We start from the raw sequence: 922746 nt of genomic DNA on the forward strand, positions 1-922746 counted from the left end.
GTTTATACTTAATGGTAATCAATACCAAGCAACAAGTACCGACGGTTTTGGTTACGCCATAAACGGAGCACTTAACAAAATACTTTTTGAAGAAAAGGTACCCTATCAATTGGTCGCACTGGAAAGAAAAGTGTTTTTGGAAGATTCAGAAGCCTATCAGCAACGCCATGTTTTAATCATAACATTGGTTACTGAAGAGGAGTACAAATTGTATCAAGGTCAGTTTTTGAAACAAGATATTACAGGCTTTGCAACAGGAGAATCAAACGCACAAAAATTCATTAAAAATATAGAATCTGAAAAAGACAATGTAAGAGTTAAGTCCAATTTAGATGCTGTTGATTTGGAGAATGATATGCGTTTTAAGGACTTCAAACCAGTAATAGAAAACTCTGATAAAAAAGAAAGTTGGAAAAAATTCTTAATCCATTGCTTGTCGCATCCTCTAGATAAAAAGGCAGGAAAAACATGGACAAAAACACTAAATGAAATCACTCAAGTCATTGATTCCGCAGAATTAGCTAATGGGCTTAGTCATTTTTTAAGTTATTGTGTTAAAAAAGATGAATGGTTCCTTGACGAAGAAAAAGTGTCCTGCTTAACAGGAATGGCCTTTGCTGCTATTTTAACTAATAACCCAGGTACAAATGTTTGGATTGAGTTACTCATTAAAAAGTGTTATAAAAAGGTAACAGGTGGCGCCTTTAGAGCAAAAACTGGAGCTGTTGTTTTGGAATACCTAGCTGCAGAAGGTTCTATTGAATCCTATACTATTCTTGGAAACCTTAAGGCTAAGGCAACATACAATCCTTTTATTAAAGCCTTAAACACAAGAATGAACAAATTCACGAATCTTTTAAAAGAATACACACAAGAACAACTGGAAGATGTTGTTATTCCTAACTTTGCGCTTAACGAAGATTATTTTAGAACTCAAACAATAGGCGATTATCAAGCCAAGTTGTCTTTGGAAGATTATAAAACTGTTTTAACATTCGAAAAAGAAGGTAAAACTGTAAAATCAGTTCCTAAAATATTAAGAGAGCATCACAAAGGTGAAGTTGATGAACTAAAAGCAATAGGAAAAGGTATTACTGAATCATTAAAAGGACAGTCTAATAGAATTGAAAAGTCTTGGCTTTCATTACGAACATGGAGTTTTGAAGATTGGAACACATACCTGATACGAAACAATTTCATGAAATATCAAACCGAGAAGTTGATTTGGACGGTTGAAGATGGTCATGGAATTCATAATGTGCTGTTTCATGAATCTAGTTTTAAGAATGACGTAGGCGAAATTGTAACATTAAGTGCTCCTTCTAAAGTCTCACTTTGGCACCCAGCGACATCAACTGTTGAAGAGGTAGAACAGTGGAGAAGTTTTATTTATGAAAACAAAATTAAGCAGCCGTTTAAACAAGCTTATAGAGAAGTTTATAAGCTTACTCCTGCCGAAGAGAATACCCATGACTTTTCGAATAGATTTGCGGGGCAAACATTAAACGGAAATACACTATACGCTTTAGGTAAAGGAAGAATGTGGACCATGAGTTATGAGGAGGCGCCCTATATAAAGTTACCAAACCTGAATTTAGCGGGTTGGCTTGGTGTATCTGAAGGCGTATTATACTCTACTCCTACTACCGAAGATGTTCGATTTTACAAGTTAAAAACCTATTCTAAATCAAAACAAATCGACTATTCAGAAAAAGTAGCGTTGAATGAAATTCCTGAAATTATTTTTTCAGAGGTCTTTAGGGACATTGATTTATTTGTTGCTGTAGCAAATTTCTATATAGATCCATATTTACCAACAAATACACAAGATGAATTATTAGTAAGAAACTGGAATAGTCAGAACTTTGGAGAAAAGAGTAATACTCCGATAGCTACCATTAGGAAACAGCTTCTTCAAAAAATTATACCTATGATTAACATCGCTAAGCAATGTTCTTTTGTAGATAATGCTTTGGTGGTTGAAGGTCAATTAAAGACCTATAAGATTAACCTTGGTAGTGGTAATATCCTCATGGAACCAAATGATCAATATTTATGCATAGTACCAAACAGTACAGCCAAAGAAGAGAAAAAAGTTTGGCTTCCTTTTAGCGAAGGAGACAAAGTGTTAATGGTCATTTTAAGTAAAGCCTTTTTGTTGGCAAAAGACGATAAAATTACGGACTCAAGTATATTAAGACAAATTAATGCTACCTAGAAAATGGTTGTTTTAAATACGTAAAAGACTGCCTTGGAGGTGTAATTATTAATTTTTGATAATTCATTTCTAAGGCTAATTTATGGAGTTCAGATGCTATTAAATAAACAACCTCATTACTATCCTTTGTTACTATTAGGATATCATCTATAAATCGATAGTATTTTAACACGTTTTGCGATGCCTTTAATAGGCTATCCATATCTTGTAAATAGATGCTCGCTAATCTATAAAACATTTCATGTCCTAAAACTAACCCACTTTTATTCTTAATCCCTTTTGTATTTACAAATTCTTCTACTTGTAAACTTTTGTTTAACTCATCAAGAAAACGCTCAAGTGTAGCAACAATTTTTGGAGCGACTACTTTTACTTTCTCTAGTAGTATGTTATGATTTATACAATAAAAATAATTCCTTATGTCTATTTTAACAATAGATGCCTCCTCTTCTATTTTAATATGTGCTAATAAATTTTCCCTATCCTTAATAAGAAATGCAATACCCTTTTGAGTATTATGTGTTAATTTTAATGCAGTATTAATCTCATTTGCAACATTCAATTGTTCATCGTTCAGGCGAACGCAAATATGTGGTTTTTCAAAATAGGTAAAGAAGAGCTTCATAGGTTATAAAAGTAATTCATTTTATTGGTTGACTAAAAATCAAATGTCTTGAGGACCACTGAACATTGTAGATAATGGACAGATATATTTATGTGTATAACTATATCCTATTTTCAATGCTACATGGAATTTAGTGGATGTTTTATAATTTTGAGACGATGTATATCTGTATCTCAAGTTAGATAAGATAAAACATCATATTACATTTTTGAAGTGATGCTAATAAGTTCAAGCTTAATAATACAATCTAAAATCAAGTAGTTTACACGTTTTGTAATGTTTTTGGTGCAGCTCTTCCACTACATCTAGCATATTATCGTCTTCTTTAAATAAGTTAAAGAATGCTATGTCAAGATTTGAGCTCGATATGTCATTACGTTCATTACCGTAACCAGAAACAGCTTTTGCACCAGTGATATCCAAAAAGTATTGTGCTTCTTCTTCGTCTAAATCTAGAACCTTAGCATTTGAGAAATGTAAAATCTTACCATCTAACCGGCCTTCAAACATTTCGGCAATTTCTTGTAAACTGTAGTAATAGTCATTTAAACAAATACTATTGGCTTCACCTGGTATAACCAAGTAAATTATTTCATAATCCTTAAAATTATGATCGTCCAAGACCAAGCCATCTAAGCTCGCCTCTAGGCCTTCAATAGTATCGCATGTATTATAAATACTAGCCACACCATAGTGTAAGGTTAGTTGTTCTAATTTTTTTTGTGCTTCAGTAATCTGATCTATTTCTATATCTTCCACTGCTTCTAAACAGTAAATAAAATAATCTGTATCTATTAATTGTTCTTGGGGTAATTGCTGTGTTTTCTCTAACAAATCTTAATATTTACGGGTAATATATCAGGTGCAAAAATACTGTAAATCTTTCATTTTTTTTATTGATTTTATAGAAAACATGAGGAGCTATAGCTATATTGGGATGCTTAAATAGTTACATCGTCTGGGATTATAAAAAAATCAATTGGCATAAAACTCTTGAAACGTATTTACATCAATCCAACCTTTTTTACCATCTAGTGTCTCAAATGGCATAAAATTATTTTTGATATTACCCAAAAAATTATAGCGTAATCCTTTATCTAAAGGATAAATACCATAGGTATTATTTAGTTTTACAATTATTAAAGGATTACGAAATTGAATAGCGTCATACGTTACTGGTAATAACATTGTGGCGTCTGTACTTCCATATTTTGAATCATCTATATCAATTAATGCTGAATCGTCGACGTTATAATCAAAGTCAACGCCTTCTGGGCTATAGCTGTACAAACCAAACTTATTATTCTTACTTGCAATCAAGACGTTTGTTACATTTTTATAACCATCCACAAAACTACTATTCCCGTCATAACCGTCCTGCTTTGTTTTGTTTAAAAAGGTTAGTGTGTAACTGGTGTTTAAATTATTTATTTTTAAAATATTTTCTTCATGATACCCTCTACCTATGCCGCCATAATAAATTTTAATGGCGTTGGCAGGCTTTTGTCCTTTAGTTTGGATTATTGTATAGTCTGTAGCACTTACAGTTCCGCAAAATGAATAGGAAATAAGTTTTCTTTGAGTTTCGTTTCCTAAAGCATCAATATAAAAGGGGCCGTTATCCGTTAATACTTGTAAATTACCTCTGTCAAAATAGACTTGACGTATGGTATTGATGGGTAATTTTTGAAGTTTGATATTATAAATATCAATAGTTTTTTTATGTCTGCCAATAATATATTGTTTTGTTAATTGTATACTATCATATGGTTTATCGATAACTATTTCATCAAAAGGGTTGGCAATATAATGCTTATTACTTTTTGCACTTATGCTATAAAAATTACGAGTATCAATATACTCAACAATTGTTTGCAATGTTTGGTCAGAAAATTGGGTATACGCTTGTTGTTTTGCAATATTATCTTCGCTATCTTCAAAGTTTACAATAAATTTATTGTCTTTGGTCGGAATGATGTAATAATCAATATCATTCTCATCACTTAATATAATAATAGGTTTATTACCATTTAGTAAAAATACGAGCGTAGTATAAAAGTGGCGGTTATCTATTCTCCATTTTTTTACATTGTCATCCTTTTCGGTGTAAAAAGAACCAAAATCACCATAGTTTTTGGTTGTAAACGCTTCGTCTATAAATGTGAAAATGTAATTATTTAGCAGTTTAAATGATGTTTTGTGTGCAATGGTATCCTTCTTGTAACTAATTATTTCGTTATAGTTACTCTGCCATTCTATTGACTTTAAAGATTCAAATAATTGCGAAACTGTTTGTTCTTTTATTTGATTGATAGCAATACTATATTCATCTTCATCATATAAATCATTACTAGAATAACTGGAGCTATTAGGATTGTTATAAGACACAAAAGACGCCGATGCACCATTAACATTAAGTTTATGTAAAATATTAAAATCAATTTCTGAATAGTTATCTGTCGCTATTTTTTTATAAAAGCTAATATAACCATTTGTTTTATCTGCTTGTATTAGGCTAACATCATCGATTTTAACCACTTGTTTTTGCTGACTAACCTGTGATGTAGAATCGATAGAAACAGCAAAACCATTGGTTGTTTTAACCTCATAATAACGCCCCTCTTTTATCTTAGAACCTAAAAAATCATTTTGCACATACTGTTTAAGTACAGTTCCAGACTCATCATATATTTTCTGAGCAGTCAGTGTATAATTATCTTCATAATCGGAGACAGATGCCAATTGTCCAGAATTCATCCAATACAATGCCTGTGTAGGCCTGAAAATTTTCTCAACATTTTTATTAAACTCAATCTGTTGATTTCCTATACTTGAATAATACGTACTTGCAAATTTGTCTAGTGTATCATTTACTCTTAATCCGTTTTTAAAGATTTCGTTTCTAATCTCTCGACCATTATTGTTATATAATTTTACGATGCCGACCTTTACAGCCTTGTTATAGGTAATGGTTTTCCAAACAGTTCCATTATTATGATAATAGGTTAACGGTTTATTTGTTGCATTAATATATTTGCTACGGGAGCTATCGCTGCCGTCTTCATTGTAATAGTAGATATCGCCAGCATAATTACGTTGATTTGTAGCATATGCATATCCTTGCATTTGCATATTTCCATTTTTATAAAAATCTTGTATTAAGACTAGACTATCGACCTTTTTTAAAGGTAATGGTCTATAAAAGGCATGATTTGCTTTTGTGGTTTCTTTCCAATCGACATCAAAATATAAAGTATCATTAGTTTGTGCAAAATTGTACTGTATGGCAACAACTGCTATAAATAGTAGTGTTTTAATTTTATGTCTCATTAAGTGAATATTTGTATTGATTAGTACAAAAGGTTGTGATATCGCTATGATTTACGATAAGTTTTAAGTTTTGACAATCAAATAAATGAAAATCAATCTATAAACACTGACAAGGTAATTAATTTTGTTAAGTTTTTATTTACTGAATTCTATAATAAATAGAAAATGCAAAAAAGTGTTGCTTATTAAGTTTGGATGTCAAAAACCAAAGACAGTTATAGATCTAGAAAAGCAATTAAGAAGAAAAAGTTGTAAAAGGACACTTTTATATAGGATTAATTACGCTCATCAAGAATCAAAGCATGCGCGATTTCTAAAAGTATTTTCTTTTCTTGAATAGATCTTTTTAAAGGCAGTTGTGCTAAACCTATTATTCTACGCATAATTTCTATGCCTGCGACTTTTGTGAGTAATTGATTGTTAAGTGGTTCTGGATACGCTGTTGTTATGGTTTGAAGACAAGATATATCCATGCTAATCATAATATTATGTGCCGCTAGAACACCCATATCAAATTCGGCGAAGCCCATAAAACTAAATTCTGGATCGATTACATAAATATGGCCGCCTTTAGTCATCCAACTTCCTGGATAATAATCGCCATGGAGCAATGTATTGCCTTCTTCAAGGTATTGTTCTCCTACTCTTTTTATTTCTTTTTTTAAGAGGGCATCAGCCTTATAATTAAGCGCGAGATCCTCTAGACCTTCCTGGATTGCATCTAAAGAAAAACCGTTAGCCTTAACAAAAGGAAGTACAAATATGTGCTGATGATTAAGTAATCGTAAAGTCCTATTTTTAGGATAATCTATAGGTTTAGATTTATGAATTTGAGATGCAATATTTATGAGTTGATCCAGTTGTGATGTAGTGAAATGTTTGTTATCATACAAATACGACATATCCTGACAATCACCTAAATCTTCCAATAGTAATAAATAATTATCGGCACTATAACTCAGTATTTCAGGAATGTGAGGTTTAATGCTTTTACCGGTAACGGCTTTATAAAACTGATATTCTACAGCAATACGTTCGATAGGGGCTGGTATATCTTGATATTTTTGAACAAAAGGACGGGATTGCTTAACAATAAAAGAGCGCCTATTGGTACGGATTCTAAGAACCACATTCATATTACCTTCTCCAGGTTTTTCGATAGTTTTAATGTATTCTTCCTTTAAATCTAAAAAACCAATGGAATTTAAACACGTTTCAAAATCTGAAATGGAATTAGTTGCCTCTAAATACATACTCTAATTTTTATAATTTTTTAAACTCTTCCAAAAATCGGTAGTCATTTTATCTACTGTTATTTCCGTATGGATACTGATTACCCGTTGTGTATTTTCTGGGGGTGTTAGAAAAGACTTCGTTTTTGATAATTCAGGATGAGCCAATGCTTCTATAATGGCAACATCCCACATAATCCAGTTTTTCTTTTCCGGATCATCTTTGGTCCACCAACGTTGGTAAGTCTCCCATCGTTTGACCAAATAATCGGAAATACCGTCTTTATTTTTTAAATTAAGGTCTACTTCTACTTTTGTAAATACAAGGTGCTGACTAGTTGTTGCTGTCATTATAGTCACATCAAGGTTTTTAGTGTTTAAAAGTACCTCTACCGCGATAGGATCATTACCTGAATTAAATTCCTTTTTATTATAAGTATTAGTGTCTACATCATGCCAAAATCCAAGATAATGGACTTTTAGTTTTTCTATTATAGATGGATCTTCCAAAATGGCACTCGCAATATTAGTGCAAGATCCTAATACTACGACATTCAATTTTTGATTGGCTGGTAATTGATGCGCCATTTTTACTATAAAATTAGACGCAGGAGAACTTGCTGGAGTTGTATTATTCTTTAATGGAACATTGCTCCCTAAAGGTAACGGAATGGCCTCCTGCCCCATTAATTGCAATATAGTTTCATTAATTTCCTGACTTTCTTGAACTGTATTATCCGTAGCTAATGGCGAGGTATGAAACTGTGCGGATGTGATACCTAGAATATTAAATGTTGGTTCTGTAATGGCACGAACAATAGCGTAAAGATCATCGACTTCGTTTGCCGTATCTGCGTCAATAATTAGTGGTAAACGCTGATCCAATTCCTGAGCTTCGACAGTCGTATTAACAAAAGGAATAGCTATAAGTATACATTGCAAAAAAGCCCTTTTAATGACTTTATGAAAATGTAAGGTTTTAAATGTTTTAAGCGTATTATTTATGTTTTGCATGTGTTTTTCTATAATAGTAAAGCGTGTCTGTATTCCTTTTAATAAAATCAAATGTACAGCTAAACACTTTTATAGTGACTCTGCGATTGGTCGCACAAAAAGGGTAAACATTACGCTTTTATTATACTCACTAGCTATATTTTATAAATCTACTAATTACTGTTAATTACAATTTGTTTTTTTCAATTCTAGCAAAAAACAAGCTTTTATAGGTGTTTCCTAGAGGCAGCTCTTTGCTATTTATTTGAACCACAATCGAATTTGTTTTTTCGATATGAGTAATAGCGACTATAAACGATTTATGAATTTGAATAAAATTGTCCGCTGGTAAACTCTCACTAATATGCTTTAAAGTATTATAAGTTATTATCTGTTTATTGTTTTTTAAGTGAATGGCAACATAGTTTTTTAACCCTTCTATGTATAGAATATCTGAACTGTTTATTTTTTCAAAATTGTTTTTTCCATCCGTTTTCACAAATAAATACGCTTCTGTAGTATTACTATTGTCTTGTGTTTTACTGGAAAGCTTCACTTTAGATATAGCTTTGTAAAAACGCTCAAAATCAAAGGGTTTCAATAAGTAATCTACTGCATTTAGATCATAACTTTCTAATGCAAATTGTGGGTATGCTGTAGTAAAGATAATTCTAGTCTTGTCGTTAACAATTTTAGATAACTGAATCCCCGTTAAATTTGGCATTTGTATGTCTAAAAAAGCTAAATCGATGTCCTCCTTTTCCATGATTTGAAGTGCTTCTAAAGAGTTTGTGGTTGTCGTAACTAGCTCTAAAAAGGCCACTTTCTCAATATGTTTTTCTAACAAGCGTATTGCCGGCGGCTCATCATCTACTATAATACATTTTATTACTTTTTCCATACAGGCATTTTTAAATGGGTGTTAAAATAAGGAGTGTCATCGGTATATACTAATTCATAATTCGAATTAAATAATGTTGATAATCTACGTTTTACGTTTTTAGTACCGATTCCTGAAGCCATAAATTTTTCTGACGTTAAGATCTTGTTTCTAGTCCTTAATATTATAAATGCTTCATCGATAACTAAATTGATGGTTGCTGGATTATTCTTATCGTTTACAACGCCATGCTTAAACAAATTTTCTATAAAGTGAATTAAAACCAGTGCTGGTATTTGCTGGTTATGCACTACGCCAGAAACTTGAAAATCAACTGAAAACTCGTTCTCAAATCGTTTTTTAAAAAAATGAATATAGTCTTCTAAAAATTTAATGTCATTAGATAAAAACACAAAATCCTTTTGAGAATCATAAGTCACATACCGAAGTAATTCTGACAGCTTATGAATATCCTTAGCAGTCTCAGGCTTGTCATCAATTAATTCTACATAAAAAGCATTGAGTGTATTAAAAAGAAAATGCGGACTAATTTGAGATTTTAAATGATCTAATTCAGCTTTATTATGGTTATTGGTCTCCATTATTTTAATTGCCAAATACACTAATGTACTATATAGAATAGGTTTTATGGCATAATAAGAATTATCTAGAATATAAAAAGTAACTCTCCTTGTTGCCTCGTAATAATTATGAAACCCTGCAATATTAAACAGTATAACCTCCTCTAATAGATACCTAATCCCTGCAAATGATAAAAGCAGGACTACTAAAGCTATTAAAAATTGAGCAATCTTTATTCGTTTTAGATAATACGGGCAAACTATTTTAAAATTAATAAAGTAGATAATTATACAAGTACTGTAAAACGTAGCTTCCAGTAGCATGCTTTGTAATTTAAAAAAGCCTTGTTTTTCTTTAAGAACAAAAACTTGAAGTAGCTGCAGTGCTAATATAAGAAGCGCTAATGAGCCGTGATAGATCCATTCTTTTTTTATATTCATTTTACAAAAGTATCTTTAAATAACTACAATTTTTAAATTTAAATATATACGCTGTATTTTCTAGGACGAAACCCTAAAATCATACAACAACATTAAATGTTGTGTGCATTATAGCGTTAATGGAGTGCTTGATGGTAGTCATCAAAAAGTGGCGCTATCACATACTTTACTCTACTACTTTTAAAGTAATCATAAAACGAATAAAATGAAAAATTTACTTTTAATTATAGGCTTAGCGCTTGTTTCATGTAATACTAAACAAGGTAATATTACACTGGATGATGAAAAAAAAGAGTTGAACACTATAAAAACAGAAGTGTTACTTGTAGGAACTTCACACTGGAATAACTACAAAAAAGCAGATTTTGATGTTGCTCAAACTAATGAAATTGATATCCTTTCTGCTACCTATCAAAAGGACTTAAATGACATTGCAGATAAAATAGTAGCATTTAAACCAGATAAGATTTTTGTAGAAAGAACTTTAAACTATCAACCAAAATTAGATTCCCTTCTTAACCTCTATAAAACAACAGAATGGGGAAATGACAAAAGAAATGAAATTTATCAACTCGGTTTCAGAGTGGCCAAAACATTAAAACATGACCGTGTGTATGGTATTGATTTTAGAAATACCGAATTTCCTTATGATAGTTTAATGAAAGCTATGGAAACAGCTAAACAAACCACACTTATTTCTTCTTTTAATGCGGACATAAAACAATTTGAAACCAATTATAATACACTTGTTTCTGAGCAACGGTCTCTTAAAGACATCTTATACTTCTTAAATGACGATAAACAAAGACAGCTTGATCTGTCATGGTATTTAGAAGGTGCCAATAAAGGTGGTGATTTAAATAGCACTGTAGGTTCTTTTCTAGCATCCGAATGGATTAAAAGAAACATCTATAGTTATGGATTAATTCAGAAATATACTCAATCTAAGGATAAACGTATTATGATACTTATGGGAGCTAGTCATATCGCTGTTTTAAAGCAATTGATATCTGTTAACACTGAATGGAAAACAGTTGAATTAAAAGATATAATGGAATAGAATTTTTAAGTTTATACTAAATGCGCTTTTAAATGCTATAAAACTTTAAAAGCGCATAGTGTAAACTGAATTATAGTTTTATTGTCTTATTTTTTTTGATTTATTAGTAGTGATTTGAATCGCTAATGCCGCCTCTGCCCAAACAACAAACTGCGTACTGTCTTCAATAATTCCTACAGGAACATCATAAAAAAAGCCACTACGGTCTCATTTATAAAAAATGATAATAGTACAAATCTTGCATTTAAATAGTTGTTTTTGTTGCTCCCATCTACTTAAAAGTAAATGGTGTCTTTAGCTATTAAACGATCAATATACAGTCCGATAGTACCAAATGTTTTTTCGTAACGATTGGTTTCAAAAGAGTCAATTGATCTTTTAAAAAATCTAAATAATCTGTTGATATTACCATATGTCTTTTTGTTTGCTCTTCTAAAATTTGACAAAGTTTAATCCAATAAAAAAACCTCCGCTATTAACGAAGGTTGCTTTTAATTTGAGATTAAAGTAATTAATATTTTAATCTATTTTTTTGAAGTGAAGAAGCCAAAGACCCAACCTTCATTACCATTAAATTCAATTTTATACCAATTGCTGCTATTGTCTCTTATGGTTTCAAAATTTCCTTTCTCAATAATATTACAAACATCTCCTTTTTCTAATTGAAACACGACATTGTCTTCTTCAGAATTAGGGTTGCTTCTCGCATTTAAGACTTCAGTACTAATATATAATTGATCAGAGTTTATAGACGCCTCTAGTTCGCTAAAATCATCTTCACCATACGCATCATTATCATCTCCAATTAACGCATTTTGAACAATATCAATAAAACTAGATTGTTGAAATGCTGGATTGTCAGTAATTAATTTAAGCTTTTTTTGCTTTTTTGATTGACTATCTTCATTCATCGCTCTGTTGTATAAAATAGCTAACTTAATATCCAACTCGTCATAGACAAAGTTATCGCTATTTTGAATCCAACCTTCATTTTCTTTTTGAAAACCAGTCACTTTTTCCCAATCTCCTTTAGTTTCGTTTAAAACAACTACAATATCTCCTCGTCCAAATTTGTTACCTACAAATTCCATGACATCGGGTCTTTTATAGATTGCTAAAGTGTTTTTAAGCACCGCTAATTTACCGTTTTCAGATAATAAATACTCGTATACCCAACCTTGTTGTCCGTCTGATAATTCAACTTTTACATAGTCTTTGTTATCACTTGCTGTTTCTTTTTCTCCTAGAAATTTTACGGTTTCTCCAAAATAGATAGTCGTTAAATATTTAGCGCCTTTTCTTCCTGGAATATCACGTAAGCCTACCTTTGGCCATAAACAAACTAATGATTTATCATTCTCTGAAAAGTTAGAGGTTTTAACGTCTAAATCATCACCAGAGTCTGAATCACTACCGCGCTCTGCATCACTACTAGTCTCCATGTCATTATTAGAAGAAGACGATGTGTCTTTATCTTTACAACCGACTATAACAGATAGTAATAAAATAATTAAGTAGTACTTTTTTAATGCGTTTTTTTTCATTTTACTTGGTTTAGTATTGATTTTTTAACAGGGATAAATATAATCCAATTTGAATAGAATACGAATTAAATTATTCGACTATTTTTTCTCTTGCATTTTCTCTTGTTCTTTTTTAATAGGAAAAGGCATTTTAATGAGCAGTGCTTTTTTATAAAATAGACTATTTGTTATTCTCTCACTATTTTTATGCGACTGCTATGTATCCATCCACTAGTACCATCCGCAAGACGGATTAAAGACCAATCACCATTATTACGTTGAATAATAAACTTCTCATCTTCAAACACTTTTTTCACTATGGCATAGTCTGTCCCTTTACCTTCTCTCATATTTGTATAACCATCAGGATCATTGATCATTCCATAGGCTTCACTATCGTCTACTACCAAAGATTTCTGAACAATATCAATAAAGTTTGATTGTTGAAACGCTGGATTATCCATAATTAATTTAAGCTTTTTATTTTTTTTAGAAGCATTATCTTCATTAAGTGCTCTATTATATAAAATGGCTAACTTAATATCTAAATCATCATATACAAAGTCATCACTTTTTTTAATCCAACCTTCATTCTTTTTCTCAAAACCGGTTACTTTCTCCCATTCGCCTTTACTTTGATCTAAGAGCACAACAATATCTCCTCTATCAAACTTATTACCAACAAATTCCATGACATCAGGTCTTTTATAAATTGCTAAAGGCTTTTTAAGCACCGCTAACTTACCGTTTTCGGCAAACAAATGTTCGTAAACCCAACCTTGAGCACCATCAGACAACTCTATTTTTAAATACTCTTTATTATCACTTCCTGTTTCTTTTTCTCCTAAAAACTTTACAGTTTCTCCAAAATAGATAGTTGCTAGATATTTAGCGCCTTTTCTTCCTGCAATATCTCTAAGACCTACTTTTGACCATAAACAGATTAATGCGTTATCATTCTCTGAAAAGTTAGAGGTTTTTACTTCTAAATCATCACTAGAGTCTGAATCACTACTAGTCTCTATGTTTTTATCAGATGTGTCTGAGGTAACGTTATCTTTACAGCCGACCATAACAGCTAATAATAACAGTATTAAGTAGTACTTTTTTAGTGGAATTTTGTTCATTTTACTTGGTTTAGTATTGATTTTTTAACTGGGATAAAAGTAATCCAAATGGAATACAATACGAGTAAAATCATTCGACTATTTTTTGTCTAATGGTTTTACTTGTTATAAATCTGCTTGAATTTGCTATCAGATTGAGAGTTTAATTTCAAAAAAAAGAATTGAGAATTCTCTTGCTTTTAGTTTTTAAGGTTAAAAATTAATTTATAATCACCTGAAGTATTTAGAGCTCTTTTTTCTGCACTATCTCTATTTAAATCAAAATATAAGATACAGGCCTCAAGGAAATTATTAAAAACACCTTCTTGATTTTTATCTCTACTGATAATATTAATGCTTTTATTTTCATTAAAATACATTTCTAAAATTCTAAATCTGTTATGAATTGTTTTATCATCATTACTTTTTATTATAATTTTAGTGATATCCTTTTTATTAAATTGATATAGCTTTTTTTTATGTCCTTGTATTGTAATCAATTCTCCTAAAGAAACATTTAACGTCTTAAAAAATAACGCATTAATTACAATAAACAATACCATCATTAAGGGTATTGCTATAATTACTAATATAAATAGTTGTGAAAATAAAGGTGTATTTGTCATGTCATCAGGTAAAAAGTAATTTGCTAATAATAAGCCTGGAACAACTATTATAGAAACTAATAGGACAGCAAAAATACTCCACATTCTATAATACTTTTCGACTAAAAAAGCTCTAAATTTAAATTGTTTTACTTTCATAAATTTATAAGATTATACAGTGCCCTTTGGCATATTTAGATTTTACAATTATAAACTTGGCATCATTAACTAATGTTGTTGTATTTAAAATACAATTTTAATAAAATAAATAATAGCATTCGACATTTTATAAAATACACCCTACATAATTCAATTAAATTAGTACATTTGTGTAGTAAACTTTAGGAGTAGCTATTAAATTAGTTTGAGAAAAATCCTTAGAACCTGATTTGGTTAATACCAACGGAGGGAAAAGTTATCAGTTTGTTGTATTCACAACACTGCTCCTTTTTTCCATTCTCGACACTTTTATCGTTTATAACATTACAAAAAAAGCATGATGCTTTTTTTTAAGTGATTTTAAACAAATGATAAACATAAAAGTAAATAATACCACACACCAATTTGCCAAAAATAGCTCTTTAGAAGGCGCACTTAATGTGCTTTCTATTCCGGTTAATGGCATTGCTGTGGCGATCAATCAGACTATTATCACCAAAAACGATTGGAATACTACAACGTTAATCGATGGTGATCACATCTTAATTATAACCGCTACTCAAGGGGGATAATCCTATCAACCTTCTTTATATAAAAGCCAATTCAACCAAAAGACATGAAAAATAAAGACACTGCACCAAAGCAAAACGGAATTACAAGACATCCGTTTCCTAATTCTACAAAAATTTATGTAGCCGGAAAAATTCATCCTCAGATCAAAGTTGCTATGCGAGAAATTGCATTAAGTGATACTACAGATTCGATGACAAAAAAGAAAACACCAAACGAACCAGTCACCGTATACGACACCTCTGGCCCTTATACAGATCCTAATAAAGAGATAAACGTACATGCAGGAATAGAAAGAATTCGTGAACAATGGATATTAGACCGAAATAATGTCGAACGGTTAGATCAATTTTCTTCAGACTATTGCAACATGCGTTTAAATGATAAAAGTTTAGATCACATGCGTTTTTCCTTATTAAAAAAGCCATTACGTGCTAAAAAAGGGGAAAACGTAACACAATTGCACTACGCTAAAAAAGGTATCATTACTCCAGAAATGGAATACATCGCTATTCGTGAAAATCAACGTATTGACGAAATGACCGAAATTAGAAAGCAACATAAAGGGGAGCATTTTGGAGCGTCTATTCCTGAAAAAATCACTGCCGAATTTGTACGTTCTGAGGTGGCCAGAGGACGTGCCGTAATTCCGTCTAACATTAATCACCCAGAAGCAGAACCTATGATTTTAGGCCGTAACTTCTTAGTTAAAATTAACGCTAATATTGGTAACTCTGCTGTAACTTCTTCCATAGAGGAAGAAGTAGAAAAAGCAGTATGGGCCTGTCGTTGGGGTGCTGATAATATCATGGATTTATCTACAGGAGAAAATATCCATGAAACGCGCGAGTGGATTGTACGTAACGCTCCAGTGCCAATTGGTACAGTGCCTATTTATCAAGCTTTAGAAAAAGTAAATGGTGTTGCCGAGGATTTAACATGGGAGATTTTCCGTGATACGTTAATCGAACAAGCAGAACAGGGTGTGGATTACTTTACCATTCATGCTGGTGTGTTGTTACGTTACATACCAATGACGGCAAAACGCGTTACAGGTATCGTTTCTAGAGGCGGATCTATCATGGCAAAATGGTGTTTAGCACACCATAAAGAAAGTTTTTTATACACCCATTTTGAAGACATTTGTGAGATCTTAAAACAATATGACGTTGCGTTTTCATTAGGTGATGGATTACGTCCAGGCTCTGTTGCAGATGCTAATGATGAGGCACAGTTTGCAGAACTAGAAACTCTTGGTGAGTTAACACAAATTGCAAGAAAACACGAAGTGCAATGCTTTATTGAAGGTCCTGGTCACGTGCCAATGCATATGATTAAAGAAAATATGGAGAAGCAAATAGATGTTTGTGACGAAGCTCCTTTTTACACGTTAGGACCTTTAACCACTGATATTGCACCAGGTTACGATCATATTACATCTGGTATTGGTGCGGCTATGATTGGTTGGTTTGGTTGCGCCATGTTGTGCTACGTTACTCCCAAAGAACACTTAGGTTTACCTAATAAAGAAGACGTTCGTGTAGGGGTTGTGACTTACAAATTGGCAGCGCATGCAGCGGATTTAGCAAAAGGTCATCCTGGTGCACAGCACAGAGATAATGCCTTAAGTATGGCGCGTTTTGAGTTCCGTTGGTACGACCAATTTAACTTAGGACTTGATCCAGAACGTGCGTTAGAATATCATGATGAAACCCTACCTGCCGATGGTGCAAAGGTGGCTCACTTCTGTTCGATGTGTGGACCAAAATTCTGTTCTATGAAGATTTCTCAGGAAGTTCGTGATTTTGCTGCCGAAAATGACATTGTGGATAACGAAGTTATCGCCAAAGGGTTTGAAGAAAAATCAAAAGAATTTAAAGAGAAAGGTTCAGAAGTCTATTTATAAACTCATTTGGAAGTTCCCACGCTTATAAAAAAAAGCGTGGGCGGGCTTTCCGTTGTATCTTTTGCGAAAAAAGCAAAAGGATGCCACTGCAATCCCTAACTCAAAAACAGAACAACCGTCAATACAAAGTAATCTGTACATTTTAAAACCCAAAACATTATGATAGTTCTTATTGCTCCAGAAAAAGATATTCCCAACGAAATTGAAATATTAAATCAATTATTTGAAGCGGGACTACTGTTCTTTCATTTTAGAAAACCGGATAAAAATTACGAGCAGCATGTCGCCTATTTAAATCAAATAGATAGCAAATACCACAATAGAATCGTGGTGCATTATCATCATGAATTGATAAACGACTTTAATTTAAAAGGAGTTCATTTTCAAGAACAAAAACGAATAGATCATATTGATAATCCAGGACAGTATTTTAAAAGTTTAAACATGTTTGGAAAAACAATCAGCTCTTCTTTTCATGACCCTAAAACAGTAGAAGATTGTACATTCGAATTTGATTATCATTTATTAAGTCCTGTATTTTCCTCCATTTCTAAAGCAAATTATGAAGGGCGTGGTTTTGACGTCAACGGTATCGATAAAACAATTATCGGCATGGGCGGTATTACAGAAGATACCATCGCTAAAGCCTTAACATTAGGATATAAAGGTATTGGTGTATTGGGTGGTATTTGGAATACTGATAATCCTGTGGAGTCTTTTAAAAGTATAAAAAAATGCTACGAAACGCTGCTCACAAAGTAATTATAATGACTTGTATCAAACATATTGTTGCCTAAAGTACTAAATACCTGAACATTTTGAATCAAAAAGAGTATATATTAACTATCGCAGGTCTAGATCCTTCTAGTGGCGCTGGAATAACCTCGGACATTAAAACATTTGAAGCGCATAATCTTTATGGATTATCCGTGTGCACTGCGGTTACGGTTCAGAATGATACCGAATTTACCAACTGTCTTTGGATGGATAAAGACCTTATTTTACAACAAATAGAATTGCTTTTTAAACGCTTTTCAATAGCAGTTGTAAAAATAGGAATCATATCCTCTTGGGAGATTGTCTTAACGGTCGTTCAAACCATAAAAAAACTGAATCCCAATATAAAAATAGTATTAGATCCTATTTTAAAAGCAAGTGCGGGATTTACATTTCATACGTCACAAGATTTAGAAATTTTAGAAAACGTATTACATCATTGTGATTTTATAACACCTAATTATGACGAAATAAAAGCTTTATTTCCAAATAAGACTATTGAAGAGACTATCGATTTTATGGCACAAAAGACAAATATCTATTTGAAAGGGGGACACAGAACAGATAAAAAAGGTTGGGATGAAGTGTATTACAGTAAAATAGAAAAACTAAATATTCCCCCCATGACAACGCAACCTATTTATGATAAACATGGTAGTGGTTGTGTACTATCTGCCGCTTTAGCAGCCAATTTAATGCAAGATATCACTTTAGAAGATGCCTGTAAAAACACAAAGCTGTACACAGAACAGTTTTTAAGTTCTAACCAATCTTTACTAGGATCACATAATTATCACAAATAATGATTAGCAAATTACAATATATTTCACAAGGAGACACTCCTGAAGCCCATCTGGAAAATATCGAAAAAGCCTGTGCTTCTAGTGCCGAATGGGTGCAATTACGTTTAAAAAATGGTGCACCTAAAACGCTTCTGGAAACAGCAAAAAAAGCAAGGGCCATTACCACATCTTTTAACACTAAACTAATAATAAACGATCATTATAAAATAGCAAAAGCGGTACAAGCAGATGGTGTACATTTAGGAAAAACCGATGCCTGTCCTCTACTCGTTAGAGACTATTTAGGTCACGCTTTTATCATTGGAGGAACAGCCAATACACTTCAAGATTGTAATGTTTTATTAGAAAAACAAGTCGATTATATCGGTTTAGGGCCCTATCAATTTACAAAAACAAAACAAAATTTAAGCCCCGTTTTAGGAACATCAGGTTATAAAAAACTATTAGAAGACTTACAAACCAAAACACCTATAATAGCGATAGGTGGTATTACAGTAAAGGATGTCTCTAAAATACTAAAAACGGGTGTTTACGGTATTGCAATCTCTGGAGCTATCACTACTGATGTTACTAATATTGCAAAATTTCAAAAGATTTTGAACTAAATAAACAACACCGTCTCCTTCATCGCAGTCGCAAGGTTATTATGTAAATTAAATTTCTAAAGCACTTAGCCAAACACAAATTCAAACCACAACAAATGAATCATAAATTAAAAATAGCAGATAAAACATTCACCTCTCGCCTATTCACAGGAACAGGTAAGTTTAGTTCCTCAAAACTAATGAAAGAGGCGTTGTTAGCTTCAGAAAGTGAACTGATAACAGTTGCACTAAAAAGAGTGAATGTTAAGAATGAAGACGACGATATTTTATCACATTTAAAACACCCACATATTAATCTATTACCAAATACCTCGGGTGTCAGAACCGCTAAAGAAGCTGTATTTGCTGCACAATTGGCACGAGAAGCCTTACACACTAATTGGATTAAGTTAGAAATTCATCCTGATCCAAAATATCTTTTACCAGACCCTATAGAAACATTAAAAGCAGCTGAAGCACTAGTTAAACTCGGTTTTGTAGTAATGCCATATATACATGCAGATCCTGTATTATGTAAACGACTTGAAGATATAGGTGTCCAATGTGTTATGCCATTAGGTGCGCCTATTGGCACCAATAAAGGCATTAAAACGGTGGATTTCTTAAAAATTATTATCGAACAATCTACCGTACCTGTTATCGTGGATGCAGGTATTGGTAGCCCATCACATGCTGCTTATGCTATGGAATTAGGGGCTGATGCCGTTTTAGTAAATACTGCAATTGCAGTGTCTAAAGATCCTGTAATTATGGCTAAAGCTTTTAAAATGGCTGTAGAAGCTGGTCGATTAGCCTATCAAGCTAAATTAGCATCTGTTAAAAATCATGCGGAAGCTAGTAGTCCATTAACTTCTTTTCTTAATTAATTTGTACTATATAAAGTACAATACTAAACGCTTAATACATGTCATTTAAAAATACTTTTGATACTTACGATTGGGATACTTTAGAAAAAGAAATCTATAATTTTACTGCGGATAATGTTAGACAAGTACTAGATAAAGAGACCATAGATTTAGAAGATTTTAAAGTTTTAATTTCTCCTGCAGCAAATCCTTTTATCGAAGAGATGGCACAACGCAGCCAAGCGATAACAAGAAAACGATTTGGCAATACAATACAAATGTATATTCCGATGTATTTATCCAACGAATGCCAAAACATTTGTACCTATTGTGGCTTTAGTATGACTAATAAAATCCCCAGAAAAACCCTATCTGATTTTGAAATTTTAAAAGAAGTTACTCTTTTAAAATCTAAGGGGTATGATCACATATTATTAGTAACCGGTGAGGCCAATAGAACCGTTGGTGTCTCCTATTTAAAACACGCTATAGAATTGATTAGACCACATTTTTCTAATATTAGTATAGAAGTACAACCTTTAGATGAAGAGGACTACAAACAACTTATTGGAGCCGGACTCTACGCCGTGTTAGTCTATCAAGAAACCTATCATAAAGCAACTTATAAAATCCATCATCCAAAAGGTAAAAAATCGAATTTTGACTATCGTTTGGATACCCCAGATAGATTAGGAAAAGCAGGTATCCATAAAATAGGAATTGGCGCTTTATTTGGATTAGAAGATTGGCGAGTGGATAGTTTTTACACAGCGTTGCATTTAAAGTATCTGCAAAAAACGTATTGGAAAACAAAGTACTCTATTTCTTTTCCTAGACTAAGACCACATCAAGGGGAAGTACAACCAAAAGTAGAAATGACGGATTCTGATTTAGTACAATTAATTTGTGCGTATCGCTTATTAGATGAAGATGTGGAACTATCCATGTCTACTAGAGAAAGTGAAACCTTTAGAAATAATATTATTAATTTAGGAATAACGTCTATTAGTGCAGAATCTAAGACCAATCCAGGTGGTTATGCAGTAGATCCACAATCGCTGGAACAGTTCGAAATTTCTGATGAAAGAAACACAGAACAAATTAAAGACATGATTACCGCTCAAGGCTATGAAGTGGTCTGGAAAGATTGGTATAACAATTATTCTGAATTCAATTAAAATGACATTAACACCATCCGAACAAAAACAATATGACAGACATCTCATTCTAGAGGACATAGGATTAGAAGGTCAGTTAAAATTAAAACAAGCAAAAGTACTAATAATTGGTGCTGGTGGATTAGGGTGTCCCATTCTGCAATATTTGACTGCAGCGGGAGTTGGTACTATTGGTATTGTTGATAATGATACTGTGTCGCAATCCAATTTGCAACGTCAAATAGTATATACACATCAAGATATTGGAAAAAATAAAGCGGAATCAGCCATAAAGCACCTAAAATTATTAAACCCTTATATCAAATTTGAAAGTTACAACCTCAGATTGACAACAGACAATGCCTTGGATGTCATGAGGCCTTACGATATTATTATAGACGGGACAGATAATTTTCCGACTAGATATTTAATAAATGATGCTGCAGTATTACTTAAAAAGCCTGTAGTTTTTGGATCTATTTTTAAATTTGAAGGCCAAGTGTCTGTTTTCAATTATAATAACGGACCAACCTATCGCTGTTTATTCCCCACACCTCCAAAACCAAATGCAGTACCTAATTGTTCTGATGTTGGTGTTTTAGGTGTACTTCCTGGATTAATAGGCATGTTACAAGCCAACGAAGTCTTTAAGATTATTTCTGGTCTTGGAGATGTTTTATCAGGAAAATTACTGACCTATAATATGTTAACCATGGCGCAAGTAGTATTGAATTTTAAAAAAAACGATACCATCCAAATCAAAAGCCTAGAGAATAACTATGCATTTGCATGCGGGATAACAACTAATCATTTAAAAATTACTATAGACGAATTAAATAAAGAGCCAGAAAAGTATAATTTACTAGATGTCCGTGAACCTGATGAAAGAGCATTGTATCATATCGGAGGACAACATATTCCGTTAGGAGAACTGGAAAACAGAGTACATGAAGTGTGTACTGATAAAGATTTAGTTGTGTATTGTAAATCAGGTTTTCGTAGTCAAAAAGCGATTCAAATTTTAAAAGACGAAGGATTAGATTTAGTTATGTTACAGTTAGAAGCTTTAAATTTATAACACATTATTAAACAATTAGTTCTCTGATTTTGATCGGTAAAATTGTTTCATTATATAAACTTCAATTATATAAACACTAATCATTTTTCAATAGAAAATTGTTGATCACGGACTCTTCTATTAAGTATTAAAAGGCATAGAAGTTCTTCTAATATACTTTTATTTAGCCTCTTATTCATTCAATATATTGTAAAGATTTTAGTTATAGAGTTTCGTTAATAAATTATAAAATAAGACTCATCTTTTCTAATTCTTCAATTTGATGACAGACTATGGGAGGTTTTATTTTTGCAGGTATAAAAGGGGCCGAAATTAAAATTTTAGATCATTATTTGTATCAACAGTATTCAAATTAAAAAGGTTTTCTATAGATGAAGCGACTTTAATCTGATTGTAATGAAAACATAAATGTTCTAATTAAAACACCTATTAATAAGACTTAATTAAAGTATTTAAATAATTACATACAATATTAAACGGTGTCGTTTTCTTGTTATAAAAGCACAACCCAAAATTACGCCAACATTCCCTTCTTCAAAACAACACTATTTTATTTTTTTCAAATCCCTTTTTTGGTACTTAAATAAAGCTAGGAATAATACAAAAAGGTTTTTTATTATTAACTAACCTAATCTTCCATAGCGCTTCATTAAAACAAACATTTATGGTAACAAATTCCAAATAAAATTGATGTAGTGTTATAAACATTCTAATAACATAGCCCGTGAAAAAAAAACATGAAACAACATTAAAACAAAAGCGCAACCCGAAAAGCTTACAGAGTAGGGAAATTAAAATATAAAATATCATGAAACAAAAACTATATTATTCAAAGAAAATAAAAAATGCTATACTAGTCATTTTCCTAAACTTGTCTTGTTCTGCTTTTGCTCAAAACACTATTGGGATAGATTATCCAACCAATATTAATGCCGTAAATGAATTAGTCTATGGAACATCTAATGGCGTTGATACTTATAAAACTTTTGAAATCACAATTCCCTTCTATAGCTCTAGTTTAAATGAATTAAAGCTTAGAACAGATATTGTAAGTTATACCTGTAATGGATCAACGATGATAAATGTTGATGGTGTTAATTCTACTTATTCAGGAAATTCAATCGCTACTCTACATAAATGGTTTGTAATACAAAATATAGCTGTAGGTCAAACCTACTACACTATAAAAAGTCTTTGCAACGGCGCGGAAATACCAGGCTCTAGAAAATTAATTAGAATTGTAGTTATTAAAGAAGCTACACCTACTATAGATTTAACTATGGGTGGTTATTGCGTTAAAGATGCAAATGGAAGTTACACTGGTAATATACATTTAACTGCTGTCGGATCGTACACTAACGCAGGAAAATTGTACTTACAAACAACTACTAGTGCTAATAATTGCAATCCTAATTCGTTAATAAAATTAACAAATATGGCGACTTCTAATGCACCTAACAATACAATTAATAATAACGGATTTTATAGTTGCAATGTAATTGGTACTTATAATGTCAAAATGTTTTATCAAGGCACTTCACTAAGTGGGGAGCTAATAACACAACAAATTACAAATGGAGACTTAGGTTGGATTGATTATTCTTTTACTAAATCTTTTGGATCTTGTTTAAATAGAGCTATTCCTGTCCCTTTAGTCAAGTATCGATTACAATTAGAAACTTTATCAGCCGACAGTCCTATAGGCTTTTCTAATCCTGTTAAAGACGAATTAAAACTATTTCTAAATTCAAGTGATAATATTAGTTTCGATATTGAAATTCATAATCTCTCAGGTACTATTGTTAAAAAATCCTCCTTTAAAGATGTTAATAACAAGTCAAATATGAATATTAACATTGAAAATTTAAAAAAAGGTATCTATATAGTAAGTATTAAAAAAGGAAATTCGATTATTAGAAAAAAAATGAGTAAAGATTAAATTAGGCTTAGCAATAAAAAACTCCAGTTAATAAGCTGGAGTTTTTTTTGATATATAATTGATTAAACAACACGACCATTTTAAATTAGTTATAAAAAGAATAAATATATTCTTGAATATCTAATGACTACTAAAGCTAAATCCAGACTACATTTATTGTGGTTAATCTTAATTTTTCATTCAAAAACTTTAAATATATCGAATTAAATTAATAATTCAATATTCTTATTTTCATTTAAATAGCAAACAATACAATCTAATATTCTCTATTATATTAAAAAAATAGAAAAACATTCAATTTTCTTAAAATTTGAAAATAATCTTGCTATGTATCTCTAATAAAGTTCCTATTTTTGCGACAAATTAATCACAAATAAACCCTTAAATGAAAACAAAAGATTTACAATTTAATCGATTAAAAAACAAACTATTTAAAATAGGTTTAGTTTTAGCATGCACGACGGTTAGTGCGCTAGCACAAAATCAACCTATTAGTCCTACAGAAGCTGCAAATAATTTTACTGTATTTACTTCTGGAGATGCTATCGCGATGGGTACAGAATCAGAAGGGTCTTGGGCAGTAGGTGGAAATCTAACAATAGACGGAACGTTTAATATCTTTGGAGGTTTAAACTATTTTAATGATGACACCCAACCAACTGCCTTGGTTGTAAATCAGCAGGTAAATTATGTTACTGGTGGATTACATATTTTAGAAAACAATTTTATCAAAATAGGAGATTTGTCTACAAGTGCTATTTTCAATTTAGATAATAACAACACACCTATAAATACTAGAATCACTTACGCTGGAGGTAACTTTAACAGTAATCCTAAAATAGAATTGTCAACAAATCAAGCGACGACTTCTATCTCAGGAGACACACAAATAGATTTTGTTGGAGCATTTAGTCAATTCATGTCTATTTCAGATGTTATTGGTAGTCTAAACACAAATGTAACTTGGAGTGAAAATGAGTTCAACACTGGTAAACTATGGGTTAATTTAATTCCAAATCAAACAAATGTTATTAATCTAACAGTTGCTGAGTTTAATGGTTTGAATGAAATCAAATTTATTACAGAAGTGCCATCAACAACAACGCCTTTTATTATAAATATTACTGACAGTAGTGACAACCCTGAGGTTGTAACAATTAATAGCTGGCCTAATATTGTAGGAAGTCCATTAGAATATGCAGCTTATATTTTGTATAATTTTCCAAATGTAACGTCTACTATCGATTATACAGGTGGTGCACAAATTTACGGTACGATATACGCGCCAAGAGCTCGTTTTAATAACAGAAGCAACTCCAATATTGACGGACAAATTATTACTGACGTATTAGAACAAAATTCTGGTGAAATTCACGCTTACCCTTTTGATGCAATAATAGAGGTAGAAGACCCCTTGCCTTCTGAAGAAATTTGCGACGGATTAGATAATGATAATGACGGACTTGTAGATGAAGGGTTTGCCGATACAGATGAAGATGGTATTGCAGATTGTATTGACAATTGTCCTTTAATAGCAAACCCAGATCAAGCAGATGCAGATGGTAACGGAATTGGTGATGTATGTGATTCAGACTTTTCTGAAGAAATTTGCGATGGAATAGATAATGACAATGACGGACTTGTAGATGAAGGGTTTGCCGATACAGATGAAGATGGTATTGCAGATTGTATTGACAACTGTCCTTTAATAGCAAACCCAGATCAAGCAGATGCTGATGGTAATGGTATTGGTGATGTATGTGATTCAGACTTTTCTGAAGAAATTTGCGATGGATTAGATAATGATAATGACGGACTTATTGATGAAGGTTTTGCCGATACAGATGAAGATGGTATTGCAGATTGTATTGACAATTGTCCTTTAATAGCAAACCCAGATCAAGCAGATGCAGATGGTAACGGAATTGGTGATGTATGTGATTCAGACTTTTCTGAAGAAATTTGCGATGGAATAGATAATGACAATGACGGACTTGTAGATGAAGGGTTTGCCGATACAGATGAAGATGGTATTGCAGATTGTATTGACAATTGTCCTTTAATAGCAAACCCAGATCAAGCAGATGCTGATGGTAACGGAATTGGTGATGTATGTGATTCAGACTTTTCTGAAGAAATTTGCGATGGAATCGATAATGATAATGACGGCCTTATAGATGAAGGTTTTGCCGATACAGATGAGGATGGTATTGCGGATTGTATTGACAATTGTCCTTTAATTGCTAATCCAGATCAAGCAGATGCTGATGGTAACGGAATTGGTGATGTATGTGATTCAGACTTTTCTGAAGAAATTTGCGATGGAATAGATAACAATAATGACGGAGTTATAGATGAAGGTTTTGCCGATACAGATGAGGATGGTATTGCGGATTGTATTGACAATTGTCCTTTAATTGCTAATCCAGATCAAGCAGATACTGATGGTAACGGAATTGGTGATGTATGTGATTCAGACTTTTCTGAAGAAATTTGCGATGGAATAGATAATGACAATGACGGACTTGTAGATGAAGGGTTTGCCGATACAGATGAAGATGGTATTGCAGATTGTGTAGATAATTGTCCTTTAATTGCTAATCCAGATCAAGCAGATGCTGATGGTAACGGTATTGGTGATGTATGTGAATCTTTAACTTCAGAAGAAGAAGAAGTGTGTGATGGAATCGATAATGATAATGATGGACTTATTGACGAAGACTTTGATGATACTGATGAAGATGGTATCGCTGATTGTGTAGATAATTGTCCTTATACTCCAAATACAGACCAAACAGATTCTGATAACGACGGAATTGGTGATGCTTGTACAGGTAATCCTACTAGGATTTCTTTGTTAAATTTAGATGTATATCCAGTACCTTTTCACGGTGTAGTTAACATTAAATTTACAACACCTTTTGATACAACAGCTAAAATAGAAATATTTGATGTTAGAGGAACTTTAATAAAAAGTATTACGAATTTAGCAACCAAAGCTTCACAAAAATATGTGATACCAGTCGATTTGACAGGTACAGAAAATCAAATGTTGTTTATTAGTTTAACGACTACTAATGGAACAATTGTTAAACAAGTACTATCTAATTAAAACGAAGTAACGTTTTAAAATAGAATACTATCAAAAGCCAGTTTGAACTCTTTCAAACTGGCTTTTGTATTTACAAAAATCTACAAATAATCAACTTGTACTCGTTTTATTATTATAGTCTAACATTAGCACTACTCTAAGATTCTAATATTAGTAGTAATAATAATAATAATAAATAGTAAATAGTAAGAAAATATTAATCTTATTGTTTCCACTTTGCTGTAATACTCTGTATTAGATGGCTTTTTTTAATGTGTGATTCTCAAGCCACAATAAAAGGCGATAGAAAAAGCATAATTACTAACTGTACCTTAATTAGGTACACATTCAAAATTTATTTAATCCAATACGACAACCTCACTCTTTAAAATCCATTTACCATTTACTTGTGCGCTATAAGATATTGTGATTTTATTGGGCCCCGTCTTTTTAAAAACATCAATAAGACTTAAGTTTTTATGAATGGTAGTATTAATTACAATAGGTCCACTTAATAAATTACTCGTAGTTGCATCAAAAACATAAAGACTCTTAGTCGTCGGTTTTATATCCCAAAAGCCAATCTCGTCTGCGCCATCACTATTAAGATCTTTAAGGTTTTCTAATTGTGACTGGTATACGCCATTTACTGTTATCGGTTTTAGAGTTTTATCACTAAAGACGACTACACTATTACAATCTCCTTTACATTCTACAGAAGTATTACTTTGTATATCGCCTTTACCTCCAAAAGGGACTTCTGGAGAAATCACATAAGCATAGTCTGATAGATTGTCGCCATTAAAATCACCATACAGTTTCCTTTTTTTAGAAAGGCTTTCATTGTTTTTACGGGCATTAGGGAAAATGGGAGCGTCAAGAGCGTTATCATTTTCTGCAAGGCCTTCCCTTAAAATTTTAAAAACATTATTTTTATGGATTACAGAAAGATATGAGCTATAATCTGCCTCAATTCCATTGTAATTAACACGTGTCGTAAAAGTGACTAAATAGTTGCCAGCCTCTTTTGTAATGACTAGTTCATCATTCAAAATACGCTGTCTGTAATCTGGAAATTGTTCGAAAAGCAAATTTTTGTCTTCCTGTACTTGTGTTTTTGTAAATTCTTTTCCATAATAAGTTACCACATCCATATAGTCGCGTTCTAGATAGGCTACTTTTAGTTGTGTATGCGAATCATTCCATTGTTTAACAAAGTTATGCACGGCTTGATCACCTTTAGAGTTGCTATCGCTGCAACCAAATAAAAGAAAAACAAGTAGGTAGGACATGAGAGAGAGTATCTTCATAAATAGAATGAGGTGTTATGGCGAAAATTAATGTTAAAGATACATGATTTTTTGATTACTATTGATTTACAACACCTATAAGCAGAATTCCTTATACGTCTATAAATCTTAATAAAGATTAAAATCAATTTTCATAATCTACTCCTTTTACGAAGCCACTATTTAATAGTTTTTAATGACTTTTGAAAATAGATTAAAACACCTTTAGATAAGATACTTAAAGGATCACTTGAAAATTAAATACTATCTAAAAAGCATCAAAATCATTAGTAACGATAATTAACAATCCACTTAATCTATAATTCTCCTTTATTACTTAGTAACTCCAGTAATAGTGTCTATTTCTATAGTAAAAATAATAGGGATATCATTCCGATTAACCTTACTAGAAAACTGATTGATAAAATCTAATTTTTTATCTTCATTGTTTATGAGAATTTCCTTCACACCTAAAGAAAAATTGTGAAGCATTAATTTAGCAGCACTTCCTGTGTGTTCTTTAAATGTGCCATGTACTAAGACTGTTTTTCAATCACTAACAGAGTTGATGTCAGACACACATAATGTTATCACATTTTTTTTTCGCAAAGCTTTTATTTTATCAGTATTACTTAAATGACAAGTTATAGTATTTAATGATTCATTATAATAATAAGTTATAGGTGTGATATAAGGTACGTTATTATACAAATAGCCTAAATCTCCCATATAGTTTGTGCTTAATATTATGTTCTTTTCTTTAATATTTAATTTATTAATCATATTTTATAAATATTTACAATTAAAAGTAAGCACCACTTAGTAACTTTTTTTAAGTGATAAAGATTTGCTATTTCAAACTTAGGAGTCAATAACAGTTTAATACAAAACTTATGTATTGTATTATTTTAGAACTAATTTTTAAAGAATCATACGCACTAGTTATAAAAATAATTTAACACAAAAGCAACCTTCTCATTTTTAGACATCTTATCAGAGGGTACCACTTTAATGTCTATATCCTTAAAATGCGAATCAAGTTCTAAATAGTTGTGAAGTTCTGTTTTTGCATTTGTTGGACCAAATAAAATCACATTTTCATAATTTAAAATCACGTCAGAAATTTCTTTAAAATAAGCGTCATCCATTTGTTGTTTTTTATTATGCATAAGGCTTTCGCTTTTAGCCAACGCTTCTTTTTTTATTTCAAAATCAAAATGTGATTCTATCGATTGATTATGTGTTTTAGACTTTAAATCAATGACGTTTGCTATTGAATGATCCATCCAGATACCTAAATTTTTTTGTGGTTTCATATTTGTATTATTTTAATTAATTATTAGTTTTTCCTTTACTATTCTACCACGAAAGTAGGCACAAATTAATAACTACAAAATGATCTGTATCAGTTCATGCTGATAAAGATCATAATGCTTCTTTTTATGATAAAGAACAGTATGTTTTAGTCTTTTGTAGTCATTTTCATTTAAGACAATTTATAGAGAGATTACCTATTGTAACACATTACATGTCCAACTTTCATGAAAAATGCTTTATAAAAACAGAGGAAGTCTATTTTAAAATAATAGTTTAGTATGTGATAAATCCACAAAAAAATCCTAACAGACTAAAATGAAGTGATTATAAGAAGAGTGGTGAAATATATAACGCTTTGCTGTTTTGCTAATTTGGAAGAGCTTAAAACATCAAAATCACATACTTTGCGTATAGTAATTATAGTCTTTTAATATAATATCAATAAATTCTTTATCGTTGGCGTGTGCGGGTTTAATACCTGTTACTTCAATAATTTTAGATCGTAATTTTATTAATGTTTTATGGTCATTAAATTTAATTGCATTTTTAAAAGTTTCTTTTATTATCCTTGCATCGTTATCCGATAACTTAATAACTGTTGGATACAATGGTTTGTAGCTATCCGTAATGTTTTCCAAAATAGTGTCAGAAAACTTAACATCATCTTTCAAAGAAATTACTGCTGTATTTGCCATAATATCTCCAAAACGTTGATTTTGATTGGTAAACAAAATCAATAAAAAACCAACAAGTTTACCTCCTATAAAAACCAGAGTTAGCAAGCTTTCATTACTCTCTAAACCCAATGATGCGATATAAACAAAAATTAAAGAAAATAAATTAAAGTCAATAATTCTTAAAAACCATCTAATAACATAATCAGTAATTGACGGTTTAAAACCATCTATATTTATAACCTTAATTTTAACTAATTTTTTTCCTATAGTCTGTCCATTTAATAAAATTTCAGTGTATAAAGAATAAAAAGTAACAGGTAAAAATATTAGAACATCAATAGCTTTAATAGACCAATTATCATTAATAGTATTTTCAATTAACGAAAAATCAAAAAACTTAATAGCAAAATAGATGTAGGCAAACTTTATAATATTATCGATGACAAAAGCAAACAGACGTTGACCGATATTAGCTATCGTAAAATTAACGTTTACATTTTGTGCGGTTTTTATTTGGAGTGTTTTCATGCAATGATTAAATTCGCCCTAATGAGAGAAGTAGCTTTTATAAAGCAAAATAAAGAAAAATGGCTTGAATTTGAGCAAATAAGTTCAAATAAAGAAAAAAAAAGCCCAGATGATATTGCAAATCTGCATATTCAAATCATGAATGATCTGGTATATGCGCAAACTTACTATCCTAAAAGTAAGGTTACTGTGTATTTAAACAAGTTAGCAAAAACTAGTTTTGATAAAGTCTATCATACTAAAAGAAAAGATAAAAATGTGTTATTAAATTTCTTTTTTGATACCGTTCCTCTTTTAACCTATAAACACAGAAAATATATTTACATTTCTTTTATATTTTTCTTTTTCTGTTTTTTTATTGGTTTGCTCTCTACATTTAATGATGACACTTTTGCACGCCAAATTTTAGGAAATGAATATGTAGACCAAACTTTAGAAAATATAGAAAGTGGTGATGCCATGGCTATTTATAAAGGTGGAAGTAACTGGGGCAGTTTTATTGGCATTTATGATAATAATCAACGTGTCGGATTAAATATGTTTCTTTCAGGGTTGTTTTTCGGAATTGGAACTGGTTTTTATATAGTTTTTAATGCCATTATGGTAGCTGTATTTCAAGCCTTTTTTTATCAGCACAATAGCCTTGCTGATAGCTTAAAAGGAATTTGGATTCATGGTACATATGAGATTTTTGGAATGATTATAGAAGCTGCTGCTGGTTATATTATTGGAGCAAGCCTCTTTTTTCCCGGAACTTTAAAACGATTTGAATCTTTTAAAATTGGAGTAAGACAAGCTTTTTATATCTTTTTAAGTACAATACCCTTTACTATTATAGCTGCTTTTCTAGAAGGTTACGTAACTAGATATTCTAATAAAATGCCGGCAATTATGTGTTATGCTATTATTTTATTTAGCTTAGTGTCTATCAGTTATTATTATTTAATTCTACCATTTAAAGTAGCTAAAAAACACAATTTAAGATAATGAAAAAGTGTTTTATCTTACTACTCCTATTAATTAGTCAGACTGTTCTTAGTACTCCTATTATAAAGGTATTACAAGCAGATAATGATACTATTAGTGTTAATAAAAGTAGTGCTATTGAAGACAAAGTAACTTTTAAATCTAATTTAAAAGAAAAATATAATGATTCTGAATTTAACTATACAGATGACCTTAAGAAACCGGAACCACAAAAAGTAGATAAACCTGCTCCTATCCATTCTGGTAACAAAAACAATGGTTTTTTACCAGTTTTTGTAAGCTTCATGAGTAATGTTTTTCCTTTTCTATTAGCACTTATTATCGTTTTGATTATTCTAAAAACATTCCTTGGTAGTGATGCTGGATTCTGGAATTTTAAAAGATCAAAGCAAAAAAGCGCAGAAACTTTATTGTATGAAGATGAAAATGATGATATACATGAAACCGATTTTGATAGACTTTTAGAAAGCGCTATTCTTAACAAAAACTATAGATTAGCAACCAGGTATTATTATTTACTATTATTAAAAAAATTATCTGATAAAAAAACAATTAAATATCATAAAGATAAAACCAATACTGAATATTTGTTTGAAATTAATGACAAACAAATTAGAAGGCAGTTTACGGAAGTGTCACACATATATACTTATGTTTGGTATGGCGAATTCCCTTTAGATACTTTTAAATTTGAAACAGTAGAAAAAAAATACAAATCCATTTTTAATTCCATTAATTGAATATCATAATAAACATAAAGAAAGTTCTATTTTTAATTATTTTATTCAACCTAACAAGTTGTAATAAAACAAATTGGCAGGAGAATTTTAAAGAAAAAAGTAAAGACCCTTTTGGGACTTATATTGTTTTTAATGAGGCCGATGCTCTATTTAATAATAATGAAGTCCTTTATTTAAAAGAAAATATATACGATTACCTTTTTAACCATGTCAAAGACCGTCGTTTTGGTAACTACATCTGTATTAAGCATAGCGCAGATAAACTTAATGATGATGGCTTAGATTATTTGTTAGATTATATTAAAGAAGGCAATAATGCTTTTTTATCACTCAATCATTTTAATACCTATTTTAAAAATAAGTTAGGGTTTACTACCGAGAATTTAGATCAAAATATTTCGACTCCAGCCGAGTTAAAACAATTAGATGGGACCCTCTATTTAGAGAATAACACCTTTAGAAATCAATCCTTTGTATTTGATAGAAACATTAGAGAAAACTATTTCAAAACATATAATAAAAAAACGACTATCGTTTTAGGTACCATCGCTGTCAATGGAATACAAAAGCCTAATTTTTTAAAAATATATTATGGTAACGGTGTCATTTTTGTTCACACAAATCCAATAGTTTTTACTAATTATAATATGCTGAATGGCAATGAAAACTACGCAGAAAATCTTTTTTCTTATTTACCAGATGGAGATGCTTTATGGGATCCTCAAATTAAATCGAGCAAATTTTCTAATAAAAAAGAAGATAAACAAGATTCTATTTTTACCTTCTTTTTAAAACACCCAAGCTTAACATGGTTTTTAGCTGTATCATTCTTTGGTCTTATCTTATTTTTAACATTCAATGCTAAAAGGAAACAAAGAGAAATTCCGATAATCAAACCATTACAGAATTCGACTAAAGAGTTTGTGTTTACTATCGCTAATTTGTATTTAAAAGAAGGAGATCATAAAAATTTAATAGATAAAAAAATAGCTTACTTCTTGGAAAAAATAAGAGAAAAATTTTTAATAAGTACAAACAATTTAAATACTCAATTTATTGAACAGTTAGCTTCAAAATCTAATAACGAATTAAGTAGCACAAAATACCTAATACACACTATTATTGCTTTAAACAAAAAAACAGATTGTACACAAGAAGATTTGTTGGTATTAAACAAAATGATAGAAAATTTCTTTAAAAAATAATATAATGGAAGAACAATTAAATAACGCGCCTTCAGAAAATTTAGAGTTTACTAATAGAATCGATGTTTCTGAATTACAAGCTACTGTTCATGCAATAAAACAACAATTAAAAAAGGTCATTGTAGGGCAACAAGACATGATGGATCTTTTAATTGTAGCGCTATTGGCAAATGGTCATGTTTTAATAGAAGGTGTACCAGGTGTAGCAAAAACGATAACAGCTAAATTGCTATCTAAAACGATGGATATTGATTTTAGCCGCATTCAATTTACACCAGATTTAATGCCATCCGATATTTTAGGAACTTCAGTTTTTAATGCGAAAACAACGGACTTCGAATTTAAAAAAGGGCCCATTTTTTCTAGTATGATTTTAATTGATGAAATTAATAGAGCGCCGGCAAAAACGCAAGCTGCTTTGTTTGAAGTTATGGAAGAAAAGCAAGTTACTATAGATGGTGAAACCTATAAAATGAAAGAACCGTTTATTGTTTTGGCAACTCAAAATCCGATCGAGCAAGAAGGGACTTACCGATTACCTGAAGCACAATTAGACCGTTTCTTATTTAAAATCAATGTTGAATACCCAACAGCTGACGAGGAATTAGAAATTATTACTAGAGAGCAAGGTTTAGTAAATGCAACTAAAATTGAAAAAATAGAAGGCGTAATTACTGGCGCTAAGATTGAAGAGTATAGAGCGCTGGTTAATCAAATAAGTTTAGAAGAAAATTTACTAAAATATATAGCTAACATAGTGGTTAACACTAGATCTAATTCTTTTTTATATCTAGGAGCCTCGCCAAGGGCTAGTATTGCTATTTTAAAAGCATCTAAGGCTTTTGCTGCTATAGATGGAAGAGATTTTGTAACACCTGAAGATATTAAAAGAGCATCCATCCCAGTGTTACAACATAGAGTCATTGTAACTCCGGAAAGAGAAATGGAAGGTTTGACCAGTCAACAAATTATTGAACAAATTATTGAAGCGGTAGAGATTCCTAGATAAATTAATGAAAAAATTATACGACACTTTATTTTTAAACAATAGATTATTCTACATTCTAGGGGGTATAGCGCTATTATTTGTGGTCGGTTTTTTTGCACCTCTATTTTTCTTTATTTCTAAAGTATTACTTTTTGTTTTAATGTTATTAGTATTAGTTGACATACTAATACTTTACAATACAAAAAATGGAGTTGAAGTACAACGCCTGTTGCCTGAAAAATTGTCCAATGGTGATGACAATAAAATTACGCTTAATATTAAAAGCAATTATTTCTTTTTGTGTCATTTATCCATCATTGAAGAGCTTCCTTTTCAGTTTCAAAAACGTGATTTCTTTTTTGATTTAACATTAAAAACAAATGTAGATAAAGTCATTCATTATAATTTGAAACCAACGGAGCGTGGTATTTATAGTTTCGGTAATATTAATGTTTATGCGTCTTCTCCCCTACAATTAGCTACAAAAAAGTATATTTTAGGAAATGAAAAACAACTAAAATGTTACCCTTCTTTTTTAAAGCTACGAGACTTTAATTTTAAAGCATTTACTGATGATACAATATCATACGGTACAAAAAAAACAAGACGAATTGGGCACTCTTTGGAATTTGAACAAATTAAAGAATATGTGTCTGGTGATGATATTAGAACCCTAAATTGGAAAGCTTCAGCTAAGCGAAACCAACTAATGATCAATCAATACGTAGAAGAAAAATCACAACCCGTATACTCTATAATAGATAAGGGACGTGCCATGCAGATGCACTTTAATAATATTAGTTTATTAGATTATGCAATAAACGCGACATTAGCAATAAGTAGTGTTATTTTAAGAAAACAAGATAAAGCAGGTATGCTTTCTTTTTCTAAACAGTTAGAAGATATTATAGTGGCGGAACAAAGAAATTCGCAAATGAATTTAATATCTGAAGCATTGTACAATATCAAAACAGATTTTTCAGAATCTGATTTTAGCAGTTTATATGCGGTCGTTAAACGAAAAATAACAAACAGAAGTCTATTAATCCTATACACCAACTTCGAAACTATGGACGGATTGAATAGACAACTATCCTATTTAAGAGCCTTAGCTAAAAATCACTTATTATTGGTTGTATTTTTTAAAAACACAGAGTTAACCTCAGTAATTAATTCTAAGTCAGAAACTATTGAAGCTGTTTATGATACTATAATTGCAGAAAAATTTATGCATGAAAAAAAGAGCATTGTAAAAGCGTTAAAAAAATATGGGATTCAATCTGTTTTAACCGAGCCTCAAAATTTAACAGGAGACACTATTAATAAATATTTAGAATTAAAATCTAGAGGTCTTTTTTAGCACTCAATAATACTATATAAAAAAATATTTAAAAAGGATAATATTTACATCAATAAAGAATAGTTTTTTATTAAATTAGCCGACTAACCACAAAAAAACAAATTATAATGAATTGGTATTTAAAAGTATTAAAAGAGCATTACGCGGATTTTAACGGAAGAGCAAGACGTGAGGAATATTGGATGTTTTATCTTATTAACGTGATTGTTTCAGTAGCAGTAGGATTTGTTGCTGGAATGATACAAACACCTATAATTGGTACAATATATTCTTTAGCAGTACTTGTTCCTGGAATAGCTGTTGGTGTAAGACGTATGCATGATGTAGGTAAAAGCGGATGGTATTTATTAATTCCTATTTATAATTTAATTTTAGCTTGTACTGATAGTGTTCCTGGCCCAAATAAATGGGGTGATAATCCTAAAGGAGTAGGTAACAATAGTGCTATCGATTCAATAGGTAAAGAATAATCTTAACGTATTATAGTATTAATTCTTGTTTATTTTATTGGCACTTTGTCTAATAAAATAAACAAGTTTTTTTTTACAATACTATCTAATAATCGCTTTAGCAAATTTTGGATATATTAAAAGTATTACTACAATTATTAACTTTAATGATTTTTCCTAAATTATAGTTTTGATTTGCCTAAGTTATTCAAAGTTGTAAAATAAGATTACAACGGTCCTATTCAATACCTTCCCTATTATTATTTTTCATAATTTTAATATTCTGAGCTAGTACCTGTTTTTTTTCAAATACGCGATTCTCAGCGTGTTGTTTTTTTTCTTACAAATAAGACTTGGTATAATCGTTTATTCGGTCATTATAATTTCAAATTTTGAAATTTCAATTTTCCTCGTTAGACTTATAAAAAACATATTAATTTTTAAAGATAGTAAAATAAAAAGTCGATCCTATTCCCTCTTCACTTTCTAACCAAATTGAACCTTTATAATACGTTATAATTTTTTTAACAATAGATAGTCCAATTCCTGAAGAGGAGCTTGTACTTTCCAATTTCGTAAAAACCTTAAATATCTTACCAAAATAATCCGAATTGATTCCAATACCTTGATCCTTTACAAAAAACTCTAAATAATCACCTTTATCCATACAGGTGATTTCTATTACACTGTTGTCTTTATCGCTATATTTTATTGCATTTTGAATTAGATTCTGAAATACTTGCTTAAACTTCCAGATATTTCCAGTCATGCTTGGTAAATTATCTTGTACAACTATAGTAGTGTTATTAGGTACTAATAGCGCATCAATAACCTCTCTAATAATTGTATTAAAATTAATATGAGAGTCTTCGGATTCTAATTTATCTATAGTGGAATAATCAAAAATTCCTTTTATTAAAAAATCCATTTTTTCAACATTAAATAATACTTGCTCTAGCGGTTTTAAAAGAGCTTCGCCTAACGTCGCTTTATGATCATCCATAAACCAACCAACTAAAGTGTGAATATTAATTAAAGGTCCTTTTAAGTCATGAGAAACAACATGAGCATATTCATTTAATTCTTCATTTTGAACCGATAAATTTCTCAATAATTCTTCTTTCTTTTCTTTCTGTGCTTTTATTTGCTCTTCCTGCTCTTTTCTTTGAATGACATTTACTAGCATATTAGCAAACACGAACAGAATCTCTTGTTCATTATCGGAATAAGTATTGATTTTTGTTACAGAATCAAATCCTATAAATCCAATTAATTGATTGTTTTTGATTTTAGGTATTGTTATCAAACTTTTAATACCTTGAGGTTCTAAAATAGCACGTAATCCAAACTCACCATCATCGGGTAAAAGGCTAACATCTTCTACGTAAAAAGCCTCACCTTTTTTATGTGCATCTAACCATTGGGTAACATATTCCACAGGTACATTTTGTAAATTATCTATTTCTGGTACTATACCCTGGGCACACCATTCAAAAGTATTAGACGTAGTTTTATTTATTAAATCATAAGAAAAAACATAACTCCTATCGGATTCGACAAATTCTCCAATCTGTTGTAAAGACTCATTAATAAGCTTATTGATATCTGATAAATCAGAATTAATGTACTGTGTTGATATACTTATTAATAGTTCCTGAAAACGCAATTGACGCTTAATGATTTTATCCTTCTCCACCTGTTCAGGATTAGTGTCGATATATTCGTTTTTCATTATATAAAGTGTTTATGAGATAAAATTTTAAAATGCTATTGGAAATATACTATTTACAATTGTTATAATAACGTCTTTTATAAAGATGTTAAGCAATTATAGATATTTAGTACTAAACTAAGTAGCAAACCTTTCATATCAAATTTAATAAAACAAATTATAGAGTATTAAGATTCTTAATCTCTATTTTTTTTTAGTGACAGTAAAATTAGATTATCGTGTTGCAATAGTCCTTGATATAATGTTTACTTATACGTAATCATCCCGATAAAAAGGCTAAACACATCACTACTAGGTATATAGTTTTGATTAAATGGCAATACGTTAAATTGTAATATTTTTAAATAGTGTTTCCATTAAAACTCGGCAAAAAAAGTATCTTTGTTAGGTAGGAATTGAATTTAACTAAACTATTATTTAAATTTAATTACTTTTCTAAAATTAACAATTCAAATAAAAAATTATGAAACATTTATTTATTGCGTTTACAGCTTTTTTATTAAGCGCAACATCTTATGCGCAACTAGAAATTTCAGTTAGTACTGGATATGCCGTTAGTAGTGCTGGAATGAAATTAGGTGAAACAATTAATTCAACTGAAACTGAAAACTTTTATGGTAGTTATGGTGAAGGTGCGAATGTACAGATTAGAGGGACTTATTTTTTTAACGAGTCTGTTGGTTTTGATTTAGGACTTGGGTATTTACATGGTACTGATCAAACGGTATCTGACGTTGATTTACCAAGCGATACAGTAGACGCAGTAGCAAGAGCACGTGCTTTTGGAGCATCTACTTCTATTGTTTATAAATTTACAGATAAATTTTATGGTCGTTTTGGTGCGTTATTAAAATTAGGAGGAAAAACGGAAGCTGTAGTATCTAGTAAGTCTGTTTTTACAGAAGATGAAGCTAATGCCTTTGGGGTGCCACAAGGTTCTTATACTCAAACGGATTATGTTGAAGATTATCATGGACATTTTCCTCTAGGTTTTGTTGGTGCTTTAGGTTATAAATTTAACATCAATGACAATCTTAATCTTTTTGTTGAAGCTGAATATTACGGAATCAGTTTAAAACGTAAAGATTCTGAAATCACAGAATTTAATACTGATATTGTTTTACCTGATGGTACTGTTGCTGTAAGCGGATTTTACGACATGGATAATTTAGCTCCCGGCTTTAATAAAGAAACTACATATGTTGATAATTTAGCACATGACAACACAGATAGTTCTAAAAAATTATCACAAAAAGTACCTTACTCTTCTTTTGGAATTAACTTTGGAATTACTTATAAATTTAAGAGTTCTAATAAATATGGAGACGAATAAATCTATGTAATAAACATAATTAATTTATGTAATTAGCTAACATTTATAATGTATTACAACAGCATAAAGCCTATTAAAACAATTGTTTTAATAGGCTTTATCTCTTTAAATTATATAAAAAAAGACTCTAACTCAATTGTTACAAAAAGTAGTGTGCAATAGTTTATTGTCATAAAATTTGCCTAAACATGTTGGTTTAGAGCTTACCTAACTAAAAAAGCAGCAATATCTTTAACCGTTTGTCTTGCTGTTTTACCGACACCATAAATCGTAGCAGAAGCAAATCCTGTCCAACTACCATAACCGACCAGCCATAAATTTGACAATTTAATAGCACGCGTACCAATTGTAGCGATCTGGTTATGTTCTGTAAGCCCCAAAGTCTTTAAGTGTTTTAAATTAGCCTTAAAACCAGTGCACCAAATAACAATATCAACAGGTGTTTTAGTACCGTCCTCCCAAATAATCCCACGTTCATAAAAAGAACTAAAGGGACGTCTAGCATGTAAAACACCTCTATTTCTTGCGTCCCTAACGCTTTCTACCATAACAATCTCACTTAAAGAGGCTTTTGTTCCCGAAGAGGTTTTACCTGAATGACCATGAAATTTATCAGTGGCATCATTAAACAAATAACGTCCATCAATAGCATCAGGTAAATAACAAGGCGCTTTAATAGTGACCCACTGTGTATTAGCTACTTTTGAAACTTCTGATAATATCTGAGCTCCAGAGTTCCCGCCGCCAACTATTAAGACATTTTTACCTATCAAATCTTCTGTATTTCTATAATCTGATGAATGTATTTGTATTCCAGAAAATTCATTTTCATTCGGATATTTCGGAATAAATGGTGCTTGTGCTGTTCCCGTTGCGCTAACCACTGTTTTACTATAAAATGTACCACTAGTGGTCTCTACCTTAAAACCATTGTCTATTTTATAAACAGCGAGAACTGGTGTATTGTGTTTAATAGGGAAATCATAACGTGCTTGATATTGCTCTAAATAGCTTACAAAATGGGTTTTACTAGGATAATCTTCATTGCCTTTAGGCATACCCCATCCTGAAAGTGAACTGTATTCTGTGGGTGAAAATAATTTTAAACTATCCCAAGTATGCAACCACGCCCCTCCTATTTGATCTTGGTCGTCCAAAATTAAATAGTCTAATTTGTGACGCCTTAAAAAATAGGCAACAGATAATCCAGCCTGACCGCCACCTATAACAAGAGTATCATATATTTTCATTTGCCATTATTATTTAGATAACATTACAATTCTTTTAAAATGGTTTTATTTTACATATTGCTCAGAATCAACTAAACTGATTTCATTTAAAATCGATACTATAAGAAGCCAAGTCGTTATTTGGTTCGTGAAGACTGATTTATTATTAAAAAAAAACCTATTTAAAGAGCTTTCACTAGTACTAATGTATTGAAATTACTGTTTTAATTCAATTCCTTCATAATTTCAGAAAACAACTGATAGGATTTAATACGATCATCTATACCATATATATTGTTTACCGCAATAAGTTCGTCTGCTTGAGTATTATCAATAAATTCCTTTATTTGAGTTTTTACAGTGGCTTTGCTTCCTATAAAGGAATACTTAAGCATTTGGTGTATCTGCGGGTTTTGTAAAATATCTCTAAATTCGTTAGTCATGTCTGTTGGTGGTTGAACATAATCGCGCTTTCCTGTAAATATCCCCACAATCATTCGTATTAACGAGGTCGATAAACGTTCTGCTTCTTCATCTGTATCGGCTATGATAATATTACAGCCCACTATAGTGTATGGTTTTTGTAGTACTTCTGATGGCTTAAATTCTTGACGGTAAATAGCCAAAGCGTCCCATAAATGCGTAGTTGCAAAATGACTAGCAAAAGCGTAAGGCAGTCCTTTTTTAGCTGCTAAATGTGCACTATCAGTACTAGAGCCTAGAATATAAATAGGAACATTAATCCCTTCTGCCACGGTGGCCCGTACTTTAGCTTTTGAATTTTCTACAGAAAAATAGGTTTCTATCTTATCCAATTCATTAGGAAAAGAATGTGCTGCTTGCATAAAATCAGAACGTATAGCCTCAGCTGTTTCACGATCTGTGCCAGGTGCTCTACCCAGTCCTAAATCAATTCGATTGGGATATAAAGCACCTAACGTCCCAAATTGTTCGGCTACTATTAATGGCGAATGATTAGGCAACATGATACCTCCAGATCCAATACGTAAAGTCGTTGTACCTTGAGCAACATAGCCAATTAAGACAGAGGTTGCGCTACTTCCAATGTTTGACGAGTTATGATGCTCTGCCAACCAGTATCGCGTATAACCAAAGGTTTCAGCATTTTGAGCTAGCTTTAAGGCATTGTTGTAAGTTTCTTTTAAAGTATGACCTTCTGAGACCAATGCTAGATCTAAGATAGAATATAGAGTGTTGTGTTTTGTTTTCATAATACTGACAAGTAATTATTTTTGTATTTATTTAGTCGTTCTGATATAAGTAAAATGACACTAGTACTTTTTAATAGTAATTCTTATTAATAGCACTAGTATAATATCGCATTACCTATTTTTTACGATACGGTCTAATTATTAGCCCTAGTGGTCTATCATAAGTAAAATAGTTACTCATCCAATCTAAGAAAGCCACTGCCTTATTCCTAAAACCGACCAATGACATAATATGGATAAACATCCATACTAACCATGCAAAAGTACCTTGAAACTTCCATTTGGGTAGATCGACGACTGCTTTTCGTCTTCCAATCGTGGCCATAGACCCTTTGTCATTATAGATAAAAGGTTGTAAAGGTTTTTTAGCTATTAAATTAATAATATTTTTAGCTAAATGTTTACCCTGTTGTTGTGCCACAGGTGCTAACATAGGTAACCCCTTGGGACTTTTATCTGTCGCGTGTGAGGCTACATCTCCAATAGCAAAAATTGATTTTGTATTTAAAACTTGATTATATTCATTTATTACTATTCTGTGACTAACTATTGCTTCTTCAGGTAATCCCTGTATTGGATTTCCTTTAACTCCTGCCGTCCAAATGACCGTATCTGTATTAAAAGAAGTGTTATCTCCTAAAGTTAAACGAGCACCATCATAACTTGTAACTCTCGCATTTAAATGTACATTAACACCTAATGCCTTTAAATATTCCAAACTTTTAAGAGAGGCTTGCTCTGACATGACTGATAATAGTTTGGGAGAGGCTTCATATAAGTTAATTTTCATATTAGAAATATCTAAATCTGGAAAATCTTTAGGAATAACAAAGCGTTTCATTTCTGCAATAGCACCAGCTAACTCTATTCCCGCGGGTCCTCCACCAACAATAGCTATATTTAAAATTTTGTGATTAGACGCATCCTGTTGATTCACCAACGCTTTTTCTAAATTTTGAAAAATAAAGCTTCTAAGGTTTAAAGCATCCGGAATTGATTTTAGAGTTAACAAACTGTCCTTTACAGATTCAAAATTGAAATAATTTGTATCACTTCCCGTAGCAATTATTAAGTAATCAAACTCAATTTGTCCTATAGATGTATCTATGGTTTTATTTATAGAATCCACAGCGTTAACCTTAGCCATCCTGAATTTGAAATTTTTGTAATTTCTAAAAATCCGCCTTATCGGATAAGCAATACTATCAGGTTCCAGGCCACCTGTCGCAATTTGATACATTAAGGGTTGAAAATTGTGATAGTTATTTTGATCAATTAATAAAATGTCTACATTTTTATGCTTAAAAGATTTAGCAATTGATAATCCTCCAAAACCAGCACCTATGATAACTATTTTTGGTTTTTTAGTCATGTTTAATGATTTATAAAGAACTATAAAATTAAATCTTATATTTCATTTAACCCATATTTTAACACCGTATTATGGTATAGCCATATATTTAATAATGAGATACTAGAAAGACGAAAATTAGTAACGATTAACCAACCCGAGAAGTAACATTAGAACTGAACCAAATGCAATAGATTAAATATTATAATGAAATACAACTTTCTTAATTATTAACGCAAATCATTTTTTTTTTTTTAAGTTTTGATAGTATAAAGACCATTTAAATAATATCAAATAGTTGAAATTTTCACTCTTAACTCACTGTTTTAAGGTTCTGTTTTTGTCATATTAATATCTAAAGTTATATTAAATGGTATGACGTAATATTTTTTTTATGTCATAAATTTCAAAATAATTAATAAAGAAAGGAGTAAAATTAATACTCGTCAAACAACTACAAACAAGATGGTTAGACTGACTTAAACACGTGTACGTAACACCAAATATCAAAATAAATAAAATATATCAACATAATATTTTTACATGCATATATATTTTTGGCACGCTTCTTGGAATTTAGCTAGTAACAAATCATAAACTAAATATTATTTATTAGAATTGAATTGTATTGATATAGTACGATGTTATAAATTTAAGAATAAGAAACAAAGAAATAATGTTTAAGGGCCGAAACAAAAATTTAGACTTTCTTATACCTATAAGTAACATACTTATTTTAAACGACTAGCGTTTTAGGCAAAATCGTTATATTTTAAAAGAAATTGCATTATTTTTGCATTTAATTAAAAAACAACAAAAAAGTAATTCGTCGTATAAATACGCTTTTAACCCAATGAATATGCCGTTTAACGGATAAATGTACATTATGTAGAGTAAACAAACATCAAAAAAAAACAAATTTGAGTTGTTTATTTTAATAATTTATATAGATTTGTTTTAATATTACACAAAAAACACTTAAAAATGAAGACAAAAACTACTATTTTAACCCTATTTTTTTTAACGATACTAAGTATCAGTTTCGCTCAAAAAAAAGACGCCTCTCCAAGATTGATTACTGGAAAAGTTAGTATCAATAAATATCATAACTTGGAAGAGTTAAACAAAATTGCTAAAGGTGATTTATTAGACTTATATATTCAACGAATAGAAGTATTAGTTAATATACTACCCAATATTGCTTTCGCAACAAAAACAAACGTAACTCTTGGATCTTTGGGTATTCCTTTAACAAAAGAAAATAGAAAAACATTAGAAGCAAACCAAAAAGCGTCTGTTGAATATTTTGATAGTACGGTAGATTTTCAAAGATCAATATTACCTTATTCAGATACTGGAGATTTAATAGCTGCTATTTTGTTTTACGAACAGACACTAAAATCACTTTATACTTACGACGATTTTAAAGTTGACTAGTGTAATCAGTGTTTTAGTTTGTCAGAAAAGTCTCATAAATAATTAGTGATTACGCTTTGTTTAACCTTTTCTGTAGGAAAAACACCTTATTTTTGATGTAAAATTACACTTTGTCGATATTATTTGCATTTCGTATGAAATTTGTTTAGTTTTGATATATAAATTATTATTGAATAGTCTATAGAACTTATATTTAACCCTCATGAAAAAAATTAATCTTACAACTCTGCTAGTTATTTTTGCGCTAAGTACAATTAGTGCTCAACAAGAAAAAGGTGTCACAGGATATGAAAATTGGTTAAATCCTTGGACAGAATTTAAACCTAACAAAACCGAATACGGTAAACCAACTCAAATACTTAGTGGTACCATTACAAAAGACACTAAGTTAAATAAAAGAGATACTTATCTTTTAGTGGGAGATGTGTTTGTTACTGACAGCACAACACTAAAAATAGAACCTGGTACCGTTATTTTGGGTGATTTCAAATCAAAAGGGTCATTAACGATTAGTAATGGGTCTACTATTATAGCCGAAGGAGAAAGCACAGATCCAATTATTTTCACCTCTAGTCAGAGTGTAAAACAACCAGGAGACTGGGGAGGACTCTTTATTCTAGGTGATGCACCAACCAATAATATCAAAAACGAATCAACTTTAAATTATGGGTTAGCTTCTGCTGATGTTAGACATATTTCTTATGGAGGTGATAATGCGGAAAGTAATTCTGGTATCTTACAGTATGTGCGAATTGAATATGCAGGAAAAAGAACTAAAGAATATGGTTACTTTAACGGACTTACTTTAGCGGGTGTTGGTAGCGAAACGATTCTTGACAATGTAATGGTAAGTTTTTGTGAAGGAAACTCTTTTAGTATATTAGGTGGGGCTGTTAGTTTAGATAAATTTGTGTCCTATAAATCAAGTGCCAACGATTATAAATTGAATTATGGTGCGCAATGTGTCTTAACCAATTCTTTAGCAATAAAATCACCATATGTTTCAGGACAAGGAACCTCAAGATGTATTTATGCATTAAATAATGATGAACCAGGAAAAACTGTTTTTGATAAAAATCAAACTTTAGTACAAGCAAATAATCTTACTTTAATTAATTTAAGTAATGATTTAGACTATGACATTCAAATAGGTTTGGTAAATGAAGCTATATATATAGGTGAAAACGTAACTTTCAAAATACATGAAAGTGTAATTTCTGGATTTAAACCTGCAGTGATATTTGACAATAATATCACAATAAATAGCGAAAGTTTAGATAGAATAGAATTTACTAGTACTTATTTTAATAATTGTATAGGAAATATTTTTATTGAAGGAAATAGTAATAATGAAGATTTAGAAAACTGGTATGGTAGTAGAGCGTTCAACAATGTATACTCTAAAGGGCCTGATTCTGAAACTTTTATAGATGCTACAAGTACAAAGCGTCCTGATTTTAGATTGATTATTAACAAAATTGCGGCTTCTTCTACAAATGATGACTAAATAAAAAAATGAAAGTTGAATTTTTCACGACACCAGCACTTATAGCATAGAAGATTACATACCAGCCAAATGCAAACTAAAAAAAAACAATTCAAACTAAGAATCTTAGTATGTCTGTTAATATTTACTGTCCAACAAACGGTAAATTCGCAGATAGTTATAAGTAGTCCTAACTTAAATTTTTCTCAAGCTTGTGCTAACGAAAATTTTAATACGTATTCTGTTACCTTTCTTTTTAATCCTGAAAATGAATTAGAACCGTCAAATGAATTTTCGTTGGAATTGTCTGATGCTGATGGAGATTTTGCAAATCCCGTAGCTTTAAATTTACTTAGTTCTGGTGCTGTAACATCTTCTCCTGCTACTTTAACTTTTGAGTTTCCAAATACAGTTGCTGGTGAAAATTATAGAATACGTGTAAAAAGTACTGCCCCTGTAGCAACTAGTGGTAGATCTCAGCCTTTTGCGGCCTATTATAAATTACAAGATTCACCTTTTACTATTAATAATTTAATAGAAACAGGCGTGTTTTGCTCTGGTGGTAGTTATTTATTGACTATTGATAATCCTGGTTCTGGAGGTAATGACTCTCCCCTAGCCTACCCATCTCTTACATATAATTGGTATCAGGTAACTGGGCCAACAACATCTGTATTTGTAGCTAGCGGTTCTTCGCTTATGGTTACTCAAGAAGGGACTTATTTTGTAGAAACAGATTATGGTACTTGTACGTCCGACTCTTTTTCTAATCGTGTAACGATTACCGAAGTGGGATCTGGGGGATCTGACGCCGGTATTTCCGCAAGCTTAGGAACTTTATTTTGCCCTGATCAAGGTCCTAATGTCCTAAGTACAATTACAGGAGATAGCTATCAATGGTTTGAAAATGGAAGTAGTATCAGCGGTGCTACATCACAAATGTATGAGACTACAGAATCTGGCACTTATACTGTTCAAGTTGATTTAGGTGGTTGTGTTGCGTCAGGAGAAATTACAATAGTTAGTCAAACTTTTGAAGCTTCAATCAATGTAGAAGACACTAACACAATAGAGGAAGGTGAATCTTTATCGGTAGTCATTACTAACACTGCTATACTACCAGAATTTGAATGGTATTTAGATGATGTTTTAATATCAACTGCTACCACAGACAGTTTTGAAGCTACAGACTACGGGAATTACACAGTAATTGTTACCCAAAGCACAGGTTGCGAAGCCACTAAGATATTTTCATTTGAAATATCAGAACCTTTCGATCCATTTCCAGATGTAGATAAAATCCCTAACTTAATTAGCCCTAATGGTGATGGTATTAATGATACTTGGATAATTCCAGCACAGTATGTTGTTGGATCAAACACACAAGTAACAATATTAACAAACCGTGGAGAGGTTGTTGTAAATACTGACGCTTATCTGAATAATTGGCCTGAAGATGACTTAAACCTTACGAGTATAAATCTAGTATTCTACTATATCATAACAACTTCTGATAATGAAGTTAAAAAAGGTTCTATAACAATCATAAAATAATATGAAAGCATATTTTCTCGTTTTAATTTTATGTGTCTGTTCTTTTCAGGTGTCTCTTTCGCAAGAAGACGATGGCGTCGTTGCGCTTAACATTCCGTTAAGAAACTCATTAACCTTTAATCGTTTTACTATTAATCCAACTTTTAGTTTTGTACGAGAACAAAATAAATATATCAGTTTTTCTAATAAAAGAGAATGGGTACAATTTGAAAATGCACCACTAACCTACTTGGGAAGTTATTCTGGTAGATTTGGCGAAAATATTGGAGCCGGTTTAGCTGTGTTCCAACAAAATTATGGTGTGTTAACTACTTTTGGAGGAATCTTAAACTTTGCATACAACGTTAGATTAGATAGAGATAGCAATTTAACTTTTGGTTTAAACGTAGGTGCCTATAAAAGTGGATTAAATACAGGTAGTGTTGTTACCAACTTTGATGATCCATCTATAGAGAATGTTCCTGAAAACTTTTTATTAACTGTCAATCCTGGAATTAACTACGGAAACGGTTTTTTTGACTTTGGATTATCACTTAAAAATATAGTAGCCTATAATTTAGAATCTTCATTAATGTTGGAAGATAATCCTGAACAAGGCATTCAAGCCCATTTGATGTACACGGGATATTTGGATACCAGAGGCTTTTTTGATGAAAGTAAATTTTCAACTTTAATAAAATCTGAATTTAAAACAGACGAAACAATAATATCTGCATTAGCAATGTTCACTGTTCCTAAAGGGATATGGGCTCAAGCAGGTTATAATTCTGTTTATGGTGCTTCTGGAGGGTTAGGAATAAATATTTCCCCTCAGATAGCCATAGAATATAATTTTGAAAAAGCTATTGGAGATTTAACAGATTTTGGTCCATCACACGAAATTACACTGGCCTATAGATTTAAAAACACTGAAAATTACGAGTATAGTGGTGATGATGAAATAAGTGGATTACTTTCTGGTAAACCTAAAAGACGTAAAAAAGTAACGCCTTCAAAACCTACAGTTGATAGAGAAGCCATTGCCGAACAAAAGGCTAAAGATAAAGCTGATGCAGATGCCAAACGATTAGCAGAACAAGAAGCTAGAGAGGAAGCAAAAGCTAACCGATTGGCAGAACAAAAAGCTAAAGAGGAAGCTGATGCTAATGCGAAACTATTAGCTGAACAAGAAGCTACTGATGATACAGACGCTAATAGATTAGCAGAACAAAAAGCTAAAGAAGAAGCTGATGCGAACGCTAAACGATTAGCAGAACAAAAAGCTAAAGAGGAAGCTGATGCAAATGCAAAACGATTAGCAGAACAAAAAGCTAAAGAAGAAGCTGATGCGAACGCAAAACGATTAGCAGAACAAAAAGCTAAAGAGGAAGCTGATGCAAATGCTAAACGATTAGCAGAACAAAAAGCTAAAGAAGAAGCTGATGCGAACGCAAAACGATTAGCAGAACAAAAAGCTAAAGAAGAGGCTGATGCGAACGCTAAACGATTAGCAGAACAAAAAGCTAAAGAAGAAGCTGATGCAAACGCTAAACGATTAGCAGAACAAAAAGCTAAAGAGGAAGCCGATGCAAATGCAAAACGATTAGCAGAACAAAAAGCTAAAGAAGAGGCTGATGCGAGCGATAAACGATTAGCAGAACAAAAAGCTAAAGAAGAAGCTGATGCTAACGCTAAACGATTAGCAGAACAAAAAGCTAAAGAAGAAGCTGATGCCAACGCTAAACGATTAGCAGAACAAAAAGCTAAAGAAGAAGCTGATGCCAACGCTAAACGATTAGCAGAACAAAAAGCTAAAGAAGAAGCTGATGCGAACGCTAAACGATTAGCAGAACAAAAAGCTAAAGAAGAAGCTGATGCGAACGCTAAACGATTAGCAGAACAAAAAGCTAAAGAGGAAGCTGATGCAAATGCAAAACGATTAGCAGAACAAAAAGCTAAAGAAGAGGCTGATGCAAATGCAAAACGATTAGCAGAACAAAAAGCTAAAGAAGAAGCTGATGCAAATGCTATACGATTAGCAGAACAAAAAGCTAAAGAGGAAGCTGAAGCTGAAGAAATAGTTGTTGAGGAAGTTCAAGAAACTCCAGTTGTTGAATTTACGGATGCAGTTGGACAAACAATTCAAGCCATTTCTAAACAGACAGACGCTACTAAAAAGACTCAAAGTGATTTATTAAAACGCTTTAATGATATTATAGACATAAAAGATAATGACCTTAAAGATTTAAAAGAGGAGAATGATTTAGGAGAACAAGGAATTGTTGTCAAGCCTAGGCCATTTAAAAGTATCTCTGCAGAAAACAAGGCATTAAATGCAATTAAATTGGATTTAGAAAAGAGTATTGATGATAGAAATAAGCAAATTACTGCCTTGAAAAAGTATTATGACGATAACTCTGATGGCGATTTAGATAATGTAGATGCCTATTATAACGAGACTATGGAACGTCTAGAATCAGAACAAAAAGAGGCTATCGACACAAAAGCTAAATTGGAACAAAAATTAGCAGATATTAAAATATCAACAGAGTATGAACGTCGAAGAAGAATTAAACGTGCTGTATTTGATAACGAAGATGAACGTTATAAGCAAGATAGAACCGCATTAAAAAACATAAAGGATTTTACAATCCCTAGTACTACCGCGCCTATAGCTTCTGAATTTGATTTCGGAGAAAAACAAAGTGATAATATTCAAATTTTAGAGAATGTAAACAAAGAAGAAAGTGGCTATTACTTAGTGTTAGCTGTTCATAAGGATATTAATAAAAGAAACGACTTTTTGACTAAAGCTGTCAAAGCCGGACTTAACGATATTAATTTCTTTTATGATGTAAATACCAGTAAGTACTATATCTATTATCAAAAATTTGATTACTTCCCAGAGGCTCAAAACGCTTTAAAGAATAAAGGAAACAAGGCATATAATAGCAATATGTCTATATTAAACATTAAAAATTAAATACTAATTAATCCCTATTTTATCTACAACACTAGACCGTGTTATAAATAAATAAAACTAATATAAAATGGAAAATCCTACTTTTTCTAAGATTATCATTACTGTATTTGCACTATTTTTAGGCTTTACATCCTTTTCACAGAATTACGTGCCTTTTGTTGACAGTAATCCACCTACATTTGATATGGATGTAAAAGGAGATATTGTTCTTATTGGGAATAATATTCTAGGCCCAAGTAATAATGCTTTTAATAACAATTTTGCCTATAACAATAGTGTTAATATGCAATATATTGATATTGACAGTGATGCTTCTACTTTCAGTTCTTCTAGTGCGGACTTAACTATTCCCAACCAAGATTGCTATCGTATAATTAGAGCCGATTTATATTGGGCAGCTGTTAATCCTGGTGATCAACCTATTACAGATGTTAAATTGAAAGGCCCTACTGGAGGTTATAATGACATCACAGGTACTATTATTTATGAAGCAGGCGCCAATTCTACTGATGGCGGTAATAGTTTTTCGTATGCTTGTCATGCTAATGTTACAGACATTGTTACCACTTTTGGTTCAATATCAGATTTGGGTACTTACACTGTTGCTAATGTGTCTTCTGCAGTAGGAAGATCATCAGATGTAGGGAATGGTACAGGTCAGTCTGCTGGTTGGTCCCTTTTTATAGTATATGAAGATCCGACATTAACTGGTAAATCAATAACAAGTTTTGATGGATTTAGCGCAATTAGTTTGGCTCAAAATTCTTTTGCAGAAATTCCAATTAGTGGTTTTAGAACAGTCCCTGCTCCTACGCCAGTAAGAGCAAATTTTGCATTTGCAACATTAGAAGGTGATAAAAGAATTACTGGTGACCGTTTATTACTTAATGGAACTCCTTTATCTACAGTAGATCGTAATCAAGATAACTTTTTTAACAGTACTATTACCCAATTAAGTGGTTTGCCTGTTAATGATAGAGTACCAAATAGTACAAATACATTGGGTTTTGATACAGGTATTTTAGCTGTTCCTAATCCTAGTAACTCTGTGATTGCAAATAATGCAACATCAGCAGTGGTTCGTTTAGAAACAAATGGAGATACTTATTTTCCGTATTTTTTTGCATTAGCTGTCGATATAATAGAACCCAATATTGTTTTAACTAAAACTGTAGAAGATGATTCAGGAAACGACATTTCTGGACAAACGATTGATTTAGGAGATTCCTTAAATTATGTTATTGGTTTTCAAAATACAGGAAATGATAATGCTACTAGTTTTCAAATTCGTGATATTTTACCTGTAAATATAACTTTTAATTATCCATCAGGTTTAGTCCTTCCTGCTGGTGTTACTGTAGCAAGTTATGATCCCGTAACAAGAGAACTTGTATTTGATATTGCAAATTATTTAGTTGAAGAAAATGATCCTGTATATGAAATTAGAATAGAAGCAAGTGTTGTTGATGCCTGTAATCAATTGGCTGATGCCTGTTCTAACATAATTAATAATCAGGCTTATGCTAATTATGCAGGAACTTTAAATCCTGATTTTGAAATAACAGATGATCCTAGTTTAAACAGTAACGTAGGTTGTTTATTTGTACCTCAAGCGACTAACTTTTTGGCAGAATTAGATTGTACTTTTGTTCAAAATGAAGTCTTATGTGGTGCAACTTTAGAATTGACAGCTGCTGATGGATACGATTCTTATTCTTGGTCGACTAGTGATACTGGATCACCAGTAATTGGTACTGGACAAAGTATAACTGTTGATCAAACAGGAACTTATTATGTTTACAATACTGCTATAGCACCTTGTCAATCAATAACACAAGAATTTATTGTAGAGCTTTTTGGTGGTTCGTTGGAAAACCCTGTAATACCTTACGCTGATGAAGTCGTTACTTGTCCTAACAATGGAAAATTATTACCAAATATCTTTTTATGTGGTATAAATGATTCAACACTTATTGAAACAAATATTACTGGAGCATCCTCTATTATATGGGAACAATTAGATGAAACTAGTTGTACAGCAGTCTCTAATACGGATTGTGCTAATGAAGATAATTCTTGTGTTTGGGATGAAGTTGAAACTGGATCTGATTATTTAGCAAACACTTCTGGTCAATTTAGATTAACTATTAATTATGCTGGTGGTTGCTTTGTACAATTCTATTTTAATGTGTATCAAAACTTATTAGAAGCAACTGTTGCTTCTACTGATATTATTTGTACTACTGATGGAAGTATTACCGTTAATAACGTACCTTCAGGTTACGAGTATAGTTTAGATGGTATTAACTATCAAAATAGTAATGTGTTTTCAGTCGATACTGCAGGTCTTTATACAGTTTATATTGTGCAAACAGGTATCGCTACAAACCCTTGTGTATTTACAGTACCAGATATTCAAATTAGAGAACGTGATTTTACAGTAACTTCAACGATATTACAACCGCTGTGTAATGGTGATAAAGGAACCATTCAATTAGCTGCTAATGATGTTGATCCACAATATTTTTACACACTATCTACTGGAGGAACAGTAGTGAATAGTGTTGGTCCTATTTTAGAAAACACGTATTCTTTCGACAATTTAAACCCAGGAACCTATACTGCTACAGTTACAACAGAAAATGGATGTACCTATACAGAAGATGTAATTATTATAGAACCACCTTTATTAACAGTTACAGCTGCTATTACTAGTCCGTTGACTTGTAATGATGGTGAAATTACAATATACCCTCAAGGAGGAACAGCACCTTACTTCTACTTCGTAAATAGTACAACAGATTTTCAAACTGTACCAGAAATAGTTGTAACTGCTGCAGGAACTTACAATATTACTGTAGTAGATTCAAACAACTGTGTTGCTACTACTACAATTACTATGGATGATATTCCTGATCCTGAATACAACATTACTCACACAGATATATTGTGTTACAATGATACGACAGGAGAAATTCAAATTAATGTCACAAATGCTAATGGTTACACTTTAGAATATAGTATTGACAACGGCGTGACTTATAGTCCTAACCCAACATTTTCAAATTTAAGTGGTGGTGATTATCCAGTAATAATTAAATACACACTTGCAGGATCAGAATGTTTAACAACCGTAGAAACAATTACTATAGATCAACCGGATGAAGCTTTAACTGCTACAGCTGGTATATCAGCACTTGCAGGTTGTGGTCCTTCAGGCGAAGGAACTATCAGAATTACAAATCCTCAAGGTGGAACTCCATTTCCTGCACCTAACTTATATGAATATAGTTTTGATAATCAAGCAACATGGATAACTTCTAATGAATCATTTGTAAGTCCTGGAAGTTATACCGTTTATATTCGTGATGCAAATGGTTGTATATTTGCTATGCAAGACACTATTTTAGATCAGGAACCTCCTGCTCCAACTATTGATATTGGTGATACTCTATTTAATTGTGATGGTTCAGGAAATGCTACCGTAACCATAACAAATAATGGTGGATCTAATTATACTTATGATTACTATATAGACGGAACACTTAACCCAAACACAACAGATCCACAAACATTTACAAATGTGCCTACAGGATCTCATACTGTTAGTGTAGAATATAGTTTACTTGATGTCCCTACATTTAGTAACTTACTGTACGAAACGTTTGGTTATGGTCAAAATACTACATCTCCTGGAATAAATACTACTTATTATTGCTTTGAACATCAAATAGCACCTGGTGCTTGTAATGGAACTACGCATATTAATGATGGAGAATATTCTGTTACATCAGATATTGTAAATCCGTTTGGTACATGGTTAGACCCTGTTGACCATACTCCTGCAACAACTCCTCCAACACAAGATGGAAGATTTTTAGTTGTAAATATTGGATCATCTATTCCTGTTACAGCTATCTTATATGAAAAACAAATAAATGATATCATACCAAATCAACCAATACAAGTTGAATTTGCTGCTCTTAATTTACTTAGAGTTGGAACTAGTGGATTTGATCCTAATTTAGTAGTTGAATTAATAGATGCTGGTGGTAATGTCATTGATTCTTATAATACAGGAGATATACCAAAAACAAATAATTGGATAGAATACCCTACCACACCTGCAACATTAGACCCTGGTGCAAACACTAGTTTAACTTTTATTTTAAGATCTAATGTACAGCAAAATGGTGGTAATGATGTCGCTATAGATGATATCAGAGTATTTCAACTTCCTGAAGCCTGTTCTACAACAGTAGAGTTCCCTTTTGTAATTGCATCAGGAAATGCCTTTACTGCAGATATTACAGGAACGTCAATGGTTACTTGTTCTGGAGATTCTGATGGAGAAATAACTATTGCTGCTCAAAATTTTGATACGACTTTAGGATATCAATATTCAACAGATAATGGTCTGACTTGGATTACGCAAATGACGTCTCCTTATACTATTACAGGATTAACAGATGACACCTATGAAGTTATAATCCGTTATGATGATAGTGTTGACACTTGCGAATTTCCTTTTACAGAAACAATAACAGCTCCAAACCCATTAACTATTAGCCTTACTAATACTGAGGTTACTTGTTTAGACGGTGCTACAATAACAGCAAGTGCTACAGAAGGAACACCTGGTTATTCTTTTCAGTTAATTGACACAGTAGCTCCTTTTACTACAACAAATTTTGTAAATGGCGTAGTAACGGATGTTGTTCCAGGTACTTATACTGTTGAAGTTACAGATGCTGGAGGTTGTACAGAATCTACAACACTAACCTTAGACGCTCCAATTGCTCCTACAGCTACAATAAGTACTGCTTCAGATTTTTGTTTTGATCCTGTTAGTGGTGCAACTATAGAAGTTACTGCTTCTGGAGGTGTAACACCATACCAATATAATATTAATGGTGGTGCGTTTCAAGATGAAAACGATTTCACTAATCTAACTCCAGGTACTTATACAATAATAGTAAGAGATGCTTTTGGATGTGAGGTTACTTTAGCAGCTGAAACAATCCAACCAGAATTGGTTTTAAATGCTGTAATAACTAAAGATTTAGATTGTACTGCAACGCCTGATGCTGAAATCACCGGAACGATAACTGGCGGATTAGCACCATTTACATATGCCGTTTCTGAAAATGGAAGTCCTTACACTGACTTAGGTGCTACTGGATCACCTTTCACATATGCAATACCAACAGCAGGAACGTACCAATTTCAGGTAACGGATGCACAAGGGTGTACTGCAGAATCAGGAATTAACACGATCGATGCTATTTCAACACCAACAGGAACAGCAGATGGTATAGATCCTCTATGTTTTGATGATGCTAATGGAGAAATTCAACTATTTGCAGCTGATGGTGCTGGAGGTTATACCTTTAGTTTTAATGGCGGAGCCTTTACAACAACGTCATTATTTACAGGACTAGATGCAAATACAACTACAGCTACAACTACGGACTATACTTACCAAATACAAGATAGTAATAGTTGTGTATCACCTGTTTATACGATTACTTTAAATAATCCAACAGAAATTGTTGCTACTGCTACCCTATCTAATAATACAAATTGTAGTACTACAACGGATATTACTGTAGCGGCTTCTGGAGGTACTGGGACGTATACTTATAGTTTTAATGGAAGTACTGCGTACACAGCTACAAACATATTAACTGTAACTAATACAGCTACAACGCAAACCATTACATATTCTGTAAGAGATGGAAATGGTTGTATAGATACTGAAACTATAGATATTCCACCATACAATCCTTTAACAGGAATGACATTTGCGGATGCTAACATCATTACATGTAATGACACAACAACAGCTGTTACAGTTACACCAACAGATGGTATTGCGCCGTTTATATTCGAAATTACAGCGCCTGCATCTGAAACATCTAATGTTTCTGGTGTTTCTACTGGTGTGTTTACAAATTTAGCGCCAGGAAATTATACGTTCCAAATCACAGATGCTAATGGTTGTACAATTAGTGCTTCTCACAATATTGCCCCAGCAGTTAACATTGCTGTAGCAGATACCAATACCGATCAAGTTTGTTTTGGTTCGGATGATGGGACCGCTACTTTCACAATGACGGATGTTAGCAGTTTAGGAAACTATACGTATACATTAACACCTAATGCAGGTACAATAACGCAAACAGGTAACGACGTTACAGTGACTGACCTACCAGCAGGGTCTTATACTTTTGATGTTATAGACACTGCGACAGGATGTTCTACTTCTGCGTCAATAACTATAGATCCAACAACACAAATAACATTTACTGCTACTGGTAGTAATGTAAATTGTAATACTGACGACTCTAATATTACTTATACTACATTATCAGGAGGAACAGGTATTTATACTTATGCTTATGTAACTTCAGGAAGTACTGCTCCAATCGCAACGGACTATAGTACATCAACAACTGTAGACACTAGTGTTCTAGGTTTAATAATTGATGTTTATGTTATGGATAGTAATAACTGTGTTGTTATGGATACAGTGACAATTATACGTGATGACTTACCTACTGTAACTGCAGCTGTAGATAACCAATGTACTGGGACAGGTAATAATTATACTATTACTGCAACAGCAACTGGTATTGCTACATTAATGTATAGCATTGATGGTACTAACTTCCAAACTGGAAATACATTTACAGTAACACCTGGAACTTATACTATAACGGTAAGAGATGGTAATGGTTGTATTGTAACTGATACTGTTACAGTTAATCCACAATTAACACTAGCAGCGGTATTAGATAAAGATATTACCTGTGTTTTACCACAAGAAGCGCAAATAACATTAACAGCGACAGGTGGAGATACAACCTATACTTATGAGTATTCTACTGATGGAGGTGCTACTTATACCACTATGCCAACTAACGTGCTAAATACAACAACACCTGGAAGCTATATTTTTATGGTAACAGATGCTAGTTCTTGTACAGTAGTAACAACAACGCCTATAGAAATCACTCCAGCAGTTAATCCTGATATCACAGTCGTGCAAACAGGTTTTATTAACTGTAACGGTGAAGAAACAGGCGCTATTTCTATTACACCAGATACAACTGTTGGTCAAGCACCATATGTATTTGAAGTCTTTAATACAACAACAAGTACATCTTATGGTTCTCAAACTTCTGGTTTACCAGCTGGTGATTATACCGTAACCGTAACAGATGCTAGAGGGTGTACAGAAATAGAACTAATAACAATATCGGAGCCAACTCCAATTGTTTTAGATTTTACAGTAACGCCAATTACATGTAGTGCAAGTGGTGTGTCTCTTGGTGAAATAATTATAAACTCTGTTACTGGTGGTACTGCAAATTATACGTATCATGTTACAGGAGTAAATGGATACGATCAAGAGCTACTTAATCAAGATGGCGCAACACAAGTTTTTGAAGTTGTAGATTTTGGTATCTATGAAATAATAATTACAGATTCAAACGGTTGTACTTTTCTAGAACAAAACATACTAGTCGCATCACCACCAGATGATTTAGATATCAATATCGCCGCAACAATTTTAGATTGTGCTGCTGGTGGACAAGCAGATGTAAGTATAGGTTCTAGTAGTTCTATAACAGGTGTTGGACCATTCTATTTTGCAATATACACAGGTCCAGGGATGACTTGGGATGGTATCCCTACAGGATCAACTACTTGGCAGTTGGGTACTGGAGTACCTGTATCTACAACATTTATAGGTTTATTACCAGATGTTACTTATACCTTTGTTGTATATGATGATGATACCAAATGTTATTATTTTGAAACAGCAACTACGCCAATACCTACAAATTCAACATTAACTGTAGATAGTGTTGTTTCTAATAACATTACATGTACAGGAAGTGCTGATGGTAACGTGTCTTTTACAATAAATAACACACAGACTGGGCCTATTGATGTGACCTACGAGATATTTGATTCATTAACATTAGCAACAACAGGTGTAACAGGATCTGGAACGGTACCTGCAAGTGGATCACTTCCTGTTAGTAATTTAGGACCGCTAGCATTTGGTAACTATTTTGTGACTATTACAGAAACATCAGGAACAAATGCAAATTGTGGTATAACTACAGATCCATTTAATATTACAGAGTCTGCTATACTATTTAACTTAACAGCTTCTGTGTCTTCTAACGAAAACTGTAATGACTTAGGTGTTATTACTGGGATTGCTAGTGATGGTACTGCACCTTATCAATATCAAATTTTATTAGAATCGGCTACTGCTCCTGATGCTACAAGCACAGCTTGGGCGTCATCTAATACATTTAATGTTGTGGCTGATGATTATACTGTTTATGCTATTGATGCTTACGGTTGTATTAGAGACTTCGATGTTACGTTAGTTAGAGATGCAGAACCAACAATAGATGCACAAACATCACCTTGTTTTGTTGGTAACCCTATAAATATTACAATTACTGGTGCTGTTACCATAGGAAGTCCTTTATATAGTATGAATGGAACAACCTTTGTCTCAAGTCCAGATTTTACTGTGGCTTCTGCAGGAACCTATACTTTATATATACAAGATGGAAACGGTTGTGTGGCTTCAACACCATACCTAGTTAATGATCAAGTATTATTAAGTGCTGATTTAACTAAAGCTTTAGACTGTACAGCTAGTCCAAATGCTGAAATTACTTTAACGGCTTCAGGTGGTGATAGTACATCATATACTTATGAAGTATCAACAGATGGTGGGACTACATTTACCCCTATGGCAACCAATGTGTATTCAGCTGCAACAGCAGGAACTTACGACTTTATGGTGACGGATGCTGCCGGTTGTGAATCAACTGCAACGCAAGTAGTAGACGCTATTGTACCAACAACATTTACAACAGTAGAAACTAACGTAAGTTGTAACGGTGGTAGTGATGGAACTATTACAGTAACAACAACATCTGCAACTGGTCCTTTTATGTACCAATTAGATGGTGGAACACCACAAAGTTCTAACGTATTTACTGGTTTATCTCAAGGGACGTCTTACATCGTTACGGTTATAGATGCTATTTCTTGTAGTTATGCTAGTGCTCCGATTACAATAACAGAGCCAATAGTTTTAACTGCAACCGAGTCTCTTTCTGCAATAACTAATTGTAATGTCGCAACAGTCATTACAGTATTAGGTCAAGATGGAACCCCAACAGGTTCTGGTGAGTACTATTACAGTTTTAATGGTTCTGGTTTCACAACAAATAATACATTTACTGTAAACAATAATGGTAGTGTACAAACTGTTAATTACATCGTAAGAGATGCAAATGGTTGTGAGGTTACAGGATCTGTAACAGTGGATCCATTAGATCCTCCAACAGATTTAGATTTCAGTGCTACTCCAATAACATGTTTAGTTAGTACTAGCGATATTACGTTAACTGCTACAGGAGGTGTTCTTGCTTTAAGTTATGAAATTTTATCTCCAGCAAGTGCAACTACAAATACAACGGGAGCTTCAACGGGTATATTTACAGGATTACCTGTAGATAACTATACGTTCCAAGTGACTGATGCTAATGGTTGTTCTTATCAAGAATTATATGTCTTACAAGATGTTGAAAACATAGAAGTGATTGGTCAGTTAATTAGTGATGTGACTTGTAACCCAGGAAATGATGGAGAAGTTACATTTACAGTTTCTAATTTTACAGGAACTTATAGTTACTCCATTAATAGTGGGCCAACGGTAACAGGACAAACTAGTGCTACAGTTTCTGTTACTGGATTAACAGCAGCAAGTACACAAACTATATTAATTACTGACGAAACGACAGGCTGTACTACAACAACTTTTGTTGATGTAGCACAAGCGACTCCACTTGATTTAGTATTAGATACTAATGTCAATGCGAATTGTAATGATGGGGCTCAAGTCAGTGTCACTGCTTCAGGAGGAACTGGATCTTACAGTTATTCATTTGTAGTTAGTGGTACTCCAGCAGGAACCTATTCAAGTTCAAACTCTGCTATATTAGACCCAGCAATTTCTACAACTTGGGATGTTCATGTTCAAGACACTAATAATTGTGTTATTACTACGCCTTTAACGATCACTATTGATACAGATCCTATTCCAACAGGAATTACGGTTGCTGGTTCTCAATGTATAAGTGGAACAAATGATTATTCATTCACAGTAAGTGTCGCTACAGGAATAGCACCTTATGAATATAGTATAGGTAATGGATTTCAATCAAGTCCTGACTTTACAGTAAATGCAGCTGGAACGTATACAATTACAGTAAGAGATGCAAATGGATGTACGGATACAGTAACGTATACTATTGACGATCCTATTGCGCTAACACTTGCCGCTATTTCACCAAGTTGTTCTGATGACGATGGAGAGATTACAGTAACTGGTATTAATGGAACAGGTAGTTATACATATGCACTTAGTCCTAATCCAGGTTCAGTAAGTTTAACTGGAAATGTATTCTCAGGCGTACCTTCAGGAACATATGTGGTAACAATTACTGATCTAGCAACAGCATGTACTAATGATGCCACTGTCGTTTTAGACGTAGCAACACCTGTTACATTTACAGCTACTGCTACTGATGTTACTTGTAATGGAGAAAGCAACGGTGTCATCACTGTAGATTTACCTGCAACTAATGATAACCCGATATATACTTACGAGATTACAGCACCAATTGTTGTGGCACCTCAAAACTCGAATATCTTTACAGGATTAGCTGCTGGTACTTATACAGTACAAGTAAATTCAGGTAAAGGTTGTTTCGCAACGGAAAATGTTATCATCGCAGAACCAAATATAATTGTGGTCTCTGCTCCTACTGTGTCTCAATATGAATGTACAACAGATACTAATACTATTAATTATGCTTCCATTACTGTAAATACAGTAACTGGTGGTTCTGGAACTTATACTATTTACGAATTCGTAGAAAGTGGTACTGTAGTTCAATCTGGTGCTAGTAATGTTTATACTGAGTCAGATGCTTCTGGCGGAACTTATACTGTAAATGTTTATGATGATCAAGGATGTTTAGGTACAACAGCAACAACAGTTGTTATTAATCCTTACATTGATTTAGATACTATCACCGTAACGGTTGATAATGCAATTACATGTACTAATCTAGAAGATATTACAGTAACTGCCTCTGGAACTAACGGGACACCAACTAACTTAGAATATACAGTAGAAGATGTTACGGGATCAGTAACGGGAGGTGTTTATAGTCAAACAAATACAACAGGTGTTTTCACTGGATTGGATGTTGCAAACTATATTATTTCTGTTACAAACTTAGATTCTATTTGTACACTACAAGATGTACATTATGTAAACAATCCAAATACTTTTGATCTTGTTATAGATTCAGTTGTTGATGTGACTTGTTTTAATGATAATGACGGTAGTGTTAATGTTACGTTTATAGATGATGTTGTTTCAGCAACTAACCCAGATCAATCAGGACCATTTGACTATACTGTTTTAGATAGTGCTGGTACAACTGTAACCTCTGGTACAACTGCGACTGCTGGACCAATAACAATTACAGGTTTAGTTGGTGGTACATATACTATAAATGCAACGTTAACAGGAAATCCATTCTGTACAGTTACTAAAAACTTTACAATTACAAGACCAACAGCAGCTTTAGCGCTTACAACAACGCAAACCTCTGTAACCTGTCTTGATAATATGGGAACTATTTCAGCTGTTGGTACAGGTGGATGGGGTAATTTAGAATATGAATTAACAGGAACTGCAAACGTGCCTTACTCAACTAATGGTGAATTTACAGACCTATCAGCAGGAAATTATACGGTTAACGTGAGAGATTCTCAAGGTTGTATTGTTTCAGAAAATATTATTCTAGCATTACCAACACCTATAGCTGCTACTTTTACTCCAAATGCAACATTATTGTCATGTTTCGGAGATCAAGATGCAAGTATAACGGTAACTAATGTTACTGGTGGACAAGGTGCTAATTACACATATACACTTAACAGTTCGTCACCTAGTGTAAGCAACTCGGGACCACAACTTTCTAATGTCTTTACAGACTTAGGCGCAGGAACATACTCTGTAACTATAGAGGATGGATTTAATTGTACAATGACATCAGTAGATATCGTTATAAATCAACCTACAGAAATTGACGCTAGTTTAGTAAACTCTAGTACACAACCTTGTCCTATTGCTTACCAATTAACTTTATCAGCAACTGGAGGAACAGGAATATATACTTATAGTGATACAAGTAACTTCTCTAATGTATTAGGAACATTTACTACCTCTGTAGTAATTCCTGTAACACCAGGAACATACCAATACTATGTTAGAGATGCTAATGGTTGTGTTTCTATTGTTTCAAATGAAATTACTATAGATGTACTTCCTGATTTAGAGCTGACTTTAACCAGTGATAATCCTACGATTAATTGTTTTGGAGATAATAGCGGAACCATTACAGCGTCTGCACAAGGTGGATTAGGAAACTACAGTTATACATTAGAAGACAGTTTAGGTAATACTATTGAAGTGACAACAGACAACCCTGCTAATTTTACCGATTTAATTGCTGGAACATATACAGTAACGGTTTTAAGTAATAACTGTATTATGGATTCAGATTCAATTACAATTACGGAGCCTGATTCAGCATTACAAGTTACTTTTGCTGCTACCGATATTACTTGTAGTGGAGATGATGATGGTCAATTAGTGATAACAGCTACCGGAGGAACTGGTATTATTAAATATGCGATTTCACCACAATTAAATCAGTTTTTTGAAACTAATGTTTTCGAAAATCTAGAAGCTGGTACGTATACATTTATTGCTCAAGATGTTTTAGGTTGCTATTACACAGATACATTTACAATAGAAGATCCAGAACCAGTATTAATTCAGATTGTTTCAGGTTCTCTTCTCCCAGAAACTTGTGAAGGTGAAGCAAATGGTGCTTTTAGTATCGAAATATCTGGAGGAAGTTTACCTTACAGTGTGGTATTAGATGACTATAATGGAACATATACAACTGGAACTGCAACTCAAACTGTTTTTGACTTTACCAATTTAAATGGTGGAGATCACACATTATTCATTAGAGATGCTGTAGGCTGTGAATCAGAATGGAATATTACTTTCCCTGAGTCTGTAAGAATCGATCCTGTTGCAGTAGTAGAATATTTATGTGATGGAAATATACTTTCAAATACGGTTACCGTTACTGTAGACGAAAGCATAACAGATTTTAGTCTGTTACAATTCTCTTTAGATGGTGTCGGTAGTCAAGCAAGTAATATCTTTACAAATGTAGACTATGCCAATGGTGCTGATCACTATGTAGAAGTAACACATGCTAACGGTTGTGTACAATACACGGAATTCTTTACTATTGAAGATTATCAACCGATAGCTCTAATTTTAGTGGAAAGTGATGAACCAGGTGGGTTTATAGCAGAAACTACTGGTGGTACTGGTGATTACACATATACTTTAAACGATATTAATTATGGTAGTCAAAATGAATATGTAGTAACAGAAGCTGGTAATTACACAGTAGTAGTTACAGATAGTGCAGGTTGTCAAGCGGAAGCAAGAATTAATATAGAACTAGTCGGACCATGTATTTCAAACTACTTTACACCAAACAATGATGGTGTAGTAGATACTTGGGCGCCAGGTTGTGTAGAGGACTTTCCAGACTTAACTTTTGATATCTTCGATCGTTATGGTCGTAAAATAGCAACATACCGTGTTGGTGAATATTGGGATGGTAAATACAACGGAACAGAATTACCGACAGGAGATTATTGGTACGTAGTAAAAACTAACAGTACACTATTAGATAAAGAATATGTTGGACATTTTACACTTTACAGATAATAGAATCTAAAAAAATAGTTAAATGAAAAAAATCACACTATATATCGTTCTTCTTTTCGCTTCTTACAGTTATGCGCAAGAATTAAACCTACCCGTATTTACACAATACTTGGCAGATAACGATTTTATTATCTCTCCAACGTACGCAGGTATTGGAGATAACTTAAGAATTAGAGCTAACGGGTTAACACAATGGGTAGGTATAAAAGATGCGCCTGATAACCAAGCGTTATATGCCGATTTTAGAATTGGTAACCAAACGGGAGTTGGATTGACGTTGTACAATGATAAAAATGGAAATACACGTCAAAAAGGAGCAAAATTTTCTTTTGCACACCACATTACCTTAGATAACAAATCACAACAATATTTGTCTTTTGGTCTATCATACAATTTTAATAGTTTTAGAGTTGATATCGAAAATTTTGAAGGTAACGACGAAATGCCAATCGTAGATCCAAGTATTACAGACGATCGCTCTATTAATAATAACAATTTTGATGTCGGTATTTTGTACCGTTGGAAACTGTTTTATGCTAGTTTTAATGCGAATAACATACTAGATAAGGATATTGATAATTTTACAGGAATAGAACCAAGTAAACTATTAAATTTTCAAGGGTACGCTGGATATATCATTCAAACTGCTAAAAACACAGAAATGGAACCTTCTATTTTCTATCAGAGATATAATAACGATGGTAGATCTAGTACCGATATTAACTTTAAGTATAGAAAATTTAGTCGTAATGGAGATTACTACTGGGTTGGTGGATCTTATCGTTTTTTAAACGATCAAGCACTAAAACCACTTAATATTGGTCCAATGGCCGGTATTACGAAGAACGGATTTTATTTCGCATATTCTTATCAAATAACAATGAATGACTTATCAGCTTACAATTCTGGTACACATGCAATTACTATAGGTATTGACTTTTTACAAGGTATGAGTGATTGTCAATGTACTAAAGGTACAAGTTGGAGAAAATATAGAGGCGCAGGTCTAAATAAAAAGTAATAACACCTATTACATTATAATCTAAAAGTATTGTGATCCTAAAAAAATCACAATACTTTTTGCGTTACTAGACTTTCGTTAAGTAACTTTAGTAGCGCATTGCCTATAATTATCGTATTTTTGTACAAGCATACATTATGCCTGAAAAAAGGTTAAATAGGAGTTTTTTTTAAACGCTATCTTCATTCATTTCATTCAAAAATAGTACTACACTACGCTACACATGACTAACTCCATACCATCCATAGTCGTTTTAGATTTAGAAGGCCAGACTTTAGATTTAATGGCACTTTATAAAAATAAAGTACTTCTACTTATTATTTATAATAACGACTGTTTAGGTTGCACGGGACGTGCTATTCCTTTAGCCTATCAATTTCAAAAAGACTATCCATCCATCCAAGTGGCAGGTATTCATGCTGATTTTCCAAATAGAGAAGGCACAAAAGCGTCAATAAAAAATATTTTTACAAGTGGAGAGATTCCTTTTCCCATTTACATAGATAAAAACCACAGCGTTTTTGACCAATTTAAATCAGAAGGCACACCACAATGGGTATTACTTTCTGAAAAAGGAGCAGTATTTCGTTCCATTTTTGGTTCGCAAGATAATGCCCAAAACCGCTTATTTTATGCTTTAGAAAGCCTTGTAAATTAAGCATTCTTATAAACACAATACAAAGACATCATTACCATGATTATACCTAAATTACATTATATCAGCCAAGGAAATTCTTCAAAAGACATTTTAGAGAACATTCAAAAAGCATGTACTTCTGGAGCAGAATTAGTGCAATTACGTTATGACAATGTATCAGAAAAAAAATATCTGAAACTAGCTAAGGAGGTTATAAAAATAACGACGCACTATCAAACAAGATTGATCATTTGTGATTATTATAAAATAGCAAAGGCTATTAAAGCTGATGGCGTCTATCTAGAAAAAAACACCACTTCTCCTACTCTAGTCAAAACACATTTATATCCTTGGCAAAGTATTGGTGGCACAGCAAACACTATAGAAGACTGTGAAAAATTATTAAACGCTCAAATAGATTATATTTTTCTGGGGCCTTTTAAAGACAGTAGCGCAACCAATAGTGTAGCTCCTATTTTAGGAATGGCTGGTTTAACTGCCGTTACCACCATTTTAAAAACACCAATACCCATAATCGCTTTTGGAGGCATTACAACAGAAGACGTTACAGCCTTATTAAAAATAGATATTTCTGGAATTGCGGTATCCGATGCCATCACTCAAAATTTTGATTCGATAAAAACATTTAATCAATTATTAAGTGCCTCGTCAACAGCAGAGCAACGTCATACTTTTGAGTAAGGGTTTGAAAATAAGTTTTAATTCTTATATTTTTAAATAGTTAAAATATCTGTTTTACACCTTTGTTGTAAAGTGTAGGCTATTATTAGTCATTATATAAATACCCTCCCAATTGAATAAATGATTTTGCTTGCTAAAAAAAATTAACTTTCCATTTCTTTAATAGCCATATTTGAAATCACATATTCGTTATGATCAATTTTACTCAATATACTATTTAAAGCATATGGTTTCTTGTCTTCAGTTTTATCTTGTTGATCACTGGATGCAGCAACAATTACTTGAAATTTATTAAGATCTCCTACTATTTCAAAAAATTCTTTAAGACTACTACTCTTCATAGAATGCTGACTAGGTTCATCAAACAAAATGATTCCTGGGTGATTTTCGGCATTAGTTAATAAACTAATCGTATAAGCCCATATACTACGTATGAAATCACTAGAAGAAGAACTAATCTGAATTTTCTGAATTTCTTTTCCATATTTTGAAATAGGGAAATATTTAAAAGGGGATTTAGTTTGAATAGAAACTATGTTTCTATTATTACTAGTATAATTAAATTTATAAAGTAGATCCTTAAATGAGTTTTCGAATTTTTTCAACTTCACAATATCATCAGCTTCATTAACTATTAAATTATCAATAGCTCTTTTATTCTCTCCAAATTCATCACTAATTTCTTTAAGTTTACTTATTAATTCATTAAAGTCTAACTCAACTTTTTCAAGCCTTAATATCTCATTTTCTAATCTAATATCTTTTTGAATTTCAGATCTTGAAGGCATTAGGTCAGGGTCAACAAGTTCATTCTTTATTTGTCTTATACTCAATTCTAAATCAGATATTTCTTTAATAAAAGTAGAATTAATTATATCTTTCTCTGATAATACTTTAACCAATCCTGTTATTGATGAATCAAGTAGTTTTTTTTGATTCTGAAGGTATGAGAGATTTCCTTTTATAGTATTAAGTTCTATAGATAAGTCTTTATTAATTATACTAGATGAAAATTTTTGATGGCAGGTAGGACACGAATCTAATTCATTGATTGATGGATCTTTTTCAGTTAAATATTTTATATCTTTATTAACCTCAATTTCATCATCCAATTCCTTTACATGAATGCGATAAGAATTAAGTTGAGACTTTTGAGATTGATATTTTACATTAAAATCATTATAGTATTTTACAAATTCTAGATATTTTTCTTTTTTTTCATCAAGTCGATTTCTCAATTCTGGTTTTACATTTTTAAGATATTCAGGTTGTAAATTAATTTTTTTTCTTTCTCCTTCTAATTCTGTTATTAAACTACTGATTAGAATAAATTTATCTGAATCTAAATTTTTCAAAATTTCTAAAGTAACATAATCAAGATCAGTACTATCGATTACTGGCTCTACTTCTAATTCGGTATGCTTACCAGAATTAGCTGTAGCAAGTATATCCATTTTATCTAAGGTTGTTTTCCAATTAGCAATGATTCTTTTTTTGACCGCGTTTAATCGTTCTTTATTAACCTCATTTTTTAGAGCGTTTAAGCCGAAAAGATACTCAATAGTTCGCTGCTTATTGTCTTTAATTCCAAAATATGGAATAGATGCTAAAAAATCAGACCAGCCTTTAGTTTGTTCTATGAATAGAGCAGGAAAAATTGTTTGTAAATACAAATCTGAATACTCATCCTTTTGATTTAGAACTTTTGGAATTTTAGGTAAATTAATAAAATTAGCAAACCATTTATAATAACCAATTTCACTTTCATGATTTCTTTCTCTATGAACAAAAACTGTTTTAAATTCAGAGTTTGAGTCAAGTTCTGAAATACGCCCATTAAATATTCTAAGTATATAATCTTCATTATTGTTTCCAACTATACTTCGTTTTAGAGTACGAATCTTTCCTTCCTCGTTTTCTATTTCCACAAAAACATATGAAGTAAATACTTTATATTCTTCTTTATTTATTGAAAATTCTCTTTTAACAGAATCATCTAAAGCTCTTGTATACTTTGCTCCTCTTAGTTCTTCTAAACATAAAGAATAAAACAAGCACGATATAATTGTAGACTTTCCAGAAGTATTTTCTCCTTTTATAACATTTAATCCTTTCTCAAATGGTATGTCAAATCCAAAATGTTTTTTTATCGCAGGATTTGAAGGCGAATATCCTTGAATATCTAATTTTAATCTATTTATTTTAATCATTATCTTACTTGCCAGATTTGTTTCTCATTTAAAATTTTTGACACATCCCCGATTTTTTCTAAAGAAGCTATCTGTTTTTTAAAAAGATTATTATCAATAATCGTTTCTATTAATTTTTTGCCATCCTTAGTTAGTTTTATTTTACCTCCCACTAATCTTTCACAATAACCATTCACTAATGCTAATATTAATGCTTTATCAAGTGCAGGTTCAAAACACCAAGGAACAAGACTATGTCGTTTTTCTTCTTTATAGTCCATAAGTATTCGAAAATTATCCTCATCACGCATTGACCATGCAATAGTTTGTAAAAGAGAAATTGTTGCAGACTTAGAGGAACCTGTATTATAATTAAGTATTAAGAGAATTTGTGAAACTCTATAAATCGGTTGTAAGTGCATTGGTACATATACTGTTTTTGGTATTGCAATAATATCAATCATACTTTTATAAAATTAAGATCACAATTCAACAACAACTCATTTACAGCTTTATCCCCTAAAGATTCAATACTAGAAGTTGAAAGTTTAGACTTCTTTTGATTATTCATAAATTTAAAAAACAAATCTTTAACTTCATTATATATATTTTGAGCGTCATCCATTGTATTAACAGATCTATTATTAAATGTTTTGCTTACTCTTTTAGATAATGATAATTGTACTTCATCAAATTCATCTTGAATAAACCCATTTAATTTACCTCTTTTACTTAATTCTATATCAGCTTTAAAAAATTCAGTCAATATTTCATCTACCATTTTGTCAACATCGTTAATGTGATAGAGAACTTCACATTTTTTGTACAAGTTATTAAACCTTAAATTTTTTGCATCTTTTAGAGAAGCTATTTTTAAAGCTATAGATTTTAAGTCAACCTCTTCACTCTGCAAGAATAATTGTTGTGCACTAATAGAAAGTGGATGTATTTCATAATCAAGTGAACTGAATATATTATCTAGTTTGGAACATTTCATATGACCAAATGTGCCTTTTGCATCTCTCAAATCAGTAATTATTCCAAGAAGAAAAATTTTGCCGTTTTTTACATCAAAGACACCGCTTCCTGATAAACCACTTGAAGTTTCATCTATTGCTACACTAAAAGTAATGTCTTTAATCTCATCAGATTTTATGTAAAATGAATTATTATCATTTTCTTCAATTTCACAATGAAAAGTTTTAGCCTCCTCTTTTAGCGTTAGCCATTTTGGAAAACCTCTAAATGCTAATTTGATACAATCAGATTCACTTTCAATCCTTGAATAAACTACATTTTCTAAATTGCTTTCATCTATTTTTACTGATAATACACTAATATCTTCTTCTTTATTAGAATAAATTATTCCCGAAATATTTAAACTCTTGAAAGAATCTCCATTCTGTTTTTTATATTCTACCTTAATATTAGCAATACCAATATTAGAAAGCCTTGCATTTGTTTTACCATAGATACAATGTTCTGCAGTAATTACATAAAAAACACCCTTCCTATTTCTTGTAATTATTCCACTACCTAAAGTTTTCGAATTACCATCATTTGCTGTTATCCTTACAGCAACATCTTTTAAAAACTCAAGTTTCATATATTAATTTGATTTTGTTCGTAAGCCTCAAATAATTCAAGTTCTTCTTCTTTAAATAATTTCCCTGTCTTTTTTTCAATTGTTGCAATTGGATAATTAAAATAAAACTTAACTTTATCTTTCTGCATATTTTTGTGGTGAATAATCTTTGCTATTGTCTGTCTGTCAGGATGCTTTGATCTTCCAGAACCTCCATTAGTGGAGATGATACAATTGAAACATATAATTCTATCTAAAAAAGTATTAGAAATATTGTACTTACTACCATGATGTGATAATTTAATATAATCAAAAAATACAGGCTTATCTTCTGAGTATAATTTAGATAAACTCTCAGAAATAATAGACGAGTGAGCATCACCCATAAATAATCCATGAAAATTAATCGTTTTAATTGAGAAAGCTATTGAAGATGCATTAACAAAATCGTTCTTAATAGATTTTTCAACATCTTTATTTAGAGCTAGTTTATTTAATTCAATATCAAAATCCTTAGCATTTGTTACTTCTGTAGAAACTTGAGTATCATTATCAGATTTTTTGTATTCAGGCCAATTAGCATACAATTCTTTTAAAGCGATGTCATTTGGTGATAAGATTTTAATTTCAATTCCATCAGGAAGAAATTCATTTAAATCAGATTCTGAAGTAATGTTACCTATCACTTCTATATTTGATCTCTTTTCTTTCAACACTTTTTCAAATTTCACACCTTCATCAATAGATATTTGTGTTCCTTCTTGATTTACGGTTAGTAAATTAGGTGCATTTATTATTATTTTATCAAATTCATGTTTATCAGCAATTGAACTACTAAGATATTCTAATAAACCACCGATATGATCAGAATCAATATGTGTAAGAATTATTAAATCAATTTTTTTATATTGATCTAAGTCATGAACGAGAGATGTTCTATAATTCTCTCTTGGACCTCCATCTATTAGTATAATGTACGGATTGCCATTTGTGTAAAACGCTTCAATAATGCAACAATCTCCGTGATGAGCTTTAAGTATATTTATTTTTTTTATTATCATTTATATATTAACTTTTTGTAAAAAAAAACAACCCCTAATATTTAACAAAGATGATTAGTAAAAGTATATGAATACAACAAAATTATAGTTGTATCCTCATATCCAAATATATAAAAATTAGCAAGTAACTATTTACGGTATTCCGTATTTGATTAAAATTATATAGAATACTATATTATATATAGCTTTCTACTTCGCTTCTTTCGACGATAAAGGCAAAACACTGTTACATTATCATCTTTGAAAAATATTCTCAAATAAATTTCCAATCCCTAAATTAACACAACATTTTGAGTAAAACACAAAAGTTATTATACCTTTGCACTTAATTATGAAGCAAGTAGTCCATAAAATAATGTCTTTTGCAATGGCTTTGGTAGTGTTACTATCTACAATGTCATTCACATTTAACATGCATTATTGTGGCGATACTTTAGTAGAAACAGCGTTGTTCCATAAAGCCAAAGGCTGCGGAATGGAAATAGCACAACCAGCATCTGAAGGTTCTGTTATTACAAAAAAAAGCTGCTGTAGTGACGAGCAACTTGTTGTTGATGGTCAAAACGAACTTAAGCTTAATTTAGATCAAATATCTTTTGAGCAACAGTTTTTTATTACTTCATTTGTTTATACGTATATCAATCTTTTTGAGGGTGTAGACAATAACACCGCTACGTTTGAAACGTATCACCCACCACTCGTCAGAACTCAAATCTTTAAGTTAGACGAGACGTATTTAATCTGATTTTAAAACAATAGACTGAATTATCCAGTGATTTATATCATTAGGATAATGTACTGTATTCGGTGTTTTCCTATTTGGAATAACATCTCTTTCTAATTGTTTTAAACATCAAACCTTATGCTAAATAGAAGCATTAAATTTCTAATAGAAAATAAACTCGTAGCTGTATTATTGCTCGCCCTTTTTATTGGTTGGGGAACTGTAAATGCTCCATTTAATTGGGACACTGGCTTTTTACCAAGCGATCCTGTTGCTGTAGATGCCATTCCTGATATTGGCGAAAACCAACAAATTGTATTTACAAAATGGGATGGCCGATCGCCTCAAGATATTGAGGATCAAATTACCTACCCATTAACTTCTTCCCTATTGGGAATTCCTGGAGTAAAAACCATTCGTAGCTCATCTATGTTTGGATTCTCTAGTATCTACGTCATTTTTGAAGAAGATGTTGAGTTTTACTGGAGCCGTAGTCGTATTTTAGAAAAGTTAAATTCTTTACCAAGTAACTTATTGCCAGAAGATGTAAATCCTGCTTTAGGACCGGATGCTACAGGTTTAGGGCAAATATTTTGGTATACTTTAGAAGGTCGTGACGCAGACGGAAACGTCACTGGTGGTTGGGACTTACAAGAACTAAGAAGTATTCAAGATTACTATGTAAAATATGGTTTATCTTCTGCTAGTGGTGTTGCTGAAGTCGCTTCTATTGGTGGTTATGTTCAAGAATATCAAGTCGATGTTAATCCCGAATTAATGCGCCAATACAATATTGGTTTAAACCAAGTTGTAAAAGCGGTTAAAAATAGTAATCAAGACATTGGTGCACAGACCTTAGAGATTAATCAAGCCGAATATTTAGTACGTGGTTTAGGCTATGTAAAATCTGTTGAAGATATTGAAAACGCTGTAGTGACTTCAGCCGACTTTACGGCTATTAAAATTAAAGATATTGGTAAGGTTACCTTAGGTCCTGCTGCACGAAGAGGGATTTTAGACAAAGAAGGTGCAGAAGTTGTTGGTGGTGTTGTAGTGGCAAGATATGGCGCCAATCCGATGGAAGTCATTACCAACGTCAAAGCAAAAATTAACGAGCTTAAAGGCGGTTTACCCTCTAAAGTATTAGCAGATGGACGCACCTCTCAATTAACAGTGGTTCCTTTTTACGATCGTACAGAACTGATTGTAGAAACCTTAGACACCCTTAACGAAGCATTGACATTAGAGATATTAATTACCATTTTGGTGATTATAATAATGGTTTTTAATTTAAGGGCTTCCATCTTAATTTCAGGATTATTACCAGTTGCTGTTTTAATGGTTTTTGTTGCTATGAAACTGTTTAATATAGATGCTAATATTGTTGCGCTTTCGGGTATTGCTATAGCCATTGGAACTATGGTTGATGTTGGCGTCATACTCGCCGAAAACATGATTCGACATCTGGACGACAATGAAAATGTCATTCCGACAGCGCGAGGCACGAGCGACGAGGAATCTCTTCAGAATAATCACAATGCTGTTGAAAATAATAAATTGTCAATAAACGAAATCATATACAACGCTACTGCGGAAGTATCTGGTGCTATTTTAACTGCCGTTTTAACTACTATTATCAGTTTTGTACCTGTATTTACTATGATTGGTGCAGAAGGGAAATTGTTTAGACCTTTAGCCTTTACAAAAACGATGGCATTATCAGCCTCTTTGGTGATCGCCTTGTTTTTAATTCCACCTTTTGCAGCGTATTTATTCAGAAAAACAACATTAAAAAATTCCTTTAGATATTTTTTAAATGGCGTTTTAATACTTGCGGGAATTGCAATTATTATTTACGGCTTTTGGTTAGGATTACTCTTAGTTGCTTTTGGTATCACTGGTTTACTAGGTGTTTTAGAGAGATTAGATAAGAAGAAAATAAATCTAATAAATATTATTATTTCTTCGATTGCAATTGTATGTCTATTGGCCGAATATTGGAGACCGTTAGGTTTTAACCGCAGTATCATTGTCAATCTTATTTTTGTTGCTATTATATGCTTCGGAATTTTAGGTGTATTTTCTGTTTTTAGAAGGTATTATAGTCAGATTTTAAACTGGGCTCTAGCCAATAAAGTATTGTTTTTAATAATTCCTGCGACCGTTCTTATATCTGGATTTTGGATTATGAAAAATACAGGAAAAGAGTTTATGCCTTCTCTAAATGAAGGATCGTTTTTATTAATGCCAACCTCCTTACCTCATGCTGGTGTTGAAGAAAATAAACGTGTGCTTCAGCAATTAGACATGGCGGTTGCTACGATTCCAGAAATTGAAACTGTAGTCGGAAAAGCTGGTAGAACAGATTCGCCTTTAGATCCTGCGCCTTTATCCATGTATGAAAACATGATTCAATATAAATCGGAATACATGCGCAATTCCGAAGGAAAAAGACAGCGTTATAAAGTGAATGCTGATGGGATGTTTGAATTGAAAAACGGAATGTCATTGCGAGCAGAACAAAGTGAAGCGTGGCAATCTCTTAATGCAAAAGAACAACTTATCGAAGATAACAACGGTGAATATTACAGAAACTGGAGACCAGAAATTAAAAGTCCTGATGATATTTGGAACGAAATTGTACGCGTCACCAAATTACCAGGCGTGACGTCTGCACCAAAATTACAACCTATTGAAACCCGATTGGTCATGCTACAAACCGGTATGCGTGCGCCAATGGGAATTAAAGTAAAAGGTCAAGATTTAAAACAAATTGAAGCCTTTGGCTTAGAATTGGAACGACTACTAAAACAAGCGGAAGGCGTTAAAATAGAAGCTGTTTTTGCAGATAGAATTGTTGGTAAACCTTACTTGCTAATTGATATCGACAGAGAAAAAATAGCACGTTATGGTATTTCAATAGCAGATGTACAAAGTGTTTTAAAAGTTGCTATTGGTGGTATGGCATTAACACAAACCGTTGAAGGACGAGAACGTTATGCTGTAAGAGTACGCTACCCAAGAGAGTTACGTGGTAATCCGGAAGATATAAAAGACATTTATATTCCTGTAGAAACGGGTAGTCCAGTTCCTTTAAGTGAATTGGCAACCATTAGATATGAGCAAGGTCCACAAGTCATAAAAAGTGAAGACACGTTTTTAGTAGGTTATGTCTTGTTTGATAAATTGGATGGTTTTGCAGAGGTTGATGTTGTCGAAAATGCACAAGCCTTGTTTCAACAAAAAATAGAATCTGGAGATCTAATGGTTCCAAAAGGCATCAGTTATAAATTTACAGGTACTTATGAAAATCAATTACGTGCAGAAAAAACATTGTCTGTGGTTGTTCCGTTAGCATTGGCTATCATCTTTTTAATATTGTATTTTCAGTTTAAATCTGTTAGCACATCATTAATGGTATTTACCGGAATTACGGTGGCATTTGCTGGTGGTTTTATCATGATTTGGCTATATGGTCAAGATTGGTTTTTCAATTTTAGCTTGTTTGGCGAGAATATGCGAGACCTCTTTAATATGAAAACCATTAATTTAAGTGTCGCCGTTTGGGTTGGTTTTATTGCACTATTTGGTATTGCTACCGATGATGGTGTGGTTATGGCCACCTACCTAACACAAACTTTTGATCGCGAAAAACCTGCTGACAAAAAAAGTATTAGAGCTGCTGCCTTACATGCTGCCGAAAAACGTATTCGTCCGTGTTTAATGACTACAGTAACCACCATTTTAGCGTTGTTACCCGTTTTAACATCCACAGGTAAAGGAAGTGATATTATGATTCCGATGGCAATTCCAATATTTGGAGGGATGGTTATTGACATTACCTCCTACTTTATTGTTCCGGTTTTATATAGCTGGAGAGAAGAGATTAAAGTGAAAAGATTAAAGATGAAAGTGAAAAACTAAAAGTTAAAAGTTAAAAGTGAAAGTTGAAAGATTAAAGATTAAAGATTAAAGTGAAGAGTTCTAAGTGAAACACTAAAATTATGGGAAGAAGTATTTTAAAAGATAAAAGTTATGCCTTTGCTATTTTAATTGTGAAATTATCTCAATTACTAGTTACAGAACAAAAGGAATATGTTTTAAGTAAGCAACTTTTAAGAAGTGGAACAGCTGTTGGAGCGTTAATTCGTGAAGCAGAATTTGGACAGAGTAAAGCAGATTTTATTCATAAAATGAGTATTGCTCTTAAAGAAGCCAATGAAACTTTGTATTGGATCGATTTATTAAAAGACACTAATTATATTGATAAACAGCAATATGAAATTCATTTCAATTTAAATAAAGAATTGGTAGCTATGTTGGTTAGTTCCATAAAAACATCAAAATCTAGATTATAATGACTAAATCTATAAAAAAAGTACTGCATTTCATTGTTTTTAGTTTTTCACTTTTCAGTGTTCACTCTGTAAATTCTCAAGGACTAGAAACTTACATTGCTACTGCTTTGGAAAATAATCCTGAGATTCAGAAATTTGAATTACAATACGCTATTGCAACAGAAAAAGTGAATGAAGTTAATACGCTTCCAAACACCGATTTTAGTGCTAGTTATTTTGTTATTGAACCAGAAACACGAACCGGAACACAACGTTTTAAGGTGTCGGCTAAACAAATGTTTCCTTGGTTTGGTACTATTACGTCTCGTGAAAATTATGCAAGTGCTTTAGCTGAAATCGATTATGAAGCGATTGTAATTGCTAAACGAAAGCTAATCGTTTCTGTATCGGAATCTTACTATAAATTGTACGTTAATAAAGCAAAACAAGCTGTTTTAATAGAAAATATTGAATTATTGGACACGTATGAAGCCTTGGCTTTAACGTCTGTTGAAGTTGGAAAAGCATCTGCAGTAGATGTTTTTAGATTACAAATTCGCCAGAATGAATTAGAGCAATTACAACAGGTTTTAGAATACGAGTTTTTAGCAGAACAAACGGCTTTTAACAAGCTTCTGAATAGAGATAGTGCTATTGAAGTGCCTATTGTGGAGTCGTTATTAATGCCTTCCGAAGCACTTGAAATTACTACCGAAAATTTAGCGTTACATCCTGAATTATTAAAATATGATAGACTGTTTAATTCGGTAACACAATCGGAATTACTAAACCAAAAAGAAAGCCATCTGTCGTTTGGATTCGGAATTGATTATATTAATATTCAACCAGATTCCGATATTACGTTTAGCAAAAACGGACAAGATATTTTAATGCCCACAGTAGCGCTTTCCATTCCTATTTTTAATAAGAAATACAAATCGAAAACCAAGCAAAACAAATTACAACAACAGGAAATAGAATTTCAAAAACAAGACCGTTTAAACACGTTAGAAACACTATTAGACAAAGCAATAAACGATAGGAAATCTGCTAGAATCAGTTACAATACACAAGTAAAAAACTTAAAACAAGCTAAGGATGCCGAATCGATTTTAGTAAGAAGTTACGAAACAGGTACTATTGATTTTAATGATGTTTTAGACATTCAGGAACTACAATTAAAGTTTCAAATTAATCAAATAGAATCTATTAAAAGTTACTATTTACAAACGACAATTATTAATTATTTAATTCAATAAAAATGAAAACAAAACTAATAGTACTGTTTTTATTTGCATTAACTACAGGCGTTTTTGCTCAAGAAATACAAGAAACAGATGGGAATACAAATAACCTTCCAGTAAGAGAACACATTATTACCTTGCGTGAAGCCAAAGTAAACAAAGCAGGAAAAGAGGTTATGGCAATGACTATTAATGGAACAATTCCCGGCCCAACTCTAGAATTTACTGAAGGTGAATACGCCGTTATTTATGTGAAAAATGAAATGAGCGTAGAAACCTCTGTGCATTGGCACGGACTTTTATTACCTAACTTTTACGATGGTGTACCATACTTAAATACGCCACCCATAGAACCAGGACATACACAGAAATACGAATTCCCAATCAAACAATCTGGAACTTACTGGTATCACTCACATACAATGCTGCAAGAACAAAGTGGTGTTTATGGATCCATTGTTATTCAACCTAAAGAAAAAGTATTAGAATATGACAAGGAGTTGGTTTTAATGTTATCTGATTGGACCAACGAAAAACCAATGAGCGTACTTCGAAATTTAAAACGAGGTAATGAATGGTATGGTATAAAAAAAGGGACTTCTACGCCATTAAATAAAGTCATTGCTCGTGGTGCATTTGGTGCACAACTTAATTTTTGGAAACAACGCATGCAGGGAGCAGATATAGCAGATTTATATTACCCAGCATTTTTAATTAATGGTGAAGAAAGCATTGAATATCCAGAATTTAAACCTGGCGAAAAAGTAAGATTACGCATTATAGATGGAGGTGCATCTACTTCTTTTTGGATGTCTTTTGGTGGTGAGGATCCATTATTGGTTTCGGCAGACGGCCTTGATGTAGTACCTGTAAAAAAGAACAAAACCTTTATAGCCATTGCAGAAGCTTATGACTTTATTGTTACCATTCCCGAAGAAGGGAAAATAGAATTTAAAATTACAGCACAAGACGGTTCTGGTACTGCCTCTGCTTTTATAGGAAACGGAAAAGTGTTACCTGCTATGAATATTCCAAAACCAGATAAGATTAGAATGATGCAAAAAATGGCAAAAATGGATATGAAAATGGGTGCACACGCTTTAAAGTTTCAACCCAAAAAAGATGAGCGTTTCAAAATAAAGGAGGAATACGGCATGCAGATGGGGAAAATGGAAGGCACGAAAATGGATCATTCAAAAATGGAGAGATCTAAAGATTCTATGCCAATGGATCATTCGAAAATGTCAGGAATGAAAATGAATAATCCAAAAGATACTACAGCAATGGGCAAGATGGATCATTCTAATATGGCAGGTATGAAAATGAAAAAAGAGAATACTATGCCAGCAATGAAGATGGAAGGAATGAAGATGTTTGCCGAATACAATTACGATTATTTGAAATCGCCTGAGAAAACCAACTACGATACAAATATTCCTGTAAAAGAAATATTATTAAACCTTACAGGTAATATGAGTCGCTATATCTGGAGTATGAATGGTGTACCATTGTCTGAGGCGGATAATATCAAGATAAATAATAAGGAGGTTACACGAATTACCTTCAATAACTTGACGATGATGCACCACCCAATGCATTTACACGGTCACTTTTTTAGAGTTATTAACGAAAATGGCGACTATTCTCCATTAAAACACACGGTAAATGTGCCACCAATGCAAAAAGTTACTTTAGAGTTTTATGGAAATAATGGTGATGAATCTGGTGACTGGTTTTTCCATTGTCACATTTTATATCATATGATGGGTGGTATGGCACGAGTCGTATCATATGATACACCAAGAGACCCCAGAATGGATGAGTTCCCAGCTTCTAAAATTATTGCAGAAACTGATAAATGGTATTCTTGGGGAATGGCAGATATAGCTTCTCATAATTCTACCATCAATTTAACAACGTCTAATTTAAGAAATCAATTTAATGCATCCCTTGAATACGGTTGGAACAAAAATTTAGAAGGTGAAATAACCTATGAACGTTACCTACACGATTACCTCCGTGTTTTTGGAGGTGTTAATATAGAAAACGAAACACCAGAAAACCTTAATGCTTTTAAGACCACTGCAGTGGTAGGAATTCGTTATTTAACACCTTATTTATTCAACTTAGATGCAAGAATTGATAATGAATTAAGACCGAGAATCTCATTAGGAAGAAACATAATGGTATTCCCAAAACTATCAATTTTCGGGTATTATGAATACAAATTAGATTTAGGGTTGGTTAATAATTTGCCATTAGGTAAAGATTATAATTCGGATACAGTTTGGAGCACAGGAGCAGAATATATGTTATCAAGACACTTCTCACTTATGGCGAGTTATGATAATCGCTTTGGTACAGGTGGTGGATTATCAGTAAGATTTTAAAAAATAATAAATAAATAAATAAATAACAAAACAATGAAAAACTTAAAAGTAACAACAGGAATTTTAGCAATAGCATTTTTAACATTAACAGCAATATCTTGTAAAGACGCAAAAAAAGAGCATAATAACAATGAAGGTCATAGTACAGAAATGAATCATGACAATAGTGATGGTCATCACGATAAAGACAAAAAAGAAATTGCAATGCATAGCAATCAGGATGGTAATGCCGAAATGATACTTAAAGATTATTTTAATCTAAAAGATGCTTTAGTTGCGGATGACGAAGCTAAAGCAAAAGAACTTGGTTCAGTTTTGAAGAAAAGTTTAGGGAATTTAGCGCTCTCTAAATATACAGACGAACAAAAAAAAGAGTTAAAAGAAATTATTGAAGATGCAGTAGAACACGCTGAGCATATTTCAGAAAGTCCAATGGCACATCAAAGAGAGCATTTTAAAATTTTAAGTAAGGATGTAACAGATATGGTGGCTATTACAGGAACAGCAAATACTTTATACGAACAGTTTTGCCCAATGTATGATAAAGGTAGTGCTTGGTTAAGTATGAGCGAAGAAGTGCGTAACCCATATTACGGAAGTAAAATGCTAAAATGTGGTAAAGTACAGAAAGAGATTAACTAAATGAAGATAGTTAAAAACATAGTATTGGTTTTAATGGTTGCTTTTGTGGGAATACAATTTATTCCCACAAAACGTAACCATAGTGATACCGTTCCAATAACCGATTTTATGTTAGTAAACCAAGTTCCAAATAACATAAAAAGCATGTTGCAAGTGTCTTGTTATGATTGTCATAGTAATAACACTAATTATCCTTGGTACAATAAAATACAACCTGTTGCTTGGTTTTTAGAAGACCATGTTAAAGAAGGCAAATCTGAACTTAATTTTAGTGAATGGGATGCTCTATCAAACCGAAGAAAGGCAAGTAAACTTCGATCAATTATCAAGCAAATAGAAAGTAACGAAATGCCTCTGTATTCTTACATCCTAACACATACAGATGCTGTATTTTCAGAAGAAGAGACAGTAACAATTATCCAATGGATGGAACAATTAAAAAATCGTTTATAAACCAAATAACAAATGAAAAAACTAAAAGTATCTAATCAAAAACTCTCCTTATTAGGCTCTGTTTCATTGGGTACTGGTGTAATGATAGGCGCTGGTATCTTTGTATTAATGGGGCAAATTGCTGAATTAGTTGGCGATTTATTTCCTATTGCATTTATTGCAGGAGCAATTGTAGTTGGTTTTAGTTCGTATTCTTACGTTAAGTTTTCAAATACGTATCCATCTTCTGGTGGTGTTGTAAAATTTTTAACTAAAGCGTATGGTCCAGGAACGGCTGCAGGTTCTTTCTCTCTATTAATGTATGTGTCAATGGTAGTAGCAGAAAGTTTAGTCGCTGGTACTTTTGGAGCATATACCTTGCGTTTATTTCCTCAAGAATATTCGGGATACGCATCTATGCTAGGTGTATTCTTAATAGCTATTGCTTATATTATCAATATCTCAGGAAACAAAATTATAGAAACTACAGCAACTTTAACGGCAATTATAAAAGTTATTGGTATCGCTATATTAGCAATTTCAAGCTTGGTTATTTCAGGTTTACCAACTATTACAGGAAACTTTATTATTACTAATAGTCAAACACTACCAGGCGGTTTTGGCTTTATTGCCGCATTAGCATTGTCCATTCTTGCTTATAAAGGATTTACTACAATAACAAATCAGGGTGGAGATATTAAAAACCCTCATAAAAATGTGGGGCGTTCTATAATTATTTCGGTTGTTGTTTGTACAATTATCTATGTTGTTTTAGCATTATCAGTAGCAGGAGCATTAACTATTGAAGAAATTATTAAAGCTAAAGATTATGCCTTAGCGGCTGCAGCTAAACCTGTTTTCGGAAAATGGGGTTCTGTATTGACTATTTTACTTGCAATTGTAGCAACTGTATCTGGTGTGATAGCTAGTATCTATTCTGCTTCAAGAATGTTAGGAATGTTAGGTAGTATGAAACAAGTACCTGATATGAATAGAATTAAGAAACTTAAGAATCCTTCATTGATTTTTACTGTTTCTTTAGCCATACTTTTAACTGTTTTTTTTGATTTAACTCGAATTGCTTCCATTGGTGCTATTTTTTATTTAATAATGGATATTGCTATTCATTGGGGGCTTTTTAGGCATCTTAAAAAAGAGGTGAAATTCAATTCAACTATTCCAATTATTGCGATATTAATGGATGTAATTATTTTAAGCGCGTTTATTTATATGAAATATCTAAATGACCCTTTTGTACTTATAGTTTCAGCAATTGGAATTATTCTCATTTTTATTTCTCAATATATTTTTATGAAATCTCATACTGATGAAGATGGGAATATGCCGATGGGAATGGATATGGATAAACACAAAATGATGAAATAATTTAAAATATAAAAACAATGATACATACATATCACATACACGGAATGACTTGTAACGGTTGTCGTGGACACGTTGAAGAAATACTTTCTAAAGTTAAAGGTGTTTCTAAAGCTACAGTTAATTTAGAAAAAGCGGAAGCTACGATAGAAATGGATTCACATATCACCTTAGAAACCTTTCAGGAGGCTTTAAAAAACGATGGTGGTCGGTACAGCATACATAATTTAGGAGACCATAATCATGCTAAGGACAATAGTAATACTTCCGCAGACATAAACAAAGGACAAGGTACCGGTACTTTTTACTGTCCTATGCATTGCGAAGGCGATAAAACCTATAACAAATCTGGCGATTGCCCAGTATGCGGAATGGACTTAGTGGAAGAACAAAACCTAACAAATACCACAACAACGCAATGGACGTGCCCAATGCATCCTGAAGTTATTAAAGACGAACCCGGAGCGTGTCCTATTTGCGGAATGGATTTAGTGCCATTGGAAGCAGATGCTTCAGCAGAAGATAAAACCTATAATAAACTATTAAAAAAGTTTTGGATTGCAGTCGCTTTTACTGTGCCCATATTTTTAATAGCCATGTCAGAAATGCTCAGCAATAATCCGTTGTATACTGTTTTAGAGCAAAAAACATGGCATTGGATCCAGTTTGTATTGTCTATTCCTGTTGTGTTTTATGCCACATGGATGTTTTTTACACGTGCTTGGACTTCAATTAAAACAAGAAACTTTAACATGTTTACGCTTATCGGAATAGGTTCTGGTATTGCCTGGTTATTTAGTGTATTCGCTATGTTATTTCCAGACGTATTTCCTATAGATTTTAAAACCGCAGATGGCAATGTTTTTGTGTATTTTGAAGCTGCAACAGTGATTCTAACTTTAGTATTATTAGGACAATTATTAGAAGCAAAAGCGCATAGTCAAACTAGTGGAGCAATAAAGGAATTACTAAAATTAGTACCCGCAACCGCAACATTGGTAACAGAAGGCGAAGACAAAGTTATTGCAATTGATAAGATTGAACAAGGCAATTTATTACGTGTAAAACCAGGAGAGAAAATACCTGTAGATGGTAGTATTGTTGAAGGACAGAGTAGTATTGACGAATCTATGATTACCGGCGAACCTATTCCTGTTGATAAAGTGGTAGCCGATAAAGTAACCTCAGGAACCATAAATGGCACAAAGTCGTTTGTAATGAAAGCTGAAAAAGTAGGTTCGGAAACGTTACTGTCTCAAATCATTCATATGGTTAATAACGCCAGTCGCTCTAAAGCACCAATACAGAAACTGGCAGATAAAATTGCTAAGTATTTTGTACCTACCGTATTACTAGTTTCTATAATTACCTTTATTCTTTGGGCAGTCTTTGGTCCAGAACCAGCGTATGTATTTGCGTTTGTAAATGCCATTGCTGTATTAATTATTGCCTGTCCTTGTGCTTTAGGATTAGCAACACCAATGTCTGTTATGGTTGGTGTTGGTAGAGGTGCACAATCTGGTGTCTTAATTAAAAATGCAGAAGCTTTAGAGACAATGAATAAAGTAGATGTCCTTATTGTAGATAAAACGGGAACGATTACAGAAGGAAAACCATCTGTTGAAAAAGTGATTGCTGTGACTAAAATTGAACAAGAGCTACTACTCCACTACATTGCTTCTTTAAATCAATATAGCGAGCATCCTTTAGCAGAAGCTATTGTAAATTATGGTAAATCAAAACAGGTCGTTATTACCAAAGTAAACGATTTTGAAGCAGTAGCAGGAAAAGGCGTTATTGGTACCATTGATAATAAAAAAGTAACTTTAGGAAATGCTAAATTATTAGAGCAATTCTCTATTTCTATATCAGAAAGTTTAGCTAGTCAAGTAATTGCAGAACAAGAACAAGGAAAAACAGTGTCTTACATCACCGTAGAAAATGAAGCTGTAGGATATGTTACTATTTTTGATGCCATTAAAAAGACAAGTCAAGAGGCTATAAAACAACTTCAGGACAATGGTATTGACGTTATTATGCTTACTGGAGACAATAAAAACACAGCTAAAGCAGTCGCAGAACAATTAAAATTAAAACACTATAAAGCAGAATGTCTTCCAGAGGATAAACTAAACGAAATAAAAAAATTGCAGCAACAAGGAAAAGTAGTTGCTATGGCTGGAGATGGTATTAATGATGCACCAGCTTTAGCGCAGTCGGACGTTGGTATTGCAATGGGAACAGGAACCGATGTTGCTATTGAAAGTGCTACAATTACTTTAGTTAAAGGAGATTTACAAGGCATTGTAAAAGCTAAAAACTTAAGTCATGGTGTAGTTAAAAATATACAACAAAACTTATTTTTTGCTTTTGTTTATAATGTTATCGGTGTACCAATTGCAGCAGGAATATTATATCCATTTTTCGGATTGTTATTATCTCCAATGATTGCAGCATTAGCAATGAGTTTTAGTTCGGTATCAGTAATAGCCAATGCGTTACGTTTAAGAAATATTAAAATTTAACTATAAAAAAAACTTATGGAAAATTCAAAACAACACAAAAACAAAGAAGGAATGAGTAATTACACACAGTTCTTTTTAATGCTTGGTTGCTCATTTGTAGCCATGTATATCACTATGTATCTAAACACCTATGCTATAGACCATGTGTCTTTTAGTATGACTCGCTTTTATATGGTTTGCTTAGGAATTTCAACAATGGGTATTATTATGCTTTTATTTATGCTTAAAATGTATAAAAATAAAAAGAAGAATATCGCTATTTTAGTTGGTAGTGTTGTCCTTTTTTTTGGCGCTTTAAGCCTAGTTAGAACTCAGGCACCAATTGTAGGAGATGTGCTTTGGCTAAAAGGTATGATTCCGCATCACTCTATAGCTATATTAACGAGTGAACGCGCAGCAATTCAAGATCCTGAAGTTAGAGAATTAGCAGATAGCATAATTGAAGCACAACGAAAAGAAATAGAAGAAATGAAAGCAATGATAAAACGACTAGAAAATGAAAAATAACAATATAATAATTTATACAGCAGTATTAGCGGTTGGGTTACTACTGGGATGGTTTCTTTTTGGAGGCACTTCTAATACTGAAACAGAACATAAGCATGATGCTACAGCAGAAACTAACCAAATGTGGACCTGCTCTATGCATCCACAAATAATGCAACCCGAATCTGGCCCATGCCCTATTTGCGGTATGGATTTAATTCCTGCAGAAAGTAGCGCTAAAGGGTTATTAGCCGACCAGTTTAAACTATCTGAAAATGCTATGGCATTAGCCAATATTCAAACGTCAATAGTTGGTAATAGTAATACGGAAGATAATGCCATAACACTATCAGGTAAAATTGTGGAAAACGAAGACAATACAGCCATACAACCTGCGCATTTTGACGGAAGAATAGAAAAATTATATGTCAAGTCTTTAGGCGAAAAGGTTAATAAAGGACAAGCTATTGCTAAAATTTATTCGGCAGCTTTAATTGCAGCACAGCAAGAATTGATAACGACGTATAGTATTAGAGCATCCCAACCACAGTTATACAGAGCAGTGCAAAACAAGTTTAAAAACTGGAAAATCCATGGTTCTCAATTAGACGACGTTTTAAAGACAGGACAAGTAAAAACAAGTTTTACAATCTATTCTCATGTATCTGGTGTTGTTACAGAAATTGCGGTGAGTGATGGCGCACATATTATGGATGGAAAACCCATTTTTAAAGTTTCTAATTTAGCAACAGTTTGGGCGAACTTTGATGTGTATGAAAACCAAATTAGTCAATTCAAAAAAGGACAAAATATTGATGTTGTTACCAATGCTTACGCGAATAAAGTATTTAAAGGTACTGTAGATTTTATAGATCCTATTTTAGATACTAGAACTAGAACTGTAAAATTACGAGTAGTACTTAATAACAAAGACCAAATATTAAAACCTGGTCTATTTGTAGAAGGGAAAATAAAAGGAATCACTGCAAGTAAATCCGATGCTTTATCTATACCAACAACAGCCGTGTTATGGACTGGAAAACGCTCTGTAGTCTATATTAAATCGAATCCAAATGAACCTGTTTTTGAAATGCGTGAAATTACATTAGGTACTCAAATTGATGATAAGTATCAAGTCTTAGAAGGTTTAAACACTGGTGATGAAGTGGTAACCAACGGAACCTTTACCGTAGATGCTGCTGCACAGTTACAAGGCAAAAAATCTATGATGAATAAAAAAGGAGGCAAAGTTATGACGGGACATGAAGGCCATTTAGGAATGGAAACGACCACAAATACAACGCGTCAAAAAGGGGGGGATACTGAACGAATAGACGTTTCAAAACAATTTCAGAACGAATTAAAAGTTGTCTTTAATGATTATATCCAATTAAAAGAGGCCTTACTTAAAGATGATATAAACACTATTAAATCAGAATCAAAACTGCTATTGAATGCTTTATCTAAAGTAGATATCACAATACTAACAAGCCAAGACGCTCATAAACAATGGATGTCGTTTGAAAAAGAACTTAGAGCAATCACTACAACGATGTCAAAGACATCTAATATTGAAGAACAGAGAAATTATTTTAAATACTTGTCATCATATTTAACAGATGCCATTAAAGTTTTTGGTATAAACGAAAAAGTGTACAACCAGTTTTGTCCAATGGGAGACAACAATAAAGGGGTGTATTGGCTGAGTAAAAAAGACAATGTGATCAACCCTTATTTTGGAGGTAAAATGCTGACTTGTGGAGAAGTAAGACAAACCATCGAATAACAACAATTATAGTTAATATATCTTCTAATTTATCAGAGAAAGAATGTGAAGATTATATAAAATCTATTGTTACTGCTTGCAATGTTTCTCTATCTGTCCCAAGCCTATATATGTTCATATCTAAATATAATTGTTTACACGAAAAACAACACATAGAATATCTAATACAATACAGAAAAGGCTACACAGTATTAACTGTATAGCCTTTTTTTAAATTTATATTAGTTTTTAGTCTTTCTAGAACAAAGAATAACCAATAGTAAATTGTGCAACACCATTTCTAAATTTATCTGAAGACCCATCAATATCATTAATATTTAATAAGCCAAAATTATATCGTGCTCCAAAATTCAATCCGTTTTCTAATTTATATTCTAATCCTAAATTAACACCAACATCTATAGATTTAAAAGTGTCTTTTACATCTATATCTTCATTCTTAGCAGACAACAAAAATCCTATTTGTGGCCCTGCTTCCAGACTCAGTCCTTTAGTAACATGGTATTTTCCCATCAAAGGCACATTTAAGTAATTTAATGATACAATATCGTCTGTCCCAGCGACATCGTCATTAATACTAAAACCTTGAATAGAGTACATGATTTCTGGTTGAAAAGAGAATTTCTCGGTTAATGAAATCTCAGAATAAACACCAAAATTAATAACACTCGTTATCAGTTCAACATTATCATTAGTATCCCCATAAATAGAAGTGAAATTTGCACCAATTTTAGCACCAAACTCCACCTCTTGCGCTTGTGCATTTGTAAAACCAAAAATGGTAATTGCGGTAATAAATAATAATTTTTTCATTGTAAATTGTTTAAGTTGATTACAACAAATAAATACTTTAAAAAAGGTTTAAATCTGCTTGTTATAATACTTTTAACGTTTTTAACCAATTTTAACAACGTGTTAAAAAACAGACTAATACATGCTTCTAAATACTAATTATCATTTTTATTGTTACTCTTTTGTATAATACTTAATAACTACTATTTTTAAAATAACGCATAAAAAAAGTGCTACCATATTACTATGATAGCACCAATTGTAATTAACAATAAATTAAATTTACTTAGCAGTAATGTTTATAGTTAATTCTACTCTTCTATTTAAAGCTCTTCCCGCTTCCGTATCATTAGTACTTAATGGTTGAGACTCTCCTTTACCAGAAATAGTAATATCACTATCTGCGATATTTTTAGAAGTTAAATAATTTTTAATTTCTTGAGCTCTAACAACAGAAAGGTTATAATTATAATTATCGCTTCCTCTACTATCAGCATGACCTTCAATAGAAACAGCATAATTAGAATCATCTCCAATACTAGCTGCGATTTCATCTAAAATAACTTTAGCATTTTGATCCAGTTTAGAACTATTATAATTGAAATACACTTTTCTTAATCCTGTAACTGGTACAACAGGTGCTGTTTCAACTATTTTTAAAGGACATCCATTATCAGTTCCTTTAACCTCTGGACACTTGTCTTTATTATCAGGAAAACCATCGCCATCTGTATCTGGACAACCACCAAATTCAATTAAACCTTTTACTTTAGGACATAAATCATCTTTATCAGCAACACCGTCACCATCCGTATCAGCACAACCACCAAACGCAGCTAAACCAAAGGTATCAGGACATACATCGTAATCATTTGGTACACCATCTTCATCTCTATCATTAGATACTACTGGCTCTGCTACTTTTTCTGTTCCAAATTTGTAAATTAAACCTAAGTTATGGTTCCAATGTTTAGGCAAATAATCTTCAAAAGAATGCTTATAAGTTGTTTGTAAATTAACACCTATGTCTTCGCTAATCCAATATTTAACTCCAACAGCACCATTTACTGTTCCTGCTCCAATTAAGCTATCAGAACCATCTAATGTAGATGTATTAAAAGGACCTTCTTCAATCCAAGTATAACCACCTCCAACTGCAATAAAAGGTTGAAGTCTATTTTGTCCAAAGCTATAGTTAACCATCCCATCAAGTCCATAATATTTTAAATTATCAACTAAAACACTTTCATCTGCTGTTCCAAAATCACCCCATTTTTTTATTTCACTAGCCGTTCCTTTTGCAGTAATAGATAAGTTATTCGTTAAATTTCTTGTAACCGCCGCATAGACACCTAAATTATAGTGATCGTTAAGGTTAAAGAATTCGTCAAAATAATCTCCTTGTGGACTATTTTCTCCTACAGGGTAAAAATCGATAACCGCCGCACCTGCTTCAAAAGACCAACGTTTGTTATTTGGTACAAAAGCACGTGTTGTAATTGAATGGTCTTCACCTTTTTCAAGCGTGTAAACAATACCAAAATTATGATCCCAATGCTTAGGTAAATAATCTTCAAACGAATGCTTGTATGTTGTTTGTAATTTTAATGCAAACTTATCGCTAATCCAGTACTTAAATCCAACAGATCCGTTAGCTGTTCCTGCGCCTACTAAATTATCTGAACCTTCTGCTGTAGAAAACGTATTAAACGTTCCTTCTTCTATCCAAGTGTAACCTCCACCAATACCAATAAATGGTTGTAGTTTACCTTGTCCAAAAGAATAATTTAACATACCGTCTAAACCATAATACTTAAGGTTATCAACTAATATACTTTCGTCAGCTTGTCCAAAATCTCCCCATTTAGAAATTTCGTTTACCGTTCCTTTAGCAGTAATAGATAAATTTTTAGTTAAGCGTCTTGTCGCCCCTACATAAAATCCTAAATTATAGTGATCGTTAAGGTTAAAAAATTCGTCAAAATAATCTCCTTGTGGTGCATTTTCTCCAACAGGATAAAGATCAACAGTACTTAAACCGGTCTCAAAAGACCAAGGATTAACTGTCTTTTGTGCAAAAGATAATTGCGCAAAAAATGCAAATATTAATGTGAATGTAAAAATCTTGTAATAATGTTTCATAAATTAAATTTTGTAAATTATACCTTCTTTAAATCATCTTTTGTAAGAATTTTCTAAAAAGGTTTGCAAATAAACAACATAGCATATTAGTAAAACATTTTTATTTTAAATATTTTAAAATCAACGTTGTAACGTCAAAATATCCGTTTTGATAATTCATTAAAATAATTATGCGCTATTTAGATAATTCGTAACTATTTAAGCTTTTACACTCCTAATACTTTAGTTTTTTATCAACTTAAACAAGACTCTCCTATTTTTCATGTTAGTAATGCTGCTAAAATTTATAACGATGCAAATTATATTCGATTTAAAAAATAGTAATGAAAATAAATTTACATCGTTTTCGTAAAAACAAAGCAGTGTTGTCTATTGCACTGACACTTCAAAAAAAACAGAAACTATTGTATTCAGAAAGTTTATGAAACAACTATATTCGCGACATGTGGATGTATTTAGGTTTATTAGCAGCACTCTTTTTGGGTTTACACAATTTGTGCAAAAAACATGCTGTACAAGGTAATGAAGTCTTTCCTGTACTATTAGGAACAGTGTCTAGCGGGTTTTTATTTGTAGGGAGCTTTTACGTACTCTCTTTTATATATCCAGACTATGCCTTAGCACATGGTTACCACTTTCAGGAGCTCTCATGGCAAAGTCATGGTTTTATTTTTATAAAATCCATTATCATGGCTAGTTCTTGGGTTTTAGCCTATCAAGCTTTAAAACACTTGCCCATTACTATTGTTACGCCAATACGTTCTGCTGGCCCCTTTTTTACGTTTATTGGCGCCATTGTAATTTATAAAGAAAGTCCTAATCCATACCAATGGATTGGATTTTTCCTGATCATTTTTTCTGTAGTACTCTATTCCAAAATCGGAAAAAAGGAAGGGATTAATTTTAAGAGCAACAAATGGATATTTGCCATAATTGGCGCTACTTTTTTAGGTGCATCTAGTGGTTTATATGATAAGTTTCTGATTCAAACGTTACACTTAAACCCACAAACCTTACAATTTTGGTTTTGTCTTTATACCATACTTATTTTACTAGTCATCTTGACTATTACCTGGTTTCCATATTCTAAAAAAAGACAAGCTTTCAAGTTTAGATGGTCTATTATTGCTGTTGGTGTTTTACTACAAGCAGCCGATTACTTTTATTTTAAAGCATTACAAGCCCCAGAAGCCTTAATCATGCTATTATCCGCAATAAAACGAAGTCAAATTATAATTGCTGTTGTCATTGGCGGAGTCGTATTTAAGGAAAAAAATAAACGTCAAAAACTAATTCCTTTAGCCGGTATTATGCTTGGTGTTTTTCTAATTTTATATTCAAATTAATTCCATTGCTTTAAAGACGCTTATACAACATTAAGCTTGTAAGTACTACTCTATTCTACCGTATTTCTTCTTTTAAATCAAATCACTAATTGTCATCAATTTCATACCGTTTTTTGAAGTCTAAAGGTGTCATACCGACTTTCAATTTAAATAGCTTAGAAAAATGCGCATAATCATTATAACCCAAGGTTTCTGCTGTTCTAGAAAAGGACTTGCTAGAATGTACCAGTAATCGTTTGGCTTCCAGTAACACGCGTTCAGTAATAAGCTGGGTTGTGGTTTTATTAATCGTTGATTTGGTAACTCTATTTAAATGCTTAACTGTAATATTTAATTTGTTTGCATAAAATTTAGCTGATTTCTCTGTTTTATAAAAGGTTTCAATGGTTTGCTCTAAAACACTTAAAGCTTTTAAATAGGACGAGGATAAAACGTGATGTTTAGCATCTATAGCTGTATAAATGCGAGACAAATCAATATAAGTGAGGTTAATAAGGCTTGCTAGTTTTTGCTTTTTATAAATATTAGTTTGGTGAAACTCCGTATTTATGTCTTCAAATCTAGAATTAATAACCTTAATTTCCGTTTCACTTAAACCCAAATAGGGTGGATTTTCGTAAGAATAATAAAATGGAAATTGTGTGATGCTTTTATTCAAAAAATAGCATTCATAAAAGTCTTGAGTATGAAAAAAAATATAGCCTTTTGGCGCACTAGTAAAAGACCAGCTATGCGTTTGACCAGGCCTTAGAAAAAAAACACTGCCTTTAGTAACCTCGTAACTATTAAAATCTATTTCGTGTGTTCCCGTTCCTTCTAAAAAAAACACACATAAAAAAAAGTTATGACTATGTGGTTTTTGCACCACTAGTGCATTATTTTTTAAGTGCGTACTTAAATCATTACTATAAAAATTTGAAAAAGAATCTTCCTCAAACTGTTCAATATTTAAAATAGGTATCGTATTCATACAACTTCATTATGTCCTAAATATACAAATATTAGCGACAATCTTACAACAAACTCGTTGTAACTATAGTTTACCTTTGTTACCTATAACGATTACTATTTACTGAAATATATTTTTAATAATATATGACATTTTCACATATAACTCCTAAAGTTTAGTATTTATCATATCATTATTATTAATTAATATAAATTATAATTATGGAATTTTTAAAAGGCACAAAAATAAATAGTATTTTAACTGGAAATTGCCCTGTCTGTCAAAACGAAAGCATGTACACGGTCAATAATCCATATAAGGTTACAAGCACTTTAACGATGGAAGAGCGTTGTAGTCACTGTAATACAAAGTATAAGATTGAACCGTCTTTCTTTTTTGGAGCGATGTATGTTAGCTACCCTGTCGGTATCTTTTTTGGAACTATTTCATTTTTTATAACCTTCTATCTCTTAAATCTTTCTTTTATGACGTCTTATATTGTATTAATAATTGTAATGCTACTGTTGCTTCCTATAATTTTGAGGATTTCAAGAAATATATGGATTAACATCTTCATGAGATTTGATAAAACAAAATCATTAGCAGTAAAGGAAAACTAGTAACTATAATGTTATACATTTAAAATAGTAATTACACAAAAACGCCCATCAAATTATTGATGGGCGTTTTTGTAAAATATAAAAAGGGATGACTGTCTACCAGTCTATAGGGAAATAGTCTTTTAGAAATTTACCACACCAGTGTTTTCCCGTGTTAATACCATCAATTAACGGATCCATAACACGGGCTGCACCATCTACAATATCCAAAGGCGGTTGAAAATCGTGTACTTCTACCTTTTGTTTAGATAATGCTGCAGGATCTTCATCTGTAACCCAACCTGTATCTACTGCATTCATGTATATACCAGATTTAGCAAAGGTTGTTGCAGACGTATGCGTTAACATATTCAAAGCAGCTTTTGCCATATTAGTATGTGGGTGTCGATCTTCCTTCTTAAAACGATGAAACTTCCCTTCCATTGCGGACACATTAATAATGTGTTTTTTACCAGTATTCTCTTTCATCATTATATTAGACAAACGATTACATAGAACAAAAGGAGCTACAGCATTTACCAACTGTACTTCTACCATTTCTGTAGTTTCAATTTCACCTAATTTTAAACGCCAACTATTTGTTTTACGCAAATCGACTTGTTGTAAATCGGCATCTAACTGTCCTTCAGGAAAGACCTCTTCCGTTTGTAATGAATTGTCAAAACTGTATGGGATTTGAGATAATTCGGCAGAACTACGTAAACCAATACCAGGTTCTGGACCATGCCAAGTTACTGGTAACACATTATTTTTATCTGTTTTAGAAGGCCCAACACTTAAGCTTGATAATTCTTCCAAACAACTTTCGTGATCTTGTAATAAGGTTTGTGCTAATTTTGGTAATTGGTCTATAGGAAGTTTTTCATTCTCCATTAAATGGAAATAAAAACCAGACGGACGCCTTACTGTTTGTGCTGCATTATTAATTAAAATATCTAATCGATCGTATTTTTGTTCGATGTAATTACAAAATATTTCTACACTTGGAATATGTCTTAAATCGAGACCGTGAATATGTAAACGGTCACTCCAATCTTTATAATCCTCCTCTTTAGAAAAACGAATAGCAGAATCGGCAGGAAAACGCGTTGTTGCCACAACTGTTGCTCCCGAACGCAATAGCATTAATGTAATATGATATCCAATTTTTAATCTAGATCCTGTAATTACAGCCACTTGATCTTTTAAATCTGTTGTTTGAAAACGCTTAGCATAATTTAAATCGCCACAATCTGTACACATCGTATCATAAAAATGATGCAATTTTGTGTACACCGTTTTACATACATAACAATTTCTTGGCGATTCTAATTCGGGCGTATCTTCAGGAATTACAGCTGCAGCTAATAATTTTGGTGCTACAAATAAAGTCGCTTCTCTTGCAGATCGTATTCCTGTTGTTTTTCTGGCGTGCTTATCGCTCTCAATCATTTTACGTTTTGCTGCTTTTTTAGCATCCTTACGTCGACGTTGAAACTCGTCACGATTTGGTCTAGATAACTCTCCTGCTACTTTATATAAGGCAACACGTTGTTCTTCTGGCATATCAAACAGTTGATTAGTATCGTCTACTAAACGCTGTAATGTCAAAATACAATTTTGTATGTCTTGATTTGTGTTATTATCACTCATAAATTACTAATACTACTTGGTGCAAATATAATCACTCTTTTTTGGAGTGCAACATTGGTATACTAAAAAAGCCCATCTAAAACTAGATGGGCTTTTTTTTGAAAATATATAGATATATCTTAGATAACTTTTACGTTAACCGCGTTTAATCCTTTGTTTCCTTCTTGTAAGTCAAATTCAACTTCGTCACCTTCTCTAATCTCATCGATTAATCCAGAAATGTGTACAAAGTGGTCTTTATCAACTCCTTCTTCAGTGATGAATCCAAAACCTTTAGTGTCGTTGAAAAATTTTACTGTTCCTTTACTCATTGTAATGTAATTTTATTATTAATACTTTATTAAGTTACAAAGATAGTGCCAATAATTAAATAATACCTAATAAATTAATCTTTTTGTACAATTGTCGCTAACACCCTCTAAATATTTTTCCATCACTTTTATCTGTAACTAAATGTGGAATGAAATTTTACTACGAAACAAATGTTAAATTTTATATTTTAGCTGTTATTATAATTGAATTAGCCCCTTTTTCTAATACTATTATTTAAATTTGAGTCTATCAACCTATACTAAAAGCCTTTACTGTTTAAATGAATATTAAAACGTTGTTATCTTTTAACGTACTCAAACAAAAAAGCCGCTTCGACTTTTTATTTTATATCTGTTTCCTTATTACCATTATTGCAAGCATTACTATGGACAGTCGAGTATTGAGATACTTTATGCCAACATTAGTTTTTACCATTTTATTAAAATATGTTAATCGTACAAGACATCAATCAAAAGCACTTTTTATAGTTGCTCTATTAGCAATAGTTATTTCTGATTTTCTGACTTTTTATGATTATCACACCTATTTTATGTGGATTACGATTTTAACGTCCACTTATTTAATCTGTTGTTCCTTTATTATTATAAAGTATCTAAATAAAGGAAAACTAAAAGCAATGCTCTATTTTTCAGTTTTTATTGGTTTTTTATTGGCAACTTATATTGTTTATTCTGTTTTAGATTTAATTATTAATTACCTTCCAGAAGGTATGCTCCTTTTTGTTTTATTCGCTGCTTTATGCCTTTTGTGTTTTATTATCATGTGTTCCATGATTTATGTCAATGATAATTATGACAATGCTACATTATTGCTCGGCTCAGTAATATTTAATATGTTTCATATGGGACTATCACCTATCAACGAATTTATATCATACAACGCTACTTTTACTGTACTAATAGCAATCGCCCATATTTTAGCCATTTATCTTTTTATGAAATTTATTTCAGAAACTAAAATTATTAAAGCTGAAGATGTCAAAGAAAAATTCTTTTAATTAGACAGCATTTATCTTATATAAATGTATTAATCCTGTACTAGCTAAGTTTTAGTTGTTTGATAACATCTAACGTCGATTGATGTGCTCGTCCAGCTGCTTTTTGAAAATTGGACTTTACATTATATGCCCCATTTAAAATCCCTTCATAAATTCCCGTTATAACAGTCCCCATAAACTCACCTAATTCAGCTATTCTTTCCTGCTTATACGCTTCCACACTAATTGCTTTAAACTCTAGCTCTGTATTATAAACTTGATTAATATAACTCGCTAATTGTTTTTGGGTTATAGGCTCTCCTACTAAATTATATATGTTATTATTATGTTTTTCTTCGGTAAGCATTTTCGTGTAAGCATATCCCAATTCATTTCTACTTGTGTAAGCACATTTACCTTCTCCTGCACAGTTTCTAATCTCTCCAGCTTGTACATAGTTATCAATATATTCAATATCTGGCTCTATATATATTCCGTTTCTACCAATACTCCATTGAAGTCCAGAGTTTTGAATATCTTTTTCCGTTTGACGATTACTTTCCACTATCGGCGTAAAACTATTCTGCTCTTCGTTTCCAACAATACTAGTATATACAATCTTTTTAACACCATTTATTTTTGCTGCTTCAATAACGTTTCTATGCTGTTGTATTCGTTTGTCTGGTGTGTCCATGCCAGAAACTAATAGTACAACATCCACTCCTAATAATGCTTGATCAAACTCTTGACGACTATTATAATCCCCTTTTCTTATCTGGATCCCCAAGTGCTTCGCTTTTTCTGGTGTTCTTGCAATTCCTATTACATTTTCTTTTCCAATCTCACTAATTAAATATTTTGCTATTGCCGATCCTAATTGCCCACTTACCGATGTTACTGCTATTCTCATGATTTTTATTTTTTATCCGTTTTTAAAGCTTGTAATTCTTTCTCTAATGTTTCCACTTTTGTTTTAAATGCAGCCATTGCTTTTTTTAGCTTAACAATTTTTTTTAAAGCATCCTCATCCTGAACAGCTGTAAATACTTCATTAGTTTCTGTTACTTTATACGTTGCTTTTGCGCCACAAGTTGGGCATGTTCTTACGTCTGACATCTGTTTAAATATTTAAAATATATACATTTTGTTAAAATAAAAAGGCTACCATTATAGTAACCTTTCCTACTATCAATTACTTTGGGAAATTAAATTTTCCATTTGTATTTTTCCTATCAGCCTCTGGTGCAATAGTTTCCATAATATCCCAATGTTCAGCTATTTTATTATTTTCAACTCTAAATAAATCATAATAAGAGGTCGGTTGACCAGCAAATTTTCCTTCGCTTATAGCTAACACAAAATTACCTTGACCTAACACTTTATGCACTTTGGTAAATTCCATAGTTATCCCTTGTTTAGCCATAGCCTCTAGGGCTTGACCTAATCCCGATAAACCATCACCAATATTTGGATTGTGTTGGATATAATGGTCTCCGTCAAAATAGTTTGCAATTTTTTCCATTTTACCGTTTACTAAAATATCATTTAAAAAATTAGAGACTACTATTTTGTTAGCCTCTGTTTTATTTAAATCTGTGACAAGCGTTGCTCCATCCGTTTGTGAATGGCCACTTGGGTTTAGAGCAGCTTTCTCTATTAAATTATCCCAATGCTCCACTACTTGACCGTTTTCAAACCTGAAGACATCAAAACCTATTTTTGGACCAAAGAAATCATATTCTGTTTGTGCAAATCCGTATGCTCCATCTTGAAAAGCTCTTACTGTATTGACTTTAAAACCACCTTCTGGGGCGTGAGATAATAATGCTCCAAAACCAGCTAACCCATCTGCTACTGCTAGGTTATGCTGCTTGTAGTTTCCTGGATTAATATAGCTTACAGCGACCGTATCTCCTGTTTCAATACTTTTTAATACTGCTACCGTTTTATCTTTGTTTGATAGTTCCATTTTATTGGTGTCTTTAGATATTGTTTTTGCGTTTAAATCTTTCTCAGATTTACATGACATAAGCGTCATGACTAATGCTAATGTTGTAATTGTCGTTTTCATAAGTGTTATATTTATGAGGACAAAATTAGAGTAACACTACGATTTACTAAAGGTGAAAATGGTTATTAAAATGGTAAATATCGAACCTAAAAAACTAAATATAATCTTTTTTGAAGCTATTAGGGGTAAATCCTGTATGCTTCTTGAAGTATTTTACAAAATTAGTAGGCTCTTCAAAACCTAAAGAATATGCTAATTCCGTGCTTTTAATTTCAGAATTGATAAGTAAGCGTTTCGCTTCTAAAATTACAAAAGCATCAATAAATTGCTTTGCTGTAACCGTTACCATCTCTTTACAAATATTATTTAGATGTTTATAGCTAATATTAAGTTTTTCGGCATAAAAATCTGCATTTCTACTCGTATTAAAATGAACCTCTAAAAGCGACTTAAATTCCAAAAAACTATTCAATTTATCAGATCGTTTTAAATGAAACGTTTGGTATTGCTTTAAACGTTCCAATTTTGAAAAGATAATCGAATACAATGCACTGTAAGTATTTTCTTGATTGTAGTCTTCTTGAAGACTTGAATATTCCTCATAAAACAACTGTATGTAATTTGAAACATTAGCCCCCTCTGGTACCTGAATAATTGGAGAAAACAAATGTGAATTAAACAATCTTATCAATTCGTTTTTGGGCAATGTATTGATTTGTTGCTTTAGATAGTCTTCCGTAAATAGTATAATGTAACCTTCTAAGTGGTCATTAAATTGAAAGGCATTAATTTGACCTTTAGATAAGTGAATAATCGTATTTTTTTTGACATCATGCCACACAAAATCTACCAATTGCTTGCTCTCTCCTGCCGTATAAAATACAATCATATTAAAAGCCAATTGATGGGCTTTTTCAGGATTATGTGCTATGTCCTTTTTACGTAAAGAAAGGCTTTTAATGGTCAATATTTCAATACCACTATTATCTGGTTTTTGAGAATCAAAGACAATATGCGGAATCTCTTTTTCCATGATGCTTATTCCTCTTTTAAATTATTTAAAGCTTTTCTGACATGCTCGCTATCCCAATGGTTATCATACTCTACGATGCCGCGTTTAAAATCTTCATTTAAAAACTTTTCTTGTTGCTCTAATTCTTTTTTAGCTTTAAAAATATAGTCATCCTCTCGTTTAGGTTCGGAAGCCAAACGTCTTAAACTATCTTCATCATACTTAATAAAATTCTGGACTTGTCTATTCAGTGTATATTTTCTGAAACCCATTTTACTCAATACATCTTTAGCTAAAGTTAATGATGTTTCTAAAGATTCGCGATATATATTTTCATGACCTAGATTAAGCAACTCGTAAGCATCGTATCTATTTTTTGTACGAATCATCATTTCGACATGAGGATAATTTTCTTTTACTATTTTACTAATCGCCTTAGATACTCCAATCTTATTTGTTGCGCAAATAATTATTTTTGCTTCTGAAATACCTGCAGATTCTAATAAATCTAAGCGCGTAGCATCTCCATAATAGACTTCAAAACCCATTTTTCTAAGAAAATCAACACGGTTAGAGTCATGATCTAGAATAGTTGCTTCTACACCATGCGAGCGTAAAAACCGACCAATAGTGCTTCCAAAATGACCAAAACCAACCAATATTATCTTTTGAGATTTTGCTATATGATCCATTGGTCTTTTAACAGACTCCTTAGTTCCTATTTTAGGCAATATAAAACGTTCGTTAATAATACCTATAACTGGTGTAAGCGACATACTGAGTGCTGTTATTACTAACATCATATCCATTTGATCTTGTGATAAGATATTAAGACCGAATGCAAAGGACAACAGTACAAAAGCAAATTCTCCAATCTGAGCTAAACTACAAGTAAGTAATAGTTTTTGATCTAACTTCAATCCAAACACTTGTCCTGTTATATATAACACCACTGCTTTTAAAACAATAACAGCAATAAGAATCCCGCCAATGGTTAACGGACTATTTGCGATAACAATAAAATTAATGGAAGCCCCTACAGCCATAAAAAACAATCCTAACAACAGATTCTTGAAAGGCTCTAATGTACTTTCTAATTCGTGCTTAAACTCGCTATTAGACAAAACAACACCACCTAAAAACGCACCCAATGCTGGACTTAATCCAACATATTCCATTACAAATGAAATTCCGAAAACAATTAAAAAAGCTGCTGCAATAAGTAATTCTCTAACACCCGTTTTCGCCACTTTACGCAACATTGGTACGATTAAATACTTACCCGCAACTATTATTAAAATAACGGATAAAATAATAGCTAAAGTTTGAAAACCCACAGGTAAATTATCCAACAAATTAGTATGATCGTTAGTGTTTTCTGCGGAAGCGTTACCGTCTACATTTGCTAATAATGGTATAAAACCTAACATGATAATTACAACAAGATCCTGAAATAATAGAATGGAAAATGAAGACGTACCAAAAGTAGTGTCCATCAAACCTTTTTCCTTTATCGTTTGCATGGCAATAGCGGTAGATGATAAAGCAACAGCCATAGAAATTACCAAAGCAACTTTCCATTCAAAACCTAATACTGTAAACAAAACATAAGATAGGATCATGGTACCTCCTACTTGTATTCCTCCCATGCCTACTATTGCTTTCCGCATGTTCCAGAAATTTTTTGGCTCGATCTCTAATCCTATTAAAAACAGCATAACAACAACTCCAAATTCTGCAAAATGCAAAATATCCTCGCCTTCTGTTCCTATAAACCCTAAAACATAAGGCCCTATCAATACACCTGCCAATAGATACCCTATCACGGAACTCAGTCCTAATTTTTTAGCGATAGAGACACAAATTATGGCCCCTGCTAAAAATACTATGGCTTCAAAAAGTATGCTTTCTGTCATATATTAAGACCTTTTTAATTGTTCTATATCATTTAAAAAAGCGCAACCATTACCATTCCCTAAATTAAAATCTTGCTGTAATAAATCAATTAATTTACTGTATTGATTAGCATGTTCTGTTAATTGTTCGTCATTTAAATTATGAGTTCCCATGACTGCAAAAGGAGGTAAATACGCCATACCACACAGATTTGCCGTTTGCTCAAAAGGTCTTAAAAACTGAGTGATAGTAAAACTATTGGTCCCCTCAGAGCAATATACATCTCGGGAGCCTCCTGTAGTAATAACGTTTAAACATGTTTTCCCTTTTAATGCTTCTCCCTTTGGTCCATAAGCCCAATTAAACTCTAAAACCATATCAATCCATTGCTTCATTAACGGAGGACAACTATACCAATACAGCGGATGATGCCAGATAATAACATCATGATTATCTAATAGTTCTTTTTCTTTATTGACATCAATATTAAAATCTGGATAACGTTCATACAAATCATGCAATGTAACCCCTTCCTTATCTATTATTTGATCTATCAGCACAGCGTTTGCTCTAGATTTTTCAAATTTAGGGTGAGAAAATAGAACTAGTATTTTTTTCATGTTCATTGAGATGTCAAATTAATTCTATTAAAAAGAAAATCCAATAAGAAACCAATGCTTATAACTAAATTAATTTATTTAGCGATTAAGTCAAATGAAATCTTGATTCCCTGAATAATCATACCTGTACCAATAATAGCGATAATTAATCCCATTATTTTACCTATTACAGAAATTACATTATGCCCAACCATTTTTACAATAAGATCACTTAATTTGAAAGTAAAAAAAGTTAATAAGCTCATTGATCCAAAAATAGCAATGACTAAAAACATCTGTAAAGGAGCTGCATTAGAAACAAAATTCATAGCCGTTACAATAGTTCCGGGACCTGCTAAAATTGGAATAGCTAGCGGTGATACTGCAATATCTTCATCAATATGCACATCATTTAAACTTTTTACATTGGATTGTTTTGACTGTAACATATCAAAACCAATAAAAAATATCAAAATACCCCCCGTTATTTTAAACGCAGGAATACTAATATTGAATAACTCGAAGATATACTTACCTAATAAAATAAAAACCGTTACAATTATAAAAGCTATAATATTTGCTTTTTTATTAATAGCTCTTTTTGTATCTCTATTAGCGCCTTTGGTTAATGAAACAAAGACAGTCATGTTTGATATAGGGTTGGTTATAGCAAAAAACCCTGTAAATACGGTAATTGAAAATGTAATTAAGTTATCCATTATAGTAAAATTATAGTCTGCAAAAAAATCGAATTACTTCTGTTCCACCAAAGCAATTACCACTTATTTTCAAATAATTATCCTACTTAAAAAGCAAATCAAATTATTTGAGTTCTTAATATAGGAAATGCTGAGACTAATAAAAATTAATCTCAGCATTTATATAAATACTAATTGAATTGTAATTGTAAGAAATGGCTATAAACCCTTTTGTTTACCTATAACTGGCATTACCTTTTTATTTATGTATCGTTTAATTTATTTGTTTTGAAATTCATCATAATACTCATCCAAAATAGTATTTATCAGAATACTTATTTTTTCAAAGTCTTCAGAATAAGAATTTGCTAACGAGAATCGAATAGTCCAATCTGGACCATCAAACCCACCTCCGGGCATTGCTACAATAGCTTCTTCTTCAGCCAAACGTATAACAGGATCTAAGGCGTTATAATTTTTACCAACCCAATTACTAAATGCGTCATTGTATTTATCTTTTGCTAAATTCAAGAAATCGACCAAAGTATAGTAATAAGCAGCATTTTTATTATCATCAGAAATTAATGGTTTTCCTGGCAAGTCTTTATACAGTTTATCATATCTATTTCTAACTAGTTTTTTTACATCTGTTTTATACTTGTTTTCTGTGTCGATCAAAGTGGCTAAAGAAAATAAAGACATTTGAATTTGTTGTGGCGTAGATAAACCTGCGGTATGATTTAAGGCCACACTGCGACTATCAGCAACAAAACGATCTATCATCTTTATACCATCTGGGTTTAAAGAAATGGTTTCATAACGTTCTCGTAGTTCGATTTTATCGTTCTCTGGAAGTTTAGCAAGCATTTTATCAAAAATATTGTTTTCATTAAGCGCAATCACACCAAGTCTCCAGCCTGTAGCACCAAAATATTTTGAGTAAGAATATACCAAAATAGTATTTTCTGGAGCTTTTATTGCTAACGACGTAAAGTTCTCTGTAAAAGAGCCATAAACATCATCTGTCAATAAAATTAAGTCCTCTCTATCTTTTGCTATTTTAGCAATTTTATCTAAAGTTGTATCACTCAATTTAACTGATGGTGGATTGCTGGGGTTAACTAGAAAGAATGCTTTTACTTTAGTATCCTTAAGTTTATCAATTTCAGAATCTGGAATCTGCCAGTTATTGTTTTCATCAGCATTAATTAAGACCATCTTTAAATCATAATCCTTTAAGGCTGGCATTTCAAAATAGGGTGTAAATATTGGTGCTCCGATAGCAATCGTATCCCCTGCTTTTAAAAACTTATTTGCTTTTAAAGAATTAAAAATATACACCATTGCAGCTGTACCACCTTCTGTTGCAAAGACATCATATTTTGAATCTGGAGGTGTCGTTCCCGCGCTCATTTCTTTCATTAAGTAAGCATGAGCAATGGTTTCAGAATGCTTTAACATGCGTCCTGGCTCTGGATAATTGTTACCAATAATACCATTAACCCATTCAAACATTAAAGCGTCAGCATCCATACTATAATTGGCTACTGCAAATTGAAACAACTCGTTTAAATAACGTAAACCAATCACATTTTTATTTAAAGTTAGATACGCTTGAAATCTTTTAGCAATCCCCTCTTTGTCAGTAATGCCACCAAAGCCATCTAGTTCCTGAAATTGTCTTTTACTCTCTTCTAATCCAAATAAACCAAGTTGAAAAAAAGCCCCTCTAGGTTTTGTTGCAATCCAATTGGGATTACCTCTACCAGCATTAATTAAGGAATGCTGATGATTTGATTTTGCTAATTTTATTAGCGTGTCTTTGACTTCAAAAGGACTTAATGTGTTAAGTGCTACTTCTTCTTGTTTTTTCATTTTAATGTGTTTTATAATTTAAGGCATCAATGCAATAATTATTGGTCCCCAAAGTGTTAAAAATATATTTGCCACCGCATAAGTCAGTGTAAAGGTTGGCGTTGGTGTTGCATTTTCTGTTTTATCCAATAAAGATGAAAATGCTGGATTTGCACTTTTACTACCTGCAAGTACTCCTAAGGCTTCTACAGGGTTTTTTATTTTAAGTAAATAAAAATTCATAAAAAACTGAACGATCATAGGAATCATGGTGACTAGAATCCCTAAAAGAAATAAGGTAATACCGCTTTTTAAAATGGCTTGAAAAGCAGGTGCTCCAGCATTTAGCCCAACAATTCCTACAAAAACAGCTAATCCAAAAGTCTGAATAAAACTGGCAGCTCCAACATTTATACCACCCATTTTTGGGTGTTTTGTTCTTAAAAACCCGATAATTAAACCAGAAACTAAACAGCCTAATCCTGAACCTAACGCCACCGTTGTGCCATTAATATCAAAACTAATTTCACCTATTAAATAACCAACGACCATACCTAATCCCAAAACTATAAAGTCGGTACTATGTATTGATGTTGGTTTATATCCAATTTCTTTTTCAATTCTATCTAAATCTTTTGTCTTACCAACTAGTGTTATCTCATCACCAGCATGAATTTCAGTATTATCTAAAACCGATAATTCATGAGACATCCTAACAATACTTTTTATGTAAACACCATGTGTTTTAGTTAATCCTAAATTCTTGCGAATGTCTAATAATGTTTTGCCTTTTAGTTTTTTATTAGAAAGAATAACACGTCTTTCCTCCTCTGTAAAATCAATGTTTGCTCCAAATTCTGAAATCTCATCACCTAAAGCAGAACTCACATTAGAAAAGGCCGTCACTAACCCCGTTACAAATAAAACATCCCCTACATTAATCTCTAAATTGGGATTGGGCGTTGTGTTTTTACCATCCGTAATAATAAGTTCTACGGTTAAATTTGAATTAAGATCTGATTCAAAACTCTGAATCGTTTGATTTAAATACTTTGATGATTTTAAAATTTTAAAGACTCTAGTATCGACTCTCTTGATAGGATCAAATTCTCCTTCTACCATTTCTTTGCCACCATCAAGCTTTGCTGCTAATTTTTTAGCTTCTGCTCTGATATCCCATTTCATCATAATAGGAATAAAAGACACCATTAAAATTGGTCCTATTGAACCAAAAATATAGGTAATAGAATATCCAACAGCGACATTGGTTTTCATTGTTTTGGCAGCTTCTGTTGCTAACCCCAATTTATCAATAGCTTCCCCTGCCGTACCAATAATAGCAGACTGTGTTAACCCTCCAGCAGCTAACCCTGCCGCCATACCTTTATCTAACCCCATCCAAATAGATAGTCCAACCACGACCAATAGACCTAAAACGGTCATTGAAAATGCCGCTAATAAAAATTTTAAAGAAGACAGTTTCAATGAAGCAAAAAATTGTGGACCACCTAAATACCCCACCATAAAAATAAATAATGCAAAAAATAGACTTTTAACTTCTCCACTAATTTCAAATCCTCCGACTTGTCCAATAACAACAGCCATAATTAATGTACCTGCTACGCCACCAAGTGTAAATTTTCCAACTTTAAATTTCCCTACAAAATAGCCTATGGCAATCGCTAGAAACAATGTTAAATAAGGGAGATTTCTGAGCGTATCGTAAATAATATTCATAATATATATTTTAACTTTTAATAATTAGTGTTTTAAAAATTACAGGTGATAAATAGCCATAAACTGAGCACGATAGCCAGCGCCATTATCATTTAACTTATTTTGATTTTTTCCATAAATTAACTCGACACCATAATCCAATCGATCAACAGGAGACCACATATAATTAACAGCACCATAAGTAGAAAAATCATACATATCCTCTTCCAAATAATCACTATTATCTATACTTGTAAAACTAAAAACAGCGCTAGACGTTGCTGTTTTACTCCATGCGTGTTTATAAGCTGCAAAGCCTCCCATAGCCGGTATTGGCGATAGATCTCCATTACTATTTGGAGCAGCATCCAACCCTTGCCCTCTTAAATCGTTTATATAATGTGCAATACCCAGTCCATAAGTATATCCAAATCTAAAATCATCATTACTATCATTTCGATTTAAAAATTTAACTATACCGGAAACTTCTAAGCCGCCACTTGTTATACTTTTAATAGCATCCGAACTAGCATTTGTGTAGGACATATTTTTCAAAATCCCGGTGACTCTAAGGTTTCCCCAAACACCATTTTTTTGTATATATGCAATTACATCTGGGACATATTGAAAAGCCATACTATCCTCTAAATTAACAACAAAAGGTGTATAATCTAGACTATGTGTTTCTAATGCTACAGCAAAAGAATAGTTGTCATTGATAGACTGTGTATACCTAATCATTGGATTCCTAGGCCCCGTAATACTATTAGGTCCCTCAAAATCTACTTGAACAGGAAACGCTGAAGTGTTTTTCATGGTACTCCACGTTTGTCCAATAAGAAATCCTTTATATTCTCCGTAAGCATGACGTAAATGAGGTACAAAACTGGTTGCCGCTTCTGTATTAAAAAAGTCCATCTCTACATAAATATGTACTTTATCGGCTTCTGATATTTGATACACACCATCTACAGCCAATCGCGTTTGTCTTGCATCTAAAAAACTACGTGGTTTTTCCTCGCGTAATGTGGGATAGATAGGAATTTTACTAGGATAAAACTCACTAGTATTCTGAATATTACCCAAATCCAATCCTCCAATTAGCTTAATATAACCGATAAAATCGAGCGATACTTTTTTTGATTGCTTATTGTTTGAATAACGCTTTCTTTTTTCTCTAACCGGAAGCGGATCCTGATTATCTTTTGTACTATTTTGTTGCGTTACCGCCATTGTATCTATACTTTTTTGTGCAAAGGCGCTAAAACTTAGTACAGAAAAACTTAATACTAACAAAAGCTTAAAACTAATTGACATTTTTTTTAATTTTAGGAAGTAGCACCAATCTTAATTTTTAAAAATTAAGATTGGTACATATGTAAAAGATTATATTCAAGCAAAGCTAATCTTCTTACAAAGCACATTAGATGACCTAGGTCAGTTCAATAAAAAAGTTTAATTACGTGCGTACTTATGTAGTCATATATTTTAAGCAAAACTGATAATAGCTTACATCATGATGCAATTACTATTACGCAAATTAATACGATCTACAAGTAAAAATAAGACTACATCCAGAAGACCTAACTGCTTTTTATATAAGATTTCTTCTTTACTATAAAATTTTAAAGATTTTATTATCAAGGCTAAATTGCAATAAATTGAAGTATATTGCTCAAATATGAAATGTATAGTGGAAATTCCGTTATACAAACTCTTACCCCAAAAATTATTATTAAATGGATTTTACAAACCCGTTAGTCTATGGAGTGCCTTGTTTTTTGGGCTTTATCGCAATAGAGCTTACTTACAGCAAAACTCATGACAACAACGAATTATACAAATGGAAAGATTTCTTCTCAAGTCTCTCTCTTGGAATAGGATCGGCAGTTATTGGTGCACTGGTAAAAACAGTTGCCGTAATATTGGTTTTCAATTTTGCTTATGAGCTCTTCAATCCTATTGTGGATGGGGTTCGAACAAACATTATGGGTTGGCACTCTTTTGGATACGCTTGGTATGTTTGGATTATTTGTATGTTATTAGACGATTATTCCTATTATTGGTTCCATAGACAAAACCATATGGTTCGTTTTTTATGGGCAGCGCATATTGTACATCATTCTTCCGACAATTTTAATTTAGGGACAGCTGTACGTAATGGTTGGTTTACTATTTTTTACAAACCCTTTTTTTATGTTTGGATTGTAATTATTGGTTTTCCGCCAGAAATGTTAGTCGTTTGCATGGGTATTGAAGCGTTATGGCAATTTCAACTTCATACACAATATGTTAAAAACTTAGGATTTTTAGAAACCTTTTTAAATACACATACGATGCACCAAGTGCATCACGCCCAAAATATTGAATACATGGATAAAAACCACGGTGGAATCTTAAATGTATTTGATCGTGTTTTTGGAACTTGGAAAAAAATAGACCATTCTATTGATATAAAATATGGCGTTTCTGTTCCACCTGAATCTTATAATTTGTTTGTTATTTTAACACACGAGTATAAAAATATTTGGGATGATATGAAAAAATCAAGCAATTGGTATCATAAATTTAAATATGCCTTTGCTGCCCCAGGTTGGAGTCATGACGGAAGTACGTTGACAATAAAGCAAATTAGAAAAGAAATAGCAGAAGACGCTAATAACACTATGGAGACAACAAATCCTAAGCATATTTTAATTAAGAGTGATCTGAAATAAGAATAATAAAAAACACTATTTTGTTTTTATATAAATAACAAATGCTCCAATTAATCATGTCATTAATTGGAGCATTTTAGTATGAATTCTTTTTTTATTGAAAATCAGCTGCTTTAAAAGGATATTTTCTTGGTGTTTTTTGAATGGTAATCCAATGTGCAACGGTAAAGGATTTTACACCCCATTGTCCATTAAAACGACCTAGACCTGAGTTTTTAACACCTCCAAATGGTGCATAAGCACTATCATTAACTGGTTGATCATTAATATGCGTCATTCCAGCTTCAATACCTTGTGCAAACGCCATTCCTTTTGCTTCGTCTTGTGTAAACACAGAGCTAGATAAACCGTAATCTGTAGCATTTGCTAATCGTAGCGCATCTTCTGTATCTTTTGCTCTAGCAATAGACACTGCTGGTCCAAAAATCTCATTTTGAAACAATGGGCAATTTTCATCTACATCTACAAAAACGTGTGGTGGCATATGTAAGCCTTCAGCTTCACCTCCTAATGCCATTTTGTAACCTTGTTCTTTTGCATCGTCTATTAAGCCTTTTACAGTATCAAACTGGTTTTGATCAATAATAGGACCTACAAACGTATCTGGATCATTCATATCCAAACGTTTTAAGGTCTTAACTTTTGCTATAAACTTTTCTGTAAATTCATCATAGACTTTATCTTCAACGATAATTCTGTTGATAGCCATACAGATTTGACCTTGGTTCATAAATTTACCCCAAGCAGCAGCTTCAACCGCTTGATCAATATCTGCATCTTCTAGCACCACAAACGGACTGTTACCACCTAATTCTAACTCGATATTTTTAATAATATCTGCTTCTAGAGCATTTTTACCAACTTGACGACCAACTGGTGTTGAGCCTGTAAACGAAATTAGTTTTGAAATTGGATGCTTTGTAATTGCCGTACCAATAGTACTTCCTCCACCAGGCAATACACTTAATAACCCTTTAGGGAAACCTGCCTCTTCTAAAAATGAAGCAAAAATTAACCCTCCTGTAACAATTGATGTAGATGCTGGTTTTAAAACCACCGCATTACCTACTGCTAAGGCAGGACCTAAAGTACGCGCGGTTAATTGACCTGGGAAATTCCAAGGAGAAATTAACCCGATAACTCCCAATGGTTTTCTAACTGCCACAGATTCTTTGCCTTCTATATCTCGCGGTAAAATTTTACCTTCTACTAATAATGGTAAATGCACAGCGCTTTCAAAAACGCTTGCTACCAATTCTGCTTCAAAATACCCTTTTGCTAAGGTCGCTCCTACTTCTTTTCTTGCCCATTCTGCAAACTCTTGCTTTCGGCTTCTAACTACTTCGGCTAGTTTAAGCATCATTCTACTCTTTTCAGGAGGTAATACGGCTGCCCATTTTTTCTGCGCAACTGCTGCTTGTTCAAAAGCGTCATTTACATCATCTGTGGTAGCTCCATTTAAAGAGAATAACTCCTCTTGGTTCCAAGGGTTAATATCCTTGATGGCTGGTCCTCTTGCGTCTTTCCATTCGCCACCAACAAATATTTTTCTCGTATAATTCGGTAATTCTTCTTGTAATTTCATTTTCATTGTGTTTTAATAGTTGATACTAAAGTGTCACGATTACTTTACCCACTGTTCTTCCTTTTTCAACTTCGGTATGGGCAGCAGCCATATCTTCAAAAGCAAACGTCTTGTAAATGTTTGGTTTAATGCTACCGTTTTCTAACATTACTTTTAAGGTGTTCATATCTTCAGCACTAGAGTGTACTAAAATGTCTGAAACGGTTTTGTTCTCCTTTTTAGCTGATACTTTTAAGTCATCTAAGTCCATACCTACTGTTGTATAAGCTGTACCACCGCTTTTTAAAACTTTTACGGAATTTTCTAATACTTTACCACCTTGCGTATCTAATACAAAGTCGATATCAGATAAAATTTCTTCAAACTTTTCAGTATGATAATCAATTGCATTATCTGCTCCAATAGAGGTAACAAATGCACCGTTTTTTGCCGAGGCAGTAGTATTCACAAAAGCTCCCATTGCTTTTGCAATTTGGATAGCAAAATGCCCGACACCACCAGAACCTGCTTGTATTAGCACTTTATCACCTTTATTAATCCTTCCTTCTAAGATTTGCAATGCCGTTAGAGCAGCTAATGTTGTAGCAGCAGCCTCTTCAAAAGAGACGTTGTCTGGCATTGTAGCTAAATGTGCTTCTGGCGCAGCAACAAATTCCGCGTAAGCGTTACCTACACCTGGAAAATTCACCATACCAAAAACTTTGTCGCCTATTTTAAAATTGGTGACATCCGCACCAACTTCTGTTACGGTTCCTGCTATGTCCCAGCCTAAAATTACAGGTCGTTTTTCACCGTACATCATATTAAGCATCTTATCTTGATACTTTGGTTTTACATCTGCTGGGTTTAATGAAATAGCCTTTACCGCTACTAATACTTCGTTATCTTTTATGCTTGGTTTTGCTATTTCTGCTAAATGAAGGTTTTCTGGTCCTCCTGCTTTTTCTAATATTATTGCTTTCATAGTGTGTCTATTTTCTAAATTATTTTTTATTGTAGACAATGGTCATTCCCTTGCCTTGCTTAAGTGTTAAGCGCATTTTGGTATCGGTAACTTCAATTACAAGTTCATCATACCCTAAATCCATATCTCCGATTTTGCTTGTTCTGGTGAAAAAATTATTCTTCCAATCCCAAGTACCTGTCAAAACTTTACCTCCAAAAACTCCAAATATTTGACCGTCGTGAGTAGCAACAGATTGTCCGTCTTTGTCTCCATAAAAATTATCGGCAGCCAACTTTAAATATTCTTCTTTTGTGTTTATTCGTTTCCAATTTTCTACACTAATATTAGAATCGGTAGATAAATTATAGACTTGTATCTTGTTACTGAAAATTAAAGGTGTGTAAAGCAAATTGTCCTGTATACTAATGTCTGCTAAACCTTTAGGGAAGTTTCCAATGAGCTTTTTTTCATTTGAATTAATAAAAAACAGCTCGCCATTAGTATTACTGCTTACCAAATACCCGTTATTAACAGAAGTAACACCATCTAAACCACCTAATTTATACGCGCTTGTAATTATTTGGTAAGACTTATTGGTAATATTTACCGAATACATACTCCCGAAATTACTTGCAGTAATTGTCTGACTTAACTCTGCTCCATAATCGGCAATAACTAACTGATTATCTTGTATAAATAATCCGTTTGGATGCTTAATTTCAGATGTTTGAAACCAAACCTCTAATTTGTTATTTTCTAATGTGAAAATTTTACCACTTGCTATATCAGAGATAAAAACCTGTCCGTTTTTAGAAACCACGACATCATTTAAGGACACAACATCTGGAGAAGTAATGCTATTTACGACTTTACCATTTTTAACATTGATAATATGAAGCTCCTTACCATCGCCAACGTATAATTTGTCTTGATATAATGCCAAGCCTGCAGGCGAATTTAAACCAGTTACCCATTTATAATTATCAACTTTTCCATCCTTTGAAATTCTACTTATATACCCTTTGTTATTTTGATTTACGTTAGAAACATATAACCAATTCTCTGTTGGTGATGCCACAATAGACTCAGGCATAGAAAAACCATCTAACTCCCAGTTTTTAACTAATTGTTGTGTTGTATTTATGTGATTAGATGCTTTATAGTTTGTTTCTTCTAAAACTTCCTTTAACGCAAAAATGCCATTATTTGCAGCTGGAAAGCCCGTATACAAGCTTAATAAAATCATAGTTTCTGAAATCTCATTTGGCGTAACACCTAAATTTAAGGCAGCCTTTATATGTGATTTTAACTGCGATTTTGCATTAGCTTGTGTAGTAAGACTAGCAATTATTAATAATTCTTTTGTCTTAAAATCTAAGCCTGGTCTGTTATAAATTTCCCCAAAACCATAGCGAATAATATAATCTGCCATATCTGGAGAGATACTTTTAAAAGCTACTTCTAATCCTTTTGAAGCTCCTTCGCCATTAACCTCGTTAACAATTTTTACGCCTGTTTTATAGTTGTCTTCTTTTGTGTTTTGCGCATTACTTGCAAAAGAGAAAGACAATGCTAAAACCAAAATGATGTACTTTTTCATAATCTTCTTATTTACCGTTTTGCTTTGCGGTTGCCTTTGGTGAGGCACCTTGCTTTAACGTTTTGTTTCTGAATTTTTCAGTTTGAGGAAGCTGCAAATTGACTTGGTTTATTTCTTGAATTTCTACTTGAAGTTTATCAAACTTGATATCTTCTAAATGTCCTCCCAGTGTTATATCTTCAGATAAAAAGTGAAAGTGCATTCCTGGTATCACTACGTTTCCAATATAATCTGGCGTAAATAAACCGACTAAAGTTCCTTTGATATTTTCTCTAGTATACATTACTCTTGTATCTAAATATTCAAATAGAGAAACATCTTCATTTTCTACTTTATGTGCCGATGCCATTTTTAGATATCCAAACTCTCCTTTAATTCTGTAGGCATAAAAACTATTTTTAGAAGTAGAGTATTTTTGAAGTTCTTTGTTTAATTCTTCGTAAGAGGTAATGTTTTCAACGGTTACCGTTTTTTTAGGTTGAAAATTTATCATCGTCATATTAGGCGATTCTAAATCTTCTGGAGCCTCTTTAATTCCGCCTTCCGCATCAATAGTATATACCACACCATCTACAGCAACCAGCTCACCTGCTAAGTGATTTACGGTACCAATACCGATATTACCTTGCTGTACCATTTGTTCTGGCGTAAAATCACCTTCATATATACTATTTAACAACGCAACCGTTGGCGCATATTGATGAATGGTATTTTCCGTATGTGGTGCTAATCCGTTTTCATATACGTTGTGTGGATGCGGATGTTCGTGATCTTGCGTTTCTGTAGTTGAAACCGCCTCTTTTTTATCCTGATTTCCACAGCTTGCTAAAATTGCCAAGGAAAATAATAGAATTGCTTTTTTCATAATAGTGCCTTTTAGTTGATTATTGATTTCTCTTAAATTTCTGTAACGAAATTCATATACTGCTTTAAATCACCAATGACAGCTTCTTCCATCAGTTTGCCTGTTTTTACTGCATAAGGTTGATTAAAGTGAATGTCCCAAACATCAGATTCTTTTCTCCAATGCTCATAAACTGCTAGAGTATCTTCTTGATTATCTACTGTATATAAATCAAAAAGGATGTTGCCTTCTTCCTCTTTTCTTGTGTGGGTAATGTGATCTTCAAACTGTTCAAGAAGTGCTTCTCTAAATTCAGTTTTTAATTTAAAAATGAAGAAAATAATAAATACGTCATCTTCGGGATTTGCAGTTTTAGAATGGTCCGGAAGGGGATTTGTATCGCCTAAAAAGTAGAAATCAGGAGCCGACTGTAAGGCGGTCTGTCCTACTTCCATTAACTTTTTGGTATGTGGCTCTTTATCGTGAGATGTAATAGCAGCCTTGTCTGCCCAACGTTCGTAAACAAAAAACACATTGTCTTCTGCTTTAGATACAAATACTTTAATCTCCTTATTACCAGTTTCTTTTTGGGTTGCCGTTTGTGCTTCTTTAAGTGTTGCTGCAAACGTGTTTTTGTGTTCTGGCTTTGCTGTAAATTTTACTATTGTACTTTTCATAATAATGTTCTTTATAATTGAAGTATCTTTTAATTTAATGGAGTAAGTGGCACTTTTTGAATAATGGTAACCTCTTTTATTTTTGCAAATCTGTCATTTGGATTATCCTTTACAATCCAATGGTGTGCGGTAGTTGCGGTTAATTTCTGATTCTCTTTTGAAATCCCTTTCCAAACAAAATCCACATTGACTTCATATTCCTTTTCTGAAATTACTCTTACTGTAAAATTCTCTGGAAAATGACTGCTTTCCTTCAATTGTTTTGGTGTTCCATTCAACCACTGTTCTAATTGCTCTACGGTAACAATAGGTTCGCTATTTGTTGAAAAATTAAGTTTAAAACCTTCAGCTAGTAATTCTTTAAAAGGCGCAACATTACCATCTAACTGTTCCATATTTAAGAGCCAGTAGTGCATAAGGGATAACATTCGGTTTTCTGGATAAGCATCCTCAAACATTGGGTCTTTAATCTCGCCAGTAGGCTTAATATTGATTTCTGTAAATACAGGTAAAAGTGCACCAGGAACTTCTTTTAAAAATGTGCTGTAATGCAAAGGATAACTGTCATTAGAACCGTCTGATTTTAAATTTTGATATATAATATCAGCTTCTAAATTAATAGTACCGTTCTCTAATTTATTAACTACTATATTTTGAATATGATGCGCATTCTTCCATCCTTTATAAACTTTTAATCTTTCAGGATAATTCGCTTTGCCTTGCATTTCTCCAGCTGCTGATTTCATTTTTATATCATCTGCTAAAATTTCTAACTGATTTTCTAATCGCTGTTTGTTTTCAAAATCACGTTCATAAAAAAGATACCAACGGTGATATTGTACGATAGCTGCGTGAACAATTTTTGTATCTGTTTCCATAATTTATTTAGTGTTAGAAATGAATTTTTTAATATCATTAGCTACTTCCTCTGGAATTTCTAATTGTGGAGAGTGCGATGCGTTTTCAAGAACTACTAACTTCGCATTGGGGATGTGGTCTCTGTAGTACTCTGCCACATTAAACATTACCACTTCATCGTGTCTACCTTGCAAGACTAATGTGGGTACTTTTATAGATTGTACATCATCTTTTAGATTGAAATATTTTCCGTTTTTAATAGCAGGAATTAAAGAACCATCAACAAAATCTTTACTATTGTTAACCGTTTCTATCATATAATCGGCTATAGGTCCAGGAAGGTCCGGTACTTTGTAAAAGACACGTGAAAGCACAGCATCCAATTCTTCTTTGTTTTCAATTTCTTTACCAAAACCACCATACACAACGTGGTCATCTATTTTAATACCCGCAGCATCTAGTAAGATCAAATTGGTAAGGTCATTGGGATATTTAATGGCATATGCTGCAGCGGTATGTCCGCCCATTGAGTTACCGATAAGGTTAAATTGACTTACACCAAGTTCCACTAAAAAGGACTTCAGAAAAGTTGCTTGTCCATCTATGGAATAATCAAGTCCTTCTTTTCTTTCATTTTCACCGTGACCCGCTAAATCGGGTAGAATTAAATGATAGTCTTCTGATAAAAATTTAGCCGTTTGTAAAAAACTACTTTTATCATCTCCCATACCGTGAACAAGAACAAAGTCTGGCTTATCATCTTCCCCTTCACTTTCATAGAAATGAACAGTGTAACCATTTATTTCAATCATTTTTTTCTCAAGACTGGCAGCACGAGCATAGCTGGCATTGGTTTGGTCTACAAGAACCTTTGGAAAGAAGAAGTATATGACTGCTACAGCAATCACTAATACTCCAATAATTCCTCCAATTATTTTTAAAAACTTCTTCATAATTTTTATGGTTTTAAATTTGATTATAACTGAGTAATAACTGTTTCTTCAGGAAACCTTGACTTTGGTAATTTTGCATTAAAGTCACTGTCTTTTCTATAACCTAAAGACACAACCGCTAGAGTGGTGAAGCCTTTTTCACGTAAGCTAAATTCTTCATCTAATGCTTTTACGTCTACCCCTTCCATTGGGCAAGCATCAATACCTAAGGCAGCTGCGCCTAATAGAAGTGCGCCCATATTTAGATACACTTGCTTTTCCATCCAGTGTGGTAAATCTTTAAGATCGTAGCGGTGAATGTTTGCAAATAGCATACGACCACCGTGCATTTGATCTTTATACTCTTGTGCTGCAAAGCGACCATCTTGGTCTTCTTGCTCCAAAATGCTATTCATATAATCCTCATCTGCATCTGTGCGAGCTGCGATAACAATTACGTGAGATGCATCTAAGACTTTTGGTGTATTGAATTTGAAAAATCCTTCTGTACCTTTTGCAATTCGCTCTTTACCTTCTTGAGTATCTGCAATTAAAAAATGCCAAGGTTGTAGGTTTACACTAGAAGGACTTAAACGCAGTACATCTTTTATTTGTTGAAAATCCGCATCTGATATTTTCTTAGTTGCATCAAATTCTTTTGCTGAGTAGCGGTTGTTTAATATTTCTGTTAGATTCATTTTTACTATTTATTAACTTGTTGATTATTAATACTATCAAAATTATAGTGCAAATATAGATATAGAGTTGATACGTGTCAATAACGGTCACAAAGTATAGTATAAAAATATAATCATAAATCATTGTAATACAACACAATAAATAATAATATTTTCACTATAAAAAGTATAGTTGCATACTATAGTAAAGCTTTATATCTTTGTCAGACATTTAATATTTAAGAAATGGACAGAAAAGAACTGTTTGAAAAGAAACCAAAAATTAAAATCAATGATAAAATATCATTCTGCCCAACAAGCGCAGCAATGGAATTGATTGGCGGTAAATGGAAGAGTGTTATACTTACCCACTTAATAGGCGATAAAAAACGCTATAATGAATTACGTAAAGAAATCCCTGGTATTACTGAGCGTACGTTGAGTTTACAGTTAAAACAATTAGAAGCTGATGGAATAGTAAACAGAAAAGTATTTACTAAAAAACCGCCTTTAAAAGTAGAATATACGCTTACAGAGTTTGGGCAAACATTGGTTCCGATTTTAAACCTAATTGTTGATTGGGGATTACACGCTGCCGAAACCAAAGGTGAGTTTTTATTTGAAGAGAATTAATTGTAAACAAAAAAAGCCACCAAAACGATAGCTTTTTTGTTTTATAAAATTAGTGCTATTAATGATTACGATTGGATCGAATTTTTAATATTTTCGGCTTACTTAAATGTTACAATATCTTCAAAATTACGTCTTGATTTCCCGAATTCTGGATCTGATTTTCTGTAACCAAAAGCAGCCATAAATGATAAACCATATTTATCTGTATCTACGCCGAACTTTTCTTTTAATAACGCTTCTGCTTTTTCTTGATGAAATCCTTCAATTGGACAAGAATCAATTCCTGTCAAAGCAGCAGCAGTCATCATATTACCTAACGCAATGTAGGTTTGTTTAGAAGACCAATCGAATAACTTTTTGTCTGTATCTAAATCAAAATCACGCTCTTGAAACTCTCTGTAAAATGTAGAATACATATCAATAACCTCTTGTGGTAATTGTTTTACATCCTTCATCATGTGCATAATATATTCAGAATCGTGTTTAACCATAGGCGCTTTCATACTTAAACCTAATACAAAATGACTAGCAGTATCCAATTTTAAAGGCGCTCCCCAAGCAACAGGTTTTAATAACTCACGTAACTCTTTATCTTGAACTACGATAAAATGCCAAGGTTCGAAACCAAATGAACTTGGTGATAAATGTGCTGTTTCTAAGATGAATTTCATATCCTCATCGGAAACCTTTTTAGTGGCATCAAATTCCTTTGTTGCATGTCTAAAATTGAAAGCGTTTAATATATCTTCTTTTGCTATGTTTGGTGTATTCATTTTATATGTTTTAATGATTAGTTCTTAATTTGATACAAAGATAAAACCAGTACACAGGTAAATTGAAGTATAAAAAAAGGTGAATTAGGTATAAATGGAGGTTTTAGACTTTGAAAAACATAAATATTTCTTAATTTTCATGAAATAACTTGACTTTAGCCAACCATTTATACTTTTAAAACCATCGTAATCCTTTATTAATACCAAAAAAATTTACTGAACCCATCTAAAGGTTAAGTTAATTCTTGGTAAAATTGGTTTTACTGTTTTAGGGATTTTGTGTTTCCAGTTTTCTTGTGTCGTACCTTGCATTATTAGCATGCTACCATGGGCTAACGGAATTTCGATACGTTTTAAATCCTTGCGTGTGGCGTGTTTTAACTGAAACGGTCGTGTGGCTCCTAAAGTTACCGATCCAATTACCGTGTTTTTACGTTTACCGACTTCATAATCTTGATGCCAATCTACACTGTCTTTTCCGTCGCGATAATAATTAAGTAAGCATCGTGTAAACTTGACATCGACCTCCTGCTCTATACGTTCCTTGATTTTTATTAATTCTGCAGTCCAAGGACGTAACTTTGTTGTTTTTCCAACATAAGCAACTTCTAAATCCGTATCACCATACCATGCTGTAAGTCTAGGTAAATCTATTTGCTTACCATAAATAGCCATTTGGTCCTGCTCCCAAGTTGTATTATTTAATAGGCTTGTATATAAGGCATTACTTTCTTCTATGCTGAAGAAATTTTCGAATAAAGTAACATCTGCACCTGGTAAATCAAATACTGTTTTTACGACTTGATCTGTAGAAAATAAGTTAGGTTGACTAAACACATCCATACTTTTATTGTTTATATATTAATCGAAAAAAGAGCTAAAAACTTACAGTAATTACTGCTCTGTTTTATGAGGTATTGCTTTGTTTTTCCTTAAGTCCTTAACAAAAAGAATCAACATAATTATAATAAAGAAAGCGAACGGTAACGACGTGATTATCAGTAAACGTTGTACTGCTTCTAAAACATTGATATCTGCCTTAATATTACCCAACAATACTAAAGCTATTGTTGCTAATAAAATAAAAACAGACCAGATAACACGATGTGCTTTACTTGGATTTTTAGCGCCTTTATCTGTAAACATACTTAATACAAATACTGCCGAATCTACAGAAGTAATTAAAAAGCTGATCAATAATATAATTGAAGTTATGTTTAAAAATGTCGCAAACGGATAATGTTCAAAGAATACAAAAATGGAAGAAAACACGTTGCTAAATTCATTATTATAAGTTCCCCATTCTTCTATTAATTGAAAGGCAGAGGTTCCGAAAACGGAAAACCAGAAAAAAGTCCCCAAAGACGGAATGATTAAAACACCCAATAGAAGTTGTCTTATGGTACGACCTTTAGAAATACGCGCAATAAATATACCTGTAAATGGTGCCCATGCTAACCAAAAGGCCCAATAGTAAAAGGTCCAACCGGTTAAGAATTCTAAACCAGGATTATAATCGCCAAGCGCTAAACTCATTGGCACAAAATCGATTATATAATGATATGTAGACGTAAAAAATGCTATTAAAATTTGTTTTACATCACTGGTAAAAAAGATAAACAACAAGATCGCAAAAGTGACAATGATATTTAAGTTCGAGAATATTTTAATCCCTTTATTAACACCTTGCCAAGCAGAATAACAAGCCACAGTAGAAATAAACACACATAGTAAAATTGTAGTTATTAGTCCAAAATCTTGGTTTGAAATATGATTTAAACCACCATTAATCTGTGTTGTTCCTAATCCGATTGCAGCCACCAAACCAAAGACAGTCGTTATAATAGTTATAACATCTACACTGTTTTTTAAGGTCTTGCTTTTAACATCGTCTTCTATAGTTGCGCTTATTCTTACCTTCTTTTTCTTGACGTGCAAGGCGTAACCAACAATTACTGCAAAAAGTCCATAAAAAGCCCACGCTGTAAGTCCCCATTGGTAAAACGTAAACTCTAAAGCGACAGTTTGCGCAGATAAACCAGAAGTAAACGGCGGCTTTTGTTGCATAAAAACAGGCTCTTGCACTGCTCTTAATAAAATACCAGATCCCATTCCTGCACTATAAAGCATAGCCGTCCAAGACCATAAAGAGTATTCTGGTTTAGACGATGCCTTTCCTAGTTTTATTCGTCCATATTTTGAAAACGCAATTAACAAAAGCGCAAAAACACAACCAAAACCTAAATACAGATAAAAATATCCAAAATAGTTACGCACCCATAATGAAGCACTTTCAATAGCATTATAACTTGCTTCAGTAGCAAAAAACACAACCAATGTACACGCAAATATGATACTTATTGATATTGATAAAATGGAGTGTTTTTGAAGGTGTTTAAACATTAAAAGTGTTTTGATTTATTCAAAAATAGGGATTAGAATTTAAATCCTAATCCCTATTAAATAATTTATAACTGTATACTTTTCTAATTTACCGTTTCTGTCATTTCATTTAAAATAAACTCGTCAACCTTGCCTTCTGTTACTTTTAAATAATGCGCTAAATATTTATTACCCATATGTTTTTGCCATAACTCACGATTCACCCATTTTTCATGAAACATGAAGAAGTTTGGATTATCATTATCCTGATGTAGATCATAGCTTATATTACCTTCCTCTGCTCTAGTCACATCTAAAAGTTTTAATAGTTCTGCTTTTACAAACGCTCTATGTTCCTCTTTTACTAAAATTCTTGCAACAATTGTTAAATACGATTTCTTCATAAGTATAATATTTAAATGGATTTAAGATTAGTCTCAAATACAATACAAAGGTATGGTTGAACTGAACCCTTTTAATGTACTTTAAATGGATATTAATGTATAAATAAAGGTTATGAGTATAAAAAATCAGGTTGTTATTTCTTTTTTCTCTAAATTTGAATAGAAATTGTAAAAAATCAGACAGAAATGCAAGTAATTGAAGCTTTTAAACCTTTCGAAATACAAGAAATAGAATTAATAGATTGGAAACAACGCCCTGTTAAAAACAACTTTTTTGAATTGGTTTTAGTTAAAAACGGTACAGGAACGCAATGTATTAACTACAACGAGCACGCCTATAATAAAGGCAGCATCTTTTTGTTACCACCTTTAAAATGCCACTCATTTACAATAGCGCAACCTACACAATTTGTGTTTTTAAAATTCACAGATTCATTCTTTAAAAACATAAATCGCATTACTATTGATAGAAATGAATGGTTTAAAGAAGCTTCTTATATCTTATCAAATTACAACCAATTACCAGGAGATATTATTAAGAATGATGTAGATAGAAACCATATAGAAAGCTTAATAAGTATGATTTTGCAAGAATCTAGAAACTACGGAGAATCGTCTATAAACCTTGTGACAAGCCTAATGACTAGCATTCTTGAAATACTAATTAGGAACGTAAAAAAAGGGAGCTATTTTGAATTACCTAAAAATAATTCGGATGATAGAATTACAAAAATGTTAACTTATATTAATGAAAATATTGATAAAACAGAGTTGCTTAAAGTCGAAAATCTGTCCGATGTCTTTATGATGTCTCCAACTTATGTTAGCGAGTTTTTTAAAAAACAAGTTAATATGCCTTTACGTGAATATATTATTAAAGCGAAGCTCAAATTAGTAGAAATAAGACTACTAAACTCTGATTTTACATTAACTCAAATTGCTGACGAGTTAGGGTTTACAGATGTTAGTCATTTATCTAAAACGTTTAGACGTTACGCTGGAACATCTATACGTGAATTTAAAAATAATGGAGAGTATATGTTACTAAAAAGAGGTGTTTGCGCGTCGAGTAACAAGGCGTGATAAGGTACCAAAACCACCAACTATGCCAATCACCTTGTTTAGCATCTTATCCTTTTCATATTTTACTAATAAACACAAAACGCGAGTGTTTATCTAAGACTAGCTTTTAAAAATTTAATAAATAAAATAATAATTTTAGTTTCAAATCTTATTGCATTAATCATTCACTGGCAAAAGAAGATTTAGCGTACACAAAAAACAGTAGATTGGTTACGTTTTTATTTATATAAATTTTAAATGGAGTGCTATATACATTTAGCCCTAAAAAACACACCACATTAATACCGACACGTAAACACTTGTTTTACAACTGATTAAATAACTGTTCATCGTAAAACAAGTTAAATTACAACAAACAAAGGACTAAAAATATTTTATATTCGATATTGCTAACAAGTAACTCTTTAAACCCAAAATAACTGAAACATCAAATGATGTACAGTACTATAAAAACCAAGATTAATAGTGTTATTCAAATTAAATAAACCGATATTATAGATTGATTCTAATCACAATTAATCGTTTTTTAGAAAACAATTAATTATATTGTAGAGGTAGAATTGCCCTACACAACTTAGTAAAAATGACAAAAAACAAATTAAAATCATTATTTTTTTTAAAGAAATGTAATGTTTTTGATGTCTTCTTTTTTATCACATTTTTAACGTCTTTGATTATAACTATTACACTAGAAAAAGAAGACCTACTTTACAGCTCTCCACTAGTAATTGTTTCTATCATTTTAAAATATGTAACTAATCGTCATAAAAAATCAGAACCACTATTTTTACTGGCAATGCTAGCTTTTCTATGTATTAATATTTTAACTTTTTATTCTTTTCACGACTATTTTAATATCATATCTCTTTTAACATCAGGATACTTAATACTATTCACCTTGCTCCTTAAAAAGTATCTAATTAAAAGCAAATTAAAATCCCTACTTTCTTTATCTGTTATTATAGGTATTGCTCTTGTTGGTTATCTAATTTATGCTGTTGTAGATTTATTAATAGGCCAAATCCCTGACAACAATCTCATTTTTGTTTTTGTATGTGCTTTATGCTTATTTATTTATGCCTTTACCTTTGCTGTCATCTATATAAATGATAATTACGCCAATGGTATCATCTTATTAACTTCAGGTATTGCAACTATATTTAACTTGGGATTATCACCTATAAATGAATATTTTTTTTACACCAGGACATTCACGGTCGTAATACTCATTTGCCATTATATGTCACTATATCTTTTTATGAAGTTTATTACTGAAACTAAAGTTATAGAAGCAAAAGATATAAAACCTAATTATTTCTAAATAAAAAAGGGATAATTATATAATTACCCCCTTTTCCATTATTAAAAATCAACCAAAAAATTTAATAATTTAATCCATATCTATAATTCCAACAACTTCATAAGCTCTTGTTCCATTGACTTGTACTTTTTCGTATAACACATTAGCATACTCATAATACGTTTGATCATTCAAAACCACTTTTTCATAATCTTCTGGCAACTCATAAACAACTGTTCCCACTTCTGGCTCAACAACTTCATATTCATTGTTTACTTGCGTATAAAATATACCGCTTACGTTAAAATAATTATGATTGTTGAAACGCACCCTTTTATGGTTTGCTGGTAACACTTGTATTCTGAACCCTACTTTTGGTGCTATAACAATATAGCGTCCTCTTGATTGGGTATAAAATTTATTTTTAGAATAATAATAGTTATGCCCTTTGTGATTAATAACCGTTCTGTTTGGCACAGTTCTAACAGCCACTACTTTCTTTTTAGGCGTTTTATAAGTGACCTTATGACTAGGCACTCTTACGGCAACCGTTCGTTTTGTCACCGCTTTAGTTGTCTTTGTTGTTTTTTCTTTTGTATCACGTCTGTTTTGAGCTGATACTTGTACTGTCAACGCTAATAAAAAAGCAACTGGCAACACATATGTTTTGATAAGTGTTTTCATAATTAATTGTTTTAAGGTGTAACTCTATAACAATACTTTGACTCTATATTGTTTCAATAGTTTAAATATAGAAGGAATAAATTTTCAAAAAAATAGAAATAGACCAATACTTAAATTGTATCTACTAAAACGATGATTTTGTAGACCATATTATTCAACCTTATATCGTAATTATAATAAAAACACTATTACAGCAACCTTGACAAACCTGTTAATTCCGTAATATCTATTCTTGAGTTTCTATCCGCATCTAAAACTCTAAAATGTTCTGCAATTGATCCAATAGCTTCAGTAGAACTAATGGATTTATCTTTATTAGAATCTAACAAACTAAAAAGACTTACAATTTGTTGTACTGAAGAGCTTGAGTTTAATGAGCTCAATAATACTGTTGCTTCTGACAAATTTGATGTACTTACGTTTTTAACGCTATTACAACTAAATAAACTTATTATTATAACTAATGATAGTGTGATTTTTTTCATAACTAATTGAGGTTTTATGTTGTTACAAAGGTACTCAGAGCATTAGCTATTCTCAGAAATATTAGCCGAGTGAAGCGCTCCAACCTTTCAAATACAGGAAGATATAGATGAATAGATAGTTATTTTGCTTTAAAGTGAATTATTATTTACAAATTCCAAAAAAGCAGGCTTATACTGCTCAGAAACCGTAATACGTTGATCATTGATAATAATTTGACTACGCTCAATAACTTCTATGTTTTTTAACGATACAATAAAAGAACGGTGCACACGTAAAAACTGAGTTTCTGGGAGTTCTTCTTGCAAAGATTTTAAGCTCATTAAGGTTAAAATAGGCTTCGGGTTATCCTTTAACCAAATTTTAATATAATCCTTCAGGCCTTCAAAATATAAGACATCAGACAGCTTAATTCGTAATTGTTTGTATTCTGATTTTACAAAAAGAAATTCTTTTGCTTCGGAAACTTCGTTTTGTGGTTTTCCTTTTAACAACGAGAAATAATGATTTGCTTTATTGGCTGCTGCTAGAAACTCAGCATAATCAAAAGGTTTTAATAAATAGTCCAAAGCTTCGACTTTAAAACCTTCTAGAGCATATTGATCAAAAGCAGTTGTAAAAACCACACGTGTTTCTTTTGGAAGCATTTTAGAAAACTCTATGCCTGTTAAATCTGGCATTTGTATGTCTAAAAACAACAAATCAACAGGCTGTTCTTTTATAAACTCCATTGCTTCAATCGCACTGCTACATTTTTGTTTTAGTTGTAAAAACGGTGTTTTATTTACATAACTTTCTACTAAATTAAGCGCCATAGGCTCATCATCTACAATAACACAAGATATTTTTATATTGCTCATACGTTTGGTTTATATATTAAAAGTAGTCCTAACTTATTTTACAGTGTATCGAACAATAACCTCATTATCTAAAATAACATTTGTTGACCATATAAATTGAGCGTCTACTGTACTATCATCAAAAATATTTGTAAAATTAGTGTAAGAAGGCTTATTATCTACACCTATAGTATTGTTTGTAAACTCGGTAGCATTAGGCCATTTGGTATCATCAAAATCTGCAGATTGCCAATTTGAAGGTGTTTTCCAATGTAAGGCGTAATATGATGTGCCATCATTAGAATCTTCTGTACTGCATGTTTCACTTAATCTTAAAGTCCCTTCTTCACTAGCACAAGATAAATCTCTTAAAGGTGCTGTATAAAATGTTTGCGCTTTCCAATCAGCATTTGTTGTCGCAATTATAGCTCCTTTAGCATCTTTAAAAACAGCGACCATACCGCCATCTCCTGGATGAAATGCTTGGCCTCTATTGGCTTCAGAGCCTAAGCCACTATTCTCTTCCCAATCTACCAATTTCATGGCAATTGTAAAAGGTGTATTTACCTTAAATCGAACAATGTTAGAATTAAACTGCGTAAACGGCACATTATCCTTACCTACAGGAGTTCCGTTAATATACATTTCAAAATAGTTATCGGCAAATACATAGGCTGTAACTATTTCACCATCGGCATCAACCTCAATAATATCTGTTCCGTCTAATGCTGCTAAAGCTTCGTCTGCCGATCTATATTCTACTTTTGTACATGGATTAAACAAATCTGATGCAAAAGGAAAACTATCATCAGTAAAATTTACTTCTGCAGGAACTGTCCATTTACTACCATCTGTTGCAGTAGATGTACCAATTGGCGCTTCTCTACCTCTATCACATTCAAATATATTTTCAATTAACACTGTCGCTGGTCCTTGAGATACAGATGCTGTACCTTTATATATTTCTAAATTTTCTGGTGTTGTTTTTTTTCCGTTTTCACCATTTTTACAAGCTATAATTGTAAAACAGGCTAAAACAAGCAGTAGTGTCGTATTTTTTAAGTGTATCATTTTATGATTGTTTTTAATTAGAGTCTATAAATGTTAAAGTCGTTCTATCTACAATATCCACAGTAGCCAATGCATCCATAAACACATTATAGTCAACATTTAAACTGTGTTCTTTTGGTAAAGCAGCAGGTGTTTCTGACAAGGCATAAAGTGCAATAGTGTATTCGTGTTTACCTTTTCCATGAGAACAAGGTGATGTGTATGATATTGCTGTTCCATCCTTATTAGATCCCATAAACCAATTGCCTTTAGATGCCATTTTATATGGTATTTCTGTTGTTTCAGGATCTATATCCCACAACAATAGATAGGAATTAATTTCTGTTTTATTATCTTTTTTCGGATAATGATACATCACAACTGCCAACGACTTAGTGCCTTCTGGAACATTTTCCCACGACAATGGAATGGAGTTTTCAATAGCATTTACCTTTTTCTCACATTTGTAAGCATTTAATAAAACACCATTCTCTATAGCAATACTCTTTAGTTTAAAATTGGAATGGATGGTTTTAAAATCATCATGATTTACGTTTGTAGTTGCTTTTTTATTGTTATTGCAAGACATTAAACTAATAAAAAAAATGGGTATTATTAATTTTGAATATTTCATTTTTCTCTTGGTTTATAGGTTTCAACAGTTGCTGTACCCTCAGGATTTATAAATTGATAGCTGTAATTATCTTCATTGTCCCATTTGTAATTTATTATATGTTCTTCCGAATCTAAACTGTACGTTAACGCATATGAATTTTCTCCTAAAGTTTTAAAACCAATAATTTCAGCACCTCGTAGAGGTCTTAAAGCCGGTCTTAATTCTTGTGTTCTAGGTTGTGGATATACTTGATTTTCTGGCGCTTTTGTTTTTGGGTCTAATATCACTTCACCTCTCATACCAGCAATTAAATAAGGATATTCTTTAATAGTGTGATATTGATAAGAGCCATCTGCGTTTGTCTTTCCTAAATATTCATCTAAAACATCAGTTGTTTCTCCATAAACAGGAAAACCATCTACAGCATAAGCAACTGGATTGCCAGCGCCTACTTGATCTTGCAAGTGCAATGGTGATAAATGGTAATGATAATCGTCTGCCCGACCACAATGACCGCCCCAATTATCTAATTCTCCAATAAAATTAGCATCTTCACCTCTATTGTTTAAAGGATTAAAAATAGGAATTCCATTTACCGCAACTGCAATCGCGCCTTTTAGTAAATTGGTTTTGGTAGATAATGGCTGTTCTGCCATTTTTGGGTGTGTAGGTATCGCCCAACTATTATCACCCGTGTAATTTTGATTAATAGGCACTTGTTGTTGCCAATTTGTAATACCAACCATCATGTCATGATCTGGTAACCCATTTGATGAAATATACAGATAGTTGTCGTCTGTATGTGTTGTAACACCGTCAAATTTTTCAAAAAAGGATTGCATCAATGTCACATTATTTGCTGGTACTTGCGCCGTAATAGCTTTAGTTGTACTCGTGTTTTTGCACGACACCACCAAAAGCAAAACAACACCAAGTGCACCGTGGGTTAAGTACACCGCTTTTTTTTGTTTTATCAGTTTAAAAACAGAAAAGAGTAAAAGAAAGACACCTAAAGTAATAAGCCCTATATTAAAACTAGATTTTGATTTAGAATCCGTTTTGACAGCAACATTACTATTTAAAGAAGCGATTAATTCACTTTTAGTTTTAATGTATTTTTGATTTGCTTCGGAAAAGTCTGAAATTTGAAAAGTTTGAACAGTATGGTTGCCATCCATAAGCCAAACTTGATCATTTTCATATTTTATAAAATCAGCATGAATTGTTTTATTAGTACTTGTTAATTCCCATTGTTTTAAAGGAGTTCCATGTCCATGCTCATGCGCATAAAGAGTACTGCACAGTATTAAAAAAAAGAAAAATATAGACGTATTTTTCATGAGATTAGTATTAAAATTAATTGGTTTCAATTTTTAAAGTGACTAAAAAGTGGTCATCTTTTAAAATAGTTTTAAAGCTGAATTTATCCGAATACAATAATTCTAAACGTTTTTCCAAATTCTGAAGTCCTATACCAGAACCACTTTTATCATCAGTTTTCTTTGGGAAATTATGGTTTTCAACTGAAAACAAAACAGTATTATCATCACAAGTCATATTAATATCAATAGTACTTGGTTTAGTCGCCGAAACACCATGTTTAAACGCATTTTCGATTAATGAAATAAATAATAATGGTGCTATTTGAATACCAGTTTCTTTAATAGGAAAGCTATAGCTAACACTTGTTTTATCGGACACTCTTAGCTTCATTAAATCGATATACTTTTTAAGAAAATCGATTTCTTTACTAAGCGGAACCACTTCTAAATTAGTCTCATACAGCATATAACGCATTAACTTACTTAAACTGTGAATCGAAGATTTTGCTTGATCTGGCGAAATATCAACTAAAGAATAAATGTTATTTAAAGAATTAAAAAAGAAATGTGGCTGCAATTGATAATGCAAATGCTGTAACTCCGACTTCAATTTAAAATTAGCTGCTTCCTTACGTTCTGCTTCTGTTTTAGCCCAACGTTTTGTTGATTTTAATGCTACTGAAAAGAATAAAGGTGCTAAATATGATAACAATTGTATATACATTGCCATTTTAAATGGAGGTTCTGTTCTCTCGGTATTTGCGAGACGCTTTTTTAAAATATCTTGAAAATAGTTATCTTCAATATATTCTTTTAAAAACAAGAACAATCCTATCAATGCAATATTAACCGCTATAAATAATAACGTTTTTTTAGGAAACAAAAAACGATCTATCAACACAAAATAGTTGAAGTAAAAGATAATAGCCGAAAAGAACAAAGGAATCCAAAAATGTGCTTTAACTCTATCTAACTCTTGATCTTGATTATAAGATAACAAGTAAGGCAAACTAAATAATGTTAGCCAAACTAGCAGATGTAAAAAGATGGTTATGTTTTTATTCTTGTACATTAGTTCTTTAATTCAGTTTAATATATTGATTTAAGTTAACAAGTAATTACTCGTAACGCAACGCGGTTATAGGATCTAAAGCCGATGCTTTTCTAGCTGGATACCATCCAAAAAAGATACCTGTTACAGCACATACTGCAAAAGAAATGACTATAGAATACATAGCCACGCTTGTAGGCCAATTTAAGAATTTTTCTATGAACACCGTTGCTCCAAGCCCCAATAATACACCTAGAACTCCACCTGTTATGCTTATTAAAATGGCTTCTATTAAAAATTGCATTAAAATATCGGAGCCCTTTCCTCCTACAGCCATACGTAACCCAATCTCTTTTGTACGTTCTTTTACGGAAACATACATGATATTCATAATCCCAATTCCTCCAATTAATAAAGAGATACTAGCTACCGCAACTAGCAGTATTGTTAGCATTTCACTAGTTGAACTGAAGGTTGAAATTAACTCTTCCATAGAACGCACAGTAAAATCGTCTGTATCACTATCGGTTAATTTGTGTTGTTCTCTTAAAATTTTAGAGACTTCTAAAACAGCATTTGGCGCATCTTCCTCACTAATAGCAGATGACATAATCTGATTTAAATGATCGATAGCCAAAATACGTTTTTGCACCGTTGTATAAGGTGCAATGACTACATCGTCTTGATCTTGACCAAAGGTGTTCTCTCCTTTTTCTTCTAAAACACCTATGACTTTAAACGGAATATTATTAAAACGAATCATTTGCCCTACAGGCTCTTGACCATCAGGAAATATATTATCTACAACCGTTTGACCTATTACAGCCACTTTAGATGCTGTTTGAACCTCAGCATCTGTAAACATACTCCCACTTTGTAAATCGACCACTTTGATGTTTAAATACTCAGGATTAACACCGTAAATCGAGGATGGCCAGTTGCTAGACCCATTAATAACTTGTCCTTTACCTTCTACCACTGGCGTGCTATAACTTAGTAAAGTCGATTGCGCTTTAATGGCTTTATAATCACTTAAAGTCAGCGATTCCATAACACTTGCCTCTTGCCTTACACCGCCTCGTGTGTCCGCACCTGCTTTTATCGTTATCATATTAGACCCCATACTTGATATGGTAGTCCGAATGCTCTCTTTTGAGCCTTCTCCAATAGCTAACATCGCAATAACAGAAGCCACACCTATAATAATCCCAAGCATCGTTAATAAGGTTCTTGTTTTATTAAGAATGATGGCTTTTGTTGCGATTTTAAATAAATTTAATAGTCTCATCTGTTTATATTTATTGTTTTTTTAAGGTCAAATGGAATGCCACAATTACATATAAATTCATATTAGAATTTTGATATGGCATTTCAAAATTAACCGTCTTGTTTAGGTAATTTAGCCAATTCATTTGCTGCAGATTGAATGTTATGATTCTCATAATCCTGCATCACTTCACCATCTTTTAACACAATAGTTCTGCTGCTAAATGTAGCTATATCTGGCTCGTGCGTAACAAATGTGATTGTAATCCCTTGTTTGTTCAACTCCTGAAATAACGCCATTATCTCATACGACGTTCTTGTATCTAAATTCCCTGTGGCTTCATCAGCTAAAATCATTACTGGATTATTAACCAACGATCTGGCAATAGCCACACGTTGTTGTTGTCCTCCCGAAAGCTGCGAAGGTGTATGATGTAAACGTTCTCCTAATCCTACTTTCTCTAAAGCTTCAATAGCACGTCTTCTACGTTCTTCTGTAGATACTTTACTGTTATATAACAGTGGTAATTCTACGTTTTCAATAGCCGATGTTCTAGCTAATAAATTATAAGATTGAAAAATGAATCCAATTTTCTCGTTTCGAATAGTTGCCAATTCATTTCTAGATAAATCTTTCACTCGAACACCATCAATTTCATAGGTTCCAGACGTTGGTTGATCTAAACATCCTAAAATGTTAAGCATGGTACTTTTTCCTGAACCACTTGATCCCATAATAGTGACAAATTCCCCTTCTTTAATATCAAACGAAATACCTCTTAATGCATGAACCGTCTCGGTTCCCATGGTAAACTCTCGTTTTAAATCTTCTATTTTTATGATTGCTTTACTCATGATTATTTATTTTTTCCTGTTACCTCCTGGTTTTTGTGGCATAAACGGACTTTCGCTTTTAGCGGAAACACTGGCCTCCGATTTTGAAACGCCTTTTAAACTATACACAAGTTTATCTCCTTCTGAAACGCCACTTAATACTTGTACATTTACACCATCACTTGCGCCAAGTGTTACTGCTTTAGGTGAAATAGACCCGCTACTTTCCAATACCCAAAGTGTTGTTCCTTCTTTAGTTCTTTCAGTGTTATTAGCTTCTAATTGGTGTTGTAAATTATAGCTTGCAAAGACTTCTTTTTCTGGTTTAAAGTTGATGGCTTTAGCTTCCGCAGTTAATACATCATTTAATTCTAATGTGTAAATTGAAATAGTTGCTGTTAATCCTGGCTTCAGTTTTAAATCTGGGTTATCTGCTTTAATTACAACGGTATACGTTACTACATTTGAAGTAACAGTTGGATCCAATCTTACTTGTGTTACTTCACCTTCAAAGGTTTCACCTAAGTAAGCATCGACTGTAAATGTGACGCGTTGTCCTTCTTTTACTTGTCCTATATCTGCCTCATCTACATCTGCCTCTACTTGCATTTCTTTTAAATCTTGAGCAATAGTAAATAGCGTTGGTGTACTTAAACTTGCTGCCACCGTTTGCCCTTCGTCAATAGCTCTAGATAAAACCACACCATCGATAGGCGAATAAATATTTGCATAACCTAAATTAGTTCTGGCTTGTTGTAAATCTGAATAACGTTGCGTCACCGTTCCTTTTGCTGTTTGATAGTTGAAAGTCGCATCATCAAAATCTGATTTACTGATCACTTGATTATCAAATAACGTTTTCTGTCTGTCGTAAATCGTTTGTGTGTAGTTTCTTTGGCTAACCGCATTATCGTACGCTGCTTGTGCTTGCGTTTTTGCTGCATTTAAATTGGTTTTATCCAATTCTGCTATTAATTGTCCTTCCGTAACCACACTGTTATAATCCACATATATTTTTTCTACAACTCCAGACACTTGTGTACCAACCTCAACTTGCGTAATAGGCTCCATTGTACCTGTTGCAGTAACCATGGTGGTAACATTAGCCTTTTTAGCTAAAACGGTCTTAGCTTCAATTACAATAGCATCGTCTCCTTTTAATAATGCGTATCCTGCAATAGCGAGTACTACAAGTACAATGCTTACTATTATTATATTTTTTTTATTTTTCATGAGTTTATATATTTTGTTTTTTGTTCGGTCACATGGTGTTTCCAAATAATCATTTCCGTAGATATCGAATTTAAATTATGGAAGGTTCATAATGATATGGTTTAAAGTTTGATGTCGTTTCCTTGATAAAATTGTAATAATTGGTGGTATAAAATATTTAAGTATTTAGATTGTAAATAGTTTTGCTGCGCATTAGTAAAGGTGTTTTGACTAATCACTAAATCAGTTGTACTTAAACCTCCTAATTCATACTTTTTCTGTGCTAGTTTGTAAGACTGCTCTGCTGCTGTTTTAGAGGCATCGGCTGCAATGACTTGTTCTTGCGCAGACACTGCGTTTTGATACGCTGTTTCTACTTTTTTATAAACTTCTTTTTCTGTATTCTGTTTTTGAATCTCAGCTTTTTCAATATTTATTGATGCCGTTTTAACTGCTGCTTTAGTTTGATTTCTATTAAAAATTGGAATACTTAACGATAGTCCTATTTTCTGATTAAAATTAACATCAAACTGATCTGAAAACGTATTATCATTAATACTTGTGTAACCAGAACCAACGCTTCCGTTTAAAGACAACGTTGGTAAAAAACCACCTTTTGCGATGTCTAATTCTTTTTCGTTTGCAGCTATATTTAATTTACTAGCTTGTATCTCTGGTAAAAAACCAATAGCGTTATTGTATAACTGGTTTTTATCGATTTCTAGATTAATTAAATCCATGTTTTCATCAATGGTTTCAATCTCTAAATTTTCTAAAGGTGATAATTCTAATAACTGCTTTAACTGAATGATGTATTGTTGGTAATCGTTTTTAGAAGCAATAACGTTGTACTTGTTTGTAGCTGCTTGACTTTGTGCTTCAGTATAATCGCTTAATGCAATAGTACCAGCATCTAAACGTGCTTTTGCTCTTAGTACTTCTTTTTCTGAAGCTGCTAAATTGTTTTCCGCTATAGCGATGCTTTCTTTACTAAAAAGCGTTTGTAAATAGACTTCTAAAATATTTAACTCAATGTTATTCTTTTCTACTTCTTCCAAATACACACTTTGCTCTAACAGTAGTTTATTTTGTTTAATTTGATTGCTAATCTGATTGCCTTGAAACAAGGTCATAGAACTGTTTATACCAACATTAGTACTGTTTATTTGATCTGTAACATAACTACTAGTAATAGGATCAATAGTATTTCCGCTAGAAAAATTTTGAGACGCACTACCAAACAGGTTCGGCAATCTAGATGACTTTGCTTTACTGTAATCTATTTCGGCAATGCTTTTATTTAAAGCTGCATCTTTTATAGTAATGTTATTTTCTATGGCGTACGTGATACAATCTTCTAAAGACCACACCTTAGATGCTGTGTTAGTTGAAGCGTCTTGCGCAAAAGAAAACTGCACGAAGAATAGACTTGCTAGGATTAGATATAATTTCATTTTTTTGAGTGTTTTGATTTAACACTTCAAAGGTGTAACTATATATAATCTTATTATAAAGCGATAGACGTTTACGGCAATTGACTATACAAAACCCCGTTATTTATCGATGAGATTTTTTCTAGATAACGCAAAACTTGAAATTCGCGCTTTAATCTGCTATAACAAGTGCTAAATCATTAAACCTTAAGTTTTAAAATAGTATTAAAAATTAACATTTTTTAAGATATGCCTATTCGTTTATGCACTAATTTTGTGCTCTTAAATTAATTATCAAGAATCTCAAAAAAGGAGATAGCAACCTGCAATAACAAGCAAGGTGCTAAATAGATAAGCCAAGTATTTGGAACAAATGTTAACTCATATTTCTACTTACTAGCTGCTATATCCTTTTTAAAATGAAAAAGAAAAATGGCACAGTCAACTAAAATTATTCCAAAATTCTCAGCATTAATACCATTACTGGTCTTTGTTTTTACATTCCTAGGTGTTGGTATTTATCAAAACGATTTTTATGCGCTTCCTGCACCTATTGCTGTTATCGCAGGTATTATCGTCGCCTTTTTAATGTTTAAGCAATCCATTAATTCTAAAATTAAAACGCTTTTAAAAGGCTGTGGTGACGATAAAATTCTAACCATGTGTTTAATATATTTGTTAGCAGGTGCTTTCGCTGCCATTACTAAAGCGACAGGAAGTGTGGATGCTATTGTTAATCTTGGATTAGATTATATTTCCATACACTACATTTATTTTGGTGTTTTTATAATTGCAGGATTCCTATCTGTATCTACAGGTACTTCTGTAGGATCCATTGTTGCATTAGCTCCAATAGTTGTTGGATTTGCAGATAAAAGTAGTGTAGATCTTGGTATACTTTGTGGAGCCTTACTAGGTGGAAGTATGTTTGGAGACAACTTATCCGTTATTTCGGATACGACTATTGCCGCCACACAATCTTTAGGTTGTAAGATGAGTGATAAATTCAAACAGAACATCAAAATTGCTGTTCCAGCTGCTCTATTTACTGCTGCCATATTAATTTTTCAAGGTTTTGGTTTAAAAGCAGCTGAAACAGAAACAGTAGTTTACAGCTATTCTATAATTAAAATATTACCTTATTTATTAGTCATTATTTTATCTATAATCGGCGTTAATGTTTTTATAACGCTACTTCTTGGTGTTGTCTTTGGAGGGGTTTTAGGTGTTTTTTATGGTGATTTTACAATTATCGAGTCTACAAAAATCGCCTATACAGGTTTTACAAGTATGACAGAAATTTTCTTACTATCCTTACTTACTGGAGGTTTAGCTGCGTTAGTAAAGAAAAATGGTGGTATCGAATTTATACTAGTCAAAATAAAAACACTAATCAAGAATAAAAAGACGGCTCAATTTGGAATTGCAACGTTAGTCAGTACGACTAATATGGCCATTGCAAATAACACGGTATCTATTATAATTACTGGACCTATTGCAAAAACTATAAATGATGATTACCAATTAGATAATAAAAAGACAGCTTCTATTTTGGATATTTTTGCTTGTATCACACAAGGTCTTTTACCTTATGGTGCACAAGTTTTAATGATTTTAAGTTTTTCCAATGGGAAAATAGATTACTTAGACCTAGTTTCAAACACTTGGTATCTCTTACTCCTACTTATTTACACATTAGTATTTATAAGCTTTACCCCATTCCGCTTAAGCAAGACCACTTAATACTACTGTCACTTAATTTAACTGAAACAAAAACAGCATCTAATTATAATTAGATGCTGTTTTATTATTCACTGTATTTTAAGTATTATGCTTTAAGAGATTTCATGTCAATTACAAATCTATACTTAACATCATTACTTGTAACACGATCATAAGCAGTATTTATATCCTGCATATCTATCACCTCGATGTCACTAGTAATATTATGTTCTCCACAAAAATCTAACATCTCTTGCGTTTCTTTAATTCCACCAATTAAAGATCCTGCAATACGCTTACGTCCTCCAATGATACTTCCTCCATGAAACGGTTTTAAAGGCTCTACTGCCCCAACCAATACCATTGTAGCATCAATTTTAAGTAATCCTAAATAAGGGTCCATTTCATGACCAACAGGAATGGTGTTTAAGATAAAATCAAAACTACCTTGATGTGCTTTCATGGCCTCGGCATCCTTAGACACCAATACTTCGTGCGCGCCTAATCTTTTAGCATCTTTCCCTTTTTCTGGAGACGTTGTAATCATAACCACTTGAGCACCTAATGCATGTGCAAACTTCACACCCATATGCCCTAAGCCTCCTAAGCCAATAACGCCTACTTTATCTCCTTTTTTAACTTTCCAGTGACTTAAAGGCGACCAAGTTGTAATTCCTGCACATAATAAAGGGGCAGTTGCAGCCTCGTCTAAATTTTCAGGGATACGTAGTACAAATTTCTCATCTACAACTACAGACGTCGAATAGCCACCGTAAGTTTGCGCACCTTCAATATGCTTATCTGGACTGTTATACGTCCACGTTGTTCCTTTTTCGCAAAACTGCTCCAAATCTTGCTCACAAGAGGCACACGTTTGACAAGAATCCACTAAACAACCTACACCTACTCTGTCTCCTACTTTATATTTGGTAACCCCTGAACCAACTTCTAATACACGACCAATAATTTCGTGTCCAGGAACTACAGGATATGTAGACCCTTTCCAATCATTTCTTACGGTATGAATATCACTATGACATACACCACAAAACGTGATATCTATCTTTACATCATCTGTCCCAACTGTTCTTCGTTGAATATCTAACGGTTTTAAATCTTCGGTAGCTCCTGTTGCTCCATATGCTTTTACTGTTGTCGTTGCCATTATTTTGATTTCTTTAATGTTATTTTTAATTCTATTTCTGTATTTAGTGCTTTCGAAACAGGACAAACCGCTTTCGCTTTATGTGCTATTTGTTGAAATTGTTCTGCATCAATCTCTGGGACATCACCTACCAAATTTAGTGTGATTTTCGTAATCGCACCATCCTCAAAAGTAACGGTAGCATCAACATCCAAAGTAGTTGCTATAAAATTGCTTTCATTTAATAAAAAACTTAATTGCATAGCAAAACAACCTGCATGTGCCGCTCCTATTAATTCTTCTGGATTGGTTCCTTTTTCGCCATCCTCAAAGCGTGTATGAAATGAATAGTTTGTCTTATCTAAAACCTTACTTCCTGTCGTTAAGTTTCCTTGTCCATCTTTACCACTACCTTTCCATTCTGCGTTTGCTTTTCTTGTAAATTTCATGTTGTGTGTTTTAAATTAAACTATTATTATTTAGACGCCTTTGGGTAATCTGTATACCCTTTTACTCCTGTTGTGTAAAATGTCTCTTGATCCCACGCTGCTAAGTCTAAATTGTTTTCAAAACGTTCTACTAAATCAGGATTAGAAATAAATGGTTTTCCATACGCTACTAAATCGGCATCACCAGCTTCAATAACTTTATTTCCTTTGTCTTTATCAAATGCGGTATTAATCATTAAAGTCCCATTATATAAAGGTCTAAAATGTTTTGCAATTTCAGTTACCGCAAAAGGGACTTCAGAAACATCTGTAAAAGGTTCTGATAAATGTACGTATGCTAAATTGTAATCGTTTAATTTTTTAATAATATATTCAAATGTCGGAATCGTGTCTTCATCTAAAGTAATTCCAAACATACCGTGTAATGATGGATTAAAACGAACGCCAATTTTCTCCTGAGGAATAACAGCCTTCATAGCGTCTAAAACTTCAAAAAAGAAACGCGCTCTATTTTCGCTACTTCCTCCATACTCGTCCGTTCTCTTATTAGAGCAGCCATTAAAGAATTGTTGAAATAAATACCCGTTTGAAGAATGAATCTCTACGCCATCAAATCCCGCTTTTATGGCATTTGCGGCAGCATTCTGAAAATCTTTAACCGTTGTCTTAATATCTTCAAGAGTCATTTCCTTTGGCGTGACCGTATCTTTAAAGCCGCTTGGAGTAAATGATTGTGCATTAGGATTTATAGCAGAAGCCGATACCGGTAATTCGCCATTATGAAAATCGGGATGTGACATACGTCCAACGTGCCATAATTGAATAAATATTTTTCCGCCTCTATCATGTACACGCTTAGTTACTGTTTTCCATCCTTCGACTTGTGCCTCACTATAAATTCCAGGCGTATTTATATAACCCACAGCTTTCTCTGATACTTGAGAACCTTCTGTTATTAGTAATCCTGCAGAAGCGCGTTGCTCATAATATAAACCTTGCAACTCATCTGTTGCGACTTTACCTTCGTTATCAGCACGACCGCGCGTCATCGGTGCCATAACGACTCTATTATTAAGATTTAAATTGTTATTATAAGGCGTTAATAAGGGTTGAGTGCTCATTATTATGTTTTGTAAATTATTAATACTTACAAAGTTACATTACTAATACTGCATTACCATTGACCTATATCAATTAAGATAGATTTAACTTTTTATCTGTCGCCTAACTCTACTTAAATTTTCCGGAGTCACGCCTAAATAATTCGCGATATCATAATTTGGTACACGATCTTCTATTAACGGATATGAGTGACAAAACTCTAAATAACGCTGCTGCGTGTTTTTTTCTTGCGTAGACAAAATGCGTTTACTTTGAGAAATAAAGGCTTTTGTTATTAGTATTCTAAAATACCGTTCAAAAATTGGCGCTTCTTTATATAAATCTTGAAGACTATCATAGTTAATAGATAGTAACTGTGCGTCTTCAATAGCTTCGATATATAATTTTGCTGGTGCTTGATTGTAAAAGGCTTCAAAATCACCAATCCACCAATTCTCTACAGCAAACTGAATAATATGTCTATTCCCTCTATCATCTATATAATAAGCTTTTAAACACCCCTTAACAACAAAATACTCGTTTTTAACAGCAGTCCCTGGCTTTAATAAAAACTGGCCTTTAGACACGGAAACTTCGTTTAAAATGGCATTAATTTTTTGCATATCATTCTCGGTTGGATTGATATGTGTATTTATATGTTTTGTAATAGACTGATAGACCATATTACAAAGATGCTAAAAGGAATAGCATTTTACAATAGTAAAGGTATAGATTAAAACTATTTTTTAGAGCTACCAAAAGTCTTTTATGTATTGATCAAAACATACTATAAATAAAAAACCTGTCCAACTTAAAGCCGGACAGGTTATAAATACGCTACAACGCATTTTATTAGTTTAATATATTTTATAAATACCGACTTAAAGCTTACATAAAAGTTAATGAAGCTACAATCATCCAACCACCAACAATAAGACCGAATATCCCTAACTTTCCTAATTTTGGAGCTAATTTTACTCTTAAAGCTTCTGCTTTTTGTTGAGCAGCCTCGTTATTGCTTAAAATTAATTTATTAATCATTCCAAATCCTAACATGAAACCTAATACTGCTTGAACTAAACTTCCAGCTAAAAGTGTAATCCACCAGATTGGTAAACTTGTTAACCATCCAATGTTTAAAAATGCTGAAATAATACCCCAAATACCACCTAAACAAAAAATCAAACCAATCCAACCTTGGTAAGGTTCAATTTTATCTAATAATTCTTGTGCGTTAGGCTTTTTTGCTAAAATTAGCGATGGTACTGCGATGATACTTAAAAGGATTAATGTAATTCCGTAAATCATAATGTTTAATTTTTAGTTTATTATTTGTTATGGTGCAAAGTTGCATAGATTTCTAAATCTATTAGACACCAAATGTAGTGAAATTTACCTCCCTACTTTCAGGGATATCCAAAATAAACTTCAACTAATCCATTAGCCCTTTCTCGATAGCATAACGAGTTAACCCAGCAATGTTACGAACCTCTAGTTTTGAAATTAAATTTTTACGATAACTCTCTATTGTATGTGTACTTAAAAACAACTGAGAAGCAATTTCTTTAGTTGTAAACTCTTTAGCAATAAGTTTTAATACTTCTTTCTCTCTTTTAGTTAAAGAAATGTCAGGCTGAGATCTAGCGACAAACATTGCTTCCATAACAATATTTTTAATCCTAGGAGAAAAATAATTTTCTCCACTAAGAATAGTTTTTATTGCTTTTAATAATTCTGCTTTTTCAGCATTTTTAGACAAATATCCATTAGCCTCTGCATCAATTAAACTTTGTATTTTAATTGGCTCTTCTAACATACTAACCACTAAAGTTTTTACAGTAGAAAACTGTTCTTTAATTACTTTATTTAAAGCAATCCCATCCATCTCAGGCATGTTAATATCAGTAATGACTAAATCTATTTTTTCATCAGAATTAATCTCTAGATACTTAGCAACCTGTGTCCCTTTAGTTGCTGCTAAAACAATTGTTATATTTTGTTCTTCAGAAAGAATACTTCGTAACCCGTCTAAAAACATACTATGGTCGTCTGCGATAATTATGTTATACTGTTCTGTCATAAAATTAGTCTTGTTTTGGAATGCTTATTGTTATTACTGTACCTCTATTTAATGCGGAATCAATTGAAAGTTTACCATTAAATATTTTAACTCTATATTCTATATTTTGTATTCCGATTCCCTTGGTTGTCGTTTTTAATTCAAAACCAACACCATCATCTTCATACAAAATCTCAACACTATTCTCTTCTTGAAGGACACTGATTTGTAAGTCTATTTCGTTAGCACTAGCATGTTTAAAAGCATTAGTAATTAATTCTTTTACTATGTTTAAAATATTAGATTGCAATGTATAGCTCAAAGCATTAACCGCATTTTCCGGATACGCATCAAAATTAATAACTACTGTATTGTTTTGTTTTAATGTGGCAATATAATTTTTAACTAAAGCTGTAAAATTATTCTCTTTAAACTCATTAGGAATTAAACTGTGAGAGATATCTCTAACTTGTTGATACGTTTTTTCTAATTGCCCTAATAATGTGCCTACTTCAGGATTACTATCTAGAAGGTTATTCATTTGTAGTTTTATACCTGCAATATTACCGCCTATGCTATCATGCAACTCCCTAGCAATACGATCTCGTTCTTTATTTTGAACAACAATCGTATTCTTTACTAGTTCTAGTTCTTGAGTTTGTAGGATTGAAGTCATTTCTTTTTGACTCAATACCTCCTGTTGCTTCGCCAATAAACTTTGTGTTTGTAACTTCTGATAATACACGATTAATAATAATATTATCGGAATAAGTAAGATAAAAAAACCAATAAGAATAGCATATTTTATTGTCTTTTGATATTCTATTTCTCGTTCTTTATTGACTTTATCTTCTTGTAGAGTTAGTATCTTTTTTTCTTTATTTAAGGTTTCATATTTAAACTCAAAGTCTTTAATAAAGCGTTGGTTCTGGCTATTTATAACTTTATAATTTATTGCTGCTAATTTTGTTTTAAGATGATATGCATTTCTATAATCCTCTTTTGAAACATAAAGTTTTGTCAAAGCCCTAATAACCCTTTGTTCTAAATTTAACTGATTCCATTGTATAGCGTTAACATAGGCTGTACTCAGAATCATTTCAGCAACTTCATAGTCACCTTTAACATTATACACCTCGCCTTCATTTAAAGTAATAGCGATGTAAATATCGAAAAAACCTTCGTTTAAAGTTTGATTTTTAATTTCATAAAAAATAGACAAAGCTTCATCAAGCTGTCCTCTCATTCGTTTTAAACGACCTAAAATCGTTTTTAACCTCAAAAACACTTTAAGAGACTTCGCTTTATCTATGGACTGTAGTGTGTTTTTAATTAATTGTTCCGCTTTCTCAAATTGACCAGTATATATGTAATAATTAGAAAGCGTTGTTTTAAAATAAAGCAACATTTTTGGAGCTATACAAATAGGCTTTAACTCATCTAAAATAGCCTTAGACTTCTCTAATTCTTCTTTTAAAATATAAGTCTCTGCTAAAGCTAATTTAAACCGCTGAAATATTATACTATTCTCTTCTGCTAATGTAATCCCCTCTATAAAATAACCAATAGACTCATCTAAAAAACCCATACTTTGCGCTCCCAACCCTCTGTAATACAACGCCTTTAAATTATATTTATCTTTTAAAACAGTACTATTTTTTAGATTTAAAACTTCTTTTTTAATTTCTGTTCCATAATAAAAAAGAGAATCAGCATTATTAGATGGCAAAAATTGGACTGCAATACTATCCAAAAGAACAAGTCGATCATTAGGCGCTTTTGCCTTGCGTAAGCTTTTGTATAGTTGCTTACTTACAACTTCAGGCGTGTGCCCAAATATGGTAAAATTATTTTCATTTTGAGACCATAATAATGATGGCAAAACAAAAATAAAGAGGAGTGTTTTTTTAAAGTTGCAATTGATAAATTGAGTCATTCGAGGCAAAAATAGAATAATAGTATATATTAAGTAGCAATATTAAACAATATACTAAACAATAGCTACCCTGTTTTCAGGGGGTAAAATGGTTAATTTACAACTAGCATCTAAAAATGATGTTCGGTTATTAATTTATATACAATTACAAACAAAAAAAAAGGCTTTATGAAAACATAAAGCCTTTTAAATAGCACTATCAATCCTATTTAATATAATACGCTTATTTAGTTAGGGTTAATAAACGCATTAATATCTTCTGTCGTAAACTTAGGGTTTGCTCCCTCACTACCTGCCACTAAAGCACCAATAGCACAAGCAAAATCTATAGCTTCTTGCGGGTTATCTCCTTTTAGCAGTTTACTAATAAGTGTTGCTAAAAAAGAATCTCCAGCACCAACTGTATCAACCACTTCAATTTGATAACCACTATTATAATAATAAGTGTCGTTATAATATAAAATAGCACCATGACGTCCTTTTGTAACACAAATCGTTTTCGTGTTTGTATGTTCTGCTATAAACTTAATATTCTGTTCAAGACCATGTGTTTTAGACTTTAACTGCTCTCCTATTTCAAAAATTTCATCATCATTAAATTTTATAAAATCTGCAGCTTCCATCAAATCGCTTAAAACATCTGTTGTATAATATGGTTCTCTAAGATTGACGTCAAAAATTTTATACTTGGCTAATTTTAGAAGCGCATACAATGTGTCTCTTGAGGTATCATCTCTTGCTGACAAACTTCCATAAATAAAAGCATCTGCTTTTTCTGTCACTTTTTTATTAGACTCATTTAACTTAATAGCATCCCAAGCACGAGGAAACATAATATTATAAGATGCAGATCCTTTTTGGTTAAGCATCACCTTTACCTTTCCTGTCTTCAATTTTTTGTCAACCTGGAGGTGTTCTGCATTTACACCTTGCGCTACTATATACTCTTTAATTTTAACTCCTTTTTTATCGTCACCAATACTACTAATAATAGACACATTATTACCTAAAGATTGTAAACGTAATGCCACATTTAATGGCGCACCTCCTATTTTTTTATGTGTTGGAAAAACATCCCATAATACCTCTCCAAAGCAAACTATATTTTTCATTAGATCTTTGTAAAATGGTTAGCATTTCTATTTTTTACGCCTACTTCAATGCCATGCTTTTCAATATCTTGATAAGCTTCAATATACGCCTCAACAAAAACTGAAGACGTCTTAAGGTTTCCAAAAATAGAGTCTATTTCTAAAAATGCAGTTGGATTAGTTTTAGCTTCTAAAGCTTTTTCTTTTAACTCCAATTGCATGGCATCTTTAATAATTAAATCCACACCATTCTCATCTTTACCTAAACTATAAATAGCCCAAGCTGCTGCTACAAAGGCTGCTAATTGCACAGACCCTTTACTTTCTAACTGAGATTGGACCGTTGGTAAAATAAAAATTGGAAATTTGGCTGAACTTTCCGAACAAATACGATCTATTTGATCTTTAATATTAATATTTCCAAAACGCTCTAATAGTGATTTTTTATAATCCTCTAAATTAATGCCTTCCAAATCACCTAACGTCGGCGTTACCTCTACATCCATATAAGCATTTAAAAAAGCACTTATATTAGGATTACTAACAGATTGGTCAATGGTATTATATCCGATTAATGCCCCAAGAATACCTAATACAGAATGCCCCGCATTTAATAAACTTAGTTTCATTTTCTCATAAGGCACTACATTATCAACAAATTGCGCTCCAACGGTTTCCCATGCTGGTCGCCCCGCTATAAAGTCATCTTCAATAACCCATTGTTTAAAAGGCTCGCAAACTACTGGCCAAGCATCGTCAACACCTAAAGTTTCACTTAAAATAGTACTATCTATCGCTGCAGTTGCAGGCGTTATCCTATCCACCATTGCATTTGGAAATGACACATTATTTTCGATCCACGTTACTAAATCAGGTTCTGCTGTATTAACATAACTCAATAACATTTTTTTGGTCATGTGTCCATTGCCCTGAATATTATCACACGATTGAATCGTACAACCTATTATATCTCTTTCCTTTCTCAATTTTAAAGCTTGCGTCAAATACCCGAAAATAGTTTTTGGCGAGTCTGGATGCTCTAAATCATGTTGAATTAAAGGATTAGTAAAATCAAAGGCTTTAGTCGCTTCATTGTAATTATAACCACCTTCTGTAATGGTTAATGAAATGATTTTAACCTCTGGACTTGCCATTTTTTCAATAACCTTTATTGGGTCTTCTGGTGCAAACAAACATTCTACTATCGATCCAATCACACGGTTGGTATGTGTACCGTCTAATTGCTTAACAATCAAAGTATACAAACCATCTTGCGCTTTTAACGTGTTATAAATTTTAGTGTCAAAATCTAATAAAGCGACACCACAGATTCCCCAATCAGTCACTGAGTTATCATGTAATAATTGGTCTGTATAAAACGCTTCATGCGCTCTATGAAAACCACCAATACCAACATGTACAATACCTGTTTTAACTTTAGACCTATCGTATTGCGGTACAGCAATTCTTTCAGAAAGGTTTGAAAGGTTTGCAGAGTTTAATTTGTAATTTTTCATTTTAATCGTGTGTTTATTTGCTTTCAAATCTTTGAAGTAAAACCGCAAATATTATAATTCCTCCTTTAACTACTTGTTGTGGGTATGATGGTACATTTAATAAGTTTAAAATATTCCCTATTAAACCTAAAATCAAAACTCCCATTAATGTATTTATCGCTGTTCCTCGACCACCATTTAAACTAGCCCCACCAATAACTACAGCTGCAATAGCATCCAATTCCCATGACATCCCCATATTTGGCGATCCTAAATTAGTTCTAGAGGCTACAATTATTGCTGCGGTCGCTGCCAAAGCACCAGAAATAGCGTACACTAAAAACTTATACTTATTGACTTTAATACCTGATAATCGTGACGCTTCTTCGTTACTTCCAATCGCTATTATTAAGCGCCCAAACACGTTATAACGCAACATAACCATAGCTACAATCACAATAAGAAAAAAGACGATAGCTATATTAGGAATCCCTAGTGTTGCGTTATTTGCAAAGTCTGACATAAATACCCCTCCTGCTGTCTTAAAAGTAACTGGAGAGCCCTTAGAATATATAAATCCTAAACCTCTAGCAATAGTCATTAAGGCTAAGGTGGCGACAAAAGGGGCCATTTTTTGATAAGCTACCAGATACCCAGAAATACTCCCCAAGCCAAAACCGATAGCTATAGTAAATATAATGGCTAGTGGTAAGATTATAAGATTAATCAAAATAGCAAAGGTGACTGCGAGTAAAGCAACCATGGACCCTACAGACAAATCAATTCCACCTGTTAGAATTACGATAAGCATACCAATACTAATAATACCTATACCTGACACTTGTTTTAATAAATTGGAAAGGTTTACTGATGTAAAAAACACATCAGAAATCAGTGCTGAAAACAGGACTAATAAAAGGAAAATAAATATAGTATTATACTTTACTAAAAACTTTAGTATGCCTCCAGGACTGCTTAGTTGTTCTTTTATTGTTAAAGCCATAACGAAAATGTTTTATTGTTTAGTTGTATTATTTTAATTGCTTACCGATGGAGTAACGTAATATGTTTTCTTCTGAAAATTGCGCTTTCTGCAACTCGCCATAAACCGTACCTTTATGCATCACTAAAATTCGGTCTGAAATCCCCATAATTTCTGGCATGTCCGATGATATTACAACTACACCAACCCCTTTTTTAGCGACTTCATTAATTAGGTTGTAGATTTCTATTTTTGCACCAACGTCAACACCTCTTGTCGGTTCGTCAATAAAAATGACTTTACTATCGATGCTTAACCATTTTGCTAAGGCTACTTTTTGCTGATTTCCACCACTAAGGTTTTTAACATTAACCTCAGAACTTGGTGCTTTGATATTCAATTTTTCAATTAAGCCCAAAACATTTTTATACTCGTCATCCACCTTAATAAAACCTAGTTTACCAGAAATAGATTTAAAACTAGTCACGCTAATATTCCGTCTAATGGATAATGGCAAAAACACACCTTCTTCTTTTCTGTCTTCAGACACAAAGCCAATTTGGTGAGTAGCAGCATCTACAGGAGATTTTGTCTTAATCTCTTTACCGTTTAATAATAAGGTGCCTGACTTCTTTTTATCTGCACCAAAAATTAACTTAGCAGTTTCCGTTCTCCCACTACCTCCTAAACCAGCAATACCTAATACTTCTCCTGGTCTTACTGAAAAAGACACATCATGTACTATCGTATCTTTTGCGGTTAAGTTTTTAACTTCAAAAATAGGGTCTGGTCCAATCGTAACACTTCTAGCGGGATATAAATCCTTAAGTTCGCGACCGATCATTAAGCGAATAACACCATCCGTATCAGTATCTTTAACCGCCATACTTCCTGTATCTACACCATCTCTTAAGACTGTAACCGAATCTGCTATCTTAAAAATCTCGTCTAAATGATGTGATATATAGATGATAGAAATCCCTTGGTCCCGTAATCTAAAAAGGTTGTCAAATAATTTTTTAATATCTGTTGGATCAAATACGGTTGTCGGTTCATCCAAAACCAACACTTTAGTATCTTCAGAAAGTGCTTTTGCAATCTCTACAACTTGTTTTTGAACAATACTTAAATCTCTTACTTTAGCTGAAGCATCAATTTCAAAACCTAAAGAATCAATTAAAGCTTGTGCATCATTTGTTATTTTATCCCAATTCATCCAGAATTTACTCGCCCCCAATTTGTGTAAATAGATGTTCTCTGCGACGGACAAATCGTTGACTAAAGATAATTCTTGATACACAACACTAATTCCTAAAACCTGACCTTCATGTGTGTTTTTAGGATTAATTTCTGTTCCATCTAAAACGACTGTTCCAGAATCTTTATGATGGACACCACTTAATATTTTAACTAAGGTTGATTTCCCGGCACCATTCTCACCTAACAACGCATGTATTTCACCTGGTTTCACTTTTAGGTTCACATCTTTAAGCACTGAAACCACACCAAAACTTTTGGAGATTCCTGTCATTTCAAGACGGTATTTATTTTCTGAAGTTTTCATAATACATCCTCTTAAATATTAAAATAAAGCATTTGGGTTATAATACTTGGCAGCATTTTCTTTAGTAATCAATAAAGGTGCTGTGTACGATTTTTTATCAAAATCTCTTCTCCCATTCATATACTCTACAGCATGTTTTACAGCATTCTTACCAATTTGCACTGGACTATTCATTGCAGTACAACCGTAAAAATCGGTATCCATTATATACTTTATCGCTTCCTTTTGTCCATCTGCACCTGCCACTATTAAAATATCATCTGTTTTCCCGGCTTGAGCAATTGCTTTTATAGCGCCCAATACACAAACATCAGACTCGGTAATAACCACATTAATATCTGGATGCGCCACTAAAATATCTTCCATCGCTTTTAAACCACCAGCATAAGACCACTCCGTATACGCTTGTGTTTTAACATTCAAATTTATTTTTCCCTGTGTTCTTAACTGCTCTTCAGTAATCCCTTGTAATAAACCTTGTTTACGTGTTCTACCTACTGGGTTTCCAGCATTCCCACTTAATAAAGCAATATTCATTGGTGTACTCCCCATTTTTTTTGCTAACCAAGCCCCTGCTAATTCGCCATTAGCCAAATTGTTAGATTGGATAGTGGTTACAAAATCTGCGGAAGGATTAATAGAACTATCAATTATAAAGACCGGAATTCCAGCTGCTTTGGCCACTTTGGTTATTCCAACTAAAGCATCAGGATCTTTAGGGTTTAATAGTAAAGCATCAACTCCTCTAGTAATTAAATCTTCAACCGCTGCTATTTGCTTATTAATATCATCCTGACCGTCTGCCGAGTAAAAAATCATCCCATTTTTTTCTGTAGTCGATTTTATACTTTGCAATAAGGCTTGATAATACGGTGCATTTAAGGAAGGTGTGCAATACCCTATTTTTTTACCGGTTAGATCTAGAGCACTTTTAAATATTTCGCCACCATCATCTCCACTATTAGCAGTTGCTTTACTGGAGTCTAAATGCTCTACACAACTAGAGACACTGCTAATTAATGCCAATACCATTATTGGAACTATTAATTTGTTAAGCGCGATTTTTAAGTTTTTAATTTTCATAATTCTAACTATTAATTAAAGCATTATATACATTTAAAATAAAGTAATATCTAACTGTAATACTGTTTTCTCTTGTTCAGGATTCCACATCATGGTAACATCCACTGGCAATTTGAAATTTTTAATGGCAATTGCTTTACTAAAGGTCGCACCTACATTTATAATATTTCCTGCACCTTCCGTATAAAATGTTTTATCCGTTATAAAAGACCAAGCACCACCTGCAAATAAAGATAGACTGGCGTTTTTGTTTTCCCACACCTTACTGCTCACTTCAAAATAATGCGTCCAAGACTCTTCTAAAGCACCATCCGTTTCAATTTGATAATCTCCAGAACCACCATTAATAATGGTCGCAAAATATAATAGTGTATTAGGGGTAATGTTGTAGCCAAAATTTAAGTCTACAAAATTGTAACCTTGTGTTTTATCATAACTCCAATAGTGCAATTTATCACCTCGTTCCTCTACTCCTGTGTAATTATTGTGTGATACCGCTTCAATAAAAAATGTATCTGAAAAACGATATTTAGTATATATTGAAAACTCTTTATATAAAGCACTTACTGTTTCTCCTGTATTAGTGACTATATCAGCACCTGCAAAACTGGCACCACCCCAAAAACCAAAAGTAAATTTTTCGTTTTTTGAATTATACTCAATGTTAGTGGCAATTACAGCCCCTTGATGCACAACAAACCCATGCCAAGTATGCATGTTTTTTAAATGTGCTCCAATACTAAAGGGTTCATAGTCGGTCACTTCTACCACCTCTTCTACTATCTCTTCTTGAGCAGAAACGCTAGTAATTCCAAAAAACAGTAATAGACTTAACCCTAATAAAAATACGTTTTTATTTTTATTTTTTCTAATAATTGAATTGTGGTCCAATAATGGTATTGTGCTTACGTTCATCTTATTATAGTTTAAAATTAAGATTAATTTATAAACGTCATTTTTACGTTTGTTTTTCAAATGTATTATAAAAAAATCATAAAACCCTAATATTTAGATTAAAAAATATGTTATTTTAACTTTTAAGTATGCTATTTTACCACTAAATTGCCTTTTTTACAATTACCAGCATCTTATCAATAGATGTACAAATGACGTTTAATTAAATTTTATGTACATTGGTAACACTAAAATCAAGTCTCTCTTATTAATCGAATGAATGTATGGCACCAGAAAAAATTTTAAATATATCTGTAGATTGTGTTGTTTTTGGATATGATATCACCTCTAAATCCTTAAACCTATTATTAATACATCGTTTTTTAGAAGCTGAAAACAAAGTATTAGTGGATGATTATGTTTTAACAGGATATCACGTCTATAAAACAGAAACCTTAGACGATACCGCTACTCGTGTTTTAAAAGAATTAACCGGTTTAACCAATCAATATAAAAAACAGTTTAAAGCTTTTGGTAATCCAGACCGATTGATGAATGAAAAGGATTTGATATGGATCAAAAATGAAGAATTCAACTTAAGAACTATCACGATAGCTTATTACTTTTTACTAAAAACGGAAGATGTTAATCTAGAAAGCATCACTAACAAAGCAACTTGGTTTCCTATTGACAACCTTCCAGAATTAGGTTTTGATCACAAAAAAATTATACTTGAAGCGTATGAAGATTTAAAAGTGAAATGCCTATCAGAACCTATTATATTTAAATTACTGCCCGACAAATTTACTATTAATGAAGTTCAAGATTTATACCAATCCATCTTAAATATAGACATTGATAACAGAAACTTTAGACGTAAATTAATTAACAAAAAGTATATTATTGCATTAGACGAAAAACAAGTTGGCGTTTCAAAAAAACCAGCCCAACTCTATATGTTCAGTAAAGATATTTACGATAAAATGTTTAGTAAAAATTACCTGATAAGCATCTAGTAATTAGTATCCGATTATTTTAAATTAGTGATCATACTATAGTAGATACTCACAAGATATCACACGTTATAACACTTCTAGTATAGACTCAAATTAGCGTAACAACTTCTTATCCGCCAACACAGTACAGTCTTCTCTCCTATATAAAAGTCTAGCGGATAGTCTTTTTATAATTCTTTGTTAAAAAAAAGAATGAACATTCATTTTTAAAGTATCTTTGTACATATAAAACAAAGAAATGAAACTAATTTGGACTGTATTAAAAGTGTTACTTGCTGTATTTATGATATATGCAGGAAGTCAGCATTTTATAAAACCAGCATTTTTCAATGCATTTGTACCAGATTTTTTAATCTATAAAACAGGTATTATTTACGCTTCTGGTGTCATTGAAGTGCTTTTAGGTTTGTTATTATTAGTGCCAAAATTTGCTAGTAAAGCTGCCTTTGGTATTTTTATTGTAATGCTACTCTTTTTACCAATACATATTTGGGACGTATTTTCTGACACCCCTGCCATTGGTAGTCATAAGGCCGCAATGATAAGATTACCGATACAGTTTGTTTTAATTGCTTTGTCTTATAAACTTTATAAAACTAACGCGTAATGGCAAAACTTCAAAAAAGTATTGATAAACGTAACGCATTGATTAAAGCGACGATCGAGTTGGTCAACAACAACGGTTTTCACGCGACACCAATGAGTAAAATAGCAAAGATGGCTAACGTCTCTCCTGCTACTATCTATCTGTATTTCGAAAATAAACAAGATTTAGTAAATAAGACTTACGTCGAAGTCAAAGCCGACTACACAAAATACGCTTTCGAGACTTATGATCCTACCATGTCGGTTGAAGCTGGTTTTGAATTAATATGGAAACGTATTGCCGATTTTAAACTTAAAGAGTGTGATAACGCCTTATTTTTAGCGCAATGTGATAATACGCCAATGATTGACGAACAAAGCAGACAGGAAGGTATAAAACACCTGCAGCCACTACTCGATCTTTGGCAGCGCGGTAGACAAGAAGGCATCATAAAACCACTGTCAGACTATTTATTATACGCCTACGCCATTAATCCTTTATCCTTTTTAATGATGACAGAAAAACGTGGTGCATTTAAATTAGACCAAACCCATTTAGACGAAGCCTATCAATCTGCATGGAGCAGCATAAAAGTTTGTAGTTAACATGAAAAAAACAGCAATCATATTAGGTGCTTCAGGTTTAACTGGCGGCCTTTTACTGGACAAATTAATTAAAAACGAGGACTATTCAGAGATCAAGTTGTTTTCTCGTTCTAAAATTGAAGGATTACCTACTAAAGTCACGCAATTTATAGGTGATTTATTGGATTTAGAACAGTTTAAAGCTGATTTTAAAGCACACCAAGTCTTCTGTTGTATTGGTACAACAGCTAAAAAAACGCCTAACAAGTCCGTTTATAGACAAATAGATTATGGTATTCCTGTAGCGGCAGCAAAACTAGTCAAAGCCAATGGAATAGATACTTTTTTGGTCGTTTCGGCATTAGGTGCTAATCCAAAAAGTAGTGTCTTTTATAATAAAACGAAAGGCGAAATGGAACGTGATGTTCTTAAACAAGACATTCAAAAGACATTTATACTACGTCCTTCTTTAATTGGTGGTGATCGTAAAGAATCCCGAACCTTAGAAAAAATAGGATTAGCAGTATTTAGGATTATTCAACCTCTATTTATTGGAAAATTGAAAAAATATAAAATCACTGACCCAGGAAATATGGCACAAGCCATGATCAATTTAGCAAATAGTACAAGCCATGCCGAAGTCATTATCACTTCAAACGATATTAAAAGAATTACTAAAAACAATTAAAAAAATAAATTAACCTTATGGAATTATTAGACAAATTAAAGTGGAGATATGCTGCAAAAGCAATGAATGGCGAAAAAGTAGCAGAAGATAAAGTAGAACGTATTTTAGAAGCAGCGCGCTTAGCTCCAACTTCTAGTGGTTTACAACCTTTTGAGATTTTTGTAGTTAAAAATCAAGATATTAAAGAACAAATTAAGCCTGTAGCTTGGAATCAATCGGTAATTACAGACTGTTCTCACTTATTAGTCTTTGCTGCTTGGGATACGTATACTCCAGAGCGTATTAACCACATGTTTGATTTAACTAACGAGATTCGTGGTTTCGAAAATGAAGGATGGGAAAATTACCGTCAAATGTTATTAGGAATGTATCCTCAAAAAGATCCAGAAGAAAACTTTAACCACGCTGCAAAACAAGCTTATATCGCTTTTACTGAAGCATTAACAGCAGCCGCTTTTGAAGATGTAGACGCAACGCCTTTAGAAGGCTTTGAACCAGATGCAGTAGACAAAATTTTAGGCTTACGCGAAAAAGGATTACGTAGCGCTGTAATGTTACCTATTGGGTATAGAAAAGAAGATGAAGACTGGTTAGTAAACTTAGTAAAAGTGAGAAAACCTATGTCCGAATTAGTGACTGTAATTGAATAAGTATTAAAATGAAAGCAACTAATTACACAGCAATAGCTACCGCTAAAGGCGGAAGAAGCGGTCATGTAAAAACGAATGATGGTGTCTTGGATTTAAAAGTATCTGTCCCTGTCGAGTTTGGTGGTCAAGACAACGGTTATACCAATCCAGAGCAATTATTTGCTGCTGGTTGGGCTGCCTGTTTTGACAATGCCCTTATCATGGTTGCTAAAGCTAAAAAAATCGACTTAGAATCTACAACAACTGTAGAGGCTACTTTAGGCGCACAAGACGATGGTAGTTTTGGATTGTCAGCAGTCATAAAAGTCAAAATTGATAATTTACCGACTGAAGACGCCAAAAAAATTATTGAAGGTGCGCATCGTGTTTGCCCATATTCTAAAGCGACTAAAGGAAATATAAATGTTGAAATCATTCAACTTTAAAATTAAAATATCATGATCAAAACCATAGTATTAAATAACAGACCTGAAGGAAAACCTACGGTTTCAAATTTTGAATTCACCTCAGAAGATAAAACGTTAGACATCACTTCTGGAGAAGTACTTTTAGAAGCAGCTTACGTTTCTGTAGATCCTTATTTAAGAGGACGCATGAGCGATGCTAAGTCTTATGTCCCTCCTTTTCAATTAAACAAGCCCGTACAATCTGGTGTGATCGCTAAAGTTATTGCATCCAAAAACGATGATTTTTCTGAAGGTGACTACGTTTCTGGACTATTAGACTGGTCCACACAACAAATATCTAATGGTGAAGGTTTAAATAAAGTCGATGGATCTAAAGCCCCTCTAAGCACGTACTTAGGTGTTTTAGGAATGACAGGACTAACTGCATATTTAGGTTTAACTCAGATAGGTAAACCTGTTAAAGGTGAGACGATTGTAGTTTCTGGAGCTGCGGGCGCTGTTGGAAGTGTTGTTGGTCAAATAGCAAAAATATTAGGACTTCGCGTTATAGGAATTGCAGGTACCGACGAGAAGATTGACATGCTAAAAGACAAATTTGGTTTTGATGCAGGAATCAATTATAACACGAGTACAGACATTAATGCGGACTTAAAAAAACTAGCCCCAAATGGTGTTGATGTTTATTTTGATAATGTTGGAGGTCCAATATCTGATGCTGTATTATTCAATATAAACCATTTTGCTAGACTCATTATTTGTGGTGCAATCTCTGTTTATAACGAAACCGAATTACCTAAAAGTATTAGTGTACAACCCTTTTTAGTAAAAAACAGTGCGTTAATGCAAGGATTTATTGTCTCTAATTATGCCGATAAATTCCCAGAAGCCATGCAAAAACTAGCAGGATGGTTAGCGGACGGCAAATTAAAATATACTGAAACCATAGTAGACGGTTTTGATAACATCCCAACCGCTTTTATCGATCTATTTGAAGGTAAAAACAAAGGGAAAATGATTGTTAAAATCTAAAGCCCCACTCCTGTCCCATAACGTGGACTTTAAGTGTGTGTTTAGAAAATAAAAAAGAACGAATTAAAAGAAAAGAAGATGAACAATTTTGATTTTAAAAATCCTACTAAAATTATTTTTGGAAAGGATACGATAGCAAAAGTAAAAGAAGAAATCCCTCAAGATGCTAAGGTATTATTACTTTATGGAGGAGGAAGTATTAAGAAAAACGGAATATACGACCAAGTTAAGACTGCATTAGCTACTGTTGAAGTTGTTGAGTTTGGAGGTATTCCTGCAAATCCAGAGTACGCTACTTTAATGGAAGCGCTACAGGTTATTAAAGACGAAAATATTACGTATTTACTAGCTGTTGGTGGTGGTTCTGTCATTGATGGGACTAAATTTTTATCCGCTGCCGCGCTCTACGATGGTGATACACCATGGGATATTTTGTCAAAAAACATCAGAACTGAAAAAGGAATGCCTTTCGGAACTGTTTTAACATTACCAGCAACAGGATCTGAAATGAATTCTGGCGCCGTAATTACTAGAGCCGAAACACAAGAGAAATTAGCGATGGGTGGCCCTGGTTTATTTCCTCAGTTTTCAATTTTAGACCCTCAGGTGATACAATCTATTCCACAACGTCAATTAGCTAATGGTTTAACAGATGCGTTTACACACGTCTTAGAACAATACATGACGTATCCTATTGGTGCTTTATTACAAGATCGTTTTGCGGAGAGTATTTTACAAACCTTAGTAGAAGTTGCTCCCAAAGTATTAAAAGATCCTACAGACTATAAAGCTGCTTCAAACTTTATGTGGAGTTGCACCATGGCGTTAAACGGATTGATCCAAAAAGGAGTACCTACAGATTGGGCTGTTCATGCTATTGGTCATGAGTTAACTGCTTTATTTGGTATCGATCATGCACGTACTTTAGCTGTGATTGCACCAAGCCACTACACCTTTAATTTTGAAGACAAAAAAGAAAAATTAGCACAATATGGTGAACGCGTTTGGAATATTACCGAAGGTAGTACGGAGGATAAAGCCCATGCTGCTATTGAAAAAACAGTTGCTTTTTTCCATGAATTAGGTATTGATACTAAATTATCAGATTATACTAAGGATTATGAAGGTACTGCCGAAAAGATCTCTCAACGATTTACAGATCGTGGTTGGACAGGATTAGGAGAGCACCAAACATTATCTCCGGATAAGGTTGAGAAAATAGTAAAAATGGCTTACTAAATATAAAACGTCACAATGGGCGCGGTTGGAATGCTATAAACGCAACATTCTAAGGTTTTCGACTGCGCTCAAACTGACAATTGGTAATCGCATTAATAAGGACTATTAAATAATATAACTGTCATATTGAGCGCAGTCGAAATGCTAGCAAAAGTAGAACTGTAATGAGTTTTCGACTGCGCTCAAACTGACAATTGCGGTTTAAATTAAAAGTTTTTAATTATAAAACTGTAATATCAATAAGGGTCATATAGCAACATAACTGTCATATTGAGCGCAGTCGAAATGTTGTAAACAAAACTGACAATTGTGGTTTAAATTATAAGTTTTTATTTATAAAACTGTAATGTCAATAAAGGTTACATAACAACATAACTGTCACATTGCCCGCAAGTCGAAATGCTAGCAAAGCAGAACTGTAATTAGTTTTCGACTGCGCTCAAACTGACAATAGTGGTTTAAATTAAAAGTATTTATTTGTAAAATTGTAATATCAATAAGGGTTACATAACAACATAACTGTCATATTGAGCGTAGTCGAAATGTTATAAAACAAAACTGTCCATTGCCCGCAAGTCGAAATGCTAGTAAGAGCAAAACTGGAATGAGTTTTCGACTGCGCTCAAACTGACAATTGTGGTTTAAATTAAAAGTTTTTAATTATAAAACTGTAATATCAATAAGGGTTACATAACAACATAACTGTCACATTGAGCGTAGTCGAAATGTTATAAAACAAAACTGTCCATTGCCCGAAAGTCGAAATGCTAGCAAAGCAGAACTGTAATGAGTTTTCGACTGCGCTCAAACTGACACTAGTAGTTTAAATTATAAGTTTTAAATTATAAAACTGTAGTATCAATAAGGCTCATATAACAACACAACTGTCATATTGAGCGCAGTCGAAATGTAATAAATCATAACTGTCCATTGCCCGCAAGTCGAAATGCTAGTAAGAGCAGAACTGTAAAGAGTTTTCGACTGCGCTCAAACTGACACTAGTAGTTTAAATTAAAAGTTTTTAATTATAAAACTGTAATATCAATAAGGGTCATATAGCAACACACCTGTCACATTGAGCGCAGTCGAAATGTAATAAACAAAACTGTCATATTGAGCGCAGTCGAAATGTAATAAACAAAACTGTCTATTGCCCGAAAGTCGAAATGCTAGCAAAGCAGAACTGTAATGAGTTTTCGACTGCGCTCAAACTGACATTAATAATTAAAAATAAAAAGATTAAATTGTTAGAAAGTTAATAACAAGAACGTCGACCACTAATTAAATGAATGTAATAAAAGCATTAGCGTTAACGCTAACAATAGTAACAGCATCAAGCTGTAAAGACAATAAAAACGAAACACCCTCTGAAAAAGTTTCAGAAGTAAAAACAGAATTAAAAAAAGAAAAAATTATGAAAGTATTATTTGTATTAACCTCTCACGATCAATTAGGAGACACAGGAAAGAAAACAGGATTTTGGGTTGAAGAATTCGCAAGTCCATATTACTCATTATTAGACAAAGGAGCTGATATTACTATCGCGACTCCAAAAGGAGGTGCTGCACCAATAGATCCAAGTAGTGATTCTCCTGATGCGGCTACAGCTGCAACAGAGCGTTTTAATAAAGATGCAGACGCTAAGTCTAAAATTGAAAACACTAATAAATTATCAGATATTAATGTTGACGATTTTGATGCTGTATTTTATCCAGGTGGACATGGTCCATTATGGGATTTAGCAAATGACGCAACATCAATTGCACTAATCGAGAAGTTTAACGCACAAGATAAGCCAGTAGCATTTGTATGTCACGCGCCTGCAGCATTAAAGGGTGTTAAAGGAACTGATGGAAAACCATTAGTGAATGGTAAAAAAGTAACAGGATTTACTAATACTGAAGAAGCTGCTGTTGGATTAACAGACGTTGTCCCATTTCTAGTAGAAGATATGCTAACTGAAAATGGCGGAATCTATTCTAAAAAAGAAGACTGGTCAGCTTACGCTATTCAAGATGGTAATTTAATTACTGGACAAAACCCAGCATCATCTGAGTTAGTTGCAGAAAAATTATTAGAGAGCTTAAAATAAGTTTCACTTATATACTAGTAAAAAAGGTTGTCCAAATGGACAACCTTTTTTTTGTTTGTAACATGATGCTAAAACCAGCCTAACACGTAGCTAAGCCTTGCCTCCCCTTTGTAAGGTACTATTTAACTTAGGGTAAATTTAGCGTAAAAAAAAAGCTACCTTTATAGGTAACCTTTTTCTTGAATTGTACTGAATATATATCTTAGATAACTTTTACGTTAACTGCGTTTAATCCTTTGTTTCCTTCTTGTAAGTCAAATTCAACCTCATCACCTTCTCTAATCTCATCGATTAATCCAGAAATGTGTACGAAATGATCTTTATCAACTCCTTCTTCAGTGATAAATCCAAAACCTTTTGTGTCGTTGAAAAACTTTACTGTACCTTTACTCATCGTAATATAATTTATTTTATTAATACTTAATAGATTACAAAGATAATGCCATTAATTTAATATTTCGTTTTTTTCTTATTTATTTTTTGTTTTTATTAAAAAAAGTTATAAATCGTCTACATCACCCTCTACATCCTATCCTATTACCCTCCTACTTTTAGTCTTGTATTACATACTTACAACTAGCATAACCTTATATATACCAATGCTTTTGAAACACTATTGCATAAAAAAAGGCTGCCCGTTGGGGCAACCTTTTTTTTGAATTGTACTGAATATATAGCTTAGATAACTTTTACGTTAACTGCGTTTAACCCTTTGTTTCCTTCTTGTAAGTCAAATTCAACTTCATCACCTTCTCTAATCTCATCGATTAATCCAGAAATGTGTACAAAATGATCTTTGTCTACGCCTTCTTCAGTGATAAAACCAAATCCTTTTGTGTCGTTGAAAAACTTTACTGTTCCTTTACTCATTGTAATATAATTTATTTTATTAATACTTAGTAGATTACAACAATGATGCCACTAATTAAAAACAACAGCTTTAATACTACATTTAATGTATCGGACTTGTGTTTACAGTTTTTCTTAAAACTTTACAGCGTCTACCATTAGTTTTAAAGCACAAAAAAAGGCTACCTTATATTGGTAACCTTTTTCTTGAATTGTACTGAATATATAGCTTAGATAACTTTTACGTTAACTGCGTTTAATCCTTTGTTTCCTTCTTGTAAGTCAAATTCAACCTCATCACCTTCTCTAATCTCATCGATTAATCCAGAAATGTGTACAAAATGATCTTTGTCTACTCCTTCTTCAGTGATAAAACCGAATCCTTTTGCGTCGTTGAAAAACTTTACTGTTCCTTTACTCATTGTAATATAATTTATTTTATTAATACTTAATACATTACAAGTATAGTGCCATTATTTGAAAGGGCAACATTATTAATTAAAAATGATGTGTTTACTACTCAATTTAAGTCAAAACACTCGTTTTTACTTCACTCTTAAAACTTTACAGCGCCTACCATTAGTTTTAAAGCACAAAAAAAGGCTACCTTTATAGGTAACCTTTTTCTTGAATTGTACTGAATATATAGCTTAGATAACTTTTACGTTAACTGCGTTTAATCCTTTGTTTCCTTCTTGTAAGTCAAATTCAACCTCATCACCTTCTCTAATCTCATCGATTAATCCAGAAATGTGTACGAAATGATCTTTATCAACTCCTTCTTCAGTGATAAATCCAAAACCTTTTGTGTCGTTGAAAAACTTTACTGTACCTTTACTCATCGTAATATAATTTATTTTATTAATACTTAATACATTACAAGTATAGTGACATTAATTTACAATTCCCTTTTTTTCTTGTTTATTTTTTGTTTTTATTAAAGAAAATTATAATTCGTCTAAATTCCCCTACATCCTATCCTACTAACCTCATCCTTGTTAGTCTTATATTAAATACTTACAACTAGTATAATCTTATATATACCAATGCTTTTGAAACATTATTGCATAAAAAAAAGGCTACCCGTTGGGGCAACCTTTTTCTTGAATTGTACTGAATATATAGCTTAGATAACTTTTACGTTAACTGCGTTTAATCCTTTGTTTCCTTCTTGTAAGTCAAATTCAACCTCATCACCTTCTCTAATCTCATCGATTAATCCAGAAATGTGTACAAAATGATCTTTGTCTACCCCTTCTTCAGTGATAAAACCGAATCCTTTTGCGTCGTTGAAAAACTTTACTGTTCCTTTACTCATTGTAATATAATTTATTTTATTAATACTTAATACATTACAAGTATAGTGCCATTATTTGAAAGAGCAACATTATTAATTAAAAATGATGTGTTTACTACTCATTTTTACGTTTTTATCCCGATTTAAGTAGCAAAACAATCGTTTTAATGTTGCCTTTTACAATTCTAAAGTTAAATAGCACTAAACCATTAACAGTAATATAGTTACTTTATTTTTAGTCTACAATTGCTCTCTACTCTTACAAACATTAGCCAGTTGTCCCATCGCCATTCGTTTTGAGGCTTCTTTTGCACGAGCAGCATGTTCGCCTACAAATAAAGAATCGATAGTTTCAAACCATAATTCTAACCACTGTGTAAAATGGTGTTGTGCCATTTTATGGTTTAAATAGTTATCTACTTTTTGGTGTGCTTGACTTGGATTTCCTTTAAAGCAGGCTTCACCAAATAAACTTGTTACCCAAAAATCAGTTAGTTTATCTAAATGCGGTGGCCATTGCTCATCTGTTAAATGATGATTAAAAATGGGGCCTAAAAGTGCATCAGCTCTAACTTTAGCATAAAAAGTAGTTACCAACTTGTAAACGTCTGCTCTATCTTCAATTGTTTTCATATTAAAACGGGTGTTAGATTTTCTTTTTTAAACAGTAAATAGTTTCGTTAATAGTAAACCAGCAGAAATAAAATATTCCTACAGAAAAAATAATATCTCCAATCATACGTAACCATTTTAAGGTTTGAACTGTTGGTGAGTACAGTAAATCTGAACTACGCGCAAACGAATAGCCTTTTGTAATAGATGTATATGCTTGAATAACACCTATTGGTAACATACTAAAAACAACCATAGCTACTAAACCGATATTTAATAACCAAAAGGCTCTTTTTAGTTTTGTAGAACTCCAAACACGGTCTGAATAAAAACGTAAACATATAATTATAAAGCCCATTCCTAACAGTCCATAGACTCCAAATAAAGCGGTATGCGCATGTACTGCTGTGGTGTTTAAACCTTGAATGTAATACAATGCAATTGGCGGGTTTATTAAAAAGCCAAAAACACCTGCACCTACCATATTCCAGAAAGAAACTGCAATAAAAAAGAATATTGGCCATTTGTAATTTTGAACCCACGCGTTAGATTTTAACAAGTTCCAATTCTCTCTAATTTCGAAACCCATTAAAGTAAGTGGCACCACTTCTAGCGCACTAAATGTAGCACCTAAAGCTATGGCTTGCACTGGTGTTCCCGAATAGTATAGATGATGAAGCGTCCCAATAATACCACCTGCTAAAAATATTGTTGCAGAAGCTATAGAAGCACGTCCTGCTGTTTTAGCCGAAAGAATTTTCATTCTTAGAAAAATAAAGGCAATAATTACAGTTGCAAAAACTTCGAAGAATCCTTCTACCCAAAGGTGTACTAACCACCATCTCCAATAGTTAATTACTGGTAAGCTACTGTTTTCGCCATACATTAATCCTGAAAAGAAAAACATTCCAATAGCAATTACAGAAATTAGTAATATGATTAATAAATGCTTAGAATCATCGTTTTTTCTAATACCAAATACGACGTGTCTTCCAACCATAATTACCCACAAAACAAGTCCGATACCTAAAAATATTTGCCAGAATCGACCTAAGTCCATGTACTCGTAACCTTGATGCCCAAAGAAAAAATTGGTTGTTAAATCTAAAAACTGATGTACACCAAGCCACTCGCCTACTAAAGATCCTAAAACAATAATAAGTAATGCAATAAAGAGGAAATTAATACCAAAGACTTGGTATTTCATTTCTTTACCACTAATCATTGGTGCTAAAAATAAACCTGTTGCTAACCATGTGGCAGCAATCCAGAATACTGCTAATTGCGTATGCCAAGTTCTGGTTATGGAATAAGGTAATACACTAGATAAATCGTAACCAAAAAAGGCCTGACCTTCTACAGTATAATGTACCGTTAAAACGCCTAATATTACCTGAAGTCCTATTAATAGTGATATGACTATAAAATATTTTAAAACCGATTTTTGAGATCTTGTAAGTATTAATTTTCCTAATGGATCTTCTTTAGGATGTATAACAGCCTCTCCTTTCTCATGTTTTCTAAGATAATAGTACGTTAATATCCCAATAAATAATAGCAATAATACTACCGAGAATCCCGACCATATTTGAGAATCGGCAGTAATTGTATTACCAATTAAAGGTTCGTGTGGCCAGTTTGATGTATAAGTATATTCCTTATCGGGTCTGTTAGTACTCGCTGCCCAAGAAGTCCAAAATAGAAAAGCATTTAGCTGCTCTAATTTTTTAGTGTCTTCTAATGCGCCTTTTGGTATGGCATATTGCTCATAACCGTTAGAAAAAATATCGGTATAATGTGCCGTATTGCTAACAATAGCTGTGTAACGCTCTTGTGTTATGGTAACACTTTTATCTAAAGGATTAAAAGTATTTGTTTTAATGGTCTTAATTAAACGGGCTTTTAAGGCTGCTTTAGGCTCTACATCTAAATTATCATAAGTCGTATTGAAGTCTTTTTTAGCCCATGCATCTAGCATAAAAACGGCTTCTTTATGTATCCAATCGGCAGACCAATCTGGAGCAACATAACTACCATGTCCCCAAATGGAACCGACTTCCATACCTCCTATAGACTCCCAAACGTTTTGTCCAATTTGTATGTCGGCTTTGGTATATACGACCTCTCCTGTTTCTTCAATTATTACCGTTTCTGGTATTGGTGGTTGTTTTTGGTAGACTTCTGTTCCTACCCAAATAAGGGCAATAAAAGAGAGTATGACTACGCTTGAAAATGCAATCCAAACTTTTTTCATGTTATATGTGTTTACTTTTATATTAACCTACGTTTTGTACACGTTGTACAGTATCTGCTATAGAAAGAGATAACCTAATAATACTATTTTCTAGCCCTTTTAAATCGTGAGGAACATTAGCGTCTAACGCTATTAATGCTCCTTTTGTTAAGTGTTGTTTTTCGCCGTTTACACCAAACTCTATGGCACCATCAAAAACCTCAACAATTATCGGAAATGGTGCTTTGTGTTCTTTCATAGTTTGCCCTTTTTCTAAGGCAATTCTTATTTCTTTAGTGGTTTCTGTTTTTAGTATTAGTGTAATTGCTGGTTTGTTTGATGTAAAAACCAAGTCGTCTGTTAATGATGCTTTTTTCATGTGGTTGTTATTTGTTTATTATCTAATTGTGTGAATGCGGAGTTTTTTAATACCATAAATAATTAAGCCTGTTACTTTTATTAATTCTAAAATAACATACCACAGATGCAGTTTGCTTGGTGGTACTTTTACCTGATTAATAATTAAACTTGCTCTAGCGTCTAAGGCTGGTAATACCCAAACGGTTTGAATAACAAGTACTACTAACGCTATTATTAAAAACGGTAACGCCTTAAAACGTTGTGGGTGTTTACTACTTAAAATTAAGAGTAGTATTAAAACGGCACAGGTAATCTCTACGCTATTAAGTGCTTTAAACACTAATTGCCCAATGCCTAAGCCTAACGCTGTGGTAATATTAGGTGCTTGAAATTTTAACCAAGCTTCCATAAAGCTTATTGCGCCTACAAAACCCACCCATATAAAAGTTAAAGCGATACTGTAAATGATTTGTTTTTTCATAATCGACTAAAAGACCTTTTTATCCTATTTATAACTAATTTTTTTTAACGTTTTAAAATAAAAGCTCCCAAACTAAGATCATCGACTAAAGCTTTTAGCGATGTACTTTCTAGCATCGCTTTTAAACTATCTCTAATCTCAATAAATTTAAAGTGTAAAGGACACGGTGAGTTTGCATCGCATTGTTTTAAACCTAAACCGCAGCCATTATATATAGCATCGCCATCTAGTAAACTTACAATTTCGCTAAGCTTAGTATCCATTTTATTATCCTCTATAAAAAAACCACCGTAGCGTCCTTTTATTGAGGTTAATATATGTGCTTTTGTTAATTGTTGTAGAATCTTGGCAGTAAATGCCGAAGGCGAATTAATCTCTTCCGAAATAGTGATTAAACCCACCTTCTCTCCTTTTGAGCTCTGTTGAGCCACAAAAATTACAGCGCGTAAACCATATTCGCAAGATTTTGAAAACATCTATTTCTTTATTTATACGGCAAATATAATGTTATATTTAATAGCGGACAAATTTATCCTTTATATTTTATTAATGACCTTTTTCTTTTAAAACACGAGATTAATACTGCCTAAAAGACACTATTATAAATCGTCGTCGTCGTCATCGTAACCTGGTAACTCCAATGCTTTAACAGACTGTATTGCATTTCCGGCAATCCCTTTAATGGAGCCATACATATCTATTGTATTGGTTACCACCTTTTCTATTTGCTTTTCTCTTTGTTTCCAAATACGTTGCATCGATCGTTTTTCGCTCTCTAAATCACTCTTCATTTGCGTAAACCCTTCTACAATCGCTTCAATTTGCATTCTAAACGTATTACTAGTTAAGTAATCGTATAACAAATCCATCTTGTCTCCTTTATTCTCTTGTGTGATTATAGCGTTATTAACTTGTAAGATTCCTTCTCTTAATACCGCACACAAGCCTTTAAACTCGTCGTAGTTACAAATCCAAATCCCATCCTTTAAACCCATACGGTCCATGTCTGATGGCATTACCTCGGTTACTAACACACCAATATTAGCACCTTTATCTCTAATGTCTGCTTTAAACTTTTCTATCCAGCTAGGCTGAAAATCTTTAGTACGTTTACTCTCGTAATAAATAGTACCACAGTTTTGCTCGGTTCTAGAATGTACAATCTGCAAACAGTCTCCACCTCTAGCGCCTTTTTTAATTTCTTCAATAGTATCTAACGGAAACTGAGCTGCCAACCACTCCTCTATTGCTAATTCTTGAACTTCACCTTGCAATTGCATCGACCCTTGCTCTTGCTTACGCTTCATCTCCTCGGTAAGCTTCTTCTGGTCTTCTAGTTGCTTTTGCATTTCTTTAAAACGCAATTCGTTTTTGTCTTCCTCAGATTTTTTAATTTTTTCCTTTTCAGAAATCAAAATCTCATTAAGCTTTTTCTGTGCTTCCGCCTCAGCAGCTTCTTTAAGTTCGCTTTTTTCCCTTTTAAGCTTTTCAATTTCTGCTTTAGAACGGTTTAATTCCTTGACTTGCTCCGACTTTTCGTTTAATTCTTTCTGTAACGCATCAAATTGTTCCGACTGCTCCTCCTTTAACTTAAGCTTAAGTTTGGCTTCTATTTCCTTTTTATCTTCTTTAAGCTGATTCTCTAAACGTTCTTGGAATAACACGTTCTCGCGCTTCTTCTTTTGTTCAAAATCATGTTGCGCTTGCTTTAGCTTTTCTTGCTGACCTTCGTATCGTTTCTTCTCCGCTGCAATTTGCGACTGATACTTTTGTTTTATTTCCTCTTCTAATTGATGCGATAAAATATCTTGAACATCTATGGAAGTCCCACAATTAGGACATTTTATTTGATTTTCGTTTTTCATTTGTTTTATGCTTGCAGAATGAGAATTTCGTGAACATTTAATAGTACTCGTAAAAATATAAAATAGATAGATAGTATTAATAGAATTAAACTTGATTTCTTATTTTTTTTGTTTTTTCGAGTAACAACAATGTATATCGATCATTTTATAATTAAAATCCAATATTTGTCATATATATTGCCATCTTTCTTTTAATTTTGTCATATATTTATATACATAGTGGGACAAATAGATTACATAAAGAAAATAGCTAAATTTGGATTAGAAAATGATCGTGAAAGCTTACTTAAATCTTTGAACGAATTCATTGAATTCTACAAAGAAAGTAAGAAAGTTAATCTTGCCCTGCAATTACAATCACTTTTAAAGGAATCAAACAGAAATAAAGGCTCCTTAACTAAAGTAGGATCTGATCATTATTTTAATCAACAAAGCGAAAGAGAAACTAATGATCTTTTTATTGATAAATTAAAGTCAGACTATAGATTAGGAAATTTAGTTATAAGCCCTGAAGTTAAAAATGAATTAATTCACTTTATTAAAGAAAATAATTCACTTGAACTTTTACAGAAATTTGACTTACCAGTTTCAAACAAACTTTTATTGCATGGCCCTTCTGGTTGTGGTAAAACTTTAGCGTCTTACGTCATAGCAGGAGAATTAGCAAAACCAATGTATGTTGTTAATTTAGGTGCAATCGTTTCTTCTAAGCTTGGAGAAACAAGTAAAAATCTTACCAAAGTATTTAAAAAAGCATCTCAAGAAGATAGTATTATTTTTATTGATGAATTTGATTCTTTAGGAAAAATAAGGGATTATAATCAAGATCATGGAGAAATGAAAAGGGTTGTAAATACAATACTACAACTTTTTGATTACCTACCTCAATCATCTATAGTTATTGCTGCAACTAATCAAGAAAATATGATTGATGAAGCTTTACTTAGACGGTTTGACGTCAATTTAGAATTTTCATTACCTAATAAACTTCAAATCGAAGAATTAATAAATCTAACACTAAAAAAAGGAAACTTTATAACTCCCTCTAAAACTTCATTAAATAAGATTATTAAACAATGTCAAAATTTAAGCTATTATAGTATTCAAAAAACTTTAATTAACGCTATTAAACGTACTTTGTTCAAACAATTAGACAATAAAGAATTGACACCCAAAATTGATATTTCTGTTTGGTCGGAATTAATTGAACTTGAAAAGAAAGCATTAAAAAAATAATTTTTATTTAAATGCCCAAGTCTAAGTCTAAACCTGTCTCAACATCACTTATTACATTTAAATTATTGATTTCAAGCATTTCATTGTAAAGGTTGTTACCTGTTACATTATTCAACTCTTCTTTTATATTTATTATTAAAGAAAACGCATGCTCATTATCATCCAAATATTGTAACAAATTTTCATCAACATTATCTTTTGTTAAGCAACGAATTGCAACAGCTACTTCTCCATTTAACGAAATAATATCTTTTGGTTGAAGCTTATACTGCTGACTTTGGACATTAGAGAAAAGAATATTCTCCTTCCCAAAATGATCTTCACTCCATGAAAACCCTTTTTTAGCTACTGTTTCTGTTGATTTTTTTGCAGAAATATCGTCTATCGAAATATTTTGCATCAAATTAAAAGACATATGTAATGGTAAATAACCTAAATGATTCCCTCTGTCTGGATAAGAACTATATGAAATTGATATTTTAAAAATCAACTTATTTCCAGTTTCAATAAGATATCTAGGTAAAAATATGGGAAGAGAAATTATTTCAAATGGTTTTATTTGATCCTCAATAACCATTGTTATTGAATTATTATCAGAAAGTAATGCTTGCTCTCTATCAGGAATACCATGTCCAACAAGTTTTTTTAATAAAGTCTCATTCTTTTCAAAAAGAGGTAATTCTTTAGATTTATAATAACTAGCACTATTTATCAATAAAGCCTTAATAGATTGTACTGATAAATCAGGATAAACTCCCTGTATTTCAGCAGCTATTGAAGTAATCAACGGTGTAGATAGACTAGTGCCTGCAGTTCTTCTAAAAAAATTATCATTAGGTCTAGCTAAAACTTCAATACCAGATTTGTCTCTCAAATAATCACCTCCATCAAACACCAAATCTGGTTTATTTAAATTTTTATTTTTTTGATTTCTATTAAAAGGTTGTGTATTCACTTTTTGCTCGTAATCAAAATGAAATTTACGTGTGTAATATGCAGGATAAATATTATTTGGAGTAATATCTGAATTATCATCTTCTTCCAAATTACCAGCAAGTGCTCCAATCGATAAATTATTAAGTGATTCTGATGGAGTACTGATATTGGTGTTTTCACATGTATGAACAGGTGAAGTAGAATTTAACTTATAATAGAAATTTGGATAATCATGATCACTATGTGAATCAACAGTTAATAACTCTCTCAAAGATAAAGGATCAAAATTACCAACTGAAATAAAAATTAAAACACCTAATTCATGTGACAAAATATCTAGCTCATAAGCAAAATCTGAAAAAGCTTCATTATATTTTTTAGGACTGAAGACTAATGACATATTAAAAAGTCGTATTCCTTTATCTTTGTTAGCCTTTCTTATTGCTTGAAGTAACATTGGAAAATCAATACCATCATTATTTCTATGTAATACTTTTATAGGTAAAACTTTACACTTAGCTACATACGACCCTTTCACAGATGAAGGCAAATCTTGACCAAATATTGCTAAACCAGACACTAAAGTACCATGACCAGAAACATCAATATCCGACTCTCTTGTAATGTTAATACCTCCATCAACAATTAAACCTTCAAATGGTTCAATCGTATTTATCCCCGTATCAATAATCCCAACAGTAGGAAGATTACTAGGTACATCTACTTTAAAACCATGTTCGGTTCTTAGCGTACCAAACATTCCTGGTCTAACATTAAATGCTCGCGAACTAGTTATACTTTGTACTATGTCGAAGTTTTGTTCAATAATAGTAATGACATCTTTATTTACTCGTTCCAAATAAAAAAGATCTTCATTCTCGTTTGTGGAAAATTGTAAGTTATTATCTTCTAAATATAATATCAACTTTCCTTTCTGAAGATTAGCAGTCTCAATTGATACTGATTGAATAGTCGAAAGAATAATATTATCTTCTGAACCTGTAATAGCTCTTTTATCTATAAAACGAAAATTATATATACTAGCAATTAAATTATGATCTTCGCCAGAATAAGGAACATCTTCTTCAAAACTAATTATGTATTCAATATCTATTTTAAACTTTTCAAATAAAACCTTTTCATTAACTTCAAAAACTACAGTTCTATTAAAATCACTGTATGATACTGGTAATAATCCATATTTTTGAAAAAAAATATTTTTCAAATCTTTGTTGAAAATCATAAAAAACCTAATTTCTATTAAATCAATATAGTTAGGGAATTCAATAATTCTATTCTCATATCTTTTATCATAAGTTTTATTAAAAGCAATGTAGTTTTCACGAAGCTTTACTACCTGAAACTCTTTGATTGTAGGCTCTTCTATCTTTTCTTCACTTACTTTTGGCTTCATTCCTCTTTTACGGTTAAAACCATTTTTATGATTTCTTTCATTATTGAGGTATACGTGCTTGTTACTCATATTTTAAAATTTATTAAGTCAATAAACTTAATGATTTAAATTTAATCTTTTTTAGAATAATTTAACTAATAAAGTTAGATTCTCAATGTAAATTACAATCTAATCAAATACATTCCTTACGGGAATCCTCATTCATCTAAAATTTCATTCTAAAACAAAAAAAAGACCAAGCTTTACAACTTGATCTTTTCAATATAATTACTCTTCTATTGTTTCTTATTTACTGTTATTTAGCATAATAGATTTAGAGTTTACAAATTCTCTAATACCAAATCCACCGTGTTCACGTCCATAACCAGAGTCTTTTACACCTCCAAATGGCATGTTTGGGTGTGCTAATCCGTAGGAGTTAATGTTTATCATTCCGGTATCAAAATGGTTTTTGGCCAACTGGATCGCTTTGTCTTCGTCTTTACTAAATATGCCGCCACCTAATCCAAAACGACTGTCGTTAGCAATACGCATGGCATCGTCATTATCTTTGGCTCTAATTAATGAGGCTACAGGTCCGAATAACTCTTCGCTATACGCTGGTTGTCCTGGTTTTACATCTCCCACTACTGTTGATGGGTAAAAATAACCTGTAACGTCTGGTATTTTTCCACCACATAAAATGGTTGCTCCGTTTTTGACACTGTCTTCTACTTGTTGGTGAATCTTGTCTCTTAAATCTTTTCTGGCCATAGGTCCTAATTTAGAATCCTTGTCCATCGGGTCTCCATAAGTAATGTCTTGCATCCCTTTTACAAAGGCGTCTTTAAATTGGTCGTATACTTTATCTACGACAATAAAACGTTTGGCAGCCACACAGGTTTCTCCGTTATTATAGGTACGTCCTACAATACTGGTTTGCACTGCTAAATCCACATCCGCGTCGTCTAACACTAGATACGCATCATTACTACCCAACTCCATGACTGTCTTTTTAATTACTTTTGCAGCCTTTTGCGCCACATATTGTCCTGCTTTTGAGCTTCCTGTTAGGGTGATACCTCTTACTAAATCGTGTTCGATAATTTTATCTGATGTGTCATGGTCTATAATTAATACCGTGAATAAGTCTTTTGGTAAGCCTGCTTTTTCAAAGACTTCTTTTAATTTTAAAGCTGATCCTGTGACGTTTTTAGCGTGTTTTAGTAACACACCGTTTCCTGCCATTAGATTAACGATGGCGTAACGCATGGCTTGGTACAATGGGAAATTCCATGGTTGAATACCGTAAATAACACCTAATGGTGCTTGTTGGATGATTCCTTTTCCGCCATTTTCCATGGTACGAACTTCGTCTTGTAATTGTTTGATGCCTTCGGTTGCTGTATACTCGCAAATACCGACACATAATTCTATTTCGTCATGACTGTGTTTTACTAATTTTCCCATTTCTTGAGTCATTAGTTTAGCATAGTCGTCTTTAGCATTGATTAACGCTTGTCCGATGGCTTTTATAACTTTAGCACGATCTTCTAATGGTTTTAATTTCCAATCTAAAAAGGCGTTGTGACAGGTTTCTACCGCTTTTATAGCTTGGTCCGCTGTCATGTATGTGTAATGTTGAATTTCTTTTTCTGTTGTAGGATTAATAGTTGCAAATCCTTTATCTGTGGTAGTACTCATGTGTTTTTAGTTTTAAATATTGTGTATGCTCTGCCTGGTCCATTTTGGACAAGTACTGTAATTATTGAGCTTGTATAGTTTGCCTTGTAGTAGTAACTATTTTGGGATTAGTAACCAAAGGACTTTGTTAGGTTTTTGGTAAAAGGTGTTGGATGGTATTGAGAGTTATCCAACTGAATGTATAGCGTGCTATGGTGCGTTGTCTATAATACTGAATCTGATAATGGCCTCCTTAGGTATTTGGTTTTGAGGCGTATTTTGTGCGTGTTCCAAACTATTCTGTTTCATTTTCTTTTCTGTTTTTATATACCTTAAAGATACGGACTATCTCTATCCTTATTGGTGCTTTTAAGACTACTTTATGATGGGTTTAGCGTAATTATAACAATAGATTAGCACCTTTTTGCCAGTTATTATAATTCTGAATGCTGTTTAACAAACCTATTGGAATATTGCCTTGTAAAATGTGCTCCAAATAATAAAATAAGACTGGAATAGGATACCCAAAGCATGATTAAAATTATAGATCCTGCTGCGCCATAAGTTGAGCCCGGTTGCATGGTACTAAAATATATAGCTAGTAAATATTTACCTAATAAGAATAAGACGGTGGTTAATAACGCTCCGACTCTAACCGATTGCCAAGGTATGGTTGCTGATGGCAGAAATTTGAACATGGCAGCAAAAAGCACGTAAATAAATCCAATCGAGACCAAAAAGTCAAAGACATATAAGTATTCAAAAAGGTTATCAGGAAGAATACGTTGTAAGCTTTTACCAAAGGTGCTTAATACTGAAGTTAATATAAAACTAGTTAGCAATAAGAATCCGATGATTAATATAAAACTAAAGCTTTTTAAACGACTTATAATAACAGCTATAATACCGTTTTCTGGCACTTCTTCTTGTTCCCAAATTTTATCTAACGACGATTGTACTTGAAAGAACACTCCTGTAGATCCATATAACAGGGTGGCAATACCAACACCGGTAGCAAATACAGATGTGGCTTCATTCCCTTTCCCTACGATCATTAATCTAATCGATTCCGCAGTATCCGGTCCTAGCGCTTCTGTAATCTGTCCTAGTAATTCGCCTTGAACAATGTCTCGCCCCCAAAACGCACCAACGACATTTAAAATAATGATCATTAATGCAGGTAGCGACAAAATAGCATAATAAGCTACAATGGCGCTACGTTCAAAAGGTTCTCCTGCATACCAAGCACGTGCTGTACTAGCCACTAGTTTAGGAAAATGAACCAATTTAAATGATGTGCTTTTGTTCATATTATTTATCCTTTACTTATTCCTGACTAGTGTTATGACGTGTTATACTCGGTTTTAATCTGTTTTTATAGCATTACGCTTCTCCTCTTGCAGGATAATCCGCTTTTAAGATATAATCAATACCACCTAAGACATCGTTAAAACTAGGGCGTCCAAATGGCATGGATTGGATAGATTCCCAATACACGGTTTGGTCTGGTGTGATTAAAAACAATCCAGGTTCTGTAAATAATTCTGGTTCTTCTTTTATACCTGTAGAGATGAATAATCCCCATGCTCTAGCGTCTTCAATAGAAAACCCATACCCTAATGGTATGTTTGGAATATCCCATGCTTTATGTGTTGCTTTTGCCACGTCTTCTGTATCCGCACTGATAGCAATAACATTAACACCGCGGTCTGTAAATTTATCTAGTTTACGTTCTAAATCTTCTAACTGAGACTTACAAACTGGACAGTGTTTTCCTCTATAAAATAACACTAATGTGAAGTGTTCTGGCGACTGTTCGCTTAGCTTCCACGTCGTATCATTTACTAATTGGATTTCTAATTCTGGTGCTTTTTCTCTTGGTTTAATCATTTTTATATGTTTTTGATAATATGCTAGTTACAACTATTAAGTTAAACTTTTACATTACATGTTTATGTTCTACTGATTACAAAGATAAGAACAAACAACACCTCTTGTATTATACAATTACCGATGACTGTTACATGATTTACACCTTTGGGTAGAAACAAAAAAAGGGCTGCTAAAATAGCAACCCTTTTCTTCATTTATGTTGTGTCCTTCTAAATGGTATGGATACGTACTTTTTTCTTTTTTAAACGGGTATTATTCGTTTTAGCAATAATACTTTCAGCTTTAGCTTTAGGTACCGCAACAAACGCACAATCCTGCTTTAACTCGATAATACCAATTTCTGATTTTTCAAGATGACATTGTTTAAACAACACACCTGCAACATCACCTTTAGAGATTTTATCTTTTCGTCCTCCAGAAATAAATAACGTCACCCACTCTGTTCCTAACGTCTTAACGGTTCCTTTTGGAGTCACAGTGTCATCAAACTTAATAAAGTCCGGTAGACGCTCTCCTTCCCATTGTATAACGTAAGAGGTTCCTTCTGCATTCATACGCGCAGTACGACCATTACGGTGTGTAAACTCTTCTGCCTTTAGTGGGAGTTGGTAATGGATAATATAATTTAACTCCGGAATATCTAAACCACGCGCTGCTAAATCTGTCGCGATAATAATTTGATGGGTTCCGTTTCTAAACTTTATTAAAGCACGCTCTCTGTCTATTTGCTCCATTCCCCCTTGGAAACACCCATGCGGAATGTCGTTTTTATCTAAAAAGTCGCTTACAAACTGAATCGTGTCTTTATAATTACAAAAGATAATCCCTGGCTTGTTCCCTATATCATGCAATAAATCGACTAAGGTCTGTAGTTTGTTTTTATCTGGAGAGATCACTTGCTTGATTGCTAGATTAGTGACTTCTGTATCTGAATAATCAATAACCAATTCGTTTTCTAAACCTACAAAACGCGGAATCTCCATGTCTTGTGTTGCTGAGGTCAGAATACGTTTTTTGATGTGCGGTAGGTTATTGATAATCTCGCTCATTTCCTTTTCGAACCCCACTTCTAGAGATTTATCAAATTCGTCTAAAACCAACGTATTAATATCATCCACTAAAAACGTTTCACGTCTTAAGTGATCCGCCACACGACCTGGCGTCCCTACTAGGATGGCTGGCGTGTGCGCTAATTCGATTTTATCTTTACTAAAATGGCGTCCGCCATACACGGCATTAGCTTTAAAACCAGTCCCCATAGTACGGATGACCTGTTCTATCTGAATAGCCAACTCACGAGACGGTACTAAAATTAGTAATTGTACATTTTTACAGTTAGTATCTAGCGCTGCTATGGTTGGCAATAAAAAAGCCAACGTTTTTCCTGTTCCCGTAGGCGACAACAATACCGTGTTTTCTGCATTTGTAATAGACAACAACGCTTCCTCCTGCATTGGATTAAGCGTTTTGATATTTAGTTTATCTAAAATATCCTGCTGTACTTTTATATAACTACTCATTATTTATTTCTTCTTTTTTTTCTTAACCACCTCTTGCTTGTCTACAATAGTATTGTTTTCGGCAATGTAATTGGATAAGATTTTATCTACTAATTCTTCTTTTGTTAAATGATGAAAAATAGTTTTTACTTTCGCTTTAAAATCTTCTGGAATCGCTTTGTTTGGCTTGGTTTTAAAAATCTTTCTTGCCCAAAGTAATCCGTTATTTTCCTCAATACTTTTAGCGTCTGCTTTTTGGTATTGTTTGAATGTAATCCCTAATTCGTCTTCAAACTCTGGAATCTCTTGTACTTCGTCCTCCTGAATCACACTTAATGCTAATCCTTTAGCTCCTGCTCTAGCTGTACGTCCACTTCTATGCACATACGCATCATACGTATCTGGTAAATGATAGTTAACAACAAACGCTAAGTCTTTAACATCAATACCACGCGCTGCTAAATCTGTAGCGACTAATATATTAATATGACCCTCTCTAAACTGTCCCATAATACGATCACGAATCCCTTGAGATAAACTACCGTGAATGGCACCAGATGAGAATTTATTTATCGCTAAGTTTTTAGCTAACTTATTAACGGCTGCCTTAGTCTTACAAAACACAATACCACGTTGCCCCTCATGCGTGTTTAAAAAATGCATTAATATATTTAATTTCTCGATAGGCTCCACAACCACATATTGGTGATCGATCCCTTGGTGACCAATTGTTTCCATATCAGCTTCAATAGTCACGACTTTTTTAGCCAAACTATTTTGTACCAATTGCTTGATTGTACCAGGCATGGTTGCTGTAAACAATAATGTTCTTCTTGTTTTTGGTAATGCTTTTATAATAGCATCTACACCTTCCTTGTGCGCGCTAACCATCTCATCCGCTTCATCTAAGACAAAATACGTGATCTCTTTAACGTTTATCGCGTTACGCTCTATCAAATCGGCTAAACGTCCTGGAGTCGCCACAACAATATGTGTGGTGTTTTTAAGGGTTTCTATTTGTGGTTTTATTGGAATACCTCCAAAGACACCAGCAATAGTAACGCCCAAACTAGTGGCGTTAAAGGCTTCTAAGTTTTTAAATATTTGTTGCCCTAATTCTCTTGTTGGTGCTAATATAACCGCTTGGATATTGTTTTTAGTAACGTCTATTAACTGTAATAAAGGCAATCCAAAAGCAGCTGTTTTTCCGGTTCCTGTTTTTGCAATAGCAACAACATCGTCTGTATTATTAAGAATTACAGGGATGGCTTTAGATTGTATATCTGTTGGCGTTGTGATTTGTAAATCCGCCAAAGCACTCTGCAATGCTGTATTAATACCTAAACTAGAAAACTGTTGTGACATAAATTATAATTTTATGCAAAGATAGTAGAGTTTTATTGGTTTAGCAGATTTAAATGTTGGGATTTAAAACACTCTGTTTAACAGTAATGGCTAATATTATATTTAAAAACAAAAAAAAAGAGGATAATTATAAAATTACCCCCTTTCCATTATTAAAAATCAACCAAAATTTCAATAATTTAATCCATGTCTATAATTCCTACAACTTCGTAAGCTCTTGCTCCATTGACTTGTGTTTTTTCGTATAACACATTTGCATATTCATAATAAGTCTCATCATTGATAACCACTTTTTCATAATCGTCTGGTAACTCATATACAAGCGTTCCTACTTCTGGTTCAACAACCTCATATTCATTATTTACTTGCACATAAAAAATACCATAAGCGTTATAGTAATTATGATTATTATAACGAATTCTTTTAGAATTTGTAGGTAACACTTTAATTTTAAACCCAACCTTTGGAGCGATAGCAATATAACGTCCTCTAGATTGCGTGTAATATTTATTGTTAGCATAATAATAGTTATGCCCTTTGTGTACAATAACAGTTCTGTTTGGTACAGTTCTAACAGAAACAACTTTACGTTTAGGTGTTTTATAAACAACAGCCTTACTAGACACTCTCGTGGCTATCGTGCGTTTTTTTGCTACTGTCGCTTTTGTTGTTTTAGCTCTAGTATCGCGTTTTGATTGTGCAGAAACCTGTGTTGTTAGCGCTATTAAAAAAGCGAATGGTACTATGTATGTTTTAATTAATGCTTTCATAATTTTAAATTTTTAAGATTACACGTTATTTAATACTTTGATTCTATTTACTAGTAATAGTTTAAAGGTATCTGTAAAAAACATCTTAAAAAAAGCAACTAGACGGTTGGCTAAATTGTATCGACTAATTGGACGATTTTAAAGACCGTACAATTTCAATCTTATAAAAACATGTTATTTATAACACAAAAAAAAGAAGGTACACCCTTAGGCATACCTTCTTTTAAGACTAATTTCAAAAAAAATATTATTTCAACAAACTCAACAAACCTGTTAATTCTGTAAGATTTAAACTTGAATTACTATCAGTATCTAACGTATTAAAATTTTCTGATACTGAACCTACTGCTTCTGTAGAACTAATAGCTTCATCCTTATTAGTATCTAATAAACTAAACAGGCTAGAAATTTGTTGTACTGTAGAATTTGAACTTAATGAGCTTAATAATGTTACTGCAGTCGATACATTTGATGTATCCATATTTTTAACGCTATTACAACTAAATAAACTGATTGCTATAACTAATGATAGTGCTACTTTTTTCATGATTTGTATTTGTTTTTTTATACAGTGGTAAAAGTAATTACACCTCTATTGTTATAACTAAAAAACAAAGGTGATTATTGATTAATCTATCAAGTGTACATTTTATCAGACCAACTGAAAACATTTTAAGTATTGAGGGGAGCTTTAGATTAATATCTGTTGGCGTTATGCTTTGTAGATTTGTCACACGCTGTAATACACTATTCACTTAGACTAGAAGATTGTGACCTAAATTATAATTTTAAGCAAAGACCATAGCCTTTTATTAGTGTAACAGATTTATAGTCGAAATATTACTGCACAAAAAAAGCCTATTAAAATAATTAATAGGCTTTTATAATACGTTGCGTGGTTGTAATTACTTTTTGCGTTTTACGTTTACAGCATTTAATCCTTTTTCACCTTCTTCTAAATCAAACGTCACTTTATGTCCTTCGCGAATCTTATCTTTTAATCCAGTAACATGAACAAAATGCTCTTTATCTGAATCTTTTTCTGCGATGAACCCAAAACCTTTAGAATTATTAAAAAACTTTACAGTCCCTTCTTTACCAGTCTCGCTTTTCTTTGAACCAAATAATTTACTTATTAATTTTTTTAACATTGTTTCCGTTCTTTTAATTTGTGTTTTATTATACTACAGGAGCAATTTCTTCTTTTACCCGATAATTAAAGCGTTTTCTATATAATCCCACACCTGCACTATTAATTTCTTTACATAATATGGCATTGCAAACGCTGCTTCTGTTTCGGATACAATATTAGTCATTTTTTTTAATTTACATGTCAAACATCGGTAAGAACGTGATGTTCTTCCTGATAATTTAATGTTACCCTTTACAAAAACGACCTTTTACCGTTTGAAGCCAAGTAACTTGTCGTCCGTAATTATTATTTATACTATGCCCCTATTTTAGAGCTGTAAAACAAAAAACCCATTAAGATTAACTCTTAATGGGTTTTAATCTAAATGTTATTGTTAGATTATATTTTCTTCACTTTTACAGCATTCATACCTTTCATTCCTCTTTCAAGTTCAAAAGATACTTTATCGTTTTCTGCAATTTGGTCTACTAAACCACTGACGTGACAGAAATATTTCTCGTTGTTTTCTGTATCAATAATAAACCCGAAACCTTTAGAGGTATCAAAAAATGATACTTTACCGTTTCTTACTGGATCTTCCTCTTCTCCTTCAACTTTTTTAGGTACTCCTAAAACAATTTCTTCTGCATCAATCTTTTCTTTCAACTCTGGATCCGGCGGAGTGTCCACCAAGTTACCATTGTAGTCTACGTATGCAAACTGTATACCATCAGAACCTCCGTTAGCTTCTTTATCAAGCTTACGAGCTTCCATCTTCTTACGCTTATCTTCTCTTTTCTTTAAGCGTTTTTTTTCTTTTTCACTTTTATTAAATGTTTGTTGCGACTTAGCCATTAGCGTTATTAAATGTGTGTTTTAAATGAATTCATTTAACAAAAAGTAATTAAAAGCTATGTTCTGCTTAACGATTCTAAACTACTTAAAAGTGAGATTAAGGAAAGGTTTACTTGCTTAAATGAGCTACAAAGATAGTAAATTTTTAAATAATTGTATATTAACTCTTTATCCTAATTACAATTAATTTTAATATTAGTAAAAATACCTACTTTTTAAACCGTGAAAAGATGACTATTTTTTTCTTAGAATTGATAAAATAAACCCCTGTTAATAAAATTAAAGCAGCGACTATAGATTGCTGACTTAATTGCTCTCCCAAAACATACCATCCTAAAAATAATGCAATCACAGGATTAACATAAGCTGAGGTTGCCACCTTCTCTGTCGGGACTTCTTTTAGCAAGTAATTAAATGCTGTAAACGCCACAATACCACCAAAAACGATTAATAATAACATCGCACCTTGTGCTTTACTACTCCACGCCATCGGCGTTTTCCATGTTTCGTTAAAAATTAAACTTAGTGACACTAAAAACAAACTGGCAAATAGCATTTGATAGCCTGTCGCCACAAAAAAACTTTTTGGCAAATCTGCTTTAGACACAAAAATACTGCCATAACTCCAACTTAAGACACAAGTAAAAATCATGACAATTCCAATAATACTATCCTTATTAAGTTTTAAAGTATCCTGACTAACTAGCAAGTACATTCCTACAAAACCGAACAAAACACCAATAATAGATTTTGTTTTTATTTTAGAACCATGTAGAATTCGCATTAAAAAGATAACAAATAACGGTTGTGTTGCCGCAATCAATGCTGCAAAACCACTATCAACATAACGCAGTGCCCATACAAACACACCATTACCATAGACCAGAAATAAGAAACCAGCTAATGCCGAATTCTTTAATTGTTTTGTTGATGCCTTTAATGACAATTTTAAGCCTTTTGCTATTATAAAAATTAATAATCCAGCACAGAAAAAACGAATCGCTGCTAAATAAAACGGCGCGACTTCTGAAACGACAATCTTATTAAGTAAATATGTAGATCCCCAAATACAATAAATCGAAAAAAAAGCAAGTACAATAAGTATAGATTTTCTAGTACTATCCATAGAATTAATTTTAAACGAAATTAATGATTAATCATTTATAAATCATAATTTGAAAAACAATATTTATCTTTGTAAAAAAAGGTCTTTATTATGCTAAAAACGTTCCGTATTGTTGCTTTATTAGAAGGTGTATCTTACCTATTATTAATGGGTGCATCTGTGTATAAAAGATTACCTGGAGGCGATGATGCTTTTGTAAAATTACTAGGATATCCTCATGGTTTTCTGTTTGTTCTCTATATCCTAATAGCTTTTTTAATTAAGCCAGATCAAAAATGGTCTTCAAAAGTATTTGGTATTATATTATTAGCATCTATACTTCCTTTTGGGACCTTTTATATTGATAAAAAATATTTAAAAGCGTAGGATTTCAAGCACCCTAAAAAAAATAGCATCTTTAAAAACAATACTGTTGTTTTTTAAAGATGCTGTAGAAGTCTTTCTTATTAAGTTATGCATAGTAAACAAAACCGCTTACTAGCAAGGCAATTTTAAATCAGAATTATATAACTTACAATGAAGCGATTAGCAGAATACTTATTCTGCCAATCTATCTTTTATAAATTCAGTTTTAGTTTTACCATGTGCCTTAGGATTACCATCGGCACCTAAATTAACCATAATAATATTTTCTACGGTAATAATCGTTTCGCGATTACGCATGTTTCTAACCTCACAGTTTAAAGAAATAGATGAGTTTCCGAATTTTTTAATTTCCATCCCTATTTCAATAATATCCCCTTCTACAGCCTTACTCATAAAGTTAATTTCGCTCATATACTTTGTCACTACTTTATTGTTTTCCAATTGTATGATTGTATATAATGCTGCTTCCTCGTCAATCCATGCTAATAGTTGACCTCCAAATAATGTTCCGTTTGGATTTAAATCTTCGGGTTTTACCCATTTTCTTGTGTGAAATCTCATATTTTAAAATAAATTTTGTTGTAAATTTTCGTTTGGGATTTTTAACGAATATCCCAATTCGCTATTTAGTTTTTCTGTGAAATACGCCGATAATAAAGGCGATTCTTTTTCAATATTTTGATGAATAAAAAAATTAATCTCTTTAACCCCTTGTGTTTTCCATAGTTTTAGACGGTCGATCCAATCATCTAATCGCGAGTAGTCGCTCTCATGATTGGCACCTACATATCTTACAAAAGCAGTGGTGTTGGTTAATCGCATGTGCATTAAATCTCTTCTTCCCGCCGTATCCACAATAATATTAGACACGTTATTAGCTTCTAATAATTGATACAACTCTTCTGCAACCTTTGGGTCGTTAAACCAATCGGTATGCCTAAACTCTACCGCTAAAGGAAGTTGCTTCGGCCAACTTTGAATAAAAGCAACCACACGATCAAAGCCTTTAGGTGAAAAATTTGAATGCATTTGCAAAAAGATAGTCCCTAGCTTTTCTTTTAAATGAACTGCCGACTGTAAATAATCTTCGACAACAGCCTGAACCTCATGCAACCGTTTATAATGACTTATCTCTTGAAAAAGCTTTGGAAAAAACTTAAAATTCGAAGGTGTTTTATCGTACCATTTCGAGAATTGCTCAGGCGGAAAAATACGATAGAATGTTGCATTTAACTCAATAGCATTAAACTGTGTCGCATAGTACGCCAGCTCGTCCTTAGTGCCTTTAGGATAAAATCCTTTTAAATCGGCTTTATTCCATTTAGCACAACCTACAAAAACTTCGGGAATAGTAGCATCCTGAACCTTGTTTAACACACGCTTTGTATCCTTATGATCACTAGGCAAGGTCAAATCTACAAGTTCTGGGTTAGGTACGTTTCCAAATGTCATGCTACAATTACTTTATGTAAAAATACGATATCTTGATTGTTAACAACACCGTTAAAAAGTATATTTTACTATACTACTATTGGTATTTATTATTGATATTTTTAATAAAACTTAATTATTATGACTGGAAGAGACACACAACTGTTAGCGATTAGACCCATTATAGATAGTATAATTATTAGACCGGACATGAGCGTTGAAGAACGGTTTCAAAATGAAACACTTAGACCTATAATTAAACTTCAAAACGATTTATTACTCGCCATTTTTAGCAATTATATAGCGAAACATAAAAATGTTTTCTATCAGTTAACTATCGATAAACGTTTGAGTTATATCGAAAACGCGACCCAAAAAGACATTAAGTTTAGAAATAATTTAAAAGGTGTAATAATTGGTCAATTTACTGTATTAGAATATGAAAATTATAGACTACATTCGTCCGCTTTAAATAAGCGTATGATGACCATTGTCAAACAGCGTTTACAAAGCAATATTCAATTATTCGAAAAACCAAAAACACTAGAAGCTTCATAGGCTAAACAATGACAATTAAACAACAACTTTTGCAAATTTGTAATCAACATGTTGCACAGCGCATAACGGATTACACCAATGAAATTGAACTTATAAAAGAGTCGATTGATAGTAACGACAAAGGAGGTTCTGAAGGAGACGATTCCGGAAATGGCAAACTTTTAAATGATCTTGAAAAAAACATGGTTTTTCTTAACGATGCCCGTAAAACTCAAGAGTATCTAAAACTAGTTAAAGCTAATTTATTAACAACTACAGCTGCCTTAGGAAGTCTTGTAAAAACAGATAGTTTACAGTTTTTTATGTCTATAAGTGTTGGAAAAATTGAGATTGACGACCAGATTTACTACGCGATCTCTTTACAATCTCCAATAGGTCAATTGCTACAACAAAAGTCTACAGGAGATACGTTTGAATTTAATGGTACTAAATATACTATAACCGACGTGGTTTAATCTTTAATTAAAGAGACACCATTTAGGTCTGTGGTTAGCACATCACTCATATAATCAAAGAATGGTCTGATTGTTTTAAAATCGTCACTCACTTTTTGAGCAAATCCTTCAGCAATAACCTCTGCGTCAGTATACTGTTTTGTGAAAATGAATTGTTTCTTTTTAATCAAATCAATTGCAGGGTGGGTTTTATCAAAATCTCTTGGTGCGGTTTTAAGCTCCTCGCCTTCTAACGCTCCCCATACAGATTGTAATGGATGGTCATTAATAATACTTCTTATCTCTTGATCGTCCATTTCAAACTCTTTTCTGATTCGTAATAAATCTTCTTTTTCAGGACTCCAAAAGCCAGTGGCTATAAAATTATTACCCGGTTGGATTTGCATATAATACCCGCCTCTTAATCTAGGTTTTACTCTATGGAATGCAGCACCAAAATTATTTTTATACGGTTGCTTATTTTTAGAAAACCTAACGTCTCTATAAATCCTAAAAACCTTAAGTTTTTCAAATTCATCATGAGCTTGTATATTACTATAAACCGCGTTAAACAATACCTTTACAGACTTTAAAGCCTGGTCATATTCTGGTTTATTATCTGCAAACCACTCTCTATTATTGTTTTTTTCTAATTTTTTAAGGAAATCTAAAGCTACTGTAATACTCATAAAATATAGTTATTGTATAAAAATACAAAAGTCCTAAATTTAATTAGGACTTTTGCTGCTATTAATCCAATACATTTTGGAACATATTAAATTATCTTTTTCTTTTTCAAAGCGGTTTTATTATTAATCTACTGCATCTTCAACTTCATCTGCTGCATTTTCTACTGCGTCTTCTACTTTTTCTCCGGTAGATTTCTCTTCTCTACATCCTGTTAATAACATAGATAATGAGAATAATATAATAAAGGTATGTGCTAACTTTTTCATGCGTTATGGTTTTTAAGGTTGTTTTTTAATTTTAATGGTTAAGCTTAACAACACTAATCAGCCACTTATTTTTGCTTAAAAAAATGATTATTTAACTGATTAGGTTGTTTACTTAATTTATGACTTTACTCCTTTTTTAAGTAATGTAAGTACAAATAGTACTATAAATACAAAGAATAAAATTTTAGCAATTCCTGCAGATGCTCCTGCTATTCCACCAAATCCTAAGACTCCGGCGATGATTGCGATTATGATAAATGTGATTGTCCAACGTAACATATTTTTTTGGTTTTAAAAGGTTATTAATTCAACTAAAAACACGATGCTTTTAATTGTTCGAGAACTGTGTCTCTGATCCCTGAGGCGCTTCAAATGCTAACTTATTATCAAATTGTAGCGTCCTAATTGGGAATGGGATATTTATATTTTCTTTATCGTAAGCTTTTTTAATTTCAATAATAGCTTTACTTTTTGATTTCATTTTCTCTAATGCATTCTCTGCATCAATCCAGAACCTACATAAGTAGTTGATTGAGCTTCCACCATATTCCGTGTAATAAAACTCTACATCTTCTGGTTTTTCAATTTGCTCAAATGTGTTGCAAATAGTTTGTTTAGTCAACTGTTCTACATGATCCAAATCGGATTCGTAGCCCACACCACATTCTAAAAAGACTCTCATCTTAGTGGTTAGTGTGTAATTTTTTAATGGATTATCTAAAATCATCTTATTTGGGATGATTACCATGTTATTATCAGCCTCCTTAATTGTAAAGTCCTTAAGATTAATATCTATGATTTCTCCAGAATACCCATTAGTTTCTACCCAATGTCCGATTTGAATTTTTTTTCTAAACGATAATACTATACCTGCAAACGTGTTAGATAACGTGCCTTGTAAGGCTAAACCTATTGCTAAACCAGCAACCCCTGCTCCTGCTAATAAAGAAGTTAATGTTTTACTTAAGTTAAGTATTCCTAAGGCTAAAAAAAGACCTGCCAATACTACAACTACAGACGATAGTGTTCCTATCATTCTAGTAATTGAATTTTGTTGTACTTTTCTAGCAACTAATTTGGTAACATACTTTTTAACGTACTTAGCAATAAAATAAGCCGTAAATAATACAAAAATAGCTAAAATTAAGTTTGGAATATTAGATACTATAGCATTAAGCCAAGCGCCTAATTTTTCTACTAATAAATTATAAGCTTCTGATAATTGAGATTTCATAAGATGTTTTTTTAATTAATTCTTGTTTTAATATTTTTAAGTATTAAACCTTAATTAACTACTAGTAACAACTTCTTTTAATTGATCAGATGTGTTTTTTGACCAAGCATTAAGCATCCAACTTGATTTTTCTAATTCTCTAATATAAGCACCGATTAAATCGATCGTCCCTTCATCTTCTGCGTCTTCTGCTTTAGTAAGCACTTGCTTCATTTGTGACAACATTGTTTTGTGATCATTTAGCAACTCGTCAATCATTTCTTGATCAGTAATCATACTAGATGCTTCCGATAATGACGATATTTTTAAATAGTCGCTAAATTTACTTACTGGATGATGTCTTAAGGTTAAGATGCGTTCTGCAATTTCATCGACTTTTAATTTAGCCTCATTATACATGGCTTCAAACTTTTCGTGTAAATCAAAAAAGTTTTTACCTAATATATTCCAATGGAACGTTCTTAATTTTTGGTAGTATAAATTGTAATCGGATAATAATGTGTTTAACTCTACAACTACAGGTAGTACTTTTTCATCTTGCATATTCAAATAATTCATGTTTTTCTGTTTTTTAGTGTTATTAATATCTCTGGTACAAAGATGCAACACTAATCAAGCTGACATGTTATATGATTTTTTAAGAATGTTATAGAATTTCAATAAACACCCAAAAACAGGGGGCTTTTCTTAATAAAAGTGTGTTAAAATGAATAAAAACGGTAAAAAACAAAGAAAACTAGCATAACCTACTCAAACTCGATCGCCTTTAAAATCAATCCAGATGCCGGCGCTACGTAGTATACTTCTCCTGTAAAATCTGGTTTTAGACTCGCTTCAATATCTTCAAGCGTCCGTTTTCCTTGTCCTAAATGTATTAAGGCGCCCATCATTAAACGAATCTGATTTCTCATAAACCCTTTTCCTTTTACCCGTAAGATATAACTCTTTTCTGGGAAGAAACTCGCCGTGTAAATCGTGTTTTCTACTATTTCGCATTTTAAAATAGTACGATTATAAATTCCGTTGTCTGTTGGTTTGTAGCAATATTTCTTTAAATAATGCTCCCCTTCAAACAGTTTTGCCCCTTGTTTCATTAACTCAACGTCTAAAGGATCTAAAATAGTCGTTAATATTGGTGCACAAAAAGGATGAAATTTATCTCCAAAAGCAAATACATATAAGTATTCTTTTACTTTAGAATGTTGAATAATATTAAACTTATTATCGACTTCTCTAATAGTTAACGCCCTAAGATCTTGAGGCAAGTTGGTGTTAAACACTGCCATAAAGGCATCAAAATCGTCAATAGGTTCTTCTAAAAACAACTCGAAAGCAGCACTTTCTGCACTAACCATAGCATCTGTACGACCTGAGGTTAGCGTTTTAAATTTCTTTTTTTCTAAAATAAAATTTAACGTCCTATCAATCATTAAATGTAACGTTTTCAAATTAGGTTGCTTTTGCCACCCGTGAAATCTATACCCTAAATATTGAATTGTAATAACGTAGAAAAACTTTTTTTGCATGATAAATTATGAATGCCGAAAATACAGTTTTACTAAGCGTCTCGCAAAAAATTTATACCTTGAAACGATTTTAACTTACTAATATTATAATAATGACGCATACTGCAATTCAAAAATTACCAATTTGGTTTATCGTCGTAAGTGTACTTGCCTTAATTTGGAATGTTATGGGCATTATGGCTTACATCAGTCAAGCGTATATGAGTGATGAACTTATAGCCCAATTACCTGAAGCCGATCAACAGATGTTTGCCAGTCTACCGGCTTGGTACACCGGTGCTTTTGCTATTGCTGTTTTTGCAGGCACTTTAGGAAGTTTAGCTTTAGTCATGAGAAAAAAGCGGGCCTTTATCTTACTATTAGCCTCTTTAATTGCTGCTGTGGCACAAATGAGCTATTTAACCTTTGTATTAAAAATGGCAAATATGATGACTGCTTTAGTTGTTATTTTTGGATTTGCTCTAGTTTTATTAGCTAAATCAGCCAATAACAGAGGCTGGTTGTCTTAATACTTAAAATTTAGACAAAATACAAAGCAAAAAAAATCAGTCATACATACGTTTAGTATTGTCTATGACTGATTTATATTTTCTGCTATTGTAATACTAGAGGTTACCGCATTAAACTATTGGAAAAACACTAGTATAATCTCTTTGTCTGCTTAATTTATCCAACAGCCATCCCAAGGTGTGGTGTCCTGTAATGGAATATCAAAAGGTGCTCCATTATAAGTATTACCTGTTGCACTTCCACTAACTTCTAAAAAGCGGTACGCCCAACACTCACTTGGATGGTCTACTGCATTATTTTCTAAAGTAAGGTTTGTCATCTCTTTAAATGCTAAATGACCATTATCCATAAAGTTATCTGTAATTTCTAAATCTGCACCTTTATACATATACATTCCACAATTGTTTAATGTATTGTCATAAATAAAAGTGGTCGCTGGATTGGTTTTAGGATTATCATTAGAATACATAATAATACCATTCCAATTGTTAACCGACACTGTGCGCATTGTTATACTATTGTTTCTTATGGTCCAATCTGCATTTTTCCAATACACAATAGGGCCATCAATATACTGACTATCGTCCCCTTGTAATAATATATTGTCTTCAAAAAGTATATTTTTACCATCTGTATTTACAATATCCCCTCCTCTATTATTATGGAAATAATTTGTTCTGATCGTCACATTTTCATTTAAACGACCAGCACCTTCTAAATCGATTCCAAATTGCGGAGGAATACCATTTGTATGGTGTATTTCGTTATTTTCTATCAACACTTCAGAACTCCCTACTAAAGAAATCCCTTGTCTTCTATTGTCAGAAAAATTATTTCTTCTAATTTCAATAGCTCTAAGTAATTGTTCTGCCGAGCCATTTGGACTACCCACCATCAAAATACCATCACCGTTAGCTTTACCTAACGTTACATTTTCGACGGTTACAAACTCACTTTCGCCTTCAATACAAATTAAATGCCCTTCGTCGTGTGCTGTAGCACCATCGCTTGTTCGCGGTGTATACTCGTGACCATCTCTGTCCCCAAGTAGCGTTCCTCCAGAAATAACAACATTAGACTTCCCTCTAACTGCAATAGCACAATAGTTCCACTTATCATTAGGTGCCATTTCAATAACTGCATTTTGATCTAATAAAAAGGCCGTATTACTTTCAAGCACTAAACCCGCTTGATAAATATCATTACCATATTTTCCTATTAAATAATGTCCTGCTGGTAAACAAATCTCACCATATCCTTCGGCTACAGCCCAATCAATGGCGGCTTGAATATTATCTGTTGTTTTAACCGGCTCTCTTCTATCATTTGGTATATCCCAAACTTGTAAATCGATACAATAACGATTTGTAGAAATAGAGGCGTATGGCATTATTTCAATCGGCGCCATAACTCCCGAAAACGGATTAGGATTATTTGAATCCGTAGGACTTAATGGTGTAATAACAGTAGCTTCGGTCGCGTCATCCAAGTCGTCAAAACAAGACGATAATGACAACAATAAACCTAATGCTAAAAGATGGTTTTTGTAAGACATGTGGTTTTTAATTTTTAATTGGAATTTTAGTATCAACTAAAATACGTTTAAAAACATAAAAAAGACGTTATTATTTCTCTCTACTTTTCAATACGTCTACTACATCATTAAGCTTAAACCCTTTAGCTTGTAATAACATTAAATAATGAAACAGTAAATCTGCACTTTCGCTTAAAAACAAGTCGTCTTTGTTATCCATTGCTTCAATAACAACTTCTACCGCTTCCTCACCTACTTTTTGTGCTACTTTATTAATTCCTGAAGCAAATAACGACGCGACATAAGATTTCTCTGTATTTCCGGCTGCTACTCTACTTTCAATAGTGTTTTCTAATTTTGAAATAAAACCGAAGTTCTCAGAGTTGGTATCGTTCCAACACGTATCAGAGCCTTTGTGACATGTTGGTCCTTTTGGATTAACTTGTATTAATAACGTGTCGTTATCACAATCTAGTTTTATATCTACTAGGTTTAAGACATTACCACTTTCTTCACCTTTAGTCCATAAACGGTTTTTAGTACGACTAAAAAAGGTTACCAATTTAGTGGCTTTAGTTTTATTGAATGCTTCTTCGTTCATGTACCCCAACATCAACACGTTTTTTGTTGTGGCATCTTGGATTACTGCTGGTACTAAACCGTCGTTGTTTTTATTGAAATCTATTGTCATCTTGTTGTTTATTGGAATTGCTAAGTGTTTTTATTTGCTTAGTACTGTTTTCTTAATTATGTGATACTGAAACTAGTTCAGCATGATGTTGTGTGTTGTTTTTACTTTTTTATTTAACACAAATTGGTCTCTTCTGCTTTACTTTATGTGATACTGAAACTAGTTCAGTAAGACGTTATGTGATTTTTCTCTTTTTTATTTAGCACAAATTGATCTCTTCTGCTTTACTTTATGTGATACTGAAACTAGTTCAGTATGACGTTATGTGTTTTTTCTCTTTTTTATTTAACACAAATGGATCTCTTCTGCTTTACTTTATGTGATACTGAAACTAGTTCAGCATGACGTTGCGATTATTTTTCTCTCTTCTTTTTGAGTGAAATTGCTTTTTACTATTTTGTATCGAGAATTTATTTTTTGATACTTCTCTACGTGAGTTACTCTCTCTTTATAAACCAATCTACACTGCTTTACTTTATGTGATACTGAAACTAGTTCAGTATGACGTTGTGATTATTACTTTGTCTGCCGTCTTACATTCGTCTTTTTCTCTTATTATCTTTTAACAATCTCTCGACTGCACTCGAGGAGACACATCTATTATAATCTAACTTCGATATTATTTTCTCGTAGTTCTTCTTTTAAATCTTGTATTGCTATTTCACCAAAATGAAAGACACTTGCAGCCAAAGCAGCGTCAGACTTACCAACTTTAAAAGTATCTACAAAATGTTGTACTGTTCCCGCGCCTCCTGAAGCTATTATCGGAATATTTAATGTTTCCGATAGCTTTGCTAAGGCTTCATTTGCAAAACCAGCTTTTGTACCATCATTATTCATAGACGTAAACAAAATTTCTCCTGCTCCCCTACTTTCAACTTCTTTTGCCCAATCAAACAAATTTAATTCTGTTGGAATACTTCCTCCCGCCAAATGCACCATCCATTCCCCATCGATTTGTTTAGCATCAATAGCAACCACAACACACTGACTCCCAAATTTATTAGCCAACTCGTTAACTAATTCAGGTCTTTTTACTGCTGAAGAGTTGATAGATACTTTATCAGCTCCAGATTTTAATAACACATCAACATCTGCGATTGAAGAAATACCACCTCCAACCGTAAACGGAATATTAACATGTTCAGCCACTTTTAAAACCATATCAATCATGGTTTTTCGGCCTTCTAATGTTGCTGAAATATCTAAAAACACTAATTCGTCTGCACCTTTTAATGCGTATTGCTTAGCCAATTCTACAGGATCTCCTGCATCACGTAGGTTTACAAAATTGACACCTTTAACGGTTCTTCCGTCTTTAATGTCTAAACAAGGTATGATTCGTTTTGTTAGCATATTTATGTCCTCGAAATCAAGGTTTATTGTTAATTATTATACTACTATATTTCTTATTAGAGACACTTCGACTGCGCTCAGTGTGACATTATAATCGTAATTATTAATGCCACAATAGCATTTTAATCACTATTATAAAAAGCGTTCCAATTCTTTTAAAGTAATTCTGTTTTCATAGAGTGCTTTTCCGATAATCACACCTTCACATCCTATCTCAGCAAGCTTTTCTAAATCTTCGATAGTTGTTACGCCTCCCGATGCAATCAATTTAACCGACTGACCAGAACTGTCATTACTACATTGTTCTATTATATTTTTATACAACTCTAAAGAAGGTCCTTCTAACATACCATCTTTAGAAATATCTGTACAAATCACATATTGAATCCCTTGTTTTTGGTAATCCTTAATAAATGGAATAACTTCCAAACTACTTTCTTCTAACCAACCACTTATTGCAATTTTTTCGTTATTACAATCTGCACCAAGAATAATTTTCTGTGTTCCATATTTATTAATCCAACTCTCAAAAACAGCTCTATTTTTAACTGCTATACTTCCTCCTGTAATTTGTTTTGCTCCAGAGTTAAATGCTGTTATAATATCGTTATCAGATTTTAAACCACCTCCAAAGTCGATTTTTAGATTGGTTTTAGAAGCGACTTGTTCTAAGACTTTATAGTTTACTACGTGCGCTGCTTTTGCGCCTTCTAAGTCAACCATATGCAAGTATTCAATTCCTGCATCTTCAAATTGTTTAGCGACTTCTAATGGGTTTTCACTGTAGATTTTAGTCGTACTGTAATCACCTTTAGTCAAACGTACACACTTCCCTTCTATAATGTCTATTGCTGGTATTATTCTCATTGATTAATTTGTTAAGCAACCCTAAATTTCTTTCAAGGTCTGTTTATTTTTTTGTTACTATTTCTTTTAATTTCAGACCTTTCGACTGCGCTCAAGGTGACAATACAGTGGTTTACAATTCAATAAAATTCTTTAATATTTGCTCTCCTGCCGTACTACTCTTTTCAGGGTGAAATTGCACGCCATAAAAATTATTGTGTTGTAAAGCTGAAGCAAAGTCTATACTATAAGTAGTAGTTGCGATACTTTCTTTACAGTTTTCGGCATAAAAACTATGTACGGAATACATAAACGCTTCATTTTTGACATCCTTAAACAAATCAGACTTTAGATTCGCAATAGTATTCCATCCCATTTGCGGGACTTTAACTGAGTTGTCAAAACGCTTAACCGCCACATCAAAAATACCTAAACCTTCTGTATTTCCTTCTTCAGAGGATTTACACATCAATTGCATGCCTAAGCAAATCCCCAAAACTGGTTGTGTTAACGTCGGAATTAACACATCTAAACCACTTGCTTTAAGCATTTTCATTGCTGAACTCGCCTCTCCAACACCAGGGAAAATTACTTTATCTGCTGCTTTGATTTCTTCTGGATTATTAGATAATATAGCATCATACCCTAAGCGTTTAAACGCAAATTGTATACTTTTTATATTACCTGCTCCGTAGTCTATAATTACTAGTTTCATAATTTGGCTTTTCGTTTTTCGCTATCAGCAAATGGCTAACAGCTGATTTACAACATCCCTTTTGTTGATGGTAAAAACATTTTGTTGGAATCGCGTTTTACTGCCATTTTCATAGCTTTAGCAAATGCTTTAAAGATGCCTTCTATTTTATGATGCTCATTAATACCTTCTGCTTTTATATTTAAATTACATTTTGCACCATCTGTAAACGATTTAAATAAATGAAAAAACATTTCAGTTGGCATATCACCAATTTTTTCTCGTTTAAAATCAGCGTCCCATTCTAACCAGTTTCTACCACCAAAATCAACTGCAACTTGCGCTAAACAGTCATCCATTGGTAAACAAAAACCATAACGCTCGATACCTAATTTGTTACCTAAAGCTTTATTAAAGAGCTCCCCTAAAGCAATCATCGTATCTTCTATCGTGTGATGCTCGTCCACTTCTAAATCGCCTTCAACTTTAATAGTTAAATCCATTGCGCCATGACGACCAATTTGGTCTAACATGTGGTCAAAAAAGGATAAACCAGTATCAATCTCATTTTTTCCAGAACCGTCTAAATTTAATTTGATATAAATTTTAGTCTCGTTGGTGTTTCTAGTAATTTCTTGAACACGATCTTCTAATTTTAAAAACTCATAGATCGCTTCCCAATCTGTACTAGTCAGTGCTATACAATCTAAAATAGCTTGCTTTGACGTTTCAATTTCGTCAGCTCCTAATTCTGGATCTTCAGATAAAAAGACACCTTTAGCTCCTAAATTTTTAGCCAATTCCATGTCCGTAATACGGTCTCCTAAAACAAAACTATTTGCTAAATCATACTTTTCTTTATCAAAATACTGCGTTAATAAACCCGTTCTAGGCTTACGTGTTTCTGCATTTTCATGCGGAAATGTTTTATCAATAAAAACAGCACTAAAAACAACGCCTTCCTTTTCAAAAGCAGTCATCACTTTATTTTGTGCAGGCCAAAAGGTGTCTTCAGGAAATGAATCTGTTCCTAAACCATCCTGATTAGTAACCATTACCAGTTCGTAATCCAATTCTGAAGCTATTTTAGCCATATATTGAAAGACTTTTGGGTAATACTCTAACTTCTCTAAACTATCCAATTGATAATCTACAGGTGGTTCTAGTACCAATGTTCCGTCTCTGTCTATGAATAATACTTTTTTCATGTGCTATTTTTTGTAGTGAGATTCTGAAACCAGTTCAGAATAACGCGTTATACTAATTTTAATGTTTCGATTAATGTATTGTTTTCTTCTGGTGTCCCAACAGTTATTCGAATGCAATTTTTAACTTGTGTATTTCTATTTCTAATAATGACCTTCTGCTCAATTAAATATTGATACGTTTTATTAGCATCTTCCACTTCTACTAACAAAAAATTAGCATCCGTAGGATATATCTTTTTAACTATCGCTAATTTGTTTAAAGCCTCTTTTAACTTCGTTCTTTCTTCAAGAATAGTCTCAATGTTTTGAGTCACTTCTTCCAAATTATTCAAACTTTTTAAAACAGCTTCTTGGTTTAAAGTACTAACATTATAAGGCGGTTTAACACGATTATAAAGTGTAATTATAGCCTGACTAGCATAAGCAACTCCTACTCTAACGCCTGCCAATCCCCACGCTTTACTAAAAGTTTGACTAACAATTAAATTATCATATGTATCAATATTTTTAATAAATGACGCTTGTGCGCTAAAATCAATATAAGCTTCGTCCACAATCACGATACCATTAAAATTCTCCAAAATATATTCAATATCATCTGGATTTAAACTGTTTCCCGTTGGATTATTAGGAGAACATATAAATATGATTTTGACATCTTCAAAATCTAAATACGGTTGTAATTGATTTAAATTAATCTGAAAATCATTAATTAACGGTTGTTCTATAACTTCAATATTATTGATGTTGGCAGACACATTATACATCCCGTATGTTGGCGTAAAGGTTAAGACCTTGTCTTTTCCCGGCTCACAAAAAATACGAAACGCTAGATCAATAACTTCGTCACTACCATTTCCAATAAAGATTTGGTCTGTCTCGACCTTTTTAATGGCAGATAATTTATCCTTAATCTCTTTTTGCTGCGGATCAGGATATCTGTTTAAATCTCCAAATGGATTCTCATTTGCATCTAGAAAAACATCTGCTGTCCCTTTAAATTCATCTCTTGCTGAAGAATACGGTTTTAGCGCTTTTATGTTAGCTCTAACCAGATTGTTTATGTTTATTTTTTGGTTCATTTTTTCTTATTACTAAATGTATTGGCAGTATTCTGTTGTATTATTCTTGTGTGATACTGAAACTAGTTCAGCATGACGTTGCGATGGTGTTTAAATTTTAAATCATGATCCACAATTCATAATTCTTGTTTCTTGTTTCTTGTTTCTCGTTTCTGAACTCTTGTTTCAAACATCGCGTCACACTGAATTTATTTCAGTGTCTCATTATTTATACTTGTGTGATACTGAAACCAGTTCAGCATGACGTTGCGATGGTGTTTCGAACTTTAAATAATGATTTATGATTCACGATTCATGATTCTCGTTTCTTATCTCTTATTTCTTAACTCTTGTTTCAAATATCACGTCACACTGAATTTATTTCAGTGTCTCATTATTAAAAAACTTGTGTGATACTGAAACCAGTTCAGCATGACGTTGCGATGGTGTTTCGAACTTTAAATAATGATTCATAATTCACGATTCATAATCCATGTTTCTTGTTTCTCGTTTCTCATTTCCTATCTCTTGTTTCAAACATCACGTCACACTGAATTTATTTCAGTGTCTCATTATTTAAAAACTTGTGTGATATTGAAACCAGTTCAGTATGACGTTGCGATAGTGTTTCGAACTTTAAATAATGATTCATAATTCTCGTTTCTTGTTTCTTGTTTCTTGTTTCTCGTTTCCTATCTCTTGTTTCAAACATCCCGTCACACTAAATTTATTTCAGTGTCCCATTATTTAAAAACTTGTGTGATACTGAAACTAGTTCAGTATGACGTTTCCTTATTTTAAATCCTTTAAACGAATTGTCACCGCATTTTTGTGTGCTTGTAATCCTTCGGCTTCAGCCATTAACTCAATAGTGTTTCCAATATTTAGCAACCCTTGTTTTGTAATATTCTGAAAGGTAATCGCTTTTGTAAAACTATCTAAATTCACTCCTGAATAGGCTTTACTAAATCCATTAGTTGGTAAGGTGTGATTAGTTCCAGACGCATAATCTCCAGCACTTTCTGGTGTGTAATTACCAATAAATACCGATCCTGCATTCTCGATTCCGTCCACATAAAAATCGTTATTATCTGTACAAACAATAAAGTGTTCTGGTCCGTATTGATTAATTAAATCTAAGGCTATGGCATCAGTTTCAACTAAAATAGATTTAGAATTATCTATAGCTTGTTGTGCAATGTCTTGTCTTGGAAGTGCTTTTAGCTGAAGCTGAATCTCTTCCGCGACAGCGTCAATTAACTTTTGAGAGGTAGACACCAAAATGACTTGGCTATCTGCACCATGTTCTGCTTGACTTAATAAATCCGAAGCCACATAACTAGCATTTGCAGTATCGTCTGCCACAACTAACAACTCGCTTGGTCCTGCAGGCATGTCAATAGCAACACCGTACTTCGTTGATAATTGCTTAGCAACGGTTACAAATTGATTTCCTGGTCCAAATATTTTATAAACCTGAGGAATACTTGCTGTACCAAATGTCAAACCAGCAATCGCTTGGATTCCGCCAACTTTTATGATTTTAGTCACTCCACAAAGTTGTGCTGCATATAAAATTTCGTTAGCAATTTTACCTTCTTTATTTGGTGGCGAACATAATACAATCTCTTTACAACCTGCAATTTGTGCAGGCACTGCTAACATTAAAACCGTTGAAAACAAAGGCGCTGTACCTGCAGGAATATAAATCCCGACTTTTTGAATCGCTCTTTTTTCTTGCCAACAGTTAACACCTTCTGTTGTTTGCACACTAACTTTTTCGGTTTTTTGTGCGGTATGAAACGCTTCAATATTGCTTTTTGCTTGCTGAATGGCTTCTTTTAATGGCTTTGAAACTTTAGCACTTGCTGCTTCAACTTCTTCAACTGTAACGATATTTGTTTTTAATTCTGCTCCATCAAATAATTGCGTGTACTTAGCGACCGCTTGGTCACCATTACGTTGTACATCTTCAAAAATTTGAGTTACCGTAGCTTCTATATCATTAACGGTTTGTGTTGGACGTTGCAAAATGTCTGACCACGTTGCTTTTTCTGGGTTGTTTATAGTTTTCATTATAATACCATGTTATCGATTGGACAAACTAGGATACCTTCTGCTCCATTTAGTTTTAGTTCGTCAATAATTTCCCAGAAATCGTTTTTATTAATTACAGAGTGGATTGAGCTCCAACCCTCTTGCGCCAATGGTAAAACCGTTGGACTTTTCATTCCTGGTAAAATATTTATAATATCGTCCACCTTGTTATTTGGTGCATTTAATAATACGTAACGTGATTGTCTAGCTTTTAAAACAGATTGTAATCTGAATTGTAATTTATTAAGAATAGCTTGATTATCATCAGAAATTTGAGGAGAAACCGCTAGTACAGCTTCTGACTTTAAAATAACCTCTGCTTCTTTTAAACCGTTTTTGAATAAAGTACTTCCGCTAGATACAATATCTACAATAGCGTCTGCTAATCCAATATTTGGAGCAATCTCTACAGAACCATTAATTATGTGTAAGTTGGCTGTTACTCCGTTTTTCTCTAAAAACTGATTAACAGTATTTGGGTAAGACGTTGCGATGCGTTTTCCTTCTAAATCTTTTACTGAATTGTACTTTACTCCTTTTGGCACTGCCACAGAAACTTTACAAGTAGAAAATCCAAGTTTTTCAGAAATTGTAATCCCATTTCCTTTTTCTATTAATACGTTTTCTCCAATGATAGCAACATCTACCACACCGTCTTTAAGGTATTGTGGAATATCCCCATTACGTAGATAAAAAATTTCTAGTGGAAAGTTTTTTGCTGACGCTTTTAATTGATCTTTACCATTATCTATAGAAATACCAACCTCTTTTAGAATTCGCATAGAATCCTCGTTTAATCTTCCTGATTTTTGAACTGCAATTTTTAATTTACTCATTGTCTTTTCTTTTTAATTTTTTAGATTTTTTTGAAAATTTGAGTAAATCTTTCGGAAAGTATATAAATACAAAAAACCGCTTGATTTACTCAAACGGTTTTAAAATATATCTTGGTTTTATTCAATACATTTCTAACTGGCTTGAGTGCTAGTATGGAAATGATGATGATGTAATTGAATAAAATTCATGTCTTATTTTTCTTCTTTACAAATATTGTTAAATTTTATTTTAAAAACCAAATTAATCTGCAATAAAATTCTATTTTTATTCAAAATTTAACCTAAACACATGAAATCAAAACTAATACTGCTCGTTTGCCTTCTTCTAATGACTAGTCAAATAGCTAAAAGTCAAGAATCTGCGAAAACAATCATTAAAGAAGCGCAGGTTACAGCTAAAAAGGAAGGAAAACATATTTTTGTATTATTTCACGCTTCTTGGTGTGGCTGGTGCAAAAAAATGGACAATAATATGATGTCTGATAACACAAAAGCACTTTTTGAAGGCGAATATATAATTAAATATTTAACGGTTCAAGAATCTAAAAAGAATAAAAACTTAGAAAACCCTGTTGCTCAAGAACTACTAGTTAAATATAAAGGTGAAAATTCTGGTATTCCCTTTTGGTTGATTTTTGATGCAGATGGTAACTTAATAACCGACTCCTTAGATAACAAAGGGAATAACATTGGGTGTCCCGCAACACCTGACGAGGTTAAACAGTTTACAGCTAAGCTAAAATCGAGCTCTAGTTTAACTGATACCGATCTTAAAGTTATTTACAATCAATTTGTCGATCGTCCTTAACATTAAATTAAAAGCATAAAAAAAAGCAACACTAAATTTAGTGTTGCTTTTTTTTTATAAATGTTTTTTTTCAGTTTTACTGATTACCTAAAATAATAGGCATTCCACTATCACCTGATCCAATAACAATCACTTTACTATTAGGCGACTCAGACAACTTTACCGTTGCTTCAATACCTTTATCTTGTAAAATCTTATCCGTTAATGATGCACTTAAAATACGATTGGCATCTGCTTTTCCTTGTGCTTCAATAATTACTTTTTCTGCCTCTTTTGCAGCTGTAACTAATCTAAACTCATATTCTAACGATTCTTGCTCTTGTTTTAATTTACGCTCAATAGCATCTTTAATTGTTGGTGGCAAAGTTACATCTCTAACTAAAACCTCGTTCAATTGAATATATTGATTTTCTACCAATTTTTTTGTTTCTTCAAAAATCTCTTCCTGAATAGCATCTCTCTTACTTGAATATAATTGCTCAGGAGTATAACGTCCTACAACACTCCTTGCTGCTGAACGAATTGCTGGTAGTAAAACACGATTAATATATTCCTTACTTTTTTCTTGATGCAATTTTCCTAAATTTTTGAAATCTGGTTGAAACCAAATTGACGCATCCAATTTAATATCTAATCCATTTGATGATAAAGCGCTCATTTTTTCAAAAACCTCTTGCTGTCTTACCTCATAAATGAATACCTTATTCCATGGCGCTACAATATGAAACCCCTCTCCCATAGGTGGCTCATCAATAACAACTCCATCTCCAAAAGTCTCAAAAAGCACACCCGCTTGCCCTGAGTCAATGGTAACTGCAGATTTAGCAATTAAAATAACAGCTATTACAACTCCAATAATTATCGGGAATGCAATTTTAGGTAATTTATCCATAGTTTATCTTGTTTTAAATTAATCCTTGGTATTTTCTTATAAACCACTCCAACGCTAAACTTAGCGTTATAATAAATAGTAAATAATACCAATCAATCAAAGGTACGACACTTTTATTGCTTTTTTGAATGGATTGATAACGATTATTATCTAATAAACTTTGCACTAAAGCATTATAATCACTAACAAAATAAGCATTTCCATTACTATTAATAGCGACCTGTTTTAGTTTTGTTACATCCGCATTCAAAAATTGTTGCTCGACATTATATTCAATGATTTTAAAACCACCAGAAACCGAAACATTCTCGGAAGACTCACTAACCGTAAAATTATAGTTTCCAGCCTCTAAACCACTTAAATTGACTTTATAATTATTTCCTTTTAAAATAAAAGGTCGATTTAAAGTTTGCCCTGAATCTTTATTTTTCAATGAAATTGATAAAGAAGCATTAGCATCAAACTCGTAATTCTTATTAAAAAACTGAGCACTAATCACAATATTATCACTTCCGTTGTAAAATGAATTGTAATCAATATTCAATCTATTTTTACGCTTATTAGAAGCTAAGTATTGCACCAACTTACCTATAAAGTTATCAAACTGTAAAAAACCATCATCATTTAAATAACTTTGAGCACGCCATTTCCAAATACCTTGTCCAAACAATAATGCTTCTCTCCTACCATTAGTTTCTAATGTTGCTAATAATGGTTGTTCCGTTTTTATTCCAGACAATTTTTTAAATAAAATAACTTCAAAAGGAACATTAAAATAAGCCTCGCCAAAAGTAGATTGTAATGGCGGAAAACTTTCAAAATTTAAATCATCCAAAATAAAAGAACTATAATTTGTGTTTAAAGAAGGCTGGTAATCTTCCGTTTCAAAAGAAAGTAAAAACCTATAATTTTTAGAAGTACTATTTACAAAATTCCAATCTGTATTAGGCCCTGAAATAATCCATTTATTTGTATTTTGTTGTTCCAATGCTTCAAAAACAGACTTAAAGCTATTGTTTGGCTGATATAAAATAACTAGTTGAAAATCATTTATTTGATCTAAAAATTTATTTGGTTTCAAAAATACAACCTCACGTTGTTCGTTACTTTCAATACTCTTTTTTAAAGCTCCTAAATCAGGATGTAAAACTGTACTAACAATAGCTATTTTTGATTTTTGATCGATGATTTCTACTGCAAAATTCTTATAATTATTGGTTTTATTTTTCTCTATAGACAACGGAATAATCTGTGCTTTGTAACTTTGTACTCCAACACTATTTGCGGATAACGTGAAATTTAAAACTTCACTATTATTACTTTTATCCAATTTTACAACTTTAGAATAGACTGTAGTATTACTTTTTGTAACGACAAATTTACTGGTTACTTCTTCCTCTCCGTTATACACTACAATAGCTTCAACTGGAAATTTATTTTTTAAATAAGCATATTTATTTACATTTAACTTAGTGATCTGTAAATCTGAATATACCACAGTATCCCCTAAAATTACAGGATAAATAGCTTGGTTATATTTTTTTGCAGAGAATTGGTAATCATTCCCAATCGTTTGATTCCCATCGGTCACCAATATGGTTGGGGAAATCGTGTTTTTATAAACTTGTCCTAATTGCTTAAAAACCTTATCTAAATGGGTCTGTGTCTCAGTAAACGATAAACTATCACTGGTATTTAAGGTGTTTCCAAAAGCAAACACTTCAATATTAAACTTGTCTTTTAATTGGGAATTATTAGTAATGGAATTTAAAAACACTTTCGCATTTTCCTCTTGTTTTAAATGCTTTATGGACGCAGAGTTATCCACAGCTACCACCAAATTTGGTTTTTCAGTATAATATTTTACTTGCTCAAATTTTGGATTTATAAGCAGTAATAAGACTGAAAATAAGGTAATAAAACGTAAAAAAGCAAAAAGCGCATTAGATTTTGATGCGCCTTTTGTTTTGTATTTATACTGAAACAACGCTAGTAAAAGCGCTACTATTCCTGCTAAAATGATATATAAGAGTGTTTGTGTTGACATTAATTAGATTATGTTAACATTCCTCCATCCACATTTAAGGTCTGACCTGTTACATATGCTGACATGTCTGATGCTAAGAACACACAAACATTTGCGATATCTTCAGGTGTACCACCACGTTTTAATGGGATTGCGTTACGCCATCCTTTTACTGTGTCTTCATCTAGTTTTGCTGTCATTTCTGTTTCAATAAAACCAGGAGCAATCACGTTACTTCTAATATTTCTTGAGCCTAACTCCAACGCTACAGACTTTGAAAACCCAATAATACCTGCTTTTGAGGCTGCATAGTTAGTTTGTCCTGCATTACCTTTAACCCCAACAACAGAACTCATATTAATGATAGACCCTTTACGTTGCTTCAACATTGTGCGTTGTACAGCTTTAGTCATATTGAAAACAGATTTTAGGTTGACTTCGATAACTTTATCAAAATCGTCCTCAACCATTCTCATTAATAAATTATCTTTAGTAATTCCTGCATTATTAATTAATACGTCAATACTACCGAATTCAGCCAGTACATCTTCACCTAATTTTTGAGCTTCCTCAAAACTAGCTGCGTTACTTTTATATCCTTTTGCTTTAACACCTAAAGCTATTAATTCTTTTTCCAACTCGTTAGCAGCTTCTACAGACGAACTGTATGTAAATGCAACATTTGCACCATGCTGAGCAAATACTTGAGCAATACCTTTACCTATACCTCTTGAAGCACCTGTTATGATTGCTGTTTTTCCTTCTAAAAGTTTCATTAAAATTATATTTAATTTGTTTTCGTTACAACGAAAATCTGTTGTTAGTTTTCTATTTCAAATATAGTAATTACAAATTGTTATGTATAAAAAAACCTCATAATTTATACTAATTATGAGGTTTTAATAGGTCTTTAAGACGCCGTTAGACTACTTCTGTCATACTACATTTTAACATCTTCAGATTTTTCGTAATTAAATAAATGATCAATATCCATCTCTTGAACTTTCCCTAATTTATTTAATGCCGTTAAATCCACATCTTTCTTGTTTCCAATAACCATAACGTTGTAGTCTTCTCCTTTAATGTTATTATTGAAAAACTCACGTAAATCGACTAATGTCATGTCTTTGATAGCATTATACATCGCCTCTCTATTATCTTCAGACATTCCTAATTTTTGAAGTCTTTCATAACTCCAAAAGATACTTGACTTATTAATACGTTGAGCAGCGATCTGTTTTAATGTAGACTCTTTAGCTGCATTAAACTGAGCTTCAGACTCTGGCATATCATTCATTAGCTCCATCATAGCATCAATAGCCTGGGGCATCTTGTTAGCTTGCGTACCAATATAAGCCATAACATAGTTAGCGTCGTCTTTTTCTCTTGCTGTACTATAATTAGACCAAGCAGAATAAGCTAATGACTTAGATTCTCTTATTTCTTGAAAAACGATAGAGGATAATCCACCTCCAAAATAGGTGTTAAACAATGTTGAAGCTGCCATGTTTTCCGCTTTAAAAGGTTCTCCTTTAGCTAAAAACATCATTTCAGATTGCACCATATCAAAATCTACAAAAAACACATTCCCACCTGTTTCTTTTTCTTCAAAAGTCATTGCTTCCGGATAGTCTTTTAATTCCGCACTTACTTTGTGAGATGTATTTAAAGCAGCAACCGCTTTATTTATATCTTTACCGTAATAAAACATACGTTGTTTATAGTTTTTTAAATCTTTAGCTAAATCCACTAATTCTTGTGGGTTAACTTTTTCTAAATCACTAACAGAAATAATATTACGTAAACTTGATTCTTCTCCGTATTTAGCATAATTTAATAAACCACGTCTTAAGATACTTTCTTTATTAGTTTTATTATTTTGTCTTCCTTTTGCTATAGACTGTACATATTTGTCATACGCGTCTTGATTGGGCACTGCGTTAGCCAGTAATTCTTCTAATAACTCTAATCCCTTAGGTAAGTTTTCTTTTAAACCACTTAAACCTATATACGTTTTCTCGTTACCTGTGTTTACGTAATAATCTATACCTAACTTATAAAACTCTTTTTTCAAATCTTCATTTGAATATTTGTCTGTTCCTAGGTATTCTAGATATCCAACAGCTAAATCTAATTTTTTATCACTATCACTTCCCATATCGAAAATGATATTCATATCAAATAAATCATTTGTTTCATTATCAATGTATGATACTTTTATTCCGCTATCCGTTTTTGTTTCTTTTATAGCTGTCGCATAATCTACATACACCGGTTTTAAATCCTCTGACTCCATTTTATTAAAGTCTTCAATGTATTTAGAATTAGCTCCTCTATTTAAGTTTACAGGTGTTATTCCTGGGTTTTGCACTTTAACAATTTTATCATCTGCTCCTTTACGCTTATATGTTACCACATAATTATCTTTGTAAAATGCATTTGCAAAATCAACTAATTGTTGCTTTGTTATCTTTTTTAACTCATCCAAAAACGCTACTTTATCTTCCCATTTTTCGTTATGGATAAAAGCATTGACATAAGCATCTGCTACAGCTGTACTGCTTTCGTATTGACTTAATTGAGATTTTTTTAAATCATTTATAACCGCCTCGATCATCCAATCTTCAAATTCTCCTTTTTTAAGTTTCTCTATTTGTTCTAATAACAACCCTTTAAGCTCGTCTAAAGACTGACCTTCTTTAGGAGACCCACTTAATACGTGGTATCCATAATCATTTAAAAATGTTGGAGATGACCCTGCGTACTGCACTAATTGCTTCTGATTTAAATTTAAATCCATCAAACCTGCATTACCGTTAGCCAAAACCATATCCGCTAATGTCACCAATTTCTCTTCTTCTGTATTCACACCACCTGTTCTATAAGCAATAGAAATACTCTCTGCTGTTGGTCCAAATACTTCATTTTCCACTATTGTACTTAATGGCGTTTCTTTAGGTAATTCAGGATGTTTAACTTCTTTTCTTTCAAATTTACCAAACGTATTATTCACCTTTTTAATAGTAGCATCAAAATCAAAATCACCTACTAAAACAACCGCCATATTATTTGGCACATAGTATTTATCAAAATAATTATGAATATCCACCATTGATGGATTTTTTAAATGCTCTGCAGTACCAATAGTATTTTGCTGTCCATAAGGATGTTTAGGAAATAAATCTTTTAACATTGCAGCATAACGCTTACGACCATCACTATCTTGACCTCTATTAAATTCTTCAAAAACAGCTTCTAATTCTGTATGAAATAAACGTAGTACGACTTGACTAAAACGCTCACTCTCTAAAGCTAAAAACTTATCTAACTCGTTAGCCGGAATTTTATTTGTATACACCGTTTGCTCAAACCATGTATAAGCATTAGTTCCTGTTGCACCTAAAGAACTTGACATTTTATCATACTCATTAGCTACTGAATAATTAGAAGCCTCTAAAGATACTCTATCAATCTCTTTATAAATAGCTGTTTTTTTTAAGGTATCTTTTTCTGCTCTATGGTTTTCGTATAAATTAGAAATAGTATCTAAATATTTTTTTTCGGTTTCCCAATCTACAGTCCCTATTTTATCTGTTCCTTTAAAAACCATGTGCTCTAGATAATGAGCTAATCCTGTAGACTCTTTAGGATCATAATTTGAACCTGCTCTTACAGCAATGTAAGTTTGAATTTTTGGTTCCTCTGTGTTTTTACTTAAATATACTTTAAGACCATTGTCTAAAGTATATAATCGTAAACCAGTCGGGTCATTGGCTACACTCTCGTAACTAAAGCCACTGGCATCTTTTTGTGTTTCTGTCTTAACAGCTAATTGATCTGAATTACTCTTCTTGCAACTGACAACAAAAGTAACCATAGCTAGCGCTAAGACTAGTTTTAAGTTTTTCATTTTTTTTGGTTGATTTTATTAATAAAAAAAAGTTCGTTGACTAAATTAAGCCAACGAACTTTAAACGTTTATTTATTTGGAATATTTTAACACATTAGTGTTAAATAAATTATGCCATAACTTCGGCAACTTTTTTACCAATTTCTGCTGGAGAATCCACAACGTGAATTCCACATTCTCTCATAATTGCTTTTTTAGCTTGAGCTGTATCATCAGATCCACCTACAATTGCTCCTGCATGACCCATTGTACGTCCTGCTGGTGCAGTTTCACCTGCAATAAAACCAACGATAGGTTTTTTACTTCCTGAAGCTTTGTACCAGTTAGCTGCATCTGCCTCTAATTGACCTCCGATTTCACCAATCATTACAACACATTCAGTTTCTGGATCGTTAATTAATAACTCAACAGCTTCTTTAGTCGTTGTTCCGATAATTGGATCTCCTCCAATACCAATTGCAGTAGTGATTCCTAAACCTTGTTTTACAACTTGATCAGCAGCTTCATAAGTTAAAGTACCTGATTTAGATACAATACCTACTTTTCCTTTTTTGAAAACAAAACCTGGCATAATACCAACTTTAGCTTCTCCCGGAGTAATTACTCCTGGACAGTTAGGTCCAATTAATCTACAGTCTCTATCTTTGATGTAAGCCGCAGCTTTAATCATATCTGCTACAGGAATTCCTTCTGTAATACAAATAATTACTTTTATTCCTGCATTAGCTGCTTCCATTATTGCGTCTGCTGCAAATGCTGGTGGGACAAAAATGATTGATGTGTCTGCTCCTGCTTTATCTACAGCTTCTTGAACTGTATTAAAAACTGGTCTGTCTAAATGTGTTTGACCACCTTTACCTGGTGTTACACCACCTACTACATTTGTTCCGTATTCAATCATTTGTCCGGCGTGAAAAGTACCTTCACTACCTGTAAATCCTTGAACTATTATTTTTGAATCTTTGTTTACTAAAACGCTCATGTTTTGTATTGATTAAGAAGTTTTGTATTGAATTGTTATTTGCAATGCAAAAGTAAGATTTTGATTGCTATTACTAAAAGTATTTTAAATTTTTATTTTTAAGAATATGAAGATAAGCTAGATGGATTTTCATCAAACAATTGACTAATTTCATATCCTTTATACAATAACCCCTCTTTTACTTCCCAAATGGAGATAAAATGTGCTATTGGCTCTACTTTATCTGGTCTTTCAATAGTGGCAGCATATGCTGTATATCTCGCCGTTATGGTATTGTTTTCTTTCAACAAATGACTCAATTTATAAGTAAAAGTAACAAAAGATTGTCTCACCTCCTCTAGTTTTTTACTTATACCATCATAATCTAAAGCAGTGTAACCATTGCTACTATTCCAATGCAATTGACAATCTTTGTCAAACATATTTATAGCATCCTCTGCTTTTGCTAAATCTAAATTATAAAAGGCTTTTACAATTGCTCTGGCTGACATCTACTTGTTTTTTAATTGTTTAATTATATCTGGAATTCGCTTAATATAAGCTAACTCTTTTAATTTCACTCTTGATTCCTCAATTGGTGTTCCAAAATAAGACTTTCCTCCTGCTATCGATTTTGTCACTCCTGTTTGACCTAAAACATTTGCTTTTTTACCAATCGTTATTCCACTAGTTGTACCAACTTGTCCCCAAAGGGTAACTTCGTCTTCAATAATACAACAACCCGCAATACCCGTTTGTGAGGCAATTAAACATTTTTTGCCAATAACAGTATCGTGACCAACTTGAATTTGATTATCTAATTTAGAGCCTTCTCCAATAATAGTATCTCCCGTCACACCTTTATCTATAGTACAAAGTGCGCCAATATCAACATTATCTTCAATAACGACTCTACCACCAGATTTTAATTGATCAAATCCTTCTGGCCTATTTTTATAATAAAAAGCACTTGCTCCTAAAACAGTTCCTGCATGAATGGTTACGTTATTACCGATAACAGCATCGTCATAAATACTAACGTTAGAATGAATAACACAATCCGCTCCGATGACCACATTGTGGCCAATAAAGCAATTTGGTTGTATTATCGTGTTTTCTCCAATTATAGCTGAAGCTGAAATAGCACTATTAGCACTTACAAAAGGTTTAAAATAATGCGTTAACTTATTAAAATCTCTAAACGGATCATCACTTATTAATAATGCTTTTCCTTCAGGGCAGTCCACTTCTTTGTTAATTAAAACAATAGTTGCTGCGCTTTGTAATGCTTTATCATAATATTTGGGATGATCTACAAAAACAATATCTCCAGGTGTAACAACATGAATCTCGTTCATGCCCATCACCTCAAAGTTTGCATCGCCAATAAATTGACAATCTATAAGTTTTGCAATAGCTTCTAAAGTATGTGGTTTAGGGAATTTCATAGTATAAACTAACTATTCTTTAACACGTTCTTTATACGTCCCTTTATCTGTTTCTACTTTAATTTTATCTCCTTCATTAATAAACAAAGGCACATTTACAGTAGCTCCAGTTTCAACAGTTGCTGGTTTCGTTGCATTAGTTGCAGTATTTCCTTTTACTCCTGGCTCTGTAGCTGTTACTTCTAAAACTACACTCGCAGGTAAATCTACAGATAAAGGCATATTGTCTTCTGTATTAATTAACACAGTAACAATTTCTCCTTCTTTCATTAATTCTGGTTTATCTAAAGCAGCCTCTAATAATCTAATTTGAGTATAATCTGCTTCATTCATAAAATGATAAAATTCGCCATCATTATATAAGTATTGAAATTTATGAGTTTCTACTCTTACATCTTCCAATTTATGACCTGCAGAAAAGGTATTATCCAATACTTTTCCGTTAGTTACACTTTTCATTTTAGTTCTAACAAACGCTGGCCCTTTTCCTGGTTTTACGTGTAAAAATTCAATGATTTTATAAATATCGTTATTATATCGAATACAAAGTCCGTTTCTAATATCTGAAGTAGTTGCCATTTTTATTTTTTAATTTTAATTTTTAATTTGATTTGAAATACCCTTTCATAATTCCACGATGAGAATTCTTTATAAACTGAAGGATTTCGTCACGTTCTGTTGTCGCTTCCATCTCTGCCTCAATAATTCCGGCAGCCTGAGTATTGTTATAATTTTTCTGATATAATATTCTAAAAATATCTTGAATTTCTCTTATTTTTTCTGTGGTATACCCTCTTCGTCTTAATCCTACCGAGTTAATACCTACGTACGATAATGGTTCTCGCCCCGCTTTTACAAATGGTGGTACATCTTTACGCACTAAAGACCCTCCGGTTACAAAAGCGTGACTACCTACGGAACAAAATTGATGTACAGCAGTCATCCCTGCCAATACAACATAATCTCCAATATTAATATGTCCTGCTAATGTAGAGTTGTTAGAAAAAATACAATTATTACCAACAATACAATCGTGTGCAATATGACAGTATGCCATAATTAGGCAATTATCGCCTATTACGGTTTTCATTCTATCGGTTGTTCCTCTGTTTATAGTAACACATTCTCTAATGGTAACATTGTCACCTATTATCGTTAATGTATCCTCGTCATTATATTTTAAATCTTGTGGTACAGCTGAAATTACAGAACCCGGAAAAATATTACAGTTTTTTCCAATTCTTGCGCCTTCCATTATAGTTACATTACTACCTATCCAAGTACCTTCTCCTATTATTACATTATTATATATAGTCGTAAATGGTTCAATAACAACATTTTTGGCGATTTTCGCTCCTGGATGTACGTATGCTAAAGGTTGGTTCATTTTTATTGTTTTGTTCTGATAAATTTGTAAAAACGTATGGTCAATCTTAAACTTAGTTAGTCTTCAAAATTTAAGTTTAAACGACTCATTTTCATATTATTTTACTTTTGAAATCTGTGCCATTAACTCTGCTTCCGCACATAATTTTCCGTTAGCATAAGCATACCCTTGCATATGACAAATACCGCGTCTAATAGGTGTTATTAACGAGCATTTAAATATTAACGTATCTCCTGGAACCACTTTTTGTTTAAATTTAACTTTGTCCATTTTCATGAAAAATGTTAAATAATTCTCAGGATCTGGGACAGTACTTAATACTAAAATACCTCCGGTTTGTGCCATAGCCTCTATTATTAATACACCTGGCATTACTGGAGCTCCTGGAAAATGACCTTTGAAGAACTCTTCATTCATAGTTACATTTTTAAGACCAATAACATGAGTATCTGATAATTCAAAAACTTTATCTAGTAATAAAAAGGGTTGTCTATGCGGTAACATATCCATGATTTGCATCACATCCATTACTGGTGTTTGACTCAAATCTATATTTGGGACGTTATTACGTCTTTCGTTCTTAATTAATTTAGACATCTTTTTTGCAAATTGTGTATTTACAAAGTGCCCTGGCTTATTAGCAATAACTTTACCTCTAATACGTGTTCCTATTAAAGCTAAATCACCTATAACATCCAATAATTTATGTCTAGCGGCTTCATTTGGATAGTGTAACGTTAAATTATCCAAAATTCCATTAGGTTTTACAGAGATAGAGTCTTTATTAAAAGCTGTCTTTAACTTTTCCATTGTAGACTCAGACAGTTCTTTATCTACATATACTATGGCATTGTTTAGATCTCCTCCTTTAATTAAACCGTGCTCTAAAAGTGATTCCAACTCATGTAAAAAGCTAAAGGTCCTAGAGTCTGAAATATCTCTTTTAAAATCTGAAATAGAATTTAACGTTGCATTCTGAGTTCCTAATACTTTAGTCCCAAAATCTACCATTGCAGTCACTTGATAACAATTTGATGGCATTATCAAAATTTCGCTACCTGTTTCTTCATCTGTATAAGAAATGACACTGGTAACAACATACTCTTCACGAAAAGCCTCTTGTTCTTCTATTCCAGCAGTTTCAATTGCTTCTACAAAAAACTTAGAAGACCCGTCCATGATTGGTGGTTCTGAGTTATCTAATTCTAGAATAGCATTGTCTATATCTAATCCTATTAAAGCAGCCAAGACATGTTCGCAAGTTTGTATTTTTACTCCGTTTTTTTCTAAACAAGTACCACGTTGCGTGTTAGTCACATAATTTGCATCTGCTTCAATTACTGGGCTACCTTCTAAATCAATTCTTTTAAAAGCAAAGCCTGTATTTTCTGGAGCAGGCTTAAAAGTTAAGGTTACCTGTTTTCCTGTATGTAAGCCCACACCTGTAAGAGAAATTTCCTTTTGTATGGTTTTTTGCTTTATGTCAGTACTAATTATTCCCATTGCCTTTTTTTTCTAATTCGTTTATAGTTTTAACCAATTTAGGTAAGTTTTTAAAATAAACATAAGATTTATTCCAATCACCATAGCCAAAGGCAGGCGATCCTTGTAATATTTCGTTATCTTTTATATTTTTCCCTACACCTGATTGGGCTTGTATTCTTACATTATTACCAATAGTTAAATGTCCAGCAAAACCAACCTGACCTCCTATTTGGCAATTTTCACCAATTTTAGTTGAGCCCGCAATACCTGTTTGTGCAGCTATTACTGTGTTTTTACCAATTTCCACATTATGTGCTATTTGTATTTGATTGTCTAACTTGACACCACGTCTTATAATAGTAGAGCCTAAAGTAGCTCTATCAATTGTTGTCGCTGCGCCAACATCTACAAAATCTTCCAATATAACGTTACCTATTTGCGGTACTTTACTATATTCTCCGTCTTCATTAGGTGCAAAACCAAAACCATCAGCTCCGATTATTGCTCCGGAATTAATAACACAGTTTTTACCTATTATACAATCTGAATATATTTTAGATCCAGCAAATAAGACCGTATCATTATCAATTGTAACATTGTCACCAATATAGCAACTAGGAAAAATTTTAACATTGTCTCCAATAGTCACATTCTCTCCTATTACCGTAAAAGCACCAATATAAATATCTTTACCAATCGTTGCTGTATCAGATACAGACGTTGGTTGCTCGATTCCAAACTTATTTAATTTTACTTGATTGTAATATTCTAATAACTTTGAAAATGATTTATAAGCATCGTCCACTTTAATAAGTGTACAATTTAAATCATGCTCAGGCACAAAGTCTTTATCAACAATAGCAATAGTTGCTTTTGTTGAATATATATATGATGTATATTTTGGATTAGCCAAAAAGGTTAAAGCACCTTCTACACCTTCTTCAATTTTGGATAGTTTAGAGACCTCTGCTTGAGGATTGCCTTCTACGACACCGTCTAAAATACCAGCTATTTGTTCTGCAGTAAATTTCATTGTCAACAAAAATAGAAAAAATGTGCTAAAGTTCGTCTTTTGGATAACATATATAATATTTAGTCACCGGTTTTGACAGCGCTTTTAGACTAAGTTGGTCTGAAGCCTTAACTATATCCACTACTTTACCATTTTTATTCAAAATATTTATATTTTGTTTTTTTCGTGAATAAGCCAAATTACTGACTTGACCTGTAAACACAAAATAATTAGCATCAGCATCAGATATGTTATGTCGCCCTTTTAAATCTGACATATGTTTTTGAAATACCGCTTCAGTTATAGGTTTCTTTTTAACTTTAATTTTTAAAAGATGTCTATTAATTATCATCTCACAAAGGTTTTTCAAAACAAAATCTTCATGATATTGCCAATTTTTCATCGCTGAGACGATATCGTAATCATCTAACTTAGCAAAGGTTTCTAGGCAATTACCATCAAATTCATCTAAAGTAATCTCATTCTCCAAAAAGAAGGTTAACGGTTTGCTCGCTTCTAAAGTCACACCTTTTTTAACCAATTCCTTTGCACGTTTTAAAACTCTTATTAATAATTGCTCGGCTACCAAACTGGTTTTATGCAAATACACTTGCCAATACATTAAACGTCTCGCGTCTAAAAACTTTTCGACACTATAAATACCTTTATCTTCTACAACCAATTCGTTATCCTTAACATTAAGCATGGTAATCAAACGCTCACTATTAATATTACCTTCAGATACTCCGGTATAAAAACTGTCTCTTTTTAAATAATCGGCACGATCCATATCTATTTGACTAGAAATCAGCTGAAGCATAAACTTCCTGTGATAATCCCCTTTAAAAATCTGAATAGCAAGTGTTAAATCGCCGTTAAATTCTGTATTCAATTCTTCCATGAATAACAACGAAATTTCCTCATGCGACACCCCACTGACAATACTATGCTCCATAGCATGACTAAATGGTCCGTGACCAATATCGTGTAATAATATAGCGATGTACAACGCTTTTTCTTCCTCATCAGAAATGGCAACACCTTTAAAACGTAGGACTTGAACCGCTTTTTGCATTAAATGCATACAGCCTATCGCATGATGAAATCGAGTATGATGGGCACCAGGATATACCAGATAAGACATCCCCATTTGCGAGATACGTCGTAAACGCTGAAAATATTTATGCTCTATTAAATCAAAAATTATAGAATTCGGAATAGTAATAAATCCGTAAATTGGGTCGTTTAGTATTTTAAGTTTGTTACTTGGTTTCAAGCTTAAGACTTTATTTAATTAATATACACAAATATACATGAACAATATAAATATTCTTTGGGTTGATGACGAAATAGATTTATTAAAGCCTCATATCCTATTTTTAGAGAAAAAAAACTACAACGTTACGACTTGTAATAGCGGAACGGAAGCTTTAGAAATCTTAGACGACAACACTTTTGATATTGTTTTTTTAGACGAAAACATGCCGGGATTAACAGGACTTGAAACTTTAAATGAAATTAAAGAAAAACAAGACACACTTCCTGTTGTCATGATTACCAAAAGTGAAGAAGAATATATTATGGAAGAAGCTATTGGTAATAAAATTGCCGATTACCTTATAAAGCCAGTTAACCCTAACCAGATTTTACTCAGCTTAAAGAAAAATTTAGACCACTCTAGATTAGTTTCAGAAAAAACGACTTCTAACTACCAGCAAGAATTCAGAAAAATTGCAATGGACATGGCTATGGTTAATAGTTATGAAGAGTGGATTGATTTATATAAAAAACTAATTTACTGGGAAATTCAACTAGAAGACATCGAAGATCCTAGTATGTTTGAAATATTAGAGTCTCAGAAAAATGAAGCCAACACACAGTTTGGTAAGTTTATAGATAAAAATTACCCATCGTGGTTTGAGCCTAATACGGATGCTCCTATTTTATCACACACTTTATTTAGAGAAAAGATTGCTCCAGAATTAAGCAAAGAGCAACCAACATTATTAGTTGTGGTAGATAATTTACGTTATGACCAATGGAAAGCTTTCGAACCATTTGTTAGTACCCATTATAAAAAACAAAAAGAAGATGCCTTTTATAGTATCTTACCGACAGCCACACAATATGCTAGAAATGCAATATTTTCAGGACTTATGCCAAGCGATATGGAAAAATTACATCCTGAGTATTGGAAAAATGATACCGATGAAGGTGGTAAAAACTTACATGAAGCCGATTTTTTAAACGCACAAATGAAACGCTTAGGATTAACACACCTAAAACACGAGTATTATAAAATCACGAATCTATCTTCTGGAAAAAAACTAGCAGACAACTTTAGAGGACTAAAAGACAATGATCTAACGGTTGTAGTTTATAACTTTGTAGACATGCTATCACATTCTAAGACAGAAATGGATGTCGTTAAGGAGTTAGCCTCTAATGATAAAGCATATCGTAGCTTAACACAAAGTTGGTTTAAAAACTCTCCTTTACTAGAAATGATACAACAAGCGCAACAAATGGGCTTTAAGTTAATTATCACGACAGATCATGGAACTATTAATGTAAAAAATCCATCCAAAGTTATTGGAGATAGAGATACTAGTCTAAACTTACGTTATAAAACAGGACGTAGTTTGAGTTATGAAAACAAAGATGTTTTAGCAGCAAAAGACCCTAAAACCATCCTTCTACCTTCAATTAACATGAATAGCTCTTTTATATTTGCTAAAAGTGATTTGTTTTTTGCTTACCCAAATAACTACAATCATTATGTTAGTTATTATAGAAATACCTACCAACACGGCGGTGTATCTTTAGAAGAAATGATTATTCCTTTTGTAGTACTAAGCCCTAAATAGTATAGTCCTATAAAGAACCTGACTAAATAACAATTGCGTTAATTATTGAATAACTTGTCTTATTTTTGACAAAAAAAAATAAAAGTGACTATAAATTATAAATTAGAAGAGGTGGAACTAGTAGCTAAAAAACTTTTAGAAACCGCAACCTCTAAAATACTATTATTTGAAGGTGAAATGGGAGTTGGTAAAACAACACTTATAAAAACACTGGTTAAACTTTTAGGGAGCAATGATGTCGTGAGTAGTCCTACTTTTGCTTTAGTTAACGAATATGTTGGTGACACTAATACTATTTATCATTTTGACCTATACCGCATTGAAACGGAAGATGAATTATATGATTTTGGTATAGACACTTATATCGACAGTGATCACTATGTCTTTGTAGAGTGGCCCAGTATTCTAAAACCCTTAATTCAAGACCAATTTACAGTAGTTAACATCACTTTGTCAGAAAACACGACAAGACAGTTGAAAATGGAGAATTTTGATTAAAAATTCTTCATTTTTTTTCTAAAAAAGAACTCTTTTTTTATCAAATGAGGTTTTAACCACAGTAAAAAAAACGAAAAAGTCTATTTTTAACATTTTTTTAACATTTAACTAAATTTCGAGCTTAGTTTTTATATACTTTAGATGTATAATTAATAATATCCCTAAAAATGAAAACTAAAAAGTATGTAATAGCTATTGCTATTTTCGGTGGAGCATTATTCTCTGCACAAGCAACAAACCTTATTGATTTAGATGGACAACAAACCACTGAAGTTCAAAAATCTAAAATTAAAAAACCAAGTAACGAGTAATAAAATATACAACCAAGGTTAACCAACCATGTATTTATTACTTTAACCCTCATTTTTATTAAAATGTTCCTTATCATTTGATTTGGAACATTTTTTTTTAAAAGAAAAACAAATCTAATCACTAGTATTTAGTGCTATCCACCGTTTGTTTAATCAGTTAAATGACAATTATAAAACAAGAGACCATATTATTTATCTCATTTTAGCATACCCACCCCTATTTTAGATGTGATTTATCTATTTTTTAACACAAAACTCTTAGCCCTAATGACATAACTTCACAACCCGAAAATTGTCAGAAAACTCAACAATAGTAAGGCGTAAATAAAATTACAATTATTAATTTCCCTCTTTACTTTCCAGAAAAAACGTATTCTGGATTAAGTACGGTTTTTACCACAACAAGAATCTGAAAAAGGACCTTTTTTAACACATTTTTAAGATTTAGTCTGATTTTGAACTGAGATTTTATATACTTTAGTATTGTATTTAATTAAATCCCTTACAAATGAAAACTAAAAAATATATAATAGCCATTGCTATTTTCGGTGGAGTATTATACTCTGCTCAAGCAACAAATTTTATTGATTTAAATGGACAAGAAACAACACAAGTACAAAAATCTAAAATCAAGAAACCAAGTAACGAGTAATAGAGGATATGTTTTTGGATTAGCTGTTGCCGTCTTTATAGCGCTAACCCCTTATTTATATTCTTTATACGAAAGTGTGCCTGAGACGAAAGTATGGCGCACTTTATTATTTGAATATAACAGTAATCATTATGAAGACGCTAATTTAGCTATGTGGGTATTGACTGGTAAATTGTTACCTCTTATTTTATTATTGTTATGGTTTTTCACATGTAGACACTGGTGGTATCACGCACTTTTAGTACCTATAATAATGTATAGTTATCAAATAATTGTGTTCTTTAACGATGAACTCACCTATATCGATGAATTACAACTAATCTACTTATTACCTTTTATGGCGATAATAATCCCTTCTATTTATTTAGTTAGAGCTAGGATTTTCAATAGACTCAATTCTGTAGATCAATCCATTCAAGATTTAGAAGATGAACTAACCTTTAAACCGAAAACAATTAAGGAAAAAATTAGACAATATTTTTAACACCATTGCTAACAATTATTTTTGTAATTTGTTTCCGTTTTAAAAACTAAATTAACTATGTCTAAACCACTCTCTCCTTTTTCAAAAGAAGAACTATTACCACAAGAAGAAACCTTAGAGATTTTTAAACATAAAAGCAATCTATTTATAGGAATACCTAAAGAAACTGCTTTTCAGGAAAAGCGCGTGTGCTTGACTCCCGATGCGGTATCAGCCATTGTCAATAATGGTCATCGTGTATTAATAGAATCTAATGCAGGAAGTGGTGCTAACTTTAGTGACAAAGATTATAGCGAAGCTGGAGCCGAAGTCACAAAAGATACAGCAAAAGTATATGCTTGTCCCATGATTTTAAAAGTAGAACCTCCTACTCTAGACGAATTGGAAATGATAAAACCGCAGACCACTATAATATCTGCGCTTCAAATAAAGACACAAACTAAAACTTATTTTGAAAAATTAGCCTCTAAACGTATTACCGCTTTAGCTTTTGAGTTTATACGTGATGAAGATGGTGCTTATCCTGCCGTCCGTGCTTTAAGTGAAATTGCAGGAACGGCTTCTGTTTTAATTGCTGCAGAATTACTTAGCAACTCGAGTAATGGTAATGGCTTAATGTTTGGTAATATTAGCGGTGTACCTCCTGTAGAAGTTGTTATACTTGGTGCTGGAACGGTGGGCGAATTTGCTGCAAGAAGTGCCATTGGTCTAGGAGCCAACATAAAGGTTTTTGACAACTCTATTACTAAACTACGCTGCTTACAAGCTAATTTAGGTCGTACAATTTACACATCAACTATTCAACCAAAATACCTAAGTAAAGCATTAAAGCGTTGCGATGTGGTTATTGGAGCTGTTAGCGGAAAAGACAGAGCTCCAATTATCGTAACAGAAACCATGGTAGAAAACATGAAAAAAGGTGCTGTTATTGTAGATGTTAGTATTGATACCGGAGGGTGTTTTGAGACTAGCGAAGTTACAACACACGACAAGCCAACCTATCGCAAAAATGGGGTAATACATTATTGTGTCCCAAATATATCGGCTAGATATTCCAGAACAGCGTCAGCCTCTATAAGTAACATCTTCACACCCTATTTGCTAAAAATAGCAGACGACGGAGGCTTAGAACACGCTATCCGATTTGATAAAGGATTAAAAAACGGATTGTATTATTATCACGGTATTTTAACTAATCGTGCAGTTGGAGAATGGTTTGATATAAAATATAGTGATATTAACCTATTAATATTCTAAATTTGCAATTCAATTATTTAGAATGAAAATATTACACAGATTTGGTTATTATTTTGGTGGTTTTGCAATAGGACTAGTCATACTTGCTTTTTTCTTAAATGGAAGAGGTGTGTCTTGCGAATATAATTATGGTCCAGAAGCAAGAGTCCTAAAAAACATAAGAACAAAAACCCTTCAATTTTCTGCAAAAAGCACATCAACAATAACTTCTAAAGCTATTGATACAGCAGCTATAAGCTATATCCTGAAAAAAGGAGATGTTGATTTTTCAAAAAGTGAACCTAGAAAAGAACCTTGCGGACTCTACTATATCTATGGAGAAACAAAAGACAACAAACATTTAGAATTATATATTGAAAATTGCGATAGCATTGCCACATTGCAAACGATCAATCTTTTAAATTAAATCTTAAAATAATAAAAAGAGGGGTTTGATTTTTATAAAAATCAAACCCCTCTTTTGTTGTAACACCGTGTTCAAAAACACACTACCTTTCTTACTATTTGCGCTTTCGTCTTTTACGCTCTGCTTTCAACAAAGTTAACTCACGTCCAGTTTGACCAGCAACAGAGGTGTTTTCTTCGGCACGTCTTATTAAATAAGGCATCACATCTTTAACAGGACCAAATGGCAAATACTTAGCAACATTATAGCCTTCGGCTGCTAAATTAAAACTAATATGATCACTCATCCCATATAACTGCCCAAACCACACACGATTATCCTTTTTATCAATACCTAATTTTTCCATTAACTGTAAAGCCAAGAAAGAACTTTCTTCGTTATGGGTTCCTATAAAAATCGAAATCGTAGTTAAATGATCTAATATATATAACAAACAATCATTAAAATTCTGATCTGTAGTGGCTTTATCTTTACAAATTGGTGAAGCATAGCCTTTTTCCTCAGCACGTACACGCTCTTTTTCCATGTAAGCACCTCTAACAATCTTATAACCTAATGTGTATCCTCCAGATTTAGCACGTTCATGAGAGGCCTTTAAAAAAGCCAATCTATCATGTCTATAAGTTTGTAATGTATTATACACGATAGGCTTATCTGTATTATATAATTTCATCATATCTTCAGCCAAATCATCTGCAGCATCCTGCATCCAGCTTTCTTCACCATCAATTAACACTTCAACATCTCTTGCTTTCGCTAATTTGCATATCGCATCATAACGCCCAACAATCCTACACCACTCTTGCTCCTCTTCTTCCGTAAAGGTTTTGCCTTCTCCTTTTTTCTGAAATAAGAAAATACGTCCTAAACCTGTTGGTTTAAAAACAACGATAGGCATCGCTTCTTTCTCGTCACTAAACTCGACAAGTTTCATTATCTTTTCTTTAGCAGAATCAAATTGATTTTCGATCGCTTTCCCTTCTACTGAATAATCTAAAACAGAACACACACCAGCAGTATACATCTTATCAATAACTGATAAGCAATCGTCTTCATTTACCCCGCCACAAAAATGATCAAAAACAGTCGCTCTAATCAATCCCTCTACAGGCAAATGTGCTTTTAAAGCAAAATTAGTTGCTGCTGTACCTATTCTAACCAAAGGTTGATGAGATATCATTTTAAACAAAAAGTAAGCACGTTCTAGCTCTGAATCGCTTTTTAATCTAAACGCAACTTCAGTATTTTCAAAAAGGGTGTCTTGTACCATAGTATATATTAAATTAGACAAAACAAATATACTACTCATTACCATTATTTTTTAAAAAAACTATTAATTTTACGCTTTAACACTTTTACATATTTATGACTCCTATTCAGACGCAAGATTATAGTATTCAATTTAATTCAGATTGTAGCACCGCTTTAAACGCTTATATTAAAGAACAGTCGTTTTCTAATATATTTATTTTAGTAGACAGCAACACTTATAGTCATTGTTTACCTAAGTTTTTAGAGCAATTAGAAACTAGCTTAACGATTGAAATTATTGAAATTGAAGCAGGAGAACATCATAAAAACATAGAAACATGTTTAGGGGTTTGGCAAACATTATCCGATTTAAGAGCTGATCGAAAATCACTAATGATTAATTTAGGTGGTGGCGTTGTCACAGACTTAGGAGGCTTTGTTGCTTGCACTTACCAAAGAGGTATTAAATTTATTAATATTCCTACCACGCTTTTGTCTATGGTTGACGCTTCTATAGGCGGGAAAAACGGTGTCGATCTAGGTAGTATAAAAAACCAAATTGGAATCATTAAAACGCCTAATATGGTTTTAATAGACACAGACTATTTGAATACTTTATCAAGTCGGGAGATGCGTTCTGGATTAGCCGAAATGCTTAAACATGGTTTAATTCACAACGAATTGTATTATAATAAGTTATCAGGATTATCTAATCTAACACTTGAAGACTTAGATCAATTAATATACGACTCTGTTTTAATTAAAAAAGACATTGTAGAGCAAGATCCTACAGAACAAAATTTACGAAAAACACTTAACTTTGGGCACACGCTAGGACACGCCATAGAATCCTTTTATTTAAACCATGAAACTAAAGCTTTATTACACGGAGAAGCTATTGCGATCGGAATGATATTAGAAACTTACCTATCCACAGCACTTCTTGGCTTCCCATTAGAAAAGGCTCTAAAAATTAAAGAAAACACAATAAAGGTATATGGGAAAGTTGCTATCCCAAAAGCAGACTTAGCACCTATCATGGACCTTATGAGATTTGATAAAAAGAACGAAAAAGGAACTATTAACTTTGTCTTATTAGAAACTATAGGAAAAGCAAAAACTAACTGCGTAGCGCCTAACGAATTGATAATCAATTCTTTTGATTTTTATAACGAATAATACTTTTGCATCTAAAAATTTTGTAATTTTAAGTAATTGCTAAGTTTCAGAACTATTCAAACCAGTTTAATTTAAAACATATTGGTATGCGAAAAGTTATTATAGATTACAAAAAATTAACCCCTGAGGTACTCAACTTGCTAACAAACAAGTTTCCAGACGGGTATGGAGATAAAGATATTATTGTCTTTGACAATCATAACAACGAAACCATAGAGGCTATTGAGGTCAAGACAACTGACGTCACCTACCTAGTCAAAGTTAGTAGTAAATTACACTACACCCTGACTAATTTTGACGAAAATATTGAATCAGAAACTAATAGTCAAGGCCATATTGTGATTGATTTTGAGGAGGCGCCATTAGACAGCACACTCCTCTTGTCTGATGAAGAAGAATAACTATAACACCTATTCCAAATAACGCTCTTTAATTACGTTTATATGGTGCTTCTCATGCCCAATAATCAAAAACCCTAGCGCCCTAACTGAAACTTCTCCAGAACCAGCCATACCCTTGCGCAGTAAATCTGCATCAGAAAAACTTTTAAAAAGACTAATAGACGCCGCCCTAACAGAAGCATACTCTTCCAGCAACTCTTCAATAGCTCTATTAGACGCATTAGAAGCCTCTACGTAATCATTCTCATCAAAACCAGCTACCGGTGTCTTATCCTGTCTAGCAAAACGTAACGCTCTATAACAAAAAATACGTTCGGTATCAATTAAATGACTAATAATCTCCTTTATAGTCCACTTACCCTCCGCATATCTATAGACTAATTTATCCTCAGATACCGTCAAATAAAAGTCATAAGCCTTTTTAAACTCAGACTTAAGACCAGGAAGCAACTCCACACCTTTAGCGCGATCTATATACCCTTTAAAATAAGGTAAAAACTCATTTTGTTCTAAATCTAAAATAGTCATGTTCTAAAAATTTAAATAAAAGTAACAAAAAACGCTTCAAAATTTGAAGCGTTTTTTTAATATTTTGCAAGTTTTAACAAACTATAAATCGTTAAAAATACTATGCATTAATCGTTTCTTATCATTAATGCTCTCTTCTAAAGATATCATCGTTTCAGTTCTATACACACTTTCGATGTCATCTAACATAAAAATAACATCCTTTGCATGCTCTGTATTACGAGCTCTAATTTTACAGAAGATATTAAATTTCCCTGTAGTTACATGAGCTACGGTAACATATGGTATTTCTGCAATACGCTCTAGAACAAATGATGTTTTAGAGGTGTTTTGAAGAAAAACACCAACGTAAGCTATAAATGAATATCCTAATTTTTTGTAATCCAATGTTAAAGAAGACCCTTTAATAATCCCCGCATCTTCCATTTTTTTCACTCTAACATGAACAGTCCCTGCAGATATCAATAGTTTTTTAGCTATATCTGTAAAAGGCACTCTTGTGTTCTCTATCAACATATCAAGAATCTGATGATCTATTTCGTCTAATTTAAATTTTGCCATTTTTGTGTTTTTAATAAATAATACGCAAAATTAAAACATTTTCAATGAATTTAATATCTCAAAATTAGATAATTTTAAAGATTTAATGATAATTTCACATTATCAATAGTTACGAAATCGATTTCGTAACCCACGGTTACTGGCTGTTTATTTGTCGTAAAAACCTTACTATTATTAGCAATCAGCTCTTTATGACCATAAAAATCTGATAAATCTGCAACAGCAACTACTTTAGGTCTGAATTCAAGCTGTTTACCTACCAAAACCTCTTCATAATTAACACCAATATCAAATATTTGATCATCAAGTAGCGCTTTTCTTATTATTATATCATAAAAAAGCTTTCCGTTTTCAGGAATATCAAAATAATTAACATAATTAGCCCCTGTAATTTTAGTATTTACAATAACATCTAACCCTGCAATTAAAGCCTTATAAACAAAACACCTCACCTCTTCCCTATTATAATCGTCTTTATAATGTCCTGCTTCAAACAGGACCGTTGGTGTCTCTAAAAAATGAAACGTATCTCCAACACAGTTTATATTAAAACCATCATCATAACGTCCTATTTGACCAGGTAAGTCCCTTTGAAGACTATTGTTTATAGCATTAATAACATCCATAGCTTGTTTTCTAGCCATAGTCAAACTTCGCTGCTTATCCGCCGAAGGCGATAAAAAAGACAGTGTTGCTACATTATTAGTCTGCCCAGCACTAAACAAAGTACGTTGCCCATGCAGATTAAAACAGAAATCAGGCTTAAAAGCATCGTAACAATCACGAAGCACCTTGCTTTCTGGTTGTGATAAATCTTGAGCATCCCTATTTAAATCAACCTGATTAGCATTTAACCTAGTATACGCTTCACAACCATCAGGATTAAGCATTGGTATGATAACAATAGTACACGCTTGTAAGATAAACGTTAAACACGCATCCTTAAAGCTGTTTAATAAATCAAAGACAGCCTTAGTTGTTGTGGATTCATTTCCGTGCATTTGAGACCACATCAAAATTTTTAATTCCCCAGAACCAATTGTAATAGATTGTATAGGCCTACCTAAAACCGAAGACCCCAAACTATCAATTTTATATTCCGAAGGTAATTTAGCAAGTAAAGGAACTAAGTCGTCTAGTCTTATATAACGTCCTGACAACGCCTCCTCTTTATACGTTTCAAATAAGTTGTTTACTAATGTATAATCCATGTGTGTTTTATTTCGTTTACAAATGTAACCAAATAGTTATTTACAATTGTAAACATTATTATTTACAATTGTAATTTACTTCTGTAAACAACTAAATTCAATTCTAGGTAAATAAACACATCCTAGATACTTGTTTTTTATGTACTTGTAATATGTTTACATAAAATGCTTTATTTCAGTCTTTTATATAGTTGAAGTTAAAGCGAAACTATAATCATATTACCCGATACATAAGGACTATATAGTGTATAGTTTTGTGAATTTTACAATTGTAACATGATATATTTGTTATAATTGTTTACATTTGTATCACTATGATAAATACAGCTGAATTCTCTAAAAGACTACAAACAATCATCGATTACTACAGTGAAAGCGCGTCTTCTTTTGCTGAAAAAATAGGTGTTCAACGCTCTAGCATTTCACATATATTATCTGGTAGAAATAAGCCTAGTTTAGAATTTGTAATGAAGGTTCTCTCTTTTTTTCCGGAAGTAGAATTGTATTGGTTGATGAATGGAAAAGGAGAATTTCCAAAAATTGAAATACAAAATGACGTAAAACAAGTTGCTCCTATTTCAAAAAATGAAGACCAAAACTTATTTTCAAATTCAGAAAAAACAGAATCTTCTAATACGCCTAATTCTGAATTAGTAAAAAATATAAGTCGAAATTCTTCCGATGGAAAAATTATTGAACGCATCGTCATTTTTTATTCCGACGGTAGTTTTTCAAATTATGACAATTCGTAATAAAATACCAAAAAGCATATTGCCTCTTTTTTGAAAAATTAATTAAGTACAAACTTTCAAAAAATGACCAAAACTAAAATTTGTGCTTTTTTTTTGCTATAAACTCTTTTTCCGAAACGAAAAACAAAATTTTAAAAATCCTATAAAAATCTATTTTTTTTTCGAAATTTTATTTTTAAAAATAATTTGAGATCAAAAAACACGCTAAATTTAAAATCTTAAACAACATTCCTTTTTTTTGATTGAAATTAGAATTTTTCAAATTTTTACGAATTCGTAGTCTGGTCCATAATTTTTTCAAATACGCGAATTATAGAAAGCTTGGAATTTTAGAATTTTAAACAAACATTTGATTAATTTTGTAGTAAACCTTTTTCTGATGAAATTAAAATTTTTATACCTATTACTATTAACTATTTTTTTTAACTGTTATACTGTCGAGCGTAAATGCAAAGACTTTAAAACGGGACGATTTTATAGTGAAGTAAAAGTGGGCGACAAAATATACAAATCCACTTTTACAAGAACTGAAAACTTACAGGTCGAAATTTACGATGGTAAAACGGATAGCTCGCAAGTCAGATGGGTTAATGATTGTGAAGTTATTTACAAAACCGTTAACCCCAAAAATATGGCTGAACGTAAAGATGTTCATTTAAAAATATTAACGACAACCGATTCGTCTTATACTTTTGAATATTCTTATGTTGGAGACATTAATAAACAAAAAGGAATTGCCTACAAAAAAGATTAAATTATGTTAGATTTTTTCACTTCCAGCGACGCTATTTTCGCATTAATCACATTAACTTTCTTAGAAATAATTTTAGGAATAGACAATATCGTATTCATATCTATTGCTGCCAATAAACTTCCGGAAGAACAACGCTCCAAAGTAACCAACATTGGATTATTATTAGCGATGGTCCAACGTATTATTCTATTGTTTTTTGTGTCCTTTCTAGTTGGTCTTTCCGAACCTTTTTACACGTTAGAGTTTAGCTGGCTTCATTTAGAAATTAGTTGGCAAGCCCTTATTCTATTTTTTGGTGGTTTATTTTTAATATACAAATCTACCTCTGAAATTAGAGAAAAAGTAGAAACGCCAACACATGATGAAGACGAAATAAAAGGAAAGGTTATAAAATCGTTTCAACAAGCTATAGTGCAGATATTAATCCTAGACTTCATCTTCTCTATAGACTCTATTTTAACAGCTGTAGGAATGACTAATGGTTTATCAGAACACCATAACTATAACTTAATATTAATGATCATAGCTGTTGTTATTTCAATAACTATCATGATTGCCTTTGCGAATAAGATTAGACTATTTATAGACAGCAACCCCAGTATACAAATACTAGGCTTATCCTTTTTAATTTTAATTGGATTTATGCTAATTACTGAAGCAGCACACTTATCACACACTACCTTTTTTGGAAACACTGTCGGCGCAATACCGAAGGGGTATTTGTATTTTGCAATTGCCTTCTCCTTACTTGTAGAGTTTCTTAATCAAAAAGTAAGCAAAAAGAAATAAAGTAAAAACTGAAGAAGAATAAAAAAAAAGACCATCTAAACAGATGGTCTTTTTTTTATCTCAAATAACTTATTTAAAATAATGTTGGCTGGCCATTATCATCTAATTCTAAATCACCTGAATCCGTTTCTTTTTTATCTGACTTAGGTTTTTCTTCCTTAGCCTTAGACTTAGACTTAACTTCAGGTTCTGTTTCTGACTTAGGCTTATCCTCTGTTTTTTGTTTTTCAGAAACAACTTCTTCCTCAACAACCTCTACTTCCTCTGCAGGAATTTCTTCCGGAGCTTCATAGGGGATGGACTCTAAAAGGTTAATGGCATTCACCTTATCTTTAGTTAATTGATTTCCTAAAGCAGTAATTCCTTTAATAGAAATAAATTCTTCTAAATTAACTTCTTCATTTTCTTTTCTATCTTTCCCTCTTTCCTTTGCGAAAACAATTTCAGCCACCGGCTTCCAATCTGTAGATACAATTTCTAATTGCGACTTCTCATGTTCCGTTATAAACGACTCTTCTTTATTTTCATTTTCAATAATAAAACGCTTTACATAATAACGCTCTTTTTCGCCATCAAAATAAATAGCCGAAATAGGTTTTTTGGGCACCCATTTTTCCATAACAATCATATCGTTATCAAAATGCAAGGTTACTTCCGGAGTCACTGTTTTTACAATTCCTTTTTGATTTATAATTAACAACTTATCCTCTCCTCTAAACTCTCCAACCAATTCTCCTCTACCATCCACATTTAATCTCTGAACAGTATCATCAAACCAAATTTTACGTGGCTTTAATGTAGAGATTCCTTTTTCCTTAAGCTCGACCGTTTTTATTGCATGCTTTGTTACCACATTACCTTTAGACGCTCTACCCTTAATCAAAATATCAGCAAAATCTAAATCCCACTTTAGCTTTTTAACACTACCAACTTGTCTCAAACTAATAGCAACAACTTCTGCTTCTCCATTTGGATTTGCCGAAAAATACAAAGTTTTAGAGCTTTTATTACCGGTAGTTAAATCGTAATCTTTATCTCTAGTTATAGAAGTTACCGCAAAACGTTTGACATAAGACGGTCCTTTTGCCCCATCACGATAAATCATATTATATATAGTACGCTTATCCTTTTTCTTAAACACAGCCACATGGATAATATTTTTACCTATAAAGGTTTTACTATCAACCTTAGTGACCATCATTTTACCTTCAGCAGTAAATGCAATAATATCATCAATATCACTACAATCACCAATATACTCATCACGTTTTAAAGACGTACCGATAAATCCTTCTTCTCTATTTACATAAAGTTTAGTATTTCTAATAACAACTTTAGTCGCATCGACATCTTCAAACGCTCGCAATTCTGTTTTACGCTCACGTCCTGTTCCATACTCCTTATTCAATCTCACAAAATAAGCAATAGCATACTCAATTAAATGTGCTAAATGATGTTTTACTTCTGCAATACTCTCATCAAGTGCATCAATTTTTTGTTGTGCTTTGTCGATATCAAATTTAGAAATACGTTTAATTCTAATTTCTGTTAAACGCGTAATATCTTCTTCAGTAACCGCGCGTTTTAAATGTTTTATATGCGGTTGCAGTCCTTTATCAATAGCTTTAATAACACCTTCCCAAGTTTCTTCCTCTTCTATATCGCGATAGATACGATTTTCAATAAAAATACGCTCTAAACTAGCAAAGTGCCACTGTTCTTCAAACTCACCTAACTTGATTTCAAGTTCTTGTTTTAATAAATCAACCGTGTTATCTGTACTACGACGCAACATTTCTGTCACCCCAACAAATAGCGGTTTATTATCTTCAATAACACAACCTAATGGCGAAATTGAACTCTCACATGCTGTAAAAGCATACAAAGCATCAATCGTTTTGTCCGGTGACAATCCTGCTGGTAAATGAATCAAAATCTCTACCGTAGCAGCTGTATTATCTTCAATTTTCTTTATTTTAATCTTCCCTTTATCGTTCGCTTTTAATATCGAATCAATTAACGATGTGGTCGTGGTACCGAAAGGCAACTCATTAACCACTAAGGTATTTTTATCTAATTGACTAATCTTAGCACGACAGCGTATTTTACCCCCACGAAGTCCATCATTATACTGACTACAATCTGCAATACCTCCTGTCGGAAAATCTGGTAATATTGTAAAACGCTTCCCTTGTAAATGTTTTACAGACGCATCAATAAGCTCGATAAAATTATGAGGTAATATTTTTGTGGATAATCCTACCGCAATCCCCTCTCCTCCTTGCGCTAGCAATAAAGGAAACATTACTGGTAAATTTGTAGGCTCCTTACGACGACCATCATAAGACGATTGCCATTTTGTAATTTTAGGATTAAAAACAACATCCAATCCAAATTTGGAAATTCTGGCTTCGATATATCTTGCTGCTGCCGCACGATCTCCTGTTAGTATATTCCCCCAGTTTCCCTGAGTATCTATCAGTAAATCTTTTTGTCCAATCTGCACCATAGCATCCGCAATACTAGCATCTCCGTGTGGGTGATACTGCATGGTGTGCCCAACAATATTGGCCACTTTATTATATCGACCATCATCCAAATCCTTCATGGAATGCATGATACGGCGTTGCACAGGTTTAAAACCATCTTCAATAGCTGGTACTGCACGTTCTAATATTACATAGGAGGCGTAATCTAAGAACCATTCCTTATACATTCCAGTAATTCTGGTAATGGTTTCTTGAGGTTCTTGGGGTTCTTGATGCTCTAAATTGTCTTGGTTATCGTTAACTAAGTCGTCGTTGGCTAGGTCGTCGTTTTCTTCTATCATCTATTTATCCTCTTCGATTAAATCAAGTTCAACTTTTAGATTATCAATAATAAACTCTTGTCTTGTAGGTGTGTTTTTTCCCATGTAAAAGGATAGTAATTCTTCAATAGACATATTGTCGTCCAACATAATTGGATCTAATCGTATATCTTCTCCAATAAAATGCACAAATTCATCTGGACTAATTTCTCCCAAACCTTTAAATCGGGTAATCTCTGGTTTAGGTTTTAGCTTTTCGATAGCATCACGTCTTTCTTGATCACTATAACAGTAAATTGTTTCTTTTTTATTACGCACCCTAAACAATGGTGTTTGTAATATATATAAATGCCCTTCTTTTATAACTTCAGGAAAAAATTGTAAAAAGAAAGTAATTAACAACAACCTAATGTGCATCCCATCGACATCGGCATCCGTTGCTATTACGACATTATTATATCGTAAATCCTCTAAAGATTCTTCTATATTTAGTGCTGCTTGCAAGAGGTTAAACTCTTCGTTTTCGTACACAATTTTTTTAGTTAACCCATAACAATTTAAAGGCTTTCCTTTTAAACTAAAAACCGCTTGTGTATTTACATCTCGAGATTTAGTAATACTACCCGATGCCGAATCTCCCTCCGTTATAAACAGCGTACTTTCTAAGTTGCGTTCGTTTTTAATATCACCAAAATGCACACGACAATCGCGTAGCTTTTTATTGTGTAAACTCGCTTTTTTAGCGCGGTCTTTGGCTAATTTTCTAATGCCTGATAACTCTTTACGCTCACGTTCTGCCTGTAAAATTTTACGTTGGATTTTGTCCGCAGTATCAGGATTTTTATGTAAATAATTATCTAAGTAGGTTTTTAAAAAGTCGGTGATATAAGTACGCACCGTCGGAAGCTCGCCTCCCATATCTGTAGACCCTAATTTTGTTTTAGTCTGACTTTCAAAAATAGGCTCCATAACCTTAATGGCTACTGCACTTACTACAGACTTACGTATATCTGAGGCATCATATTGCTTACCAAAAAAATCACGAATTGTTTTTACGATCCCTTCTCTAAAGGCATTTAAGTGTGTTCCACCTTGTGTGGTATTCTGTCCGTTTACAAAACTATTATATTCTTCACTGTACTGCGTTTTACTATGTGTTAACGCTACTTCAATATCATCTCCACGAAGATGAATAATTGGATATAGTAAATCTGTTTCCGCTATTTTTTCAGCTAATAAATCTTTTAAACCATTTTCACTATAGTACTTCTCACCATTAAAAACAATGGTTAAACCTGGGTTTAAGTACACATAGTTTTTAAGCATTTTAACAATATACTCTGCTCTATACTTGTAGTTTTTAAATATAATTTCATCTGGGATAAAAGAAACCTTTGTTCCTTTACGACGTGTCGTTTCTTCTAAAAACTCTTCGTCCATTAAATTACCCTGAGCAAAATCTGCAGAAGCACTTTTTCCATCTCTAGAAGATTCTACTCTAAAATAAGAAGACAATGCATTTACCGCTTTTGTACCAACCCCGTTTAATCCTACTGATTTTTTAAAGGCTTTAGAATCGTACTTACCACCGGTATTCATTTTAGACACAACATCTACGACTTTACCTAACGGAATACCACGTCCATAATCACGAACAATAACTTTACTCCCTTGGATAGAAATCTCAATATTTTTTCCAGCACCCATAACAAACTCATCAATAGAGTTGTCCAATACCTCTTTTAGTAGAATGTATATACCATCATCTGGAGACGATCCATCACCAAGTTTACCAATATACATTCCTGGACGCATACGAATATGTTCTTTCCAGTCTAATGATCGTATATTGTCTTCGGTATATTTAGTTTGTTCTGACATAAAATTTAGGTGCGATTTGAGATACGTTGCTAATATAATATAACCCTTTAAAAAATGAAACCTTGAAGCGATAAAGTAATTAACAATAAATAGATATTATTGTTCAGAACGTTGATTTTTAACAGATTCTGCTTTATCCTTTAAATATTGATTTCTAGTTTTTAATAGTGTAGTCATGTATTTGTTTAAAAACAGATTATTTGCCAATCGGCCCAATACACCAAAAGGTGATTTAAACCAAAATTTATCCGTCATAATTGTTTTACCGTCTTCAAAAACAAAAATATGTTCGTGCTTAAAACTCTTAAAGGCTCCGGAGACCATTTCATCTACAAAATAGTGAGGCGCATTAAACACCGTTATTTTAGACGTTAACTTCTGTTTGATACCAAAATGAGAAGCTTCCCAGGTCACCCACTCATTTAATTCAATTACCCCTGAAGTCTTTCCTGCTATAGCTTTTTCGTTAGAATTCGCCATAGAATCCTTATGGAAATCTATATTTCTGGACAAATCAAAACAGGTTTTAATATCTGAATGTATTATTGTTTTTAGTTGGATTAGAGGCATAAAACAAAGGTAGTAAAATAAAAAAAGCGAGATGAAAATTCATCTCGCTTTACTTCATTTATATTTTATTTAAATCAAACCCTCCTTTTAATCTAATACTCAAGTCCTTTAATTTAAATAGTAATCTGATTTATACATTAAATAAGAAATGCATCACATCTCCATCTTTAACAACATAAGCTTTACCTTCTACTCTCATTTTTCCAGCTTCTTTCACTTTAGCTTCACTTCCAAATTCTACGTAATCATCATAACCAATAACTTCAGCACGAATAAATCCTTTTTCAAAATCCGTATGAATAACTCCTGCAGCCTGAGGTGCAGTAGCTCCTACATTTATAGTCCAAGCTCTCACTTCTTTTACACCTGCTGTAAAGTACGTTTGTTGATTTAATAATTTATAAGCAGAACGAATCAATTTAGCAGATCCAGGCTCTTCTAAACCTATATCAGACAAAAACATTTGACGTTCTTCATAATCATCCAACTCATTAATATCAGCCTCTGTACCTACAGCTAATACTAATACTTCTGCATTTTCGTCCTTAACAGCAGCTTTAACAAGGTCTACATAGGCATTTCCAGAAACAGCACTTTCTTCATCCACATTACACACATATAATACAGGTTTCCCTGTAATTAATTGCGCAGGATTAACAAATTCCTCTAAGTCTTCATCAGAAAATTCTAATGCTCTTACCGATAAACCAGCTTCTAAACCAGCTTTTAGTTTCAATAAAACGGCTTCTTCTTTTTGAGCCTCTTTATTTCCTGTTTTTGCAGCACGCTTAACTTTATCTAATTTTTTATCTACAGTCTCTAAATCTTTAAGTTGTAGCTCCATGTCGATAGTTTCCTTATCTCTAATAGGATCTACATTACCATCAACATGTATAATATTATCGTTATCAAAACAACGCAATACATGTAAAATAGCATCAGTTTCTCTAATGTTTCCTAAAAACTGATTTCCTAAACCTTCACCTTTACTTGCCCCTTTTACTAGCCCTGCAATATCAACAATCTCTACAGTTGCTGGTAAAACACGTTCTGGGTTAACTAAAGTTTCTAATTTTTCCAATCTAGGATCTGGCACATTTACCACACCTATATTAGGCTCAATAGTACAAAACGGAAAGTTTGCACTTTGCGCTTTTGCGTTAGATAAACAATTAAATAATGTTGACTTCCCAACGTTTGGCAATCCTACTATACCTGCTTTCATGTACAAAAAATTTATGATAATTTAAGGCTGCAAATATAGCACTATCTCGTCAACAAATAAGACCTTAATATATATTTAATTTTTTCACATTATAAACACAATATAACCAATTATCAGTACTATTTATTAAACAAATCACAGTTAAAAAGATAAAATACTAAAGATATAATATTGCTTTGTTAAAATTTTAACATATTTTAGTGTCTAATTAATTAAAACCTATCAAAAATGAAAAAACTAAAATTATTGTTTCTGCTACTTCTCTCAGTGGCTTTTGCAAACGCCCAAACCTATGTTACCGGAACTGTTACCGGCGATGATGGCTTTGGAATCCCTACTGTAAATGTTATAGAAAAAGGTACAAGTAATGGAACAACTACTGATTTTGACGGAAGATATTCGTTAGATGTTTCTGATGACGCCACGCTTGTTTTTAGCTACGTTGGCTATGACACTAAGGAAGTGTCTGTTAATGGTCAAAGCACCATAAATATCACTATGGCTAGTGGTGAAACTCTAGAAGAAGTTGTATTAGTAGGATCAAGAACCGCTCCTAGAAGTAATGTCAATAGCGCATTACCAATTGACGTTGTTGGTATAAAAGAATTAACCTCTACTGGTCAACCTACTTTTGACAAGGCATTACAGTATAGAATCCCTTCTTTTAATACGGTGCAAACACCTGTTAATGATGCCACTTCTTTATTAGATCCTTATGAAATTAGAAATATGGGTCCAAGTAGAACATTAATATTAATTAATGGAAAACGTAAAAACTTAAGTGCTTTATTATACACACAAACCTCTCCAGGTCGTGGAGAAACCGGTGCAGATATCTCTGCAATACCTACAGATGCTATTAAGCGTGTCGAAATTTTACGTGATGGTGCTTCTGCACAATATGGATCTGATGCGATTGCCGGTGTAATGAATATCATCTTAAAAGATAATACAAACTTTGGCTCTGCTACTTTAAGATCTGGTATTACTAGTGAAGGTGATGGCGAAATGGTTGGTATTTCTGTAAATAATGGATCAACTATAGGTGATGATAAAGGGTTCATCAACTATACAATCGATTTTTCTAAAACTAATTTAGCAAACCGACCTGGAACTGTTGATGGAGGAACCTCTAATCTTGGGGCAAATGGAGAGCCATTAGAAGGAGGTGAATATGCCGATTTTGTTTTTGTAGATCCAACTGATCCTGATAATTACGTTAACGGAGCTACCGCAGCTTCCATTACCGCAGATAACGCTGCTGGAGCAGCTCAAATTAACGAATATTTAAGTCGTAATCCTGATGCAGATAATATCAATGGTTCTCCTGAAAATGCGTCCTCAAAATTTTTAATCAATGGAGGTTTTGATGTTGCAGACAATACTGAACTATACTTTAACGCAGCCTATGTCTACAAAAAAGTTAATAGTTTTGCAAACAATAGAACACCGTACTGGAGGTCTGTTGAAGCTGACCCTTATTTAGCTGATTTTTTCCCTGGAGACAATCCTAATACTGCAGGAGGTTACGATGGTTACACTCCTACTTTTGAAGGTTTATTAAACGATTACAATGGTACCGTGGGTGTTAAAACAAAAATAAATGAATGGAATGTGGACCTAAGTTATACGACGGGTGGAAATACTCAAACGTATACGGTTAGCCAGTCTCACAACAGAAATGAAGTATTCTCTCCTAGTTATAATCCTGCTACTGGAGAATTTGAGCCTATTGAACTATACAGAGAAAATAGTCAACAATCTTTTGATCCAGGAGGAACAAAATTCACTCATAACGTTGGGAATATTGATATTTCAAGAGTATTATCTGACCAAGTAAGTGTTGGTTTTGGTGCTGAATTTAGAAATGAAACCTTTGAAGTCATCGAAGGAGAACTAGCCTCTTATGATGGTGGTGGTGCAGATTCTTTTTCAGGAAACAGCCCTGAGAACTCTGGTAAATTTAACCGTTACAATATTGGTGCTTACTTCTCTTTAGATTATGATGTATCTGATGCCTTTTTATTAAGTGGTACCGTTAGAACAGAAAATTATTCTGATTTCGGAAACACCTTTGTTTACAAATTTAGTACCCGTTATAAAATCACAGATAACCTAACTGCTAGAGCATCTATCTCTTCAGGATTTAGAGCACCAACATTACACCAAATCTATACTCAAAAAGCACAATATAGTTTTGTCGCTGGACAAGGAATCCAAGTTGGAGGTTTAATAAACAACGTATCCACACAAGCTAAATTATTAGGTATTCCAGAATTGGATGCTGAAACATCCAACAACTTTACCATTGGATTTGGTGGTAAACTAGCCAACAACTTAACATTTACTGTCGATTACTATAGTATTAATGTACAAGACAGAATTGTTTTAGGTTCTGAAATTTCAGGAACAGCTTTTGACGCTAACGGAAATAACATTGGTACAACTGCTTTAGATGACATCTTAAGAAATAACAATTTAAGTGATGTTAGTTTCTTTTCTAATGCTATAGACACTAAAACATCAGGTATCGACATCGTTTTAAGTAAGAAAAATATTGGAATAGGTGAAGGTGATTTAGATATTAACTTATCAGGTAACTATACCATTACAAACGAAAGAGATGGCGCGGTAAAGGATATTGCCTTAGTTGCCAACTCCGGACAATCTGTAATTAACGCTACACAAGAAGCCTTATTTTTTACTTCTAGACCAGAAACTAAATGGATTTTAGGTGCTAATTATGATATTGGAAAATTCGGATTTTCTTTAAATAATACTTATTTTGGTAAAACAACCTTCAAGCAACAAGGATTGAGCACTGATTTACGTACAGAGTTTATTCCTAAAATTGTTACCGATTTGGGGATTAACTTTAATGCTTCAGAAAAGTTAACGCTTTCTTTAAATGTCAATAACCTTTTAAATGTATTACCAGAATGGGAGTTTAAAGCAGAAAATGCTGCTGGAGACGCTATCCTTGCGGATGCTGCTGCAACTCAAAACCAATCTAACTTAATTACATTTAACCAACGTTATTCTCAAATGACTTATGATGGGTTCCATTTTAGTCAACTAGGAACGATGTTTAATTTATCAGTAAATTATAAATTCTAAGTAATTAAATAATATATTTAAAAAAATGCTGCTCGATTTGAGCGGCATTTTTTTTTGCCTTTACTATAGGGATATGCCCTTTTAAATAAACCACTTATACTTTAATCCATTTAAAACAAAAAAAAAACTCAAGCATGAGCTTGAGTTTTTCTATCTAAATATTTTAATTATCCATCAGGATGCATAAATTTTTGCTTTCCTAATAAGGTGTCTTTACTTTCTACATGCTCGTCATCAGGAACACAACAATCTACAGGACATACTGCAGCACATTGTGGCTCTTCATGAAAACCAACACACTCTGTACACTTATCTGGTACAATATAATAAATCTCGTCACTTATAGGCTCTTGGGCTTCGTCTGCATCAACTTCTTTTCCATCAGTTAAAACTAAGTTACCATTTAAGCTAGTTCCGTCTTTGTATCTCCAATCGTCAGCACCTTCGTAAATTGCCGTATTTGGGCATTCTGGTTCACAAGCTCCACAGTTAATACATTCGTCTGTTATAATAATTGCCATAGCGTTTTTTAATCTTTTTTGTTTACTTAACTTTGCGATACAAAAATAAAGCCAAAAAAGGTGTTATACAAATAATAATGAGTAACAAAGATCACATTACTGAAGCTTTTGCACAATTAGGGCATTTTATTAGCCAATTTTCTTCAAAAGGTATAGAAAAAAAAGAAAACGTACTCCACAACGATTTATTTTTCGATGGATTTAAACATCAAATTAAATTGGCCAAAGAACATAACGGATGGTTTACACAAGAAAACATCTTGTTTGCTTTAGACGGATGGCGTTCTCAATTGTCAGAAAAACATATTAAAGACTGGTTAAACGCATATACTATAGCAGAAGTGCAACCCAAAACTGTCGCAATTATTATGGCTGGTAACATCCCATTAGTCGGATTTCATGACTTTTTGTGTGTTTTAGCTACTGGACATGATGTATTAGTTAAACAATCTTCCAATGACAAGCACCTCCTACCCTTTTTAGCAAAATACTTAGAACATGTTTTACCTGATTTAAAAGGAAAAATAAAATTTACGGAAGACAAACTAGAACAGTTTGACGCCGTTATCGCTACAGGTAGTAATAATACAGCGCGTTATTTTGAATTCTATTTCAAAAACAAACCGTCTATTATTAGAAAAAGCCGGAATTCGGCTGCCGTATTAACAGGAAATGAAACTAAGGAGCAACTAGAAGCGCTATCTGAAGACATTTTTAGATACTATGGTTTAGGTTGCCGAAATGTATCCAAGTTTTTCATACCAAAAGACTATAATTTTGATGCCTTCTTTGCAGCGATGTATAAATGGAATCCTATTATTAACGACTCCAAGTATGCTAATAATTACGATTATAATAAAGCGGTCTATATAATGAGTGAATTTGACATGCTAGAAAATGGATTCTTAATGATTAAAGAAGATCCAAGCTATTCATCACCCATTGCTACAGTGTTTTACGAGTATTATGATTCTACAGAAAGCTTAAAACAAAAAATTGATAGTGATCAAGATTTAATACAATGTATAGTTGCGAATGGTTTTAGTGACACAGAAATTCCGTTTGGAAAAACACAAAAACCCGAACTTTCAGACTATGCCGATAATGTGGATACTATTGCGTTTTTGTTAGCAATCTAGTTAATAAATTATTATATTCTTAACTTATTTTAAATCAATAATTAGCACCTTTGTTAACTGAAAAAATATAATTTCTGTTCTAACAGAAAATAAAATTTGTACTCATGCAAAAACATAATTTTAGCGCAGGACCATGCGTTTTACCTAAAGAAGTATTACAAAAAGCATCAGAAGCTTTATTAGATTTTGATAACGGTTTATCATTAATCGAGATTTCGCATAGAAGTAAGTCCTTTGTGGATGTTATGGAACAAGCTAGAGCGTTAGCTTTAGAGTTATTAGGCCTAGAAGGTAAAGGCTACAAAGCTTTATTTTTACAAGGTGGTGCAAGTATGCAGTTTTTAATGGCAGCTCAAAATCTTTTAGAAAACAAAGCCGCGTATTTAAATACAGGAACTTGGGCAGATAAAGCCATCAAGGAAGCTAAGATTTATGGTGATATTTTAGAAGTGGCGTCTTCTAAAGATAAAAACTATAATTATATACCAAAAGGATACGATATCCCTAAGGGTTATGATTATTTCCACTGTACTTCTAACAATACTATTTTTGGAACACAAATGAAAAGTTTTCCAAAATCTCCAATCCCATTAGTATGCGATATGAGTAGTGATATTTTTTCACGATCTCTAGACTTTTCTCAATTTGATTTAATTTATGCAGGTGCTCAGAAAAACATGGGTCCGGCTGGTACAACGCTTGTTGTTATTAAAGAGGATCTTTTAGGAAAAGTATCGCGTCAAATTCCATCAATGTTAGACTATAAAGTACACATTGACAAAGGTAGTATGTTTAATACACCTCCAGTTTTTGCGGTATACACGTCTATGCTAACGTTACAATGGTTAAAAGATTTAGGTGGTATTAAAGCGATTGAAAAAGAAAACGATAAAAAAGCGCGTTTAATGTATTCTGAAATTGATTTAAACCCATTATTTAAAGGGTTTGCAGCAAAAGAAGACCGTTCTGATATGAATGCGACATTTACGCTAGTAAACGACGATTTAAAAGAAACGTTTGACACCATGTGGAAAGAAGCCGGAATTAATGGTTTAAATGGACACAGAAGTGTTGGAGGTTATAGAGCAAGTATGTATAATGCCTTATCACTAGATAGCGTTAAAGTACTTGTAGAAGTTATGAATGAATTAGAAAGTAAAGCTTAAACGGTTTGCGATAAGCAGTTTTAGTGACTGTGCTTACTCAAATTAAAAATAAAAAATTAATCAAATGAAAGTATTAGCAAACGATGGTGTATCACAAAGTGGAATTGATGCATTAGAAGCAGCAGGTTTTGAAGTAAACACTACAACCGTTGCCCAAGAACAATTGATAAATTATATCAACGAAAACAATATTAGTGTCCTATTAGTTAGAAGTGCTACAACCGCAAGAAAAGACTTAATTGACGCGTGTCCAAACTTAAAAATCATTGGTCGTGGTGGTGTTGGTATGGATAATATAGATGTAGCCTATGCTAAAGAAAAAGGCTTACAGGTTATTAATACACCAGCTGCGTCATCGCAATCTGTAGCAGAACTTGTGTTTGCTCACCTATATGGTGGTGTCAGATTTTTACACGATGCAAACAGAGCTATGCCATTAGATGGAGATTCTCAATTTAAAAAATTGAAGAAAAACTATGCTAAAGGGGTTGAATTAAGAGGAAAAACACTTGGTGTTATCGGATTTGGTCGTATTGGTCAAGAAGTCGCTAAAATTGGTTTAGGTGTAGGTATGAAAGTTATTGCTGCAGATAAATTTATTGACGCAGCAGACGTTAGTGTTGACTTTTTTGATGGACAATCCGTAAAATTCAATATTAAAACAGAAGCTATGGATGCTGTTTTAAAGCAATCGGATTTTATAACGTTACACGTGCCTGCTCAAAAAGACTACGTTATTGGAAAAGCACAATTTGATTTAATGAAAGACGGGTCTGCTATTATTAATGCTGCCAGAGGTGGTGTGGTTAATGAAGTAGACTTAGTGACAGCATTAGAGAGCGGTAAATTAGCATTTGCTGGTTTAGATACCTTCCAAAACGAACCAACACCAGCAGTACAGTTATTAATGAACGGTAGAATTTCGTTAACGCCACATATTGGTGCTGCAACTAACGAAGCACAAGATCGTATTGGTACAGAATTAGCAACACAAATCAAGAATATACTTTTAAACGGATAAATAACACCATTCACCTATTATTCTTAAAGTGTTAAATTTTTGAAAAGCCACATTGTTAAAATGTGGCTTTTTTTTGTACTTTGTAAGTATAATTATTACTAACTATTAATTTTTTTATTCAAATGGCAGGAATTTTCGACTTATTAAACTCTGATTTAGGGAAATCAATCATTAGCGGTGTATCAGGATCAACTGGTACCGACGAGGCTAAAACAGGAAGCTTACTAACCATGGCTTTACCAGTGCTTATGAAAGCAATGGAACGCAATGCTTCAACACCAGAAGGTGCTGAAGGATTAATGGGTGCAATACAAGGCAAGCATAACGGTGGTATTTTAGATAACTTAGGCGACCTTTTTGGAGGTGGTGTTAACGAAGAAGTATCAAACGATGGAGATAAAATATTAGGTCACGTTTTAGGGGCTAAAAAAGACAATGTCACTAAAGTTTTAGGAGCAAAATCTGGATTAGACACAGGATCTGTAGCAAACATACTTAAAGTAGCTGCACCTTTATTAATGGGTGTTTTAGGTAAGCAAGCGTCACAAAACAACGTGACGTCTTCAAGTGGAATCAGCGGTTTACTAAGTGGTTTACTTGGTGGTGCTAGTTCTGAAGGAGCAGTAACACAAGAGCAAAATTTTCTTGAAAAAATGTTAGATAGTGACGGTGACGGTAGCATCATTGATGATGTTGCAGGAATGGTACTTGGCGGATCAAGCAATAAAAGTGGTGGACTAGGAAGTTTACTTGGTGGACTTTTTGGAAAATAATCCCAAAACCTTTATAAAACAAAAAAGCCAAACTTATGTTTGGCTTTTTTTTGTTTTATAAAACACTAAATATGTTGTATTTTTAGTAAAAACAAAGCGTTATGAAACATTTAATTTTAATAGTGGTTATATTTTCAATAGCGTATAGTTGCGGTGTTAATAAACAATTGACTAGCAACACTAAAACGAGTGCTCAAATTGGTGATACCATTACCATTAATAGTGACGACTCCGATTACGAAATCCATATCATAGAACCCGGTTTTAATTCCTGGTTACTCACCAGAGCGCAACCAAAAGGTTATTACTCTCAGCAGTATTTAGAAACTAAAAATATGTTTTATGTAACCACCTGGAATAGTCGCGTCCTACAACCACAACGTTTTAACCCCAATTTATACGAAATGCAGATAGACTATAAAGCCAACATAGATTACGGTTATGATGTTAATTATCAATTGTATAACTACTTTGTTTATTTTCAAAACAGATATAAACAAAATCTTTTAGGTGGTCGCATACCTCCTAATTAAAGGCATTTCAATACCTTTGCTTCGACAAAAATTGCAATGGAAAAATTTAAAACACGTTGGGAAATCCAACAAAATTGGCAACTCCTATTCCCTATTCTTGGGCTATTAGGATTATCATACTCTAGCTTTAAACTGGCTAAACTATTGTTTAACAACAATCTAGTTTTAACAATTGTTTTAGCAATTCTTATAACCTATGCCCTATTAAAATTCTTTTTATTTCTATTTAAAAAGCTAGAAAACAAATGGAAAGTGGATTATAAATGGGAAATGATTCGCATTTTTATCGTGTTTGCTGTTACCGGGAGTTCTTCTGTATTTATTGGAAGACCTATCATTAAATGGCTTGGAATTACTAAAGAAAACTTAAATGTTTTTGTCTATTGGACTTTATACGTTATCATTGGCATAATATTTTACCAAATAATGTTAGTTTGTTTTGGTTGGCTTTCTGGTCAGCACAAATTCTTTTGGGAATTTGAAAAGAAAATGATCAGACGTTTTGGTTTAGGTAAATTTGTAGATTAATTGAAACAACAACAGCACATCGCGTTTAAAATTGCAGCAATAGTCCTTCTATTAGCTGTGATGTTACCGTCTGCTGTTAAGTTTACGCATGTTTTTGAAAATCATAAGCATGAGGTGTGTACTGATTATTCGACTAATCATATGCATCAAATAGATTTGGAATGTGAATTTTTCAAATTTAAACTCAATACACAGTACTATCCTACTTTTGAAGTTTCACTTATAAATAGTATACACAACTTCTCTGAGATTAACACGACATTATATAACTTCAACTATAATCATCAGCAATTATCGTATTCTCTTCGTGGTCCTCCTTTTTTAGTTTAAAATAAGTATTTATTTAAACTAAATTCTATTACAATGAAATATTATATAATGATTTTGTGCTGCTGTATATTCAGTTGGTCACAAAGTCAAAATTGTAGCGCTACCCTTTCGGGAAAAGTGCTTGATTTTCATGATGGTTCACCTATTACTAATGCGACCATTTTTATTGAAAGTCTAAACAAGTATACCACTACTGATGTTGATGGACAGTTTTCTGTCACAGCCCTTTGCAATGTTCCAATAGTTATTGTGGTTTCTCATTTGGCATGCGAAACAAAAACAGTAAACATTACGATTGAAGGCGATACGTTTATAGACATTACTCTAGAACATCATATTGAGGAATTAAATGAGGTCACCGTTGCAGGTGTTTCTAATACTAAAGTAACTAGAACTGCTCAAGAGACCCTTTTAAAAACCGAAACCATTGATCGCTTTAGCGCACTTAATTTAGGAGATGCTTTAAAACAAATCAGTGGCGTATCCTCTATTAATACAGGTAATAGTATAGTAAAACCTGTAATTAACGGTTTACATAGTAGTCGGATAATTGTGATGACTAATGGTGTGAGACTTCAAGACCAACAATGGGGAATTGAGCACGCACCAAACATCGATTTAAATACAGCAGGAAGCATTAACGTTATTAAAGGTGCTAATGCCTTAGCTTATGGTGGTGATGCCATTGGAGGTGTTATTATATTGAAACCTTCAAAAATTAGTTTAAAAGATTCGCTTTACGGAAAAACCATACTAAGTGGTCAAACCAATGGTAGAGGTTATAATGCCAATACGTCACTAACCAAAACCTACAAAAAAGGATGGTATGTTGGTGCACAAGCCTCTGTAAAACGTTTTGGCGATTTTGAAACACCAGACTACAGCTTAACCAATAGTGGCTTAAATACCAAAGGATTTTCTGTTAATGGTGGTTTTAAAACTTTCGAAAAAGGGTTTAATGTTTATTATAGTCATTTGGATAATGAGATCGCCATTTTAAGAGCCTCACACATTGGAAACATTGAAGATTTGGTCAATGCGATTAACAGCCAACAACCTTCCGTGATTGAAGATTTTAGTTATGATATTAACGCCCCTAAACAAGACGTGACACATCACGTTTTTAAAACTGAATTTTATAAACGTTTCAAAACATTTGGACGTGTAGACCTGCAATATGATTACCAAAATAATCAACGTTTGGAATATGATATACGGGTTGGTGACGATAGAGATACGCCGGCAATAGATTTAACTTTAAAAACGCATACTTTAAAAACGACTGTCAAATTAGACTCCAATAGTAACATAACATATAATTTTGGAGTAAACGCAGGTTATCAAAATAATTTTGCAAATCCAAAAACTGGTGTTAGACGTTTAATACCTGATTATGACAAGTATGATTTAGGGGCCTTTGCAATTTCTAATATTAGATTAAATAACGCTATCCATATGGACTTTGGCTTACGTTATGATTATAATAAAATTGATGCCAAAAAATTCTATATAACTAGTCGTTGGAACGAGCGTAATTATGATACCGACTTTGCCGATTTAGTAATTGATGATTTAGGAACGCAATTATTGACCAATCCTGTTTTTGAGTATTCTAATATATCCGCTTCGGCAGGTATAGCCTACCAATTGGACACGCACAATAGCTTTATATTTAATTATGGACTATCCAATCGTGCCCCTAACCCGTCCGAATTGTTTAGTGATGGTTTACACCACTCGGCAGCCAGAATAGAATTGGGAGATTTACGTTTAAAACAGGAAACCTCTAATCGTGTTTCTGGTACCTATAATTACACTAAAAACGATTTATCTTTAAACTTTGAAGCATTTTATAATCACATCAAAGATTACATTTTTATAGAACCCACTGGGACAGAAACATCCATACGTGGCGCGTTTCCTGTGTGGAGTTATAATCAAACCAATGCCGCGATTTACGGATTAGATATTACTGCTAATTATAATTTTAATGACCAATGGTTTTTAAAACACAAATCGTCTATTACTAAAGGAAAAGATATTAGTCAAGACCGGGCATTAATTGATATGCCGTCTTTAAAAACGGTAAATAGTATTGGTTACTCTAACCCAAAATGGTTAAAACTTAAAACAGAATTACAAAGTGAGTTAGTCTTTAGACAAAATGACTATCCTAATAATAATTTTGAAGTATTTATTCCAACAACACAACAGATGGTTTTGGTTGACGTTAGTACTACACCTCCAACCTATCACTTATTACATTTACAAAGTAATATTACTTTAGATCTTTCTAAAAAAACTGATTTAAATATTGGGCTAAATATTACAAATGTATTGAATACTAATTACCGAGAAAACCTGAATAGATTACGTTATTTTGCTGATGATCTAGGAAGAAATATAATGTTACAATTAAAATTAAATTATTAACTCAAAACTTAAAAAAAATGAAAAATTTAAAACAATTATCTCTAGCACTATTAGCTTTAGTAGTATTTACAGCATGTTCCAACGATGACGATTCTACAAACCCAGAACCTGTCAATGAAGAAGAAGTAATTACAACATTAACTGCTACACTTACACCTGTAGGAGGCGGTACAGCTATCACCCTTGAGTACCGTGATTTAGATGGCACTAGTGGACCTAATCCGGCAGTTGTTGTAACACCTACTCCTGTATTAACGCCTAACACAACCTATAATGGCACTCTAGTATTATTAAATGAAACAGTATCTCCTGCAGAATTGATTAATGAAGAAATTGAAGAAGAAAGCAACGATCATCAATTTTTTTACAGCGCATCAAATGAATCAAATGATATAGCGACATTTACTTATGAAGATGTTGATGGTAACGGAGACCCATTAGGTTTAGCATTTACTTTAACTACAGTTGATGCAGATGCAGCAGGAACTTTGACAATTACTTTACGTCACGAACCAAGTAAATCTGCAGATGGTGTAGCCGATGGAGATAGTACTAATGCTGGTGGCGCAACGGATGTTGAAGCTGTTTTCCCTATTGAAATACAATAAACGACACATTTATTTTTAGTAAAAAGCATCCCTTTAGGATGCTTTTTTTTATGCTTATATTTAAAAATAGTAGAATACAGTCTTGACATATATAAATCAAAGTAAACGTTTTTGAAGGCATTACAGATAGGGAACTTCACATTAGTATCGGATTAGGTTACACCTTGTCGTTCTAATTTACAGCATAAAAAGTAACAATATGCCGTAAATTTTACGAGATTTTTTTGTTCTTTTGATAAACATATAGCCTCAACCCTATTAAATTAAACACCACTGAATTGGAAATTATAGAAACACATAAAAACGACTACACCATCTCTACTGATAAAGATAGATTAGATATCGCTAGTATGCACAACTTCCTGGCCAACGAGACTGATTGGAGTAAAGGAATCCCTATGGAAACTTTAAAAACAGCAGTAGATCATTCTTTAAATTTTGGACTGTATGACAACAACAACAACACACAAATAGGCTACGCCAGAATAATCTCAGACTATGCCACTATTGCGTATCTAGGAGATGTCTATGTTTTAAAAGCATATAGAGGCCAAGGCTTAAGCACCTGGTTAATTAATCAAATCATGGCACATCCCAACCTACAGGGATTAAGACGCTGGATTTTATTAACTGACACCGCGGAATGGTTGTATAAAAAATTTGGCTTTACAGCAGTCTCTAATCCGGAATGTTATATGGAGAAACACAATCCAAAGGTATATCACGTAAAGTAATAAGCAACCCTGTATTAGACTACTAAAATTACACTACAAAAAAGCATACCTAAAGTTAAACGCTTCAGTTCTTTTAAACCCGTATCACCCCTAAATTAAACATCGCTAACCACTCCAAAACCATGACTTTTATTAAAGCCATATTTAGATTTATAAAAAAGAAAACGCCAATCGGGGCTTTAATGAAGTCGTCTAACTATCGTTTAAAAAAGAACCACTACGGGATTGGAACGGCTAGAATTACAACAAATACAATAGTAATTACCCACTACCCTTTTGAACCCTCTATTGCTTATCCTGAAAAAACACTAACAGCAGACCACATCCAGTGTATAGCTGCCGATTTCGGGCTGTGCCGACTATATGTTCAAAACGACATTATATTTATATCTGCAGCACAAAAAGCGGAAGTACTACATTTTGCAAAAGCTAATAACATCCCATTGATTCCGCATAGTTGGAATTGGGATTGGCTTTTAGAACCTTATCTTGATACCGAAATCACGCCAGACCATCAAAAAAGCATCGCAAAACAGCTCAATGCGGTTGGTTTAACCAATACTAACATTAAAACAATTCAGAACGAAGTAGGACAGCAAATGTACACCTACAATTTTGACACTATGCTTTGGGACTGGTGTAGTTTGGGATTATATGATGTGCTATCTGCTATGCAGGTTAAATATAATCAAAACGAGTTTAGAGCATTTTATAAAAAAGCATTAGCCATTGACAAGCTAAATAAAAATACAGCACAAAACACCGTAATTAAAGACAAGTAACCTATTGGTTTATTAGACACTCCCTTTTTTCATACGCTGTATTACAACCTGTTTTAAGCCCATTACCATACAAAGGTTAATGACATATCACTTCTCAAACTAAAACACTTGTAATTTAAGCTTATCAATATTAGCACGCTAGATTATCAGCACGCACCACAAATGACACATCATCTATCCTTATTGCACTAAAACAAGTACAGAATCCCACACTTAGACCCGATTAGATCTTTTACAAACGATTAAAAAGAAACCCTTGCTCAAGCATTTTTAAAATATTTACCAAAATTGAGGTTTTCCGTAAAACAATTATAAATAGTTGCTATACATTTGATCAAGTTTAACGTGAAAAAACATACGTAGTTATACGTATTGTGAGACAATTTTTTAAATTGTAGCTTCGCCTTTCAAAACCAAAATCAGGAACAAAACTTCCTCATATCCCTTAATATCAAGGGGATATATGGAACTTTAGTCACCATATAACTAGTTAGCATAAATACCGAAAATGAACCCGAAAGAAATTGGACTAATTGACAATAGAAATGAAGAATTGTGGAATGATTTGAATAAAACTCATTCTATATCAATCGACTTAATGGATTATCCGAATTATGCTTGCGATTCTGAAAACAATAACTCAAGAATTATAGTTCCTAAAAATGACATCGACATTGATTCATTTACTCACGAATTACTTCACGTCTTTATTCGACAAAAGGAACTTTTCTTTGGTTCGGGTTTTGGAATGTTAGTAAGCGAGAATGAAATTTTATCTCAAATACTGTCCGAACAATTAATTGAACATTTTAGTAATTGCATTGACCACATAAAAATGTTACCAATTTATTTAGAACTAGGATTTGACAAGAAGAAGTTTATTACTGATTATGATGTTAATAAATGTACGAAATCTGAAATCCAACAACTGAAAGATAATTTTAAGGTTAGAGGTTCATATTATGGAGAAGCTGTAGATTTTTATATTGGAAAGTATATTGCAATCAAAGCTGACCCAAAACAGCATATAAACTATCCGAAATCATTGGCTGAATTAAAATCTCTTGACTCAAATCTTTTTGGGATTTTAGAAAAGTGTATCGAAGATTGGAAAAAAATGCCTTTAGAAAAAGAAAATATTTGGGACGATGATTATCATTCAATCTCATTTGAATTATATCAAAATTTAGCGGATTGGACTAACGGAAAGACATTTATATAAAAGTACTTATGCTAACACCGTATATAATTTATTGCTAGTTCTAGCCTACTTACGAAAATCCTTGCGGATTTCCTATTTAGTTTGTATTTGCTAAATTAGGTGCTTAAAACACGCAACAAATCATATACAAACACGTTGGCAACAACTCAAAAAAAAACACATTGAATGAAAAATGAAGTTAGGATTATAATTCAAGATGAAAAAGCCAATAAAGTTAAAGGAAATTGCTTTGAAGACTTGGTAAGAAACCTTCTCTCATTACATCATTATGAAATACGTGGAAACATAAATTTCTCTGGAATGGAAATTGATTTAGTTGCAGAACATAAGCACACTAAAGAAACTTTATATGTAGAATGTAAAGCCAAAGAAAAAGTTAAGTCCGATGAATTATCAAAGTTTGCCTTTAATGTTGATTTCAAAGAAATAGATAAAGGTTACTTCTTTAGAACACGTGAGTTAGAAAGTCAAGCTGGAGCCTTATTATCTGAAATAAGAGGAAAAGACAAATATAAAAATCTGACATTTTTTGAGCCAAATGATATGATAAATATGCTCTCGGATGCAAAAATGATTTTCGAGCCAAAATCAGATTTAACTAACTTCATTATATCTAAAAGGATTTTAGCTGTAACCTATTTAGGAGATTATTTTATTTACTTAATAAATGAATCTAACGCGCTACCTACTAGTTTTATCATTGTGAATGCAGTTAAAAATCAAGATAAAATTGAACCTGAAAAAATTGACATATTACAATCAAGAATTTCAGAAATAAAAGAACTAAACTTAATTGATAATTTTACCGAATATTCAAAAAACAACTCGGTAATTATTGAAAAGGAAATTGAAACTATTTCCGAAGTACAAGAAAGTGAAAATTGGTTTGACTATTTACCTGCATCATCTGAAAATAATCATTTTGTAGGAAGAGATGAAATAAGAACACAAATACTCAGCTACTTCAAAGAAATAAAAGGTAATAAATCAAAAAAAAGAATTTTCTATTTAAACGGAAAATCTGGTTGGGGTAAAAGTTCTTTAGTTTTAGAACTCAAAGAAAGAACAAAAAACAAATATTATAGAAATCAATTTTTTTCAATCGCTATAGATACTCGTAGTGCCATTTCCGATAATTTCGTAGCATTGTCTTTTAAGAAATTAATCAATCAAGCTGTAACAGAAAATTTCATCAAAAAAGACATTTTCTTTAATGATGTAATATTCACATCAAACACAGATTTACTATCATCTGAAACAGTTGTGAAATTTTTTGATAAATTAAAAAGCGAAAACAAGTTTTTAGTTTTAATTTTCGACCAATTTGAAGATGTCTTTAGAAAGAAAGATTATTTTAAAACATTTTATAAATTTTTAACAGACATAACTGATAAAAAACCAAATCTGATTGTTGGATTTTCTTGGAAAACAGATTTTTTTATTCATAGTGCTGACCCTTCTTACCATATTTGGCAACAAGCGAAAGAACAAGCTAGAGAATTTAATATTAGTGAATTCGGAGAAAAAGAAATTGAAGGAGTCATTAAACAACTTGAAGGCTCTGTTGGTAAATTAAGTAAAAGCATAAAAGATAGAATTATAGAAAGTTCTCAAGGATTGCCTTGGTTAACAAAAAAATTATGCATCCACATTTACGACCAAATGCAATCTGGATTAGATAAGGAAAACCTAGTCGAATCAAACCTGAATATTCTTGATTTATTTCAAAAAGACCAAGAAAGACAAAGTCCTGATGAATTAAAAGCCTTAAAACTCATTGCAAAAAGGGCTTATGAGGGAAATTTCTTTGACGAATCAGAAGTTGGTGATTTAATTAACGGGGAAACAATATCATCTCTTTTACATAAACGACTAATTATTCGTTCAGGTGCTAATTATAACATATACTGGGATATTTATAGGGATTATTTGGTAACTGGTGAGATACCAACAATTGGAGAAAGTTATTTACTAAGACAAGGAGTTAATCTATGCTTAGAAGTTTTTCTATTATTTAAAACTCAAAAAAAAGAATCTATTGATTCTTTACTCTTAAATCATTCTAAAGAAATTGGCTCAGAAACTTTAAATAACATTTTAATTGAATTAAAAAACTTAGGTATAATTCAAAAAGAAAATGAACTTTACTCTGTAACAAAAAACATAGAAATAACTAAAGAAGCATTCATTGAGTTTATAACATTTAAGTTTCAAAACTACACGCCTTATTTGGCATTGATTAAACTTAAACAAAATTCAATATCAAAAAATGAGGTAATAATAATATTAAAATCAATTTTTAAACAGGAGTTTCAAGACAATACGTGGGATGCGTATGCAAAGAACTTAATAAATTGGTTTATGCTTTCAAATCTTGATATCAAAAATAAATTAATAACACCTAGAAAAGGTAGAGGTAAAAATATTCAAAAAATCACTCAAAAAGAATTGAAAAAGTTTTTACCAAAAAGTTCCCTAAAAGACATCCTTCAAACCTTACCTCTTTTGTTAATTGACAAGAGTTCAATTAGTAGCAGATATTATAGAGATTTATTACTGCTTAATATTATTGATGAAAACAGAAATCTAACAGAATTCGGAAGAAAAATTATTTTTAAAGAAGAATCGGAATGGAAATCTTTCCTTCAGAAAAAATGTATGGATTTACCTAAAATGCAACATTTAAAAACTGTCTTAGATAATAACCCAAAAATCAAAGCTAAAGAACTAATTAATATGGAAGAAACAGACTTTTTTGAAGGAAATAAAGAAAGTTCTAAAATTATATATGCATCAAAGGCAATGACTTGGTTGAAATAAAGCAGTTGCCAATCGAGTAGACGGCTCCGACTAAAATAGCCGGAGTGCGCCTCTCACACCACCGTACATACGCAACTACGTTAGTCCTTTCGCCTCTATTGCTACCAGCAATAGCGCTCAGGAACGTATACGGCGGTTCACCAAATTGAAGTTTGCTTATATTACTATAATCTAACAAAGATTTATACCCTTTTCGTTTAAGTCTTGAAGTTGTAATAGTAATCTTTAAAATAGCACTTTGAGCTACTGCCCAACCTCCCATTCTGGTTCTACTTCTACTTCTACTTCTACTTCTACTTCTACTTCTACTTCTACTTCTACTTCAAGCATAAGCTTGTCCAGTCTCTACAATTAATGGAATCCCATTTTTACACATGCGTTCTAGTGTCTTCCAGAACTATCAAATACAATAGCGTAAGACATGCTAAGAGCGCTAAGCAAAATGTAATTAATCCATACAACGAAGTAAGATTGCATTTATCTTTAGATTATTAAATACCTAATATGGTATATAAAATATCAGCTCAATTCAATTTTTAACCTGTAGCCATATTTCAGGACTAGACATGATCACCCAGATTTAACTTCTATCTTAACGAATTAATAAAACACTTTCAATTTCATCAGGAAAAGCTAATCGTAAGTAAAAATAACCTGTGCCAGCTAAACCTAATAATAATCCAGGCGTTTCATTCTCGTTTATAGAAAACCCATTGGGATCATTTACACCACTTGGCCATGCTTTTCCATTTTTATCGTAACGTTCTATTCCTAACATCCCCACTTGCTGAGCTAATTGAATATAATTCATTTCATTTAATAGCAACCCTCCACTTAAAAGAATATCGGCATTCCCTGCCATTCCATGACATAATGAATAATTAATTGATTCACTCTTATTTAATTGACTAATAATATCTTTCGAGGTCGTTTCCATTGCTATTCGAATTTCTTGTAAAAAATCCAAATCTGAAGTCATTTGATAAGCAGCAAGGCGAGACAAACCGATACCAGCAGCTCCATGACACCACATAACTTTTGTGTATAGGTCTTTTGATCTATATAACTTTTGTTCTTTACAATCTCGTAAATCTGGCCAATTATTAGCTTCCTTATTAAAAAGCTCTCGTTCATATTGAAACCCCATAAAAGCTGCCTGATAATATTTTTCATCTCTTGTTTTTTGCCAAAGCTCTAATATAGCCAAAGCTATACCTGCATTTCCATGTGAATACCCCGCTAAACCAGGTCTTGACAGCATTGTTTTCCATGTCCATGAAGTTTCATTTTTACTAGCTTCTTTAATGAGGAATTCTCCAAAACTAATGGCTAATTTTAAAAAAGTATCGTCTTGCTCCGCTTTATGCATTTTTAACAACGGAGCTATAGCTCCTGCTACTCCAGTTATTACATCAATATCACTAATTTCTTCTTCTTTTAAGCTACGAACCATGTTCAATCCTGCTTCTTTCCAAACAATATTGTTATTAAGGATTCCTATTCTCCATAAAGTAAAGCCTACCCCAAGTTGTCCTGAATACAATCCCAATTTACATTCCAACGGAGCTGTTTTAGATTGTAATAATATATTCTTTATAGTCCCCTCTAAAACTAGTTGTAGTATTTCATCTTTTTTCTTTGCTAAAAATTCGGCCAGAAATAAAGCAATACCCGATAATCCGTTATATAAGTCCGATTTAAATGTTCTATTTACCATAAGGTAACTGCCATTTACATGTTCAATTGCACTTCCTTGCCAATTACAGCAACCATCAGCTGACCAAATAGCTTCTTTAGCTAATTGTTTAGCTATGTTATAGGCCGTGTTTAAAAATGGGCGTTCTTTTATACTTTGTTCTTCCTTTTGTTCCTTTATACACTTTATCATATTTTCTCAAAAATTAACTCATTGCTATGAGGATTTAAATAAATGCGTTTTATACTAATTCCATTATTCATTAGAAACTGTTTAACAAAAAGGTTGCGCGCTATTATATCATCAATAGCATCCTCTTTTGCTTTTATTAATGATTCTGCAATCAATTCTGATCGATTCATACCAAAACTCTGACCCAAACCTGGGTCTTCAGCAATAGAAACTCCTGGTGCTATTTTTTTAGTAAACAATGGTATTCTATTTACTAAACTTTGTTTTAACACAGTTATAATGGGTTTTATTAAAAGACTTACAATGGATAGATGCTCCACATTAATATACAAAACTGCACTATCATTACGTTTATACAAATCAGGATGATTTAAGCATTTAAAATGAAAAGGAATTCGATACTTATTTAATACACTTGTTATTTCATGGACTAAATCACCTGCGGCTTCTGGAGAAATATTCCAATAAACCCTAATTTTATCACAATCATTAGTTAAATATTCATTTCCAAATACATAGTAAAAAACAGGTTGTACATCAAACTTCTCTTTTTGCCTGTAAAAATTTATATTTTGACCTACTTCCATTACAGCTTCCTCGGATTCTGTAGTATAAGTATTCGGTATAACTGGACGCAAATCACCATTTTTCTCAGCATACATAACCCCGTTATTATCAATCGAATAAATCACCCATCTTTTATCTAAATTTTGTAGAGAATTATTACGCAAACTTAAATTTTTCATAAAAGCATTGCGTTCTCTATTATCGGGCAATTTTAAATTAACATCTTCTTTATCAACACCACAGTAAAATCGAGTATATAAAGTATTACTCAAGTGTTGATGTAACTGCTTGCGTATTAATGTTGCATCTGCCTGTTCATGTTGACCAAAATCGGATAATGATTTGAAATAATTATAACATGGATTTTGCTGATAAACTTTAATTAATTCTTCTTCTATCTTATAACTAGAACTTGACGTAACTTCAATAGTAGACAACAACTTATTTAATTGTTTTTCATATGTAGATAATTTGCTTTTCATATCTGACTGTTTTTATTTTATTCCACTTAAATAGTTATGAACTGCAACTTCGGGGTCTTTAAAAATTGTTCGTGCCAAATCGATAATTTGAATTGTTCCAGAAACTAAATCATCAGAATTATTTGGATTAAACTCTTTTGCCGTTTGTAATAAGCGTGCCGCGGTAAATCGCATTATCTTCATCTGTACATTTTCTAGTTCTTCATTCCATGCGTAATAATTAGAATAACGTTTCCAAAAAGTCCTTAAGACACTTTTATATTCCACTAAACTTATTTCTTTTTTACCATCCGTATCTAGTTCATTTAAATTTAGGTATTGACTAAATATGCTAATACTTAAATAACTTTGAACTAAACCTGCCACATCCCAAAGCGGATCTCCAATATTAGAAGTTTCCCAGTCAATAAGCTTTACCTCTTCATAATGACCTTGATTGGTTACTAAAAAATTAGCTAATTTAATATCTCCATGAATTAAGCTGTTACCTTTCCATTCCATATATAATTGGCTCAGCCCCTCTCTTAATATTTCATCGTTTTTAATTATCTCAAAAATTTTTTCTTTAGGATTCTGCTTATCGGCGAATTCAGGTAACCGTAAAATAAATGGTACTTCTCTATTATAAAACTGTAGTGATTTATTATTTACTATTTCTTCTTCAATATCCTTATGAAAACTGATAAAAATATCAGCTATTTGTTCAGCATGTTGATGAGATAATACTTGATACTTTGTAACTAGATTATATAAATCTGTTGCTTCTTTAAAAAAGTCTAGAACCAATACGTGAGATAAAGGATCGTATCCATGATACTTTGGAATATATTTTTGAGTTTCTCGATAACATTCACTTTTATGAAATAAATAATGAGTTGTTGCATCTTTTTGCATCCAATATATTTCATGAGCACTCATGTTTTGTAATTGCTTTATAAATAGACCATTGCCTTTACCCAGAGCCACTTTAAAAATACTGTTACGACTTATAATTTGGTGGAAAATAAAATCCCCTGTTATAACATCATTAGCATTTACAAAGGCTTTATTAATTAAATAGGATATTAAATTATTATTTGTCAATCGCATACTATGTGTGAGGATTAAAACTGGAACACTTATTTAAATAAGTGTTCCAGTTATTTATTTTTCTAATTATTATATAACTTTTTATTTCATTCTCCTTTTATTCATTAACAATTAAGGACCAATGCTGTAGGACAAAACATTGAAGCACAACCTGTACGAGTTGGCATCATAACAGTATTACCTGCTTGATGATAAACTGGTGGGACTGTATGTGCCGGGGTACCTGTTTGATGATAAACCGGTGGGACTGCATGTGCTGGTGCTCCCATCTGTGGTTGAACAGTAACTCCTCCATTATTTTGGTTTTCATGATTTCCAATGTTATTATGAGGATTCATTTGTTGACTTGACTGAGGACAAAGCTCTGGAACAAGGGTTTGCCCCATTGTAGGAGGACAAAAATTTTGGTAAGTAATCATAAATAATAGTATTTTCCCTACTCTTTTAAAATAGGTTTTTCAGGGTTCCACCTTTGTAATCACAATTTTATTGTAGCTACTCAATCGAATATTTTGATTTTGATTACGTTACAAATATCTGATAATAATGGAGTGCTTTTTAAAGTATAAATACCTGAATTTCGAAAACACGTAAAATTACCTGAACGTATTATTCCAGATCATTAGACAATTCAAAGTTGAGGAGTTAATAAGTTGAATTTTAATAAAATGTTATAAGAGCATGATATTTAGGCGTAAAAACAAGAATAATAAGTATGAAAGAAAAAAGGACATAATCGAGTAGACAGCTCCAAGTAAAATAACAGGAGTGCGCCTCTCACACCAACGTACGTAAGTAACTACGTTGGTCCTTTCGTCTCTATTACTACTAGCAATAGCGTTCAGGAACGTATACGGCGGTTCATAAATCATCACTCCATAGGGCTTTCCACCCTTGTGACTTACTAATGCTTCAATAAGCCTGTCCTGAGCGTAGCCGAAGGGTTACTTCTGTGCATAAGGGACTTGCATCCTCTAAATTAATTATTTACCTTTCCGTAAATAAAAGAGACCCATGCTGGGCACAAACAATGGCTATAATTAATTGGGGGTTTGGTGCTTTTTAACCAAGTCTGCCAAATCTTTTGATTTGGCTAAGTGCTTATTCGTAAATTAATTACTTTTAAATCCCGTACTAACATACGAGCCGAGACGTTAGCAAAAATTAAAATCATCTATGACGAAATCAATCATTATATTAATCGCTATTTTTTTTCTTAACTTCAATAATCCTAAAGAAAAACTAGAAGATTTTAATGGTTCATATGTTACTGCCGAAAGTGGTCTTCTATGCAGAGAAGTACCAAATGGGAAAATTATTTATAAATTTCCATATGGAACTGAAGTTGAAATTATTGACCGCACAGATATTGAATTAACTATTACTGATGATGGTAAAGAAATAACAGGGGATTGGGTTAAAGTAAAAGCAAAAAACTCAAATAAAACAGGATATGTTTTTGATGGCTTCTTAAAGTCAGCTTGGGAACTAGACCCACAAAAAATTGCAGAATTAACTCCTTCTCATTTTATTAAAACTTCAAATCCCAAAGGCTTATTACTAAATGGAATTTATGATATTTATGATATTAACTTAAATATAACACGCCAAATAAATATTAATAAAATAAGTGAAGTTATTATTTTAAGTGTAACAAAATTCGACCGACCAGAAACTCGAAAACCAATAGGAAATTATTGGAAAGAACATTGTGAATGGGGCAAATTCTTAAAAATTATATACAAGAACGAAGAAATAATTGTTTTTGGAAGAAACATATTACAAGTAAATAGTAACGAACATAAAACATACAAAACGAAGAAAATAAATTTTGTCTTTGCTGAAAATTTTTTAACTAATTCAAGAACCTCGATTCACGAACTTTCAGGTTGTTTTTCAGTAAATAATATTTTAATTAAATCCGATAAAAATTACTCTTTAATTTACGATAGCGAATCAACGAAAGAAGATATTTTAACCTTTTTCGATAATGATTATGGCTCAGAACATATCTCTAGCTTAATTATAAAGAAAGACACAATATATTCTAATGTGGGTCAAAATTTTCAAGAAGGTATTGGAGAATATAAATTAAAAATATTTAACAATAACAATAATTGGAAATTCATAAAATATGATAAAAAGAGAGATTATCAACAAGATTAAAATGTGTACAACAACTTTTACTAATCGAGTAGACGGCTCCGACTAAAATAGTAAGAATGCGCCTCTCACACCACCGTATGTGTGCAACTATGGCGGTTCGTAAATCATCACTCCAAAGAGCTTTTCACCCTTGCGACTTACTAATGCTTCAATAAGCCTGTCCTGAGCGTAGCCTAAGGGGTACTCCTAAGCATATAGGGACTTGTATCCTCTAAATTAATTATTTACCTTTCCGTAAATAAAAGAGGCCCATGCTGGGCACAAACACAGTGTATAAAGAATAACAGTTTTAGTGATAAAACGAAAGTCTAATTATAAAACAAAAGTCAGTCCTAAACCGAAAGTTTTGGGAGTAGGAATAAACTACTACACATATACAAATCCGTTAACTTCAATATGAAAAAAACGCTAATCTTATACTTTATATTCTCTTTTTTTGTTGCTTGTAAAAATGAAAAAAAAGTTAATACAATACTTGATAATCCTGATTTAGTATCAACTGATAAAATTCTCACAGCAGAAGACCTAGAAGGCAAAACCTATGAAGAACTACGTATTTTACGAAATGAAATTTTTGCTAGAAAAGGATATATATTTAAGGACAAAACTTTAAACATCTATTTTTCTACAAAAAAATGGTATAGACCTAATAAAGATGCAGAAATAGTTTTACATTCTATTGACAAAAAGAACATTGAAACCTTTAAAATTGCCGAAGCTAAACTAATGCCTTTCAGGATCCCAAAAGGATATGAAGCTATAGATAAGGTTACAGGTGATATTGATAAAGATGGTATACCTGACACTATTCTGTCAGTAAAAAATAAAGATGGTAGCAGTGAATTAATTTTAATTTATTTAAGCACAAAATCAAATTATCAAAAAATAGTATTAATCAGCGGTGATGAATTTGATGGTGCACATCCACACATAGAGTTAAAAGGTGATATATTGACAATGGAAATTCTCAATGAAGGTTCTGGACATTTTATATATAGTTTTGATTTAAAGTATAATCCAAAAATTAAAAATCTTCAATTAATTACTTATACTTCATCCAATCGAATTATGTTTGGACATACAGCTAAAAAATATGACTTAATAAAAGGCAGTTACGAGGTTACTACAAATGCATCAACTATTTCAGACCCAGAAAATTTTAATAATACTATCAAAAGAGGGGTTCATAACACAAAAATAATAACTCCTGATTTATTTAATCAACAGCTTTACTTCTATTTAGATAACATAGGTGACGAATTTGAAGAAGATAATTATCCAGAATCCTATTATGGAGAATATTTAGACTGCAGAGAAGCTATTGTAGAAAAAATAGCATTAGAATTTGAATACGGTGCTCTTGATTATTTAGGTAGCTATACTATATTAAAAAAAGAACTCAAAGATTTTGTTCAAAACATAAATATAGATGAATTAGTGGGGTCTCAAGATGATACTTATTCTAAAAACTATAAACTACACAGAAATTGGGATTTAGATTATATAGCTAAAGACGATTGTGACGACAAATTGTTTTTCATTTTTGATATAGATACTAATACCTTCAGAATTCAAATAAATAATTGTTCGTTGGTTTATGAAGATGACGAGGTTATACACACCTCTGAACAATCAATAATGTTTGAGTATGACATAGAAACCAATTGCACTTATAAATTTAAAAGAATCAACGGAGCAGGATAAATACTGGTGCTAAAATCGGTAACCGTTGCACAAACCCATAATATTCTAATCTAGCAAGCAAATTAAGATTTACCTTGATTTTAACACGCATAAATGGAAGCCTATAACCTTGTGAAGGTTACTATTATTTCAAAAAACAAAACCATAACAAATCTAACGAAAAAATTAAAGTTTTAAATGAGTTATCATAAAGCGTTCACATGCTTTGTAATATTTACAGGCTGGAAACACCCTAAAAACAACAAATTCTCAAGGCTTTTTCATTATCCATTTTGTTCTTTAAAGCTACACAATGTTTGATGTTATGATCTAGTTTTCTATCTGTAATTTATTTACTAAATTTAGTGCTTAAACCACGCAACTAATTTTATACAATCCCATAATAAAAAGGACTACAGTCCTTCCCTATTCATAGATATATGGCACGATCACATCAGCATTATGCAATTGAAGACTCTACACTTTCTCCACAATTGCATTGGTTACCACAATTATTGAGTGGTGCCTATAAATTATCAGGATTAGAAGGAAAAAGAGGTGTTTTATTTTCAAATTCTGTTTTAGAAAAATATATTGAAGAAGAAAACAAATACGATAATTTTGAGTTAACCTCTGGAAAAAATAGAGGTCTAAGAACATTATCCACTGGTGAGCAAAAAAAAGCATTGCTTGCTTATTTACTGCAACAAAGCCCAGATTTTATAGTATTACATAATCCTTATGAAACCTTAGACAAAGCGTCTGTCTTAGCTTTAAAACAACAATTAATGGCGCTGTCTAAAGACATGCCTATTGTATTTATTTTTAACAGACAAGACGATTTATTGCCAGTAATAACACAGGTGATCATTTTTGAAAAAGAGGCCCTTAAAGCAGTGGTAGCAATAGAAGAGTATAATTTTAAAAAAAATGACTTTATTTTTGATAAAGACATTCCACCTGCGATAACCACATACACAGATATTCCAGAAGTACTCGTGGAGTTAAAAAATATAAATGTGAGTTATGAGGAGCGTTGCATTTTAAAAAATATTAATTGGACCATTAAAAAAAAGGAATTTTGGCATTTAGTAGGACCTAATGGCTCTGGTAAAACGACGTTACTATCTATGATTTATGGGAACAACACCAAAGGGTATGGTCAAAACCTATACCTTTTTGGTAAAAAAAAAGGTAGTGGTGAAAGTGTTTGGGATATCAAACAACGCATTGGCTATATTAGCCCTTCGATGTTAGAATTATTTAAACGAAACCATACTGTAGCGCAAATGATTCTTTCTGGATTTTTTGATAGTATTGGACTATATCAAACACCATCGACCGCGCAAGTCAATACTGCAAATAAGTGGATGGAAGTCTTAAATTTAAGTCAAGAAAAAAACACTTCTTTTCTTAAATTATCACCTGCTATTCAACGCTTGATACTAATAGCAAGAGCGATGATAAAACATCCGCCTTTATTGATCTTAGACGAACCACTAATTAATGTAGATGATGACGGTACAATGCTTATTTCTGCTTTAATACACAAAATAGCACAGGAAAGCGAGACCAGTATTTTATTTGTTTCACACCGTAATGAGCCCACTATCCAACCAGATTTCACCTATGTCCTTTCTCCTTCTCCAGATGGTTCTATAGGGATCAAGCAATAATACCATCCTTTTTGGATATACCTTTTGATATATTATAATCTTTCAGAATCAGTACTTTAAACAATCCAAATTCTGTGGTAACGATAATCCTATATAACTAAATACTAAACTTTACAAAAACAGAGAATTCTTCTGTGTATGTAAGTACTCGAATGACCTCATAAAAGTGATATTAGCTTGTTTTCAGAACTAAATTAACGGAAGATTTAAAAGCAACTCATCCTTATTTAAGCTATAATTACAACGCAAAATTTTACGTGAATGCAACTTTATGTGCTTTAGCAAATTAATGTCAATTCTATAAAAATTTAATTACTTATTTTAGTCTAATCAAATCGACGTTGCTTTTTATTACTGATGACTTTCCTACAGAAAATAAGCCGCGCACTAAAATGCTACTAAACTTATACAATCCACAAATAATGAAAACGCATATTATTATTATCTTTATTATTACAATATTATAAAGTTTGACTGCTAAATAAAATTTAAGTATGTGTAGATATGGAATGATAGCTTATAAACCTCATTATGCCTGTTTTAAGTGTAGAAAAACATTTAAAAGAAGATTAGAAAAAGATATTTATCACGGATTTAATAAATCTAAAGCACAGAATCCCGCTAAATGTCCTGAATGTGGAGAATTAATGGCGAATATGGGATTAGACTTTGAATCGCCTAAGAAAAAAGACACTAAATCTTGGGAACACATTTCTACGCTGTATGAAGTAGGGATTACATTTCATTCTTGTGGCTGCAGTGGTCCTGGCTATATCCCTTCTAATTCTAACGAATTGATTACTCACTTTTCTAAAATAAAAGCGGATTATATTAAACAACAGCAATTTTGGGCTAGACGAAGATCTGACCCGGAAAATCAAAGCGAAATAGCAAAAGACAGACACCATAATTGGTTCTATTTAAGTAAAATACCTTTAGAAATGAAAACTGGTTCTAAAAACAAACCAAAATTTGATTCAAAAAAAGCGCAGATCTATTGGAATCAAAAAGTATTAGAAATTGAATCAAAAATTGAGAAAATTATTAATGCCAATACAGTCTAAAACATGGTACGTTTGTAGTTACATCGCCCGCTAAATATCACATTTGACATTTATAATAGTCAACAGTAAAAGCTAATTATTTATATTTAGAAATAATACAAAAGTACTTACACTTCTTTTATTGAAAAGGTCGCCATTCATTCAAAATATCCTGTGTGTATTCGAGAATTTAACGCATCAAATAAAAACCAAATAGTTACATCATAATCCACATGCTAAACATAACAAATCATATATAAATACGATGAGTTCTACCATAACAATCATACCAACTAAAAACACCAAAGTTACGTTTAGAGAAATAATAAACCTGTCAGAAAAACACATTAACTCTGCGTTGAATATAATTAAACTCAAAGAGAAAATTAAACTTCAAGTCACTATTTTAAACTATGATGAAGCTAAAAACAAAGACACTTATCGTGAAGTTGATTTAACAGATATATTTGAATGGAAAAAGAATCAATTGGTCATTTTTTCTATAAAAGGAATATCAGGTGTTATAAAAACTGATTATGACTTAATTTATGACCCAGAAATGGAGCCAGGTAATCCTTGGTGGAAATTAAATACATACAAGGATAAAACTAAGACTATTCCTAATTTAGATGATAAGTTTGAAAAAGCAAAAAAAATAAACAAATCATGGTTTTTACACCGTTCTGAAGAAAAAGATAAAGTTATAAATTTAACGTGTGCTGTTATAGGTGCTTCTAACGCTGAATTAACCTCAGGTCTTATATCTTCTACTGACCAAATATGGGGTTATGGTCAATATTTTGTTAAAAACGAAGAGTTTTTGAAATTTTACCTTCAACCTGCAAAAATTTTAAGCGCTCCCCCTTAAAATCAAAAAACAGCACTGATAACAATGGTTTTTGGAATAAATTAAAAAAACTATTTAATTAAAATGAAACCATATTTTCATATATCTTAACTCATATTAAAAACAAAATACAACTTAACTTTACATCAACTATTCTGAACAAGAATTAGACATCCCGTTAGAGATGGAAATCTTGAAGCACAAGACGTTTTAATAGTTGACACTAACAACACTGAATAGATAACTGAACTTTGAAGAATAACACAATAGCAATAACGTATAGCGCTCATAGCTGGTCAGTTGTTTAATCCAAACTAAAAAAATAGGCGCTAATTTTTTAAACTGGACAACTGACAAGAAAAAATAAATGGTAACATTTAAAATAGGGTTTATGCTTAAACAAAAGCGTTTACCTACTGCCCTACTTTACTTATAATAACATTACTTATGTATTGGCCCGATAACAATAAAACACGACGTACAACACAGTAAATAAAAAATTCCTATTTTAGGCTTAACCAAAAATGGATGCAAGATGTACTACATCTGATTTTCTCTTGGGAAATCCCTCACTTACAAAACCACAATTAACGATATAAAATGATGCTGACACGCATTTTATGCAACAGTTTACAATTTAATTCGTCTTTATAGAACATAAGAAAACCATGAAATTAAATCTTTCTATTATAATATCTTTAATTTTTGTTTGTCAAACTTTTGGTCAAAAAAAATATTTTGAACATAAATTTGAACATTATACAATAGTAAAGAATAATGATACAATACACTTTCATACGTATTCAAACGGAGATATGACTCCCAAAAAGGGAATCCTTTTATATAGTCAAGGGTCAGGAAGTGATCCTTTTTATAAATTAATTAGACATATTGATACCGTTAAAACTTCGAAAAATGAGGAACCAAAAATTAATAAATATCTCGAGGTACATAAAACCTTACCCTTTAATTTAGAAGCGTTTACTACAGATTATTTGTTAGTTGCCATTTCTAAAAAAAGTATTCCTTTTGAAATATTTGGAAATGATTTTAAAACCCCAAAAGCATTTTATGAAAATGACAACTTAAATTATAGAGTTTGGCAAGCTAATGAAGTTGTAAATTACCTATCAAATAACAGGTTACAAAATAAAGGCAAAATTATTGCACTTGGCCATTCAGAAGGCACAGAAGTCGTTGCAAAACTTGGAACAATCAATAATAAAATAACAGCTATTGGTTATTTTTCAGGAAGTGGAAATGCACAATACTACGATTTTATACTTGATATTAGAAAATATGTTCAAAGAGGAGAAATGACTGAAGAGGAATCGATTATAGAAACCGAAAAAGTTTTTAACGAAGTAAAAGACATCTATAAAGATCCTAATAGTTTGACAAAAAAATGGATAGGACATTCTTATAGAAAATGGAGTACCTCCGTCGAGCCATCAATAGATAATTTATTAAAAATTAATATTCCTATATATGTTGCACACGGAGCAAAAGACAAAGCTGTTCCAATAGAATCGGCATATTTAATACCTATTGAATTTATTAGACATCAAAAAACTAATTTGACTTTTAAAGTGTATCCAAAATTAGACCATTCGTTTGCTATACTGCCAAAATCTGATAACGAAGTCTATGAAGAACACTGGGATGACGTGTTTAACGATTTTTTAAAATGGTGTGAAATTAATTATTGATTTATCAGTCATCTCAAAAAAAGAGGTTAAAATTAGATCTGTTTCTGTAAATCAAAACGGCAGTACTACTATAATAATTCACTCGCTTCCTATATACAGAACAGAAACTTGAATTAAAGCCGGAGTATTCCAAATAGTTCTTGCTAATTTATATATTGAGAGGACTCACACATGTACTGAAACGCTAATCTAAATCACGTTATAGCTCGCATACTTTTATATTTAAAGCTATTTAATACAAACTAAAAAAACACATTATGTGTTATAAAGAAAAAAAATGGGAATTCGAATAGCATTTTATGAAACGACAGATGGAAAAAGTTTATGTGAAAATTTCACTAGAACATTTTCAGAATTTAAACATTGGCTTTTAGTTGAAAACAAAGAATCCATAGACGAATTTAATGAACGAATTATTAGTGAGGAAATAGAATCTTATCTTAAGCACAACGGAGAAGTTATAGAACTTGAAAAAGTACCTAAAAGAATATTAGATGTCTTAATTTATCAATATCTATTAGCTTTTTGTGACCATGGAATAGGTAAGATAAATATAAACTTAATAGGTCCACTAATAAAACGTCATAGATATAATAATAGTTTCAGAATAATTAAAAAATTAAAAGACAAAAGATTATCTAGATATTGGAATTATTTAAAAGAAGGGCGTTCTTTAAAAGACAATAATAATTTTACAGAAATGGACTATAATCTAATTGGGTTTTGGAATAAGTCTGAAATAGACTATATAAAACACAAAATAAAAAATATTAGTAAAGATGATATTGGTATAGCGTGTATTACTAACGTTATCAATGACATTGGAGAAAAGCCTGAATTAATATTTAACCTTGAGCAATAAATAAGACCAACACATAACACTGGTAACTATTGTACAAGCTCGAAACATTTTAATAGATCAAGTCTATTAAACCTTTTAGAGTCTTAATATTCATTTCTCATTAGGACTTACTTTAATTTAGATACTATTAAATCAAAATCTACTGACTTTTCCTGTACATTATTCTAAGAAACAAAAACTCAAGCCCTTTACCTCGACTTTTAGCGCGCTGTTACACGTAATTTTACCCCCCTTTTCACACTACAAAAACATGATCTAAACGTTTTTTCACATCAATACATTGTTATACTATGTAAATTGTCTTTTGAAATGCTAGTCTTTTTAGAAACGAAAAGTATTTTGTTATTGCTAAGTCTATTGTTTACTTTTACATAAACTTAATGGTATCCTTTGCAATAGCCAGACTAACAGATGATACTAGTAAAATTTAAACCACATTAACTTAAATGGTAAAAAAACAGTTATTAAAAATTTGGTTGATAACACTACTAACCTCTTCCATTTCAACGTTTATATTGGTTCACTTAATTGAAACATATCGTATCATTAATTTTAAATGCTATATGCCCTATTTTACAGAACTAATGTGCGCCTTTATTTCGGTAATATTAACTTTCAGTTTTTTACCCCTCTTTTTTAACCTAAAGAAACACATCGCTAAAAATAGAAACCTGAATTTCCTTTCTTTTTTCCTACTTCCAATAATCGCAGTGGTATCAATGAGCATTTCAACACTAATTTATTATGAAAATAGTAGTGATTTAAAATATTTGTTTGCAATCATAATTCCTTTTTTAATCACAATCTGTTTTTTCTACTTTAAGTTCAGGGCACTAATAAATAAAAATAATCAAGACCTTGATTTAAGGTAACAAAAACTAACAACTATTTAAACAGGAACATTTAAATGCTGTTATTTAATTTTAATCGTTTCTTTATTACTTTTCTTAAAATCGTTAACTTTCGTTTTAAAACAACCATCAAACCAATTCTTACCTTCTTACAACTGATATTGCATTAGTATCTGCATACCCATTTTAATACACTGACATTCCATGGCATTTATAGTAGACAGACAAACACAAACTGATTTAGGAATCTTCAATAAGACTAATAATTCAAGTTTTAGTTATTACAATGCAGCAAAAACAAAAGGTGGAAAAAACGACAGACATACATTAATGGCTTATCCACTTTGCGATATTTTAGCAATAGCAACAGAACTCTTCCAATCTAACACGTTTTAGCTAAAAAGTTACAATTAAATGCCTAAAACAAAGACATAATTACTCCTGGAGTAAACAAAACAAAACCAAACCCACTAACCATAAACAATGGCACAAAGTGCCTTTTAAACTAAGACTATGAAAAAACAAATCTTAATGTCCTCTCTTTTATTCTTTTTAATAATAACTAGTTGTAGAAACAAAGAGCATTATGCGGGAGAAGCTAAAACTACCGAAACCGCTATAACTAAATTCGAAAATAATATACTCGCCTTCAACTTTCCTGAAGACTGGAACATCACAGAAAGCGAAGAGATTGAAAAAGGCATTTTTTATTTGTCAGTAGAAAAAGAAGGATTAGACTCTAGTGGTATTATGACCATCATTTCATTTGAAAATCTAATTGAGTTAGATGAGTCTATCATGATGAATATTGCGGAATTACAAAATAATTCTCTTATTCAAAACTTGAATTTTGACACTATAAAAGACAGTAAGTTTAATGCTATTACAGCTAGAGCATTACATTTCAACTTTAAAACAATAGGCATTAAACATGAAGGAATAATATACGCCTTTAGTAATGCCACTAATTCTGTTGTCATACTTAAACAGGAAGCGCTTGAAGATCAAAAAGAAAACGTTGATGGTTTTAGTACCATCGAAAATAGTTTTAAAATGAAGTAAATAGTCACTCCTTTTTATAACCTAATAATATGCTTAGCGCCTAAAAATCAAGTCTAAAGACTATTAAGTTAAAAATAAAAAAGCTACCAAATAGGTCGCTTTTTTTAGTTACAGTAATAAAAACTTGACTACATAAAATAAAACTATTAATTTCGACTTAAATTAAAATCTGATATCCTCTTAAAATAATAGAATAAGACATGGGAAAAATTAAAATAGAGAGTGCAACTGGAGCCAAAATTTATATTGACGGCAAAGATTCTGGTACCATAAGAAAAGAACATAAAACCTTCGAAGTAGCCAATGGTACACATGAAATTTATGCAAAATCAGCTTGGTGCGGGAGCCAAAAAATAAATATAATTAGTACAGAGGACAAAACAATACTATTAAAGCTTAGTAGTTTTAAAAATGAAGGTATTGTTAAAGCTATATTTATGGCATTAGCAGGACTTCTTCTTTTTACTAAAAATTTAATATTCGGAATACTTGCTGGAATCGTATTTTTATATCCTTTATATTATTTAACAATTGGAAAAGATAAATACTTAGAATTAGTAGAACAAAAATAGCGCTTTTTTTAGTATCAAATTTTCAGAGTCTTATAATTTAAGAACACTAACTAAAAAACAGTATCGCATGAATTAATAGAAGAGGTTGTATCTCCTATCAGCCCCATATACCCAAGTCCAGCGAGACGTCCAATTCCTAGTAAAGAAATCAAAGAGTAATTTATCACTTAAATTAAAGTAGCACCAATTAACTATTAACCTCTAGTTTAAATACACTGCTAACAGTAAGCATTACAACGCTGATATCCCTGTGTTATGGTACCAAAAATTTTGACTTCCCTAAAGACAAACCACAAAACAATCATGACTACCCACCTGAAACAAACCTATAGCCTTCTTATACTTTTCATTGTTTTGACAAGCTGTAATAACAATCAAAACAGTACTGCTTTTCAATTAGAACCAGGGGATTTACTATTTCAAAATACAGGAACAAGCGACATCTCTAAAGCCATTAAAGACGTTACGGCTACTTCATTTTCTAAAAATTATTCGCATGTTGGCATCGCCATGCAAAAAGATAACCAATGGTTTGTAGTGGAAGCCTTTCCAAAAGAAGGGGTTTGTCAAACGCCCTTAAAAACGTTTCTGAATAGAAATAAAAACCAATTCAATAAATCGCAAACCACAGTAGCAAGATTAGACCGCTATTACCAACCTTATATTGCTAAAGCTATAACATACGGACTAGAAAGAATAAACACACCTTATGACGAGCTTTTTTTATGGGATGACCAGTCTTATTATTGCTCCGAGTTAGTCTACAAAATGTTTTCTTCTCAAGATTTACCAAAAGACGCAATTCCTTTTTTGACGCATCCCATGACCTTTAACGACAGTACAGGATACCCAATGCCTAGTTGGAAAACTTATTACAACAAGCGCCACCAGCCCATTCCTGAAGGTGTTGAAGGCACAAATCCAAACTTAATGGCTAGCAGTCCTCATATCACATTTGTACATGATTATGAACGCGACTAAAGCGCATACTTACTATATTTCAAAGACTAATACAGCAATAAAATGATCACTTATTAACCAAAAATATAACGTAATTATTATGACCCAAATAAAGATATCAATAAAAGCATATGGTTTAGCTCCCAATGATTTTATAGGAAAAGAGAGTCTACAAGAAAAAATAGTGACTAAAGATACTCTTGATCCGCAGCTAACCGAAACAGATTTAAAACAAATACTTGAAACGCTAATTGCTTCGGTTAAAGACATAAAAACGCTATATCCTGATCAACAAACCAATATGATACGTCATAATGATAATAGGTTGGAAAGCATTAAGTTTGAAGTCATATCTTTTGACAACACGGATGTTTATCAGACTCTTGATGAAAAGGCCTTATTCCAACAGATCGCAAAGTACAATAACTTGGCTCCATTACTTTTGGACTATTGCAAAGTTACTGATGATGGAGAGGAAGGTTCTCGCATTATGATCACACACGACTATGATGAAGGACCACCAGCAGGAACTTATGCGATACTTGCCTTAGTTGATCGCAATAAAAAGTGGATTTCTAATTATATCGAATTTTTAAGGACAAACGACCTTGATCATGAAGTTGAACAGATGTGGGATATAAAAAGCATCATTAAAAAATATGGTTGGTGTAAAGAAACCTATCAATTAGCCATTGCACGAAATATTAGTTGTTGTGGACAATCAGGTAAAGAACAATTTAAAAGTTTAATAAAAGAAGGCCTTAAAGCATCACTTGATAATAAAAACAACAAGACCCTGTTTTTAGACAGTATCCTAAAAGAATTTCAAGAATGGGACGCTTTTCAATTTAGATTAAAAGAGGGATCAAAAGATTATTTCCAAAAATATGTAGTGTCTTATGTTAGGCATTTCGATACAATACTAACAACAAGTGAGATCGCTAAAATTGAGATTTTTCTATTACACAAATGGGATGAGTTTAATGAATACCATAATTTAGAATAAAAAGCATTAAAATGAGAGCACGAATTAAATACTTACTACTAATTTCCATTCCGTTTTACGGAATAACATCAGTATATTTATTTTTTGAAGAAAATCATTCTACTTTAACGCTATTTATAGGGCTATTTATTTTCTCAATACTGGGCTATTTGATCATACCAAGTAAGAAGATAAAGGTGGATAAAAATAATAATGCAATTAAAAAACAAAAATAACTTTAAATAAAAAAAATGACGTACCTATTACCATTAGTAATTATCGCAGGAGTTTTTGGCTACCTATTTTATATAAAAAAATCAGGAAAACTAGGACAGTATCAACAAAATTATCTAGAAGCTGATGAAGATGTAAAACAAAATTTTGAAAAACATTTCTCAGAGCTAAAAGAAGACCCAGAAACATTCAAACCGATAAAAGATATCATAGGGTCCGATTTCATATCTTTAATTAATTGTAAGCAGCCTAAGAACATGTTAGACGCCTTAAAGGATACAGCAAAAACCATGGCTACAACTATTGTTTCTGAAAACACAAACATACATACTTTAGTTTTAACTGAAGACAAATTGCATTATATAGAATATAATTTTAGAACAAAAAAAGCTGAAGAACATTGGGAGTTTTTAAGATCAAAAATAAAAGACTTAACCCTTGGAGAAGGCAAGTTAACGGACAATCTTAAACAATCTATGTCATTTGATTTAAAAGGTGGTGGACAAAGTGGAGATAGTACAAATAATAGTAAAATGAAAAAACTTGTATTCCATTCTAATGATAAAAATTACGAGTTCTTTTTATATGATACTTGTGCTTTTGGCAAAGGATTTGTTCCCGAAAAACCTATTGGAGGATTAGCTTTAAATCAATCAAAAGAAGACATTGTAAAAAGTATGCTCTTACCTGTAAAAATAGGTGAACTATTTTTTAATGAAATAATAAAATCTTAAACAAAACTAGTGTCCATAAAAAATAAGCCGTTACGCGATAAACTCAAGAGGCTAGGTCAAAATTTAAAAAACACCTAAAGTTTATTTCTTCTTAAACCTACTTTGTACGCATGTGACGTTAATTTAAATTCAATAAAAAAGCTACCAAAACAGTAGCTTTTTTTGTTTATGATCACTCTTAAAATAAAATACTCTTATCCCCCTTAAGTAGTCTATAATTTATTTCCTGATCCTCCCCTACTTACGATAATTCTCGAGGACTTTGAACTGTCCCAAAAAAGTTAGACGCTATCTGGGGCAGTTCATTTTCTATTCAGTTTTTATTTACTAATTTAGGTTCCTAAAACACGCAACTAATCTTATACAACGACCTAAACCATTTTAGTTAACCTATGAAAATAATATTTTGCGATAGTGTCATGGATAATAAAATAGTCGAACCTGACTATCAAACTGAATTTGATGCAGCTAAAGAAAACGGATTTGAAACTGAAATTTTCAGTTTTGAGGAATTGATAGATGGAAATATAAATAGTGCGCTAAAGTTTATTAAAAACGCTGAAAAGAAAGAATTAGGTATATATAGAGGTTGGATGATGACGCCTAATATTTACGAACAATTCTACAACGGACTTTTAAAAAAGAATATTGAGCTGATTAACAATCCAACGGAATACAAACATTGCCATTATTTACCAGAGTCGTATGACAAAATCATTGATGAGACACCACAATCGAATTGGTCTAAAGACATAACTGAAAGCAATGTTATTAGATTATCTAACGCATTTGGAATTAAGCCAATAATTGTAAAAGATTATGTAAAATCTGAAAAACATAATTGGAATGATGCCTGTTTTATTCCGAACGCATCTGACAAACATCAAGTTAAAGAAATAGTTAATCGGTTTTTAGAATTGCGAGGCGATTATTTAAACGAAGGAATTGTTTTCCGAGAGTTTATAGCGCTAGAATTTCTAACTGAACACTCCAAAAGCAAAATGCCTTTGACCAAAGAATTTAGAATTGTCTTCTTAAATAAAAAGGTTGTCCAAATTTTTAATTATTGGGACGAAGGGAATTATGATTCAGAAAAACCAGATATTGATTTTTTTCAAAATATAGCAGATAAAATAGATAGTAATTTCTTTACAATGGACGTTGCAAAAAAGAAAAATGGAGGTTGGATTATAATGGAATTGGGAGATGGACAAGTCGCAGGACTTCCAGACAATGCAAATAGAAATCAATATTACAACGGAATAAAAACAGCTTACAACAGGGTATAAAAAACATTGGTAACCGCGATAAATTTTAATTGATAAGTAAAAAGCGACTACAACTGTTATTACTTATTTGTTTGACTATATTGTTTACAATAATGAGGTATCCCGTAAACAGCCTACAAATACTTAGTGTACATTTAATCTCTAATTAACAGTAAAATATACGCAGTGCTACGTATTGTACACTTTGTTTATTAATTGTAGCTTCGTGCTATTAATTTTAATCAAGAGTTATGTTATTACCATTATTTTACGGGATATCCGAAATTTTGGTAATCATATAACGAGTTCTACACAATTATGAAAAAACAAATTCTTACATACTTTTTAGTTTCAATATCAATATTTAGTTGTAAAAAAGATTTAGCCGTATTTGAGCCTACAAACCCTTTTAAAAACATTGTCATTGTGGAAAAACAATTGTTTGATTTAGACACAATAAGCATTAAAGAAATTACAGGAAAAAAAGGAACAAAAATCTACTTCAATCGAGAAGATTTTGATATTGACGAAAATAATAAAGTAAGTGTAGAGCTCAAAGAATATTACAATAGATTAGAATTAATTTCTGATAACTTAAATACAATTACTGATAAAAATGAGCTTTTGGAATCTAACGGTGTAATATTCTTAAAATTTATATCAGGAGATAAAGAAATAAAACTCAAAGACAAAAAAAAACTAAAAATTAAATTCAAGAAAGAGTTTAGAAAAGGAGACCGAATTTTTAATGGTGTTTTAGATTCTATTAATCAAATAAAATGGATTGAAGATAAAGACACATATATTACTTTCCCTGAAATAGACACTGTTATATCACGACGCTATGGCGGAGTTTTGACGTATAGAGAAAAGATAATACCTATTGATTCCTTGGACTATTATTCAACAACTAATAAAAATTTAGAATTAGAAATAGAAAATGATATTTCGAAAATTAATGATGAATTAGCTGTTGATAATTGGTGGACATATCCTGACGTACTAATTGACGACTTTGGCTGGATAAATGTTGATAAAATTTTAAAGCCTGATGGTAATATTTCTTACGAGCTTGTTTTAAATAAAAATAATTTAGAATTCGTATCGACCTTCCTTATTTACAAAGATTTGAATTCGTTCATATCGGATTACAGAAAACCCAATGATTTAATTTTTGTAAATATTCCTATAAAAAATCAAACCTCATTAATAGTGCTTGGTAAAGGAAAAAAGGAATTTTATGTCAAAAAAGTATTAATTGATAAAAATACAAATGGAGTTCTTGAATTGGATTTAAAGAAAGTGGACACAACCCAATTTAAAAAAATACTAAAAAAAATAATTAAGTAAACACCTTGTATTATTTATTACTGGCTTCTCGCCTACCTACGAAAATCCTTGCAGATTTTCTATTCGCTTTGTATTTGTTAAATTAGTTTTACAAGCACACCACTAATAATACACCAAACATCGCCCACCATTTGATAAAATCATAAAAACAACAGAAATTTAAGCTCAATAAGTAAATTTGGAATGCTTAAAAGCCATTAGAAAACAAATAATACAGAATGAATAACGAACTGATTAAACATAAAAGCTGGTGGAACCGTAATTGGAAATGGTTCGTTCCTGTAAGCGGAATATTATTGATAATTATATCGGTTTTTATTTCTTTCGGAATGAGTGGCATTGTTAGTGATTTAACTCAAGCATATTCAGATACTGAACTTTATGAAAAGGCGTTAGAAAAAGTGAAATCTGACCAAAAAGTTACCGAATTGCTTGGCGAAATAGCACCTATTGATAATCTTGCAATTTTAGAAGGCGACATCTACTATACAAATAACAACCAAACTGTAAATTCAACAATCCGATTAAAAGGAACAAAAGGAAAAGCCAGAATGGATATTACAGCTGATAAAATAAACAATGCATGGGAATATAAAATAATTAATGTCCGAATTAAAAACCCACCTAAAAACAAACAAACGATTAAAATATTCAAAGCGGAATAAAAACGACAGCTAACAAAAGTAACCGCTACAAAACCCCATACTATTCTAATAAATTAAGCCAAAAACCACTACAATTATTGCTTTGGATCTCACTATTTTTAAAACAATGAGGTGTCCCGTAAATAGCCTACAACTAAATTTATACTTAATTTATAATTAACAGTAAAACATACAGTTATAAGTATTGTACACTTTGGTTACTAATTGTAGCTTCGTGTTATTAATTTTGATCAAAAAGCAAGGTTATTACCATTATTTTACGATATATTCGGAATTTTGGTAATCATATATCGAGTTGTGCTTAATTTAAAACCAGACTATGACAATACAAAAAACCTTACAAATTTCGACACTACTTCTTATTTCAACATTAAGCTTTAGTCAAACTTTGACAAAGGAAATGGCTTTGGAAGATTTGAATGAATTTAAGAACTTGTTAGAAAAGCAATCTTCATATTATCAAGTATCAAAAATAGATTTTGAAAACTATTATAACGAAATTGAAAGAAAAGTTAATCAAAAAGATTCTATCCCAATTCATTTTTTAGCCTTTGAATTAGAAAAAGTTATTTCAAACATAATTGATAGACACGCAAATATTAGAATGGAAAATTTTGAAGAAGATGATTACGAATTATATAATTTGTATTTCCCTTTTGCCTTATCTAGTTTAGACGACAAAATAGTTGCACTAAAGTTCAATAAATCAACCAAAGAATATGAATATTATTTACAAAAATATCCATTCATAAAAAATGTAAATAAAATTGACATTAACGCGTTTTTAGAAAGTTATGCTTATCGAAGAAAACTTTCGCCCAAGAAAGCAAAACAAACCGATGGACTAAAAGACTTAAGAGATATTGGAGAAATTTATTTCAAACAAGGTAAAACAACTTTAAAAGAAGTTGAAATAATTTTAACGAATGGCACAACTCATAAAAGATTGGTTCTACCTTTGAGCGATAGAAGAAATTGGTATTTTGATATTGGCTCTACAAGTTTGAACAGAAATTACAGCAAATTTGAACGTGATAAAAATTTTGATTTAAACAAATTGGATAAATTGTTGACTGATTCCATCGCTTACATTGCTATTCCTTCAATGGTAAACTATGAAGAAAAGCCAAATTTAGAATCATATTTGCAATCAACAATTGAAAAGTACAGAAACTCAAAAGCATTGATAATCGATATTCGTGGAAATGGTGGCGGAACAAGGGAAATATTAAAGACCTTGTCTGGTTATTTTGTAAAACCAGAACAATCGCCTTGGATTGCAAACGTTGCTTATGTGAGAAGTGACCAATTCTTAGAAGAAGACATGTCTTCAATGCAATCAAGATTTCTTTACAATTATAACTCAGAATCTTTAACAAATGAGGACAGAAAAGCAATAGATAAGTTTAATAAGGAATTTAAAACTGAATTTGATGTTGATATGAGTAAATTTAGTAAGCCCTATTATATGGTTTTACAGAGTAATCAAAACCATATAAATTGTCCTATTTATATTTTAGTAAATGAAGATTGTTTTAGTGCAGCTTCTGTCTTTACCTCTGCATTAAAAGGTTTAGATAATGTAAAAATAGTTGGAGTAACAACGAATGGTTCAAGTGGTAGGTCAAAGAAATTTTACCTTAAAAATTCTAATATTCGTGTTAAATTATCGACAATGCTCTCTTTCCAAAGAAACGGTAAAACGCTTGATGGACATGGAACAACACCAAACATTATTTTAGAACGAGATGAGGAACAGATGCTACGAAAAAAAGACTCGCAGTTAGAAAAATTAATTGAACTGATAAAAAACTAACTATAACAAAAGTACTGTGTGAAATAACAAAAAAATCTCATTAATTTTTCACTACAGTACTTTTTTAGTCTTTGTCAAATATTAACCCTGATTTACCAATATAGTAACCGCTACAAAACCCCATACTATTCGAATAAACTAAGCCAAAAGCCACTACAAATATTACTTTGGATCTCACTATTTTTATAACAATGAGGTTTCCCGTCAATAACCTGCAACTAAATGTACACTTAATTTATAATTAACAGTAAAACATAACGAACGCACACGAATGAACAAAATTGAAAAAATTCTAGGTTTTGGAGCAATATTCCTAATGATATTAAGACTTATAACCGACTACCCCTATTCCACTCTTTTAATTACACTTTCTACATTCATCTTGTCATTAATTTATTTCTTTTTTAGTTTTAAACTATTGAACAGTAATAAAAAAGACTCGACAGAAAAAACAAGTTCACTTAAAAAAAATGAAATGTTTTTAACTGGAATTACTTTATCCATCGTACTTATCGGAATTTTATTCAAATTTCTAAGATGGCCATACGGAAGTTTTAATTTAATGTTTGGACTTTTATTTTTAATTCCGATATTGATAATTACAATCTTTAAATTTTCAAAAACGAAAGCTGAATTTTATAAAAATTTGTTAGTTAGACTATTGATTATTGGAGTATTTGGTACTTTAATGTTATTTACGAAAGATGAAACCCTTTTGGAAATGCATTATCGAGATTTCCCAGAATATGTTGAGGCTGAAAAAAATCTAATGCAAGACCCAATGAATAAGGAATTAGAACGAATTGCGAACGAAGAACGAAAAAAAATGCTTGGATCGGAATAAAAGTACAATTTGCCAACCTAAGCCATATTAAAATGATTGGTACATTAGTGATTAATTATAGTTTCGCTTATGTTACGTCTGATTTTACTGCAGAAAATCCTTGCACACAAACCCACAACTTCTCACTTATATGAAACGTTGTAAGTAATTTAAAAAAACTGTGATAATACGAAAGGAAATAAAGGATGATAATGAACTCTATTTATATTTCAATGGGAAATTAATTTATAAAAGATGGTTGAATCTTGGTTATTCCAAAGTATTTGACAGATTCTCCTATGGAAAAGACACTTTTATCAGTATAACTGAGGACAAAAATGGAAACGTTAGGCGTCAAAGAAAAATTTTTATAAACGGAGAGTTCTGTGATTCTAAACAAGATTTTTGGAATAAATATGTGGCGGAAATCGATTATGAATCGGGAAAAAATTTCGGAAAGAATCTTGATGCTTTTAATGATGCAATAACAGCTGAAGGACCCGGTTTTCCAGGAGATTGTATAATAGAAATAATCGGAACTGAAAAACTAAAAAAAATATTCGGTAAAGATAATTTTGATTTTATTATTGATTTATTAAGAAAAGCTGAATTTGTTGATTTAATAGTAGAAAAATTAGATGCGTAAAACACAAAAATAGTCCTTCAGCTATTACTAATTTTGGACATAGTTTTATACTCTTTGTCAAATATTAACCCTGATTTACCAATATAGTAACCGCTACAAAACCCCATACTATTCTAATAGATTAAGCCAAAAACCACTACAAATATTACTTTACATCGCACTATTTTATAACAATGAGGTTTTCTGTCAATAATCTGCAAATACTTATCGTAAATTTAAGTCCTAATTAACAGTAAAATATACGTAGTTATATGTATTGTACATTTTGGTTATTAATTGTAGCTTCGTGCTATTAATTTTAATTAAAAAGTAATGTTATTACCTTTATTTTACGGGATATCCGGAAGTTTAGTAATCATATAACGAGTTGTGCGTCATTTAAGCAGACTCAATCGGAATAAAAAATGAAGAGTAAAAATTGGACAAACTTGGATAATAACAAAATGAAACCGAATGAATATTTCTTGGAATTGATAACGGAATTCCCTACTCTGAAAACTGGAATTGAAAGTTGGGACTCTGAAATGGTTCACTTCCGAATGGAAATGTTTTCGGACTATAATATTGAACAAATAAAAGAAAAAAATCACACGGAATTAAAACGCTGTTTTGAATTCCAAGAATCTCGGATTGAAAAACTAAATTCTGATTTGATAAATGCGCTGAACGTTTCTTATTGCGAATCATTATTACTAGGTAAATGTGCTAGTGAAATGACTGAAATCAAAAAAATAATGACACCGAAATTGAAAATAGTTTACGTGGAATATGAAAAATATTATGAGGAACTGACAAAAAATTGAATAAAAAAAACGAACGCACAACACCGTATAAAAATAATTGCGGTTTAGTGCTTAACCAAAGGTCGTTGCGTGTTTGTAACATCTAATTTTCCTTCGGAAAATCCTCGCATACAAACCCGCAACTATTCTTATACGTATTCCAAGGTCAAAACCTAATTATTTAAAGACCTTTTTACTAGGCTGCAAATTTTTGTAATTCGACATAAGGTGTTCCTCTTTTTACCACTGCGAAAGCTCTTGACAAAATCTTATTTCTAACATTATTTAAAGCCACCAGTTTTGGTTTACCTTCTGCAACTTTTTTCTCGTAATACTGTTTTAATTCTTTATCGCACTGTATTGCGCTAACACTGGCAAGTGTTAAGAGTGTTTTCATTTTCCGGTCTCCTATCTTATGAATTCTGTTTTTCCGGTAAATACTGGTTCCTGAACTGTGCGCAAAAGGAGCTACACCACAATAACTTGAAAACTGACGCCAACTATCAAACCGCTTAAAATTGTTCGTGTGGTATAACAATTGACAAGATAATATTAAACCAACCCCTTTTAAGGTATTTAAAAGCTGATAATTCTTTTCCAATAACTCATCACTTCGTATTAGTTTTTTAATACTTTGCTCAAGTGTTGTAATTTGTTTTGTAAGATAATGAATCATCTTTTTGACAATTATACAACAATCATCAGTCGATGGACTACTAAGCAAAGTCTGCATTTCTTTAAGACTACTCATCTTACCTGTACGGTCTCGTACTAGCTGTTCTCTAAAGGATAACAAACGTCCTAGCTCTTGAATATCTTGCGCTTTTGGACTACTTAGAGTCAACTCTTCTTTGTAAAGCCATGCATATCTCGCAATCATTGCGGAATCAAGCTGATCTGTTTTTCCTCTAATAATTCCGGAAGATCGTTTAATGGTCAAAGGACTTTCTTCTACATAATCTATGTTGTTTTCTGATAAATAAACACTAAGATTTGTAGAGTAATGACCTGTATTCTCAAAACAAAAAAAATAGAGGTCTTTACCAAGGTACTTTTCGACCCAAGATAATAGTGCTTTGTAACCTTTTGAAGTATTGGAAAACACACGGTGAATGCCTCTATTATAAATATGTGCATCAATTGTTAATTTAGATACATCAATACCGATAACATCTACATATTTTTTCATATTTTTAAATATTGTTCCTACTCAAAGAGGAATGATTAATAAATGTTGCTATGACTATCACCTTTATTAGGAAGTGATTCCTGGTATTCCAAATGGTCCTAAAGCAACCTAAGAAAGACAAGAGGACTTATACGTATAATGGAACTATTATTCTAAACAACGTTCTAGTTCTCCTCTTGTTTCCTAGTAAAAGTAATAACTACTTTTATAATGAGTATAAAGTAAAGAACAACGTTCGCACACATTAAAGAAATCATGCAAATCGACCAGTTAACTAACTCAAAACGAGCGTTCACTCATTTTGAGTTTTTATAAACAAGTTGAAATTATAGTTTCGTCAAAAGAATTGATTAAACATAACGAAATGAAAAAATTTGGACTATTATTAATTATAGCATTTTTATCTTTACAAGGCTATTCTCAAGAAAAAAACTTTATTGACCAACCGTATTTGGAAACAACAGCAGTAGTTGACACTTTGGTGGTTCCAGACCTAATTTATTTATCAATATTAATTACAGAAAAAGATACAAGAGGCAGAACTTCGGTTGAGGAACTAGAAAAACGAATGCACACTAAACTAATCGGACTTGAAATTGACACAAAAAAACAACTTACTTTATCTGATGTAACAAGTAATTTCAAGAAATACTTTTTAAAAGGAAAAGAGGTCTTAAAAAATAAAGCATACACGTTATTAGTTTACGATGCAGAAACAGCAGGAAAAGTAATCGTTGGACTTGAATCGATAGAGATTTCTAATGTATATTTAAATAAAACTGAATACTCGAAATTAGAGCAACTAAAAATTGAATTAAAACAGAAAGCAGTTCTTAAAGCAAAAACTCAAGCCGAAACAATGCTGAAACCGTTGAATCAGAATATTGTAAAAGCACTTTATATTTCTGACTTAAATTCAAATATCACACATGCACTTCAAGGAAGCGTTGCTGGAATCCAAGTCAGAGGTTACGGTTATTATAAAGCAGAAGAATATAACCCGATTGACATTGAATTCGAAAAAATTAAAATCGAGAGTACTGTAACCATAAAATTCGGAATTGAATAAAAACTACTGGCAACAAAGTACTGTGTGAAATAACAAGAAAATCTCATTGATTTTTCTCTATAGTCCTGTCCTTTTATACTCTTTGTCAAATATTAATCCTGATTTACCAATAGAGTAATCGCTACAAAAACCCATACTATTCTAATAGATTAAGCCAAAAACCACTACAAATATTACTTTACATCGCGCTATTTTTACAACAATGAGGTTTTCCGTAAACAGCCTACAACTACTTAGTGTACCTTTAAGCCCTAATTAACAGTAAAATATACGTAGTTATACGTATTGTACATTTTGGTTATTAATTGTAGCTTCGCTTTTCAAATATAAAAACAGGAACTAAAGTTGCGGATATCCCACAATATTTACGGGATATCTGGAACAAAGGTCTCCATATAACGAGTTGTGGTGCATTTGAGAACCGACAACCGAATAGAAAATTTAAACTGAAAAAAGTAAATGAATTTTTCAAAGCATTGTAATTTATGTGAAAATGAAATAACCAGTTTTGAAATAGGTTTGACTTGCAAGTTGACCCAAAAAAAACCTGAATTTAAAAACACTTGTTCTAAAATTAAACTTGACAAAAAATTTCAAAAAAAGTTAGAACTCGCTAATCTTGAATTGGAAATAATACGCAAAAATAAAAAATCAATTCATTGGACTTTTTATTTTCTTATAACCATTGGTTTTTTATTAATAATTGGTGGGGATTCTTTAGCGGAATGGACTATTAATAGTGTTTACGTTTGGAAAATCAAAATTGGAATAATTGCTATCGGAATTACATTTTTAGTAATAGCATATGAAAAACTAAACGGATTTAGAAAGAAAATTAAGAATGTCCAGTTTGGGAAACATGAAATAGATGAATTATTAAAGAAATACGGAATTGAATATAAAACGTCCTTTTGTTTTAAAGAAAAAATTCACGGAATTCAAGAAATAATTATCGAAACTGAATTTAAAAACTGGATAAAAAAACGCACCACAACACAGTATAAAAATAATGCTTAGTTTAGTCCTTAATCTAGTGTTAGTGCACTTTTGTTACTGCTGATTTTCCTGCGGAAAATCCTCGCTCACAAAACCGCACTATTCTTATACATAAACGTTGGCAGTAATTTAAGAAAAACAGAACTTCAAAATAACATTTTGATTAAAAAAAATACATTTTCATCTATAAATGGCAATTAGCAAAAAAGGGAAAAGAAGAATCACAATAGACTCAAAAATATACTTTTGGTGGATATTTGACGAATTTGACCAAACCGAATTTGATGGAATACAAATTAAAATAGTTACTGAAAATCAATCGGGATATTTTAAATATGGGCTTGAGCAAAATGATAACGAAAGATATTTGGTTTTTGCATTAAGAGAAAACGAATACAAAATACATACTTATTGTCCGAAATTCGAAAATGACAGCGGAATAATAACACCATCTGGAATTGAAAAACTCATAATGTGGACTTTGAATTTCCCTAAAGAAACTGAAAAAAGAAAAATAGCACACGCATATAACCCAAAAATCGGAATAATAGAATCAGTAGATTACAAAAAGACTTATGATATAATTTTAAGCGGAATTACTAAATAAAAATGACTGAACAAGTAGCTGAAAGTATTATAGACTCTATTCTTGAATGCCGAGAGAAAGGAATCAAAGAAGATGAATTGATTGTTAAAGAATTGATAACCAAATTTGAGGGAAATGAAGATGATTTTTATTGGGCAATTGAAATGATGAACACAGGAGGTTTTAGAGCGTCAATAATGAGTTCAGGTAATTCTTATCCTAAATCTAATATAAAAATTGAAGACAATCCTATATTAAAGATTGCATTTAAAAAGTGTTGGATTGATTTAAAAGGAGAAGAACATTTCATTAAAAATTATGAAAAAAAGAAAAAATGGTGGAACATATTCTGAGAAAAACTACTGCCAATCGAGTAGACGGCTCCGACTAAAATAGCCGGAGTGCGCCTCTCACACCACCGAACATACGGGTCTCGTATACGGCGGTTCGTAAATCATCACGCCAAAGCTCTTTTCACCCTTGACACTATCTTCTAATTTAGGCATAGGCTACCACTAGTGCTCCTATGCGAATTTTGAAGAGAATTACGTTCAGTCCTTCCTTACTTGTGAGACCTTCTGAGGTATTGCCTCAACTCGTGTCCTGTAAGTACTATGACCTCTGCTGACTTCTCCATATAATCAACTCGTAACTTTGGAGATCTCCCCAGGTAATGGCATCTTCTTTCTCTCAATCACTGCCGTATCTACATAATTATCCTTTTGGTACTATTTGGGCGTTACAATGATGTGCTTGCTTACCCGAATAACTATGCCTCTGTATACGATTTCTGTTCGTCAGTACCGAGTTTTGTAGTCTCGCTTCCTTCAGATAAAACCTCACGGTTTTCACCCTTGCGACTTACTAATGCTTCAAGACGTTACTCCTGCGCATAAGGGACTTGCACCCTCTAGATTAATTATTTACCTTTAGGTAAATTAAAAGATGCCCATGCTGGGCACACACAATGTATATAAAAAATAGCGCAAGTCGTTTTTAAAACGAAGGCTTTGGCATTTTTGGAAAGTCGCCAAATTTTTAAATTTGACGATTTCCTAAAAATAAAATAAATAGTAAAATTTAAAAATTCGGCTTGTGTTTAATCCGAAAAGTTATCGCTTATTTTCAGCGCTACTTTTCATATACGAGACGTAAACCATTGAACAAAAGAAATGCCTGACTATTCGGAATACATAATAAAAGAAAATGAAGAAGTCGAAATATTTGCCAATTATAGGGGTGATTATACATTTCTATCAGACATTTTTCTAGGGCCTATCCTGGCAAAGGAATTTATTAAACGTCAAACTAAATTAGAATCTACTAAAGGTGATAATGCATTTTCGGCAATTGTTTTGGATTTTGATAATAAAGAATTACTCATTGAAATTTATCAGGGAGAGGAAATGGACGGTTCAGGAATATTTACTACCGAAATTCTACTAAAATTATTGGAAGTTCAATATTCTGGTTGGTCAATTAAATATGCAACTAATGGAATTTCTGACAGACAAGAATATATTTCAGGCACAAATTATAGAGAAACTTACGATTATGAAAAAGGGGCTTGGGACGAACCAAGAGGAGTTTTAATAAGTCTGAAAAATAGCTCTGAAACTAAGACATTTTGGAATGAATCAAGCTTATATGAAATAATATCAAAAGGAACTGACTTTATTTTAAAAGTCGAAAATCAAAATAGCATTCCAGAAAACAGATTCCCATTTGGAGGTATACACATAGATTTTAATGATAAAACGATGTTTTTTTGGTATTTCAACCCTACTCCGCAAGCTGAAAAATGGGCAAATAAATATTGGAAAGATTTTCAAGTATCGTTTCTATTCAATGGATATAAGAATCACTTTGAACTAATCGAACAATTCAAATTCAATGAAGTAATTCACTCTGGAATGACGAAAGCTCTTAATGGTTTAAAAGAATCTCTAGTTTATACTTATGAGCAGTATTCAAAAATAAGCTCTTCAAGCGAAAGATATGATAGAGAGTTAAAAATAACGAATACTTCGGAAAGACTAAAAATTTTCGAAAAAACACTAAATGAGTTAAATAAAAACGGTTTACACCAATTTGTATAATGCATATGCACCCTGCGGGATGCAAACGCACCATAAAAGAAACGTTGTGCGTCATTAAAACCAATGAATACGATAAAAGCCGAAATAGATAAAAGTGACTACGGAACAGATGAATTTCTGAATCTGAAAATTGACGGATTTTGGCTTGACGAAAAACTCGAAGAACTTTATCCGAACAATATGTACAAAGGACTTTATCCAACTTTACTTTTTGCAATGGAAATAGCACAGGAGGAAAAAGTTGTTTGGAATAGAATTTCACCAAAGCTCGGAGAAATAGCAATTAGCCCAATTCTAATGTGTCCTGATGATAATGACTTTTCTTGCACTCTGATTTTAGCAGAAATTGAAAATTGTAAAAACACGATAAAGTGGAACAAATTAGGAATTGATAAAACGACAGAATATGACGCTGAAAAAGTTGGCTTTAAAGTTGAATGGTTTGAAAAAATAAGCGGATTTGAATTCTCAAAAGATGATTATGAAAATATGTTATCAGAATTTAAAAAGCATTATCTAATAGAAAAAACGAATTGGGATAAACGGAATCCTGAATTTAAACAAAAAATACCGTTTGAAAAATAACGAACGCACAACAAAGTACTGTGTGAAATAACAAGAAAATCTCATTAATTTTTCTCTATAGTCCTGTCCTTTTATACTCTTTGTCAAATATTAATACTGATTTACCAATATAGTAATCGCTACAAAAACCCATACTATTCTTATAAACTAAGCCAAAAACCACTACAAATATTACTTTACATCGCACTATTTTTACAACAATGAGGTTTTCCGTAAACAGCCTACAACTACTTAGTGTACCTCTAAGCCCTAATTAACAGTAAAATATACGTAGTTCTACGTATTGTACATTTTGGTTATTAATTGTAGCTTCGCTTTTCAAATATAAAAACAGGAACTAAAGTTGCGGATATCCCACAATATTTACGGGATATGTGGAACAAAGGTCTCCATATAACGAGTTGTGGTGCATTTGAAAATGAGAACATCTTTAGAAATATTAGCCAAGGCAATAAGTGAATACAGAGCTGAAGGAACAGAACTAATGAAAAGACTTGGAAACAAGTTTGGCTATGATATTTTTGTTAATGAACAATATGAGGAATTTGTAACAAAAAGTAATCCTAAAGTTCCAAGAAAAGGAAAACTTTCAGAAAGAGTTAATTATGCTTTTCACGGAGGAGAATGTCATTTTCATAAAAAGAAAACACAGCAAAATATAGAAGTGATTTTATCAAATCCACCTAAATTTGGAAAAATAGATGCTTGGTTCTTAAAGTCATATTTAGACAGCACAGAGGAATACAAAGAGTATAGTGAAAAATTAGATTGGCAAGATTTGAAACCAATGTTAATTGAATTGTATCGGGCTGGATTTATAAAAGAAGTAAAATGAATACAAGTTTGGAAAAAATATCATTTGAGACTGAATCATATTTAATTGACTCGACAAGTCAAGAGAGATATTTTCCGTTTTTGGAATTTGAATTCAATGAATCTGCTATTTATGAAAATGATATTCCGAAATACTTCTTAAGCTTTTCAGAAGATTTAAAATCAGTACACGAAGTCGGCAACTGGATAATGGATGATTTGGAAAAAAACGGACACAACTTAAGGCAGTTGATTATCGAGCTTGGTAGTAGTTTTAATTTAAAATGGGATATTTTCTCATCGAATGTTGGAAAGTTTGTAGAGGACAGTTGGAAAAGTGAAACGATTGAACTGATTAGGTTTAGCGACAATCTGATTGAAAAAACAAAAACGACACCACGACAAAGTACTGTGTTAAAAAACAAGTAAAATCTCATTAATTTTTTACTAAAGTCCTTTTATACTCTTTGTCAAATATTAACCCTGATTTACCAATATAGTAACCGCTACAAAACCCCATACTATTCTTATAAACTAAGCCAAAAACCACTAAAAATATTAATTTACATCGCACTATTTTTATAACAATGGGGTTTTCCGTAAACAGCCTACAACTACTTAGTGTACCTTTAAGCCCTAATTAACAGTGAAATATACGTATTGTACACTTTGGTTATTAATTGTAGCTTCGCTTTTCAAATATAAAAACAGGAACTAAAGTTGCGGATATCCCACAATATTTAAGGGATATGTGGAACAAAGGTCTCCATATAACGAGTTGCCCACAATAGCGGAAATCACTCAGACGCAATCAATTCGGAATTGAAAAACAGTTAAATATTACGGAGTAAAACGTTGAATAAATCATACTTATTTATCAATAAAATCGGAATGAAACTCACAGCTGAGTTTTAGCTAGTTTGCGGAATCGAAGCTGGAATTATAAAAACGGAACTGAATGTGAAATTTAGAAAACTGAAAAATAACTCACTCAAACGGAATTGAAAATATTGCGGAATTTGAACAAGTTCACCGAGTCAAAACAAAAACTTCATTTTTAAATTTAAGAAAAGAACTTGAAAAGTTAGAAAATTGCTCTCTCAAGCGGAATTTAAAAAAAAATCAAAGTAAAATGCATATAAAATTTATTCGAAATAGAAAACGGAATTTAACGATGAAGAAAAACTACTGTGGGCAACAACGTTTATAAAAAATTGCTTAGTTTAGTCTTTAAATTTAAATGGTAGTCTGTTTTGGCTAAGTCTTATTTTCCTGCGGAAAATACGCCTTGCACAAAACAGCAACTTTCCATAAACAAAAACGTTGTAAACAATTTAAGAAAACGAGAAACTATGAGTTATGATTTAATGGTATTTAATCCCAAAACTGCACCAAAATCTGAATCTGATTTTTTGGAATGGTATGAACAGCAAGCGGAATGGGAAGAAGACCATTCATATGATGACCCAAAAGTGACTTCAGAAGAATTACGGAGTTGGTTTATGGAAATGATAACTGAATTTCCTGCAATGAACGGACCGCATTCGCCAACTGATATTGATGACAGAATTGACGATGATGAAATAACGGATTATAGCGTTGGAAAAGATGTCATTTATTCAGCGTTTAGATGGTCGATTGCGGAAAAAGCATATCCGAAAATGTTGGAAATGGCAGAAAAACATAAGGTTGGATTTTTTGACGCAAGTGGAGATGGAGATATTATGTTCCCGAATGAAAACGGAATTTTAGAATCTATTAATAAAAAAACGGAATCAAAACCTTGGTGGAAATTCTGGTAGAAAAAACTGTTTACAACACCGTATAAAAAAAATCGCTAAATTAGTGCTTAATCAAAGGCAGTTGCATTTTTGCCAACTTCTGAATTTCCTTCGGAAATTCCTCGCTGACAAAACCGCAACTTTTCTTATACAACAACGCTGTGTGTTATTTAAAAAAACCAAACATTAATGAAAGATATTTCAAAAAAAATAAAACCAGGTATTGGAGTTGGTGAACTTAAATTTGGAATGTCAAAAAATGATGCGAAGAAAATATTAGGAGAGCCAGACAGTTCTGAAAAATATTCATACACAAATACTGAAAAAGACTTTACCGAAAATTGGTATTATAGCGATTTAGGACTGAATATTTCTTTTGATGAGGAAGACAATTGGAAACTAGGATTGATTACCATAGAATCTGAAATCTATGTATTTGAGAACAGTATATATATCGGTCAGGAAAAAAATGAGATTCTAAACGAATTAATAAGCCTTAAAATAACTGACATTGAATATGAAGATATGGAGACTATTGAAAACCCAACACACGAATTATATTCTTCTGATACTTTAGGAATTAATTTTTGGTTTGATTATAACAAATTGTCTGAAATTCAAATAAGTCCTTTATTTATAGATAATGAAACAATAAAATGGCCAGAATAAAAACAACACACAACAACAGTAACCGTTGCACAACCCCTTAAAAAAGCACAAAAACAGCTTAAAATCTTTGATTTTAAGCTGTTTTTGATTTTAATACGCCATATTTTCTCTAAAATTCAAGTGGCTTAAAACATAGCATTCGAAGGCTTATTAGGTAGTTTTTGGTACTTTTAATAAAAGCGAGTAGTCCCGCTATACTTTCTGGCAGGTTTTTCATATATTTTAAATACTTTTTAAGATTATAGGCTGTTGCGGATAGATGCATACACTTATTAGCTTGTTTAATCCCAAGGGTATTTACTTTTCCCATGCCTAAAAACTGAGTTAGTGTACCAAAAACAGGCTCTACCGTGCTTTGTCGTTTTCCTTTCATATAGCTTCCTTTTTTACTATCAACTCGTACTATATTCCGCATGTATTCTGCGCGGTAATACGTTACGGAAAATGACTTTTCTTGTGCCGTTTTACTTAAGCAAGCGCTTCGTATTGGGCAATCTATACAAAGTTTTTTTGAACCTCTATAGGCCTTCTTTTTGGTGTTGCTCTTCTTTTCGTAAAACACCTTTTTAAAAGGGATTATCTTCCCTTGGAGGCAGGTGTAGTGATCTTCTTTTTCATTATAAATAAATTCATCTGGGCCTCCTTTAAAGGTGCCGTGTGGGGGAATATAACTGGTAATATCTTGCTTTTCTAAAAAAGCATAATTCTCGCCACTACTGTAACCAGTATCCGCGAGACAGGTGTCTATGGTAAGACCCGATTGCCATAAGCGTCTTTTTACTCGCAATACAATATCTGGTAAATGCTGACTGTCTTTGCCATCGGCATGATAGGCCTTGATGTCACTTATTACATGATGTGCGGCATCTACCGTGAGCTGACTTGAATAGTTTAATTTTCTCGCTTTTCCTGGTTTTACACTTATGCGAGCATCGGGATCGGTTGGACTATAATGCGTTTTATTACTAGTATAACGGGAACCTTTATTTCCTGCTCCAGGACGATGGTTTTGATCTTTTGACCATTTTTTGTTTCGGCTCTTTATCGCTTGTAATTCCTGACGGCTTGCTGATAATTCTTGTTGCGATTTTGGGGCTTTATTAACTTTTGCTGATCGAAGTGGTACTGCTTTATCTCTATTGCTTATATGTCGTACTGCTCGTAAATGAGATTCTAAATCTTCTTCTGGCACTTTAAGTTCTAAGCTATCCATAGAAGCATTTGCTTTAACTGGTGCGGCGTCGATAACTTGGGTGTGACCGCTTACCATTTGCATGTCTACGCACATTTTGAAAACATGAGTAAATAGACTTTCAAAAACCGACTCTGGGTACAGTTGACGTGTTCTACTTACCGTGGAATGCCATGGTAATTCTTCATCGATATCATAGCCTAGAAAATAAAGAATATCCAGTCGAAGACTACAATGTAATACCAGTTTTCTATCGCTAGTGATATTCTCTAAATACCCCACTAAACAGAATTTGAAAAACACTACGGGATCTAAACTTTTTTGTCCACAGTTTCCGTAATAGATTTTTGTTTGATTTCGTAGAAACTCTAAGTCTAAAATTTCTGATAGTCGTCTATAAAAATTGTCTTGGGGAACCCGACGACTCAACTGGAAATTGTTGAATAATTTCTCTTGATATATTTTTGTGCCTTGCATTACTAAATATACGAAATTTATATATCTTTAACAACACGTTGTGCAACAGGCACAACGTGTATAATTAATTGCTTTGGTCGTTGCTTATTTGGAAAATTCCTTCGGAATTTCCTCTGGTTCGTTTTTGTTTATTAACTTAGTCCTAGCCAACGCAACTGAACCATACACGAACTCGTTATGTGTAAGCTAAAAAAACATCGTGCTAAAATGATAAATTTTGAAAAACTATTAATTGCAATTTCACTATTGAGCATTATTTCTTGCCAAAAATCAGAAGAAAGGTCAGAAAAAAAAGATGAGAATATTGAACAAATCAACGGAATACAAATCGGAATATCGGATAGGCTAAATTCTGGAATACTTGACCAAGACAGAGAACTTTTAATCTATCTACCCGAAAGCGCAAAAGACCCAAGTAGAAAGAAAGAAAAATATCCAGTTGTATACCTTTTGGATGGGCATTATTCGTTTCTTCCATTTGTAGCAATGTTAAAGCAGTATAGCGAACTAAATGACACTAAAATACTTCCCGAAATGATTGTCATCGCTATTCCAAATATAGATTTCAACAGCAGAATGATGGATTTTTCGCCTACGACAGCTGGAAAACCCCAACAATATGGTGGTGGAAATAAGTTTTTAGAATTTATGAGTACGGAACTATTTCCATACATTGAAAAGAATTATCCAGTTTCTGATAACAGAACAATTGTAGGTCACTCTTTAGGTGGCGCGGTAGTTATGAATGCTTTAACAAGCAAACCAGAAATGTTTGACAATTACTTGATGATAGATGGAAGTCTCTCTTTTGATAATGAACTCTTTCTCAAAAATCCAAATTATACTCTTAACGGAATGGGTTTAAATGATAAAAAAATTTTCATTGCTATTGCCAATACTGCAACTTTTGGTAGTAGTTTGGAGAGTATTAAAAAAGATTCAATTCGAGCAAATAATCATGCTCGTAATTCACTTGAACTTATTAAGCAAATAGAACATATAGAAACAGATTTAAATATGGATTGGAAATACTACGAGAATGACACTCACGGAAGTACAGTATATCCCGCACAAAAAGATGGTTTTCGGTTTTTCTATCCTTGGTTTGAATTTAAAAAGGAACATAAGTATCGAAGTAAATATTTTATCCCTAAAACAAAAGAAGACAGGTTTGTTAATTTGACAAAATCACACTTTGAAATTATCTCTCAAAAATTTGGTTATAATTTTAAACCCGAAAAACAATGGGTAAGTTCAAAAGCCTATATGTTGTTAAATTTTCACAAACAACCCAATCAAGCGAAGGAAGTATTTGAATTAAACATTGATTATTATCCAAATGATGCGAGTACGTACAAAGATTTAGCAGATTTCTATTTATCTCAAAAAGATTCGATTTCAGCTAATAAGTATTACATTAAAAGTCTCGAATTAGATGATAATTCACAAATTCGAGAAATAGTAAATAAGTTAGGAACTTGAAACAAACAGCGGAAAAGCCTACACATAACAAAGTACTGTGTGAAATAACAAGAAAATCTCATTAATTTTTAACTACAGTACTTTTATACTCTTTGTCAAATATTAATCCTGATTTACCAACACTAGTAACCGCTACAAAACCCCATACTATTTTAATAGATTAAGCCAAAAGCCACTACAAATATTGCTTTGTATCGCACTATTTTTACAACAATGAGGTTATCCGTAAACAGCCTACAAAAACTTAGTGTACATTTAATCCCTAATTAACAGTAAAATATACGTAGTTATACGTATTGTACACTTTGGTTATTAATTGTAGTTTCGTGCTATTAATTTTAATCAAAAAGCAATGTTATTACTAATATTTTACGGGATATCTGGAAGTTTAGTAATCATATAACGAGTTGTGGTGCATTTGAGCAGAATGAACTGAAATCGAAAAATTAACTAAAATTGAACTGAATATTTAATGGATTTAGCAAGACATTGTGATTTGTGCGACAATCAAAAGACAAGTTTAAAAATTGGCACAACTTGTGGATTAAACGACAGAAAACCTGAATTTAATAAAACTTGTCCGAAAATTGAGTTGAATGAAAAGTTTGAAAACAAACTAAAATCAGTAAATATAGAATACGAAAACTTCAAGCGGAAAAAACTCTTGACTTATACATATTTTGGAGTTTTTGTGATCATCGGGATTGCTGTAATAGTTGGAGGATATTTATTTGGAAAATATATTTTTGATAGCGGAGTAATATCAACCGTTCCTATAATAGTTATGGCTGTTGGACTTGCGCCTCTCGGAATGGCATTCGGAACTTTAAACAAACACCGACAAGAAATTGAGATAGCGAAAAATAAAAAAGAAAAAATAGACGAAGTTTTGAACGAATACAGAATAGAATATGATGTTGATATTTCGTTTGGAAAAGAAATTCACGGAACTCAAGAAGTTTACGCTGAATTAAAAACAAAAGGAATACGATAAATAAAAAACGACACCACAACACCGTATAAAAATAATTGCGGTTAGTGCTTAATCAGAGGTCGTTGCGTGTTTGTAACGTCTGATTTTCCTTCGGAAAATCCTCGCATACAAACCCGCAACTATTCTTATACATAAACGTTGTAAGCAAGCCTAAAAATGAACGTATCACGAAAAACAGATTCGCAAAAAAATCGAACTTTGACTTATTGAATAGTTATATGTTTAGTTAATGAGATTATCTACAACGTGGCATAAGTGGACTGAATACAAATGAAAAAAGAAACTTAAATGAGTATAGAAAAACAGCTAAATATTGAGTTAAGGGGCAGAATACTCGAATACTCTTTATTCATTGAGAACTCAATCAATGATTTACTTCTATTGAATTTAGGGCTATTTAGTGATAAGAGAAACACCAAACTCTTCAGCAACAAAGGGAAAATCAGTTTTCAAAATAAAGTTGATTTATTAAATGATATTGGGGTTTTATCAAAGGAAGAGAATTCAAACTTTGAACTGCTCATGATAATAAGAAATAAGTTTATGCATGACATTGAATGCGACTCATTTCATACTTTATTAAATCAGCTTGACAATGGAATAGTAAACAGGTTTAAAAGGTTTCTTGAAGATGGTCAACAAACCTCTAATGAAGATGCCTGTGCGGGTGCTTGCTATAGATTATTTCAAAAAAATATAAAAACAATTAAAAATAAAATTAGTGTAAACAAAGCTGTTATAAATAAAAAACACGAATTTTTTCAGGTACAAAATGAACAAAAATTATTTTATATAGATTTCATTCACGATTTAATGAATGAGATATCAATAGCAACAGAAAATTCAGAATTGGAGAATCCAAAAGTGGCCATTTTAGGCGTAGAACTTCTTCAAATTTTAGAAAAAGCTATTCACAGGCTAAATATTCAATCAGAAATTGAAAAAAAGAATCAAGAAGAGTTTTTTAATTCAGATGACACCATTAAATCAATTTTTGGGATAAAAAGAGATCCTAAAGATTGGCCAAAATGGGAGGGTTTTAAATTACCAGAAATAAATAAACCAAAAATCTAAGGATGTCATTCAACAAAATTAAATCTCAATACAACCAGTTCATCCAAACATTAAAACCTGATGAGTTAACTCCTTATGAAATTAAATTGATCAATCTAATTTTAGACAATTTTGATTCGGTTGCAAGTGTCGGTACAGCAGCGGGAAAAAGAGCTTCTTTGTTAAACGAATTGATTAATCAAAATAGAGATAAGTTAAGCCAAGATTTACCAAAAATAGAAGATGAAACTAAATCTAGCAGTAATGATATTACAAGGATAAGAAGCATTGAAATAGATAATTTCAGAGGGTTTGCATCTAAGGAAGTTTTTGACCTTGACAAACCCAAAGTTTTGGTATATGGGCCAAATGGAAGTGGGAAAACCAGTTTTTGTGAAGCATTGGAATATTCTCTACTTGGCTATTTAAGTGAAGCAGACGCAAAACGAATAGACGTAAAACAATATATTACAAATGTTCATACCGAAAAGTCTTCGCAACCTATATTGGCAGGAACAAATTCAAAAGGAGAAATAATTGACATCAAAGTTAGTCCAGACAGCTATTATTTCTGCTTTATTGAAAAGAATAGAATTATTGACTTTGCTCGATACTCCTCTAAAACCCAAGGACAGCAAGAAAATTTATTAGCTACTCTATTTGGATTAGATGAGTTTTATTCATTCATTAATGGGTTTACAGAAAATATTTCAAGTAAAATTCCTGTAGAGTCCTTAAAACAAAAAGAACTCGATGGTAAAACCCAAGAACTAGCCGGTCAAAAGCAAAACATAAAAAGCTCAACGGAAAAAAAATCCGAACTAGAAGGTCAGAAAAAATCTATTGTAGAGAACAGCAAACTAAATAAGACATTTGATGAATTAGACATATATATCAATGGAAATCAAATTACAAAAGGCAGAATTGCACTTATTGATGAACAATTACAAAGACCAAAAGGGAAATTAATTACTTATACAACCACAAACGAATTATTAGAATCTGTTTTAAAAATTGAAAAACACATAACCCTATTTGAGAAAAACAACACAAAGTTTGAGCAAGAAAAGGATAAAATAAGCTTTGTTAAAATTTTTAAGTTGGTTCAAAATTTTGAAGAAATACTTTCTGATAAATGTCCCGTATGTGAAACAGCTATTGAGGAAACTAAAATAAATCCATACGATAATGCAAGAGTCAAATTAAAAGAACTTGAAGGGATTGCTAAAATTCAGCAAGACAGAGATAATGCTTGGAATAAACTTGTTTCTGACATTTATAGCTTTTCAAATGATTTTGAAAGTCGAAAGAAAGGCGCTTCGGAATTACAAGTGGAAATTATTGTGGATATTCCAGAGCAACTTAAAAATTTTCAAAAGGAAAAATCCGAGCATAAAAAATACATACAGGATGTAAAGAAGCTTTTTGAGAATATTAGATTGCAAAAAGGTACTTTGCTTGTGTTTGACCAAAAAACCATGGAATTAAACACAAAAACAAGTAAACATCTTGAAAGTCAAAAAGTCTTAGAGGATGAGAAGACCACGTTAATTAAATTAAAAAAAGAAATTGACGACCTCAAATCAAACATAAAACCTCATCAGGAAATAATTAGCATAGCAAAAAAAGCGGTAGCTGATTTTGATATCAAGAACAAACCTTTAATTGATGAGATTGCGAAAGAGAAAATAATCTTAGAGGATAATAAAAAATTCATTGAGGCATACAGCGCCTTACTACAGAAACTCAATAGGTACAAAAAAGAACTACCTTCATCTCTTGTAGAAAACTTGAATCAATTAACCAAAGAATTCTACAACTTCATAAATCGTGGGGATAGCAACTTCGAATTGATTGAAGAAATTATTTTGCCTTCCAATGCAGGAGATAATGTAAAAGTTACTTTTCAGGATAATCCAGAGGTTGAATTAGATGCAATGCATATTTTAAGCGAAGGACACACAAGGTGTCTTGGTCTATCAATATTACTTGCGAAAGTTGTTCAAGACAAACTCCCATTTATAATTTTTGATGATATTGTTAATGCTATAGATGATGACCATAGAGGCAGAATAAGAGAATTGCTTTTTGATAATCCAGTTATTAATGAAAGACAAATTATTATTACTTCTCATTCAGAAGAATACATAAAAGATATTGAGAATAAGCATTTCACAAAAAAGGGTTACAAAGATGAATGCGTTTTATTTACATTTTTAAAGCCAGTTTCAAAAACTATTCGTAAAAAGGAAACAACAAAGCATTATTTAAATAAGGCTTCCGCACATATTGAAGAACATTCTCATAGAGATTGTTTAATGGAATGTAGAAGAGCTCTTGAGAATTTGAGTAATGATTTATGGCGCAGGGCTTCAAAAAAATATGTTTTTCAAATCAGTTATAAAGTAAGAGCACCATTTTTACCACCTGATTTAATGGGAATTGTTAATTCATTAAGAAAAGAACTAAAAGCATTAAAAGTATCGGATTTTGAAAAGAGTTTAAATATTTTATCGTGGTTCATTGGTCTTGAAACATCCAATAATCAAGTTTGGAATTATCTTAATAAAGGGACACATGAGGAATCAGACCGAGATGATTTTGATTCATTAATTGTGGAAGAAGTGTTAAATAATTTAATTCAATTAGAAACAGAATTACATCAAAGTAAAAAATAAAATTTCATATATAGTCAAACATGAATATTTAGCAAATTGGAAGAAAAAAATCGGAATAGTAGTAAATTCAAGGATTTGGGTTCGTATCAAGCTTTGTGCTTAACTGAAAGTTCAATACTTCGAAATCACCTACTTTCCTTACACATAAACGTTGGCATCAATAGTCAAAAAATTCCGTAATCATTTGAACTCACAGTTATAATTATGAAAAACATTCTCTTTATACTAACTATTCTTCTTATTCCAATTGGAATTTTACTCAGAGTATATGACATAGTTGGTGGAAATATTCTGTTGACTCTAGGCTTTCTAGGATTATTAATTTTTTATATAAAAAAGGCAATCAGTGGATTTCAAAATAAAGTTTCGAAAAAAATTATTGTCCTAAACATCTTATTAGTATTAATGTCTTTTTGCTTATTTACAAAGTATCTCTATCATATTTTCGGAGATTATCCAACATTAATCATTCTTCCAATTTTCATAATTTCTGCTCTAGTTTATCTAATTACCGAAAGAGAAAAGCAAACAAAATTAACAATAGTAACATTACTATATTTGATATTGTCAATTCCTCTATTTGGCTTTGAATTTAATGAATCACCAAGACATTATATTCCTCAATCTTGGTATGATAGATATGGCGAACCTAAAAGTTACGTTAAATCAATACCTTTCGAATTTGAACTTCCAGAAACTAAAGAACTTAATGACAAAGGAAACAGCTTAAAAAACCAACAACTCTATTCTGACGCAATAAAAGTATATGAAAAAGGGAGAAAACTAGAGCCTAAAAATCTAAGCTTACTTTTTGAGTTATCAGAAGCACATGCAAAAATAAACGAATTAGAAACTGCAATTACTTTACTAGATACTGCAATAAGTATTAATCCAAATTACCCTGAATTTTACAACAACAGAGGTTTACTCTATTATAAAATTAAAAAAGATAATGAGGCAATAGAGGATTTTGAACTAGGTATAAAATTAGATTCTACTCAATCTTCATTTTACGCAAATTTGGCAATAGTTTATTATTATCAAGATTCATTTGAAATTGCTTGTTCGAAAATTAAAAAAGCAGAATCACTAGGTTTAGAAATAACCGATTTCAAACTACTTAGAGAAATAAAGGAAGAACATTGTGAATAAAACTACGGCTGCCAACAATGTTTATAGTTAATACGGGATTTGGTGATTAAACAAATGTCTATAACTATTTATTAAGTCCGCCAAATCTTTTGATTCGGCTTTAGTACAAAAAAAAGATAAAACAAAATAAAAAGATTTAGCTAAGACGAAAACGAAAAGCTACCTTACTTTTTATAGCATAACCGCTAACCAAATTCAAAACAACAAAAAAAGCTACCAAAACGGTAGCTTTTTTTTGTTCATCAGCAATCTTAAAATAAGAGTTACTCGTCTTACTTATTTAATGCACTTAAAGCATCACCAATTAGGGTATCTCCTTTTATTATTTCGAAAGTCGCATTATTTGCAACATCGTCATTTAAAGAGCTTACTAAAGTTTGAGCCACATCATTACGACTAATCTCTCCGCTTTTATTTAACTTAGTGTCTAACTGTATTGTATTAGTTAATTCGCCATTAGTTAAAGCGCCTGGTCTAACAATACTATAGTTTAGTCCACTTGACTTTAAATACTCGTCTGCATTATGTTTTGCTTTTAGATACGCCTGCAACTGCTCTGCTTGTTCTGGATGGTCTGCTCCCATCGAGCTTAACATGACAAACTTTTTAACCTTATTTTTATTGGACGCATCTATCAATCGCTTTGCCCCTTCTTGATCTACTTCTACTACTTTTTTCCCTCCGGATCCTGCAGCAAAAATAACCTTATCTATCGTGTTATTAAAAGCTACAGAAACGTCTTGCTCTAAATCGGCTAAAACAGTATCAATATTTTTGGCTTTAAAATAAGCGACTTGCGCTTCTTTTCTAACCATTGCAATTGGGTTAAAATATTGAGATTCGTTTAAAAGATTAACTATTTTTTTTCCTGTGGTACCGCTGGCACCTGCTACTAATATATTTTCCATACTTCAAGTTACCTCTACAACCTCTGGTTTCCAAAAAAACCCACACGGTTTAACGCTTGTTTAGTATAATACCCCCTGTAATGGCTAGATTTACTAATTTTTTTAACAATTGAAACTAGTTTTTGTAATTAATAACAGGATCCTACTTTTTTTGAGTTTTTAAACAGTGTGCTACGCTAATAAAATTTTACGGCTTAGTATTGACTTCTTAAAAGCAACTTAATAATTTTCAATACTTTTGTGATACAGTACTTACTAATTTCCGCTTGACGGTAAAAACAACTTAAAATGAATATTAAAACCACGCTACTTATTATATTAATTTCATTTTCTAGCTTTGCCAATGACGGGGCATACTACGCTTCTGGAAATCAATTAATCCCTATTACCGAAACAGAAATTTGTATTACTAAAGAGATTTTAACGCTTATCCGAAAAACAGAAAATGACGGAAGCTACGTCTATGTTACTGTGGACTACACGTTTTTTAATCCAGGTCAGGCGAAAACAATTTTAGTCGGTTTTGAAGCGCCCTCACCTAGTGGAGATGTTAATGGGTATCCTAAAAATGGGGCGCATCCTTATATTTCAAAGTTTGATGTGTTGATGAATAATGGACTAATCCCTTTTAAAACCGCGATAGTTAATACCGAAAATTATTATATTAATAATACTATAGATTCTAAAACGGAAGACGAGGTGATTGGGGAAGAATTTAATACTAATGTACCCGATTTTTACTACGTCTACCATTTTGAAGCTAAATTTAAACCTGGTATTAACACCGTTAAACATACCTACCGCTTTAATATGTCAGGCTCCGTTATGGAAAAATACAGTTTTGATTATATCCTAACGGCTGCTAATAGATGGGGAAATAACCAAATTGATGATTTTACATTACACATTGATATGGGAACGAATGAAAACTTTAATTTACCAAATACTTTTTTTAACGACAAAAAAGAATGGACCATAGCGGATGGAAGAAGTCTAGATTATACAAATACCTATAACACTAATACAGCCACAAAATTTATAACGTATACGGGCGGTATAACCTTTAAAAAGACCAATTTTAAACCAAAAGACGAACTGTACCTCTACGCTCCTGCCACGTACATGAAAGAAAACTATACGTCCTTTGATTATAAGCTTCATAACTTACCAGAAGCGATTATCCTGGACGATGACGCGCAGGCAACTTGTACAACCTCTGTAGACCAAAACTCTTTTAAAATACTCCGTAACCTTCCTTTTGCCCTCAATGGTTATGTGTTTAAGACTGCAGTAATTCAGGAGTTTTACCTGTCTCAAAATTGGTATAAACCCAATCCTGACTATCAGGCCAAAATAGAAACATTAAGCGACACAGCAATAGAATGGTTGGCACTGGTAAAATCCAATAAATAGGAAAATTAAGTCGGTTTGATTTAAAATAATAAACTTTCATTTTAAAATCCCTTTACAAAACGATCTGTTTGGTTTCAATAGTTAAGCCTCACAAACTTTAACTTGATATTATTTCCAATCCTAAAAGCAACTCAATATTTTTTCAATACTTTTGTTTGACAATTTTAAACCTTTCCGCTTGACGGTAAAACAAAAATATATTCCAAATGAAAAATACAGCTTTAACAGCAACTCACGAAGCACTTAGTGCAAAAATGGTTCCTTTTGCAGGTTACAATATGCCTGTCCAATATGATGGTGTAAATATCGAACATGAAGCCGTTAGAAAAGATTGCGGTGTGTTTGACGTATCACACATGGGTGAATTTTTAATCTCAGGTCCTAATGCTTTAGCTTTAATACAAAGTGTAAGTAGTAATGACGCGACTAAATTAACCATTGGTAAAGCCCAATATTCTTGTTTGCCAAATGATGATGGTGGTATTGTTGACGATTTAATTATCTACAAATTAAAGGAAGAACAATATTTATTAGTTGTTAATGCTAGTAATATTGAAAAGGATTGGAATTGGATTAGCTCTAAAAACACGGTAGATGCTGAGATGCGTGATTTATCTTCAGACTACTCGCTGTTAGCGATTCAAGGACCAAATGCAGTGGTAAAAATGCAAGCTTTAACCAGTCATGATTTAGCAGCTATTAAATTTTATAATTTTGAAGTTGGTGATTTTGCTGGAATAGATAATGTTATAATCTCTGCTACTGGTTATACTGGAAGTGGTGGTTTTGAAATCTATTGCAAAAATGACGAAGTAAAACAAATTTGGGATAAAGTAACGGAAGCTGGTGCCAAACCAATTGGTTTAGCTGCACGTGATACGTTACGTTTAGAAATGGGATATTGCCTTTACGGAAATGATATTGACGATACGACCTCTCCTATTGAAGCTGGTTTAGGTTGGGTTACAAAGTTTAATAAAACATTTACTAATAGTGCTGCTTTAGAAGATCAAAAACGTCGTGGTGTTGATCGTAAATTAGTTGCTTTTGAGCTTGACGAACGTGGTATACCTAGACATGGTTACGATATTGTTGATGGGCAAGGTAAAAAAATTGGTGTGGTTACTTCTGGAACAATGTCTCCAATGCTTGGTAAAGGGATTGGTTTAGGTTATGTACCAACCGTTTTTACTGATGTCAATAGTAAAATTAATATTCAGATTCGTAAAAATGCAGTGCCTGCAACAGTTGTAAAACTTCCGTTTTATAAGGCATAATAGCTTATGTTAGATTTTAACACAGTAATACACAACATCCATAATAACTTAAAAGACAATGTTGTTAAGGGTGTTGTTGCTTCTTATATTCCGGAACTCTCCAAGCAAGATGTTAATTCGTTTGGCATTTTCATGCAACACATGGATGGGCGTACATTTCAAGCCGGTGATGCTGAAGTGCCTTTTTCTATTCAAAGTATTTCCAAGGTATTATCCTTATCCAAAGCCATCGCTTTTGAAGATAATAATTTATGGACACGTGTAGATGTAGAGCCTTCTGGTAACCCGTTTAACCATTTATCTTTACTAGAGCTAGAAAACGGTATACCAAGAAACCCTTTAATAAATGCTGGGGCTATTGTTGTTGCGGATATCTTGTGTAGCAAATTTAAAAACCCAAAAGAGGACTTTTTAGACTATGTTAGAGCCATTGCTAACGATCAAACCATTACTTATAATTACAAAGTTGCAGAGTCCGAACGGCTAACTGGTTATAATAATTTTGCTGCGGCTAACCTTTTAAAATCGTTTGACAATCTTAATAATGATGTCGAAGTGGTTTTAGATTTCTATTTTCATCAATGTGCCTTGGAGATGACCTGCGCTCAAATTGCTAAAACATTTTATGTGTTTGCTAACGGAGGAAAATGTATCAATAACATCCCACATATTACGGTTAGTCAAGCCAAACGTATTAACGCTATTATGCTAACCTGCGGTTTTTATGACGAATCTGGAGAGTTTGCTTTTGAAGTTGGTTTACCCGGTAAAAGTGGTGTTGGCGGTGGTATTGTAGCCTTATTACCTAACCATTTTGTAATTACAACTTGGGCACCTGGTTTAAATGCTAAAGGTAACTCCTTATTAGGGATGCAAGCTTTAGAACAATTTACGACCCAAACCAATTTATCTGTTTTCTAAACGTTACCGTATAACAATGAAAGAGGCAAATAACAAACATCGCATACTTATACTTGGTGCTAGTGGTTTTTTGGGGCAAGCCATCTACAAAGAATTATGCGGTTACTTTCAAACCTTCGGAACCTATTGTACAGATAATTATGGTTTTGAAAAAAATCAGCACTACTTCCAATACAACATAGAAGAAGATGATATTTTTGAAATCCTAAACAGTGTAAAACCAACGATTATCATTTCGGCCATTAGAGGAAACTTCTCTGCTCAGGTTATTGCGCATCAGCATATTGCAGAATATCTCGTTGTTAATAATAGTAAGTTGTTATTTTTATCTTCTGCCAATGTTTTTGATGCTTATAGTAAGTTTCCTAGTTATGAAACTGACAAAACATTAAGCCATAGTATGTATGGGCATTTTAAGATTAAAATAGAAAATATGCTATTGCGTTTGCCTAAAGGTCATGCAACGATCATTAGATTACCCATGGTTTTTGGTGCACAATCGCCAAGAATACAAGAAATTAAGTTTTTTATAAAAGAAAAACAACCTATTGAAGTGTTTCCTAATTTAATAATGAATGTCACTACGGATACTAAGCTGACGCAACAACTTCATTATTTAATTAACAGAAACAAATCCGGCATTTTCCACTTGGGCAGCTCGGATTTAGTGCATCATGACGATTTTTTTAAAGAAATCATGCTATCACTTGGCGTGGTTAATCCCATGTTTAAACAAGTCTTTACAACTAATGATGATCGCTATTTAGCGGTTTTATCTAAAGTAAACAAATTGCCAAAACACTTGCAATTAGTAAGTCAAGATATTTTAACAGAATTAGAAGTATAAATTCCTTATTTTTAAATAAAAATTATGAGTACACTTACCCCATTAGAAATTGAACAGCGCTTATTAAGACTTCCAGAATGGGAGTATTTTGATAATGCAATACAAGCCGAATTTGAATTCGAAAATTTTAAAGATTGTTTTAGCGCCATGAGCAGAATTGCTTTTGAATGTGAAGCATTAAATCATCATCCAGAATGGACTAACGAATATAATGTGTTAAAAATAATACTAACAACACATGATGCAGGTGGCGTTACTGATAAAGATTTTAAATTAGCCTTAGCAATAGAGCATATTGTGGAAGAGGAAGAAGATTAAACTTTTAAATCCCCTAAATGTACAAACCCCTACTCCTACTTATTGTTATCTTTTCTAGTGTTTCTTATGGGCAAACAGACACCATATTCTGTCAACAGTTAGTTGCTGTAAAAAAATTAGTAAAAGAAAACCATTACCAGCCTAAAGCCATTAATGATAGCTTATCCAAAGGGGTGTTTGATTTATTTATTACAAGCTTAGACCAAGACAAAGATTACTTTCTTCAAACAGATATTGCGCAATTTAAAGCGGATCAATTTCAAATAGATGATTATTTATTAAGTGATAATTGCACGTTTGTCGAGCAGTTCAAAGCAGTATTGATTACACGTATTGAGAATACTAAAACAATTCTGGGACAATTAAACACAACCATTCCCGACTATTCCGGAGGTTTAACATTGCAATATAAACCGTCAGATCAATATATTTACTACAAAGATTATAACGCTTTAGCAACCAGTATAGAAAAATTAGTCGGTTATAAAGTTATGACTAGTTTGCTAGACAATAACGACGACATAGCATATATCAAAGCTAATTTTGCAACCTTAGAAGCTAGTACACGTTTAGATGTTATTAAAAATGAATTGTGTTTATTAGAACAATTTTCTAGCATAAGTGGTGGTTTAGATCGGTACGTTAAAGATGCTTTTATTAATGCTTTTTTACAATATCATGACCCACACTCGGTATTTTTTAATCCTACAGAAAAACTAATCTACGAAAGTGGTTTATCTAGTAACCAGCTGTCCTTTGGTATTACGACAGAAAAAAATAATGAAGGACAAATTATTATAGCCCAAATTACGCCCGGAAGTGCTGCTTTTAAAAATGGTAATATCGAAACTGAAGATGTCATCATTTCATTAACAGCCAATGGGACCACTTTAAAGACTTTGTGTGTGTCCAACGATGCTATTGAAGCTTTTAGTAATAAAGAAGACCATAAAACGATCTCTTTTTTAATTAAAAAACAAAACGGAACAGAGCAAAATATTACACTGACTAAAACTAAAATTAAAGTCGAAGACAATGCGATTAAAGGCTTTTTAATAGGTGAAGACAAGGCTTTAGGCTATATTAAAATCCCTCGATTTTATACTAACGACGAGTCTATAAACGGGCGTGGTGTAACCTCTGATTTTGCTAAGGAATTATACAAACTTCAAAAGCAAAACATCCAAGGTTTAATTATCGATTTACGTTTTAATGGTGGTGGCTCTATGGGAGAAGCGATTGAATTAACAGGGATGTTTATAGATCGTGGACCAGTTACCATAATAAAAACAAACCTTAAAGACACCTATACGATTAGAGATGTTAAACGTGGCACCTATTTTAGTAAACCTGTCATTGTTTTAGTTAACAACTATAGTGCTTCTGCTTCAGAGTTTTTTGCTGCAGCCATGCAAGATTACAATCGGGCATTAATTGTTGGATCCACAACCCATGGTAAATCTAGTGCACAAAGCATTATTGCTCTAGACGACACAAAAAACATAGGGTATTGCAAAATTACTATGGAAAAATTTTACCGTGTCACGGGGCAAAGTCATCAAGCCATTGGTGTTATTCCTGATTTAAAATTACCGTCTGTCTATAATGATTTGGATAGCGGAGAGCAGTTTTATGACTATGTTTTACAAAACGATACCGTTACTCCCGAACAAATATTTAAACCATTACAAAAGAAGGATTACAGCACACTAATTAGTAAAAACAAACAACGCTTATCTGTCAACACTGCATTTACACAGATAGCCGAAAATAATATAAAGCTAAAAGAAAGTATTTTTGCTTTAGGACCGCAATATGCACTTACCTTAGACGAGGTCAATAAAACTAGAGAACAAAAGAGAACATTATATAATCAAATTTTCCCTAATGACACTGACCAGGTCGTAATCGCAGTGTCCAACACCGCTTCTACTGAAAAAGCAATCAATTATAACACGGATAATGATTCTTTAAATGCCGGCATTATCAATCAATTATCACAAGATATTTATATTGCAGAAACCTATTCAATTTTAAAAGACTTAATTAATCTTAAAAATTAGTTACAAAAGCTAATTATTTGGGCAGACATATGTCCAAGAGTAACTTAAAAGTAAAAGATTTTTTTAAATTTGTAATTATTAAAATTATTTTTAACTAGTTAGTTTTCGCTATAGCGAAAATATAAAAACATATATAACATGGGAAGAGCTTTCGAATTTAGAAAAGCACGTAAGATGAAACGTTGGTCGGCAATGAGTAAAGCCTTTACACGTATTGGAAAAGATATTGTAATGGCAGTTAAAGAAGGCGGACCGGATCCAGGCAGTAACTCACGTTTACGTGCTGTCATCCAAAATGCCAAAGCAGTCAACATGCCAAAAGATAATGTAGAGCGTGCAATTAAAAAAGCAAGTGATAAAAGTCTTGGGGATTATAAAGAAGTTGTTTTTGAAGGTTATGCGCCACATGGTATTGCAATATTAGTAGAAACTGCAACCGATAACAATACCCGTACTGTAGCTAACGTCCGTAGTTATTTTAATAAATGTGATGGTAGTTTAGGGACTTCAGGGTCTGTTGTATTTATGTTTGACCACACCTGTAACTTTAGACTTAATGCAGAAGGATTAGATCCAGAAGAATTAGAATTAGAGTTTATTGACTTTGGTGCAGAAGAAGTCTTTGCTGATGATGATGGAATTTTAATTTATGCGCCTTTTGAAAGCTTTGGAGCAATCCAAGCAGAATTGGAAAGTCGTGACATTGAGATTTTATCTTCAGGGTTTGAACGTATCCCGCAAGTCACTAAAGCAGTTACACCAGAGGAAGCTGTAGATATCGAAAAATTATTAGAGAAATTAGAAGAAGATGATGATGTACAAAACGTATATCATACCATGGAAGAAACTGCGGAATAATCGTATTTTCAAATTCTTATCTATAAAAAAAGCGACCAATAACAGGTCGCTTTTTTTATACACTTATATTTGGTGTTACAGCTCTAAAATTTGTGCTGCGTGGTCTTTTGTTTTTACTTTATCAATAACATGCGCGACTACCCCGTCTTCATCTACCAAAAAGGTTTTTCTATGAATACCATCATATTCCTTACCCATAAACTTTTTTAAACCCCAAACCCCAAAAGCATTAATCACCTCTTTATCCTCGTCTGCTAAAAGCGGAAACGGGAAACTGTATTTGTTTTTAAAATTGGTTTGCCTTTTTTCAGAATCAGCACTAACCCCCAAAATCTCATACCCTTTATCTTGTAGCGCTTTATAATTATCTGTTAAGTTACAAGCCTCGGCAGTACAACCAGGTGTACTTGCTTTAGGATAAAAGAAAACAACTAGCTTTTTTCCTTTATAATCTGATAATGATACTGGCTGTCCGTCTTGATCATTTACTGTGAAATTTGGTACTTTATCGCCTTGTTTTAATGTATTCATAGTTGTAATTTTGGTTTAATTCAAAAATACGACTAATGACTAAGCAAGAAAAGGTAGATTTTGTTATAAATACGTTAAATAAACTCTATCCTGAAATACCTATTCCGTTAGATCATAAAGATCCCTACACCCTATTAGTTGCTGTGCTACTCTCTGCGCAATGTACAGATGTCAGAGTCAATCAAATTACGCCCTTATTGTTTGCCAAAGCAGATAATCCGTATGATATGATTAAAATGAGTGTCGAAGAGATCAAGGCCATTATAAGACCGTGTGGTTTGTCTCCAATGAAAAGTAAAGGAATATATGGCTTGTCTAAAATGTTAGTCGAAGATTATGATGGTATTGTCCCACAATCTTTTGAAGCCTTAGAAACATTTCCTGCGGTTGGACATAAAACGGCTAGTGTTGTCATGAGCCAAGCGTTTGGTGTGCCTGCTTTTCCGGTGGACACACATATACACCGATTGATGTACCGTTGGAATTTAACTAATGGTAAAAATGTGCAACAAACCGAAAAAGATGCTAAACGGTTATTCCCTAAAGACACATGGAATGATCTACACCTACAAATTATATGGTATGGTCGCGAGTATTCTCCTGCCAGAGGTTGGGATTTAGAAAAAGATATTATTACAAAAACTATTGGGCGCGCCACAGTCTTAAAAGAATATTACAAATAGAATTGGTCGTTAATTAGTTGGTCGTTGATGGTTTTTGGCTACTAATTAACGCTTCATTTTAATAAAAGACGCTTGATTATAACTTTTTTAAAAGGGAAGCGTTTGACCTAAAATGCGAAGCCGTTTTAAGACATAATTATTATCATTTTTAAAATCGTTTCATTCCCTTTAGTAAACCATCCGAGTTGTTCTTCAAAAAACACACTTCCCTTTAACTCTAAAAAAGTGCTTAAAAACAAAAACGTCCTGATCATTTGATCAGGACGTTTTCAAAATTAGTTTTGAAGTGCTTCAAACTTCAAATTTTTATAACTTATAACACTTAAAGCCTTTGAATAATTTAAAATAAAACTTATCGTTTGTTCTTTAGGTTTCATTTTAAAGTCTTGTTTTTGGGGGGTATTCGATTGTTCAGAGTAAATTTTCGCCATGTATATATGTTTAAGGTATACACAGATAACGAGCAAACTTTTACTTTATTGTCTTTTTAGTTTGTTAAAACAATATTGTGCTTTTCGATAACCTTTCTCATATTAATTAATGCATAACGCATACGCCCTAAAGCCGTATTAATACTTACCCCTGTACGTTCTGAGATTTCTTTAAAACTCATATCGTTATACATACGCATGACCAAAACCTCTTTCTGATCTCCAGGCAATTCTTCAATTAACCGTCTAACATCTGCCTCTACCTGTGCTTTAACCATCGATTTTTCTGCATTTAAAGCACTATCACTAATTACAGAAAAAATGTCAAATTCGCCCGAATTATCAAATTTTGGCATTCTTTTATTTTTTCTAAAATGATCAATAACTAAATTATGAGAAATACGCATCACCCAAGGTAAAAACTTACCTTCTTCATTATATTTACCGCGTTTTAAAGTACGTATCACCTTGATAAAAGTATCCTGAAAAATATCTTCAGCAATATCTCTATCGTAAACTTTAGAATAAATGAAACTGTATATACGTTGTTTGTGTCGAGTAATCAATACCTCTAAAGCAGATTCCTCTCCTTTAATGTAGTTACTAACAAGAATAGCATCTGTGATTGTTACTTTTTGCATAATCATTACTTTTTGGGCGCCAAAAAAAGGTTTCAGCTTGGGGTTTATAAAATAAAAAGTAATGTTGTGCTATAGGCTATAAAGTTTTGTTAACATATTGTTAGGATTCAAATATAACAACAATCATTCCGAAAAAACAAAATAAAACTAAACTTTTAACATTTTATTGCACAATAAAGGTATTTAAAAGGTGCCTAACTTGTGTTATCTTTGTGTTTTAGATGTAAAAATGACTATGACTACACCGCTTTCTGAAGTAAATCCAAAAGAAAATATTATTATCAAAGGTGCAAAATTGCACAATCTTAAAAATATAGATGTCGTTATTCCACGACGTAAACTGGTAGTTATTACTGGATTATCAGGTTCTGGAAAATCTAGTCTTGCTTTTGATACGCTATATGCAGAAGGACAACGTCGTTACGTAGAAAGTTTAAGTAGTTATGCCAGACAGTTTTTAGGACGTCTTAATAAGCCTAAAGTAGATTATATAAAGGGTATTGCACCTGCTATTGCTATCGAGCAAAAAGTAAATAGTACCAATCCTAGATCTACTGTGGGAACAACAACAGAGATTTATGATTATTTAAAACTACTATTTGCTAGAGTTGGACGTACCTACTCTCCTATTTCTGGTCAAGAAGTCAAAAAAGATACGGTTACAGACGTTACAAAATACATCCAAAGTTTAGCTTTAAACGAAAAACTATTATTGTTAGCCCCTTTAGTTTTAGAAGAAGGTCGTGCGTTGCAAGACAAACTAAGTGCTTTAAATGCGCAAGGTTATGCTAGGATAAAAGTAAAAGATAAAGTCATCAGAATTGACGACGCTAAAGATATAACGTCTACGGACGGCCTATACTTAGTAGTTGATAGAATTGTTACTAAGGACGATGAGGATTTTTACAACCGATTGGCTGATGCGATCCAAACAGCGTTTTTTGAGGGGAAAGGTAATTGTTACATCCAAACCTTAGCAGATAATACCATCCGCCATTTTAGTAATAAATTTGAATTGGATAACCTCCAATTTTTAGAGCCCAATGTCCATTTATTTAGTTTTAACAACCCTTATGGTGCCTGTCCAAAATGTGAAGGTTATGGAGATGTTATTGGTATTGATGATGATTTAGTAGTCCCAAATACCGCTTTATCAGTTTACGAAAACGCTATATTCCCTTGGCGTGGTGATAGTATGAGTTGGTATAAGGACCAATTGGTTAATAACTCGCACAAGTTTGATTTCCCGATACACAAACCTTACTTTCAATTAAGTGAAGCTCATAAAAATTTAATTTGGGAAGGTAATGAGTATTTTGAAGGCTTAAATAGCTTTTTTGCCGAGCTAGAAAGCAAGGCGTATAAGATTCAGAATCGCGTGATGTTATCTCGTTACCGAGGAAAAACCCTATGTAAAGTCTGTCATGGTAAACGTTTGAGACCAGAAACCAATTACATTAAAGTTGGTAATGCAACATTAACTGATTTAGTAGAATTACCGTTAAATAAACTAGCGACTTTCTTTGATAAAATTGAGTTGAACGACTACGATGCTAAAATTGCAGAACGTTTATTAATCGAAATTAAAAATAGACTAAGCTTTTTACATAACGTAGGATTAGACTACTTAACAATCAACAGAAAATCAAACACCTTATCTGGTGGAGAGAGTCAACGTATTAATTTAGCAACCTCTTTAGGGAGTAGTTTGGTAGGATCCATGTACATTTTGGACGAGCCTAGTATTGGTTTACATCCAAAGGATTCTGAACGTTTAATACAAGTTTTAAAACAACTTCGGGATTTAGGAAACACTGTTATTGTGGTAGAACATGATGAGGATATCATGAAAGAAGCCGATCAGATAATAGATATTGGACCAGAAGCTGGTACTTTAGGAGGAGAAGTTGTTGCTGTCGGTACCTATGCGGATATATTAAAATCAAATTCGTTAACCGCTCAATATTTAAATGAAACGTTAAAAATTGAAGTCCCTAAAACGCGTCGTACTAGTAAATATAGTATTGATGTTATTGGCGCTAGAGAAAATAATTTAAAAAATATTGATGTTTCTTTTCCTTTAGAGATGCTTACTGTAATTACGGGAGTTTCTGGTAGTGGAAAAAGTACATTGGTTAAAAAAATATTATTTCCTGCGATACAAAAGCATTTAACAGGTTTTAGTGATAAAGCGGGTCAATTTACAGAGATAAAAGGAAACTATAGTATTGTAAAAAATATCGAATTTATAGATCAGAATCCTATAGGACGTTCTTCTAGATCAAACCCTGTGACTTACGTTAAAGCCTACGATGATATCAGAGCGTTATATGCTAAGCAAAAACTGAGTACGATTCGCAATTACGCTGCAAAACACTTTAGTTTTAATGTAGATGGGGGACGCTGCGAAACCTGTAAAGGTGAAGGAGAAGTAACTATCGAAATGCAATTTATGGCAGATGTCCATTTAGAATGTGAAACTTGCAAAGGCAAGCGTTTTAAAAAGGAAGTCTTAGAGGTTACTTTTGCCGATAAAAATATCGATGATATTTTAAATCTAACCATTGATGATGCTATTGCCTTTTTTGATAAAAATGGTGCTGTAAAAATTAAAAACAAACTACAACCGCTACAAGACGTCGGTTTAGGTTATGTGGCGTTGGGGCAAAGCAGTTCTACTCTTTCTGGTGGAGAAGCACAACGTATAAAATTAGCAACCTTTTTAGGAAAAGGGAATACAAAGGATAAAACCTTATTTATTTTTGACGAACCGACCACTGGGCTACACTTTCATGATATTCAGAAATTACTAAAATCATTTTACGCATTAATTGCTAAAGGACATTCCATAATTGTGGTAGAGCATAATTTAGAACTGATTAAATGTGCCGATCATATCATAGACTTAGGCCCTGAAGGTGGAGAAAATGGCGGAAAACTAGTTGCTTTTGGCACACCGGAAGACGTTGTAAAGGTAAAAACAAGTGTGACTGCACAGTATTTGAAGGATAAATTATAACGAGCAACAACCTCCAATGGGTGATTTAGAAACGATCAAAAAAACGGTATCTACCAAACCTGAAGTAAGCGGAGGTGCTAATTTTGAAACACACGTTTTATCTCAGACTAGGTATGGTTTTAAATTTAAACCATCTCTCGGTTATGCGTTATTTACGCTACTATTTGTTGGTGTGGCTTATGCCTTTTTGTACGCAGGTATTGCTTCGTATTTAAAGACTCAAAATTTCGAATTTTTATTTAGTCTTGTAACATTAGTAGGAGCTGTGTTTTTTATTGCAGGTCACTATTTACTTATTTCTTATTTTTCGCCCATTGTTTTTAATACACATAGTAATCGTTTTTATCGCGGGTTTAATAAGCAAAACCCAAAAAAAAGCACTGCATTATCAAACATTGTCGCTTTACAGATTATTGGTGAAACTATATCTGGTGAGAACGGTAACTACAAAAGCTTTGAACTTAATTTAGTACTAAAAAATGCATCACGAATTAATGTAGTGGATCATGGTAAACTAAAAACTATTATTATTGATGCTGAAGTGTTAAGTCAATATTTTAACATTCCTATTTGGCATGCCCAGTCTTAGTCTTTCCGTTTAAAAGCCCCGCTTCCTATTCTTGAAAATAGTTTCATTAAGTCAAAATATACTTATTTATCAAGCTGTTTAATTTCGGTTTAACCGAAAAAATAATTGGTAGACTACTTCCCTATCTATATTCTATTTTAATAAAACAAAAACGAAACAAACGCTAGAACCACAAAAGCTATAGGTAACAATAGCGCTAAAAACACAAAGGATATGATACCACTTTTTAAAAGACTGTATCGCCAACGCTGATTGTAAAAACGCTTAGTTGATATTACAAAATATAAAAAGATGGAAAATGTTATTAATAAATTGATCCAATTAGGGACATCGATGATAAGGTTAGCAATTAATAATATACTAAAGACCATAAAAATAAAGGCGAAAAAGTAAAATGAGAATACTAAGTGATACGCATAGCGTCCTTTTTTCCAATAAAATAGTTTTAGGAATAAAGCAAAAAGCGGTAATAAAATAAACAAAGCAATTGGTGTCGCATTTATCATAGAAACCCATATCGATCCCGCTTTTCTGTCTTGATGAAATTTTAAAATTTGTGGGTATAACATCTTATCAAACCAGCTAGGATTATCTGCCATGCCCATAGCCTTATATATAACGGTTTTTGAAGCACCATTAGCTATTAATGAATCCAGTTTTTTACCATCATACCCAAACGAAATCGTATGATCAGCACCTATATCTTTCCGACCGACAATAGAATCAATGTCCTTATCCGTCATCCCAGACAGATACTTGTTTTCATTTAGCGTCCTCCTGATTTCTTTTCTTTTAACCGAATCGACTTGTATTGCTTCAACCTCATTTAATATTTTAGTTGATTCTGTTTTAAAGCCATCATTCAACTCTTGCTCTACTCTATTCGTCTGAAAAGAGAACAAAAAGAAAAACACAAATGTGACAAACAAATATAACTGTGCGGGATGTAAATAAGACAAGCGTTTACCACCAATAAATTGATTTGATAAAAAACCAGGTTTAGTCATTAAAGGGATAAAACTCTTGAAAAATTTAGAATCCCAAAGCAGATAATTATTTAAAGTATTATTAAACAGTATCCCGAGTGTTAACTCCTCTTTATCCTTCATTCCGCAATGCGGACAAAAATCAAATCCAGATTTAAAATCACTTTCGCAATTTTTGCACGTGTTATACTTTAAAGACATTGGTAGTTGGTTTTTACAACAGTAAATATAGTATTCTTTTTAATACTTTACGATTCAGATTTAGATTAAATTCATTTCCTTAAACCGCTTAAAACAGCAGTAAAACCAACACCTAACAAGTTTGGCACAGCTATTGAAACTATCTTATCAATACAGCGAATGCCGAAACGTTAAAATAGTAGGCAAAATCTAAATCCTTAATACTATGAAAAAATTAGTACTATTATTTACAGGTCTGTTAATTGGATTAACAACCGTAACAGCAGAAACGAAGTCTGCATCGCAAGGTGAAGATTTAGTACAAAACAGAACGCATTATGCGCAACCTATTTTATTTACCGAACGTGGTGTCCAATTTTTAATCTTTCCTGACGGAAGTTTTGATTTTAATACACAGATAGGACAAACACAGGGTGATAACTATTACAGACATAGCAATTCAAAGCGAAGGTCTGTTAATACCACTTATGGCGCACCGGGAAGACAGGTTAGTTATTCTAATCCAAGAAATCGAGGTATGATTGTAACACATGATAGCGATGGAAAAGTTAGACGTATTGGTAATGTGTTTTTAAACTATAATAGAAGTGGACAAATTAAACGTTTAGGGTCTGTGTACATCGCCTACAACCGTCAAGGTTTAGTAAGTCAAATTGGAAGTATGCGTTTACAATATAACCGACGTGGTCAATTAATTAAAAGGATAGGTCAAGTCAATAGATATAATACTAATAATGGGCATTACGAATATGAAACTAATAACAATGATGATTACTATTATTACAAAAAAGGGGTAAAAACTAAAAAGTCTAAACTTAAAAAAAATAAAAAATAATTACTTTTTTGTCCCAATAAAAAAAGCCATGAACTGATGTTTCTGGCTTTTTTGCTATTTACAAACCTCATAAAAACTCTTAAACCCCTTGATTTTAAAGTGTTTTCCATTTTTGGCACGATGCTTGTAATTATGTTAGTGTTCAACAATTAAAACAATACATTATGAAAAACATATTCCTTTTATTAACAGCTTTAGTCCTTAGTGGATTTACTGTTAATGCAGACACAAAAAATACATCAGATGATGGTATCATCAACAACACTTATGTAAGAGGTTACGGAAATTCTTTCATATTTGAAGAATCAGGAATTGAATTTTCTGTTTATGCAGATGGACAGTTTGACTTTTATATGCCAAATTACGGCCCTAAAGTTAACGTAGAAATTAACAATAGAAACACAAGTATTAGTTTTAATACAGGTTACGATTATGGTGCTTATGTACAGTATGACGAATTTGGAGCTATCATACAAGTAGAAAACACTCCTGTTTATTATGACTATTATGGTCGTGTAAACCAAGTAGGAAATGTTTACATCAATTATAATAGTAGAGGTTATGTTAACCGTGTAGGTGGCTTATATGTACATTATAACCGTTACAACCGTTATTCGCATTGCACAGGATTTATTAACGTGTACAACAGAGCTTATGTTTACAGAGCATGGCACTCGTATTACACGTTACCTTCGGCACATTACCGTGTAGTATATACAACGCCTTACAGACAACATTATACACCTACAAGATATAGATATGATAGACCTTACCTTAACAATAGCAGACGTAGAACGGCTGTAGCTAATAGAAGAGGGAATTCAATTTCAAGAAACAGAAGTCTAGCCTCTAGAAATGATGGTAGAACACCTAGAGTAAATAGTACACCTCGTACCAGAAACAATAGAGCAACTACAACGCCTAGAACAAGAGGAAACCGCACAGTTAATGCGACTCCTAGAACTAGAAATAATAGTGCTACAACTAGTACACCAAGAACAAGAGGTAACCAAACAACGACTTCTACTCCAAGAACTAGAAATAATAGCGCTACAACGAGCACACCAAGAACAAGAGGTAATCAAACAACGACTTCTACTCCAAGAACTAGAAGTAATAGCGCTACGACGAGTACACCAAGAACAAGAGGTAATCAAACAACGACTTCTACTCCAAGAACTAGAAGTAATACAAAATCTACAACAACTAGAAAAACAACATCAAAGCCAAGAACGACCAGTTCTAGAAGTTCTTCTTAAAAAACAAGAAGCACAAGAACTAGATAATACTAAAAATTAGTTGAAACATTAGAATCCTACAAACAGTTGTTTGCCCTCAAGCAGCCGTTTGTAGGATTTTTTTATGGTATAAAACGATTTAATAGTTTAGAAATATCTTCTGATAAATTAAATTTATAAACGGTCAAACCGTAGACTATAGATAACAGCATTGTTTTTAGAGCTATATCTACTATGGGATGAAAGGGAAATTCCCAAAAGAATAAACCTAGTCCACAAACACTAATTAAGACTAATGTTTTAAATGTCGAAATAGTAAACGGCTGCATTTTAAACTTTTTGTAGACAAACGTTAACTTTACCATATTATACGTAAATATCGTAATACAACTAGCATACGCTGCCCCATTAATACCATAAACAGGAATAAAAATTAAATTTAAAACGACTGTTAGTATTGCCAACAATACCCCAAACATAAGGACAACTCTATAATAATCACTATTAAAAAGAATGGCATTATTGTTTCCAATTAAGTTATCGGACAACTTAGCCAGACCTATTACCAAAACAACAATAAACCCTTCACTATAATTTTCTGGTATCAAAAGATACAGCTTACTTATATTGATAATAATACACAAAAAGATAAAGCCACTAATAATAAATAAGTTAATCGAACTTTTTTGATACAAGGTCTTTAACTCGACCGTATTCCCTTCATTTAAAAACTTAGCCGTCAACGGATTTGCTATTTGATGCATGGCACGTGCAGGAACACCAATAACAGTGGCTATATAAATTGCTACGCCATAATAAGCAACATTGTTAAGTGCTTCAAATTGACCTAACATAAACTTATCAATCTCTAAAATAATGTTAGCCACGGAACCTGCAATAATTATTAAAGCTGAATATTTTAAAATACTAGATAGATTAGGAATTTTAGTAAATCTAAAACTAGGTAGTCTTAAACTAAACGCATACAGTGTCATTATAAATGCGCGGATAACATAGACTATGACAATGCCATAAATTAACTGATCGACCGTTACATAGCCAAAATAAAGACAAATAAGTAGTATCGTCGTAGCCACCCTATGAAACACTTCGCTCATAAAATTACCAAACACACTTTGCAATTGCACTTTACTCCAAGCATAAAAGACTTCAAAATAAGCAAAAGCACCTGCAGACACATAGATTAACCAGGTATAATCCTTAATAATGGCATTCTCCTTAGATAACCAATTCGCAATACTATCGTAAGCTAAATGCGTGATTACACCTAACGGAATAATAAGTAGTAAAGGCAACAAAAGCATAACGCTTAAAAAACTATTTTGGGATTGTCGGCTTTTAAAAGACGAATAAAATTTAACAATAGTATTATGCACACCAAATGCCATAAAAGGCATTAATATACTTGCGGTGGATAATATAAAAGTGATTAAACCAAAGTACTCTTCTGTTAAAAATTGGGTGTATAAAAAAATAACATTAATAGCTCCAACACCAAAACCAAAGTAAGTTATAATGGTATTTTTGATAGATTGATTAATGACTATTCCCATATATTAAAATAAGTTATGAAGGGTTAATAAGCTCTGCTAAATTCTTAGTCAATTGTTGTCTAGAATACTGTTGCAGACCTATTGGATACGATTTCAAATTATTAACTTTAAAAGCCTCAAAATGTTGTTTTATAACATTCTTTAAATTGTCATAATCTTGATAATCAAAAAATTGTCCCGTGTTGGTTGTTTTAATGATTGAAGCCACATCTGCACCTTGTGGACCTATTGCAATTATAGGTCTATCAGCGACCATATATTCAAATAATTTGCCTGGAATAATGGCTTTTGTATCTTCAGAATCTATTTCAATTAACAATAACAACTGAGATTTTTTTTGAAACATAACAGCTTCATTATGTGAAACATAACCAATAGCATTTAAACTGTTAGTTAAACCATGTATTTCAATAGATTGCAACACTTCTACTCCTACTGCGCCAATTAAATTTAACTGAAATTGAGATGCAAATTCAGCATCCTCCTCAACCAAATCATGCAATACTTTCCAAAGGACTTCGGGGTTTCTTTTAGACAATAAAGAGCCTATATGAGAGAGTGTAAACTTTTTATCTAACGTCGTTACAGTTACTTTTTCGTTATCATAACCATTCGTAATAACCTGAATCGGTTGCTTAGTAATTTGCTCAAATTCTACTTTTGTACTTGGACTCGTAACTATAATTTGATCTGCATTATTAAGTACTTTACGCTCTAAATCTTTATGTTTCTTTTTAGACTTTGCTGTTAATTTTAACTGTTTATGATACCCAATAGTTGTCCAAGGATCTCTAAAATCCGCGATCCATTTAACTTCCAATTGCGCTTGCAACTCCATACCAATTAGATGCAAACTATGTGGAGGCCCACTAGTAATAATAGTCTCAATTTTAAAATCTTGTATGTAAGTTGCTAAATACTTAACAGACGGTTTTACCCAATTTTTACGCGCATCAGGAATAAAAAAATTACCTCTTACAAATAACATTAAACGCTCCATTAGGCTCTGTTTTTGCCTTTCTGCTATAATCCCTTTACTTATGGTTTTACTATTTTTAGAAAACAATTGCGCCAATTTATAAGGCTCTTTTATAGGTTGTTTAAGCACTGTTAACTCAGGATTAACTTGATCTAACAAGGTCGCATCTACAATAGGATAATTAGCATTTGAAGGGCAATATACAATAGGCTCTATATTAAAATCTGGTAAATACTTAACAAATTTTAACCAGCGCTGTACTCCTGGCCCGCCTGCTGGTGGCCAATAATAAGTAATAATCAGTACCTTTTTTTTATCCATTGTATAACGCTTTCGCGGAAATTAAGCCGTATCCTTAAGCTTTCTCGTTTTTAATCAAACCTTTAAGTCCAAAAAATAAGCCACCAAGCACAAGTAACATTAATAATATAGAACTCGCTAAAGCAATTGTACTCCCTGTTTTAACGACTTGAGGTTCAAATTTAAACTCAATAGCATGCTTCCCTTTTGGTATTTCCATACCACGTAACGCATAATCGACTTTATAATGTGGCTTAGCCTGACCATCAATATAGGCGTTCCAACCACTTCCGTAATACATTTCCGAAAATACGGCAAACCCATCATTTAAATTATTAGATTGATATTTAATGTAATTAGGTTTATAATCTATAGCCTTTATTGAAGCTAAAGAATCCGTTTTAAATGTTTTTGGCACATTCATTTTCCCTTTAAAACCATTAGAATATACGGCTGTTACTTTGTTTTCCAACGTATCTAGAGCTAAAATTTCCTCTGTTGGTGATTCTACTTTTTGCAAGTTCTGTACAAACCAAGCGTTACCATTCGCGTCATTATTTACAAAAGGAAAAGGCTTTTGATCTTCACCTTCACCAATAATGTATTTCGCGTTAAGCATACTTAATACATTAATATTATTTTTTGAGATATAAAATTCATATAAATCTTGATAACGCTTAGGTTTTGCCGCATGGTAACCACCTAGAGCATTATGAAAATAACTAGCTTTTGCGCCTCCAGAAGTAATATCGTAAACTCTATAATTAGATTGATCTGTTAAAATTTGTAAATCGGCTTTGTTAGGAGCATACGGGCGTTCCATTATCAATTTAGACACAAAATCGTCGTTATTAACATATTGTTTATCCACACTAACTAAATCAATAACAATCAATACTCCTAAAATAACAATCGCCTTTGTTTCATTTAATGTATTCTTCAAAAACAAATAAATTGCACCTGCAGCTAATAATACAAATAATAATGTCCTGAGTGTATCTGTTGTAAATAAGCTAGCTCTATCTTCTCTCAAAGCATCAAGAAAGTCTTGTCCATTTGCATTTCTAATACGTCCATCAATACCTCCAATAAAATCAATTAATCCTATACTTTTAAGTAATAAAAACAAAATAGCGAGCCCTCCTGTTATTAGTACTGTATATTTTAATGCGTTTAACTTTTCTTCCGTTTTAACCACATCATTAAATAATCTGACTAATGCAAATACAGCCAATACAGGAATACACAACTCCAATATAACTTGTATCGAACTCACCGCTCTAAACTTGTTATACAATGGAACATAATTGATAAATACGTCCGTTAAAAATTCTAGATTTTTCCCATAGGACAATAATAATGACAAAACAGTTCCGCCAACTAGCCACCATTTTAAACGTCCTTTAACCAAGAAAAGCCCGAGTACAAATAAAAAGATAACAACCGCTCCAATATAAGCAGGTGCTTCTACTATAGTTTGACTCCCCCAGTAAGTAGGCAAGCTTTTTGTATATTCTCTAGCATCTGCAGGTGGTACTCCTTGTCTTATTATATATTTATATACCGCTGAATTTTCACCAACATCCTCTCCACTTCCGCCACCTAAAAACCTAGGTATAAACAAATTAAAAGATTCTAATTTTCCGTAGCTATATTCTGTGATATACGCTTTACTTAAGCCATTTCTATTTTCTCTTTTGGAACCATCAGGATGTATCGTTAATTCGCTTTTACCACGTGTACTTTCTTTAACATAATCTTGAGTGGCTAATATATTAGTTGCATTTAAACCTATCGCTAACAGTACTGCTGCAGACAAAACACCTACTGCTTTAAAAAAATGTGGTAAGACATTTTTACGATAAGCATCAACCAAATAAGCAATCCCTAAAACCAATACTAATAGTAATAAATAGTACGTCATTTGGTAGTGATTAGCAACTAACTCTAATCCCATGGCTACTGCCGTTAGTAAAAAACCCCAGACATACTTACCCCTAAAGGTTAATAAAATTCCGCTTAACACCAAAGGCATATAAGCAATAGCATGTGCTTTACTATTATGACCAACACCAAGGATTATAATAAGATATGTGGAAAAGCCAAAGGCCAATGCCCCAAGTCCCGCAAGCTTCCAATCTACTTTTAACACTAAAAGCAAAATATAAAACCCTAAAAAATAAAGAAATAGATAATCTGCTGGTCTTGGTAAAAACCGTAGCGCTAAATCTAATTTCTTAATATAGTTATGTGGATATTTTGCACCTAATTGATAGGTTGGCATACCGCCAAACGCACTATTGGTCCAATAGGTTTCTTCACCAGTATTGGCTTTGAAATCTTTTTGTTGTTTAGCCATACCAGTATAGTGAACAATATCACTTTGATAAATGACTTTTCCCTGTAAGACAGGACTAAAATAGGCTATAGAACAAAGGATAAACCCTACCAAAACTAAAATATGTGGTAAGATTTTTTTAAAAGAAAATTGCATAAATGACTTTAAAAACTGTGAGGTCGAAAATTACTCAATTTCTTCGTAATCTACATACTCACCAACATTTTTATTTGAAGATTTGTTTTCAGGCATTTTATCTATCGATATCTCTCCTTCTTTTTTAGCAGGCTCTTGTCTTTGTTGATTAAAAGCGCCACCAAAACGTTCCGATGCTTTTTTACTTGCATATTTAAAAAGTGCAGGCGCAAACAAACGAGATAAGATTTTTAATCCGTAGTAAATTAATACAATAATAAGGATGGTTCTTAATAAACCCATATGTAAATTTTGTTAAATTATAAATACTTTAACAAAAATACAATTCTTCAGTTTTAAATTAAGTTTTAAATACTTAAAAAAAATATAAAATCTTATATTTGAATTCAAACAAAAATATATGCTTAACCCGAAATTAATATTACACTATATTCTGCTTTTAGCAAGCTTTACTGCTACTGCACAATACACAGACGTCATAAATTCTAACAGACCAGGAGTCTCAAGAAGTGCTTTTTCTGTTGGAAAAAATGTAGCACAACTTGAAGTTGGACCCTACCTTGTTAAAGAAGAACATACACCTTTAAAAAATGAAGCGTCAGGTTTTGGTATTGACTTTGCTGCGCGTTACGGATTGCTATGGGAACAATTAGAATTAAATATAGAAGGAACTTACCAAAATGATACGTTTACAGACAACCGTTCTGCATCTTTTCCTGTGGAAACAGATCGTGCTAATTTCAGGTATTTAACTTTAGGTGCAAAATACTTAGTATATGATCCTTACAAAAAAAGTGGAGAAGCAAAACCAAATATCTTTAGCTATCATGCTAACCGAAAATTTAGATGGAGTAGTCTAATTCCAGCTGTTGCTGTTTATGTTGGAGCTAATTATGATGCTGAAAACAATACATATGTTCCTTATAGCAATCCTTTAACGAGTCCTAATTATGAGGGCGGATTTTCTCCAAAAGTTATGCTTGCTACACAACATAATTTTAACAGTGGTTATGTTTTAGTTATGAATTTTGCAAAAGACAGAATTGGTACGGACTATTCAGATTTCCAATATATCTTAACCTTAACTAAAGCGATCAACGAGAAATGGGTTGTTTTTGGAGAAACTGAAGGGATAAAAAATGATTATTATGCCGATAACTTATTTAGAGTTGGTGGTGCATACTTATGGAGTAGAGATTTCCAATTAGATACAGCTATCACGTTTAATACTAAGGATACCCCTTCTGTCTTTGGTGTTAATTTTGGTGCCTCTTACCGTTTAGATTTTCATAAAGATCCAGATGCCGATAAAGACAATGGTACAGATGTTTTAGAAGAGTACGAAAGAAAAGCGAACAGAAACAAAAATAAGAAGAAAAAAGACGGAGATTCTGATACTCCTGAAGATTCAGGTAAACGCAAGAAAGAAACTCAAGAAATTGATTTCGACGACGAAAACTAATCCTTCTTTTTTATATGATTACAACAAAAAAAGTAGTTTCAAAAGCAGATTACAAAGCATTTGTTAAGTTCCCTTTTGATATATATAAAGATTCTAAATATTGGGTGCCGCCCATTATTAGTCAAGAATTAGCCACATTTGATGCTGATAAAAATCCTATTTTTAATGATGCAGAAGCGACTTTGTTTTTAGCTTATAAAGACAATAAGGTCGTAGGACGTATCGCAGCAATAATAAACTGGCTAGAAGTTAAAGACCAAAACATAAAAAAAATGCGTTTTGGTTGGTTTGACTTTATCGATGATTTAGAGGTTAGTAAGGCGCTTTTAAATGAAGTATATACTATTGGAAAAGCAAAGGGATTAGAATACACAGAAGGCCCTGTTGGATTTTCTAATCTAGACAAAGTAGGAGTCATAACAGAAGGGTTTGATACCGTTGGTAACATGATTACTTGGTATAATCACCCTTATTATGTTAAACACTATCAAGAGCATGGGTTTTCTGTTGAAAAGAAATATTCTGAAAGTCGTTTTCCCTTTGAAAATGTTAAAACTGAATTTTTCTATAAAGCACAAGAACTAATCAAACGCCGCTACCAACTTAAAGCTTTAGACTTAAAAAAAACGTCTCAGGTTATGCCTTATGTAGATCAAATGTTTGATTTATTTAACGAAAGTTATGCCTCTCTATCTTCTTTTGTTGCTATTACAGACATACAGAAAGAGTATTTTAAAAAGAAATTTATAAGTTTTATAAATCCGGAATACATCAAATTTGTGGTCGATAAAGAGGATAAACTTGTTGCTTTTGCTGTGGTTATGCCAAGATTTGCGGACGCATTAAAACAAATGAAAGGGAAACTATTGCCTTTTGGTTTTTTAAAATTATTAAAGGCTAAAAAAGAAAGTAAAGACGTAATGTTTTACTTAATCGGAGTACATCCTGATTACCAAAACAAAGGAGTACACGCCGTTATATTTAACGAATACTACAATACATTTACTGAAAGAGGTATTAAAACCTGTTACAGAACCCCAGAGTTAGAAGATAACGAAGCGATACACAAAATCTGGAAACACTTTGACCCAGAAGTTTATATTAGACGTTGTACCTTCAAAAAGAACTTAGACTAACTAAGTTTTATTGTCGTTTCAAATAGCCCCATTATATTTAGCATTGAATTCAATAGAAACTCAATTAATTAGATAAAAAAAAATCCGATTCAAAATGAATCGGATTTTTTTATGACTTATATATAAACCTATTCTCCCATTGCTTTAATTAAAGCAGCTGACATACGTTTGTAAGTTCCGTTTTCTAAACGCTCTCTAATAGCATCAAAAGCATCCAACGTTTCTGTAACATCCTGTAATGTGTGTGTTGCAGTAGGAATCATTCTTAATAAAATTAACCCTTTTGGAATTACTGGATATACTACAATAGAACAGAATATTCCGTAATTTTCTCTTAAGTCTCTAACTAAAGCCATGGCTTCAGGAATACTTCCGTTTAAGTATACTGGCGTTACACAACTTTGTGTTGTTCCAATATCAAAACCTCTTGATTTAAGACCTGATTGTAATGCATCTACAATTTTCCATAAGTTTTGTTTTAACTCAGGCATTGTACGTAACATATCCAAACGTTTTAATGCACCAACCACCAACTGCATTTGCAATGATTTAGCAAACATTTGAGAACGTAAATTGTATTTTAAATAATCTATAATTTCTTGATCTGCAGCAATAAAAGCACCTGTACTAGCTAATGACTTTGCAAAAGTTGCAAAATAAACATCGATGTCATCTTGTACACCTTGCTCTTCTCCTGCTCCTGCTCCTGTCTTACCTAATGTCCCAAAACCATGCGCATCGTCAACAAATAATCTAAAGTTGAATTTTTCTTTTAAAGCAACGATTTCTTTTAAACGCCCTTGCTCACCTCTCATACCAAAAACACCTTCAGAGATCACTAAAATCCCTCCCCCTGTTGTCATTGCCATTTTAGTCGCACGTTCTAAGTTTTTTTCTAAACTTTCCATATCGTTGTGCTTGTACGTAAAACGCTTACCGTGATGCAATCTTACACCATCAATAATACACGCATGTGCATCAACATCATATACAATAATATCATCTTTACTTACTAAAGCATCTACTGTAGACACCATACCTTGGTAACCAAAATTTAATAAGTAAGCCGCTTCTTTTTGAACAAACTCAGCTAATTCATTTTGTAATTGCTCGTGTAAATCTGTGTGACCAGACATCATACGTGCTCCCATTGGGTAAGCCGAACCATATTGAGCACCAGCTTCAGCATCAACTTTACGTACTTCAGGATGATTTGCTAATCCTAAGTAATCGTTAATACTCCAAGTAATTACATCTTTTCCTTGAAATTTCATACGGTTAGAAATTTCTCCTTCTAATTTAGGAAACACAAAATAACCTTCTGCTTGCGCAGCCCATTTACCTAGTGGTCCTTTATCCTTGTATATTTTTTCAAATAAATCTTTCATTGTAAAACGCGATTTTTAAGTCATTATCTGCGAAATAATTAACTTAAGCTATTAAAATTTAGTTAGATAATACAAAATTAGGCTTTTTTATTATACATGCATAATAAACGCCCTATCTGTTATTAACAAAAAAGTTAACTCTAATAATATTAAAGTTAACTTTTTTCGTACTTATTAGTACTTATTACTTTATATATTGAATACTCTGAGCGGCTTCGGCATTTTTGCTATCAAAAAAGCCTTGATCACTCATCCATTTATCACTATATATCTTACTCATATATCTTGATCCATGGTCAGGAAAAATAACAACAATGTTATCTGTATCCTTAAATTTACCCAATTCATTCAACTGTTTTAAAGCCTGCATAGCAGCACCAGAAGTATAACCAACAAACAAACCTTCTGTTTGTGCTATCTCTCTTGCCGTATGCGCACTTTCTTCATCAGAGACTTTAATAAATTCATCTATACTATCAAAATCTGTAGCTGTAGGTATTAAATTTTTACCTAAACCTTCAATTCTGTATGGATAAATCTCTTTTTCGTCAAACACTCTAGTCTCGTGATATTTTTTTAATACAGAACCAAATGCATCCACACCAATAACTTTGATATTTGGATTTTGCTCCTTTAGGTATTTTGCAGTACCTGATATAGTACCACCTGTACCACTACAAGCGACTAAATGCGTGATCTTACCTTCTGTTTGATTCCATATTTCCGGACCTGTAGAATGGTAATGTGCCTCGATATTTAATTGATTGAAGTATTGGTTAATATAAACCGACCCTTTAATCTCGTCATGTAAACGTTTTGCAACTTGATAATAACTTCTTGGATCATCTGCGCTTACATTTGCAGGACAAACGTAAACCTTAGCACCCATGTTTTTCAACATATCAATCTTATCTGCTGAAGATTTAGAACTTACAGCTAAAATACAATCATAACCTTTTATAACACTAACCATTGCAATACTAAATCCTGTATTACCAGAAGTCGTTTCAATTATCGTGTCACCAGGTTTAAGAATCCCTTGTTTTTCAGCTTGCTCAATAATATAAAGTGCAATTCTGTCTTTTGAAGAGTGACCAGGGTTAAAAGCCTCTACCTTTGCTAGGTAATTTCCTTTAAACTCTGATGTCATTTTTTTTAGTTTTATCATTGGCGTATTCCCAATTAAGTCTAATACGTTATCAAAAACTTGTTTTTTTTGTTCCATAAATGCTATTTAAAAGCTACTTATTTTTTTGATTTTAAAAATCAAACCGTGCAAAAATAAGCATTTTTTTTGATTATTTATTTATTCCTTCCAAATCAAATATAAAAGCATATTCTAAAGCGACCTCTTTTAGCGCTTCAAAACGTCCTGAGGCACCACCATGACCCGCTTCCATATCTGTTTTTAACAGCAATAAATTAGTATCTGTTTTTAATTCTCTTAGTTTTGCTACCCATTTTGCTGGTTCCCAATATTGAACTTGCGAATCATGCAACCCTGTTGTTACTAATAAATTTGGGTAAGCCTTAGCCTCTATATTATCATAAGGTGAATATGACTTCATATAATTGTAATACGTTGCTTCATTAGGATTCCCCCATTCATCATACTCCCCTGTTGTCAAAGGAATAGAATCATCCAACATCGTTGTAACAACATCCACAAAAGGTACCGCAGCAATAACGCCATTATACAGTTCTGGATTCATATTAATTATTGCTCCCATTAATAAGCCTCCTGCACTTCCTCCCATCGCATAAAGATGATTGCTAGACGTGTAATGATTTTCTATTAAATACTTTGAGCAGTCAACAAAATCTGTAAATGTATTTTTCTTTGTTAGTAGTTTTCCATTTTCATACCAAGGTCTTCCTAAATACTCACTACCTCTAATATGAGAAATCACATAAATAAAGCCTCTATCCAACAGACTTAGTCTTATTGTTGAAAAATAAGGATCTATTGTCGCTCCATAAGACCCATAAGCGTATTGTAAGACTGGGTTTTCGCCATTTAGTTTAATATCTTTTCTATACACTACAGACATGGGGATTTTCTCACCATCTCTAGCGGTAGCCCAAATACGTTTTGACGTGTAATTATCTTTATTAAAATTTTTATCAAGGACTTGCTGCTCTTTCTTGACCGTTTTTGTCTTTGTAATAAAATTATAGTCAATTACAGAACTTGGTGTCGTTAATGAGTTGAAACCATAGCGTAAAGTTTCGCTATCAAAATCAGGATTATTACCTATTTGCGCAGTGTATGTTTCATTTTCAAAATCTAAATAGTAATCTTCCTTCCCATTCCAACTTATAATACGAAGTTGATTTAATCCATTTTCTCTCTCATTAACGACTAAGTAATCTTTAAAAATCTCAATATCTTCCAATAAAACATCTGCCCTATGTGGCAACACGTCTACCCAGTTGTCACTAGTTGTAGCAGATTCACTCGTTTTTTGAAGTTTAAAATTAGTCGCGTCATCTTTATTAGTAATGACATAAAAATTATCCTCAAAATGTGCTATCGAATATTCTAAATCACGTGTACGTGCATTAAACAACCTAAAGTCACCATCTGGAGTGTCAGCTTCTAAAATGCTATATTCTGTCGTTAATGTACTAGAACTTCCTATAACTAAATACTTTTTAGATTTTGTTTTATAAACGTAAGTATTGAAAGTCTCATCTTTTTCATTAAAAATCAAAACATCATCAGAAGCTTCATTTCCTAATTTATGTTTGTAAATTTTATCAGAACGTAAGGTAACTTCATCTTTTTTACTATAAAACAACGTTTTGTTATCATTTGCCCAAGTAGCACCTCCCGACGTGTTTTCTATTTTATCTGTATATATTTCGCCAGTAATTAAATTTTTGACATAAATAGTGTACTGTCTTCTACTTACAGTATCTACAGCATAGGCTGCTAACGTATTATCTGTACTTATAGAAATACCACCTAATTTAAAATAACTATGTCCTTCTGCCATTGTATTACAGTCAAACATAATTTCTTCTTCCGCCTCTAAGCTTTCTTTTTTTCTTGTATAAATAGGATAATCGCTGCCTTCTTCAAATCGCGTTATATACCAAAACCCGTTGTGTTTATAAGGTACACTTTGATCGTCTTCTTTAATTCTAAATTTCATCTCGTCAAAAAGAGACTTTTGAAAAGGTTCTGTATGTTTTAAAACAGACTCAGTATAAGTGTTTTCTGCATTTAGATAGTCTAAAACCTCTTGGTCTTCTCTTTGATTTAACCAATAGTAATTATCTACTCTAGTATCCTCATGTATTGTTAATTGCTTTTTTACTTTTTTAGCTACAGGAGGTAATATCTTAGTTTTAGTCATTCTTTTTTCTTTATTACAGGATACTACAAATGTAAAACTTAAAATAATTATCAAAAACAGTTTCTTCATATTTAATTTTATTGAAGTTATAATAAATCAATTTAATAAATTTGTACCAATAATTTTAAAACAATAGAAATGTTTGGAGACTTACAAGGTATGATGGGTAAATTAAAAGAAACCCAACAAAAAGTAGAAGCTACTAAAAAAAGATTAGATACCGTTTTAATTGACCAAAGCAGTAGTGATAATCTATTACAAATAACAATAACAGCTAATCGAGAAATAAAAGCGATTAATATTAAAGACGAATTATTAAATGATAAAGAACAATTAGAAGATTATCTGATCTTAACACTTAATAAAGCTATAACAAGAGCAACTGAAATAAATGATACCGAAATAGCTGCAGTTACAAAAGAAGGCATGCCTAACATCCCAGGAATGGATATGTTTTAAAACTAAACCATATATAAATAAAAAAGGAAGCCAAATTGGCTTCCTTTTTTTTTATGTAAAAAGTATATACTAATTAGTTAGCATTGATAACTCTAAATTGAGTACGTCTGTTTGCTAAGTGCTCTCTTTCTGTACAAGAAACACCATCAGAACATCTGTTTGTTAATCTAGACTCACCATATCCATTAGATACAATTCTTGAAGAATTGATTCCTTTAGAGATTAAGTAGTTAGTTACAGCTTGAGCTCTTCTTTCAGATAAAGATCTGTTAGATGCTTTAGAACCTCTTGAATCCGTATGAGATGCGATCTCTACAGATACACCCTCAGCTAATATTGTTACTAATTGAGCATCAATCTCAGATTTAGCAGCTGCAGTTAAAGATGCAGAACCTAAATTCCAGTTTATGTTTAAGTCGTTATATTCAACGATTTTACAATCAACCTCAGTCCATGTCGTTAAACCACCTTTTTTCTGTAATACTTCTTTAGTAACTGTTTTGTTAACAGCAGGAACAGTAGTCTCTTCTACTCTAGCATCGCTAGCTAAAACAGTACGCTTTAAAGTCGCTGTTTTTTGAGCAACTTCAATAACTCTTGTTGTAGGAGGTGTACTCATAACTGTACGCTTCATTGTAGTACTTACAGCAGGAATAGCTATAACTGTAGTCGTTTCTGGCGTTATATTAGTTTTTCTAATTGTAGTTGATTTAGAAGGAACATCAGTAGCTCTCGTTGTAGGAGGTGTTGCCATTACAGTACGCTTCATCGTTTTAGTTACAGCAGGAATTTCAGATACTCTAGTAGTAGCTGGTTCTAATAAAACTGTACGTGTCATTGTTTTTGTAACAGCAGGAATTGTAATAACTCTTGTTGTTGGAGGTGTAACCATTACTGATCTAGTAACTTCTTTAGTTACAGCAGGTACATCTACAACTCTTGTTGTTGGAGGTGTAACCATAACTCTTCTTGTTACCTCTTTAGTTACAGCAGGAATATCAATAACTTTAGTTGTCGCTGGAGATACTAATACTGTTTTCTTGATTGTTTTGTTTACAGCAGGAATTTCGATTGTTCTAGATGTAGGAGGTGTAGTCATTACAGTTTTCTTAACTGTTTTAGTTACAGAAGGAATATCAATAACTCTAGTTGTAGCTGGAGTTTGAACAACACGTCTTGTATAAGTACCCATACCACAATCAGAAGCATTATTTGTTCCTTGATCACATCCTGGCTTAGTCATTACTTGCGCATCAGAAGCTAACTCAGTAGTATTAATTGTAATGTTTTGAGATGGTACATTTTTGTAACACCAGTATCTACAATCGTTAGGGTCACTTGAAGCACAATCAGCAGCAGGTGTATCACTCATACCCCATTTAGCCGTAGCTGGCTTAATTTCGATAGTTTGATATCCAGGAGTAAACTTAGCAGGTACTACAGATAAAGTAGAACCAAATTCTTGTTTCTTGTAAGATAATGTTTCATTACCCCATTTTGCAGGAATAACTTCTAAACGTTGCGATGCTTCTTTTACAACTACTACTACATTTTCAGTACCATATTTTGCTGCTACTAAGTCTAATCTAGAAGAAGTAGGTTGAACTAATACTGTTACATTTTCAGTTGCCCATTTTGCAGGTATAACTTCTAAACGTTGACCAGCTTCTTGTACTACTACAGTCTCTGTTCTCGTTTCATATTTTGCAGGAACAGTTTGTAATTTAGTATAGGCAGCCTGTACTAATACTGTTTCTGTTCTGTTTTCGTATTGTGCAGGAACCAACTCTAAACGTTGACCAGCTTCTTGTACTACAACTTCAAAACTCTCAGATCCTAATTTAGCTGGGATTACTGATAACGTTTGTCCAGGTTCAGCAGATACAATATCAAAGTTTTCGTTTGCATATTTAGCAGGAACAACTGATAATACTTGGTAAGACGGTTGAATTTCCATCTCCTCAGTCGTTATATCTGTAGATCCAGCTACTTTCTCTAATCTCTGTGCAGCGCCTTGAGTAACAACGTCAAAATTTTGTGTTTCATATTGTGCCGGTACCACAGCTAACTCTTGACCAGCAGACTGAGTTACAACCACTTCGTTTTCTGTTCTGTACTGTGCAGGAACAACGCTTAATTTCTTATAGGCTGGTGCAACCTGAACCGTAATATCTTGGTTTACCCAAACATCAGGTGTTACACAACGTACATAACATTTCCCTGGTTCGGGGTTTGTTGGTAAATCTTGTGCAAAAACTGCTGAGCAGACTACAAAAGATAAAATTGTTAGTAATACTTTTTTCATTTTTGTTAATTTAAATGGTTATTTATTAAATATATAGCCGAACTAATAACGACTGTTCACTAAGTTGTTACAAAATTAGACATAACACATCCTTTTCTGTAATTATTCTTAAAGTTACGTTAACCTTTCGACCAACTGTGTTAAAATTCGGTTGAGTAACGTAGGAAAATTCTATATTTAAAATTAAACTAAAATGAAATTGACTAAAATCACAAATTTCTTAGAAAACAAAGAACGCTATCGTGCTGATTTTCAACATAATTAGAGTGAGTTACTAGCCTAAGTTTATTACTTCCCATTCCATTTATTTTTATGTTTTTAGCAGAAAGTAGCTCTAAAAATTGTTTTTCTGAATATTTTTTATTAAGCTCAAATATCACGATATTCGTTTCCACAGGCTCCACTTTTTTTACAAAACTAGAATGATTTAAAACCTCCGCTAATTCTCTTGCTTTTTTATGGTCTTCTGTTAATCTTTCAATATTGTTTTCTAAAGCAAATAATCCTGCTGCTGCTAAAAATCCTCCTTGACGCATTCCTCCTCCAAATATTTTTCTAATTCTCATCGCATTTTTCATTATGGCTTCATCACCAACTAAAACAGATCCAATTGGACATCCTAATCCTTTACTTAAACATACAGAAATAGTATCAAAAGCTTCTCCATATTGTTTAGCTGTTTCCTTTTTTTCGACTAAAGCATTCCAAAGTCGTGCACCATCTAAATGAAATCCTAAATCATGAGTTTTACAAACCGCCTTGATTTTTAGTATTTCTTGAAAATCCCAACAGGCTCCACCTCCTTTATTAGTTGTATTTTCTATTTCTACTAATGTTGTTAATGGACTATGATAAAACTCTGGTGGGTTTATAGCTTCAATGACTTGTTCTGCAGTGAACATGCCTCTATGACCATCCAGTAAATTACATGATATACCACTATTAAAAGAAGCACCACCGCCTTCATAATTATATATGTGTGCATATTTATCACAAATAACCTGTTCTCCTGGATTAGTATGTAATTTAAGCGCTGTTTGATTTGCCATCGTACCACTGGGAAAAAATAAAGCGTGTGATTTGCCAAACATTTCGGCAACTTTAGTTTCCAAAGCATTAATAGTAGGGTCTTCTTTATAAACATCATCACCAACTTTAGCACTCATCATGGCCTCCATCATGTCAGCACTTGGTTTTGTAACCGTATCACTTCTTAAATCTATTATCATTTTTTTATCTTTTTAAACAGTATAAAATTATTAAAAAAAGTTGGCAAATATTTTTAAATGATAGTAATAATTCTATTTTTGTTACAAACCAATATATAAATATGATCACTTCAGAAAACATTAAAGATCTTAATACACGCCTTACGTCGTTAAGGCAATATCTTTGACATTGATGCTAAGCTAATTGCCCTTCAAAATGAAGAAGAACAGACTTTTGATCCTAATTTTTGGAGCGACTCAAAAAGTGCTGAATTAGTAATGAAATCCATTAGAGAGAAGAAAAAATGGATCAATGATTACAACCAGTCTAAAATACTTATTGAAGATCTGGAGGTTATCTACGAGTTTTTTAAGGAAGAGGAAGCGACTTTAACAGATGTTGAAAACCGCTACGACAAAGCCCTATCTTTAATTGAAGATCTTGAATTTAGAAATATGTTATCTGAAGAAGGTGACAGTCTAAGTGCTGTACTTCAAATTACTGCTGGTGCTGGTGGTACAGAAAGTTGTGATTGGGCAAATATGTTAATGCGCATGTATTTAATGTATGCCGAAAAAAATGGGTTTAAAGTCAAAGAACTTAACTTTCAAGAAGGTGACGTTACTGGAATTAAAACAGTAACACTAGAAATTGAAGGCGAATATGCTTTTGGTTGGCTAAAAGGTGAAAACGGAGTCCATAGATTGGTGCGCATCTCCCCTTTTGATAGTAATGCCAAACGACATACTAGTTTTGCTTCCGTATACGTCTATCCCTTAGTGGATGACACTATTGAAATCGACATTAATCCTGCTGATATAGATATTGTAACGGCACGATCAAGTGGTGCTGGTGGGCAAAATGTAAATAAAGTAGAAACTAAAGTGCAATTAACGCACAAACCATCAGGAATACAGATATCTTGCTCAGAAACACGATCCCAACACGATAATAGATCAAGAGCGATGCAAATGTTAAAATCGCAATTATATGAAATAGAACTCCAAAAACAATTAGCACAACGTGAAGACATTGAAGCTGGTAAAATGAAAATTGAATGGGGAAGTCAAATCAGGAATTACGTATTGCATCCATACAAATTAATAAAAGATGTCCGAAGTGGACATGAAACTGGAAATGTAGATGCTGTTTTAGATGGTACTATTGAACCCTTTTTAAAAGCCTACCTTATGATGATGGGACAACAACAAACTGACAATCAAAGTTTATAAATAAATGATCAAAATATATCATAATCCAAGATGCAGCAAGTCTAGACAAGGCTTACAGTTTTTAGAAGAGTCTAATCAAGAATTTGAAGTCATCAAATATCTTGACAATCCTTTATCTAAAGAAGAATTAACTAAATTAGTAGTGCTTTTAAAAATAAAACCTATAGAATTAGTTCGAAAAAACGAGGCTATTTGGAAAGAAAATTATAAAAACAAAACACTGACTGATACTCAAATAATTGAAGCTTTAGTGACTAACCCTAAGCTAATGGAAAGGCCAATTATAACAAATGAGAATAAAGCTGTAATAGGCAGACCGACTGAACTTATAAAAACAATATTATAGCCTGTATTACAAAAAAAAAATAATAGCAACCACCAATTTCCCTAATACTAATGATAATAATATATCACAACCCTGAGTCTTCAAACTCAAATGCTTGCCTCGAAATATTAGAAACACATAAAAATGATCAAGAACTCATTAAGTACCAAGACAAACCATTAGACAAAATAAAGCTTACCAAAATCATTAATCTTCTTAACATAAAACCCATTGAGTTGATTAGAACAGAAAACAAAACTTGGAAAGATAATTTTAAACATTTAGAAGACGATGGTCATGAGTTTAGTGACGCCAGTCTAATAGACGTCATGATAGAGTATCAAGATATTATTGAACGTCCTATTGTTATTAATGGTGAAAAAGCAGTCATTGGCGAACCCGCTAAACGTATTTTCAATATAAAACCACAACACAAAGCTTCATTATAAAATGAAGCTTTTTTTATTTAACAAAGCTTTAACCAACCGCCTTTAAACCTATCGGTATTTTTGTCGTCATACTAGAAACCAAAATTTTTATGACAAAAAACATTATTACCTTTTGCTTACTCGTTCTAGCCTTTAATTTTTCATTTGCGCAAAATGCTTCTTCAAAAACAGTAACCATAACTGGTAAAATCCTAGAAAAAGACACAAATGCACCTTTAGAATATGCTACTGTAGTTTTTAAAAACGCAAAAAGCCCTACAGATGTTTCGGGAGGAATTACAGATCAAAATGGGAATTATTCAATAGAAGTAAAAACAGGCACTTACACTGTTAGTTTTGAATACATCGGCTTTAAAACAGAAGTTATAGCTAATAAGTCTGTTACAAAAAATGAAACTTTTACAACTCAATATTTAACTTTAGATTTTGAAGCTTTAGATGAAATCGAAATAGTTGCTGAAAAAACAACTGTAGAAATTAGACTTGATAAAAAAATATATAATGTCGGTAAAGATTTAACCGTACGTGGTGGAACTGTTAGTGATGTTTTAGATAATGTTCCTTCGGTTTCAGTAGATGTTGAAGGTAATGTGGCATTACGTGGTAATGATAATGTTCGTATTTTAATTAACGGAAAACCGTCTGGTTTGGTTGGTTTAAATTCGACTGAAGCTTTAAGACAACTACCCGCAGAATCAATAGAAAAAGTAGAAGTTATCACCTCTCCTTCTGCTAGATATGAATCGGAAGGGACTGCTGGTATATTAAACATTATACTAAAACGTAGTAAACTAGAAGGTTTAAACGGAGCGATAACAACTAATGTTGGATACAATCCTTCTGCAGGAATAAATGGAAATATTAATTACAGAACTGGAGATTTAAACATCTTTAGTACCACGGGCTATAGCTATAGAGAAGCACCGGGTAACTCCTCCTCTTCCACACAATATATATCTGATGGTGATTTTTTAGATGAAACAAATGACTTTGATCGTATTAGAAAAGGGTTGACCACTAATTTAGGTCTAGAATGGTATGTTAACGACTCGGCATCACTTACAACTTCATTTTTATACAGAGATGGTAATAATGAAAACAATACGACTAACCTTTTAAAGCAATATGATTCTAACAGAAATTTATTATCCACAACTGTACGTTATGACCCAGAAACGGAAGATGATAAAACCGTACAATATGCTTTAAATTTTCAAAAAAACTTTAGTGATAGTGGTCACGTATTTACATTTGATTTTCAATATGAAGAAAATACTGAGAATGAAAATTCTTTGGTCAACGTTGATAATATAGCAACTGAGGATGTTGCCACTTTAGAAGAGCAAACACAGATTTTACTGCAAGCAGACTATGTTTTACCAATTGGAGAAAATAGTCAATTTGAAGCTGGTTATAGAGGAAATTTTAATACCACAGCAACAGACTTTGAAGTACAATTTCTAGACCCCGATACAAACCAGTTTGAACTTAGTACCGATCTATCTAACGTTTTAAATTTCAGAGAATATTTAAATGCTGTTTACAGTCAATTTGGAAGTAAATTTGGCGAATTTTCATTTTTATTAGGCTTACGTCTAGAAAACACACAGCTTACAATAGATCAACCTACTACTGGAGAGTATAATAAACGAAATTTTACGGGGTTATTCCCAACCGTAAATTTAAGTTATGAAATCTCTGATAGAGAAAATGTAACTTTAGGTTACGCAAGACGTTTGCGCCGTCCTAGAGGGTTCTTTTTAAACCCATTCCCTTCTAGATCTAGTGTTACTAATTACTTCCAAGGTAATCCTAACTTAAACCCTAGCTACTCTGGACAATTTGATTTAGGATACTTAAAACGGTTTGGAAAATTAACATTTAACTCGTCTTTATATTATTCTCACGCAACAGATGCTTTTAACTATGTTAGTTTTGATACAGGAGAAACTGCTTTCGTTAACGGAGAAGAATTACCTATAATACAACGTACGCCTATTAATTTAGCAACGGAGGACAGATATGGCTTTGAATTTACCCTGACTTATAGCCCTTCAAAAAAATGGAGAGTAAACGGAAACTTTAACTTTTTTCAAAATGACACTAAAGGAGATACACCTAATGGTTTGTCATTAGACAATACAAATACAAGCTGGTTTGCTAGATTAAATAACAAGTACACTTTACCTGGTGAAATTGATTGGCAAACTAACTTAAACTATAGAGGATCTAGTGAAGATGCTCAAAATAAGTCTGAAGGTATTTTTACTACTACAATGGCATTGAGTAAGGATTTATTTGGAGACAGAGCCTCATTAGCTTTTAATGTAAACGACTTATTTAATAGTAGAAAAAGACAACAAACAACTACTACTCCAACTTTTGATGCTTATAGCGAGTTTCAATGGAGAGAACGCAGTTTTAACCTAGCCTTTACTTATAGATTTAACCAGAAAAAGAAACGCACGCAACGTGGTAATTTTGGTGGTAATGAAGATTTTGAAGGATAGAGTTATCTACTTCACTAAAGTAAAAATGGTGTTAGCAAGTTAAACTTGCTAACACCATTTTTTTTCAATATAAGTTAGAGAATTGGAAATGATAAAAAAAAGGGATATTCTTTCGAATATCCCTTTTTCAATATATAAGTTTAAAACTTAAGCTGTACGCTTCGCTTTTTTCTCGTCTTTAATCTCGTTTAAACGCTCAATTACACTTCCTCCAATCCAATAAGGAATAACAAAAGTTATTAAAAAAATCATTAACCAAAACCCTATGGTTAAGATAGTTAAAAATGCTAAAAAGCCTAAATATTGGTCAAATTCGAACATAACGTGTTTAATTTCTTGTTTATTATTACAGCAAAGATAAAGTAAAGTTGTTTTTTATCCAATACAAAGTGAAATTTTATTAACAGACTTGTTAATAAATATAGCAACCTACTCCTTAAAGCTTTTCTCTAATGGTTTAAAAGAAATAATAAATGTGCTATCAGGTAATTTAACGTACTCTAAATGACCTCCTAATTGCTCCGTTAAAATATTTATTAATTGCATCCCTAAAGTTTTTGCATTATTAAAATCAAAATCATCTCCTAATCCCTTTCCATAATCTTTATACACTAATTTATAAAAATCTTGATCTTTAAATATTTGGATACTTAACGTGTTTTTTTGATCTTTTGTAAATACATATTTAAAAGAGTTTGTTACCAACTCATTAATAATTAATCCTAAATCGGAAGACGTATCTCCATCAAAATATAAGTCTTGATCAATAACAATCTCTTTATCTATTTGCATGGATTTATACTTAACTGTATCTTCGATATACATCAATAATTGTTCTACATACTCTTTTGTTTTAACCTCTTTCAAAGTCACGTTAGTATATAATTTCTCATGTACTAAAGACATCGATTGTATACGGTTTTGACTATCTCTTAGTGCTTTTTTGATATTCTCGTCATCATATTCGTCCTCTTGCATTAATAAAATACCAGACACCATTTGCATATTATTTTTAATCCTATGGTGGACTTCTTTTATCAAGGTCTGAATTTTTAGTAAATTACCTTCTAATGCCTTATTTTTAAGAACAACCAAATTATTAGCATCATACAAACTAGTATTTAAAGCTCTATTTTTTAGAAACTGATACAAGGTTATAAATACTAAAATAGAAATTAAAGCATACCAAAAATAAGCAAGATTAGAACTACGTTTACCGACCAAAGGTTTTACTTTGTAAGCACTACCGATCTTTAATTTTAACCCAAATAATTCGATAGTAGAATAAATATAATCGTTTTCTTTTACATCAAAACCCTTATAATATTCTAAATCTCTTGCCTCATTATAAATTCTGGTATTATTATAAACGACTTCTCGTGTTAAATCAATAGAGTCATTGACAACAAACTTATGTACATAGGTACTTGCATCATTTTTTTTATAAAAATAATCTAATAAATATTTGACATTTATAACGGGAGCTACATAACCTAAAATTTCATTTTTATTGTTTCGTGCTGAAAAATCAAATGGAAAACCAGCCCATCCTTCTCTCAAATTTATTGGTGAAAAAAGCTTAATATCAGTAGACTGCATTAAACGATCCAACTCCTCTATTTTTTGTTTAGAAATAAATGTTTTTGAAGACACACCTTTTAAATTTTTAGGATCAATTTGATTTGGTGTAATAACATATTTAAAAACATGATCTGTTCCAACATGACTAATCAAAATGGAATCATTAAAATCAATGTCTTCTAATAAGTCTTTGAGGTATTTTTGAAGCTGGTATTCATTGGGGAACTCTGCACCATTTTTAGTATAACTTTTAATCGAAGAGACTAAACTTGCATACACTTGTATACCTGCTTTAGCACTGTTTAAAGCATTGGTATGTTCCTCTTTAAGTTTTTGCTCTATTTTCTGTTGTTCTAAAGCATTATTACTATTTAGTAGGTTTTGTAATAAAACAGCGCCTACAATTAAAAATATAAAAACAAGAAAATAGTATTTTATATTCTTAATTTTCTTATTAAAATTCATTTATGAGAATAAGTTGTCATTAAGCGATAAAGGTATAGTATTATTTTTAAAACCATATTTTGTTCTTAAAGAAATCATAATAATACGCACATCATATACCGCCTTATTATTTTAAATTTTATTATATGAATCTGACAATTTAAAACCTCAAAATTTTGTAAATTTACCTCCTATAATTTAATTAATTTTCAGATGGAATACAGAATAGAAAAAGATACCATGGGCGAAGTTAAAGTACCTTCAGACAAGCTTTGGGGTGCACAAACAGAACGTTCTAGAAATAATTTTAAAATTGGTGCTGTTGCATCAATGCCACTTGAGGTGGTTTATGGTTTTGCATATCTTAAAAAAGCTGCAGCCTATACTAATTGTGAACTTGGAGTTTTACCTATTGAAAAACGTGATTTGATAGCACAAGTTTGTGACGAAATTTTGAAAGGACAACACGATGATCAATTTCCCTTAGTGATTTGGCAAACCGGTTCTGGAACACAGTCTAACATGAATGTTAATGAGGTTATTGCTAACAGAGCTCACCAATTAGCAGGTAAAGTTGTTGGTGAAGGAGATAAAACAATACAACCAAATGATGATGTTAACAAATCACAATCATCAAATGATACTTTCCCTACAGGAATGCATATTGCGGCTTACACTAAAATTGTTAAAACAACAATTCCAGGTGTTAAACAATTACGTGATACTTTAAAAAAGAAATCAGAAACTTTTAAAAACGTTGTAAAAATTGGTCGTACACATTTAATGGATGCGACACCTTTAACTTTAGGACAAGAATTTTCAGGGTATGTATCGCAATTAGATCACGGTATTAAAGCTTTAGAAAACACGTTACCACATTTAAGTGAAATCGCTTTAGGAGGAACTGCTGTAGGTACAGGTTTAAATACACCTAAAGGCTACTCTAAACGTGTTGCTGAATATATAGCAGAATTTACAGGACAGCCATTTATTACTGCGCCAAATAAATTTGAAGCTTTAGCAGCACATGATGCTATTGTAGAAAGTCATGGGGCTTTAAAACAATTAGCAGTGTCTTTAAATAAGATTGCTAATGATATCCGTATGATGGCTTCAGGACCACGTTCTGGAATTGGAGAAATTATAATTCCAGCTAACGAACCAGGAAGTTCTATCATGCCAGGAAAAGTTAACCCGACACAATGTGAAGCTTTAACTATGGTTTGTGCTCAAGTTATGGGTAATGATGTTGCTGTTACTGTTGGTGGAACACAAGGACACTATGAGCTAAATGTTTTTAAACCAATGATGGCTGCAAATATTTTACAATCGGCTCAACTTATCGGTGATGCTTGTGTTAGTTTTGATATTAACTGTGCTGCTGGTATAGAGCCAAATTATGATGTTATTAAAGAGCTTTTAAACAACTCTTTAATGCTAGTTACTGCTTTAAATACTAAAATAGGATACTATAAAGCTGCCGAAATTGCAAATACTGCTCATAAAAATGGTACAACTTTAAAAGTTGAAGCCGTTAATTTAGGCTATGTTACAGCAGAAGATTATGACGAATGGGTAAAACCAGAAAACATGGTAGGTGCATTAAAATAATCCATCAAAACATATAAAATCAAAAAACCGATAAGCAAGCTTATCGGTTTTTTTTCGTTTAGTTAGTTATTAATTATAATAGGGATGGTTAAATAACCTTTGCAAGGTTATAACTATTTTATTTTATAAACATTAACATATGTTAATAAATACTATAATTTAGATCGAATGCGACTTAGTTGTACCGGAGTAATGCTCAAATACTTCGCAATTTGATATTGTGGTATCAAATTATCTATATTCGGAATCATTTTTCTAAGGTTTAAATAACGTGCCTTTCCTCCCATCGTTAATAATTCGATATGCTTTTTATCCTTTTCACATATTAGGCTTTCTAAAAATTTGGCATAAAACCCAAGAATTTCAATATTAGATTCACACAATGCCTTAAACTCAAAATACTCTAAAACAAAAATATCACAATCTGTTAAGGATTCATAAATACTATTAGAGGGTGACTGGTTAAGCAAGGCATCAAAAGAAGCCAAGATTATAATAGGTAAAAAAAGTGATTTAGTCACCTCTTTTCCATTCTCCAATCTAACGTAAGAGCGCATAACGCCTTTATTTAACATATAAATTTTACTTGGCACATCACCGGAATCAACAAGAACATCACCTGCTTTTAGCTGTTTACAACTAGAAGCACTTAACATCTGATCAAAAGAATCCTTAGACATGGGGTAAAATGAAGTTATATAATTATATATTTCAATATAATATTTTTCTCCCTTCTCAAACATATATTTTATTTACACACATGCTAAATTATACTATTTATTGGTTGACCAAAGAAGTTTTCGACGTATGGCAAGTAATAACTTAAAATAAGTAATACGACAACTAGTATTCAGTACTGTGCATTTTGTCTATATTTGACTATAAATTAGAGCTTTTTTTTATGTCAATACTTATTACAAATATTCAGGAATTACTACAGGTCAGAGAAGAAAATACTTTGAAATTATCTGGACATCAGATGAAAGAATTACCTACTATCAAAGATGCTTATCTATTAATTGATAATGACACTATTGTTGATTTTGGTTCCATGGTAGATATAAGTAACATAAAAGCAGATAAAATAATTGATGCCACAGGTAAATTAGTATTACCAACTTGGTGCGACTCACATACACATATTGTTTATGCAGGAGATCGTTCTCAAGAGTTTGTGGATCGCATTAATGGTTTAAGTTATGAAGACATTGCAAATCGTGGTGGAGGTATTATCAATAGTGCCAAAACACTTCAAAACACTTCTGAAGACGAGCTATACAACCAATCCATTTCTCGCTTAAAATCAGTAATGAAACTAGGGACTGGAGCAATCGAAATTAAATCAGGTTACGGACTAACACCGGATGCTGAACTTAAAATGCTTCGCGTTATTAAACGTATTAAAAAAGATTTTCCATTAAAGGTTAAAGCTACTTTTTTAGGAGCCCACGCATTACCTTTAGAATATAAAGATAATAAGCAAGGTTACTTAGATCAGATTATTAATGTCATGTTACCACAAATAGCTAAAGAAAACTTAGCACATTATATTGACATTTTTTGCGAAAAAGGTTACTTTGATCTCAACGATACAGAGCAAATTCTTAAAGCAGGTCAACAGTATAATTTAACACCTAAAATACATGTTAATCAATTTAATGCCTTTGGAGGTATTGCTTTAGGTGTAAAATACAATGCTTTAAGTGTAGACCATTTAGAAGAACTAAATTCTGAAGATATTGAGGCTTTAAAAGGTAGTGATACAATTGCTGTGGCTCTTCCCTCCTGTTCTTATTTTTTAAGCATCCCTTATACGCCAGGACGACAAATTATTGATGCTGGATTACCATTAGCTCTAGCCTCCGATTATAACCCTGGCTCAACACCGTCTGGAAATATGAATTTTGTGGTGAGTACCGCCTGTATTAAAATGAGACTAACACCAGAAGAAGCTATAAATGCCGCGACTATAAATGGCGCCTATGCAATGGGGATTTCTAATCAATATGGAAGTGTTACTAAAGGTAAAAAAGCAAACCTCATTATTACAAAACCAATTTCTAGTTACAATTATTTACCATACGCTTTTGGTGACAATCATATTGATACTGTAATTATAAATGGGGAAGTTATTTAGTAGGAGTCACTTTCTAATTAATATAGCACTTCACAATTAAGACGTTTCTCACCTGTTTTAAACTGCATTCATCAACTGCCTTGTGTTAGAAATTCTGACAGATCTAACTACAACATAATTCTAATAAACAAAACAATCGTATACCAAAATAGGTTTTTAAAAGTGAATTGCTGTAAAAATAAGCAGGGTGCTTTTCTGTATTATCTAAGCTACTTCAAAAGAAATGAGTTATAGTCTAATGAAAGCCAATCAACTTTAAAACAGTACAAGTTAGGCTTTATTTAAGTATGCGATGACCATACATATGCTTTTAAAAAGTTATGAGCGTCATTACATAATGATTCCCCCTTAAAATAAGCGCATAAAAAAAACCTGAAAGTGTTTAGCTTTCAGGTTTTACTGGAATAATTAATTAATATCAGCCAAGCTCCTATTTGAGGGTAAATTCAGAGCTCGATACTAATTCGTTTGCACTAAAGACATTAACTTGGTAACGTCCTTTTTCGAAATCACTACCTGTGTTGTTTGTAACAAATTCACAAATATCTAAATTTCCATTTTCGTAATTAAACTTACTAATTATACTGTAGTTAAGTGTTTGTTCTTCAAATGTAACTTGCCCATTAACACCTAAAATTTTTCTACTAGGATCTATAACTTGTATGTAAAACTCTTTATTTCCTTCTTGTACTAATCTGTTTTTTGCGACTGTAAAACATACTCTAATTTTATCGCTACGTCCTGCGCGTTCTGTTGGTATTAATTTACCGTTATTACGCTCTATAACTCCAAAACCTTTTAGATTTGCTGTGGTTAATACTGCTGCATTCTCTACAACTCTTGCCAATGCCGTGTTTTGTATTAAAAGCGAATCATTAAAAACTCTGCTTTCTTCAAATCTTACATTAGTACTATCTAAAGTAGTCGCTAAATGCATGTTTTCAACCTTTAATCTATCATTTTCCGTTAATAACGCATCCATTTCTCTTTTTAGAGAATTGTATTTATTATAATAACGACGTAAATTCTTAACATTTGTTTCAGAAACTTGTACAGAATCGATTAAGCCTTTAATACGCTCTCTTGCTTCTACTAAATTTTGATTTGTTACTTGATTTTCGCTTAAAGCAACATCATATTTGGATGCCATTACATTTAAGTCTTTTAACACATCATTTTTTTGTTGTGTTAACTCTAGTTCATTTTGTTTTTTGTCTTTATATAAAGACGAAGTGTAAATACCCGTACCAATAAATAATGCTAAAGCGATACCTAACGCTACTTTTAACCCTGTACTTGCGGTGTTATTTGCCATAGTAATTTGTTTTTAAATTGTTAAACGTTAATTCTTGTTTCTTATTAAAACCTTAAATAATAAAAACGTAATTTTAATTTTTCAAAACTACATAAAAAGTAAATGGATAAATTAATTTTATTAAATAATTCGATCGCAAATAAAATACTTAATATACGTTCTGGCGAAACTAAATTTGGTGAACATGCCCAATTTTTAACCAGTGTTTCCAATATATACGATACACTTAAAGCTTTGGACGTTTCTTATGTTATATTTGGTATCCCTGAAGACGTCGGTGTTTTTGCAAACCACGGAAAACCAGGAACTTCATCTACTTGGGATGCTACAATTAAAATTTTATTAAATACCCAAAGTAATGCATTTAACCTCTCGGAAAAAGTTTTAATACTTGGTCATCTAGATTTTAGCACAGAACAGGAAGAACTGTCTAAACTAAAACAAGACCATCCAAAACATATTACTAAAGCAAGAAAATTAGTAACCGAAATAGATAAGCACGTCGTAGACCTAATATCAACTATTGTAAGTGCTGGTAAAATCCCCATTGCTATTGGTGGCGGACACAATAATGCTTACGGAATGATTAAAGGTACTAGTTTGGCTTTAAAACAGCCTGTAAATAGTATTAATTTTGATGCGCATACAGATTTTAGAGCTTTAGAAGGCAGACATAGCGGTAATGGTTTTAGTTATGCTTACGCCGAAGGTTTTTTAAAACGTTACTTTGTTTTTGGATTACACGAAAATTATACTTCTTCAGATATTCTTAGTCAATTTAATGAGAATAAACATTTAGATTATAATACGTATGAAGCAATTGCTGTAAGACATGAAAAGAAATTTCAGGGCGAACTACATCGCGCTGAGGCACATGTTAATAAATCTAAATTTGGTATAGAAATAGATTGTGACGCCATATTAAATACACCTAGTAGCGCCCAAACACCTAGTGGCTTTTCAGTTGAAAAAACTAGACAATTTTTACATCACTTCGCTGCGCTTGACAATGTAAATTATTTACATATTTGCGAAGCTGTTGCCAAAAAGAAGAATGCAACACAAACAGGCAAACTTATAACTTATTTAATCACTGATTTTATACGCTCTAATTCTAAAACAAATGACTAAACTTCAAGTTGAATATATAAGATTAGGACTTTCATTTATAGTATTTACTTTTATAATAACACTTCTTTTTGTTCTTATTAATCAAGTAGAAATACAATGGTTTATTAGCTTCTCAGAAGCATTAATAATACCCGCATTAATTTTAAGCATTTCGATACCTATATGGATGATTGTTGATTTAATAAGAAAAAAAGTAGCTGACAAATCAATATTTAATTTGACTTTTTTTATAAACGTAATCTCTATTCTGTTGTTACTTTTTGCAATTAAAATTTTTAATTAAATGTCTACAAAACTAGAAATAATACCTTTTGATAATATTTACTCTAATGATTTTTATGTTTTAAACAGAGAATGGTTAGAGACCTACTTTTATATCGAGCCGTTTGACGAGGCTGTTTTAAGCAATCCAAAAGATCATATCATTGATAAGGGTGGTTTTATCTTTTTTGCCAAACTAGATACTCAAATTGTAGGGACTTATGCGTTTATGCCTTTAAAAGACCAACCTGGATTTGAATTGACAAAAATGGCTGTTTCTCCTAATTTGAGAGGTCAAAAAATAGGCCAACAATTACTAACGCATTCTCTAAACTTTGCTAAAACAAATCACTTTTCACGGTTATTACTTTATTCTAACACTACGTTAGAAAATGCAATCTATTTATATAAAAAAATAGGCTTTAAAGAAATCCCTCTTGAAAAAGAGTCACCTTACAAACGATCAGATATTAAGATGGAATTTGATTTAAATGCATAAAAAAAGCGCTAAATATAAATTTAGCGCCTTTTTTTTTATAAACATTATATTTTGATAAACGTTAGTGTTTTATCCCGCGTTTCAAAATTCTGATGACTTAATTATTATTTTCTAACGAATCTATTTTACTCTTTAACTTTGCAATATCATCTGCTTTACGCTTGTTTACAATAGAGTCATATTTACGTTGTAATGCCTCTAAAGAGTCTTTGTCATTTTTCAAATTACCATGATTAGACGACGTTGTATCTATTGCCATATACTGCTCATTTAAATCTTTCATTATAGCCTCAGTTGCCTTCTTATCATCCATAAAATACTCGGCGATACCTTCACTTGCTCTCCAAGCTTCATTTAATTGATCATAAATTGATTTTTCCCATTGACTTGGATGCTTAGCATCGATCCAAACAACATCTCTATATTCGCTATCAATTAGAGCTAAATCTGGAGTTGCGGAACCATCAAATTGAGACCCTTCCGCTTTTATAGAAGAAATTGTCCCTAAAAAGAACATACGCTTACGACCAGCAATATTTTTAATGTATGGTCTAAATTCTACCGGCTTATTAACAGACCAATCATATTCTTTTCTAGATTCGATAACCTTTAAAGGCATAGCAGATACTCCTGCATACCCTTGCTTTTTTGAAGCATGATCATAATAATACAATTTGTTACTACCATCAGCAGGTACAAAGACACTAAATGTTAAACTGGTACGCTCATCTCCTACTGGTTCTAAACCAAACCAATGATATAATCCATTATAAGCATCTGACTTAGAATCTGAAAAATCAAAATCGGTTACAAATGGTTGTTGATTTTGGTCATCTGGAAGGTTAGGTATTTTAACCGCTGTTTTCATATTCCAAGGTAATGGATCACTAAATCCACCTAAAAACTTTAAAGATTCTGCTTGTAAGCGCGATACTTTTTCGGACAAGGTATTTTGACCGATTAGATAGGGATAATTTTTCATCTCCTCTGGAGAAATATAAGTTCCTTTTCCAATAGTAACACGCTCTACATAATCATTAAAGTCATGTACACCATTATCAATAACCATTACACCCCCAAAGGTTGGGTAAGGAAAGAAAAAACCTTTCCATTTAATTAAACTCACCACTTCTACCCATTGTCCTGAATCATTTTTCATGTAAAATGTATCGCTAGGCTCATAATTAAATAGCATCCATGGATTAAAACGTTGCACTACTGCATTGTAAGTATTTCTGCTAAACTTTAAAGATTCACCTATAGAAAACGTTACTGGAATTCTGTTTTCATTAGAAAAACGAGGAAATGGCGTTGTACTAGATACAGCAAATACTTCTTCCGTATTATCACTTATCCCCTGCCAAACATACTTTTCTGTTGGTTGAATAGCCATGGTCCATTTATTATCTTCACCAATTCTAACTAAATGTGGTAATGAGACATCTTTAGTTTCTCCAACACTTTCATTAGCCATAGAAAAAATGTTACGTAACGGTTGGATACGTTCATTTTGTGTTAGGGGTAATTCATTAATTTCAACCTTATTTAAATTATTAAAAACATTGTATGTCCTCATATAGTCGTAAAGTTGATATTGCCATCCAGTAATATATAATACCCCGAAAAAGACTAGAAGCGCTCCTAAAATACCGAGACGTTTCCCTGTAGATGCAGATTTACGAAAACTACGCAGTCCAAAAAATAATAGTATGCCGCTTAATAATATTATAAAAATATATTTTCTAAGAAATAGTAATAATGGTTGATAATCATCTCTTAAAAAAAACAATAATGCCACTACAATTAATCCTAAAATGATAACAACTGCTTTTTGCTTTCCGCCTTTACTCCAGTAATTTTTAATCATGTTTTATATTTTTGGCTATAGCCCTTTTACTTTTAAAACAACCTTCTTATTAGTATTTCGTTTTGACTTATCTCTTGTAGTCCAATTACATCAAGCCTTTATCCTTCAAACGTTCTCTTGCACTTTTTTCTGGTGCTTTAGAGTCTTCCTTAATTTCTTTTTTAGCCTCTTGGACAACTTTAGCATCGTTATGAGTTAAGTCTTCCAAAAATTCTTTCCCTTTATTAAAACCATCTTTAACGACATCTTCTATAGAGTCCGATTGTTCTTCGATTACTTCCCCTGATTTAAGGACAAAATTAGCCACATAAGTCCCTATTAATGTTCCGAAAATAGCTGAAGCAAAAGCAGAAATTCCATAATAACTACTAAAAATAGCTATTGGCGTTAAAAATTGAATAATTAAAGCAACAATTAAAAACGTAAAAGCAACAAATAAAACTCTAGGTAATAGGTCTTGTTTGTAGATAAAGCCTTTTTTGTTACCAACCTTCATTTGTAATTCTTTACTATTAAATAGTTTATTAAAAAAACGATATAATCCGTTACCTTTTGACTCTGTCCAATAGACAAAAATACCGAAAAGAATTGCTCCAAAAAATATGATGATTTCTAAACCCATGGCTTTACTTTTTTTATATTACTAAAGCATTGTTGTAATGCTCCTACTAAATTAGTCTATAATTTTTAAATATTGTTACTAATCGTTTCAATAACCCAATCTTTAAACGAATCGTCCCAAGACTCATAAAGCTTATAAAACGCCTCTTTATCATACCAATACAAGAATAACACATCTCTTGGCGCAACATTAATTAATAACTTCCATATTAAATCCTGATGCTTAACCATTAGTGATGAATGGGGTAAATGCAATGCATTAAACAAATCTAAATCTACAATATCGGAAATTTTATACTGGTTACTAACTTCTAATTTATCCAAATACAGCTCCACACCCATAACCCGTTTTCTGGTTTCGATATCTAACTTATTTAAATAGCTTTTAAACAATACAGCATCATTCAAAATATCACGTAATGGATGTTGTGTGTCTTTTAAAGCCATCGCAAACTCCATTTTTTTAATACGTTGGTAACGGTCTGTATTTAGGGCTTCCTCTAAATCATGTTCGATAATAACATGATCACGTAATTTTTCCATTAATTCCGGTTGAGCAATATGGAAAATAATAATATCATGAACCGTATCTTTTATCGCTTCGTTGTACCATTTTAAGTCTTCAAAAACGATGAGTGGCGAAATAAAATCACGTAATACATACACCCCACCAAAGGACTTAGTATAAAACGAATCCGTTTGATATTGCAAGCTATGTAAACTTAAATCACGATCCCGTAAATCACCATATTTTTTAGCAGATGTTAATAGTTCTAAATGTAAATCTTCATCTATAAAATTATTCCCTTGCTTAAACGTCTCAATTAATTTTAGTTGCTCTTTTTGAATTTTATCTAAGTTATTTACTAGATGAAATTTAATATATACTTTATTATATTTTAATACATCTAAAGGCTCGTAAAATGCATCAATATCTTGGTCAAAATCGATACAAATAGCTGAATCCCTTGTTATATCATTGATTTTTTGTCCATGTACTTGAAAGACTTGCTTCATCATCTCTCTATCAAAACTATGAAATGGAGAGTAAACAGGTTTTCCTTTTTGTAAAGGTGAAATAATAATCGCATGCGGATTAGCTTCCCCATTATTAAGGTACATCGTATCCCCTTTTTCTTCTGCTATTTCTGGACTATAGCCTATACCGTCAATTGAAAAGCTAGTGAGTTTTGTTGCCGTAAACCCAAGTTTTTTAAGGCATTGATTATAACGCTCTACTAATTTTCCACTTATTGGAATTAGTTCGCTTCTGTATAGGTTTGCTTGTTTTAATTTATTCATTAAACCTAATTATTATTTTTCTTCAAATTCTTAATCATCTTAATATTTCCTTCAATTGGAGCAATTATAACTTCTGGAGCTCCTTTTATTACATAAAACACATACAAGCTATTTTTACCCAACATTTTTATGTTTTGAACACTTCCATTGTCAAACGTTAATTGGTGTGTTATTTTATAATTGTTGGTCTCTACTCTTTGCTTTGTTTTATGTCCACTTCCAATACCTAACCCGATAAATACAGCAAATACATAAAAAGCAATCATAGTAACTACTGAGTTTTTTTTCTTGAATTTAGCATCTGCTTTTTCTAATTTTAATTTATTTTTCCCAGATTGATATTTTGCCTTTTTTCTTAGCCAATTATGATATTTAGGGATAAATTTAACCATTAAATAAGCCATAAGCATACTTAATACAACTGCTAATCCCAGAATAAAATTACTAGTCATCACTGCTATTGGACTAATTAAAACATCTAAAACAGAGGAATAATCTAAAATATTAACACCTAAAAACTTATAATAAATCGTTTGATAAACAACACCTAAGATTAGTAAAAATAAGTACCCAATCGACAAATAATCTTGTATATTGATATTGGATTCATTTTTAATTTTTATTGGTTTTTCCATAATTATTAAAATTTATTTTAGTCAAACAGCTTATTTAGCTGCGCATATTGTAACAACACAATGGTTTTTAAATCCTGGATTTCGCCATTATTTAGCATTACTAACGCTTCAGAAAAAGGGAGTTCTAACACCTCAATATCTTCATGTTCGCTATCTAAACCTCCACCTTCACTCACCTTCATCGCTTCTGAATATTCTGCCATGAAATAATATAATTTTTCAGTCAGTGCTCCAGGCGACGAATACGCTTCAAATAACGGAGTAACCGCATGCACTTTATAGCCTGTTTCTTCTTCAATTTCTCGCAGAATACACGCTTTTGGTTCGTCAGCATCCAACATACCTGCGCACGTCTCTACAACAAAACCAGAAGCGTTACCATTTAAAAATGACGATATTCTAAACTGTTTAGTTAGAATAACGGTCTTCTTCTCTTTATTGTATAGTAAAGCTGTGGCCCCATCTCCTCGGTCATAAGATTCTCGTTTTTGAGTTACCCATGTCTCATTTTTCATTTGATATGCAAATGAAACTTCACTTAGCGTTGCCCAACCTTTTGATAAGGTATTTATAACTATATCTTTAATTCTATTGACCATTACCAAATGATTCTCTTGCTTTGGTTTCTATATTTAATTGATTAACTCTAGCATCAACTTTACGTTTAAAGTCTGTATCTGCAATAGTTGCCACGTTATCCAAGTAACGCACGACTTCTTGTCTTCTAATTTCAGAAAAGTTTAATCCTTTCATGTTAGACTTCATTAATTCTTGAAGCATATTTAACTTTGTTTGGTAATCTTTTTTGAAATAGGTTTCTGGGTTATCAAACCAACTTTGCTCTAAATCGAAATCGGTTAAACGCAACGATACGGCACTTTGTATATTTCTAACATCACGAGAAGAGAAAAATGGAAATATTTTCTGAATCTCTTTATACAACGTCGCATAAAACAAGTGATCGGTCGTTTTATGTAATTTTTCAGCTTTATCATAAGCATCAAACACACGTAATTCTGTTGGTTTGTCAGACATATTTAAGATTTCTCCCATATTTGTTGCCAAGCCTTGGTCTTGTAAATATTGATAACCATCCGGTCCTTGCATATTTACAAAGTCAGGCATTGTTTTATCTAACTTTCTCCACCATAGATGATCTTGATCTAAAAAGTCATGCTCACTTCGCGCACCATCAATTTTAAATCGTCCTTGTACACGAGAGATTATGGCTTTATCTAACATTTCAGGAAGGTTAGTAAACAAACCTATTGAGCTATTTCCGTAATTAACAGCATACGCCCCTTCGGTGTATCTTAAAAACACACCAATGACTTCTTTTACACCTGCGGACACACCTTGCGCAGTACGTTCTTGTAAGTTATTTTCTGCATCATCAATTGGTGCAAAAATTAATTTAGTAGGGTCTTGCATGGGCTTCATCCAGTCCACCATTTTCTCTGCTGATCCCCCTTGAAACGTACTGATTAATGTATCAGGCATTGGGTGAAACAAAAATGGAATATCTAAATTATCGCTATGTTCTTTTAATCGTGTTGCTATTGCCGCAATTAGCATACTTTTTCCTGTTCCAGGAATACCATATCCCATAAAAACAGGCATAAAACCACCCAATTCTTGAAAGGGGTTTTTCTTCGCTTCAAAATCGTAACTTAACATACGCTCTGTTAAACGTCTTGCAAAGTGTTTGGCATCTCTGTTTCCTACTATTTGATCAAACTGTATTTTATTAAATTCAATACTTTTTGCTGTCCCTTGGAAGGTATTTTCCCATCCTGAAATCGCAAATTCACTATTTTCTAGTTTATACGTTCTATCTACAATAGTCTCTGTATATTCTAAACTACTTTTACGTAAATTAATTTCGTCAATCAACGCTTCAAAATAAACTACTGTAAAATCAGCAACATCTTTATCAGACTTAACAATGTCCGGATGTGCTAAATATTTATCGTAGTAAAACAAAGCACAAGACACGCCTTTTAAGGGAGACATTAAAGAGAGTTCTGGAATTCCAGCAAATTTTTGCTTCATGACGCTTAGATCGTCCGATGCATGAGGTTTTAATAGGTGTAATATTTTATAAGCAGAAGCAAATAACATAAACGCACTAGCCGTTTGCATTTTACTTTCGTACTCTCTTTTCCCATCGTTATTTAAAGCCGATTTACGTTCGTTAAGACTAGACAATCCTGACGCATCATAATAACTATCTTTTATCCAAATCCCTAAAGTCAGTCCTTCTTGGACAGCATACAATGTTTGATTTAAAAGAATTGGTATCGCTACAGAATCCGGTAATAATCGTTTTTTTAAAGCTAAAATAGTTTTAGAAACCGAAGTCACAGATGCTGACGACCCATTATTTGCTTTTGACAAGTATAATAATATTGATTCGTCTTTAGCGTCTTTATCTTTACTCTTTGCACGTCCACCTTGTTCCCAACTAATACTTTTTAGGTAAGATGAAGCTTCGTCACGTAAAACGTCTAATTCTGATTTTTTAATAGGGAAAGTTGAGTTGTGTTCCATGTTTTTTTTAAAGTATGTGGTTAGCAGTCTTTAGTATTTAATCAGTACTATTAACTCTTGCTGTTAATTTTAATTTAAACCGAATTTTTCGGAATGAATACGCTTTTAATTTTAGAAGTTTTCCAACTCCTTCACTTTTATATTGTAATTATTTTCTTTCTCTTTTGAAATGTGTTTACTTAAAAACACGTTTAATATTACTGCTTTCTATAAACATCTCCGTTTTTGAACAGACTTAGATATTATTTTTTTTCGATTTTATAATACCGTTTAAAACATTGTTTTTTAAAAAATAGAATCAAGTCTTAATGCCGTTAACTGCAGGTTTTATTTCATTTTTAAATCCGCTATTTGAAAAGGTGGCTTTGCCAACTTATTCATAATTTCTGGATTTTTGTTGTATAATAATTGAATAATCCGATGTGGTGCAAATACATAGCCTTGTTTAACAGGTGTGCTCCAATTTTGAAGGGTTTGTTTACTAAAATAACCACCTTCTTTAAAATCACCTCCTGTAAATACTTCGTGAATTTTAAAAGACAATGCATAAGCTTCTAAAGGCACTTCTTTTTTACTTATTGCTTCTAAAATAGTATGTGTTAAATCATTATCATCTTTTGCAAATACATTATGAAAGGCGCCAATATCTAATCGCTTTATGTATTTTGGAAATACATTTTTTAAACGTCTATCAATTCCATATGCCATGGTATCCATATTCATTTTACGATCTGCTACTGTTTTTAACGCCTCGTAAATCTCTTCCTTTTCTTTATGAGGATCATTTCCATCATAATCAAAGTACATAAAACACACAAATGGTCTGTTTAATGAGACATCATAAAAACTCCAACTGGTCATGAATTTGGCTTCACTATTTTCTGGGGCTTTTATTATTTTACCCTGTACAAAACGGTTAAATATATATTGCTGCTCTACAGATGTATAATAGACTATTGAGGCTGCTTGAAATAATTTATCACGTCTTACGGGTTCTTTTTTACGTAGTAATTGGTCTAAAAATTCGTCTTGAATTACAGAGACGTCTTTTAACTTGTTTAGATAATTATCACGTAATGATAAGTCGTTATACAGGTATCTAAATTCTAAATAATTAGGGAATCCCGAATCTGTAACATCAATCTTCATGTTATCTTCTTCGTCATACATGTATTTGACACGCATGGCTTCGATTGAATATAATAATAAGTCACAATATTGTTTAAAGAATATAATTTCTTGTGGTGTACATAATCCGTTTTGTTGCACGCCTACAATTAATTCTTTTAATGCGAAATCTACTTTTTTATGATAAAATACATATTGCTCTTTGCTATCTAAAAAAGCGGAATCTAATGGTGTTACAATGTGGTTTATACTCATTTTAAATTTTCAGTTGTAAAAAACAGTCTTTACTAGATCAAAATTTATAATCTTAACTGTTTTTACTTTATTAAATCATGATAGCTTGTTAATACGCACTTATACACATGAGTAAGCGCGTTAAGGATTGAAGTGGCATCCTTTTGTTTTTTTACAAAAGATATAACGTAAAGCCTGACCTACTTTAGCCTTTAAAAGCTAAAGTAGGTAACGCTCTATTAATTTTAAGACAATAAATCGTCGTTTGATGCTTCTGGTTTTGGTGCTCCTGCTGGTGCATCATCTCCTGAAGGTGTTGTATTATCTGAGTTGTAATACTCTTCAAAAATCTCTTTCATATCAATACCATAACGATCTGCAAAATTCTTTTGAATATCTACATCTTTTGCTCTAATCTCATGTAAAGCCTCTGCATAACTACGGTATACCCCTTGCATAACCTTTTCGTGTACTGGAATATTATCCATCATTTCTTGACGTGCTTTAGCACTTGCTGTGTGCATTGATGCTAATGTCTCTCCAATATGCTCATCTGTTTTAACTCCTAAATGCTCTAAAATAGCAGCAAATTCTTGATCTGTACGTGCTTTTAAAGCGACTACATAACCATCATAATATTTTAAACGTTCTTCCGTATCCGACTTTAATTTAGCACGATGCGTTTGTAAGTTACTACGTAATGACGTTAATACTTTAATCGTTAAATTATGTTTGTGAACAAAACTATCCTTAGAGGCAGCAAGAGTTGTGTAGGCATTTTTAAGTCCTTCTAACTCTTCTACTTCTTGTTCTAACTTGGTCACTTTAGATAAGGCTTCAGAATATTCTGTAGATTGCTTATCTCCTACTTCTTCTAAGGCTTGACGTGCTTGTTTTAGTAGCGCGTACTGTGTTTCTAACTTAGCTTCCGTTTCTGCCTTTTTCTCTAAGGCCTTCGTATGGTTTTTAGAAGCTTCTACAATTGCAACTTGCAACTTATCTTCTACTTCTTTAATTTCTACTTCACGATTTTTAAGACGTGTTACTGCCGCTTGAGACTTATAAGACAGCTCACTTAATAAGGTTTGGATGTCTGCACTCTCAATACGCTCTTGAAACATCGCTTTTGCTTTGTTGTCTGCTCCAGCACGTACTTTTTCTGAAGCCTCTAACGCTTTCTCAGCAGATTTGATTTTGCTTTTACGTCCCCAAAGATTATTCCACCAAGTGTCTGGTTTGTTTTGTGCATCTTCTAATTCTATTTTTGCACGCTCTAATGCTTTTTGAGCATCGTCAATTACTTTTTGTTCTTTGTCGTTTAATGAAGAAAAACGCTCAAATAAAATACCAACCTCATCCTGGTAATCTGTTAAATCCTTAATAGCATCTAAAAGTGTCGTACGGTCTTTTTCTGCCATTCCAACAACATCATCCAATGTGGCATTCAAGATTTTTTGACGACTTTCTGGATCATCTTCTTGTGCTAGTTTAGATTTCATGGTATCAATTGCTTTTCCCCAATTGACATCTACTTTTTCGGTTTTTTCATTAGAGTTTGTTTCTAATAAATCAAAATCATCAGACATATATATTTTTGTTTTTAAGGTTGGATAAATTTAACGTAAGCAATTTCGTTAAAAAATATTAGTTGTGAAAATATTTACTGCTCATATTATAAGTATTAATTGTTATTAAAATGTTACAGTATATTTTAAAGAAAAAAAAAGTAAGTATCTTTAAAACAAAATTTAAAAAATGAAAAAAATAGCAGTAGCCTTATTTACAATGACTTTAGTTTTAAATAGTTGTAAAAATGAAACAAAAACGGACACTATTAAAGTTGACAAAAAAACAACCTCAACAACAGTAAGCACAGTGGAAATTATCCCTATTTCACATGCTACGATGGTTTTAAATTATGCTAAAGAGACTATTTATGTAGATCCTACTGGAGGAAAAGAAGCTTTTGAGGGGCAAAAAGAACCGACTATAGTTTTAATTACAGATATACATGGTGACCATTTAAATTTTGACACTTTAAAAGCTTTAGATTTAAAAAATGCTTTAATAGTGGCTCCACAAGCAGTAGTAGATAAGTTTCCTGAAGATTTTAAGCCAAACTTTAATGTTATAGCTAATAGTGAGACTTCTATAGTCAACAACACTATTATAGAGGCTATACCAATGTACAATTTACGTGAAGACGCTCTAAAATTTCACGCTAAAGGTCGTGGTAATGGTTATGTTTTAACTATTGGAGGACAACGTATTTATATCTCGGGAGATACGGAAGACATTCCTGAAATGAGAGAACTTAAAAATATAGACAAAGCTTTTGTATGTATGAATTTACCATATACAATGACTGTAGATAGTGCTGCTAGTGCTGTTTTAGATTTTAAACCTAAACAAGTCTATCCTTATCACTATAGAGGTACAGAAGGTTTAAGCGATGTTGCTAAGTTTAAAACTTTAGTTAATAACGCTAATCCCGACATAAAAGTAGTGCAATTAGACTGGTATTCAGATAATTAATCATTATATTTGAATATCTTAAGTCCAAAATTAATAATATATGACTTCCAATTTTTTATTTGTATTGCAAAATTTAACAGAAGCAATTACTGAGGTATCACATCAAAAATTGATTACAATTTTATCTATTGCCTTAATTACGATATTGACTTTATTAACCATTAGCTTAATAAAAGTAAAACGACTTGAAAAAATAATTAAAGACCTTAAAAATGTATAGCAATGGATAGCTACTTAATCATTGGTATTTTGATATTTAATCTTGTTATTTTAATAATTACGATTATAAGTAAAAAAGGGCTGTATACTATATCTCCAGAAAAACAGTGGCGTAAAGAAATTGATGCTTTTGATAAAAATTTTAAGACTCTAGAAAAACTAGACTTGTCAGATTACAAAATAAATAACACTCATTTATACTAAATAAAAAAGCCTGCAAATGCAGGCTTTTTTATTATTATCCATTAGCAAAACGACTTATCTCACTAATTTTTTATACTTAATACGTTTTGGCATTAAATCTCCACCTAAACGGTTCTTCTTATTTTCTTCATATTCACTAAATCCACCTTCAAAGAAATACACTTGAGAGTCTCCTTCAAATGCTAAGATATGAGTACATACTCTATCTAAAAACCATCTGTCGTGAGAAATCACAACTGCACATCCTGCAAAGTTCTCTAAACCTTCCTCTAATGCACGCAATGTATTAACATCTAAATCATTGGTAGGCTCATCTAAAAGCAAGACGTTACCTTCTTCCTTAAGTGTCATTGCTAAGTGTAAACGGTTACGCTCTCCTCCAGACAATAATTTTACTTTTTTGTTTTGCTCTCCTCCTGAGAAATTAAAACGACTTAAATAGGCTCTAGAATTAACTTCCTTTCCTCCCATCATCACCAATTCTTGCTCATCACTAAAGTTTTGCCAAATTGTTTTTTCAGGATCTATATTTGAGTGCGCTTGATCAACATAAGACACCTTTGCCGTTTCCCCCGTTTTAAACTCACCTTTATCAGGCGTTTCTTCTCCCATAATCATTCTGAAAATAGTAGTCTTACCTGCTCCGTTTGGACCAATAATACCAACTATTCCTGCCTGTGGTAAACTAAAGTTTAAATCCTCGTATAATAACTTATCATCAAATGCTTTACTTACACCAACAGCATCAATAACATTGGATCCCAAACGCGGTCCATTCGGGATGTAAATTTCAAGTTTTTCGTCCAGTTGTTTCTGGTCTTGACTCATTAATTTATCATAGTTTTTCAAACGTGCTTTCTGCTTTGTCTGACGTCCTTTAGCCCCTTGCTTAACCCACTCCAACTCACGTTCTAATGTCTTTTGACGCTTAGACGCTGTTTTGCTTTCTTGAGCCATACGTTTAGACTTTTGATCTAACCAAGACGAATAGTTTCCTTTCCATGGAATACCTTCTCCTCTATCTAGTTCTAAAATCCAACCTGCTACGTTATCTAAAAAGTATCTATCGTGTGTTACTGCGATTACAGTTCCTTTGTATTGCGCTAAATGGTGTTCTAACCAATGTACAGACTCGGCATCCAAGTGATTGGTTGGCTCATCCAGTAATAAGACATCTGGCTCTTGTAATAATAAACGACATAAAGCTACACGTCTTCTTTCCCCTCCAGATAATACACCAATCTTTTTATCACCATCTGGAGTACGTAACGCATCCATAGCAATTTCTAATTTGGTATCTAACTCCCAAGCATTAGAAGCATCAATCTGATCTTGAAGCTCTGCTTGACGGTTCATTAACTTTTCCATCTTGTCTGCATCAGAATATACTTCTTCTAGTCCAAACTGGTCATTAATTTTATTATATTCATCTAAAATAGCTACGGTTTCTGCTGCACCTTCACGTACAATCTCCATAACTGTTTTATCATTATCCAATTCTGGTTCTTGTTCTAAATATCCTACAGAATATCCTGGAGAAAACACAACATCACCTTGATAGTTTTTATCAACCCCTGCTATTATTTTAAGCAATGTAGATTTCCCAGATCCGTTAAGACCTAAGATTCCAATTTTAGCCCCATAAAAGAAGCTTAAGTATATATTTTTTAATACTGGTGTTTGAGCACTTTGAAATGTCTTGGTAAGACCAGACATTGAGAAAATTACTTTTTTATCGTCAGACATATTATTGTTAATTTGATTTTTGTTATTTGTTCTTAAGCCTATTTGACTTAATTAAACACGACCTTTAAGCGCATTAAATACCCATGCAACAGCAAAAAAACCAACGCCTACAGATGCAAAACCCCAACCGGCTACATCGTCATATCTAAAAGCTCCTAATGCAATTAATGCTAATCCTACTATTATCATAATTGTGGTAGCCCAAGCTAACACAGTATTTTTGTTCATTGCCATAATCTAATTTAGTAAAATGTGAATTACAAATATCGTTTATTTTAACACAAAAAGCATCCTATTTAGGATGCTTTTTTGATATTATTTAAAGACTATCTATGACATTGGCACTTCAATAAAAAGTAGTTGCGTATCCGTTGTAGTATTAATTGAAAAACTATCAGTACTAGTGACACCTATTGCATCTCTACTTTGTAATGTATTATTCTCAATAGACACCGCTCCAGAGATAATCATAACATAGGTTCCATGACCTTCACTTTTAGTCTTATAAGTAAAAGACTCGTCCGTTTTTAAATCAATTCGAGACAACTTAGCATCTTGATGTATTTTCAAGCCATCCTCTATTCCTCCCATTGAAGTCACTAACGTTTGTAGCTTACCCGCTCTATCTTCCGCTTTAAAAAATTGCTGATCATAACGTGGTACTACATTTTGCTTATTAGGAATAATCCAAATTTGAAACAAACTTAAGTACTCGTCTGTTTTTGCATTCATTTCAGAATGTTTTAAGCCACTTCCGGCACTCATAATTTGCACTTCTCCTACTTCTATAGTTTCCCAACGATTTCCCATAGAGTCTTTATGCTTCAGTGAGCCTTTTAAAGGAATTGTAATGATTTCCATATTATCATGAGCGTGAGTACTAAAACCCATGCTTGGTGCAATAACATCATCATTTAAAACACGTAAAGCTCCAAATTGTATTTTTTCTGAATCAAAAAATTGAGCAAAACTAAAACTATGATTTGCTTGCAACCAACCATGATTTGCAAAACCACGATCTTCTGCTTTATGTATAACTATATTCATTATATAACTTCGTTTTATTTTTTTATAGTAGTCCTCAACTTATCTAATAAATCACTTAATTGTCCTGCCTCGTCCTCTGATAAATTATCTAACAAATGATGTAGTGGATTATTAGGTTTAATCTGTTCTAAAAGATTTAAACCCGCTGTAGTAATCTCTATTAACACTACTCGCCTGTCTCCAGGAAAAGGAATACGTTTAATTAATTGTTTATCACACAACTTATCGGTTAGACGTGTCAAATTAGGTGCACGCTCTACCATACGCTCCTTTATGGTTTGCACTTTTATAGGTTCTTTTGCACCTCTTAATATTCTTAAAATATTATACTGTTGTGGTGACAATCCAAAAGGCTTAAAAAAGTCGTTTTGAAAACTTGTAATATGATTTGCTGTAAACAAAATATTAAGCATCGCTTTTACTTTGTTACTTTCAAACTTTGATTTAATTTCTTCTGCAAAACCAGCCATTATCTTTCCTGTTTAACTATTATAAATTTTCAGAAAATGTACTAACCGCTTTGATTAAACCTTTATTTAATTCAGCATTAACCATAGTCCCGTCTTTTAAGTTATCATTAAATGATGGTAAATTAAAAGTAGCGACGATATTAGCATTATGTCTAGGAAACCTCTCTGCTGCCATATCAAATACAGATTGTCCTGCTCTTGGTCCTGGGGACGTACTCATTAATAACATGGGTTTGTCTTGAAATACTTTAACCTCAATTCTAGACAACCAATCCAACAGGTTTTTAAATGCAGCTGTATAGGCACCATTGTGTTCTGCTAATGACACTATAATTCCGTCAGAATCGGTAATCTTATCAAAAAACTGCTTTGCTTTATCCGGAAAACCTGATGCCGCTTCTAAATCGACTCCATAAACAGGCACTTCAAAATCATTTAAATCTAAAACTTCAACCGATACATTCTCTAATAATGTCGAAGCGTAAGTCGCTAATTGTTTATTTATTGAAGTAGAACTATTACTACCTCCAAAGGCTATTATATTTTTCATTGTATTGTTTATTTTTCACAAAGATACAAAAAACAATCATATATATTACACGGAAACTAATTCCATGTTTTATATTGAGATTGAAACAAAAATTAGCCAATACATTTAAAATAGTAGTTTCATTACACTATTATCTTTTGTATTTTTACAACAAATAAAAAAATTCTAATGGACATTAACTTCAACAAAAACGAAGATCATAACAAACTACTACTATCTGACCTAAAATCTAAATTAACAAAAGTTAAATTAGGTGGTGGAGAAAACCGAATAGAAAAACAACACGCCAAAGGTAAGATGACTGCTAGAGAGCGTGTAAATTATCTACTAGATAGTAAAAAGAAAAGTATAGAGATTGGAGCTTTTGCTGGAGATAAGATGTATGCCGAACATGGCGGTTGCCCTTCTGGTGGTGTCGTTGTTAAAATGGGATACATAAAAGGGAAGCAATGTATTGTTGTAGCAAACGATGCTACTGTTAAAGCAGGTGCTTGGTTTCCTATTACTGGAAAGAAAAACTTACGAGCTCAAGAAATTGCTATAGAAAATAAATTACCAATTATATACCTTGTAGACTCTGCTGGTGTGTATTTACCAATGCAAGACGAAATCTTTCCTGATAAAGAACATTTTGGGCGCATTTTTAGAAATAACGCTGTTATGAGTAGTATGGGAATTACTCAAATTTCTGCAATAATGGGGAGTTGCGTTGCCGGAGGTGCTTACTTGCCTATTATGAGTGACGAGGCTATTATAGTGGATAAAACCGCTAGTATTTTTCTTGCCGGTAGTTATTTAGTCAAAGCTGCCATAGGAGAAACTATAGATAATGAAACACTTGGTGGTGCAACAACACACTGCGAACTTAGTGGTGTAACAGATTACAAAGCTAAAGATGACAAAGACGCTTTAGACAAAATTAAGCGTTTGATTGATAAAATTGGAGATTACGATAAAGCCGGCTTTAGCCGAAATGAATCTAAGAAACCAAAAGAGAATCCTGAAGATATTTACGGTATTTTACCTAAATCTAGAGCCGATCAATACGACATGAAAGAGATTATAAAACGTCTCGTTGATGACTCTGAGTTTGATGAATATAAAGAAGATTACGGAAAAACGATTATTACTGCTTATGCAAGAATTGATGGTTGGGCTGTAGGTATAATTGCAAACCAACGTAAGCTAGTTAAAAATGCAAAAGGCGAAATGCAATTTGGTGGTGTTATCTATAATGATAGTGCAGACAAATCGACACGCTTTATAGCAAATTGTAATCAGAAAAAAATTCCGTTAGTCTTTTTACAAGATGTTACAGGATTTATGGTAGGAAGTAAAAGTGAGCATTCTGGAATTATTAAAGATGGTGCTAAAATGGTAAACGCCGTTAGTAATAGTGTTGTACCAAAGTTTACTATTATCTTAGGTAATAGTTATGGTGCTGGAAATTACGCCATGTGCGGTAAAGCTTATGACCCAAGATTAATTGCTGCATGGCCAAGTGCAGAACTTGCTGTTATGAGCGGTAATAGTGCTGCTAAAGTCTTATTACAAATTGAAACAGCTTCTCTTAAAAAGAAAGGCGAAACAATTACTAAAGAAAAAGAAGAGGAATTATTTAATAAAATCAAATCACGTTACGACGATCAGGTATCTCCTTATTATGCAGCAGCCCGCATCTGGACGGATGGCGTTATTGATCCTTTAGATACTAGAACTTGGATTAGTATGGGTATTGAGGCTGCTAACCACGCACCTATTGAGAAGCCATTTAACATGGGCGTTTTACAAGTTTAAAATAGTATTTTTCATTACGACAAGCTTCAATCAAATTATAATATTTTAATTGATTCTTGTGATGGCATAACTGATCCAGTAATTGCAATGCTACACACATTTTAACAAAATTACACTTTTATAGATATACATTATATGGCACTAAAAAAAAGAGGATTACTTTCTATACTTCTAACATTATTTATTAGTTATGGATTATATCAGGTTTATGTCTTTTATTTTGATAATAATGATAATATACAATCCATTTACCTAGTACCAAAAGATGCTGTTTATATTATTGAAACTAAAAAACCCATTAGCAATTGGGATGCGATTAGCAAAAGTGATATTTGGAAACATTTAAATACTAATGCCTATTTTAATACAATGGCTAAAAACTTAAATAAGTTAGACACTATATTTAAGCAAAAACAAGGGACATTTAACCGAATAGGAAACAGAGACATCGTCATTTCGGCGCATGTTTATGCGCCTAAAAAATATGGGTTTTTATATGTTGTAGACTTGCAAAAAATATCTAAACTTAATTTACTTAAAAATAATTTAAACACCTTAATCAATAGTAATTATACTGTTAGTAAACGTAAATATCACGAACAAGAAATTACCGAAATTTACGATACAAAAAACAGAGAGACCCTATACTTAAGCTTTATAGAAAATCAAATGATTGCGTCCTACACGCATACGCTATTAGAAGCCTCTATTGATCAATATTCAGAACCCGTAATCGGTCGGAATTTAAATTTTATTGAAGTCAAAAAACAAGTGGGGTATCACGATATGTTTAGAGTGTACTTTCAATATGACTATTTAGATGAATTTGTTAAAGTCTTTTCTAATAAACCTGGTTATACCACTGAAACACTAAGTAAAAGTTTAGAGTTTAGCGGTTTTAGCTTTGATTTAGATGATAATACTATTGTCGCTAACGGAATTACCAATACTAACGACCAAGCATCTTCTTATCTTAAAGCACTTCAAAAATCAGGAAAAGGAGAACGGACCATCAGTAGTATTGCTCCTAAAGAAACGGCTTTATATTTAAGTTTTGGTTTTAGTAGTTTTGAAGCCTTTTACGACAATTTCGAAACTATCCAAAAAGAAAACCCTAAACAATTTAAAAGTTATTTAGATGGTACGGAACAAGTCGAGAATTTCTTGAAGATTAACATCAAGAAACATTTTATTAGTTGGATTGATGATGAAATTGCATTGCTCCAACTCCACTCTAATGTATCAGAATCAACAAAAGATATAGCGTTAGTTATTAAAGCTAACGATATTGATGACGCCAAAGAAAATCTAGATTTTATTTTAGAGCAAATTAGAAAACGTACACCTGTAAAATTCAAAGAGGTTAATTACAAAGGGTATCCTATTAACTTTATGTCCATCAAAGGCTTTTTTAAGATATTACTAGGTAACTTATTCTCTGATATTGAAAAACCATATTATACTATTATTGACGATTATGTTGTGTTTAGTAACGAACCTAACACTTTAAAAAGCATTATCAATACCTACACTAATAAACAAACTTTAAATGACTTTGAAGCCTTTAAAGACTTTGATGACGAGTTTGATAAACGTTCTAGTATCTTTGCTTACATCAACACCCCTAGTTTATATAATAATGCTTACGACTTTGTAGATAACACCACCAAACAACAGTTAAAAGCTAATAAAGATTATTTTATATGTTTTCCTTTAATTGGTATTCAGTTAACTCCAGAACGAAATTATTTTGAAAGCAAGATTGTGATAGACTACCAATCGCCAGAAGACGTTAAATTAAACTATACATTTACAGATACTGCAATACCTAATACACCTGAAACTAATCCTACCATTATTAGTGAAGACTCTATTAATAAGGAGACCATTTTTAATATTCCTGAAATCTATCCAACAGATTTAACTGCTGGAGAATTCACCAAGAAATATGCCAATGGAAACGTTAGATTTTCGGTAGAATTAAAAGATGGTTTAAAACATGGTCATTACAAATCGTATTACTCTAACGGTGTTTTAAAAATTTCCGGTAAATATCGGAAAGATAAACAAATTAGTACATGGCGAATCTATGATTTAAATGAGGAGCTAGTTTATAAAAAACGATTTTAAATTCTTATTTTTAAAACATGAAACCAACTAACAGAATTCGTCTATTACTGCTATTAATTCCGATTACAAATTTTTGTTTTGCTCAAACCATCAATAGCTCTTTAAACCTGAGAGAAAAAGTAACTTTAGAAGTAATTAAAGAAAATGATAGGAATACTAAAAAAGACACTACCTATTTAAAAACTCCCCCAAATAAACTAAGTTTTATAAATCAATTTGACTATTTATTAAACGAATCCTTAACTAGTAATTATATAAACGCCATTTTTTCTAGTAAAAACAGTTCGATTCAACAGTTTTCAAAACCTATTAAAATCTATATTGATCCAAATATAGAAAAGAGTTTAAGAGAGGAATTTATCGGTTATATAAATGATATTCCAACAATAAAGAATTTATCAATTTCATTTGTTAATTCTCTTGATGATAGTAACTATTATATTAAGATAGCTAACAAAAATTTTAACGGTATATCAAAAAAAGTACTAAATAAATTTACTGAAGCAGAAAGAAAAAATTTAATTTTTGAAAAAATATCAAGAATAAATTTTAATGATAACAATCAAAATACCTATGCTTGTTTACTAACCTTAAGTCCTTCGATATTTCAGGATGATAATATGATGACAAAGTTGAAAAAAGCATTTTTCATCTCTTTAGGTAATTTTAATGTATTGACATATGGAGCTCCTAATGGTTCTGTTTTAAATATTAAAACTACCCAAATTAATAGACTAAATAAAGACGACATATTATTACTTAAAATGCATTATTTTCATATTTATGATTTTAAAGTTGACTTTAAAATATTCAAAGAAATTCGAAAACTAAAAATAAAAAATTAATGAAAATAATTTTTAAAATACTTTTTTTTATTGCCTGTATCAATTGTAGCTATGCTCAAAAAAAAGTAACACATACAATTACTAAAAGCTATATTCCTTTAAAAGAATATCAAAAACGAAATAAAGAACCACTTTCTAAACAAGACTCTTTAAATTTAATCGAAAAAGATGGCATTCTTTTAATTTTAATGAAAGAAAACATTGCATTCAATAAGAAAGGAACTAGTGTCCCATATACTTATAAAGATGATAGTTTTTTAGCTAAATATACTAAAATTAGTTTTTTTCATAAAAACAATATTTATAATGACTCTACAACATCAAAGTACTGGAAAAAGCCCATTAAATTATTCTTCGGCAAAAACATTCCAAATAAAACAAAAAAAAGTTTTTTACATTTTGCCAAAAACATTGTCAATCAAGTAGATTCTTTACAATTATACGTTGTGAAAAAAGTAGAAGATTCTAATTACATTATTTATTATTCTAGTAATTATGAGTACGAAAGTAGAATGTCGAACAATACATATTCAGACTCTTATATTCATTGGAAAAATACGGGAAGTCAAATTTACAAAGGAGCTATTAGAATAAGAGATGATAAATTATTTAATGAAACTTTAAGGCTACATAAAATGAAAACATTATTTGTACAAACTTTAGGATATTTTACATTTGATAATCAGTTAGATTGCGAAAATTTCTTTTCTGGATGTCACCAAGACCCTGTAAATTTAACAAAATTTGATATCGAAATTATAAAATACCATTATGATTACGGAATATGTAAAGGCACAGATTTAAGTACATTCATCGAACAACATAAAGATGCAAAAAAACTACTACAAAAAAACCCTAATAATAAGATGACTTTTTTCCATACATTCGAATAATAAATAACAAAAGGAACGCTTAAAGCGTTCCTTTTGTTATTTAAATAGTACTTAGAATCTATTATTTAAAATGATATTGACCCGATTTCTAGCACATCCTTTTTACTATCTAATCTATATATTCTGACTTCTTTCGTTTCATTTTTACTTCCATAATTTTTAAATATGGTGATTTTCAATATTGTTGGACCTGATATTTTCTGTACGGCATCTGCAAAATAATCTAACTCAATCTCATAGTCTCCTTTCAATCCTTTTTTAATCATAAACTCTTCTGGACCATATCCATCCGTCATATCTTCTGATAAACGGTCACCATAATCGGAACGGTTATTTTTATAACTTATAGATTTGTTTTTAGGTGTTTCTACCCATAAATCTAAATCAGTATCATTGTGATTCCAATCTGCTACCACACGTAAATCTAATTTTATTGGTTGTAAAAGCTGTTTTTGAGTGTCATTTAATTTGATTTCTTTTTTGTGTGTTTGTAATAAATGACTCGCTTCAATAAATGCTAAGTGTTCTATTCCATAAAACCGTTTGTTTAAATCCTTCTCGACTAACTGCCCATCTATTATCGTATACAACAAATCAAATGCCTTTTGGTAATTACCTACGCTTTCATAAGCTAATGCTAAATCCCTCGTTGATTGCGGTTCTTCTGGTCTTAGTTTTAAGATTTCTTTATACACATGAAGTGCTAAATCGTATTGTTGAAAATACTCTAATTTATAAGCCAATGCCCGCATAACTTCGTGATTGTCTAAATCTATTTCAGTTAAATTAGACACGACTGTAATTGCTAACTCTTTTTCTTGAATAGCATCAAAATAGTCCGCTACATCTATAAAAAAAGAAGGCGTATTACGATATTTTATTCTTAATTCTAAATACTTATCATAAGCTGCTTTTGGCGTTGTTTGTGCTTGCAATATTTTAATATAATTACTATCAGAAGACCAAGGTTTAAAGTTTATGTCGTCCTTTATTTTATCGTTTAATGCGTTAATTTCTTCAGCATTATTTTTTAGACCTTCTTTAGTTGTTATTACCAGAACACCATTCGCTCCTCTACTTCCATATAACGACGTTGCAGACGCCGCTTTTAAAACAGTCAAACTATCAATTGTATCCGTTGCTACAGCTTTAAACGCATCATCAGAGACTACAACCCCATCAATAACATACAACGGTGTCGCATTATTAGTCACTGTACTTGCCCCTCTAATTGTGATTGTTGGACTAGCTCCTACTTCTCCAGAGGCATTAGTAATTGCTACTCCTGAAACGCTACCACTTAATGTTCGAACAGCATCAGACACTGATTTTGACTCAATGGATTCTGATTGTACTGTTTGAACAGAATAGGAAAGCGTTTCTTTTCTTTGTGTTACATATCCCGTAATAACGACTTCGTCCAAATCCTCACTAGGCTCTAATATTGTGCTAATAGAATTTGAGTCACCAACTGTTATTTCTTTATCATAAAACCCCACATAATCAACCATTATGATATCTCCTACTTCTGCGTTTATAGCATATTTTCCATCAAAATCTGTTGATGCTCCATTAGACGTTCCTTTTAAAATTAAAGTTGCTCCTGGTAGAGGTAACCCATTGTCATCTAAAATTAAACCAGACACTATTCGTTTATTAGAATCTATTTGATTTTGGACGATAATATCATTCGCTTCTTCAGTTTGAGATCTGTTGATTGTCGCCTCTTCTGGTTCTGGAACTGTTGTCGTTGGTTGCACAACAGGAGGCGTTACCGGATCAATAATAGGCTGTGGTTTTTTAGTTTTAGTTAGTATCGGATAACTAGTAGCATACCAACTTTTTAAATCTAAGTAATCTTCAAAAAGTTGATTTCTTCTGTCTTCTATGTCTTCTAACCTATCTGCTTCTTCATTAGCGTTATTAGCCATACGCTCTTTAAACTCTGGTTTTAACTCCGCAGGTGGCTCGATCTTATAACGTACATAATCTTCAATTCTATCCAAAATAATTAACGACGTATACTCAGAAATCAAATGGTTTTTCTTTGCTAGCGAAATAATCTCCGCTTTGTTTTCTTCTTTATTACTATGTAAAGCTTGCAATTTCTTTTTTGCCCACAAACGTTTAACCAAACTGTTAAAACTAGACTTTACTAAGTTTACTTCAACATGTTCAGTGACTTCATTACCATACCCAAAGTTTAATTGCAGTGTCGTATTTGTATCAAATTTTCCAGATATTGAAAAATCACTAGTAATAGCTGTATTTACTAAGGGATAAACTTCTGATATTGCTCTATTATTATCTATACCTAAAAACTTAAACGTTTCTGTTTTCAAAGTATGTAATGCTTCTTTTGTTTCTGTAAAATTTAGATTAATATATTGTCCATTATTTTGGTTTGAAATGTATTCCAAAAATTGATGATTAGCAGAACTAACAGCGTTTATAGTATACATATTTCCTTTAAACCCATCTTGTAATTCACCTAAATTAAACATACCGTCACTAAAAAATAAGATCTCATCGCTAGCGGTATTTTTTAAATCTAAATAAGATGTACCACCGTCATACACTAATGACTCAATTTCTTTTTTAAGTAGTTTCCAATTCCCATTAGTAATATTAAATCGTTTTGTCTTATTCGTAGCATTATTAAATGCTATAAAATCAACTTGAACGGTATCTAAATAATCAAAATAAGCCTCTAAAAGCTTCATTTCTGATTCTAACTTTCTAAACTGCATAGAGTATGATGTATCCCAGTATAAACTAATCGTTTTTGGTTTTTGTTTTATTCTGGTCTGCGGTTTAAATAATTTATAGACATTAAAATAATTATCATAGGTCGTTACGTTTTCCGTATTCCCAACTGGAAACTCTAAAACAACTGCTGTATTTACTAAAGCTTTAACATCCCTTACAGATGCTTTTAAAATACCATCATTAGTTTTAAACTTTAATTTGTAAGGATTGTCACTTATAACTTTAGGATCTTGAGCAACATTATAAACCAATACATCTAAAGAGAAATCTAAAGGCTCCTGAAAATTAAAAGGAATAGTATACCTATGCTTCCCATTACTAGCAATCATTTCTTGTTCAAAAGTGATGCTAAGCATTTTATAACCATTAGCTGGTATTGGATAAACTCTAGCTTTATAATTGTTTCCTTTTGTCATTTCCAACAATCCAGGATCAATGGTTTGACGTATTGTCGATTCGTAAGCCACACGTCCTAACTCTTTTTCAACAATTACGGCATCTCTCATTTTACCATTAACATCCATTGCAAAATTGGTTACCGACTGACCTTGGCCTAAAGGAAAAGCTAGTTCTCCTTCCAAAACACGATCTGTACCATTATAAAACCTCATAGTATAGGTTGTGGTGGCTATATTACCCACAACTTCTGTTTTAACTTCTAATTTTTTTAAAGCTAAAAAAGTGGAATCTTGAAGTTTAATTCTTGGTACTTCCTGAGCAGAAAGAGTTACTGATATAAGAAGAAAAAAAAGTTTGATTAGTTTCATAATGGTTGTTTTAAGTATAATACAAACCTAGAATGAAAGTAACAATTACAAAACCAATATTGAGTAAAGTGCTATTATGAATTAGGCAACGTTACTTTTTGAGACTTTTTAAAGTTTCAGTTCGATTGACCTTGCCTGAAGTCGTTTCAGCGAAAGCGGAAATAGCATACACCTGTTTAGGCGTTTCAATCGCATTTAAATCCGAAAATACGTTAGCATTTAAAGTATCTTTATCTGCTTCAATAATCAGTATAACGACCTCTCCAAAAGTGGGATCGGCTTCAGAACTGATAAAAAAACGAGAGCCCATTTTAGATTGAAGTTTAGCCTCAATTTGCTCCGGAAATAATTTTACACCTCCAGAATTAATAACATTATCAACACGTCCTAACCATTCAAAGGTTGTTTTAGAATGCAACTTAACCACATCATTAGTGATGATCTGATCTACTGTTAATTGTGGTGCATCAATAACCAAACACTCTTTTGTGTTTTGACTAATAACAATATTTGGTAAAGTCGTAAAATAACTTGTCACTTTACCATTGATTTGTTTGACTGCAATATGTGTTATTGTTTCGGTCATACCATACGTTTCATAAACGTTAGTTGTCACCTTTTGAAATTGTTGTTTTAGCCGTGATGATACTTGAGCTCCTCCAACAATAAGTGTGTTTATATTGTTAAGTTTCTGCATCGCTTTTTCGGCTTGCGCCGGAATCATTGCACAAAAATCGTACTGTTTTTTTGTATTAAAAATGGGATTTGTTGTGGGCTCTACACTCTCTATCTCTAATCCTAAAACTATAGCACGCACTAACATCATTTTTCCTGCAATATATGTTGCTGGCAAGCATAATAAAGCCGAATTCCCTGGCACTAATTTAAAAAAATCACCTGTAGCAATAGCGGAATTAACCATGGCTTGTTTTTGTAGCTTAATCGTTTTTGGATGACCGGTTGACCCTGAAGTTTTAACCATTATAAAATCGTTATGATCGATCCAATCAGATAAAAACGCCCCTATCTCCTGTTCAAACAATTCGCCTTCTTTAATAAAGCTGTAAGCGACCTCTTTTAAGTCTTCAAAAGAAAAATGAATACCATTTAACTTAAATCTGTTGTGTACTTTATTATAGCTAGGAGTCATATCTTTAGTCTAAAGTTGAATTATCATCAATCACTGGTGCTTCTATATTTCCAAATAATTTTTCTTTCCAATTGGTCCATTTATAAACTTTAGCAAAAATGAATAACAATATAGGGAATACAACAAATACAGGGATAATAATATCTCCAAAACCTGCTTCAGGCTCTGATATATCTTTAAAAACCGAGTGTGTTTGTAAAACCGTCCAATCTGCAGTAACCAATAAGGCTCCAAACAGATTATTGGCAGCATGAAATCCTAGAGATAACTCCATTCCATCATCCATTAATGTTAAAACACCTAGAAATAATCCTGTTCCAATGTAGTACACCATGACACCATACCCTAATTTACCAACTTCTGGATTAAAAACATGCATCCCTCCAAAAATCACTGAGGTAATCAATAATGGCACCCATTTTCTTCTTAAAGATACCACTAACTTTTCATTCAATTCAGACTCAAAAACATTTCTCTTTTTTAAAAATTCAAAAATCAATGCGCCCACTCCAATGACAATCGCAGCCAATCCTAATCCTTCCTCTGCATTAAAATTATTAATCATAATAATTTGAGAACATATAGGAATAGATAATATTGTAAAAATAAATCCAAAAGGGAACTGCTTACTAGTTGTTACCGTTCCAAAACCTTGCATTAAATACCCTCGAAAAATATACTCTTCTAAACTTGTTTGTATTGGTACTAATAACACTGCGATTACCACTAAAATCAGAAAACGGTTTAGCTCAAAATTCCACACATAATTCTCTGGCGAACCATAATAATCAATAAGTACCATTCCTGAAGATATTACACCCCAAAACAAAAAAGAAAACATTACACGCTTCCAATCTATTTTAGGCCTAGCTGTAGTAACAGATAACAAAGACTGTTTGTGCAAATTTTTAACAACAATAATCAACCCTACAAAACCAAAAGCAAAAGAGAGTAATAATAAAAACAAGTTTAAATTTGGTTCTAAAATGGTCATTAATTTAGACTCATCTATATCATAAGCAGAACCGCCATTTCCAATATGTTTCACTATTGCCGCAATAGTAAACGGTATTTGTCCAAGCATTGCAAAAACAGCAATAATTAAAGACCCCACTAGGTAACGCCAAAATTCATGCTTAACAGTAAATGCTTGTTTTATAAAATCCATAATCTAAAATTTAAAGTCCCAATTAGTATTTGTATCGTATTGTAATGTCCCTTTTTCTACTTGTAAAGGCGCTGTAATATTATTAGTAAAAAGGCTTCCTGTCCCTAAACCTTGTGGTAAATCACTGTTTTTTGTGTACGTATATTGTGCAATAGCATTAAGCCCGACATTACTCTCTAAAGCACTGGTAATCCACCACCCTATATTTTGTTTTTCAGCCAAGTTAATCCAAGTATCACTCCCTTTAAACCCGCCAATAAAACTAGGTTTCAAAATAATGTACTGCGGATTGATAGCCTGTAGTAAATCCAACTTCTTAACATCATCAAAGACACCAATCAACTCTTCGTCTAAAGCAATGTCCAAAGGCGTTTGCTCACAAAGTTTCGCCATGTCTGTAAATTGACCTGCTTTAATTGGTTGTTCAATAGAGTGTAAATTAAAATCTGATAACTGTTTTAGTTTTTCTAAAGCTTCAGAAGGTTTAAACGCACCATTAGCATCCACACGTAGTTCTATATCGCTTTCGCTGAAATTACGCCTGATACCCTTTAAAATATCTAGCTCCGTTTGAAAATCTATGGCTCCGATTTTTAATTTTATGCAACTAAATCCCGACGCTATTTTATCTTCAATCTGTTGTTTCATAAAAGCCTGATCGCCCATCCATATCAAACCATTAATAGCTATTGAAGCTCTGCCAGCAGTAAATTCAGAAGGAAATAAAACAAAAGGATCTTGACTCTCTAAACTTTTAAAAGCCATTTCTAATCCTATTTGAATACTTGGAAATTCTCCATTTTTAGCATACAAATACGGTAATCCTTTTTCAATTTCTTTACATGTATCTTGTAATTGCGTTTCGTAATCAGGGCGATCATCTACGCTCAAGCCTCTTAAAACACCACATTCTCCAATACCACGTTTACCATCATGTTCGATAATTAAAAACCAAGTTTCCTTAGTTTTTAAAATACCACGCGAGGTACCACTAGGTCTTTTAAATTCTAAAATATGTTTGCGATAGGTTGCTTTCATAATGAAATCAAAAATACTTAAATATTTTTGTAAATTCACCTAAAAATCAACGATTACATGACGTTTAAAAATAAAGTAGTTTGGATTACTGGCGCTTCTAGCGGAATTGGAAAAGGATTAGTATTAGCCTTGTCTAAATTAGAGTGTCAATTAATAATTTCTTCAAGGAATGAAACCACTTTAAACCAAATAAAACAAGCTTGCCCAAACCCTGATAATGTAGCGGTATTACCCTTTGATTTGGCAGATTACGACCACATGAAACCCGTTGTAACACAAGCTATAAAACACTTTGGTAAAATTGATCTTTTAATTAATAATGGAGGTATTAGTCAGCGCTCATTAATAATAGACACAGCTATTAGCGTAGATAAAAAATTAATGGAAGTGGATTACTTAGGGACCGTAGCTTTAAGTAAAGCCTTATTACCTCATTTTATAAAAAACAACATTGGACATTACGCAGTTATTACTAGTTTGATGGGTAAATTTAGTTCGCCCTACCGTTCAGGTTATTGCGGAGCAAAACATGCTTTACACGGTTTTTTTGATGCGCTACGTATGGAACATGAAAAAGACAATATAAGCGTAACACTTATTTGTCCTGGATTTGTAAATACAAATATTGCTAAAAACGCACTAATTGGTGATGGTAGTTTACAAAATAGTCAAGATCAGGCAACAGAAAATGGTTTATCTATTGCCGAGTTTTGTGACCGCATGTTACAAGCTATTCAAAAAGAAAAATTTGAAGCCTATATTGGAAAAAGGGAAATTTTGGGCGTGTATTTAAAACGCTTCTTTCCTAAACTTTTACATCGTAAAGTAATGAAAAGCCAGGTTAGATAATTATTACAGTTCTAAACTCTCTCCTATTCCTAATAGCATTAAGTCTTTGTCTTTTTCAAAAAACTTACGTTTAGCTGCTTCATGATCAATTTCGATATAACCAAACGTATCAAAATGATATCCTAATATTTTATCGCACCCCACAAAGTCACTAGCAATGATTGCATCATTAATTCCCATTGTAAAATTGTCTCCTATAGGCAAAATAGCTAAATCCAATTTGGTTTGCATTGGGATCAACTTCATATCAAAAGTTAGCGCTGTATCTCCTGCTATATAAATATTTTTATGTTCACCTTCAAGAACAAAACCCCCAGGTTGCCCACCATAACTCCCATCCGGGAAAGATGATGTATGGATAGCATTGACATATTTTAAACTTCCAAAGTCAAAATCCCAAGTCCCACCGTGATTCATTGGGTGACCTTCAAAACCTAAATTCTGAAAATGAGTTACAATTTCAAAATTAGAAACAATAACCGCATCGGTGCGTTTTGCGATTGCTTCCACATCCAAAATATGATCTTGATGTGCATGCGTCAACAATATATAATCTGCTTTGATGGTATTAATATCGATATGAGCAGCTTTTGGGTTTCCTGAAATAAATGGATCTACTAAAATATGCGTATCCTCTATTTGAATACCTAAACAGGCGTGACCGTAAAAAGTGATTTTCATGGTAATGTATTTATTACAGTAAATGTCCGATACCTAATAGTAAACTTAACAATACTGTGGTTAATGCTAACTTTTTTAATTCTGGATCAAAATCCTTAGGATTAGTAACCGATTTGACCTTTTTTAAATGCAATATTAAAGGAATATAGGCTATAAAGTAAATCAGATTTAAAGGTGATTTATAGTAAATAACACCAAATAAAACCGATAATACGATAGCTGTAATTATTAAAAAATAATGATATTTTTTAGCCTTTTCAGCCCCTAATTTCACAGCCAATGTTATTTTGTTTGCTGTTACATCAGATACAATATCCCTCATGTTATTCAGGTTAAGTACCGCTGTACTTAATAATCCTATAGCTACTGCAGGTAAAATGACAATAAAATCTATCTGTTTTGCAAATAAGACATAGCATCCTAAAACACTTACTAAACCAAAAAAAACAAATACAAAAATATCCCCCTTACCTTTATAACCATACGCATTGTTTCCAACGGTATATTTTATAGCTGCATAAATAGAGATCCCTGCTAACACAAAAAACAAAAGCGCTAACCACAAATACTCGGCTTTAAAAGAGACATAAATCAATATAGCTGTCAGTAAAACACTAATAATTACATTTATTCTAATGGCTTTATACATGTCTTGGTGCGTAATAGCACCAGATTGTAAGGCACGGACAGGTCCAATGCGTTGGTCGTTATCCGTCCCTTTTACACCGTCTCCATAATCGTTAGCTAAATTTGATAGTATTTGATAACTAAGTGTTGTTAAAATAGAAAACACTAGTATTACACTATCAAAAACACCATTATATTTAGCTAAACAAGCGGCCACTATAATTCCAGAAATAGATAATGGCAATGTACGTAAGCGCATTGCCGACAACCATTTGGTAAGGTTCTTCATATATTATGGAATCCATTGTTTTGGAAAGTTAGGTTTACGTTTTTCTAAAAACGCATCTCTCCCTTCTTTAGCTTCGTCTGTCATATAAGCCAATCGTGTCGCTTCTCCAGCAAATACTTGCTGTCCAACCATGCCATCGTCTGTTAAATTCATAGCGAATTTCAACATTTTAATAGACGTTGGCGATTTCTCTAAAATCTCTTGTGCCCATTGGTAAGCAGTCGTTTCTAACTCGTCATGAGGTATCACAGCATTGACCATTCCCATATCATAAGCTTCCTGTGCAGAGTAATTTCTTCCTAAGAAAAAGATTTCTCTAGCTCTTTTTTGACCTACCATTTTAGCTAAGTAAGCTGATCCATAACCACCATCAAAACTAGTGACATCAGCATCCGTTTGCTTAAAAATAGCATGCTCTTTACTAGCTAAAGTTAAATCGCAAACGACATGTAAACTATGTCCACCTCCAACAGCCCATCCTGGAACAACTGCTATAACGGCTTTAGGCATAAACCTAATTAAACGCTGTACTTCTAATATATTTAATCTATGATAACCATCCTCTCCGACATAACCTTGGTGTCCTCTTGCTTTTTGATCTCCTCCAGAGCAAAAACTATAAATCCCATCTTTAGTGGATGGACCTTCAGCAGATAATAATACCACACCTATAGACGTGTCCTCTCCCGCATCATAAAAAGCATCATATAACTCCTTAGTTGTTTTAGGCCTAAAGGCATTTCTAACATTTGGTCTATTAAATGCTATACGTGCAACACCATTACATTTACTATATGTAATATCTTCATAATCTTTGGCCTTTTGCCAATCTATAACCTCCATAAAATATCATTAAATATTGAAGTTATAAAAATACATAATTAATGTATTGTACTCTAATAATTACTTTTCCATTTATCGAATGACTTTCATTTATCTCTACTCAAGTAAAATACTTACAAATATTTAAATACAATAAACCATTGAAAAACAATGACAAAACGATATACAACTTCATTTAAAAACAACTTTTAAGCTATATTATATACCGTTTATCGATTTGATTAGATATTCATCTAATTTTAATACGAACATCAAAAACACATGCTATCTTTGTCTAACATTTAATTAATCCCTTAAAAATGAATATTTTAAATTCTCCTATTTACAAGCATATAAAACAAACCTTAAGCCTTCCTTTGGCCGACTTATTCTTTTTTGAAAATTTAGTTGTAGTTCAAATTAACGAAGGCATGCATGTTACAGCAGAAACCTCTAAAAATTGCTTTGAGGTTATTTATGCTTTTTACGAAACAAAGAATAAGCCTTTTGGCTATTTATCTAATAGAATAAACCAATACTCTATTGAAGTTTTAGATTATAAAAAATACAATAATTTTTTTCCGAATTTGGCTTATTATGGTATTATCGGATATTCTGCATTTCAACATTTGAGTATTAATATTGAAAAAAAATTCTGTGAAATGCCCGTTTATAGTTTCCAAAATTTAAACGAAGCCTATATTAAAATGAACAATTACATTTTAAATAAAACAAGCCTAATTGATAGTGTAAATTAAACTACCTATTCAAATAAGTGTCTTTATTTAAGTCACTTAACCCTAGCTATCTAAAAAAAGAGTACTAACCTCTTTTGGGTAGCTTTTTGGTTTTTTAGCGATAATATTTATCTTTTATCGATAACTACTATAAAAAGGAATTCAGAATCTTAAAAAGGTACCACATTTATTAATTTAGCTTTAAAGCTATTAACCTTATGAATATAATCAACTCAAGCATTGCAAACCAAATTAAAGACATACACATTACAAGTAGTGGTAATTTCTATTTCTTAGACGGCATTGTCATTTCAGAAATTAATGAAAATGTGACCTACACATGGGAGGAAGCACAATATGTTGTGGAAGAAATAAGAAAATTTTACGGGCCTACAAAAAACATATATTACATCTCTAACCGTGTCAACAATTATTCTGTAAAACCTTCTGATTGGTTAAAATTTTATAATGATAATCAACTAAATGGTTATTCTGTAGTGACAAGAAGCGAGAACAGCTGGTTTAACGCTTTAATGGAAAAACTATTTTTAAAGATAGAAATTAATCGTTTTGACAATTTATATAATGCTATTGACTACGCGAAAAATGTAAACAAAACAAAAGCTAATCTTGCTTGTTAACGGTATTACCAAAAACAAATTAAAACCATTATTACTTAATCATTATACCAAAAAAAAGTAGTACAACCTGAGTTACACTACTTTCCTATCTTTTATCGATTTAAAATCTATGGTATTACTTTAATAAAATTTATTTTAGATAAATCCCATCCTCTTTTAATTCTACTAGCTTTTGCTTGTAAAGTGTACCGATGGCCTTTTTAAATGTTTTTTTACTCATTTGTAAAAGGTCCTTAATTTTCTCTGGACTAGACTTATCAGTTACAGGTAAAAACCCATTGTTATCCGTTAATTCTTGCATGATTTTATCTGCATTAGGTTCGATATTTCTATATCCTATTTCTCCTAAACCGATATCTAACTTATTTCCTGGTCTTACCTTTTTAATAATACCTTTTAACTTATCTCCAACACTTAAGTCTTGAAAAATGCTGTCCTTATAAATCAATCCTGTATGTATATTATTTACAATAACATTCATCCCTAAATCACTTGGATGCGACACAATAATATCTACTTGGTCAAATTGTGCAACAGTTAATTCTTTATTATCTAAAAATTGATTGGTTTTACTAGAAGCAACTAAACGCTCCGTTACATCATCTAAATAACAACGCACTAAATACCATCCTCCTTTTTTCATTGGAAATGCTTGTTCTTTAAATGGGCAAAATAATTCTTTTACCAATCCAAAGTCTAAAAAAGCTCCAAATTTAGACACTTCGTTACAACGTAATACTGCAAACTCTCCATTAATTATAAACGGCTCTGTAGTTGTTGCGATAATACGTTCGTCATTATCTAAATAAACAAACACCTCTAATTCATCACCAATCTCAAATTGTTCTGGAACATATCTGTTAGGTAATAAAACTTCATTACCATCTGCATCACCTAAAAATAATCCAGGTTCTGTGTCTCTTAAAATTTCGAGTGTATTAAATTCTCCTATTCGTATCATTTTGCAAATGTAAGCATATAAAAAAAGCGTTACAGAACTGTAACGCTTTTTTTATATATTTTTTTTTATTCTATTTGTAAATAGCTTCTTTTTTAAAGTGTTTTGCTAATAAATAATACACAACTGCTCTGTATTTATTTTTATTTGATCTTCCGTAAGTTTCAATTACAGAATCTATAGCTTTATCTAAATCTGCACTATCAGCTAAACCTAATTTTTTAATTAAAAAATTATTTTTCACAGTAGCTAATTCTGAATCGTCAGAACCTGATACTGTCGCTGCATCTTTATTATATATAGATGGTCCACAACCAATTGTAACTTTAGTTAAAAAATCCATGTCAGGAGTTACTCCACATTTATCCTTTAAATCTGCTGCATATTTTACGATTAAGTCATCACGTTTACTCATAATTTTTTTTAATTTAAATTAATAATTTTTAGCTAATTAAAGATACAAATTTTCTTACTCACTTTTTTATCACCAAATAAATATAATAAAAATTACGCTTAACGTACAATTTATCCGACAAAACTATCGCACATATTTAAAGTAATCTAATAAAATAGCATCATTATCTCTTGCAGGAGTAAAAATTTCTAAAAGCTTTGGCGATTCTGAAACGTCATAAAAATCATTTAAAACAACCACTAACTCGTCTTCAGAAGATGCATGACTATAATTAAACCCATACATATAACAAAGCTGTTTTGCTGACAGGTGATGTTTAGTTTCAAAAAAGTAATCAAAATTATCAGTGTTTTTATGTCCAGGTAAAATTCTAAAAATCCCTCCACCTTCATTATTAACAACTATAATTCTAAAGTTTTTAGGGATATAATTATTCCATAACGCATTACTGTCATAGAAAAAACTTAAATCTCCTGTTATAAGCACTGTTGGTTTTGCATTTACTATTGCTGCACCTATTGCTGTACTTGTACTGCCATCAATACCGCTAGTTCCTCTGTTACAAAACACCTCTAAGGTCGGATTGATATCAAATAACTGTGTGTAGCGTATTGCAGAGCTATTACCTACTTGTAATTGCGACTGGTTTGGAATACTATTTAAAAAGATATCAAATGCTTTAAAATCCGAAAACGGAATTATAGACATATACGCCGCGTGTTTATCTCTTCTAATATTCATTTGTGCGTCCCAAAAAGGATTATACGCACTTTTAATAGCTTTTGTTAAGGGCAAAAATGAAGTGAAAAAGGAATTTATAGATTGTTTAAACACTTTATTTAACACAAAAAAAGTATCATTTGCTCCTTGTTCTGCAACATGCCAATGTTGCTTTGGTTTATGCGTTCTTAAAAATTTCTTTATTTTTTTAGACACGATTAGTCCCCCAAATGTTAATAATATGTCTGGTTGTAATGCTTCTAATTCTGTCTCAGATAATGCCCCTATCAATTTATCTATACTTGGACAAAATTTGTCATGATATAAATTTGATGTGCTTTCAGTCAACACCAAAACACTTTCATCTTCTGCTAAAACATCCAAATACTGCTGTTCTATACTATTAGGAGCCAATACACCTACTAGTATCAACTTGCATTTTGAGTTATTCCAAATTTCAGCGAAATCGTTAAAATCGTCCTCAACAGCATTAGTATCCGCCATTGGAATGACTTCAGGGTCTACCGTAAGTTTGTCTACCATTTGATATAAGGGTTCGTTAAAAGGGATATTGACATGAACCGGTCCTTGTGTAGCAATAGCAATATTAAAAGCCTTATTAATTTCGGTTTCATTGTGTTGCTGTATACCTTGTTGCAATCCTAAATAGTGTTCAATTTTATTTTCAATACTTTTCATGATCGGCAAGTCTTCCGCAAAAGCGTTTTCCGTTTCAAGATTTAAGTCTTGCTTTAAATTAGCCGAATATTGAATATGATTATGATAAACATCCTCTTGATTTATAGTTTGCCCATCTCCTATTCCGACCATATATTTAGGTCTATCAGCGCTTAATACCACTAAAGGAATATGACTATAATACGCTTCTGAAACAGCTGGATAATAGTTTAACAGTGCACTACCAGACGTACAAATAACTGCCACGGGATGTTTAATTTGCTGGGCGATTCCTAAAGCGAAAAAAGCCGCACAACGTTCGTCGACAATACTATAACATTTAAAAAATGGATCATGGGTAAATCCAATGGTTAACGGCGCGTTTCTGCTTCCTGGAGATAATACAATGTGCTGAATATTCTTAGCTTTACAAAGCTGAATAACGGTTTGAGCTAGGGGTATTTTAGGGTGTTTCATGTGTAGCACAAAAATACGAAACCCTAATCCTAAATTAAACGATTATAAGAGGTTTTTAACAGTCTTGGTTTTAGCAACGGTTTCCTCCCATTCATTTTCAGGTATAGAATCTTTAGTAATGCCGCCTCCAACATAAAGTAATGCTTGGTCATCCTTAATTTGAAGACATCTTAAATTCACAAATAAGTGCGAAATTGTTTTAACGGAACCATAGGCGTTATTCTCGACATTGCGACGATTGATATTTCTTGTTTTTGACTGTATACTATTAATCTCGCCTAAAAACCCAGTATAATATTCGCGATCATACCCTTCATTATTTACTATAAACTGCTTGGCCTCCTCTTTTGGCAAACCACAAACTGCTGGTGTTGGATGCAGCTTTTCAATAACAGACTGTAATCCGTTTTCAGGTTTTAAAAGTCCAGAAATTTTGGTTTGCAAATGCAATAAATTTCCGGCTTTAATCGTTTCGGTTTTTCCTATATTAAGACTCCTTACTGACGACTCTAGGCTACCAACTATAAAGTCTGTCACTAATTGCTGTTCATCTTGCTCTTTAGATTCCCAATGGACATCAACTGTGTTTTTATACTGTTGTGTACCTGCTAGAGACATGGTTAAAAATCGACTCCCTTCAACTTTTAATAACGTTTCTGGAGTGGCTCCTAACCATAACCCGACTTGTGGATGGTACCAACAATATACCATTGCTGTTTTATAGGTCGCTAAAAGTTTTTTGAATAATAAAAGGGTGTTGGACTTTGAAAAATTTTCGGTTTCAACCCTAGAGATGACAACTTTTTTAAAACTTCCGTTCTCAATCTCGGAAATTGCTTGCTCTACTAACTGTATATGTTTTGCTTTTGCTGTAGCATCTATTATTGAACTTTTACTGCTATTATGATCGTCTAAGGAATTATCAAACAAGCAGTCCATAGTTTCGCTTTCAACTAAAGGAAAGAATACTGTATTATTTTCATTTTTAAATGGTGAAAACACAAAACCACGAGCTTCAAATTTTTTGGTATAATGAAGCTGATTACTATTTTGAAGTAATGCTTTTACCGAGCCTTCGTTCGGTTTACTGTACGCCACAAAAGGTAACGCCTTTGTAAAATGAGTAGATAGTTGTTCAAAAAAAGCTTTAGAAGTCATCATTTATTTCTTTTTTGGTAAAGAAATAGTCGACAATTTACAGATCGAAATTAAATTATCCGCTTCATCCGTTACTCTAATATCTAACAATTGCGTGGTACGTCCTTTATGTAAAAATGTAGCTTTAGCATAGATATATCCCGAGCTGATGCTTTTTAAGTGATTAGCCGTTATCTCTAATCCTCTAATCATTAAGTTTTCAGAATCTAAAAATATATGCGATGCAAAACTACCAACACTTTCTGCCAAAGCAGCTGTTGCTCCGCCATGTAATACGCCATCAGGTTGATGTACGCGAGGAGTCACAGGCATCCTCGAGACTAAAAAATCCGCTCCATAATCTACAACCTCAATTTCTAAGGTTTCCATTAACGTGTTTTTACTAGCTTTATTTGCTATAGCCAACACTTGTTCTTTAGAATACTTCATGTATCTTTAATTTTAATGTAAAAATACAAAACATAGCGCAAAAATGACAGCTCCTACACTTGAAAACCATCGGGTAAAATTAATCCCTTTAGACTTAAGTAATTATAAACACTTAACTGAAATTGCTGCGGAACACCATTTAATTTACTATTCTCCAAACGATATCTCTACCCCTGACAAACTTAAATCTTATGTGCAAACCGCTGTAGACGGTTTTTACCATAACACCACCTTACCTTTTATTATTTTTGATAAGGAGAAACAAGCCTATGCTGGAAGTACCCGTTTTGGTTTAATACACAACAAAAACAAAGTCTTACATATTGGTTGGACCTGGATAGGGCATGATTTTCAAGGCACAGGCCTGAATAGTCATGTAAAATTTTTAATGCTGAGTTATGCTTTTGAAACCTTAAAGTTTGAAAAAGTAGAATTTAGAGTTGACGAACGCAATGTTAAATCAAAAAAGGCTGTTGAAAAGCTAGGTGCTACTTTAGAAGGTGTTTTACGTCAAAACACGGTTATGAATGATGGTTTTAGACGTAATACGTGTTGTTATGGGATTTTAAAAAGCGAATGGACTGTTATAAAAACTACTATTTTTGGAGCATTTTAATAGCCATAGTATCGTGTATTATAATCAAGTTAACTAATACAGTGTTTACTTCTTAATCCATCCTACAATAGAATACCCTTCACTCTTTTCTAATATGACCAAAAGCCAATCCTTTTTTTTACGTAGTACAACAACCTGTTGGTCCATCAATTGATCTATATGATTCCCAATAATTGCTTCGCCTGTACAGACATCTTTTTTTTGTGTATCATCTACAACAGGAGAACGTCTTAAAATCCCTGATATGGATTTATATACTAATGTATTAGTCCATTCCATTTTTTGTATCAAAATGATACGCTAGTGTCTGTTTTGATACTTTAGAGTTGTTAGTTATAGATACTTCTATCAAATTTGAATAATAATCACAGCCCATATTATCTTTGATAATAATGAGTTTCGTTTCTTTTGCTGTTTTTGTTATTGAAAGTGACTCTCCTGGATAGTCGTAGACTATTTTAAATCCATTGTTACTATTTAAAAATATAGTGGTCTGAAAATACGGTTGACAATACCCTGAATATATTAAATCTTTTAAGCCGTCATTATTAACATCCTGTACATGCCACCCTTTATCCGATTTACTTCCTGAACATAAAAAAGACGGCAAAACTAATTTTGACAAGCCTGTTGAATCGATTTTGAATTCAATTCTATTCTCTATTACATCCAATTTTATCTTAAGGTCGTTTAAATCTTGTCCAAATGAATGTAAACAACACAAATAAGCAATTATAGTTACTAAATATTTCATTTGGAAACAATTAAAATTAAAATCATATTACTTTAAATACGAGTAGTCTTTAAACGAAAAAAACAAGCTTTAACCTTACCGCAAATCAATATGTAACCCAAAGAAGCTAGCATTACTTGCTGCTGTATATTTAGCATGAGTGTAGCTAAAACGCAGCTTATTTATTTTGATTCCAAATCCTACTGATAAACCAGAAAAATTACGTTGATCAACAATACGTAACTCTTCAGCACGTCTAAAGTTATATCCTAACCTTATATTAAAACCTTTATCAGGAAATAGCTCTGCGCCAAGAATTGTATGTCGCATAACATTGTTTAAAAAGCCTATTTTTTCTTCTGTTTGGTTACCTTCAAGATCTGTAGTTGCTCTAGCAGGATTGGACACTGCAATTGGCCATTGTTGTAAGTTTTCAAATGTTAGGTGCCAACGTATTGGAACATGTTCTAATGTTTGAGATAATCCTAAAGTAATATCTAAGGGTAAGCTTTCGCGTTGTCCAGCGTAAGTTGTTATTTGTGTTCCTAGATTTCTGACCACCAATGCTGCTTGAAACTCTAAATCGTCATCAACATACATCAACCCTAAGTCTGTCGCAATACCAATAGAACTATACTGCTCTAAAGTAGAGGTAATAAACTTAATATTACTACCAAAGTAAAAGTCCGAATAACCAATTTGTAATGCATATCCCAAGGACAACGCAGCTTCTGTTCCTGTAAATGTACCTGTGGACACTCCGTTTTCATCATAACCATCAAAATCACCATAATTAATATAGGTCATTCCTGCGTGTAAGGTTTGTGTATGCCTGTCCCATGTATAAGCATAGGCTGCTGTACCATATGTGATACCTCCTAAATAATTACTAAAATTTAAGGCCAATTGATTATCCATTTCTTGATTAATAGCGGATGGATTATATAAACCCTGCGTGACATCGTAGTCTATATTAGTTAAAACCTTACCTCCTAATGCCGCTTGACGCGGTGATGATACTAAATTTAAAAATTGATATGTCGATTGCCCTCCCAATTGCGCGTAGCTATACGTACAAGAAAGTAATACTAAAAGTGGGACAATTTTGTTTTTAAACATCGTTTGCAAAGTAAATAAATCTACTTTAAAACGCAGATAAAGTAAATTTATTTTTTACTTCAATTTTAGCTTTTATTTTGACTTTTAAATATTGGCATTTAAATTAGTCAACAGAGTCCTTTTTCTAACTGTAATCTTATATACCCTAGCTAAATTTATTTAAAAACAAGCGCTTAACTACAATTAGTCTTTAATACTTAACGTTTTCGTTTTCAATAATTTATTTTTAAAAAAAGCATATACATATTGCATAAGTCTCAAGGTTATAATTGCACTATCGTCTCCAAAATAGTAAATTATCGAACTACTTGAGAAAACAGAATTACAAAACATAATTTTAGTTATACCGACTACAATTTCACTTTTTGTGCTTAATAAATAGAAATAGTATTGCAAACTCACTCACTTGATATTGTTTTCTACGCATCTAAAGTCGTTTCTGCATACCTACCAAATACATATTAGCCCGCTTGAATAAAGCATACACTTTTATGCAAAAAAAGCTCAATTATCCTTAGTAAATTAAAGAATAATTGAGCTTAGCACTTAATTGTTTTTGAGACAAATCCTCATATTAAGAATGTCTCATCTGACACAAATATTGAACTTAATCTAAATATTACAGAACATATTTTGACTATTTCTTATTTAAGCGTCTTATAATTTTTTTGCGTTTTTAACTTTTTGATCAGTAATAGCAATATCAATAACCTCCAACATGTCCGAAACATAATGAAATGTAAGTCCGGTTAAATATTCTGGCTTAATGTCTTCAATATCTCTTCTGTTGTCTTCACAAAGTAATATGTCTTTTATTCTTGCACGTTTTGCAGCTAGTATTTTTTCTTTTATTCCACCGACAGGTAAAACTTTCCCACGAAGTGTAATTTCTCCGGTCATTGCTAAGCTCTTTTTAACTTTTCGCTGTGTAAATAATGACACTAAAGATGTTAACATCGTCACACCCGCACTTGGTCCATCTTTTGGAGTCGCACCTTCTGGCACGTGAATGTGTACATTATATTTTTCAAAAACATCTGGATCTATACCTAATTCTTCAGCATGCGCTTTAATATACTCCATAGCTATAGTAGACGACTCCTTCATCACCTTACCTAGGTTTCCGGTTATATTAAGTGATCCTTTTCCTTTAGATAAAATAGATTCGATAAATAATATATCACCTCCTACTCTAGTCCAAGCTAATCCGGTAACTACTCCCGCTACATTATTATTTTCGTATTTGTCACGTTCTAATTTTGGACCTCCTAAAATCTCAATAATATCCTCGTTAGATATTTTAATATTATAGTCTTGTTCCATTGCTATGTTTTTTGCTGCATAACGCACCATTTTAGCAATTTGCTTTTCTAAACCACGGACACCAGACTCACGCGTATACCCTTCAACAATTTTCTCTAATTGTGGTTTTGCAATTTTTAAATGTTTGTCCGTTAAACCATGCTCTTTTAATTGCTTAGGTAATAAGTGACGTTTGGCAATTTCTACTTTTTCTTCAATAGTATACCCTGTAACATTGATAATCTCCATACGATCTCTTAATGCTGGCTGAATTGTATTTAAACTATTAGTAGTTGCAATAAACATAACCTTAGATAAATCATACCCCATTTCTAGGAAGTTATCATGAAACTCCGAATTCTGTTCTGGATCCAAGACTTCTAATAACGCAGAAGAAGGATCGCCTTGATTAGAGTTAGATAACTTATCAATCTCATCTAAAACAAACACAGGATTAGACGTTCCTGCTTTTTTAAGACTTTGTAATATACGTCCTGGCATTGCGCCAATATAAGTTTTACGGTGTCCACGTATTTCTGCTTCGTCACGCAACCCACCTAAACTCATACGCACATACTCACGTCCTAAAGCCTCTGCTACAGACTTCCCTAAAGAGGTTTTACCAACTCCCGGAGGTCCATATAAACATAAGATTGGAGACTTCATGTCATTACGCAGTTTTAAAACCGCTAAATGTTCTATGATTCTTTTTTTAACATCATCTAAACCATAATGGTCACGATCTAATATTTTTTCGGCACGTTTTAAATCAAATTTATCTTTACTAAACTTACCCCAAGGTAAATCTAGAAATAAATCTAAATAATTACGTTGTATAGAATACTCGGCAACCTGAGGATTCATACGTTGTATTTTTGCTAATTCTTTTTCAAAATGTTCTTTTACTTTTTTGTCCCATTTTTTAGTCTTAGCACGTTTTTTCATCGCTTCGATTTCTTCGGCATTACCACCACCTAATTCTTCTTGGATGGTTTTTAATTGCTGATTTAAGAAATATTCGCGTTGTTGTTGATTTAAATCACTCTGTACTTTAGATTGAATATCGTTTTTAAGTTCCAATTTCTGGAATTCGACATTCATAAAACGCAACGTTTCTAAAGCTCTTTCTTTTAAATCGTTAATTTCTAAAAGTGCTTGTTTTTCGTCTACAGACAAATTCATGTTTGAGGACACGAAATTGATTAGAAATGCATCACTTTTAATGTTTTTAATAGCAAAAGTAGCTTCTGTAGGAATATTTGGACTGTCCTTAATAATTTGTACAGCCAATTCTTTAATAGAATCTATTATTGCTGCAAACTCTTTATTTTTCTTAGCAGGAGTAGCTTGAGGCACTTCCTTAACTGTAGCTTTAATATAAGGTTCTTCTGTAATTACTGTATCAATTTCAAAACGTTTTTTACCTTGTATGATAACGGTTGTGTTACCATCAGGCATTTTTAAAACTTTCAAAATTCTAGCAACGGTACCGACTTGGTGTAGCTCTTTAGCTTTTGGATCTTCAACGTCCTCATCTATTTGAGAGACTACTCCAATCACTTTTTCGCCTTTATTAGCATCGTTAATTAATTTGATAGACTTATCACGTCCTGCTGTAATAGGTATTACAACACCAGGAAACAATACGGTATTTCGCAATGATAAAATTGGTAACGATTCTGGTAATTCTTCTTTTGCAATTTTTTCTTCATCTTCAGGCGTCATTAAAGGTATTAACTCTGAATTTTCATCAAAATCCTGTAATGACAAACTGTCAAGCGATATAAAGTTAGATTTTTTCATAGATATATATAAGTCATAATGTCACGTTAACGGCTCAATTTAGACTATTAATTTTTTAAAATTAAAATATTTTTTTTAGCTATCATACTGATTTACTTAACACTAGCAATATATAATAACTCATTTACAGTACTAAAAATTCAATTAATGTGCCACTTTTTAAGTTTCTTGTTTCAAAAGGAGTACTTACCCGCTTGAAAGCAATACAATACTAATTAATAAAATTTAAATTATTTTTTCAAAAACTGTAACAAAGTGTTTTAACTTTCCTCTTTATATAAAACAAACCATTTTTTGACACTAACCAAACACAATATTGAGCAGCTTATAACACTTTGCTTATCTGGTAACCAATTAGCACAATTGGAGATTTACAACAGATATTACAAAGCGATGTACAATACCTCATTTAGAATTGTGAACAATAGTTTTGAAGCCGAAGATATTATGCAAGAGTCCTTTTTGACTGCATTTACAAAGCTAAATAAACTAAAAGAAATAAGCACATTTAGTGCTTGGCTTAAACGTATTGTTGTTAATAATAGCATACATGCGTTTAATAAGAATAAAAAAAACGAGGATGTTGCATTGGATGATGTATTATATAAAATTGAAGACCAACAAGGCGTAGATACAACAACTGAATTGCCATCCGTTAAAGTAAAACAAATTTTAGACACGTTACATACGCTTAAATCTAATTACAGAATTGCCTTAACCTTAAATTTAATTGAAGGTTATGATTATGAAGAAATCAGTCAAATTATGGACATCAGTTATGCTAATTGCAGGACAACAGTCTCTAGAGCTAAAGACAGTCTAAGAAAAAAACTAGAACAATTAAACTAATTGTTATGAACGATACTATAGAACAGTTATTTAAAAATTTAGACCATCAATTTGATGTTGAAACTCCTGCACTAGGACACCAACAGCGTTTTATGGACAAATTAAACGCTTCAAAAACAGACCTTAAAGTGACTAGTAATAAATCTAGTTATTGGAAACCGTTACTTGCTGTTGCCGCCTCTATTGCTTTAATTTTAACCATTACTTTTAATTTAAAGCCAGATACTGCAGATAAGGATTTAGCAAGTATCTCTCCAGAACTAGCAGAAACACAAAGTTTTTTTGCAAGCACCATCACGTTTGAGTTAAAGAAACTGAATACTGAAAAAAGCCCAGAAACGGAGCAACTTGTAAACGATGCCCTATTGCGATTAGGACAATTAGAAAAAGAATACAAAAATTTAAAATTAAACTTAATAGAAAGTGGCGAAGACCAACGTGTTATTTATGCGATGATTACCAACTTTCAAAACAGAATAGATTTACTGCAAAGCACGCTTTTACAAATTGAAGCGATCAAAACATTAAAACAAAACAATTATGAAACTACTATATAAATTAACCCTCTGCTTACTGCTTCCGCTATTTGCATTTTCTAATACCGGCAATTGGGATGGCAAACACACCAAAAAGAAAACAATCACTAAGGAGTATACTGTTAACGATGATGCGACACTTAAAATAGCCAATAAGTATGGTAATTTAGATATTATTACGTGGACAGGAAACACGATAACTATTGAAGTTACTATAACCACTAATGGGAATGATGCAGATGAAGTTGCTAACAGAGCAAATGAGATAGATGTCGAATTTTCTGCTAACGCAAGTTTTGTATCTGCCGAAACCGTTATTGGCAAAAAGAAAAAAAATGCTTGGTGGAATTGGTCTGACAACGATAATGTTAATATGAAAATTAATTACGTGGTTAAATTACCAATTACTAATAATGTCAATTTAAATAATGACTACGGAAATATTACCATTGATACCTTAGAAGGTCATGCCGAAATCCATTGTGACTACGGTAAAATTACCACTAAAGAGCTACTTGCGGATAATAACGTAATCTATTTTGATTACACCAATAATAGTTATTTTGAATATATAAAAAGTGGAAAAATAAATGCCGATTATAGCGGTTTTACTGTAGCAAAAACTAAAGACTTAAATATCACAGCAGACTACACTAAATCTCTTATTGAAATAGCAGAGAACATAAATTACAACTGTGACTATGGCAGTTTACGTGTAAACAAACTAAACAGTATTTCGGGTAACGGAAACTATTTGACTGTTGTTTTAGGTGACGTTTATAAAAATGTGAATTTAAATGCAGATTATGGCTCTATTAAAATAGGAAAAATGACCAAAAATGCCAAAAATATAAATATTGAATCTGATTATGTAGGTATAAAAATAGGAATAGATCCTGAATATGCTTTCAATTTTGATATCAGTTTAGAATATGGAGGACTTAATGGGCACGACGACTTTGAAATAGAAACCAAAAGCCTAAAAAACACTGATAAATACTATTCTGGTTTTCATTATAAAAAGGATTCCGGAAACTTAATAAAAATAAACTCAGAATACGGAAGCGTGTCTTTTGAGAATAAATAATCAATTAATAACACAAAAATCAATCATCATGAATTATTCAACAACAAATCACAACTACGTAAACCACAAGAGTAGCGTCCTTAAAACATTAAAACAAACATTAGTATTATCATTAGCTTTACTTGTATTTACCTCTTGTAATGCCCAATGGGGAAATGGAAAAAAAATTAAAGGAAATGGAAACGTTACAACTATCACCAGGTCTACTTCGGACTATGGTACTATTAGATTAGCCGGTTGGATGAATTTTGAATTAGTAAAAGGTACAGAAGGCACAATTACTATTGAAGGAGAAGAAAACCTATTAGATTATATCATAACAGAAGTTGAGTCCAACAATTTACTTATTAAAATCAAAAACAATATCAACTTAAAACCAAGCGGAAGCAAAACGATCACAATCACTATTCCTTTTGATGATATTGACAAAGTGTCTCTTGCTGGGTCCGGAAATGTATCCTCTAATGCAACTATAGATTCTAATAATTTTGAAACTAAAATATCAGGATCTGGAGACATGACTTTAGATATAAAATCTATTAACGTTGATGTTACGATAACTGGATCTGGAGATTTAACAATAACAGGACAAACCAAAAACTTAGAGGCTAGTGTTACTGGTTCTGGAGATTTTCATGGTGGACGCTTACAAGCAGATAATGCAGAAACAAAAGTTACCGGGTCTGGCGGAATTGTTGTTTATGTTAAAGATAATTTAAAAGCAAAAGTAACTGGTTCTGGAGATATCGAATATAAAGGTAATCCTAAAAAAGTGACTAAAAAGGTAACAGGATCTGGAGATATTAGTAACTAGTTTTTCTATTTAAAATAATAAATTGAAAGGATTTTACAAGTATTTGTAAAATCCTTTTTTATGTCTTAAAGTTATTAGTTTAAGAATATTATATTTGAGCCATGCAAAAAAGCTTAGGATATCAAACTACAGTAGACTACTATAATTGTAATAGAGACACCATTAATTCTGTTGCGTCCATAACTCGGATTTTAGAGGAAGCCGCTAAATTAATGAAACTAAACATTGTCAATACAACCATTCACCAATTCTCCCCTATTGGTATTAGCGGTGTTATTGTAATAAAAGAAAGCCATATAGCCATTCATACTTGGCCAGAACACAATTATGTCGCATTAGATTTTTTTACGTGTAGCACATTTAATGACCTTGAAGATGGTATTTTATGGATCAAAGAGCAATTTGAATCTGATAAAGTAGAACAGCAATTTTCACAAAGAGGTTTCTTAAACAAAATGAAGTAAACTATGAGTTTAAAAAAATCAATAGCCAAGTATTTTGATGATGAAAAAGGAAATGCTAAAGGCGAAGACTTATTAGATTATTTCATTTCAATATTAATCCTAATTAATGTATTAGCGATAATATTAGAATCTTATAAAGAGATTTACACAAGTTATAAAGCCTTTTTTACAGTATTAGAGCTTTTTACAATTATCGTTTTTTCTTTTGAATATGTCATACGGGTTTGGGTATCCGATTTAATCTCACCAGAACTTTCTCCAACCAGAGCACGATTAAAATATATATTTTCCTTTATGGGAATTGTAGATTTAGCGTCTATATTACCTTTTTACTTGCCATTTATAGTTTCCTTAGATTTAAGAATAATAAGATTATTACGCTTATTTAGACTATTAAGAGTTTTAAAATTAAATAGAAATTTTAAGAGTTTAGCCGTTATACGATCGGTAATAGTTAAAACTAAAAATGAAATATTAGTCTCTGCTATTTTAGTGTTTATACTACTAATAATAGCATCGACATTAATGTTTTATATAGAAAATAAAGCACAACCAGAAGCTTTTGAAAATATTGGACAAGCACTTTGGTGGGCAGTTGCCACATTAACAACTGTAGGATATGGAGATATTTATCCTATTACAGGACTTGGTAAAATTATGAGTGCTTTTATAGCCTTATTAGGTATTGGTTTTGTAGCCTTACCTACAGGAATTATTAGCTCTGCATACATCGAAGAAATTAGAAGTCAAAAGCAAGCTACAAAGTGTGTTTGCCCACATTGTCATAAAGAAATCAATAACTAATGTTTGAAAATAAAAAACAACACCCGTTAAATAAATTAAAAGTAGGTTTTTCATTTAATTTATTTAAAAACACTTGGACTATCATAGAAGTTGGAGAATATAGCTGGGACACCGGAAACATGAGTGTTGAATACACGATAGAAAATGGGTCACAACGCGCCTACTTAGAAGTCGAATTTTATCGTGGTGAATTTGAAGTTATTTATAGTGAAGATTTAGCTTTAGGTACTATAGATTTAGATGAAATTATTGAAGATACATTTTTTAATTTTGAAGGTAAAGATTACAAATTAGAGGAAACCTATTCAGGCTCTTACAGAAATATGACTACTTTTACAAGTACCGAAACCTTAACGAGCTATCAATTTTATTATAAAAACGATTGTATTACTATTGAAAGATGGAGTGACGGGAGTATTGAGTCTTTTTTCGGAAAAGAAATCAAACCAAAAAAAATAACCAACATTAACACCTTATAACATGACAAAAAGATTCATATATGCTACTGTTTTTAGCCTTTTAGCATTGTCTTGTGGTAACACAGAAAAAGACGTAAAAAAAGTAACCGTAGAACCTTCTCAAGCTATATTGAAAAATATCTCTAATAATGATTTTTCAGTAATACTTGATGATATGACTATTGAAGAAACTGAAAATCAAATCATACACAAACACAAATACAAAGTGTTAGAGTTAAAAAAGGATTCTTTGTACAGTACCAAAAAAGATTGGGCTGTTGTCAACCAAGACTTTTTCTCTAGTCATAAAAATGATTTAGGAATGGAAATTTTATCGCGTCATAATGGTAAAATATCTACACTAGCACAGCCTGAAGGTTACGGATGGGCGATTGGTAATACTGCTCATGGCGAGTGGGAAGAAACAACACAAGACTCGACCGGCAACAATAATTCAGGGACGACACAAAGACGTTGGAGAACACATTCCACAAGTCCTTTTTTCTGGTTATGGTTAGGTTCTAGACGTAGCTTTTTTAGAAATGATTATAACAATTACAGAAGCTACAATACCACTGGTAGAAGTTATTATGGTCAAAATAGCAACAATACGTATGCACATGGTACACGAAGTAACTATCAGAAAAAAAATAGACCTTCTTTTTTCTCAAGAAAAAGTAAAAATTCGTCACGTTGGAATAATTTAGAAAAAAGAACAAGTAGAAGCTCTTCTAGATATAAATCAGGATCTTCTACAAGATCTAGATCAGGAGGAACAGGAAAATAGTAGCTTTGAGATATACTAAAAAACAAAAATCTACCGCCTTAAAAGTCGCTTTATTTGCAACAGGTTTAAGCGGTATAGTGGCAGAATATATTCTATCCACATTAGCCTCTTATTTTATTGGTAATGCTATATTACAGTTTACATTAATTGTTTCCATCATGCTATTCGCCATGGGATTAGGTAGTAGGCTCTCTAGACTATTTACTGGTAATGTCATACTTTCTTTTATAGTAACAGAATTAATACTCTCTGTTTTTATATCCTTTTCAGCCATTATTTGCTACTTATTTTATGGGTTTACAGATTTTTCTTGGTTAATTATTTACCTGTTTTCCATATTAATTGGTCTATTAATTGGTTTAGAAATCCCTTTAGCCACACGTATAAATGATGAGTATGAAGAGTTAAGACTTAACATTTCTAACATACTTGAAAAAGATTACTTCGGAAGTTTAATTGGTGGTTTATTTTTCGCTTTTGTAGGTTTACCCTATTTAGGATTAACCTATACTCCGTTTATCCTCGGTTTTCTTAACCTAAGTGTCTCCTTTTGGTTATTTATGGTCTTAAAAGAGACTTTTTCTAAAAAAACCAAAAAGCTTTTAGTGATAACCTATATTATAGTCAGTACTTGTATTGGACTTGGACTTTATTTTGCCAACCCTATTGTAAAATACGGTGAGCAAGTAAAATACAAGGATAAAATCGTATTTACTAAACAAACCAAGTATCAAAAAATTGTTATTACTAAATGGAAAGATTGGCACTCGTTATATATTAACGGAAACCAACAACTCTCTTCTTTTGACGAGTTTATGTATCACGAACCTATGGCGCATGTAACAATGGGTTTAGCGCCTAAAAAAAGTAATATTTTAATTCTTGGTGGTGGTGATGGCTGTTTGGCCAGAGAAATTTTAAAATATAATGAGGTCAACACAATTACACTGGTTGATTTAGACCCCGTAATGTTAGCATTAGGTAAAGACAACACTATTTTTAAGACGTTAAATGGCAACGCCCTAAACAGTCCTAAAGTAACGACTGTAGCAGATGATGCTTTTTCTTTTTTAGAAAGAAACCCAGCACTTTATGATATTATATTTGTAGATCTTCCTGATCCAAACAATGTCGACTTAAATAAACTATACACTAAAGAGTTTTACTATCTATGTAAGAATAAATTAAGTGACGACGGATTAATGATAACCCAATCAGGAAGCCCCTATTACGCTACAAGAGCCTTTTATTGCATTGAAAAAACCATGCGAGCTGCTCAACTATATACTATTCCGTTACATAATCAAATTTTGACATTAGGAGAATGGGGTTGGATTATAGGTAGTAAAAACAAGATAACTACAAAGCAAGTTCATAATGTAGATGTTTCTAGTATACCGTCCTTAAAATGGCTTAATAATAATTCTATTGGCTTATTGACAGCTTTCGGAAAACCATTGGCAGATACAACCAATATTAAAATAAATACTATTTTTAACCCTAAACTATATACTTATTATAAAGAAGGGAATTGGAATTTGTATTAATTTTTAAACATAAAAAAGCCCCTATTATAAATTATGATAGGGGCTTTTTTGTTGGTACTATGTCGTTATTCGTAAAAATACTGAACAGAATAATCATCTAAGCTACCCACTTCATAATCAAAATTAGAAGTTAATGGATAATCATCATTATTATACGTATAACTCACCGTATAACTTTCGTCTGGATTAGATGTGCCATCAATTGTAGAGCTCTTTGCTGTTTCATTATTATTTCCAATATACATACTATTTAAAACTAAAAGCGTATCAAAAGCAAATACATTCTTTAAAGCGCCATTCTTATTATCATAAGTATATTGATCTACATTACTTCCATCTGTCCAACTCACAACATTACCATTGGTAATTAAAATTGTCCCTGTATAATCTAACGATTCTACTCCAGAAGCTTGATCAGTAACATAATCGGTCACAGTGATTGTTCCATCGGTATTGTAAGCATAAGCCGTTCTTTGACTTTGTACTCCATTATTTATAAATAACACCTCGTTTATTACTCTATTTTGGCTGTCATATTCTAGTAATGTGTAATCAAGATCTAAATTACCACTAGAATCATATATCTCTGAATCAATTCTTGTAAGTAAATTGTTTTCATAAGTAAACGTATCGGTTTCCCCATCAGAATCAACCATACTAGTTAATCTATTGCCATCATAATTAAAATCTACTATTAGTGTAGATCCATCCCCATAGGTCCAAATTGTTTTTTTAAGTAAAACGGAATTCTGACTTGCACAATCTCCTAATCCATCAATTATACTTTGTAAAGCCCCATTTGCATCACCACAAACAGTAATCTGATTTTGTAATGCTGTTTTATAAGCATTACATAAACCTGCATTAGTCGTGTCATTATTATAAGTATTTTCTGCTAAAGATGTAGCATCCACTGCGTCAGCACAACTCGCATTAGTTGTTGTTACTAGACTCCAAATTGATGTTCCTGTAACTACAGCAGTGGTAGATCCACCACCGGGAATTGTATTAGTCTCCGTTGTATCTTGAATTAACGTTAAAGTTTGTCCATTATCAGTAATACTAAAATCTAATGTTTGTTCACCTTGCGCTTGAGATAAATCCATACCTTGAAATTCTAATGTAAAAAAGGCACCATTTACAGTCATTTCATTACCATTAACAGTATAACTTCCCGAACCATTAACATCATCTAAAGATAAATCCTGTATACTATTTTGACCATTAACAGTCGAATTGACATTGTAACCATAATTTCCTGCTGCATTAAAAGTATTAGCTGCCGTAAATGTCATGTTATAATTTGTGTCCATACTTTCAACAATGGTATTAGACTCTACGGTTGTACCATTAACTTCTCCAGTACTGCTTATTGTATTATTAAAACTTACTAAAGTCCAAGTACCAACTATTGAAGAAGGAGAATTTTCTCCATCAAGACCTGAAAACTCACCTTCTAAGGCTTCATTTTCACAACTAAACAATACTAATACTAAGGATAATAATGGAAGTAATATTTTTTTCATTTTATATGATTTTAGATCATAAATTTAAGACAATTAATTTAATCCCCCTTCTTTTGGAACTCTAAACAGTAAAATAATTCCTATTAAAAAGAACACGAATAAAAACAAGATAGCATTACGCATACTTCCTGTTATTTGATCTATAGTAGCAAAAATCACCATTCCAATTACAATTCCAATTTTTTCCGCAACATCATAAAAACTAAAATAAGAGGTGGTATCCTCTGTTTCTGGTAAAAACTTGGAATACGTCGATCGAGCTAAACTTTGCACGCCTCCCATCACTAAACCAACAAACCCAGCAGCTAAATAAAACTGCATAGGCGTTTCCATAAAATAGGCGTAAAAACACAATAGCATCCAAACGACATTTACAATAATAAGTGTTTTAATATTCCCAAATTTTGAAGAGGCAACGGACGTCAAGAAAGCACCTAGAACGGCTACCAGTTGAATAACTAATATACTGACAATTAAACCTTGCGTTTTAGCATCTGCCCCTCCCCAATCAATTTCTTCTTCTCCAAAATACACCGCAACCAACATAATCGTTTGTACCGCCATACTAAACACAAAAAAAGCGATTAAGTACCGTTTAAGTCTTAGATCTTTCTTTAACTCAATCCAAACCAACCTCAACTCTTTTAAGCCATTAAAAACAACTGCTCTAGTTACTTTATGTCCTTTTGACACCCCTTTAGGTAAAACATAAAATGAATATTGGCTAAACAAAATCCACCACAAACCTACGGTTATAAAGGAAGTTCTCATTGCTTGCATTGACCCTAAATCCTTAGCATCTTCCAATGCTTTTACTATTTGGGCTTCTGTACAATTTTCTCTGATAAATTCTGAAATACTAATATCAAACCCAAACCAATCTGGTTTCATAACCATTGCAAGGTTTAATAATAACAATACAACGCTACCAATGTATCCTAAACTAAATCCTTTTGCACTAATACTATCCTGCTGTTCTGGATAAGCTATATCTGGTAAATATGAGTTATAAAACACCAAACTCCCCCAATATCCAATTAGTCCCATGAAGTAAAATAATAAGCTAATATGGATAGACTCGATACTAAACCAGTATAAACCAATACACCCAATACTACCTACGTAACAGAAAAATTTCATAAAATTTTTCTTATTCCCTACATAATCTGCAATACCCGATAATATAGGAGATGTAAACGCAACTACCAAAAACGTAAATGCAGTCACATACGTTATTAATGCGGTACTTTTAAAGACCATTCCAAATGCAGGCACCGTTTTTTCTACTTGGGATACAAATAGTGCTGAATAAAAAATAGGAAATATCGAAGATGCTATTGTTAATGTATAAACCGAATTTGCCCAATCATAGAATGCCCAAGCATTAAGTAATTTTTTACTTCCTTTTTCCAAATGTGCCATTTAATAGTTGTTAGTTAGTTTTTTAAAAATACAAAAGCTGCTCTATAAAAGAGCAGCTTCGAAAGTAATTAAATATTTTTAGAAGTAACTTAGTATTTCCCTAAAGGTCTAAAACTTGAAACTCCAAACTTTTTTGCTTCAGCTTTAGCAGCTGGTGCTAATGCTGTTAAATTATCAATACGTGTTTGATTTGCAGGGTGTGTACTTAAAAACTCTGGTGGCGCTTCTCCTCCACTTGCTAATGCCATACGTCTCCATAAATTTGCAGCTTCATCTGGATTATAACCAGCGATAGCCGTTAAGTATAATCCAATTCTATCCGCTTCTGTTTCATGACTTCTACTAAAAGGCAACATTCCTCCAACATTAGAGACCACTCCATAGGACTGATTAAAAATACCTAATTTTTTTTCATCATTTGCCAATGCTACATTACCTGCAACAGACAACCCTTGTTGAATCATACCTGCACTCATACGTTGTTGCCCGTGATTTGCTAATGCGTGTGCAACCTCATGTCCCATAATAGCAGCAACTGCAGATTCGTTTTCTGCAACCGGTAAAATACCTGTATAAAATACAATCTTACCTCCTGGCATACACCAAGCATTGACAATATCCTCATCAATTAAGTTATACTCCCATTTATAGTCACTTAAATAACCTTCTTGTCCATTAGCATTTAACCAACGTTCTGCAGCTACAGCAATACGCTGACCTACACGTTTAATCATATCGGCACGAGATGTACCCGTTTCTACTTTACTTTCTGTCAATACCTGATTATATTGTGCAAATGCAGTTGGAAACAACTCTGTATTAGACACAAATGCAAGTGTCTTTTTTCCAGTAAATGGATTAGTAGCACATGACAAAAACATCACCAATGTTAATGTTACAACTATTGTATTCTTAAATTTCATATTTAGTATTGTTTATTCTTTTATAAATCTACAAAAACTTAGCCACAATTAACTAATGACCTTATTTTTGATGTTAACAACATCGTTTAACATCAAAAATAGTCTTTGAAATGCAGTATAAATGAAATTAGTTCCCGATTAAATGAATTTCAGAAAACTTTTTATCAATAACCATAGACACCGTTCCATTTACTTTTAGATGCTCCAATGAGATGATTTCATTATCAATTTGAATCTCTTTAATCTCGAAAGGTAAACCATGAATATTTAGTTTAAAGGTCTTGTACGAGGCTTCATACTTTCCTTCTTTATGTTGCTGTATAATTAACTCGTTAGCCTTACCAGTTAGTTTAAACGTTCTGAAACTATAACGCCCTTTAGTATAGTCATAACCATCATGCGCATCATCATACAACTCAGACACTTCTTTTCCTAATTTATAATAGACTTCCAATGCTAATTCTTCTATTTCAATTTCACCAACATATTGTTGCACAGGAAACTTAGGAATAATTGCCCCTTCTTTTATAAACATTGGCATACTGTCTATTTCAGCATCTACCCATTTTTCTTTTCCGCCTTCAACATATTCGTCTGTCCAGAAATTATACCAACTTCCTCTTGGAATATACATTCTACGCCCTTTTGCATTTGGCTCTTGAATTGGACACACCAATATTTGATTTCCGTATACAAATTCATCTGTTCTATAATGCGTTTGTTGGTCTTCTTGATCGAATAAGACTAGTGATTGTAATAATGGTGTCCCATGTTCGATCAGCTTCCAGAATGCGGTATATAAGTACGGTAACAATTGGTAACGTAGTTCAATAAATTTTCTAACAATGTCCGTAACATCATCATCAAATGCCCAAGGTTCTTGATCACCATGGTCTCCAGAAGAATGCACACGACAAAATGGATGAAATACGCCTAACTGAATCCAACGTGTATATAATTCGCCTTGAGGCTGTTCAGCAAAACCACCAATATCACTCCCTGCAAAACTAAATCCAGACATCGCCATACGCTGTGCTTGAATGTTTGCAATACTTAAATGCTCCCAAGTAGCCACATTATCTCCTGTCCAAGTAGACGTGTAACGTTGCGTTCCTGAATACGCTGCTCTGGTTATAACAAACGGACGTTTAGGGTAATTAAATTTTTTCATTCCATGGTACGTCGCTCGCGCCATTTGCATGCCATAAATATTATGCGCTTTTCTATGACTACAACGGTTACCATCATAATCATGTCTAACATCATCAGGAAATGTTTTGTTTGGCACTTCCATAACTGCAGGCTCATTCATATCATTCCAAACCCCTTGCACACCAATATCTTCTACTAATTCTTTGAATAAGCCTGACCACCAATCTCTAACTTCTGGTTTAGTGAAATCTGGGAAATAACATTCTCCTGGCCATACTTTTCCTTTCATGTAAGGACCATCAGCACGTTTACAGAAATAGTCTTTTTCTAATGCTTCCTTAAACACAGAATATTCGTGATCAATTTTAATACCTGGATCTATAATAGCGACTGTTTTAAAACCATCATCCAATAACTCTTTCACCATACGTTTAGGATCTGGAAAATAGTCTTTATTCCAAGTAAAGCATCTAAAGCCATCCATATAATCGATATCCAAATAAATGGCATCACATGGTATTTGTAACTCTCTAAACTTGTTGGTGATTTCTTTGACATTGGCTTCTGGATAGTAACTCCATTTACATTGATGAAATCCTAATGCCCAAAGTGGTGGTAATTGGTGTGGCTTTCCTGTCAAATCGGTATAATTTTCCACCACATCATTCATTTTAGGCCCGTAGATAAAGTAATAATTCATCTCTCCTCCTTGTGCCCAAAAACTTGTTACATTTCGTCTTTCCTGACCAAAATCGAAATAGGTTCTAAAGGTATTATCAAAGAAAATACCATAAGCTTTGTTATGATGCAATCCTGTGAAAAATGGAATAGCTTTATATATTGGGTCTGTTTGTTTGCCAAAGGCATAAGAATCTGTTACCCAGTTTTCAAAACGTTTTCCTTTTAAATTTAAATGTTCTGGTTTATCTCCTAATCCAAAGTAACTTTCACGGTCGTTTATGGTTTTACTCATTTTGACAATGTTACCACCATACTCGTAGCTTTCTTCCCAATGAAAACCAATTTCATCTTCATTAATTAAAGTGTTATCCTTAACATCGTAAATACGTATTCTTAAATCTTCCTTGGCGATTTTACATAGTAATTTAGAGGTAATGATATGGTATTCCTCTTCATTTTCTATAATCTCTAAATGATTGTATCCTTTACTCGCGTATTTAGTAATAGCATACGAAAAATCATTATCAAAAGTCCCTGTCGTTGTATATCTAAATCGTAAGACACTGTCTCTAAAAACAGTTAATTGAAGGACCACATTATTATCTGTTGAAAAATATAAAGTATCGACATCTTTTTTGAAAGAGACGAACTTTGATGGAAACATGTTTCCTTTTTGTTCTAATTCGGTATTTACAATCATAATTGTATATTATATATAAAGTAAAAAAACGGAAAATTACACTGTTATGGAAACAATGAATACAGTTATTATTACAAATTATTAACTATAACGTTTTCGATATTAAAAATTATTAAAACCTTTATTATCAGTAGGTAAAAATGAGAAATCAATAGCTTTTACAAAGCCGCTTATTTTGAATTTACTTGATATTTAAAAGCAACCATACCTAAAGGTGGGATTGTGATTTCTACTGAATTCTTTCTAGAATGCCACAATTTTGGTTCCGATAGTAACTGGTCGTTTTTAAAATCTCCTGTTCCAAAAAACGATTTATCATCACTATTAAAAACCTCTATTAAACTTCCTTTTTTAGGTAAACCTATACGATAGTTTTGTAAAGGCACAGGCGTCATATTACAAGCAATAATCACATTGTCTTTTGGCTGGTTTCCTTTTCTGATAAATACAATAACAGAATGCTCCGCATCTCCATAATCTATCCACTCAAAACCTTCGTGAGAAAATTGCTTTTCGTATAATGCAGGTTCTGATCTATAAAATGTATTTATAGCCTTAATAAACTGGTTAACCCCTTTATGTGATTGGTATTCTAATAAGTGCCAATCTAAGCTGGTTTGAAAGTCCCACTCTTCACTTTGACCAATTTCTGCACCTTGAAATAAAAGTTTTGTTCCTGGATGTGTAAACATGTAACTGTATAACAATCTCAGGTTTGCAAAACGCTGCCACTCGTCTCCTGGCATCCGCCCTAAAATGGATTTTTTGCCATAGACAACTTCATCATGACTTAAAGGCAACATGAAGTTTTCAGTAAATGCATAGGTTAATGAAAAAGTGATATCGTTTTGATGGTGTTTTCTATAAATAGGTTCTTTTGCAAAATACTGCAATGTATCATGCATCCATCCCATCATCCATTTCATCCCGAAACCCAAACCACCTAAAAAAACTGGTTTTGAGACTCCTGGAAATGCGGTGGATTCCTCCGCTATGGTTTGTACATCGGGAAAATTACTATAGACAGCGACGTTTAACTCTTTCATAAACGCAATAGCGTCTAAGTTTTCTCGTCCGCCGTAAATATTAGGCTCCCACTCGCCTTCTTCTCTACTATAATCTAAAAATAGCATAGACGCCACAGCATCTACACGTAATCCATCGGCATGGAATTGCTCTAGCCAAAAAATAGCATTACTTATTAAAAAGGACTTCACCTCGTTACGTCCATAATTAAAGATTAAGCTTTTCCAATCTTGATGATAGCCCTTTTTCTTATCTGGATGCTCATACAAACAAGATCCATCAAAAAACCCGAGACCATGCGCATCTTCAGGAAAATGTGAGGGTACCCAGTCTAATATAATTCCGATGTCATTTTGATGCAGCTTATCGACTAATAATTTAAACTCTTCGGGATATCCAAACCGCGATGTTGGTGCAAAATACCCTGTAATTTGATAGCCCCAACTTGGGTCGTACGGAAACTCCATGATTGGCATCAGCTCTACATGTGTAAAATTCATGGTTTTGACGTAATTGACTAAGTCTTCTGCCAACTCTACATAAGATAAAAACCGATTGTCCTCGATTTGCTTTTTCCAAGACCCTAAATGAACTTCGTACACAGAATACGGTGCATTTAATGCATTTTTGGCTTTACGAGAAGCCATCCATTTCTCATCTTTCCAACTATAGTAATCTTCCCAAACTATGGATGCAGTGTTTGGATTATGTTCACAACGTCTAGCATACGGGTCTGCTTTCTCTGTTACAATACCGTTATTATTACTTTGTATTTTGTATTTGTACGTATGCCCTTTGCCTACATTGGGTATAAATCCTTCCCAAATACCACTTTCGTCCCATCGCACATTTAGTAAGTGTTCGCCTTCTGTCCAATAATTAAAATCTCCAACTACAGAGACTTGCTTAGCTGTTGGTGCCCAAACAGAAAAATAAGTGCCTTCTACTCCATTTACAGTCCTGATATGCGATCCAAATTTCTCGTACAACTTATAGTGTTTTCCAGACTTAAATAGATTAATATCAAATTCTGTAAATAAACTAAATACTGTTACATCTGCCATATATTATATTACAAACCCATTAGGTATTATTGCTCCTTTTTTAATAACTACAATACCGTCTTTAATCACGTAAGTATCCGTTTCTATATTTTCAAGATGCTTTCCACCATTAATACGCACATCATCTCCAATTCTTATATTTTTATCAATAATGGTGTTCTTAATAAAGCAACGTTCTCCAATTCCCATTAAAATGCTTACCTTATTTGATTCTATTTCTTTTAGAGATTCATAAGAGTCACATCCCATCATATAAGTATTAATAATGGTGGTCTCTTTTCCAATTCTTGATCGTATACCAATAACCGATTTTTCAATTTTTGCTGCATGAATAATACAACCTTCAGCAATTACCGCTCTATCTAAAGCTGTTCCAGAAATTTTAGAGGTTGGTAAAATCCTTGCACGTGTATACACACTTTGGTCTTTATCGTATAAATTAAATTTCGGGATATCATCCGTTAAACCAAGATTAGCTTCAAAAAACGAATCGATATTACCTATATCCGTCCAATACCCTTCAAACTGGTAGCTTAAGGTTTTATGCTTCTCAATGGATTGAGGAATGATTTCTTTACCAAAATCAATAGTATCCGGATTACTCATTAACTCAACCAATAGGTCTCTATTAAAAATATAAATTCCCATAGAAGCTAAATGATGCTTGCCTTGTTTTTCCATTTCTGGGCTTACAGCAGACGTCCAGTCTGGTAATAATGAAGCATCCGGCTTTTCAATAAACGACGTGATTACATTTTTATCGTCTGTTTTAAGGATCCCAAAAGACGTCGCATCTTTTGCATTGACAGGTATTGTTGCTATTGATATTTTAGCTTTAGCCTTTACATGCGCATCTACCATGGCATTAAAATCCATTTGGTATAACTGATCCCCGGATAATATTAAAGCATATTCAAAATCATGTTGTAAAAAATGATGCATACTTTGTCTAACCGCATCTGCTGTACCTTGAAACCAACCTTCGTTTCCTGGAGTTTGCTCTGCTGCTAAAACATCTACAAAAGCAGAACTAAAAAAGCTAAAATGATATGTGTTTTTTATATGACGATTTAACGATGCCGAGTTAAACTGTGTTAACACAAACATACGTTTGATATCAGAATTTATACAATTAGAAATAGGGATATCTACCAATCTATATTTTCCTGCAATAGGTACTGCTGGTTTAGATCGTGTTGCAGTTAAAGGGTATAATCTTGAGCCTTGTCCTCCTCCTAGAATTATAGATAACACTTTATTATTAATCATATTTATTTTTTTAAAGATTGGTATAAATTAATATATGCTTTTGCTGAAACGTCCCATGAATGATCAATAGTCATGATGTGTTTGGTTAGTGACTTAAAGATAGACGTTTTATTGTATAAATCAATACTTCTATTAATTGCATGGTAAATTTCTTCTACTGTAACCTGCTCATGGCTGATCCCAAAGCCGTCTTTTTCATTAATATCAATAACGGTATCTTTTAATCCGCCAATACTTCTTACCACAGGGATCGTACCATAGCGTAAAGCATATAATTGATTTAAGCCACAAGGTTCTACTCGTGATGGCATTAATAAAAAGTCTGCGCCAGCATACATATTATGAGATAATGCTTCGTCATATCCTATAAAGGCATTATAATGACCTATATATTTTTCTTTAAGGTGAAGTAAAGCCTGTTCTGATTCATAATTACCCGAGCCCAAAACCAACACGCTACACCTGTTATCTTCTAACGCTTTTTCTAAAGCTAGAGGAAAGACATCTGCACCTTTTTCGTATACTAATCGTCCTATAAAAATAATTAATGGTTTTGTTTCATCTAAATCAAACGTTTTACAAAGGGCTAATTTATTTTTTAGTTTTCCTTTATGTACCGTTTTTAAATTATAGTTTACTTTAATATAACTATCTGTTTCCGGATTCCAAACGTCACTATCAATACCATTTAAAATACCGATACATTTATCGCTTTCGGCGCTTAATAAGCTTTGCAGTCCATTAGCTTCCATTTTCAGTTCTTCCATATAACTTGGAGAAACCGTCGTTACACGCCAAGCACATTTAATCGCAGAAGCCAAAGGGTTAATGTTATTATCCCAATCTAAAAGACCTGTTCTAGACGTGTCAAATTCTGGAATTAAATGTAATTTATCATACCCAAACCAACCTTGATATTGCGCATTATGAATTGTAGTAAGCACTGGTATTGTATTTAATGCTTGATATTTATAACATTCTTGAAGCATAAACGGAATCAATCCTGTATGATGATCATGGCAATGAATAATTTCTGGTTGTTCCGTTAACGTTAAAATCCAATCCAAAGCTGCTATTTGGAAAGCAAGAAACCGATCGGTATCATTATTAGAATAGACGTATGCTTTAAAAAGTAATTCTGGAATAGCTATAAAAAACACTTCAAAATTTAAAATCTCTGCTTTGGTTTTTAACACTTTAAAATTAATTTCTGAGTCGCCCAAAACAATGGGAGCTTCATAAACTGTAGAAAAAATATGAGCCTGTGTAAACGCATTATCATAATAAGGCATGATGACAGAAGCGGAATGTCCCAAATTATTTTGATACTTAGGTAATGCTCCTACAACATCTGCTAATCCACCAACTTTTGCAATGGGATAACATTCTGCACTAATATGAAATAGTTTCATTTTAAGATAATTTAATTAGACGATGAAAAGTTACATTTAAAAATTGAAACCTTAAAATGTTATTTTTAATTTAAAATTACGACAGTATTAATTCTATTTTAAGTTTTTACAATACCTTTAAAAAAAGAAAAATTATGAAAAAAATTGCACTATTAGTAATCACTTGTGTTCTGTTTAATTGCAACAGCAAGGCACAAGACAAAAAAGTAAAAGAGACCTTTGAAATCGCTAAAACAAATGCAGAATGGAAATCAGAGTTAACCACTGCTGAATACCATGTGCTACGGGAAGCAGGCACAGAACGCCCCTTTTCTAGCAAGTTAAACAAACAATATAGCGCGGGAGTCTATCATTGTGCTGCTTGCGATACGCCTTTATTTAAAAGTGAAGATAAATTTGATTCTGGAACAGGGTGGCCAAGTTTTGATAATGTCATTGAAGGTAATGTTGCATTTGGAACGGATACTAAAATTGGATATACTAGAGACGAAGAACATTGCGCAACCTGTGGTGGACATCTAGGTCATGTCTTTGATGATGGTCCAAAAGAAACAACACGTAAAAGACATTGTATAAACGGAGTGGCATTAAATTTTAAACCAAGTAATGAATAATTATAAAGTAACAAAATCGGAAGACGAGTGGCGTAAAGAGTTAAGCGACGAACAATATCGTATTTTACGTAAAAAAGGGACAGAAATGCCACATACAGGTAAATACAATCTTCATTTTGAAGCGGGTGCTTATACTTGTGCTGCTTGTCACCAAAAATTATTTGAAAGTAATAATAAATTCGAATCTAATTGTGGTTGGCCAAGTTTTGACGAAGCGATACCTGGAAGTGTGACAAATATTTTAGACAAAACGCATGGGATGATCAGAACAGAAGTCGTTTGCTCTAATTGTGGCGGCCATTTAGGACATGTGTTTAACGATGGTCCTACGGAAACAGGAACCCGTTTTTGTGTTAACTCAGCAAGTGTAGATTTTAAAGATGAATAGTCACATTACAAGTCTAATAAAACAGTTTGATTACTATAAAACTGCTGGAGATAAAACCCTTCAGCAGTTATCTTTTAATGACATGAATTGGCAATCTCACGACAATTGTAATAGTGTATCTATAATTGTAAAACATATGGTTGGAAATATGTTAAGCCGATGGACTAACTTTTTAACAGAAGATGGTGAGAAAGACTGGCGCCAACGTGAACAAGAGTTTGAAGCGACTTACACTACCAAAGACCAACTTATTGCCGATTGGGACAAAGGATGGCAATGTGTATATGATGCTATAAAACCACTTAAAAATGAAGATTTAGAACGTATGGTTTACATCCGTAATGAAAGTCATACTGTAGCCGACGCCATATTTAGACAACTAGGGCATTACAGTTATCATATTGGTCAAATCGCCTATATTGGTGTTAGTATTAAAAATAACGACTGGCAGTCTTTATCGATACCTAAAGGACAATCGGTACAATTTAATTCAGAAAAATTTAGCAAACCTAAAGCCTAAGATTTTAGTTTCTTTTTATAAGGTCTAATAATTAATCGTGCTTCTCTATCAAATCTAATATAATTGTACACCCAGTTAATAAAAACCACCGTTCGGTTTCTAAAACCTACTAAAGAAAACAAGTGTACAAACATCCAAACAAACCAAGCAAAAACGCCCTGAAACTTAAATTTAGGTAGATCTACAACTGCTCTATTTCGACCTATAGTCGCCATAGATCCCCTGTCTTTATAAACAAAAGGAGTCATTGGTTTACCTTCTAATAACTTTAAGATATTATCCCCTAATAATTTACCTTGTTGTATGGCAGGTTGTGCCATCATTGGATGCCCATGAGGTACTGTTTCTGAGCTCATTTGAGCCACATCTCCCACAGCAAAAATATGATCTAATCCTTTGACTTGACTAAACTCGTTAACTAAAATTCTATTACTTCTGGATACAAATTGTTCGGCATCTAAGCCTTTTATCGCAGCACCTTTTACCCCTGCAGCCCAAACAACAGTTTCAGAATCAAATGTCAAATCACTATTTGTGGTTACTGTTGTACCATCATAACTAGTTACCCTAACATTTTTCCAAACATTAACACCTAACTGTTCTAAAAAGTCTTCTGCTTTTTTAGACGCGTTGGGACTCATTGTTTTTAAAATAGTATCTCCCGATTGGATTAAATGTATTTGTGCTAAACGGGTATCTAAATCAGGATAATCCTTAGGTAGTATTCCTTTTTTAATTTCGGCTAAAGCACCTGCCAATTCAACACCTGTAGGTCCTGCTCCAACAATGACAAAACTCATTAATGCAATTCTTCGATTTAAATCAGAAGTCAATAATGCCTCCTCAAAATTTTCCAGAATTAAACTCCTTAAATTTAAAGATTGTGGTATGGTTTTCATCTCCATACTATTGTTTTCAATAGATTTATTACCAAAATAATTGGTTTTAGATCCAGAAGCTACCACTAAATAATCAAACTTAAGTTTACCTATATTAGTTTGAATAGTGTTTTTTACAGTATCTATTTCTGATACTTTTGCGAGTCTAAAATAAAAATTAGTAAAATCTTGTAATACTTTTCTAATAGGATACGCAATAGAATCTGGCTCTAAACCACCTGTAGACACCTGATATAACAAAGGCTGAAAGGTATGATAATTGTGTTTATCCAAAAGTACAACTTGCACTTCTTGCTTAGATAATTTTTTAGCCAACGCAATGCCAGCAAAACCACCACCAATAATTACAATTCGTGGAAAACTAGATTTAGGTATATTCATATTAAAAAACTTGCAATGCAAAGGTAGTATAAAGTTGTAATTTTTTAAGATTCTAAATTCTTTATTCAAATTTGGTTTTGTAACTTCGTAACTTCTTAAAACTACAAAATATAATAGAATGAGTAAATACGATGTAATTGTACTTGGAAGTGGTCCAGGAGGATACGTAGCTGCTATTAGAGCATCTCAATTAGGTTTAAAAACTGCTGTTGTAGAAAAAGAAAGTCTTGGTGGTATCTGCCTAAATTGGGGTTGTATTCCTACCAAAGCTTTATTAAAATCTGCACAAGTTTTTGAATATTTAAAACATGCTGAAGATTATGGCTTATCTGTTAATGGTTATGATAAAGATTTTAACGCTGTAGTTAAACGTAGTCGTGGTGTAGCTGAAGGCATGAGCAACGGTGTTAAGTTTTTAATGAAAAAAAACAAGATTGATGTTATTGAAGGTTTTGGAACATTAAAAGCTGGAAAGAAGATTGAAGTCGAAGGAAAAGAATATGCTGCAGATCATATTATAATAGCTACTGGAGCACGCTCTAGAGAATTACCTAGCTTACCTCAAGATGGTAAAAAAGTAATAGGCTACAGACAAGCTATGACATTACCAGAACAACCTAAAAAGTTAATTGTTGTAGGATCTGGTGCTATTGGTGTTGAGTTTGCTTATTTCTATAACTCTATGGGAACAGAAGTTACTATAGTAGAATATCTTGATAAAATTGTTCCTGTTGAAGATGACGATGTGTCTAAACAACTAGAACGTAGTTTTAAGAAAAGTGGTATAAAAATTATGACTTCTGCAGAAGTTACTAGTGTTGATACTTCTGGAGATGGTGTAAAAGCGACTGTCAAAACTAAAAAAGGAGAAGAAGTATTAGAAGCTGATATCGTATTATCTGCTGTTGGTATAAAATCTAACATAGAAAATATTGGACTAGAAGCTGTTGGTATTGCAGTAGATAGAGATAAAATCTTAGTAAATGATTATTACCAAACTAACATCCCTGGATACTATGCTATTGGAGATATTACTCCTGGTCAAGCCTTAGCGCATGTTGCCTCTGCTGAAGCCATTTTATGTGTAGAAAAAATTGCAGGAATGCATGTGGAAGCATTAGATTACGGTAACATACCTGGTTGTACTTATGCTAGCCCAGAAATTGCAAGTGTTGGTTTAACTGAAAAACAAGCTAAAGAACAAGGTTTTGATATAAAAATTGGAAAATTTCCATTCTCTGCGTCAGGTAAAGCAAGTGCTGCTGGAGCAAAAGATGGTTTTGTAAAAGTAATTTTTGATGCTAAATATGGCGAGTGGTTAGGTTGTCATATGATTGGCGCTGGTGTTACGGACATGATTGCTGAAGCAGTTTTAGGACGTAAATTAGAGACTACAGGACACGAAGTATTAAAAACGGTACATCCACACCCTACAATGAGTGAAGCAGTTATGGAAGCTGTTGCAGATGCTTATGGTGAAGTCATACATTTATAAATTGAATACTAGTGTGATCTATAGATTATTCTAGTTTGATATTATTATAAACAAAAAAGTTCCAGATAATTCTGGAACTTTTTTTATACCCAAACTTAAGGATAGGCCATTAAAATTAACACTTACAAACTACAGAAAGCTTTGTATCGCTAATTCGTAACTCTGTAAACCAAACCCTAATATAATTCCTTTGGCATTAGGAGACACGAACGATTGATGTCTAAACTCTTCCCTACCAAACGTATTAGAAATGTGCACTTCTACAACTGGTGTTTCGATAGCTTTAACAGCATCGCCAATTGCAATAGACGTATGTGTGTATGCGGCAGCATTTAAAATAATACCATCGTAACTAAAACCGACGTCCTGAATTTTGTCAATCAACTCCCCTTCTATATTAGATTGGAAGTGCTCAATAGTTGCATTAGGATACTTTGATTTGATTTCATTTAAAAACTCTGTAAAAGATAAGCTACCGTATATATTAGGTTCTCGCTTACCTAGCAAGTTTAAATTTGGTCCGTTTATTATGATTAGTTTTTTCATATTGTAAAAATACAAAAGTTATCGCATAAAAAAACCGAAGCTATTAAGCTTCGGTTTTAAATATTTATTTTACTATATACTAGTTAAACTTGTAAGCAACACCAAATTTGATATCTGATAAATCTAAGTTTAAACCAAAAGTATCAACAGCTTCAGCATCATCCCAGTCTCCTTTAGCATTATCATAAGATAAAGCACCAAATGAAGCTCTTAAAGAGAAGTTGTCTGACACAAAATAGCTAATCCCTGGAGATACAGCTAAACCAAATGTGTTTATGCTCGCATCTTCACCACCATCAGGAGAAAATTTATCTGATTGATAAGCAAAAGCAGCACCAACAGTAAAAGAGAATTGAGAATCTGGAGTAAAGAAATAGTTAGCACCTAAATTAGCACCAAAAGAACTTGATTTATCTTCAGAAAAATCTAAATCTCCGTCAAAATCATAACCTTTATTAGATCCAACAGTTAAACCTAATTCTAAAGCGATATTGTCAGATATGAAATATCCAACTGATGGAGAAAAAGAAAAAGAAGAAGCATCAACATCTGCTACAGAAGTTGAACCAAATCCAACAGTACCTGATACAAAAACATCACCTTCTTCGAAACCACCAACTGTAGTCATTTCATCTTGTGCATTAACACTTGTAAAACCTAATACTGCAATAGCAGCTGTAAATAATAATTTTTTCATAATTGATATAATTTTAAATCATTTGAAGGCACAAATTTAGAAGCTAAAAAGAGGCTAAACAAGTAAATTTTCGTAAAAAAAATATTACAAAAAACAAATAGCTATTAGTCATATACTTAGAATCAAATTTTAACGTTTTTTTTTGATTAAAAAGCAATAAAATAGTTGTTAACTCTCTAGACCAAAAGGGGTTATTATCATTTTTAGATTAAATAATAATCAAAAAAATTAAGTGTTTTTAGAGATATCTGTAGTTTATTAACAAGATTTCATCTTTTAACAAGCACTAAAGTTTACTTCTGATTATAATTAATGAATATGATATAATTTAAGTTACTTTTTTTTTAGAAACAACGATACCAACCATATTTTAGAACTACTTATTTTTAAAAAATTGAAAATAAAAAAACCGAAGCTGTTAGGCTTCGGTTTAATATAATATTTGTTATAATATCTTAGAAGAAAAATCCAACTGATACTTGAACAACTGAATTATTTATCTTGAAATCATCAGAATCATCAGAATCATTCACGTTAGATAAACCTAAGTTATATCTAGCTCCAAAATTAAGTCCACTTTCTAATTTATACCCTATTCCAAAGTTTAAACCAAAATCAATAGACTTGATATCTTCTAGATCGTCACTTCCAGATTCTGTATCAGTAGTTCCGTCAAATGTTTCAGAATATTCATATTCCTCTTCTGAATTAATCAAGAAACCAATCTGTGGACCAGCTTCAATACTAAAACCTTCTGCTACATAATACTTAGCCATTAATGGTAAGTTAATGTAATCTAATTTAAGTGTACTTTCTCCTTCATAAGAAGAAGTAAACCCATTAAATGTTTCACTCTCTGAATACGAAGATTTTGTTCCTTGAGCAGAATACATTAATTCTGGCTGAAATGAGAACTTATCAGAAATAACCATTTCAGCAACTACACCAACATGAAATCCGGTTCTTGATTCCAAATCATCAGTTTCATCACCAGTAAGCGTTGCTAAGTTAACACCTGCTTTAGCTCCAAAATTCACCTCTTGGGCATTCACGTTTGACAATCCTAAAACAGCAACTGCTGCCATTGTAAATAATTTTTTCATAATTTAATTAACTTTTATTATTGATTAATACCGAACAAAATTAGTTATTTTTTAACAATTTTTTAGTAAACATTAGTGTTTTTTCATCATCAAAACACATAACTCTAATTATCAGTTATTTATATTATATATTATTTTTAGTTTAGCTTTTTCTCTATATTTATCCTCATGAAATGGCAAAACGCATTACACGATTATACACTATATTTAAAAATAGAAAGAGGGCTTTCTATTAATTCTATAAATAGTTATGTGCTTGATGTTAAAAAATTACTATCGTATTTAGAAGACAATGCAATTGCCGTCTCTCCTATCACTATAGATACCACTACAATCAAACAATTTGTTTATGAAGTTGCTAAATCGCTTAATGCTAGATCACAATCCAGATTAATTTCTGGTTTAAAAGGATTCTTTAATTATTTAATATTCGAAGATTATCGCAAAGACAACCCTGTAGACACTATAGACTCGCCTAAAATTGGACGTAAGCTTCCAGATACGTTAAGTGAAAATGAAATAAATCAATTAATTAGCGCTATTGATTTAAGCCATCCACAAGGCGAGCGTAATAGAGCTATTCTAGAGGTACTATATAGTTGCGGTTTACGAGTAAGCGAGCTAACCAGTTTAAAAATATCTGATTTATTTTTTGATGAAGGTTTTATCAAAGTTACTGGTAAAGGAGACAAACAACGCTTTGTTCCTATTTTGAACGATACACAAAACTATATTAACATTTATAAAAATCAAGTTAGAAATCACTTAAAAATCCACCCAGAACATCAGGATATTTTATTTTTAAATAGACGTGGTAAACAATTAACTAGAGCTATGATTTTTACTATTATTAAAGACTTAGCTGTCAAAATTGATTTAAGCAAAACAATATCCCCTCACACCTTTAGACACTCTTTCGCGACACATCTTCTAGAAAACGGAGCCGATTTAAGAGCCATACAATTAATGTTGGGTCATGAAAGTATTACCACTACAGAAATATACACACATGTGGACCGAAGCCAACTAACTGCGGTTATCAATAATTTTCATCCCAGAAAATAATTACATTTTAACGGCTAAACTTGTGTTTAATCGTTATAATTTTCTATATTTACCTAATTCTAAGCACATTAGAAGAGTTCCCTGAATTAATTTGATAAAAAACGAACTTTATTAAAAACATGCTTTATGTCTGAGTTATATAACGGAATTCAACTAAATCCTACTATATCTAATGAAAATGAGAAATACCAACTTGCATTAGGCATTAGTAAGGTTGGAATATGGGATTATTGCGCTGCTTCTAATAAGATTTTTTTCTCTAAACCTTCCAAATCTATTATTGGACTAGAAGACGATGCTACTTTTGGTAATAATGCAAACGATTGGAATAATCGTGTACATCCTGAAGATAGAGAAAAATACTTCAAAGACTTTCAAGATCACTTAAAAGGTAAAAAACCTATTTACAAGAATAAGCATAGAGTACTACATAAAGACGGCTCTTATAGATGGATATTAGATCGCGGTCAGATTATTGAAAAAGACAAAAATGGCCAAGCCTCTAGAATTATTGGATCCCATGTTGATATTACAGAATATTCCGAAAATGAGCGAAAAGTACAAGAAACTTTAAATTTAGTAGTCAAACAAAATAGTAAACTGCAAAATTTCGCACATATTGTGACACATAACTTAAAGCAACATGCTGGTAATTTCGAGAGCCTACTTAGTCTTTACGAACAAGCAGATTCTAAAGCTGAAAAAAAACAGATGTTTGATTATCTAAAAACGCTGTCAAATTCGTTATCAAGTACTATCACTAATTTAAATGAAATCGTTACTGTGCAATCCAAACAGAAAGCGCAAACAAATAAGCTTTACATATCTAAAGAAACTGAACTCGTTTTAAAAGAACTAGATTATTTTATAAAAGACAATAATGCTACCGTAATAAATAAAACAGAAATCGATTGTTATCTCTTTTTTAATACCTCTTACTTCCAAAGCATATTACAGAACTTAATATTAAACGCAATTAAGTATAAACATCCTAATCGTAATCCAGAAGTAACAATCATAAGTACATGCTCTAAAAATGCAATAGAAATAAAAGTATCAGATAATGGTCTTGGTATAGATTTAGATAAATTTGGAGAAGACATTTTTGGTTTGTATAAAACATTTCACACTAATCACGACTCGGAAGGTGTTGGATTATATCTAGTTAAAAATCAAATTGAAGCATTTGGTGGCACTATAAAAGTTGATAGTGAAGTAAACAAAGGGACTACTTTTACGATAAATATACCTAATTCTATAAATTAAATATTACTCAACAATAGTCATAACGCGTTTAATCGACAAAATATGCTTTTTAACCAACAAAAAAGTAGTTAATCGATGTTAACATTTGATTAAAAGTAATAATCTCCTTTCAATAATAAGTATCTCATATTTGCATAGTACCACAATTTTACTTGTAAATGGAAAATAAAAAAACTAACAACCTCTTGAATGACCAAAAATGGAAATTCGCATTGAAAAATTCGGGAATTGGTGTTTGGGATTGGAACTCGAAAACAAATGAAGTCTTTTATTCAAAAGAATCTAAAAAAATAATTGGATTTGATGATAACGAAATAAGTTCTGATTCTTCAGAATGGGATGATCGTGTCCACCCTGAAGATAAACATGACTATTTTGAAGATTTTGAGAACCATATTAATGGTACAAATCCTGAATATATAAATGTTCATAGAATATTACATAAGGATGACAGTTATAGGTGGATTTTAGATAAGGGAAAAATTATCGAACGAGATACCGCAGGAAATCCTCTAAGGATTATCGGAACGCATACAGATATAACAAAACAGAAAGAAAGTGAATTTTCTTTAAAAAAATCTATAGATGTTATTACAATTCAAAATAACAGACTAAAAAGCTTTGCTCACATTGTATCTCACAACTTAAAGCAACATGCTGGTAATTTTGAAAGTATTTTAAAGTTTCATGAAGAAGCTGATTCTGAAGTTGAAAAACAAGAAATGTTTAGACACTTAAGAACCATATCAAAATCTCTGACTAAAACATTAAGTAGTTTAAGTAAAATTGTAACGATTCAATCTAAAAAAAATACTACAGACACTAAAATACGAGTAGGTAATGAAGTTAATATTGTTATAGAAGAACTAACCTTTATCATATCAGAAAGTAGTACTACTATTTATAATAATGTAAAACACAATTGTAATATCCATTTCAGCTCTGCTTATTTACATAGTATTTTGCAAAATTTGATTACTAACGCGATCAAATATAAACACCCCGATCGTAATCCTGAAATCACAATAGATTCTAATTGTTTTGATGACACTTTAGAACTTACTATAACTGATAACGGAAAAGGTATAGATCTAGACAAATTTGGAAAAGATATATTTGGTCTATATAAAACCTTCCATACTAATCAAGACGCAGAAGGTGTGGGCTTATATCTAGTCAAAAATCAACTTGAAGCCTTTGGCGGTAGCATAACCGTAGAAAGTAAAATTGACATTGGTACCAGCTTTAAAATAGTAATACCATCAAATAAAAAAATCCTGCTCTAAGCAGGATTTTTTTATATAAATATGTTTAAGAGTATTACTTAGCAATATTAACCGCTCTAGTTTCTCTAATTACTGTCACTTTTACTTGACCAGGATACGTCATATCTGTTTGTATCTTCTGGGAAATACTAAACGATAAATCTGCAGCAACTTGATCACTTACTTTTTCACTTTCTACAATAACACGTAATTCTCTACCTGCTTGTATTGCGTATGCTTTTTTAACACCGTTAAATCCAAAAGCAATTTCTTCTAAATCTTTTAAACGTTGGATATAACTATCCAATACTTGACGTCTTGCTCCAGGACGTGCACCCGAAATAGCATCACAAACCTGTATAATTGGTGACAATAACGATTTCATTTCAATCTCGTCGTGGTGGGCTCCAATAGCATTACACACTTCGTCTTTCTCTCCATACTTCTCAGCCCACTGCATACCTAAAATAGCATGTGGTGTTTCCATGTCTGCTTCAGCATCTGGCACTTTACCAATATCATGTAATAATCCGGCACGCTTAGCTAATTTTGGATTTAAACCTAATTCGGCAGCCATTACACCACAAAGTTTAGCAACTTCACGCGAGTGTTGTAATAAGTTTTGACCGTAAGACGAACGATACTTCATACGCCCTACCATTTTTATTAATTCTGGATGTAAACCATGAATACCTAAATCGATAACCGTACGCTTACCAACTTCGATAATTTCTTGTTCAATCTGTTTTTGTGTCTTCTTAACAACTTCTTCAATGCGCGCTGGGTGAATACGACCATCTGTTACTAATTTATGAAGAGATAAACGTGCGACTTCTCTTCTAACCGAATCAAAGCATGATAATATAATTGCCTCTGGCGTATCATCTACAATAATCTCCACTCCCGTTGCTGCTTCAATTGCACGAATATTTCGTCCTTCACGACCAATAATACGACCTTTAACATCATCACTTTCAATATTGAATACAGAGACACAGTTATCAACCGCTTCCTCTGTTCCAATACGTTGTATAGTATTAATAATTATTTTTTTAGCATCTTGTTGTGCTGTCAATTTAGCTTCTTCCATTTTATCTTGGATATAAGCCATAGCATCACTTTTTGCTTCCCCTTTTAAAGACTCTACTAATTGAGATTTAGCTTCATCCGCAGACAAGCTAGAAATAACTTCTAATTGCTCGACCTGACTTTTATGTAATCGATCTAACTCTTCTTGTTTTTTATCTAAAACATCAAGTCTATGATTATAATCTTTTACTTTAGTTTCTATATCAGTATTTAGCTTTTTATTTTTAGATAATTCACTCGATACTTGTGACTCCTTATCTCTCACACGTTTTTCTGTGTCAGCCATTTTTTTGTCACGTGATAAAATCACCTTTTCATGCTCCGCTTTAAGCTCTAAAAATTTTTCTTTTGCTTGAAGTATTTTATCTTTTTTAATACCATCTCCTTCCACCTTAGCTTCCTTTAGTATTGCTGAAGCTGATTTTTTAGCACCTTTAATAAGTTTTGATGCATTGTTGCGCTCTAATATTTTAGCGACTATAAAACCTATTATGGCTCCTATTGCAATACCTGCTATAATTAAAATTGTTTTATCCATTTCTGATTGTTTATATATAAAAAAAGCCTACACTAATTTTGGTTTTGTATAAACTCCTTAAATATAAGTTTAGGGCTAACAAGCTGATCAATAATCTGCCTAAATAGTGATAAATCACTATTAGCAGCACGCTTTTACAACTTAAAACTCACCCTTTTTAAAGAATTAACTGTTGAGTTTATCAAAAAAATAATTAATGTAGGCAGTAACCTAATATTGTTATGTTATATGAACGTATTATAAACTAAGATGTGAATCCAACATATCATTTAAAGCATTTAACTTATCGTGTACATGTTCTGTCACATGGTCTTTATCTAGTGCTTTCTGCTCTACTTGACTCGCAAACTGTAATGCACACATGGCTAAAACATCTTGTTTGTCTCTCACAGAATAGCTCTGCTCAAACTGGGTAATCATAGTCTCTATCTTCTTTGCGGCGGCGCGCAATCCTTCTTCTTGACTAGGTGTAATAGTTAATGGGTAGACTCTATTTGCTATAGATAATTTTATTTTAAGCGTGTCTGCCATAAAAACTATATAAACTTTAACTTGATAACTGACTTATACAATGGTCAATCTCTCTAATTAATGTATTTATTTTGAGCTTTGTTTCTCGTTTATCATTGTCACTGCCAAGTATTGTGTTAGCCATTTTTAAAGTGTTATACTTATCTTGCCAGGTTTCTAATTCTAAATCCTTAGCAACTAGCTTAGATTGAGATTGTTCTAAAGCTTCTTTCAGCTTCGCGTTCTCTTGTTTTAAAATTTGTTGCCTATTTAAGACTTTACTAATTTTATTTTCTAGAGCGTCAACAATGGTTTCAATCTTACTCATGAACTAATACTATACTTATCCTACAAAGTTAATCAAACCTTAACACAATACAATTAATTTTTGATAAATTTTTAAATAGAGCGCAATAGACCTCATTATCAACAGAATGGCTTAGTCTTTGATTTTACTTTGCTAATTGAAACCTTATTTATATTTTAGCACTAACAAATATTTATGCGCAACACACTTTTTTTACTCGTTTTTATTTCAACTTTTAGCCAGGCTCAAAACATTTATCCTCAAGACTATTTTAGATCGCCTTTAGATATAGAATTAATACTATCGGGTACGTTTGCCGAGCTTAGAAGTAATCATTTTCACTCTGGTTTAGACCTCAAAACTAAGCAAAGAGAAGGCTTAAATATCTATGCAACCGCTAGCGGTTATATTAGTCGTATAAGAGTCTCACATTACGGCTATGGAAAAGCCATTTACATCACACATCCAAATGGCTATGTTACTGTGCATGGTCATTTACAACGCTTTTCAGACCGAGTTGAAGCTTATGTTAAGCAACGTCAGTACGAAAAGGAAAGCTATGAAATAGAGTTATTCCCAGATTTAAACGATTTAGTGGTTACCAAAGGTGATATTATTGCTTATTCTGGTAATACAGGTGGCTCTGGTGGACCACATCTTCATTTTGAGATTAGAGATAATCAAGAACGTCCTATAAATCCTTTATTATTTGGTTTAAAAATAAAAGACTCTAAAAAACCAACAGTAAGCAGTATATATGCCTATCCAATAAATGATTTATCTCATGTTAATGGCTCTAATTTAAAACAGAAACTGCGTCTTATTCCATTAAAAAACGGCGATTATAAAACAGAAGATTTAACTGCTCATGGTAAAATAGGATTTGCTATAAATAGTATTGATAGACAGGATTTAGCAGCTAATAAAAATGGGGTGTACAAAATTGAAACGCTATATAATGGCATGAAGAATTTTACAATCGATTTTAGAAAATTTTCTTTTGGCGAAACCAAACATCTTAATAGATTAATAGATTACAAACATTATAAAGATAAAAAAGAACGTCTTCAAAAATTATTTAGAGACACCAACAACCCATTAAGCATGTACGACAATGTAGTTGATGATGGTTATTTAATAATCTACGATACGCTCTCCAATATTTATAAAGTAAAAATTACTGATTTTGATGGCAATGAAACCACAATAAACATCAATATAAAAGGCGTTGACAAACAACCTAATGATGTTGCTGCACGTTTTATATCTCCCTATTATATTACATCCGATGAAGTAAATACATTAGAAAATCAAAAGATAAAAGTAGACTTCCCTAAACAAACATTTTACGACGACTTTTTTATAGATTATAAAGTTAACGGGGACACTTTAACATTACATAAAAACAACTTGGCAGTAAAAAAATCGTTTACCATTACTTACGACGTTAGTAATTATGCACCTGAAGACTTAAAACAAGTTTACATTGCCAGATTAATAGGATATAAAAATTACCCAAGCTACTCCTCTACTATTAGAGAAGAAAATAAATTAATTACTAGAACTAAAAACTTAGGAAAGTTTTGCTTAGCTAGAGACATTGTTGCACCTGTAATTACTCCGGTAAGTTTTAAAGATGGACAGTGGTTAAGTAAGTATCGCTTTTTAAAAATCAAGATTGAAGATAAAGAATCAGGAATTTCTAACTACAGAGCATCTATAAATGACGAATGGATTTTAATGGAGTACGACTACAAAAAGAAGACGTTAACATACGATTTTAACGATAAAGTCGTTACTGATACTAAGAACAATTTAAAAGTCATTGTTACTGATAATGTAGGAAATAGCACTACATTTGAAGCAAGCTTTTTTAGAAAATAAAACAACTACCCTTGAATAAATCTAACTACACTATAAAATTACTAGCCTTTTTATTCCCTTTATTTTGTTTAGCACAAACAGGAACCATAAAAGGTGTTATTTTAAACGAATTTAATCAACCTGTAGATGCTGTAAATATCAAAAGTGGTGATTTTGGTACACAAACTAATGTCAATGGTTTTTTCGAAATTAAAATCACAGCAAATACGGAGGTCAAAGTTATATTTTCTCACGTATCTCATAAAAACATTACCGCTACTTTTAATCTTAAAAATGGAGAAACATTAGAATTTAATCCTGTGTTAAAAGAAAATGTAGAACAAATCTCAACCGTAGTTATTAACGGAAGAAAGAGAAAAGATGTCGAGGGTATCGTCAATATTGATCCTGCTACTTTAACCAAAATTCCTGGTGCACAAGCTGGTATCGAAAACCTCCTAAAAACACTTCCTGGAGTTAGTAGTAACAACGAGTTAAGTACACAGTACTCCGTAAGAGGTGGTAATTATGATGAAAATTTAGTTTATGTAAACGGTATTGAAGTTTATAGACCATTTTTAATTCGTTCTGGACAACAAGAAGGTTTAAGTTTTGTGAATTCAGATTTAGTACAAAATGTAGATTTTTCAGCTGGAGGGTTCCAAGCTAAATATGGCGACAAATTATCGTCTGTTTTAGATATAACATATCGTAAACCTACGGACACTGGTGTTGCTGTCGACGCTAGTTTATTAGGTGCAAGTGTAGCTATAGAAACCGTTAGTCAAGATTCTAAATTTACAGGAATAGTTGGTCTGCGCTACAGAGACAATAGCCTACTAGTAAATGCAAAAGAAACTGAAACCAACTTCAAACCAACTTTTGCCGATGTACAAAGTTATTTAACCTATCAATTTACCGATAAATTAGAAGTTAGCTTTTTAGGTAATGCTTCACTTAACAAATATGATTATATACCACTATCAAGACAAACCAATTTTGGAACTTTAGATAACCCACAAGCTTTAGTTGTCCAGTATGAAGGTCAAGAAAAAGATAGGTATCAAACATTATTTGGGGCTTTAAGCGCCAACTATGATGTTAATGACGATTTATCGTTTGCTTTAGTTACTTCGACTTACCACACAACAGAAGAAGAATATTTTGACATCCTAGCGCAATATGCTTTAGGAGAAGTCAATAGCAATATTGGAGATGAAAATTTAGGTGAAGTTGAATTTGCCGAAGGCATTGGTAGCCAATTAAATCATGGTCGTAATGATTTGGATGCTTTAATTACCAATGTTGAAGCCAAGGGAACTTATACTAAAAATGAAAACGAATTTAAATTCTCGATTAAATATACAAACGAAGACATTAGAGATCGCTTAGTAGAATGGGAAGTTATTGATTCTGCCGGTTTTTCCATAAACCCTCCAAATTCTGACGCCTTTAACGATCAGCCATATACACCTTACGAAGGCCCATTAGAAGCTTATCAAGAGGTTAGATCAAGAAATAATACAACAATAAACAGACTTCAAGCATACGTGCAATGGAGTAAGCGAAGCACCATTGGAGCACATGACGTTTGGTACAATGCCGGTGTTAGAAGCCATAGTTGGACTGTTAATGACGAGGCTACAAATCAAAACGTATCGCAAAACGTGTTCAGTCCACGTGCACAATTTGCTATAAAACCAAATTGGGATAAAGACATGCTATTTAGAGTTAGTGGTGGATTATACTACCAACCGCCTTTTTATAGAGAACTACGTAACCAAGAAGGTGTTGTACAGGCCGATGTCAAGGCTCAAAAATCTGTACATTTAGTATTGGGTAACGATTATAGTTTTAAAATGTGGGATAGACCTTTTAAATTGACTAGTGAAGCTTATTACAAAAAAATGACAGACGTCAATCCGTATACCTTAGAAAACGTCCGTATTAGATATAGCGCAACTAACAATGCCGAGGCTTACGCTTATGGTTTAGATTTACGTTTAAATGGCGAGTTTGTACCAGGTACAGAAAGCTGGTTTAGTTTTGGGTATCTAAAAACAGAAGAGAACATAAATGACAGAGGATATATTGCAAGGCCAACGGACCAACGTTTAAAATTTGCTGCTTTATTTCAGGACTATGTCCCAAATATCCCTAGCATGAAAATGTATCTAAATTTAGTTTATAACACAGGGCTACCAGGAGGCTCTCCTAGTTACGCCGATCCATATATCTTTCAAAGTAGACTTCCAGACTATAAACGTGCCGATATTGGTTTTCAGTTTGTAGTTGTTGATAAAAACAAGCAATTTGATAGTGGTTGGAAAAAAGTATTTAAAGAACTGTCTTTTGGATTCGAGATTTTTAACGTCTTTGATGTACAAAACTCAATAACCAATACATGGGTTAGAGATGTGTACAGTAAACGTCAATATGCAATCCCTAATTATTTAACGCCTCGCGTTTTTAATGTCAGAACTACAATGCGTTTTTAGAGGTATTGTTCTAGCAATACATTTAACTAATTATAAACTAAAACACTTCATCCTAAAAAAACAACACTTCAGTTAAACTAAATTACAAAACGCTTAGAATAAGTATAATTTTGGTCATATAACAAACCAAAACTATGTCTTATACTACCTTAATGTACCTTCATCTGGCCACAATACTTCCAGCTTTTGTTTTAGGCACACTCAGCTTTATTCTAAAAAAAGGAACGGTTACTCACAAAATAATCGGTCGCATTTATATGATTCTAATGTTTTTAACGGCCATCATTACTTTATTTATGCCTTCCTTTATTGGATCGCAATTATTTAATCATTTTGGTTGGATACACTTATTTAGTTTTCTAACTATCTATACCGTACCTACTGCATACATTGCTATTAAAAAAGGAGACGTAAGGCGTCATAAATTAAAAATGATTGGTTTATACGTGGGCGCAATGCTTATTGCTGGTGCTTTTACTTTTGTTCCTGGACGTTATATGCACTCCTTGTTTTTTACTTAAACTAAAGATTAACACATCCTTATTATTCAAATGGTATTCAATCTTTATCTTTGTATAAAAATTATGTTCGGATTATTTAAAAAGAAAAGCGCATTAGATAAACTTCAGGATCAGTATAAAAAACTTTTAGAAGAGTCCTACAAACTATCGACGACTAACAGGAGTGAAAGTGATAAAAAACAAGCCGAAGCGCAAGTTGTGCTTGAACAAATAGAAGCAATTCAAAAAACTAGTTAACTACTGTCCTACTTTTAAGAAAGTCTAAACTTGTTTTGTTAAATAGTAAAGGCTGCTCCACATTAACTACGTGACCACATTTTTCCACAACATATAATATTGATGTAGAGTGCGACTTTACAATATCTTTTATGGAAGGTAAAAATAAGTGGTCCTCTGCTCCCATGACATACAATGTTGGTATTTTAATATCTTTTGCCCTAAAAAAACGAAGTAATGGATTAATCTCTGAGGTTAATTTAAACCATCTTATAAATTCCTTTTGGTATAATTTTTTGGCTTCGTTAACAAATAGGGATCGTGATTTTTTATGATTTTTTCTAGGCATTATTATAAACGCAAAAAAACGATACAATAACATGTAAGGCACAACACTCTTAAAAATCACACCTAGTTTGATCAAGAGTTGTGACCTAAAATTCAATTTCATTATAGCGCCCCCCATTATCATACTTTGGACACGATTAGGATGTTTTTCTGCTAGGTTTCTTATCAAAATAGTCCCTAAAGAAATACCCACAAAATGAGATGTCTCAATCTTTAAATGATTAATAACCTCAAGTATATCGTTAGTAATAGAATCAAAAGTATATTTAGGATTAAAAGTATCTTTTAATCTTGGCTTACTATCTCCATGACCACGTAAGTCCAAGATAAGCACGTTAAATTCGGCTTTAAAATCTCTAATTTGTTTAAACCAAATAGAACTACTACCCCCTGCTCCATGGACAAAAGTCACCCATTGCGTGGAATTAGCATTTAAATAAGTAGAATAGTTAAGCAATTATTTTTTTTGAAATACAAAAATACGATATAAAAGGGCTTAAATAAATTCTTTTAACACGTCAATAACATAATCTATTTCCTCTTTTGTATTGAATCTACTAAAAGAAAATCGTAATGATGCTTTTAAAAGGTCGGTTTCACTTAAAATTTGAGACAATACATGACTTCCTTTTGAGCTTCCACTTTGACAAGCACTACCTTTAGAACAAGCAATACCTTTTAAGTCTAACTGAAATAATAAGATCAATGCTTTTTCTTCAGCTATGGGCAAACGGACATTTAAAACAGTATACGTACTTTTTTCGAAGTCAGCAGAATCTCCATTAAAACCAACACCCGGAAAATTAGCTTCTAATTGCTGAATAAAATAGGTTTTAAGATCAGTGATGTATATTTTTTCTTCTTCTAAATTATCATAAGACAATTTTAAAGCCTCTTCTAAACCTACAATATTATGTACTGACTCCGTTCCGGCACGATGACCACGTTCTTGCTCCCCTCCAAAAATTAATGGTTTAAGCCCTGAATGTTTTCTAATAAAAGCAAATCCAACTCCTTTTGGTCCATGAAATTTATGCCCACTGACAGCCATAAAATCAATCGGAATTTCTTGTAAATCTAGTTTATAATGTCCTATAGATTGCACCGTGTCACTATGGAATAAAGCTTGGTTTTGTTTACACAAATCAGCAACACGTTTAATATCTAAAATATTACCGATTTCATTATTAACATGCATTAAACTAACTAATGTCTTATCCGGAGATTGTAATAATTGTTCTAAATGGGCATAGTTAACTTGACCATTTTTATCTAAATCCACATAATTAATAGAAACACCATATTCACCCTCTAATTGCGCTACAGTATGCAAAACTGCATGATGTTCTATTCTAGAGGTTATAATGTTTTTTACACCCAGATCTCTAACAGCACTCAATAAAACCAAGTTATCTGCTTCCGTACCTCCCGAAGTAAACACAATCTCTGAAGCAGATACATTTAAATGTTTCGCCACTGTTTTTCTTGCTTGTTCAACCATTGCTTTGGCAGAACGACCAAAACTATGCGTAGAGGAGGCATTACCATAACAGTCCTGCATAACTTTAGTCATTTTATCAATAACTTCTGGTCTTAACTGCGTAGTTGCTGCATTATCAAAATATACTGGTTTCATTGTGCTTTTTTGCTATTAATGGGTACAAAAATAGTTTAAATAAAATTAATTGTCTTAAGCAACGTTATAAGTTTGACAATTCTCTTATTTTTGTTTTTTAAACTTATTAGCAATGCGAAAAATTTCAGTTTTACTTATCTCTATATTAAGTCTATTTTCTTGTGACGATGGTGACATTATTACAACAGAACTAGAATTTGATGATACTTTTGAGGCTTGTGGTGATTTGGTGTTTTTTAAAGCCAAAACGGAACCTAACGAAACGTTATCATTGCAACTTAATAGTCCTAGTTTTACTGTTGCTTCTTTAGTAGAAACCGCAGTTAACGCAGATAACGCCTTATTAGTCGATTTAGTAACAACAGACGTTACAGTAGCGAGTGTTGCCGGGTTATTTACATTTAGAAGCTATACTAGTGACCCTTCTGGTTTTTTCTGTAACGATGTCCCACCAAATGGTATTCAAATCATTGAGGAGTATACGTCAACTAGTGGTACTGCTTATTTTTCTGTTAGTTTACTTGAAGATGATGATGATGGTATCCCTGCTGAGTTAGAAGATGATAATTTAGATGGTGATAATGACCACACGACAAATTCTTTAGATACAGATGGTGACGGTTTACCAGATTACTTAGATGCAGATGATGATGGCGATAATGTTTTAACAGCAAGTGAAAATGTTGCATATACAGAAACTGATGGCCTAAGTAACGCTTTGGATACTGATGGAGATGGCATCCCAAATTACCTGGATGATGATGATGATGGTGATGGTGTACCAACCAGAAACGAGGAGATCACCTCCTTTGATAATGACCCTACTAATGATGTCTCAGATAGTACTACTGGTCCTGATTATTTAAATCCTTTATTTTTTAACAATAATTCACCTACGGCTTTTAGAAGTCATAGCATTTTACAAACATTTACCGTTACTCTTAGGTTTGAAGATATTTCATTCCCTACCATTCAATATGACGAAAGTGATTTTGGAACTTTAGATGACCCTTTAATGTCTCAAACACGAACAATTACACCTCCTTTTATATAGACCTAATTATTAGTGTTGGGATTTTGCATAATATAAACCTCTGTGGCGCCTAGACCATATTTTTTATAGTCGGCTTCGTAGTATTTGACATTGTCATATCTACTAAATAAGGTTTCTAGCTCCATTTTTAGAACACCTTCTCCAACGCCGTGTATAAATACAATTTTCTGAATTCGTTTTTTGATAGCAAATTCTAACTTATGTCTAGCGGTATCTAATTGAATAGACAGTTTATCATAATTAGTCATTCCACGTTCGTGGTCCACTAATTTATGTAAGTGTAAATCGACTTCCATCATTGGCTCATAACGCTCCTTGGCCTTTATTTTAGTTGTAGAGTGCCTCTTTTTTTCCGTTTTCTCAGACAATACTTGACGTATTGATGCTGAATCAAAAACATTATTTCTAAGCGTTGCTGGTTTCGTTTTGACCAATTCTGAAGGTTTAAATTCAAGATCAAAACCATCTTCTGTTTCAATAGTAATAATCTCTCCCTTGATAGACTGTATAACACCAGAAAGTGCGTCGTCTAAAACATCTACTTTATCACCAATTTTTAATTTCATTCTTCTTCGTCTTCAATTAACTCCGATTCTACAAAAGTGTCCTTTTCCTTTTTACTGGGAATCGCAGATTGTAAATTAAAAATACCAAACATTAATAATGCTATTCCACCAACCAATAATAATAAATTCTGCTCTTCGTTAGCATTAGCATAAATAGCCACCACTGCTCCTAACACTATAGAGATATAATATATGTTTACTTTTTTCGGCACTAGTCTTTTTTAATTTAATTAACTTATTGACAGCAAATCTACTATATTTTTTAAGGATTCAAGCTGATTATAATAGTAAAAAAAGCGTGTATTTACAGGTTACTTCACTATAAAACTTTACATTTAAAACAGTCAAAACCCTAAAAATGAAATTATTAAGCACTAAAAAAAGTGTTTTTACAAAAAAAATTAATATTTTTACTAGATAATTTGTATATTATAAAAAAAGCCCCAAAACAATGAAAAAAAACTTATTATACGCCCTACTCGTATGTCCTATATACTTGAGTTTAGCGCAGCTGACAGTCAGAAATGACGCTTATATTTTTGTAGACGGCACTGGTTTTGATGATAGTGTAGCAGATGTTGCTCCTTTATTTGTTGAGAACAACATTAACCTACAAGAAGCAAATAGTAGTATCTATTTAAGAAACGAAGCACAGATTATTCAAGGTACTGGAGCAACGGGAAATTCTGGATTAGGAAAACTAAGTGTTTACCAAGAAGGAACCGTTAATAATTATGCCTATAATTATTGGGCTTCACCCGTAGGTAACGTTTCTATTAATACAACAGGTAATTCTACTTTTATTCCCGATCAAAACATTTATGATATTACCGATATAACCAATAGCACTTTAGCTGGATATACAACTACTGGATATAACGGAACTAGTGCGCCTTTAAATATAGAAAGCTATTGGCTGTGGAAATACAATCCAGGAGCGGATTACAGCGCATGGGATTTTGTTGGTGCTTCGGGCTTTGTAGATGCTGGTTATGGCTTTACAATGAAAGGAACCGTTGGCTCTACCCCAATTGCTGGTCAACAATATGATTTTAGAGGAAAACCAAATGCAGGCGAAATTAACACAGATATAATTTTAGGACAAGAAACTTTAATTGGTAACCCTTATCCTTCTGCTATGGATGCACGTGGTTTTATACATGATCCTAACAATATTCTTTTACTAGATGCTGGTACTTTATATTATTGGGAGCAAGATCAAACTATAACCTCTCACGTTTTAACAGCGTATAGAGGTGGTTACGGTGCTTATACTATAAACGCCTCAGGAACTGTAGATTCCTACGTTGCTCCTCCTTATGACGCCTATAATTCTGATGGCTCTTTAAATACTAGTGGTTCAGCATCAACGTCAGGAAAAGAAGCCAGACGATACATACCTATTGGTCAAGGATTCATGGTTAAAGGAGCTGCTACAGGAACACTTTTAACGTCTGATAGTCATCGTGTTTTCTATAAAAAAACAGGAGGACAAAGTGAATTTTATAGAACAGCTGAAAATAATACTGAAGATAATACAGCACGTCATACTATAGTTTATGATTCCAATGGTGTACAAATATTACCAGAAGACTTCAAACGATTTAGATTAAATGTAGATTTCGGATCGCTATACACAAGACAACTACTTCATAATTTTCACCAAACAGCCTCTTCAGACTTCGATTATGGCTTAGAAAGTAAAGTCTATGGTGCCTTAAGTGCAGATGCCAATTGGATTCAAAACAATGAGGCTTATGTTACTAAAGCAGATAACTATCAAATAGATTTAAAGATTCCTTTAAATTTAAATTTAGACGCACAACAAGTTTTAAACTTTAGATTGACAGACATTCAAAATTTTGATTCTTCTCAACCGATTTATCTTCATGATATTGACAATAATCTTTATATTGATTTAAGACAACAAGATTTTCAAATTAGCCTACCTATTGGTAGCTATGCTAATCGATTTGAAATCACTTTTGAAGAAACGAACACATTATCAACAGATGAATTTGTAGAAAATAATTTTAACGTATTGCAAAACAATACAACATCAGAATTAGTTATACTTAATCCAAATAGCTTAAATATTAATTTTATTGAGTTATATGACATCTCTGGTAAGTTAGTTTTTAACAAACAAGTTAAAAACACAAATACACGACTAAGTTATTCTACTAAAAACCTTAGTGATGGTGTGTATCTTGTAAAAACAACTTTATCTAATAATAACACAACTACTAAAAAAGTAATTGTTGCTAATAAAAAATAACCCTAATTAAAACGTATAAAAAAAGGCTGTCATAATTTGACAGCCTTTTTTGTTTATATAAGTCTAAAAATTACTTTTCAAATTGTTTAAGTGTTTTTGTAATAATACCTACACAATCTAACAATTGTTCTTTTGTCATCACTAAAGGTGGTGCAAAACGAATGATATTTCCATGTGTCGGTTTAGCTAATAAACCATTATCACGTAAAGCCATACATATATTCCAAGCCGTATCACTATCCTCTGTATCGTTAATTATAATAGCATTTAACAACCCTTTACCTCTAACCGAGTTAACGATATTTGAAGTTTCAATAAATTTAGATAATTCACCTCTAAATAATTCACCTAAATCAAAAGCATTTTGTGCTAATTTTTCATCTTTAATAACTTCTAATGCAGCTGTACCAATTGCTGCCGCAACAGGATTACCACCAAAAGTACTACCATGATTTCCTGGTTTGATAACATTCATGATATCATCATTAGCCAATACAGCACTTACTGGGTAAGCACCTCCCGATAAGGCCTTTCCTAAAATTAAAATATCAGCTTTCACTTCTGGAGTACCAGAACAGTGCTTATCAGAACAAGTACAGTTACCACAAGTCGCTAATAAACGCCCTGTTCTACCAATACCTGTTTGCACTTCGTCCGCAATAAATAATACATTGTGCTTCTCGCATAATGCTTTAGCTTTTGCTAAATACCCTTCACTTGGCACATAAACACCCGCTTCTCCTTGAATAGGCTCCACTAAGAATCCTGCAACATTTTTATTAGTCGTTAAGACCTCTTCTAATGCTTGAAGATTATCATATTCAATTTTAATAAATCCATTAGTATATGGTCCGAAATTTTTACGCGCTACTGGATCATTAGAAAATGATATAATAGTAGTTGTACGACCATGAAAATTGTTTTCGCAAACAACAATCTCTGCCTCATTTTCGTCAATCCCTTTAACTTCATAAGCCCATTTTCTACATAGTTTTAAAGCTGTCTCAACCGCTTCAGCACCAGTATTCATTGGTAATAATTTATCGTAGTTAAACGTTTCTGTTGCAAATTTTTCAAATTTACCCAACATGTCATTGTAAAAAGCACGAGAGGTTAATGTCAATGTTTGCGCTTGTTTTACCATTGCACCAACAATTTTCGGGTGACAATGTCCCTGATTTACTGCAGAATATGCAGATAAAAAATCATAATATTTTTTTCCTTCTACATCCCAAACAAATACACCTTCACCTTTGCTTAATACAACAGGTAATGGGTGGTAATTGTGTGCTCCGTATTTGTTTTCTAAGTCCATCGCTTCTTGCGATGTTAATTGGTTTAAAACAGCCATTTTTTCAATATTTAAAGTTATAAAGTAGCCATTCCTTCTGTACCTTTATCCTTTCGAAAGCTCGAAAATTCAGCGTGGGAGAGAAATCATCCCTAAGAAGTTGCAAATTAATAAAAAAGTTGCGATTAAAACCATTTTCGTTTTCATTTTAATCAATCAAAATTAGATTCGTAAAAAAATCATAAATCATAACTCGCAAATCGAAAATCCTTTCATTACTTTTGCATTTATGGCAAGACGAAATACAAAAAAGCAAATTTTTACTAATGTAGAAGTTTTAGATGCTGCAGCAAAAGGAAAAACTGTAGCAAAAGCACCTGATGGGCGTGTTATATTTTTACCTAACGCAGTACCAGGAGATATAGTTGATGTACAAACATTTAAAAAACGTAAATCTTATTTTGAAGGTAAGGCTACTGTTTTTCATAAATTAAGTGATAAACGGACCACTCCTGAATGTGAGCATTTTGGCGTTTGTGGTGGTTGTAAATGGCAAGATATGGGTTATGAACATCAATTATTCTATAAACAGAATGAAGTCACTAATAACTTAACTAGAATTGGACATTTAGATTTACCAGAAATCACTCCTATCCTACCGTCTGCAGAACAATATTTTTATAGAAATAAGATGGAATTTTCTTTTAGCGACTCCCGTTGGTTAACTTTGGAAGAAATCCAATCTGAAGAAGATCTAGGTGACAGAAATGCACTTGGTTTTCATATTCCAGGAATGTGGGACAAAATCTTAGATATTAAAAAATGTCATTTACAAGCAGATCCTTCAAATGCTATCAGAAACGCTGTTAGAGATTTTTCTATTGAAAATGAATTAGAGTTCTTTAACACCAGAAACCAAACCGGTTTATTACGTACGATGATGATACGTACCTCTTCTACAGGGGATATAATGGTTGTTGTTCAGTTTTTTAAAGAAGATGTTGCAAAACGTGAGTTACTTTTAAACTATGTTGCCGAAACTTTTCCTGAAATAACATCTTTACAATATATTATTAACGAAAAAGCTAATGACACCATTTACGATCAAGAAGTGATTTGCTTTAAAGGTCAAGATCATATTTTTGAAGAAATGGAAGGTTTAAAATTTAAGATAAATGCAAAGTCATTTTATCAAACCAATTCCAACCAAGCCTACGAATTATATAAACTAACACGTGAGTTTGCCGATTTAAAAGGGGACGAACTCGTGTATGATTTATATACTGGAACTGGTACCATTGCTCAATTTGTTTCTAAAAAAGCGAAGAAAGTGGTTGGTGTAGAAGCTGTTCCGGATGCTATTAGTGCAGCAAAAGAAAATGCTGAACGCAATAATATTACAAATTGCGAGTTTTTTGTAGGAGACATGAAAAACGTTTTTAACCAAGAGTTTATAAATACTCATGGTCAACCAGACGTTATTATTACAGATCCTCCAAGAGATGGAATGCACAAAGATGTTGTACAACAAATACTAAATATTGCGCCACAAAAAATAGTATATGTAAGTTGTAATAGTGCGACACAAGCTAGAGATTTAGAATTGATGAAAGACATCTATAAGATTACTAAAGTTCAAGCAGTAGACATGTTTCCGCAAACGCATCATGTCGAAAATATTGTACTTTTAGAAAAGAAATAATTTACATCGTAAATGAAACATTTAAAACCATACCTAGTATTACTAGTAGCTTCGTTTAGTCTTTTGACTTGCGAACGCGACGATTTATGTCCGGAAACAACACCTACAACACCAAGTCTCATTATTGATTTTTACAACAATAATGCGCAAGACAGCAGAAAAAACGCAACAGACCTATATGTAATTGGTGAGGATAATGATGACGTTTTAGATGGTTATAATGCAGAAACTGTTAACCAAGTTATTTTACCGCTACGTACAGACACAGATACTACTACATTTTTTTTAACAAATAATACCGTTTTAGATGATGATGGCAATATTACCTCAGGTAACACGGATACGATTACAATAACTTATGATCGTGAAGATGTATACGTATCTAGAGCTTGTGGTTACAAAACCATTTATAAAAATGTTTTCGTTTCTATAGATGGAGGAACAGATGGTAATTGGATAATATTAACTCAACCAGAAAATGATAATTTAACAATTGAAGATGAAACAACAACTCACTATTTCTTTTATCATTAGTCTGTTTTTATGCTGCAGTGTAACATTGCACGCACAGGAAGAAGAGGTGGAAATGAAAAAAGATAGCATCCAATTACGCTATGGTTTGCGTTTAGGTACAGATGCTAGTAAATTAATCAGAACAGCTTTAGACGATGATTATTCTGGCTTTGAAATTAATGGAGACTACAGACTTAGTAAAGACCTATTTATTGCTGGAGAAATTGGTAATGAAGAAAAAATAACCACCAATGACTTTTTAAGTGTCACAGCCAAAGGAAGTTACTTTAAAGTCGGTTTTGATTATAACTTATACGACAATTGGATCGGAACAGACGACATGATTTACACTGGTTTTAGAGTTGGAGCCAGTACGTTTAGTCAAACTAGAACTAACTATACCGTCTATACAACGAACCAATATTGGGAGCCGCAATTTTCGTCTTCTGAAAACGTAGAGTTTAGTTCATTATCTGCGATTTGGGTAGAACTTATACTAGGTTTAAAAGCAGAGGTTTTAACTAATTTATATATAGGTGCTAACGTACAATTAAAAGGAATGATTACCCAAGACCAACCTGTAGATTTCGAAAATTTATATGTTCCTGGATTTACAAAAACATTTGATTCCGGTCGTATTGGTGTAGGCTACGGATACAGTGTTTCTTATCTAATACCAATTTTCAAAAAAAACAGAAATAAAGTAATAACAAAAAAGGAAGTTGATAATTAATCAACTTCCTTTTTTGTTATTAGCTATGTTTAATAACTAATTATTCATGTACTTTCCTTTTTTACTTCCTGCATAAATTTCATACTTAACTAATCGGGATTCTAACATCGCATTCATTAAGTGAATTTTTCTTGACGGTCTTAAGCCAACATGTTTTAAGGCTTCTAAATTAGAAGTAATAAACCACGCATTAGTATTTGGATAGCTTTGTTTTAAAGTATCTCCAATACTTTTATAAAAACTCTCCATTTCGATATCTAAACGCTCACCATATGGTGGATTAAACACCATATGCAATTTAGCTTCTCCTCCTCTTTGAGTTTTGAAAAAATCTTCATGTTGTATGGTTATAAAATCTTCTAAATGTGCATTTGCTATGTTTTCCTTAGCCTTTGTAACAGCACTTGGCGATTTATCATAACCAACTATCTTGTGATGAAAATCTCTAGTTTTTTTAATTAAAGACTCTTCAATTTTTTCAAATAAATCTACGTCCCAGTCATTCCAACGCTCAAAAGCAAACTCTTTACGCATTAAATTGGGCGGTATATTACAAGCAATCATTGCTGCTTCTGCTAAAATAGTTCCACTACCACACATCGGATCAATAAAATCGGATTGTCCATCCCAACCTGATAACATAATTATCCCAGCTGCTAAAACCTCGTTAATTGGTGCAATATTGGTTGCTAATTTATAACCACGTTTGTGTAAAGAATCTCCAGACGAATCTAAAGAGATGTTACACTCTTCTCTATCTATATGAACATTAATTTTAACATCCGGAAATTTTAAATCCACACTTGGACGTTCTCCAGTTTCATCTCTAAATTTATCTACAATAGCATCTTTAGTTTTTTGAGCTATATATAAAGAGTGTGTAAACACAGTCGAGTTTATAGTAGCATCGACTGCTAACGTTCCTGACGACTTTAAATAAGGCGTCCAATCCATCTTATACACTTGATCATATAGATCCTGTTCAGTTTTAATTTTAAAACTATGTATTGGTTTTAAAATTTTTGTTGCAGTACGTAGTGCTAAATTAGATTTGTACATAAACCCTTTATCTCCAGCAAATGACACATTACGTACGCCCGTTTTTATCTCTTGCGCACCCAATTGTTTTAACTCTTTTGCTAGTAACTCTTCAAAGCCAAATAAAGTTTTGGCAACCATCTTGAAATTTTCTTCCATTCTTTTCGTCTAATACTTTGCAAAAATACTCTATTTTTGTCGGAATAATAACCTTTATAAATAATTGGGTTAAGGATGGAGCAATTTGTTTGAGCTCCTCGGAGAGAGCGAGTTGCGAGAGCCTGATAAACTGTAGCTTACGCGGAAGTTTAAACCCCAAAATAAAAATATGAGTAAAAACGATAAAAAATGGTACGCTTCATGGTTTGATAGTCCATTTTACCACATACTTTACAAAGATAGAGATCATACTGAAGCTGAACAGTTTATGACAAATCTAACCGAATACTTAAATCTACCTGAACAAGGAAAAATATTGGATTTAGCGTGCGGAAAAGGTCGTCATGCCGTCTATTTAAACTCGATTGGATATGATGTAATTGGAGCGGATTTATCCGAAAACAGTATCAATCATGCCAAACAGTTTGAAAATGACACCTTACACTTTAAAGTCCATAATATGTGTCAGCCTTTCGGCGAAACTTTTGATGCCGTGTTTAATTTGTTTACTAGTTTTGGGTATTTTGAAAACGAAACAGATAATTTAGCGACTATCAAAGCGATTCAAGCCAATTTAAATGACTCCGGTTTTGGCGTTATTGATTTTATGAATACCGAATTTATTATAGATAACTTAGTCCCTGAGAATGTTAAGACAGTGGAAGGTATTGACTTTTTACAAAAAAGACGTGTGGAAAACGGTTATATCATTAAAGATATTAGCTTTTCTTTTGAAGGTGAAGACTACCAATTTCAAGAGCGTGTTAAAGCGTTTAGCTTGGCTGATTTCGAGCGTTTATTTGAACAAGCCGGTGTTTATTTATTAGATATTTTTGGAGATTATAAATTAAGTCCATTCCATAAAAAAACATCTGATCGTTTAATTATGATTTTTAAGTAAGTAATTTATTAAAACAAATGCAAAATTTTATTTTTCCCATTATAGCTGTTGTTTTAGGGTATATAATCGTTCTTCTTTTTAAGCCGAAACATAACCGTAGTCTAAAATTATTGCTAGCTTTTAGTGGTTCATTTTTATTATCTATAACGGTCTTTGACTTTTTACCAGAGGTCTATAATAGTAATGATAAGCCTATTGGTTTATTTATAATGATTGGTATTTTACTGCAAATAATATTAGAGTTTTTCTCTAAAGGTGCAGAGCATGGTCATGTACATATTGATAAAAGCAGTGTTGATTTTCCGTGGATATTATTTATAAGTTTAAGTATACACAGTGTTTTAGAAGGCATCCCCATTGAGGCGCATGAGCATTTAATTTATGGTGTTATTATCCATAAACTACCTGTCGCGATTATACTATCGACGTTTTTCTTAGCCTCTAATTTAAGTCGCTCTAAAAGTATGCTGTTTTTATTATTATTTGCTTTAATGACACCTTTAGGCGTGTTTTTATCCATGCAATTCCAGTTTTTCGAAAACTATTATTATGAAGTCTCTGCTTTAGTTATTGGTATCTTTTTACACATAAGCACCACTATTTTATTTGAAAGTAGCGAAGGGCACAAATTTAATTTAGCCAAACTAAGTACCATTATATTAGGAATAGTAATTGCCTATTTTATGTAAATTTAGGAGTATTAATTTAGTATCTTTTTATTAAAAAATATGTTTTCAAAAGAAGAATCAAGAGAGATAAAAGAATTGTTTTGGACTAGTTTTGGAAAGTCTTTTCCAAGAAAATGGACCTTATACAACACAAAACTAAAAGGCTTAAGCTTCAAATTTTATTTTGATAATAAAAAAGCATTTGTAACCTTAGACCTTGAAGACGATCTTGAAAATCGTATTAATTACTGGGAAAAACTAGTATCCTTAAAATCTATTTTGTTAGACGAGTATCTTCCTGAAGCCATTTATGATGAAGACTATATTTTAGATAATGGTAAAGAGATTTCTAGAATTTATGTGCCTTTAGAGCAAAAAGTATCCATACATAATAAAAACTCATGGCAAGAAGTCATGGTGTTTTTTAATACACATATGGGCCTTTTTGAAGACTTTTTTGCAGAATATAAAGATATTATAGAAGATTAAGTGTATTCCTGTTTTTATCACTAGTATCTATTTTAATTATGTTAGGTATAATTAAAAATAACGACTTAGTATTTGTGTGTTTATTTTTAGAAGATTAATTACAGTAAGTTTTACTGATTTAATCTTTTTAAATATAAATGGTAGACAGTACTAGTTATAGTCATTTGACAAACTTTTCTCAAAACCAAATAACAGTTTTAGTGTTATTTACATACACTGTAAAACACGCTTTATTGCTGGTTTAAAAAAGAATTTATCTTTTTTTAAACCAGCGCTATAGATGTGTAAAATAACGTTAAAATAAATTTAAATTAAGACTAATAACTAAATCTGTAGCCAATTACTTGTTATATTTGAGAAGCATGGATACCATATTACAACACTACCAAAACACCCGAAACTATACTCAAACTATATGTAATCCTCTAAATACAGAAGATTACACACCTCAATCTGCTGCTTTCGCCAGTCCGCCTAAATGGCATATTGCACATACCACATGGTTTTTTGAAGAAATGATCTTAAAATCATTTTATCCTAACTATACTGTTTTTGATAGTGAGTATTCGTTTTTATTTAATAGTTATTATAACAGCATAGGTAAACGTATTGAACGCCATAATCGCGGCTTAATTACACGTCCAAGTATTGAGGTTATTTTTAAATATCGCGCTTATGTGGATAAACATATGGCACAATTATTAGAGACAACAACAGATCCTGAAGTCAAAAAATTGACTGTTTTGGGGATCAATCATGAGCAACAACATCAAGAATTATTACTTACCGACTTAAAATACACGTTTTCATTAAATCCAATTCATCCAAAATATACAGAAATTAATTTAGTCGAAAACACTAATTCTGACTCCGGTTGGTTATCTGTACCGGAAGGTGTTTACGAGATTGGTCATAAATCCGATTCGTTTGCTTTTGATAACGAATTAGGTTTACATAAAGTTTATCTACAGCCGTACAGTATAAATAAAGCGTTGGTTACCAATCAAGAGTATATTGAATTTATTGAAGCTAAAGGATATCAAACAGCTAAATATTGGCTAGACGAAGGTTGGTACTGGATCCAAGACAATGCTATTGACAAACCTTTATATTGGGTTAAGATTGATACTATTTGGTACCATTATACACTCTCTGGTTTAAAACCTGTTAATCCTGAGGCTGTTTTAACACACATTTCTTATTACGAGGCTACCGCTTTTGCATTTTGGAAAGGTATGCGCTTACCAACGGAGTTTGAGTGGGAAATAGCCTCTGAAAACTTAAATTGGGGACAACGTTGGGAATGGACCAACTCCGCTTACCTACCCTACCCTAATTTTGAAATCGCAAAAGGTGCGGTTGGTGAGTATAATGGTAAATTTATGATTAATCAAATGGTACTTCGCGGTGGATCTGTAGCCACTTCCAAAAATCACAGTAGATCGACCTACAGAAACTTTTTTCCAGCACAAACAAAATGGCAATTTTCAGGCATTAGACTAGCTAAATAATATGAACAACAATTTTTTAAACGACATCGATAAAGGACTTAGTAATACCCCTAAGTACCTACTATCTAAATATTTTTATGACAAAAAAGGAGATGCACTATTTGTAGACATCATGAATATGCCTGAGTACTATCTTACTAGAGCAGAATTTGATATCTTCAAAAATCAGACGCAAAATATTATTGAAGGTTTACAACTAAAAAAAGATACTTTTTTTGAATTAATCGAGCTCGGTGCTGGAGACGGAACCAAAACAAAAGAATTATTAAAAGTTTTAGATACTGAAAAATACAACTTTAATTATATACCTATAGATATTTCTCAAAATGCATTAGATCAATTAAAAGAGAGTGTTAACACGGAATTACCTCATGTAAAAACAACGACTAAACAAGGGGATTATTTTGAGGTTTTAGGGTCTTTAAAACAATCTAACCATCCTAAAGTTATTTTGTTTCTTGGCTCAAATATTGGTAATTTAAGTGATGCACTAGCTAAAGATTTTTTAACCAAATTATCAGACTCCTTAAAGTCAAATGACAAAGTACTATTAGGTTTGGATTTAATAAAATCTAAAAATATAGTATTGCCTGCCTATAATGATAGTCAAGGTATTACAAAACGTTTCAACTTAAATTTATTAGACCGAATTAATAACGAATTCGGTGCTGATTTTGATACAGATTTATTTATTCATCAGCCAGAATACACAGAAGAAGAAGGAATAGCAAGAAGTTATTTAGTAAGCACTATATCTCAAAACGTCACGATTAAATCCTTAAATAAAACCTTTCATTTTGTTGAAGGTGAGCGCATACATACTGAAACCTCTAGAAAATACAATGACACTATTTTAAACTCGTATTTAGAAAACACGTCCCTTAAAATCATGGATAAACTAATTGATAGTAAGCAGTATTTTGCAGATTATATCTTAGATAAAAAATGATTACGACAAAAAAAGGAGTGTTAGGGATTTTAGGGCTTGGTAGCCGAAGTACTCTGTTTTATTTAGAACAACTGAATAAAACATACCATGCTGTAAAAGGTGATTACCACACCTTTCCTTCTATTACCTATTCAATAGATTTTAATACTATTAATCCTTTTCTACCTAATCAATTTGAGACTCTTAGACCTCTTGTTGACAAGAGTTTAAAAGCTCTTTTTAGTCATAATATTGACCATTGTATTATTCCTAATATTACTTTACACGAAACTACAGATCAACTATTACTTACCAAAACAATACTTCACCCCTTAGCTTTAAGTATAAAGCACTTAAAATTAATTAACACATCTGAAGTTATTGTGTTTGGGTCTTTATATACTATGTCTTCAACGTATATTTTAAACCATTTTAAATCAGAAAAAATAACTGTTGTTTTACCAGAAAAGGAAGATCAAATCAGCATTGATAACTGTCGTAAAAAGCTTTACAATTATTCAGAAACGGAAACCGACTTTATAAATTACAAAAAACTAATCACCAAATACAGTCAAAACTACGTGGTTGTTATTGCTTGCACAGAATTATCGTTATGGAGTAATCAGTTGGGGAATTCAAAAGTAATAGATATGGCTTTGTTACAGGTTCAAGAAGCTATTGCTTTATCGCTTTAATTGTAACCATAATACTTCTGCTTTTTAAACTACGTAAAACAACACCATAAAAAAGTGACAAATAGCACCTGCCAAGACAAATAAATGCCAAATAACGTGGTTATAAGGGATTTTCTCGATGGCATAAAACACAATACCCACAGTATAGGATAAACCACCAGCCATGAGCAGTATAATACCATTGGGTTCCATTATACTTGATAGCATAGAGAAATCAAATACGACTAACCATCCCATGACTAAATATAATAATGTCGAAAAGACATTAAAACGACCTGTAAAAAACAATTTTAAAATCACTCCAAAAACAGCTATTCCCCACACGGTATAAAACAATGGCCAACCTAGGCTTTGTTCTAAAGTAATTAATAAAACTGGGGTATACGTTCCTGCAATCAATAAGTAAATACTAACATGATCTACAATCCTAAAATAGTGTTTCTTTTTTTCGTCAGAAATAATATGATATAAGGTAGATGCTGTAAATAAAATAATTATAGATAAACCATATATCACAACACTAAACAAACTAAATTCGGTTTTTTTAGTCTCTAAAATAATTAACAACACCAAAGCGGCTATACCTAAAACAGCCCCAATACCATGCGTTAACGCATTTAATTTTTCTTCAAAAGGTGTTTGCTTGCGCATTAGTTGTTATTATGTTTATCAGTTGCATTCCACTTGTATGATAATTTGTAGTATTCAAAGTTTAATGGCGATTTTACTAATTTTACTCGCCCTTGTTGCCAAGCTCTAACTAAAATATCTTCAATTAAATAATCTTCTTCCACATTTTCAGGGTCATACTCTCGTTTTAAAGAGATATTAAATAAATAAGCTGTACTGTTATACCAAAAGGCTCGCCAACCATTACGTAAATCTTTTATTAAGTCAAAAGCCGTAATCCCTGTTTGCCTGTGTATTAATTTGACTAAGATTTGACCTTCTGTTTTAGTTAGTTTTTTTAATTCTTCAGAAAATTCTTCTTCAATATATTTTTGCACTTTTTTAGCGTACTCTTTTTTATCTCGTTTTCTAGTTAAAGTTTTCAACCTTGTATTTAAAGCATTCAACCGGTCAGCTGCCAATTTAGCATAAGGGTATACCTTAATTGTTTTTCGCATTAAAATGTAATAACGCCGTTTGTCTTCCCTATTACTAAAAGTTAGTTTATCCAGCAGCATAATTTCATCTAGATAAATAGACTTGTGCGGGATAGAGTCTCCTTCAATAATAATATACTCGACTTCTGTCGAATCTTGAACAACCTCATTTTCTTCTTGAGCAAAAACCCAAAAAGGTAGGCTTAAAAAAAGGTAAATAATATACTTCATAGTGACATAACTGCTAAAACTATTCCAAAATAGAACATTTTATTGAACAAAATTAATAATTAACGTCTTGCTAGCTATTAAAAAGTGTGAATATTCTTATTTTTATGCAAAAATAAATCAAATGGCAACAAAAAGCATACTTAACAAAAAGTCAATGGACTTTTTAGAAAAATATTTAAATAATGCAGCTCCAACTGGATACGAGTGGGACGGTCAAAAAATATGGATGGATTATCTTAAACCATATGTAGACGAGTTTTTTACAGATACTTATGGTACTGCTGTTGGTGTAATCAATCCAGATGCAAAATTTAAAGTAGTCATTGAGGGCCATGCAGACGAAATCTCTTGGTATGTTAATTACATTTCCGATAACGGATTAATCTATGTAGTAAGAAACGGTGGTAGTGATCATCAAATTGCTCCAAGTAAAATAGTTAATATTCATACTAAAAACGGTATTGTAAAAGGTGTATTTGGTTGGCCAGCAATCCATACACGTAACAAAGCTAAAGAAGAAGCTCCAAAACCACACAATATTACAATAGATGTTGGTGCTAAAGACAAAGAAGAAGTTGAGAAAATGGGCGTTCACGTGGGTTGTGTTATTACCTATCCAGACGAATTTCATATCCTAAACGGTGACAAATTTGTATGTCGTGCTTTAGATAACCGTATGGGTGGTTTTATGATTGCTGAAGTAGCGCGTTTACTTAAAGAAAATAAGAAAACATTACCATTTGGTCTTTATATCACTAATTCTGTTCAAGAAGAAATAGGTTTACGTGGTGCGCAAATGATTACTGAAACAATCAAGCCAAACGTGGCAATTGTTACTGATGTAACACATGATACGACAACACCAATGATTGATATGAAAGTACAAGGTCATGTTGAGATTGGAAAAGGACCTGTTGTAGCTTATGCACCAGCTGTACAACAAAAATTACGTGATTTAATTACGGATACTGCAGATGATAATAAAATACCGTTCCAACGTGCTGCTTTAAGTAGAGCAACAGGAACGGACACTGATGCCTTTGCGTACAGTAATGGTGGTGTTGCGTCTGCTTTAATCTCTTTACCGTTACGTTACATGCATACAACTGTAGAAATGGTACACCAAGATGATGTAGAAAACGTGATTAAATTAATTTATGAAACATTACTTAAAATTGAAGATGGTGAAACATTTTCTTATTTTAAATAATCAATTATGATTATTTAAATACAAATAACATAAAACAATTAAAGCCTCTTTTTGAGGCTTTTTTTTATCTTTATACTATGGATTTAAAACAACAAAAACACTTATTTGATTTACCGGAGGACATAACGTATTTAAATATCGCGTCGCAATCTCCAGCCTTTAATACAATACATCAGGCTGGTTTATATGGATTACTACAAAAAAGAAGGCCTTATTTAATTACGGGCTCTGATTATTTTGAACCCGTAAAACAACTTAAATCCCTATTTGCACAACTTATTGATGAAGACGATTATAACCGTATTGCTTTAATTCCGTCAGCATCTTATGGTATTGCTACAGTCACAAATAACATTGTTTTAAAACCAACCGACGAAATTTTGATTATTGACGAGCAGTTTCCTAGTAATTACTATTCCTGGAAAAGATTGGCCGACCAATACCAAGCAACTATTAAGGTTGTAAAAGTGCCTTTAGATTCTGAAAACAATGGTAAACAATGGAATTTAGATATCATAGAAGCTATAAATAGTAATACTGCTGTGGTAGCAATGGGGCATATCCATTGGTCTAACGGAACCGTATTCGATTTAAAAGCAATCCGAGAAAAATCTAAACAACATCAAGCCTTATTAATTATTGACGGTAGCCAAAGTATTGGTGCTTTACCATTCTCTGTTAAAGATTTACAACCAGATGCACTAATTTGTGCAGGATACAAATGGCTATTTGGACCGTACGGTTGTGGTTATGCTTATTTTAGTGAAACGTTTGATAACGGTATTCCGCTTGAAGAAAATTGGACTAATCGATTAGATAGCGACAATTTTTCAGGCTTAACAAACTACCAAGAACAATACAAACCATTAGCCAATCGCTATTGTGCAGGAGAAAGTGCAAGCTTTTTAAATGTAAAAATGCAAATCGCAGCATTACAACAAGTTTTAGAATGGACTCCTTTAGCTATTCAACAGTATTGCAAAACAATAACACAACAAGCTGTTCACGACTTAAGGCTACTCGGTTTTATAATTGAAGATGAGGCGTATAGAACGCATCATTTATTTGGAATTAAATTACCAGAAAACATAGCACCCGAAATTATAAAGCAAACATTGGCTGATCATAATATTTTTGTTTCCTTTAGAGGAAATTACATTAGATTGTCCTGTCATGTATTTAATACTGCTGAAGATTTTAAAACATTAATCTCTTGTTTTTCATATATAATTAAAACAACTTAAAATGAACGAATTAATTGATATTGTAGATAAAAAGGGACTTCCCACTGGTCAAACTGCTTTAAAAAGCGAAATTCATAGTAAAGGACACTATCACAACACTGTACATATTTGGTTTTACACAACAGATGGTGAGATCTTATTGGCACAACGTGGGGCCTCAAAACTAATCTATCCTCTGCTTTGGGATGTGTCTGTCGCGGGACATATTGATGCTGGTGAAACTTTAAAAAAAGGCGCTATTAGAGAAGTAAAAGAAGAAATAGGTTTAAAAATTTCTAAAAAAGACTTAGATAAAATCGGCGTTTTTGAGTGCTTTAAAACGTACCCAAATGGCATTATTGACAATGAGTTTCACCACACCTATATAGCACAATTAGACCTATCGTTTTCATCTCTAATACCTCAAGAGGAAGAAGTGGAAGCTTTAAAACTGGTAAGTATGTTTGATTTTTTCGAACTTTTAGAAAACAGCGCAACCAACGGGCATTTTATAGCTAGTAATTCTGATTATTATAATATTGTCGCTGAAGCCATTTTAAAAAAGATAACCTAACGTTTTAAAATAACGTCAAATACCCTAACTTAGCCCGATGCAATTACTATTAATGGCCCTAGCGCCAATCTTTATTATCATTTTCTACATCTATCTAAAAGATAAATATGAAAAAGAACCCAAACGATTATTAATAATTTCATTTCTATTAGGTGCTATTGTTAGTATAATTATTACCACACTACTTTACTCTGTCTTTAATACTTTAGTTCCTTTACAGGATAAATTAAGTGTTTGGGAACAATTTAAACAAGCCTTTTTTGTTGTCGGTTTCTCGGAAGAGCTAAGTAAGTTTTTAATAGTGTTATTATTTGCTCAACAACGTAAAGAGTTTAACGAACCCTTTGATGGTATAGTATATGCCGTAATGGTATCTATGGGGTTTGCAGCCACAGAAAATGTCATGTACGTTATGCAAAGTGGGCATGCAACTGCATTAGCTAGAGCTTTTACAGCAGTGCCAGCGCACGCCACATTCGGTATTTTAATGGGGTATTTTATGGGTAAAGCTAAGTTTGCACCTAATAAATTATACTTAAATTTATTAGGCTTACTTTCTGCTATTTTATTTCATGGTGCTTATGACTTTTTCTTATTTATCAACTTTATCCCAGGTATTTGGATTGGTGCCTTTATATCTTTAGGTATTGGATTATACCTATCAAAAAGAGCTATAAAATACCATCAACAGAGTTCTCACTTTAAAGATACAACGGAGATTATTTCTTAATAAATTTTAAAGTTTGAATAGTACCCTCATTATAAAACGTCACAAAATATAATCCATTAGTTAAACCACTAACATCAATTTGTTTCTGGCTGTAAATATGAGTCTTTAAAATCGTTTTTCCAGAGATATCACTAATAGTCAACGCTAATAATTGGCTTAGCGTTGACTGTAATTGTAATTTGTCTTTTGCAGGGTTTGGATACAGGGTAACAATCTGATTGGTGTTAACAAACTGAGTATTTGACAACGTGTTTTTATTCAATTCCGCCACATAACTATCTACAGAAATACCATCTTCTGCCCCACTCCAATCGCTACCAAATAATAATCTTGTTCCGCTTGGACTAATCGTAACATGTGGTTCTCCCCAATAATCGATATCATCTTCATCACTTCTATGATGTCCTACACGGTACACATCTGCATCAAACTCATTTACTTTTGCAATAAACAGTTCTTGATCCAAAATTTGCACACCATCTTGTTGATAGCCTAAACTAGAAACTGCAACCCAACCACCATCTGTATTTTTATGTGCTAGTGCCGACATATGTGTCCCTGATTTAGGATAACCATAATCACCAACAGGTGTTACAGAAAAACAATGCCCCGTTGTAGCATTGTGAGCCACTAATGTTCCTTGACAAGCCCCATTTGGTCCCTGCTCAAAAGCAATAGAAAAATACCCGTCGTCACCATTGCTTAATTGTCCTAAACAAGAATGTTCTGTACTTCCAACATTAAAATCTCTAACAAAATCACCATTTGTATCATATACTTTTTTATTATGATAAAACAAATTACCACTAGGAAAAGGCATTGGTGCCGTATAATTAATGTCAGTAATATTAAATTGAGTTAGCGTACTTGTAGAAATTCTATAATAAAAAGCAGAACTATTCCCACATCTAAAAGCAAACACATCATCATCCCATGACATCATTTGTATATCATTCCCACCAGATAATCCATCAGATCCAGCACAACTACTAATCGTTCTAATATTAACAACAATGGTTTTGACTTGTGTTTGTACGTTATAACTTATCAAATCGTCGGTATTATTATCCATATAAAACAAGATATTAGGATTAATAAATGACCAGAAAACAGCTTCTAAATCGTCAGGATTAATATCTGAAAGCGTTCTAATAAACGAATAATCTTGACCATTTAATAGCTGATGTACACCGCCGCCATAAACAAGCATCAAACTTTCATCTGTATTCCAAGATTGAATTGTATTATACATTGGGGCCACAAAACTACCAGCACTTGCTTGAGTAATACGTCTAATATTTGTCGCCGGAAATGATGGATCTGTAACGGTTTCCAGATACCCCGGCTTTGCTAATGGCTGCATTGGATGTTGCGTTAAGTCGTTAGCACTATAGCCTGCACCCAAATCTTGAGCGTTACCAAATTGAAAAATAACGCATAATACAAGGAGTAGTTTTACTTTCATAAATAAAGGTTTTTTTATCTTAATTACGTAAAAACAAGTCCATTGGACTTACCTGTTAATTAATTTGAAATAATATAATAGAATTCTATTTTACTAAAACGTTATAGTTGTTTATCTTTATAGTTCTTAATCATAGAATAATATGAGCCAAAAATTTAATGTAAAAACAAACGATCTTTATCAATTTGAAATAGACTCTGATGCTATAAAAAGTTTAGACTCTGTTGAAACTAAAAAGGATTCATTTCATCTTTTAGAAAACAATAAACCCTTTAAAATTGAAGTCGTAGCAAGTGATTTTGATAATAAGTCTTATCAAATAAAAGTCAATAACAATCTGCATACGGTCCAAATAGAAGACCAATTGGATGCTTTAATCAAAGCTTTAGGCTTTGAAGTTGGAGCGTCTAAAATAATAGACAATATAAAAGCGCCAATGCCAGGATTAATACTAGATATTATGGTAAAACCTGGAGATGAAGTCACTGTAAACACACCTTTATTAATACTTGAAGCCATGAAAATGGAAAACAGTATTGTATCCCCAAGAGACGGTATTATAAAATCTGTAACGGGTACAAAAGGAAACACAGTGGATAAAGGGCAATTGTTAATTGAATTCGAATAAAATGAAAAAAATATTAGTCGCCAATCGTGGTGAAATAGCAATAAGAGTCATGAGTACCGCTCAGAAAATGGGAATTAAAACCGTAGCAATCTACTCTACTGCAGATCGAAAGGCTCCTCACGTAAAATTTGCTGATGAAGCTGTTTTAATTGGTGAAGCGCCCTCTAATCAATCCTATTTATTAGGTGATAAAATTATTGAAGTTGCAAAACAATTAAATGTTGATGGGATACATCCTGGTTATGGTTTTTTAAGTGAAAATGCTGATTTCGCAGAACTTTGCGAGAAAAACAATATCACTTTTATAGGTCCAAAATCCCATGCCATTAGAGTCATGGGTAGTAAATTAGCTGCTAAAGATGCCGTTAAAGCCTATGATATTCCAATGGTACCCGGTACAGACCAAGCTATTACTGATATTCCTGAAGCTAAAAAAATAGCTAAAACTATTGGTTTTCCGATTTTGATTAAAGCTTCTGCTGGTGGTGGTGGAAAAGGAATGCGTGTGGTGGAAAAAGAAGACGAATTTGAATCTCAAATGAATCGTGCGATTAGCGAAGCTGTTAATGCTTTTGGAGATGGTTCTGTTTTTATTGAAAAATATGTGAGTTCTCCAAGGCATATCGAAATCCAAGTGATGGCAGATACACACGGTAATGTTATTCATTTGTTTGAACGCGAATGCAGTATACAACGTCGCCACCAAAAAGTAGTTGAAGAAGCGCCTAGTGTTGTTTTAACACCAGAATTAAGAGAAGAAATGGGACAAGCGGCTATAAAAGTAGCCAAAGCTTGTGATTATGTTGGTGCCGGAACTGTCGAGTTTTTATTAGATGAAAACAAAAATTTCTATTTCCTTGAAATGAATACCCGACTACAAGTAGAGCATCCTGTGTCAGAAATTATTGCAGGTGTTGATTTAGTCGAATTACAAATAAAAGTGGCGCGTGGCGAAGTCCTAGACATCCAACAATCCGAATTAAAAATTAATGGTCATGCGTTAGAGTTACGAATCTACGCTGAAGATCCTTTAAACGATTTCCTTCCAAGTGTTGGCCATTTAGACGTTTACAAACTTCCGCAAGGCAAAGGAATTAGAGTTGATAACGGTTTTGAACAAGGTATGGATATTCCTATTTACTATGATCCAATGTTGGCTAAGTTAATTACCTACGGTAAAACTCGTGAAGAAGCAATGGAGCTTATGCGAGAAGCTATTGCGAACTATGAAATCAAAGGGATTGAGACTACCTTACCTTTTGGAACATTTGTGTTTAATCATGAAGCCTTTAAATCAGGGGATTTTGACACACATTTTGTCAAAAAGTACTATTCCCCAGAAGCTTTAAAACAAGATGCAAAGCACGAAGCTAAGTTAGCTGCGCTATTTGCTGTAAAACAGTACTTAAAAGATCAAAAACAGTTAAGACTGCCAACTAATTAGATAATCACCTATCGCATGGCGTCTAACGACTTTGCGAATATAAAATTGAGATATGGAATCCAAAATAAAAACGCTAAACGAAAAACTTGAGCTATCCAAATTAGGTGGTGGTCAAGCTAGAATAGATAAACAACACGAAAAGAAAAAATTAACGGCTCATGAGCGTGTCACCTATTTAATGGACGAAGGCTCTTTTGAGGAAATTGGAGCGCTAGTAACCCATAGAACGGTAGATTTTGGAATGCAAAATCAAAAGTTTTACGGCGATGGTGTCATTACAGGTTACGGAACAATAAACGGTAGGTTAGTCTATGTTTTTGCACAAGATTTTACTGTGTTTGGTGGTGCGCTATCTGAAACACATGCCGAAAAGATCTGTAAAATAATGGATTTAGCACTTAAAGTTGGTGCTCCGTTAATTGGACTTAATGATTCTGGAGGAGCACGTATACAAGAAGGTGTACGGTCTTTAGGAGGTTATGCCGATATTTTTCATAGAAATGTAAAATCGTCTGGAGTTATTCCGCAATTATCAGCAATTATGGGACCTTGTGCCGGAGGTGCCGTGTATAGTCCTGCAATGACGGATTTTACAATGATGGTGGAAGACACAAGTTATATGTTTGTAACAGGTCCCAATGTTGTTAAAACAGTAACTAATGAGGAAGTGACTAGCGAAGAGCTGGGAGGCGCCAGTACACACTCGACAAAGTCTGGTGTGGCACACGTTACTTCTTCTAATGATATAGAATGTTTAGAAGACCTAAAACGTCTATTAAGTTATCTACCACAAAGCAATTTAGAGAAACCTAAAGATTTACCTTTTGAATTAGGTGAAGAGATTAGAGAAGAACTAGCTTCAATTATACCGACTAACGCTAACAAACCATATGACATGCATACGGTTATTAAAGGTTTGATTGATGATGACAGTTTTTTTGAAATTCATAAAAACTTTGCCGAAAATATTATTGTAGGATTTGCCAGAATTGGAGGGAAAAGTGTTGGTATTGTTGCCAATCAACCGTTGTTTCTAGCTGGTGTCTTAGATGTTAATAGTTCGCGTAAAGCGGCGCGATTCACACGTTTTTGTGATGCGTTTAATATTCCACTACTCGTATTAGTAGATGTCCCTGGATTTTTACCAGGAACGGATCAAGAATGGAACGGAATTATTGTGCATGGTGCTAAACTATTGTACGCTTTAAGTGAAGCTACTGTACCAAAAGTGACCGTAATTACAAGAAAAGCTTACGGTGGTGCCTATGATGTCATGAACTCTAAACACATCGGAGCCGATTTAAATTACGCTTGGCCAAGTGCTGAAATTGCAGTTATGGGAGCAAAAGGTGCCAGTGAAATTATTTTTAGAAAAGAAATAAAAGCAGCAGACAATCCTGAAGAAAAACTTTTAGAAAAAGAAGCCGAATATGCTGAGTTGTTTGCTAATCCTTATAAAGCTGCAGAACGCGGTTTTATAGATGAAGTTATTCTTCCTGAAAACACTAGACGTAAATTAATTAAAGCGTTTAAAATGTTAGAACATAAGGAAGAAGTGCTACCAAATAGAAAACATGGCAATATTCCGTTATAAAACGACTAACTCGTTCTTAAATTTATAACCCAAACTTAGTAGCAAAAAAAAGATAAAATAAACGTAACTTATATTGCAACTATGTTGTCGTTCATAATTCTAAAAAGTACACATAAAATCGAAGGTCCCGATTAGATATGTGTACTTTTTTTTAGACAAATAAATAGTATATCAAATAGTACTAAATATAATAAAATCTTAAAGCACTGTTTTCTGGCTATATTTTTGCTTGATACGTATATAGATCAAAATACCTTCCTTCCGAAGCAATTAGCTCATCATGATTCCCTCGTTCTGCTATTTTACCGGCTTCAATAACTAAAATCTGATCTGCCTTTCTTATAGTACTTAATCTGTGCGCAATAACTATAGTAGTTCTGTTTTTAGTCAACTGAGCCAAACTTTTTTGTATTAAAGCTTCACTTTCTGTATCCAAGTTTGAAGTGGCTTCATCTAAAATAATAATTTTAGGATCTGCTAAAATCGCTCTAGCAATTGCGATACGTTGTCTTTGTCCTCCAGACAGCTTCACGCCTCTTTCACCAATTAAAGTTTCTAAACCATTATCAAAACGATCTGTAAATTCATTTACATAAGCAGCCTTAACCGCTGCATCTAATTGCGCTTCTGTAGCGTTTGGTCTTGGAAACATAATATTCTCACGAATAGTACCTTCAAACAAAAATTCGTCTTGTAATACAACACCTAAATGTCGTCTAAAGCTATTTAATTTTACTTTGGATAAATCTTCACCATCAATTGTTATTTGCCCTTCTTTCGGGTTTAAAAATGTAGCGGACAAGCCTGCAATAGTAGATTTTCCAGAACCAGAACTACCAACCAATGCAATTACAGAACCCGATGCGGCTTTAAAATCGATATTATGTAATACAGGCTTTCCTTCCTCATACTCGAATGACACATTATTAAACTCTATTTCACCTTTAAAATTCTCAAGCTCAATAGTACGGTTTTCATCATCTTCTTCTGCAGCCATATTCATAAGCTCTTCTGTTCTATCTAAGCCTGCTAAGGCTTCGGTTAACTGGCTTCCAATATTACTCATTTGCACTATTGGCGCAATCATAAAACCAAGCACTAAGGTGAAAAACAAAAACTGCCCTGTCGTCATTTCTCCTAAAATCATATAATACCCACCAATCCCCATGATTCCCGTCGTTGCAACTCCTATTAAAAAAGTTGAAGAACTCGTCATTATTGCAGTTGCTGTTAAACTCTTTTTTACATTCTGAAATAATTTATCTACTCCTTTTTCGAAAATTTTATTCTCTTGCTCTTCAGCATTAAACGCTTTAATAACACGAACACCAGCTAAAGTTTCGGTAAGCCTACCTTTTACCTCAGCATTAATTTTTCCTCTGGCTCTAAATATTGGACGAATATATTTAAAGGCTTTCAACGCTATAATTGCAAAAACAGATAATGGAACAAACACAAAAAGAGTCATCCAAGCATTTAATTTTATTAATATTATTAAAGACACGATGGCTGTAAATGTACCGCCAACTAATTGTACTAACCCTGTTCCAATAAGATTTCTTACACCTTCGACATCACTCATTATTCTAGACACTAAAGCACCCGATTTTGTGTTATCGAAAAAACTAATAGGTAATGACAAGACTTTCTTTTGTACTTGAGCACGTAATTCGCTAATTAAATACTGCGCTTGAACACTTAAAATTCTTGTTAACGCAAAAGAAGTAACAGCTTGCACAAAAATGGCAACTAAAACAATACCAATTAATGTATATAATTGATTGGTATCTTTATTAGGTACAACTTCATCTAACAATACTTTACTTTGCCAAGGTAAAATTAAACCCGATAAACTTCGTATTACAATTAAAACTAAGCCTAAAAAAACAAGCTGACGTCTTGGCCAAATAATAGTTTTAAATGCCTTAGCCATAGTTACTTTTGGTTTCTTCTTGTGTTTTGTATCTGACGTTTTTAAATGTTGCATCTGTTTATTTTATGTAGCAAATATAAGACTGAAATGTATTTTATATGATTTCAAAAAATAAATGTTTTATTACAACGGAATATAAAGTACTTCTCTACTCATTTGTTTGATTCAAAAGAGACTAAGCATTCGCTTTTTAAAAGTCTTAAAAAATCTCTTATTTTTATTTGGATTAAATATAAATAAGCATATTTTTGTAAAAAAAATATTGTGTTTACATTCCAAAAACTTCCTATTTATCTATTATTAATTTTTACGACTTCGGCCATTAGTCAGAATAGTAATTTTTATGGCAAAGTAAATTTAAACACTAAGGAACCTGTTGTAGGTGCCTATATATCCTTAAAAGGAAATGGTATTGAAAAAGAAACGACTTCAAATATTAATGGCGCCTTTAGTTTTAAAAATCTTCCTTTAGGTAAATATACTGTCCTGTTTCTTTCTCTAGATGCATCCCCAAAAACGATTACTGTTACGTTAAATTCAAAAGAGCAAGACATCAAAGTTATTTTGCAAGCAGCAGAATTTCAAGCACTAGATGAAGTCTTTTTAAAATCTAAAACGGTACAGCAAAAAATTATAGAAAAAGGGTTTGCTGTAAATGTTATCGAAATAAAGGAAGCGGCCATACAATCCATTCAGGTTAATGAATTATTAGATCAATCCGCGGGTGTAAGAGTCCGTCAATCTGGTGGTTTAGGATCACATGCGCATTATAACTTAAATGGCATGTCGGGTAATTCTGTTAAAATATTTATTGATGGCGTTCCTATTAGAAATTTTGGGCCTTCATTTTCTTTAAATAGTATACCGCCTTCATTAATAAAACGTATTGAGGTTTATAAAGGTGTGGTCCCTCCTCATTTGTCAGATGATGCTATGGGTGGTGCCATAAACATCGTTTTAAACGACATTACCAAAAACGAATTAAAAGCGTCAATATCTGCAGGCTCTTTTGGAACTTATAGAGCAGATATTAATGGAGGTTACAGAAACAACAAGAGTGGTTTTACCGCTAGAGGCTCTGCTTTTATAAACTATGCAGATAACGATTACGAAGTTTGGGGTGATCAAGTTGCGGTTACACTAGCTGCAGGAGAACCTGATGTTTTTATACATGCTAAACGTTTTCATGATCGCTATAGATCGCAAGGAGGAAAAGCTGAATTTGGATTTACTCGTGTAGACTGGGCAGATAAACTTATAGCTGGTGTTTTATTATCTAACATGGACCAACAAATTCAAACAGGTGCAACGATGGAAAGTGTTTATGGCAATAGATTTACAGAACAAAACACCAATATGTATAGCCTAGATTATGCTAAAAAAAATATTATAAAAAATGTAGATGCAAATGCTTTTGCTTCATATTCGCGCTTAAACAGAAAAACCATAGATACTATTGCCACACAATACAGCTGGCTAGGCTATCCTACAAGCTATTTTAACACTCCCGATGTATGGGCTACAGGAGCAGAAGCGGGAGATCCAACATTACAACAGGATATTGATCAAACAATTAATACACGTGTTAATTTAGCCTATCACGTTGATGATAATAATACTATTCAGTTAAATCATCTATTAAATACATTTACCAGAGATTCTGATGATCCAATGCTGCCTGCTGCCGAAAACGCTTTAAAAGAAGACCGCGAATATTTGAAATCGATTGTAACACTTTCTTTCGAAAACAAAGCGTTTGATGAAAAACTAAGAACCTCCATTTTTGGTAAGTTTTATACTATGGATAGAACTTCAAGGTTACGTACAAGAAGTTCTAATACGTCTACTTCAACTATTTTTATTGACGAAAATAATATTACCTCTAACGATTTTGGATTTGGAGCCACAATCTCATATTCCTTATCTCCTAAAATCACTGTATTTGGTTCTGCAGAAAAAGCAATCCGTTTACCAGAAGCAAACGAAGTCTTTGGTAATGTTTCTGCTAATTTAAATCCTTCTATTAATTTAAAACCAGAACACAGTAAGAATTACAATCTTGGTTTTACGTACGAAAACATAACGTTTAACAAGCATACTTTTGGAATAACCTCTAATCTATTTATTAGAGATACAGAAGATTTGATTATGCAATTCCCTACAGGAAGTAATGAAGAGTTTTATGAAAATTCTAATATTGGTAAAATTTACACAGAAGGTTTCGATTTTACTTTAGACTATAATTATAATGAGAAAATATTTTTTAGCGCAAACACCTCTTATTTTAACGCTAGAGATTACAATGTAACGTATGATACTAATGGAAACCCAATTACGCCAACATACGAAAGACTAGCCAATACGCCTTATTTTACAATGAATTACAACTTAAAATATAAGGCCAAGGACTTTATACAGAAAGGATCGAGCTTATCTAGTTATACCAATTTATTATATGTACACGATTTTTTTAGACATAGTAGCGTACTTGGTGGTTCAGGAAAAACAGTAATACCTAATCAAGTGTCTTTAGATACAGGTTTTGCATATACTTTCCCGAAGAATAAAGTCACCTTTAGTTTTGATATAAAAAACATACTAAATAATCAATTATTCGATAATTACGCGCTTCAAAAACCCGGAAGAGGCTTTTATGGCAAACTTTCCTTTACAATTTTATAACCCAATTTTAATTTAAAACTTATGAATTTCAAATTTAAACCTTTATTAAACATTACTTGTTTAGTTTCTTTATCCTTAGCATTGTTTTCTTGCAGCGATGATGATACACCAACGACAGATACACGATCAGAAACGTCTTATAGACCATATCATTTAGTAATAGGTTCTAGTCCAACAGGAGAGTCTGAAACATACGTACAAGGCGCTTCTTTAGAAGAACTTAATGATCCAAATAAAACGTTTACCTTTAGTGGTTTTGGACGTGAAATACCATCAACTCGTACAGCAAGAGTGTATACGTCTAATGATGGAGAAACGGTATACAACTTAAATTATGGTGGTGGTGATATCGCAAAATATGATTATATCAGTGGACAAACCTATAATTTACAATTAACAACAGATGTTCAAGCAGTAATGGGAACATTATATCCACGTTGGACAAAAATTGATGATAACTACGCGATGTTACATAATGTAACTACTGAAAACATTTATGAAGACCCTACCGATGAAACTTCAGCTTACTTAAGAACTGAAGCAACTGTAACCCTAGCCCGTGTAGACTTAAATACGATGACTATTTTAGAAAATAACTCTTTTGATTTTCCTTACAACGAAGATGAATCTTCCGAAGGTATACATACTTTTCGTATAGATGCACCTGTAATTACTAATGGTAAAATGTATTATGGTGTTGCAAAACGTTTTTATGATGCTTTAACTGGAGAAAATGGGACTATGGTCTATGATAACGTCGAAACTCTAGTTGTAGATTATCCTTCATTAGACAACGAAACAACTATAACTTCTACATTAGCACAAGGCTCAACTAATGGTTACAGAACTCCTGTAGCTCATAAAGATGAAAATGGTGATACTTACCAATTAATTACAAATGGTGATGCTTCTATTATGAAAATTAGTAATGGCGCATATGATACCGCTTACGGTAGCTTTAATATAAAATCACTGTTAGGTCATAATGCCGAAGCTAATACTGGCTGGTTTTATGTAGGTAACGGTATTGGTTATGTCCCTGTTTTAAATACAGATTTAGGAGATAATGCAAGTTCTAATTGGGATGTTGTTCGTGTTGATGTGTATAACAAAACAGCAGTTAAAATGAATGTCCCTCTAGATTTATGGTTACGTCAATACCAATGGGCAAGTGTAATTGATGGTAAACTATATATGGCACTAGCCTCTTTAGGTGGTGAAGGTAAAGTTTATATTTTTGATCCTAGCTCTACAAGTGCTGATGGATTTACAACTGGAGCAACTTTACAAACAGGAACAACAGACGCTTCTTATATTGGTCTATTCTAAATCTAGAACATACTATATTTAATAACTAAAAAAGCCAAAACAATAATTTGTTCTGGCTTTTTTAATTAGAACTTGCACTAACAATCGCCTGTGATCATGTATTTACGTTCAAAAAATTAAAACTTATGGAGTCCTTTTAAAACAAATTCATAAAAATATCGTGGCCTAACTAATGGATTATTACTGTTACTAAACACTTTTTAAATTATTAGTTATGTCTTACAATCCTAAACTAAAATATTAACTAAAATTTAGTGTAACAATCACTAAAACCATCATATTTGCTCATAATATTATTTTTCTGAAAAATGAAATTTTAACACTTTAATAACTAGTTATTTACATACATTTGCCATAATATATTTAACCCATTTCTTTTAATGAAAAAACATCTTGTTTTTATTGCTTTGGTTACTTTATTTGTAACCCATAGTTTTGCTCAAAACGAGCTTCCATTGCTAACTAGTGATAGTAAAATTGCAATGCTAACCTCTTTAGTAGATAGTGATCTTCAAAAAACACTGGAATCGGAGATTAATAAAAATCCGCTTTGGAAAAAACTAGTCAATCAGAAAAAAATGTCGATTGGTTTAGTTGATCTTAGAGATACCAATAATGTGAAATTTGCAAGACTTAATGGTAACAACATGATGTATGCTGCAAGTTTACCTAAAATTGCAGTATTGTTAGCTGCCATGGATGCGATTGATAAAAAAGAATTAATTGAAACTCCGGACATTAAAAAAGATATGCGTCTTATGATTAGCAAATCTAATAATGCAGCAACAACAAGAATGATTGACCGTGTTGGATATGAAAAGATTGAATCGGTTATGAGGAGTAAAAAATATAAATTTTACGACGAGAATTTTGGTGGTGGTCTTTGGGTTGGAAAGCGCTACGGCGGTGGCGGAAACACCAACAGAGAACCTTTAAAAAACCTAAGTCATGCGGCTACTGTTACTCAAGTGTGTAGATATTATTACCTATTAGCGAATGGCAAATTGGTTAATCAAAAGCGCTCTAAACAAATGCTAGATATTATGGAAAATACAGCATTACACCATAAATTTGTAAATACACTTGATAAAATTGCACCTGACGCTAGAATCTTCAGAAAATCTGGCTCTTGGAAAAACTACCATTCAGACTCGGTATTAGTTTGGGGAAAAGATACTAACAGGCGTTATATTTTAGTTGCTTTAATAGAAGATTCATCAGGAGAACAAATTATCAGAGACTTGATAAAACCAGTAGAGAAAGTCTTAAGAGCTAATTAATTTAATGACCTTATTTATTATTTTCAATAAATAAAAAAGATAGTTTATACCTTATATTCGTAAACTATTAATCATTACGTTTTAGACACAAAACATTGGACTTAACATATTCGGTATTAAAACCTATAAAAAACATACTCTTAAAAGCATTTGATTTAAAGGAAGAAGAGCTAAAAAAAACGCTTCTATTACAATTAAATATTTTTATAATTATCACGACGTTATTAATTGTAAAACCTACAATTAATTCGTTGTTTTTATCAGAATTAACATCGGATGCACTACCGTTAGGGTATGTATTGACTGCTATAATGGCTATTATAGGCTCTTACTTTTATGATAAAGCCTTAGAGAAATACCCGTTAAATATTATAATTGACAAAACCATTATCGGTTCTGTCCTCTCTTTAATACTCTTTGGGCTTGGTTTAAATTTCAACTTAATTACTGGTTTTTTATTATACATCCCCTACATCTGGATTGCTATTTTTGGTCTACTTACAGCCTCCCAATTTTGGATTCTAGCTAATTTAGTTTACAATATTAGAGAAGCCAAACGTGTCTTCGGATTTATTGGCGCTGGTGCAATTGGCGGAGGTATTTTTGGTGGTTATTTAACATCTGTGCTAACTACTTTTATTGATTCTGTAAACTTATTGTTTATCGCAGCTCTGCTCCTTTCTGTATGCGTGTTTATTACGCGATATATATGGAAAACAGAAATCGCAAAATTGAATACCTTTCAGCTGACTTTAAAAAGTAACGCTAAAGGAGAATCACCTTTAAAACTAATAAAACAATCAAAATTACTGAGTCTTATCGCTTTAGTTATAGGTTTAAGCGTGCTTGTTGCCAAATTAGTAGACTATCAATATAGCGACTACGCGTCAAGACTTATTGATAACCAAGATGAATTGACCTCCTTTTTTGGGTTTTGGTTTTCTACCTTAAGTGTTATTTCATTATTAGTACAACTCTTCTTAACCAAGCGTATCGTTGGTACTTTTGGGGTTGGAAAAGCTTTATTATGGCTTCCAACCGGGATTTTAATTGGTTCGATCATACTGCTATTACTACCACAATTATGGGTAATTGTATTTATTAAAATTGTTGATGGTAGTTTAAAACAATCCGTGAATAAAGCATCTACAGAGTTGTTATCGATTCCTATTCCGATAGAAATTAAAAAGAAAACAAAAACCTTTACAGATGTTGTTGTAGATAGTATCGCTACAGGACTTGCTGGTTTTATTCTAATATTTTTTATAAACGGTTTAAATATTTCTTCTACTTACATCAGTGTAATTATTATCGTATTAATCGCTGTTTGGTTGGTTTTAATTTATTTCCTTAGAAAAGAATACATCATTGCTTTTAAAGATTTACTTGATAATTCTGGAATTAAAAAAGATAAGCATCATAAAGAGGTTATTAAAGTAACGTCAATTATAGATAGCGTTTTAAGAGTTTTAAACACAGGAAAAGAAAACCAAATTATTAATATGTTAGAAAGAACGTTGGACGTAAAAGACGAACGTTTTTTTTATAGTATTAAAAATCTTTTGAATCATGAATCACCAAGAGTAAAAACTTTAGCTATAGATAATTTATATTTTCTAAAAACGGAAAATCTATCGTCTCAAATTGAAACTATGGTTTATGATAAAGATCAAAATGTAACAACTTCTGCGTTTAGATATTTATTAAAAAACTACAAACAAAATACTATTGTTTTATTTGAAAAATACATCAATAGTAACGATAACACTATTGCGAATGCTGCTTTAGTAGGATTATCTTTAGAATCTAGTCATAATCAATTACTCCAAAATCGTTTTAATTTAGACTCAAAAATAGATGCTGCTTTAAACAAATATCTAGAGTTAACCGATCAAGATTTAAAAACCAATAAGATTACAGCTATTCTAGAAAGTATAGGTAATGCTAAAATAATCACATATTACAATGTGCTTAAAACACAACTATTATCTAAAGATTTAGAGATTTTAAAAACAGCAATAACTAGTGCTGCCAAGACGTTAGATTCAGAGTTTATTGACGTTATTATTTCGCATTTATCAGTAAAAGAAACGCGACAAACAGCTGTAGATGCTTTGTTTTTTTATAAAGAACCTGTTATAGATGTACTCTACCAAAAGGTTATAAAAGAAACTATTGATTTTGAAGATGCGGCATATGTTATTTTAGTTATCGAAAAATTTAAATCTCAAAAAGCAATAAACACGTTAATCCTTCTAACTAACGACACAGAACACGCAGTTAAAATCGAGGCAATTGAAGCTTTAAAACGTTTAAAATGGAAATATCCACACTTAAAAATCAAGGACCGTTTTATAGTCGATAAAATTTTAGACGAATGCCAATTGTATCAAAACACCTTAGCTGTTATTCATACTCAAATTGTACTACAGTATAAAAAGAAATCTGGAGCCTCTGAGTCTAAAGACGAAACCGAAGCTAGAAATGGACTTATACACCTTTTAGAGCAGCGTTTAGACCGACAGCTACAGCGTATCTTTAGATTTTTAGGAATTAAATATCCACCAACCGATGTTGATCCTATATTTAATACGATGATACACGGTCAAGAAGAACAACGCCTGCATGCTATTGAGTTTTTAGATAATATTTTAAACAGTCAGCTTAAAAAAGAACTAATTCCGGTTGCAGAATCAATGTTATTAGATTCTAATTCTGAAGAAAAAATAAAGAAACTTAATTTAAAGGTTTTAAGTGAGTTGGAATGTTATAATGAACTACTAAAACGAAAAGATATTAAACTAAAATTTGCAGTACTATACCTTATTGAAAAGTCTAATACTGCAAATTATAAACCCCTTTTAGAACTGGTTTTAATTAATGAAACCAATACAAAAATCAGGACACAAACTGAAAACTTATTACGTCTTATTTCTTAATTAACTTATCAATATTGGCTGCTAAGTTCATGTGATCTGTTGCCGAGTTTTTACGTAAGACATTAGTCATCAAAACAACCATATAAGTCGTCTTGTCTGGATGCTCTACAATTGCAACAGAGTTCATGAAATTTTGAACATTCCCCATGTATTTTCCGCAAACCTGTCCATTACTTCTATCACATTTATATAAACTACCTGATTTAAAATAGACTGCTGCCTCTTTTAAAGCCGGTGCTTGTGCATATCTAATACGTCTGTCCGTCATGTACATCAAGCGTTTCATCTCTAAACTAGACTCAGCATCAATTACATTACCTTGTTCTAGTTGTACTAAAAATTTCATGACACCAAAAGGTGTTCCTATACTTCCGCCTTTATCTCCAACATAGGTATTTGCACCTCTAGTAAAAAAACTACCCAAACGCCATTCGTCTGCAGTAATCCCTAAATCACGTAATGGTAAATTAACGACGTCATTTCCTAGATCGGTCAATACTTTTTTCTCTGTTGTTTTAAAATAGGTTAACGCGTCTTCCTCTGTTAACTCTGGGTATTTCTCTCCAAAAGCTTGCATTAACAATACTTCGCGCCAAACAATACTTGCTGCTCCATTGTTACTTACAGATAGCATATGATCTGCCCATTCAAATAAAGTAAATGCATCACTAGCAATCACCTGACGTTTCACTAATTTTTTAGTTTCTATATTATAAATTGGTATTGTATGCTCATCCGTTAATCCCCAAACTCCAGCTTTAACGACCTTAGTTTTTAATAATTGAATACGTTTATCAAAATCATCAGGATAAATTTTAGACAACTGATTAAACAATCCTACCAAAACAGCTAATTTACCAACACTTCCAGGCTGATATCCTGAGGTTTCATTACGATGCGCATATCTAATATCACTTAAATTAGTAATATCCATTACGGTTAACGAATAACTTTTATCCAAACCTCTAAATAGGCTACTGATTTCCTTTTGAAAAGCGTCATTTTCCTTGAAAAAACAATGTAGACTATCAGATGTTTTTTCTTTTAGATTTAATTTAATATCTAAATACGATTTAAAAGCACCTTCTGGTAAGGTTTGTTTTTCAACAATTTCGCCACTTTTAATTAACTCTAAACGCTTTAAACGTTTGATCCCTGTACGCTCATACCCGTCAATTGGATAAAAGGTTGCGGTTGTAAACGCCGAACAGATTAGTACTAAGACTAAAACAATTATTATTTTTTTCATTTATATCTTTTTTGAAAGCGCTATGGCTTTATTGTTATCAACTATGGGTGTTATGGATTGTAAGTATGTAGAACTTAATGCTTTTTTATTTTCTACAAATGGCCTAATTTGAAACAACCATAGTTTATTATCCTTAAACCCTAATTCCACATCATAAGCCCCTTGATAATCAGAATTAGTGGTCTGAGACATCGTTGCTCTTATTGTCTTAGCCAGTTGTTTAATATCGCTAATATTTTGCGCATTTAAGATTGGTTTTTGAAAGGTTGAGGCCTTTTTAAGTGTTCCTCCTGTAATTGGCAAACTATTGTAAAAACGTTCTCTTGATGGTGCTAAGAATTGTAATCCACCGTCGTCTTTTAATAAATATGTTTCTGAAGACTGCCCATCTACTGCTCCTCCTGCACCTCTACTAAAAGCAATCGTTAAGTCGTTATCATTACCAGAAGTTAAACCTTTAGTAATTAAAACACCTGAATAATCAACATCTACACTCGGAATAACCAATATTGAAGGAAACACATTTTCTGGATTCAATAAGTATTTTTGTCTCCATTTAAAACTACGTTCTGTGTACGGCGATGCCCAAACATCTTTAATACCTTCTAATATTTTAGCCTTGTCAACCACATTAAATAGGGTTAGATTTAAACCAGCACCCGTAAACTCTTTGAGGTCTTCCATATTAGTATCGCTTCTTAAAAACACAGGAATAGCCCCTAAATCTTGTCCTAAAACCGATTTAAAATCAGCTTCCATTTGCTCAATAAAATCAGCTTTTAATGGCATCTTTTTTATTGCTGCTCTTAACGTTTCTAATTGACGTAATTGATAATGCTCAATTTCGCTTTCTACCATTCCTTTGGTTTCCATTGCGGCTGCTTCTTTAAACATAGCCTCTAAAAATTGCCAATACGATTGATTTTGTTCTGGCATATCCTGATTCATGTGATCTCTAAATATCCCAAACGGAATAACTAATCCTTCCACAACTTGCTCTGGAAACATTTGTTTAAGCTGACCTAAATTGGCGGCTTTTGGTCCGCAAATCTTACCAGAATTACTAGCGTTTACATTACGTAAATTAAGCACTTTAGATTCATTTAATATAATAGATTCTACCGGTACTTCTATCTTCTCACTTTTACGTTCTGTTTTTGTAAATAAGGTACGCTCTTCTGCAGACATATCTTTTTCTGCCTTAATAATCACATTTCCATTATTAGACACGGCGTAAAACACCTTTTGCCCATTATAAGGCTTTAAATCATCTAAATTCTGATCCGATAACGCTGCATTCGGAATCCCTAAATTACGCGCTAATAATTGCACATGAGACACCATGTTCCCTTCTGAAACCGTTGCAATACCAGCGATTGGTTTTAAATCTGCTGGTGGACGTTGGAAAATATAAATCTTATTTGAAGATACCTCAATAGCATCTGGTGATCCTGCAACAACGACAAGTTCTCCAAAAGCGTACCCTGGGTTTAAACCACGTACTGTACTTTGGTTTGGTATGCTTAACACTTTATTAGTCAACGCTGATTCTTCAGCTATAAAGTCACCTAATTCTCCTACCGCTTTACCTAAATGTAAAGCAATTGAGCCTCTAATTTTATCATCTATAAAACCATAAGCTAAAGGTTCAAAAGCAGTATACGTATTTACTTCATTTTGATAATTAGCTTTAACCATCCCTGAGCTCCATTCTACTAAACTTCTTCCATTTTGTAAAACAGACGTTAACTCGCCTAAACTAGCTTCATTGGTTTTGTTAGCAGACAGGGTTAAATTTAAAGCGTCCCATTCATGTTGTTCAATATAACCAGTTGCAGCTGTTGCCATACCTAAATAACATACCTTACTAACTAACTGTTCTACTGTTTCTGGTTGCCATAGTGGTGCATTTTTAAAAATAAGATCTTCAAGTACAATAGAAATATCTAATAGTTGTAAACGCGCAAGAGGCCTTTTTTCTTCAAGAAGATTCGCTCTTAGAGTAGTTAATAATTCCGCTGTATTCTGAATTAAATCAGATGCATTATTAGAGTGATTATTTTGAATGGCATAATTTTTAAAAGTTTCACCAAACGTTGTTGACTTTAATATACTTGCCTTCACTTGCAATGACATCAAATCTACAGGTTTAAAAAAAGTAGTCATAGTTGCCAATAATTCATCTAAAACCTTAATTTGACTCGCACCAAGCTTAGCAAGATGCTTTACTTTAAAAGCCCTTACTTTATCAATATCATTACTTTCTGGCTGTGCATGTATCTTAACGCGTAAATCCATAAAAGAAGGATACAGATCAGATAACACTTTAGATTGACTACGCATTAATTGTGCAAGGTTATCATCACCACTATGCGGAATGTCTTTTAACGATTGTCTGATTAAAAAGTAGTTTTCAACAATTAACTTATCCTTAGATAATAACCACTTGTAGAAATCAATTCCCCATGCTTCCTCATCTTCCGACTGTATTGCGCCTCTATAAAATTGACTTTTCTGATTAATCCAACCATTATCAATAGCTCTTAAATACTTATCGATTTGATACTGTTTTAACCTTGAGTTGTCATTGTCAATATCTAAAAAAGCGTCATTTGTTGTGTTAGTTAAAATCTGTCCTAAATAGACATGATTACTTTTTGTTAATTTTTCAACATCATCTTTATATCTCGCATGTTGATTTCCTGGTCCAATATTGTCAGGACAAGGATCTTTAGGTTGACGCAAACTACCATCCGTACAAAACCAACGGATATCTTTATAAGGACCACGTAAATCAGTCTTATAAATATTGATTTGCTCTTTTATCTTTTCTGGAGCAATTTGCTGCGCAGTAATCTGTGTTAAAAACAACAAAAATACCGAGCAAAATAGAACATTATTTTTCATTGATAATCAAAGGTTTATTACAATATACAACATAGTAATATAATTTTTATAACTAATAAGATTGATTTGCAAAGTTGTTATAAAAGTTTGATAAAAATCAAATTATTTGTGCCTAATTTAACACCTATTTTACACTAATAAAATCAAGGATAATTCTTTTTTAACCTACTTTTGCAGCATGCAAGAAAAACAGACTGTAAAACTAGAATTTATCATATTAATGGCGTCGTTAATGTCAATTGTAGCTTTAGCAATAGATGCTATTTTGCCTGCTATGTCAGCAATTGGTATTTCGATTAATAGTTTTGATACTGGTAATAATCAATTACTGATTACCATGATATTTTTAGGTTTAGGTTTTGGCCAATTATTATTTGGACCTTTATCGGATAGTTTTGGACGAAAACCAATCGTATACATCGGTTTTACTGTATTTGCTTTAGGTAGTATTGTCTGTGTGCTTTCGCATAGTTTAGAAATGATGGTAGCTGGTCGTATCTTACAAGGGATAGGTTTAGCAGCACCAAGAACTATTGCGATAGCGATTATTAGAGATATGTTTAAAGGTGATTACATGGCAAAAATCATGTCTTTTGTAACTACTTTTTTCATTTTAGTTCCTGTTATTGCTCCAGTAATGGGAAAATTTATATTAAACCATTATAATTGGACCGGTATCTTTTATGTCCAATTAGTTATGGCTTTTATAGTCAGTATTTGGTTTTGGAAAAGACAACCAGAAACCCTTAAACCTGAATACAAAATAAAATTTAGTAGATATGAATTTATTGATGGTGTCAGAGAATTAATAAAGTACAAAGAAACCATCGGATTTACTATTATTTCTGGATTTATCTCTGGTGCTTTTATTGTCTATTTAAGTGCCTCTCAAGTGATTTTTGAAAACCAATACGGTTTAATAGATGAGTTTCCATACATCTTTGCAGGATTGGCTTGTGGCGTCGGTTTATCAACCTTTTTAAACGGAAGCTTTGTGATGCGTTTAGGAATGTGGCGCCTATCCTATTTAGCTATTATAGTCTTTAGTGTCAATGCATTATTATATGTCTTGTTATTCTGGAATGCTCCCACTAACCCCTCTTTAACGGTGATACTATTATTTATGGCTATTCAGTTTTTTACCATTGGTTTTATTTTCGGGAATTTAAGAGCCATTGCAATGGAGCCTATTGGTCATATTGCAGGTATCGGAGCTGCCATTACAGGATTTGTGTCAACACTAATGGCGGTACCCATTGCTAATTTTATTGGTAGCTTTGTAAAAGATACTGCTTTACCTTTATTTATTGGCTTTACTGTTTTTGGAACGTTGTCTTTTTTAATATTTACATACATCAAATCGACTAAAAAGCGTAAAGCACGTGCTTAAATTATCCTTTTATAGACGTTAGTATATCTACAACCGAAGATATAATATACTCTACACCTATTGCTATTACAATAAACCCTATGATTCTAGACAATGCATTAATACCTGATGCACCTAAAAATCGAACTATAAAATGAGCACTTTTTAAGATAATATAAATTGACACCGTTGCCAAGAGAATTGCTCCTACAATAATTAATATTTCAGAAGTCAAAACAAATTCTTGATTATAGGTTATTAGTAAGGAGATAGTCCCTGGTCCTGCTAACATAGGTATAGCCAATGGCGTTAAACTAATAGCATCACGCGTATGTATATCTTCCTGTACTTTTTTGCGCTTCATCCCTTTATGTTCTCTAAACTTACCTGTTAACAAAGCAAATCCAGACGAGGTAATTATCAGCCCTCCTGCTATCTTCAAAGCATTGAGACTAATTCCAAAAAAAGACAAAATATATTGTCCAGCAAAAAACGAAAGCACTAAAATTACTAACACATCTATCGCTGTCCAAAAAGCAGTAACAGACCGTTCTTTTTTGGTCAGCTCTTCTGTTAAACCTACAAATACAGGTACAGTTCCTAAAGGATTCATTATCGAAAATAAAGCACCAAATACGACTAAAAATAACTCCATTGTTTTTTCTGCAAATTCCGTGATTTAATTAAGTTCAAAAGTTACCACAAGATTAACTAATCTTAATTAAAACGTAAAGAACAAAAGGACACAAAAACGACATCTAATGCGCTTAAAAACAAGATGTTAAATACTTAAAACAAACACTTAACATAGTATTTACATAGTAACACTACCGTAAAGTTTTCTTAAAAATTCATTCATTTTAAGGTAACATACAATTCGCTTATTGACTGTAGTTTTGCTAAAACTTAACCATTAAAACAATCAATTAAAATGAAATTATTTAAACCACGTTTTATTCAAGTATGTATTCTAAGTCTTGCTTTTGGCTTTTTAGGATGTGAAGGCGAAGATGGACTTGACGGAACAAATGGAACAAACGCTACTGACGGGCTTGACGGACAAGATTATACACCACCAGAAGGCTTATTTACTAACAAATCAGCATTAGAACCTTTAGTAAACATTAGTAGTAACTTTAGTAATGTTAATGCTTACTCTTTAATTAGTTCTACAGATTTTCTTCCAAACGGATTCCGTTTAGTTGGTGCACAAGATGGTGCTGGTTTACTAAAAGACGGTAACGAATATATTTATATCGTTAATGCAGAAGATGATTACAGCGTTTCTAGAATTAGATTTGACGAAAACATGACGCCTATTAAAGGAGAGTGGTTATTAAACGCGGGTGTTGCAGACTTTGCAAGACAATGTTCTGGTACCATGTGGGAAGCCGCTGTACATGGAGGTACTCAAGATATCTTTTTATCTGCTTCAGAAAGTATTGCTTACGATGTTAAAGCAATCGATCCTTGGATAGAAACACCGACACCTACTGCCGATTTTGGTTTAGATGCTTTGGGTGAATTCTCATGGGAAAATGCAGTACCATTACCTCAAAATTCTTTTGCTGGTAAAACAGTTATTATTGGTGGAGACGACGATTCTAGTGGATCTGAAGGTCAAGTCATCATGTACTTATCAGAAAATGGTGATGCAGATTTAACTAATGGTAAAATATATGTGTTGCGTTTAAAAGAAATTTCTGATGGCGCTAATGGTGTACAACCTGTCACTACAAATACTGTTTACAACGAAAGTAGTTTAGATTTTGGAGCGACTTACGATGTTGAATTTGTCGAAATTGAAAATGGGTCATCCATGACTAAAACAGAAATGGAAACAGCTTGTACTGGCGTATTTGCCTCTCAATTTATGCGTGTTGAAGATGTTGATTATCAAAAAGGAAGTGATGACAATGGAAGAAACGTCTATTTTGCTGTAACTGGAAGAGGTCCTGGAGCAGGAACTTATAACGATTGGGGAACCGTTTACAAATTAAACTTAGACCCAACTAACCCACTACAAGGTCAATTAACACAAGTTATTAGTGGTAATACGGACACTAATAATCAAGACGGAAACCTATCTAGCTTGCAAAGTCCTGATAACATTTGTGTAACAGAAAATTATGTTTATATCCAAGAAGACCCAAACTCGTTTTCTAGAGGACATGCCGCTAGAATCTACCAAACAGATTTAGACGGAAATAATCCAACTGCCGTTTTAGATTTAAAAATCGAAAGTAATTTAGAGCCTAACGGAAGTTCTGAATTATCTGGAGAATTTGGAGCTTTAATTGATATTTCTGACAAAGTGGGTGTGCCAGACACTTTTATCCTAAACTTACAACCACACTACTGGAAAAGCGACGAATTTATTTCTACAAACTTACCACACAACCAAGGTGGGCAAATCGTTTTATTACAAGGATTACCTAGATAAGACTTCGTCTTTTATTATTAATAATGAATCTCCGTTTTATAATGGAGATTCATTTTGTTTATTACAATCTTAACATGAAATCATACCATTCGTTTATAATTATTCTTACCTTATTATTAAGTCTTTCTGCTTGTAAAACTGATAAAACCGAAACCATAGACGCCATCCATTGGGACGTTGCTCAAAATTATTATATCGATAATTTAGATATCGCTTCTCAGTATTTAGATAGTTTAAAAATCGAAGGACTTACAGGTAAAAATACCAAGCATTATTTTATACTAGCGCGCGAAGCTTTTAAAAAAGCAGAACCGTTTGCCTCCTATTTAAATCCTGAAGTTGGCCATAGAGCCAATGGTCCTGCATTACCCGTTTACAAAGAAGATACTGGTAAAATACTAAAACCAATAGGTCTCCAAAAAATAGAAGAAAGTATCTATGAGCAAGAAACCTCCATCATCGATTTCGAACAAGAAATTTACGTTACCAAAGGACTCTTTTCAATATTAAAAGGAAACATGGAAAAAAGAATGCTCACACCGCAGCGTTTTTTTATTGCAACGCATCAACAGTTATTACGCATTGTAAGTTTGGGTATTTCTGGTTTTGACACACCTGTTAGCCATTTAGGACTTTCGGAAAGCGCAGTGTCTCTAAATAGCTTAAAAACTATTTATAACAATACTATTCGGCCTCTGGTTGTTAAAAAAGATTCAACTTTAGATAACGACTTTAAAAACAATATAGCTAAAGCCATTCTATATATAAAAAATAACACCAATTTTGATACGTTTGATCGGTTTACATTCACTAGAAATTATCTAAATCCAATCACTCGTAATTGGGTTGCAATCCGTAAAACTGCCAATATTTGGGAACCTACAAACACAGAACCTTTTAATTTTGAGGCACCTACTTTTTTTGAAAGCAATAGCTTCAACTTAAACTATTTTACACCTACTACCAATAGAAATCCTAGTGATAAACAAATTGCTTTAGGCGAAAAATTATTTTTTGACACACAACTTTCTGCTAATAACAGTATGGCTTGTGTCACCTGCCATAGTCCTGCTTTAGGTTATGCTGACGCTATGATTCTTAACTTAGATAATAATGGTAACAAATTACAACGTAATACGCCAACCTTAATAAATAGCGCCTTTCAGAAAAGCTTTTTTTGGGATGGGCGATCAGAAACTATGATTGAGCAAATCTCATCTGTATTTTTAAATGACAAGGAGTTTAATACTAATGTTCACACATTTTCTGAAGCAATTTTACAAGACACAACTTATGTGAAATTATTCAAAGAAGCGTATGGACAAGTGCCAAAAAACAATGCTAATGTTATCAAAGCGTTATCCTCTTACATTTCTACATTAAACGGTTTTGATTCTAAATTTGATAGAAACATCAGAGGAGAAATCGATACTTACACAGAAGAAGAAACACTAGGTTATAACCTGTTTATGGGAAAAGCATTATGCGCCACATGCCATTTTATGCCATTAACAAACGGAACAGTCCCGCCTTTTTATAACGACACTGAAAAAGAAGTCATTGGTGTTCCAAAAACTGCCGATAATAAAGAGAATGATACTGATTTAGGGTTTTACTTTAAATATAAAGAAGACTTACATAAAGGCATGTTTAAAACACCAACGTTAAGAAATATCGACATTACCGGCCCCTATATGCATAACGGTGTTTATCAAACTTTAGAAGAAGTTCTTAATTTTTACAACCTTGGCGGTGGCGGAGGTTTAGGTTTCGATTTAGAACACCAAACCCTTCCTTTTGATAATTTAGACCTTACAGAAACCGAGCAACAAGCCATTATCGCCTACATGAAAACACTAACAGATAATCCCGGAGTGTATTAAAACATATATTACCTTCACTTTATTGAAAAACAAATCATCTCATAAATAACCTCTTTTAAATAAAATCAAAATACGTTTGGCTTATTAAATTATATTATTTTATATAACTTAGTACTATGAAAAACACCATTGCCGAACGTATTTTAGATTTCCTTAAAGGCTTCCCTCCTTTTAATGCTTTAAACCATGAGCAATTATTTGCTATTGCGTCAGAAGTCAAAGTGTTATACCTGGAAAAAGACACGTTTCTGTTTAAACAGAACGAAGATTTACACGACTCCTTTTACGTGGTAAAAGATGGTGCAATTGGTGTTTTTAGGGGAGATAAATTGGTAGACGAATGTGATGAAGGTGATATTTTTGGGCTAAGAGCACTTATCCGTAAAGATCATTATTTGTTAGATGCAAAAGCCATTGAAGAGAGTATTGTATACAGTATATCTTCAAAATTATTGGAGGATATTATAATTAATAATAAAAAGGCCAATCAGTTTATAATTGCAAGTTTTGCAACTAATACCCGTAATCCGTATAGTAATGAGGACAAAGGGACTTTATTTGCCAATGTTGCCATTTTAAAACCAGAAGCCTCTACTTTTACAGAAGTGCAATCGGTTAACTACTCTAAAAACCCCATCGTTTGTGGTATTAATACAAGTATAAAAGAGGCCTCATTAATTATGAGCCAAAATAAAGTAGGTTCCATAATTATTACAGAAAACAAACTACCAATTGGAATTATAACGGATAAAGATCTGCGTAATAAAGTCGCTACGGGTTTACATCCCATCTCAGAACAAGTGGAAACTATAATGTCTAAACCAGTGATGACGTTTCCTGAAAATATATCTGTTGCAGAAGCACAAATTGCAATGCTAACAAACGATATTTCTCACTTATGTATTACTACGGATGGCACATCAAACTCGGACCTTATTGGCATCTTATCAGAACATGATATAATTGTTATCCACGGTAACAATCCTTCCGTTTTAATTAAAGAAATTAAACGTGCGACCTCTGCAGAATCCTTAAAATACATTAGAGAAAAGGCGCAAGACTTACTTAAAGGCTATCTTAAACAAAGTATGCCAATTAGTTTTGTTTCAAAGATTATATCTGCTATTAATGACGCCATTACCAAACGTGTTATTCATTTGTCTATTGCAGAGTTTGATAAAGCACCGCCTGTATCTTTTGCATGGTTAGCGATTGGTAGTCAAGGTCGAAAAGAGCAACTATTATTTACAGATCAAGACAATGCGTTGGTGTATGAAGATATTATTGAAGAAAGTAAAACCAAAGCCTATTTTTTAAAATTAGCCAAATCTGTTAACGATAAATTAGCCATTGTTGGTTTTGAATTATGTCCTGCAAATATGATGGCTAGCAATCCAAAATGGTGCTTATCCGTATCTGATTGGAAATCTCAATTTACCAATTGGATTACACATCCTGACGAAGACAAAATGATGTTATGTAATATCTTTTTTGACTATGATATTGTTTACGGAAACCCTAATTTGGTTAGTCAAATGTCTGACAGTATTTTTCAAGCGATTGATAATTATAGTATTTTCTTGAATTTTATGGGTCGAAATGTTTTAAAAAACCCGCCACCTTTAAGTTTCTTCCGAAATTTTCTAGTCGAAGACTCCGGAGAGCATAAAGATCAGTTTGATATTAAACTTCGTGCCATTATGCCGCTTGTAGATGCTGCCCGTGTGTTAATCCTTTCTCATAATGTCAAAGAGTTTAATAGCACCATTGCACGCTATCAAAAACTTGTCGAGCTAGAACCTCAAAACAAAGATTTATACGAGTCTTGTATCTATGCTTTCAGAATTCTTTTACGTTTTAGAACCAAGCAAGGCTTAAAAAACAAAGACTCTGGACGCTACATAGATGTAAAAAACTTAAGTAAATCCAATAAACTAAAACTTAAAGGTTGTTTTAAACCTATCAAAGACATTCAAGAGCTATTAAGTACACGTTACAAACTCTCTCAAATGTTATAATGGGCTGGTTTAAGCGTAAAATACATCCCGAATTTTATAACGCTTACGCGGAAACCTTTAAGTACAATTCCACCCCGTTACAAACTACTCGATTTGTAGTGTTCGACACAGAAACTACTGGATTAAATACAAAAACAGATAAGATACTATCTATTGGCTGCGTTGCAATTACAGACGGAATTATAGATGTCGCAGATAGTTTTGAATGTTATCTTATACAAAGCCAGTTTAATGTCGACACTGTCAAAATACATGGGATTTTAAAAAGCGGAACCATTATCAAGATAGAACAACGTGAGGCTATCATTCAATTTTTGGACTATATAAAAAATGCTGTAATAGTAGCACATCACGCTGCTTTTGATGTGGCAATGATCAACCAAGCATTAAAACAAATGGACTTACCTAAGTTAAAAAACAAGGTTATTGATACAGGGCAACTCTACAAAAAAACAAAATACGTCAAAAATCAAAAACACTATAGCTTAGACACACTATGCAACACATTTAATATTGTCATGCACGATCGTCACACTGCTTCTGGAGATGCGTATTTAACTGCTGTACTGTTTTTAAAACTATCTGCATTGCTCAAAGCTAAAAAAAATAGAGCATTGAAATTACGAGATTTTTTAAATTATTAACGCCTCCCTTCCAATGATAACATCTTCTGGTTATTTTTTACCTCGTTTGATACGTACATAAATCAATTTTGTTCGCCCTTTAGAAGCTTCACGTCTTTCGATTTCAAACGTAGAAATAGACTTTATTAAAGGGGTTAGCTTCTGGAAACCATAATTTCTAGAGTCAAAATTAGGTTGTTTCTTTTGTAATAAACTTCCAACATCACCTAAAAAGGCCCAACCATCATCATCTGACACATCATCTATAGTTGATGTGATAAACTTAATTTCTTTTGCAGTAATGGTATCGTAGTTGTTTTTAGTGCCAGAAGATTTAGTTGTAGTTTCCGAGGTATTCTCTTCTGCAACATTTTTAAGAATTTCGATATAAATAAACTTATCACAAGCCACTATAAAAGGGTTTGGCGTCTTCTTTTCACCAATACCATACACTTTCATGCCTGCTTCACGTAAACGCGTAGCAAGACGCGTAAAATCGCTGTCACTAGAAACCAAGCAGAAGCCATCTACTTTTTCTGAATATAAAATATCCATAGCATCAATAATCATGGCAGAATCCGTAGCATTTTTACCTGTCGTATATCCGTATTGCTGTATTGGTGTAATCGCATTTTCTAACAACAAACTTTTCCATTTGTTCAGGTTTGGCTTGGTCCAATCCCCATAAATACGCTTTATAGTTGGGTTACCATATTTAGCAATTTCTTCCATCATCTCTTTTACATAGGCTGATGGTATATTATCCCCATCAATAAGTACTGCTAATTTTATATCCATAATTTTTAAACGTTTTTTACAAATTTATTTATTGATAACACTAAAGATAAAAGCTTTAAAACAAAAAACCACCCTAAATAGAGTGGTTTTTATTAAACTATAGGTAACTCGTTATTTACGAGCTGCTTTTTTAGCTAATTTGGCAGCTTTTTTCTCTTTTGGTGATAATGCTGCTTCCTTTTTTACGTTCTTTTTTGAATCTTGTGATTTAGCCATGACTTTATTTCTTAAGATTAATTACCTTCAATTTTATTTTATAAATATAGTCTTTTTTTAATAGGCAACACTTTTAGATACGTCTTGGTTTTTACTCTACACGTTGTAAAAGCACGCCTTCAGTCCTATTTTCAATGTTGATAACATCTTTGATTAGCATTTTTAGTTTTACGTTTACAACGTTTTCCTGTTTTTGTTTTACCTATACATTGTAACGCTGTAGTACTTTTTACTGTACTAGTTTGTTTTTTATTTGATATTGCATTCGCTGATGTTGTTCCCTTTCCTGGCTTACAAACGGAACAAGCAGAAAAACCAAGTGCTAAAGCTTTTTCTAAGGTGTATTCCTTTTTAGAATATTTTAAATACCTACAATTAGATTTATGATACTTCTCTCCTGTTTTAGTGGTGTAAACTGTTTGACCTACAGCACTATTTACAAAAGCAAAGGTTAAAACTAGTAATAGGATTTTTAAGAGCTTCATTTTAAACTTGGGTTTATTTTTAATCCTTATTTTTATTTAGTTTTTTTAATCTAGATGCTTCTTTCTTATTAGCTCTCCATTGCCATGGTGAAATAGCATTTAGCTCTTGCCATAAGCCCAACCTATTTTTTTTAGCACTATCCTCTAAACTTTGCAAGAGAGTATCCTTAGAATATTTTACATAATGCCATGCCAATCCGTTTTTAACCAATTGATGATTAAGATTTATAGAATCTCCATAAAACACATTAGCTATTAAACGTCTATATCTATCTTTTTTTAATATTTGAACGGTCACATTTTTATTAAAAATGGCTTCCGAAACAAAACGCTTAGCATTTGTAGAAAAAGGTTGCTTTTTTTCTGGGCAATCTATGTTTGCTAATCTTATTTTTACAGTTGTAGCGTCTTTGGTCAAAAGCTTAAATGTGTCTCCATCCATAATACTTATCACTTTCCCTGTTAGTATTGTTGGTTTTACTTTACTATTCATAGTAAATGAACATAGTAAAATGATAAGCAATAATGAAGATAGCCAGAGTTTAGACATCGGTTATATAATTTGGTTTAACATAATATAATTTTACGAATTACATATTACTAACTCCAAAAATAAACCCTTTAAAAAACAAAACCTTACGGTTTTCCGTAAGGCATGTAAATTGAGTAGAAAAACTAAATGATTTGCTATTATTAATTCTAGAACTCAACTTTAGGTTAAAAAAAATATATTATAATCTTGACATATAAAAACTTAATTCATTTTAAAAACTATTCTCAAAAAAAAGAGGCAACCATTGCTGGCTACCTCTAATTCCCTTTATAATAAACTAGTAACTAATAACATGCAATTTTAAGCAATCCATTACTTTCTATTTTACGGTTTTCCGTAAAAAGAGTGTTTTATTTTAAAATAACCCCAAATCTTTAACTATAGTTACTAAATGTATTGCATTTCTAGCTTTAAATTGGATCCGTAGCTTATTCAGACGTTTTTCTAAGGAACTGACACTATTGGGTAACAAATTTTGAGCTTTTAAGTGTGTTGCAATCTGGCCCTGAGATAATCCAGTAGACAATAATCGGATTAATTCTATATCGTAGTCGTCAATCTCTAAATTGGTTTTTGGGCTCAGTGCCTGTTGCACTTGCGGAGACACATATTGCTCGTTATTATAAACTGTCGTTATGGCCTTATTAAGCTCGATTAAACCACGTCTCCCCTTACATACATAAGCATTAGCTTGATACGTATTAACCAAAGTTCTTACTTTTTGCAAACGATCTTCTACAGAATAAACGATGATTTTTATTTCTGGATAGTCTTTTTTTAAAGCCTTTACCAAATCTTCTCCAGAGTTATAGGTTTGCTCCCTATGATCTGCTACAAACGATAAATCCGTTACTACCAAATCAAAAGGTACCCCATCCAAACTGGCTTTTTTAATTTTTAAATACGCGTCATCACAATATTGTACTTGTTTTATATTAGTAATAGACAAGCTACCTAAAACGGTTAACACCCCCTGATTGATACTTCCTAAGTCATCCGAAATCAAAACTTTTTTAAACATAATTTAAACTATAAAAAAGGCTTTAAACCCTTGGTTAATTTCTGAGTCAAAAGTAATTGTTCCATTAATAGACTGAATACGGTTTTCCACATTTTGTAAACCATTTTGTTTTTTTAACACACTTCCAACACCATTATCTTTATAACTTATTTCTATTTTTTTATTTTTTTGAATGAAGACTAATACTACAATTGTAGCTTCGCTATGTTTTTTCATATTAGTCATTAACTCTTGAAGAACCCTATAAACTGCTGTCTTTTTTATATCTGAAAGTACTTCCCACTCTATTACTGAAAGTCCTTTGGTCATCACATTGACTTGATCACTTTTATAACTTAATAATAAATCTGTAAGTAGATCTTTAAAATCGTGCGCAACATCAATGGCACTATTTTCTTTTGAAATATCTCTAGTTTTGGTATAAATCTGCTCTAAATCATCCAAAACATCTTCTTTTACAATAATATCACCTTGTAGTTTTGTCATAACCTGATAAACATCATTAGCCACTTCGTCATGTACTTTTTTAGAAATACGAGTTTCTGTAGTATAGATTTCTAGTAATTTTTCTTTTTTATGTTTGTTTTTTAATAAAAAGAATAAGGATATACCAATAATAGAAAGGAGCACTACTATAAATTGATACTGTTGTTTTTTAGTTTTCTCTTTTTGAGATTTAAGTTCACTTTTACTGTAATCATATTTCATTGAAGCAAATTTATTTAAGTTAGTTTGCCTCGCTAATTTAATACTATCACTTAGTCTCAAATATGCTTCAAAAACAGAATAATCATTTAAATTCACTCTTAATTTAAACGCATCTTCTCTGTAAGCCGCACTCTTAATAGTATTCGCAATATCGAATGCTTCTAGTGCAAATGCCTTTGCTGTATTGTAATCTTTTTTTTCTTTATAATAATTGGATAAATGGTTGTAGCTAGCATATAAATTATATTTATTATTCAATAACTTCCTAATTTTCAAACCCTCTAACATTAATGGGTAACCTTCCGCTTTGTTTAATTTAAATTTCACAAAACCTAAATTATCTAATACTCTCGCTTTTTCAGTTGAATCATTAACTCTATCAAACAGACTATGCGCTTTTAGAAGCTCTACTTCTGCTTTTTCAAACTGTTTATCCTCTTTTAATACATTAGATATATTATTATAAAGCGTCATACTATCTCTTGCTGTTTCTGCTAAAGCAAAAGACGTTTTATATGTTTCTATAGCTTTTGTGGTATTACGTTGTTCTTTATATAAAATCCCCAAACGATTATATAATATAGCTTTAAGTCTTAAATAATATGAATCTACTTTTTTTTCATTATCAATTAATCCTATAGCCTTCACTACCGAAACCTCACTTTCATAATAAAATCCTACCTTATATTCTATTATAGATATATGTAATAAATCGTAGGCTATTCTTTTAATATTGTTCTTGTTTAATTCTTTTTTTAAATCATTTTGAAAAAACTGATATGCCTTTACTAAATCATCACTAGATTTTACATGTTCTATTATATCAACATAATAAGCTGTGCTATCCTTAGTTTGTTGAGAAAAACTGGTTTTATAAACCATAAAAAAAACAAAAAAGAGGAATGAATATTTAAATAATTTCATTCCTCTAAAATAGCAACTATTTTTTAGTTATTTACCGCCTTGAGTTATTTTCCCTCCTTCTGTTGGTGGTGGTGGCGGAGGTGGTTCTAATTCACCATCCTCGCCACAACAGATCTGGGTGGAATTAATATCTTCAACTATATTCTCTGGTGTACAAGAAAATAATGTCACATTGAGGAAAACCGTAAACATTATAACATATATTTTATTCATTTTGTAGTATTAAAAATTAAACATAAGTGTTGCTGTCCGAGATTTTACTCAGATACTTTTATAGTTTAACAACACATTTAAATAATAAAGAGACGTCTCTCTTTCAGGAAGTTTAGAGCGCAGGAGTAATTAGATATTATTACTTCCCAATTACTAATATCAATTTACTTCGCAACTCTAGTATTGAATTGATCAATGACATAAACCATATTATGATTATGACATAAATTAATTCTGAAGCAAATAAAAGGAACAATTAGAAAACGAATAGGAAACCACTAGGAAGTGTTTAGGAAACTTTTGAGAAAAAAAAATCCTAACTTTTTCCTGATAAAAACAACTAAAAAAAATGCATAAAAAGCTAATTATTTTCGCCTTTGAGAAAGCCAAAAAAGAAGAAATAAAAAAAGGCATAAAGACACCGTCTTTAACCCATCTCGCTAAAAATATTTCATTAATTATAGAAGACTATTCAGGATTGGCTTTTGGAGAAAAAAGCTTGAGAAACTACTACAATTCGGCCATAAAAGAAAATGAAGAAACCAATATCAAGCAACCAAAAGTTATTAATGCTTTATATCAGTATTTAGGATATGAAGATTATTCGGAATTTTATAATCAAAAAGGTGTATTAGAGGCAAATGATATAACTGATAACAGCTTTAAAAAAGAGAGTCAATCTTTTAATTTCAATAGAAAAAAAATAATGAGCTATTCAATTATAGCAATTATAATTGGCTACTTCGGTTATGATACTACAAAAAAAGACTGTATGATTTGGGTCAATAACACCCACTATGAACTTGTTTCATGTGATAAAAAAGAAGACTTGCGGTCTCTATCAAAAGACCAGTATATTTTAGAGAATTTTAGACGTATAAAACCAGATTCTACTTATCCGTTTTTTAAAATTAATGGCGCAGAAAATTTATGGTATGAAAAAAATAATACTGGTGATTTAGACTATTTCACAAGTTATGGAGCCCATCCAATTACAGGAAAAACTTTAAAAAGAATAACACCTTACATGATAAAAACACATATATGGAAGAGGTTTAAGCGATAAGTATAGTAACACAGAATGTTCGTTAATTTATGCCATAAAGACAATACTTTACCATAAAATCAATATCCAATGGTTAATAGTATAACAGTCAATAGATATTAGCTTTCTTTTAAATTAGAAGTATAAAACCTAATCAAAACGATAATATCCACATTTTAAATAGGCACCTTCAGGGAATCCAATAGGATGATCCGTATCATGCTGTGTGTTTTTAATAGTTTTAAAAGTTCTTTTTGTACTAGATAGTGTTGCTATGTTAATATCGTAAAATGCTTGTGCTGTTACACGACTAGAACAAGACGCCAATACTAACAACCCGTTTTTTGCGGTTAATTGCTCTCCTAACTGTGCTAATTGTGCATATTTTTTCTTGGCTAAATCTATTTCGGTTTGCTGCTTCGCAAAACTTGGTGGATCAATAACTACAACATCAAAAACAACTCCTTTTTTTACCAAATGCTTTAAAGCTTTAAAAGCATCGTCCGCAATGGTATGATGTACTCCTGAATACGTATTTAGTTCTCCATTTTGTTTTGCAATTTCTAATGCTTGTGCACTAATATCTAAACTAGTTACCTCTGTAGCTCCATTAGCTAAAGCATGCACGGAGAATCCCCCTGCGTAACTAAAAACATCTAAAACTGTTTTACCATTACTAAACAGACCAACTTGTCTTCTATTATCTCTGTGATCTAAGAAGTAACCTGTTTTATGTCCTTTTATAACATTTGCCGAAAAATTAACGCCATGCTCTACAAACTGAACAACCTCGTTTTCAAGTGTCCCATAAACTACAGCGCCATCCTTTAATTGGTGTGTTTTGGATTGTTGCAAACCACGACTTAATCGGATAACAACTGTTTTACATTTTGAAATACTTATTAAACTTTCTAAAATAGAATGTATGTAGGGTAACCAAATTTCTGAATACAATTTAACCACCAATACATCGGCATAAACATCCGCTATTAACGACGGAAAACCATCATTTTCGCCAAATAATAAGCGATAACTATTAGTATTGGTTTCTAATAACGGTAAGCGCTTTGTGTAAGCAGTTTGAATTTTTTGCTTAAAAAACTCAGCATCAATTACCACAGATGCTGTATCATTATAAATCATTTTCAATTGGATAGGCGAATTGGCATCATATAGCCCGATGCCAATCATGGCATTTCTTCGCTTTCCGAAAATAATAGCTAAATCTCCTGTATTAGCATCATTATTAATCTTAACTATACTATCTGAAAACACCCAAGGATGTCCTTGATGTACATATTGTTCCCCATTAGACGTTAGTTTTACTGCTAATCGTTTTGACTTTAAGTTGGATGGTATTGCTTCAGAAATTATCATGATACAAAATTAGTGTTTTTATTATCATTGTTAGCATCACAAAGCTATCTAGCACAATAAAAATTGTGCTTTTAAAATGTAATAATTTTGAGACGTCATACATAACACTTTTAATACTAGATCAATTATTAAATACAACCAATAAACACATAACAAAATAACCGATGTGAGATTACAATAATCACCACATCGGTTATAAGTATAAATATATTAAAGACAAGTTATAAAGAGCTCTTAAAAAAGTATCTGTAACGAGCAAAAGATCTACTAAACTGCTGTTTTCTTAATTTTAATAATACGTAGTTTATCTAAAACAACCATTATTAAGTAAGTAAAATCAATTTCAAACCAGCGTACTCCAAAGTTTGCACGTCCACTATGTGAGTGGTGATTATTATGATACCCTTCTCCCATCATTAAAATATCAATGGGTAATAGATTTTTAGAAGTATCGCTAACCTTAAAATTACGGTAACCGTAAATGTGAGCAAACCAGTTAATAATAACACCGTGGATCGGAGCCATAAAAAAGGCTACTGGCAATAATAACCATTGCCACCAAGCGGTTGCAAAAACAATAAAAAACACGATATAAGCTGCTGCCCATGATAATCTAGAAATTCTTGAACTTGCTATTTTATCAAATGCCTTCCACTGTGGTACGTTTTTAGTAAATTTATCCGCTACTGCAATACGCTTTTTATTAATGTCTTGATAAATGTTTTTGGTACGCCACATCATCGTGAACAAGTTACTATCGTATTTAGGAGAATGTGGATCTTTTTCGGTATCTGCATACGCATGGTGCATCCTATGCATTACGCCATAACCATAAGCACTTAAATAGTTAGAGCCTTGAAATACCCATGTTAATACAAAACAAACGCGTTCTGTAACTTTAGACATTGTATATGTTTGGTGCGCTGCGTAACGGTGCAAAAAGAAGGTTTGAAAGAACAAACCTGTGTACCATAAAATAATGATAAAGATTATAATAGTCATAGTCTTTGTTTTATTACAAAGGTCTATAATAATAATCAGAAATAAAATGAACCTAAGTTAAGAAATACGCTTTCTAATTCGGCTTAACGCCTGTGGTGTCACACCAATATAAGAAGCAATATACTTCAGCGGAATCTCTTTTATTAAGTTGGGACGTTCTGTAAATAAATTAAGGTAACGGGTTTCTGCAGACTCATTTAACAAAGACTGTTCTCGTTTTGATTTGATCAAAAATAAACGCTCTGAAGACAAGCGACCAATAACATTACCTGCAAAACTTTTCTCATATACTTCCTGTAAATCTTGATATGAAATACTCCACATGGAAATATCTGTTAGCGCTTGCAATTTGTAAAGTGATGGTTTTTTAGTAAGAAATGAATCATACGCACTAACAAATTCGTTTTTAAAACAAAAACCAAAAGTTAAATCTTTCTTTTCTTCTTGTTTCGGAATTAAAAAGCGCGCAATACCTTCTTCTATAAATGAGATATAGTTTTCCGTCTCTCCAACATCTAAAATAGTGGTCTTTTTTTTGAAGATTCTATTTTTTAATTTAGAAGAAAACAATTGCCAATCTGCATCAGAAATGGAGACCGTTTTTTCTATATATTCTCTAATGTTTACCATATTTACTTATCGTTTGCAAATATCGCCATATAATTTAATAGTTATATTAATTTTGACTTAAATACTGTGATCGTTTTAAGAAATAAGTCCTAATATTAAAATTAATGGTAGATTTTTATTTTTTTTAAACTTTATTGAATAAAATCCTTCCGAATTCATGCTTTTTAGAAAGCATGAATCCACCTTCTCTGAAAAAAGAGAAGGAATACTTACTGTTATGGGCTTACTGAGGTTTGATTACTCTTAAATAAAACCCTTCCGAATACTTACTGTTGTGGTTTAATTAAACTAATATTTAGAAAATATAACAATTATTAAAATCACATAAAAATAGACTCGTAAGAACAGCCGAGTAAAAGTCTCCTCCTTTTTTTAAGGAGGAGAATGATTTTAAAATTCCCTTAAAAGAATTTTAAAGAAAGAGGTGGTCTTTTTTACTACCAAGAAAACCCTTCCGAATCCATGCTTTTTAAAAAGCATGAATCCACCTTCCCTGAAAAAAAGGGAAGGAATACTTACTGTTGTGGACTTACTGAGGTTTGATTACTCTTATGTCAAACCCTTCCGAATCCATGCTTTTAGAAAGCATGAATCCACCTTCCCTAAAAAAAGGGAAGGAATACTTACTGTTATGGGCTTACTTAACTCTGAATTCTTTTTTAAATAAATAATAAAAAAAAACGCAACCTTTTTGAGGTTGCGTTTTTTGCATTAGGGATAGTAGTGGCATCCTTTTGCCTTTTAGCAAAAGATATAACGGATAGCCCGACACTTTGTAGCTTAAGCGGAAAAGTGTAATGCCCAAATAATAGTTTTATATATTATTATTCAAGATTGCTTCGTCGTACCTTCTCGCAATGACATTACAATACATTATCCATAATATCTTGCACACATTCTGGATTTAGTAATGTACTTGTATCTCCCAAATTATCGGTCTCATTACTAGCTATTTTACGTAAAATACGTCGCATAATTTTTCCGCTTCGGGTTTTAGGTAATCCGTCTGTAAACTGAATTTTATCCAACTTAGCGATAGGTCCTATTTGCTCTGTAATAATTTGGTTTATTTCTTTACGTAGATTCACATGATCTCTACTTTCCCCTGTTTCTTTAAGAGTTACGTAACCATACAATGCGTTTCCTTTAATATCGTGCGGAAAGCCTACAATTGCACTTTCGGATACTGCAGGATGCTCGTTAATAGCATCTTCGATTGGTGCAGTCCCTAAATTGTGTCCAGATACGATGATCACATCATCTACACGACCTGTAATACGGTAATACCCAACCTCATCACGTAAGGCACCATCTCCTGTAAAATACATATTGTCATAAGCAGAGAAATACGTGTCTTTATAGCGTTGATGGTTTCCCCAAATGGTTCTTGCCATACTTGGCCAAGGGAATTTTATACATAAACGTCCATCGACCTGATTTCCTTTAATTTCTTGTCCATGCTCATCCATTAATGCTGGTTGCACTCCAATAAACGGTAGTGTTGCGTAAGTTGGCTTGGTTGGAGTAGCAAATGCGATTGGTGTAATCATGATACCTCCAGTTTCGGTTTGCCACCAAGTATCTACAATTGGTGCTTTTTTCTTACCTACATTATCATCGTACCAATGCCAAGCTTCCTCATTTATAGGTTCTCCGACGGTACCTAAGACTTTTAGAGACGATAAATCGTGTTTTTCTAAATGCTCTATACCTTCTTTTGCTAGTGCTCTAATAGCGGTTGGTGCCGTATAAAACTGACTCACTTTATGTTTTTCTACAATCTCCCAGAAACGTCCAAAATCGGGGTAACTTGGCACGCCTTCAAACAAAACGGTTGTTGCTCCATTACATAATGGCCCATAAACAATATAACTGTGTCCTGTAATCCAACCGATATCTGCTGTACACCAGTACACATCTTCCTCTCTGTATTGAAATACATTTTTAAACGTATACGCCGTATATACCATATAACCTGCTGTGGTATGTACCATTCCTTTTGGTTTTCCGGTAGATCCTGAGGTATATAAAATGAATAATGGATCTTCTGCATCCATAATTTCTGGATCACAATCGTGATAGGCTTCGTCCAATAGTGGTTGCAACCATTGGTCACGCCCTTCTTGCATGTATATATCTGAATTGATACGTTTTGCTACCAATACAGTATTTACATCTGGACACTCCTCTAAAGCCTCATCCACAATCCCTTTTAAATCGATTGTTTTTGCGCCACGATAAGACCCATCTGATGTGATTACCATTTTACAATCACTATCATTAATTCTGGTTGCTAATGCTGTTGAAGAAAACCCTGCAAAAACTACAGAGTGTATCGCACCTATACGGGCACATGCTAAAACAGAGACTGCTAATTCTGGAATCATTGGCAAGTAAATACAAACACGATCGCCTTTACCTACTCCGTTATCTTTAAGCACATTGGCAAATCTACAAACACGCTCATGTAATTCTCTATATGTAATATGAAGCGCTTTTTCTTTTGGACTATTAGGCTCAAAAATAATTGCTGTTTTATCTCCTCTTGTATATAAATGCCTATCCAAACAGTTTTCTGTAATGTTTAATTTAGCGCCTTCAAACCATTTAACTTCAGGTTTAGAAAAATCCCAACTTAAAACGTTGTCCCATTTTTTACGCCACATAAAATGCTCTTCTGCGATTTCTTCCCAAAAGCTTTCTGGGTTTCTGACGGATTTACGGTAAACTTGGTAGTACTCTTCTAAATGTTTTATGTGATAATTACTCATAATTAGTTTAATTTATTAAACACTTTAATTGTGTTTAGTGGGATATTTATATTATTAATTTAGTTTTTTTCTCTAGACACTTCGACTCCGCTCAATCTGACAAACCATACTTATCTATCTTGATGATATATCGGCTGCGCTCAGTGTGTCAATTACTATTTATGTTTTTTGTTAAAAGGTATTGTTTCTCAAAAATCATATATAGTTTATTTATGAATCCCAATACTATGGGTTTTATATACTGTTTTTATCTCGTCTATAATAGTAACATCATCAATGGTTGATGGTATATTATACTGTTGTTCGTCTGCGATATTACGCAACAATTTACGAAGAATTTTTCCACTTCGTGTCTTTGGCAATCGGTTAACAACTAACACCTCTCTAAAAGAAGCGACTGCACCAATTTCTTGACGCACGGCTTGTATAATTTGGTTTTGAATGGCATCGTTATCTAAAGCTATTTCTGTTTTTAAAACTACTAACCCTAATGGTTTTTGTCCCTTAAGTTCGCAATGGACACCAAATACAGCACATTCTGCTACCGATTTATGTGAGGACACAATTTCTTCCATTTCTGCGGTCGATAATCGGTGACCCGCCACATTAATAACATCATCTACCCGACCGGTTATAAATACATAACCATCTTCGTCTTTATAACCACCATCTCCTGAAAAATAATAGCCAGGAAAACGCTCTAAGTACCCAGATTTAAAACGCTCTGGATTCTCCCATAGATTACTTAATGTTCCTGGTGGTAAAGGCAATTTTACGGTAACATAACCTTCTACGCTAGACTGCACCTCTTCACCTTCTTCATTTAAAATCTGAATATCATAACCACTTACAGGTAAACTTGCCGATCCAGGTTTTATCTCCTGCAATCCTACGCCAACCATATTAGCAATCATTGGCCATCCACTTTCTGTTTGCCACCAATGGTCAATTACAGGTACGTTCAACTTGTCTTCGGCCCAATTTAAAGTTGCTACATCGCAACGTTCTCCTGCTAAAAAGAGATATTTCAAACACGACAAATCGAAACGTTTTAACATATGCCCTGTTGGGTCTTCTTTTCGGATTGCTCTAATAGCAGTAGGCGCTGTAAACATTGCTTTTACATTATGCTCGCTAATGACACGCCAAAAAGTCGATGCATCTGGTGTTTTGATTGGTTTTCCTTCAAACAGAATGGTTGTGTTTCGATTTAATAATGGTCCGTAAGCTATAAAACTATGTCCTACAACCCACCCAACGTCACTTGCTGCCCAAAATGTTTCGCCTTCGTTTACGCCATAAATGTATTTCATAGAGAATTTTAAAGCGGTTGCATAACCACCCGTATCTCTAATAATACCTTTTGGTGTGCCTGTTGTTCCTGATGTATATAAAATATATGACGGATGTGTAGACTCTATAGCAACAGCAGCAATGGAGGGCGATGCCTCTACTAAAGTTGTATAATCTATATCGTAGCTTTTCTTCGGAATCTCAACACCTAATTGGCGATCAAAAACGATGACATGTTCTGGTTTGTTATTAGCTTTAGTGATGGCCTGATCAACAAATGGTTTATAAGGTATTATTTTCTGAATCTCTACTCCGTTGGATGCTGTAATTATTGCTTTTGGTTTACAATCGTCTATCCTAATAGCCAACTCATGTGGTGCAAAACCACCAAATACTACCGAATGTATTACTCCTATTCTAGCACAAGCTAACATAGCATATAAGGCTTGCGGAATCATTGGCATGTAAATAATACATGTATCTCCTTTTTGCAATCCTAAACGTTGCAATCCACCTGCCAGTTTTGACACTTCATGATGTAATTGATTAAAAGTGATATGCTGTTTTACATTAGTTACAGGAGAGTCGTAAATAATAGCATTCTGATCTCCAAACCCTTCTTTGATGTGCTTATCAATACACAGATAACTTAAGTTAAGTTGCCCATCTTCAAACCATTGATCATAGTCATATTTATCCTTAGACAATATGGTTTTTGGCACTTTAAACCACTCCAATTGCATAGCTTGTTCTTGCCAAAATTGCGCTGGTTGGTCTATACTTTTTCTATAAAATTCTTGATAATACATAGCTAGACTTTTTTAGAATTAAATAAGCCGAACCAATTGGGATTAAGTACTTTTAATTTGACAAGTGCATAGATTATAAGCACAAAACAAAGCCCCAAAACTATAGATAGCATTGGACTTGTATAGGTTTGACTTTCAAATTTAAACCTAAGATAAAGCGTAGCGATAATATAAATACTAATTATAATATCTGACGCTAATGGGTTGATGTGAAATTTCATGTCTTTAAACTTTAATTAAACTTAGTTTGTTTGCACACAAAACCAATTTTAAAAAAACTTAAAAAACTATTTTAAGTCACTAGTTCCAATATTTCTGAAACTATTTTTTTTACTGAAAAAGGTTTTGTTAAATACTTATCTGCTCCAAGTTTTAAACCTTTTTCAATATCTGAAGCTTTATTTTTTGCAGTTAAAAAAACCACTTTGGTATCCTTTAAACTACCTGTATTTTTAATATGTGTCAAGGTTTGATAACCATCTACATTTGGCATCATAACATCCAACAAAATAATGTTAGGAATATGATGTTTTAATATTTCTAAAGCCTCACTTCCATCTCTTGCTATAAACACTTCAAAACCTTGCTTTTTGAAAGTGTATTCTAACGACATAACAATATTTGGCTCGTCGTCAACAATTAAAATTTTCTTCTTCATACTTTACGATACCAATTTACTTAAAAGGTATCGTAAAAACAAGTGTTGCCCCATTTTTAACGTCTTTTTTTGCCCAAATTTTTCCGTTATGCTTTTCTACGATTTGTTTTGTGATTGCTAAACCCAATCCACTGCCTTGTGGTTTAATAGTATTTTGATGTTTTGACTGGTAAAATTTATCAAAAACAAACTTATGATCTTCTTCCGGAATCCCTTTACCATTGTCTGTTACAGAGATTTCTACCGTTTGATTTCCTAACTTATAATCTACTTCAATAATCCCTGTTTTTGGGTTACAAAACTTGATTGCATTGGATAGTAAGTTGGTTAATACTTGAAGGATTCGATCTTCGTCATAATTAGTATTAAATGCATGTGTGTTTTTATTTACGATTGCAACCTCCTTTTTAGCTGCAATCTGAGAAATACTACTAATCGCTTTAATAATCGTTTTTTGAATATCTTGGTATTGCATATCTAAATGTAAACGTCCCGTTTCAAGTTTTTCAAAATCAAGGATATTATGTATTAATCGTCCTAACCGATCTGAGTCTTGAAGAATATTCTTTAAAAACTGTGCTTTTATTTCTTGTGGCATATCATCATCTTCATCCATCAACAACTCTGTAGCAGCTCGAATACCTGTAATAGGTGTTTTTAGCTCATGCGCCACTGTATCCAAAAATTCATCTTTTTGCTTGTCTTTACTTATTAATTCGTTATTGGCATCTTTTAGTTTTGAAGATAGCTGAGATAATTCATTAGATTTTTCTAATAATACTTTATTACTGACGATGTTTTCCTTGGACTCTTCTAAAATCTTTAAGACTTCGACTAAACTAATTTGCTCTTCCTTGACTACGCTGGCAATTAATATTTTGGCTGAAGCCGAACCAATGCTTCCTGTTAGGAGTTTTTCAGAAAAATTAATTAATCGTGCATCTGCTAGCTGCGTGTCTTGAGGTAATTTGTATTTGGTGAAGAATATGGTCAACGCACGAGTGGCTCTTTTTTCACCTAAAAAACGAATTAATACACTTTTAATATCAGCTACATATGCTTCTCCTTTCCAAACCAATGCACTATCCTGAAGTGTCGTAAAGTTATTACTATCCACAAACATCTCTGCATAGTTACGTTCTCTATAATTTCCTTTGGATGTTAATGAAAACACTAAGTAACTCATGATATTAAACGTCATACTCCAGAAAAAGGCATGAGCCGGTGGACTTAAAAAGTCAATACTAAACAATGCATAAGGCTTTAAAGCTGAAATACCGAATAAACCAAACTGCGTAAAATCGTCTGTACCTGTATAAGCCTGCAATGTAAATGGCAGTACTAGTGTGTACACCGCTATAAAAAATCCAACTAATATACCAATAATTGCTGCTTTAGAAGCACCACGATTCCAATATAAACCTATAAAAAAGGAAGGCGCTAATTGCGAAATAATAACAAATGATATTAATCCAATAGAATACAACGATAATTCTTTTGAGAATAACACATAGAAAAAATACGCTGTAATAATAATTGTAAAAATAGAAATACGACGGATATTCTTAATGTACTTGGAGTTTCGTTCTGGTTGGTTTTTTATAAACTTATCTAAAAACCCATAAGGAATAATCAAGTTGTTACTCACCATAGTAGACAATGCCAAGGTTGATACAATAACCATTGATATTACGGCGGAAAAACCACCTAGAAAAACTAATGTTGCCAAAAACGAATTCCCATTTTCTAATGGTAATAATAACGAGTAATATTCCGCATTTTGAGTCGAGCCAAACGTGATTTTACCGGCCCAAGCTATAAAAATAACAAACAGATTAAATAATAATAAATACAATGGGAACAACCAAATAGCCTTTTTAAGATGTTTTTCTCTGTTATTTTCTAAAACCGAAACCTGAAATTGTCTTGGTAATAAAAATATAGCCATAAAGGACAAGCCAATTAGAAAAAACCAATTAAAGCCATCTTCTATTCCGCTAAGCGTAGTGAGTTGTTTAAAATTTTCAGTTTTTGAAATCTGATTATAAATATCTGTAGTCCCATCAAATAAGTAATAGGTCACATAAACTCCTATAGCCAAAAAGAATACTAGTTTTAAAACCGACTCAAAAGCCACAGTAGCAATGATTCCTTTATGTTTTTCGGAAGCATCCGCATTTTGTGTCCCAAAAAAAGTAGCGAATATCGCTAACAATAAAGCGACATAAAAAGTAGAATCGTCAATGACAGTTGTAGAAACATAACTAGTATCGTCGGACATAATTTCAAACGTTTCGGAAACTGCTTTTAATTGTAATGAAATGTATGGTAAGGTTCCAAACAAACAGACTATAGTTACTAATGCTCCAAGAAATCGACTATTTCCATAACGTAGTGAAATAAAATCGGCAATAGACGAAATTTTATGCTGTTTAGAAATCCTAATAATCTTCCGAAGCACCACAATCCATAAAGGCGCTGCTATAACTGGCCCTAAATAGATTGGCAAAAAATTAATTCCTGAATTGGCTGCAATACCAACACTTCCGTAATACGTCCATGCAGAGCAATACACCGCTAAAGACAGCGTATACACATAAGGATTATTAACCCATTTGCTTTGTTTCTTTTTTTCACCAAGAAAAGCAATGTAAAATAACACCGCTAAATAAATTACAATGATAGCAATTAGTGCGTAGTTATTCATAGTGGCGTTTTAATACGATATATGAAATAACGATAGACACTAACCAAATTGAGAATATTGAAAAATACAAGGATGGAATACCAAAAATGGCGCCTTCAAAGTTAAAGACTAAAATGAATGGAATATTAAAAATTAAACATAATGCTATTGATAATACAACTAGCTTTTGTTCGTGGCGTTTTTTCATTGGAAATTATTATCTAAATATTTTTTTGGTTAGACTTCGACTTGGCTCAGTCTGACATGATTTTAGTCACAGAATTTTGTTTATTCTACTAATATAAGAAATCAGCACTACATAAATGTAATGCTGATTTGCATACTAACTAAATTAAAATTAAGTTCTTTAATTTTCAGCGAACGCTAAAAACGTTTAAAGACCGAACTCAATGCCTTAATGATCCTGAGCTTCTCCAGCTCCTGAAGGGATTCTTATACTTTCAACCATATCTTGCACATTCTGAGGTGGAGCAGGTGTTAAACGTGATACCACTAATGACACCACAACATTTAAAATCATTGCTATAGTACCAAATCCTTCTGGAGATGTACCAAACCACCAATCTTCTTTTGTACCACCACCAAACATGTCGAGTTTAAATTTCATCATGTAGAATAACATTAAAACAATACCGACAACCATTCCTGAAATAGCACCTTCGCTATTCATACGCTTGTCAAATATTCCTAAAATAATAGCAGGAAAAAAGGACGCTGCTGCGAGACCAAATGCTAGTGCGACGACCGCTGCGACAAATCCCGGCGGATTAATACCGAAGTACCCCGCAATTAAGATGGCTACAAAAATGGCTAATCTTGCAACTTTCAATTCGTCTTTATCAGAAATATCCGGCTTTAATTGTTTTTTAACTAAATCGTGAGACACAGATGTCGAAATTACTAACAACAATCCTGCTGCTGTAGATAGTGCTGCTGCCAATCCTCCGGCTGCCACTAATCCAATAACCCAATTTGGTAGGTTTGCAATCTCTGGATTTGCCAATACCATAATATCTCTATCCACATAAAGCTCATTTGAAGCATCACTAACATTAGACACGATACGTTCTCCACTTGCGCCTCTAGCATCTGTATATATTGGTTTTTTACTTGATAAGGCATCACCTGCAACATATTGGATTTTTCCATCTCCATTTTTATCAGACCATGCTATTAACCCAGTGTTTTCCCAGTTTTTAAACCATTCTGGAATTTCTTTATATTCTTTATTACTAACCGTTTCAATTAAATTAGTTCTTGAAAATACTGCAATTGCAGGTGCTGTTGTATATAAAATAGCAATTAAAAATAAAGCATAACCAGCAGATTTACGGGCATCTTTTACTTTTGGCACTGTAAAGAAACGTACAATTACGTGAGGTAATCCCGCAGTACCTGTCATTAATGCTAATGTGATTGCAAAAACATCCCAAGTGGATTTTGTTCCGCTGGTATACTCGTTAAATCCAAGTTCTGTATGTAATAAATCTAATTTATCTAATAGAAAGGCGCCACCTTCAACCTTACCTCCCATTCCAATTTGAGGAATAATGTTTCCTGTCATTTGTAAAGAGATAAAAAATGCCGGTACCATAAAAGCGAAAATTAAGACACAATATTGTGCGACTTGTGTGTATGTGATCCCTTTCATTCCTCCTAATAACGCAAAAGTTAAAACAACCGTCATCCCAATGATAACACCTATATTAATATCTACCTGTAAGAATTGAGAAAACACAATACCTACACCACGCATTTGACCTGCAACATATGTAAAAGATACAATTAATGCACAAATTACTGCTACTGTTCTTGCTGTGTTTGAGTAATATCTATCTCCAATAAAATCTGGCACTGTAAACTTTCCAAATTTACGCAGGTAAGGTGCTAATAATAACGCTAACAGTACATAACCACCAGTCCATCCCATAAGATAAACTGAGCCATCATATCCTGAAAAGGAGATAATACCAGCCATACTAATAAAGGAGGCGGCACTCATCCAATCGGCTGCGGTAGCCATACCATTTGCTAACGGAGAAACACCTCCACCAGCAACATAAAACTCTTTAGTTGAGCCTGCTCGGGCCCAAATTGCTATTCCAAAATATAAGGCAAAAGTAATTCCTACTAATAACCATGTCCAAAATTGTACACTCATAATATCTTATTTTTTAAGTTATTAGCTTAGACTACTCGTCAAAACCGTATTTTTTATCTAGTTTGTTCATTAATCTTACGTACACAAATATTAAAATCACGAATACATATATAGATCCTTGTTGGGCAAACCAAAAACCGAGTTTAAAGCCTCCAAGTCTAAATTGATCTAACTCTTCTCTAAATAAAATGCCACATCCAAAGGATACCACAAACCATATGACAAGAAGTATTGCCAAATATTTAATATTTTCTTTCCAATACGCTGACGCGTGTTTTTGTTTATCACTCATAGTTGTTAGTTTTTATAGATAAATCATAGCTTGAAGCGAAATAGTATTTGCATCTAAAGCTCCAAATTCTTCGTTTTTATATTCTAAAGTTAATTTTGAATTATGTCCACTCATATAAGCGTTAACACCAACACCTAATATAGATCGGTTATCACCTACAGCATCATAACTATGCGTACCGTAACTTACATAAGGTTGAAATCTTGTTTTTGTAACATCGCCTTTAAAGACATAACCAACATGACCATAAATCATACTTCCAGTACCATAAGCACTGTATAAGTAATCCTTACCGTAATCGCTATTTTGATAGGTCGCATAAGCCGTTATTGCACTTCCATTGTCACTAAGTGGCGCATCATAAAAAGCATCTACTGCAAAGATTGAAACATCTTCACCTTCCAAGTTTGGTGCTAATGCTGTACCAGTATCAATTACAGATCCTTTTGGATGCAAGAAGAACCCTGCTCCAACATTAAAAATCTTTTTTCCTCCTAAATAACTCCCCACTTTATAGGGCAGAAAATTAGATTCTTGATCTAAGAAATTATAATCAAAATAACCTGCATATGTTTTGCCTGCATCTTTAGATCCTAAAGTAGCACGACCATTATAAACTGCGTCTCCTCCAGCAACCGCTGTGCGACCGTCCAGTGTTGATACCGCAGCGTCATTAATAGCGACACGATATTGAAGCTTATCAAATTTACCTTTTGCAAAAACACCTAAATGACGTGCAAATTGATCGGATAAACCAATGGTTGCCCAAGATTGACGGTTATTATCCAGCGTCATCATATTAAGTGTACTTTGATTATTTAGTCTTGAAATACCATTAAAATAATGTAACCCCCCACCAACAGTGTGGTCTTTACCTAAATTGTATTGTGCCCAAACATCATGAAAAAAGAGTTGAGACCCATCTCCTTTTCCTGTTGGACTTAATGTAGCACTTGTTAAACTATTTAATCCGAAGTGTGTTACGATTAAAAAGTCCTCATTAATTTGTGCAAACATTAAAATACGAGCACGACGTAAATTAAAATTTAATTTACTGTTTTCGTTTCCGTTTGCATCAAATGTATCGTCTGTATTGTAATTAGCTTGGACTTGCGCCCAAGAAATAAGCCGAAGATATTTAGAACCATCTTCGTTAAATTTAAACTTAAGACCTCCATCGTAATCAGGAGAGCCTTGAGCGGTGATTAATTGAATGGACATTAAAAAGAGTCCAGCCAATAAAAGGGTTTGTTTTTTCATTGTTTAAAGGATTAATTAGTAGTTAATTGGTTTTGTGTGCACTACTAAGCTCTTAAAAACAATGTATTAAAAGAAAATGAATATATTTATTTGTTAAATTACTATACTAATCCTTAAAGCGTTCCCATTTAATCAACATAAATTTATCTCCCAACTCAGTAACTATAACCCCTGCTCCTTTTATGTTTTTTGAATCACTAAAATAAACACCTAGTTCTGAAGCGTTTAAAATCTTATAGGTTGGATGGTAATTAGAATTATATGGCCGTTTAATATTGTACTTTTTAACCCAATTCATGATACTGACGTGAGAGATTCCTAAAATGCGTTCGATTTCTCGGTAAGTCAATCCCTCTAAGTACAATTGCAGTGACTTGTTAACGTAGTAGTCGTCTATCTTCTTACCTATCTTATTAACAGAGAAAAAATAGTTGCATTTTTTGCACTTATAACGCTGTCTATCGTTAACAATTCCGCTTTTAATGTAATGGTCTGATCCACAATTGGGACATAAATCTACAGTCATGTATATTAATTTAGCATAAATATATTAATTTAGCAACAAAATCAACAATGAATTGTTAAATAATTAATTATTACCCATAAAAAAAGCTCTAAAAACAACAATATCATTGATTTTTAGAGCTTAAATTATTAAAATAATAATTTCTATTTAGAATTAACGATTAAAAAACGCCTCTTCTTCTATAGTTAACAACCTAGAATGAATTAAAAACCGAAGTCCTAAAGGGATTTCTAAAGAAAAGCTAGCACCACGCCCTTCAGTGATGTCCACAGTAAGGTGTGTATGCTTCCAATATTCAAATTGATCCTGATTCATATAAAAATTAACGCCTTTTAGCGTTCCTAACAACACATCACTTTCATCTAGATACATATCTCCTTTTTCAAAAACCATAGGCGCAGACCCGTCACAACATCCGCCACTTTGATGAAAAATCAAATCACCATGTTTTGCTTTTAGTTGTTCTAAAACCGTTATTGCCGCTTCTGTAATTGCTACTCTTTCCATAACTTAAATGTATTAAAAAAGGCTGAATTAACTAAATTCAGCCTTTTGTCTTATTAGTAAATGACTTCTAAAAGAACCCTAATTTGTTTTTATCATAAGAGATTAACATGTTTTTAGTTTGACGATAATAGTTTAGCATCATCACATGATTTTCTCTACCAAATCCAGATTTTTTATAACCTCCAAATGGTGCATGCGCAGGATACGCGTGGTAACAATTTACCCAAACACGACCCGCTTTTATTGCTCGTGGAATTTGATATAATTGATGTGCATCTCTAGTCCAAACGCCTGCTCCTAGTCCATAAAGCGTGTCATTTGCAATCTCGATAGCTTCCGCTTCATCTTTAAATTTAGTCACACAAAGTACTGGTCCAAAAATTTCTTCTTGGAAGACTCGCATTTTGTTATGTCCTTCTAAAATAGTGGGTTGGATATAAAATCCATTAGCTAAGTTTCCTTCTAGTTTTCTAGCATCTCCACCTGTTAATACTTTTGCACCTTCTTCTTTTCCTATTTTAAAATACGATTGTATTTTCTCATATTGATCTTTAGAAGCCTGCGCACCAACCATGGTACTTAACTCGTATGGATTACCCTGGATAATAGCATTAGTTCTTTCTACAACACGTGCCATAAAAGCATCATAAATATCTTCTTGCACTAATAATCTAGAGGGGCACGTACAGACTTCCCCTTTATTAAAAGCGAATAAAACCGCACCTTCAATAGCTTTATCTAAATAAGCATCATCATGATCCATAACAGAATTAAAGAATACGTTTGGCGATTTCCCACCTAATTCCATAGTTACAGGATTCAGATTTTTAGACGCATACTGCATGATTAATTGTCCCGTTGTCGTTTCTCCTGTAAAGGCTACTTTGTCTACTTTAGAACTTGACGCTAAAGGTTTTCCGGCTTCTGGACCAAAACCATGAACAATATTTACAACTCCCGGAGGAAATACTTCTGCGATTTTTTCCATTAACAAAGTCGCACTAGCAGGCGTTTGTTCTGCTGGTTTTAAAACCACACAATTACCAGTTACTAAGGCTGGCGGTAATTTCCAAGACAACATTAACAAAGGAAAGTTCCATGGGATAATTTGACCAATAACACCTAAAGGCTCTTTAATATTTAATGATAAGGTGTTCTGATCTAATTCTGATGCACTACCTTCTTCCGATCTGATACAAGCAGCAAAATAACGCCAATGGTCTACTGCCAAAGGGATATCTGCATTTAATGTTTCTCTAATTGGCTTTCCGTTATCACATGTTTCTACTATAGCAAATTCTTCTAAATTAGCTTCAATAATATCTGCTACCTTATTTAATAACGTCGATCTTTCTGTTGCAGAGGTATTTCCCCAAGCTTCTTTAGCTGCATTTGCTGCATCTAAAGCCAGCTCTACATCTTCTTTTTGAGAACGTGGATATTTTGCAATTAAGCTATTATCGATTGGAGAAGTGTTTTCGAAATATTGACCTCCTATAGGTGCAACAAATTTTCCGTTTATAAAATTGCCATATTCCGCTTTAAACTCGGGTTTTGAATAACTCATATAAAATTATATTAAATTAGTAATTAGATAATTTTTTATCTTAAAAAATATATTATCTTTAGTTTTGATAAAGTTATTTTATCAAATCCGAAGTTTATTGCACGTATTTATCATAGTTGTGAACATATCTCTTATTAACAGATATGTTAACTAAAATTTTGTAACATTGAATATGAAACCGCTTTTAAATCAACATTTAAACACTAGAAAACTAACCACTTTAGTAGAAAACAGAACGACTTATAGTGCTGACTATGCCGAACTTAACATCTACGAAACACACGCTTTCGCGGAAAAAGTCTCGTTAACATTTAATTTTCCAATTATAGCAAGTATGCTATCTGGCCAAAAAGTTATGCATATTGATGGTTATGACTCTTTTGACTTTTTTCCAGGCGAATCTGTAGTTATGCCTTCTAATAAAGAAATGGTTATTGACTTCCCCAGTGCAACACAGAATAATCCAACACAATGTTTAGCGTTAGGAATTGATGCCTTTAAAATTGATGAGGTTGTTGAAAAATTTAACCAGCAAGTCGCTATTGAAAATGAGAATAATACTTGGGATTTAGACCAAACCACATCACACTTAATAAATAATACAGATGTTAATCATTTAATAGAACGCCTGACTTATACTTTTACAAACAATAATAAATCTAAGGATGTATTGTTGGACTTAATGATACAGGAATTAATTGTTAGACTATTACAAACCAAAGCCAAGTCTTTAATTATTAATGATCCTAATCAGGTTTTTAACGACACCAGAATAGGCACTGTCATTAAATATATAAAAGAGAACTTAACTGATAAAGATATTAGTGTTGATCTGCTGGCTAAAAAGGCTTACATGAGCACATCGCACTTCCATAAACAATTTAAAAACACCTTAGGCATCTCTCCTATTGATTATATAAATTCTGAAAAGATTAAATTTTCTAAAAAGTTAATTAAAGAATCTAAAGATTTTAGGATGTCCGAAATTGCCTTTAAATCTGGTTTTAATAATACCAGTTACTTTAATAGACAATTTAAAAAAATGGAACTAATGACGCCGCAACAATTTAAGGCGTCAATTAATAAAATCTAACCTCTTTCTTTCCTCCGCAACATGCTGTAGTATTATTTTATTACAACTGAATTCTTTTAGAATACATATAAAAACAGTAAAGTACAACGACTTACAATTTTAGATTTTATTATCTATTAACTATAAGTGTAATCTATCGAAAATACAGTTTACTATTTCTGTAACAGTTTAAAAAAAATTATATTCGTTTTCTAAATAAACGCTATGCCCAAAATTACAGTTTGCCTTATTCTAACCTTATTTTCTTTTCAATTTTTATTAGCTCAAAAAAAAGCAGACCCAACAACATCCGAAAAACTATACGCTGAGCAATTAAAAACTCAATTTCCAGATGACAATATCGCTTTAGACGCCAGCGATGACGTACTTAGTTTTAGTTATGATAAAAACACTGATAAAGTAACCGTTAATCACGTTTTAAAAGAAACACTTATTAATTTAGATTCGCGATCAGATATTCAATTATACTGTGTTTATGATGATCAAACTGAGATAAATACATTCAACATAACATATAAAACAAATAAAGACGCTTATTTTCGGATTATAGATGAAGCTTATACTAGTCAAGATCTCTTTCATGTCGATACTCGTGTAAAATATACTAATATAGATTTTCCTTTATTAGGATATAAGTACCATAATACCATTGATAAAACATATTTAGATGTAAAATATTTAACTAAATTATATTTTAATGACAATTATCCTATAGTAAAAAAGACTATTAAAATTGAAGTCCCTGACTGGTTAGATATTGAATTAAAAGAAATGAATTTTGATGGTTATGACATAATTAAAACAACAAAAAGTAATTCAAAAAGAAAGTCCAAGACGCATACTTATAGTATTGAAAATATAAAAGCAATGTCTAAAGAAGAAAATGCTCCTGGGCCAACTTATATTTATCCTCATATTTTAATACTTGCTAAATCATATACTATAAAAAATGACAAAAAAGTGCTTTTTGCAAATACTCAAGACTTATACAATTGGTATAAATCACTGGCCAATGAGTTAAAAAATGATAATTCATTACTAAAAGACAAAGTTATTGAACTAACAAAAAACGCAAAAACTGATGAAGACAAAATAAAAAACATCTATTACTGGGTTCAAGATAATATTAGATATATCGCTTTTGAAGATGGTATTGCTGGATTCAAGCCTGATGAAGCATCTTCGGTATACACTAAACGTTTTGGAGACTGCAAAGGAATGGCAAACTTGACTAAACAAATGCTTGTTGAGGCAGGTTTTGACGCTAGATTAACCTGGATTGGTACAAAAAGAATTGCATACGATTATTCTATACCAAGTTTATCCGTTGATAACCATATGATATGTACATTATTTAAAGATGGTAAAACTATATTTTTAGATGCTACAGAAAAATACAATCCTTTTGGAGAATATGCGGATCGAATTCAAGGTAAGCAAGTTTTAATTGAAGATTCTGATAAGTACATCATAAAAACGGTACCCAATAGTAAAGCCTCATTTAATAAAGAAGTTTTTAATTACGACCTATCATTACAAGGAGAAACTATTATAGGAAATGTTACAAAACAATATAATGGAGAAAGTCGATCTGGCTTGCTGTATTACTTTAACACTATTAAAAATGACAAAAAAGATACATTTTTAGAGTATTTTTTAAATGAAGGAAATAATAATATTACTGTTTCAAACATCAATACTAACGACTTAAATGATAGGGAATCAAATATTGACATTTCATATAACGTCAAAGTAAACAACGCGATATCCTCCTTTGATAACACATTATATGTGGATTTAGATTTTGATAAAGAATTTTTGAATTATGATTTTAAAGAACGGGAGACAGATTACATTTTTAGTGCTAAAAAACATATAGAATCTAATACGCGATTAAAAATCCCTTCAGGATATACTGTTTCTGAGTTACCGAAAAATATCAGTATAACAAATGAGAACTATAATTTATCAGTCAGTTTCTTAAAAGAAAACGATATTATAAAATATAATAAATCTTTCACTATTACTAATGCTAAAATTGAGAAAAAAGATTTCCCGCAATGGAATGATTTTATCTCACAACTGACAAATTTATATAAAGAACAAATTATCCTAACCAAGCAATAATGAAAAAACTACTAATTATAACACTCGCTTTTATTCTTTCGACTCAATTATATAGTCAAACAAAAATTGAAGAAAAAGCCGAAGCTTTTTTTTGGGGAGCAAACGACACACATAAATCTAGTTTTGACATTCCCGAAAAATGGGTTAATGAATCTGCAGTAATTCTATATAAAAATGAAAATTACGATTTCCACAAGTTTGGAAAAAATGTAACCTATACAACTTCCATAAGAAAACGTGTAAAATTATTAGATGCCGCTGCAGTAGAAGAATTTTCTGAGTTTTCTTTTGTTAACAGATTTAGATCAAACAAAGGACGCTACACTTGGAAAAGCAAAGGCGATAACGTAATTGGAGTAAAAATAGTTAAATCCGATGGGAAAGAGATTATTATTGATGTTTCTAAAGATGCTATTGAAGTCGATGGGGAAAATAAATTAGCCATATCTAATCTTGAAGTTGGAGATATTATAGATTATTACTTTTACAAAGTAGAACCTTTCAAATCTACTTACCCTGTAGGTTTTGACCCTGTTGAAAACACCTTATCTGAAGAATACCCTATCTTAGAATTTAAACTGTTTTTTGAAACTGAAAATGATTTCTTTTTAAATTTTAACACCTATAACGGTGCTCCTAAATTACAAGAGCTAACTTCAGAGAAAAACAACCAACGTCGTTATAAATTAGAAGTCAATGATATTGAAAAAAGAGAACTTCCTATTTGGTTTTATTCACTTTTAGAATTACCATCCTACAAATTTCAAGTTTTCTTTGCAAGAAGAAGTACTTACGAAAAAAAGGCCTTAGCCTTTTTACCCTCAAAAGAAGATATCGTAAAAGAAAGTGTGTCTCAAGAAGAAGTTTTAGAACTTTATGAAAACCGTTTTAAACCGCAAGGAGATATTGGAGATCTTAAAGATTTCTTCAAAAAAAAGGACTATACCGATGACTCTAAAAAAGTTACAGATGCATATTACTATATGCGCCATTACTACTTAACGCGATTTATTGAAGCTTTTTTTGTAAATGAAGCAAGTATTCTAAACAATCCATTTGCTTACTATGGCAATTCCCCTGTATTTATTCAAAATGAGAAACAATTTATCCGACACTTCACCTCATTTCTAAAACGTCAAAAAATAGATTATGATATTGTAATTGCTAAGAAAAAATACGATGGTACTATAGAGGATCTTTTAATAGAACAAAATGTTTCTGTCCTTTTAAAAATAAAAACACCATCTCCTTTATATCTTTCCTTTTTTGGTCCACATACAAGCATCAATCAGTACTCTCCTTATTTAGAAGGTACAGATGTTTATTTACTTTCTAATTCTAAAGGTCGCATTGAGGGTATTACTAAAAGTAAGTTACCGAGTTCAACTTATAAAGATAATGTAATACAAAAAGAAATCTCTTTATCATTAAATCAAGATTTCTCAAATATAAACGTAGCAACAATAAATAAATTTAAAGGCCATTTTAAAGAAGACGAACAATACTCTACATTATTACTTCACGATTATGTAAATGAAGACTACAAAAAATATGGCACAGAATCTTTACTAGAACTTATTCGTAATAAAAAGGTAAAAATAAAATTTGAAAAAGAGTTTAGCGCTTTAATTGAAAAACTAGAAGAAAGACAAAAAGAAAATCTTAAAAAAAGTATTGAAAGTGAATTTAATATACCTGATGCTAAAGATTACAACTTTAATATTAAAAGTACTGGACGTTATGGTTTAGACTCCTTGTTCTCATTTGAAGAGACTTATAGTATAGAAAATAGTCTAATTAAAAAAGCTGGTCCAAATTATATTTTTGAAATCGGAAAATTTATTGGCGGTCAAGTTGATCTTGATAAAGATCAAAAAGTAAGAACGGAAAATGTACATATGACCTTTCCGAGATCTATTAGTTACCAAATAAAACTAGAAATACCAGAAGGCTATAACGTTAATGGATTAGACAAATTAAATAAATCTGTAGATAATAGTGCTGGTTCCTTTATTAGTACAGCAAAACTCGAAGGAAACCTTCTTATCATTGACACTCTAAAAGTGTATAAAAGTTCTTTTCTTCCAAACAAAGATTGGCCATTATTAGTCCAATTTTTAGAAGAAGCGTTACAATTTACTCATGAAAAAATTCTTTTAAAGAAAGCTTAAAATAATAATAAAGGCCACATATAAACATATGCGGCCTTTATTATTTTACTTAATATCAAACTAAACAAACCATGCCTTAGTGTTAAACAATAGATGTTCTCATAGCTTTTGTTATTCTCAAACTCTTATTCAATAATAATTTTAGTAGCGTAAGATTTGTTCTTACTCTTCATTTTAACAAAATAAATTCCGGAAGTAAATTCAGAACAATTTACGAAAACCGTCTTGTCTATAGTATCTCCAAGTGTTAATGCTAACACTTGCCTCCCAGTTACATCATACATAAACAACATCCCAGAAAAATCTACTGAGAAATTAAAGTTTAAATAGTCTGACGTTGGATTTGGATACATTTTAATTCCATTAGCCATAGTTAAACTCTCTACTGATAAAGCAGGGCATTCACCAATAGCTTCGCCATTATCCTCGTATGTATTACATTGCCAAACAACACCATCATCTGTTCTTTTTGGACCAAACTGGTGATCTCTACCAAATAAATTATTCAAGACAGAAACATTTGTAGGCACCCCATACCCATTTCCTTTGTCAATTATCTGAACACTATAGCCACCGCCATTAATCCAGTTGTCTTCAATTAAAATATCATCAATAGTACCAACATTAGTAGACATAATGATACACTGACTATTATGATATCCAGGTTCGTCATACGGCATTGCAAAATTATTCCATCGTATAACCCCATTATTACCCGCTACCATTTGTACACCATCCGCATGCGCATCGTCTATATAGCCTAATTTATAAATATAACATGATTCTATTAAAAAATTACTAGAAGGTTTAAATCCATCAGCTCCACTATCCCAAACTTTACATCGTTTGGCTGTAAAATCACTACCATAAACCGCTGCGCTTGACATACCTCTTATTTCGCAATCTTCAATTAATATATTCTCATGACCATAATTACATCGTATACCATAAGTACCCGTTGTATTAATCAAACAATTCCTAATAATTACATTTGGAGCTTTAATATTTAAAGATCCATTTATAATTAAATTTTCTAAAATAGCACCATCTTCAATAATATTAGCATCACCCGTATATAGTGTTAATGTCCCAGTTGTACCAGTATTATTTGCGTCTGGTTTTACTTGAGAAAATAGACTGGATGTTGAAAGAAATAAAAATAAAAAAGTAAAAAAATGTTTCATGTAGTTTTTTTAAGAGATTAGTTAATATAATGATATACGTGAAAAATTATTTTTTAGATTATTTTCAACAAAAAAAGCTTTCTATCAATGAGGATATTACTTATAAATCTTTCATTCTACTAAAATAATCCTTTGCTGCTTTTACTACTCGTGGTGATAAAATTAAAGTTGCAGTCATTGTTGGAATTGCCATTAAAGCAAAAACACCATCAATTAAATTAATCATTAAAGCCAAGGATGTTGTAGCACCTAAAATGATACTCACGATATAAAAGTAATTGTAATAGTGTTTATTTTTATCTCCTATCAAAAATGATAGACATTTACTACCGTAATAAGAGTACGAAAATAAAGACGACACACTAAACACCACAATACAAATTAACAATAAATACTTACCATAAAGAGGCATAGCACTACTAAATGCTTTTGCTGTTAAACTCACTCCGTTGGCATCTGTGGTTTCCCAAACACCGGTGACTAAAATAGCTAAAGCTGTTAGTGTACATACTATTAATGTATCAATTGCGGGTCCTAACATGGCTACTAAACCTTCGCGAATCGGCTCGTTAGTTTTTGCTGCTCCGTGGGCCAAAGGCGCTGTACCAATACCTGCTTCGTTTGAAAATGCACCACGTCGGATTCCTAAAACGATCAACCCACCTAAAAGACCTCCTAAAAAAGCATCTCCTTTATAATTTTCTGCTGCAAAAGCATCTGTAAAAATCAACTTAAAATACGTTGGCACGACTTCCGCATTAGCGAACAAAATAATAAGTATCAATACAAAATACAACAATACCATACTTGGTACTAATTTGGAGGCCACTTTACTTATTCGGTTTAAACCTCCTAAAATCACAACAGAAGTGATCGCGACTAACACCAATCCAATAATTAAATTTGAAGTGAAATTTACAGCAATCCCATTAGGTTTTAAAACAATATCATTAATAGCTTGTGTTAATTGGTTTACGTTAAACACCGGTAATGCCCCAATTAAACCACAAGCACTAAAAAACATAGCTAATGGTTTCCAATTTTGACCTAAACCTTCCATTATAAAATACATGGGACCACCTTGGGTGTTACCTTCACTATCCTTACCACGATACATTATAGCTAAACTTGAGGTAAAAAACTTGGTAGACATACCAACTATAGCACTAATCCACATCCAAAACACAGCACCTGGTCCTCCAATGGATATCGCGACTGCGACACCTGCAATATTCCCCATACCAATAGTTGAGGACAATGCTGTTGTTAAGGCTTGAAAATGAGTGATTTCTCCGTCATCATCTTTATTATCATACTTACCACGCAACACTTGTATGGCATGTCCTAAATATCTAAAAGGTAAAAATTCGGATAATATTAATAGATATAATCCTCCTCCAATTAACAAAATTAACAATGGTAGTCCCCAAACAAAAGAGGCAAAATCTCCAACCCACTCATTTATTTTATCATACATATTATCCTAAAGTTTTAGACTTTAAATATAACTATTATCTTTACATCACTAACAAATATTACCATTTGAAACCAACCAGACTATTTTTTCTTGACGCCGTAAGAGCTTTTGCTATTTTAATGATGCTACAAGGTCATTTTATAGATTCCCTTTTAAACCCTATTTACAGAGATACTTCTAATACTATTTACAATGTTTGGGCCTATTTTAGGGGAATAACAGCTCCTGTTTTTTTTACAATCACTGGTTTAGTCTTTGTGTTTTTATTATTAAAAGCGAAAGAAAAAGATACAGATAAAGAACGTATAAAAAAAGGACTTAACCGAGGGATCCTACTTATAGGACTTGGTTATGCCTTACGTTTTTCGTTTTTTAGCTTGATGTACGGGCAAGTCAATATGAATTTTTTACAAGTAGATGTTTTACAATGTATAGGATTATCTCTAATTATTTTAATACTACTCTATAAAATCAGCTTTAAAAATGAGCTAATTTTAGCCAGTTTATTTTTAATTATTGGGTTTAGCATATTTGTGTCAGAGCCTTTATATCGCACTTTAAAATTTGAAAATGCACCAATTTTATTTTCTAACTATTTAAGTCTACAAAACGGATCTGTTTTTACCATTATTCCTTGGTTTGGCTATGTCTCGTTTGGTGGTTTTATTGCTGTATTGTTTTCAAAATTTGGTCATAAAAGCAACTACAAAGTCTTTAAAATAATAGGTTTCTTAATTATTGGAATATTCTTAAGCTTCTACTCTTCCGATGCTTTAAAAATTTTAGACAACACATTTAACTTACCATTATTTACTAGAAGTGCTGATTATAATTATTTATTTAGTCGCTTAGGCAATGTCTTGGTAATTTTTGGGTTATTTTACACTTTTGAAAACCAATTAAAACAACCTATTGTAACTAGAATTGGACAAAAAACACTATCTATTTACGTGATACACTTTATGATTATTTACGGAAGTTTTACTGGTTTAAGCTTAAAACAATTCTTTTATAAAAGCCTAACACCAACACAAGCCATTATCGGAGCTATAGTCTTTATAGTAGTTGTGTGTTTTATTTCCTTTTATTACGTAAAGACTAATACTTATATTTATAATAAAATAAGACGTTTTTATAATAAGGTAAAAACTAAATAAATGTTAAAGTCTATTGTTATATCTAACCGATTGGTTAGTTTTGTTCTGTAATCAGAAATAATGGCTAGAAAAAAGCAATATATAGAGGAAGAGGTTGTTGACAAGGCTATGCAATTGTTTTGGCGTAATGGCTATGAAAATACCTCTATGCAAATGCTTGAAAAAGCAATGGGCATTAACAAATTTTCCATCTATTCTAGTTTTGAAAGTAAACATGGGTTGTTTTTAGAAAGCCTAAAACAATACAAAGCAAAGGTCAGTGTGACTTTAGAAAAGTTAAAAAACGGAACGGAAGGTGTTGAAGATATCAAACAATTTTTTTACGATTCTGTAAGTTCTAATTTTAAAAGCGACCATATAAAAGGTTGTTTAGTAACAAACACTTATAATGAGTTTTATGAAACCGAAGATGAGTTAGTAAAAGCACAAATGACTGTGTTTATGGCCAATCTAAAAGAGATTATTATCCAAAAGTTAGCATTGGACTCCAATAAAGATGAAGCCACTGTATTAAAACAAGCTAATTATTTACTTTTAGCAAAGCACGGATTAGCTGCAGCGTCAAGAGTAAACACAAAAGAAGAAATAGAAGATTACATAGAAATGATTTTTGAGAAAATTTAAAATCCTTTTTTTTAAACAATAACTAAACGAGCGTTTAGAAATAATTAACAAACATTAAAATAAAAAATATTATGACAACTTTAAAAATTCACAACATCGCCTCTGCTCCTGAACAAGCAAAACCATTATTAGAAGGCTCACAAAAAGCTTACGGAATGATTCCTGGTTTACATGGTGTTTTAGCAGGTGCTCCTCAATTATTAGACGCCTACCAAAAATTACACGAATTATTTACTCAAACGTCGTTTAATGAAGAAGAATTAACTGTTGTATGGCAAGCCATAAATGTTGAACACGGCTGTCATTATTGCGTACCAGCACATACAGGAATTGCAAAAATGATGAAAGTTGATGACGCAATCACAGAAGCTTTACGTAATGAAGCACCTTTAGAAAATCCTAAATTAGAAGCTTTACGTACTATGACATTAACAATTGTTAGAAACCGTGGTAATGTAACACAAGACGATTTAACTACTTTTTATGCTGCTGGATATGGTGAGCAACAAGTATTAGAAATAATTCTAGGGTTGTCTCAAAAAGTAATTAGTAACTACACAAACCACATCGCAAATACTCCGGTAGACGATGCTTTCAAAGCTTTTGCTTGGAAAAAATAAGGCATTCCCCTTTAGTATTAATAAATAGCTGTAAACCTTCTGTTCTTTTTGCAGAAGGTTTATTAATTTTATAAAAAACATATTATGATAAAAGTATCTGTAATGTATCCAAACGGTAAAGACGTAACGTTTGATTCTGATTACTACACTAACAGTCATTTACCAATGATTGTTGATGCCCTTGGTGATACCTTAAAAGGTTTAGAACTAGACTTAGGTATCGCGAGCAGAGTTCCTGGAGAGCCCGCACCTTATGTCGCTATTGCGCATTTAAAATTTGATGATGTTGCTGCTTTTCAAGCTGCTTTTGGACCTCATGCAAAAACGTTTGCTGATGATGTTAAAAATTACAGTAATGTTGAAGGTGTGCTTCAAATTAGTGAATTGGTTACTTTCTAAAAAAGAAACATAAAAAGTGTTTTAATGAAAATTAAGGAAGAATCAATAAAAAACATAGCAAAAAAGAGTTTCCAGAACGTTTTTAGAACGACTACAGAAACTCTTGGCTTTATGTCTCTAGTTTTCAATAAAAAAGAAATAACACCTTATCATTTTAGATCTATTATGATAGATTTAAAAAAAGAATTATCGAAACTTAGTGTTTCAACATTCAACAAAAAACTAAGCTATCATTGGCTTGTACGCTTTGACCAACAGGTAAACACACCATTTCACGTAGACAACGCTGCAGATCAATCTATACTATTATTGGGCTATGAGCCTAGCGCAATAGACAGCGAATTGCATTTGGCAGATTATCATGCTTTCGCCAATAAGGTATATAAAACACCTGAAGATTATTTCAATAAATTTACACCTGTTTTCAAGGAAGATGAAGATATGTTAATGCCTTTCACTTCAAAAATAAAAATAGCAGAAAAGGATCATTATTCTATTGTTATAATCAATAATAGCAGTCCAAAAGCCAATGTAGATACTTTAGGCGTATTTCATAAAGCCTTAATTATAAATCAAGATTTAAATAAAAGCAGAATTGTCAATTCTATGGTTTTAAATGTTGTATCAACAGATAAAGACACAAAAGATGAAGAAAATGAACACCGTTTTCTCAATAGTAATCTAATTAGTAAATAACTAGATTAGCAGTATAGAAATAAGTATAAAATTGAATTAAAACATAAAAACATGGCAAATAAACTTAAAATAGATATCGTTTCTGACGTTGTATGTCCTTGGTGTACCATTGGATACAAACGCTTAGAAAAAGCAATAAAAGAACTTGGTGTTGAAGATCAAGTAGAAATAGAATGGCAACCCTTTGAATTAAATCCAAACATGCCTGCCGAAGGTCAAAATGTAAACGAACATATTACCGAAAAATACGGATCGACTACAGAGCAACAAAAGGAATCTAAACGTAACATGACAGAGATTGGTGCCGAATTAGGTTTTACATTCGATTATTTTGATGACATGCGTATGGTCAACACTTTTGACGCACACGTGCTATTAGAATATGCAAAAGATTTTGGTAAACAAACCGAACTAAAGATGACATTAACTAAAGCGTTTTTTAGTGATCGTAAAGATGTCTCTAAACATGATATTTTAAGAGCAGCACTTTTAGACGTTGGTTTAAATGCTGACGAAGCTTTAGCTAAATTAGACAACGAAGAAGCCCGTAAAGAAGTAAGAACAAAACAAGACTATTGGAAAAACATGGGTGTAAATTCTGTACCAACGGTTGTTTTTAATAGAAAAAGCGCGGTTACAGGTGCACAACCTGTGGATACCTTTAAACAAGTTTTAACTGAATTAATTAAAGAACAACAATCGGTTTAATATAACCGATTATTTAACACACAACACATGGACAACAACAAAAACACAGGAGAATTGGACGTTTTGTTAGATGAAGTACGTCAAGCAGGTGCTGCCAAATTCTCAGATGAAAAAAAACAAATATATGCAGATGGAATTGCAAGTGTTGCCAAGTCTGGTGTAGTAGAAAATGCTTTAAACGTTGGAGACAAAGCGCTTAATTTTACTTTAAAAAATGCTTTAAATGAATCTGTCAACTTGTATGACGAATTAAAAAACGGACCAGTCGTTTTAACTTGGTACAGAGGTGGGTGGTGTCCGTATTGCAACATTACATTGCACGCTTTACAAGACAAATTACCTGAATTTAAAAACGAAGGTGCTACACTTTTGGCTTTGACTCCAGAACTACCTGATAACTCTTTAAGTACTTCAGAAAAAAACAATCTTGAATTCTCTGTTTTAAGTGATTTAGAAAATACTGTTGGAAAAGAATACGGTGTCGTTTATACCCTAACCGATGATGTTGCTTCCATTTATAATGCCGGTTTTGGGTTAAATAAAGTAAATGGAGACGCTAGTAACCAATTACCACTAGCAGCAACCTACGTTATAGACACCAATGGAGTTATACAATATGCGTTTTTAGATGCTGATTATACTAAACGTGCAGAAGTTTCGGATATATTAACTGCATTAAAAAAACTAAACTAAAATTAATTCTAAAACAAACTATTAATATGACTACTAAAACCCGACCTAAAGTATTATTTTTTGATGTTAACGAAACCTTGTTAGACTTGACAATAATGAAAAAACAGGTCGGTGACGCTTTAGGCGGAAATCAAGAGTTGTTAGCATTATGGTTTACTACAATGTTACAGTATTCATTAGTGGTTTCGGCTAGTGGTCGTTATGAACCTTTTGGGCATATTGGAGCTGCTGCGTTACAAATGGTTGCTGCCAATCAAGAGATTACCATTACGGAAGACAAAGCACGAGATATTATTGTAAATGCTATGCAAAATCTACCACCACATCCAGAGGTGAAAGACGCTTTAAAAGCCTTAAAAAATGACGGCTATACTTTGGTCGCACTGACCAATTCTAATGCAGAAAGCTTAAAAAACAAATTTGAAAACGTGGGATTAACCACTTATTTTGACAAATTATTAAGCATTGAGTCTGTTGGAAAATTTAAGCCTTTTACAGATGTTTATAATTGGGCAGCCCAAAATATGAATGTCAAACCTGAAGACTGCATGCTAATTGCTGCACATGGCTGGGATGTTGCTGGTGCACTTTGGGCGGGTTGGCGCGCAGCTTTTGTTAGTCGTCCAGGACAGCAAACATTTCCGTTAGCACCTAAGACTGAAATTAATGAAAGTGATTTGCAAAAAGTAGCTGCTATTTTAGTTTCTTACAAATGAAGGAATACATTTGGATTAATACAATTTATCCTTTTTACGATTTTTTACACATTAAAAAAAATCTATTACTTTTGTAAAAAAGAAGATAAAGCGGTAATACTTAACTAGTTTTAGTATTTCAATATTTTGCCTCTTTTTTGACTGGACACTCTAGAAAAACGATAACACCAAGGCTTATGAGTACTTTATCAAATATTAAATCTGAAATTGAAAGTTATAAAACGGAATCAAATTTAACGGAATTACAAATCGTAGAGAAGTTGAAAGATTACTATTTTAACAAGCAAGTCAATGACAATTTAAAACTGTATAAAAAAGGAAAAAAGAAAGTCAGTGATATTACTAAAGATTTAAAAATTTCTCCTCGAAAGTTTTATGCCATTTTAGAAAAGAAAAAAATTGAACATAAAAAATATAACACTAGTAATAAAGAAGCCTAAACAATATAAGTAAAACTGTCATTACTGATGTCAACAAATAAAAAAGAGCTTGCGTATGCAAGCTCTTTTTTTTATTTAGTTCCTATTCTTATTTCAAATACGCTAAAACATTAGCTTCAATACGTTCTTGTATGTTAGACACCTCTGCTTTTACAAAAGGTTCTCCCATAATATTCTCGTATAGTTCAATATAACGTTCTGATACTGTTTCAATATACGCATCAGACATAACCGGTACAGTTTGTCCTTCCAAACCTTGAAAGTCATTAGCAATTAACCATTGTCTTACAAACTCTTTAGACAATTGTTTTTGTGCTTCATTATTATCTTGACGGTCTTGGTAGCCTTCTGCATAAAAATAACGCGAAGAATCCGGCGTATGGATTTCGTCAATTAAAACAATTTTTCCGTCTTTAGTTTTACCAAATTCATATTTAGTATCTACTAAAATTAATCCTCGTGAAGCAGCTATTTCAGTACCTCTTTGGAATAATTTACGTGTGTAATCTTCTAAAACAATATAATCGTCTTCACTTACAATTCCTTTTTTTAGAATATCCTCTCTAGAGATATCCTCATCGTGATCTCCCATTTCTGCTTTAGTTGCAGGTGTAATAATAGGCTCAGGAAACTTATCGTTCTCCTTCATCCCTTCTGGCATTGCAACACCACAAAGCATGCGTTTCCCTGCTTTGTACTCGCGTGCAGCATGACCAGACATGTAACCACGTATTACCATTTCTACTTTAAAAGGCTCACATAAATGTCCAACCGCAACGTTTGGATCAGGAGTTCCTGTTAACCAGTTTGGCACCAAATCTTCCGTAGCCTTCATCATACTAGTTGCAATCTGATTAAGAATTTGCCCTTTATAAGGAATCCCTTTTGGCATAACGACATCAAATGCACTCAGTCTATCTGTGGCAATCATGACTAATTCTTCGTCATTGATATTATAAACGGCTCTAACTTTTCCTTTATAAAGACTTTTCTGATTTGGAAAATTAAAATTGGTATCTATTATTGTATTACTCATTATTTAATCTGGTAATTTATTTATTTTTCTTTTTGTAATAACTTAATCTCTATTCTCTATATGCTTATACGCTTCGATAATCTTCTTAACTAATTTATGACGTACAACATCCTTGTCGTCTAGAAAAATCATCCCTACACCTTCTACCCCTTTTAAAATAAGTAAGGCTTCTTTTAAACCAGAAATGGTACGACGTGGTAAATCTATTTGTCCTGGATCACCGGTTAGCAAAAACTTAGCATTTTTACCCATTCTGGTCAAAAACATCTTCATTTGTGCATGTGTTGTATTTTGACCTTCATCTAAAATAACAAAGGCATGGTCCAAAGTACGTCCACGCATAAAGGCTAAAGGAGCAATCTGTATCGTTCCGTTTTCTATATAATGTGCCAATTTTTCAGCAGGAATCATATCCCGTAAAGCATCATATATTGGTTGCATGTAAGGATCTAATTTTTCTTGTAAATCCCCTGGCAAAAATCCTAAATTCTCTCCTGCTTCCACTGCTGGACGCGTTAATATAATCCGTTTAACTTCCTTATTTTTCAATGCTTTTACTGCCAACGCAACTCCTGTATATGTTTTTCCTGTTCCGGCTGGACCGATCGCAAAAACCATATCGTTTTTACGCATCAATTCTACCATTTTACGTTGGTTAGCTGTGATCGGTTTAATTGGTTTTCCGTTTACACCATGTACTAAAACTTCGCCACTTTGTTCTGAAGTCTTATAATCATCACCGCTTTGACTAGTTAATACACGTTCAATAACATTTTCATCTATCTTATTATACTTAGAAAAATGCGTTATTAGCATGGTCATTCTTCGATCAAATTCTTCAAGAAGTTCTTCATCTCCAAAGGCTTTAATTTTGTTCCCTCTAGCGACTATCTTGAGTTTTGGAAAGTATTTTTTTAAAAGTGTAATGTTCTCGTTTCCTGTTCCAAAAAACTCTTTTGGAGAAATCTCTTCTAGCTCAATAATTATTTCGTTCAAAAGCGCTGATTTATTAAATTAATCTGTACAATTTTGTTAGTTTTGTCTATCTAACAAATTTACACATTTTTTGTGTGTCTAAGGTTAAAAAAATATCAACAATAATTCATGCCAATTATAACGCTTACCACAGATTTTGGAGAGAAAGATCACTATGCCGGCGCAATCAAAGGTGCTATTTATAGTGAATTACCTGAGGTTAGAATTGTTGATATCTCTCACTCTGTCTCTCCTTTTAATATTGCTGAAGCTGCATATATTATCCAAAATGCTTATAGTAGTTTTCCTAAAGGTAGTATTCACTTAATTGGTATTGACTCGGAATTAAATCAAGAAAACAAACATATTGCGGTAGAGTTGGATGAACATTATTTTATATGTGCCAACAATGGAATAATGAGTATGATTGCTAATGAAATTGCGCCCTCTAAATTAGTCGAAATAAATATACATGACAAAATAGAAACTAGTTTTCCTGTATTGGATGTCTTTGTAAAAGTAGCTTGTCATATTGCACGAGGTGGTACTCTTGAAGTCATTGGTAAAGCAATTAGCAATATCAAGCCAATTAAAAACCTAGTCCCTTATGTTAATGAGGAGCAAACACAAATTATAGGTAGTATTATTTATATTGATAATTATGGAAATGTTGTCACGAATATAAAGAAATCTTTTTTTGAGAAATTACAAAAAGGAAGAACGTATGAAGTGTCGGCTAGAAGTAATAAATTTAAAAAAATACAAAATAAATATAGTGATATTGTAAACTTTGAAATTCCAGAGGACAAACGTACTGATGAAGGTCGTGGTTTAGTTGTTTTTAATAGCTCTAATTATTTAGAAATAGCTATTTACAAAAGTAACAACCAAACCGTTGGAAGCGCCAGTAGTTTAATGGGATTAGGATTACGTGACACCATAACCATAAATTTTATAAAAGAAGAACCCGTGAATTTTAACGGATAAACAACCACTAATACAATGTTTGTAAGAATTGTAAAATTAAGTTTTGCTGAAGAAAACATAGCGACCTTTCTCGCTAATTTTGAAACTATAAAATATAAAATTAGAAACTTTGAAGGCAATCAATTACTAGAGTTATATCAAGACAAACACAATAGTAACGTGTTTTTTACGTATAGTTATTGGGATACTGAAAGTGATTTAGAAAATTATCGAAACTCTGAATTATTCAAAGGAATTTGGGCAAAAACCAAACCTTTATTTAATGCAAAACCTGAAGCTTGGAGTGTTGACAAATTAGCTTCGCTTAAATAAAACTAATTTGTGAATTGATTGACAACCAAATAACCACATTAATAAATAAACAAAGCATGCTAGCCATACTTAAAAAAGAAATAAATTCATTTTTCGCTTCGCCCATTGGCTATTTAGTCATTACTATATTTTTAGTATTAAACGGTCTGTTTTTGTGGGTATTTAAAGGTGAATTTAATATCATTGATAACGGATTTGCAGACTTATCGTCTTTTTTCTTATTAGCGCCTTGGATTTTAATCTTCCTGATTCCTGCTGTCACTATGCGTAGTTTTAGTGACGAAAAAAAACAAGGAACCTTAGAGTTGCTACTAACCAAACCTATTAGTACGTTACAACTTGTTTTAGGTAAATATTTTGGTTCATTTGTATTAATTTTAATCGCACTTCTTCCAACAGTATTATACGTTTATACAATCTATCAACTAGGAAACCCTATTGGTAACTTAGATTTTGGAAGTACGTTAGGTTCTTATTTTGGATTGTTATTTTTAGTCGCGGCTTACACTGCAATAGGTGTTTTTGCATCTACATTATCAGACAATCAAATCGTTGCCTTTATTGTCGCTGTATTTTTATGTCTGTTTTTTTATATTGGATTTGAAGGTATTGCAGATGTGGTTTCTAATAATATGATTGAAAACCTAGGGATGAATGCACATTTTAAAAGCATGAGTCGTGGTGTGCTAGATACAAGAGATATTATCTACTTTTTAAGCCTTACGACATTGTTTATAATGTTAACCAAATTTAACATCAAAAAACAATAATATGGTTATTACAATTGGATTAGTTATTTCGTTTATTGCTGTTTTTATTTTGGCTTGGCTATTTATAAAAACTATTGGAGATAACAAGTGGGTTAGCTTGTTAATCACACTAGTAGCAACACCTCTACTCTATTTTTATTTATTTTACCCCATAGTCAATATCTTTTCAAGCTATCATCATCAAAAATATTTTAATTCAGAAAACTGGGCAGAATTTCCTGAATTGCGCTTTGAAATGATGGATCAATTAAATAATGAGAATCAATTAATCGGACAATCTAAATCTAAAATTGCTGCCGATTTTGGAACTGCAGAATGGTATGGTTGGGACGATAGCATAAAAGCTAATTCTAAGGACCAATGGAACTATAACATGGGGTTTAAACCAGGGGCTTTTAATACCGAACAGGAGTGTATTGAACTTCAGTTTAAAAATGACACAGTAGCAGCAATTAAAACCTATAAACTTGAGAAAAAATTTGAATAAATCTATCAAAAATATCGCACTTTTAGTCGTTGGTTTAATTTTACTAAACGTACTTGCTCAAAAGGTTTACAAACGCTTCGATTTAACTACAGATCAACGTTATACTCTTAATCCTTCGGTTTTAGACATATTGGATAAAGCAGAGTCTCCTGTGGTTATAGATGTCTATTTGGAAGGTGATGATTTTCCTTCAGAATTCAGAAAACTACAATCAGAAACAAGACAATTACTTGAAGAATTTAAAGCCTATAACAACAATATTAGTTTCAACTTTATAAACCCTATTGAAAACGAAGCCACTCGTGATCAAAATATTCAACAATTAAATGCCCGTGGTTTAACACCTATGCAGTTAAACGTTCAGGAAAATGGAAAATCAAGCCAAGCGGTTATTTTTCCATGGGCTTTGGCTAGTTATAATGATGCTACGGTAAAAATTCCTTTAGTAAAAAATGCCATTGGAGCAACACAACAACAATTAGTGACTAATTCCGTACAACAATTGGAGTATGCTTTTGCTGACGGCTTTAGTAAATTAGTTAATCCTAAACGTCGCAAAATAGCTGTTTTAATAGGTAATGGACAATTGGAGAACAAACACATTGCCGATTATATAAAAAGTATTAGAGACTATTATTTTATAGCCCCTTTTACTTTAGATAGTGTGGCCAATCATGCGGAAAGCACACTTAAAAAACTTCAAAACTTTGATTTAATTATTTCGGCTAAGCCAACAGAGCCCTTTACAGAAGCTGAAAAATTAATTTTAGACCAGTACACCATGAATGGTGGAAAAAGCTTGTGGATGGTAGAACAAGTTGCAATGAGCAAAGATAGTCTGTACAATGATTTAGGTAAAAATGTAGCGATGCCCATGGATTTAAATCTAACCGATTTTTTCTTTAAATATGGCGTGCGTATCAACCCCTTAATTGTAAGCTCGATGTACTCCGCTCCGATTACTTTAGCTTCCGGAGAAGGTAGTAATAGTCAATTCCAAAGTTATCCTTGGACCTACTCCCCACTTGCAAAAGGAAACTCTAACCATCCCATTGTAAATAATTTAGATTTTTTAAAGTTTGATTTTGCAAATCCAATCGACCTTATAAAAAGTAGTACTAAAAAGACTATTTTATTACAAAGTGCACCTTTAAGTAAGCTAGAAGGTACGCCACGAGAAATTAGTTTGGATATGGTTAATGATAAATTAGACCCTAAATCTTTTAATAAAGGACCACAAAACTTAGCTATACTATTAGAAGGCACCTTTACTTCTGCCTATAAAAACAGAGTCAAACCCTTAAAATTAGCAAACGTTAAGGATCAAAGTGTTCCTACTAAAATGGTGGTCATTTCTGATGGTGATATTGTTAAAAATGAAGTCGGTCGTAATGGTGTTGAAGAGCTTGGTTTTGATAAGTATACTGGACAGACTTTTGGTAATAAAGAATTTTTAGTAAATGTGGCTAATTATCTTTTAGATGACACTGGACTTATAAACATTAGATCCAAAGAAATTGCTGTTGCCTTTTTAAATCCAGAAAAAATAACAGAAGAAAAAACAAAATGGCAACTCATAAACGTCTTATTACCATTGCTTTTATTAGGTGTTTTTGGTTTTCTATTTAACCTTAATAGAAAGAAAAAATACGCAAAGTAAGTGTTGATAAGTTTGTTTCTTTTTTTAACGCATTAGCAATATATTTGTAAGACCATTATTAATAGTATTAATTTCCATATATAGATGAAATTTATTGTATCAAGTACTTACTTACTAAAACAACTACAGGTTTTAGGAGGTGTAATAAACAGCTCGAATACATTACCAATTTTAGATAATTTTTTATTCGACTTAAACGAATCTAAACTAACGGTATCAGCAAGTGATTTAGAAACGACTATGTCTGCTGTATTAGATGTAGAAAGTGATAATGAAGGAAGCGTTGCTATTCCTGCCCGTTTACTTTTAGATACTTTAAAAACGTTTCCAGAGCAACCATTGACCTTTGTTATTGAAGAGAATAACATCGTTGAAATTAGCTCTAATCATGGTAAATATGCTTTAGCTTATGCTGACGGAAACGAATTCCCGAAAGCCGTAAGTCTAGAAGATCCTAGTAATACAAAAATGCCTGGTCATATTTTGGCTACTGCTATTAACAAAACTATTTTTGCTGCTGGTAACGATGATTTAAGACCTGTCATGAGTGGTGTGTTTTTCCAATTCTCTACGGAAGGTTTAACGTTTGTTGCTACGGATGCACATAAATTAGTAAAATATACTAGAGATGACGTAAAAGCGTCTCAGGTTGCCGAGTTTATTATGCCTAAAAAACCTTTAAACTTGTTGAAGGGAATTTTAGGAGCAAGCGATGAAGAAATCACTATTGAATATAATGATTCTAATGCAAAATTTACTTTTGAAAACACGGTATTAATTTGTCGTTTAATTGACGGTAAATATCCAAACTACGAAGCAGTAATACCAAAAGAAAATCCAAATAAACTAACCATTGACAGAACTCAATTTTTAAATTCTGTTCGTCGTGTTAGTATTTTCTCAAACAAAACAACGCACCAAATTAGATTAAAGATTGCTGGAGCAGAATTAAACATCTCTGCAGAAGACATTGACTACTCTAACAAAGCAGAAGAGCGTTTGACTTGTGATTATCAAGGAGACGATATGCAAATAGGCTTTAACTCTCGTTTTTTAACAGAAATGTTGAATAACTTAGGCTCTAACGATGTGCAATTAGAATTAAGTATGCCAAACAGAGCTGGTATTCTTACACCAATTGATGATTTAGAAGAAGGTGAACATGTAACCATGTTAGTTATGCCAGTTATGCTAAACAGCTAATTAAAAACCTTTTACAATACTATAAAAAAAAGCAATTCTAACGAGTTGCTTTTTTTTGTTGCATAAATAATGCATTTATAAATACTTAATTTACTACTTTTAGGCCAATTAAAGTACTTAGTAATGCGCTTCAGTGATAATTATTAAGTTGTACTGCTTAATTAGTCTATTGTATGAGAAGTAAAATAAATCTAATCCTTTTATGTATTGTCTGTCTAACACAGGGGTCTTGCAAGGATGACGATCAAAGAATACCAGACGCAAATTCTTCGATTATTGGAGAATGGCTAAGAAGTGACTTTCTTATAGATGCTACCATCAAATATAAACTTCATTTTTATGAAGCTAACAACAACGGACTAATAACAAATCAAGTGACTACAAAAGAAGGTGCTATCTCTAGCGCAAACCCCTTTAACTGGAGTCTTAATGGTACGACTTTAACGATAACAAAAGACGATTCTAGTCCAATTAATACAAGCGTTCAATTTTTAGATAATGGCAATCTATATTTGGCAGGCTTTTCTCCTCTAGAGTTTATTAGACAATAACAATTACTAAAACTATATAAAACTAAAAACGCAACCTTGACAGGTTGCGTTTTTCTCTTTATCACATTAATATAACTAACTAATAAAATTAAAAGATAAAGGGTATTCTGGGTTTTCGCCATTACTAACTTTAATGGCGTTTATTATGGGATAAATAATTGAGATTGCCCCTAAAATGAACCAACCTAAAAGACCTAATCCAAATAACAGTATTAAAGGTACGCATACTATATATAAAACGACCAAACTTAACTGAAAATTTACAATGCTTTTTCCATGAGCATCCATTTGATAGACTGTATCTTTTTGGGACATCCATAGTATTAAAGGCGCTATTAAGCTACCAAATCCTATAACTAAGGATACTAATTGACTTAAATGGGTTATTACTAGTAACTGTCTGTTCTGTTTCATAGCGATGTGATTTAATGATTGATACTTATAAGACGCATAAAACAAAAAAATGTTACACATCTCAATGTAGAATAGCATTTAATTTATTCATAACATCATAATAACTCACAAATAACATGGAAGAATTAACTATGCATATATAAAAAACAATCAAAATGAGTAAACAATTTAACAGACGATCATTTTTAAAAAACACATTGCTAGCAACAGGAGGCATTATTTTAATTCCTAATTTTATTAGTTGTTCAAACGATGATGATTTAAGCAGTCCAAGTATAATCCCAGAAGATCTAGATGAAACAAATTATGAATATGGTGTCGCAAGTTTTGACCCTACGCAATCGCAAGTCATCATCTGGACTAGATACACCTCAAATAGTGCAAGTGCAACTCTGATATGGCAAATTGCGACAGATGTTATGTTTACTAACTTAGTAAGAAGTGGAGAAGTTACAACAGATAGTTCTCGCGATTTTACAGTGGCTGTAGAAGTACAAAACTTACAAGCCGACCAAAAATTATATTACCGTTTTATTAATAGCGATGACGCTACTGTTTCTCCAATTGGTGAAACTATAACATTACCTTCCGGAGGAGTTGATCAGGTAAAAATAGGTGTGACCTCTTGTGCTAATTATGCTGCTGGTTTATTTAATGTCTATAGTGCGATGGCCACGTCAAATATTGATATCGTTGTTCATTTAGGTGATTATATTTATGAATATGGTGCTGGTCAATACGGCACGAATGCCTTTACAGAAACTTTAGGTAGAACTCATAGTCCAGCTCATGAAATTATTTCACTGGAAGATTATAGAGCAAGATATAAGCAATACAGAAGTGATGAAAATCTAATGTTACTACACCAAAAAAAACCATTTATAGCTGTCTGGGATGATCATGAAATAACAAACGATACGTATAAAGATGGCGCACAAAATCACCAAGATAATGAAGGGGCTTTTGAAGTAAGAAAACAAAATGCGTTACAAGCATATAGCGAGTATTTACCTGCAATGACTAATGATGCTAGTATTATTTACAGAAGTTTTCAAATAGGAAACTTAGTTAATTTAGTAATGCTAGACACTAGACTCGCTGGTAGAGATAAACAATTAGAAATCACAGATTATTTTGATGCTTCAGGTGATTTTGATGCCACAACATTTCAACAAGACTGGTTAGACCCAAATAGAACAATGTTAGGTACAACGCAAAAAAACTGGTTACTAAATGAGGTTGCTAGCAATAGTGCGGAATGGCAAGTATTAGGCCAACAAGTATTAATGGGTAAAATGATGATTCCTGCCGAATTATTAACGGCTTTAGGTACTATTATTGGAGAAGTTAGCGCGACAGGATCAGCGTCCTCTGCTTCTATGCAACTGTTTCAGCAACAATTAGAAGAATTAGTGCAACTAAAACTAAGAGTACTTAATAACGATCCGAGTCTAAGTGCGTATGAATTAGCAAGAATCAATACGGTTTTACCTTACAACTTAGATGCTTGGGATGGTTACCCTACCGAAAGAGAAATAATCCTTGAAGCCTTTGCTGGTAAAAAAGTCGTTGTTTTAGCTGGAGACACACATAATGCTTGGTCTAACACAGTAGTATCCAACAGCGAAAATGTTACTGTTACGGAGTTGGCAACATCTTCTGTAAGCTCGCCAGGTTTTGATACTTACTTAGGGTCTTCCCCTACTTTTGTTAATAGTTTTCAGGATGCTATAACACTGTTAATAGATGGATTAAATTATTTTGATTCTGCTAGACGTGGTTATATGGAAGTTACATTTAGTCCAGGAACTGCAACATCCGATTGGATATTTGTAGACTCTGTTTTTTCCGAATCCTTTTCAACTATAATAGGACACTCGATAACCCTATAATAACTTAACTCTATTATAAAAACAACCTGAGTATCAATCTTTATACTCAGGTTGTTTTTTAATATCAGCACTTATCTTCAAAACGTTATACTAATTAAACAAATCACGTTTAAAAATCTAAACCCACACTTCTACTTCCTTTACAACAACAGAATAGTATTCTTGAGGCAAACATATAATAATTTTAAAGAAAGCTAACAAATATAATCGGTATTGTTCAAACCACCACGGTTATGCATCTATCGGCAATAGCTTACAATCTTAAAAGTATTTAAAGCTTGTACAAAAACGAACAAAAAGTAAAAGAAAGGCACTTGGCGTTTTGCTTTTTGAAATAATAGCACTTTACAAGGCTATAAACTTCCATTTAAGCGTATCAAAATTAAGGTACATCTTATATAAGTAATAAAAATTAAGTCTTTTTTAAAAGGCTTAATTCACTTATTCTATTAAAATATTATGGGGTTGTGCAACGGTTACCGGTGTTGGAAATAGTACTTTATTATTAAATCCGATTTTCATCATTCATTTTATTCGGATTTTGTCGTGTGTCAAAGACATCATTAATTATAATTTCATTACCTACTATTCTGTAAATAAGTTTATAATGTTCACTTATTAAGTATTTATGATTTTTATTTAGAATTGTCAAATTTGGTTCAATTGGACCAGAATTCGGGTTCTTTAATAATTGTTTCGAGGATTTAAGTATTTGTTTTCTGATTTTATGAGCAAGTTTTTTATTTACTTCAATAGCATAATAATCAAAAATATCTTTTAAATTTCTGATAGCAAAATCAGTCCAAACTATTTTCATTGTTACCAATTTGCCGACATTCTCTCTAAATCATCTTGACTTTTTACATTTCCATTTTTGAAATCCAATTCAGATTTTTCAATTCGATTTAGTAATTCCTCGACAGTAAATGGTTTTAATTCTGGATTGTGTTCAATCACTCTTTTTAGGATATAATTTTCCAATTTGTCAAATAATATCTCGTCCTTAATTTGGGCTAGATAAGTTATTAAATTGAGTTTTCGAGTTTGTAAATCCATAATTCGCATATTTAATCAAAAATACATTTTTTTTTACTAAATGTTTATTTGAAAAACGATTTTCTTGTATGTCTAGTCCTATAATATGGCTACAGGTTAAAATTGAATTAAGCTGGTAATTTATATACCATATTAGGTGTTTTATAATCTAAAGATAAATGTAATCTTACGTCGTTGTATAAATTAATTGCATTTTTTACAGCTCTTTTTGCGTGTGTTACACTATCAAAGGTTTGGTCTAGGTAAAACTCATCTTTTAAGATGCCTTTTACGCATTCTGCCATGGCGTTTTCGTAACAAGGATTTTGTTCAGTAAAAGAGCGACCACGAATTAGTAAAATGGGCCATCAAAAACTTAGAAATTTATTGTTTATGTGTAGTTTTAGCGCTTGCAAATACAACAAAGCATGCCAAGCTATTTATGAGCGATTAGTCGCTAAAGGAAAAAGCAAAAAATTAGCCTTAATAGCGGTTTGTAATAAGCTATTAAAACAGGCATTTGCTATTGCTAAATCAGGGTTAATATTTGATAAAGACTATAAAAGTACGTTAGTGAAAAATTAATGCCATTTTTCTTGTTTTTTAACACAGTACTTTGTTGTATGCTGGCTTTTACTTTTTTCGTTCTATTTTTATTGGGTTTTGGCGAGTATCAAAAACATCATTTATTTCAATTCTATTCTCTTCCTTGTTAATCCAATAAATGACTTTATAGTTTTTATAGACCAAATATCTAAACCCTTGAGTTCTGTTTTTAAGAAGTTCTTCGGCTTGTCCAATTTCTGGTTGCCTTTGTAATTTTAAAGTTTTGTTATAAATACCGTTAACGAGTTTTTTTGCTATTCGAATTCCTGCCTTTTCTCGATGATATTGATAAATTTTTTCTAGTTCTTTTTGAGAAAAATCAGTCCAAAATAATTTTAATTCCATTTATCCATCTTGGCTTTTAATTCGCTAGATTCTATTAGTCGACCATTTATTGAATCTTCCATAGATTTGTCAATTCGAGAATTAAATTCCTTAATTGTCAAAGGTTTAAAATCATCATTATCAAAATTCTTGTTTTCTTTTCTAAGGATTTGTTCAAGTCGTGAAATAACATCTTCACTTTGAATCTTTAAAAACTCTTGAATAAATTCCAGTTTTCTTGTTTTTAAATCCATTTTATTAGCTTTTTATCAAAGATACAAAATTATCAATTTAAACCTCTAATTTTCTTGCTTTCACGAATTTTAAAGCTTGTTTCCAAAGGTTTTATGTATGGTTAGTCGCTAAAGGAAAAAGTAAAAAATTAGCCTTAATAGCGGTTTGTAATAAGCTATTAAAACAGGCATTTGCTATTGCTAAATCAGGGTTAATATTTGATAAAGAATATAAAAGTACGTTAGTGAAAATTTAATGACATTTTACTTGTTTTTTAACACAATACTTTCTTGGCAATAGTTATTAATTAATTTTAATTGTATATTCTCTACTAGAAGCATTACTACACAAATTGTCTGAGCCATCGTCTTCGAATATATAAGGTCTTACAATTACTCTTACTTCAAATTCAAAATTTCCAGCTACACTTGAAACTCCATCAAAGGTAATTGTTCTATTCGAAAAGCTATAAATTATTCCATTTGGCAGGTCTTCATTAACTTCAACACTTTCAATAAAATAATCGCTATCCATAGCATTTTCAATCTCAACATTAACATAATCGGAATAAGGTAAATTCCTCTGTCCATCAGTTAACTCTTTTTCCTCAAGTACTGGTCTAATTCCAATTATACAACTCGCTATTGTATCTGCATCGCAACTGCTTAATAACAATACTAAAAAAGTAAATAATGTAAAGTAATATTTTCTCAAGAGAATGTGTGTTAAATTATTGCCAACGGTTTTGTAGTCGAGTAGACAAGAGAGATTTCACCCCAAGCCTCTCACAGAACCGTACGTGATAGTCTCCCATCATACGGCTCTTCTAATTTTAATTACAAATATAAGCTCCTCCTTTTACAAGTTGGCTAACAGTAATTAAAATTAGCTAACCCCTTTGCTCCATTTCCATTACAGAAACTTCATCACTACTACGGATTAGTCCGTCCCTGAAAATAACATTGGTATTCTACCTCTAGGTTGATCCTATTGTGTATTTTCCTTAACATTTATAATCAGGTTCTCGAGTTCCGTATATAAGCCTAAATAAAAGTCATGCCCCCTGAATGACGCCTGCCGTATAGCCAATAAATAGGTGACCGCTATACTCTTCACTCCGTATCATACTTCGTAGCTTTTGACAGAATGTAGCAACTTCTCGACACCTCAAAAGGGGTTCACTTTAGTTCATCTCTTTTATCAATACCTGACTAACTCTTGATTAGCCGTTTCCTAAACGCTCAGTACATTTGCTCTTTACAAAAGCACCTTTAGGTGGTTTAACGCCTTCTCCTATAAGACGACATTGGTGGGTCGGTTCCACCATCTTAATTACAGTTCACAACGAGTATCTTACCGCTCGTTGATTGCTCGGCACACTAAGATTAGTTGCGGTTTTGTGTGCGAGGATTTTCCGAAGGAAAATCAGACGTAACAAAAGTGCAACTACCTTTGTTTAAGCCTAAAATAGCAAATAATTTTATACTGTGTTGGGTACAGTTATTTTTATCGGTTTAATATTTTCATAAGGTTCTTTTTCGTTCGCAAATTGTAAATTGTCAAAAGCGATTGCAGATTTGCCTTTTTCTATTTCGGTATTAATTAAATTTTCCAAAAACTCAATTCCCATTGCATCTACTCCGTAATAATCCAAAAGAATAGAATCATTTTTATCAAAATGCGCTTTTATAATTAGAGCTTTTTTGTTTTTAAAACTTAAATATTCAAATTTCTCATTTAATGTAATTCCGATTTCTTCTGCTATTCTTTTTGCGGTCAGTTTGTCAATCCGCATTTTATTAATCAGGTATTTATTTACAGTCAAAGGACTTAAAAATTCCGCAATAGTATTTTGTCGGTAGTTTTTTGCCCAAGGAAAATCAGTTTTTTGATTTTGGAACTTTTTTATTAATTCGATAGTCAAGTCAAAACCTAAAGGCAAGTTTTCAAGATTAAAATTCGGAATATAAATTCGGATTAGATTTCCGCTTTTTAATTCAAATTCAGGCACAGAAATTCCGTTTATCTCAAACTCTTTGTTATGGAAAATGCTGTTCGTCATAATTGTACCCAACGTCTCGTATAAGAAACGTAGGGTGGTTAAAAAGCACTTACGTTTCGATTTATTACTTAGCTAAATATAAATATTTTGCTTTTAACTTTTCTTCTCTAAACGCTAAATTTTATATTTAGCGGGCTTTGTAAATACACACAGACTATCGGTTAAGCCATAAATACCCTATGTTTTTTATACATTGTTACCACACGTTTTATCTTTTAGATGGACTAATTTGGTTTAGAACAATCTACTCCAATTATCTCATATTTTAATGTGTCACTTTCAATCTCTATTGAACAAATTAGGTCATCAACATTATTGTGTGCTTTTGGGAATTGATAACCACTTTCGGTTTTGTACCATAATACCATATAAATTCCATATTCGGTTTCTTCTCCAATCATATATTCAGTCAGCTGAGAATTTACTGCTTTTAATATGTCTTGATGTTGTGCTTTCTTTATTTCTAAACAGACGCTATGATTAAGATATGTAAATGTCATATCAATCTGTCCGTTGGCTATAGCACTTTCTCTATGAATTTTAATTTTTTGCGTATCACAATATGGTTTAAGAATGCTTTTTATGAAATGTTGAATTTCAGTTTCTTTTTTTGGGGTTAAAGAACTGGATTCATCTCTCCAAAATACTTTATAGCCTTCTAAATATCTTATATTATGAATTAATCTTTCACTGATTAATTTTACTATAAACTTATGTAATTCACTTGGTGATTTAAAGTCAATGCCTTCTGTGGGTTCAATGTATTTCTCCCATTTACTTATTTCTAATTCTAAAAATTTAGTAATATGTTCGAATTGATTTTTATCCCAAAAATTCTTGTTCTGCGCTATTTCTAAAAGTGTAGAGTTTAGGTAATTTATTCTCTCAGTTTTATTGTCTAGCTTCTCGAGAGTATCAATTATCTTTTGTTTTTTATTTAGAACTAATCCTTCTCTTGAAATGTCAATTAAGTATAACAATTGACCTTTTAAATAAGTAAAGTCAAACATATTCGAATTCGAAGAATCAGTATTAGGATTTTTTACATTTATTTCTAAGGTTTTTACGTCAGCGATAAGTCTTTCAATTGCTTCGCTGCTTACTGTATGAATTCTATTGTCTGATTTTGCGTTTTCTAATTCATATATAAGTCTCTCTATTGTTGTTCTATCAGTAGAGAAGGATGAGCTGTTAAGTTCGAATGGGTTATATTCTGAATATTTATCTGATTTTAGGACTTCATATAGTTTTGATAAAATAATACCTAAATCGATAATACTCCTAGGTTGAGGACTAAAATTGGATTGTATATTATTATAAATATCATTGAATGTTCTCATTTTCCTCAAATGTGTGGTAACGTTTATGTAGTCGAGTAGACAAGAGGGATTTCACCTCAAGTCTCTCACAGAACCGTACGTGATACTCTCGCATCATACGGTTCTTGTTATACAAATCTAAAGTACTAAATTAATTGATAAAACCCATTTGCCAATGATAAAATAAGTTAGGAAATTGTTCCTGCACTCTGTTAAACCATTTATAGGCACGTTTTATACTTGTTTTATAGCGCTTATACCGTTTTCTTGCCCACCTCACTAAACGATTGTTGAGTAATTTGAAAACCTTGTGTAGCATAGATATTCTAAATTTACCGTAGTAGCGTATCCAACCTCTAATAATAGGGTTTAAGCGATGCGCAATGCCTACAATACTCTTACAAGTCATTCTATGTACTTTCAATTCTCCTAATTTATCAGCAATGCGCTTCTTGGAACTTATACTTATGGCACAATCAAAGCCTAAAAATAATCCTTTAGTCTTCTTAGATTTGGATGTTCTAGGCTGAAAAGAGTAGCCTAAAAAATCAAATTTAATAACTGAATAATTTTGTTGTCTTCGATAATCCTTACAGTACACGATTTTGGTTTTCTTGGGATGTAATTCCAATCCTATTTGTGTCATTCTGTTTCGAATTGCCTCTAGCACATGTGCTGCGTGTTTTTGACTTCTACAGTGTACAATTACATCGTCGGCATAACGTGTGAATTTCACGGTAGTGTCGGTTTGTTCTAGCCATTTGTCAAAACCATAATGTAGAAATAGGTTTGCCAGAAGCGGGCTTATAACGCCTCCTTGTGGTGTTCCTTTTCCTTTGTTTTTAATGATTTCTCCTAATTTAGTTAAAACAGGGCTTACTAACCATCGTGCAATATAAAGCTTTACCCAGTTTTCTGGAATGTGCTTTTCTACTGCTAGCATCAGTTTGTTGTGGTCGATAGTATCAAAGAAACTTTTAATGTCTAAATCTATTACCCAATCGGTTTTCCAGCAGTTTTCTCTAACAGATGTTAATGCTTGATGTGCATTTCTGTGAGGTCTATACCCATAGGAATTGGAACTGAATATTTTCTCTAAACCAGGTTCTATATACATCTTAACCACCATTTGTCCCACGCGGTCACTTATAGTAGGAATTCCTAATTTACGGATGTTTCCATCCTTCTTTGGTATTTCTACCTCTTTGACTGGTGGCGGAAAATAACTCCCCGATGCCATCCGATTCCAAAGTTTGTACAAGTGTTTACTGCGTTTAGCATCGAACTGTTCCATGCTTATCGAGTCCACTCCTGCACTCCCTTTATTGGCTCGCACTTTCTTATAAGCTTCCCATACCATGGCTCTGCTTATTGGTATTGATTTTGTTTCATTCCATAAATTCATCCTCAATTTATTTGAGTTGTTAAATGTAATGCAACCGTATAACCTAATCCCTTCGCTCCATTTCCATTACAGAATCTTCAGCACTACTACGGATTAGTCCGTCCCTGAATATAACATTGGTATTCTACCTCTAGGTTGATCCTATTGTGTATTTCCCTTAGTATTTATAGTCAGGTTCCCGAGTTCCGTAACTAAGCCTAGATAAAATTCATGCCCCCTGAATGACGCCTGCCGTATAGTCAATAAATAGGTGACCGCTATACTCTTCACTCCGTATCATACTTCGTAGCTTTTGACAGAATGTAGCAACTTCTCGACACCTCAAAAGGGGTTCAATTGCGTTCATCTCTTTTATTCGTACCTGACCACGCTCTTGGCGTGACCGTTTCCTAAACGCTCAATACCTTAGCTCTTTACTAAAGCACCTTTAGGTGGTTTAATGCCTCTTCCTATAAAGCGACATTGGTGGGTCGGGTCCACCATCTTATTTACAGTTCACAATGAGTATTTGTTGCCGCTCATTGCTTGCTCGACACACTATGAAACGTAGCGTAAAAAATACACTAAATTTCGATTTAGCACTGAGCCAAATTTTTATATTTTGTTTTAATTTTTAAGTTTTAAAGCCAAATTAAAAATTTGGCGGAACTTTGTAAATAAGCACTATCCTTTGATTTAGCACTTACCAGCTATGTTTTATACACGTTGTTAGGTGTAGTTTTTCTATTTCCGATAAGTTCTTCATAATAAAACTACTCAAAACCTCTTGGTAATCTTTTACTGAAATAATATCCATTCCTAAACTCTCTATTTTTTCAAAATCACTTTTTGCTGGAACTGAGAAATAATTTCCTTCTTCAAGATTTTGTTTTTGAGTATTAAGCGAATTATTACTGTCAATTATTTTTAAATTTTTAATTATAAGTTCAGTTCCTAAAGGATACAGTTGAACAATATTCCAAAAAAGCGATTTTTCACGATTAACATTACGTTCAGCAATTTCGATTATTTCTCCTGTATCAATTCCACTATTGGGTATTGTGTGAAGTGTGCATCCAATTTTGGTATTTTCCTCCTTGATAGCGTGTAAAGTTCCCATAATTCCTCTGTAATCTGGTAAAATTGCAGAATGTAGATTTATTAAACCATTTTTTGGGACTTGAATAATTTCATCTTTAAAAATTTTTCCGAAACGAATTGAAATAAACAAGTCAGGATTTAAATCTTTCATTTCATTTATAAATTCTACAGAATTGACATTTGAGCACTTTTTAATTGGAAAAGATTTAAAATTGTCGTCAAAAAATTCAAAAGAGTTTTCAATTTTATTTTCATTTATGAATTCAGATAATTCGTTAAACACGAATCCTTTTTCAAAATATTCCAGTTTTACTAAATCAGAAGGTTTATTTTTGGGATTCCCAACCGTATCAGAATAATAGATTCGAACACTATGGCTTAAAAGTTCTGATTTAAGTAGATTATAAGCAATATTAGCTTCAAGGTCTTTGTTTAGGAATAATACTATTTTCATTTATTTATGAGGTTGTTTTTTAATGACACCTAACAGTCTTGTATATGGCTCGTAGCGTGCAAATTAGAAAATTATTTTCGGATTAAGCACAAGCCAGATTTTTAAATTTTACTATTTATCTTTTTATTGGAAATCGTCAAATTTAAAAATTTGGCGACTTTCCAAATATGCCTTAACTTCGATTTAGCAACTAATTAGCTATGAGCTATATACGTTGTTACCCAACGTTTTTTATTTTTAATAGTAGTCGTCTTTGTTCCATCTTTCAAGACTATGAAATCTTGCCATTAAAAGCTTTCGAGAAAGCCAACCTTTGTTTTTTATTTCTTCTTTTTTTCTATTAATAAAATCCTCTTTTGATAGTTTTGGTTCACTCATTTTTCCTTTCTTATAACACTCTATGCAAAATGCAAGATTTTCAGTTTTATCTTTTTCAGTTCCATAGGGTCTGATTGAGGAAAATTTAAAACCACAGCTTTGACAAAATTTATATAATTTATCATTTTGCTTGACTATTTTTTCTGAAGGTTTTGAGTTGTCAAGAGACCAAGTTCCAATACCAATAATGAAAAGTAAAAATCCAATTCCGAAAAAATTCCCGTAAAATTCTTTTCGGGAATCTAATATTTTCTCTTCGCTATTTATATTTTTTTGTTGAATTTCCTTTCTCTTCAATAATATATCTAAACTTTTTTGCTTTTTCAGATAGTTATTCCAGTATTTATCTAATGTATCTGTTAGAATGACCCTTTTTTTATCTCCAGAGAAAACACGAATAAAAGAAGTAATTGAATCATTAGTCTCAATCGGGTTTACTACATTTAAACTTTGTGATAGTTGCTTTGCTCTTTCAAGTAGATTCTTTTTTTCAAGTTCTACAACATAGCTTTCAAGTGTTACAGCATCCTGTATTTCATCATATTTGTCAAATTTGACATAATAATTTTCAGTTAATTCTTTTTCGACATAAATTCCAACAGCCATACCGATAATTCCAAGAAGGACTAGAAGTTTTGGTAAGCTATCAGGAATGTTTATACTCATTGTTATGTTTAAATTATGGTTGTTTGTTCAAATGTTGGGTAACGTTAAGTATAAGAAACGTAGGGCAGGTGATAAGCACTGTCGTTTCGGTTTATTACTTAGCCAAATATAAATATTTTGCTTTTATCTTTTGTTCTATAAACGCCAAATTTTATATTTGGCGGACTTTGTTAATATTCACACACCTTTCGGTTTAGCACAAACGCCCTATGTTTTTTATACCTTGTTGGCAGTAGTTATTTTAAGCTTCCGCCTAACAATGTTACTTTATTCAGCCACTTTTCTCTAAATTTAGAATTTGAATTTTTCATTGAGGCAATATAAGTTATTTTCACAGGATTTATTCCACAAAATTTTAATGTTCCCTTTTTTAATTGGTTTATTGTCGGACTTTTCATTATCAAAAAGTCATACCATTTTGGCGTATCTGACGTAATAATTAGTCGTGCTGATTTTCCTTTCAGTAGTTTTTCGGGCAATGCTTTTCCCTCAATTGGTTGATAGGTGATGCCTGGCAGAAATGTTCTCTCGATAAATCCTTTCATTAATGCAGGATATCCATACCACCACATTGGAAATACCCAAACAATATGGTCTGCCTTTTTAATTTTTTCTATGGCTAAAACTAAATCAGATTCCAATTCCATTCGTTTCCGATAACCAAATTGCAGATTAGGATTAAATTCCAATTCAGCAATGTTAATTTGAGATATTATAGAATTTGTTTTATTTGCTCCTTTTATGTAAGCTTCCGATAATGCGTAATTAAAGCTCTCTTTGTCAGGATGTCCATTTATTATTAATACTTGTTTCATATTTGTTCTTTGTTTTGTGCAAAGAACAATACTTTGTTAGTTTTTTAAAAGGACATTTGTCTAATTCGTAATCGTTTTTCTTATTCTACTTAAATGTCTTTGGGTAATTCCTAAATATGAAGCCAGAAAATTTAAGGGAATTGATTGTAAATATTCAGGTTGATTTATTAGTAAATCTTTGTATTTTTTTTCTGCGGATTCTTTTTGCAACAAGAAAACTCTTTTTTCCATTTTGATGTATTCTTGTTCAGCAATTAATTTGAAAAATTTCAGCCAATTTGTACTCGATTTCTCTAAAATTAAAATTTCTTCTCTTGATATAGTTAATAATTCTATATCTGTTAATGCCTGAATATTTTCAATTGTTTTTGTTTGGGATAAGAAAGAAGAATAAGCACTTACAAAAGAATTTGAAAAGGTAAAACAATAGGTAACTTCCTCTTCAGATGACGAATAATAGAACGACCTAAACAAACCAGAAACAACAAACGCTACTTCTTTGGATACTCGATTTTCTTTGATGAAAAAATCGCCTTTTTTCAATTTCTTATTTCGAACTTTACTCTCAAAAAAGTCAATTTCTTTTTCGGTTAAAATATCAAATGTTTGTAGGTATTTCCTCATTTTTTTAATTACTGCCAACTAGTTATATGGTGACTAAAGTTCCACATAACCCTTAAATATTACGGGATATGCGGAACTTTTGTTCCTGATTTCGGTTTTAAAAAGCTAAGCTACAACTTATAAAGTTGTCTTACAATACGTAGAACTACGTATTTTTTTTGAAGAAGACTAGTGACTAAAAGTTAAGACTTTCAATTTGCCGACTATTACACCACACTTCATTTTGAGAAAATAAGTGCGGTATAATATCTCGTTAAAAAACATAGTATTCTTGAGTTATTCTTTTCAAAAAAATGTACAATAAGTAACTCGCAGCATTAGTTTGATTCACCGTTTTACTGTTACTCAAACGGTAATACTTTGATCCGACGCTTTTTCAACAATCACGGAAAATGCTATCCGTTTATAACAACCAAACCAAGCGATTAAAGCAACCCAATTACCAAGCTTTATATTCAGGTTAGATTTTATGTAATACCCTATATGGCACACATAAAATACGCCTGCAAAAAAACTATTTAGAATTAATATAAATAACTTGTTTATTCAATATGTGTGTTCTACATTTGCCAAAAACAAACTATCTATATTTAGTCTAAATAAAAACAATGAAAAAACTATTACTCTCACTGACACTAACCGCATTCTTTAATTTTGTGAATGCACAAAACAACAGTATTGAAGGTGTTGTTTATGATAACTCTAATACACCCCTAGAACTAGTAAATATCTTTGTCCACAAGTCTAACCAAGGTGCTCAAACAGATGCACAAGGAGCTTTTAATATTTCAAATATTGAGGATGGTGAGTATTTACTATCTATATCATATTTAGGTTATAAAACAAAAGAAATACCCTTTTCTGTAACTAATAACGACACAAAATCACTTGGTACTATCATTCTGTTTGAAGGAAATGAAATATTATCCGAAATTGTTATTGATGGGACACGTAAAAACAAGTTTTCAAGAAAAAAGACGGCTTACGTGGCCAAATTACCCCTTAAAGATTTAGAAAACACACAAGTCTATAGTACGGTTACAACAGAATTATTAGAATCGCAATTAGTTACAAATTTTGAGGATGCCTTAAAAAATGCAGCTGGTGTTGACAAGTTATGGTCGTCAACGGGCCGAAGTGGTGATGGTGCTGGTTATTACTCTTTACGAGGGTTTTCTGTACAACCTCAACTAGTAAATGGTGTTCCTGGCATTACAAATGGTTTTATCAATTCGTCCAATGTTGAGCGTGTAGAAGTTATCAAAGGGCCTTCTGCTACTCTATTTGGAAGCACAGTCAGCTCTTATGGAGGACTTATTAATATTGTGACTAAAAAACCTTACCAAGGTACAGGAGGTGCTATTTCTGTAACTGGTGGCTCCTATGGTTTTACGCAATTTAATGCAGATGTAAATGTGACAGATAAAGATTTTAAAAAGCTTTCATTACGTTTAAATACAGGCTATCAAGGAGAAGATAGTTTTCAAGATGCTGGTTTTAAAAAATCTGTTTTTATTGCGCCTTCTATCTCGTATAAAGCAAACAATAATTTAACGTTTAATTTTTCATATGAAGCCTCTTCAAATGAACAAACCAATCAACCCTTTTTATTCTTAAATAGATCTGCTCCTTTAGCGTTTAATAACCTAGACGAATTGAACTATGATTATGATAAATCTTTAACAAGTAACACTGTTAGTATTGAAAATTTAACCCAAAACTATAGAGGAGAAATTGCTTATAAAATTTCAGATAATTGGTCATCACAATCTATATTAGCAGGTGGTATTGCAAAATCCAATGGATATTATACGTATTTATGGAATTCTGCTGACTGGTCAGATCCAAGTGCTCCTGTTGCTAATCCATATTTTGATATCTATGTTCAAGACACAGATGCTAAAACAAAGACTTTCAACTTACAGCAAAATTTTACTGGTGACTTTAAAATTGGAACATTACAAAACAAATTATTAATTGGTGTTGATTATTTAGAGACTAGGATTATTGATCAAAGTTCAAACTGGGGTTACGCACAAACCGTCACGGCACAAGGTGATATTTTAAATGGGTTACCAATAAGCGCCAATAGTATTGATGCTGCTTTGAGTGGTTCAGGTAATATAAATACAGATACTAACCAAAGTGTTTTAGGTGCTTACGCTTCAAACATTATAAATATTACACCAAAATTATCGTTAATGGCCAGTCTACGTTATGATAGGTTTAAGTATGAAGGTGATGCTAATAATACTTCAGATGATTTACAAGAATATACTAAATCTACATTATCGCCTAAATTTGGGGTTGTATTTCAACCAATATTAGATCAACTGTCAGTCTTTGCTAATTATCAAAATGGGTTTTCTTACGTCAATCCCGAAATACTACCAATAGATAGTGCAGATCCAACTGCTGGTGTTATACTACAATCATACGATCTAGAACGTGCCAATCAAATAGAATTTGGTGTTAAAACAAACCTGTTTAATAACAAATTAAATGCGACATTAAGTTATTATAACATCACTGTAGACGATAAAATAATGGGATTTGGAGCAGGTAAAGTACAAGACGGAACGGTTAATAGTCAAGGTCTTGAAATTGAAATAAATACTAGTCCTATTGACGGGTTAAACTTACGTGGAGGTTTTAGTTATAACGATGCTAAAGTAACAGCATCAGACTCTAGACCTGACCTAGTGGATGTCAGGTTTGAACAAGCCGGACCAAAAATATCTTATAACTTTTGGGGAGACTATAATTTTAAAGATGGTTTTGCTAAAAACTTTGGTGTTGGATTTGGTTTTAATGGTTCTGGAGCTTATGACACGATGGTCGGTTATCCATCTGTTGGCGAATTTATTCTACCAGCATACACCATTTTTAATGCCTCAATCTATTATGATATAGAAAAAATAAGAGTGAGTTTAAAAGCTAATAATTTAGCTGACAAAGCCTATTTTAAAGGTTGGAGTACGATAACTCCTCAGACAACAAGAGCTATACTTGCCAATATCGCTTATAAATTTTAATCTAACTACTAATTTTTAATTAAGGGAAATCATATCGGTTTCCCTTTTAATATTTTACACTATGTCGTTTAAAAAAAAGATTTTAACATTACATAAAATTTTAGGTCTAGTAACAGGTATCGTAGTCTTTATAGTAGCAATTACAGGATGTTGTTGGGCGTTTAGAGATGAAATAGAAAGCCTATATGACGACTACAAAACAGTAGATTTTGAACAAAACACTATAATTACACCAACCGAAGCTAAGGCGATTGCACAACAAGTTTTTCCCGAAAACACAATACATGGTACGCTTTATAAAAAAGGTAATGCTGCTGTAGAAGTTATTTTTTATGATGCAGAACCTGAATTTTATCAAAGTATTTTTCTAAACCCCTATTCTGGTGCTATTATCCAAGTAGACAACCATATGACCGGTTTTTTTGCTTTTATTTTAAAAGGACATATGCGTTTATGGTTACCAAAAGCCATAGGAGAACAAGTTGTTGGCGTGTCTATTTTACTTTTTATTATAATTATAATTTCGGGCTTTATATTATGGCTTCCAAAAAAACGCAAAAACCTAAAACAACGCATAACGTTTGATTGGAAAAAAACGACACGTTGGAAACGTAAAAACTTCGATTTACATTCTGTGATCGGTTTTTATATCTGCTCGTTAGCTTTAATTATTGCTTTTACAGGTTCTTTAATGTCCTATAAATGGTTGATGTACGTGACCTATAAATCTGTAGGTGGAAACAAATCTGTATCCTTTAATATCCCAGAAAATGAGAGTGATTTAAAAGATAAAGACACTAGTATCCTTCCTATAGACAAATTAATTCCATTGCTAAAAAAAGCAAATCCCGAAGCTGTAAGTTTTGAATTGCATTACCCCGAATCTGACACAACAAGCATATACGTGGAAGTAGGAAATAGTAAAGGCTTACATTACGATGCGGACTTTAGATTCTTTGATCAAAATACACTCCAGGAAATTGAGACACCCAGTATTTATGGTAAATACAAAAACGCCAAATTTGCTGATAAACTAATACGAATGAATTATGATATACACATAGGGGCTATTGGTGGTCTTATTGGTAAAATAATTGTATTTATAATTAGTTTACTAACGGCAAGCTTACCTGTTACAGGTACTTTACTATGGTATGGACGACGTTATAAAAAAAACAATTAATGAGGTAATTTATCTTTTAATACACCATATAAAAAAGTCCCTACTATTGCTGACACAATCACAATGCTTATAGGTAAAAAACTAACCCCTAATAAAACATACAATGGTCCAGGACAAGCACCTGTAAGCGCCCAACCTAATCCAAAAATGATTCCTCCAAATAGGTAGCGATAAAATGATTTCTCTTTGTTAGGGATTACAATGGGTTCTCCATCAATGGACTTGATATTAAACCGTTTAATAAGCTGTATAAATAAGATACCAAAAGCCAAAGCTGTACCAATAATACCATACATATGAAAAGATTCAAACCTAAACATCTCATAAATCCTAAACCACGAGGCAGCTTCAGACTTGTACATGATTACTCCAAAAAATACACCGATAAAAATATAAACTAGTTTTTTCATTGTCTAAAAGATTAAAGGGAATATTAAATGTACCATGATAAGTCCGCCAATAAAAAATCCAATGACTGCGATTAAGGATGGCTTTTGTAAATTACTAAGTCCAGAGATAGCATGTCCAGAAGTACAACCTCCGGCATAACGCGTTCCAAAACCTATTAAAATACCTCCAATAACTAATAATAGTATTGTTTTAGGGTCTTGTAAGGCTTCTATTGAAAATAACTCTTTAGGTAAATACCCATTATCTGAAGAAAACTGAATCTCTTTTAAACCTAATTTTGTCGATTGACTAATATCTGGCATTGCGCCGTTAGACAGAAAATTTGCAGCTAAAAAACCACCAATTCCAGCCCCTAAAGCCACAAATAAATTCCAACTATCTTTTTTCCAATTAAAATTGAAAAACTGACTCACTTTTCGACCACCACAAATGGCGCAAAATGTTCTTAAATTTGAAGACATTCCAAATCGCTTTCCCATTAGCAGTAAAATAAGCATGGTAAAAGCAATTAAAAAGCCAGAAAAAAACCAGGACCACGGTTGTAATAAAAATTCCATAATTTAATTTCGGCAAAAGTAAAGGCTATAATTAAACTATGGAAACTTTTATACTTAAAAGAATACTAAACCTATAGGGTAATATATTTATTTAATAGCACATCCTGCACTCCCCTTCTTAACTCCTAATTTTACTAAAATTGTTTCTAACAAGCACCATTTTGTAAAAGCAGATTGTATTAAGTTGACGCCAATAAAGACGGTAAACCACATCCATTTTGGACTTACATAAACGGAAAGCACCACGCTTAATAATACCATTACACCAACAATTACTCTAAAATATGTATTTAACATCTTTACTCTTTTTTTTAAATTTATAACTTAACATTCTCGTCATTCTAAACTCATTCCAGAATCACATTATTTATAATACTTCGCTGCTTTATTTACATTCACGTCATTCTGAACGTGTTTCAGAATCCCATTATTTACAACGCCTCTCCTCCATTCTATTCATAACCTAAACGGCATTCCGAACGTGTCGTAAAATCAAATAATTTTAAACTTAACATTCACGTCATTCTGAACTAATTTCAGAATCACATTATTTATACCCCCTCTCCTTCATTCTATTTATAAACTAAACCTCATCCTGAATGTGTTTCAAAACCCAATCATTTATAATTCTTCTTCTCTATCATATAATAAACAAGAGGCACAACCAATAAAGTCAATACAGTAGACACAATAGTCCCTCCCATTAATGATATCGCCAATCCTTGAAAAATCGGATCAAACAGTATCACAAATGCTCCAATAACAACCGTTCCTGCTGTTAATAAAATTGGCGTTGTACGCACTGCGCCTGCTTCAATACACGCTTGTTTTAGTGGCACACCTTCTGCTGTTCTTATATTAATAAAATCAATAAGTAATACCGAATTCCGAACCATAATTCCTGCTAAAGCAATCATACCAATAAACGACGTTGCGGTAAAAAACGCTCCCATTATCCAATGTCCTAGTATAATTCCGATTAACGATAATGGTATCGCAACCATCATAACAATTGGTGCTTTAAAATTTTGGAACCAGCCTACAATCAAAATGTATATTAAAATAATGGCTCCTAAAAAGGCAATACCTAAATCTCTAAATACCTCTAAAGTAATTTGCCATTCACCATCCCATTTTACAGTATAATTATCTTCAAAATCTGGCTGACCTAAATACATTTCGTTTAACTCGTAGCCTTTTGGTAACAGAATCTCTTTTAACTTTTCTTCCATTCCAAGAATAGCATATGCAGGACTTTCTAATTCTCCAGCCATATCTGCCATCACGTAAACCACGCGCTTTTGGTTTTTACGATAAATACTTTTTGCAGCTATCGTTTCCGTAATAGTTACCAAATCTGCAATAGGCACCATATTCCCTTGTTTCGATTTTACTTTTAATTGCGAAATATCACTAATTGTAGACTTCTCTTTTTCATCTAAAGCCAATATCAAACCGACTTGGTTTACCGCATCTTCATCATATAAATTTGTGATGGCTCTGTTAGACAATGCCATATTCATGGTATACGCAATTTGTTGTGGCGCAACACCATATAACATGGCTTTTTCTTTATTTATATTAAATTGATATTCGGTTTGATCGGCTTCAACCATCCAATCAATATCCACAACATCAGTTGTGTTTTTAAGGATATCTTGAACGCCATTGGCTATTTTAATCTGCTCGTTATAATCCGGCCCATAAACTTCTGCAACAATCGTTGATAATACAGGTGGTCCTGGTGGCACTTCTACCAATTTTATATTCGCATTATACTTAGCAGCAATTTTCTGAATGTCTGGACGCATTACTTTAGCAATGCCATGACTTTGAATATCACGTTCGCCTTTATCAATTAAATTTACTTGGATATCTGCCATATTACTTCCACCACGCAAATCGTAATGACGGACTAAACCGTTAAAGGTTATTGGTGCAGATGTACCCACGTAATTTTGATAATTAACCACTTCTGGTCTAGTCGATAAATACTGAGATACTTCTTGAGCGACTACTCCTGTGCGTTCCAATGTGGTCCCTTCTGGCATATCAATAACTACTTGAAACTCATTCTTGTTATCAAATGGCAACATTTTTACTGCAACCGATTTAGTAAAAAACAAAACCATTGTCGCCATTAAAACCATAAAAGTTAATCCTAAAAACAGCCAGCGTTTTCCTTTACTTTCTAATAAAGGACGTTCAAATTTGTTGTAAACTCTATAAATAAGCGTCTCCTCAACTGGTTTTTCTGGTTTCTCTTCTGCGCCTTTTTTATCTTTTTCTCTTAAAAATATATACCCTAAATACGGTGTAATAGTTAAAGCTACAAATAGCGATAATATCATTGCAATAGACGCTCCTATTGGCATTGGTGCCATATATGGCCCCATCAATCCAGAGACGAATGCCATAGGTAAAACAGATGCTATAACTGTAAATGTTGCTAAAATCGTTGGGTTTCCAACTTCATTAATCGCATATAAGGCAGCGTCTTTAAAAGGCAAACGTTTCATCTTGAAATGTCGGTGCATATTTTCGGCAATAATAATCGAGTCATCGACGACAATTCCTGTTACAAATACTAAAGCGAATAAAGTAATTCGGTTTAACGTGTAATCCATCATATAATAACTCAATAAGGTCAAAGCAAACGTAATTGGAACCGATAAAAACACAACCAATCCACCACGCCAACCCATAGCTAACATCACGACAAGTGTTACCGCAAAGATAGACCCAATAAGATGCCATAGTAATTCCGACACTTTATGAGACGCTGTTTCACCATAATTTCTAGTCACTTCCACATGTACATCATCAGGGATTAAAGTGCTACGTAAATGGGCCACTTTATCAATAATAATTTCAGAAAGTTTCATGGCATCTGCACCTTTTCGTTTAGCAACTGAAATGGTCACTGCAGGATATTCCGATTTATAATCAGCCGATTTTACACTTCCTTTTCCGTATCCTAAACTCACATAATTTTGTGGTACTTCTGGTCCATCAATAATTTTAGCGACTTGCTTTAAATATATTGGTTGATTTTGTTGCACACCAACCACCAAGTTCTCCACATCAGTAACAGATGCTAAAAATTTGCCTGTATTTACTAAAAACTCAGTATCATTTTTATCAAAACTACCTGCACTTAATTGGCTGTTATTTGCTTTAATCATTTCCGAAACCGACAAGAAATCCAAGCCACTTGCAGCCAATTTATCTTTATCCAAAACCACACGTAATTGACGGTCTCTACCACCAATTTTATGTGTCGTCGCGACATCATTTACTTTTTTAATTTCAGCTTCCAACTCCAAAGCCATTTGACTTAATTGGTAGTCGTCATAATTTTCACTCCATAACGTTAAACCCAACATTGGTACATCGTCAATCGCCCTAGTTTTTACTAACGGAAATGTCACACCAGCTGGCATTTGATCCATGTGCTTGTTAATTTCGTTGTATAATTTTACAAAAGAACGCTCAATATCTTCGCCAACATAAAACTGTACGATGACCATTCCTTGCTCTTTCATAGATGTAGAATACACATATTCCACACCTTTAATATTCGAAATTAATTGCTCTAAAGGCTTAATCACACGCGACTCCACTTCCGTAGGACTTGCGCCAGGATACCCCACAAAAATGTCTGCCATAGGGACATCAATTTGCGGTTCTTCTTCACGCGGAATTAAAAACGAACTGTACACACCAACCACCATAAATACAATCATCAAAAGCACTGTAAGCTTCGATTGCATAAAGACTTTGGCAATTTTACCTGCGATTCCTTCTTTCATAATTATTACTTTTTTTCATTCCCATGACAATGGAAATCTTTATATTTTGGGCGTTTTAACAGGCTATCCACTGTATCTTTTTTATCTGTCATTACGAAGTAAATTTTTTATTTACTGTGGCCATCTCTTAATCGATTGGGAGATTACCACGTCGTTGCACTCCTCGTAATGACTACTTATTTATTAAGTAAAAAAGGATGTCGTTTCTATCCTTAACGCGACTTATTAGTTATTGAATTGTAACTTTCGCACCATTAAACAATTTTCCTTCAGCAGAAACAATGTATGCTTCGTCTGTATTTAAACCAGATAATACTTCTACTTGATCACCAAACGTTCTACCTAAACGTAACCAACGTAATAATGCTGTATTGCTTTGGCTTACTGTGTACACTCCTGATAATTGTCCATTAGTTACAATGGCTTCATTTGGTATTAAAACCATGGATGACGTTGCTTTTCTTTCTACAGGAAATTGCACTGTTGTAAACATACCGGACAAAATACTAGCCTCTGTTTTATCTAAATCAATTTTTACTAGATATTGCCCTCCAGTATTTTTAGCAGAAGTACTCACTTCTTTTACTTTTCCTTTTAAGGTCTTATTAATCGATTTCACCAAAACATCTACTGTAGTTCCTGTTTTAATATCAGAAATTTCAGTTTCCGGTACCATTGCCATCACTTCAAAGTTCCCAGGTGTTTCTATACTTATTAATGGTACACCAGGATTAGCCATATTACCAGCTTCCACATTTTTACTAGTCACCGTTCCGCTAAAAGGTGCAGTAATATTACTGTAAGCAAATTGTGCGTTAATTTCGTTTTTCATTTGATTGGCACCCTCTACTCTAGCTTTTGCCATTTCAAAATTTGCAGTCATATCATCCATCTCTTTTTGAGAGGCACTATTATCGGCAAACAAATTTTTAAAACGGTTGTAATCTTTTTGTGCATTATTTAAAGCGGCATTAGCTTCTGTAATCCCCGCATTAACCTGAGCTCTTTTAGCTTGTAAATCGCTATTATTAATTGATACTAATAATTGTCCTTTACGTACTTTATCTCCAACATTTACGTACACTTTATTAACGTAACCCATCATTCTAGTACTTAAATCTGCACTATTAGTGGCTTGAATTTTTCCACTTACAGATAAAAAAGGACTGTTGGTATTTGCTGCAACTTGACTCGTTTTCACACTAATTGTTGGCGAATTATCTACAACTATTTTTTTGTCTTCGCTACCACAACTAGCGACTAATAGAGCTATAGAAAGTGTTAGGATTGTATATATTTTTTTCATTTTTTGATTTGTTTATTATTTAGTCCTCGACTGCGCTCAAACTGACAACATTTTGTCTCCTCGAGCGCAGTCGAGAGGTCTTATTCTTTAGTTAAAAATTGCAAATATGCTTGTGTGTAATTATATTCAAAAATAGTTTGGTAGTATTCCAATTGCTTTTGTGCATATTGCGTTTCGGCAATTAATAAATCTGATGTTTTTTCTAAACCCTCTTTAAATCTATTGGTTCTAATTCTTAAAGATTCTTCAGATTGCTGTAATGCTAGAGTTGTTAATTTCAACTTATTGTCAGCATCTGTAAACGCACGCTTTGCTTTGTTTAATTCTAAATTACTTTGTGATACATATTGCTTGTATTCTAGCTTTGATTTTTCAAATTCGGCTTTACTTTTTTGTACTTTTCCAAAACGTTTTGAGCCTTTAAAAATATCCCAACTTAACTGTGCTCCAAATAAATACCCATTACAATCACCTTGGAAAATTTTATCATCATACAACTCGTAACTCCCAAATGCATTTAAACGAGGTAAAAACGCCATCTTATCTGCTTTATTCATCGCTTCATAAGCATTGGTTGATAATTGCATGGCTTTAATATCTGAACGATTTTCAGACACCATTTTATCCTCTAAAGTAAAAGAGGCAATGGTTAATTCATCTGTTGGAGTGTAAACGACATAGGTCTCATCATTCATTAAAAAAGACAAATAATTAGACGCATTTTGCACATTACTTTTAGCGGTTTGCAACTGATTTTGAACTTCAGTTACTCTCACTTCAACATTCAAAACATCTGCACGTTGTAAATACCCTTGTTTAAAACTATCGTCTGCTAATTTTTTATTAGCATTTGCAGCTTCTAACGCTTTTTCTAAAACAATAACTGCTTTATATGCTAATTGTAATTGCATGTAGGCTTTATCTACTTCAAACATTAAATACTCTTGTGTACGTTCTGTTTTTAAAGACATGGCTTCCATTTTAGACTTAGCAGCTTTACGTTGGTAAATACCATCTAAGTTTATTAATGGTTGCTGAATTTCGAATTTGGTTGCGTAGTTTTCAATTTGAGAAGGATCGTTTAACAACGCAGGACTAAAATCATTCTGAGTTAAAATCTCCTGATTTAATTTAGAACCAAAAGCCATTAAAGGATTGGTTGTCGCCATTGCAGTGTGACTTGCTGTAATGTTTGGCAAAAACACAGCATTAGTTTGTCTGTAGTCTGCTCTAGCTGCGTTAAAATCTTGTTCAGAAATTTTTATACTAGTATTATTATCAGATACTTTTGACAAAACATCAGATTTTGCTATGGGCACCAAGTCTTGTGCTTTTACAGACATACTGAAAACAAAAAGTAAAGCGACTATATATATGTGTTTTTTCATTTATCATTAATTTACAGTACAAAAATAGTTCAGGAATTTACTTTAGTCAGTAACATAGGTTACTTAAGAAAAGTAATTTGAATTAAGATATCATTAATAGCTCTAAATTTAGAATAAACAAAAAGCATACACACTGACAATTATCACGTAAAACTTTAATTATTAAATAATTACAAAAAAAAAGTTATAAAAAAAATGCTCATACACACTTATTACTAAGCATGGAAAAGCAACTTAAAAACAAAGTGTTGTTATAAATATATTGGTATCCCTTACTTTTGCACTCTATATGGATTCATTAACACAAATAGTATTAGGAGCAGCTGTAGGAGAAGCTGTTTTAGGTAGAAAAGTTGGAAACAAGGCCATGCTTTATGGTGCTATCGCAGGTACAATTCCTGATTTAGATGTTCTAGCTTCATTTTTTACCGACAATGTCACTGCACTTTATGTGCATCGTGGATTTACACATTCTATTGTGTTTTCTGTACTTTTCGCCCCTATTTTTGCATGGATTGTGACGCGTTACGAAACCTACAAAAACTTTAAAAACTGGACTTGGTTATTCTTTTTAGCCTTTGTAACACACCCTATTTTAGATGCACATACGACTTGGGGAACGCAACTGTTTTGGCCTTTTGATTTACGGTTAGCTTTTAAAAACATATTTGTAGTTGATCCATTATATACAGTTCCTTTTCTGATATTCTTGATTTTGGCCATGCGCCAGAAACGAACCACAACAAAACGACGTTTTTATAACAACATGGGATTAATAATAAGTACATCGTACTTAGCTATTACGCTACTTTTAAAATGGGCTGCTTACACAAAATTTGAATCTGCTTTAAAAGAACAAAACATAGCTTATTTAGATATTGATACTAGACCGTCGCCTTTAAACACCGTACTTTGGAGTGCCAATGTGCAAACTAAAGATGCTTTTTTACTTGGGAATTATTCGTTTTTTGACAGCCAACCTATCACTTTTGAAAGCTATCCAAAAAACCACGACTTATTAGGTAGTCTTGTTGAAGATAAAAGTGTAAAACAAATGATTGCTATTACTGAAGGTTGGTATACTATTACAAAGAATAATAACACGCTTTATTTTAACGATTTACGCTTTGGTTTGTTAAGTTTAAAACCAAAATCAGATAATTTTGTTTTTAAATACAAATTAGAAGTTGATCCTTCTGGTAAAGTTTCATTTATAGAGGCGCCTAAAGATTCTAATGACGGTAAAAAGCTATTATCAGAACTTTGGCAACGCTTAAAAGGAAATTAATTTCGGTTTAAAACCACAATTTAATTTCAACTAGACTAATTATTACATACTATTAACTTCTTTAGAATTTGAGAATGGAAATCTTTCAAATTTTGAATATCTTGTAAACTAAACTTATAAATTTATGGACATTACTGCAGCATATACGGATCTATATCAAATTACAATGGCGCAAGTCTATTTTGTGACTAAACCAAATGGCAAAGCGGTGTTTGACTATTATTACCGTCGTAATCCTTTTGATAATGGGTATGCCATATTTGCAGGGTTAGAAGATGTTTTAGATATACTAGAGTCGCTTAAATTCTCAGAGTCTGATATTTCTTATTTAAAGCAAAAAGGATTTGAGAACGAATTTTTAGAGTATTTAAAAAACTTTAGCTTTAAAGGTCGTATTCGCTCGAGTAAAGAAGGTGATCTTGTTTTTCCTAACCGTCCCATTTTACAGGTTGAAGCCAATATTATAGAAGCACAAATTATAGAAACCCTTTTACTAAATATTCTTAATTTTCAAACGCTAATCGCAACCAAAGCTAGCAGAATACGCTATAGTGCAAAAGATGCCATACTACTAGATATGGGACTACGTCGTGCCCATGCTACAGGTGGTTATTATGCATCAAGAGCTGCGGCTATTGGTGGTTTTGATAGTACTAGTAATGTGAAAGCTGCCGAAGATTACAACATCGCATCTACAGGAACAATGGCACATTCTTTTATCCAAAGTTATGATAATGAATTAGACGCATTTCGTGATTTTGCGCAAGTACGACCAAAAAACTGTGTGCTTTTAATTGATACTTATAATACCCTAAAATTAGGACTTCCAAATGCGATTATTGTTGCAAAAGAAATGGAAGACAACGGTGAAAAATTATTCGGCATCCGATTGGACAGTGGTGATTTAGCCTATTTATCTAAAAAAGCGAGAGCCATTTTGGATGCTGCTGATTTAAGTTATGTAAAAATTGTAGCGTCCAATCAGTTAGATGAATATGTTATAAAAAGTTTAAAAGAACAACAGGCGCCTATTGATGTTTTTGGTGTAGGTACTAATTTAGTTACAGGACGACCAGACGCGGCGTTAGATGGTGTATATAAATTATCTGAATACAATGGAGATCCAAGAATTAAACTCTCTGAAAACATTATAAAAGTATCGCTACCGTTTAAAAAACAAGTGTACAGAATGATTGATGCCGACGGGCTATTTTATGGCGCAGATGCTGTCGCGATTTATGCCGAAGGTGAGATTGATAAAATGGAACATCCTTTTGATATTACCAAGCAAATAGATATTAGTGAGTTAAAAAAAGAGCCTTTACTAGAGTTAGTCATGGAAGATGGTAAACGTGTAATACCTGCTAAAACTGTTACTGAAATTGCAGAATATTCGCAATCCCGTTTAGCACAACTACCGGATGAATATAAGCGTTTTCAAAACCCACATACCTATAAAATAGGACTAAGTAGTCAACTTAAAAAGGAACGAAATGAGCTAATCAATAAACATAAAAGCTAAAGTAATAATGTTAATGGCTATCTAAATATTAACCTAATACATTAAAAAATAGTCAAACTATGAAAACACTTTTAGTCATTGATGTACAAAACGATTTTATGCCGGGTGGATCTCTTGCTGTGCCAGATGGAGATAACATTGTACCTGTAATAAATAGCATACAAGATAAATTCGACTTGATTGTAGCCACACAAGATTGGCATCCTAAAACGCATTCTAGCTTTGCTGTAAACCATGATAACAAATCTAATTTTGACAGCATAGAATGGCGCGGAAAAACACAAATATTATGGCCAGAACATTGTGTAGAAGGCAGTAAAGGAGCCGAATTACACTCTGAATTAGATACTATAAAATATGAGGCTATTTTTAGAAAAGGAACCGATAAAAATATTGATAGTTATAGTGCTTTTTATGACAACAACCATTTAAAATCAACAGGGTTAGCGGGTTACCTAAAAGAAAAAGAGGCCTCAAAACTATATTTTTGTGGACTAGCGTCTGATATTTGTGTTTACTTTTCTATTCGCGATGCTGTTCAAGAAGGTTTTGAATGTTATTTTATTGAAGATGCTGCAAAAGCTTTAGATTTAGAAGTATTTGAAGCTATTAAAATCAAGATGATTACTATGGGTGTGCATATTATAACATCAGAATCCATATAAAACTATCTAACGACATCTTCTGTTTAACTTCTTGTTCCGCCATGTCCTCCGGCTACCACTAACATTATTTTCACACTTAAATAAATGAATTTAAAAAACTGAATGATTGGATTCATCATTTTAAATCTTTGATATCTTGATATTCTTTCTGTCATGATGTTTGTGTTTTTATTGGTTTTATTGAAGGTGTCTTATTTAACGAATTTATTAAACGATTAAAAAAACACCCCTAAAGTCCCTTCAAGGGGACTTTACTCATTTCTACTTACTGATAACCTATTAGTTAAAACTAAAATAATATTTAAGAACACTTATTCTGGAATCAACCACCAAAAAGGTTTCATTTTTGCTTTATAGATGAACGCATAATGCAATGCTAGTTTTAACCAATGTCCTGCTAAACCAATTTCTCCAAAGGTTTTCCCTAATTGTCTACCTTGTGTTTTTGGATATTTTTCGTAATCTGGGACAATTGGGTAGGTTGTAATACTAACACCACTCCCCTTTGTCATTCCATAACCAGCGGAAGCAATACAAGCTGCCCCCATGTTACCCATAGATCCTTTATGGTTTAAAGATTCTTTTCCACTTTTAATAGAGTCTATAATATTATCTGCGACCAATTTTGCGGTAATACCAGAAGGCATTCCTGTACGCGGTGGCGCAGGAGAAATAACCGTTCCGTTTTTGCTAGTTCTTGGTTTAGAAATAGCATGTGGTGGCGCAAATGCGATTCCTGGTGCAAAAATGTTTTTATAACTTGGGTTTTGATACGTTTCTGGCCAATCTTTAACAGACCATTCTTCATACGGTTTTTGTGTATAATCGGCATCTACGATCATAAAGCCTTTAAATAGTTTTTCTGTGATGTCGTTTTCATTTTTATCAAAAGCTTTAAAACCATGACCAGAAAATGAAGGAATTAACATTGCAAAATCATAAGTTTCAGTCTTATATTCTCCTTCCAAGTTTTCATAATGTGCAATACCATCTTCAATTTTATTAACACCAGCTCCTAATATCCACTTAATGTCTCTGTCTTCAAAAACCATTTCGACCATTTCATGAGATTTCATAGTCATGCTCCCGTAACTTAACAGCATACCATCCATCCCAAAATCGCCTAATTGGTATTCGTTAGAAATCCAAGTGACTTCTGCCATATCACGAACATTATGCTTGCGCAATTCTTGTTCTACATTTAATATATATTCAAAAGCAGCACCTTGGCAAGTTGATTTTGCGTGTCCTGTACCTATTAAAATTTTAGCTTTTTTACCAGCTTTCATTTCTTGTATTAGTGCTTTTAAACCTTCCCAAGCATGGTCCGCATGTGAAAATGTGCAAACAGAATAAGCCTTATTTTGACCAGGAATTAACCCCTCAGTCGCTTCAAAATTCAGTTTAGGTCCAGTAGCATTAATTAAATAATCGTACGTTATTTTTTCTTGTTGTCCTTTATTGTCTCCAACAACGTATTCCGATAAAACATATGGTTTATCCTCATTTTTATCGCCTTCAGGAAAAAAAGAAATTGCTTTAGCTTGTTTATAACCTATTCCTTTCTTTTTGTATAAAGGTGCTAATGGGAAGTAGATTTTCTCCGATTTCATTCTTCCAATTCCAACCCAAATATTAGACGGTACCCATTGGTAATTACTGTTAGGAGATACCACAACAACTTCGTGATCTTTAGATAGTTTTCTTCTTAAATGAGTTGCTGCAACGTGACCAGAAATTCCTGCTCCTAAAATGACTATTTTAGACATGATTGTTATTTTTATGTAAAGATATAATCAACTAAAATACTAAACAGTCACTTTTGTTACACAAGTCATTTAATTTATCTTCCTATAACTCCAAACTGCTAAACCATTCATAATAAAGGCGTAAAGAAGCGTTTTTAATAACTGAGGAAGAATATCTTTAAAACCAGAACCTTTAAGCATCACCATACGCATGACTTCTACAAAATATCTTATTGGGTTAAATTCGGTAAGTGTTTGTGCCCATTTTGGCATGCTCTCTATTGGTGTAAATAAACCACTCATTAAAATAAAAATAACAGTAAAAAACCACGCAATAAACATGGCTTGTTGTTGTGTATCTGTAAAATTAGAGATGAATAAACCAATTCCTAAAATAACCAGAATATAAATAGAGGTATAAAAATATAGTAATGGCAAACTACCAATTATGGGAACATTAAAAATGACCTTTGCTAAAATTAAGCCGACAGTTAATAACCCCATTCCTATAACCCAAAACGGAAAAAGTTTGCCTATAATAAATTGGCTTTTTTTAATTGGAGTGACATTAATTTGCTCCAGTGTACCTATTTCTTTTTCGCGGACGATATTCATTCCTGAAAGAAACAATGTAATCATGGTTACCAATAAAACCAATATACCAGGAACCATAAAGGTTTTATAATTTAAAGTTTTATTATACCAAAATAATGGAATTGTCTCTATGCTAATTGGTTGTCTTAATTTATCTGAAACTTGTAACAAATCGAGTTTTATGTTTTGATTGAAACGTTGTATAATTTGATTGACATATACATTTTCTACACCTGCTGCTGCGCCATCAATAGCATTAATAGTTACACCCAAACTGTTATGCTTTTCTTTTTGTAAATCCCGCTCAAAATAGTGTGGAATTTGTATAAGCACATCCACTTCACCTTTTAACATGGAAGCACTTGCTAATGCTTCCGAAGGAAAATCTGTTAACACATTAAAATAAGTAGAGGCATTAAATTTTTCAACTAACGCTCTAGACGTTGATGTGTGATCATTATCAATATAACCAAATTTGATATTCTTTACTTCAAACGTAGCCGCATTAGATAAAATAACGAGTTGAAATATAGGCATAACAAAAATGATAGGCAGCATGCCTTTATTTCTAAAGATTTGCTTGAACTCCTTTTGTATGATGTATAAAATTGTTTTCATATTATTTCCCACCTTTCGGCTCCGCTCAAGATAAACTTCAGCAAGAATCTTTATTAAATATCATTTTTAATAAACGTCTCGACTGCGCTCGACGAGACAACTTTACTCTTTTATTCTAATCTAATTTTATATTTCTTAACACTTAAGCCAATATAAAAGATGGTCATTCCTATTAAAATCAGGGTTTCTTTCCATAGATATTGTAAGCCAACTCCTTTTAGCATAATCCCTTTTATGATGATAATAAACCATTTTGCTGGAATGATATTACTAATCACTTGCAATGGTAATGGCATGCTTGAGATTGGAAAAATAAAACCAGATAATAGAATTACAGGTAGCATTAATCCCATTAAAGAAATCATCATAGCCGTTTGCTGTGTTGCCGAAATTGTGGAGATTAAAATACCTAAGGCTAATGCTGTAATTATAAACAAAACACTTTCAAAACCCAATAAAATTAAGCTGCCTTGAACTGGCATTTTAAATATAAATATACTTAAAACTACAATGACGATCGCGTTTATAACAGATAGAAATATATAAGGAAATACTTTACCAACAATAACTTGAATTGGTTTTATTGGTGATACTAAAAGGATTTCCATAGTGCCTAATTCCTTCTCTCTTGTGATAGAAATAGATGTCATCATTGCAGAAACTAACATTAAAATAATAGTCATTACACCAGGAACAAACATGTACACACTTTTTAATTCTGGATTATAAACCATTCTGGTTTGTGGTACAATTTGATAGGCGATTGTCATGTCTTTATTCAATTCTTTTTGATATTGCTGAAGAATGGCATTGACATAATTACTTATTGTATTTGCAGTATTTGGATCTGTAGCATCGGTAATAATCTGAATAGTCGCATTATGATCTTTGACTAGCTTTTTACTGAAATCTTTTTCGAAATTTAAAACTGCTTTTACTTTTCCTTTTTTAAAAATAGTTTCAATATCAGCTTCTCTCTCAACAATTTGATTGATACTAAAGTATTTTGAAGCTGAAATTTTATTAATAATTTCTTGTGTTGTTATGTCTTTAGAGTGATCTAAAATAGCAATATCTACATTGTTTATTTCATTGGTAATCGCGAAACCAAATAACATAATTTGTGCTATTGGCATTCCGAAGAGAATAAACAACGAGCGTCTATCTCTAAAAATGTGATAGAATTCTTTTTTTATGAAGCCTATGAATCTTTTCATTTCTTTATTCCTGCAGATCTCACAGATTCCCGCAGATTTTTTTAAATGTTATCTTTGATTTTAAATTTACTTTTTACGTCAAAACCCTCTTTATCTAAAAGATTTTTTCTCCCGCTGATTTCGCTGATTACCGCAAATCTTTTTAGTTTCCCCTTGATTTGATATTTATTTTTTTTCGCAAATCTGCGGGATATTTTTTTTTATAATCCATTTACTTTTCTAAAAATTCCTTTTGTTATATCATCCACATTAAAATTCACTAAAATGCCTAATTTTAATTCTGAAATTTTCAAGTAAGTCAAAACTTGCTTATGATGTACTTTAGCTAAATTTTCAATCGATTTTATTTCTATTATTACTTTATTATTTACTAGTAAATCTAATCTGAAGCCAATTTCTAATTCTATACCATCATAAAATACTGGTAATGGGACTTGTTTTTTAACTGATAATCCTTGTTTCTTTAATTCATACATTAAAATAGCTTCATATACAGACTCTAATAAACCTGGTCCCAATTCATTATAGACTTTAAAAATCGCTCCTCTGATTAGGTATGAAATATCATTTTCTGTTTTTTGCTCCATAATGTTTTTTTATATAATTTCTTTATAATTACTCCCGAAAATCTCACAGATAACCGCAGATTCTACTCAAGGTGTACTCATACTTTTTCTGCGGTAATCTGTGAGATCTGTGGGGTATTTTCTATCCTCTTGCTAGTTTTAAAAACACATCGTTCATATTTGCAGCGTTAAATTGTTGCTTAAGCTTTTTAGGTGTATCTAAAGCTTCTATTTTTCCGTTTACCATAATAGACACACGATCACAATACTCAGCTTCATCCATATAATGTGTGGTTACAAAAACGGTTGTGCCTTGATTAGCTGCTTTGTAAATCATTTCCCAAAACTGACGTCTAGTAATAGGATCTACTCCTCCTGTTGGCTCATCTAAAAACACAATTTTTGGATCATGAATTAAGGACACAGAAAAAGATAATTTTTGTTTCCAACCTAAAGGTAAAGCACCGACTAATTGGTTTGCTACGTCTTCCAATCCTAGCTCTTCAAGCAAGATTGCTGTTTTTTCTTTTATTCGTTTTCTGGATAGTCCATAAATCCCTCCAAAAAACGTGATGTTTTCTTTAACCGTTAAATCGTCATACAAAGCAAATTTCTGACTCATATAACCAATGTTTTTCTTTATATTTTCGGCTTGTTTATAAACATCAAATCCTGCCACCTGAGCGTTACCTGAAGTTGGTTTAGAAATACCTATTAACATTTTCATCGCTGTAGTTTTTCCTGCGCCATTTGCTCCTAAAAACCCAAATATCTCACCTTTTTTAACATCAAAAGTAATGGCATCTACAGCTGCAAAATCTCCGTACATTTTGGTTAACCCTTCTACTTGTATGACCGTATTGTTGTCCATTCGTTTTTTTTCTAGACCTGACAGGTTTAAAAAGCCTGTCAGGTCTTAGTAATTTATTTAGCTAATTCCATGAAAGTATCTTCAATAGTTGCCTCTGTTTTTTCTATTGCCACATTAGAAAGATTATTAGATTCTAAAAACTGTATTAAATCCTTAGGATTAAAATCTGCTCTACAATCTGTATAATGCACAAACTCACCAAAAGGATAGACACTATGATTATATTCGTAAGTCTTTAAACTCTTAATAAGTTGATACGTATTATTTGCTCTAACGTTATAAATCTGTTTTGGATAATGCTTTACAATGGCTTGAGGTGTATCTATCTGTAAAATTTTACCGTCTTGAATCAATGCAATTCTGTCACACAAAGCAGCTTCATCCATATATGGTGTAGATACTAAAATGGTAATACCTTTTTGTTGCAAACGTTTAAGCATGTCCCAAAATTCTTTTCTCGACACTGGGTCCACTCCTGTTGTTGGCTCATCTAAAAACAACACTTTTGGTTTATGAATTAAAGCACAACATAAAGCCAGTTTTTGTTTCATTCCTCCAGATAGTTTACCTGCACGACGGTCTTTAAAAGGTTCAATTTGAACATAAATCTCTTTTATTAAATCGTAATTTTCTTCTATGGTTGTTCCGAAAATTGTTGCGAAGAAATTTAAATTTTCTTCAATGGTTAAATCTTGATAAAGCGAAAATTTCCCTGGCATATAGCCAACATTATTCCGAATCTTTTTATAGTCTGAAACTACATCAAAATCAGCAACCGTTGCAGAACCTTCATTAGCAATTAAGAGCGTAGTTAAAATTCTAAACAACGTTGTTTTACCTGCGCCATCAGGACCAATAAGTCCAAAAAGCTCCCCTTTTTTCACATTAAAAGAAATGTTCTCTAAAGCTTTTACGCTTTTGTAAGATTTTGATATGTTAGAAACTGTGATACTCATTTATTCAAAAAAATCTGAATATGCGTTAATATTTTTCTCAATACTTGATTTTATTTTTGATGCGTCTTCTACTGTTTTAGTTTCTGAAAGGGCTTCTATTTTTGCCATTAATGGCAAAAGCCAAACGTGTAAATTGTCATGAGAGTCACCTTTCATTGTACAGTTTTTAATAATGTAATTTTTATGCTGACTTAATTGCTCCGCTAAATCTTGGTAATTTTCTAATGAGTTAGTTCTATTTGTCGCAATGCTAGTAAGCATATTTTTCACACCTTCATTAGTTTCTTTATTTGCAGACCATTTTCCATTGTCACTTACTTTAATTTCGTCAATCCATGTGTTTTTATAAACCTCTAAAGTCTCATCACTTTGTTTATTATTTTTTATATTAACAGACTGATTAACCGTTTCTGTTTTAATTATCTCTTCTTGTTTTTTATTGTCTTTACATCCAACAAAAGCAAATAGAGTCATTGCAAAAATTAAATATTTCATGTTTTAAGTTTTAGTTATTATTGATATTTAAATTATTTAACCATAGCTCTGCAGGCATTCCAATTTTTAGGCTTCCATCATTTTGAACGTCTACTTTTACAGCATAAACTAATGCCACACGTTCTTCTTTAGTTTGAATTATTTTTGGTGTAAATTCTGCTTCTGAAGTTATCCAGTTAATCGTTCCTTTATAGGATTTCATAGTATCGGCATCATCAATTTTAACAGTTACTTCTTGCCCTATTTTAATATTAGCCAATTGCGTTTCACTTATATAAACTCGTAATTGCATGGTACTTAAATCTGCGATTTTATACAACGGTTTTCCAAAAGCGGTAATTTCATTTGGTTCTGCGTATTTGGTTAAAACAGTTCCGTTTACAGGATTTGTGATTTTACTTTTCTGGATTTGGTCATCAATTTGCTTTAACTGCACATCAATAGATTTAAGCTCATTTACAACAGGAGCATTCTGTATTTCGACACTTCTAATTTGGCTTTTAATCACATCCATTTCGCCAAGAACATCATCCAGTTGTTTTTGTGTTCCCGCATTATCCTTTATAAGGTTTTGAGCGCGTGTTTTATTTGTGTTTGCCGTTTTTAGTTTTGCATTTAATACATTAATCTGTGATAAAACACCTTTAGATTTTGAAGCAATGACAGCCTTAGAAACCTCTAACTGCTCACGTTTTAATGCTAACGGAATAGTATCGATATAGCCAATAAATTGTTCTTTTTGAAGTATATCACCTTCATCAAGATTAAACTGCATTAGTTTTCCATTATTTTCTGCTGAAATAGTTATTTCTGTTGCTTCAAAATTTCCGTAACCATCTGATTTTCCGTTGTTGTTTCCACAGGAAATAAATGTTAATGTAGCTATGCTTAGGCTTATTATATAATAGTAGTTTTTCATGAGTTTATGTTTTACTTCCCGCAGATTTTCGCAGATTCTCGCAGACTTTTTTATCAATTATACTTGTTATTTTAATTCTTTTTTCTGCGCTAATCTTCGAAATCTATGTTTTTTCTATTGTCCTTTAATGACATTGTAATTTGCTTTTGCTAGTTGTAACTGAATGTGATGCTTAACCATGGTGTTTTCATCTTCGTATAAATTAGTAAGCTCTGTGATGTATGCTGAAGACGTAATCACACCATTTTTAAGTTGCGATTCTGCCGATTTAAGCACGTCTTTTCTAAGGTTAATTATTTCTAAATCTGAAGTAATAAAAAATTCAACTTTATCAATTTCTTTCTGTTGTTGGTTTAACGCAATGTTAGTATTGAGTTTGAAAATTTCAGTTTCATTCTCTATAAAATCTTTGTTAATAGCTAATGACTCTCTTTGCTTTTTGTTCGCGTTCCAATCGAAAATAATCCAATTCACTTTAACACCAACTGTATAAAATGTTTGAAACGAATTATCCAACATATTTAATCCTGGATTGCCATAACCTCCTGTTGCAAAACCTAGTAATTTAGGTGCCTTTTGTTTAGACAACAGGGTTTCAGAATTTTCAACTTCTTCTTTTTTAAGTTGAAATAATTCTAACTCTGGTCTTACTATTTCTGTTTGTAATGGTGTTTCTAAAAGTGGCTTTTGAAATGTTGTAAACACTTGTAATGGTTGACTTATTAAACTTGATAATGTTTCAATAAGGGTTACTTTGTTGCTTTTAAGTTCATTGAATTGTTGGCTTACTTTTAATAATTCAGCCTCCAGAATTTTATCTGAAGTTGGTAAAATAATACCATACTTAATTCCTGATTGTACTTCCTTTAGCTTGGCTTCTAATTGCGCTTTTTTCGCTTTTAATAATAACTGAGATTCTTGCGCTAATAAAACAGAAAAATAGAGTTGGTTAATTTGCTGTTTTAGTTGGTATAAACTGACTTCGACTTGTTTTTGTTCCGTTTTTAATTGCGCCGATTTTAAATTTAAAGACGCCTCTGTTGCTCCTCCATTATAAATAAGCTGATTTACAGAAACAGTTGCACGATATTGGTCTTTGTTTAATGGTTCAATTCCTGACATTGCCAGAGGAAATTGAATCACATCAGACTGATACGTCGCTTGCGCATCTAAACTTAACTGTGGTAATTTTGAAGTCGCAATAACTTCTGCTTCCAATTTGTTTTGCGCCTCTAAAAGTTTTGACTGTTTTGCTAACGGATAATTTTCTGTCACTAATTGGTAACATTCCTCTAACGTGATGCTTTGTTGGGCTTGACTTGAAAGCGCATATAAGATTACAAAAACTAGTAGTAATTGTTTCATTTTAATTAGTCTTTATAGAATTAATAATAAAGTCGGCAACTTCTGTTTTTCTACCTTCTATCAGTTGTTTGTAGGCGTCATCATCTGTATTTGTAAAGGCCATAAGCAACGGTTTTGCAACAAACGGAAAAATATTTAATGCCATAATATTGATGAATAATTGTTCTGCACTAATAGGTTTTATAATACCTTTTTCAACTTCTTGTTCTACTTGAACTTTAAATTTATCAAGGTTTAAAAAGTTTGGATTATCTTTCAGTTTTATAATAAACCCTGGATTTCTATTCAATTCTTGAATGATGAAATTTGGTAAATAAGGATGCTTAACAATGAATGTTATATAGTTTGACGTGAAGTTTCTCACCTTGTCTTCAATAGTAGACTCGTCATTTAAAACCGCATTTAATTGAGGCGCTAACAAGCTAAAGGCGTTTTTAAATACCGATTCAAACAATAACTGCTTACTTCTGTAGTAATAATGCAACATAGCTTTATTAATACCTGCTTTATCTGCTATTTCTTGCATGCGTGCGCCATCCATTCCTTTAGATTGGAATATGCTTTTTGCAGCATTTAGTATTAGTTCTTCTGTGTTTTTATCTTTTGCTTTTCTCATTATAACTACATGGTTTAACCAAGTGGTTAACAAATGTATAATGAATTGATATTAAATTAGATGACTAATATCATGTAAACTGAATAAATAGTTATTTATTCAGTTTTTTATAGATTAATTTAGCAACTACAAGTCCTAAAACGCCTCCTAAAATAGAGACAAAACAATTGACGACGAATAAAGTTATATTAAAACTTTCATTTTGCATTATTGACCAGGGATCAAAACCTAATCTTCCAAAAGATTTGATTAAAAAAATACTTCCAAAAACACCGACTAAAGTGTTTCCTATGAACCCAAAAGAGTACTTTTTATAAAAAACACCAAAGATATTAGCCGCAATAATGCCAATAAGAATACTAACTAGTGAAATTAAAGTCCCTGTCATAATAGTAAGTTTACACTAGTGTCCGTAATCCATTTTGTCAACTTTTCCTGCCATTAGTCTTTTTTGAATAATGAAGTAAATAACAATCAGAATAAAACCAATAATTGCCCAATTAAAAGCTACTGATAAACCATAACTTTCTGTAGCTGTATTGTAAATCGTTAAATGCTCATGCGTATTATTGATAGACGGTAATATAACCGGAAATAATGACGCCAATGACGATGTAATTCCCCCTAAAATTAATAAGGTTGAAAACATAAAACCATGACTTTCTTTCTTTAGTTTGTTGATAAAAAACAATCCAATTAATCCTGTAAGATAAATAATAGGAAAGACTATTAAATAAGGCCTTTTTATAAAGTTATCTAGCGAATTAGGATTTACTATTTGCCATACAAATAAGGAAAACACCGTTAGTATTGCTAGAGCGATATTCATCTTAAAAATGACACCTTTAAGTTTGGTGTTAATTGAAGAATTAGTTTTTAAAATCACCCAATTAGCACCATGAATAGCTAAGGTGATCACAGAAATTAACCCTATAATAATTGTAAACCAATCTATAATTCCTGGTGTATCACTCAATGGACTAAAACTACTATCCCATAAGGGTAAGAAAAAATAATGTCCTTCGTAAGCTGAAACACCATTTTCAACACCTCCTAAGTTTACACCTCTAACAATATTACCTAAAGCGACACCAAAAAACAAAGCTAATAACAAACTTGACACGCCAAATGAGGTGTCCCAAATGTCTTTCCACATTTGATACTTAAATTGTCCTCTAAACTCTAAACCAATAGCTCTAAATATGATTAGCCATAGCACTATAATTAACGGTAAATAAAAGCCACTAAATACAGACGCATAAAATGTTGGAAACGCCATAAAAAGCATCCCTCCTGCTGCAACTAACCAAACCTCGTTAGAATCCCAAAATAAACCAGCAGATTTTGCGATGACTTCTTTGTCTTTTTCTTTTTTAGCAAAGAACAAATGAATGATTCCTGTACCAAAGTCGTAACCATCTAAAATAAAAAACACTGCTAAAACAATAGCGATTGCTATATACCAAAATACTTCCATAATTAATGTGTTTGAGGTTTTGGGCCTTGATTAATAGTTTTACCAACTAAGACTAGAAATAACAAGCCTAAAAGCATATATAAAGCGACAAAACCTAGTAAAGTAAATAGCGTGTTTCCTGAAGATACTGTTGGCGAAATTCCATCGCTAGTTTTTAATAAACCATATACTAGATAGGGTTGACGTCCTAGTTCTGCAGTGTACCAACCAGTAAGGTTTGCGATATAAGGAAATGGCACTAAAAACATAATGGTCCATAATAATGGTTTTAATGTGTATAGTTTTTTTCGCCATAAAAAGAAAAGCGCCAATGCCATTACACCTATAAAAATAGTTCCTAATCCAACCATTATATGATAAGAATAATAAAGCGCAGGAATATTACTTGGCAATTCTTCTTCTTTAAACTGATCCATTCCCGGAATTTGTTTATCCCAATCTTGATGCGTTAAAAAGCTTAATATATTAGGTACTGCTATTTTATTATCTAGCTTCTTTTCTACCATATTAGGTTGTCCAACTAAAACAATTTCGGCTCCAGCCTCTTCTGTTTCAAAAATCCCTTCCATAGCAGCAAAAGAAGCTGGTTGGTATTCTGCAACATTTTTAGCATTCCAATCACCTGTTGGAAAAGCAACCAATACACTAGATATTAATCCAAAAATCACACCTGTTTTTAAGAATAATTTCCCGTATTCCGTTTGCTTATTTCTTAATACATAAAATGCACCAATACTTGCTACAACAAACGAAGACGTAACCACCGACGCTATTTGATTGTGCAAAAAGGCTGGTAATAGCCAAGGATTTGTAAAGAGTGCTGAAAAGTTTTCTAAAACAAATTTACCGTTTTCTAAAACCTCATAACCTACAGGATGTTGCATCCAAGCATTAGTAGCTAGAATAAACCATCCACTTGCCCAAGAGCCTAAAAAGACTAGAAAACCTGTTAGAAAGTGTAATTTTTGTCCCATTAGTTTTTCACCAAAAATAAAGAGTGCTAAAAATGAGGATTCTAAAAAGAAAGAAAACATCCCTTCCATAGCCAAAGTCTGACCAATAATACCACCTGTGAGTTCTGAAAACTTCGCCCAATTGGTACCAAATTGAAACTCCATTGGAATTCCTGTAATCACTCCCATGGTAAAATTGATAGCAAAAATTTTCATTAAAAATTTTGCTGCATTGTTATACTTTTCGATGTTATTTATTAAATACTTTCCTTTAAAAAAGACTATCAATAATGATAATCCCATGGTTAATTGCGGAAATATATAATGAAATGTGATAGTAAATGCAAACTGTAACCTATCGTAAAAGAGCATGTCTTCCATATCCTAGTTTTTAGACTATAAAAATACGACACAACGCTTAAACGCTGTGTAACCTTTATCACAAAAAAGCCTCGAAAATGAGGCTTTTTTGTTATTTATAATTAGTTTGAATTATTTTTTTAAGATTGCATCTAAGACTAAGTCTTTATCTAGTTTTTTAGTACAGAAAAACCAGTCTTTACAGTCTAAATCTTCGGTAGATGTCATACGTTCTTCAGTAACACCACATGATCCAGCAGGAGATACAATTACATCATCTCCAGGATTCCAATCTGCAGGAGTAGCTACATTAAACTTATCTGAAGTTTGCATAGCTATTAAAGTTCTGTATAACTCATCAAAATTACGTCCTAAACTTAATGGATAGTAAATAATTGCTCTAACAGTTTCATTTGGATCTAAAAAAAAGACAGCTCTAACTGCTTGTGTTTTGCTTTCTCCGGGTTGAATCATTCCATATTTTTTTGGCAACTTCCATCGAGATGTCTTCAATTAAAGGAAATTTAACTTCAATGTTTTTCATTCCGTTAAATTCAATTTTATCTTTAATAGTTCTTAACCAAGCAATGTGACTATACAAACCATCAATTGACAAACCGATAAGACTACAGTTTGCTTTTTCAAATTTTTCTTCTAAATGCGCAAATGTCATAAACTCAGAGGTACAAACAGGTGTGAAATCTGCGGGATGACTAAATAATATAGACCATTTACCTTTATAATCTGATGGATAATTAATATTTCCTTGCGTCGTTACTGCTGTAAATTCTGGTGCTTTATCACCAATTCTTGGCATTGCAAATGTGTCTTGCGGTGTTGTTTCTAGCGTATTCATAGTATATCGAGTTTTAATTATTTATAGTATAAAATTACTCTAGAAGTGCAAGTTTGTTTGTAACATTTGTCACTTAAACCATACGTATTCCCTATCCTATTATAAGTGTTAACAATCACCAAAACAAACACTTTATTGCATAAAAAAAGCGCATAATATGCGCTTTTTTAATTGTTATGTGTAATGTTTTAAATTATCTTTCTTTAGGCTCCTCTTTATCTCTATCACTATTTGTCATTGAGCTTACTAATAAACCAATAAGTCCTAAGCAAACAAGCGCGAATATAGCAATCATTATTACTCCGTTGTTCCAATTGTATAATGCAATGTTTTGAGATATCATAGTATAAAATTTATGTCGTTATTTGATAGTGTAAAATTACTATTGCCTTTTGAAATTTAATATGACAAATATCAGTTTTATTAAACCTTTGCTTGTTTTGCTTTTTTTTGAATGATAAAAAACAATTCTCGGCCTGCTCTTGGCTTTATTGAGTTATAAGCATCCTCCATAATCCTTATATCAAAATAAGGTATAAAATAGTCTAAATACTCCTTTTTACTACCTCCAAAAGGTGGATGCGTTGTATTTAAAGTTGCGTCAAATAATAATCCAACGACTTTACCCTTTGTATTTAAAATCTCAGAAGCTTTTTTAGCGTATGCAAGTCTTAAACTAGGATTTATTGCACAAAAAAAAGTTTGTTCTATAATTAAATCAAAAGTCATATCTAAATCAAAAAAATTATCCAAAATTAGATTTGACGATGGAAAATCGGATACTCTTATTTTTAAGTTATCTAAAGCTGTTTTAGATAAATCGACAACAAATACATTTTTGAAGCCTTTATTATAAAGGTATTCTGCTTCATAACTATTACCACCACCAGGAATTAAAATTTTTAAATCTAAATTAGTTAACTGATCAAAATAAGCTTGTAATGGCGGAGAAATGGTTCCTAAATCCCAACCAATATCGTTAGATTGGTATCTATTATCCCAAAAATCTGCGTTTAAATCCATTAATACGTTGCTGTAATAACATCAATTAATTCGTTTTTTTGTAGCACACCTGATTGTCTCCAAACTTGTTTTCCATTTTTAAATAACAATAATGTTGGCACCCCTCTAACTTGATATTTAGACGCTAATTCTTGATTTTTATCTACATCAATTTTAATAATTGAAACACGTTCTTTTAAATTATCTTTTACATCTTTTAAAATGGGACTCATTGTTTTACAAGGTCCACACCACTCTGCATAAAAATCCACCAACACTGGTGAATCTTGATTTATTAATTCTGAAAATTTACTCATAATACTTCTTTTTATTTATCAAAACTAATAGCCCAAACTCCTCTAACCTGATTGACATCATAGCCTATTGCTTTATCTTGTGGATATAAACTAGCTAGTTTATCTAATGTTGGTCTTTGGATATCTTGATTTGGTGTCCCATGACATTGCAAGCACATTGCATTAGTTATAATTGGATAATACACATGTACTTTAGTGTCTGACAGTTCTACTATTGGTTTTGGTTCTTTATTATTTTTAATATTGTTTTTAAAAGAATTAATATACGTTAATTCTTTATAATTTGCTAAATTATTTTGATTTCTTGGTTTGTCGGAAACTCTTTTTATGGTTGCATTATTTACTACAGACATGCTATCTGTTAAAGGATAAGCCTTTTCATTACAAAACGCCAAAGCTTCTATCGTCCCTTTTTTCTGGATAGTTCCCATTAGGTTTTTTCCTAAAACAGCTTTAGTTGTTAAGGCATATTTTAATCCACGTTCCGCGTATGGTAAATCTTTAAAATTCACTTCAGTCTGCTGCTGGTTAACGTTATTTTTGTTTCTATTTCCTTTATGGTTACCATTTTCTTCATTAAAATGGGCTTCAAACCAATCTGGTTGATCAATATCATAATCAAACATATAGTCTGCTATTTTAGCAATTGTCTCTTCTGGAAATGCTTGCTTTGGCATAACACCAAAACGTTTTACTGCCCCAAACATTTTAGCGTCTTGTGCATTGGGCTTTTTAATCCAAAATTGCATTGCTGCTATAAACTCTTCTTTTGTCGTATTAGCGTCTATGTAATGTTTTTTAATAGCAATCATTGGTGGTCCAATCCTGTCTTCTTGACTAGCAGAAGGACTATGACATGTATAACAATTGATTTCCATTAGTTTTTTACCTGGATGCGTATTAGCTTCTTTTTGCGTATTTAAAACTGAAAAATCTTTTTTTTGCGCATTATTACAGCTCATCATAAAAACTGAAAGGACCATTATTACTACTAAATTCTTCATATTAAAATTTTATTTAGAAAGCTTGCCTGTCGCACAACTAACAAAAGATTTAGCTTTAGACACTAAGTTATTATCATCATCAATAGAAGGGTACCCTAATGTTTTAAGTTTAGTTTTTACAGCTAAAATAGCTTCTTCACTTTTATAATTAAAGGAGACTTTACTCTCTTCTACATTGATATTTATATCTAAAATATTATCAATTTCTGATAATTTTGTAGTAATTGTATTTGCGCAACCACCACATTTTAAGTTTTGTACTATTATTGCTGTATTCATTTTATTTATAGTTTAAGATTCCTCCTTTTAAATCATAAATCTCTGTAAACCCCATTGCTACAAGCTTATGTGAAGATTGTTTACTTCGACTTCCACTTCTGCAATACACGTAAACTGCTAGATCCTTGTTTAATTTATTAAATTCTTGATTAAATTCTCCTGAAAAAAAATCTATATTTTTTGCATTTTGAATATGCCCCGATTTAAATTCGTCAGCCGTTCTAACATCTATTAATTGCACTGTTTTATTTTCTATTTGCGTTTTGAACTCAGTAGAATCCAATACTTTTATAGCGCTGTCTTGAGGTGTACCACCTCCAAATAATGTTGTAAATATTGACATGATAATAATGTGTTTCATTTTTAATTCTATTTTAAATTTCGGTAAAATGTGTTCGCCTTAATGCCTCGATTCATTTTTAATTCTATTTTAAACTTTGGTAAAATGTGTTCGTCTTAATGGCTCGGTTCATTTTTAATTCTATTTTAAATTTCGGTAAAATGTGTTCGCCTTAATAGCTCGGTTCATTTTTAATTCTATTTTAAATTTCGGTGAAATGTGTTCGCCTTAATGCCTCGATTCATTTTTAATTCTATTTTAAATTTTGGTAAAATGTGTTCGCCTTAATAGCTCGGTTCATTTTTAATTCTATTTTAAATTTCGGTAAAATGTGTTTGCCTTAATAGCTCGGTTCATTTTTAATTCTATTTTGAATTTTAGTGAAATGTGTTCGCCTTAATGGCTCGGTGCATTTTTGAATTAACAACCCATTTAACACCTATAAAATTACTATAATTTACAATCCCTTTTAGTAACTAATGTTACACAAAAAAGCGCGTATTACAGTTATGCAATACGCGCTTTTAATAATTAAAAACAACTATAATATTATTTTAATGTTGTAGGACAAACAAAGTCTGTTGTTGGTATGTCTGTTTTCTTGATCGCTCCATAACCTCCAGCTATATCTATTAAATTATGGATCCCTCTGCTTTTTAGTATTGACGCTGCAATTACAGATCTATAACCTCCAGCACAATGTATGTAGAATGGTTTATCTTCCGGGAACTCACTTAAATGGCTATTTATATTATCCAAAGCGGTATGCTTTGCGCCATCAACATGCTCGGCTGTAAATTCGCCATCTTTTCTAACATCAAAAATAACGTCTTTATTGTCTTGGTAGCGTTTAGCAAACTCTTCAGCCGAAATTGATGTTAACGTATCATAATCCATCCCTTCACTTTTCCAAGCTTCGAAACTGCCATCTAAATACCCAACTACATTATCAAAACCAACACGAGATAAACGTGTGATTACTTCTTCTTCTCTACCTTTTGGTGTCACTAATAAAACCGGCTGACTAACGTCTGCAATTAAAGCTCCAACCCAAGGTGCAAATCCACCATCAATACCAATAAATATTGAGCGTGGAATATGTCCTTTTATAAATTCAGTTTGATGACGCACATCTAAAACAATGGCTTCAGTCTCATTAGCTGCTGCTTCAAAAGCCTTTGGACTTAATGGTTTGTGAGATTTTGTCATCACTTTATCAAAGCTTTCGTAACCTTTAATATTCATCATAACATTTTGAGGAAAATATGCTGGCGGTTCTGATAAACCTTCTAATAATTCAGCAATAAACTCATCCTTAGTCATATCTGCACGTAACGCATAATTGACTTCTTTTTGATGCCCTAAAGTATCTGTAGTTTCTTTACTCATGTTTTTACCACAAGCAGAACCAGCACCATGTGCTGGGTATACAATAATACTATCTGGTAAGGTCATAATTTTATCACGAAGTGAATCAAATAAATACCCTGCCAGTTTTTCTTGTGTTAAGTCTGACGCTATTTTTTGTGCTAAATCAGGACGTCCAACATCTCCGATAAATAAAGTATCTCCTGTAACTATACCGTGCTCTTTTCCGTTTTCGTCAATAACAAGATAGGTTGTACTCTCCATAGTATGACCTGGCGTATGGATGGCTTTTATTTTATAATCTCCTACTTCAAATAGTTGACCATCTGTTGCTATAATAGCATCATAAGATGGTTTTGCAGTTGGTCCAAATACGATTTGAGCGCCTGTTTTTTCTTTTAAATCTAAATGGCCAGACACAAAATCTGCATGAAAATGCGTTTCAAAAATATATTTGATTTTAGCATTGTCTTGCTTTGCTCTTTTTATGTAAGGTTGTACTTCCCTTAATGGGTCAAAAATTGCTGCCTCTCCATTACTTTCTATATAATAGGCTGCGTGTGCCAAACAACCTGTATAAATCTGTTCTATCTTCATTTTGAATTCTATTTTATATTTTGGTAAAATGAGTTCGCCTTAATGGCTCGGTTCATTTTAAACTCTATTCTATTTTGCTAAACGAAATTCGCCTTTAGGCTAAAACTATTGTTTAATTCTTCAAATTTACTAATGTTTTTAAATTTTTATAGCAACATAAGTTACATAATTAAAAAACTAATTCTTTTAAAATGATATAAATTGACATGACCAATACAAACCAACCAAAGCTCTTTTTTAATTTTTTTCCTGAGACAAATTTAGAAAAATATCCCCCTACCAATATCCCAACAATTGTTAATAAGGAAAAGGTTAATAGAAAAAACCAATCAATATCTAAGGTTTGTGCATCTCCAGAAAACCCTATTAACGAGTTAATTGCTACAATAACTAAAGACGTTCCGACTGCTTTTTTCATATCTAAACCAGCCCAAAGTACAAGTGCAGGAACATATAAAAAACCACCACCTGCTCCAATTAACCCCGTAATAACACCAATTATTATACCTTGTGTAAAGGTTTTGTAATAAGGTTGAGCACCGTTAGAAACAGACTCCTTTTGCTTCGCTTTTATCATTGAAAAAGCCGCCAAAAACATGATTATCGCAAAAAATATCATGATTGCCATACCTTTGGTTAACGAAAATTTGCCAATAGTAAAAAGCTCATCTGGTATCGCTGGCACCAAATATCTTCTAGAGATAAAAACAGCGATAAATGATGGAAAGGAAAAGGCTAAACCAGTCTTAAAATCAACTAATCCTTTTCTGTATTTTTCAATCACACCAACCAGTGATGATGATCCCACCACAAACAATGAGTAAGCGGTTGCTATTATAGGATTAAACCCTAAAAAATAAACTAATAACGGTACTGTTAAAATTGAGCCACCTCCGCCAATTAAGCCTAAAATAGCCCCAATTAAAAAAGCTGCAACGTAAGTAAATATTTGTGTAAAATCCATAGGTTAAATTATCCATAGCAAAACTACTGTTTTAAATAGTAATTATATGTAACAGTTGTTACGCTTATAAATCAATTACAGTAATATTATTTCGATGAAGTTTTATTTTTCCATCGATTTCTAAAGTTTTTAATAGTCTAGAAATGACTACTCTAGAGGTGTGTAAATCTCTTGCAATTTCTTGATGCGTGACATGTATGACTTCATTATGATTGACCATCGCCTTGTCTTTTAAGTATTTAAACAGGCGTTCGTCCATTTTAAAAAAAGCAATCGTATCTATAGCTTCCAACAATTCTGACATACGGTTATGATAACTTTGTAATACAAATTTTTGCCAAGATTTATACTTCCCTAACCATTCTTCCATTTTAGCAACAGGCACCATGATTAATTTGGTATCGGTTTCGGCAACAGCCCTAATTTCACTTTTAGAATTTCCTAAACAACAAGATAACGTCATTGCGCAAGTATCACCTTGCTCTATGAAGTATAATATTAACTCGTCGCCATTGTCATCTTCTCTTAAAATCTTAATAGCTCCGCTTACCAAAAGTGGCATTGACTTTATATAATCACCAATTTCTATTAATTTAAAGCCTTCAGGAATATCCTTGTATGTCCCAACACTATTGATTTCTTGTATCAATTCTTCTTCAAATAAATAGCCGTAATGTTGTTGTAGTTCTTCTAACATTGTTTGTTTTTTAACAAGGTAAAGTTAAGTAAAATTGCCCAATGTAACTTTAGTTACTTAACTAAACACCCCTGCTATTAATCGTAGCTTTCTATCCATTCACCGAATAAAACAAAAATGAATATGTAATATGGGATACATTTAAGAAATAATTATATTATTGTAGCATGCACATTAATCCTCCCATAAATTTCACGTTATTAATTGATGATGATAAAGTTATCAACTTCTATAATGAGAAAATAGTTAATAAACACCAAGATTTTATTAATGTAGTCGCTGTTAACAGTGGTATGAAAGCATTAGAATATCTTAATAATGCTATTCTTGGGCTCACTAAAAAACCAAATCTTATTTTTCTAGATATTAATATGCCTGCCATGAATGGTTGGGAATTTATCGAAGAATATGACAAATTAGACAAGGCGTTCACGTCCTCTATTAAAATCATTTTATTGACGACTTCTAATAACCCTGATGACTTTGAACGTTACAAAACAATAGATTTACTAGAAGATTTTATCAATAAACCACTATCGGACAGCTTACTAACTAATTTAATAGAAAGTCATTACAAGGAAAAAACTATTTAGCTTTTTTTTACACTATTTTTGCTTTAAATAAACACATTCTAACCCTTTAAGTTAATTTTTTAACGGCATCTATTCAGTAAATAACAATCATTATGTTTATCCCATTAAAACAGTACATTAGTTGCCTATTTCTATTGTGCTTTTATTTAAATACTTTTGCGCAAGACAGAGCAACAATAACGGGATTAGTTTCTGATCAATTTGGTACATTACCTGGTGCTAAAATAAGTATTGAAGGCACCAACCTTAATACATCAACAGATGTTAATGGTATTTATACTATTAATTTAGAAGAAGGCGATTATGTGATCACTGCCAATTTTGTAATGTACAATTCTGTTTCTAAGAGCATAACCATTAAAGTAGGAGAAACAGCCACTCTAGATTTTATCCTAGAAACTGGATTTTCGATAGATCAACCTGTATCTTTAGGCTCTAGAGCTCAACCAAAATCTTCTTTAAGAACAACTGCCCCTGTTGACATTATATCAACACAAGATTTAACTAATGCTACACAAATTGAGTTAAGCCATATATTACATTATCTAGTCCCTTCTTTTCACTCTACAAATCAAACCATTTCTGATGGTACAGACCACATAGATCCTGCAACCTTAAGAGGTTTAGGCCCCGACCAAGTACTTGTTTTAGTAAATGGAAAACGTCGTCATAATAGTGCTTTATTAAATGTTAATGGTACCGTTGGACGTGGTACCGTTGGAACAGATTTTAATGCCATTCCTGTTGCTTCTGTAGAACGTATCGAAATACTACGCGATGGTGCGACCTCTCAATATGGATCAGATGCTATTGCTGGTGTGGTAAATATTATATTAAAAAAACAAGTTGAAGTTATTGATATTGTTGGTCGCGTAGGTGTTAATAGTGAAGGAGACGGTCAAACAAGTTACTTTAGTGCCAATTTTGGTTTTGATATTGGAGACAAAGGTTTTATTAATATTACAGGAGAATATCGTAGCAGAGAAGCGACCAATAGAGCTGGGAATTATACTGGTCCTGTATATTCTAATACACCAAGTGAAGATGCACTACTTATTGATAATAACAGTTTTTTTAGTACGACAGGTTATGACAAACAACAAATAATGGAAATCGGGTCTGCTAAAACACAAAATTTAGCAATCTCTTTTAATGGAGAGATCCCTATTTCTGAAATAACTTCTTTTTATTTTAACGGTGGGAGAAACTATAGAGAAGGACAAGCTAAAGGGTTTTATAGATTACCAAAAGATGAAGACCGTGTGGTATTGGAATTATTTCCTAATGGTTTTTCTCCACAAATTTTAACAGACATACAGGATGATGCTGTAACAGCTGGATTTAAAGGTGTTAAAAACAATTGGGATATCGATTTTAGTCACTCTATTGGTAAAAATGCTTTAGATTATACTGTAAATAATTCTAACAACGCCTCTCTTGGTATTGCCTCTGCCAAAACATTTTATTCTGGTGGATTTATGTACCAACAAAGTACTTCTAACTTAGACATCTCAAGAACATACGATTGGTTACATGGTGTAAATATTGCATTTGGCGCAGAACTGAGAGTTGAAAATTATCAAATTATAGCTGGAGAAGAAGCGTCTTTTATCGACGGTGGCAGCACCTACATAGATGCTTTAGGAGAGGAACAGCCACGTATTCCAGGAGTTCAAGTATTTCCAGGATTTCAACCAGAAAATGAACTGAGTCGTTTTAGAACAAATAGTGCGGGTTATATTGATATTGAAACTAATGTCTCGGAAAAGCTATTAATCAAAACAGCTGCTAGATATGAATCTTATAATGACTTTGGAGGGCAACTAATTTGGAAAGTTTCTGGTCGTTATAGAGTCAATGACGCATTAGGTATTAGAAGTGGAATTTCAACTGGATTTAGAGCCCCTTCCCTACACCAAGTTTATTTTCAAAATATAAGTTCTCAATTTATTAATGGCGAAATAATACAAGTAGGAACCTTTAATAATGAAAGTGCTGTTGCACAAGAAGCTTTTAAAATTCAAAACCTGAAACCGGAGTTATCTAGACATTACAGTTTAGGGGTTAATGGTAAATTAAAAGATAATTTTTCTTTTACATTGGATTATTATTACATAAAAATTAAAGATCGTATTGTATTGTCTGGTCGTTTTGACGAAGGTTACGAAACGATATTAGAACCTTTCAACGTTGGAGCAGCTCAGTTTTTTACAAATGCAATAGACTCCAGAACTACTGGTTTAGATGCTGCTGTACAGTACAAAACAATTATTGGTTCTGGAAAATTAGATGCGTCTCTAGCTGCCAATTTTAATAAAACGAAGGTCATTGGAGATATTAAAGTGTCTGAATCTTTAGTGGGTCAAGAAGATGTTTTATTTAATAGAGAAGAAATTGCTAGAGTAGAATCTGCACAACCTAATTACAAGTTTAATAATCTACTCTCTTACGAATTTGATAACTATAAAATAGTTTTAGGAAACACCTTTTTTGGAGATGTTACTTTTATACATCCAGAAGACGGTAATCCTGACAACTGGGTCTTAAACGAGTTATCAGGCCAAATAGAAACTAGAGATCAAAAATTTACACCTAAACTAGTTACAGATTTAGCTCTTTCTTATAAAGTTAATAGCACTCTAGAATTTACATTAGGTGGTAATAATATTTTTAATGTCTATCCAGATAAGCATACACACTCTGCTAATATAGATCATGGAAATTTTGTTTACAGTAGACGTGTACAACAGTTTGGCGTAAATGGGTCTAATTTTTATTTAAGAGCCTTTTTAAAACTATAATGAAGTGTAATATAAATCCCTTCCTTATTACTGTCAAAAACAAATCTGTTTTAATAGGATTCTTTATATTTTTTTGTGGCGCATCACTCTTTGCTCAAAACGATACTAATGCACAAGTAAAACGGCTACAACGGGCTATATTTGTTTATAATTTTGCCCAACAAATTGGTTGGCCTAATCAGGAGGATATTTCTACTTTTAAAATAGGTGTTTTGGGACCTGATCGTGCGTTGATTGATTTTAAATCTTTAGCACAAAAACGTCAAATTAATAACAAACCAGTAACTGTTGTAAGCTTTAATTCGGTAAAAGATATTAAAGACATACAATTACTTTATGTCAACAAATCTTTTAATTTTGATATCAATTATGTCTTAAACAAAATTTCAGGACAAAATATTCTTTTAGTAACAGAAGACTATAATTATCATACCTCTATGATAAATATGGTAAATGTAGGCGACTCTTTTGAATATGAAATAAATAATCGAACGATTACTAAAGAAGATTTTGTAATCGCTAATTCCTTAAAAACATATGCCATTGGTTCTTCTCAAAAATGGAAAGATTTATACCAAACAACAGAAGCTTCTTTAGAAGCGTCTAAGAAAATAGAAGCTGAGCAACAACAAAAACTAAAAGAGAAAGAGTTAGAGATTTCAACGCAAAAAGATAAAATTAACACGCAAGACAATACTATTGATACTATATTAAACACGGTTTCAAACAAAAATAAGTGGATTGAAAAACTCTCTGATAAAAACAACTTACAGAAACAAAATTTTGAAGATAAACTCTTAATAGAATTTGAATTAGAAGCAGATATTAAACAGCAACTTGATATTATAAAACAACAAGATGATAGGATAAATTCTAGAAATAAAGACATTCAAAAACAACACAATTTAATTCAGAGTCAAAATAATGAAATTGAATCTAAAGCTTTTATTCTAGCACAGAAAGAGTCTCAATTAAGCACTCAAAAAACAATAAACATCTTATTAATAACACTCATAAGCTTAGCCTTATTAACGGTCATATTGATTTACATAAGTTATTTAAGCAAGAAAAAATTAAATAAGACATTAGAAGACAGAAATACGGCGATTAAAAAACAAGCATTAGAATTAGAGGTTAAAAATGATGAGCTTGAGCAATTTGCATACATTGCCAGTCATGATCTTAAAGAACCATTAATAACCATTACAGGTTTAATTGATTTACTTGTCGATGAGTATGAAGATAAGCTAGACGCGAATGGAAAAATGAGTCTTAATTTTATTAGCGAATCAAGCTCTAGAATGCAAAAATTAATTGATGCCATTTTACAATATTCTAGATTAGGTAAAAGCAAAAATATAATTAATGTAGACTGCAACACTATTGTAAACATTTTAAAGAGTGATCTTAAAAATGTGATAAATAGGACAAATACAACACTATTATCTAAAAATCTTCCAACTGTAAAAGGCGCGGAATTGGAGCTAAGGTTATTATTTCAAAATTTAATAAGCAATGGTATTAAGTTTACCGCAAAAGACACAAAACCAATAATAACTATTGATAGTGTTAAAAAGACAAGTGAGGATTCTAGTGAGTACTGGGAGTTTTCTATAAAAGACAATGGTATAGGTATTCCTGAAAAACATAGAGAACGCATCTTTTCTATCTTTCAACGTTTACATTCTAGAGATGAATACGAAGGTACAGGAATTGGGCTAGCACATTGCAAAAAAATAGTTGAAGCCCATCGTGGTAAAATTTGGTTAGACTCTGAAGTTGGTAAAGGCTCCACTTTCTATTTTACAATTCCGGCTTAATAATTAACCAACCGCTTTTATTTAGGTTTCTGGAAGCACAAGGATAACATATTATATAATTCAGGATGTTTTTGTTTGAATAACTTTGGACGTTCAAAAAAGTACTCTGACGCTACTGCAAAAAACTCGGCTTGACTTGTCCCTCCATAATTTCTAATGTCTGAGGTATCGTTATTAATGCGCTCCATTTCTTTGTACATTAACTCTAACCAAGGTTCGATATATTCTTTTCCTAATAAGTATTCAGGGATACCGTCCGTTTCTCCATCCATTTTATCCAATAAATGAACAAATTCGTGCACGGGCGTATTATGTTTATCTGTTTTATTATTAAAAGCTAATCGTATTGCTTTTTTAGATAAAATCATTTGTTTTTCAAATCTACCAGTTCCCACCATTCCTAGTATTTTTTTATTACTATCCAAATCAGAAAATTGCAAATCTTCATTAAAACTATCGGGATATACAATAATACCACTCAAATTATTATAACTCCAATTAGAGAAACCAAATACAGGAATAATAGCACTAGAGGCTATTAAGATTAGATCTAATTCTTCAATTTCTGTATTAACACCATCTATGGTAACTTCACTTAAAAAAAGACTCATTCTTTGTCTAAACACCGCTTGATCTTTTACAGATAAATGCTTATAAAACAAAACATGTTTAAGGAGCATATCATACCAATGCAATGGGAGTTGTTTTATTTTCTTAGGTTTTATAATGTAAAACGTATAAACAATAATGGCTACGAGTACTATAAAAATAAGTGTGTAAATCATATGACTTAATTATAGGTGCAAAATATTCTAATTATAACAGAGAAAAAAATTTATATATGGTAAAAAAGCACATTATAAGTATCTTCGCTAAAAAATAGCAACAATGTTTAAAGCGGTTTTATTTGATATGGATGGTGTAATTGTAGATACGGAACCTCTACATAAAAAAGCCTATTTTTTAATGTTTGACCAATTTAACATAGCGGTTTCTAAAGAGCTATATGAATCCACTACTGGACAATCCACTATTAATGTCTGCAGAAAATTATGCACCATTTTTGGATTAGAAAATAATCCTGAAGAATTAGTCCACTGCAAGCGTCAAATCTTTACAGATTTATTTCATAGCGACCCAAGTCTTAAACTTATTGATGGTGTTCTTGATTTGATACAAAACTACCATAGCAATGGTTTAACTCTAGTCCTAGCCTCTTCTGCATCCATGGGTACGATTAATAATGTATTTACACGGTTTGATTTAAACCAATATTTTAAGGCTAAAATTAGTGGTGCAGATTTAAAAGCATCAAAACCACATCCAGAAATTTTTGAGAAAGCGGCGCAGTTAGCAGGATTTCCTCAAAAGGATTGTTTTGTTATCGAAGATTCTACCAATGGGATTAAAGCGGCAAAATCTGCGGGAAGTTATTGCATTGGCTACGACAGCTTACACTCTAAAAATCAAGACTACACATTAGCAGACTTAGTCACTTCAGACTTTAAGACTATACACCACAAGCATTTAAAAACTTTAATTTTTTAGGGCGCTTAATCTTGTTTCTTTTCGTTTTGTTTCGCTTCCTTTTTTGCTGCTCTTTTTTCTTTTCTTGTCGTATCGTCTGCCCCTTCAATAGCATCCTGATACGCGATGGTATCATTTGTTTCGCCTTTAAAGGCTTTTATCCATGCATTTTTAAAAATACCCCCAAACGTAGACCACACTCCCGCTTCTACATTATTTAAATCCCCTTCCAAAGGAATTTGAGTGGCTAATGTGTTGTTTTTTTGATTCTTTAAAGCAAATTTAAAAAAACCAACGAGTCCCTCCCATAAGGTTTCTAAAAACCCATCCTCTTTACCGATCAATTTACTATTGGTCAATAACGGTTTCATATAGCCTTTCAAAAAACCATCTGCTATGGCTATTTCGCTAAAAAGTTCTACTGTACCACTCTCAAAATCTATTCCAGCATAATAATTTGTAAAATCGTTCAAAGCAGTCGCATTAGCCTTCTCTAAAGAGAATGCTAAATCCATATCCGGAATATCTTTTAAAAGGTTAATATTCCCATTTAGATTTACATTTCCACCACCAAAAGAGACTCCTGTTGCCTGTATTGGAGATGGCAATATGCGTTCTTTTTCTACGACATTGCGTAAATTATCCGCTGTTAGCTCTAGCGTATTAATCGATAAATCAACATTTGGGTCTGCCGATAACTGCACAAACGCAACTTTTCCGTTATGGATTTCAAAATGATTAATTTCTAAAGGCACCAAATCTGTCAAAGCTTTAGTCCAATCATTCACTTCAGGCAGCCCATCTTCAGGTGTACTTTGCTGATCTTCGAAAACATAAATAATTTCGGGATTACTCATCACTATTTCAGCAACAATCTTACCATTAAAAACAGACTTCCATTCTACAGAAATATCTGATTTCGGAAAATTTAAAAAAGGGACTTGAGTGTTAGCATCTACCTTATTTAAATATAATCCATTGATAACATAAGCACCTCTAAAAAGGGCTATATCAATATGCTCTACTTCTCCGTAATAGCCAGGGATATCAGCTAAAACTTCATTAACATAATTTTTGATATACGTCGGTAGATACAACCTAATCATTAGTAATATCAATAACAGAACCATAGGTATAACGTATCGCTTCTTCTTATATATTGGTCTTTTTGTTTTTTTATTATTCAATGGATATTGTTTTAATCTTTAAAAATAACTCAGGTGTCAATCAAAATAATAAATACTGATCAACTTGTAAAACAATTAATTTTAAATTAACAGTTTGCCATGGTTAAAATCAATCAATAAAATACTATCACATTAAAAAATCAACTTTTAATGTTTCCATAAGTTCAAATTATACCGTTCATGATATTAGTCATATTTTAACCAATAATAACACAGTAAATTTGACTAATAAACAAAAAAATATGTGTTTTTCATTAGTTAATAAATATAACGTCGCTGGACCAAGATATACTAGTTATCCTACTGTTCCGTATTGGAATATGGATACGTTTTCATTAAAAAAATGGAAAGAAAATCTAAAAAAAGCCTTTACCGAAAGCAATAAAACAGAGGGTATCAGTTTATACATCCATTTACCATTTTGTGAAAGCTTATGTACTTTTTGTGGTTGTAATAAACGAATTACAAAACGTCACGATGTAGAAACACCTTATATACATGCTGTTTTAAAAGAATGGCATTTGTACTGTGATTTATTAGGAGAAAGACCAATGATAAAAGAGTTACATCTTGGCGGAGGAACACCTACTTTTTTTGATTCTGAAAACTTAAAATTATTAATTACTGGTATTACACGCAAAGCGACTTTAGCTGAGAATTATGAATTTAGCTTTGAAGGACATCCCAATAATACCACTGTAACACATTTACAAACCTTATTTGATTTAGGTTTTAGACGCGTGAGTTTTGGTGTTCAAGACTACAACCCTATTGTACAAAAAGCAATACATAGAATACAACCTTTTGAAAATGTACAAAAAGTAACAGAATTAGCTCGAAAAATCGGGTATACATCTGTGGGTCATGATATTATTTTTGGTTTACCTTTTCAAACAGAAGCACATGTTGAAGACACCATAAACAAGACAAAACAACTTTTACCAGATAGAATTGCCTTTTACAGTTATGCACACGTCCCATGGATAAAAGGAAATGGACAACGCGGTTATAAAGACAATGATTTACCTACAGCAAGTATAAAACAAAATCAATACCAATTGGGTAAAAAACTGTTAGCAGAAGCCGGTTATTATGATATTGGAATGGATCATTTTGCTTTAAAAACTGATAGTTTATATTCCGCTAGTAAAAATGAAACTATGCATCGTAATTTTATGGGGTACACTTCCTCTAAAACAAAAGTTATGATCGGTTTAGGTGTCTCTTCAATTAGTGATAGTTGGTATGCCTTTGCACAAAATGTAAAAGGTATTGAAGAGTATTACCATTTATTAGAAAACAATAGTATCCCTGTATTTAGAGGTCATATTTTAACGGAAGAAGATTTAATAATAAGACAACATATCTTAAACTTAATGTGTCATTTTAAAACAAGTTGGATGGCTAATGATTTATATTTTGAAGATATCCCTGAAGTAGTTTCCAAGTTAAATGAAATGCAAGACGATGGATTACTTACAATAGAATTGAATCAAATATTTATCACCGAAAAAGGGAAACCTTTTGTTAGAAATATATGTATGGCTTTTGATTTACTATTACAACGTAACAAACCAGAAACGCAACTATTTTCCATGACCATTTAAGTTGTTAATTAATATATAAAAGACTAAAATTGACTTATAGATTTATTAACTTTAATGAATCATTTTATAAAAAATTACTAAAAACCAAAACCCTAAACATGAAAAAAATAATCGTACCAGTAGACTTTTCAGAACATTCAAATTATGCTTTAGAATCAGCAGCTATACTTGCAAAAAAATATGATGCAGAAATTATCGCATTACATATGCTAGAAATCTCTGAAACCATACTAACTAAAGGAGAAACAGATCTTCAGGATGAAACTGTATTTTTCTTGAAATTAGCTGAAAAACGTTTTACAGAATTCTTAGCACAAGACTATTTAGAAGGTGTAAAAGTAACTCCTATAGTCAAGCATTTTAAGGTGTTTAGTGAAGTTAATGAAGTCGCTAAGGAACAAAATGCTGATTTAATTGTAATGGGATCACACGGAAGTAGTGGTTTAAAAGAAATTTTTGTTGGGTCAAACACAGAAAAAGTAGTACGTTACTCTGACATACCTGTCTTTGTTGTAAAAAACAAACCAACAAATTTAAGTTTTGATAATGTTGTATTTGCTTCAGATTTTTCTGAAAGCACTGTAACACCTTACTTAAATGCCTCTAAATTATTTAAAAAATTAGGTTCAAATTTACACTTGATTTATATTAATACTCCAGGAGACAACTTTAATAGCACGTCTGAAATGGAAAAAATAGTAGTTAACTTTTTACAGAAAGCAGATGGTAATTTAGACAAGTTATCAGAAGTAAAATATGTATCAGATTACACGGTAGAAAAAGGGGTTATAAATTATGCCAATGTATCAGGAGCAGATGCAATTGCTGTAGCAACACATGGCCGCACTGGCTTTGCTCACTTTTTAGCGGGAAGTATCTCTGAGGATATTGCAAACCATGCGTCATTACCTGTAGTCACTTTCAGAATTAAATAATACATACGTTTCAAATATATTTTAAAGCCTATTAAGATGATTTATCATTTTAATAGGCTTTCTGTTTGAAAACTAATAAATATCATGTTTTTTATTCTTTTTAAACCATAATTTTAAGTCATTCAAACACTTGATTTTATGAAACATATACTTATACCTACAGATTTTTCAGATAATGCATGGAGCGCAATAGTATACGCTGTAAAGTATTTCAAAAACGATGTTTGTACGTTTTACTTACTACATGCTAACCTTTTAAATCCATCTCCCCTATCTTCTCTGTCTGATATTTATATAAAAAACATACGACAACAAAATAATTTACAATTAGAAGCGCTTAAACAACAAATAACGGATAGCGATGCCAATACGAATCATGATTTTAAAACGATAGTTAAATTTGTAGCTTTAAAAGAGGCTATTAAGGATTGTATTGCAGAAAATACGATTGACTTAATAGTAATGGGCACCAAAGGTGTTACTAAAAACAAATCCCTTTTTTTTGGAAGTAACACAATACATTTGGTAGATAAAATTAAAACCTGCCCGATTTTAATTATTCCAGACGAATATGATTTTAGGCCTATTAAACAAATCGTTTTTTCTACAGATCTAAATAGGTTTTATTCTGATCATGAAATTAAAATAATTAACGAATTTATTTATGATAATAATGCTGCATTACGTGTTGTAAACATTCAAACAAAACAACCGATATCTGAGCTTCAATTCTACAACTTATCATGTTTAAAAAAAGGATTTAAAGACTTTGAAGTCCACTACCATTCTGTACCCAATTACGATAAAAAAGCAGAAATCATCTCTACTTTTATAAAAGACCTAGATATTGATTTATTAATTATGGTTAATTATAAACACAGCATAATAGAACGGTTTTTAAACGAACCGGTAATAAAAAATATCGGTTTTAAACCGCAAGTTCCATTTTTAGTAATTCCAGATAACCAATAATACATTATGGCAGATAATAACATTTATATAAAAAAAGCTTCTGGTGATCGGGTTAAATTTTCAATTGAAAAATTAAAAACCTCTTTGATAAATTCTGGAGCAGATAACATATTGGCCGATAGTATTACAAAAAATGTTAGAGATGAGTTATTTCAAGGTATTTCTACTAAAGAAATTTATAACAGAGCATTTGCCCTATTAAAAGCAAAACAAAGTCACCTAGCCTCTAAATACAAGCTCAAAAAAGCTATTTACGAGCTGGGGCCAACAGGTTTCCCTTTTGAACGCTATGTTGCTGCTATTATAGAAGCCTCTGGATATACAACTAAAGTTGGAGATATTATTAATGGCCATTGTGTAAAACATGAAATAGACATTTTAGCGACTAAATCAAATGAGACATACGTTGTAGAGTGTAAATTTCATAGTGATGCTGGTTTAAATTGTAACGTAAAAATTCCGTTATACATCTATTCTAGATTTAAAGATGTGCAAAAAAAATGGAATACAAATTTAAAACTAAAAACAAAAGTAACACAAGGCTGGGTCGTTACAAATACTCGTTTCACAGAGGATGCAAGGCGCTATGGTAATTGCGTTGGGTTATATCTGTTAAGTTGGGATTATCCTAAAAACAATGGTTTAAAACACCGTATAGATACACATAAATTGTATCCCATAACGGTCTCTACTTTATTAACCAAAAGAGAGAAACAGTTTCTTTTAAATAGAGAAGTTGTACTATGCAAAGACTTAATAAATGATGCTTTCTATTTAGACCACTTAGCCATATCCAAAAATCGAAAAACGCGCATTTTAAATGAAATAAAATTACTGTGTAATCAAAACTAAAAACTTATGGAATCTAAAGTGAAAATCACATTTTTAGGAGGCGCAAAAACCGTTACAGGCTCAAAATACCTAATAGACGCTTTTAACACCTCTATCCTAATAGATTGTGGCTTATTTCAAGGCTTAAAAGATTTAAGATTATTAAATTGGGAGACGTTACCAATTACGGTTTCATCTATACAAACCGTACTTTTAACCCACGGTCATTTAGATCACGTTGGCTATTTACCTCGTTTAATAAAACAAGGATTTAAAGGAAGTATTATTGGTACTGCTCCCACTCTAGCTATTGCCGAAATTATATTAAAAGATAGTGCTAAAATAAATGAAGAAGAGGCAAAAAAAGCGAATAAAGAACACTATTCTAAACACCAGCCAGCGCTTCCTTTTTACACTATAAAAGATGTCGAGCAAACAATTGCTATGTTTGAAGTACAAGTTGAAGACAAATGGATTGCTATTAACAATCACATCTCTTATCGTTTTAAATATAATGGACACATTATAGGATCTACGTTTATAGAGTTAGATATTGAGGGGAAACGTTTTGTGTTTTCTGGAGATATTGGTAGAGTTAATGATTATTTATTAAATGATCCAAAATACCCAGAGTATGCCGATTACTTATTTCTAGAAAGTACTTATGGAGATAGACTACATCCTATTGTTAATATAGAGGACAAACTTTCTCAAATAATAAACGATACTATAACTACTCATGGCAATTTAATTATTCCAAGTTTTGCAGTAGAGCGTTTACAAATGCTCATGTTTATATTATTTAAACTCTATCAAAAAAACAAAATACCAAACATCCCTATTTTTGTAGATAGTCCTATGGGAAATAATGTTTTAGAAGTATTCAAACGGTTTCCTAAAGGGCATAAAATCTCGGATACAGATTACAATGCCATGTGTCATCATATAAATAGTATTACTAGCTATGCAGATACCTGGAAAACAATCGATGATCCACGGTCAAAAATTGTAATCGCAGGAAGCGGAATGGTAACAGGCGGGCGTGTTTTAACCTATTTACAACAATTAATAGATATCTCTTCAACAACTATTTTATTAGTAGGCTATCAAGCAGAAGGCACTAGAGGGCGTTTACTAAAAGAAGGCGCTCATGAAATTAAATTTTATGGTAAATATTATCCCGTAAAAGCATCCGTAACAAGTATAGACAGTCTTTCTGCACATGCAGACCAAAAGGGATTGGTTGATTGGTTAAGCCACATTAAAAACACACCAAAAACAGTATATTTAATACATGGCGAATCTACCGCACAAAATGCCTTTAGAGTAAAAATAAAAGATACGTATGGATGGGATGTAAAAATACCAACGCTTTTTGAAACTATTGAAATTTCGATTTAATTTATTAGCAACATGATAATTATCATTTTACCTAAATCTTATTAATTGTACCTTTAATTCAAGAATAACATCAAGAAAATACAACACGATAGTTTAAAGTTGTATTGAAAAGATAAAGTAATCATAAAATAAGAAGTCCTTTTTTTACTTCCTATTTAAAAATAAATATTATGGCAACACAAAGTGAAAAAAACATGGTAGAATGGTATAGTGCAGAACGTATGCACGACATGTCTAAAACCTGGTTATCTGATTTAAATTTTATTAAAGATGAACAAATATTTTTAGAAGAATTAATTACAGATTACACTCAACAAATTATAGATGACGATGTATTAACCAGAGCTCAAGATGCCGCTACTGCGTTACTAAGAACTAAAAGAGGAAATCAAAAATTAATGACTGCTTTAATTGCACATGAAAAGGATTTAAATCTAATGGTTGATGGTAAAAATGAATTAGATAAAGAAGAACAATACAAAACGGATCATATAGCGTTTATAAAAAAGGTGAGTTCATTTTTTTACGATTATAAAGCTGTAAAATCTGAAATATTTAATTTGGTAACCACCTTAATGAAACGAGATAAACAAGACCATTTACTAAATTAAACTATGAAACATCTCATATTATTGTTACTTGTTTTCTCTCTTTATAGTTGTGGAACCACACAACTAAAAGACCGTTGGATAAGTCCCGAAGCAGATAATTATACACTTAAAAAAGTCTTTGTTGTTGGATTAACAGATGATCCTGAAGCTAGAGAAAAATTTGAAAAAAAATTACAAAGTCAACTCGCTTTAAGAGATATAGAAGCAACCATTAGTCTTGATAAGTTTGATGCTGAGTTTCTTGCTAAAGAAAGAACTGACACAGAAATAAAGGCTTTAGAAAATCAGCTTTTAGAAGACGGTTATGATGCGGTCGTGTTTACTAAAGTTGCTGGAATAAAAAATAAAATTCAGTTTAAAAAAGACTATTCTAATATTGATAAAAGTCACAATCGTTTTAACGAAGACTATTTAATGTATCAAGACCAACATTTTAATCCAGATGCTTACAAGGAGTATCAAGTTTACAATGCTGAAACTTCCGTATATTGTTTATGTCCTACAAAAGCGCGTACGCTGATATGGAAAGGTTATATAGATATTGTGGATCCACAAAACATTAACCAAACTGTAAAAGACTATTCGAAGCTTTTAATTTTAGTTTTAGAAGAAGATAAAATAATACCACCAAAAGAGTAATTAGACGCTTACGTTTTTGGTGGTATTACTAATTATTTTAAAATCTAGTCATGCAAAATAAATAACGGTACAGACGCTATTTTACTATGTTTTGTAATTGGCGACCCCGAAAACAAACGTTCCAAAAAGCTGATTTTCTGAATAATAAAGACTTCTAAATCTATAGAATTAGTTTGTAAATACGTATCGACAACCTGGTCCATAGGGACATTTGATACTTGATTATAGCTATAACTATTGTCTTCTAATAGCTTTTCTAAACTAGTTACATCTTCTGTTTCGTCAATCGCAGTTTCAGTAATTCTTAACACGTGGTAATTACCGTTAGTTTTTCCTACTAAACTAAAAATCTGATCTATTCTTTTTTTATTTAATTCGTCTTTTTCGTCTAACGGCAGTAATATCGCTTTTGGTTTAGAAAACTCAAAATACTTTGGTATTATCAATGTTGGCCTTTCTACTTTTCTAATTACATTTAAGGTGTGGCTTCCAAAAACAACCTCATCTGCTCCTGTGACACCATTTGTGCCCATCACCACTAAGTTTATGTTATGCAGTACGATTAACTGATTTACCGCATCTGTAAACACGTCGTAATCGATATGCTCAGTATACGTGTGTTTTGGATTTTTATAAACGGACTGTAATTGTTTTGATAAGTCCTCTAAATCTTCTTTAGGTGATTTTACAATCGAAGCATATAAGTTAGCATTCCCTGAAGTCATTAAATCTGCAGTTGTAAAAGCCGAAGCTTTATGTATATACACTAAATGAAAATTAATAGTTTCATTTTCAAACAGTTTTGCCGCATAATGTATTGCGTTTTTAGAGCTTTTGGAAAAATCGGTAAGTAAAAGTATGTTCTTCATTTAAAAATGAGTTTATATTAATTAGCGTCCACTAATTTACAAATATTTAATGGCTTTAAATTTAATTTAGGATTAAGTTAGCTTGGCTTTATTTCCGCGAAAGCGACTACTGCAAACTAATTAGAGTTTAGTGACAATCAATGGCGCTATTGACCATTTCTATAACAGGAGAAGGCGACACATATGGTATACCTAGTCCTAAGCCTCTTAAAATAAATAATGCACCAATGATGACTATAAATACCGGAATAGCTTTTTGAATACGCTGTTTAACTTGTGCATTTAAAAACTTACCTAAGTAAATCGCGGTAGTCATTAAAGGAATTGTACCTAATCCAAAAAAAGCCATATACAAACTACCTTGCCAAGCGGTACCGGTGGCGATAGCTCCAAAAACAGCCATATATACTAAACCACATGGCAGGAATCCATTTAAAAAACCAATAGTTAAAAATGTGTCTGCAGTTTTCTTTTTTAAAGCTTGTCCCATTTGTTTTTTTACAAAACAGACCGCTTTATAAATGGGTTTTACAATAAAATTTTGACCTATTTTTTTATAAGGAAAAAGAATCACAATGATCATTAAAACACCAATAACTATAGATAACTTTTGTTGTAACCCAAAAATATATAAACTTTTACCTATCAATCCAAAGATAAGACCAATGATACTATAGGCTAATAAACGTCCAAAATGATAGGCGCCTATTTGTGTCATTTTTTTTAAAGAATTACTTCTATCTACTGGCAACATAAAAGCTATTGGGCCACACATACCGACGCAGTGAAAGCTTCCTAATAAACCAAATATAAGTGCCGTAAGTAACATTAGTACTGTATCTCTTCTTTAAACATGTATTTACTATCTTTGTAGCTCCAATCGATTTTAATGTTCCAACGACCATCTAACAAACGTTTGTCAGGTATGAGCAAATTGTGATTAGACAACAAAATTGTGGTTTCGAAGTCTAGTTGTTTATTAGATGGTCTATATAGGAACACTTTACCTTTAATTACTTGGTCATCCAACTCTGCTGGAAACGTCAAGACTAAACCTTCTGACGTTTTTTTCCATAGTATTTTAGAGTCTAGCGTTTTAGCATTTTTCTCTTTATTGATGTCGTTTTGAAACTCTAATTCTTGCTTATAATAATTTTCATTAACTAAATCGTGATCTAGATTTTTATCTGTATTCATCGCGATTACAAAGTATAAGATAAAGCTTATAAAAAATATAAATGCTATAACGACTCCTGTTCCCCAATTAAATTTCATACTCTTATTTTTAATTATAGCTTCTAGGTCCTAAGAAGTTTACGGTTGTTGTTTCAATTAATTTATCAGCACTATAGACTTCTATAGTTAACTTTGTTTTATCGCCTTCTAAAACACCTTGATCAAGTTCGATAAACAAGGTTCCTTCGGCTAATCCTTGTGCTGGAACACTAAAACTTTTATCTGTAGAAACTAATTTAATAGTCCCTTTGTATGTTCTAAGCTTAAAATCGACATTATCAATCTTTTCTGTTGTTTTATTGATCAGCTTATAAGTAAAAACATTACTGATAATATTGTCTGCTTTATGCTCGAACAACTGTCCTGGTAATCTTAAGACTGTGGCTTCAACATCATTACGCAATTGTAACATGGCTATTAAAACACCTGTTAGCACAAATAAAACAACGATATATGCTTTAAGACGCAACGTTAATTTAAACGGAGCCTTCTTTTCTATGTTATCCTCACTAGTATAACGTATCAGCCCTTTTGGTAAACCTACTTTGTCCATGATATCATCACACTCGTCAATACAAGCGGTGCAATTAATACATTCTAACTGCGTCCCATTTCTAATATCTATTCCTGTTGGACAGACATTAACACATTGCATACAATCGATACAATCACCATGACCAAGAGCTTCTCTGTCTTCGTTTTTACGGAATTTTTTACGTCCTTTTTCTCCTTCACCTCTTTTATGATCGTAGGCCACAATTATAGACTGATTGTCTAAAAGCACGCCTTGTAAACGACCATAAGGACAAGCGATAATACAAACCTGTTCTCTAAACCAAGAAAACACAAAATAGAATAATCCAGTAAAAATTAATAATGGGAATAAAGTTCCTAAATGCTGAAAAGGACCTTCTGTCACGTAATTTAACAGCTTATCACTACCTATTAAATAGGCTAAAAAAACATTAGCAATTAAAAACGAAATAATTATAAAAATGGTGTGTTTTAAGACCCTTTTCCTGATTTTTTCAGGTGTCCATTTAGAACGTTTCAATTTCATTTGAGCCCCTCTATCACCATCAATCCAATATTCGAAACGTCTAAAAACCATTTCTAAAAAAATGGTTTGCGGACAAATCCATCCACAAAATATACGTCCAAAGGCTACCGTAAAAATAGTAATAAAGACCACTCCTATTATCATAGAAATGACAAATAAGTGAAAATCTTGAGGCCAAAATGGGAAGCCAAACACATTAAATCGGCGTTCTAAAACGTTAAATAATAAAAACTGGTTCCCATTAATTTTAACAAATGGAGCTCCAAATAAAAAGACTAATAGTACATAACTTACAAGCTTCCTGTAATCGTAAAACTTACCGCTTGGCTTTTTAGGAAAAACCCAAGCCCGTTTACCATCTTCGCCAATAGTTGCAATAGAGTCTCTAAAACCCTCATTAATTGGAGCTTCCATTTATTTTGTTTTAATTATTCATAGAAACAGACTCCTCTATTTCTAATACTTCAGTGTTCTCTGTTTCTAATATTTCTGCCTCGTCTCCTTCTAAAACCTCATCACCTTGAATTGCTTCAGGTGCTTCTGCTCCTTCTGGTTGCCATAAGTCGCCTTCAGCTTCTTTTGGGTTAGCAGGTGTTGTCCCTTGTAAAGACAAAACATAACTTGCTACTTGAGCCATTTCTAATGGTTTTAAACCTTCCTTTTTCCAAGAAATCATACCTTTTCCAGAACGTCCACCTTCTGATATCGTATGAAAGACACTTTTAATATCTCCTCCTAAAATCCAGTGATTATCCGTAAGGTTTGGTCCAATACCTCCACCTCCATCTGCCATGTGACATGCGATACAGTTGGCACCAAATATTTTTTTACCATTTTGTAAATCTGCAGCTTCCGTTAGTAACTCAACAGAATTAGCATCTATTAAATTTTTAGCCGTTTTCTTATATTCTTCAATATCGATTTTTGCTTGAGCATATTCGCTATCCAACTCATCAAATTGTGTTCCTGACGTTCCCGTAATATGAAAATTGAATAAATAAATTACCGCAAAAACCATAGATGCATACCAAGAATATAGCCACCATGGTGGTAAATTATTGTCAAGCTCTCTAATACCATCATAATTGTGATCTAAGATAATTTCGTGCTCTTCTTCTATTGGCTTCTCATCTCCTTTAAGCTTATTATATAACGCTTTTAGCTTAGTAAACTGAGGTGCTTTTGGTGCATTTGCGATGTATCGTTCTTTTTCTGAAGCGTCTAAACTTTGAAACAACACGTTTTCAATGGACCCCACAATACCTTCAATTGCAATAAGTACAAATAATACCAATGCTAAAAATAACATGATTAGAGGGTACTCAATAAAGGCTGGTTTATCTCCTGAGTCTACAAAATATTCTACCAATCCGAAGATTGTAAAAAATATAACAGGGACTCTGACGTAAGACGGGATTAAATTTTTCATTTGATTAGTTATTATAGTTTTTAAAAAGACAAATAGAACCTCTGCTTTTAATTATAGTGCAATTAAAAATCAAAGGCCTCTGCTTCATGATTTTGTTTCGCTTTCTCCTTCGAATTCATTATCCAAATCTAATGGGATATTACTCACTTCTGTGATGTAGTCTTTTTTGGCAGTAATTACCCACCAAAAAAGAGCTACAAAAAAACCAAAGAATATAAGTAATGAAAGGATTGGGTATATCTCTACACCTGCAATACTGTCTAAATGATTTTTTACAAATTTTAACATGACGTTTTAGTTTTGTTCTGTTGTTTCTGCTTTACCTTCTTTTATATCTGTTCCTAAACGTTGTAGGTAAGCAATAACTGCAACAATCTCTCTGTTACGCATTTCTACAAAATCAGCTCCACCTTTTTTCTTACTCGCTTCATAAGCTTCTGCAAAATCAGGATCTGTATATAGGTTCTTCTCTATTTTTGTTCCTTGTGCTAACATATCCGTCTGCGCATTAGCAATATCTTCGTCCGTATATGGCACACCTAAAGTCACCATCACTTTCATTTTATCTTCAATATCAGACTTATATAATGTGTTATTGATTAACCATTTATAAGATGGCATTATCGACCCTGATGATGTACTTTGTGGATCATACATGTGATTAAAGTGCCAGTTATCAGAATATTTACCACCAATACGATGTAAATCTGGACCTGTACGCTTACTTCCCCATAAAAATGGATGGTCATAAACAAACTCTCCTGCTTTACTGTATTCTCCGTAACGTTCTACTTCACTTCTAAAAGGTCTAATCATTTGTGAGTGACATCCAACACAACCTTCTCTTATATAAATATCTCGACCTTGTAACTCTAAAGGAGAATAGGGTTTAACACTACTAATCGTTGGTATATTAGATTTTACCATTATTGTTGGTACAATCTGTACAACACCTCCAATTAAGATAGCTATAGTAGCACCAATAGTTAATCTAATTGGTTTACGTTCTAACCAAGTGTGCCATCCTTCTCCAGAAACACGTTTTTTAGACACACGTTGTAAAGCTGCAGCTTCCGCTAATTCATCTTCAACAACACTTCCTTTTCTTATCGTTTGGATCACGTTAAAGACTAAGATTAACATTCCTGTTAAGTATAAAGTCCCTCCTATGGCACGCATCCAATACATTGGCATAATTTCGGTTACTGTTTCTAAGAAGTTCCCGTATTTTAAATTCCCATCTGGATTAAATTGTTTCCACATACTAGCTTGTGTAAACCCTGCAACATACATTGGTAAGGCGTACATGATAATACCTAAAGTACCAATCCAAAAATGAAGGTTTGCTAGTGGTAAAGAATATAATTTTGTTTTAAATAATTTTGGAACTAAATAGTAAATCATACCAAAAGTTAAAAACCCGTTCCACGCTAAAGCACCAACATGCACGTGAGCAATAATCCAATCTGTATAATGCGCAATCGCATTCACATTTTTAAGTGATAGCATTGGTCCTTCAAACGTTGCCATTCCGTACCCCGTAATAGCAACAACCATAAATTTAAGTACAGGATCAACACGTACTTTATCCCAAGCACCACGAAGTGTTAATAATCCGTTTATCATCCCTCCCCAAGACGGCATCAATAACATAATTGAAAATGCAACTCCTAAATTCTGAGCCCATTCTGGTAACGCTGTATACAGTAAATGGTGTGGTCCAGCCCAAATGTAAATAAAGATTAAAGACCAAAAGTGAACAATAGATAATCTATAAGAGTATACTGGTCTGTTAGCAGCTTTAGGTACAAAGTAATACATCAACCCTAAAAATGGTGTCGTTAAGAAAAACGCTACTGCATTATGTCCATACCACCATTGTACTAAAGCATCTTGTACTCCTGCATAAACAGAATAACTTTTCATCCCTGTTAAACTAACAGGGATTTCCAAACTATTAAAAATATGTAATACCGCAACCGTTACAAATGTCGCAATGTAAAACCAAATAGCAACATATAAATGACGTTGACGACGCTTGAGCATTGTTCCAATCAAGTTCGCTCCAAAAGCCACCCAAATTAACGCAATAGCAATATCAAAAGGCCATTCTAATTCGGCATATTCTTTTGATGTCGAATAACCTAAAGGTAATGTTATAGCAGCACCAACAATTATTAATTGCCATCCCCAAAAGTTAATATTACTTAACAAATCGCTATACATTCTAGCTTTTAATAGACGTTGCGTAGAGTAATATACCCCTGCAAAAATAGCATTACCCACAAATGCAAAAATCACCGCATTGGTGTGTAAAGGTCTTAAACGTCCAAAACTTAGCCATGAGATTCCATCGGTCATGTTAGGGAACAAAAACATGTAAGCTAAAAGTAGCCCTACAATCATACCAACAACTCCCCAGAGGATGGTAGCGTAAAGAAACTTTTTAACGATTTTGTTATCGTAATAAAATTGCTGCATTTCCATAATTAATTGTGATTAGTCTTTTTTATTATTCTTAGTTAGTGATTCTTTGGGTTTAACCAATTCGTCTTCAAAAAGCATACGTACTGAAGGCGTATAACCATCATCAAACTGCCCGTTTCTTATAGCTATTATAAAAGCCATAAAAAAGACAATTGCGACAACAATGCTTACTGTTAGTAAAATATATATAACGCTCATACCTATTAGAAGTTATGCTACAAAAGTAATTGAGAAGCCCTGTTTAAAAGATGATATTTATCATGTTTCAACTAATTTTTGAAAAAAAAATTAAGATATATTTAAGATTGTTTTTTTTTAGCTTTCGCTGAATTTATGCCACGCTATTTTTAGCACAACCGAAACTTAGATCGAGACCTTCAATTAAGTAAATCTATTTAGCTAACCTTCTTTTAACTAATCTCTTCTTCTCCTTTTTACTTTATTCCGTTAGTATCGTAACATAAAAAATATTACTTCAATTTACGTCCCACCCAATTAGTTGCTATTGTAGTAAACACGACAATACTAATAGAACTTAACGGCATCAAAATAGCTGCTATCACGGGCGCTAACTGTCCTGTTACTGCAAAATACAATCCAATAACGTTGTAGAAAAAAGAGAGTACAAAACTCCATTTTATAATTTTAATAGCACTTTTAGAGGCTTTTATATATTGGTACAGTTGATTAAATTTAGTAGCATCCAAAATAGCATCGCAAGCAGGAGAAAACACATTAACGTTTTCTGAAATAGCAATTCCCACATTACTTTGTGCTAAAGCTCCAGCATCATTTAAACCATCCCCCACCATCAATACTTTTGCACCTTCTGATTGATGGTATTTAATATATTCTAGCTTATCATCTGGTTTTTGATTAAATAACATTTTAGTTTTTGAAGGTAAAAGCTTTTTCAAATTATCTAATTCACCTTCATTATCTCCAGATAAAATAACTAAGTCAAACTTCTTTTTTAAGGTATTAAACAATTTTGACAGCCCTTTACGGTAGCTATTATAAAACGTATATTTTCCTTTATAGCTATTGTTCGCACTAATATGAACTGCTGTATTTAGTACCGCATTCTCATTTTGATAACCCACAAATTTAGCGGAACCAATTTTAATGTTTCCCGAAGCATGAGACGCCTCTATACCTTGTCCTAAATGTTCTTCAAACGTATCTAGTGTTACTATATTATTATTGTCTAAAATATCATACAAGCTCCTACTTAATGGGTGATTAGAGCCACGCAAAGTGTTTTTAAGTAAAATACCTTCAGCTGTACTCAATGGTAAACCTTCATACTTTGCATCACTTTTTTTATTGGATGTTATCGTTCCTGTTTTATCAAATATAATAGTATCAATATGGGCTAACTGTTCTAAAACAGACGCGTTTTTTATGTAGAATTTTTTCTTTCCTAAAATACGTAATAAGTTACCGAACGTAAAAGGCGCTGATAAGGCAATCGCGCAAGGACAAGCTATAATTAAAACTGCTGTAAAGACATTTAAAGCTTTACTAGAGTCTTTAAACAACCAAAAAATAGTGGCTATAAAAGCAATACTTAACACCGCAATAGTAAATCGTTTACTAATAGCATTAGTTAATGATGTAAACCCATCGTCTTTATTTTTACTAAACACATCATTACTCCATAACTGAGTTAAATAACTTTGCTCCACAGATTTAATTGCTTCCATCTCGATAACACCAGAAGTTTGCTTTCCTCCTGCAAATAACTTGTCTCCTGATTGCTTAGTAACCGTTTCTGATTCTCCAGTAACAAAACTATAATCTATTTTTGCGTTTCCATTAATAAATATACCATCCACAGGAATTAACTCTTGATTTCTGATTAATAAGCGATCTCCTTTTTCGATATCATAGACTTGAACAGGCACTTCTTCTCCATTAGAAATTTTAGTAACAGCAATAGGGAAATACGATTTGTAGTCGCGCTCAAAAGATAAAAACGAATAGGTTTTCTGTTGAAAAAATTTTCCTAATAACAAAAAGAAAACCAACCCTGTCAAACTATCAAAAAATCCTGCCCCTAGGTCGAATGCTATTTCTGCAGTACTTCGCACAAACAAAACAACAATACCCAAAGCTATAGGAATATCTATATTTAAAATTCGTGTTCTAATGGCTTTATAAGCAGATATAAAATAATCCTGAGCAGCATAAAATACAACTGGTAAAGAAAAAGCAAACATAATCCATCTAAACACATGTTTGTATTGCTCTAACCAAAATTCATTCACCTCAAAATACTCAGGAAAAGACAAAAACATAACATTTCCAAAAGCAAAACCTGCGATACCTAATTTGTAAATCAAGCTTCGGTTAACGTTTTCTTGTCCTGTTTTATAATCTTCTAAACTTATGTATGGTTCGTATCCAACCGAGCTAAGTAATAGCACTAATTCCTTAAGTGAAAACGACGCTGTATTATAAGATACACGCACCGTTTTTTTGCCAAAATTAACTTGAGATAAAGTGACCGCTGGATTTAATTTATTTAAATTTTCTAGAATCCAAATGCAAGAACTACAATGGATGTGTGGAATATAAAGTGTTACAATCTGAGTTTTACCATCATCAAACGCGACTAACTTTTCTATAATTTTGTCTTGAGATAAAAAATCATACTTCCCTTCTATCTCTTTAGGAATAGCTCCCGGAGCGGATTGCATGTCATAATAACAGGTTAAATCACTTTCTGATAAGATTTCATAAACTGTTTTACAACCTTGACAACAAAAAGGTTTATCCTCTAAAAGGATCGTTGTATCTGTACAATTATCGCCACAATGATAACATACTTTAATTTCCATAACTTGCTCGTTTACCTGTAACAAAGGTTACACTTTGTAACCTCTTAATTCATGATATTTGTCATATAATGTATACTTTTGGTATACACTGCAATTTTAAACAAAGGTATGAGTAAATGTGAACACTGTATTGTCAGGCAATTCAATAGTTTAAAAACCTTAACAAGAGATGAGCTAGTCCGTGTTTCTGCATGTAAAACTAGTAAAGTAATCAAAAAAGGGGACATCATTTTTAAAGAAGGAGATGCTTTAAATGGTATTTATTGTATAAGAGAAGGGGTTTGTAAATTAACTAAACTTAGCGAAAACGGTAAAGAACAAGTCGTCAAACTATCTGTTAAAGGTGGTATGATGGGACAACGCTCTTTAGTGAGTGGTGAGCATTCTAACTTAACAGCTGTAGCAATAAACGATATGCAAATTTGTTTTATTCCAAAACAGGAAATCTTGATTGATTTACAAAAAAACGTCGCTTTTTCTATGGATGTTTTAAAACGAATGGCTCAAGATTTAAGAGAATCTGATGATAGCATTGTTAATATGGCTCAAAAAACAGTAAAGCAACGTTTAGCGCAAACCTTATTATATGTTGAAAGGAATTTTGCAACAGATCAGGAGGGATATCTTGCGTTAACCTTATCTAGAGACGATTACGCCAGTATTGTTGGAACAGCAACAGAAAGTGCTATTAGAATTTTGTCTCAGTTTAAAAAAGCAGGTTTAATTAGTACCAAAGGAAAACAAATTAGAATTGAAAACGAATATGCTTTAATGCACGTTGAATAATTATCAGGTATAAAAAAAGGATGCCCATATTTAGTGGCATCCTTTTTACTATTATTTAATCAAAATCGTTAGTCTTTAATTACTCTGCACTTGACACTTTTACGTAGTCAATAGCAAAGGCTTGAGGGAAAATAGAATCGTCCACCTCTGGACCTCCAAAATCGCCGCCAATAGCTAAATTTATAATGATATAAAAAGGCTTATTAAAAGGCCATGTTTTATCATTTTTAACTTCAGGAGCAAACGTATATACCAAAATATCATCGACATAAAATGAAATAGCATCTTTGCTCCAATTAGTTCTGTAATTATGGAAGCCTTCTTCTATATCTGGAATAGTCGTGATTTTTGTATTTACAGATTGTCCATAACTATCAGGCGTGTGCAGTGTGGTATGAATTTGATTTGGCATTTTACCAACATATTCTAAAATATCAATTTCTCCACAACCAGGCCAAGTATTCGTTTCTATATCATTACCTAACATCCAAAATGCGGGCCATAACCCTGATCCCAGAGGGAGTTTTGCTCGGACTTCTACTGATCCGTATTGGAATTCAATTTTATCCTTTGTAGTTATTTTACCAGAATAATATCCTGTCGCATCTTTAGTGGCTGTTATTATAAGATTTCCATCCTTTACAGTGATATTGTCCTTAGTATATATTTGTCGCTCATTATTACCCCAGCCACATAAATTAGGACAACCGTCACCAAGATCATAATTCCAATAATCTTGATTTAATTGTTGTCCTTCAAATTGATCTATAAAACTAAAGGTATCCCTTTCTTGTTTTCCGTCTTTACAAGACACAAAGATTATGACAATTAATACTAGTTTTAAGAGCTTCATTATAACTTAAATTTATCTGCTAATTCAGTTTGAGAACTTCCACCGACAAACACTTCAAAATCGCCATCTTCAACAATAAAAGCACCTTGATTATTGTAAAACCCAAGCTCATCTTCAGATAAAATTAATTCGATTGTTTTAGTTTCGTTTGGATTTAATGCGACTAACTCAAACCCTTTAAGTTCTTTTACAGGTCTCGTTACACTAGCAAATACATCTCGAATATATAATTGGACCACTTCCTTACCTTGTCGTTTCCCTGTATTTGTAAGGTCGACAGATATCTTAACTGTTTTATTTTTAGAAAACGTATTGTCAATCTTCAAATTACTGTATTTAAAGGTTGTATAACTTAGCCCGTGACCAAACGTATATAAAGGCGTATTTTCTTCATCTTGATAATGTGACCAAAACACAACATCTTCTCCTGGTAATGTTGGTCTACCTGTACTTTTATAATTATAATAAATTGGTACTTGTCCTACATGCCTAGGAAACGTCATTGGTAATTTTCCACTAGGATTATAATCCCCATATAAAACTTGAGCTACGGCATTACCCGTTTGCGTTCCTAATTGCCAAGCTTCAACAATTGCAGGAATATTATCATCGGCCCAGTTAATAGTCAAAGGTCTTCCATTATTTAATACTAAAACAATGTTTTTATTCACCTTATAAATAGCCTCTAGAAGTTCTTGCTGCACACCAGGTAATCCTAATTCTGTTCTACTTCTTCCTTCCCCACTTTGAAAACCGTGTTCTCCTAACACCATAACAACTACATCGGCTTGCTTAGCCACTTTAATCGCTTGATTAAATTCACTTTTATCCGTAGTGTTTATTTTTACTTCAAAAGCAAATTCTGTTTTACCTATAGACACATCTGCACCTTTAGCATACGTAATTGTATTACCTGAATACTGTTTTAATCCTTCTAAAACAGATACCGCTGTACTATCTTTTGCTGCAATACGCCAGCTTCCTAGCGGACTTGTTTTATCTGATGCCAAAGCACCAATTAATGCTATTTTTTGTCCGTCTTTTTTAAGTGGTAAAATATTGTTTTCATTTTTAAGAAGTACAATAGATTTTTTAGCCATGTCTAAAGCCGCATCATGAATTTCTTGACTCCCTATCACTTCTTTTTCACGAGCTTCATCTAGATAGCGATAAGGATCATCAAACAACCCTAGTTCAAATTTTACACGTAAAATTCGACTAACAGCATCATCAATATATTTTATATCGACCTTTCCTTCATTAACTAAACCTGCCAATTCTTCGACATACAAATACGATTCCATATCCATATCAGAACCTGCATTAGCTGCTAACTCGGCTGCATGCTTACCATCTTTGGCAAAGCCATGAGCAATCATTTCTGAGATTGAGCCCCAATCCGAAACTACAAATCCATCAAATTTCCACTTTTCTTTTAAGATATCACGCTGTAGATATTTATCTCCTGTTGCAGGAATCCCATTAAGCTCGTTAAACGAGTTCATAAAAGTCCTAACACCAGCCTCTTTAGCGGCTTTAAAAGGTGGAAAAATAACATTATTAAGCGTTGAAGTCCCAATATCTGCTGTATTATAATCCCGTCCAGCTTCGGCAAAACCATAAGCCGCAAAATGCTTCGCACAAGCTGCTATGGAAAATGGCGTTGTTAAATCATCACCTTGAAAACCTTTGATTCTTGCGACTCCTATTTTAGAGCCTAAGTAAGTATCTTCTCCAGCACCTTCCATAACGCGTCCCCAACGCGCATCTCTTGAGATATCTACCATTGGTGCAAACGTCCAATTAATTCCTGCTGCTGCTGCTTCTTTTGCTGCAATTTGAGCCGATTTTTTGATAGCTTCTAAATCCCAACTTGCAGATTCTGCTATCGGAATTGGGCTTAAAGTTTCATAACCATGGATCACATCAAACCCAATAATTAATGGAATACCTAAACGGGTTTCTTCCACAGCTATTTTCTGAACAGCCATAACTTCTTTTACCCCTCTAACATTAAGCATTGACCCTACATAACCTTTACGTAAATGGTCGTACTTTTTAGCTTGATCTCCATTTTCTGGCACTGGACCCGTAACATCCCAAAAGCCATTATACTGGTTCATCTGCCCTATTTTTTCTTCTAAGGTCATCTTAGAAAGTAAAACAGAGACTTTATCTTCTATACTTGATGTTTCTCCATCATTTATAGCTAAGTCGTTCTCATTATTGTTTTTACAAGAAATAATGAGAAGACCCGCTATGACTAAATAATAATACTTGGTTAATTTCATATTTATTGATAAACTCTTACGTAATCTATTTCCATTGTGTCTTCAGTAAATGCTGGATCAACAGTTCCTCCTAGACTTCCTCCCATTGCGACATTAAGTATAAAAAAGAAGTCATCATTAAATGGTAATGAATCTGAATTAATTACAGTATGAAAGACCACGTCATCCACTACAATCTTAATAACATCTGGTGTCCATTCTACAACATAATTATGAAACGCTGTTGTTGACGTAGCCACTGATGTAGACCCCGTATTTCCGTTACCTCCAAACATTGCTGGATAATGTAAGGTTCCTAAGGTTGTGTTTTTATCTTGCCCCGTTTGTTCCATAATATCAATCTCTCCACTAGCAGGCCAACCTACTGTTTCAAAATTAGCACCTAACATCCAAATAGCTGGCCAAGTTCCTTGAGCAGCTGGTAATTTAGCTCTTACTTCTACTCTTCCATAAGTAAACTCGAATAAATCTACCGATTTTAAACGTGCTGAAGTATAAGCACTACCTTCCGCTTTAGCAGTAATTTTTAATGATCCATCTTCTACTATGACGTTATCTGCATTATCGGTATACTCCTGTAATTCGTTATTACCCCAACCATTTTCACCAACACCTAAATCATAAGTCCAATTAGCAGGATCCGGAGCTCCATTAACATCAAATTCGTCTGACCATACTAAATTAGTATAGATGGTTTGAAGTTGATTAGTAACACCTTCTTCTTCAGAAGTAATAATAAACCACCAATCAAATTCACTATTACCATCACTAGTTCTAATGGTTAACTCATTAGGATTATCACGACTAAATATTTCATATTTATGATTACCACCTGTATAATAGCCTATAAAACCTAAACCTGTAAGATTAATTGTTTCCACTCCACCTGGTGCTGTAAGAACCCAGTTTTCTGTATAATCTTGATACGGATAGTTTTCTATATCTGATCCATTTACCGTCTCACTATGTGGTCCCAATTCCTCTACTAAAGGATCACGACCAAAAATAGTTCCTGTTGGATCTGCTGTTGGATCATCATTTGTACTATTAACAATATGAGTAAAAGTACCATCTTCATTAAATACATATCGATCATCATACATACCCGTAGCAGATTTCTCGTCAGCAGCTGCGCCGTACCATTCTGCTGGAACTAAACCACCTACTGGTCCTAGACCAAAATGGCTTTGTTTTTCAGATTTAATTCGCCATGTTTTAGAGCCATTTCCAACTAAAGCTTCCAGTAAATCTGCTGGAGCAGAATATGTCGCTAAAACATCTATTTCTGTAGTCGCTGTTGTTGATACGCCTCCTGTTCCATAAGCTACTACAGTCACTGTGTAGGTATTTACACCTAGATCTGAAAACGTAAAAGACGTTTCTCCCAAAGGTGCATTTTGCTCAGTATTTCCAAAGCTATATTTATAACTTAAAGCATTATCCGCTGTTGCTGTAAAATTAACCAATCCACTTCCGTCTCCATTTGGATTTGCAGCATCTTGACCAACAATCTCGGACATAATAACGATATTGGTTGGTGCCACTATATTACCAAAAGTTTGGTCTTCTTCCTGACAGCCTAAAAAGAAGGCTGTAACAAGAATGCATGATATTATTTTTAATATATGTTTCATTTTCTATTTTTTAATATTAATTATGGTTAACAGAGTATAGATTAAAATTAGTTACTTGATAAAGTAACATCGTCAATATTAACGGTCCCTATTTCTGCTCCTAAATCAAAAAGGATACGAGCGTCTGTAGCTCCAAAATCTGTAGCTACTAAAGTAAGTGCATATGTTGTTCTATTAGTTGTAATAGCAACTGTTTCTGTAGCATTAGACCAAGGATCTGCACTTAAGCCTATCCCAGCAACGATAGACCTATTAACATCTGACCAAGCATCAAATGTTAAGGTGTATGTATTTCCTTGAATAATCTCTAATTTTTGACTAACATTTACGTCGTATGAATTTCCTGCTGCTTCAACATTCACGGAATAGAAAGTATTACCACTATTGGTAACCACGGGAGCTGCAACTGCATCCTCCACACCTATAATCCAAGAATCACTTCCGTTTTCAAAATTACCATTAATAACGGTATTACCTGTTCCTATTATTAGAGATACGTTATCAATATTAACCCTACCAACTTCTGCACCTAAATCAAAAATAACACGTGCATCAATCGCCCCAAAATCTGCAGCGCTTAATGTTATTGAATATGTTGTGCTAGTTGTTGTAATATCTACTGATTGCGAATCATTTGACCATGGATCTGCACTCAGTCCAATTCCTGCTACTATAGCTCTATTTACGTCTGACCAAGCATTAAAGGTTAAGGTGTACGTATTACCTTGAATTATTTCTACTTTTTGACTTAAATTAACATCGTATGAATTACCAGCTGAAGTAATGTCATAAGAATAATATATATTACCACTATTTGTCACCACTGGAGCAGCAGCTGTATCATCAACACCTACTATCCAAGAGTTACTTCCGTTTTCAAAATCACCATTAGTTAATAGCCCATCATTAAATGAACCAGTTGTAGCACTTTGTTTATAAAAGTAAAAGTTGTCTATATAAACTATATCTTCAACTATATCTGCGTCAATTAAAATTTGCGTGATTTTATTTGTGTTTGCAAGGTCTCCATCATCAAAACCAGTCATATCAACATCAATACTTTGCCAAGAACCACCTACTGTAGCACCTAAAGACTCCACAGCTTCTCCGCCATCAATCGTGTTTACAATTTTAACTAACAATTCGTTATCAGTTCCTGAAGGTACCCAGTAATCGATATGTAACATTTCCATAGCAGAAATATCTATACCATTATCATAATTACTAACCATTCCAACAAAATCTAAATTTGTAAATCTCCAAACATTATTTCCAGCTACAGTTGTCGCTTCAAAACCAGTAGAAGACCAATCTGTAGGTAATTCATTTAAAGTTATATTAGTATACGCATCACTAAAAATAGATACAACATCCTCTGCCACTCTACTAGGAGGCGTTGGCGCTGCAGTTAAAGGTGCTAATATCTCAGTAACTTCAAACGCTTCTGAATAAGAAATTGTATCTACAGAACCACTACTAGCGGTTACCGTTATTGTATAGGTTCCTGCTGCTTCATAAACAAAAGAAGTCACCTCTCCAATATTAGTTGTTATTACTGTTCCGGCTGCATCTCCAAAATCGACATCGTAAGACATAGCGAAATCTGCAGTGGCAGTAACATTAACCTGTTTAGAAACGGCGTTATCATTTTCAATGGTAACGACTAAGTTTTCTGGTGCTTGAAAAGACACCACTATCGTTTGTGCTACAGTTGTTGTTTTTCCATTTATTCCTGAGGCAGTAATAACAATATCGTAAGTCCCTTCTAAATAAGCATTTTCAGTACTTTCTCCTGGATTTAACACACCAGAATCAGTCTCTGAACCATCTCCATAATAGACTACAAAGCTAGTCACATTTTCTCCTGTTGGTGTTATTGTAACTATCCCAGAACTACCTTGGGCTATAGTGGTAAATGCAGCCACATTTGTAGGTGCCGCTATTGCATTTAGATCTAGTAAATCGTCGTCCTGTTCGCAAGCAACAAAAGCTGTAATTATTAAAAATAAACTAAGAATATATTTAAAATGTTTCATGTTATATTTCGTTTTAATTTATATACGTTTTTATTAATAACCTGAGTTTTGAGTCCAGTGATTACCTGTTAATTCAATCTCTATTTGTGGAATAGGAAATACTTCATGTTTTCCTGTGATAAACCCATCAATTTCTGAAGCAGCACGTCCTGTTCTAACTAAATCGAAAAAACGATGACCTTCTCCAACTAGCTCTACACGACGTTCATGATAAATAGCTTGTGTTAGTGCAGTCCCTGATGATGTAATATTATGATCCATATCTCCAAAAGCACGCTGTCTAACGATATTAAGATAATTTTGAGCTCTATCCTCTGCAATAGTCCCTCTGTTTAAAGCTTCTGCAGCCATCAACAATACCTCTGCAAAACGTATTGCTCTGTAGTTATTAGGGTTTGTCAAATTTTGATCACCAATATTAGAATCGCCTTGACGTGCTATATATTTTCTGTTAAAATATCCTGTATGCTCATTTCCTGTTCCAAAAGTAGCTCCTGTTACAGTTGCCCAAGCATTAATATCTAAAATAGCGGTCTCCAGTCTTGGATCGTCACTCTCAAACTCATCGACGACTTCTTGCGTTGGCACATTGAAACTAAATCCCGAATCAAATAATGGTCCATCGTAATTACGTATTCCATTAAATCCAACAGCGACATTACCTTCACTACACTGTAAACATTCAAAACCTGCCCCCTGTAAATCGGAGTATTGCACTTCAAAAACAGATTCCACATTATTCTCATTATCATTTTCGAAAATAGTCGTATAATCTGCGACTAAACTATAAGGTCCCGAATTTATTAAGTCTTCTAAAACTAAAGCTGCAGCACCAAATTTATCTTGATACAAATAGGTTTTACCTAATAAAGCTTGTGCAGCCCCCTTAGTTATACGACCTGTTTGAGATTGTACATATGGCAAATTATCTACTGCGTATAGTAAATCTAATTCAATTTGTGCGTAAATCTCTTCCTTTGGTGTTCTATCCACTAAAAATTGATCTCCGAATATAAAACGTTGATCAACCACTAGTGGCACATCTCCAAACCATTTTACTAATTCAAAATAGTAATACGCTCTTAAAAATCTAGCTTGCGCTAACACATTTTCTTTACCACTAAAGTCTGTTTTATTTTGAAACTCCAATATGTAATTAGCACGGTTAACACCAGCAAACATCCAGCCCCAAATTGAGCGTAGTTGCACGTTATTAGAGGTATGTATCATATCGTCTATCTGCTGAATCCCTGGAGAATCAGTAGCACTTTCTCCTCCTGCTAATGTATTGTCCGAAGCGATCTCACCTAGCATAACATTTAAATAAGTGGATTGCAACAAGTCATAAGCACCTGTTAAAGCATTTTGATAATCTGATTCTGAATTAAAATAGTTTTCAGAATTTTCGTTTGGAGATTCAACATCTACAAAATCATCACTACAAGAAATAGTAGCAAAAACTGAAACTAACAGTAAGAATGTATATTTATAGTTTTTCATTTTTTAAAATTTTATGTTAGTACCAATTAAAAAGGTTCTTGGATTTGGGTAAAATCCATTATCAAATCCACTACCTATCGGATCTCCATTAGAAGCTGTTGGATCAAATCCTCTATATTCAGTTAAAGTAAATACGTTACTTACAGAAACGTACAGTCTAATATTTTGCAAACCAATACTCTCTAATTTGTCTTTATCAAAGGTGTATCCTAACTGTACATTTTGTGCTCTAATAAACGAGCCGTCTTCAACAAAATAATCTGAGAACACAGCATTTGAAGTTGCCGCATTGGTTACTCTTGGTTCTGTATTTGAAGTCCCTGGACCAGTCCATCTGTCTAAAACATATGTTGTTAAATTAGTTTTTAGACCATTTCTATCATAGTTTCTTACAATATCATTTCCTATAGATGCAAAGAAATACGTCTGGAAATCGAAATTTTTATAGTCAAAGGTTAAATTTAGACCCATTGTAACATCTGGAATTGGATCCCCGATAAAAGTTTTATCGTTATCATCAATAACGCCATCTTGATTAACATCTACAAATCTTAAATCTCCTGGTTGCGCATTAGCTCCTAATGCTAATTGTGATGGATGTGCATCTACTTCTGATTGGGTTTGAAAGATCCCATTGGTTTGCAAACCATAAAAAACACCTATCGGTTGCCCTACCTGCATTCTAGCAACATCCGTTTGTCCGATTCCAAAAGTAACCTCCCCTGGCACATAACCAATACTATTGTTCACTTCTAAAACCTCGTTTTCTAATGTTGCAAAATTATAACTGACGTTAAATTTAAAATCATCAGAGAACTGATCTTTATAAGAAATCTGAAATTCTAACCCCTTATTAACCACTGATCCAGCGTTTACAATTGGATTACCTGACCCAGGAGCATCAACCCCAATAATTCCAGAACTCTCTACTGCTAACAACAAATTTTCAGTAGTACGTGAAAAATAATCTGCACTTATATCTACTTTATTGTTAAATAACCTCGTTTCAAAACCTATATCAAATGCTTTTTGTTCTTCCCATTTCACTTCTGGATTAGAAATATCTCCTATAGCAAGACCTTCATCAATCTCATCATCAAAAACATAGACTCCTTCTCCATCTAATAATGATTCGAAAGCATATGCTTCGATTCTATCATTACCAAGGATACCGTATGAACTTCTAAATTTTAAAAAATTAATGGTAGTATTATCTTCTAAAAAAGACTCGTCCGACACTACCCACCCAACAGATGCCGATGGAAATATTCCAAATTTATTCTCTGGTCCAAATGCAGTAGATCCATCACGTCTAATAACTCCCGAAAACAGATACTTCCCTTTATAGTTGTATTGTACTCTAGCAAAATAGGATAATAATCTTGAGTCGTAAAAACGATTACTTATTTGAGAATACGGATCTGTAACAGTTTCTGCATCATCAATATTTGCTTCACTAAAAATTGTAGTTGATGGTAAATTATTACCTACAGCCAAATAGTAATCACCAGTTGTTTTAAAAACAGAAGTCCCCAAAGTTGCTTTGATATTGTGCGTATCCTCGTTAAGTGATTTTTCATAATTAATAAAAGCATCAAAAGTATAATCTCTAAAAAAAGATACCCCTTCTGTAAACTGAATATTATCCGTATTATCAAATACAGAACCATTACCATACTCTACTAATGGATTAAGATTTCTTGTTCTTTCTTCTGAATAATTCCATTGGTAATTTGCTTCAGCACTAAAACCATCAAAAAACTTATAATTTAAACCAAAAACACCACTTAACTTATCCACTTTAGTACGATTAAATGTGTTTTCTATTTGTTTTAAAGGGTTTACCACTTCAATCGGATACCCAGCAGACGATGTATATTGTCCATTGTTATCTCTTGGCGTATCTGTTGGTGCAAAATTAACAGCATTAAACAATACAGAACCTAAACCACCTTCTGATAAGATTTTTCTTGTTGTTCCTGTATAAATAAGATTGGCTTTTAAATTTAGATTTTCAATAATTTCTAAACCATAATTAGCTCGTGTTGTATATCGCGTAAAATTGGCTTTACTACCTCCCACAATACCATCTTGTGTCAATAATGATGCACCAAAGGAATAGGTTGACTTCTCTGTACCTCCACTTGCTGTAAGCGAGTTACTAAAAATTGGTGCATTTTGAAAAACTTCATCTTGCCAATCAGTACCTCTACCCAAATTAGTAATATCATTATTATACTCGGTCCCACTAGCTGCTGCCGCTTCATTTTTAATTAGAGCATATTCTGTAGCATTTAATAATGGTACTTTTCTGGTTGTTGTTTGCAATCCTACATAAGAGTCATACTGAAATGACATAGTTCTATTTTTTCGACCTGTCTTAGTCGTGATTAAAATCACACCATTGGCAGCTCTAACACCGTAAATACCAGCAGTAGCATCTTTTAATACAGTATAGCTTTCTATATCACCTGGATTGATAACACTTAAATCTTCAATAACATTACCATCAACTAAAATTAAAGGTTTATTATCTCCATTAGTAGACACCCCTCTTATTCTAATATTAGAAGCACTACCTGGTGACCCTGATTGCGACGTAATATTAACACCAGCTACTTGACCTTGCAAAGCTTGCTCAATACGCGTTGGTTTAAGTGCTTCGATAGTTTCACTTGAAACCGTAGAAACCGCCCCTGTAACTTCTTTTCGTTTTTGAGTACCATACCCAATAATAACGACCTCTTCTAAACTAGCAACATCTTCTGAGAGCATTACATTTATAACTTCCCCCTTTGTTATAACAACTTCTTTTGTTTTATAACCTACATAACTAAATACTAAGGTTGCGTTTTTTGTGACGTTATTGATAGTATAATTTCCATCAAAATCTGTTGTTACCCCTTTTGAAGAATTTTTAACAATAACATTAACTGTTGGTATGGGAAACCCATCTTGTTCACTAGTTACAATTCCTGATATTGTATACTCTTGTCCAATTGCGGACAGTGTAAATATTAATAAAAGAAATGAGAGAATAGTTTGTTTCATATTTGAAAGTTTTTGTGCTTTTACCAAAATTATACAGATAATATGATAATTTGATAATTTTAACCGCTACAAAAAGCATACAACTCAAAAAAAACTAACAAAACATACGTAAATGATATATTTTAAACGCATTAACCTTTAGTTAACTATTACAAGACAATGCCTTAACAATCATTTAAAAATATACATTGTATAGGTAATGTATTGGTGATTTAAAGAATTGTATAGTTACTAAATACCTAAAATATAATCTGTCAAATTCACATCATGCTCTAATTCCATCTTTTTACGCAAACGATATCGTTTAACTTCTACACTTCTTGGCGAAATATTAAGTAAAGGAGCAATCTCTTTAGAAGCCAAATTAAGTCTTAGATAAGCACATAATCTTAAATCGTTAGGAGTCAATACTGGATGTTTAGATTTTACTTTTTTCAAAAAATCTTTATCTGCATTATTAAAAGCTTCTTCAAATAAATTCCAATCGTCCTTATTATTGATATTCTTATCAATAATTTTAATTACAGATTTTAAATTTGAATCCTTAGTTTTTTGATTAAGCTCCGTTTTAATAGTATTCAAAAATTCATTCTTTTTGATTAAACTCATTGTAGAAATAGCTAACTCTCTATTTTTACTTTCAATTTCTTGTCTAAGTTTCTCATTATTAAGCGCCATTAACTGCTGTCTAATTTCAAAATCTTTAAGCTCTAACTCTCGGTTTGATTTTAAGACTAATTTTTCTTTTTGCTTTCTATAGTATATTTTATAAAAATAATGTATTAAAACGCCTATCACAATCCCGGAAAAACAATAAAACACAACCATAAGGTTAGTCAAGTACCAAGGTTTTCCAATAGTAAATGAATATATAGCAACATTCTCTACACCATCCCCTCCTACACGCGCTTTTACCTTAAAAACATAATCTCCATAAGATAGGTTTTTATAAAGGATACTTGCCTCTGTGCTCCAAGTACTCCAATTATCGTACAACCCTTCTAATTTATGCGAATATTCAGCCTCTAAGTACTTATCATACTCTGGGACGCTATAGGCAAACTCAAAGTTATTTTCTTTATTTGAAAAATGAGATGCTCCAGTTAACTCCACTAACGTTTTAGAAGAACTTAATGGCGATTTATCTATAGCATTAATACCTACTTGATACTTTTTTGATTCAATCTTAGAGACATCCAAAGTAATATAGCCTTTGGAGGTACCAAATAAATACACGTTAGGTTTTATATTGAAAATACTTTCGTAACCCGATAAGCCTTCTCTTAATGAATTGGACAAGGGTACAAATGAAATTTCAGGGGTATCACTTAACTTACCTGGACTAATATAATTCAGCCCTTTTTGAGTTATAATCCATAATGTATTTGTCTTTTGATCGGCTATTAATTTACCTGAAGAATACCCTTGTTCTTCATATAAATTACTTAACACCGTATCTTTTACAAAACTAGCATCGCTATTCCCTTTTTTAAAAACGCCCTCTTGTGTTGCATAGTACAACGTATTATCATATTCTGTAAGTGACGAAAAAATTCCTTTTTTTAAACGTTCAACTTTAGAGACGTCAATAACTTTTCTTAAATCAGCATCAACCTTGATCTTAAAAACGCCCTTATATTCATGATTTACATAAATCTGATTAGCATTAGAAAATACAAAAAACCGAGATGAATTATCAAATCCTTCAATCTTATTTCTAAATTGCCAAGCCCCTTCTTTCTTTTCTAAAACATTTAAACCATTATAGTTCCCTTGCAATACAAGATTTGGATGCTTTTTTATTGTTTTAAAATCCCAAGTCCCATTAACACTAGCAATTTTTGTTGCTTCATTATTAGAAATAAGAAATGTTCCTGAATTATGACCACAAAACAATTGATTATCAATAATCTTCAAACTCCAAACTTGCCCTTTTGTGTTTTTTACTGGTTTAAATTCGGTTTCAGTATCATTTTTATAAAAGACACCTTGATTTGTTCCTAGATACAGTGTATTATTAAAAATGATAGACGCGTAAACGGTTCCCAAAACACCTTTATCATCATTAAAAATCTTGAAAGGCGCATTTTTATTTATATAATTAATACCATTATCCAGCCCTAACCAAATATTACTATCTCTATCTTCAAATATGGAAAGCACAGTATTATTAGCTAAACCATTTGTATGATTTATTACTTGCTTAACCTCTCCATCCTTGGAGATTTGTAGCAAACCATTTGATATTGTTCCAAACATCAAACTATCATCTTTAAGCTTAAGACTGCTATAAATAGAATAATTTAATAATGTTTTATTTAAATTATCAGACCAAACGTTCAATCCATTGTTATCTAAGCTAAAAACACCTTCGTTTTGAGTAACAATCAAAAGTTTATTATTAAGCAAATACATGCCTACAATTATTTTTTCTTTCAAACTTGAAACACTATCAATTACTTTAGGTGCTCCATTTTCTAACTTTAACAACCCTTTAGCTCTATCTTGATAGTATATCGTATTATCAACTTTAAACATCTCAATAATACCAGCATCTGATGGGATAATTTTAAAACTATCCGTATTTAAATTGTAAACATAAATACTATTTAAAGATTGGAACAATACCCAATTATCTAGATTTGTAATTTTCCAAAACTGTTCATCTTCTAATAATTTATTCTTTATTTTTTTAGATAGCGATGTATATATTAAAGCTCCTACTTTGGTTTTTGACCAATAACCAAACTCCATATAGCTACCTGTATAGATCTTATCCTTTACGACTTTAACAGATCTAATTATTGTTTGGTTTGGGGAAGGATATAGCATCCATTCTGCACCATTAAACTCTAATAAGCCTTTAGAATTAGCGACAAAAATATGCCTATCATTACCTTGAGAAATTTCCCAATTTTGGTTTTCTGCTTGGTACTGTTTGGGTGAAAAATACTGTATGGGAGGTAAATCTTGTGCATAAAAATTTTGCATAGTAACAAGAAAACCTATAAATAACAAGGCTCTATTAATAATTACACAACGCTCTCGTTTTGTTTTAAACATTACGCAATATACAATTTTGTATGGTTTAAATAAGTACACTTCGTAAACTATACATATGTAAAATTAGATTACATTTTAATCAAAACTTGTAGCAATAAAAAAAAAGCAGCAATATATATTATAGATATTACTGCTTTTTTTTTAGGTATTCTGTACTTCTAACAATTACTTTCTCAAAGCAACCTGAAGGTCTCTATTTAAACTAGCAACCTCTTCATCACAATCTTTAAGTTCAATTTCAAATTCCTTAATTTTCTCTTCTACTTCTCTAACCCCAATTAATCTATTTTGAGATTTTTGAAGCTTAACAAAAGTTTTTATAATCTTATCATACAGCTCATAATTGGCAGTCGAATCTTTTCTTGGTATTGAATTTTGAAGATCAGATAACTTATTACCTATTTCAGCATTATCAAAAGAGACTGTTGCTCCTGGTGCCGTTAAAGAATCTATCATTATAGAAACAACTTCCATTTTGTTTGCAAACTCCGCTTGAAACTTCAGCTCTTCTTTAACTAGCATCGCTTGCTCTTTTAAAACTTCATTTTCCTTATCTGCAATTTGAAAATCAAAAAACACTGCAGTTACAATAGTACCGACTGTTACGATAAAAATTAATATAAATTTTAAAAAACTATTTCTTCTTTCTTTATTATTTTTAGGTTTCATTTTATATAAAATAATTAGGTGTTATTAATCTAATAAAAAGCTTCTTCTACTTTTCACTTCAGCATTATCTACGACTTCTTCCTTCACAAAAATATTCGAATCTGATTTTTTACCAATATAATCAAGTTCATTCAATTTTTTATATAAAGACAACATCAATCTTGTAAATGCTGATGTTCTATAAAGCGATTCATTAATATTAGTATGTACATATTCTAGCTCAATCATGTCTATTAATACATTTTCAAAAGCCCCTTGGTTTAAATCACACCAATCCGTTAAATAGTTAAGCAACTCTTCTTTACCAGTTCCTACATAGACATCTAAAGCACTTTTAATAACACGTGCTAAACTAACTAACTTGGTAAGCATCACAACTGGTGCTTCATATTTATCGTTGATTCTGAACTCAGGAATTATAGCATTTAAATACTCGCCTGTTTTTTGAGACAGATGCAAAACCATATGCGCTAAGTCATTAGTCTGCTTTTTTTGATATATTTTTTGAACAATGTGCATGGAATAATTTTCCATTTGATTTAAAAAAGAACCTATTTCAGAATACGTAAATTTTAAATCTGGATGACTTTGAATAGAGCGACATGGTGGAATAAAGTCTTCTACTAAAACAGGGTTATCGCCTACCATTGCTACTTTACCAACTGTTATATGATATAATCCCATTTCTTGTTTTGACGCTTCCGATTTAGGTATTACATCTATTTTATACTCTGATAGCACATAAGGATGACGTGGAGGATCTTCATCCGGATCTGCGTCTCCAACCGGTATCTTATTAAATGGATTAACATATAATACGATAAACCATTCTTCTTCTTTGACATCTAAGCCATACTGGTGCTTTAAAATGTGCCCTGACTGCTCTAATAGCGCTCTACCTTCTTCCGTAATATTAATCTCATAACCACCTAAAGTTATCGCTCTACACGTGTTTAATGTAACATGAATTGTAGATTGTCCATCGATAGATATAGTCATATCGATAGATGGTTGATTTGGATCAAGTGATGGTAATAAACCAAAATTAACAGGTGTGACGTTGTTAGAATTACTGCTATGCAAGGCACTCATCATAGCATTTTCCATACCGATAAAATGATTTTTATTAATCTTCATTCCATCAATCCAATTGACTTTATGATGTGTGCTTCCTGTTTTCATTATGTTCTTTTTTTTTGTAAAAGGTATTGGTTTTAAAATATCGTTCTCTTATAAACTAAAGAAATATTATTTATACAATTCGTTCCTTTTTGCTTATCAATTATTAACGATTTTATTTTTATATTTTTGTTTGCTATTTTTTGACAAAGTACAGAAAAAGACATTGTTTTTTGATTTACTACCACTGATTTTGTAATATCGCCACAAAAATAACGCTTAAAATCTAAAGCCGTTTTATTTCCTTCCGACACTTGTAACAGCATTCTTTCAAAGTTTTTAGTTGTAATTGCTGGCGCAGTAATCGGTTTAGGTGGTTCATTTTTATCTGTACCATCCTCTTTTCCCCCAGTATAACCTTCTGGAAACTCTTTTACTCCCCAATCCTTAACTTTTTTACGTCTCTTCTTTCTTTTTTCTAAAACAGATACTTTTTCCTTTGGTTCTAAAACATTAATTTTCTTTTTAGTCATGTATTCTACATCACCATTAACTATCAACTTAACAGTATACAACCCCGGTTCTTTATAAACATACGTAGCAGTTCTATTGTTATCATCTATTCTTGGTGTTTCTCCAAAACGCCACTCCCAAGTACTAGCGTTATTTGTTTCATCTTTTAAAACAAGACTTTCTCCAACTCTTACAGATTGAGGGATATCAAAAACAGGGAATTTTGTAGAATCCAATACTTTTACTGCTTCCTTAATTTCTACTGTTTGTACACCTACACAACTACCATTAACGATTAATTCGACATCATAAGCGCCCGGTTTTTCAAAATAATGCGCAGGACTCTTTTGAAATGAAGACGTGTTATCTCCAAAAGCCCACTGCCATTTTTCTGCATCTATGGTTAAATCATTAAACATAATTGCTTCTCCTACTGAATAATTTTCAGCATCTGTATTAAATAAAACAGTACTACAACCAGAACTGTTTTTTATATGAAACCCTAATACTGTTGCTGAAATTAAGAACACAAAAATAAATAGGTATCTAACCATTTTATCCATGTGATAATGTGTAATATTTTTCTCTGCCATGACTATAAATTTTATAAAATTCGTACTTTATATGGAAAAACGCTAACCGAATGATTTTCCAAAAATAATAATAAATTACTATTTAACGCTTCCCATTCATGTTCTTTTGTAATAGAATCTGGATTAGGGGTCAGTGAGATTTCTATACAATTAATCAACCCTTTATTTATCGCAATATCCTTTACATAACTTTTTCTTATCTGAATATCTGTTATCTTATTATTGTATATTTCGTAACACAACGCTTTTACATCTTCTTTTGTTACTATCCTATCTCTTGACAATAAAGAACGTCTATAAGCATTAAGTCGCTCCTCCATAGTCAAGTGGTCTTTACCTCCAAACGTAGGAGTAAGCAAAGTACTACTTTTTTGTCGTATTCCAATACCTTTATATATCTCTAAGGCACTACCCGTTTTTAAATTATTTGCTAAAGTTCCGTTAGTAGTCCAATACTCTACTAACAAGGACTCCTTAACCTTAAAAGGTTTTAAACTTAAATAAGTGGTTTCTGAAACTTCATTGGTAATTTCCAACACCTTCTTTTCTAAACGCGCTATTAATTGATTTAACTCTTTAAGGTTAGATTGTAAAAAATCATTATTAAACATAGAAAAAGAGGCGCTTTCATCTTTTAATAGCTCCAATAAATACACCACATACTCTTTAGCTTTTCTATATCCTAATTTACCGACATTATCACTCCTTTGGATATAAGTCCCTTTATCTTCATAAGAATTATCCTTACTCTGTGGTTTATATAACTGTCCGTTTGTATTGGTCAAACTATTTATATCCAAAAACAAATCATCTGTTTTAACAGGAATGATACTTATAAACTCCTTCAGCCTGTAAGAAAAGCTGTTCATTTCTCGGTTTAAAACAGGAAAAGCATTCACTGTTCCATAAACATTTGTTAATGTCGCATTAGAGATGACACGAGGAAATACAATCTTAATCCATCGCACATTATCATCAACTTTCACTTTATTATCTGATATAAAAGTATCCAGTTCTTCAAAATTTGAAGTCTTGCAGCTGGTGTTCTCTTTAGATTCAACAATTCTAACAAAATGTTTATTGTAAAAATTACAAGTCTGATGTACTAGATTATTAGTTTTACTTGGTGCGTCTTCAAAAATAGCGTCTAGATCCAATTTAGCACTCTCGGTTGTATTAATAAAACCGGATTCTATTTTAATCTTCTTATTATCAAGGTACCACTCTGAAAACTTTAGATGATGATAAAAAAGAGCTTTATCATCAATATCTAAAAGTTCAAAATAAACAGAAATATCACTTAAATTAAGCGTATCTAAGTCACTAGTGACCCCTAAATATAACGTTGAATTTGGTAAGCTCCCATTACTTGACCCTTGTAGTAAATCCTCATAATCATTTTTACCAACAACCTCTTTTATCGTGTTATCAACTGCTATATAACTAATATTAGCTTTGATTAGATTACAAGATGCTACTGGTGTAAAATATAAATTCTTGAAATTTTGAGTTGTTTTTTTATGTGTTACTTTTTTCTTGTAATAAAAAAGCGTTTCCGGCTGCACTAAAGCTCTATCATCTAAAGGAAAAGAGCTCATCACACCATGTGCCGGCTTTGGACCATAAATGGTCTCTGGCGTCATTAACTGGATTATTTTCTCAGTAATTCTAGTTTGCGACTCATTAATCTCGCCACTAATTTTTTCTATTTCAGAAGCACAAGCACTTATTAAAAGCGCCACAAGCGGATCAAAAGACATTTCAATCTCATTAGCAGGCACACCCCAAAGCTTAGCCGCTTTTTTAAGCATCCTGTTTTTAATTTGTTCTTTTGTGTTATTCATTTATATTTTAATATGATAATGGTCCAATAAAAAAATGCTCTACGTAAGAAAAGTTTTCATCAATTTTTTTGATTCGTCCTTTAATACCAATATCGACTCTTTTTTTTATTCTATTATTTTGTCCGTTAGGATTTAATTCCTCTTGTTTTATTTTAACAGTAATTGATAGCCCTGTTAATCTTTTTTCATGTATTTTTAAAGAATCATATAGCGACTCTTCAATTAGAGATTTTAATTTATTAGTACTTTTCAGATTATCAAAGTCGATATTCCATATGGAACAACCATAAGAATCATCAAAAGTACACTCTCCAAAATATGAGGTTGCTATTAAATGGATATTGTTAGCTATTGAGCTTGATAAATCACAAGTCGAATGATTTTTACTTTTTATCAACGCTTCAGCATTTATTGGTAACTTATAATATGTATTATTCATTTAAGTATAATTGTTCAACTAATATAGACCTATAGATTATAAAAAAAAGAGGAATTCAAATATAATTTATATACTTTAAAAAATAAGGCTTTTCATACCTGTTTTGTTGCATTTCATCGAAATACGAACCTTGTCAAGTTTTTTTTTTCTAATTTTATTACAAATTAATCCAAACACGTTAAAAACACCTTTAAATCTATCCATTAATAATGAAAAAAATAATTTTAATACCTACGCTATTACTATTTTGTATTCTCAATTACGCTCAAAACAGCCGTTTTGAAGGTGTTGTAATAGATGCCCAATTGTCAACCCCGATTAAAGGTGCGATTGTAACCATAAAAGACACTAAATTTACGGAAGCGACTGACGATGATGGTAAATTTGTTTTCACTCAACAATTACCTGAAGGAACCCTAGTTGTTTTAGTAGAGAAAAACAACTTTACAACCAATATATTTTTAATTGACACCGCACCAGGCTTAAAAATTGAAGCTAAAGAAATTAAATTAGAGCCAAACAAAAAAGAACTTTACAATAGAAAAGTTACCGATAGAGAATTGAAAAAACAACAACGTATCGAAGAAAAAAAAGAATCTGAGCGCATTGCTGATATCGAAAAAGAATTAAAAGAAAAAGATAAACTATATGCTAAAGAAATCAAACGTTTAGCTAAAAACAAAAGAAAAGGAAAAATAGACGAAGACACTGTTACACTTGACTACAAAGACCCTAACACAGAGCCAGACGAAGCCCCCTATACTATTACAGAAACGCAAATAAAATACGGAAACATCCTTGGTGTCGATCCAGCAGACCTTACTAATGTAGAACTTTATAATTTAATTGAAGATTGGGATAATGTTCCTTACTTGTATGGAGGGAATACAAAAAAAAGAGGTATTGATTGCTCTTCTTTTACTCAATTTATATTTTCTTCTCTACATAAATTTAGATTAGAACGTACGGCATCCCAACAATATCATTCAGACTCTGTTGACAAATTTAAAAATAGAGGTCAAATTTTCGAAGGTGATTTAATATTTTTTACTGGTGTAGGAGAAAGTAATGATGAAATAAACCATGTTGGAGTATACTTACATAATAATATGTTTGTGCACTCCACAAGTAATAAAGATAATGATGGAAACGGCGGAGTACAAATTAGTGATTTAAGTGAAGATTACTGGTCTACTAAATTTGTATCTGCAGGACGCATAATTTTAGATAATTAAGACGTATAGTTACTAATGGACGCTGTACAACTAAAAGAAATTTTTAACGAGTTATTATCTGTATACCAAAACCTCAAAACAGAGGTTTTGGTGGCAGAAGTTCAAGAACGCACAGATTTAAAATCTGAACAAATTATAATCAATAATAAAAGTACCTTCCAACGACCTTATAGAAGAGACTTATTAAATATCGATATTTCAAAATTAGAAGATGATTTACTAAGCATGGATTTATCCAGAAGCGGATTATACGATTATCTTCCTGAAGGTGTTTTTCATACCCAAACCAGCAATAGGTCAACTTCATTTTCTGCAAACAGGATTAAAACGAAAAAGGAAGAAGCTGCAGCTCGATCCTTTTTCTCTCCAATAGAAAATGAGTTTTTCCATCAAAGATTAAATATTGAAAAAAACGAACGTGTTTTAATAAATAATTTTTACAGTTTAAAAGACGACTATCTTATCGACTTCTGGAATTTAAGTCAAGACATGCCACGTCCCTATTTACTAAAATTAATAAAGCTATTACCTCATACTTTTAAAATTGCTGGAAATTTAGAATTAACACGACTAAGTTTAGAGAAAATTTTAAAAAATGACGTTTCATTTACCACAAAATATATTACCGAAAACAGTACAAAACCAAAACCTCAAGAAGAAGACAAAAGGCTAGGTATAGACTCGGTTTTAGACAATGCAGGTCACCATTTAGCTCACCCTTACTTAGAAGTTACCATATGGCTAAAAAGTAATACAGAAATAAATAGTTACGTTTCCGATAAAGGAATAAACAAATTTTTAGAGATATTTTACAGTTATTTTTTACCTTTAGAGCTTGATGTAACAACAAAATACGAAGTCAAAGATAATCTAGGCTTTTCGTTAGATGCAAAAGACTGTTCCACAATAGGAATTTCAACCAAAATATAAAGACAAAATGGGTTCTCTTTCAAGTTTATTAAGCGGTAACGCTTTTAAAATAAGCATCTTACTTTTTATAGTAGGATCTTTAATAATGATGCTTTTTACCAAAATAAGAAAAATTTTCTCTAAGCAAAAAAAGCAAGCCATACTATATGCTATATTTATTTTAATCTCTTTTGCTCTAGTTGGTTTTATAAGCTCAAGCAAATTTTTAAACGATACAGCTGTTAATAGTTTTATTGGGATGCAAATTATTTTTCTACTATTAGGGATGTTGCACTTATTTATAATGCGTAAATTTTTTAGCGCATTATCAGAAGATAAATCGGACTTCTTTTCTGAATTTTTATTCACGTTTGCCATAACACTAATTGGACTTTTTGCCTTTTTAAATGTGGTTACTAAATTTAGAGAGGGTACCAATTATACATTCTTAGCCTCTTCTATTGTCTTTATGGTGCCTTACCTAGTATATAAACTATATGAGTTCTCTTTATTGATACCCGTTCCAGAATATAAAAATTGGTTTTATCCATTAGAAGTCGATGTTAAAGAACCAACGCAAAAAGAATTACAAAATCCTTTAGTAATTAGTTTTGAGTTTCAAAAAAATCAAAATTTAGCAGATGTCACTAACTTTAGAGTTAAAGCGCCTGAAAACATGGAATTTGGAAAATTATTCTACTTCTTTATAAATGATTATAATGAAAGGCATCCGGAAAGCAAAATAGACTTTATAGATTACAATTCGCAAGAACCACACGGCTGGATATTTTATAGAAAACCAAGTTGGATCAAGTCTTTAAAGCATATCAACTACTCTAAAACAGTCATAGCAAATGATATTAGAGAAGACTATGTCATTGTATGCCAAAGAACTAACATTGACTAAAACAAAAACCACTTGTGGCTTAACAGATAAATGTGCTTTTTATCGAAAATATTTGTGTCCGCTCTACAAAGTGGGTAAATTTAGAGTATGCCAATAATGGCTTTTAAATTTTTACTTAAATATTTTTTATTATGGCTTTCAAAGCAAAACTTAAAGTAGGCGGACAAGAGTACAATGTGTTAAATTCTTCTTATGAATTACACCAAGAAACGGACGCTACAGGAAGACCTTCTTCTATTACAAGAGGAGGTAAAATTAAATTAACTGTAGAGTCTACTGCAGACACTAGTCTTTCTGACTGGATGTTTAACAATTTCGAGCGTAGAGATGGTTCTATCGTATTCTTAAAAAGAGATAGCGATTCTACGTCTAAAGAATTAAAATTCACAGAAGGTTACATGGTTAAATATTACGAAAATTTTGATTCTACAGGACACAATCCAATGTCTGAGTCTTTCGTAATTTCTGCTAAAGGAATCGGTATTGGAAATGGAGAACATGTTAATGACTGGGTTTAATTTAAACTCTTAATTAATTGTTATAGTATCATAATTAAATAAAGGGAGTGCTTATGGCTACTCCCTTTATTTTTTCATTATTCATTTAAATTCCAATACTTATGTCGTTTTTAGCTAAACTTAATATCGATGATAACGAAATGAATGTTTTAGAGTGCTCTTTTGGTTTTCACCAAGGTGCTGATAATACAGGTCGTCCATCACAAAAACCTCGCGGAGGGCAAATAACTATTCTTATAGAATCTACAAATAAAACAGACTTTTTAGAGTGGATGATTTCTAGTAACATGACCAAAAATGGGAGTATCGTCTTTTACAAAAGAGACAACCTATCTAGTCTTAAAACCATAGATTTTAGTGAAGCCTATTGCTTGGACTATGTCGAAGATTTTGATGCTATTGGATCGCAACCGCTAAAAACGCGTGTTGTTATTTCGGCAAAAGAAGTCAGTATAAAAGGAACGACGTATACAAATAATTGGCCAGCAAAAATGTAATAATAGAAAATCTATAATTACTCTTTTCTACGTATATACAACAGAGTTATTAACTCAATACTGTCTATTTTAATAACAGTATAGAGTTATACCTTGGTGCTATATTCTGCCATAATGTATTGTAAACACTTAACTTTTATAGATGAACTACATTAAAAAAACAGATGCTTATGATATTTATATTGAACCTAGTCGTAAAACCATTGTGGTACGCCAAAAATGGAAATATATTTGGACAGTCTCTGAAGGGTTATCTCATTGGACTTATTTAGAGAAAAAGGCTTGGCATCAAAAAGCGGATAATGTTATTTGGCAACAATGGGGTAATAAATTTACTATTTTCACTCTAGTCCATGATATAAACGCAAGTAATAAATCTTTACACAAAAAAGAATTTAATCTTGAATTTGATATACAATGGGTAACTTCGGGAGAACATTGGGAAGCTTTTGTTCAAAAAATAAAACCTAATGAAAAAATAGGAGCATATACAGCAGTAAATGTCAGAAAGATTTTCTTCAGACATATTGATACTGAAAGAAGAATACTTGGCGCTATAAATCAAAATACTGTAAAACATGAATTTGGTCACACTATTGGTGGTGATGACGAATATGGTAATGACTATAAACGAGCAGAGGACCGTACTAAATATGAATCGAGATACGTAAAAGATACTAATGCTCTAATGAACATAGGCAACAACCTAAGGAATAGATATATAGATGAAATAAAATCAGAGCTAAACAAAATGATTCCAAACGTAACTTTTGTAAGTATTTTAGAATAATGAAAACTGTTGTTATAATTATAATAGTCCTTTTAACATTTTCATCATGTAATAATAATAAACAAGTAAAAAAGGGGAACAAAGTAAACAGTGTAAACACTAAAGCTATTGATTCCAGCTACTTTTGTTTAGAGGATTCTATAACAGTTTCTTTTTTATCAAAAGCCAGTTACAAAAAAGCAATAGCAACTTGTCGGTTAACATTATTAGATCAACAATTTATTTTAAAAGGCCATGGGTACATGGATGCAACACAAATTTTAGAGAATTACTACTCAAGAGAAGAACACGAAAGAAACAATATACCAATTAGAATCGCAAAGTGGGGTTCAAAAGATGAAGAAAACATCATTTACGTTTGGTATAAAAAAGAAAACAATGAATGGTTACCTATTGTAGCAGAAAAATATCATAAATCAGCTCAATTTTAAAATAGGTTATCTGTTAAGATAAAAAATAATATTTGGCTTCAAATAAAAGCCTGAAAATATAATAACTTAGTTCAGTTTTAATAATATAATAAGACTATGGCATTACAAAGCAACACTACTATATTTATCTCAGGAACAGAGATTTCAGCATTTAAATCAATAGAACTACATCAAAGTATCGATGCCCATCACAGACTAGAGTTGGTCTGTCGTATGGATGTTTTAGAAAATCTATCTCAAGCGCTTGGAGAATCTAGTAAAAATTACTTAGGAGAAACCATAACACTTCAAACGTCTGCTTTAGGTAGTTTTAGCGGTTATAAGGCATTAGAATTTAAAGGTATCGTCTCACAAATAACCACCATAAAAGGGCATGAAGCTAGTTCTGGTGACGAAGTTGTCATTACAGCCTTAAGCCCAACCTTTATAGCTGACGATGGACCACATTATGCCTCTTATAACGATTTATCATTGGCAGAAATAATAGACCGCACCTTTAGCGACTACGATAGATCTAAATTAGAAGTCCTAATACAACCCAATAACACCGCTACCCTACACTACTCTGTTCAAAATGGAGAAAGTGCTTACAATTACGCTAGCCGTTTAGCAGCACAATATGGCGAGTGGTTTTATTACAATGGCTCTAAGTTAGTCTTTGGAGCACCGGAAGCAGAAGAGTTAGCATTAACCTATGGCTTTGACCTTAAAGAATACAATCTAAATTTAACACCACAATCGCATAATTATAAATTTTATGCCAACGACTACTTGCTAAATGACGTGCACGAAAAAGATGCTAAAGACATTAGTTCTGGTGCCAGTGGTTATAGTGGTTTTGTCTCTAGTAAATCAGATAGTATCTATACTAAAGAAACCAAAGTATGGCATAACTTATATAACGATCCACAGGCTAAGCAAAGATTGGATTCTAACATAGAGTTACAGAAAAAAGCTATCGAAATGCAGCAGGTAAAACTGAATGGTATTAGCGATAATCCAGGCGTCAAATTAGGAAACATTGTAAAAGTTGAAGGTGCAAACTACAGAGTTATAAGTATTACACATAATAATAGAGAAAACGGCGATTACGAAAATAGGTTTGAAGCTGTTACTGCAGATTTTGACGCCTACCCTAACACCAACATCAATGCCTTTCCTAAAAGTGGTACACAAACCGCCACTGTTTTAGAAAATGCAGATCCAGAAGGTCTTGGTAGAATACGTGTACAAATGCCTTGGCAAAAAATAACAGGAGAAATGACCCCTTGGATACGTATTGTAACCCCTCATGCAGGAGGAGACAAAGGCTTCCATTTTATACCAGAACTTGAAGAGGAAGTATTGATTGGTTTTGAAGGTGATAATGCAGAGCATCCCTATATGTTAGGAAGTTTGTATAATGGAGCTGCTAAAGCAGGTGCTTTTCAAAGTAGTGCTAATGATGTTAAAGCTATTAAGACTAGAAGCGGGCATACTATAGAGTTTAATGATAGTAATGGGGCAGAAAGTATAACTATTACTGACAAAAACAGTAATAGAATATTTATAGATACAGTCAAAAATAATATCGAAATCACAGCGTTAGAGAATATGACTTTAAATGCTAAGAACATAAGAATTAATGCTGCTGAAAACATGGAGCTATCAGCAGGTAAAGACATGACAAATAGTGTTGCAGAAGATCTAATTGTAATGGCCAAAAACAAAAACATGGTAATTGAAAAAAATCTATCCGTTAGTTCTGAAAAACATGAAATGGTATCTGAAGAAATCACAATTAGTAGCAATTCTAAAAACCTGACTTTAGCTTCTGGTAAAACAGTCGATATCCAAAGTACAGAAAAAGTTAAACTGTATTAGTACATCCATAACTTAATAAATGACAATGGAAGAGGACATAATATCAAAAAAAGCACTCAAGAATCACAAAATAAATCTTGATCCTACTGGCTTGTATTCCAGATATGGATGCATGATTATTTTTGAGGATAATCAAGCTAAAAATAGTTTGAGATATAAATTAGAAATTAAGTATTTAGGAAAATCAGATAGTAATAGTAATATATTCCAAATAAATAGAAATACTGATATATACATAAATGATAAATTACCAGAATCCAGTATGGATGAATTAGCATCTAAGGTAAGTCAAGTCATATATCCTTTAGAATTAGAGACTAATAAAAATGGAACTTTAAAAAGTGTAACTAATTTTAACGAAATTCAAGACAGGTGGAGTGTTTTAAAAAAGGAATTAAAAAAATACTACAAAGGAGAAACTACCGATAGTTACATTAAATTAAATGATAAAACTCTAAGTATTTCTGAACTTTTTTTTAATAAAATAAAACAAGATTGGTTTTTACACTTATTTTTTGCACCAGTATATGTGTCGTATACAGACTCTAGATACGTCTTTGATAAACCCAAGTATTATATTGCAGGTAACGCAGGGTTAGTGGAATATGATGCAAAAAAAATATTGGAAGAAAATACTTCCGGCCCAATTCATTTTGTAAAAATAAACGGAACTATAAATGATCAAAGATGTGCTTTAGATTTAGAGCAAGAACTAAAATTCCCTTACTACAAAACACTAAACAGTGATGAAAAACCCTTAGAAGGAACATGTAATGTCACTTATGGTATACATAAAGATACAGGTGTAATACAGGGCATAGAGGCCTTTTTCGAAACTAAATTTGTTCAACCAAAAAAAATAACCGTCAAAATGTTTTCTTTAGATAAGCTAGAAGAAATTGAAACTCCTGAAGAAGAAAAGGAAGTAGAAAACGGATTTTGGTCTCGATTTTTTAAAAAATCTAATAAATAGATTATGAGTGAAAAACACGCAGTAGTACAAGGTGCTTTATGTGAATGTCAATTTGGAGATTTTCCAGACAAGTTAAAAGTATTGTCACAAACACGCAATTATGCTAATGATAGCGGAGGCTCACAAAAGTTATTAGCCTCTACAATGGACATTGGAGGTGCCACCTTTGAAAAAAACACCTTTGGCCAATGCAAAATGCAACCCACAGGTAGTAGTTTTAAACCTTGTCAAATAATAATAAGTAAATGGGATGGTGCTTATGAGAATGTAATTTTAAGCAATGAAGGTCAAATTTTATTAGAAGATAGTAAAGCTACCTGCCCTATTGGAGGCAGTCCATGTATTAGTATTATAGACCATGGACAAACAGCAGAAGGTTCTGTAAGTGATTCTGACGAGGCTAACAACGAAGTTCATGCACAATTAAATCCAATGATAGACGTTAGGGAATTACAATATCAACCTAGTGATGAGGGACTAACCATAATTTCTAAAAACAACTAATTATGGGTAAAATTGGAGTTGAAAAAACAGGTCAATTAATTAGTAAAACTGAAGATATCCCATATATAGAATATGGTTTTTCTAAAGCATACAAAGTAGAATATTTTAAACCTCTTGAAGAAGTTGAATTAGATAATTATACATTTGAGCCTAGGATTGCCATTAAAGGGAATAAAAAAGAAATCTTTAAAGCATTCTACTTTAAAGACACTCCTGATACTAGAAAAGGAAGAGCAAAATGGATTGCAAGACCTGAAGAATTATATTCCTTTACAGCTAAGGATAAGAGCTCTATTATAGGAGACATGGTCGAAATAAAAATTGAACCCAAGTATTGTGGTACAAAAATTATGGTAATCGAACCTTTTATGACGACTCCCTCAAATAAATTTCCTAGTAAATTATTAGTCTTCGGAGAGTGGCCAAAAAAAACACTTAGTACGACATGGAGTAAAGAGCAAGAAGGCAGTGCACTATCTGGTCAACTAAAGTTTGGTGATAATATTTGGTTAAATGCAAAGTTAGAAGGCTGTAATGGTGTCTATCTACAAATAGAGATCTATCACGTAGAAAATTTTGGGCATGAGCTCTTACCTCAAATATATACTGGAATGTGTTATGATGGAGAGCTAAATATACAATTCAGAGACACCTATAATTGGCAACAAAAACATGGTTATTTTAAAGATAGTACTGAAAAGTATTATGCAAAAATAAAAATAAAAGGATCAAAAACATATATTGGAAGTAAAACAAAAGATTTAGTCTTTAAGTTTCAAACTTCTAGCAAAACTGTAAAATTAGCAGAAACCGCGCGACCATTAAAATTAGGGCAAAACGAAATAAACATAGAACGTTATGAAACTTGTCGTTTTAAAAAATTAACATTTTGGGATAACAATGAAGATATAAGCTTATTTGATGAGCAAAAATTAGGTGTTGGGGGAGAATCCCCGATGAAGAAATTTGCTGTTTCTAGGACAATTAATTTTGATCTAGATCAAGATTATATAAGACAAGATGCAGCACTAGTGCTTAATAAACTTGCTAAATTTTTAAAAAATAGCCCATTTATACCTGTTGAACTTGGAGCGCATTGTGATATTAGAAAAGATCATAAGTATAATGATGACCTATCAAACAGAAGAGCAAGGTCATCACGGGAGTATTTGATTAAAAAGGGTGTGGGAGCAGACCGTATAACTGGCAAAGGTCATGGAAAAAGACAATTACTGATTAATGGTGAAGATTTAACAGAAAGTCAACATGAAAAAAACAGAAGAGTTACTATAAGATTTATGCTCTCTGGTGGTGACAGCCAGTCATTAATATATGAAACGTTTGCTCCTGATATTACCGCAGAGAAAACTAAAAAGCATATTACTTTAGTAGTTGACGGGTTAGATAGTACGGAACATTGTTTTAAAAAAGGAACTAACCTTGAACATAATACTGAAGTAACTATTTTAAACGACAATGAAAAACCCTCAAAACATATTGGAACAAGTAACATTGTAAAACAAGTATATAGTCCCACTTCTCTAATTAGTATTGCGCCTATCGATTTTATATGGCCACACAGTGTTGCACCTAATATTTATAAATACCATATACACACGTGCAGATACTATTTTTATAAAGACAGAGAAACTATATATGTTAAAGTATTTCCAGACATTAAATGGAGCTTTGATTTTTTACTAGATTTAAAAAATAAAGCTAGCGTTAAATGGGCTAATTTATCAGATAAAAAGCATGCAGAAATGCAAAGTGAAGCTGGAAAAATTGGAGCGGAAAAAAGATGGAAACAAACTGATGTAAAATTACAAGTAGTTGTTAAAGCCTATTGGAATAAGATTAATGAAGACAAATACGAGGACAACTTTGAAATAAAAAAGGAGTTTGAGGGCAAAATAAAACAACTTTACAGTATTTTTTCTAAACTAAAAGAAGCCTCTAAATACATTACAGGAAAAACTAAAGGTAAAATTGTTGAAACACGCATAGGTCGAGATATGCCTTTTACAGTTGTAATGGATGGACCTAGGTTATATTTAGGAGCAGAATGGCAATGCGCTAGAGGAATAACAGACGATAAACCGGCCCCAAATCTTGGTACCGAAATAGTCTTAAAAGTTGTTGCTGCTCCACTTATAAAACTGGCAATAGTAATAGATTTACTAGCTATTATTGTTCAGGGAACTCTTGCTGCCACAACAGGTGGTACAGCAAATGCTGCAGCAAAGCTTTTATTGGATGAAGTAAAAAAATGGCTTTCTGACGAAGAGAATCCTGTAAATATAGACATGTATATGGATTTAGAATTGTTTGGAGAGATTAGTGCTAACACATCTTTAACGTATCATACAGCAGCGCCTAATAAGGCAAGTCTTGCTATAAACACTAAAGTAGGTATTACACTTACTGCTGGCTTAAGTGTAAAAGCAAAATTGGTAGTAATAATAGCTGAGTTTTACGCAAATGGAAGTATTAAAGTAAAAGGAGAAGGATCAATTACTTTTGGTCATGAATTAAACTATATTGGTACATCTCATGGAGGATCGCTAAATTACGAGCCTAAAATGCTGTTTGATGGCATACAAGTTGAAGCCATTATAAAAGCGGAAGTCGGTATGAAAATTAGAACATCATGGTTTAGCTTTAGTCCACACAAAAAATTAGACGATATAGAATATAAAGAACAATTGGTTAAACCTTTTGATATTCTTGAAACAATAACAGGAGGTAAAGTATCAATACCCTTAATTTCATCATAATCTTAATTAAAATAAAGTATAATACAAAATGAAAAATAAAATAATATTATTTAGCAAAACACTAGTATTAATGATGCTAACAAGTTGTAACTCGCAAAACGAAGATTCTATTGATTTAAGTAAAGAGATACTAGGTAAACATATTGATTCTATAGTAAGCCCAAATATTAAAATAAATAGGAATAGTATGAATCATTATGGTTTAGATAATGGTAGCCTTGAAACAGCATCAAAAGAACTAATGAATTTTAATGGTGTTAACCTGTATGGTTTTTTTAATGAAGATGATAATTATCGGAAAAATTCAGTAAAATTTGGTTTTGCTAAAAAAGACAGTATTATTGCTATGTATGAATTATTGACTTATCAAACAGAAAAAAGCAACCAACTAATTAAAGCTTTAGATGATTTTTTAGGTAAGCCTAATTTTACTAGTTATCAGAAAGTAGAAGATCGTAAAGAAGGGAATTACGACGGAAAACTATGGGAGGATAAAATTAATAATCGCAGCTTTTTATTACATGTTTCTATGCAAAAATATGGTAAAAAATGTTGGTTACATGTTGTTGATAATAATAACCCTTATTTTTACGAAACAGCAATAGGATTACCGTGGTTTTCTAAATGGGAAAATTACCTTAAATTTAAAGAATTTAATGAGAAACCTGGAGACTTTACTTATCAAGATTATATAAAGGATCAAACAGAAAAAGGTGACGAATATATTAGCATTTTAACAGAATAATTATTAAACAAAACATAAATCAATATGGTCAAAGAACCTTATTACATGTTAGATTTTAGGGCAGGAACTTGCCTGTTTGAGATTAGAGTAAATGACAACATAATAATGACAATGGATATTAAAGGAGGTGTATCTACTCGCATTCCTATAAATACAGGTATATCTAAAACAGGACCGTTTGAAGTTACTATAAAGTTGTTGCCAAATACCGGAACATTTAGTTTAGATGAAGGATGTTATTTTAATTATTCTGTTGTTTTGGTTGATGTTTATAATGGGTTTGAAGATATTGAGACTTTAGGGAGTTTTAAATCCAAGCGTTTAGAAAAAGATGAACAAAAACTATTTATTACAAGTACCAAATTATATAACGCTATTGTTCCGTATCAAATGAAAACCCTATGGGAAAACGGAAAAAACATTGATAAAGTTAAGGACGCAGAAGAACACCTTCGAAATGCTTATAAACGTATTATTAATATAATACAAAGTAAAAAATATAATCTTTATAAAGATTATATTTCTGCAAGAGAATATAACATGAAAGTGTGTATGTATTTGTCTGAAAAAGAATCTGAAGCTCGTTTTATAAGTTTAAAAAAAGACTTTGAAAATGGTTTTAATGTTGTCGAGTTCCCTGAAAACACGGTAATGGTAACATCCGCTTATGGTAAAAAAGTTTCATTAAAACGTTTAAACGGGAATCCTGCTCTAAGTTTTGGAAATATAAAAGAAGAAGAGCAAATTATGCTAGATATAGAATTCTATTGGTCTGAAGACACTAAGCAGTTTGAAATAATATAGAAAAACTTAATGCCCGCTAACGCTAATTAAAAACGTGTAAGTCCTAAAATAAAATTAAACAATAAAAGCTATCTAATTATTTAGATAGTTTTTCTGTTTTTAGTCATAAGTAAAAACAGACATCAAGTTTAAGTATTAAAGCAAAATTATTATTAATAATAGCTCAATTTTAGGCAAAGGGAAACATTAAAGTAAAAGGTGATATTAAAGCTGATGATTCCCTCTTGGCAAATGGTATTTCAATAAAAAATAAAAAACTATAATGAAACTAAAAATAAGTACAATAACCCTTTTACTAACCTTACTAGCCTGCACAAAACAAAACCCCAATACTGCAGAGCAAGAACTTTTAAATTATTATAAGCAAATTAAGCAACCCACTACCCCTATAAATTATAACGCTTCGTTTTATAGTAGTGGCTGTAGCTTTGAGTTAAGGGTTAATGATGATTATGTGTATAACTATTATAGTACCGGTGGTATAGGAACAAGTTTTCCTATAAATCCTAATATATTAAAAGCGGGTAAACAACGTTTTAGTATAACAATATATCCCCCACGGTTAACTAACGGCGATTTTGCAAAGACCCTACCAAAAGACGCATCCTTTAAGTTAGATATAAAAGGTGTTGTGTTTGATGATGGTTTTGTAGACACTGTAGACGACGGTATTACTTTTGAACTACCAACTAAATCAGGGATTAACGATGATGGTGCAGAGACTATGATTTATGCTGACGAAGGACAACCTATGGCTGTCTATACAGGCTATTTTAATGCAGACGTGGATTATGATTTAGTCGGTTGGTCAGAGTCCGTAGATTTGCGTAAAGAAGATCCCGATAAATTATTAGAAGAGGTGCTTAAGTTATACAAAACTGCGGGACGGGCCATAACGGAAGGCGACTATCAAACTTTTTTTACATTAACAGAAAAAAAAATAAAAGAAATTGCCCAATGCTGGTATAGTGATAGTATTGGCATGATACAGGATTTAAAACCTTACAAAGAGATCGCTACATATGACGAAAAAAAACTACGACCTATTGATGATTTTTCAGTTCAGTTTTTTGGTGATGGTAAAATGATTGGTTTGTATGATAAATCAGGGTCTTACAAAGGAGATCCATCACTTCAAATTGGTTATATTGAAAAAGAGTCAGAAAAATATGTTACATTCCTATTCCTCCACCTCCACCGTCCTAAAAAAGGGGCGCCATTAGAGATTATACGGTAATACTTTTAAAACAATAGGCATTTACAATACGTGTTCTATAAAACTTAAAACTATTAGTTTATGGTGACATTGGATTGAACTAAAATTTAAAACACAAAAAAGTATCAATAAGCTTTAATATATAAAAAGAGGAAACATAGGTTTTAAAGTCTTTGTTTCCTCTTTTATTGTAAAACTCAATACCATATTAGCAATCCCTAGTTCTGCATAGCAATTAATCTAATCTGCTTTTGTACAGCTCGTATAATTGTATATTGCATTTGTAATCCTCTTGGCACATGGTGTTTCAATAAAAAATAAAAACACCCCTCGCACGCCATATCCACAACTCTAGCGTACTTCTGTGAAGTGTGTCTGTTTTTTTTTTAGCATTTGCAATGCAATTTATTATCTTTAATTTAACAATTAGTCACGCTTTACAAAAGCGCGCCAGGTTCTGTGATTATAGATGTGGCACGAGTGGTTGGAGATGCTTTTACCATAGAAAGAAAAGTGAAAGTTAAAAACTGATAATAATGACAACATCAAAAGGATTAGAATCGCAATTTAAAAAATTAGCCCCAAAATATTTTGCCAATTATGGGTTTGAATTAGAGGAGAAAAGCCCTCTAACAATGGTAAATAAGGCGTTATTTGAAAATAAGAGTATTTCCTATATACAAATGGGTATAACTACTAAAAGAATATTTTCTTATAGAGGTTTATCATTTCGCTGGTCATTGAATTATCCTAAGGTAGAGCATTTTTGGTTTAAATATCGTCATCTGTTGAGTAAAGATAATGATCCTAAAACACCAACCATAGGATTCTTAAAGCCTTATATCAATGAAAGTTTTATAGATAATTCTAAGTATGATGACTTTATAAACAATTACTCAGCGTTGAGACTTGATAGAGGGACAGAATTGATTGAAAATTGGACTGATTTTGAAGAAATTTTAAATAAGACGAGTGAACAATATTCTAATACTATATTGAGCCACATCGATAATAATTGTGATTTGCAATGGTTAGACAGTATCATTAACTCCAGTAAAGATTACGATCCTTCGAATAAATACATTTTAATTAATGATGGTCATCTCTATAGAAAGATTATAGTTGCGAGAATGACAGGTAATTCTCGATATAATGAACTAGTTAATCATTATAAAGAGGTATACAGAAATTCTTATGAGAATAATGGAAGTCAAAACGCTCTAAATAATTTTGAAACTATTGTGGAACTTGATAAAGACTTGTCTCAATATAATGACCCAGAAGACTTTGAGTATTTAATATATTAATATTTTTATAAAAAACATTGCTCCATACTCACCTTTTTCGCATTTTTTAGATGTGCAGTAACCCCCTGCTAGCGCCCGTTTGTAAAGAGTGCTACAGCTATTAAGTTCTAACAAAAGAATCAAAAAACAAAAGCTATCTATTCATTTAGGTAGCTTTTTTTTTAAAGACATGAATTGAAAGCCTAAATTTTAAAATCCAACAGCAGTATATTTTGTTTCGTTTACTACAGTATATTGGATAAATATATTTGCTAGGGCGTATTGTAGAAAACGAAAAAAGAATGTAATTATTTGCTTAGTTTTGTAAACATGCGTTGCAAAATTGCCCTAGCTGGATTCGTTGCCGGTAATATTACAATTGACTTTAAGTGCAACCCTAAGCAGTTGGCTACCAAAAAATAAAAACAGATGAGCCATGGTAGAAGACTTTACAAGAAGTATAACACACTGGAGATATAAAAACACAAAAAAAATTAAGAATTATTATCATCGGGTAGAAAAGAAAATATACGTTAAACCAAGAAACTCTATAGATTTAAGGCTTCATAAAAAATTATATTATTATCAAGATGATAATTTTATCAATTATCCTTCTGATGCTAATTTTATGCCATATATAGGCATTGGAGTATGTTTAATGTTTGTTTTAGGATTATTATTTATACCTGATGAACCTCTATCGGATGCTGGGTGGTTTATAGTTATTTTATGTAGCATTCTTACAGTTTTTTTTCTAGTCTATCTAATTACAAAACCAAAAAAGGAACAAATTTTGAACCGACGAGATGGGTTGTTAACGATGACGGGTTTTTTTTGGCAAAATAATATTACGATGCATTTTGATAAAGTTGAGTTTGGGTATAGTACAGGTGGAGAAGATGGTTTAGGAGCTTTTTTGCTAGAGGTAATTCGCCCTAATGACTGGCAAACTTTTGATTATTTTGGTTATGGTGGTGCAGAGTGTTATGAAAGTATGAGTTTTACTACTTGGTATATGGATAAAAACCGCCCTTTGCCACCTGGTGCTGCTTTCGACCGTTTCCGTGAACAAGATTTTGAACGACGAAAGGCTGAAGGTTTTCCAAAACCCTTATACCCAAGTAAAATAAAGACACCAGAAGCAACAAAGTCACAGCAAGCAGAGCGTAAACGCATAGGAGGCTGGTAAAAAATAAGAATGAAAAACAGTATTGAAGAAATAAGGAAATATTATATACCGATAAACTTTGGATATATAAAAGACGGTAAATTATATAAGAAAGCGCCTTTTTCAGTAAATATAGAAATGTCTGCAGTTATTATATTAATTATAATGATCGTTCAAGGAATATTTTTTTCAAACCAGTTTAAAACAAAACAAAGAGGTTGTAGTAGATACGTTAGCTAATTTAAAAACCAAAAAGCCATGGTAGAAGACTTTACAAGAAAAATCACACATTGGAGTTATAAAAACACAAAAAAAATTAAGAATTATTATCATCGGGTAGAGAAAAAAATATATGTAAAGCCAGGGGATTCTATTGACCTAAGGAACCATAAAAAAATATATTTTTATCAAGATGATAATTTTATAAATTATCCTACTGATGCTAATTTTATGCCTTACATAGGATGTGGCATTTTTTTATTACTTGCTTTGTTTATGCTTTTTCCTTTAAATCAAGAATATAAAGGAGAAGATATTACTGTAATTATAATAAGTAGCTTATTAACATTGTTCTTTGTAGTTTATTTATTCACAAAACCTAAGAAAGAAAAAATATTGAACCGAAGAGATGGGTTGTTAACGATGACGGGTTTTTTTTGGCAGAAGAGTATTACTATGCAATTTGAAAAAGTAGAATTTGCGTATAGCACAGGAGGTGAAAATGCAGTTGGTGCTTTTTTACTAGAAGCTATCCGTCCGAATGATTGGCCAACGTTTGATTATTATTGTTATGGAGGAAATGAATGTTATGAAGGTATGAGTTTTATTACTTGGTATATGGATAAAAACCGCCCTTTGCCACCTGGTGCTGCTTTTGATCGTTTCCGTGAACAAGATTTTGAACGACGAAAGGCTGAAGGTTTTACAAAACCCTTATACCCAAGTAAAATAAAGACACCAGAAGCAACAAAATCACAGCAAGCAGAGCGTAAACGCATAGGAGGCTGGTAAAAAATAAGAATGAAAAACAGTATTGAAGAAATAGGGAAATATTATATACCGACGAACTTTGGATATATAAAAGACGGTAAATTATATAAGAAAGCACCTTTTTCAGTAAATATAGAAATGTCTGCAGTTATTATATTAATTATAATGATTGTTCAGGCAATATTTTTTTTCAAGGGTGAATCGATATATATTTTTTGGTATACCTATATTCCATTGGTAATTATAATAATTTATGGCTTGATTAAAAGATACCAAAAAGGTGATATACATTATTTTTTTGACAGAAAAACAGGAGCACTAACTTTTCCAGAAAGTATCTTTAATGAACAAGAAAAAGTATATCAATTTAAAAATTTATATTTCGATTTTAATGAATATCAAAGCTATGAAAAAAGAGAAGATAAGGACTATCATCTTATTTATGATGTGATACCGAGTGTAACCAAAGAATCATTTGTAAAGCATTGGAGTTTTTATCTTTGGTATATGGATAAAAATAGACCATTACCACCTAGTCCAATATTTAATGAATTTAGACAACAAGATTTTGAACGTCGTAAAGCAGCTGGTTTCCCTAAACCAATATATAAAAGTAATATAAAAACACCTGAAGCAACGAAAACGCAACAAGCAATGCGAAAACGCATTGGTAACTGGTAAAAAAAATAATATAATGACTAAGTTTAAAACTTTATTTATAACACTTTTTGTTATAATAATCTATACCTGTAAAGCACAAGAAAGTAGAAACAACATTTTTATTGAAGGAAAATGGAAAGTTGTTAATTGGATTTTCACAAGTAATGTAGGTAGAAGTATGGATAAGACGCAAAGAGAAAATTATACTAGATATTTAAATGGATTAACCATGGATTTTAGTGTCAACAATATTTTTTCTACCAATAAACCAGAAATTTTTCAGTTCAATAATTCCAAATTTGAATTAAAGGATTCTAAATATTTACTCTTTAATAATGTTTATCTAGGAGGAGCTTTTATTTTAAAAAAGCAAAAAGTTTTTTTTAGAAATAAAGAACTAACTTTTGAACTAGAAAAAATAGAATCTTATCCTAACCCAAAAATAGTCTTAAATAAAGTAGAGGATATTACCGAAGATTTACCAGGTTTACTTCAAATAGAACAAGCTAACAGTTTAAACCAGTTAGACGTACTTCCTAAATTAATATCATCTGCGCCAGACGACTATGATTGTAGTGAAATTTGTTTATCGGATATATTTACTAATGTAATTTTAAATAATATTGACTATTCTTTACTTAAAAACAATGACATAAAATATGATATTAGCTTTGTTATTGATAGTCTAGGCAATATAAACTCATTTAATGTTAAAGAAACCTATATTTATTGGAATGAAAAAGGAACTAAGGTTGTTTCAAGAGAAGAAAAAAACAAAGAGTTAATGACAGAAATTAAAAAAGATATAATTTTTAGTATTTTAAAATTTAAAAATAGATTTAAACCTGGAGTAAAAAATAATAAAGATGTAAATTCTGTAATTAATTTAGAATTGAGATTGATTTCTCAATAAAGGAATATGGATAGTTATGTAGATAGCGAGTAATTAAAATTTGTAAATACATTTAATTCTGGAAAAGTAAATTTATATTTTTTACGGACAAGAACCTTATAAAAAATGGAGTTTATATGTTAGGTATACGATAAAAACTACCCATTACCACCAGTTACTGCTTTTGATGAGTATAGAACTGAAGATTTTAAGAGCAGAAAAGCCATAGGTTTCCCAAAACCTATCTTTCCAATTTCTTTTAATACGCCCTCGTTCGCCATATCCGTAACTCTGGCGCACTTCTGTGAAGTGTGTCTTTTTTTTTTAGCATTTGCAATGCAATTTATTATTTTTAACTTAACAATTAGTCACGCTTTACAAAAGCGCGCCAGGTTCTGGGATTATAGATGTGGCACGAGTGGTGTATGCTGATTTTTATTATAAGAACGTACGTATAGATACCATAGAAGGTTTAATGGATTGGGGTAAAGAATATAAAGGTAAATTATGATATAATGAAGATAAAAAAACGATATGGTAAACATGGGGGATATTTACCTCATTGTGTAGATAGAGCCGTTAAGCGCCACATAAAAAAAGAAGAAGTAAATGATCCTGAGTATTATATTCGAGTAGATGATAAATATTTTATAAAGAATGAGGCTATTGCAAGTGATTCATTTAAATATGCCGGTTTTGGTGCTTTTGGATTCTTGTTATTAGCTTTAATAGTAGCAACATTAAAAAATGAAAGTATAAATTATTTTTTTGTTTCACTTTTTTTTTTAGTGGGCTGTTTATCTATTATTTATTATTACACGCACCAAAAAAAAGAATTAATATTAGATCGAATGAGTGGAAATATTACGTTTCCTAATTATTTTTATGGCAAAGCATTTACCATACCTTTTAAAGATTGTTTAGCAGCATGGTCTATGAAAAATGTAGGGTCAGCTCCTACACCACCTAGTTTATCATTACTGCATCCTAATGGTTATACAAGTACTGATGTTATGGGAGGAGATGTGTTAGAAGATTGGACTTTTATGGTATGGTATATGGATAAAAACCGTCCATTACCTCCCGGCACAGCTTTTGACGAATATAGATTACAAGATTTTGAACGTAGAAAAGCAGAAGGATTTCCTAAACCTTTATACCCAGGATCTTTTGCTACTCCAGAGCGTACACCATCACAACATAAAGAACGTAAGATTATTGGTGGGTGGTAAAATAAATGAAGAAAACTAAAAAAACACCCCCTCGCTGGCGCATCTGTTGGTGCATGGTCTACTGTTGGATTTTTAACTTTTTGGCCATTATTAATTGTAATAGGAGCCTTAATTGTTGTTACCATAATAGCCATTTACCTAACAGATACTCCTTTGGAAAAATATTTACTAAATAATATTTTTAGTAGTGAGATTATATTTATTAGTAACGAAACTCTTCCCTATAAATATATAGAAGAATTAAATAATAAAAAAGATACGTTAATAAATAATAGGATGGCCGTATGGCGTAATTTTATTACCGCCAAAGAAGATTTATATGATTTATTAATAAGTTACCGAGTACAACGTGAAATAACAAAGTATGATTTGGGACATAAAGACGAGGATTATGATAATAGTAATATAGTTATACAATGGATTCGCGATGCACTTGCAACTTCAAATAGTGGTTACACACAAACCACAGAGTTAAAAGTATCCATACAATTGCGTAAATTTTTATACAACAAAAGTGAATTTTATTTTGGATTAAAATTATTATATAATGGACTTAGTGCAGCAACAGAGAAAGATAAATGGCTGTTTTCAGCAAAGTCTACTTTAAACAATTTTGAAGGCATAGATGTATTAGAGCTTGTTTATATAATATCCGACGATACATTTAAAAAACTACAAATGAGCTCAGAATTTTTATTTATAAGCAAAACAGTAATTAATGAAATGACAGGAGAGTATTGGCCTAGTCAACTAGGAAGTGATCGTTACCATGCATACAAATTTTCTACAATTCGTTTAAACGATGTGATGTTGAATATGCCAATAATTGATGAGTTCAAAAATTTATATGGTAAAGATGTACGTATTGGTAATACAAGTGAAATTTTTAATCCGAGCACCTAGGTATTATAATGCAACATTTTGATAAACATATTACTGGAAAACCTTATGTCTATAAAATAGAGGAAGTAAAAAGTAATGATACCACTCTTATAGAGGTTAACGACAAATATTATTCTAAAAATAGAAGTCTTTCAATTTGGATGAATTGGAAATTTGGGATAGCAATGTCTTTTTGTTTATCTCCTATTTTAATAGGTATTGGAAAAGAAGATAGTATGACTACTATGCTATATTTTATAATACTGTTTACCCCACTAATTATTTTTACAGTTATTGGTTTTAAATCATCAAAGAAACAAATGGTAATGGATAGATTAAAAGGCACCATTACTTTTCCCAAAATTAATGGAGAAAAAAAATCAATTACTGTACCTTTTCACAAAGGAAAAGGGGGTATCAAATCTTATATGATAGGAGATGTAATGCATACAGATTTGTTTTTTAAAACGTTAAAAGGTGTAAAACCTAAAGTAGTAGGAAATTTATCAGAGCATTATTTGGAAGAGGTTTGGAATTTTACCGTTTGGTATATGGACAAAAACCGTCCCTTACCGCCTGGTACTGCTTTCGATCCTTATCGCCAACAAGATTTTGAACGTCGCAAAACTTTAGGTTTTCCAAAGCCATTATACAAAAGCACAGTTCCTACCCCAGAGGCAACACCTGAACAGCAAGCAGAACGAAAAAAGATCGGCGGATGGTAACCATTATTTTAATTATAACTAAAAAATATTTATGAAACTAAAAACAACTGAAATTTTACCAAAAACAAATGTGCTTTTCCTATTAGTCTTAATCGGATTTCTTTTAGTAGCAATAAGTCTGATTTTTCAAATAGGATTTGGTGTTTTCGCCTCAAATCAAGAAACAGCTCAATTATCTATGAGTGTAAAAGTGATTACTGGAATTATTGTTTTTTTTAAGTCTTTATTAAATATTTTTTTAGGAATTTGGTTATATAAAAAATCAACTTTAATTGAAGAGAATAAGTATACATGGTTTTTCTTTGGTTTATTTTTCGGGATATTTGCAATTATTCTATTCTATCTTATTCTAATTTTTAAAAAATTAGATAAAAATTAGTTACTGCTAACGCTAGTTTGTAACCAGTACTATAACTAATAAATCCTACAAAAAGAATTAAACAAGAAAAGCTATCTATACATTTAGGCAGCTTTTATTGTTTTTAGGTTCTGTAGAAAATAAAAATCTAGAAATTATACGATGATTCACAAGTTTAGTCCATATATAATTATAATACTTCAAACGCTTGCTTGTATTTGGTATCTATTACCCGAAAACAGCAGTGCTCATGTTCCTGGAGGCTTTATAAAAATGATAATTTTTGGAAGTACAGCATTACTTCTGCTAATTATATCCACCATTCTATATTTTATATATAAACCTTCCGAATTAATTTGGAAAATGCCTTTTATTATTTTCATTATAATGATACTGTTAGGTTGGTTCTACAACAAATAAAGCAAACAAATTTATGGCCACTAAAAATAACATAAAGGTAATAAAGACAACTACAGCTGTAGAAATTAACGATACGAATCATTTATTAACTCCCCTCGCGCGCCATATCCACTACTCTAGCGTACTTCTATGAAGCGTGTCTATTTTTTTTAGCATTTGAAATGCAATTTATTATCTTTAATATAACAATCAGTCACGCTTTACAAAAGCTGGCTAGATTCTGTTATTAGAGATGTGGCATGAGTGGTTTTTTGACACTAAAATAGCATTAATTCCCAATTAATAAACCTTAACTTACATGCCAGAATTATTATTTGATGGTATCCAAGCAACAGTTTATGCAAAAGCAGATATTGGTCTAACTATTAAAAAAGGTTATTTTGAAGGCAAAAATTTAGAAATACCCATAGCTGATTTCACCCCAGAGACACCTTATACTTTAGCAAGAGCAATAGATATTATAGAAAAAAATTGAACAGTCGACAGGTTTAAATGCGACTATACCAATAATATAAATAAATATTTTATAAAATTATGAAGAAAGTGACAGTAACGCTGTGTATTATTAGTTTAATCTTACAAAGTTGTATATCGCAATCAAATTTTGATTTGTCTGATATTACGCTAAATGAAAATATAAAAGACTTACCCATAGAAAAATTAGATTTATATGAGAAAGATTTCTTTCTAAGTTCTGAGTATTCTGGTCATACAATTTATGATAAACAATTTCTCAACTTCAAAGGAGTTGCATTAGAAGGTCGAATTCATCCAAACACCAATTACCTAAGAAATAGTGTTTCTTTTTGGTTTTCTAAAAAAGATAATATTATTTCAATATTAGAAATAAATATACACACACATGATGAATGTACTGAATTTGTTAATGTTCTAATAAAAAAATTAGGAAACCCAAATTATATACGTTTTGAAAATAAGAAAGAGAGAGAAAGAGATAATCCATCAAACTATTTATGGGAAGATACTGTTAATAATAGAACCTATTTTTTAGATGTGTATAAAGATTATCAAACTAAAAAATATGAAAAAGCACATCTTTATATGCTTAAAAATTCGGATACTATTGTCTACCCCACAATGTTTGATTTTCCTGAATATGGTTATTATGGAGAGTTTATAGATGAAAGAAGTAAGAAACAAGACCCAACATATACTTATCAGCAATATGTGGCTGATAAAGTTAAACGAGGAAGAGGTGAATATGAAAATTATTATACAAAATAACAATAATATAATTTATAAATAAGATGGCACAACCATATTATATGGTTCGCACTATTAGCCCACATTTATAGTAAGTACTGTTAAAATAATTAAACAACACTAGCTATCTATTCTTTCAAGCAACCACAATATATTGGATAAATCTAGTAAAAAAAACAAGACTGCTTTGATTTTCTACTAAAAAATATTGACTATCGCAGAAAACAAAAAAAGAGGTGATTATTTGTATATTGCTTTTCTAAAAATAGATTTTAAAAAGTCTAAAAAAGGAAAAAGGATAAGTAAAAAACCAAGTAAACCATTACCCTCGGAAAAATTTAAAATCCGTAAAGAATTTACTTATTTTAAAGAAACTAAAATAACATAAATGAAGTATTTAATAATGTCCTTAATAATCGTTTTAGGATGCATTAAGAAAAAAGATAATAAAACTATTCAGGCAACAAAAACGCTAATAACAAAAGAAATAAACAGAGACAAACAGTATACATATGTAGTATCTGTAACGACGTACACACCTTACGAGTTATATATAAATGAGATGCCCGCAGAGAAGGATTATGATGCTGGATCCAATACAGCAATAGAGATTAATCCATATCTTTTAGGAAATGGCAAACATACTATACGGCTTAAATTACTTCCCCAAAAAGGAGAATCTACAGTAGATCTTGAGAATCTTGAAATGAGCCATTTCGAATTGGTTAAAGTCATTAAAAACAATAAAACTGGCAGAGGTCTTAAATATAATGAGGAAATAATGAAACTTATTTTACCTCCAATGCCAACACCTTTACCTTTTATTGAAATGAAATGGGAAATAGAGATTAAGGATTTACCTTATCAGCTAGAAGGATGGAGTAAAAGTAAAATTTTTAAAGAAGAAGATTCTCTTGAAGTAATGAAGCAAGTTCTTGAATATTATAAAGAACTAAAAAATATTCTAAATGCAGGCGATACCTTAGAATGGAAAAAACGAACTACCAACAAAAGAAGTGAAATCTGGACTGTAGTATACGAAAAAAAATCAAATTTTGATGAAAATTGGAAAAGTATTTTAAGCGAGATAAAAGAAGAATCTAAAGGAAATATGTTACCACTTGAAGATTATGAACTAAAATTCTATGCAAATGGCAGAGTTGTATCTCTAGAACGAAGGGAAACTGATTTCTTTGAAGATATAGAAGTAAATATAAAAGGGTGGAATGCTTTAATTTTCAATGATGAAGGTTCTATATATTCAATAGGAACTAAATTACATATGCCTGCGAATAGTGATACTTTTGAAATAATAAGATAGCACTAATTAAAGCTTATAATGATAATAGGGATATTTTCTTTGACGCCTAGTAGTCGTTAATTTGAAAATGATAGTTACAAATAAGTATTGACTATGTCTCATAGCAGATCTAATAATTGATTTATAAAGAAATTACTTTTCAACATAGCCTTAATAGTAATAATAAAAGAAGTATCAAACATTTTAATTAGTAATTAAATGGATTTAATAGCGTTTATATTTTTTATACTTTTAGTGCTTTTAGTTTTTTTAAACAGAAAAAAAATTAATAAATGGCATTTAAAATTTGCTATTATATCAATAATTGCTTCTGTTCCTTCATATCTAGCTGTTTTACTTATATTAAAAAAAATAGATTTTACACCAAATAAAAAATTAACCATTGGTATTTATGTTAGTTTAATAATACTACTAGTTTTTGTAATTACACTTTTTATGATACAAAAAATATGGGATATTTTATTACAGTATCAAATAAAAATTGGAAATAAAGAAAAACCTTTTATCAAAAAAATAATAAAAAGAAAGCCTTTAATAATAACAACTTTTCAGATTATGTACTTTCTAGGTTTTAGCCTAGGACTATATGGTTTATGGTTTAGCTCTAACACCGTATAAACGACTATTAAAATCTTATTTACAATATTATAGATGTAAAACAATAACTACTTTTAATGCAGCTCTTTTAAACTAAAAAGAAAAAAATAGTCTATCTAATTAAAAAGATCAAACCAATCAAGTTGTAAAATAAACATGCAAGAACTCACACAATTTATATTTAAAGAATCCCAATTGCCAGAATTAATTTTTGCTGTTATTTTCAGCTTAGGTGTTGCTCTATTTTATTCTGTTATTATTTCTAGTCTTTACAAAGAATTTAAACCTGCTTGGCTCTTCTTTGCTCTACTTCCTTTATTTGTTATAGTTTCAAATATCCTTTTTAATATTCACCCGTTTGTTGTCATCCTATTTTTATTCTTATTACTAGTGCTACTAACCATAATTGGAGGTATTTTAAAAGGTGTAAAATCTTCAATTGATGGTATTAAAAAACGTTCTAAAAAAGAAACATTGCCAAAAATATTTTTAGACATAATTAAAAACTTAATCCTCGTTGCTGCTTTTATTGCGGCATTTATATATTTTGACACCGCCACTATCATTGTTATATTCGTTTTACTTTTTGTTATTAAACTATTTTCTTCCAGCAACACAAAAAACTTTTTAAATCTTCAAGCTAGCTTACCAACCTCAAAAATAAAATCTATGGCTATGGGGTTAGTCGAGGTTTCTGGACACACCATCATGCAAGAACCTATGCTATCCAGAATTGGAAAAAAAGAATGTATTGGCTATCAGTACAAAATAGAGCAAAAAAGTAAAGGTCGAGATGGAAAAACCGATTATAGTACAATTAGCAACGAAGTGGTTTGTAATAATTTTTTACTAGACGATGGTACAGGCCAAGTAGAAATAGTAGCAGATGCTATTGATTTTTTATGGATTGAAGAGACAGACTCCTACTCTAGCGCTTCCAAACGTTATACACAATATCTTTTAACAGATAATCAAAGTATTATATTAATAGGTAAAGCAAATTCTGACGCAAATAGGATTTTCATAGAAAAAGAACCTATTAAGAATATATTTATGCTTGCTCCAAACAACTCTGTAGGCAGATGGAATAGAAATAAACCCTTATTAAATAATTTCCTGGTCTATTTAGCTATAGTGTTTCTAATTATAGCTTTCATTTTAATTTCAGAAATAAACGTAGACGGTGATACGATAAATCTTAATTTTAATTTATCTTGGGATAGTCTTTCAATTACTAAATTATTCGAATAAAAACATGAATCAAACTATAGGAATAGTCATAATAGTAGTAATCATTGCTTCTATTATAAGCGTATTTATCAAACTTTACAACAAATTAGTCATGCTAAAGTTTAATGTAGAAAAGGCTTTCGCTAACATTGATGTCCTTCTTAAACAACGTGCTGACGAAATCCCTAATCTAATTACCACTGTAAAACAGTATGTGACCCATGAAAAAGAAACACTTAATAGATTAACAGAGTTAAGAACAAAATATTTATCATCAACAAATCAAAATGAAAAAATAGAATTAACCAATAAAATGGTGACCGCTTCTGGAAAAATCATGATGGTTGCCGAAAATTATCCAGATTTAAAGGCTAGTGCTTCATTTATTACACTTCAAGAAAGGGTGTCTCAATTAGAAGATCATATTTCTGACAGAAGAGAATTTTTTAATGAATGTATTAATATGTATAATATAGGTATTAATGAATTTCCTAATATGATTTTATCTAAGCCCATGGGCTACACAGAAAAAGCATTATTACAAATCACCGAAGCAGAAAAAAAGTACAATGGAGTTACCTTTTAATTATTTCCCTTTTTTAGACCATATAATTACTCAACCTATATTAATTCTCATGTGGGCTGCATTTGGTGTACCCATGTTAATCTTTTCAATCGCCATAATTAGCAGATTATATAGATCCTTTAGCTTCAGTAGTAATTTAAATACTATTATTTTTTGTAGCCTTTCTTTTACTTGGATAGGAGGTTTTATAATAACCATATTACTTTTCTTTTCTGGAGCCTCAGGTATTAAACTATATTTTATTTGGTTAAGCTTATGCTTTTCTAGCTTTATCTTTTCCGCCCTTAATATTACTGCAATAAATAAATTGTACAATGACTTATCTAAAAAAGTAACCGAAAAGAACAAAAAATAAGGCTTAGTCGCTACCTCAAATACAATTTTGTAATGTGAGCTGGTAATTTTTAAAATTCAAAAGCTAACAATAGTATCCCTGCATACGATGCTGCACGCTGTATCACTTATATTAAAAAACTATATTTAAAAATGAATTTAATTAAACAAGGATTTTGGATACTACTGTTAACTGGTTGTTTTCATCTCTATTTATTATTTCCTGATTTTAAACTTTTATTACTAGCAATGGGATACATTATTGGTTTTATTATCTTAAGAAAAGTTTTTTTTAAGAACGGAGGTTCATTCATAAATAAAAAAAAAGAGGACTAATACCCTTTTAGATAGTGTATCATTTTGTAATATATGTGGCCTACACTATCATTAAAAATAGAACAATATAAAAGGTAATATACCCAATAAGGTAAGTGTATAAAAAACCCAATACTCTATAATTAATATGCAACATTTCACAACTAAATTTTTAAATCCGTTTTCAGAGCAAGAGGACATTAATATCAATCTATCTCCAAAAGAAGCACTTTTAAAGTTTAGAGAAACAGAATGGTATGAATACATAAAAAAGTCTTTTAAAACTGCCACAGATAGTTCTAGTAAACCAGTATTAAATGATTTTTGGTATTTTACAATTAGAGTATGCATCAAATAAGCAGAGCTTTAATTTACTTATCGTTCCAAATTTTGCATCTTCAAATAATTTTACCGAAAAGGACATTACATTTTCATTAGAATATACTAGGCCTAAACAAATAATGACTTCAAAATTTACTCAGTTTTTTGGAGGTGCCAAACAAAAATGGGTAGACCATAATACGCACATTAAAGATCTAAAGATACTAGAAACTCAAAATTTAATTGAAGCTTTTGTAAGTGATAATCATAGTATATTGGATGAGAAAATGAAAGATTTAGGACCACTATTTTATGATACCTCAAATTTTAGTAACTAAATGATGTATTAACGACATAGACGTTATTAAATTAGGACTAGAAAGTAAAAAATTCATACCCCAACAGGAGTATATTTTACTTTATTTGGAAATACAATACTTGATAGAAGTATTTTACAAGGCAAGACTATTTTAATAGTCTTATAGAAAATATAGACCATTGTAGAGAATAAAAAAGAATGTAATTATTTGCATATTGCTTTACGCCTAACCCTGAACCTCCTATTTTTTTTTTGTGATTTGAACTAATATATTATAGATGTATCAAGTATCTTAAATTAGTTTTGGACTTCAAATTCAAATTATAGAACATATAAAAAAGATTTACCCTCCATGAAAGAAGGTGAACATCTATTAATAGATGCTATTTCAAAAAACGAATAAATGAGCCTCCAAAAGCTAAAGGAGAATTGATTTTTTTACAAAATTTGCAGCTTTGTCAGGTATTAAAGACAGCGTTTGTAGCGACTGCAAAAAAAAATAATCAATTTTCTATCTCTTAGAATGAAAAAGATAAGTTATTTAATCCCAAAAACTAAACTAACTTAAAAAACAGACCTCCATTACATTTAAAGACACTTGCTTTTTTTGAAAGCCAACCAATGTTGTTATCCATAAATGCGATACAATATATTATAATAAACGCTCAACATATTTAAATCAAAATTTATTACACCACTATTTAGTTTTTAATTACTAAAAATCAAATTACACATAATACTTTCTGAATAGACCATAAACCTCTAAATTACAGATTACTAATGTTAATTAAACGTTACCTGCTCGTCTTTCAACAGATAAAACGGTTTTTTATCGTAAATATTTGCGGTCGCTCTGTAAAGTTTTTAGATTTATACCATGCCAATAATGGCTTTTAAATTTTTACTTAAATATTTTTATTATGGCTTTCAAAGCAAAACTTAAAGTAGGTGGACAAGAGTACAATGTGTTAAATTCTTCTTATGAATTACACCAAGAAACGGACGCTACAGGAAGACCTTCTTCTATTACAAGAGGAGGTAAAATTAAATTAACTGTCGAGTCTACTGCAGACACAAGTCTTTCTGACTGGATGTTTAATAACTTCGAACGTAAAGATGGTTCTATCGTATTCTTAAAAAGAGATAGTGATTCTACGTCTAAAGAATTAAAATTTACAGAAGGTTACATGGTTAAATATTACGAAAATTTTGATTCTACTGGAAAAAATCCAATGTCTGAGTCTTTCGTAATTTCTGCTAAAGGAATCGGTATTGGAAATGGAGAGCATGTTAATGACTGGGTTTAATTTAAACTCTTAATTAATTATCATAATACTATAACTAAAGGGAGTGCTCATGCGACTCCCTTTGTTGTCTTCTTTATTCATTTAAATTCCAATACTTATGTCGTTTTTAGCTAAACTTAATATCGATGATAACGAAATGAATGTTTTAGAGTGCTCTTTTGGTTTTCACCAAGGTGCTGATAATACAGGTCGTCCATCACAAAAACCTCGCGGAGGGCAAATAACTATTCTTATAGAATCCACAAATAAAACAGACTTTTTAGAGTGGATGATTTCTAGTAACATGACCAAAAATGGGAGTATCGTCTTTTACAAAAGAGATAACCTATCTAGTCTTAAAACCATAGATTTTAGTGAAGCCTATTGCTTGGACTATGTCGAAGATTTTGATGCTATTGGATCGCAACCGTTAAAAACACGTGTTGTTATTTCGGCAAAAGAAGTCAGTATAAAAGGAACGACGTATACAAATAATTGGCCAGCAAAAATGTAATTTCTGCAAGTCCGTATTTACCCTTTTTAACGTATAACTATAACTAGCTAATTACTATAGTATTGTTTATTTTATAAACAATACTATCTTGTGCACTAAAATTTGCACGCACCTAATTTGTATATGACTACCACTTAAACGCTATTTTTACAAATGAACCACATCAAAAAAACCGATAATTACGATATCTATATTGAACCCAGTCGAAAAACTATTGTTATCCGTCAAAAATGGAAATACATATGGTCCGTCGCTTCAGGGTTATCAAATTGGTCATATTTAGAAAAAAAAGAATGGCATCAAAAAGCTGATAATGTAATTTGGCAACAATGGGGAAGTCAATTTGTGTTTTGGGCTCTAGTCCATGACGAAAATGCTAGCAATAGATCTTTACACAAAAAAGAATTTAATCTAGAGTTTGATATACAATGGGTAACTTCCGATCAGCATTGGTTAGCCAACGTTAAAAAGATAGAGTCCGCAGAAAAGTTTAGATCCAGAGTAAATCTAACAGAAAAAAAAATATATTTAGCACATATAGATACTAATAGAAGACTATCAGGAGCTATAAACCAAAATACTGTAAAACACGAATTTGGTCATACTATTGGTGCTGATGACGAATATGGTAATGATTATAAGCGTGTAGAGAATAAAACAAAATACGAACCTATATATGTTAAAGACACCAAAGCTTTAATGAATATTGGAAATGAACTTAGAACGAGATATATCCGAGACATTAAAATGGAGGTCAATTCAATGATTCCAGGAGTGAGTTTTTCTACTTTTTTTAAATGATGCAACCAATTTATATAATTATGCTAGGACTACTGACATTTTCGTCATGTAACAATAGTCCTACCAAAAAGGTTAAAAAAGTAGAAACAAATAAAACAATCGACTCCACTCATTTTTGTTTAGAAGATTCTATTACAATATCTTTTTTATCAAAAGCTAGTTACAAAAAAGCAATAGCAACTTGTAGGTTAACACTATTGGATGATCAATTTATTTTAAAAGGTCATGGCTATATGGGACCAACTCGTATTTTGGAAAATTATTATTCAAGAGAAGCGCACGAAAAAAATAACATCCCAATTAAAATTGTATTGTGGGGTACAAAAGATGAAGAACATATCATTCGTGTATGGTATAAAAAAGAAAAAAAGCAATGGCTGCCTATTACAGCAATAAAAGATCATAAATCAACACAATATTAATACTAGTTAACCTTTAAAGTATTTAGCTTTTAATAAAAGCTTACAAACAGACTAATTCAACCCAGTTTTAATAATATATAAGACTATGGCATTACAAAGCAACACCACTATATTTATCTCAGGAACAGAGATTACTGCATTTAAATCAATAGAACTCCATCAAAAAATAGATGCCCATCACAGACTAGAGTTAGTCTGTCGTATGGACGTTTTAGAAAATCTATCTGAAGCACTTGGAGAATCTAGTAAAAACTACTTAGGAGAAACCATTACGTTCCAAATTGCGGCATTAGATGCTTTTAACGGCTACAAAGCTTTAGAGTTTAAAGGCATTGTATCCCAGATAACCACCATTAAAGGGCATGAAGCTGGCTCAGGTGACGAAGTTATCATTACCGCCTTAAGCCCCACCTTTATAGCAGATGATGGTCCACATTATGCCTCTTATAATGATGTCTCATTGGCAGAAATACTAGACCGTACCTTTAGCGACTATGATAGATCTAAATTAGAAGTCCTAATACAACCTAATAACACCGCTACCCTACATTACTCTGTCCAAAACGGAGAAAGTGCTTACAATTATGCTAGTCGTCTTGCTGCACAATATGGCGAGTGGTTTTATTATAATGGTGCTAAGTTAATCTTTGGAGCACCAGAAGAGGAAGAATTAGCGTTGACTTATGGTTTTGATCTTAAAGAATACAATCTAAATTTAACGCCACAGTCGTATAATTACAAATTTTATGCTAACGATTACTTACTAAACGATGTGCACGAAAAAGACGCTAAAGATATCAGTTCTGGCGCCAGCGGTTATAGCGGTTTTGTCTCTAGTAAATCAGATAGTATCTATACTAAAGAAACCAAAGTATGGCACAATTTATATAATGATCCGCAAGCAAAACAAAGATTAGACTCTAGCATAGAATTGCAGAAAAAAGCTATCGAAATGCAGCAGGTAAAACTGAATGGTATTAGTGATAATCCTGGCGTAAAATTAGGAAATATTGTAACTATTGAAGGTGCAAATTATAGAGTCATAAACATCACGCATAGCAATAGAGAAAATGGAGATTACGAAAACAGGTTTGAAGCAGTAACTGCAGATTTTGATGCTTATCCCAACACTAACATTAATGCCTTCCCTAAAAGTGACACACAAACGGCTATAGTGATGGAAAATGCAGATCCTGACGGTTTGGGTAGAATACGTGTACAAATGCCTTGGCAAAAAATAACAGGAGAAATGACACCTTGGATACGTATTGTAACCCCTCACGCAGGTGGAGAAAAAGGCTTTCATTTTATTCCAGAAACTGGTGAGGAAGTCTTAATTGGCTTTGAAGGCGGTAATGCAGAGCACCCTTATATGTTAGGGAGTTTATACAATGGCGGAGGGAAAGCGGGAGCCTTCCAAAACGCTAATAACGATATTAAAGCACTGCAATCTAGAAGTGGAAACAAAATGGTTTTTAATGATAATGAAGGGTCAACAACCATTACTGATTCTGGAACAGCAGGAATAAAACTTGATGGTTCTGGAACACTTATTTCTCAAGCTAACGTAAAAAACGAGATTAATGTAGGTGATGGTGCCAGCACACTAATAATGGATAAAGATGGCAAAATAGACCTTAAAGGTAAGGAGTTTGTTCAAATTGTAGTTGGAGACAGTTCTGTTATTATCCAAAAAGATGGAACAATTGAAATCAAAGGAAAAAATATTGGTTTAATAGGTGAAACTATAGTCATTTCTGGCAGTAAAAGTGTTAACGTAAATTCTGGTCCTAGTCAAGTATTTATGGATGGAAATTTAAAAATTATTGGATCAAACGTAGATATCAATTAAAAATAGAAATATTATGTCAAAAAATAAAAGACTAAGTTTTTTACTAGATGAAGAAGATAATGCTAAATCATTATCTATAGAAAGAAGTGATGATGATTTTTTTAACCCAAATAAACCTAAAAACCAACTTAGATATCGCTGTGAGCAAATAAATGCAACTCATACAGATAAAGAAATTGTATTTAACGCAAATGTAAAAAAAGAATACTTAGTAAATTTTATTGAAAGATCTAACCCAATAAGTTTAAACGTTAGTTTAAAGGATTATGTTTTTAATGCAGATCCTAAACATTATGAAATAGCATTAAAAGCTTTTTCTGAATTAGAGTATTTAAAAGAAAATGTGAAACTTAATTTAAATAAAGAAGGCAAGATTAATTCAATTCTAAATCATAGCACTATTCAAAACGCTTGGAACACATTCAAAACCGACATTTTACCAAATGAAGATTTTTTTATAGAATTAAAAAAAGTAAATAAAGCAGCAGCTCAAGATATTATTGATAATGGTGATATTGAATTTGGGAAAGAAAAAAACTTAATAAAAACGTACGATAAAAACTTATTTTACCATATTCTACTAGACTCCTATTTACTTGACTTAAAAAAAGAAAATAATTCAGAAAAAGTTTTAAAATTTTCATCTCAAATATTTCAAAAAATTGACGTAGAAGTTTTAATTACTGAAAGTGTAATCAGCGAAGACGAAAACTTTATTCACAAAAGAAGAGTTGGAGCTCCAATGTTAGACAAATTAAACGTTAACGAGTTACGTAGACAATACGATTTGTTTTATAAACCTATGATTGAGTATAATTATACTGAATACAATTACATATATAGATTATCTTATAAAATTGATAAAAAAACAGGTTTTATAACAGAAGCTAAAGCTGTTTTTTCTGAACAAATAAAAAATAATTATGAATTTTTGACCGAGTTTAACATGAAACAAGTTGCGTTATGAGTGCTAAATATATTCCAAATAAAACGCCAACGGTTTGTACATACCAAACTAGCCCTTCTCCCAGTCAATTAATTGTAGCACGTCCAACGGTTACAGTTATGCATAAAAGTAAAAAAGAACCTTTACTTACCGTAGCTGATAAAAACATTCAAATAGCTTTTGTTTGTAAAATACCAATGAATTTAGCGGGCTCTTTACTAGCTTTTGGTGCTGGTTTATTATTAGGTGCTGCATTAATTCTTTCTGGCCCAATTGGTTGGGCTGTTATAGCTGTCGGAGCTGCTGTTATGGCAGCTGGAGCAGTTACATATGTAGTTGCTAAAGTATCACATACTTGTACGCCAAATTTATCAGCAGGAGCTTGGTCATTTCAACATAGTACTGTCAAATTTGATCAAGCATCAGCTGTAACGCAAATGTCATTATTAACATGTGGTAAATCTGGGATTTTAAAACCAATTCTAGATCCAGCTTTAGCTGCTGCTGCTGCTGAAGAAATAGCATTTGGGAATAGGGTTGAAATTGGTGCAAATATGGCAATTTCGTTTTTCTTTGGCTTTGGTATTGTTTCTACTGGAGTTGGAGGTTGGGGAGCTGTAGGAAAAATGACTTTATTTACGGTAATTGGATCACCATTAATATCATTTGGAACAACAGGTTTAAAAGATGCAATACGATCCAACTCTCTAGAAGATAATGAAAGTTATAAAAACTTAAATGAAGTTGAAGGGCTTAGCTACACCCCAGAGTGGATTAGCGAAACTAGCACTATAGATCCAAGCGATCCGGAAAATATAGCGGATATAACAAGCCCTAAAAATTGGCAAAAGGCAAAAAAAACACTTGCGCAAAGAGGTGTTGACAGCGAAAACATGAAGGTTTATGAAAAATTAAGCAAGATGCCTCGTGGAGAAAGAAGAGCAGCGATAAAAAGCTTAAAAAAAACCAATCCAGAAGTTTTAAAAGCTATACAGGAATACGGAAGAACAAGTCTTACAAGAGCACAAACTCAGACACAATTAGAATCAAAAACAGGAGCAATAAGCAAAGGGGGGAGATTAGCTGCTTCTCAAAAAATTGAATCTTTTTCTGTTACGGCCTTAGTCTTACCTTTTGTTTCTACTTGGTTTACAGAAGGAGCAAGAAAAGAGCTTGCTATTGCAGCACAACAAGATTTAATTAGTGCTAATGGCACAATAACAGCTAAAACTCCAATTTCATGAGTAATAAAAAAGAAATAAATTTAATAACACAAATTGGCTTTGGAATGTTTTTTTTATTCTTTGGATTGATTGTCTTATTTATTTTATTGTCCATATTCTCAAGCACTTTAAACTTTAAATCAACCTTTGTATTTTATTTAATTCCTCTTGTTCTATACTTTTTTTATTTATTCTTTTTTGTAAAAGAATACTACAAAAATTTAGCTCTAAAAAAAGCATCAAGCTTAAAAGAGTTTAAATTAAAAATCGATAGAATTATAACTGACCAAGTAATTGAGAAAAAATTTACTTTTTATGGACAAGGTGCTCAACTAAACGAATATTATTTTACTTTTTTCAATAATGAACTATCAAAAAATATAACGGTAAGCACTATCCAACATAAACCTCCCTATTTTAATCTTAACTTAAATACTTGGAAAAACAGTTATATTATTATTTATTTAGATGAAGCATGCTTAAATAAAATAGACTATAAATTTAACGAAAAATCAAAAATGAGCAGTATTAAATCTTATCGTTTTATTAAATCTCCTTATAATTTAGAAGATCGATATCTATATAATTTTATTGAAGATATTTCCAATAAAAATTTAATTCAAGGTTTATGGTTAGTATTTGTACCTATATTTATTGTGTTATACTCTATTTACTATATCTCTAAAAATTTTTACTAAATTTAAATCAAACTAATTATCATGAAAACAATAATAATATCTGCATTTATTTTTTTAATACTTTTAACTGGATGTACAAAAAATGAATCAGCATCTGTTAAAACAGCAAAATTAGCATGTGCTTGTGCAGCTTCTAATCAAGAATCTGAAGGTGTAAGAAAATGCATCAAAGACGTTATAAAAGAAAACAAGCAGGAATTAGAACTTTTTTACAAAGACACTAACATACCTGTAATTGACAATAATGGTGAAATCAATGCTTTTTATATACAATTAGTTATGATGGCAATGCTAGAAACAGAATGCCCAGAATTAACTCTTGGAAAGTAAAATTCAAATAAACTATAAATCCCCCGTTAGCACAGGTTAATAACGCGTGCTATACCAAATAAATTCTAAAAAAACAAATAATACAAGCTATCTATTAATTTAGATAGCTTTTTGTGTTTTTAGGATATGTATAAAAGGTATAAATCAAAAACAGCATGACATTATTTGCATATTGCTTTATGCCTAACAATGTGCATTTTGTGTTTTAGGTGCTAAGGAACCCCAATAAGTCTATTGAGAAATAAAAAAACATTAATACATAAGAATATTAAATAAAATCTTATTAAAAGTTGAAAAGAACGTTTATTAAGGATGTTTAAAAACACTGGGAAAGAAAAAAACTTACATCTTAAAACATCAATTTTGACAACACAATAACAAACCTATAGATTGTAAATATAGTAGTGTTAATAATTTTTTAAACAATCATACCATTTTAAGAATTGATACTATCGGTTTCTTAAAACAACATGAACGGCACTAATAACAAACGAGCGGTAGCGAGGAAATTCAGAAATGTTAATACAAAGTAGGACTTAAAATTAAACTAGAAATAGCATTTAAAGCTAAGTGTACAAACATTTCAATCAAATTTTTTAATTATCCAAAAATTGAATTACACTAGACACTTTTTGGATAACCTATAAATCTTTAGATGTCAACGCACTAATGTTAACTAAATGTCACCTAATCATGTTTCAGCAGATAAAACGGTATTTGGTCGTAAATATTTGTGAGCACTCTATAAAGTTATTAGGTTTATACCATGCCAATAATGGCTTTTAAACTTTTTATTAATTAAATATTTTTTATTATGGCTTTCAAAGCAAAACTTAAAGTAGGTGGACAAGAGTACAATGTGTTAAATTCTTCTTATGAATTACACCAAGAAACGGACGCTACAGGAAGACCTTCTTCTATTACTAGAGGAGGTAAAATTAAAATAACTGTTGAGTCTACTGCAGACACTAGTCTTTCTGACTGGATGTTTAATAACTTCGAACGTAGAGATGGCTCTATCGTATTCTTAAAAAGAGATAGCGAATCTACGTCTAAAGAATTAAAATTTACAGAAGGATACATGGTTAAGTATTTTGAAAACTTTGATTCTACTGGAAAAAATCCAATGTCTGAATCATTCGTAATTTCTGCTAAAGGAATTGGAATTGGAAATGGAGAACATGTTAATGACTGGGTTTAATTTAAACTCATAATTAATTATCATACTATTATAACTAAAGGGAGGGCTCATGCTACTCCCTTTTTTGTATTCTATATTCTTTTAAATTCCAAAAAACATTTCATTTGTAACCAAACTCAATATTGATAATAACGGAATGAATGTTTGAGAATGCTCTTTTGGTTTTTGCCAATGTGCGGATAATACAGGGCGACCATCTCAAGAACCTCACGGAGGACAACTAACTATTCCTATAAAACCCACAAATAAAACAACCATTTTGGGGCTTTGTTTACCACACTCTATAAATAATACTTAAATTCTAAATTAAATGAAGAAACTTCTCATTTTTACCCCCATATGCGCATTGCTTTTAATAAACTGTAACTGAGGAACCAGAATCTGTATTAACAGCTCAAATAGCTTGTAAATGCGCTCATGAAGTTGAAGATATTCAAAACAAAAGAGAATGCATAAAAAACGCCATCATAAAAAATAAAGACAATTTAGAAATAGAGTATAAAAACGAAAATATTCCTGTAATAAATAAAAATGGAGAACTATCCCCTTTCTATTTTCAAATTTTAGCAATGGCTATGTTACAATCAGAATGCCCAGATATAAATTTTTAATCAGTTATCGATATTGATAAAATTAAAAGCTTAAAAAAGCAGCCTTTTGAAATGTTATTTATATAATATCCTTCGAGTATTCTGAGCCTAGGTTATAGACAAATGATATTAAAACATTTAACTGATACCAAATGGAAAAGGTTTAAATCCATATCACAAAAATACTTTAATCTATTATTTCTACCTATAGTCGATAATAATTGTAATCACTCATTTTAATTAGTATCTTATAGTATATGCCAATAATGGCGTGCAATTTTTTTATTAAATATTTTTTATGGCTTTTAAAGCAAAACTAAAATTAGGAGGACAAGAGTACAATGTGTTAAATTGTTCTTATGAATTACACCAAGAAACTGATGCAACAGGAAGACCTTCTTCTATTACTAGAGGTGGAAAGATAAAATTAACTGTAGAATCTACTGCCGATGTTAGCCTTTCTGACTGGATGTTTAACAACTTTGAACGTAAAGATGGCTCTATCGTTTACTTAAAAAGAGATAGTGAATCTACTTCTAAAGAATTAAAATTTTCTGAAGGTTATATGGTTAAATACCGTGAAAACTTCGACTCTACTGGTAAAAACCCAATGTCTGAGTCTTTTGTGATTTCTGCTAAAGGTATTGGTATTGGAAATGGAGAGCATGTTAATGATTGGGTTTAAGTAAACTTATAATACATCATATTACTATTACAACCAAAAGGAGCGGCAAATTGCCACTCCTTTTTTTATACCTCTCAAAGTTTATCTTTAGCAATTCTAATTTGTTAGATTAACAACTAAAATGGCCTAGTTACTAATGCAATTATCAGACACAGTTTAAATAAAATAACTAAAAAAAAATCCCATGAAAAATAGTCATGAGATTTTTTAAAATTTATTAAAGTAATTACTAAAACTTAAACATTACACCAAATCGAGCACCTCCAAAAAAATTATTAAAAACATTTAAATCGGCCGTAAGGGTATTAACTGTTATTTCATCCCTAATTGAAACCTCATTGTTAAATCGCTCTTCATAAGTTATAGACTTATATTTCACTAAATCTGCTAAAACAAAGGATATTGCAATGTTTTCCTTTACAAAGTAATTTAACCCAAGTGTCAGATTACTTTGTAAACCATTAGATTTTTCTGGATCAGACTCAAATCCTGTTTCAGATGTTACATAACCTCCACCTAGCTCTCCATATATTTTGAATCTTTTACCTAAATTTAAAAAATAATACCTAAGAAAAACACCTCCCATAATAGTTTTATCTTCAATATTTGAACTCTGACTAACTTCTTCCGTTTCTGATTTCCCAAATGAATATGATAAATCTAGTCCAATAGCCAAATCGTCTGTGATAAAATATCCTGCTTTTGGATTGATAGTATAAGACGAAGATTTAACTCCGCTTAAATCCTCTTCATCACTTTGAGACTTAAAACTTACGACTCCTTCCAATAGAATGTCATCTTTCAAAAGATAATATTCTGATTCACTTAAATCATCTTGGGCATAAAAGCTAGTAACCATTAATGATAAAATCGCGAAAATCCCTAATTGTTTTTTCATACTAAATACTGTAATTGTTTAATGTAATTTAAAGAATAGTACAAAAAAATCCGAAGTGATAACTTCGGTTTTTTTGTGCTCAAATTGTTTAACCATTATTTTTGTTGTTCATACTCTGCATCCCAAGCGTTTCCATCGTCTCCTTTTTGACCATCCATTTTGATCATAAAGTTTTTTGCTGGAAAATAAGGTTTCATATGTACGTCTAAGAAAATACGATCTTTCTGATTATGATCTTGCTCAAAACGCTTAATAGAAAAATCTTCTATTAATTTATCTGGGCCTGTAATATTATCTAAAAACTTAACGATTTGCCCCATTAATTCTTTTCTTGTCTTAGCATTAAAGTTTTCAAATGCACGACGGTTTAAGAAATCCATTAATACTTTAGTTACATAGTCAAAAACACGAACTACAGAATAGGTTTGTAACCCTAAGTTATCTCCATTAAATAACGTTTTAGCAGAGAATGCCATTACTTTACCATACTCATTAACCATTGGTACTAAACCAAGTTTTTCAAGTTGTGCAATTTCACTCTTCTTTAAATCAAAACGGACACCATCAATTTCGTTAATACCTCCAAACTTCTTACCTGCAGTTACTTGAGACATTAATGTGTTATATATTTTACCTGCTAAAGCACCTGCTGGTGGTATAAACAAATCATCTTCCTCTCCTACTTCATCAACTTTACCTCTTCCAACTAACCAGTTACAAGACATAATTACATTAGAACGGTATTTATCTCCTCCTGTTAAGTTTGCAGATTCAAACATTTCCATTACATCATCTGGCTCATCTAAATGTGCAAAATCAGTAACTAACATCACTTTATTATCATAGGCTATTTTTGCCCATTTTTCTACTACTTTATTTGATCCTAAGTAACCAGGTATAACAAGTAAACCATAGTTATCTCTTAAATCTAAACGGTCATAAGCACCATTTAATTCCTCAGAAATCGCATCTATAAATCTAGTATTATCTAAATCCTTAACTTGCTCTAACTCTGCATTAACAATAGATATATTTTTAAGTTTATCTGCTTCAGTATTTTTGTAGAAAAGTGCCATAGATCTATAAGACTTCTCTAACTCACGAGTTGCGTTTATTGCTCGACCTAAGTTCTTTTTTAACGAGACATCTGCTTCTTGAGATAGCTTTTGAGACGTTTCCACCATGTCTGAGATATCCTCAGATCCTGATAAAACAGAAGACCACATTTCTAACACTTTTTTTAAGGTCTCACGCTCATCTTTTTTAGCGTTTTCCGTTAAAAAAATCTTTTTTCTCGCCTTACGCTCAGGATTCATATTTTGAACGCCTTCAACGCAAGCTTCCATTAAATCAAAACCACCGTATTTTGCTAGTTTTTCATTATTTTCTTTTAAATATTCTGAAGGATTTTCAACTGGCTGAAATCCTTGTGCTTGATTTTGAGATGTTGACATGTTTATTTATTTTCTTCTATTTCTGTTAATAAAGCTCTTATAGATTCTAATAAAGCTTGTTTTGCTTCTGGGTTTTCTAGTGCCGTTTTAAGGATTTTATTTGTTTTCAATTGCTTAGCAATTTTAACATACTGATCTTTTTCAGTACTTAAATCCTTTAAAAATTTACTTTGTTTTGTAATTCCTATAGCACCATAATCTCCAAGGTTACTAAATTTTAAATTTTCTTTTTTATTAACGCCATCAGAATCTTCAAATTCAACATCTACATTTGGCTTATAATGCTCAAAAACATCATCAACCGTTTTTAATCCCTTTACAACCTCAGGTTTGATTGGTTGATCTTGTGTTAATTTCTCTACAAATAACGTCCTGTTTTGAGGAATATCCTGAATAGCTTCTGCTGCATCAGATTTTACTTCGTTACCTCCTATTCCGTAAGTATCACTCATTTTCTTAAATTCAAATTAGATTAATAATTGTGTTAAATATAAAACTATTTTTTTATTCGTTATGCTATTTATTAGATATATCCCATGTTAAAGCTCCTTTTTTATCTATATCTAATTTTATAGTCGCTCCTTTAGTTAGTTCACCTGATATTATTTTCTTGGAAAGTGGCGACCTCAAGTCTTTTCTTATTACACCACGTAATGGTCTTGCTCCGTATTTTGGTGTAAATCCTTTTTTAGCAAGGTGGGTTATTGCTTTCTCTGATAAATGTAAGGACATTTCTTGTTTTTCTAACGCTTTGTGTAAGTCTTTTAATTGGATTTTAAATATTTTAGTAATAAAATCTTCCATGATCGGAGAGAAAGGAATAATCTCTGTTAATCGTCCTAAAAATTCTGGTCTAAAATGTTTACCCATCATTTCTAATAAATCATTCGATTTTGGGATATCTCCATTATTAAAAGACTCTACGATATGATCACTTCCTATGTTTGAGGTGAATAATATCACTGCATTAGAAAAATCGCCTTCTTTTCCTAAACGGTCATGTAGCTTTCCTTCGTCTAATATTTGTAAAAAGATATCAAATACGGAAGGGTGTGCTTTTTCTATTTCATCAAATAAAACAATGGAATACGGCTTTTGTCTGATTTTATTAACCAATAAACCACCTTCTTCATACCCTACGTATCCCGGAGGTGCTCCATATAATAATGCTGCAGAATGTTCCTCTTTAAATTCTGACATATCAAATCGAATGATTGATGTTTCAGTTTGAAATAAAAATTCAGCTAAGGCCTTCGCTAATTCTGTTTTCCCTGTACCTGTTGGTCCTGAGAAAAAGAAAGACCCGATAGGCAGTCCTGGCTTACTTAAACCTGATCTAGATTCTAAAACAGCCTCGGTAATTACTTGTACCGCATGGTCTTGACCAATCACACGTTTTTTAAGTTGATCTTCCATATTTAACAAACGATCTTTCTCATCTGCTTGAAGTTTACCCGTCGGAATCCCTGTTTTATTAGCAATCGTTAAAGCGATATCATTTTTAGTAACCTCTTTTTTCTCTTTTGACGCAACTTTTAATAGCTTTTTTAAAATTGAATTCAATTCCTTAAACCCTTTTGCCGATGTCGTGATATGTTCCAGTTGGTTTTCTTCTTCCAACTCGGTAAATAAAAGATAGCTTAACTTATCTTTCATTTGTGTGTACATCCATTTGATTTCGCTGATAGCTTCTTCTGTGGGACGCTTTTCTTCTTTTAAATCTGCTACACGCTGTTCTAATAACTCTATTTCTGCAACAGAAGTTTCAATCATAAACTTTGCTGCGGACATTGTACGATCTATCAAATCTATGGCAGAATCAGGTAAGCTACGTTCTTTATTATAACGCTGTGCTAATCGTATCGCTTCTGCAATAGTTTCATTATCAATAGTTAAATCATGATGCTCTGTATAATAGGATATAGTATTCTCTATCATTCTAAGCGCTTCGATAGGAGAAGGCTCTTCTAACGTAATTGTTTCAAATTGTCGGGACAATCCTTCATCAATTTCGATATGTTTTCTAAACGCATCATTTGTTGCTGTCGCAATTATGGTTATTTCACCTTTAACTAATTCAGACTTTAAAATATTAACTAAACCTTGGTTACCATTTGTCTTATCGGTAATTGTATTAAGCTCGTCAATTAATAAAATAGCTTTATCATGCTTCTTAACGTCTTCCAGAACTTTTTTTAATCGGTCTTCAATCTCTCCTTTATATCCTGCTCCAGAAACCAAACTTATAAAGTCTAATTCAAAAATTTTAGCATCTTTTAATTGTTCCGGAATATTATCATTTAAAGTCGTGTAGGTCAACCCGTTTAACATAACAGTTTTACCGACCCCTGGTTCTCCTAAAATAATAACATTCGGTTTTGAGCGTCTTCCTAGGATTTCTGTTATCATTTTTATCTCGGAATCTCTTCCTGAAATAATTTCAAGCTCACTATTGTTAGCTAATTCAGTTTTATTAATTGTATAGTCAATACCATTTTTTGCTTCAGTATTTATACCATTAGTCGCTTTTCCCCCAGCACTATTAGCAGAACCATTTGACGACTTTACACTCGAGTTTTTAATAATATCATCTGCCTGTAATGGGAATGTTTTTAGTTGTTCAAACGAAAACCCTACGCCAGGTGTTGCTAATGCCGCCAAAACACTGTGAACATTAACTTCTTCCACTCCTAATTTTAATTTTACACTTTCAGCTTCGTTAAAAACAGCTTCAACAAAGGCATCATGATTAGGTTTTTCTGGTACTTTATTAGTTTTAGGAAAAGATTCTAATCGTACTTCTGCCCATTCTTCTATATAATAAGCGTCAATACCGATACTTTCAAGGTATTTAAGCATCCCTATATCTCTGTGTAATAGCGCTTTTAATAAATGTGCAGATGAATATTCTTTGTGCGAATATTCTCTAGCTATAGATTGAGAAATGTGTATCGCTTTATTTAAAGCCTCGTCTAAGGTGTATTCCATATTTTAAGTCTGTAGGTTGATGGTTTGTGGACTCAAAAATAAAAATATATAATTAATATGGATTGGTAATATAAAAACGAATAAGTGCACGGTTTTATCCATGAAACGCAATTTTAACCAATTAAAAACATATTTAAACTTAAATCCTATGTTGTATTTGATGTCTAAAAATACGAATACTAAATTTAGATTGATGTAAATTAAAAAAATCTATTTAATTTAGATCTCTTAAAATTAAATACTACCAATAAAAAAAACTAATGATCCAAAGACTATTTTTAATACTTATCTGTTTTAGCCTATTTACTTGTACGGATGATTTATCGGGTTTTGAAGGACAATGGCAATGTAATGATGCTAATGGGACGATATATACATTCTCCAAAATAAATAGAAACGCGTATTTGATGCAATGGGGAGAAAACAACTATATTACAGGAAAGGTAACGGCTAAAGGTGTTTTTGAAACTCCAAATGCCCTTTTCGCGATAGACTTTACATTAAATCAATTAATCTTACCTGAAAACTGGGCCTGTCAAAAGGCCATAAAATTAAGTGCTTTACCTAAAGAGAACAGTGTTATAGAAACTAAAACAGAGACCATCAACTCTAAATTAGAGTCTGCTACTCCGGTTGAAGACCCCATAAAAGAAGAGGCCTCTGAAATTGACACCCCAAAAATCTTAGATATAACGATAGGTAATACTAAAGTTCCTGAAAACATTGCGAACTTGATCGCTAACGAGACTGTTGTTTACGATTGTTTAATAAAAAAACAAACTACAGAAGCTGGCTTCAAATTAATAAGCGTGGATTTTATACAATTAAAAAAAGCTGAAGCATCAAATCAAAGCTTCTATCAAATTGTAAATTCTAATCCTAAGTTAAGAACATTTTTAATTACTGATAAAACAACTTTTTTACCGAGTGAATTAAGTTTTGAAGCCTTAGAAAATTTTGTAACTTCTGATGATGATGGACAGGTCTTTAAAATTTCAACAAGAAAGGGACTAGTAATATCATTAACAAAAACGTTTTAATTTTTTAAAGTGTTTTATTAATTTTCAAAAATTGGAGCTGGGACTAGCCACGATAATAATAACATCACCACTACTCCAATTACAATAACTAACAGGTTAAATCTACGATTATTCATAACATATCATTTATTGATGAATAGTTAAAACGGTATTGGCACGAAGCTGTTTTAATGTCGAAAATATATTAGAGTGAAATAAACCTATTTTTCTAAAAACATCAGGCTTTTTATCTACAATACACATAATACCATCTAAATGAGCGCGCGCGTAATCTTTTAATTTATAGAAAGTCCCTGCATAATGAAGTTTTATAGGCCCCCTTAATAAAGGTTGCATGGACTTTAAAATTGTTTCCAAATTATCTGAAGCATTAGCACTTAAAGTATTTTGCTTCCCTAAGACTAAAATAGTAATCTGAAGATTAGTATTTTCTAAGATATTTAAAAATTTATTAATTTCAAGGGGATTTATTTTTTCTTTAAAATCTGAAGCTATCGTTAAATTATTCTTTTTACAAGCAGATGCATGAGGCGGTACAAGTAACACGGGGCAGCTTCTTATTTTATCGACAATGTTTTTTGTTTTTTTCCCTATATTATTTTCTTTTTTACTGGTTAAAATTATTAAATCTATGGACAACGTATTTATGCACTTTTTAATAGCATCCAATAAGCTTAAACACTCCGACACAGCATAAAACCGATGGTTTACATATTTTAAATTTAAGGTATAGCGCTCCACCAACGTCCCTAATTGCCTTATAGATTGTTGTTTGGGTTGCTCAAACCAATCATCATCTACTTGAAGCATCTGTATAGCGTCAAGACTATTAGTATTGTATGTATATGTATTCAAAATATAAAAATCACAAGCTTCATCTTTAAAAAGATCAAGAACATAATCTATCGTTTGAAAACTATTCAAAGTAAAATCTATTGGAATTAATATTTTTTTCATCTTGCTTTATTTTAGATTAATTGTTATTTCCATTTGACAACATACAGACAACCTCAACACTAATTGAAAACGAAGTCAATAACACTGTTTTATTTGCGCTGAAACTTTTCTAGCATACCATATAACGTTATTTTAAAATGCTCATGCTCATTTAAACAGGCCAGATAGTGTTGCCTTTTAACCTCATGCACTTTTGCTCTACTTATATTATACTCTGTTTTACCATAGTCTAGTTCCGTATTTAACTCTTGTTCGTATTTACAAAAATGAGCTGTGCTTAATATTATTTTTCGTCTTAAGCCATGTATCTTATTAGGTATGGAAGCACTTTTCACAAGCTGTTTCTCTATGATACATAAATGATCCAACTCCTTTATAGCCCATTCCAACATGGTCATCCAATGACTTAATTCATTTAAATCCTTAACTATACATAACCGTCTATGCGATTCAATTTTAACATCCGAAACTGTATTCAATTATTAATTAACTTTTAAAAACGTGAACGTTCCCTGAACTTTATTAAAAAACTCATCTTTTAATCGTCTGTACTTATCTAAATGATATAAGTAACTTCTTCTATAACTTTCATGTTCTGTTATATAAATCATATCGCACTGCGTGTCTTCACATTCGATAATATTTAACCTAGACTTTGAATAGCCATTTAAAGCATTTAACAAGGTTTCGTTTTCAATTGCTTTTTTCTCAAACTTATCACTAACGCTATCATCGTCTAACTTATCACTCAGTTCATTTTTACAAATATTAATAAGATTTGAAAGTTCTTTTTTAATATATTTTAAGTGATTAATCCAATTATCAAGTTCCATTGTATTAATCTTGTGTGTGACATCTAAATTTGTATCGTGGTCAAATATTTGTATATTTTGATTTTTCATAGCCTTGTGTTTTAAATAATAACATCTATTCCTTTTAAACGCATTTCCTTTTTTACATCAATAATCTTAATGTTTTGTTCTCCTCCAGGGAAACTCCATTTTATTATATCGTCCTTAGAATAACCTAAGAGCGCAGCACCCATTGGCGCTAAAACAGAGACCTTATTAAGAGTTACATTTTTCTCCATCGGGATGACAACCTGCAATTCTTTTTCCCAACCATTATCTGACGCTATTCTGACTAGACTATTAAATCTAACAACATCCACAGGTACGTCTTCTTCGTTTACTATCTGAGCAGTTTTAAGCTCCTCAGATAGTTTTATAAGTGATTTCTTAACCACATTATCATCTCCATAACCAGAAATATTAAGTAACCGTTTTAGATATACATATTCTTTCTTTTCTATTATTAAACTTCCGTATTTCATCTTCTTTTCTTTTTTTAAATCAAGGAAAAATCCCTCTTTGTATGTATGCTTTTTCAATACGTCGGATAGCTATACAAAAAGCAGCTGTACGCATATCTATAGTTTCATTAATGGCATAATCATACACTTTATTAAAAGATTCTTTCATCTTCTTATCCAATTTAGCCATCACTTCTTCTAGTTGCCAAATCTCTCCATTTCGGTTTTGCAACCATTCAAAATAACTACCAACAACGCCTCCCGAATTACATAAAATATCAGGTATGATAGCCACCCCTCTATCCAACAGAATTTTTTCTCCTTCTACATTTGTTGGTCCGTTTGCCCCTTCTGCAATCAATTTGGCCTTAATTTTTGAGGCATTCTCTTTTGTTATTTGATTTCCTAGAGCAGCAGGTATACAGATATCGCAGTCTAAAGTGAAAAATTTATTTTTATCAGTTACTTTTGAGTTTGGATAATTAACAATACTCCCTTCATTAATCTGAGTGTATTTAAAAAGATCTTCTACGCTAATACCATTTTGATTTTCAATACTTCCAAAAGCATCCTGAACGGCAACTAATTTAGCACCATCTTTTTCTAAAAAATGAGCTGCCCAATAGCCTACATTACCAAAACCTTGAACAATAAACTTTTTATCAATTAAATTAAAATTGTTTTTTTCTGCCCAAAATTTAATAGATAAATACACACCATAACCCGTTGCCCGGTCACGCCCTTCTAATCCGCCACTACCGTCAGGCTTCCCTGTTACGACGTGTTGATTTGCTGTGCGTTCTGCAGGTGGACGCGTACTCATATAAGTATCTGCAATCCAAGCCATCGTTTGACTACTAGTATTAACATCTGGTGCAGGAATATCATGTTCTGGTCCAATATTATCTGCTAAAGCAAACGTAAAACGTCTTGTAATACGTTCAAGCTCTGATTGCGAATATTTAGAGGGATCAATCTTAATCCCCCCTTTACCTCCACCATATGGCAATCCTGCCAACGACGTTTTCCAAGTCATCCACATTGCTAATGCTCTAGCCGCATCAATATCTACTGTTGGATGATAACGTAACCCCCCTTTATATGGTCCTAAAGCATTATTGTGTTGCACTCTGTAACCTGTAAAAATCTCTACTTCGCCATTATCCATTTTTACTGGAAAATTGACTAGTATCTCATTATTGGTAATACTTAATATTTTTCTAATATTAGGATGTAGATTTATATGATCTGCAGCACTATTAAACTGCTCCATAACATTATCCATCATACCTCTAACAGGTACTTTTTTTGTTACTTTTTTTAAATCCGCTGTTACTGTTGTCATTATTATATATTTAAATTTTATTTAAAATAGCGATTGATTATTGCTCTCTCGTGATATCTTTCTGTAATGTATCTATGGCGTGCCGCACTTCCATTAGATTTTTTATCAGATGTGTTTTTTGTTCCAAAAACAGATAGTAATGCATTAAAAATCATAATATTTATTATTAAAAAATTATACTAATTCTAGCTCTTGTTCTACTTCTTTTACGCTAGCTGAAATGGGTTGTTTTGGTTTGCGCTTATCAAACTCGCTACAAGACCAAACTTTGTCTTTTTGAGCGGTTAATACACATGTGCTTTGGTGCTCGCAAACAGGACAAATATTAAAATGATTCATAGTTGTAAAATTTATTATCTATTATACTTTCTAAAAAGCAATGCCTGTGCCAAAACAAGAGAACAACACCCCACAACAAGGAAAATCCCTTTGTGTTAAAGGGATTTGACTAATCTTGACTATAAACGAATATATTGTTGAGTGAGACTTATTTACCCAGTTGAGTAAAAATGAATCGCTTAGAATAAGCTATTACGAAAGTTTTTGACGAATGGTCTTTCTGTCAATTTGAAGAATTTCAGCAGCTTTAGTCTTGTTATTATCCGTAGCTCTTAATACCTTTTCAATGTATTGTTTTTCAATAACTTTTAAAGGCTGTAAGGTTTCTGCTGAAAATTTTAAAGCATATTTTAAATGCTCTGGTAACTGTGGGACATCTATCACCTTATCGCACATAATAACGGCACGTTGGATAATGTTTTCTAATTCTCTGATATTTCCTGGCCAGTCATATCGTTTTAAAATAGATAGTGCCTCTGGTGTCATTTTTATAAAGCGATCTTTATACTCTACACCATATTTAAACAAAAACTTATCGACCAAAAGTGAGATATCATCTTTTCTTTTTCTTAATGGTGCAATTTCAATCTCAACAACGGTCAGCCTGTAAAACAAATCCTCTCTAAAGGTTTGTTTCTGTATCATCTCTTGTAAGTTACTATTAGTGGCCGCAATAATACGAAGGTCAATTTTATCGGCTTTTGTAGCGCCTACTTTAACCACTTCTTTCTCTTGCAGCACACGTAATAATCTAGACTGTACTGCCAGTGATGCATTTCCTATTTCATCTAAAAAAATAGTGCCGCCATTTGCTGCTTGAAAAAAGCCTTCTCTATTATTTTCCGCACCTGTAAACGCGCCTTTAACATAACCAAACAGTTCTGACTCTAAAAGATTTTCTGGTATCCCGCCACAGTTTACAGCAATAAAAGGGGCGCGAGAAAACTTACCTTGATAATGAATTGCTCTTGCTACTAACTCTTTACCCGTACCACTTTCTCCTTTAATAAAAACGGTTGCTTTATTATCTTTAACACGTTCTATAATTTGAATAACGTCCTTAATCTTTTCTGACTGTCCTATAATCTCTCCGTACGTTGTAGTATTTTCTCCTATAGCCGTTTTAGTTATTTTTTCTTTTCTTGCTGAAAGTGGTAATGACTTATCTAAAGCTAATTTTAATTCGTCTTTTGTAAATGGTTTGGTCAAATAATCCACCACTCCGGATTTAATAGCGATTAATGAGTCTTGAACTGAAGGATAACCAGTCACTACTAATTTTGGCATTTTAGGATAATGTTCTGACACAAATTTAATCAACTCAGAACCGTCTAATTCTGGCATCCGTAAATCCGTTATTAATAAATCTATAGTCGTATCTCTTAAAATTGCCACTGCTTCTTTAACTGAAACCGCTTTAAAAACATGATAATTCCAGGATTGAAGATGACGTTGCAATAATTCTAAGATATTAACATCGTCATCAACTATAAGTATATTTTCCTTACGTAATTGCATAGCGTAAATTATTGTTTTGGAAGTGTTACTGTAAAAGTAGCGCCTTTACATGTATTATTTTTAGCAGTAATTGTACCTTTATGTGAAGCCACAATACCGTGTACAACACTTAAACCTAACCCAGAACCTTCACCGATTGGTTTAGTCGTAAAAAACGGTTGAAAAATTTTATCTAAATCAACTTTAGACAATCCTTTTCCTTCGTCTGATATTTTTAAAACAATATTATTTTGCGTTGTTTCTGCTTCTATAGTAACCAACCCTTCTTTTGGGGAAAAGTAAATGGCATTAATTAATAAATTGAAAATAATTTGAGTCAACTGTATTGGGTCTGCACGTAACGACAAGTCTTCTTCTTCAATTTTTACTATATACTTTACGTGCTCTTTTCTAAAAGTAGCTTCTAATAGATTAATCGCATTTTTAATAGTAGGTACTAAATTAACACGGTTCATTTCTTGTGGCATTTCGCAAGCAAAAAACATTAGCTTTTTAACTACTTCTCTAGAAAATATGGCGTTTTTAATAATTTTATCGACGTCTTCTAATGCCTTAGTATCTTCTAAATCACTTTGCAATAACTCTGCAAAACCTAGAATATTAGCTAAAGGAGTATTCAGCTCGTGTGCTATTCCTGCAGTAATTTCACCTAAAATAGCTAAACGATCTGTACGCTCCATTTGACGTTTTAAGGACGTTTCGTTTTTCTGAATTTCAAGACGTTCTAAAAAGCTACCTAACTTAAGCGCAATGTTATCCAATAACAGTTGCTCTTCATTTAAAAAAGCGATATTCTTGCTCTCTTTTTCAAACAAGCATGCCTTTATTTGCCCTTTAACCTCATTAAACAATCGTACTTCGGCTTGAATAGTATTAGTGTTGTCTAGGTTATTTAAAGTTGAAATAATATGGGATTGTGTCGTAATTTCAATTTCGGTATAATCAGGATATTGAAATGCTTTTTTTATACTAAACACAATAGCTTGTAGGGTATCTTCAATAAGTTCTGCATTTGCATTACCTATTATCGAAGATACTTCATAAAGACAGGTTAACTCTTTAATACGTTCTTTTAAAGCTTGTTCTGTTGTATTCATTATAGTATGATCACAAGTGTTTTTATTCAATAATACATTTTTAAAGTTCTAAATGGTATATTTTAAATACTATTTAGCTTTTAAGCAGGTTTTAGTTTCAATACATTAAAATTAACCAATTTTCAAAATACAAGGTGCACCATTTAACATATTACTTTAGACAGTACATTTCTATCCATAAAAAAAGTGCAATCTAATAACCATTAGAATTGCACTTTTTTAAATAAATAACGTTATTGTAAGCTTTCTTATTTTATATACTGTTTCAGTATTTTTTTAAGTAGTCCTACATCCTCATTTTTATCTCTAATCAAATTCTTTTTATCATCTGTTTCAAATAAAGAATAATCAATGGTAATTACATTGATATCCTTTTTTGCTAACATCTCTTTTCTTCTATGGTTATATTTTTCTATTTGCTGACCTCTAGTAATACCACTTACAGTTAACTCTTCTAATTTTGCTAATTGCGCTTCCGTTTTATTTTTCTTTTCAGCAAATTCAACAACTAAATTAGCCTCTTCATAAAATGCTGCTAATGGCAACAATGTTCTTGTTTTACCTTTTTTGTGCATATCTCCAAATAACCAAGAAAACGTATGCTTACGCGAAGCTGCTTCTTTCAAAATCTCATCACAAAGTGTAACAATGTAAAACTCGTCTGTACTTTCTCTTTTTGCTTTTGCGACATCTTTTTTAGACACTGCAGTTATAGCTTCATTTTTAGGAAAGCTAGCCCCTGCTCTTACAAAATACCAATACACAGCAGTATCTGTTCTTTCTGGATGTAATAGCGGGATTGTGTCTAGAGCATTATCTTTATCCAAAGCACGTAATACTTTACGAAGTGGTAATCCTTTTTTTTGATCCTTTACAAAAACACCTGCTTGTACGAGATCCGACATGATCTGTTTTGCTGGTATCCAATCTACATCTGTATGCGTATTAAAATAGTTTTCTACTACTTTATTTATTTGTGTTACTGTGTCCTCGTTATTACGACTTCTATCCATGATTGTAATTTATTATACTATTTGTATTAACTACAAATAAAACGCTGCAAGATAAGCCAATATTTTTTTGAAATAATTATACTACTTGTTTAATTGACTATTAATTATCATAAATTAAAAAACCTCCTATTTATTTACTAAATAGAAGGTTTTACTCAAACTAAAAAAAAACTACTACTAATTATTTTATGTTAAGGTTTAAAGAAAAGACTGCTATGGAAGATCCAATAACACTACCGACTAATTTTTCTCCCCAAATTTCAATATAATCTCCTGGTTCTAACTCTACTGTTCCTGAAATTGAATTACTTGTAATATCAGCTAAAACATTAACCCTCATAAGTGTATTAGTTTCGGTTAGAGTTGTCGTTCCGTTTTTTCTTATAAAAAAGGCATAATAATCTCCTAAATTAATATTCCCTCTAACAGATAACGATGCACTTATTTGAAATGTTCTAGTTTTCTTTCCTTCATAAAGCAGTCTATTACTTTGAGGGGACGATACTCTTAACAAATTTACTGTCGTTGTAGTATTTGTATTACTATTTCCTGATAAATTAAAAGCAACCCCATTTGTCACGTTTTGTAAAAACCCACTAGTGATAGCTCCATTATAATATAAATGCCCAGTAGCTAATTGATCTGACTCTGCAGGTAACCCTGGACAGTCTACCGACCAACTGTTATCAAAATTATATCCTGGATAGGATCCTACTGAATAACCATTTATATACTGCGTACTAGTCCCACTAAAACTAGCCCCTGTTAATATTCCATTAGCTACTGTCGGATTACTACTAACATCTATACCTATAGCAGCCCCATCTACTTGAGAAAAACCACCTTGTTTTTCTAAAATATCAAAACTACCTGTAAAGGTTTCATACGTACCAGTATTAGTAGATAGCCACCCCATATTACTTAAAAGCAGTTCTCCGATATTACTATACGTTACACCTGTTGTATTTCCTGAAAACTGAATAATACTAAAAAAAGCTAATCCGTAACCTCCTATTGTTCCTACTGAAGCTGAATTAGCAACTACAGCATCTCTAAAAACAAAATTATCTGCACTAGTTCCTGTCATATTAAAAATTGTTCCTCCGGGCGCCGTTAATGTAAGTCCTTTTATACTACCTCCCGATGTACCAATAAACATAGTACCTCCTGCTTTTACCAAAATATCTTCATTAGTATCTAATCCTATTATATAGGCATCATTTAAATCAATAGAATGAGCTAAGGTAATTGTACCATTTATTTCATATAACATGTCTGCTGTTAACAAATACTCACTTCCTCCCCCTGCAGCAAGCTCATCAGCTAAATCAGCTTCTGATTTAATTAGTTTATGATTATCTCGCTTTTCAGAATCCATTCTTTCCCAAGCACTCACTTCGTAATAATAAAAAGCACTTTCTGTTGTATCATATACCAATAATCCGTCTGTAGGACTTACAATTGCTATTCTCTGGACAGAGGTTAACCTTGGCGCTAATATCCCTTTATCTGTCGAGCTAATATCCAGTACTGCAGAAGGATCTGGAGTTGTTGTACCTATTCCCACTTGGGAAAAGCCAATATAATTTAAACTAAGTGCAACTACGATTATTAATGTTTTAAAATTTCTCATAATTAAGGTAGGTTTTAATTTGGTTGTATTTTTATTGTAATTAAATCGAACTATCTAGCGACTAAGTTTAAAGACACAGATAGCAGATTGCCTGTACCGCTAAAGCGTTCAACCCAAACTTCAACATAGTCATTCGGTAATAATTCAACAGTACCTACTATAGGTAAAGCGCCAACATCATTATTAGTACCGACCTCTCTATACACCTTGGTTTCTTCTATAATAGTACCGTTTTTACTTAAATAGAATATAAAAATATTATTGTTACTATTTCCTTGAAAAGATAAACTCGCAGATACACTAAAATATCTTTTTTTATTACCCTCATAGGTAATTCTATTGTTTACTACTGAACTAAATCTAAATAAATTAGTTGACGTTGTATTTCCTTCTAATTTTTTTCTACTAGATGTTCCTGTACCTGTAAATGTTGTGCTTGCTCCTGCTCCCACAGCGTAATCTAAGTTAATATTACCTGTAGCATTTCCATCTCTTTCAACAGGAATACCTGGACAATCGACATCCCAATCCGTTGAAAAACTATAACCAGAATAGGTTCCTGTAGTATAACCTACAACATGATTTCCTAAACCAGAAAAACTTACCCCATCCAAAGACGCTGAATTTGTAATTATAGGGTTTGCACTCACATCTAATCCAACTTCTCCTCCATCTGCTACAACCCGACCATTTGCAATTTGTACATTAACAAATGTCCCTGACAGTGTTAAATAAGTCCCACCATTACTAGCTGGCCAAAACCCTTTATCCAAATAGAAGTTATTTATGTTTGAAAGATTTAAACCGTTAGCTGACGATAACGATTGAAACACTTCAAAATATACTGTATTTAAATTACTTAATGCCCCTATTGACGAAGCTCCAATCACAACGACACTATAAAATATAACATTTTCTGTCCCTGATCCAGTAATATCAAATACCTGTTGCCCATTACCATTAATAAGTAAATCCTTAATACGCCCACCATTAACGCCACTAAATAAAGCAGAACCCGAATTATTTAAAATAATATCTTCTCCGGTATCATGCCCTCTTAAATAAGCATCATTTAAATCTATTGGAAAGTCAAAAAGTATAGTACCATTAATTTCATACATATAATTTTCATCTAATTGATATTTTGATCCACCACCAGCTGTTAACTCGTCAGCCAAATCCGCTATACTTTTAACCAATTTATAGTTGTTTCTTTTTTCAGCTGACTCTAATGGCACCCAAACGGTACTATCATAAAAATAAAAGAGATCTTCATCTATATCAAAAACTAAAAGCCCTTCAGCAGGACTTACTATTGCTATTCTTTGAACTGACGTCATTCTTGGAGCTAGCATTCCTTTTTCTGTTGAACTAATATCCAACACCGACGAAGGATCAGGAATAACAGTACCAATTCCTACTTGAGAAAAAGCACTATTGTTCAGACTAACAAAAGCAATAAATATGAGTATTTTTAATTTAAAATCATTCATAATAAGTGAGTTACAATTTCAAACCTATAACATAGATTAGTTTGAGATATAGATTAGTTAGTAGTTTTATTTATACTTTCTAATGTTTGAGTTTTATTAAAAAGTATAACATTTTATTCTTCTTCATTTCCTTCTAAATTTATAGTTTTAAAAATTTCTTGTATGGTCACTGTACCTGAAAAAACACCGCCTAATTCGTTAAAAACAGGAGCTACGATGACACTATAAAATATGTTTTTTCCTTTAGAATTATATTTAGACGTCTCAAAGCGATTGGGTACTTTACTTCTAAAGGCCGCATCAATATTTTTTTTGAAAAATTCGAAAATGCTCATTTCAATATGGTCATAAAGATAGGTCCCAATTAAATCTGCTTTTTTTACATCACAAAAATCCTTATTCACATTTAAAATTTTACCATGTTTTGTGATAGAAAACACGTTAAAAGGTAAGCTTTCAATAAAATCCAATGCTTTTGTTTTTGCTTCTAATAAGGCATTATTTCTTTCGTACAGATTAGTAACATCCTTGTATAAACCAAGAAATTTTGTCTGCCTATCAATATCGCATTCAATAGGTATTATAGTTGCTTCTAACCAAATAACCTTTCCACTTTCAAGTGTTTCTGTTAAAACCCCTGTCCATCTATGTCCCATTTTTAAGGTTCTCCATAAGTCCTTATAAACCAAACCTGTATGTAAATGAGACTTTAATAATTCATGAGCTTCCCCACTAACTCTATTTACTCTCCGCTCTATTGTATTGCAGTAATTGTCGTTTGCATACTCCACTCTCCCTAATGCATCCGTAATAGTAATTAATGAATTATCTTTAATTAGAGATAAAACATCTTCGTTTAAGTCGTTTGATAAGTAGTATTTAATCGCTTCCATAAAAAGTGTTTTTTGATTGTAAACAATATTGTTCTGCCGACCTTACTTCATCGCATATAACATGCGGTGTAACCGGGTCATATATTCTCTTGTAAGAGGCTATTAATAAATTAGTTGCTATTGAATTAGTTATAAATGCTTCAGAAATTCTTAATTTTAGTAGTTCACTAGAATTAGCTAAAAAATTTGCTGCTTCTGCCGAAAAAGAGCCACGAAACCCTCTGATATCTATTATAAATGACATCGGTTTTCCATTACATAATGTCACGACTATGTCTATGATTTTTTTTGCTGTTTTTAAATCTAAATTGTAAAAGCTCTCGCTATTATTAAATTGAAAAAAAACAACATCGTCATAATGTGTTAAAAATTTTCCGTGTCCAAATGCTACTGGGTTTTCCATAATAAACTATTTTAATTTAGTGAATTATAAGCCCTGTTATCATTTTTACAATATTTAATTGCTGCGTTAAAATCCTTAAAAATCAAATCTGGAATCGAAGGATTACACATAAAACTATGTAGATCGAGAAGTAATTTTAATTTATAAGAGTTAACCAAAAATGTTTTTGATAGTGCTAATGATTTTAATAACCTGCTTTTTGACAAATACCTAAACACTTTTATTGATGTCGCAGAATTTAACTCTTCAAGATTAAACAAAATAGGCATGTGCACATCTCTAGATAATCTGAAAATAGCATTCAAGAAAATGTTATCGACATCCTCTACATCGCTTACACCATCAAAATCATTAAATATTTTGCAATAGATCACATTATGATCTACCCAAAATTTAAAATTGTCTGTCAGTTTTTCGTTTACCATAACTATCCATTTGAAAAACAGGTTTCAATACAGATGCCAAAAATGAAATAGTCAAAATAAAAAATCACAAAATGCTGATTATCAGTATTTTGTGATTTTATTTTTAATTTCACGAAATAAATAAGGTGTCGGAATACCGTGTAGAATTAAAGAGATAAAATACTATCCACGGAATACCGTTACTTTTTTTTAGGCTTTTTAATCTCTAATTTGTTCATTTTATCGCGTAAAGTACTAGGTTTTAGTCCTAAAATATCAGAGGCACTTTTTGGCCCGCTAATTTTCCATTGACTCTCTTCAAGAACTTGGAGTATATGATTACGTAAAACAGAATCTAAAGACAAGTCCACAACATTAATACGTTGCTTAGTTATTTGATTAGACGATTCAAAACCTGGTATGTTCAGAGTCTCACTTGTAGATAATATGGATGCTCGCTCTATTAAGTTTTCCAGTTCTCTAATATTCCCTGGCCAATTATAGGCTTTTAACTGACTCATAGCGTCATCAGGTATATATTTAATTGTTTTATCGTAGGCTTTATTAAATTTATCTACAAAATGTTCTACAAGTAGTGGGATGTCATCCTTTCTTTTTCTTAATGGAGGCACTGCAATTGGAAACACATTAAGTCTAAAATATAAATCCTCTCTAAATTGTTTCTTTGCAATTTCTTCCAAAAGATTTCTGTTAGTCGCTGCAATTATCCTGGCGTCTATTTTTTTTGACACAGAGCCACCAACGACTTCAATTTCTCCTTCTTGTAAAAATCTTAAAATTTTAGGCTGCATATCTAAAGGCAATTCTCCTATTTCATCTAAAAATAACGTTCCCCCATCTGCTAATTCAAACTTACCGACTTTATCACTAAATGCTCCGGTAAACGATCCTTTTTTATGGCCAAACAATTCACTTTCTATTAACTCTCTTGGTATTGCAGAACAATTGACTTTAATTAATGGTTTATTACTTCTAGGACTTGTTTTATGTAATGCTCTAGCCAATAACTCTTTTCCGGTCCCTGACTCTCCTAATAGCAAAACGGTTGCTTTTGTAGGCGCTACTTTTTCAATTTCATTTAAAACATTACTAAACTCTACACTTCCATAGACCATTTCTTCATAGTTAAACACTAAATCTAACTCATTTCTTAAGTATACATTTTCTTGCTCTAATTGATTTCTTAATTTACTTAGCTCTTTATTAGCTTCTAAAAGCTGCGTATTAGTTTGGGCAATTTTATTTTCTGCTAAAGTCCGCTCTTTACTCTCCACCATTAATGACACAATACTAGCTATAGAAGTTGCAAAACTTTCGTCATCATTAGTAAACACACGTTTAGGAGTTGTGCTTTCAAAACTAATGATACCATAATTATTATTTCGACCATAAATAACAACGTCAATACGCGACGAAATATTAAACGGGATAAAGAATGTTTCCGAAAATGCTTTAGTTATCGGGTTATTGACAACATCCGCAATATTTATGCTATTTCGATCCTCAAAGACATCAAAATACTTCGGAAAATCATTTTTTCTTATGGTTAATCCTTCGGTTTCATATTCTTGACTAATCGCATTATAAAACTGTTTGCTTAACAATTCCGTTTTCTCTTTCTTATACTCCCAGATTGTAACTAAATCGACATTTAGTGCAGCAGCAGCTGTTGCTGTAATCTTTTTTAATGACAACTCAAAGTCTTCACCAATTAGATTAGCCAACTCTATTATAGTGTTTTTTCTTTGGTCTGATTTTATAATATTTTCTTTTAAAATATTTTCCGCTTTTACACGTATTGTAATATCATTAATGGTTGTAAAATAAGCCATGACTTTACCTTCGCTGTTTCTAATCACCGAATCTGATAACGTACAAGGAAATCGTTCTCCATTTTTACGCATCAAAACAGCATGCTTAACGACTCCTAAACCTTGCAATGGACTATTAAATTCTTTATAAATCCTATCGTATTCTTCTGGTGGCCAATACGGAAAAGGCGCTTTAATACCAACCAATTCCTCTTCTGTAAATCCAGTCATTTCGCATAACGCTGGATTAACTTTTATATGAACACCTTCCAAATTAACTACAGACAACCCCTCTCTTAATGATGTCACTAATTTTTCAGAAAATTCTTTTTCGGATCTTAATTCTGTTTCTGCTATTTTTCGCTCCGTACTTTCTAGTATCAGAGATACAATACTCGCTATAGACGTTGCAAATTCTTGATCTTCTGCTGCCCATTGTTTTAAGGGTAATCCTACATTCTCAAAACAAATAACACCATAATACCCGGTAGCACTATTAATAAATACATCCATAAGAGAAGTGATATTATTAGGCTCTAAATAACTCTTTAAAAATTGTTTTGATATGTTATTATTTTGAACATCAGTAATTAGAATAGTTTGATTTATATCTAAAGCTTTAAAATAGTCCGGATTATCTTCATATTTAAAAACAGCTCCAGAACTGTATTTATTATCTTCTAATGCATATAACTTCTCACAAGTTAATTGATCTTTATCTTTGTTAAAACTCCATACACCAACTCTTTTTATATTTAACGTTTTTGCAGCTAGTTTTGTTATTTCATTTAACGATGTATCTAAGTCTTGTCCCACTAAATTAGCAAGCTTTAATATAACGTCCTTCTTTTCTGTAGATTTTATTGCGATGTCTTTTAACGTCGCCTTCAGTTTTTCCTCTTCAGAAATATCCTTAACTGTTGCGAATACAGCTACAATCTCTCCTGCGTCATTTTTTATATTTCCCGATAGAAATGAAGCTATAAATTTTATTCCATTTTTTCGTATAAATTCTAATTGAAATGAAGGTGTCTCTCCTTTTGATAACATTTGTTCAATGTCATTCATTTTACCTACATCTTCAGGCCTTGCAAATGGATATGGTAACGTCATCCCTAGCAATTCCTGTTCTGAATACCCCAATATATGACACAACGATTCATTAACCTTTATAATTTTACCAGTTACATCAAGTAACAACAACCCTTCTTGCAAGGACATGACCAAGTTGTCCGTAAACTCATTGATTAATTTTAATTCTATTTCTGCTTTTTTACGTTGGGTAATATCTTGAATAGTACCAATAAAATTAGTTGCTTTCCCATTAATATACACGATTTCTCCTAAACCATGAATCCATTTTAATTCCTTTTTATCTTTAGTTATAACACGATATTGTGCATCAAACTTTTGTTTGAGCATTTGACTTTTTACAACACCATCCTTAATAAGCACTCTGTCTTCAGGATGCACTATTGATTTCCAAAGATTAAAATCTATAATCGCATCATATGCTACACCTATAATATCTTTAAAAGTATCAGAAGTCTCCCCAGTTAATTTTTTTATATCTAAATTAAAACTCCCTGTTTTTGCTATTTTTTGAGCTACTTTTAAAGATTTTTCACTTTCTTGAAGTTTTATTTCCGATTGTTTACGGAGCGTAATATCCTGAATTGTACCTATCAATTTTATCGCCCGACCGTCGTTATCAAACATCAACTCCCCTATACCAAGTACCCAAATTTCTGCTTTGGTATTTAATTTAACAACCCTATATTCTTTATTAAATTTTGATTTATTTAATATACAATCGTGAAAATAATTTAACATTTCTTCCCGCTCCTCTGGATGGATACGATCATTCCAACTATTTACTGTTTTCAAATAGGATTTGTCTATTCCTAAAATAGTATCTAATACCGCCGACCCTTCCCAAGTCATTGCTTGTAGATCTACATTATAGGACCCTATATTACCAACGATTTGAGATTGTCTTAAGTCATATTCACTCTCTTGTAATTTTATTTCTGCTATTTTACGATCCGTAATATCTTGACTTGTACCAATAACCTTTGAAGGATTGCCTTCTTTATCTAAAATTAATTCACCAATTTCATACACCCAAATAATTTCCTTAGTGTCTACTTTTATGATGCGATACTCTTTATTAAACTTCTCTTGATTTATAATACAATCATTAAAATATTTTTCTATTTCTTTTCTTTCGTCAGGATGAATAATAGTATTCCAATTTTCGATATTTTTTACAAATGATGCATCTATACCTAAAATATTATCTAACACAGAAGAACATTCCCAAGTCTTGGTGTTAAGATCAATCGTATACGATCCAATATTACCAACTTTTTGAGACTGCCTTAAATTATACTCACTTTCTTGTAATTTTAACTCTGATTGTTTACGACTGGTAATATCCTGTATGGTACCAATTAACTTTATAGGATTGTTTTCTCTATCTAAAATTAATTCTCCAATTCCATGAACCCAAACTTCTTCTTTAGTGCTGTGTTTTAAAACACGGTATTCTTTATCAAATTTTAAATTATTTACAATACAATTTTCTAAATAGTCTCGTAATTCGTCTCTGTCCTCTGGATGAATCCGTTCTCCCCAGCCATCCATTGTTTTATCATACGTTTGGTCGATACCAAAAACACTATACAACACTAAAGACCCTGTCCAAGTCATGGTGCTTAAATCTATAGCATAAGAGCCTATATTACCAACTATTTGAGATTGCCTTAAATTAAATTCGCTTTCTTGAATTTTTACCTCAGCGCTCTTACGTTCTGTAATATCTTGAGAAGTCCCAATGACTTTTATCGCATTTCCATCAGCATCAAGTACTAATTCTCCGATAGCATGCACCCAAATTTCTTTTTCACTAGCTATTGTTATTGCCTTATATTCAATATCAATTTTTTTCTTTTTCTTGAAACAATATTCAAAATACGATATCACTTCTTCTCTTTGATCTGGATGAATAATAGCACTCCACCCCTCTAGATCCCTTACATAAGTGTTTTTTATTTCAAAAATCTCATCTAATATATCGGAACTCTCCCATGAATTTTGCTGCAAGTCTATAGTATAAGTTCCAATACGCGCAACGATTTGAGATTGTCTTAAACTGTATTCACTTTCCTGCAATTTTATTACAGATTGTTTTCGCTCTGTAATATCTTGAGTTGTTCCAATAATTTTTATAGGATTTGTATCACCATCAAAAAGAAATTCGCCAATACTATGTACCCAAATAACAGCTTTAGTATCCTCCTTTACCACTCTATATTCGCGATCAATTTTCCTATTATTTTGAATACAATATTCTAAATAACTTAGCATTTGACTTCTATCTTCAGGGTGAATAACCCGGCCCCAATTCTTCAATGTTCTCACAAATGATGCATCGATACCAAAAACATTATTTAATGCCTCTGTGCACTCCCATGTTTTTGTAGTAAGATCGATAGTAAAAGAACCAATATTAGCAACTATTTGAGATTGCCTTAAATTATATTCGCTTTCTAAAAGTTTTATTTCATCCTTTTTACGTTCTGTTATATCACGTCCAATAGATAATATTCTACCATCTTTTTGTTTTTTAGCAGAAATCTCTATGTCTATCAGGGACTTATTTTTACAAATTAACTGTCTTTCAAAAATCACAGCTATTCCTTTAATAATTTGATTATAAATTTCTGGAGTTTCAATAATATCACCAACAATAATATCTTGCAGTTTTAATTTTGAAAACTCTTTACTAGTATATCCTAATATTATGTGAGTTGCTCTGTTAAAATCATGTATTTCTCCATCAAAAGTATACGTTAAAATAGCATCACTTGCTTGATTAACTAAAGATCTATAAGACTCTTCTCTTATTCTAATTTCTTCTAATATATTGGACTTTACAATCGCAATTTTGGCTAGATTAACCGCAGAGTTTAATTCTCTAATATTTTCTAAAGATGGAGATTTAATAGCATTACTATAAATAGCAAAGGTTCCAAAAACAGTTTTTTCCTCAGAAAGTATTGGTATGGACCAACACGATTTTAAATTATGGCTTAAAGCCAAATCTTTATAATCTACCCACAATTTATCTGTACTTATATCAGATACAATTATTGATTTTTTAGTAAACGCTGCAGTACCACAAGACCCCACCTGTTTACCTATTTCTAATTTCTTGATAGATAAACTATAAGATTTTGGGAGTTTTGGAGCAGAAATAAGGTTTAAATGAGTTCCATTTTGATCTAACAGACTAATCGATGCCATTAAATCTAAATTATGAGATTGAAAGTTATTAATAATATGATCAAACACCTTTTGAATTGGCGTATTACTCGCAATTAAATCTAATATTATATTTTCATCAACTAGTTTTTGTTCTATTGTTTTACGTTCAAAAACCTCTTTTTCTAAATCTAAATTTTTCTGTTCTAATTTACTAATCAATCGTTTACTATACAGCTTTAAAACTTCTTGATCTGTAAATTGTTCTTTATTTTGAGGTGTAGTAATTTTATGATCGACCTCTAATAACTTTTCAATTAACTCAAGGATTACATCAGGGTCTGTCGGTTTTCTTAAAAAATGAGCTGCACCTAATTTTAAAGCAAAATCTTCGTCTGTTTTCTCAGTATATGTAGACGTGTAAAAAACAAATGGAATATCTTTAAATCGCTCGTCTTTTTTACAAGCTTGACACAGCATATAACCATCCATTACAGGCATTAAAATATCAGAAACAATTAAATCTATTGAAGTGTTTTCTAATTGGTCTAATGCGACTTTACCATCTTTAGCTTCAATAACCTTATACCCCGCTTTATCTAAAACTACGCGCAGTAAGTAAAGATTCTCAAATATATCATCTACTATTAATATCGTCTTCATATTATTTATTATTAGAATATGACATTGGTAATTTAAATGTAAAATTACTTCCTTTTCCTATTTGACTTTGCACTTCGATGGTGCCTCCTAGCTTTTCAACTAAATTTTTACAGATAGACAACCCAAGCCCTGTTCCTTCTTGTTTACTCTTATCCCCAATTTCAAGTTGAGCAAAAGGTATAAATAATTTATTAATATCTTTTGACCTTATACCAATTCCTTGATCTACAATTTGTGTCACAAGTACCTGATCAACAATTGCAACTTTTATAATAATCGCACCTTCATTTGAAAATTTAATAGCGTTAGAGAGTAAATTTAATAAAACTTGCTCTACCCTTCCTTGATCACTATCAAGTATAACTTCCATTTCTGAAATCTGAGTACTTAGTGTTAGTCCTTTTGTTGAGATTTGTGGTAATAAAAATGCCGTAACTTTTTCTAAAGATTCTAAATAATTAAAAGGACTAAAAGTCACCTTCAATTTACCCGCTTCTATTTTAGAAATATCCAAAACATCATTTATCAGACTAAGCAAATGTATTCCACTATTTTTAACCATTGTAATTTGCTTTTTTTGCTCATTATTTAATGGCCCTGCTAATTCTTTCAACAAAATACCGGTAAAGCCTATAATGGAATTCATTGGTGTTCTTAACTCATGTGACATGGTTGCTAAAAAGGCTGATTTCATCAAATCTGCCGATTGCGCTTTAACCTTTTCTTTTTCTAAATCCGACGTTCTAGACGCTACTAGTTGTTCTAAATTATTTCTGTATTTTTCTAACTCAATTTCTGATTTTTTACGATCAGAAATATCGACAAGCGTTCCGATATAACCATATAATTTATTATTTAGATCATATAAGCTTGTCGTTTTAGCCGAAAGCCATAATACTTCTCCTTTTGTGTTTAATAACTTAAAATCTGAAATCAAATCCGTCTCTGTAGAAACAGCGTACTGCCATTCTTCTAAAACTCGAGCCTGATCATCCGGATGTATTGCGTTGGCCCATCCAAAACCTAAAGACTCATTAAAAGTCAATCCTGAATACTTTAACCATTCCTCATTCACATAATTACATACACCTGCTTTATCTGACTGATAAATTGCAACTGGTGCGTGAGATGATAATCGCTTAAATAATTGTTCGCTATTTATTAACTTTTCTTCGGCTACCTTACTATCTGTAACATCTTGTATCAAAGACAGCACTGTTTCTACCTCACCATCGGTAGATTGTAAAACAGAATTATACCACTGGCAATAAATAACCTTACCTTCTTTAGTGTTATTACGGTTAATAATCTTGTTACTTTTGACTTTGCCACTCCTTAATTGGTCAGAAATAACATTTGTAGAGGGGATGTCTTCTTCATAAACTAAATTTAAATCAATCAATTGTTTCCCTATCGCTTCTGACGCGTCCCAACCAAATATTTTCTTGGCTTGTTCAGACCAGCTGCTAATAACAAAATCTTTATCCCATTCTACTATAGCTAACGGTGAATTATTTAAATGCGTTGTAAGACGTTGGTGTGCCATCCTTATCTCTTCATCTACTTTTTTACTTTCGGTAAGATCTCTTATCACTCCGATTATAAATTTATCTCCACTACTATCTATAAAACGTGTTTTTTTTGCAGAAAAAATTCGGAGATCATTCGTATTGGTATTCAAATTCAAAATTTCTTCTGTAATACTTTCAACACCTGTTAAAAGCAATTGTTTTTCATTTTCCAATACTCTTTCTCTAGCATCCGAAGGCATGTTTTCCAAGAGCGTTTTCCCAATAACCTCAGCCTTAGAAAGTCCAAAAATAGAACAAAGCGCATCATTTACTAGTATTAATTGGCTTTTATCATCTTTTACAAAAACAGGATCTCCAATAGCATTAATAATATTATTTAAATACTTTTCGTTTTTTATTAGCTTCTGTTCTGCGACTCTACGTTCTGTGATATCAACAAGCATCCCTACATAACCATACAACTGATTATTAATATCGTATAAACCTGTTGTTTTTGCAGACAAGTACGTTTCCTTACCATTTTTATCAAGAAATCTATAATCTAATACAAACTCCTCTCCTGAAGCCACAGACTTTTGCCATTCTAAAACAACCTTATCTCTATCCTTTGGATGTATAGCATTGGACCAACCAAAATCTAAAGCTTCAGAAAAAGTAAACCCAGAAAATTTCATCCATTCTTCATTTACATAATTACAAGCTCCTTCTTTGTCTGTTTGAAAAATAGCTACTGGAGCATTAGAAGATAGTCGTCTAAATAATTGTTCACTTTTTATTAGTTTTGCCTCAGCTTCTTTTCGATCTGTAATATCAAGAGCCATTCCGATATACCCATACAACTTATTCTCTGCATTATAAGTCCCAACCGTTTTTACCGATACCCAAGTCACCGTGTTGTTTTTATGTAAAAACCTAAAATCCGTTTCAAGCTCATTATCTTCAGACAACATGTATTTCTCCCATTCTACAATTATCCTTTCACTATCTTCAGGATGAATTGTGGTTGCCCAACCATACCCCATTGCCTCTTCATTAGATAATCCTGCATACTTTAACCATCTCTTGTTTACATAATTACAAGCACCTTCAGTATCTGTTTGAAATATCCCTGCTGGGGCCTTGGATGTTAATCGTTTAAATAACTGCTCACTTTTTATTAATTTGTGTTCAGCCTCCTTACGTGTTGTAATATCTTTTGCAACAACCCCTAATGCTATAGGCTTATTGGTTATGGTATCTCTAATTAAAAACCCAGCCATTTCAACAGGTATTAAATCTCCTGTTTTGAAATTTTTAAAGTGTGTTTCCCCACTCCATTTATTATTCTCGAAAATACTAGGCAAATGTTCCTTTTTTATTCTATCTCTATAATCTTTAGGAAAAAAGTCAGATATAAAAGCAGGCATTTTATCATCCACTGTTAAGCCCATTAATTGCCTACCATTAGTATTTAAATAAATAGGAACACCCTCTAACGTTGCTAAACCAATAAAGTCTTCATTAGTTTCTATTAAAGACGATAGCATTTGGCTATTAGCATCCGTTTTTTTCTGCTCTGTAATATTTCTTATTGTACCAATTATAAACTTGTCACCTTCATCATCAATAAACCTCACTTTTTTAGTTGAAATGATTTGTTTTTCTGCTCCTTCAAGATCAAAACTTTCTTCTGATAAATTTTCAACACCTGTCTCAAGTACTTTTTTATCAATAGCTATAAATTTTTCCCAATCTTCAGAAAACACATCATCAGGCATTGACTTATTTAAAAGTTGATCCTTAGAGATTTCAAACATTTTGCAAAAGGCATCATTAATAATAAGCATCCTACTTTGATCATCTTTTACAAAAACAGGATCTCCAATATTATTAATTATATTTTCTAAATTCTTTTCACTTTTATCTAAAAGCGCTTCTGTATTTTTAAGTGCTGTAATATCATTAAAGTAAATCGCTATTCCAGCAGAAGAGGGGTGTATTTTATTTTCAAACCATCTATCTAACGGCTCGTAATAATCATTAAAATATACGGTCTCTTGCGTTTCAAAAGCCTTATAATACGCTTTATAAAAAGACTGCCCAACCCCTTCAGGAAACTCAGTCCAAATATGTTTACCTATTAACATCTCTGGTGTTCTTCCTAAAAGTTTTGCCGCGCTTTTATTAATATAAGTATAACACCAATTAGTATCTAGAGATATAAACCCATCCGATATATTATCTAGCGTTGTTTCTAATTGAAAAGCTACTTTTTTCTTACTTAATACTTCTAAGTATTTTTTTTTGTAATTTAATACTGAAAATATATCATTATTATAAGATTCTGCACTTGGCGTAAACACTTCTCCTTTAGAGACCTCTTCTATAACTGCTATATAAGCAATCACTTTATCTTTATTATTTTTAATACAGGAAAAAAAAATAGACGCCGGAAAACGGTCCTCATTTTTATGCTTATAAACAACTTTAAATTCCTTCTTTATTTGACCTTTAGACAGCTCACTAAAAAGACCTATATATTTATCATGAAACTCTTCTGGCCAAAAAGGAAAAGGCACCTTTGCTCCTACTAAATCGGCTTTACCAAAACCAGTTATTTTACTTATTACCGAATTTTGTATTATTATCTTTCCTTCAAGATTAATAATCAATAAGCCATCACTTAGTGATTCTATAAAACTATATGAAAAACCATATAACTGCTGTAATTCTTCAATTAAATTTGTTCCGGTCTCGCTCATAAAAAAGAGGGGATTCTTATTAGTTATCTTCTATTACATTTAAAGTATATCTAATAAATATTATCTCTAATCTAATTAAATATAGTACACGTGAAAAAGATAATTTAATTAAATTAAAAAAGCTAACAATTGTTAAATAATATGATTAAAAACAGCGATCAAACCAGACTTTAGTGCAAAAAGTTACTTTTTCTTAAAAAGAAAGCCATTTCTTACATTAATAACAATCATTGAATTTATTTTACAACCAAATTAATTAAATTCATATAACTTCTTTCTATCTGGATTATCATTCTTGAAAACCTCTAAAATAAAAGATAATAATTTCCTGATTGCATAAATAACTCCTTCTAAATGCAAAAACAAACTAAGTACTAATACTTAATTTTACCATATAAATACTTAGTTTTATTTTTATTCTAGTTATATTTGTGTTATATCCTAAAAGATATAACGCTCCAAATGATTTTAATTAAAGACGCTATTCAGCAAGTCAAAGATAATTGTAAACCACTTTTAAAAGAGGTTATAAAACCCATTGAAAAATCTGGAAACTACAATTTATACAAAGACATTTACGCAACTATAAACATGCCCCCTTTTAGGCAATCCGCAATGGATGGTTACGCAGTACATTTACACAAAGATTTAAACTACACCCTTGTTGGCGAAATAAAAGCTGGTGATAATGGCAATCCAATTTTAAAACCCGGAGACGCTGTACGCATTTTTACTGGCTCCCCTGTTCCTGATACCGCTAATGCTATTGTAATTCAAGAAAACGTTAGTGTAAAAGAAAACATTTTACAAACGGAAGGCAATATAGTAAGCAACCAAAACATTCGTCCATTAGGAGAACAGGTTACAAAAGGAAACTTAGCCTTACCCAAAGGAACAAAATTAACACCCGCAGCTATTGGCTATCTTACTGGTTTAGGTATTACCGACGTCTCCGTATTAAAAAAACCATCCATTGCTTTAGTAACTACGGGCAATGAGCTTATTGACGCTGGTCAGCCTCTAACTTATGGAAAGCTATATGAAAGTAATTCTAAAATGCTTCAAAACGCATTGTACAACTTAAAATTTTACGATGTAACGCTTCACAAAATTGAAGATGATTTCAACAAAACCTATTCTATATTAAACACATTAATTAACGAAAAGGATGTCGTTATAATCTCAGGCGGAATTTCGGTTGGCGATTACGATTTTGTTGGTAAAGCACTAGACGCTTTAGAAGTAGATACACTTTTTTATAAAGTAAAACAAAAACCAGGTAAGCCTTTATTCTTTGGAAAAAAAGATCAAGCTACCATTTTTGCATTACCAGGAAATCCTGCTGCTGCTTTAACTTGTTTTTATATCTACGTCTACACTGCATTACAAAAATTAATGAATCGTGATAGCATTGAGCTTCCTAGAATTAAAGCAAAATCGAATTCTGAATTCAACAAAAAAGGAGACCGTCCTCAATTTTTAAAAGCGCACTACTCCAATCAAAGCGTGACCATTTTAGAAGGACAGAGTTCTGCTATGCTGCAAACCTTTGCCTTATCTAATGCGCTTGTTTTTATGCCCAGTACAACCGATAAAATAAATATTAATGATCAAGTAGAAGTTATTGTACTACCAATATAATTAGTTGATATGAGTTATAAAATTAAAAGTCGAATTTAGATAGAACACAATAACCATGTCTTATTAGGAGAAGGCCGTGTAAGCTTACTAAAAGCTATAGAAGAAACAGGCTCTCTGTCTAAAGCTGCAAAATCATTGCACTTATCTTACAAAAAAGCATGGCACTTAATTGATTCTGTCAACCAATCTGCTAAAAAACCAGTCACCATAAATAGTATTGGCGGAAAAGGCGGTGGCGGAACAACACTAACAGACTATGGAAAATCAATAATTATTGCTTTTGACACGATTAACAAAAACTGTTGGGAGTTTTTAGATAACCAATTAGCGCAAATCGAAGACTTTTAAATATATGCTACAAACAGAACATCTCTATTTATTCCTATTCATCTTACCTATAGTTTCATTTTTATATGCAAGTGTTGGTCATGGCGGAGCTAGTGGCTATTTAGCTTTAATGTCTTTGTTTTCGTTTGCTCCAGAAACCATGAAGCCTACTGCCTTACTCTTAAATTTGTTTGTATCTAGCATTTCATTTTACTATTATTTTAAAGAAGGTCATTTTAATAAAAATTTATTTTTATCATTCGCAATAACTTCTATTCCATTTGCTTTTCTAGGCGGTATCTTGGATGTTGATGCGTCTTTATACAAAAAAATACTCGCTGTTTTATTAGTCTTTTCTATCCTTAAAATGCTAAATGTCTTCGGCGTAAAAAACGATTCTATAAAAGATGTAAAACTCTGGCAAGGATTGGCTTTAGGAGCCATAATCGGATTCTTTTCTGGATTAATTGGTATTGGAGGCGGTATTATTTTAACCCCAATAATTCTGCTATTACATTGGGGGAACATGAAAACTGCTGCTGCCGTCTCTGCCTTATTTATTTTTGTCAATTCTGCTTCCGGATTTGCTGGACAATTAACCACAGGAATTACATTAGAAACAAACATTTTCATACTAGTAGCAGTAGCTATAATTGGCGCTATTTTAGGAAGTTATTATGGCAGTAAAATCAGCAACAATAAGCAACTCAAATACATGCTTGCATTTGTTTTAGCAATTGCCTGTCTAAAACTTATGTTCACCTAAAATGCTAGACAGAACAAACATAACAGGAATTATTCTTGCTGGCGGCAAAAGCCAACGCATGGGAACAGACAAAGGGTTAATACTATTGCATAACTCCCCATTTATCAAACATATTAGTATTGCTTTAAAACCATTAGTTTCAGAAATAATTATTGTTTCCAACATCCAAAAACATGATATTTTTGGATTTAAACGAATAGAAGACGACATAGAAAACGCTGGACCTGTAGCTGGAATTTATTCAGGGCTAAAAGCTTCCAAAACCGACTACAACTTAGTCTTAAGTTGTGATATCCCATTGATAAATACAACCATTTTAAGACAACTAATTTCTAATATCGAAAATGATGTAGACATCGTACAGATTAAAAGCAAAGGACAAACTATGCCCCTTATAGCACTGTATAAAAAACAATGTGAATCTATATTTTATAAATTATTACTAGAAGGAGAAAGACGCTTAAAAATTGCTGTAAACTCTTGTACTGTTAAAACGATTAATTTAGATAAAAATTTAGAAGACTATACTGCAAACATAAATACACCAGAACAGTTAAAAAAGATAAGCAATGATAATAACCATTAAATATTTTGGTCTTATAGCTGAGATTACAAATTGCGAAAAGGAGGATATCTTATTTTTAGACAATAGTATCTCCGAATTATTAGAGGTGTTATACCAAAAATATCCAGACTTAAAAAACAAAGATTTTCAAGTCGCACAGAACCAAGAATTAGTGCCTTTAGACACCCTAGTTACAGACAATGAATTAGCCCTTTTACCGCCATTTGCAGGTGGATGAACTAAAAACAATGAATAGATACAGTAGACATATCGTATTATCAGAAATTGGACAAACAGGTCAAGACAAACTTTTAAATGCAAAAGTTTTAGTTATTGGTGCTGGCGGCTTGGGCTGTCCCATTTTACAATATCTAACAGCCGCAGGAGTTGGTCAAATTGGTATTGTTGATTTTGACACCGTAGCATTATCAAACCTACAACGTCAAGTTTTATTTGGCACATCATCCCTTGGTTTAAACAAAGCAGAGGCTGCGAAAGCACGTCTTACCGACTTAAATAATTCTATTGTAATAACAGCTTACCCAATACTATTAACATATCAAAATGCACTATCGTTATTTAAACAATACGATATTATTGTCGATGGTACAGATAATTTTGAAACCCGTTATCTTATAAACGACGCCGCTATTATCTCCAACAAACCGGTCGTTTTTGGTGCTATTTACAAATTTGAAGGCCAGGTATCCGTTTTCAACTATAATAATGGCCCAAGTTATAGATGTCTGTTTTCTAATCAACAAGAGCACACACAATCAGGCAACTGCGAAGACGTTGGTGTGCTAGGTATTTTACCAGGCATAATTGGCTGCATGCAAGCTAATGAAGTACTAAAAATCATTCTTGAAATAGGTCACATCCTCTCAGGAAAACTATTGATTTATAATGCGCTACAATTTAAATCTTCTATTTTAAAAATTAATAAACGTGAAGAAGAAATCAATAAAGTATTAGAAGAACAACAGGATTTTGAAAGCAAAAAACGCTCCTTTGCTTGTGACACACATGCAAACCAAATCTCGATAATTGAAGCTTTAACCAAAGCTAATATTCAATTTATAGACGTAAGAGAACTTAATGAGCTACCAAAAATAGAAGGTCTCAGCATCACTTCTATTCCATTAAGTGACTTAGAAAACAACTTAAATAAAATCGATTTAAAAAAAGAAAGCCTACTTTTTTGTCAATCTGGAAAACGAAGTAAACAGGCTGTTATTAAATTAAAAGCACTAAAAATAGAACAATGCTATTTTATTAAAGAAGGCATTTCAGAAATAAAAATACACCTAGAAAAACACTTAAATCATGACAGATAAAAAAACTAAAAGCGTTTTTAAACAAGGCCCAATTTCTTCAGAATTTATTGGAACAGCTATCGCTAAACATCAAACTAAAACAAGTATTGGCGCTCATAATATTTTCTTAGGTCAAGTAAGAGCAGATGTGATTGACAATAAAATTGTTACAGCTATAGAATACACTGCTTACGAAACGATGGCTAACGAAAAATTTAACACGATAAGAGAAGCTACTTTTAAGAAATTTGACCTCACCTGCATGCATATTTATCATAGTATAGGAACTGTTAAGGCTGGCGAAATATGTTTATTTGTTTTTGCATCGTCGCCCAGACGAAAAATAGTTTTTAAAGCTATCGAATACATTGTTGAAGAGATTAAAGCGCATGTTCCTGTTTTTGGAAAAGAAATTTTTGAAGATGACACACATCAATGGAAAGCAAATAAATAAATAAATAACTCAACAAATCCATAAATCAACCAATTCACATAAAATGGTAGACATCACTTTTAAAAATACAACATTAAGAACCGCTACTGCACAAGCTATTGTAAAAGTTAGCAAAAAAGAAACGATTACAGCTATAGACAATGACACCGTTCCAAAAGGAAACGTATTTGCTATGAGCAAAGCTGCTGGTTTATTAGGTGTCAAACGTACCCCCGATATACTTCCTGATTGCCATCCACTTCCTATAGAATTTACAGGCGTTGAATATGAAGTAAACGAACTAGAAATAAAAGTCCTTTTTACTGTAAAAACCATTTACAAAACTGGAGTTGAGGTTGAAGCCATGCATGGTGCAAGTGTTGTTGCCCTAAACATGTACGACATGCTAAAACCAATAGACAAAGGCATTGAAATCCATCATATCAAATTATTAGAAAAAAAAGGTGGTAAATCTGATTTTAAGGACCGTTTTAGAAAAGACTTAACCGCTGCTGTAATCGTATGTTCTGACACAATATCTGCAGGACATAAAGAAGATAAAGCCGGAAAAGCAATTATAAAAAAATTGGAAGCGTGCGGTGTGGCAATCACAGAATACACAGTCATTCCTGATGAAATTAAAAACATACAAGAACAAGCTTTAAAACACCAAAGCAATGCTGTCGATTTAATAATTTACACTGGCGGAACGGGACTTTCTGTTAGAGATATTACACCAGAAGCTTTAGCGCCTTTATTAGACCGAAGAATACCTGGTATAGAAGAAGCTATTAGAAATTACGGACAAGACAGAACCCCTTACTCCATGTTATCCAGAAGCGTTGCAGGAACGATAAAAAACACTTTAGTTTTAGCATTACCAGGATCTACAAATGGTGCAAGAGAATCTATGGATGCTATTTTTCCATCTGTTTTACATGTGTTTAAAATACTTAAAGGCGAAAGACATGACTAATACCTCAACACATTCAAAACCCATACTACAGGATAGTTTTGGCAGAGATCACGCCTATTTACGCATTTCGCTTATCGAACGTTGTAATTTACGTTGCACCTATTGCATGCCTCCCGATGGTGTTAAATTATCACCAAAAAGTCATTTAATGACTAGTGATGAAATCTATGAAATTGCTAAAACATTTGTAAAAAATGGGGTTACAAAAATAAGACTTACAGGTGGCGAACCGTTAATCAGAAAAGACATTCTTGTTATTTTAGAAAAATTAGCGACACTTCCTGTCACACTTTCCATAACCTCAAATGCGGTAATTATTGATAAACACATCGTTAATTTAAAAAAACATAAGGTTAACAAAATCAATATCAGCTTAGACTCACTAGACCGCGCAAGATTTAAAGAAATCACCCTTAGAGATCAGTTTGAAAAAGTTTATAAAAATATACTGCTTTTAGTAAAAGAAAAGTTTGAAGTTAAAGTGAATGTTGTTTTAATGAAAAGTTTTAATGATGACGAAATTATAGACTTTATAAACCTTACCAAAGACTTACCTATTTCTATCCGTTTTATAGAATTTATGCCCTTTGATGGCAACAAATGGGACATCAAAAAAATGGTGTCTTACAAAGAAATTATGAAACGTGTGAGTGCATCCTTTAACAACAAAGACATCATCCGTTTACAAGATGCTTCAAATGACACCACTAAAAACTACAAAATAGCAGGTTATCAAGGTGCTTTTGGAATCATTAGTTCTGTTACCAATCCATTTTGTGATTCGTGTAACAGATTACGCTTAACTGCAAATGGAAAATTAAAAAATTGCCTATTCTCTGCTTCAGAATCCGATTTATTAACCACATTACGTAAAGGTCAATCTATAGAACCCGTGATTAAAAAAGCTGTAGAAGCCAAATTTAAAGTACGTGGCGGAATGGATACCTTAAAAAAACTACAAGAACCAAAATTACACAACAAAAACAGAAGCATGATTACTATTGGAGGATAATACAACAGACTTTTTCACCAACTATTTTGTACCTCCTAAAAATTTAGGTTTAAGAACCAGCATTGCCCAAGCCCAGTTTTGTGTACTTGCTGCGACACGCTCAGTAACACCTTTTAACTCATACATTCCATCGTTTGAAAATAGTTGAGAATACCCAAGCACCAAAGCATAACCGTTAAACTTCTTTTTATAGACTAAATCTATTTCTGTCCCCAACGCTTTTTCTCCACTTGCCAACCCCTGTTCTCCGCTAAAATTTAATGCTTTAACCATCAAACTTGACGATTCATTTAAATCCAAATTAGCACTAATATGAACATCTACTAACCCCACAGAGTTAGCATGATTACCAACATAGAAATAATCCATAAATCCATTAAACTTATGATTTGTTCCGTACAATGGAAAAAATGCAGCTGTCTCGCCTACATCAGCATCATTACCACTTATCATTTCTAAACCTACACCAAAACTTACCTTCTCTAAAGTCTTATGCATGACATCCACACTCAATAAATAAGCTCCTTTTACAGCCACTTCTCCTTGTTGTTGCCCTGTTTGTAAATATGCATTTACCGTCGCTCCAAACTTACCGATACCATAGTTTAAGTGCGTCCCAAAAGTTTGCAAATTACTAACGCCATTTGCTGTTTCTTCATCTTCTTCATACTCTTGAAAACCATTATTCATAGCTAACAGACTTCCCGAAAACTTACCCCAAGTCTTACTTAAATGTAACATTTGCATTGTTTTATAAGAGAAAAAACCGGTAGTATCATAAGAGGTGCCTTCAGATACAAAACCTGTAGGATTACTATAATCTTGATTAAAAGCCAAAGCTAAATCTAACTTAAAACCACCCTTTACATACTTAACTAAAGCCGCATCATGATTCCGTCCCTGCTGTGCCCAATTCAAACCACCTAAAATACGCTGATCATCATAAGATAATACTTGACGTCCTATTTTAGTAGAAAAGCCATCACCAAGTTTAATATCTGCCCAAGCCTGGAAAATAGAAAACGAATTATTTTGATCGTAAGGTAAAAGTTGCCTATTCTCTCCCCAAACCATAACATCTTGAAAACTTAGATAGAAGTCGTAAGTCTCTGTTTTAAAACCTGCGTTTAACCTTGTTCTTGTCGAAATACCAAAACCCGCATCAGCATCCTCTGCAATTACACTTCCAAATCCATTTCTATATTCGGCACGTGGTCTAAATTCGCCATCTAAAGTAAATTGCGCCTTCCCAAATTGAAAACAAGCTAATAATAGCATCAAAATTAAGTATTGCTTTTTCATAATATATCGTATTTAAATTTTAAATGAATTGTAACTAAAAACCGCATTCTATAAAAAAACGCAACTGTTTCATAACAGAAATAAGAAAAAAAAAAGACCTTTATTTCTCTAATATTATCTTTTCAAAATTAGCTTTAGATCCCTCACAAAGAGAGCACTCATAAGTTTCCAGAAGTAATTTAAAAACTGTTTTTGGAGGAATATCCTGAGTAATATCTCCAAAAGCTTCATCGTAAATAGTCAAACAATCCTGACATTGATACACTTCTAGTTTAGTTGTTACTTTTTGTGTTTCTGCGATTTTCTCTTTCTCTCTTTCATTTCCTAATTGATCAAAATATAACTGACTCAATTCCATTAATAAACCAGGTAGTTCTACTTTATCCACGTCTTGAACATGCATAATATACGCTCTAGTGTTTGGATCAAAGTTTTTTGCATAGGATAAATTATACGTATCTCTAGTTTGAAAAGTTCCAATCATTTCTGGTTGTTTATTCTTTTCAACAACAATAGAGGTAAAATAATTTGAAGATTTATTGTAATCTGTAATTCCGAAGGTCAAACCATACGTGCTGATATCATTTTGATCAAAATTAGATACTAAATACTTTTTAAGATTTAAAGCCTCTATATTTGCAACAGGAATATGCCAATTCAGCTCCAACATAGAATGCCTTACGTTAATACCTCTTTTGCCTAAAAACTTTTCCCAAATTAATTTAGACTCTCTAGGGATTCCTTTTACAATAAAAGACTTCCAAGGTGTTATCGATATTTTACCAATCTTATTTTCCGAACATAATTCGCACATTTCCTTCAAAAAAGAAATATCGTATTTGTTATTACGCCAATATAACCCCAACCAATATTTATCTGCACCAATTTTATTCATGCCTTCAAAATAAGGGAATGGATAAAATGGAACCTCTAATGGTTTATCGACCGTTCTATTATTAGTATCTACAGCATCACTAACCAATTCAAAAATAGTTTCGATAGTTTCAGGTTCTTCTTGAAGACAATTTTCAATTGCTGTTTCAATCTTATCTAAATCCCAACTATAAATCAATGCAGGATACATTTCTGTTTTTTCCCAATCCGGAAGCCTCACATACAAATACCAATAGTCTTCATGTTCTGACGCTATAAAATTCACATTACCTGTAAATAATGGCACTAAACGTTGCTTTGGATCTGTTAGATTAATCTTTAATTTGGTTTTAGACCGAAATTGTTCTAAAAGATATAAATAGCGATCACCGGTTAGCCATGAGGTACTCGGAAAAATATCTGCACAAACATAAGAGGACACAATATTCTCGACGCCTATTTCATCATCCTCAACAATTATAAGTTTATCAAATTGGGTCAACTCTTCCCTATTTACTTTTTTTGGTAATAAAATATCTTGTCTAGATCCAAAAGAAATCGTTTTTAACCCTAAATTTTCTACAGATTGACAAATGTATTTTAACTCTCCGGGAGACAAAACACCTCCTTTTATAATTAATCTATTTAGTTGTTTGCTCATGCTCCTACTTTTGCATTATTCAAAATCTCTCTCACTTCTGTTTTACAACTTCCACACCCCAACCCTGCTCCTGTTGTGTTACATAATTCTGTAAAATCGATACACCCTTTAGCTATCGCTTCTTCAATATTACCTTCACCTATCTGACTACATGAACATATCAGTTTACCTAAAATAGGACTATCTTTAGAAGCACCTCTTAACAATGTATTCCGTTTATCAGACATTTCAATTTTACTTTCAATTAAGGTTTTAAACTCCGCAAACTCATTTTTATCCCCAACTAAAACAGCACCAATTAACAAGTCATTTTTCACAATACATTTCTTATAGTATCCTTTAGAAATGTCTGTAAAAATAATCTCTTCATAACTTGGATCATTTTCTGGCACTGAAATCTCACCAATACTACATAAGTTTAAATCGTTAAATTTTAGAATATTCATTAATACAGAACCTTTATAGGCTTCACTAATATCACCCGCAATAAAGTTAGCTAAAATACCTGCTTGCTCTTCTGCTGCAGATGTGATACCAAATAGCTTATTATTAAATTCTGCTATTTCGCCAATAGCAAAAATATCTGGATGCGACGATTGCAAATGCTGATTTACTTTTACACCACGTCCACAAACAATCCCGTTATTTTTAGCAATCTCAATATTTGGTCGTGTACCAATAGCATAAACAATAGCATTAGCTGTAATGTATTTTCCACTTTTTAAGTTAATGGTTAACTCGCCCGTATCTTCTTCATCAAACACAGTACTGACTTCATTATCAAAATAAATTTGAATTCCTCTTTTTTGCACATCTAAAGACAAGAGTTTACTAGAAATCTTATCCAACTGACGCTCCATTAATCGAGAGGCACGTTGCACGATTGTAATTTTTACATTTTTATGTTTCATAGCAGCAGCCAATTCTAAGCCCAATAAACCTCCACCAACAATTACAACATGCTGCTCTTCTGGAGGCAAACCTGTATTATCTAAATAGGCTTTAAAACGGTCGGCATCAGTTTTATTCCGCATTGTAAATCTGCCCGGTAAATCTATCTGTACATCTTTTGGGATAAACGGTCGACTTCCTGTGGCTAAAATTAGTTTATCAAAAGCATGTGTTTCCCCATTTGAATCTATTACAATCTTAGCCTCTTTATCAATCTTTTCTATGATTGTTTCAGAATGAATTTTAATATCCAACTTATTTAATTCTTTATTCTTAATCTTCAGTAATTGCTCCCAAGATAATTCTTCAGTAATATATTCTGGTAATAATACTCGATTATAGAATAGGTTAGATTCTTTAGAAAACACATGAATTTCATCCACTTCATTATAATCTCTATAATTCTGTAAAAAACGAAATGCAGCAGCCCCTGCTCCAGCAATTATAATTTTCTCTTTAGGTTTTCTATATTTTGAAACTGAAACTGAAGTATACTTAAAATCAGGCTCTTTAGAAATCGGATCGACACGAGTTTGCGTTAAGTTATTGGCTCTATTTAAATTACTTTGCAATACTTTTCCCCAATGCATTGGTAGAAAAACGACCCCTTTTTTAATGTCATCTGTAATTTTAGCACGGACTCTAACCACACCATTACTACTATTTATTTCTGCAATCCCTCCGTCTCTAATACTATTTAAATACGCATCTACAGGATTTATTTCTAATACTGGTTTTGGATAATGCGTTTTTAATCTAGACACCTTACCCGTTTTAGTCATGGTATGCCATTGATCTCTGACTCGCCCTGTCGTTAAAATCAACGGAAACTCTTCATCAATCTTAACTGATTTATTTTGAATTGTTGACGGGCAATTAAAAATTGCTTTTTGAGAAGGCGTATAGAATTTTTTATCTTCAAAAAGACGCGGTGTTCCTGGATGACGGTATTTGTTTACTGGCCACTGGAAGGTCCCTTCATTTTTTAAACGATCGTAATTTAAGAAGGACACATCAATATTTGTCCCTTTTGTCATTGCTGCATACTCGTCATAAATTTCTTCAGCACCATTATAATTAAACCCTCTAAACCCCATTCTTTGCGCGAAATCACAAAATACCTCTACATCAGGTCTTGCTTCACCAGGGGCTTCAATTGCTTTTGGTAAATAAGAAATGCGCCGTTCAGAATTAGTCATCGTCCCTTCTTTCTCCAACCACGCTGCTGCCGGCAACACCAAATCGGCATATTGTAATGTATCCGATTTATGAGAAATCTCTTGAACCACTACAAACTTAGATTTAGCCATTGCCTTTTCTATTCTATGTGAATTTGGCATACTAACTAATGGATTAGTACAGGCAATCCAAACCGCTTTTAGTTGTCCGCTTTCTAAAGCATCAAACATCTCTGTAGCTGTTAATCCAGGTTTGGGTGATATTTTATCAACGCCCCAAAACTGAGCGACTTCCCGTCGGTGTTCTTCGTTTTGCAAGTCCTTATGCACTGCAAGTAAATTTGCCATTCCTCCAACTTCTCGTCCTCCCATTGCGTTTGGCTGCCCAGTTAATGAAAAAGGGCCAGCCCCTGGCTTACCTACTTGCCCCGTAATTAATGATAAATTTAAAAGTGATGTGTTTTTATCCGTTCCGATAACACTTTGGTTTAGCCCCATGGCCCACATACTAATAAAACCTTTAGAAGTTCCTATTATTTTTGCTGCTTGTTGGATATCCTTTACAGGAATGCCACAAAATTTTGAAGCCGTTTTTAATGTTGTTCCAAAAATAATTTTCTTATAATCTTCAAAACCTTCCGTATGTTTTTTTATAAAATCAGAATCTATCAAACCACTTTTATACAGACATCTTGCAATAGCATTTTGCAATACAACATCTGTACCTGGCGTTAATTGTAAGTGCAAATCTGCAAATTTTGCAGAATCTGTTTTACGAGGATCTATAACGATGATTTTTACATTTGGATGGTCTTCTTTGTGTTTTTCAATACGTCTAAATAAAATAGGATGACACCAAGCAGGATTTGCTCCTGTAATTAAAAAACAATCGGCCAATTCTATATCCGCATAAGCAATGGGCACACTATCTTCTCCAAAGGTCTTTTTGTAACCCACCACTGCAGAACTCATACATAAACGTGAATTGGTATCAATATTATTTGTTCCTAAAAACCCTTTAGTAAGTTTATTAGCGATATAATACTCCTCCGTTAAGCTTTGCCCTGACACATAAAAAGCAACAGCATCTGGACCATGTTTTTTTATAATGGATTTAAAGACACTAGCAGCTCTATCTAATGCAGTATCCCAACTGACACGTTCTCTAGGATGCGAACGACTCCAGCGCATTTCTGGATACAAAATCCGGTCTGAAGTATCATTAGCAACATAATGCAAATTCATACCTTTAGAACATAACATCCCTTTGTTAACAGGATGGTCTTTATCACCTTCAACAAAAACAGTGTTGTTATTGTCTTTTTTTACGATAATCCCACACCCCACTCCGCAATAAGAACAAGTTGTTTTAACTTCATTTTTAATCATTTAGACCAACATTTTATACTAAATACAACATTAAAAGGCTACTAACCAAGGTTTGATTTTATTATTCTGAATAACATAAAAATGCCTATCCTCCATTTTAAATTCGATAATGAAGTGCACTATAAATAATCAAATGTGTTATTCGAAATTTATCTAAGACATTAATTTATCCATATTTACGGGACTAAAACTCAATGCTTCTTCTTGTTCTTCTTCTGTAGAAAACTTTATAGCTAGTGCAGTAACACCAGTCACAAGAACAACAAAACCGATTAAAAAATAACCACTAGACACTGCTCCCGAAGACGCTACGGATTGTGCTGCTTTAACAGCTTCTTCACTTAAACCTTGATTTGCTGCAATTGCTGCTTTTTCTGCTACAGCAGATTTAGATTTTAATAGCATTGCTGCTAAAAAAGCACCAACATTACCACCTGCTCCAACAATACCAGAAACAGATCCTATTGCTTTTTTATTAATAAAAGGCACGACAGAAAAGGTTGCACCTTCTGCCATTTGAACACTTAAACTAAATAAAATTAATAAGACGATTCCGAAAATTAAACTTGTAGCACTAGAGAAGAATATTAACATTACACCTTGTAAGGTTAAGATGAAAGACAAAAACAAAACACGACCTCTTAAGCCTTTTAATTTACCAAATTTGTCTCCAAAAAAGCCACCTAGAGTTCTAGCAAAAATATTCATTAATGCAAATGATAAGACAATATTTCCTGCTGTTACTCTTTCTAATTGAAAGGTATTTTGAAGGTAATCATCCATCGTACCATAAACGGTTAATTCTATACCAAAACTAGCTGCATATATTACAAATAGAATCCAAACACGATAATCCTTTAAAACCTCTAAAAAACCTATTTGATCTTTCTTAGTCACCACCATATCACCTGAAGCTTTTAAAGCTTTAAAATTCCCTTCTGGAGTATCTGTTGTAAAGAAAAAATAAACCAATCCCATTAAAAAACAAACCACACCTGCAATTACCATTGCATATCTCCAAGCGTCCCCATCCGCAACACCAAAAGCAACCACTGCTCCTGCTATTAATGGCATCCCTAATCTATTAGCACCACCACCCAAGTTACCCCAACCAGCAGAAGTTGCGTTAGCAGTTCCCACAATATTTGGAGCAAACATTAAAGAGGTATGCACTTGCGTAATCACAAATGAAGCCCCTATAAAACCAATAAATAATCTACAAACTAAAAATTGTGTTGGAGTTTGCACTAAACCGCAAAGCACAACTGGAATTGCCCCCAACATTAGCAACCAAGTATAACATAATCTGGGGCCATATTTATCACATAATTTACCAATAAGTAAACGTGCAAAGATGGTCCCTGAAACTGCCAAAATAATAGAGTTCCATTTTTGATCTGGAGTTAACCCTAAATCTTTAACAACGTCAGGCATAAAAGGAACAATACCAAACCAAGCAAAAAAGCATAGAAAAAAAGATATTGATGTAATCCAAAACGTACGAGTAGATATATTTTTAAAATTAAATAGACTTAGCGTTGTTGCTTTTGAAGATTTCATAATTAAGTAATTAAGTAATTTACAAAATAAAAATACGTATAATTACTTAGTTTTAAATTGCAAAAACTAAGTAATTATTAAGTAATATCAAATCATCAATAAAATAGAATAAAATTAAGAATTTTAAAAAATAGAGCTAGAATAATAACGTAGTTATTATATAAGATTATACTCAATAGCTTTTTCGGAGAGTTCTTTTATGTTTTTAACTTCTAATTTTTTCATTAGATTAAAACGGTGCACCTCAGTTGTTCTTCTACTAATATCCAACTCTTTAGCTATTTCCTTATTGTTTTTAAGCTGCAACACCAAACTGAGAATTTGCTTTTGTCGCTTAGTCAAACCGAATGAACCTTTAGCTGTTACGCTTTTCTTCCCGTCTTTAACGCCCTGTTTTCCTTTTACAAAATTATTAATTATAATAGACGAAATATCTCCTGAAAAATATTTTTCTCCAGCAGCGATAGCGTGTAAAGCCTTTAAAAACTCGTCTTTACTTGCGCCTTTCAATAAATAACCATCTGCACCAACCTCAATAGCCTGAACCACATACTCTTCTGACTCATGCATAGATAACATCATCGTTTTTACGCTTTTATACTTCGCAGTAATTTCTTTCACTAGCTCTATGCCATTCATTTCTGGCATACGTATATCTACTATCATTATATCGGGCAACTCTTGTTCCATCACCTCTAAAGCTTCAATGCCATTACAGGCTTCATTGATAACCTGAAAATCAGCTTGCCCTTCTAAAAGCGCTTTAATACCATCTCTTACAAAGACATGGTCGTCTACTAAAATAATTTTGGAAACACTCATTATAACTAAATTAAGAAATGCAAAAATACGTAAATATTACGTAATATTACTTACTGCTACAATGGAACATTTAAAGTTACCCGAGTCCCTTTACCAATCTCAGAACTTATAAAAAGACGACCATCAATATAATTAATACGTTCTCTCATAAAAGTCAATCCCATACCACCATCGCCGTTTTTCTTGTTTTTAACCTTCTCGGGATCAAAACCTTTACCATTATCGTCGATAACAATACTAAGTATTTTTTCTGTTTTTGTTATCGAGACTATGATGTGTGTAGATTCTGCATATTTAATAGCATTATTAATTGCTTCTTGGGTAATGCGATAGATATTTATTTCTACAAGTGAATCTAATCGTTGATTAAAATTAACTTTACTTACTAACACTATGTTTTTACCCGTAAGTTTTGCTAGTTCTTTAGTTAGTTTTGTTATTGCAGGAACAACACCATGATCTGTTAACTCTGGCGGTGTTAAATTAAAAGTCGCTGTTCTAATCCCTTTGATAATGTCTGCAGCTTGCAATTTTAAATGCTCTATTTTAGAACTTGTTTTTTCAATATCACTGACATCTATACTTTCTAAATTATATTTTAATCCTGTTAACATTTGCCCAATACCATCGTGCACATCTTTGGCAATCCGGTTTTGTTCTTTCTCTTGGTTCTCAATGATTTTACTAGAAATAATTTTTTGTTGGTTCATTTTCTCCTCAAAACTAACCTTCGTTAATCTTTCAATTTCCAACTGCCCTCCTTTTCTTTTGGTATGATCTGAAGCAACAATAAGAAGCTCTGACTTATTACCCGTGGGATTAAAAGGCACGATAGACATTTCTAACCAAATATCTTCCTCGTTTTGTGTCGTTGCTTTGACCTCACCCTGCCATCCTGTTTTTTTGTGTTTAGAAATTACATCTCCAATGACCAATTGCTCACTTTCTCGACGACTTATAACTTCATAAAAATTAGCCTGCGGATTAAACTTATTAGCTCCTAATAATTTCGAGAATTTACTCCCCATTTGTATAATCGTTCCGTTTGAAGATAAACGCGCAAACAAAAGTGTCTCGTTCATAGCTTGCGTCAATGCACGTAGTTCTTTTATAGACTTCTCTTTAGCAGCACTTAAAACATCGGCATCATAAGCCATTTTCTTAGCATTCTTTTCGGCTTGCAACAGTTTAAATAAACTCTTTTTTACTGTCTTAGCCGTCGGCCAAAAAATGAAAAGAAATTCCGCTAACAAAATAACCAATGTCAATATCATTAAAAGCAACTCCAACTTTTTTAACCATCTTACTTTCTGATCAGCCTCTAAATCATATTGATTTACAATTTCATCCATTATAGTAAGATACTTCGCTTCTTCACTTTTTATAACAGTAATAGCTTCCGTAAAACTTTGCTTAGCCAATTCAGGTGTAGTTTCAATATTTTGAATGATTTGATTGGAAGCAGTGGTAATCGTTTTAAAAACAGGGTCTAACCGATCAAACATCGTAATAACACTAATACTATTCGTTTTTGGCAAACCAATACTATCATTTCCGTTTTTAAGCGCTTCATGAGACGCGCTCCAAAGTAATATAGTGGCTTTTAGCTTGTTTTTGAATGCAATTCTATCTTCTAAATGGGCTGCACCTGAAATTAACAAGACCTCTTTTGTTAATTTCTGGCTCAACATACGCTGTCTACCCGCTATATTTATAACTGTAGAATCGGTTTGTTGGCCCTGAAGGTGTTTTCGAATAAACAACTGACTCACAATGACAGTGATAGCAATAGTACTTAACGCTATTATATATAAACGACTTAATTTTTTAAACGTTTGTTGATCTAAAGAAAAGTCTTTATCAGCCATTATATTTAAACTCTTTTATTTGATTGCTTGTTGAATTAAAGCCAAACTTTTTTCAGAATATTTCAGTTTTAAAGCAAATTCATGTCCTGCCTCCGACATTTTTTTCCATGTTTTCTGAACAATACTTATAACCTTTTCTTCTTCATGTTTATTTGAAAAGTCCTCAAAATAATGTTCTAGAAAAACCAAACAGATTACATCTTGAATAACCTGGCTTTCATCATCCTTTTTAATCATTTTTTTGTTAATCAAAAAAGAGACTCTTTCTATAAACTCGTCACTATAACCAACCGTTTCTAATAACTCCGCAGTAAGATCTGCATGCATTTTTTTTAAAGTCTCTCTCCATGTCAAATACCCCACTCTATCCATAGCAAATTGGTTTCTAGCAATTTTCCATCTACAAATATGTTGTGCTCTAGCTGCTATTTGAAGGGCTTCTGAAGCTTCCCCTTTAAATTGCAATAATTTTTGAGACATGCGTTGAGAATACAATAACTCTTTCGAAAATACTACTCCGTGACTACTATAAGTATTATTATCCTCTGCATTTTTCTGATCAATTAATGCTATTGCAATTTCAAAATTTGTTGGCTTCATGTTATTCTATTTTTATCCTAATCCTCAAAGCCAATATAAACATTTTCATTCTCAATCTTAATTGGATATACTGCTATTTTCAAATCTTCTCCTGCTAAATTTGAGCCATCTTCTAAGGAGAAGTTTTTTTTATGCAAAGGACAAGCAACTTTAGGTACACCTTCCTTATCACCGATCATTCCTAAAGACAATACCATTTCCATTTTATGAGGACATAAATTCTGACTAGCATACCATTTACCGGTTCTTGTAAAATTAAACACTGCTATTTGCTTGGTTTTGTATTTAATACAAGCACCACTATTTTCTGGGAAATCTGAAGTTTCACCAACTTTAAACCATGTCTTCACCTCTGTATTTGACACCGATTCATATTGATTTAATATATGTTCCATTATTCTAATTTTATATTTATTTCACCAAGCTTTAGGCATTTTTTGATCGCGCATGGTTACAAACTCGATAGTATCATCTGTATCATCCGAATTCACAAAATGTTTAAAACGTTTCATTATTTCTTCACTTTCTACCGCTTGTTTCCACTCGCATTCGTATTTATTTACAAGTCCCTGCATTTCGGTTTCTAAGTCATCAACAATACCTAAAGCATCTTCAATAATCACTTGCCTTAAATACGCTATCCCGCCATCCAACTTATCTAACCAAGGAGCGGTTCTTACTAAAGGACCAGCAGTTCTTATATAGTACATTAAAAAACGATCTAAGTATTTTATAGCAGTAGCATCATCTAATTGTTCTGCAAATAACACAGCATGCTTAGGGGTTGCGCCACCATTTCCGCAGATGTATAAATTCCATCCTCCATCTACAGCAATCAGTCCAAAATCCTTACCTCTAGCTTCTGCACATTCTCTAATACAACCAGAAACACCACCTTTAAACTTGTGAGGCGAGCGTAGACCTCGGTATCTTTTTTCTATTTCAATCGCAAACGTTACACTTTCATGCATCCCATATCTGCACCATGTAGACCCCACACAACTTTTTACGGTTCTTAATGACTTTCCATATGCATGCCCACTTTCAAAACCCGCGGCTATTAATTCTTTCCAAATTAATGGTAATTCATGTACTTGTGCTCCAAACAAATCTATTCTTTGCCCACCAGTAATTTTAGTATATAAATCGTATTTTTTTGCCACCTGCCCAATCACAATTAATTGGGTTGGTGTAATTTCTCCGCCAGGTACTCTTGGCACCACAGAATACGTTCCGTTTCTCTGAATATTTGCCAAAAAACGATCATTTGTATCTTGAATTCCCGGTTGACGATTAGCAGTCTCCATTGTGACTGTTGCAAAAATGGAAGCCACTAATGGCTTACAAACTTCGCACCCATGCCCATTACCAAACTTATCTAAGGTCTCATTATAATCTGCAACACGTCCTACCTTAATCAAATCGTATAACTCTTGTCTGTTATAATTAAAATGCTCGCAAATAGTATCTTTCACCTCTTTACCAAGCGATTTTAAAGTTTCGTTTACCAAATCGACCACCATAGGTTTACAACCACCACAGCCCGTTGTTGCTTTAGTTTTAGCAATAACATCAGATAGACTTTCACAGTTACCATCTGTAATCGCACCACAAATAGCGCCTTTAGATAAACTCTCGCATGAACATACTTGAGCGGTATCTGGCAAATCTAAAACACTTCCAAAAGCTGCTCCACCTTCACTTAACGGTAAAATTAATTGTGCAGGATCCTCAGGAATTGCCATTTCATTTAAAAAGACTTGATGCAACATATTATAATCTGTAGCATCACCAATTAAAATACCCCCTAATAGTTTTTTACCATCAAGACTGACATTAATTCTTTTATATAAATGTTGTGTTTTATTTTCAAAAATAACTGAATGCCCTTTGGATGCTGGCATAAAAGGCTCTCCAAAACTTGCGACATCCACACCAATTAACTTCAATTTGGTAGACATATCAATTGTTTCTGCCATAAGACTATCGTTGCCCAAAATCTGATTTACTGCAATACCCGCCATATCGTACCCCGGAGCAACTAGACCATAAATCATTTGATTGTATAACGCGACTTCTCCAATAGCAAAAATGTTTTCGTCAGACGTTTTCATTCTATTATCTACCACAATTCCACCACGAATCCCCATGTCTAATCCACAAGTTTTCCCTAGCTCATCTCTTGGGCGGATACCAGCCGAAATGACTAACATTTCAACCTCTAAAACATCATCCTCTCCAAACTCCATACCTGTGATAGCATCGTCTCCTAAAATCTGATTGGTTGCTTTACTAAGATGAATATTTAAACCTATAGACTCTAATTTTAACTGTAACACTTGACTACTTCTAGAATCCAATTGTCGTGGCATTAACTTTGAAGCAAACTCGACAATATGTGGTTCTAATCCCATATCCATAACTGCTTTCCCCGCTTCCAAACCTAATAAACCACCTCCTAAAACCGCTGCTTTTGCTTGTGGATTTTTAGCTTTAATTTTTGAAGCATAGGCTAACATCCCTTCTAAATCTTCTATTGTACGATATACAAAAACACCAGCTTTTTCTACGCCTTTTATTGGAGGTACAAAAGCTGAAGACCCCGTTGCCAAAACTAAGTAATCATAAGGAAACACTCTATCTTTTGCAGTTGTGATTGTTTTATTAGTTTTATCAATATCAGAGACACGTTCGTCTACAATTAAGTCTATTCCATTGTCTTTATACCATGATGCAGGTGCCATCTCTAAAGCTTTTGCATCTTGATTTTCAAAAAACTCGCTTAAATGCACTCTATCGTAAGCAGGTCTAGGCTCTTCACCAAAAACAGTAATCTCAAAATTTTCACTCTGTTCTTGGCTCACAAATTTTTCGCAAAACTTATAACCAACCATTCCATTACCTACTATTATAATTTTTCTCATAACTACGTATTTAATAAAGTCTTTACAAACTAGAGTACAAGACACGTTGTACTTCTTCTTCAAAAAAGGATGGGTGTTCAGAAACCACATCTCCTATAACAATTATTCCTGGCTCAGAAACATCCATATTTTTAATAACACCCGAAATATCTCCAATACAACCAACAGCAAACGCTTCGTTTTTCATGGTTCCATTTTGGATTATAGCAAAAGGAGTTAAAGCACTTCTATAACGACTAACCTCAGTAATAATCTCTTTAAACTTTCTTATCCCCATTAAAATGACCATAGTGGTTTCCGATTGTGCTGCAAATTTTAGGTCTTCTGAAAAGGAACCTTCCTTTTTAGTTGCCGTCATCACCCAAAAACTACTACTTACACCACGCTGAGTCATTGGTATACCTTGACTACCAGGCACGGCAATTACACTTGAAATACCAGGAACTACCTCTACAATAATCCCAAAAGACTCTACATAACCAATCTCTTCATTAGCTCTACCAAACACTAATGGATCCCCACCTTTTAAGCGTACTACATGACCGTATTTAAATGCATTTTCAACAATTAGGACATTGATTTCTTGTTGAGTAAAAGAATGTAAACCACAACGTTTACCGACATATATCTTAATAATAGCATCATCTATTTCAGACAACAACTCGTCACTAACTAAAGCATCATAAAGAATAACGTCTGCGCTTTGGATTGCTTTTAACCCTCTTAAGGTTATTAAATCTTTAGCACCTGGACCCGCGCCAACCAAGGTTACTTTTGCTGTTTTTGATGTCTTCATATTACCATCTAATTACTCGTTGTCTTTCAAAAGTAAGTAATTACCAAACAATACTTACTTAAAACTAAGTAATAATACTTATTTTTATTAGATTGCAAGAAATAATGAGTTAATAATACAAATCGTTAATAGAATGGCTAAAAATGAATTATATCCTATATTTTTAAAAGCATCTAGCTTAAATATGTTGATAATTGGCGGTGGGACTGTTGCTTTAGAAAAGTTATCTTTTCTATTAAAGTCTAGCCCAAATGCACAAATCCAAATGGTTTCCCCCTTATTTAGAACAGACACTAGAGCGCTAGCTGAAAAATTTGGAATAGAAATGATATTAGAATCGTACAACCAAGATCATCTAAAAGATAAACATATCGTTATAACAACAACGGATGATATAGCCGTTAATGAGCGGGTGTACCACGATTGTAGAATCCGTAAAACTTTAGTTAATGTTGCTGATAATCCTCCATACTGTGATTTCTATATGGGTGGAATAGTCACTAAAGGGAATGTAAAAATAGCCATATCGACCAACGGAAAATCTCCAACAACCGCGAAACGTTTGCGACAATTTTTTGAAGACGTCATACCTGATAATATCGATGATCTTGTAAAAAACCTAAATGAATATAGAAAAACTATTAAAGGTGACTTTGAAGAAAAAGTAGAAATCCTAAATAACTTTACGAAAGGATTAGTAAATAGAAAGTAGCATTGTTTAGGGGTGGTTATTTGCCAATACAGATTACTTTCCAATACAATAAGTAACAAGTAACGTACTTAAAGGCCTTACAGAAAACGTGATGTAAATAAGGTGTAATCGTTTAGTTGCTTTCAGTAGTGTTTTGTTTGTTAACAAGTTTTCTTAAGCAATAAGACAGCTTATTCTCTAAATAGTTTATTTAACCTTGTTTGATACGCCCGTTTAAATTTGTATGCAAAAGAGTCATATAATACACTTTTATGTTTTTTATAATAAACACATCTCTAAAAGTATATTTAGTGTAATTTAAGGAACTATTTATAATAATTAGAGGTCTGAAACTTACTTAAATCTTTATACTATGCCTGCATTATCTTCATTTACTGCACTATGTAACAATAACAGAAATTTACAGAGGAAAAACACTGCATTATCATTGCATTTTGATTGCACTTTTCTTTTTACAGCACGAAAACACAATTGATTTTATATGTATTAACATACAAAAAATCAAATTCACAAGATATTATACGTTTTAACATATAATTTAGTATATTTGTCTAAAATTATATCTAATAACATATAATGAAAGAATTAGCAGAATTTGTAAAAGAACGCAGAAAAGAGGTCGATTTAACACAAGAAGAGTTTGCGGATAGATCTGGCGTTGCACTTACAGTAATACGAAAAATAGAACAAAACAAAACGAATTTAAATTTAGAAAAAGTAAACCAAGTTTTAAAAATGTTTGGTCATAAACTTGTTCCGGTAAGCTTAAAAGAATTAGAAGATAATGAGACAAGCTAAAATATATTACGACAATCTATTTTGTGGTCTTTTAACTGAAACAAATGATGGCGATTTCACTTTTAAATATGATGCTGAATATGTCGAAAAACATTCAGAACAGTTTATAACCTTCACCATGCCAGTTAGAAAAGAAGTCTTTAAAGACCAGCGTTTATTTGCTTTTTTTGAAGGTTTAATTCCAGAAGGATGGTTATTAGACATCGCTTCTAAAAACTGGAAAATTAACAGAAATGATCGCATGGGATTACTTCTCGCCTGCTGTCAGAATTGTATAGGAGCTGTAAGTGTTGAATCTGTAAAAGAAAATTATGAATAAGTGTTTATATTGCTATAAAGAAGCCGATTCTGGCAACGATTTTCATGCTGCATGCAGCATCTCTTTTTTTGGTACAGAAACACCTCCAAAATTGGAATATTCATTAAATGATATGACTATTCTGGCAAAACAGGTTATTGAGAGAAGTGTATCTGTTCCTGGTGTACAACCTAAATTATCAATGTCTTTATTAAATGATAACAAAACAGATAGTCGATTAACAGTCGTTGGAGCTTTAGGAGGAAATTATATTTTTAAACCACCATCTACAGATTATGCCGAAATGCCAGCAAACGAGCATGTAACTATGAAAATGGCCGAATTATTTAGTATTGATGTGGTACCGCATTCTCTTATTAAGCTAGCCTCTGGAGAGTTGTCTTATATTACTAAACGGATTGATAGAGCCGAAAACGGATCTAAAATACACATGATAGATATGTTTCAAGTACTGGAAGCATTCGATAAATACCGAGGCTCTATGGAACGTATAGGAAAGGCTATTAATAGTTATGCTGATAATACGTTATTAGATAAGCTTCGTTTTTTTGAGCTCATTATTTTTAGCTTTCTCACAGCTAATAACGATATGCATTTAAAAAACTTTTCGATGATTAAAACGCCTTATGGTTGGGCATTATCTCCTGCTTACGACCTACTAAATACAGCCATTGTTAATCCTGAAGACACAGAGGAGTTAGCATTAACTATTGCCGGAAAAAAGAAAAAAATAACACTTCAAAACTTTATTGATTTTGGACTAGGCTTAGGATTATCAAAAAAACAAATTAGCAGCGTATTTAAACGTTTTTTAGCACTTCAAAAGAATGCAGAGCATTTAATTAACATCTCTTTTCTCAGTAAAGAAATGCAAAACAAATATGTACTCTTATTGAAGGACAGGTTCAACACATTCTGTTAAGAACAATTTACAATATTGAACTATAAACCGCCTATTCTTTTAGATGCATTACTTTTTTAACTCTGCTTTTATTTCAATAAAAGCTTCTCTTTTAACCAGACAACTCAAACAAACACCACACTCCATATCATTATATGGTTGATAACAACTAATTGTTCTATTTAAATCGACATCTAACTTTTTGGCTAATTGAACAACCTCCTTCTTTGTTAAGTTAATTAGTGGCGCGTGTACTTGAGTTTTTGAGTGTTCTGAAATCGTATTTAATTGAGATAAAAAAGCACTAGTACAATCCCAAAAATTAACACAATCGTCCCTATTAAAAGCAACGTAAATATCATTAATTATGTAAGATTCCGCAAGGCTCAACGCCATACTTAAAAACACTAAATTTTTATATGGGACATAAGCATTTTCTTCTCCTTCAGGTTTTTCTCCATCTTTATAAGCAGATAATTGCTTATTACTATCCACAAGAGCAGAACTTGAAAAGAGTTGACTATCTAATTGAATTGTTTTATGTTCAATTACAGTATACTTTTTAGCATTATCTCTCGCAAATTCAAGTTCTATTGCGTGTTTTTCAATACAGAAATAAAAATATCACTAATAACAATACTTAACAAGTGTTTTGACCCCTATAAAACAAGAGTAATCTTTTAAATTTCGATTATTGCTTAAGCTGTTAATTTTTTCATTAAAATGAGGTGTTTATCAGCGTCCCATTTTTCCATTGGTGTAATTCGTCCTAAGAGCCCATGTAGCCTAGTATTATTGTAAAAAGTCACATACCTTTTTAAGATTTGCTCAATTTGCCCAAAATATTGGTAATCCACTCTTTGAAAAATTTCTTTTTTTAGTATTCCATGATAGGCTTCTATATGCGCATTTTCTTCTGGTGTGGCTATATGTGTAAATTCTTGCTGAACCCCAATTAGCCCAAGATATTCACGTACATTATTTGCAATAAACTGGCTACCGTTGTCACTTCTAATAACAACATTATTAGGGTATTGGTATTCTACAAACAACTCTGATAAAAACGCTATCACCTTATCCTGTTTAATAGAAAAAGAAAAATAGTCTTTTAATATTCTACGAGTATGTACGTCTATGATGGATAATAAATAAGCGTTTTTACCTACACTAGGAATCCATACCATCTTTATATCCATCTCTAAACATTCCATTGGTCTTGAGGTGTTTACTTTTCTGAATTTTACAAATTTACGCCCAGAACCACTCCTGTTTATCCGATTCTCTAGTTTTAACATGCCTTGTTCTTTCATAATTCTGTAGAGTTTTTTATGATTAATCACGTATGCTTCTTTCTTTAAGTAAGAAGTCATTAATCGGTAACCACAATCTATAAATTCATGACTTAAAATCTCTTTTATAGAAGCAATAACAGCGTCTTGATTAACCCAGCCTCTAGATTTATGATAGGTGAGCTTACTAGGAGTATTACCTTTTTTTCCGAAACTTGGAGTACGGTAATAGCTACTATGAACCATCCCTACCATATTAATTATGTTGGTTTTACTAATTTTATGTTTACTATAAATAGCATTTACTAAATCTTTCTTGGATCGGACGTCCCAAACTTTTTTTTTAAAAGTTCCCGTTGTACTTCCAATTCAATTTCCTTGTTGCTTAGAAGCTTACGTAGTATTCTGTTTTCTTCTTCTGCCTGTTTATGTTCTTTACTTTTAGTATCATAGGTGACTTTTAAGCCTGCTTCTCCTTGGCTCTCATGTTTCTTCTTCCAACTATAAAAAGTACCTGTACTAACTCCGTATTTACGACAGGTTTCTACGATACCTATCGCTTCTGAACTCGAGAGAATTTCTAACTTCTGATCTAAGGTCCATTTCTTGTATTTCATATCTCAAATATATTAATTTTTAAATTTAAAATATCACTCCGATCTTATTGGGGGCTAAACTAACAAGGTATTGGGTACAAAATAGATACAATAAAAAATAAATTTATATTTTATTTTTTTATCATATTTAATTTTTAGCCTAAAAGATAATGTCGCCTGTAATTTCTCCTTTTTTTTATAATTTCAAATACAAATATAATGATCTATTAGGAATTACATCCAAGGAGATCTGAAACTCAATATCTGTATCTATAAGTACTTATTGAGAATGATGCAGCTTCTTTAAAAGTCATGTTTTCATATACTTCCAAATAGTCTTTAAATTCTTTTAATACGTTATCCATTGTTTTCTTTTTTAATGAATACAAATATTATACGGTGACTATGACAAAATATGTCGCTACTAAAAAAGATTTTTATTTAGCAGGATGTAAACTCGCAATTTGTAATATACTCTTCCCTATATTACTATCTAACTCACCATTATTACTTAAAACAGAAACAAATCCCATTTTACATTGATGATCTATTTCTGAGGTTTCATCACTAGTATGTTTTGAATAATCATCTGTTAAGTAGGATTTAAACTTATTTTCGGCATAATCCCCAGGGTATAAAAGCATCGCTTTTGCGGCATCCCAAAAACGACAATAGGTATACATCTGTCTTAAATCAGAAACAGAAGCCGAACTCTTTTGTGGTCGCTTCCATTTAGTGTCAATAATAAAAGTTTTCTTGCCTTGACGCAATACCAAATCTGGACGCAAACTATTGCTTCCCCAAAATGATTTGGACTCTTGACCAGAAACTTCAATATCCGTCCCTTCACATGCTTTTTGCAATTGCTTTAAAATGTAGGTTTCCCATAAATCATTCATATCAAATAGTAGAGACAACATTTTTTCTTTACCGCTTGAAATATCTGGTGAGTAATTCAGAATAATCAGTCTAGCTAATTCTAATGCATTCTTATAACTATTAGATTTTCTATTTAGCTGAATCTCATTTAACTGTTTTGCTGTAATTGATTTATTATCTACTTCAGGAAAATTTATTTGCACTCGATTTACTAAGTCTTGTAATCTTGACCCATTTGTAAATTGGGTAACAATAGATAATGCTTTTTGTAATATCTGATGCAAAAAGTGATTACTATCATATACTTGATGCGTTGTGTAAAAGCGTTCTTTATGAACTATATTTTTCCTTATATGTCCAGCAAATTCTAGTTTTCCTTTAAGTGCTTTAGTGTTTTTTGTTTGTTTTCTATACTGTTTTATCAATCCTTTTCTAACTAAACTTTCAACTTCAAGTAAATACAACTCAAAATAAACCTCTAATAAATTAAGGTTTTGTCTTTTTACATTTGCTGCTCCAGAAGATTCTGCTTTTAGTTTTCCGCAAGCAGTAAGCATTTTCAATAATACACCTTTCCATTTGTAATCGTCGTCGCTTTTATCTGCTTTAGGGTTAATTTCAATAGTTAAACCATCTACTTGTATTACTCCAACGTACTGATTAAACTTAATGCCTTTTGCAATAGGTTCAAAGTAATTACCATCATGATACTCATTAAGTTTTAAAAGCGCATCTAAATGACTCTGTTTGAACCCAAATTGACCAACATGCAAACGCTGATGTTCAAAAACTGATATATTATTTTGCTTAGTCAATTATCGCTTCTGTTTTACATTTATACCATATAAACTAGCTATTGCATCTACAACATTATTCGCATCTATCTGCTTGAGTATATAACTAGGTGTTTTAAAATCGTTAGCATTTTCATAATCAAAATACGCAAAGTCTATTTTGTCATTTTTAATTTTTTCTACAAATCCCTTCCCAAGCACTAAACCAATCTTACCATAATCACCATAAAAATACTCTTGTAACAAGGGTACTATTTTATTATTAAAAGCATTCGCCAATTTTTGTTCTGTATCCACTCCAACAAAGTATGAATGTCCAATAGTATGATCTCTATCTATTAATAATTCAATACGTTCATTAATTGTACGTAAAACATTGGAGAGCATGAGGCCTCCAACCGACTCTTGTTTTATAACGTTTTCATCTGGCATCATCTCTTTGAACTCAAACCTACGACGCAAAGCTGTATCTAAAGCCTCCACACTTCTGTCGGCGGTATTCATTGTACCATAAATATCAAGATTTGAGGGCACACTAAATTCTGTTTTAGAATATGGTAATTTTATACTCATTTCGTTTTTTGCACCTTGACGTTTATCAACTTCAATAAGTGTTATTAATTCTCCAAAAATTGCTGAAACATTACCACGATTAATCTCATCTATAAAAATAGCATATCTATTCTTTGAATCTTGTCTCGCTCTAATACATAATTCTTTAAACACTCCATTTTCAACTCTATAACCTAAATCTCTACTCTCCTCTCCTTCTTCAGGAGAAATCGGTTTTATACCTTCTATAAAATCTTCGTAAGAGAACGATTGATGAAAAGTTACAAAGTCATAATTTTTAATAATTATATCTGGATTGGGGTTATAGTTTTCTACAGAATCTTTAATATCATATAATTCTGGGACCAAATCCTTAACCTCTTCTACCAAAATTTCCCAAAATGAGTCTTCTGTTTTGTTAAAGATTAAAGGCTGCTGTCTACTTGTTACATTGACATGTTCACACTCATTGACTGTATGACTTTGCAATTGTCCCCATAGGGTAGGCCTAATTGTTTTTGAGTTTGAAAGACTTGCCTTTTTCTGAACCCATTTATGATTAAAAATATCAGTGACTTTAGAATTTCCTAAATCTAATAAAGCTATAGCTATTACCTGCCAACACGAACAACCGCTAACTACGGTTTCAAAATGCTGCTCTTCTGAAATAGAAGTTTGCTTTGATGTATACCTATCAAATAATTGATCTTTGATATAAAAAGTCTTCCCTGTTCCTGGAGGTCCGTAAAGAATCCTGTTTTTGGGCGGAATCAACCTTTTATTTAATTTTATTTTTTTTTCAAAAAAAGAAGTGAAATTTGACCAACCCTTTCCTTCATGAATAGGATAAGTGCTTTCTATATAAGTTTCTAAACTAGTCTCTGACAGCTCCTTATAATGTTTTATTTTTAAAACATTTACATCATACTTTTTAAGATAACTGTTCAAGCAATAATCAAAATTATTTGAATAAATATCTACTGTTAATGCAGCATAACCTAGTTCTTCTAAATAGATTATGTACTCATCTACCAATTTATGTATGTTTTTCGTATTCATTATTCCTATTAAATATTCGTAGAGTTTATTATCATCATTATACTCTCTTTCATCTTTTGTAATATTTTAAAGGTCCAAATCCATTGGGATATCCTTTCTCTTCAAAATCTTGTATTGCTTTTAAAATATGTCCTTCGGTTACCTGATTGAATAGCATTTATATGTTTTTTATTCACATTAATCTTCAATTATCTCTTTAAAATGTTCAAATATCATAACCATAGCTAAGGTATCTAACTCACAATATTTAAGTAAAGCAGAGGACAATTCATTGATTTCTTCTTCTGTCATATCTGTATATTGTAATTTACCATATGCAGTTAAAGCTGCTCCTCCATTATCTATGTCTTCAATTTCAGATAAAGTATTCTCTAATTCTTCCTCACTCCAACCTTGAAATACGGAAGGCAACATTTTATAAGGGTTCTTCACATTACTATCCGTAATATTTAACCAAATATGATTTTCTGCAAAATTTTTACTTGTTAGATTAATTTTATTTATTGGCTGTGAGTATTTCTCTTGCAAAAATGCACTTGAGCTTAAAGATGCGGGCAATACTGCTTTAATTGAATTTGATCCTTTTGTTAAGGGATTATAATAGTAACGTTTCTCAACTCCCCATAAATCGACCATGTCCCGTTCTCCTTTCCATGACGTAGCACTATCTCTTTTTGAGTGAGAAATATGCTGTATAAAATCTATCATTTCTTTTTTATCTGTTTCATCTGAAGCAAATAATTGAACATATATAGCATTTAAAATCGTGTTTTCATGACTAGAATATTTAAATATTGAGCCTTCATCAGTTTCAAGTGCTTTTTTCAAAGCTCTTATAAATTCAAAATTGGGAAAGAAACCAGCTTTATTATTAATGTATTCGTTAGCATGTTCGATTCTACCATCTTCATGATATATATGATGCGAGAATTGGAATGCAATTTGTTCGTAAGGTTTTAATCCTTTGTTAAAAGGCAAAGCAACTGTACTTGTTTCAAAATCAATAAAATGCAAAGGATATTTCCATTTTTCCATTTCTTCTTTTAACCCATCTTTATCTACATAAATAGAGCAATCATTGTTAACTTCCTTTTCTATTTGCAACCATTGCCTATGTGATGTCGTTAGTTTTTGAGGATCTTCTTTAAGCCCTATATTATCTTCTGTCAATTGGTCTTTAAAGTAAATACCCTCTTCAAATAATTTAGTTCCTCTTCTAAAATTATGAACATCAAATATATTAGCCTTTTTAAAATCGTTTTCACTCCACTTATGTTGTTTCGTAAAACATTCCTTAAACCCAGATTTTAAACCTTGCTCTTCTTCATCCTCATTACATATATATTCACAACTTTTACATGCACCAAAACTTGTTGGCCAATTTGCATAACTATCGTTAACATACTTTTCTTTAAAAAAGTCAATCGATTCTTGAAAAGTTAAACTATCGTGATATTTATATTTGTTTGTTTCAATATCAGTTACAATTTGTGTAATATTTTTTCGGCCTAAAACAGCATTACCTGTTTCTTCTAGGATACTTACTTTTTTAATTATTCCTGTTCTATTTTCTCCTTTGTTACTAATTCTAAATAATTGATTTAATCCATTAATACTAGCTTTCCTAGATTTGTCTGCCATCATTAAATATGATTGAATATTCCAACTAGGAAAACATAATTGCATTACGTGTTTTTGAAAGGCAATATCAAACAAATAAGGTTTCCAACCTGAAACCATTTTACCACTTTTACCTATTAAAAGATACTCATTGTCTGGTATGAAAGATTTAGACTTCACTTCAATAAGCTCAATATCATTTCCTTTTTTTACTAATACATCAACACGAATAAATAGGCCATCAATAAGAAAAGCAGGTTCGTAGATAATTACATTTTGTTGCTTTAGCAGATCTTGTGTCTGATGCCATAACAATTCATAATCCCAATCATTACCTTCTATCAATATCCCATTTGGATAATGTAATCTAGCCAATTCTTCTACTTGAAAACCTCCTTGTGCTAGAGCTTGTAAAAAAGGGTCTTCCTGCTTTTTATTAACATATTCTTTTTTACGCGTGTAGTACAATTTATTAGGGCATTCAAGTCCTAGTTTAAAACGAGATTTGGTGAGTAGTTTCATTAGGAAGAAGTATCTGATATTTTTGTCTCTTTTTTAATTACCTCTAAATCAATTAGAATATCTCGTTTAAATTTACTTAATGGACGTTTATGGAAATCTTTCTCATATAACTCCGTTCCAAAAGCAAGGAGATATATCAACTCATCTGAAAGGTTAGCATCTGGAAAGTTTGACTTTAAACTATCTAAATAAGTTTCTGAATATTCTTTTCTTAAAGTAATTAAATCTTCTAATTCTTCTGAATGCCCATCATACATTTGGTCAATAAACATTTCTTTACAAGTTCTAAGGATTTTAGCGTCTGAAGGATTCTTGAAATAGAATTGATACCTCTTTTTCATAAAACTATATCTATATCCAAAATCAATTGATACATTTTCGTCTTGATAAGGATGAAAATAATCTTCTAAGGTAAAAAGTTTGTCACTTTTAACTCTGGAGTTACATATCTCACAACTGGGAATTAAATTATGAAATGATATTTCCAAGAGAGGAAATTTAGATTGAGGAAACCAATGATCCAATTGTGGACTCATTAATCTCCCATCTTTTACATCTTTTCTTTTTCTTTGAGTAATAGTATAAGTTCTATTACAATACACACAACTACGAATACCTAAATTAGATGTCAAGGTATAGGAATTGTAATCTTTGTCATTAGATAAAATCGAATAATTCAACACAGAAGCAAGGTCTTTAAAAAAACAATGAACTTTATTCGGTTTAAATTTCGATTTTAGTTCCTTTTTTGTATTTATATATTCTTCATATACTCCTACTTTATTAAATAGATTGTCTACTGATTTTTTAAACGCATCATTTAAATCAATGAGCCTTTCCGGTTTTCCTAAAATTAAATCATTTAAGTTCCCTTGAGTTATCAGGAATTTGATAAGAAAGTCCTTTTGATTTTGATATTTAAAACTTTTATCATCATATCCTTTACAAAAAACGGGTCTATTTGGATGATCATTATTTGAGTTTGAAGTTACACATGCCTTTCCTGTTAATTTTTTTGTAATAAAACATGTAAAAAAATCAGCATGCATTTTTCGTGCATATTCAAGGTCAATATTTAAGTGATTTATATTAATCATATTAATTCGAAAATGCTAATTCAGTCATTTCTTTTAGTTTTAGTCTAACAACCTTTTCTCCAATCACTTCAATTAAAGATATATGATGATTTTTTCTACTCAAAGAAGTATCAATCTTTAACTCTTCTTGTATGTAGACATTTTCTGATTCTAATGCGGTTTTCTTGAGTTTAACATATTCTGGGATATTATTTTTATGAATCTCATTAAACTCTTCAATTTCTTTGTTATTAATATGAAATGTCAAAAATGAAATAGTCTCATTTATTTTCTTCTTTGCAAATTCTCCTATAAAACCTTTATTCATAAAAAAATCATGTGTTAAAATTTCATGAATATTTGCGCCAAAAGTTTTATAATCACTATTCGTGGCATTAGAATCTCCCATTCTTAATGTGAAGTTTGAAGGGATGTCAGATAGGATATATGGAGAGTGTGTAACTAAGCAAATATTAATTCCATAGATCTGATCTAAATAAATTCTATTTATAGCCTGAACTAACTCGTAAACATATTTTCTTTGCATTTCCGGATGATAATACAACTCTATTTCATCAAGGCATAAATTAACAAAGTGATATTTCACTTTATTTGTTCCTTCAACAACAGAATTAATGTTTCTTAAATGATAAATTATTGAACTGGTCGAATGAATCATTTGTTTTTCACCAGAACTTAGTTGATTCATACTACTTACGCCCTTAAACTCATTCTCAATCATTATTTCATAAGAAAAAATTGGAGGAGGAATCAATTCAATCGTTTTTATATCTGTTGAGCTTAAAATATTTTCGAAATTATTTTGTCTCTTTGATAAATCAATAGTAAATTTATTTGTCTTTGGCCAATTTTTAGGATACTTCAAATAATTAATAGCCTGCATTAATTTATCTGTGATATGACTTCGGTTTTCTGATAAATTATCTAATAATTGATATAATTTTAAACCTTCAAATTCATTTTTTTTAGTATCAAAATAATTTTCTTTTTTAAAATATTTTAATGAAATCCTTATGAGTTTACGAATAATATATTTCTTAGTTTCTCTAATGATTTTAACAGGAGTTTCAATTTGGCTATTGTCTATTTCATAAAAATTCGAAATCTGTTTCCAAAGCTTATCAAAATCTTCATTTATTTTTTCAAAAGGAATCTCTTCTTCAGATTCTGTTTTGTATAAAATTCTGTTTTTGTTTTTAATTATTATTAAATTAATCGCAATTGCTTTTTGCTTTTCTGTAATTTGTTTAAAACCTATATCTTCTGCTTCTGTTGGTTCCAGTAAATTTGAAACAAATCTATTACTCAACAATTGATTTTCTCTATTAATATTTATGTTACCCTTGGTCCTCATAGGGTTTATAACAAGCGGAATTTGATATCCATCATTTTTACGAATCATGCTATCAATCCAAGGACCAAGCTCTAAACTGTTTAAACCATAGATAGAGTAATTAACTGCTATTGTATAAAAGAAGTTTTCTAAATCATTCTTTTTAAAAAGTTTTAACCGTCCTGATTTTTTATATTCTCGATCTTGTAGTGCGAATTTTTGAATTTTTATTGTTGAATTAGAAATAACTAATTTATTCAAAAAACCAAAGTTTAAGTAGTACAATTCTACTTCTATATTTTCAGAATCCTTATTAACAGTTGTGCTCAATTCATTTTTAAAATTATAGGCAATATGATTAAGAATTCTGAAAAATAATTCAATCAATGTACTTTTTCCAGACCCATTTTTGCCAACAACTGCTGTAATATTAATTCTTTGTTTACCATTATTAGAATCATAAAGTTTAAGATCTCTCTCAGGAAAATATTTGATAGAATTACTGGTGATTTCTATCGTTTTTTCAAAATGATAAATGGTTTCTGAATTAAAATTGTCTTTTAAGACTTTTAAAATATTATCTGAACAATTCTCTAAAGGTTTAATTGCAATAATTTTGAAGTCATTTTGAGCATCAAGCTCAATTGATTTTTTTATAGACTTAGGCTTGGAAACATCAATATCTTCTATTTTTTGTAAAGAACTGTTACTAATTTGATCTGTAGAACTCTTAACTCTATTTAATAAATTATAAAGCGATAGGGAATACCTAACCTCTTTTTTTCTTTCTTGAATAGTTGTATATGCCACATGTGTTAATTCTCTAAAAATTCCACCTTTCCCATATTTGTAATTTTGATTATACTCTAAATTAGCTTTATCAAGTTTTTTGAGTAACGAAATATAAGTATGATAACTTTTGGGGTTATTGCTACTTACTCTACTCGCCACGATAAAAGTATTAACATTTTGATCTAAAGGAAGAAATTTATTGGAATCAATCCAAAATAAAAACATTGAAAATGAACTAAGCTGAATTCCTTTCCAATTATAAAATCTTTTAAAAGTATTTGTTCCAAACCCAGTTCTTTTCTTTAGGTATATATTTGTAAAAACTGACCAAATTTCATCTTGTGATTTTTGTGTTCTTGTCGAAAGTATTTGAGCAACATTTGGACTGGGACACCCAACAAACAGAATGTCTTTATTTTGCTCTTTACCTCCTAGTATTTTTAAAAATTGGTTAATTCTTGTTACCCGATTTTCATAGGTTATTTTACCTGCATTAATTGCAAAAAATACATGAAACGGATCTAAACTTTTAATACCATAATCAGAATCAAATTTTTCAATCCACTTATTCTGAATTGAAAATGTTTTAAACTTCATACATTTATCATACAGTACTCGCCCAGCGTGTTTTTTTTCTAAACCACATTGAAAATTAAAATCTGCTAGTAATTTGCTTAATTCATTATACACTGTATGCCATGGTACAACTTGATTGTCGTAAACGTCTTTATTTTTCTCAATTATTTCATCAATATAAGCTGCATCCCATAATTCAACAATAAAATCACATTTTGTTATAACTTTATTTACGAATGTGTTTTTTGCTTCGTCCTCCAAATATTCTGGAACAATTACGATAAACTTTTCAGGCTGCCGCGTATTATAAATTTTTACAGTCTGATTGATTTCACTATCTAATAAATCAATTTCTTCAATGTCAAATTTCTTAACTTCTATAATGATCTTTTTTTCGTCAATGCTTTTCCCATATCCTTGTTGAAGTATTGAGCTTTTAAATTTTAGAGTTTCATCTGTAAATAGATTATAGCCCACCTCTTTATTTATCAATTGGAGAAGAAGTGAAAGAAGTTTTTCTTTGGGTAAACCTTTTAAAATATCCATAAATTAGACTGTGTTATTTTACTCATTACTAAAAGCTTCCTTCAATACGGCTTGCATTAACATTTTTGCATTTGCTTCACTGGTTTTTATTTCTCGTTCTAAAGCTTGACATTGTTGCATTAAAGCTTCTACTTTTTTAACAATTTCTTTTTGTTCTGAAAAAGGAGAAATAGGAATAATTGTACTCTTAAATTGATCATTAGTAATACTTGGAGAGTTAAAACCATCCATAAATTCTAAATATATGTTTTCAATATATTTTGATAATAATAACCAAAAGACATATTTATTTTCAATTGACAAACAGTTAAAAACTGCAAAACCTGTAGAACCAATATAATTCTTTTTATCATCCTCAATTATTGCCAAATTATGCAAATATGGTCTTACAAGAGAATACATAATATTACCTTTATTAAGGACTCTTCTTGCTCTTGTCGAAAGTTGGTTTACTGGTAATAATTTTGGTTCTTTAATTTTTTGATGTTTATTGTCAATTGTATCAATATCTACGTAATTTACGAGTTCATTAGGAGGTAGAACATTGTGAATATTTAAGTTATCTGAATTGACTATAATCTCCCCCAACCTACACCAAACCCAACCCTCTGGCAATTCAAAAGAAATTTCTTCTTTAGTAATTGGTGGTAATTGTTTTTCCTTTTTTATTTTTTTCTCTTTTATAAGTTGTGCTTTTTCTACTTTTATACGTTTTAGTAATTCGCTAGCAGGTTCTGTATTTGGGGTTTGCTCACGCCATTCTTTTGTTAGTTTTCCTTGAATTGCTTCTTGGAGAATGGATTGTTTTAGTTGAGTTAAAAGCAGTTTTTGGGAATCTATTTCTTTATTTAACTTGGTTTGGCCTTTTTTGAAAGTCAAAATTTTATTTAATAATTCTTTTTGCTCATCTCCTTCTGGTAAAAATATCCTTTGATTGAAAAACTTATGCTTTTGAAGCCTAATTCTTTGTGTAGTTCCATCACTTCCTTTTTGGCAAATATCATCGAACCAAGTGGTGGCAGTTAATTCTAAAAATAATTGCTTTGAAATAATCTTTTCATCAATTTCAAAATACCAAAAATCATTGGTAACAATTGCACCTTCCAATTCTTTTGAAACAATTCCAAAAGCTCCATTTCTTGCATCAATACCAGAAAGAATAAAATCTCCTTCTTTTACTTCAAACATTTTAGATTTTATATCACAACCTTTTTTCTGTCCTCTTAAAACGACTCCTTTATGGTTCATTTTTATGGTAACCAAATTATAATTTTTATTTGGTTCTAAATCAATGGGACGTTTTATTCGTTTTAGAAAATCTCCTATTAAATATTCTTTTGCCATTTATTTTAATAGTGTTTCTAATTCAGTTATAATACTATTTGAAGCAACAAATGATTTTTTTAATGCCACAATAGTTTCTGTTGTTGAAAAATTTATTTCTTCCGTTTTGGTATTTGGATTCTTAATATCTAAATTCCAGTTTTTTAAATCCTTTACATTTACTTTCCAAGAAACATCAGATTCTTTTCTGTTTTCCCACCAATCTATAATTGGTTGAAACTCGTTAAATTGTATGGGTTTTGTTTTAGAGTAACTTTTTTGTCCTTCAGGTAATTTGTGGTCGTAGTACCAAATATCTTTGGTTTTGCTTCCTTTTTCAAAAAACAATAAATTGGTACTCACTGTTGCTGGGAAAAAAGTAGTTTGTGGCAAACGTATAATAGTATGCAAATTACAATCTGTTAGTAATTTTTCTCTAATACGTGCTTTTACTCCATCTCCAGTTATAGAACCATCTGGTAAAACAATAGCACATCTTCCTTTTGGTTTTAATAATTGCAACATTAAAATAACAAATAAATCGGCAGATTCTTTACATCTATAACTTGCTGGGAAGTTAGTTTCTACACCATCTGCAATGCTTGCTCCAAATGGAGGGTTTGCTAAAATTACATCTACCTTGTCTCTTGCTTTTACGCCATTGTATTCAATTTTTAAACTGTCTTGATATACATAATCTGGTATGTCAATTTCGTGTAAAATTAAATTAGTTAATCCTAATACATACGCTACTGGTTTTAATTCCCAACCTGTAATACTATTTTGTAATTTGTGTTCATCACTAACAGTACGTACATAATGTGCTCTTACATGATCTATAGCTTCCGTTAAAAAACCACCTGTTCCTGCAGCAGGATCTAACACTTTTTCCCCCAATTTTGGGTTGGTCATTTTTGTCATTAACTGCGTAACTGCTCTTGGTGTATAATATTCACCTTTATTACCAGCATCACGTAATTCTACTAAAATACTTTCGTAAATATCACCAAAAACTTGTTTGTCTTTTGAGTCGTTAAAATTAACTTCATTTAGCTTATTAATCACTTTACGCATTTCGTAACCCGATTTCATAAAGTTATTAGATCCTTCGAAAACTTCTTTTACAATAGCAGCTCTTTTTGGGTTATTGATACTTGTTAAGCTTCTTAACGAAGCAAACAAGCCTCTATTAACATCTGCATTGCTATCAATAAATTCTAATAATTCATCTCCAGTTATTCCTTCTGCATCTGTTGCCCAAGTTCTCCATTGAAATTTTTCTGGAATTACAGAAACATACTCATCTTTTGTTATTTCTAGCTCTTGGTCTTTGTCATCAATAATTTTTAGAAATAACATCCATCCTAATTGCTCTAATCTTTGCGCATCACCAGAGATACCTCTGTCTTGCCTCATTATATTTCTAATACTGCTAACTACAGCGCCTACGTTTGCCATTCTATTTTTATGCTGTTTTATAAAGTTCTTGTTCTAATTCTTTTAATGCCAATAAATACTCTGGTTTACCGCCAAAAGCTTTTATTAATTCAACTGCTGTACCCAATTTGTTAAGCGGATCTAATTTTAATACTTCGGTGCTCTCTATGGTCACTAGTCCATCTTGCGCATATTTATCTAATAAACTATTTAATACAGCTTGTGCTTGCGTGCCATATTTTGTGAAATAATTTCGCTTCTTTACATTCTCTGCTCTTTCTTTTCTTGTTAATGGTTTTGCATCAAATACTATGTGACAAATTAAATCGAAAGGATCAAATTCTTTTCCTACTTTTTCTTTCAATTCATCAAAGAAAACTCCTTGTTCTTCTAGTTCTTTTACGATAACTTTTTTCTTTTCTTCTTTATTCCATCTGAATAAGAAATCGTCTAAAGTTTGATATTGTTTATTTACGTTTTTCTTAGTGTAATCATTAAAAGATTCAATAATTAGTTTTCCATCCGTACCTAAATACTGAACACTTTCTCCCATTATAGAAACCTTTACACCATCATCTATTCTAATTTTTTCATTCGATTCTTCAACAACATGTCCTCCACCATCAATTGTTGGGTAATCTTTTTCATCTTCAGGAAACTCTATTTCTGTTCCGTCTAACCCATCTATAATTGGCTCAATTGGTGTTTCATCATCAAAACCAGTTACATCATCCTCCTCATCAACTTCTTTAATCATTTCTGCCTTTCCATTAAAACCAGGATCAGCAAAATGATGTGTTGCGTTTCTAAAATCCATAATGGTAAAATATTTTTTATCATATTCCTCATTAATTCGAGTTCCTCTACCAATAATCTGTTTAAATTCTGTTGGAGAGCCAATATTACTATCTAAAATAATCAACTTACACGTTTGTGCATCTACACCAGTGGTCATTAACTTAGAAGTAATTGCAATTACAGGGTACTTTTCACTTGGTGAAATAAAGTTATCTAACTGTCTTTTACCTATTTCATTATCTCCTGTTATTTGTACTATATATTTGTTATTTTCATTATATAAATCGGCATTAGCATTTACCAAAGCAGTGCGCATACCTTCTGCATGTTCTATATCTACACAAAAGAGAATTGTTTTTGCAAAACGATCATAACCTTTTAAGAATTCAGTAATTTTTGCTGCAACTACTTTTCTGCGTTCCTTTATTACAATGTTTCTATCAAAGTCAGTTCTATTGTATATTCTATCTTCAACAGGATTTCCTTTTTTATCTAGAAATCCTTTTGGTGGTCTCCATCCTTCCGCATCAATATCTAAGGTTACTTTTACAACTTTGTATGGTGCTAAAAACCCATCATCAATTCCTTGTTTTAAAGAGTACGTATAAATAGGTTCACCAAAATATTCAATATTAGAAACCTCTTCCGTTTCTTTTGGAGTTGCCGTTAAACCAATATGAGTTGCACTATCAAAGTAATTTAAAATCTCTCGCCATTTACTGTCTTCTTTTACACTTCCTCTATGACACTCATCAATGATAATTAGATCGAAAAAATCTGGACTAAAATCTTTAAATGTATCAGAAACTTCTGGATCGGAATTACTTAAACCTTGATACAAACCTAAAAAGATGTCAAAAGCTTTATCAGCTGAATCTATTCCTCTTTTTTTATTGGAAACTAAAATATCTTTACCGTTTTCCTGAACTACTTTCTTTTTTATAACTGTCATAGCATCTTTAAAGTGCCTGAAGTCTCCTCTTAAAGTTTGATCAATTAGAGCGGTTCTATCTGCTAAAAACAATATTTTTCTTTTAGCTTTTGATTTGAATAACCGATGTGCTATTTGAAAAGCAGTGTATGTTTTCCCTGTGCCAGTAGCCATTACTAGAATAATTTTCTTCTGCCCTTTTGCTACAGCTTCAATAGTTCTATTAACTGCTATTTGTTGATAATACCTTGGGCTTCTGCCTGAGTTATCAGAAAAATAATCTTGCGTGACAATGTTTTCTTGCTCCTCTGTTTCAATCCCTTTGTACTTTTTATACTTCTCCCAAAGTTCTTGCGGACTTGGAAACTGGTCTAACGTTAAATCTTTTTCAATATCACCATCTGCAACTGTTTTATCGTGAAAATAGAAACCATCACCATTACTACTAAATACAAATGGAATATCTAAAGTATCTGAATAACCAATGGCTTGCTGAATACCACTTTTTAAAGTTTTGTTATTAGATTTTGCTTCAATAACAGCAATTGGCACATTGGGTTTATAAAAAAGAATGTAATCGGCAAACTTTCGCTTACCTCTTCTTGTCATTTTTCCTTTCACATAAATTCTACCGTCCGTAAAATAAATTTCACGACCAATTTGTGTGTGTTCATCCCAACCTGAACGAAGAATTGCAGGTGTAATGAATTTAGCTTTAATATCTGACTCTGATAGATCTTTTTTATTCATATTATAATAAGTCTTGGGACTTCTAATAAATTTAATATTTCAATCAGTAATAAAGGGAGAGTTTAAATATAAAACCTTTTTTAAAATTGACATTACGGAAATCCTCATATTATATAATAACTATATAAAATTTAAGAAGAGAAGTTATCAACCTTCACCAAAACACCTATATATCAAATAGTTAAAACATAATTGTTTAATTTTTACTATTTATCTTCTATATTTCAAAGACTTAATTTCGGTCATCGCCTTTTCCATATCATCCCCTTTGATAATAACGCTTCTTCCAATTCGAAAAGCATTTAAATAGCCCTTAGTAATATAATTTCTAATAGTTAACTCGCTACATTGTAGATAATGTGCAGCCTGCTTTACTGTATAAGTTTCTTGTCCTTGATATTTCTTTAAAACCTTATCAAGCGCTAATGCAACTGCCTTTTTCATTATTTCCAATATTCTTTTTATTTAGTTTCTCAACCAAATTATTTGTAGAATACTTTAGGTCTTCAATGTTAAACCACAAAAAATCAGCACGAACTATTTACTCGAACTCTTTATGAATAAATGTTTTATTTACCAAAACTAACACCTCAAAAGAGATTTTATAAACTTACTTTAAATAGGTGCAAAAAATTGATAATCTGCATAATAGTCTATTATGTTTTAGTGTTTTTTAGCCATTTACTTCCCAATACAAAAATTAGCAAAAATATTACCAAGTAAATCATCACTAGTAATTTCGCCTGTAATTTCTCCAAAATGGTATAACGCTTGTCTAATATCTATCGCTAATAAATCTCCTGACAACCCAGATTCTAGGCCATATTTGACTTTCTGAATTTCTTCAAAAGCTTTTAATAACGAATCATAATGTCTGGTGTTAGTTACAATAGTTTCGTTATTACGAAGTGCCCCTGTATTAACAAAACCAATCATTTTTTCTTTTAACTCCTCTACGCCTATACCTGATTTAGCAGATAATAAATGAACATTTTCAAACTGAGCGGTTAAAACGTCCAATTCCTTAGGCGTTAATGTATCAATTTTATTAGCTATGATTACTAAAGGTTTTAGTGGGAATTTATTTTTTATCTTTTCAATTTCAAAGGTGACTCGTTTGCTTTCTGTTTTAAATTCTTCAGCAGAAAATAGAAGCACAATAACTTGCGCTTGCTCCATTTTTTCGAATGTTTTCTTTATTCCGATACTTTCTACAACATCTTCTGTCTCTCTAATCCCTGCCGTATCAATAAATCTAAAACCGATACCTTCAATCACTAATTCGTCTTCAATAGTATCTCTTGTTGTTCCGGCGATAGCGCTAACAATTGCTCGATCTTCATTTAAAAGCGCATTTAAAAGTGTCGATTTCCCCACATTAGGTTCGCCTACAATGGCCACAGGAATTCCGTTTTTAATCACATTACCTACCGCAAAACTGTCTATTAAGCGTTTTAAGACAAAGGTTATTTTCTCGACCAAAGCTTGAAACTGAGAGCGGTCTGCAAACTCGACATCTTCCTCTGCAAAATCCAATTCCAACTCGATTAACGACGCAAAATTCATTAATTCTTCGCGCAATTTTGCGATTTCGCTAGAAAAACCACCACGCATTTGTTGCATCGCTATTTGATGAGACGCTTCATTATCACTCGCAATTAAATCTGCGACCGCTTCCGCTTGACTTAAATCCAATTTACCGTTTAAAAATGAACGTAGCGTAAATTCGCCAGCATTAGCCATTCGGCAGCCATTTCTTAAAAATAATTGAATAATTTCTTGTTGAATATAGATGGACCCATGACAAGAGACTTCCACAACATCTTCACCAGTATAAGAATTAGGGTTTTTAAAAACCGATACTAATACTTGGTCAATTGTCCGTTTATCATCCACAATATGACCTAAATGTATGGTATGCGTTTTTTGTTGCAACAGTTTTTTTGTCTTTTTAACAGACTCAAAACACTGGTCTGCGATAGCAATAGAATCTTTACCTGATAACCTAATAATGGCCACTGCTCCTGCTCCGGAAGCGGTTGCTAATGCTACAATTGTGTCGTTATAAATCATATTGCAAAAATAGACATAAAATATTCAATTTTTATATTTTATATTTGTGAGAAATAATAGCATCATGAAACCATATATCTTACTTTTTTTAGTGGCTACTTTAAGCTTATCGTGCAAACAAGAACCTCAAAAACCGCTTGTTTTTGGAACTAATATTGGTGATTACGCGCCAACATTTACAGCTAAAACACCAGAAGGAAAAGATTTATCTTTAGGGGATATAAAAGCGAAGTTGGTTATCTTAGATTTTTGGGCAAGTTGGTGTGGCCCTTGTAGACGTGAAAATCCAAACGTGGTAAAAATGTATAATAAATACCATAGTAAAGGTCTAGAAATTGTAGGCGTGTCTTTAGATAAAAAAGGCCAAGAATCCCGTTGGATCAACGCAATAGCACAAGATAAATTAACTTGGAAACACTTATCTAACCTACAAGGTTGGCAAGAACCAATTGCTGCAGCTTATGGTGTACGATCCATACCAGCGACTTATATCTTAGATGGTGATGGTAAAATAATTGCTAAAAACCTACGTGGCAAAGCGCTTGAAGACAAGGTTGCTGAGATTTTAGGACACTAAATTTTACCTAGCTTTTGCATTACAAATAACACCACAATTGGAATAGCTAGTACTAAAACCATCGTTAAGTCTTTTTGAAATAGCCAAGGCGCTATAATTAAAGTGGTCACATAACCACCAACAGCGCCTCCAAAATGGGCATCGTGACCAATATTACCTATTTGTTTTTTCATACCATAAATAGAGTACAATAAGTATCCAATACCAAACATCCAACCTGGTACAATACCATAGATTTTAAGAAGAAAAGGCTCGAACATTATTGCTGAATAAATAATACCCATTACTGCACCACTGGCTCCAACTGCACTATAATGGTAGTTGTTTTTATTAAATATTAAGGATAATAAACTCCCTGCGACTAGACTTACTAAATAAATAATTAGAAACTTGGTTTGCCCGACCCTATCAATAACTACCCACGCAAAAAAGTAAAGCGTCAGCATATTAAATAATAAATGTTGCGTATTAACATGTAAAAAACCAGAGCTAAAAATTCTGAATTGCTCTCCTCTTTTAACAGCGCCTACATTAAATTTATACTTCTCAAAAAAAGCATGATCTTCAAATCCTTTATAAGAAATGATGACGTTGGCTGCAATAATTATTATAGTTATTAAATTTAAATTACCCATTATCTAGTTTAAGTTTAAATCAAATATAACATATATTTGTTCTCGCAAAACTAACAAGTATTCATGCAATTATTAGCCTACATTTTAATTTATCCTTTTTTATGGTTGATCTCCATACTCCCTTTTAGACTTTTGTACGCCTTTTCTGATGGATTATATGTTTTAATCTATTATATCCTTGGTTATAGAAAGAAAACAGTAAAAGAAAACCTACATCTCGTGTTTCCGAATAAATCTGAAGCTGAAATTGTTAGCATTAGAAAAAAATTCTATCATCATTTTTGTGATATGGCTGTTGAGGCTATTAAGTCTTTAACCATTTCTGAGAAGCAAATGTTGAAGCGTTATGTGTTTTCTAATATTGAAGAGATTAAGCAATATGAAAAATCAAATAAGAGTATTGTACTTATGTGTGCGCATTACGGCAGTTGGGAATGGATTTTTATTTTACAAAAACATTTAAATCATAAAGGGTACGCAGTATACAAGCAATTAGGAAATAAATATTTTGATAGATTAGTCAAACGTATTAGAGCTAAATACAACTCCTACCTTATCACCACTAAAGAAACGTCTGCCACTTTATTAAAAGCTAAAAACAACGGAGAATTGACGATTAACGGATTTGTATCGGATCAAAGTCCTAAACCTTGGAAAGCGCACCATTGGTTAGATTTTATGGGGATACATGTCCCAGTGCATACTGGTGCTGAATTACTAGCAAAACAATTAGATATGGCTGTTGTTTATTTTGCTGTAAAGCGAATAAAAAGAGGGTATTACGAAACTACTTTTACAACTTTGGCTGAAAATCCTAATGAATTTAAAGATTACGAAATCACAGATGCTTTTTTTAAGTTAGTGGAACAACAAATAAAAGAAGCCCCTCAATATTATCTATGGACGCATAAACGTTGGAAACATCGTGATAAAACACCTGAAGATTTTAAATAGAAACAACACCTAAAAAAAAGACCTCACAACTATAAAAATTGTGAGGTCTTTTTATTTCTAATAATATAAGTTCTTTTTTAGAAAGACCTGTATTACAACTCAAACCAATCGCTCACTCTAACATTGTTTTTAGGCACAAAACTTTTATGAATAAACTCGTTATTAGCCTTATTATATTCATAATCCTTAGCCCACTCTTCATGATTTTCTGCTAAAGCAATTAAGCTTTCACACACATAATCCATCTCATTACAAGTTGTCGTTGGATGAATAGACATACGCATCCAACCTGGCTTACGGATTAAATCGCCTAATGAAATCTGATTGACCAAACTATGAGATTGTGCTTGATCGACATGTAGTAAATAATGCCCGTAGGTTCCTGCACAACTACACCCTCCACGGGTTTGAATTCCGAATTTATCATTCAGTAATTTTACTCCTAAATTAAAATGTAAATTATCAATATAAAAGGAAATGACACCTAGACGGTCTTTTTGATCACCTGCTAATATTTTAATATTCTCAACACCGTCTAAATTAGAAAATATCTGATGCAATAATTCATGCTCTCTATCCAAGATATTTTTCACGCCCATTTGCTCTTTAAGCTTAATAGCTAAAGCTGTTTTTATGGTTTGTAAAAACCCTGGAGTCCCACCATCTTCTCGGTCTTCAATATTGTCAATATATTTATGCTCTCCCCAAGGATTAGTCCAACTTACGGTCCCTCCTCCTGGACAATCAGGAATCATATTTTTGTATAACTTTTTATTAAACACTAACACTCCAGAAGTCCCTGGGCCTCCTAAAAACTTGTGTGGTGAAAAGAAAATAGCATCCAATGCTTCTTCTTCATCTTCTGGGTGCATATTAATAGTAACATAGGGTGCTGAGCAGGCAAAATCCACAAAGCAAACCCCTCCATTTTGATGCATTAACTTAGCAATTTTATGGTATGGCGTTTCAATACCCGTCACATTACTTCCACCAATGACTGAGGCTATTTTTAGCGTACAGTCTTTATATTGCTCTAAAAGCACCTCTAAATTCTCTAAACTAAACAAGCCATCTTCTCCTGCAGGAATCACTTCCACTTTAGCGATGGTTTCTAACCAAGAGGTATGATTAGAATGATGCTCCATATGCGTTACAAAAACAACTGGTTTTACCTCTTCTGGAATCGTTGTAAATTTTTTAATATTCTCAGGCACTTTTAATCCTAAAATACGTTGAAATTTATTGACAACACTTGTCATACCATTTCCTGCTACAATTAAAACATCGTCTGCATTGGTATTAACATGTCCCTTTATAATTTGTCGCGCTTTATGATACGCATTAGTCATTGCGGTACCAGAAACGGTTGTTTCGGTATGTGTATTAGCGACAAATGGTCCAAATTGATTGAGCAACTTATCCTCTATTGGCCTGTATAAACGTCCCGAAGCAGTCCAATCCGTATACACCATTTTTTTTGTACCGTAAGGCGATTCAAACTCTTGATCTATACCTACAATATGTTTTCTAAATTGAGAAAAATAAGCTTCTAATTTAGATTTTTCTGTTCTTTCTGCTTTTGTAACGTACATAACTAATTGTTTTACAATTTAAAATACTAAATATTAGCGATTTGCTTGATTTCTGAAATAATTTTATCGGCTAAACTATCGGCTTCAGATTGACGCTTTGCTTCCGTATAAATTCTAATAATTGGCTCCGTATTACTCTTACGTAAATGTGCCCAGCTTTCAGCAAAATCTATTTTAACACCATCAATTGTCGTTAAGTTTTCGTTGCTATACTTTTCTTCCATTGCCTTTAAAATAGCATCGACGTCTAACGTTGGTGTTAATTGGATTTTCTTTTTACTCATAAAGTAACTCGTGTACGTTTTACGTAATTCGCTAACACTTAACTTTCTTTCAGCTAATAAGCTTAAAAATAAGGCAACACCAACCAGCGCATCACGACCGTAGTGTGATTCTGGATAGATAATACCACCATTACCTTCTCCTCCAATAACCGCGTTGTTTTTTTTCATTAAAGCAACAACATTGACTTCACCTACCGCAGAGGCTTCATACGTACCACCATGCTTTTCTGTAATATCACGTAAGGCTCTAGTGGAGCTCATATTACTAACTGTATTCCCTGGGTTTTGGCTCAATATCCAATCCGCACAAGCAACAAGCGTATACTCTTCTCCAAACATGTCTCCATTTTCATCCATAAAAGCTAATCTATCGACATCCGGATCTACAACAATACCAAAATCAGCACTGTGCTTCTTTACTTCGTCAGACAAATCGCCTAAATGCTCTTTTAATGGCTCTGGATTGTGCGGAAAATGACCCGTTGGATCACAATATAACTTAACAGCTTCCACGCCTAAACGCTCTAATAACAACGGAATCGCAATCCCTCCTGTACTATTTACACCATCAACAACGACTTTAAAATTAGCATCTTCAATGGCTTTTTGATTCACATATTCCAAATCTAAAACCTCATCAATATGTATATCAATATAGGCGTCATTTTTAGTAATTTGTCCTAGGTCATCAACCTCTGCAAAGGTCATCGCACCAGATTCGGCTATCTCTAAAATTTTCTGTCCTTCTGCGCCATCTAAAAACTCACCTTTCGCGTTCAACAATTTTAAAGCATTCCATTGTTTTGGATTATGACTAGCAGTTAATATAATTCCACCATCCGCATGCTCCATAGGTACAGCAATCTCAACTGTAGGTGTTGTAGACAACCCTAAATCCACAACGTGAATTCCTAATCCTACTAACGTATTCATTACTAAATTTTGAATCATATCCCCAGACAATCGCGCATCACGACCAACAACAACTTTATAGTCCGTTTTGTTGCGCTGCTGCTTTAACCAAGTCCCATAAGCTGATGCAAACTTTACAGCATCAATTGGTGTTAAATTTTCTCCAACAGTTCCTCCAATGGTTCCTCTTATTCCTGATATAGATTTTATTAATGTCATTCTCTAAATTTGTTTTTAAGTTTTAAAAAATAGCTTTCGAAATAGTTACAAGACAAATGTGCTATTGTAATAATTAATATAAAGGTCATCAGATACATCAAGATTATAGTTAATCTATCATTAAATAAGTCCGCTTTTTGTAGTTTCAAAAATAAGAAAACTACAGCATTTAATGCGATAACATGATACATATATAATCCGTAAGATATTTTCCCTAAATAATTAAGTGCTTTATTTTTAATTTCGACCTCAAAATTATTGTGTGCAGTGCTGTGTCTAAATAAACCAAACAATACCATTGTTAGTAGATTAAATAATACTGTAGCTTCAAAATGCAATATAGACGTTATACGATATAACAAGGTTAAAAAGACTATAATTACAGGGATTAACTTCTATTGTTTCAAAAACTCTATTTTTTTTTAGAGAACAGCAATAATTCCGTAAAAAAACAGAAAAAAGAACACCATACTAAACTCACTTAAGACACTAAAAAATTCTAAATGAAACATGACAAAATACAAGCTTGTAAAAACAATCAAAACTTACACTATTTTTTTTACTAATCAAAAAATAAGCAAATCACTGATTTATAGCTGATTCTGTCAAATGAAAAAACATTACAAAACTGTAAGCAAAAAACGTAAAACATCTAAATTGGGTAATCGCTTCAAATTGCAAAATTAAAGATTAAAAATACATATATTTATAAGATGAATTTTTTAGCACACATATATCTTTCCGGAAATAACAAAAAAATAACTATTGGCAACTTTATTGCTGACGGTATTAGAGGTAATAAATACGACCATTTTGAGGACGAAATCCAAACAGGCATACTATTACATTTACAAATTGACACCTTTACGGACGCACACCCAACAGTACGAAAAAGCACGAAACGCTTACACGAAAACTATGGGCATTATTCGGGTATTATTGTAGACATTTTATACGATCATTATTTAGCAAAAAACTGGTCTAAATATTCTGACGAACCCTTGGCAGACTATATCGATCATTTTTACGAAACGCTTGAGGATAATTTTGAAATTTTACCGCAACGTATTCAAAAAATGATGCCGCATATGTTAGCCGATAACTGGTTATTAAGTTATGCGTCTATTGAAGGGATAGCCAAGGTCTTAGAAGGCATGAATACTAGGACTAAAAATCGATCTAAAATGAATCTGGCCGTTAACGAATTACAAGAATTTTATAATGAATTTGAAGCTGAATTCACTAGCTTTTTTGATGATTTAATTACTTTTTCAAACGAAACATTAACAAATTTACAATCTAAATAAAAATGAAAAAACTACTTTTAGTCACGTTTATTCTTAATGTTTTTTTTAGTTGTAAAACAGAAAAAACACGTGGTTTAATTGCCGATAAAGCTATTGTTGTTTCTGCTCGAGAAGAAGCCTCTAACATTGGAACCGCTATTTTAAAACAAGGTGGAAATGTATTTGACGCTATGATTGCAACAGATTTAGCCCTAGCTGTTTGTTATCCTTATGCTGGTAATATTGGAGGTGGTGGCTTTATGGTTTATCGTTTAGAAGATGGCCGTGTTGGGGCTTTAGATTATCGCGAAAAAGCCTCAAAATCTGCCACAAAAAACATGTATTTAGACAGTTTAGGCCATGTTATTCCTGACTTAAGTACAAAAGGCGCATTAGCAGTTGGGATACCTGGTACAATTGCAGGTCTATTTGAAGTACATGACAAATTTGGGACCTTACCTATAGAAACAATCATGCAGCCTGTTATTGATTTAGCAAAACGTGGTTTTGTCGTTACCAAAAAAGACCAAGCTGTTTTAGATGAGAAACGCCAAGTCTTTTTAGAAGTAAACAAAACCCCTGTGCTTTTTAGTCAAACATGGAAGACTAACGACACCATCAAACAACCCAACTTAGCAAAAACATTAGAAGCCATTATGCGTAATGGTAGGGATGAATTTTATAAAGGTGAAACTGCAAAAAAACTAGCGGCATTTATTCAAGAGAATGGCGGTATTATAAGCACTGAGGATTTAGCGAGTTACGAAGCTAAATGGAGAACACCTGTTACTTTTGAATACGATAATTTAAATATCATATCTATGTCACCGCCTTCTAGTGGTGGGATTTGTTTAGCACAAATCATGTTACAAATTGAAGATTATGAGTTAGACGAATTTGGACATAATACACTCAAAACTATTCAAGTCATTACTGAAGCAGAACGTCGTGCGTATGCAGACCGAAGCTTTTATTTAGGAGACCCTGATTTTGTAACCATCCCACAAGACCATTTAATTAGTGCTAATTATTTAAATGGTAGAATGGCTGATTTTAGTTTTGATAAAGCGACACCATCCACTGAAGTGTCACATGGAAAAGTAGATATTATTGAAAGTAATGAAACAACACACTACTCAATTGTCGATCAATTTGGAAACGCAATTGCGGTAACAACAACTTTAAACTCTGGGTATGGTTCTAAATTATACAGTCCAGAATTAGGCTTCTTTTTTAACAACGAAATGGATGATTTTTCTAGTAAGCCCGGCATCCCAAACGTTTATGGGTTAATAGGTGCAGAAGCAAATGCGATAGTCCCAGAAAAGCGTATGCTAAGCTCAATGACACCAACTATTGTAGAAAAAGATGACAAACTATTTATGACTTTAGGAACGCCTGGAGGATCGACTATTATTACCTCCGTTATGCAAACTATTTTAAATGTACACGAATTTAAAATGACTATACAAGAGGCTGTTAATGCGCCACGATTCCATCACCAATGGCTGCCCGATACTATCAGAATGGAACCGGACTCATTTTCGGCAGAATTAATAGCACAACTACAAGCAAAAGGTTATTCTATAAATCAAGAGAATGCAGATGTTATTGGTAAAGTTGATGGTATTTTAGTTTTAGAAAATGGCCAGCTAGAAGGCGGTGCGGATAGACGTGGAGATGATACCGCTATTGGTTTTTAAACCCTAAAATTGAGTTGTAGTATTTTTACTTCATTTTTTGATTAAAAAATAAAGAACACTTATCTTTGTTTAAAATAATCAATAATTTTTATAAGGATGTTTTCTTTAAAAAGGACATCTAACTCCAACCAAAAATGATAAAAAAATATTCCACAATAGCTTTCCTTTTTTTTATTGTAATAAGCTCAAGTAAAGGATTTAACATAACAGAATCTTCTAACCTAGATAGTGACATAAAAACTAACTCCTTTTCTGATTACGCCATGAGCCTTAATGCTACAGGGGAAGAATGCTCAGGAAATGGGAACATCCAAATAGATATTAACGGTTCTGAAATTGGTGCTACTTTTGAGTTTTTAGTTTATGATATCTCAGATTTAACCACACCAATAAATAGCGAAACAGTTTTAGAAGGTCCAATTACTTCTACTAATTTCACCACTAATATAACAACCTTAAATAGTGGTACTTATCTTATTAGAGCAACTGAAATCATTGGAAGTATTGAGACTATTATAGAACAAGAAATTACAGTACCTAATAATATTATCCCTATTGCATTTGATGCAATTCAAGAAAGCGCTTGTTTAGGTACTATTATAGTGTTATTAAACTCTGGGAATGCTTTAGAATATAGAGTTAAACAAGCAGGTGTATTAATTGAAACCATTACTCAAACTCAAATAGACGCTGGTGCTGAAAGTATATTTACAGATTTAGCATTTGGAAACTACACTATAGAAGTAGAAGATATTTGTGGAAATGTAGTTGCCCAAGGGATTAATTTATTAGATCTTGCTCCTTCTTATACCACCCCAATTACATTTGAAAATAACATTGATGACAACGATTGCTCACAAACAAAATTAAGAATTTATATATTACAAAATTTAAGTACAGGAGGTGTTACAAGTGTTCTTGATGAAAATTTCTTCCCTTTTGATGTAACAATAACTTATGATGACGATGCTGATGGGAATGACACAGTAATGACTGATGTTTGGACCTCGACCTCTCAAAATAACTCTTATTATAATCTTCCAACCCAAAACACGTCCTACTCAGTAACGACTCAAGTAACAGATACATGTGGGACTGTTGTTTATTTGAACACTGTCGATTTTTCGGGACCTCCAACTCTAGATCTTACTACGCAAACAACTCAAGACTGTGGAAAACAACGTCTGCGCTTTACCGATTATGAAAACTTTGCATTTCCAATAACAATGGAACTGATAACAACACCTCCAGCGTTTGATATAAATAATGACCCTAATCTATACAACCCTATTTTCCCTGTTGGATCTAATATTTCTGATCCAATTACCACCCCTAATACTTTATATTTTGGATACTACAACTTAAGCGTTCCCAATGGGAGTTACACCTTTTTATTTACAGACAGATGCGGTCGCCAACTCAATAAAAGTATAAATGTTACAACTGACAATACTCCAAGAGAATTAAACATAAGAAGCAGAGAAGGTTGTGCTGATACTGGTAATTTGGAAATAAATATAAAAAAACAAGGTACTTTTGATATAACTTCCGCTGCTGGTTTTGACAGTTTTACTATAACTTCTGCTCCAGCAAGCTATACAGGTCCATTAGTTGTAGATATATCGACATCTACTGTTACTACTTTTTTTGGAGATTTTCTATATCTTTATGATTTACCTGCAGGTGATTACACGTTTAGTGTAAACACTGCATGTGGAAATGTTTTAACAGGCTCAAAAACTATTAATGGTGCTATTGTCCAAGATGTAGACACTACAATTACATCCTTTTGTGGTAGTTTTAACCTTGACTTAAATGCAACGTTTAATATAAGTAATTCAACATTTGTCCTTCAAAAATTTAACACGGTTGATGGCGTTTGGGCAAATATTAATAGTGCTACTGCTGAGTTAACGAACTATGTTGATAATACTAATTTTTACCTAGATGGTCCTCCTTCAGTTATATTAAATAACAACCAAAATAGTTACGGACAATTCATTACTGACAGTGGTTTTATTAATAATGTAACGGGATCTGGATTATTTAGAATTTATTATTCTTTTTATAGAACAAACGAGCAAGAACCTTGCTATGATACACTTGAAGAATTTACAATTGGAGATAATAATATTACACTTGTAGACTTTGCAGTAATCGATTGTGGAAATGGAACTAATGATTTATTTATAGATGCACTAGGTGTCAATTTAAATTATGAATTAATAAGTAAAGATGGTGTACCGCTTAACCCGACTATAAACAATGGAAACAACCCCGTCTTTACAAACATAGCCCCTGGCCTCTATGTCGTGCAAATAAGTGATGACTGTGGTGCTGTAAGTCCGTTTGTCATAAACACCAATCAATCTCAACCAACTGTTATTCAACCTTATAATTTATGCGTTGGAGATACTGGATCTCTTACTATCAATGCTCTCTCTATTATTGATGTTACTTGGACTAAAGACGGAGACCCTAGTTTTTCTGCCACTGGAAATGTTATAAATTTCGATCCTTATTCAGCTACAGATACTGGGACATACAACGCAACACTAACCTATAGCACTAACCCTAATTCTTGTATCAATCAAACATTAAGTTATACTATCACTAATGCTCCTCCCAACGCCGGAACTGGACAAACTGTAGATATAGCTTTTATAGACACCACTTTAGAAAGCTTATTCAACTTCATCACAGGACCTTATGATAATTTCGGAACTTTTACCGAGACTACTATAGTACCATCGGGTACACTAGATGGTACTTTATGGGATGCTACAGGTTTAGAAGCAGGAACATACACTTTTGATTATACCGTGGATACTGGTTGTAATGGTATTGATAGCACAACAATAACTATAACTATATTAGAAAGTGACTTAACAGCTATAAACGATTCTGTTTTAGATATTTGCCCATCAACCATTTACGATGATATTATAAACGTCCTAGATAACGATACTTATGGTCAACTTCCATTGGTACAAACAGATTTCTTAGTAACCACAGAAGTCGTTGATCCAAATAATGTTATAACTGTAGATTCTATAGGAAATATAGATATCGCTGATACAAGTATCGCAGGACAAACGTATACATTACAATATAAAGTTACAGAAATAACAAATAGCGATAACTTTGACATTGGTGAGGTTACAATAGCAATCAAAACCATTACAGAATCAATTTGCCCTACGTTTCCTTCTAGTCAAACTATTGTTGAATGCTATGATGACATTCCAACAAACACAACTTTAAGTCAATCTGAATTTGAAGCACTTGGAAATGCTAACGGAATTATTAATAGTAACAGTTGTGGAAGCATTGAAATACGTGCTGAAAACAGTCAGAATAACGGAAATTGTAATCAAATTGTAACTAGAACCTACACCGTTCGAGAGTATTCAGACTCTAATAATAACAATTTACACGACGTTGGAGAAGCTATTTTTTATACAACTATTTGCACTCAAGAATTTTTAGTAAATGACACAATAGCACCTGTAATAACGGGAACAATAGGGAATACAACTATAGATGGATGCTCGGCTACTGATGTCAATACAGCTGCCGCAACAGTCGCTGATTTAGAATTAATAGGTTTAACAATAACAGATGCATGTGCTCTAGATGCTAATTTAATAGTAACTAATACTGATACTGCAACAGGAAACTATCCAACTATAGTAACAAGGGTATACACTATTGCGGACGTTTGTGGAAACAGCTCGACAGCCACACAAACGATAACTATTGAAGACAATCAAAACCCAACGATTATATGTCCAATCCCCGTAACCGTAGAAGTTGATAGTACATTATGCTCGGCAACTAACGTAAATTTAAGTACGCCACCAACTGGATCTGATAACTGTAATATAGCCAATATAACTAATGATGCTCCTACTGTTTATGCTTTAGGTGAAACCACAGTAACATGGACAGCAACGGACAACTCTGGTAACATAGCAACATGCGAACAGATTGTTACCGTTGTAGACAATGAAAATCCGACAATTGTGTGTCCAACAGCAATAATGACATTAGTTGATGATGGCTTATGCGTGGCTAACAACGTAGACTTAGGCATTGCTCCAACTGGCTCTGATAATTGCAGTATTGCTAATATAATCAATGACGCTCCCTCATCTTTCCCTTTAGGGGATACAATTGTAACCTGGACGATTACCGATGGTTCCGGTAATACAGCATCGTGTTCACAAATTGTTACTGTAGAAGATAATCAAGCCCCAACCATTGTATGTCCTGTAGCAATAACCGTGGATGCAGATAGTGGATTATGTACTGCTAGCAACGTTAATTTAGGCTTGCCACCAACGGGCTCTGATAATTGCAGTATAGCCAGTATTACGAATGATGCTCCTTTAACTTTTTCTTTAGGAGACACAATTGTAACATGGACCGCTACAGATGGTTCTGGCAACTCAGTATCTTGTACACAAACTGTTACAGTGGAAGATAATGAGGCGCCTACCTTTACCGCGCCTACTGATATTGAAATTTTTTCAGATATTAATTCTAATTATGATGCCAGCATAATAGTTACAGGAGATGTTACTGACGAAATGGATAACTGCTCGACAAATTTAGAATCCACTTTTACAGATACAACAACAAATGGGCCTTGCCAAGGCGCTTTTGTTATCACTAGAACATGGGGTCTAATGGACACTCATGGTAATGTTGCAAACAATCAAACTCAAATTATCACCATAACAAACAATACTATTCTAGCAAACCAAAATTTAGATAGTTATAACCTTTGTGATGATAATATGGAAACTGATGGAGATCCCACAAACGATAGCACCACTTTTGATTTAACCTCCCAGAATACTAATGTTTTAAATGGTTTAAACGCTACTAATTACTCCGTAAATTATTATGAATCTTTAATAGATGCTCAGCTAGAACAAAACAGTTTATCAAATCAATACGATAACATAAACAATCCACAAACTATTTACACCCGAGTAGATAATACGACTCCAGGAAGCGAATGCTACGCTATCGCGGAACTTACTTTGATGGTTATCACTTTACCAATATTTGAATTGGAAGATCAATATGTATTATGTAGAGACACAAATGCTACTGAAATTATAGAAACTAATTTAAACCCAAATAATTATTCTTTTGAATGGTCTTTTAATAACCAAGTATTACCTGCAGAAACCGGAGTATCCTTAGAACCAACAAATACAGGATCTTATAGTGTTATTGTTACAGACAATACAACTGGTTGTCCAAGTACACCTGTAAGTACAACAGTAGTATATAGCGAAGCACCAGTTATAACAACAGTAACAACTTTAGCTTTTGCAAACCAGCACAATATAATTGTAACTGCTACCAGCACAACAAATATGTACGAATTTAGTATTGATGGTGTAAACTGGGTAATGAATTATCCAAACAACAATAGTTATACTTTTAGTAATGTTACTCCTGGCGAGTACACCATTACCGTTAGAGATACAATTGGTTGTGGAGAGGATACAATTACTGTAATGATAATTGATTATCCTTTGTATTTTACACCAAATGGAGATGGTACTCATGACACTTGGAATATCTATGCTATCAGTAATCAACCAGATGCCATAATTTACATCTTTGATCGTTACGGAAAACTACTAAAGCAACTAAGTCCAACAGACACAGGATGGGATGGAACTTATAACGGTAACCCTATGCCCACAAGTGATTATTGGTTTACAGTAGAATACAGAGAACCAAGTACTAACGTTAAAAAAATAATGAAGTCTCATTTCACGCTTAAACGTTAAATAGCAACATTTAACACCTAAATTACCTGTTTAATTATTACAAATTCACATCATGAAACCAAAAAAAATAATAAAAATAATAGCTGGAGTAATCGTGTTTTTTACACTGCCAAGCTTACTCTTTTTTGGCTTCGTTTACTTCAAATACAACGAAGACTTGCCACTTGCAACACCATCGAAACAAGCCGATATTTTAGCTTACAAAATGTTAATTTCACTAAATGCCGATGCCTATAAAGCGACAAATCATATCGAATGGACCTTTAGAGGTAAACATCATTACAACTGGAATAAAAAAGAGAATCTAGTCGAAGTCTATTGGAAAGATAATAAAGTCGATTTAGACTTAAATAATCCAACCAACAATATCGCCTATGTTAATAATTCAAAAATTGACAGCGAAGAAAGTATTACGGTAATACAAACAGCTATAGAGTATTTTAATAATGATTCTTTTTGGCTAGTAGCGCCCTACAAGGTTTTTGATAAAGGTACCACTAGAAGCATTGTCAAACATAACAATAAAAACGCCTTATTGGTTACTTATAAATCAGGAGGAAGTACGCCTGGAGATTCTTACTTATGGATTTTAGATGAAAACTATAAGCCAACTAAATTTAAAATGTGGGTTGATATTTTACCAATTGGAGGTTTAGAAGCCACTTGGAGTGACTGGAAAACGACCGACACCGATGCCCAATTACCAACCCATCATCAATTATTCTTTTTTGAATTAAATATGGGAGAGGTTAAAACAAGCTTATAATAGCATAAAATAGCCTTTAGTAATAAAAATCACTTCGCTTGACACCTTTTACTTTATGCCTTTTGCCTTTTGCCTTTTGCCTTTTGCCTTTTGCCTTTTGCCTTTTGCATTATAAAAACTACTTCCCCTTCTGCCCTACAAACTGCTGTTCTTTAGATTTAAATAAGACATTAAATGTTGTTAAGCTTCCATAAATACGAGTAATATACTGTTGTAAATCTATTTTTTCTTGTTCCTCAAGATTACTAGAATTCACTTTTTGTTCCATCACTCGTAAACGGTCTCTAACCATAGTTATTTTCTTAAAAAAGTCTTCAATTTTTATCTCTTTACTTTTTAAATTTCCATCGGCAGGCTTTAATTCTAATAGCCCACCTCTCCATTTGTCACCAATCGGCACGATTTCCGAAACATCGCTATACTTTTTCAATATTTGAACTAAACTACTCTCAATATCAAAAAAACTAATAGTATCCACTTCGTTTTCTGAAGCTTCTATAATTTCAAAGGTATCATCTAAAGCTATGGTTTCTAAACCATTTTCAATAAAAGTAACCCAATACTGCTTACTATCTACGTTAGTAACCACTCCTTTCCCATGTTCAGGGTGATTAATTCGAGAACCTACTCCTAATATTTCCATAACTACTGATTTTATAATTTCAAAAGTAATAATTATTAAGAAAATCCTAACGAACTGCCCTTCAAAAAGAATTACAAAAAGCCTATCTTTGCTACTTTGTCTATTTACAGATAAAGTTTACAAATGCTATGGCTAATTTTGAAGAAAACATAGAGGTTAAAGGTGCTAGAGCGCATAACCTTAAAAATATTGATGTCACTATTCCTCGTGAAAAACTAGTCGTTATTACTGGTCTATCAGGTAGTGGTAAATCGTCTTTAGCATTTGACACGATTTATGCTGAAGGACAACGCCGTTATATCGAAACGTTTTCTGCTTATGCCAGACAATTTTTAGGCGGCCTAGAACGTCCGGATGTTGATAAAATTGATGGTTTATCTCCTGTCATTGCTATCGAGCAAAAAACAACGAGTAAATCACCACGATCTACGGTTGGTACGATTACCGAAATTTATGACTTTTTACGTCTGTTATATGCTAGAGGTAGTGATGCCTATAGTTTTAACACTGGCGAAAAAATGGTGAGTTATAGTGACGACCAAATCAAACAATTAATTTCTGAAAGTTATAAAGGCAAACGTATTAATATTTTAGCGCCTGTAGTCCGTTCTAGAAAAGGACACTATCGCGAATTATTTGAGCAAATAGCCAAACAAGGCTTTGTAAAAGTGCGTACCGATGGAGAGATTAAAGATTTAGTTAAAGGCATGAAACTGGATCGTTATAAAAATCATGATATCGAAATTGTTATTGATCGTTTAAAAATTGACGATGATGTTGATAATGATAAGCGTTTAACCGAAAGTATTAATACAGCCATGTATCATGGTGATGATGTGTTAATGGTTATCGATCAAGATACGCAAGAAGCACGTTATTTTAGTCGTAGTTTAATGTGTCCAAGCTCTGGTATTTCTTACCCAAATCCAGAACCTAACAATTTTTCGTTTAACTCTCCAAAAGGGGCTTGCGACAATTGTAATGGTATTGGAACCTTGTATATGGTTAATGAGAACAAGATTATTCCTGATGATTCTTTATCCATAAAAGCAGGAGCTTTAGCCCCTCATGGTCCTGAAAAAAAGAGTTGGATTTTCAAACAATTTGAAACCATTGCAGAACGTTATAATTTTAAATTAAGTGATCCTTATAAATCTATCCCGAAGGAAGCCAAACAAATTATTATGTTTGGAGGAAATGAAAAATTTTCTGTAGAAAGTAAAACATTAGGGATTACTAGAGATTATAAAATTGACTTTGAAGGTGTTGCTAATTTTATTGAAAATCAATATGAAAATGCAGAATCAACCACTCTTAAACGTTGGGCAAAAGATTACATGGACAAGGTTGAATGTCCAGTTTGTGAAGGTGCTAGACTAAAAAAAGAATCTTTATATTTTAAAGTTAATGGGCAAAATATTGCTGAATTAGCGAATAAAGACATTAGTGACTTAGCGGTTTGGTTTAAAGACTTACCAAAACATTTAACTAAGAAGCAATTTAAAATTGCGGAAGAAATTATAAAAGAAATTAGTGCTAGACTTCAATTTTTATTAGATGTTGGTTTAGATTATTTATCGGTAAACCGAAGTTCAAAATCCTTATCTGGTGGTGAAGCACAACGTATTAGACTAGCCACACAAATTGGATCACAGCTGGTTGGGGTGCTCTATATTTTAGACGAACCCAGTATTGGTTTACACCAACGTGATAACGAAAAGCTAATCAATAGTTTAGTTTCTTTACGTGATATAGGAAACTCAGTTATCGTCGTAGAACATGATAAAGATATGATAGAACGTGCCGATCATGTTATAGATATCGGTCCTAGAGCCGGGAAACATGGTGGAGAAATTATTAGCCAAGGCACGCCTAAACAATTACTAAAAGAAAGTACGTTAACCGCTAATTACCTTAATGGAAAACTAAAAATAGAAGTTCCTGAAAAGCGTCGTGAAGGTAACGGACTCTTTCTAGAACTAAAAGGCTGTACAGGAAATAACTTAAAAAATGTATCCGTAAAATTTCCGTTAGGAAAAATGATTGGAGTAACAGGTGTTTCTGGTAGTGGTAAATCGACATTAATCAACGAAACCCTCTACCCTATTTTAAATGCGTATTATTTTAACGGTGTTAAAAAACCAATGCCGTACAAAAGCATAAAAGGTTTAGAACATATTGATAAAGTTATTGATATTAACCAATCACCAATTGGTCGTACACCAAGAAGTAATCCTGCGACGTACACCAAAACCTTTGACGAAATCCGTAGCTTATTTGCTAAAATACCAGAAGCTATGATCCGCGGTTACAAACCTGGGCGATTTAGTTTTAATGTTAAAGGTGGTCGTTGCGAAACCTGTAAAGGTGGTGGTTTACGTGTTATTGAAATGAATTTTCTACCTGATGTATATGTCGAGTGTGAAACCTGTCAAGGCAAATGTTTTAATCGCGAAACATTAGAAATTAGATACAAAGGAAAAAGTATTAGTGATGTTTTAAATATGACCATTAATGATGGGGTTGATTTTTTTGAAAACATTCCTAAAATTCATAGAAAGTTAAAAACTATTAAAGATGTTGGTTTAGGTTATATTACCTTGGGACAGCAAAGTACAACACTGTCCGGTGGAGAAGCACAACGTATAAAACTAGCAACAGAATTAAGTAAACGTGACACCGGAAATACGTTTTACATTTTAGACGAACCAACAACAGGGCTTCACTTTGAGGATATTAGAGTGTTAATGATTGTTTTAAATGAATTAGCTAACAAAGGAAATACCGTTTTAATTATAGAGCATAATCTTGACGTTATTAAAACCGTAGACCATATTATTGATATTGGTTACGAAGGCGGAAAAGGTGGTGGAAAAGTAATCGTAGAAGGCACACCTGAACACGTTGCAAAACATAAAAAAAGTTATACTGCTAAGTTTTTGAAAAAAGAACTTATGTAGCCTACATAATTATAAAATTACTCTTAAACAAAAACATTAAAAAAAATAAAATAACAAAAACACAAAGGCAATAAGCTTAAATAAATACAGAATATGACAGAAGAAAAACATCCAAAAGGTTGGAATGAGAAAAAAACAAACGATTCTTGGGCGATTTTTAAAATCATGGGAGAGTTTGTTAATGGATTTGAAAAAATGAGTGCTATTGGACCATCGGTTTCAATTTTTGGTTCGGCACGTACCAAACCTGATAATAAATATTACAAATTAGCAGAAGATGTAGCAGCAAAAATAGTCAATGCAGGTTACGGTGTTATTACTGGAGGTGGACCAGGTATTATGGAAGCAGGTAATAAAGGGGCACATTTAGCTGGTGGTACATCGGTTGGATTAAATATAGAATTACCATTTGAACAACATGATAATCCATATATCGATTCTGATAAAAGCATCAATTTTGATTACTTTTTTGTTAGAAAAGTAATGTTTGTAAAATACTCTCAAGGATTTGTGGTTATGCCAGGAGGATTTGGAACATTGGACGAATTATTTGAAGCAATTACGCTAATACAAACTAACAAGATTGAAAAATTTCCTATCATATTAGTTGGTACAGATTTCTGGGCTGGATTAATGGACTGGGTAAAATCAACTTTATTAGGGAAATTCTCAAATATTAGCGAAAAAGATCTAGACTTAATACATTTAGTAGATACTTCAGAAGAAGTTGTTACTATTTTAGATAATTTCTACAAAGATTACGGCTTAAGTCCTAATTTTTAAAGTTATAGCTCTATAGATTTTAAACTTTTAAGGTATCTTTTAAAAGACACCTTAAAAGTTGTTTTTATAAAAAATGGTCCTTTCTAGTTCTAAAACTAGTAAAATACAGCGTTAAGGCTCCTAGAATCCATTACACACAACCTACACATTTTTAACACATTAACTAATACTTCCGTAAATATTATTGCAAAAGAAAAACTATTAACACAGATGTTTCGTATTTATTATAGGAATATCTTAAATTTCGAATACAGATTTCAACGTTAAAACACTAAAGATTATAAAATTCAATTGAAAATAAATTATTCTTTTTTTTTATTATTCTTATTTGGTAGTATTTCGGCCTTAAGCCAGAATAGTATTGATATTAACGCGCTATTTGACACCGAGAAACATAGTATTGCAATCACCCAAACCATACGGTATCAAAATAAAAGTAACACCCCTTTAGATACTATTTATCTAAATGATTGGAGCCATAGTTACTCCTCTAAAACAACGCCGTTAGCAGAACGCTTTGCAGACGAATTTAAAACCACCTTTCATTTTGCAGGCAATGAGGACAGAGGTTTCACAGTAGTCACTAGTATAAAACAATCTAGTCAAGACTTGTTTTTTCAACGATTAAAAGGGCATCCTGATGTTATAAAAGTGGCACTTAACCGTCCTCTTGCTCCTAATGAGTATTATGATTTAACCTTAAACTATATTGTTCAAATTCCGAATAATAAATTCACAAGATATGGTGTCACCGGAAATAGTGACTATAATTTACGTTTTTGGTACATTACACCTGCTGTTTTTGATGGTCAATGGCACTATTATAGTAATAAAGATTTAGAGGATCTTTTTGTAGAACCCGCTAATATCAGCCTTAAGGTTACTTATCCTAATAATTTCACCCCGATATCCGAGTTAGATTTAATTGAAAACAAAACAATTGACAGCCTGGTCTACACTGAATTTAAAGGCGAAAACAGGATAAACACGAAGTTGTCTTTAGTTAAAACCAACGACTACAATACGGTTGAAACAGACTTTTTTAATATTCAATCTAATATAGATGATGAAGATTTGGATCCAACCAAAGTGGCAATATTATCGGACAAAGTAGCACAGTTTATCACCACTAACCTTGGTGATTATCCGCATAAAAAAGTATTATTAACTTGGATAGACTACAAAAAAGACCCTATTTATGGTCTTAATCTATTGCCTGATTTTATTAGACCTTTTGAAGACACGTTTCAATATGAATTAAAATTACTAAAAACCACTTTAAAAGTATATTTAGAAAATACCCTTTTAATAAATCCACGTGAAGAACAATGGTTATTAGATGCTATTCAAATATATTATTTAAGAAAATATGTAGAAGACTTTTACCCTAATCAGAAAATTTTAGGAAAACTTGCTGATGTTTGGGGGGTTAGAGCTTTTCATGCTTCAGATCTAAAATTTAATGATCAATATCCTTTTTTATACATGCATATGGCACGTACAAATATTGATCAGCCAATTGGAATGGCTAAAGATTCCCTATTAAAATTCAACAAAAACATTTCCAATAAATATAAAGCAGCGATAGGCTTAAATTATTTAAATGATTTTGTGGGCGATACTATTGTAGACAAAACACTAAGTGACTTTATTAAACAAACGAAGTTAAAAAGAACCACGCCAGAAGATTTTAAATCTTTAATCACCTCTAAAACAGACAAAGACCTTAATTGGTTTTTTGATGATTATGTAAAAACTAGTAAAAAAATAGATTTTAAAATCAAGCGTGTTAAAAAAACAGAGGACTCTATTACTATTACCCTAAAAAACCTAAGAGATAACACCATGCCTATTTCTTTGTTCACCTTAGAAAATGATAGTATCACCTCCAAACAATGGATTGATGGTTTTTCTGATACAAAAAAAATAACTATAGCAAACAAAGATGTTGACCAACTAGCACTAAATTACGACTATACGATACCCGAATTTAACCAACGTAATAACTATAAAAAACTAGATGGTTTTTTCCTAACCAACAAACCACTTCAGTTTAGATTGTTTAAAGACATTGAAGATCCTAATTATAATCAGGTGTTTTTTATGCCCGAGTTTGAATATAACTTCTACGATGGATTATCACCAGGATTAAAACTGTACAATAAAACACTATTAAGTAAACGGTTTTTATACAAAATAAGTCCGAAATTCGGGTTTAAAAGTAAGCAAGTGGTTGGTAGTGCCTCCTTAATTTATAACGCAAGACCAGAAGACTCTGACAACTACAGAACGAGATATGGGCTATCAGGAAATTATTATAATTACGCCCCTAATTTAACCTATACTTCATTTACTCCTTTTATAGATTATAATTTTAGGAATCATAAAAACTTAAGAGACAATAAACGTAAATTTCTATCTTTTAGATATGTCAATATTAATAGAGAAATAGATGCTACAGGAGAATTTGAAACCACTGGAGAACCAAAGTACTCCGTATTTAATGCCAAATTTGGTGTTGTCGATAATAATTTAAAAGAGCATGCTTCTGTCTTTACAGATTTACAACTAGCTAAAGACTTTGGTAAAATTTCGGCAACCTTAGAGTTTAGAAACTTAAACACACGCAATAAACAATTTAATGTCAGAGTATTCTCTGGGTTATTCCTCTACAACAATAGCTATCAAGATTCTGACTTTTTTAGTTTTGCTTTAGACCGTCCAACAGATTATTTATTTGATTATAATTATTTAGGTCGAAGTGAGCAAACAGGCCTTTTAAGTCAACAACTTATTATTGCTGATGGTGGTTTTAAGTCCAAACTAACGCACCCCTTTGCAAACCAATGGATGACTACTGTTAATACTAGTGCAACACTTTGGAGATACATCATGCTGTATGGTGATGCTGGAGTTATAAAAAATAAAAACTTCAGTCCAGAATTTGTATACGACTCTGGTATTAGACTAAACTTAGTTGAAGATTATTTTGAACTATACTTTCCATTATACTCCAACTTAGGTTGGGAAATTGGACAACCTAATTACGATGAAAAAATCAGGTTTATCGTAACCCTTTCCCCTAAGACACTTTTAGGCTTATTTACCCGTCGTTGGTATTAGTAAATTCTTAACATTTTTTAATTTCACATAGATAATTTACAGATTAAAAGGATAATATGTGGTTATTTTGAATTATTCTCATTTTTTTAAGCTTTTTTACTCTTGTAGAATCCACAAATTATGATTAAATTTGTTTCAAATAATTCCTTACCTATGCAAACAAAAGCTAACACCAAAAAAGACTTGTCTTTTGAAGATTTTAAAACTGAAGTACTAAATGACTATCACATTGCTGTTACCAGTCGTGAGTGTAGTTTATTAGGACGTCGAGAGGTGTTAACTGGAAAGGCTAAGTTTGGAATTTTTGGAGATGGTAAAGAAGTCCCGCAATTAGCAATGGCTAAAGCTTTTAAAAACGGAGACTTTAGATCTGGTTACTATCGTGACCAAACCTTTATGATGGCTATTGGAGAATTAACTATTCAACAATTTTTCTCAGGATTATACGCAAATACAGATTTAGCAGAAGAGCCTATGTCTGCAGGTCGCCAAATGGGGGGACACTTTGCAACACATAGTTTAGATGCTAATGGTAACTGGAAAAACCTTACCAAACAAAAAAATTCAAGTGCAGACATCTCTCCTACCGCAGGACAAATGCCTAGACTTTTAGGCTTAGCACAAGCTTCTAAAATTTATAGAAATGTAAAAGGCATTGATACTACCAACTTTTCTGTTGAAGGAAATGAAGTGGCTTGGGGTACTATTGGTAATGCAAGTACAAGTGAAGGTTTATTTTTTGAAACTATTAATGCTGCAGGTGTTTTACAAGTCCCTATGGTTATAAGTGTTTGGGATGATGACTATGGTATCTCTGTGCACGCAAGACATCAAACTACAAAAGAAAACATATCAGAAATCCTTAAAGGGTTTCAACGTGATAAAACAAGTAAAGGTTATGAAATCTTACGTGTTAAAGGTTGGGATTATGCTAACTTAATGGCCACGTATGAAGAAGCTGCTAAAATAGCACGAGAAGAACACGTTCCTGTTTTAATACATGTTAACGAGTTAACACAACCTCAAGGTCATTCGACTTCAGGATCACACGAGCGTTACAAAGATAAAGACCGTTTAAATTGGGAAGCAAAAAACGACTGTAACGTAAAAATGCGTGAGTGGCTGATAGAAAATAATATCGCCACTGACGAAGAATTATTGACCATTGAAAAAAGCATTAAAAAAGACGTTAGAGATGCTAAAAAATTAGCTTGGACTAGCTACTTAAAACCTGCTTTATCTGAAAGAGCAGAATTAACAACACTTTTAAAAACGGTCGCTAATTCTAGCCCAAATAAAGTGTTTATAGAAAAACTAGCAAACGAATTAGCTGACATATCAGAACCTAGTAGAAAAGATTCAGCATCAGCTGCAAGACGCGCTTTACGTTATGTTATTGCTGAAAGCACAGCCGAAAAACAACACTTAATAGATTGGATTGATAGCTTTTTTGCTAAAGTACAACCTTTATACAGCTCAGACTTATATAATGAAAGCAAAACAGCTGCTATTCATATCAAAGAAGTTAAACCAACATACGACCAAAACGCAGAAGACGTTGATGCTCGTGTGGTTTTAAGAGAAAACTTCGACTATATATTTAACAAGTATCCAGAAACTTTAATTTTTGGAGAAGATGCAGGAAAGATTGGTGATGTTAATCAAGGTTTAGAAGGTTTACAAGAAAAATATGGAGAGTTACGTGTTGCGGATGTTGGTATTAGAGAAGCGACTATTTTAGGTCAAGGTATTGGTATGGCAATGCGTGGTTTACGCCCAATTGCTGAAATCCAATATTTAGATTACATCATGTATGCCCTTCAAATTATAAGTGATGATTTAGCAACTTTGCGCTACAGAACAAAAGGCCGTCAAAAGGCACCATTAATAATCCGTACTCGTGGTCACAGATTAGAAGGTATTTGGCATTCAGGTTCTCAAATGGGAGGTGTTTTAAATTTAGTACGAGGAATACACGTTTTAGTGCCAAGAAACATGACTAAAGCTGCTGGGTTTTATAACACGTTATTAAAAAGTGACGAGCCTGCTTTAGTAGTAGAGTGTTTAAATGGTTATAGATTAAAAGAACAGTTACCGACTAATATTGGTGAATTTAAAACGCCTATTGGTGTTGTCGAAACAATTAAAGAAGGTGCTGATATTACTTTAGTCTCTTATGGGTCAACATTAAGAATCGTACAACAAGCAGCCAAAGAGTTAGCTGAAGTTGGTATTGATGCAGAGATTATTGATGTACAATCATTATTACCTTTTGATATCAATCATGACATTGTAAAAAGTGTTCAAAAAACAAACCGCTTAATGGTTATAGATGAAGATGTCCCTGGAGGTGCTTCTGCTTACATTTTAGATGAAATACTAAATAAACAAGACGCTTTTAAATATCTAGACAGTCAGCCAAAAACACTGGCAGCTAAGCAACACAGACCGGCTTATGGTACGGATGGAGATTACTTCTCTAAACCATCTACAGAAGATGTCTTTGAAGCTATATATGCTGTAATGCATGAAACAAATCCTAGTAATTTTCCTAAATTGAGATAATTATTTTACAAACTATATGAAAGCACTTATATTTATAAGTGCTTTTTTTATATCTTTAAAATCAATTATAACTTTTAATTTAATGAAACGCTATTCATCAATATCAAAAGTCCTCACTATATTATTTTTATTTTTCAGTTTATACACTCAGGCTCAAGGGGAATCTGCAAACTGGTATTTTGGGAATTTTGCGGGATTAACCTTCAATTCTACTACCCCTGTTGCGTTAACCGACGGATCACTGGCTACCATGGAAGGTTGTGCGACCATATCTGACCCTAGCGGAAACTTATTGTTTTATACAGATGGTAAAAACGTTTGGGATAACACCCATAACCCAATGCCCAATGGTTATGATTTAATGGGAGATGTTTCTAGTACAGAATCAGCTATTATAATCCCCAAACCGGGATCAACCACTTCCTATTATATTTTCACCACTGATAAACCTAGTTATTTTCTAACCCCAGATGATTCCATTGATGGACTTAATTATACAGAAGTCGATATGGAATTAAATAATGGTTTGGGTGATGTTGTTGTTTCAAATAAAAACAATCACCTAATTACTTACGATAGTAATGACCCATTACAGAATGAATTTAAAAGTTCTGAAAAACTAACAGCCGTTACACATGGTAATAGTTCTGATATCTGGGTGATTTCTCAGTTTATTGATAAATTTTTCGCTTTCAAAGTGACTGCCAGTGGAGTTGTTGAAACTCCCGTAGTCTCTTCTGTTACTCAAGCCGTTTTCCCTAGGATTAATGAGTCAGATTCCAACGTAACAGCTATTGGTTACCTAAAAGTATCTCCTAATGGAGAACAGATTGCTATTGCACATAGCTCGACCTCTTTAGGAAGCCCTACAACAGGAAAACGTAAATCAGGTAAAGTACTACTATACGATTTTAATAATACTACAGGAGCTGTTACTAATGAGCGTTTATTATTAGATAATTCCTATCCTTATGGTGTTGAATTTTCACCAAACTCAAAACTTCTTTACGTTACGGCAACACAATTTGATCTTGACGATATATTTATTGACAGTCGATTATTACAATACAATACAGAAAGCACCAATGTTGTCGGATCACAAACTGTAATTAATACATCTTCAAATGTAGCAGGAGCATTACAATTAGCAATTGATGGAAAGATTTACCGCGCAGGTTATGTTGTCTTTGGGGAAGGGACTCACTTATCTGTTATTAATAACCCTAATGAACTAGGCGCGAGTAGTAACTATTCTCATAATTCTTTTTATTTAAATGGTAGAGCTGCTCAAATTGGCCTACCTCCTTTTATTCAATCTATATTTAAATTAACTTTTGATTTCGAAGATATTTGCTTTAATGACAACACGCATTTTTTTATAACTTCTGAAGACCCGTATGATACTATTTTATGGGATTTTGGAGATGGAACAACATCTGCAAATCCTGACAGCTACCATACTTATGCACAACCAGGAGATTATAATGTTACTCTTCAAATGTCTATAAATGGAATAGATTACAACCCTATAATAAAACTAGTAAAAATAGCTGAACCTCCAGAAGTTATTCAATACACTTACGATTTAGTGCAGTGTGACTCCTTTGATGATGATTCTACTGACGGTATTACTGTTTTTAGCTTAAACGAAGCAAATGATGCTTTAGTAATAGATCCTACACAAGATTTTGAAGTTTACTATTACCACACATTAGCTTCTGCTGAAAGTGATGTTGACAACGAAATACCTATCAATCCGGATTATTATACTAACCAATATGATGAAGAAATTGTAATCGCAAAAGTAACAAGCCCAAATACAATTTGCTACAATATTGCATACGTTAGATTACTGACAACACAATCTGTAGATGTTGGTACTCATCAATTAGAAACTTGCGATAGTAATTATTCAAATTCTGCCGATTTTGATTTAACAATAATTAGAAATCAAATCATTAACGACTTACCTTTAAACGGAGAGATTACAGTAAATTTTTACCTTTCTCCAGAAGAGGCCGCAGGAAACCTTAATAGCTTACCTGATACTTACAATTCAGGATCTAACACCCTTTACGTCTCAATTGATAACGAGAATGTCTGTTATGGTAATGGTTTAGTAGAACTTATTTTAGGCGAATTCCCTTTTATTGACAACCAAAGTTTTGATATCTGTCAATCAGATTTTCCATTAACTATAGATTTTGGCCTAAGCACAGAAGCAGCTGCAAGCTATGATGTTACATGGAGCACTAATCAAACAACAAATAGTATAGAAGTTAGTCAAGCAGGGACTTATAGTGTCACTATAACTGACCCTATTTTAGATTGTGAAAAAACGATAGATATTGTGGTTACACAAATTCCTTTGCCAGAAATTGAATCTATAACTATTGCAGATTACACAGCTACTATTGTATTGACTACTGCTCATGATAATTTTGAATTTGCTATAGACAATGAACTAGGAAGTTTTCAGTCCTCAAATGTGTTTAACAACTTAACTCCCGGAATACATACCGTTTATATTAGAGATATTAATCATTGTGAGATCATTTCTAGTATCATAAAAGTCATTGGTTTCCCTAAGTACTTTACCCCAAATAATGACAATACTCATGACTATTGGAATATAATAGGTTTAGATCAAAACGCTTACCCTAACCTTCAAATATTTATTTACGACCGATATGGTAAATTACTATCTGCATTCAATCCTTTAACAACAGTCGGGTGGGATGGTAAACACAATAAAAAAGCACTACCACAAAGTGATTATTGGTATAGTCTACAATTACCAGAAGGCACAACCTATAAAGGTCATTTTACTTTAAGATTATAATTTTTAAATGAAAGACGAAACCGCCCTAACCACCAGAGATTGGCTAGCTATAGAACGGACTAAGCTTGCTAACGAGCGCACGTTTTTAGCTTATTTTAGAACCTTTTTAGTCATTTTAGGAACAGGAATAACTATTTTAAAACTAGACCTTTTTGCTGACCTTAAAAACTACGGTATAACACTAATTGGCATAGCACCAATCATTTTAATTATTGGTGTTTTTAGATTATTTAAGGTTAAACGTACTATTAAAAAACATTATAAAGTTTAATTTTGAAATTAGTTTCGCTTACGCGGAAATAAAACATTTTGTAATGAAAGCAGTATCCGTAGTCACCATACGCAAAGAGTTAAAGCACAAAACCAATGAAGAGTTGGCAGAGCTGTGCTTACGACTATCCAGATTTAAAAAAGAAAACAAAGAACTACTCACCTATTTACTTTTTGAAGCCGATAGTGAAGCTGGGTATATAGAAACGGTTAAAGCTGAAATTGACGAACAATTTGAACTAATAAATACCGATAGTTTTTTTTACATCAAGAAAAGTGTTCGTAAGATTTTAAGAAACACTAAAAAGTACATCAGATATTCGCTTAATAAAGAGACTGAAGTCCAACTACTACTCTATTTTTGCAAAAAGCTTAGAACTATGAAACCGTCAATTTCAAGAAACACAACATTAACCAATTTGTATGATCGAAATATTGAAGCCATTACCAAAAAGATATTAGCATTACACGAAGACTTACAGTATGACTATAATTTAGAGTTGGAAGATATGTAAACTCCTTTTTTACATCAAAAAAAACACTTATAATCAATTCTAACAACAAAAAAATAGCCAACCTAACCGGTTGGCTTTTTAATATTATCTCTATAGTATTTATGCCGTTTGCATGTTATGTTTCCCTTCGTAAATCTCTTCGATTAGCTTTTTATTAAATGCAGGTAAATCATCAGGATTACGGCTAGTTACTAAACCTTCGTCTACGACAACTTCACTATCCTCCCATTTTGCTCCCGCGTTTACTAAATCTCTTTTTATCGAGTTAAACGACGTTACTCTACGTCCTTGTAAAACATCGGCTTCTACTAATAACCATGGTGCATGACAAATGGCAGCTACTGGCTTCTTATTAGCGAAGAACGATTTAATAAAACGTATCGCATCTGGATTACGCCTTAATTTATCTGGATTAATAACGCCTCCCGGTAATACTAACGCATTGTAATCGTCTTGCGTTACTTGATCTAAGGTTTTGTCTACATCATAACTATTGCTCCAGTTACCGTCTTCCCAGCCTTTAATTTGTCCTGATTGTTCTGAGACGATGTGCACGTCTGCGCCTGCTTCTTTTAAAGCTTGCATGGGTTGTTTTAATTCACTTTCTTCAAATCCATTGGTTGCCAAAATGGCAACTTTCTTTCTATCTAAGTTTTCCATTGTTCTGTTTTTGGTTTTATTTATTATTACTTCGATTTACATCTAAAGTACTAAAAACACCAGCGTTTATAGCATTACAGAACAGGTTTAACTTTGATTTAATAGGTTTTGTTAAAGGCTTTTATGCAAGTGTTAAATACGGAATTATAACGTTAAAATATTTAACTATTTAGGCTCAACAATTAAATATACAGAAGTACTATCGCCAACATTTAAGACTTCATGCTCGCTAATTTCATTTTTAGACCAGGTCACTCCCGTTGTAACAGGAATAGTACGTGTCCCTTTTGCATCCGTAATTTGAAACGTGCTTCCGGCTAAAGTATAGCCAAAATGTGGTTTATGATAGTGCTTTTGATGCCCCACATTTGGTGGAAATGTACACTTCAAAACACGTTGCTTTTTCGTTTCGTGTAATACTTCGCAAACCTTTTTTCCTTCCCAACCGGCTTCTAAAGGATCAGGAAGCGTTTGCACTGTTTTACAGGCAGAAAACAAAAATAGGAATACGATTATATAATATGGTTTCATCTTTTGATAAATAAATAAATTAATAAAAACTAGTACATAATTTTGACCAACATTTCTTTAAGTAAATCACCTTGAGGCACAGCATTACTGTCTACCCCTTTGCTCTTACCATCAAACTCGCGTAACGTCCCAATAACTTGACTAACTTTACGCATAGGATAGTGGCGTGCTGCTTCAAGATATTCGTTTACAAAATAAGGATTAACTCGCAAGGCAGATGCTACTGCACGAGGGTTTTTATCCGACATCCCATGTAAATGTAACAATTGAGAGAAAAAACTAAATAATAAAGACACGGTTAAAACCATCGGGTTATCTTTAGGATTCTCTGCAAAATAATGCACAATTTTAAACGCTTGTGCCATATTTTTTGATCCAATGGCTTTACGCAACTCAAAATTATTGTAATCTTTACTTATTCCTATATTTTCTTCAATATGATCCGGAGTTATTTGCGTGTCTCTAGGCAAGACTATTTGCAACTTATCTAGCTCGTTACTTAATTTACTTAAATCTGTACCTAAAAACTCCACCAACATTTGTGAAGCTTTTGGTGTAATCGAATACCCTTTTGGTGATAATACACGACTAATCCAATCTGGCACTTGGTTTTCGTACAGTTTTTTACTTTCATAAACGTAACCTGATTTTTTAATCTCTTTATAAACCGCTTTACGTTTATCTACCTTTTTATATTTATAACAAATAACCAAAACCGTTGTAGGTTGTGGGTTTTTAGCATAAGCAACTAATTGGTCTATTGTTCTAGCCAAGTCCTGTGCTTCTTTTACAATGACCACCTGACGTTCTGCCATCATTGGGTAACGTTTGGCATTACTAACAATATCTTCTACTGTTACGTCCCGACCGTACAATACCATTTGGTTAAAACCACGTTCTTCCTCCGTTAAGACGGTTTTTTCTATGTAATCAGAAATTTTATCAATATAATAGGCCTCCTCACCCATTAATAAATAGATAGGTTTAAGGTTCTTATTTTTTATATCAGTGACTAACTGTTTGACTTCGTCCAAAGGAAAAAATTTAAAAATTTGGTTTTTGACTTTTGAAGTTTAACTTTGAAAAAAAACTGAATACTAATTAATGCAAGAGTTAAACTTTCCAAAGTTTGAGTTTCGATTCAAAAATAACGAAAATAAAGTATCTATTTTTGATGTTATACGTAAAAGATTTATGGTCTTACAACCCGAAGAATGGGTAAGGCAACACTGTGTACATTATTTAATAACGATTAAGAAGTACCCTATCTCTTTAATTAACGTCGAAAAAGAACTAAAAGTCAACGATTTAAAAAAACGTTATGACATTGTTGTCTTTAATACAGACGGAAGTATCCATTTAATAGTAGAGTGTAAAGCGCCTAAAATAGAAATAAAACAAAACACATTTGACCAAATAGCACGTTATAATTTAGCTTTAAACGCGACGTATTTAATGGTTACCAATGGTATTAATCATTATTATTGTAACATGGACTTTGACGCAGAAAAGTATCATTTTTTACAAGACATACCAGAATATAACGCACAACAGTAAGTAAAGCACTAAATAACAAATCCATAAACACCTCTTTTTTGAACATAGCAGTAGTCATATTAAATTGGAACGGAAAAGCATTGCTTGAGCAATTTTTACCATCAGTAGTCACGTATTCTAAAGGTGCTACAATTTATGTCGCGGATAATGCGTCTACAGATGCTTCTGTACCCTTTTTAAAAGCGAATTACCCAGACGTAAAAATCATTCAAAATAAAGAAAATGGTGGTTATGCCAAAGGTTATAACGATGCGCTACGTTACGTGGAGGAGGATATTTACTGTCTATTAAATAGCGATATAGAGGTCACGCCTAACTGGTTAACACCGATACTTGATACTTTTAATACAGACAATGAAACCGCTATTATTCAACCAAAAATTTTAGACTACAAAGATAAAACCAAGTTTGAATACGCCGGAGCTGCTGGTGGCTTTATAGATAAATATGGTTACCCTTATTGCAGAGGTCGTCTTTTTGATACTATAGAAGAAGACACTAATCAATATCCTAACGCTTCCATTTTTTGGGCGTCGGGTGCTTGTTTCTTTATAAGAAAATCAACTTTTAGAGCATTGCATGGTTTTGATGACACTTTTTTTGCGCATATGGAAGAGATTGATTTATGTTGGCGTGCCTTTAATTATGGTTATAATACAAAATACATTGGCGAGTCTACCGTATATCATGTTGGTGGTGCTACCTTAAATGCAGGAAGTCCTAGAAAAACATATCTTAATTTTAGGAATAGTTTATTTACGATAACTAAAAATGCAGACGGCAATTTACTGTCATTAATTTTAACCAGATTAGTCTTAGACGGTGTTGCTGCTACAAAGTTTTTATTTAGTTTAAAATTTAAACATATTTTGGCAATACTAAAAGCACATTTATCGTTCTACAAGCATCTGAATTCGCTTTTAAAAGCAAGAAAACAAAGTCCGCACAAAGCAAACTATTTTACAAAAAAGTCGGTTGTATGGTCTTATTTTGTTGATAAAAAGCGTAATTTTAATCAATTATAATCCTTTTAGCAAAAATTTTGTTAAACCGTATTTTAACATTTTAATTATTTATACTTTTGGCGAGTATAAATTTAATTTATCATTCAACAATTATGAAAAAAATCCTTTTACTAAGTGCAAGTGCACTTTTACTATTAAGCTCATGTGTATCTAAAAAAGAATTTGCTGCATTAGAAGCAAAACAACAAGAAACACAGGATTTATTAAACACAGCAACTGTTAAACTGAATTCATGTTTATCTGACGAAGCAGCATCTGCAGCTCGTCTTAAAGAACTACAAGCACGTTTATCAGATATGAAAGCAAATAACCTTGCTTTAATTGAAAGTACTAAAGACATGACCATGTTAACGGCGCAAGGTGCTAAAAACGTTGAGAAATCTTTAGAAAGTTTAAAAGAAAAAGACTTAAGAATTACAAGATTACAAGACGCGTTAACTAAAAAGGATAGTGTAACACTAGCCTTAGTAACAAGTCTTAAAAAAGAAGTTGGATTAAATGATCCAGATATCGAAATCAATGTTGAGAAAAGCGTTGTATTTATCTCTTTATCTGATAAGTTATTATTCCAAAGTGGAAGCTATTTTATTTCATCTAGAGCAAACGAAATCTTAGGAAAAGTTGCGACAGTAATTAATGGAAAGCCTGACTTTGAAGCAATGGTAGAAGGTCATACAGACAACGTACCTTACAACAAAGGTGGTGTTTTAGTAGACAACTGGGACTTAAGTGTTAAACGTAGTACAGCTATTGTTAGAGCATTACAAGACTTAGGTGTTGATCCTAAACAATTAATTGCAGCAGGACGTGGTGATCATTTACCTTTAGTGGCTAATGACTCTCCTACAAACAGAGCAATTAACAGAAGAACTAAGATTTATATCTTACCAAAAATTGATCAATTCTACGAAATGATTGAAACAGAAATGAAAAGTTTATCTAAAGAATAAGTTTTCTTTTATATCAAACAGAAAAGCTCAACCGAAAGGTTGGGCTTTTTTTATATCTCATTTTAAAAATTAGACTACACGATTATAATGCCCCAAGGACACCACAGAAAACATAATATTTCTCCATTAATACAGGGGTAAAATAACTATTGCCTTATACACGGCGCATCACTCGTGACACCAAACAGACAATTCATTCCCTGAAGGATCCAAAAATTGAAATCGACGACCACCAGGAAACGAAAAGATAGCCACACTTAACGTTCCACCTAATTCTAGTATTTTAGCTTTAGCGACATTTAAATTATCGTGATAGATAACGATTAAAGCACCATTTGTTATCGGTTGTTCCGTTTTTTCAAACCCACCAGAAATCCCACTTGCTTCAAATGCAATGTAATGCTCTCCATAATCTGTAAATTGCCATCCAAAGACTGTAGTATAAAAGCGTTTTATAACTTCTAAATCATGAGCTTTAAACTCGACATAATTAATATGGTTGTTGGTTGGTTTCATTTTAAAACAAATTTAATTTTACCGCATCATACAGCATATATGATATAATTATTGGTACGTATAGTAAGCATAAAAAGTAAAAATAATGTTTATCTAAACCTGCTTTTATACTATTTAAAAGAGGGCTCGTTTTAAAAAGAATTGAATAACACATATTTAATACTTTATAAAATACTAGAAACAGAAAAGGCAACATCGAGACACATAACACCCATTTATTTAAATCTATTTTTAGTGAATTTCCCGTTACAACAACTAATAGAAAGACTATTAATGCATTTATTACACTTATAAGGTAAACCTTATTAATTGCTAATTCATCATGAATAAATGGTAAAGAAAAAGCATGTATTAATAATAAGAAAAGTATTATTTCTTGAATAAAAGAGACTTTAAAATAAAGACAAACACAAAGTATGAAAACCACAAAAAAAGAAACAGAAGCTATTATTAATGTTCTAACATAGCTATCAATCTCTTGTATATTCACTTTAATTTAATTTAAAAAATTTCTAGACTCCCTTTTCCTTCTCTAATAATCTCAGGTTCATCACCCGATAAATCTATAATGGTTGATCCTTGATTATCTCCGTAACCGCCATCAATAACTAAATCGACAAGATTGCCCCATTTTTCTAGTATTAACTCTGGATCTGTAGTGTATTCTAAAATGGTATCTTCATCTCTAATAGATGTCGATACAATCGGGTTACCTAATGCTTTTACTATTTCTAAAGCAATAGCATTATTAGGCACACGGATACCCACTTCTTTTTTCTTTTTAAAAGCAGCTGGTAATGTTTTCGAGCCTGGCAAAATAAAGGTATATGGCCCAGGTAATGCTCTTTTTAATATTTTAAATGTAGTACTGTCAATTTGCTTAACATAATCTGATAAATTACTTAGATCATGACAAATAAAAGAGAAGTTAGCTTTTTCAAGCTTAACTCCTTTTATTCTTGCGATACGTTCTAATGCTTTAGAGTTAGTGATATCACAACCTAAACCATAAACGGTATCTGTTGGATAAATAATAAGGCCTCCTTTTTTTAGGATATTTACAACCTTTTTAATCTCTTTAGGATTAGGGTTTTCTTCGTAAATCTTAATAAATTCAGCCATAATTAGTGTTTTAAAATGTTATCCTATAAGCTGCAGTTTTGCAAAACGTAATAATAGTTTCTTTTTACCACCAAACTCAAAATTAATTTCTGCCTTAACATCCGCACCTTTGCCTTCTATGCTAAGTACATCTCCTCTACCAAATTTTAAGTGTTTTACTCTATTACCTACTGCTAATTCTCCTTCAATTAAGTTAGCCTCTACTGATGGGACTACTTCTGAAGCTTTTTTTAATTTTTTTGGTACACTGATTTCGAAGTTTACCGGTTCTTTCTTTTTTGCCAATTTCTTTTGTAATTTAGGTTGTACTGCTTTTTTAAATCTAATTTTATTTGGTGGTGTATCTCCAAAAATATCTGCTGATAACATTGGATTAATACGTCTCTCTTCTATTGGAGTAATGATATCTAAAAACTGGTCGTCTATTTCTTCAATAAAACGACTAGGTTCAGAATCTACTAATTTCCCCCATCGGTAACGAGACAATGCATACGTTAAATAAGCCTTTTTCTCAGCTCTAGTTAATGCGACGTAAAACAAACGACGTTCTTCTTCTAGTTCGCTACGCGTATTCATACTCATTGCACTTGGAAACAAATCTTCTTCTAATCCAACGACAAAGACATTACTAAACTCTAATCCTTTAGACGAGTGTATAGTCATTAACGCCACGTGATCAGGATCTCCTTTATCGCCATCTAAATCTGTTGCTAAGGCTACATCTTCAAGAAATTCGGCTAAATCATCTTTTGAATCAGCGATTTCTAATTGACCTTCAACAAAATCTTTAATACCGTTTAATAATTCTTCGACATTCTCCAAACGCGTCACCCCTTCAGGCGTACCATCTTTATTAAACTCTTTAATTAAACCACTTGTTTTAGTCACATATTCTGCTAAATCAAAAGCATTCGCTGTTTGATTCATTACTTGATAACTTTTAATAAGCGTTACAAAATCTCTAAGCTTATTTTTAGTTCCTGCATTTATATTTATGTCTACGGTATCTATATTTTCTAATAAACCAAAAATAGTTTTACCACTTTCATTAGCCGCAACCATTAAACGATCAATAGTTGTTTGACCAATACCACGACCTGGATAATTAATAACACGTTTTAAAGCTTCCTCATCAGAAGAATTTAAAATCAAACGCAAATACGCGGTCACATCTTTTATTTCTTTTCTTTGATAAAAAGAGAGTCCTCCATAAATACGATATGGAATACTTCTTTTACGCAACGCTTCTTCCATTGCACGAGATTGCGAATTGGTACGATATAAAATAGCAAAATCACTATTAGGTACGTGATCAGTCATTTTTGTTTCCCAAATAGCACTTGCTACAAAACGCCCCTCGTCACCATCTGTTAAACTGCGGTGTACTTGCACTTTTGGACCTTCAACATTTGCTGTCCAAACGATCTTATCCAATTTTGTTTGGTTATGTTCTATTACCGAGTTAGCTGCACCAACAATGTTTTTTGTTGAACGGTAATTTTGCTCTAAGCGGTACATCTTAACATCGTCATAATCTTTTTGGAAATTTAAGATATTACTGATGTTTGCTCCCCTAAAGGCATAAATACTTTGCGCATCATCACCTACGACACATATATTTTGAAAACGGTCCGCTAATGCACGAACGATTAAATACTGACTATGGTTTGTATCTTGGTACTCATCCACCAAAATGTATCTAAACTTATCTTGATATTGTGCTAAAACCTGAGGAAATCTTGTTAATAACTCATTGGTTCTTAAAAGTAAATCATCAAAATCCATGGCTCCAGCTTTAAAGCAACGCTCTACATAAGCTTGATATATCTCCCCCATTTTTGGACGTCTAGACATCACATCAGCCTCCATCAATTCTGGATTATTAAAATAAGCCTTAACGGTAATCAAACTGTTTTTGTAAGATGAAATTCGGCTATAAACTTGTTTCGTTTTATACAAATCCTTGTCTAAGCCCATTTCCTTTATGATAGATCCCATCAATTTCTGAGAATCTTGGGTATCATAAATCGTAAAATTACTTGGGTAGCCTAAATGATGTCCTTCAAAACGAAGAATTTTAGCAAAAACAGAGTGAAATGTTCCCATCCATAAGTTTTTAGCCTCACTAGCACCAACTATTTCTGCAATTCTGCCTTTCATTTCCTTAGCCGCCTTATTAGTAAAGGTTAATGCTAAAATATTAAATGAGTCAATACCTTTGCTCATTAAATAGGCTATCCTGTAGGTAAGTACACGTGTTTTACCCGATCCTGCACCTGCGATAATAATCATAGGTCCATCTACTTGAACGGTAGGCTCGTACTGTGCTTCGTTTAACTGACTTAGATACTTTTCCAAATTGCTTGTTTTTTTAAGGTTACAAAAATAGTTAATGTAACCGTTTTAACCCCTTGTATTTGTTAATAATTATAAACAATTACTCATCTTTTGTACCATCTCCTGCCATAGCAGAGATTAAACCAGCTTGAGTATTTTTCCAAACAAAATTAAAAACAGACTTTGTTTGATCTCTTGTCACAGTTTTAGTATCACTATTTCTAAAGTTATCTAACTGATCCTTACTATTTTTAGATACAAAAAGATTAATCAATCCAGATAGTAATCTGTTTTTTTCTTTCCCATTATCCTTAAGTAAGATGATATCAAATTGACTATACTTCGTTTTTAGATTAACTTTTGAAGTTATCGCATTTCCGTCAATGGTAAAAAATGTTTGGACTAAATCACCTTCCAACTTTAAATTTAGATTAGGTGTCATAAATTGATTCAAATCTTCTGCTTTTAGAAGCCCCAAATCAGCTTTAAAAACAAATTGATCTGTTTTATCTGTAACATCAAAAGACCAATTTATTTTAAGCGGTGTGTTGTTCATAAAAAAACAATCGATATCTATTTTAGTCTTATTTACGTCCAACATGGCATTATTAACGTTACTAAAAACACCATTAAAATTAGAGAAAGTTAATTGTCCTGCTGTATTATTTACTTTTACCTTTTCTTGATAAGTAATAGTACCGTTGTTTATTTTAACAGCCTCAACCTGGAGGTTAAAACCAAGATCCCGTAACGACTTACTATACATGTTTTTACTCGTCAAATCATCAGCGACTAGCTTATCTCTATAAATATTAAATACAGGAGTATCAATTAATATAGCATCCGAAGCAAACCCTATTGGTTTTTTATTTTGAAACTGAATTTTTTGATTATGGATTTCTATTTTAGGAATGTTTAACTCAAAATGATCACGCTCTGTTATTATCATTTTGGACAAAGCTTCTTTTGAATATTTAGTCTTTAATTTAAAACCTGAAGCTACCACTTTACTATTGTCTACTGTTACATGTGCTAATGTTATATTTTCAAAATCATTAGCTTGATAGTGTAAACCATCCATGACTATAGACGATTTATTAAACTGAAAAGGGACATCGTTTTTTTTACTTGTATCCACTTGAAAATCCGTCATCAAAAAATCTACTTTTTCTGCTTTAGCTACAAGCGAATCATTCTGAGCATTATACACCTCAAAAAAGGCATTATCCAGTGTTATCTGATCGACTGTCAAGACTTGTTTCAACTTATCAAATATAGATTGGTCTTCCTCCTCTATATTAACTTTTCTATCGTGATAATACTTAATTTTTGGGTTACTAAAATGAATAGCATGGATTGCAAAATTATTATTAACCATATAGTCCCAATAGCTAAGCCCTTCTATAGCAAAAGATGACATTGTAATTATTGTATTATCCTTTCCTGGCGTTTGACCTTTAATATTTAAAGATGGATTTTTTATAGTAATACTTCCCGAAAGGATACTAATATCAGAATTATCATATTGGAAAGAGATATGCTCAGGCAAATTAGAAATGTAGTCTTCTAATTTATTTTTCACTATTGCTTTTGTCATAAACACCCCAATTATAAAGAGCACCAAAACGATAGCAATTGCAATCCCTATTTTTTTTCTTTTATCACTCATCTTATAAAGATAAAACTTACATTTCTAATCACAATATTTTATAAATATCTTAACATCAGCACGCCATTTGATTGATTCCTTTATGTATTAAAACTGCAGTATTTAACGCTTCAAAAAGGCCTTTTATTTTTTTATAACACTAAATGCATCCAAATTATAGATATTCCTTATTTTTGATAAAATCTTTTCTTAAAATATGGACACATTTATAAACTTTTTTTCAAACATTTCTTGGTGGCTTTGGATAATCATTGTACTAGTTATAATTGCTATACGTGATATTTTTCAACGTAAACATACCATTAGTCACAATTTTCCTATCGTCGGACACTTTAGGTATATGCTTGAAAAAATCGGTCCAGAACTAAGACAGTATTTGGTGGCCAATAATAGAGAAGAATTACCTTTTAATCGTATTGAACGTGGATGGATTTATGCCTCTGCTAAGAAAGAAAATAATTACGAAGGCTTTGGTACGGATAGAGATATTTACGCACATCAGCACATTTTTATAAACAATGCTATGATGCCTTACAAGGTCGAAGATAATCATCCACATGCTGAAGACAAGTGCTTTTTGCCTTGCGCAAAGGTTATGGGCGAATTTAGTAATCGTAAAAGACCATTCAGACCCGGATCTGTTATTAATGTCTCTGCGATGAGTTTTGGCTCACTTTCCGCAAAAGCGATAGAATCTTTAAATAAAGGTGTTAAAATAGCTGGAGCTTATCATAATACAGGTGAAGGTGGTTTATCGCCATACCACAAAAATGGTGGAGATGTTGTGTTTCACTTTGGAACAGGCTATTTTGGAGTAAGAGCGGAAGATGGTGGATTCTCTATGGACAAAATGGTTAAATTAGTAGAAGACAATCCATTTGTTAGAGCTATTGAAGTTAAATTATCTCAAGGTGCAAAACCAGGAAAAGGTGGTGTATTACCAGGCGCAAAAATAACACCTCAAATTGCTGAAATTAGAGGTGTAGAAGTTGGAAAAGATGTACTCTCTCCTCCAAATCACAAAGCATTCTCAAATGTTCCTGAGCTAGTTGATTTTATTGAAGCTATTGCAGAAAAAACAGGATTACCCGTTGGTATTAAAGCTGCGATTGGTAAATTGGAACAATGGGAAGAATTAGCTGATATTATGGTTAACACAGGAAAAGGTCCTGATTTTATTACTGTTGATGGTGGTGAAGGTGGTACTGGTGCAGCACCTCCAAGCTTTGCAGACCACGTTAGTTTACCTTGGGTTTACGGCTTTGGGGACTTGTACAAACTGTTTCAAAGTAAAGGATTAAGCGAACGTATTGTGTTTATTGGTAGTGGTAAATTAGGATTCCCTGCTAAAGCAGCTATGGCGTTTGCAATGGGTGCCGATTGTATTAATGTTGCACGTGAAGCTATGATGAGTATTGGTTGTATACAAGCACAAGTTTGTCATACTAATACTTGCCCAAGTGGTGTTGCTACACAAAACAAATGGCTACAAAACGGAATTGACCCAACGTTAAAATCGGAACGCTTAGCACAATATTTTAAAACGTTTAGAAAAGAATTTATAGAAATCACACATGCTGCTGGTTACGAACATCCATGCGAGTTTAAAATGACAGATATTGAAGTTAATGTAGACGATCATAATTTATCTTCAGAATTAAATAGCACTTATGGTTATGATAAAACTGTCGTTCCTTTTAATGGAATACAAAGCTTGAAAGATTGTAAGTATTTAGGTGGACAAAATTAATCTAAAACTATAGAAATAAAAAAAAGAGGATTCAGTTGAATCCTCTTTTTCGTTTTATAGGTTTTATTCTAACTATCTCTTAAAACATGTATTGAGGCCAATACAGATCTAACAACACCACTGTTATCAGTGAAATCACCAGAAACAGTCACATCTATATAGTCTCCAACTGCTCCAAAATTAGTTAAATTGAATTGAAGTGTATTAGGTGCAGAATGATCAATATCTATACCTACTTCAAGAATAAAACTTGATGGTGAATTGGTTGTATATATTCCCGGTGTTATAGCCCCTCCCAATAATACAAAACTAGTAGTATTGGTTTGATGACCAACATGAAAAGAAGTTCCCCCTGAATTTAGACTTCCACTAAGGTTAATTATATAATAATCCACAGGATCATTATCTATTTGCACACTAATGTATTCTGTAACTGCTGTACAAGCAATGATATTTCCCACATTTGTAACACTAGAGTTAAAAGGAAGCATTGTAGTTGTTTGAAACGTATCAAAATCTACACCTTCTAAAGTATAATCTGCCAAAGCTGAACATTCTAATATATTAAATGAAAAACTACCATTAGTAACTTCCACAGAAGAATAAGTACTACCATAATCTATAGCTATATAGCCGTTAGTAACATTCGCGTTAGCACAATCTACTAGATTACCTGAAATATTTATTGCAGAAACAGTTGTCATTGCAATACTACCATAGTTAGTATCTACAGAAAAAGGTCCTATTGTAGTACTGTACGCTTCTATTCCACATTGATCAAATGCTTTTAATGTTAACGTTTCATTCGCTGGAATTAAGCCACAAATTTCACCACTTCCATTAGAGAACCCTGTTCTAGGATAGATCGCACCACTTCTCCATAACTCGACACGCATATTAGAAAAAGGCACTCCAGAACCATCATCCATAGTCATACACAATGTTACTGTAGGAAACTGTGCATCGCAATTCCACCAAGAAAAATGAGACACTTCTCCAACATACTTACCGCCTATTAACGTTGCTATTCCATCTTCTACCCAATAGCCATTAACCTCATCAAAGTGCCATAATGGTATTGTTGCAGGAGCTACGCCTGTTTGTGCAGGATCTACAGGCATTTCAATATCTGCAAAATGACCATCAGCTATATTCAATTCTTGACCAGAGTCACCTCTCAACTCTACATTTAGCATCCCATAAGACTCTAAAACACGTGCTTCTCCTCCTTGATTTACTGCTTGTAAACTTCCTGGCATAATAATATTATTATCTGGATTTGATGGATCTAAATAATACATTTTAACATCAATATTACCAGTATACGCATTACCGTTATCGTCTTTAAAGCTTCCATCAAAAGTTACTTTAGATCCATTTGGCAACTGCACATCACTGACTGATCCAGACGAAATTGTAGCTATAACATTATCTTGGACTAACATGATTTTAATCATATTAGTGCCTTGTGTTGGTATTACAGTTCTCATTCCTTTAAAATACCCTGCTTTATCCGCAATGATATATGCTTGCTTCTCTTTTACACTAGCATTTTTGATAATAAACATCCCATTGGCATCTGTAGAGGCTATTTTTGACCCAATATTAACCACTGCGTTTTCAATTGGTAAGTTGTTTTCATCTACAATACGTCCCATAAAATCGCTTTGGATAGTCGCTCCTAAATCAAGTTGGGAATTTCCAGAATTACCATCTGGAATAGTAGGCGTATCTACTCCTTCATTTGGATTACAAGATGTAAATACTGTTCCTAACACTACCATTAGACTTAGTATGAGTTTGAAATTTTTGTTTAGCATATTCATAATTTAAAGTTTTAATTGTTTCACCCTTATATAAACTTACCTATACTTTTGTTACCCTGTTTTGTTAAAATTATTTAAGCCCTTCGGCTAAACACCCCATTCTAAGACTATAAATAGCAGTACTATTTATTATCTTTAAATAAAATTTAATGTAATGACTCTCTCTTTATTTAATAAGATTTATAACAGAGACAAGCCCTTTTTTAAACAAAAAAAAGAAGGTTTCGGTAGAAACCTTCTTTTTTTTCAAAACATTGTTATCTATTTTTAAACCCCTCTTAATACGTGAATTGTTATTGACAAATCTCTAGAAACACCATTATTATCAACAAATCCTCCTGTTATTACCATATCAATATACTCTCCAATAGCTCCAAAATTATTAAGCGTAAACTGTAATGTATCAGGCATTCCAAAATCCATATTTATTCCTGTTTCTACATAGAAACCATTAGCGGATGATGCCGTGTACGTTCCAGGTACTATTGATTGACCAAAAACAACCAATCCATTACCAGTAGCTGTTTGATTACTAACATTAAACGACAATCCATCACTTCCTGTTCCTCCATTTAAATTGATTAAATAATAGTCTACAGGATCATTATCTATTTGAACAGTTATAAACTCCGTGACTGCACTACACGCTATTAAGTTTCCAACATTAGGATTATCAAAACTAAATGGAAGTGCTGTTGTGACTTGCAAACTATCATAATTAACACCTTCTAAAGTAAAATCAGATAAAGATGCACATTCTGTTACGTTAAACGTAAAACTACCATCAACAACGGTTACTGCAGAAAAAACACCGCCATAATTTACTGTCACGTAACCATTTGTGACATTTATATGATCACAATCTACTAAAGACCCCGTTATACTTGTTGAAGAAACCGTTGCCATAGTAATATCACCATAATTAGTATCTGTAGAAAATGGCCCTATAGAACTTGTATAAACCACTACACCACATTGATCTAAAGCTTTTAACGTTAAAACTTCATTAGCTGGAATTAATCCACAAATCTCACCAAAGCCATTTGAAGATCCAACTCTAGGATACGTCGCACCACTTCTCCACAATTCAACATTTATATTAGAAAAAGGCACCCCTACAACATCGACAATAGTCATACACAATGTTACTGTAGGAAACTGCGCATCACAATTCCACCAAGAAAAGTGAGACACTTCTCCAACATACTTACCGCCTATTAACGTTGCTATTCCGTCTTCTACCCAATACCCATTAACCTCATCAAAGTGCCATAAAGGTATTGTTGCTGGCGCCACTCCTGTTTGTCCTGGATCTACAGGCATTTCAATATCAGCAAAATGACCATCTGCTATGTTTAATTCTTGACCAGCATCTCCTCTTAATTCTACATTTAACATACCATAAGATTCCAAAACACGTGCTTCTCCTTGTTCATTTACTGCTTGTAAACTTCCTGGCATAATGCTATTAATATCTGGATTTGACGGGTCCAAATAGTACATTTTAACAGCTACATTACCAGAATAAGCATTACCATTATCGTCTTTAAAGCTTCCATCAAAGGTCACTTTTGTTCCATTTGGTAATTGCACATCGCTTACTGATCCTGATGAAATTGTAGCAATAACATTATCTTGGATTAACATGATTTTAATCATATTAGTCCCTTGCGTAGGTACTACGGTTCTCATCCCTTTTAAATAGCCTGATTTATCCGCTATTATATACGCTTGCTTTTCTTTTACACTAGCATTTTTAATAATAAACATACCATTAGCATCTGTAGACGCTATTTTTGATCCAATACTAACGACTGTATTTTCAATAGGTAAATTATTTTCATCTACAATGCGCCCCATAAAATCTCTCTGGATAGTCGCTCCTAAATCTAGTTGAGAACTACTTGGATTATCAACAGGCACATCGGGCATATCAACATCTTCGTTTGGATTACATGATGTAAATACTGTTCCTAATACAACCATTAGGCTTAGTATGAGTTTGAAGTTTTTGTTTAGAGTATTCATAATTTATAGTTTTAAGTGTTCAATATTAATTGTTCAACCTTATATAAACTGGCTTATGATTTTGTTACCCTATTTTTTCATCTTTATTTAAATAACCCCAAAAAAGCCTTTTTATTGGTTTTAGAAATAGGTACACGATACTCATTATCTAAAACGACATAACCTTCATTTTCAAAATGTCTTACTTTTTCTAAATTAATAATATGTGATTTATGACACTTAAAGAATGTAGCGTTAAGCAACTTTTCAAATCGTCCTAGATTATAAGAACTGGTTATTGTTGTATTATTAATTAAATGAATTTTAGTATACCCCTCATACCCTTCTAAATGCATCACTTCTTCCTGAGGAATAAAAGACATGCCCTTAGCTGTTGGCACTATAATCTTGTTATTGTTAGATAGTGTACTAGTTAATAAGTTTACCAATTTATGATTGCTATCGATATCCTCTTTTGTTTTTATAACTGAAATCGCTTTTTTTACCGCTACAATTAAATCTGCATCATCAATGGGTTTTAATACATAATCTATTGCATTTTGCTTAAAAGCCTCAATAGCGTACTCGCTATATGCCGTCACAAAAATAACTTGAAAATCAATAACGTTTAATTGCGCTAATAAATCAAACCCATTAATTCGAGGCATTTCAATATCTAAAAACACGATGTCAGGTTGATTATTTTGCAAAGCATTTATGGCATCTTCTGGTTTCTGAAACGCATTTAGAATAACAAGGTCTGGGAATAGTTTTCCTATCTTTTGCTCTAATCCTTTTAGGTTAGAAATTTCATCATCAATTAATATCGCTGTTAGTGCACTCATAAATTACAATTGGGTAATTATAAAGGTAGATATATTTCCTCTATCATTTAATTCTGGATGCAGCTCTTCTTCAGAATAAGAGATGTTCCATAACTCAGATTTATTTAAATATTTTATTCGGTCTTCCAGTACATTGGACGACTTCACTCTTTTAGTATTTCTTTTTTGAGTATTCACAAAACCAACACCATCATCGATGATCTTAACTTGGATGCTTTTATCTGATAAAGGCGTAATACTTAGACAAATTTTCCCATTGTCTAGCTTATTAAAAATACCATGATTAATAGCGTTTTCTACTATAGGTTGCAATAACATGGTTGGCAGTTTTATTTGTTTACTATTAATAGCAGCATCTATCTTAAAGACGTACTCAAACTTATCTTTAAAACGAAGTTTTTCAATATCTAAATAGTTTTTAATTAATTTAATCTCTTCATTTAAACTGATTTCAGTTTGTTTGGACAATTCGAAAAACTGGCGAATTAATTTAGAAAACTTAACCAGATAAGCTTCAGAAGCTTCAATTTCGTTATTATTAATATAATATTGTATGGCTGCCAAAGAGTTGAACACAAAATGAGGATTCATTTGAGACCGCAACGCTTTTAATTGGATTTCGGTTAACCGCTTTTCTTGCATCAACTGACTATTTTTCTTTTGTTGACTCTGTTTACTAACTTTCCAAACAACATAAACGATACTTGCAATAGCCAACACAGTCATTATTATCTTAACCCAAAGATATTGCCACCATAACGGAGTAATTGTAAAACTTAACTGTTTTTTTATTTTATTAGATTTAATATTAAGCGTGTAATCCCCAGGCATTACATTATTAAAACTAAAACTATTAGCACTAGCTAATATCCAGTTTTCATTTATTGGTTCTAATTTATAACTGTAACTAAACCCCGTATCTAAATCAGAAAAATCGATATTAGAAACTATAAAATTAAGCGTGTTATTATCTTGATATTTAAACTCGGAATGAGCTGTTGTTATCTCTTGGTTATTATAACTCGCTTTATCAATATAAATATCTAATAATTGAGATTGACAGGTTATATTTTCAGGTAAAATAGCAATACCATAATTAGTACTAACCATCAACTTATCTTGATAAACCAATACATTACTAACGCTATTTGATGGCAGCCCGTTGTTTATATTAATTTTTATCTGAAACTGATACCCCTCTTCTTTTTTTATATATTTTAAAACACCAGACTCCGTAGACAACCAAATGGTATTATCTTTTACATAAGCATTATTCACAATTAAAAACTCCGATTGAGGTAACTGTTTAATCGATTTTAAATCTGATATAAATGCTCCAAATCCATCTGTATTTAGCAATATTTGAGTATCAGAAACTTTAGTTATACTTAATATAGACTTATCAAACTCTTGGTTTGAAAAATTAATAGTTTCGCACGTTTCATTTTTCAATTGCTTTAACCCGTTTGAGGTTGCTATTAAAAGTTTATCGCCAAAAGACATAATTTGATTTATTCCACTTTGTGAATAATTTTTTTCTACATTAAATGTTTTCGGATTTATTTTATTAATTCCAAAGGAATATCTGCTATACAGGTACTTATCTAAATACACTATTTGACGTGCCTTATCATTGACTCCATAAATATTATCTTCTAAATCAATATCTGTAATCACTTCTTTTTTTGAAACTTTTATATGTTTTTTAGATATATAAAACTCGGTATTTAACGCCTCTAGGTAAGAGGCATCATAAAGATAACTAGACTCTTGAATAAAAGGAACGAATTTATTTTTTGACGTCTCATATTTATAAAATCCTTTATTAAAAACATTAGCTATAATTTTATTATTTACACAGCTAATATTGGTGACACTCTCCGCTTCTAAACAGTATTTTATATTTTGTTTTTCTTTTGGCAAATGATAAATACCATTGGTAAACGTCGTTACCCAAATAGATCCTGAAGCATCAATAAAACCGAAATGCGCATTTAACCGCTTAGGAATATAATATGTTTCTGTAATGTGCAGCTTACTATCTAACACCCCCACAAAACCTTGTCCTGAAATTTGAATTTGATTATTGACTAGATTCAGCCTAACATGTTTAGACTGCTCAATACCTATTTCTTCTTTAAAATTTCTTTTATATAATTTTAAAGTATTGAGATTAAAAATATTGTATTGTTTATCATTTACCCAATAAAATAGACTGTCTGTAATTTGCCCTCTCACATGGAGCTTATCAATAACATTATTAGAGTGAAATTTCTTAATTGTGTGATTGTTTTTATCTTGAATAAAAACAGTATCCAATGCCGCATTAATTTTATAACCTAATACTGTTTTATGCTTGATATAACTATTTGTTCTTAAACTTCCTATTTTATAATCTGATAAAACCTTCCATTGATCCTCTTTCAAAACATGAAACCTATTAGAACTTGTCAAAAACACATCGTTACCAACCTGACTAGAAAAAATAGGATTAAAAATTTCTCCTTTCAATTCGCTTTCAAAAGCATAGACACTATCGTTTTCAATATATCCTAATTTAGAAGCTTTGGATAGGTACCAAAGCTTGCCGTCTGGTGTTGGATAAATTCCCCAAACATCATTATTAGATAACCCCTCTTTGGTCGTAAATGTTTTTACGGTATTTCCGTTATATTTTACCAACCCTTTATCCGTGGCTATCCATAAAAACCCCTTTTGATCCTGCGCCAATTTATAAACATGATTACTAGGTAAGCCATCTTTGGTTGTATAATTGGTAAATTGTTGCGCAAAAGAAAAACCCCATATCAAAAAGGATAATAATAGGATATGGTGTTTTTTATATTTCAATAGTATTTTGTTTTATCGTTATAACAAAAGTAATGTTTTAAGCCTTGATTAATTTATCTTAAAAATAATGCCTGGTTTAAAATCATTTTCTCTGAACTAATTATAAACCTAAAAACTTATTAATCGGTAGTCACACTGTTTCCGTTAGCTATTAATGTATTATAATCCGTAACTCCTTGACCTGTTGGCGGTGCCAAAGTTTGTTGGCCATCTAGTCTAACACTCTTACCTGAAAAAGGTGGTGAAATTGCAACTAATTGACTTAAAACAGCATTAACATCTGAAGAACTAAAATTATTACTTGGAAAATAGACTTGACTAAATGAAGTTAAAGCAGGAAAGCTGATTGTTGTCAAGCTAGCATTATTGTACAAATTAAAAGAAGATGCTGCAGTTACTAATTGCGGTAAATTGATTGTTACCAACTGAGGATTAAGAGAAATTGTAAATTGGGTCACAGATATTAAAGACGACAAATCGACACTGGTCAATACGTCATTATTAAAAATACCCAAATTACTATTTGTGCTTGTTAAATTAGATAAATCTAACGTTAGTAAATTAGGATTATTATATACAACAACCGCATTACTAGTAGTAATACTACTTAAATCTAATGCTGTTAAATTTACATTATCTTCAAACTCTATACTATAGATATCAGTTAGATTACTTACTACCACATTATTCACATTACTATTACGCAGATAAAACTCATGAACATCTGAAAGTGCTGAAAAATCTACCTGTTGTAAAGACGTTGTATTTAAATCAGCACTTCCCTCGATATACAAATAATAGGATACTTTTTCTAAACTTGATAAATCTAAAGCGGATACTAATGGATTATCACTAAACCTTATGTCCTGACTAACTTCTACTAAATTAGAGATATTTATAGTTGTTAAAGCTATATTATCTTCAATAATCAAGTTTACCAACTGAGAAACACCTGACAAATCTAAAGTCGTCAGTTGTGTTGTATTTTCTACATAAATAAACTGTGTCATAGCTCCTATTTCATTTTGAATTTTTACAACAGCCTCGGCATCTGTTATCCCTCCATTAAAATAAACATAAGTTAAACCAGAAGTTGCCTGACCATCTGTTCCATCGGTACCATCGATGCCATCTTGACCATCCTGACCGTCAACGCCATCAACACCATCGACTCCACAAGACATCGCTAAAATTAATACTACACTACATAATAGTTGTTTAAAAATCATCTTCATAATTATTGTTCTTTATTTGCGTTATAAAAATCTAAAGCTTCAAAAAATGGAAAGCCAAAGAAAGGACCTCCTTCTTTATACATGGTTATTTTTACACCATCCAAAAAATCACCAGAAAATTTAATGTCATGGACATCTGCTTCCGTTAATTTTCTGTTGTGGATTAAATAGTACTTTACTATTTCCATTTTTTTAGCGTCACTTAGTTGTTTTGTCGTTTCTGTCGTCGCTTCATCTTTAGCAACTTGCTCTTTACAATTAAAAACAAGCAAGCCAAGACAAAAGACCAAATACTTTAGTTGTGTTTTCATGTTTTTCAATCTACAAGACTTCATCTATTATTACACAAAACTCCACTTCTATACTACCATAAACAACATCTAACCGTACTTCGTCTCCTACAGCTGTTCCTGCACGTTGACAAGTCACGGTTACTTCATGTTCTTGCCCACTATCTAAGGTTAACAACCCTGTACCCGTCTCGTTAAGCTCGTTTACATTAGTGGTGAAAAATATGGTTGGCGCGCTTGAAAATGACGCGATTTCTATTCCAGGTGCACCAAAAGGACCATTACTTGCATTTGGAAAATATTGCGTATTCAATTCAGACTCTGCAATTATTGTTTGATCATTATTACTATTATCTAGGTAAGAAAACCCTTGATAATTACATTCCGTTTCGTTTGTTGCATCATTATTGGTGTCATCATCATTATTACATGATGTAACAAGACATAATAAAACTAGTATATATGTTATTTTTTTCATCTTTATAAATTTTTATAGTTTTCAATTTTACTTTTTTAGGTTAAAAAAACGATTTAAGGCTAATCTAATATTAATCCTAAAGTCCCTTCATAATGACCTGTAATCGTTGTTCCGCTTGTATCTAAAAAAGTATAATCTAAATCAATCGTACTATTTGAAGGTGTTGAATAATCTATATTAATGGCATTTATGATTACCATTGGTCCAGATGTTCCAACATAAGACCAAATACCATTAGCTTCTTGTATATGACAAAAATCAAGTCCATTTTCTGTTCCAAAAGTAGGATCCGGTTCTAAATCATACCCTAATAAAGAATCTGCTGAATACCCTGCATTAAATCCGCTTGTTAATACACTAGATGCGATATAAGTATTTCCTGAACTGATGACTCCTGATGTTAAACTTGGATTAGAAGCGCCTGCTAATATTTTTAACTTTACCATATTGGTTGTGCTATCTGAAAAACCATAAGCATAACCAACACCTACATCTCCAAAAGAATCTGTCATCCTACCATCTGTAAAGAAAAAATTATAATAATCTGGAAAAGTATCTCCATTGGCATCTGCTTGATCAATGGTAATGTAAGCATTCTCCGTTCCGTTAAACGTACCGCTAATTGTAAAACCATCTGTTGGTATTACTGGGTCTGTTTGTGCATCGTCATTATTATCACAACCAACTAGCGTTATTGCTAATAAGATTAATAATACTTTAAGTGTTTTTAATGTTTTCATAATTAAATTATTTTAAGTGTTCATCTTTATATCAATAAGCGTATAAAAATGTTACCCTAAATTTAAAGTTATTATGTATCTTTTCTCACATGGATAGTCCCTGAAATAAACTTTGTAACTCCTGCGCTATCTGTAAAATCACCAGAAAAAGCAACATCAATATACTCTGTTTGATTTCCAAAATTTGATATTATAAATTCAAAAATTCTGTGTCGTTGTAATAGTTGTAATTACTACTTAAGCTTGGTTTCGAAGGTCTTATCATTAATGATATTCATCAATTTTTACACAAAACTCAGCATCCAATCCCGAACCTGTCACTATAAATTGCATCCCTTCTCCAACTGCACTTCCTGTTGCTAAACACGTTACATTTACAGTTTGTATAACACCATCAATACTTAATTGACCTGTTCCAGCAGCATTTACAGTAACAACTGTGGTAACAAACCAAAAATCGCCTGGATTACTGGTTTCATAAATTTCCACTTCAGGCCCATTGGATGACGTATAGAAAAAATCTGTAGTTAATTCTGCTTCAGGTATTAAAGTCGTCGTATTGTTTGATGTATCTAAAGCATCGTAACCTTCATAATCACATGCTGAAGTTTCTGGTTCATCGTCTATCCCGTCATCCGCAGGACATCCAGAACCAATTATAAATAACGCTACTACCAATAATGTAATTGGGGAAATTGCTTTTAAAATCTTCTTTTTCATTGTATTAGGTTTTAATTAAGTTAATATTACTTTGTTTATAAAATTTAAAATAAAAATAGCTCGAAGCACAAATAAGACACAATCCAATAGCCTGAGAATGTGATAATATATTTTCAACTACATAACCTCTTTCATCTCCTCTAAACAGCTCTAAAATCCCTCGACCAAAACCATACAGTATTAAGTATGCTAAAAATATTTGCCCTGTAAATTGCTTTCGGTTTTTAATAAATAGAAGTATCAATAGTATTATCATTAATACGGTCACTTCATACAATTGCGTAGGATGAACGGCTACATCGTGTGTGGTTGGGAAAACTATCCCAAAACCACTATTCGTTGGATGTCCAAAACAACAACCCGCTGCAAAACAACCTAAACGTCCTATGGCATGAATTATAACTGTAGTTACTGCTAAAATATCTAACATTGGTAATACAGGTATTTTGTGTTTTTTTAAATACCAAATAACAACTGGAACAATAACTATAAACGAGCCATAAAATACATAACCACCATTAAAGCTGCTTAAAATTAAACTTGGATTATTAATATACAACATGGGATCCTGCAGATAAAAAAACAACTTACCGCCTACAAAGCCTGCAATAAAAACCAAGTAAAAAAAAGTGTTTGATAATTTAGTAATCCCTAATGTTTTTTTAGCACTCCATTTAGTATATAACGCCGCTATTAAAGTCCCTAGCGCTATTAAAGTAGCATAACTATATACGGTAACTTGTGTCAAACCAAAAAGACGAGAGAAAAATTCAGGTAACGAAAAATCAAATAGCTCTGGAAACATGTTTTATGTTTTTTTTTTAAATAAATCGGCAATACATGTTATTACTAACTTATTGCCGATTTATATAGAAAGATTAATAGCAAATCAAAAATAACATACAACCTCTAGCAAATACCTTACTATTGCATGACACGTTAGTTTCATGTCATGAAAAGTGGTTTTCATTAAATCAACTATACCACTTGAACTGTTAATTATTGGTCTACGTTTTTATATAAAAACAACCTTTGTTTTGTTACCCCTAAATATGATTCTTTTATTAAATTCGTTTTAAATCACAATATATATGCATTCAATAACAATGTAAAAACACTAATTTACAATTGAAGTTTTGATCGTATCCACGTATTCCTTGTACAATAAAATAAAAGACATTAAGTTTGCTATATAAACTAAACCTACTATGGAACAACAGATTTTAAACTTATTAATGTACACTATCCCCTCTGTAATAACAGGAGCTATCGCTTATCTTTTTTTTAGACAACATATGCAAAATGAAGAAGAGCGTCGTAAATTTAATATCTTAAAAACCTTAAGTAAAGAATCTTTACCTGTAAGACTACAAGCCTATGAGCGTCTAACTTTGTTTTTAGAACGCATCTCACCAAATAAATTATTACTGCGTGTTGCCCCATTATCATCAGACAAGCAGTCTTATGAAGACTTATTACTAAGCAGTATTGAGCAAGAGTTTGAACACAACTTAGCACAACAAATCTATTTAAGTGATGATTGCTGGACTATTATTAAGGCTTCAAAAAGTGCAACCATCCAATTGATTAGAAAAGTAAGTATGAGTGATAAAATTGACTCTGCTCACAAATTAAGAGAAGCCATTTTAAACGAAATGTTGGACAAACCAGCACCAAGTAACGCTGGATTACATTATATCAAAAAAGAAGTCGGAGAAATCTGGTAACCTTTTAAAGGTTCATAAAAAAAGTCCTATCAAACGATAGGACTTTTTTTATATCTAAATATGATTATAACCCCTAGAGATTACTCTATTGGCACAGTGGATCTAAATTCATCATGATTTTCATACTTATCCTGAGCATACAAATACCCTTGTAACCACCAATCTTCCATTAGTTTTTTATTAAAAATCAACGAGTTCTCCGTTAACTTAGTTGGTGTATAATACAAGTTAAGCTTTACATTCCTATGTTTTGCAGCCAATTTACCTATTGCAATATCTCCTTTTTCTACTTGGTCCAATAAATGACCGAACAGATTTATCATTAACGAAAACGGATTTTTCCCTAACACTTTATTGTATTCTAAGTTTTCACTTTCTAAAACAATAGCATCCACCTCTGTAGCCCCTCTTAAAATAGCCTCTCTAATTGGTATTACACAACCCAATCCTCCATCCGCATACTCAAATCCATCTTTTATAGCTAAGGACATAAACGGAATATAATTGCAAGAAATCCAGATCCATTCGCAAAACTCATCGTAATCATAATCGTTAATTGACTTATACTCTACACGGTTTTTAGATAAATTAGTAACCGTAACAACCACATCTTCTTTAGTGGCTTTAATAGTATCATATTCTGCTTTAGTAAAATGTACTTTAATATGCTTTTTAAGATTTTTACTTTCACCAAAAGTGCGTTTCTTCTTTAAAAACTGTAACGCTGTATTAAAATAATTAATAGAAACATACTCTCTATCCCCTTTCTTTTTAACCACAAACGGATTAATACTAAAAATAGAATTCTGATTAACATGCGTATAAATATCGTATAGCTTACCAATATTTCCAGTAGCTAAATGCGGAATTAATAGACTTCCAGTAGATGTTCCCAAAAACATATCGTACTGTTTACCTTCTTGTTCTATTAAATGTTGTGCAACTCCTCCTGCAAATGCACCTTTACTTCCTCCTCCAGATATGACTAATGCTTTCAAATTATTGTTTTTGGTTGTCCTGCAAATTACTAATTATAGATTTATATTTTTCATTTTCCGATAACAATTCTAAAAGTTGTTTCGCAAAACTCTTAAATCTCCAATTATGATGCTTTGAAGCCGCAATTAAGCTTGATAAAGCATCCTGATTAAACAATCCTAAACTGCTCAAAACATCAAATGCATTCTGGCGTAACTGAAAGCCATGTTCTGAAGCCGTATACCCGACCAATTCATTATAAAATGCCGTTTTACTATCTTCTTCATATCCTGGAGTTGCAATTGCCAAAGCCAACCACAGCGTTCTTACATTATAATCATTAAAACCATAAATTGTCTTCGTTTGGTCTAAATACACCTTTCGCTTTTGCGGAAAATTGACCCAAAGGTTATAAAGAGCAGCTTCATTTGTGATATAAGATTGATCATCAAGTAACGTTTCGTAATGTTTCTGAAATTTCAAAGGAATCTTTTGCAAACCCAAAGCCAAGGTTTGTCTTAATTTTATTTGGCCTGATTGAAACGCTTCCTCTATCAAATCATCTGACGTTGGATATTCAGGTGTTGACACCGCCTCTTCCAAAACCGCAACTTGAATAGCATAAAACCCTTTTGGCAATTCAGTTATCAAGCTTGACGGAATATAGTTGTCCTCAGCATCTGTTCTATAACTTAAATACGGATCTGTTTTCATGGTTAATAAAAACGATGACGTTTCATTCTTTCGTAAAGCAACTGCCATCTCTTCCTCTAAAACATCAGAAGCCAGTAACCATTGCGACACAAACCCTGTCAAATCCTGACCTGATGATTTTTCTACTTCTTTTATAAAATCATTGGTTTCTACATTTTTAAACGCGTTAGCTTTCAAATATATCTTTACAGCCTTTTTAAACGCCTTGTCACCTACTTTCTCACGTAAAGCATGTAATGCCCAAGCTCCTTTTTTATAAAACGTCGTGCTGCTTGATTTTGGATCTAGTAACGAGGTGCTCTCTCCAGCCACATCTTGCGCTATCAATTCTTGAGCATATTGGTAGAGTTGCCAATAGTAATAGTCCTCTCCAAAAATATCACGTTCTGCTAACAACGCATAATACGTTGCAAAACCTTCTTGTAACCAATGGTGTGTTCCTGAGGTTTCCGTCACCAAATCTCCAAACCACTGGTGCGCCAACTCGTGCGCATTAACATTAACGTAGTTTTTGTCCACAAAACTAGTCCTGTCAATCATAAAATAGTCACTAAAAATAGTACAACTGGTATTTTCCATTCCTGAATACAAAAAGTCCTTTACTGGTACTTGTTTGTAGTTTTGCCAAGGATAAGGCACGCCTATTTCATCTTCTAAAAAATCAAATAGTTGCTTAGTGTAGCGATAAGAGGGTTCGACCTTAGCCGAATCTTCTGGGTAGTAATATAACGCTATTGGTATTACACTTTTGGAGGTGATTACCTGCTTCTCATATTTACCAATTGCCAATGCAACAAGATAGCTTGACATTGGTTTTTGCATGTCATAATGCCAAGTGGTCGTTGAGTCATTACTAATTTTATTGACTAATGCACCGTTAGCAATAACCTGATAGTCTTTATCATAAGTAATTGATAAATCAAATTCGATTTTATCATTCATATCATCAATACTTGGCAACCAATGACTTGTATATTTACCTTGACCTTGCGTCCAGATTTGATGAGAGTTTTCTTTTTCAGTGAAGTAGAGTGCTTTTTTGGGAACCAAAAAATAGATTAATTTAAAAGAGTAAATAGAATCCTTCAAAAAATCACCTCTGTGTTTTTTAAATACAATCATGTCCTCTTTTAGACTCGCTTCAGCTTTTAAATTACTATCATGTATCTCAAAATGACGAATATTATTCCTTGAGTTTATAAATACCGAATCAATTTCTTTTAAAACTTTAAATTTATAAGTCACTCCTCCAACAATCATCTTTTCTGCTGTTTTAAACCCTATTTGAGCATCAATAGATATAAAATCAATAAATTCAGTTTGTTGCGCTTTCGCTGAAAGACATAAAAACGTAATAAATAGTACAAAAAGGTATCTCATAAATAGTTTTAAACAAGGATTAGACCAAAATACAATTTTTTGTGATGTGTTAACTCCTCTTTCTTTTGATTTCCTTTAGGGGAAATCAATATTCATTCTCCTCTTTCCAAAAAGAGGAGAGCTACTTAGTGACAAACCTTGCATTATATACATCAATGTTCTTTCTTTTTTTTTAGAGACATAAGATTACAAAAAACTTCTCGATACAATTTGCTCATGCTTCACAAATCACTCGAAGTGACGTTGTGTTTATCTGCGAATCGTCTGTTCGAGTGCTTCGATTTTAGGAGAAGTGTATCGAGAACTATGCTCCTTTTTTACTAACCGTTTATTGCGCTTTCGCTGAAAGACATAAAAACGTAATAAATAGTACTAAAAGGTGTCTCATAAATCGATTTGAACAAGGAGTAGACCAAAACACTTTTTTTTATATATTAACTCCTCTTTCTTTTGATTTCCTTTAGAGGGAAATCAATATTCATTCTCCTCTTTATAAAAAGAGGAGAGCTACTTAGTGACAATCCTTGTATAATATACATCAATGTTCTTTCTTTTATAATTTGAGACATAACGCTACAATTACCAAAACTTCTCGATACAATTAGCTCTTGCTTCACAAATCACCCGAAGTGACGTTGTGTTTATATGTGAATCGTCAGTTAGAGTGCTTCCTACTTTTAGAGACGTATCTCTCAAAAACTTTACACGATCAATAATTGTTTCATTCCAAAAATCGCTTAAAATTATCAAATCGAACCAAGCTACGTAATGCTACTCATTTTAACTTTCACTTTAAATCAAAATACATTAATTTCGTTGTCTATGAGTACTAACTTACAAACTCCAATAGATTACTTAAAAGGCGTTGGGCCAAATCGTGCAACTTTATTGCGCAAGGAGTTGGGTATTCATACCTATCAAGATTTAATAAATCTGTTTCCAAATCGGTATTTGGATCGTACAAAATATTATAAAATCAACCAATTATTACCTAATGCTGCCGAGGTACAAATTATTGGTAAAATCACAAAATTTGAAGAGATTGCTCAGAAAAGAGGCAAGCGATTAGTGGCAACTTTTAAGGACGAAACTGGCACCATGGAATTGGTTTGGTTTAGAGGTCAAAAATGGATTAAGGAAGGGTTAAAATTAAACGCAACTTATGTCATTTTTGGAAAAACAAACTTGTTTGCAAACAAGTATAATATGCCACATCCTGATATCGAATTATTGTCAGAACATGAAGCTAATTTACGCAGTGCGATGCAAGCGATTTATCCTTCAACAGAAAAATTAGCTAACAGAGGAATTAGCAATCGTGTGATGACAAAAATCATGCAAAATTTGTTCCTTGAAACCAAGGGGAGATTTGTTGAAACCTTGTCCGAAAAACTACTCTCAGAAAACAAATTAATATCGAAATCTGAAGCCCTTTTAAATGTTCATTTTCCGAAAGATCAAACAGCGCTTTCTAAAGCTGAATTTAGACTGAAATTTGAAGAGTTATTTTACATACAGTTACAATTAATTCTTAAAAACCTAATTCATAAAACAAAAATTAAAGGCTTCCCTTTTGAAACGGTTGGCGCACATTTTAATTCGTTTTTCAAAAACCATTTACCGTTTGAATTAACCAATGCACAGAAGCGCGTATTGAAAGAAATCAGAGCTGATTTAGGCAGTAACGCGCAAATGAATCGCCTTTTACAAGGTGATGTTGGCTCTGGAAAAACCATCGTTGCATTAATGTCAATGTTAATAGCGGTTGACAATGGTTTTCAAGCTTGCTTAATGGCACCGACTGAAATTTTGTCAGTACAGCACTACAATGGTTTATTAGAACTATGTAATGAATTAGAAATCAAAATAAAACTACTCACAGGTTCAAGTAAAACTTCAGAACGTAGAGAGATACACCAAATGCTTGAAAGTGGTGAATTAGACATTTTAATTGGCACACATGCCGTTTTAGAAGATAAGGTTAAATTCAACAATTTGGGACTCGCAATTATTGACGAGCAACACCGTTTTGGAGTCAAGCAACGTTCTAAACTTTGGAAAAAAAACAGTCTTCCCCCTCATGTTTTAGTCATGACCGCAACTCCAATTCCGAGAACATTAGCGATGTCTGTTTATGGCGACTTAGACATCTCCGTAATTGACGAATTACCCCCTGGAAGACAGCCCATAAAAACGGTCCATAGATACGACTCCAATCGGCTAAAAGTATTCCGTTTTATTCGTGACGAAATTGCTAAAAAAAGACAGGTCTATATTGTCTATCCTTTAATACAAGAAAACGCTCAGATGGACTACAAGGATCTGATGGATGGTTACGAAAGTTTGACCCGAGATTTTCCGATGCCCGAGTATCAAATATCCATTGTTCATGGTAAAATGAAACCCGCAGATAAGGAGTTTGAAATGCAACGTTTTGTTAAAGGCGAAACTCAAATTATGGTAGCAACTACAGTGATTGAAGTTGGCGTTAATGTGCCCAATGCTTCGGTCATGGTAATTGAAAGTGCTGAGCGTTTTGGACTGTCACAATTACACCAATTAAGAGGTCGTGTTGGACGTGGTGCAGAGCAAAGTTATTGCATCTTAATGACCAGTCATAAATTATCAGAAAACAGTAAAACACGTGTCCAAACCATGACCAGTACAAATGATGGTTTTGAGATTGCAGAAGTGGATTTACGACTTCGTGGGCCAGGAGATATTATGGGGACCCAACAAAGCGGAATCTTAAATTTACGCATTGCAGATATTGTAAAAGACAACGACATTTTGCAACACGCCCGTTATTGGGCAAAAGACCTTTTAACTAAAGATCCAAGTTTAAGTAGTCCTGATAATGCAATTATATTAGAGACGTACCGACAAATGAGTAAATACAAAAACATCTGGAACTACATTAGCTAAGTTATGACCACAAAAAACACTGATGTACTAATTATTGGCGCTGGATTAACAGGCTTAACACTAGCCTATTTACTTAAATCGTTAAACGTAAAAACAACTATAATCGAAGCTAATACACGTATTGGCGGACGTATTGTAACCAAACGCAATACCAATGAAGCACCAATAGATCTTGGAGCAACATGGCTTGTACCTCAGCAAACTAATGTTTTAAACTTACTAAAAACACTGAATATTGAGGTTTTTGAACAGTTTTACGGAGCAACCGCAATTTACCAACCAGATCCTAATAAACAAGCGCAACTAGTAGCTTTACCCAATAATGATTCGGTGAGTTACCGCATTAAAAACGGAACACAAACCCTAATTGAAACACTTGTCGATCAATTAGATAGTACAAGTATTCAAACCGATACTAGCGTAATTTCAATTCAGCGTAAAGCGGAATACCTAGAAGTAAAAACGAATAAGCAGACCTACCATTCAACATATGTGGTTTCGACCTTACCTCCTGCTTTATTTAATCAAAACATTAACGTAACACCTGAATTACCTGAAGTTATCACGGACGTTTTATCAAAAACACATACCTGGATGCACAACTCCATTAGAACTGGCTTTACCTATAAAACCCCTTTTTGGAAACACCCGCAAAGCAGTGGGACTATTTATGCCAATTCAGGACCTTTACAAGAGTTTTATGACCATTCTAACGCTGAGCAATCCGTATATGCTCTAAGTGGTTTTATGAGCGCTAATTTGCACGATTTAGGCAAAAAACAACGCAAACAATTAGCTTTAGACCAATTACAAAGCTATTATGGCGACCAAGCTTTAGAGTATTTAAGTTACGAAGAATGCGTATGGATTGCTCAAAAACACACAATTAAACCAGATAACAACTTTTTAATGCCTCAGCAAAATAACGGGCACCCACTTTATCAAGAACGCTATTTAAATGAAAGACTTTTTATTGCTGGAGCAGAAACTAGCCCGGTGTTTTCAGGTAAAATGGAAGCTGCTGTTAGTAGTGCCATGCATGTTTTTAATTCGCTTAAAGCGGAAATTAGTTAAGTTTTAATTGCTTCTCGATACAATTTGCTCACGCTTCACAAATCACTCGAAGTGACGTAACGTAACGTAACGTAACGTAACGTAACAAAATACGCATAACAGAAATCACACAACAGTAAGCACACAACAGTAAGCACATCTCGTCAGTTCGAGTGCGGCGACCTTAGGAGACGTGTATCGAGAACTTCTTTACACATGTGCTTCTCCATACAATCTACTCATGCTTCACAAATCACTCGAAGTGACATTACTTTAATAGTATAAAATATAATTATCTTTGCATTACGTATAAAGGCTTAACGCCAAAACCTAAAAGTTAACGACAATCATGCTTCACCTTAAATTAGAAACCGATCCACGCTGGGTTACTATCGCCGAGTCTAACATAGAAGAAATCCTTACAGACCACGCCTGGTGCGAGCAAAAAGCGGCCACTAATGCGATTACGATTATTACCCATAACTCGGAAAAAGTAGATTTAGTCACAGAGCTTTTAGAATTAGCTAAAGAAGAATTGGAACACTTTCAAATGGTTCATGAAATCATTAAAAAACGGGGTTATACTTTAGGTCGCGAGCGTAAAGACCATTATGTTAACGAACTTTATAAGTTCATGAATAAAGGCGGAAGCAGATTACAATCGATGGTTGATCGCTTATTATTCTCGGCAATGATAGAAGCCCGAAGTTGCGAGCGTTTTAAACTATTATCGGAACGCATAAACGATGAAGAACTCTCTAAATTTTACTATGAATTAATGGTTAGTGAAGCAGGACATTACACAACATTTATCACTTTTGCTAGAAAATACGGTCAAGATATTGATGTTGATAAACGCTGGCAAGAGTTAGTAGAATTTGAAGGCGAATTAATTAAAAGTTACGGAACAAGCGAAGGAATCCACGGATAACCTAACCTGCCAGTCTTCAAAATAATGGAATTTTAGTAGCAATTGCGTGATTACACATAAGAAAAGGCATGGAATGCATAGCCAAAACCACCGGTGATTCACCCTCTAATGTTGATGGTATCCTGTACAAACCTTGTAATGACGCTCTCTATTTTATTCGCGAAGACAACAATCTTCAAAAACATATTCATTTTAATGAATAAACAACTTAAAACATGACTTTCACCCCTTTTCCTGAACTACAAACTACTCGTCTACTGTTAAGACAAGTCACTGTTAAAGATAGTGCTATGGTACTCTATTTAAGATCTGATAAAGCGATAAATAAGTATATTCAAAGACCTCCAGAACGACAAACCAGAACCATAGCTGATGCAGTCAAGCATATTACAATGTTAACAGATCAAATAGAAAGCAATACGTCTATCACTTGGGGAATAACACTACAAAATACAACTGAAATAATTGGCACAATCTGTTTATGGAATTTTTCAAAAGGACATACAATTGCTGAGGTTGGCTACGATTTAACCCCAGAGCAGCATAACAAAGGACTTATGTCCGAAGCGTTACAGGCCGTTATCAATTTTGGTTTTAATCAGTTACCATGCATTACTATTGTTGCATTTACTCAATTTAAAAATGCTAATTCTATTAAGCTTTTAGAAAATAATGGCTTTGGTTTAAATAAAACCTTAAAAGACCCAGACAACAGTAACAACTTGATTTTTGAACTATTTGCGTAATATTAGCTAAAAAAAGGCATTCACTCTTGTTGGCAACTCCCTACTTGTAAGTGTAAAATCATTCTGTTTTAAAATTAAAAAACTAACTTCGCTTAAATACAGCCTCAACTTATTAAACACTTACCCTGTCACAAAGTTTGCACTAAAAAATAGTTATCAAATAATAAAATGAAAATAATAGATTACATTTTTGGAACAAAAAAGACTTTTAATCACCCCATATTAGGAACATTAACAAGTGAAAGAATAAAAGGGAACAACAAAACTAAAAACTATTCTTGGCAAACAACTGTTCTACTAAAAGGGAATACAGAAGAAACTTATATTATTTTAGAAGGAAATACCTCCAGTCCTTTTTCTAATCATCTAACAGCCATTAGTCAATTAATTGAAAATTGGGACAATGATTATTTACCTAAAATCGAGAATAAGATTAATGACAATGGTCTTAATAAAATTGAAAAATACTCTAATTGGAAAACTGATTTCTATTTAGCTGCAATCTACCCGATAAGTGATAAAAATGAGACATTTGAATTAACACTAGAGCCCTTAGACAAGGAAAAAGACGATCACATTAGCATCGTGTTAAAAAACAAGGTAATCACAAAAATCGAAAAATATGACTAATTTTTATTGAGTCTTTAAACACTTTAATGAGCACTACTAATTAAAGATCTATCTCTGAGACTTCTAACAAACACACGACTATGTTGGTTTATTTAATTACACGAGTCCTTAAATAGCCTGACTAATACCATACACCACTGTTTAATATTAGCAAAATCTAATATCTTTAGGTTTTATTATTAAAAACTAACTTAACTAAATTGAAAACCACTAGTTTAAATTAAAAACGGCATGACAAATATTGAAAGAGAAGATATTCAAATAATAAGTCGACATAGTAACTGGTCCAAACAAAGCATTGATGCACTTTTAAAACAGGAGATTTATAGTGATAAAACTGCTTGGCAGAAATTCTTAAATCTTTTTTTTATCAGTTTAGGTGTTAGCTTTACAACCGCAGGGATAGTATTCTTTTTCGCCTATAACTGGGCGGACTTACATAAGTTTATAAAAATAGGTTTAATAGAAGTTTTAATTATAGCGACCACTTGTATCGTTTTATTCTCTAAACTAAATTTAGACATAAAAAATATAATTTTAACTGGAGCCTCCATTTTAGTAGGTGTGTTATTTGCTGTATTTGGGCAAATCTATCAAACAGGCGCTAATGCGTATGACTTTTTCCTAGGTTGGACAGTTTTTATAACACTTTGGGTCGGCATTTCTAATTTTGCTCCGTTATGGCTTGTTTTTATACTATTAGTAAACACGACACTTATATTATACACTGAGCAGGTTGCAAATGATTGGTCTAGTATTTTTAATCTCACCTTATTTTTTGTTGTTAACACCTTGTTTTTAATCGTTGCTTTACTGGTGAAAAAACACTCAAAAACTATTAAAATCCCCATTTGGTTTACTAACAACATCGCATTAATTGCTGTTTTTTTCAGTACCGTAGGTATTAATGAAGGTATTTTTAACGAACACAAATTTTCTTTTTTCATATTACTATTAATCACAATAGTATGTTACGCGGCAGGTCTTAAATATGGCTTAAAAGTAAAAAGTGGTTTTTATCTTGCAATAATCCCGTTCAGTATTATCATTATTATTTGTAGTTTAATTCTTAACCTATCACATAGTGATGGTATCTTTTTTATCATCGGTTTATTTATTATTTCTAGTATTACATTGGTCATTAAAAACCTAATTAGCCTTCAAAAAAAATGGACAAACTAAATAACAAAAAAGCTTTTTTAGCTGCCTTTAGTGCATCGCAAGGTCCTGAATTTGAATACAACGAAAAAGCAATTTTAGAGGACTATAACATCCAAGGAGAAAACAAATCTAGTTTAACTATTAAAATACTTACCGTTATTGGAGGTTTTCTTGCCACACTTGCCTTTCTTGCTTTTTTACTAATTGCGGGACTATATAATTCGGAAGAAGGCTTATTAGTCTTTGGTGCCCTTTTTATAATTATTGCTATTTGGTTAAATACAGCGTATGACACCCTTATTATCGACACTTTTAGCATATCAGCTTATATAATAGGTTTTGTATTATTAGCTTTTGGACTATCAGAAATGCAGGTTGACATAAATATTGTAACAGTAGTCATTAGCCTTATTGCGATTATCTCGCTATTTATTACACAAAACTATATTTTGTCTTTTATTTCCATATTGACCATTAGTTGTAGTTTTCTTACGCTAATACTCTTCAATAATTTATATGATTTGATTCATTTATACATTGTCATAACCACCTTACTTTTAACTTACATCTTTTCTAATGAAGCCTTATTAATATCTTCCAACGTCAAAATATCTAAATTATATAATCCAAGTCGCATTGGCTTAATAATAGCTTTATTGTTTGGACTGATTGCGGTGGGTAAAAAACATATAATACCACTGTTGACAAGTCAGATTTGGTTACCATCCATTGTTATGTTTGGTGTAATTATTTATTTAGTGTATCGTATTTTAAAGATTATCAACATCAAGACACTTAAAAGTAGCCTGTTAATTTACACTCTAAGTTGTTTAATTTTAATACCTCTAGTCTTCTCTCCTTCCATTTTAGGAGCATTAATTATTATTTTATTAAGCTTTTTAGTCAATTACAAAACGGGATTAGCTATTGGTATCATTTCATTTATCTATTTTATCTCACAATATTATTATGACTTAAATTATACACTATTAATTAAGTCTATCATTTTGTTTTCATCTGGAATAATATTTCTAATATTTTATTTATTCACTTCTAAAATACCACACTCTAATGAAAAAATATAAGTGGATCATAATTCTTGTTAACCTAATCATTTTACTTGGATTTTTAAACTATTCTATTCTAAAAAAAGAAACCATACTTTCCGATGGTCAGCTCGTTTTATTAGAATTAGCGCCTGTTGACCCAAGATCATTAATGCAAGGTGACTATATGACTTTAAGATATACTATTTCACAAAACACATCTAATGATAGTATTTCTAAAAGAGGGTATTGTGTTATTAAACTAGACGCGAATGGGATTGCAAAAAAAGTAAGATTACAAGACGGTAAGACTCCGATACATACTGACGAATTTCTGATACGTTATAACTCTAAATCAAGACGAGGTATAACGATAGGTGCTGAATCATATTTCTTCCAAGAAGGCGATGCTGCTAAGTTTGAAAAAGCGAAGTATGGTGGTGTAATGGTGGATAATAAAGGTAATAACCTTTTGGTTGGTTTATACAATGAGCAAAAGCAACAGATAGACTAATTTTAAGATTAAACACCGCTAAACCAACTACAATATTAAATGTTTTCACAGCTTAAACACTGGTAAGAATTATTTAAAAATATTAAAATGACTATGATGACTATGTTAAAAAAACTATCCCTAATTTTATTATTATTCTGTTCTTGTATAGACACAACCGCTCCAATTGTTATTAGAGAAACCGTCACTGAAGCAATGGTTATAGAACAAGAAAAATTATGTCCAGATAAATATGAAATTGAAACTATAGAAAAGAATATTCATGCGTTTATTGATACTACTACTGTTGATGTAATAAAAACGAGATTAAAAGCCAATTTAGATTATTATTTAAATAATAAAGACACCATCATAAAAACGTTGGCGTATTATGAAAAAAGTGAAGATGACGAGTTTAAAAGCAAAACAAAATTATACTTACCTGACGAAGAAAGCTACAGTGACAATGAAAATATGTCCTTAAAACTAGTCAATAACAATCATATAAATTATAGAGATACCGTACAAAGCGGCACCTATTTTAATCAAATCTTTAAGGAACGTAAATCTGCTTTAGAAACTAGAGTAAGAAATAATGGTGCTACTGTCTTCAAATTTGAAACTGAGAAAACGATTCAACCGCATTATTCCTTAAATTTTGATTCCGAAAAAGAATTAAGAATAATGAATATTTATTATCATGATGGTACAACTAACACTACCCCAACACCTATTGAATCGTATTCATTCCCTCTAAACTCTATCCCTGTTGACAAAATGAAACATGTTGATAGTTTACAAATGGAATTTAAAATCATGTATTTGTCTAAAATTGATTCTATTCATTTAAAAAAGAATGAAATAGGTGTGCAAAAAGGTCCTTTTAAACTCCTTAAAATGACAGATAATTATTTAGAATACGAAACACCTGACGACTATTATCCATACCATAAAGGATCAATTATTGAAGAGATTTATTATAATAAAGACGGAAAAGTCTTAGACACAGAATTTAGTATCAGTAATTGCTCTACCAAAACTATAGAAGAAAAATATGAACAACAATTACATTATAAGAAAGCATATTCCGAGTACTTAAATAGCGTAAACACAAAAGAGCAACTATTTTTGACTTTAAAATATCTTGATCTCAAACATTATAATGCAGCATTAAAAGAAACCAGAAAAACAAAAATAGCGTTAAAAGGAAATGCTGATTCATTTACATTATATCTGGAAAACAGAAGAGATACTATTACCTTTTTAACGACACTTAAAAATACGTCTCCTGTAAAAAACTTATACTTACATGAACTAGAAGACACTACAGAATTTATTGATAAAAACGGAAAAATAATAACCTCTATTCCATCACCTATTAATTTTCTATATTCATCACAAACACAGCACTATTCTGAACACTATTTTTATACAGATACGGAAGATACTTACAAAAAAACTTATTATTACATTAATCAAGAGCAACAAGTTGTTTCTAAGCTACCTTATTCTCAAATGGATTATTTAACGCCGTCATTATTACAAGTTAGAGAAAACGACAAAGATGGTTTTAAATTTTTATCTACCGAAAAAAATCAATTATTATCAGACAAAACATTTACCCGTTCGTTTGTTATGCGCTATACAGGTGAAGGGATTAGTGTGCACAACGACGAAGGAAACTACATGCTCTATGACCAAAACAATACCTTAATTACATATAATTCTGGAAAAATTTCAAAAATAATACTGAAAGACATGTTATAATTAGCGCATTAATAACCGCTACACACAACGGGATAAAAGTTTTTTTATCCCAAATACTTAAGCTGTTTTTATATAATTAAAACGGAACGCTTATCACATGACTAATTGTGTGTGTGTGTGTGTGTGTTTATTACTTCTATTTATCTGACACATAAAGCACTTCACCCGTTTTATCTATATAATTTTTTTTAGGATTTCCATTAATATCATGTATTGATGCGACACCATTAAAAAACGGAGTAGCATTAAAAAAACGAGGTTTTATAATATAATCCCCTTCCTTATTTATATAACCTAAAGCATGGGTATATTCTCCTGTTTTCACACCAACAATAGCAATTCCATCGACAAAAGGTCGAGCGGAACTAAACTTAGGAGCAATAACTTGCTTTCCTTTTTTATCGATATAACCAAATAAAACGTCTCCGTTTTCTTCTTCTCGACCATTTCTAATACCTACAGCTGCTAATCCTTCGTTAAAACCTTCAGCATAATCATACGACAAAGTAATCACCCACTTTCCTTCTTTATTAATAAATCCTTTTTTATCTCCAAAATAACTAGCGACTGCAAGTCCCTCTTGAAAAGGTTCTAATTCTGCAAATTCAAAAGGAATGACCATTTCATTTAATGTGTTTATCATTCCCTTTTTATTGTAACTTTTATCGACAATAGCGTAACCTTCTATAAACGGTTTAACTTCACGATATATTAAAGGGATAACCTCATTACCTGAGCCATCAATAAATCCCCACAACCCTTCTTTACTGACTGCGGCATAACCTTCAAAAAAATCTTCAACCCTATCATATTTAGGCGTTACAATATAGTCTCCTTTTTTATTAATAAAACCATACTTATCATCAATCTTTACCGCTGCAAAACCTTCAAAAAACGCTTTAGCTTCATCAAATATTGGTTTAACAATTACAGCGCCACTTTTATTAAGATAACCATATTTTTGCTCATACGAATCTTCTTTAAAAGCAACCATCCCATCACTAAAATGAAATACAAAACCATATTTTATTGGAATTACAACGTCTCCTTTGGTATTTACAAAACCATATTTACCATTCAGTCTCACGCTTGCTAAACCATCAGTAAAATAACGGACACGATCGTATATAAAACCTGTAAGTTCTTCTCCTTCTTCATCAATAAAACCATCTTTTCCGTTAAGTCCGACACCTATAACACCATTTGAATACCCTTCAAAATCAGTATATATTGGCTCTATAACCATCTCTCCAGAATAGTTAATAAACCCCAATCTCCCATTCACTTCTATAGGAAGCAGCTTATTTTCGTTATTTTGACAACTAAGCAATGTGCTTAACGTGATAGCAAACAATAGTATTCTACTCATAAGTATAATTTTATTATGTTCAGTAAAATGCAAACATAAAAAATAATGCCTTCATTCTATTATGATCTAAACCATTCTCCTTAAACCACTATCTTTCTTGATTATAATAACTTATCACTAACTCTGTTGAAAACTATTCGGTTTTTCTAATTTAAAAATTAACTTTGTAACCATTAGCTAAACACATAGCAACCCAGTATGACAAAAAAAATCTATATAACATTAATTTACAGCATTTTTATTATTTCACTGTACAGTTGTAAAACGACAAAACAGAAAAACAACTCTATACAAACAGTACGTTTAGATAATTCTTTAGGGATTGATTTAGACCATTTCAATACTACTTTTTTAATAGACAAATCTATTGTCAATACGATAAATCAAGACTTACTATTTAAAGATTTTGCACCTAGTTATTATCTACATAAAGAATCCATTTTTTTTATTCCAAAAAATATTAAACGTATTAGAACAAAAACTAAAAATGATTTTAACGATTATTTTTTTGACACAAAAGGACGCTTAGATTCTTTACACACAGACCGACACGGCTCCTACAAAGTAATATATAAAAAAAGCAATGGTTTAATTGACTACATTAAGCATAGTATAAAACACGGACGTACGATAAATAAAAGTTACATCGTATATTTTGCCACAGATAAAAACAGTATAATTAAATACGAAACAGATAATCTTGACAAAAAATTATCCATTGAAGACCTCCGAATTCAATTTATACATACTGCTAAAGGCGAAATTATAAAAGCAAATAACAAGCAGTTTGGAAAAAACTATATTGAGTATTACACTTTCAAAAGAAATAAATCAATTATAAAATTAATAAAAGTTCAAGCAGGATCTTATTTTTTTATTAAAGGCTATGAATTCAATAAAAAAGGTTTAATAACCAACCATTTCTTCACTAATAATGATTTAGACTTAAAATCAAATACTATAAATTTAGAAGCTATTAAAATTGATTTACATCCTAAACTAAAACCTGAATACAACAATAAAGGAAGTCTTTTATCCTTAACAAACAAAGATATTATACACACCTTTGATTACTATTAATGGTATTATTAGGCATACAGGAAAAACACGTCTTCAATATCTTAATTTAATAGTAAAACTAATTAAAAATACTATGACCAAAAAAAACATAGTCATTACTTACTTAATCGCCCTGAACATAAACATTTGTTTTAGTCAAGAAGTAATCAATCATAATTTTTATAAAGCGTATTATCCTAATGAAGAAATAAAAGGCACTACAGAAATAATAACTTATAAAGATTCGATTGAAATAAACTCTAATTTTAAAAGTGTTGCACTCAATAAAACGGTGATTAACCACTATAAAATTTGTTTTTCAAATACAGCATTCTATATTCCATCAAAAATCACTCAACATTCAAAATATATAGATAGTATCGAAACTAAAGATTATGCTATGACTATTACGACTAGTCATAAGGATAGTATACAATATTGGAACAAGCAAATAAATGGTAAGACGGTTACCAAAAAATCGGCATACCCCACAACATCCTATAGGGCTATCTTACACATATTATCCACCCTAGATTATTCTTCAAAAGGAAAACTACTGACCTTAAATCTCACTAAAGTAAAATCTTTTAGAAGAGAAGCTTTAGATGCTCAACTTATATACGAAAAGGATATTATCATTAAAAAAGGTGATTTAAACCTCAACTTGAAAAAAATAGTACTTTATGAAGACGGTTTCAAAGAATCTGGTTATTGGTTAGATCAGAATAATAATCTAGTCATTATTAGTATCGGTTTAGATTTAGATAAGACGGTATATAAAAAATATGACAATGTAGATGAACATGAAGTCTTTAAAGACATTTTTGAAGAAATAGACAACAATTTAATATTGACCAAAGAATAAAACCAAACCAAAAAGTGAATCACCTACCTACAACACAATCAAAAGTAAAAAAATATGAAAACGAAATTAATTCTATTTGTTGCACTTTTAATTAGCACAACAGCTATTAAAGCACAACGTACAACAACAAAAGAAATTAACCATCCTATATATGGCAAAGCAACAGTGGAAACTTCTTTTGATCAAAATGATCATATCGCACAACAAGCCACTTTCACAAAAGATACACTACTAACTAATGGAAAGATAGAAATAGGTGAAATAATCTTATATCACCCTAATGGTAAAGTTAGTGCTAAAGGCGATTTTTCAACAATTATCAAAAAAACTTTTTTTGGTGAAGAACGCACTCGTGAGCAACAAGGTAAATGGCTTCAATATAATCAAGACGGGCAGTTAATTGCCTCGGTGTTTTACAAAGACAACAAAATGAATGGCGCTTACACTTCCTTTCATAAAAATGGTAACATAGAGCTTATACTAAATTATGAAGATGGTACAACAACTGGAACCTCAAAATCTTATTTTATTAATAAGCAATTGCACCGCGTATTACAGTATAAAAAAAACACCATTTTTAATGTAGATGAATTTTATAATATTGAAGGAACTCCTGTTAAATATGGGAGCTTAAAAGATGGAAACGGAACCTTGGATATCTATGATTTACAAACAGGTAAAATAAGTAAAACATACACTTATGAGAATGGCATCCCTAATCTTATTGACCTAAAAACCATAGCAACAGCCAAAGGTAACAGCATTGAAAAAACGTATAAAAATAATAGTGGCCAAAAGATAAAGGTTGTCAGAACATTAAATGATAAACTTGAAGGATTACAAGAAGAGTACAATTACAAAGGACAGTTAAAAGATGCTGATTATTATGTTGAAGACAAAAAGCATGGCACCCAAACTAGGTACAACGACGATGGGACTTTGTTTTGGCAAGATACTTATGCGAACAATAAAAAAATAGGTGCTTTTAAACATACTGCTGAAAATTCTGGAGCTGAAGGCAATAGCAATCAAAATAATAAGGCTACCATGCTAGAAGGGTTTTACGATGCTGACCAAAAAATAACAGGTCCATATACCGCCTACTTAGGAGAAGATAGAATTATAGTTTTATCAGGAACATACGAGAAAAACTACAAAACAGGGCTATGGAAAACATTTAATACTAACGGAATAGTAACCAAAGAGACCAACTACTTTCAATTTGACTCCAAAAAAATATCCGTAAAAGAATACGCTATCATTAATAATAAACCTGTATTAAAAAGTGATATCAATTATTTGAATAACACTTATGATGGCTCATTTAAAACCTACCATCCTAATAAAAAAACAGAACAAACAGGTTTTTATAACAAAGGCAAAAAGGAAGGCACTTGGAAATCTTACGACACTGCAGGTAAACTTATAAAAGAAACAAAATATAATAACGGAACACTTGTAGACTAATACCAACTAAATACTTTAAAAAGGAAACTTATCAGAATGAACTATCACAATAAAAATTTTAATCCCGTTACCAATTCTGACCACGCAGAAACCTCCGCGGAAACCGTTTTTAAATATAAGCAAAATGAGCCTATTTTGACAGCCAAGTATAGCGATGAACAAATTGTAGAAGGACATTTAATAGGGATCGTGGATCAAAAAGAATGTATAGATATGCGCTACAATCAGATTAATGTAAAAGGCGAATTAATGACAAGTGTATGCCAATCTAAACCTGAAGTCATGGCAAACGGAAAAATCAGACTACATGAAAATTGGACATAGACTTCTGGCAATCCATCAATAAGACCTCAAGTAAAATTAATGCAACATCCTAAACAACAAACTCATCGTACATTATACACAAGAACAATTAAAGAATATCTAAATTCAAAAAAATAAAAATATGGGATTTAACATTGCGGGATTATTAATAAAAGGTCAAACAGATAACACTCAAATCAATACGCTTTTAGAAAGTAATATCGCTTTTTACAAAATGGTTAGTTTTGAAGAAGCAACAAGCAGCTTCCGGGACGATAACACTGTAGACATTTTACAAACAAAAACAGGGACGTTAATAATTACCGAACTCGGTCAGATTTATGACATTTCAACTTTTGAGACAGATATTATACAATTCATGATTTCTGATGTATCAGACACCTACTATTTCGAAAAATATACTAATGGAAAATTAGACAGAAAATACATTTATTCAGAGGGAGAAATTCAAGAAAATGAAGGACAAGGCATAATAAAAGAAGACGACGATGTTTTAGATTTGATTTGGGAATTTACTGACACCTTTTTGCAGAATGGTTTTCTGGAAAATAGGTTTGAACAAAAATTTAAACGATATACACTATAAAAACTATCCTCATTAAAAATCACACCCATAAGAATATATTTTACCTAGAGAACAAACTTATCAAGCTAATTCGCTATTTCTAAAAGAATTTGAAGCAAAATCAATAGCACATTATGTTACACATTGGGAGATTTAAACACTGGACGCCATCTGCATGATACATTTAAAATGACTACATTCATCCTATAAAATATCACAAAATGAAAACAATAGAAACTCAAATAGTTTACAATAAAGCCGGCTTCATTAAAAGAAAAACAGCTTTTTTGACACTATTCCTCTTTTTTAGCATACTTTTTTTAAGCACTATAAATGCGCAAACGTATACTGGGGATATTCATTTAAAAAATCAAGATGACCTAAATAAAGCCTTAAGTGCAGGAGGAATTTTAGAACACATTTCCGATATAAAAGGGACTCTTATTATTGGAGACAAAACCAATGGTAGTGATATCACAACACTAACAGCACTCTCTAAAATTAAAACCATATCAAAAGGTTTATATATTATTGGTAATTTAAAACTGAAATCTTTAAAAGGATTAGAAGCGCTTGTTAAAGTTGCTAACATAGAAGTTTTAGCAAATATCTGTTTAGAAAATTTAGAAGGATTAAATAATTTAAAAACGGTAGAAGAATACTTTAGAATAGCTCATAACACAGCACTTATTTCTTTTAAAGGCTTAACCAATTTACAGACCGTTGGTGAATTTGAGGTGTTTTTAAATAGTAAATTAAACAGTTGCGAAGGGTTAGAACAACTAACAACCGTAACAACACATTTAACTATTGATGATAATGATGAATTGTTAACCATAGCCGCATTACAAATTAAGTCCATTGGAGAAGCTCTAAAAATTTCTGGGAATCAAAAATTAACAACATTAAAAGGTTTAGAAAAAATAACTAGCATAAAAACATTAATCATTAATGACAATAAAAGCCTGACCACTTTACAAGGGTTAGAACATTTAGAAAGCATCAATAAAGGCGCTTTAATAAGAGGTAATGATGCTTTAGAAAACTTAGACGGACTACAAAACTTAAAAACATTAGGGGCTTATTTAGACATTTGGTCAAACAATAGTTTAGTATCATTAGTCGCCTTACAAAACATAACTAAAATAGGAGGCGAATTACATATAGCCGATAATAAAGCATTACCAAATCTTGATGGTTTTGAGCATTTAAAAAGTGTTGGTAGCTTAAGTATCAGAAATAATTTAAAATTAGAGAACTACTGTGCCATTAAAAACCTTTTTAAAAACAGTGTAAATACTGAAGCAGAATCAAAAGACAATTTTGAAATTAAATATAATAACTACAACCCTAGTTTAGCAGATCTAAATACAGGTAAATGTTCAAAAATATAGCATCTATAGATTCTCTTTAATGCGTATTGTAATAATATAGGTAGTTAGGCTCTGTTTTCTTTAATTAACCACTTACCCTATTCTATCGCCCTATGCCTGATTCAAAAATCAAAATCAATTAAAAGAAAACAAATGAGTTTTATAAAAAATCTTTTTTCTAACAAAACAGAAGTATTTCAAGAGGCAGAAATCTTACTAGAACAAAATTCGCCTTCCTGTCCAATAACTGCCATAGTAGAACAAGACAATCGTGTGGTGTATTTTTATTTATGGGGACCAGAAAATTCTAATTTTGGAGTAAAATGTTCTTGGGTCAGAAATTTAAAGGATGCTCCAGATAAACAGGAAAAAGCATTAATGGAAAAAGGAATCTCTCCAATGCAAACCAAACAGTATTGTAAATTCCCTGAAGGTCAAGAAAAACTAGAAGCAGATAAACTAAGTATTATTTGGTTAGAAGAAGGTGATGCAGCAGCACTTTTATCAGATGGAGAAATTCTTGCTATTATTCCTAGTTGGGCTGGGCAAGGTGATTTTTTAGGGTACGCGAGAGCTGCTAAAGGACATGGTGATTTTGCATGGGAGCTTTCCGACTCTAATCAAATGTATGATCGTATTTCAAAAGCTCAAGAATTTTGGAATGCATGGGACTTAGATATAAACCCTTTTAATAGTCAACAACCACTACTACTTGATGCTTACGACAAAGCCTTTGGAAAACAAGATAAATATTATGCTATTGATGGTAATGAATGGCCTCCAAAAGGCCTCTATCTAAGACAAGGAACCTCTAAAACTGTTTTTGCGACTGTTGGACTTTCGTTACTGCCGATGCCTGCTGTCGAAATGTATACAGACAATAGGTTTGAAACAAACAGAATTGAACTTGGAATTATCTTAGATTCCACTTTTACAGACAAGGACATACAAGAGATGGGAGAATGGATTAGCGGGCAATCTTCTCTTCCTTGGGACAATATCACGTTTTTAGGAGAAGGTCATACCCTCAACTTTAATCCTTTTAACTCTACAAAATTTGACTATGTAATACTAACAAATAAACTGAATGTCCTACCGCAATCAGAAATTGAAGACTATAGACATTCAAAAATAAATCTGCTCTGGATGGTTCCTATTTCAGAAAAAGAAAGACAACACGTTATTGATAATGGAAGTGCTGACATTATTGAAAGACTAAATCAAATTGGAGAACATGTGTTTTCTCTAAATCGTGATGAAATTATATAAAACTAACTTAAGATCGGATAACACAACTCTGAAACTTGATTTTATCCAAAATATAGCAATACTAAAAGACTTATGATGAATAAATATCTATTAATACTATTCTTATCTTTTTCAATACTAGGGACGGCTCAAAATGATATAAATATAACACCAGAACATAAAACAATCGACTCGCTCAAGCTGCAGTTAAAAAAAATAATTAACAAAATAAATAGCCGAGATAAAGCAACACCTAAACACTTTACCTCAATTCGAGATGGCAAAACGGCTGCCATTACACATCGTACTAATTTATCTAACGCATGTGGTCTATTTGTAAATCAAGTCATCCAGAAACATGGATGGCTTTCTATACCTAAAGTTGGTAAGACTGCTAACAACAACTTTGGTTTGATTATTAATTTTGCTCATGATTCCATAAAAACAAAATACAAATCAATCATAAAAACGTCTGTTTTAAAAGGAGAATCTAATCCTTTTAATTATGCCACATTAATAGACGGCTTATTAGTTTATAATGGAAAATTACAAGTCTATGGCACTATACTAGGTCCTGACCCGTATTCCGATGAATTTAAAATGAGAGTTTATGATATTTCTGACCCCGAATATGTTAATCAAAGAAGACAAGACATTAATTTAAATCCTATTGAGGACTACCTCGAAAAGTATGATGTTGAATGGGACATCCCTCAAAAAAAGAAATAAAGATCACCCATAACACGGTCACAATACTCTAATTGTATTGATAAACAACTCAATGAACCTATTTATACATTTTATAAAAAGAGTTTTAATCATAGCCATTCCTCTTGTATGCTTATACTTTTTTAGTATGTATTCTATTGCCGAAAATAATAAAAAACTACATAAAGGTGACGTTGGCTTGGGATTAGCAATACTTTTATTTTTTATACTAGCGATTTTACTTATTGGTTTTATCATTGACTTAATTTATAGACTTCGCCGAAAACAATATAAAATCGCCTGGACAAATGTGCCTTTTCTTTTGCTATTCTTAATACCCATTTCCTATATTCATTGTCAAATGGGCGGTTGTTGTGATACATTTTGCGAATGGCTCATTTCTCTTTTTTAAATTAACAAACGATGAAAAACCTATTATTCCTATCTATTTTTATACTATCAACCGGTTGCTCAAAAAACAAATCGGATACCATTGTAAATAATTTAAATAAGACTAACACAGCACTGCAAAGTATTGTGCATTCCCCGTATAAAACATTTTTCAATACGATTAGAATAAATGGTTTAACGGACACGATACTTGTTCAAAACAGAACTAAAGTCTTTGGTTGTGGTACCGCTAAGATTAGTTATAACCAAGGATTAAAAGAAAAAGGATTACATACATTCTATGAAAAATATGGTACATTATTAGACCATCAAGAATTTATTAATATGTTTGAAAAGAATCATAATGTTACCATTTTATGGATTAACCCAGGTAATGAAGGAGAACTTTTTCAGTTAGACGATAGCCTCTTACACAAAAACATAAAACTTGAAAAACATCTAATTGAATCTAAACCATATCTTGTTTTTAATGACACTCCAAAGTCATTAGATAGTTTATCGATTACGGTGTTAATTCAGTATAAAAATCCAAAAACAAAATTGCTTAAATCTTTTGATTTATCAGCAGATAAAAATGGTTGGAAGATTGATAAAGTGCATGAGGAAGATAAAGCAAACTAAAAACAGTAGCGTTATTAATAATAGATATCCCACCTAAAAAGGCTTTTTTTTTATCTAAATAATTTTGATTATTAATAACATCATAGTCTTTCCATCTCATGATTTAATTGACTTCTAAAATAAAAGCACTTTAATGTTCCGTCTTAAAAACAGAAGGACTAACGCCTACGTTTTTCTTAAAAAACCTAGAAAAGCTACTTATCGAGTCAAAACCTAACCGAAATGCTATCTCTTTAGTCGTACTATCGCTTTTAACAAGGCTACGTTTAGCTTCCGTAATTTGACGTTGTTGTATAATCTGTTTTGCAGTACAGTTAAGTTTTTCTTTTAAAACCTGATTTAAACGTTTGCTACTAATCCCTAATTGAGTCGCATAATATTCTGTAGTCGTTTCATATAAAAAAGTAGTCTCCATTAATTCTAAAAACTGAAAGATCCTTTTTTGATTTAAATCTTGTTTCAAAAAGCCAGCATTCTGAAAACGTATTAAATGCAATAACAAAACTTTAAGCAATGTTTTAAGCATGATGTAAGAGGTGGTTTCGCTGTAAAACTCGCCTTTAAGCCAATTAATTAATTGCTGAATTTGAAGGACTTCCTCTTTTTGCTTTATATAAAATTCAGGGAATTTATTAAATAATGCGAAGACATCCAAAGCATACTCGATATCATCTTCATCAATAAGATCACGTTCAAAATTTAATAAAACACCAGCGTTTGTATTAAAAACCTTATGATTAAATTTTTGGTTTAATGGCTTAAAATGAACCAATAAAGCATCATTAGTTTCAGACTGAATATAAATCCCCATAGAATTCTCTGATAACATCTTAGTGCTACCATCAAACTGTTCCACAATCTGAATTTTAGTATTCCAATGATTGGTATTCATTTACATTTTAAGTATTTTTCAAATGTAAGAAGAAATTAACCAACCTTATTATTTAGATAACTTTTGAAACCTATAATACATTACAACAGCTATTATTAATGCTAAACTAGCACTTACACTATATACTGCCGTATAGTTGGTAGACACGTACTCTATAAAAGTGGATAAAAATTGTCCTCCAAAAATCCCCATAGAGAGTAAACTTAAGTTTTTACCTTGATTTTGAGGCGTACTGACTTCTACCATCATATGGCTTAATAACGGAATAGTCAAACCAAATCCCACTCCAATAAAAACTGCTGCTAGTATTAAAAACGGAACATTAATCGCCATAGCTAAAACGGTATACCCAAGCATAAAAAATAAAAAACCGACGGTTACCGTTTTTCCTTCTCCCAATAGCTTTACTGTCTTAGGCATTTGACTAGCCACTACAATAGTAATTAATGAAATAAAGGCCATTAAAAACCCAGTTTCAGACGCACTAAATCTAAAGGTTTCTGGCAAGTACAACGGTAACGTAACAAAACCTACAAAAAATAACATCATAGCTAATAAAGCACCTAAAAAAATAAGTTGCACCTTCAATTTACTATTCTTTTTCGTAGCTATTATAATAGCTTCATTTTCTATTTTAGATTTTGATTTTGGTAATGCTTTTAAAACTAAGATTAAGCAGACTATTGCGGTTAGATAAATATAAAAAGGATATTGCCAGTCAATTTGCCCTAAAACCCCTCCTAAGGCTAAGAAAACAACACCTCCAAATTCTATAGACATCACTTGCCAAGCAATCATTTTTAACCGTTTTTCTCCTGTAAATAATTCGGCTATAAAAGCAGTAACAGAGACTTGAATAGCAACGGTTGCACCACCTAATAAAAATCGATCAACAATTAAGAGGTAATCGTTGGTAATAAAAGCGCCAATAACACCCAAAATACCATAAGGCACTAGGCCCAAACAAAGGAGTTTAAAATTACCAAACTTAGGTAATAAACGTCCGATTAGGGGCGCAAATATAACAACACCTAAAGATGGCAATGTAATTAGCCAACTTGGTGATAAACTAAAATTGGTATGTCCGACAATACCGGAAAGTGAAGGCGCAATGACCGTCCCTACCATAATAGTTAAACTGCTGACCAATAATAAAGTAAAAATTGTAAGGTTTGATATCTTTTTCATGCAGCAAAGTTCCTATTATTCTTTCTAAACGACTTTACCTGTTTTCTAAATAAGTATACCAAAATGGACATTTTTAGATCTTATAATTCACTAGCTTACTAAGTATGCACGCATTATAGTTATATTTAGTAAAACACCTTAAATAACTACAATAAATAATTCCTCTAGAATGTAAACACGTCCCTTTTACTAGTGTTTCTTTTTTTCCTTACGTGTTGTAAAAACGATACTAATCAGGCAAAACAAAAGTCAGATAAAGCAAACTAAAAACAGTAGCGTTTAAAAAACCTTATCGAATAATAAAACAAAGCATCACTTCCCTGCGACCTACTCCGCTTCCAACAGAGTCATAAACTCCGTAAATTCTGTTTTAAACGCCGTAAATTTAGCTCCTGTTGCTGGCCCATTAAATCCCGTGTGTATTTTACGTACTTTACCTGATTTATCAATAAAAATAGACGTTGGATAACTTAAAATCTGATTTAGCATGGGTAGTTTCTCGTTAGCTTTAGATTTACTTGTAGTACCTGTTTGTGCTAACAAAATAGGATATGCAATATCTAATCGATCCCTTAAGCGTTTAATAAAACTAAAGGCTTTCTCTTCTGTTTTAGCATATTCAAATGCTAAGGCTACAAACTGAATAGCCTTGTCTTTATTAGCATTATAATACTGTGTGTAATATTTACTTTCGTCTAAACAATTAGGACACCACGTTCCCATAATTTGAACGACTACCACTTTGTTTTTAAAACGATCATCTGTTAAAGAAACGAGATTACCGTCCGTATCGGGGAATGTAAAAGCTAAGCTATCGTAACCTTCCTTTAAAAAAGTTAAATCGTTTGCACTTGCTAGTTCATAATTGTCATTACGTTTAGCCGTAAACGGTTCTTTCCAATGATTACCAGAATAAAACTGTCCATTTATGGTACTGTCGCTTACTGTACCAGTAAACAAAAAAGCATGGGCACCATCAAAGGTTGATAATTTTAATTGATTTCCATTAACGACACCTTCAAGATAACGATAATCTCCAGTTTCGGTTAAAAAAGTACCTGTTACGACATTATCTTTTTGTTTAAAAACACCTTTAGCAACATATCTATCAGCGTCAGTATTTGGACTAAAAACCGTTTCCCATTGCCCTGTAATATTACTTTTTGGTGTTCCAATAATATCAAATCTAGTCTCTTTTTTAGAAGCAGTAAACGCTTGTTCTCTTCCTTTTTCAGGAACCACAAAACGACCATTTAAAGTTTGATCTTTAATTTTTGCGATTAGCATCCCTTCAAATACAGGAAGTTTAATATAAACGGAATCATTTTTATAACTAATCTCATCGACAGTAATAATTTCTTCAGCATTATAAATCTCTACTGTATTAGCGTCTTTTACTTTAAAAGTGAATGGCAAAAATGTTGTATCACTGACTTTTAATTCCGCTCTATACTTTCCAAATGTTAACAATTCAGTTTCATTTTTATCACAAGAACATAAAGTAATAGCAATCAATAATAGGACAATATAGCGCATGACAATCTTAATTTCAGTTTAATATTAATCGTAATATCGCCAAAATACTTACAAATAAAAAGACATTGCGTTAACAATGTCTTTTTTTTAACCGAATTGAAGCGTACTCTTTATTCTTTTACTTCTTCAAGCTTAGAAATCGTTTCTTTTCTTAATTCTATTTGTTCCTTACTTCTTTTAACAGAGTTTTCATGCTTTGCTAATTTTTCTTCTACTCTTTTAAATGTTGCTTCACGCTTTGCAATCTGCTCTTCTGTTACCGTTCCTTCTGCTTTTTGCACTTCTAATTTAGCTTTAGCCTTAGCTAATCTTTCTTTTCCGTTTGTAACTAACTTATCACTTTTGGTAAGACGTTCATTACTTTTAGTCATTCTAGCTTTAACAACTTCTAAACGTTCTTTTTTATACGCTTCCTTATCTCCTTTATAAGCTTCACGCGCTGCTTTAAGTGCTTCGCGTTTTTCGTTTAAATCAACACGCTTAGCCATTTGCTTTTCTTTCATAGCGTCTTTGATTTCAACCTTTTCTTCTTCAGTAGCGTTTTTCATTTTTTCCTTCATTTCATCACGCTCCCCTTTCATTTCCGCTTTAAGCTCAGCTTTTTCACCTTTTAAGGCCTCGCGCTTATCTTTCAAGTCTGTTTTCTTGTCCAGCATTTCCGCTTTCTTCTCTTGCAACTCAGCTTTTTTCTCTTCTTTTTTGGCGTGCATTTCAGCTTTTTTATCACCAACCTTTGTCTCTACTTCCTCTTTAACTTCAACTTGTGCAAAAAGGGACTGCTGACTATTAAATACAAATAACCCAGCGCATACTACTATTACTTTTAAATGTCTCATTTTATTTTTCGGTTTCGTTTTCAAGTTCGTTTTCAAGTTCGTTTTCAAGTTCGTTTAATTCATTTTCTAAATCTTCAGCTTCAACTTTTAATTCATTTGTAATGCTATCAGTTTCAACCTCAATAGTTTCAATTTGCTCAGTTGCTTTAAGTGTTGCTTCATCCTTCTTTGTATCTCTACAAGAAGTTGCTGAAAACAATAAGACAACTAATGCTATTTTAAAAATAGTCTTCATAATTCGTAAATTTTAATAATTAGTAACTGTCTATGTTACGCAGAAACAGCTTCAAAAGACTTAGGCACCTAGCACTAATCCAATATTTATCGCCTAAACACGCATTTAACCGATGTAATACTCTTTTTCCAATGAAATCCAACCAAATATTTAATATTTACCGACATTAAAAAATGAAATAAAAGCTGTTTTTTAAATCACAAAAACTACTAAGTATTGTTATATTTGTGGTCTTAATTAGTATAAAAATGAAGATTTCTTACAACTGGATTAAACAATTTATTAAAACAGATTGGACTCCAGAACAAACTAGCGAATTACTGACAGATTTAGGACTTGAAGTAGAAGGTTTAGACCTTTACCAAAGTGTAAAAGGTGGCTTAGAAGGTGTTATAGTAGGCGAAGTTTTAACTTGCGTACAACATAGTAATGCTGACAAATTAAAAGTTACAACAGTAAATATAGGACAAGAACAACCCATACAAATTGTCTGTGGTGCACCAAATGTTGCTGCTGGACAAAAAGTACCTGTTGCAACTATTGGTACAACACTGTATACTGAAGAAGGGGAAGCTTGGACTATCAAAAAAGGAAAAATCAGAGGTGAGGAAAGTCACGGGATGATTTGTGCTGAAGATGAGTTAGGTTTAGGAAAATCTCATGATGGCATCCTAGTATTACCAGAAGATACTATTATTGGTACTGCCTGTGCCGATTTATTTGATGTAGAAAATGATCAAGTTTTTGAAATTGGATTAACTCCAAATCGTGCCGATGCTATGAGTCATTATGGTACAGCACGCGACCTAAAAGCAGGATTACAACAAAAAGGAATCACAATAGAGTTAATTACACCAAGTGTTAGTGCTTTTCATATCGATAGTAGAACACTTAAAATTGATGTTGATGTCCTTAATAAAGAATTGGCACCAAGATATTGTGGTGTTACTATTTCTGGATTAAAGGTTGAAGACTCTCCAGAATGGTTAAAAAACAGACTAAAAGCTATTGGTTTATCTCCTATTAATAATATTGTAGATGCTACTAATTATGTGTTACATGATTTAGGGCAACCATTACATGCTTTTGATGCGAGTAAAGTAAATGGAAATAAAATTGAAGTTAAAACATTACCAACAGGAACTAAATTTACAACTTTAGACGGTGTGGAGCGTGAGCTACATGAAGACGATTTAATGATTTGTGATGCAGAGAAACCGATGTGTATTGCTGGTGTTTTTGGAGGTTTAGATTCTGGTGTTACAGCTCAAACGACTACTATCTTTTTAGAAAGTGCTTACTTTAATCCAGTAAGTGTACGTAAAACAGCAAAACGTCATGGATTAAATACAGATGCTTCTTTTAGATTTGAGCGCGGTATTGATCCTAACATAACAGAATACGCTTTAAAACGTGCTGCTTTATTAATACAAGAAATTGCTGGTGGAGAAATTACAAGTAATATTACTGATATCTATTCTAATAAAATTGAAGACTTTCAAGTTAGGTTAAGTTTTGAAAAGGTGACTAAATTAATTGGTCAAGAAATCCCTACGGAAACTATAAAATCAATACTAACGTCTTTAGATATAAAAATAAATAGTGTGACTGAAACAGGTTTAGGCTTAACTATTCCTGCATTTAGAAATGATGTGACAAGAGAAGCAGATGTTATTGAAGAAATCTTAAGAGTCTTTGGTTATAATAATATTGAAACTAACTCTAAATTGAATGCGTCAATATCAAACGCATCAAGATTTGAAGATTATAAATTACAAAACGTGGTTGGTAATCAATTAGCTGCTCAAGGTTGGTTCGAGATTATGGCTAACTCGTTAACTAGTGCCAATTATATAGCATTAACAGAACAGTTAAAAGCAGCACATAATGTAGAGATGTTAAACCCTTTAAGTCAAGATTTAGGTGTCATGCGTCAAAGTTTATTATTTTCTGGTTTAGAAGCTTTAAGTCACAATATTAATAGACGTCAATCTAATTTAAAGTTTTTTGAATTTGGAAAAACGTATCATGATTACGATGGAACACGTGAAGAGTATAAGCATTTATCATTGTTTATTACTGGTTTTAAAACGGAAGAAAGCTGGTCTAATGCACCACAGGCTAAAACAAATTTCTTTTTCTTAAAAGGAAGTATTGCAAGTACGCTAGACCGTCTAGGCATTTCACGTTACCAAGAAAGTGCGACTACAAGTGATGTGTTTTCTGAAGGACTACAGTTAAAAATTGGAAGAGACACTTTAGTTAACTTTGGTGTTTTAAAATCTAAAATAACAAAGCATTTTGATATTACTCAAGACGTGTTTTATGCTGATTTTAATTGGGACACTATTATTGAAGTTGCTAAGCGTAATAAAATTAAGTTTACGGCTATTCCTAAATATCCAGAAGTACGTCGTGATTTTGCATTGCTTTTAGATGACAATGTTACGTTTGACAGTTTACAAGCTATCGCCAAAAAGACAGAGAAGCAATTACTTAAAAAGGTTAACTTGTTTGATGTCTACCAAGGTAAAAACTTACCTAAAGGGAAAAAGAGTTACGCCCTTAGTTTTACTTTTATGGACGAGCGCCAAACACTTACTGATAAAGTGGTTGATAAAATCATGAATAAATTACAAAATAATTTTGAGCGTCAGCTTGGAGCAGAATTAAGATAATTATGGAATCACTTAGAAACAACAAGCTTTATAATTTATTTACAGGACTATTACTTCTTGGTTTTGGTAGTTATAGATTATACCAGCATTACACCGCTAGTCCAACGTTAGATACGTTTAGATTAATTATATCAGTAGCCTCTATTGGTTATGGTGTGTATGCCCTTTATAATTATACACAGTTAAAAAAACAAGATTAAAATAAAAAAGCCTTCAATTAAATTGAAGGCTTTTTTATTACCAACAAGCTTAATAGAGCTTCTAATTTGATTTTTTAACAAAATCATAGCTTTTATTTCACTTTACTTATACTCTATTTTTTTGTATCTTTAGTAAACACTATAAATACAATACATATGACAGACTATATAAAAATTTTTGAAGGAAATTTTATTACCGTTCAATTAATAAAATCACGATTAGAAGAGATTGGAATTAACCCAGTGATTAAAGATGAAAACGAATCTGGTCGATTAAGTGGTTTTGCAGGTGCAAGACTTCCGGAAGTCTTTGTTCACAAAAGCGAGGAGGAAAAAGCACGACCTATTATTGAGTCTATTCAAAATGAAACAGAAGCTTAAAAAAAAAGCCTTCAGAACAATCTGAAGGCTTTTTTTATTATAATAACTTAAATTATCTGGTGTACATTTTATCACGCAGTTCTTTAATTTTTGGATCTTGCATATAATCATCAAACGTTGCATATCTATCAATAACCCCATTTGGTGTTAACTCCACTACTCTATTAGCTACCGTCTGTGCAAACTCATGATCATGTGTTGTAAATAACATGGTCCCTTTAAAGTTTTTTAAAGAGTTATTAAATGCAGTAATACTTTCTAAATCTAAGTGATTTGTAGGTTCGTCTAATTGTAATACATTAGCTCTTGTCATCATCATTCTAGATAACATACAACGTACTTTTTCTCCTCCAGATAAAACATTACATTTTTTTAATGCTTCTTCACCACTAAAAATCATTTTCCCTAAGAAACCTCTAATATTGACTTCTTCACGTTCTTCTTCTGTTTGTGCCCATTGACGTAACCAGTCGACTAACGTCATATCGGTACTTTCAAAAAACGAACTATTATCTAATGGAAGATAAGATTGTGTCGTTGTAACGCCCCAATCAAATTTACCAGCATCCGCTTTTAAATTGTCATTTAAAATTTCATAAAAAGCGGTCGTTGCTCTAGAATCTCTTGAAAAAAGCACCACTTTATCTCCTTTTTGAAGGTTTAAATGGATGTTTTTAAATAACACTTCGTTATCAAGCGCATACTCTAATCCTTCAACGTTTAATATTTGATCTCCAGCTTCTCTATCACGATCAAAAATAATAGCAGGATAGCGTCGACTTGTACGTCTAATATCCTCAATATTAAGTTTGTCAATCATTTTCTTTCTACTGGTCGCTTGTTTACTTTTTGCTACATTGGCAGAAAAACGACGAATAAAGTCTTCTAATTCTTTCTTCTTCTCTTCCGCTTTCTTGTTTTGTTGCGCATGTTGTCTTGCTGCTAATTGAGACGACTCATACCAAAACGTATAATTACCCGAAAAGTGGTTGATTTTACCAAAATCGATATCACTAATATGTGTACAAACCGCATCTAAAAAGTGTCTATCGTGAGATACCACAATAACACAATTATCGTAGTTAGCTAAAAAGTTTTCTAACCAAGAGATGGTTTCGTAATCCAAGTCATTGGTAGGCTCATCCATAATAAGCAAATCTGGATTTCCAAAAAGCGCTTGTGCTAATAACACACGTACTTTTTGTTTACCATCTAAATCTGCCATTAACGTGTAATGAAACTCTTCTTTAATTCCTAAATTGGATAACATTGCTGCAGCATCACTATCTGCATTCCATCCATTCATTTCTTCAAATTGCACTTGAAGCTCTCCTATTCTATCTGCGTTTTCGTCTGTATAATCTGCATATAATGCATCTATTTCAGTCTTAATTTTATAAAGTGCTTTATTCCCTTTTAAAATAGTTTCTAAAACAGTGTCTTCATCATGCTTATTGTGGTCTTGTGTTAAGACCGACATACGTTTTCCTGATTCTAAATGTACTTGACCGGACGTTGGATCTTGTTGTCCAGAAATAATTTTTAAAAAGGTTGACTTCCCTGCTCCATTTGCTCCAATAATACCGTAGCAATTTCCATTATTAAAAGTGGTACTTACTTCGTCAAAAAGCACACGCTTACCGAATTGGACTGATAAATTTGATACTGATAACATATACTTAGTTTTAATTTTGTGCAAAAGTAGAAAATTAAGCCGAAATAGAAGCTATACATTACTGTTTAATAAGTTTTAACAACGCCTTAACACGAGAACAGTTATGCAACCCATATTTTTGTTTTAATATGAGTTGCCCTTATAAATTAACATATGTCTTATAGACCTTTATTTTATACAATAATCTGCCTAAGTGTTTTACTTTCTTGTAAGAAAGATAAAAACGTCATTGAAGAAAACACAGCGTTTTTTGGTGGAGAAATTATTAATCCAAGTAGTAATTACATTATTTTATACAAATCGTCGGATATAATCGACACGGTTTATTTAGACTCTAAAAATCGTTTTAAGTATAACTTCAAAAATTTCGAATCCGGTTTATATAATTTTTATGACGGAAAGGAATCTCAAGCTTTTTTAATCCAACCACAAGACAGCATCATGATTCGTGTTAATACGATGGAATTTGATGAGTCTTTAGTTTTTAGTGGTATTGGAGAAAAAGAAAATAATTATTTAATGGAATTATTTCTGGAGACAGAAAAACAAGAACAAGAAGTTTTAGAAATTAGCCAATTAGAACCCAAAGCATTTGACAAAAAACTTTGCGATATAAGAAAAACAAAATTAGAGCGTTTAAAAGCATTTTCTTTAAAACATAACACGTCTGACTTGTTTAACTTATTTGCTAATGCGAATATAGATTACAATTATTATTACAGTAAAGAAGCCTATCCTTTTATAAACTATAGTAAAAACGAAAGTGAGATTTTTAGTAATCTTCCTGCAAACTTTTTTGACTTTAGAAAAGACATAGACTATAATAATAACACTTTAAGAGACTACAGACCTTATGTGTCTTTTTTAAGATTTCATTTTAATAATATTGCTTTACAAGAGCATTTTAAACACTCTGAAGACGATACTTACAACAATCAATCTTTAGATTACAATTTAGATAAGCTAAGCTTAATAGAAGAAAAAATAACAGATAGCTTTATTAAAAACAGGTTATTGTATTATAACATGATCAAATTTATCAACGCCTCTAAACATGTCGATGATTTTGATGCACTTTTAGCCTCTTTCCAAGAAAAAAGCACCAATAAAGATCAGAAAGCTAAAGCTAATAGGTTAGTTAATTCTTACAAACGTTTAAAACCAGGACAACTGATTCCTGATTTAATGGTTGTGGATAAAAATGAAGACACATATCATTTAAAAGACATCATAAATAAGCCAACACTTATTTATTTTTGGGATGCAGGGGATCGTTACCATTTAAAAGTATGTCATGAACGTGCTAAAGACCTTCAAAAAAAGTATCCAGAGTTTGATTTTATTGCTATTAGTGTAAACGCTATAAGTAGCCAAGAGCAAGGAGAGGTTTTAAAGCGTCACCGCCTAGGCTATACTAATGAGTATCATTTTGAGAATGTAACAATGGCGATAGAAAATTTATCACTAAAACCGATTAATAAAGTTTTTATAGTTGACAAAGACGCTAAAATTGTTAATCCAAAAGCGAATATGTTTGATATTACTATTGAAAACGAAATGTTAGCCCTTATCAATAAATAAAAGACTTATATTTATAAAAAAAAAGCCTGCAATTGCAGGCTTTTTTTTATGCTTGTTGATTGAGGATTACTCCTTTTTATGGTCATCTTGCACCTCTTCGTCTCTATATTTGCAGCAATTATGTACAGATCCATATGCTTCATCCGTAGCTTTAAGCGCTTTAGTATCATGCCCTACTCCTGCCACATTCGCTTCTATTGTTTTTAAGTCTGTTTTGTTTTCGTCAAAAATCAATTTTAGCTCGTGTGTCTCCACACTCCAAATGGCACTTTTAACCCCTTTGGTTTTAAAACATGCTTTTTCAATTCTTGATTTACACATTGCACAAACGCCATCCACTTCTAAACTTTCTCTTTTATTTTTGTCTTGAGCAAAAGTGACTGTTGTTGCAATCATTAATAATACTAATACTAGTTTTTTCATTTTATTCGGTTTTATAATTTTCTATTTCAGTTTATATCTTAATCCTGCGTAATACATACTTCCAAAAATTGGACCATATACAAAGTTAGTATCAAAACTTGAGCCAAACGGATTGTCTGCACTAACTATTGGATTATTTTGTCTAACATTGGTAATATTCTCTCCTCCTAAATATACTTCAAATTTTGGAGAAAACACTCTTGTTATTTGCGTATTCAATGTCCCAACCGTATCGGAATAGTCATCTAATTGATATTGTATTGGGTTGTTATTTGTTGAAGAGAAGCGCTGCTCGCTTAACCAGTTATAGGTTAAATCAAATTTCCAATTGCTATTATTTTTAATCTCGGTTTCATAGGATACATTTCCAAACACACGATGTTTTGGTGTTAAAGGCTTTGCTAATTTCCCGGTTTGGTATTGCGTTTTTACATCATAGAATTTATAGGCCGTTCTCAGATTAAAATGTTCGAATACATTATAATTAAGTTCTACTTGAAAACTATTAGCATAGCTATCGCCTTCTAAATTGTAAAAACTTACTTCTTGTGCATTTTCTAAATCTACTACCACTTGATTTTGAAAATCTGTACGATAAAAATCAAAAGTTATATCCGCTGCTCTGTCAAACAAATTAAAGCCTTGTAAATACGACACACCATAATTCCATGCTATCTCTGGATCCAAACCGTAAATAGCTCCAGTAGTATTTAAAATAGAAATAGCACGTGAAGAGGCAAATAAATTTTGATTCTCGGCAAAGATATTCGCACTACGCTTACCACGTCCAACAGAAGCTTTAAAAGCTGATTTACTCCAAGGCGAATACCGCATGTGTACTCTAGGCGTAATAAATTCACCTAACAAATTATGAGAATCCACACGCAAACCGGCTGTAAGTGTAAATAATTCTAGATTATCAAAAGAATACTCGAAAAACCCACCAAAACTACGTTCTGTTCTTGCAAAGTTTTGCGCAATAGCAAACTCGTCGTAAGCATCATAAGTAAAGTTAACACCCGTTTTTATTTTATGTCTAGAGTCGTCAATAATAGAATTATAGATCACGTTAGAGTAGATACTGGTATGCTCTATATCATATTGATTTAATCCAAAATAAGACTCTTGTTTATGGTTACTAAGCGCAAACTGGACGCCTAAACTCTGCCAAGGTATTTCTGGATTGACGTAACCTAATTTTGCAGACAACTCATACCGTTTAGTATCAATCTCACTTCCCCACGCATTAGTTGTAAGCTTATCTGTGTCTGGATCAAAATCTAACTGCCCCGATTGTTTATCGTCGCTTAAATAACGTAAGTTGATAAAACTAACAAACCCTTTTTCAGGATCAGTATATTGCCAACGATTCATCACATTAACTTGGCTATAAATTGGCATATCCATAAATCCATCTGCATTAACATCATGTTTTTCTTGATGTGTATTACCATGTAAATATAAACCTGTGCTCCATTTTTCGGATACTTCTGTATTAAAATGTGTGTTTAATTCTAATCGTGTACTGCTTGCGCCATAAAGATTTACAAAAAAGGCATTATCGGTGGTCGGTTTTACTAACTCTGCATTAATCTGTCCAGCAATACTTTCAAAACCATTAACTACACTTCCTGCACCCTTAGTAATCTGGATACTTTCTACCCAAGTACCAGGTATAAAACTAAGTCCAAAAGCTTGAGAAGCACCTCGAATAGACGGTATGTTTTCCGTCGCAATTAGAATATATGGACTGGACAAACCTAGCATTTTTATTTGTTTGGTTCCAGTAACAGCATCACTAAAATTAACATCAATAGACGGATTAGTTTCAAAACTTTCTGACAGATTACAACATGCTGCTTTTAATAATTCTGCACTACTAACCAAAATTGTGTTTTGTGCTCTAAGATACGATCTAGACGATGCTTTTTTCCGAGACTGCACGATCACTTCATCTAAATCGCTAGTGGGATTAAGATAGTGCGTAATAGGTTTTGCAGTTGTAATAGTTAAGGTATCAGTTTTAAATCCAACATAACTAATCACAAGTTGTTTATATTCTGGTTTAAATGGTATTGTAAATTGTCCATCAATATCAGTAGACGTCCCAACACTAGTCCCTAACCAAATTAAATTAGCTCCAAACAACGGTTGTTCTTTAGTGTCTGGATTAGCCTCGTGTATGACCCCTGTTATTTGGTCTTGCCCAAGCATTACAAATGGTACAAAGCATAATAAAATCAATAATTTCCTCATAACTAATTATAGATTTTAATTAGCATCCAAACAGCCATTATTAGCATAATCGTGTTTTCTATAAACGTCGCTTTAGTCATAGGTAACTTTAATGCTGTCCCTAAACACGCACATTGTATGGTCTTTTTACTTAATAATGTTTTAGAGACACCAATGGTTGTTACTCCTAATATGACTATGGTTGCTATTAGTGCCAAAGGCAACTGCACGCGTGTTAAAAATAACAGCCCCAAAGCTAACTCGATAAACGGGTAAACAAAACCATAACCAGGAATGGCTTTAGCCAATGGATCGTACATTTTAAAACTTTCCGGAAACCCTTTTAAATCTAAGAGTTTAAAAAAGCTGAACACGATATAAAATAAGCCCATAAAATCTAACATAACACCAGAGCCATCCCAGGGCTTATAATTTAAAATTATAGCTGCTGCGGAAATATAACCAAAGATTAAAAACAAAGGAAATAGTTGTTTCCATTCACTTTTCTGGTTATTAATTGCGCCTGAAGCCGCCGATCTATGTTTTGCCTTTTGTCTGTCTTGTATTTTAAACTTATCAGACAAAGCACCTTGTAATTGGTCTATTGGAATAAGTTGAGAGCAGTGTATTGTAGCTTCGGCTTGCTCTAAATTAACCGAAACATCTGTAACCTGTTTTATAGATTGTAAGGCTTTTTCAACTGAAGCTTTACATCCATTACAGGTCATGCCTGTAACTGTATAAGTGTGTATCATTATAAATATAATTTAATAAAATTAACCATTAATATATTCCGCTTAAGCGAAACAAAAACAAGTAATTTATCAAATAATATAAACATCGTGAAGCACTTGAAAATCAATAATCAAGTTGGGTGGTGCATAGTTTTTATGCGGAATACTTTGTTTTGGTACACGCTTGAATAACTGAGAATAGGTATAAACAAACGACTTAATAAAGTACTGTGTACTAAACTGTAGATCGTCAAACGTATTAATTTTTAACTGATCTTGGCCTGTAATAACTTCTATTTCGTTTTTACAACATCCTTTCGTTTTTACTGTAACGTCAGTTGTAGCAACATCTACACCGCATTGCTTAGCTTTCGTAAAAATGGAAATATCTACCAAATGTTCTCCACAGTAGTGACTCTCTATAGTAAAAGACAATGTTGAAACCAACACCACTAATGCCATGACAATAGATACTCCTTTATTTACAATTGTTGTAATCACATTACAAAAGTACAAAATAGATTAATTACTAGTCTAATTTTAAAAAAGCTTTTACGAAGCATTCGAAATTAGCACAATAATTTCGGCACAATTAATGTTAAGTTATATCTTTGACAATTAAATACTAATTTTCCTATGAAATTTAAATTAACCCTATTATTAACTCTTATAACCTTGACCTTTAGTTTTGGTCAAGATAATAGAGCGTTTAGTGCAGGAGAAAAACTAACCTTTTCTGCCGCTTACAACATGTCTGGTATATTAACAGATATAGCGGAAGTAAAAATGGTAGCTAGCCAAATGAAAACTAGCTCGTCTACATTATTACATTTAAAATGTACAGCAACTACGTATAGTAATTTTGATAGTTTTTTTAAAATTAGAGATTTATATGAAAGTTATGTAAATCCTAGAACCATTACCCCTTATTTATACAATAGAGAAATTAATGAAGGTGGCTATTACAAGTATGTTAAATACAAATACAATTATAAATCTAATTTAGTAGAGAGCTTGATTAGAAAGAAATCTAAAAATTTCGAGTCTGGATTTTGGGATAAAAAGGAAAAAGTTAAAATAAGTGGAGGTACTAGAGACATTGTGGCAACCATTTATAAAATTAGAACCTTAGACATTAAAAAAGCACCAGTAGGAGCTTCTGATACTTTTACTGTTTTATTTGACAATAAAGAGCATAAATTCCGATTTAAACTACTTGCTAAGGAGACTATTAACACTGCTCTTGGTAAAAAACTGTGTTATAAATTAGCCATTAGTGCTGCAGGAAGCAACGTCCTTAAAGGAAGTAACGCTAATATTTTATGGTTAACAGCAGACGAAAACAAAGTCCCTGTTTATGCTAAATTTAAAATAGCAGTTGGAAGTGGTGAGTTAAAAATAAAATCTGCAACAGGATTAAAAAACTAAGATACGATGAGAAAAGCAAGTATAATTTTAGGATTAATTTTTGCTGTATTCGCAGTAATATTAGCTGTTTTGCCTTTATATAAATTATCTTTTATCCCGGCAATACTGGCCTTTTTATTTGGCTTATTAGCCTTTTTTAAAGCTAAAAAAGAAGAAAAACCAACGCATGTTATTCAGGTTATCTTCTTGCTAACCATTATTAGCTTAGCACTAGCGACCTATAAAACGATCTTTACTGTGTCGGAAGTTGGAGACACCAAAGACTTGCAACAAACGGAAGAAAAATTAAATGAAGAAGCTTTAGACGATTTAGAAGGTATGGACATCCCCATGGATGATTTAGAACAAATAGAAGATCAATTAAACAAAGAAGCTTTAGATGATTTAGAAGGTATGGACATGCCTTTAAAAAAAACAGATGCAAAAGATGAGTTAGAAGATATAATTATTATGGACTAACCTCTAGTACTAAACTTAGTCTTCTTACACTATTTACAGTAGTCATACACTGCTGTAACAACATTTTATTATAGCTTCTAAATTTTTAATTTAGAAGCTATTTTGGTTTTAATATATTGTTCATTGACATCAAAGCTATAGTACAATACAGGTCTCAAACATCTAATTATGACGCCTTAAAAACAAAGCTATTATATACTAATAACAGCTGTGTTAAAATGAAATAATAAGTTGGTTAACACTTAATTTTTCACGTATTTTTGAAAGTATAACCTTTTAAACATTTTTAAATGAAATCTTTACTTTCAATAGCGGCTTTAAGTCTATTATTTATTGCGTGCGGAAGCTCTCAAAAAAGCAAAACGACAAGTTCTAAAGTTACAGACCCAAGTGTATATGCTGCCACTATAACGCAAGCCGACTTAAAAACGGCTTTATACCAATTTGCATCAGACGAGTTTGAAGGTAGAGAAACAGGTGCTGAGGGACAAAAAAAAGCCATTAAATTTTTAAAAGACCACTATATTTCATTTGGCGTTCCAGCTGCTAAAAAAGATGGGGATTACTATCAAAATGTTCCCTTAGAAGTACAATCTAAACCAGATGTTGCTCTTACCATAAATGGACAAGCACTAAAAAACATTGAAGATTTTGTTTCTATAAACCCAATGGAAACTAGCCAACTACAAGCGACCGAAATAGTTAATTTAGGTTATGGAATACAAGATGATGCTTTCTCTAATTACGACAACATCGATATTAAAGATAAAGTCGTGTTTTTTATAAATGGCGAGCCTAAAAACCCAGATGGTACTTATGTTATCTCTGGTACTAAAACCGCTTCAAAATGGTCTAATTTTAGAGAAGAATTTGCCTTAAAGCGTGATTTAGCCCAAGAAAAAGGAGCTAAAGCAGTACTTTATTATAACCCAGACGTTTTTGCTATGGCTGCCTTACGTTACGGGACCTCAAGTGGTAGAATGAGTTTAGTAGGAAAAGAAAAAAGCATGTTTTACTTTTTAGTTAACACACCTACTGTTAAAGCATTATTTAATAAAGACGTGACTAGTTATGACAAATCGTTTAAAAACGAAACGCTTACAGCTAATTTAAACCTAGACTTTACTAATAACTCCAAAGCTTTAGCTTCAGAAAATGTAGCTGCCATTATTAGAGGCTCAGAAAAACCAGACGAATATATTATAGTATCTGCACACTTAGATCATGAAGGAATAAAAAAAGGAGAAGTCTATAATGGTGCTGATGATGATGGTTCTGGTACCGTTGCTGTACTAGAGATTGCACAGGCTTTTGCCAAAGCAAAAAAAGAAGGACATGGGCCAAAAAGATCCATAGTATTTTTAAACGTTACTGGAGAAGAAAAGGGCTTATTAGGTAGTAGACATTACACAGACAACGATCCTATTTTTCCATTAGCCAATACAGTTGCTAATTTAAATATTGACATGATTGGTCGTACAGATCCTGAACGTAAAGAAGGTGACCGCAATTATATTTACTTAATTGGAAGTGATAAGTTAAGTACGGAATTACATGATATATCAGAAATGGTCAATACCAAATACACTAATGTAGAACTAGATTATACATATAACGAAGAAAACGATCCTAACCGTTTTTACTACAGATCTGACCATTATAACTTTGCAAAAAACAACATCCCTGTCATTTTTTACTTTAATGGTACACATGACGATTACCACAGAGCTAGTGATACCCCAGATAAAATAGAATACGATTTATTAGAAAACAGAACACGACTAGTGTTTTATACCGCTTGGGAATTAGCCAATCGTGAAGATAGAATTGTAGTTGATAAAGGAGAATAAAACTTCCACATATCCCGTAATATTTACGGGATATGTGGAACAAAAGTTACTATATAACGAGTTACCACCAATTAGAAAAATGATAGACGATAGAATAATAGAGCAACTGAAATTTTGTCTTGAAAAAGATAAAAAAATATCCTTTTTGGTTGGGGCTGGACTTTCGGCTGAAAGTGGAATTCCTACATTTAGAGGAAAAGATGGATATTGGGTTTCTGGTTCAAAAAACTATAAAGCAGAAGATATTGGAACATTTCGAATGTTTAATCTTGCTTCCCAAGAAGTTTGGAAATGGTTTCTATATAGAAAATCTGTTACTGAGAAAGCAAAACCAAACCAAAGTCATATTTTACTAAAAGAAATTGAAGATAATTTAGAAAATAATTTTGCTTTGATTTCTCAGAATGTTGACAGCCTTCATAGAAAATCAGGAAATTCAGAAGAAAGAACATTTTTAATTCACGGAGATTTTGACTTTGTAAGATGCGGAGATGAATGCTCAAAAGAATTATATCCATTTCCAAAAGAAATTAATCTTACAGACAGAAATAAGGACATAATAACAGAAAGTGAATGGAAAGCTTTAAGATGCCCTAAATGTGGAGAAGATTTAAGACCTCACGTTTTATGGTTTGATGAATATTATGACGAAAAGTACTTTAAAAGAGATAGTGTTCTTAAAATTTCCAAACATACAGGAATCTTATTTGTAATAGGAACTTCTGGAGCAACAACATTGCCTCAAATGGTTGCTCGAAATGTTTTTGCAAAAGGCGGAATGATTGTAGAAGTAAACATAGAGGAAAGTTATTTTAGTGAACTTCTTAAAAACAAGAAAAAAGGAATTGTAATTAATCAGAAAAGTAGTCCTTTTTTAACCGAATTAAATGAAGAAATAAAAAAACTGGTGGTAATCGAGTAGACGGCTCCGACTAAAATAGCCGGAGTGCGCCTCTCACACCACCGTACATACGGGTCTCGTATACGGCGGTTCGTAAATCATCACGCCAAAGCTCTTTTCACCCTTGACACTATCTTCTAATTTAGGCATAGGCTACCACTAGTGCTCCTATGCGAATTTTGAAGAGAATTACGTTCAGTCCTTCCTTACTTGTGAGACCTTCTGAGGTATTGCCTCAACTCGTGTCCTGTAAGTACTATGACCTCTGCTGACTTCTCCATATAGCTAACTCGTAACTTTGGAGATCTCCCCAGGTAATGGCATCTTCTTTCTCTCAATCACTGCCGTATCTACATAATTATCCTTTTGGTACTATTTGGGCGTTACAATGATGTGCTTGCTTACCCGAATAACTATGCCTCTGTATACGATTTCTGTTTAGTTTATGCTGAGCGCAGTCGAAGTATCTGTACCGAGTTTTGTAGTGGTATTTGCTCAATAATCAATCACAAATAGCCTTCAGGTAAAACCTCACGGTTTTCACCCTTGCGACTTACTAATGCTTCAATAAGCCTGTCCTGAGCGTAGCCGAAGGGTTACTCCTGCGCATAAGGGACTTGCACCCTCTAGATTAATTATTTACCTTTAGGTAAATTAAAAGATGCCCATGCTGGGCACACACAAGGTATAAAAAACATAGGGCGGTTTAGGCTTGCCGAAAGGTCTGTGTTTATTTATAAAGTCGCCAAATATAAAATTTGGTATTTTCAACAAAAAAGATAAAAGCAAAATATTATATTTGGCTTAGTAACAAACCGAAACGTATCGCTTATCACCTGCCCTACGTTTCTTATACTAAACGTTAGCTACAATTACAAAAAAATGTAAAATGAGAATACTTTTAATCTTACTATTTTTTACACTTATTAGTTGTGATTTAAACGATACTAAAACAGTTAATAAAGAGCAGAAAGGAAAAATAGAGGGAAAAATAAAATATCATAAGCCTGACTATAAAAAAAAAGACTCTCTTAGTATATTCCTGAGTTCTGGAATTGATAATGAAAATATCACAGAATATTGGGCACTTACAAATTCTGATATTAGAAACTTTGAAAAAATTAATTTGACAAATATTAATATAGAATTACTTATTAGAAATGGAAAAGAACATTTATTAAAAGAGTTAGAACCAATTAAACTAAAATTTTCGGAAATATCTATTCAAAATGTAGAAACGACTGACAAAAAAAATGAAATTTTTATTGGTATTTTAAGTTTTGAATATAGAGAAAATATGTTCCAAATGATACCGATTTTATTAGATGGAACTATTATTTTAAGTAGCAATCAATAATAAACTGTAGCTAACAATGGTAACCGTTGCACAACCCCTTAAAAAAGTATAAAAACAGCTTAAAATCTTTGATTTTAAGCTGTTTTTAATTTTGACTCTCCGTATTTTATCTAAAATTCAAGTGGCTTAAAACATAGCATTCGAACGCTTATTAGGTGGTTTTTGGTGCTTTTTGGTGCTTTTAATAAAAGCAAGTAGTCCTGCTATACTTTCTGGCCCGTTTTTCATATATTTTAAATACTTTTTAAGATTATAGGCTGTTGCGGATAGATGCATACACTTATTAGCTTGTTTAATCCCAAGGGTATTTACTTTTCCCATGCCTAAAAACTGGGTTAGTGTACCAAAAACAGGTTCTACCGTGCTTTGTCGTTTTCCTTTCATATAGCTTCCTTTTTTACTATCAACTCGTACTATATTCCGCATGTATTCTGCGCGGTAATACGTTACGGAAAATGACTTTTCTTGTGCCGTTTTGCTTAAGCAAGCGCTTCGTATTGGGCAATCTATACAAAGTTTTTTTGAACCTCTATAGGCCTTCTTTTTGGTGTTGCTCTTCTTTTCGTAAAACACCTTTTTAAAGGGGATTATCTTCCCTTGGGGGCAGGTGTAGTGATCTTCTTTTTCATTATAAATAAATTCATCTGGGCCTCCTTTAAAAGTGCCGTGTGGCGGAATGTAACTCGTAATATCCTGCTGTTCTAAAAAAGCATAATTCTCGCCACTACTGTAACCAGTATCCGCGAGACAGGTGTCTATAGTAAGACCAGATTGCCATAAACGTCTTTTTACTCGTAATACAATATCAGGTAAATGCTGACTGTCTTTGCCATCGGCATGATACGCCTTGATGTCGCTTATTACATGATGTGCGGCATCTACCGTGAGCTGACTTGAATAGTTTAATTTTCTTGCTTTTCCTGGTTTTACACTTATGCGAGCATCGGGATCGGTTGGACTGTAATGCGTTTTATTACTCGTATAACGGGAACCTTTATTTCCTGCTCCAGGGCGATGGTTTTGATCTTTTGACCATTTTTTGTTTCGGCTCTTTATCGCTTGTAATTCCTGACGGCTTGCTGATAATTCTTGTTGCGATTTTGGGGCTTTATTAACCTTAGAGCTACGAAAGGGTAACGTTTTATCTCTATTGCTTATATGTCGTACTGCTCGTAAATGAGATTCTAAATCTTCTTCTGGCACTTTAAGTTCTAAGCTATCCATAGAAGCATTTGCTTTAACTGGTGCGGCGTCGATAACTTGGGTGTGACCACTTACCATTTGCATGTCTACGCACATTTTGAAAACATGAGTAAGTAGACTTTCAAAAACGGACTCTGGGTACAGTTGATGTGTTCTACTTAACGTGGAATGCCATGGTAATTCTTCATCGATATCATAGCCTAGAAAATAAAGAATATCCAGTCGAAGACTACAATGTAATACCAGTTTTCTATCGCTAGTGATATTCTCTAAATACCCCACTAAACAGAATTTGAAAAACACTACGGGATCTAAACTTTTTTGTCCACAGTTTCCGTAATAGATTTTTGTTTGATTCCGTAGAAACTCTAAGTCTAAAATTTCTGATAATCGTCTATAAAAATTGTCTTGGGGAACCCGACGACTCAACTGGAAATTGTTGAATAATTTCTCTTGATATATTTTTGTGCCTTGCATTACTAAATATACGAAATTTATATATCTTTAACAACACGTTGTGCAACAGGCACACCGTGTATAATTAATTGCTTTATTCTTAATTATTTGCGGATATTCCTTCGAGATTTATACTCAGTAATTATTTATTAACTTAGACGCTTATATACTCAACTAGGCATACACGTCACACCGAATATAGGCCTAATTATTACAATAATTAATCCTATATTTGTCTAAGATTTTTGGGGTAGTTCACTTTCTATTCGGCTATTACGTGCTTAACCACGTAACCATCCATACACAAAAACACTGGCAACAATATTACATATACTATATAAAATTCAAAAACACACATAATTAATGATTAAAATTGGAGAGAAAGACTATATTGGTCAAGGGACGTTTCAAAAATGTTATATTCATCCTGACAATAACAATTTCTGTTTAAAAATAAGAAAAAACGTACACTCTAATAAATTCCGCATAGATCAAGAGATTCAATATTACAAAAAAATACAAAAAAGAAACACAACAATTCCTTATATCTCAAAATATTATGGTGAAGAAAACACTAATTATGGTGTCGCTTCTGTTTATGATTTAATAAAGGATGAAACAACGAATAGTGTTTCTTTATCCATGTATGATTATTTAATAATGGATAAATCTCCTTTTTCAGATGATTTATTTGTTTCTGAATTAGACAAATTAAAAAAGAAGTTAATTAAGAATAAAATAATTATTAGGGACCTAACTGCTAAAAATATTTGCTGTAAAATATTAGCTAATAAATCTATAGAATTAATAATTATTGATGGTGTTGGTCATCGAGACTTTATACCTTTTGTCGAATGGATTCGTTTTTTCACTAAGAGAAAAATAAATAAAATTTATAAAAAGAAAAAATTACACTCTATGGACGAACATAGAGCGTGGTTAGCCTCACAAAACATATATTAAACTTAAATATAATAAAAAAACTACTGCCAACAACTCATAAAATTCATGGTTACATTTAAACTTAAACAAACCACTATGAAAGTAATGAAGTTGATGGTTTTTCTTTTAATTTTTACATCTTGCGCCATACAGAAAAATAAAAAGAACGTTGACTATAAAGACGTGACTTTAAATATAAAAACAAAAAAAACTTTATACAAAAGTAATCGTTGGGTTAAATTATATATTGTCATTAAAAATAATTCGAACCAAGACATAATAATATTAAAGCCCTCAAATGAATATGGATATCAGATGGGTTTTTACAATGTTAAATATCAGTGTGAAGAGCAAAGCATAACCGAAGCCACCGAGCTACCAGTAATCAAAAAGACAGAAGCAGATTTAATTACTGTCATGGCAAAATCAGAAATAGAATTAGAATTAAAAGGGAATTTATACGATGTAATTTGTAACAGTTCAAAAATAACACAGGTAAAAATTTATTATGATACTACTAAAGATCTGTCTGAATGGATAATAAATAAAATAGGTGCTGAGCATAAAATGCTAAAAGATAAATTAACAAAATTAAAAATAGAAAGTAACGAGATTACAATTGAATAATAACATTTACTAACACCGGTAACCGTTGCACACCCCTATAGTATTTTAATAGATTGAGTAAATTATGCCTTTTTAAGCGGCTTAATTTTTATTATTTATTAAGATTCACCTTTATTTTGATGTGCCTAAATGGAAGTCTATTGCCTTTGCCCATATTATATCAATTTACGATCACTTATTATGTTTTCTATATATCCTAAAAAACACAACTGAGTCAATACTTTTCTGACCAATACTACCATAATATGGCGCTGTAAGTTTATAGAGATATTCTAAATCCAATACCGAATGAAGTCGTCTGTAGAAATTTTGTTAGGGAATACGTTCACTCAACAGAAAATAAGTAAACAACTGTTCTTGATAGTTCTTCCCCCTCTACATACCAGTAATTTACAAATAATATCTTGTCAATATCAAACGATTCCGCTAACTTTATCAACAGAGTTGTACAACAGGTACACCCTGTAAAACAATTACGGTTTAGTGCTTAATCAGATGTAGCAAACCCGCAACTATTCTTATACATAAACGTTAATGTCCATTAGACTTATGATAAAAAAGAAAGTATTAGAAAATATAATTCAAAACAAGGTTCCCTCTATTGTATTAACAAAATTAGAAGAACATGGATTCAAATATTTAAAATCACAAAAGACATTTAAGAAGACCTCAGACGGAATAGAATATCAATTGAGATTGTTAACACAGCAATCCACATTAGAATATATAGAAGAAAGTGATGAGCCAAGAATATATTTCTCCATAGCAGGTAGCATTAAATACATTGAATATGAAAAGTGGTATAAAAAAACTTTTGATGAAGAATCAAGAATGAATATTGGAACAAATGGAATCAAAGTTTATCTCGTTCCAGATATTAGTGATTTTAATTCATCTTCATACTATGTTCCATCAAAGTCTCAGGCTTTCAAATCAATGGTTACAAAATCATTGATTATAGGTAAAGAAGAAGCTGAACTTCTTAACATTAACGAATATATTGAATCTGGACTTTTTAAACTACTTGATGAATTAAATTCTAAATCAAACCCAGAAATTTTATTTGAAACACGTGAGTTTCCGCTACAATATACTTTTCTAATGCATTTTTATGGTCACAATAAACTTGCACACAGCCAAATTCGTAAGACATATAAATATTATTTAGATACAATAAATAAAGAGGAGAATCCCAAGAGAGTTATCCAAATGTTTGAGAAATTCCTAAATGATGTAAGGAAACTTAACGGTTTGGAATTAGAAAATCCTTTTAAGCAGGCAATTAAAATAAAATCAAATCTTAATGAGAGCAGACTGAATTTTCTTCCAAATTCTGGATACTCTGAAAACCTCAGAATTGATATCAGAAATGTTGATTTAAATCAAGTATTGTTGAATATTAACGGGGAGATTATCTTATACATTAATAATTCAAAGCTCTTTATCCTGAATTCAACTGGTACCCTTAAAAGCGAAATTACTATTCCAATACAGAAAGGGTTCGATAAACTTAATTGGGAAATACCATTAGGATATGAAAAGAAACACAAAGTTACCTATGCCAACAATCTACTTATTTTCGATGATGGTACAGTTATAGAACTTGAAATCCCGAGACAAACAAAAAAAAGCAAACATAAGCAAAGTTCCAATTTTAAGGATATAAAATTCATAGATAATAGCATTTATGTAACTTATCAAAAAACACTTATCAAGTATTCAATTGAAGGTGAATTTGTTGAACAAAAAGAGTTTAGAGAAGTTCTTGACAAAATAATTACATCAAAAAAATGGGTAATTAGTGCCAATCGCATTTTTGATTTTGACGGCAATTTAAAATATGAATACAAAGTTGGTCATGGGAACAACAAATGGAAGATATCTAACAGTGAAGACTCAATAACTTTTTACGGTTATTCTACAAAATCTCAATATTATGAGTTTAAGGGTAAAAGTAAAACACTTTGGGCTCACCCTACTTTTAAAAAGGGTTATAAGGAAACTTTATATTCTGATACACATCACAATTTTGATTTGTCAACTTTGACTTTCTCCCCAGATGACTCGATTATGGTTGGAAGTGGCCATCATGGGAAATATGTAGCATGGCGAAAGAAATCTTTTGAACGTTTTGAATTAATTCCTAAGGATGAGGTTATAGCACTACTGGAACCATCTTCTAAGTCAATAAGAAAAGGAGATGCTTTTATTAATATTGAAAGTAAGCCCGAAATTATAGAAATAGACAATGTCAAATATTTAAAAAACAGAAGTAATAGTGCTGGAGAAACATTTTTTATAAAAAAAGGAGAATTCTTCGTTTTTGATATACCTTCTATAAACTTAATTACAGTATGGAATAAGGATTTTCAAAACATCTTCTACGAAAAGTCAAATGGCAGAATCGAATTTTATGGCCAGAATCAATTCACTGAAAGAAATAATGATGAACTAATTGTATTTAAAAGAAACGGACACTAACAAAATACGATGTCAAAAAATAAGTTAAAACCGCAAAACATTTAATTTAGTCTTTAATTAATAAATTGAGATGGTTTTTAAATCAATTTTGTTTGTTAACTTCTTAAATCACAAAATCCGCGTTTTACAACAAAGTAAAACGCGGATTATATAAAATACTTTATAATTTTAGTTTGCGGTAATTGTAATTTTTAAAACAGTATTAACATTTGGGTAGTCGTAACCATCGTTAACATCAGTTATTAATTGAACAGCTTCTGTTTCATTAATTCCAGTATCTGCAGCTAATTGATTAGTCACTGTGTTTGGACCAATGGCAGGCTGTTCGTTAACTTCGGTTCCTGCATCCCATAGGTAAACCATACTCGTAATATCGCCACTTAAAGGAGTTCCGTTTTCACTGAATAACTCAATTCCTGTGTCTTGAGTAGCAAATAAAACATCATTAGTAGCAGCTAGCATACTTGCAAATGACAAGCTATTTCCGGTTTCAGCTGTAAAACTAAAAGAGTAAATACCTCCTGGTAATAAAGGTCCTGGTGCACTATTTCCAACAGGCGTATTAAAAACATCACCCGAAATTTGCCCTTCTAAAGCACTTAGATTATCGCTTAAAACTGATACATTTCCATCTTCAGCGATATTTTCTAAACCTAAGTCGTAATCTGCACTTCCTGAAGTAAATAAAGGCATACTATTCCCTTCATGAACCACCCAGATTCCAGGAGATGACGGAAAGGTAACTCCCGTGTTTTCTGCAGTATATTCACTTAAAGGTGCTGCATTTCCATCTTCAGAAATATCTTCCACACCTTGACCGTAGTCAGGTTCACCTTCTGTAAATAAAGGGTTTGCACCACCATGAACCACATAAACACCAGGTGACAAAGGCGCAACAGAGGTCCCCGCGCTAGTATCTAAACTTGCTGTTGCCAAATCTTCAATAGACACAGTAAACAGTGTACCTTCCGTATGTGTAATGGTTACTGAAATTAATTCGTTTACTTCTGGATAATCAAACATAAAGCCATTGGTTACGTCTGCAATTTTTAATACGTTTCCGTTTTCTACTTCTCCGGTATCAGGACCAGACTGCATTCCTACTGTATTAGGACCAACAGCAGGCTCTTCATTAACTTCCGTTCCGGCATCCCATAAATAGACTTGGTCGGTAACATCTCCCGAAATTGGCTCTCCATTGTCATCATAAAATGCAATCCCATTACCATCAGGAGCAAAAAATAAATCATTGGTTGCCGCTAGCATTGTCACAAAAGACAATTTTTGACTTCTACCAGCATCAACAGTAAATTCGTAACGTTTTCCAGGAGTTGCTGGTCCAGGATCCGTGTCTCCTACAGGTGTATTAAATACTCCTGAGTCTATAAAACTATAGGCACTACCAATATTTTCAATACTTACTGTAAAATTAGACGTTTCGTTTGAGCTTGGATTTACTATAGTACTGTCGTCGTCACTATCGCAACTTGCAAAAAGTGTAATAACGGATAAAAGTGTAATAAATTTAAAATTTTTCATTTGTAAATATGTTAATGATTATATATCTGCAAATATCTACCAAGAGTATCACCAAATTATAACGCCGAGATAACCAAACTATAAATTATTACATAAAATTTATAACGAAGCCACTCGATTATGTACAGGTAAATTAAAATAAAACTCGGTACCTTGATTTAAAATACTATTCACTTTTATGGTTGAATCATGAAGATCCATAATCTTTTTAACAATTGCCAGCCCAAGTCCACTACCTTTTGTTGCATCAGAATAAAATTTACCTTTACGGTAGCGCTCGAAAATATGAGGTAACTCTTGAGATTCAATGCCTCTACCCGTATCGGAAACTTTTACCATAACTTGATCTTTTTCTCTAAAAAGCTCTAAGGTTACCACGTCTCCCTTTTCGCAATGTTTAATAGCATTGTCTATTATATTTTGCAAAGCACGATCTATTAAGGCAATATCGGCATATACTAAAGGCAAATCTTTAGAATATATAGTATTAATACTCACCCCTTTATCTTTGGCGATAATACGGTATTTATCGGCAATATCTTGAATAATTTCTGCCATTTGTAACGCTTCAGGTTGTACCGCTTTTTGATTGGCTTCCAAAACACTTAATTCAAATAAATCATTAACTAATTTTTTAAGACGCTCTGAATTTTTAAGTACAATTTCCATATAGCGATTCTTTTCCTTTTCAGATAAAGCATCCCCCTTAATCATAATCGTTTCTACAAAGCCTTGAATAGACGCTATGGGTGTTCTTAAGTCATGCGAAATATTTGCAATAAGTTCTTTTCGTAAGTTGTCTACACTTTGTAAATCCTGAATATTACTTTGAATGGTATCGGCCATGTCGTTATAGGTATTGGCTAACAACCCCATTTCGCCATGCTGCACACCTGTAACACGGGCATCATGATTACCCTTTTTAAAGGAGGTAAACGCGGCAATAATTTTATTAAAATTTCTTGTAATAATATAAATGGAGAGTAATGCGACTAATAATGCAGCAAATAGCGCATATAAGATATTACGCATGCTTAGTTTACGAATATAACTGGCTTCGTGTTTTTTAATAAGTGAGTCATAATCGTTACCTCCTACTATAGTATAAATATAACCTACTTTTTGGTTATTATAAAGATAGGGTGCTGCTGAAAATATTTTTTTAGTTCCCGGTAATTTTGGGTCGTCTCCTTTGATAAACACCTCACCATCTTGGGCAATAAATTCTGTTATAGGTTTTAAATCGATGCTTGTGGCTTTCACCTCTTTATTCATGGCTACATGTTTAAGGATATTACCATCTAAATCTAACAAGTAGACTTCGGTCGCAGGATTTGTAGCCATAACATGATGCATCAGACTGCTCATTTTGGAACCTACTACCGAGTCGCCATTGTAAAGTCCTTGAATTTCTTCAACAATAAATCCTGCTACATTTTTATTTAAGCCTTGAGTAATTTCGTCGTGGTAATCTTCTGAAAGTTGCGTGGATGTTCTTGTAATTAAAAAGGCTAGTACCACAAATAATAGGGTGAGTATACCAGCAATTTTGTAAAATAAGGTGTTTTTTGTTTTCATAATGTATTAGGATTCAGAAAATCGATACCCAACTCCCCAAGTGGTCAATATATATTCTGGGGTTCCAGGATCTTGTTCTATTTTTGCTCGTAATCGGTTAATATGTGAATTTACGGTGTGTTCATAACCTTCGAATTCATACCCCCAAATGAGGTGTAACAATTGTGCACGACTATAGGTTTTACCAACATTATTGGCTAATAAACACAATAATTCAAATTCTTTTGGGGTAAGATTAAGACGTTCTCCTTGTAATTCTACTTTTCTCATTTCCTGATTTATAACAAGGTTTTTGTGTCTTAATACAATTAAACCTTGTTCTGAAGTAGCTATTTTAGTATCTAAGGTTTGGCGTCTAATTATAGCTTTAACACGGGCTTGCAATTCGCGAATGCTAAACGGTTTTGTGATATAATCGTCTGCTCCCGTTTCAAGTCCTAAAATTTTGTCAATTTCATCACTTTTACTAGTAAGCATGAGTATAGGCGTATTAATATTAGATGCTCTTAACTCTCTACAAATATCTAAACCTTTTTTGCCAGGTAGCATTAAATCTAAAATAATAAGATCGTAAGCGTTTGTGGAAGCTTCTATAAAACCTTCGTTACCATTAAAACAACTTTTTAAAGCTGTTTGATCGTCTTCAAGGTTTATTGTGACCAATTCTGCAATATGAACATCATCTTCGACAACTAAAATTTGAACCATTTCAATATATTTTATGAGCAATCTAATCTTAAAGTATCAAGAAAGTATCCCGATATTATGTTATTTTAAAATAACATATGCTTCGATTACGGGTTAATACTTGAAATAGACGAAATAAACTAAAAATGCTTTCAAATTGAAAAAATAAATCTAATATAAAAATAAACTGGTGTAGTCTACAATAAGAATATATTAAACAAACTTATGACGTCTGTACAGTTGCATTAAAAAAAAAAAAGATGCTGCTTTTAGTTAACCAATGTTATGCTACCATGCTTACGCGCAAAGGCTATCTTCAAAAATTGGCCTCTTTACTCATTACAATTTAAGTTGTTGTAAAATCAAATCTATACCAAGTATCCCCCCTTCAAGCCTTAAAGTAAAATATTTTGGTTTACTTCCCATAATTACTAAATTAAGAACAACGCCTCAAGACTTTACGTACAGTCTTATGTCGTAATTCTACAATTTTTCTTAACATGCCTTTTCTCTCTGCTTACCTTTAAATTGTAAATAATATCTTGTCGGTATGAAATGCTTGTTTTAACTTTATCGACAGAGTTGTGCAACAAGGACATCATATATCATTAAGTGCTTAAAGAAGCAACTAAATTATTAAAAAGCTAAGGAACGTCCATCGAAAAATAAAAAATGGAATTATATAAAAGGATAATTGAAATAATTGATGCGAATCTGATTTACTGCCTGATTCCAATAATTCTGACTTTAATTCTTGTTGATCTCTTGTTCAAAAACAAATTTGAAACAAAAAAGACACTACATTTAATTCGTTGGGTTATTATTATCTACACTGTTATTACTTGGTCTTACTATCTAATTGGAATGGCAACAACTGAAAAACCCAATGAATATGCTTTTATTAACCGAGCTACAGGACCTTATGCTTGGGCATATTGGCTGATGTTTTTATCTGCTTTATGCTTACCGTTTACACTATTCATTAAAAAATTAGCATCAAAATATTGGTACGTCATTTTGGTCGCCTTCGGAATGAAAATCGGTATGTATTTTGAACGTTTTGTAATAATTACAACTAGTTTTCATCGCGATTATTTACCTAACCATGAGAATTCTGAATTAGGAAATAAAAACATTGAACTAATAGATCTATTTGCATTTGGAATTGGAATGCTATTTCTACAAGGAATAATAATTACAATCGTGACTTTGATAATATTTGAACTACTAAAAAGAGAAAAAAAGGGACATAACATGGTATAAAAGCATTTTATGATTGTCGATTATAATAAGTTTACCCCACGTTATTTAAGTTGTTACAGGCATTTCTATATTTATACTTGTGCCTCTACCTAGTTTAGAATCGATATGTAAAATACCTTTATAATTCTCTACTCTATTCTTAATATTTGTTAAACCAATTCCTAAAGTAGTTAAAGATAAATCGAAGCCAATACCATCATCTTCGTACACAAAAAACAGACCTTCATTTAAAAGATCTAATTGTATATCTACAGTTTTTGCTTTAGCATATTTAAGTGTATTTGTTGTTAATTCCTGAAAAACAGAGAACAATTCATTCTGTAATATCTTGCTTATTCTATTAATTTTTTCTTCGTCATAAAAAGAAATATTTATTTTTAAATCACTAGCATCTTCAACAGTCGCAATGTATTCCTTAATTAAAAAACCAAAATCATTTTCTCTTATTTTTTTTGGCAATAAATTATGAGACAAACTTCTAACTTGTTCATAGGTATCGTCCAATTGACTATAAATTAAGTTTAGTTTACTAGGATGCTTAGACAGTTGACTAAATTGTAATTTTATAGCCGCTAAATTACCTCCAATACTATCATGCATTTCCTGGGCAATCTTTTTTCTTTCTAAATCTTGACCTCTAACAGAGGCTTTAATTAATTTTAATTCTTGATCTTTTTTTAACGACACCACTTGCTGCTCATTAATCTCTTTTTCTTTTAAATTAAGTAAACTCTGAGCTTGTAATTTTTGGTAATAGATAATTAAAAGTCCTGCAATTGGCACTAACAATATAAAGAAAGCAATTAGCACCACATATTTAATAGTCTTTTCTCGATCAAGTTCAATTGCTTTTCTGGCTTCTTTTTCTTTAAGTAAAGAAATTTCGTTTTTACGTTTTTTTACACCATTTTGAAGTTGCAATACTTGATTTTCATTTTGTTTTGCAATTATCGTTTTTTGCAGTTTGTACTTTTCAATATCAGCATCTTTATTCTTTATATTTAAACTTTTATTTAAACTCTCTATTTGTAATAATTTTATCGTTTTTTCTTTTTCTAGTGTTTTAAACCTAACTTCTAATCGGTTTATTTCTTTTTCTGTGATAGAGTTATCTATCGAGTCTTTTATTTCGTAATACTTTTTTCCATAATTATAAGCATTTCTATAGTCCTGCTTTCTAACCGATAGTTTTTCCAACATGAGGTAGCTATTCTTCTCAACATCTAAATTCCCCAATTCCATTGCTTGAATTAGTATGTTTGAAAAAACTAAAAAGGCTTCATTATCCTTTTTTTCGTTAAATAATATGTTTCCTATTTTTCCTAAAGCAATCAACTCTAAATTATAAAACCTATGCTCAAAGCTTATTTTTTTTGCTTCGTTATAAGATAACAGTGCCTTATCAGTTTCTTTATTTAAATAATTATCTCCTATATTTAGTAAAACACTGATCAAAGCTTGAGTTCTGTGGGGATTTTTTTCACACATTTCTTTTGCTTTTTGTAAATACGAATTGGATCTTTCATATTTTGAAAGCAAAGAATAAATAGAACCTAAATTAATATAGCTACCTAAAATTACATCTTCATCATTAGAAAATTTTACGCATTTTTCAAAAAGCTCTAATGCTTCTTCCGTTTTACCAAGCGTTAGATAAGTACTTGCCAAACCATGTATATGTGTATAATATAAGTTGGTTTCGTTAAATTTTTCACTTAACTCCGCTCCTTTTATATAATAGTTTTTACTTTCTTGGTATAAACCTTTATTCTTATTATTTAATGCCAACAATTGATAAGACAAAATCTGTAATCTAACACCTAATGAGTCGTTTACATTTTTTCTGCTTTTTAAAGCTTTATTTGTATAATAAATAGACGAATCTATAGCGACATATTTATTATGATAATAGGCCAATAATAAATTGATACTTGCTACCGATTTATCCGATTTAAAAGTAGGTAATAACGCGTGAGCTTGTTGATATGCTTTTTTTTCTAAACCATTATTAAAATAATTAACAAGTTGTTCTACTTTTTTATCTTCACTCTCTGTAACAGGCGCTGAATTTTGAGCAATACCAAGACAAGTATAGCACGTAAAGAAAAAAACAAAAATATGTTGGGACTTAAAAAGCATACACAAATGTAGTTATTACCAAGCATATTACCATCCCTACATATAGGGTATTATGTGTTTTTAGTTGATCAGTAAATACGATAAACACAATAATTAAAAAAAGCAATGGCTAACCAGCCCAAAAGCTAATTCTATTCCCTTTAATACAATAACAAAATTACTGATTCTATTAAGCTATATTCTTGAATTAGGATTGCTTTTTATTTTAATATAAAAAAACTAGTTTATAGCAACATAGCAAATAACTACTATTAGCAACTACATATGTCCAATATAAAACAGCAATGTAACTTTAGATTTTATTCGATTTGCAAAAAACTAGAGCAAAAGTTGTTTTTGCTATTTAAAGTAAAAAAACAAAAAACGAAGTATCTATAGTCTTGACAACATCGATATAAGTGACATAAGCAGTACCTTCTACATTACAAACTCGCCCCTACTGACGCATACATTTGTAAAATTAATTACTTAAAACGCATCAGTAATCAAAAATGTTAGGTGTAAACCAAGAACTAGAATAAAACATCACAAAAAAAAGACGAAAACTATTTAGTTTTCGTCTTCAGGCTTAATAAATTCTGACTGATATTTCTCTAAGAATCGCTTTTGTCTTGCAAACATTTTTTGAGTGATTTTCTCAATATCCATATAATCCTGACCAAACTCACTTCCAAAAAAATCATCATTTAAGTACTGTTTATTAAAAAGTGAATCTTCAGAAAAAACAGCATCAAATCCTTCGTTTTCAAAATTCGAGAATGCTGTAAAGAGTCTCGATTTTAAAGATCGTAATATGCTATCCTTTTCTACATGGGACAGTGTATTGAAATCACTTCTTGATGTCCAAGAATAGATACTATCATATCTAATTAAATTTCCGTCATTATCAAATTCTTTATCAACCTTCCAAGTCCCTTTAGGTTGTGTTACTACTTTATTTTTATTATCCTGTATACCCGTGTTTATTGCGTCACTTTTTTGACCGTTACAACTCAGGCTTAATAAGCCCATCACAAATAATAAAACACTGCTTTTCATCGCTTTAAACTTTACGTTAAACTTAATTTAGGGTGTGTTAAAAATGTTTTAAACAAACCACCTGTTTCTATAGTTTTAATCAATTTATTTTGGTGAAATACTTTTAAATGCCGTTCGCCGTTTTTATACCAAACACATTCCAAATAATTGTCATAATCTACCAAACCAAATATTAAATCTTTTTTTGGAACATATTTGAGAACTTGCATTTTGGGACCGATAAGCTTCCCTCTAACCTTTACCCAATCTCCAGGTTTAAATTTTCTTGGCATAACCTTACTTATTATTAAAGATTAAACATTTATAACATCATATAATGGAGACCGATTACTCGGTCTCCAACTATATTTCTTAGCTTTCCATCAAAAAAATTACTGAATCAATTATGTAATTTTAATGCTTCGGGCAGGCTTTTGTTTTGCTTCTTCTTTTTTAGGTAATAAAATAGTTAAAAGACCTTCATTGTAGCTTGCATTAATAGTGTCATCATTTACACTTTCGGGTAAAGTAAAAGTTCTTTTAAAAGAGGAATAACCAAACTCTCTTCGTGTATAATTTTCTTCTTCATATTCTTTTTCAGCCTTTGTTTCTGTAGCTATTGATAATACCTGATTGTCAATAGCAATATGAAAATCTGATTTTTTTAGACCCGGAACTGCCATTTCAACCATAAAAGCATCGGCGGTTTCTTTGATATTTACTTTAGGTAAAGTAATCCCAGTATTAAAGTTTGATGCAAATACAGATGGTAAGTCTCGATTAAATATATCATCTAACCAATTTGACAACGTTGGGAAGTTTTGATTTAAATTACTGTTCGCTAAACTTCCGTTTTTAGGAACACTTACTAAATTGTTCATAATTACAAAATTTTAAATTAAACATTATTTCAAATTTGAAATCCTAATTGACTTCTATTTCAATAAAACAAAAAAAATACCAAAATAAATACTTACCATTCTCTATTCGATTTTCTATTATAATGACGTAATTAACTGTCAAAATTTCAAAATCATTGCCAAATTTTCACTTTAAAAAATGTCAAATTGACATTTTACTTGTGTCAAAATAAATATTAAGGATCTACATTACTCCATAACGATAAGCATTGTATAGCTTTATACTATTTATGTAGATTAATTTTTATTTATAAATGTAGCCTGTTATTTTTAAAATATCTTTGACTTATTAAATCAAAAATTAATTGCATCTAATTATGAGCATACTCTTATGGCTTGCTATAGGCTTTACCGGTTTACTAATCACCTATTTTTTATTGATATTAGTGTTTAGTCGCTATGTTAACTCGCCTAGTAAAAATAATGCTACAGCAATAAACAAAGGAAAAAGTAATCAATATTATATCAAAGAAGGCAAAGTCGTCTACGTTTTGAGTGGCAATTTTTTTAATATTGGAGCAAAGGAAATTGACGGAGCCCACCGTGATACTTTTGAAGTTTTAGACCAAGACTTTGCTAAAGATAAGCACACGGTATATTACAACGACAGACCTGTGATTGGCGCTGATCCTGATACTGCACAAAGTATTCCAAACACTTATAGTCATCCGAGTTATAAATCGTCAAAAAGAGACTCCAGTGGATTCCTTAAGGATGCTAAACATGTTTACTGTGGTAGTCAACTAGTAACAGGAGCAGACCCTATTACTTTTACAGCATTATGGGGTGTTTACGGAATGGATAAAGACTTTATTTATTACTATAATGACTATAAAATTCCGCGGACCGATACGCCTAGTTATATTGACAATTCTAATACTGAAGTATTACGCATGGCTGATAAAATCTTGTACTCAGGTCAAGTCATTAGTGATCAGGGACCAGATTTTATGAGTATTGATGCGGATTATTCCAAGGACAAATCTCATGTCTATCGCTACGGGAAAATACAAGACGGTGTAGATGCAGAAAGTTTCAAGATTCTGTCTCCATATTTTAGAGTTGATAAAAACACAGCCTATTATTTTGATACGCCCATTATTGGAAGTGATGCTGCTACATTCCAAGTGTTGAATGAGTCCTTTTCTAAAGATAATCAGCACGTGTACTTTGAAGACCGTAAGGTAATAGATGTTAATCCTAAAGATATCAACACCTCTCGTGCCAAAGAGTTAAACAAAAGATGGTTGTGGCGTCCGTTGCGCATAACTAAAACCACTGTAAGACTAGTCCCGAATAACAATGTGAGTGACATTACAAATTATTTCCATTCTTATAAAAATGAAGTCTATACTTACGACAAAAAAATGGACGGTATTAAAGCAAGTGATGTGATTATATTAGATGAAGAAGAAAAATATTTTACACGTGTAAAGGACCAGTTTTTCTACTATGGTAATCCTATTCCTAATGTAGAACCCGGCACATTTATCGTTATTTCGGAACACTTCTCTAAAGACGTTAATCAAGTCTATTGGTGTCAATACCCTCTTATTAACATTAAACCAAGTCTTTTTGAATATACTGAAGGCTTAGGCGCTGAACAAAATGAACAAGGCGACTACCAACTGACAACGTTTAGTACTGATTTTTAAGCGTCTATACACACTTACTAAAACATTGTGTTTTTTATTTATATCCAAAACTTATTCCTGGAAATTATATTATTTATGCTCTTATAGTCCTTCTCATAAATACGCTGTCAAAATAGTGAGTCAACTCCCGAAATAACCAAATTTACATCCGAGTTAGATGGTATGAATCTTAACCAAATTTTAGAATACCTAGACACAAGGAATGAAGGTCTAAATCTTGTTTAGAAATACATAAACGCCTCAAAAACAAAACTAAAAAACGTCATTATTGAAGAGTAGCTTGTAAAGCAAACACCTAAACCTGACCCATAATTCTCCAACAAACTAACTAGTTATTTTCAATCCTCCTTTAGTATACAAAACCACCTAAGATCCCTTTTTAATCAAAACTTGTTTGCTTTGAGGTCTTATACCGCTTTACAAAAACCTATAATTTCTTTGCTTTTTTTGAGATGCATATTATCAATATGTAAAATTTTCATTCTTTTAAAATTGATGTTTTCATTTTAAATAAATTGTATTTAATATTGCTCTCAATATAAAATTATTTATCCCAACCTTAAATTTATGAAAGTACAGACACATTTGCTTCATTTACTGTTAATTGTATTCTATTTACAATTTGGTATTTCACACACTAAAGCAAAAGAAACCAGAAAAAACAGACCATCCAATGTAGAGACAGTTACTAAAGTATGTGAAAAACAAGTAAATCAAACAAAAAAACATCAAAAATTTTTAAAAAACACCACTCCTTTTTTATCAAATAGTGCGATCTATCAAGGCGAAGATTATTCCGATCAAAGTCACACCCAAATCCGAAATAATCTTTCTGGTTTTACTGGATCTGGCTTTGTAGATTTTGGAGGAAAAGGTAGTTTTATTGAATGGGATCAAGTCAATATTGCAGAAAACATAGACACTAAGTTTTTATTTACTTATGCTAACGGATCTAATAATAATCGTAGTTGCGAACTGTTTATCAATGATATTAGTTATGGTATTATTGATTTTGAAATGATTGCATCTAATGATTGGACACAATGGAACACTATAGAAAAGTCCCTTACGCTTCCGTCAGGAACTTACAACGTCAAACTAGTCGCTTCCAGTAATAGTGGGGGACCAAATTTTGATATGATGGAATTGGTTCAAGGTACAGAAAATACTGATAGTGATACTGAAAAACCAACAGTACCGCAAAACCTTAGTGTTCATGACGTAACAACAACATCCTTAACCTTACAATGGGACAGTAGTTTAGACAATATAACCGTTTCAGGTTATCAATTAATTGATATAAATACAAGTGTACTTGTTTCAAACGCATTAATATCTGATACAAATTACACTTTAAATAATCTTCAAGAAGGCGCATTATACACTTTTGCTGTTTTGGCTATTGATGCATCGGGAAATGAATCTTCATATTCAAATGAGATTACTGTAAGGACTAATAGAAGACCCATTGCATCTATTCAATCAAGTTATCAAACCGGTACAGTACCATTGACAGTATCCTTTAATGCAGCAGGTGCTTATGACCCAGATGCAGCTGATGTTATTACAAGATATGAATGGGATTTTGGAGACGGCAGTCCTATTAATACCCAAATTGCACCAACCCATACCTATACAGAAATAGGAGATTATCAAATAACCCTAAAAGTTATGGATAATAGAAATGGATATAGTGATACTGTATCATCATCAATTGTCATCGATGCACCAGCTTCTAACGATACTTCAAACTCTATTTTTACCTATCAAGGAGAAGATCGTTCTGATCAAAATCAGACCCAAATTAGAAATAATCTTTCTGGATTTACTGGATCTGGTTTTGTCGATTTTGGAGGAAAAGGTAGTTTTATTGAATGGGATCAAGTCAATATTTCAGAAAACATAGACACTAAGTTTTTATTTACGTATGCTAACGGATCTAGTAATAATCGTAGTTGCGAACTGTTTATCAATGATATTAGCTATGGTATTATTGATTTTGAAATGATTGCATCTAATGATTGGACACAATGGAACACTATAGAAAAATCTATAGCACTTACTTCAGGAACCTACAGCGTCAAACTAGTTGCTTCCAGTAATAGTGGTGGACCAAACTTTGATATGATGGAGATTTCTCAACAGCTAGTTAATGTTGACACTGGTAACGGCGGAAACGGTGATGGCGAAAATGAAGGAACAGGAAATGGAACAGAAACAGGAAATGGAGGAACAGATAATGGTAATACTGGAGGTGACACGACTTCTCCTGACCAACAAATCGTTAATCATAAAGTTACTTTAAATACTGAATTTTCAATTTGTTCTTCTCCAAAAACGATTAATAAACAAATTTCTTCGTCTATACAGTCTAATAGAATTTCTAATGATTTAGAAGTAAATAAACTTTCTATCTGGCCTAATCCAGTAGAAAATGGAATCATTCATATACAATTAAAAGAAACTATTCAAGACAAAGTCTTAATTACTCTTTACAGTATGTTAGGAGAAATTGTCTTAACCCAAAAACTGTCATCAAACAACAAACAATACAACATTAATTTAGGACAACTATCTAAAGGGGTTTACATCCTTAAAGTAAACACTTCTAACCAAACTTTAGAATCAAAAGTTATCATAAAATAATATTATTTAGAATGAAAAATATTTTTAAAACATATCACTATCTTATCCTTTTTATTACACTTATAAGTAGTGTCGAAATACTAGCTCAAGAAGTAAATATTATAGCAAACGATAACCAAACGCTTGAGCTTACAGCTAGTCATCTTGTCTCAGATCAAACAATACAGTGGCAGATGTCAAACGATAACAATAATTGGGATGATATTTCGGGAGCGACCACTAATAATTATGTAATTACCCTTACAAATCTTCCTAAATATTTTAGAGCTAAAATTGAGTCTCCTGAATGTGATTCTTTTTACTCAGGCTTTCTATTTGTTGATAAATCAGACAAACTACTATGGTCAGACCCTAACACATGGGGTGCCGCAGGTAAACCTGAAGCAGGAGATAGAGTTGTCATTCCTAAAGATAAACACATCTACTTAGATGAAGACACTCCTGAATTAGGAGAACTAGTCATTCTGGGAACTTTAGAGTTTGAACCACAAGATTTATCTTTGACAGCAGAAAACATATTGGTAAACGGAGGAGAACTACTAATAGGTAGTGAAGCTAACCCATTTATAAATAAAGCAGTTATTACATTAAATGACACCGATTTAGAGCATAATTTAATGGGTATGATGGGAACCCGAGGAATTGTAGTTGTTCGAGGAGGAAAATTAGAACTTCATGCAAAATCACCAGATATCGCTTGGACTAAAATAAATGATCATGCAGAAGATGGAGCAACGAAGTTAACCTTAGCAGAACAAGCTAATTGGAAAACAGGAGATCAGATTGTGGTAGGGCCTACTGATTTTTATGAAGCTGCTAATAGAAAATCTATTTCACAACGTATAGCTATTACCAATGTAAATGGAAAAGAAATAACCTTAGATAAAGGAATCGAGGCATTTCACTGGGGAAAATTACAATATGCTACTACCAACGGAATGAGTTTGGTTGAAGAAAATATAGTACCAACTCCAACAGGTGATTTTTTATATGGACTGACTCCTAATAATCCGAAAGTATTAGATCAAAGAGCTCCTGTAGGTAATCTAACAAGAAACATCGTAATTCAATCACCAAACGATGATGCCTGGGAAAATGAAGGTTTTGGAGTACATATTATGATTATGCCATCTGCAATAGCTCATTTAGATGGTGTAGAGATAAAAAGAGGAGGACAAAGAGGACGCGTTAGACGCTACCCTTTTCATTGGCATATGTTAAGTTATAATGGTTCAGATAATTTAGGAGATGCAACAGGTCAGTATATTCAAAACTCAACAATTAATGTATCTAAAAACCGTGGTATTGTAGTGCATGGTACCAATGGTACTTTAGTTAAAAATAACATTGTTTTTGATGTAAAAGGACATGCTATATTTACTGAAGATGCTGCAGAACGCAGAAATACATTCGATGGTAATTTGGTATTAAAAGTTAGAAATCCAGAAAAGCAATTTGCATTAAAGTTGCATGAATTAGGAGGGCATAAAAAAGGGTCTTCAGGGTTTTGGATTAGTAACCCAGATAATACAACCATAAATAATCATGTAGCTGATAGCGAAGGGAATGGTTATTGGTTAGCATTTCCAGATAGACCATTTGGGTCAAGTGCAGGCGCATTGTATGAAGATGGGGAGGTTATGAATCCTGGTAAAATGCAATTTGGTGTTTTTGACTATAATACTGCGCATTCATGTAAGCATAATGCTTTGCATGCTGATGAACCTGAAATAGATGAAGAAGGAAGCACTTCGACTTCTCAATACACACAAGAAAGAAATGGTCGTCCTGGGAATTTCAATGGTCTCGATAGGAGTAGTTGGGTGCGTTTTGAGATTAAAAGGTTTAGTGGTTGGAAAAGTGCAAATAGCGTTTGGGATCGTACAAATTTTGGAACTACTTTAGAGGCTGTGTCTTCAGATAATTTTGAAACTTCTTTTTCAGGAGGAGGAGATAGAGGTTTAATTTTGGGGTGTTTGGCTGTTGGAAGAAGTTTAAATTTTAAAAAAAATGAATCTAACCTTAATAATAAACACATTTATAATGCCTTTGCTAGCTATCATCATACTTTTGATGTACAAGGAAATATTGCGATTAATTTTCCGGCAACATTAAATAAACGATCTGGTGTTTTTGGAATGTTTGACTACTATATACGCCCGGTAGAGAAAGGACATTGGTTAAGTATAGGAAATATTTTAATAAATAGTCATCCTGGTGTTAAAATTACAGCTAATGAATCTGAAATAGGTTGGCAAATAGGAGGAGAAACACCACACCTTTCTTTTTCAGGGGCTACATGGGATTTGCATGGTTATTGGGGCCCTAAAGAAAATTATTTAGTGTATGATAGATCTTTTTATTACGGAGAAAAAGAAGAAGGAGTAGAGGTGTTATCTCCATGGTCTAGAGAGTTAAATGGAGGTGTAAGTGTACCAGGTCCGTTTTATGGATTTAATAATGCCAACATTAAGGCAGAAAATGGAACATCACAAAACAAGGCTAATGTTACTTATGTACGTTATGATGATAATTTGAAAATTATAGATAAAATTGAGTTATTTCTAACAGATCTGAGTAATCTTCAGCATTTTAAGCATGCTGCGCTACAAAAAGGGGGGCTCTTTGAAGTAAATTACCCAACTTTAGATAAAGTATATGATTTAACATTTACAGTAGATAATTTTATTTCAACCGAAGATGAAGTTGTTTTAGCTGTAGAGTTTACAGGAGATAAAAATGCTACTGTAGCCAGCTACGATAGAATGTTTACAATTGATATTAACGTTCCAATAGTTGCTTATAAAAAAGTTGCTAGTCTTAAGGAAGTAAAAGAATCTAATGTAGAAGCTTATTGGCAAGATAAAACAAACGATAAAGTTTGGATGAAAATAAAAGGAGGAATAACAGATCGCCCTTTAGATCTTACAGGAAAATGGGATCCGTTTATCTATCAAAATTTTTTAATAAGAGTAAAAGAAGAGTAATAATAAGTTTTTAGTTGATAGAATATTAAAGATAAATTAAATGTTTCCACTCGATTAGTTATTTGATTTGGAAATATCTTAAGCAAGCAAATTATTCAGTAGTTTATAATAATATATTTTAAGCTACTGATTTAATTTGTCTTTAAATCTTTTGTAAAAAGAGAGATTTATAAATACGTTTATTTTTAAAAATTAGTTTTCACTAAAAAAACAATAATGAATAGTAACTAATACAGTGATTTTAAAATCGCTAAAAACTAAAAAGAATTATGAGTTTTTTTATTTTAAAAAAAAGAAATTTAATTAAGTATATAGTATTATCTGTTTTAATAATAACTGTATTTAATTGCTCTAAAGGAGAAGATGATAATATGGTGCCAGAAATTAATAATACGGTGTCAGAAATTGATAATCCTTTAGAAAACCCAGAAAATGGACCTGCAGCAGGAAATCCAAATGGTAATTCTCCAATACCCAATGAAGCAAAAGCAGAAGATGTTACAAATCCTGATAGCGTTGTAGGAGATGGTACTCCTGAAAGTTGTACTTGTGAAGCTGTTGTTGATGCAGTAGCTAATGGAGGAAAGATTACATTTAATTGTGGGACAAATCCTGTTACCATTAAAATGAATAAACCTGCAAAAGTATTTAACAATGCAAACACTGAAGTTGTCATTGATGGCGGAGGCTTAGTAACGTTAAGTGGTGATGGAGTGACAAGGATATTATATATGAATACCTGTGATTCTGATCAAGTTTGGACCACTGGTCATTGTCAAAATCAAGATCACCCTAACCTTACTGTTCAAAACATAACTTTTGCTGATGGAAACTCAATTAATGAAGAAGAATTTGATGGCGGTGGAGCAATATGGGTAAGAGGAGGACGGTTTAAAATAGTAAACTGCCGATTTTTCAATAATAAAAGCATTGACATTGGACCAGATGTAGGAGGTGGAGCTGTTCGCGTTTTTAGCCAGTATAATAAATTACCTGTATATGTTGTTAATAGCACATTTGGAGGAGCTGAAGGGTACGGAAATGAGGGAGCTAATGGAGGTGCTATTAGTAGCATAGATGTTTCATGGACTATTATTAATAGTGTGTTTTCTTATAATAAAGCCATAGGTAATGGAGGAAACCCGGCAAGACCTAATACTCCAGGAGGAGGTAGCGGAGGCGCTATTTATAATGATGGAAATACAATGCGATTAACGGTATTAGGATCATTAATAGAAAAAAATGAAGTTAATGAGTATGGTTCGTCTATATTTTTTGTTAGTAATGATTATACAGGAGATATAGTAATAGACAACTCAACTATTAAAAATAATATAGGAGGTTCATGGTATCCGGTATATCCAAGTATTTCAATGCATCAAGAAACACCAATACAGGTTACAAATTCTGTTATAGAATAAATAAATAAATAATAATAATAATAATGAGGAGACTTATCAACCGGCCTTTAAGTAGTAAAATTAGTTACAGAAGAAGAGACGTTTAATTTTAAAATAGTTAAGGAGTAGTTATGAAAATTTCAAGTAATTTTTAGGCGCCCTATTTATGTTTTTTTCTTTTTAATGAATTGTTGCGCAAAAGAACATAAGTAAAATATCATCTAATAATAACGAGCCTTCAGAGGTTATTATTTATTCGGAAGAAAATAAGACTTTAAATTTAAATGCGAGTCAAGTCTTATCTAGCCAAACAATTCAATGACAAGAATCATAATTGGGATGATATTAATGGATAAAAATTAAAGGAGGAATAGTTAGTCACACTTTAGATATGGACAAATGGTCAGGTGACATTTATCAGACCTTTGAAGTAAGGATATTAGAAAATAAAAAGCATCTTAAGTAAGTTTTCTTAAGATGCTTTTTTTTACTTCCTTTTTTTACTAAATGATTTAAAGCATGAGAGCAACATCTTTGATATCATTAAAATAATAAGGTCTTTTAAATAAAAACCTACCTACTCCTACTCTTTTTTTTATTTAATTCAAATTAACTAGTTATTCAAGTTCAGAACTATCAATATGTACACGTTAAAACATTGTTACAAAACCCTATGTAACGCTTAAAAAACATCTATTTAACGTATCTTTGTTACCTATTTAAAAGTAAAGTTATGAAAGACCATACAATGTTACCTTATATAAAAGACGTATTACAAAATATGCCAACGGGCTGGTTGAATATTACAACACACAGGCTTGATATTTATAATGAAAAATTAGCGAAAACGGAGTTTTTAAATCAGTTTGAAGCTTTATATGAAAGTAACAATTCAAAACCAGAAGCACTAAACGCATTACCTACCGCTTATGACTATATTAGATTAGGGCATCCGTTATCTTGTGTATTAGAATGGGGTATTGCACACTTACATAATCTAAAATCAGAAAACGTGATCAGTTTTGATTCTAAGACAGTGCCTGTATTATCTGTTTTAAGAAAAAACCTATTAGACCACAAAAACACTCAGATTTTATACACGGGTAAACTACCAGAATGTTTTGATGCAGAAGTTATAGAAACTATTTATGGTTATAATTTCGACTTAAAACAGATTGAATCTTCTGCAGACATAACTAAGTTTGAAGGTAGCACTATCTTTATTTCTCAAGAAGACAAAATTGGTACTATTGATTTAAATCCAAATATTGACTTTTTTATCAGTCTTCACCAACATTTAGGAAGTATTTTAGTGGTTAATGGTGCCAAAAATGAAAGTTACGTTTCAGACATACAACATGTAAGAAGAAGAGAAACGGTTGCCATGACACCTGCAAACGCCATCATTGCATTAAAGGCTTTAATTGCGCAATCTTCTATTGAAAACAAAACAATAGACGAAGCAAACAAAACAAGTGTATTAAATGCTATTAAAACTGTTACAAACACCACTACAAAACCATTAGTAGCCTCCAGTGGTTTATCAATACAGTATGCTATTTTAATGGGGTTAATACATGATGCAAAAGAAAATCATAAAGGAAAAGCTATAAAAATTATCGTACCTCCAAATTGCTATGGTGGTACAAACGATCAAGCCAGACGTGTAGCTGCTTGTATTGACAACGTAGATATCGTCGACTTGTTAGTAGACGGTGACAATGACATGGTACAAAGTATCGATACCGTTTTAAATACAATTGCAGAACAAGATGCCGTACCTTATATCATTGCTGAAATACCAACAAATCCTAGAGTAGAAGTGCCCGACCTTGTTAAACTTAAAGAAGCTTTAAGTAAAACACGTCAGACACCAAGTGGAAATACTGCAATTGATCCTGTTTTTATTTTAGATCAAACCTTTTGTCCTAACGTGCACTTTTTAGGTGAAGGTGATATGTTATCTACCGTGAGAACAATCTCTTTTGCCAGTGGGTCTAAATTTCCTAGCGGCGGACAGTGTACTGCTGGTTATTGTGTAGGAAATACAGTTACAGAAGCATTGATGGATAAAATAGAAATGCATTTAGCTATCTGTGATAACGAAGCTACCGATTTTCAATATGAAATATTAGCTAAGCAATTACCGTCAATGACACAAAGAATTGTTGATGCGTACAAAAACACACGTGAGTTTGTAAACTATATTCACGAGGTTTTACCTGGAGCAAAAATTAATTTTGTGTCAGAAGAATTAGCTGCACAAGGGTTTACGCCTTCTGTGTTTTCTTTAGACCTTCCTACTAAAGGAAACACGGATGAAGAAAAAGAAACTTACAAACGTGCCTTAAATTTAAAGCTGATTAATTTGATGATCACTGAAATCCCTAACGAAAGCAAGTTTTGTGTTAGTTACGGACAATTAAAAGGGTGTTATTGGACTATACCTGCAACCTCTACTCAAGGAACGACTAAAGAAGGAGACAAAGATTATATTGTCCGTGCTTCTTTATCTCCTAATCTAGATCTTGAACTTCATAAAAAAGTATTTCTAGACTTTGTAAAAAGTATTTAGGACGCTATTTAAATTGTAGGTCTTTGATTTTAAGTAGTCAACTACGACTATTAAGACTAATTATATGTATCTTTAAAAGGCATATAATTAGTCTTTTTTTTATGCTATTTTCTAATTACTGCATTGCAACTTATCAAACTATTTAAGTGAACGTCAAAAAAAACTATTTAAAAGGAAAATCCGTATTTTACGTCTCGCTAATTGTTATTACTATCACTAGTTTAACAGTATACTTAACCGGAATTAATTATAACCGAACCGTAACTAGTAATTTATATCTATCATTAGCTATAATAGGTACTACTCTATTTTTATTTATGACCTATGAGTTATACAAAGGGATTGGTTTAAAAGATAACTTCCCTTCATTTAAGCCTTTTAAACAAGGACGTTATATTTCTGATATAGGATTTTCTGGTGATTTACCTAATTTAGCTGTAGGAGATGGTATTGTGGGACTATTAGTATCTATTCTACTTTGGATTGCAATGACTATTGCCTTTGCCCTACTTTTACTTCTTCTTGAAGCGTTAGTTTGGTTATCCTTATTTATAATTCTAGCCATGTTGTATTGGGTATTTTTCAGAGCTTTAAAACTGGTGTTTTCCAAAGTAAAAACCACCAAAGGAGACCTTACCTTATCTCTGCTGTATTCCATTAGTTATACCGCCTTATATTTAGGTTGGATTTTTGGAATAGTATATGCTACTCAAATATTACGATAAATCAGTACTGTTGCTAATTGCATCACTAGTCTTTGTATTTTTAGTATCCTCATATTAACACTACACTTAATGAAAATCACGAAATATTAGGCACAAAAAAAGCTTCTCTTTTTCAAGAGAAGCTTCTTGCTTCTGGGTGGAAGACCGGGTTCGAACCGGCGACTTTCGGTACCACAAACCGACGCTCTAACCAGCTGAGCTACAACCACCATTTGTGCGCATTTAGTAATGCGTGTGCAAAGGTAATTTATTTAGTAGTTATTCCAAACTTTTTTTGAAAAAATTTTATAATAAATCAAATAAACTATCCACCGCAGCGTAACGCTCTACTGTATAGCCTTCTGCATAATCAACATTTACCAAGCGACCTAGGTCTCTGGCTCTGTATTTAACACTATCTGTAAAATTTTTGCTAGATATTGGTGTTTCTGGCTCTTTACTACTCGGATCAAAAAACTGAGTTTTATAAGCTAGTACACTTTTCATTTTAATATCTAGATACCCAGAAATATCAACGACAAAGTCTGGCTCGATAGTTTTCCATTGTATGTAATGATAGACTTGTTTTGGTCTCCATTGCTTTTGAGGTCCATTACCAATTTCTGTTTCAATTTTAATTAAACCACTTAAAAAACAAGCATCACTAACTAGCTTGCTTCCTTTACCATGATCAATATGTCTATCATCAATAGCATTGCATAACACAATTTCTGGTTGATACTTCCGTATCATTTTTATAACTTCTAATTGATGTGCTTTATCATTTACAAAAAAACCGTCTTTAAAACCTAAATTTTCTCTGTAAGCAACACCTAATATATTTTTAGCATCTTCAGCTTCTGACTTCCGAGTTAACGCCGTACCACGTGTTCCTAATTCTCCTTTAGTTAAATCAACGATTACTACCGTTTTTCCTTTTGCAATTTCTTTAGCGATCGTACCTCCTGCTCCAAGTTCTATATCGTCTGGATGTGCACCAAATGCTAGTATATCTACTTTCATCTTAATATTATTTATTCCAATTTTCCTTTTGTTCCTCAGTTAAAAACGTCCAAGCAACCACTCTACTTTTTTTATTTCCAATATTCATAGCGATAGTTAACACCGATGTCGCGCCAAGCTTTTTAAGCGATTGGTTTATCGTTTTAATATTATCCTTATTTGATACTAAACTAGTATACCAAAAACTTTGAGTTTTCAACAAAGAGCTTTCATATAAATAATTATGTAAAAAGGCTTTCTCTCCTCCTTTATACCATAACTCATGTGCCTGACCCGAAAAATTACGAACCATTTCATCTGATGGCTTCCCTAATCCTTTAAGTTTGCTTGTTGTTGCTTTTACCGCATCCGCCTCATTTTTAAAAAACGGAGGGTTACACATTGTAACTGTCACTTTATCTGTTTCTCTTAAAACACCACTTAAAATATGTGCATCATCCTGTTGCTTTTTAAGCTTAATTTTATCTTGTAAGTTATTCTTATCGATAATATTCTGAGCAGATTTAAGTGCATCGTCATTACTATCTACACCAATAAAACTCCAGTCGTACTCTGCATTTCCTAATAATGGATAGATACAATTTGCACCTACACCCACGTCTAATACTGTAATATTTTCTGTAAGTTTAGAACGGTCCAATAAATCTTTAATATGAAGAATATAATCTACTCGCCCTGGAATTGGAGGACACAAAAAATGATCTGGAAACTCCCAAAAATCAACATCATAGTGCGACTTTAACAAAGCTGCATTTAAAGCTTTTACGGCTTTAGGATTTGCAAAATCAATTGTTTTTTTATTGTTCGCGTTAGTAAAAATGAAAGGCTCGATGTTTGGATAAACTACTGCAAGCTGATCAAAATGGTAATCTTCGATGTGTTTGTTTTTTTTGTGCACAATTATAGTGTTGAGAATAGTTAAGTTAAGTATTATTATTTAATAGTATTAATGGCTTGCGTGATGTCTGCTTTTAAATCTTTAGCTTCCTCTATTCCAACAGAAAAACGGATTAAGCCGTCGGCAATACCAATATCTGCACGCTGCTCTGCTGTTAATAAAGCATGTGACGTTTGCGTCGGTGATAGCATTGTACTTTCCACACCAGCCAAACTCATAGAAGCTTTAATTAAATTTAATTGCTTCATAAATTGATTAGAATCTATACTGTCTACTAGTTCAAAAGACAACATCGCTCCAAAGCCTTTCATTTGTGCTTTAGCTAATTTATGCTCTGGGTGACCTTTTAAACCTGGATAATAGACCTGTTTAACAAACGTTTGCTTGTCTAACCATTTAGCCAATTTATTAGCATTTTTAGTTTGCGCTTTAACACGTAAACCCATCGTTTTCATGCTTCGTTCTAACATCCAAACCGTAAAATCACTTAAACTTCCGCCGTAATTTTTAGAGACATTCCAGATTTTGTCCATATGTATCTTGCTACCAGCTACTGCTCCAGCACAGATATCACTATGTCCTCCAAAATATTTAGTGGCAGAGTGCATGATTAAATCGATACCAAACTGAGCTGGATTTTGATTAACAGGACTTGCAAATGTATTGTCAATACTAGTGACTATATTTTTTTGTTTACCTAATTTGGCTATCGCTTTAATATCCGTAATAGTTAATAACGGATTTGAAGGTGTTTCGATATGAATTAATTTTGTGTTGGGTTTAATAGCCGCTTCAAAATCTTCAACCTTATACCCATTAGTAAACGTAAACTCTATATTTAATTTTGGAAATTCTTCTCTTATAAAATTAGTTGTACCACCATATAATGTGTTTTGTACTATAATATGATCTCCTGCTTCCAAAAAAGCCAAAAACATATGACTTATCGCCGCCATACCAGAACCAAAAATCATAGCTGTTTCGGTTTGTTCTAAACCTGCTATCTTTTTGACTAGATACTCTTGATTTGGTGTATTAAAATATCGGGGATAACGTTTTACATCAACATCCATAAATTCATAAGAGGATGATAGATATATTGGGGATATAGCGCCTTTAAACTGATCATCAGGAACTTCTCCTAGATGCGCGCAGATGGTATTTAAACCTTGTTTGTCTAATTTCATTTTAGGAATACTTTAAAGCCTGTAATTTACTAATTTATTACCGCTTAAGTTAATAGAAAGACGACTATTATTAAAATGATTGACAATGATTTAACTAGTCCTTAACTTAATATGTCCTCTTCCTTTTGTACTTTATAACCTATGATAGCACAAGACAAAACAAGACATGAAGATCTTTTAAAACAATCCATTGCACATTTGGAATTTTTGGGGTACGAAAACATTAAGGCGGATTTAGAAGGGTACGACCACCCAAAAACGTTTGTTAAAAAAGAGAATAACAGCGTGATTACGCCAGATATTACGGCTTACAAACGAACTAAAAAATACTTTTTTGAATTGGGAATTAAAAGCAATAAACCAACACTTTTAAAAACAAAATGGCGCCTTTTAGATGTTGTAACACGAATGAAAGCGCAACGCTTTAAAATTATAACGACCAAAGGACATTATAGTTTTACTAATAAAATTTTGGACGAATTAAATTTAGATAAAACAGTAATGAAAATATAAAAATTTAAAAAACAGCTATTGTTGTTTTTTTAATCCTCTACTTTACTTTGCTTAACAATTGCTTTTAAGCGCTCTTTTCTAGTAAGCACTTCCTTTTTCTTTTTATTAATCTTTTTAGCCATCAACTTAGTATGTTTGGCTTTATTTTTTGTGTTTTTCTGACCTTTTGGTTTTGGCATAATTCTATTTTTTATTCGCTCTTAAAAGCATGTTCTGTTCTTCCATTAAATCGGACAGCTTAGACAAAAGTTCAATATCCTTGGGTGTCTTTACTGTTTTATTTTTTACATCTTGGGATTTATCAAGTAATTGATTCATAGCCTTAACAACTAAAAACACTGTAAGCCCTACAATTAAGAAGTCTAAAACAACTTCAAACAATTCGCCATAATACACTGCCACCTCTTGCGTGGTAACGACACCTTCACTAGTAGTGATAGCATCTCTTAAAATATAGCGTTTATTATGAAAATTTAATCCATCCGTCATTAATGATAATGGTGGCAAAAACACTTTTTTAACCATCACATCAATAACCTTATTAAAAGACGCTCCTATTATTATACCAATAGCCATGTCCATCATATTACCTTTGACAGCAAATTCTTTGAATTCTTTAAAAAATTTCATTTGAAAACTACTTTTAAAAATCTGAAGTTAATTCGGCAAAAATACATTAATGCGCTATATAGTCTAATCGTTTGCTGATTTATTATACGCTCTTATCATAAAAAAAGCCCATATAAATACGCAAAGAAACACAATAACGGAAAACCAAAATACGATACTATTTCCTTCCATTATTCACTAATTTAATATAAATCATTACCCCTAAAAGCGTTGGCGCCCATAAACCTATAAAAATACCATGTAATTGATCCCCTTTAAGAAACACATATTCTGCGACCAATATAATTGCAAGACACAATACTAATAGTAAGATGTTGCTTAATCCTATTTTATTTTTATAATTCATTCGTACTTATTAGAGTTTTCACCAAGTTAGCAAATTATTAATAAACAACAAATAGTAAATCTCAAATAACACTTTAGCTGATTTATTTGCGTTTTGACGAGTAATAATTTTAAATAATAAAAATATTGTGTATTTCAGCGATAAAAAATGTTTTTAAACTTGTTTTTTACAAAATAATACATACATTGGTCGAAGAACTTAACCTTTCAACTTATAAATACCCTTAATTATGAAAAACGCAACCCTACTTCTACTGCTAACCTTTTGCCAAACAATTTTCGCAACAAACACAGCAACATTAAAAGCTAACGCACCGTATGTAAATAGCGTGCAATTATTAAGATTAGATTATACTGCTCCAAACGGAGCTATAAGAGAACTCGCTCTAGGGTTTACTTCTGACAACGTAGCTTCTGATGGTTTAGATTATGGTTACGACGCTAGCGTTATCGAGCCATATACTAATGACTTAAATTGGATAATAGAAGATAACAGATACGTAATACAAGGTGTTGGTGCATTTGATGACACAAAACAATATCTATTTGGATTATATAACGAATTTAGCGGAGATGCTACAATTGAACTATCGAGCACACAAAATTTTGACACTATAATAAATGTATTCATTTATGATGCTTTATTAGACACGTATACACAAATAAACGACAGTCCATATACAGTCACAATTGATGAACAAGACTATACTGATCGTTTTTATATTGCCTTTAGTCAACCAGAAACAACTGATAGCAATGACACTTCAGATTCTCTTGATATATCTGGAGATAATGACATCACAATCGACCCTTCTCTTATAACCCCAAAAGGACAATTAAAAATAAGTTATATAAAAGGACTAAATCAATTAAAAATAAGTTCTCAAAACAAAGCTAAAATTAAACAAATAACTGTTTACAACTATAACGGATCAACTTTAGAGTCCAAACAAAACATCAATAATAAGAAAACAAGTATCTACGTTAATACAACAGATAAAAATCTTATTCTTCATATTAAAACAGATACAGAAACAATCATAAAGCAGGTTATGATAGGTTCTATCTAAAATAACACACTCCTTTTAATAAAAAAAGTGCACTAACTATAGTGCACTTTTTTTATTCCCTCACTCCAACTAGCAGCACTTAACACCATTTGAATCGTCTATCAGCAACAGGATAGATTTCACTACAAAACAATCCCAATTAGAACGCCAGACCACTATTACAAGCAGACTTTACACCATCAAAGAAAAGACACACTACAAATTACAAACATGACACAACCAACAATCTACAACGTAAAAAAACTCACTATTTTCATAGTGAGTTTTTTTAATCTTTAATTGTAGTAATCTCTTATAATATTTATTTCTTATAATATTGGACATATTTTCTATAAGAAAAGAAGCCAATAATAGCCACAATACCTAATGCTATAGCTATAAATTTAAAGCTTACAATTTGATCTCCACTTGCATAACTATGCAATCCAGAAAGGTAGAAGTTAACCCCAAAATAAGTCATTAATATAGTACTAAATGTAATAATTGCCATTAAGTTAAAAAACCAACGCCCACGTAAACCTGGCACTAATCGCATGTGTATCACAAACGCATACAACATGATACTAATAAGCGCCCAAGTTTCCTTTGGATCCCAGCCCCAATAACGCCCCCAACTTTCGTTGGCCCATTGTCCACCAAGAAAATTACCTATCGTCAACATTACTAGACCAACCGTTAAAGACATTTCTGTTATAATAGTTAATTCTTTAATATTAATATCCATTTTAGATTTGTTCGCTTTATTTGTTAGTATCATTAATACTAAAGACACAACACCTAATATCATCCCTAAGGTAAACGGTCCGTAACTCGCCACAATAACAGCAACATGTATCATTAACCAATAACTATCTAATACCGGTTGTAAATTCGCAATAGCTGGATCCATCCAATTCCAATGCGCAATCATTAATATCATTGCAGTAACAAAAGCAGTAGACGCTAAAGTCAAATCACTTTTTCGACCAAAGGCTAAACCAAAAAACATTGTTGCCCATGCTACATATATCATAGACTCGTAAGCATCACTCCAAGGTGCATGCCCCGATATATACCAACGCGCTATCAATCCTGCTGTATGTAAGATAAATAGCCCTAAAATGATAAATTTAAACACAATAACACTTTTATTCAACCACGTATTGCTTGTTTTAAAAATCTGCCAAATCAGTAAGACAAACAAGAGTGTTCCGGCGTACATATACCAACTAAACAGTTTCTTAAATACATCATATTTATTATATAAAATCTCCGCGTTAACTTTACTTTCACTAAGCATTACCGTAGCTCCTACCTTACTTTGAGAAGTCTTAAAGGCGTCTAATAACTTTCCAGATTTAGTATAATCGTTTGTCTTTTTTGCTTCATTTAAAGTATACAAATACCAATCAAAACCGGACCCTATAAAACTACCATAAGTTGTATCTGTTATTTTTTGATTATATCCTTCATTTTTATATTCGAAAGGCGAAATCCATTTATTGTTCTCATCCGCCGGAACAGGAAATATCTTAAGTGAACGTCCTTCAATAGCATTACTCAGCAAATTAATACGCTGATTAGTCTCCATAAATTCTTTCTGAATCCCTGTTTGCGATTTTACTGCAGATGCTTCCTCTAGATACGGGTCCAATTTATACTTAAAATCTTCTGTAAAGAAATCTAATAATCTAGCAAATTCTTGATCCTTAGGAATACCAATAACACTTTTAATAGAATCTGATTTATGTGCCTTCAAATAAATAATTGGCACATTATACCATAACATTGGACTTTCTTGAATACTCAAGAAAATTTGATTAGCCGTCATACCTTCATAAGTCTCATGCTTTGTCAACTTTCTTAACAACTCAGAAGAGTACGTATCAATAGGCATCATACGTCCATCCAAATCTTGAATTACAATATGACCAAACTTATCCGCATGTGCTTTAGGTGCAACATTAGCTTTTAGGATAGAATCTATTTGAAATTTAGACGGAATTTTATTTTCAGTTTCCTGATGACCGTGACCATCATTTTCTGTGTGCTGTTCCGTTTGAGCGAAACCATTTAAACTAAAACATAATAATAGAATAACACTTAGCTTTGCCTTTTTACTTTTAATTTTTTCCAATCCATTTTGTAAATCTCTAAATCTAGTATGGTTTGCAAATAAAATAGCCATCATACCAAAATACAGTAAAAAGTACCCCGCATATGTGACCCAAGTGCCCCAAAAATCATGATTTACAGATAAAATAGTCCCTTTTAAATCTTTGTCATAATCGGCTTGAAAAAAGCGATACCCTTTATGATCCAATATATTATTCATATAAATATGAAAATCAAAATCTCCAGTCTCCTTATCGATAACTGTCACCTTACTTTCGTAAGACGAATAATTATTCTCTGTACCAGGATATTTTTCAGCAATAAAATCGTTTAATTTAACTTCAAAAGGCAGCTCCAAAACTTTAGAACCATATTTTAAATCAATATCTAACCCGCCCACATTCACTTCTGTAAAACGGTTATTAGACCACTGACTTCCTAAAAGTTTAACTTCTTTAGTTTCTCCATTTGCAGTCACATTTAATACGACCGCATTTTCGTCTTGCTTTAAGAAACTAGCCTTTTTAACAACATCAAATTTTCCTTTCACAACAGGTTTAGGAAACACCAATTGCATGTCTCCGATAACATATCTAGCACGCAACATTAAAGGCTGTATAGTATCCTTTACAAGTTTACCTTGCGCCATAGTTGCCATAATCAAATACTCTCCTTCAAATGGAGAATCTACCATTAAACCTTCCGGAGTCGTAGTAATATTTATAGCACCTTCTGTTGGTTTGTCCAAAGCCACTAATAGACTATGTATGTTTTCGACACTACCTTGCTTTAAAAAGTGGTTATGCGGACCACCACTTTGAGCTTCAACTATTTTTAAATAATTTTCTCCCGCATCATCAGGAATGACATCCATTTCTGCTCCAAGAAAAAAATCGGTTAACTCAAATTTTACAGGAGCGTTATCATAATAAACAGTGTAATCAAAACTGTTATTCATTCTTCCAGAAAAATCGACTTCTTTATCAAAAGGCAAACGTTGTGGCACCCCTTCTATCTCATAATCACCATCTATATTAGCAGTAATATAAGTTCTTTGCGATAAAAAGGCACTTTCTGTCTCTCCTTCTCTAATAGCAATCATACCTTCAAAACCAAAATAACGGGTAATACCAGCACCGAAAATAATTAATATAAAAGCTAAATGCAGCGTTAATGTTGCCCATTTCTCCTTACGCAACAGCCTAAACTTAAAAATATTACCAATAAAATTAACCATAAACAACACCATGATCGCTTCAAACCACCAGGCGTTATAAATTAAATTTCGTGTATAAGGTGTTGGAGACGTATCCATGTTTCTGTCTAGAATGGTACCTGTTGCCATGGCAACAGCAAATACAATAAATAAGACAGATGTTAATCGTGTAGAAAATAAGATTTTGGCGATTCTATTTTGCATAATAATAGGCCTTTTTTAGCTCGTGCAAAGATAATCGTTTTTGTTGGTTATAAATCCCTTAAAACCTCCAAATCTTGTGTTAAAATTACGGTTGTTTGTTTTGCCTAGCTTCAAAGATTTTTAAATACATAAATGTTCCCATTTTCCGTGCCCTACGTTTCGCATTATCAGCTATTTCCCCTTCAAAAAATTGATCTAATGTGGCATACCATAAATTCAGCCAAACGCCAAAATGCATTTCTGAAATAGTATTATCAAGCGTTTCGTCCACTTTTTCATGCGCTATTAACGGATTACCGACATACTTATGTTCTAACTTTTTACCAATAAATAAGCTAGTTTCCCAAAAGGTCGTCAAATGATCTAAATGCTGATCCCAATCTGTTATGATTTCATTAAAAATAGGACCTAATAAATTATCTGCTCTTACTTTTATATAAAATTCATCTACTAAAAGTTTAACATCGGCTCTGTTAGCAATTTCTTTTCGTTTCATCTTAAACAAAGATAAAGTTTTGTCTTCTTATATCTCTATTTTCTTAGTATTTTAGCGCCATGATTAAAATAGTTTTGCTTGGCGCAGGAAATGTAGCCACACACTTATACAAAGTCTTTAAAACCGCTTCAAATATTGAAGTTGTACAATGGTACAATCGCAATAAAAAAGCTATTGAAAGTTACAAAAACGAAGTAGAGATTACGGACGATGTTAATAACTTAATAGAAGCAGATGTCTATATTATTGCCATTAGCGATGACGCTATTGAAGCCTTAAGCGCCTCTCTTCCTTTTGAAAACAGATTAGTGGTTCATACTTCCGGAAGTGCCCGTTTATATGATATTGATCAGAAACACTATAGAGGTGTCTTTTATCCTTTACAAACTTTTAGTAAAGCTGTAGACTTAGACTTTACAACAGTACCTATTTGCATTGAAACGTTAAGAAAACAAGATTTTAAACTCTTAGAAACTATTGGAAAAAGCTTAGGATGCACAACCTACAAAGTAAACCCGAAACAGAGACCTGCATTACATTTAGCTGCTGTATTTATTAATAATTTCACGAATCAGATTTACAGAGTCGCACATGAAATTACAGAAAAGCAAGGCGCTGATTTTGACATTTTAAAACCATTAATTACTGAAACGGCTAGAAAAGTGCAAGAAGTCTCTCCTTATTTAGCACAGACAGGTCCCGCAAAACGAAACGACAAAAAAACAATAAAAAGACATTTAAAGTTATTAGATAATCCGCATCATGAAGCGATCTATAATCTTTTAACCGAGTCAATAAAAAAAACACATGGACAATAAAAGCTATAAAGAATACCTACATCAAATTACAACCTTTATTTTTGACGTAGATGGCGTGTTAACAAACGGAATGATTACCATCACGACTTCGGGAGAGATGATTAGACATATGAATGTTAAGGATGGTTACGCAATGAAACAAGCCTTAAACCATGGTTTTAATGTCTGTATTATTTCTGGAGGAACTAATGAAGGCGTTCGTATTAGATTAAACCATTTAGGGATTAAAGATGTGTATTTAGGTGCCCATCAAAAAATTGAACAACTTGAAGAGTATTTAAATAATAATCAAATTAAAGTAGAACACGTATTATATATGGGAGACGACATTCCTGATGTCCCTGTTTTAAAATTGGTTGGTATGCCAAGTTGCCCTCAAGATGCTGTTCCTGAAGTAAAACGTGTCTCTAAATACATCTCGCATAAATTGGGTGGTGAAGGCTGTGTCCGTGACGTCATCGAACAAGTTATGAAAGTGCAAAATAAATGGGATAGCGATTTTGATGCGCAGACGTTTTAAAAGAAATTGTGAAACGCTCTAAAAGAAGACATAATACAGGTTTTGGATACATTGGCTCTGGTAATACCACGTCCAGTTTTAACCAAAAACCAAAAGAAGTCTTCTCTAAAGTAAAATCGCAATTACATGCGGAAAGTCAACAACAATTTAAAACTGATTTTAAAACCAAATCGCTTTCTGATATAGAAAAACAGCAGATTAAACACAAAATTAGGACACAAACCAAACAAAAGAATACGGTTGTTATTATTTCAACCGTTTTATTCTTAATTTTGATTATCATACTCGCTTTTAAAATGATAGAAGGCGTTCTATTTAAATAAAACAAACCACTATCCTTTTAGCAAACCAAAACTTAGATAAAATTGAAACTACTTCAGCTTATTCGCTTTAAAAATTTATTACTAATTGCATTAGTACAACTCTTAATTAAATATGCTTTATTCCCATCATTAAGCATGAATATTAACGGAAACGAGCTTTTTGTATCCACATCATTAACACACTTTGAGTTTCTACTATTAATGCTATCCACACTTTGCATTGCTGCAGGAGGTTATATTATAAACGACATTTATGATATTGAAGCAGATGCGATAAACAAACCCGACAAACAAATAATAGGTAAAGCCATTACCGAAGAAAAAGGATACAACTTTTATATGGCATTTACAGTGGTAGGCGTCATTTTAGGTTTTTATTTATCTAATTTAGTAGGCGAAAGTAGATTTTTTGGCATTTTTGTTATTATCGCTGCCCTATTGTATATCTATGCTACATTTTTACAACGCATGCTTTTAGTTGGTAATATTGTAATAAGTATGCTGGTTGGTTTAAGCTTAATTATTGTTGGGATATTCGAATTGCTTCCCGCTATAACCCTTGAAAATAGTTTTTTACAGACCTCTATGTTTGAGGTGTTATTTGACTATGCTGTATTTGCTTTTATAATCACTCTAATTAGAGAAATTGTAAAAGACATTCAAGATGTAGATGGCGATTACAAAGCACAACTAAAAACGTTACCTATTGTAATCGGTAAAAACAGAGCGGCTAAAACTGCTTTTGGATTAACTATTTTAGCTATACTTCTATTAGTGTACTATTTAGTATCCTTTTTATACATGCAACAAATAGTTGTGATCTATTTTTTAATTACTGTCATTGCGCCTTTAATTTATATTGCTATAAAATTATTTACAGCAGAACATAAAAAAGAATTCCAAACCATTAGTAATTTACTTAAGCTAGTTATGCTTTCTGGTATGCTATCAATGGTTGTTTATCTTGTAATTAAGTAATAATGTATCTTCCACAATATAGATAAAGCTTAAAGATAACTATTTTATAGAAAATACGTAGTAAAAACACTTGATCATACGCTGTGAGTAATTGATTTTTTTAACGTCTATGACGCTTCTATTATTTGTATTTCAAATGGTTTGTTCTTTTGAATCTAAAATTGAATATTAATTATATATTTATATAAAATAATAAAACCCCTATCCCAACATCTAATTTAAATTACATTTAAGAAGAATGTTAGACACCACACAAAATGATGTTTTAGACCTTGATGCAACCAACACTGTATTACTTAAAGTTAAAAACTACATACAATCCTTACATAGTATTGCATCTTCAGATAAACTAGTAAAATACATTCAGTCGGATTTTACTTCTATTTGCACTACCTATTTTAATATTACAGAAATAGTAAACACGTCCTTTAATTCTAAAGAATATACTGATATAAACCAAGTATATCAAATACTGTATAGTGTTCCGGAAGTCTTTAAAGATTTTGCTATTTTACACAGGGATATTGCATTACAATTACAAATTGCAACTTTTAAATTACTGAACACCGCTGGAGAAAAAGAAAAAATTGAAGCTCACTTTTTAGAGTCAAAGCAGGTCCTTTTAGAAGCTGCATCAGCATTGGAGCATAGCATCCTTTCGGGGCAAAACAACAGCAAACCGCGATTAGAAAAGGCATCTTATGCGTTACAACATTATAAAAATCCTTGGAGAGTCTATAAAAGTCAGATAGAAGACGTAAAACTACAGATAAAGCAAATTGTAGATAATAACTTTTTTATGTCGAAAACCATATCGGTTTTTAAAGACATAAAACAATCTAACACAGCATTTTTAGATCAAATAACCGAGGATACATCAACCCTATTGAAGCACACAAATGAAGCTATCAAAACGGTAAAAGACATAAAAACTATTGAAGATATCACGCCTGTAATTAAGTGGATAGACCAAACATTACTATCTCAGTCCAAAGTGATCAATATTCAAGAAGACTATGCCGCGAGTATAGAAACTAAAATTAAAAAACTAAGCACTGGAACTGTTCCCGTTAGTACTAATGAAGGTTTGCTATTAACAAAAACAATCGATTTTAATAAAACGGTAAAAAAATGGTTTGATTTTGAAATCCTGCCTATTTTAATAGATTTAATCGAACAAAAAATTACTATAACCACTTTTTTCAAACATAGTTTGATGAATTTAAAAAGTGGGTTAACAGTCGAAAAAAATAACAATTCGCTTAATGCGCTTCCCTCACAAATTGAGAGCTTAAAAAACGTGCATTCCACCTTAAATGAAAATAACACTAAGGTTGAAAAAACAGTAACTAGCTTAAAAAATACGTTTGCAACAGATTTTAATGTGACCACAATATATTTAGATCAACCCTTTTTAGAGGTTACTATACAATCTTCTTTAAGCCAAATGGCCACAGACCACAGTAACTTTTTTACTATGGTAAAAGATAAAATCTATAAGCAGTTTAATTATCTAAATACAAAACTAGAACAAACTAACTTATTTAGCGATCAAAATAAAATTGAGGACTCCATACAATGTATTAACTATAGAATGTTTAAGGAAGTTAATGCTAATTATGACAATCTGTTTTTGAATAAAAATTTTATTGGTAATTTATTTTTATCACCAAGACAAAAACAGGAAGCGAGTATAGAAAACTCTGTTGCACAATGGAACAATGGTTTTGGAAAAGCTATAATTATTACTGGAGACAAACTTAGTGGCAAATCTACTTTTGTAGATTATATTGGACAAAAGTATTTTGGAAAAAGCACCGTGGTTTTAAAAAAAGACACGACCATAACCTTTGATGGAAGAAAATTTAAAACTTCGAATAATTTAAAAGAGACACTAGATAATATAAAAAAAGGGTTTTCAAATAAAAAACCATTAATTGTAATAGACAACTTAGAACTTTGGGATGATGATGACTTTAGCCTTTTAGATAACGTACGTGCCTTGCTTAGTTTTATTTCTTCAGAATCTGATAATGCTTTAATACTAGTAACGACTTCAAGACAAATGCAACAGCATTTAGATAACCGCATTAGGTTTACAGAAGCTTTTAGTAATACTATCAAATTAGACAAAGCAACTTTTGAAGAAATCTATAAAGCCGTATTACTCCGTCATGGCGCTTCACATAAAACTTTAATTTCTAAAAAACACGAGCCTTTAAGTCCAAAGCAAATCAAACAAAACGTTTTAAAATTATCTAAAAAATTAGATTATAATTTAGGTGAAGTCTTACAAGCATGGACCTACGGAACCACATTAATTGACAACAATAAAGTTGTTTATGAAGATGTTGATCCTGGTTTTAAGGATTTTTTAAATAAAGAAGAAGTAATCATACTTAAGCACCTTTTATTATTTAATAAAATCACAGAAATTCAATTAAAAAAGTTTGTTGGCAAAAGCTATGAAACACAGTATAAAGTAAGCTTAAAACGTTTATTAAGCACCAAAGTGCTATTACGTGATAATGATGGACAACTTAGATTAAACCCTGTTATAACCAAAGACATCAAACAATTATTAATTTATAGAGGCATTTTAAACTAATGAACACTATTCCACAATTAAATACATGGCGCAGCTTATTTTGGTTGCTAATAGTATTAGTTATCTTTTACTGGTGTATTAAACTATTACTATATAGTTTAGAAAAATTTGCAAATCGTAATTTATACAATAAACAGCTCATTCTTTTTTTTAAAAAAGTAATTCTGTTTTTCACCCCTATGGCAACACTAATACTATTGCTAGACTTTGTCTCTATAAATTATATTGCGCACAGTATTGTATTAGTAATCATTGGTGTTTTTGCGTTTTCTCAAATCAAAAACTATGTCAATGGTTTGTTCTTAAAAAGCAATCCACTAATAAGCAATGGCTCAACTTTGCAGGTTGGTGATTATACCGGCGAAATAAAAAGCTTTTTACCCTTAGGCTTAAAATTAGTCACCGAACAAGGCATACAATTTGTCAATTACACGACGATAACAACTAGTGGCTTTGCAATAAAATCTAATAAAACCAGCTTATTAAGACAAGTATTATATTTAAATACAGAGCAAACACCTGATCAGATTTTAGACCTATTGTTTGATAATCCAATCCTTAATTATAATCATCCCCCAGTTATTAATAAAGCTGATAATAATCAATTAAAACTGCAATATACGACAGAGAATGGCGCCTCTAGAAAAGAGCTGATCACTTTTTTAGAAGATAACAGCGTACAAACAAACCTAAATAACAATTCTAAATAATCATGGACATTTTATCCTCATATAATATCATTATTGCAGTATCCGTAACCATAATAGTGTCTTTCCTATTTAATGGTTTGTCTAAAAAAACAAATGTACCTGCAGTACTTATGCTAATTATTTTTGGTGTTGGATTGCAATACCTTTTAAAGTACTTAAATGTAGACAATATTAATTTTTTACCCATTCTTGAAGTTTTAGGAATTGTTGGTTTAATTATGATTGTATTGGAAGCCGCATTAGAACTAGAGTTGAAAAAAGAAAAATTAATTCCTATTTTAAAATCCATGGGTATTGCCATAATTGGCTTAATAGCCTCGGCTTGGGTAGCTGCTTTAATATTATATCAATTTATTCCTGAAATGACCATGCAATCCGCTTGGCTTTATGCAACGCCTTTATCGATATTATCTAGCGCCATCATAATCCCTAGTGTTTTAGGGTTAAAGGAGTCTAAAAAAGAGTTTCACATCTACGAAAGTACATTTTCCGATATTATAGGGATCATGATGTTTTACTTTTTGACAGGAAAACTAGATCCGGCAGAAGATTCTGGGGTTGTAGGCTTTAGCTTAAACCTAATCATAACGATCGTTATTTCATTAATTGCCAGCTATTTAATTATCTTGATTTTTCAAAAAATTAAAAGTCAAGTTAAACTGTTTTTACTAATTGCCGTATTGCTTTTACTTTATGCTGTTGGTAAAAAAATGCACTTATCGTCTTTAATAATTATCTTAATATTTGGTCTAGTCATTGCTAACATGAAACTGTTTTTTAAAGGTAAATTAAAAAAATACTTACACTTTGAAAAAGCACATCACATTTACCATGAATTACATACTATTACTGCCGAAACCGCTTTTGTAGTCCGCACGTTTTTCTTTGTTGTTTTTGGTATCACTATCGTTGTGTCGTCATTGTTTAATGTTAATGTCGCGATGATAAGTATGCTTATTATTGCTTCCATCTATATTATAAGATACATCCTTCTAAGACTATTTATTGGAAAAGACATTATCCCTCAGTTATTTATTGCTCCTAGAGGTTTGATTACTGTTTTACTTTTTTATGCTATTCCAAAAGAAGCAGAAATCGAAACTTTTGAACCAGGAATTTTATTATTTGTAATTATCGGAACCAGTTTAATCATGACAGGTGCCATGATTTATGATAAAAAAAGAAACTCGACTGCCATCAAAACCGCCTCTAACAAAAAAGTAGAAACGGTACGATGGAAAGCACCAAGTATTGACGATACTAAATCATAAATAGTATCCTCTAATTTTATAAAAAAAGGAATGCTTTTAGCGTTCCTTTTTTTATTATAAATACATTAATTTTAGCCTTTACTAAACCCTATAATAATGCTTAAAGAAAAACTTAAAGATCGTCATATAATATTAGCTTCAGGATCCCCTAGAAGACAGCAATTTTTCAGAGATTTAGGATTAGATTTTGAAGTGCGTTTAAAAAAAATAAAAGAAGTCTACCCTACTAATTTATTACATTATCAAATTACTGATTACTTAGCAGAATTAAAATCGCTGCCCTTTGTAGAAGAGCTTAAACCGCACGAAATATTAGTAACCAGTGATACTATCGTTTGGCATAAAAGTAAAGCTCTGGGTAAACCAAAAACTAATGACGAAGCTTTTGAAATGTTATCATCACTAAGTAATGATACCCACGAGGTAATTACTTCAGTTTGTATCCGTACCAAAAACTTTCAAAAAACAGTCAATGCTGTTACCAAAGTAACCTTTAAAAACTTTACCGATGACGAGTTGTGGCATTACATCCAAACCTACGCCCCTTTAGATAAAGCTGGTGCTTATGGTATCCAAGAATGGATTGGTCAAATTGGTGTTACAAGTATAGAAGGTTCCTTTTTTAATGTGGTGGGTATGCCCACGCATCTTGTTTATGAAACGTTAAATACTATTGCTGAAGACTTTTAGTATCGTATTTTTATAATAAATCAAATACTTATGAAAATTTTACAACTCTCCATATTACTAGTTACCGGGCTTGCTCTCTTAAACTGTAAAGACCAACCAAAACAAAACAAAAAAGTTATTGCAGACGCCACTGTTTCTCCTAAAACAGAAATTAAAGCGCCTAGCTTTAAACCAAGTAAACAATTTAACGACTATTGGTACGCTGGAGAAGCGGAGATTACCTCCTATCAACTAGAACAATCCCGTTATGGAGAAATCCGACAAGGTACAGCTGTCTTAGTTTTTGTAACCGAGCCTTTTTTAGCTAAAGCACAAGTCAAAGCCGATAAAAACAACCCAACAAACGTTAATGTATTAAAGCTTAATGCTACCAAAAAATTCAACACAGGTATTTATCCGTATAGCATTATGCAAAGTACTTTTTACCCTATAGCAAACAACCAACATGCTATAAAAGCAAGTGCTTCAGTACAAGAATGGTGTGGTCATGTCTACACGCAATTGAATAACCGTGACCAATTTGAAATTACGACACACTCCTATTTTGAAGGCGAAGCTGATCAAAATTTCAATATCGAAAAAGCCATTTTAGAAAACGAAATTTGGACACAACTACGTATCGACCCAAAAAGTCTACCAACTGGTAACTTTACTATTATCCCAAGTTTGGAGTTTACCAGATTAAATCACACGCCTTTAAAACAGTATAACGCTTTCGCGGAAAGTACGCCAGGTCAATACAAACTAGTCATTAAAGAGCTAGACCGTCAGTTAGTGATTAACTACAGTGCAGAATTCCCATATACTATCGAAAGTTGGGAGGATACACAAAATGGAGCCACTTCAAAAGCAACCAAATTAGCATCATTAAAATCGGCGTATTGGGGTAAAAAAAGTAATGCAGATTCTGAGTTAAGAAAAACGCTGAAATTAGAATAAAAACTATCTTTGCGCATTAATTAAAACACCATATGTTTTTAAAAAACTTTGAAACCGAATTAATAAATTCGGCTATTCTATTAGTCGTATTTATTATTATACGTTTTGCGTTAAAGCTTGTCATAAAAAAAGTAGGACACACCAGCGGAATTAATGATGCTAGAATAAACTTAATTTCTAGATACGCGACAGTAGCGTTATTTTTAATTTTCCTTTTGTTTATTGCCTATGTTTTTGGAGCTGAATTTAAAGATTTAGCCGTTATATTCTCTTCTGTATTTACGGTAATAGGAATTGCTCTATTTGCTATTTGGTCCATTTTAAGTAATATTACATCAGGAATAATCATGTTTTTTTCATTTCCTTATAAAGTCGGAGATAAAATAAAAATTCATGATAAAGATGCACCAATAGAAGCTATAATTGAAGATATCAGAGCTTTTCAACTGCATTTAAGACAAGATAATGGTGACTTGGTAACCTATCCAAACAACCTAATTCTACAAAAAGCTGTAACTTTAGTTCAAAAGGATGCAATTGAAGATTTTGGAGATATGCATTAAACACCACTCATGGCTAAAAAAAAACAAAAAAAACGCACCCAAAATTATAAAAAACAATTAGGACAAATTCCTGGTGCTTTAATATATACGGGCTCTAAAGAAGACAAAAGTTTACATTTAAGTGCTTTCGATTATAATGAAGACTACTTTAAAGAAGCCGATTTAGACTCTGTAGAAGACGCTTTTCGTTTTAAAGATTCTGAAACCGTAACGTGGTTTAATCTTAATGGCCTTCATTTTATTAACGAAATTGAAAAAATCGGGAACCATTATAATTTACATCCTTTAATCTTAGAAGATATTGTAAACACCTCGCAACGCCCTAAAATAGACGAGTATAAAGATTACTTTTTTATAGTACTCAAAATGATGTATTATAATGAGTCCGAAAATTTGGTTTCGGAACAAGTTAGTATGGTCATGGGAAGAAACTATGTCCTAACGTTTCAAGAGGCAGAAGGCGATGTCTTTGACGGCTTAAGAGAACGTATTCGACATAAAAAAGGACGCGTTCGTGGAGAAGGATCCGATTATTTACTTTACGCATTAATCGATGCCATTGTTGATCATTATTATGATATAATCGAAACTATGGGTAATAAAATTGAAGATCTGGAAGATGTGTTGTTCACAGGTTTATCCCAAGAAGAAATCTCACAACAAATTCAAGATTTAAAAAGAGAAATATTAAAATTACGTCGTGCTATTTTTCCGCTTAAAGAAATTATAAATCGCTTAGAAAAAAGCGAAAACCCTCTAATTGAAGAAAAAACAACTCACTTTTTTAGAGACGTTTACGACCATATCATTCAAGTTACTGAAAACATAGATATTTATCGAGAAATGATTTGGAGTTTAATGGACATGTATATGACTACCATTAGTAATAAAATGAACGAAGTCATGAAGGTATTAACCATTATTGCGACTATATTTATTCCATTAACTTTTATTGCTGGTATTTACGGGATGAATTTTACCAACATGCCAGAACTACAATACAAGTATGGTTATTATGTCGTTTGGATTGTCATGCTGGTTGTTTTAATAGGAATGCTCATTTATTTTAAACGTAAAAAATGGCTTTAAAAGAATAAGTAATATTCTGTTTTTTTTAGTATCAATAATTGGTTTGATTTTTGTGAATAGTATTTAATATGAGAAACACTTTCTACAGCATTATTACTTTTTTTTTACTATTTAGTTGCACAACCGAAAAGCAAGAAATTACAAACACACTTTGTGACAATCAACAATATCTGTTAACTAAAAACATAGACTTGCCACCCTTTAATTTTGATTTAAATATTAATACAGAAGAACACATTGAGATTTTAAAGGATTCTTTAAAAAACAATTTAAACGATTATCCTAATCTGTTTAATTGGGAATATAAAGATAGAATTATAACAATTGATATTATACCAATTCATTTAATGTCTTGTTCAGTTAGTCGCCATGAATTAAATTTAATACTTAATACAAAAAACCAAATGCTTTTTGATACTGAATTAAAAAGAACGGATAGTGTCATCCCTTTAGTTAAAAAAAATTATCAATCAAAAATCAGCAAAGTAAAGGTAATAAACGTTGATTTCCCTTATGGTTTAAGCAAACCTATAATTAATGATATCGTTTACGACATATCAGAAGGCTATTTAAAAGCAGTAGAACAGCAATCTAACACAATTTTCAAAAAATCGATTTGCGAGTTAACTAAAGAAGAAATAAAAATCCTTAAAGAAGATAATCAAATTCACATTTATTTTCAATCCTTTAGCGATCAAATTGAAGAAAATCATAGAATTCAAGAAATGATAAATATTAATTAAATTAGACATCACAATCGAAAAATAAAAGTAAAAAATACTGCTTTAGCAATTTCCTAATTTTGAGTTGATTTTTTGGTTCGTTTTGTATCAAGACAAAATAAACAGAAAGAAAATCGTATTTCCTCCTTCCCTCCTCAACTGTTAATTATAGTTAAAGAAAACCAAAAATCCAATAATCCCTACATGACTTCTTTATATTTGAAACAGTTTCAAATTCGAAAAAACAACCATGCAAAAATTATTGGCTTCACTCCTATTTCTATTGTGCTTTTCATTAACAACACAAGCACAACAACCAGAAAAACTAAATGCTTCAGAAATACACCAAGCAGTAAAAAAACTCAACTTTTTAGGTTCGGTTTTATATCTAGCCGCACACCCTGACGACGAAAATACAAGACTAATCTCTTACATGTCTAATCATGTAAAAGCCCGTACCGCTTACTTATCTTTAACAAGAGGTGATGGTGGACAAAATTTAATTGGTCCAGAAATAAGAGAATTATTAGGAGTTATCCGTACTCAAGAATTATTAGCCGCAAGACGCACAGATGGTGGAGAACAACGCTTTACTAGAGCCAATGACTTTGGTTACTCTAAGCATCCTGACGAAACGTTAGCCATTTGGAATAAAAATGAAGTGTTAAGCGACGTTGTTTTAGCCATCAGACAATTTAAACCAGACATTATAATTAACCGTTTTGACCACAGAAGCCCAGGAACAACACACGGACACCATACTAGTTCTGCCATGTTAAGCGTTGAAGCTTTCGATTTAGCTAACGATAAAAACGCTTTTCCAGAACAAGTAAAACAATATGGTACTTGGCAACCACAACGCGAGTTTTTTAATACTTCATGGTGGTTTTATGGAAGTCAAGAAAAATTTGACGAAGCCGATAAAACCAATCTTTTAAATTTTGATATTGGTGTATACTATCCAGCATTAGGTTTATCTAATAACGAAATCGCAGCATTAGCAAGTAGCAAGCATTTATGTCAAGGTTTTGGACGACTAACACAACGAGGAAGTCAAACAGAATATATCGAGCTAATCAAAGGAGACTTACCAAAAGACAAATCCAATTTATTTGATGGCATTAATACCACTTGGACCCGTGTAAAAGGAGGTGATAAAATTGAATCCATTTTAAAAAGTGTAGAGTCTAATTTCAATTTTGAAAATCCAGCAACACATTTAGATCAGCTTTTAAAAGCCAAACAATTAATTGAGAAGATTGATAGTCCACAATGGAAAACTCAAAAAATTAAGGAAATAAACAGAATTATTGAAGCCTGTGCCGGATTATACTTAGAAGCGTCTGCGAGTACTCCAACAGCTGCAACTGGTCAATCTATCGACATTACTATTGAAGCTTTAAACCGTAGCAATGCAACTATAAAATTAGACAGTTATTCTATATCTAATACTGAAACTAATTATGGAAAACCTTTAAATACAAATGACAAACAAGAGTTAAAAGCACGACTAGATATTCCAACAACTTTACAACCAACAGCACCTTATTGGTTGAATAAAAAAGGAAGCTTAGGGATGTACCGTGTAGACGATAACAATTTAATTGGTAAACCTGAAACACCTCGTGCCATTACTGTTGCTTTTAATCTTAATATAAACGGCGTACCATTCAGGATAACCAAAGACTTAATTTACCGTTACTCTAAACCTGATAAAGGCGAATTGTACAGACCGTTTGAAATTATTCCGGAAGCATCGGCTAAAATTTCACAAAAAGTAATCATTTTTGAAAACGACCAACAAAAAGACATTCCTGTAACAGTAAAAGCTGGAAAAGACAATTTAGAAGGTTATGTTACTATCGCACATCCAAAAGGATGGTCTGTGTTCCCTGAAAAACAAAAATTTATAATTGCAAACAAAGACCAAGAGCAAACGCTATTGTTTACAGTAATCCCTCCAAAAAATCAAAGTGAAGGCTTAATGACGCCTATGGTTCATGTTGGGGATAATGTATACACTAAAGAGTTAGTTGAAATTGACTACGAGCACATTCCGTTTCAAACGGTATTATTACCAAGCGAAAGCAAAATAGTCCGTTTGGATATTAAAAAACGTGGTGAAAACATTGCTTACATTGAAGGTGCTGGAGATGTTGTTCCTGCAAGCCTACAACAAATTGGATATAATGTGATGGTTTTAAAACCGGAAGAAATAACAGCAGAGCGTTTGAGTGCTTTTGATGCAGTTGTTATCGGAATTAGAGCATACAATATTGTAGACCAGTTAAAATTTAAGCAAGACATCTTATTTGATTTTGTTGAAAAGGGAGGAAACATGATTGTGCAATACAACACCAATCGTCGTTTAAAAACAGACCAAATTGCACCTTACAAATTAAAATTATCAAGAGACCGTGTGACGGATGAAAATGCTGAAGTTATATTATTAGCACCAGACCATGAGGTTTTAAATTTTCCAAATAAAATAACTTCAAATGATTTTGAAGGTTGGACACAAGAGCGTGGTTTATATTTTCCTGACGAATGGGCTTCAGAATTTACACCTATCTTATCTATGCACGATAAAGACGAAACCGCTAAAACGGGAAGCTTATTAGTTGCAAAACATGGAAAAGGACATTACATCTATACAGGGTTAAGCTTTTTTAGAGAGTTCCCTGCAGGTGTTTCTGGTGCTTACCGATTATTTGCTAATATGTTAAGTATTGGAAAATCTGATTTAAATACTGATAATGGATTAAAAAACTAAACATGAAAGACCAACCAAAATACCAATGGAAACCTTTGTACACAGTACTTCTAGTAGCAAATGCGCTTTACATAATACTATTTTACTTCATCACTAAACTGTTTTAAATTATGCAAACACTAGATTGGATTGTCTTAATTGGGACACTGTTAACCATTGTTATTTATGGTACGTATCAAACCAGAGGAAGTAAGAATGTACAAGATTTTTTAAAAGGCGGTAGCACTAGTAAATGGTGGACTATTGGTTTATCGGTTATGGCGACTCAAGCCAGCGCTATTACATTTTTAAGCACACCAGGACAAGCGTTTCACTCCGGAATGGGTTTTGTTCAATTTTATTTTGGACTACCTATTGCTATGATTGTGATTTGCATGGTATTTATCCCACTATATCACAGACTAAAAGTATATACGGCTTACGAGTTTTTAGAAAACCGTTTTGACCGTAAAACACGTTCACTTACGGCTATTTTATTTTTGATCCAACGTGGATTGGCAGCTGGAATAACCATATTTGCACCTGCTATTATTCTATCTGTTGTACTCGGATGGAATTTAATTTTACTTAATATTATAATAGGGATTTTAGTCATTATTTATACTGTTTCAGGAGGTACAAAAGCAGTTAATGTCACTCAAAAACACCAGATGGTTGTGATTTTCACAGGAATGGTTATTGCTTTCATTATAATACTAAATCAATTACCTAGCGATATTACCTTTAAAAAAGCATTAGATATTGCTGGAGCAAGTGGTAAAATGGAGGTCCTCGATTTTTCGTTCGATTTAAATAATAGATATACCGTTTGGAGTGGTTTAATTGGTGGTACGTTTTTAATGCTATCCTATTTTGGTACAGACCAAAGTCAAGTACAACGGTATTTGTCTGGTAAGTCGGTTAAAGAAATGCGATTAGGACTAATATTTAACGGATTGCTTAAAATACCAATGCAGTTTTTTATTCTTCTGGTAGGTGTTATGGTATTTGTCTTTTATCAGTTTAACCAAGCTCCTTTAAATTTTATAGACTCCTCTATCCAAAAAGTATTAGTGTCCGAGTATGCGGACGACTATCAAGCCATTGTTTTAAAAAATGATTCCTTATTTAAAAAGAAAACAGATGTTAGTTTAGCTTATGCAAAAGCTAGTAGCGCAAATCTTAAACAGGAATTATTTGCATTAGATAGTATTGAAATGACGTATCGTAACGAAACAAAATTTTTAATAAAAAGAACTGTAGATACAACCTATGCCAAAACTTATGATAAACTTGCATTAGAAGTTGATCAATTAAAAGCGGACACCTCTAGTGTTCGTTTTAAAGAAAAAAATATAGCATTAAATAAGTTATACAAAAAATCTGCTGAGGATAATAACACCAATGATAAAGATTATATGTTTATCTCTTTTATCTTAAAATACCTTCCAAAGGGATTAATCGGATTATTATTGGCAGTCATTTTAAGTGCAGCTATGTCCAGTACAGCTTCAGAGCTTAATGCATTAGCCAGTACAACCACTATAGATTTATACAAACATAGAGTCGGTCCAAAAACGGATGCCCAAATGGTCAAAGCCTCAAGAGGTTTTACACTGCTTTGGGGAATCATGGCAATTGGAGTCGCCTGCGTCGCCAATCTAGCCGAAAACCTTATACAACTGGTCAATATTATTGGATCTATATTTTATGGTAACGTGCTTGGTATTTTCTTATTAGCGTTTTTCTTTAAGCAAATCAAAGCCAACGCCGTATTTGTAGCTGCTCTAATCACGCAAGTTTTGGTTATTGGTTTATTCTTTTTAGATAAATATGATTTAATCAACTTACCTTTTTTATGGCTAAATATCGTGGGATGTGCAATAGTCATGGCTATCGCATTTATATTACAAACTACATTTAAAACCACCAACCCAGATACGGTTTAGCATTTGAGAGTGTCATTTTTTTAAGTTACATTGTTGGATAAATCAATTGGTGCTCTAATATATTGAGTACATCACTGATTTATCCAACAATATTTATATAAAAAACTTAGTTACAAAAATGAAAAACCTAACATACTTACTAGTTCTAAGTCTACTGCTTACTAGTTGTAATTCAAAAATCAAGGAGTCAGAGAAAACTATTGTCATAGAAAAGGGTACTGAAATTGCGTCTGGAATCATTCCTACTAAAAAACAAAACAAGAAACCCACTAAAATTGAAAGCGATATGTTAGGCTTTTGGGTCGGCTATTTTGAAGAAGATGATTCAGAAAATAATGAAGGGCAATCAATTTATGTTGATGAAGCTTTTAATTGGAATCGAGAAAACAAAATAAATATCTCTATTGATCACATCGCAGATAGTATTGTCATTGGGCATAGTGTTGTCGCAGGAAACGACAGACCTTTTAGAGGTGTTGTTCGCAATGGGGAATTTATAGTCAAAGAACCCGGTGATGATAAATATGATGGTACTTTTAAATTTGGAAAAATAGGTCAGAAATTAGTTGGAACATGGTCAGCCTATAAAAATATCAATATTAAATACCGAAAATATGAGCTTGAAAAAATGGAGTTCACATATAATCCAAATATCATGCTGGAACAAGTTAGAGCGTATATCGATTGGAATAATTTTATAGAAGAAAAAACAATGGAAGAATATGATGAAGGTGAATTTGATGAGTGGGTCACACAAGAATTTGCATCAGCAACACCATTAATCTATTCTATTAACGCTTCTAACACTGTACTTAAAAAGGACACTATTGAAAATTTAAAAAAAGGAGATCTTACCATTATTAGAAACACCATCTACGCAAGACATGGCTACTCTTTTAAAAACAGACCTTTACGTATCTTTTTTGACGCGCAACCTTGGTATATTCCTGTACATACTGATATTAAATCTGATTTTACAGCAATTGAAAAAGAAAACATTAAATTGTTACTTATCTACGAAAAAAACGCGTTAGAATATTATGATTATTTTGGAAGAGGCTAATGAACATTAACTTCAACCGTTTTTTAGTGCTAAAAGTGATGCTTTATGGTGTTTTGATCTATTTCATTTATCTATTAGCATTAATCACTGTGCAATATATTCCTATAGATTATAAAGTCGCGTTTCTAAATTTAAAACAAAAGGAGATTCAGCTTTTACATTACAAAATAGCCTTTTTTAGTCATGTGTATTCTAGCCTACTAATTATTATTCTAGGTCTTACTCAGTTTTCTAAAACAATCAGACAACGCTTCGGGTTCATCCATAAGTTAAGTGGCAAATTATATGTGCTCCTCGTGTTATTAATCGCCAGTCCTTCTGGACTAATTATGGCGTACTATGCCAATGGAGGTTATATAGGACAAGTGTCTTTTGCTATACTTTCTATACTATGGTTTGTATTTACATTGCAAGGTTTTCAATATATAAAAAAAGGTAATTACCAAAAACATAAACATTTTATGATAAGGAGTTATGCTTTAACATTGTCTGCCATAAGCCTAAGACTGTTTAAATTTGGAATTGTTACCCTATTTGAATTACCTCCAATGGACACCTATAAAATTGTATCTGTTTTAGGATGGACGGTTAACTTAGTAATTGCAGAGGTAATAATAAGAAAATCCGCTTTTAAAAAATTAAATATAAAAAAGACTGACTTAAACTAAAAATTAAAATGAGTTCTAAAGTACCAACTGTAAGACAAACTAATTGGATTTCCATAGTCCCTCACTTATTAATTATGGGCACCATTATATTTATTTGGCATCAAATAAATCCAGAAAAAGCATTTTTATATGGCGCAATAACCTATTTATTGCTTTCGATGTCACTAAGGCACTTAATTCCTAAAGACCACAGAAATGGAATAAAGAAAAATAATTCGGAAAATTTTGAAGCCGCCATTATTGATTTTAAAAAAAGTTATACCTATTTTAAAAAACATGAATGGATTGACAAATATCGTTTTGTAACATTATTAAGCTCCTCTCAAATGTCTTATCGGGAAATGGCCTTGCTAAATATTGCATTTTGTCATTCACAAATTGGAAATGGAGAAAAATCCAAAGACTATTATGAAAAAGTACTACAAGAATTTCCAGATAGCAGATTGGCTAAGTCAGCTTTAAGAATGTTACATGCAATGGAAAATAAAGCCGAATAACAGCATTAAAACAATAACAGATCAGCTATACAGTTAATACTTCCTATTTGTATAGGCATAACAATAATTAATTATTTCTTATTTTTTTTAATGAATCTTGATTTTTTTTTTGAACATTGAATTATTAATCGTAATATCGCAATGAATAAATAAATTAAAATAATGGGATTAGTTAAAACCGAAATGTTTACCGACCAACAAAATAAAATTGCGCTTTTCGCTAAAGTCTTCGGACATCCAGCAAGAGTGTCCATCTTACAACACTTATTTAAGATAAACTCGTGTATCTGTGGTGATTTAGTGAACGAGATTGGACTCGCGCAACCAACAATTTCTCAACATTTAAAAGAATTAAAACAACTAGGTTTAATCAAAGGCAATGTGGAAGGGACAAGTGTTTGTTACTGCATCGACAAAGACAATTGGACCGCAATGAAAACCGTGATGTCCGATTTTTTGAATCAAGATATAACAGAAAACCAAGATTGCTGTTAAACAAAATAATATAAAATTAAAGACAATGAGTACAACACCATCCACGTTATTTCCAGAAATAGACAAAGTAATTACCGGATTAGATCCTGAGACCATTTCCGAAGAACGTAAAACGATTTTACAACCATTAGTTGATTTTATTCAATCCAAAATTTCCAAAAACCAAGAGATAAGACTTAATTTTATCTGTACTCACAATTCTAGAAGAAGCCATTTATCACAAGTTTGGGCACAAACCATGGCTACTTATTTTGATATAAAAAATGTCTTTTGCTATTCTGGTGGTACCGAAGCTACAGCGCTTTTCCCAATGGTTGTAAAAACATTACAACATTCTGGGTTTGATATAAAAACCATTTCTAAAACTGAGAATCCGATTTACAGCATTAAATATTCTAGTAATGCGCATCCTATAATAGGTTTTTCAAAAAAATTAGATGCCGATTTCAATCCAAAATCAGAATTTGTAGCTATCATGACGTGTTCTCAAGCAGATGGCGGTTGTCCTTTTATTGCTGGTGCAGAACAACGTATTCCGATAACCTATGACGATCCAAAAGCCTTTGACAACACACCGCAACAAGCCGAAAAATACAGCGAAAGAAGCTTACAAATTGCAACCGAATTATTTTACGTTTTCTCACAAATAAACTCTTAAAAATGGCTAATAAAAAATTAAGTTTCCTCGACCGAAATCTAACCTTATGGATCTTTGTAGCTATGGCTATTGGTGTTGGATTAGGCTATTTTATACCAACATTCCCCAACATTATAAACGCGTTTAGTAGCGGAACAACAAACATACCGATTGCCATTGGTTTGATATTAATGATGTATCCGCCCTTAGCAAAAGTCAACTATGCGTTGTTACCAAAAGTATTTAGAAACACCAAAATCCTGTCTATTTCTCTTCTACTAAACTGGATTATTGGCCCCGTTTTAATGTTTATTTTAGCCATTACATTCTTGCGTGATTACCCAGAGTATATGGTTGGATTAATCTTAATTGGATTAGCACGATGTATTGCCATGGTTTTAGTTTGGAACGATCTAGCAGAAGGCAGTAGCGAATATGGCGCTGGATTAGTCGCCTTAAATAGTATTTTTCAAGTATTTGCCTATAGTTTTTATGCCTGGCTATTTATAACTGTACTTCCACCCTATTTTGGATTTGAAGGTGCCATTATTGATATTTCCATTACTACAATTGCAGAGAGTGTTGCTATATATTTAGGTATTCCATTTGTAATGGGTATACTAAGCCGATTACTATTAGTTAAACTAAAAGGAGACGATTGGTATACGACTAAGTTTATCCCAACCATTTCACCAATAACATTAATTGCACTTCTATTTACTATTGTCGTTATGTTTTCTTTAAAAGGAGAACTGATTGTCGAAATCCCAATGGATGTATTGCTTATTGCAGTGCCATTACTTATTTATTTTACGCTAATGTTTGTCATAGGCTTTTTTGTAACCAAAGCGACTGGAGCAACATACGATAAAACCGCTGCGGTCGCTTTTACCGCAGCTGGAAACAATTTTGAACTAGCCATTGCAGTTGCGATTGCAGTATTTGGTTTAAATTCAGGGCAAGCCTTTACGGGAGTTATTGGTCCTTTGGTTGAAGTACCAGCCTTAATTTTATTGGTACGCGTGTCCTTTTGGTTGCGTAAAAAATATTATGGTCCAACTACAACTTAAAGAGGTGTCTTTATAGATATAAAGTATCGTTAAATACTATACCGTTGTTTTGTTATTATCAATAACATGTAAAGAGGAGCTTTTTGTTCCTCTTCACATTAAAAACCTAGAGTATAAACTGAAATTATTTAATATATTTATCTGCATGGAAGTAGCTTATTACTAAGGTGTAAAACCAATTTGAATTCAAAATTTCGTAGTCTAAAAAAGAATAAATGAACACTGAAACACTGATTTACGACAAGGTTGTCGGATATATGCTTAAAATAATTAAGTCAGGAATTAGAATCAATAAATTTAAAAACAAATTTAACGCGATTAAACACGGGGATTATGTTTGTTTCATTGAATTACTGAAAGTTGGTATTCCTGAAGATATAATTGTAAACAAAATTGGAGAAGGAATCATACCAGCTGAAAAACAACTAGAACAAAAAAATGTTGACTTCCTCTTTTTATTATTAGCTAGTAAATCATTATTAGAATTTTATAAAGAATGTTATTTAGAATATGGAGAAATAATAGACAAAGATTTATCTGATAAGGATTTTGAAAATTTAGCAAATTTTGAAATGGTACTTAGAATGTTTTATAATAACACATTTGAATATAATGGAAGAATTAAGATACACGTAATAATTGATAAATATATGAATCATAAAGGAATATCAGAACCTGAAATTAAAAAAGTGCAAGCTGGTAGAACTTTTTTGAATATGGTAAAAGGACATAAAGCCAATTTTGATAGTTATAATCAAGGTTTAATTACATTCAATGAATCTTTAAAAATTTTAGAAAAATATAAAATTGAATTATTACCATAAAAAAACCTAGACCTAACAATGTGTGTTATTAATGTTATTATTTCTGCTTAGTCCGAAGTTTAGTGTATATTCATTAAGTCCCTCGAATCATTTTGCTTTGACTTTCGATTAAAACAAGATAAAATCAAACAAAATGATTTAACTAAGTACTAAAAATTTACTCTTCCCGCACTAACCATACACGCAACGTTAGCTTTCATTCTAAAAAAATAACACTATGCAAAAAAAAAGACAGTTACGTCTTTGCTGCATCTAATTCCCCCTAATTCTGACGCGATTAAATTAAATTCCAGAGCATTTTATAGCGCAATTACTTTCAAAAAATAAAACCTTTACTTTTGCTATACTTTTTGCTCGATTTTACACAAACTTTAAATACGTTATAAGTAAAGAAGTGATTTTGTTACCATGACCTTTAGTCCATAATTATTATTTTCAAACCGTCTAAATTACATAAAAAGAAATACTAATTTAGTTTTATATATCTAAAAAACATCAATTGGACACAATATCTAATTAGTTAAAATCAAACATATAGTGAATAAAAAATTCTATAAAGAAACTACGGTCGATTTCAATTATTCCAGCTTAATTACATTTATTCTTATTTTATTTTTAATAAACCATTCAGCCTATTCTCAAAGCAAACCGACAAACAAAATAATAACAAAAAAAATGAGTGTTCTAAAAATATATCTCAATAAAAAAAAACATGTTAATGACTCATTATCAATATTATTAACAAGTTTTTCGCACAAACCATCTCCGGTAATAGGGGAAGCTGAAAGAGCTACAGCACACTTATCTCTTTTAGAAAACAATAATTATCATGACATAATGCTTTCCGAGCACGGAATCGCTGGTGTTCAAAAAAATGCAGATGGGCTTCTTGATACCGAACGTTACGATTCCATAAATTGGAATGAATACTATATAGAATTAAAAAAAATAACTTATGACCAATCTATAGAAATAACTATTTCAAAAAAAGATGATTGAAATAAAAAAAAGGGGGTTATTTAATGCTTTAGACGCACCTTTTGCTTACAATCATCATTTGACTTTGGGTTAATTTCTATTATCTTCGTTTGGATTTTAATTTGAGTACACCAAACTAAATATAATAACACAACACTGGTAATTTTTAAAATTTAGTAACAGTAAAAAAAGACCTTAGTAAACAATTTAATATGGTACTACCGATAATTAACTTTTACTTAATAATTCTTATTTATGGTTCTCTAATATTACTTTCCTTTTTACTGTTATCAAACCCATTAAAAGTTAATAAAAAAGCTAATTTTTACTTTGGAATATTTCTCTTTTTATGGTCTACTTTTTGGCTTGAAGAAGTTTTTGAATTATCACATATCAACATACTAAATGCTATTACTTTAACTAGTATTCGGTTTATTCAATTTTTAACACCTCTTTTTTTCTATTTTAGTGTTGTTTACTACACAAATCCTGATAATAAATTCAAAAAAAGTGATTTAAAATACTTGTTATTACCATTACTATTTCTTAGTGGTTTAATTTTTAAACAACTCGATACAGAATATAATTATATAACAATTTTACTCAATATATTAATAATCATTCAAGCAATATATTTTATCATTACCTCTTATATCAGAATACAAAGACACAAGAAAAAAATAGAGCTTTTTGCTTCTAAAACCACAGACATTAACCTTAATTGGATAGAGTACATAATCATTTCATTATTTATTCTCAGCCTTTTTATTGCGATTTATAACATTTTATTTGTTGATCAAGATCTAAATTTAATAGCAAATATTGTTTCGCTAATCATCATCTTTTTTGTTGGCTTCAATGCACTTAAACAAAAAGAAATATTTTTAATAAGAAAAAATAAAACACACCTAATTATTAACGAAAATAATAGTACGAAAAGAAAACTAATCTCTGATCAACATTTAGAAGATTTAAAAACAAAATTACTACATATAATGACAGTACAACAACCCTTTTTAGATCCAGAACTAACACTTGTAAGTTTAGCTGATTTGGTTAATGTACCTCCACATCAACTTTCATATGTTATAAATTCGGGGTTTAACGAAAACTTTTTTTTATTTGTAAATAAATATAGAGTTGAAAAAGTAAAAAGCTTATTATTAAATAAAGATAAAAACCATCTAACCATTATGGCAATTGCTTTCGAATCTGGCTTTAATTCGAAAACATCTTTTAATACCACCTTTAAGAAGATATGCTCCCAAACACCCTCTGAGTTTAAAAAAAGTAGTTCTTCTTTATAAATACATACCTTCAAAAAAAAACAAACCTTTATTACTGAAGACATTATATCATTTAAAAAAGTAAGTTCCATACTATAACCTAGAACTTATTAAGGCCCAATAATTTCTAATTTTGTCATTCACAAAATAAAATTAGGTATGAAAAAGTCTTTTCTTTTACTATTATTTTCATTTTTATCACTTTCTGTTTTTACACAAGAAATAACACAAACTATAAAAGGAAATATTACCGACATTTCTTCTCAAAAACCACTTGCATTCGCAACAGTTATAATTATTGGAACCACGCCAATAATAGGAGCCACTACTGACATAGATGGTCATTTTATAATTAAAAATATTCCTGTTGGAAGATATACTTTAAAAGCTTCATTTTTGGGGTATGAATCCATCATAAAACCAGAAATAATGGTTACCTCTGCTAAAGAGGTAATATTAAATATTAGTCTTCAAGAAAACGCCTATGTTTTAGATGAAATAATACTCAAACCCAAAATAATTAAAGAAAAACCGAATAACATCATGGCTAGCATAAGTGCTAGAATGTTAAGTGTTGAAGAAGCAAATAGGTATGCTGGAGGTTTTGATGACCCAGCACGATTAGCAGCTTCTTTTCCTGGAGTTGCGAGTGGTGTTGGTAATAATGCTCTAATTATTAGAGGTAATGCTCCTAAGTATTTACAATGGAAAATTGAGGACGTCGAAATCCCAAACCCCAATCATTTTGCTAATTTAGGCGTTTATGGTGGCGGTGGTTTAACCGCTTTAAGCAGCAATTTATTAGCTAATTCTGATTTTTACACAGGAGCATTCCCTGCTAAATATAATAATGCTCTTTCTGGGGTTTTTGATATAAAAATGAGAAATGGGAATAACTCAAAATTTGAACATAGCATCACACTCGGCGCTATCGGAATTGATTTAGCTTCCGAAGGCCCCATTAGTAAAACAAACGAGGCATCATATCTCGTAAATTATAGATATTCAACGTTAGGACTTATCTCCATATTACTTCCTGAAGATGCGCAAGGCACAAACTATCAAGATCTATCATTCAAATTAAAACTACCAACAAAAAAAGCAGGATCATTCTCCTTATGGGGTATTGGATTGATAGATAATTCTGGGACAACTCCTGAAAAAGAAATGCTTAATAGAAACTACTTTCAGGATATTGAAAAGCAAGATATAAAGCAGTATATGGGTGCTTTGGGATTAAATAACAGACTCGTCTTTAAAAATAATGCATATCTAAATTCAACGTTTGCATATACTGCCAATGGAATTGACTTATATACGGACAGATTAGATAATGATGCAAACTTACAACCCAAAAATCAAATAAAAAACACAAACTACACGCTTACCTTTAAATCTTTTTTACATAAAAAATTCAGTTCAAAGCATACTAACAAAACCGGAATTACAATCAGGAAGCTAGCTTATGATTTAACTTTAAAAGAAGCAAATAACCAAGCCGAAAATTCGATTGAGACCATAGTTTCTGAAAAAGGATTCAGCACTTTATTTTCTGCCTATTCCAGCTCTTCTTTATCACTTAAAAAGTGGAAAATAAATTTTGGTATAAACGCACAACTATTTAATTTAAACAACAGCTTTACTTTAGAACCACGTTTGGGACTAAATTATAAAATCAACCAATTAAACGAACTAAGTTTTGGTTATGGACTGCATAGCAGAATTGAACCACTACCTATTTATTTTGCGAATACAATTAACACGACGTCACCACAAGCTAACAAAAAATTAGAATTCTCTAAAGCTCATCATTTTATATTAGCCTACGATTGGACTATTACAGAAAAAACACATTTTAAAATTGAGCCATACTTTCAATACCTATTTAATATCCCGGTTATAGCCAATAGTACAAATTCACTGATAAATTTACAAAACGACTGGTTTATAAATGATGCGTATGATAATCTAGGAAAAGGCTTAAACTATGGTCTAGACTTAACCTTGGAACACTATCTAAATAAAGGTTTTTATTATTTAATATCCGCCTCCATTTTTAATTCCAAATACAAAACGAATACTGGCAGCTGGTATAATACTAGATTTAACAAAAATTACATTCTCAATACTTTGATAGGAAAAGAGTTTAAAGTTGGAAAAACTAGACACAATAGACTTGGTTTAAATATAAAATTAAGTATCCAAGGAGGAGATCGTTACTCTAAAATAGATACAGAAAAGTCAATCATAGACCAAGATGTTGTTTACAATGTAACAACACCTTTTACAGAACAGACAAAAACAGCATTTATCGTCCATTTTACCACTAATTATGAATGGTATACAAAGCGTCAATCTCATAATCTTTCGTTTAAAATTCTAAATGCCACTAATTTTAAAGAATATCAAGGGCACAGGTATAATATAAAAACTAATCAAGTTGAAGACTATAGAGAAGCCTTAATAATCCCGAATGTTAGTTATAAAATTTCATTTTAGACTAACATTAGACTTTGGTCTATTTTCTATTTTACGAAAGCTAGAATGCACACAACAAATTAAAATTATAGAACTAAGTCATTTTAATTCCCCGTATTGCTTAAAACACTTTTTCAAATGATAATTTCCATAAATGAATCCATCATATTAAAAATAATAAAAGCACCTTAATCTATAAAGTACACTCACACTATTTTGTATTACCTTAACTCCCGCTTTAACAGTTAAATGATAACGCTCTTTCAAAACCCCGATATTGTTTTTGAGAGACACTTTTATTTAGTAAATTAATGACAAGGTTTCTCCAAATAATCTAATCTAGTGTTAGTTATAAGTCAAAATTTAAAATAAAGTGAAATTTTCCGCAACTTTCTAACAGTCAATTCAAAACAAAAGAGTACTTTCGCGCCTTATTAAAAAAAGCACCTGTTATGAAGCGTATTAATGAGTACAAAAAACTATTTGACGTAGATCAAGATTTATCTTTAAAAACTTTAAAAAAATCTTACCGTAATTTAGTTAAAGAATGGCATCCTGATAAATTTCAATCGGGTGACGAAAAAGCTCAAGAAGCTGAATTAATGAGTAGAAAAGTTATTGATGGTTACCACTTTTTAGTAAGTATCTCTCCTGAAACAATTGAGGCTAACAAAGAAGAGTATGCTGTTACTGTAACTAGTCCAATTATGGATTGGAAACATAAAGGGTTATTATTAGAGATTACTTTTTTAAATGGTGATACTTACGAGTATTTTGGTGTAAACAAAGGATTATACATCAAGTTTTCTCAAAGTGATAAGCAAACACGTTTTGCTAAGCGTAGTATTTTTAATTCTTTCCCTTTTAGAAAAATTAAAAAAAGTGAGGTTACTGCTTAGTCGTAAACAATATCTTGTATTAATTACAACTAGTAAAACATAAAAAAAAGAGCTAAGGTTTTAAATCATAGCTCTTTTTTATATTATTAAATCTAGATAACGTATTACATTATCTTATTTGTATTATACTTTTTCTGTATTTTTCTCTTCTATCCACTTACTCATATACTTAGTACTCTGCATCGTATGGTGCATTAATATTTGCCCTAAAAAATGCTGTTGTCTATGCGTTGGTATATCTGATAACAGAGCGTCTATGGTATGCAATACATCTTTAGTATAGATTGCTTTATCATACAATGTATTTATAATCATAAATCCGTTTTTCTGTTTTCCGTTCCAATATATTTTGTTGGAATACAACTCGGCTGCTTGTTTAGCAAACCCTTTTACATCGTCTTCAATAAACGCATTAGTATCTTTTAATGTGCCATACATCCCTTCTGCTCCAATAGTCGTTGTCACACAAGGTGTCCCATTTACCATAGCGTCTATTAACTTCCCTTTTAATCCAGCTCCAAAGCGTATTGGCGCCAAACAGACTTTGGCGTCTCCCATTACTTGGTTAACATCTTCCGCAAAGCCTTTTATTAAGAAACCGTCTTTTTCGTTGTGTAATTGTTTTGCTTTTTCAGAAACGTAAGACCCATAGATATGCATTTCAGCCTTAGGCAATTCCTTTCTTATAAGCGGCCAGATATCTGTTTTTAAAAATAGTACAGCATCAAAATTAGGAGGATGCATAAAATTACCAATAGTAACAAAATGGTTTCTATCTTTAAATTTAGGACTCCCTTTTTGTGTTTCCGAAGAAATCGGATCTAGCAAAAATGGTAGATAATATAATAAACGCTCGTCAATATTAAATTGACTGACTAATATTTCAATTTCTACTTGAGAGATAATAAATGACAGATCACAACGCAAAATACTTGCAATTTCTCGTTTTGCAGTATCATTTTGCAAATAGCTTTTATCAAAAGATTTATTATCTTTTAAAGCCTGTTGGCGTCCTTTACGTAAACTATGTAAATCTTCGGTATCAAGTAATCTTAAGGCATTTGGACACTGCTCTGCTACACGCCAGCCAAATTGTTCTTCCACCATAAAACGGTCAAATAACACAATGGTTGGGTCTAAATTTTTAACAAAAGCATCAAAACTACTATCATTAAGTACAATGCTTTCTGTTTTTACACCAATACTTAATAAGTCAAATGCATGGTCTGTTTTGCTACAAGCAGACGCAAAAGTAATATCATAATTAGCCGATTGAAAGACTTCAATAAGCTGCATCATCCTGCTACCTGCAGCAGAACTTTTTGGTTCAGGCCAAACAAAGCCCACGATTAATAATGTTGGATTCAATTAGAGGGAGATTTATAAATTAATTAGTTCTTGAAGTAAATATTACTGAGGTTGTGGTGCTAAAGCATAACCTAGTCTTACTTCCTTTACCCAATCTACAACTGCTTTAATTTGCGCATCTGTTAAATTAGCGTCACCATGTGTATACGTGTAACTTGGTAAAGGCATTTTCTTTTCTTCAACTTCTTCTGCTAATTCGTCAAATTTGTGATCTTTCTTTTTTATAGAATAATCTGACCATTTAGAAAAGTCTAAGTGTTTACGTCCGTCCTCAATATGCTCTGCCAACCAAAAATTAACTGGTGTTATTGAGTTATACCAAGGATAATTTGTATTGCTAGTATGACAATCAAAACACGTGGTTTCTAAAATAGTTTTAACCTCAGCAGATGGCTTTGTCTCGGCTAAAAAAGCAGTTAAGTCTTCTGTATTCCCTTCATTTTTTTCTGGCGAAAAAAACTGCGCAATCACAAAAGCTATTAATAAAACTAGACCTATCTTTTTAAGTATTTTCATTTTGCTTATTTTTAAGCTCTAAAAATAAGAAATCTTTGACTACCGACGCTTTATATGAAGAATTAAATTACGTGAATCATTCACGCGAAAAGCGTTTACATTATGCACAGCTACTGCTTTCAGACTCTAGTCTGATCCCTAAAACATTAGACATCTTGTTTATGGTAGATGATAAAATATCACCACGTGCTGCCTGGATATTAGAGTTTATGTGTGCCGAAAATCTAGAAGCCATCATCCCCTACTTGGATCGGTTTACCCAAAACATGGGTAAAGTCCATTTAGATTCGGCAGAAAGACCTGTCGCCAAAATATGTCAATACCTTGCTATAGCCTACTATGGAAAAACGCCTTCTAAAATTAAAGCGGCCTTACTTCCGACACATCGGGAAAAAATTATTGAAGTCTGCTTTGACTATTTAATTAATGATACTAAAGTCGCCCCAAAAGCTTACGGTATGACGACCTTATTTTTATTTGGTAAAGACTATGATTGGGTGTATCCTGAATTAGCAACCATTTTAGAACGTGATTTTGCCACCCAAAGTGCTGCTTTTAAAGCTAGAGCGAGGTTTATTTTTAAAAAAATAAAACAGTAAATTCATAATATTTATTAAATTCTTAAAGCGTAATCCTTTAGTCTTCCCATTAAAAAAACTATATTTATAGCTTGTTAAAAAACAACTATTTATATGTCTTTAAATCAACTAAATGCGATCTCTCCAATTGATGGTCGTTACCGAAATAAAATTGAAAAACTACAAGATTTTTTCTCTGAAGAAGCTTTAATAAAATATCGTGTTTTAGTCGAAATCGAATATTTTATTGCGTTATGCGAAATCCCATTACCTCAGCTACAAGGTGTAGATAGTAGTAAATTTGAAGCACTGCGTGACATCTACAAGTCTTTTACAACTGAAAATGCACAAGCTATTAAAGACATTGAAAAAGTAACCAACCACGATGTTAAAGCGGTTGAGTATTTTATTAAAGATAAATTTGATGCTTTAGGTTTAAGCGAATTTAAAGAGTTTATCCATTTTGGATTAACATCTCAAGATATTAACAACACTGCTATCCCGTTAAGCATCAAGGACGCAATGAATGAGGCTTACGTTCCAGAATATTTTAATGTTTTAAACGAATTAAAGCGTCTTGCCGAAGAGTGGAAAGACATCCCAATGTTGGCTAGAACACATGGTCAACCGGCGTCTCCAACACGTTTAGGAAAAGAAATTGAAGTTTTTGCTGTCCGTATGGAAGAGCAATTTAACTTATTAAATGACATCCCAAGTGCTGCTAAGTTTGGTGGTGCAACAGGAAACTTTAACGCACACAAAGTGGCTTACCCTGCGATAGATTGGAAAGCTTTTGGAGGAACGTTTGTACAAGAAAAACTAGGCTTACACCACTCCTTCCCGACGACCCAAATCGAGCATTACGACCATATGGCCGCTTTGTTTGATTGTTTAAAACGTATCAATACTATTGTTATAGATTTAGATAGAGACATTTGGACCTATGTATCTATGGAGTACTTTAAGCAAAAAATTAAAGCGGGAGAAGTTGGAAGTAGTGCCATGCCACATAAAGTAAATCCTATTGATTTTGAAAACAGTGAAGGTAACTTAGGTATAGCTAATGCCATTTTTGAGCATTTATCGGCAAAATTACCAATTTCAAGATTACAACGTGATTTAACAGATAGTACTGTATTACGTAATGTTGGAGTCCCTTTTGGACATACTTTAATTGGTTTTGGATCAACTTTAAAAGGGTTAAGTAAATTATTACTTAATGCGCCTAAATTTGCACAAGACCTTGAAAACAATTGGGCAGTTGTAGCAGAAGCCATTCAAACCATTTTAAGACGTGAAGGTTACCCTAATCCTTACGAAGCTTTAAAAGGGTTAACTAGAACTAACGACGCTATTAATAAAGTTTCTATTTCTAATTTTATAGATACATTAGACGTTAGTGATGCTATTAAAACAGAATTAAAAGCAATATCACCAAGTAACTATACCGGAATATAATACTTATGCTAAATGATAATGCCTCTATGGCACTTTGTACTATAACTTTACTACTCTTTTTTATAGGAGGAATCACTGGAGTTTTAAATCATCCGTTGTACATCGCTATTATTATTATTGCATATTTAATAGTGATTATAAATTTGGTCGTGGTAAAAAAGTCTGAAACAGATGATGCTTTTTTTGAACCGAAAAATAAAAAATAATCCTAATATCACTTAATAAAAAAAGGCTTATCCATTGGATAAGCCTTTTTACTTGTAGTGTAACCTAAAAGATGCTATGTTTATTTAAAAAACGACATCAGACCTTCAATTTCACCTTTGTCAATATCCGCATTTTGTAGTTTAGAGCTTAACTTAATTAATTGTTCCGGCTTCATGTTGTCTCCAATTATTCTTAAAATTGTAAACCCCATCTCTTTAGAACTTGCTAACACTAAAAACTCATCTATAGCCGCTCCGTTTTCAATAACATTAATCTTAACATTAACGCCATTATCTTTAAACTCCATCAGCTCTTCATATTTTTTGTTTCCAAAAACAACTTTAGCTTTCGCTAATTCTTCTGTATAAGCTGCTACGTTTCCTGCAGTTGACTTATAAGCTAATATGTCTAATTTATTTACCGACTGATACGCTTCTTGTTCTTCTTCTGTTAAATTAGCCTTTGAAAAATCTATAACATCTGTAGAGACGTCAAAAGACATAAAATCTGGTAATTCTTGATGATCTACAAAGTAGGTTTGTATAGAGTTTTCGTCTTTACAACTTACCAATACTACTGCTAATACAAGAAGGGTTACAATTGATTTGATTGATGTTTTCATAGTTTTATTTTTTACTTTTCTTTTTTAACTCTTCACCACCTGGAAGGTTCATTTTTTGAGTTAATTTAGAAATTTGATTTAAATCAATATTCCCTGTCAGTGAGATTACAACAGTTTCGATTGTACGCTTTTCGTCGTTAATTTCGATATCAGATCCTTTGGTTACGGCATCTAATCCATTAATAAACATCAGTAATTCACTAACATGATCTTCATCTTTACCTTGCTTCACGTAAAACTTCATAACGACACCATTATCCTTAACTTCCATTAACTCTTCTAAAGATGTACTTCGTGTTGTGACCCACTTAGTAATACTTTTTGCAATAGTCAGATCTCCTGTAGCCATCGTTTTAAAACTGGTAATACTGTTTACCATCTCCATATAAGCTTTAGCTTCTGCATCGTCTGTATCAATATCTATTTTAGCTAGCATTTGAAACATCTTAGGTTTTATAGACACGTAACTTACTTTATCGCTATCGCTATATTTTTCAAAGACATCTTGAGCCATTCCTGTTAATGGCATCATTACTATTGCCATCAGTGTTATTGTTATATATTTTTTCATCGTATTTGTATTTTTAGTTATTAGGTTTATTTTTTATTGATTTTAAGGATTCTTCCAATTGGGTTCTCCATCTCTTTTAAATAGTCAACTTGTGTGCCAGCTTTATTAATAACACCTAAGTAATTAACTTGTGCGGTCCCTTTATTAAAGGTTTTTGACACTAACTCTAGATATGATTTTGCTTGACTATACGCCAACCTATCAGCAGCTGTGATAACATCCTCTTTGGGTCTATTAAAATAAATACCAACCATTAATACTGCTACTGCTGCAACGCTTAACCACTTAATATTATATTTATTTTTAGGGTTTAGTGGCACGTTTTTAGTAAAAGTCTCTTGTTGGTTTACTGTATAGTATCCAAAAATGGCTTTATAATGCTCTAAATGTGGCGCGACAGTTTCTTGCTTAAAATAGTTTTTTAACTGCGCTTCTTCTTTTAGAGTGGTTTCACCATTCTCGTACTTTTCTAGTAAGTCGTCTATATTATTTAACACCATAATTATGTGTACTAGTTAATTTTTCTCTTATTATTTTTCTTGCTCTTGATAAGGCTACACGCACTGCTGTAGGATTCATATCTAGCATTTTTGCAATCTCGTCAAAATCGTACTGCTCTATATCTCTTAATTGCACGACCATTTTTTGTTGTTCTGGCAATTCTTCAATAATCTTAGCAACCCATTGTAAGCTATCATTTACTTCTATCTGCTTCTGTAATGCGACACTATGATCTTGATAGTTACTATGTACTATTTTCAAATTTTGTGCTTGTTTAGATTTTAGTTTATCCAAACAAAAGTTTTTAGTCATCGTCATGGAAAATGCTTCCACATTTTTATAATTTTCTATTTTACTTTTATTCTTCCATAGTTTTAATATTACTTCCTGCGTGGCATCTTCTGCTTCTTCACGAGACACTAGTAATCGTTTTGCTAAACGAAAAACCTTATCCTTAAAAGGCATTACTATTTTTAAAAACTCTAACTGTGTCATTCTGGTTGGTTGGTTTCTATTACGACGAACGATAATTAAATTTGTTACAATTTATTTTCAATATTAAATAAAGTAAGTACATTTATAAATAAAAAAAGAAAAATATGACTATTAAAAAGACTTGGATTTATATCATACTATTATTAGCATGCTTTAGTATTACGGGGTGTTTTGAAGATCAAGATGATAACTTAATTCCTGATAATGATATAAAAGATTTTGTTTGGAAAGGTTTAAATCTTTGGTATTTATGGCAAAATGAAGTCCCAGACTTAGCAGACAACAGATTTTCTAGTACTGAGGACTACACGTCTTATTTGGATGGTTACAGTTCGCCAGATGCTCTTTTTGACGATTTACAACATAATGATGACAGATTTAGTTGGATTGTAGACGACTATTTTGCTTTAGATAATGCTCTTAATGGGATTTCTAAAAGTAACGGAATGGAATTTGGCTTAGGTTTAATAGATGGTGGCCCAGAAGTTTTTGGAGCCATTCAATACATATTACCAAACACTGACGCCTCGACTTCAGACTTACAACGTGGTGATTTATTTTTAACTGTTGATGGTACGACACTAACGCAAACCAATTACACTAGCTTGTTATTTTCTAATAATGACACCTACACTATCGGTCTAGCCGAATTAGATAGTAATGATAATTTAGTATTAACTGGCGAAACAGTAACATTAACAAAACAAGTGTATGAAGAAAACCCGATACTTATAACCAATACGTTTACCGTAAATGGCATAAAAGTGGGCTATTTAATGTATAACCGTTTTACAAGTAGTTTTGACCAGCAGCTTAATGATGCTTTTGGACAATTTTTAGCCGAAGGCGTACAAGAGTTAGTTTTAGATTTACGTTATAATCCAGGAGGAAGCGTAGGCTCTGCTATTAATTTATCGAGTATGATTGCGGGTAAACCTACTACTGATTTATTTTTAAAACAACAGTGGAATAACAAAATACAAGCGGCATTAACAGATGAAGAGGTGTCAAGAAATTTTGTAGATAAATTAACTGACGGTACACCTATTAACACTCTTAATCTTAATAAAGTATATATATTGGCACAATATAGTTCTGCTTCTGCAAGCGAGTTAGTTATTAATGGATTAAATCCTCATATTGAAGTTGTGCATATTGGAAGTTCTACTAGAGGAAAAAACGAATTTTCTATAACTCTTTATGATAGTCCAGATTGCGCATACTCATGTACAACAGGTATCAATCCAAATCATATCTGGGCGATGCAACCTTTAGTTGGTCGTAATGAAAATGCAGCTGGCTTTTATCAATTTGAAGCTGGGCTAATTCCAACTATTGAATTAGAAGAAACGGTCTCTAATTATGGCGTTTTAGGACAACAAGACGAACCGCTTTTAGCAAGAGCAATCCAACACTTAACTGGTAATGGTCGATTTGGAACTACTGAAACTGACAGTAAATTTACTATCATTGAAAACTCTAATGCACAAACGTTAACTAGAGATAATATGTACCTTAATGATAAGGACATTCCTAATATCTTTAAATAAAACATAAAAGCCTCTAAAGTTATTTAGAGGCTTTTAATTTTTAGACATAAAATAAAAACCTATACCTATTGAGTCATAAAACATACTTTAATTGGAGCTCTGGCAAAGATTCGGCTTTAGCCCTTTACCACTTATTACAAGACGATTCTTATGCTGTTGAACAACTAATTACAACTGTCAACACCCATTACAACCGTGTCACAATGCATGGGTTAAGACAAGAATTATTAACGGCACAAACTAATGCTTTAAATATAAAAGCAAGCCTTATAGAACTTCCTGAAATGCCTAGTATGGAAACCTATGAGGACATCATGTTACAAACAATAACGGCATTAAAAGAAGAGCAATTTACCCATAGTGCCTTTGGAGATATCTATTTAGAGGATTTAAAAATCTATAGAGAAACTCAATTAGCTACACAAAATATAAAAACGGTCTTTCCGTTATGGAAACGCGACACAAAACAACTTATTATGGAATTTTTGGAGCTTGGCTTTAAAACGATAGTCGTTTGTGCCAATTCTAAATACTTTGATCAAAATTTTGTTGGAACAATTATAGACGAGCATTTTGTAGATAATTTACCCGAAGGTGTTGATCCATGCGGAGAAAATGGCGAGTTCCATACCTTCTGTTTTGATGGTCCAATCTTTAAAAACCCGATCCCGTTTACCATTGGAGAAAAAGTTTATCGCGAGTATAATGCGCCTAAAACAACTGATAATTCGGTGTGTAAAAGTGATGCCGAAACCTATGGTGTTTGGTATTGTGATTTAATTCCGTAACCAATGACTATAGTATAAAACACAAAAAAGCCTCTAAATTATTTTAGAGGCTTTTTATTTGTATTTAATCTGGCTTATTTTTTAACAACTTTAAGTGTAGCACTTCCTTTATCTGAAGTAATATTTACGATATAAACTCCTGAGCTTAAATTTTCAATATTTACTGGAACATTAGTAGACTCCACATTTTTATTTAAAACCAAACGTCCTTCAGAAGAATAAACAGATACTAAACCAGTCTCTGAAACATAAAATTGAGACGTGGTCGGATTAGGATACAGTGTTATTTTTATTTCTTTTGAAAAAGAATTTACACCCAATGTATTCTTGTTTATAACACCAATAGCATTTAGATCAAACCCACTAGAAGCATAAGGTGTCGAAAAAGGCTCGTTAATTATATTCCCATAAGAATCATAAGTAGCATATGCCGGGTCTATAGATCCAATAGCATCAATAACTTTAACATGTGTAATATTATTTTTATCTAATAAGGCTGAATCATCGATATCACTAATATCAAAAGGAGTTCCAAATCCTGAACGGTATTTTCCTGCCAAATTATTAATATATCTTGCATCTACACTTCCAAAACCACCTACTTGTGTGTCTGTTTGTGTTTGACTATGAGATGGAAATCTAAAATAATTAACCCCGTCTGAACTTACCTCAACAAAAGCTAATTCTAAAAAAGTATCACTAAAACTATTCTCGAATACAGCAAAATCAAATCCTGCTCCATCTTTAATTGGTGTATCAAAAGTTAAAATAGCTTCACCTCCATCTCCTAAACTTACTACACCTGCATCTGCGATATCTAAAGCAGAATCTGATGTCCCAACGGTAGCATAATTACTACCTAAATCCATTGCAGAAGGATCCGAAATATTAACTAACCCTCTTGTTACAGTTGCTCCAGTTGCCCATTCTAAAAATAATGGACTATTCTGTGCAATCGCAGTCGATCCAGTCTGATCTGCAGGTGGCGCATATATACCAAGTGCCATTTCATTTTTATAAACGCCGTTTGGAATAATACCCACTGTATATTCGTTTTGATAAGCACCTAATGTAGTATAGGTTCTTATTTTACCGTTACTTACATAATCTACAGCATCCGCTAAATATAATGTATCATCAATTAAAGACAAACCATAAGCTAAAGTTACGTTTTGAGCAGATGTATCAATAAAAGCAGTCGTTGGTAAACTTCCTGTAAAATCGAAATTATAAATATTATTATTTAAGACATAAAAAGCTTCTCCATTATCAACTTGCAAATAATTTGGGTGCTCTGAAGTAGCAAAATCTGAAACAGTTAATACAGAGTAATCCGTTAAGTCGATTCTATATAGTTTACCTAAAGTTTCATCCATAGTCCAAGCAGGTTTTCCTCCACAAAGCACATAAACATAATCATCATCTACTGAAATAGAATTAGGTATATCCCCAACCATTATTTGAGACACACTATTATCTACTAAATTAATTACAGATACAGAATTACCAAAACCGTACCCTCCTTGATGTGTAATAAATAATTGATTATTTTTTTTCACAATTCTTTCTGGCCCTTCTACTACCGGTATTGTGCTTACCACAGTATTTGTAGACAAATCCAGAACAGCAACATAATCATCGGTAGTAACTGTAGGATCACCCCAATCAGTTATGTAACCAAATCCATTATCAAACGCAATATATCTTGGATTATTAAAACCTGTTGTTACCGTTGCAATGTGTGCAAATGTTACACTATTTACAACATTAATCTCACTACTTCCACTTCCAATGATGTAGGCATTATCGCCATCAAATCCCATACCTTGTCCTAATTGTCCAATATCTTGTCCGGGGTTTTCTGTTGCAAAAATATCGTTATCCAGTGTTCCAGAATCATTTAAAAATGACACTGAAGCAGTGTTGGTACCAAACATACCTTCATTTAATATAAAAACACCAGAATCAAAGCTTTGCGCATAACCAGAATAGGCTAATAAGCTAATGATAAATGTTAATACGAATAGATAATTTTTTTTCATGTATTTAAGTTTTAGTTTGTTTTTTTTTAATTATTGTTATAACATCCGTTAGGAATTATTTTTACATCAATTCCATTTTGAAAATCGCCTTCTAAACTGTAGACTAATACTTCTCCATTAGAACTGTAATCTTTAGCATCTGAAATATAAATCTTGTCATTAATGATATTAAAACCATATAACACTTCAATATTTTGAGCGCTTGTATTAAACAACGCTGCTGCTGGTAATGTAAAGTCACTAAGCTCTATATTATAAACGGATGCATTTAAAGTATATAAAAGTGAATTATTTGATTTTTTTAAAACCCCAGGATGAACACCATCTGCAAAAGTAATTTGAGCCTCTACTAAATTAGTAGCACTATTTATTTTATAAATTCCAGCGGAAGTTTCGTCTCCAGTCCAACTTGCTTTACCTGAACAAATAACATATAAGTTATTATTATCAAGTACCATATCCCCTGGGACATCACCTACTTGAATACTTGATGTTACTGTTTGCGATGTAGCATTTATTATCGAAATAGAATTACCATATCCACGACCACCTTTGTGTGCGACGTAAAGTATTCCATTATTATTTACTATTGCTTCCGGACCTTCTGCAACCGGAATAGTAGCGGCAACAGTATTAGTTTCTATATTTAATACAGCAACATAATCATCGGTTGTATCAATAGGATCTCCCCAATTAGTGATGTAACCTTTATTTTCAAAAAAAGTAATATACCTTGGGTTTAAAATATCGGTTTCAATTGTAGCAACAGACTCAAAAGTATATCTATTAACGACTTCTACTGTGTTGGAATTATTGACTAATAAATATGCTAAATCCCCATTAAAACCAATACTTTGTGCTACATCTCCTAATCCTCTTCCGTTAACCGCAAAAAAGACATTGTGATAGGCTTGACCTGAAGCATCAATAAACGATACTGAAGCATTGGAGTATGTGTATCCTCCCTCATTCAAAACCAATATACCATTAGCATAATCACCTGAAGGTGGCGGGTTATCCAAAATAATTGCTCTGTCGTCACTTGTGCAATTCTGTAAAAACAGAATTAAAAAAAACAGTGTTATTAATTTCAAGCTTTTATTCATAATTTTTAAATATTAAGATTCAAGTAAACACTATAATTTCTGCCAGGCGCAGGTCTGTTTAAAACACTTTCATAGGTCTCATTCCATAGGTTTAAAACCTGTACTCCAATAGTGTATTTGTTTGTTCCTTTTCCAAGGTTATACTCCAAACCTAAATTTGCTAACATATAACTATTAACAATGTGTTCTGGAGCATTATCTGTTGTAGTAAATACTTCTCCGTTATTGATAAACTGATAATAAGCGGATAGTTTTTTATAATTATAACCAATAGACGTTGTCAATTTATGGTATGGTACATATATTAATTGCTTATCCGTTTCTTCATTTTTAGAAACCGTATAAGCATACGTTGCAGAGATATCAACTTTATGTAGTCCTATTTTTTTATTAGCATTAAAAAGAGCTTCAAAACCATAGATATTTACATTTTCTGCATTTCCTGGCCTCCAAATCCCATTAATATCCGGTGTCCAAAGCAATAAGTTTTCTACTGTATTAAAGTAACCGGTTAGTGTTAAAGACGCATTAGGTAGGTGTAGCACATTACTAATCTCCCCTTGATATGATAATTCTGGTTTCAAGTCTGGATTACCAAGTCCTTCCCAGTACAAATCGTTGTAAGTTGGTATTCTAAAATTTTTAGAGGTATTTAATTTTAAACTATAAAAACTAGTTATTTCTGCTTGTACACCAGCAGAATATAAAAATGGACTTTCGTAAATATTATTAACTTCTTGTCTTAAGCTAACCTCATATAAAAAACGCTTATTCACTTTTTGTTTTACTCCTAAAACAACAGATCCTAGATGACGAATTTTATGTTGTATGTCTGAACCCTCTCCATTATTTTGATTATAATTTAATCCACCACTTAAAAGTATACGCCCCAATGTGTAGTCTAAATTATATTTTACAAACACACTTCCTACTTTACCGTAAGTATTATAATCCCTATCTATATTAGGATAAAACTCGTAGTTTTCTGTTAAATAAGCTACTTTAGTATTAGATACTATGTTGTTTGATTTTAATTCCCACTCTAACATATTACGCGTATTAAAATCGTAATATTTAGTTTTTAAAGCGTTTGGTGTTGGCAAAGAGAAATGGCGTTTACCATCGTAAATATTAGAATATACATTAATAGTATTTTTATCATCTAACTTAAAGCCAAAAGTCGAACTAATATTTGTGTTGTTAAATTGTCCATTTACATTTATTCTATCCGTTCCTGGATACTCATAATCATTATCCGATCCTGTTCGAGAAAGTCCTAACGAAAAGCTTTCTTTTTTTGTTGAATAAGTAGTTTTATAATCTAAGCCATAGGTATTAAAACTGCCATATTTTAAAAATACATCGTTTTTAAAACCTTCATTATAACTTAAATTGTTTCCTAAATAGATACTTCCTCCAATAGCATTACTACCATCTACAACACTACCGCCTCCAGATTTAACAACAACCTGATCAAAGCCTCGGGTATTAATAGAATTAAAATCTGTCTGTCCTGTTGTTTGAGAGTTTATATTTATACCATTCCATAATACAGCAGTTTGTTGCGCAGTTGTACCTCTAAAACTTGGAGACGACACCATACCTAAGCCATTCTCCTTTAAATAAATAGTAGAATTGAAATTTAAAAGACTTGTAAGAGAAGATTGATTACGTTTTAAAACACTATCATTTAAAACTGTTTGCGTCGTTGTATAAACGGAATCTTTTAATTTAATATATTTTAGACTTACTTCATCTAATTTCGTGATAGGACCATCCTGAGCAAAAACTGCACAAGAACATAAAACAACGAAAATTGAAACAAATCGATTCATAAATCTTGAAGACTTTTCTCCCGAAAGTCATATTAGATGACAAATTCTGGCAGGTCTCCTGACTCTCATCTTATTATCTGTCTTCCCAGAGTATCTCTCCAGTGACTAGAAGGTTAATAATAAGTATTCACACTGTGAACAAAGATTACAGTTGCGGGAACAGTTCAAGTCTTTCACTTGATTCCCTTTTAATTGATTTTGCACAAGTACAAAACCAAACCAAAATTCGACGCAAAAGTACTATTTAAAATAATGTTTTTCCTATTTTTTCTTGTTCATTTTATAAATCAAATAAACAAAGCCCACTAAAAAATGTAATAATATAATTCCTCCTACTATATATATTGTTAAATTTGAACCGTCCCTCATAACTAGAATTTTATATAAATCTAAAGGAATTCATTCCGATAACGTGTTACCAATGTTACAAAACAAAACTTTTTTATTACTTCTATTGTCTGCTTTATTCTTTCTAAATTGTAAAGAAGACAAAGGTATTCCTGGTAAACTTCCACCGACACAAAATCCAACAACTCAAAAAGTAAGTAATACTATTGCTTATGCGGAAGGATTTAGCATTTCCACTGTAAGTGATTTTAAGGTTTTAAAAATTAATAATCCTTGGCCTAATGCTGAAAAAACATACCGTTATGTTTTAATTTCTAAAGAAGAAGCAGCAAAAAGATCTTTTATGAAAGGCGAATATGATGGTATTATCATAACACCTGTTAAGCGTATTGTTGTGACCTCGACCACTCATATTCCTGCTTTAGAATTATTAAATGAAGAAGAAACCTTAATCGGATTTCCTGGAACGGATTATGTCTCCTCAGAAAAGACAAGACAACGTATAGATAATGGCAGCGTTAGAGAATTAGGTAAAAACGAAGGCCTAAACACAGAAGTGCTACTTAGTCTAAATCCTGATGTTGTCATTGGTTTTGGTGTTGATGGTAGCAGTAAATCATTAAATACAATAAATAAAGCAAGGATCCCAGTAATTTATAATGGAGATTGGGTTGAAAAATCGCCACTAGCTAAAGCAGAATGGATTAAATTTTTTGGTGCATTATATAATAAAACAGCACAAGCCGATTCTATATTTAAAACTATCGAAACTGATTATAAAACGGCACAAAAACTAGCACAAACGGTTAGTAAACGCCCAACCGTAATAAGTGGTGCTATGCATAAAGACGTCTGGTACTTACCAAATGGAACAAGTACCGAAGCTCAGTTTTTAAAAGACGCCAATGTAGACTATTTATATGCAGATACTAAAGGTACAGGAAGTTTAGCCTTAAGTTTTGAAACTGTTTTTGAAAAAGCTAAAAGTGCAGACCTATGGTTAAGCCCATCGTATTACCCAACAATGGACGCTTTAAAACAGGCTAACACCCATTACACACAATTTGATGCGTTTAAAAACAACGCCATTTACACGTTTTCTAATACTACAGGAAAAACGGGAGGCGTATTGTATTATGAGAGCGGTTTAGCAAGACCAGACTTAGTCTTAAAAGATATTATTAAAATTTGCCACCCAGAACTATTACCAGAATATACACCCTACTTTTTTAAACCTTTAAAGTAATAACACTTACAACTTAAAGTACAGCCAATTTAAATCTTAGCTTATATTTGTATGTGATTCCGAAGTTATCGGAGTGAAAAACGATCTAATTGAAAAACAAATACTCATATAGCTTCTTAATACTAACAATACTACTGTTGGTACTATTCTGTGTTAATATTAGTTTAGGGTCTATTTCTATTCCTTTTAAAACCATTGTCAGTAGTTTTTTTACAGCAACAGATAGTCTGTCTAATCAAGAGTATATAATACAAAACTATCGTTTACCAAAAGCTATAACGGCTGTTTTGGTCGGTTCTGGTTTAGGAATTTCGGGATTATTAATGCAAACCTTATTCAGAAATCCATTAGCAGGTCCTTTTGTATTAGGGATTACGTCTGGCGCCAGTTTGGGTGTGGCTTTAGTTATTTTAGGAAGTAGTGTTTTTGGTGGATTTTTAGCGACTTTCCTACTTACAAAATGGAGCTTAGTCATTGCTGCCAGCCTAGGTAGTTTTTTAGTCTTATTACTAGTACTTATTGTCTCTTCTAAAGTTAGAGATACCATGGCTATTTTAATTATAGGTTTAATGTTTGGAAGTATCACATCAGCAATTGTTAGTGTCCTCTCCTACTTTAGTTCGGCCGAGCAACTACAACAATACATTTTTTGGGGCTTTGGTAGTTTAGGGGATTTAGATTGGAGCGAACTTCAAATTTTTGCATTTCTATATAGTTTAGGTATCGGTTTTAGTATCTTATCCATTAAAGGATTAAACACATTATTATTAGGTGAAAATTACGCCAAAAGCTTAGGTTTAAACATTAAACAAAGTCGTTTATTAATTATAATCGCCACGAGTTTGTTAGCAGGTACAATTACTGCATTTGCAGGACCAATAGCCTTTATAGGTTTGGCAATACCACATGTTACACGACAAGTATTTAATACCTCAAACCATAAAATACTATTACCAGCAGTCTTTTTATTTGGTGCTATTATTATGCTAATTTGCGACAGTATCGCACAATTACCAAATACCGATTATTTATTACCTATCAATGCTATTACCTCTTTAATTGGCGCCCCTGTTGTCGTTTGGTTATTAGTCAGACAGCGTAAAATGGTGTTTTAAAATGACTATAAAACAAAGCAAAATTTAACCAGAAATAAAATAGTGCCAGAACCTAAAAACCAACATACCATCCTTAAAACAGATAACTTAACCATAGGCTATCAGACTAAAAAAACGCAAACTATAGTAGCGTCAAACATTACTATTGCTTTAAAAAAAGGAGAATTAATAGGTTTAGTTGGCGGTAATGGTATTGGAAAATCAACACTATTAAAAACGTTAACTAAGGTTCACGAGCCTTTACATGGCGCGATTTCAATAAACGAAAAACCATTACAAGACTATTCTAATTTAGAACTAGCAAAAACCCTAAGCTTGGTCTTAACCGAGCCCATTACAGCTAAAAACCTAACCGTTTTTGAGCTCGTCGCTTTAGGTCGGCAACCTTATACTAATTGGGTAGGGAATTTATCTCAACCAGATTTAGAGATTATAACCAAAGCTATTATTCAAACTAATATTGAAGCGTTACAACATAAAAAATGCTTTGAGCTTAGTGATGGTCAATTACAAAAAGTGATGATTGCACGTGCGTTAGCACAAGATACAGACCTAATTATTTTAGACGAACCAACATCTCATTTGGATATGTATCATAAAGTATACATCTTAAAACTACTGCGTAAACTAACCAAAGAAACGGGGAAAACAATTCTATTTTCTTCTCATGAAATAGATTTAGCCATCCAACTCTGTGACAGTATGATTGTCATGTCTAAAGACAGTATTATAAACGATACGCCTTGCCATTTAATCGAAAAAGGAGCCTTTTCTAAACTTTTCCCTGAAGATATGATTGTTTTTGATGAAAAAACAGGCAGTTTTAGAGTGAAAAAGTAATTTTCACGTCCTACTCCACTTGTTTCAGTATATCACATTTTTAGGATTATGAAACATCCTCAATAGAACAAACTTCATCTGCATTACGATTTCAAAGCAATAAACAACGTCATGCTGAACTTGTTTCAGTATCACATACTAATTAAGCTTTTGAAACATCTTCAATAGAACTAACTTCATCTTAATTACGATTTCAAAGCAATAAACAACGTCATGCTGAACTTGTTTCAGTATCACATACTAATTAGACTTTTGAAACATCTTCAATAGAACTAACTTCATCTGAATTACAATTACAATTACGATTACAATTACAAAGCAATAAACAACGTCATACTGAACTCGTTTCAGTATCACATAATAATTAAGCTTTTAAAACATCTTAAATAGAACAAGCTTCATCTTAATTACGATTTCAAAGCAATAAACAACGTCATACTGAACTTGTTTCAGTATCACATACTAATTAGACTTTTGAAACATCTTCAATAGAACTAACTTCATCTGAATTACAATTACAATTACAATTACAAAGCAATAAACAACGTCATACTGAACTTGTTTCAGTATCACATACTAATTAGACTTTTGAAACATCTTCAATAGAACTAACTTCATCTGCATTACAATTTCAAAACAATAAACATCGTCATGCTGAACTTGTTTCAGTATCACATAGTATTGACATTAGCTTCCTGTTTAAATTTCTAAACCCTCTACAAAAAACTCTTTTGGTAAATACTGCTCACTAAATTTTTGTTGAATATGATTAAACCACATAACTTTGTAAGACTGTTCCGCAATCTTTCTTTTTGGCTTACTTTCATTACCTTCCTGAAAAAACAAATCTTTTTGTTCTTCATTCTTTATTCCTGACAATATAAAATCTGGTGTTTGAAATGATGACCCTGGAATTCTTTCAGATGTAAAATCATACGATTTTCTATGCTCTAATTTTTTAGTTAGAAATTGTACTCTTTTACCGTAAACATAAGTGTCTACTTTTGTATAAGTAATTACTTCATCTATTAATGTTTTATTCAAAACAAACGTTTTCACTCTATCTTTTTCAAGTTCTTTATAGTACTTTAGTTTCAAATAGGATTCTAAGAATGAATGGTAAATCTCTTTTTCTACAAATTCACTTTTATTTGCATTAAAATAAACACAAATATATTTTACTGTATCTGCTATTTGCGCGTTTACGATTACATCACTAAAAACTTTCTTTTTATCCGCATTTTCATAAATCACCTCTTTCACAAGCATTAATGGCGGTACTTGCGCTGGTAATTCTTTAATTTTTTGTGGTGTTACACTAAATAATGGATGTGACTTTAATGTTACAATAGCGCCTATTTTAAATTCACTCATATAGTTGGTTTATTTTTTACTAAATATAGGAATATATCCTATATTTACCTGAAAGTAAGGAAGTTCTTTAGTTAAAAGGAATAAAACATTTGTTGAACTACTGTATTGATTTTTAATCAATCACTTAATCCGACTTTTTTTGAGTAAAAAGGATAATAAATATGGAGATTAAGCAAAATGTATTTCTGTCAGCTTTGTTACAGTAAATATAAGAAATTATCTTCGGTAGTATCGATACTACCTCAATAATTCTTATAAGGTCTGTTATATACACCAGCAATTGGTTTATATCTAAGGTCTCTAAGACTAAGTCGATTATTAATTTAATGAGTTCTATCATATTATAGTTATTTGTTATAAGACGTACAATTGCAACGTGAGTCGAGAACTCGGCTAATGGTTCAATCCTTTAAAAGGTGTAAGTTTTATTCTGTTATAAATACGTGCGAGAACTTCTCTTACTTTTATTTAAAATATGAAAGCACAAAAAGATTGGTTTAAAGACAGAGGGTATCCGCATTTTACTAATAAGACACCCATGTCTATTAGAAAAAATATTGAGCGCTATGTCACCAATAAAAAAAAGGTAGCACAACATGCCTTCTCACCTCTCATTTTTAAAGAAATTAAACAAAGACGTTATAAAGTATCGGACTTTAATGGTGTCCAAAAACGGTCTCACAAAAAAATTAAAGACGGTAAAGTCGTTTCCAATACCAAGATTAGAGAAATACTATATGCTACCCATTTAGACGCTCATGTTTACTCCTATTATGCACAACAGATTATTACCCCAAAATACGAGGCGTATTTAAAGCAAAACACTTTATTGTCCAATGCTATAACTGCATATCGACAAATAGAAACTGAAGACAAAGTAAAATTTAAAAACAACGTGCATTTTGCAAAAGATGTTTTTGATGAAATTAAAAGACGAGAAAATTGTGTTGCTCTAGTTTTAGATATAGAGAATTTCTTTCCTAGTTTAAATCATAAAAAACTAAAACTAGCCTGGGCAAAAGTTTTAGGTCATAAAACATTACCTAAAGATCACTTTAATATTTTTAAAGCAACCACCAGGTTTTCTTACGTCAAGCTTAAAGATTTAAAGACTAAAAATGGTCATTTTGATGAAAAGGAGTTAGCAAAACATAAAAAAGAAGGGAAACACACGTTTTTTAATAGCATAAAAGAGTTGATTGAGTCCGATATCATAATTCATAAAAACCAGAAACAAGACGACGATAAAAACCTAATGGGAATCCCTCAAGGTTTACCTATAAGTGCATTATTAGCTAATATTTATATGCTGGCTTTTGACGAATCTGTTATACAAGAATTGACTTTAAAACACGACGTATTTTACAGACGTTATTCCGATGATATTGTTATGATTTGTAATGAAAATCAAATTGAATTTGTGAGTCATTTTGTTGAAGATGAAATGATAAAAAACAAGCTAACAGTTTCATTAGAAAAAACAGAGAAAACACTTTTTAAAATAAACAAAGGACGTTTACAATCTTACAAAATAGAAAATGATATTAGTTTAAAAGAAAATGTCCCTTTAAACTATTTAGGTTTTGAATTTTATGGTTATCAAACTTTAATTAAATCTAAAAACTTAGCTAAGTTTTATAGAGAAATGAAAGAAACCGTAAAACGAAAACATAAAAGAGTTGAAACCATAAAAGAAAGACACCTTTTAGATGAAGCCCCTATATTTAAGAGAAAAATATATCGATTATTTAGCTATAAAGGAGAAAAATCTAGACCACTTCCTGCTAAAAGAACAAACTATAGCAATGGGAAAGCCAAAACTGAATATTTTGATAGAAAATTTAGAGGTAATTATCTAAGGTACGCTTACAGAGCTTCAGATGATTTGGAAGCTCCTGAAATAAAGAGACAATTACGTAATCATTGGAAAACACTTCAAAAAACAATGAAAAAATATGATTTTTCAAATGTTAAGAAAGACTCTTAAGTAATAAATTATAACCCTTTATAATTTATTACTTTTACATCCTTTACAATTGCTTATTATGAACGACAACATCATCCTTATTATCGCTATTTTAATCGCTGCCGCTATTGGTGGTTATTTAGGCATGCTATTCACTACACTTAAAAGTAAAAGTGAGAAAAGTACCTTGGAAGAACGCAATGCGAACTTACAACAGCAATTGTCTGACTTAAAACAATTTTATTCCGCTGAAAGCGAAAGACAAAGCTCCACCTTTACTACCCAATTACAAGAGTTAAAACAAACTATTTCTAAAATTGAAATAGAGCGTGAAGAGATCCGTCGTGAAAAGGATTTTTTAAATGAAGATTTGGCTAGAAAAAATGCCGATTTTGAAAACTTGCAGCAATTAAATCTAAAACGTGACGAAGAAGTCGAATTGCGTCAAGAACAATTACGTAAAGATTTTGAGCTATTAGCTACCAAAATTTTAGATGAAAAGAGTGAAAAATTCACCCTTCAGAATAAAGAAAACATTAAAAACATTTTAAGTCCACTTCAAGAAAAGATTCAAACTTTCGAGAAAAAAGTAGACGATACACAAAAGGAAAGTATTAGCATGCATTCTGCTTTAAAAGAGCAATTACTTGGTTTAAAAGACTTAAATCAACAAATGACAAAAGAAGCCACCAACTTGACTAGAGCCTTAAAAGGAGATAGTAAAATGCAAGGAAATTGGGGCGAATTAGTTTTGGAACGTGTTCTTGAAAAATCTGGTTTGGAAAAAGACAGAGAATATTTTGTACAACAAAATTTTACCAGAGCGGATGGCTCTAGAGTACTTCCGGATATTGTACTGCACTTACCGGACAATAAAAAAATGATTATTGACAGTAAGGTGTCTTTAACCGATTACGAACGTTATGTTAATGCTGAAGATGACGAGCGCGAGTTATTTTTAAAAGCACACATCAATTCTATTAAAAGGCACGTCGACCAATTATCTGAGAAAAAATACGAGGATTTATATGACATCGAAAGTCCTGACTTTGTCTTACTATTTATCCCAATCGAACCTGCTTTTGCTGTCGCTATAAATGCAGATAATTCGATTTACAATAAAGCATTCGAGAAAAACATAGTTATTGTAACCCCTTCTACCCTATTAGCCACGTTACGAACGGTGGATAGTATGTGGAATAATGAAAAACAACAACAAAATGCCATCGAAATTGCACGTCAAGCAGGCGCGTTGTACGATAAGTTTCATGGTTTGGTAAATGACTTAACTGGTGTTGGAAAAAAGATCGACGATGCTAAAAGAGATTATTCTTCTGCCATGAATAAACTAGTTGAAGGAAAAGGAAACTTAATTACTAGTGTCGAAAAATTAAAAAAACTAGGCGCAAAAGCTAAAAAAGCATTACCAGAAGCGATAATAAAACGAGCAGAATCTGACGATTAAAAAATAGATATCATGATAAAATTTTTAGTAAAAACATTAATTATTGTAGTCCTTATTATAGCTGGCTATTTTTCCTTTATCTATTTTGCGACATACAGCGAAGGGGTAAGAGCTGGTGAGTTAGTCAAGTTTACTAACAAAGGTGTTATTTTTAAAACCTGGGAAGGCGAAATTAGTCAAGGGGTATCCGAAGCGCAACGTTTTGAATTCTCTGTTGAAGACAAAGAAAAACAGGTGATTAAAGATTTAAACCGTTTACAAGGTAAATTTGTAAAATTGACGTATTTTGAACGCTACAAAACCTTCTTTTGGCTAGGTGACACCAAGTATTTTATTACTAAAGTAGAAGAAGATAAAGAACGCCGATCTAATTACTAATTATGAAAGATTATAAAACAGCAGATGCCTCACGCATCAGTATATCCGAGTTAATGCTCCCTTCTCATTCCAATTTTAGTGGAAAAATACATGGAGGTTACATCTTAAATTTAATGGATCAAATTGCCTTTGCTTGTGCTTCAAAACATTCAAAAAGCTACTGCGTTACCGCAAGTGTCGATACGGTCGACTTTTTAAATCCCATTGAAGTTGGAGAATTAGTAACCATGAAAGCCTCTGTAAACTTTGTAGGTAACACCTCCATGGTTGTTGGTATTAGAGTGATTGCAGAAAACATTCAAACGGGAATTATCAAACACTGTAACTCGTCTTACTTTACAATGGTCTCTAAAGATGAACATGGTAAATCTAAAGCCGTTCCTGGACTTATTTTAAATGATAAAGTAGAAGTCAAACGCTTTTTAAAAGCACTGAAGCGTATGGAAACTAAAAAACAACGTCAATATGAGTTTGATCACCAAGACTTCTCTCACGTAGACTATTTACCTATTTTACAAGACCATAAAGTTAGGATTGATTTACCTGAAAATTTTTAATGATGTCTTTATAAAAACCAAACTATTACATAAAAAAAAGCCTTCATTTTCATGAAGGCTTTTTTTATATTTAAATTTTGTGTTAAATTTTAACAAGACGTTTGGTTACCGATTTACCACCGTTAACAGGTGACATTTTCAATAAATAAACACCGTCATTCCATTCTGAAATAGACAAACGTGTTTTTAATTGCGTAATCGTTTTTAACAACACTTTTTTTCCAAGCACATTATAAACTTCTAAAATCACTCCGCCTTTTACAGCAGCAGAGAACTCTATGTTTAACGTCGCAGATGCTGGATTAGGATACACCTTCATTGCTGTCAATTCGTCTTCAATTGTCGTTCCATTTAAAGCCTTGTTTGCAACAGATTGACTCTGCACAGACGCGCTTAATGTAACCAATAATAGTAAAGTAAAAAGTAGTTTTTTCATCATATAGTAAACTCTAATAATAACAAATTTAATAAAAGGAATCCAAAAACACTGTTAAATTACTGTGAATTAGAAAATTACTTACTTAAATACATTTTACGTCTAGCATATAAATCATAAAACTGATCATCCTTAAGACTGTCTATAAACAAGATACTCTCTCCTGTACTCTTCATTTCTGGTCCTAGCTTTTTATTAACATTGTGAAATTTATCAAAAGAAAACACAGGTTGTTTAATAGCATACCCTTCTAATTTAGGTTTAAAATCAAAATCAGTGACTTTTTTCTCTCCTAACATTACTTTAGTTGCATAATTTACATAAGGCTCTCCGTAGGCTTTGGCTATAAACGGAACCGTTCTAGATGCTCTAGGATTGGCTTCAATAATATAAACCATATCATCTTTTATAGCAAACTGTATGTTTATTAAACCAACGGTATTAAGTGCTAATGCAATCTTATTAGTATGATCAATAATTTGTTGCATTACTAAAGGTCCCAAATTAAAAGGTGGTAATAACGAGTTACTATCTCCAGAGTGGATTCCACAAGGTTCAATATGTTCCATTATACCAATAATGTACACATTTTCTCCATCACAAATAGCATCAGCTTCTGCTTCTATAGCACCATCTAAATAATGATCTAATAGTAATTGGTTACCTGGCATACGTCTTAATAAATCAACAACATGCTCCTCTAATTCTTGTTTATTAATTACAATTTTCATCCCTTGCCCTCCAAGTACATAAGATGGTCTTACTAAAATTGGAAAGTCTAAAACATCTGCAATGGCAGCTGCTTCATCTGCTGTAGTAGCAATATCAAATTCAGGATAAGGAATATTATTTTCTTTCAACATATTAGAAAACAACCCTCTATCTTCCGCTAAATCTAAAGCTTCAAAACTTGTTCCTAAAATTTTAATACCATACTTAGATAGTTTTTCTGCTAATTTTAAAGCCGTTTGCCCACCTAATTGTACAATAACACCTTCTGGTTTTTCATGTCTAATAATGTCGTAGATATGTTCCCAGAATACAGGTTCGAAATATAATTTATCCGCCGTATCAAAATCTGTAGATACTGTTTCTGGATTACAGTTAATCATGATGGTTTCATAACCACATTCTGCAGCAGCTAAAACCCCATGTACACAACAATAATCAAACTCGATACCTTGACCAATTCTATTTGGACCTGAACCTAAAACGATAACTTTTTTCTTATCAGAAACAATACTTTCATTATGTGTATAACGCGTACCATCTGCAGTTTCTACTTCATTTTCAAATGTAGAGTAATAGTATGGCGTTTTTGCTTCAAATTCCGCAGCACACGTATCAACCAACTTAAACACACGATTGATATTTAATTCGTCTCGTTTATTATACACTTGACTTTCTAAACAACCTAACATGTGTGCTATTTGACGGTCACCATAGCCTTTTTGTTTTGCTTCAAGTAATAAATCTCTTTCAATAGTATCAATATTAAATGTAGAAATTTCAATTTGTAATTGATGTAATTCCTCATATTGACGTAAAAACCACATATCAATTTTTGTGATTTCATGAATACGACTTAATGGTATTCCCATTTGAATGGCATCATAAATCACAAATACACGATCCCAACTGGCATGTGTTAATTTATCGATAATTTGTTCGTAATTTTTATACCCTTTTCCATCAGCACCCAATCCATTACGCTTAATCTCTAAAGATTGTGTTGCTTTATGCAATGCTTCTTGAAACGAGCGTCCAATACCCATAACCTCTCCTACGGACTTCATTTGAAGTCCTAAAGTACGATCACTTCCTTCAAATTTATCAAAATTCCAACGTGGTATTTTTACGATAACATAATCTAAAGTCGGTTCGAATAAAGCGGACGTCGATTTTGTTATTTGATTCTCTAGTTCGTCTAAGTAATATCCTAATGCTAGTTTAGCTGCAATTTTAGCAATAGGATAACCTGTTGCTTTACTTGCTAATGCAGAAGATCTTGATACACGCGGGTTAATCTCGATAGCAATAATATCCTCATTTTCATCCGGACTTACAGCAAATTGCACGTTACATCCACCTGCAAAATCACCAATATTACGCATCATATGGATTGCCATATCACGCATTTTTTGGTAGGTTTTATCACTTAAAGTCATTGCTGGAGCGACTGTAATAGAATCTCCTGTATGAATCCCAATAGGATCCATGTTTTCTATTGCACAAATAATAACAACATTATCATTTGAATCACGTAACAACTCTAATTCATATTCTTTCCAGCCTATTAAAGCCTTATCGATCATGACTTCGTGTATTGGAGAGATTTCAAGTCCACGTGTTAATAACTCGTCAAAATCTTCTTCTTTATGTACAAAAGAAGCGCCTGCTCCTCCTAGTGTAAAAGAAGCTCTGATAATTAACGGAAAACCAAATTCTTGAGCAATTTCTTTTCCTTTTAAATAGGATGTTGCTGTGGCTTGAGGCGCCATAGGAACATCTATTTTAAGCATTAACTCTCTAAATTTTTCTCTATCCTCAGTAATATTAATGGCATCTATATTTACACCAATAATTTCTACTCCAAAATCTTTCCAAATCCCTTTTTCGTCTGCTTCAATACATAAATTTAATGCGGTCTGTCCACCCATTGTAGGTAACACGGCATCAATTTGAGGGTGTTCTTTTAATATTTGTAAAATAGACTTAGTTGTAAGAGGTAGCAAGTATACATGATCAGCCATACTTGGATCTGTCATGATAGTTGCTGGGTTAGAATTGATTAAAACCGTTTCAATTCCGTCTTCTCTTAAAGATCTTAAAGCTTGCGTACCAGAGTAATCAAACTCACAAGCTTGTCCAATAACGATAGGACCTGAACCTATAATTAATATAGATTTTAAATTAGGATTTTTTGGCATTTTAAGTTGTTTTATTTCAGTTAACAAAAATAGTAATTCTAGGACACAAAAAAAGGCGTTACACCTAAGTAACGCCTTAATAATATTAACAATTGTTAATCATTATCTTTTATGTCTAGTTTCTGTAGAAACAGATATTTTCTTTCTTCCTTTAGCACGACGACGAGCTAATACCTTTCTACCATTAGCAGAAGCCATTCTTTCTCTAAAACCATGTTTATTTCTTCTTTTTCTCTTTGATGGTTGAAACGTTCTTTTTGGCATTGTCTTATTTTTTTAAATCTGAATAGTAAATGTTTTATTTGGCATTAGGCTTGACCTAAAACTGAGCGCAAATATACAACGACTTTTTTATTTCACAAACCTAATTTAAAAAATATTTTTAAAGATTTTTTTAGTTTCTTTGTACTCCATTAAAAAAAGCGCCTAAAAACGTTATAAATCTAGTAATTCAAGACTTTTAAACTTATAAATAATGTACAATAAAGTAATAAAATTAATATTAGCAATCGGAATTTTTGGTTTTGCAATCTATCAATTTGTCGAAGGTAACATAGGTAACGGGATAATGTACATCCTTTTATCGCTAATATTTGTGTTTTTCTATTTTAAAAATGAATTCATTTTACTTGCCTTTTTAAAACTAAGAAAACAAGATTTTCCTGGAGCAAAAAGTTGGTTAGATAAAATTAAAAATCCTGACACTGCTTTAGTAAGAAAGCAACAAGGGTATTATAACTTCTTAAATGGAATTATGGTATCTCAAGAGAATATGTCTGAAGCGGAACGTTATTTTAAGAAAGCAGAACAATTAGGTTTATCTATGGATCACGATATGGCTATGGTTAAATTAAACTTAGCTGGTGTTGCTTTATCTAAAAGAAGAAAGCAAGAAGCAACAACATTATTAGCTGAAGCGCAAAAATTAGATAAGCAAGGGATGTTAACTGATCAGATTAAAATGATGAAAGAAAACATGAAACGCGCACAAGCACCTAAACAACATTTTGGTCAAGGTGGTTCTGCACGTGCACAGAAAAGACGTAGTAGATAATTACAAACTAGCACTACTAAAAATGTCCAACACTCTTAAAAAGTGTTGGACATTTTTGTTTTAAATACCTTTTATAATAGAATAACTCTTAAAGCAACGGTGCCCAAAGTCTGCAATAGGCTTCTTGGATTCTATTAAAATTAGATCTTTCTTCCCACGCTTTAAAATTAACTTCAATAGCATCGTCTAAATCTTTAATAAAGATCGCTTTCGCTTCCTTAGCTTTAGCCTTGCTATAGATTAACGCATTGATTTCAAAATTAATATTAAAGCTTCTGTAATCCATATTACAAGTCCCTATGGTTGTAAAGACATCATCAACGACCATGGTTTTAGCGTGTATAAAACCTTTCTCGTACCTGTAAATTTTAATATCAGCTTTAAATAATTGCTCTAAATAAGAGTTTGTAGCATGCTTAGCGGTCCAAGAGTCGGATTGGTCTGGTATTAACAAACGGACATCTACTCCACTTTTTGAAGCTACTTGCATAGCCGTTATGATCTGTTCATTAGGTATAAAATAAGGCGTTGTGATATACACGTGTTTTTCTGCAGTAACAATTGCAAAAAAGATAGCCTCCATAATATTAGCCCAATCGGTATCAGGACCACTTGCTGCTATCTGAACAGGCTGTACTTCTTTTACTTTATTTTGTGGAAAAAAAGAACGGTTTATCTCTAAGGTTGTTTCTGCTACAAAATTCCAATTCGTTAAAAACTGGGTTTGTAATGTAAATACAGATTCGCCAATAATTTTCAAATGCGTATCTCTCCAATACGTTTTACTTTCTGGATAATTAACATACGTATCAGAAACATTAACACCACCGACGTACCCTATTTCGCCATCAATGATAACAATTTTTCTATGATTTCTGTAATTCATTTTACCTGTAAATCTTGGAAATAACACTGGCATAAACGCATAAAACTCAACTTTAGCTTCTGTTAGCTTTTTCTTCATTTTAGAAGAAATTTTGCTACCGACATCATCAAAACTAAGTCTAACTTTAACACCTTCCTTAGATTTTTTACATAAAAGGTCTAAAAATTGAGTCCCAATCCTATCATCTTTTAATATATAATATTCAATATGAATGTGTTGTTGTGCCTTCTCAATATCTTTAAAAAGTTTCTCAAATTTATTTTCACCATTAATAATAATCTCAATATTATTATACTTTGTTAATGGTGATTTATCATTTTTTTGAAGCAAATGTATTAACCTAATTTGATCTTCTTCGATATTAGCTTCGTAGTTAGATAACGCTTCTGGATCTATCTTAAGTTCCTTATTAATAGACTGTATCAAGTTATTATTGACCACATCTTTTCTATTAAAAATTTTATTTTTCCGATACTCCTGACCGAAAAAATAATAAACTATTAACCCAAAAAAAGGAAACACTAACAGGACAATAATGTATGTTAGTGTTTTTGTGGGATTAATAGATTTAAATAATATCGTAGTCACTGCTATAACAACTAATATATAGTTAATTACAATTGCAGTAGACCACCAATATTCGCTAAAAAACTCTAGCATTTATGGCGTTGTTTGGTAATACCCTTCTCTTGGAATATCAATAAAATATTCCTTTCTAGAACTATTATTTAAATGTGGTTCTCTCAACCAAGGGTTGTGTAATTTTAGAATTTTGTAATTGATACCAAACTGCTTAGCAAAACCAGCAAAATCTGTCACTGCCGTATCTACAGCTACTTGATAAGTTGGTACTGTTGTATATAAATCTTTATCTCTAAAGTTAAAGCCATACTTATCAGGATTAGACAAGATTTCTTTTAAAGCAATAATACGGAACACGTAACGCCCTGTTTCTTCTCCTAATAATAAATCGTAATAACTAGTAACGCCTTGCGCCTCTAAACGTTTAGAGATACCATAATTACCAGCATTATAAGCAGCTGCTGCAGATGTCCAAGACCCTAAACTTCTTTTAGCTCTGATTAAATAATCACATGCTACTTCTGTTGCTTTTTCAAGATTGTAACGCTCGTCAACATTGTCATTAACTTCTAATCCATGCTCACGCCCTGTTGCTTTCATAATTTGCCAAAACCCGCTCGCTCCTGCTGGAGAACGTGCATCTGTCAAACCACTTTCTATTACTGCTAAGTATTTAAAGTCGTCTGGTATACCATGTTTAGCCAAAATAGGCTCTATTATTGGAAAGTATTTTTTAGCACGTTTAAACATTAACAATCCATTAGATTGCCAATAGGTATTTACCAAAAGTTCTTTATCCATACGTTCGTAAATATCCGGATTTGATAACGGAACAACTTCGCCTGCAAAGTCTAAAGAACTTGGCATTTGTATGGCATATACATTATAATCGTTTATAATTTTCTTTTCAAAATTCTCATCAGTTGGTGCATCTTGATAGGCATTAATAAACAACATCCCTAAGGCAGCTATACCAACAATAGCTAAACTTTTTTGTACTATCTTCATCGTCTTGTCTTTTTCTTTAAATTTAAAAATTTTTATTCAAATCGCTCTCTTTTTAAGCAATTAGTTTTGGTAGGTTTTCATTAAACCACTTAAACTTATTAATGATCATAATATGCGTTCCGCCTTTGACACTAATACAATCTTCCAAATTTGAAAACGGAAAGACCATATCATTATCACCATGAATGTGTATTATATCTTGCAAAGGTAAGTCTTGATCCCAACATACCACCTGTTCTATAGCCCAATCTAAATAGTTTTTATCACTAACGGATAAATATTTTTTATATAACTCGATACGCTTGGTTATAGTATTACCAAAGGCATATTTAGCTAATAAATCGATATTACTTAACAATTGGGTAGGCAAGATTTTATAAGCTTTAGTTGTTCTTAATAGCTTCATCCGTTTTGGTAACTCATGTTTTGTTTTTACACTGGATACTATTATAACCTTTTTGACCGCAATAATCTTGCTTATTTCTTGAACCAAAATCCCTCCAAAAGAGACCCCAATTAAAACAGGATTATCATGTTTTATATCTTCACACATGCGTTTTGCATAGTCAGAAATGGTTTCCTTTTTGTTTGGCAATTTCCACTCCAACCAAAAGATTTCATATTGATTTTCGGGTAATTTTATGTGTTCAAAAATGATAGGATTGGCTGCCATTCCTGGCATTAGATAGACTGGTATTACTTGCTGACTCATAAGGTTTTAACACTATGCAAGGCTATTGCTATTAGATAATTTCGTATATTTGTAGCGTAAAGCTATAAAATAGTTTGGTACTATTTTTGAAACTCTCCTAATAATTAATAAAACTTTATAGATATGATGGATGCAGCTGAGTTAGTTGACAATGATTTTTTACGTCAATTTGAACTGAAAATTGATGATCATTTTGCCAAAATCGAATACTCTTTACAAGAACGAAAGATTTTTTTAACAAAACTAATACTTCCGGAAGAACTTAGTAGTGAGGAATTTATATCAGAATTTTTAACTGTTGTTTTTGATAACATTGAAGAGCGTAACTTAAGTGTTGTGCCTACAAGTCCAGAAATAGCAAAGTTTATAAGGCGTAATAGACGCTATAAAAAACTATTACCTGTAGGTCTAAGAATCTGATCCTCTTAAACAAATTAACAAAAAAAACCGAAGCTATACACTTCGGTTTTTTTTATGCTATATATGCTTCTACAAAATCAAATCTAACCAAACCATCATCGTCAATTTTGGTAAGTGCTACGTCATGCAACGTATTTACCAGCTCTGGATTCCATGGTGATTTAACCTTAACATAGTTTTCTGTAAAACCATGAATGTAGCCTTCTTTATTTTCGGATTCAAATAATACTGTTCTATTTGTACCTATTTGACCTTCATAAAAAGCACGACGTTTTTTAGCACTTAAACCTCGTAACATTTTACTACGTTTTGTTCTTATATTTTTTGGCACTACATCTTCCAATGAAGCAGCGACCGTATTTGCTCTTTCAGAATACGTAAACACATGTAAGTAAGAGATATCTAATTCATTTAAAAAATTATAAGTCTCTAAAAATTGTGCTTCAGTTTCTCCTGGAAAACCAACAATAACATCGACACCAATACAGGCGTGAGGCATGACCTCTTTTATTTTAATAACACGATCAACATATAGCTCGCTCATATAACGGCGACGCATTGCTTTTAAAACAGCGTTACTCCCACTTTGCAATGGAATATGAAAATGAGGTACAAATGCTCTAGATTTACTAACCACATCTATCGTTTCGTTTTTAAGTAAATTAGGTTCGATAGAAGAAATACGAAGGCGTTCAATACCTTCCACTTTATCTAACGCTTCAACCAGTTCTAAAAAAGTATGTTCGTGCTTTTTATTACCAAACTCACCTTTACCGTAATCCCCGATATTTACTCCTGTTAAAACAATCTCTTTAATACCTTTTGCAGAAATCTCTTTAGCATTATTAAGGACATTTTGTAACTCATCACTTCGCGAAATCCCTCTTGCCAAAGGAATAGTACAATAGGTACATTTATAATCACAACCGTCCTGTACTTTTAAAAAAGCTCTGGTACGATCACCAATAGAATAACTTCCGACGTAAAAATCGGCGTCTTCAATTTCGCAAGAATGGATTTCTCCTAAATCATTTTTAGACAAATCATTTAGGTAGTCTGTGATCTTAAATTTTTCCGTCGCACCCAAAACTAAATCCACACCATTAACATCCGCTAATTCTTGAGGTTTTAATTGCGCGTAACAACCCACTGCCACAACAAAAGCTTCCGCATTAGATTTTTGCGCTTGTTTAACTACCGTTTTAAAACGCTTATCAGCATTTTCTGTAACAGAACAAGTGTTTATAACATAAATATCTGCTGCATCATTAAAATCCACACGATCAAAACCTTCGTCTTTAAACGATCGTGCAATTGTAGATGTTTCAGAAAAATTAAGTTTACAACCTAAAGTATAAAAGCCAACTTTCTTTTTAGTATTCAATTTAAAATAGTCTTTAATGCTAAGTTAGAATGTTTATATTTACCTAGTGTAATTACAAATTCGTGATTGCAAAATTACGTATTTTTTTTAAGCCCTAAAAGGTGTTTTAAAGCTTAAATAACGATTAACTATTGATGACTCTTTTTAACAACAACCCACTACCCTATTTTACCTTACTTGTTTTATCTTTAATAGCTGTTTCATGCTCTAACACAACGGATACGACTAAAGAGCATCTTGTTTTTAGATATAACGAACATAAAAATATTGGTTCTTTGGATCCCGCTTTCGCGAAAGACAATGCTGACATCTGGGCAGTAAATCAATTATTTAATGGTTTGGTACAAATGGATGACAGTTTACTAGTCCAACCAAGTATAGCAAAACAGTGGACCGTTTCTGAGAATGCTTTAGAGTATTCTTTTGTATTAAGAGACGATGTGTATTTTCATAAGCATAACTTATTTAAAAAAGATTCGACAAGACAAGTAACAGCACATGATTTTGAATATAGCTTTAATCGTGTTTTAGACCCTAATATAGCGTCCTCGGGACGTTGGATATTTAACAAAGTGTTTGATTTTAAAGCCATGAACGATTCTGTTTTTAAGATCACTTTAAAACAACCTTTCCCAGCATTTTTAGGATTATTAACCATGAAATACTGTAGTGTTGTACCCAAGGAAGTTACAGAACATTACGGTTCTGACTTTAGAGCACATCCCATCGGAACAGGCCCTTTTAAGTTTAAGCGGTGGGAGGAAAACGTCAAACTAGTCTTTAGAAAAAATGAACAGTATTTTGAAACTAACGCTCAAGGCGAAAAACTGCCGTATCTAGAAGCTGTTGCAATTACCTTTTTACCTGATAAGCAAAGTGAATTCATGCAATTTATTCAAGGTAACTTGGACTTTTTAAATAGTCTTGATGCCTCCTATCAAGATGAAATATTAACAACCCAAGGCGTATTAAGAGACAAATACACAGCAACTATTGATTTAATAAGAAGCCCGTATTTAAACACCGAATACCTAGCTTTTTATATGGATTCCGATGTAAATGAAATCCAATCTGCACAAATAAGAGAAGCTGTAAACTATGGGTTTGATAAACAAAAAATGATGACCTATCTACGAAATGGTATAGGCATACCAGCTACAGGTGGATTTATACCTAAAGGTTTGCCTGGTCATAGTGCGACAATTGGCTACACCTATCAACCTGAAAAAGCCAAACAACTAATTGCAGACTATAAAGAGCAATCAGGTAATGTGACTCCGAAAATCACGATTACAACCACAAGTAATTATCTTAATTTTTGCGAATACATCCAACGCGAATTAACCAAAATCGGCTTAACAGTTGCAGTCGATGTATTACCCGCTTCTAGTTTAAAAGAAGGAAAAGCAAATGGTAAATTGAATGTATTTAGAGCAAGTTGGGTCGCAGATTATCCAGATGCACAAAATTATTTATCTCTTTTTTATTCCGATAACTTTGCGCCTAATGGTCCTAATTATACACATTTTTCAAATCCAAAATTTGACGATTGGTACAAGCAAGCATTTATAGAAACAGATGAATTAGAACGGTTAAAACTATACACTAAAATGGATAGTTTGGTATTAAAAAACACACCAATAGTTCCTTTATATTATGATGAAGTCATTCGATTTACACAAAAAAACGTGATTGGATTAGGGAGCAATCCTACAAATCTTCTAGAACTTAAACACGTGAGTAAAACAAATTAAATTTTCACAAATTTGTTGTGCAAATCGTCTTGTGTAATCGTTTTCTCGCTAGTTAAACCAACCACCACAAAGTATTGAAATAGGCCATAAAATAACATGACAATGATCTCATGAAACGGAAGTCCTGGATTATAAAACGACTCTAACCCTCCTGCTGTATCTGAAATAATACTACACAGAAAAGCAAACATTATCAGATAAAAACTACTCTTGTTAACCGCATCCTTTCTTAAAAAAATAAACAAGCCCATTAGCATTGAAGTAAATAAATAAACAATAGAGGGAACAAAAAAGCTTCCTAGATTATCATAAATATATAGTATGATAATAATCGTATAGGTAAATACAACTACAAAAAAAGGCAGTAAGCTGGCCATTTTAAAATCATTTTGATGCGAAAAACGTTTGCTATACAATAGTTTTCCTATACTAAAAAACAACATTCCTAAAAGATATAAAATAGGGGTTTCATACAGTAATAAAAGTATATCACCAATCCAAAAAAATAACAAACCTAAAATATAAAATTTATCCTTTGTTTGCTTTTGATTATTACTAAAAACAAAGTACAAAAACACTATTATAATAATTAAGCTTTTAGAAAAATATCTAAAATAAATGGGATTATCGCTAGTCTTAAAATATAGATCTATTCCTAGAACTAGAAAAAAAAAGAGAGAAAGATATCGTTTATTTTTAAAAAATAAAGGCATTTGAAGCAGGCACTAATTAATTATTTATCGTTCTTAGGGACTACAAGATAACACTATTTTCTGTAAGCTCCTTATTTTCAAATAACACCCCAATTATAATTAAATACTGTCCTAAAGCGTAACAAAACATTATAAAAAAATCTTGATACAAAACATCACCATAAAACGTTTTGATAACCATAGTTGTCTCAGAAAAAAGAAACACACCAACACCTGCGAAAACAATATAATAGCTTTTATTATTGACCGCTCCTTTTCTTATAAAAGCAAAAAGAATCATTATCAATGAAATAAAAAAATAAAGCGTAACTGGTATAAAATACAATTTTAAATTATGATAAATAAAATCATATACAATCGCTAAAAACAAAAAACAAACTATAAAAAAAGGAATCAAACGCTTGGTACTAAAATCCTCTTTATGCTTAAATTTTAAAGTATAACAGACTTTTCCTGCTACAAATAAAATCATACTTACAACAAACCTAATCGTATTTGTATGGTCTATTATTAATATATCACCAATAAAAAACAGAATAAGTCCATAATACAAATAGTTAGAAGTCTTATTCTTTTTATCGTAACAATAGTACTTTGTAAAAATTAAAAGCCCTCCTAATACTATAGTCTTTGTTATATACCTATAAGGAATATCAGGCATAGTTATCTTTGTATAAATATCTACTAACAACAATAGAAAATATAAAATCGAAAAGTACTTAATTTGCTTGAGCATACTTGACATTTATATTAAAGCGTTTTCCTGATTAGCTGAAGATTTCGTTTCTTTTAAGACTCCTATTATTATTAAGTATTGCGACAGACAATAAAAAAACATAATAGTTATTTTATTATAGGCCATTTCAGGATCGTAAAACATCTTTAAGATATCTAAACTATCTGCTATCATAGAAGCAATGACACCAAAAATAACAAACCAAAAACTTTCAGAATTAACCTCATTTTTTCTGAGATAAGCAAATTGCATTAATAACATTACCACGAACAGGTAAATTAATAGAGGAATAAAAAACACACCCAATTGATTGTAGACTATTGCCATTATAATACTCATGTAACAAAAGCAAAACAATAGGAAAGGAATAAGCTTACTGATTTTAAAGTCTTTATTATTGAAAAACCGAACGGAATAACAAACTTTAGCGATTATAAACAAGAATGCAGCAAACATAAAGTGCCACATATTACCACGATTACCCGCGATAAAAAACAAGTCCCCAACCGCAAAGCAACATAGCGCTATTATTATTAATTTTTTCTTACCAGAATCCTCTTGAGTGGTATTTAATAAATAGAAAATTAGCAAACTAAAACTTAACAACGTTTTAGAGAGATATCGATAGGGTGACAGCTCTTGATTATTCTTTAAAAAAGAATCCAATAAATAGAGAATAAGATATAATATAGAGAATTTAAGGATGTTTTTAAAAAAAAGGGTCATTATAAAGTATTGGAGTACCTAATATAGAATTTTAATTTAAAATTAACAAAAAAAGCCCTACAAATCAATGCTAATTATTGATAATCAGTAAACAACTATTCTTTTCTATATTTTTTTGTATCCTCAAAAACCTGGGTTAAAATAGTTTCGTCTTGACTTGAAAATTCAATTCCTCTTCTAGCCATAACTACTTTTGCCACCTCAAAAGCTTTGGATGTTAAATACGTTGTAAAACCTGAAGCGCCACCCCAACTATAACTCGGTACAAAATTTCTTGGAAATCCGCTTCCAAATATATTAGCATTAACTCCTATAACTGTTCCTGTATTAAACATCGTGTTTATACCACATTTACTATGATCCCCCATCATTAAACCACAAAACTGTAATCCCGTTTTTGCAAAGCGTTCTGTCTCATAATCCCAAAGTTTAACCTCTACATAATTATTTTTAAGGTTAGAATTATTAGTGTCAGCACCTAAATTACACCATTCTCCAATAACCGAATTCCCTAAAAACCCATCATGCCCCTTATTTGAATATCCAAATAAAACCGAATTATTAACTTCTCCTCCAACTTTACTATGTGGCCCAACCGTCGTTGGTCCATATATTTTTGTTCCTAGTTTTAAAGTAGCATTATCACACAACGCTAAAGGACCTCTAACAAGACTTCCTTCCATGATTTCAGCATTTTTACCAATATAAATTGGACCTGCACTTGCATTTAATGTCGTGAATTCAAGTTTAGCACCTTCTTCTAAAAAAATATTCTCTGGCGCAATTACATTATTACTTGCTGGAATAGGTTGCGATTTTCGACCATCAGTTAGTAAATCAAAATCTTGCTGAATAACCTCTCCGTTTTTAGAAAAGATATCCCAGGTGTGTTCTATTTTTGTAATATCGTTATCAAACTCTATAGCATCGTACGTGTCAAAATCTATAGCATCCTGCGTATCTGTAGTATAAAAAGCAATAACGTCCTCA

At 32.2% G+C, this 922746-nt stretch carries 818 protein-coding genes, 1 tRNA gene, 1 other RNA gene, 3 pseudogenes and 3 riboswitches (2 of these 826 only partly in view); of the genes and pseudogenes, 399 read left to right on the forward strand and 424 right to left on the reverse strand.

Translation table 11 applies throughout. From position 1 onward, the window contains the following. Positions 1–2218: the 3' portion of a DUF4132 domain-containing protein gene (locus tag H0I26_RS12705; RefSeq protein ID WP_218699422.1), read on the forward strand. It extends 1259 nt beyond the left edge of the window; 2218 of the gene's 3477 nt are visible here — the last part of the coding sequence; its start codon lies beyond the left edge, outside the window; its stop codon occupies positions 2216–2218. Here H0I26_RS12705 and H0I26_RS12710 read toward each other — a convergent pair. The 7 genes from H0I26_RS12710 to H0I26_RS12740 all read right to left on the reverse strand — a co-directional run bounded on the left by H0I26_RS12710 (position 2211) and on the right by H0I26_RS12740 (position 10300). Then, positions 2211–2843 carry an RNA-directed DNA polymerase gene (locus H0I26_RS12710; protein ID WP_218699424.1) on the reverse strand — a complete coding sequence of 211 codons (633 nt, stop codon included), beginning with the start codon at positions 2841–2843 and terminating at the stop codon, positions 2211–2213. The genes H0I26_RS12705 and H0I26_RS12710 overlap by 8 nt on opposite strands. Before the next feature lie 234 nt (positions 2844–3077). Continuing rightward, on the reverse strand, positions 3078–3677 hold the full coding sequence (locus H0I26_RS12715) for a DUF6642 family protein (protein WP_218699426.1): 600 nt from the start codon (positions 3675–3677) through the stop codon (positions 3078–3080). Positions 3678–3818: 141 nt separating this feature from the next. Then, positions 3819–6173, reverse strand: a complete 2355-nt coding sequence (locus H0I26_RS12720) for a toxin-antitoxin system YwqK family antitoxin (RefSeq protein ID WP_218699428.1) — start codon at positions 6171–6173, stop codon at positions 3819–3821. A 275-nt stretch (positions 6174–6448) separates the two neighbouring features. Beyond that, a complete protein-coding gene (locus tag H0I26_RS12725) occupies positions 6449–7426 on the reverse strand; it encodes a phosphotransferase (RefSeq protein ID WP_218699430.1) in 978 nt (325 codons plus the stop codon). Between the two features lie 3 nt (positions 7427–7429). After that, positions 7430–8419 (reverse strand): nucleoside hydrolase, encoded by a 990-nt coding sequence (locus tag H0I26_RS12730; protein WP_218699432.1) that lies wholly within the window; start codon positions 8417–8419, stop codon positions 7430–7432. A 166-nt stretch (positions 8420–8585) separates the two neighbouring features. Beyond that, on the reverse strand, positions 8586–9299 hold the full coding sequence (locus H0I26_RS12735; protein WP_218699434.1) for a LytR/AlgR family response regulator transcription factor: 714 nt from the start codon (positions 9297–9299) through the stop codon (positions 8586–8588). Further along, positions 9287–10300 (reverse strand): sensor histidine kinase, encoded by a 1014-nt coding sequence (locus H0I26_RS12740; protein WP_218699436.1) that lies wholly within the window; start codon positions 10298–10300, stop codon positions 9287–9289. The genes H0I26_RS12735 and H0I26_RS12740 overlap by 13 nt, the downstream gene beginning before the upstream one ends. A 205-nt stretch (positions 10301–10505) precedes the next feature. Between H0I26_RS12740 and H0I26_RS12745 the strand changes: the two genes are divergently transcribed. Next, positions 10506–11360, forward strand: coding sequence for a DUF5694 domain-containing protein (locus H0I26_RS12745; RefSeq protein WP_218699437.1), 855 nt, complete (start codon positions 10506–10508; stop codon positions 11358–11360). Between the two features lie 275 nt (positions 11361–11635). On the opposite strand, the gene H0I26_RS12750 is transcribed toward H0I26_RS12745, so the two are convergent. From H0I26_RS12750 to H0I26_RS12765, 4 genes are all read right to left on the reverse strand, one after another. Continuing rightward, positions 11636–11806 (reverse strand): hypothetical protein, encoded by a 171-nt coding sequence (locus H0I26_RS12750; protein WP_218699438.1) that lies wholly within the window; start codon positions 11804–11806, stop codon positions 11636–11638. A 78-nt stretch (positions 11807–11884) separates the two neighbouring features. After that, a complete protein-coding gene (locus H0I26_RS12755; RefSeq protein ID WP_218699439.1) occupies positions 11885–12904 on the reverse strand; it encodes an SH3 domain-containing protein in 1020 nt (339 codons plus the stop codon). A gap of 167 nt (positions 12905–13071) precedes the next feature. After that, positions 13072–14010, reverse strand: a complete 939-nt coding sequence (locus H0I26_RS12760) for an SH3 domain-containing protein (protein ID WP_218699440.1) — start codon at positions 14008–14010, stop codon at positions 13072–13074. Between the two features lie 179 nt (positions 14011–14189). Then, positions 14190–14753 carry a hypothetical protein gene (locus H0I26_RS12765; protein WP_218699441.1) on the reverse strand — a complete coding sequence of 188 codons (564 nt, stop codon included), beginning with the start codon at positions 14751–14753 and terminating at the stop codon, positions 14190–14192. A 174-nt stretch (positions 14754–14927) separates the two neighbouring features. Then, a riboswitch (TPP riboswitch) is annotated at positions 14928–15022 on the forward strand. A 99-nt stretch (positions 15023–15121) separates the two neighbouring features. Between H0I26_RS12765 and thiS the strand changes: the two genes are divergently transcribed. The 10 genes from thiS to H0I26_RS19880 all read left to right on the forward strand — a co-directional run bounded on the left by thiS (position 15122) and on the right by H0I26_RS19880 (position 27545). Further along, positions 15122–15325 (forward strand): sulfur carrier protein ThiS, encoded by a 204-nt coding sequence (gene thiS, locus H0I26_RS12770; protein ID WP_218699442.1) that lies wholly within the window; start codon positions 15122–15124, stop codon positions 15323–15325. 44 nt (positions 15326–15369) lie between these two features. Then, a complete protein-coding gene (thiC, locus tag H0I26_RS12775) occupies positions 15370–17229 on the forward strand; it encodes a phosphomethylpyrimidine synthase ThiC (RefSeq protein ID WP_218699443.1) in 1860 nt (619 codons plus the stop codon). Between the two features lie 159 nt (positions 17230–17388). Beyond that, positions 17389–17991 (forward strand): thiamine phosphate synthase, encoded by a 603-nt coding sequence (locus tag H0I26_RS12780; RefSeq protein ID WP_218699444.1) that lies wholly within the window; start codon positions 17389–17391, stop codon positions 17989–17991. Between the two features lie 56 nt (positions 17992–18047). Continuing rightward, positions 18048–18809, forward strand: a complete 762-nt coding sequence (locus H0I26_RS12785; RefSeq protein ID WP_218699445.1) for a hydroxymethylpyrimidine/phosphomethylpyrimidine kinase — start codon at positions 18048–18050, stop codon at positions 18807–18809. Continuing rightward, entirely contained in the window at positions 18809–19414 is a 606-nt protein-coding gene (gene thiE, locus H0I26_RS12790; protein WP_218699446.1) for a thiamine phosphate synthase, read from the forward strand. The genes H0I26_RS12785 and thiE overlap by 1 nt, the downstream gene beginning before the upstream one ends. A gap of 95 nt (positions 19415–19509) precedes the next feature. Next, complete coding sequence (locus H0I26_RS12795; protein ID WP_218699447.1) at positions 19510–20280, forward strand: thiazole synthase; 771 nt, start codon at positions 19510–19512, stop codon at positions 20278–20280. 38 nt (positions 20281–20318) lie between these two features. Continuing rightward, positions 20319–21437, forward strand: a complete 1119-nt coding sequence (gene thiH / locus H0I26_RS12800; RefSeq protein WP_218699448.1) for a 2-iminoacetate synthase ThiH — start codon at positions 20319–20321, stop codon at positions 21435–21437. A 1-nt stretch (position 21438) separates the two neighbouring features. Continuing rightward, entirely contained in the window at positions 21439–22494 is a 1056-nt protein-coding gene (gene moeB / locus H0I26_RS12805; protein WP_218699449.1) for a molybdopterin-synthase adenylyltransferase MoeB, read from the forward strand. An 808-nt stretch (positions 22495–23302) separates the two neighbouring features. Continuing rightward, on the forward strand, positions 23303–24433 hold the full coding sequence (locus H0I26_RS12810) for a T9SS type A sorting domain-containing protein (protein ID WP_218699450.1): 1131 nt from the start codon (positions 23303–23305) through the stop codon (positions 24431–24433). 385 nt (positions 24434–24818) lie between these two features. Next, positions 24819–27545 (forward strand): thrombospondin type 3 repeat-containing protein, encoded by a 2727-nt coding sequence (locus H0I26_RS19880; RefSeq protein WP_317618188.1) that lies wholly within the window; start codon positions 24819–24821, stop codon positions 27543–27545. Positions 27546–27883: 338 nt separating this feature from the next. On the opposite strand, the gene H0I26_RS12820 is transcribed toward H0I26_RS19880, so the two are convergent. From H0I26_RS12820 to H0I26_RS12835, 4 genes are all read right to left on the reverse strand, one after another. Next, a complete protein-coding gene (locus H0I26_RS12820) occupies positions 27884–28834 on the reverse strand; it encodes a hypothetical protein (RefSeq protein WP_218699451.1) in 951 nt (316 codons plus the stop codon). A 312-nt stretch (positions 28835–29146) separates the two neighbouring features. Next, the gene (locus tag H0I26_RS12825; RefSeq protein ID WP_218699452.1) at positions 29147–29305 is read right to left on the reverse strand and encodes a hypothetical protein; all 159 of its coding nucleotides are present in this window, start codon (positions 29303–29305) and stop codon (positions 29147–29149) included. Between the two features lie 446 nt (positions 29306–29751). After that, a complete protein-coding gene (locus H0I26_RS12830) occupies positions 29752–30129 on the reverse strand; it encodes a hypothetical protein (protein ID WP_218699453.1) in 378 nt (125 codons plus the stop codon). Positions 30130–30525: 396 nt separating this feature from the next. Beyond that, positions 30526–31335: an RDD family protein gene (locus tag H0I26_RS12835; RefSeq protein ID WP_218699454.1), complete on the reverse strand. Its 810-nt coding sequence runs from the start codon at positions 31333–31335 to the stop codon at positions 30526–30528. Between the two features lie 21 nt (positions 31336–31356). Here H0I26_RS12835 and H0I26_RS12840 point away from each other — a divergent pair, with 21 nt between their 5' ends. The 6 genes from H0I26_RS12840 to H0I26_RS12865 all read left to right on the forward strand — a co-directional run bounded on the left by H0I26_RS12840 (position 31357) and on the right by H0I26_RS12865 (position 37085). After that, positions 31357–32322, forward strand: coding sequence for a stage II sporulation protein M (locus H0I26_RS12840; protein WP_218699455.1), 966 nt, complete (start codon positions 31357–31359; stop codon positions 32320–32322). After that, positions 32322–33062, forward strand: coding sequence for a hypothetical protein (locus tag H0I26_RS12845; protein ID WP_218699456.1), 741 nt, complete (start codon positions 32322–32324; stop codon positions 33060–33062). The genes H0I26_RS12840 and H0I26_RS12845 overlap by 1 nt, the downstream gene beginning before the upstream one ends. After that, positions 33059–34267 carry a hypothetical protein gene (locus tag H0I26_RS12850; protein WP_256935122.1) on the forward strand — a complete coding sequence of 403 codons (1209 nt, stop codon included), beginning with the start codon at positions 33059–33061 and terminating at the stop codon, positions 34265–34267. Before H0I26_RS12845 ends, H0I26_RS12850 begins: the two co-directional genes overlap by 4 nt. Positions 34268–34271: 4 nt before the next feature. Then, positions 34272–35276, forward strand: coding sequence for an AAA family ATPase (locus H0I26_RS12855; RefSeq protein WP_218699457.1), 1005 nt, complete (start codon positions 34272–34274; stop codon positions 35274–35276). A 4-nt stretch (positions 35277–35280) separates the two neighbouring features. After that, positions 35281–36615: a DUF58 domain-containing protein gene (locus tag H0I26_RS12860; RefSeq protein WP_218699458.1), complete on the forward strand. Its 1335-nt coding sequence runs from the start codon at positions 35281–35283 to the stop codon at positions 36613–36615. Between the two features lie 107 nt (positions 36616–36722). Continuing rightward, positions 36723–37085 (forward strand): DUF805 domain-containing protein, encoded by a 363-nt coding sequence (locus tag H0I26_RS12865; protein ID WP_218699459.1) that lies wholly within the window; start codon positions 36723–36725, stop codon positions 37083–37085. Between the two features lie 412 nt (positions 37086–37497). Here the strand turns inward: H0I26_RS12865 and H0I26_RS12870 are convergent, their stop codons facing one another. Continuing rightward, the gene (locus H0I26_RS12870) at positions 37498–38796 is read right to left on the reverse strand and encodes an ATP-binding protein (RefSeq protein WP_218699460.1); all 1299 of its coding nucleotides are present in this window, start codon (positions 38794–38796) and stop codon (positions 37498–37500) included. Positions 38797–39259: 463 nt separating this feature from the next. Here H0I26_RS12870 and H0I26_RS12875 point away from each other — a divergent pair, with 463 nt between their 5' ends. Further along, positions 39260–40129 carry an outer membrane beta-barrel protein gene (locus H0I26_RS12875; protein ID WP_218699461.1) on the forward strand — a complete coding sequence of 290 codons (870 nt, stop codon included), beginning with the start codon at positions 39260–39262 and terminating at the stop codon, positions 40127–40129. A 203-nt stretch (positions 40130–40332) separates the two neighbouring features. Here H0I26_RS12875 and H0I26_RS12880 read toward each other — a convergent pair whose 3' ends face one another. From H0I26_RS12880 to H0I26_RS12890, 3 genes are all read right to left on the reverse strand, one after another. Continuing rightward, positions 40333–41379, reverse strand: coding sequence for an ArsO family NAD(P)H-dependent flavin-containing monooxygenase (locus H0I26_RS12880; RefSeq protein ID WP_218699462.1), 1047 nt, complete (start codon positions 41377–41379; stop codon positions 40333–40335). 203 nt (positions 41380–41582) lie between these two features. Then, a complete protein-coding gene (locus H0I26_RS12885; RefSeq protein ID WP_218699463.1) occupies positions 41583–42590 on the reverse strand; it encodes an LLM class flavin-dependent oxidoreductase in 1008 nt (335 codons plus the stop codon). Positions 42591–42705: 115 nt separating this feature from the next. Then, complete coding sequence (locus H0I26_RS12890; RefSeq protein WP_218699464.1) at positions 42706–43962, reverse strand: NAD(P)/FAD-dependent oxidoreductase; 1257 nt, start codon at positions 43960–43962, stop codon at positions 42706–42708. A gap of 963 nt (positions 43963–44925) precedes the next feature. On the opposite strand from H0I26_RS12890, the gene H0I26_RS12895 reads away from it, so the two are divergent. The 8 genes from H0I26_RS12895 (at position 44926) to H0I26_RS12930 (ending at position 67682) form a co-directional block, all read left to right on the forward strand. Further along, complete coding sequence (locus H0I26_RS12895; protein ID WP_101018604.1) at positions 44926–45378, forward strand: hypothetical protein; 453 nt, start codon at positions 44926–44928, stop codon at positions 45376–45378. Positions 45379–45580: 202 nt separating this feature from the next. After that, the gene (locus H0I26_RS12900; RefSeq protein WP_218699465.1) at positions 45581–46885 is read left to right on the forward strand and encodes a hypothetical protein; all 1305 of its coding nucleotides are present in this window, start codon (positions 45581–45583) and stop codon (positions 46883–46885) included. A gap of 69 nt (positions 46886–46954) precedes the next feature. Then, positions 46955–48418, forward strand: a complete 1464-nt coding sequence (locus H0I26_RS12905; protein WP_218699466.1) for a gliding motility-associated C-terminal domain-containing protein — start codon at positions 46955–46957, stop codon at positions 48416–48418. Position 48419: 1 nt separating this feature from the next. Further along, positions 48420–51380: a PorP/SprF family type IX secretion system membrane protein gene (locus tag H0I26_RS12910; RefSeq protein WP_218699467.1), complete on the forward strand. Its 2961-nt coding sequence runs from the start codon at positions 48420–48422 to the stop codon at positions 51378–51380. Between the two features lie 67 nt (positions 51381–51447). Then, positions 51448–65322, forward strand: coding sequence for a T9SS type B sorting domain-containing protein (locus H0I26_RS12915; protein ID WP_218699468.1), 13875 nt, complete (start codon positions 51448–51450; stop codon positions 65320–65322). A gap of 22 nt (positions 65323–65344) precedes the next feature. Further along, positions 65345–66343 (forward strand): type IX secretion system membrane protein PorP/SprF, encoded by a 999-nt coding sequence (locus tag H0I26_RS12920; RefSeq protein WP_218699469.1) that lies wholly within the window; start codon positions 65345–65347, stop codon positions 66341–66343. A 223-nt stretch (positions 66344–66566) separates the two neighbouring features. Further along, positions 66567–67001 (forward strand): TlpA family protein disulfide reductase, encoded by a 435-nt coding sequence (locus H0I26_RS12925; RefSeq protein WP_218699470.1) that lies wholly within the window; start codon positions 66567–66569, stop codon positions 66999–67001. A 36-nt stretch (positions 67002–67037) separates the two neighbouring features. After that, positions 67038–67682 (forward strand): thiamine phosphate synthase, encoded by a 645-nt coding sequence (locus tag H0I26_RS12930; RefSeq protein WP_218699471.1) that lies wholly within the window; start codon positions 67038–67040, stop codon positions 67680–67682. 143 nt (positions 67683–67825) lie between these two features. Here the strand turns inward: H0I26_RS12930 and H0I26_RS12935 are convergent, their stop codons facing one another. Genes H0I26_RS12935 through H0I26_RS12950 form a run of 4 tightly spaced genes read right to left on the reverse strand, consistent with a single transcriptional unit; the run spans position 67826 to position 72517 of the window. Beyond that, on the reverse strand, positions 67826–69892 hold the full coding sequence (locus tag H0I26_RS12935; RefSeq protein WP_218699472.1) for a hypothetical protein: 2067 nt from the start codon (positions 69890–69892) through the stop codon (positions 67826–67828). Next, positions 69892–70335, reverse strand: coding sequence for a hypothetical protein (locus H0I26_RS12940; RefSeq protein ID WP_218699473.1), 444 nt, complete (start codon positions 70333–70335; stop codon positions 69892–69894). Before H0I26_RS12940 ends, H0I26_RS12935 begins: the two co-directional genes overlap by 1 nt. After that, positions 70332–71477, reverse strand: coding sequence for a hypothetical protein (locus H0I26_RS12945; protein WP_218699474.1), 1146 nt, complete (start codon positions 71475–71477; stop codon positions 70332–70334). The genes H0I26_RS12940 and H0I26_RS12945 overlap by 4 nt, the downstream gene beginning before the upstream one ends. Continuing rightward, a complete protein-coding gene (locus H0I26_RS12950; RefSeq protein ID WP_218699475.1) occupies positions 71474–72517 on the reverse strand; it encodes an MBL fold metallo-hydrolase in 1044 nt (347 codons plus the stop codon). The genes H0I26_RS12945 and H0I26_RS12950 overlap by 4 nt, the downstream gene beginning before the upstream one ends. A 331-nt stretch (positions 72518–72848) precedes the next feature. Here H0I26_RS12950 and H0I26_RS12955 point away from each other — a divergent pair, with 331 nt between their 5' ends. The 11 genes from H0I26_RS12955 (at position 72849) to H0I26_RS13005 (ending at position 88466) form a co-directional block, all read left to right on the forward strand. Continuing rightward, positions 72849–73262 carry an HYC_CC_PP family protein gene (locus H0I26_RS12955; RefSeq protein WP_218699476.1) on the forward strand — a complete coding sequence of 138 codons (414 nt, stop codon included), beginning with the start codon at positions 72849–72851 and terminating at the stop codon, positions 73260–73262. A 117-nt stretch (positions 73263–73379) separates the two neighbouring features. Beyond that, the gene (locus tag H0I26_RS12960) at positions 73380–77165 is read left to right on the forward strand and encodes an efflux RND transporter permease subunit (protein WP_218699477.1); all 3786 of its coding nucleotides are present in this window, start codon (positions 73380–73382) and stop codon (positions 77163–77165) included. 80 nt (positions 77166–77245) lie between these two features. Next, positions 77246–77599, forward strand: a complete 354-nt coding sequence (locus tag H0I26_RS12965; protein WP_218699478.1) for a four helix bundle protein — start codon at positions 77246–77248, stop codon at positions 77597–77599. Beyond that, positions 77599–78837, forward strand: a complete 1239-nt coding sequence (locus H0I26_RS12970) for a TolC family protein (protein WP_218699479.1) — start codon at positions 77599–77601, stop codon at positions 78835–78837. The genes H0I26_RS12965 and H0I26_RS12970 overlap by 1 nt, the downstream gene beginning before the upstream one ends. A gap of 2 nt (positions 78838–78839) precedes the next feature. Beyond that, entirely contained in the window at positions 78840–81212 is a 2373-nt protein-coding gene (locus tag H0I26_RS12975; protein WP_218699480.1) for a multicopper oxidase domain-containing protein, read from the forward strand. Between the two features lie 33 nt (positions 81213–81245). Then, positions 81246–81854, forward strand: a complete 609-nt coding sequence (locus tag H0I26_RS12980) for a DUF3347 domain-containing protein (RefSeq protein WP_218699481.1) — start codon at positions 81246–81248, stop codon at positions 81852–81854. Further along, positions 81855–82307, forward strand: coding sequence for a heme-binding domain-containing protein (locus tag H0I26_RS12985; protein ID WP_218699482.1), 453 nt, complete (start codon positions 81855–81857; stop codon positions 82305–82307). 12 nt (positions 82308–82319) lie between these two features. After that, a complete protein-coding gene (locus H0I26_RS12990; protein ID WP_218699483.1) occupies positions 82320–83672 on the forward strand; it encodes an APC family permease in 1353 nt (450 codons plus the stop codon). Between the two features lie 17 nt (positions 83673–83689). Beyond that, positions 83690–86194, forward strand: a complete 2505-nt coding sequence (locus tag H0I26_RS12995) for a heavy metal translocating P-type ATPase (RefSeq protein ID WP_218699484.1) — start codon at positions 83690–83692, stop codon at positions 86192–86194. Positions 86195–86209: 15 nt separating this feature from the next. After that, the gene (locus H0I26_RS13000; RefSeq protein ID WP_218699485.1) at positions 86210–86701 is read left to right on the forward strand and encodes a DUF305 domain-containing protein; all 492 of its coding nucleotides are present in this window, start codon (positions 86210–86212) and stop codon (positions 86699–86701) included. Continuing rightward, entirely contained in the window at positions 86691–88466 is a 1776-nt protein-coding gene (locus H0I26_RS13005; RefSeq protein ID WP_218699486.1) for an efflux RND transporter periplasmic adaptor subunit, read from the forward strand. The genes H0I26_RS13000 and H0I26_RS13005 overlap by 11 nt, the downstream gene beginning before the upstream one ends. A 237-nt stretch (positions 88467–88703) precedes the next feature. On the opposite strand, the gene H0I26_RS13010 is transcribed toward H0I26_RS13005, so the two are convergent. Then, complete coding sequence (locus H0I26_RS13010) at positions 88704–89279, reverse strand: porin family protein (RefSeq protein ID WP_218699487.1); 576 nt, start codon at positions 89277–89279, stop codon at positions 88704–88706. 261 nt (positions 89280–89540) lie between these two features. Next, entirely contained in the window at positions 89541–91400 is a 1860-nt protein-coding gene (locus tag H0I26_RS13015; protein WP_218699488.1) for an OmpA family protein, read from the reverse strand. A gap of 443 nt (positions 91401–91843) precedes the next feature. Between H0I26_RS13015 and H0I26_RS13020 the strand changes: the two genes are divergently transcribed. Continuing rightward, positions 91844–92746, forward strand: coding sequence for an EamA family transporter (locus H0I26_RS13020; RefSeq protein ID WP_218699489.1), 903 nt, complete (start codon positions 91844–91846; stop codon positions 92744–92746). Positions 92747–92831: 85 nt separating this feature from the next. Here H0I26_RS13020 and H0I26_RS13025 read toward each other — a convergent pair whose 3' ends face one another. Continuing rightward, positions 92832–93716 carry an AraC family transcriptional regulator gene (locus H0I26_RS13025; protein WP_218699490.1) on the reverse strand — a complete coding sequence of 295 codons (885 nt, stop codon included), beginning with the start codon at positions 93714–93716 and terminating at the stop codon, positions 92832–92834. Between the two features lie 317 nt (positions 93717–94033). Between H0I26_RS13025 and H0I26_RS13030 the strand changes: the two genes are divergently transcribed. Continuing rightward, positions 94034–94315, forward strand: coding sequence for a DUF983 domain-containing protein (locus H0I26_RS13030; RefSeq protein ID WP_317044779.1), 282 nt, complete (start codon positions 94034–94036; stop codon positions 94313–94315). 96 nt (positions 94316–94411) lie between these two features. Here the strand turns inward: H0I26_RS13030 and H0I26_RS13035 are convergent, their stop codons facing one another. Together H0I26_RS13035 and H0I26_RS13040 are read right to left on the reverse strand one after the other, a co-directional pair. After that, on the reverse strand, positions 94412–95947 hold the full coding sequence (locus tag H0I26_RS13035; protein WP_101018628.1) for an SDR family NAD(P)-dependent oxidoreductase: 1536 nt from the start codon (positions 95945–95947) through the stop codon (positions 94412–94414). Between the two features lie 119 nt (positions 95948–96066). Continuing rightward, positions 96067–96258: a cold-shock protein gene (locus H0I26_RS13040; protein ID WP_028282170.1), complete on the reverse strand. Its 192-nt coding sequence runs from the start codon at positions 96256–96258 to the stop codon at positions 96067–96069. A 413-nt stretch (positions 96259–96671) separates the two neighbouring features. On the opposite strand from H0I26_RS13040, the gene H0I26_RS13045 reads away from it, so the two are divergent. Further along, the gene (locus tag H0I26_RS13045) at positions 96672–97277 is read left to right on the forward strand and encodes a hypothetical protein (RefSeq protein WP_218699491.1); all 606 of its coding nucleotides are present in this window, start codon (positions 96672–96674) and stop codon (positions 97275–97277) included. Between the two features lie 40 nt (positions 97278–97317). Here the strand turns inward: H0I26_RS13045 and H0I26_RS13050 are convergent, their stop codons facing one another. The 10 genes from H0I26_RS13050 to H0I26_RS13095 form a co-directional block, all read right to left on the reverse strand. Then, a complete protein-coding gene (locus H0I26_RS13050; RefSeq protein ID WP_218699492.1) occupies positions 97318–98166 on the reverse strand; it encodes an NAD(P)H-binding protein in 849 nt (282 codons plus the stop codon). A 5-nt stretch (positions 98167–98171) separates the two neighbouring features. Further along, entirely contained in the window at positions 98172–98372 is a 201-nt protein-coding gene (locus H0I26_RS13055; protein ID WP_218699493.1) for a hypothetical protein, read from the reverse strand. Positions 98373–98448: 76 nt separating this feature from the next. Further along, positions 98449–99327 carry a nuclear transport factor 2 family protein gene (locus H0I26_RS13060; RefSeq protein ID WP_256935123.1) on the reverse strand — a complete coding sequence of 293 codons (879 nt, stop codon included), beginning with the start codon at positions 99325–99327 and terminating at the stop codon, positions 98449–98451. A 94-nt stretch (positions 99328–99421) separates the two neighbouring features. Beyond that, a complete protein-coding gene (locus H0I26_RS13065; RefSeq protein WP_218699494.1) occupies positions 99422–100300 on the reverse strand; it encodes a helix-turn-helix domain-containing protein in 879 nt (292 codons plus the stop codon). Positions 100301–100305: 5 nt separating this feature from the next. Beyond that, entirely contained in the window at positions 100306–102195 is a 1890-nt protein-coding gene (locus H0I26_RS13070) for a monovalent cation:proton antiporter-2 (CPA2) family protein (protein ID WP_218699495.1), read from the reverse strand. A gap of 3 nt (positions 102196–102198) precedes the next feature. Beyond that, positions 102199–102795, reverse strand: coding sequence for an NAD(P)H-dependent oxidoreductase (locus H0I26_RS13075; RefSeq protein ID WP_218699496.1), 597 nt, complete (start codon positions 102793–102795; stop codon positions 102199–102201). 74 nt (positions 102796–102869) lie between these two features. Continuing rightward, entirely contained in the window at positions 102870–103493 is a 624-nt protein-coding gene (locus tag H0I26_RS13080; RefSeq protein ID WP_101018636.1) for a MarC family protein, read from the reverse strand. A 258-nt stretch (positions 103494–103751) separates the two neighbouring features. Continuing rightward, positions 103752–105347 (reverse strand): bifunctional aspartate transaminase/aspartate 4-decarboxylase, encoded by a 1596-nt coding sequence (locus tag H0I26_RS13085; RefSeq protein ID WP_218699497.1) that lies wholly within the window; start codon positions 105345–105347, stop codon positions 103752–103754. Between the two features lie 18 nt (positions 105348–105365). Continuing rightward, positions 105366–107063 carry an aspartate-alanine antiporter gene (gene aspT / locus H0I26_RS13090; RefSeq protein WP_218699498.1) on the reverse strand — a complete coding sequence of 566 codons (1698 nt, stop codon included), beginning with the start codon at positions 107061–107063 and terminating at the stop codon, positions 105366–105368. A gap of 39 nt (positions 107064–107102) precedes the next feature. Further along, on the reverse strand, positions 107103–108359 hold the full coding sequence (locus H0I26_RS13095; RefSeq protein ID WP_218699499.1) for a DcaP family trimeric outer membrane transporter: 1257 nt from the start codon (positions 108357–108359) through the stop codon (positions 107103–107105). A 422-nt stretch (positions 108360–108781) separates the two neighbouring features. Between H0I26_RS13095 and H0I26_RS13100 the strand changes: the two genes are divergently transcribed. Then, on the forward strand, positions 108782–109759 hold the full coding sequence (locus tag H0I26_RS13100; RefSeq protein ID WP_218699500.1) for a sterol desaturase family protein: 978 nt from the start codon (positions 108782–108784) through the stop codon (positions 109757–109759). 94 nt (positions 109760–109853) lie between these two features. On the opposite strand, the gene H0I26_RS13105 is transcribed toward H0I26_RS13100, so the two are convergent. From H0I26_RS13105 to nfsB, 8 genes are read right to left on the reverse strand one after another with little or no spacing between them, the layout of a single operon-like run. After that, complete coding sequence (locus H0I26_RS13105; protein WP_218699501.1) at positions 109854–111344, reverse strand: aldehyde dehydrogenase family protein; 1491 nt, start codon at positions 111342–111344, stop codon at positions 109854–109856. A 25-nt stretch (positions 111345–111369) separates the two neighbouring features. Next, positions 111370–112308 carry an NADP-dependent oxidoreductase gene (locus H0I26_RS13110; protein ID WP_218699502.1) on the reverse strand — a complete coding sequence of 313 codons (939 nt, stop codon included), beginning with the start codon at positions 112306–112308 and terminating at the stop codon, positions 111370–111372. 19 nt (positions 112309–112327) lie between these two features. Then, positions 112328–113890 carry a carboxymuconolactone decarboxylase family protein gene (locus H0I26_RS13115; RefSeq protein WP_218699503.1) on the reverse strand — a complete coding sequence of 521 codons (1563 nt, stop codon included), beginning with the start codon at positions 113888–113890 and terminating at the stop codon, positions 112328–112330. A gap of 7 nt (positions 113891–113897) precedes the next feature. Next, on the reverse strand, positions 113898–114755 hold the full coding sequence (budA, locus tag H0I26_RS13120) for an acetolactate decarboxylase (RefSeq protein WP_218699504.1): 858 nt from the start codon (positions 114753–114755) through the stop codon (positions 113898–113900). 32 nt (positions 114756–114787) lie between these two features. After that, positions 114788–115411, reverse strand: a complete 624-nt coding sequence (locus H0I26_RS13125; RefSeq protein ID WP_218699505.1) for a putative quinol monooxygenase — start codon at positions 115409–115411, stop codon at positions 114788–114790. Positions 115412–115440: 29 nt separating this feature from the next. Continuing rightward, on the reverse strand, positions 115441–116289 hold the full coding sequence (locus tag H0I26_RS13130) for a hypothetical protein (protein WP_218699506.1): 849 nt from the start codon (positions 116287–116289) through the stop codon (positions 115441–115443). A gap of 3 nt (positions 116290–116292) precedes the next feature. Continuing rightward, positions 116293–117222 carry an alpha/beta fold hydrolase gene (locus H0I26_RS13135; protein WP_218699507.1) on the reverse strand — a complete coding sequence of 310 codons (930 nt, stop codon included), beginning with the start codon at positions 117220–117222 and terminating at the stop codon, positions 116293–116295. 23 nt (positions 117223–117245) lie between these two features. Beyond that, a complete protein-coding gene (gene nfsB, locus H0I26_RS13140; protein ID WP_218699508.1) occupies positions 117246–117899 on the reverse strand; it encodes an oxygen-insensitive NAD(P)H nitroreductase in 654 nt (217 codons plus the stop codon). A gap of 225 nt (positions 117900–118124) precedes the next feature. Here nfsB and H0I26_RS13145 point away from each other — a divergent pair, with 225 nt between their 5' ends. Then, positions 118125–118511, forward strand: a complete 387-nt coding sequence (locus H0I26_RS13145) for a winged helix-turn-helix transcriptional regulator (RefSeq protein ID WP_218699509.1) — start codon at positions 118125–118127, stop codon at positions 118509–118511. A 98-nt stretch (positions 118512–118609) separates the two neighbouring features. On the opposite strand, the gene H0I26_RS13150 is transcribed toward H0I26_RS13145, so the two are convergent. From H0I26_RS13150 to H0I26_RS13165, 4 genes are all read right to left on the reverse strand, one after another. Continuing rightward, entirely contained in the window at positions 118610–119284 is a 675-nt protein-coding gene (locus tag H0I26_RS13150) for an NAD(P)H-dependent oxidoreductase (protein WP_218699510.1), read from the reverse strand. A gap of 213 nt (positions 119285–119497) precedes the next feature. After that, positions 119498–120127 carry an alpha-ketoglutarate-dependent dioxygenase AlkB family protein gene (locus tag H0I26_RS13155; protein WP_218699511.1) on the reverse strand — a complete coding sequence of 210 codons (630 nt, stop codon included), beginning with the start codon at positions 120125–120127 and terminating at the stop codon, positions 119498–119500. Between the two features lie 51 nt (positions 120128–120178). Then, positions 120179–121687 carry a BCCT family transporter gene (locus H0I26_RS13160; RefSeq protein ID WP_218699512.1) on the reverse strand — a complete coding sequence of 503 codons (1509 nt, stop codon included), beginning with the start codon at positions 121685–121687 and terminating at the stop codon, positions 120179–120181. Between the two features lie 83 nt (positions 121688–121770). Beyond that, positions 121771–122070, reverse strand: a complete 300-nt coding sequence (locus tag H0I26_RS13165) for a putative quinol monooxygenase (RefSeq protein WP_218699513.1) — start codon at positions 122068–122070, stop codon at positions 121771–121773. 186 nt (positions 122071–122256) lie between these two features. Between H0I26_RS13165 and H0I26_RS13170 the strand changes: the two genes are divergently transcribed. Both H0I26_RS13170 and H0I26_RS13175 read left to right on the forward strand, forming a co-directional pair. Then, on the forward strand, positions 122257–123153 hold the full coding sequence (locus H0I26_RS13170; RefSeq protein WP_218699514.1) for an AraC family transcriptional regulator: 897 nt from the start codon (positions 122257–122259) through the stop codon (positions 123151–123153). Positions 123154–123736: 583 nt separating this feature from the next. Beyond that, positions 123737–124474: a hypothetical protein gene (locus H0I26_RS13175; protein ID WP_101018653.1), complete on the forward strand. Its 738-nt coding sequence runs from the start codon at positions 123737–123739 to the stop codon at positions 124472–124474. A gap of 69 nt (positions 124475–124543) precedes the next feature. On the opposite strand, the gene H0I26_RS13180 is transcribed toward H0I26_RS13175, so the two are convergent. The 11 genes from H0I26_RS13180 to H0I26_RS13230 all read right to left on the reverse strand — a co-directional run bounded on the left by H0I26_RS13180 (position 124544) and on the right by H0I26_RS13230 (position 135264). After that, positions 124544–125137, reverse strand: a complete 594-nt coding sequence (locus H0I26_RS13180; RefSeq protein ID WP_101018654.1) for a DUF6515 family protein — start codon at positions 125135–125137, stop codon at positions 124544–124546. A 188-nt stretch (positions 125138–125325) separates the two neighbouring features. After that, positions 125326–125622: a hypothetical protein gene (locus tag H0I26_RS13185; RefSeq protein ID WP_218699515.1), complete on the reverse strand. Its 297-nt coding sequence runs from the start codon at positions 125620–125622 to the stop codon at positions 125326–125328. A gap of 129 nt (positions 125623–125751) precedes the next feature. Next, on the reverse strand, positions 125752–126480 hold the full coding sequence (locus H0I26_RS13190) for a LytR/AlgR family response regulator transcription factor (RefSeq protein ID WP_218699516.1): 729 nt from the start codon (positions 126478–126480) through the stop codon (positions 125752–125754). Positions 126481–126513: 33 nt separating this feature from the next. Next, positions 126514–127530 carry a hypothetical protein gene (locus H0I26_RS13195; protein ID WP_218699517.1) on the reverse strand — a complete coding sequence of 339 codons (1017 nt, stop codon included), beginning with the start codon at positions 127528–127530 and terminating at the stop codon, positions 126514–126516. A 13-nt stretch (positions 127531–127543) separates the two neighbouring features. Next, entirely contained in the window at positions 127544–128143 is a 600-nt protein-coding gene (locus H0I26_RS13200) for a YbhB/YbcL family Raf kinase inhibitor-like protein (protein WP_218699518.1), read from the reverse strand. Continuing rightward, entirely contained in the window at positions 128140–129465 is a 1326-nt protein-coding gene (locus tag H0I26_RS13205; RefSeq protein ID WP_218699519.1) for a YHYH protein, read from the reverse strand. The genes H0I26_RS13200 and H0I26_RS13205 overlap by 4 nt, the downstream gene beginning before the upstream one ends. A gap of 16 nt (positions 129466–129481) precedes the next feature. Next, a complete protein-coding gene (locus H0I26_RS13210) occupies positions 129482–130519 on the reverse strand; it encodes a sensor histidine kinase (protein WP_218699520.1) in 1038 nt (345 codons plus the stop codon). Between the two features lie 46 nt (positions 130520–130565). After that, positions 130566–131786: an ABC transporter permease gene (locus H0I26_RS13215; RefSeq protein ID WP_101018660.1), complete on the reverse strand. Its 1221-nt coding sequence runs from the start codon at positions 131784–131786 to the stop codon at positions 130566–130568. Between the two features lie 89 nt (positions 131787–131875). Continuing rightward, positions 131876–132619, reverse strand: a complete 744-nt coding sequence (locus tag H0I26_RS13220) for an ABC transporter ATP-binding protein (RefSeq protein ID WP_101018661.1) — start codon at positions 132617–132619, stop codon at positions 131876–131878. 6 nt (positions 132620–132625) lie between these two features. Beyond that, positions 132626–133831, reverse strand: a complete 1206-nt coding sequence (locus H0I26_RS13225) for an efflux RND transporter periplasmic adaptor subunit (RefSeq protein ID WP_218699521.1) — start codon at positions 133829–133831, stop codon at positions 132626–132628. Between the two features lie 101 nt (positions 133832–133932). Continuing rightward, positions 133933–135264 carry a TolC family protein gene (locus H0I26_RS13230; RefSeq protein ID WP_218699522.1) on the reverse strand — a complete coding sequence of 444 codons (1332 nt, stop codon included), beginning with the start codon at positions 135262–135264 and terminating at the stop codon, positions 133933–133935. Positions 135265–135529: 265 nt separating this feature from the next. Next, positions 135530–135627, forward strand: a riboswitch (SAM-I-IV-variant riboswitch). A gap of 48 nt (positions 135628–135675) precedes the next feature. Here H0I26_RS13230 and H0I26_RS13235 point away from each other — a divergent pair. Continuing rightward, positions 135676–136986: a Na+/H+ antiporter NhaC family protein gene (locus H0I26_RS13235; RefSeq protein ID WP_218699523.1), complete on the forward strand. Its 1311-nt coding sequence runs from the start codon at positions 135676–135678 to the stop codon at positions 136984–136986. Between the two features lie 85 nt (positions 136987–137071). Here H0I26_RS13235 and H0I26_RS13240 read toward each other — a convergent pair whose 3' ends face one another. The 13 genes from H0I26_RS13240 to H0I26_RS13300 all read right to left on the reverse strand — a co-directional run bounded on the left by H0I26_RS13240 (position 137072) and on the right by H0I26_RS13300 (position 150785). Then, positions 137072–138130, reverse strand: coding sequence for an NAD(P)-dependent alcohol dehydrogenase (locus H0I26_RS13240; RefSeq protein ID WP_218699524.1), 1059 nt, complete (start codon positions 138128–138130; stop codon positions 137072–137074). Next, positions 138130–138558 (reverse strand): OsmC family protein, encoded by a 429-nt coding sequence (locus tag H0I26_RS13245; RefSeq protein ID WP_218699525.1) that lies wholly within the window; start codon positions 138556–138558, stop codon positions 138130–138132. Before H0I26_RS13245 ends, H0I26_RS13240 begins: the two co-directional genes overlap by 1 nt. A 26-nt stretch (positions 138559–138584) precedes the next feature. Then, positions 138585–139679, reverse strand: a complete 1095-nt coding sequence (locus H0I26_RS13250; protein ID WP_218699526.1) for an alkene reductase — start codon at positions 139677–139679, stop codon at positions 138585–138587. Between the two features lie 84 nt (positions 139680–139763). Beyond that, complete coding sequence (locus tag H0I26_RS13255; protein ID WP_232735075.1) at positions 139764–140282, reverse strand: Crp/Fnr family transcriptional regulator; 519 nt, start codon at positions 140280–140282, stop codon at positions 139764–139766. Positions 140283–140547: 265 nt separating this feature from the next. Next, positions 140548–140967 carry a hypothetical protein gene (locus tag H0I26_RS13260; RefSeq protein ID WP_101018668.1) on the reverse strand — a complete coding sequence of 140 codons (420 nt, stop codon included), beginning with the start codon at positions 140965–140967 and terminating at the stop codon, positions 140548–140550. A 124-nt stretch (positions 140968–141091) separates the two neighbouring features. Next, positions 141092–141739, reverse strand: coding sequence for a response regulator transcription factor (locus tag H0I26_RS13265; RefSeq protein ID WP_101018669.1), 648 nt, complete (start codon positions 141737–141739; stop codon positions 141092–141094). Positions 141740–141743: 4 nt separating this feature from the next. Further along, a complete protein-coding gene (locus H0I26_RS13270; protein WP_218699527.1) occupies positions 141744–143600 on the reverse strand; it encodes an ATP-binding protein in 1857 nt (618 codons plus the stop codon). A 281-nt stretch (positions 143601–143881) separates the two neighbouring features. Further along, positions 143882–144766, reverse strand: coding sequence for a carbohydrate kinase family protein (locus tag H0I26_RS13275; RefSeq protein WP_218699528.1), 885 nt, complete (start codon positions 144764–144766; stop codon positions 143882–143884). Next, positions 144766–146262: a mannitol dehydrogenase family protein gene (locus H0I26_RS13280; RefSeq protein WP_218699529.1), complete on the reverse strand. Its 1497-nt coding sequence runs from the start codon at positions 146260–146262 to the stop codon at positions 144766–144768. Before H0I26_RS13280 ends, H0I26_RS13275 begins: the two co-directional genes overlap by 1 nt. Positions 146263–146275: 13 nt before the next feature. Continuing rightward, positions 146276–147244 carry an ABC transporter permease gene (locus H0I26_RS13285; RefSeq protein ID WP_101018672.1) on the reverse strand — a complete coding sequence of 323 codons (969 nt, stop codon included), beginning with the start codon at positions 147242–147244 and terminating at the stop codon, positions 146276–146278. 28 nt (positions 147245–147272) lie between these two features. Then, positions 147273–148787 carry a sugar ABC transporter ATP-binding protein gene (locus tag H0I26_RS13290; RefSeq protein ID WP_218699530.1) on the reverse strand — a complete coding sequence of 505 codons (1515 nt, stop codon included), beginning with the start codon at positions 148785–148787 and terminating at the stop codon, positions 147273–147275. An 18-nt stretch (positions 148788–148805) separates the two neighbouring features. Beyond that, positions 148806–149870: a substrate-binding domain-containing protein gene (locus tag H0I26_RS13295; RefSeq protein WP_218699531.1), complete on the reverse strand. Its 1065-nt coding sequence runs from the start codon at positions 149868–149870 to the stop codon at positions 148806–148808. Between the two features lie 33 nt (positions 149871–149903). Next, entirely contained in the window at positions 149904–150785 is an 882-nt protein-coding gene (locus tag H0I26_RS13300) for a hypothetical protein (RefSeq protein WP_218699532.1), read from the reverse strand. 263 nt (positions 150786–151048) lie between these two features. Between H0I26_RS13300 and H0I26_RS13305 the strand changes: the two genes are divergently transcribed. The 9 genes from H0I26_RS13305 (at position 151049) to H0I26_RS13345 (ending at position 159055) form a co-directional block, all read left to right on the forward strand. Continuing rightward, complete coding sequence (locus H0I26_RS13305) at positions 151049–151780, forward strand: NUDIX hydrolase (protein ID WP_218699533.1); 732 nt, start codon at positions 151049–151051, stop codon at positions 151778–151780. A gap of 238 nt (positions 151781–152018) precedes the next feature. Continuing rightward, positions 152019–152387, forward strand: coding sequence for a DoxX family protein (locus H0I26_RS13310; protein ID WP_218699534.1), 369 nt, complete (start codon positions 152019–152021; stop codon positions 152385–152387). Then, entirely contained in the window at positions 152387–152971 is a 585-nt protein-coding gene (locus H0I26_RS13315; protein ID WP_218699535.1) for a TetR/AcrR family transcriptional regulator, read from the forward strand. Before H0I26_RS13310 ends, H0I26_RS13315 begins: the two co-directional genes overlap by 1 nt. A 1-nt stretch (position 152972) precedes the next feature. Next, the gene (locus tag H0I26_RS13320; RefSeq protein WP_218699536.1) at positions 152973–153638 is read left to right on the forward strand and encodes an NAD(P)H-binding protein; all 666 of its coding nucleotides are present in this window, start codon (positions 152973–152975) and stop codon (positions 153636–153638) included. A gap of 17 nt (positions 153639–153655) precedes the next feature. Beyond that, entirely contained in the window at positions 153656–154288 is a 633-nt protein-coding gene (locus tag H0I26_RS13325) for an NAD(P)H-dependent oxidoreductase (protein ID WP_218699537.1), read from the forward strand. An 8-nt stretch (positions 154289–154296) separates the two neighbouring features. Further along, entirely contained in the window at positions 154297–154713 is a 417-nt protein-coding gene (locus H0I26_RS13330) for an organic hydroperoxide resistance protein (protein WP_218699538.1), read from the forward strand. A 12-nt stretch (positions 154714–154725) separates the two neighbouring features. After that, complete coding sequence (locus H0I26_RS13335; protein WP_218699539.1) at positions 154726–155724, forward strand: NADP-dependent oxidoreductase; 999 nt, start codon at positions 154726–154728, stop codon at positions 155722–155724. 78 nt (positions 155725–155802) lie between these two features. Continuing rightward, complete coding sequence (locus tag H0I26_RS13340) at positions 155803–156963, forward strand: iron-containing alcohol dehydrogenase (RefSeq protein ID WP_218699540.1); 1161 nt, start codon at positions 155803–155805, stop codon at positions 156961–156963. Between the two features lie 1285 nt (positions 156964–158248). Beyond that, positions 158249–159055, forward strand: a complete 807-nt coding sequence (locus tag H0I26_RS13345; protein ID WP_218699541.1) for a type 1 glutamine amidotransferase domain-containing protein — start codon at positions 158249–158251, stop codon at positions 159053–159055. 202 nt (positions 159056–159257) lie between these two features. On the opposite strand, the gene H0I26_RS13350 is transcribed toward H0I26_RS13345, so the two are convergent. The 11 genes from H0I26_RS13350 to H0I26_RS13400 form a co-directional block, all read right to left on the reverse strand. Then, positions 159258–159449 carry a cold-shock protein gene (locus H0I26_RS13350; RefSeq protein ID WP_028282170.1) on the reverse strand — a complete coding sequence of 64 codons (192 nt, stop codon included), beginning with the start codon at positions 159447–159449 and terminating at the stop codon, positions 159258–159260. Positions 159450–159733: 284 nt separating this feature from the next. Next, positions 159734–159925: a cold-shock protein gene (locus tag H0I26_RS13355; RefSeq protein ID WP_028282170.1), complete on the reverse strand. Its 192-nt coding sequence runs from the start codon at positions 159923–159925 to the stop codon at positions 159734–159736. Between the two features lie 209 nt (positions 159926–160134). Continuing rightward, positions 160135–160326 (reverse strand): cold-shock protein, encoded by a 192-nt coding sequence (locus tag H0I26_RS13360; RefSeq protein ID WP_090840989.1) that lies wholly within the window; start codon positions 160324–160326, stop codon positions 160135–160137. Positions 160327–160554: 228 nt separating this feature from the next. Then, complete coding sequence (locus tag H0I26_RS13365; RefSeq protein ID WP_028282170.1) at positions 160555–160746, reverse strand: cold-shock protein; 192 nt, start codon at positions 160744–160746, stop codon at positions 160555–160557. A gap of 284 nt (positions 160747–161030) precedes the next feature. Next, positions 161031–161222: a cold-shock protein gene (locus H0I26_RS13370; protein WP_090840989.1), complete on the reverse strand. Its 192-nt coding sequence runs from the start codon at positions 161220–161222 to the stop codon at positions 161031–161033. A 219-nt stretch (positions 161223–161441) separates the two neighbouring features. Further along, complete coding sequence (locus H0I26_RS13375; protein ID WP_218699542.1) at positions 161442–161834, reverse strand: group III truncated hemoglobin; 393 nt, start codon at positions 161832–161834, stop codon at positions 161442–161444. A 13-nt stretch (positions 161835–161847) separates the two neighbouring features. Then, positions 161848–164067, reverse strand: a complete 2220-nt coding sequence (locus H0I26_RS13380; protein ID WP_218699543.1) for a nitric-oxide reductase large subunit — start codon at positions 164065–164067, stop codon at positions 161848–161850. 22 nt (positions 164068–164089) lie between these two features. Then, entirely contained in the window at positions 164090–164425 is a 336-nt protein-coding gene (locus H0I26_RS13385; protein ID WP_101018685.1) for a cupin domain-containing protein, read from the reverse strand. 18 nt (positions 164426–164443) lie between these two features. Beyond that, positions 164444–164887, reverse strand: coding sequence for a hypothetical protein (locus H0I26_RS13390; protein WP_218699544.1), 444 nt, complete (start codon positions 164885–164887; stop codon positions 164444–164446). Between the two features lie 44 nt (positions 164888–164931). Then, complete coding sequence (locus tag H0I26_RS13395; RefSeq protein WP_218699545.1) at positions 164932–165363, reverse strand: RrF2 family transcriptional regulator; 432 nt, start codon at positions 165361–165363, stop codon at positions 164932–164934. Between the two features lie 123 nt (positions 165364–165486). After that, positions 165487–166752, reverse strand: a complete 1266-nt coding sequence (locus H0I26_RS13400; RefSeq protein WP_101018688.1) for a DUF2130 domain-containing protein — start codon at positions 166750–166752, stop codon at positions 165487–165489. Between the two features lie 219 nt (positions 166753–166971). Between H0I26_RS13400 and H0I26_RS13405 the strand changes: the two genes are divergently transcribed. Next, positions 166972–167988 carry an AAA family ATPase gene (locus H0I26_RS13405; RefSeq protein ID WP_218699546.1) on the forward strand — a complete coding sequence of 339 codons (1017 nt, stop codon included), beginning with the start codon at positions 166972–166974 and terminating at the stop codon, positions 167986–167988. A 7-nt stretch (positions 167989–167995) separates the two neighbouring features. On the opposite strand, the gene H0I26_RS13410 is transcribed toward H0I26_RS13405, so the two are convergent. The 11 genes from H0I26_RS13410 to H0I26_RS13460 form a co-directional block, all read right to left on the reverse strand. Then, entirely contained in the window at positions 167996–170407 is a 2412-nt protein-coding gene (locus H0I26_RS13410) for a S8 family peptidase (protein ID WP_218699547.1), read from the reverse strand. Positions 170408–170623: 216 nt separating this feature from the next. Further along, positions 170624–172021 carry an NAD-dependent succinate-semialdehyde dehydrogenase gene (locus tag H0I26_RS13415; protein WP_218699548.1) on the reverse strand — a complete coding sequence of 466 codons (1398 nt, stop codon included), beginning with the start codon at positions 172019–172021 and terminating at the stop codon, positions 170624–170626. 413 nt (positions 172022–172434) lie between these two features. Then, complete coding sequence (locus H0I26_RS13420; protein WP_218699549.1) at positions 172435–173310, reverse strand: YihY/virulence factor BrkB family protein; 876 nt, start codon at positions 173308–173310, stop codon at positions 172435–172437. A 73-nt stretch (positions 173311–173383) separates the two neighbouring features. Then, entirely contained in the window at positions 173384–173890 is a 507-nt protein-coding gene (locus H0I26_RS13425; RefSeq protein WP_101018692.1) for a peroxiredoxin-like family protein, read from the reverse strand. 212 nt (positions 173891–174102) lie between these two features. Beyond that, positions 174103–175413 carry a DEAD/DEAH box helicase gene (locus H0I26_RS13430; RefSeq protein WP_101018693.1) on the reverse strand — a complete coding sequence of 437 codons (1311 nt, stop codon included), beginning with the start codon at positions 175411–175413 and terminating at the stop codon, positions 174103–174105. A 3-nt stretch (positions 175414–175416) separates the two neighbouring features. After that, positions 175417–176757: a DEAD/DEAH box helicase gene (locus tag H0I26_RS13435; protein WP_218699550.1), complete on the reverse strand. Its 1341-nt coding sequence runs from the start codon at positions 176755–176757 to the stop codon at positions 175417–175419. Between the two features lie 179 nt (positions 176758–176936). After that, positions 176937–177527 (reverse strand): DUF6515 family protein, encoded by a 591-nt coding sequence (locus tag H0I26_RS13440; RefSeq protein WP_101018695.1) that lies wholly within the window; start codon positions 177525–177527, stop codon positions 176937–176939. Positions 177528–177774: 247 nt separating this feature from the next. Beyond that, entirely contained in the window at positions 177775–178074 is a 300-nt protein-coding gene (locus H0I26_RS13445; protein WP_218699551.1) for a hypothetical protein, read from the reverse strand. Between the two features lie 358 nt (positions 178075–178432). Continuing rightward, a complete protein-coding gene (locus tag H0I26_RS13450; RefSeq protein WP_101018697.1) occupies positions 178433–178678 on the reverse strand; it encodes a cold-shock protein in 246 nt (81 codons plus the stop codon). A 380-nt stretch (positions 178679–179058) separates the two neighbouring features. Beyond that, positions 179059–179514, reverse strand: coding sequence for a cold-shock protein (locus H0I26_RS13455; protein WP_101018698.1), 456 nt, complete (start codon positions 179512–179514; stop codon positions 179059–179061). Between the two features lie 208 nt (positions 179515–179722). Then, positions 179723–180640, reverse strand: coding sequence for an EamA family transporter (locus tag H0I26_RS13460; protein ID WP_218699552.1), 918 nt, complete (start codon positions 180638–180640; stop codon positions 179723–179725). 90 nt (positions 180641–180730) lie between these two features. Between H0I26_RS13460 and H0I26_RS13465 the strand changes: the two genes are divergently transcribed. Beyond that, on the forward strand, positions 180731–181006 hold the full coding sequence (locus H0I26_RS13465; RefSeq protein WP_218699553.1) for a DUF3817 domain-containing protein: 276 nt from the start codon (positions 180731–180733) through the stop codon (positions 181004–181006). 171 nt (positions 181007–181177) lie between these two features. Here H0I26_RS13465 and H0I26_RS13470 read toward each other — a convergent pair whose 3' ends face one another. Together H0I26_RS13470 and H0I26_RS13475 are read right to left on the reverse strand one after the other, a co-directional pair. Next, the gene (locus H0I26_RS13470) at positions 181178–181567 is read right to left on the reverse strand and encodes an acyl-CoA thioesterase (RefSeq protein WP_218699554.1); all 390 of its coding nucleotides are present in this window, start codon (positions 181565–181567) and stop codon (positions 181178–181180) included. 3 nt (positions 181568–181570) lie between these two features. Then, positions 181571–182458 carry a DUF72 domain-containing protein gene (locus tag H0I26_RS13475; protein ID WP_218699555.1) on the reverse strand — a complete coding sequence of 296 codons (888 nt, stop codon included), beginning with the start codon at positions 182456–182458 and terminating at the stop codon, positions 181571–181573. A 120-nt stretch (positions 182459–182578) separates the two neighbouring features. Between H0I26_RS13475 and H0I26_RS13480 the strand changes: the two genes are divergently transcribed. Beyond that, positions 182579–182995, forward strand: coding sequence for a glyoxalase (locus tag H0I26_RS13480; RefSeq protein ID WP_218699556.1), 417 nt, complete (start codon positions 182579–182581; stop codon positions 182993–182995). A gap of 8 nt (positions 182996–183003) precedes the next feature. Next, a complete protein-coding gene (locus H0I26_RS13485) occupies positions 183004–183450 on the forward strand; it encodes a GreA/GreB family elongation factor (RefSeq protein ID WP_218699557.1) in 447 nt (148 codons plus the stop codon). Here H0I26_RS13485 and H0I26_RS13490 read toward each other — a convergent pair. The 6 genes from H0I26_RS13490 to H0I26_RS13515 form a co-directional block, all read right to left on the reverse strand. After that, complete coding sequence (locus H0I26_RS13490) at positions 183447–184118, reverse strand: DUF2461 domain-containing protein (RefSeq protein WP_218699558.1); 672 nt, start codon at positions 184116–184118, stop codon at positions 183447–183449. The two genes, H0I26_RS13485 and H0I26_RS13490, sit on opposite strands and share 4 nt — an antisense overlap. 123 nt (positions 184119–184241) lie before the next feature. Then, complete coding sequence (locus tag H0I26_RS13495; RefSeq protein WP_168800768.1) at positions 184242–184385, reverse strand: hypothetical protein; 144 nt, start codon at positions 184383–184385, stop codon at positions 184242–184244. 117 nt (positions 184386–184502) lie between these two features. Further along, the gene (locus tag H0I26_RS13500) at positions 184503–184664 is read right to left on the reverse strand and encodes a DUF1328 domain-containing protein (protein ID WP_101018706.1); all 162 of its coding nucleotides are present in this window, start codon (positions 184662–184664) and stop codon (positions 184503–184505) included. Between the two features lie 49 nt (positions 184665–184713). Further along, a complete protein-coding gene (locus tag H0I26_RS13505) occupies positions 184714–185619 on the reverse strand; it encodes a mechanosensitive ion channel family protein (protein WP_218699559.1) in 906 nt (301 codons plus the stop codon). Between the two features lie 54 nt (positions 185620–185673). Further along, a complete protein-coding gene (locus tag H0I26_RS13510) occupies positions 185674–186177 on the reverse strand; it encodes a Dps family protein (protein WP_101018708.1) in 504 nt (167 codons plus the stop codon). Between the two features lie 188 nt (positions 186178–186365). Then, complete coding sequence (locus tag H0I26_RS13515; protein WP_101018709.1) at positions 186366–187145, reverse strand: tRNA pseudouridine synthase A; 780 nt, start codon at positions 187143–187145, stop codon at positions 186366–186368. 92 nt (positions 187146–187237) lie between these two features. Between H0I26_RS13515 and H0I26_RS13520 the strand changes: the two genes are divergently transcribed. Continuing rightward, complete coding sequence (locus H0I26_RS13520) at positions 187238–187654, forward strand: hypothetical protein (protein WP_218699560.1); 417 nt, start codon at positions 187238–187240, stop codon at positions 187652–187654. 152 nt (positions 187655–187806) lie between these two features. Here H0I26_RS13520 and H0I26_RS13525 read toward each other — a convergent pair whose 3' ends face one another. The 9 genes from H0I26_RS13525 to hisG all read right to left on the reverse strand — a co-directional run bounded on the left by H0I26_RS13525 (position 187807) and on the right by hisG (position 197978). Continuing rightward, on the reverse strand, positions 187807–189210 hold the full coding sequence (locus H0I26_RS13525) for a right-handed parallel beta-helix repeat-containing protein (RefSeq protein WP_218699561.1): 1404 nt from the start codon (positions 189208–189210) through the stop codon (positions 187807–187809). A gap of 70 nt (positions 189211–189280) precedes the next feature. After that, positions 189281–189880 carry a bifunctional phosphoribosyl-AMP cyclohydrolase/phosphoribosyl-ATP diphosphatase HisIE gene (gene hisIE / locus H0I26_RS13530; protein ID WP_218699562.1) on the reverse strand — a complete coding sequence of 200 codons (600 nt, stop codon included), beginning with the start codon at positions 189878–189880 and terminating at the stop codon, positions 189281–189283. A gap of 600 nt (positions 189881–190480) precedes the next feature. Beyond that, positions 190481–191236, reverse strand: a complete 756-nt coding sequence (hisF, locus tag H0I26_RS13535; protein WP_101018713.1) for an imidazole glycerol phosphate synthase subunit HisF — start codon at positions 191234–191236, stop codon at positions 190481–190483. Between the two features lie 132 nt (positions 191237–191368). Beyond that, positions 191369–192103 carry a 1-(5-phosphoribosyl)-5-[(5-phosphoribosylamino)methylideneamino]imidazole-4-carboxamide isomerase gene (gene hisA / locus H0I26_RS13540; protein WP_101018714.1) on the reverse strand — a complete coding sequence of 245 codons (735 nt, stop codon included), beginning with the start codon at positions 192101–192103 and terminating at the stop codon, positions 191369–191371. Positions 192104–192215: 112 nt separating this feature from the next. Next, complete coding sequence (gene hisH / locus H0I26_RS13545; protein WP_218699563.1) at positions 192216–192797, reverse strand: imidazole glycerol phosphate synthase subunit HisH; 582 nt, start codon at positions 192795–192797, stop codon at positions 192216–192218. 47 nt (positions 192798–192844) lie between these two features. Then, the gene (hisB, locus tag H0I26_RS13550) at positions 192845–193984 is read right to left on the reverse strand and encodes a bifunctional histidinol-phosphatase/imidazoleglycerol-phosphate dehydratase HisB (RefSeq protein ID WP_218699564.1); all 1140 of its coding nucleotides are present in this window, start codon (positions 193982–193984) and stop codon (positions 192845–192847) included. 47 nt (positions 193985–194031) lie between these two features. Then, on the reverse strand, positions 194032–195066 hold the full coding sequence (gene hisC / locus H0I26_RS13555; RefSeq protein ID WP_218699565.1) for a histidinol-phosphate transaminase: 1035 nt from the start codon (positions 195064–195066) through the stop codon (positions 194032–194034). A 771-nt stretch (positions 195067–195837) separates the two neighbouring features. Then, complete coding sequence (gene hisD, locus H0I26_RS13560) at positions 195838–197121, reverse strand: histidinol dehydrogenase (RefSeq protein WP_218699566.1); 1284 nt, start codon at positions 197119–197121, stop codon at positions 195838–195840. Then, positions 197121–197978: an ATP phosphoribosyltransferase gene (gene hisG, locus H0I26_RS13565; RefSeq protein WP_218699567.1), complete on the reverse strand. Its 858-nt coding sequence runs from the start codon at positions 197976–197978 to the stop codon at positions 197121–197123. The genes hisD and hisG overlap by 1 nt, the downstream gene beginning before the upstream one ends. A 289-nt stretch (positions 197979–198267) precedes the next feature. Here hisG and H0I26_RS13570 point away from each other — a divergent pair, with 289 nt between their 5' ends. Then, entirely contained in the window at positions 198268–198786 is a 519-nt protein-coding gene (locus H0I26_RS13570; RefSeq protein WP_218699568.1) for a thioredoxin family protein, read from the forward strand. 76 nt (positions 198787–198862) lie between these two features. Here H0I26_RS13570 and H0I26_RS13575 read toward each other — a convergent pair whose 3' ends face one another. The 12 genes from H0I26_RS13575 to H0I26_RS13630 all read right to left on the reverse strand — a co-directional run bounded on the left by H0I26_RS13575 (position 198863) and on the right by H0I26_RS13630 (position 213183). After that, positions 198863–199678 carry a prohibitin family protein gene (locus H0I26_RS13575; RefSeq protein WP_218699569.1) on the reverse strand — a complete coding sequence of 272 codons (816 nt, stop codon included), beginning with the start codon at positions 199676–199678 and terminating at the stop codon, positions 198863–198865. 13 nt (positions 199679–199691) lie between these two features. Then, on the reverse strand, positions 199692–201725 hold the full coding sequence (locus tag H0I26_RS13580; protein WP_218699570.1) for a VWA domain-containing protein: 2034 nt from the start codon (positions 201723–201725) through the stop codon (positions 199692–199694). 8 nt (positions 201726–201733) lie between these two features. Further along, positions 201734–202480, reverse strand: a complete 747-nt coding sequence (gene fabG, locus H0I26_RS13585) for a 3-oxoacyl-[acyl-carrier-protein] reductase (protein ID WP_218699571.1) — start codon at positions 202478–202480, stop codon at positions 201734–201736. Between the two features lie 164 nt (positions 202481–202644). Further along, positions 202645–205614: a M16 family metallopeptidase gene (locus H0I26_RS13590; protein ID WP_218699572.1), complete on the reverse strand. Its 2970-nt coding sequence runs from the start codon at positions 205612–205614 to the stop codon at positions 202645–202647. 109 nt (positions 205615–205723) lie between these two features. Next, the gene (gene sucD, locus H0I26_RS13595; RefSeq protein WP_218699573.1) at positions 205724–206596 is read right to left on the reverse strand and encodes a succinate--CoA ligase subunit alpha; all 873 of its coding nucleotides are present in this window, start codon (positions 206594–206596) and stop codon (positions 205724–205726) included. A 98-nt stretch (positions 206597–206694) separates the two neighbouring features. Next, positions 206695–207087, reverse strand: coding sequence for a nuclear transport factor 2 family protein (locus H0I26_RS13600; protein ID WP_101018727.1), 393 nt, complete (start codon positions 207085–207087; stop codon positions 206695–206697). Beyond that, positions 207088–208023, reverse strand: coding sequence for a UDP-3-O-(3-hydroxymyristoyl)glucosamine N-acyltransferase (locus H0I26_RS13605; protein WP_101018728.1), 936 nt, complete (start codon positions 208021–208023; stop codon positions 207088–207090). Positions 208024–208035: 12 nt separating this feature from the next. Continuing rightward, entirely contained in the window at positions 208036–208602 is a 567-nt protein-coding gene (gene efp / locus H0I26_RS13610) for an elongation factor P (RefSeq protein WP_101018729.1), read from the reverse strand. A gap of 22 nt (positions 208603–208624) precedes the next feature. Then, positions 208625–209410, reverse strand: coding sequence for an acyl-ACP--UDP-N-acetylglucosamine O-acyltransferase (gene lpxA, locus H0I26_RS13615; protein WP_218699574.1), 786 nt, complete (start codon positions 209408–209410; stop codon positions 208625–208627). Positions 209411–209506: 96 nt separating this feature from the next. Further along, positions 209507–210913, reverse strand: a complete 1407-nt coding sequence (locus tag H0I26_RS13620) for a bifunctional UDP-3-O-[3-hydroxymyristoyl] N-acetylglucosamine deacetylase/3-hydroxyacyl-ACP dehydratase (protein ID WP_101018730.1) — start codon at positions 210911–210913, stop codon at positions 209507–209509. After that, a complete protein-coding gene (gene lpxD, locus H0I26_RS13625; protein WP_101018731.1) occupies positions 210900–211928 on the reverse strand; it encodes a UDP-3-O-(3-hydroxymyristoyl)glucosamine N-acyltransferase in 1029 nt (342 codons plus the stop codon). Before lpxD ends, H0I26_RS13620 begins: the two co-directional genes overlap by 14 nt. A 25-nt stretch (positions 211929–211953) precedes the next feature. Continuing rightward, positions 211954–213183: an HD domain-containing protein gene (locus H0I26_RS13630; RefSeq protein WP_218699575.1), complete on the reverse strand. Its 1230-nt coding sequence runs from the start codon at positions 213181–213183 to the stop codon at positions 211954–211956. A gap of 37 nt (positions 213184–213220) precedes the next feature. On the opposite strand from H0I26_RS13630, the gene H0I26_RS13635 reads away from it, so the two are divergent. From H0I26_RS13635 to H0I26_RS13665, 7 genes are all read left to right on the forward strand, one after another. Then, a complete protein-coding gene (locus H0I26_RS13635) occupies positions 213221–214774 on the forward strand; it encodes a response regulator (protein ID WP_218699576.1) in 1554 nt (517 codons plus the stop codon). Between the two features lie 84 nt (positions 214775–214858). Beyond that, positions 214859–215272, forward strand: coding sequence for a tRNA (adenosine(37)-N6)-threonylcarbamoyltransferase complex ATPase subunit type 1 TsaE (tsaE, locus tag H0I26_RS13640; RefSeq protein ID WP_218699577.1), 414 nt, complete (start codon positions 214859–214861; stop codon positions 215270–215272). Positions 215273–215439: 167 nt separating this feature from the next. Beyond that, positions 215440–215583 carry a hypothetical protein gene (locus H0I26_RS13645; RefSeq protein ID WP_168800767.1) on the forward strand — a complete coding sequence of 48 codons (144 nt, stop codon included), beginning with the start codon at positions 215440–215442 and terminating at the stop codon, positions 215581–215583. A 508-nt stretch (positions 215584–216091) separates the two neighbouring features. After that, positions 216092–216235, forward strand: a complete 144-nt coding sequence (locus H0I26_RS13650; RefSeq protein ID WP_218699578.1) for a hypothetical protein — start codon at positions 216092–216094, stop codon at positions 216233–216235. Next, the gene (locus H0I26_RS13655) at positions 216177–216719 is read left to right on the forward strand and encodes a hypothetical protein (protein ID WP_218699579.1); all 543 of its coding nucleotides are present in this window, start codon (positions 216177–216179) and stop codon (positions 216717–216719) included. Before H0I26_RS13650 ends, H0I26_RS13655 begins: the two co-directional genes overlap by 59 nt. 57 nt (positions 216720–216776) lie before the next feature. Next, positions 216777–217976 (forward strand): alanine dehydrogenase, encoded by a 1200-nt coding sequence (locus tag H0I26_RS13660; protein ID WP_218699580.1) that lies wholly within the window; start codon positions 216777–216779, stop codon positions 217974–217976. A 22-nt stretch (positions 217977–217998) separates the two neighbouring features. Beyond that, entirely contained in the window at positions 217999–218382 is a 384-nt protein-coding gene (locus tag H0I26_RS13665; protein ID WP_218699581.1) for a DUF4258 domain-containing protein, read from the forward strand. A 94-nt stretch (positions 218383–218476) separates the two neighbouring features. On the opposite strand, the gene H0I26_RS13670 is transcribed toward H0I26_RS13665, so the two are convergent. Next, positions 218477–219691, reverse strand: coding sequence for a proline dehydrogenase family protein (locus tag H0I26_RS13670; protein ID WP_411268232.1), 1215 nt, complete (start codon positions 219689–219691; stop codon positions 218477–218479). A 56-nt stretch (positions 219692–219747) separates the two neighbouring features. Here H0I26_RS13670 and aroB point away from each other — a divergent pair, with 56 nt between their 5' ends. Both aroB and H0I26_RS13680 read left to right on the forward strand, forming a co-directional pair. Beyond that, positions 219748–220812 carry a 3-dehydroquinate synthase gene (gene aroB, locus H0I26_RS13675; protein WP_218699582.1) on the forward strand — a complete coding sequence of 355 codons (1065 nt, stop codon included), beginning with the start codon at positions 219748–219750 and terminating at the stop codon, positions 220810–220812. Between the two features lie 86 nt (positions 220813–220898). Further along, a complete protein-coding gene (locus H0I26_RS13680) occupies positions 220899–221213 on the forward strand; it encodes a hypothetical protein (RefSeq protein ID WP_218699583.1) in 315 nt (104 codons plus the stop codon). A gap of 9 nt (positions 221214–221222) precedes the next feature. On the opposite strand, the gene H0I26_RS13685 is transcribed toward H0I26_RS13680, so the two are convergent. The 3 genes from H0I26_RS13685 to H0I26_RS13695 form a co-directional block, all read right to left on the reverse strand. Beyond that, positions 221223–221741, reverse strand: a complete 519-nt coding sequence (locus H0I26_RS13685; protein ID WP_218699584.1) for a DinB family protein — start codon at positions 221739–221741, stop codon at positions 221223–221225. Positions 221742–221822: 81 nt separating this feature from the next. Beyond that, positions 221823–222302, reverse strand: coding sequence for an Lrp/AsnC family transcriptional regulator (locus H0I26_RS13690; protein WP_101203462.1), 480 nt, complete (start codon positions 222300–222302; stop codon positions 221823–221825). A 74-nt stretch (positions 222303–222376) separates the two neighbouring features. Next, positions 222377–223513, reverse strand: coding sequence for a M14 family zinc carboxypeptidase (locus H0I26_RS13695; protein WP_218699585.1), 1137 nt, complete (start codon positions 223511–223513; stop codon positions 222377–222379). A 314-nt stretch (positions 223514–223827) separates the two neighbouring features. Here H0I26_RS13695 and H0I26_RS13700 point away from each other — a divergent pair, with 314 nt between their 5' ends. From H0I26_RS13700 to H0I26_RS13710, 3 genes are all read left to right on the forward strand, one after another. Continuing rightward, positions 223828–224265 carry a helix-turn-helix domain-containing protein gene (locus tag H0I26_RS13700; RefSeq protein ID WP_218699586.1) on the forward strand — a complete coding sequence of 146 codons (438 nt, stop codon included), beginning with the start codon at positions 223828–223830 and terminating at the stop codon, positions 224263–224265. Positions 224266–224644: 379 nt separating this feature from the next. Then, positions 224645–225019, forward strand: coding sequence for a DNA topoisomerase IV (locus H0I26_RS13705; RefSeq protein ID WP_218699587.1), 375 nt, complete (start codon positions 224645–224647; stop codon positions 225017–225019). A gap of 3 nt (positions 225020–225022) precedes the next feature. Beyond that, entirely contained in the window at positions 225023–225808 is a 786-nt protein-coding gene (locus H0I26_RS13710; protein WP_218699588.1) for a TerC family protein, read from the forward strand. A 73-nt stretch (positions 225809–225881) separates the two neighbouring features. Here the strand turns inward: H0I26_RS13710 and H0I26_RS13715 are convergent, their stop codons facing one another. The 4 genes from H0I26_RS13715 to ychF all read right to left on the reverse strand — a co-directional run bounded on the left by H0I26_RS13715 (position 225882) and on the right by ychF (position 232293). Next, positions 225882–228638 (reverse strand): DNA gyrase/topoisomerase IV subunit A, encoded by a 2757-nt coding sequence (locus tag H0I26_RS13715; RefSeq protein WP_218699589.1) that lies wholly within the window; start codon positions 228636–228638, stop codon positions 225882–225884. Next, positions 228639–230498, reverse strand: a complete 1860-nt coding sequence (locus tag H0I26_RS13720; RefSeq protein WP_101018748.1) for a DNA topoisomerase IV subunit B — start codon at positions 230496–230498, stop codon at positions 228639–228641. A 96-nt stretch (positions 230499–230594) separates the two neighbouring features. Next, positions 230595–231011: an SRPBCC family protein gene (locus H0I26_RS13725; protein WP_317618195.1), complete on the reverse strand. Its 417-nt coding sequence runs from the start codon at positions 231009–231011 to the stop codon at positions 230595–230597. Positions 231012–231198: 187 nt separating this feature from the next. Next, positions 231199–232293, reverse strand: a complete 1095-nt coding sequence (gene ychF, locus H0I26_RS13730; RefSeq protein ID WP_218699591.1) for a redox-regulated ATPase YchF — start codon at positions 232291–232293, stop codon at positions 231199–231201. A gap of 228 nt (positions 232294–232521) precedes the next feature. On the opposite strand from ychF, the gene H0I26_RS13735 reads away from it, so the two are divergent. Then, positions 232522–235410, forward strand: coding sequence for a TonB-dependent receptor (locus H0I26_RS13735; RefSeq protein WP_218699592.1), 2889 nt, complete (start codon positions 232522–232524; stop codon positions 235408–235410). Between the two features lie 167 nt (positions 235411–235577). On the opposite strand, the gene H0I26_RS13740 is transcribed toward H0I26_RS13735, so the two are convergent. Continuing rightward, positions 235578–235931: a 4Fe-4S dicluster domain-containing protein gene (locus tag H0I26_RS13740; protein ID WP_101018752.1), complete on the reverse strand. Its 354-nt coding sequence runs from the start codon at positions 235929–235931 to the stop codon at positions 235578–235580. 77 nt (positions 235932–236008) lie between these two features. On the opposite strand from H0I26_RS13740, the gene H0I26_RS13745 reads away from it, so the two are divergent. The 13 genes from H0I26_RS13745 (at position 236009) to H0I26_RS13805 (ending at position 250020) form a co-directional block, all read left to right on the forward strand. After that, on the forward strand, positions 236009–237070 hold the full coding sequence (locus H0I26_RS13745) for an acyl-CoA reductase (RefSeq protein ID WP_218699593.1): 1062 nt from the start codon (positions 236009–236011) through the stop codon (positions 237068–237070). Positions 237071–237174: 104 nt separating this feature from the next. After that, entirely contained in the window at positions 237175–238236 is a 1062-nt protein-coding gene (gene serC, locus H0I26_RS13750; RefSeq protein WP_218699594.1) for a 3-phosphoserine/phosphohydroxythreonine transaminase, read from the forward strand. A 64-nt stretch (positions 238237–238300) separates the two neighbouring features. Beyond that, a complete protein-coding gene (locus tag H0I26_RS13755) occupies positions 238301–239257 on the forward strand; it encodes a D-2-hydroxyacid dehydrogenase (RefSeq protein ID WP_218699595.1) in 957 nt (318 codons plus the stop codon). Between the two features lie 122 nt (positions 239258–239379). Beyond that, a complete protein-coding gene (locus H0I26_RS13760) occupies positions 239380–240030 on the forward strand; it encodes a DUF937 domain-containing protein (RefSeq protein WP_218699596.1) in 651 nt (216 codons plus the stop codon). Between the two features lie 101 nt (positions 240031–240131). Beyond that, positions 240132–240563: a DUF6146 family protein gene (locus H0I26_RS13765; RefSeq protein ID WP_218699597.1), complete on the forward strand. Its 432-nt coding sequence runs from the start codon at positions 240132–240134 to the stop codon at positions 240561–240563. Between the two features lie 36 nt (positions 240564–240599). Continuing rightward, entirely contained in the window at positions 240600–241091 is a 492-nt protein-coding gene (locus H0I26_RS13770; RefSeq protein WP_218699598.1) for a DUF6787 family protein, read from the forward strand. Beyond that, positions 241092–241421, forward strand: coding sequence for a hypothetical protein (locus H0I26_RS13775; RefSeq protein WP_218699599.1), 330 nt, complete (start codon positions 241092–241094; stop codon positions 241419–241421). Between the two features lie 33 nt (positions 241422–241454). Further along, entirely contained in the window at positions 241455–243854 is a 2400-nt protein-coding gene (locus H0I26_RS13780; protein ID WP_218699600.1) for a TonB-dependent receptor, read from the forward strand. 17 nt (positions 243855–243871) lie between these two features. Continuing rightward, positions 243872–244462 (forward strand): type 1 periplasmic binding fold superfamily protein, encoded by a 591-nt coding sequence (locus tag H0I26_RS13785; protein WP_218699601.1) that lies wholly within the window; start codon positions 243872–243874, stop codon positions 244460–244462. A gap of 278 nt (positions 244463–244740) precedes the next feature. Next, positions 244741–245196, forward strand: a complete 456-nt coding sequence (locus H0I26_RS13790; protein ID WP_218699602.1) for a GNAT family N-acetyltransferase — start codon at positions 244741–244743, stop codon at positions 245194–245196. A gap of 122 nt (positions 245197–245318) precedes the next feature. Further along, the gene (locus tag H0I26_RS13795; protein ID WP_218699603.1) at positions 245319–245978 is read left to right on the forward strand and encodes a hypothetical protein; all 660 of its coding nucleotides are present in this window, start codon (positions 245319–245321) and stop codon (positions 245976–245978) included. Positions 245979–246486: 508 nt separating this feature from the next. Further along, positions 246487–247200 (forward strand): hypothetical protein, encoded by a 714-nt coding sequence (locus H0I26_RS13800; protein ID WP_218699604.1) that lies wholly within the window; start codon positions 246487–246489, stop codon positions 247198–247200. 165 nt (positions 247201–247365) lie between these two features. Then, a complete protein-coding gene (locus tag H0I26_RS13805) occupies positions 247366–250020 on the forward strand; it encodes an ATP-binding protein (RefSeq protein ID WP_218699605.1) in 2655 nt (884 codons plus the stop codon). 592 nt (positions 250021–250612) lie between these two features. On the opposite strand, the gene H0I26_RS13810 is transcribed toward H0I26_RS13805, so the two are convergent. The 4 genes from H0I26_RS13810 to H0I26_RS13825 all read right to left on the reverse strand — a co-directional run bounded on the left by H0I26_RS13810 (position 250613) and on the right by H0I26_RS13825 (position 254432). Next, a complete protein-coding gene (locus H0I26_RS13810) occupies positions 250613–251908 on the reverse strand; it encodes a lanthionine synthetase LanC family protein (RefSeq protein WP_218699606.1) in 1296 nt (431 codons plus the stop codon). Next, positions 251905–252957: a T3SS effector HopA1 family protein gene (locus H0I26_RS13815; protein ID WP_218699607.1), complete on the reverse strand. Its 1053-nt coding sequence runs from the start codon at positions 252955–252957 to the stop codon at positions 251905–251907. The genes H0I26_RS13810 and H0I26_RS13815 overlap by 4 nt, the downstream gene beginning before the upstream one ends. 12 nt (positions 252958–252969) lie before the next feature. Continuing rightward, on the reverse strand, positions 252970–254040 hold the full coding sequence (locus H0I26_RS13820) for a phosphotransferase (RefSeq protein WP_218699608.1): 1071 nt from the start codon (positions 254038–254040) through the stop codon (positions 252970–252972). A gap of 110 nt (positions 254041–254150) precedes the next feature. Continuing rightward, positions 254151–254432: a hypothetical protein gene (locus tag H0I26_RS13825; RefSeq protein WP_218699609.1), complete on the reverse strand. Its 282-nt coding sequence runs from the start codon at positions 254430–254432 to the stop codon at positions 254151–254153. Between the two features lie 790 nt (positions 254433–255222). Between H0I26_RS13825 and H0I26_RS13830 the strand changes: the two genes are divergently transcribed. The 21 genes from H0I26_RS13830 (at position 255223) to H0I26_RS13930 (ending at position 276801) form a co-directional block, all read left to right on the forward strand. After that, positions 255223–256212, forward strand: coding sequence for an SH3 domain-containing protein (locus H0I26_RS13830; protein ID WP_218699610.1), 990 nt, complete (start codon positions 255223–255225; stop codon positions 256210–256212). A gap of 396 nt (positions 256213–256608) precedes the next feature. Continuing rightward, positions 256609–257916 carry a YARHG domain-containing protein gene (locus tag H0I26_RS13835; protein WP_218699611.1) on the forward strand — a complete coding sequence of 436 codons (1308 nt, stop codon included), beginning with the start codon at positions 256609–256611 and terminating at the stop codon, positions 257914–257916. Positions 257917–258335: 419 nt separating this feature from the next. Next, a complete protein-coding gene (locus H0I26_RS13840; RefSeq protein WP_218699612.1) occupies positions 258336–259571 on the forward strand; it encodes an ATP-binding cassette domain-containing protein in 1236 nt (411 codons plus the stop codon). Between the two features lie 494 nt (positions 259572–260065). After that, positions 260066–260635: a hypothetical protein gene (locus H0I26_RS13845; RefSeq protein ID WP_218699613.1), complete on the forward strand. Its 570-nt coding sequence runs from the start codon at positions 260066–260068 to the stop codon at positions 260633–260635. Between the two features lie 244 nt (positions 260636–260879). Further along, the gene (locus tag H0I26_RS13850) at positions 260880–261482 is read left to right on the forward strand and encodes a hypothetical protein (protein WP_218699614.1); all 603 of its coding nucleotides are present in this window, start codon (positions 260880–260882) and stop codon (positions 261480–261482) included. 647 nt (positions 261483–262129) lie between these two features. Continuing rightward, positions 262130–263170 carry a dienelactone hydrolase family protein gene (locus tag H0I26_RS13855; protein WP_218699615.1) on the forward strand — a complete coding sequence of 347 codons (1041 nt, stop codon included), beginning with the start codon at positions 262130–262132 and terminating at the stop codon, positions 263168–263170. A gap of 277 nt (positions 263171–263447) precedes the next feature. Beyond that, positions 263448–264032, forward strand: a complete 585-nt coding sequence (locus H0I26_RS13860; RefSeq protein ID WP_218699616.1) for a hypothetical protein — start codon at positions 263448–263450, stop codon at positions 264030–264032. A 1055-nt stretch (positions 264033–265087) separates the two neighbouring features. Further along, complete coding sequence (locus H0I26_RS13865; RefSeq protein ID WP_218699617.1) at positions 265088–265279, forward strand: hypothetical protein; 192 nt, start codon at positions 265088–265090, stop codon at positions 265277–265279. Positions 265280–265396: 117 nt separating this feature from the next. Next, positions 265397–265945, forward strand: coding sequence for a hypothetical protein (locus H0I26_RS13870; protein ID WP_218699618.1), 549 nt, complete (start codon positions 265397–265399; stop codon positions 265943–265945). Between the two features lie 200 nt (positions 265946–266145). Continuing rightward, positions 266146–266517, forward strand: a complete 372-nt coding sequence (locus H0I26_RS13875; RefSeq protein WP_218699619.1) for a hypothetical protein — start codon at positions 266146–266148, stop codon at positions 266515–266517. Between the two features lie 303 nt (positions 266518–266820). Next, complete coding sequence (locus tag H0I26_RS13880; RefSeq protein ID WP_256935131.1) at positions 266821–267498, forward strand: YiiX/YebB-like N1pC/P60 family cysteine hydrolase; 678 nt, start codon at positions 266821–266823, stop codon at positions 267496–267498. Between the two features lie 79 nt (positions 267499–267577). After that, positions 267578–268483, forward strand: a complete 906-nt coding sequence (locus tag H0I26_RS13885; RefSeq protein WP_218699621.1) for a hypothetical protein — start codon at positions 267578–267580, stop codon at positions 268481–268483. Positions 268484–268494: 11 nt separating this feature from the next. Further along, positions 268495–268698, forward strand: coding sequence for a hypothetical protein (locus H0I26_RS13890; RefSeq protein WP_218699622.1), 204 nt, complete (start codon positions 268495–268497; stop codon positions 268696–268698). 15 nt (positions 268699–268713) lie between these two features. Next, positions 268714–269430 (forward strand): hypothetical protein, encoded by a 717-nt coding sequence (locus H0I26_RS13895; protein WP_218699623.1) that lies wholly within the window; start codon positions 268714–268716, stop codon positions 269428–269430. A 392-nt stretch (positions 269431–269822) separates the two neighbouring features. After that, the gene (locus H0I26_RS13900; RefSeq protein ID WP_218699624.1) at positions 269823–270719 is read left to right on the forward strand and encodes an ATP-grasp domain-containing protein; all 897 of its coding nucleotides are present in this window, start codon (positions 269823–269825) and stop codon (positions 270717–270719) included. A 297-nt stretch (positions 270720–271016) separates the two neighbouring features. Beyond that, a complete protein-coding gene (locus tag H0I26_RS13905; protein ID WP_218699625.1) occupies positions 271017–272048 on the forward strand; it encodes a hypothetical protein in 1032 nt (343 codons plus the stop codon). 218 nt (positions 272049–272266) lie between these two features. Further along, positions 272267–272713 carry a cytochrome c oxidase assembly factor Coa1 family protein gene (locus tag H0I26_RS13910; RefSeq protein WP_218699626.1) on the forward strand — a complete coding sequence of 149 codons (447 nt, stop codon included), beginning with the start codon at positions 272267–272269 and terminating at the stop codon, positions 272711–272713. 319 nt (positions 272714–273032) lie between these two features. Further along, entirely contained in the window at positions 273033–274529 is a 1497-nt protein-coding gene (locus tag H0I26_RS13915) for a S41 family peptidase (RefSeq protein ID WP_218699627.1), read from the forward strand. Positions 274530–274800: 271 nt separating this feature from the next. Next, positions 274801–275373, forward strand: a complete 573-nt coding sequence (locus H0I26_RS13920; RefSeq protein ID WP_218699628.1) for a hypothetical protein — start codon at positions 274801–274803, stop codon at positions 275371–275373. 160 nt (positions 275374–275533) lie between these two features. After that, positions 275534–275998, forward strand: a complete 465-nt coding sequence (locus H0I26_RS13925; RefSeq protein WP_218699629.1) for a barstar family protein — start codon at positions 275534–275536, stop codon at positions 275996–275998. Between the two features lie 404 nt (positions 275999–276402). Then, a complete protein-coding gene (locus H0I26_RS13930) occupies positions 276403–276801 on the forward strand; it encodes a hypothetical protein (protein WP_218699630.1) in 399 nt (132 codons plus the stop codon). A gap of 175 nt (positions 276802–276976) precedes the next feature. Here the strand turns inward: H0I26_RS13930 and H0I26_RS13935 are convergent, their stop codons facing one another. Next, a complete protein-coding gene (locus H0I26_RS13935) occupies positions 276977–277969 on the reverse strand; it encodes a transposase (RefSeq protein WP_218699631.1) in 993 nt (330 codons plus the stop codon). Positions 277970–278333: 364 nt separating this feature from the next. On the opposite strand from H0I26_RS13935, the gene H0I26_RS13940 reads away from it, so the two are divergent. From H0I26_RS13940 to H0I26_RS13985, 10 genes are all read left to right on the forward strand, one after another. Next, the gene (locus H0I26_RS13940) at positions 278334–279038 is read left to right on the forward strand and encodes an SIMPL domain-containing protein (protein ID WP_256935132.1); all 705 of its coding nucleotides are present in this window, start codon (positions 278334–278336) and stop codon (positions 279036–279038) included. Between the two features lie 459 nt (positions 279039–279497). Beyond that, complete coding sequence (locus tag H0I26_RS13945) at positions 279498–280055, forward strand: hypothetical protein (RefSeq protein WP_218699632.1); 558 nt, start codon at positions 279498–279500, stop codon at positions 280053–280055. A gap of 169 nt (positions 280056–280224) precedes the next feature. After that, positions 280225–280641 carry a hypothetical protein gene (locus H0I26_RS13950; protein WP_218699633.1) on the forward strand — a complete coding sequence of 139 codons (417 nt, stop codon included), beginning with the start codon at positions 280225–280227 and terminating at the stop codon, positions 280639–280641. Positions 280642–280643: 2 nt separating this feature from the next. Then, a complete protein-coding gene (locus H0I26_RS13955) occupies positions 280644–280973 on the forward strand; it encodes a hypothetical protein (RefSeq protein WP_218699634.1) in 330 nt (109 codons plus the stop codon). An 819-nt stretch (positions 280974–281792) separates the two neighbouring features. Next, complete coding sequence (locus tag H0I26_RS13960; RefSeq protein WP_218699635.1) at positions 281793–282719, forward strand: hypothetical protein; 927 nt, start codon at positions 281793–281795, stop codon at positions 282717–282719. Between the two features lie 63 nt (positions 282720–282782). Beyond that, complete coding sequence (locus H0I26_RS13965) at positions 282783–283304, forward strand: hypothetical protein (RefSeq protein WP_218699636.1); 522 nt, start codon at positions 282783–282785, stop codon at positions 283302–283304. 418 nt (positions 283305–283722) lie between these two features. Then, on the forward strand, positions 283723–284139 hold the full coding sequence (locus H0I26_RS13970) for a DUF6896 domain-containing protein (protein ID WP_218699637.1): 417 nt from the start codon (positions 283723–283725) through the stop codon (positions 284137–284139). 8 nt (positions 284140–284147) lie between these two features. Continuing rightward, complete coding sequence (locus tag H0I26_RS13975) at positions 284148–284546, forward strand: hypothetical protein (protein ID WP_218699638.1); 399 nt, start codon at positions 284148–284150, stop codon at positions 284544–284546. An 824-nt stretch (positions 284547–285370) separates the two neighbouring features. Then, positions 285371–285919 carry a hypothetical protein gene (locus H0I26_RS13980; RefSeq protein ID WP_256935133.1) on the forward strand — a complete coding sequence of 183 codons (549 nt, stop codon included), beginning with the start codon at positions 285371–285373 and terminating at the stop codon, positions 285917–285919. Positions 285920–286087: 168 nt separating this feature from the next. Continuing rightward, positions 286088–286567 carry a hypothetical protein gene (locus H0I26_RS13985; RefSeq protein WP_218699639.1) on the forward strand — a complete coding sequence of 160 codons (480 nt, stop codon included), beginning with the start codon at positions 286088–286090 and terminating at the stop codon, positions 286565–286567. Positions 286568–286676: 109 nt separating this feature from the next. On the opposite strand, the gene H0I26_RS13990 is transcribed toward H0I26_RS13985, so the two are convergent. After that, entirely contained in the window at positions 286677–288236 is a 1560-nt protein-coding gene (locus tag H0I26_RS13990) for an IS1182 family transposase (protein ID WP_218699640.1), read from the reverse strand. A 207-nt stretch (positions 288237–288443) separates the two neighbouring features. On the opposite strand from H0I26_RS13990, the gene H0I26_RS13995 reads away from it, so the two are divergent. From H0I26_RS13995 to H0I26_RS14015, 5 genes are all read left to right on the forward strand, one after another. Next, the gene (locus tag H0I26_RS13995; RefSeq protein WP_218699641.1) at positions 288444–289718 is read left to right on the forward strand and encodes an alpha/beta hydrolase-fold protein; all 1275 of its coding nucleotides are present in this window, start codon (positions 288444–288446) and stop codon (positions 289716–289718) included. A 472-nt stretch (positions 289719–290190) separates the two neighbouring features. Further along, positions 290191–290712 carry a hypothetical protein gene (locus tag H0I26_RS14000; RefSeq protein ID WP_218699642.1) on the forward strand — a complete coding sequence of 174 codons (522 nt, stop codon included), beginning with the start codon at positions 290191–290193 and terminating at the stop codon, positions 290710–290712. Between the two features lie 288 nt (positions 290713–291000). Next, positions 291001–291786: a hypothetical protein gene (locus H0I26_RS14005; RefSeq protein ID WP_218699643.1), complete on the forward strand. Its 786-nt coding sequence runs from the start codon at positions 291001–291003 to the stop codon at positions 291784–291786. Between the two features lie 2 nt (positions 291787–291788). Further along, on the forward strand, positions 291789–294443 hold the full coding sequence (locus H0I26_RS14010) for an AAA family ATPase (protein ID WP_218699644.1): 2655 nt from the start codon (positions 291789–291791) through the stop codon (positions 294441–294443). A 204-nt stretch (positions 294444–294647) separates the two neighbouring features. After that, positions 294648–295595: a tetratricopeptide repeat protein gene (locus H0I26_RS14015; protein ID WP_218699645.1), complete on the forward strand. Its 948-nt coding sequence runs from the start codon at positions 294648–294650 to the stop codon at positions 295593–295595. A 272-nt stretch (positions 295596–295867) separates the two neighbouring features. Here the strand turns inward: H0I26_RS14015 and H0I26_RS14020 are convergent, their stop codons facing one another. Continuing rightward, positions 295868–296503 carry an SDR family oxidoreductase gene (locus tag H0I26_RS14020; RefSeq protein WP_218699646.1) on the reverse strand — a complete coding sequence of 212 codons (636 nt, stop codon included), beginning with the start codon at positions 296501–296503 and terminating at the stop codon, positions 295868–295870. Between the two features lie 288 nt (positions 296504–296791). On the opposite strand from H0I26_RS14020, the gene H0I26_RS14025 reads away from it, so the two are divergent. The 7 genes from H0I26_RS14025 to H0I26_RS14055 all read left to right on the forward strand — a co-directional run bounded on the left by H0I26_RS14025 (position 296792) and on the right by H0I26_RS14055 (position 304200). After that, positions 296792–297916, forward strand: coding sequence for a YARHG domain-containing protein (locus H0I26_RS14025; RefSeq protein WP_218699647.1), 1125 nt, complete (start codon positions 296792–296794; stop codon positions 297914–297916). Positions 297917–298122: 206 nt separating this feature from the next. Further along, entirely contained in the window at positions 298123–299193 is a 1071-nt protein-coding gene (gcvT, locus tag H0I26_RS14030; protein WP_218699648.1) for a glycine cleavage system aminomethyltransferase GcvT, read from the forward strand. 6 nt (positions 299194–299199) lie between these two features. Next, the gene (locus H0I26_RS14035) at positions 299200–300114 is read left to right on the forward strand and encodes a glutaminase (protein WP_218699649.1); all 915 of its coding nucleotides are present in this window, start codon (positions 299200–299202) and stop codon (positions 300112–300114) included. Between the two features lie 16 nt (positions 300115–300130). After that, positions 300131–300961: a sugar nucleotide-binding protein gene (locus tag H0I26_RS14040; protein ID WP_218699650.1), complete on the forward strand. Its 831-nt coding sequence runs from the start codon at positions 300131–300133 to the stop codon at positions 300959–300961. Between the two features lie 24 nt (positions 300962–300985). Continuing rightward, the gene (locus tag H0I26_RS14045) at positions 300986–301279 is read left to right on the forward strand and encodes a 4a-hydroxytetrahydrobiopterin dehydratase (RefSeq protein ID WP_101018782.1); all 294 of its coding nucleotides are present in this window, start codon (positions 300986–300988) and stop codon (positions 301277–301279) included. A gap of 17 nt (positions 301280–301296) precedes the next feature. Continuing rightward, positions 301297–303342, forward strand: a complete 2046-nt coding sequence (locus tag H0I26_RS14050) for a carboxy terminal-processing peptidase (RefSeq protein ID WP_218699651.1) — start codon at positions 301297–301299, stop codon at positions 303340–303342. 138 nt (positions 303343–303480) lie between these two features. Further along, positions 303481–304200 (forward strand): YebC/PmpR family DNA-binding transcriptional regulator, encoded by a 720-nt coding sequence (locus tag H0I26_RS14055; RefSeq protein WP_101018784.1) that lies wholly within the window; start codon positions 303481–303483, stop codon positions 304198–304200. A 75-nt stretch (positions 304201–304275) separates the two neighbouring features. Here the strand turns inward: H0I26_RS14055 and bcp are convergent, their stop codons facing one another. Next, positions 304276–304731 (reverse strand): thioredoxin-dependent thiol peroxidase, encoded by a 456-nt coding sequence (bcp, locus tag H0I26_RS14060; protein WP_101018785.1) that lies wholly within the window; start codon positions 304729–304731, stop codon positions 304276–304278. A 35-nt stretch (positions 304732–304766) separates the two neighbouring features. Between bcp and H0I26_RS14065 the strand changes: the two genes are divergently transcribed. After that, on the forward strand, positions 304767–305414 hold the full coding sequence (locus tag H0I26_RS14065) for an endonuclease III domain-containing protein (protein ID WP_101018786.1): 648 nt from the start codon (positions 304767–304769) through the stop codon (positions 305412–305414). Positions 305415–305689: 275 nt separating this feature from the next. Here H0I26_RS14065 and H0I26_RS14070 read toward each other — a convergent pair whose 3' ends face one another. Together H0I26_RS14070 and H0I26_RS14075 are read right to left on the reverse strand one after the other, a co-directional pair. After that, on the reverse strand, positions 305690–305845 hold the full coding sequence (locus H0I26_RS14070) for a hypothetical protein (protein WP_198519970.1): 156 nt from the start codon (positions 305843–305845) through the stop codon (positions 305690–305692). Between the two features lie 56 nt (positions 305846–305901). Beyond that, entirely contained in the window at positions 305902–306486 is a 585-nt protein-coding gene (locus tag H0I26_RS14075; protein WP_101021005.1) for an RNA polymerase sigma factor, read from the reverse strand. Between the two features lie 235 nt (positions 306487–306721). Here H0I26_RS14075 and uvrA (H0I26_RS14080) point away from each other — a divergent pair, with 235 nt between their 5' ends. Beyond that, entirely contained in the window at positions 306722–309505 is a 2784-nt protein-coding gene (gene uvrA, locus H0I26_RS14080; protein WP_218699652.1) for an excinuclease ABC subunit UvrA, read from the forward strand. Positions 309506–309521: 16 nt separating this feature from the next. Next, positions 309522–310094: a hypothetical protein gene (locus H0I26_RS14085; RefSeq protein ID WP_218699653.1), complete on the forward strand. Its 573-nt coding sequence runs from the start codon at positions 309522–309524 to the stop codon at positions 310092–310094. Between the two features lie 137 nt (positions 310095–310231). Here H0I26_RS14085 and H0I26_RS14090 read toward each other — a convergent pair whose 3' ends face one another. Further along, positions 310232–311281 carry a DUF3667 domain-containing protein gene (locus tag H0I26_RS14090; protein WP_218699654.1) on the reverse strand — a complete coding sequence of 350 codons (1050 nt, stop codon included), beginning with the start codon at positions 311279–311281 and terminating at the stop codon, positions 310232–310234. A 205-nt stretch (positions 311282–311486) separates the two neighbouring features. On the opposite strand from H0I26_RS14090, the gene H0I26_RS14095 reads away from it, so the two are divergent. Further along, positions 311487–312116 carry a hypothetical protein gene (locus H0I26_RS14095; RefSeq protein ID WP_218699655.1) on the forward strand — a complete coding sequence of 210 codons (630 nt, stop codon included), beginning with the start codon at positions 311487–311489 and terminating at the stop codon, positions 312114–312116. Positions 312117–312280: 164 nt separating this feature from the next. Then, positions 312281–313375, forward strand: a complete 1095-nt coding sequence (locus H0I26_RS14100) for a hypothetical protein (RefSeq protein ID WP_218699656.1) — start codon at positions 312281–312283, stop codon at positions 313373–313375. 101 nt (positions 313376–313476) lie between these two features. Here the strand turns inward: H0I26_RS14100 and H0I26_RS14105 are convergent, their stop codons facing one another. Genes H0I26_RS14105 through H0I26_RS14120 form a run of 4 tightly spaced genes read right to left on the reverse strand, consistent with a single transcriptional unit; the run spans position 313477 to position 318983 of the window. Continuing rightward, entirely contained in the window at positions 313477–314928 is a 1452-nt protein-coding gene (locus H0I26_RS14105) for a polysaccharide biosynthesis C-terminal domain-containing protein (RefSeq protein WP_218699657.1), read from the reverse strand. Between the two features lie 13 nt (positions 314929–314941). Next, positions 314942–316228: a glycosyltransferase gene (locus H0I26_RS14110; protein WP_218699658.1), complete on the reverse strand. Its 1287-nt coding sequence runs from the start codon at positions 316226–316228 to the stop codon at positions 314942–314944. A gap of 34 nt (positions 316229–316262) precedes the next feature. Next, the gene (locus H0I26_RS14115; protein WP_218699659.1) at positions 316263–318701 is read right to left on the reverse strand and encodes a YfhO family protein; all 2439 of its coding nucleotides are present in this window, start codon (positions 318699–318701) and stop codon (positions 316263–316265) included. Between the two features lie 30 nt (positions 318702–318731). Further along, on the reverse strand, positions 318732–318983 hold the full coding sequence (locus H0I26_RS14120) for a DUF4834 family protein (RefSeq protein ID WP_101018795.1): 252 nt from the start codon (positions 318981–318983) through the stop codon (positions 318732–318734). 118 nt (positions 318984–319101) lie between these two features. Here H0I26_RS14120 and H0I26_RS14125 point away from each other — a divergent pair, with 118 nt between their 5' ends. After that, positions 319102–320163 carry a transporter gene (locus H0I26_RS14125; protein ID WP_218699660.1) on the forward strand — a complete coding sequence of 354 codons (1062 nt, stop codon included), beginning with the start codon at positions 319102–319104 and terminating at the stop codon, positions 320161–320163. 14 nt (positions 320164–320177) lie between these two features. Further along, positions 320178–321299 (forward strand): GTP cyclohydrolase, encoded by a 1122-nt coding sequence (locus H0I26_RS14130; protein ID WP_218699661.1) that lies wholly within the window; start codon positions 320178–320180, stop codon positions 321297–321299. A 128-nt stretch (positions 321300–321427) separates the two neighbouring features. Here the strand turns inward: H0I26_RS14130 and H0I26_RS14135 are convergent, their stop codons facing one another. The 3 genes from H0I26_RS14135 to H0I26_RS14145 all read right to left on the reverse strand — a co-directional run bounded on the left by H0I26_RS14135 (position 321428) and on the right by H0I26_RS14145 (position 326118). Continuing rightward, complete coding sequence (locus tag H0I26_RS14135; protein ID WP_218699662.1) at positions 321428–322687, reverse strand: aminotransferase class I/II-fold pyridoxal phosphate-dependent enzyme; 1260 nt, start codon at positions 322685–322687, stop codon at positions 321428–321430. Between the two features lie 184 nt (positions 322688–322871). Beyond that, complete coding sequence (locus H0I26_RS14140) at positions 322872–323912, reverse strand: PLP-dependent cysteine synthase family protein (RefSeq protein WP_218699663.1); 1041 nt, start codon at positions 323910–323912, stop codon at positions 322872–322874. A gap of 73 nt (positions 323913–323985) precedes the next feature. After that, positions 323986–326118 (reverse strand): S9 family peptidase, encoded by a 2133-nt coding sequence (locus H0I26_RS14145; protein WP_218699664.1) that lies wholly within the window; start codon positions 326116–326118, stop codon positions 323986–323988. A 69-nt stretch (positions 326119–326187) separates the two neighbouring features. Here H0I26_RS14145 and H0I26_RS14150 point away from each other — a divergent pair, with 69 nt between their 5' ends. Beyond that, positions 326188–326508: a YbaB/EbfC family nucleoid-associated protein gene (locus H0I26_RS14150; RefSeq protein WP_101018801.1), complete on the forward strand. Its 321-nt coding sequence runs from the start codon at positions 326188–326190 to the stop codon at positions 326506–326508. Between the two features lie 73 nt (positions 326509–326581). On the opposite strand, the gene H0I26_RS19885 is transcribed toward H0I26_RS14150, so the two are convergent. Both H0I26_RS19885 and H0I26_RS14160 read right to left on the reverse strand, forming a co-directional pair. Then, positions 326582–328813, reverse strand: coding sequence for an OmpA family protein (locus H0I26_RS19885; RefSeq protein WP_218699665.1), 2232 nt, complete (start codon positions 328811–328813; stop codon positions 326582–326584). A 209-nt stretch (positions 328814–329022) separates the two neighbouring features. Further along, entirely contained in the window at positions 329023–330042 is a 1020-nt protein-coding gene (locus H0I26_RS14160) for a threonine aldolase family protein (protein WP_218699666.1), read from the reverse strand. A 101-nt stretch (positions 330043–330143) separates the two neighbouring features. Between H0I26_RS14160 and prfB the strand changes: the two genes are divergently transcribed. The 4 genes from prfB to H0I26_RS14180 all read left to right on the forward strand — a co-directional run bounded on the left by prfB (position 330144) and on the right by H0I26_RS14180 (position 334538). Further along, positions 330144–331254, forward strand: a protein-coding gene (prfB, locus tag H0I26_RS14165; protein ID WP_218699667.1) for a peptide chain release factor 2 whose coding sequence is annotated in 2 segments (ribosomal slippage) — positions 330144–330206 and positions 330208–331254 — 1110 coding nt in all. Because the reading frame shifts where the segments join, the coding sequence is not laid out codon by codon here. Between the two features lie 4 nt (positions 331255–331258). After that, on the forward strand, positions 331259–331600 hold the full coding sequence (gene arsC, locus H0I26_RS14170) for an arsenate reductase (glutaredoxin) (protein ID WP_218699668.1): 342 nt from the start codon (positions 331259–331261) through the stop codon (positions 331598–331600). A 50-nt stretch (positions 331601–331650) separates the two neighbouring features. Next, positions 331651–332028, forward strand: coding sequence for an ArsC/Spx/MgsR family protein (locus H0I26_RS14175; protein ID WP_218699669.1), 378 nt, complete (start codon positions 331651–331653; stop codon positions 332026–332028). Between the two features lie 89 nt (positions 332029–332117). Further along, positions 332118–334538 carry an outer membrane beta-barrel family protein gene (locus H0I26_RS14180; protein WP_218699670.1) on the forward strand — a complete coding sequence of 807 codons (2421 nt, stop codon included), beginning with the start codon at positions 332118–332120 and terminating at the stop codon, positions 334536–334538. Between the two features lie 147 nt (positions 334539–334685). On the opposite strand, the gene H0I26_RS14185 is transcribed toward H0I26_RS14180, so the two are convergent. Both H0I26_RS14185 and H0I26_RS14190 read right to left on the reverse strand, forming a co-directional pair. Beyond that, positions 334686–334859, reverse strand: coding sequence for a hypothetical protein (locus H0I26_RS14185; RefSeq protein WP_198519971.1), 174 nt, complete (start codon positions 334857–334859; stop codon positions 334686–334688). A gap of 108 nt (positions 334860–334967) precedes the next feature. Beyond that, entirely contained in the window at positions 334968–336584 is a 1617-nt protein-coding gene (locus H0I26_RS14190; protein WP_218699671.1) for a sensor histidine kinase, read from the reverse strand. Between the two features lie 192 nt (positions 336585–336776). Here H0I26_RS14190 and fumC point away from each other — a divergent pair, with 192 nt between their 5' ends. After that, positions 336777–338174, forward strand: a complete 1398-nt coding sequence (gene fumC, locus H0I26_RS14195) for a class II fumarate hydratase (RefSeq protein ID WP_101018809.1) — start codon at positions 336777–336779, stop codon at positions 338172–338174. Between the two features lie 152 nt (positions 338175–338326). Here the strand turns inward: fumC and H0I26_RS14200 are convergent, their stop codons facing one another. Continuing rightward, a complete protein-coding gene (locus H0I26_RS14200) occupies positions 338327–338854 on the reverse strand; it encodes a Crp/Fnr family transcriptional regulator (protein ID WP_218699672.1) in 528 nt (175 codons plus the stop codon). A 221-nt stretch (positions 338855–339075) separates the two neighbouring features. On the opposite strand from H0I26_RS14200, the gene hutI reads away from it, so the two are divergent. After that, on the forward strand, positions 339076–340311 hold the full coding sequence (hutI, locus tag H0I26_RS14205) for an imidazolonepropionase (protein ID WP_218699673.1): 1236 nt from the start codon (positions 339076–339078) through the stop codon (positions 340309–340311). Between the two features lie 430 nt (positions 340312–340741). Here the strand turns inward: hutI and H0I26_RS14210 are convergent, their stop codons facing one another. After that, positions 340742–341626, reverse strand: coding sequence for a chromosome partitioning protein ParA (locus H0I26_RS14210; protein WP_101018812.1), 885 nt, complete (start codon positions 341624–341626; stop codon positions 340742–340744). Positions 341627–341728: 102 nt separating this feature from the next. Here H0I26_RS14210 and H0I26_RS14215 point away from each other — a divergent pair, with 102 nt between their 5' ends. Further along, complete coding sequence (locus H0I26_RS14215) at positions 341729–342757, forward strand: formimidoylglutamase (protein ID WP_101018813.1); 1029 nt, start codon at positions 341729–341731, stop codon at positions 342755–342757. 283 nt (positions 342758–343040) lie between these two features. After that, a complete protein-coding gene (locus H0I26_RS14220) occupies positions 343041–343517 on the forward strand; it encodes a GNAT family N-acetyltransferase (protein WP_218699674.1) in 477 nt (158 codons plus the stop codon). Positions 343518–343614: 97 nt separating this feature from the next. Here the strand turns inward: H0I26_RS14220 and H0I26_RS14225 are convergent, their stop codons facing one another. The 8 genes from H0I26_RS14225 to H0I26_RS14260 all read right to left on the reverse strand — a co-directional run bounded on the left by H0I26_RS14225 (position 343615) and on the right by H0I26_RS14260 (position 353440). Further along, complete coding sequence (locus H0I26_RS14225) at positions 343615–345384, reverse strand: hypothetical protein (RefSeq protein ID WP_218699675.1); 1770 nt, start codon at positions 345382–345384, stop codon at positions 343615–343617. Between the two features lie 85 nt (positions 345385–345469). Further along, positions 345470–346006, reverse strand: a complete 537-nt coding sequence (locus H0I26_RS14230; protein WP_218699676.1) for a hypothetical protein — start codon at positions 346004–346006, stop codon at positions 345470–345472. A gap of 65 nt (positions 346007–346071) precedes the next feature. Next, a complete protein-coding gene (locus H0I26_RS14235) occupies positions 346072–347307 on the reverse strand; it encodes a DUF6638 family protein (RefSeq protein WP_218699677.1) in 1236 nt (411 codons plus the stop codon). A 5-nt stretch (positions 347308–347312) separates the two neighbouring features. Next, positions 347313–347942 carry a hypothetical protein gene (locus H0I26_RS14240; RefSeq protein WP_218699678.1) on the reverse strand — a complete coding sequence of 210 codons (630 nt, stop codon included), beginning with the start codon at positions 347940–347942 and terminating at the stop codon, positions 347313–347315. Positions 347943–347959: 17 nt separating this feature from the next. Continuing rightward, entirely contained in the window at positions 347960–348541 is a 582-nt protein-coding gene (locus H0I26_RS14245; protein WP_218699679.1) for an NUDIX domain-containing protein, read from the reverse strand. Then, positions 348531–350492 carry an AAA family ATPase gene (locus tag H0I26_RS14250; RefSeq protein ID WP_218699680.1) on the reverse strand — a complete coding sequence of 654 codons (1962 nt, stop codon included), beginning with the start codon at positions 350490–350492 and terminating at the stop codon, positions 348531–348533. Before H0I26_RS14250 ends, H0I26_RS14245 begins: the two co-directional genes overlap by 11 nt. A gap of 327 nt (positions 350493–350819) precedes the next feature. Beyond that, a complete protein-coding gene (locus H0I26_RS14255) occupies positions 350820–351875 on the reverse strand; it encodes a hypothetical protein (protein WP_218699681.1) in 1056 nt (351 codons plus the stop codon). A gap of 224 nt (positions 351876–352099) precedes the next feature. Further along, on the reverse strand, positions 352100–353440 hold the full coding sequence (locus H0I26_RS14260; protein WP_218699682.1) for a microtubule-binding protein: 1341 nt from the start codon (positions 353438–353440) through the stop codon (positions 352100–352102). A gap of 169 nt (positions 353441–353609) precedes the next feature. Between H0I26_RS14260 and H0I26_RS14265 the strand changes: the two genes are divergently transcribed. From H0I26_RS14265 to H0I26_RS14275, 3 genes are read left to right on the forward strand one after another with little or no spacing between them, the layout of a single operon-like run. Next, a complete protein-coding gene (locus H0I26_RS14265; protein WP_218699683.1) occupies positions 353610–354389 on the forward strand; it encodes an MBL fold metallo-hydrolase in 780 nt (259 codons plus the stop codon). A gap of 40 nt (positions 354390–354429) precedes the next feature. After that, positions 354430–354609, forward strand: a complete 180-nt coding sequence (locus H0I26_RS14270; protein ID WP_218699684.1) for a hypothetical protein — start codon at positions 354430–354432, stop codon at positions 354607–354609. A 2-nt stretch (positions 354610–354611) separates the two neighbouring features. Continuing rightward, complete coding sequence (locus H0I26_RS14275) at positions 354612–354812, forward strand: hypothetical protein (protein WP_218699685.1); 201 nt, start codon at positions 354612–354614, stop codon at positions 354810–354812. Between the two features lie 54 nt (positions 354813–354866). On the opposite strand, the gene ettA is transcribed toward H0I26_RS14275, so the two are convergent. From ettA to H0I26_RS14300, 5 genes are all read right to left on the reverse strand, one after another. Continuing rightward, positions 354867–356558, reverse strand: coding sequence for an energy-dependent translational throttle protein EttA (ettA, locus tag H0I26_RS14280; protein WP_136584376.1), 1692 nt, complete (start codon positions 356556–356558; stop codon positions 354867–354869). 51 nt (positions 356559–356609) lie between these two features. Continuing rightward, positions 356610–356792: a CAL67264 family membrane protein gene (locus tag H0I26_RS14285; protein WP_101018828.1), complete on the reverse strand. Its 183-nt coding sequence runs from the start codon at positions 356790–356792 to the stop codon at positions 356610–356612. A gap of 96 nt (positions 356793–356888) precedes the next feature. Further along, entirely contained in the window at positions 356889–357605 is a 717-nt protein-coding gene (locus tag H0I26_RS14290; protein ID WP_218699686.1) for a pirin family protein, read from the reverse strand. Between the two features lie 14 nt (positions 357606–357619). Continuing rightward, positions 357620–358075, reverse strand: a complete 456-nt coding sequence (locus H0I26_RS14295; RefSeq protein ID WP_218699687.1) for a MarR family winged helix-turn-helix transcriptional regulator — start codon at positions 358073–358075, stop codon at positions 357620–357622. A gap of 19 nt (positions 358076–358094) precedes the next feature. Continuing rightward, entirely contained in the window at positions 358095–358625 is a 531-nt protein-coding gene (locus tag H0I26_RS14300) for an NADPH-dependent FMN reductase (RefSeq protein WP_101018831.1), read from the reverse strand. A 168-nt stretch (positions 358626–358793) separates the two neighbouring features. Between H0I26_RS14300 and H0I26_RS14305 the strand changes: the two genes are divergently transcribed. From H0I26_RS14305 to H0I26_RS14320, 4 genes are all read left to right on the forward strand, one after another. Next, positions 358794–360422 carry an acyl-CoA carboxylase subunit beta gene (locus tag H0I26_RS14305; protein ID WP_101018832.1) on the forward strand — a complete coding sequence of 543 codons (1629 nt, stop codon included), beginning with the start codon at positions 358794–358796 and terminating at the stop codon, positions 360420–360422. 135 nt (positions 360423–360557) lie between these two features. Next, positions 360558–362552: a DUF3352 domain-containing protein gene (locus H0I26_RS14310; RefSeq protein WP_101018833.1), complete on the forward strand. Its 1995-nt coding sequence runs from the start codon at positions 360558–360560 to the stop codon at positions 362550–362552. Between the two features lie 17 nt (positions 362553–362569). Next, entirely contained in the window at positions 362570–363397 is an 828-nt protein-coding gene (locus tag H0I26_RS14315) for a hypothetical protein (RefSeq protein WP_218699688.1), read from the forward strand. Continuing rightward, positions 363397–364290, forward strand: coding sequence for a hypothetical protein (locus H0I26_RS14320; RefSeq protein WP_218699689.1), 894 nt, complete (start codon positions 363397–363399; stop codon positions 364288–364290). Before H0I26_RS14315 ends, H0I26_RS14320 begins: the two co-directional genes overlap by 1 nt. Positions 364291–364355: 65 nt before the next feature. Here the strand turns inward: H0I26_RS14320 and H0I26_RS14325 are convergent, their stop codons facing one another. The 4 genes from H0I26_RS14325 to H0I26_RS14340 all read right to left on the reverse strand — a co-directional run bounded on the left by H0I26_RS14325 (position 364356) and on the right by H0I26_RS14340 (position 371182). Continuing rightward, on the reverse strand, positions 364356–367826 hold the full coding sequence (locus H0I26_RS14325; protein ID WP_218699690.1) for a VIT domain-containing protein: 3471 nt from the start codon (positions 367824–367826) through the stop codon (positions 364356–364358). A 91-nt stretch (positions 367827–367917) separates the two neighbouring features. Next, a complete protein-coding gene (locus H0I26_RS14330; RefSeq protein WP_218699691.1) occupies positions 367918–368976 on the reverse strand; it encodes an AMP-binding protein in 1059 nt (352 codons plus the stop codon). A 4-nt stretch (positions 368977–368980) separates the two neighbouring features. Then, positions 368981–370144, reverse strand: coding sequence for a type II CAAX prenyl endopeptidase Rce1 family protein (locus H0I26_RS14335; protein ID WP_256935135.1), 1164 nt, complete (start codon positions 370142–370144; stop codon positions 368981–368983). Between the two features lie 3 nt (positions 370145–370147). Then, complete coding sequence (locus H0I26_RS14340) at positions 370148–371182, reverse strand: o-succinylbenzoate synthase (protein WP_218699692.1); 1035 nt, start codon at positions 371180–371182, stop codon at positions 370148–370150. A gap of 57 nt (positions 371183–371239) precedes the next feature. Here H0I26_RS14340 and H0I26_RS14345 point away from each other — a divergent pair, with 57 nt between their 5' ends. Further along, on the forward strand, positions 371240–372031 hold the full coding sequence (locus H0I26_RS14345) for an SDR family oxidoreductase (protein ID WP_218699693.1): 792 nt from the start codon (positions 371240–371242) through the stop codon (positions 372029–372031). Positions 372032–372034: 3 nt separating this feature from the next. Here H0I26_RS14345 and H0I26_RS14350 read toward each other — a convergent pair whose 3' ends face one another. The 3 genes from H0I26_RS14350 to H0I26_RS14360 are packed head-to-tail and all read right to left on the reverse strand — an operon-like array spanning position 372035 to position 374471. Then, on the reverse strand, positions 372035–372712 hold the full coding sequence (locus H0I26_RS14350) for a metal-dependent hydrolase (protein ID WP_218699694.1): 678 nt from the start codon (positions 372710–372712) through the stop codon (positions 372035–372037). A 13-nt stretch (positions 372713–372725) separates the two neighbouring features. Continuing rightward, the gene (gene menA / locus H0I26_RS14355; RefSeq protein WP_218699695.1) at positions 372726–373628 is read right to left on the reverse strand and encodes a 1,4-dihydroxy-2-naphthoate octaprenyltransferase; all 903 of its coding nucleotides are present in this window, start codon (positions 373626–373628) and stop codon (positions 372726–372728) included. 3 nt (positions 373629–373631) lie between these two features. Further along, a complete protein-coding gene (locus tag H0I26_RS14360; RefSeq protein ID WP_101018841.1) occupies positions 373632–374471 on the reverse strand; it encodes a 1,4-dihydroxy-2-naphthoyl-CoA synthase in 840 nt (279 codons plus the stop codon). 299 nt (positions 374472–374770) lie between these two features. Between H0I26_RS14360 and H0I26_RS14365 the strand changes: the two genes are divergently transcribed. Continuing rightward, positions 374771–375208 carry a hypothetical protein gene (locus tag H0I26_RS14365; protein WP_218699696.1) on the forward strand — a complete coding sequence of 146 codons (438 nt, stop codon included), beginning with the start codon at positions 374771–374773 and terminating at the stop codon, positions 375206–375208. 197 nt (positions 375209–375405) lie between these two features. Then, complete coding sequence (locus H0I26_RS14370; protein WP_218699697.1) at positions 375406–375828, forward strand: hypothetical protein; 423 nt, start codon at positions 375406–375408, stop codon at positions 375826–375828. Positions 375829–375958: 130 nt separating this feature from the next. On the opposite strand, the gene H0I26_RS14375 is transcribed toward H0I26_RS14370, so the two are convergent. The 5 genes from H0I26_RS14375 to H0I26_RS14395 all read right to left on the reverse strand — a co-directional run bounded on the left by H0I26_RS14375 (position 375959) and on the right by H0I26_RS14395 (position 380663). Continuing rightward, positions 375959–376789 carry a S1 RNA-binding domain-containing protein gene (locus H0I26_RS14375; RefSeq protein WP_101018845.1) on the reverse strand — a complete coding sequence of 277 codons (831 nt, stop codon included), beginning with the start codon at positions 376787–376789 and terminating at the stop codon, positions 375959–375961. A 70-nt stretch (positions 376790–376859) separates the two neighbouring features. Continuing rightward, positions 376860–377201: a DUF2853 family protein gene (locus H0I26_RS14380; RefSeq protein ID WP_101018846.1), complete on the reverse strand. Its 342-nt coding sequence runs from the start codon at positions 377199–377201 to the stop codon at positions 376860–376862. Positions 377202–377324: 123 nt separating this feature from the next. Next, positions 377325–379076: a 2-succinyl-5-enolpyruvyl-6-hydroxy-3-cyclohexene-1-carboxylate synthase gene (gene menD, locus H0I26_RS14385; protein ID WP_218699698.1), complete on the reverse strand. Its 1752-nt coding sequence runs from the start codon at positions 379074–379076 to the stop codon at positions 377325–377327. Positions 379077–379118: 42 nt separating this feature from the next. Beyond that, the gene (locus H0I26_RS14390) at positions 379119–380237 is read right to left on the reverse strand and encodes a chorismate-binding protein (protein ID WP_317618198.1); all 1119 of its coding nucleotides are present in this window, start codon (positions 380235–380237) and stop codon (positions 379119–379121) included. Continuing rightward, positions 380238–380663 (reverse strand): PaaI family thioesterase, encoded by a 426-nt coding sequence (locus H0I26_RS14395; RefSeq protein WP_136584358.1) that lies wholly within the window; start codon positions 380661–380663, stop codon positions 380238–380240. A gap of 43 nt (positions 380664–380706) precedes the next feature. Between H0I26_RS14395 and H0I26_RS14400 the strand changes: the two genes are divergently transcribed. Further along, positions 380707–381279, forward strand: coding sequence for a GNAT family N-acetyltransferase (locus H0I26_RS14400; RefSeq protein ID WP_218699699.1), 573 nt, complete (start codon positions 380707–380709; stop codon positions 381277–381279). 45 nt (positions 381280–381324) lie between these two features. On the opposite strand, the gene H0I26_RS14405 is transcribed toward H0I26_RS14400, so the two are convergent. The 4 genes from H0I26_RS14405 to lon form a co-directional block, all read right to left on the reverse strand. Further along, positions 381325–381558: a hypothetical protein gene (locus tag H0I26_RS14405; protein ID WP_218699700.1), complete on the reverse strand. Its 234-nt coding sequence runs from the start codon at positions 381556–381558 to the stop codon at positions 381325–381327. Next, positions 381545–382033 (reverse strand): hypothetical protein, encoded by a 489-nt coding sequence (locus H0I26_RS14410; protein ID WP_218699701.1) that lies wholly within the window; start codon positions 382031–382033, stop codon positions 381545–381547. The genes H0I26_RS14405 and H0I26_RS14410 overlap by 14 nt, the downstream gene beginning before the upstream one ends. A 75-nt stretch (positions 382034–382108) precedes the next feature. Beyond that, a complete protein-coding gene (gene porQ, locus H0I26_RS14415) occupies positions 382109–383131 on the reverse strand; it encodes a type IX secretion system protein PorQ (RefSeq protein WP_218699702.1) in 1023 nt (340 codons plus the stop codon). Positions 383132–383788: 657 nt separating this feature from the next. Then, on the reverse strand, positions 383789–386236 hold the full coding sequence (lon, locus tag H0I26_RS14420; RefSeq protein ID WP_218699703.1) for an endopeptidase La: 2448 nt from the start codon (positions 386234–386236) through the stop codon (positions 383789–383791). Between the two features lie 294 nt (positions 386237–386530). Here lon and H0I26_RS14425 point away from each other — a divergent pair, with 294 nt between their 5' ends. The 9 genes from H0I26_RS14425 to H0I26_RS14465 all read left to right on the forward strand — a co-directional run bounded on the left by H0I26_RS14425 (position 386531) and on the right by H0I26_RS14465 (position 393582). Then, positions 386531–387085: an RNA polymerase sigma factor gene (locus tag H0I26_RS14425; protein ID WP_101018853.1), complete on the forward strand. Its 555-nt coding sequence runs from the start codon at positions 386531–386533 to the stop codon at positions 387083–387085. Between the two features lie 5 nt (positions 387086–387090). Continuing rightward, the gene (locus H0I26_RS14430; protein WP_218699704.1) at positions 387091–387642 is read left to right on the forward strand and encodes a hypothetical protein; all 552 of its coding nucleotides are present in this window, start codon (positions 387091–387093) and stop codon (positions 387640–387642) included. Then, the gene (locus tag H0I26_RS14435; protein WP_218699705.1) at positions 387626–388708 is read left to right on the forward strand and encodes a hypothetical protein; all 1083 of its coding nucleotides are present in this window, start codon (positions 387626–387628) and stop codon (positions 388706–388708) included. The genes H0I26_RS14430 and H0I26_RS14435 overlap by 17 nt, the downstream gene beginning before the upstream one ends. 28 nt (positions 388709–388736) lie before the next feature. Further along, entirely contained in the window at positions 388737–389522 is a 786-nt protein-coding gene (locus H0I26_RS14440; RefSeq protein WP_218699706.1) for a head GIN domain-containing protein, read from the forward strand. A 101-nt stretch (positions 389523–389623) separates the two neighbouring features. Continuing rightward, the gene (speD, locus tag H0I26_RS14445; RefSeq protein WP_136584349.1) at positions 389624–389986 is read left to right on the forward strand and encodes an adenosylmethionine decarboxylase; all 363 of its coding nucleotides are present in this window, start codon (positions 389624–389626) and stop codon (positions 389984–389986) included. Between the two features lie 3 nt (positions 389987–389989). Then, positions 389990–390790, forward strand: a complete 801-nt coding sequence (locus H0I26_RS14450) for an ion transporter (protein ID WP_218699707.1) — start codon at positions 389990–389992, stop codon at positions 390788–390790. After that, on the forward strand, positions 390790–391269 hold the full coding sequence (locus H0I26_RS14455; RefSeq protein ID WP_218699708.1) for a DUF4178 domain-containing protein: 480 nt from the start codon (positions 390790–390792) through the stop codon (positions 391267–391269). The genes H0I26_RS14450 and H0I26_RS14455 overlap by 1 nt, the downstream gene beginning before the upstream one ends. 1 nt (position 391270) lies before the next feature. After that, positions 391271–392035 (forward strand): hypothetical protein, encoded by a 765-nt coding sequence (locus tag H0I26_RS14460; RefSeq protein ID WP_218699709.1) that lies wholly within the window; start codon positions 391271–391273, stop codon positions 392033–392035. A gap of 5 nt (positions 392036–392040) precedes the next feature. Further along, positions 392041–393582: a polyamine aminopropyltransferase gene (locus tag H0I26_RS14465; protein WP_218699710.1), complete on the forward strand. Its 1542-nt coding sequence runs from the start codon at positions 392041–392043 to the stop codon at positions 393580–393582. Between the two features lie 65 nt (positions 393583–393647). Here the strand turns inward: H0I26_RS14465 and H0I26_RS14470 are convergent, their stop codons facing one another. The 7 genes from H0I26_RS14470 to H0I26_RS14500 all read right to left on the reverse strand — a co-directional run bounded on the left by H0I26_RS14470 (position 393648) and on the right by H0I26_RS14500 (position 404757). Further along, positions 393648–395108: a hypothetical protein gene (locus H0I26_RS14470; protein WP_218699711.1), complete on the reverse strand. Its 1461-nt coding sequence runs from the start codon at positions 395106–395108 to the stop codon at positions 393648–393650. 33 nt (positions 395109–395141) lie between these two features. Then, positions 395142–396530 (reverse strand): MFS transporter, encoded by a 1389-nt coding sequence (locus H0I26_RS14475; RefSeq protein WP_218699712.1) that lies wholly within the window; start codon positions 396528–396530, stop codon positions 395142–395144. An 89-nt stretch (positions 396531–396619) separates the two neighbouring features. Then, complete coding sequence (locus H0I26_RS14480) at positions 396620–397453, reverse strand: M48 family metallopeptidase (protein WP_218699713.1); 834 nt, start codon at positions 397451–397453, stop codon at positions 396620–396622. A gap of 127 nt (positions 397454–397580) precedes the next feature. Next, positions 397581–399986, reverse strand: coding sequence for a glycoside hydrolase family 31 protein (locus H0I26_RS14485; RefSeq protein ID WP_218699714.1), 2406 nt, complete (start codon positions 399984–399986; stop codon positions 397581–397583). A gap of 170 nt (positions 399987–400156) precedes the next feature. Beyond that, positions 400157–402076 carry a 1,4-alpha-glucan branching protein GlgB gene (gene glgB / locus H0I26_RS14490; protein ID WP_218699715.1) on the reverse strand — a complete coding sequence of 640 codons (1920 nt, stop codon included), beginning with the start codon at positions 402074–402076 and terminating at the stop codon, positions 400157–400159. Between the two features lie 3 nt (positions 402077–402079). Then, on the reverse strand, positions 402080–403345 hold the full coding sequence (locus H0I26_RS14495; RefSeq protein ID WP_218699716.1) for a glucose-1-phosphate adenylyltransferase: 1266 nt from the start codon (positions 403343–403345) through the stop codon (positions 402080–402082). Between the two features lie 2 nt (positions 403346–403347). Then, positions 403348–404757, reverse strand: a complete 1410-nt coding sequence (locus H0I26_RS14500; RefSeq protein ID WP_218699717.1) for a glycogen synthase — start codon at positions 404755–404757, stop codon at positions 403348–403350. A gap of 134 nt (positions 404758–404891) precedes the next feature. On the opposite strand from H0I26_RS14500, the gene msrB (H0I26_RS14505) reads away from it, so the two are divergent. Genes msrB (H0I26_RS14505) through H0I26_RS14515 form a run of 3 tightly spaced genes read left to right on the forward strand, consistent with a single transcriptional unit; the run spans position 404892 to position 406279 of the window. Then, a complete protein-coding gene (gene msrB / locus H0I26_RS14505) occupies positions 404892–405371 on the forward strand; it encodes a peptide-methionine (R)-S-oxide reductase MsrB (RefSeq protein ID WP_218699718.1) in 480 nt (159 codons plus the stop codon). Further along, the gene (msrB, locus tag H0I26_RS14510) at positions 405364–405759 is read left to right on the forward strand and encodes a peptide-methionine (R)-S-oxide reductase MsrB (protein WP_218699719.1); all 396 of its coding nucleotides are present in this window, start codon (positions 405364–405366) and stop codon (positions 405757–405759) included. The genes msrB (H0I26_RS14505) and msrB (H0I26_RS14510) overlap by 8 nt, the downstream gene beginning before the upstream one ends. Further along, entirely contained in the window at positions 405752–406279 is a 528-nt protein-coding gene (locus H0I26_RS14515; protein ID WP_218699720.1) for a DUF1572 family protein, read from the forward strand. Before msrB (H0I26_RS14510) ends, H0I26_RS14515 begins: the two co-directional genes overlap by 8 nt. On the opposite strand, the gene H0I26_RS14520 is transcribed toward H0I26_RS14515, so the two are convergent. Next, positions 406276–407559, reverse strand: coding sequence for an NAD(P)/FAD-dependent oxidoreductase (locus tag H0I26_RS14520; protein ID WP_218699721.1), 1284 nt, complete (start codon positions 407557–407559; stop codon positions 406276–406278). The genes H0I26_RS14515 and H0I26_RS14520 overlap by 4 nt on opposite strands. A 118-nt stretch (positions 407560–407677) precedes the next feature. Here H0I26_RS14520 and lpdA point away from each other — a divergent pair, with 118 nt between their 5' ends. Beyond that, on the forward strand, positions 407678–409054 hold the full coding sequence (lpdA, locus tag H0I26_RS14525) for a dihydrolipoyl dehydrogenase (protein ID WP_218699722.1): 1377 nt from the start codon (positions 407678–407680) through the stop codon (positions 409052–409054). Between the two features lie 129 nt (positions 409055–409183). On the opposite strand, the gene aroQ is transcribed toward lpdA, so the two are convergent. The 3 genes from aroQ to H0I26_RS14540 all read right to left on the reverse strand — a co-directional run bounded on the left by aroQ (position 409184) and on the right by H0I26_RS14540 (position 411400). Beyond that, positions 409184–409600 (reverse strand): type II 3-dehydroquinate dehydratase, encoded by a 417-nt coding sequence (aroQ, locus tag H0I26_RS14530; RefSeq protein ID WP_218699723.1) that lies wholly within the window; start codon positions 409598–409600, stop codon positions 409184–409186. 79 nt (positions 409601–409679) lie between these two features. After that, positions 409680–410297, reverse strand: coding sequence for an outer membrane beta-barrel protein (locus tag H0I26_RS14535; RefSeq protein WP_218699724.1), 618 nt, complete (start codon positions 410295–410297; stop codon positions 409680–409682). A 455-nt stretch (positions 410298–410752) separates the two neighbouring features. Further along, positions 410753–411400 (reverse strand): porin family protein, encoded by a 648-nt coding sequence (locus tag H0I26_RS14540; protein WP_218699725.1) that lies wholly within the window; start codon positions 411398–411400, stop codon positions 410753–410755. A 168-nt stretch (positions 411401–411568) separates the two neighbouring features. On the opposite strand from H0I26_RS14540, the gene xerD reads away from it, so the two are divergent. From xerD to H0I26_RS14555, 3 genes are all read left to right on the forward strand, one after another. Next, positions 411569–412465: a site-specific tyrosine recombinase XerD gene (gene xerD, locus H0I26_RS14545; protein WP_218699726.1), complete on the forward strand. Its 897-nt coding sequence runs from the start codon at positions 411569–411571 to the stop codon at positions 412463–412465. A 126-nt stretch (positions 412466–412591) separates the two neighbouring features. Continuing rightward, the gene (locus tag H0I26_RS14550; RefSeq protein WP_218699727.1) at positions 412592–413731 is read left to right on the forward strand and encodes a PAS domain-containing protein; all 1140 of its coding nucleotides are present in this window, start codon (positions 412592–412594) and stop codon (positions 413729–413731) included. A 158-nt stretch (positions 413732–413889) separates the two neighbouring features. Further along, entirely contained in the window at positions 413890–415017 is a 1128-nt protein-coding gene (locus H0I26_RS14555; protein WP_218699728.1) for a sensor histidine kinase, read from the forward strand. 34 nt (positions 415018–415051) lie between these two features. On the opposite strand, the gene rny is transcribed toward H0I26_RS14555, so the two are convergent. From rny to H0I26_RS14575, 4 genes are all read right to left on the reverse strand, one after another. Next, a complete protein-coding gene (gene rny, locus H0I26_RS14560) occupies positions 415052–416623 on the reverse strand; it encodes a ribonuclease Y (protein WP_218699729.1) in 1572 nt (523 codons plus the stop codon). A 50-nt stretch (positions 416624–416673) separates the two neighbouring features. Further along, positions 416674–416801: non-coding RNA, 6S RNA (gene ssrS, locus H0I26_RS14565), on the reverse strand. A 59-nt stretch (positions 416802–416860) separates the two neighbouring features. After that, positions 416861–417154 carry a cell division protein ZapA gene (locus tag H0I26_RS14570; RefSeq protein WP_218699730.1) on the reverse strand — a complete coding sequence of 98 codons (294 nt, stop codon included), beginning with the start codon at positions 417152–417154 and terminating at the stop codon, positions 416861–416863. A gap of 16 nt (positions 417155–417170) precedes the next feature. Next, entirely contained in the window at positions 417171–417461 is a 291-nt protein-coding gene (locus tag H0I26_RS14575) for a hypothetical protein (RefSeq protein ID WP_101018881.1), read from the reverse strand. 174 nt (positions 417462–417635) lie between these two features. On the opposite strand from H0I26_RS14575, the gene H0I26_RS14580 reads away from it, so the two are divergent. The 4 genes from H0I26_RS14580 to H0I26_RS14595 all read left to right on the forward strand — a co-directional run bounded on the left by H0I26_RS14580 (position 417636) and on the right by H0I26_RS14595 (position 422559). Then, on the forward strand, positions 417636–419324 hold the full coding sequence (locus tag H0I26_RS14580; protein ID WP_218699731.1) for a M23 family metallopeptidase: 1689 nt from the start codon (positions 417636–417638) through the stop codon (positions 419322–419324). Positions 419325–419335: 11 nt separating this feature from the next. Continuing rightward, complete coding sequence (locus H0I26_RS14585) at positions 419336–421801, forward strand: carboxypeptidase-like regulatory domain-containing protein (protein WP_218699732.1); 2466 nt, start codon at positions 419336–419338, stop codon at positions 421799–421801. Positions 421802–421935: 134 nt separating this feature from the next. Next, positions 421936–422322, forward strand: a complete 387-nt coding sequence (locus tag H0I26_RS14590; RefSeq protein WP_218699733.1) for a DUF2306 domain-containing protein — start codon at positions 421936–421938, stop codon at positions 422320–422322. 63 nt (positions 422323–422385) lie between these two features. Continuing rightward, positions 422386–422559, forward strand: coding sequence for a Lacal_2735 family protein (locus H0I26_RS14595; RefSeq protein ID WP_157814165.1), 174 nt, complete (start codon positions 422386–422388; stop codon positions 422557–422559). Here H0I26_RS14595 and H0I26_RS14600 read toward each other — a convergent pair. Together H0I26_RS14600 and H0I26_RS14605 are read right to left on the reverse strand one after the other, a co-directional pair. Beyond that, positions 422552–423343, reverse strand: a complete 792-nt coding sequence (locus H0I26_RS14600) for an alpha/beta fold hydrolase (RefSeq protein ID WP_218699734.1) — start codon at positions 423341–423343, stop codon at positions 422552–422554. The genes H0I26_RS14595 and H0I26_RS14600 overlap by 8 nt on opposite strands. A gap of 39 nt (positions 423344–423382) precedes the next feature. Next, positions 423383–424522 carry a cysteine desulfurase family protein gene (locus H0I26_RS14605; protein ID WP_218699735.1) on the reverse strand — a complete coding sequence of 380 codons (1140 nt, stop codon included), beginning with the start codon at positions 424520–424522 and terminating at the stop codon, positions 423383–423385. Between the two features lie 112 nt (positions 424523–424634). Here H0I26_RS14605 and H0I26_RS14610 point away from each other — a divergent pair, with 112 nt between their 5' ends. After that, entirely contained in the window at positions 424635–425576 is a 942-nt protein-coding gene (locus H0I26_RS14610) for a hypothetical protein (RefSeq protein ID WP_218699736.1), read from the forward strand. Positions 425577–425578: 2 nt separating this feature from the next. On the opposite strand, the gene H0I26_RS14615 is transcribed toward H0I26_RS14610, so the two are convergent. Continuing rightward, positions 425579–426142, reverse strand: coding sequence for a Smr/MutS family protein (locus H0I26_RS14615; protein WP_218699737.1), 564 nt, complete (start codon positions 426140–426142; stop codon positions 425579–425581). Next, positions 426139–426354 carry a hypothetical protein gene (locus tag H0I26_RS14620; protein WP_218699738.1) on the reverse strand — a complete coding sequence of 72 codons (216 nt, stop codon included), beginning with the start codon at positions 426352–426354 and terminating at the stop codon, positions 426139–426141. The genes H0I26_RS14615 and H0I26_RS14620 overlap by 4 nt, the downstream gene beginning before the upstream one ends. 239 nt (positions 426355–426593) lie before the next feature. On the opposite strand from H0I26_RS14620, the gene H0I26_RS14625 reads away from it, so the two are divergent. Next, positions 426594–428420, forward strand: coding sequence for a T9SS type A sorting domain-containing protein (locus tag H0I26_RS14625; RefSeq protein ID WP_218699739.1), 1827 nt, complete (start codon positions 426594–426596; stop codon positions 428418–428420). Between the two features lie 70 nt (positions 428421–428490). Here H0I26_RS14625 and rocD read toward each other — a convergent pair whose 3' ends face one another. After that, the gene (gene rocD, locus H0I26_RS14630; protein ID WP_218699740.1) at positions 428491–429771 is read right to left on the reverse strand and encodes an ornithine--oxo-acid transaminase; all 1281 of its coding nucleotides are present in this window, start codon (positions 429769–429771) and stop codon (positions 428491–428493) included. 229 nt (positions 429772–430000) lie between these two features. Here rocD and rlmD point away from each other — a divergent pair, with 229 nt between their 5' ends. The 3 genes from rlmD to H0I26_RS14645 are packed head-to-tail and all read left to right on the forward strand — an operon-like array spanning position 430001 to position 432659. Beyond that, entirely contained in the window at positions 430001–431413 is a 1413-nt protein-coding gene (gene rlmD, locus H0I26_RS14635; RefSeq protein ID WP_218699741.1) for a 23S rRNA (uracil(1939)-C(5))-methyltransferase RlmD, read from the forward strand. Positions 431414–431425: 12 nt separating this feature from the next. Further along, complete coding sequence (locus H0I26_RS14640; protein WP_218699742.1) at positions 431426–431947, forward strand: DUF6452 family protein; 522 nt, start codon at positions 431426–431428, stop codon at positions 431945–431947. Next, positions 431913–432659 (forward strand): DUF6048 family protein, encoded by a 747-nt coding sequence (locus H0I26_RS14645; protein ID WP_218699743.1) that lies wholly within the window; start codon positions 431913–431915, stop codon positions 432657–432659. Before H0I26_RS14640 ends, H0I26_RS14645 begins: the two co-directional genes overlap by 35 nt. Before the next feature lie 36 nt (positions 432660–432695). Here H0I26_RS14645 and H0I26_RS14650 read toward each other — a convergent pair whose 3' ends face one another. Further along, positions 432696–433856 (reverse strand): class I SAM-dependent RNA methyltransferase, encoded by a 1161-nt coding sequence (locus H0I26_RS14650; protein WP_101018895.1) that lies wholly within the window; start codon positions 433854–433856, stop codon positions 432696–432698. A 169-nt stretch (positions 433857–434025) separates the two neighbouring features. Here H0I26_RS14650 and H0I26_RS14655 point away from each other — a divergent pair, with 169 nt between their 5' ends. The 6 genes from H0I26_RS14655 (at position 434026) to H0I26_RS14680 (ending at position 439048) form a co-directional block, all read left to right on the forward strand. Continuing rightward, positions 434026–434757, forward strand: a complete 732-nt coding sequence (locus H0I26_RS14655) for a class I SAM-dependent methyltransferase (protein WP_218699744.1) — start codon at positions 434026–434028, stop codon at positions 434755–434757. A gap of 17 nt (positions 434758–434774) precedes the next feature. Further along, entirely contained in the window at positions 434775–435446 is a 672-nt protein-coding gene (locus H0I26_RS14660; RefSeq protein WP_218699745.1) for a ZIP family metal transporter, read from the forward strand. 39 nt (positions 435447–435485) lie between these two features. Beyond that, the gene (locus tag H0I26_RS14665) at positions 435486–435914 is read left to right on the forward strand and encodes a DUF4268 domain-containing protein (protein ID WP_101018898.1); all 429 of its coding nucleotides are present in this window, start codon (positions 435486–435488) and stop codon (positions 435912–435914) included. A 362-nt stretch (positions 435915–436276) separates the two neighbouring features. Further along, entirely contained in the window at positions 436277–437425 is a 1149-nt protein-coding gene (gene egtB, locus H0I26_RS14670; protein ID WP_218699746.1) for an ergothioneine biosynthesis protein EgtB, read from the forward strand. A 1-nt stretch (position 437426) separates the two neighbouring features. Further along, on the forward strand, positions 437427–438374 hold the full coding sequence (locus H0I26_RS14675; protein ID WP_218699747.1) for an L-histidine N(alpha)-methyltransferase: 948 nt from the start codon (positions 437427–437429) through the stop codon (positions 438372–438374). After that, positions 438371–439048 (forward strand): aspartate/glutamate racemase family protein, encoded by a 678-nt coding sequence (locus H0I26_RS14680; RefSeq protein WP_218699748.1) that lies wholly within the window; start codon positions 438371–438373, stop codon positions 439046–439048. Before H0I26_RS14675 ends, H0I26_RS14680 begins: the two co-directional genes overlap by 4 nt. 24 nt (positions 439049–439072) lie before the next feature. Here H0I26_RS14680 and trhA read toward each other — a convergent pair whose 3' ends face one another. Both trhA and H0I26_RS14690 read right to left on the reverse strand, forming a co-directional pair. Beyond that, a complete protein-coding gene (gene trhA, locus H0I26_RS14685; protein WP_218699749.1) occupies positions 439073–439699 on the reverse strand; it encodes a PAQR family membrane homeostasis protein TrhA in 627 nt (208 codons plus the stop codon). Then, on the reverse strand, positions 439699–440385 hold the full coding sequence (locus H0I26_RS14690; RefSeq protein WP_218699750.1) for a DUF4294 domain-containing protein: 687 nt from the start codon (positions 440383–440385) through the stop codon (positions 439699–439701). The genes trhA and H0I26_RS14690 overlap by 1 nt, the downstream gene beginning before the upstream one ends. 121 nt (positions 440386–440506) lie before the next feature. Between H0I26_RS14690 and H0I26_RS14695 the strand changes: the two genes are divergently transcribed. The 4 genes from H0I26_RS14695 to H0I26_RS14710 all read left to right on the forward strand — a co-directional run bounded on the left by H0I26_RS14695 (position 440507) and on the right by H0I26_RS14710 (position 444122). Continuing rightward, the gene (locus H0I26_RS14695) at positions 440507–441595 is read left to right on the forward strand and encodes a M42 family metallopeptidase (RefSeq protein WP_218699751.1); all 1089 of its coding nucleotides are present in this window, start codon (positions 440507–440509) and stop codon (positions 441593–441595) included. Positions 441596–441672: 77 nt separating this feature from the next. Then, positions 441673–442839, forward strand: coding sequence for an aminotransferase class V-fold PLP-dependent enzyme (locus H0I26_RS14700; protein ID WP_218699752.1), 1167 nt, complete (start codon positions 441673–441675; stop codon positions 442837–442839). A 1-nt stretch (position 442840) separates the two neighbouring features. Then, positions 442841–443392: an NUDIX hydrolase gene (locus tag H0I26_RS14705; RefSeq protein WP_218699753.1), complete on the forward strand. Its 552-nt coding sequence runs from the start codon at positions 442841–442843 to the stop codon at positions 443390–443392. A 37-nt stretch (positions 443393–443429) separates the two neighbouring features. Beyond that, positions 443430–444122, forward strand: a complete 693-nt coding sequence (locus tag H0I26_RS14710; protein ID WP_218699754.1) for a PrsW family intramembrane metalloprotease — start codon at positions 443430–443432, stop codon at positions 444120–444122. Here H0I26_RS14710 and H0I26_RS14715 read toward each other — a convergent pair. Beyond that, a complete protein-coding gene (locus tag H0I26_RS14715; RefSeq protein ID WP_218699755.1) occupies positions 444112–445587 on the reverse strand; it encodes a T9SS type A sorting domain-containing protein in 1476 nt (491 codons plus the stop codon). The genes H0I26_RS14710 and H0I26_RS14715 overlap by 11 nt on opposite strands. A gap of 142 nt (positions 445588–445729) precedes the next feature. On the opposite strand from H0I26_RS14715, the gene H0I26_RS14720 reads away from it, so the two are divergent. The 3 genes from H0I26_RS14720 to H0I26_RS14730 are packed head-to-tail and all read left to right on the forward strand — an operon-like array spanning position 445730 to position 449253. Continuing rightward, the gene (locus tag H0I26_RS14720) at positions 445730–446215 is read left to right on the forward strand and encodes an acetyl-CoA carboxylase biotin carboxyl carrier protein subunit (RefSeq protein WP_218699756.1); all 486 of its coding nucleotides are present in this window, start codon (positions 445730–445732) and stop codon (positions 446213–446215) included. A gap of 1 nt (position 446216) precedes the next feature. Further along, positions 446217–447659, forward strand: a complete 1443-nt coding sequence (accC, locus tag H0I26_RS14725; protein WP_218699757.1) for an acetyl-CoA carboxylase biotin carboxylase subunit — start codon at positions 446217–446219, stop codon at positions 447657–447659. Between the two features lie 52 nt (positions 447660–447711). After that, on the forward strand, positions 447712–449253 hold the full coding sequence (locus tag H0I26_RS14730; RefSeq protein WP_218699758.1) for an acyl-CoA carboxylase subunit beta: 1542 nt from the start codon (positions 447712–447714) through the stop codon (positions 449251–449253). Positions 449254–449470: 217 nt separating this feature from the next. Here the strand turns inward: H0I26_RS14730 and H0I26_RS14735 are convergent, their stop codons facing one another. After that, positions 449471–451240 (reverse strand): ABC transporter ATP-binding protein, encoded by a 1770-nt coding sequence (locus H0I26_RS14735; RefSeq protein ID WP_218699759.1) that lies wholly within the window; start codon positions 451238–451240, stop codon positions 449471–449473. 210 nt (positions 451241–451450) lie between these two features. Here H0I26_RS14735 and H0I26_RS14740 point away from each other — a divergent pair, with 210 nt between their 5' ends. The 4 genes from H0I26_RS14740 to H0I26_RS14755 all read left to right on the forward strand — a co-directional run bounded on the left by H0I26_RS14740 (position 451451) and on the right by H0I26_RS14755 (position 459416). Continuing rightward, the gene (locus H0I26_RS14740; protein ID WP_218699760.1) at positions 451451–453868 is read left to right on the forward strand and encodes a TonB-dependent receptor; all 2418 of its coding nucleotides are present in this window, start codon (positions 451451–451453) and stop codon (positions 453866–453868) included. Between the two features lie 21 nt (positions 453869–453889). Beyond that, positions 453890–455197, forward strand: coding sequence for a hypothetical protein (locus H0I26_RS14745; protein WP_218699761.1), 1308 nt, complete (start codon positions 453890–453892; stop codon positions 455195–455197). 380 nt (positions 455198–455577) lie between these two features. After that, positions 455578–456477 carry a serine hydrolase gene (locus tag H0I26_RS14750; protein WP_218699762.1) on the forward strand — a complete coding sequence of 300 codons (900 nt, stop codon included), beginning with the start codon at positions 455578–455580 and terminating at the stop codon, positions 456475–456477. Positions 456478–456572: 95 nt separating this feature from the next. Continuing rightward, complete coding sequence (locus tag H0I26_RS14755) at positions 456573–459416, forward strand: Npt1/Npt2 family nucleotide transporter (RefSeq protein WP_218699763.1); 2844 nt, start codon at positions 456573–456575, stop codon at positions 459414–459416. On the opposite strand, the gene H0I26_RS14760 is transcribed toward H0I26_RS14755, so the two are convergent. Beyond that, positions 459406–460665, reverse strand: coding sequence for a serine hydrolase (locus H0I26_RS14760; RefSeq protein WP_218699764.1), 1260 nt, complete (start codon positions 460663–460665; stop codon positions 459406–459408). The genes H0I26_RS14755 and H0I26_RS14760 overlap by 11 nt on opposite strands. Beyond that, positions 460666–463572 carry a PEP/pyruvate-binding domain-containing protein gene (locus tag H0I26_RS14765; RefSeq protein WP_218699765.1) on the reverse strand — a complete coding sequence of 969 codons (2907 nt, stop codon included), beginning with the start codon at positions 463570–463572 and terminating at the stop codon, positions 460666–460668. A 178-nt stretch (positions 463573–463750) separates the two neighbouring features. Between H0I26_RS14765 and H0I26_RS14770 the strand changes: the two genes are divergently transcribed. Beyond that, positions 463751–464962: a multidrug effflux MFS transporter gene (locus tag H0I26_RS14770; RefSeq protein WP_218699766.1), complete on the forward strand. Its 1212-nt coding sequence runs from the start codon at positions 463751–463753 to the stop codon at positions 464960–464962. A 1-nt stretch (position 464963) separates the two neighbouring features. Here H0I26_RS14770 and H0I26_RS14775 read toward each other — a convergent pair whose 3' ends face one another. Then, positions 464964–465596, reverse strand: a complete 633-nt coding sequence (locus tag H0I26_RS14775) for a MarC family NAAT transporter (protein WP_218699767.1) — start codon at positions 465594–465596, stop codon at positions 464964–464966. A 276-nt stretch (positions 465597–465872) separates the two neighbouring features. On the opposite strand from H0I26_RS14775, the gene H0I26_RS14780 reads away from it, so the two are divergent. From H0I26_RS14780 to H0I26_RS14795, 4 genes are all read left to right on the forward strand, one after another. Next, entirely contained in the window at positions 465873–467384 is a 1512-nt protein-coding gene (locus H0I26_RS14780) for a hypothetical protein (RefSeq protein ID WP_218699768.1), read from the forward strand. A 74-nt stretch (positions 467385–467458) separates the two neighbouring features. Further along, positions 467459–469267, forward strand: a complete 1809-nt coding sequence (locus H0I26_RS14785; RefSeq protein ID WP_218699769.1) for a cytochrome-c peroxidase — start codon at positions 467459–467461, stop codon at positions 469265–469267. Between the two features lie 116 nt (positions 469268–469383). Continuing rightward, positions 469384–471285, forward strand: coding sequence for a DUF294 nucleotidyltransferase-like domain-containing protein (locus H0I26_RS14790; protein ID WP_218699770.1), 1902 nt, complete (start codon positions 469384–469386; stop codon positions 471283–471285). Next, on the forward strand, positions 471285–471929 hold the full coding sequence (locus H0I26_RS14795) for a PolC-type DNA polymerase III (protein WP_218699771.1): 645 nt from the start codon (positions 471285–471287) through the stop codon (positions 471927–471929). Before H0I26_RS14790 ends, H0I26_RS14795 begins: the two co-directional genes overlap by 1 nt. A 30-nt stretch (positions 471930–471959) precedes the next feature. On the opposite strand, the gene H0I26_RS14800 is transcribed toward H0I26_RS14795, so the two are convergent. The 6 genes from H0I26_RS14800 to H0I26_RS14825 all read right to left on the reverse strand — a co-directional run bounded on the left by H0I26_RS14800 (position 471960) and on the right by H0I26_RS14825 (position 476826). Further along, complete coding sequence (locus tag H0I26_RS14800; RefSeq protein WP_218699772.1) at positions 471960–472706, reverse strand: NYN domain-containing protein; 747 nt, start codon at positions 472704–472706, stop codon at positions 471960–471962. 347 nt (positions 472707–473053) lie between these two features. Further along, positions 473054–473407 carry a hypothetical protein gene (locus H0I26_RS14805; RefSeq protein WP_218699773.1) on the reverse strand — a complete coding sequence of 118 codons (354 nt, stop codon included), beginning with the start codon at positions 473405–473407 and terminating at the stop codon, positions 473054–473056. 19 nt (positions 473408–473426) lie between these two features. Further along, entirely contained in the window at positions 473427–473900 is a 474-nt protein-coding gene (locus tag H0I26_RS14810) for a thermonuclease family protein (protein ID WP_218699774.1), read from the reverse strand. Positions 473901–474315: 415 nt separating this feature from the next. After that, complete coding sequence (locus H0I26_RS14815) at positions 474316–474981, reverse strand: response regulator (protein WP_218699775.1); 666 nt, start codon at positions 474979–474981, stop codon at positions 474316–474318. Between the two features lie 3 nt (positions 474982–474984). Then, positions 474985–476613: a tetratricopeptide repeat-containing sensor histidine kinase gene (locus H0I26_RS14820; RefSeq protein ID WP_218699776.1), complete on the reverse strand. Its 1629-nt coding sequence runs from the start codon at positions 476611–476613 to the stop codon at positions 474985–474987. Positions 476614–476640: 27 nt separating this feature from the next. Further along, positions 476641–476826 (reverse strand): hypothetical protein, encoded by a 186-nt coding sequence (locus tag H0I26_RS14825; protein ID WP_218702124.1) that lies wholly within the window; start codon positions 476824–476826, stop codon positions 476641–476643. Between the two features lie 349 nt (positions 476827–477175). Between H0I26_RS14825 and H0I26_RS14830 the strand changes: the two genes are divergently transcribed. After that, the gene (locus tag H0I26_RS14830) at positions 477176–477892 is read left to right on the forward strand and encodes a hypothetical protein (RefSeq protein WP_218699777.1); all 717 of its coding nucleotides are present in this window, start codon (positions 477176–477178) and stop codon (positions 477890–477892) included. Between the two features lie 129 nt (positions 477893–478021). Here H0I26_RS14830 and H0I26_RS14835 read toward each other — a convergent pair whose 3' ends face one another. The 14 genes from H0I26_RS14835 to H0I26_RS14900 form a co-directional block, all read right to left on the reverse strand. After that, the gene (locus tag H0I26_RS14835; protein ID WP_218699778.1) at positions 478022–479248 is read right to left on the reverse strand and encodes a class I SAM-dependent rRNA methyltransferase; all 1227 of its coding nucleotides are present in this window, start codon (positions 479246–479248) and stop codon (positions 478022–478024) included. Between the two features lie 267 nt (positions 479249–479515). Beyond that, positions 479516–480250, reverse strand: a complete 735-nt coding sequence (locus H0I26_RS14840) for an acyl-CoA desaturase (protein WP_218699779.1) — start codon at positions 480248–480250, stop codon at positions 479516–479518. Between the two features lie 57 nt (positions 480251–480307). After that, positions 480308–480880, reverse strand: coding sequence for a Crp/Fnr family transcriptional regulator (locus H0I26_RS14845; RefSeq protein WP_101018932.1), 573 nt, complete (start codon positions 480878–480880; stop codon positions 480308–480310). A gap of 863 nt (positions 480881–481743) precedes the next feature. After that, on the reverse strand, positions 481744–483651 hold the full coding sequence (gene acs / locus H0I26_RS14850) for an acetate--CoA ligase (protein WP_218699780.1): 1908 nt from the start codon (positions 483649–483651) through the stop codon (positions 481744–481746). A 206-nt stretch (positions 483652–483857) separates the two neighbouring features. Further along, positions 483858–485753 (reverse strand): acetate--CoA ligase, encoded by a 1896-nt coding sequence (locus tag H0I26_RS14855; RefSeq protein WP_218699781.1) that lies wholly within the window; start codon positions 485751–485753, stop codon positions 483858–483860. A gap of 292 nt (positions 485754–486045) precedes the next feature. Further along, positions 486046–486411: a response regulator transcription factor gene (locus H0I26_RS14860; RefSeq protein ID WP_218699782.1), complete on the reverse strand. Its 366-nt coding sequence runs from the start codon at positions 486409–486411 to the stop codon at positions 486046–486048. A 16-nt stretch (positions 486412–486427) separates the two neighbouring features. After that, positions 486428–489118, reverse strand: a complete 2691-nt coding sequence (locus H0I26_RS14865) for a sensor histidine kinase (RefSeq protein WP_218699783.1) — start codon at positions 489116–489118, stop codon at positions 486428–486430. Further along, on the reverse strand, positions 489111–489305 hold the full coding sequence (locus tag H0I26_RS14870; RefSeq protein ID WP_218699784.1) for a hypothetical protein: 195 nt from the start codon (positions 489303–489305) through the stop codon (positions 489111–489113). Before H0I26_RS14870 ends, H0I26_RS14865 begins: the two co-directional genes overlap by 8 nt. Before the next feature lie 207 nt (positions 489306–489512). Then, complete coding sequence (locus H0I26_RS14875; protein WP_090838693.1) at positions 489513–491279, reverse strand: sodium:solute symporter family protein; 1767 nt, start codon at positions 491277–491279, stop codon at positions 489513–489515. A 31-nt stretch (positions 491280–491310) separates the two neighbouring features. After that, positions 491311–491571 carry a DUF4212 domain-containing protein gene (locus H0I26_RS14880; protein ID WP_090838695.1) on the reverse strand — a complete coding sequence of 87 codons (261 nt, stop codon included), beginning with the start codon at positions 491569–491571 and terminating at the stop codon, positions 491311–491313. Positions 491572–491583: 12 nt separating this feature from the next. Next, positions 491584–492831 carry a hypothetical protein gene (locus H0I26_RS14885; RefSeq protein WP_218699785.1) on the reverse strand — a complete coding sequence of 416 codons (1248 nt, stop codon included), beginning with the start codon at positions 492829–492831 and terminating at the stop codon, positions 491584–491586. 106 nt (positions 492832–492937) lie between these two features. Next, entirely contained in the window at positions 492938–493357 is a 420-nt protein-coding gene (locus H0I26_RS14890) for a terminase gpP N-terminus-related DNA-binding protein (RefSeq protein ID WP_218699786.1), read from the reverse strand. Between the two features lie 153 nt (positions 493358–493510). Beyond that, entirely contained in the window at positions 493511–493864 is a 354-nt protein-coding gene (locus H0I26_RS14895) for a DUF779 domain-containing protein (RefSeq protein WP_218699787.1), read from the reverse strand. Between the two features lie 67 nt (positions 493865–493931). Next, entirely contained in the window at positions 493932–495431 is a 1500-nt protein-coding gene (locus tag H0I26_RS14900) for an aldehyde dehydrogenase family protein (RefSeq protein WP_218699788.1), read from the reverse strand. A 172-nt stretch (positions 495432–495603) separates the two neighbouring features. On the opposite strand from H0I26_RS14900, the gene H0I26_RS14905 reads away from it, so the two are divergent. From H0I26_RS14905 to H0I26_RS14915, 3 genes are all read left to right on the forward strand, one after another. Further along, positions 495604–496524, forward strand: coding sequence for an AraC family transcriptional regulator (locus tag H0I26_RS14905; RefSeq protein WP_218699789.1), 921 nt, complete (start codon positions 495604–495606; stop codon positions 496522–496524). A 204-nt stretch (positions 496525–496728) separates the two neighbouring features. Then, positions 496729–498651, forward strand: coding sequence for a transglutaminase-like domain-containing protein (locus tag H0I26_RS14910; protein ID WP_218699790.1), 1923 nt, complete (start codon positions 496729–496731; stop codon positions 498649–498651). Next, complete coding sequence (locus tag H0I26_RS14915) at positions 498651–500822, forward strand: DUF3857 domain-containing protein (RefSeq protein WP_218699791.1); 2172 nt, start codon at positions 498651–498653, stop codon at positions 500820–500822. Before H0I26_RS14910 ends, H0I26_RS14915 begins: the two co-directional genes overlap by 1 nt. A gap of 125 nt (positions 500823–500947) precedes the next feature. Here the strand turns inward: H0I26_RS14915 and H0I26_RS14920 are convergent, their stop codons facing one another. Together H0I26_RS14920 and H0I26_RS14925 are read right to left on the reverse strand one after the other, a co-directional pair. Next, a complete protein-coding gene (locus H0I26_RS14920) occupies positions 500948–502006 on the reverse strand; it encodes a right-handed parallel beta-helix repeat-containing protein (protein ID WP_218699792.1) in 1059 nt (352 codons plus the stop codon). 100 nt (positions 502007–502106) lie between these two features. Continuing rightward, positions 502107–503483: an alanine/glycine:cation symporter family protein gene (locus H0I26_RS14925; RefSeq protein WP_218699793.1), complete on the reverse strand. Its 1377-nt coding sequence runs from the start codon at positions 503481–503483 to the stop codon at positions 502107–502109. Between the two features lie 65 nt (positions 503484–503548). On the opposite strand from H0I26_RS14925, the gene H0I26_RS14930 reads away from it, so the two are divergent. From H0I26_RS14930 to H0I26_RS14970, 9 genes are all read left to right on the forward strand, one after another. Continuing rightward, the gene (locus H0I26_RS14930) at positions 503549–504640 is read left to right on the forward strand and encodes a heparan-alpha-glucosaminide N-acetyltransferase domain-containing protein (protein WP_218699794.1); all 1092 of its coding nucleotides are present in this window, start codon (positions 503549–503551) and stop codon (positions 504638–504640) included. A gap of 60 nt (positions 504641–504700) precedes the next feature. Further along, positions 504701–505264 carry a TetR/AcrR family transcriptional regulator gene (locus H0I26_RS14935; RefSeq protein WP_218699795.1) on the forward strand — a complete coding sequence of 188 codons (564 nt, stop codon included), beginning with the start codon at positions 504701–504703 and terminating at the stop codon, positions 505262–505264. Between the two features lie 71 nt (positions 505265–505335). Then, entirely contained in the window at positions 505336–505884 is a 549-nt protein-coding gene (locus H0I26_RS14940) for a carboxymuconolactone decarboxylase family protein (RefSeq protein ID WP_101018947.1), read from the forward strand. Between the two features lie 84 nt (positions 505885–505968). Further along, positions 505969–506283, forward strand: a complete 315-nt coding sequence (locus H0I26_RS14945) for an EthD family reductase (protein WP_101018948.1) — start codon at positions 505969–505971, stop codon at positions 506281–506283. A 24-nt stretch (positions 506284–506307) separates the two neighbouring features. Further along, positions 506308–506979, forward strand: coding sequence for a hypothetical protein (locus tag H0I26_RS14950; protein ID WP_101018949.1), 672 nt, complete (start codon positions 506308–506310; stop codon positions 506977–506979). Between the two features lie 51 nt (positions 506980–507030). Beyond that, a complete protein-coding gene (locus tag H0I26_RS14955; protein WP_101018950.1) occupies positions 507031–507687 on the forward strand; it encodes a DsbA family oxidoreductase in 657 nt (218 codons plus the stop codon). 27 nt (positions 507688–507714) lie between these two features. Then, positions 507715–508380 (forward strand): peroxiredoxin-like family protein, encoded by a 666-nt coding sequence (locus tag H0I26_RS14960; protein WP_218699796.1) that lies wholly within the window; start codon positions 507715–507717, stop codon positions 508378–508380. Between the two features lie 26 nt (positions 508381–508406). Further along, a complete protein-coding gene (locus H0I26_RS14965) occupies positions 508407–509096 on the forward strand; it encodes a haloacid dehalogenase type II (RefSeq protein WP_218699797.1) in 690 nt (229 codons plus the stop codon). Positions 509097–509272: 176 nt separating this feature from the next. Then, positions 509273–509536, forward strand: coding sequence for a hypothetical protein (locus H0I26_RS14970; RefSeq protein WP_136584247.1), 264 nt, complete (start codon positions 509273–509275; stop codon positions 509534–509536). Positions 509537–509624: 88 nt separating this feature from the next. On the opposite strand, the gene H0I26_RS14975 is transcribed toward H0I26_RS14970, so the two are convergent. After that, entirely contained in the window at positions 509625–510572 is a 948-nt protein-coding gene (locus H0I26_RS14975) for a phosphoribosylaminoimidazolesuccinocarboxamide synthase (protein WP_218699798.1), read from the reverse strand. A 42-nt stretch (positions 510573–510614) separates the two neighbouring features. Next, the gene (locus H0I26_RS14980; protein ID WP_218699799.1) at positions 510615–511568 is read right to left on the reverse strand and encodes a PhoH family protein; all 954 of its coding nucleotides are present in this window, start codon (positions 511566–511568) and stop codon (positions 510615–510617) included. A 108-nt stretch (positions 511569–511676) separates the two neighbouring features. On the opposite strand from H0I26_RS14980, the gene H0I26_RS14985 reads away from it, so the two are divergent. The 7 genes from H0I26_RS14985 to H0I26_RS15015 all read left to right on the forward strand — a co-directional run bounded on the left by H0I26_RS14985 (position 511677) and on the right by H0I26_RS15015 (position 517517). Next, positions 511677–512534 carry an S-adenosyl-l-methionine hydroxide adenosyltransferase family protein gene (locus tag H0I26_RS14985; RefSeq protein ID WP_101018956.1) on the forward strand — a complete coding sequence of 286 codons (858 nt, stop codon included), beginning with the start codon at positions 511677–511679 and terminating at the stop codon, positions 512532–512534. Between the two features lie 15 nt (positions 512535–512549). Then, positions 512550–512846, forward strand: a complete 297-nt coding sequence (locus H0I26_RS14990) for a putative quinol monooxygenase (protein WP_218699800.1) — start codon at positions 512550–512552, stop codon at positions 512844–512846. A 56-nt stretch (positions 512847–512902) separates the two neighbouring features. After that, entirely contained in the window at positions 512903–513616 is a 714-nt protein-coding gene (gene gldF, locus H0I26_RS14995; protein ID WP_218699801.1) for a gliding motility-associated ABC transporter permease subunit GldF, read from the forward strand. A 1-nt stretch (position 513617) separates the two neighbouring features. Continuing rightward, a complete protein-coding gene (locus H0I26_RS15000) occupies positions 513618–514103 on the forward strand; it encodes a hypothetical protein (RefSeq protein WP_218699802.1) in 486 nt (161 codons plus the stop codon). Next, a complete protein-coding gene (gldG, locus tag H0I26_RS15005; RefSeq protein ID WP_218699803.1) occupies positions 514084–515763 on the forward strand; it encodes a gliding motility-associated ABC transporter substrate-binding protein GldG in 1680 nt (559 codons plus the stop codon). Before H0I26_RS15000 ends, gldG begins: the two co-directional genes overlap by 20 nt. 84 nt (positions 515764–515847) lie before the next feature. After that, entirely contained in the window at positions 515848–516966 is a 1119-nt protein-coding gene (dnaN, locus tag H0I26_RS15010) for a DNA polymerase III subunit beta (protein ID WP_101018959.1), read from the forward strand. A 173-nt stretch (positions 516967–517139) separates the two neighbouring features. Continuing rightward, positions 517140–517517, forward strand: coding sequence for a hypothetical protein (locus H0I26_RS15015; protein ID WP_218699804.1), 378 nt, complete (start codon positions 517140–517142; stop codon positions 517515–517517). A 75-nt stretch (positions 517518–517592) separates the two neighbouring features. Here H0I26_RS15015 and H0I26_RS15020 read toward each other — a convergent pair whose 3' ends face one another. After that, complete coding sequence (locus H0I26_RS15020; RefSeq protein WP_218699805.1) at positions 517593–517931, reverse strand: DUF4870 domain-containing protein; 339 nt, start codon at positions 517929–517931, stop codon at positions 517593–517595. 155 nt (positions 517932–518086) lie between these two features. Between H0I26_RS15020 and H0I26_RS15025 the strand changes: the two genes are divergently transcribed. Then, positions 518087–519823 (forward strand): alkaline phosphatase D family protein, encoded by a 1737-nt coding sequence (locus tag H0I26_RS15025; protein WP_218699806.1) that lies wholly within the window; start codon positions 518087–518089, stop codon positions 519821–519823. A 505-nt stretch (positions 519824–520328) separates the two neighbouring features. Here the strand turns inward: H0I26_RS15025 and H0I26_RS15030 are convergent. The 3 genes from H0I26_RS15030 to H0I26_RS15040 all read right to left on the reverse strand — a co-directional run bounded on the left by H0I26_RS15030 (position 520329) and on the right by H0I26_RS15040 (position 521163). Further along, complete coding sequence (locus H0I26_RS15030) at positions 520329–520640, reverse strand: type II toxin-antitoxin system RelE/ParE family toxin (RefSeq protein ID WP_218699807.1); 312 nt, start codon at positions 520638–520640, stop codon at positions 520329–520331. 2 nt (positions 520641–520642) lie between these two features. Beyond that, positions 520643–520879, reverse strand: coding sequence for a hypothetical protein (locus H0I26_RS15035; RefSeq protein ID WP_218699808.1), 237 nt, complete (start codon positions 520877–520879; stop codon positions 520643–520645). A gap of 107 nt (positions 520880–520986) precedes the next feature. After that, entirely contained in the window at positions 520987–521163 is a 177-nt protein-coding gene (locus H0I26_RS15040; protein WP_218699809.1) for an integrase core domain-containing protein, read from the reverse strand. Positions 521164–521188: 25 nt separating this feature from the next. Between H0I26_RS15040 and H0I26_RS15045 the strand changes: the two are divergent. Next, positions 521189–521443: pseudogene (locus tag H0I26_RS15045) on the forward strand (IS110 family transposase); the annotation flags it as partial. Positions 521444–521491: 48 nt separating this feature from the next. Here the strand turns inward: H0I26_RS15045 and H0I26_RS15050 are convergent. Next, on the reverse strand, positions 521492–521809 hold the full coding sequence (locus H0I26_RS15050; RefSeq protein WP_218699810.1) for a type II toxin-antitoxin system RelE/ParE family toxin: 318 nt from the start codon (positions 521807–521809) through the stop codon (positions 521492–521494). Next, the gene (locus tag H0I26_RS15055; RefSeq protein ID WP_218699811.1) at positions 521800–522042 is read right to left on the reverse strand and encodes a hypothetical protein; all 243 of its coding nucleotides are present in this window, start codon (positions 522040–522042) and stop codon (positions 521800–521802) included. The genes H0I26_RS15050 and H0I26_RS15055 overlap by 10 nt, the downstream gene beginning before the upstream one ends. A 71-nt stretch (positions 522043–522113) precedes the next feature. Here H0I26_RS15055 and H0I26_RS19785 point away from each other — a divergent pair. Continuing rightward, positions 522114–522278, forward strand: a pseudogene (locus tag H0I26_RS19785) (IS110 family transposase); the annotation flags it as partial. 47 nt (positions 522279–522325) lie between these two features. Here the strand turns inward: H0I26_RS19785 and H0I26_RS15060 are convergent. The 8 genes from H0I26_RS15060 to H0I26_RS15095 all read right to left on the reverse strand — a co-directional run bounded on the left by H0I26_RS15060 (position 522326) and on the right by H0I26_RS15095 (position 530843). Then, positions 522326–522736, reverse strand: a complete 411-nt coding sequence (locus H0I26_RS15060) for a hypothetical protein (RefSeq protein ID WP_218699812.1) — start codon at positions 522734–522736, stop codon at positions 522326–522328. A gap of 766 nt (positions 522737–523502) precedes the next feature. Further along, on the reverse strand, positions 523503–524084 hold the full coding sequence (locus H0I26_RS15065; RefSeq protein ID WP_218699813.1) for a hypothetical protein: 582 nt from the start codon (positions 524082–524084) through the stop codon (positions 523503–523505). A gap of 224 nt (positions 524085–524308) precedes the next feature. Further along, complete coding sequence (locus H0I26_RS15070; protein ID WP_218699814.1) at positions 524309–525424, reverse strand: hypothetical protein; 1116 nt, start codon at positions 525422–525424, stop codon at positions 524309–524311. 130 nt (positions 525425–525554) lie between these two features. After that, a complete protein-coding gene (gene ltrA / locus H0I26_RS15075) occupies positions 525555–526808 on the reverse strand; it encodes a group II intron reverse transcriptase/maturase (RefSeq protein ID WP_218699815.1) in 1254 nt (417 codons plus the stop codon). Positions 526809–527490: 682 nt separating this feature from the next. Next, positions 527491–528342: a formyltransferase family protein gene (locus H0I26_RS15080; protein WP_218699816.1), complete on the reverse strand. Its 852-nt coding sequence runs from the start codon at positions 528340–528342 to the stop codon at positions 527491–527493. Positions 528343–528579: 237 nt separating this feature from the next. Further along, a complete protein-coding gene (locus H0I26_RS15085; protein WP_218699817.1) occupies positions 528580–529386 on the reverse strand; it encodes a zinc ribbon domain-containing protein in 807 nt (268 codons plus the stop codon). A 236-nt stretch (positions 529387–529622) separates the two neighbouring features. Next, positions 529623–530201, reverse strand: a complete 579-nt coding sequence (locus tag H0I26_RS15090; protein WP_218699818.1) for an NAD(P)H-dependent oxidoreductase — start codon at positions 530199–530201, stop codon at positions 529623–529625. A gap of 60 nt (positions 530202–530261) precedes the next feature. Further along, a complete protein-coding gene (locus tag H0I26_RS15095) occupies positions 530262–530843 on the reverse strand; it encodes a Crp/Fnr family transcriptional regulator (RefSeq protein ID WP_317618200.1) in 582 nt (193 codons plus the stop codon). 590 nt (positions 530844–531433) lie between these two features. Between H0I26_RS15095 and H0I26_RS15100 the strand changes: the two genes are divergently transcribed. Both H0I26_RS15100 and H0I26_RS15105 read left to right on the forward strand, forming a co-directional pair. After that, positions 531434–533860, forward strand: coding sequence for a TonB-dependent receptor (locus tag H0I26_RS15100; RefSeq protein ID WP_218699819.1), 2427 nt, complete (start codon positions 531434–531436; stop codon positions 533858–533860). Between the two features lie 61 nt (positions 533861–533921). Further along, the gene (locus H0I26_RS15105; RefSeq protein ID WP_218699820.1) at positions 533922–535043 is read left to right on the forward strand and encodes a PepSY-associated TM helix domain-containing protein; all 1122 of its coding nucleotides are present in this window, start codon (positions 533922–533924) and stop codon (positions 535041–535043) included. Here the strand turns inward: H0I26_RS15105 and H0I26_RS15110 are convergent. From H0I26_RS15110 to H0I26_RS15135, 6 genes are all read right to left on the reverse strand, one after another. Next, positions 535040–535453 carry a DUF6691 family protein gene (locus H0I26_RS15110; protein WP_218699821.1) on the reverse strand — a complete coding sequence of 138 codons (414 nt, stop codon included), beginning with the start codon at positions 535451–535453 and terminating at the stop codon, positions 535040–535042. The two genes, H0I26_RS15105 and H0I26_RS15110, sit on opposite strands and share 4 nt — an antisense overlap. A gap of 3 nt (positions 535454–535456) precedes the next feature. Beyond that, the gene (locus H0I26_RS15115) at positions 535457–536011 is read right to left on the reverse strand and encodes a YeeE/YedE family protein (RefSeq protein WP_218699822.1); all 555 of its coding nucleotides are present in this window, start codon (positions 536009–536011) and stop codon (positions 535457–535459) included. 87 nt (positions 536012–536098) lie between these two features. Then, positions 536099–536308, reverse strand: a complete 210-nt coding sequence (locus H0I26_RS15120; RefSeq protein WP_101018974.1) for a DUF2892 domain-containing protein — start codon at positions 536306–536308, stop codon at positions 536099–536101. Between the two features lie 320 nt (positions 536309–536628). Beyond that, positions 536629–539823, reverse strand: coding sequence for an efflux RND transporter permease subunit (locus H0I26_RS15125; RefSeq protein ID WP_218699823.1), 3195 nt, complete (start codon positions 539821–539823; stop codon positions 536629–536631). Between the two features lie 229 nt (positions 539824–540052). Beyond that, the gene (locus H0I26_RS15130; protein WP_218699824.1) at positions 540053–541129 is read right to left on the reverse strand and encodes an efflux RND transporter periplasmic adaptor subunit; all 1077 of its coding nucleotides are present in this window, start codon (positions 541127–541129) and stop codon (positions 540053–540055) included. Positions 541130–541209: 80 nt separating this feature from the next. Further along, a complete protein-coding gene (locus tag H0I26_RS15135; protein WP_218699825.1) occupies positions 541210–542517 on the reverse strand; it encodes a TolC family protein in 1308 nt (435 codons plus the stop codon). Positions 542518–542806: 289 nt separating this feature from the next. On the opposite strand from H0I26_RS15135, the gene H0I26_RS15140 reads away from it, so the two are divergent. From H0I26_RS15140 to pncA, 3 genes are all read left to right on the forward strand, one after another. Beyond that, positions 542807–543805: a metal-dependent hydrolase gene (locus H0I26_RS15140; RefSeq protein ID WP_218699826.1), complete on the forward strand. Its 999-nt coding sequence runs from the start codon at positions 542807–542809 to the stop codon at positions 543803–543805. A gap of 124 nt (positions 543806–543929) precedes the next feature. Then, the gene (locus H0I26_RS15145; protein WP_218699827.1) at positions 543930–545327 is read left to right on the forward strand and encodes a nicotinate phosphoribosyltransferase; all 1398 of its coding nucleotides are present in this window, start codon (positions 543930–543932) and stop codon (positions 545325–545327) included. A gap of 59 nt (positions 545328–545386) precedes the next feature. Further along, entirely contained in the window at positions 545387–545992 is a 606-nt protein-coding gene (gene pncA / locus H0I26_RS15150) for a bifunctional nicotinamidase/pyrazinamidase (RefSeq protein ID WP_218699828.1), read from the forward strand. A gap of 23 nt (positions 545993–546015) precedes the next feature. On the opposite strand, the gene H0I26_RS19790 is transcribed toward pncA, so the two are convergent. The 25 genes from H0I26_RS19790 to H0I26_RS15265 form a co-directional block, all read right to left on the reverse strand. Beyond that, entirely contained in the window at positions 546016–546147 is a 132-nt protein-coding gene (locus tag H0I26_RS19790) for a hypothetical protein (protein ID WP_256935139.1), read from the reverse strand. A 156-nt stretch (positions 546148–546303) separates the two neighbouring features. Continuing rightward, positions 546304–547761 carry an NAD(P)/FAD-dependent oxidoreductase gene (locus H0I26_RS15155; protein ID WP_218699829.1) on the reverse strand — a complete coding sequence of 486 codons (1458 nt, stop codon included), beginning with the start codon at positions 547759–547761 and terminating at the stop codon, positions 546304–546306. A gap of 69 nt (positions 547762–547830) precedes the next feature. After that, positions 547831–548952, reverse strand: coding sequence for an ABC transporter permease (locus tag H0I26_RS15160; protein WP_218699830.1), 1122 nt, complete (start codon positions 548950–548952; stop codon positions 547831–547833). 110 nt (positions 548953–549062) lie between these two features. Next, complete coding sequence (locus H0I26_RS15165) at positions 549063–550169, reverse strand: ABC transporter permease (RefSeq protein WP_218699831.1); 1107 nt, start codon at positions 550167–550169, stop codon at positions 549063–549065. Positions 550170–550369: 200 nt separating this feature from the next. Continuing rightward, complete coding sequence (locus tag H0I26_RS15170) at positions 550370–550756, reverse strand: GxxExxY protein (RefSeq protein ID WP_218699832.1); 387 nt, start codon at positions 550754–550756, stop codon at positions 550370–550372. 121 nt (positions 550757–550877) lie between these two features. Then, positions 550878–551606: an ABC transporter ATP-binding protein gene (locus H0I26_RS15175; protein WP_101018992.1), complete on the reverse strand. Its 729-nt coding sequence runs from the start codon at positions 551604–551606 to the stop codon at positions 550878–550880. Between the two features lie 53 nt (positions 551607–551659). After that, on the reverse strand, positions 551660–552562 hold the full coding sequence (locus H0I26_RS15180; protein WP_218699833.1) for an ABC transporter ATP-binding protein: 903 nt from the start codon (positions 552560–552562) through the stop codon (positions 551660–551662). Beyond that, positions 552563–553057 (reverse strand): hypothetical protein, encoded by a 495-nt coding sequence (locus H0I26_RS15185; protein ID WP_101018996.1) that lies wholly within the window; start codon positions 553055–553057, stop codon positions 552563–552565. Between the two features lie 10 nt (positions 553058–553067). Beyond that, positions 553068–553976 (reverse strand): HlyD family secretion protein, encoded by a 909-nt coding sequence (locus H0I26_RS15190; protein WP_218699834.1) that lies wholly within the window; start codon positions 553974–553976, stop codon positions 553068–553070. 114 nt (positions 553977–554090) lie between these two features. Further along, positions 554091–555341: a TolC family protein gene (locus H0I26_RS15195; RefSeq protein ID WP_218699835.1), complete on the reverse strand. Its 1251-nt coding sequence runs from the start codon at positions 555339–555341 to the stop codon at positions 554091–554093. A gap of 1 nt (position 555342) precedes the next feature. After that, entirely contained in the window at positions 555343–555957 is a 615-nt protein-coding gene (locus tag H0I26_RS15200) for a TetR/AcrR family transcriptional regulator (RefSeq protein WP_218699836.1), read from the reverse strand. A 91-nt stretch (positions 555958–556048) separates the two neighbouring features. Continuing rightward, on the reverse strand, positions 556049–556345 hold the full coding sequence (locus H0I26_RS15205; RefSeq protein WP_090838756.1) for a hypothetical protein: 297 nt from the start codon (positions 556343–556345) through the stop codon (positions 556049–556051). A gap of 15 nt (positions 556346–556360) precedes the next feature. Continuing rightward, positions 556361–557434 (reverse strand): cytochrome d ubiquinol oxidase subunit II, encoded by a 1074-nt coding sequence (cydB, locus tag H0I26_RS15210; RefSeq protein ID WP_218699837.1) that lies wholly within the window; start codon positions 557432–557434, stop codon positions 556361–556363. Between the two features lie 2 nt (positions 557435–557436). Beyond that, a complete protein-coding gene (locus H0I26_RS15215) occupies positions 557437–558768 on the reverse strand; it encodes a cytochrome ubiquinol oxidase subunit I (protein ID WP_218699838.1) in 1332 nt (443 codons plus the stop codon). Between the two features lie 111 nt (positions 558769–558879). Then, complete coding sequence (locus H0I26_RS19795) at positions 558880–559221, reverse strand: hypothetical protein (RefSeq protein WP_256935140.1); 342 nt, start codon at positions 559219–559221, stop codon at positions 558880–558882. After that, positions 559184–559603, reverse strand: coding sequence for a redoxin domain-containing protein (locus tag H0I26_RS19800; RefSeq protein WP_256935141.1), 420 nt, complete (start codon positions 559601–559603; stop codon positions 559184–559186). Before H0I26_RS19800 ends, H0I26_RS19795 begins: the two co-directional genes overlap by 38 nt. A gap of 193 nt (positions 559604–559796) precedes the next feature. Beyond that, a complete protein-coding gene (locus H0I26_RS15225) occupies positions 559797–559946 on the reverse strand; it encodes a hypothetical protein (protein ID WP_168800759.1) in 150 nt (49 codons plus the stop codon). Positions 559947–560026: 80 nt separating this feature from the next. Beyond that, a complete protein-coding gene (locus H0I26_RS15230; RefSeq protein ID WP_218699839.1) occupies positions 560027–560626 on the reverse strand; it encodes an SAM-dependent methyltransferase in 600 nt (199 codons plus the stop codon). After that, positions 560626–560922, reverse strand: coding sequence for a thioredoxin (gene trxA, locus H0I26_RS15235; protein ID WP_101019014.1), 297 nt, complete (start codon positions 560920–560922; stop codon positions 560626–560628). The genes H0I26_RS15230 and trxA overlap by 1 nt, the downstream gene beginning before the upstream one ends. A gap of 11 nt (positions 560923–560933) precedes the next feature. After that, positions 560934–561926: a DUF3365 domain-containing protein gene (locus tag H0I26_RS15240; RefSeq protein ID WP_218699840.1), complete on the reverse strand. Its 993-nt coding sequence runs from the start codon at positions 561924–561926 to the stop codon at positions 560934–560936. Positions 561927–561935: 9 nt separating this feature from the next. Then, positions 561936–562205 (reverse strand): heavy-metal-associated domain-containing protein, encoded by a 270-nt coding sequence (locus H0I26_RS15245; RefSeq protein WP_218699841.1) that lies wholly within the window; start codon positions 562203–562205, stop codon positions 561936–561938. Between the two features lies 1 nt (position 562206). Beyond that, positions 562207–562566 (reverse strand): rhodanese-like domain-containing protein, encoded by a 360-nt coding sequence (locus tag H0I26_RS15250; RefSeq protein WP_232735077.1) that lies wholly within the window; start codon positions 562564–562566, stop codon positions 562207–562209. A gap of 528 nt (positions 562567–563094) precedes the next feature. Continuing rightward, positions 563095–564510 carry an MBL fold metallo-hydrolase gene (locus H0I26_RS15255; protein ID WP_218699842.1) on the reverse strand — a complete coding sequence of 472 codons (1416 nt, stop codon included), beginning with the start codon at positions 564508–564510 and terminating at the stop codon, positions 563095–563097. Between the two features lie 169 nt (positions 564511–564679). Next, positions 564680–565474 (reverse strand): sulfite exporter TauE/SafE family protein, encoded by a 795-nt coding sequence (locus tag H0I26_RS15260; protein ID WP_218699843.1) that lies wholly within the window; start codon positions 565472–565474, stop codon positions 564680–564682. Between the two features lie 64 nt (positions 565475–565538). Beyond that, positions 565539–566171, reverse strand: a complete 633-nt coding sequence (locus tag H0I26_RS15265) for a Crp/Fnr family transcriptional regulator (protein WP_218699844.1) — start codon at positions 566169–566171, stop codon at positions 565539–565541. Between the two features lie 167 nt (positions 566172–566338). On the opposite strand from H0I26_RS15265, the gene H0I26_RS15270 reads away from it, so the two are divergent. The 3 genes from H0I26_RS15270 (at position 566339) to H0I26_RS15280 (ending at position 571385) form a co-directional block, all read left to right on the forward strand. Continuing rightward, positions 566339–566764, forward strand: a complete 426-nt coding sequence (locus H0I26_RS15270; RefSeq protein WP_218699845.1) for a two-component system response regulator — start codon at positions 566339–566341, stop codon at positions 566762–566764. 92 nt (positions 566765–566856) lie between these two features. Then, positions 566857–569565 carry a TonB-dependent receptor domain-containing protein gene (locus tag H0I26_RS15275; protein WP_218699846.1) on the forward strand — a complete coding sequence of 903 codons (2709 nt, stop codon included), beginning with the start codon at positions 566857–566859 and terminating at the stop codon, positions 569563–569565. After that, on the forward strand, positions 569565–571385 hold the full coding sequence (locus tag H0I26_RS15280) for a YfiR/HmsC family protein (RefSeq protein WP_218699847.1): 1821 nt from the start codon (positions 569565–569567) through the stop codon (positions 571383–571385). The genes H0I26_RS15275 and H0I26_RS15280 overlap by 1 nt, the downstream gene beginning before the upstream one ends. Positions 571386–571402: 17 nt before the next feature. Here H0I26_RS15280 and H0I26_RS15285 read toward each other — a convergent pair whose 3' ends face one another. Further along, on the reverse strand, positions 571403–572170 hold the full coding sequence (locus H0I26_RS15285; protein ID WP_218699848.1) for a zinc-dependent peptidase: 768 nt from the start codon (positions 572168–572170) through the stop codon (positions 571403–571405). Positions 572171–572273: 103 nt separating this feature from the next. Between H0I26_RS15285 and H0I26_RS15290 the strand changes: the two genes are divergently transcribed. Beyond that, positions 572274–572933, forward strand: coding sequence for an HAD family hydrolase (locus H0I26_RS15290; RefSeq protein ID WP_218699849.1), 660 nt, complete (start codon positions 572274–572276; stop codon positions 572931–572933). 5 nt (positions 572934–572938) lie between these two features. On the opposite strand, the gene H0I26_RS15295 is transcribed toward H0I26_RS15290, so the two are convergent. Beyond that, complete coding sequence (locus H0I26_RS15295) at positions 572939–574099, reverse strand: DUF748 domain-containing protein (RefSeq protein WP_256935143.1); 1161 nt, start codon at positions 574097–574099, stop codon at positions 572939–572941. A gap of 242 nt (positions 574100–574341) precedes the next feature. Here H0I26_RS15295 and hemN point away from each other — a divergent pair, with 242 nt between their 5' ends. The 7 genes from hemN (at position 574342) to H0I26_RS15330 (ending at position 581095) form a co-directional block, all read left to right on the forward strand. After that, the gene (gene hemN, locus H0I26_RS15300) at positions 574342–575706 is read left to right on the forward strand and encodes an oxygen-independent coproporphyrinogen III oxidase (protein ID WP_218699850.1); all 1365 of its coding nucleotides are present in this window, start codon (positions 574342–574344) and stop codon (positions 575704–575706) included. A 98-nt stretch (positions 575707–575804) separates the two neighbouring features. Continuing rightward, on the forward strand, positions 575805–576641 hold the full coding sequence (locus H0I26_RS15305) for a universal stress protein (RefSeq protein WP_218699851.1): 837 nt from the start codon (positions 575805–575807) through the stop codon (positions 576639–576641). Between the two features lie 138 nt (positions 576642–576779). Further along, entirely contained in the window at positions 576780–577613 is an 834-nt protein-coding gene (locus tag H0I26_RS15310) for a universal stress protein (protein ID WP_218699852.1), read from the forward strand. Positions 577614–577619: 6 nt separating this feature from the next. Beyond that, positions 577620–578465, forward strand: a complete 846-nt coding sequence (locus H0I26_RS15315) for a restriction endonuclease (protein WP_218699853.1) — start codon at positions 577620–577622, stop codon at positions 578463–578465. Positions 578466–578471: 6 nt separating this feature from the next. Further along, a complete protein-coding gene (locus H0I26_RS15320; RefSeq protein WP_218699854.1) occupies positions 578472–579845 on the forward strand; it encodes an MBL fold metallo-hydrolase RNA specificity domain-containing protein in 1374 nt (457 codons plus the stop codon). A 170-nt stretch (positions 579846–580015) separates the two neighbouring features. After that, positions 580016–580456 (forward strand): hypothetical protein, encoded by a 441-nt coding sequence (locus tag H0I26_RS15325; protein ID WP_218699855.1) that lies wholly within the window; start codon positions 580016–580018, stop codon positions 580454–580456. A 3-nt stretch (positions 580457–580459) separates the two neighbouring features. Further along, the gene (locus tag H0I26_RS15330; protein WP_218699856.1) at positions 580460–581095 is read left to right on the forward strand and encodes a hypothetical protein; all 636 of its coding nucleotides are present in this window, start codon (positions 580460–580462) and stop codon (positions 581093–581095) included. 44 nt (positions 581096–581139) lie between these two features. Here the strand turns inward: H0I26_RS15330 and H0I26_RS15335 are convergent, their stop codons facing one another. The 9 genes from H0I26_RS15335 to H0I26_RS15375 form a co-directional block, all read right to left on the reverse strand. Then, on the reverse strand, positions 581140–581964 hold the full coding sequence (locus H0I26_RS15335; RefSeq protein WP_218699857.1) for a universal stress protein: 825 nt from the start codon (positions 581962–581964) through the stop codon (positions 581140–581142). A gap of 127 nt (positions 581965–582091) precedes the next feature. Then, positions 582092–582793, reverse strand: a complete 702-nt coding sequence (locus H0I26_RS15340; protein ID WP_218699858.1) for a sulfite exporter TauE/SafE family protein — start codon at positions 582791–582793, stop codon at positions 582092–582094. After that, complete coding sequence (locus H0I26_RS15345; protein WP_101019056.1) at positions 582793–583239, reverse strand: FixH family protein; 447 nt, start codon at positions 583237–583239, stop codon at positions 582793–582795. The genes H0I26_RS15340 and H0I26_RS15345 overlap by 1 nt, the downstream gene beginning before the upstream one ends. A gap of 10 nt (positions 583240–583249) precedes the next feature. Next, positions 583250–584674, reverse strand: coding sequence for a cytochrome c oxidase accessory protein CcoG (gene ccoG, locus H0I26_RS15350; RefSeq protein WP_218699859.1), 1425 nt, complete (start codon positions 584672–584674; stop codon positions 583250–583252). Between the two features lie 10 nt (positions 584675–584684). Further along, positions 584685–585689, reverse strand: a complete 1005-nt coding sequence (locus tag H0I26_RS15355; protein ID WP_218699860.1) for a cbb3-type cytochrome c oxidase N-terminal domain-containing protein — start codon at positions 585687–585689, stop codon at positions 584685–584687. A gap of 84 nt (positions 585690–585773) precedes the next feature. Continuing rightward, positions 585774–585977, reverse strand: coding sequence for a CcoQ/FixQ family Cbb3-type cytochrome c oxidase assembly chaperone (locus tag H0I26_RS15360; RefSeq protein WP_101019062.1), 204 nt, complete (start codon positions 585975–585977; stop codon positions 585774–585776). A gap of 6 nt (positions 585978–585983) precedes the next feature. Beyond that, the gene (ccoN, locus tag H0I26_RS15365; RefSeq protein ID WP_101019064.1) at positions 585984–588176 is read right to left on the reverse strand and encodes a cytochrome-c oxidase, cbb3-type subunit I; all 2193 of its coding nucleotides are present in this window, start codon (positions 588174–588176) and stop codon (positions 585984–585986) included. A gap of 12 nt (positions 588177–588188) precedes the next feature. Then, positions 588189–588374, reverse strand: coding sequence for a cbb3-type cytochrome oxidase assembly protein CcoS (ccoS, locus tag H0I26_RS15370; protein ID WP_101019066.1), 186 nt, complete (start codon positions 588372–588374; stop codon positions 588189–588191). A 272-nt stretch (positions 588375–588646) separates the two neighbouring features. After that, positions 588647–591019, reverse strand: coding sequence for a heavy metal translocating P-type ATPase (locus H0I26_RS15375; protein WP_218699861.1), 2373 nt, complete (start codon positions 591017–591019; stop codon positions 588647–588649). Between the two features lie 108 nt (positions 591020–591127). On the opposite strand from H0I26_RS15375, the gene H0I26_RS15380 reads away from it, so the two are divergent. After that, the gene (locus H0I26_RS15380; protein WP_218699862.1) at positions 591128–591805 is read left to right on the forward strand and encodes a Crp/Fnr family transcriptional regulator; all 678 of its coding nucleotides are present in this window, start codon (positions 591128–591130) and stop codon (positions 591803–591805) included. A gap of 79 nt (positions 591806–591884) precedes the next feature. Here H0I26_RS15380 and H0I26_RS15385 read toward each other — a convergent pair whose 3' ends face one another. From H0I26_RS15385 to H0I26_RS15440, 12 genes are all read right to left on the reverse strand, one after another. Beyond that, positions 591885–592658 carry a family 16 glycosylhydrolase gene (locus H0I26_RS15385; protein WP_218699863.1) on the reverse strand — a complete coding sequence of 258 codons (774 nt, stop codon included), beginning with the start codon at positions 592656–592658 and terminating at the stop codon, positions 591885–591887. Then, positions 592658–594949, reverse strand: a complete 2292-nt coding sequence (bglX, locus tag H0I26_RS15390) for a beta-glucosidase BglX (protein ID WP_218699864.1) — start codon at positions 594947–594949, stop codon at positions 592658–592660. Before bglX ends, H0I26_RS15385 begins: the two co-directional genes overlap by 1 nt. A gap of 2 nt (positions 594950–594951) precedes the next feature. Continuing rightward, entirely contained in the window at positions 594952–596583 is a 1632-nt protein-coding gene (locus H0I26_RS15395) for a family 16 glycosylhydrolase (RefSeq protein ID WP_218699865.1), read from the reverse strand. A gap of 47 nt (positions 596584–596630) precedes the next feature. Further along, on the reverse strand, positions 596631–598619 hold the full coding sequence (locus tag H0I26_RS15400) for a carbohydrate binding domain-containing protein (protein ID WP_218699866.1): 1989 nt from the start codon (positions 598617–598619) through the stop codon (positions 596631–596633). Between the two features lie 33 nt (positions 598620–598652). Beyond that, positions 598653–600119: a RagB/SusD family nutrient uptake outer membrane protein gene (locus H0I26_RS15405; RefSeq protein WP_218699867.1), complete on the reverse strand. Its 1467-nt coding sequence runs from the start codon at positions 600117–600119 to the stop codon at positions 598653–598655. 3 nt (positions 600120–600122) lie between these two features. Next, positions 600123–603170 (reverse strand): SusC/RagA family TonB-linked outer membrane protein, encoded by a 3048-nt coding sequence (locus H0I26_RS15410; RefSeq protein WP_218699868.1) that lies wholly within the window; start codon positions 603168–603170, stop codon positions 600123–600125. 231 nt (positions 603171–603401) lie between these two features. Continuing rightward, positions 603402–606233 (reverse strand): triple tyrosine motif-containing protein, encoded by a 2832-nt coding sequence (locus H0I26_RS15415; RefSeq protein ID WP_256935144.1) that lies wholly within the window; start codon positions 606231–606233, stop codon positions 603402–603404. 165 nt (positions 606234–606398) lie between these two features. Continuing rightward, positions 606399–606902, reverse strand: coding sequence for a type VI secretion system TssO (tssO, locus tag H0I26_RS15420; RefSeq protein WP_101019083.1), 504 nt, complete (start codon positions 606900–606902; stop codon positions 606399–606401). A 24-nt stretch (positions 606903–606926) separates the two neighbouring features. Continuing rightward, positions 606927–608084, reverse strand: a complete 1158-nt coding sequence (locus H0I26_RS15425; protein WP_218699869.1) for a hypothetical protein — start codon at positions 608082–608084, stop codon at positions 606927–606929. A 32-nt stretch (positions 608085–608116) separates the two neighbouring features. Next, entirely contained in the window at positions 608117–609127 is a 1011-nt protein-coding gene (locus tag H0I26_RS15430; RefSeq protein ID WP_218699870.1) for a PKD domain-containing protein, read from the reverse strand. 11 nt (positions 609128–609138) lie between these two features. Then, complete coding sequence (locus tag H0I26_RS15435) at positions 609139–610971, reverse strand: type VI secretion system baseplate subunit TssF (RefSeq protein WP_218699871.1); 1833 nt, start codon at positions 610969–610971, stop codon at positions 609139–609141. Between the two features lie 7 nt (positions 610972–610978). Continuing rightward, complete coding sequence (locus H0I26_RS15440; RefSeq protein ID WP_218699872.1) at positions 610979–611410, reverse strand: GPW/gp25 family protein; 432 nt, start codon at positions 611408–611410, stop codon at positions 610979–610981. 209 nt (positions 611411–611619) lie between these two features. On the opposite strand from H0I26_RS15440, the gene H0I26_RS15445 reads away from it, so the two are divergent. The 44 genes and pseudogenes from H0I26_RS15445 (at position 611620) to tssD (H0I26_RS15660) (ending at position 650986) form a co-directional block, all read left to right on the forward strand. Further along, complete coding sequence (locus tag H0I26_RS15445) at positions 611620–612645, forward strand: NlpC/P60 family protein (protein WP_218699873.1); 1026 nt, start codon at positions 611620–611622, stop codon at positions 612643–612645. A gap of 15 nt (positions 612646–612660) precedes the next feature. Beyond that, positions 612661–613575 carry a hypothetical protein gene (locus tag H0I26_RS15450; RefSeq protein WP_218699874.1) on the forward strand — a complete coding sequence of 305 codons (915 nt, stop codon included), beginning with the start codon at positions 612661–612663 and terminating at the stop codon, positions 613573–613575. Positions 613576–613582: 7 nt separating this feature from the next. After that, on the forward strand, positions 613583–614461 hold the full coding sequence (locus H0I26_RS15455) for a TssN family type VI secretion system protein (RefSeq protein WP_218699875.1): 879 nt from the start codon (positions 613583–613585) through the stop codon (positions 614459–614461). Between the two features lie 131 nt (positions 614462–614592). Further along, positions 614593–614979, forward strand: coding sequence for a type VI secretion system tube protein TssD (tssD, locus tag H0I26_RS15460; RefSeq protein WP_218699876.1), 387 nt, complete (start codon positions 614593–614595; stop codon positions 614977–614979). 101 nt (positions 614980–615080) lie between these two features. After that, positions 615081–615476, forward strand: coding sequence for a type VI secretion system tube protein TssD (tssD, locus tag H0I26_RS15465; protein ID WP_101019104.1), 396 nt, complete (start codon positions 615081–615083; stop codon positions 615474–615476). Positions 615477–615618: 142 nt separating this feature from the next. Continuing rightward, positions 615619–616266, forward strand: a complete 648-nt coding sequence (locus H0I26_RS15470) for a hypothetical protein (protein ID WP_218699877.1) — start codon at positions 615619–615621, stop codon at positions 616264–616266. Next, the gene (locus H0I26_RS15475; RefSeq protein ID WP_218699878.1) at positions 616266–616697 is read left to right on the forward strand and encodes a hypothetical protein; all 432 of its coding nucleotides are present in this window, start codon (positions 616266–616268) and stop codon (positions 616695–616697) included. Before H0I26_RS15470 ends, H0I26_RS15475 begins: the two co-directional genes overlap by 1 nt. Positions 616698–616793: 96 nt before the next feature. After that, on the forward strand, positions 616794–618560 hold the full coding sequence (locus H0I26_RS15480; RefSeq protein WP_218699879.1) for a type VI secretion system Vgr family protein: 1767 nt from the start codon (positions 616794–616796) through the stop codon (positions 618558–618560). A 25-nt stretch (positions 618561–618585) separates the two neighbouring features. Next, on the forward strand, positions 618586–619533 hold the full coding sequence (locus H0I26_RS15485) for a hypothetical protein (protein ID WP_218699880.1): 948 nt from the start codon (positions 618586–618588) through the stop codon (positions 619531–619533). Between the two features lie 3 nt (positions 619534–619536). After that, positions 619537–620037: a DUF4280 domain-containing protein gene (locus H0I26_RS15490; protein ID WP_218699881.1), complete on the forward strand. Its 501-nt coding sequence runs from the start codon at positions 619537–619539 to the stop codon at positions 620035–620037. A 2-nt stretch (positions 620038–620039) separates the two neighbouring features. Next, a complete protein-coding gene (locus H0I26_RS15495) occupies positions 620040–622814 on the forward strand; it encodes an OmpA family protein (RefSeq protein WP_218699882.1) in 2775 nt (924 codons plus the stop codon). A 28-nt stretch (positions 622815–622842) separates the two neighbouring features. Then, a complete protein-coding gene (locus H0I26_RS15500) occupies positions 622843–623559 on the forward strand; it encodes a hypothetical protein (protein ID WP_218699883.1) in 717 nt (238 codons plus the stop codon). A gap of 24 nt (positions 623560–623583) precedes the next feature. Further along, positions 623584–624363, forward strand: a complete 780-nt coding sequence (locus tag H0I26_RS15505) for a hypothetical protein (RefSeq protein ID WP_218699884.1) — start codon at positions 623584–623586, stop codon at positions 624361–624363. Between the two features lie 262 nt (positions 624364–624625). Beyond that, on the forward strand, positions 624626–625600 hold the full coding sequence (locus tag H0I26_RS15510) for a hypothetical protein (RefSeq protein WP_218699885.1): 975 nt from the start codon (positions 624626–624628) through the stop codon (positions 625598–625600). Between the two features lie 515 nt (positions 625601–626115). Further along, positions 626116–626886 (forward strand): hypothetical protein, encoded by a 771-nt coding sequence (locus H0I26_RS15515; RefSeq protein WP_218699886.1) that lies wholly within the window; start codon positions 626116–626118, stop codon positions 626884–626886. A gap of 415 nt (positions 626887–627301) precedes the next feature. Further along, positions 627302–628054, forward strand: coding sequence for a hypothetical protein (locus H0I26_RS15520; RefSeq protein ID WP_218699887.1), 753 nt, complete (start codon positions 627302–627304; stop codon positions 628052–628054). A gap of 9 nt (positions 628055–628063) precedes the next feature. Then, positions 628064–628273 (forward strand): hypothetical protein, encoded by a 210-nt coding sequence (locus tag H0I26_RS15525; RefSeq protein WP_218699888.1) that lies wholly within the window; start codon positions 628064–628066, stop codon positions 628271–628273. A gap of 18 nt (positions 628274–628291) precedes the next feature. Next, on the forward strand, positions 628292–629044 hold the full coding sequence (locus tag H0I26_RS15530) for a hypothetical protein (RefSeq protein WP_218699889.1): 753 nt from the start codon (positions 628292–628294) through the stop codon (positions 629042–629044). 9 nt (positions 629045–629053) lie between these two features. After that, a complete protein-coding gene (locus H0I26_RS15535; RefSeq protein WP_218699890.1) occupies positions 629054–629704 on the forward strand; it encodes a hypothetical protein in 651 nt (216 codons plus the stop codon). A gap of 13 nt (positions 629705–629717) precedes the next feature. Continuing rightward, entirely contained in the window at positions 629718–630596 is an 879-nt protein-coding gene (locus H0I26_RS15540; RefSeq protein WP_218699891.1) for a hypothetical protein, read from the forward strand. A 494-nt stretch (positions 630597–631090) separates the two neighbouring features. Further along, positions 631091–631807: a hypothetical protein gene (locus tag H0I26_RS15545; protein WP_218699892.1), complete on the forward strand. Its 717-nt coding sequence runs from the start codon at positions 631091–631093 to the stop codon at positions 631805–631807. A gap of 153 nt (positions 631808–631960) precedes the next feature. Beyond that, the gene (locus tag H0I26_RS15550) at positions 631961–632710 is read left to right on the forward strand and encodes a hypothetical protein (protein ID WP_218699893.1); all 750 of its coding nucleotides are present in this window, start codon (positions 631961–631963) and stop codon (positions 632708–632710) included. 8 nt (positions 632711–632718) lie between these two features. Next, the gene (locus tag H0I26_RS15555) at positions 632719–633414 is read left to right on the forward strand and encodes a hypothetical protein (RefSeq protein ID WP_218699894.1); all 696 of its coding nucleotides are present in this window, start codon (positions 632719–632721) and stop codon (positions 633412–633414) included. Positions 633415–633445: 31 nt separating this feature from the next. After that, a complete protein-coding gene (locus tag H0I26_RS15560; RefSeq protein WP_218699895.1) occupies positions 633446–633793 on the forward strand; it encodes a hypothetical protein in 348 nt (115 codons plus the stop codon). 697 nt (positions 633794–634490) lie between these two features. Continuing rightward, the gene (locus tag H0I26_RS15565) at positions 634491–634667 is read left to right on the forward strand and encodes a hypothetical protein (RefSeq protein WP_218699896.1); all 177 of its coding nucleotides are present in this window, start codon (positions 634491–634493) and stop codon (positions 634665–634667) included. 59 nt (positions 634668–634726) lie between these two features. Beyond that, the gene (locus H0I26_RS15570; protein WP_218699897.1) at positions 634727–635437 is read left to right on the forward strand and encodes a hypothetical protein; all 711 of its coding nucleotides are present in this window, start codon (positions 634727–634729) and stop codon (positions 635435–635437) included. 367 nt (positions 635438–635804) lie between these two features. After that, positions 635805–636737: a hypothetical protein gene (locus tag H0I26_RS15575; protein WP_218699898.1), complete on the forward strand. Its 933-nt coding sequence runs from the start codon at positions 635805–635807 to the stop codon at positions 636735–636737. Positions 636738–636935: 198 nt separating this feature from the next. After that, positions 636936–637355, forward strand: coding sequence for a hypothetical protein (locus tag H0I26_RS15580; RefSeq protein WP_218699899.1), 420 nt, complete (start codon positions 636936–636938; stop codon positions 637353–637355). 135 nt (positions 637356–637490) lie between these two features. After that, entirely contained in the window at positions 637491–638585 is a 1095-nt protein-coding gene (locus tag H0I26_RS15585) for a hypothetical protein (protein WP_218699900.1), read from the forward strand. A 4-nt stretch (positions 638586–638589) separates the two neighbouring features. Continuing rightward, a complete protein-coding gene (locus H0I26_RS15590) occupies positions 638590–639150 on the forward strand; it encodes a LemA family protein (RefSeq protein ID WP_218699901.1) in 561 nt (186 codons plus the stop codon). Positions 639151–639946: 796 nt separating this feature from the next. Next, positions 639947–640156: a hypothetical protein gene (locus H0I26_RS15595; protein ID WP_218699902.1), complete on the forward strand. Its 210-nt coding sequence runs from the start codon at positions 639947–639949 to the stop codon at positions 640154–640156. Continuing rightward, complete coding sequence (locus H0I26_RS15600; protein ID WP_218699903.1) at positions 640116–640457, forward strand: hypothetical protein; 342 nt, start codon at positions 640116–640118, stop codon at positions 640455–640457. Before H0I26_RS15595 ends, H0I26_RS15600 begins: the two co-directional genes overlap by 41 nt. 901 nt (positions 640458–641358) lie before the next feature. After that, positions 641359–641745, forward strand: a complete 387-nt coding sequence (tssD, locus tag H0I26_RS15605) for a type VI secretion system tube protein TssD (protein ID WP_218699904.1) — start codon at positions 641359–641361, stop codon at positions 641743–641745. A 97-nt stretch (positions 641746–641842) separates the two neighbouring features. Next, positions 641843–642238, forward strand: coding sequence for a type VI secretion system tube protein TssD (tssD, locus tag H0I26_RS15610; RefSeq protein ID WP_101019104.1), 396 nt, complete (start codon positions 641843–641845; stop codon positions 642236–642238). A gap of 153 nt (positions 642239–642391) precedes the next feature. Continuing rightward, positions 642392–643039: a hypothetical protein gene (locus H0I26_RS15615; RefSeq protein ID WP_218699905.1), complete on the forward strand. Its 648-nt coding sequence runs from the start codon at positions 642392–642394 to the stop codon at positions 643037–643039. Positions 643040–643059: 20 nt separating this feature from the next. After that, the gene (locus H0I26_RS15620) at positions 643060–643461 is read left to right on the forward strand and encodes a hypothetical protein (RefSeq protein WP_218699906.1); all 402 of its coding nucleotides are present in this window, start codon (positions 643060–643062) and stop codon (positions 643459–643461) included. Between the two features lie 85 nt (positions 643462–643546). Next, positions 643547–645313, forward strand: coding sequence for a type VI secretion system Vgr family protein (locus tag H0I26_RS15625; RefSeq protein ID WP_218699907.1), 1767 nt, complete (start codon positions 643547–643549; stop codon positions 645311–645313). A 13-nt stretch (positions 645314–645326) separates the two neighbouring features. After that, a complete protein-coding gene (locus H0I26_RS15630; protein ID WP_218699908.1) occupies positions 645327–646280 on the forward strand; it encodes a hypothetical protein in 954 nt (317 codons plus the stop codon). Further along, a complete protein-coding gene (locus tag H0I26_RS15635; RefSeq protein ID WP_218699909.1) occupies positions 646277–647503 on the forward strand; it encodes a hypothetical protein in 1227 nt (408 codons plus the stop codon). Before H0I26_RS15630 ends, H0I26_RS15635 begins: the two co-directional genes overlap by 4 nt. Continuing rightward, on the forward strand, positions 647500–648180 hold the full coding sequence (locus H0I26_RS15640; RefSeq protein WP_218699910.1) for a hypothetical protein: 681 nt from the start codon (positions 647500–647502) through the stop codon (positions 648178–648180). The genes H0I26_RS15635 and H0I26_RS15640 overlap by 4 nt, the downstream gene beginning before the upstream one ends. A gap of 21 nt (positions 648181–648201) precedes the next feature. Beyond that, entirely contained in the window at positions 648202–648510 is a 309-nt protein-coding gene (locus H0I26_RS15645; RefSeq protein ID WP_218699911.1) for a hypothetical protein, read from the forward strand. Positions 648511–649324: 814 nt separating this feature from the next. Beyond that, complete coding sequence (tssD, locus tag H0I26_RS15650) at positions 649325–649711, forward strand: type VI secretion system tube protein TssD (protein ID WP_218699912.1); 387 nt, start codon at positions 649325–649327, stop codon at positions 649709–649711. Between the two features lie 160 nt (positions 649712–649871). Then, positions 649872–650009, forward strand: a pseudogene (locus H0I26_RS19935) (hypothetical protein); the annotation flags it as partial. Between the two features lie 590 nt (positions 650010–650599). Then, positions 650600–650986 carry a type VI secretion system tube protein TssD gene (tssD, locus tag H0I26_RS15660; protein ID WP_101019130.1) on the forward strand — a complete coding sequence of 129 codons (387 nt, stop codon included), beginning with the start codon at positions 650600–650602 and terminating at the stop codon, positions 650984–650986. Between the two features lie 229 nt (positions 650987–651215). On the opposite strand, the gene H0I26_RS15665 is transcribed toward tssD (H0I26_RS15660), so the two are convergent. From H0I26_RS15665 to H0I26_RS15680, 4 genes are all read right to left on the reverse strand, one after another. Then, the gene (locus H0I26_RS15665; RefSeq protein WP_218699913.1) at positions 651216–651884 is read right to left on the reverse strand and encodes an outer membrane beta-barrel protein; all 669 of its coding nucleotides are present in this window, start codon (positions 651882–651884) and stop codon (positions 651216–651218) included. 95 nt (positions 651885–651979) lie between these two features. After that, entirely contained in the window at positions 651980–653338 is a 1359-nt protein-coding gene (locus H0I26_RS15670) for a DUF5458 family protein (RefSeq protein WP_218699914.1), read from the reverse strand. A 2-nt stretch (positions 653339–653340) separates the two neighbouring features. After that, the gene (locus H0I26_RS15675) at positions 653341–653790 is read right to left on the reverse strand and encodes a hypothetical protein (protein ID WP_101019137.1); all 450 of its coding nucleotides are present in this window, start codon (positions 653788–653790) and stop codon (positions 653341–653343) included. A 64-nt stretch (positions 653791–653854) separates the two neighbouring features. Beyond that, positions 653855–656326 (reverse strand): ATP-dependent Clp protease ATP-binding subunit, encoded by a 2472-nt coding sequence (locus tag H0I26_RS15680; RefSeq protein ID WP_218699915.1) that lies wholly within the window; start codon positions 656324–656326, stop codon positions 653855–653857. A 260-nt stretch (positions 656327–656586) separates the two neighbouring features. Here H0I26_RS15680 and H0I26_RS15685 point away from each other — a divergent pair, with 260 nt between their 5' ends. Next, positions 656587–657366: a hypothetical protein gene (locus H0I26_RS15685; RefSeq protein WP_218699916.1), complete on the forward strand. Its 780-nt coding sequence runs from the start codon at positions 656587–656589 to the stop codon at positions 657364–657366. A gap of 126 nt (positions 657367–657492) precedes the next feature. On the opposite strand, the gene H0I26_RS15690 is transcribed toward H0I26_RS15685, so the two are convergent. From H0I26_RS15690 to H0I26_RS15800, 17 genes are all read right to left on the reverse strand, one after another. After that, positions 657493–658323 (reverse strand): universal stress protein, encoded by an 831-nt coding sequence (locus tag H0I26_RS15690; RefSeq protein WP_218699917.1) that lies wholly within the window; start codon positions 658321–658323, stop codon positions 657493–657495. 89 nt (positions 658324–658412) lie between these two features. Further along, entirely contained in the window at positions 658413–658802 is a 390-nt protein-coding gene (locus tag H0I26_RS15695; protein WP_218699918.1) for a hypothetical protein, read from the reverse strand. A 3-nt stretch (positions 658803–658805) separates the two neighbouring features. Then, complete coding sequence (locus tag H0I26_RS15700; RefSeq protein ID WP_218699919.1) at positions 658806–659225, reverse strand: hypothetical protein; 420 nt, start codon at positions 659223–659225, stop codon at positions 658806–658808. An 11-nt stretch (positions 659226–659236) separates the two neighbouring features. Further along, complete coding sequence (locus H0I26_RS15705; protein WP_218699920.1) at positions 659237–659656, reverse strand: GreA/GreB family elongation factor; 420 nt, start codon at positions 659654–659656, stop codon at positions 659237–659239. A gap of 19 nt (positions 659657–659675) precedes the next feature. After that, on the reverse strand, positions 659676–660980 hold the full coding sequence (locus H0I26_RS15710) for a Glu/Leu/Phe/Val family dehydrogenase (protein ID WP_101019154.1): 1305 nt from the start codon (positions 660978–660980) through the stop codon (positions 659676–659678). Positions 660981–660997: 17 nt separating this feature from the next. Further along, on the reverse strand, positions 660998–661135 hold the full coding sequence (locus tag H0I26_RS15715) for a hypothetical protein (protein WP_218699921.1): 138 nt from the start codon (positions 661133–661135) through the stop codon (positions 660998–661000). A 19-nt stretch (positions 661136–661154) separates the two neighbouring features. Further along, a complete protein-coding gene (locus H0I26_RS15720; RefSeq protein WP_157814170.1) occupies positions 661155–661319 on the reverse strand; it encodes a hypothetical protein in 165 nt (54 codons plus the stop codon). A gap of 192 nt (positions 661320–661511) precedes the next feature. Next, positions 661512–662837, reverse strand: coding sequence for a sigma-54-dependent transcriptional regulator (locus H0I26_RS15725; protein ID WP_218699922.1), 1326 nt, complete (start codon positions 662835–662837; stop codon positions 661512–661514). 8 nt (positions 662838–662845) lie between these two features. After that, on the reverse strand, positions 662846–663934 hold the full coding sequence (locus H0I26_RS15730) for a sensor histidine kinase (protein ID WP_218702101.1): 1089 nt from the start codon (positions 663932–663934) through the stop codon (positions 662846–662848). 248 nt (positions 663935–664182) lie between these two features. After that, positions 664183–664947, reverse strand: a complete 765-nt coding sequence (locus tag H0I26_RS15735; protein ID WP_218699923.1) for a hypothetical protein — start codon at positions 664945–664947, stop codon at positions 664183–664185. 181 nt (positions 664948–665128) lie between these two features. Beyond that, positions 665129–666580: a hypothetical protein gene (locus H0I26_RS15740; RefSeq protein ID WP_218699924.1), complete on the reverse strand. Its 1452-nt coding sequence runs from the start codon at positions 666578–666580 to the stop codon at positions 665129–665131. Between the two features lie 50 nt (positions 666581–666630). Next, a complete protein-coding gene (locus H0I26_RS15745; protein ID WP_218699925.1) occupies positions 666631–668073 on the reverse strand; it encodes a hypothetical protein in 1443 nt (480 codons plus the stop codon). A 113-nt stretch (positions 668074–668186) separates the two neighbouring features. After that, positions 668187–668966, reverse strand: coding sequence for a PAS domain-containing protein (locus tag H0I26_RS15750; RefSeq protein ID WP_218699926.1), 780 nt, complete (start codon positions 668964–668966; stop codon positions 668187–668189). Next, on the reverse strand, positions 668953–669369 hold the full coding sequence (locus H0I26_RS15755) for a hypothetical protein (protein WP_218699927.1): 417 nt from the start codon (positions 669367–669369) through the stop codon (positions 668953–668955). Before H0I26_RS15755 ends, H0I26_RS15750 begins: the two co-directional genes overlap by 14 nt. Before the next feature lie 11 nt (positions 669370–669380). After that, positions 669381–669794, reverse strand: a complete 414-nt coding sequence (locus H0I26_RS15760) for a hypothetical protein (RefSeq protein ID WP_218699928.1) — start codon at positions 669792–669794, stop codon at positions 669381–669383. A 179-nt stretch (positions 669795–669973) separates the two neighbouring features. Beyond that, a complete protein-coding gene (locus H0I26_RS19805) occupies positions 669974–676534 on the reverse strand; it encodes a PAS domain S-box protein (protein ID WP_256935148.1) in 6561 nt (2186 codons plus the stop codon). A gap of 1 nt (position 676535) precedes the next feature. Then, complete coding sequence (locus H0I26_RS15800) at positions 676536–680807, reverse strand: PAS domain S-box protein (RefSeq protein WP_218699929.1); 4272 nt, start codon at positions 680805–680807, stop codon at positions 676536–676538. A 462-nt stretch (positions 680808–681269) separates the two neighbouring features. Between H0I26_RS15800 and H0I26_RS15805 the strand changes: the two genes are divergently transcribed. Genes H0I26_RS15805 through moaA form a run of 9 tightly spaced genes read left to right on the forward strand, consistent with a single transcriptional unit; the run spans position 681270 to position 687843 of the window. After that, positions 681270–682448 carry a molybdopterin molybdotransferase MoeA gene (locus H0I26_RS15805; protein WP_218699930.1) on the forward strand — a complete coding sequence of 393 codons (1179 nt, stop codon included), beginning with the start codon at positions 681270–681272 and terminating at the stop codon, positions 682446–682448. 39 nt (positions 682449–682487) lie between these two features. Further along, positions 682488–682796: a winged helix-turn-helix domain-containing protein gene (locus H0I26_RS15810; RefSeq protein WP_256935343.1), complete on the forward strand. Its 309-nt coding sequence runs from the start codon at positions 682488–682490 to the stop codon at positions 682794–682796. A 4-nt stretch (positions 682797–682800) separates the two neighbouring features. Next, positions 682801–683541, forward strand: a complete 741-nt coding sequence (locus H0I26_RS15815; protein WP_218699931.1) for a sulfite exporter TauE/SafE family protein — start codon at positions 682801–682803, stop codon at positions 683539–683541. A gap of 1 nt (position 683542) precedes the next feature. After that, positions 683543–684127: a molybdenum cofactor guanylyltransferase gene (locus H0I26_RS15820; RefSeq protein WP_218699932.1), complete on the forward strand. Its 585-nt coding sequence runs from the start codon at positions 683543–683545 to the stop codon at positions 684125–684127. After that, positions 684111–684344: a MoaD/ThiS family protein gene (locus tag H0I26_RS15825; RefSeq protein ID WP_218699933.1), complete on the forward strand. Its 234-nt coding sequence runs from the start codon at positions 684111–684113 to the stop codon at positions 684342–684344. Before H0I26_RS15820 ends, H0I26_RS15825 begins: the two co-directional genes overlap by 17 nt. Before the next feature lie 10 nt (positions 684345–684354). Continuing rightward, positions 684355–685443 (forward strand): HesA/MoeB/ThiF family protein, encoded by a 1089-nt coding sequence (moeB, locus tag H0I26_RS15830; protein ID WP_218699934.1) that lies wholly within the window; start codon positions 684355–684357, stop codon positions 685441–685443. Further along, complete coding sequence (locus H0I26_RS15835; protein WP_101019182.1) at positions 685433–685876, forward strand: molybdenum cofactor biosynthesis protein MoaE; 444 nt, start codon at positions 685433–685435, stop codon at positions 685874–685876. Before moeB (H0I26_RS15830) ends, H0I26_RS15835 begins: the two co-directional genes overlap by 11 nt. 43 nt (positions 685877–685919) lie before the next feature. Further along, on the forward strand, positions 685920–686831 hold the full coding sequence (moaCB, locus tag H0I26_RS15840; RefSeq protein ID WP_101019184.1) for a bifunctional molybdenum cofactor biosynthesis protein MoaC/MoaB: 912 nt from the start codon (positions 685920–685922) through the stop codon (positions 686829–686831). Continuing rightward, positions 686824–687843, forward strand: a complete 1020-nt coding sequence (gene moaA / locus H0I26_RS15845) for a GTP 3',8-cyclase MoaA (RefSeq protein ID WP_218699935.1) — start codon at positions 686824–686826, stop codon at positions 687841–687843. The genes moaCB and moaA overlap by 8 nt, the downstream gene beginning before the upstream one ends. Before the next feature lie 21 nt (positions 687844–687864). Here the strand turns inward: moaA and H0I26_RS15850 are convergent, their stop codons facing one another. From H0I26_RS15850 to cobA, 10 genes are all read right to left on the reverse strand, one after another. Continuing rightward, the gene (locus H0I26_RS15850) at positions 687865–689145 is read right to left on the reverse strand and encodes an alginate export family protein (protein WP_218699936.1); all 1281 of its coding nucleotides are present in this window, start codon (positions 689143–689145) and stop codon (positions 687865–687867) included. Positions 689146–689245: 100 nt separating this feature from the next. Next, complete coding sequence (locus H0I26_RS15855) at positions 689246–690679, reverse strand: rubredoxin (RefSeq protein WP_218699937.1); 1434 nt, start codon at positions 690677–690679, stop codon at positions 689246–689248. After that, positions 690676–694197, reverse strand: a complete 3522-nt coding sequence (locus H0I26_RS15860) for a nitrate reductase (protein WP_218699938.1) — start codon at positions 694195–694197, stop codon at positions 690676–690678. Before H0I26_RS15860 ends, H0I26_RS15855 begins: the two co-directional genes overlap by 4 nt. 153 nt (positions 694198–694350) lie before the next feature. Beyond that, positions 694351–695757: an MFS transporter gene (locus tag H0I26_RS15865; protein ID WP_218699939.1), complete on the reverse strand. Its 1407-nt coding sequence runs from the start codon at positions 695755–695757 to the stop codon at positions 694351–694353. A 156-nt stretch (positions 695758–695913) separates the two neighbouring features. Next, positions 695914–696579 carry a response regulator transcription factor gene (locus H0I26_RS15870; protein WP_218699940.1) on the reverse strand — a complete coding sequence of 222 codons (666 nt, stop codon included), beginning with the start codon at positions 696577–696579 and terminating at the stop codon, positions 695914–695916. 56 nt (positions 696580–696635) lie between these two features. Then, entirely contained in the window at positions 696636–698447 is a 1812-nt protein-coding gene (locus H0I26_RS15875) for an ATP-binding protein (protein WP_218699941.1), read from the reverse strand. A gap of 15 nt (positions 698448–698462) precedes the next feature. Then, a complete protein-coding gene (locus tag H0I26_RS15880) occupies positions 698463–699047 on the reverse strand; it encodes a DUF4202 domain-containing protein (protein ID WP_218699942.1) in 585 nt (194 codons plus the stop codon). Positions 699048–699064: 17 nt separating this feature from the next. Continuing rightward, positions 699065–699442: a nitrite reductase small subunit NirD gene (gene nirD / locus H0I26_RS15885; RefSeq protein WP_218699943.1), complete on the reverse strand. Its 378-nt coding sequence runs from the start codon at positions 699440–699442 to the stop codon at positions 699065–699067. 21 nt (positions 699443–699463) lie between these two features. Then, positions 699464–701971 carry a nitrite reductase large subunit NirB gene (gene nirB, locus H0I26_RS15890; RefSeq protein ID WP_218699944.1) on the reverse strand — a complete coding sequence of 836 codons (2508 nt, stop codon included), beginning with the start codon at positions 701969–701971 and terminating at the stop codon, positions 699464–699466. A 22-nt stretch (positions 701972–701993) separates the two neighbouring features. Beyond that, positions 701994–702767, reverse strand: coding sequence for a uroporphyrinogen-III C-methyltransferase (gene cobA, locus H0I26_RS15895; protein ID WP_218699945.1), 774 nt, complete (start codon positions 702765–702767; stop codon positions 701994–701996). Between the two features lie 133 nt (positions 702768–702900). Here cobA and H0I26_RS15900 point away from each other — a divergent pair, with 133 nt between their 5' ends. The 4 genes from H0I26_RS15900 (at position 702901) to H0I26_RS15915 (ending at position 705518) form a co-directional block, all read left to right on the forward strand. Then, positions 702901–703479 carry a bifunctional precorrin-2 dehydrogenase/sirohydrochlorin ferrochelatase gene (locus H0I26_RS15900; protein ID WP_218699946.1) on the forward strand — a complete coding sequence of 193 codons (579 nt, stop codon included), beginning with the start codon at positions 702901–702903 and terminating at the stop codon, positions 703477–703479. 576 nt (positions 703480–704055) lie between these two features. Continuing rightward, positions 704056–704277, forward strand: coding sequence for a helix-turn-helix domain-containing protein (locus H0I26_RS15905; protein WP_218699947.1), 222 nt, complete (start codon positions 704056–704058; stop codon positions 704275–704277). Then, positions 704264–704596 carry a HipA N-terminal domain-containing protein gene (locus H0I26_RS15910; RefSeq protein ID WP_218699948.1) on the forward strand — a complete coding sequence of 111 codons (333 nt, stop codon included), beginning with the start codon at positions 704264–704266 and terminating at the stop codon, positions 704594–704596. Before H0I26_RS15905 ends, H0I26_RS15910 begins: the two co-directional genes overlap by 14 nt. Next, the gene (locus tag H0I26_RS15915) at positions 704589–705518 is read left to right on the forward strand and encodes a HipA domain-containing protein (RefSeq protein ID WP_218699949.1); all 930 of its coding nucleotides are present in this window, start codon (positions 704589–704591) and stop codon (positions 705516–705518) included. Before H0I26_RS15910 ends, H0I26_RS15915 begins: the two co-directional genes overlap by 8 nt. Positions 705519–705566: 48 nt before the next feature. Here H0I26_RS15915 and H0I26_RS15920 read toward each other — a convergent pair whose 3' ends face one another. The 13 genes from H0I26_RS15920 to mnmE form a co-directional block, all read right to left on the reverse strand. After that, complete coding sequence (locus H0I26_RS15920; protein WP_218702103.1) at positions 705567–706106, reverse strand: 7-cyano-7-deazaguanine synthase; 540 nt, start codon at positions 706104–706106, stop codon at positions 705567–705569. Positions 706107–706195: 89 nt separating this feature from the next. Further along, on the reverse strand, positions 706196–707155 hold the full coding sequence (locus H0I26_RS15925) for an IS3 family transposase (RefSeq protein WP_317618233.1): 960 nt from the start codon (positions 707153–707155) through the stop codon (positions 706196–706198). Continuing rightward, on the reverse strand, positions 707092–707403 hold the full coding sequence (locus H0I26_RS15930; RefSeq protein ID WP_159022877.1) for a transposase: 312 nt from the start codon (positions 707401–707403) through the stop codon (positions 707092–707094). The genes H0I26_RS15925 and H0I26_RS15930 overlap by 64 nt, the downstream gene beginning before the upstream one ends. A 416-nt stretch (positions 707404–707819) precedes the next feature. Then, positions 707820–709076 carry an McrC family protein gene (locus H0I26_RS15935; RefSeq protein WP_218699950.1) on the reverse strand — a complete coding sequence of 419 codons (1257 nt, stop codon included), beginning with the start codon at positions 709074–709076 and terminating at the stop codon, positions 707820–707822. Beyond that, the gene (locus H0I26_RS15940; protein ID WP_218699951.1) at positions 709077–710666 is read right to left on the reverse strand and encodes an AAA family ATPase; all 1590 of its coding nucleotides are present in this window, start codon (positions 710664–710666) and stop codon (positions 709077–709079) included. It lies immediately after the preceding gene. Between the two features lie 177 nt (positions 710667–710843). Then, on the reverse strand, positions 710844–712808 hold the full coding sequence (locus H0I26_RS15945) for a DUF2779 domain-containing protein (protein WP_218699952.1): 1965 nt from the start codon (positions 712806–712808) through the stop codon (positions 710844–710846). Further along, the gene (locus tag H0I26_RS15950; RefSeq protein ID WP_218699953.1) at positions 712808–713905 is read right to left on the reverse strand and encodes a hypothetical protein; all 1098 of its coding nucleotides are present in this window, start codon (positions 713903–713905) and stop codon (positions 712808–712810) included. Before H0I26_RS15950 ends, H0I26_RS15945 begins: the two co-directional genes overlap by 1 nt. A 1-nt stretch (position 713906) precedes the next feature. Next, positions 713907–717152 (reverse strand): AAA family ATPase, encoded by a 3246-nt coding sequence (locus H0I26_RS15955; RefSeq protein WP_218699954.1) that lies wholly within the window; start codon positions 717150–717152, stop codon positions 713907–713909. Positions 717153–717170: 18 nt separating this feature from the next. Beyond that, entirely contained in the window at positions 717171–718496 is a 1326-nt protein-coding gene (locus H0I26_RS15960) for a restriction endonuclease subunit S (RefSeq protein WP_218699955.1), read from the reverse strand. Then, positions 718497–719933: an N-6 DNA methylase gene (locus H0I26_RS15965; RefSeq protein WP_218699956.1), complete on the reverse strand. Its 1437-nt coding sequence runs from the start codon at positions 719931–719933 to the stop codon at positions 718497–718499. Positions 719934–719940: 7 nt separating this feature from the next. Beyond that, the gene (gene hsdR, locus H0I26_RS15970) at positions 719941–722391 is read right to left on the reverse strand and encodes an EcoAI/FtnUII family type I restriction enzme subunit R (protein ID WP_218699957.1); all 2451 of its coding nucleotides are present in this window, start codon (positions 722389–722391) and stop codon (positions 719941–719943) included. A 210-nt stretch (positions 722392–722601) separates the two neighbouring features. After that, positions 722602–722835 carry a helix-turn-helix domain-containing protein gene (locus tag H0I26_RS15975; protein ID WP_218699958.1) on the reverse strand — a complete coding sequence of 78 codons (234 nt, stop codon included), beginning with the start codon at positions 722833–722835 and terminating at the stop codon, positions 722602–722604. Between the two features lie 237 nt (positions 722836–723072). Next, positions 723073–724464, reverse strand: a complete 1392-nt coding sequence (gene mnmE, locus H0I26_RS15980; protein ID WP_218699959.1) for a tRNA uridine-5-carboxymethylaminomethyl(34) synthesis GTPase MnmE — start codon at positions 724462–724464, stop codon at positions 723073–723075. Between the two features lie 64 nt (positions 724465–724528). On the opposite strand from mnmE, the gene H0I26_RS15985 reads away from it, so the two are divergent. Continuing rightward, positions 724529–725041, forward strand: coding sequence for a peroxiredoxin family protein (locus H0I26_RS15985; protein WP_218699960.1), 513 nt, complete (start codon positions 724529–724531; stop codon positions 725039–725041). Here the strand turns inward: H0I26_RS15985 and H0I26_RS15990 are convergent. Continuing rightward, positions 725038–725676: a rhomboid family intramembrane serine protease gene (locus H0I26_RS15990; RefSeq protein WP_101019227.1), complete on the reverse strand. Its 639-nt coding sequence runs from the start codon at positions 725674–725676 to the stop codon at positions 725038–725040. The genes H0I26_RS15985 and H0I26_RS15990 overlap by 4 nt on opposite strands. 63 nt (positions 725677–725739) lie before the next feature. Here H0I26_RS15990 and H0I26_RS15995 point away from each other — a divergent pair, with 63 nt between their 5' ends. Further along, positions 725740–726630: a lysophospholipid acyltransferase family protein gene (locus tag H0I26_RS15995; protein WP_218699961.1), complete on the forward strand. Its 891-nt coding sequence runs from the start codon at positions 725740–725742 to the stop codon at positions 726628–726630. A gap of 92 nt (positions 726631–726722) precedes the next feature. On the opposite strand, the gene H0I26_RS16000 is transcribed toward H0I26_RS15995, so the two are convergent. Genes H0I26_RS16000 through H0I26_RS16010 form a run of 3 tightly spaced genes read right to left on the reverse strand, consistent with a single transcriptional unit; the run spans position 726723 to position 729999 of the window. After that, positions 726723–728222, reverse strand: coding sequence for an aminotransferase class V-fold PLP-dependent enzyme (locus H0I26_RS16000; protein ID WP_218699962.1), 1500 nt, complete (start codon positions 728220–728222; stop codon positions 726723–726725). Positions 728223–728248: 26 nt separating this feature from the next. After that, positions 728249–729637: a phosphoglucosamine mutase gene (glmM, locus tag H0I26_RS16005; protein WP_218699963.1), complete on the reverse strand. Its 1389-nt coding sequence runs from the start codon at positions 729635–729637 to the stop codon at positions 728249–728251. Then, positions 729634–729999 (reverse strand): acyltransferase family protein, encoded by a 366-nt coding sequence (locus H0I26_RS16010; protein ID WP_218699964.1) that lies wholly within the window; start codon positions 729997–729999, stop codon positions 729634–729636. The genes glmM and H0I26_RS16010 overlap by 4 nt, the downstream gene beginning before the upstream one ends. 351 nt (positions 730000–730350) lie before the next feature. Between H0I26_RS16010 and H0I26_RS16015 the strand changes: the two genes are divergently transcribed. The 4 genes from H0I26_RS16015 to H0I26_RS16030 all read left to right on the forward strand — a co-directional run bounded on the left by H0I26_RS16015 (position 730351) and on the right by H0I26_RS16030 (position 739208). Next, positions 730351–730944, forward strand: coding sequence for an ACP phosphodiesterase (locus H0I26_RS16015; protein ID WP_101019239.1), 594 nt, complete (start codon positions 730351–730353; stop codon positions 730942–730944). A 2-nt stretch (positions 730945–730946) separates the two neighbouring features. Beyond that, positions 730947–732626 carry a gamma-glutamyltransferase gene (ggt, locus tag H0I26_RS16020; protein ID WP_218699965.1) on the forward strand — a complete coding sequence of 560 codons (1680 nt, stop codon included), beginning with the start codon at positions 730947–730949 and terminating at the stop codon, positions 732624–732626. Positions 732627–732760: 134 nt separating this feature from the next. Beyond that, the gene (locus H0I26_RS16025; RefSeq protein WP_218699966.1) at positions 732761–738442 is read left to right on the forward strand and encodes a T9SS type B sorting domain-containing protein; all 5682 of its coding nucleotides are present in this window, start codon (positions 732761–732763) and stop codon (positions 738440–738442) included. Between the two features lie 52 nt (positions 738443–738494). After that, positions 738495–739208, forward strand: coding sequence for a hypothetical protein (locus tag H0I26_RS16030; RefSeq protein WP_218699967.1), 714 nt, complete (start codon positions 738495–738497; stop codon positions 739206–739208). 118 nt (positions 739209–739326) lie between these two features. On the opposite strand, the gene H0I26_RS16035 is transcribed toward H0I26_RS16030, so the two are convergent. Then, positions 739327–739851 carry a hypothetical protein gene (locus H0I26_RS16035; RefSeq protein ID WP_101019247.1) on the reverse strand — a complete coding sequence of 175 codons (525 nt, stop codon included), beginning with the start codon at positions 739849–739851 and terminating at the stop codon, positions 739327–739329. Between the two features lie 128 nt (positions 739852–739979). Between H0I26_RS16035 and uvrA (H0I26_RS16040) the strand changes: the two genes are divergently transcribed. The 7 genes from uvrA (H0I26_RS16040) to H0I26_RS16070 all read left to right on the forward strand — a co-directional run bounded on the left by uvrA (H0I26_RS16040) (position 739980) and on the right by H0I26_RS16070 (position 752909). Then, positions 739980–742811 carry an excinuclease ABC subunit UvrA gene (uvrA, locus tag H0I26_RS16040; RefSeq protein WP_218699968.1) on the forward strand — a complete coding sequence of 944 codons (2832 nt, stop codon included), beginning with the start codon at positions 739980–739982 and terminating at the stop codon, positions 742809–742811. A 93-nt stretch (positions 742812–742904) separates the two neighbouring features. Further along, complete coding sequence (locus tag H0I26_RS16045) at positions 742905–743594, forward strand: TIGR00730 family Rossman fold protein (protein ID WP_101019252.1); 690 nt, start codon at positions 742905–742907, stop codon at positions 743592–743594. 291 nt (positions 743595–743885) lie between these two features. Next, positions 743886–746717, forward strand: a complete 2832-nt coding sequence (locus H0I26_RS16050; RefSeq protein ID WP_218699969.1) for a metalloprotease — start codon at positions 743886–743888, stop codon at positions 746715–746717. A 153-nt stretch (positions 746718–746870) separates the two neighbouring features. Beyond that, positions 746871–749282, forward strand: coding sequence for a thiamine pyrophosphate-dependent enzyme (locus H0I26_RS16055; RefSeq protein WP_218699970.1), 2412 nt, complete (start codon positions 746871–746873; stop codon positions 749280–749282). Between the two features lie 82 nt (positions 749283–749364). Beyond that, complete coding sequence (locus H0I26_RS16060; RefSeq protein WP_218699971.1) at positions 749365–752124, forward strand: T9SS type B sorting domain-containing protein; 2760 nt, start codon at positions 749365–749367, stop codon at positions 752122–752124. A gap of 7 nt (positions 752125–752131) precedes the next feature. Continuing rightward, entirely contained in the window at positions 752132–752395 is a 264-nt protein-coding gene (locus tag H0I26_RS16065; RefSeq protein WP_218699972.1) for a DUF202 domain-containing protein, read from the forward strand. Positions 752396–752438: 43 nt separating this feature from the next. Beyond that, entirely contained in the window at positions 752439–752909 is a 471-nt protein-coding gene (locus H0I26_RS16070; protein WP_218699973.1) for a hypothetical protein, read from the forward strand. 99 nt (positions 752910–753008) lie between these two features. Here the strand turns inward: H0I26_RS16070 and H0I26_RS16075 are convergent, their stop codons facing one another. From H0I26_RS16075 to holA, 3 genes are all read right to left on the reverse strand, one after another. Continuing rightward, complete coding sequence (locus H0I26_RS16075) at positions 753009–753569, reverse strand: type 1 glutamine amidotransferase domain-containing protein (protein ID WP_218699974.1); 561 nt, start codon at positions 753567–753569, stop codon at positions 753009–753011. Between the two features lie 165 nt (positions 753570–753734). Then, positions 753735–754100 (reverse strand): cupin domain-containing protein, encoded by a 366-nt coding sequence (locus tag H0I26_RS16080; RefSeq protein WP_218699975.1) that lies wholly within the window; start codon positions 754098–754100, stop codon positions 753735–753737. A gap of 29 nt (positions 754101–754129) precedes the next feature. Then, the gene (gene holA / locus H0I26_RS16085; protein ID WP_101019270.1) at positions 754130–755134 is read right to left on the reverse strand and encodes a DNA polymerase III subunit delta; all 1005 of its coding nucleotides are present in this window, start codon (positions 755132–755134) and stop codon (positions 754130–754132) included. A gap of 70 nt (positions 755135–755204) precedes the next feature. Between holA and H0I26_RS16090 the strand changes: the two genes are divergently transcribed. The 3 genes from H0I26_RS16090 (at position 755205) to H0I26_RS16100 (ending at position 757632) form a co-directional block, all read left to right on the forward strand. Continuing rightward, positions 755205–755657 (forward strand): type I restriction enzyme HsdR N-terminal domain-containing protein, encoded by a 453-nt coding sequence (locus H0I26_RS16090; RefSeq protein ID WP_101019274.1) that lies wholly within the window; start codon positions 755205–755207, stop codon positions 755655–755657. Positions 755658–755695: 38 nt separating this feature from the next. Next, entirely contained in the window at positions 755696–756682 is a 987-nt protein-coding gene (locus tag H0I26_RS16095; RefSeq protein WP_218699976.1) for a glycosyltransferase family 2 protein, read from the forward strand. Between the two features lie 92 nt (positions 756683–756774). Then, entirely contained in the window at positions 756775–757632 is an 858-nt protein-coding gene (locus tag H0I26_RS16100) for a flagellar motor protein MotB (protein WP_218699977.1), read from the forward strand. 168 nt (positions 757633–757800) lie between these two features. Here the strand turns inward: H0I26_RS16100 and H0I26_RS16105 are convergent, their stop codons facing one another. The 4 genes from H0I26_RS16105 to H0I26_RS16120 form a co-directional block, all read right to left on the reverse strand. Next, on the reverse strand, positions 757801–758148 hold the full coding sequence (locus H0I26_RS16105) for a VOC family protein (RefSeq protein ID WP_218699978.1): 348 nt from the start codon (positions 758146–758148) through the stop codon (positions 757801–757803). A gap of 501 nt (positions 758149–758649) precedes the next feature. Next, positions 758650–759270 carry an L-threonylcarbamoyladenylate synthase gene (locus tag H0I26_RS16110; protein ID WP_218699979.1) on the reverse strand — a complete coding sequence of 207 codons (621 nt, stop codon included), beginning with the start codon at positions 759268–759270 and terminating at the stop codon, positions 758650–758652. Positions 759271–759288: 18 nt separating this feature from the next. Beyond that, positions 759289–761628, reverse strand: a complete 2340-nt coding sequence (locus tag H0I26_RS16115) for an ATP-dependent helicase (RefSeq protein WP_136584059.1) — start codon at positions 761626–761628, stop codon at positions 759289–759291. A gap of 79 nt (positions 761629–761707) precedes the next feature. Then, the gene (locus H0I26_RS16120; RefSeq protein ID WP_218699980.1) at positions 761708–763276 is read right to left on the reverse strand and encodes a hypothetical protein; all 1569 of its coding nucleotides are present in this window, start codon (positions 763274–763276) and stop codon (positions 761708–761710) included. A gap of 196 nt (positions 763277–763472) precedes the next feature. On the opposite strand from H0I26_RS16120, the gene H0I26_RS16125 reads away from it, so the two are divergent. Next, positions 763473–765026, forward strand: coding sequence for an FMN-binding glutamate synthase family protein (locus H0I26_RS16125; RefSeq protein WP_218699981.1), 1554 nt, complete (start codon positions 763473–763475; stop codon positions 765024–765026). Between the two features lie 68 nt (positions 765027–765094). Here H0I26_RS16125 and H0I26_RS16130 read toward each other — a convergent pair whose 3' ends face one another. From H0I26_RS16130 to H0I26_RS16175, 10 genes are all read right to left on the reverse strand, one after another. Beyond that, positions 765095–766852: a hypothetical protein gene (locus tag H0I26_RS16130; protein WP_218699982.1), complete on the reverse strand. Its 1758-nt coding sequence runs from the start codon at positions 766850–766852 to the stop codon at positions 765095–765097. A gap of 267 nt (positions 766853–767119) precedes the next feature. Further along, complete coding sequence (locus tag H0I26_RS16135; RefSeq protein ID WP_218699983.1) at positions 767120–768880, reverse strand: hypothetical protein; 1761 nt, start codon at positions 768878–768880, stop codon at positions 767120–767122. A gap of 83 nt (positions 768881–768963) precedes the next feature. Then, entirely contained in the window at positions 768964–769704 is a 741-nt protein-coding gene (locus tag H0I26_RS16140) for a LytR/AlgR family response regulator transcription factor (RefSeq protein ID WP_218699984.1), read from the reverse strand. A 3-nt stretch (positions 769705–769707) separates the two neighbouring features. Then, entirely contained in the window at positions 769708–772554 is a 2847-nt protein-coding gene (locus H0I26_RS16145) for a histidine kinase (RefSeq protein WP_218699985.1), read from the reverse strand. Between the two features lie 119 nt (positions 772555–772673). Further along, the gene (locus H0I26_RS16150) at positions 772674–773789 is read right to left on the reverse strand and encodes a hypothetical protein (RefSeq protein ID WP_218699986.1); all 1116 of its coding nucleotides are present in this window, start codon (positions 773787–773789) and stop codon (positions 772674–772676) included. 2 nt (positions 773790–773791) lie between these two features. Next, positions 773792–774100: a hypothetical protein gene (locus H0I26_RS16155; RefSeq protein ID WP_218699987.1), complete on the reverse strand. Its 309-nt coding sequence runs from the start codon at positions 774098–774100 to the stop codon at positions 773792–773794. Between the two features lie 10 nt (positions 774101–774110). After that, a complete protein-coding gene (locus tag H0I26_RS16160; RefSeq protein ID WP_218699988.1) occupies positions 774111–774557 on the reverse strand; it encodes a hypothetical protein in 447 nt (148 codons plus the stop codon). Between the two features lie 59 nt (positions 774558–774616). Continuing rightward, positions 774617–775297 (reverse strand): hypothetical protein, encoded by a 681-nt coding sequence (locus H0I26_RS16165; RefSeq protein WP_218699989.1) that lies wholly within the window; start codon positions 775295–775297, stop codon positions 774617–774619. A 264-nt stretch (positions 775298–775561) separates the two neighbouring features. Continuing rightward, positions 775562–776017 (reverse strand): hypothetical protein, encoded by a 456-nt coding sequence (locus H0I26_RS16170; protein ID WP_218699990.1) that lies wholly within the window; start codon positions 776015–776017, stop codon positions 775562–775564. A 4-nt stretch (positions 776018–776021) separates the two neighbouring features. Further along, the gene (locus tag H0I26_RS16175; protein WP_218699991.1) at positions 776022–776822 is read right to left on the reverse strand and encodes a prolipoprotein diacylglyceryl transferase; all 801 of its coding nucleotides are present in this window, start codon (positions 776820–776822) and stop codon (positions 776022–776024) included. A 403-nt stretch (positions 776823–777225) separates the two neighbouring features. Between H0I26_RS16175 and H0I26_RS16180 the strand changes: the two genes are divergently transcribed. Further along, positions 777226–777744 (forward strand): hypothetical protein, encoded by a 519-nt coding sequence (locus H0I26_RS16180; RefSeq protein WP_218699992.1) that lies wholly within the window; start codon positions 777226–777228, stop codon positions 777742–777744. A gap of 80 nt (positions 777745–777824) precedes the next feature. Here H0I26_RS16180 and H0I26_RS16185 read toward each other — a convergent pair whose 3' ends face one another. Both H0I26_RS16185 and H0I26_RS16190 read right to left on the reverse strand, forming a co-directional pair. After that, positions 777825–778742 carry a patatin family protein gene (locus H0I26_RS16185; RefSeq protein WP_101019315.1) on the reverse strand — a complete coding sequence of 306 codons (918 nt, stop codon included), beginning with the start codon at positions 778740–778742 and terminating at the stop codon, positions 777825–777827. 1 nt (position 778743) lies between these two features. After that, positions 778744–780816 (reverse strand): M1 family metallopeptidase, encoded by a 2073-nt coding sequence (locus H0I26_RS16190; RefSeq protein ID WP_218699993.1) that lies wholly within the window; start codon positions 780814–780816, stop codon positions 778744–778746. An 822-nt stretch (positions 780817–781638) separates the two neighbouring features. Here H0I26_RS16190 and recG point away from each other — a divergent pair. The 9 genes from recG to H0I26_RS16235 all read left to right on the forward strand — a co-directional run bounded on the left by recG (position 781639) and on the right by H0I26_RS16235 (position 791568). After that, positions 781639–783741 carry an ATP-dependent DNA helicase RecG gene (gene recG, locus H0I26_RS16195; protein ID WP_218699994.1) on the forward strand — a complete coding sequence of 701 codons (2103 nt, stop codon included), beginning with the start codon at positions 781639–781641 and terminating at the stop codon, positions 783739–783741. A 3-nt stretch (positions 783742–783744) separates the two neighbouring features. Continuing rightward, positions 783745–784815 (forward strand): flavin monoamine oxidase family protein, encoded by a 1071-nt coding sequence (locus H0I26_RS16200; protein WP_218699995.1) that lies wholly within the window; start codon positions 783745–783747, stop codon positions 784813–784815. Between the two features lie 328 nt (positions 784816–785143). Further along, the gene (locus H0I26_RS16205; protein WP_101019323.1) at positions 785144–785725 is read left to right on the forward strand and encodes a tRNA-(ms[2]io[6]A)-hydroxylase; all 582 of its coding nucleotides are present in this window, start codon (positions 785144–785146) and stop codon (positions 785723–785725) included. A gap of 215 nt (positions 785726–785940) precedes the next feature. Next, positions 785941–786471 carry a GNAT family N-acetyltransferase gene (locus H0I26_RS16210; protein WP_218699996.1) on the forward strand — a complete coding sequence of 177 codons (531 nt, stop codon included), beginning with the start codon at positions 785941–785943 and terminating at the stop codon, positions 786469–786471. A gap of 168 nt (positions 786472–786639) precedes the next feature. Next, complete coding sequence (locus H0I26_RS16215) at positions 786640–787101, forward strand: hypothetical protein (protein WP_101019327.1); 462 nt, start codon at positions 786640–786642, stop codon at positions 787099–787101. A 231-nt stretch (positions 787102–787332) separates the two neighbouring features. Beyond that, on the forward strand, positions 787333–788283 hold the full coding sequence (locus H0I26_RS16220) for a DUF2157 domain-containing protein (protein ID WP_218699997.1): 951 nt from the start codon (positions 787333–787335) through the stop codon (positions 788281–788283). After that, complete coding sequence (locus H0I26_RS16225) at positions 788271–789347, forward strand: DUF4401 domain-containing protein (protein ID WP_218699998.1); 1077 nt, start codon at positions 788271–788273, stop codon at positions 789345–789347. Before H0I26_RS16220 ends, H0I26_RS16225 begins: the two co-directional genes overlap by 13 nt. Beyond that, a complete protein-coding gene (locus tag H0I26_RS16230) occupies positions 789334–789822 on the forward strand; it encodes a GDYXXLXY domain-containing protein (RefSeq protein ID WP_218699999.1) in 489 nt (162 codons plus the stop codon). The genes H0I26_RS16225 and H0I26_RS16230 overlap by 14 nt, the downstream gene beginning before the upstream one ends. 102 nt (positions 789823–789924) lie before the next feature. Further along, positions 789925–791568, forward strand: a complete 1644-nt coding sequence (locus H0I26_RS16235; protein ID WP_218700000.1) for a hypothetical protein — start codon at positions 789925–789927, stop codon at positions 791566–791568. A 136-nt stretch (positions 791569–791704) separates the two neighbouring features. Here the strand turns inward: H0I26_RS16235 and H0I26_RS16240 are convergent, their stop codons facing one another. Continuing rightward, a complete protein-coding gene (locus H0I26_RS16240; protein ID WP_218700001.1) occupies positions 791705–792937 on the reverse strand; it encodes a WG repeat-containing protein in 1233 nt (410 codons plus the stop codon). A 198-nt stretch (positions 792938–793135) separates the two neighbouring features. On the opposite strand from H0I26_RS16240, the gene H0I26_RS16245 reads away from it, so the two are divergent. The 9 genes from H0I26_RS16245 to H0I26_RS16285 all read left to right on the forward strand — a co-directional run bounded on the left by H0I26_RS16245 (position 793136) and on the right by H0I26_RS16285 (position 801578). Beyond that, the gene (locus tag H0I26_RS16245) at positions 793136–794017 is read left to right on the forward strand and encodes a hypothetical protein (protein ID WP_218700002.1); all 882 of its coding nucleotides are present in this window, start codon (positions 793136–793138) and stop codon (positions 794015–794017) included. 73 nt (positions 794018–794090) lie between these two features. Next, on the forward strand, positions 794091–794861 hold the full coding sequence (locus H0I26_RS16250) for a hypothetical protein (protein WP_218700003.1): 771 nt from the start codon (positions 794091–794093) through the stop codon (positions 794859–794861). A gap of 54 nt (positions 794862–794915) precedes the next feature. Beyond that, complete coding sequence (locus H0I26_RS16255) at positions 794916–796328, forward strand: toxin-antitoxin system YwqK family antitoxin (protein WP_218700004.1); 1413 nt, start codon at positions 794916–794918, stop codon at positions 796326–796328. Between the two features lie 36 nt (positions 796329–796364). Continuing rightward, complete coding sequence (locus H0I26_RS16260; protein ID WP_218700005.1) at positions 796365–796652, forward strand: n-acetylglutamate synthase; 288 nt, start codon at positions 796365–796367, stop codon at positions 796650–796652. Between the two features lie 121 nt (positions 796653–796773). Beyond that, positions 796774–797238 (forward strand): hypothetical protein, encoded by a 465-nt coding sequence (locus tag H0I26_RS16265; RefSeq protein WP_218700006.1) that lies wholly within the window; start codon positions 796774–796776, stop codon positions 797236–797238. Positions 797239–797438: 200 nt separating this feature from the next. Continuing rightward, the gene (locus H0I26_RS16270; protein WP_218700007.1) at positions 797439–798611 is read left to right on the forward strand and encodes a hypothetical protein; all 1173 of its coding nucleotides are present in this window, start codon (positions 797439–797441) and stop codon (positions 798609–798611) included. Positions 798612–798743: 132 nt separating this feature from the next. Continuing rightward, positions 798744–799859, forward strand: a complete 1116-nt coding sequence (locus H0I26_RS16275; protein ID WP_218700008.1) for a suppressor of fused domain protein — start codon at positions 798744–798746, stop codon at positions 799857–799859. A 72-nt stretch (positions 799860–799931) separates the two neighbouring features. Beyond that, positions 799932–800567 carry a DUF6624 domain-containing protein gene (locus H0I26_RS16280; RefSeq protein ID WP_218700009.1) on the forward strand — a complete coding sequence of 212 codons (636 nt, stop codon included), beginning with the start codon at positions 799932–799934 and terminating at the stop codon, positions 800565–800567. A 402-nt stretch (positions 800568–800969) separates the two neighbouring features. Then, positions 800970–801578, forward strand: coding sequence for a hypothetical protein (locus tag H0I26_RS16285; protein WP_218700010.1), 609 nt, complete (start codon positions 800970–800972; stop codon positions 801576–801578). Positions 801579–801708: 130 nt separating this feature from the next. Here H0I26_RS16285 and H0I26_RS16290 read toward each other — a convergent pair whose 3' ends face one another. The 5 genes from H0I26_RS16290 to H0I26_RS16310 all read right to left on the reverse strand — a co-directional run bounded on the left by H0I26_RS16290 (position 801709) and on the right by H0I26_RS16310 (position 806265). Beyond that, positions 801709–802470 carry a helix-turn-helix domain-containing protein gene (locus tag H0I26_RS16290; protein WP_218700011.1) on the reverse strand — a complete coding sequence of 254 codons (762 nt, stop codon included), beginning with the start codon at positions 802468–802470 and terminating at the stop codon, positions 801709–801711. A 48-nt stretch (positions 802471–802518) separates the two neighbouring features. Further along, positions 802519–803658, reverse strand: a complete 1140-nt coding sequence (locus H0I26_RS16295; RefSeq protein ID WP_218700012.1) for an MFS transporter — start codon at positions 803656–803658, stop codon at positions 802519–802521. 327 nt (positions 803659–803985) lie between these two features. After that, positions 803986–805194: a TlpA disulfide reductase family protein gene (locus H0I26_RS16300; RefSeq protein WP_218700013.1), complete on the reverse strand. Its 1209-nt coding sequence runs from the start codon at positions 805192–805194 to the stop codon at positions 803986–803988. 110 nt (positions 805195–805304) lie between these two features. After that, positions 805305–806030 (reverse strand): hypothetical protein, encoded by a 726-nt coding sequence (locus tag H0I26_RS16305; protein WP_218700014.1) that lies wholly within the window; start codon positions 806028–806030, stop codon positions 805305–805307. A 1-nt stretch (position 806031) separates the two neighbouring features. Continuing rightward, complete coding sequence (locus tag H0I26_RS16310) at positions 806032–806265, reverse strand: hypothetical protein (RefSeq protein ID WP_218700015.1); 234 nt, start codon at positions 806263–806265, stop codon at positions 806032–806034. A gap of 248 nt (positions 806266–806513) precedes the next feature. On the opposite strand from H0I26_RS16310, the gene pheT reads away from it, so the two are divergent. The 3 genes from pheT (at position 806514) to H0I26_RS16325 (ending at position 809524) form a co-directional block, all read left to right on the forward strand. Next, positions 806514–808943 carry a phenylalanine--tRNA ligase subunit beta gene (gene pheT, locus H0I26_RS16315; RefSeq protein ID WP_218700016.1) on the forward strand — a complete coding sequence of 810 codons (2430 nt, stop codon included), beginning with the start codon at positions 806514–806516 and terminating at the stop codon, positions 808941–808943. A gap of 2 nt (positions 808944–808945) precedes the next feature. Continuing rightward, entirely contained in the window at positions 808946–809143 is a 198-nt protein-coding gene (locus H0I26_RS16320; protein ID WP_101019368.1) for a hypothetical protein, read from the forward strand. A 156-nt stretch (positions 809144–809299) separates the two neighbouring features. Further along, entirely contained in the window at positions 809300–809524 is a 225-nt protein-coding gene (locus tag H0I26_RS16325; RefSeq protein WP_101019370.1) for a DUF2007 domain-containing protein, read from the forward strand. Positions 809525–809576: 52 nt separating this feature from the next. On the opposite strand, the gene H0I26_RS16330 is transcribed toward H0I26_RS16325, so the two are convergent. After that, positions 809577–811199, reverse strand: a complete 1623-nt coding sequence (locus H0I26_RS16330) for an ABC-F family ATP-binding cassette domain-containing protein (protein ID WP_101019372.1) — start codon at positions 811197–811199, stop codon at positions 809577–809579. 153 nt (positions 811200–811352) lie between these two features. Between H0I26_RS16330 and H0I26_RS16335 the strand changes: the two genes are divergently transcribed. Then, the gene (locus H0I26_RS16335) at positions 811353–812780 is read left to right on the forward strand and encodes a peroxiredoxin family protein (RefSeq protein WP_218700017.1); all 1428 of its coding nucleotides are present in this window, start codon (positions 811353–811355) and stop codon (positions 812778–812780) included. A 66-nt stretch (positions 812781–812846) separates the two neighbouring features. Here the strand turns inward: H0I26_RS16335 and H0I26_RS16340 are convergent, their stop codons facing one another. From H0I26_RS16340 to H0I26_RS16355, 4 genes are all read right to left on the reverse strand, one after another. Then, on the reverse strand, positions 812847–813203 hold the full coding sequence (locus H0I26_RS16340; protein WP_101019376.1) for a heavy-metal-associated domain-containing protein: 357 nt from the start codon (positions 813201–813203) through the stop codon (positions 812847–812849). A 21-nt stretch (positions 813204–813224) separates the two neighbouring features. Then, entirely contained in the window at positions 813225–815459 is a 2235-nt protein-coding gene (locus H0I26_RS16345) for a TonB-dependent receptor (RefSeq protein ID WP_218700018.1), read from the reverse strand. A 2-nt stretch (positions 815460–815461) separates the two neighbouring features. Next, positions 815462–816193, reverse strand: a complete 732-nt coding sequence (locus H0I26_RS16350; protein ID WP_218700019.1) for a heavy-metal-associated domain-containing protein — start codon at positions 816191–816193, stop codon at positions 815462–815464. Between the two features lie 69 nt (positions 816194–816262). Next, positions 816263–816673, reverse strand: coding sequence for an HYC_CC_PP family protein (locus H0I26_RS16355; RefSeq protein WP_256935159.1), 411 nt, complete (start codon positions 816671–816673; stop codon positions 816263–816265). Positions 816674–816808: 135 nt separating this feature from the next. Here H0I26_RS16355 and H0I26_RS16360 point away from each other — a divergent pair, with 135 nt between their 5' ends. The 5 genes from H0I26_RS16360 (at position 816809) to H0I26_RS16380 (ending at position 822167) form a co-directional block, all read left to right on the forward strand. Beyond that, positions 816809–817600, forward strand: coding sequence for a DUF3108 domain-containing protein (locus H0I26_RS16360; protein WP_218700020.1), 792 nt, complete (start codon positions 816809–816811; stop codon positions 817598–817600). 6 nt (positions 817601–817606) lie between these two features. Then, the gene (locus H0I26_RS16365) at positions 817607–818059 is read left to right on the forward strand and encodes an FUSC family protein (protein WP_218700021.1); all 453 of its coding nucleotides are present in this window, start codon (positions 817607–817609) and stop codon (positions 818057–818059) included. A 290-nt stretch (positions 818060–818349) separates the two neighbouring features. Then, positions 818350–819909 (forward strand): M28 family peptidase, encoded by a 1560-nt coding sequence (locus tag H0I26_RS16370; RefSeq protein ID WP_218700022.1) that lies wholly within the window; start codon positions 818350–818352, stop codon positions 819907–819909. 79 nt (positions 819910–819988) lie between these two features. Further along, a complete protein-coding gene (locus tag H0I26_RS16375; RefSeq protein WP_218700023.1) occupies positions 819989–820831 on the forward strand; it encodes an SIR2 family NAD-dependent protein deacylase in 843 nt (280 codons plus the stop codon). Positions 820832–821699: 868 nt separating this feature from the next. Then, positions 821700–822167 (forward strand): hypothetical protein, encoded by a 468-nt coding sequence (locus tag H0I26_RS16380; protein WP_218700024.1) that lies wholly within the window; start codon positions 821700–821702, stop codon positions 822165–822167. A gap of 126 nt (positions 822168–822293) precedes the next feature. Here the strand turns inward: H0I26_RS16380 and H0I26_RS16385 are convergent, their stop codons facing one another. Then, a complete protein-coding gene (locus H0I26_RS16385) occupies positions 822294–823847 on the reverse strand; it encodes an IS1182 family transposase (protein ID WP_218700025.1) in 1554 nt (517 codons plus the stop codon). A gap of 342 nt (positions 823848–824189) precedes the next feature. On the opposite strand from H0I26_RS16385, the gene H0I26_RS16390 reads away from it, so the two are divergent. The 3 genes from H0I26_RS16390 (at position 824190) to H0I26_RS16400 (ending at position 827876) form a co-directional block, all read left to right on the forward strand. Further along, positions 824190–824789, forward strand: a complete 600-nt coding sequence (locus H0I26_RS16390; RefSeq protein ID WP_218700026.1) for a YrbL family protein — start codon at positions 824190–824192, stop codon at positions 824787–824789. Positions 824790–824864: 75 nt separating this feature from the next. After that, the gene (locus tag H0I26_RS16395; RefSeq protein ID WP_218700027.1) at positions 824865–825395 is read left to right on the forward strand and encodes a hypothetical protein; all 531 of its coding nucleotides are present in this window, start codon (positions 824865–824867) and stop codon (positions 825393–825395) included. Positions 825396–825944: 549 nt separating this feature from the next. Beyond that, positions 825945–827876: a hypothetical protein gene (locus H0I26_RS16400; RefSeq protein ID WP_218700028.1), complete on the forward strand. Its 1932-nt coding sequence runs from the start codon at positions 825945–825947 to the stop codon at positions 827874–827876. A 168-nt stretch (positions 827877–828044) separates the two neighbouring features. Here the strand turns inward: H0I26_RS16400 and H0I26_RS16405 are convergent, their stop codons facing one another. From H0I26_RS16405 to H0I26_RS16415, 3 genes are all read right to left on the reverse strand, one after another. Then, positions 828045–829415 carry a spondin domain-containing protein gene (locus tag H0I26_RS16405; protein ID WP_218700029.1) on the reverse strand — a complete coding sequence of 457 codons (1371 nt, stop codon included), beginning with the start codon at positions 829413–829415 and terminating at the stop codon, positions 828045–828047. Positions 829416–829514: 99 nt separating this feature from the next. After that, a complete protein-coding gene (locus H0I26_RS16410; RefSeq protein WP_218700030.1) occupies positions 829515–830993 on the reverse strand; it encodes a sensor histidine kinase in 1479 nt (492 codons plus the stop codon). Between the two features lie 6 nt (positions 830994–830999). After that, the gene (locus H0I26_RS16415) at positions 831000–831701 is read right to left on the reverse strand and encodes a response regulator transcription factor (protein ID WP_218700031.1); all 702 of its coding nucleotides are present in this window, start codon (positions 831699–831701) and stop codon (positions 831000–831002) included. Positions 831702–832544: 843 nt separating this feature from the next. Here H0I26_RS16415 and H0I26_RS16420 point away from each other — a divergent pair. Beyond that, positions 832545–832943, forward strand: coding sequence for a hypothetical protein (locus tag H0I26_RS16420; RefSeq protein WP_218700032.1), 399 nt, complete (start codon positions 832545–832547; stop codon positions 832941–832943). A gap of 45 nt (positions 832944–832988) precedes the next feature. Here the strand turns inward: H0I26_RS16420 and H0I26_RS16425 are convergent, their stop codons facing one another. The 4 genes from H0I26_RS16425 to H0I26_RS16440 form a co-directional block, all read right to left on the reverse strand. Beyond that, on the reverse strand, positions 832989–835082 hold the full coding sequence (locus tag H0I26_RS16425) for a tetratricopeptide repeat-containing sensor histidine kinase (RefSeq protein ID WP_218700033.1): 2094 nt from the start codon (positions 835080–835082) through the stop codon (positions 832989–832991). Between the two features lie 549 nt (positions 835083–835631). Next, positions 835632–836120 carry a hypothetical protein gene (locus H0I26_RS16430; protein ID WP_218700034.1) on the reverse strand — a complete coding sequence of 163 codons (489 nt, stop codon included), beginning with the start codon at positions 836118–836120 and terminating at the stop codon, positions 835632–835634. A gap of 11 nt (positions 836121–836131) precedes the next feature. After that, positions 836132–836392, reverse strand: a complete 261-nt coding sequence (locus tag H0I26_RS16435; RefSeq protein ID WP_218700035.1) for a YodC family protein — start codon at positions 836390–836392, stop codon at positions 836132–836134. Between the two features lie 111 nt (positions 836393–836503). After that, positions 836504–836980 (reverse strand): Hsp20/alpha crystallin family protein, encoded by a 477-nt coding sequence (locus H0I26_RS16440; RefSeq protein WP_218700036.1) that lies wholly within the window; start codon positions 836978–836980, stop codon positions 836504–836506. A gap of 356 nt (positions 836981–837336) precedes the next feature. Here H0I26_RS16440 and H0I26_RS16445 point away from each other — a divergent pair, with 356 nt between their 5' ends. The 6 genes from H0I26_RS16445 (at position 837337) to H0I26_RS16470 (ending at position 849007) form a co-directional block, all read left to right on the forward strand. Beyond that, positions 837337–838674, forward strand: a complete 1338-nt coding sequence (locus H0I26_RS16445) for a DKNYY domain-containing protein (protein ID WP_218700037.1) — start codon at positions 837337–837339, stop codon at positions 838672–838674. A gap of 567 nt (positions 838675–839241) precedes the next feature. Then, a complete protein-coding gene (locus H0I26_RS16450) occupies positions 839242–841320 on the forward strand; it encodes a carbohydrate-binding protein (protein WP_218700038.1) in 2079 nt (692 codons plus the stop codon). An 11-nt stretch (positions 841321–841331) separates the two neighbouring features. After that, a complete protein-coding gene (locus H0I26_RS16455; RefSeq protein WP_218700039.1) occupies positions 841332–844307 on the forward strand; it encodes a G8 domain-containing protein in 2976 nt (991 codons plus the stop codon). Positions 844308–844576: 269 nt separating this feature from the next. After that, the gene (locus tag H0I26_RS16460; RefSeq protein WP_218700040.1) at positions 844577–845728 is read left to right on the forward strand and encodes a hypothetical protein; all 1152 of its coding nucleotides are present in this window, start codon (positions 844577–844579) and stop codon (positions 845726–845728) included. 712 nt (positions 845729–846440) lie between these two features. Further along, positions 846441–848282, forward strand: a complete 1842-nt coding sequence (locus tag H0I26_RS16465; RefSeq protein WP_218700041.1) for a PLP-dependent transferase — start codon at positions 846441–846443, stop codon at positions 848280–848282. Between the two features lie 146 nt (positions 848283–848428). Further along, the gene (locus H0I26_RS16470; RefSeq protein WP_218700042.1) at positions 848429–849007 is read left to right on the forward strand and encodes a hypothetical protein; all 579 of its coding nucleotides are present in this window, start codon (positions 848429–848431) and stop codon (positions 849005–849007) included. Positions 849008–849141: 134 nt separating this feature from the next. On the opposite strand, the gene H0I26_RS16475 is transcribed toward H0I26_RS16470, so the two are convergent. The 4 genes from H0I26_RS16475 to H0I26_RS16490 all read right to left on the reverse strand — a co-directional run bounded on the left by H0I26_RS16475 (position 849142) and on the right by H0I26_RS16490 (position 852094). Further along, positions 849142–849217, reverse strand: a tRNA-His gene (locus H0I26_RS16475). Between the two features lie 75 nt (positions 849218–849292). Next, the gene (bshB1, locus tag H0I26_RS16480) at positions 849293–850009 is read right to left on the reverse strand and encodes a bacillithiol biosynthesis deacetylase BshB1 (protein ID WP_198519980.1); all 717 of its coding nucleotides are present in this window, start codon (positions 850007–850009) and stop codon (positions 849293–849295) included. A gap of 7 nt (positions 850010–850016) precedes the next feature. After that, positions 850017–850907, reverse strand: coding sequence for a 23S rRNA (adenine(1618)-N(6))-methyltransferase RlmF (rlmF, locus tag H0I26_RS16485; RefSeq protein ID WP_101019436.1), 891 nt, complete (start codon positions 850905–850907; stop codon positions 850017–850019). 35 nt (positions 850908–850942) lie between these two features. Next, the gene (locus tag H0I26_RS16490) at positions 850943–852094 is read right to left on the reverse strand and encodes a trans-sulfuration enzyme family protein (RefSeq protein WP_218700043.1); all 1152 of its coding nucleotides are present in this window, start codon (positions 852092–852094) and stop codon (positions 850943–850945) included. 141 nt (positions 852095–852235) lie between these two features. Between H0I26_RS16490 and H0I26_RS16495 the strand changes: the two genes are divergently transcribed. Then, entirely contained in the window at positions 852236–852607 is a 372-nt protein-coding gene (locus H0I26_RS16495; RefSeq protein ID WP_218700044.1) for a hypothetical protein, read from the forward strand. A 29-nt stretch (positions 852608–852636) separates the two neighbouring features. On the opposite strand, the gene H0I26_RS16500 is transcribed toward H0I26_RS16495, so the two are convergent. The 3 genes from H0I26_RS16500 to H0I26_RS16510 all read right to left on the reverse strand — a co-directional run bounded on the left by H0I26_RS16500 (position 852637) and on the right by H0I26_RS16510 (position 853583). After that, a complete protein-coding gene (locus tag H0I26_RS16500) occupies positions 852637–852786 on the reverse strand; it encodes a hypothetical protein (RefSeq protein ID WP_198519981.1) in 150 nt (49 codons plus the stop codon). Between the two features lie 4 nt (positions 852787–852790). Then, the gene (mscL, locus tag H0I26_RS16505; RefSeq protein WP_218700045.1) at positions 852791–853237 is read right to left on the reverse strand and encodes a large conductance mechanosensitive channel protein MscL; all 447 of its coding nucleotides are present in this window, start codon (positions 853235–853237) and stop codon (positions 852791–852793) included. A gap of 157 nt (positions 853238–853394) precedes the next feature. Further along, positions 853395–853583: a hypothetical protein gene (locus H0I26_RS16510; protein ID WP_101019444.1), complete on the reverse strand. Its 189-nt coding sequence runs from the start codon at positions 853581–853583 to the stop codon at positions 853395–853397. A 229-nt stretch (positions 853584–853812) separates the two neighbouring features. Between H0I26_RS16510 and H0I26_RS16515 the strand changes: the two genes are divergently transcribed. Continuing rightward, positions 853813–854652, forward strand: a complete 840-nt coding sequence (locus H0I26_RS16515) for a hypothetical protein (protein ID WP_218700046.1) — start codon at positions 853813–853815, stop codon at positions 854650–854652. Between the two features lie 301 nt (positions 854653–854953). Here H0I26_RS16515 and ccsA read toward each other — a convergent pair whose 3' ends face one another. Next, entirely contained in the window at positions 854954–858166 is a 3213-nt protein-coding gene (gene ccsA, locus H0I26_RS16520) for a cytochrome c biogenesis protein CcsA (protein ID WP_218700047.1), read from the reverse strand. Positions 858167–858251: 85 nt separating this feature from the next. Continuing rightward, entirely contained in the window at positions 858252–858662 is a 411-nt protein-coding gene (locus H0I26_RS16525; RefSeq protein WP_218700048.1) for a group III truncated hemoglobin, read from the reverse strand. 59 nt (positions 858663–858721) lie between these two features. Here H0I26_RS16525 and H0I26_RS16530 point away from each other — a divergent pair, with 59 nt between their 5' ends. From H0I26_RS16530 to H0I26_RS16650, 25 genes are all read left to right on the forward strand, one after another. Beyond that, positions 858722–859480, forward strand: coding sequence for a Rossmann-like and DUF2520 domain-containing protein (locus tag H0I26_RS16530; RefSeq protein ID WP_101019452.1), 759 nt, complete (start codon positions 858722–858724; stop codon positions 859478–859480). Further along, positions 859470–860000 carry a KdsC family phosphatase gene (locus H0I26_RS16535; RefSeq protein ID WP_218700049.1) on the forward strand — a complete coding sequence of 177 codons (531 nt, stop codon included), beginning with the start codon at positions 859470–859472 and terminating at the stop codon, positions 859998–860000. Before H0I26_RS16530 ends, H0I26_RS16535 begins: the two co-directional genes overlap by 11 nt. Before the next feature lie 8 nt (positions 860001–860008). Then, positions 860009–860323 (forward strand): hypothetical protein, encoded by a 315-nt coding sequence (locus H0I26_RS16540; protein ID WP_218700050.1) that lies wholly within the window; start codon positions 860009–860011, stop codon positions 860321–860323. 42 nt (positions 860324–860365) lie between these two features. Beyond that, a complete protein-coding gene (locus H0I26_RS16545) occupies positions 860366–861301 on the forward strand; it encodes a geranylgeranylglycerol-phosphate geranylgeranyltransferase (RefSeq protein WP_218700051.1) in 936 nt (311 codons plus the stop codon). Positions 861302–861539: 238 nt separating this feature from the next. Further along, positions 861540–863909: a hypothetical protein gene (locus H0I26_RS16550; protein ID WP_218700052.1), complete on the forward strand. Its 2370-nt coding sequence runs from the start codon at positions 861540–861542 to the stop codon at positions 863907–863909. 179 nt (positions 863910–864088) lie between these two features. Continuing rightward, positions 864089–864619 carry a hypothetical protein gene (locus H0I26_RS16555; RefSeq protein WP_218700053.1) on the forward strand — a complete coding sequence of 177 codons (531 nt, stop codon included), beginning with the start codon at positions 864089–864091 and terminating at the stop codon, positions 864617–864619. A 2-nt stretch (positions 864620–864621) separates the two neighbouring features. Continuing rightward, positions 864622–865890 (forward strand): cation:proton antiporter, encoded by a 1269-nt coding sequence (locus H0I26_RS16560; RefSeq protein ID WP_218700054.1) that lies wholly within the window; start codon positions 864622–864624, stop codon positions 865888–865890. Between the two features lie 96 nt (positions 865891–865986). Then, positions 865987–866580: a Maf family nucleotide pyrophosphatase gene (locus H0I26_RS16565; protein WP_218700055.1), complete on the forward strand. Its 594-nt coding sequence runs from the start codon at positions 865987–865989 to the stop codon at positions 866578–866580. A 30-nt stretch (positions 866581–866610) separates the two neighbouring features. Then, positions 866611–867519: a septum formation inhibitor Maf gene (locus H0I26_RS16570; protein ID WP_218700056.1), complete on the forward strand. Its 909-nt coding sequence runs from the start codon at positions 866611–866613 to the stop codon at positions 867517–867519. Between the two features lie 32 nt (positions 867520–867551). Continuing rightward, positions 867552–868082: a mechanosensitive ion channel domain-containing protein gene (locus H0I26_RS16575; RefSeq protein WP_218700057.1), complete on the forward strand. Its 531-nt coding sequence runs from the start codon at positions 867552–867554 to the stop codon at positions 868080–868082. A gap of 9 nt (positions 868083–868091) precedes the next feature. Continuing rightward, entirely contained in the window at positions 868092–869171 is a 1080-nt protein-coding gene (gene corA, locus H0I26_RS16580; protein WP_218700058.1) for a magnesium/cobalt transporter CorA, read from the forward strand. 68 nt (positions 869172–869239) lie between these two features. Continuing rightward, entirely contained in the window at positions 869240–869914 is a 675-nt protein-coding gene (locus H0I26_RS16585; RefSeq protein ID WP_218700059.1) for a hypothetical protein, read from the forward strand. Positions 869915–870143: 229 nt separating this feature from the next. After that, on the forward strand, positions 870144–872666 hold the full coding sequence (locus H0I26_RS16590) for a PIG-L family deacetylase (RefSeq protein ID WP_218700060.1): 2523 nt from the start codon (positions 870144–870146) through the stop codon (positions 872664–872666). Positions 872667–872776: 110 nt separating this feature from the next. Beyond that, positions 872777–874594 carry a sodium:solute symporter gene (locus tag H0I26_RS16595; protein ID WP_218700061.1) on the forward strand — a complete coding sequence of 606 codons (1818 nt, stop codon included), beginning with the start codon at positions 872777–872779 and terminating at the stop codon, positions 874592–874594. Positions 874595–874712: 118 nt separating this feature from the next. Further along, positions 874713–875657, forward strand: coding sequence for a YARHG domain-containing protein (locus H0I26_RS16600; protein WP_218700062.1), 945 nt, complete (start codon positions 874713–874715; stop codon positions 875655–875657). Then, positions 875657–876325, forward strand: coding sequence for a DUF2306 domain-containing protein (locus H0I26_RS16605; protein WP_218700063.1), 669 nt, complete (start codon positions 875657–875659; stop codon positions 876323–876325). The genes H0I26_RS16600 and H0I26_RS16605 overlap by 1 nt, the downstream gene beginning before the upstream one ends. 8 nt (positions 876326–876333) lie before the next feature. Next, the gene (locus H0I26_RS16610; protein WP_218700064.1) at positions 876334–876822 is read left to right on the forward strand and encodes a tetratricopeptide repeat protein; all 489 of its coding nucleotides are present in this window, start codon (positions 876334–876336) and stop codon (positions 876820–876822) included. Between the two features lie 162 nt (positions 876823–876984). Further along, entirely contained in the window at positions 876985–877317 is a 333-nt protein-coding gene (locus H0I26_RS16615; RefSeq protein WP_101019487.1) for an ArsR/SmtB family transcription factor, read from the forward strand. Positions 877318–877342: 25 nt separating this feature from the next. After that, positions 877343–877975, forward strand: a complete 633-nt coding sequence (locus tag H0I26_RS16620; RefSeq protein WP_218700065.1) for a low molecular weight phosphatase family protein — start codon at positions 877343–877345, stop codon at positions 877973–877975. Between the two features lie 2 nt (positions 877976–877977). Further along, positions 877978–879024 carry an ACR3 family arsenite efflux transporter gene (gene arsB / locus H0I26_RS16625; RefSeq protein WP_218700066.1) on the forward strand — a complete coding sequence of 349 codons (1047 nt, stop codon included), beginning with the start codon at positions 877978–877980 and terminating at the stop codon, positions 879022–879024. Between the two features lie 215 nt (positions 879025–879239). Then, positions 879240–879848, forward strand: coding sequence for a hypothetical protein (locus tag H0I26_RS16630; RefSeq protein ID WP_218700067.1), 609 nt, complete (start codon positions 879240–879242; stop codon positions 879846–879848). 537 nt (positions 879849–880385) lie between these two features. Further along, positions 880386–880847 carry a hypothetical protein gene (locus tag H0I26_RS16635; RefSeq protein ID WP_218700068.1) on the forward strand — a complete coding sequence of 154 codons (462 nt, stop codon included), beginning with the start codon at positions 880386–880388 and terminating at the stop codon, positions 880845–880847. Positions 880848–881350: 503 nt separating this feature from the next. Then, positions 881351–882133, forward strand: coding sequence for a helix-turn-helix domain-containing protein (locus H0I26_RS16640; RefSeq protein WP_256935165.1), 783 nt, complete (start codon positions 881351–881353; stop codon positions 882131–882133). A 138-nt stretch (positions 882134–882271) separates the two neighbouring features. Next, the gene (locus tag H0I26_RS16645; RefSeq protein ID WP_218700070.1) at positions 882272–884611 is read left to right on the forward strand and encodes a TonB-dependent receptor; all 2340 of its coding nucleotides are present in this window, start codon (positions 882272–882274) and stop codon (positions 884609–884611) included. Between the two features lie 431 nt (positions 884612–885042). Continuing rightward, entirely contained in the window at positions 885043–885489 is a 447-nt protein-coding gene (locus H0I26_RS16650) for a KTSC domain-containing protein (protein ID WP_136583952.1), read from the forward strand. 123 nt (positions 885490–885612) lie between these two features. Here the strand turns inward: H0I26_RS16650 and H0I26_RS16655 are convergent, their stop codons facing one another. Next, complete coding sequence (locus tag H0I26_RS16655; protein ID WP_256935166.1) at positions 885613–886857, reverse strand: glycosyltransferase; 1245 nt, start codon at positions 886855–886857, stop codon at positions 885613–885615. A gap of 42 nt (positions 886858–886899) precedes the next feature. Beyond that, positions 886900–887373: a heme-binding domain-containing protein gene (locus H0I26_RS16660; RefSeq protein ID WP_218700071.1), complete on the reverse strand. Its 474-nt coding sequence runs from the start codon at positions 887371–887373 to the stop codon at positions 886900–886902. A gap of 35 nt (positions 887374–887408) precedes the next feature. On the opposite strand from H0I26_RS16660, the gene H0I26_RS16665 reads away from it, so the two are divergent. The 3 genes from H0I26_RS16665 (at position 887409) to H0I26_RS16675 (ending at position 889615) form a co-directional block, all read left to right on the forward strand. Beyond that, positions 887409–887972, forward strand: a complete 564-nt coding sequence (locus tag H0I26_RS16665) for an adenylosuccinate lyase (protein WP_218700072.1) — start codon at positions 887409–887411, stop codon at positions 887970–887972. 93 nt (positions 887973–888065) lie between these two features. Continuing rightward, on the forward strand, positions 888066–889409 hold the full coding sequence (purB, locus tag H0I26_RS16670) for an adenylosuccinate lyase (RefSeq protein WP_218700073.1): 1344 nt from the start codon (positions 888066–888068) through the stop codon (positions 889407–889409). A 5-nt stretch (positions 889410–889414) separates the two neighbouring features. Next, positions 889415–889615 carry a PepSY-associated TM helix domain-containing protein gene (locus H0I26_RS16675; RefSeq protein WP_218700074.1) on the forward strand — a complete coding sequence of 67 codons (201 nt, stop codon included), beginning with the start codon at positions 889415–889417 and terminating at the stop codon, positions 889613–889615. 80 nt (positions 889616–889695) lie between these two features. On the opposite strand, the gene H0I26_RS16680 is transcribed toward H0I26_RS16675, so the two are convergent. Genes H0I26_RS16680 through H0I26_RS16695 form a run of 4 tightly spaced genes read right to left on the reverse strand, consistent with a single transcriptional unit; the run spans position 889696 to position 891805 of the window. Next, positions 889696–890238, reverse strand: a complete 543-nt coding sequence (locus tag H0I26_RS16680; protein WP_218700075.1) for a DUF4252 domain-containing protein — start codon at positions 890236–890238, stop codon at positions 889696–889698. A 4-nt stretch (positions 890239–890242) separates the two neighbouring features. Continuing rightward, positions 890243–890809, reverse strand: coding sequence for a DUF4252 domain-containing protein (locus H0I26_RS16685; RefSeq protein ID WP_218700076.1), 567 nt, complete (start codon positions 890807–890809; stop codon positions 890243–890245). Positions 890810–890835: 26 nt separating this feature from the next. Beyond that, positions 890836–891309: a hypothetical protein gene (locus H0I26_RS16690; protein WP_218700077.1), complete on the reverse strand. Its 474-nt coding sequence runs from the start codon at positions 891307–891309 to the stop codon at positions 890836–890838. Continuing rightward, on the reverse strand, positions 891296–891805 hold the full coding sequence (locus H0I26_RS16695) for an RNA polymerase sigma factor (protein ID WP_136583945.1): 510 nt from the start codon (positions 891803–891805) through the stop codon (positions 891296–891298). The genes H0I26_RS16690 and H0I26_RS16695 overlap by 14 nt, the downstream gene beginning before the upstream one ends. A gap of 104 nt (positions 891806–891909) precedes the next feature. Here H0I26_RS16695 and H0I26_RS16700 point away from each other — a divergent pair, with 104 nt between their 5' ends. Both H0I26_RS16700 and H0I26_RS16705 read left to right on the forward strand, forming a co-directional pair. Next, positions 891910–893355, forward strand: a complete 1446-nt coding sequence (locus H0I26_RS16700) for a S41 family peptidase (protein ID WP_218700078.1) — start codon at positions 891910–891912, stop codon at positions 893353–893355. A 68-nt stretch (positions 893356–893423) separates the two neighbouring features. Continuing rightward, positions 893424–894143 (forward strand): adenine nucleotide alpha hydrolase, encoded by a 720-nt coding sequence (locus tag H0I26_RS16705; RefSeq protein WP_218700079.1) that lies wholly within the window; start codon positions 893424–893426, stop codon positions 894141–894143. Positions 894144–894217: 74 nt separating this feature from the next. On the opposite strand, the gene H0I26_RS19810 is transcribed toward H0I26_RS16705, so the two are convergent. Genes H0I26_RS19810 through H0I26_RS16720 form a run of 3 tightly spaced genes read right to left on the reverse strand, consistent with a single transcriptional unit; the run spans position 894218 to position 899126 of the window. Further along, complete coding sequence (locus H0I26_RS19810) at positions 894218–896185, reverse strand: DUF5074 domain-containing protein (RefSeq protein WP_256935167.1); 1968 nt, start codon at positions 896183–896185, stop codon at positions 894218–894220. A gap of 26 nt (positions 896186–896211) precedes the next feature. Continuing rightward, complete coding sequence (locus H0I26_RS16715) at positions 896212–897291, reverse strand: YncE family protein (RefSeq protein WP_218700080.1); 1080 nt, start codon at positions 897289–897291, stop codon at positions 896212–896214. A gap of 5 nt (positions 897292–897296) precedes the next feature. Continuing rightward, positions 897297–899126 carry a TonB-dependent receptor plug domain-containing protein gene (locus tag H0I26_RS16720; RefSeq protein ID WP_218700081.1) on the reverse strand — a complete coding sequence of 610 codons (1830 nt, stop codon included), beginning with the start codon at positions 899124–899126 and terminating at the stop codon, positions 897297–897299. A gap of 30 nt (positions 899127–899156) precedes the next feature. Continuing rightward, positions 899157–899360, reverse strand: a riboswitch (cobalamin riboswitch). A 187-nt stretch (positions 899361–899547) separates the two neighbouring features. On the opposite strand from H0I26_RS16720, the gene H0I26_RS16725 reads away from it, so the two are divergent. The 3 genes from H0I26_RS16725 to H0I26_RS16735 all read left to right on the forward strand — a co-directional run bounded on the left by H0I26_RS16725 (position 899548) and on the right by H0I26_RS16735 (position 902675). Then, complete coding sequence (locus H0I26_RS16725; protein ID WP_218700082.1) at positions 899548–900720, forward strand: ABC transporter substrate-binding protein; 1173 nt, start codon at positions 899548–899550, stop codon at positions 900718–900720. Positions 900721–900809: 89 nt separating this feature from the next. After that, a complete protein-coding gene (locus tag H0I26_RS16730) occupies positions 900810–901835 on the forward strand; it encodes a FecCD family ABC transporter permease (protein WP_218700083.1) in 1026 nt (341 codons plus the stop codon). 42 nt (positions 901836–901877) lie between these two features. Continuing rightward, positions 901878–902675 (forward strand): ABC transporter ATP-binding protein, encoded by a 798-nt coding sequence (locus H0I26_RS16735; protein WP_256935168.1) that lies wholly within the window; start codon positions 901878–901880, stop codon positions 902673–902675. Between the two features lie 699 nt (positions 902676–903374). Here H0I26_RS16735 and H0I26_RS16740 read toward each other — a convergent pair. Further along, positions 903375–904049 carry a hypothetical protein gene (locus H0I26_RS16740; protein WP_218700084.1) on the reverse strand — a complete coding sequence of 225 codons (675 nt, stop codon included), beginning with the start codon at positions 904047–904049 and terminating at the stop codon, positions 903375–903377. A gap of 475 nt (positions 904050–904524) precedes the next feature. Between H0I26_RS16740 and H0I26_RS16745 the strand changes: the two genes are divergently transcribed. The 4 genes from H0I26_RS16745 to H0I26_RS16760 are packed head-to-tail and all read left to right on the forward strand — an operon-like array spanning position 904525 to position 908415. Then, positions 904525–906036 (forward strand): reverse transcriptase domain-containing protein, encoded by a 1512-nt coding sequence (locus H0I26_RS16745; RefSeq protein WP_218700085.1) that lies wholly within the window; start codon positions 904525–904527, stop codon positions 906034–906036. A 58-nt stretch (positions 906037–906094) separates the two neighbouring features. Further along, complete coding sequence (locus tag H0I26_RS16750) at positions 906095–907480, forward strand: DNA recombination protein RmuC (protein WP_218700086.1); 1386 nt, start codon at positions 906095–906097, stop codon at positions 907478–907480. A 12-nt stretch (positions 907481–907492) separates the two neighbouring features. Continuing rightward, on the forward strand, positions 907493–907858 hold the full coding sequence (locus H0I26_RS16755) for a 6-phosphogluconate dehydrogenase (protein WP_218700087.1): 366 nt from the start codon (positions 907493–907495) through the stop codon (positions 907856–907858). Positions 907859–907860: 2 nt separating this feature from the next. Continuing rightward, positions 907861–908415 (forward strand): acyl-CoA thioesterase, encoded by a 555-nt coding sequence (locus H0I26_RS16760; RefSeq protein ID WP_101019541.1) that lies wholly within the window; start codon positions 907861–907863, stop codon positions 908413–908415. Between the two features lie 82 nt (positions 908416–908497). On the opposite strand, the gene H0I26_RS16765 is transcribed toward H0I26_RS16760, so the two are convergent. The 3 genes from H0I26_RS16765 to rpmH form a co-directional block, all read right to left on the reverse strand. Continuing rightward, on the reverse strand, positions 908498–908854 hold the full coding sequence (locus H0I26_RS16765) for a T9SS type A sorting domain-containing protein (protein WP_218700088.1): 357 nt from the start codon (positions 908852–908854) through the stop codon (positions 908498–908500). A gap of 74 nt (positions 908855–908928) precedes the next feature. Beyond that, entirely contained in the window at positions 908929–911781 is a 2853-nt protein-coding gene (gene carB / locus H0I26_RS16770; RefSeq protein ID WP_101021021.1) for a carbamoyl-phosphate synthase large subunit, read from the reverse strand. 102 nt (positions 911782–911883) lie between these two features. Further along, positions 911884–912045: a 50S ribosomal protein L34 gene (rpmH, locus tag H0I26_RS16775; protein WP_028291243.1), complete on the reverse strand. Its 162-nt coding sequence runs from the start codon at positions 912043–912045 to the stop codon at positions 911884–911886. 211 nt (positions 912046–912256) lie between these two features. Here rpmH and H0I26_RS16780 point away from each other — a divergent pair, with 211 nt between their 5' ends. Continuing rightward, on the forward strand, positions 912257–912835 hold the full coding sequence (locus tag H0I26_RS16780) for a tetratricopeptide repeat protein (RefSeq protein WP_101019573.1): 579 nt from the start codon (positions 912257–912259) through the stop codon (positions 912833–912835). Positions 912836–912923: 88 nt separating this feature from the next. Here H0I26_RS16780 and cls read toward each other — a convergent pair whose 3' ends face one another. Genes cls through H0I26_RS16795 form a run of 3 tightly spaced genes read right to left on the reverse strand, consistent with a single transcriptional unit; the run spans position 912924 to position 916023 of the window. Beyond that, positions 912924–914381, reverse strand: coding sequence for a cardiolipin synthase (gene cls, locus H0I26_RS16785; protein WP_218700089.1), 1458 nt, complete (start codon positions 914379–914381; stop codon positions 912924–912926). After that, positions 914382–915311: a lytic transglycosylase domain-containing protein gene (locus H0I26_RS16790; RefSeq protein WP_101019578.1), complete on the reverse strand. Its 930-nt coding sequence runs from the start codon at positions 915309–915311 to the stop codon at positions 914382–914384. 52 nt (positions 915312–915363) lie between these two features. Next, positions 915364–916023 (reverse strand): alpha/beta hydrolase, encoded by a 660-nt coding sequence (locus tag H0I26_RS16795; protein WP_218700090.1) that lies wholly within the window; start codon positions 916021–916023, stop codon positions 915364–915366. 123 nt (positions 916024–916146) lie between these two features. Here H0I26_RS16795 and H0I26_RS16800 point away from each other — a divergent pair, with 123 nt between their 5' ends. Further along, entirely contained in the window at positions 916147–916443 is a 297-nt protein-coding gene (locus H0I26_RS16800) for an N-acetyltransferase (RefSeq protein ID WP_218700091.1), read from the forward strand. Between the two features lie 52 nt (positions 916444–916495). On the opposite strand, the gene mtaB is transcribed toward H0I26_RS16800, so the two are convergent. Continuing rightward, positions 916496–917827: a tRNA (N(6)-L-threonylcarbamoyladenosine(37)-C(2))-methylthiotransferase MtaB gene (gene mtaB, locus H0I26_RS16805; RefSeq protein ID WP_218700092.1), complete on the reverse strand. Its 1332-nt coding sequence runs from the start codon at positions 917825–917827 to the stop codon at positions 916496–916498. Positions 917828–917961: 134 nt separating this feature from the next. On the opposite strand from mtaB, the gene H0I26_RS16810 reads away from it, so the two are divergent. Next, the gene (locus H0I26_RS16810; RefSeq protein ID WP_218700093.1) at positions 917962–919581 is read left to right on the forward strand and encodes an ABC transporter substrate-binding protein; all 1620 of its coding nucleotides are present in this window, start codon (positions 917962–917964) and stop codon (positions 919579–919581) included. On the opposite strand, the gene H0I26_RS16815 is transcribed toward H0I26_RS16810, so the two are convergent. The 4 genes from H0I26_RS16815 to H0I26_RS16830 form a co-directional block, all read right to left on the reverse strand. Beyond that, positions 919578–920294, reverse strand: coding sequence for a lysoplasmalogenase (locus H0I26_RS16815; protein WP_256935169.1), 717 nt, complete (start codon positions 920292–920294; stop codon positions 919578–919580). The genes H0I26_RS16810 and H0I26_RS16815 overlap by 4 nt on opposite strands. A gap of 40 nt (positions 920295–920334) precedes the next feature. After that, positions 920335–920955, reverse strand: coding sequence for a lysoplasmalogenase (locus tag H0I26_RS16820; protein WP_218700095.1), 621 nt, complete (start codon positions 920953–920955; stop codon positions 920335–920337). An 84-nt stretch (positions 920956–921039) separates the two neighbouring features. Next, positions 921040–921756, reverse strand: coding sequence for a lysoplasmalogenase family protein (locus H0I26_RS16825; protein WP_256935170.1), 717 nt, complete (start codon positions 921754–921756; stop codon positions 921040–921042). A 95-nt stretch (positions 921757–921851) separates the two neighbouring features. Continuing rightward, positions 921852–922746, reverse strand: partial view of a GlmU family protein gene (locus H0I26_RS16830; protein ID WP_218700097.1) — the 3' portion only. 281 nt of this gene lie beyond the right edge of the window; only the last 895 of its 1176 coding nucleotides appear in the window; its start codon lies off the right edge, out of view — the gene reads right to left on this strand; it ends in the stop codon at positions 921852–921854.

Source organism: Olleya sp. HaHaR_3_96 (assembly GCF_019278545.1).
Taxonomy (GTDB): domain Bacteria; phylum Bacteroidota; class Bacteroidia; order Flavobacteriales; family Flavobacteriaceae; genus Olleya.

Excerpts from the sequence above, each read along its gene's own strand:
- H0I26_RS12710 (WP_218699424.1), bottom strand. The coding sequence starts at position 2,843 with ATGAAGCTCTTCTTTACCTATTTTGAAAAACCACATATTTGCGTTCGC.
- H0I26_RS12720 (WP_218699428.1), bottom strand. The coding sequence starts at position 6,173 with ATGAGACATAAAATTAAAACACTACTATTTATAGCAGTTGTTGCCATA.
- H0I26_RS12725 (WP_218699430.1), bottom strand. The coding sequence starts at position 7,426 with ATGTATTTAGAGGCAACTAATTCCATTTCAGATTTTGAAACGTGTTTA.
- H0I26_RS12730 (WP_218699432.1), bottom strand. The coding sequence starts at position 8,419 with ATGCAAAACATAAATAATACGCTTAAAACATTTAAAACCTTACATTTT.
- H0I26_RS12735 (WP_218699434.1), bottom strand. The coding sequence starts at position 9,299 with ATGGAAAAAGTAATAAAATGTATTATAGTAGATGATGAGCCGCCGGCA.
- H0I26_RS12740 (WP_218699436.1), bottom strand. The coding sequence starts at position 10,300 with ATGAATATAAAAAAAGAATGGATCTATCACGGCTCATTAGCGCTTCTT.
- H0I26_RS12745 (WP_218699437.1), top strand. The coding sequence starts at position 10,506 with ATGAAAAATTTACTTTTAATTATAGGCTTAGCGCTTGTTTCATGTAAT.
- H0I26_RS12755 (WP_218699439.1), bottom strand. The coding sequence starts at position 12,904 with ATGAAAAAAAACGCATTAAAAAAGTACTACTTAATTATTTTATTACTA.
- H0I26_RS12760 (WP_218699440.1), bottom strand. The coding sequence starts at position 14,010 with ATGAACAAAATTCCACTAAAAAAGTACTACTTAATACTGTTATTATTA.
- H0I26_RS12765 (WP_218699441.1), bottom strand. The coding sequence starts at position 14,753 with ATGAAAGTAAAACAATTTAAATTTAGAGCTTTTTTAGTCGAAAAGTAT.
- thiS (WP_218699442.1), top strand. The coding sequence starts at position 15,122 with ATGATAAACATAAAAGTAAATAATACCACACACCAATTTGCCAAAAAT.
- thiC (WP_218699443.1), top strand. The coding sequence starts at position 15,370 with ATGAAAAATAAAGACACTGCACCAAAGCAAAACGGAATTACAAGACAT.
- H0I26_RS12780 (WP_218699444.1), top strand. The coding sequence starts at position 17,389 with ATGATAGTTCTTATTGCTCCAGAAAAAGATATTCCCAACGAAATTGAA.
- thiE (WP_218699446.1), top strand. The coding sequence starts at position 18,809 with ATGATTAGCAAATTACAATATATTTCACAAGGAGACACTCCTGAAGCC.
- H0I26_RS12795 (WP_218699447.1), top strand. The coding sequence starts at position 19,510 with ATGAATCATAAATTAAAAATAGCAGATAAAACATTCACCTCTCGCCTA.
- thiH (WP_218699448.1), top strand. The coding sequence starts at position 20,319 with ATGTCATTTAAAAATACTTTTGATACTTACGATTGGGATACTTTAGAA.
- moeB (WP_218699449.1), top strand. The coding sequence starts at position 21,439 with ATGACATTAACACCATCCGAACAAAAACAATATGACAGACATCTCATT.
- H0I26_RS12810 (WP_218699450.1), top strand. The coding sequence starts at position 23,303 with ATGAAACAAAAACTATATTATTCAAAGAAAATAAAAAATGCTATACTA.
- H0I26_RS19880 (WP_317618188.1), top strand. The coding sequence starts at position 24,819 with ATGAAAACAAAAGATTTACAATTTAATCGATTAAAAAACAAACTATTT.
- H0I26_RS12820 (WP_218699451.1), bottom strand. The coding sequence starts at position 28,834 with ATGAAGATACTCTCTCTCATGTCCTACCTACTTGTTTTTCTTTTATTT.
- H0I26_RS12825 (WP_218699452.1), bottom strand. The coding sequence starts at position 29,305 with ATGCTTCACAATTTTTCTTTAGGTGTGAAGGAAATTCTCATAAACAAT.
- H0I26_RS12830 (WP_218699453.1), bottom strand. The coding sequence starts at position 30,129 with ATGAAACCACAAAAAAATTTAGGTATCTGGATGGATCATTCAATAGCA.
- H0I26_RS12835 (WP_218699454.1), bottom strand. The coding sequence starts at position 31,335 with ATGAAAACACTCCAAATAAAAACCGCACAAAATGTAAACGTTAATTTT.
- H0I26_RS12840 (WP_218699455.1), top strand. The coding sequence starts at position 31,357 with ATGAGAGAAGTAGCTTTTATAAAGCAAAATAAAGAAAAATGGCTTGAA.
- H0I26_RS12845 (WP_218699456.1), top strand. The coding sequence starts at position 32,322 with ATGAAAAAGTGTTTTATCTTACTACTCCTATTAATTAGTCAGACTGTT.
- H0I26_RS12855 (WP_218699457.1), top strand. The coding sequence starts at position 34,272 with ATGGAAGAACAATTAAATAACGCGCCTTCAGAAAATTTAGAGTTTACT.
- H0I26_RS12860 (WP_218699458.1), top strand. The coding sequence starts at position 35,281 with ATGAAAAAATTATACGACACTTTATTTTTAAACAATAGATTATTCTAC.
- H0I26_RS12865 (WP_218699459.1), top strand. The coding sequence starts at position 36,723 with ATGAATTGGTATTTAAAAGTATTAAAAGAGCATTACGCGGATTTTAAC.
- H0I26_RS12870 (WP_218699460.1), bottom strand. The coding sequence starts at position 38,796 with ATGAAAAACGAATATATCGACACTAATCCTGAACAGGTGGAGAAGGAT.
- H0I26_RS12875 (WP_218699461.1), top strand. The coding sequence starts at position 39,260 with ATGAAACATTTATTTATTGCGTTTACAGCTTTTTTATTAAGCGCAACA.
- H0I26_RS12880 (WP_218699462.1), bottom strand. The coding sequence starts at position 41,379 with ATGAAAATATATGATACTCTTGTTATAGGTGGCGGTCAGGCTGGATTA.
- H0I26_RS12885 (WP_218699463.1), bottom strand. The coding sequence starts at position 42,590 with ATGAAAACAAAACACAACACTCTATATTCTATCTTAGATCTAGCATTG.
- H0I26_RS12890 (WP_218699464.1), bottom strand. The coding sequence starts at position 43,962 with ATGACTAAAAAACCAAAAATAGTTATCATAGGTGCTGGTTTTGGAGGA.
- H0I26_RS12895 (WP_101018604.1), top strand. The coding sequence starts at position 44,926 with ATGAAGACAAAAACTACTATTTTAACCCTATTTTTTTTAACGATACTA.
- H0I26_RS12900 (WP_218699465.1), top strand. The coding sequence starts at position 45,581 with ATGAAAAAAATTAATCTTACAACTCTGCTAGTTATTTTTGCGCTAAGT.
- H0I26_RS12905 (WP_218699466.1), top strand. The coding sequence starts at position 46,955 with ATGCAAACTAAAAAAAAACAATTCAAACTAAGAATCTTAGTATGTCTG.
- H0I26_RS12910 (WP_218699467.1), top strand. The coding sequence starts at position 48,420 with ATGAAAGCATATTTTCTCGTTTTAATTTTATGTGTCTGTTCTTTTCAG.
- H0I26_RS12915 (WP_218699468.1), top strand. The coding sequence starts at position 51,448 with ATGGAAAATCCTACTTTTTCTAAGATTATCATTACTGTATTTGCACTA.
- H0I26_RS12920 (WP_218699469.1), top strand. The coding sequence starts at position 65,345 with ATGAAAAAAATCACACTATATATCGTTCTTCTTTTCGCTTCTTACAGT.
- H0I26_RS12925 (WP_218699470.1), top strand. The coding sequence starts at position 66,567 with ATGACTAACTCCATACCATCCATAGTCGTTTTAGATTTAGAAGGCCAG.
- H0I26_RS12930 (WP_218699471.1), top strand. The coding sequence starts at position 67,038 with ATGATTATACCTAAATTACATTATATCAGCCAAGGAAATTCTTCAAAA.
- H0I26_RS12935 (WP_218699472.1), bottom strand. The coding sequence starts at position 69,892 with ATGATTAAAATAAATAGATTAAAATTAGATATTCAAGGATATTCGCCT.
- H0I26_RS12940 (WP_218699473.1), bottom strand. The coding sequence starts at position 70,335 with ATGATTGATATTATTGCAATACCAAAAACAGTATATGTACCAATGCAC.
- H0I26_RS12945 (WP_218699474.1), bottom strand. The coding sequence starts at position 71,477 with ATGAAACTTGAGTTTTTAAAAGATGTTGCTGTAAGGATAACAGCAAAT.
- H0I26_RS12950 (WP_218699475.1), bottom strand. The coding sequence starts at position 72,517 with ATGATAATAAAAAAAATAAATATACTTAAAGCTCATCACGGAGATTGT.
- H0I26_RS12955 (WP_218699476.1), top strand. The coding sequence starts at position 72,849 with ATGAAGCAAGTAGTCCATAAAATAATGTCTTTTGCAATGGCTTTGGTA.
- H0I26_RS12960 (WP_218699477.1), top strand. The coding sequence starts at position 73,380 with ATGCTAAATAGAAGCATTAAATTTCTAATAGAAAATAAACTCGTAGCT.
- H0I26_RS12965 (WP_218699478.1), top strand. The coding sequence starts at position 77,246 with ATGGGAAGAAGTATTTTAAAAGATAAAAGTTATGCCTTTGCTATTTTA.
- H0I26_RS12970 (WP_218699479.1), top strand. The coding sequence starts at position 77,599 with ATGACTAAATCTATAAAAAAAGTACTGCATTTCATTGTTTTTAGTTTT.
- H0I26_RS12975 (WP_218699480.1), top strand. The coding sequence starts at position 78,840 with ATGAAAACAAAACTAATAGTACTGTTTTTATTTGCATTAACTACAGGC.
- H0I26_RS12980 (WP_218699481.1), top strand. The coding sequence starts at position 81,246 with ATGAAAAACTTAAAAGTAACAACAGGAATTTTAGCAATAGCATTTTTA.
- H0I26_RS12985 (WP_218699482.1), top strand. The coding sequence starts at position 81,855 with ATGAAGATAGTTAAAAACATAGTATTGGTTTTAATGGTTGCTTTTGTG.
- H0I26_RS12990 (WP_218699483.1), top strand. The coding sequence starts at position 82,320 with ATGAAAAAACTAAAAGTATCTAATCAAAAACTCTCCTTATTAGGCTCT.
- H0I26_RS12995 (WP_218699484.1), top strand. The coding sequence starts at position 83,690 with ATGATACATACATATCACATACACGGAATGACTTGTAACGGTTGTCGT.
- H0I26_RS13000 (WP_218699485.1), top strand. The coding sequence starts at position 86,210 with ATGGAAAATTCAAAACAACACAAAAACAAAGAAGGAATGAGTAATTAC.
- H0I26_RS13005 (WP_218699486.1), top strand. The coding sequence starts at position 86,691 with ATGAAAAATAACAATATAATAATTTATACAGCAGTATTAGCGGTTGGG.
- H0I26_RS13010 (WP_218699487.1), bottom strand. The coding sequence starts at position 89,279 with ATGAAAAAATTATTATTTATTACCGCAATTACCATTTTTGGTTTTACA.
- H0I26_RS13015 (WP_218699488.1), bottom strand. The coding sequence starts at position 91,400 with ATGAAACATTATTACAAGATTTTTACATTCACATTAATATTTGCATTT.
- H0I26_RS13020 (WP_218699489.1), top strand. The coding sequence starts at position 91,844 with ATGTGGATGTATTTAGGTTTATTAGCAGCACTCTTTTTGGGTTTACAC.
- H0I26_RS13025 (WP_218699490.1), bottom strand. The coding sequence starts at position 93,716 with ATGAATACGATACCTATTTTAAATATTGAACAGTTTGAGGAAGATTCT.
- H0I26_RS13030 (WP_317044779.1), top strand. The coding sequence starts at position 94,034 with ATGGAAGAGCGTTGTAGTCACTGTAATACAAAGTATAAGATTGAACCG.
- H0I26_RS13035 (WP_101018628.1), bottom strand. The coding sequence starts at position 95,947 with ATGAGTGATAATAACACAAATCAAGACATACAAAATTGTATTTTGACA.
- H0I26_RS13040 (WP_028282170.1), bottom strand. The coding sequence starts at position 96,258 with ATGAGTAAAGGAACAGTAAAATTTTTCAACGACACTAAAGGTTTTGGA.
- H0I26_RS13045 (WP_218699491.1), top strand. The coding sequence starts at position 96,672 with ATGCCAACATTAGTTTTTACCATTTTATTAAAATATGTTAATCGTACA.
- H0I26_RS13050 (WP_218699492.1), bottom strand. The coding sequence starts at position 98,166 with ATGAGAATAGCAGTAACATCGGTAAGTGGGCAATTAGGATCGGCAATA.
- H0I26_RS13055 (WP_218699493.1), bottom strand. The coding sequence starts at position 98,372 with ATGTCAGACGTAAGAACATGCCCAACTTGTGGCGCAAAAGCAACGTAT.
- H0I26_RS13060 (WP_256935123.1), bottom strand. The coding sequence starts at position 99,327 with ATGAAAACGACAATTACAACATTAGCATTAGTCATGACGCTTATGTCA.
- H0I26_RS13065 (WP_218699494.1), bottom strand. The coding sequence starts at position 100,300 with ATGGAAAAAGAGATTCCGCATATTGTCTTTGATTCTCAAAAACCAGAT.
- H0I26_RS13070 (WP_218699495.1), bottom strand. The coding sequence starts at position 102,195 with ATGACAGAAAGCATACTTTTTGAAGCCATAGTATTTTTAGCAGGGGCC.
- H0I26_RS13075 (WP_218699496.1), bottom strand. The coding sequence starts at position 102,795 with ATGAAAAAAATACTAGTTCTATTTTCTCACCCTAAATTTGAAAAATCT.
- H0I26_RS13080 (WP_101018636.1), bottom strand. The coding sequence starts at position 103,493 with ATGGATAACTTAATTACATTTTCAATTACCGTATTTACAGGGTTTTTT.
- H0I26_RS13085 (WP_218699497.1), bottom strand. The coding sequence starts at position 105,347 with ATGAAAAAACAAGAAGAAGTAGCACTTAACACATTAAGTCCTTTTGAA.
- aspT (WP_218699498.1), bottom strand. The coding sequence starts at position 107,063 with ATGAATATTATTTACGATACGCTCAGAAATCTCCCTTATTTAACATTG.
- H0I26_RS13095 (WP_218699499.1), bottom strand. The coding sequence starts at position 108,359 with ATGTCAATTAGTTTTAAGCTTTTGTTAGTATTAAGTTTTTCTGTACTA.
- H0I26_RS13100 (WP_218699500.1), top strand. The coding sequence starts at position 108,782 with ATGGATTTTACAAACCCGTTAGTCTATGGAGTGCCTTGTTTTTTGGGC.
- H0I26_RS13105 (WP_218699501.1), bottom strand. The coding sequence starts at position 111,344 with ATGAAATTACAAGAAGAATTACCGAATTATACGAGAAAAATATTTGTT.
- H0I26_RS13110 (WP_218699502.1), bottom strand. The coding sequence starts at position 112,308 with ATGAAAGCAATAATATTAGAAAAAGCAGGAGGACCAGAAAACCTTCAT.
- H0I26_RS13115 (WP_218699503.1), bottom strand. The coding sequence starts at position 113,890 with ATGAAAAAGTACATCATTTTGGTTTTAGCATTGTCTTTCTCTTTTGCA.
- budA (WP_218699504.1), bottom strand. The coding sequence starts at position 114,755 with ATGAAAAAAGCAATTCTATTATTTTCCTTGGCAATTTTAGCAAGCTGT.
- H0I26_RS13125 (WP_218699505.1), bottom strand. The coding sequence starts at position 115,411 with ATGAAAAGTACAATAGTAAAATTTACAGCAAAGCCAGAACACAAAAAC.
- H0I26_RS13130 (WP_218699506.1), bottom strand. The coding sequence starts at position 116,289 with ATGGAAACAGATACAAAAATTGTTCACGCAGCTATCGTACAATATCAC.
- H0I26_RS13135 (WP_218699507.1), bottom strand. The coding sequence starts at position 117,222 with ATGAAGAAGTTTTTAAAAATAATTGGAGGAATTATTGGAGTATTAGTG.
- nfsB (WP_218699508.1), bottom strand. The coding sequence starts at position 117,899 with ATGAATCTAACAGAAATATTAAACAACCGCTACTCAGCAAAAGAATTT.
- H0I26_RS13145 (WP_218699509.1), top strand. The coding sequence starts at position 118,125 with ATGGACAGAAAAGAACTGTTTGAAAAGAAACCAAAAATTAAAATCAAT.
- H0I26_RS13150 (WP_218699510.1), bottom strand. The coding sequence starts at position 119,284 with ATGAATACACCAAACATAGCAAAAGAAGATATATTAAACGCTTTCAAT.
- H0I26_RS13155 (WP_218699511.1), bottom strand. The coding sequence starts at position 120,127 with ATGGATGTGTTTAGTCAACCTAACTTATTTTCTACAGATCAAGTCGTA.
- H0I26_RS13160 (WP_218699512.1), bottom strand. The coding sequence starts at position 121,687 with ATGTTTAAACACCTTCAAAAACACTCCATTTTATCAATATCAATAAGT.
- H0I26_RS13165 (WP_218699513.1), bottom strand. The coding sequence starts at position 122,070 with ATGAAGAAATCGTATTTAACAATTGTTGCAAGAATTTTAGTAAAAGAG.
- H0I26_RS13170 (WP_218699514.1), top strand. The coding sequence starts at position 122,257 with ATGCAAGTAATTGAAGCTTTTAAACCTTTCGAAATACAAGAAATAGAA.
- H0I26_RS13175 (WP_101018653.1), top strand. The coding sequence starts at position 123,737 with ATGACAAAAAACAAATTAAAATCATTATTTTTTTTAAAGAAATGTAAT.
- H0I26_RS13180 (WP_101018654.1), bottom strand. The coding sequence starts at position 125,137 with ATGAAAACACTTATCAAAACATATGTGTTGCCAGTTGCTTTTTTATTA.
- H0I26_RS13185 (WP_218699515.1), bottom strand. The coding sequence starts at position 125,622 with ATGAAAAAAATCACACTATCATTAGTTATAATAATAAGTTTATTTAGT.
- H0I26_RS13190 (WP_218699516.1), bottom strand. The coding sequence starts at position 126,480 with ATGAGCAATATAAAAATATCTTGTGTTATTGTAGATGATGAGCCTATG.
- H0I26_RS13195 (WP_218699517.1), bottom strand. The coding sequence starts at position 127,530 with ATGATACACTTAAAAAATACGACACTACTGCTTGTTTTAGCCTGTTTT.
- H0I26_RS13200 (WP_218699518.1), bottom strand. The coding sequence starts at position 128,143 with ATGAAATATTCAAAATTAATAATACCCATTTTTTTTATTAGTTTAATG.
- H0I26_RS13205 (WP_218699519.1), bottom strand. The coding sequence starts at position 129,465 with ATGAAAAATACGTCTATATTTTTCTTTTTTTTAATACTGTGCAGTACT.
- H0I26_RS13210 (WP_218699520.1), bottom strand. The coding sequence starts at position 130,519 with ATGTACAAGAATAAAAACATAACCATCTTTTTACATCTGCTAGTTTGG.
- H0I26_RS13215 (WP_101018660.1), bottom strand. The coding sequence starts at position 131,786 with ATGAGACTATTAAATTTATTTAAAATCGCAACAAAAGCCATCATTCTT.
- H0I26_RS13220 (WP_101018661.1), bottom strand. The coding sequence starts at position 132,619 with ATGAGTAAAGCAATCATAAAAATAGAAGATTTAAAACGAGAGTTTACC.
- H0I26_RS13225 (WP_218699521.1), bottom strand. The coding sequence starts at position 133,831 with ATGAAAAATAAAAAAAATATAATAATAGTAAGCATTGTACTTGTAGTA.
- H0I26_RS13230 (WP_218699522.1), bottom strand. The coding sequence starts at position 135,264 with ATGAAATTATATCTAATCCTAGCAAGTCTATTCTTCGTGCAGTTTTCT.
- H0I26_RS13235 (WP_218699523.1), top strand. The coding sequence starts at position 135,676 with ATGGCACAGTCAACTAAAATTATTCCAAAATTCTCAGCATTAATACCA.
- H0I26_RS13240 (WP_218699524.1), bottom strand. The coding sequence starts at position 138,130 with ATGGCAACGACAACAGTAAAAGCATATGGAGCAACAGGAGCTACCGAA.
- H0I26_RS13245 (WP_218699525.1), bottom strand. The coding sequence starts at position 138,558 with ATGAAATTTACAAGAAAAGCAAACGCAGAATGGAAAGGTAGTGGTAAA.
- H0I26_RS13250 (WP_218699526.1), bottom strand. The coding sequence starts at position 139,679 with ATGAGCACTCAACCCTTATTAACGCCTTATAATAACAATTTAAATCTT.
- H0I26_RS13255 (WP_232735075.1), bottom strand. The coding sequence starts at position 140,282 with ATGCAAAAAATTAATGCCATTTTAAACGAAGTTTCCGTGTCTAAAGGC.
- H0I26_RS13260 (WP_101018668.1), bottom strand. The coding sequence starts at position 140,967 with ATGATTTACGGAATTACATTAATCCTTTTAAGTATCATCGCAGTACCA.
- H0I26_RS13265 (WP_101018669.1), bottom strand. The coding sequence starts at position 141,739 with ATGACAGAACAGTATAACATAATTATCGCAGACGACCATAGTATGTTT.
- H0I26_RS13275 (WP_218699528.1), bottom strand. The coding sequence starts at position 144,766 with ATGAAAAATATAGTTTGCTTTGGAGAGGTATTATGGGATGTTTTTCCA.
- H0I26_RS13280 (WP_218699529.1), bottom strand. The coding sequence starts at position 146,262 with ATGAAAAATTACAAATTAAACTCTGCAAACCTTTCAAACCTTTCTGAA.
- H0I26_RS13285 (WP_101018672.1), bottom strand. The coding sequence starts at position 147,244 with ATGGCTTTAACAATAAAAGAACAACTAAGCAGTCCTGGAGGCATACTA.
- H0I26_RS13290 (WP_218699530.1), bottom strand. The coding sequence starts at position 148,787 with ATGAAAACTTCAGAAAATAAATACCGTCTTGAAATGACAGGAATCTCC.
- H0I26_RS13295 (WP_218699531.1), bottom strand. The coding sequence starts at position 149,870 with ATGAAAATTAAAAACTTAAAAATCGCGCTTAACAAATTAATAGTTCCA.
- H0I26_RS13300 (WP_218699532.1), bottom strand. The coding sequence starts at position 150,785 with ATGAACGTAAGCACAATACCATTATTGGACCACAATTCAATTATTAGA.
- H0I26_RS13305 (WP_218699533.1), top strand. The coding sequence starts at position 151,049 with ATGGCACCAGAAAAAATTTTAAATATATCTGTAGATTGTGTTGTTTTT.
- H0I26_RS13310 (WP_218699534.1), top strand. The coding sequence starts at position 152,019 with ATGAAACTAATTTGGACTGTATTAAAAGTGTTACTTGCTGTATTTATG.
- H0I26_RS13315 (WP_218699535.1), top strand. The coding sequence starts at position 152,387 with ATGGCAAAACTTCAAAAAAGTATTGATAAACGTAACGCATTGATTAAA.
- H0I26_RS13320 (WP_218699536.1), top strand. The coding sequence starts at position 152,973 with ATGAAAAAAACAGCAATCATATTAGGTGCTTCAGGTTTAACTGGCGGC.
- H0I26_RS13325 (WP_218699537.1), top strand. The coding sequence starts at position 153,656 with ATGGAATTATTAGACAAATTAAAGTGGAGATATGCTGCAAAAGCAATG.
- H0I26_RS13330 (WP_218699538.1), top strand. The coding sequence starts at position 154,297 with ATGAAAGCAACTAATTACACAGCAATAGCTACCGCTAAAGGCGGAAGA.
- H0I26_RS13335 (WP_218699539.1), top strand. The coding sequence starts at position 154,726 with ATGATCAAAACCATAGTATTAAATAACAGACCTGAAGGAAAACCTACG.
- H0I26_RS13340 (WP_218699540.1), top strand. The coding sequence starts at position 155,803 with ATGAACAATTTTGATTTTAAAAATCCTACTAAAATTATTTTTGGAAAG.
- H0I26_RS13345 (WP_218699541.1), top strand. The coding sequence starts at position 158,249 with ATGAATGTAATAAAAGCATTAGCGTTAACGCTAACAATAGTAACAGCA.
- H0I26_RS13350 (WP_028282170.1), bottom strand. The coding sequence starts at position 159,449 with ATGAGTAAAGGTACAGTAAAGTTTTTCAACGACACAAAAGGTTTTGGA.
- H0I26_RS13355 (WP_028282170.1), bottom strand. The coding sequence starts at position 159,925 with ATGAGTAAAGGAACAGTAAAGTTTTTCAACGACACAAAAGGATTTGGT.
- H0I26_RS13360 (WP_090840989.1), bottom strand. The coding sequence starts at position 160,326 with ATGAGTAAAGGAACAGTAAAGTTTTTCAACGACGCAAAAGGATTCGGT.
- H0I26_RS13365 (WP_028282170.1), bottom strand. The coding sequence starts at position 160,746 with ATGAGTAAAGGTACAGTAAAGTTTTTCAACGACACAAAAGGTTTTGGA.
- H0I26_RS13370 (WP_090840989.1), bottom strand. The coding sequence starts at position 161,222 with ATGAGTAAAGGAACAGTAAAGTTTTTCAACGACGCAAAAGGATTCGGT.
- H0I26_RS13375 (WP_218699542.1), bottom strand. The coding sequence starts at position 161,834 with ATGAAAACAATTGAAGATAGAGCAGACGTTTACAAGTTGGTAACTACT.
- H0I26_RS13380 (WP_218699543.1), bottom strand. The coding sequence starts at position 164,067 with ATGAAAAAAGTTTGGATTGCATTTTCAAGCGTAGTCATACTCTCTTTT.
- H0I26_RS13385 (WP_101018685.1), bottom strand. The coding sequence starts at position 164,425 with ATGAAAAAAGCATCATTAACAGACGACTTGGTTTTTACATCAAACAAA.
- H0I26_RS13390 (WP_218699544.1), bottom strand. The coding sequence starts at position 164,887 with ATGAAAAAACAAATCATTTACAGTATCGCTTTAACTTTTATATGGGTG.
- H0I26_RS13395 (WP_218699545.1), bottom strand. The coding sequence starts at position 165,363 with ATGTTTTCAAAATCTTGCGAATATGGTTTACGCGCTGTAATTTTTGTG.
- H0I26_RS13400 (WP_101018688.1), bottom strand. The coding sequence starts at position 166,752 with ATGAAAAACGAAAATCAAATAAAATGTCCTAATTGTGGGACTTCCATA.
- H0I26_RS13410 (WP_218699547.1), bottom strand. The coding sequence starts at position 170,407 with ATGAGTAACAAGCACGTATACCTCAATAATGAAAGAAATCATAAAAAT.
- H0I26_RS13415 (WP_218699548.1), bottom strand. The coding sequence starts at position 172,021 with ATGAGTACTACCACAGATAAAGGATTTGCAACTATTAATCCTACAACA.
- H0I26_RS13420 (WP_218699549.1), bottom strand. The coding sequence starts at position 173,310 with ATGAACAAAAGCACATCATTTAAATTGGTTCATTTTCCTAAACTAGTG.
- H0I26_RS13425 (WP_101018692.1), bottom strand. The coding sequence starts at position 173,890 with ATGATTAAACCAAGAGAAAAAGCACCAGAATTAGAAATCCAATTAGTA.
- H0I26_RS13430 (WP_101018693.1), bottom strand. The coding sequence starts at position 175,413 with ATGAGTAGTTATATAAAAGTACAGCAGGATATTTTAGATAAACTAAAT.
- H0I26_RS13435 (WP_218699550.1), bottom strand. The coding sequence starts at position 176,757 with ATGTCACAACAGTTTTCTAGTTTAGGTATTAATACAGCATTGCAGAGT.
- H0I26_RS13440 (WP_101018695.1), bottom strand. The coding sequence starts at position 177,527 with ATGAAAGCATTAATTAAAACATACATAGTACCATTCGCTTTTTTAATA.
- H0I26_RS13445 (WP_218699551.1), bottom strand. The coding sequence starts at position 178,074 with ATGAAAAAAGTAGCACTATCATTAGTTATAGCAATCAGTTTATTTAGT.
- H0I26_RS13450 (WP_101018697.1), bottom strand. The coding sequence starts at position 178,678 with ATGTTAAAAAAATTAATAAGTAAATTATTTGGTTCAAAGAAAAGCGAG.
- H0I26_RS13455 (WP_101018698.1), bottom strand. The coding sequence starts at position 179,514 with ATGGCTAAGTCGCAACAAACATTTAATAAAAGTGAAAAAGAAAAAAAA.
- H0I26_RS13460 (WP_218699552.1), bottom strand. The coding sequence starts at position 180,640 with ATGGATAGTACTAGAAAATCTATACTTATTGTACTTGCTTTTTTTTCG.
- H0I26_RS13465 (WP_218699553.1), top strand. The coding sequence starts at position 180,731 with ATGCTAAAAACGTTCCGTATTGTTGCTTTATTAGAAGGTGTATCTTAC.
- H0I26_RS13470 (WP_218699554.1), bottom strand. The coding sequence starts at position 181,567 with ATGAGATTTCACACAAGAAAATGGGTAAAACCCGAAGATTTAAATCCA.
- H0I26_RS13475 (WP_218699555.1), bottom strand. The coding sequence starts at position 182,458 with ATGACATTTGGAAACGTACCTAACCCAGAACTTGTAGATTTGACCTTG.
- H0I26_RS13480 (WP_218699556.1), top strand. The coding sequence starts at position 182,579 with ATGACTGGAAGAGACACACAACTGTTAGCGATTAGACCCATTATAGAT.
- H0I26_RS13485 (WP_218699557.1), top strand. The coding sequence starts at position 183,004 with ATGACAATTAAACAACAACTTTTGCAAATTTGTAATCAACATGTTGCA.
- H0I26_RS13490 (WP_218699558.1), bottom strand. The coding sequence starts at position 184,118 with ATGAGTATTACAGTAGCTTTAGATTTCCTTAAAAAATTAGAAAAAAAC.
- H0I26_RS13495 (WP_168800768.1), bottom strand. The coding sequence starts at position 184,385 with ATGAAAAAGTTAGCACATACCTTTATTATATTATTCTCATTATCTATG.
- H0I26_RS13500 (WP_101018706.1), bottom strand. The coding sequence starts at position 184,664 with ATGTTACGTTGGACAATCACATTTATCATAATCGCAATCATCGCCGGA.
- H0I26_RS13505 (WP_218699559.1), bottom strand. The coding sequence starts at position 185,619 with ATGAAATCTCAATTATCAGAAGCTTATAATTTATTAGTAGAAAAATTA.
- H0I26_RS13510 (WP_101018708.1), bottom strand. The coding sequence starts at position 186,177 with ATGAATTATTTGAATATGCAAGATGAAAAAGTACTACCTGTAGTTGTA.
- H0I26_RS13515 (WP_101018709.1), bottom strand. The coding sequence starts at position 187,145 with ATGCAAAAAAAGTTTTTCTACGTTATTACAATTCAATATTTAGGGTAT.
- H0I26_RS13520 (WP_218699560.1), top strand. The coding sequence starts at position 187,238 with ATGACGCATACTGCAATTCAAAAATTACCAATTTGGTTTATCGTCGTA.
- H0I26_RS13525 (WP_218699561.1), bottom strand. The coding sequence starts at position 189,210 with ATGTCTTACAAAAACCATCTTTTAGCATTAGGTTTATTGTTGTCATTA.
- hisIE (WP_218699562.1), bottom strand. The coding sequence starts at position 189,880 with ATGACAATAGATTTCAATAAAAACAACGACGGTTTAGTACCAGCAGTA.
- hisF (WP_101018713.1), bottom strand. The coding sequence starts at position 191,236 with ATGCTAACAAAACGAATCATACCTTGTTTAGACATTAAAGACGGAAGA.
- hisA (WP_101018714.1), bottom strand. The coding sequence starts at position 192,103 with ATGAGAATAATACCAGCAATAGACATTATAGAAGGGAAGTGTGTACGT.
- hisH (WP_218699563.1), bottom strand. The coding sequence starts at position 192,797 with ATGAAACTAGTAATTATAGACTACGGAGCAGGTAATATAAAAAGTATA.
- hisB (WP_218699564.1), bottom strand. The coding sequence starts at position 193,984 with ATGAAAAAAGTATTATTCATAGACAGAGACGGAACATTGGTACTAGAA.
- hisC (WP_218699565.1), bottom strand. The coding sequence starts at position 195,066 with ATGAACCAAAAAATAAACATAAACAATCTGGTTAGAGCTAACATAAAA.
- hisD (WP_218699566.1), bottom strand. The coding sequence starts at position 197,121 with ATGAAAACTATAAACAACCCAGAAAAAGCAACGTGGTCAGACATTTTG.
- hisG (WP_218699567.1), bottom strand. The coding sequence starts at position 197,978 with ATGAGTAAATTAAAAATTGCAGTTCAAAAATCAGGAAGATTAAACGAG.
- H0I26_RS13570 (WP_218699568.1), top strand. The coding sequence starts at position 198,268 with ATGAAATCAAAACTAATACTGCTCGTTTGCCTTCTTCTAATGACTAGT.
- H0I26_RS13575 (WP_218699569.1), bottom strand. The coding sequence starts at position 199,678 with ATGGATAAATTACCTAAAATTGCATTCCCGATAATTATTGGAGTTGTA.
- H0I26_RS13580 (WP_218699570.1), bottom strand. The coding sequence starts at position 201,725 with ATGTCAACACAAACACTCTTATATATCATTTTAGCAGGAATAGTAGCG.
- fabG (WP_218699571.1), bottom strand. The coding sequence starts at position 202,480 with ATGAAACTTTTAGAAGGAAAAACAGCAATCATAACAGGTGCTTCAAGA.
- H0I26_RS13590 (WP_218699572.1), bottom strand. The coding sequence starts at position 205,614 with ATGAAAAACTTAAAACTAGTCTTAGCGCTAGCTATGGTTACTTTTGTT.
- sucD (WP_218699573.1), bottom strand. The coding sequence starts at position 206,596 with ATGAGCGTTTTAGTAAACAAAGATTCAAAAATAATAGTTCAAGGATTT.
- H0I26_RS13600 (WP_101018727.1), bottom strand. The coding sequence starts at position 207,087 with ATGTCAGCCAGAGCAATTGTAAAAGCCTTTTATAATTTAGATTTAGCA.
- H0I26_RS13605 (WP_101018728.1), bottom strand. The coding sequence starts at position 208,023 with ATGAAATTCCCTAAACCACATACTTTAGAAGCTATTGCAAAACTTATA.
- efp (WP_101018729.1), bottom strand. The coding sequence starts at position 208,602 with ATGGCAACTACTTCAGATATTAGAAACGGACTTTGTATTCGATATAAT.
- lpxA (WP_218699574.1), bottom strand. The coding sequence starts at position 209,410 with ATGAACCAACCTTTAGCATACGTACATCCAGGAGCGAAAATCGCCAAA.
- H0I26_RS13620 (WP_101018730.1), bottom strand. The coding sequence starts at position 210,913 with ATGGGAATAATTAGTACTGACATAAAGCAAAAAACCATACAAAAGGAA.
- lpxD (WP_101018731.1), bottom strand. The coding sequence starts at position 211,928 with ATGAAATTTACTGCAGAACAAATAGCTGGTATTTTAGACGGTGTCGTA.
- H0I26_RS13635 (WP_218699576.1), top strand. The coding sequence starts at position 213,221 with ATGAACAATATAAATATTCTTTGGGTTGATGACGAAATAGATTTATTA.
- H0I26_RS13645 (WP_168800767.1), top strand. The coding sequence starts at position 215,440 with ATGAAAACTAAAAAGTATGTAATAGCTATTGCTATTTTCGGTGGAGCA.
- H0I26_RS13650 (WP_218699578.1), top strand. The coding sequence starts at position 216,092 with ATGAAAACTAAAAAATATATAATAGCCATTGCTATTTTCGGTGGAGTA.
- H0I26_RS13655 (WP_218699579.1), top strand. The coding sequence starts at position 216,177 with ATGGACAAGAAACAACACAAGTACAAAAATCTAAAATCAAGAAACCAA.
- H0I26_RS13660 (WP_218699580.1), top strand. The coding sequence starts at position 216,777 with ATGTCTAAACCACTCTCTCCTTTTTCAAAAGAAGAACTATTACCACAA.
- H0I26_RS13665 (WP_218699581.1), top strand. The coding sequence starts at position 217,999 with ATGAAAATATTACACAGATTTGGTTATTATTTTGGTGGTTTTGCAATA.
- H0I26_RS13670 (WP_411268232.1), bottom strand. The coding sequence starts at position 219,691 with ATGAGTAGTATATTTGTTTTGTCTAATTTAATATATACTATGGTACAA.
- aroB (WP_218699582.1), top strand. The coding sequence starts at position 219,748 with ATGACTCCTATTCAGACGCAAGATTATAGTATTCAATTTAATTCAGAT.
- H0I26_RS13680 (WP_218699583.1), top strand. The coding sequence starts at position 220,899 with ATGCGAAAAGTTATTATAGATTACAAAAAATTAACCCCTGAGGTACTC.
- H0I26_RS13685 (WP_218699584.1), bottom strand. The coding sequence starts at position 221,741 with ATGACTATTTTAGATTTAGAACAAAATGAGTTTTTACCTTATTTTAAA.
- H0I26_RS13690 (WP_101203462.1), bottom strand. The coding sequence starts at position 222,302 with ATGGCAAAATTTAAATTAGACGAAATAGATCATCAGATTCTTGATATG.
- H0I26_RS13695 (WP_218699585.1), bottom strand. The coding sequence starts at position 223,513 with ATGGATTATACATTAGTAAACAACTTATTTGAAACGTATAAAGAGGAG.
- H0I26_RS13700 (WP_218699586.1), top strand. The coding sequence starts at position 223,828 with ATGATAAATACAGCTGAATTCTCTAAAAGACTACAAACAATCATCGAT.
- H0I26_RS13705 (WP_218699587.1), top strand. The coding sequence starts at position 224,645 with ATGAAATTAAAATTTTTATACCTATTACTATTAACTATTTTTTTTAAC.
- H0I26_RS13710 (WP_218699588.1), top strand. The coding sequence starts at position 225,023 with ATGTTAGATTTTTTCACTTCCAGCGACGCTATTTTCGCATTAATCACA.
- H0I26_RS13715 (WP_218699589.1), bottom strand. The coding sequence starts at position 228,638 with ATGATAGAAGAAAACGACGACCTAGCCAACGACGACTTAGTTAACGAT.
- H0I26_RS13720 (WP_101018748.1), bottom strand. The coding sequence starts at position 230,498 with ATGTCAGAACAAACTAAATATACCGAAGACAATATACGATCATTAGAC.
- ychF (WP_218699591.1), bottom strand. The coding sequence starts at position 232,293 with ATGAAAGCAGGTATAGTAGGATTGCCAAACGTTGGGAAGTCAACATTA.
- H0I26_RS13735 (WP_218699592.1), top strand. The coding sequence starts at position 232,522 with ATGAAAAAACTAAAATTATTGTTTCTGCTACTTCTCTCAGTGGCTTTT.
- H0I26_RS13740 (WP_101018752.1), bottom strand. The coding sequence starts at position 235,931 with ATGGCAATTATTATAACAGACGAATGTATTAACTGTGGAGCTTGTGAA.
- H0I26_RS13745 (WP_218699593.1), top strand. The coding sequence starts at position 236,009 with ATGAGTAACAAAGATCACATTACTGAAGCTTTTGCACAATTAGGGCAT.
- serC (WP_218699594.1), top strand. The coding sequence starts at position 237,175 with ATGCAAAAACATAATTTTAGCGCAGGACCATGCGTTTTACCTAAAGAA.
- H0I26_RS13755 (WP_218699595.1), top strand. The coding sequence starts at position 238,301 with ATGAAAGTATTAGCAAACGATGGTGTATCACAAAGTGGAATTGATGCA.
- H0I26_RS13760 (WP_218699596.1), top strand. The coding sequence starts at position 239,380 with ATGGCAGGAATTTTCGACTTATTAAACTCTGATTTAGGGAAATCAATC.
- H0I26_RS13765 (WP_218699597.1), top strand. The coding sequence starts at position 240,132 with ATGAAACATTTAATTTTAATAGTGGTTATATTTTCAATAGCGTATAGT.
- H0I26_RS13770 (WP_218699598.1), top strand. The coding sequence starts at position 240,600 with ATGGAAAAATTTAAAACACGTTGGGAAATCCAACAAAATTGGCAACTC.
- H0I26_RS13780 (WP_218699600.1), top strand. The coding sequence starts at position 241,455 with ATGAAATATTATATAATGATTTTGTGCTGCTGTATATTCAGTTGGTCA.
- H0I26_RS13785 (WP_218699601.1), top strand. The coding sequence starts at position 243,872 with ATGAAAAATTTAAAACAATTATCTCTAGCACTATTAGCTTTAGTAGTA.
- H0I26_RS13795 (WP_218699603.1), top strand. The coding sequence starts at position 245,319 with ATGACTTTTATTAAAGCCATATTTAGATTTATAAAAAAGAAAACGCCA.
- H0I26_RS13800 (WP_218699604.1), top strand. The coding sequence starts at position 246,487 with ATGAACCCGAAAGAAATTGGACTAATTGACAATAGAAATGAAGAATTG.
- H0I26_RS13805 (WP_218699605.1), top strand. The coding sequence starts at position 247,366 with ATGAAAAATGAAGTTAGGATTATAATTCAAGATGAAAAAGCCAATAAA.
- H0I26_RS13810 (WP_218699606.1), bottom strand. The coding sequence starts at position 251,908 with ATGATAAAGTGTATAAAGGAACAAAAGGAAGAACAAAGTATAAAAGAA.
- H0I26_RS13815 (WP_218699607.1), bottom strand. The coding sequence starts at position 252,957 with ATGAAAAGCAAATTATCTACATATGAAAAACAATTAAATAAGTTGTTG.
- H0I26_RS13825 (WP_218699609.1), bottom strand. The coding sequence starts at position 254,432 with ATGGGGCAAACCCTTGTTCCAGAGCTTTGTCCTCAGTCAAGTCAACAA.
- H0I26_RS13830 (WP_218699610.1), top strand. The coding sequence starts at position 255,223 with ATGACGAAATCAATCATTATATTAATCGCTATTTTTTTTCTTAACTTC.
- H0I26_RS13835 (WP_218699611.1), top strand. The coding sequence starts at position 256,609 with ATGAAAAAAACGCTAATCTTATACTTTATATTCTCTTTTTTTGTTGCT.
- H0I26_RS13840 (WP_218699612.1), top strand. The coding sequence starts at position 258,336 with ATGGCACGATCACATCAGCATTATGCAATTGAAGACTCTACACTTTCT.
- H0I26_RS13845 (WP_218699613.1), top strand. The coding sequence starts at position 260,066 with ATGTGTAGATATGGAATGATAGCTTATAAACCTCATTATGCCTGTTTT.
- H0I26_RS13850 (WP_218699614.1), top strand. The coding sequence starts at position 260,880 with ATGAGTTCTACCATAACAATCATACCAACTAAAAACACCAAAGTTACG.
- H0I26_RS13855 (WP_218699615.1), top strand. The coding sequence starts at position 262,130 with ATGAAATTAAATCTTTCTATTATAATATCTTTAATTTTTGTTTGTCAA.
- H0I26_RS13860 (WP_218699616.1), top strand. The coding sequence starts at position 263,448 with ATGGGAATTCGAATAGCATTTTATGAAACGACAGATGGAAAAAGTTTA.
- H0I26_RS13865 (WP_218699617.1), top strand. The coding sequence starts at position 265,088 with ATGGCATTTATAGTAGACAGACAAACACAAACTGATTTAGGAATCTTC.
- H0I26_RS13870 (WP_218699618.1), top strand. The coding sequence starts at position 265,397 with ATGAAAAAACAAATCTTAATGTCCTCTCTTTTATTCTTTTTAATAATA.
- H0I26_RS13875 (WP_218699619.1), top strand. The coding sequence starts at position 266,146 with ATGGGAAAAATTAAAATAGAGAGTGCAACTGGAGCCAAAATTTATATT.
- H0I26_RS13880 (WP_256935131.1), top strand. The coding sequence starts at position 266,821 with ATGACTACCCACCTGAAACAAACCTATAGCCTTCTTATACTTTTCATT.
- H0I26_RS13885 (WP_218699621.1), top strand. The coding sequence starts at position 267,578 with ATGACCCAAATAAAGATATCAATAAAAGCATATGGTTTAGCTCCCAAT.
- H0I26_RS13890 (WP_218699622.1), top strand. The coding sequence starts at position 268,495 with ATGAGAGCACGAATTAAATACTTACTACTAATTTCCATTCCGTTTTAC.
- H0I26_RS13895 (WP_218699623.1), top strand. The coding sequence starts at position 268,714 with ATGACGTACCTATTACCATTAGTAATTATCGCAGGAGTTTTTGGCTAC.
- H0I26_RS13900 (WP_218699624.1), top strand. The coding sequence starts at position 269,823 with ATGAAAATAATATTTTGCGATAGTGTCATGGATAATAAAATAGTCGAA.
- H0I26_RS13905 (WP_218699625.1), top strand. The coding sequence starts at position 271,017 with ATGAAAAAACAAATTCTTACATACTTTTTAGTTTCAATATCAATATTT.
- H0I26_RS13910 (WP_218699626.1), top strand. The coding sequence starts at position 272,267 with ATGAATAACGAACTGATTAAACATAAAAGCTGGTGGAACCGTAATTGG.
- H0I26_RS13915 (WP_218699627.1), top strand. The coding sequence starts at position 273,033 with ATGACAATACAAAAAACCTTACAAATTTCGACACTACTTCTTATTTCA.
- H0I26_RS13920 (WP_218699628.1), top strand. The coding sequence starts at position 274,801 with ATGAACAAAATTGAAAAAATTCTAGGTTTTGGAGCAATATTCCTAATG.
- H0I26_RS13930 (WP_218699630.1), top strand. The coding sequence starts at position 276,403 with ATGAAGAGTAAAAATTGGACAAACTTGGATAATAACAAAATGAAACCG.
- H0I26_RS13935 (WP_218699631.1), bottom strand. The coding sequence starts at position 277,969 with ATGAAAAAATATGTAGATGTTATCGGTATTGATGTATCTAAATTAACA.
- H0I26_RS13940 (WP_256935132.1), top strand. The coding sequence starts at position 278,334 with ATGAAAAAATTTGGACTATTATTAATTATAGCATTTTTATCTTTACAA.
- H0I26_RS13945 (WP_218699632.1), top strand. The coding sequence starts at position 279,498 with ATGAATTTTTCAAAGCATTGTAATTTATGTGAAAATGAAATAACCAGT.
- H0I26_RS13950 (WP_218699633.1), top strand. The coding sequence starts at position 280,225 with ATGGCAATTAGCAAAAAAGGGAAAAGAAGAATCACAATAGACTCAAAA.
- H0I26_RS13955 (WP_218699634.1), top strand. The coding sequence starts at position 280,644 with ATGACTGAACAAGTAGCTGAAAGTATTATAGACTCTATTCTTGAATGC.
- H0I26_RS13960 (WP_218699635.1), top strand. The coding sequence starts at position 281,793 with ATGCCTGACTATTCGGAATACATAATAAAAGAAAATGAAGAAGTCGAA.
- H0I26_RS13965 (WP_218699636.1), top strand. The coding sequence starts at position 282,783 with ATGAATACGATAAAAGCCGAAATAGATAAAAGTGACTACGGAACAGAT.
- H0I26_RS13970 (WP_218699637.1), top strand. The coding sequence starts at position 283,723 with ATGAGAACATCTTTAGAAATATTAGCCAAGGCAATAAGTGAATACAGA.
- H0I26_RS13985 (WP_218699639.1), top strand. The coding sequence starts at position 286,088 with ATGAAAGATATTTCAAAAAAAATAAAACCAGGTATTGGAGTTGGTGAA.
- H0I26_RS13990 (WP_218699640.1), bottom strand. The coding sequence starts at position 288,236 with ATGCAAGGCACAAAAATATATCAAGAGAAATTATTCAACAATTTCCAG.
- H0I26_RS13995 (WP_218699641.1), top strand. The coding sequence starts at position 288,444 with ATGATAAATTTTGAAAAACTATTAATTGCAATTTCACTATTGAGCATT.
- H0I26_RS14000 (WP_218699642.1), top strand. The coding sequence starts at position 290,191 with ATGGATTTAGCAAGACATTGTGATTTGTGCGACAATCAAAAGACAAGT.
- H0I26_RS14005 (WP_218699643.1), top strand. The coding sequence starts at position 291,001 with ATGAGTATAGAAAAACAGCTAAATATTGAGTTAAGGGGCAGAATACTC.
- H0I26_RS14010 (WP_218699644.1), top strand. The coding sequence starts at position 291,789 with ATGTCATTCAACAAAATTAAATCTCAATACAACCAGTTCATCCAAACA.
- H0I26_RS14015 (WP_218699645.1), top strand. The coding sequence starts at position 294,648 with ATGAAAAACATTCTCTTTATACTAACTATTCTTCTTATTCCAATTGGA.
- H0I26_RS14020 (WP_218699646.1), bottom strand. The coding sequence starts at position 296,503 with ATGGAAAATATATTAGTAGCAGGTGCCAGCGGTACCACAGGAAAAAAA.
- H0I26_RS14025 (WP_218699647.1), top strand. The coding sequence starts at position 296,792 with ATGAATATTAAAACCACGCTACTTATTATATTAATTTCATTTTCTAGC.
- gcvT (WP_218699648.1), top strand. The coding sequence starts at position 298,123 with ATGAAAAATACAGCTTTAACAGCAACTCACGAAGCACTTAGTGCAAAA.
- H0I26_RS14035 (WP_218699649.1), top strand. The coding sequence starts at position 299,200 with ATGTTAGATTTTAACACAGTAATACACAACATCCATAATAACTTAAAA.
- H0I26_RS14040 (WP_218699650.1), top strand. The coding sequence starts at position 300,131 with ATGAAAGAGGCAAATAACAAACATCGCATACTTATACTTGGTGCTAGT.
- H0I26_RS14045 (WP_101018782.1), top strand. The coding sequence starts at position 300,986 with ATGAGTACACTTACCCCATTAGAAATTGAACAGCGCTTATTAAGACTT.
- H0I26_RS14050 (WP_218699651.1), top strand. The coding sequence starts at position 301,297 with ATGTACAAACCCCTACTCCTACTTATTGTTATCTTTTCTAGTGTTTCT.
- H0I26_RS14055 (WP_101018784.1), top strand. The coding sequence starts at position 303,481 with ATGGGAAGAGCTTTCGAATTTAGAAAAGCACGTAAGATGAAACGTTGG.
- bcp (WP_101018785.1), bottom strand. The coding sequence starts at position 304,731 with ATGAATACATTAAAACAAGGCGATAAAGTACCAAATTTCACAGTAAAT.
- H0I26_RS14065 (WP_101018786.1), top strand. The coding sequence starts at position 304,767 with ATGACTAAGCAAGAAAAGGTAGATTTTGTTATAAATACGTTAAATAAA.
- H0I26_RS14070 (WP_198519970.1), bottom strand. The coding sequence starts at position 305,845 with ATGGCGAAAATTTACTCTGAACAATCGAATACCCCCCAAAAACAAGAC.
- H0I26_RS14075 (WP_101021005.1), bottom strand. The coding sequence starts at position 306,486 with ATGCAAAAAGTAACAATCACAGATGCTATTCTTGTTAGTAACTACATT.
- uvrA (WP_218699652.1), top strand. The coding sequence starts at position 306,722 with ATGACTACACCGCTTTCTGAAGTAAATCCAAAAGAAAATATTATTATC.
- H0I26_RS14085 (WP_218699653.1), top strand. The coding sequence starts at position 309,522 with ATGGGTGATTTAGAAACGATCAAAAAAACGGTATCTACCAAACCTGAA.
- H0I26_RS14090 (WP_218699654.1), bottom strand. The coding sequence starts at position 311,281 with ATGTCTTTAAAGTATAACACGTGCAAAAATTGCGAAAGTGATTTTAAA.
- H0I26_RS14095 (WP_218699655.1), top strand. The coding sequence starts at position 311,487 with ATGAAAAAATTAGTACTATTATTTACAGGTCTGTTAATTGGATTAACA.
- H0I26_RS14100 (WP_218699656.1), top strand. The coding sequence starts at position 312,281 with ATGAAAAACATATTCCTTTTATTAACAGCTTTAGTCCTTAGTGGATTT.
- H0I26_RS14105 (WP_218699657.1), bottom strand. The coding sequence starts at position 314,928 with ATGGGAATAGTCATTAATCAATCTATCAAAAATACCATTATAACTTAC.
- H0I26_RS14110 (WP_218699658.1), bottom strand. The coding sequence starts at position 316,228 with ATGGATAAAAAAAAGGTACTGATTATTACTTATTATTGGCCACCAGCA.
- H0I26_RS14115 (WP_218699659.1), bottom strand. The coding sequence starts at position 318,701 with ATGCAATTTTCTTTTAAAAAAATCTTACCACATATTTTAGTTTTGGTA.
- H0I26_RS14120 (WP_101018795.1), bottom strand. The coding sequence starts at position 318,983 with ATGGGTTTATTAAGAACCATCCTTATTATTGTATTAATTTACTACGGA.
- H0I26_RS14125 (WP_218699660.1), top strand. The coding sequence starts at position 319,102 with ATGCTTAACCCGAAATTAATATTACACTATATTCTGCTTTTAGCAAGC.
- H0I26_RS14130 (WP_218699661.1), top strand. The coding sequence starts at position 320,178 with ATGATTACAACAAAAAAAGTAGTTTCAAAAGCAGATTACAAAGCATTT.
- H0I26_RS14135 (WP_218699662.1), bottom strand. The coding sequence starts at position 322,687 with ATGAAAGATTTATTTGAAAAAATATACAAGGATAAAGGACCACTAGGT.
- H0I26_RS14140 (WP_218699663.1), bottom strand. The coding sequence starts at position 323,912 with ATGGAACAAAAAAAACAAGTTTTTGATAACGTATTAGACTTAATTGGG.
- H0I26_RS14145 (WP_218699664.1), bottom strand. The coding sequence starts at position 326,118 with ATGAAGAAACTGTTTTTGATAATTATTTTAAGTTTTACATTTGTAGTA.
- H0I26_RS14150 (WP_101018801.1), top strand. The coding sequence starts at position 326,188 with ATGTTTGGAGACTTACAAGGTATGATGGGTAAATTAAAAGAAACCCAA.
- H0I26_RS19885 (WP_218699665.1), bottom strand. The coding sequence starts at position 328,813 with ATGAAAAAAGTATTACTAACAATTTTATCTTTTGTAGTCTGCTCAGCA.
- H0I26_RS14160 (WP_218699666.1), bottom strand. The coding sequence starts at position 330,042 with ATGATAATAGATTTAAGAAGTGATACGGTTACAAAACCAAGTGCTGAC.
- arsC (WP_218699668.1), top strand. The coding sequence starts at position 331,259 with ATGATCAAAATATATCATAATCCAAGATGCAGCAAGTCTAGACAAGGC.
- H0I26_RS14175 (WP_218699669.1), top strand. The coding sequence starts at position 331,651 with ATGATAATAATATATCACAACCCTGAGTCTTCAAACTCAAATGCTTGC.
- H0I26_RS14180 (WP_218699670.1), top strand. The coding sequence starts at position 332,118 with ATGACAAAAAACATTATTACCTTTTGCTTACTCGTTCTAGCCTTTAAT.
- H0I26_RS14185 (WP_198519971.1), bottom strand. The coding sequence starts at position 334,859 with ATGTTCGAATTTGACCAATATTTAGGCTTTTTAGCATTTTTAACTATC.
- H0I26_RS14190 (WP_218699671.1), bottom strand. The coding sequence starts at position 336,584 with ATGAATTTTAATAAGAAAATTAAGAATATAAAATACTATTTTCTTGTT.
- fumC (WP_101018809.1), top strand. The coding sequence starts at position 336,777 with ATGGAATACAGAATAGAAAAAGATACCATGGGCGAAGTTAAAGTACCT.
- H0I26_RS14200 (WP_218699672.1), bottom strand. The coding sequence starts at position 338,854 with ATGTCTAAGGATTCTTTTGATCAGATGTTAAGTGCTTCTAGTTGTAAA.
- hutI (WP_218699673.1), top strand. The coding sequence starts at position 339,076 with ATGTCAATACTTATTACAAATATTCAGGAATTACTACAGGTCAGAGAA.
- H0I26_RS14210 (WP_101018812.1), bottom strand. The coding sequence starts at position 341,626 with ATGGCAAATAACACCGCAAGTACAGGGTTAAAAGTAGCGTTAGGTATC.
- H0I26_RS14215 (WP_101018813.1), top strand. The coding sequence starts at position 341,729 with ATGGATAAATTAATTTTATTAAATAATTCGATCGCAAATAAAATACTT.
- H0I26_RS14220 (WP_218699674.1), top strand. The coding sequence starts at position 343,041 with ATGTCTACAAAACTAGAAATAATACCTTTTGATAATATTTACTCTAAT.
- H0I26_RS14225 (WP_218699675.1), bottom strand. The coding sequence starts at position 345,384 with ATGATTAAAAATTACTGGAGTAAAGGCGGAAAGCAAAAAGCAGTTGTT.
- H0I26_RS14230 (WP_218699676.1), bottom strand. The coding sequence starts at position 346,006 with ATGGGTTTAGAAATCATCATATTTTTTGGAGCAATTCTTTTCGGTATT.
- H0I26_RS14235 (WP_218699677.1), bottom strand. The coding sequence starts at position 347,307 with ATGAATAAATTAAAACAAGCAAACCTATACAGAAGCGAACTAATTCCA.
- H0I26_RS14240 (WP_218699678.1), bottom strand. The coding sequence starts at position 347,942 with ATGGAAAAACCAATAAAAATTAAAAATGAATCCAATATCAATATACAA.
- H0I26_RS14245 (WP_218699679.1), bottom strand. The coding sequence starts at position 348,541 with ATGGTCAATAGAATTAAAGATATAGTTATAAATACCTTATCAAAAGGT.
- H0I26_RS14250 (WP_218699680.1), bottom strand. The coding sequence starts at position 350,492 with ATGGAACACAACTCAACTTTCCCTATTAAAAAATCAGAATTAGACGTT.
- H0I26_RS14255 (WP_218699681.1), bottom strand. The coding sequence starts at position 351,875 with ATGAGTATAAACCACATTGTAACACCATTAGATTCCGCTTTTTTAGAT.
- H0I26_RS14260 (WP_218699682.1), bottom strand. The coding sequence starts at position 353,440 with ATGTCTGATGATTTTGATTTATTAGAAACAAACTCTAATGAAAAAACC.
- H0I26_RS14265 (WP_218699683.1), top strand. The coding sequence starts at position 353,610 with ATGAAAAAAATAGCAGTAGCCTTATTTACAATGACTTTAGTTTTAAAT.
- H0I26_RS14270 (WP_218699684.1), top strand. The coding sequence starts at position 354,430 with ATGACTTCCAATTTTTTATTTGTATTGCAAAATTTAACAGAAGCAATT.
- H0I26_RS14275 (WP_218699685.1), top strand. The coding sequence starts at position 354,612 with ATGGATAGCTACTTAATCATTGGTATTTTGATATTTAATCTTGTTATT.
- ettA (WP_136584376.1), bottom strand. The coding sequence starts at position 356,558 with ATGTCTGACGATAAAAAAGTAATTTTCTCAATGTCTGGTCTTACCAAG.
- H0I26_RS14285 (WP_101018828.1), bottom strand. The coding sequence starts at position 356,792 with ATGGCAATGAACAAAAATACTGTGTTAGCTTGGGCTACCACAATTATG.
- H0I26_RS14290 (WP_218699686.1), bottom strand. The coding sequence starts at position 357,605 with ATGAATATAGTTATACATAAAGCAGAAGATCGTGGTTTTGCAAATCAT.
- H0I26_RS14295 (WP_218699687.1), bottom strand. The coding sequence starts at position 358,075 with ATGGCTGGTTTTGCAGAAGAAATTAAATCAAAGTTTGAAAGTAACAAA.
- H0I26_RS14300 (WP_101018831.1), bottom strand. The coding sequence starts at position 358,625 with ATGAAAAATATAATAGCCTTTGGAGGTAGTAATAGTTCTACTTCAATA.
- H0I26_RS14305 (WP_101018832.1), top strand. The coding sequence starts at position 358,794 with ATGGACATTAACTTCAACAAAAACGAAGATCATAACAAACTACTACTA.
- H0I26_RS14310 (WP_101018833.1), top strand. The coding sequence starts at position 360,558 with ATGGCACTAAAAAAAAGAGGATTACTTTCTATACTTCTAACATTATTT.
- H0I26_RS14315 (WP_218699688.1), top strand. The coding sequence starts at position 362,570 with ATGAAACCAACTAACAGAATTCGTCTATTACTGCTATTAATTCCGATT.
- H0I26_RS14320 (WP_218699689.1), top strand. The coding sequence starts at position 363,397 with ATGAAAATAATTTTTAAAATACTTTTTTTTATTGCCTGTATCAATTGT.
- H0I26_RS14325 (WP_218699690.1), bottom strand. The coding sequence starts at position 367,826 with ATGAAACTAATCAAACTTTTTTTTCTTCTTATATCAGTAACTCTTTCT.
- H0I26_RS14330 (WP_218699691.1), bottom strand. The coding sequence starts at position 368,976 with ATGACTCCTAGCTATAATAAAGTACACAACAGATTTAAGTTAAATGGT.
- H0I26_RS14335 (WP_256935135.1), bottom strand. The coding sequence starts at position 370,144 with ATGGATTTTATAAAACAAGCATTTACTGTTAAGCATGAATTTTGGCGT.
- H0I26_RS14340 (WP_218699692.1), bottom strand. The coding sequence starts at position 371,182 with ATGAAAGCAACCTATCGCAAACATATTTTAGAATTTAAAAGACCTAGT.
- H0I26_RS14345 (WP_218699693.1), top strand. The coding sequence starts at position 371,240 with ATGACGTTTAAAAATAAAGTAGTTTGGATTACTGGCGCTTCTAGCGGA.
- H0I26_RS14350 (WP_218699694.1), bottom strand. The coding sequence starts at position 372,712 with ATGAAAATCACTTTTTACGGTCACGCCTGTTTAGGTATTCAAATAGAG.
- menA (WP_218699695.1), bottom strand. The coding sequence starts at position 373,628 with ATGAAGAACCTTACCAAATGGTTGTCGGCAATGCGCTTACGTACATTG.
- H0I26_RS14360 (WP_101018841.1), bottom strand. The coding sequence starts at position 374,471 with ATGGAGGTTATAGATTGGCAAAAGGCCAAAGATTATGAAGATATTACA.
- H0I26_RS14365 (WP_218699696.1), top strand. The coding sequence starts at position 374,771 with ATGAATATTTTAAATTCTCCTATTTACAAGCATATAAAACAAACCTTA.
- H0I26_RS14370 (WP_218699697.1), top strand. The coding sequence starts at position 375,406 with ATGAATATAATCAACTCAAGCATTGCAAACCAAATTAAAGACATACAC.
- H0I26_RS14375 (WP_101018845.1), bottom strand. The coding sequence starts at position 376,789 with ATGATACGAATAGGAGAATTTAATACACTCGAAATTTTAAGAGACACA.
- H0I26_RS14380 (WP_101018846.1), bottom strand. The coding sequence starts at position 377,201 with ATGAGTAAACGTGATGACTTAATCGTAAAATATGCAGCAGATTTAAAG.
- menD (WP_218699698.1), bottom strand. The coding sequence starts at position 379,076 with ATGAAACACCCTAAAATACCCCTAGCTCAAACCGTTATTCAGCTTTGT.
- H0I26_RS14390 (WP_317618198.1), bottom strand. The coding sequence starts at position 380,237 with ATGATGACTTCTAAAGCTTTTTTTGAACAACTATCTACTCATTTTACA.
- H0I26_RS14395 (WP_136584358.1), bottom strand. The coding sequence starts at position 380,663 with ATGAAGTATTCTAAAGAACAAGTGTTGGCTATAGCAAATAAAGCTAGT.
- H0I26_RS14400 (WP_218699699.1), top strand. The coding sequence starts at position 380,707 with ATGACAGCTCCTACACTTGAAAACCATCGGGTAAAATTAATCCCTTTA.
- H0I26_RS14405 (WP_218699700.1), bottom strand. The coding sequence starts at position 381,558 with ATGGAATGGACTAATACATTAGTATATAAATCCATATCAGGGATTTTA.
- H0I26_RS14410 (WP_218699701.1), bottom strand. The coding sequence starts at position 382,033 with ATGAAATATTTAGTAACTATAATTGCTTATTTGTGTTGTTTACATTCA.
- porQ (WP_218699702.1), bottom strand. The coding sequence starts at position 383,131 with ATGTTTAAAAACAAAATTGTCCCACTTTTAGTATTACTTTCTTGTACG.
- lon (WP_218699703.1), bottom strand. The coding sequence starts at position 386,236 with ATGAAAAAATCTAACTTTATATCGCTTGACAGTTTGTCATTACAGGAT.
- H0I26_RS14430 (WP_218699704.1), top strand. The coding sequence starts at position 387,091 with ATGAACGATACTATAGAACAGTTATTTAAAAATTTAGACCATCAATTT.
- H0I26_RS14435 (WP_218699705.1), top strand. The coding sequence starts at position 387,626 with ATGAAACTACTATATAAATTAACCCTCTGCTTACTGCTTCCGCTATTT.
- H0I26_RS14440 (WP_218699706.1), top strand. The coding sequence starts at position 388,737 with ATGAATTATTCAACAACAAATCACAACTACGTAAACCACAAGAGTAGC.
- speD (WP_136584349.1), top strand. The coding sequence starts at position 389,624 with ATGCAAAAAAGCTTAGGATATCAAACTACAGTAGACTACTATAATTGT.
- H0I26_RS14450 (WP_218699707.1), top strand. The coding sequence starts at position 389,990 with ATGAGTTTAAAAAAATCAATAGCCAAGTATTTTGATGATGAAAAAGGA.
- H0I26_RS14455 (WP_218699708.1), top strand. The coding sequence starts at position 390,790 with ATGTTTGAAAATAAAAAACAACACCCGTTAAATAAATTAAAAGTAGGT.
- H0I26_RS14460 (WP_218699709.1), top strand. The coding sequence starts at position 391,271 with ATGACAAAAAGATTCATATATGCTACTGTTTTTAGCCTTTTAGCATTG.
- H0I26_RS14470 (WP_218699711.1), bottom strand. The coding sequence starts at position 395,108 with ATGAAAAAAATATTACTTCCATTATTATCCTTAGTATTAGTATTGTTT.
- H0I26_RS14475 (WP_218699712.1), bottom strand. The coding sequence starts at position 396,530 with ATGGCACATTTGGAAAAAGGAAGTAAAAAATTACTTAATGCTTGGGCA.
- H0I26_RS14480 (WP_218699713.1), bottom strand. The coding sequence starts at position 397,453 with ATGAAATTTAAGAATACAATAGTTGTAACATTAACATTGGTGATGTTT.
- H0I26_RS14485 (WP_218699714.1), bottom strand. The coding sequence starts at position 399,986 with ATGATTGTAAATACCGAATTAGAACAAAAAGGAAACATGTTTCCATCA.
- glgB (WP_218699715.1), bottom strand. The coding sequence starts at position 402,076 with ATGGCAGATGTAACAGTATTTAGTTTATTTACAGAATTTGATATTAAT.
- H0I26_RS14495 (WP_218699716.1), bottom strand. The coding sequence starts at position 403,345 with ATGATTAATAATAAAGTGTTATCTATAATTCTAGGAGGAGGACAAGGC.
- H0I26_RS14500 (WP_218699717.1), bottom strand. The coding sequence starts at position 404,757 with ATGAAACTATTTCATATTAGTGCAGAATGTTATCCCATTGCAAAAGTT.
- msrB (WP_218699718.1), top strand. The coding sequence starts at position 404,892 with ATGAAAAAAATTGCACTATTAGTAATCACTTGTGTTCTGTTTAATTGC.
- msrB (WP_218699719.1), top strand. The coding sequence starts at position 405,364 with ATGAATAATTATAAAGTAACAAAATCGGAAGACGAGTGGCGTAAAGAG.
- H0I26_RS14515 (WP_218699720.1), top strand. The coding sequence starts at position 405,752 with ATGAATAGTCACATTACAAGTCTAATAAAACAGTTTGATTACTATAAA.
- H0I26_RS14520 (WP_218699721.1), bottom strand. The coding sequence starts at position 407,559 with ATGAATATACCTAAATCTAGTTTTCCACGAATTGTAATTATTGGTGGT.
- lpdA (WP_218699722.1), top strand. The coding sequence starts at position 407,678 with ATGAGTAAATACGATGTAATTGTACTTGGAAGTGGTCCAGGAGGATAC.
- aroQ (WP_218699723.1), bottom strand. The coding sequence starts at position 409,600 with ATGAAAAAACTAATCATAATAAACGGACCAAATTTAAACTTGCTAGGT.
- H0I26_RS14535 (WP_218699724.1), bottom strand. The coding sequence starts at position 410,297 with ATGAAAAAATTATTATTTACAGCTGCTATTGCAGTATTAGGTTTTACA.
- H0I26_RS14540 (WP_218699725.1), bottom strand. The coding sequence starts at position 411,400 with ATGAAAAAATTATTTACAATGGCAGCAGTTGCTGTTTTAGGATTGTCA.
- xerD (WP_218699726.1), top strand. The coding sequence starts at position 411,569 with ATGAAATGGCAAAACGCATTACACGATTATACACTATATTTAAAAATA.
- H0I26_RS14550 (WP_218699727.1), top strand. The coding sequence starts at position 412,592 with ATGTCTGAGTTATATAACGGAATTCAACTAAATCCTACTATATCTAAT.
- H0I26_RS14555 (WP_218699728.1), top strand. The coding sequence starts at position 413,890 with ATGGAAAATAAAAAAACTAACAACCTCTTGAATGACCAAAAATGGAAA.
- rny (WP_218699729.1), bottom strand. The coding sequence starts at position 416,623 with ATGGATAAAACAATTTTAATTATAGCAGGTATTGCAATAGGAGCCATA.
- H0I26_RS14570 (WP_218699730.1), bottom strand. The coding sequence starts at position 417,154 with ATGGCAGACACGCTTAAAATAAAATTATCTATAGCAAATAGAGTCTAC.
- H0I26_RS14575 (WP_101018881.1), bottom strand. The coding sequence starts at position 417,461 with ATGAGTAAGATTGAAACCATTGTTGACGCTCTAGAAAATAAAATTAGT.
- H0I26_RS14580 (WP_218699731.1), top strand. The coding sequence starts at position 417,636 with ATGCGCAACACACTTTTTTTACTCGTTTTTATTTCAACTTTTAGCCAG.
- H0I26_RS14590 (WP_218699733.1), top strand. The coding sequence starts at position 421,936 with ATGTCTTATACTACCTTAATGTACCTTCATCTGGCCACAATACTTCCA.
- H0I26_RS14595 (WP_157814165.1), top strand. The coding sequence starts at position 422,386 with ATGTTCGGATTATTTAAAAAGAAAAGCGCATTAGATAAACTTCAGGAT.
- H0I26_RS14605 (WP_218699735.1), bottom strand. The coding sequence starts at position 424,522 with ATGAAACCAGTATATTTTGATAATGCAGCAACTACGCAGTTAAGACCA.
- H0I26_RS14610 (WP_218699736.1), top strand. The coding sequence starts at position 424,635 with ATGCGAAAAATTTCAGTTTTACTTATCTCTATATTAAGTCTATTTTCT.
- H0I26_RS14615 (WP_218699737.1), bottom strand. The coding sequence starts at position 426,142 with ATGAAATTAAAAATTGGTGATAAAGTAGATGTTTTAGACGACGCACTT.
- H0I26_RS14625 (WP_218699739.1), top strand. The coding sequence starts at position 426,594 with ATGAAAAAAAACTTATTATACGCCCTACTCGTATGTCCTATATACTTG.
- rocD (WP_218699740.1), bottom strand. The coding sequence starts at position 429,771 with ATGGCTGTTTTAAACCAATTAACATCGCAAGAAGCGATGGACTTAGAA.
- rlmD (WP_218699741.1), top strand. The coding sequence starts at position 430,001 with ATGGCAAGACGAAATACAAAAAAGCAAATTTTTACTAATGTAGAAGTT.
- H0I26_RS14640 (WP_218699742.1), top strand. The coding sequence starts at position 431,426 with ATGAAACATTTAAAACCATACCTAGTATTACTAGTAGCTTCGTTTAGT.
- H0I26_RS14645 (WP_218699743.1), top strand. The coding sequence starts at position 431,913 with ATGAAACAACAACTCACTATTTCTTTTATCATTAGTCTGTTTTTATGC.
- H0I26_RS14650 (WP_101018895.1), bottom strand. The coding sequence starts at position 433,856 with ATGGAAGAAAATTTCAAGATGGTTGCCAAAACTTTATTTGGCTTTGAA.
- H0I26_RS14655 (WP_218699744.1), top strand. The coding sequence starts at position 434,026 with ATGAGTAAAAACGATAAAAAATGGTACGCTTCATGGTTTGATAGTCCA.
- H0I26_RS14660 (WP_218699745.1), top strand. The coding sequence starts at position 434,775 with ATGCAAAATTTTATTTTTCCCATTATAGCTGTTGTTTTAGGGTATATA.
- H0I26_RS14665 (WP_101018898.1), top strand. The coding sequence starts at position 435,486 with ATGTTTTCAAAAGAAGAATCAAGAGAGATAAAAGAATTGTTTTGGACT.
- egtB (WP_218699746.1), top strand. The coding sequence starts at position 436,277 with ATGGATACCATATTACAACACTACCAAAACACCCGAAACTATACTCAA.
- H0I26_RS14675 (WP_218699747.1), top strand. The coding sequence starts at position 437,427 with ATGAACAACAATTTTTTAAACGACATCGATAAAGGACTTAGTAATACC.
- H0I26_RS14680 (WP_218699748.1), top strand. The coding sequence starts at position 438,371 with ATGATTACGACAAAAAAAGGAGTGTTAGGGATTTTAGGGCTTGGTAGC.
- trhA (WP_218699749.1), bottom strand. The coding sequence starts at position 439,699 with ATGCGCAAGCAAACACCTTTTGAAGAAAAATTAAATGCGTTAACGCAT.
- H0I26_RS14690 (WP_218699750.1), bottom strand. The coding sequence starts at position 440,385 with ATGAAGTATATTATTTACCTTTTTTTAAGCCTACCTTTTTGGGTTTTT.
- H0I26_RS14695 (WP_218699751.1), top strand. The coding sequence starts at position 440,507 with ATGGCAACAAAAAGCATACTTAACAAAAAGTCAATGGACTTTTTAGAA.
- H0I26_RS14700 (WP_218699752.1), top strand. The coding sequence starts at position 441,673 with ATGGATTTAAAACAACAAAAACACTTATTTGATTTACCGGAGGACATA.
- H0I26_RS14705 (WP_218699753.1), top strand. The coding sequence starts at position 442,841 with ATGAACGAATTAATTGATATTGTAGATAAAAAGGGACTTCCCACTGGT.
- H0I26_RS14710 (WP_218699754.1), top strand. The coding sequence starts at position 443,430 with ATGCAATTACTATTAATGGCCCTAGCGCCAATCTTTATTATCATTTTC.
- H0I26_RS14715 (WP_218699755.1), bottom strand. The coding sequence starts at position 445,587 with ATGAAAGTAAAACTACTCCTTGTATTATGCGTTATTTTTCAATTTGGT.
- H0I26_RS14720 (WP_218699756.1), top strand. The coding sequence starts at position 445,730 with ATGAGCCAAAAATTTAATGTAAAAACAAACGATCTTTATCAATTTGAA.
- accC (WP_218699757.1), top strand. The coding sequence starts at position 446,217 with ATGAAAAAAATATTAGTCGCCAATCGTGGTGAAATAGCAATAAGAGTC.
- H0I26_RS14730 (WP_218699758.1), top strand. The coding sequence starts at position 447,712 with ATGGAATCCAAAATAAAAACGCTAAACGAAAAACTTGAGCTATCCAAA.
- H0I26_RS14735 (WP_218699759.1), bottom strand. The coding sequence starts at position 451,240 with ATGCAACATTTAAAAACGTCAGATACAAAACACAAGAAGAAACCAAAA.
- H0I26_RS14745 (WP_218699761.1), top strand. The coding sequence starts at position 453,890 with ATGAATTTCAAATTTAAACCTTTATTAAACATTACTTGTTTAGTTTCT.
- H0I26_RS14750 (WP_218699762.1), top strand. The coding sequence starts at position 455,578 with ATGAAAAAACATCTTGTTTTTATTGCTTTGGTTACTTTATTTGTAACC.
- H0I26_RS14760 (WP_218699764.1), bottom strand. The coding sequence starts at position 460,665 with ATGAAAAAAATAATAATTGTTTTAGTCTTAGTACTAATCTGTTCGGCG.
- H0I26_RS14765 (WP_218699765.1), bottom strand. The coding sequence starts at position 463,572 with ATGAAAAATAATGTTCTATTTTGCTCGGTATTTTTGTTGTTTTTAACA.
- H0I26_RS14770 (WP_218699766.1), top strand. The coding sequence starts at position 463,751 with ATGCAAGAAAAACAGACTGTAAAACTAGAATTTATCATATTAATGGCG.
- H0I26_RS14775 (WP_218699767.1), bottom strand. The coding sequence starts at position 465,596 with ATGGAGTTATTTTTAGTCGTATTTGGTGCTTTATTTTCGATAATGAAT.
- H0I26_RS14780 (WP_218699768.1), top strand. The coding sequence starts at position 465,873 with ATGAAATTATTTAAACCACGTTTTATTCAAGTATGTATTCTAAGTCTT.
- H0I26_RS14785 (WP_218699769.1), top strand. The coding sequence starts at position 467,459 with ATGAAATCATACCATTCGTTTATAATTATTCTTACCTTATTATTAAGT.
- H0I26_RS14790 (WP_218699770.1), top strand. The coding sequence starts at position 469,384 with ATGAAAAACACCATTGCCGAACGTATTTTAGATTTCCTTAAAGGCTTC.
- H0I26_RS14795 (WP_218699771.1), top strand. The coding sequence starts at position 471,285 with ATGGGCTGGTTTAAGCGTAAAATACATCCCGAATTTTATAACGCTTAC.
- H0I26_RS14800 (WP_218699772.1), bottom strand. The coding sequence starts at position 472,706 with ATGGATATAAAATTAGCAGTACTTATTGATGGGGATAATATACCATCA.
- H0I26_RS14805 (WP_218699773.1), bottom strand. The coding sequence starts at position 473,407 with ATGAAGCTCTTAAAAATCCTATTACTAGTTTTAACCTTTGCTTTTGTA.
- H0I26_RS14810 (WP_218699774.1), bottom strand. The coding sequence starts at position 473,900 with ATGAATAGTAAAGTAAAACCAACAATACTAACAGGGAAAGTGATAAGT.
- H0I26_RS14815 (WP_218699775.1), bottom strand. The coding sequence starts at position 474,981 with ATGTTTAAAAAAGTTTTGATTTCGGATGACTTAGGAAGTATCAATCAG.
- H0I26_RS14820 (WP_218699776.1), bottom strand. The coding sequence starts at position 476,613 with ATGAAATTATTTAAATATTCATTCCTCTTTTTTGTTTTTTTTATGGTT.
- H0I26_RS14825 (WP_218702124.1), bottom strand. The coding sequence starts at position 476,826 with ATGAATAAAATATATGTTATAATGTTTACGGTTTTCCTCAATGTGACA.
- H0I26_RS14830 (WP_218699777.1), top strand. The coding sequence starts at position 477,176 with ATGCATAAAAAGCTAATTATTTTCGCCTTTGAGAAAGCCAAAAAAGAA.
- H0I26_RS14835 (WP_218699778.1), bottom strand. The coding sequence starts at position 479,248 with ATGATAATTTCTGAAGCAATACCATCCAACTTAAAGTCAAAACGATTA.
- H0I26_RS14840 (WP_218699779.1), bottom strand. The coding sequence starts at position 480,250 with ATGACTATTATAATCTTTATCATTATTTTATGGTACACAGGTTTGTTC.
- H0I26_RS14845 (WP_101018932.1), bottom strand. The coding sequence starts at position 480,880 with ATGGTAAACATTAGAGAATATATAGAAAAAACGGTCTCCATTTCTGAT.
- acs (WP_218699780.1), bottom strand. The coding sequence starts at position 483,651 with ATGAGTAATTATCACATAAAACATTTAGAAGAGTACTACCAAGTTTAC.
- H0I26_RS14855 (WP_218699781.1), bottom strand. The coding sequence starts at position 485,753 with ATGTATTATCAAGAATTTTATAGAAAAAGTATAGACCAACCAGCGCAA.
- H0I26_RS14860 (WP_218699782.1), bottom strand. The coding sequence starts at position 486,411 with ATGAAGAAGAAAATTTTAATTGTTGACGACGAGCCAAATATTGTTATG.
- H0I26_RS14865 (WP_218699783.1), bottom strand. The coding sequence starts at position 489,118 with ATGAATAACTACGCACTAATTGCTATCATTGTAATTTATTTAGCGGTG.
- H0I26_RS14870 (WP_218699784.1), bottom strand. The coding sequence starts at position 489,305 with ATGAAAAAACGCCACGAACAAAAGCTAGTTGTATTATCAATAGCATTA.
- H0I26_RS14875 (WP_090838693.1), bottom strand. The coding sequence starts at position 491,279 with ATGAGTGTACAATTTTGGACATGGTTATTAGTAGGAATTACTTTTGCC.
- H0I26_RS14880 (WP_090838695.1), bottom strand. The coding sequence starts at position 491,571 with ATGAGTGATAAACAAAAACACGCGTCAGCGTATTGGAAAGAAAATATT.
- H0I26_RS14885 (WP_218699785.1), bottom strand. The coding sequence starts at position 492,831 with ATGAAAAAACAAACCCTTTTATTGGCTGGACTCTTTTTAATGTCCATT.
- H0I26_RS14890 (WP_218699786.1), bottom strand. The coding sequence starts at position 493,357 with ATGACTGTAGATTTATGTCCCAATTGTGGATCAGACCATTACATTAAA.
- H0I26_RS14895 (WP_218699787.1), bottom strand. The coding sequence starts at position 493,864 with ATGGAAAGAGTAGCAATTACAGAAGCGGCAATAACGGTTTTAGAACAA.
- H0I26_RS14900 (WP_218699788.1), bottom strand. The coding sequence starts at position 495,431 with ATGAGTTATTCAAAACCCGAGTTTAAAGCGGAATATGGCAATTTTATA.
- H0I26_RS14905 (WP_218699789.1), top strand. The coding sequence starts at position 495,604 with ATGAAACCGCTTTTAAATCAACATTTAAACACTAGAAAACTAACCACT.
- H0I26_RS14910 (WP_218699790.1), top strand. The coding sequence starts at position 496,729 with ATGCCCAAAATTACAGTTTGCCTTATTCTAACCTTATTTTCTTTTCAA.
- H0I26_RS14915 (WP_218699791.1), top strand. The coding sequence starts at position 498,651 with ATGAAAAAACTACTAATTATAACACTCGCTTTTATTCTTTCGACTCAA.
- H0I26_RS14920 (WP_218699792.1), bottom strand. The coding sequence starts at position 502,006 with ATGAAACATTTTTTTACTTTTTTATTTTTATTTCTTTCAACATCCAGT.
- H0I26_RS14925 (WP_218699793.1), bottom strand. The coding sequence starts at position 503,483 with ATGTATGATAAAATAAATGAGTGGGTTGGAGATTTTGCCTCTTTTGTT.
- H0I26_RS14935 (WP_218699795.1), top strand. The coding sequence starts at position 504,701 with ATGGCTAGAAAAAAGCAATATATAGAGGAAGAGGTTGTTGACAAGGCT.
- H0I26_RS14940 (WP_101018947.1), top strand. The coding sequence starts at position 505,336 with ATGACAACTTTAAAAATTCACAACATCGCCTCTGCTCCTGAACAAGCA.
- H0I26_RS14945 (WP_101018948.1), top strand. The coding sequence starts at position 505,969 with ATGATAAAAGTATCTGTAATGTATCCAAACGGTAAAGACGTAACGTTT.
- H0I26_RS14950 (WP_101018949.1), top strand. The coding sequence starts at position 506,308 with ATGAAAATTAAGGAAGAATCAATAAAAAACATAGCAAAAAAGAGTTTC.
- H0I26_RS14955 (WP_101018950.1), top strand. The coding sequence starts at position 507,031 with ATGGCAAATAAACTTAAAATAGATATCGTTTCTGACGTTGTATGTCCT.
- H0I26_RS14960 (WP_218699796.1), top strand. The coding sequence starts at position 507,715 with ATGGACAACAACAAAAACACAGGAGAATTGGACGTTTTGTTAGATGAA.
- H0I26_RS14965 (WP_218699797.1), top strand. The coding sequence starts at position 508,407 with ATGACTACTAAAACCCGACCTAAAGTATTATTTTTTGATGTTAACGAA.
- H0I26_RS14970 (WP_136584247.1), top strand. The coding sequence starts at position 509,273 with ATGAGTACTTTATCAAATATTAAATCTGAAATTGAAAGTTATAAAACG.
- H0I26_RS14975 (WP_218699798.1), bottom strand. The coding sequence starts at position 510,572 with ATGAGTAATACAATAATAGATACCAATTTTAATTTTCCAAATCAGAAA.
- H0I26_RS14985 (WP_101018956.1), top strand. The coding sequence starts at position 511,677 with ATGCCAATTATAACGCTTACCACAGATTTTGGAGAGAAAGATCACTAT.
- H0I26_RS14990 (WP_218699800.1), top strand. The coding sequence starts at position 512,550 with ATGTTTGTAAGAATTGTAAAATTAAGTTTTGCTGAAGAAAACATAGCG.
- gldF (WP_218699801.1), top strand. The coding sequence starts at position 512,903 with ATGCTAGCCATACTTAAAAAAGAAATAAATTCATTTTTCGCTTCGCCC.
- H0I26_RS15000 (WP_218699802.1), top strand. The coding sequence starts at position 513,618 with ATGGTTATTACAATTGGATTAGTTATTTCGTTTATTGCTGTTTTTATT.
- dnaN (WP_101018959.1), top strand. The coding sequence starts at position 515,848 with ATGAAATTTATTGTATCAAGTACTTACTTACTAAAACAACTACAGGTT.
- H0I26_RS15015 (WP_218699804.1), top strand. The coding sequence starts at position 517,140 with ATGAGAAGTAAAATAAATCTAATCCTTTTATGTATTGTCTGTCTAACA.
- H0I26_RS15020 (WP_218699805.1), bottom strand. The coding sequence starts at position 517,931 with ATGAAACAGAACAGACAGTTACTAGTAATAACCCATTTAAGTCAATTA.
- H0I26_RS15025 (WP_218699806.1), top strand. The coding sequence starts at position 518,087 with ATGAGTAAACAATTTAACAGACGATCATTTTTAAAAAACACATTGCTA.
- H0I26_RS15030 (WP_218699807.1), bottom strand. The coding sequence starts at position 520,640 with ATGAAAATAGTTTGGACTGATTTTGCTATCAGAAATTTAAAAGATATT.
- H0I26_RS15035 (WP_218699808.1), bottom strand. The coding sequence starts at position 520,879 with ATGGATTTACAAACTCGAAAACTCAATTTAATAACTTATCTAGCCCAA.
- H0I26_RS15040 (WP_218699809.1), bottom strand. The coding sequence starts at position 521,163 with ATGGCAGAATGCGTAAAAGGCATCTTAAAAGATGAGTTTTACCTAGAC.
- H0I26_RS15050 (WP_218699810.1), bottom strand. The coding sequence starts at position 521,809 with ATGGAATTAAAATTATTTTGGACTGATTTTTCTCAAAAAGAACTAGAA.
- H0I26_RS15055 (WP_218699811.1), bottom strand. The coding sequence starts at position 522,042 with ATGGATTTAAAAACAAGAAAACTGGAATTTATTCAAGAGTTTTTAAAG.
- H0I26_RS15065 (WP_218699813.1), bottom strand. The coding sequence starts at position 524,084 with ATGACGAACAGCATTTTCCATAACAAAGAGTTTGAGATAAACGGAATT.
- H0I26_RS15070 (WP_218699814.1), bottom strand. The coding sequence starts at position 525,424 with ATGAGAACATTCAATGATATTTATAATAATATACAATCCAATTTTAGT.
- ltrA (WP_218699815.1), bottom strand. The coding sequence starts at position 526,808 with ATGAATTTATGGAATGAAACAAAATCAATACCAATAAGCAGAGCCATG.
- H0I26_RS15080 (WP_218699816.1), bottom strand. The coding sequence starts at position 528,342 with ATGAAAATAGTATTATTCCTAAACAAAGACCTTGAAGCTAATATTGCT.
- H0I26_RS15085 (WP_218699817.1), bottom strand. The coding sequence starts at position 529,386 with ATGAGTATAAACATTCCTGATAGCTTACCAAAACTTCTAGTCCTTCTT.
- H0I26_RS15090 (WP_218699818.1), bottom strand. The coding sequence starts at position 530,201 with ATGAAACAAGTATTAATAATAAATGGACATCCTGACAAAGAGAGCTTT.
- H0I26_RS15100 (WP_218699819.1), top strand. The coding sequence starts at position 531,434 with ATGAAAAAACTATTACTCTCACTGACACTAACCGCATTCTTTAATTTT.
- H0I26_RS15105 (WP_218699820.1), top strand. The coding sequence starts at position 533,922 with ATGTCGTTTAAAAAAAAGATTTTAACATTACATAAAATTTTAGGTCTA.
- H0I26_RS15110 (WP_218699821.1), bottom strand. The coding sequence starts at position 535,453 with ATGAAAAAACTAGTTTATATTTTTATCGGTGTATTTTTTGGAGTAATC.
- H0I26_RS15115 (WP_218699822.1), bottom strand. The coding sequence starts at position 536,011 with ATGGAATTTTTATTACAACCGTGGTCCTGGTTTTTTTCTGGCTTTTTA.
- H0I26_RS15120 (WP_101018974.1), bottom strand. The coding sequence starts at position 536,308 with ATGTTAAATACATATTTTAGAGTAATTGTTGGTGTAATGGTATTATTA.
- H0I26_RS15125 (WP_218699823.1), bottom strand. The coding sequence starts at position 539,823 with ATGAAAGAAGGAATCGCAGGTAAAATTGCCAAAGTCTTTATGCAATCG.
- H0I26_RS15130 (WP_218699824.1), bottom strand. The coding sequence starts at position 541,129 with ATGAAAAAAATATATACAATCCTAACACTTTCTATAGCTCTATTAGTC.
- H0I26_RS15135 (WP_218699825.1), bottom strand. The coding sequence starts at position 542,517 with ATGAAAAAACACATATATATAGTCGCTTTACTTTTTGTTTTCAGTATG.
- H0I26_RS15140 (WP_218699826.1), top strand. The coding sequence starts at position 542,807 with ATGGATTCATTAACACAAATAGTATTAGGAGCAGCTGTAGGAGAAGCT.
- H0I26_RS15145 (WP_218699827.1), top strand. The coding sequence starts at position 543,930 with ATGGACATTACTGCAGCATATACGGATCTATATCAAATTACAATGGCG.
- pncA (WP_218699828.1), top strand. The coding sequence starts at position 545,387 with ATGAAAACACTTTTAGTCATTGATGTACAAAACGATTTTATGCCGGGT.
- H0I26_RS19790 (WP_256935139.1), bottom strand. The coding sequence starts at position 546,147 with ATGACAGAAAGAATATCAAGATATCAAAGATTTAAAATGATGAATCCA.
- H0I26_RS15155 (WP_218699829.1), bottom strand. The coding sequence starts at position 547,761 with ATGTCTAAAATAGTCATTTTAGGAGCAGGAATTTCTGGTCACGTTGCA.
- H0I26_RS15160 (WP_218699830.1), bottom strand. The coding sequence starts at position 548,952 with ATGAAAACAATTTTATACATCATACAAAAGGAGTTCAAGCAAATCTTT.
- H0I26_RS15165 (WP_218699831.1), bottom strand. The coding sequence starts at position 550,169 with ATGAAAAGATTCATAGGCTTCATAAAAAAAGAATTCTATCACATTTTT.
- H0I26_RS15170 (WP_218699832.1), bottom strand. The coding sequence starts at position 550,756 with ATGGAGCAAAAAACAGAAAATGATATTTCATACCTAATCAGAGGAGCG.
- H0I26_RS15175 (WP_101018992.1), bottom strand. The coding sequence starts at position 551,606 with ATGGACAACAATACGGTCATACAAGTAGAAGGGTTAACCAAAATGTAC.
- H0I26_RS15180 (WP_218699833.1), bottom strand. The coding sequence starts at position 552,562 with ATGAGTATCACAGTTTCTAACATATCAAAATCTTACAAAAGCGTAAAA.
- H0I26_RS15185 (WP_101018996.1), bottom strand. The coding sequence starts at position 553,057 with ATGAAATATTTAATTTTTGCAATGACTCTATTTGCTTTTGTTGGATGT.
- H0I26_RS15190 (WP_218699834.1), bottom strand. The coding sequence starts at position 553,976 with ATGAAAAACTACTATTATATAATAAGCCTAAGCATAGCTACATTAACA.
- H0I26_RS15195 (WP_218699835.1), bottom strand. The coding sequence starts at position 555,341 with ATGAAACAATTACTACTAGTTTTTGTAATCTTATATGCGCTTTCAAGT.
- H0I26_RS15200 (WP_218699836.1), bottom strand. The coding sequence starts at position 555,957 with ATGAGAAAAGCAAAAGATAAAAACACAGAAGAACTAATACTAAATGCT.
- H0I26_RS15205 (WP_090838756.1), bottom strand. The coding sequence starts at position 556,345 with ATGACAGGGACTTTAATTTCACTAGTTAGTATTCTTATTGGCATTATT.
- cydB (WP_218699837.1), bottom strand. The coding sequence starts at position 557,434 with ATGGAAGTATTTTGGTATATAGCAATCGCTATTGTTTTAGCAGTGTTT.
- H0I26_RS15215 (WP_218699838.1), bottom strand. The coding sequence starts at position 558,768 with ATGGAAGACATGCTCTTTTACGATAGGTTACAGTTTGCATTTACTATC.
- H0I26_RS19795 (WP_256935140.1), bottom strand. The coding sequence starts at position 559,221 with ATGATTCAACCCGGAGAAAGCAAAACACAAGCAGTTAGAGCTGTCTTT.
- H0I26_RS19800 (WP_256935141.1), bottom strand. The coding sequence starts at position 559,603 with ATGAATACGCTAGAAACAACACCGCAAGACACATTTGCAATGCCAAGA.
- H0I26_RS15225 (WP_168800759.1), bottom strand. The coding sequence starts at position 559,946 with ATGATATCTCAAAACATTGCATTATACAATTGGAACAACGGAGTAATA.
- H0I26_RS15230 (WP_218699839.1), bottom strand. The coding sequence starts at position 560,626 with ATGGATTTAAACGCAGATTTTTGGGATAATAGATACCAATCTAACGAT.
- trxA (WP_101019014.1), bottom strand. The coding sequence starts at position 560,922 with ATGAGTAAATTTTCAGAATTAATAAATCAAGATTCACCAGTGTTGGTG.
- H0I26_RS15240 (WP_218699840.1), bottom strand. The coding sequence starts at position 561,926 with ATGAAGAATTTAGTAGTAATAATGGTCCTTTCAGTTTTTATGATGAGC.
- H0I26_RS15245 (WP_218699841.1), bottom strand. The coding sequence starts at position 562,205 with ATGAATACAGCAATAATAGTACAAAACTTAAAATGTGGTGGTTGCGCA.
- H0I26_RS15250 (WP_232735077.1), bottom strand. The coding sequence starts at position 562,566 with ATGAAACACATTATTATCATGTCAATATTTACAACATTATTTGGAGGT.
- H0I26_RS15255 (WP_218699842.1), bottom strand. The coding sequence starts at position 564,510 with ATGAAGATAGAACAGATTTATACAGGTTGTTTGGCACACGCAGCCTAT.
- H0I26_RS15260 (WP_218699843.1), bottom strand. The coding sequence starts at position 565,474 with ATGGATTTTACACAAATATTTACTTACGTTGCAGCTTTTTTAATTGGG.
- H0I26_RS15265 (WP_218699844.1), bottom strand. The coding sequence starts at position 566,171 with ATGTTAGAAGAACTACAACAACATTACGGCTATTTATTTGAAGAAGAA.
- H0I26_RS15270 (WP_218699845.1), top strand. The coding sequence starts at position 566,339 with ATGCACATTAATCCTCCCATAAATTTCACGTTATTAATTGATGATGAT.
- H0I26_RS15275 (WP_218699846.1), top strand. The coding sequence starts at position 566,857 with ATGTTTATCCCATTAAAACAGTACATTAGTTGCCTATTTCTATTGTGC.
- H0I26_RS15280 (WP_218699847.1), top strand. The coding sequence starts at position 569,565 with ATGAAGTGTAATATAAATCCCTTCCTTATTACTGTCAAAAACAAATCT.
- H0I26_RS15285 (WP_218699848.1), bottom strand. The coding sequence starts at position 572,170 with ATGATTTACACACTTATTTTTATAGTACTCGTAGCCATTATTGTTTAT.
- H0I26_RS15290 (WP_218699849.1), top strand. The coding sequence starts at position 572,274 with ATGTTTAAAGCGGTTTTATTTGATATGGATGGTGTAATTGTAGATACG.
- hemN (WP_218699850.1), top strand. The coding sequence starts at position 574,342 with ATGTGTTTTTCATTAGTTAATAAATATAACGTCGCTGGACCAAGATAT.
- H0I26_RS15305 (WP_218699851.1), top strand. The coding sequence starts at position 575,805 with ATGAAAAAAATAATCGTACCAGTAGACTTTTCAGAACATTCAAATTAT.
- H0I26_RS15310 (WP_218699852.1), top strand. The coding sequence starts at position 576,780 with ATGAAACATATACTTATACCTACAGATTTTTCAGATAATGCATGGAGC.
- H0I26_RS15315 (WP_218699853.1), top strand. The coding sequence starts at position 577,620 with ATGGCAGATAATAACATTTATATAAAAAAAGCTTCTGGTGATCGGGTT.
- H0I26_RS15320 (WP_218699854.1), top strand. The coding sequence starts at position 578,472 with ATGGAATCTAAAGTGAAAATCACATTTTTAGGAGGCGCAAAAACCGTT.
- H0I26_RS15325 (WP_218699855.1), top strand. The coding sequence starts at position 580,016 with ATGGCAACACAAAGTGAAAAAAACATGGTAGAATGGTATAGTGCAGAA.
- H0I26_RS15330 (WP_218699856.1), top strand. The coding sequence starts at position 580,460 with ATGAAACATCTCATATTATTGTTACTTGTTTTCTCTCTTTATAGTTGT.
- H0I26_RS15335 (WP_218699857.1), bottom strand. The coding sequence starts at position 581,964 with ATGAAGAACATACTTTTACTTACCGATTTTTCCAAAAGCTCTAAAAAC.
- H0I26_RS15340 (WP_218699858.1), bottom strand. The coding sequence starts at position 582,793 with ATGTTACTTACGGCACTTATATTTGGTTTATTAGGAAGCTTTCACTGC.
- H0I26_RS15345 (WP_101019056.1), bottom strand. The coding sequence starts at position 583,239 with ATGAAATTTAATTGGGGAACAGGAGTCGTTATAGCATTTATATTTTTT.
- ccoG (WP_218699859.1), bottom strand. The coding sequence starts at position 584,674 with ATGGAAGCTCCAATTAATGAGGGTTTTAGAGACTCTATTGCAACTATT.
- H0I26_RS15355 (WP_218699860.1), bottom strand. The coding sequence starts at position 585,689 with ATGAAAAATTTAATCCCGTCTTACGTCAGAGTCCCTGTTATATTTTTT.
- H0I26_RS15360 (WP_101019062.1), bottom strand. The coding sequence starts at position 585,977 with ATGTTAAAATTTGTAAAAAATCATTTAGACAGTATTGCAGGTGTAGAG.
- ccoN (WP_101019064.1), bottom strand. The coding sequence starts at position 588,176 with ATGGAAATGCAGCAATTTTATTACGATAACAAAATCGTTAAAAAGTTT.
- ccoS (WP_101019066.1), bottom strand. The coding sequence starts at position 588,374 with ATGAGCGTTATATATATTTTACTAACAGTAAGCATTGTTGTCGCAATT.
- H0I26_RS15375 (WP_218699861.1), bottom strand. The coding sequence starts at position 591,019 with ATGGAAATTAAAGTATGTTATCATTGTGGCGATAATTGTACAGATACA.
- H0I26_RS15380 (WP_218699862.1), top strand. The coding sequence starts at position 591,128 with ATGAGTAAATGTGAACACTGTATTGTCAGGCAATTCAATAGTTTAAAA.
- H0I26_RS15385 (WP_218699863.1), bottom strand. The coding sequence starts at position 592,658 with ATGAAGCTCTTAAAACTAGTATTAATTGTCATAATCTTTGTGTCTTGT.
- bglX (WP_218699864.1), bottom strand. The coding sequence starts at position 594,949 with ATGAAATTAACCAAGTATTATTATTTAGTCATAGCGGGTCTTCTCATT.
- H0I26_RS15395 (WP_218699865.1), bottom strand. The coding sequence starts at position 596,583 with ATGAAACATATATTAAAAATAATATCATGCATTCTTGTTACAGCCTTC.
- H0I26_RS15400 (WP_218699866.1), bottom strand. The coding sequence starts at position 598,619 with ATGAAACATTTTAAATATATTCTTAGTTTATTTTTAATAATTACAGCT.
- H0I26_RS15405 (WP_218699867.1), bottom strand. The coding sequence starts at position 600,119 with ATGAAAAACTATAAATATACATTCTTACTGTTAGTTTCAGTTTTTGCT.
- H0I26_RS15410 (WP_218699868.1), bottom strand. The coding sequence starts at position 603,170 with ATGAAACAAACTATTCTCTCATTTCTTTTATTAATATTTACACTGTCC.
- H0I26_RS15415 (WP_256935144.1), bottom strand. The coding sequence starts at position 606,233 with ATGTTTAAAACAAAACGAGAGCGTTGTGTAATTATTAATAGAGCCTTG.
- tssO (WP_101019083.1), bottom strand. The coding sequence starts at position 606,902 with ATGAAACCTAAAAATAATAAAGAAAGAAGAAATAGTTTTTTAAAATTT.
- H0I26_RS15425 (WP_218699869.1), bottom strand. The coding sequence starts at position 608,084 with ATGAAAACAGGAAGCACACATCATAAAGTCAATTGGATTGATGGAATG.
- H0I26_RS15430 (WP_218699870.1), bottom strand. The coding sequence starts at position 609,127 with ATGGCAGAGAAAAATATTACACATTATCACATGGATAAAATGGTTAGA.
- H0I26_RS15435 (WP_218699871.1), bottom strand. The coding sequence starts at position 610,971 with ATGAATAACACAAAAGAACAAATTAAAAACAGGATGCTTAAAAAAGCG.
- H0I26_RS15440 (WP_218699872.1), bottom strand. The coding sequence starts at position 611,410 with ATGAATAATACATATTATAAGTTACCAATAAATGCTGAAGCGTTGATA.
- H0I26_RS15445 (WP_218699873.1), top strand. The coding sequence starts at position 611,620 with ATGAAAAAAATAATTTTAATACCTACGCTATTACTATTTTGTATTCTC.
- H0I26_RS15450 (WP_218699874.1), top strand. The coding sequence starts at position 612,661 with ATGGACGCTGTACAACTAAAAGAAATTTTTAACGAGTTATTATCTGTA.
- H0I26_RS15455 (WP_218699875.1), top strand. The coding sequence starts at position 613,583 with ATGGGTTCTCTTTCAAGTTTATTAAGCGGTAACGCTTTTAAAATAAGC.
- tssD (WP_218699876.1), top strand. The coding sequence starts at position 614,593 with ATGGCTTTCAAAGCAAAACTTAAAGTAGGCGGACAAGAGTACAATGTG.
- tssD (WP_101019104.1), top strand. The coding sequence starts at position 615,081 with ATGTCGTTTTTAGCTAAACTTAATATCGATGATAACGAAATGAATGTT.
- H0I26_RS15470 (WP_218699877.1), top strand. The coding sequence starts at position 615,619 with ATGAACTACATTAAAAAAACAGATGCTTATGATATTTATATTGAACCT.
- H0I26_RS15475 (WP_218699878.1), top strand. The coding sequence starts at position 616,266 with ATGAAAACTGTTGTTATAATTATAATAGTCCTTTTAACATTTTCATCA.
- H0I26_RS15480 (WP_218699879.1), top strand. The coding sequence starts at position 616,794 with ATGGCATTACAAAGCAACACTACTATATTTATCTCAGGAACAGAGATT.
- H0I26_RS15485 (WP_218699880.1), top strand. The coding sequence starts at position 618,586 with ATGGAAGAGGACATAATATCAAAAAAAGCACTCAAGAATCACAAAATA.
- H0I26_RS15490 (WP_218699881.1), top strand. The coding sequence starts at position 619,537 with ATGAGTGAAAAACACGCAGTAGTACAAGGTGCTTTATGTGAATGTCAA.
- H0I26_RS15495 (WP_218699882.1), top strand. The coding sequence starts at position 620,040 with ATGGGTAAAATTGGAGTTGAAAAAACAGGTCAATTAATTAGTAAAACT.
- H0I26_RS15500 (WP_218699883.1), top strand. The coding sequence starts at position 622,843 with ATGAAAAATAAAATAATATTATTTAGCAAAACACTAGTATTAATGATG.
- H0I26_RS15505 (WP_218699884.1), top strand. The coding sequence starts at position 623,584 with ATGGTCAAAGAACCTTATTACATGTTAGATTTTAGGGCAGGAACTTGC.
- H0I26_RS15510 (WP_218699885.1), top strand. The coding sequence starts at position 624,626 with ATGAAACTAAAAATAAGTACAATAACCCTTTTACTAACCTTACTAGCC.
- H0I26_RS15515 (WP_218699886.1), top strand. The coding sequence starts at position 626,116 with ATGACAACATCAAAAGGATTAGAATCGCAATTTAAAAAATTAGCCCCA.
- H0I26_RS15520 (WP_218699887.1), top strand. The coding sequence starts at position 627,302 with ATGGTAGAAGACTTTACAAGAAGTATAACACACTGGAGATATAAAAAC.
- H0I26_RS15525 (WP_218699888.1), top strand. The coding sequence starts at position 628,064 with ATGAAAAACAGTATTGAAGAAATAAGGAAATATTATATACCGATAAAC.
- H0I26_RS15530 (WP_218699889.1), top strand. The coding sequence starts at position 628,292 with ATGGTAGAAGACTTTACAAGAAAAATCACACATTGGAGTTATAAAAAC.
- H0I26_RS15535 (WP_218699890.1), top strand. The coding sequence starts at position 629,054 with ATGAAAAACAGTATTGAAGAAATAGGGAAATATTATATACCGACGAAC.
- H0I26_RS15540 (WP_218699891.1), top strand. The coding sequence starts at position 629,718 with ATGACTAAGTTTAAAACTTTATTTATAACACTTTTTGTTATAATAATC.
- H0I26_RS15545 (WP_218699892.1), top strand. The coding sequence starts at position 631,091 with ATGAAGATAAAAAAACGATATGGTAAACATGGGGGATATTTACCTCAT.
- H0I26_RS15555 (WP_218699894.1), top strand. The coding sequence starts at position 632,719 with ATGCAACATTTTGATAAACATATTACTGGAAAACCTTATGTCTATAAA.
- H0I26_RS15560 (WP_218699895.1), top strand. The coding sequence starts at position 633,446 with ATGAAACTAAAAACAACTGAAATTTTACCAAAAACAAATGTGCTTTTC.
- H0I26_RS15565 (WP_218699896.1), top strand. The coding sequence starts at position 634,491 with ATGCCAGAATTATTATTTGATGGTATCCAAGCAACAGTTTATGCAAAA.
- H0I26_RS15570 (WP_218699897.1), top strand. The coding sequence starts at position 634,727 with ATGAAGAAAGTGACAGTAACGCTGTGTATTATTAGTTTAATCTTACAA.
- H0I26_RS15575 (WP_218699898.1), top strand. The coding sequence starts at position 635,805 with ATGAAGTATTTAATAATGTCCTTAATAATCGTTTTAGGATGCATTAAG.
- H0I26_RS15580 (WP_218699899.1), top strand. The coding sequence starts at position 636,936 with ATGGATTTAATAGCGTTTATATTTTTTATACTTTTAGTGCTTTTAGTT.
- H0I26_RS15585 (WP_218699900.1), top strand. The coding sequence starts at position 637,491 with ATGCAAGAACTCACACAATTTATATTTAAAGAATCCCAATTGCCAGAA.
- H0I26_RS15590 (WP_218699901.1), top strand. The coding sequence starts at position 638,590 with ATGAATCAAACTATAGGAATAGTCATAATAGTAGTAATCATTGCTTCT.
- H0I26_RS15595 (WP_218699902.1), top strand. The coding sequence starts at position 639,947 with ATGCAACATTTCACAACTAAATTTTTAAATCCGTTTTCAGAGCAAGAG.
- H0I26_RS15600 (WP_218699903.1), top strand. The coding sequence starts at position 640,116 with ATGATTTTTGGTATTTTACAATTAGAGTATGCATCAAATAAGCAGAGC.
- tssD (WP_218699904.1), top strand. The coding sequence starts at position 641,359 with ATGGCTTTCAAAGCAAAACTTAAAGTAGGTGGACAAGAGTACAATGTG.
- tssD (WP_101019104.1), top strand. The coding sequence starts at position 641,843 with ATGTCGTTTTTAGCTAAACTTAATATCGATGATAACGAAATGAATGTT.
- H0I26_RS15615 (WP_218699905.1), top strand. The coding sequence starts at position 642,392 with ATGAACCACATCAAAAAAACCGATAATTACGATATCTATATTGAACCC.
- H0I26_RS15620 (WP_218699906.1), top strand. The coding sequence starts at position 643,060 with ATGCTAGGACTACTGACATTTTCGTCATGTAACAATAGTCCTACCAAA.
- H0I26_RS15625 (WP_218699907.1), top strand. The coding sequence starts at position 643,547 with ATGGCATTACAAAGCAACACCACTATATTTATCTCAGGAACAGAGATT.
- H0I26_RS15630 (WP_218699908.1), top strand. The coding sequence starts at position 645,327 with ATGTCAAAAAATAAAAGACTAAGTTTTTTACTAGATGAAGAAGATAAT.
- H0I26_RS15635 (WP_218699909.1), top strand. The coding sequence starts at position 646,277 with ATGAGTGCTAAATATATTCCAAATAAAACGCCAACGGTTTGTACATAC.
- H0I26_RS15640 (WP_218699910.1), top strand. The coding sequence starts at position 647,500 with ATGAGTAATAAAAAAGAAATAAATTTAATAACACAAATTGGCTTTGGA.
- H0I26_RS15645 (WP_218699911.1), top strand. The coding sequence starts at position 648,202 with ATGAAAACAATAATAATATCTGCATTTATTTTTTTAATACTTTTAACT.
- tssD (WP_218699912.1), top strand. The coding sequence starts at position 649,325 with ATGGCTTTCAAAGCAAAACTTAAAGTAGGTGGACAAGAGTACAATGTG.
- tssD (WP_101019130.1), top strand. The coding sequence starts at position 650,600 with ATGGCTTTTAAAGCAAAACTAAAATTAGGAGGACAAGAGTACAATGTG.
- H0I26_RS15665 (WP_218699913.1), bottom strand. The coding sequence starts at position 651,884 with ATGAAAAAACAATTAGGGATTTTCGCGATTTTATCATTAATGGTTACT.
- H0I26_RS15670 (WP_218699914.1), bottom strand. The coding sequence starts at position 653,338 with ATGTCAACATCTCAAAATCAAGCACAAGGATTTCAGCCAGTTGAAAAT.
- H0I26_RS15675 (WP_101019137.1), bottom strand. The coding sequence starts at position 653,790 with ATGAGTGATACTTACGGAATAGGAGGTAACGAAGTAAAATCTGATGCA.
- H0I26_RS15680 (WP_218699915.1), bottom strand. The coding sequence starts at position 656,326 with ATGGAATACACCTTAGACGAGGCTTTAAATAAAGCGATACACATTTCT.
- H0I26_RS15685 (WP_218699916.1), top strand. The coding sequence starts at position 656,587 with ATGATCCAAAGACTATTTTTAATACTTATCTGTTTTAGCCTATTTACT.
- H0I26_RS15690 (WP_218699917.1), bottom strand. The coding sequence starts at position 658,323 with ATGAAAAAAATATTAATTCCAATAGATTTTACTTTGAATAGTTTTCAA.
- H0I26_RS15700 (WP_218699919.1), bottom strand. The coding sequence starts at position 659,225 with ATGAAAAATCAAAATATACAAATATTTGACCACGATACAAATTTAGAT.
- H0I26_RS15705 (WP_218699920.1), bottom strand. The coding sequence starts at position 659,656 with ATGAAATACGGAAGTTTAATAATAGAAAAGAAAGAATATGTATATCTA.
- H0I26_RS15710 (WP_101019154.1), bottom strand. The coding sequence starts at position 660,980 with ATGACAACAGTAACAGCGGATTTAAAAAAAGTAACAAAAAAAGTACCT.
- H0I26_RS15715 (WP_218699921.1), bottom strand. The coding sequence starts at position 661,135 with ATGATTTTTAATGCATTACTATCTGTTTTTGGAACAAAAAACACATCT.
- H0I26_RS15720 (WP_157814170.1), bottom strand. The coding sequence starts at position 661,319 with ATGAATCATTTTAATATTTGTCCTGTTTGCGAGCACCAAAGCACATGT.
- H0I26_RS15725 (WP_218699922.1), bottom strand. The coding sequence starts at position 662,837 with ATGCAATTACGTAAGGAAAATATACTTATAGTTGATGACGATGTTAAT.
- H0I26_RS15730 (WP_218702101.1), bottom strand. The coding sequence starts at position 663,934 with ATGAATACAACAGAACAAGCTTTAAAAGAACGTATTAAAGAGTTAACC.
- H0I26_RS15735 (WP_218699923.1), bottom strand. The coding sequence starts at position 664,947 with ATGGATAGAAGTCGTAATAACGAGGACACAGTAACACAAATAAATAAA.
- H0I26_RS15740 (WP_218699924.1), bottom strand. The coding sequence starts at position 666,580 with ATGAGAAATTTTAAAACATTAATAATCGTAGTTGCACTTAGTTTAAAT.
- H0I26_RS15745 (WP_218699925.1), bottom strand. The coding sequence starts at position 668,073 with ATGAATGATTTTAAATTAAAAATACTCATATTTATTGCTTTTGTTAGT.
- H0I26_RS15750 (WP_218699926.1), bottom strand. The coding sequence starts at position 668,966 with ATGGAAGCGATTAAATACTACTTATCAAACGACTTAAACGAAGATGTT.
- H0I26_RS15755 (WP_218699927.1), bottom strand. The coding sequence starts at position 669,369 with ATGGAAAACCCAGTAGCATTTGGACACGGAAAATTTTTAACACATTAT.
- H0I26_RS15760 (WP_218699928.1), bottom strand. The coding sequence starts at position 669,794 with ATGGTAAACGAAAAACTGACAGACAATTTTAAATTTTGGGTAGATCAT.
- H0I26_RS19805 (WP_256935148.1), bottom strand. The coding sequence starts at position 676,534 with ATGAAGACGATATTAATAGTAGATGATATATTTGAGAATCTTTACTTA.
- H0I26_RS15800 (WP_218699929.1), bottom strand. The coding sequence starts at position 680,807 with ATGAGCGAGACCGGAACAAATTTAATTGAAGAATTACAGCAGTTATAT.
- H0I26_RS15805 (WP_218699930.1), top strand. The coding sequence starts at position 681,270 with ATGATTTTAATTAAAGACGCTATTCAGCAAGTCAAAGATAATTGTAAA.
- H0I26_RS15815 (WP_218699931.1), top strand. The coding sequence starts at position 682,801 with ATGCTACAAACAGAACATCTCTATTTATTCCTATTCATCTTACCTATA.
- H0I26_RS15820 (WP_218699932.1), top strand. The coding sequence starts at position 683,543 with ATGCTAGACAGAACAAACATAACAGGAATTATTCTTGCTGGCGGCAAA.
- H0I26_RS15825 (WP_218699933.1), top strand. The coding sequence starts at position 684,111 with ATGATAATAACCATTAAATATTTTGGTCTTATAGCTGAGATTACAAAT.
- moeB (WP_218699934.1), top strand. The coding sequence starts at position 684,355 with ATGAATAGATACAGTAGACATATCGTATTATCAGAAATTGGACAAACA.
- H0I26_RS15835 (WP_101019182.1), top strand. The coding sequence starts at position 685,433 with ATGACAGATAAAAAAACTAAAAGCGTTTTTAAACAAGGCCCAATTTCT.
- moaCB (WP_101019184.1), top strand. The coding sequence starts at position 685,920 with ATGGTAGACATCACTTTTAAAAATACAACATTAAGAACCGCTACTGCA.
- moaA (WP_218699935.1), top strand. The coding sequence starts at position 686,824 with ATGACTAATACCTCAACACATTCAAAACCCATACTACAGGATAGTTTT.
- H0I26_RS15850 (WP_218699936.1), bottom strand. The coding sequence starts at position 689,145 with ATGAAAAAGCAATACTTAATTTTGATGCTATTATTAGCTTGTTTTCAA.
- H0I26_RS15855 (WP_218699937.1), bottom strand. The coding sequence starts at position 690,679 with ATGAGCAAACAACTAAATAGATTAATTATAAAAGGAGGTGTTTTGTCT.
- H0I26_RS15860 (WP_218699938.1), bottom strand. The coding sequence starts at position 694,197 with ATGATTAAAAATGAAGTTAAAACAACTTGTTCTTATTGCGGAGTGGGG.
- H0I26_RS15865 (WP_218699939.1), bottom strand. The coding sequence starts at position 695,757 with ATGAAATCTTCAAAAGCAACAACGCTAAGTCTATTTAATTTTAAAAAT.
- H0I26_RS15870 (WP_218699940.1), bottom strand. The coding sequence starts at position 696,579 with ATGAGTGTTTCCAAAATTATTTTAGTAGACGACCATGTCTTTGTAAGA.
- H0I26_RS15875 (WP_218699941.1), bottom strand. The coding sequence starts at position 698,447 with ATGGCTGATAAAGACTTTTCTTTAGATCAACAAACGTTTAAAAAATTA.
- H0I26_RS15880 (WP_218699942.1), bottom strand. The coding sequence starts at position 699,047 with ATGAAGCCAACAAATTTTGAAATTGCAATAGCATTAATTGATCAGAAA.
- nirD (WP_218699943.1), bottom strand. The coding sequence starts at position 699,442 with ATGGAACATATATTAAATCAATATGAATCGGTGTCAAATACAGAGGTG.
- nirB (WP_218699944.1), bottom strand. The coding sequence starts at position 701,971 with ATGAGAAAAATTATAATAGTAGGTAATGGAATGGTTGGTTATAAGTTT.
- cobA (WP_218699945.1), bottom strand. The coding sequence starts at position 702,767 with ATGAAGACATCAAAAACAGCAAAAGTAACCTTGGTTGGCGCGGGTCCA.
- H0I26_RS15900 (WP_218699946.1), top strand. The coding sequence starts at position 702,901 with ATGGCTAAAAATGAATTATATCCTATATTTTTAAAAGCATCTAGCTTA.
- H0I26_RS15905 (WP_218699947.1), top strand. The coding sequence starts at position 704,056 with ATGAAAGAATTAGCAGAATTTGTAAAAGAACGCAGAAAAGAGGTCGAT.
- H0I26_RS15910 (WP_218699948.1), top strand. The coding sequence starts at position 704,264 with ATGAGACAAGCTAAAATATATTACGACAATCTATTTTGTGGTCTTTTA.
- H0I26_RS15915 (WP_218699949.1), top strand. The coding sequence starts at position 704,589 with ATGAATAAGTGTTTATATTGCTATAAAGAAGCCGATTCTGGCAACGAT.
- H0I26_RS15930 (WP_159022877.1), bottom strand. The coding sequence starts at position 707,403 with ATGAAATACAAGAAATGGACCTTAGATCAGAAGTTAGAAATTCTCTCG.
- H0I26_RS15940 (WP_218699951.1), bottom strand. The coding sequence starts at position 710,666 with ATGAATACGAAAAACATACATAAATTGGTAGATGAGTACATAATCTAT.
- H0I26_RS15945 (WP_218699952.1), bottom strand. The coding sequence starts at position 712,808 with ATGAAACTACTCACCAAATCTCGTTTTAAACTAGGACTTGAATGCCCT.
- H0I26_RS15950 (WP_218699953.1), bottom strand. The coding sequence starts at position 713,905 with ATGATTAATATAAATCACTTAAATATTGACCTTGAATATGCACGAAAA.
- H0I26_RS15955 (WP_218699954.1), bottom strand. The coding sequence starts at position 717,152 with ATGGATATTTTAAAAGGTTTACCCAAAGAAAAACTTCTTTCACTTCTT.
- H0I26_RS15960 (WP_218699955.1), bottom strand. The coding sequence starts at position 718,496 with ATGGCAAAAGAATATTTAATAGGAGATTTTCTAAAACGAATAAAACGT.
- H0I26_RS15965 (WP_218699956.1), bottom strand. The coding sequence starts at position 719,933 with ATGGCAAACGTAGGCGCTGTAGTTAGCAGTATTAGAAATATAATGAGG.
- hsdR (WP_218699957.1), bottom strand. The coding sequence starts at position 722,391 with ATGAATAAAAAAGATCTATCAGAGTCAGATATTAAAGCTAAATTCATT.
- H0I26_RS15975 (WP_218699958.1), bottom strand. The coding sequence starts at position 722,835 with ATGAAAAAGGCAGTTGCATTAGCGCTTGATAAGGTTTTAAAGAAATAT.
- mnmE (WP_218699959.1), bottom strand. The coding sequence starts at position 724,464 with ATGATTTATAACGACACAATTGTAGCATTAGCAACCGCTTCCGGAGCA.
- H0I26_RS15985 (WP_218699960.1), top strand. The coding sequence starts at position 724,529 with ATGAAACCATATATCTTACTTTTTTTAGTGGCTACTTTAAGCTTATCG.
- H0I26_RS15990 (WP_101019227.1), bottom strand. The coding sequence starts at position 725,676 with ATGGGTAATTTAAATTTAATAACTATAATAATTATTGCAGCCAACGTC.
- H0I26_RS15995 (WP_218699961.1), top strand. The coding sequence starts at position 725,740 with ATGCAATTATTAGCCTACATTTTAATTTATCCTTTTTTATGGTTGATC.
- H0I26_RS16000 (WP_218699962.1), bottom strand. The coding sequence starts at position 728,222 with ATGTACGTTACAAAAGCAGAAAGAACAGAAAAATCTAAATTAGAAGCT.
- glmM (WP_218699963.1), bottom strand. The coding sequence starts at position 729,637 with ATGACATTAATAAAATCTATATCAGGAATAAGAGGAACCATTGGAGGA.
- H0I26_RS16015 (WP_101019239.1), top strand. The coding sequence starts at position 730,351 with ATGAATTTTTTAGCACACATATATCTTTCCGGAAATAACAAAAAAATA.
- ggt (WP_218699965.1), top strand. The coding sequence starts at position 730,947 with ATGAAAAAACTACTTTTAGTCACGTTTATTCTTAATGTTTTTTTTAGT.
- H0I26_RS16025 (WP_218699966.1), top strand. The coding sequence starts at position 732,761 with ATGATAAAAAAATATTCCACAATAGCTTTCCTTTTTTTTATTGTAATA.
- H0I26_RS16030 (WP_218699967.1), top strand. The coding sequence starts at position 738,495 with ATGAAACCAAAAAAAATAATAAAAATAATAGCTGGAGTAATCGTGTTT.
- H0I26_RS16035 (WP_101019247.1), bottom strand. The coding sequence starts at position 739,851 with ATGGAAATATTAGGAGTAGGTTCTCGAATTAATCACCCTGAACATGGG.
- uvrA (WP_218699968.1), top strand. The coding sequence starts at position 739,980 with ATGGCTAATTTTGAAGAAAACATAGAGGTTAAAGGTGCTAGAGCGCAT.
- H0I26_RS16045 (WP_101019252.1), top strand. The coding sequence starts at position 742,905 with ATGACAGAAGAAAAACATCCAAAAGGTTGGAATGAGAAAAAAACAAAC.
- H0I26_RS16055 (WP_218699970.1), top strand. The coding sequence starts at position 746,871 with ATGCAAACAAAAGCTAACACCAAAAAAGACTTGTCTTTTGAAGATTTT.
- H0I26_RS16060 (WP_218699971.1), top strand. The coding sequence starts at position 749,365 with ATGAAACGCTATTCATCAATATCAAAAGTCCTCACTATATTATTTTTA.
- H0I26_RS16065 (WP_218699972.1), top strand. The coding sequence starts at position 752,132 with ATGAAAGACGAAACCGCCCTAACCACCAGAGATTGGCTAGCTATAGAA.
- H0I26_RS16070 (WP_218699973.1), top strand. The coding sequence starts at position 752,439 with ATGAAAGCAGTATCCGTAGTCACCATACGCAAAGAGTTAAAGCACAAA.
- H0I26_RS16075 (WP_218699974.1), bottom strand. The coding sequence starts at position 753,569 with ATGGAAAACTTAGATAGAAAGAAAGTTGCCATTTTGGCAACCAATGGA.
- H0I26_RS16080 (WP_218699975.1), bottom strand. The coding sequence starts at position 754,100 with ATGAAACCATATTATATAATCGTATTCCTATTTTTGTTTTCTGCCTGT.
- H0I26_RS16090 (WP_101019274.1), top strand. The coding sequence starts at position 755,205 with ATGCAAGAGTTAAACTTTCCAAAGTTTGAGTTTCGATTCAAAAATAAC.
- H0I26_RS16100 (WP_218699977.1), top strand. The coding sequence starts at position 756,775 with ATGAAAAAAATCCTTTTACTAAGTGCAAGTGCACTTTTACTATTAAGC.
- H0I26_RS16105 (WP_218699978.1), bottom strand. The coding sequence starts at position 758,148 with ATGAAACCAACCAACAACCATATTAATTATGTCGAGTTTAAAGCTCAT.
- H0I26_RS16110 (WP_218699979.1), bottom strand. The coding sequence starts at position 759,270 with ATGGCTGAATTTATTAAGATTTACGAAGAAAACCCTAATCCTAAAGAG.
- H0I26_RS16120 (WP_218699980.1), bottom strand. The coding sequence starts at position 763,276 with ATGAGTGATAAAAGAAAAAAAATAGGGATTGCAATTGCTATCGTTTTG.
- H0I26_RS16125 (WP_218699981.1), top strand. The coding sequence starts at position 763,473 with ATGGACACATTTATAAACTTTTTTTCAAACATTTCTTGGTGGCTTTGG.
- H0I26_RS16130 (WP_218699982.1), bottom strand. The coding sequence starts at position 766,852 with ATGAATATGCTAAACAAAAATTTCAAACTCATACTAAGTCTAATGGTA.
- H0I26_RS16135 (WP_218699983.1), bottom strand. The coding sequence starts at position 768,880 with ATGAATACTCTAAACAAAAACTTCAAACTCATACTAAGCCTAATGGTT.
- H0I26_RS16140 (WP_218699984.1), bottom strand. The coding sequence starts at position 769,704 with ATGAGTGCACTAACAGCGATATTAATTGATGATGAAATTTCTAACCTA.
- H0I26_RS16150 (WP_218699986.1), bottom strand. The coding sequence starts at position 773,789 with ATGAAGATGATTTTTAAACAACTATTATGTAGTGTAGTATTAATTTTA.
- H0I26_RS16155 (WP_218699987.1), bottom strand. The coding sequence starts at position 774,100 with ATGAAAACACAACTAAAGTATTTGGTCTTTTGTCTTGGCTTGCTTGTT.
- H0I26_RS16160 (WP_218699988.1), bottom strand. The coding sequence starts at position 774,557 with ATGAAAAAAATAACATATATACTAGTTTTATTATGTCTTGTTACATCA.
- H0I26_RS16165 (WP_218699989.1), bottom strand. The coding sequence starts at position 775,297 with ATGAAAACATTAAAAACACTTAAAGTATTATTAATCTTATTAGCAATA.
- H0I26_RS16170 (WP_218699990.1), bottom strand. The coding sequence starts at position 776,017 with ATGAAAAAGAAGATTTTAAAAGCAATTTCCCCAATTACATTATTGGTA.
- H0I26_RS16175 (WP_218699991.1), bottom strand. The coding sequence starts at position 776,822 with ATGTTTCCAGAGCTATTTGATTTTTCGTTACCTGAATTTTTCTCTCGT.
- H0I26_RS16180 (WP_218699992.1), top strand. The coding sequence starts at position 777,226 with ATGGAACAACAGATTTTAAACTTATTAATGTACACTATCCCCTCTGTA.
- H0I26_RS16190 (WP_218699993.1), bottom strand. The coding sequence starts at position 780,816 with ATGAGATACCTTTTTGTACTATTTATTACGTTTTTATGTCTTTCAGCG.
- recG (WP_218699994.1), top strand. The coding sequence starts at position 781,639 with ATGAGTACTAACTTACAAACTCCAATAGATTACTTAAAAGGCGTTGGG.
- H0I26_RS16200 (WP_218699995.1), top strand. The coding sequence starts at position 783,745 with ATGACCACAAAAAACACTGATGTACTAATTATTGGCGCTGGATTAACA.
- H0I26_RS16205 (WP_101019323.1), top strand. The coding sequence starts at position 785,144 with ATGCTTCACCTTAAATTAGAAACCGATCCACGCTGGGTTACTATCGCC.
- H0I26_RS16210 (WP_218699996.1), top strand. The coding sequence starts at position 785,941 with ATGACTTTCACCCCTTTTCCTGAACTACAAACTACTCGTCTACTGTTA.
- H0I26_RS16215 (WP_101019327.1), top strand. The coding sequence starts at position 786,640 with ATGAAAATAATAGATTACATTTTTGGAACAAAAAAGACTTTTAATCAC.
- H0I26_RS16220 (WP_218699997.1), top strand. The coding sequence starts at position 787,333 with ATGACAAATATTGAAAGAGAAGATATTCAAATAATAAGTCGACATAGT.
- H0I26_RS16225 (WP_218699998.1), top strand. The coding sequence starts at position 788,271 with ATGGACAAACTAAATAACAAAAAAGCTTTTTTAGCTGCCTTTAGTGCA.
- H0I26_RS16230 (WP_218699999.1), top strand. The coding sequence starts at position 789,334 with ATGAAAAAATATAAGTGGATCATAATTCTTGTTAACCTAATCATTTTA.
- H0I26_RS16235 (WP_218700000.1), top strand. The coding sequence starts at position 789,925 with ATGTTAAAAAAACTATCCCTAATTTTATTATTATTCTGTTCTTGTATA.
- H0I26_RS16240 (WP_218700001.1), bottom strand. The coding sequence starts at position 792,937 with ATGAGTAGAATACTATTGTTTGCTATCACGTTAAGCACATTGCTTAGT.
- H0I26_RS16245 (WP_218700002.1), top strand. The coding sequence starts at position 793,136 with ATGACAAAAAAAATCTATATAACATTAATTTACAGCATTTTTATTATT.
- H0I26_RS16250 (WP_218700003.1), top strand. The coding sequence starts at position 794,091 with ATGACCAAAAAAAACATAGTCATTACTTACTTAATCGCCCTGAACATA.
- H0I26_RS16255 (WP_218700004.1), top strand. The coding sequence starts at position 794,916 with ATGAAAACGAAATTAATTCTATTTGTTGCACTTTTAATTAGCACAACA.
- H0I26_RS16260 (WP_218700005.1), top strand. The coding sequence starts at position 796,365 with ATGAACTATCACAATAAAAATTTTAATCCCGTTACCAATTCTGACCAC.
- H0I26_RS16265 (WP_218700006.1), top strand. The coding sequence starts at position 796,774 with ATGGGATTTAACATTGCGGGATTATTAATAAAAGGTCAAACAGATAAC.
- H0I26_RS16270 (WP_218700007.1), top strand. The coding sequence starts at position 797,439 with ATGAAAACAATAGAAACTCAAATAGTTTACAATAAAGCCGGCTTCATT.
- H0I26_RS16275 (WP_218700008.1), top strand. The coding sequence starts at position 798,744 with ATGAGTTTTATAAAAAATCTTTTTTCTAACAAAACAGAAGTATTTCAA.
- H0I26_RS16280 (WP_218700009.1), top strand. The coding sequence starts at position 799,932 with ATGATGAATAAATATCTATTAATACTATTCTTATCTTTTTCAATACTA.
- H0I26_RS16285 (WP_218700010.1), top strand. The coding sequence starts at position 800,970 with ATGAAAAACCTATTATTCCTATCTATTTTTATACTATCAACCGGTTGC.
- H0I26_RS16290 (WP_218700011.1), bottom strand. The coding sequence starts at position 802,470 with ATGAATACCAATCATTGGAATACTAAAATTCAGATTGTGGAACAGTTT.
- H0I26_RS16295 (WP_218700012.1), bottom strand. The coding sequence starts at position 803,658 with ATGAAAAAGATATCAAACCTTACAATTTTTACTTTATTATTGGTCAGC.
- H0I26_RS16300 (WP_218700013.1), bottom strand. The coding sequence starts at position 805,194 with ATGCGCTATATTGTCCTATTATTGATTGCTATTACTTTATGTTCTTGT.
- H0I26_RS16305 (WP_218700014.1), bottom strand. The coding sequence starts at position 806,030 with ATGAGACATTTAAAAGTAATAGTAGTATGCGCTGGGTTATTTGTATTT.
- H0I26_RS16310 (WP_218700015.1), bottom strand. The coding sequence starts at position 806,265 with ATGAAGACTATTTTTAAAATAGCATTAGTTGTCTTATTGTTTTCAGCA.
- pheT (WP_218700016.1), top strand. The coding sequence starts at position 806,514 with ATGAAGATTTCTTACAACTGGATTAAACAATTTATTAAAACAGATTGG.
- H0I26_RS16320 (WP_101019368.1), top strand. The coding sequence starts at position 808,946 with ATGGAATCACTTAGAAACAACAAGCTTTATAATTTATTTACAGGACTA.
- H0I26_RS16325 (WP_101019370.1), top strand. The coding sequence starts at position 809,300 with ATGACAGACTATATAAAAATTTTTGAAGGAAATTTTATTACCGTTCAA.
- H0I26_RS16330 (WP_101019372.1), bottom strand. The coding sequence starts at position 811,199 with ATGTTATCAGTATCAAATTTATCAGTCCAATTCGGTAAGCGTGTGCTT.
- H0I26_RS16335 (WP_218700017.1), top strand. The coding sequence starts at position 811,353 with ATGTCTTATAGACCTTTATTTTATACAATAATCTGCCTAAGTGTTTTA.
- H0I26_RS16340 (WP_101019376.1), bottom strand. The coding sequence starts at position 813,203 with ATGAAAAAACTAGTATTAGTATTATTAATGATTGCAACAACAGTCACT.
- H0I26_RS16345 (WP_218700018.1), bottom strand. The coding sequence starts at position 815,459 with ATGAGGAAATTATTGATTTTATTATGCTTTGTACCATTTGTAATGCTT.
- H0I26_RS16350 (WP_218700019.1), bottom strand. The coding sequence starts at position 816,193 with ATGATACACACTTATACAGTTACAGGCATGACCTGTAATGGATGTAAA.
- H0I26_RS16360 (WP_218700020.1), top strand. The coding sequence starts at position 816,809 with ATGAAATTTAAATTAACCCTATTATTAACTCTTATAACCTTGACCTTT.
- H0I26_RS16365 (WP_218700021.1), top strand. The coding sequence starts at position 817,607 with ATGAGAAAAGCAAGTATAATTTTAGGATTAATTTTTGCTGTATTCGCA.
- H0I26_RS16370 (WP_218700022.1), top strand. The coding sequence starts at position 818,350 with ATGAAATCTTTACTTTCAATAGCGGCTTTAAGTCTATTATTTATTGCG.
- H0I26_RS16375 (WP_218700023.1), top strand. The coding sequence starts at position 819,989 with ATGATAGACGATAGAATAATAGAGCAACTGAAATTTTGTCTTGAAAAA.
- H0I26_RS16380 (WP_218700024.1), top strand. The coding sequence starts at position 821,700 with ATGAGAATACTTTTAATCTTACTATTTTTTACACTTATTAGTTGTGAT.
- H0I26_RS16385 (WP_218700025.1), bottom strand. The coding sequence starts at position 823,847 with ATGCAAGGCACAAAAATATATCAAGAGAAATTATTCAACAATTTCCAG.
- H0I26_RS16390 (WP_218700026.1), top strand. The coding sequence starts at position 824,190 with ATGATTAAAATTGGAGAGAAAGACTATATTGGTCAAGGGACGTTTCAA.
- H0I26_RS16395 (WP_218700027.1), top strand. The coding sequence starts at position 824,865 with ATGAAAGTAATGAAGTTGATGGTTTTTCTTTTAATTTTTACATCTTGC.
- H0I26_RS16400 (WP_218700028.1), top strand. The coding sequence starts at position 825,945 with ATGATAAAAAAGAAAGTATTAGAAAATATAATTCAAAACAAGGTTCCC.
- H0I26_RS16405 (WP_218700029.1), bottom strand. The coding sequence starts at position 829,415 with ATGAAAAATTTTAAATTTATTACACTTTTATCCGTTATTACACTTTTT.
- H0I26_RS16410 (WP_218700030.1), bottom strand. The coding sequence starts at position 830,993 with ATGAAAACAAAAAACACCTTATTTTACAAAATTGCTGGTATACTCACC.
- H0I26_RS16415 (WP_218700031.1), bottom strand. The coding sequence starts at position 831,701 with ATGGTTCAAATTTTAGTTGTCGAAGATGATGTTCATATTGCAGAATTG.
- H0I26_RS16420 (WP_218700032.1), top strand. The coding sequence starts at position 832,545 with ATGGCAACAACTGAAAAACCCAATGAATATGCTTTTATTAACCGAGCT.
- H0I26_RS16425 (WP_218700033.1), bottom strand. The coding sequence starts at position 835,082 with ATGCTTTTTAAGTCCCAACATATTTTTGTTTTTTTCTTTACGTGCTAT.
- H0I26_RS16430 (WP_218700034.1), bottom strand. The coding sequence starts at position 836,120 with ATGAAAAGCAGTGTTTTATTATTTGTGATGGGCTTATTAAGCCTGAGT.
- H0I26_RS16435 (WP_218700035.1), bottom strand. The coding sequence starts at position 836,392 with ATGCCAAGAAAATTTAAACCTGGAGATTGGGTAAAGGTTAGAGGGAAG.
- H0I26_RS16440 (WP_218700036.1), bottom strand. The coding sequence starts at position 836,980 with ATGAACAATTTAGTAAGTGTTCCTAAAAACGGAAGTTTAGCGAACAGT.
- H0I26_RS16445 (WP_218700037.1), top strand. The coding sequence starts at position 837,337 with ATGAGCATACTCTTATGGCTTGCTATAGGCTTTACCGGTTTACTAATC.
- H0I26_RS16450 (WP_218700038.1), top strand. The coding sequence starts at position 839,242 with ATGAAAGTACAGACACATTTGCTTCATTTACTGTTAATTGTATTCTAT.
- H0I26_RS16455 (WP_218700039.1), top strand. The coding sequence starts at position 841,332 with ATGAAAAATATTTTTAAAACATATCACTATCTTATCCTTTTTATTACA.
- H0I26_RS16460 (WP_218700040.1), top strand. The coding sequence starts at position 844,577 with ATGAGTTTTTTTATTTTAAAAAAAAGAAATTTAATTAAGTATATAGTA.
- H0I26_RS16465 (WP_218700041.1), top strand. The coding sequence starts at position 846,441 with ATGAAAGACCATACAATGTTACCTTATATAAAAGACGTATTACAAAAT.
- bshB1 (WP_198519980.1), bottom strand. The coding sequence starts at position 850,009 with ATGAAAGTAGATATACTAGCATTTGGTGCACATCCAGACGATATAGAA.
- H0I26_RS16490 (WP_218700043.1), bottom strand. The coding sequence starts at position 852,094 with ATGAAATTAGACAAACAAGGTTTAAATACCATCTGCGCGCATCTAGGA.
- H0I26_RS16495 (WP_218700044.1), top strand. The coding sequence starts at position 852,236 with ATGATAGCACAAGACAAAACAAGACATGAAGATCTTTTAAAACAATCC.
- H0I26_RS16500 (WP_198519981.1), bottom strand. The coding sequence starts at position 852,786 with ATGCCAAAACCAAAAGGTCAGAAAAACACAAAAAATAAAGCCAAACAT.
- mscL (WP_218700045.1), bottom strand. The coding sequence starts at position 853,237 with ATGAAATTTTTTAAAGAATTCAAAGAATTTGCTGTCAAAGGTAATATG.
- H0I26_RS16510 (WP_101019444.1), bottom strand. The coding sequence starts at position 853,583 with ATGAATTATAAAAATAAAATAGGATTAAGCAACATCTTACTATTAGTA.
- H0I26_RS16515 (WP_218700046.1), top strand. The coding sequence starts at position 853,813 with ATGAAAAACGCAACCCTACTTCTACTGCTAACCTTTTGCCAAACAATT.
- ccsA (WP_218700047.1), bottom strand. The coding sequence starts at position 858,166 with ATGCAAAATAGAATCGCCAAAATCTTATTTTCTACACGATTAACATCT.
- H0I26_RS16525 (WP_218700048.1), bottom strand. The coding sequence starts at position 858,662 with ATGAAACGAAAAGAAATTGCTAACAGAGCCGATGTTAAACTTTTAGTA.
- H0I26_RS16530 (WP_101019452.1), top strand. The coding sequence starts at position 858,722 with ATGATTAAAATAGTTTTGCTTGGCGCAGGAAATGTAGCCACACACTTA.
- H0I26_RS16535 (WP_218700049.1), top strand. The coding sequence starts at position 859,470 with ATGGACAATAAAAGCTATAAAGAATACCTACATCAAATTACAACCTTT.
- H0I26_RS16550 (WP_218700052.1), top strand. The coding sequence starts at position 861,540 with ATGTTAGACACCACACAAAATGATGTTTTAGACCTTGATGCAACCAAC.
- H0I26_RS16555 (WP_218700053.1), top strand. The coding sequence starts at position 864,089 with ATGGCAACACTAATACTATTGCTAGACTTTGTCTCTATAAATTATATT.
- H0I26_RS16560 (WP_218700054.1), top strand. The coding sequence starts at position 864,622 with ATGGACATTTTATCCTCATATAATATCATTATTGCAGTATCCGTAACC.
- H0I26_RS16565 (WP_218700055.1), top strand. The coding sequence starts at position 865,987 with ATGCTTAAAGAAAAACTTAAAGATCGTCATATAATATTAGCTTCAGGA.
- H0I26_RS16570 (WP_218700056.1), top strand. The coding sequence starts at position 866,611 with ATGAAAATTTTACAACTCTCCATATTACTAGTTACCGGGCTTGCTCTC.
- H0I26_RS16575 (WP_218700057.1), top strand. The coding sequence starts at position 867,552 with ATGTTTTTAAAAAACTTTGAAACCGAATTAATAAATTCGGCTATTCTA.
- corA (WP_218700058.1), top strand. The coding sequence starts at position 868,092 with ATGGCTAAAAAAAAACAAAAAAAACGCACCCAAAATTATAAAAAACAA.
- H0I26_RS16585 (WP_218700059.1), top strand. The coding sequence starts at position 869,240 with ATGAGAAACACTTTCTACAGCATTATTACTTTTTTTTTACTATTTAGT.
- H0I26_RS16590 (WP_218700060.1), top strand. The coding sequence starts at position 870,144 with ATGCAAAAATTATTGGCTTCACTCCTATTTCTATTGTGCTTTTCATTA.
- H0I26_RS16595 (WP_218700061.1), top strand. The coding sequence starts at position 872,777 with ATGCAAACACTAGATTGGATTGTCTTAATTGGGACACTGTTAACCATT.
- H0I26_RS16600 (WP_218700062.1), top strand. The coding sequence starts at position 874,713 with ATGAAAAACCTAACATACTTACTAGTTCTAAGTCTACTGCTTACTAGT.
- H0I26_RS16605 (WP_218700063.1), top strand. The coding sequence starts at position 875,657 with ATGAACATTAACTTCAACCGTTTTTTAGTGCTAAAAGTGATGCTTTAT.
- H0I26_RS16610 (WP_218700064.1), top strand. The coding sequence starts at position 876,334 with ATGAGTTCTAAAGTACCAACTGTAAGACAAACTAATTGGATTTCCATA.
- H0I26_RS16615 (WP_101019487.1), top strand. The coding sequence starts at position 876,985 with ATGGGATTAGTTAAAACCGAAATGTTTACCGACCAACAAAATAAAATT.
- H0I26_RS16620 (WP_218700065.1), top strand. The coding sequence starts at position 877,343 with ATGAGTACAACACCATCCACGTTATTTCCAGAAATAGACAAAGTAATT.
- arsB (WP_218700066.1), top strand. The coding sequence starts at position 877,978 with ATGGCTAATAAAAAATTAAGTTTCCTCGACCGAAATCTAACCTTATGG.
- H0I26_RS16630 (WP_218700067.1), top strand. The coding sequence starts at position 879,240 with ATGAACACTGAAACACTGATTTACGACAAGGTTGTCGGATATATGCTT.
- H0I26_RS16645 (WP_218700070.1), top strand. The coding sequence starts at position 882,272 with ATGAAAAAGTCTTTTCTTTTACTATTATTTTCATTTTTATCACTTTCT.
- H0I26_RS16650 (WP_136583952.1), top strand. The coding sequence starts at position 885,043 with ATGAAGCGTATTAATGAGTACAAAAAACTATTTGACGTAGATCAAGAT.
- H0I26_RS16660 (WP_218700071.1), bottom strand. The coding sequence starts at position 887,373 with ATGAAAATACTTAAAAAGATAGGTCTAGTTTTATTAATAGCTTTTGTG.
- purB (WP_218700073.1), top strand. The coding sequence starts at position 888,066 with ATGTCTTTAAATCAACTAAATGCGATCTCTCCAATTGATGGTCGTTAC.
- H0I26_RS16675 (WP_218700074.1), top strand. The coding sequence starts at position 889,415 with ATGCTAAATGATAATGCCTCTATGGCACTTTGTACTATAACTTTACTA.
- H0I26_RS16680 (WP_218700075.1), bottom strand. The coding sequence starts at position 890,238 with ATGAAAACATCAATCAAATCAATTGTAACCCTTCTTGTATTAGCAGTA.
- H0I26_RS16685 (WP_218700076.1), bottom strand. The coding sequence starts at position 890,809 with ATGAAAAAATATATAACAATAACACTGATGGCAATAGTAATGATGCCA.
- H0I26_RS16690 (WP_218700077.1), bottom strand. The coding sequence starts at position 891,309 with ATGGTGTTAAATAATATAGACGACTTACTAGAAAAGTACGAGAATGGT.
- H0I26_RS16695 (WP_136583945.1), bottom strand. The coding sequence starts at position 891,805 with ATGACACAGTTAGAGTTTTTAAAAATAGTAATGCCTTTTAAGGATAAG.
- H0I26_RS16700 (WP_218700078.1), top strand. The coding sequence starts at position 891,910 with ATGACTATTAAAAAGACTTGGATTTATATCATACTATTATTAGCATGC.
- H0I26_RS19810 (WP_256935167.1), bottom strand. The coding sequence starts at position 896,185 with ATGAAAAAAAATTATCTATTCGTATTAACATTTATCATTAGCTTATTA.
- H0I26_RS16715 (WP_218700080.1), bottom strand. The coding sequence starts at position 897,291 with ATGAATAAAAGCTTGAAATTAATAACACTGTTTTTTTTAATTCTGTTT.
- H0I26_RS16720 (WP_218700081.1), bottom strand. The coding sequence starts at position 899,126 with ATGAATCGATTTGTTTCAATTTTCGTTGTTTTATGTTCTTGTGCAGTT.
- H0I26_RS16725 (WP_218700082.1), top strand. The coding sequence starts at position 899,548 with ATGTTACAAAACAAAACTTTTTTATTACTTCTATTGTCTGCTTTATTC.
- H0I26_RS16740 (WP_218700084.1), bottom strand. The coding sequence starts at position 904,049 with ATGAGTGAATTTAAAATAGGCGCTATTGTAACATTAAAGTCACATCCA.
- H0I26_RS16745 (WP_218700085.1), top strand. The coding sequence starts at position 904,525 with ATGAAAGCACAAAAAGATTGGTTTAAAGACAGAGGGTATCCGCATTTT.
- H0I26_RS16750 (WP_218700086.1), top strand. The coding sequence starts at position 906,095 with ATGAACGACAACATCATCCTTATTATCGCTATTTTAATCGCTGCCGCT.
- H0I26_RS16755 (WP_218700087.1), top strand. The coding sequence starts at position 907,493 with ATGATAAAATTTTTAGTAAAAACATTAATTATTGTAGTCCTTATTATA.
- H0I26_RS16760 (WP_101019541.1), top strand. The coding sequence starts at position 907,861 with ATGAAAGATTATAAAACAGCAGATGCCTCACGCATCAGTATATCCGAG.
- H0I26_RS16765 (WP_218700088.1), bottom strand. The coding sequence starts at position 908,854 with ATGATGAAAAAACTACTTTTTACTTTACTATTATTGGTTACATTAAGC.
- carB (WP_101021021.1), bottom strand. The coding sequence starts at position 911,781 with ATGCCAAAAAATCCTAATTTAAAATCTATATTAATTATAGGTTCAGGT.
- rpmH (WP_028291243.1), bottom strand. The coding sequence starts at position 912,045 with ATGCCAAAAAGAACGTTTCAACCATCAAAGAGAAAAAGAAGAAATAAA.
- H0I26_RS16780 (WP_101019573.1), top strand. The coding sequence starts at position 912,257 with ATGTACAATAAAGTAATAAAATTAATATTAGCAATCGGAATTTTTGGT.
- cls (WP_218700089.1), bottom strand. The coding sequence starts at position 914,381 with ATGCTAGAGTTTTTTAGCGAATATTGGTGGTCTACTGCAATTGTAATT.
- H0I26_RS16790 (WP_101019578.1), bottom strand. The coding sequence starts at position 915,311 with ATGAAGATAGTACAAAAAAGTTTAGCTATTGTTGGTATAGCTGCCTTA.
- H0I26_RS16795 (WP_218700090.1), bottom strand. The coding sequence starts at position 916,023 with ATGAGTCAGCAAGTAATACCAGTCTATCTAATGCCAGGAATGGCAGCC.
- H0I26_RS16800 (WP_218700091.1), top strand. The coding sequence starts at position 916,147 with ATGATGGATGCAGCTGAGTTAGTTGACAATGATTTTTTACGTCAATTT.
- H0I26_RS16810 (WP_218700093.1), top strand. The coding sequence starts at position 917,962 with ATGACTCTTTTTAACAACAACCCACTACCCTATTTTACCTTACTTGTT.
- H0I26_RS16815 (WP_256935169.1), bottom strand. The coding sequence starts at position 920,294 with ATGCCTTTATTTTTTAAAAATAAACGATATCTTTCTCTCTTTTTTTTT.
- H0I26_RS16820 (WP_218700095.1), bottom strand. The coding sequence starts at position 920,955 with ATGCCTGATATTCCTTATAGGTATATAACAAAGACTATAGTATTAGGA.
- H0I26_RS16825 (WP_256935170.1), bottom strand. The coding sequence starts at position 921,756 with ATGACCCTTTTTTTTAAAAACATCCTTAAATTCTCTATATTATATCTT.